A 903,299-nucleotide genomic window follows, 5' to 3' on the forward strand; every position below is an offset into this window, starting at 1 on the left:
GTGCACATCTCCTCCGACGCCGCCGGCCTGCTGAACAAGACCTTCAGCACCGACGCCGTCAAGCCCGGACTCCTCGTCGGAATCGCCAAGATCACAGTCAACACCAAGTAACACCCCGCACAACCAGAATGGCCCGCCGCTTACGCGGCGGGCCATTCTGCGTTCTTCGCGTGCGCTAGTCGAGATTGACCTTCGCGTTCTCGCTGCCGCCGCCGACCGAGCCGGTCACCTTCGACTTCACGAAGCTGATGACGGAGGCGATCCGGCCCCCGGGGCTGTCCCAGTACTCGGCGCCGGAGGCGGAGAACTTGACGAGGGTTACGTTCGGGTCTTCCGGGCCGTCGGGGAACCACGCCTCCACGAAGGGGTTCCAGTACTCCTTGACCCGCGCCTGGTCGTCGACCTGTTCGGCTGTGCCGGTGAGCGACACCCACGTGTCGTTCGACGCGAACGAGACTCCGGCGACAGGGTTGACGGCGAGCTCGGCGACCTCGTGCGAGTCTCGGGCCACGATGAACCACAGGTCGCCATCGAACTCGGCCTCCTGAACAGTGAGCGGGCGGGCGACGAGCTCGCCCAACGTGTTGACGGTTGTGACCATCGCGAATCGGAACTCGCGGATGAGTTCGGCGACCTTGGCGACGTCGGCTGAGGAATCAGACATTTCTTCTCCTTCTGTGGATACTCCCAACCTTGCGGCAGTGCGCGAGTCCGCGACAGGGGATAGACTTGGACGAGCAAGGGGAGTATTCCCGCACGGCTGACTCGTCAGTACGGACCCATCGACGGGTTCCGGGCAGCCGGCCTTCACATCGTGAGGGTGGAAGAGACCTTGGTTCTTCTACACCCGACCGTGGAGTTACCCCTATGCAGATCACCCCTCTCGTCTGGCTGATCACCATCGCCGTGACGATCGCCTTCTTCGTCTTCGAGTTCTTCGTTCATGTGCGCAAGCCGCATGAGCCGACCATCGCTGAATCGGCCCGCTGGTCGGTCTTCTACATCAGCCTCGCCCTGCTCTTCGGGGTCGGCATCGGCATGGTCTCCGGCTGGAACTTCGGTGGAGAGTACTTCGCCGGCTACCTCACCGAGAAGGCCCTGTCGATCGACAACCTCTTCGTCTTCCTCATCGTCATGTCCGGTTTCGCAGTACCGAAGGCCTACCAGCAGAAGGTCCTGATGATCGGCATCATCATCGCGCTGATCATGCGCGGAGCCTTCATCGCCGTGGGTGCGACGTTGATCGACAACTTCTCGTGGATCTTCTACATCTTCGGTGCGCTGCTGCTGGTGCTGGCCTACCGCCAGGCGTTCAGCAACCACGAGTCAGACCCGGCCAACGGCAAGATCGTGAAGTTCGCGCGCAGGGTGCTGCCGATCACGAACGACTACCACGAAGACAAGATCACGGTGAAGATCGACGGCAAGCGCTTCTTCACCCCGATGCTTCTCACCATCGTGGCGATCGGCTTCATCGACCTGGTGTTCGCGGTCGACTCGATTCCTGCCATCTACGGTCTCACCAACGAGGCCTACATCGTCTTCACCGCCAACGCGTTCGCGCTCATGGGCCTGCGCCAGCTGTACTTCCTCATCGGCGGACTGCTCGAGCGCCTGGTCTACCTCGCCCAGGGCCTCGCCGTCATCCTCGCCTTCATCGGCGTGAAGCTCGTGTTCCACGCACTGCACGTCAACGAACTGCCGTTCGTGAACGGCGGAGAGCCCCTGCTGTGGGTTCCCGAGATCCCCATCTGGTTCTCGCTCGTCTTCATCGGCCTCACCATCACCGTGGCGACGGTACTCAGCCTGCGCAAGACGCGCGGAGACGCCCGTCGCGACGAGGTGGCCGTTGCCGAAGACGTCAAAGAGGGCAAGCTCTAAGCGCTCAGCGAGTTCCGGATGCGCGACACGATGATCGCGCGTGCGTCACGCCCGATACGGGTCGGCAGCAACGGGAACACGTGCACCTGGCCGACACCCTCGTGAAAGTCGAGTTCGACCCCGGCGTTCGCCGCTTTCTCTACAAGGAGGCGGGCGTCGGGGTTGAGCACGTCGCGCGTTCCCGAGAACAGTGTGATCGGGCCGAGCCCGCTCAACTCGCCGAACAGCGGACTCACCACGGGATCGAGCAGGTCTTTCTCGCCCCGCCAGTACTCGGCGAAGACCTTGCCGCCGGGCGTCGCCAACCACGGGTCGGTGGGCTGCACCCGAGGAATCTCGGGGTTGCCCCAGGTGAGGTCGAGCGCGGGGGAGATCAGCACAGTCTGCCGGAGGGTGACGCCGTGCGAGTCGCGCAGCGCGAGCGCAGCCGACAACGAGATCTGGCCACCGGCGGAGTCGCCTCCGATGGCGGCGCTGCCATAGCGGTCGATGTTGTCTCGAACGAGGTCGACGACCTTCGACGTGACGTCGGCGGCCGTGCCGAACGGAATCAGGGGGTAGATCGGCACGGTCACCGTGGTGTTCGACTCCACCGCGATCTGAGCCGCGAGGTTCCAATGCTGGCTCACGATCTGGTTCACCCAGCCGCCGCCATGAACGTAGACGAGGCTTCCGACCGGCGTTCCGACGCGCGGCGCGACCGTATACACGGGCCAGCCGTTGCGCAGGGCGACGTCGACCCGAACATCCGGATGCAGCTGGCCGGGCGGGGCATACGACGTGGGCCTGAGCGATCGGGCACGGACGTGCCGCCGCGCCTCGGCGGCCGAGACGAAGTTGCGGTTGGCGCGCACGAGTCGCAGGGCAGGAGCGACGATGCCGCTCGGAACGGTGACCATGACCCCTATTGTCGTTGGCGTTCCTGTGCTGCGGCGTCGAGGCCTCGCAGGTAGTCTGCGTTGCCGCGAAGAGCCGGCTCGTACCGGTCGATGTCGGGTGAGTGGATGCGGTCGGCCGCCAGGGTGAGCAGCTCGGCGACCGCCGCATCGCTTCTCGACGCCGCATGCAGCGAGAGTGCGAGGAACACCCGCAGCGAGTCGGAGTCGGGGTAGTCGGAGCACGCCTCTCGGAGAACCGCTATCGATTCGTCGAAAAGTTCGAGGTTTCGCAGAGTGCTGCCGTATTGCAGTAGGCAGCGGCGCCGCGTATCGCCCTGCAGCCCCGCAGCGAGCGCGCGTTCATAGAACCCGCGGGCGCGTTCCTCGTCGCCGGCGGTGTCGTAGGCGCCGCCGACCTCGTAGATCGCCTCGGGGCTGTCGGGGTATCGAGCGAGCAGCTCCGTGAAGTACGCGATCGTCGGAGCCATATTGCTTCGGTCTCGGCGCGCATACCCCTCGGCGATGGCCTCATGAAGCGCCTCTTCGTCAGCTGAAGGCAAGAGCCTCGCCCGTCTCGAGCAGCGATTTGAGGCTCGAGAGCACCATCGGCCATCCGTCGGTGACTCCGGCCAAGATCGCGCTGCCCGACGTGAATCCGGCGTGCGTCACCGTGAGCTTCGACTGGGCGCCGAACGGCTCGATCTGGAACGTCGCGGTGGAACGTTCCTCGGCCGCCATGGAGGCGCCGAGATCGTCGTCGTCGCCCACGGCGAGCACGAACTCGTCGGTGATCGTGTGCCAGGTGAACGAGAGGCGGTGCGGAGCATCGGCTTCGAGGACCACCTGCTCGGGGTCTGCGATCGTGACGCCGGCGACCTGCCAGGTCATGCTCGACCCGGCCATCCAATCGGTGATCTGGGTGACGCCCCAGAACTGGCTGGCCGATGAAGGATCGGTGAGCGCCTGCCAGATGCGCTCTGGCGTGGCACGAACGTAAATCGTGTAACTGAAGGATTCGGCCGGCATGCTGGCCAGATTACCGCCCTCGACGTAGCATTCCGCCATGAGAATCACGAGTCTGCAGCCCGGCGAGATCTTCGTCTTCGGCTCGAATGCAAACGGGCATCATGGCGCGGGTGCTGCCGCCCAAGCGCAGCGCGACTTCGGAGCCGTCTGGGGTGAAGGCCACGGATTGCACGGTGAGTCGTACGCGATCGACACGATGAGCGGGCTCGACGTGATGGGCAGGGAGATCGACACCTTCGTCGAGTTTGCCGAGACGCGCCCCGACCTCACCTTCCTGGTCACCGAGATCGGATGCGGCATCGCCGGCTACACGCCAGCCGATGTCGCACCGCTTTTTCCGCGAGTGCCACTGAACGTGCGGCTGCCGGAGTCGTTCGTTCGGGAGCTCGACCCGAGACGGTAGGTACAGTGGAGTGGTGAGTTACTCCAGTTCATCGGCGTCGCCCTCGGGGCGTGAGGGGGTTGTCGGCAGTTCTCTTGCCGGCATCAGATAGCCCCGCTTCCCAGCCGCACGCGATCATCGCGCGCGGCCAAGCGGCGTGCTTTCTCCCGCGCCGTCCGAATGAACATCTGCTCGTGCTGCTCTGTGCCGCCGGCCGACTCTGATTGGCGACTCACCATGTTTTCTCTGAACGACACAACCATCCGCGACTCCTTCGTGAACGCGTCGCGCAAAGAGCTCTCCGACCTCACGCTCCCCGCGGGCTTCGCCGAGATCGACTGGGCGAAGCTCGACTACCTCGGCTGGAACGATCCGAAGCGCCCCCGCCGCGCGTACGTCGTCGTTCCGGTCGGCGACGTCGCGGTCGGCGTGCTGCTGCGGCGGGCCGACACGAAGCCCGCATCTAGAGCCCAGTGTTCCTGGTGCCAGGACGTGCAGTTGCCCAACGACGTGGTCTTCTTCAGCGCTCGTCGCGCCGGTGCAGCCGGGCGCAATGGCGACACCGTCGGCACGCTCGTGTGCTCGGAGTTCGAGTGCTCCCGCAACGTGCGCAAGCCTCCGGCGATGGCGTACATCGGTTTCGATGTGGAGGCCGCGCGGCTCGACCGCATCGCATCGCTGCAGACCCGAGCGGCGACCTTCGTCGACGACATCCGCGCGACCGCCTGACGCAGGGCGGGGCATCCACTTGGCGCATATCGACGTTCCCGCGCGTGGGGGTCGATATGCGCCAAGTGGCAGCGGATGTCAGGCGCGGGTGCGGTGCTCCTCGAGCATCTCCGCGAGCATGCGGTCGTGCAGCTCGGATTCCGACGAGTCATTCGGGTCCATGCCGAAGATCCAGGTGAGCCCGCGGAGGCCTCGATTGTCGATGCCGATGAGGGCGATCGAGATCGTCTCGTTCGGCTGCGCCTCGCCGCGCGCCCAGGCGAGGGTCTCGGTGAACGTCGCATCCGAGACGTCGACCGTGCGCACCGCACGATCAGGCAGGGTCGCGAAGTAGACCCGAAAGCTCGATTCGTGCTGCTCCCAGGTGCTGTCGCGCTCGTCGGAATCCACGATGTTCATGCGGTCGAGCCTAGAGCGGCGGCGGCCGGCAGACGTACCCTAGCTGCACGAGACAAGGAGGTCGCCGTGACGATATCCCGCCTGCTCGCCCAGATGACGGTGAGCGATTCTGCGCAGTCCATTCCCTGGTATTCGCTGCTATTCGGTCGCGGCCCCGACGCGCATCCGATGGACGGCCTCGTCGAGTGGCACTTCGCCGACACCTTTGGTGTGCAGGTGTGGGTCGAGCCCGAGCGAGCCGGCACCTCGTGCATGGTGCTCGACGACGACGATCTGGATGCTCGGCTCCGGCTGCTCGACGTCGCCGGCATCGAGAACGGCGGCATCAGAGCCGCGTCATCCTCGCGGATACTGCCCGTCGTCGACCCCGACGGCAACCGCATCGTGTTCACGGGCGCCTGACGCCTGTTTTCAGTCGAGCCCGCAGCGTGCATCGGAGCATTCGAGCACCGTTCCGGTCCACCGTGGATGGTCCGTGTCGGCACCGACGCGTCGGCCGCCCACGGCGATGACGGGTCTCTGATCGGCAGCCAGGCCGAGTGCCAGGCCGCTCGCGAGGTACAAATCGTCATCGAATTCCAGCGTCGCGAGGCGTGTGGATGTCGAGTTCGTGCACAGTTTGTCGACGCACGAGAGAAGGTCGAGCGAGCGGCTCTGGACATCGACTCGAGCGATCAGCGGCCTGCCCGTCGCGTCGATGGCGAACGTCGGGGTGCGCATCTGCGAGATCAGAGTGTCGCGGGATAAGGACGACTGGTCTGAGGGAATGTTCAGACCGGAGGGAATGTCAGTGGCGTCGTACTCGGCGCAGTCCACCGTGAGGCAGGTGAACATGCGCATGTCTGTCTGACTCTCTGCCCGCGAGAGGATGACCGGCATTCCGTCAGCGCCGCGCTCGATGCGCGCTCCGAACGTCGTGTCGTAACTCGTATCGTCGGGATCGGTCGCCGATGTTTCGGGTGTCTCGATGCGTGGCTCGGAGCTGACGCTCGCGGAGATCACGCGAAGGGGAACGACGTCGGGATCGCGTGAATCGCGGGCATCGACGAGGGTGACGACGGCCGTTCCGTCAGCCATGACGGCGACATCGAGCGTCGCCACGGTCGACTCGCCACCTCTCCAGCTAACAGGAACGCGCCGCTCCGTCGACGTCGTGCATGCATCGTCGTTGCAGAAGTAGATCAGTACATCGGTGTTGATCGAGTTCAGACCGGGCCGCGCAATCGCGGCGATGACCGGATGGTCGCCATCGGTCGAGATTGCCGCTGCCGTGAGTCGCCGATTGCTGCGCGCATAGACCGAGTCGCCTCCTGAGAAGTACGCGTCATAGCCAGACAAGACTGTGCGGGTGCCAGGCACAGCGTCGCCCTTCGGCGGAGCATCCGGTGATGATTTCGTACCCCATGCCTCTAACTCGTCCGCATCGGACGCCAAAACCTGCAGTTCGAAGCGGTCCGGTGTGGAACCCTGGCCCTTCTGCGGCATCCACTGTGCGAACAGCAGGTGATTGTCAGGCGTGCCTGCAATGCCTGACCCGAGGATGGATCCGGGTTCGAGCTCCACGGAGCACTCTGATGCGCCGCAGAAAGTGACGGTGGTCTCCTCGCCACCGAGCACGCTGAGGACACCGGACCGGTCGCCGACGGCGGTGATGTCGGCGGAATCCCACACGACTGGAACCGTCGCAGCTGAGTACGACGCGAATCCCCACGGGTTGACGAGCGCGAGCGGCGCCGCGAGTAGCGCGGGAACCAGCAGCACGACCAACCCGACGAGCGCACCCGCGCGGGTTCCGGCATCCGATTTCTTCTCTGCCCACGAGAACGCGGACAGGGGAACGATGGGCTGGGTGCCGACGCGGGCGCGCGATTCTTCGCGAACGATCACGGCGCGAACCGCGACGGCGGTCAGAACCAGAACGAGAGCGGCTGGCACGACGATGCCGAGGGCGACGGCGACCATAGCGGAGAGCAGCGACTGGGGCATGAGCCCGGCGAGCAGCCTGAGACCCACGCCGAGACCGCCAACGACCACGGTCGCGATGATCAGGTTGACTCTGGGCGTGCGCTCTTCGGCGCGTCCTGAGACAACAACTTTGCCGGAGCGCCATCCGCGCGCGAGAGCCTGACCCCACGAAGTGCTGCGCAGAACGAGCTGCGGCCACGCCAAGAGCAACGGCGCGACCACGATCAGAACGATGAGGGCGACAACGAGGCCGCCGATCGCCCAGAGAGGCGCGATGACGAGGGCGACGGATGCGGCGACGGCCGCGACGGCGACGGCGAGCGCGCCTGCGAACGCGAGCGCGACGAGGCCGGGACGGCGGGCGGCACGATTCCAAGCCGCAAACGCCGGGAGGCTGGAGTCGGTGGTATTGGCGATGAGGGAATGTGTGGCGGCAGTGATGCCGAAAGCGTGACCCGCGCACAGCAGGATCGAGGCGATCGCGGCGGCGAGGAGCTCCTCGGGTGTGCTCACCAGCTCGGTGAGGTTCGCGTTCACGATCACGAGGGAGTCGCGTGGCACGATCGACAGTCCGATGACAGTCGCCACGATGGCGGCCACGATCACGGGAACTCCGTAGGCCAGCACCGGAGCCGGCGACAGCAAGACCAGCGCCCATGCGCGGGGCGGTCCGTACATGCGACGGGCGGCATCCCGAGCGGCTTCGGCGGAGCGCTCTGGCTGGTCCGGAGCAGGCGCAGGCTCGGGATGGGGCGTGGTCTGTGAGGCGGAGTCTGGCACCTAAAGCACACTAACAGTGGCCGAAAAGGCTCCACAGGGGGAGAACTCCCCATACCCCGCATACGATTGAAATGGTGCAGACAGAACCGAACCAGCCCATCGCATCCACCGAACCCGGGTTCGTTCGCGTGCGCGGCGCCCGCGAGAACAATCTGCGCGACGTCGACGTCGACGTGCCGCGCGACCGCATCGTCGCCTTCACAGGAGTGTCGGGATCGGGCAAGTCGTCGCTGGCTTTCGGCACCATCTTCGGCGAGGCGCAGCGCCGCTTTCTCGAGTCGGTCGCGCCGTACGCACGTCGTCTGATCGCCCAGGGAAACACTCCCCATGTCGACGAGATCACCGGACTACCGCCCGCCGTCGCCCTGCAGCAGCGGCGCGGAGCCCCCAGCTCGCGCTCGACCGTCGGCACCCTGACGACGCTGTCGAACCTCCTGCGCATGCTCTATTCGCGGGCGGGCACCTACCCCTCGGATGCGACGGGCCGGCTCGAGTCGGATTCGTTCTCTCCGAACACGGCGGCCGGCGCCTGCCCACGCTGCCACGGACTCGGCATCGCGCACGATGTGACCGAGACGACGGCCGTGCATGACCCGGGCTTGAGCATCCGAGACGGAGCCATCACCGCGTGGCCCGGAGCCTGGCAGGGCAAGAACCTGCGCGACGTGACGGCGGGCCTCGGCTACGACATCGATCGCCCCTGGCGCGAACTGTCGCAGAAAGACAGGGATTGGCTGCTCTTCACGGATGAGCAGCCCGTGGTCGAGGTGACCCCGCAGCGCGATCGCGTGGCGAAGCCCTACAAGGGGCGCTTCTGGAGTGCCAAGAGCTTCATCATGCACACCCTCGCCGACTCCAAGAGCGAGGCCCAGCGCAACCGGGCACAGCGCTTCGTCGAGACCGCACCCTGCTCGCTCTGCGGGGGCAGCGGCCTCACACGGGCGGCGCTCGCGGTGACCTTTGCCGGGCACAGCATCGCCGAGCTAAACGACATGCCCTTCGCCGCGCTCGCCGACGTGCTGCGCCCGACCGCCGAGCTGAAGACGGCGGCAGTCGCACGTTCCGACCGCTCGTCGGGCGAACTCACCGAGGTCGCGGTCACCATCGCCTCCGACCTGCTCGCCCGCATCGAGGTGCTCGTCGGTCTCGGACTCGACTACCTCGGCCTGAGCCGCGCGACTCCCACGCTGTCTCCCGGCGAGATGCAGCGCCTGCGCATCGCCACCCAGCTGAGATCGGGTCTCTTCGGCGTGATCTATGTGCTCGACGAGCCATCGGCCGGGCTACACCCCGCCGACGCCGAGCCCCTCATCACGGTGCTCGAGCAGCTTCAGGCCTCGGGCAACTCGGTCTTCGTCGTCGAGCACAACATGGATGTCGTGCGCCGAGCCGACTGGGTCGTCGACGTCGGCCCCGGGGCCGGTTCGAGCGGTGGATGCGTGCTGTACAGCGGGCCTGTCGGCGGACTCGCCGACGTCGAGGAGTCGGTCACGAGGCCGTTTCTCTTCGCCTCGTCGGCTGACGCGCCGCCGCGCCGCGTGGCACGCGAGCCCCAGCGCTGGCTGGGCCTTCGCGCGGTATCGCGGCACAACATCCAGAATCTGGATGTCGACATACCGTTGGGCGTGCTCACAGCGGTCACCGGGGTATCGGGATCGGGCAAATCGAGCCTCGTGGGCGGCGTGCTGGCCGAGAAGGCGCTGGCCGACGATGCCGTCGATCGCGTCGTGCAGGTCGATCAGAAGCCGATCGGGCGCACACCGAGGTCGAACCTGGCCACCTACACGGGGCTGTTCGATGCCGTGCGCACGACCTTCGCCGCGACCGACGAAGCGCGCGAGCGCGGTTACGACGCTGGTCGCTTCTCGTTCAACGTCGATGGCGGACGCTGCCCCACCTGCCTCGGCGAGGGCTTCGTCTCGGTCGAGCTGCTCTTCCTGCCGGGAAGCTACGCGCCCTGCCCAGACTGCGGCGGCACCCGCTACAACGCAGAGACCCTCGAGGTGCGTTACCGCGATGCGTCGATCGCCGATGTGCTGGCGATGACCGTCGACGAGGCAGCAGGCTTCCTCGGCGATGTCGCCGTCGCGGCGCGCAGCCTCGACACTCTGCGCAAGGTGGGGCTCGGATACCTGCGCCTCGGGCAGCCGGCCACCGAGCTGTCGGGGGGCGAGGCTCAGCGCATCAAGCTCGCGACCGAACTGCAGCGTGCCCGACGCGGCCACACGCTCTACGTTCTCGACGAGCCGACGACCGGGCTGCATCCGGCCGATGTGCGCCTGCTCGTGGCACAGCTCAACTCGCTGGTGGATGCCGGCAATACTGTCGTGCTCGTCGAGCACGAGATGAGCGTGGTCGCCGATGCCGACTGGGTGATCGACATGGGCCCGGCCGGAGGCGATAAGGGCGGAAGAGTCGTGGCGGCGGGAACTCCGGAGGTGGTCGCCGCGAACGGCGACAGCCGCACTGCGCCCTATTTGGCCGCGGCGCTCGGCTCGGTGCTGGCTTCGGAGATCTCTTCGGTCTGAGGTTCGTCGAGCTCGTTGGTGTCGTCGGGGGCACGCAGTCGGGCGAGGAGATGTTCGATGGCGAAGCCGGCGGGAGAGTTTGGCTCGCACACGATCACGTTCATAAAGAGGCCACCGGGCACATCGAGTACCTGGAACGGAAGCTCGACCCAGCCGTAGCCCTCGACGAAGTTCGGCGCGAGTCCAGACGAGAACGGCCGTGCCTCATGCCCTTGCCAGAGCTCGCGGAAGTCGGCGTCGGGCATGAGTTGGTCGACGATCTGCTGCAGACGAGGGTCATCGCAGTCGGCGTGGAAGCGGAGCGCCGCCACGGTGTCGCGAGCTGTGTCGCGCCAGCGTTCGTTCGTTCGATTCTCGACAGGAGTCTCGAACATGATCACGACGTAGTTGTTGCCGGGCACGGCGTAGCCGGGCGAGAGGGCGGCTGCGAGAGTGTTCACGAAGATGATGTCTTGATTGCGGTCGAAGATGACCGCTGCGGTTCCTGCCCACTGGTCGAGCAGGGTACGCAGGAGCTCGCCGACCTCGTGATGCGGCGTCTGCGGACGTGCGTCGGAGGGCGATGGAAGAGCGAGCCTGTAGAGGTAGCTTCGACCGCTGTCGTCGAGATCGAGCGCTCGGGCCAATGCCTCGAGCACCTGCTCGGAGACGCGGTGGTTCTGCCCCTGCTCGAGCCGCACGTAGTACTCGAGGCTGATTCCCGCTCGCTCGGCAACCTCTTCGCGACGCAGACCTCGCACACGGCGCTGAGGATCCGGCGGATATCCGACGTCTTCGGGCTTCAGGGCGGCGCGTCTCGCGCGGAGGTATTCCGCGAGAACCACCTGCTTCGCCGTCATGACTCCAGCATAGAAGAATTCTGGAGCGAGCATGCAAGAAATGTCGATATGGTCATGCGTGCGGCATGTTCCGGGTGGCACTCCCAGGGTCATCCTCAACTCGCCCCGCCAGGCCTAGTCTGACCAATGGGCCCGGCCGCGGGCATCCCGCCGTGCTGATTCAGGAAGCGAGACCATGTCGCAGATCGACCAACGACTCACCGCCTTGGGCGTTGAGATCCCCCAGCAAGCCGCGGCCCCCGCGGGTGCCTATGTTCCCGCCACCATCAGCGGAGCCCTCGTCTACACGGCTGGCCAGCTGCCTTTCATCGACGGGAAGCTTCCGCTTACGGGCAAGGTCGGCGGAGCCGTGAGTGCTGAGGATGCGCATGACTTGGCCCGCACTAGCGCGATCAACGCGCTCGCGGCGATCGCCGCCGTGCTCGGTTCGCTCGACCGCATCACGCGGGTCGTGAAGATGACGGGCTTCGTCGCATCCGACCCGTCGTTCACGGGGCAGGCAGGCGTACTGAACGGCGCCTCGCACCTTCTCGGAGACATCTTCGGCGACGCCGGCGTGCACTCCCGCAGTGCCGTGGGAGTAGCCGTGCTGCCGCTCGACTCGCCCGTCGAGGTCGAGCTCATCGTCGAATTCGACTGACTACAAACCCATCCACACAAAGGAGAGAATCATGACTGAAAATCTGACCGTCGTACTCGTGCACGGAGCCTTCGCGGAATCCGCGAGCTGGAGCGGGGTCATCGCCGCGCTTCAGGCGAAAGGCGTCGACGCGTTCGCCACACCCAACCCGCTGCGCAGCGTCACGACGGATGCCGACAACGTGCGCCGTGCCGTCGAATCCGTCGGGGGTCCGGTCGTTCTCGTGGGCCACTCGTATGGCGGAGCCGTGATCACCGAGGCCGCCGTCGGCACCGACGTGGTCAAGGGTCTCGTCTATGTCTCGGCGTTCGCGCCCGACCACGGAGAGAACTCGCTGCAGCTCACCGGCCAGTTCCCCGGCTCTACCCTCGGTGAGACGGTTCGGCCATATCCCCTCGGCGACGGAACGAACGACCTCATCGTCGACCGCGAGCTGTTCCCGCAGCAGTTCGCCGGAGACGTTCCCCTCGACGTGGCGAAGATCTCGGCCGCGACCCAGCGAGCCATCCGCGACTTCGCCCTGGGTGAGCCTCAGCCGGCCGCGACGCCCGCCTGGAAGACGCTGCCGTCGTGGTTCATCTTCGGTTCGGGCGACAAGAACATTCCCGTCGAGGGAATGCGCTTCATGGCCGAGCGTGCCGGTTCGCTGAAGACGGTCGAGCTCGACGGAGCGTCGCACTCCAGCATGGTTTCGCACCCGGATGCCGTGGCCGAGCTGATTCTGGAAGCGGTCGCTCACCTCTCCTGAGGCGCGGATCGCTGGTCGGGGCACGGTCGTGGACGAAGGAATTTGTCGGGAAAAGTTATTGGCACTCTCGGTAGTCGAGTGCTAATTTAGTTCTCACAAGTTGAGTCAAGTCGACTCAGGTTCACGGAAAGGGGAATCCTCATGGCAATGTCTTTTGATCCTTTCAGCGAGCTCGACCGCATCGCCGGCGACCTGCTCACGTTCCGCCCCGGGCCCAAGTTCATGCCCGTCGACCTGTACCGAGACGGCGATCAGTATGTTCTGAACGCCGACCTGCCGGGCATCGACCCGGGCTCCGTCGATGTCGACGTCGACGGACAGCTCCTCACCATCCGGGCCAAGAGAACCGCCGCCGCGCACGAAGGTGCCAAGTGGCTTGCTCAGGAGCGCCCGAGTGGCGACTACCTGCGCCAGTTCAGCCTGGGTGACGGGGTCGACTCCGAGAAGATCTCGGCGAGCTACGACAACGGCGTGCTCTCTGTCATCATCCCGGTGAGCGAGCGGGCCAAGCCTCGCAAGATCGAGGTCAAGGCGGCCCAGACTACCGACGAGCAGAAGACTCTCACCGTCTGACAAGAACCGACAAGAAAGGGGCGGGCCTGAAGGCCCGCCCCTTTTCTGTTGTGCTGTGCCTACGAGCGCTGGGTCAGCTAGATGTTCCCTCTGCCGTGCGCTCCTGCCCCTCGAGATGTGCGAGATCGAAGTGCGCATCTCGGAACTCCGGAGTGTCGGGCAGAACCAGACGGAGCTCCGAGATCGGCGCGATCGAGACGTGACCAGACGTGAGACTCAGGTCGAGCAGATGGCCGCCATTCTTCCGCGCGTCATCGACATAGTGCAGGTGATAGCCGGCGACCGAGATAGCCGCCTCGAATTGCGGAGTGCGAAAACCCGCGATCGTGCCCTGAGTTGTCTCCAACGTATTGATGGCCTCATGCGCCGTCGCATCCGTCAACGGCGGGTACGGCTTGTGCTGCTCGCCCACAGTGCGAGTCGTCAACGACGTGAATCGTCCATCGATCCGCACAGCGACGGGAAGGTTCTCACCTCCCGTCAGCTCGTCGATCTGGCGCGTCACGTCGGCCAGGGTGGTGGTCTTGCTCACATCGAAGCCCTGTGTGCCGGCGAACGTCATCACGGCGGCGAACGGGGTCTTGTCGGTGTCGGATGCGACCTCGACGCTGCCGTCGTCGCGGAGGTGGTAGCAGACGCCGTCGATGACGACCATCTCCCCATCGAGGTGATTGAAGGTGCCGAGGCCGAAATCGCCGTGGGTCAGGAGTTGGCCGACGGTGACGTCACCGTCGTAGAGACCTGCGAGCAGGGCGGCCATGGTCGAGGTCTGGTAGACGGCGTAGTCGTCATGGGTGTCGACGCGGTGGATGGCGACGCTCATTCGAACGAGTCCTCGTCGAGGTGAGCCGCGATATCGGCGTTACGGCTGTAGTCGACGGCGATGTCGATGATCGATACGCCGTCTTCAGCGAGCGACTCGCGCAGTGCTGCCTCGAACTCGTCGTAACCGGTCACTCGTCGGCCTGTGGCTCCAAACGCCTTGGCGAAGCTCACGATGTCATAGTCGCCGAGCTCGATTCCCGACGTGCGGCCGTACTTCAGCTGCTCCTGGAACGCGACCATGTTGTACGTGTTGTCGCGCATGATGATGTGCGTGAACGAGACGCCGAGGCGTGTCGCCGTCTCGAGCTCCTGGGCCGAGAACAGAAAGCCTCCGTCGCCCGAGACCGAGACCACCTGCGTGCCCGGTCGCACCAATGCCGCGGCTATTCCCCAGGGGAGGGCGACACCGAGGGTCTGCTGGCCGTTCGAGAACAGAAGGTGCCGCGGCTCGTAGACCCTGAAGTGCCGTGCCATGAAGATGTAGTTCGATCCGATGTCGCACGCGACCGTGGCGTCATCGTCGAGAATGTCGCGCAGCAGCAACACGAGGCGCGACGGATCGACGAGCCCCGGGGCGGCTTCGGCGGTGCGCGCTCGCTCATCGATCGCCGCCAGTTCACGGCGTTGCTCTTCGGCTCGAGCAGCCGCGGTCTCCGACAGCTTGAGGCCCGAGATCGCCGGGCGCAGCGCGTCGATCGTCGCCGCGACATCCCCACGGAGTTCCAGGCTCGGACGGTAGTGGTTGTCGTACTGGGCGGGCACGGAGTCGATGTGGATGATTCGCCGCGACACGTCGGAGTTCCAGATCACCGGGTCGTACTCGACCGCGTCGTAGCCGACGGCGATGACCAGATCGGACTCGTCGAGCGCGAGGTCTGCGGGCTGGTTCTTGAACAAGCCGACTCGACCGAGGTAATGATCTTCGAGTTCGTGCGATACGAGTCCCGCCGCCTGGAACGTCTCGATGACGGGCAGCTCGGTCTCGCTGAGCAGAGCACGAAGGGCACGGGTCTCGGCGATGTCGGCACCGCGCAGACCCACGAGCAGTACCGGACGTTCGGCAGACCTGATGAGTGCCGTCGCCACATCGATGTCGGTCTGCGACGCCGCTCCGAGTCTGGGGACGGGCAGGGCGCTTCCTCCGGCCGAGGCGGGGGATGTCGCCGCTGCCATAACGCTCGCCGACAACACGACCGCGGTGGCGCCTCGTGGCGCTGTCGTGGCTGCCCTAAACGCGTTGACGACCGCCTCGGACACGTCGTCGGGATCGGTCGACTCGACCGTCGACTTCGTCACCGTCGCGAGAAATGCGGCCGCGTCCATCGACTGGTGCGTGCGCTTCAATCGGTCCGAGAGCTGAACCGCTCCGGCGAGCGCGACGACCGGATCCTGCTCGGTATTCGCTGTGAGCAGACCCGTGGCCAGATTCGTCGAGCCGGGCCCCGACGTGACGAGCACGACGCCGGGAACACCCGTCAGCCGACCGACGGCCGCGGCCATGAACGCCGCATTCTGCTCGTGGCGGCACACGATGAGCTCGGGACCTTCGTCGTTCGTGGCATCGAAGACGGCATCGACCTTGGCGCCGGGGATGCCGAAGATGTACTTGACGCCGGCTGACGACACGATGTCCAGTACGTGATTAGCGCTTCGAGATTTCTCGATCGCGTTCATGGATGATCTCCTCTTGCCTCGTCTGAATCGGGACGCCGACCGCCCGGATGCCAGAAAACTACCGGCGGGCCAAGCCGGTGTCACTGGACGGATGATGCAAACGGATCCGTATCTTGTCGAGACTCCTGAGCGGCGACCGGGGTTTCATCAGGCTTCTCTGGGGGCCTGCCCAGAGCGGTCGTGCATGCTGTGATGCCAGACCGTTCTACTGAAAGGCCCGAGATGAGCACCCTCCAGCGACTGATGAAAATGGCGTCGAAGGCACTCGACGGGTCTGGGCAGAGCAAGACCTCGGGTTCCGGATCGACCGACTGGCGCGATCTCGTGCGCACCGCCGCCGACAAGGTGACGGGCGACGCGCGCAACCCATCCGCTCAGCCCGGCAACGCGCATCCGGTGCCGTCGCGTGTTCAGGATGCGCCGGTGCGCGACGCGCCCGCGTCGCCCGCGCACGACATGCCCGTCTATGGCACGCCCTCGGGCGCTTCCGTTCAGGATGCGGCCGGGCCGGCGGCGTCGACCCCCGAAGACCGTGCCGCGATCGCGCGCTACGACTATCTGCTGAAGACCGCGATGCCGGAGCAGCTCGAGCAGGTGCATCGCGACGCGTTCGCGAGGCTCACGCCCGCGCAGCGCCAGCAGGTCGAGTCGCGTCTGCGTGATGAACTGCCGGCATCCGAGCAGCCCGTGTCGTCGTCACCCGACGACTTGGCGCGCTCCGCCGTTCGCGGCGAGGCCCACAAGCCCGGCTTTTTGCGCGGACTGTTCTCGAAGCCCGCGGCGGCAGGCGCCGCGAGTGCTGCAGCCGGAGTCGGAGTGGGCGCCGTCGCGGGTGCTGGAATCGGCGTCGCCGGTGGGCTTCTTGCCGCGGTCGCCGGTGGTGCCGTGCTCAGTAGCGTTGCGGGGCCTCTGCTCGAACAGGCGGCAGGAATGGGCATCGACTTCGACGCGCTGGGCGGTCTCGAAGGCGGTCTCGACGGGCTCGAGGGCGGTCTCGGCGACATGGCCTCCGGCGCAGGCGAGTACGCGAGCGGCATCGGAGAGCACCTCTACGGGCTCGGCTCCAACATCGAGATCCCTGGCCTCGGCGACCTCGGAAGCCTCTTCGGGCGCGACTAGTCTCGCTACCCGCGCTACAACTCAGGCAAAACCGCCGTGCCGCGGGCGAAAACCACTGAATTGGTCAGGTCGACCTGAGTTGTAGCGCGTCACCCGTGCCAATCTGGAGTCGTGACCGAACTTCTCGTCGTTTTGGTGCTCGCTCTCGCCGCGATCGCGGCATCCACCATGCTCGGACCGCGGCTGGGCGTCGCCTCTCCTCTGCTACTTGTCGCGATCGGTGTGGGGGCGAGCTTTCTGCCGGTCTTCGCCGAGGTCGAGATCGAACCGGAGTGGATTCTGGCGGGCGTGCTTCCGCCCCTGCTGTACTCGTCGGCCGTATCGATGCCGGCCATGAACTTCCGCCGCGAGTTCGGTGCCATCAGCAGCCTGTCGGTGGCCTTGGTGGTCGTCAGTTCGGTCGTGCTCGGCGTCTTCTTCATGCTCGTCATCCCCGATCTCGGCTTTGCGTGGGGCGTGGCGCTCGGCGCGATCATCAGCCCGACCGATGCCGTGGCGACGTCGATCGTGAAGCAGACCTCGGTGTCGAAGCGGGTCGTCGCGATGCTCGAGGGCGAGAGCTTGCTGAACGACGCCACCGCCTTGGTGCTGCTGCGCACGGCGATCGTCGCCACGGCCGCGTCGTTCTCTCTCTGGGGAGCCGTCGGCACCTTCGCCTACTCCGTCGTGGTCGCTGCGATCATCGGAATCCTCGTCGGATGGGGAAATCTCGTGGTGCGCCGACGCGTCACCGATCCGACGGTGAACACGGTGATCTCGTTCGTCGTTCCCTTCGTGGCGGCCGTTCCTGCGGAGCTGCTCGGCGCATCCGGTCTCGTCGCGGCTGTTGTCGCCGGACTCGTCACAGGCATCCGCGCCCCGCGCTATCTCTCGGCGCAGAACCGGCTGTCGGACTCTCAGAACTGGCGCACGGTCGAGCTGGTTCTCGAGGGAGCCGTCTTTCTGACGATGGGCGTGCAGATCTCGTCGATCGTGGCGAATGTCGAGCGCGACCACGCGGGAGTCTGGACAGCGGTGCTCGTCGCTGCGGGAGCGCTCGTGCTCACGATCGTCGTGCGTGCCGGCTATGTGGCGCCCTTGCTCTGGGTGCTCTCGACACTGCGCAACCGCAACGAGAAGATGCAGGGCAGGCTGCTCGAGATGCGAGAGAAGATGAGCACGCCCGAGGGGGCGGAGCAGATGTTCGGCGAGATGAACGGGCGGCGGCGCAGGGCATCCGACAATCAGATCGAGCGGCTGGGTCGACGCGTCGTGCAGACGCTGGCCGACATCACCTACTTCCGCAATGCGCCGCTCGGGTGGCGGGATGGCACAGCCGTCGTCTGGGCCGGCATGCGCGGGGCCGTCACGGTCGCGGCGGCGCAGACGCTTCCCGAGGACACACCCCAACGGTCAGTGCTCGTGCTCATCGCATTCGCGGTGGCGGTCATGTCGTTGCTCGTGCAGGGCGGAACGATCGGTCCGTTGCTGCGCGCGGTCGCGCCGAAGGTCGACCAGGCCGCCGTCGACGCGCAGACGACCGCCGAGCGGACCAGGCTCATGCAGCTCTTGAAGACGAGCGCCGAGGCTGTTCCTCCGGGGCCGCCGGTCGAGCGGTCGATCAAGGGGTTCATCTCGTCGAAGCAGCACGAGCTGGCGGTGATCGACGCCCAGAGGACCGCGCTGCTCGAGGCCAGAGACCACGGCACCTTCGACGCGGACGTGCTCGCCTATGCCCTGCAGATTCTCGATGCATCCCAGATCGCCCTCGAGATGCGCGGTGGCCCGAAGGGCTGAGTCGAGTGGACGCGTTCAACAGGATGGATCGGCGGCACGCCGCGCTCGCGAACGTGCCACGCCGGCGGACGCGCAATCCATCCTGTTCAACCTCAGGCGAACGCTAGCCGAGCTGCTTCAGCGCCTCGATGGTTCCGCCCCAGTTGTGTGAGGAGATCGCGTCGGCAAACGTGGAATCGCCGCGACCCGTGCCCAGCTTCTCGCCGGATGCGTCGTCGACGACGTCGACACGGTGGCCCTTCCCGGGGCCGTCGCCGCTACCCTCTTCAACGAACTCGATGCGCAGAGCGCGTCCGTCGAGGCGGCCTGTGACCACGGCTCCCGTCTCGGTGTCATTCGAGCTGTCGGTCATGAAGGGTCCTGCTCCCAGCGTGGCGAGCGATTCGTTGACCTGGTTGATGAGTGACGACGTGTTCATGGTTCTCCTTGTCGTGAGCGAGGCCCCAGGCTAGCGGCGCACCCACACGCATAGACAGGCCTTGACGGCGCAGGATCAGCCCGCGTCGCGCTTCTCGTGGGCGTCGCCGAGCCCCTTCATCGTCTCCATGTCGAGGGGCATCGAGGTGTGCTCGTGGGTGATCTTCCACTGGCCGTCGCGCTTCTCGAGCACCACCGTCATGCGGTTCATCATCGAGTCGACCTGCTCGCCGTCGGCAGTGACCTCGGCGTAGCGAACGGCGGCGTGTGCTGTAGCGAGGTCGTCTCTCACCGAGGTGACGACCTCGGTGAACCGCGCCTCACACAGCTTGTCGCCGAGGCTCTCGAACCACATGGTCACCATCGGTCGCCACGCATCGACGCCGGCGAACTCCCACATTCCCCAAGCATCGAAGACGAGGGTGTCGTCGGCGTAGAGGCCGAGGAAGCGCTCGACGTCTTTGGCCAGCACGGCCGACGTGTAGTTCTCGAACAGAGTGGTCACGGGGGTGGATTCAAGGGGCACGTGCTTATCCTGCCGTTCGGTAGCGGATCATGGTGAGCGGGCCGAAGATGGCGACCAGCCCCGCGCACCACAGGAGTGTGATGCTCAGCTCGCCCGACGCATCCATGCCGCCCATGAAATCGCGCACGGCCGTGACCAGGTGCGACACCGGGTTGACCTCGACGAAGGCCCGCAGCCAGTTCGGAAGCGTCGACGGTTCGATGAAGATGTTGCTCGCGAAGGTGAGCGGGGTGATCACGAGCATGCTCACCCCCATGACTGCGCCAGGCGTTCGCAGCACGAGCGCGAAGAACGTCCAGAGCCAGCTGAAACTGAACGCGAAGACCAGGATCAGCAGCACTGCCATGAGTACTCCGGGGACACCGCCCTCGGGGCGGTAGCCCAGCGCCAGCCCGAGCGCGATCGTGACAGTGGCGGAGATCGTGTAGCGCACAGCGTCGCCGAGCAGCATGCCGACCAGGGCCGACGGTCGCCAGATCGGCAGGGAGCGGAAGCGGTCGAACACGCCCCGATCGATGTCGGTGCGCAGCGTCGACCCCGTGTACATCGTGATCATGATCACGCCCTGCACGAGCAGGCCAGGCAGCACGTACTGCAGGTAGCCGCCGACGCTTCCGGCGATCGCCCCGCCGAAGAGGAACGTGAAGAGCAGGGTGAACATCACCGGGAAGACGGTGACATCGAACAGCTGCTCGGGCACGTGCTTGATCTTGAGCAGCGCGCGCCAGCCGAAGGTCAGCGATGTCGACAGTGGGCCGGGCGGGGTGGGGCGCTCGACGTCTGCCAGCGCCGACCGCATAGCGGCCGCGAGCGACTCGGCGCTCGCGGGTGCGACGTCGGCTCGTTCGGCGAGCTTGTCGAGACGGGTCATGCTGCGACCTCCTCGTCGCTTGTGCTCTCTGAGGTGTGGCCCGTCAACGCGAGGAACACCTCGTCGAGCGAGGGCTGCCCGAGTGAGAACTGAGCCAATTCGATCTTCTCGGCAGCTAAGGCCGTGAGCGCGGATGTCACGATGCCGGGGTCGGCGACCGTCGCGCTCAGCGCTGCGGGGTCGGCTTGGTCGCGAATCTCGACGCCCAGAATGCGATTCAGAACCTCGGATGCCCGTGGCCGGTCCGCCGGATTCATCACTCGCACGTGCAACGCCCCGTTGCCCACCTTCGCCTTGAGTTCGCTCGACGTGCCCTCGGCGATGACCTTGCCGGCATCGATGACGCTGATGCGGTCGGCCAACTGGTCGGCCTCGTCGAGGTACTGGGTCGTCAGCAGAACCGTCGTGCCCGATGAGACCATCGCCCTGATGATGTCCCACACCTCGTTGCGGCTGCGCGGATCGAGGCCTGTGGTCGGTTCGTCGAGGAACAGTAGCTCGGGGATGACCACGATGCTCGCGGCGATGTCGATGCGGCGACGCATGCCGCCGGAATACTTCTTGACCTGCTTGTCTCGCGCATCCGACAGTCCGAACGCCGTCAGCAGCTCATCGGAGCGCCGTGTGGCGCGAGCGCCGGTGTAACCGAAGAGGCGGCCGATGAGTCGCAGGTTCTCGGCACCGGTGAGGTCTTCGTCGACCGAGGCGAACTGGCCGGTGAGACTCACTCGGCGACGCACCTCGTTGGCGTCGGCGACGACGTCGCGGCCGAGTACTCGTGCGGTGCCGGAGTCTGGTCTGGTGAGGGTGGCGAGCATGCGGATCGTTGTCGTCTTTCCTGCGCCGTTCGGCCCGAGAAAGCCGTGCATGCCTCCGCGAGGAATCGCCAGGTCGATGCCGTCGACGGCGACCGTCTTCTTGAACGTCTTCACGAGCGCGTGGGTCTCGATGGCGAGGTCGGTCATGCTGCGCTCCTGATCTGTCGACGGCGACGTGTCTATTCCTAGTAGGAATATACCTATCAGGAACCTATGGTTATGTCCATGGTTAATTCCGCTCTGTCGACCACGGCGTACGCGCTGCTGGGCCTGCTCGTCTTCGACCGAGAGAATCCCGAGGGCATGACGGGTTACGAGCTCAAGCAGCGGGCGGACTTCACCCTGCGCTATTACTGGGTCAGCCCGGCGATGAGCCAGATCTATACCGAGCTGCGCAAGCTGTCCGAGGCAGAGTTCGTCGAGACGGCGCCGTCGGATGGCCCGGCGCGGTATCGGGTGACCGAGCTCGGCGAGGAGCAGTTGCAGACCTGGCTGTTCCACGGCGAGGTCGGCTTTCCCATCCTCAAACACCCGGTCGCGCTGCGCCTTCTGATGGGTCGCTTGTCGACGCCCGAACAGCTGGGCAGCATGCTCGAGGGGCATCTGGATGACCTGGCCGCGCGCCGGGCCGACCTGCAGGGTGTGCGAGACATGCTCGGCGACGAGCACCGGGTGCGCTACGCCGCGATGGTCGCCGATTGGGGTCTCGCCTACTACGACAGCGAGGCGCAGATCGTGGCCGGGCTGCGAGAGCGCCTCGACGGAATGGACTGACGGAGGCTACTCCGCCAGCGCCGCGAGCTCGGCCATCACACGAGGGTGAGCGAGCACCCGAAAGTGCCCGCCCGTGTCGAGTCGCACGTTCTTGGCGCCGACCAGTTCGCTGCCTGCCGGAACGTGCGGATCGAACTCGCCGTAGACCGACACGATGCGATTATTGACCGTCTCGTCGTGGGCCAGGGCCAGGATCGTGGCGTTCTTCGGTGAGAAGATGCGCAGGCTCGGCAGCACCATCAGGCGCGCATAGAACGATCCCCCGAACGGAGCGGCGACGGCCAGCATCGAGTCGACGCGCGCGGCCTCGGCGCCCGCACTCATGACGTACTTGCCGATGAGCCCGCCCTTGCTGTGCGACACGACGACCACGTCATGAAGACCGTGCTCGGCGAGGAACGCCGACACGACATCGGCTGCCTCCACGACAGGGCGGTCGTTCCAGTTGAGCGCGTCGACGACGTACACCGGATGCCCTCGGTCGTGCATCGCGCGGATCAGCGGCTGCATAAAGCGCCAGGTCTCGTACACGCCGGGGATGACGACGATCGTGCGCGCCGATCCCGACTGAAACGATCTCGGATCGGTTCGGCCGATGAGGGCCCTGGTCTGCCAGTAGAGGGCGTAGGCGTAGTCCCGTGCCCACCACCCGGCGATGCGAAGAGCTCTCATCGCCGGATGCCGCCGACGCTCGCCGAGAACACGGATGCCGCTGGCCTCGTGCTCTGTGGATCGCATGTCATCAAGCTAAAGCGCTCGGTGCGCCTGGTGCGCGGCGTTGACCCCGAACGAGCTGTCGGGTAGGAATCGACGAGGGCGATCAGAACAGGGTCTGCTGCACGCGCTCGGGAGGGACGAGCGCGGTGAGCGTGGCCTTCACCGCGATGAGCCCAGGCTGTTGCGCTCCCGCCAGAAGCCGGAGCATGTCGGGGAGCCAGGCTCGCGCGTCTGAGGTGGCCGACGGCATCCGGTGTTTGAGCACGATAGGTGTGTCGCCGCCGTCGAAGCGCAGCGCGACGGTGAGCCCGCCGGCCGCGAGACCGGCCTTCGATGCGCGCTCGCAGACCCGAGTGATGCAGGCCTCCATGAGCTCCGAAGGAGTCCAGTCGGGGCGGTTGTAGCCCGAGATGGTTCCCTCCGAGGAGAGGCTCGTTCTCGTCTCGACCGGGTTCAGCGTCGCATCATCGGTGCCCGCGCGGATGCGGTGCAGGCGGTGCGCCATGGTCGCTCCGCAGACGCGGCGGAGTTCGTCGGGGGAGATGCCGTCGAGGTCTGCGAGGCGGGCGACCTCTATGAGGCGCAATCGCTCGACGGTCTGTGCGCCGATTCCCCAGACGTCGGAGATGGGCAGCGAAAGCCGAAGCTCGGCTTCCTCTTCATCGGAGATGACGTGCAGGCCGTCGGGCTTCGCGGCGCGCGAGGCGAGCTTTGCCATGAGCTTGGTGCGCCCTATTCCGACGCTGATCGGAACGCCGAGTTCGCTCGCCACACGTCGCCGCAGCGATTGCCCAGCATCGAGGGCGGCCCGGATGTCTGTGGTGCCGACGTCGAGAAAGGCCTCCTCCATCGATCCCGGCTCGACCGCGTGGGCGCTGTCGCGAAAGATGTCGAAGAGGGCGTCGCTGACCCGCTCTACCTCGGCGCGTGGAGTCTCGATCATCACCAGCTCGGGGCAGACGTGTTGGGCCTCGTGCACCTGCATGCCGCCACGGACACCCCGGAGTCGAGCCGGATAGTTGGCGCTGGCGATGAAGACATGAGCGATCGCGGCCATCGGTCTGTCGACGAGTTCGGGTCGACGCCGGAGGATCACCGAGGCGAAGAACGAGTCGGCGTCGACGTGCAGGAGGAGCGACGTGGCCACACCCTCTATCGTACTGGTGTTCGAATGTTTCGCCGCGAATACCGCGTTGCGTCGCCGGAGGGCGCGGCCTACTCGTCGTCGGCGCTCTTCTTCCGGAATCTGGAGCGGGCGGATCGCCGCAGCCTGTAGATGCCCACCTCGACGATTCCCCCGACGGCCGCAAGGCTCGTGACGTAGAGCACTCCCGCCCAGATCGTGTGCGCGCCGCCCGTGCCCCGGTAGGTGTCGGCGATGTCCATGCCGAGGTGTATCCCGTCGAGAAAGGCTGGCACCGCTCCCGCTGCGATGATGGCGAGAAAGATCATCGCCATCGTCGAGAGCGAGAGGTGTCGCCACAGCCCGACGACCGCGGCGGCTACCGCCAGCACGACTCCCGCCGCCGCGGTGCAGATCACCCAGGCGATGTCTCGTCCGACATCCATGCCGTTTGCCGCGAGGCGCGCGTGAATCTCACCGAGAGTCGCCCCGGGGACTGCAGCGAGCGGATCCAGTACGAGTGACTCGACCGCCATCAGCGCGGCATAGGCCGCGACGAGAAGAACGCCGACCGCCGCGAGGAGTATGCGGCCTCTGGTCACTTCGCCATAGTGCGCGTCGACCAGAGCGCCCAGGCCACCAGCAGGGGCTGGCCGAACAGGCGCCCGACGCGTTTGGCGTCGGAGTCGAGACCGAACGCATCCCTGTGGTGAATGGCCTGCGCGATGTTGCCGGGGAAGATCGCCGTGAAGAAGGCCGCGGCCAGTCCGCCGACGCGTGCCCGCTGCGACCGCGGCGCGAAGAGCAGCGCTGCGCCGAGCGTGATCTCGGCGACGCCGCTCAGCAGCACCGTCGTGTCTTCTTCGAGAGGAACGAACTCGGGTACCTGGGCGCGAAAGTCGTCGCGTGCGAACGTGAGGTGGCTCGTTCCGGCGAGAACGAGGATGGCGCCCAGAGCGATGCGTGCCGCCGTGCGGCCCTTGGATGCGGGCTTGTCGAGCTGTTTCGTCATGGCGGCTCCTCGTGAGAATCGAATGGTGTGCTTCGACGATACGCCTCGGGTGCGACGGCACAGCATCGAGCGTGAAGGTGCGACGAGCGGATGCGCCGGGTCGGCTATCACCGCCGTGGCCGTTAATCTACGGGTTGGCCTCACCCGACACCGGCTCCGTACATTGGCGGCATGAAGAAAATCATCGCCACGACCATGGTGGGTTCCGCCGCGCTGCTTCTTCTCACAGGATGTGTGGGCGAAGCGCAGGACACAAACAAGATCGGCACAGCGACCCCCACTCCCTCCGTGTCGGAGACTCCCACGCCGACTCCGACAGAGACGCCCACCCCGACGCCGACGCCCACGGAGACTCCCTTCGAGCCCGACAACATCTGACGAGGCAGCGCCCTGGCTGTCAGTGCGGAGCGATAGCCTGCGGAGCATGAAATACGTGACCCTCGGAACGACTGACCTGACTGTTTCGCAGCACATTCTGGGGCTGATGCGCATTCCCGAGCTGTCGGCATCCGAGATTCGGGCCCTCGTGGGCGACGCCCAAGCCGAGGGCATCACCTTCTTCGACCACGCCGACATCTACGGCTCGGGCGGCAGCCCAGACCACGTGTGCGAGAGCCTGTTCGCCGACGCGCTGAACTACACCGCGGCCGAGCGGGAGCAGATGGTTTTGCAGACGAAGTGCGGAATCCGTCCCGGATACTTCGACTTCTCGGCCGAGCACATTCTCGACTCAGTGAACGGCTCGCTCAAGGCGCTGAAGACCGACTACCTCGATCTTCTGCTTCTGCATCGGCCGGATGCGCTGGTCGAGCCAGACGAGGTCGCGGCGGCCTTCGACCAGCTGCATTCCGAGGGCAAGGTTCGCCATTTCGGCGTCTCGAACCACACGCCGGGTCAGATCGAGCTGCTCACGAGGTCGGTGCGTCAACCTCTCGTCGTGAATCAGTTGCAGCTGAGCATCACCCATGCTCCCTCGATCACCTCGGGGCTCGCCATGAACATGGCGCACGTCGAGCAGTCCGTCGACCGGCACAACGGTGTACTCGACTACTGCCGCCTCAACGACATCACCGTGCAGGCGTGGTCGCCGTTCCAGTCGGGCGCGACGGGAGGCGTCTTCATCGGCGACCGCGAGAACTACGCCGAGCTGAACGACGTTCTCGACGACCTCGCGGCCACCTACGCCGTGACGCCCACCGCGATCGCGGCCGCCTGGATCACCCGGCATCCGGCCCGCATCCAACTGGTGCTGGGAACGACCAAGGGTTCGCGCCTGCGCGAGGCCGCCGCGGGTTCGGAGATCGAGCTCACGCGACCGGAGTGGTACCGACTGGCGGTCGCGGGAGGGGCGCTGCTTCCCTGAGGCTGCGGAACACTTCCGCGACTACGCTGGTCTGATGCTCACCGCCGGAGTCGATCTCGCCGCCGAGAACAAGGGCACGGCGCTCGCGGTCATCGACTGGTCTGGGCCTCGTGCGGCCCTGACCGAGCTCCGACTCGGCGTGGGGGATGACGCCATTGCCGAGGCCGCCACGACGGTCGAGAAGCTCGGCATCGACTGTTCACTCGGCTGGCCCGACGAGTTCGTGAGTTTCGTCGTGGCCCACGCCGATCACGAGTCGATAGATGCGCCCGCCGTCGACGGCGGCATGGACTGGCGCCGCACCCTCGCCTACCGTGAGACCGATCGCGACGTGAGGGCCAAGACCGGTCGTTGGCCACTCAGCGTGTCGACCGACCGGCTCGGCCTCACTGCGATGCGCTGCGCGGGGCTTCTCGGCCGCATCCAGGCGCGGGGTGTCGAGGTCGACCGCTCGGGCTCCGGCGTCGTCGTCGAAATCTATCCCGGCGCGAGCCTCCGACTCTGGGGGTTCGACACGACCGGCTATCGCGTGAGCGAGGCCGCGCGAGAACTTCTGCTGGCGCAGGTTCTGGATGCCGCCCCCTGGCTCGATCTGCAGGGTCACGGCGAGCTCATGGTGCGGTCGGGCGACGCGTTCGACGCGGTGATCGCTGCCCTCGCTTCGCGGAGCGCTGCTCTCGGCCACTACGGCCCTCCGGCCCCTGAGCAACTCGCCCGCGCGCGCCGCGAGGGGTGGACCGCTCTGCCGACGACCCCGCTCGCCGCGCTGATCTCTTCGCCGGTCGAGTAGCCGCGCGAGGAACGAGGCGGCGTATCGAGACCACCCGGTGGTCTCGATACGGCCGCGGGCGGCCTACTCGACCAGCGCCGTCGGGGGCGGCCTACTCGACCAGCGCGGCCGGGGCGGCCTACTCGACCAGCGCCGTCTTGCGGACCTAGAGCACGGCCGCCGCAGGAGCCGCGACGCGCAGGAAGTCGATCTTCGCGGCCGCCGCCGATGCGGCCGGAGCCGTATAGGCGACGATGCGCAGATCGGTGCCGGCGACGCTGAACACATCGCAGTCGAGTTCGATATCGCCGACCAGTTCGTTGCTCACGACCTTGCTCTCCGACTGGTGCTCGCCCACGATTCCGCTCTCCCACAGCTCCCTGAACGGCTCGCTCGTCGAGAGCAGCTCCTGAACGAGGGCACGCACTCCGCGGTCGTCCGGATAGCGGCCGGCCACGCGACGGAGGTCGGCGACGAGAGACGCGCCGAAGGCATCCACGCTGCCGGATCGGCGGACGATGCGGCCCCCGCCCGAGCCGAGCGAGAGATTGCCGAAGTGCGCGCGCAGCAGATTGGGGCGACCCGAGGCGGGCCGCACGGGCTCGCCGAGAAGCGCCACCCACAGCGGGCTCCAGCTCAGCAGATCCCACGACGCGGTGAAGACCGCGACGGGAATCTCGCCCAGTCGCGCGACCAGCCGCTGCACCCCGGGAGGGATGTGCGCCGGAACCTCGTGGGGCGAGGGGGGAAGCAGCCCGGCGAGCACGAAGAGGTGATCGCGCTCGGCATCGGTGAGCTGAAGCGCTCGAGCGAGCGCAGAGGCGACCTGCTCCGAGGGGCGACGAGCGCGGCCCTGCTCGAGGCGAACGATGTAGTCCACGCTGAGCCCGGCGAGCGCGGCCAACTCCTCGCGGCGCAGTCCGGCCGCCCGGCGCGCATCACCAGCGGGAAAACCGACATCGAGCGGCGACAGGCGGTCGCGCCACGCTCGAAGGACCGTTCCGAGATCGCCGTGCGCATCCTGCATTCATTCAGTGTGCCAGCGCCCGACGCGTCGTGGGTGGTACTGAGCGTCCATACGCCGAGGCGGGCCACGACAGCGCGCCGCGGCGGCCGCAGACTTCTGAGCATGACAACAACACTGATCAGCGGGGCCAACAAAGGCCTCGGCTATGAAACCGCCCGCCGACTCATCGAAGCCGGGCACACCGTGTGGATGGGCGCACGAGACGAGACTCGGGGCCGAGCAGCCGCCGAGGCGTTGGGCGGCCGGTTCGTGCAGCTCGACGTGACGAGCGACGACTCCGTCGCCTCCGCGGTCGCGACTGTCGAGGCTGCAGGTGGCCTCGACGTGCTCATCAACAACGCGGGAGTCAGCGGCCCCTTCGCTGCCGCCGAAGATCTCACCGCCGACGACGCCGCATTCGTGTTCGGCACGAACGTGCTGGGCATCGTGCGCATGACGCTGGCATTCCGGCCGGTGCTGCTGCGCTCGAACGAGGCGACGATCGTGAATGTCACGAGCGGGATGGGCTCGTTCTCGTTCGTGCTCGACCCGGAGCACGTCGAGTCGCAGATCGTCGCACCTCTCTACCAAGCATCGAAGTCCGCGGTGACCATGCTCACGGTTCAGTACGCCAAGGCGTTCCCCGAGATCCGCATCAACGCCGCCGATCCCGGCTACACGGCCACCGAGTTCAATAACCACAGCGGTCCGCAGACGGTGACCGAGGGCACGGATGCGATCGTCGAGCTCGCCACCCGGGGCGGCGCTGGGCCGACGGGCACGTTCATCAACCGCGACGGCGTCGCCCCCTTCTAGAGGGCGGCGCTCTCCTCCCGTTCGCACGCGCCGGGCGAAGAGGGTCAGCGCATCGACTGACCGACATCGATGCGATTGCCGTCGGGGTCGCAGAAGACGAATCCACGCACGCCGTAGTCGGCATCGCGGAGACCCTTGATCATGCGAACCCCCGCGGCATCCATCGTCGAATACAGCGCAGCCGCGTCATCGACGAGCAGATGGGCGACGTTGTGGCTGCCGCCGTGGTGATTCTTGACGAGCGTGAGATGCAGCTCCGCAGCCCCGTTGCGCACGATGGCGAAGCCCACGGGCTGGCCGTTGGTGAAGTGCACTTCGAGGGCGAGGAACTCTCGAAAGAACGAGATCGAACGATCGATGTCGGTGACAGCGAGTGTCGGCGCGAAACGGCCGAGCTTCACGGTGTGGGGGGTTGAGTTCGTCATAGGATGCCTCTCGTCGCGCTCACTCCGAAGGCGGTGCTTCTCGGTGTAGTCGGCGCGGTGGCCCTCGGAAGCGAGATTACCAGGCGTGACGGACGGCGAGGCTCACAGTTTCATGTGTTGAGCGAAGCGGATGCGTCGGTGGAGAAGCCGCGCGAGGAACGAGCCGGCGTCTCAATGCCATTCGGGATACCCGGGTATTCTGGCGGGATCGGGAGGGGACCGAGATGACTGCCAGAAAGAGCGAAAGCGACGACGACAAGGCCAAGCGCGGCGCGTCGCGTCGCAACTTCCTTCGCACGGCGGGCATCGGGGTCGCGGGTCTTGCGGTGGGCGGGGCAGCGGTCGGCGGCGTCACCGCCGGCATCCGTTCGTCTGACACGGATGACGACGAACTGGGCTTCTCGCCCCTGCCGGTTCGGCACGAGCCGGGCTTCGACCACGTGGTCGTGATCATGTTCGAGAACCGCTCGTTCGACCACATGCTGGGCTGGCTCTACGAGCCGGGGCAGGAGCCCGCGGGCCAGAGCTTCGACGGGCTCCATCAGGGGCAGTACAGCAACCCGGGGCCATCGGGCGACACTGTGCCCGCCCACGTCTACAGCGGTCCGACCGATCGCATCATGGCCCAGCCCGATCCCGACCCCGGCGAGTTCTACCCCCACGTGAACACCCAGCTGTTTGGAACGATCGACCCCGAGAGCAACTCCGACCTGGAGAACGGCCTTCAGGAGCCGTGGAACCTGCCGAAAGACACCTCGAAGCCGAAGAACGACGGGTTCGTGAAGGACTACATCGTGAACTCCACGTTGTCTCGCGGGCGCGCGCCGACGCCCGAGGAATACGCCGTGGTGATGGGTGGGTTCTCGCCCGCGATGCTTCCCGTGCTGTCGACCCTCGCGAAGAGCTTCGGCGTCTACGATCACTGGCACGCCGCCGTTCCCTCGCAGACGTTCTGCAACCGCTCGTTCTTTCACGCGAGCACCTCGCACGGCTTCGTCACGAACGTCGAGGGTGGCGGCATCGACAAATGGCTGGATGCTCCGGCCGTGCCGACCGTGTTCAGTCGGCTCGACGAGGCAGGCAAGTCGTGGCGCGTGTACTACGACGCTCAGCAGGTCGTCTCGCTCACCGGACTACTGAGTGCCCCGTCGCTGCAGAAATACTGGAAGAGTCACTTCCGCAGCATGGAGCAGTTCCACGAAGACGCGGCCAAGGGCAGGCTGCCCGACTATGCATTCGTCGAGCCGCGGATGGTGTTCGATCACAACGACATGCATCCGCCAGTCGTGCGGCCGGCGCACGATAAGACCGATCCCACGACCCCCGAGATGGAGTCGGCCTTCTCGGACATGCGGGCCGGCGAGCAACTCCTCGGCGAGGTGTACACGTCGATCAAAGACGGAGCCTCGACCACCGGCTCGAACGCGATGAACACCGTGCTTCTCGTGACCTTCGACGAGCACGGCGGCCTGTACGACCACGTCGCGCCGCCCGCTGCGGTGCCTCCTGTGAAGAACGAGGCCCCGGGCGAGATGGGATTCGCGTTCGACCGTCTCGGCCTGCGGGTTCCCACCATCGTGGTCTCGGCGTACACACGAGCGGGCACGGTCATCAACGACCAGATGCATCACGGGTCGCTCGCGAAAACCCTCGCCGAGTTGCACGGGCTCGAGCCTCTAACCGAGCGCGATGCATCCGCCACGCCGATCTTCAATGCGGTGAATCTGAAGAAGCCGCGCCAGCCCGCTCTGTGGCCCACGGTCACTCCGGCCTACGTTCCGCCGAACCCCGAGGCGAATCCGCGCTCCGACAAAGAGAAAGACCGAAAGCGCCCGCTGACCCCGCCCGGGCTCGGACTCATCGGCATCCTGCTCGCCCGCTACGAACCGGATGCGCCGGTGCCCGACAACTACGCCGACGCCTACGACGTGCTGGTAAAGCACGGCTACGGACTGTTCGGGGTGCGCGACTGAGGTCGGACTCCGTCTTACAGGACCTTTCGTGAACCGGCCGGTGTGTCATCGGTCGAAACCCGGTGCGTCGACGATTCGTCCTGTTGAACGATCGAGCCGCCCTCGAGATGAGAGCGCAGCGCCTGCATCGCGTCGTCGAGAGCGGCGAGCTGCTCTGCCGTCAGGGCACTGACGAACAGCCTCTGCACCGAGTGGAGGTGTGGCGACGAGGCTCGGCGGAAGCTTCGGGCGCCCTCGTCGGTGAGCACGACCCAGGCGCTGCGGCTGTCGTCGCCCGCTCGCTCCCGCGAGATCAGCGCGCGCCTTTCCATGCGTCCGAGATGATGCGAGAGTCTGCTGCGTTCCCAGCCGACCTGCTCGGCCAGCGGCGACGAGCGCATGCGGTGGTCGGGCTGTTCCGAGAGGGCGAGCAGTACCGCGTAGTCGCCCGACGAGGTACCGGATGTTCGTTGCAGCTCGGCCTCGAGGGTGCGCTTCACGAGGTCGGTCATCTCGGTGAAGGTGCGCCAGACCTGAAGCTCGTCGCGGGTCGGCGACTTCCGACCGTCCGAGCGGCCGTCGGTCCGGAGACCGGGGAGGCGCTCCGGTATGTCCCCGGGAATATTCACGACGCTCCATTCATTTGACATGTCAATTACATCATCAAAGGACGCGATCATGGCAGACATCGAATTCGGGCTCGACACCTTCGGAGACATTCCGCAGACCGACACGGGGGAACTCGCATCCCACGCGCAGGCGATCAGGCACGTCGTCGCCGAGGCCGTGCTCGCCGACCAGCTCGGCATCGAGGTTTTCGCTGTAGGAGAGCACCACCGGCCGGAGTACGCCATCTCGAGCCCCGAGACCGTGCTGGCGGGCATCGCGACGCAGACCGAGCGCATCCGGCTGAGCTCGGGCGTGACGGTTCTGAGCTCCGACGACCCTGTTCGTGTATTCCAGCGCTTCGCCACGGTCGATGCGCTCTCGAACGGGCGCGCCGAGGTGATCCTGGGCCGCGGCTCGTTCACCGAGTCGTTCCCCCTCTTCGGCTACGACATGAACGACTACGACACTCTCTTCGAAGAGAAGATCGAGCTGTTCTCGCGCCTCCTCACCGAGCAGCCCGTGAGCTGGAGCGGCACGACCCGAGCAGCGCTGCACGATGCCGACGTCTTCCCGAAGACCGAGTCGGGGCATCTCTCGACCTGGGTCGGCGTGGGTGGATCGCCCCAGTCGGTCGTGCGCACGGCGCAATACGGATTCCCCCTGATGCTGGCCATCATCGGTGGCAGCCCCGAACGTTTCGCGCCCTACACCGACCTCTATCGACGCGCGGCCGAGCAGTTCGGCAGCGCCGCGCATCCGATCGGCATGCACTCGCCGGGCTTCATCGCCCGCACCGACGACGAGGCCAAAGAGATCTTCTTTCCGCACTACAAGGTCATGCACGACCGCATCGGAGCCCTGCGCGGCTGGCCGCCCGTGACCCGAGCCGAGTTCGAGAACGAGGTCGCGCACGGCTCCATGTATGTGGGCTCGCCCGAGACGGTCGCCCGTCGCATGGCGAGCGCGATCGCTACGCTGGGAGCCGGGCGATTCGACTTGATCTACTCGGCCGGCACTACCCCGATGAGCGACCGGATGCGCGCGGTCGAGCTCTACGGAACCGAGGTCGTTCCCCTCGTCCGCGACATCCTGGCCTGAGAGGCGCACCCATGCATTCCTTGACCGACCCGCAGCAGGCGACCATCGGCATCCTCGGCGCGGGAAAAGTCGGCACCGTGCTCGCCCGGCTCGCGATCGCGGCCGGCTACCGCGTGCTCATCGCGAGCTCGCGGCCGCCCGCCGCGATCGAGCTCACCATCGACGTGCTGGCGCACGGCGCCGAGGCGACGACGGCGACGGATGCCGCGGGCCAGGCCGATCTCGTCATCCTGGCCCTGCCGCTGGGCAAGGCCGTGCCCCTCGACGGACACCAGGCGCTGCCGCTCGACGAGCTGCGCGGCAAGATCGTGATCGACGCGATGAACTACTGGTGGGAGGTCGATGGCGTTCGCCCGGATCTGACCGGTGACGACGTCACGACCAGCGAGCTCGTGGCGGCAGCCCTGCCCGGCTCACGTCTGGTGAAGGCGTTCAACCACATGGGATACCACGATCTCGACGAGGGCTCCCGGCTGGCCGGTGACTCGGACCGCAAGGCGATCGCCCTCTCGGGAGACGACGTCGCGGCGAACGACGTGGTCGCCGACCTCATCGACTCTCTCGGCTTCGACTCTGTCGACCTCGGCCCCCTGGGGGAGGGCGCGGTGCTGCAGCCGGGTCGCCAGCTGTTCGGGGCGAACCTCACTGCTGCCGAGATCCGCGACGTCGTGGAGCAGGCTGCCGCCTGACGGAACGGGCGCGAGTGCGGCTACGCCGCCACCTCCTGCAGTGCGCGCAGGTGCACGGCGGCCCACGAGCGGAACGGCTTCCACGCCTCGGCGACCTTGTCGATCGAGCGGTCGGCGCCGTAGCGCTTCGTGACCTCGTCGCTCAGTCGGCCCTCGTTGCGAGGCAGCACATCGGGGAAGTTCGCACCGCGGATCACCACGAGCTCGGCCGAGAACGGTCCCATGCCGAGGATGCTCTGCACCTGGGCGAACGCGGTGGCCGGCTGCAACGAGCGCAGGTAGGAGCCGGAGAGCCGGCCGTCGAGAGCGGCCTCGGCGACCGCGTGCAGGTACTCCGCCTTGCGTCCGGGCAGATTGAGTGCCGCCCCGAGCAGGGCGGCCGGAGACGGAAAGGCCCCGTCGTCGCCGAGCTGCTGCGTGAGCCGCGTCTTGATCGCCGCCGCCTGCCGCCTCTGCATACGTTGCGACAGCAGTGACCACACGGCTGCCTCATAGGGTGAGAAGAAGCCGCAGGGTCGGAAACCCGGGAGCCGTCGCTGCGCGTCCGCGATCACGTCGTCCCGTGCCGCTACATCCGGCCACGCGCGACCGTCGATGTCTATCGACAGCAGCCGCCGCACCTGCTCGGTCGCGGCATCCAGATCGCCTTGGCCGTCGACCACGATGCGGGCCGACGCGCCCTCCTGCGTGATCACGGCATCGACTCGCTGCCAGTCGGTGTCGCAGAGAAAGGCGGTGCGGATGCCCTCGGCCTGCGTCTGGTATGCAAGTCCGCCGGGGGCGAAACCCTCCCAGAATTGCTTGGTGGTGGCGAGCGACCAAGGCCCGACAACCTCGTGAACGGTCTCGAGTCGAGTCATGGATCAGACCTTATCGTGCACCGTGATGGCGTAGCCGTCGGGGTCGGCGAAGCTGAAGGTGCGGCCGAACGGTCCGTCGATGGGCGCCGAGGTGATCGTGAATCCATCGGCCACGAGGGTGTCGTGGATCTGCTGCGCATCGGGCGCGTGCATCCAGACGCCGATGCCGAGACCGAGCTGAGCGCCCGAGTTCAGGTCGACGCCGGGCATCGCGTCGCGCACCGCGAAGGCCGCGGGCGTGGTGGCGAAGACCACGGCGTGAGGCGGGCCGGCCTGGCGGGCGAACCCGAGGTACTTCTCGTAGAAGGCGGCAGACGCCTCGATGTCGCGGACCTGAAGTGAGATGAAGCCGGGGCCGGATGCGGTCATGAGATTCTCCTTGGTTATGTCAGTTTGTTGACATCATCAGTATGTCAGAATGTTGACATGAGTCAAGGCGCTTCGGGAATCGAATTGAGCACGTCATTGGGGTACCTGATGAAAGAGGTGGCCAGTGCCTTGCGCGCGGCGATGGAGGCCGTGCTGCGCCCGCTCGGGATGAGTGTGACCCACTACTCGTGCCTCGAGCTGCTCGCCCAACGGCCCGGCCTGTCGAACTCCGAACTCGCCCGGGGAACCTTCGTGACCCGACAGGCGATGAACGTTCTGTTGCAGGCGCTCGAGGCTGACGGGCTCGTGACGCGTTCCGAGCAGCCCGCATCGGGGCGAGCACTGCCCACGCAGCTGACCGCCGCGGGCCGCGCCCAGCTCGCAACGGCGAGTGCCGCGGTGAAGGGGGTCGAAGACCGCATGAAGTCGCAGCTCTCGTCGAAAGATCAAGACGCTCTGCGCGCGATGCTCTCGACCTGCGCGGCGTCGCTGCGCGCCTAGCTCATCGGGTTCCCGTATTACAGGACGATGTGACCCGGTTGCGGCGCGTCACCAGAGGAAACGCCACGACCGGGCCGATTTGTCCTGTAATCAGAAAATCGGCCTAGGCCGGATCCGACAGCACCCCTGAGATCAGCGCGATGCCACCGGCGACGAAAGCGACGAGAGCGATGGATGCCAGTGCCGACGCCACCGCGGCCTGCAACGCCCAGCCGCGGGCCCGCGGAATGAGGCAGACGAGAAGAAGTGCCGCCGTCGGCGCGACCAGGCAGGCGATGAGGCCGGTGTCGGAGATGGTGACCCCGAGCGCGCTGAGAATGAGGTAGCAGAGTGGCACCCCAGCGACGCCGACGATGGCCCCGACGGCGATCGCGCCCGGCCTCAGCCTGCGAGGCGAGGGGCGGCTCTCGGCGAGCGGGGCGGTCGTGGGCATGCGCCCATCCTTCACCCATCGGTGGCCGAAGGGAACAGGCGTCGCCCGCTGAAGCTGCCGCAGAGAATCGTTCGATACGATGCTGAGGCACGAGCAGAGCCGATCGTCACGGTCGGTGGCTGCGTCCTGATCTCCGACAGAGAAGTAGACCGTAGATGACCGCATCGACCATCGACCCCTCAATCGCCCGCTCCTGGCTGCTCGTTTCAGGCATCAGATCCGAAGAGTTCGATGCGGCCAGCGATTCTCGCGCTGACCAGATCATTCTCGATATCGAAGACGCCGTCGATCCCAAGCTGAAGGCGGATGCGCGCGGCTCGGTCATCGATTGGCTCACCGCCGGCGGCGCCGGCTGGGTGCGCATCAACGACCGCAGCACAGAGTTCTGGAGCGACGACGTCGACGGCCTCAAGGGTGTTCCGGGCCTCTCGGGCGTGATGCTCGCCAAGACCGAATCTGCCGAGCACGTCACCGAGACGTTCGACCGCCTCGGCGGCACGGTACCCGTTCTCGCGCTCGTCGAGTCGGCGCTGGGAATCGAGGAGGCGCCGTCGATCGCCCGGGCTCGCGGAGCCTTCCGGCTCGGCTTCGGCAGCGGCGACTATCGGCGCGACACGGGCACGAGCGCCGACGATCTCGCCATGGCGTATCCGCGTTCGCGCCTCGTCGTGGCCAGCCGCATCGGCAATCTGCCCGGCCCAATCGATGGCCCGACGGTTGGCAGCAGCCACCCGGTGCTGCGGCAGAAGTCGGAGCACGCCGTGGCCATGGGGCTCACGGGCAAGCTGTGTCTCGACCTCGATCAGCTCTCGGTGATCAACGAGACCATCAGCCCCACGGTGTCGGATGCGACGTGGGCACGCGACTTCCTCGACGACTTCGAATCGCGTGGCCGGGTCATCCGCGACGGAAGCGACCTGCCGAGGCTCGGCCGCGCCGAGAAGATCGACCGCCTTGCCAAGGCATTCGGGATCCAGCCGATCGCGCGCCGCTAGCAGCGGGCGGAGTGCCGGAGGGCGCCCACTACCGGCACCCGCCGCAGGGGCTAGACCGCGCTCGAGTTGGCCCAGAGGTTGATGTCGCGGTCGCCGGCCAACTCGTCGATGCTCGAGAGCTCGTCGCTCGTGAACGCGAGATTCTGCACCGCGCCCAGGTTGTCGTCGAGCTGCTTCACCGACGAGGCACCGATCAGCACCGAGGTCACGCGCTCGTCACGAAGCGCCCACGACAGCGCCAGCTGCGCGAGCGTCTGCCCGCGCCCTGAAGCGATCTCGTTGAGTCCCCGAACCCGCGCGAGTGTCTCGTCGGTCAGCATCCGCTTCTGCATCGAGCCGCCTCGCGCGCCGCGCGAATCGGCGGGGATGCCGTCGAGGTAGCGGTCGGTGAGCAGGCCCTGAGCGAGCGGTGAGAAGGCGATGCATCCCACACCGAGGTCGCCGAGAGTGTCGAGCAGGCCGTCCTCGATCCAGCGGTTGAACATCGAGTACGACGGCTGGTGGATGAGCAGGGGAGTGCCGAGGTCGGCGAGGATACGAGCGGCCTCCACGGTGCGCTCGGGCGAGTAGCTCGAGATGCCGGCGTAGAGAGCCCGCCCTGACTGCACTGCCGTGTGCAGTGCGCCCATCGTCTCTTCGAGGGGAGTATCGGGGTCGGCGCGGTGGCTGTAGAAGATGTCGACGTAGTCGACGCCCATGCGGGCCAGAGATTGATCGAGCGAGGCGAGCAGGTACTTGCGCGAGCCATGGTCGCCATAGGGGCCGGGCCACATGTCGTAGCCGGCCTTCGTCGAGAGCACGAGCTCGTCTCGATAGCCAGCGAAGTCCTCGGCGAAGATGCGGCCGAAGTTGGTTTCGGCGCTGCCATAGGGCGGACCGTAGTTGTTCGCGAGATCGAAGTGCGTGACTCCCGAGTCGAACGCGCGGCGCAGGATCGCGCGCTGCGTCTCGATGGCCACGTCGTCACCGAAGTTCTGCCAGAGCCCGAGCGACACGGCGGGCAGTTTGAGGCCGCTTCGGCCCGTACGTCGATAGGGAAAGCTGTCGTAACGGGCGGGGTATGCGAGGTAGGTCATCTCTCGATCATGGGTCACCGAGCGGATGCCGCGCTACCCGGTTGCGCTGTCGGCGAGGCTGCCCAGAAAAAAGTTTGGCGAAGGTGCATCCAAACGATGACCTCCGAGGGAAGTGCTCTGTGTAGGCAGTTTTCTCTCCGCCCCTCGGGGCGCTAACAGGAGGTACCCATGCGCAAGACCCTCATCGTCGGCATCGCCGCCGGCGCGCTCGTCGCCGTTGCAGCCGCTCTCCCCGCATCGGCAGCGGAAGGCGACGCTCAGCTGTCGGTGCTGCACGCCGTTCCCGGCGTCACCGTCGACGTCTACGTCAACGGAGCGCTGACTCTCGACGACTTCACGCCAGGAACACTCGCCGGTCCGCTTCCGCTGCCGGCCGGAACCTACTCCGTTGCGATCACCGCTTCCGACGCGGCCGACGCCAGTTCGCCCGTCATCGGTCCGGTCGACCTCACGCTTGCAGCGAATGGAAACTACACCGCCGTCGCGCACCTCGATGCGGCGGGAAAGCCCACGGCGACCCTCTTCACGAATGACACAGCCACCCTCGCCGCCGGCGAGGGACGCCTGACCGTGCGCCACGTCGCCGCCGCCCCCGCGGTCGACGTTCTCGCCGGAGGCAGCCCCGTGATCACGAACCTCGCGAACCCGGGCGAGTCCGTGCTCACCCTTCCCGCCGGCACCGTGTCGGCGTCGGTCGCCGCCACAGGAACCACCGACCCTGTGATCGGCCCGGCCGACGTCGACGTGGCCGAGGGAACGAACACCATCGTCTACGCGTGGGGCAGCCTCGCTGACGGCAACCTGGCTCTCGCCGTGCAGACCATCGGCGGTCTGCACTCGAACCCCGGCGGAGTTCCCGCGGGAACGGCGGGTCTCGTCGCGACCAACAAGCCCGCTGACACGTCTGGTCTGCTGATCGGCGGTGCGTTCGCTCTGCTGCTCGCCGCGCTCGGCGCGGGCGTCGTTCGCAAGCGCCTGCTGGCGAAGGACGCGCGCTGACCGGCAGCCGCACCCCAGCCGCCGCGGTCCGGGCTCACGCAGCCCGGGCCGCGGCGTTCGGCGCGCTCGCGCTGGCGTCGGTTCTGCTCGTCACCGGATGCGGCGCGGCTCCCGCGTCGGTCGGCTCCCCGACGCCGACCGCGGTCGAGGAGTCTTCGAAACCCACGCCGACACCCACCGCGACCAGCGCGCCCGCCGCACCGGCGGCATCCGGGGTGCCTCGCACCGACGCGGCCCTCGGGGCGCATCCGGCCGAACCCGTGGTGCAGCCAGCCCGGGTGCAGGTTCCGTCGCTGGGGATCGATGTCGCCGTCTCACCGGAGGGCGTCGACGCGAAGGGCGCCCTTGCGCTCTCGGATGACCCGGCGATCGCGTCGTGGTATCGCTACGGGCCGACGCCCTGGAGCGCCTCCGGTACCAGCGTGATCGCCGCCCACGTCGACTCGTTCGACTACGGGGTCGGTCAGTTCGCGCTGCTCAAGGATGCGCCGTCTGGCACCGAGGTCGTGACGACGTCGGTCGACGGGCAGACGGCGAGGTTCTCGGTTGAGAGCGTCTCGATGGTCGACAAGACCGGCGTCGATTGGGCCGCCGTGTTCGACCGCGCAGGGGCGCACCGGCTGGCGCTCATCACCTGCGGGGGAGAGTTCAACTACAGCACCGGTCACTACCTCAGCAACGTGATCGTCTACGCGGTGCCGATCGCGTGATGGGTGATGCCAAGTATGCTCGACCGTACGCTGACTCATCGCCCAGAATCCCCCTCCGATCCCAGGTTTTCGCCTCGAGCGATCGGGGTGTCCACCAGGAAGCCGCACGCTGACGTGACCGACGTATCCACCGACGACGCCGCGCTGGTCGACGCCTTCTGCTCGGGCGACGACCGCGCCTTGGCGGGCGTCTACGAACGCTGGTCGTCGCTCGTGTACACGTTGGCGCTGCGGTCGTTGGGCGACTCGCGCGACGCGGAGGACGTGACTCAGAAGGTCTTCGTCGCCGCGTGGAGAGGGCGCGAGAAGTACGACCCCGCGAGGGCGAGCATGGGGAGCTGGCTGGTGGGGATCACGCGGCACTCGATCGCCGATGCTCACGAGACACGTAGCCGGATGCGCCGGGCTGATGAGGCGCACGTGCTCGAGAACGCGATGGCGATCACCGACGATACGGCGCATGTGGCCGATAGGTTGATGATGGCCGACGAGCTCGAGCGTCTCGACCCGGTGCCCCGCACGATCATGAAGCTGGCCTTCTTCGCTGATCTGACGCACGCTCAGATCGCGGAGAAGCTCGAGTTGCCTCTGGGTACCGTGAAAAGTCATATCCGTCGAAGTCTGTCTCGGCTACGAATACGTTTGGAGGTGAACGATGGCACACATTGATGCAGACCAGCTGGCCCTGATCGGGCTGGGCGAACTCTCGCCGAGCGACGAGGAGGCCGCCCACTTGGCGTCGTGCGCAGCGTGCGAAATCGACCTGCGCGAGCTGCAGGCGGTCGTTCACCTGGGCCGCTCGGCCGTGGGCGTGTCGCTCGACGCACCGCCACCCGAGGTGTGGGAGCGCATCCGCGCCGAGGTCGAGGCTGGCGAGTCGTCGGCCGTCGAGACCGGCGAGTCGTCGCCCGTGGAGGGTGAGCGTGCCGAGCCGTCGACCGCGACAGCCCATGTCGCCCCGCGACGGCGCCGCCGCCGGTGGAGCACTCGCTTCGTCGTGCCCGTGACTGTCGCCGCGTTGGTTGTGGGGATCGTCGCGGGAACCGGAATCGGCTCCTGGTGGCAGTCCTCTCAGAACGCCCAGACCGGAATCGCGCTGGCGGGGGCCGAACTCGATCCATTCCCCGACTGGGCGAAGTCCCGGGGTAGCGCGGTGGTCGAAGTGCTGCCGAACGGAACGCGACAGGTGGTCGTCGACGTCGATACGGCGGGCGAACCTGGCCCGTCAGACGCGAAGCTGCGCGAAGTGTGGCTCATAGCAGCCGATGGAACCGGCCTCGTCAGCATCGGCTATCTCGACGGCTCCGAGGGGATCTTCGAGGTTCCGTCGGGAGTAGATCTCGCCAAGTACTCACTCGTCGACGTCTCGGCCGAGCCCGACAACGGAGACACGACGCACTCGGGCAACTCGATCGTGCGGGGCGAACTGCGCACGATCTGATCGGCAGCGAGATGTCGCAGATGGCGACCTGGACGCGATGTCAGGTCGCCATCTGCGACATCTCAGTCGTCGTCGCTTGCGCGCTCGACGTCTGAACTGTTCGAGATGTCGACGGCTCCGTCGGCACCGCTGCCATTGCCTTCGGTGCGGGCACGGTTCTTGCCCTCGTCGACAACGCGGATGCTGCGGAGATCGTCGTCGAGTCCTCCGTCGCGGGCGTTGTCGGCCTTGATCTGATCTTCGCGCCCGGCCCGCTTCTCTTCTTCGGTCGCTTCGTTCGCGCCGTCCATGATGGGGGCGTCCTGGGTCTTGTCGTGTGAGCTCATATCGGAATCGTACGGCGGGGCCGTGACCACCGACATCCCCTTGCGCTGGCGACGTACTCGGTCGTCGATTCGCCGACCGCATGATGCCGAGCCCGGCTAGTACTCCAGCTCGGCGCTCGTCAGCACCGTGGCGAAGCTGCCGTCGAGCGCTGCCATGAACGACGCGTGCACCGTGGCGCCCGGGATCACCGCGTCGCCGAAGCTGAGGTCGGGAGCGGCGCAGGCGTCGCTCACGACGGTGACCTCGAATCCCAGCTCGCTGGCGGCGCGGGTCGTGGAGTCGATGCACATGCTGCTCATCATGCCGACGACGACGAACTCGGTGATGCCCTCGTCGGCGAGCAGCTGCTGCAGGCCCGTTCCGATGAAGCTGTTGGGCTCGTGCTTCTCGAGCACGATCTCGTCGCCGACCGGCGCGACGAGCGGATGGATGCCGATGCCCGGCGTGCCCGGCACGAAGAAGGGGGCGTCAGACTCTGTCGAGACGTGAAAGATGTGCACGACGAGCTCGCCGGATGCGCGGAAGTCGTCGAGAACCGTGCGCGCCGCGGCGGCCGCGGCGTCTGGCTCGACAAGCGGAAAAGCGCCCCCGTCGAAGTAATCGAGTTGGATGTCGACGATGAGGAGAGCGCGAGTCATCCGCTCAGTATGACGCCCTGTGCGCGGCGACAGAAGCGGGGCAAGCGCGAACCTGGCGGTCGTCTGTGCCCCCGAGCTTTGTCGGCATAACCGCATCCGGCTGTGGGGCGGCTCTCAGCCGACGACTCAAGAATAGTTGTCATGACAACTAAAAGAGGAACCCTCAGTATGGTCACTCGGGTGGCGGCGGCCGTTGCCGGCGTCGCCATTCTTGCCGGATGCTCCACGACCGGTTCGGCGTCATCGGCCGGTGACAAGGCATCCAGCCCGACGGCTGCTGCGGTGGTCGACACAACCTCGAGCGGCGGAACGAGCGCCGACCGCTCGAACTCGACGGTCGAAGCCGCCAACGAGAAGACGGTGCTCACCCTCATCGCGGATGTCTTCCCCGATCCCACGTCGGCCAAAGCCAAGGCCGAGGCCGAGGCCGTGATCGCCCCCGACGCGGTGGCGCACGGATCCGGCCTGACCGCGGGACCGAGCGGCCTGCTCGACCAGTTCGCGGCGGCGCACACCCGCGTCGCCAACGCCCAGGCTGTCGTCAAGCACGAGGCCGCCGACGGCGATCTCGTGGCCGTGCACTGGCAGGTCGCCTCCGACCCGAACGACGAGCGCGCCGGAGAGGCCGCGGTCGACCTCTTCCGCGTGACCGACGGCAAGATCGTCGAGCGCTGGTCGTTCGCGCAGCCGATCGCGACAGGCACCCCGGCGAGCGGCAACACGAACACCATGTTCAGCGACCTCTACGCGAACGCGGCCACGCCCGGATCGGTGACCGAGGCGCAGGAAGAGAGCAACCGGACCTTCGCGGTCGGCGCCTACAACACCCTCTTCCGAGACCAGGATGTCTCGGTGCTCGACACCTCGTTCGACCCTAGCTACCTGCAGCACAACGCCGTCGCCCCGAACGGCACGGCCGCGCTGAAGGGCTTCTTCTCCGGCTCAGCTAAGTTCCCGCCGCAGGAGTCCACGATTTCGCTCTCGGACGGCGACCTCGTGTGGACCTTCTCGCAGAGTGTCGGCGCGAAGGCGAGCGATCCGTTCCTCGCCGCGGACATCTTCCGCGTCGACGACAAGCTCATCCGCGAGCACTGGGACGTGGTGCCCGCGAGCTGACCTCACGGAGCGCGGTGCCTTTCGCCGAGCGCATGGGTTCATCCACTGTGGTGGTCGTCGACTCGCGCGCTCGGCGAAGGGCGTCTCTCCATCTGCCGCCACGATCCGCCGAGCAGCGGAGTCAACGTGACGGCCGTGTAGGCGATCGCGATGATGCCGAATGCCCAGTTCAGTCCGATGGTGTCGGCCGCGATGCCTCCGAGCAACGCGCCGAACGGTACCCCCGCCCACGCTCCCGCGTTCACGAGTCCGAACACTCGTCCGCGCATGTGCTCGGGAACACGTTCGAGCTCGACTGTTCCGAGAATCGGATTGATCGAGCCTGCCGCGAGCCCGGCGAGAGCCGTGATGGCGACCAGAACGGGCAGTGGCGCGCCGAGGGCGAAGGCGGCGCTAGAGGGCCCTCCCGCGATCGTGAAGCACACAGCCAGGGTGACCCGGCGACCGACGCGATGCGCCACGAATCCGAAAGCGATGTTGCCGAGCAGTGCGCATCCGCCCATTACGGCGACGAGTAGGCCCAATGCGGCCGCGCCGCCGAGCCTGTCATTCGCGTACAGGGGCAGCAGGGTGGAGCCGCGCGCGGCATCCATCAGATTCGTGATGAGGACGAGTCCCACGATGAGACGCATCAGCGGGTCACGGATGACGAAGCGCAGCCCCGCGGCCAGGTCGCGCCAGTAGCCGCTCGGCTCATCCGGCCTGTTCGCGCCGGCCAGCGAGTGTGCGTCGGCGGCGGTCGCAACGGGAGCGGCGGCGACGAAGAGCCAGGTGAGCAGGGCCGAGATCGCGAAGGTGGCGGCGTTGACGAAGAGCGCCGCGATCGGGCCCATGAGGGCCACGAGCAGACCGGCAGCCGTCGCCCCGATCATGCGGGCGAGGCGTTCCGAGCCGTCGAGCAGACCCACGCTGCGCTCGAGTCGGATGCCGGCCCGCTCGGTGAGCCGTGGCAGCATCACCCGCCGCGCGGTCTGGCCGGGGGTGTCGAGCAGGCCTCCGGCGAAGACGAGAACGAGAAGCGCCCAGAAGGGCAGCCCGACCGTGAGCGCAAGCACGGGGATCGCGAGCACGGTCGCCCCGCTGATCACGTCGGCGACGATGGCCGCGCGACGATGCCCGACGCGATCGACGACCACGCCGCCCAGCGCGCCACCGACGACGATCGGAACGGTGGAGAAGAAGGCGGCGATCCCCACCTCGACTCCGGAGCCCCCGAGCCCGAGCACGTAGAAGGGGATCGCGAACGTCGTGACGACATTGCCGGTCTGCGAGATGGCGTGGGCGGTAAGCAGGGCCGACAGCGATCCGAACGCGCGCCGCCGTTCACGGGATGCCGTCGGCAGCACTGCGGTCAGGGCCGGCGGTAGGCCTAGTACACCACCGCCACGGGCGCGGCGTCGGAGTCCGTGCGGCCCGCGCTCGCCTCCGCATAGCGGGTGACGAGGGCTTCGACCTCGGCGGTCAGCGAGGTGAGTTCGTCGACCGTGAGCTGCAGCAGGCGGTCTCCGGTCGCGCCGGCCTCGACCCACTCGCGCGGCATGGTCGGCGCGGCGTCGATGTAGTCGGAGAAGCGTGCGGCGTAGGCCTGCCCGATCGACTTCTGCAGCGCCCATGAGGCCGCTGCCTTCTCGGGGTCGTCGAGCAGCTCTGCCATGTCCCAGCTGGTGAGCGGTGCGGCGGCTTTCCACCACCGCTCCCGCTTGTCGGCGCTCTGCGGCTCGGCCGCCACGATGAGGTCGATGGATGCGAGCTTGGCGAGGTGGTAGCTGACCGTGCCCGGCGCCTCATCGACGATGTCGCCGAGTTGCGCCGCCGTCTGCGGCCCGTGCTCACGCAGCAGCACGAGCAGTCTGAGTCGGGTCGGATGCGCCAGCACGCGCATCGAGACGGCCGAGGTCAGCGGGCTGTGGCCATCGTTCGTGGGGGTCATGCAGCCACGGTAACTACACAAGAACTATTGCGCAACAGTTCTTGTGGATCTCGAGACTCGACTCAGGGCGCGGAGCTCAGCGCGAGAAGCCGCCGTTCGATCTCGAAGCGGTAGTCCTCGAGGGCGCGTCGCACGTGGTGAGCGGCGCGCTCGCCGGCGCGCTCCGAGTCGCCCTCCCGAATGGCATCCAGGATCTCAGCGTGTTCGCGGATCGCCCGCTCGGCATCGCGTACCTCTTGGCCCAGCTCGAGAAAGCTCACCTGCGCCTGCAGTTCGCGGATGCGCACCACGGCGTCGACGAAGAAGATGTTGTGCGAGCTCTCGGCGACCGTCGTGTGGAACTTCTCGTCGGCGCGGGTGAACGTGGCCCAGTCTTCGTTCGCGACAGAAGAGCGCCCGAGCTCGACCGCCTCGTCGAGCGCCATGACCTCCTTGGGCGTGGCGTGTTGGGCGGCGAGAGTGGCGGATTCGCGCTCCTGAACGGCGCGGAACCGGAACAGTGCCGCGATCTGGTCCATGTCGGTGGGGCGGAACGGCACGGGGTGCGCGCCGCGCAGCGACTCGGTGCCGCGTCCGACGAAGAGGCCTCGCCCACGCTCGGCCTTGACCCGCCCGATGGCCGACAGCATTTTGAGCGCCTCGCGCACGGTTCGCTGGCTGGTGCCGAGCTCCTTGGCCAGTTCTGTCTCCGTGGGCAGCCGATCGCCGGGCTTGAGATCGCGTGCCGAGATCAGAACGATGATCTCGTCGACCACCCGCTCGTAGGCAGGGCGGTATTCCTCTTCAGTCGACACGGGCGCTCCTTCAGGTACTCAGTGGATTCTCGCATGCTGGTGCTGGCCGCAGGCTCAGCACTGACGGGCTCTCAGCGGGTCACGAGGTCTCGGCCGACATCGGCGGGCGACCATGCGGCCACCCCCTCCCAATCGCCCGCGTGCACGCATGCGGCGGCACCCAACTGCGATGCCAGTCGCAGCCGGGTCTCGACGTCGTCGCCGCGGCTCAGCGCCACGAGGTAACCGGCGACGAACGCGTCGCCCGCACCCACCGTATCCACGACATCCACGGGCACCGGCGTGCCGAGAGTGGTGACGTCGTCGATGCGGGCGGCCGACCCGTGCGCGCCATCGGTGACGACGACGTGGCGGTGGCCGTCTGCCGCGAGTGCGTCTGCCGCCTCTGCCGCGGTAGCTTGCTCGCCGATCCACCCGGGCAGCAGCAGACCGACCTCGTCGACACTGGCGAAGACGATGTCGGCGCACCGCGCGATCGTGCGGTAAGTGGGACCCGCGTCGACTGTCGACCACAGCCTGGAACGATGGTTCACGTCGAACGACACGGTGCAACCGGCCTCGCTCGCCCGAGCCAACAGGCGCTCGACCGCGTCGCGGGCCGACGCCGACAGAGCGGCGGTGATCCCCGTGAGGTGGACAAGAGTGCCCGCGGTGAGCTCGAGACGATCGACATCGGAGGGACTCAGGGCGCTGCCGGCGCTGAGTGCTCGGTAGTAGGTGACGTCGGTGCGCCCGCCCGCGGTAACCTCTTTGATCAGCAATCCGGTGGGATGCGCGGGGTCGACGATGGCGCGCACGTCGACTCCCTCGGCCCTCAACTCGCGCACGACACGCTCGCCGAGGCCGTCGGCTCCGACGCGTCCCAGCCAGGTTGCTGCGAGACCGAGTCGGGCGGCGGCCATGACCACGTTGCCCTCGGCGCCGCCGGTGCTCACCGTCACATCGGGAGCTCGGCGCAGGCCGTCGACGGAGTCGGTGCGGAAGACGGCCAATCCCTCGCCCACGGTGACGAGACGGTCGATCATCGCGCGACCTCCTGTCTGAAGCGGCGGGCGCGCTCGGTCGTCTCCGCGAAGGCGCCGCGCACGATCTCCGCGCGCGGAGTGATCCAACTGGTGCTGACCGACGCGACGCCGTCGATCGCGTACGACGCCGCATTCTCGATGCCGATTCCACCGCTCGGCACGAACGAGATGTCGGCGAATGGCCCTCGGAGCGCGGAGATCATCGCGGCTCCGCCCAGCTGGGCCGCCGGAAAGAGCTTGAGCGTGCGGATTCCCTCATCGCGGGCCACCATCACCTCGCTCGACGATGCCACGCCGGGAACACACGCCACGTCGAGCGCGGCCGAAGCCCGGATGACCGGAATGGAGATGCCTGGGCTCACGATGAACCGGGCGCCGTTCTCGACCGACCCCTCGGCCTGCTGGGCTGAGAGCACCGTGCCCGCGCCGACCACGAAGCCGGGCACGCTCGACATGAGTCTCATCGCCTCGAGCGCTCGCGGCGTGCGCAGCGTCACTTCTGCGCAGGAGACGCCTCCGGCCACCAGCGCCTCCGCCAGCGGCACCGCGTTGGCGGGATCGTCGATGACCACGACGGGAAGGACCCGGATGGCGGCCAGCTCGTCGAGGATGCTCGTCATCGCGCGAGCCACCCTCCGTCGACGGGAAGAACGGTGCCGGTGACGTAGTTCGACGCGGACGAAGCGAGGAACACCGCAGCGCCGCCCAGGTCGGAGGCCTCGCCCCACCTGCCGGCGGGGATGCGCTCGAGAATCGATCTCGATCGGTCGGCGTCGTTGCGCAGTGCCTCGGTGTTATCGGTGCTGATGTAGCCCGGCGCGATCGCGTTCACCTGCACGCCGGATGCCGCCCACTCGTTCGACAGTGCTCGCGTGAGCCCGAGGATGCCCGACTTCGCGGCTGCGTAGCCGGGAACGTTGATGCCGCCTTGAAAACTCAGCAGGCTCGCGGTGAAGATGATCTTGCCTGAACCCCGAGCGATCATCGGCCTCGCGACCGCCTGCGAGAGCACGAAGTGACTCGAAAGATCGACCTCGATCACCCTGTCCCACGACGACAGAGGGTGGTCGACGGCAGGCGCGCGTTCGATCGTGCCCGCGTTGTTGACCAGGATGTCTGGCGCCCGTTCCGCGAGTTCGTCGCCGAGTGCCTCGACGGCTGCCCGGTCGGAGAAATCGACCGTGCGGGCCTCGAACTGCCGCCCCAATGCGCGGATCTCGCCCGCCACGTCGTCGGCGGCGGCTGCGTTCGCGCTGACCCCGACGACATCGGCGCCGGCCTCGGCAAGCGCCCGAGCCATGGATCGGCCGATGCCACGCCGGGCTCCGGTGACGACGGCGAGCCTGCCAGAAAGGTCGAACAGGCCGGTCATGCGCCGGCCTCCGAGCCTGCGGCGACGTCGACAAGCACCTTGAGGGCCTGCCCCGATGCGAGCTCGTCGATGGCCTTGCCGGTCTCCTCGAGTGGAACGACGGAGGTCACCAGCGCATCGACCGGAATCACGCCGCTCGCCAACAGCTCGACCGCACGCTCGAAGTCCGAGCGCTGGTATACACGCGCACCGAGAATGCGCAGCTCCCGCCAGAAGACTCGCTGGAGGTCGATCTCGCGCGGAGTCGAATGGATGGCGACGACCACGAGGGTGCCGCGCACCTTGAGCAGGCCCGTTGCCTGGCGCACCGCGGCGGCGGCGCCGGAGACCTCGAAGACGACGTCGGCGCCGTTCCCCTCCGTCCAGTCGGCCACGGTCGCGTCGATGTCGGTGGGGGCGACCGCCTCGAAGCCGAGAGCTGCGACGCGGTCGCGGCGCGCGGCATCCAATTCGACGACGACGACTCGAGCGCCCGCGTGCCGGGCGACCGTGGCGATGAGCACGCCGATCGGGCCGCCGCCGAGCACCACGACGGTGTCGCCGACCTGCAGTCCTGAGCGGCGAACGTCGTGCACCGCGACCGCGGTCGGCTCGACCAGTGCGGCGTCGCGCAGCTCCATGGTCTCGGGAAGGCGCACAAGCGTGGTGGCCGGCACGGTCCAGAGTTCCTGCAAGGCGCCGGGGGAGTCGATGCCCACGAACGTGAGGTTCTGGCAGATGTGCTGATTGCCGGCGAGACACGCGGCGCAGCTGTTGTCCCACAGCAGGGGCATCACGGTCACCCGGTCGCCGACCTGCCACTCGGCGACGCCGTCGCCGAGCGCCTCGATGGTGCCGGATGCCTCGTGCCCGAACACGAGGGGCGTCGCGACCCGCGCATCCATATTTCCGTGCGCGATGTGCAGGTCCGTTCCGCACAACCCGCAATAGGCCACGCGGATGCGGGCCTCGCCCGGCCCCGGCTCGTTCTGCTCGGCTGTGATCGTCTCGATGCGGCCATCGCCGACGTATGCAGCACCCCTCATTGGGTTCTCACTTTCCTGCGTGGAAAATCCACGGTTGATAAACGGGTCGTCATTCATTATGTTGCACTTGACGCAAATGATCGTCAATGAAGTCGACCAAATGAAGGACATCGATGTCTCAATTCACTGAAAAGACCCAGCCTCGGCGCCGGGTCGCCCTGTCTCTCGCAGCGACGGCCGCCACGGCCCTCGTCCTCATCACCGCCGGCTGCAGCAGCTCCGGTTCCACCTCAGCGGGGGAGTTCGGCTTTCCCGAGGCCAAGCAGGACACGTCTGCGACGATCACGGTCTGGGTCGACTCCGACCGACAGGCCGTCGTCGACGCGTTCGAGGCTGCGCACCCCGAGATCAAGGTCGACGCGGTCAGCTACGACGGCTCGGCGAACGGCTCGAACTCTTTCCGTACCAAGATGCAGCTGTTCGACCGCTCGGGCAGCGGCTGGCCCGACGTGGTCTTCTCGACGCAGAACAATGACGCCGCCTGGGCGAGCCAGAAGACCAACGGCAAGCAGGCCTTCGCGGCACAGCTCGACGGGGGCCTGATCGAGAAGGACACGCTGTCGAACTTCACCGAGGGATCGCTCGACCCCTGCACGGTCGACGGCAAGGTCTACTGCCTGCGCAACGACCTCGCCCAGTCGGTGATGTGGTACGACAAGACTCTCCTCGACCAGTTCGGCTACGCCGTGCCCACCACGTGGGAGGAGTACGAGGACCTCGGAAAGAAGGTCGCCGCAGAGCACCCTGGATACATCATCGGCACGGCGGGCGACGCGTGGACGCCCGAGGTGTTCTTCTGGGGATCGAAGTGCCAGGCGAACGACGTCACCGGGCCGCGTGAGGTGACGGTCAACACGACGAGCGACGAGTGCACCCGTGCCGCGACGATGCTCGACACGCTGCGCGAGAACGGCACCGTACCCAATGTGAGCGTCTTCACGCCCGAGTTCCTGCAGCAGTACACCGGCAAGGTGCTCATGCTTCAGGGCCCGGCCTGGTACGCCGGAGCGATCTTCAACAACCCGAACTCTCTGAACGTCCCCGCCGGTGAGCTGGGCGTTGGCGCACCGCTGCCATGGAAGGGTGAGGACCCCGTGACGGGCAACGTGGGTGGTGGAACCTGGTTCATCAGCAGCCACTCCGCCAACCTCGAGGCGGCCAAGGCCTTCGCCGAGTTCGCCACGACCGCCGACGACTACCAGGTCGAGAAGGCACCCGGCTACCCGGCCTATGCGCCGGCGGCAGAGAAGTGGATCGCCAAGCAGGAGTCGAGCGGATACTTCGCCACACCTCTGACGGCTCTGACCGAGGCCGGCTCGCAGATCTGGTCTGGCTGGGGCGCGGGCGTCTTCAGCCAGGAGGCCATCTGGGCCAAGACGATCACTCCGGCCATCGCCAGCGGCGAGTCGATCGAGGAGCTGCTGCCGAAGTGGCAGGAGGCCATCAAGAACCAGGCACAGGTCGACGGGTACACCGTCAAATGACGGCTGCCATCGCTACCACCCCGGAGCTCGTCGACGCCACTGCGCGTCGGCGGGCTCCGGCCCCCCGCACCCGCTTCGGCGGTGCCCGTCCGGGAATGTCGTACGTGTTCCTGGCCCCCTACCTCGCCCTGACCCTGGCGTTCGGGGTTCTGCCGGCGCTCTACGCCCTCGTGCTCGCGTTCACCGACGGTGGCGGCGGATTCGTCGGCGTCGACAACTTCGTCAAGGTCATCAGCGACTTCCGCTTCGGCCCCGCCGTGGTGCACGTGGCCATCTACCTGGTGATCTGGCTCATCTCGCTCGTCATCCTGGTGACGGTGCTGGCCATCGTGGTGCACGCGATCAAGGTGCGCTGGCTCAACACGACCCTCAGATTCGTCTTCTATCTACCGGGAGCCCTCGCCGGCGCATCCTCGGTGCTTCTCTGGCTCTTCGTTCTCGACCCGACCAGCAGCCCGGTCAGCGGGCTCCTGCAACTCTTGGGGTTCGACAGCTTCGTTCAGGTGATCGTTCCAGCGAACCTGCCTCCCATCTTTGCGATCATCGCGTTCTGGACCGGAGCCGGCGGCTGGATCGTCATCATGTACGGCGCCCTGAACAACATCAGTTCGGAGGTCATGGAGGCGGCTCGCATCGACGGTGCCAGCACGTTCCAGATCGCGACCCAGATTCAGATCCCCCTGCTGCGCAAGTGGATCTCGTATATGGGTGTGATGTCGCTCGCCGCGGGTACCCAGCTGTTCGTCGAGCCGCAACTGCTCTCGCAAGCCAGCAACGCCATCGTGCCGAACGACTACTCCCTCAACCAGCTGGCGTACCAGTACGCCTTCCAGCAGAACGACTTCAACGGATCGGCAGCGATCTCGCTGCTGCTGCTCGTCGTCGCCCTCGCGTTGTCGACCGTCTTCGTGACGCGCGGCGGCCTCTTCGATACGGAATAGGACAATGACCGCCAGCAATCTCAGTACTCGCGCGCCACGAATAGGCGTCTCGGGCTGGAGCGGACGCGCACTCATCTCTGCGGTGCTTCTCGTCTTCGTGCTCTTCTTCATCATCCCGATCGTCTGGCTGCTGCTCGCCACGAGTAAGACCGGTCGTGAGCTCGTGACGCTGAACCCGTTCCTTCCCGGAACGTTCGACGGCATCGTGCAGAACTGGAACCAGCTCTTCGCCTACCAAGACGGAGCAGTCGGAACGTGGATCGCGAACTCGACCATCTACACCGTCGGTGCGCTCGTCCTCACGCTGATCGCCAGCATCCCAGCCGGGTACGCGCTCGCTCTCACGCAGTTCCGTCTGCGCAAGGCGATCCTCGTGCTCACCCTCATCGTGATGCTCATGCCGAGCACCGCGCTGGTGCTGCCGATCTTCCTCGAGCTCAACACGGTGGGGCTCATCGGCAATCCGCTCTCGGTGATCCTGCCGATGTCGTTCTTTCCGTTCGGCGTCTACCTGACCTACATCTACTTCTCGACGAGCATTCCGCAGGACCTGCTCGCGGCGGCACGGCTCGACGGGTGCGGAGAGTTTCAGGTGTTCTATCGGGTGGCGTTGCCGCTTGCGACCCCGATCATCGCCCTGGTCGCCTTCTTCAGCTTCGTGCAGAACTGGAACAACTTCTTCCTTCCGTTCGTGATGCTGCCCTCGAGCGACGGTTATCCGATCCAAGTCGGACTCACGTCTCTGCTCGCGTCGACCCCGGCGTTCAACCCGAGTTCTGCGGGTGCCGAATCAGTTCAACTGCCTACACTCGCACTGGCGACCGTCGTCTCCGTGCTTCCGGTGCTCATCGTCTTCCTCTTCTCCCAGAGATTCCTGGTGTCGGGGATGACGGCCGGTGGAACCAAGGAATGACCGCGACCGCTGTCGTGGCGTAAGGAGACTCAATGAAAATCATCGGCTACCGAAGCCTGAAGACCGTGCATGAATGGGGTCGGCTCACGGGCGACGCCAATGGCGTGATGCCGCAGCAGCAGACGCCCGTGCACGTGCTCATTCTCGAGACCGACGAAGGGGTCGAGGGCGTGGGACTTGGTGCCCACGGCGACATCGACCGGCTCTTCGGCGCGATCGAGGGCGAAGACCCGCGCGCGGTCACGGCGCTCTACGACCGGATGCTCGACTGGACGTTCAAGACGGGTCACGGCGGATCTGCATTCGGCGCGATCGGCGCGATGGACATGGCTCTGTGGGACCTCAAGGCGAAGCTCGCGGGGGAACCGCTGTGGCGAACCCTCGGCGGACGGGATCGTTTCGTGCGCGGCTACGCATCTGGGCTCGAGATCGCGCTCGACGACGACGCTCTGGTCGCCCTCTACGAGCGCTACGCCGACCGCGGATTCTCGTCGGCGAAGATCAAGGGCGGTCGCAACCTCACGGGTGACCTCGTGCGACTGAAAGCAGTTCAAGACGTCTTCCGACGCAACTCGGCGCGGCCTGCCATCATGCTCGATGTGAACGAATCGTGGAACCGCTCGCAGGCGATCCGCTTTCTCAGCGAGGTCGAGAAGCACATCGACCTCACCTGGATCGAGGAGCCGGTCAGGCGATGGGACGCGCAGGGCATGCGCGCGATTCGCAACGCGGTGAAGGCCGGCGTCGCGAGCGGTGAGAACCTCACCGGGCTCGAGCAGTACCGCCCGCTTCTCGACGCGGAGGCGCTCGACGTCGTGCAGGTCGGCAATGTCTGGGGCATTACGCACTACCTGCGCGTCGCGGCCGTCGCCCATTCGCACGACCTGCCGGTGAGCCCGGTGACCTACAACTGCAACCCGCTCGCCCACGCGTCGACGGCGCTGCCCAATCACCTCGTGTCCGAGGTGCAGGATCTGGCGTTCCCCGTCGGACTGATCGTCGATCAGGAGTTCATCGACGGAGGCATCGTGCTGGGCGACGAACCCGGAATCGGAATCACGGTCGACGAGACTCGCATCCGCGTCGTCAATGCCGAGAACCCGGCTGCGTTCCTCGGCGGCCCGCATGTGCGCCCCGAACGGGCCGGCATCCGCCTGGTCGAAGAAGACGACGAGCGCATCCGGGCAGAGCAGCTCCTGGCCGGAGGCATCCAGTGACCGGCATCGAGCGGCACGCTCTGGTCGTGGGCGTGCGGCCCGAGAAGCGCGAGGAATACCTCGAGCTGCACAGCGCGGTCTGGCCACAGGTGGAGAAGACGCTCAGCGACTGCAACGTCACCAACTACTCGATTCACATAGTCGAGAACATGCTCTTCGCCTACTACGAGTACGTCGGAACCGATCACGCAGCCGACATGGCCCGCATCGCCGAAGACGAGGTGACCCGCGAGTGGTGGACGCACACCGACCCGTGCCAGGTGCGGATCGTTCCGGAGACCGATCTGGGCGCCGTCTGGCAGCCACTGCGTGAAGTCTGGCACCTCGCGTGAGCGACGCCATCGACGCCCACGTTCATCTCTGGAACCGGGCGACTGATCCGCAGCCGTGGATCGAGCCTGCGACCATGAACGTGATCGACCGCGACTTCTCAACTTCTGACCTTCGGGTGATGCTCGCCGAGACTGCCGTAGACCGGGCCGTCGTCGTGCAGTCGTCGAACAGTTCGGGCGAGACGACACGTTTGCTGCGGCTCGCACTCGATGACGACGCGATTGCCGGAGTGGTCGGGTGGGTCGATCTCGAACTCGATGTGAACGAGCAGCTCGAGCGCATTCCCGAGTCGCTCCGGCGCACGCTCGTGGGTGTGAGGCACCTCGTGCACATCGACCCTGACGAGAACTGGCTGCAACGTGCAGAGGTGGATCGAGGACTGGCTGCGCTGGGCGCAGCGAACCTCTCGTTCGACCTCGTCGTGCGCTGGTGGCAGCTGGAGTCGGCGGCGAGGACGGTGGCCCGGCATCCGGATCTCACCTTCGTGCTCGACCACCTCGGGGGCGTGCCCGACGATGCCCACCACCTGTCGCGATGGGAGGCGGGCCTGCGAGCCGTCGCCGCGCAGCCCAATGCCAGCGCCAAGCTCAGCGGGGTCTCGGCGTTCATCGATGGCGAAGCGGGGGTCGACCTCGCTCGCGTCGTCGACACGGCCTTCGATTCCTTCGGGCCGTCACGACTGATGTACGGTTCCGATTGGCCTTTGAGTCAGCTCGGCGCCGGGGTTCTCGCGTGGCGCGGCTACGTGCAGGATGCCCTGGCGGGCGTGACCGACGATGAGCGCGACGCAGTTCTGGGCGCGAACGTCGCCCGCCTCTACAGATTGGACTCGAGATGAGTGACCTGTTCCAGCGCGTGGGGCGCACCGTGCCCCCGACCCCGTTCGCTCAGATCGGTCTCGGCGGCGGGCCGCTCGGCAACTTCGGAACCGCGATCAGCGACGAGCTGGCCCAGGAGACAATCGAGCGGGCGTGGGAGAGCGGCATCCGGTACTTCGACACGGCCCCGCACTACGGACTCGGTCTCTCTGAGCGGCGCCTCGGTGCTGGTCTCGCCGGTCGAAAGCGTGACGACTTCGTGGTCTCGAGCAAGGTCGGCCGACTCATCGTGCCGGCGGAGAACCCGCAGGAGTGCGACGACGACGGCTTCGCGGTGCCGGGCGACCTGGCCAGGCAGTGGGACTTCTCGGTCTCGGGCGTCGAGCGCTCTCTCGACGAGAGCCTCGAGCGCCTCGGACTGGACTTCATCGACGTGCTTCTGGTGCACGACCCCGATCAGGCGTGGCCAGGGGCCGCGAACGAGGGCCTCGAGTCGCTCGCCGCGCTCAAGGAAGACGGCCGGGTGAAGGCCGTCGGCATCGGCACCAACTCGGTGGTCGGCCTCGATGCTCACATCGAGGCGGGCACGGTCGACGTGATCATGCTGGCGAACAGGTACAGCCTGCTGACCCAGGATGCCGTGGCAAGCGTTCTCGAGCCGGCCGCGGCTGCCGGAGTGGCGGTGGTCGCGGTCGGCGTGTTCGGCACGGGGCTGCTCGCATCGCCGAGGCCGCAGGCCGGCGCGACTCTGGAGTACCGAGCCGCCGACGCCGATGCTCTGGCCCGTGCGGCCGCGATCGCCGACGTCTGCGAGGCCTACGGCGTCGACCTGCCGACGGTTGCGATGGCGTATCCGCTGCGGCACCCGGCGGTGACCGCGGTGGCCCTCGGAATGAGGTCGCCCGAGGAGGTAGACCAGAACGTGGCGCGCGCGACGACCGACGTGCCTCCGGCGCTGTGGGGAGCGCTCGAGGATGCGGGACTGCTGCCTCCTACGCCTCGCTGAGTTGCTGGTCAGCGCGCCGTTAGCGGGCCCGCGCGCGCTCAATGAAGGAGCGCTCGCCCGCTAACGGCGCGCTCGAGCTGCGCTGAGAAGAGAATCGTGCCTAGAGCTCTCCGCTGACGCGCAGCGGTCGGCGGCCCAGCGACGACTGAAAGCGCACGAGGTAGCCGTCGGGGTCGGCGACGATGAACTGCGTCACGCCGGTCTCTTCGTCTCCGACGCGATACCACGTGGTCTCAAGCTGCAGAAAGAACGGGATGTCCGCCGCGGACATCGAGGCAGCGAGGCCTTCGGCATCCGGAACGCTGATCTGGAAGTTGATGCCGCGACCGAAGGGCGCCTCGAGCGGGCCCGTGATCCAGTGTCGGCCGTCGCCGACCTCCTCGAGCATGAGGTGCGCGGAGCCGTGCGTGAGGTAGGCGAAGCGCTCTTCGGGCCGGTCGTACAGCACCGCGAACCCGCACGTGTCGCGCCAGAAGGCGAGGCTCGCATCGAGGTCGGTGACGAGGAGCTCGGGAACGAGTGCGGGTTCGAGTGCGGCGGAATCGGAGGCGGGTGAGTCGGGCATCGAGTCATTGTGCCAGCCGTCCGCCTGGTCCCGTGCGATGAGCGCGCCTCGAGCGGGCGAGCGCGCCGTGATGGACGGCGCGCTCGCCCGCTGCCGGCGCGCCCCGCCGGACTCGCTCCCGACGCGAGCGCGCTCGCTGCGGCTACTCCAGTCCGGCGATCTCGCGGAGCGTCGCGAGGTGGGACTTCCATGCTGCGCGGCCCTGCTTGGTGAGCGTGAGCGAGGTGCGCGGCATCTTTCCTGCGAACGACTTGCCGACCGTCAGGTATCCGGCGCCCTCGAGCAGAGAGACCTGCTTGCTCAGGGCCGAGTCTGTGACCTCGACGGCGTCGCGCACCTCCTTGAAAGAGAGGGTCGAGGCGCGGTCGAGCGCGGCCACGATCGAGAAGCGAACGGGGTTCTGCAGCAGCTCGTCGAGGCGGTGACGCGGGTGCTGCTCGACCGCGGTCACGGGCGAGCCTCGCGAGCAGCGCAGGCCATGGTCACGAGCAGGATGAGCGCCGATGTGATGCCCGACCACAGCACCGAACCGTGCGCCCAGATCACGACCGAGATAGCCGCGGCATAGGTCACGAACCAGGCCGCGATGTAGCCGGTCCAACGGCGGCCGCGTGAGAACGCGGAGCGACCGCGAATCGAGATCATGAAGAACATGATCAGCGCGAACGTCGCCGTCAGAGTGCCGAAGTAGGCCAGGCCGAACGCATTGCCGGTCGTGAGGCCCATGGCGAGCGTGCCCATCGACGTCGCCACTCCGAGCGACAGGATGAACGTGATGTAGGGCCAGCGCGTGGCGTTGTGCGCCGTTCTGCTGAGGCGGTCGGCCTGATCGAGCAGCAGTCGCGCGTCGGCCGGGGCTACGGGTGTTCTGTTCTCCATGAGAGGGCTCCTCGTCGTTTCCTCAATCATGGCAAGTACTTGTCAATATGGCAAGTACTTTCTCGAGTGAGGTTCTCGACGCAGGGGTCGAGCGCGCCGCCGGCGGGCGAACGCGCCACGCACGACGGCGCGTTCGCCCGCTGTGCGCGCGCTCGACCGCCACGTGGCGACGACCCGCATCGCCCGGCATCCGCTCGTCGATTCGTGAGCGAAGTTTCCGGAATGTTGAAACAATGGCCAGTGACGCACCATTGGCGGTGCATGGGGGATTTCAGTGTCGACAGTGCAGAACGTGACCCGCCGCGACGCGATCGCGCAGTACGAGATTCTCGGCGCATCCCCCGAGGCCGATCTCGAGGGCCTGGCGCAGCTGGCAGCGACGCTGTGCGGGGTTCCCACCGCCGTGATCAACCTCATCGACGATGAGAACCAGTACCAGGTCGCGGCCGCCGGTTTCGAACCCTCCGTGTGCTCGATCGAGGAGTCGATGTGCGCGGTCGCCCTGCAATCGCCGGGCCTGCTCGTCGTGCCGGATGCCTCCATCGACGATCGCTTCGCCGCGAATCCGTTCGTGACGGGCGCGCTCGCCAACGTTCGGTTCTATGCGTCGAGCCCCCTCGTCACGCCAGCGGGGGTGCCCATCGGAACCATCTGCATCTTCGACGACATCACTCGCGATCTCACCGACGAACTCAGCACGTGTCTGGCGCTCATCGCACGCCAGATCGTCGACGTTCTCGAGCTGCGCCGCACGACTCGCGCGCTCGAGTCGTCGAACGAGCAGCTCGAACGGTTCGCGGGGCAGGTCAGTCATGACCTGCGCAATCCGCTCACGGCGGTCACCGGCTTCATCGAACTCGCTGCTGACAGCCCCGAGGTGGTCGCCGCACCGATGGTCGCTGCCGCACTCTCTCGTGCGGATGCGGCGGCCACCCGCATGGACAGCATGATCGCCGATCTGCTCGACTTCGCGCGCCTCGGAGGCTCGCGCCCGCGCAGGGAGCAGATCGACCTCGACGAGTTGCTGGCCACCGTGCTCGACGACCTCGACCAGGCGATCCGCATCACAGAGACCGTCGTCTCGGTCGACGCCGATGCGCAGGTCTCCGGAGATCCGACACTGCTGCGCGCGCTGTTTCAGAACCTCGTCGCCAACGCGGTGAAGTTCAGTCACGCCGCGGGCGTCGATCCGAGGGTCGACGTGCGGGCTTTCGCATTGGATGGCACGTGGCGCATCACGGTCGACGACAACGGGCCCGGCGTTCCCGAGGAGGAGCGCGAGCGGGTGTTCGGCCTGATGGAACGCAACGTCTCGAATGAGACTCCTGGTCTGGGCATCGGACTCTCGACCTGCCGCCGAATCGTGGATGCGCACGGCGGCAGCATCGGCATCGACGTGTCGCCTCTCGGGGGCGCGAGCGTGTGGGTGATTCTGCCGCGAGCGTCGTAGCCGCTGCTCGAGTGGTACCATATCTTGTACTACTTGGGAGGAATGATGGCTATCACCACGAGCGAGGCTCGCCGCGACCTGTTCGGTCTGATCGAACGAGTGAACCTCGATCACACCGAAGTAGAGATCACGTCAAAGCGCGGTTCGGCTGTGCTGATGTCGAAGGACGAGTATGACGCTCTGGTCGAAACCAGCTATCTCCTGCGCTCACCAGAGAATGCCCGTCGCCTTCTGAGCGCACTCGAAAGTGCGCGATCGGGCAGCACTGAGGAGCACGGGCTCATCGATTCGTGAGTGTTCGACAGCTCGTATGGACTGCGGAGGCGTGGGAGGACTACCTCTATTGGCAGAGCCAGGACCGCAAGGTCCTCAAGCGCATCAATGTGCTGATTGCCGACATCCTTCGTGACGACCCCTTCGAGGGCATCGGCAAGCCTGAGGCTCTGAAGCACGCCCTCGCGGGCGCCTGGTCTCGCCGGATCGACGAGAGCAACAGGCTTGTCTACATGGCGAGCGACGAGCACATCACGATTCTTCAAGCTCGCTATCACTACTGATCAACGCTTGCCCTGCTTTGCCGCGGCCCCCGCCGGCACGACCGCCCTGTTGCGGATGTGCTCGTAGACCACGGTCGTTCGCACGTCGGCGACCTCGCGACGCTGAGTGAGCCGGTCGATGACGAAGGCGTAGAGGTCGTCGTTGTGGCGCACCCCGACGTGAATGATGAAGTCGTCGTTGCCCGTCGTGACGAAGACGCCCAGAGTCTCGGGCAGCCCGCTCACCCAGTCGCGAAACGCCTCGATCACCTCGCGCGAGGGGGGCCGGATGCGGACCGCCACGAGTGCCTGCACCCCTCGGCCGATCGAGCCCAGGTCTACTTCGAGGCTGGCGCCCGTGATCACGCCGCGCGCACGAAGTCCGCGTGTGCGCTCGAGGGCGGTGGTCGGAGAGACCCCGACCGCCGCCGCCAGGTCGCGATTGGTCTTGCGTGCATCTGACTGCAATTCCCGAAGAATCGCGAGGTCTAGTTCGTCTATGTCGGCCACATTTGCCCCTTCGCCGCATTAAGTTCGGATTCTGTGCAGGATACCTATCGATGATCGTACGCTGTGCCGGTATTGCTGTTCACTCACGATCCGGAGTATCAATGTCTGACTCGTTCCCTCCCTCCGTCGGCTTCACCGACGATGAGATCGACACCTCGGCTCCCACGCGAGCTGCGCGCTTGAAGTGGGTGGTCGTGATCAACGACTCGATTCCCGCCGGTCGAGCGGTCAATGCCGCGGTCTGCGTAGCGGGCGCGACGGTGGCGGCGGTGGGCGGCCTTCTCGGGCCGGATGCTGTCGATGCGGCCGGCCAGACGCATCCGGGTCTGCCCTGGGCCGGCTGCTCGGTCTTGACCGCCGATGCCGAGACCCTGCGAGCCATTCGGGCCAAGGGTGAGGCGCACGAGGCGACCTTCGTGGCGGACATGCCGGAGGCCGCTCAGACCACCCGGGTCTACGACGAGTATCTCGACGCGATGTCGTCGAGCGAGGCCGAGGGCATCGAGTACCTGGCGGTCAGTCTCGTCGGGCCGAAGAACCGCATCGACAAGATCGTGGGTCGGCTACCGCTCATGGCGTGACGCCGACAACGCGACTATCGGATACATAAGCGTGTAGATTGGATCCTATTCGTCGAAGCTGAGGCTTCCGTCGCGAGGGAGACTCACGTGATCCAGACCGTTCTCGGTCCAGTGGATGCCGGTGCCCTCGGTTCGGTCTCGATGCACGAACACCTGCTGACCGATGCGAGCGCCCTCCAGCGACCGGGAGTCGAGGAGCTCGACCCGAGCCGACTCGTCACGGCCGAACTCGCGACCGCCCTACGCTGGAGCCAGCTGGCACTGGCCGACAACCTGCGTCTCGACGACCTCGATCTGCTTTCGGATGAGCTCGTCATCGGCGCCGGTGCGGGTCTCGGTTCGGCCGTCGATCTCAGTTCCCTCGGATTCGGCCCCGACGCCGAGCGACTCCCCGAGCTCTCCCGTCGAAGCGGCGTGCACATCGTCGCGGGCTATGGCGCCTACCTGCCCCGGCTTCTGCCCGAGTGGTATCTCTCGCTCGACGAAGACGGTCGAACCGCCCTGTTCGAGCGGGCGCTGACCGAGGCCGTCCCCGGCGCCGACTACCGTGCCGGCATGCTCGGCCTCATGGGCACGACGGGCGCATTCTCAACACCGGATGGCGACGAGGAGAGACGGAGCCTCACGGCGGCCGGTCGCGCCGCCGTCGCGACGGGATCCGCCATCACCGTGCGGCTCGCCGCCGATGCCCGAAACGGCCTCGAGGTGCTCAAGCATCTGCTCGGCCTCGGTGTCGATCCGACGCGCATCGTCTTCTCCACCGTCGACGAGTTCCTCGATCTGCCGTATCTGCGCGATCTCGGTCAGGCTGGCGCGGTTCTGGAGATGTGCTTCGGCAACGAGAGCTCGCACGTGGGTCGGATCCGCAACTCCAGTGATCCGCAGCGAGTGGATGCCCTGCTCGCGCTCCTGGAGGATGCCCCCGATATGCGCTGGGTCCTGGGGCACAGCACGTGGACGAAGGGCCAGCTTCGCCGCTTCGGCGGCCACGGCTTCGATCACCTCACCGCACGCGTCGTGCCGGGCCTGAGGCTGCTCGGTGTCTCCGACGACGTGATCCACCGCATGACCACGATCGAGCCGGCGCGTCTGCTCGATCGCCCCGCCTGACCTCGCCCACCACCACCGGAGGATTTCATGAGAGACCAGCTTTCGCCGCTCGCGAGCATCGAGCCCTACCTTCTCGATGGCGCCTGGGTTGCGCCGGAGGGCGCCGAACTGATCGACGTGATCGACCCGGCGACCGAAGAGCTGCTCACACGGGTCCCGCAGGCCGACACCGCGCAGGTCGACGCGGCCGTGGCGGCCGCTCGCCGTGCGCACGACGATCGACGGTGGAGCGGAATGACGCCGCACGATCGCAGCCGCATCCTGAATCGCGTCGCCGATCTCATCGAGGAACGCCTCGAAGAGCTGGCCCAACTCGAGACCCGAGACAACGGCAAGCCGATCGAGCGCTCACGAGCAGACACCGCGACCTCGGCCCGCGTCTTCCGCTACTACGCGGGAGCTCCCTCGCGCCTGACCGGGTCGGTGATTCCGATCGACGGCGGCCAGCACCACGTCTACACGACCCTGGAGCCGGTGGGCGTCGCGGCGCTCATTCTGCCGTGGAACTTTCCGATCATGACCGCGAGCTTCAAGGTCGCGCCGGCGCTCGCTGCGGGGTGCACGATCATCGTGAAGCCCGCCGAGCAGACGCCGGTGACCATGCTGCGGCTGGCGGCGATCTGCGAAGAGGCGGGAGTGCCCTCCGGCGTCGTGCAGGTGCTGACCGGCGACGGGCGGGTCGGCGCGGCGCTCACGGCGCATCCGGGTGTCGACAAGGTCTCGTTCACCGGAAGCACGGAGGTGGGCCGCAAGGTCATGACCGCGGCCAGCGCCGACTTCAAGCGGCTCACGCTCGAGCTCGGTGGCAAGAGCCCCAACATCGTCTTCGAAGACGCCGACCTCGACGCGGCCGTGCTCACGACGATGCGCGCCTCGTTCGGGCACTCCGGCCAGATGTGCACCGCCGGCAGCCGACTGCTCGTGCAGCGCTCGATTCTCGAGGAGGCCACGAAACGGCTTGCGGATGCCGTGGGCCGAGTGCCGCTCGGCGATGGCCTCGCGGGCGGCGTGACGGTCGGGCCGCTCGTATCGGAGGAGCAGAGGCAGCAGGTGCTCGGCTACATCGCGCGCGGACAGGAGGAGGGGGCGACGGTCGCCGTCGGCGGCGGCGTGCCCGACCGCGCGGGCTACTACGTGGAACCCACGCTCTTCACCGGCGTCACCAACGACATGACGATCGCCCGCGAGGAGATCTTCGGACCGGTCGTGGGGATCATCCCGTTCGACGACGAAGACGAGGCCGTGGCGATCGCCAACGATCAGAGCTACGGGTTGGCGGCCGGCGTGTGGACACGTGACCTCGCCCGGGCGCACCGTATGGGTCAGCGGCTTCGGGCTGGAACGGTCTGGGTGAACACGTACAACGTCTTCGACCCGGCGCTGTCGTTCGGCGGTGTGGGAGAGTCTGGTCTCGGCCGGGATCTCGGCGAGGAAGCCCTTCGCTCGTTCTGCGAGTCGAAGAGCGTGGTCATCGCGCTCTGAGCGGCTTCTGCGCTGATCGAGTAGCGGCGCGAGGAACGAGCCCGCGTATCGAGATCACTCCTGATGTGGTCTCGATACGCTCGTTCCTCGCTACTCGACCAGCGAGAAGGGTTGAGATCGCTGCCCTGACTCTCCGTGCTCAGACGAGCGGCGGCTCCACCGCGGGCACCGGCTCGGCCCTTCCGTCGCGGCGTTGACGCAGGATGCCTATGGCGGCGAGTTGCAGAACGGCGAGGATTGCCAGCGCGGCACTCGAGCCGAAGTGCATCACCAGGAGGCCGCCGAGCAGCGAGCCCGCGGCGTAGCCGGCACTGGTGAATGCCGAGAACACACCGACCCCGGTCGCCCGTGCGGCGGCGGGCAGTCGTTGAGTCGATAGCAGGGTGAGCGCCGGAAACAGGGGCGAGTAGCCGACCCCGATCAACACCGCTCCGAGCGTCGCCACCCCGAAGTCTCCCGCTAGCGCGAGCACCCCCAGGCCAGCGGCGAGCACGACCAGGCTGGCCCGTGCAGTGATCGTCGCCCCGATCCTGTCGGGCAGTCCGCCGAGAAGCAGCCGCGCTCCGACAACACTCAGCGCGAAGACGGTGAAGACATTCGCCGCACCCCACAGACCTTGGGAGTCGACGCCGCGGGCCACAAGATGCGGAATCAGGAAGGCGATGAGGAAGCCCTCTCCGGCCCAGGCGATGAATCCAACGCTGCCGGGTCGAGCGACGGAGGTGAGTACCGTGCTCGCGCCGGATGCTCTGCCCTCGCGACCTCTCGCCATCCGGTGCTGCGATCTGCCGTCGCGCGCCAGCATGGCCAAGCCGAGGCCGGCGAGCTGCACGGCGATGGCGATGCCCCAGACTGCTCGATGACCGAACGATTGCAGGAGGTTCTCGCCGAGTACCGGGCCGAGCGCCAGTCCGACCCAGACGCTGAGCCCGAAGAAGCTGAGGGCACGCCCGCGTTCACCGGCGGGAGCCTCGGCGACGACCCAGGCGGTGAGGGCCGTGGCCACGGCGGCGTTGCCCGCGCCGAAAACGACGCGGCTCACTGCGAGGCTGGACACGCTGAGCATGACGAGCACCAGTGCCAGACCGACGGCGCTGAGCAGGGCGGCTACGAGAATCACCCGTCGCGCGCCCCAGCGATCGGTCAGTACCCCGGCGAGCGGCATCGCGATGATCGAGGCGAATGCGGCCAGAGAGACCAGCAGTCCTGCGAGGGCGGGGTCCGCGCCCAGCTGCTCCTGCGCAAGGCGGGGGATGACCGGTGTGGTGGCGCCGTTGACGATGTGACCCGCCGTCGACGCCAGGACCAGCGTCCAGAATGCGACGCCCTTCGTTCCGGTGGTGGCGAGCGGTCTCACTCTGCGGTTCGAAGCGGGCGGCACTCGAGGCTCAGCCACAGTTCGAAGCAGGCGTTCCGAGACAGGGCGGTGGCTCCGATCGAGGCGCGTCCCATGCGGCCGACCTCCGGGCCGAACACGTCGAAGAGCAGGTCGCTCGCCGCGTTGGACACCTCATTGAGGCGCGTGAAACCCGGAGGGCACAGAACAAAGCAGAGTCCGCGCGACAGGGCGACGACCTCGTCGAGGCTGCCGAGGGCGTATCGGATCATTCCGAGAGCATTGACTGCGGTGTAGCGAGCGGCCTCCTGTGCCTCGGCGAGCGAGATGTCGACATCGACGTGTCCGGGGTGCAGCAGCTCGCCGCTGCGCGATTCCGGCGTGATGCCGCTGAGTTCGAGCAGATCGCCGGTGCGGTGGAATGCCCGCAAAGAGCTGCCGTAGCGCCCTCCGTAGGGCGGGTTGGAGTAGTCGGGGATCTCGAGACCGAGTTCCTGCGCTCGTGCTTCGGCGGAGTGAGTCATCGTTTGTCCTCGCGCTAGCTTAATTGGATACAACCACATTAGTATGGGATCCATTATGCACCTTCCCGGGGTGCCGACCAGGAAGGACCCGCGGATGACGATCGGTCTCGAAGGCGGAGCCACCCTTGCGGCAACAGGCATCGTGGACGTCGCCTCGGAGCGTTCGCGCACCGTGGGATCGGCCGGTCGCCACTACTTCAACGCGGCCGGGGCCGGACTGATGAGCGACGACGTGGTCGAGGCCATGGTGACGCATCTTCGTCTCGAGCAACGGGTCGGCGGCTACGAGGCTGCGACCCGCCGGGCCGACGATCTGGCCGATGTCTACGAGGCCGCGGCGACGCTCCTGGGGGCCTCGGCCCACGAGATCGCGTGCTTCGACAGCGCGACGACTGCTCTGAGGTCACTGTTCGACGCCCTGCGGCTGGAAGAGGGCGACACGGTCATCGCTCCGCGTTCCAGCTATGTGAGTCAGGCTCTGCGGCTGCTCGCCCTCAAGCGCTACAGCGGCGTGAAACTCGAGGTCATTCCGACAGATGCGACGGGTGCGATGGATCTGCAGGCGCTCGACGACGCCCTGGCCGCCGCGCCCGGACGCTCGGTGATCAGCGCCGTGCACATTCCCACCTCGTCGGGACTCGTCGAGCCGGTGGCGCAGATCAGCGCGCTGGGTCGTCGGTTCGGCGCCATCACCGTTCTCGATGCCACCCAGTCGGTCGGGCATCTCGATATCGACGTGAGCGCACTCGACATCGACGCTCTCGTCACGACCGGACGCAAGTACCTTCGCGGGCCGAGAGGAACAGGGCTGGCTTATGTGCGTTCGGGCATGCTCGACGGACTGGGTGGCTGGGCCCCCGACGTGCGAGGCTCGGTCTGGACCAGCGCGGAGGAGTGGACCATGGATGCAGGCGCGCGCCAGCTCGAGACGTGGGAATCGTCTGTGGCCGCCCGCCTCGGCCTGGGTGTCGCGTTGAACGAGGCGCTCGCCCGCGGTCAGGCCGCGACAGAAGCTCACCTCGTCGGCTTCGGCGCTCGACTCCGCGAGGGACTCGCGGCCATCGACGGCGTCGAGCTCGCCGATCCGCCCGCCTCGCCGTCTGGACTCGTCACCTTCACCGTGCGCGGCATCGCGGGCAAACAGGTCAGCACTCTTTTGCGCGAGGCCCGCATCGACTCCATCGCGGTTCCCGCCAGCCACGCCCAATGGGATCTCGGCGCTCGCGGCATCGCCAGCGTCGTGCGCGTCTCCCCCCACGTGTACAACGACGACGCCGACGCCGCGGCGCTGCTCGAGCGCGTCGCAGACATCGCCCGCGCCGGGGGTGTTCGATGACCGTTCGCGACGCGGTCGTGCTCGGCCTCGGCATCCATGGCTCCGCATCCGTGCTCGAGCTCGCGAATCGCGGTCTCGATGTGGTGGGCGTCGAGCAGTTCGGTGCGGCGCACTCGCGCGGGTCGTCGCACGGCGCGACCCGCATGATCCGACGCGCCTACCCGCATCCGGTCTGGAACGCCCTCGTCGAGCGCGCGTATCTCGGCTGGGATCGCTGGGCTCTCGCCGCCGGGCGGTCATTCGTGGAGACGACCGGCGGCCTGTACGCGCACCGCGGTGCGCAGTCGCTGCAGGGCGGTCGCAGCGCGCCGGTGGAGCCGGGAGATCTCGTCGACGTCGCCCCCTCGTTCCGGCCGCCGACCGACCACGGCGTGGTCCATGACCCCGACGCGGGTGTCATCGACGCGGCGGGTGCTCTCGCCTACGCCCACAGCGCGGCGCGTGCGAGGGGAGCCGAACTGCGCTTCGACGAGGCAGTGGAAGGCTGGACGATCGACGACGGCATCGTGACCGTGCACACCTCGTCGGGCACGATCCGAACCCGTCGACTCGTTCTCGCCGGGGGTGCATGGGCATCGAGACTCGTGCCGAGCGCTGCGCGCTTCTTCGAGGTGTGGCGCATCGTCACCCTCACCGTTCCCGCGGGTCAGGCCGTCGCCCAGCCTCCCGCCCTCGGGTGTTTCTCGGTAGATCTGCCGGAGGGACTCGTGTTCGGCCTGCCCGAGGCATCCGGTTCAGGGGCCAAGGTCGGCATCGACGCGGGCCCGGTCTGGGACCCGGATGTGCCGGTCGCAGCGCCCACGGAGGCCGAGACGCTGCACCTCGCCGGCCTACTGCGATCGTACGTGCCGGGCATCGACACCACCGGAGGCGAGGCCGTCGCTTGTCTCTACACGATGACGCCCGACAAGCGCTTCGTCGTCGGAGCGCTGCCGGGGTCGCCCGAGATTCTCATCGCGGCGGCCTGCTCCGGCCACGGATTCAAGTTCGGCCCGGCTATCGGCGAGGCTGTCGCCGACCTGGTCACCCAGGTCGCGCGACCCGATCTCGACTTCCTCAGCCCAGCCCGCATGGAGGCTCTCGTATGACATCGATGCCCGAGCATCAGCCCGCCCGACGCATCGCCGTGGCCGCCCCGCACCCGGCCGCGCTCGACGCGGCATCCGAGGCGATCGCGGCGGGAGGCAACGCGATCGACGCGGCCCTCGCCGCCGCCGCCATGCTCACGGTCGTCTATCCGCACCAGTGCTCTATCGGCGGTGATCTCGTGGCGCTCGTGCGGCGCCCCGGCCTCGGTGTGACCTCGGTGGTCTCGGTGGGTGCGGCTCCCGCCGCCGTCGACGTTGCCGCTCTTGCCCGCGAAGAACGGATGCCCAAACAGGGTGCGCAGACCGTCACCGTTCCCGGGGTGGTCGCCGGATGGCGGGCTCTCGATGGGCTCGGCTCGCGGCTGGGCCTTGCGGCTCCGCTTCGTTCCGCCGCCCGCCGCGCAGAAGAGGGCTTCGCCGTCTCTGCCGGCCTGGCGCGTGCCATCGCGATCCGCACCTACGAGCTGCTGGCCGACGAGGGCATGCGCGGAGTCTTCGGTACGCCAGACGGCGGCCTCGTGGTCGAGGGCGATCGCATCGTGCAGCCGGCGCTCGCGGCAACCCTGCAACAGCTCGCGGTCGATCCCGGCGCCATGTACAGCGGAAGCGTCGGCGCATCGATCGCAGCGCGACTGCGTGCCCTCGGAGGTGCACACAGCGAAGACGACTTTGCGGCCCACGAGGCGGAACTGCTCGAACCCGTCGAGGCGGCGACGGGCGGTGTGCGCTGGTGGGTGGCCCCGCCGCCCACTCAAGGGATCGTTCTCCTCGGCATCCTTCCCGAGGCGCTCGGCGGCGATGTCGCCGAGCTCGTGGCCTCCGTGCACGACGCCGCCCTGGTTCGGCAGTCGCAGCTCGGAGACCCGCGCGGTGGCCCTATCGACGTCGACGCCATGCTGGCCCCGCGCGAGCATCGGCAGACGGGATCGCTTCCTCGGGCCGGGCGAGCGCTGGGCGATACGGTGGCCGTCACGGCCGCAGACAGCGACGGAACCGTCGTGACCCTCATTCAGAGCGTGTATCAGCTCTTCGGTTCGGGCATCCTCGACCCGGCCACAGGCGTGGTGCTGCACAATCGGGGCTCGGCGTTCAGCACCGACCCCGCGCATCCCGGCCGGATCGGACCCGGTCTCAGGCCACCACACACACTGCTGCCGGTGATCGCCGAAACCGACGACCTCGTGCTGGGACTCGGCTGCCAGGGAGGCAGCGCTCAGCCCTGGATCCTCGCGCAGGTCGTTGCAGAGCTCCTCGACTCTTCCGCCGATCCGGCCGCAACCCTCGGCAGATCGCGCTTCGTCATCGGTGCCCGCGACCTGGGATACGAGGTGATGACTCTCGTCGCGGAGCCCGGACTGCCCGCGGCGGAGGCGGCCGCGGGTGCCCGGGGACTGCCCGTCGTCACCACCCAGGGTCGGATCGACGACGCCGGCCATGTTCAGGCCGTGCGCCTGCAAGCGGACGGGCGCCTCGATGCCGCGAGCGATCCACGCGCCGACGGGCGTGCCACCGTCTTCGACGCTCTCTGAACCAAACAACCTTACGACCCGAAGGAAGCCATGAACAGCTCCGCTCACGTTCTCGACCCCCTTTCCTCTGCCGAGATCGCCTCGTTCGTCGCGGCCGTTCGTGCCAGCGACCGCATCGGCGAGCGCCCTCGATTCTGGGGCATCTCGCTCGACGAGGAGAAGGCGAAGGCTCTCAAGCCCGGCGAGGCGAGACCCGTGCGCCTCGTCGTGATGAACCCCGACGCGCACGCATCCTGGGAGGTGCGCGGCTGGACGGCGGGACCGAGCAGCGAAGCGATCGTCGAAGTGTGGTCCGACGTCGATCACCGACGGCCCGGAGTCTCGAGCGACGAGGCCCGCCTGATCGCCCGGGCGGCGCTCGGTTCGCCGCTACTCGTCGAGGCGCTCGCGAAGCGCGGCATCACAGACACCTCGCTGGTGTGGGTCGACCCCGAGTCGATCACCGGCTTCGTGCCCGACGACCTCGCAGAGCGCAGACTGAGCTGGGGCACCGTCTGGTACCGCGAATTCGCGGAAGACAACGGTTACGCCCGACCGGTGGCAGGGCTCGTGCCCATTCTCGACCTCGACACCCTCGAGGTGATCCGCATCGAGGATCACGGCGTGATTCCGATCAACAGCGAGACCGGCGTGTACACCTCGGGTACCTGGGGGCCCGACCGCACGGTGGCCCCGCTCGACATCGTTCAGCCGGAGGGACCGGGTTTCTCGATCGAGGGCCGCAAGGTCACGTGGCAGAACTGGTCGTTCCGCGTGGGATTCAGTCATCGCGAGGGGCTCGTGCTGCACGACGTGAGCTACCGAGACGGCGATGTCGAACGGCCCGTTCTCGACCGGGCGGCGGTCAACGAGATGTACGTGCCCTACCTCGACAGCGACCCGACCGCCTATCGCAAGAACTTCTTCGACTGGGGCGAGTACGGGGCAGGGCCGCTCACGGCGAGCCTCGAGCTCGGCTGTGACTGCCTCGGCGAGATCAGATACTTCGATGTGGAGTACCTCGACGGCAACGGCGATCCGCAGACGATCGTCAATGGCATCTGCATCCACGAGGAGGACGACTCGATTCTCTGGAAGCACGTGAACACCCGCACCGGCAGCGCCGAGGTTCGCCGTAGCCGCCGACTGGTCATCTCGAGCTTCGCCACCGTGGCCAACTACGACTACGGCTTCTACTGGTCGCTCTATCAAGACGGATCCATCGAACTCGAGGTCAAGCTCACCGGCCTGATGTCGGTGTCGGGCATCGCCGACGGCGAGCGACCACGCTTCGGTCGCATGGTCGCGCCGAACGTGCAGGCGCCCACGCACCAGCACTACTTCGCGGTGCGCCTCGACATGGCGATCGACGGTGCCCGGAATCGCCTCGTTGAGGTGCACGCGGAACCCGAGCCCGACGAGACGCTCAATCCGTGGGGCAACGCCTGCATCGCCGTCGAGACGCCGATCTCCTCCGAGGCGCTCGGCGCCCGCCGAGCAGACCCCTCGAAGGCCCTGCACTGGAGGGTCGAGAGCGAATCCGCGCTCAATCGCTACGGCGACAGCACCGCATACCGCCTAGCCATCCAGAACACCGCTCAGTTGTACGCTCGCCCCGGCAGCGTCGTCGAGCGCAAGGCACCGTTCGTGGCTCAGCACCTGTGGGCCAGCGCCTTCGATCCCGAGCAGCGCTACATCGCCGGCGAATACCCCAACCAGGGCGAGCTCGGCGACGATGGCGTGCACGTGTGGCAGCGGGCCGACCGCTCGCTCGAGAACGAGCGGCTCGTGCTCTGGCCCGTGCTGGGAGTGCACCACTTTCCTCGGCCCGAGCAGTGGCCGATCATGCCGGTCGACCGCATCAGCCTGCGGCTCGAGCCCGATGGCTTTTTCGACCGCAATCCCTCACTCGACGTTCCTCCGTCTGCCGACTCCGATCACTGCGCCGCACCCTCGGCCGGCGGCGGCGGTCATGCGGATCATGCCCACCACGGAGCGCACGGCGGCACGGAGCACGCCGAGCAGCAACACGACCACGAGGGCGGCCGCTGATGCAGAATCTCGCCGACTGGAGTGCCGTGAGGCTCGCCGGCGCGATCGCCGACGGAGAGGTGTCGGCCGTCGAGGTCATGCGGGCGCATCTGGATCGCATCGAGGAGCGCAACCCCGCCATCCGGGCCGTCGTCTCGCAGCAGCCCGACAGCGTGTCGCTTGCCGCCGCCGAAGCCGCTGATCGGCGAACGGCCGAGGCGAAGGCCGAGGGCGCGTCGCTGCCGCCGCTGCACGGCCTGCCGACCGCGGTGAAAGACCTGATGGATGTCGCCGGCTTCCCGACGACCAACGGCTCCGCCGCGTTCGCCGACGCGCCTCCCGCAGCCCACGACAGCGTTCTCGCGACGCTGCTTCGTGAAGCCGGGGCACTCGTGATCGGCAAGACGAACACCCCGGAGATGGGACAGGGCGTGCTGACGTTCAACCCGGTCTTCGGCACGACGGTCAATCCGTGGGATCACTCGCGGCACGCGGGAGGCTCGAGCGGAGGAGCGGCCGCGGCCCTGTCGGCCCGCATGCTGCCTATCGCAGACGGCTCCGACAGCGGGGGCAGCCTGCGCTATCCGGCAGCATTCTGCAACGTGGTCGGCGTGCGGCCCAGCCCGGGGCGCGTCGCCAGCGGTCGCACCGGCAACGCGTGGACCCCGCACGGCGTCACCGGGCCGATGGCCAGGGATTCGGCTGATGCCGCGCTTTTTCTCGGCGCCCTCGCTGTCGAGAAGTCGGTCTGGCCGCTCTCCGCCCTGCCGAGTCATCCGGTGACCCCCGTGACCGTAGATGGCTTGCGCATCGCCTGGAGCGCCGACGCGGGCGGCCTGCCGATCGACGCGGAGGTCGCCGCCGTGCACGCCGCGTTCGCCGAGCAGCTCGCGGGTCTCGGCGCGACTGTCGAATCTGCCGAACCCGACTTCTCGGGCGCCGACGAGGCGTGGGAGACGATCGAGACCTTCGAGTTCTTTCTCGGCGGCCGTCACGCGGTCGATGCCGGCGCCACGGGGTTCCGCCCCGACTATCTCCGCAATGTCGAGCAGGGTCGTGCCATGACCGCCACCCAGCTGGCCGACGCCTACGAGCGACGCACGCGGCTCTTTCGAGACACCGCCGCTGTGCTCGACCGCTACGACGTGCTGATCCTTCCGGCGACGCCGGTCGCAGCACCGGATGCCGGGCTCGAGTGGGTGCAGACGGTCGACGGCCATCACTTCGATCGCTACTTCACCTGGCAGATGCTCGCCAACAGGCTGACGCTCGCGGCGCATCCCGTCGTGGTGACCTCGGCCGGATTCACGGGTGACGGGCTACCCGTCGGCGTTCAGGTTGTGGGTCGACACGGCCGCGAGGCGCAGCTGCTCGAGGTCACCCGCGCCATCGAAGAGGCGACGGGCTGGATCTTCCGGGCGCCGTCGTTCTGAGACCGGTCGCCGTGCTCAGTCAGTGGGTTGCTCAGGCGCGCCCGTACTCAGCCCGTGAAGACCGTCGACGACCGTCGCTCGTACCAGTGAGCGAGGTGTTCGCCGGCGCGCAGAACGTGGGCGCGCATCAGGTCGGCCGCCCGATTCGCGTCGCCGGCTGCGAAGGCCTCGAGGATCTCCTCGTGCTCGCGGAAGTTCTCTTCGCGATGGCGCGAGCTGTCTTTGAGTACGAGCGCCGAGACGTTGCGGGGAAAGGCATCGTTGATCTCGCCGAGCATCCGGCTCAGGCGCGTGTTCCCCGAGGCCTCGTAGATTCGACCGTGGAACTGGTCGTTGTCGGTGCCGTCGCGCTCGGTCGCTGTGCCCGCGGCGACCGCGAGAGAGCGCTCGTACATCGCCGTGTTGATGCTGCGGAGCTCGGCGATCGTCGTGTCGTCGAGTCGATCCACCGCGCGGCGTGCGGCAAGGGACTCGAGCTCGGCGCGCACCTCGTAGGCCTCGCGCACCTCCCACGGAACGGGCACGCGCACGACCGCGCCTCGGTTAGGTACGACCTCGATCAGGCCGCCGGTCTGCAGCTGACGCAGGGCTTCGCGAACCGGGGTACGGCTGATGCCGAACTGTGCGGCGAGCTCGGCCTGGCGAAGGGGTGCCCCGATCGGGATCTCGCCCGACATGATCTTGGCGCGGATGCGCGCAGCCAGGTCGTCGACGAGTGCGTTGCCATCGGTCTCGGGCACGTAGTGACCTCTCTGATCCGTCGAGCGGGGCCGACCGGCGGTTACCGCAGCCAGCCTGTGATTGGATCCAATTATGCTGCCTCCTGAGCCGATCCCGTCACGGCGGCCTCGCCGAGTTCTGGATTCGCGATGAACGCGCTCGTCGTCGTGATGATCGTCGCAGCCACCGCATCGGTGGTGCTGTCGATCGTGGGCCGGGGTCACGGCGGTCGCATCGGCCCGGTGTTCGAGGGTGTGATGCTGCTGGCGATGGTGGACGTGCATGTTCCGGGACTCGCCGTCGTTCCCGCGCCGCTGTGGAGCGTGCTGCTGACGGCGTGCGCCATCGGGGGAGCGTTCGCGGGCAGGCTGCGCGCGGTTCCTGGCGCTCGCCCGGCGATCGTGCTCCGTCACTCCGCGGGCCTGCTCGTCGCCGCCCTGCTGGTTTTGGTGGCCGGCACGACGAGCGGCCGGGACTCGGCGCTCGCGGCACCGGCCGCATCCGGCATCGCGCACGCGCACGGCGCCCTGTCGTCATCGTTTCTCGTGGCGTTGGTGGCGGTTGCCGTGACCGGTTACGCGATCGGAGTGGTCGCCGTGGTGCTGCACCGCCGCCCGGCCCGCGTCGAGACGGCTCGCTGTTTCTCGTCGTTGCTCGGACTCGTGGCCATGGCCGGCATGCTGGCGGTACCCGCGCTGCAGTGACCGGAAGTCTGTGCTGAATGTGCAGACGGATTCAAGATTGGATCCAATTGTGCTTGAATGGGATGAAATCTTCGCGGGTCCGTGATTCCGCACCAAGCACAGGGAGACGTCGCATGATCATCGATGCCTACAACACCACCCAGGACCGTCGTGGTCGCAGCGACTACCTCAGCGGCGTGCGGCCGGGCGAGGAGCCGCCGGCCTACACGCCGTTCGACGCGCGGCGCATCCTCGACCGCATGGATGCCGCCGGCGTCGACAAGGCGATGGTGTGCTCGCTGGCCCAGGGCATCGAGAACGACTTCTTGATGGAGCTTGTCGCCGCGCACCCCGATCGCCTCTTCGGCTTCGGGCAGGTCATGCCGCAGTGGGAGAACGCGACCGAGGAGATCCGGCGATTCGCGGACGGAGGTCTCGTGGGCCTGAAGCTGCACCCGAGTCTGCACGGCTACCACGTGGCCGACCACGGCCTTCTCGATCCGCTGTTCGCGGTGTGCGAGGAGCTCGGTCTGCCCGTGCTCATCAACGCCCTCGATGACGCATTCTGCGCGCCGTTCGCCATCGAGGAGATCGCCAAGGGATTCCCCGGAGTGCCCACGATCATCGCCCACATGGGTGCCGTGTGGAACGTGCCGGAGGCGATCATCGTCGCCGAGCGCAATCCACACATCTACCTCGAGACGAGCGCCACCCTGATGTCTGACGTCAAGCGCGCCTACGCGCGACTCGGCGCCGAGAAGATCCTGCTCGGCTCCGAGTGGCCGGGCAGCGACTTCGATCTTGAGCGCATGAAGATCGCCAAGGCCGTGCCAGATGAGGCGGATCGTGCTCTCATCGAGGGCGGCAATATGGCTCGGATCATGGGCTGGTCGTGACCGATTCGTCGAGACCTCTTCTCGACGGCCCACCCGTCGGTATGTCTCCCGACGATCGTGAGCTGCTCGATACAGCACTCGATCTGCTGGAAGCGCGCTACCTCGTGGGCGTGCACGAGGTCGCTGCCGCCCTGCGGCTCGCCGACGGGAGCGTGGTGACCGGCCTGCACGTCGAGGCGAGCGCCGGTCGAGCCTCCATCTGTGCCGAGTCGGCTGCGCTGAGTGCGGCTGCGATCGCGGGGTCACCCGTCGTGTCGATCGTGGGCGTGCTGCGCAGGCCCACGGGCACCCTGCACATCATCGAGCCCTGCGGTGTGTGCGCAGAACTGCTGGCGGATCACGCTCCCGACGCCAGCGTGTGGGTCGCCGTGGGTGACGCATTCGCCCCGGTCGGCGTGGGGGAGCTGCTTCCCTTCCGCCGCCGCCGCACGGGGCGGCAGTCGCCGCCGCAAGATTTTACGTCGCCGTAACGGCGCCGACCCGTGCCTGAGCGGTCGAGATCCGACACTTTTCTGGGCGCAGAAAGGATCCACCATGATGGCCGTCTCAGGCAATGCAGTACTCGTCGTCGTCGACATCCAGGGCGGCAGCGCATCCACCCTGCCGACGCCCGGCATCCCGGTCATGAGCGGTCGGGCCGAGCGTGGGCCGCGGGTGCGTGAGCTCATTCGACACTGCCGCGAGGCGGGCGTGCCGGTGGTGTTCATTCAAGAGGTGCACAAGCGCGACCTCATCGACATCGGCCGAGAGCTCGACGGGGCCGAGGGCCCGCACTGTCTCGAGGGCGACGACGCGACCGAGCTCGCGTCGTGGCTCGAGCCGCGGCCCGAGGAGTTCGTCGTGAAGAAGCGCCGCTACTCCGCCTTCTTCGGAACAGAGCTCGAGATCATTCTGAAGGCTTACAAGGCCGAGACGGTGATGCTGGTCGGCGGCCTGACCGACATCTGCATCCACTACACGGCCGCGGATGCGCATCAGCACGACTATGTCGTGCGCGTGCTCACCGACTGCGTCGCCGGGTCGAGCGAGCGGGCGCACGATGCAGCCCTCGAGTCGATCGCGTATCTGCAGCGAGACGCTCTCGTCACGGCCGCCGACGTGCACGCGTGGCTCGACGACCGGGAGCGCGTCAGTGCTTAGCGGCGCCGATACTCGCCTGATCGTCGGCTCCATCCGAACGATGGACGACGACCGCCCAGAGGCGGAGGCCATGCTCGTGCTCGGCGAGCGCATCGTGGCGCTCGGCGCTCTCGATGAGCTGCGGGCTGTGACTCCCGACGGCGTCGTCGAAGAGCGCTTCGACGGTGTGATCGTGCCCGGCTTCATCGACGCGCACTCCCATATGCAGCGGGCCGGGTTGAAGGCGCTGCAGCTGCTCGACGATGGCGCGGATGCCGAGACCTTCTCGGCGGTGATGCTCGCCGACGGCGATGCAGATCCGGATGCTCCGGATTGGCTCGGCGACACGCCTCCCCGTCTCGATGACAGGCTCGCAGCGCTGAGCCGGGTGCAACCGCTTCTGCACGCCATGGGGTTCACCGGCGTGATCGATCCCGCCGTCACCCTCGACGAGCTCGCCGGCTACCGCGAGGCGCATCGGCTGTCGCAGCTGACTCTGCGCGTCGTCGCGATGCCGTGGCCTCAGCTCGGGTCGCCTCACGTGCCCGACATCGATGCTGCACTTCGGCTGCTCGACACGATCGAGGGCGTCACGGGCGACGGCGACGACCGCCTGCGGCTCGGCCCGATCAAGGTCTACTACGACGGCGAAGGAATGAAGGGGCAGGCGTTGCTCGAACGGCCGTGGTCGAGCGACGACCACGGGGTGCAACGCCTCTCAGCAGACGAGTTCGCCCGCCTTGCCGCCTCGTGCGTCGAGCGGGGCTGGGGCCTCGGGGTGCACGCGGTCGGGAGCCGCGCGGTCGAGCAGGTCCTCGACGGCCTCGACGCTGCAGCGCCCGCCTCTGTTCTCGGTCCGCTGCGCTGCCAGCTCATCCACGCGTACCTCGAGCCGAGCCCCGAGAGCATGCGGCGGTCGGCCGCGCTCGGCGTGATCGCGTCGCTGCAGCCATCCATCGCCTGGAACAACGCCGCGGGTCTGATGCGTCGCCTCGGTGATCGAGCCGTGCCGGTCAATCCCCTGCGCGACTGGCTCGACGCCGGCGCGACCCTCGCCCTGGGCTCCGACGCGCCCTACTTTCCCTTCGACCCGCGTCAGGTCGTCGGTGTCGCGGCAGAGCGTCGGATGCGCGGCATCGCCGAGCCGGTCGGCCTCGAGCAGGCGATCACCGTTCTCGAGGCGGTTCGGGCGTACACGCGCGGCGCGGCGTACGCCGCCTTCGCGGAGAACAGCCGCGGGATGCTGCGCGCCGGCTTTCTCGCCGACTGGGTGCTGCTCGACGTCGACCCGACGAGCTGCACCTCTGCAGAGTTCGCGGCCGCGCGGGTGCTGCGTACCGAAGTGGGCGGTGTATCGGTGTTCGACGCCGTCACGACGAATAGAAATGCTCAGGATTTGTAATCCCCTCGAAACATAATTGGATGCGTATCGCACTAGATTGGATCCAAGTTGACCCGCTGGGTGGCGTTACAGCGTCGGCACACGACGCGTCCACGGCCGCAACCACACAATCTGCACCCGACGCACCACAGACATCCTTTGGAGGACAGCACCATGGTTAGGAAGAGAATGATCGCCGGCGTCGCGCTGGCGGCTGCGGTGGGCCTTGCGCTCAGCGCCTGCTCCACAGGCGCGCCCGAGGCCGCCTCCGGCACGACCGACACGATCAATGCCGAGCTCTGGTACGCCCCCGCGACGTTCGACCCCGCCAAGGCCTCCGCCTCCTCCGATGTCACGGTCGCACGACTCGGCTTCGACACCCTGCTGCGCCAAGGCGAGACCGAGGGGTACGTGGGAGGGCTCGCGACGGACTGGTCGTCGACATCGGCTTCCGACTACACCTTCACCATCCGTAACGACGCCACCTGCTCCGACGGCACCGCCATCACGCCGACGGTCGTCGCCAACTCGTTCTCGTATCTGGTCGGCCTCGACGACTCGGGCGCTCAGACCTGGAAGAACCAGGCTTTCGGCTCGGGCACGCCCACGTTCACGCCGGACGACGCGGCCGGAACTCTCTCGATCTCGCTCAGCGCCCCGTACTCGCAGCTGTTCGGTGGACTCACCCGGCCCGGCTCCGGCATCATCTGCCCCGCCGGTATCGCCGACCCCGAGGGCCTCGCCGCGGGCACCGTCGCCGGCGCGTGGTCTGGCCCGTACACGCTGACGAAATCGGAAGCCGGAAAGAGCGTGCAGTACGCGCTTCGCGACGACTACAAGGTCTGGCCCGACTGGAAGAACGTCGAGGGCACGCCCGCAAAGACGATCAACCTGACCGTTCAGGCCGACTCCAACACGAGCGCCAACCTGCTCGAGTCGGGAGGCGTCGACCTCGCGAGGTTCTATGACGCCAACGCTCAGCGTTTCGAGGGTGACGGATACTCCACGGTCACCTTCGCGAGCTCGGCCTACAACCTGGTGTTCAACCAGGCTCCGGGCGCGGGCTCGGTCTTCGAGGGAAACAAAGACCTGCGCGCCGCAGTTGCTCAGGCGATCGACCGCGAGGGTTTCAACTCCGCCGGCCTCGACGGCCTCGGTGTCGAGCAGAACACCGTGAGCGCGGCGAGCTACCGCTGTGCGCTCGATGACTCCTCGCTCGTTCAGAAGTACGACCCCGCGGCCGCGGCGAAGGTACTGAACGGCAAGACCATCCGACTGCTTATGATGTCGAACTGGGATCCGGCGGGCGACTTCCTCGCCGAGTCGCTTCGTGCGGCCGGTGCCACGGTCACGGTCTCGGCGCCAGACCCCGCCGACTGGACCAAGCAGATGCGTACTCAGCCCGAGACGTGGGACATGGCTATCGCCGCCGAGAACGCTGAGTCGGGCCTCATCCACACCTCCATCGCCCGCTACCTCGGACCGACGTACGCGCAGGGCGGCACCAATGTGGCCTCGAGTGACAACCCCGAGGGCATGGCCGACTACGAGGCCGGAATGAACGCGACCGACCCCGACGAGCAGTGCGCCAACTTCGAGGCAGCCCAGAAGACGATTCTCGAACGCGTCGACATGACCCCGCTGATCACCGACACCCACCGCTACGTGGCCCGCAAGGGATTCGCCTCGTACGTCTTCTCGGGCTACTGGGACATCTCGGCCATGCGCATCGTGTCGTAACGAGTCGACGCACCGCCCGGACCGGAACACTTGAGGAGAACACGCGATGAGCACCACGACCGCTGACAGCTTCGCGGCGCCCGGTCCGGGCACCCCTGAATCAACCCGCCCCGTGAAGGCGGCGACCCTCGCCGGCGCGTGGCGCACATTCCTCGTGCGCCGCGTTGTCGGCCTCATAGTGAACCTGGCCCTGCTGGTGCTGGTCACCTTCTTGATCGTGCAGCTGATTCCCGGAGACCCGGCCACGGCCATCGCCGGAGAGAGCGCAAGCCTCGGCCAGGTCGAGCTCGTGCGTACCCAGCTCGGTCTCGATCAGCCGCTGCCCGTTCAGCTCTGGACCTATGTCTCGGGAGTGGTGCAGGGCGACTTCGGCGATTCGTACCGCTACCGGCAGCCCGCGATGGACATCGTGATGACGGCGGTGCCCTACACGCTCACGATCACCATCGCGGCCGTCGTGCTGCTGCTTGTACTCGGCATCGCGCTCGGCATGGCCATCGGCGTGGCGACGCGGGGCGATCGTCGGCGCTGGCTCGATCTCTCGTTCAGCGTGGTCACCGGAATCATCTCGTCGATTCCCACCTATGTTCTCGCCACCGGGTTCGTCGTCGTGTTCGCGGTGCTCTGGCGGGTGCTGCCTCCGGCGTACTCGCCCGCGTACAACATCGGCGCGGCGGCCATCCTGCCCATCGCCTCGCTCTCGATCGGCGGAATCTGCTCGGTCGCGCGAATCGTGCGTCGCGAGACGGCGGTGATCCTCGAGCAGGACTACATGCGCACGGCCCGAGGGTGGCGACTGCCGACGCTCACTCTGTATGTGAAGCACATGCTGCCGAACCTCCTGACGACGGCACTCACGCTCTCGGGCATCATCTTGACGGCGCTGCTCGGATCAGCCCTCATCACCGAGGCGGTCTTCGCCTGGCCGGGACTCGGCGGCGTGATCGTGCAGGCCATCGCTGTCGACAAGGACTATCCGGTCATCAGGGCAGCGGTTTTCGTGATCGGCCTGATCTCGCTGGTGATGACGCTCATCATCGACATCATCCTCGGCATCATCGACCCTCGAACACTCGGAGGAAAGCGTGACTGAGTCGAACCCCGCAGCGGCGGTGCGTGTCGCAGAGGCGCCCGCCGATCGGGCGCGCACCTTCGCCTGGAACCCCGGCCTCGTCATCGGCCTCGTCATTCTCGTGGTCGTAGCGCTGACCGCGATCATCGCTCCACTCGTCTTCGGCGCGCAGGCCACCGGCGTGGGCAGCGATCCCGGGCAGAGCGCCAGTGCAGCCCATCCGCTCGGAACGGACACGCTCGGTCGCGACATGCTCGCCCGCACGCTCGTGGCGACCCAGTCGACCGTGCTGATGGCACTCTTCGCCACGGCGCTGTCGTCGGTCGTGGGAATCGCTCTGGGAATCGGCGTGTGGCTGGCGCCGCGCCGCCTTCGCGAGCTCGGCCTGCGGTTGATCGAGTTCGCCGTGAGCTACCCCACGATGCTGGTCGCGATCATCGTCGCGGCGATCCTCGGCCAGGGCGTCGTGCAGGTCGTGGTCGCGGTCGCCGTGGCGAATATCGCCGGATTCGCGCGGCTCACTGCCAATCTCGCTGCCAAGATCTCGGCGAGCGAGTACGTCACCACCGCACGCCTCATGGGGGTGCCGGTGCATCGCCTCGCACTGCGTCACGTGCTTCCGAACATGGCGGAGCCCATCCTGATTCTCATTGCCGGGGCATTCTCGGGCGCCCTCGTCGAAATCTCGGGACTCTCGTTCATCGGTCTCGGCGCGCAGAGCCCGGCCTTTGACTGGGGAACCCTGCTCAACGACGGGCTGAGCAGAATCGCGGTGAACCCCATCGTGATCGTGGGTCCCGCGGTGGCCCTGACCTTCACGTCGCTGGCGGCGCTGATGGTGGGAGACGGCCTGGCTGCGGCGGCGAACCCGCGGTCGAACTCCACGCGAGCCCGCTTGGTGCGTGCCGAGGGCGAGCCCGCCCTCGTGGCGATCGAGGGCGACGACGTCGTGCTCATCGCCGACGGCATCACGGTCACGCACGGCTCCACCGGTCGCCCTCTGGTCTCCGATGTCTCGTTCACCATCCGTCGAGGCGAGGTGCTCGGCATCGTCGGCGAATCCGGATCGGGCAAATCCCTCACCGCGTCGGTCGTCGCGCGTCTGCTCGGAGAGGGGCTCGAGGCATCCGCCCGACGCCTCGAGCTCGGCGGCACCGACCTGATCGGCCGCGTCTCGGGCCGCACCCTCGCGTCGAAGATCGGGCTCGTGTACCAAGACCCCGGCACGGCCTTGAACCCGGCTCTGGTGCTCGGTAGCCAGCTCTCCGACGTGCTCACGATTCGTCTCGGCTTTCCGCGACGGGGCGCGCTCGGCCTGCTCGCGCGTGCCTTCGAGGCCGTGAAGTTGAGCGATCCGGAGGGGCGTCTGCGGCAGCATCCGCATCAGCTCTCGGGCGGAATGAAGCAGCGCGCCATGATCGCGTCGGCCATGAGCACGAAGCCCGATCTTTTGATCGCCGACGAGCCGACCACCGCCCTCGACGTCACCGTGCAACGTGAGGTGCTGTCGCTGCTAAAGCGCATGAACGAGCAGTCGGGCACGGCGGTGCTGTTCATCTCGCACGACCTCGGCGTGGTGCGTGCTCTCTGCGACCGCGTGCTCGTGATGAAGGACGGCCGCATCGTCGAGCGTATCGACGACGTCGCCACACTCTCGGAGGACACCGTGGAACACCCTTATACCAAGCAGCTTCTTGCGGCGACGCCCGTGGTTGCCGTGCCGCGGGAGGCCCGGTCATGAGCGAGGTGATGGTCGACGTGCGCGGTCTCGACGTCTCGTTCGGCTCGGCGCGCGTGCTGCGCGGGGTCGACCTGCGCCTCGAGCGAGGCCGCACCGTGGGAGTCGTCGGAGAATCCGGCTCGGGCAAGTCGACGCTGGCGAAGGTTCTGGTGGGAACGGTGCGCGCGGCATCCGGAACCGCGACCGTCGACGGCGTCGATATCGTCGCGGCAGACCGCCGGGCCATGCGCGCGTATCGCCGGCGCACCCAGATGATTCCGCAGGACCCGTATTCGTCGCTGTCTCCGCGCCGCACGATCGCGCAGACGCTCGCCGAGGCGATCGACCCGGCGCGCGCAAGGGTCGCGAGGCACGAGCAGCTGATCGCCGAGTGGCTCGTGCGCGTGGGGCTGAGCGCCGACATGATGCACCGCTTTCCGCACGAGTTCTCTGGTGGCCAGCGCCAGCGCATAGCCATCGCGCGCGGGCTCATCATCGACCCGCATCTGGTGATCGCCGACGAGATCACCTCGGCGCTCGATGTGTCGGTGCAGGCGCAGATCCTCGATCTGCTCGCGGGCATCAAAGAGTCGCTCGGCGTGACGATGATGTTCATCTCGCACAACCTCGCGGTCGTGCAGCGGGTGAGCGACGACGTCGTGGTTCTCTATCAGGGCGAGGTCGTCGAGGCCGGGCCCGTCGAGCAGGTCTACTCCGACCCGCAGCACTGGTACACCCGCCGACTACTCGACGCCGATCCGGGCGCTCCCGGCTTCGGCCTGGCGAGCTGACCGTGGCGGCTCGTCTCCCTCACGTTCCGCACGCATCCGGCACGGTGCGCCTCGTCGGCGCCACGCTCGTCGACGGCACCGGATGTCCGCCGCTGGCGGATTCCGAGGTCGAACTCGTCGACGGGGTCATCAGCTACGCCGGACCGCGCAGAGCCGGTCTCGAAGTCGAACGCACGATCGACCTCACCGGCGCCTTCCTGATGCCGGGCTTCGTCGACGCGCACGTGCACCTCAGCATGGTGCCCGCCGATCCCGAGACCCAGCGCTCGCGCTTCGTCGAGGAGCACGTGCTCGAGACCGCCGCCGTGCTGCGCACCACGCTGCTCGCCGGAGTGACGACCGCGCGGGATCTCGACGGCCTCACCCCCGGCTACCGCGACGCGATCGCGCGAGGCTCGGCCGTGGGCCCGCGACTGCATCTGGCCATCTCGATGCTGTCGCCTACGGGCGGCCACGCCGACCCGGTACGCCCCAATGGATCGCTGCCGGCCTGGGCCGTGCGCCCCGGAATGCCCACCCCCGGCGTCGTCGACACCGACGACGACGTCATCCGCACCGTGCGCGAGCTCATGCGCATGGGCGCCGACGCGATCAAGGTCTCGACCTCGGGCGGGGTGGGCTCGCCGACCGACGACCCGGCGGATGCGGGCCTGCCCCTGGAGCACGTGGCTCTCGTGGCCCGGCTCGTCGCCGAGCGCGGCGGCCGCCCGATCACGGCGCACGCGCTGACCGACGCGGCGGTGCGGGTTGCCGTTCTCGGCGGTGCGGCGAGCATCGAGCACGGCTACGACCTGAGCGACGAGACGATCGAGCTGATGCTGCAGCACGGCACGGTTCTCGTTCCGACTCTCAGCACTCTGATGCGAACACTCGACCCGACGACGACCTCACCCGCTGCACTCGCCGACCGCCAAGCGCGGCAGAGACGTGGCCTCGACTCGGTGCGCCGTGCCGTCGCGGCCGGAGTGCCTGTCGCGCTCGGTACCGACGCGGGAGTGCACACGCACGGGCGGAACCTCACGGAACTCGCCTGGCTCGTCGAGGTCGGCCTCGACCCGCTTGCTGCGATCCAGGCCGGCACGCTGGGTGGCGCCACGCTGCTCGGACTCGAGGAGCACATCGGCTCGATCGAGGCTGGCAAGCAGGCGGACCTGGTGGTGACCAACGTCGACCCGGTGCACGCTCTTGGTGAGCTCGCCGACTCGGCTGCCATTCGGATGGTGATTCAGGCCGGGCGCGTGGTGAAAGACCTCGACGGTCGGGTGCAGCGCGTGCCCTGAGGCGACCGACCACTGCGCTGATTGAGTAGCCGCGCGAGGAACGAGCCGGCGTATCGAAATCCCTGCAGGGTGGTCTCGATACGGCCGCTGGCGGCCTGCTCGACCAGCGCAGAGGAGTCTACTCAAGCAGCGCAGAGGAGTTGACTCCGAGAGCGCGCTCGATGGTGGCCACGACCCGTTCGGGCGCCGCGTGCGGAATCGCGTGGCTGGTGTCGACCTCGTCTAGGGTCGCGCCCATGCGGGTGGCCATGTCGCGCTGGATCTCCGGGCGCAGGTGCTTGTCGCTCGTGGCCATCAGGTACCAAGAGGGGCGTGACCGCCAGGCGGGTTCCGCGATGGTCTCGGTGAAGATCGCGTCGGCCGACACTCGGCTCTCGGAGCGACCGGCGAGGCGCACCTCCTCGGGCACGTCCCAGGCGAGCTCGCGCCATGACTCCTCGTCGGGCGCCGAGATCCACTCGCCGTCGGCGCCCCGCGTGAAGTACTTCGAGACCTCGGCCGGCTCGTAGGAACTGACGATCTGGGTCACCGACTCGCCGCTGTCGGGGGCGAACGCGGCGACGTAGACGAGGCCGATGACCCTGTCGTGCGTGCCGGCTGCGGTGATGACCGCGCCGCCGTAGGAGTGCCCGACGAGCAGCACAGGTCCGTCGACGGCGTCGATCAGCGCGCGCACGTTCGCCTCGTCGTCGTGTAACGACTGCGAGAGATTGTCGGCCACGGAGGAGGAGTAGCCGCGCTCCGCGAGCAGCGGAACGACGGACGACCAGGTGAAGGGAGTCCCGCCCATTCCGTGAACGAGGACGAGATGCGGGAGCGGTGACGTTGCCATAGCTGATCCCTGGGCTCTACGCCGGAAGCGGGAGCAGAACGGTCGGCGCTGGAGCTGCCTCGCGTCCGGCGAACGGCACCGGTTGGCAGACCATGAGGTAGTCCCCGGGCTCCACGGCAGAAAGGTCGGCGTTCTCGAGAATCACGATGCCCGCGCCGCACAGGGTCACGTGCGTCGGCCACGTTGAGGTGTGCGCGGGCGCCTCCATGGTCATGTAGTCGATGCCGGCGAACAGAACGCCCCTATCGACGAGCCACGCGGCACCGTCTGGCCCCAGCCCGACCCACGTCTCGGACTTCTCCGACCGGGTCAGCGCGTCTGTCGAGTTGCGCGTGCGGAAGAGCACTCGCGCCGCGCCCTCCGCTCCGGCCGCGGCGAGGTCGGCCGTGCTGATCTCCTCGACGACATGGCGCAGATCGAGCACCCGCACCGGGCCTACGACGCTGTCGAGCGCGATCTGGTCGACGGTGGTGCTGCCCGGCACAAAGTGCGAGGGCGCGTCGACGTGGGTTCCGGTGTGCGCTCCGATGAGCCAGCGAGAGACGTCGGATGCGTAGCCGTCGGCGATCTGCTCGACCATCTCGAACGTGGGGCGTCGGCCCCAGTGCAGCATCTCGCCGTGGATGGGGATGTTGATGTCGATCGCGTCGGTCATGTCTGCCTCCGGCTCGGGGACCATAGAATGGATTCGGTTTAGTCAATATTGTATCCAATTGCGAGACAAGGCCGCCAGCGTCGAAAGGGCCCGATGATCTGCAGTGTGAGCGATTTCGCCCAGCCCTTCGCCCTCGGGGGCACGCCTCGCCGAGTGATTCCTCTCGTGCTGGGCTACGAGCCGATCGCCGAGTCGATGTCGTTGCGTGGCGGAGACCCGTCGCGCTTTCTGCTCGAGCCCGTCACTGGCGCGATCGTCGTCTACGACGACGGGTGGGCGCTGGTCGACGGGGGCTTCGATCTCGACGCCGTTCGCGATCCTCTTCTTCGCGCAGCCCGCTACGACTACGAGAGCTACACGGCCGTCGTGCCGCCAGGCGATGCCCTGGCCGAGGGAGTCGCTGCGGCGGGCCTCGAGTGGAGCGACCTCGCATTCTGCGCGATCTCGCACGTGCACCTCGACCACACGGGAGCCCTGCGCTTGGTGCCCGGGGGCACTCCCGTCGCCCTGCAGCGCCGCGAGTGGCAGTGGCTCACGAGCGGAATCGGACGCCGCGAGGTCGTCGTGCCCAGCGACATCCTGGAGCGCGATCTCGACGTGAGGCTGCTCGACGGCGATACCGTTCTGGCACCGGGATTCACCGCCCTCGACACTCGCGGCCACACCCCGGGCCACCAGTCCTTCCGCATCGATCTGCCCGGGCGCTCGATCGTGCTCGCCTGTGATGCGGCCGATCTCGAGCGAAACCTGATCGAACGCATCCCCTGCGGGTGGACCGCCGTGCCGGGCGACGAAGAACAGGCCGCCCGCTCGCTCGAGCGCCTGGCCGATCTCACGGCCGAACGGGGCGTCGAGGTCTGGCCCGGTCACGACCCCGCATTCAGAGAGTGGATGCGCTGAGCGCGGTCACAGCCTCTGCCTCATCGCGGGCCGCGGCGATCTCGGCCGACGACAGGCCGAGTACCCGCAGGCATGACGTGGCGATCGTCGTGTCGTCGTCTTCGGGCATGGCCGCCGTGCCGCCGTCGCGACGCAGCCGGATCACGAGCTCGGCGAGCTGAATCAGGATGGCGCCGATGCGGTCTTCGCCTATCGTCGCGGCCACGTCGGGGTGTGCTGCGGCGACGCCGAGTCGGCCGTAGCTCGCCCGCAGCTGCTCGCGCTCGATGCGGAACGCGTCGTAGCGCGACTCCTGGATCTCGGGAAGCAGATAGAGCGTGCCGATGTTGTGCGGAGTCTGCCGCAGGGTGCGCGCGTCGATGCTGGCCAGAGCGAACAGCGCGCCCGCCGGCGTGATCTCGTCGGGCACGCGTTCCTCGATGCGCTGCACGAACTCGATACTCGGTCGCACCGATCCGCTGAGCAGCTCGGCGAGAATCTCGTCTTTGCCGGCGAAGTGGTAGTAGAGCGACTGTTGCCGGATGCCCACGCGGTCGGCGATCGCGCGCGTCGACGACCCCGAGAATCCGGTCTCCGAGAACAGCGCCGCCGCCGCGTCGAGGATCTGCTCGCGCGCACTCAGGGCGGAATTCTGCTTGGGCGCGCTGGCCCGGGGCCTGCCGGCCTTGCCCGACGTCGTGACAGAACTCATACGACCCATGCTCTCACTCGCCGGGCGCAGAGGTCATTCGCCTGCTCTTGATCGTTGCCACGCCACCCATCCTCCGTGGGCGCTGATGTTCTCGGCGCCCTCGGTCGCGACGGGTTCGCAGAGAAAACCCGACACAGAGCCGCCGTCGGCCAGCCTGACCTGCCCGATCGTCATCGGCGCGGGCAGGGCCGCGACGAAGGTCCCGAATCCGGATGCCGGCAGCGACCAGATCTCGCCGGCCACGGATGCTCCGCCGCCGGCCACCCGAAGCAGGCCGGGCTTGGGCGGAACGGTGTCGAGGGCGAAGAGCGCGTAGTCGGCGCTGGTCGTGACGCTGCGCACGAACGAGCCGCCGGCCGCGATGAGCTGGTGGTTGAGGGGCTGATCGGTGAGATGAGCGCCCACCACGAGGATCTCGATCGACGGAGAGAGCAGGCGCTGCGCCAACTGGTGCACGGCTAGATCGTGGAAGGCCGGGGCGGTGATCATCACACCGAAGGGCAGGCCGTCGACGACACCGGCGGGCACCGCGGTCGAGGCCATGTCGAGCAGATTGGCGTAGTTCGTGTAGCGCCCCATGCGGCTGTTGCCGCCGATCGGGTCGGCGGCGATCTCGGCGAGGGTCGGATGCCACGTGGTGGTCGGGGTGAGCAGGGCATCGCACCCGGCGAGCGCGGCTCGAGCGACGGCGCCCAGGCGGTCGAGCTGCTCGCGATCGCGGTAGAGCTCGACGGCCGTGCGGTCGGCTCCGCCGAGCACGATCGTCGAGACCGAGGGGTCGAGGTCGGTTCCGATGAGCTCGCGGTGCGCGTCGATGTGCTCGCCGACGGCCGCGTAGCGCTCGGCCACGAACGACGACTCGTAGAGCATCCGTGCCGCCTGCAGCAGCGGAGCTATGTCGACCTCGACGATCTCCACACCGGTGGCCGCGAGGCGACCCGCCGCGGCGTGGAACGCGTCGGCCCATCCCGGGGCGAGGCCATCCAGATGCTCGGCGGTCGGGATGCCGACGCGCGGGCGTGGGGGAAGCGCGGTCGCGGTGGCGCGCGCGGCCTCGGCGAGTGTGCGCTCCAAGGGGTCGATGCCGTCGGGTCCGGCGAGCAGCTCGGCCGTGTTGTAGGCGAGCCCGACCTCGCGGGCGAAGACGGTGACGCAGTCGAGGGTGCGGCAGGCGGGCACGACGCCCGTGGTCGGGATGCGGCCGCGGGTGAGCTTGACGCCGACGATGCCGTTGAGCGCGGCGGGCACGCGGCCCGAGCCGGCGGTATCGGTGCCGAGCGCGACATCCACGATGCCCAGCGCGACGGCCACGGCTGATCCCGAGCTGGAGCCGCCCGAGATGCGGTCGGGTCGCCACGCGTTGCGTACGGCGCCGAAGGGGCTGCGGGTGCCGACGAGCCCGGTGGCGAACTGGTCGAGGTTGGTCTTGCCGATGATTACCGAGCCGGCCTCGCGAAGGCGGCTGACGGCGGTCGAGTCCGCATCCGGGCGGTAGCGGTAGCTCGGCGCGGCTGCCGTCGTGTCGAAGCCGGCCGCGTCGATGTTGTCTTTGACCCCGGCCACGGTTCCGGCCAGCGGCAGAACCTCACCCGCTGCGACGCGAGCGTCGATCGACGCGGCCTCGTCGAGCGCATCCTGCTCGTCGCGCAGGCTGATCCAGATCTCCGGCCGATCCACGGCGCGGATGCGCTGGTAAGCGGCGGCGACCCTGTCGACGGCGGTGCTGGTGGGTGTCATGCTGCTGCTCCAATAATCGAGATGAGAATCTGGCCGGGCGAGACCTGGTCTCCGGGACGCACGTGGATCTCGCCCACGACGCCGTCGGATGCGGCGACGACCGCCGATTCCATCTTCATCGCTTCGAGGGCCATGAGCTTCTGCCCAGCACTCACCGTCTGGCCCGGCTCGACGCCGATCTGCCACACGGTCGAGGTGAAGGGAGCTGCCACTCCCACCGAGCCCTCGGCGACGACGACGGCGTCGGCTGGCGCGGCAACCTTCTCGTCGGGCCGCACATCGAATTCACCGGATGCGCGCCAGCGATCCTTCTCCTCGCTGAACGCGCGGGCCTGGGTCTCGCGGAAGTCGGCGATCGAGCCGGCGTTCTCGGCGAGGAAGCGCTGGTAGTCCGCGATCGCGAACGTTCCCTCTTCGGTCTCGTAGTGCCCACGGCCGGCATCGGTCTCGGCGCGCAGCTCGAGCAGCTCGTCGGCGCCGACCGGGTACCACTCGATGCGGTCGAAGAAGCGCAGCGCCCACGGGTTCTCCTGGAACAGGCCGCCGCGGCGGAACCTGTTCCAGACCTGCACGGTGCGGCCGACGAACTGGTAGCCGCCCGGCCCCTCCATGCCGTAGATGCACATGTAGGCGCCGCCGATGCCGACCGAGTTCTCTGCCGTCCACGTGCGAGCGGGGTTGTACTTGGTGGTCACGAGCCGGTGCCGCGGGTCGAGCGGCGTGGCCACGGGGGCGCCGAGGTAGACGTCTCCGAGTCCGAGCACCAGGTAGGTGGCGTCGAACACGGTCTTCATGACGTCGTCGACCGAGTCGAGGCCGTTGATGCGGCGAATGAAGTCGATGTTCGACGGGGTCCACGGCGCATCGGCGCGCACACCGTTCATGTAGCGCTCGATGGCGAGATGCGTGGCCGGGTCGTCCCACGACAGCGGCAGGCGCACCGTGCGCGAGGGCACGACCAGCTCGTGCGTTGCCGGGATGTCGTTCTCCAGTTCGCGCAGCAGGCCCGCCAGCGCGGTGGCCTTCAGCTCGGAGGAGTCGGTGTGGATCTGCAGCGAGCGGATGCCGGGGGTCAGCTCGAGCACGCCGCGGGGCGACTCGCTCTGCAGTCTCTCCATGAGCGCGTGCACGCGCATCCGCAACCCGAGATCGAGCGTGAGGTCGCCGTACTCGACGAGCAGGTTGTCGTCGCCGTCGCGGCGATACGTCACCGACGGCCGCGCCTCGGTTGCCGCGAGCCGATCGATCACGCCGTCGTCGCCGTCGCCGCCCGAACTCCTGACGCTGAACGAGGCGCGGTCGGCGTCGAGGGCGGCCGCGTCGGCCTCGCGCACGGGAACGAAGTGGATCGTGTCTCCGGGGCGCAGCTGGCCGAGCTTCCACAGTTCGCCGCTGGCGACCACGGCCGGGCAGACGAAGCCGCCGAGGCTGGGGCCGTCAGGGCCGAGGATGATCGGGGTGTCGCCGGTGAAGTCGATGGCGCCCACGGCGTAGGGGTTGTCGTGGATGTTCGACGGGTGCAGGCCCGCTTCGCCGCCGTCTTCGCGCGCCCACTCGGGCCGCGGCCCATCGAGCCGCACGCCGGTTCGGGCGGAGTTGTAGTGCACCGTGTAGTCGGTCGCATAGAAGACGTTCAGATCGGCGCGCGTGAAGAAGTCGGGGGCGCCGTGCGGCCCCTCCGTCACACCGATCTGCCAGGTCGTGGTCAGCGCGGGACGACGCTCGGCGGGGGTCGGGCCGCCGACCAGCGACAGGCGTGTGCCGCTCGCGAATGCCGGATGCGCGGCATCCGAATCGGGCGAGCCTGGTCGCAGCACGTCGCCGGGTAGCAGGGCGCGGCCGGCGTGCCCGCCGAACTTGCCGAGCGTGAAGGTGGACGCGCTGCCGAGATAAAGGGGAACGTCGATGCCGCCGCGCACGGCGAGATAGGCGCGCTGGCCCGGGCCGTGCAGGGTGCCGATGGCGAGCACGCTGCCCGCGGCGGCCTCGACCGGCTCCCAGAAGGGCACCTCGACTCCGTCGAGGGTGGCGGATGCCGGTGCGCCGGTCAGGGCGATCAGGCTCGGCGCGCTGAATCGCAGGGTCGGGCCGGTGGCGGTGATCTCGAGCGCGGGCGCTCCCGCGGGGTTGCCGACGGCGAGGTTCGCCTCCGAGAACGAGACGGAGTCCATGGGGCCGCTCGGCGGCACGCCGATCTGCCAGTATCCGGTGCGCCCGGGCAGATCCTGCACCGTCGTCATCGCTCCGGCATCCAGAACATCGATGCGGGGGTCGGGGTCTGCGGTCTGATCGAGGGTGGAGGTCGAGTGCACGGCGGCGCGCAGCCCGGTCTCGTCGGTGAGTGAGCGCAGCAGGCCGAGGTTGGTGACGACGCCGTCGACGCGGCTGGCATCGAGTCCCTCGCGCAGCAGGTCGAGCGCGGCGTCGCGACTGGGAGCGGCGGCGATGACCTTCGCCAGCATGGGGTCGTAGTAGGGCGAGACCTCGAGCCCGGTCTCGATCCAGCCGTCGACGCGCACGCCGCTGAGCTCGGCGCTGCCGAAGCCGGGGAACGCCGCGTGGGTGACGAGTCCCGAGCTGGGCAGGCCGTTCTTGTCGGGATCTTCGGCGTACACGCGGGCCTCGAAGGCGTGGCCGTTCGGCTCGAACGGTGTCGTGAAGATCGCCGGGTCGATGCCGTCGGCGCCGTCGCGGGCGAGGCGCAGCATCATGGCCACGAGGTCGACGCCGTAGACCTCTTCGGTGACCGGGTGCTCGACCTGCAGGCGGGTGTTCACCTCGAGAAAAGAGGCCTCTTCACGCACCGGGTCGTAGACGAACTCGACCGTGCCGGCCGAGCGGTAGTCGACGGATGCCGCAAGCTGTCGGGCGGAATCGTGCAGTTGCCGCCGCACGGCATCCGGAAGCGCGGGAGCCGGCGCCTCTTCGATGACCTTCTGGTTGCGTCGCTGCAGAGAGCAGTCGCGGTCGCCGATCACGGCGACGCGGCCGTCGCCGGCGCCGAAGAGCTGCACCTCGACGTGGCGGGCCGGGCGCACGAGGCGCTCGAGAAACACTCCGGCCGAGCCGAAGTTCTTCTCGCCGAGGCGGGCGACCCGGTCGTAGGCCTCGCGCACCTCGTCGATGCTCGTGCAGGCCTGCATGCCGATTCCGCCGCCGCCCCCCGTGGCCTTGAGCATCACGGGCAGGCCGATGCGTTCGGCCTCGGCGACGGCCTCGTCGGCGGAGGAGAGAAGCCCGGTGCCGGCGAGCATGGGCACTCCGGCGCGGGCGGCCAGCTCTCTGGCCGTGTGCTTCTCGCCGAACGAGGCGATCTGCCCGGCAGTGGGGCCGATGAAGCTCATGCCGGCGGCCTCGATGCGGCGGGCGAAGTCGAGGTTCTCAGAGAGAAAGCCGTAACCGGGGTGGATCGCGCCCACGCCCAGTCGCTCGGAGACCTCGAGGATCGTGTCGATGTCGAGGTACGACTCCTTGGCGGGGGCCGGCCCGAGCCGCACGGCCTCGTCGGCCTCGCGCACATGGGGAGCGGCGCGGTCGGCGTCGGAGTAGACCGCCACCGTTCTAAGGCCGAGGGTGCGAGCCGAGCGGATGATGCGGCGCGCGATCTCGCCGCGGTTGGCGATGAGCAGGGTGTCGAAGGCGGGGGTCATGCGTGGTTCTCTTTCGTCGCGAGCGCTGGGCTGGTCACGATCATTCGCAGCGGAGTGCAGTTGAAGTCGTTGCAGGGGTTGTTCATCTGCGGGCAGTTCGAGACGATCACGAGCACGTCCATCTCGGCTCGCAGCGCCACGCGCTTGCCGGGGGCAGACATGCCGTCGACGATGCCGAGGGTGCCGTCGGCCTCGACCGGCACGTTCATGAACCAGTTGATGTTCGAGACGAGGTCGCGGGCACCCAGACCGTGCCGCGCGGCTTCGGCGAGGAAGTTCTCTCGGCAGCCGTGCTGGTGCTCGGTGTGAAAGCCGTAGCGCAGCGTGTTCGACTCCTTGGAGCAGGCGCCGCCGATCGTGTCTTGGCGGTCGATCTCGTTGCCGGTCACGGTCATCAGCGGGCGGCCGAGGTTCGAGCGCAGGATCGACCCCTCCCTGAGGTAGGCGTTCTGCTGCCAGGCGAGGGTGTCTGGCGTCGAGTAGCGCTCGTCTGTATCGTGCGCGTTGTAGATCAGGAAGTCTGCGGACTGGTTGCCACCGACATCCACGATCGTGAGGGTCTGGCCGGCGAGGAGTCGAGCCGACCAGGGGGCGAGCGGTGCGACGGTCTCGTCGAGCACGATCGCGTGGGAGTCGGCGTCGGAGTCGGCGTCGGTGTTGCTCGCGAGTGGGCCGTTCGGGTCGAGGATAGTGTCCACTGAGTAGTGGGCGCCGACCGGAACCGTCGTCTCGATGACGCGGTCGCCCACGGTGTGGGTGGTGGTGGGTGTGGTGGTCACAGTCCTCGGGCCTCCGCGTAGTCGATCGAGTTGAGGTAGGCGCGATTCACCTCGGGCGTCGCGGTGAACTGCGGGTTTCCCACAAGCGTCGGGTCTCCCGGCCAAGCGTGCACGCGGAGGGGCCCGACCAAGTAGTCGTCTGCCGGGTCGAGCGGATGCGGCACGTTGACGATCAGCACGAGCAGGGGAAGTTCGGCCACGAGCTCGACGTGCGTGCCCTCGCCGGCGCTTCCCGTGAACGTGAGCCCGCCATCCGCCTCGACGTGCACGCCCTGAAAGAACGAGACGCTGGGCGGCAGGTCGCGCCCGGTGAGTCCGTGCTTGGCGGCGGCGAGGAGAAAGCGCGAGCGGCCGGATGGCGACGGTCCCTCGGGCGCTGCCGATCCGTACTTCGCCGTCGCGGATTCGTCGGTGCTGGTGCCGCAGAAGGTGTCGTGCCGACCGGAGGTGTCGGCGGTGATGGTCGCCAGCGCCCTTCCGTCTCCCGAGAGCAGCGGATGACCCGTGCTGAGGTACGCCTGCCATGGGATCTTGATCGTGTCGGCGACGTTGAGCCGCTCGTTCGTCTCGAGCGCGTTGTACAGAATGACGTGGGCGCAGGCGCTGCCCGTCGGGTCATCGAGACGCAGCCGGGTGCCGCGCGCGACGACCCGATGGGTGTAGCCGCCGGGCGCCACCGTCTCGGCCCAGGTCAGGCTGTCGCGATCGACCCCGTCTGGCACCACCGGCGACGTGGATGCCGGCCGGTAGGGCATGTAGTCGGCGGTGCGGGCGGCCTGGGCTCGGGCATCGGCCCGGGCCGCCAGCACGCTGTCGGTCTGGTGCTCGTCGGCTATCGAGGTCATCGGTGGTGCTCTCTTTCGGGTGGTGCGGGGTGCAGTCGGGCCGCGTCACGGCATCCGTGTGACGCGGCCCAGGCGGTGGGTCTAGGCGGCGGGTCTAGGCGGCGGGTCTACTCGGTGGGTCTAGGCGATCGGGCTAGGCGATCGTTGCGACCGCGCCGGCTTCCGCGGGCGCGCCGCTCGGCCTCGCCGACGTCGGCAGGTGGCCCAGGCTGATGGCGCCGTGCCGGGTGTGAGCGTGCCGGTGAACGAGGAAGCCGACGACGAGGGTCGCGCCGATGAAGAGCAGGGCGCTCCACTGCAGCCACCAGGTCTCGCCAGTGAGGTCGTAGATCTCGGCCCGGGGCCAGACCAGGTTGATGACCATGCCGATCTGATACGCGACGGCGATGATGTTCACCGGAAGGCCCCACTTGCCCAGGCTAAACAGCGGCTTGCCCGTCTCGTCGACGCCGGGCGGAAAGCCCTGGTCGGGTGCTTTGAGACGGCGAACGAGCAGCGGCACCGTGACGCCGAGGTAGGCCAGGTAGAGCATCGCGATGCAGAGGCTCGAGAGTGCGGTGAAGATGGCGGCCTGTCCGAAGTTGACCGCCAGGGCGAGGGCTGCGCCGACGCCGATGACGACGCTCGTGGCGATGGGAGTTCCCGTGCGGGGCGACACCGCGGCGAGCGTGCGCCAGAACGGCAGGGCGCGCTCGCGGGCCATCGAGAACATCATGCGCGAGCCGGATGTCTGCACCGCCAGGGTGCAGGCGAACACGGCGACCGCGACGGCCACGAGTAGCAGTCGACCGAAGACCGGGCCGAGGCGCTCGGTCACGACGTAGGCGATGCCACCGCCAGCGAGGCTGCCGTCGGTCAGGCTCGGGGCCGCGACCAGGGCGGCAATGATCAGCAGCGCACCGCCGAGGCCCGACACCACGACCGCGCGAATGATCGTCTTGGGGATCGTCTTGCGCGGAGCGTGCGTCTCTTCGGAGAGTTCGCCGGCCGAGTCGAAGCCCACGAGCACATAGGCGGCCATCAGCGACGAGGCGAGGAAAGCCCAGATGTAGGGGGAGTCCGAGGGGGCGGTGCCCTCGGTCGTGAAGACCACCGACGGGCTGCGAGCGGGAAGCAGCAGCAGGGCGGTGACCAGCACCGCCACGCCGACGATCTCGATCAGCACGCCGACGCTCGTGGCGAGGGCCATGATGCGCACGCTGAGGATGTTGACGACGGTGGTGATGACCAGCAGGATCACGCCGAGCAGCACGGCGTTCTGGGCGCCGGTTGGTGAGGTGAGCGTAGGGTCTGCGGTGGGGCCGCCGACGATCTGGAACCCGTCCCAGATGGCGGGCAGGACTGCCTGCACCGCGATGGCGGCGACCGCGACGGTGAGCGTCTGCGCCACGATCATGACCCAGCCGGTGAACCAGCCGAAGGTCGTTCCCGCGAGGCGGCTGGCCCACTGGAAGATCGAGCCAGCAATCGGCCAGCGCGCGGCGAGCTGGGCGAAGTTGAGTGCCACCAGAAGCTGGCCGGCGAACACCAGGGGCCAGGTCCAGAAGAAGGCGGCTCCGCCGAGGCCGAAGCCCAGCCCGAACAGCTGAAAGACCGTCGTGAGGATCGAGACGAACGAGAAGCCTGCGGCGAACGAGGCGAAGGAACCGACACCGCGGTGCAGTTCCTGGCGGTAGAGCTTGTGGTTCTGGTGGGCTGGAGCGAGGTGGATCGGGGATGGTTCCGGGGCACTCATGGGCGCGACCTTCCGCGGACAGGGACTCGAATACCTGTCGATTGACAGGTGATGCTCCCATGCTGTGCGACGGCAGTTGCGCGCCGGTTTCGCGGTTGTTAAATTCAGGTTTCGCGGTGGTCGTTCATGTTTCCGGCGAGTGCCAGCTTGCTGAAAGCGCCCTTAGTGGGTGATCGCGCATCCGGTGCCGGCGCGCTCGCCCGCTCGGCGTCCTGCGCGCTGATCGAGTAGCGGCGCGACGAAGGAGCCCGCGTATCGAGATCACCGTCGACGTGGTCTCGATACGGCCGCGGGCGGCCTACTCGACCAGCGAGCAGCTGTTTCCCTGCTCGAGGTGTGACCGCCGAGGTGTGAGAAATGGCCCTTCATTCAGCTCGCGAAGGGCGATTCCTCACACCTCGCGGCGTCGCGCGACGATGGCCGCGTGCGGTCGGGTGTTCGGCGAGGTGCGGGTGTGCGTCTCGATCACCTCGAATCCGGATGCGCGCAGCCGCTCGCCGAGTTCGGCCGTCGGCCAGCGGTAGGCCGTCGTCACGGCGTGGTCGAAGGACTCGATCACTGGCCCCTCGAAGAACCCCGCCAGCAGGAGCCCGCCCGGCCGCAGCACGCGCGCGATCTCGTCGACGGCCGAGCGGATCGCATCCGGAGTGTGGTGGATCAACGAGTACCAGGCGAGCACCCCGCCGAGCGAGGCGTCGGATGCGTCGAGCGCCTCGACGCTTCCCGTCGCGAATCGCACGTCGGGGTATGTGGCGCGAGCGTGCTCGACGAACGCGGGCGTGAGGTCGACGCCGCGAATGTCGAGGCCGCGTTGGGCGAGGAAGTTCGTCCAGTGGCCGGGGCCGCATCCGACGTCGACAGCGGGTCCGTCGATCTGAGCGCCCCAGCTTGCGATGAGCGCTGCGTCCGAGGGGTGCATTGCCTCGACCGATCCGAGGAGTTCGATGTACTCGGCCGCCCGAGCGGAGTACGCATCGGCAATCTCGATGGTGGGGAGCTCGCCAGTCATGACTCCAGCCTGTCACGCTGCGCGGTTGTGGCACGCTGGCCACATGAACAGAACGCCTGCGGCCGCATCGTCCAACCCGCTCGCATCCACGGCTCTCGTCGCGGGTTGCGGGTCTGCTCTGTTCGCCCTTCTCGCACTGTTCTCGGGATTCGGCACGATCGCGGGAGCGTTTGCCGTCCTTCAGGGGATCGCGGCGGTGATCTTCGGTCTTCGCGCGCTTCGCTTGGCGGCTCGCGGCGCAGCTGGAACGGCGCAGGCGCGGATCGGCACCATTCTCGGAACGGCCGGAATCATCGTGCCGCTCGTGTTGGTGTTCATCGCCACCCGAATGGTCTGACCCTGACATGATCCGCGCGAAGGCCGACAATGCGCATCCATTGTCGCCCAGATGCTCTCATTCACCCTCGAGAGAGCATGTGGCGACGAATGGATGAGCTCCGCCGACGCGCAGGCGCTCTGGAATTCAGAGTTGCTATTCAATAGCTAGCGGCGTACTGTGAGGCGCATGACCCCGAAGCCCGCCGCCGCTGCCCATGACCTGCACACCTGCGATGCCGCCGTGAGCCTGGCGTTCAGCATTCTGGGCAAGCGGTGGAACGGCATGCTGCTCTCCACGCTCGGCAATGGACCGCTCTCATTCGCGGCGCTCAAGCGCGGTGTTCCGGGAATCAGCGACGCCATGCTCTCCGACCGCCTCACCGGGCTGGCCGAGGTCAATCTCCTCACGCGAAGCGTCGACGCCGGGCCGCCGATCGCCGTCACCTACACGCTCACGCCGCAGGGCGAGCAGCTCCTGCCCCTGCTCGAGCAGCTCGGCCAGTGGGCCGCCAGCAACCTCGAGCGCCCCGCCGAAGAACGGCCCCAAGAACGCCCGGCCGCCGCGCGTCAAGGCACAGCTCCCGCAGAAAAGAACTGATCCCATGGATTACGGACACACACTCCGGTTCGGCACCTTCGTCACCCCGACCGCCGCACAGCCCCAGGGTGCGGTCCAGCTCGCGCAGCTCTCCGAGTCGCTCGGCTACGACCTCGTCACCTTTCAAGACCACCCCTACCAGGCGTCGTTTCTCGACACCTGGACTCTGATGTCGTACGTCGCGGCGGCGACCACGCGCATCCAGATCTCGCCGAACGTACTGAACCTGCCCCTGCGTCCGGCGCCGGTCACGGCCCGCGCGGCCGCGTCGCTCGACCTGCTGAGCGGCGGGCGCTTCAACCTCGGCCTCGGCGCCGGCGGGTTCTGGGATGCGATCGAGGCGATGGGTGGGCGCCGCCTGACCCCGGGACAAGCCGTGGATGCGCTCAGCGAGGCCATCGACATCATGCGCGGCACGTGGGCGGCTGGCGAACGCGCGGTGCTCAAGGGCGGGGAGTACTACCCGGTCAACGGGGCCAAGCGCGGCCCGGCCCCGGCGCACGACATTCCTATCTGGGTGGGCGCGTACAAGCCGCGCATGCTGCGGCTCACCGGCAAGAAGGGTGATGGATGGCTGCCGAGCCTGCCGTATCTCAAGCCGGGCGACCTTCAATCAGGAAACGCGCGCATCGATGACGCGGCGGCCGAGGCGGGGCGCGATCCTGCGGAGATCCGCCGCCTGCTCAACATCACCGGCACCGAGAGCCTCGACCAGCTCGCGGGCATGGCGCTCGACGATGGCATCGGCACGTTCATCGTGATGGGCGACGACCCCGCGGTGCTGCAGCGCTTCGCCGAAGAGACGATGCCGCAGCTGCGCGAAGCCGTCGCCGATGCCAGGGCGACGAGCGGGATCGTCGCGACCGACAGCATCCGGCCGGCCCGCGCGATCGCGCTGAGGCGCGAGGGCATCGCCTACGACGAGCTGCCCGAGTCGCTGCGCGAGAGTGCGATCGAGCCGGGAGACACGGCGTACGCGGGAGTGCGCTCCACTTATATGCGTGGAGGTGCGCCCGGCCTCGTGCTGCGCCCGCGCGACGTCGACGAGGTGCGCGATGCCCTGTTGTTCGCGCGACGGCACGCGTCGCTGCCGCTCGGTATCCGCAGCGGAGGCCATGGGATCAGCGGTCGCAGCACCAACGACGGCGGCATCGTGATCGACCTCAAGAACCTCAACGAGATCGAGGTCGTCGACCCCGAGAAGAGGCTCGTGCGCGTCGGCCCGGGCGCGCGCTGGATGGACGTGGCCGCCGCCCTGCAGCCCTTCGGCCTGGCGCTCTCGAGCGGAGACTACGGCGGGGTCGGCGTGGGCGGACTCGCGACCGCCGGCGGCGTCGGCTTTCTTGGCCGCGAGCACGGACTCACGATCGACCACATGGTGGCCGCCGATGTGCTGCTCGCCGACGGAACGCTGGCACACACCTCGGCGACCGAGAACCCCGAGCTGTTCTGGGCCGTGCGCGGCGCCGGCGCGAACGTGGGCATCGTGGTGTCGTTCGACTTCGTGGCCGACGAGGTGGCCGACGTCGGATGGGCGCAGCTCGCGTTCCAGGTCGACGACGCGGCGCAGTTTCTCGAGGACTTCGGTCGTCTTCAAGAGGAGTCGCCGCGTGACACGACCCTGTTCTTGATTCTGAGCGGCGGTCGCCCCGCCGAGCCCGCGACCGCGCAGATGTACGGAGTCGTCAACTCCTCTGACCCCGACACGATCATCGCGCGCCTGCAGCCGTTCGCGGAGCTCGCGCCGTTGGTGGGTCAGCAGGTGCAGCTGCTTCCGTACGCCGCGGTCATGGCGAACGCCTCGGATGTCGCGCACAACGGCCAGGGCGAGCCGTCGTTCCGCTCGGGGTTGGTCGAGCACCTGGATGCGCCGACCGCGCGGGCCGCGGCCGCTCTGGCGACGTCGGGTTCGGCGCCGTGGTTCCAGATCCGCCCGGTGGGCGGCGCGATCAACGACGTGGCCCCGGATGCGACGGCCTACGCCCACAGGTCGGCCAACTTCTCGATCACCTCGGTCGGGAGGAGCGCGCGCTTCGAGCAGCTCTGGGACTCGCTGGCTTCGCATTTTGACGGGCTGTACCTGAGCTTCGAGAGCAGAACGGGCGAGCAGATCGTGGCGCAGGCATTCCCGCCGGCGACGCTGGCGCGCCTGAGGGAAATCAAAGCTGAGGTCGACCCGGATTTCGTCTTCAGAGACAACTTCGGGGTCGCAGCGGAGCCGGCTCCTTTGGGCTGAGCCCCCCCCCTGCGCCGCGCCCTGCTCGACAGGCCCGTCGACCGACCGAACTCTCACACGGAAGCGCGTCGGGTTCAAGCGGCTGCGGCCAGTCGACTCGGGGTGCGAAGCTGAAGCGCGCGACCCTCTGAAAGGAAACACCATGCTCACGGTTCTGTTCATCGGCGGCAACGGCATCATCAGTTCGGCATGCAGCCGCCTGGCGGTCGAGCGAGGCTTCGACCTGACTCTGCTGAACCGGGGTCGCGACACGACGCGGCCGCCGATCGATGGCGTCGAGACCATCGTTGGCGACGCGACGGATGCGCAGAGCATGCGCGATGCTCTCGGCACGAGAACGTTCGACGTGGTCGTCAACTTCCGTGCGTTCAGCCCCGAGCAGGTGAGGGCCGACGTCGACCTCTTCCGCGATCGCACCGGCCAGTACATCTTCATCAGTTCGGCGTCGGCCTATCAGAAGCCCGTGACCCATTTTCCGATCGTCGAGTCGACCCCTCTCAGAAATCCGTTCTGGCAGTACTCGAGAGACAAGATCGCGTGCGAGCGGGTGTTGATGCAGGCGTTCGACGACCACGACTTTCCGGTCACCATCGTGCGCCCCTCTCATACCTACGACCGCACCCTGGTGCCCCTCGACGGCGGCTGGACGGCGATCGAACGCATGCGGCAGGGCAAGCCGACGCTGGTGCACGGCGACGGCACCTCGCTGTGGACGCTCACCAATCACCGAGACGTGGCTCGCGGCCTGGTCGGCCTGCTGGGTCTCACGCGCAGCATCGGCGACGCCATCCACATCACCGGCGATGAGATCCTCACCTGGGACATGATCGCGAACGAGCTTGCGGCCGTCGCCGGCACCACGACGCAGCTCGTGCACGCGGCGTCGGCGGAAGTGGCGCAGGCCTTCCCGGAGTGGGCGGATGGAATTCTCGGCGACAAGGCGCATTCCCTGATCTTCGACAACAGCAAGATCAAGGCCCTGGTTCCAGACTTCGTCGCCAGCGTGCCGTTCTCCCTCGGCGCCCGAGAGATCGTCGGCTGGTACGACGAGGACCCGATCAGGCGGGTCGTCGACCGCGAACTCGACGCTCGACTCGACGCGTTCGTCGCCCGAGTCTCGGATAGAGCGTGATGAGAATCTTCAGGGTGTAGAACCCCATTCTCCGGTCGTGCCGAGCAGTAGCATCGGCTCATGCGCCGCATTCTCGACGACGGTCACTCGAGAGGTGAGCGGGAACCCTTCGAGGAGTTTCGGCCGTCCAGGGCACAACAGAAGCAGGAGTCGAAGCGAGTGCGACCCGTCGCAGTGCTTCCCGCCCTGGTTCTTGTAGCGGGCGCCTGTGTCGGCGTGCTGACGGCTACCGACCGCGGTGGTGCGCTGGTCATCTACCTCGGTCTGTTCGGCTTCAGCGGCGTCGTGGCGGCGGTCATCCTCGCCGTCTTACTGCCTCGCAACCGACGATTTCTGGCCAACGCGCGCATCCGGATCTCCGCTCGCGCGATCGAGTACACGAATGCTCGAGGCAAGGTGATCGCATTCGACCGCGCCGATGTGTCATTGAGTGCATTGCTCGCGCCAATCACGCCCGCCCCCAACAGCGAAGGAATCACCCTTCCTGCCTCGCTGATGTTGTTCGTATCAGACCAGACACAGTCACTTCGGCTTCGCGGTTCGGACTGGGAGATCGAAGGCCTCAGGGCTGTTGTGGACGCGGCGAATACCCGTTTCGACCGGTCAGGCCGCGAACACGGCGCCGGAGCGCTCAGCCCCGGGGAGGTCAACGAACTGATTCCCGGAACGATGAGTTTTCGCGAGACCCATCCATTGACGTTCGCATTGCTCATCGGCTTCGGGTCGGCCGCCCTGCTGGTTCTGATCGTCGTCGGGATCGCGATCGCCCTATAGAACTCAGTGCTGAGCCCTACGGCCGCCCGTCGGTAATCGTCAGGACCGCGGCGAAGATCAGCACGATCGGAACGAAATAGGCGACGAAGTAGGCCGTGACACCGACAATGTTGAGCAGGACGGAACTCACGCGCCACCTGCGCTTCTGTTGAACGAAGCGCCGACCGCTACGGGCGATGAGCGGAGCGGGCACAATGGCGAGAGCACCCTCCACGCCGGGCCGCATGGCGGCCGCGCGAACCGGCGAGGCGGCAGTCTCTGCCGGGGTGCTCCCGAACGCGGGCAGAAGCGAGCGATGCGGTCGGGGCAGCCGCTCGTCGACGAAACGCTCTGTTCTGCGAATGAGTCGCGGAACGACCCTGTCGATCAGCGTGTGCACCGAGATCCAGGTCTGTGCGTCGGTGAAGTCCGTAGGTGCTGCAGTGAAGAACACCAGGGTGTCTTTGACGATCTCGACGTTGTAGTCACCGGCGTACTCGACGAGGTCGGACATCACCTCGGACGAGAGCACGTAGAGGGCGTCGGCGCGGTCGTCCACGGGCGCGTAGGTCACGAACGCCCGGTCGAACTCGCTCTCGAGGGAGATGCGTTGTAACGGCTCGTAGCCCGGAGGAAGATCGCTGCGCGACGTGTTGTTCGAGGTGGAGTCGAGCACGAGGTGCGGCAGCGGGGCAGGCAGGGTTACTGCAAGGTAGTGCCAGGTCGGGCTGCCCGGTCGCGTGGTCGTGAGAGAGCCGAATTCGAGACCGGATGCCGTGAAGCGCGGGTTCTCGATCACCGCGTCGCGGTCTGCGGTGATCATCGATGTGAACGTCGCCCTCTGCGACGGCTGCGGCTCGAAGCCGTTGGCGAGCGCTGTGAGGTTCTGCCGCCACTCTGTGACGGTCGCCTGCGAGCTGGTTTTCCTGCGGATTTTTAGCGCAACGCCGGCGGCGATGACGATCCACACACCGAGGATCCCGAGCATCCAAGCCAGGCTGCCCCAGTCGCTGCCGAGCACCTGACCGTCGTGCTGATTGTCGATCACGATGTCGATCGAGATGAGCGCAATGGCGAGGTACCAGAGCATCGATGCGGCGTTCAGTTGGCCGAGCATCTTCGAGCCGGTCGTCGTCCACGGGATTCCCGATTGCCGCAGGTGTGCGGCCTTGGCGCGAAGCACCCTGCCGTCGGGTTCGCGCAACCACTCGAGGTAGAGCGGTTGGAGGGGCACCCGAAAATCCTACGCGGCGTCCGGTCGGTCGGCCGTCAGAGAGACGGGTTGGCCGCCTTGATCGCGATGAGCTCTGAGTAGAGTCGCAGTTGTGAGCACCACGCGCAGCCGCAAACGGCTCTTCCTGATCGTCGCTCTTGTCGTCATCGCCGTGCTTGCCCTGCTGTACGCGGCGCGTGTCGCAATCCTCTTTATCGACGCGACCGAAGGAGACGACGTGCCGCCTCTGTCATCGATCCCTCTTCCGACAGGTAGCGAGGTCACGCAGGTCAGCACCGGGTGCGGTTCTGGCGGATGCTGGACGCTGGTCACGGTGCGCCCGCCCGACGGAACTACGCCCGAAGATCTGAAAAATGAGTTAGGAACGACGCCTCAATCGCGCCTACCCGGTTCGTTCTGGGATCCGCGCACCGTCTCACTGACGTCGAAGATTGAAGGTCCCCTTCTCGTGATCAAAGCCGATTACTTCTCTGCGGAGTACGTGCCCTAGCAGCCGACCCCACGCGACGCGACGCGTCGCCGAGTCGCCGTTCGACTTGGCGCAAATCGACCTAACTGCACGGTTTCGGGTCGATTCGCGACAAGTGGGTGGTGCTTGATGTCGAGAATCTGCCGTGCCCGTCCCCGCCGCCTCTGTCGCCGACCGCTAACGCTGATCGTCGGTGGGTTCGAGCGTCTTGCGTGCCGCAGCGGACTCTCGTCGTGACCGCCAGAACGCCACGTGTCCAGCCAGCCCCGCTATGAATATCGCCGCGACGCCGACCGCTCCGATGACGAACCACACGGGCGGATCGGGCCACAGTTTGGAGAGGGAGATGGCGACCAAGGTGAGAGCGCCGACCAGAGAAAAAGTCCAGCGCGAGGCGATGAGGTAGTTGGTGATCCGTGGTCGCATGATGCCTCTTTCTGATCTGTTACACGGCCGAGCGCGGTCAGAGGCCGCGCTTCTTCATCCACAGGTTGACGGGAATGGCGATGACGCCGACAGCAACGAGGGCGAGGTTGCAGATCACCAGAACGCCGTCGTCTCCGGCAAACGTGAACCCATTCCGCGCCGCCATCACGATTCCCACCACGATGCAGACGTACGGCAGGATCTCACGAAGGGGATTGAATCCGAGACGTCGAAACCTCTTCGGGGTCGAGTTATCGTGACCGCGATCTTCACTCATTCATGCAGTCTTGCAGGCATGAGCGCCGCGATGAAGCCCAGCGGGCGACTGTCGACGGGGTCGTTCGCTCGCACGTTGGCCGGCGCTAGGCCAGCCGAGCCCGCCGCAACCGAGCTAGCGCCGCACTCCTCGAATAATCTTGAGCCATGGACGCTGCCGCACAGCACTTCGCCCGGTCGAGCATGGAAGCCGGCCGTCGCCCGGAAGACGTGGTGCAGTCGCTGGTGAGTGCTGGCTGGCCGCCGCAGACCGCCTGGGATCTGGTCCGCTCCGTTCAGCCGCCACCGCAGTCCGATCCGAGACTGTGGATGGTGATCGCGAGCTTCGCGCTCGGCTTGGTGTTCGTGCTCGTCGACCTGAGCATGTTCTTCTCGATCTTCACCGCCCCGGGCGGTCCGCGCGCGGTACTCGCCCAGTTCACCGACGAAACGCTGCCGATCGGCCCCTGGCTGATCACCACCCTGGTGCTGTGGGTGATCTCCACAGTCTTGATCGTCATGCACTCGGTGCTCGGCCGCCGCCAGCCCAAGGTACGCCGTCGGGGTCGAGTTCTGGCGGTCATGAGCTGGGTTCTCGTGATCGGCAACCCGATTCTCGCTGTGGTCACGGGCATCCTCGGCGTGGTCGTCTACTTCGCCCTCGGAATCATGTGCGGCGAGGCCGTCAGCCAGGACTGCGGCTTCTGAAGCTCTGCCCGCCTGGCGAGGCCCCGCGCTCGTCGCCGAGTTGGCGCACATCGACCTAACTTCGCGAATTTACGTCGATTTCTGACACACGGGCGGGGCGTGAAGGGCCACCGCGATGTCGCACCGGCCGTGGCCACGAAGACCACGGCCGGTGCGTGCATCAGGATGCGGTGAGTCGGCGACGCCGTCGCAGCAGCAGGCCGGCCCCGGTCGCCAGCGCGAGCACGGAGAGTGCAGCCGCGAGGGCGAGGGGAGCGGTCGACATGCCTGTGTCGGCCAGCGGCCGGGTCGAGCTCGCCTGCGGTGAGACGAAGTTCTGCCCGATCGCGCCGTTGCCCAGCTCGCCGCCTGAGCCGGAGCCAGAGCCAGATCCGGTTTCGGGTGTTCCGGTTCCCGGCGAACCCGACCCGCTGCCGGGCCCGGTTCCGGGATCGACCGGAGTGGGAACATCCGGAGCGTCTGCCGTGATCGCCGCCACCCGCACTCGCGCGCCCAGGCCGAGCATGTCGTTCACGTCGACGCCGGTCACCGAAAAGCCGTCGGCCGCGCCCTTCTGCAGGTTGAGCGTGATCACCGCGGATCGTCCGGCGAGCTGCACCACCGTGTTGGGTGCGATCTCGCCAGCGGGGATGGTCTGGCCGTCCACGGTTCCTCCGCCGGTGGTCATGGTCGCGCCGGTCTTCGTCAGTGCCACGCGGATGTTGCTGAGCGACACCTCGAGACTCGACCCCGGGTAGAGCGTGAGCGAGTCGACCTGGGCCGTCGCGGTGTCCGCGGCATTGGATGCGCGTGCTCCGGTCGCCGAGATCTGCCCGGCGACGCCGTCGGTCACGGTCGCGACCTCGAGCTGAGCGGCGCCGAGGGTGGCTGCGTCAGGCGAAGCAGCCGACGAAGCCGTTTCAGACGAAGCAGTGTCAGGCCGCACCACGTCGGAGTTCGCCACGGCGTTCGGCGCCTTCGCGCTCGCGGCGGCCGCGGCAGCGGCATCCGGTGTCACGAGAGCGACGGGCGACACGACCGAGGGGCCGGATGCGCTGAGCGCGTAGGCGTAGCGGCTCGGCAGCGGCGAATCGGGCTGGGGCGTCGGCTCGGGGTCGGGCGTGGGAACCGTGCTCGGAGCCGACCACCTCACCGTGCCGAGCGCGACCGACGGGTAGGTTCCGGTGAGGTCGGTGTAGTGCACGGCCGTGATGAGCACGCTGCCGTCGGGCTGCGCGACCCGCTCGTTGAAGCGCACGGTCACGCGCGGGGTGCCTTGAGCGTCGAGGCCCGTATAGAGGTCGGTTCCGGTGTTGATCCAGACCCCGTTCACGAAGAGCCCCGAGTTCGAGCCCGGGAACGACACCACAGAGCTGCCGTCTGCGGCCACGTCGAGCGCGAGCCCGTACACGCGGAACGCCGACCACATGTACTCGCCGACCGACGAGGTGTCGGGCACCTGCGTGAAGCTGTCGATCAAGACCTTCGCGGCGCTGTCGTCGGTGCGGCTGACGGTGACGCCCTTCGCGGCGATCGGCGGGGTCGGGGCAGAGAACGTGGCGTCGGTCTTGGTTCCCGAAGCGGTGAGGCTGGGCTCGCCCGCCACGATCGGCGTTCCATTCGGAGCGGTCACGGTGATGCCCGACACGAGTGCCGGGGTGGTGGCCGGCGCAGCAGGGGTGCAGGCGACCTGGCCGAGCTTCACTCGCCAGATCTCCGACGAGCCGGCCTCGGCCTCGATGCGCAACGCGGTGGTCTGAGAACGACCCGACGCATCCGTTGTGCGCTCGCCGATGTAGAGCTTGGTGGCGCCCCAGGTCGACGACACGGGCAGGTCGACGGTGTAACCGGTGGCGATGCGTGCCGGGTCGAGGGCGTCGACGCCGTTTACCGTGAGGGTGTCGAACGACACGGTGCTCGATCCGTCGGCGGTGCACTCAGAGGTGAGTCCGGTGAACGTCACGGGCACGCGGTCGCGCAGCTGGAACGTTCCCGACGCGATCGTCGAGCGAGCCCCGTCAGATGCGGCCCGCGAGACGAGCCCCTCGGTGCGCGTAGTGTTCAGCTTGTAGAGGTCGCCGGTGGAGGCGGCGTTCTGCGTGACCGTGTCGCCCGAGGTCCAGTCGGCGAGCGGGGTGGAGGCCTGCAGGGTTCCCCCGTCGGAGTCGAGCATCTGCACGCCGAAGGCGCTGTTGGCAGGGCCGGACTTGGTGGCGGCCGTCTTGGCTGCGGCCTCAACGAGGGTCGCGCTCGCGGTCGAGGTTCCGGATGCCGCGGGTGCGGCGATCGCGGTTGTCGCGGCGGTCGCCGTGAAGCCGAGCGCGAGCATCCCCGCGAGGGCCGCGGCGGTCACGAGCCGCATGGAGCGGGAGGTGCGTCGAATCATTTCTGTGCTCCGAACTGGTCGAGAAAAGTGGTGCCGCGGGGAATGCCGAGTCCGGTGACTCTGTCCCAGCCCGGCCCGGACTGCAGGGATTGGGGCTTGGTGTCCCACATGTAGAGGGTCTCGAGCCAGAGCGCGCCGGTCGACGGCGAGCGGCGGAACCACGTTGCCGCCGACGCCGGCTGCACGTCGGTGATGGCGGTCGAGCCGCTGAGCGCGTAGAACGAGGGCGTGGCGAGGCCGACGTGAACGCCGTTGCGCACCTTGGCGATGGCGACCATCGAGGCGACCATGGGGGTGGCGAGGCTCGTGCCGCCGTGCGGTTCGGCGCTGACGCCGCCGTTCGACGGCGCGTTCACGATGAAGCCGGTGTTCGGGTCAGACAGCGACGCGACATCCGGAAGCAGTCGCTTGGTTCCCGGCTGAGCGATCTTGTCGCGCTGCCAGGAGGGGCGGTCGTAGTAGGCCGACTCTCCTCCGCCGGCGCCGTAGATGAAGCCGGGCGGAACGATGGCTCCGTTGCGGGCGAACCGGGTCTGCGTCTCCCAGCCGGCCTCGACGGCCACGCTGTTGTCGGCGTTCAGGCCGATGCTCATGCCGCCGACCGCGGTGACGTAGGGGCTCGAGGCGGGCGACGCCACATCCGTGCCGTCTTGGTGGTCGCCGGCCTGGCTGTAGTCGCCGTCGTTTCCGGTCGAGGCGAAGATCGAGATGCCGCGCGAGGCGCCTTCGACGAGCACTCGCGTGAGCAGGGTGCGGTCGGCGGCGGTGTCGAGCTCTTCGGGAGCGCCGAAGGAGAGCGAGATGACGTCGGGGGCGCCGTTCTCGGGGGTGCCACTCTCGACCGCGTCGAGCAGTCGCAGGTAGAGCGACTGGGCCTCGCAGGTGTCGCTTCCCCAGTAGACGATGTTCGCGTCGGGTGCCATCGCGTGCACGGCCTGCACGTCGAGGTGCTGCTCGACGGTCCACGAGCTGGGGCCACCGCAGCGGCTGTTGTTCGGGTTCGCCGGGGCGTGGTGCGTGTATTGCCCGTCGCGCAGGGGCTGCGCTCCGGCCTTGCTGAAGTAGGCGTTCGTGTTGGCCTCGACGGTCGCGTCGTCGAAGACCCCCACGATCGCGATGGTCGCTCCGGCGCCCGTGGCGTCGTCCGGCAGCTGGTGGATGGCGCGCAACTGCTGCGGACCGTAGCCGCACAGCGCGTTGGAGCGGTGCTCGACCGTGACCGACTCCGGCCACTCGGAGCTGAGGGTCTGGCCCCAGTAGGCGGCGCAGTCGTCGCTGGTGATGGGAGCGGTGGCGGCGGGTGCTGCGGCTGCGGGTGCGGTGCCGGCGGTTGTGGCTGTGGCGCTCGCGGCGCTGGCCGATGTCGCCGACGCGTCCACGAGCGTGGGCTGCATCGCATCCGTACTCACGAGACCGGCGACGGTCTCGATGGCCGTCAGGTCAGCGGGCACCGACAGATCGGTGGTGGGCACAACGGCCGTGCGGCCATGGATGTCGGTGGTTGCGAAGGTCGTCGAGAAAGCGCGGGCGAAGTCGTCGTAGGAGCCGCTGATCGACTGGCTGCGCACGCTGTCGTGCTGGTCGCCGAGGTCGAGTCCGGCGGTGACGAGCCACGTGCGGGCGGCCGAGATGGATGCGGTGTCTGCGTTCTCGGTGAAGAGCACGACGGCCGAGGTGACGCCGTCGGGGGAGGTGGAGTCGCCGCTCGGCGCCGCGGATTTTGCCCAGTCGGGAGCGGTGTCGGGCAGCGAGTGTCGAGCGTCGGAGGGGGATGAGGTGCACGCGGTCAGAATGCCCGCGCACACGACCCCGACGATCAGGAAGGTGGATGCAGACATCACCGACCCGGGGGAACGCAAAGAGCGCATAGAAGTACTTTCTCGATCAGAGTGTGAAGTGGCAGAGGAGCCGATTCGAACTCTAGCTGAGAACTGTTCTCATTAAACAATTGGCGGCATTCTGGCGCTGATCGAGTAGCGATCGCGAGGAACGAGCACCGCGTATCGAGATCACCGCACCATGGTCTCGATACGCTTCGGCCGCGGGCGGCCTCGGGCTACTCGACCGGCGCAAGCACCTCGTTGATCGAGTAGCTGCGAGCCTGTCGAAGCGTCGACATCGCTCAGGGCGCTCCGCTACCTGCAGGGCTAACGGAGCACGATTTGAGCGCCACGCCGCCACTCCGGCATGCGGCTGCGGCGTGTCGTCCTGATCGTGCTCCGTTAGCTCGCTTCGATGATCCGCGCTCGGGCGCCACGCGCATCCATTGCTGCCCAAACGCTCTGATCCTCACGAATCAGAGCGTTATGAGACGAATGGATGCAACCGAGGCCCCCGACCGCCGCCTCCTACTCGATGCGCCCCGCGAAGCGGTAGCGGAACCCGTCACCCGTGTCGGCGGTGATGATCACGTCGTAGTACCCCGCGGCATCCAGGGGCCAGGCGAACCGCTCGGTCTGGCCGACCGCTACTGTGACCGACTGCGTCTCGTCGACGAAGTCGTTCGCCGCCAGGGAGTACGTGACCGGGGCGTTGCCCTCGTTCGCGAGCTCGAGCCGCAGCGACCGGCGCTCGCCCCGCACGGGATTGCCCGCGACGACGGGCACGGCTCCGGCGGCGCCAGCAGCGCGCACCGTGCCGGCGAAGCGCCGCAGAAACCGGTCGGGCCCGTACACGCTGAAGTCGTACGTGCCACCGGTGGCCGCAGCACTCCAGGTGTAGGTGGCGGAGCTGCCCGTGGCCAGCGTGAAGGGCGTCGACTCGAACGGCAGATGCGCGTTGGCGAACACCTGGTGCGAGAAGCCCTGGTGTCCGGTGTTCTGCATGGTGAGCGTCACGGTCGCGGCGGCCCGGTCGACCTCGACGTTGGCGTGCTGCCGGTACGGAAGCGGCCGGTGCTGGGCCGTGCCGGCATCCTGCACCGGCATTGCCTGCGCGCCGATGGCGGGCTCGCGAATGTTGGGCTTCGCCATGTCGGCGTCTGCGGCGGCGACGAGCTTCTGCGTCACGCTGAGCGGCGGCACCTCGGCCGCGGTGGGCAGCGAGAAGTCAGGGTTCGCGAAGTCGAAGCACGAGGTGAGGTCGCCCGAGATAGTGCGTCGCCAGGCAGAGATATTGGGCTCGTGCACGCCCGTCCAGGTTTCGAGAAATCGGATGACTGACGTGTGGTCGAACACCTGCGAGTTGACCCAGCCGCCCCGGCTCCAGGGCGAGACCAGCGTGAGGGGCACCCGGGTGCCGTAGCCGATCGGCAGGCCATCCACGTATTCGCCGGCCGTGCCGGGCTCGGCGAGCGGGGGCAGCATGTGGTCGAAGTAGCCGTCGTTCTCGTCGAAGTTGAGAATGAGCACGGTGCTCGCCCAGGTGTCGGGGTTGCTCATCAGCGCCTGCACGACCGCGTTCGTGTAGTGCGCGCCGTAATCGGGGCTCGCCGCCGGGTGCTCGCTGTAGCCGTAGGGAGCGACGACGTATGAGACCGCGGGCAGGGTGTTCGAGGCCGCATCCTTGCCGAACTCGCTCAGGAGATAGGTGACGTCGAGCCCGCGACCCGAGTCGGCCAGCCAGCCGTCATTCAGGCCGCCGCGCAGGGCGAGGTCGCGCACCGCCGGGTCTTTCGAGGCGAGGGCGTCGTGGTACTTCTGGAACAGCCAGAGCGGGTTGTCGCCGTAGTCGCCCACGTAGGGGTGGGTGCCGTCGTCGCCGACCTCGTTGTTGGCGTAGGTCTTGAAGGTGACGCCGGCCTTCTGCAGGCGCTCGGGGTAGGTGCCCCAGGTGAAGACGGGCTTGTAGTCGTCGGGGTTGTCGGTGGCGGGGCCGCCGTGGTCGCCCTCGGGGTTGATGGTTCCCGTCCACTGGTAGAGGCGGTTCGGGGTCGTCGGGCCGATCACCGAGCAGTGATAGTGGTCGGCGATCGTGAACGACGAAGCGAGCGCGTGGTGAAACGGCAGGTCTTCTTGGGTGAAGTACCCCATGGTCTGCTGCGTCTTGGCCGCGACCCAGTTGTTCCAGGCGCCCTTGTTCCAGGCGGTGTGGCCGCCGCCCCACGAGTGGTCGAGACCGCCGGCGTTCTGCGCGTTGAAGTGGGTGCTGTCGAGGGCAAACGGCAGCATCACCCCGCCATCTGGCCGGGTCGGGTCGGGCTGGGCAAACGCGTTGCCGCCGCTCGGATACTCCACCATCTGCTTGTCGCCGAAGCCGCGAACGCCGCGCAGGGTGCCGTAGTAGTGGTCGAACGAGCGGTTCTCCTGCATCAAGATCACGACGTGCTTCACGTCGATGATCGACTTGGTCGCCCCGGCTCGGGCGCTGGTCGCGAGACCGGATGCGGCTGCCGCCCTCTCGCCGAACGCTCCCGGCCCGGATGCGGCCGCGACCCCCGCAAGAATGGCGGCCGCCCCGCCGAGGAGGATGGAGCGCCGACTCAGGCCGGGCTTCACGTCGGCGTGATACGCCTTGGACTTGTCGAGGGGAGGCGCCGCATTCAGCGTGACGTCGGGGGCGTTCTTTTCGGGCTTGCTCGAGCTCATGATGCGCGTTCCTGCTTTCGGGTAGGCAGTAGTGCTTTTCGGGGTGTCGGCAGGCACGGGCAAGATGCCGCCGGGGTTCGTCTCCGCTGGGTGACGGAAGGGAATGACGACTCAACCCTCACCCCGAAAGGTGGACGGTCAGTTGCGGATGCCTAGCGCACGAGCAAACGCGCTTTGAATTGCTGGACTGGGCCCACTAATACTCGACTGCGCGTTAGCGACCGCTGAGGTCGTAGGGGTTCACCGCGGGGTTGCCGGCTCGGGCCGATCCCGTAGGGCGGCATCCAGCGAGAAGGTTGAATGTAATTCGCTCGTCATTCACCCATCTTGTGCCGCACTCGGGGGATGGCATCGAAATCCCCCTGCTCATAAAGTCGCACACATGGGTCTTAACTTCACAGCGATCGATTTTGAAACAGCCAACTTCGATCGGGGGTCTGTCTGTGCGGTGGGAATCACGAAGGTCGTCGATGGCGCGGTCGTGCAGAACGAGTCTTGGTTGGTGAAGCCTCCGACTGGTCTCGATTTCACCAATACCTATATTCACGGAATCGGACCTCAGCATGTGGTCGATGCTCCGTCGTGGGATTGGACTCTCGACCGTCTCCAAGCGCTGATGGATGGTGCCCCGCTCGTTGCGTACAGCGCGTTCGACAAGGGTGTCTACAACGCTGCGAACAAGATCCTCGATCTGCCGGATCGCGGGTTCGTTTTCTTGGATGCGTTGAGCGTGGTTCGTCAGCACGTCGCGTTGGATGGCTACCGCCTCCCTCGAGTGGTCGAGCATTTCGGTCTCTCGGATTTCAATCACCACGAGGCAGGGGCCGATTCGCTGGCTTGCGCCCAGATCGCGCTTGCCATTGCTTCAGAGACCGGCGCCGTAACCATCGATGAGCTGTGGCACAAGGTGACCGAGCGTAAGCGCGTAAGTCGTGCTCGCCCGTATCAAAAGAAGGCAGCTCTGCCGGGTGCGAATGTCGAGGCCGACCCGGGCCACCCACTTTTCGGCGAGGTCGTCTGCTTCTCCGGTGATCTCGATTCCCATACCCGCCCCGAGGCACAGAAGCTCGTAGCCGACTTTGGTGCTTCCGTATCATCGGGCGTCACGAAGAAGACGTCGCTCGTCGTCATGGGTGGCTTCGACCCGCGCACACTCAAGGCAGGTGCGACTCTCAGCTCGAAGGTCGAGCGCGCGATGGAACTCGCGAAGAAGGGCCAGCGTATCGAGATTGTGACTGAGCAGACTTTTCTCGAATTGATTCAGCTCTAGAGCGCTCGAGATAGCGCCAGGAAGTGTAGGTGGCGTCAGTTCGAGAGCCCTAACGTGCGGCGCCGGCCTTCGAACAGTACGTCGTGCCGCAGGTCGGTCAGCGGCCGCTGAGGTCGTACGGCTTCACCGCGGAGTCGACGGTCGTCAGATATCCACCGTCTGAAAGATCGGAGGGCACCGTGATCGTGCGCGTCACTACGGGGTTCGCGGTCGAGGTGTCGATCTGCGTGATCTGGCCTTCGCCGCCGCGGGTCACGAAGACGCTGCTGCCGTCGTCGGTCGCCGCAGTGAAGCGAACGGATGCCTTGCCCGCCGGCTGGCCGACGACCGGCCCGTTCTTGAGCGGGTCGAGCGCCACGGTCGTCTGCTCTCCGTTGAAGGCGCCGTCGTCGCCCTTCTCCACGAGCACGAGCGAATCGCCCGAGCCGGAGGTGAGCACCACTGCGGCGAAATGCGGCGTGACAGCGACGCGAGTGAACGAGCCGCTGCCCAGGCTCACCGTGGTCAGCTTGCCGGATGCCGTGGATGCGCTCGTGAGGTAGGCGGGAATGGTGTCCCACCCGGCGTCTTTCTCTGTGGCGCCGGCCTGCGCGCCCACGGCGGTCGCGCCATCCGGAGCCATGCGCGGCCGGTAGCTCTCGACGCTCGCCTGCGGGTACGACGAGAACTGGGAGTCGGTGAATCCGGTGGCGGTGACGCCGACGGTCTGCACGCCGGTGGCGAGATCCGAGCCGATCACGGTTCCCGCGGCGTTGACGATGGGGCCGTGCGGGTAGGCGTTGAGTGGAGTCGTGGCGACGGGCGTCGGATGCGTGTCGCCGCCCATGATCGCCGACACGGAGTAGGCGTCGAGGTGGCCGCCGGCGGTGACGACGAGGCGCAGCGGATCGCCGACCAAGAAGGTTTCGACCTCTTCGGTTCCGGTCTCGCCCGTGGTGGCGAGCGTCACCTCGGATGTGGCGATGTCGGCCGTCTGCTGAGTGTCTTTCTCGAGGTCGACGACGGTGACGCGCTGGTCGGTGGAGTCGTCGAAGTCGGAGCCGATGGCGACGTAACGCCGGCTCGTGTCGGTCGAGAGCCAGCCGGCACGCTTCCATCGCCCGTCATCGTTGGGGATCGCGTAGTGCTGGTCGATGGTCGCCTTGCCGCGCGAGCTGATGGAGAGGATGTCGAGCTGGGGCTTGGACTCATCCATGAAGGCGATGCGCCCGCTGCCGAGCTGCACGGAGCCCGCGTGGGTGCCCAGGGTGATGCCGTTCAGGGTGTCGGTGTTCTCGCCCGTGACGGCGTTGTTGATGTAGAGCTCTTTCGCCGTGGCATCGGCGGTGACGAGCCAGCTGTGGTCGGCGGGGGTTGGGGGAGTGGCTGACGTTGTTGTGGTGCAGCCGGAGAGGAGGAGGAGTGAGGCGGCGGCCAGTGCGGGGTAGAAAAGCGGGCGTGCGGGCATGGTGATCCTTGCAAGTCGTCGGTATGCGGCTCCTGAGCTTATCGAGAAGCGTTCTCAATAAGCGAATCGGATGCCTGCGCTCGGCGTGTGTCGCGCTGCCACAAGGCCCGCCCTTCCTCCGGCCGATCGAGCCCTCTGCGGTGATCGAGTAGTCGCGCGACGAAGGAGCCGACGTATCGAGATCTGTCACGACGGCTCACATGCAAAAACGGGAGCTCCGCCACTCGGCGAGGTTCTTGTTAATGAGTTCTTAGCTGACGAGCTCAGCCGTTTAAATTGGCCATCGCTTAGTCCGCTTTCTCCGGCGTGAACTGTCCACCGTTCTCACTCGTGAGCTGGTCTCGGATTGCTTCTGATGACATGGCCATCGTGTAGATCTCTACCTTCTTGCCGGTGATCCCTTGAGCATCGCGCACGATCAGTCGCTTAGTTGTGAAGACAGCTGAATCCCTAGATGTCCGGAAGGCGGCGACGGCCTGCTCGCCCTGTATCGAGAGCGGGTCGCGCCGTCCGGAATCGGGATCTCGTTTTGAACGGTCTAGGTGGTCGAAGCGGCGGCTTCCATGAGTGCATCTCGGCAGCGAGCAGTAGTCCAAATTGCTTGCCGCCCATCATCTCGTCAGTCCACAGGCGCCGTGTCTGTTGGGTGCCGACACCGTATATGAGCCGCCCGAGTCACTTCATTTCCGGGCCGATGGTCCGGCGATTTCCCGCGGGTCTACTATCAGGGGGCAGGCGTCCGCGCATCTTGCGCATCCGGGCTTGCTTCTCTCGACAACGCAAGTTTTGGATTCTGACCTAGCTCTGGCGATCTCATAGTCGGCACTAACTGCGTTTGCAGTGCCGTTGCCGAGGTCGATTATGTGAGCCGCAACTCGCGCAGCTTCGACAGCTTCGATCGTGGAAGCGCTTGTGGGCACACCGCCCGTGTGTTCCTCGCGCGTCACGGCAGCCAGGATGTGGGCCGCCCCTGCTAGCCCCATGAGCGTTGCGCCGATTGCGGAGCTGATGTGATCTTGTCCAATCGCGGTGTCCGTTGGGATCGGGCCGAGAGGCATGATCGGGTATCGTGACGCCGCTAGCCGTCGCGATACCTCAGTAATTGACCTCGGAGACGCATGCCCTGGAGATTCAATTACGACCATTACGCCCTCGCGATGAAGTTCATCAGCTAGGGCGATTTGACTCGCAATTTCCGCTTGTTGGGTCAGGTCGTAGGAGTCGAATATGTTCGCGGAGCGAAAGCTCGCCCCGAGGCTGAGCGCAACGCCATGGGACAAGGCGAGTTCGATGAGGGACGGAAGTATCTTCTGATAAACATTGTCGGTTGAACCCGACATTACGAGGTCTCTAATAATGATTCCTCCGCCGCGAGAAGTCCAGGGCACCAACCGTTGTTGCGCCGAGGCGATTAAGTGCGCAGTTGGGGTTGGATGGATCGTAAGCATTCGTGCGCCGAGTCCGACGGCCGTTCGGCACCGGTCGAGCAGCTCAACGGGATCTATCGCACCGCTGCGCTTTCTCACGCCGTATATGGGCAGGGCCGAAGCGATGAATCCCCGATCCACAATCTCGGGAATTAGCTCCGGAGTGGTCCGTGTAATCGACAGATCGGCGACAGCGTCCGGGCCGTTCGTCATGGCCCGTAGTGCATCGAGCTTGAGAATTTGGGAGGGGGTGGAGCCGCGACTACTGTTCCCGATCAGCGCCATGACTCGAGTCGGTTTTCCCGGGCCGGCCTGCATAGTCCGAATGTCATCCGGGGAAGTGATGCGAATAGTGCTCATTCGCCGAGAACTCGCTCGACACAATCGACAACGGCCTCTACGGTTGGCAAGTCCGTCGGAAATCCCGATAAATAGCTCGGTGCTAGCCGGGCGAGATTCGTCGCTATGACCTTATTTTTCATAAGTTTGATTGCACTTCCGGTTCTACTCAATGGAATGGGGATGATCGTGCACCCCAATTTCAAAGCAGCCGCCACTTCCGCTGCAGTTCCCATGCCTCCGTCAAAAGCTAGAAAGATGCGACAGTCGCGGAGTAAGCCTGAACGCCAACTCATTAGAGTCTCGAGCAGCTCTGTGTCGTTGGCCAGCGCCGGATCGTAGGCGTAAGGATTCGGATACAACCTAATTCGGGGCCGGATGTCTTTGTGCCCTCGGATTATCGCGGAACTGAACCCGTTCAACACATCTCGCCCCATGCCTTCGGACTGTCCGTCGAGCAAGACAACTTCGGGATCCAGCGTTGCCAACCGAGACCCTAATTCGACCGCGAAATCCGCATTGACCATGTGGCTGCCCGTGGGAAAAATAGTACGACCGCGTGAAAGGAGAACCATTTGCGCGAGGAGCGCTTGAAGCTCTGAATGCGAATCTAATAGTGCACAGCGAATGCCTACTCGCCGCAGTTCGTCCACCCAAAGTTCTTGACGCCGTTCCAATTCAGCCGAGCGTTTTTCCTTCGTCGTCAACATGAAGTGCTCGCGCGTGTCGCCGTTTGTGAGAAGCCGGACTTGCTGCATGACAGTGCGGATATCAGGATCCGAGTAGCTGTATCCGAGAAATAAGAATGAGCGGTTCATCATGTCGTGTCTAAGTCGCTGGACGAGCGCAGGCCGACGAGCTTCCAGCTCGTCATAATCCTTGGTCGTGATCACCATGCCCGATGGATTGCTGCGGACTCTGCATCCATGGATCTTGAGAATCTCAACGTGTGAATCGAGCCGACGAACAGTCGCGATGTCTGAGTCTTCGACCCGGACGAGTGCCGTGCCGGACCCGTACGCCTCTTCGAGCAGTGTGTCGTAGTTCGTCGTCCAGATCGTATTAATGCCGCAGTTGACAAGCACCTTATGAAGCGTGTTTGGGCCCGAAGTTTTAGCGGTGAGATCTCTGATCTCAGACACTAAAGGCCCCCGATTTCCCATGCTGGCGTTAATGACGTATTGGGCAATCTCCGGGAGGTTGTCGCTGTCTCGAAGAACGATCCCGAGGTCCGCAGCTTGCGCGCTGAACAGAGTCGACCAAGACGGCGCACCCGAGGGTACTGACAGTCCGGATCCAACGAACAAGCCCGCATCGCCGCGGGATATCGCCAAGGAGAATCGCTCCACAACGTCGGATGGTGTCAGCATGATGCGAGCATAAGGCGTGAAGGAGCACACCTGACGGCGACCTCCGGACCAGTCCAATGATTGAAGCTCCACCTTCATGGAGAAAGAGACGTTCCAATGTTGATTGCCGCGCACCTGATTGGGCGGGTGGCGCTGCAGATGCCGGGACACACTCGGTGCCTGTGCTGATTGTGGCCCTCGATGGCCGTGACAGTGCAATTGAGCTACACAGATGGGCGCTATTCGGGTCGATAACTTTTTAGCCCTGATCGAGAAGTGATCGCGTGGAACTAGCACCGCGTATCTGGATTACGCTCGATTCGGCTATCCAAAAGGCCAAACCTTTCTGGCGTGTCCGAGCGCGAGGGGACATCGGACCATCGTTACATGGGTGGGAGTGGACTCAGGGCGAGAGTGGCGGCGACTTTCTGAGCATGGGTGCGAGCGATGAGTACGTGCGGGTGTTCTTTCCGCAGGCGATGACCAGACGGAAGTGTCGCTGCCGCTTTCTGACGTCGGCTGGTGGCCGACGCTCAACGGTGCGCCGGATGCGCCGATCCGAAATCGACTTCGTTCCGTGCGAGGCTGCGATCGCCGGGTGTTTCGTCTGGCCCGAGATAACTGAGGCGCGTGCCCCATAGGTGGGGTGTTGGTGCGCTCATTCATTGAGTAAGTTTCACTAAGGGCTAAGGCCCCCGGGGGTTCGAAGTTGCCTTGCGGCAGAGCCAGACGCTCGCCTCAATTTTGAGTACGCAATCGAGAGGTCGAATTCCAGTGCCAGTTGGTTACAGGGCTATTTTCAGGATCGCTCCAAATCAGGACGCGGTGGACGTCGCGGAGTCTTTGCTTCGAGGCTGGCTCCGCGAGAAGCTATCGAAGAATCGTCGAGGCACTCTTTCGACAGCAGATTGGGATGGGCCGGGCGTCCACGTTCTCGGTCCGGCGGCTGAGCTCACCGTTATTCACGCGGATCATGAGTCCGATGCGAGCAAACGCAGGCAATACAGGTTTGTGGAGACGAATGCCGGCGGTACTTGGTCCGTGTCAATCTATGGACTGGCGTTGCCAAACTCACGAGACCATACTCAGACGCTCGTCATTGAGGCGGGACTAGAGGATGTCGACGAGTCCGAAGCCATAATTCGAGTTGACCCACCGCGCATCGCTCGACACCTCCTTGAGACCTTTGACGTTCGGGATGGCCAAACAGTCCTTCATGGTTCACCGAAGAAGATTCGAAGCGCTGATGCGGACGAAATCTACGATGCCATCGCTGACCCTTTCAGGACCGCATCCGTGATTGTTGCTGTCTCTCCTGGTGAAGACTTGGACGACAGGTGGACAGAAGTTGTAAAGAGTCTGACGAGGCAAAGCGTTGGCGTCGCGACCGCCTTCGTGGTTTCGGCAGCTGCCTACCCTCAATTTTCCGCCCTTCTGCCCGCCTCACATGCCGTCAAGCCTGGGGAAGTTAGAACGTTCGGGCCGCGTGCCGTACTGACGGATTCGAATGACTCTTACAAGCATCGAATTCTGGGACCGGCAACACTCTCCAGGTCAATTAGAGGTGGGCGGGTCCAGGGGCACCTCCCAAATGTTCATGCAGAAACTGCCCGGTTGAGATTCGCGCAAGCAGAACTGCCGGGTGACATACGCAGAAGCCTGGAAATTGTTTCGCGTGCGGCTCTGCTGAGTGACCGGTCGCGTGAGGTTGAGGATCGTGTTCGCAGATCGATCGTAGAACCAACGAACGACGGCATGGACGATGTGAGCCCACTACCCGTTGTGCCTTCATCGGTAAAGCCAGCGGTTGACTTTGAACGCGCTGCCGGACCTGGCCTGCTCGCTCGACTTGGGCTCGTCATGAGGCGGTGGCTGAAGCGCGACTCTGTGGACGTCGAGAGCGTTGAGGCACTCGACTCGATGCTTACTTGGAAGTCGGAGGAGGTCGCTGTCGCACTCGAGCAACTCGACGAGGCGGGGCGGGAGCAGTCAGAACTTGCGGATAGGGTGGCCGCATTGCAACAAAGGTCAGCAGACCTCGAACTCGACCTGGCAGTTGAGAGCGCGAGAGTTATTGAACTCGAGCGAACAGAACGGTTCTATCGCGAGCGCCTCAAGGAGGCTAAACGCTTCGATGACCTAGTAGTCGCAACGGATCCTGTTGAGTGGGGCTCTCCAACCTCCGTTGAGGAGTTGGTGAATCGCCTTACCGATGGGGAAGGGGAACACCAGGCGCGTCAGTTCGTGGAATTTACCGGGCCGATCGCGAAGGCCTTGGAAGTCGACAAGCGTGACAACCTCGGGCGCTATGCAAAGCTTCTTTGGGAATACATCAGGGTGCTTCACGACTACGCCTCGCTCAGGTCGTCTGACTCTATCGCTGGAAGTGTTCACATGTATCTGACAAACGATGACGCCCCGGCCGGCCACAAGTGCGCTCCGTCAAATCATGCTTCGACCGAAAGTGATCCTGTTCTGAACACTCCTGCGTGGAGGCGTGAGCGAGTACTGCCTGTGCCCGATCAAGTTGACTCATCGGGGTTTGTTCTTATGGACGCGCACTTCAAGATCTCTAGTCGAGACACCTTTGCGCCACGAATGCACTACTTCGATGACACGGCTAACTCGGGCAAGATCTACGTCGGTTATATCGGGCGGCATCTGACGAATACGAGTTCATAGTCCGATGACTTGTGGTGGGTCCATTGCATGTGTCGTCGGGATGTCAGTTCGTAACTTTCATACCGGAGCGGCGCGCAAATGAGGGGTAAATTCTCCACCTGGAACTGCGTGCGACTACTGGATGGGGCTCCTCGGGTTTACGTTCAAAGTAATCAAGAAGGCCGCAATCCTTGATCGCTCCCGCCTAATAGAGTCAGAACAAAACCGCGGATGGCGGTAAATCCAAAGAAAGCGAATTGCCCCTAAATGTCGCAGCAGAACAACGCCAACTTCATCTGGTCGATCGCAGACCTCCTCCGTGGGCCCTATAAGCCGCATCAATATGGTGCCATCGTGCTTCCGTTTACCATCCTTCGGCGGCTCGACGCCGTACTGGAGTCGACTAAGCAGGCCGTTCTCGATGAGGCCAAGAAGCGGGCAGATTCCGCATCAGCGAATGTGTTCCTCGCAAAGGCCTCCGGCACCGGCTTCTATAACACCTCCGCTTTTACTTTGCAGTCGCTCATGGGCGACCCCGCCGGAATCAAGGCAAACCTAGTTGATTACATTCACGGTTTCTCGGAGAACGTGCGCGACATCTTTGAGCGCTTCGAGTTCGAGAAGCAGATTGAGAAGCTTGATGCCGAGAACCTGCTGTATCTGGTGACACAACGCTTTGCTGCAGTGGACCTGCACCCCAACAAAGTGACAAACATCGAGATGGGCCTCATGTTCGAGGAGCTCATTCGTAAATTTGCTGAGACCTCCAACGAGACCGCGGGCGAACACTTCACGCCCCGCGAGGTAATCAGGCTGATGGTGAGTCTGCTCTTCATCGCCGATGATGAGGCACTCAACCAGAAGGGCGTGGTTCGGTCCATTTACGATCCGACGGCTGGGACGGGCGGCATGCTGTCGGTCGCCGACGAGTACCTGCTCGAGCACAATCCAGATGCCCGGCTTGTCATGTACGGCCAGGAAATCAACGGCGAGTCCTACGCCATCTGCAAGGCCGACCTGGTGATCAAGGGCCAGGACATCAACCACATCGTGCACGGCGATACCCTTACCGACGACGGCTTGACAGGTGAGACGTTCGACTATTGCCTCTCCAACCCTCCGTTCGGCGTCGACTGGAACAAGCAAAGGCCTGCCGTACTCAAGGAGCACGAAGACCAGGGCTTCAATGGCCGGTTCGGCCCCGGTCTTCCCCGCGTCTCTGATGGGTCGCTGCTGTTCCTCATGCACCTCGTAAAGAAGCTGCGGCCGAAGGCGAAGGGCGGTGGGCGAGCCGGAATTGTGCTCAACGGCTCGCCGCTATTCACAGGTGGAGCGGGCTCCGGGGAATCCGAGATTCGCCGCTACCTCCTCGAGAACGATTTGCTCGAGGCCATTGTGGCCCTGCCGACAGACATGTTTTACAACACGGGAATTGCCACGTACGTCTGGATTATCGACAACGATAAGCGCCCTGAACGCCGCGGCACCGTGCAACTAATCAACGGCGCCGGCTTTTCTCAAAAGATGCGCAAGTCCCTCGGATCGAAGCGAAAGAAACTCGGTTCCGACGACATCGCAAAGATCGTTCGGCTCTATGGCGATGCCGAAGGATCGGATGCTTCGAAGACGTTCTTGAATGAAGATTTCGGCTATTACACAATTACCGTTGAGCGCCCCCTCCGTCTGAATTGGGCACTCACCGCCGAGCGTCTCCAAGTCGCGATTGCAGCAAAGGGACTGGCGAAGCTCACCGAATCGGAAAGAGCATCGCTGATCAAGCTTGTCGAGTTCCCGTCGCCGGATGTCGAAACGACCCCCCTGACAGATCTCAATGAATTCACCCAGATGATCAAAACCCAGCTGACCGCGGCAGGCATCGGGCTCTCGGCCCTGCAACTCAAGACACTGGTCTCCGGGCTCTCCGAACGAGACGAGAGCGCACCGATCATTACTGACACCAAGGGTAATCCGTTGCCCGACACTGACGCCCGCGACACCGAGAATGTTCCCCTCCGCGACGACATTCAGGAGTACCTCGCTCGTGAGGTGTTGCCGCACGTCCCGGATGCATGGATCGATGAATCGAGGACCAAGATTGGCTACGAAATTCCATTCACTCGACACTTCCACCGGTACGTGCCGACACGCCCGCTGGAAGAAATTGACGCCGACCTGAACGCTCTCATTCGGGAGATCACGGATCTTCTGAACGAGGTTGAGGCGTGACTCCGAAGCGCTATCCGACTTACAGGGAATCAGGTATTGAATGGCTAGGAGCCATTCCACAGGTATGGAAGACGGCGTCGCTCAAACGGAACACATACATCAAGGGACGCGTTGGTTGGAAAGGGCTGACTTCGGACGAGTTCGAGATCGAATCCGATGCCTACCTCGTAACCGGGAGCGACTTTAGTGGTCGAGTCATCGATTGGACGAAGTGCTATCAAGTTACGTTGCACCGATACGAAGATGATCCATTCATCCAATTGAGGAATGGGGATTTGCTCATCACAAAAGATGGCACGATCGGCAAGACAAGTCTTGTTGACCGCCTGGACAAGCCCGCGTGCTTGAACAGTGGAATCTTTCTTGTGCGACCGTTGGCCGACTACACTTCTGATTTTTTGTATTGGGTTCTTAATTCGACAGTTTTCCGCCACTTTGTTGAGTTAACGTCTTCTGGCTCCACAATTCAGCACCTCTATCAGAACGTTTTTGAGACATTCGCCTTCGGGTTTCCGGGCTTAGATGACCAGTATCAGATCTCACGCTACCTGGATGCGCAGACGGTGAAGATCGACTTGCTAATCGAGAAGCAGGAGCGTCTGATCGACACTTTGGTGGAGCGGAGGCAGGCCCTCATCAGCCACGCTGTCACCAAGGGCCTCGATCCGAATGTGCCGCTCAGAGAAACTGCCTACGAATGGATCAAGTCAGTTCCCGTTCATTGGAAAACGGCCCCCTTCATCAGGCTCGCCACGAGTCAAGTGGACTATCGTGGCGCAACGCCGACTAAGACGACTGAGGGCATTCAGTTGCTGACCGCACGGAACGTAAAAAAGGGTTACATCGATCGAGAATCATCTCGCGAATTCGTCGCGGAGTCTGAATACAGCACGATCATGCGGCGAGGGCAGCCTGAAATCGGCGATGTCCTGTTGACCATGGAGGCACCGCTCGGGAACGTCGCGCTTGTAGATGATGTCCGAGTGGCACTTGCCCAGCGGATAGTGAAGTTCAGGCTCGACCCGGGACGTCTTCTCTCAAAATATGCGAACTATTTGCTCAACGGATATGAGTTTCAGCAACAGATTCTCAGTAAGGCGACGGGGTCCACAGCGCCCGGTCTTAAAGCGAGCAAGTTGATCGAACTCATGGTTGCGGTCCCTCCCCTGGAGGAACAGAGGTCGATAGTTGAGATGCTCGATTCGGCGACGGCCAAGATAGATGCGCTTTCGGCGAAGGCGCGCGAGATGATCGACGTGCTAAGAGAACGTCGGCTAGCACTCATCACCGCGGCGGTAACGGGGAAGATCGACGTGAGGGGGCTGTCCTGATGGGTATGCAGAACGAGTACTGGTTCGAAGACGAGTTGGCCCAGCACCTCGCCACGAATGGGTGGGATTACTCTAAAGACGACACCGGATATGACCGGGCGCTCGCCATCTTTCCGGCAGATATTTTTGGCTGGCTGAGCGACACCCAAAGGGACGCTCTCAGACAGAGGGTAAAAGAGTCGGACTCTCCGATCTTGCAGACCAAAGCGCAGCAACAACTACTCACCCGCCTTACCCATCTGCTCGACAAGCCGTTCGAGCAAGGCGGCGGCACATTGAATGTGTTGCGGCACGGGTTCAAAGACATTGCAACGCAGTTTGATATGTGCCAGTTCCGTCCGGCGCAGAGCCTGAATCCCGTGACGCTCGAGCGATACGCGAAGGTTCGTTTGCGAGTCATGCGTCAGGTGCACTACTCCACGTCAAATCAGAAAAGCCTCGACCTGGTGTTCTTCGTAAACGGCCTGCCCGTGGCCACAATGGAGGTCAAGACAGACTTCACGCAGTCCGTCGAAGACGCCAAGACGCAGTACAAGAAGGACCGCAAGCCGCGGGATCCAATAACTAAGAAGGTTGAGCCGCTGCTCGGTTTTGGCAGCCGTGCGCTAGTGCACTTCGCCGTCTCCAACTCTGAGGTGTGGATGACGACACGCCTCGACGGAGACGACACTCATTTTCTTCCCTTCAACATGGGTAACGACGGCGGCAAGGGCAACCCGGAGAATCCGAATGGGTCACCGACCTCGTATCTGTGGGAGCGGGTGCTGCAGCGTGACGCATGGCTTGAGATCATCGGCAAATTCCTGCACGCCAGCTCATGGAAAGAGACGGATGCCGTCACCGGTGAGGTCGCGACGAGACAGTCGCTGCTGTTTCCACGGTTTCACCAGTGGGAGTCGGTCACTTCACTGGTGCAGGCCGCGCGTACCGAGGGCCCGGGCCACCGATACTTGATCCAGCACAGTGCGGGCTCGGGCAAGACGAACTCCATCGCGTGGACCGCACATCAACTCAGCTCTCTTCATAACGACGCAGGCACGAAGGTATTCGACTCAGTGATCGTCGTCACCGACCGTACGGTGCTCGACGACCAATTGCAGGATGCGATCTACCAGATCGATCACAAATCCGGTGTAGTCGTGCCGATCACAAAGGGCGGGGCGGACTCGAAGTCTTCGGCGCTTACGAAGGCGCTGACAGACCGGGCACAGATCATCATCGTGACGATACAGACGTTCCCATTTGCTCTCAAAGCGATTCGCACCTCCGGAGCCCTCGTCGGCCGCAACTTCGCGATCATCGCCGACGAGGCGCACTCGTCGCAGACCGGAAACACGTCCGCCAAGCTCAAGCACGTGCTCTCGCCCGATGAACTCGCTTCTTTGGAGGATGGCGGAACGTACGATGTCGAGGCGCTGCTCGCAGCTGAGATGGAAGAGAAGGCGTCGGCGGCGAACATCAGCTTCTTCGCCTACACGGCCACTCCGAAAGCTAAGACGCTGGAGCTATTTGGGCGCATCGGCGAAGACGACCTGCCGCATGCGTTCCACGAATACACCATGAAGCAGGCGATCGAAGAACGATTCATTCTCGATGTTCTGCAGAACTACACGCCCTACAAGCTGGCGTTCAAGCTTGCACACAACGGTCGCGAGTACGACAGCACAGACCCTCTCGTCGACAAGACTAAAGCCGCGAAAGACCTCATGCGCTGGGTGCGACTGCATGACTACAACATCTCGCAGAAGGTGGCGGTGATCGTCGAGCACTTTCGCGACAACGTCGGCTGGCGCCTGGGAGGACAGGCCAAGGCGATGGTGGTTACTGGTAGCCGGCTCGAGGCGGTGCGCTACAAGCGTGCCTTCGACAAGTACGTGAGCGAAAAAAAGTACTCGGGTCTCGCGGCACTCGTCGCCTTTTCCGGCGAAGTCACCGATGAGGAGGCTGGCGAAGAGTCGGTTACCGAGGTCACGCTCAACCCCGGTTTGAAGGGGCGGAGCTTGCCAAAGGCCTTTGCCACGGACGACTACCAGGTCATGCTGGTCGCAAACAAGTTTCAGACGGGATTCGATCAGCCGTTGCTGGTGGCCATGTACGTCGATAAGAAGCTCTCGGATGTTGCGGCGGTGCAGACGCTGTCACGACTGAATCGAGTAGCAACCGGCAAGGATCAAACGTTCGTGCTCGACTTTGTCAACGACCCGAGCGAAATTCTGAAGGAGTTTCGCAAGTACTACCGCACAGCCGATCTTGCTGGGGTCTCGGATCCGAACGTCGTGCACGAGCTACAGAACAAGCTCGACCAGGCACTCATCTACGAGGAATCTGAGGTGGAGGGCGCCGCAAAAGCGTGGATGTATGAGGAAGGCAACAATGCGCTCACGAAGTGGCTGACCCCCGCCAAACAAAGATTTGCCGGCCAGTATGCCGATGCGATCAAGGCGGAGGATGCCGGACGCGTTGAGGAGTTGGTTCTTTTCCGCAAAGACCTGAACAGCTTCATTCGCGCATACGACTTTCTCTCTCAGCTCATCAATTATCACGACACAGGGTTGGAGAAGCGGTCAATCTTCTACCGGCTGCTTGCGCCTCTCATCACCGGATCAGAGAAAGATCGTCCGATCGATCTGACCGGAGTGAATCTCAGTCACTACAACCTGCGGGCTGAAGAGGCCGAGGATCTGCAATACGGCGATGAGGGCGAACTTCTCAAGCCGTTTACGGCCGTGGGCTCGGGCACAGCAAAAGATCCCGAGTTTGTGCGGCTGAGGGAACTCATCGACAAACTCAACACTCTGTTCGAAGGTGACGGACTCACGGATAACGACATGGTCGGCTTCACCGGGTACGTTGGCGGCAAGTTCGATGAGAACGACCGACTCCGGGAGCAGGCCAAGGCGAACAGTTTTGAGCAGTTCATGGGAAGCCCCGATCTAGGTAGCGCCTTTCAAGAGGCTGTCATCGAGTCGGATGAGAACTTCCGGTCGATGAGCGAACAGGTACTAGGCAGCAAGAGCATTCAAAAGGCCATTCTTGACTTGCTGGCACGAGAGTTCTACGACAGGCACAGGCGCGATGACGTTGCGTAACAGCGTCGACGACTTACAGCCGCTGCTTGTCCGTTAGGTGTTGAATTCGGCGAACCGCCGGGCGAGCGATTCGCGCGACGGACGTTCCTTCGGCCTCGAGGGCAGTGTCAGTTTCTGGCCGTGCATGTCCTGCAATCCGTGCCGCAACATCGGGCCATCAATCTCGTTCAGCAGTTCGCGGTCGATTTGGACTTCGTAGTCCGGCGTGATCCCGAGGAGGTTGCGGTCGTACGCGGCGTGATGAATTTTGCACAGAGCCAGTCCGTTGGTGACCCTGGCCATACCATCGGCATCGGAATCCGCGATGATGTGGGCGGCATCCAATAGATCGGCATGTTTCAAGTGACAGATAGAGCACGTTGTTGCGTATGCACGCATAACGCGAGCCCGAAAGAGCGGCTGATGCAGACGAGTTCTTACGAGCTTTTCAGCGTAGCTACGTTCGTCAGCATCTAGATTCAGAGGGTCCTTCACGAAGCGGAGCGATGGGTCTAGCGAGATCAGGAACTGGCGTCGGTCCTGATCGTCGGCCTCGACGTAGACCGGGTAGTAGGGAACGAATGCGCCTGGTCTAACGGCGTGGAGGTAGAGGAGCGGTGCGCGGGTTTCGAATGCCCGGCGGAGCTTCTTGTTGTCGCCACCCTCACGAGATTGGTAGGAGTAGTGAACAAAGCCATCGGACGTGAACGAGTCGGCGTAAGGGCTTTTGATACTCGTCAAGATGGACAACGTCGACTCGAAGTCGGCGGGGTTTCGGATTCCTCGGGCTGTGTCTACGAGCGGGATGTTCTCGGTACCGAACGTGTAGTTTCGGAGCTCCTCGCGCGTAATCTCCGATGCGCCCGTCGCGAGCTTCTGATCGAGCCACCGGAAGACGTCCTGCCGGACCAGTTCTTCTTCGAGCGCGCTTCTCATCATGAGGTCATGTTTAGCAGCCAAACACTTTCACATGGGTGCTCATGACGCAGCGGTAGTCGCCTCACACAAATCGCACATGATGATGTCGGCGGTGAGACATTACGTCCCATGCCGAACCGTCCACTCGCAGACCAGATGACTAGGGTGCCGTTATGACGGAGTGGCGACGAACAAGGACAATGCGCTCCCGAGCCCTCGCGGCCGCCGCCCTCACCGCACTCCTCGCTATCACCGCACTCCTCGCTATCACCGCATCCGGCTGTTCGCTCCTCAACCCGCAGCCACCCGATTCCATCTCGAGCACTGTCGACCAGGCCGTTACCGATCTGCGCTCGACGGCTGGCGTCGCATCCGTCACCTCGAAGATCACGTCATACGACCCCATGGATGACGGCACACCGTCGAGTGCCACGGCCTGGTACGCGAGCATCTCGGTCGAGACGAAGCCGAATGCAGCTGACCTGCCTGGGTTGGCGGATGCAGTGGCGGATCGCATCGCTGCGGTCAAGCGGGTCGTGCCAGTGAACGGCCAGCTGCACCTTTCTATCGGAGCGCACGGAGTCGGCACCACGATCTCGCTCCCTGTCGACGGCGGAAGCTCCGATGCGACGCCGGCGAGCCAACTCGTCACGACGGCCGAGCAGATTGCCTCGATCGATTCCGTCTCGTCAATCGAACTGGGTCGGCCTCACAATCCGCCCTCGATCGGGGTGACGAGTTCGGCCGATGTTCCCGCCGCAGCAACCGCCGTGCGCCAGCTGCCCAACTTCGGGGTCGGTGACCTTGCCTCTGTGACGGTGCTCTACTCGGCCAGCGACGAACCACACAACACCACGAGGGTGACGATGGATGCCGCATCCCCGTCGCCCGAGATTCTCAGCCTCATCGGGAGGCTGACCGAGGAGCCGGGCGTCGCATCCGTCTTCTTCACGGGTGTGCAGCCGACCGACGGGGCGCCGGTCGTAATCGATGCGGCAGGATGGCGGCCCGCCCTGTCGGTCGCCGTCAACGACGAGCAGACTCAGGCGGCGGTGGTCTCGCAGCTGGAGGCGTTTGCAGATGCGCAGGCTCTCGACGCCGCTATGCCTCGGTCGTCCTTCGAGGTCACGGTGTATCCGCAAGACATGGCACGCGTAAAAGTCGACGGCTTCGTGGGGCTGTCTGCCGGCTCGCCGGCTCCCGACGATGCGCGCAAACCAACACCTTCGCCCGCTCCGGCGCCACTGCCCCCTCCTCCCGCACCAGAGACGCCCGACGAGCAGGCCGCGCGGGTGGCGAACGACCAGGTCGCCATCGCCCAGCTATTGGATGCCGCGGGCGACATCGCCGGGATCCGCGGCACCCCGACGATCCAGACGGTCGCATGCCAGGCCGAGGGGATCGATTCGGGCCTGCGGGTGGAGGGGTCGGTCGTGATTCCGATCTTCAAGGTCGCGAAAACCGCCGATGCGGCCTACGCCGCCATCACGGATTCATGGAAGGCCGCGGGGATGTCGCCGGCGGGCGGTGCGATGGGCAGACTCGCTTTCGGCACTGCATCGACGACCGCGCCAGTGCAGCAGACGACCATTCGCGGCACGGCCGACGGGCTGAGCATCACGGCGCAGGGGCGTTGCTGAGTGCGCACTGGTCGGTGATCTCGATACACCGACTCGGCCGCCCGAGGCGGCCTTCGGCTACTCGATCAGCGCCTAGCGTCGGGCGGCCTTTAGCTACTCGATCAGCGCGCTGGGCGCCTAGTGGCGCATCTGCCGTTCGCGCGCCAGCTCGACCACGATGCCGCGCGCATCGCCGGGGTTAGCCGCGTCGTACCAGAGGCGTGTCTGTTGGCCGTCGACCACGGGGTCGCTCTGCTCGATCACCATGGTCCTCTGCACCCAGCGTTGGGTCCCCTGTAGGTCGACGAAGGTGAAGGTGACAGTCGTCAGAATGCGTGGGCTCTCGCGAAAGAAGTCGTAGCCCTTGTTGCGGACGGTGGCTGCGGTGAGGGTGCCGGTGCGCATCGTGCGTTCGTCGCGTGAGATCTGTCGCCGTCGACTGATCGCCGCGACCAGGCCGAGCACGAGAAAGAGCACCCCGAGCGCGAGAAGCACAGCGGCGATCATCCCTGCCAATGCGGGAGAGCCACTCGGCTGCGCGACGATGAAGAGACCGGTTCCGCCGCCGATGAACCACGCTGCGAGACCGTAGCCGATGCCGACGTCGGCTCTCCTCATGACCGTCCATGACCATCCGATCGACCCGAGGATGGTGATCATCAGCCCGACAATCGCGCCGACGATGGATTGCCACGGCGGTTCGCCCATGCCGTCGAACAGCCCGAAGCCGCCCCATCCGTAGCCGAGACCGAAGCCACCGCCCAGCAGAACAACGAGCAGAAAGATGACCCGGCCGAGGCTGGGGCGTCGCGGCGTGCGTTGAATGCGGGCGAGTGAAGGATCGACGGTGCTCATGGGGGCCTCCTGATGCCACGTTATCGCGCTGCAATTCAGGATCAATCGTGATCTGAGTGCCTTTTCGCGCTCGGTGCCCCGGTCGAGCCTGAGTTGCAGCGCCGGGCCTACGCCGAGGTGTGCACGTAGACCCGACTGGAGGCGGCTCTTTGCCAACCTGAAAGTCTGGCGTGATGCGTCAACCTCACGGTGCCAATTTTAGTTAGACGATCGTATTATCAGCTGTCGCGCGAACGAGCGCTTCTTACGAGCCTTACCCGAGGGTAAAGAAGGAGATCAACGTGAACAGTTCCATCAAACGATCGGGGGTCGCAGCCGTGCTGCTTCTCGCCGCCTCTATGGCGGTGGTTCCCGCGGCAGGGGCCACGGCCGCGACCGCTGACTCGTCTGGGATGGTGAACTACGTCGCCCTCGGTGACTCGTACGCCGCGGGCCAGGGGCTTGCGACGCCGACCGGGCAGCCGGCCGCCGGATGCAACCAGACCGCCGAGGACTACCCGCACCAGCTGGCCGCGAAAATGGGCTACAACCTCACCGACGTCACCTGCTCCGGAGCCGTCACAGAGAACATCAGCAAGAATGCGCAGCCCGTGACGGACCCATCGGGGGCGGCGCACTCCGTGCCGATCCAGGCATCCGCCCTCAACGCCAGCACCAACATCGTGACCGTGACCATCGGCGGTAATGACGCAGGCTTCGCCTCGGTGATCAAGTCGTGCGTCGCCTCATCGGCAGACGGGCCGGTCGCGGGAAGCAACCAAGACTTCAAAGACTCCAACTGCAAAGACCAGTACATGAAGAAGGGCGTCGACACACTATCGAAGAACATCGCCGACAAGGTGGCGCGACACCTCGAGTCGACGTTCAAGACCATCAAGAAGGCGGCCCCGAACGCTCAGATCTTCGTGGTCGGCTACCCGTCGTTGTTCCCGGATGCCGCCAGCACCCCTGCAGCGGGCTGCTATACCGACCTGGGAACAGAGCCCTCCTCTGTCTCGTTCACCGCGACCGATGTCGCATACCTGCACTCCGTCGAGGTGCAGCTGAACCAGACGATTGCCGAGCAGGCAGCTGACGCGGGTGTGACGTTCGTCGACAACCTGCCCGCGAGTGTCTCGCACAGCATGTGCCCGCAGGGACCGAGCTCGTACATCAACGGCATCGCGTTCAACAGCGCTGATACGGGCCCCCTGGTGAACCCGGCGTCGCTGCACCCCAACCTCGTGGGAGCGACCTTCCTGGCGACGCAGACGTATGACGCGGTTACCGCCTCGGGGTACTAACAACCGTTCGCCGTCGAGGCTCGGATGGGATCTCCGGACCTCGACGGTGGGCCGTCGCGCTGAGTCGAGTCGAGTCGCGTCGTATCGCGCAGCACATCGCGTCGGCCCCGGGCGCAATTCAGGAGGAACCTAAGTAGAACGACGTTTTCGTACGTGGGAACTGCCTTTTTCCTGAATTGCGGCGGCAGCTCCTACGCCGACCCGCGCTCCACGAGCTCGATCGGAATCCACGTCTCGCGCTCGACCGCTTCTCCGGCGATCAGCGTCAGAAGCGCCTTCACCATCTCTGCGCCCTTCTCCGAGGTGTGCAGGTCGACCGTCGTCAGCTGCGGCTTCGTGTCTGTCGAGAAGGAATTGTTGTCGATCGTGCTGATGGCCACATCATTCGGAACTGAGATTCCGTGCTCGCGTAGAACGGACAGGGCGCCCGACGCCATCTGCGCCGACGCGACGAAGAGCCCGTCGAACGGAACCCCGCGCGCAAGCAGGCGTTCCGCCGCCGCCGCCCCGCTGGCCGGGGTGTAGTCGCCCTCCTCGACCAACTCGAGCGCGTGCTCGGATGCCGATCCAGAAGTCCCAGCCGAACCAGAACCACCCGCAAGCCCCGCCGCCTCGAGCGTCGAACGCCACCCCGCCAAGCGGTCTCGGGCTGCGGTCGCGGCGAGTGGCCCGGTGATCGTGGCGATGCGCGTGCGCCCGCTCTCGATCAAGTGCTGCGTCGCGATCGCCGCCGCTGCCACGTTGTCGACATCTACCGTGTGCGCCTCGAACTCGAGGTCGTCGACGGGCCGCACTCCGAAGACCACGGGCAGCGAGCGTGACAGATCTAAGTACGTGGCCGACGAGCTGTGGTGTGAGAGCAGCAGAGCCCCATCGACGCTTCCGCTCTGCAGAAAACGGTGGGTCTTCTCGGCGTCTGCTTCGCTCTCGATCAGCAGGGTGAGCGTGTAGTCGGTCGTCGACGCGTACATGGCCGCGCCCTGAATCACCTCGGCGAAGTAGGGGTCGGCGAAGAACGCCGCCGTGCGCTCGGGGATCACCATCGCGATCATCTGGGTGCGGCGACGCACGAGGTTACGGGCGGCGCGGTTGGGCACGTAGTGCAGCTGCGCGATCGCCGCATTCACCCGCGTGATCGCCTGCTCGGTCACGCGGGGCGATCCGTTGATCACGCGCGACGCCGTCGACTTCGAGACTCCGGCCAGCGCGGCCACCGCCTCGAGGGTCGCGACCGCAGGGGCGGTCGGCGCCGAAGCGGCCGACGAAGCCGCAGCCGCATCCGAAGCCGGATCCGATGCCGGAGCGGCAACCGTAGTCGAGGCCGACGCCGAGGCCGACGCCGAGGCAGCAGACGCGACCACGACCGGGTCAACACGCGCAGCCCGCTCAATGCGGGGGATGTCGGTCGTCACGTGGGTGCCCTGCGATCTACTAGTCGAGATGGTCGTTCAGCGCACACGAGAGCGCTGGGATCACTTTATGTGGTGTTCCCTCAGCTTTCGCGCGCGGCGCCCTATTCAGGAATCGCGTGCGAACGGATGAGCTTCGACAGCCACCGCCCGCTGTCTTTCACCGTGCGCTGCTGCGTCCCGTAATCCACGTGAACGATGCCGAACCGCTTGCTGTAGCCATAGCCCCACTCGAAGTTGTCGAGCAACGACCACACGAGATATCCGCGCAGATCGACTCCCCGCGACATCGCCCGATGGGCAGCCGTGAAGTGCCGCCGCAGATAGTCGAGCCGCTCATCGTCATGCACTCGAGCTCCGTCGACACCGCCAACCACCTCATCGTCAAAAGCCGCACCGTTCTCGGTGATCATCAGCGGCAGCCCCGGAAACTGCTCCGCCAGCGACACCAGCAGCTCCTCGAGACCGTCCGGGGCGATGTTCCAGCCCATCGCGGTGAACGGCCCATCCTGCGTAAGAAATTCGACATCGAGGCTGCCCGGCCAAGGCGACCCACCGACATCCTTGTGCCCGTCGGCGTTCTCGCGCGGCGACGTGCCGTTCCACATGCGCACCCTCGCCGTGGAGTAGTAGTTGACGCCCAGAAAGTCGAGCGGCTGGTGAATGATCGCGGCGTCTCCGGCGTGCACGAACGACCAGTCGGTGACATCGGCGGTGTCGGCGATGAGATCGGCCGGGTAGCCGCCCGCCAGCATCGGGCCGGTGAATGAACGGTTGGCCAGCGCATCGATACGCCGGATGGCTTGCGGCGAGGTCTCGTCGTCTCCTCGGATCACATGGAAGTTCAGCGTGACGGACACCTCGGCGTTCGGCACGACCTCGCGCAGCACCTGCACCGCGAGGCCGTGGGCGAGATTGAGGTGGTGCATCGCCGCGAGGGCATCGGCCCCGGATGTGCGGCCCGGCGCGTGCGCGCCCGATCCGTACCCGAGAAATGCGCTGCACCACGGCTCGTTCAGCGTGGTCCAGACCTGCACCCGGTCGCCGAGCTCGGTGGCCACGATGCGGGCGTACTCCGCGAAGCGATACGCGGTCTCGCGGTTCGTCCACCCGCCCGCGTCTTCGAGAGCCTGCGGCAGATCCCAGTGATACAGGGTGGCGATGGGCCGGATGCCGCGGTCGAGCAGTCCGTCGACCAGACGCCCATAGAAGTCGAGCCCCGCCTCGTTGGCCGGCCCAGAGCCGAGAGGCTGGATGCGCGGCCACGCGATCGAGAACCGATACGCCTCGAGCCCCAGCTCGGCCATCAGATCGAGGTCGGATTCGAGCCGGTTGTAGTGGTCGTCGGCCACCTCGCCTGTGTCGCCATTGACGATGGCGCCAGGTGTCGCGCTGAACGTGTCCCAGATCGACGGGCCGCGCCCATCTGCGGTGACCGCTCCCTCGATTTGATACGAGGCCGTCGCCGAGCCGATCACGAAGGCCGTGTCGAAGACGAGCCCGGAATCCCGGTAGTCGGGGTTGCCCGCGGGGCTCTCCCTGGTGTCGGGAAGGATGTCGATGGTCATGTCAGCCTTTCACTGCGCCTTGCATGATGCCCGCCACGAGCTGCTTGCCCGCGACGATGAAGAGAATGAGCAGGGGAATCACCGAGAGCACGGCGCCCGCGAGCACCATCGAGTTGTCGGGAGTCTGCCCGCCGCTGGCGCTGAGCGCGGCGAGCGCGGTCTGCACGCTCGGATTGCGCGGGCCGAGCACGAGCAGCGGCCAGAGGAAGTCGGTCCAGGCGGCCATAAACGTGAAGAGTGCGAGTACGGCCATGGCGGGCCTCGCGGCCGGAACCGCGACGTGCCAGAACGTGCCCCACATGCTCGCGCCATCCATGCGTGCGGCCTCGATGAGCTCGTCGGGAATCACGTCGACCAGGTACTGCCGCATGAAGAACACGCCGAAGGCCGTCACGAGCCCGGGCACGATCACGGCCTGCAGGGTGCCGATCCAGTGCCACTCGGCCATCAGCATAAAGAGAGGAATGATGCCGAGCTGCGTGGGAATCGCCATGGTCGCGATGACTGCGAGCAGCAGGCCGTTGCTGGCCCTGAAGCGCAGCTTGGCGAACGAGTAGCCCGCCAGCGTCGAGAAGAACACCACCGAGATGGTGATGGCACCCGAGATGATGATGCTGTTCGCCAGCGCCTGCCAGAACGGCACCGTCGTGAAGACCTCGGCGGCCTTGTCGAGAAAATTCGGGCCGGGCAGGATGGCCGGCGGCACGAGATTGGTATCGGACGACTGGCGGCTGCCGATGACGAACGACCACCAGAGCGGGAACGCGGAGCCGATGAAGAACGCGGCGAGCAGCGCGTAGCTGAGCATGCCGGGGCGCTCGTAGGCCTTCTTTCGGCGCGACCGACGCTCGGCCTCGAGAAGCCGTGGCGTCGCATCCGGTTCTGAGGCCGGCCTGGTGATCAGCGCGGTCATGACGCCGCTCCTTTCGCTCGCTGCGCGGCCGCGGGGCCGGATGCGATGGGCACCGGTTTCGCGTCGGCCGTGCGGATGGCGCGGGTGATGGCGAAGTTGATGAGCCCGGCCAGGATGATGATGAGGAAGAGGATCCACGCGGTGGCGGAGGCCCGGCCGAAGTCTCGGCGGGGGAAGGCCAGCTCGTAGAGATAGAGCACGATCGTCTGGAACTGGCGGTCGCTGCCGCCGTTCGTGCGGCCGTCGAAGAGCTTCGGCTCGGTGAAGATCTGCAGCCCGCCGATGGTCGACGTGATGACCACGAAGATGAGCGTCGGGCGGATCATGGGAACGGTGATCGACCAGAAGCGGCGGATCTTGTTCGCGCCGTCGAGGGCGGCGGATTCGTAGACATCGCGCGGAATCGCCTGCATGGCGGCGAGCAGGATGAGGGCGTTGTAGCCCGTCCAGCGCCAGTTGACCATGCTCGCGATCGCGAAGTGCGAGGGCAGAACGTCGAAGGCCCAGCGGATGGGCTCGAGCCCGAACGCCTCGAGGAGCCCGGCGACGGGGCCGTGGTACTGGTTGAAGATCTGCGCGAAGATCACGGCGACGGCGACCGGGGCCACGATGTAGGGCAACAGGATGCTCATGCGCCAGAAGGTCTTGCCGCGCAGCGCCTGGTCGAGCAGGGCCGCAAGACCCGTGGCGATGATCAGCTGCGGGATGGCCGAGAGCAGGAAGATGCTGATCGTGTTGCGGAACGCGTTCCAGAAGAACGGATCGCTGAGGACCTCGACGTAGTTGTTGAGGCCGACGAAGTCGCCCTGGCCCTTGAGCAGGTGCCAGTCGTAGAGCGAGACGTTCAGCGTGTACGCGATCGGAAAGATGCCGATGAGCGCGAAGAGGATGAAGAACGGCGCTATATAGAGGTAGGGGGAGACCCTGTAGTCGAAGCGGGCGAGCTTCTGCTTGAAGGTCAGGTCGGGCTTCGCCGGTTTCGGTGACCTCGGCGGTGTCGACGGGTGTGACGGTTTCGTCAGGGTGGAGCTGGTCATCTTTGAGCCAATCCGAAAGGCGACGCGGGGTGCAGGTGGTGTGGGTGGGGGCGACTCGACGAGCCCGCGACAGACGTGCGGTTCATCTGCCGGTCCTGTCGGACTCGTCGAGCCGCCCCCGGAGGTGGAGCTGGGAAGCTAGCCGACGATCTGGTCGAGCAGCTTCAGCGCTTCCTTCCAGGCGGTCTCACCGTCGGTGATCTCGCCCTGGCTCACTCGGTCGAAGACGGGTCCGAACACGTTGTCCTGGATGTTCGAGTCCTCCGGTCCCTTGACCTGGGCGATGACGCCCTCAGAGCGGGCAGCGAAGATCTCGCCGATGGGAGCGTCGTTGAAGAAGGCGCTCTTCGTGTCGGCGACGAGCTTCTGGCCCTCGACGGTGCTGGGGTACGGGCCAGCCAGCTCGAACGATGCAGCCTGCTGCTCGGGAGCGGCGAGCCAGAGAGCCAGCTTCGCTGCCTCTTCCTTGTGCTCGCTCGACTCGGAAACACCGAGGAAGGCGCCGCCCCAGTTGGCCGATCCGCCGGGAAGAACGTCGGCGAAGTCCCAGCCGCTGTCGGTCGTGCCCTCGTCGTAGTAGCCCTGCACGATGCCGAGCATCCAACTCGGGCACATGTAGACGGCGTACTTGCCTTCCTTGGCCTCGGGGCCGACGTCCCAGCCGGGGAGTCCGGCGCCGAGTCCGGCCTTCTCTGCATCGACGATCTTCACGAACTGGTCTTTCAGAACGTCGTTGCCCTCGATGTTGAGGGTCTCGCCGTCTTTCTTGTAGTAGCCCTCCTCCTGCTGGTTCACGAAGGAGTTCCAGAAGAATCGGGGGCTGTGATAGAACGCCTTGCCGCTCTTGTCCTTGTACTCCTGGCCGACCTCGAAGAAGCGATCCCAGGTGGCGTCTTCGCCGCCGAAGTACTCGGCGACCGCGGTGCGCTCACTCGGAAGGCCCGCCGCCTCGAACAGGTCGCCGCGGTAGCAGAGACCCTGGGGGCCGATGTCGAGACCGGCGCCGATGACCCGGCCATCGGCATCCGTGCCCTGCTTGAACTTCCAGTCGAGCCACGAGTCCTTCTCGTCGTCGATTCCGTAGTCGCGCAGATCGACGAACGAGTCGCTGACCTCGGCGATCGTGCCCAGCCAGCCCTCTTCGATGGCGACGATGTCGCTAAGGCCGGTGCCCGCCGCGATCTTCGCGTAGGCGTCGTCGCGAGCCGCGCCGCCGCCCTCGAGGTTGGTCGCCTCGATGGTGACGTTGGGGTTCTCCTCCATGTACTTCTCGTAGTTGGCGTCGACGCCCATGGTGCCGAACGTGGTGATCGACAGGGTCACTTTGCCCCCGTCTTCACCGCCGTTCGACGAACCGGATGCCGCGCATCCTGTTGCGATTAAAGCCAGTGTTGCGACGCCGGCGACAGACGCGGCGATTTTTCGTCGTGAAGGTTTCACGGTCACTCCTTTGTGTGCGTGGGCAGTGCCAGAGAGCGCTCTCATTTATTGATGTTTTGTCAGCCGTGGAAGCGCTCCCATGGGTTGCGAGAAACACTAGGTCGCGGTTCGCTGGGAGTCAAGAGTTTTCGTGGAACCGTTCCCACGGATGCGGAATTGTGACCTCGTGTGGGTTGTGGGGTGCGGGGGTGCGGGGTGCGGTGTGTGGGGTGCGGCTGCGGGGTGCGGCGGCGGACTGCGGACTGCGGACTGCGGTGTCGGCTGTGCTCGCGCCGGTTGGGAGCATCCGCGCCTACTCGTCCAGGCGCGGATGGACCGAACAGCAGCGGATGCGCCCACGGACTCCGTGTTCGTGGCCCGGCGCCGCCGCAATTCAGGAGCGATCGGCCGAAACGAGTGTTTTCGCGCTTGGCCGGCCTCTTTTTCCTGAAATGGGGCACTGCGCAATACTGAAGAGCGTGATCAGCGCCGTCGAAGTCGAAGAATGTGCCCTCTCGATCGACGACGTCGCTCTGCTCGAGCCCGTCTCGTTCGCGGTCGAAAGCGGCCAGGCGCTCGCCGTCACCGGCTCGAACGGCTCGGGCAAGACGACTCTGCTGCGCATTCTCGCCGGACTCGCGCGACCCACCTCGGGGGCGGCGCGCATCCAGGGATCTGCCGTCGACGAGCGCAGCGCCGCGTTCCGCAGGGCGGTCAGCGGATCGATCGGGCGGCCTCCCGTGGCGCGAGATCTCACACTCGAAGAGCACCTCGCGTTGGTCGCCGCGTCGTGGGGCGAATCGGTGGATGCCGCACGGCAGCGCGCCGCGGCCGAGCTCGAGCGGTGGCAGCTGGGTGCGCTCCGCCGCAGGTTTCCGCACGAGCTCTCGTCGGGGCAGTCGCAGTTGTTCGCGCTGGCGCTCGCGGTGGTGCGCCCCTACGACGTGCTCGTGCTGGATGAGCCGGAGCAGCGGCTCGACTCCGACCGGCTCGGCATCGTGAGCCAGGTGCTGCTCAGCGAGATCGGGGCGGGGCGCACGCTGGTGTTCGCGACGCACAGCTCGGTCTTGGCCGACGCCGTGGCGACGCGGTCGATTCGCCTCGGCGACGTTTTCACGCGCAGCGTCGCGGCTGAGATCGACAGCGCGGGTCGCGACGATGCTGCGGTGGAGGGCGAGGGCGCACGGGGCGACCACCCGGCAGCCGGCGGCGCGGCGGGCGACGGCGCGTGACCGACGCGGCCACGAGCATCCGGCCCGCGGGCGTGCCGAGCGCGCGCGAGACCGCGGCGTCGCTGCGGGCGGTGCGCGTGATTCGGCGGGCGCGCTCCGAGGGGCGTTCGCGCGGCGACGTGGCCTATGCCGTGTACGCCGGAATCATGGTCGCGGCGATCGTGGTGGCACCCATCGTGCGCGCCGTCGTTCTGTATCTGGCCGAGCCGGCGGCATCCGCTGTGCTCGTCGAGGTGGGGCCCGCCACAAGCGGAGCCGTCTTCGCGCTCGCGTGCGCCGCATTCGTGGCGCTCGGCGGAGTGCGCGGCCCGGCGCTGGTGACACCGTTTCTGACGTTCGCGGTGGTGGGCGGTGGGCATCCGCGGCGACGCACGCTGCTGAGGCCGATGGTGCGCGCGGTGCTCGGGCTGACGCTGGCGGGGGCCGCGATCGCGCTGCTGCTCGGGCTCGTTCTGGTGACCGTGGGCAGCGCGTCGGTGGGCGGCGCGGGTGCGTTCGCGGGGGCGGGTGCGCTGGTCGGCATCGTGTGCGCCGGATGCTGGCTGCTCGGCCAGCGTGCGTCGGCTGCGGTTCGCACGGGTGTGGTGGGCGGGGTGCTGGCGAGCGCGGTTCTGTGGGCGGCGGTGCCCGGGGCGTCTGCCGTGTTGCCGTGGGGGTGGATCGCGGAGCTGTTTCCCGCCGGGGTCGTGGCGGGCGGCGCGATCGGGCCGCTGCTGGGGCTCGGGGTTCTCGCGGTCGTGGCGCTCGCGGCCGTCCCGCTGCTGCTCGACGGGCTTCGCGGGCCGGGGCTGCTGGCTCAGGCTCAGCGCTGGCAGACCGCCGGAACGCTCGCCTTCACGGGTGACCTCGCGATGGCGATGGGGGAGTTCCGGGCGGTGCCGCGGCGTGGCCGAGGTCTGGCGGCTCTGGGGCGCGGTGGCGGTCGCCGTCGCGGCGGATTGGTGGGGGTGTTCGCGCGGCGCGACCTCGTGGGGTCGTTGCGCACGCCGGCGCGCTTCGTTCTGGCGTGTGCCGGATGCCTCGGGTTCGGTCTGCTGATCGCGGTGGCGGTCGGCGCATCCGGGGTCGCGGTGTGGATCGCGGCCTGCACGGCCGCGATCGTGGGGTTTCTCGCGCTGGGGGTATGGAGCGACGGATTCCGCCACGCGGCCGAGGCGGCATCGGCGCCCGCGCTCTACGGGGTGTCGACGCTGCGCCTGGTCGGCCTGCACGCGGTGCTGCCGGTGGTCGCGGGCGTTCTGTTCTCGGCGGGCGGCGTGGTGATCGGATTCGTTCTGTGGGGCGGGGTTGCGTGGCTCGCGCTCGGCGCGGCCGTGTTGAGCGTGCTGCTGCTCGTTCTCGTTCGCGTCTACGACTCGGTGAAGGGGCCGTTGCCGCAGGAGCTGATGGCTCCGATTCCGACGCCGGCGGGTGACGCGTCGGCGCTGGTGGTTGCGGTGTGGCAGGCAGACGCGGTGATCATCGCGTGCGTGGCGGTGGGAGTCGTCACAGCGAACGTCGCTTCGGGTGGGGTGGCCGGCGTCGCGTGGGCGGTGGCGTTCGCGGTCATGGTCGGCTGGATGGCGCGGCGGCGCGTTCTGGCGAGCTGACGCGTTCATCGAGTTGCACGAAAACGCCGCTTCCCGAGGAAGGGAAGCGGCACTTTTATGCAACTCGGTGCTGTGGCGCCTGCCCGTCGCCCGGCGCGGCGCCTACGACGCCGGGGCGGCCGTCGTGTTCAAGCGGCCGTAGCCCGAACCGATGTGGTCTTCGATGAGGTGCTCGAACGACGGCGTCTTCGCGGTGAGGATGTCGTCGAGCAGCGCCTTGTGCTCCTGCACGATGATGCTGTGATAGTCGTCGACGCGCACGCGCCGGGCCAGCAGGAACAGGGCGACCTGCCACTTGATCGCTGTCCACGCCGTGTAGAGGCGTGAGTGGTCAGCGAGCACGAAGATGCGGTCGTGAAAGTCGATGTCGAGTCGAACGAGCTTGGCCTTCTGCTCGCTCTTCACCGCGAACTCCATCTCGGCAATGATGGCGTTCAGGTCGTCGACGGCCTCGGGCGAGACGCGCTCGACGGCGCGTGCCCAGGCCAGTTTCTCGAGTGCGATGCGCAGCGTCGAGAGTTCGAGAAAGTCCTGCTGCGACAGGCTGACGACAGACGCTCCTTTATAGGGGAGCGAGACGACGAGCCCCTCCTGCTCGAGATGCAGCAGTGCCTCGCGAACCGGTGCGCGGCTCACGCCCAGCGTGCTCGAGAGGCTCACTTCGCTGAGCCGCTCTCCCTGAACCAGGCGCCCTTCGAGGATCGCCTCCCGAAGCTCGTTGACTGCGGCGCCCGATAAACCGGAGCGGGGGAGTGTGTCCATAGAGGACACCATACTGGACAAAAATGCGCGTCGGTAGATTGTCGACAGTCGGCAGAATTGTGCTAGCTTGTGTGAATCAACAGCGCTCCATAACCACGTCGGTTGCTCGCTTTTCGGGATTCCGACTCCAAGAGATTAGGGACACTTCGTGAAACGAAACGTGCGAGTCACGCTGCTGGGTGCAGCTCTGGCTATCGCTCTCACCGCCTGCGCTCCGACCACCTCAAACACCGGAGGTGATGACTCCGGCACCTCCGCTGACGCCGCCCTCTACGGAGGAACGATCGAGACGGCCGCCGCGTCAGACCCCGAGACCTTCGACCCCGCCGTCTGCACCGGCGCCACCTGCTGGAACATCATGCGCATGGTCTTCGACCGCATGTACGACTACAAGGGCGAGACCAGCGAGCTCAAGCTGCAGGCCGCCGAAGACTTTCCCGAGGTCAGCGACGACGGCCTGACCTACACGATGAAGCTCAAAGAGGGGCTGACCTTCTCGAACGGCGACCCCGTCACCGCGAAAGACGTCGCCTACTCGTACGCTCGGGTTCTCGACCCCGCCACGCAGGCCGGACTCGCCGAGTTCTGGAAGGGCATCGCCGGGGCCGAGGAGTACGCCGCGAACCCCACCGGCCTTCCTTCTGGCATCGAGGTCGTCGACGATCTGACCCTCAAGATCACGCTGACCTCGCCGAACTCCTCGTTCAAGTACGTGCTGGCGATGCCGGCCGGCTCGATCATCCCCGAGGGCTCCGGTGACACGATCGGTACCGAGCCCGTCGGCTCCGGCCCGTTCACGCTCACCGACTTCACCCCGGGTGTCGAGGTCAACCTCGACCGCAACGCCGACTACTGGGATTCGCCGCGACCCTACGTCGACGGCGTGCACATGACGCTCGGCGTCGACCCCGACAACCAGGTGCTGATGCTGCAGAAGGGCGACATCGACCTGATGGGCAGCCCGATTCCGCCAGCCAAGTTCCTGCAGGTGACCACCGACGCGAAGCTCGCCGACCAGATCGTCGAGATCGAGAAGCCGAGCATCTACTACCTCGCCATGAACATGACCACGGCGCCGTTCGACAACCCGAAGGTGCGAGAGGCCATCTCGTACGCCTTCGACCGCGACGCGCTGCTGAAGCTCGTGAACGGTCAGGGCAAGCCCGCCACGGAGTTCATCCCGCCGGGAGTGCTCGGCTACTCGGGCGACGACATGACCCACGGTAAAGACGTAGAGAAGGCCAAGAAGCTGCTGGCCGAGGCCGGCTACCCGAACGGACTCGAGACGCAGATGTTCGCCTGGAACGTCGCACCGTTCTCGGCTCTCGCACCGCAGATGCAGCAGGACCTGAAGGCCATCGGCATCACCGTCGACTTGCAGACCCTGGCGCCGAACACCTTCGCCGAGCTCGCCGGTAGCGGAAAGGCGCCGCTGGCGCTGACCTTCTGGGTCGCCGACTACCCCGAGGGATCCGACTTCCTGCAGGCTCTCATGAGCTGCGCGACCGCTGTGCCCCAGGGCCACAACTACGCGTACTACTGCAACGAGAAGATGGACGCCAGCGTTCAGGAGGCCCTCGCGGCCACCGATCCCGACGTCGCCACCGAGAAGTACACCGAGGCCTCCGAGCTCATGCTGAGCGAGAACCCGGTCGTGCCCCTCTACTTCGGCACCAAGACCGAGATCCACGGCCCGACCGTCGGCGGCTACTTCCCGCAACCGATCTGGGGCTGGGACATGGCCGAGTACTGGAAGACCGACGGGGAGAAGTCCCGCTCGTAGCACCCGCACAACCGCTCGGTGTCGGCGGCCGTCTCGACCAGACGGCCGCCGTCACCGCACCGGCACCGGCACCCCACCGAAAGAAAGCGCAATGACCGCACTTCTCGAAGTCTCAGACCTCGTCGTCGACTTTCCGACCTCGTCAGACGGGGTGTTCCACGCCGTCGACCGGGTGTCGTTCACGGTGAGCGCCGGTGAGCGAGTGGGCATCGTGGGCGAATCGGGGTCGGGCAAGTCTCTGACCTCGCAGGCTCTGATGCGTCTCGTGCCCAGCCCCGGCACCGTGTCTCAGGGAACGGTGCTCTTCGAGGGCGAAGACGTGATGTCGTTCTCGCCCAAGAAACTGCAGACCTGGCGCGGCTCGCAGACCGCCATGGTCTTTCAAGACCCCATGTCGAGCCTGAACCCGCTGATGCGCATCGGCCGTCAGATCACCGAGTCGCTGCAGGTGCACCTCGGTCTCTCGAAGGCCGAGAGTCGCACCCGGGCCATCGAGTTGTTGCAGAAGGTGGGCATTCCCGACGCCGAGTCGCGGCTCAGCGACTTTCCCGGGGCGTTCTCCGGCGGCATGCGTCAGCGGGTCTGCATCGCGATCGCCACCGCCTGCTCGCCGAAGCTGCTGATCGCCGACGAACCGACGACGGCCCTCGACGTGACCGTGCAGGCGCAGGTGCTCGACCTGCTCGACAACATGGCCAGCGAACTCAACACCGGCGTCATTCTCATCAGCCACGACCTCGGCGTCATCTCGAGCTTCTGTGACCGCATCCTGGTGATGTACGCCGGCAGAATCGTCGAGCAGGGCACCGCCGAGCAGATCGTCGGTGACCCCCAGCATCCGTACACCAAGGCGCTGCTGGCCTCGATCCTCAAGCTCGGAGAGCCGATTCCTCGCCGGCTGCGCTCGATCTCGGGCGCGCCGCCCACCGCGGGTCACCGGCCGGCCGGATGCTCGTTCGCTGCCCGGTGCGCCTCGGTCATCGACACATGCCTCACGATCGACCCGGCCCTCGTACCCGCCGAAAACACCCGGTCCACGAACACCACCGCCATGAGCGCCACGACCACGTTCGCCGGAACCCCGGAACAGCTGGTCGCCTGCGGCGTCGCCGCCCCGGCCGCGTTCGCGATCAGCGAGGGAGCGACCGCCGCATGAGCACCTCTCTTCTCGAGGTCAACGACCTCGAAGTCACCTTCCGGCGTTCGGCGGGGCCCGGCCGCAAGGCCGCATCCGTGCCCGCCGTGCGCGGGGTGAGTTTTCAGCTCGAGGCCGGCACCACGCTGGGTATTGCGGGCGAATCCGGATCGGGCAAGAGCACGATCGCTCGAACACTGATGGGCATCAACACGCCGTCTGGCGGATCGATGAATCTCAACGGTGAAGACGTCACCGGGCTCAAGGGCCGTCGCCTGGCCGAGTACCGGCAGACGATGCAGATGATCTTCCAAGACCCGTACGACTCGCTCGATCCGCGCATGACGGTGTCGCAGACCCTGCTCGAGGCGATCAAGCTGCGCAAGACGAACAAGCCCGTCAGCCCGATGGCCGAGGTGCACGAGCTGCTCGACAAGGTGGGCCTCTCGCGCAGCTTCGCCTCGCGCAAGCCGCGGGAGCTCTCGGGCGGTCAGCGTCAGCGCGTCTCGATCGCACGTGCGCTCAGCGTCGACCCGCGGCTCATCCTGTGCGACGAGGCCGTCTCGGCGCTCGACGTCTCGGTGCGAGCCCAGGTGCTCAACCTGCTGAAAGACCTGCAGGAGGAGCTGGGCCTCGCCTACCTCTTCATCTCGCACGACCTCTCGACGCTGCGTTTCATGGCCGACTACGTGGGCATCATGTACCTCGGCAAGATCGTCGAGCTCGGTACGCGCGACGAGATCTTCGACCGTCCGCAGCACCCCTATACCCGCGCCCTGCTCTCGGCCGTTCCCGAGCCCTTGGTCATCGACCGCACCGTGCGCCTTCCGCGCGTGCGGCTCACGGGCGAGCCGCCGAGCTCCACGAATCCGCCGTCCGGCTGCAGCTTCCACCCCCGCTGCCCGCTGGCCCAGGATGTCTGCCGAACGGTCTCTCCGGCAGCCCGGCCCACGGCATCCGGCCAGGTCGCGGCCTGCCATTTCGCCGACCCCGAACTGGTGGTGGCAGAGGCATGAGCGAAGCGATTCCCGCCGCCGCGATCGTCGACCCGGCCGAGCTGGGCGACAAGCCCGTGCGCGCCCGCGAGGTGTGGCGCAGCCTCACCAGAGATCCCGCCGCGCTGATATCGATCATCGTGCTCGTGCTGTTGGCGCTCATCGCCCTGGCGGCCCCACTGCTCTCACCGCACGACCCGCTGCAGACCTTCCCCGACCAGGGCCTCGGCCCGCAGGGGCAGCCGCTGCCGCCGGGAACGCCGGGCTTTCTGCTTGGCACTGACGCGCTCGGGCGCGACCTGCTCTCGCGACTCATCTACGGCGCCCAGGTCTCTCTCATCATCGGCATCGTCGCCAACGGCCTCGCCACCGCCTTCGGCGTTCTGGTGGGCGTGGTGGCCGGCTACTTCGGCGGCGTCGTCGAGGCCGTGCTCATGCGCATCACCGACGTGGTCATCTCGTTCCCCATTTTGCTGCTCTGCACTGCGCTCATCGCCGTGACCACGCGCAGCACCTTCAACGTGATCATCGTGATCGCACTCATCTACTGGACGACGCTCGCCCGCATCATCCGGGGCATGGTTGTGTCGCTCAAGGAACGCGAGTTCGTCGTGGCCTCACGCACGCTGGGCCTGTCGCACCGCGCGATCATGTGGCGTCACATCCTGCCGCACCTCGTGCCCGCGATCATCGTCTACACGACCCTCGGCGTCGCCTCGTCGATCCTCATCGAGAGTGCGCTGTCGTTCCTGGGCATCGGCGTTCCGATTCCGCAGGCGTCGTGGGGCCAGATGATCTCCGACGGAAGCACCTACTTCCAGATCGCACCGTGGATGCTCTTCATTCCCGGAATCTGCCTGATCGTCACCGTGATGGCGTTCAACCTGGTGGGCGACTGGCTGTCGGACATGCTCAACTCATCGACCCCGACGGCGAGGTAGTCGCATATGTTCTGGTGGATCCTGCGTCGCCTCGGTCAGATGGCGATCGTGCTGTTCGGCGTGGTCAGCCTCGCCTTCCTTCTCGTCTACGCGGTGCCGGCCGACCCGGCCACGACCCTGGCCGGACCCAATGCCAGCGCCGCGACCATCGCATCCATTCACAAGCAGCTGGGCCTCGACGAGCCGCTCTGGCAGCAGTACCTCGGCTTCATCGGCCGGCTGCTCACGGGCGACCTCGGCACCTCCTATGTGCTGCGCGAGACCCCGGTGTTCGGGCGCATCGCCGCGGCGCTGCCGACGACGCTGCTCGTCGCTGTCGGCGGAATCATCTGGCAGATCCTGCTCGGGGTGCCCGCCGGCATCTACGCTGCCTACCGCCGCGGTAGCTGGGTCGACCGCGTGATCACGTTCATCTCGCTGATCGGCCTCTCGGCTCCGCCCTTCTGGCTCGGTCTGCTGCTGATCTACTACTTCGCCTTCACCTGGGGCCTCTTCCCGCTCAACGGCCTCGGCGACCCGGTGATCTGGTTCCTCGTTCTGCCCACCTTCACGCTGGGCGCCGGCGGCGGCGCCTGGTACGCCCGCATGACCCGCACGAACATGATCGAGACGCTCGACTCGCCGTTCGTGCGCATGGCCAGGGCGAAGGGGATGCCGGAGCACGTCATTCTCTGGAGGCACAGCTTCAGGCACATCGCGATTCCCCTCATCACGATGATCGGCCTCGACTTCGGCTACTTCCTCGGCGGCGTCGTGATCGTGGAGACCGTGTTCGGACTCAACGGCATCGGGCGTCTCGCGTTCGACGCCATCTCGAACCTCGATACCCCCATGATCGTGGGCACCGTGCTCTTCGCCGCCATCTTCATCGTGGTCGTCAACTTCATCGTCGACCTGCTCTATTCGGTCATCGACCCCCGCGTGCGCCTCAACAGCTGAGCTCGCCCGACCGCTTTCGTTCTCTCTATTTCGTCACCCCGCTCAATTTCAAAGGAGATTCACCATGGACACCCCCAAACTTCGCGTCGCCGTTGTCGGAGCCGGTCGCTGGGCCGTTCGTTCGCACATCCCCGGCTGGCAGCGTGACCCCCGGGTCGAGGTCGTCGCCCTGGCCGAGGTGAACGAGGAGGCTCTGAAGGCCGCCGCCGAGGAGTTCGGCATCGCCCGCGCTGTGACCGACTACCGCGAACTGGTGAACGACCCCGAGATCGACGTGATCGACGTGGCCACCGGCAACGCCATGCACTTCGAGATCTCGATGGCCGCCATCGCCGCGGGCAAGCACGTGCTGTGCGAGAAGCCCGTGAACAGCGACTACCTCGAGACCCGACGCGCCGCAGAGCTCGCCGCCCAGAAGGGCGTCAAGACCAAGCTGGGCTTCACCTTCCGCTTCGCGCCGGCCATCCAGTTCGCCAAGCACCTGATCGACACCGGCTACATCGGCGAGCCCTACATCTTCAACGGCTACGAGCAGAACAGCCAGTGGCTCGACCCGCAGACCCCGCTGCGCCAGGTCGACCTCGAGGCCTCGCCCGACCGCATCGCGGTGTCGTCGATCGAGGGCTACGGCGCTCCGATCATCGACATCATGCACTGGTGGCTCGATGCCCCCATGACATCCGTCGTCGGCACGATGCGCAACTTCGTTCCCGAGCGCATGGTGCGCGACACGGGCAAGATGCAGGCCATGAACATCGACGACGGCGACATGTGGATCGCCGAGTTCGAGAAGAACCGGCTCGGCAGCATCCAGTCGTCGTACGTGACCGTGGGCAACTTCCCCGGCATCGAGGCGCGCATCTACGGTTCCGAGGGTGCGATCATCGTGCGCCTCGTCGAGGAGAACGGAATCTGCCAGACCATCAAGGTGGCGAAGAAGGACTCGGTCGAGTTCGTCGAGCTCGAGATCCCGCAGGAGTACTTCCCCGAGGGCGGAGCGTCGACCGAGCCGTGGCCGTTCCTCTTCTACTCCAACCTGGTCAAGGACTTCGCCACCGAGATCCTGAGCGGCGAGGAGTTCAACCAGGGCGACTTCGGACAGGGCGCGCTCGTGCAGGAGACGATCAACGCGTTCGAGAAGTCGTTCCGCACCCGCGCCTGGTGCGACTTCCCGCTCGCGACGACCGACACCGCTGCCGAGCTGGACTCCTCCGAGGCCGACACCGAAGGCGAGCTGGTTCGCTGATGAGCCTCGACACCGTGACCGCTGCCTCGGTGGGGCTCGACCCCCACGCCTGGGGCGATCTCGCCAGCGACGAGGCAGCCGCCGGAATGCTGCAGATCGCGCTCGCCGCGGTCGATGTGCCCGGCGTCGACTACGCCGACGTGCGCCTCATCGAGGCCGAGGAGCTGCGGCTCTACTCGACACTCGAGGCCGGCGTCGACGAGCGCGTCGAGAACAATCTCGGCATCGGAGTGCGTGTTCTCTACCGCGGCAGCTGGGGCTTCGCGTCTCTGCCGATCTGGGACACGGCTGACGTCTCCATCGCGGCGAGCCGGGCGCTCGCCAACGCGCGGGCGGCCGACTCCGTGAGCAACGCCTACCGCACCGAGCTCCCGCCGCTGCCGGCCGCGAGTGGCCGCTACCTCACCGAGGTCGCCATCGATCCGTTCGGGGTCTCGTCGTCGGCACGCTACGACCTGCTCGCAGAGATCCTCGCGGCGGCCAGCAAGCCTGCCGAGATCGTGATGGCCCAGGCCGGGCTCAACGCCAAGCGTCAGCACCGGCACTTCGCGAACACCGAAGGGTCGGTGCAGCACCAGCACTTCATCGAGAGCGGAGCCATGGCGCTCGTGAACGCGGCCGGCAACGGCACGATGCAGCGTCGGTCGTTCCCGAACTCGTTCCACGGCAACACCGCCCAGGCGGGCTGGGAGTACGTGGAGGGACTGCGCATGGTCGAGGAGGCCGACCGCATCGGCCGCGAGGCCGTCGAGCTGCTCACCGCGCCGCTGGCCCCGGCCGGATACGCCGACTTCATCATCGGCCCGGCCCAGATGGCGCTGCAGATCCACGAGTCCACGGGTCACGCGCTCGAGCTCGACCGCATTCTGGGAGACGAGGCCAACTACGCCGGCACCTCGTTCATCACGAAGGATGCTGCGGGGTCGATGAAGTACGGCTCGCCCGCGGTGAACATCACCTCCGACCCGACCGTCCCCGGTACGCGGGGCTCGTTCGGCTTCGACGACGAGGGAGTGCCTGCATCGCGCAAACCCCTCATCAGCGAGGGCATCATCCAGAACTTCCTGTCGACCAGGGACTCGGCCGCGCGCATCGGCGCCGAGTCCACCGGCGCCGCGCGGAGCGATGGCTGGGGCTACCTGCCCGTGTGCTTCTCGACCAACGTGTTCCTCGAGCCGGGCTCCGGATCGACTGAGGAGCTCGAGGATCGCCTCGGCAACGGCTTCTACATCGACGACAACCGCAGCTGGTCGATCGACGAGCGTCGGCACAACTTCCAGTTCGGCACCGAGGTCGCCTACGAGGTCACCAACGGCAAGCGCGGTCGCCTGCTGCGCGGATTCTCGTACGGAGGAACCACCCCCGAGTTCTGGCAGTCGGTCGAGGCCGTCGCCGGGCCCGAGGAGTTCAAGGCCTTCGGCATGCCCTGCGGCAAGGGCGAACCCAAGCAGTGGGGGTTCCTCGGCCACGGGGCCTCACCCACTCTCGTGCGCAACGTTCGGATCGGAGTCGACAAATGACCGACATCACCTCATCTCGCACCGCGGAGACATTCGCGCCCGCCCTCGGGGGCGACCGCGCGACGGATGCGCTCGAGCGCGCTCTGCAGGACGCTCCCGCCGACAAGGTCGAGGCGTTCATCACCTCGCGCTCGGGTGACTTCACCCGCTTCGCCGGCGCCCGTGTCCATCAGAGCCAGGCCATCGACGAGGTGCAGATCATGGTGCGAGCCGAGGTCGACGGGCGAGTCTCGCGCGCGGCATCCAGCTCGTTCGGCGCGCTCGGCGCCGCGGTCGACCGCGCCTGCTCGGCCGCCGCCCAGCAGGCGAAAGACGGGGTCGCCCCGGCGCCGCTGCGCACCGAGCTGCCCGCTCCCGGAACCGACACCGTGGCCAGCGCGTTCGACCGCTCGCTGCTCTGGGGAGACGACACCGCCGCCTGGTCGGTCGTCGACCACGCCCGCCTCGCAGACCGCGCCATGAACGAGGCGAACGCGCTGGGCGGACAGGCCGCCGGCATGTTCGGGCGCGCTGTCACAGAGGTGGCGTTCCACGATCGCGAAGCGCACCTCTCGCGTTATGCCTACGCATCCGAGGCGCAGGGGTCGCTAACCGTTCGCATCGACGACGGCTCTTCGCACTGGAAGGACATGTCGCGGTTCTCGAACCGGCTCGGCGCCGAGGCGGCCGTCACGCGCACCCTCGCCGAGGCATCCAGAACCCGCGGCCGGGCCAAGCTCGAACCGGGCGAATACGACGTCGTTCTCGGTCCCCTGGCCGCCGGCGAACTGCTCGACTTCTTCGGCGCGTTCGGATTCACGGGCTCGGCCCTCAGCGCGGGATTCGGAGCCATCGCGAATCGCGGAGGCGAACTCGTGGCCTCGTCGCTCGTCTCGGTTCACGACGACGCGACGAGCGACGTCGGACTCCCGTTCCCGTTCGACTTCCAGGGCACATCGAAGCGCGACGTTCCGATGATCGCCCACGGCATCGCGCAGTCGGCGGTGACCGATCGCGAGACCGCGTACGCCCTGAAGAGCGAGTCCACGGGCAACTTCCACATCGCCCGCGAGGAGGCCCCGCACGCGATTCCCATGAACGTGATCCTGCGCGGTTCCGAGCCGACAGAGGAGGAGCTCATCTCGGGCATCGAGAACGGCGTCTACCTGCAGCGCTTCTGGTACACCCGCACGGTCGATCCGGTTCGCACCACGATCACCGGCGTCACCCGCGACGCCTGCTTCATGATCAAGAACGGCAAGATCGCCTACCCGGTCGAGTCGATGCGCTTCACCATGAGCGTTCTGGATGCTCTGGCCCGCGTCGACGGCGTCGGTCGCGACTACCTGAGCCAACCGCTCATGAACGTCTTCAACGGCTCGGCCTCCGCGCCGGCCATCCGGGTGCGGGGCTTCTCGCTCGGCACCGCTCCGATAGCGAAGGGATAGCGCCGATGACTCTGCGCACGAATGCCGACCGCCTGGTCACCCAGATCCTCACCGGCGAGGTGTGGCCGCCGCTCGCCGACCGTCACGGCTACCGGGTGGATGCCGACGGCAACCCGTTCCTGCTGCCCGGCATGGGCGGGGTCACCATGGCCGCGCACATCGGCGACGCGGCCACGGGCTACGCCAGCGACCACCTCGAGCCGGGCCTCTCCATTCGCCACGCGAATGCCGAGGCCAATGCGGCCCTGCAGTTCTTGAGCTGCGTCGGCAACACCATCACCGTGCGCTCCGGCCCGGCGACGGGAGCGCAGGGCACGGTGCTGGGCCAGCACGCCTATGTGCTCGCAGACCTCGAGACAGACGACCTCGCCCAGATCACGACCGGCGACAAGGTCAGCATCGAGGCCGTCGGCCAGGGGCTCGAGTTCCTCGACCACCCGCAGATCCGGGTCAAGAACCTCGCCCCGTCGCTCGTCGACCACCTGCCGTTCTCCACCGCCGCCGACGGCACGCTCGCCGTCGAGGTCGCCATGCGCGTTCCGGCCGAGGCCGCGGGCGCCGGTGGAGGAATGCTGTCGGAGTTCGCGAACACCGACCTGATGGGCGCCTACCCCGGCCTGTCAGAGGACCTGTCGCTCGGCCTCGAGTCGCTGCGCATCGGCGACATCGTTCTGCTCGAAGACCAGGACCACTCGTTCGGCCGCGGCTACCGGCCCGGCTACGTCACCGTCGGCGTGATCTCCACCGGTGAATGCCGACTGTTCGGCCACGGGCCCGGTCCGTCTACCCTGCTCTCCGGCCCGGCCTCGGCCTTCTCCATCTCTGTGAGTGACACGGCGAATCTCGCCCACGCGCTCGACTCCGCCGCATCCGCCGCTCACCAGGAGGCAGACCATGCCTGATCTCGTCGCCAACAACCTGCTCGGCATCGCCGAGCACGCCGCTCTCACCCCGATGGTGGCCTACAAGATCGACCGCGACGGGCATCCGTATGTTCCCACCGGCGACGGCGGAATCGTACTGGGAGTGCACCTCGGCGACAGCGTCTTCGGCACCGACGGCGACCACGTCGCGCCCGGCGTGACGCTGGTGCACCCCGACCCCGGCGCGCGCTTCGGCCTCACCGCGTTCTCGTGCATCGGCAACGAGGTCGTCATCCGCTCGGGCCTCGCCGCGGGAGCTGTCGGCCACGTCGTGGGCAAGCGCGGCGAGAGCGGCCGCGTCATCGCCGCGTTCGACGACGAGACCATGGCCAAGATCCTTCCCGGAGACCAGATGAGCGTGCGCTCGCTGGGCCAGGGCTTCGCGCCCGAGGGGCTGCCGGGCGACGTCGCGGTCATGAACGTCGATCCCACCCTCTTCGCATCGCTGCCGATCTCGACCGTCGACGGTGTCGCATCCGTCGATGTGGCGGGCGTGCTGCCCAGCAAGGTCTGCGGCAACGGCATCGGTCGCCCCGCGCAGATGTGGGACGTCGACCTCGCCGTGGTGCACGACTCTCCCGACCTCGCGGGCCGCGACATGCGGCTCGGAGAGCTGTGGGCCATCGAGAACCTCGACGTGCGGCACAACATGGGTTACCGCGGCGGTTGGGTCACCATCGGTGTGATCTGCCATGGTGGATCGCCGATGCCCGGCCACGGACCGGGTCTCGTGCCCGTGCTGTGCGGGCCGCTCGACCAGCTCCGTGCCGTCGTCTCGTTGCCGGAGGCTTCGCCGGCACTCACGACCGACGTGCTCGCCTCCCTTCCCCGCCTCGCGAAATGAGCCCAGTGACCTCGCCCACGAAGATCCTCATCTCGACGTTCCTCGAGCAGCAGTACGTCGACGCCATCGCGTCGGCCCCGGATGTCGAGGTGCTGTACGCCCCAGAACTGCTGCCCGAACCGCGGTATGCGGCCGACCACGGAGGGGTGAAGCCCACCCTCGACGCCGCCGCCGAGGAGCGCTGGCTCGGCCTCCTCGCCCAGGCAGACGTGGCGTTCGACTTCGACTGGAGGGATCCCTCCAGTCTTCCGACGAACGCGCCGAAGCTGCAATGGATCCAGGCGACCAGCGCGGGAATCGGCGCCTTCATGTCGAGGACCGGGCTCGACGCATCCGACATCGCCGTCACCACCGCGGCCGGCACGCACGCCGTGCCGCTCGCCGAGTTCGCGCTCACGGGTGCGTTGCACTTCATCAAGGGGGTTCCGCACCTCGAGGAGCAGAAGCGGCAGCACCGCTGGGAGCGCTACACGACGCGCCAGCTCGCGGGTCTCGGCGTCTCGGTCGTGGGCGTGGGTGGCATGGGAAGCAACGTGATCTCGGTGTTCGATGCCCTGGGCGCGCGCGTGACGGCGGTCGGCCGACCAGGGGGCTCGTACGAGTTGCCCGACTCGGTGACGCTGAGCGACACGTCGCGGCTCGCGGAGGTGCTGCCCAGCACCGATGTGCTCGTGCTGTGTTCCGCGCTGACGCCCGAGACAGAGGGGCTCATCGGGCGCGACGAGCTCGCTCTGCTGCCCGAGCAGGCCATCGTGGTGAACATCTCGCGCGGACAGGTCGTCGACGAGGAGGCGCTGATCGAGGCGCTGAGATCTCGTCGACTGCTCGGAGCCGCGCTCGACGTGGTGACGAGCGAGCCCCTGGCCGCCGACTCTCCCCTCTGGGATCTCGACAACGTTCTGCTATCGCCGCACTCCGCCTCGACGGTCGCGAGTGAGAACGCCACGCTGACCGAGCTGTTCCTCGAGAACCTGCGCCGCTGGCGCGCGGGGGAGCCGCTGAAGAACCTGTACGAGCGCTCGCGGGGGTACTGAGCCGCTCGTCGATCGAGTTGCGCGCGTCCGGTGTGTTCACCCGGGCGCGCGCTTCATTGTGCGGGTGTCCATTGTGCGGGGCGTCATTGCGTCGGGGCTCAGGGCGTCGGGCCCAGCACGTCGGGGCCCCGCGCGTCGGGCCTGCCGCGCGGCGTTCTCTACGCGAAGCGCGCGATGAGCTGCACCTCGACGGGAGCGCCGCCGGGCAGCGACGCGACGCCCACGGCGGCACGCACGGGTAGCGGTGCCCCGGGCATCCGGTCGACGATCACCGCGCTCGCGGCATCGGCGATGCTGCTGTGGCGCTCGTAACTGGAGGTCGCCGCGATGAAGACCGTGAGCGAGACGACCTCGACGAGGTGCTCGCCCGGGCCCAGGATGCTCGTGGCGGCGTCGAGCGCACGCTCGGTTGCGAGGGCGGCCAGTTCGCGGCCGCTGTCGTCGTCGATCGTGTCGCCCAGGGTGCCGCGGGCGACCAGGGTGCCGTCGCGGCGCGGGGTCATGCCCGCTGTGTGCACGAGGTCGCCGACGGCGCGCGCCACGGCGTACGCGCCTGCGGGGCGTGGCGCATCCGGTGCAGCGGCGGAGCCGGTCGGGTCGCTCGCGGTGCGCGCGACTTTTGTGGCGCTCGGTGCGGCCGGGTCGCTCACGCCGAGATGCCCGCGCGGGTGGCGAAGCCCGTGAGGCACGTCACCATGAGGTCGAGGGCGGCGGCCCATTCGGCCTCGTCGCGGGCGTAGCAGATGCGGAAGTGGCCGGTTCCCTGGGCCCCGAATTGATACCCGGGCGAGACGATGACGCGGGCCTCGCGCTGCAGGGCCCCCGCGATCTCCACGTCGGTCGCGCCGAACGCCGAGACGTCGACGAAGAGGTAGGCGGTGCCGTTCTGCGGGTGCATGTGCAGCCCGGGAACCGCGCCGAGTTTGGCGACGGTCATGTCTCTCAGCGCCTCGAGGTCGGCGATGCGCTCGGCGAGGAAGTCGGCGTCGCCGGTGAGCCAGCGACCGAGCAGGCGCTGGGAATAGGCCGGTGCGCGAAGAGAGGTCATGGCGAGGCACTGCTCGACGTTCTGGATGATGCTGTTCGGGGCGACGATCACGCCGATGCGGAATCCGCTCATCGACTCGGTCTTCGACGGGCCGAGCAGCGTGATCGAGCGCTCCGGCATGCCGGGCTGCGTGCGCAGGTGATGGAACGGGGTGTTGCCGTAGACGAGGCGGCTGTAGAGCTCGTCGACCATCACGAGAAAGTCGCCGGCGACGGCCAGCTCGGCGACCCGGGCGATCATGGCCTCGGAGTAGATCGCGCCCGTGGGGTTGTTGGGGTGGCTGAACATCAGCAGCTTCGGCTTCTCGGCGCTGAGCTTCTCGATGAGCTCGAGATCGAGGGTCGGCTCGTCGGTGTCGAAGAGCAGGGGGATGCGCTCGACCCGGGCGCCGAGGAACTCGAGGATGCGCTCGCAGAAGAGGTAGTCGGGGTCGGCGAGCAGCACCAGGTCGCCCTCGTTCACGATGGCGGAGAGGGTGGTGAAGATCGCGCCCTGGGTGCCGGGGGTGAGGGCCAGGTTCTCGGCGCCCACGTCGGAACCGAGGAAGGTCGAGATAGGGCCGGCGAGCGATTCGAGCACCTCGGGGGCGCCGCGGTAGGGGGTGTACGCCCACGACCCGTTGTCGATGGCAGTCGCCATCTCCCCCTGGATCCAGGCGGGAGGGGGGAAGCGCACGGTGTCGAAGTGGGTGGTGTCGAGGAGCCCATTGCCTCCGCCGTCGAGACGGAGCGAAACGTCGGCCTCGCGCACCGAGACGCCCGGGGTGGCCTCGCGCTTCGGCAGATGGGTGCGCAGAACGCGGTCGCTCGGGGAGACGGTGGCCTCCGGCGAGGTCTGACGAATCGAGGGGGAGATGGTCATCGAGGCTCCTCAGCGTGGGGTCGCGCAGGTCATGCGGACAAACGCAGCCGCCCGAGATGCAGACGACTGTCGTTTGTCGACAATACACCGAAAGGCTGAACGCGGCGAGTTTTGTCGAGACGCGGGGTCTCACGCCGGCTGACGGCGCCCCACGGCCGACGGCAGCCCACGGCGGCCGAACGGCGGCCGAATGCGCGCCGAGTTGCACAAAAATGCCGCCTCCCGATGAAGGGAAGCGGCATTTTTATGCAACTCGGTGCTGAGGCCGAATGCGGCTCGATGCGGCTCGGAGTTCGAGCCCTTAGTTCTTGAGCGCGGTGAACGACGGAATGCGGTCGCGCTCGATATGCGCGTATGCCACCGACTCGGCGACGCGTTCGTTGCCCGAGGCGATCGCGTCGCGCAGGGTGACGTGATCGTGGAACGCGTCGTCGGCATCCAATTGCGACGTCAGGTAGAACAACCAGATCATGCGGCCCGAGACCGAACGCATGAGCGTGGTCATCAGCTCGTTGCCTGCCAGGTCGACGATGGCCTCGTGATACGAGGTGCTCGACTGGGCGATCTTGTAGGCGTCGCCCTCGTGCACGAGATTCTGCGAATCGTGCAGCGCCTCATCGAGGGCGGCCATGGATGCGCCGGATGCCACCTGCCGTGCGGCATAGCGGGCGGCCCCGACCTCGAGGCAGAGACGCAGATCGAAGAGATCGTTGACGCCCTTCTCCGTCCACGTCTCGACGACGGCGCCGCGGCGAGGGTAGGTCTTTACGAAGCCGTCGCGCTCGAGCTGCGGCACGGCCTCGCGCAGGGGTACCCGCGAGATCTGAAGCTCTTCGGCGAGGCGCTGCTCGGCCAGCCGCGTGCCCTGCGGGTAGCGGCCGAGGATGATGCCTTCGCGCAGCGCCAGGTACGCCTGCCGAGACAGCGACTCCGGGCGGACGAAGGCGGTCGAGTCGGTCTCCGTCGTCACGGGTTCTCCTTGAATCGAGGTGAAGAGAGGCGGGGCCGTCGGCGAACCGAGAGCCCCGCCTGTAATCAGAATGGCCTATTTGGCAATCGAGAGCAGGCTGAAGTCGAGTTCATTGGCTCCGATGTTGTGCGATTCGGCGACGCCGTCGAGCCACTTCTGCGACACGACCCAATCCTTGTTGTACGACAGGTTGAGGTAGCAGCCCGTCGCGGAGTAGGTCTGAGCGGCCTTCGCGAACAGCGCCTCGTCGCCCGTCTTCACTGCCTGGTTCAGGTCGGCGTCGGTCGACGGGTCGTCGCAGAGGAAGTAGTTGATTCCTCCGGTCTTGTCCCAGAAGACGTGTCCCCACATGTAGGGGTTGCCGCCGTCGGGTCCGTTGTTGCCGTCGATGAACGCATCCGGCCCCTGGGTGGGGTCGTTCGCCCAGCCGAACACCTGCGACGTCGGGTAGCTCTGCGCGGTCGCCTTGATGCCCGTGGTCTGCAGGTTGGCCGTCACGATGTTCGCCATCTGCTCGGCGTTCGTGTTGCCCGAGGCGTAGCCCACGACCATCGGGGTGCCCTCGGGCAGGGTCTTGGCGTAGTCGGCCATGACCGAGGGGTCGTATTCGATGTTCTGCTTGTCCGAGCCGTCGGAGATCATGCCCTTGGCGTAGAGCGTCGTCGCCGGCTCGGAGCGGGCGCCGAGAACCTGGTCGACGAGCTTCTTCTGGTCGATCGACTGCATGAACGCCATCCGCGCCTCTTTCTCGGCGAAGAACGGCTTGCTCGGGTTGACGGTGACCAGCGCCGACTGGAGGGTGGGCAGCATGTCGCTGTTGAACGCCGGGTTGCCGTCGTACTTGTCGAGGCTCGACGACGGCAGGGCCGCCACGATGGCCGACACGTCGCCCTTGTCGAAGGCGAGCTGCAGCGACGAGACATCGCTGTAGATGGGCAACTCGACCGTGGTGAACGGCGACTTCGTGCCCCAGTAGTCGTCGTACTGCGTGAGCGTGTACTTCGCCCCAGGCTCGACGGCGCTGAGTTCGTAGGGCCCCGTGCCCAGGTCGTGGGTCTGCAGATAGGTCTGCGCGTTGTCTGAACCCGCGTTCGCCGCGAGGCCGGTGGGCGACACCATCTTCGGACCGAACGGCGAGGCCAGGTAGTCGAGGAAAGCGGAGTTCGGCTCGGAGAGGGTCACGACGGCGGTGAGGTCGTCGGGGGTCTCGACGGATGCGACGCCGGCGGCCATGTAGGCGGCCCCGCCATCGACATCGACCCGGCGCTGCAGCGAGGACTTGACGGCGGCCGAGGTGAACGGGGTTCCGTCGTGGAAGGTGACGCCCGACTTGAGCGTGAACGTGTAGGTCGTGAAGTCGGGAGAGACCGTCCACGACTCCGCGAGGCGCGGCGCTATCTCGACGGTGTCGACGTCGTTCTTGTACTGCACGAGGCCCTCGTAGGTGTTGAGCACGATGGCCAAGCCGTTGTTGGCGTAGTACACGTCGGGGTCGGGCGGCTGGCCGATGTCGCCGAGCAGGCCGATGGTCAGTACGCCGTCACTTGGCGCGGCGTTGGGCGTTGTCGACGCGCCGTTCGCCGAACAGGCTGCGAGCGCGAGCATGGGCACGACCGCCAGAACGGCGAGGCCGGTTCTGACGAGCTTGCGGATGTTTCGAGATGTCACTTTCAACTCCTTGGAGAGGGGGTGGGGTGGGACAGGGTGATGGAGCGAGGTGGTGCGGTGGTGCGGTCTGAAGGGTGGCTAGGCGGCGAGCCGTGGATCGGCCGCGACCTGCAGGATGTCGACGACGGCGTTGGTCACGATGTACACCGTTCCGAGTACGAGGGTGACTCCGGCGATCGCGGGGAAGTCGGAGACGGGGATGCTGCCGGCGAGGTAGTTTCCGATGCCCGGCCAGCTGAAGATCTGCTCGACCACGACGACTCCGGCGAACATGAAGCCGAGCTGGAGCCCGGCCATCGACAGGCCCGGCCCGATCGAGTTGCGCACGACATGGCGCCGCAGCACGGCGAACGGAGTGAGACCCTTCGACTCCGCGGTGCGCACGTAGTCGGCACTCATCGTGACGTCGAGGCTGGAGCGCAGGATGCGCCCGATCGCGATGGCCGGCGCGATGGCCAGCACGACACCGGGCAGAAGCAGGTGTTGGAAGGTGAGGCCGATCGCATCCGGCTGCCCGGTGATGATGCTGTCGAGCACGACGAAGCCGGTCGGCGAACTGCTGTCGACCCCGCGCCCAGACGCCGGAAGCACTCCGAGCTGGGCGTAGAAGAGAACGATGCCGCCGAGCGCCAGCAGAAAGGGAGGAGCCGCCGCGAGCAGGAGCAGGGGCCCGCGGAAGAGCGCGCCGCCCTTGAGTCGAAGCGAGCCGGAGACCGCGAAGAGAACGCCGAGGAGCACGGCGACGACGAACGAGAAGAGCACCAGCTCGAGCGTCGCCGGCAGGAACGACTGCAGATCGGTCAGCACCGGGCGGTGGGTGCGGAACGACTGTCCGAGATCGCCGTGCAGCAGATTCGCGATGAAGCGCAGGTACTGCGCGTAGAGCGGGGCGTTGAGCCCCAGCTCTTCACGCTTGGCCGCGATGGCCTCGGGCGACGCGTTCGCGCCCAGGTACGCCTTGACCGGGTCGCCCGGGCTGACGGCCTGAAGTACGAAGATGATCGCCGAGAGAACGAGGAGCAGAACGACCGCGGATCCGGTGCGGCGCAGAATGAAACGGAACATGCCTCTACCTCCTCTTCGCGAGCAGTGTGCGCACGGCGTCGCCGCCGAGGTTGGACAACAGACTGAGAACCAGCACCGCGAGGCCCGGGATGACCGGAACCCACCACTCGCTGAGCAGCTGAGACAGATTGCGCGCCGTGTCTGCGCCCAACTCCGGGGCGGGCGCCGGTTGGCCCAGGCCGAGGAACGACAGCCCTGCCAGCAGCAGGACGACGTTTCCGATGTCGAGGCTGGCCGTGACGATGGCGGTGGGCACGACGCCCGGAACGATGTGCCGGAAGACGATCCTCGTGCGGCTCGCCCCCGCGACTCTGGCGGCTTCGACGTGCGGCCTCGCCGCGAACGATTTGACCTCGCCGCGGATGATGCGGGCGTAGTACGGCCACCACACGACGGCGATGCCTATGAGCGTGTTCTGCAGGTTGTAGCCCAGCGCGGCGACGATGGCGATGGCCACCAGCGTTCCGGGCAGTGCCAGGAACAGGTCGGTGAATCGCATGAGCGCCGCGTCGACCCACCCTCCGAAGACCCCGGCGGCGACGCCGATGAGCCCGCCGATCACGAGCCCCGACGCCACGATGATGAGCGACGAGAACCACGAGACCTGCACGCCGATGAGGGTGCGACTCAGGATGTCGCGGCCGATCGAGTCGGTGCCGAGGGGGTGACCCTCTGCTCCCGGTGCGAGATTGAGCGCTCCGATCGGTTGCACCGGATCGTAGGGCGCGAGCAGCCGCGCGAACAGGGCTACGAGAGTCAGGATGCCGAGGGCGACCAAAATAGCGACGCTCAGCCGGGTGCCGGCGTGGGCGCCCAGGCTGGCCGCCGGCATCCGGAACCGTCGGGTGCCGACCTCGGGCAGGGCGGTCACGAGAGGACCCCGATCTCGGGAACCGAGGCGAGCAACGAGCGCGTGTACTCGTGCTCGGGATGCCGGATGACGGCATCGGCCTCGCCGCTCTCGACGATGGTGCCCTGGGTCATCACGACCACGCGGTCGCCCATGAGTCTCGCGACGGCCAAGTCGTGCGTCACGAAGAGCACCGTCATGTCGAGGCTGCTGCGCAATTCGCGAATGAGGTTGAGAACACTCGCGGCGAGCGACGCGTCGAGGGCGCTGGTCGGTTCGTCGCACAGAAGAACGGATGGCGGGATGATCGTGGCGCGCGTCAGAGCCACGCGCTGGCGTTGGCCACCCGACAGCTGGGCGGGGCGCAGGGTCGAGACGGTCTCGGGCAGGCCGATCGCCTCGAGGGAGTCGCCGATGCGGCGGGCGGTCGCGGCCCGGTCGAGCTTCAGAGGGCGCAGCCTCTCGCGCAGGATGTCGCCGACCGTGAGCCAGGGTGTGAGCGACGAACCGGCATCCTGGAACACCATCTGGGCGCCGCGACCCGCGAGCTGCACCCGGCCCGTGGTGGCGGGGGCGAGCCCGGCGATCACGCGCAGCAGGGTGGACTTGCCGGAGCCGCTCTCTCCCACGATCGACACCGCCTCACCGGCGGCCACGGAGAGATCGATGCCGCGCAGGGCATGCACCTGACGTCTGCGCCGGCCACCACCCTTGAGAGTGAAGACGGTGGTCAGGCCGGTGATGAGCACGGCGGGCTGCGTCGCGTCGGATGCGCCGGAGCTGGGCGCGGCCGCGATGGGCGGGGCGTCGAGCGTGTCGTGCGTGTAGCCCTGTACGTCGCTGACGGATCGCCAGCATGCTCGAACGTGCTCGGTAGAAGACACCTCGGCGGTTCCCTCGGCGGCCGGCGCCAGGGGAGGCTGCTCGACCCCGCACTGCTCGACGGCGAGTGGACAGCGCGAGTGGTAGGCGCAGCCCTTCAGACGTTCCGCGGCGCTCGCGGTCTCGGGGCGCAGCGTGAGCAGCCGACGATCGCGTGGGGTGTCGAGCGAGAGTCTTGAGCGCAGCAGCCCCACCGTGTACGGATGCGTCGGGCGGTGGATGATCTCCTCGGTCGGCCCGAGCTCGGCGATACGGCCGGCGTACATGACGGCGACGCGGTCGGCGATCTGTGCCGCCACGGCGAGGTCGTGGGTGATGAGCACGACGCTGCAGCCGAATTCGTCGCGCAGCTCGCGAAGCAGATCGAGCACCTGCGCCTGAACGGTCACGTCGAGTGCCGTCGTGGGCTCGTCGGCGATGATCAACGACGGTCGGCCCGCCACGGCAATGGCCGCCATGATCCGCTGGCGGAGTCCGCCGGAGAGCTCGTGCGGATAGACGGTGAAGCGCAGAGCGGCATCCGCGATGCCCACAGCTGTCATCAGGCGCAGCGACTCGGCCGAGTCGTGCGTCGACTCGTCGATCTGCGCGCCGACGCGCATGGTCGGGTTGAGCGAGGTCATCGGGTCCTGGAAGATCACGCCGAGCTCGTTGCGGCGCACCGCGCGCAGCTCGTCGGGTCGACCGTTCACCATGTCGGTGTCGCCGATGCCCACCGTTCCGCCGACCCGCGGCTGGGCGCTCGTGGGCAGCAGACCCATCATGGCCAGGGCCAGCACGCTCTTGCCCGAACCGGACTCGCCGACCATGCCCAGGATCTCGCCCGAGCGCACGCTCAGGTCGATTCCGCGGAGCACATCGGAGCGCACGCCGTCGCGCACCAGGCTGACCTCGAGGTCGCGCACCGTCGCCACGTCAGTCATGGCGCACCCCCTCGTCGGCGAGGAGGCCGGCCTGCACGGCCGAATGGATGTGACGGGGCTGGGTGAGCCAGACGCCGTCGCCCGTGCGGGCGGCGATGTGCTCGAGCGCCCGGGTGAGCTGGCGCAGACGAAAGGGCACACCGGAGATGAAGGAGTGCACCACGATGCTGAGCACGAGAGGCTGTTCGACCGTCGCTGCGGCGAGCAACTCCTCGAACTCGTCGATGATCATGGTCGAGAACTCGACGGGGCCGACGTGGCGGCCGATCATCGACGTGCTGTCGTTGAGCTCGAGCGCGTACGGCACCGAGAGCAGCGGCTGCGAGCGGGTCGTCAACCAGGTGGGTTGATCGTCCATGCGCAGATCGAGCAGGTAGCCGTAGCCTGTCTCGCCGAGCAGGTCGAGCGTGTTCTCGGTGTGCGAGAGCCACGGGCTCGACCAGCCCAGGGGAGCCGAGCCCTCTTCGGCCTCGATGCGGGCCGCGACGGCCGAGAGGTAGGCGCGTTCCGCCTGTTCGTCGAGGCCGACGAGCGAGTCGGAGTTCGAGATGCCGTGGGCCACGAACTCGGCGTCGAGCCGGCGTGCCTCGGCGACGAGGTCGGGCGCGCTGTCGTAGACGGCGGTGTTGAGCAGGACGGTCGGCGGAATGCCGAGTCGGTCGAGTCGGGCGAGCAGGCGGAAGGCGCCGACTCGATTGCCGTAGTCGCGCCAGCTGGCGTTCACGAGATCGGGCGCGGCAACGCCGTCGAGCAGGTTCTCGGTGTGCCCGTCTCCGAAGTGGTAGTCCTCGATGCCGACGGCGACGTAGACCGCGAGGCGCGCTCCATTGGGCCAGGCGGTGCCGACTCGTGCCGTGATGGCCGAGTACGGGTATCGATCGTGCGCCGCGATACTGCGCGCGATCGAGGCGGTGGTGGTCGATTCGGTGGTCATGATTGTCCGATCCATCTGTTCATGCCGACATCTGCGGCGGCCGCTCTGCGCACCATCGCCTGATAGGGCGCAACGAGCGGTCGCGCTGCCTGGCGCGCACGCTCGATCACGGGGAGTTTGTGGGCGAAGAGATCGCGGGCCTCGTCGAGGAGCGCGGTCTCGTCGATCGTGGTGATCGTGCCGTTCTCGAACACCACGCGCCCGCCCACCATGGTCAGTCGCACGCTGCCGCCCTGCTCGCAGTACACGAGTTGGCCGCGCAGGTCGTTGAAGGGGGTGAAGGCGCTGCTGTGCAGATCGAGAAGCGCGAGATCGGCGATTCGTCCCTCTTCGACGGCGCCGAGATCGTCCGACCTCAACAGGGCCGCCGCGCCGCCGCGCCATAGGCTGTCGAGCACCTCTGCAGCGGTCGGCCACTGATTGCTGTCGAGTCCCGACACGTTGTGCACCAGGCCGGCTGTCTTCACGACGCCCCAGAGATTCACGCTGTCGTCGCACACGGCCTCGTCGACACCGAGCGCGACCGGGATTCCCAGCTCGCGCATCCGGCGGTACGGGGCGACGCCGCTGCCGAGGCGCAGGTTGCTGACCGGGTTGTGAGCGATCGTGCTTCCCGCCCCTGCGACCGCCTCGAGGTCGGCATCGTCGACCCACACCGCGTGGATCACGTTGGTGCGCTCGTTCAGAAGCCCGAGGTGGGCGGTGTAGCGCACCAGCGAACGCCCGGCGAAGCGAGGCTGCTCGGTGATGAGCGTGCGCTGCGCCTTCGTCTCGAGCATGTGAGCGAACAACGGGATCGAGTGGAGGCGACTGAGATCGTCGAGGGCGGCGAAGTACTCGGGGCTCACACGCTGTGGAGCGGAGATCGAGACCGCGGCGGTGAGACGGCCGTTCTCGGCGCCGTGCCAGCGGTCGAGCAGATACGCGTACGCCTCGAGCAGGCCTGCGGCATCGAGGGGGGCAGGTGCATCGAGGGCGGCAGCCAGCTCGCCGCGAGCGGAGGCTCGCAGGTACGGCAGCTTCTCGCCCTCTGGCAGCTCGGGCTGGTCGAGGGCGACGGATGCACGGATGCCGGCGTCGGCGTAGGCCTGCATCACCGCGTCGATGATCTCGGGCGTCGGGTGCGGCATGAGAAAGGCGTCGTCTTGAACCGTCGTCGTGCCCGTTCGCAGCATCTCGAGGGCGGCGAGCATCGTGCGCAGATAGGCCTCGCGCGGGGTGGGCGTCAGCTCGGCGTCGGCGGGTGACTCGAACAGCATGAAGAGCTCGAGCGGAAGGCTCGGCATGGAGCCCTTCATGTGGTTTGCGGGGGAGTGGAAGTGGGCGTTGATGAGGCCCGGAACGAGGAGGTGGCGCGACCGACCGTCGATCACGCGATGCGTCTGCCCGGCGGAGGCTTTGCTGATGCCGTCGCCGGTGCCGGCGTTGGTGTCGGCGCCGATCTCGTCGAACCGGCCCCGCGCATCCGAGCCGATGGCGGTGATGCGCTCGCCCGAGACGAGCACGTCGGTGGGGCCGAACATGCCGCTCTCGGAGGAGTCGTCGTAGACGTAGACGTTGCTGAAGAGGATGCTCATCGGGCGCCTCCCTCGGGCGAGGTGGGTGAGGTGGGAGAAACGGGAGAAGCCCACGTGCTGACCCGCGAGGTGCCCAGGCCCTGCGCGAGCAGGCCGTCGGCCAGGGCCACCGCGGCGGAGACTCCCTCGATGACCGGCGCGCCCAGGGCGTCGCCGAGCGGGCCGACGAGGTCTGCCAGCCCGGCGCATCCGAGCACGATCGCCTCGGCCGCGTCGTCGGCGAGCGCCCGGCGGCCCTCGTCGACGAACAGCGAGAACAGGTGCATCGAGCCGCTCTCGACGGCCGAGACCGGTTCGTCGACGGTGCGCACGACGACGCGATGCTCGAGGCCGAGTGAACGCACGACCCGATCGGTCATCTCGCGCGTTCTCGGGGGCATGGTGATGACGGTGAAGCGGTGCGCCACGATCGCCGCGGTCGACAGGGCGGCCTCGGTCATTCCGACGACGGGGCCGCGTGCGGCCTCCCGCGCGGCGGGCACACCCGTGTCGCCGAAGCAGGCGATGACATAGGCATCCGGCCTGACGTCGGCGTCGCTCGCCTCGAGTCGCTGCACCTCGGCCAAGACCGACGCGGCTCCGTGAACCTCGTCGACGTGGGTCTCGATGCTCGGCACGCCGTGTGCGGGTGTCACGCCGACGAGCTCGGTGCCGACGCGCGCCGCGGGCCTGGCGGCCTCGACGACGGTCGCGGTCATCGCGGCGGTCGTGTTCGGGTTGATGATCGCGATGCGCATCAGTCGACCTCGGTTCGTGTGCTCGGGGTCGAGGCGACGGCGGCGAGCAGGCCGTCGATGCCGAACGAGCCGATGGCGACGCGGGCCGCGGCGGCTCCGGCCTCGGCGGCAGCGATCGGGTCTCCGGTGAGCAGGTGCACGGCGGCGAATGCGCCGCAGAACGCGTCGCCGGCACCCGTGCTGTCGACCGCCGTCACGGCCGTGGCGGGCACCTCGATGACGTCGGCGCCGGGAGCGGCCAGCACGACGCATCCCTTTTCTGCGCGCTTGATGACGACGACGGATGCGCCGCGCTCGGCGAACAGCCGGGCGGCCGCGGCGAGATCGTCGGTCGCCGCGAGGTTCACGGCCTCGACCTCGCTGGGGAGGAAGACGTCGCACAGTCCGACCAGCTCGAGCAGCGCCTCGCGGTTGCCGTCGAGGTAGTCCTCCTGCAGATCGAGGTAGATGGTCGCGTCGGTGCGCTCGCGCAGCCAGGGGCCCAGAGCGAGCTGGGACTCGAGGCTCATGGCCGAGACGAGAATTCCGGATGCCGTCAGCGCGTGGGCGTCGACGTCGGCCGGGTAGACGGAGAGCCTGTCGAAGTCCTCCCCGGAGGCCAGCATGTCCCAGCTGCGAGAGCCGTCGGCCAGATAGGTGACGACGTTGCGCACGGTGGGCAGATCGCGGTGGGGTAGCCCGTCGATCGACACACCCGCGTCGACGAGTGAGTCGAGCACTCCGTGAGGGAGGTCGGTGCCGACGGGTGCGAGCATGCGCACGTCGTCGAGGTGCAGACGTGCGGCCAGTGCTGCATAGGCGGCGTCGCCACCCATCGCGGGCTCGCTGGGTACGCCGCCGTGCACCGCCACGTCGACGGTGAGGTTGCCGATGCACACCAGCGTGAAGGCCTTCGTATCAGGCATGGGGCGCCTCAGTGGGGGCGTCGAGCTGTGCGTCGAGGGGTGCCTCGGTGGGGGTGTCGAGGGGTGCCTCGAGCGCGGCTTCGGCTGGTGCGTCGAGTGCGGCTTCGGCCGCGGCGAACTTCGCCATGCCGAGGTGGTAGCCGACGAGCTGCGCGGCGGGCAGGTAGATCAGAGGGCTCAAAGCCTCGTCGATCTCGGGAAGCTCGAAGGTCTCATTCGCGTGCTCGGCGAACGCCGTCTCGCCGACCGTGGTGAACACATACAGCTGACCACCGAAGCGGCGCGCATCGGTGCCGGTGTCGACGGCACGAGGAACAGACGGACCGGTGGGCGCGATCAGGAACATCGGCTCGCCGGGCTTCTGCGAGTTGTAGTGGTGGAACTCCTCGACCTCGATCTCGACGGCGTGATCGGGGGTGGTCTCCTTGATCTTCGCCGCTCCCACGATGGCTGCGGCCCAGTTGGGGCCCGCCGCCGAGAAGAGGTACATCGATCGGTGGGCCTCGATCGCGGCGACGGCGGCGATGGGCGCATCGAGCTGGGCGAGCACCGACGCCATGAGCTCGGGCAGGCCGTCGAGCGCCTCCGAGAGGACGGCGGCGCGGGGGATGCCACGACGCGTGCCGACGAGAGCTGCAAGACGGAATAGCAGGGCGACGGCCGCGGTCGACGACTGCGTAGGCCAGCCGACCCGGGTTGCCTCGATGAGCAGGGTCGTCTGGCTCTCGACGTCGAGGCTCGAACCGGGCGTGTTCGTGAGTGCGATGGTCATGGCCCCGGCGTGCTGGGCGACGAGCGCCGCCTCGACGGTGCGCGTGGTCTCGCCTGAGCTCGACAGTGCGACGACGAGGCTTCGCTCGGTCACGAGGTGGGAGCGGTAGTACGCGAACTCCAGGCTCTGCACGGGCTCGCAGGCCGCCCCGAGCATCTCTTCGAGAACGCTCCGGGCGGCGATCATCACGGCGAGAGAGTCGCCGGCGCCCACGAGAAAGACCCTGTCGATCGAGGCGCTCGCGATCGTGTCCGCCAGCTCTGTGAGCGTCTGCTCGTTGCGCAGCCAGGTCGCTCGGATGGCGTCGGGCTGGCCGAACATCTCGCCTCGCGTCGCCTCGACGCGGAAGCGACGCTTGGGGTCGAGCGGATCGTCTGTCGGAAGGGCGAGGATGCTCGCGCGCTCCGCCGCGGAGACGCGTTCGACGACCTGCTTCTGGCGGGCGTCGAGCGGGCTGTCGGGGCCGAGGAGGGGGCTGTCGAGAACGGGGGAGCTCATGGGTGAGGTGCTTTCGGGTCGAGGGGTCGGGGTGAGTGTCTGGGGCGTGACGCGGGTCGGGATCGCGGGTCGGGGGTGGGTCGGTGGCCCTGCGGTCGGCGCCGGTCGCGGGCCGGCGGTGGTGGGTCGGGCTCAGGTCGTGGCGAAGGCGCGAGCGGCGATCGGGTCGATTCGGGCGTCGTCTCCTCCGCCTGTCTTGATCGCGCTGCCCAGAATCGCGCCGTCGGCTCCGGCGCGCGCGATGGCCAGGTTGTCGAGCGTGACCCGACCTCCGATGAGCACGTCGACGTCGGGGCCGATCGACGCCCTCACCGCTGCGATATCGGTGACCGCGTCGGCGACGCCGCTGTCTCGGGTCACGATGATCTTCGAGGCGCCGCCGAACGACATCGCCTCTGCCGCCGCCCACGTGACGTCGCCGGTGATGGCCCGACTCGTCGCCTCATGCGCATCCGCCCAGACCTCGACGTCGGAGCCGAGGAGTCGTCGCAGCATGGCGACGCGGTGCGAGCATCCTTCGATCCAGCCATCCGGTCCGGCGGAGACGCCGGTGAGCACCTTCACGCGGATGAACTGCGCGTCGATCGCGTGCGCGATGGCCACCGACGCGACGCCGTCGTTATGGCCGGTGACGACACCGAGAGGTATACCGACGGCTCGTCGGACCTCGGCTCCGACGACCGCCATCGCGGCCACCGTGGCTGGGCCGACATGCTCGGGCTGCGGGTTGTCGCTGGCGTCCTGGATCATGACGTCGGTGAATCCGGCCTCGGCCAGAACGAGCGCGTCTTCGGCGGCGATGCGAGCGATCTCGCGCACGGATGCGCCGCGATAGTTGGCCGCCCCGGGGAGGGGTGGCAGGTGCACGACTCCCACCAGACGGAACGTCGACTCGACACGTGCGGGGCTATTACTGCTCATGCACAAACGGTATACAGTTTCGTGTTTCCGTCATGTTTCTCGCGGTAAACATCGCGTTACTGCAGCGGATTGTATTCAGTTAGACACAGGGTGCGCCGTACTGGCTCGGTTGTCAGCTCTTCCGCAGCTCCTGCGCGAGCATCACGATGATGCCGCTCGGGCCTCGCACGTAGGTGAGCTTGTAGAGATCCGCGTAGGTCGCCACCCCGCGAAGCGGGGTGCATCCGTGTTTCGCCGCGATGGCGAGCGACTCGTCGATGTCGTCGACCGAGAAGGCGATTCGGTGCATGCCGATCTCGTTGGGCAGCGTAGGCGTCGTCTCGACGGCGTCGGGGTGGATGTACTCGAAGAGCTCGATGCGACCGTTACCGTCGGGGGTCTGCAGCATGGCGATCTTGGCGTGATTGCCATCGAGGCCGACCGCGGTGTCGGCCCACTCGCCGCTCACCTCGTCGCGGCCGATGACGGTGAGGCCGAGGTCGGTGAAGAAGGCGATAGTCGCATCGAGATCGCGCACGGCGACGGCGACATTCTCGAGCTTGATGGGCATGATTCCGATGCTAATCAGGGGCGGCCGGTGTGGATAGGCGGGCGTGTGCGTGATCGGGCGTCTAGTCCTCCACAGGTGGGTGGGTCGAGCGGTTATCCACAGGGGAATAGGCTGGTCAGAGCATATTTGGCAGAACGACGGCAGTGTCAGTGGCTGCTGTTTGAATTCTCGTATGGACCTTCACGACGCATCGCTCAGCGAGATCGCTGCGCGTCTGCGTGAGCTGCTCGACGGGCAGCGTGGTGCGGTGATGGCGGGGGCCGTGTCGGGCGATGGCTTGCTCGAGGCCGTGCACGCGTGGGAAGAGGTGGGCCGTGCCAGCGACGCTGCCCGCACCTGGGTCGCGGCAGAGGTCGAGCACGAGTCGCGGCGCGAGCTCGAGGGCTCGGGCCTGGCCTATAGGCACGGGTTCGCGTCGGCCAAGAAGCTGGTCGCGGCCACGGCGAATATCTCCGAACGCACGGCGGGTGGGCGCGTGGCCCTGGGGCGGTTCGTGCGCTCCTCGCTGTCGCCGACGGGCTTGCCGCTGCCCAGTCGTTTTCCCGCCGTCGAGAGTGCATTCTTCGCCGGCCAGGTCGGGGGCGATGCCGCTTCGGTCATCTGCCGCTCCCTGTCCGAGGTGGTGTCGCACGTCACGTGGTCCGAGGCGGTCGACGAGGCCGAGCAGCGCCTGGTCGAGGCGGCCACTGAGACCTTCGGTGAGCCCGACGCCGGCGGGTTGCTGGCACCCTGCTACACGGTCGACGAGCTTGCGCGACTCGCTGCGCGCATCCGTGAGCATCTCGACCCCGATGGTGCGGAGCCTCGGGATGCCGTCAAGCAGCAATTGCGTGGGTTCAGCTACCCGAGGGTGGGCGCCGACGGCATGGCTCGCGGGCGCTATGCGCTTCCGCCGCTGCAGCTGGGGGTGTTCCTCGCGGCGGTCGACTCGATTCTGAGTCCGCGCACGGCTGACCCGGATGCGCCGGATGCGCCGGATGCGCCGGATGCGCCGGGCGGGGGTGCCGAGGGTGACGCTGGCGTGAGCGGTGCCGCTGGCCCGAGTGGCACTTCTGCTCCGAGTGGCACCTCTGCCCCGAGTGGCATCTCCGACCCGGATGGCTTCGCGGTCGTCGACCCGCGCACGGCCGAGCAGAAGCTTCTCGACGCGGTGATGGCGCTGATCGAGTTGGCCGCGGCGTCACCCGCGGCCTCTCGGCTGAACGGTTTGGCGCCGACCATCAACGTGCACGTCACGGCGAGCGACCTCGAGGCGGGCCGCGGCGTCGGCTGGATAGATGGAAGCACAGAACCGATCCCCATGAGCACGATTCAGATGCTCGGGTGCGATGCGGAGCTGACCGCGACGGTCTTCGGCTCGGCTGGCCAAGTCTTGAGCCAAGGAAAGACACAGCGACTGGCGAGTCGCCGACAACGAAGAGCCCTCGCCGCGCGCGACGGGGGCTGCGTGATTCCCGGATGCACGGCGCCGCCATCGCGATGCCAGGCGCACCACGTCGTTCCGTGGACGAGCAGCAGCTTTCTCGCCGGTTGCACCGACGTCGACAACTTGGCGTTGCTCTGTCCGTTCCATCACTCCACGATCCACACCTCGGCGTGGCAGCTCGTCATGATCAACGGCAAGCCGCACGTGCGCGAGCCCGGATGGCACGGTAGACACAACCCGGCCCGCGCGGCCGGGCACCAGAGGGCGGGTCGGGGGTGGTGATGGTGGTGCGCCGTAAGGCGCGGTCCGCGCTCGATGCGGGGGTTAGCGTCGACTGCTCGACACTCCCTGCCGCAGTCAGCGGCGGCTGCCCCATTCCTTGTTCCAGTAAGCCGCATCGGCGCTTGCCGTGCGCAGAACCGCGTCGGGAGCTGGTGGTGCCAACCAGAACTGAAGGAGGTAGAAGTCGACGACATCGGGATCGAACTCGCCCGCCTGACCCGCGTCACGGCCGCGGGCACTCGCGCGTAGCCGGTAGCTTCCTGCGGGAAGGTCGAGGGTGCCGCTGTCTGCCCAGCTCCAGGTGCCCCAACCGACGGAGTCACCGGCAGAGACGGTCACCGAGACTTCCACGGAGTCCTCCCACGCTGCATCCGTCGGCGCCTCTTGCTGCGGCTCCTGGGGCCAGAGTTCGGCACGCAGAGCGGAGCCGCCCCCGTATCGGGCGAGTACCACGACCACGACTCCCTCGACCGCGGCGCCGATCCAGCCGTTGAGCTGACCGGCGAAGAAGCGATCTGCGTCGCCGTCCCAGGTGGTGCCCGAGGAGTCCCATTCCAGGGTGAACTGGCCGTAGTTGGTGTGCACGACCTGGTCGAGCAGAACGATCGGCGTCACGCGTGCACCCGCAGGTAGCGGTGCTCGGGGCGACCGGTCGTGCCGTAACGAAGTCGCACGTCGACCACGCCGCGCGCCGCCATGGCCGAGAGGTGCCGCTGCGCCGTCGCCCGCGAGACGCCGGCGCGGTCCGCGATCTCCGACGCAGACGACTCGGTGTCGCCCAGAGCCTCGAGCAAGACCTGCTCGGTCGCGGAACGGGAGACCGAGGGCGAGTCGCCGCCCGCCCGGAGGATCGCCAGCGCCCGATCGATGTCTTCTTGGGCGACCGCTCGCTCCTCATCGAGGATGTTGCGGAAGCGCAGATATTGATCGAGGAGGTCGGTGAGCGCGCGCTGCGCAAACGGCTTGATCAGATAGCCGAGCGCTCCCGAGCGCAGAGCGCGCCGCACGGTGCCGGCGTCGGTAGCGGCCGAGAGCACGAAGGCGTCGACTCCGACATCGCGAAGGAACGCTACGCCGTCGCCATCGGGCAGAAACGCGTCGACGAGCAACAGATCAGGGCGCTCGGAGCGCAGCGCGACCGTCGCCTCGGCCAGTGTGCGCACCGGCTCGAGGGCCAGATAGCCGGGTCGTTCGGAGACGATGTCGCGGTGCAGTCCGGCGACGCGGAAGTCGTCTTCGATCACGAGGACGCGAACGGGTGCGGTCATAGGGCGTCATCCTTCGAAGCAGATGTGATGTCGAGTACGTTGCGCAGGCGTGCACCGAAGACGGCACCCGAGAGGTCCTCTTCGGCATCCGACGCGCCGCGGCCCGAACCCGGGCCCGCCGGGTCGGCGCGCGAGTCGGGCTCGTCGGCATCCGGTCCGCCTGAGGCGATGAGCCAGACGTCGCCGCCGTGACGGCGGGCGAGTTCGCGCGACAGCGGCAGACCGACGCCCAGGCCGTGTACGCGATCGGCGGCGCCGGCCGAGGTGTCGATGCGGGAGCCCTCGCGGCGCCGAAACAGGTCGTTTGTCTCGGCGACGCCCGGCCCGGAGTCCGACACGGTGAGCACGAGGTCCGCGCCGTCGCCGTAACAGCCGATGCTTACACGGCGAGGCTCGCGCCCGGCCACCGCGGCCCGCACGGCGTTGTCGACGAGATTGCCGAGCACCGCGGCCACATCCTCGACGTCGCGCAACGGCGACAGCAGCAGCGAATCGGCCGCGACCGACACCCTCACGCCGCGCTCGCCCGCCTCGAGCGCGTGCGCGCCGATGAGCGCGTGCAGCAGAGCGTCGCCGATCAGATCGATGTTCTCGACGGGGTAGTCGACCGGCCCGCGCTGCAGCTGTTCGCCGAGGAACTCGCGCGCCTCTGGCCCGCGACCCGCGTCGAGCAGGCCGGCCGCCACGTGCAGACGGTTGGCGAACTCGTGCCGTTGCACGCGCAACGCGCTCGTCATCGCCCGCACCGTTTCGAGGCGTTCACTGAGGGCCACGAGGTCAGTGCGGTCGCGCACGATCAGCACGGTGCCGAGGTCGCGACCATCGCGGCGCACCGGCTGCGCATCGACATAGAGAACGCGGTCTCCCGACACGATGCCGTCTCCCGCGGTTCCCTCCCGAACGGCCGTGAGGATGGCTGGCGCAACCCCGAGCGCGTCGAGGGTCTTGCCCTCCGGGTCGGCGAGGCCGAGCAGCTCGCGGGCGGTCTCGTTGCACAGCCGCACCATCCCGGCGTCGTCCAATGCGATGACGCCGTCACCGACGCCATCCAAAACCGCGGCCTGGTTCTGCACAAGCGCGACGAGCTCTTCGGGCTGCACGCCGAGCGTCAGGCGCTCCCACCGTCGCCGCAAGAGCATCGCAGAGAGCGCCGCGAGTAGCAGGGCCGCGGCGGCCGCGGCTGCGATTCCCCCGATCAGTGTGGGGAGATCGTTGAAGACGCTCGACGGCTCGAACCCGACGCTCACCTCACCGACGGGCGCGGCGCCCTCGCCGTCGGGCGGGAGCACGGGCACCTTCGCCCGCGCCGAGACGCCCAGGGTGCCCTGCTGCCAGGTCACCACCTCTTTTCCGGCGAGCACCTCGCGATAGTCGGTGCTGACGGGCTGGCCGAGAGCATCCGCGTCGGGGTGGGCGAGCCGGATGCCGTGGTCGTCGGTGATCACGACGAAGAGCGTGCCGGTGCGTTCGGTCACCGCGCCGGCGAGCCTCTGCAGCTCGCCGTCTCGAAGATCCGCAGCCTGCGGCGTGCCCGGATCGGCACTCGCCTGGGCTACATCGGCGCGCACTTGCGGGTCGACCGCGACGGTTCGAGCGATGTTGAGGGCGGAATTCTCGGCCTCGGTGCGCAGCTGCTGGATGCCGAGGAGGAGAAAGACCACGGCGCACACCGCGACGACGGCGACGGCCGTCGCCGTCTGCAACAGCACCACCCGCGTTGAGAACCTCATCATTCCTCCAACGTGAGCATAATGCGCTGAACCTGCGCTTCGCGCAGAAGCTCCGCCAATGAGAGATAGCGCGCGCGCCGGGCGAGAAGTCCATAGATTCGCGTGATCCGGTTGACGAGGAACGTCTGCCGCAGACAAAGGAGTCGAGATGCCCCCTGTTCTCACCGCCCTCGCGGCCGCGGCCGACGAGGAGGGCTACGACCTGGCCTTCACCCCGTCGGATGGCACGCTGGTCGTGCTCGGGTTCGTGATGGTGCTGGCCTTCATGGCGCTCATCATGACGCGTCGACTCACCCCGATGGTCGCGCTCATCGTCGTGCCCACCATCTTCGGACTCTTCGCAGGCGCGGGCTTCGGGCTCGGCGACATGGTGATCGACGCGATCTCGTCGATGGCACCGACTGCTGCGCTGCTCATGTTCGCGATCATGTACTTCGGCATCATGATCGACGTCGGCCTGTTCGACCCGCTCATCCGGCTGATCACCCGTCTTCTGGGCGACGACCCGGCGAAGGTGGTGCTGGGAACGGCGCTGCTGGCCGGCGCGGTCTCGCTCGACGGCGATGGATCGACGACCTTCATCATCACAACGTCTGCCATGCTGCCCATCTACCTCCGGCTCGGAATGAGTCCGGTGGTGCTCACCTGCGTGGCGGGTCTGATGAATGGAACTCTCAACATCGTGCCCTGGGGCGGACCGACGGTGCGCGCGGCATCCGCTCTCGCGCTCGAGCCGACCGACATCTTCGTGCCCATGCTGCCGTCTCTGGGGGCGGGGCTCATCATCACCCTCACGTTCGCCTGGTTCCTCGGTCTGGGGGAGCGTCGCCGCCTCGCCGGGTCGATCGACACGTCACGCCTCGACGGAACCCGCGGCGACGGCATCTTCGGTGGCCCCCGCCTGTTCCGCGGCGCGGGCTCGAAGCCCGGTGCCGCCGCCACGCTGCACACCGGCAACATCGTCGCGGTGCGCGGCGCCCGGGGAGGGGTCGCAGCGGCGGCGCTCGTCGAAGATGCAGACACGGCCATGGCCGACACGATGCTCGACCCGAACCGGGCGACACTGCGCCCGAAGCTCATCTGGTTCAATCTCATTTTGACGGTCGCGGTCATGGTGCTGCTCGTACTCGACCTCTTCCCGCTCGCGTTCGTGTTCATGGTCGGCGCCTCGATCGCGCTGATCGTCAACTTTCCGAAGCTCAAGAGCCAGGCCGACGAGATCGTGGCTCACGCACCGTCGATCGTCGGTGTCGTCTCGATGGTTCTCGCGGCCGGCGTGCTGGTCGGCGTTCTCAATGGAACCGGCATGGTGACGGCGATGGCCTCGTGGATCACCGAGGTGATCCCGGCGGAGATGGGCCCGTTCCTCGCCGTCATCACGGGCGTGCTGTCTATTCCGTTCACATTCTTCATGTCGAACGATGCGTTCTACTACGGCATTCTGCCCGTGCTCGCCGAGAGCGCGTCGCACTTCGGGATCGCCCCGGTCGAGATGGCCCGAGCGTCGATCACGGGGCAGCCCGTGCATCTGCAGAGCCCGCTCGTGCCGGCCATCCTGCTTCTCGTCTCGCTCGCCAACGTCAACCTCGGTGATCACCACAAGAAGGTGCTGTGGCGGGCCGTGATCGTCTCGCTTGCGATGCTCGCGGTCGGGGTGCTGGTGGGCTCGATTCCGCTACGCGCCTGACGCCGGCGGCGCGCCTCCGACGCCGGACGCGCGCTGCTCTGCAGGATCCGCGCCTGTTCGGCGCATCCGCTGCTGGTCGACCAGCAGCAGACAGACCGAACGGGCGCGGATGCCGCGGGCTCGGCTCGTGCGGGGCTAGCGTGCGGCGGCCGCGCGCACCACGCGGGTCGCGGCATCCACGATGTCGTCGACCTCGGCGTCGACCGAGACGTCGGCTCCCGTCTCGTCGGGCTCGAGAGGCTCGAACGCGGCGAGTTGCGAGTCGAGCAGGGACGCCGGCATGAAGTGATCCGCGCGGGCGTTCATGCGGGCCGCGATGAGCTCGCGGGATCCGGAGAGGGTGACGAAGACCGTCGAGGGCTCGACCGCTCGGATCGTGTCGCGGTAGGTGCGTCGCAGCGCTGAGCAGGCCAGTACGAGTCCAGTGTCGGCATGCTCGGCGAGCACCTCGCCGATGCGCACCAGCCAGGGCCCGCGATCGATGTCGTCGAGCGGCAGGCCCGCCGCCATCTTGGCGACATTCGCTTCGGGGTGCAGCGAGTCGGCGTCGATGAAGGGAACCTCGAGACGCTGGGCCAGCAGCGCTCCGATGGTCGACTTGCCCGAACCCGAGACGCCGCCGACGATCACGAGTTCGTGACCGGCGGAGTCGCGGCTGCCATCGCGGGCGCTCTCGCTGAGACTGCCCATCAGAGCTGGCCCTGGTAGCTGCTTCCCGCAGGAATCGGCGACAGCAGGGTGATCTCGGGCGCCGACTCGAGCAGGCCGACCAGGGTCGCATTCATGCGCGCCACGATGTCACCCGCTCCGTGGGCCTCGAGATCCGCGGCAGAGCTCCACTTCTCGAGCATGATGATCGTTCCATCGGGAGCGTCATGAATCGCGTAGAGCTCGCATCCGGTCTCGGTGTGCACCTCGGCGATACCCGCCGAGAGAGCCTTCACGAGTTCGTCGCGCGCGCCGGCGACCGGGCGGAAAGTGACGGTGACGACGACTGCTTCAGACATGGGACTCCTGGGGGTCGGGTGCAGCGCTGCTGCTGCGCGAAACGAACTCGGCCTGCACCTCGACGAACCGCGGGCCAACGGGGAGCTTGCCCTGCATGCGGCCCAGAACGAGATCAACGGAGTGCCGAGCCAGCATATCGATGGGCTGCCGGATGACGCTGAGCGGCGGCGTGACCAGCTCTGTCCACGGATTGTCGTCGAAGACGATCACCGAGAGCTCGCGCGGGATCTCGACGCCCATCTGGTAGAGCTGGCGCATGCTCGACTGCACCTGGGCGGTGTTCGCGACGAGCAGCGCCGTCGGCCTCTCGACGAGAGGCAGGGCCAGCAGCGCGGCCACGGCGTCGGCCCCTGCATCGCCGCGGAACGGCACGCCGCGAATAAGGGCGGGGTCGATCGGGATGCCTGCGGCCGTCAGCGCGGACTGGTACCCGGCTACACGGGCGGCTCCCGTCGAGGTGCTGAGGGGGCCGGAGATCACGGCGACACGGCGATGGCCGAGGGCGATCAGATGCTGGGTCGCGCTGGCGGCCGAGGCCTCGTTCTGGATGCTGACGACGTCGGTGTTCTGGAGCGACGCGATCGATCGGTCGACGAACACGAGGTCGACGCCCACGTCTTGCAGTCGCGACCACTGATCGATGTTGTCGCCCGTGGGGGTCGCGATGACGCCACCCACCGACCGGTCGAGCAGCGTCGCGAGCGTCTCGGCCTCGATGTGCGGGTCCTCCTGGGTGGTCGTGAGCACGACCTGAACCCCGCGGCCCCTCGCCTCCCAGACGATCCGGTCGGCCAGACGAGCGAAGAAGGGATTGGTGAGGTCGGCCAGCATGAGGCCGATGGTGAGGCCCGCACCGTTGAGCTCTCGGGCGGCCGCGCGCGGGCGGAAACCCAGTTCGGCGATGGCCGCGACGACCTTCTCTCGGGTGGCGACCGCGACCGGCCCCGAGCCGTCGTTGAGCACGCGCGACACGACAGACACGGAGACGCCAGCGGTCGCCGCGACGTCTCGGATGGTCGGTGCCTTCTTCACAGGACCCCTTCGTCGTCGGTGTGGTTTTCGCTCGCGTCTCCGTTGCCACAGCTTAGGGTGCAAGCCCTTTTCTGAGCGTTCGATTCGGTCTGTTGACACATCGTATCAGCCGGTGGTACAAAAGTGGTACCGGTTCCACTCCGGATGAATTTCAACCGAATCACACGTGACGAGGATGTCGTGAGGCCACCGCCGCCTCTGCTCCTCCGACACGAATCGCACGGATCAGAGAGGTCAACGTGAATCTGCACAAACTGCTCGAAGAACGAGAGCGCGAGGGCAAGCCCATCCGCATCGGGCTCATCGGCGCCGGACGCTACGGCACCATGTACCTCTCGCAGGCCCGCAACATTCCGGGCGTGCATGTCGTGGCGATCGCCGACATCAACGTCGAGCGGGCGAAGGGAGCCTTCGCGCTCGTCGACTGGCCCGCAGACCAGATGGCGGCGGACATCCCCGAGGCGCTGGCCAACCGCACGACCACGATCGTGGCGGACGCCTCGCTGCTCTTCGACGCCGACATCGACGTGATCGTCGAGGCGACCGGAAACCCGATCGTCGGAATCCGGCACGCGCTCGCCTCGATCGAGACGGGCAAGCACATCATCATGGTCACGGTCGAGGCGGATGCCCTGGCGGGGCCGGCCCTGCAGAAACGCGCCGAGAAGGCCGGGGTCGTGTACTCGATGGCCTACGGCGACCAGCCCGCGCTCATCATGGAGCTCGTCGACTGGGCCCGCACAAGCGGCTTCGACGTGGTCTGCGCCGGCAAGGGCGCGAAGTTCCTCGAGCACTACCACCAGATGAACCCCGACAACGTCTGGGAGAACTGGGAGTTCTCGAAGGAGCTCACCGACTCCGGTCAGCTCAACCCCTACATGCACACGAGCTTCCGCGACGGCACCAAGGCCGCCATCGAGATGGCCGCCGTGGCCAACGCTGCGGGGCTCGTTCCCTCAGACGAAGGCCTCACCTTCACGCCCGGCGACGTCGAGGAGATCGCGACGATCAGTCGCCCCGCGTCGCTCGGTGGAGCCCTGGCCCACGAGGGAACGGTCGACGTGATGTCGAGCGTCAACCGCGACGGCTCCTGGATTCCTCACAACACCCAGGAGGGTGTCTACGTGGTCGTGAAGGCGACCAACGCCTACGTCTCGACGTGCTTCGACGAGTACCCATGGCATCCAGACCCCACCAAGCAGTACGCGGCGCTCTATCGCCCGTATCACTACGTGGGTCTCGAGCTGAACGTGTCGATCGCGAACGCCGCACTGCGCGGCATCTCGACCGGCCAGCCCGAAGGCTTCTACGGAGACGTCGTCGCGACCGCGAAGAAGGACTTGAAGGCCGGCGAGTTCCTCGACGGCGAAGGCGGCTACACCGTCTACGGCAAGCTCGTCTCGGCGAAGCACTCCGTGGCCACCGGTGCACTGCCTGTCGCCCTCGCCCACCACGTCGAACTCCGCAACGACGTCGCCCAGGGCGAGACCGTCGGCTGGGACGACGTGATCATGGACGACTCCCTCGCCGAAGCCCTCGAACTGCGCCGCGAAACCGAGGCGCTGCTCGTCGACTCCTCACTCTCCCGCTGACCCGAGCGGAAGAGCCGCGCGGCTCAGAGCCGCATAGCTCAGAGTCAACCGGGGATCATCCGGGGATCGTCCTCCCCTGAACACCCGCATCGGATGCGGCTGCGAGAATCGATTTCGAGCAGTCGGCGTGCGGCATTCTCACCCTCATTACCCACAGCACGACAACCTTCCAATGAAGAAAGGGACCTCATGAAGATCCGCACCCTCGGCGTCGCCCTGGCCGGAGGAGCAGCACTCGTTCTGCTCGCCGGCTGCACCGCCACACCCGACGGCGACACCGGGTCGGCGACCGGCTCGGCCGGTTCGATCGTCTCGCTCGTCGACGCATCGAAGACCACCAAGGTCGACGACGTGACCGCCGAGCTCGGAAAGCCCTCCGCTCCCGACAAAGCCAAGCTCTGCTACGTGACCCGCACCCTCTCGAACGAGTTCTGGGGTTACGAGCGCGACGGATTCGAGAAGCGCGCCAAAGAACTCGGCGTCGACTTCCAGACCTTCGACGTGACAGACGAGTCGTCGATCACCGAGCAGCTCGACAAGGCGAAGAGCGCCATGAACCAGGGATGCTCCGCCCTCCTCGCGTCGCCCATCTCGGCGACCGGCCTCGACTCCGTGTTCGAGTCCGCCCTGGCCGACGGCATTCCCGCCATCGTGCTCAACGACGCCAAGAGCTCTGTGCCCGGAGTCGTCTACGTCGGCCCCGACGCGACGACGATCGGCGCCACCGCGGCCGACTACATCGCCGAGAAGCTGCCCGATGGCGGCAAGGTCGCGATGATCGAGGGAGACCCCGGCTCGAGCAACGCGATCAACCGCGGCGACGGCTTCACCAAGCAGATCGCCACGCACCCGAACCTGCAGATCGTGGCTTCGCAGACGGCCTCGTGGGATCAGACGAAGGCCCAGGAGATCGCCACCACGATGCTCACCGCCAACCCCGATATCAAGGCGTTCTACTCGCAGAACGACGGGATGGCCCTGGGCGTGCAGGCCGCCATCGACGCAAAGGGGCTCACCGGCAAGGTTCTGCTCGTCGGCACCGACGGCATTCCCCAGGCCAAGAAGCAGATCGCCTCGGGCGGGTTCACCGCCACGGTGAGCGAGCTGCCGACCACCGAGGGCTCGACCGGCGTCGACGTGGCGCTCTGGCTGCTCGCCGGCAAGAAGGTTCCCGGTTGGGTCGACGTGCCCGCGTTCGTCATCGACAGCGCGAACGTCGCCGAGTACCCGACCGGCATGCCGTAACCGTGCACGAACCGGTGGGCGCCCTCCCCGGCGCCCACCGGCATCCACACCCCTCGTCACCGGGCGCGGGCTGACCGCACCCGACGCACCAGACCGACGCATAGAAAGGTGAACCATGGCCGAGCACTTGCTCGTGGTTCGCGACATCGCCAAATCATTTCCGGGAGTGCGCGCACTCGACGGCGTGAGCTTCACGCTCGAACGCGGAGAGATCCGCACCCTCGCCGGAGAGAACGGCGCAGGCAAGAGCACCCTTCTGGGAATCCTCGGTGGCGCGCTGCGACCCGACCGCGGCTCCATCACCATCGACGGTGTGCGCCGCATGGAGTACACGTCGCGCCGCGCCCTCGCCGAGGGTGTGCGCATCGCCCAGCAGGAGCCGGCCATCGTGCCGCAGTTGAGCGTCGAACAGAACCTGCTGCTCGGCCTCACCCGCCAGCAGCGCAAGGCGTCGGCCGACGACATCGACCGGGCGCTGAAAGACGTGGCGCAGATGGGCTTCCCGATGGATGCGCGCACGCCCGTCTCGCGGCTGAGTCCCGCACAGCGGCATGCGCTCACGATCGCCCGCGCCTTCGCCTTCGGTGCGAAGATCGTCGCGCTCGACGAGCCGACCACGAGCATGCTCGAGCACAACGTGGCCGAGGTGCTTTCGCGGGTCCGCGAGATCGCCCACGGTCGCGGCGTCGGCGTTATCTACGTGTCGCACAAGATGCCCGAGGTCATGAGCGTCTCCGATACCGTCGTCGTGCTGCGCGACGGCAAACCCGCCTTCGACAGACCGATCACCGAGACCTCGTCAGACGACATCGTGCGCCGCATGGTCGGTCGCGAGCTGCTCTCGTTCGAGCGGCAGCATCCGGTCGATCCCGCGGCGCCCGTGCACTTCGAGGCGAGCGGCGTGAGCCACGCCACCTCCAGCGCGCCGCTGTCGATCTCGGTCAGAAAGGGCGAGGTGGTCGGCATCGCCGGACTCGTCGGCTCTGGTCGCACCGAGTTCCTCCGGTCGATCATCCGGGCCGACGAGGGATCGCGCAGCAGCGTGAGCATCGCGGGCAAGCCGGTGAAGATCCGCTCTCCGCGCGACAGCCGCACGGCCGGCATCGCCTTCATCCCCGAGGATCGCAAGGCGCAGGGCCTCGTGCTGCAGACTCCGGCCTACGCCAACGTCGCCCTCACCGCCGACGGTCAGCTCAACGGCTTCGGCCCGTTCATCAGCAAGAAGAAGCAGATCGCGATGGCCGAGGCGATGGGCAAGCGCATGTCGCTGCGGCCGGCGAACGTCTCGCTGAATGCCCGGCAGTTCTCGGGCGGAAACCAGCAGAAGCTGGTGATCGCGAAATGGATCTGGCTGGGCGCCACCGTCTACCTCTTCGACGAGCCCACCAAGGGCGTCGACGTCGGCGGCAAGGTCGAGATCTACGAGCTCATCGACCAGCTCGCCTCGGAGGGCAACGCCGTGATCGTGGTCTCGAGCGACCTGCCCGAGATCATCTCGATCAGCGACCGCGTGCTCGTGATGCGGGCCGGAGAGTTCGTCTCCGAGCACACCGGCGCCGACATCAACGAGCACAGCATCGTGGCCAACGCCATGGGCGTCTCGTCGGAGTCGCCGCAGTCGTCACAGAACGACGCAGCACCCGCTGCTTCCGTCCCCTCCTCAGACCGTATTGACCCCGCAGACACCGGCGCCGACGCTTTCGGCGCAGCGAAAGGAACATCATGAGCAGCGCAACCCCAGACGGGATCGCCCTGCGACCCCGCCGGCAGATCAACTTTCAGGCGCTCGGCATCTACATCGCCGCGATCGTTCTCTTCATCGTGCTGGGGCTCCTCAATCCCAACTTCCTGACCGCGGGCAACCTGCGCGATGTCGCGGTCTCGGCCAGCGTCAACGCCATCATCGGCATCGGTCTCACCTTCGTGATCATCACCGGCGGCATCGATCTGTCGGTCGGCGCCATCGCCAGCTTCGTAGGCATCGTCAGCGCGACGCTCATGGTGAACGGTGGCATCCCTCCGGCCATGGGCCTGATCGCGGGCATCATCCTCGGTATCGTGTGCGGCGCTGTGAACGGGCTGCTCATCACCAAGCTCCGACTCCCTCCGTTCATCGCCACCCTCGGAACGATGAGTGTCTTTCAGGGCTGCGCCTACGTCGCGACGAACGGAAAGCCGGTCTACGACGTGCCGAAGGAGTTCGTGCTGCTTCTGAACAGCTACGTCGTCGGAATCCCGGTCGTCGTCATCGTGGTGGCCGTCGTCGCCGTCGGCGCGGGCTTGCTTTTGCGCAAGACCGTCTTCGGCCAGAACGTGATCGCCGTGGGCGGCAGCGAAGAGACGGCCTGGCTCTCGGGGGTGCGCGTGCACCGCGTCAAGATCGCCGTCTACTGCCTGGCCGGTGGCCTCTCGGCGCTGGGTGGCCTCGTGATCGTGGCCCGCATCAACGCGGCGCAACCCGACGCAGGGTCGCCGTATCAGCTGACCGCCATCGCCGCGGCCGTGATCGGCGGCGCGAACCTCATGGGCGGTGAGGGCCGCATCGCGGGAACCCTCGTCGGCGCCGTCATCCTCGGCGCGCTCACCAATGGCCTCGTTCTGCTGAACGTTCCGAGCTTCTACGAGCAGATCGTCACCGGACTCGTGGTGCTCATCGCCGTGTCGCTCGATCAGGGCAGCAAGGGCTGGCCCATGCTGAAGCGCAGCAACAAGAAAGACCTCACCGCGGCTCCGCCGACCGCGTCGACCTCGGCCGTGCGTTCGTGACGGGCGCGGCCGGGCCGCTCGCGTCGCTCGACGGCGCCGCCGTCCTCGTGACCGGCGGCTCCGGGCTCATCGGCCGGGCGGCCGTGTCGGCGCTGCTCGCCGAGGGCGCTCGGGTCACGGTCTTCGATCGTGCGGATGCTCTAGGTTCCGCGCGTGAATCGGTCACGTTCATCGCCGGCGACGTCACCGAGCAGGCCGCCGTGCGTTCCGCGGTCGCAGACATGGATGCCGTGGTGCACCTGGGCGGGTACGCAGGCCTGGGCATGGCCGACGCCGTCGAGACCTACCGGGTCAACACGATCGGAACGTTCACGGTGCTGGCCGAGGCCGCCGCTGCGGGAGTGCGCAAGATCGTCTACGCGTCGAGCATCAACGCGAACGGGTACCCGCTCGGAAGCGACGAGGTGCTGCCTCCCGTCTTCCCCTACGACGAAGACGCGGCCCCGCACATCTCCGACGAGTACTCCCTCTCGAAGCTCGCCGGCGAAGACGCCGCCCGCATGGTCGCGGCCCGCTGGGGCGTCTCCATCACGGGACTGCGCTTCCCGCTGGTGCGAGACATCACCGTCGACGGCGGGCGCGTCTTCGGCGCGCACGTGAGGGCGGCTCTCGCCGGCGACCCTCGACGCCAGGCCGCCGAGGGGTGGAGCTACCTCGATGTCTCGGACGCTGGGCGCTCGATCGTCGCCGCGCTCCTGCGTGACACACCGCCCGCGCCGGGGATCCTCGTCGCCGCGCCCCTTACCTATCTGACGACCCCCACAGAGGAGGCGCTCGATCTGTTCGCGTCGTCGGTCGTGCGTCGACCCATCGCGGGGCGCGGAGTTGGGCTCGAGTTGCGTCGCTCACGCGAGTTGCTCGGCTTCGAGGCCTCGGTGCTGCTCGACGAGGTGGCGCCGGAGCAGCTCGTCGACCTGAGCGACTTCGAGCCCGGTTTCGAGCCTGGCCGCGAGCCCGGCTTCGAGCCCGGCGCCGAGCCGGGCCGCGCACGGCGCGAGGCGCGCGCGTGACCGTCGCCGAGGCATCCGGCCGCTCGTCGGCACCGGTCTCGCTGCTCGGGCTCGGCCCGATGGGCGAGCCGATGGCGCGCAGCCTGCTGGCCGCTCTCGGAGAGCTGACCGTGTGGAATCGCACGGCATCCAAGGCCGATGGCCTGGCTGCGCTCGGCGCCGTCGTCGCGAGCACGCCGCGCGAAGCAGCAGCCGAGGTGACGCTGACCGTGCTGCCCGATCTCGCGCAGGTTCGGGGGCTGCTTGACGGTGCCGACGGGTTGCTGGCCGGGTGGGCGGAACGCGGCATCGAGCATCCGGTGCTCGTGGTGCACGGAACGGTCTCACCCGTGGCCGTTGCCGACTTCGCCGCCGAGATGATGCGGCTGCACGGCGTCTCTGTTGTGGATGCGCCGTTGAGCGGCGGCACGATCGGCGCGCGCGACGGCACGCTCAGCATCATGGTCGGCGCAGACCAGGCGGTGCTGCCGAGGGTTCTTCCTCTCTTCGAGCACATGGGCACGACCGTGCGCGTTCTGGGTCCGAGCGGAGCCGGCGCCCTCGCGAAGGCGTGCAACCAGATCGTCGTCGCCGGGGTGGTGACGGCGGTGTCGGAGGCGATGCTGCTGGCCCGCTCAGCGGATCTCGATCTCGCCGTGCTGCGTGAGCTTCTGCAGGGAGGGCTCGCCGCCACGGCGGTGCTGCAGCAGAAGGGGCAGAACTTCATCGACGAGGACTTCGCGGCCGGCGGCAGCGCCACGAATCAGCTGAAGGACCTGCGCTTCATCGACGAGGCTGCGCGGGCGCGCGGGCTCGAGCTGCCGGTCACCTCGGCTGTGACCGGGCTGTTCGAGGAGATGATCGACTCGGGTCGCGGCGAGCTCGACCACACGGGGGTCTACCTGACGATCGAGGAGCACGGAGCGAAGAATGACTGAGTTGCAGATCATCGACGCTCACCACCACCTCACCGACCTGAGCCGGTCCTATCCCTGGCTCGAGGGGCCGGCCGAGCCGTTTCGCTATCACGGCGACGACCGTCCGCTGCGCCGCTCGTACTCGCTCGACGACTACCTCGCCGACACGCGCGGCTTCGAACTCGTCGGCTCGGTGCACATCGAGAACGGCGCCCTCTCGCCTGAAGACGAGACCCGTTGGATCGCCGCCGTGGCCGCCGAGCGGGGCTTGCCGAGCGCTCACGTCGCGAAGGTCTCGCTGCTCGACCCGGATGCCGCGGCGCAGCTGCGCGCGCACGCCGAGGTCGGCATCGTGCGCGGCATCCGCGACATCCTGAACTGGCACCCCGACCCGGTCTACACGCACCGCGATCGCGCCGGCATCATGACCGACCCCGTGTGGCGGACGAACTTCGCGTCACTGTCCGAGCTCGGGTTGTCGTTCGATCTGCAGGTGTTTCCGTCGCAGCTGCTGGAGGCCGCCGAGCTGGCGGCCGAGTACCCCGAGGTGAGCATCGTGCTCGACCACGCGGGCATGCCCATCGGGCGCGATCGGTCGTCGCGCGCGGAGTGGGCGACGGGAATGCGGGCGCTCGCGGCCCGCGAGAATGTGGTGACCAAGGTGTCGGCGCTAGGCACGAACGACCACGACTGGACGAGGGAGTCGATCGCGCCCTTCGTACTCGAGACCATAGAGATCTTCGGGCCGTCGCGCACGATGTTCGGCAGCAACTTTCCTGTCGACAGCCTCTACTCCAGTTTCGGGGACTTGTTCGGCGCCTTCGACGAGCTCACGGCGGACCTATCGGAGGAGGAGCGGCGGGAGCTGTTCGTCGGGACTGCGACGCGGGCGTATCGGCTGTGATTCGTGTTCGGCGGCGCTTTCGTCGGGCGAGCGGCGCTGCAATTCAGGAGAAATCGGCTGCAGACGACGTTTTCGCACGCGGCCGCCCTGTTCTGCCTGAATAGCAGCGCCGATGCCGGCCTTGTGGACGCCAACGTTGTCAACGGCGGCGGCCGCGCGGGGCCGTCGGCCTAGTCTGAGCCCGTGACCTCCTCTGCCCGCACCCGCTGGATCTTCGCCGGACAGCTCGGCCCGCTCTTCGACGACGGCGGCCCCATGATGATCGTGGAGGCCCGCTCCGTATTCGGGCGGCGGCCGATGCACCGGGCCAAGGCGCATCTGCTGCTCTCGGCGATGCGGCACCGCGCCGCCGAACTCGGCGATCGCGTCGAGTACCACCGGGTCGAGCGCTACTCCGACGTGTTCGACAGCAGAAGCAGCGGCGACGACCTCGAGGTGATCGATCCCACCTCGTGGGCTGCGCGGCGCTTCGTGCGCGAGCGAGGCATCCATGTTCTGCCGAGCCGCGGCTTCGTGACGAGCGAGACCGACTTCGCCGCCTGGGCCGACTCGCGCCAGGGCAAACGCCTCTTGCTCGAGGACTTCTACCGCGGCGTGCGCGAGCGAACGGGCGTGCTGATGCGCGGTGATCAGCCCGAGGGTGGCAAGTTCAACTTCGATCACGACAACCGAAACCCGCCGCCGAAGAACGCCGCCGGTCTCGGGCTTCCCGATCCGTGGTGGCCCGTCGAAGACGAGATCGACGACGAGGTGCGTGCCGACCTCGACCGATGGCAGAGCGAGGGCGCCGTGCAGCTCGTCGGCGACGACGGCCCGCGTCGCTTCGCCGCAACCGCCGCCGAGGCGGAGCAGGCGCTCGCCGACTTCGTCGAGGTGCGCCTGAACGACTTCGGTCCCTTCGAAGACGCCATGCTCTCAGGCGATTGGACGATGTCGCACTCCCTGCTCAGCGCCCCGATGAACCTCGGCCTGCTCGACCCGCTGCACGCCATAGAGACCGTCGAGGCCGAGCACGCCGCCGGCCGCGCTCCGCTCTCGAGCGTCGAGGGCTTCGTGCGACAGATCATGGGATGGCGCGACTACGTCTGGCACCTCTACTGGTATCTCGGCGAGGGCTACCGCACCAGTAACAACGCTCTGGATGCGCGCAGGCCGCTTCCCGAGCAATTCCGGCTTCTCGACGCGGCGGCCATCCGGTCGAACTGTCTGCGGGAGACGATCGACGGGATGCGCAGGCACGGCTGGGCCCATCACATCCAGCGCCTGATGGTGCTCGGAAACTGGGCGTTGCAGCACGGCTACGACCCGGTGGAGCTGAACGACTGGTTCGTCGATATGTTCGTCGACGGCACGCCGTGGGTGATGCCCGCGAACGTGATCGGCATGTCGCAGCACGCCGACGGAGGCATCGTGGCGACGAAGCCCTACGTCTCGGGTGGGGCGTACATCGACCGGATGTCGGACTATTGCGGCGGGTGCGAGTTCAATCCCAAGGTGCGCCTCGGCGAGAACGCGTGCCCGTTCACCGCCGGGTACTGGGCGTTTCTCGACCGGGTCGAGCCGCGCATCCGGCACAACCACCGCATGGCGCAGCCGCTCAGCGGGCTGCGACGACTGGCCGATCGCGAGGCCGTCGTCGATCAGGAGCTGCACCGCGAGTCGTGGTGACGGTGCATATGCCGCCGGTTCTTCGATACGGTCGAAAAGTCCTACCGGCTCACACACATACACACACGCCGAAAACCTGCGTCAAGACTAAGGGCCAATCGCTCGGACCGAGCGGGCACGTGACCCCACTGATACCGGTGGCTGCGGTCGATCTCAGGGCTGTGTCCCTGTCGATGAACGGCCACTGTCGGCGCGCTCCACGCCCGCAGTCACGTCCCGACCTGGCGGTGGCGCTCCAGTACCTGAAGCTGGTCGCCGAGCCACACGCGTTCCCCAGAAGGGCACCCTCCCCGAGCGCTACACCTCGTGGTGGTTGTGGTCAGTGGTGAACCGAAGTGATGTGACGTGCTCTTGGGCGGCGCGGTGTAGTGCGGCGAAGAGGGCGTCTCCGAGTAGTGTGCCGACGATCACGGTCTCGGCTTGTGCGTCTCGGCCGGTTCGGGCTTGGAGTTCATCGATGTCGGCTTCGGCGGCGAACATGGCCGCTTTGGCGTACTGCGCGAACCAGCCGTGGGTGTCTTCTTGTCCGATGCTCCAGAAGGTGTCGATTGCGCGCGCGGCGGCGAGGCGTCCTGGGTTCTCTGGGAACATATGCCACCCGCGAGTGATGTCGTCAACGATTGCGAGTGCTGCGGGGTTCAGTGTTGACGGGTCGGGTGTTTCGGAGATTGCTTGCTGGGCGACTTCGAACGTCTCGGCTAACGGCATGTCGGAGTCGATTGCGTGCAAGACGCGTTTCGCGGCTGCGATGCTGAGGCCGCCAACTTCCAGAAGCGCGCGGATCATTGTGAGCCGACGTAGGTGTTCGTCGGTGTAGGTGGCCTGGTTGGGGAGGCGGTACTCGCCCGCCGGGAGGAGCCCTTCGCGGAGGTAGAACTTGATGGTGGCTACGGGGATCCCGGATCGGCGGCCTAGCTCTGCCATTTTCATGCAAGTCAGCCTAGGCGAGGCGGTGGCATCTGCGTCGGGCGTCTCATGCATTCTGTCGGTACCAGTCGACGGTGGTCGCGAGTGCGTCATCCCACGGGGTCGGCTGCACGCCTAGCAACGATTCGGTGTCGCTCGAGTCGAGGATGAACGGCTTGTTCACCTGATAGGCCGAATCGTTTGCGGCTCTGATCGACGGGGAGAACACTCCAAGGGTGCGGAGGAGCGCGCTGGAGTAGGGCTCCAGCGACGCATGCCGCCCGGTTAGTCGGTTGACTTGATTGGCGATATGGGTGCGGGTAAGGGGAGCGTTCGTTGGCACGTGCCACGCTCGACCCCAGTTGCCGGCGTGGTCGCTGGCGGCGATGAGGGTGGAGACGATGTCCTCGAGATACGTCCAGCTGTGGGCGACGTCGGGATCGCCGAACACCTTCACGGACTTGCCGCGGAGGACGGGGGCGAAGAATCCGCTGCCGAGTTGGGCGTGCTTGCCGGCGCCCGGCCCGAAGTAGTCGCTCGCGCGAACCTCGGCAGCACGGATTTCTCCTCGCGCAGTCGCTTCTCGCGCGAGCTCCCAGCCTGCCTTACGGACGAGCCCTTTCGTCTCGTTCGTGAGAAGCGGGCTCGTCTCTGTCATAGGCATTGTGGTGTTCTCGCCGTAGGCGTAGAGGTTGCCGACCATCACCAGCTTCGCTTGACTTGTCCTGGCGGCCTCGATCGCAGCGGTGAACATAGGTGGCCACAGCGATTCCCACCGGTGGTACTGAGTCGGGCTGGTTGCAAGAAAGATCGTGTCGACACCGGCGGAGGCCGAGGAGACGGCAACGGCGTCGGCCGCATCGATCTGAAGAGCCTTCGCTCCGCGCGCGGTTGAACCGGAGCGGCTGGCAACGGCAACGTTGTGTCCAAGCTCTGCTAGGCGGGTTGCGAGGAGGGTACCGACGGTGCCAGCACCGAGGACGAGATAGTTCTTCACTGTTCTGAGTCGATTCTGTAGGAGATGGTTGCGGATGGTTGTGTGCGGAGGGCGCGTTCGCGCATCGCGAGGACTAGTACCTTCCAGCCGGACCGGGTCATGCCGCCACACTTTGCGACCGGACAAACGTGACCGGGAACGGCTTTTCGATAGTCGAGATGCGCGCTGATCCTTCGTTCAACATCCCAGCGATGGACGAACCAGAAGCTCGTCAGAATAGATACTAATGCTATCGGACAGTAAAAGTATCCATAAATAAACACCGGTTTGTAGGGAGCCCACCTCCACACGGATTCAGTTGGCTTCATATCGCGGGGACGCCTTCGTGGCGGGCGCTTGCCCACGCCCTATTGCGGCGGGTGCGAATTCAATCCCAAGGTGCGCCTCGGCGAGAACGCGTGCCCGTTCACCGCCGGGTACTGGGCATTTCTCGACCGGGTCGAGCCGCGCATCCGGCACAACCACCGCATGGCGCAGCCGCTCAGCGGGCTGCGACGGCTGGCCGATCGCGAGGCCGTCGTCGATCAGGAGCTGCACCGCGACTCGTGGTGACGGTGCAGGTGCGGCCGGTTCTTCGATACGGTCGAATCATGACGTGGCGACGCAGGGCAAGAGTGTTCGCCGCTGTTCTTCTCGGATCGACGGTGCTCGCGTCGGGCCTCGCCGGATGCTCTGTTCTGCTGCCCAAGGCACCCGAGTCCGTGTCGGCCGCAGCTGCCACCGCCGAGGAGTCGCTCTCGGGAGCGCCGGGCGTCGCGTCGGTTTCGACCGAGGTGACTCTGCGCGACTACCGTGGCGAGGGGTCGATCTCCGAACCCGACGCCTGGGTGGTGATCCTCACGGTGAAGACCGCCGCCGGTGGGCCCGACCTCGAGCGCGCGGCCGACGCGGTCGTCGACGCGCTCGTGCAGGCTCGGCCGGATGCGCAGATCACCGCGGAGATCGTCGCGCCGCAGCTCGCGGGTGACGTGGATACGGAGATTCTCTTCGACGAGGACCTGCACGCCGGGGTCGCGGCCGAACGGGTGACGGCCGCGCGAGAGTTGTCGGCCGTCGACGGTGTGAGCCGGGTGACCGTCGGGCGAGATGACAAGCCTCCGAGGGTGGAGGCGGTCGGGCTCGACGAGTGGCCCGAGGTGGCGACGGCGATCCGCGCGGTCCCCGGGTTCGGCGTCGGCGCATTGCAGAATCCGTCCCTCATCGCCCCGATCGACTCGGGTGAGTCGTGGTCGGGCGATGGCTCAGACGGGGTGCACCTCGAGCTCGGCGCCCTGGCGCCCTCGTCTTCGATGATCGAGGAAATCACCCGGCTCGCCGCAGAGCGCACGGTGCGCTCGATCTCGTTCTCCTCGGGAGAGGCTCTCCTGCCGACGGGCGATGCCGCCGCGGAGCGATCGTCGGTGACCGTGGATGTCGAGGCGAGCGCCGACGCCGAGAAGCTCGCGGATCGTCTCGCCGGACTCGTCGATCAGCGGTACTGGACGCAGGGATCGGGCCGACCGTCGTTCCAGGTCGTGTCGCCCGTGGGGGACAGCGCAGACAGTTCGGCCATCGTCGGTTACGTCGGATTGCCTCGCGGATCGGCGGAGCCCGATGACCTGCCGGCCGCGACAGGCGTTCGGTAGGGTGCCAGACATGAGCTTCACGACAACCTCGCCCCGTATGTCTTTCGGAACCGCTATCGGCACCGGCTTTCGCAAGTACGCCGACTTCAACGGTCGTGCAGGGGTCGCAGAGTTCTGGTGGTTCATCCTCTTCGTCGTGCTGGTGAACTCCGCCACCCAGATCTTCGACATGATGCTGCCCGGCTCGACGGGCGCGTTCGATGCGGTGCCGCGGGTTCCCTACGGCACGGCCGATGGGCCGTTCTCCGCTCTGTGGGCGCTGGGAACTGTCGTGCCCGTGCTGGCCGTGGCGGTGCGCCGGCTACGCGACGGCGGCAACGCGTGGACTCAGCTCTTCTGGCTGCTCCTGCCGATCGTCGGTCTGATTCTGATGGCTATTCGCATGTGCGACCCGTCGAAGCCGCCGGCCACCGTCGAGGATGCGCCGGTTCGGGATGCGCCGATCGTCTGACTCGGCGCGCGTTTGCTGGGCCGCATCAGCGCCAGAAGCCGCGGTGAGGCTCGGCGCTGAGCTGCCCCTGATGGGGGACTGTTACAACTCGTCACGACTTGGATAGCCTCGACCGACGCTCCGGATCGGCATCGCATCGATGCGGATGAGTGGGGCGCATCAAGGGGACCTCTGTGACGCATTCGCGTATTCGATCGATCGTTTTCGGGCTGGCGCTGGTGGCGACCGTGTTCACGACGGTGTCGTGCGCATCCGGATCGCCTGCCGGAGGCGTGGCGGAGCCCGCGGGATTCGTCGCAGAGTCCAGCGCGACCCCTACTGCGACGGCGACTCCGAAGCCGGTCATCCTGGTCAAGAACGTCGATGTGTCGGAGCCCATCCCCTTCGGTGCCGTGTCCGTGGATGACGGCAATCTCGATGTGGGGCAGAGCGCGATCACGACGAACGGATCGAACGGCACGAAGACAACGACCTGGGCGGTGACGACCGTCGATGGTGTCGAGACCGGCCGTACGGTCGTATCGAGCGTGATGAGCGTCGCCCCGGTCGATCAGGTCACGTCGGTCGGCACCCGGGTGCCGCCGCCCCCGCCTGCTCCAGAACCTGCTCCCATCGCCGACGGCGGCGGATGCGATTCGAACTACTCCGGTCCCTGCGTGCCGATCGCATCCGACGTGGACTGCGCCGGAGGTTCCGGCAACGGGCCCGCCTACGTTTCGGGGCCGGTGTACGTGGTCGGCGCCGACATCTACGACCTCGACCGAGATGGTGACGGAGTCGCCTGCGACAAGTAGTGCCGTCCGGCTAGTGCATCAGCCGTCGCGTCTCAGCCAGCGCGGATCGGTCCACGGGTCAGCTCCAAAAGCCGCGGTGGGGTTCGGAGGCCTGCTCTTCGAGTGCCGGGCCGGCGACCACGACGGTGCGCTGACCGCGGGCCAGTACCTCTCTGCTCGGCAGATCGAGGGTCGGGTTCTCGGGGTCGTCGCCGGCGAGGGGGATGAGATCCTGCTCGGGAAGGGCGTAGACCATGCGCCCGATGCCCGCCCAGTAGATCGCGCCGGAGCACATGGCGCAGGGCTCGCAGCTCGTATAGAGGGTGAAGCCGCGCAACTCGGCGAGCGAATACCGCTTCGTCGCGAGGCGCACGAGGTTGGTCTCAGCGTGGCCCGTGACGTCGGAGTGCGTGACCACGGTGTTCTCGGCCTCGAGCACCTGCGCGCCGGCCTCGTCGGTGAGCACGGCCCCGAAAGGGTGGTTGCCATGCTGCTTCGCCTCGATCGACACGAAGATCGCGCGGCGCAGGTGTGAAAGATCTGACTCGGAGACGGTCGTCGAGAAGGTCGGCATGAGATCAATTTAGGGGATGTGATCTCGATACGCCCGGCTCGTTGGTCGAGCCGGCTACTCGATCGGCGCGTGACCGCGTTGGTCGAGCCGGCTACTCGATCGGCGCGTGACCTGCGTTGGTCGAGTAGGCCGCTCGCGGCCGTATCGAGACCTCGCCGCTACTCCGCGACGTCGATGAGCACCTTGCCGACGACGCCCGACTCCACCGCGTCGTGCGCGGCCGCGGTCTCCTCGAGCGAGAACCGTGTGATCGGCAGCCCGGCCTCCTCGCCGGCGCCCAAGACGCCCGCGGCCAGCGCCTCGGAGACCGAGCCCAGCGCATCCTGTTTCTCGTCGTCGCTCACCGTGTAGGTGAGCAGAAAACGCAGTCGCACGTTGCGACCCATGGCCGGTCCGATCGGCAGCGACACACGATCGTCTGCGTCGGAGGCGTAACTCACGATGGTGCCGCCGCGCGAGATGATCTTCTCGTCGAGCTCGGCATTAGCTTGCAGATTGACCTCGACGATCGTGTCGATGCCCTTCGGCGCGAGCTTCTTGACGGCCGCAGCGACATCGTCGTTCTTGTAGTTGATGATGTGCTCGGCGCCCGCGCGGCGAGCGAGTTCCGCCTTCTCGTCGGACGAGACCGTGGTGATGACCGTGGCGCCGGCCCAGATTGCAAGCTGGATGGCCGCATGGCCCACGGCGCCCGCTCCTCCCGATACGAGGATGACGCGACCCTCGAGCGAGCCCGGTGACAGCCGACGCGGCAGGTTCTCGTTGGCGGCGAGGGCCAGCGCCGCGGTCAGAGCCGGGATGCCGAGGCTCGCGCCGTCGTCGAACGTCGCGTTCTCGGGAAGCGCGACGACGTGAGACGCGGGCAGAGTGACGAACTCCTGGGCGGTGCCGATGTTCGTGCCGAAGGCCACGTCCCACAGCCAGACCCGATCGCCGACCGAGAACTCCGTCACGCCATCGCCGATCGCATCGACGACCCCCGCGCCATCCTGGTTCGGGACCTTCGGCACGTCGAAGTCGCCGCTGCCGGCGCCGGCGCCCGCTCGGGACTTCCAGTCGGTGGGGTTCACTCCCGAGACGACGACCTGCACCCGCACCTCGCCCTTCTGGGGTTCTGCTTTCTCGCGCTCGGTGAGTGTGAGAACGCTCGAATCTCCGGTGTGGGCGTACGTGATTGCGCGCATGATGTGCCTCATTTCTGTCTTCTCGCCACAACGCAGGAAAAACCGAGGTGGCACGTACGAAAACCGCTCATCTGCGACGTTATTCCTGAAAACGGGCGAGCAGTAGCCCTTTACAGGGCGGTGCCCGAGGTCAGGGCAGCATTCGGCTAGAGATTCGTTTCCGGAGCGAGCAATCCTGCCGCGACGAGAAGAACGATCAGAAAGACCACGATTCCAGCAGCGCTAAAGATCCAGATGTTCCCGCGTTTGGTGCGAATTCCTTGATGGATGGCGAGACCGGCCGCAACAAGAAGAGCCACAATCACGGGTGCAAAAGCGGCAAGGCGCGGCATCGTCGTAATCGGGACAAGCGCATTTGCGCCGTAGAGCGCAAGCACAAGAGCGGGCAGACCGAGGCCGATCGACGCGATCGCAGCAAGCACGTTGAATCGCGACTGAGCGTCTGCTTCCTTGGAGCTCGAGATGCTGGTTGCCGACGAGATCAGGGATCGAATCGCGATGGACTCAGATTCCAAGAGGGAACGCATCGCGCCGCACTGGCGCATGGCGGCGTCGTGCATTCGCATCCATGTTCGTGTGGTCGCGGTCGCCGCTTCGGCGCAGCTGATGATTTTTGGCTCTTGCAGCACTCGGTAGGAGTGGTAAGCCTCCGGATCAGTTATGTACACCCAGAGACCCTCTCGTTCTGTCTCGCGGGCTTCGTCGGCTGTGCGCCCGCAGATGATGTTGAGTTGAAGCAGTGACGCAACGATTGTCGTGTGGTCGACGTCAGAGGCGTCTCCGGCGCTCGACCTGGCCAATTCGTGTTCGAGAAAGTACCGAATGTCACGAATGTCAGCAACAGACTCCCTGGACTTTTCGCACAGGTCTTTGGCGATGCCCGCGGCGACGTCCTCGCTCGATGCTTCAGCCAATGGCTTGCGGAAGGGCATGATCGATGAGATTAACGCGGAGGCGTTCGATAGCTTGTCGTCGCGGCTCAGGTCAACGACATCGAACGATCCCCGCGTGCCGTCTTCTTCTTTCCAGGCCGCTGCGACGGATGCTTCAAGAGATATCGTGTTTTGCGCATCCACGACTACGAGTGTTCGTCCGATGATAATCGTCCGGTTTCCCTCGGCTCCGAACACCGCGAGAAGCGGCGCGACGCGAACAACGCTCACTCCCGCCGCAGAGCCGGACGCGTCCACGCGAACTCTCTGCTCGAGTTCAGCGGTCGACGGTCGCCGCGCGCGTACGTCGATTTTGGCCAGAGGAAGCTGTGCGATACGACCGGCATGATTTCCAACGTGGCTCGACATGCTCACATCGTAGGGGAGCTCACATGCAGCGCGAGACCTGCGCCGGCCGGGCGGTGCCCGACCGGCCGCGCAGGCTAGTTCTGGGGGAAGCCGAGGTTGATTCCGCCGTGCGACGGGTCGAGCCAGCGACTCGTCACCGCCTTCTCACGGGTGAAGAAGTCGAAGCCGTGCACCCCGTAGGCCTTGTTGGAGCCGAAGATCGAGTCCTTGAACCCGCCGAACGAGTAGTACGCCACGGGAACAGGGATCGGCACGTTGATGCCGATCATGCCCACCTCGATCTCGTTCTGGAATCTGCGGGCGGCGCCGCCGTCGTTCGTGAAGATCGCGGTGCCGTTGCCGAACGCGCCGTCGTTGATCAGCGTGACGCCCTCCTCGTACGAGCTCACGCGCACGACAGAGAGCACCGGGCCGAAGATCTCCTCGGTGTAGGCGCGGCTCGACACGGGCACGTTGTCGAGGAGCGTCGGGCCGAGCCAGAAGCCTTCGGCTGCGCCGTCGACCTCGATGCCACGGCCGTCGACCACGACTGTCGCGCCATCGGTCGCGGCGATGTCGATGTAGCCAGCGACCTTGTCGCGGTGCGCCTCGGTGACGAGCGGACCCATGTCGCAGTTGCGTCGGCCGTCGCCGGTCTTCAGGCCCTTCATGCGCTGAGTGATCTTCTCGATGAGTTCGTCGGCAACAGGTTCGACGGCCACGACGACGGAGATCGCCATGCAGCGCTCTCCGGCCGATCCGAAGCCCGCGTTGATCGCGGCATCCGCCGTGAGGTCGAGGTCGGCATCCGGCAGAACCAGCATGTGGTTCTTCGCGCCGCCAAGGGCCTGAACGCGCTTGCCGTTCTTGGCCGCCGTCTCGTAGATGTACTGAGCGATCGGGGTCGATCCGACAAACGAGATGCTCTTCACATCGCGGTGCTCGAGCAGGCCGTCGACGGCCACCTTGTCGCCGTGCAGCACGTTGAGCACTCCGTCGGGCAGGCCGGCTTCGCTGAAGAGAGCCGCGAGCCAGTTCGCCGCCGAGGGGTCTTTCTCGCTGGGCTTCAGCACCACCGTGTTTCCGGCCGCGATCGCGATCGGGAAGAACCACATCGGCACCATCGCCGGAAAGTTGAACGGGCTGATCACTCCGACGACGCCGAGCGGCTGTCGCAGCGAGTACACGTCGACGCCCGTCGAGACGTTCTCGGAGTACTCTCCCTTGATCAGGTGCGGGAAGCCCGTCGCGAGCTCGACGACCTCGAGGCCGCGAGTGATCTCTCCCATCGCGTCCGAGAGGACCTTGCCGTGCTCAGAGGTGAGGATCTCGGCCAGCTCGGCCTTGCGCGACGCCAGCAGCTCGCGGAAGGAGAACAGCACCTGCTGCCGCTTCGTGATCGACGTGTCGCGCCAGCCGGGGAACGCTGCCTTGGCGCTCGCGACGGCCGCGTCGATCTCCGCCTGATCGGCCAGAGCGACCTGCTTCGTGACGACTCCCTGCGCGGGGTCGTACACGGGAGCGGTTCGGCCAGACGACGACGGGTACTCTGCGCCGTCGACCCAGTGGTTCACAACGGGCTGCTTCTCGGTGGTGTCGGTCATCGAACTGCTCCTCACGGTGATGGAGGGGCTACGGCCACGGCCGCCCCTGCAGTCACGCTACCGCTGAAACCGGCGCGATCGCACCGGAAAATGGTCTAGAAGACCCGTGTCGATGATGGCGGATGCCCGAGACGGTGAGTTCAGGATGCGCGAAGGGGAAGGGTCTCGATGTACGCGTCGGCGACAGCAGCGAGCTTCTCCCGCGAGGTGCCCAGCCGGCTCATCTGAATGAGGCCCTGCGAGACCAGGATGATCTGCGCCGCGAGCAGGTCGATGTCGACGGCGTCGATCTCGTTCGCCGAGACAGCTGCCTGGAGGCGGTCTGCGACCCGGCGCTCCATTGTGTCTGTCGTCGTGCGGCAGAGTGCCAGCACGCGCTCGTCTCTGCCACCGAACTCGGCGACGCTGTTGAGCATGAGACATCCGCGGCGACCCACCTGGTTGGCGCAATCGGCCACGATCACATCGAAGAACTCGCGGATCGACTCTTTTGCTAAGTGGCCGACCGACATGGCCGACGCCACGATGTCGATGCGCGTCTGGCAGTACGACTCGAGAATCGCGAAGAACAGATCGAACTTGCTGCCGTATGCGGCGTAGATGCTGCCGTTGCCGACCTTCGTCGCAGCAGAGATGTCGCCGATCGAGGTATTGGCGAAACCATTGCTCCAGAACAGCTCGCGGGAGGCAGAGCGGAGCACCTCATCGTCGAACTCACGGGTACGAGCCATCCTGGAAGTTTACCGATCCGCGGTCGGTCTCGATTCCGTCAGCCAGGGCGCAGTAACACGGTGTAATGTCCGCGACTGCTGCGTGCCTAAAATGAGGGGCATGTGGTCACACGCCGATTCGGGGAGCTCTGACCCCGCGGCGAGCCCTGCTCGTGCCACTTCTCCGGCATCCGGCGCCCGAATCTGCGCATCGTGCGCGACACGGTCGACCGACGCCGCCAACTTCTGCTCGCAGTGCGGAGCCGCGCTGCCGAGCGACCCGCAGACTCCCCGGGCCGAACGCCGCTACACCAGCATCCTGTTCGCCGACCTCGTGGGCTTCACCGAACTCGCCGAGCGCACCGACGCCGAAGACATCCGTGAGCTCCTGTCGGAGTACTTCGCCCTCTGCCGCCGCACCATCGAGTCGCTGGGCGGCGTGGTCGAGAAGTTCATCGGCGATGCCGTGATGGCGGTGTGGGGTGCCACCCGCACTCGCGAAGACGACGCAGAACGCGCGGTCCGTGCGGCCCTCGAGTTGACCCGCGCAGTCGGCGACTACGGCCGGGCATCCGGTTTCGGCGGACTCGCCGTGCGCATCGGCATCGTGACCGACGAGGTCGCGGTGGTACTCGGAGCGGCGGGCGAGGGCATGGTCGCCGGCACCGCCGTGAACCTGGCCGCGCGTCTGCAGGCGGCGGCGGCCCCGGCAACCGTGCTGACCGATTCGCACACCCGCACCCTCACCGTCGAACGCATCGACTTCGGGCGTGAGAAGCGCGTGGCCGTGAAAGGAATCGCCGAGGAGGTGCCGGCCTATCAGGCGCTCCGTGTCATCTCCGAGACCGGGTCGGGTGCGGCTCCCGCCGCCGAGATCCTCACCACACTGGTCGGCCGCGACGCCGAGCGCGACGTGCTCATCGCATCGTTCGACCGGGTCGTCGCCACGGGTCGACCGCAGGTCGCCGTCGTCTCGGCCGATGCCGGGGTGGGCAAGAGTCGCCTGGTGCTCGAGCTGCGCGACCACCTCGACTACGTGCCGATGGCCATCATGTGGCACTCGGCGCGCTGCCTCTCGTATGGCGAGGGTGTCGCCTACTCCGCGCTGTCGTCGGCCGTGCGCTCGCGCATCGGAGCCGTGGAAGGGGAAAGCCAGGCGGTGGCCATCGGGCGGCTGCGCACCAAACTCGCAAGCTGGGCGTCGGCGGGCGAGGCAGCTTCTGCAGACCTCGACTGGATGAGCGAGCGCCTCGCCCCGCTTCTGAGCGCCGGCGCGGAGAGTGCTCCGCTGCTCAGTTCGGGCTCCGCCGGGTATGGCCGCGACGAGTTCTTCGCGGCCTGGTCGCTCTGGTTCGAGCGGATGTCCGCCGGCGAGAACGCCCCCGTCGTCTGGGTGATCGAAGACGCCCAGTGGGCTGACGACGGCCTGCTCGACTTCGTGCGGCATCTGCAGCGCACGGTTCCTGCCCCCGTTCTGATCGTCATCGTCACGCGTCCGGAGCTACTCGACCGCCGCCCCGACGTGGGAGCGTGGGAGAACACCACGGTGCTCGACCTCGGCCCGCTCGACGACGAGTCGATCGTGGCGCTCATCGCGGGCCTGGCACCGGAGCTGCCCCGCGACATCCTGCGTCTTCTCTCGACGAGGGTCGGCGGAGTGCCCCTGTACGCGCGGGAGCTTCTGCGCAGCCTCGTCGACGACGGCCTGCTGCAGAACACCGACGGCGGTCTGCGGCTGGCCCCGGGAGTGACGGCCGATACGCTCGCGGTAGCCGAACCGCCGGCCAGCCTGCGCGTGCTCATCGCGTCGCGCCTCGACTCCCTCGAGGCGGGCGCGCGGCTCGTGGCTCAGCTCGCATCCGTGCTCGGTTTCTCGTTCTCGATGCCCGCGCTGGCGGCCGTGTCGAAGCGGCCGGTGCATGATCTCGCCGGTGATGTCTCGACGCTCGAGACCCGCGGCATCGTCATCTCGATCACCGACCCGCTGTCGTCGGAGCGCGGGCACTATGTGTTCAGCCACCCGCTGATTCGACAGGTCGCCTACGAGATGCAGTCGCGCAAGTCGCGCAGCGAGCGGCACCTGGCCACGGTCGACTTTCTCGAGAGTTCGCCAGACGAGGGCTCGCGGTCGGCCGCCGTCATCGCACAGCATCTCGTCGACGCACTGCAGCTGCAGACCGCTCCGTCGGCATCCACCGAACCTGCGGCACGACGTGCCGTGCACTGGCTGCTCGCCGCCGCCGATTCGGCCCGCCGCCTCGGCGCTGCGACCGCGGCTCGCCGACTCTACGAGCAGGCGATCGACGTGTGGCCGCTGGCGAACCCGGCCGGCCGCGACGCCGATGGGCGAACCGTGCGCGATCTCGAGGAGCTCGCGCGCGAGGTCGCCTCGACCTCGGTCACGGGCTGACCGCGACTACGAGCCGACGTAGCTCTTCAGCGCGGCGACGTCGGCGAGGGTCACGCGCCGGCCGTCGACGGTGATGCGTCCGTCGCGGGTGAGGGTGCGCAGCGCCGTGTTGAGCGACTGACGGGCGACTCCGAGCTGCGCGGCGATTCCGGCCTGGCTCATCGGCAGCTCGACGACGACCCGATTCGCATCGTGGCGCCACTCGGGAATGTAGGTCAGCAACAGTTTCGCCAGCCGTCGCGGCAGGTCGAGGAAGATGAGGTCGCTCTGGGCTCCCGTGAGCCGACGCACGATCGAGGCGAGCTCTTCGACCACCGACATCAGCGCCTCGGGCGAACTCGTCAACAGGCTCCGGATGCGGTCGGCCGGCACCGCGATCACCTCGGCTTCGTCGATCGACTCGGCCGTCGCCGAGCGCGCGAGGCCATCCATCACCGAGAGGTCGCCGATCGTTCCTCCGCCTTCGACCACCGAGAGGCCGAGCTCCGTGCCCTCGGGGGAGCGCCGCGCGATGCGGATGCGCCCGGAGCGCACGATGTAGAAGTGGGCGCTGGCCGTGCCCTCCTCGAAGAGCAGTTCACCGCGGGTGAGCGCCACCACGAAGCTGTGCGCGGCGAGTACGTCGAGTTGCTCGTCAGTGAACGGCGCCATCAGTGAAGCGCCGCGCAGATCGTAGATCGTTACTGCGGAGGCCATTGAGGCAGGGTACCAGCGCGGATCAGCGTATCCGCGCCGGTTGGGGGCATCGGCGCCCGGTCGACCGGCAGCGGATGCACCGAACGGGCGCGGATGCCGACGGCCGGGTCGCTACGCCGTGCTCAGGCTGAGCAGGCCCGCGAATTCCAGGTATTGACGGCCCGCGCGGCTGAGGTACGTGACCAGCGTGTGTCCGCACGAGCGGCAGAGCAGGATCACGCCGTCGTCGTCGCGCTCCACGATGGCCTCGCTCAGCGGTGCAGCCGAGCCGCAGTGCCGACACCTGCCGATCGCGGTGGTGATGTCGAGACGCAGGATCTCGCCGAGCGGACCGGCGGCGGCGTTGCCGTCGACCCGGGTCACGGGCACGTCTACCTGATGCGCGTGCTCGGGCATGTCATTTGCCTCCAAATCGCTCGGTCTTGATGCGCTCCGCCGGATGCCCCAGGTCGACGAGGATGCGCGCGACCGCCTCGACGAAACCGGTCGGCCCGCAGACATAGACGAGCGGGTTGTCGGCGACGGGCAGTGTGGACGCCTCGATGTCGGCGCGCGTGATGCGTGCCGCGGCGCGCGCGAACCCGACGGGCGCGGTGCGGGTGTAGACCCAGTCGAGGGCGAAGCTGTCGTCGACGAGCTCTGCGAGTTCTGACGCGTAGTACGCGTCCTCCGGCGCCCGAACCGAGTAGAGCATCCGGAATTTCGCCGTGCTCGCGGCGGCTCGATGAGCCCTCGCGATCGAGACGAGCGGCACGATGCCTGAGCCTCCCGCGATGAGCTGCACGGGCTCGGTCTGCGAGTCGCGCCAGACGAAGAAGTTGCCGAGCGGCCCGCGCACCTCGAGCATGTCGCCGGGTTCCACGTCTTCGACGAGATACGGCGAGACCTCACCATCGGGAAGCATGTCCACCGCGAGCTCGACGGTGGTGCCATCGCCGAACGACGCGATCGAGTACGACCGCACGGCCTGATAGCCGTCTTCAGCGGTGAGGCGCAGATCGAGGTGCTGCCCGGCCAGGTTGCCGGGCCACTCGGGCACGTCGAGAACGAGAATCCGGCCCTGCGGCGTGACGCGCATGGCCCGAGCCACCGTTCCTACAAGCCAGCCGGCGACGATCGCCACTACCAGTACCGCTGCTCTTTCCAGGGGTCGCCATACATGTTGTAGCCATTCTGCTCCCAGAATCCGGGGTCATCGTCGGAGTGCATGCGAATGCCGTGCACCCACTTCGCGCTCTTCCAGAAGTAGAGGTGCGGAACCAAGAGACGAGCCGGTCCGCCGTGCTCGGGGTCGAGCGGCTCGCCCTCGAACTCGAACGCGATCCAGGCCTTGCCATCGAGGAGGTCTTCGAGCGGCACATTCGTCGTGTACCCGCCGTACGACTCGACCATCGTGTACGCATCCGAGGTGTCGATGTCGGCGAAGAGCGTGTCGAGCGAGACGCCGCGCCATGTGGTGCCCAGCTTCGACCAGCGGGTCACACAGTGGATGTCTGTGTGCACGTCTTCGATGGGCAGCGCCATGAGCTGATCCCAGCTCCAGGTCGTCACCTGGCCTGACTCGGTGGTGATGCTGAAGCTCCAGTCGGCGGTGTCGATGCGCGGCGTGGGCCCGGCCGACAGCACAGGAAAATCTTCGGTGAGGTACTGGCCGGGAGGAAGCTCGGGGTCGGACTCGCGCCTGCGAGAGCCGAAACCGCGGGAGAAGACTGCCATGGTGTGCTCCTTAGTGAATTGCTCGGATGGATCGCGAACGCCTGTGTCGATTGTCCTCTAAATGCCGGCCTCGGCGCAGATAAAAGCTCATAGTCACGAGCACCTAACGCCGAATGGATGCTCGTGCGCGGCGCCGCATGAGGGTTCCGGCCGTGACGGTGGCCGCCAGAACCAAGGCCACGAACACGAGCAGCACGGGCGTCGCGGGCTCGAACGCCAGAGCGGCGCCCACGACGAGAACGGGGATCGCGAGGCCTGCGTAGGCGACGAGGAAGATGAGGGCGAGCGTCTCGCCCTTGCGCTTCGGATCGGCGAGCGAGACCGCGGTGCCGATGGCGCCCTTGAAGAGCAGGCCGACTCCGAGCCCCGCGACCACGCCGCCGCCGATGAACAGCACGATCTGGGGCAGCACGGCTCCGAGCGCCACGAGTACGAGACCGGTGCTGCACGCCACGATGGCGATGGTGAACTGTCGGTGCACGGCGACCGGGGTGAGAAGGATCTGCCCGGCGGCCGCGGCAGCGAAGACGGCGAACGAGGTGGCCCCAGCGAGCAGGTGGTCGCCGGCCTGGAAGGTCACGACGAGGAAGGTCGGGGCCAGCGAGGTGAAGAGCCCGAAGACGGCGAAGCCGGAGAAGGCGCCGAACGCTGCGATGATGAACGGCCGCTTCGCCCCCGGAGGAACCGAGAGCTTCTGCGGGTGATACGCGGGTCGCTCGTCGGGAACATCCACTGTCTCGGGAACGAGCATCAGCGCGACGGCTGCCACGATCAATACCAGCAGGAACACGAGGTGGGGAAGCATGAGCGGGTCGGGCAGGAACTCGGCGAAGATGCCGCCGATGAGGGGGCCGAGCGACAGGCCGCCGAGGTTGGCCGCGCCCGAGACGGATGCCGCCACCCCCGTGTTCTCATCGGGCCTCGCCGTCGCGCGCAGCTCACCGAGATGCGCTGTGGCCGTGGCCGTGAGCATGCCGATGCTCGCGCCGTTGATCAGGCGGGCGACGATGAGCCCGGGAACCTCGGGGAAGAGCAGGAAGAGGACGGCCGACAGGGCGGAGATCAGCACCGCGACCACGAGCACGCGGCGACGCCCCAGCCAATCGCTCACGTGCCCCGCAAGGTACAGACTCACGATCACGCCGACCGCGTAGGCCGCGAAGATCATCGTGATCACGAAGGCCGGAAAACCGTCGCGCTGCTGGTAGAGCGGGTAGAGCGGGGTGGGAACGGTCGAATACGCCATCACCAACAGAAAGGTGACGGCGACGATCCAGAAACCTGCACCGTGTCTAACGGTGGGGATGCTACGGGGCATGGAATAGACGCTACCGTCGGCGACCGCAGTCGGAACAACCGTCGGCCGGGTCTTCGACGAATGTCTAGTGCGCATCAGCGACTCGCCTCATACGTTCGAGGCATGACGAACCCCACAGGATCACGACACGTGAGTTCGCTGCTCGACGGCGAATCCCAGCACAACAGCGAGCTCGGCTCGATCACGCGCCTCACCGCCGACACGTTTCCCATTCTCAAGGGCCTGTCGATCAAGCGCCTCGTACTGCAGCCTGGCAGCATCCGCGAGCCGCACTGGCACGCCAACGCCGACGAGATCGGGTACTGCCTGGGCGGCTCCGTGCTCATCTCGATTCTCGACAACGGCAGCAGCTTCTCATCGTTCACCATCGAGGCCGGCCAGATGTTCGTGATCGACTCCGGTTCGCTGCACCACATCGAGAACATCGGCGACGTCGAGGCCGAGATCGTGGTCGTGTTCTCACACGAGAGACCAGAGGACTTCTCGCTGCAGGCCGCCTTCGGCACCATGTCGGATGCCGTGCTCGGCAATACCTACGACCTCGAGGCATCCGCATTCACGCCTCTCGTTCGTGACACGACAGCGCGTGACATCGTCAAGCGCACGGGGCCGGCTGTCGTTCCCGATACGGCGGGCTTCAACAACCCGCACAAGTTCGACGTCGAGGCGCAGAACCCGCCGCTGCAGCATCCCTATGCTTTCGTGAAGCTCGCCCGCAGCCAGTTCTGGCCCGCGCTCGAGCACCTCTCGATGTACTCGCTGACCATCGAGGATACGGGTATGCGGGAGCCGCACTGGCACCCGAAGACCGCCGAGATGGGCTACGTGCACAAGGGCAATGCGCGTATGTCGATCCTCGACCCCGATGGCACTGTCGACACCTACCTTCTCGGACCCGGCGACGTGTACTTCATCCCCAAGGCCTATCCGCATCAGATCGAGGTCATCGGCGACGACGAGATCCACTTTCTGATCTTCTTCGACCAGCCCACCCCGGGTGACATCGGATACCGGGCCTCGGTGTCGGCGTTCTCGCGCCCCGTGCTGGCCGCCGCGTTCAACGTCGACGAGGGCACGCTGCCCGTGTTCCCGTTCACGCCCACCGATCCTCTGCTGGTCGCCAAGAGCAACCCGACCGACCCCGTGTGATCGACGACCGAGCGCACACATCCGAACCCTCGAAAGAAAGCAGCACCATCATGACCGACGCCACCGAACCCCTGCACGTGAGCCAGCACCACCGCACGACCCTCGAGCACATCGAACGCCACCCGACGACGCACAATCTCGAGTGGAACGACGTGATCGGCCTGCTCGACGAGATCGCCGAGGTGCGCGAAGAGCACGATGGAAAGTTCGTGGTGAAGCTGGGCGAGGGGCGCATCGTGCTGACGAAGCCCAAGCACAAAGACGTCGACGAGCAGATGGTGCTCGACCTGCGTCACCTGCTGCACAACGCGGGATACAACTCCGAGAAGAAGTAGGTGCAACCGCGGCACCTCCCTCTGCAGGCGGAGGTGCCCCGGCGCGGCGTTCGCTAGCGTGAGTACTGTGACGAACAGCAGGCTCGATGCACTCGACGACGGATGGCTGCGCCCGCGGCCGTCGCGACGCGAGTATCGCGCCGACGTGATCTTGGCGATCGTCATCTTCGCGCTGAGCCTCGGCAGCCTCGAGCTCTACGATTCCGCGGGCTTCTACGCGGCCCCGGCACCGCCCTGGCTCGGCGTGGTCATGATGCTCCTGCAGAGCGCACCCCTCGCGTGGCGCCGTCGCTATCCCCTCTCCGTTCTGGTCTTCAGCGCGGCCGTGTTCATGGCCGTGCAGATCCTGCACGTGCCGGAGGTGCTGTTCAGCAACATCGCCTTCTTCATCGCCATGTATACGGCGGGTGCCTGGAGCAGGAACCGTCGGCTCGCGATGGTGTCGCGACTCCTGGTGATCGTGGCCATGTTCGTCTGGCTCTTCAGCGCACTGCTGGGCGCGGCGTTCTCTGCAGCCTTCGCCGATATGGATGTCGTGGGCTCGGTCTCGCCGGCGCTCGCGGTCGGTCTCGTCACGGTCGTGCAGAACCTGCTCTACTTCGGCGGCGCCTACTACTTCGGCAGCAGAGCCTGGGTCGCCGCTCGCGAGCGTGCCGCCCTGCAGGACCGCACCGTGCAACTCGCCGAAGAGCGGGAGCGCACGGCCGCGCAGGCCGTGTCGCTCGAGCGCCTGCGCATCGCCCGCGAGCTGCATGATGTGGTCGCGCACCACGTTTCGGTGATGGGGGTGCAGGCGGGCGCGGCCCGACGGGTTCTGCAGCGAGATCCACAGCAGGCGGCCGAATCGCTCTCCGCGATCGAGTCGAGCGCGCGCGAGGCCGTCGACGAGCTGCATCGCATGCTCAGCACGCTGCGCGACGACAGCAGCCCGAGCAGCGGCACATCCGGGCCCGCAGACGAGCCGAGCACCCATGGGGTCGAGCAGCTTCGCGACCTCCTCGACGACGCCCGCTCGGCGGGCCTCGCCGCTCAGCTCACCGTGGTCGGTGAGCCTCGCCCGCTGTCAGCGCTGGTCTCGATCACCGTCTATCGTGTGGTGCAGGAGGCGATCACCAACGCCATCAAGCACGCCGGCCCGTCCGCCGCTATCGATGTTCGGCTGCGCTACCGCGAGCTGTCGGTCGAGGTCGAGATCACCGACTCCGGGGGCACTCCCTCGCGCGGCGCCGGGCAGGGCTCCGGGCTCGGCATCGTGGGCATGCGCGAGCGCCTTTCTGCGGTGGGCGGCACGCTCGAGGCCGGACCCCGCGCGCGTGGCGGCTACCTCGTGCGCGCCGACATTCCGGCAGGGGCGGCGCCGACGGCGGCGTCGACAACACTCACGGAGGGCAGCGTTCGATGACGACGATAGACGGCTCCGAGCCGCGCGACGACGCCGAGATCCGCGTGCTGCTCGTCGACGATCAGGATCTGCTGCGCAGCGGCATCCGCATCATCCTCGAGAGCGAGCCGGGCATCGTTGTGGTGGGCGAGGCGCGCGACGGACACGGCGCCCTCGAGCGCATCAGGCAGGTGTCTCCCGATGTCGTCTGCCTCGACGTGCAGATGCCCGGCATGGACGGGCTCACCGCGACGCGCCTGATCACGGCCCTCGAGCATCCGCCCGCCGTGCTCGTGCTCACGACCTTCGACCGCGACGACTACCTCTTCGCCGCACTGGAGGGAGGCGCGAGCGGCTTCCTGCTGAAGAACAGCACGCCCGAGCAGCTCGTCGACGCAGTGCAGATCGTGGCGCGCGGCGACGCGCTGCTGAGCCCGGACGTCACGCGGCGCGTCATCGAGCGCTTCGCGCAGCGCCACCGCGGGGTGGGCGCCTCGGCCGAAGATCAGGCGTCGGATGCCACGGGCTCGGCCGCGGCATCGGCGCGCACTGCGGCCGCCGCGAGGGTCGCAGAGCTCACCGCCCGGGAGCGCGACGTTCTGGGATTCGTGGCACGAGGAATGAGCAACGCGGAGATCGCATCGGAGCTGTTTCTGGGGGAGGCGACGGTGAAGACCCACGTCTCCAAGGTGCTGCAGAAGCTCGGCGTGCGCGACCGCATCCAGGCCGTGGTGTTCGCCTACGAGCACGGCATCGCGGTCCCTCGCGCCTGACCGCCTCGCAGTCGTCTCCGTCTGGGGGTGGAGAGCGCGCGGATGTGCGCGCGGGGGCGCCCACCTCTCGGGGGATGTGCGCGTGCGAGGCCGTCTTTAGCGTGGAGGAAACGGAAGGAATCTCCATGCTGCAGATCGACGGAGTCACCAAGCGCTACGGCGACCGCACCGCTCTCGATGCGGTGAGCTTCGAGGTCGGCGACGGCCGACTCACCGGATTCGTGGGCGGCAACGGTGCCGGCAAGACCACGACGATGCGCATCATCCTCGGCGTGCTCAGTGCCGACTCCGGAGTCGTGCGCCTGGGCGGTTCTGCGCTGGGGCCCGATGACCGCCGACGGTTCGGGTACATGCCCGAGGAGCGCGGCCTCTACGCCAAGATGAAGGTGGCCGAGCAGCTCGTCTATCTGGCCCGACTGCACGGGGTTTCTCGCCGTGACGCCGAAGCGAGCACCACCGATCTGCTCGAGCGGCTCGAACTGGCCGAACGCCGCGACGACACCGTCGAGAGCCTGTCGCTCGGCAACCAGCAGCGCGCGCAGATCGCGGCCGCGCTGGTGCACTCGCCCGAGGTGCTCATTCTCGACGAGCCGTTCTCCGGGCTCGACCCGATGGCCGTCGAGACGGTGCTGGGCGTGCTGCACGACGTGGCGAAGCAGGGCGCGCCCGTGCTGTTCTCGTCGCACCAGCTGGATGTCGTCGAGCGGCTCTGCGACGACGTGGTCGTGATCGCGCACGGACAGATCAGGGCAAGTGGTTCGAAGCAGAAGCTGCAGGACGACAACGCGGTGCGGCAGTTCGAGCTGCTCGTCGCATCCGATGCGGCCTGGGTGCGCGAGATGCCGGGCGTCACCGTTCTCGACTTCGACGGTGGCTACGCCCTGTTCGAGGCCGACGACGACGAGGCCGCCCAGGGTGTGCTGCGACGCGCGCTGCAGCAGGGGGCCGTCGCGAGCTTCGCGCCGAGACACCGAACGCTCACCGAGATCTTCACGGAGGTCGTGAAATGACCATCACCGATACCCGAGCTCACACCCGGGCCAACACCTTCGCCCAGAGTGCCATGCTCGTCGCCGACCGCGAGGTGCGGATGCGCCTGCGCAGCAAAGCGTTCATCGTCTCGTCGGCGATCCTGCTGCTCGCCGTCGTCGCCTCGATCGTGGCCGGAAGCATCTTCGGCGCATCCGCCTCGAGCGCCATGACCCGCGTTGCCGTGGTCGGAGACGGCGCGGCGCTCGCCCAGGTCGCGTCACTCGAGGTCACCACGGTCGGCAGCGTCGACGAAGCGGAGCGGCTCGTTCGAGCCGGCGACGTCGAGGCCGCGATCGTTCCGGGCGACGGGCCCACCGGCCTCCAAATTGTGGCTCTCGACGAGGCGCCCGGCGATCTCGTACAACTGCTGAGCGCGAGCCCGGAGGTCACACTGCTCGAACCTGCCGACCAGAACTCCGGGCTGGCCTATCTGGTGGGGCTCGGTTTCGGCATCGTGTTCTTCATGGCGGCGACCCTCTTCGGAACGACCATCGCTCAGAGCGTCGTCGAAGAGAAGTCGACCCGGGTCGTCGAGATCCTCATGTCGGCGATCTCGGCTCGCGCCCTGCTGGCGGGCAAGGTGATCGGAAACACGTTCCTCGCGTTCGGCCAGATCGTGCTGATAGCGGCGGCGGCGATCGTGGGGCTCGTGGTCACCGGTCAGGATGCGCTGCTCGGCGACCTGGGGCCCTCGATCGTCTGGTTCGTGGTGTTCTTCGCCGTGGGCTTCGTGCTGCTGGCCGCGCTGTTCGCATCGGCGGCGGCGCTCGTCTCCCGTCAGGAGGACATCGGATCGGTGACCACGCCGGTGATGATGCTCGTGATGATTCCGTACTTCTTGATCGTGTTCGCGTGGGACAACGACCTGGTGCTCACGATCATGTCGTACGTGCCGTTCTCGGCCCCGATCGGGATGCCCATGCGCATCTACCTCGGAACGGCCGAGTGGTGGGAGCCGCTGCTGTCGTTGCTCGTCATTCTCGCGACGACCGTCGTGGTGGTGCTCTTCGGCTCGAAGATCTACGCGAACTCGTTGCTGCGCACGGGTGCGCGGGTGAAGGTGCTCGAGGCGCTGCGCGGCTAGGGCTCCGTTCCCTGAGCCTGTCGAAGGGCCGCCCTACCTACCGCGGCGGGCGATCGCCGCGATGAAGCCGCCGACGAACGTGTCACCCAGGCCGATGGTGGTGGGCCGCGCGACCGTGAGCAGAAAGGCCGGTACGCAGCAGACCTCGGTGCCGAGTCGGTTCCGGATGCCGCGGGCGAAGTCGGCGCCCAGCGGGTTGACGGGCAGCAGCCCCGTCTGCTCGTAATTGCGCTCGGTGAAGCCGTCGCCGCGCACGTAGCGCGTGCTGGCCATCTGGATCGCGCCGCGAAGCGCATCCTCGTAGTCGGCGGTGCGCTCGCCCAGCGCGAGTGACCAGAACTTGGTGTGCACGACGAGCAGCGCGGCAGGAATCAGCTCGTGCAGCTCGCGGAGCGCCACGGCCATCTCGTCGACGTCGAGCAGGTCGAGGGTCCTGCCGACATAGGCCTGCATCTCGTCTTCGTTCATGCTGTAGACGTCGATGCGCTCGAGCAGTGCCTCACGCACATGCCGACTGAGCGCGGGAACGTGAAAGCCCGAGTCTTCGTAGAACACCAGCGCGTTCGCTGGGAGCCGGGCCAGGTGTCGACGCATGTCGTCGAGCCGCTGCAACAGCGACTCCTCGCTCTGCATGCTGTTGAACCCCGAGATCATGAACAGCTCGGCCCGTTCGAGGCTCGCCCCGAGCTCGTCGCTGAGCACGAGCTCGGCGTTCGGAGGATCGTTGGCGAAGATCACCCGGTTGGCGTGGGGTGAGCGCAGTTCGAGTTCCCCGACGCGAACGCGGCTGCCCTCGACGAACTGAACGATCAGATGGGGGTCGAGCGTGTCGCGCTGGGCGCTCGAGATGTAGGCCGAACCGCGGGGGAGGAGCCTCCGCACGTTGTCGTCGATGCTGACGAGGTGCAGCGTGCACGGCACCCCGACAGCCTCCATCGCATAGGCCGCACGCACGCCCGTTCCGCCGAGGGTGATGCGCTTGTCGAAGCGGGCCGCGAACTGCTCGACGGTGCGGGAGGAGGCGACGAATCGTTCTCCACCCGCACCGTCTTTCACGAAGGCGAGCAGTGCGATGAGCAGGTCGCGTTCGCTGCGGATCGCGATGAGGCGAGAGAGCTCCGACGGCTGGATGGCGTACTCCAGAACGAGGTCGTCGATCACTCGGGAGTCCCAGACGATCTCGTAATCGACCGTTCCGCCGAGGCCCAGTACGAGCTTGTCATTCATCGCGATGTCGTGTTCCTTAGCTGAAAGGGCGGGCTCTTCGATCAGTACAGTGTGGCCTTGCCCGCGGCGTTGAACAGGTCGATCTTCTGGGCGGCCGTCTCTTTCATGGCGGCGATCGACGGCGGCTGGATGGTGTTGGGCTCGCGCACGCTCGCGTCGGCCAGCACCTCGCGCATCTTGTTGTGGTAGCTCGCCTTGATGTCGGAGGAGATGTTGATCTTGTTGACTCCGAGCTTCACGGACTCGCCGATCTCGCCGTCGGGGTTGTTCGATCCGCCGTGAAGAACGAGGGGGATGTTGACCTTCGCTTTGATGCGCTTGAGCAGCTCGAGCTTGAGTTCGGGCTTCATGGTCGCGGGGTAGATGCCGTGGCTGGTTCCGATGGCGATGGCCAGGCTGTCGACGCCGGTCGCTTCGACGAACGTCACGGCCTCGTCGGGCTCGGTGTAGATGATGGATGCGGCACCGTCTTCGGCCTCGTTGTCGGTCTTGCCGATCGTGCCCAGTTCTCCCTCGACCGAGACCCCGACGGCATGTGCGGTGTCGACGACCTTCTTGGTGATGGCGATGTTCTCGTCGAACGGCAGCATCGAGCCATCGATCATGACCGAGGTGAAGCCGCTCTGGATCGCGAGCAGCACCTGCTCGTAGCTCGCCCCGTGGTCGAGGTGGATGGTCACCGGAACGCTCGAGCGGTTCGCCCGGGCGATGATCGCGTGCAGAACGTCGGTGCCGATGTGGCTCAGCTCGTCGGGGTGGATGGCGATGAGCAGTGGCGACTGCTTCTCTTCGCTGATCTCGAAGAGACCGTTCATCATGGCGTAGTCGCTGACGTTGAACGCCGGCACCGCGAAGTTGTTCGCGTTGGCGACGTCGAGAAGGTCTTTTCCGGATACGAGCATTGTGGGTGTTCTCCTTGTGTTGTGGTGAGGCAGTGTTGTCGTGAGAAGAGGGGCTGAAAGGGGGTCAGCTCTTGACGGCGCCGGCGGTCATGCCGCCGATGAAGTAGCGCTGGAAGAAGAGGAAGAGGATGAGCACGGGGATGCAGCCGAGGATGCTCATCGCCATCATTTCGTTCCACTCGTAGGAGTTCTGACCCATGAGCAGCTGGATGCCGATGGGCACCGTGCGCATGTCCTCCGTGCGGGTGAGCGTGAGGGCGAAGAGATACTCGTTCCACGCGATCATGAACGTGTAGACGCCCACCGAGACGATGCCGGGAATCGAGATCGGCACCAGGATGCGCCAGAGCACCGTGAGTGGGCCGGCCCCGTCCATGCGGGCCGCCTCGTCGAGCTCCTTCGGCAGCGTGTTGAAGTAGCCGGTCATCATGATGATCGCGTAGGGCAGCGTGAACACCAGATAGGTGAGGATCAGACCCTGGTAGGTGTTGTAGAGACCCAGCACCACCATCAGGCCGAAGAACGGGATCAGCAGCGTGATGGGCGGAACAGCCTGGATGCTCACGATGATCATGTTGATCGGGCGCTTGCCCTTGAACTCGTAGCGGCTGAACGCGTACGAGGCGAGGATTGCCACGAGCAGAGTGAGCGCCGTGACGGCCAGCGAGACGACGTAGCTGTTGATGAAGAAGCGCACCTTCGTGGGGTCGGTGAGGATCGTGATGTACGCGTCGAACGAGAAGTTCGACGTGATCAGCTGCGGTGGGTAGGCGAAGATCTCGGTGTTCGGTTTGAACGAGCTCGAGGCCATCCAGAGGATCGGGAAGGCGGCGAATGCCGCGCCCGTCAGCAGCAGCAGGATGATGACGACCTTGGCGAGCCGGTCTTTCGGCCGGCGCCGCGGCTTCTGGGCGGGCGCGCGCCGCGCGGCATCCGGTGTCGTGCGGGTAGCCGGACTCTGTTTCTGGGCGAATGTCGTCATGTCAGTCACGCGCTTTCTGGTGACGCACGTAGAAGAACGCCAGCACCATGGTGAGAAGGAGGATGAGCACGGCGCTCGCAGAGGCGACGGAGAACTCGTAGCGGCTGAAGGCGAGCTTGTAGGTGTAGGTGCTGAGCATCTCCGTGACGTTCACGGGGCCGCCGCCGGTCGTCATCCAGATCAGAGCGAACTGCTGCGAGGTCCAGATGATGTCGAGCACGCTCATGCTGATGATGATCGGCTTCAGCTGCGGCAGGGTCACGTTCCAGAAGCGCTGAAATGCGGATGCGCCGTCGACCCGGGCCGCCTCGTACAGATCGGCGGGCACGCCCTGCAGACCGGCGAGGAGGGTGACCATGTAGAACGAGTAGCCGGCCCAGATGTTGATGAAGGTCACGGCGAGCAGGGCGGTGTCGGGAGACGACAACCACTCGATGCCCTTGTCGGTCAGACCGAGCGAGATGAGGACGTAGTTGATGACGCCGTTCGGGTTCAGCATCAGGCGCCAGAGCACCGCGATGATGGCGACCGTGAAGAGCCACGGCAAGATGTAGACGACTCGGAAGAGCGCCTTGGTGACGTTGCCGACGAGCGGCGAGTTCAGCAGCATCGCGAAGCCGAGGCCCAGAAGCAGATGCGCAGCGACGCTGACCAGCGTGAAGAAGAGTGTGTTGCCGGTCGCGGTGCGGAACACCGGGTCGCTCAGAACCTCGACGTAGTTGTCGATGCCGACGAACACCGGGTTCTTGTTCGTGATGACGTTGTCCATGAACGAGTAGCCGATGACCATGATCACCGGAATGAGCATGAGCACGAGCATCACGATGACGGTCGGCGAGAGGAACGCGTAGGGAGTCAGCTTGCGTGCCGTGGGCGCCCACCCGGAGGTGCTGCGCTTCGTGCTGCCCGGTCTGACGACGGTGTGAGTCGAGGCCACTGCAGAAGCCTTTCTGTGAGGGTGGGTGGCCGCGCCGCGGGAACCTCTCTGCGAGGGGTCCGCGGCGCGGCCGTCAATCGACGGGTGTTTGTGGGGCGAGGGGGCTAGAACTCCCCGACCCACGCATCCTGGGCCTTCTTGAGGCCGTCGTCGACCGACTCGTCTCCCTGCAGAATCGCCTGCAGCTGCTCGTCGAAGAGACGCATCAGCTGTTCGGCCACGGGCAGTCCGACGAACTCGTTGGCGGGCTTGCCCTCGGAGTAGATGTCGAAGGCCTGCTTGAACAGCGGGTCGCTCGATGAGAAGTCGGGCACGCTCTTCGTGTTGCCGGGGAACGCGTTCGCGAGCGTCGACAACTCGGAGTTCGTCTTCTCGTTCATGAGGAACTGCACGAGCTTCCACGACTCGGCCGGGTGCTTGCTGCTGGCAGACACGCCCACGCCCCACGAGGCATAGGGGATGCCGCGTTCGCCCGTGAATCCGTCTTCTGCGGGTATGGCGGAGATGCTGAACTTGAGGTCGGGGTTGGACTTTCGGATCAGATCGATGTGCGACAACGAGTCGATCATCATGCCGACTCGACCGTTGGTGAACTCCTCGACCTTGTCCTGCTCCTTCATCGTGGCCGAGCCCGGTGCGATGACGCCCGCGTCGTTCAGACCCTTGATGTACTTGACGGCACCGGTGACGTCGTCGTTGGTGACGTCGGGCTTGCCGTCTTTCAGCATGGTTCCGCCCGACGACCAGACCCACGACATCACGTCGTTCTGGATGCCGTTGGGCGCCTCGGACGAGAGCGGCAAAACCCAGCCGCTCGTGTTGTCTCCGAGCGCAGTCACGGCTTTTGCGGCCGTCTCGAATTCGGTTCGGTTCGACGGGGGCGTGGTGATGCCTGCCTTCGCGAGCAGGTCGTCGTTCGTGAAGAGAGGGTAGACGAAGTTGACCACGGGGATCATCTGCGTCTTGCCGTCGACCTTGATGGTCGAGGCGAGCTCGCTGTCGTCGTACTTCGCGTCTTTCATCAGAGTGCTGAGATCGGCGAGCGCGCCCTGCTTGGCGAAGTCGCTGACCCACGCGCCGTCGAGGCCGACGACGTCGGACATCGTGCCCGCCGCCGCTCCGGCGAAGAGCTGCTCTTTGGTCGAGGCATAGGGGCCGCTGAGCAGCTTGACCTTGATGCCCGGGTTTTCTGACTCGAAGGTGTCCATCAGAGTACGCAGCGCGCCATCGGGCAGCTCCGGCTCCCACCACTGAGCGAGTTCGATGGTGACGTCGCCACCCGAGCTCGAGTCGTCGCTTCCGGCGCCGGACGAGCAGCCGGTGATGAGGGTGAGGGCCGCTGCGGCGGCCACAGCTGTGGTGACGCCTCTTCTAAAACGAGCTTCTTTGCTCATGTCTCTCCTATGAGATGCGGGATCGTGCTGTTGAATGCGCTTTTGTGCGCCTTATCGTTGCGACAGTAGTCGCTTGGGTGGTTTAACGCAAGTAAACGCATAGCCGTGCGTACTTGTGCGATTTATCTGATCGTCTTAGGGTAAATGTCTCGTCGTTGGGCAGCGGCTTGCAGGTTTCTGCAGTGTTCTGCTACAAATCAGACGTGGCCGACTCCTCCTTTTCCTCAGACGGCGACGACCAGCCCCTCCGGCTGCCGGCCGGACGCAAGGCGGATCTCGCCGCGTATGTCACGGAGGTCGGCGAGGTCACGGTGTCTGCGTTGGCGGCTCGATTCGGCGTTTCTGCCGATACCATCCGGCGAGATCTCGATCAGCTCGACGCCGATGGCTTTCTGGTGCGCACGCACGGTGGCGCCGTGAGCATTGCGGTGATGCCGTCGACCGAGAAGAAGCTCGACGTGCGGCTCCGGTTGCAGCGGTCGGCAAAGGAGAAGATCGGCGCCCTGGCGGCAGGCCTCGTCGAGAACGGTTCCGTCGTCATGATCAATGCCGGCACCACCACGCTCTCCGTCGTGCGGCATCTCGAAGACCATCGCGAGTTGACGATCGCCACGAACAACCTGCGTATTCCGACCGAGATCTCGCCCAAGATCTGCCGCGATCTGTATGTGTTCGGCGGCGCCGTGAGGTTGAGTGGGCAGGCCACGATCGGACCGATCGGATTTCAGTTCTCGGATTCGGGGAACGACCTCGATCTGCACTGCGACCTCGCCCTGATCTCTGTCGGGGCAGTCTCTGCCGAGAGCGGATTCTCGACCAGCAATCTCGCGGAAGCGATGATGATGAGCGAGATGATCTCGCGCGCCTCGAAGGTTGCCATCCTGGCCGACTCCACCAAGTTCGACCGGCGACTCTTTGCGCAGGTGGCCGATCTGGCCAGCGTCGACTACCTCGTGACCGACGTCGCCCCACCCGCAGATCTCGCTGACGCGCTCCGCAGGAACGGTGTCAAGGTTCTTCTGCCGTCGAGCGTTTCTGGCGCAGAATAAGAACATGAGCAGCTTCAACGATCAGATCATCGAGGAGTTCCGCGCCAACGGTGGTCATGTCGAGACGGCGGGGTTCGGAGACAAGCTCATCCTGCTGCACACGCGGGGTGCGCGCACGGGCGAGGACCGGGTCGCGCCCACCATGGCGCTCCGCGATGAAGACTCCTGGCTCATCTACGCGTCGAAGGCCGGTGCGCCCGAGCATCCGGCCTGGTACTTCAACCTGCTCGAGCATCCCGAGATCACGATCGAGACTCCGCACGGTCTGGTCGAGGTGACGGCCCACGAGCTGAAGGGCGACGATCGCGACACTGCCTGGCGTCAGATCGTGGCCGTCGCACCCGGCTTCGGGGACTATGAGGCCAAGGCGGCGCCTCGCGTGATCCCGGTCTTCCGGTTGACTCCGCGCTAGCGCTCGAGCGCAAGCCCCATGTGACAGCGTGCGGCTGGGCTGGCACACTCGAGGCATGAGAATGAGCTCCCGTCTTGCGCGTCGCATCCGGTCGGGCGGTCTCGTCGTCGCCGCCGGTGCGACCGTTCTCGTTCTCCTGGGCGGGTGTGCAGCATCCGAAGCCCCGGCCGCGCCACAGACGTCGTCGGTACCCGTGGCCTCGGCCCCGCCGACGGTCCCGAGCGATCCGACGCCCGCCTTCGCTCAGCTCGAGCAGGAGTTCGGCGCGCGCCTCGGTGTCTATGCGCTCGACCCGGCCACGCGGGCCGAGGTCTCCTACCGTGCCGACGAGAGGTTCGCGTATGCCTCGACGTTCAAGGCGCTCGCGGCCGGCATCCTGTTGAAGACGGTGCCCGACGACCAGCTCGACGAGATCGTCAGCTATGACTCGAGCCAGCTGCTGCCGAATTCGCCCGTTACCGAGGAGAACGTCGACGAGGGCATGACGCTTCGCGCGGTGGCCGAGGCCGCCGTGCGGTTCAGCGACAACACCGCGGGCAACATCATGCTCGAGCGTCTGGGCGGGCCCGAGGGCTTCACCCAGGCATTGCGCGAACTCGGTGACACCACGACCAGCTCAGATCGCATCGAGACGGAGCTCAACAGCGCGATTCCGGGAGACGTGCGGGACACGACCACCCCCCGAGCGTTCGCGCTCGATCTCGCGACGCTGCTCACCACCGACGCGCTGGGAGCAGCGCAGCAGGCGCAGCTCATCGACTGGATGACCGGCAACGCCACCGGCGCCGAGCTGATCGCTGCTGGCCTGGATGCCGGATGGTCGGTCGCAGACAAGTCGGGCGCCGGGGCATACGGCACACGCAACGACATCGCCCTTCTGTGGCCTCCGAGCGGTTCGCCGATCGTGCTCGTCGTTATGTCGAACCGTTCCACAGAAGATGCCGACTACGACAACGCGCTCATCGCACGCGCCGCGGAGGCCGCTCTGGCCGGTCTGGGCTACTGAGCGGGCGCCGCTACGCGACCGGCTCGCCCTGCCAGGTCTCCACGTGCCATCCGGCGGCGGGACTGCCGGTGAGCACCACGATGCCGGTGTTGTCCAAGCCGTGCGTCGACGTGAAATCGGGGCCGAGGTTGTCGGCCCGGCCGGCCACCCACACGCGGATCGCGGCGTCGTGGTCGACGATCGCGACCGTGTCGCCATCCGGCCGGTCGCTCGACGGTGTCTGATGGGCCTGCCAGATCTCGGCGATGCCGCGGTCGAAGCGCTCGAAGAAGTGGTCGCCGCTGAAGCCTCCCGGAACGGCGGCGGTGAAATCGCCCTGTGCCCAGACCGTGAACGGCTGCGCGTAGGCCGACATGGCCTCGAGGTCGGCGCGGTCTTCGAGGTCGCCCGCTTCGATCTCGTGGATGCCCTCGATCACGGTGATGGGCAGGCCGGTCACGCGCGACAGGGGCTCGGCCGTGAGCTGGGTGCGGCGAAGAGTGGATGCGTAGAGTCCGTCGAGAGGCACGTCACGGAGGGCGTCGGCGAGGGCCTCCGCCTGCTCCCGGCCGCGAGCCGTGAGGTCGGGGCCGGGCTGCGTCGTCGACAGGATGCCCGACTCGTTCGCAGTGGACTCCGAGTGCCGTATGAGGAGGATTCGAATCGAGGAGTTCCCTACTGAATTCGATGTGTGCGACATAGACTCAGCCTAGCGATGCCCCTCGTTTCGGGGCACACGATCAAAGGAGATCCGCATGGCATCAAACAGAGCAGTCGCATACAAAGGACCGGGCGAAGTCGAGGTCATCGACATCGACTATCCCGTCTTCGAGCTGAAAGACGGCCCCGGGGTGAACCCCGCCAATGTCGGACGCAAGGTGCCTCACGGAGCCATCATCCGAACGATCGCCACGAACATCTGTGGTTCGGATCAGCACATGGTGCGCGGCCGCACGACCGCCCCGGTGAACCTCGTTCTCGGACACGAGATCACGGGTGAGGTGGTCGAGGTCGGGCCGGGCGTCGAGTTCATCAAGGTCGGCGACATCGTGAGCGTTCCCTTCAATATCGCGTGCGGTCGCTGCCGCAACTGCAAGGAACGCAAGACGGGCATCTGCCTCAACGTGAACCCCGACCGTCCGGGCAGCGCCTACGGCTACGTCGATATGGGTGGCTGGGTCGGCGGTCAGGCCGAGTTCGTCCTGGTCCCGTACGCCGACTGGAATCTGCTGAAGTTCCCCGACCGCGATCAGGCACTCGAGAAGATCATGGATCTGACGATGCTGTCCGACATCTTCCCGACCGGATTCCACGGAGCGGTCACGGCCGGCGTCGGAGTCGGATCGACCGTGTACGTCGCGGGCGCCGGCCCCGTCGGTCTCGCGGCGGCGACGAGTGCGCTGCTTCTCGGGGCCGCTGCCGTCATCGTCGGCGACTTCAACGACGATCGCCTGGCGCAGGCGCGCAGCTTCGGATGCGAGACCGTCAATCTGGGTGCCGGTGAGCTCGTCGACCAGATCGAGCAGATCCTCGGCGTTCCCGAGGTCGACTGCGGTGTCGACGCCGTGGGCTTCGAGGCCAGAGGTCACGGCGGCGGCGAGGCGCCCGCGACGGTGCTGAATTCGCTGATGGATGTGACCGCGGCCGGTGGTGCTCTGGGGATTCCGGGACTGTACGTCACGGGTGACCCGGGCGGAGTCGACGAGGCGGCGCAGAAGGGCTCGCTCAGCCTGAGCCTAGGCACCGGATGGGCGAAGTCGCTGTCGTTCACGACCGGTCAGTGCCCCGTGATGAAGTACAACTACGGCCTCATGCAGGCGATTCTGCACGACCGTGTGCACATCGCCAAGAACGTGAACGCGAAGGCGATCTCGCTCGACGACGCACCCCGCGGCTACGCGGAGTTCGACGCGGGAGCGGCTACGAAGTACGTGCTCAACCCGAACGGCTACCTCGACGCGGCGTAGTCGGCTGCGCTGATCGAGTAGGCCGCCCGCGGCCGTCTGCGCTGATCGAGTAGCCGCGCGACGAAGGAGCCGGCGTATCGAGATCACTGACTCAGTGGTCTCGATACGCTCGTTCCTCGCTACTCGACCGGCGCATCCTGAAGCCTGGACGCGCTGATCGAGTAGCCGCGCGACGAAGGAGCCGGCGTATCGAGATCGCATCCGGAATGGTCGGGAATAGTTCTTCCGCATGCCGCGTTCTCACTCACATATATGCAAACGCATAGAAAAGTTTAGGAGTGATTGAACATGCAGTTCGGAATCTTCAGCGTCGGCGACGTCACGACAGACCCGACAACCGGGTACACGCCCAGCGACACTGAGCGCACCAAGGCCATGATCGCGATCGCCGAGCACGCCGACCAGGCCGGACTCGACGTCTTCGCCGCCGGTGAACACCACAACCCGCCCTTCGTCACGTCGTCGCCCACGACCATGCTCGGCTACCTCGCCGGCACCACCAAGAACATCGTGCTCTCCACGGCCACCACGCTGATCACCACGAACGACCCCGTGAAGATCGCGGAAGACTACGCGATGCTCCAGGTCATCAGCGACGGCCGCATGGACCTCATGATGGGCCGCGGCAACACCGGACCGGTCTACCCCTGGTTCGGCAAGGACATTCGCAAGGGCCTCGAGCTCGCCACAGAGAACTACGCTCTGCTGCGCCGCCTCTGGGAGGAGGAGGTCGTGGACTGGGCCGGAAACTTCCGCACCCCTCTGCAGGGCTTCACCGCGACCCCGCGCCCCCTCGATGGTGTTGCGCCGTTCGTCTGGCACGGATCCATCCGCAGCCCCCAGATCGCAGAGCAGGCCGCGTACTACGGCGACGGCTTCTTCCACAACAACATCTTCTGGCCGATTCAGCACACCGAGCAGATGGTGAAGCTCTACCGCAGCCGTTACGAAAGCTACGGACACGGCCGCGCCGACCAGGCGATCGTCGGGCTCGGCGGGCAGTTCTTCGCCCGCAAGAACTCGCAGTCCGCGAAGGATGAGTTCCGCCCGTACTTCAACAACGCGCCTGTCTATGGACACGGCCCCTCGATGGAGGACTTCACCGCACAGACCCCGCTCACCGTGGGATCTCCGCAGGAGGTCATCGACCGGTACGCCGCCATGCGCGACCACGTGGGCGACTACCAGCGCCAGCTGTTCCTGATCGACCACGCTGGTCTGCCCCTGAAGACGGTGCTCGAGCAGATCGACATCCTCGCCGAGGAGATCGTTCCTGCGCTCCGCAAGGAGAACGAGTCGAAGCGCCCCGAGGGCGTTCCGAGCAACCCGCCCAGCCACACCGAGCGCGTCGCCGCGGCTCGCGCGAAGGGCGCCGTCGCATCCACTCACGTGGCCGGCGAAGACGAGTGGACCGGCCTCACGGCCGAGGCTGGAACCAAGCCCCTCGCCAAGGCGGGCGCGGCCTTCGGCCTGTAGCAACGTTCGCTCCCTGAGCCTGTCGAAGGGCCCCTTCGATAACCACCTCGACGGGCTTGGCACAGGCTTCAGGGAGCGGGTCGCCGTCTTGGTCACCCGGTGAGCTGCGCGATTCGGCCACTCCGGGAGACGGGCAGTACGGCAGCGATGACTGCCGTGCTGAGAGCCACCAACGCGGCACAGAGCAGGGCTTCGCGGATTCCGAGGCTGTCGGCCAGCAACCCGGCAGCCCCGGCGCCCAATGGCTGCCCGCCCCAGGCGATCATGCGGGCCGTGGTGTTCACTCGGCCTTGAAGCCCCGGGGGTGTGATGCTCTGGCGCACGATGATTCCGTTGAGGGAGACGACCGTCGTTCCCAGCTGCCAGAGGGTGAGAGCCGCTAGTCCGGCTAGGAACGAGGGGGCGAACGCCCATCCGGAGATGGCGGCGGCCGACAGCAGGAGCGCACCGACCGTAATGACGCCGAGGCCGGAGCGCTTCTGTAGCGGGCCGATAAGCCAGGATGCGGCGAGTGCCCCTATGGCTGCGCCGCCGAAAAGGACTCCGATCGCCGACGAGTCGGCATCGAGTCCGAGCGAGCGCACAGCCGCAACGACAACAAGGCCCGAGACGGCGCCGCCGGCGAGGCTGTTGCCGATGCCCAGAAAGGTGAGATCTCGAATGACGGGCATGGAACGGATGTAGCGGAGCCCTTCGGCTATGTCCTGCCTGATTGTGGCTGTGCTCGGCCCCTTTGTGCTTCGTTCCGAAGCGGGTGTGCCGATGCTGGCGAGAAGAAGGGCGCCGATCAGGTAGGAGAGCGCGTCGATGAGCAGTGCGAGCGCACCTCCGCCGGTCGCCACGAGCACGCCGCCGACGGGCGGCCCCGCGATGCCGATGAGGGTGCTGATCGTCATCATTCGGGCGGTCGCCGCGGCGATGGCATCACGACCGACGATGGCGGGGATCATGCCGAAGCTCGCGGCGTCGAAGAAGACGAACGCCACCGAAGTCGACGTGGCGACGATGATGAGGTGTGCCGGCGTCAGGGCGCCGAAGGCTGCAGCCAGCGGAATGCTTGCGGCGGCGATGGCGCTCGCGATGCTCGAGAGAACGAGGGTGGACCTGGTGTTCCATCGATCAACGAGCGCTCCTACGGGCAGACCGAGCACGAGATACGGCACCGCTTCCATGGCGGCAAGCAATCCGGTGAGTGCCGCGCTGCCCGTGAGCTGGTAGAGCATGATCGGCAGCGCTACCGCTGTGAGCGCGTTACCGGTCCAGGAGATGCCTCGGGACCACAGGTATCGGCCGAGCATCAGTGCGGCATCGGTGTCGGTCGGAACACCGGCTGAATCGGGCGCCGCCCGCCGAGGAAAGGCAGCGAGTGCGGTGCATTCGAGAGGCGGCCGGGCACGATCATCCGCACGACGTGCAATCCGTGCGGGCGGATGTCGTCGGTCGTGACGTCGACGGTGACGACTCGATCACCGAGCTCGGCGAACCGCTCGAGCAGGATCTCGAGGTTCGGACCGGGCGCAACCTCGGCGAGCGAAGTGCTGCCGGTGATACTGCGGTCGAGCTCCTCAAGAAACCTGGACTGTATGAGCGGGTCGAGATGCAGCTGCAGATGACACCCGTAGTCGAGCACGTCGGAGAGATCTGCGGCGTAGGAGTGCGAATATCGGCGATCGGCGCGGTGAGCAGCGAGCGGGCTCTGCGGATGGGCCGCGACCTGCGCGTACGGGCCCTCTTCAGCGTCGAGGTCGCCGACGAAGAGCTGCAGTTGCAGTGCCTCGCCTAGTGCCTTCAGTGCGCAGGCCTCCGGATCTTCCCCTGTCCCGATTCCCAGCGTGAGGTAGCCCGTGCTGCGATCGTGGGTGAGAGCTCCGATCACGGGAACGCCCGTATCCGTGGGAAAGAGCAGCCACCGGGTGTCGAGCAGAGCTCGTGGACCCGCAGCGAAGGCGTTCAACCACGAAGGCACCGTGAGCGCAATGAATCCGCCGCCGCCCGTCCAGGCGCGAGTCATCGAGTCACGCTCGACGATCTCCCGGAGGCCGCCGAAGCGGGCGTCGTCGAGCGATCGTTCTGTCGCGAGGCCCGCCTGAATCACTGGATGCAGGATCGGCCGCGCCTGCAGGCTGTACGAGACCCAGACCGATGCGGCGGGAACTAAGACGTCGTCGCCGGTTGCCGCGTCGGTGCCGACCGCCCAGTCGGTGACCGTGTCTGAGGTGAAGGGCGACAGAGCCGGCAGAGCCAGATCCTGGGGGGAGATGTGATCACGCGAGCCGAGGCTGTGTGACGACGCCCGCACCAACGGCCCCGTGACGACGTTGCCGCAGTAACGTTCGACGGCCTCGCCTACGGCTGCTCCGTTCATGGCGGCCGCGTCGCCGAATGAGTACCCCGCTCCGCTGGAATCCGACTTCCATGGCGAGAAGGCGGAGCTGTCGGAGATGACGGCGTGCAGCAGAGCGAATGGTTCGGGGAAGTGGGCGGGAATGAGGCGAGGTTCGAGAGCGCGGATCACTCCGCTTCGTGCTCCGATGAGCGGCGCGAGCAGGGGAGGTTGGGTGTAGCTCATAGGTGGTCTTCTCAGGCGAGGGGAAGTGGAAAGGGGTACAGGTCTCGAGTCGACGCCGGCTGACGGTTCCAGCCGAGCGTCCGCGGAACATCGACGTAGCGATCCGAGCCGCGTAGGGGAAAGGCCGGCGGGCCGTTGCCGATCAGGCCGGCGGCGATGACGCGAACGACGGTTAGTCCGCAAGCCCGAATATCGTCGGTGGTCACGTCGATCGAGACGACTCGGATGCCACGGGCCACCAGTTCGGCGATCCGGTCGCCGGCAATGGGATTAAGTGCGGTGAGCGGCTGTCGCTCGGTGGGTCTCAGGCGCGGCAGAACGGCGGTCGCCATACGTTGATCGAGGTACAGCTGCGCGATCGACGGCAGATCGGCGAGGGTGCGGAAATCATCTGGGATGTCGTCGCTATAGCGGCGGTCGGCTCGGTGGGGCAAGAACACGTGCGCGTCGATGGTGTCGGTATTGACCGCCCGCCAGACGTCTGACTGAGGGTCGAGCAGTTGCCGGGTTACCCGGCGTAGGCCGAGGGCTTCCATGAAGGCTTTCCGTGCCGCAGCAACCGGATCGGTTCGGCACGCCGATCCGAAGGCGAGGAGTCCATCGCGTGTCGGATCACCGTCTTCGATGACAGCGGCGATGACGTGGCCCGGCAGGTCCGTTGGAATCTGCAGCAACCGGATGTCGAGGTCGTTGGCGCCCATCATTCCGGCGACTGCACTCTCGTCGTCCAGCTCGACCGTCGATGAGCCCGATGCCCACCAGATCGTGGTCGCGTCGCGTTCGATCAGCTCGTCAAGCGCGCCAGCCTCAGCATGCTCCCGGTCTGTTCCCGCAGCGATGCCTGAGTACATCAGAGAGTGCGTGGGGCGTTCGTCGGGGCGACGCGCGGCTGCCCCGTCGAGATAGACGAGTGAGGCCGGCGCCCAGACCGGTTCATTGGTGGACAGATCGCGGCCGAGCACCCAGCTGACGGGCAGATCGCGGGTGAAATGAGTGAACGGAAACCCCGCGAGTTCATATTGCCACGTCGCGTAAAGCGCGAGAGTCGTGGGGTCGAGAGCGTCGTCGCCGCGCGCGGCCAGGTCGTTCCAGCTGAGGAATGGGAGCCCGGCCGGTACCGCGTTGCCGCAATAGCGTTCCGCTGCCTCTCCGAGCGCCGCGCCACGAGCCGCCTCGAGATTTCCGAAAGAGGCGCCGAATCCGAACCCGTCTGCGCGCCAGGGGGCGAAGCGTTCCGTGTGTGCCACGGTGGCGCCGTGTGATCGCCAGAACCGAGGGTCGCCGGCGCTGGATGGTTGCGCCTCGGATGCCGTGATGATGCCGGTGCGAGGGTCGATGAGTCGGTCGAGGTCGATCACGAGGGCCGTTCTTCGTCGGGGATCGTGGGCAGGGTCAGCTGCACATCGTGGAGCGTCTGCACGATGAGGTGGGGAAGCTCATCGGCTGCGAGTCGGTAACGGTCGCCGCCGGTATTGCGTGCGAGACGGGGCAGGTCGTTCGCGGTGATCTCTAGGATCAGCTGTTCCCCGGTGCGGAGGCCGATCGACAACGGCCCGAGCGCGACCTCACGATGTGCGAGGTGCTCACCAGAGGTCGTCTCTGCGACCGCGATCTCGACGACGGATCCGCCTGTCCCGACAACGAGCAGTCGAGCGATCCAGTCGGCGACCGCCGAGTCTGCCGTGCCCGCGATGTGCAGCTGTGCCCAGCCTTCCAATCGGGTCGCAACGGTCGGCACAGTGAATCGCACGGCGTCGGAGCGCTCGAGAAGCGATCGTCGCTCGACCGCTTCCGCTCGACTAGGGAAGGGATTCCCGGGGTCGCTGCGTAGGATGCCCGAGCCGAGCCGGTGTTGCTCCGGAGTGCTGTGGGGCGGCCACTTCTCTCCTCGTCGCCAGCTCTCGGTGCCGATGACGAAGGTATCGCTCCGGCGCAGGGGCAGTCGACCGGCGAGCGCATCCGACAGCCAATCGAGCAGTTCGCTCGCCCAATCCACGCGGGAACGTGGTCCATGGTCGAGTGCGCCGACGCGCGTCGTCTCGGAGAAGACGAGATCGTGCATCCATGGACCGATGAGGAGCCTTTTCGGGGTGTCTGCATCGCCGGTCAGCTTCCAGTGCTCCAAGGTCTCGCTGACGAGCAGGTCGTGCCATCCGCCGACGTGCAGGCTCGGTGCCCGCACCGCTGCAAGCTCGCTGGCCGTGATCTCCTCACCTGCGACGGCATCCGGACCCGCCTCGACTACGGCAGACCAGCCCGGCAGGCACACTCCGAGCCTGTCGCCGATGTCGAGCACAGGCAGGTGATCGAGGAGTGTGGGGTTCTCGCCGAAGATGAGGGCGGCCAAGCCGTCGCGGCTGGTGCGGGAATCTGCCCGCTCGGCCCACCAGGCAGCGTGCTCGCCGAGGCGCAGGATGCCGGAGGGGGAGAACTTGGTTCGCGCGAGTGACATGGATGGCCCCAGACTCACGATCGCGGCGATCGCAGCGGGGCGCTCGACGGCCATCGCCCACGCCGTGTAGCCGGAGTAGGAGCCGCCGATCACCACGACCCGGCCGTCGCTCCACGGTTGCTCGACGACCCAGTCGAGCAATTGTGCGCCGTCGGCGCGCTCGTTCAGGTACGGCTCCCAGATTCCGTCGGAGTCGTACCGCCCACGCACGTCTCCGACGACGAACGCGTAGCCCCGCCGGGTCCAGCCGCGGCCCTCCTGGAGATGTTTGGACCGACCGTAGGGGGTTCGAAGAACGACGGTCGGGACCTTGTCTGTCGACGCGGGGCGATGGAGGTCGTAGGTGAGCGCGATGCCATCGGGGGCGATCAGACGTTGATTCGCCTGGATCACAGCGCCGTCACATGTGGCAGGGGAAGAACCGGGTGCCGATGGATCGTGCCGTCGGCTCGCAGCTCCACCTCGGTGGTTCGGTGGGGCACGGGTTCTCCTGCCGACCAGGCAAAGAGATCTGACGCGATGAGCGCTGCAGCCATGGCGGCTGTGCCTGGCGAGGCCGGCAGAGGCTCGGGCGGTATCGTGTCGAGGTGAGCCCAAAGGGCATCGAGCTCTGCCAACAGAGGAGATGCAGCTCGTCGTCGTCCGCGGTAGTCGTCATAACTCGCCGCGCCGGGGCCGGCCGAGAAGGGCCCTATGTAGAGCGCCGTCCCGTCGCTGTAGCAGCGGTGCAGGGGAACCCCCTGCGCGGCCAGTTGAACCCAATGCGCGTCGCGGTACCAAGGATCGATCGAGACGATCGCATCGACGGTCTCGTTTGAGGACGCCTCACGGATCAGGCCCACCTGTGCGGAGAGGATGGACCTCAGCGACGAGGCGACTGGTCCATCGCCCACGATTCTCAGCCGTCGCTGCGCCACCGCATTCGTTTGGGGGAGTGCGAATGCGCCGCGGTCGACGAGTATCTGTTCGAGCGCAGCGGCATCCGGCCCCAGCGTCGCGGTGTCGGCGCCGGCGGCGAGCGCCCGGGCGAGTTCTGCGAGTCGCTCGTCGGCCATGACGAGGCGCTGGAAGCGCTCCCCCGGCTCGGCGAGGCGCCACTCGCCGGGGGCGACGGCGTACAGGTGGAAACCGGGGGCGAAGGCACGCATAGAACTCGGATGATCTCTCTTTAGAGGGGGATGGTGCGGTGGCCGCCTCGCCTGGGCGAGGCGACCACCGGGTTCTCACTTCGCGTCGAAGGCGAAGGGGTTGTGCACGAGTGCGTTCGTGCCAGGGCCCTGCGGTGCGCTCAGCACACCAGCCGGAGCGATCGACTCGAAGGCGAACGGGTTGTGGACCAACGCGTTCGTTCCGGGCCCCTGGGGTGCACTGAGCACACCAGCGGGAGCGATCGTTTCGAGGGTGATGTTCTGCATGACATCGTCCTTTCTATATTGAGAACCATTCTCAATAGGGCCACGCTAACGGGATGTCATGACCGCTCGCAAGTGGACGCCGAATTGTTTCAGTCGATTGTTAATGAGTATTGTTCTCATTAAGCAAGCCGAACTCCGACTCTCGAAAGGCGGCCCCATGAATGAGCGATCCGCTCCTTTTACGAGCGTCACGCGCTATCGTGGGCTGGTTCTGGCGCTTGTTCTTGTCACGTTCGTCTGCGCGGTCGCCTCGGTAGCGATCGGCTCCGTCGGGGTGCCGATACCCGACGTGATCAGGGTTGTGGCCGCGCACCTCGGCTTTGGAACAGCAGACGGCGCCTCGGCAGACCAGATCGTCTGGTCTGTGCGCGTGCCGCGCACAATCCTCGCCATCGTCGCCGGCGGTGGGCTTGCTCTGACCGGAGCCGTTATTCAGGCGGTCGTGCGCAACCCACTCGGAGATCCATCGCTGATCGGGGTCACCCCCGGTGCATCGCTCGGCGCGGTCGCCGTGATCGTGCTCGGCGGAGGCTCAGTCGGCACGGGATCGCTCGCCGGCGCGGCGTTCGTCGGCGCATTGGCCACGTTCGGGGTCGTCTTTCTCCTGGGGCACAGCGACGGCCGGTGGCCGCCGACCCGTCTCATCTTGGCCGGCGTTGCCATCGGCTATCTCGTCTCCTCGATGACCTATTTTCTGCAGACGATCGCCACGCCTAACCAGGTTCAAAGGGTGCTCTTCTGGAGCCTGGGCAGCGTCGGGGGTGCCGACTGGGGGAGCCTTGTCATTCCCACACTCGTCGTCGTGGCAGGAGCGGTCGTTGTGCTCGGCTCGGGGCCCGCTCTCAACGCCTTGGTCGGAGGCGACGACCTCGCCGCATCCCTCGGTATCGACGTACCCCGGCTTCAAGTGATGCTCCTTCTCGTCGTTGCGGCCATGACGGGCTCCATCGTGGCCGTTGCCGGTGGTATCGCATTCGTCGGGCTCGTCGTGCCGCACGTGGCCCGATTGCTCGTGGGCGCCGACCATCGCCGGATGCTGGTCGCGTCGCTTCTGCTCGGAGCCGTCTTCATGATGATGGCCGATCTCGTGGCACGCACGGTCCGTGCCCCGGCAGAACTGCCGATCGGAGTCGTCACGGCCGCGGTCGGGGCGCCGTTCTTCCTCTGGCTTCTTACCGGCCGGAGATCGTTCCGGCGGCGCAGGCGAGTACCCGCCTCCACGGTTGCGGCGGTCACCGCACCATGATGCAGGTCGAGGTCGCCAACGTCAGTGCCGAGGTGCAGGGAACCGCCCTGTTACGTGACGTCTCTCTTGTCGCCCCGACCGGTTCCACGGTCGCGCTACTCGGCCCGAACGGCTCGGGAAAGTCGACCCTGCTGCGAACCGTCTATCGCGCCCGCCGCCCGAGCTCGGGCACCATCACTGTTGGAGGCGACGATGTCTGGGGTATGAGCGCTCGAGCGGCCGCGCATCGCACGGCCGTGGTGCTGCAGGATGACCAGCGGGAGTTCGAGTTCACGGCACGCGAGACGGTGGAGCTGGGGCGTGTACCTCACCGCGGGGTCGGCCGCCGATTCGCGCCCACCGACTCGGATGCAGTCGAGCGCGCGATCGCACAATCCGGTATCGAGCGCTATGTGCATCGCCCGCTCGGCAGCCTATCGGGAGGCGAACGGCAGCGTGTGGCCCTGGCGCGGGCCCTCGCTCAGGACACACCTGTGCTGATTCTCGACGAGCCCACGAATCATCTCGATGTTCTGGCCCAGGTCGAGCTGCTCGAACTCGTCTCCGTTCTGCCCTCCACGACACTGGTGGCCTTGCACGACCTCGGGTTGGCCGCGGCTTATTGCGATCATGTGGTCGTTCTGAACCATGGACGCGTCGTCGCCGCGGGCGCCCCGGAGCTTGTCGTAACAGCGGAGCTCATCGCCGATGTCTACGGAGTCGAGGCCGAGATCGGTGTGAACCCGATCACCGAAAGAATCGCCGTGCACCTCGGCCCGCCGCTCTCGCGATCTCACCGCGCCCCTCACACAAATACGTCCGCACCCTGAAAGGAACCTCCCCGTCCCATGACTCACCCACCAACACGCACCCTGCTCGGCACCTCTCTGCTCATTGCGACCCTGTTCGCAGCCTCGGGTTGTGCGAGCAGCACGAGCGCAACTACTCCCGCGGCATCCGAAACCTCCGGCTACCCTGTGACCGTCAGCAGCTGTGGTGTCTCGCACACGTATACGTCGGCACCGCAGCGAGTGCTGCTCGGAGCGCCCGGGATCGTTGACACCCTCGACGCTTTGGGCGTGGCCGACAGCGCAATGGGCTACGCACTCTCTGACCTCGACGAGGGTGAGGCAGCCGCGCACCCCGCACTCACGAATAACACGAGCGATTGGACTCCGGCGAAGGAGTACCTTCTTGGGGCCGACCCAGATCTGTTCATCGCCAATGACGAGCAGCAGTTCACCGGCGACGGTGCTGCCTCGCTGGCCGACCTGGAAACGGTAGGCGCCGGCCTCTATGTCTTGGGGGACTACTGCGCAGACTCCACAGCGAAGCCCAGCATCGATGCGGTCTACAACGATATCGACTCACTCGGCACCATTTATAACGTGCCTGATAAGGCCAAGACCCTGAACGATCAGCTCCGGTCGCGAGTCGACGCGGCGGCTGCGCTGAACCACGGCGGACCGGTCACTGCGGCATCTGTGAGCATCGTCGATGGCACCGTCTATGCGCTTACCGGCGCCGGATACGAAGCTGTGCTCGACTCTCTCGGCATCACGAACGCCTTCGCCGGCGTCGGAGCGAACTACACCCAGATCAGCAGGGAAGACGTCATCACAGCCGACCCCGACATCATCTTCGTGACATACTCCGGACCCGACGATAAGGCGACGGCGATTGCCAACGCGACCTCGCTCTTTGCCGGGTCGAAGGCCGTCACAGACGGCAAAGTCTTCGGACAAGACGAGAACGCCTATCAGGCGGGCGGCATTCGCATTGTCGATGTCGTAGAGCAGAGCGCGAAAGATGCGTTCGGCAGCGAATAGAGCGCCGAGAATCGACCGGCGTCTGGACAACCCCTTCGACAGGCTCAGGGAACGGTCGGTTCAGGGGATCAGCGCGGGGTCTGCCGCCGGAACCAGTCGCACGACGACCGCCTTCGACACCGGGGTGTTGCTCTCGTCGGTCACCGAGTCGAGCGGCACCAGCACATTGGCCTCGGGGTAGTACGCCGCCGCGCATCCTCTGGCGCTCGGATACGACACCACCCGGTACGAGCGCAGAACTCGCTCGATTCCGTCGTTCCACTCGCTGAACACGTCGACGTACTGACCGTCTTCGAGGCCGAGTTCGTCGAGGTCGAGCGGGTTCACGAACACCACACTGCGGCCCTTCTTGATGCCGCGATAGCGATCGTTGAGGCTGTAGATCGTGGTGTTGTACTGGTCGTGGGCCCGCAGCGTCTGCAAGAGCAGCGTTCCCTCGGGGCGCACGACCGGCTCGAGATGGTTCACCGTGATCATGGCCCGGCCGGTGAGCGTGTTGAACGTGCGGCTGTCGCGTGGCCCGTTCGGCAGCACGAAGCCGTCGATGTTGCGGATGCGCTCGTTGAAGTTCTCGAAGCCGGGAACGACGTTGGCGATGTGGTCGCGGATCAGATCGTAGTTCGCCTCGAAGCCCGCCCAATCGATGGGCGAGTCCTCTCCGAGAACGGCACGCGCAAGCCGACTCACGATGGCGATCTCCGACAAGACGTGGTTCGAGATCGGATCGACCTTGCCATTCGACGCGTGCACCGCACAGACGGTGTCTTCGACGCTCACGAACTGCAGGCCGGATGCCTGCCGGTCGAGTTCCGTACGCCCCTTGGTGGGAAGGATGAGCGCCTCCTCGCCGATCACCGCGTGCGAGCGGTTGAGCTTGGTCGAGACCTGCACGGTGAGCCGTGTGCCGCGCATGGCAGCCTCTGCCACCTGGCTGTCTGAGATGGCAGCCACGAGGTTGCCGCCCATCGCGAACCACACCTTGATGTCGCCGCGGGCCATCGCCTTCATCGAATTGACCGCGTCGAGGCCGTGCTTCCGCGGCGGGTCGAAGCCGAACTCCGCCTGCAGCGCATCCATGAACGCATCCGGCATCTGCTCCCAGATGCCCATAGTGCGGTCGCCCTGCACGTTGCTGTGACCCCGGATGGGCGACGCTCCCGCGCCCGACTTGCCCATGTTGCCGCGAAGCAGCAGCAGGTTCACGATCTCTTTGATCGTGCTCACGGCCTTCTTCTGCTGGGTGATGCCCATGGCCCAGGTGATGATCACTCGGTCGGCGGCGATGTAGCGCTCGGCCAGCTCGTCGATCTCGGAGGCCGTGAGACCGGTCGCCTCGAGAACCTCGGCCTCGTCTAGACGATCGATGTGCGCCATGAACTCTTCGAGGCCCGAGCAGTGCTCGGCTAGGAATTCGTGGTCCAGAACCGTTCCCGGGGCCTTGCGTTCGGCATCCAATACCCGCTTCGAGAGGGCCTGCATCAGTGCCATGTCGCCGCCGAGCCGAATGTGCACGAACTGGTCGGCGATCTTCGTGCCGTGCCCGACGATGCCGCGCGGGCGCTGCGGATTCTTGTAGCGCATGAGTCCGGCCTCGGGCAGCGGGTTGATGGCCACGATCTTGGCGCCCTTGCGCTTAGCGTCTTCGAGGGCGGTGAGCATGCGCGGATGGTTGGTGCCGGGGTTCTGGCCCATCACGATGATCAGGTCGGTGTCTTCGAAGTCGTCGTAGGCGATCGTCGACTTGCCCACGCCGAGGGTCTCGCCCATGGCGGTTCCCGTGGACTCGTGGCACATGTTGGAGCAGTCGGGCAGGTTGTTGGTGCCGAACGCGCGCACGAAGAGCTGATAGGCGAAGGCCGTCTCATTGGCGGTGCGACCGCTCGTGTAGAACGCCGCCTCGTCGGGCGAGTCCAGCTCATTCAGACGCTCCGCGATGATCGCGAACGCCTTCTCCCAACTCACCGGCTCGTAGTGGTTCTTTCCCGCGGGCTTGTAGACGGGCTCGACCAGGCGCCCCTGCATTCCGAGCCAGTGCTCGCTGCGGGTGAGCAGGTCGTCGATCGAATGCTGCCCCCAGAAGCTGCGCGGAACCGCGATCGGAGTCGCCTCCCAGGTGACCGCCTTCGCGCCGTTCTCGCAGAACTCGGCGGCCTTGCGCCGGTCGGGGTCTGGCCAGGCGCAACTCGGGCAGTCGTAGCCGTCTTTCTGGTTGAGGCCGAGCATGAGCTTCGCCGTGCGGGCGACGCCCATGCCCTCGATGGCCGGAACCATCGAGTGCGCGATGGCAGGTACGCCGACGGCCCACGTCTCGTGCTCGCCGACCTCGAGCTGGCTGTCGTCTTCGCGGGGCGGGATGGTGGTCATGCGACACCGATGCTTTCACTGGGGACATTTTCGATGGGTGGAAGATCCGACTCGAGCACGCGCTCGGCGCCGGAGTAGATGACCATGGAGTCGCCGCGCAGGAAGCCGACGAGGGTGATGCCGAGCTCGCTCGCGAGTTCCGCGGCGAGCGACGACGGCGCCGACACCGCTGCGAGCATCGGGATGCCGGCCATGGAGGCCTTCTGCATCAGCTCGAAGCTCGCTCGACCGGAGACCATGAGCACGGTTCCGCGCAGCGGCAGCAGGTTTTCGCGCGTCGCCCAGCCGATCACCTTGTCGACCGCGTTGTGTCGGCCCACGTCTTCGCGCAGCACGAGCAGCTCGCCCGTGCTGCCGTCGAACAGCGCCGCCGCGTGCAGCCCGCCGGTCTTGTCGAACACGTCTTGCTGCTCGCGAAGCCGATCCGGGAATGTCGTGAGGAGGGCGGCCTCGATGCGGAGGGCATCCGATTCGCTCGTGTAGGCCGAGATCGTGCGCACGGCGTCGATCGAGGCCTTGCCGCAGAGCCCGCACGAACTCGTGGTGAAGAAGTTGCGTTGGAGGCTCGGGTCCGGCGGGGCGACCCCCGGCGCGAGCGTCACGTCGAGGACGTTGTAGGTGTTGAGGCCCTCGTCTGTGGCGCCCGCGCAGTAGCGTGCGGCGGCGAAGTGCTCTCCGCTCGAGATCACTCCCTCGGAGACGAGAAAGCCTGCCGCGAGGTCGATGTCGTTGCCCGGAGTGCGCATGGTGATCGCGAGTGACTGGCCGCCCACCCTGATCTCGAGTGGCTCCTCGGCGGCGAGCACGTCTTCACGCACCCTCTTGCTTCCGCCGGCGGTGAGGCGGGTGACACGGCGACGTACGGTGATTCTGCCCATACAGCAGGCTTATCATCGATTTCGCGCTGCCGACAGGGCTGGCCGGGGCCTGGCAGAGGATCGCCGGGTCGATGCTCGGTCGTAGGCTGGCTGCATGCTGCTCGACGCGATCGTGCTCGCGGGCGGAAAGTCCTCCCGCCTCTCCGGCGTGCCCAAGGCGACGCTGACGTGGCATGGCTCGACGCTGCTGCAGAACACGGTCGACGCCGTTCTCGACGCCGGGGCGCGGCGGGTCGTCGTCATCGGCCCAGATTCAGCCGGGCCGGATGCGCGGGGTCCGGATGCGCGTGGCCGGGATGGGCGGGTGCTGTTCGCACGCGAGGATCCGCCGTTCGGAGGCCCGGCCTCGGCCGTTGCCGCGGGCGTGCGTGCGCTCGAGGGCCAGGAGCATCCGGCCGGCGACCTTACGCCGGGCGATCATGTGCTCGTGCTCGCCTGCGACATGCCCCGGGTCGCTTCTGCCGTGTCGCAGCTCGTCGCCGCGGCGCCCCTGCTCAGCGACGACGGCGCGGTCATGCTCGACGCGTCGGGTATGCGGCAGCTGCTCGCGGCGGTCTATGGCCGCTCGGCGTTGGCCGACGCCGTCGACGGCCTGCGCGCATCCGGAACCCTCGACGGTGCGTCGATGCGGGCGCTGATCTCGTCGCTCGACCTGGTCGAGCTGCCCGACGGCAGCGGGTCGACGCACGACGTCGACACCTGGGACGACGCCGCCGGCTTCGGCATTGAACGGCCACCTCTGCACGAGCCCGCCTCAGATACGGGCCCCACACCTCACGAGAAGGAGTCGATCATGAGTGACGACACGACCGCGAAGCCCGAGAGATCCGCCGAGGAGAAGGCCGAGATGCTCGACGTGCTCGAGCGCTGGACCGCGTCGCTGGCCGCAGAGCTCGACCTCGATGGACTCGATGTCGACATCGACAGGGTGTTGGCGCTCGCGGGGGTCGCCGCGCATGCCGTACTGCGCCCGGCTGCTCCTCTCACGACCTATCTGGTGGGGTATGCGGCGGGCCGAGCGGCGGCGCTCGGCGAGGCGAACGACGCCGAGGCCACCGATCGAGCGTTCGACGCGGCGTCGCAGCTCGCGCGGCGTCACACCGCATGAGTGCAGCGTCAGATAGGCCGCGGTTGTCGTGGGCGCACGCCCGCGAGGCAGCGTACGCCGCTGCCGGCGAGCTGCCCCCGACGCGAGTGGGGCTCTCCGCAGCGGTCGGGCGGGTGCTGGTGGAGCCGGTGGTCGCCCTCTGCGACGTGCCGCACTATGCGTCGTCGGCCATGGATGGCTGGGCCGTTCGCGGGCCGGGTCCCTGGGTGCTGCTGGCGGCCGGGCGCGACGCCTCAGCTCTCGACGAGAGCGAGGCGCGAGCGATCGTGACGGGCGGGCTCATTCCCGAGGGCGCCGACGCCGTGCTACGCAGCGAGGTGGGCGAGGTCGTCTCCGACGGTTCGGATGCCACAGCGCGCGGTCTGCTTCGCTCGAGCGTCGCTCCCTGGACCGGCCAGCACATCCGGCCGCGAGGCGAGGAGTTCGGTCGGGGCGAGGTGACCATCGACGCGGGAGTGCACCTGAACCCCGCGCACATCGCGGTCGCTGCTGCCTGCGGCGTCGACGAGGTCGAGGTGCGGGCTCGGGCGCGGGTTGCGCTCGTGCTCACCGGAGACGAGGTGGTGACCCATGGCATCCCAGCCCCGGGCGCCGTGCGCGACAGTTTCGGCCCGCAGCTGCCGGCGTTCGTCGAGCTTCTCGGCGCAGAGGTCGTGGGGCAGACGCGCATCGGCGACGACCACGGCGCGCTCGTGCGCGCGCTGTCGACCGAGCCATCGGCACACGACGTGATCATCACCACCGGGGGAACGGGTGACTCCTCTGCCGATCATCTGCGCGGCGCGCTCGACCGACTCGGTGCGCGCGTGCTGATCGATGGTGTCGCCATGCGGCCCGGTGGGCCGAGTCTGCTCGCGCGCCTCGACGACGGGCGGCTGCTGATCGGGCTTCCGGGCAACCCGCTCGCCGCCATGATGGGCCTACTCACCCTGGCCGCGCCGGCGCTGTCCGCGCTCGCGGGCGCCGCGCTGCCCGAGCTGTCGCGCGTGAGCCTCGGCGCACCTGTTGCTGCGGGGCGCGGCGAGACCCGGCTCATTCCCTTCCGCCTGGTCGACGGCAGTGCCGAGCCGAGCACCTTCACGGGGTCGGCGATGCTGCGTGGCCTGGCCGACGCATCCGGGGTGCTGGTCTGCGGAAGCGGCGGCGCCGAAGTCGGCGATGAGCTGGAGCTCGTGCCGCTTCCGTGGCGGTGATCAGAACGGCCTGAGCGGTCAGGCGTCGCGTCGACTGCCATCCGTTCCACGCAGTCGGGCGACCGCGGTCATCGCGTGGTAGATCACGATGGCGGCGACCGTGCCGAGGGCGATGCCGTTGAAGGAGACGGATCCGAGATTCATCGTGAAGTCTGCGATGCCGATGATCAGTGCGGTGGCCGCCGTGAACTGGTTGACGGGCTTCGAGAAGTCCACCTTGTTGTCGAGCCAGATCTTCACGCCGATGATACCGATGAGGCCGTAGAGCGCGGTGGTCACGCCACCGAGCACACCGGCGGGGATCGTGTTGATGATGGCGCCGACCTTGGGTGAGAGTCCCAGCAGGATGGCGACGGCTCCGGCGATCCAGTACGCCGCGGTGGAGTAGATGCGGGTCGCGGCCATCACACCGATGTTCTCGCCGTAGGTGGTGGTTCCCGATCCGCCGCCGAAGCCGGCGAGCACCGTGGCGAGGCCGTCGGCCAGCAGGGCGCGGCCGGTGAGCTTGTTGACCTCGGGAGACTCGGTCATCTGCGCGACGCCGCGGATGTGACCCACGTTCTCGGCGACGAGCACGAGCACGACCGGAAGGAAGGCGGGGAGCACACCCCAGAGGGCCGAGTCGGCGAAGGGGTTGCCGGGCAGCGAGAACTGGGGGAGTCCGACCCAGGCGGCGTCGGCGACCTTCGAGAAGTCGACCTCGCCCGCGATGACCGCGGCGATGTAGCCCACGACGACACCGATGAAGATCGAAAGCCGGGCGAGCATGCCCTTGAACAGCACGGTCGAGAAGATGACCGCGGCCAGGGTGATGAGAGCAGTGAGCGGCGCGATCTGGAAGTTGTTCTTCGCCGCGGGGGCCAGATTGAAGCCGATCAGCGCGACGATGGCGCCGGATACGACGGGCGGCATGAGGGCATTGATCCAGCCGATGCCGGTGATCAGAACGACCACGCCGACGAGGGCGAGGAGGGCGCCGACCGCGAGAATGCCGAAGAGGGCGCCACCCATACCCGTGCTGGCGACGGCAGCGGTGATCGGCGCGATGAAGGCGAACGAGGAGCCGAGGTAGCTGGGGAGCCGATTCTTGGTGATGAGCAGGAACAGAAGGGTGCCGATACCGGAGAAGAGCAGAGTCGTCGCGGGCGGGAATCCGGTGAGTACCGGCACGAGGAAGGTCGCACCGAACATGGCGACGACGTGCTGGCCGCCGAGACCGATCATGCGGGGCCAGGTGAGCCGCTCGCCGGGCTTGACCACGGCATCCGCTTTCACGTTCTTGCCGTCGCCGTGGAGTGTCCAGAGCTGTGTCATCTGCGTTCGTTCCCCTTGCCCGGCTGCACGCCGGTTGTTCCGCGCTCTGTAGTGAGCCTTTCCGAGAGTAGTGGTGCGCGACTGTTTCAGGAGGAGCGTGTCATCGCGTGGATAGTGGAGTCGGCGCCCTCTCCTCCTGAATTGGTCACGACGGCCATGGGAGGATGGGCGCATGACCGAGGCACAGGGGGTTACTCGTGGCTAATCCGATCGCCGCAGCCGTCGGAACGCGGCTCGAACGCTATAGGGAGATCGCCAGTGTGCTGAGTCGGCACGGCCTCAGCTTCATCATCGGGGCCACCGGGCTCGACCGCTTCGAGCCTGCCGCGCAGGAGCAGGCACGAGCGAGCAACCCCGAGAACCTGCGACGGGCACTCGAGGAACTCGGCCCGACGTTCGTGAAACTCGGTCAGGTGCTCTCGACACGCTCCGACATTCTCCCTCCCGCCTACCTCACCGAGCTCGCGAAGCTGCAGGACAGGGCACCGGTCGTGCCCGCCGCCGTGATCAAGCGCCTCATCGTCGAGGAGCTCGGCGACCAGCCCGACAAGGTGTTCGCCAGCTTTCAGCTCAAGCCTCTCGCCAGCGCGTCGATAGGCCAAGCGCACCTGGCGACGCTGCACGACGGAACCGAGGTCGTCGTCAAGGTGCAGCGCCCCGACATCGCCACCAATATCGCCATTGACCTCGAGATCCTGCACACGCTCGCCGTGCGTGCGTCTCGACAGTGGAAGCTCGCCGCCGACTACAACATCACCGGAATCACCGACGAGTTCGCTCGAACGCTGCGCGAAGAGCTCGACTACACGCACGAGGGTCGCAACGCCGAGACGTTCGCAGCCAACTTCGCTGGCGACGACACCATTCAGATTCCTCGCGTCTTCTGGGACACGAGCACCACCCGCGTACTGACGCTCGAACGCATCACCGGCATCAAGGTCGACGATCTCGCGGCACTCGACGAGGCCGGCATCGACCGCGCGGCCGTCATCACCAACGCCGTGGATGCCATCGCGCAGATGGTCTTCGTCGACGGTGTGTTCCACGCCGACCCGCACCCGGGCAATCTCTTCGTCGAGGCGAACGCGCGGATCGGGCTGATCGACTTCGGCATGGTCGGCCAGATCGACGAGACGCTACGCGGTCAGCTCGCCGACCTGTTTATGGCGCTCAGCAGGCACGACCCCGACCGCATGGCCTCGGCGCTCACGGCACTGTCGAGCTCGAAGACGTCGATCGATCAGGAGTCGTTGCGGGCAGACCTCGTGGGATTCATCGACATCTACCGCGGCAAGGGTCTCGGCGAGGTCGACATGGGCGCGCTCATCAACAAGCTTCTGGCCGTTCTGCGGAACAACCGGCTGCAACTGCAGCCGTCGATCGTGATGCTGCTGCGCATGCTGCTGATGGTCGAGGGCATGGGCGTGCTGCTCGATCCGGCCTTCAGCCTGGGGGATGCGCTCCGACCGTATGCGACCAAACTCGCGCTGTCGAAGTTCTCGCCCGCGGCGATCGCGAAGCGTCTGGCTGCGGCGGGTCTCGAGGCGGCGGAGCTCGGCATCGAGCTGCCCGACAAGATCCGCAAGGTCTTCGATGTGATCGACCGCAACGGCATAGAGGTTCATCTGCGTGCCACCGAGCTCGACCCGCTGGTAGCGCGCGTCGAGAAAGTGGGCAACCGCGTGGTGGCCGGGGTGATCGCGGCCGCGTTCATCCGGGGTATCGGTGAACTGGCCGTCGGTGACAGCAAGCGGTTCGGTCACTGGAGCGGCCCTCTGATGGGCATCGGTCTGGGTGCGAGCGGCGCCCTGAGCGCCTACATCGCTCTGACGTCGAGGCGCAGACGCCGTCAGAACTGAGTTGTGACACGGTGTAGGGGGCGCTCTGTTCACTAGGGTGTGCACAGAGCCATTGTTTGCGACGTCGGGGGAGAGCGCATGGCGAGCTATCTGATCTGCAGCACTCCGGTGCGCCACCACGTGACGCCCATGATTCAGATCGGTGCGTATCTGGTGTCTAGGGGCAACCGTGTGATCATGATCACCGGCTCCCGCTTCGCAGACACAATCAAGCGCGCCGGTATGGAGTTCGTCGCTTTCGAGGGTCGTGCCGACATCGACGACCGTGACATACCCAGCTACCTTCCTTATCGGCATCGCTACCGAGGCCTCGCCCGAACTCAGTACGACATCCAGAACATCTTCGTCAAGACGATCCCCGCGCAATTCCGCTCGGTGCGCGACGTGATGCAGCGTGAGTGGATCGACGCCGTGCTCGTCGACGGGGCGTTCGGCGGAATCTCGCCGGTGCTCCTCTCGAAAGCACCGAGGCCACCGATCCTGGCGATCGGCGTGATCACGTTCACTCAGTTGAGTCGCGACGCCGCTCCGTCCGGGTTCGCCATGGCGCCGTCATCCACCCCGCTGGGTCGAGTGCGCAACCGTGCGCTCAACATCCTGGCGCGTTCCGTGCTCTTTCGCCGCACTCAGCGCGCGGCGCAGGAGGCGCTGATCGAGGTCGGCGCACGAAAGACGTCGATGTTCGTCATGGACATCTCGGGCGCCTTCGATCGCCTTCTGCAGCTCGGCCCGGTGACTCTGGAGTACCCGAGAAGCGACCTCTCGCCGAACGTGCGTTTCATCGGCGCACTGCCCACCGAGAATGCCGCCGCTCTGCCGCCGTGGTGGAGCGAGCTCGACGGTTCTCGCGCCGTCGTCTATGTCAGCCAGGGAACGACCGACAACAGGAACTTCGACCGACTCATCACTCCCACGCTCGCCGCCCTCGCGAGTGACGACGTGCTCGTCGTGGTCTCGACGGGTGGCCGCTCCGTCGAGAGCCTGGGCGATGTTCCCTCGAACGCGCGAGTAGCCGATGCACTGCCCTACGACAGGCTTCTGCCGCTCGTCGACGTCGTCGTCACCAACGGCGACTACAGCGAGGTTCTGGCCGCCCTTGCCGCCGGAGTGCCCCTCGTGGTCGCGGGTGGAACCGAAGACAAGCCCGAGGTCGCGGCACGAGTGCAATGGTCCGGCGCCGGCATCGACCTGCGCACCGGCGCCCCGACCGCGGATGCTGTGGCTTCGGCCGTGCGACGCGTGTTGGGCGACGAGCGCTACCGGGCGCGGGCGCGACGGTTCGCCGACGAACTCGCCCAACTCGACACGCTGCACATCATCGAAGACGAGCTGGCCGAGGCCATCATGATGCGGTCAGGCCGCTGAGTTCGCCGCATCCACCGCCGACGCGGAACCCGCGGGTGCGCTCGGTCTGAACTCCACTCCGTTGTTCAGCACGAAGACGAGCACGAGCCCCACCGCGACCAGGCAGAGCAAGCCGACCGTCGGCTTGCGAAAGCGGAGGAACTCGTTGACGATGCGAACCTTCCCCTTGAACGGGTAGAACAGGGGCGCAAAGATTCCGGATGCGGCAACGCCGATGAGCGTGTCGCTCACCATCTCGATGGCGTGGCTGCGTGTGGTGAACGTGAACGTGAGTGCGTAGACGAACACCAGCACGGCCGTGCCGGCCGCCCAGGATCCTATGCCGAGCGAACGCATCGAGCTGACCGACCCGTCGGCATAGGCCGTCACCCGGGTAGCGAACAGGCGCGCGAGCAGGACGGTTCCGGCAACGCCGACCGCGAACCCGGCCCAGTAGAGCGAGCTCGGGGCGCCGAACCAGTAGAGCAGAGTGGCCGCATCGCCGGCGCCGGTCAGCGGAGCCAGGATCAGCGAGCTGAAGACGAGCTGCACGCTGATGAAGCCGAGCCAGGTGACGAACAGCCGGATGATGCCGACTCCCCAGATGCGCGCGGCGAAGATGAGCGCGAGGCCGGTCACGAGGCTGGTGATCGCGGCGACGGTAGAGGTGAGAATCAGCGTGCGCGTCTCGGTGATGTCGAATTCGAGGTAGCTCGGGTAGAGAGTCGCCGACGACTGCAGCGCGACCGCGGTCACGAATCTGGCGAGCTCGTGCACGGAGATCGCGACGATGCCCGCGAGCACGAAGGCGACCGCACCGTTGAACCAGAGCGTGCTCGAGGGCGCAGGCGCGTCAGTGCCGAACGCTCTCGATGCGCTCACAGTTTCTCCTCGAAGTCGTCGCCCGGTGAGTCGTCTGCACCGTTCGGACCGGGGCCGGCCGACCAGGCCGAGGCGAACGACTCGGCCGCATCCGTCGCCCGTTCGAGAACGGTCGTCAGCAGTTCTCGCATCGAGACCGCGCCGAGAAACGAGAGCTGGTCGAGCTCGCCGACGGGCGCGATTCCGGCCAGCTGCCAGCAGGCCTCGAGCGGGTCGCTCGAGAGTTCGACGACGGATGCCCATCGCTGCTCGGTGAACTCGCTCGCCACCGCGAGGGCCCGGCGCACGGCCTGCTCCGTCTCGTCGCTCAGAGACCGCAGCGATTCGTCCCATTCGAGCGGCTCGAGAAAGCGGATCTCGGCCCGCGGATACGGATCGTCGTCGAGCCAGCCGGTCACCTCGAACCGCGAGCCTCCCTCGGCGTTCACCGCCACGAATCCCTCGCCGCCCGCCATCTCGCTGATCAGCGCGAGGGTTCCGAGCTGAAAGCGATGCTCGCCGCCGCCCACCTCTTGGCCGCGCTCGATCAGAACGACGCCGAACTGCGGCTGCTCGGCCTCGAGCATGTGGGCGAGCATCACGAGGTAGCGCTCCTCGAAGAGACGCAGCGACACCGGCATATACGGAAAGAGCACCGTGCCGAGAGGGAACATGGGGATCTCGGGCATGACTCAAGACAAGCACGGCCCGCCTGGGATGCCAATGGGATTGCGGCGGGCCGGTGGGTGCGGTTCAGCTCGTCAGTGCCCGGGGCGCAGGTCGATGCGGCGCAGCAGCTGCGCGTTGAGCGCAACCACGATCGTCGAGAGCGACATGAGCAGGGCCCCCACCTCCATCGGCAGAACGAAACCTATCGGCGCGAGCACTCCGGCTGCGAGCGGCACTGACAGCAGGTTGTAGCCGGCCGCCCACCACAGGTTCTGTGTCATCTTGCGGTAGCCGGCCTTCGACAGCTCGATCACCGACATCACCGAGCGCGGGTCGTCACCGGCCAGGATGACGCCGGCCGCGGCGACGGCCACGTCGGTTCCCGCGCCGATCGCGATTCCCACATCGGCCTGGGCAAGGGCGGGAGCGTCGTTCACGCCGTCGCCGACCATGGCGACCTTGCGCCCCTCCTCCTGCAGCTCGCGCACGGTCTGCGACTTGTCTTCGGGGCGCACGCCCGCGTAGACCCGCTCGATTCCGAGCTCTGCGGCCACCGAGTGAGCGACCGCCTCGGCGTCGCCCGTGATCATCACGACCTGGATGCCGCGTGCCGCGAGTTCCTCCACGGCCTGCCTCGACTCGGGGCGCACGGCGTCGGCCAGTGCGAGCGCACCGATCGGAACGCCGTCGGCGAGCACGTGCAGCACGATCGCGCCGTCTGCCGACCAGCCGCGCGTCGCATCCAACGCCGTGGCTGCGGCGCGCTCGAGCAGCCGCGGCCCGCCCACGCTGATGACCCGGCCGTCGACGGTGGCCTCGACGCCCACGGCCGTGGACGCCTGGAAGTGCGCGGCGCGGGGAACGATCAGACCGCGCTCGCGCGCCGCGGCAACGATGGCCCGGGCGACCGGATGCTCGGAGTCGGCTTCCGCGGAAGCGGCGAGCGCCAGCAGGCGGTCGTCGTCGAGCGAGTCGCTCGAGTGCACATGGGTCACGACGGGAGAACCCATGGTCAGCGTTCCGGTCTTGTCGAAGAGCACGGTGTCGACGGTGCGCATGCTCTCGAGGGCGAGGCGGTCTTTGATCAGCACGCCGGCCTTCGCTGCGCGCTCCGTCGCGATCGACACGACGAGGGGGATGGCCAGCCCGAGCGCGTGCGGGCAGGCGATCACCAGCACGGTGATGGTGCGGATGATCGCATCGTTCGGACTGCCCACGAGCGACCAGACGACTGCGGTGATCACGGCGGCCCCGAGGGCGAACCAGAACAGCCAGGCCGCCGCGCGGTCGGCGATGCGCTGGGCGCGGCTCGAGGAGTTCTGGGCATCGGTCACGAGGTTCTGAATGCCGGCGAGCGCGGTGTCGTCACCCGTCGCCGTGACCCGGATGCGCAGGGCCGAGTCGGTCGCGACCGTTCCGGCCACGACGGCGTCGTCGATGCCGCGGGAGACGGGAACGGACTCGCCGGTGATCATCGACTCGTCGACGTCGGCGGTGCCCTCGACGACCACGCCATCGGCGGGCAGGCGTGCCCCGGGGCGCACGATCACGAGGTCGCCGCGCCGCAGCTCGGCGGGGCTGACGGTCTCGACGGAACCGTCGGCATCCAGTCGCTCTGCCTCGTCGGGCAGAAGGGCGGCCAGGCTGTCGAGAGCGCTCGACGCCTGTGCCAGGGAGCGCATCTCGATCCAGTGCCCGAGCAGCATGATGACGATCAGCAGCGCGAGCTCCCACCAGAAGTCGAGTTGGTGGTCGAGCAGGCCGAGCGTGGAGCTCCAGCTCGAGACGAAGGCCACGCTGATGGCGAGCGCGATGAGCAGCATCATTCCCGGCTGGCGCGCTTTGATCTCGGCGACGCCGCCGGTGAGGAAGGGGGCGCCACCCCAGACGAACATGACCGTTCCGAGCACGGGGGAGATCGCGGTGAAGAACAGGGAGTCGGGCAACTCGTAGCCGAGAAGCGATGCGAACATCGGCGAGAACGCGACGACCGGCAGGGCGAGCACGAGCATGATCCAGAACAGGCGGCGGAAGTGCGCGGCGTGACCGCCGTGGCCTCCGTGCGCGGAATGGTCGTGGCCCGAGTGGCCGGCGTGGCCCGCGTGTGCCTCATGCCCGTCATGGCCCGAGTGATCGTGTTCCTCGTGACCCGAATCGCCGGGGTTCGAGCGCTTCATGGCCTCGTGATGCGCGTGCTCGGAGTGGTCGTGCGTGTGCTGGGCGTGCGGGTTGCTCATGCTTCGACCATATACCCCCAGGGGGTACCTATCAACCGCAGGTTCTGTCGGCAAAGAAGGCATGGTCGCATAGATGTCGCCGTTTTTCAGTCCCCTGCGACGAATATGGCCGGAGGGCGGATACTGATGGGATGAGCCCCAAAGATGACGACAATGCCGACGTCTGGACCGACTTCACGCACTCGGTGAACCTCACCCCGAAATCGCTCGAGAAGTGGCTCTCGACAGACGAGTCGCGAAGCGTAGGGCAGAAGGCCGGAGGTGAGGCGATCGGGCATCGCAGCGGTCGACACATCCTCTCGATCCTCGAGAAGAAGAAGTCCGAACTGACCGACGCCGACTACGAGCACATGCGCACCGTGCTGGGGTACATCAAGAGGCACTCCGCGCAGCGACCGAGTGGCGACCTCAGTGACACGCCGTGGAGGTACTCACTGATGAACTGGGGTCACGACCCCCTGAAGAAGTAGGAAAGTGCGATGACGTTCTCGAAGGGCGACACGGTTCGCTGGAACACCCCGCAGGGCGAGACCCGCGGCACGGTCGTCGAGAAGAAGACGAAGGACTTCACCTTCGATGGGCAGAAGTTCACGGCGTCGAGTGACGAGCCGGCCTACGTGGTCGAGAGCGAGAAGTCGGGCAAGCAGGCGGCGCACAAGGAGTCGGCGCTCACGAAGGCGTGACAACTCGTCCCTGCTCGAGGCGCACCACCGCATCGGCCTCGGACAGCACCGCCGTCTCGTGCGAGGCGTGCACCACCGTCGCCCCGCGATCGGCTTCGGCCCGCAATGCGGTGACGATGAGCTCGAGTGCCTCGGCATCCACCCCGGCTGTCGCCTCGTCGAGCAGCAGCACGTTCGCGCGCCTGGCCAGACCCTGAGCGACGAACGCGCGCTGTCTCTGCCCGCCCGAGAGCGAGCCGAGCGGTCGATCCGCCAGGTGCAGGATGCCCATGGCCTGCAGGCAGGATCGCACCGTCGCGCGGTCGTCGGCTGAGAGCCGGCGCCACATTCCGCGGTCGGCCCAGCGCCCCATGCTCACCACGTCTCCGACGGTGAGAGGGAGGGCGTCTCCGGCCGCGCTGCGCTGAACGACCAGGGCGGGAAGTTCGTGGGGATTCGCCCGTCGCACCTGCCCGGACTGCGGGGAGATCGTGCCGGCCAGCACCCCCAGCAGGGTCGATTTTCCCGACCCGTTTCCTCCGCTGATGGCGGTGACGGTGCCCGAGCTGAATGCCGCCGACACTCCCGACAGTGCCGATGCGCCGTCGTACGAAACATGGATTTCGCGCGCTGCGAGGGAAGAGATGTCGAGGATGGCCGTCATGATTCCAGCCTATCGGTAATGACAATCGTTCTCATGTAGGGTCGATTGCTGTGTCCTTCCTCCTCGATCCCCTGTCGTCGGAGTTCATGCTGCGTGCGCTCGTCGGCGGCGTTCTCGTCGCCACGATGAGCGCGATCGTCGGAACCTGGGTCGTCATTCGCGGCATGGCTTTTCTCGGCGAGGCTATGGCCCACGGCATGCTGCCGGGCGTCGCAATCGCTACTCTGCTCGGACTTCCCGTGGTGTTCGGAGCGGCGGTGAGCGCGCTCGTGATGAGCGCCGGCGTCGGCGTCGTCTCTCGTCGGGGTCGCCTCTCGAACGACACGACGATCGGTCTGCTCTTCGTGGGCATGCTGGCGCTCGGCGTGATCGTCGTGTCGCGCTCCCGCTCGTTCGCCGTCGATCTCACGGCCATCCTCTTCGGCGACGTGCTCGCCATCGGGTGGAGCGACGTGCTGCTGCTCGGCGCTGCCCTCCTCGTGACCGTCGCTGTCGCGGCCCTCTTCCATCGCCCCTTCGTCGCACTGGCCTTCGACCCCCGCATCGCCCGCACACTCGGACTACGTCCGCGCCTCGCCCAGACCGTGCTCACCGGTCTCGTGACCCTCGCCGTCGTCGCGTCGTACAGCGCGGTCGGCACGCTGCTGGTCGTCGGTCTGCTGCTCGCCCCCGCGGTTGCCGCAGGCCAATGGATGCGCCGAATCCCCGCGATCATGATGCTCGCGGCGGCCTTCGGGTCGCTCGCGGTGCTCGTCGGCCTGCTCGTCTCGTGGCACGCATCCACGGCGGCCGGAGCCTCCATCGCCCTCACCTCCATCGTTCTCGCCGCGGTCTCCGCCGGCATCCGCGCGCTCGCAGCGCGGCTCGGCGCGGCGTCGACCCACTCGTCGCACTCGTCGCGCTCGTCGCACCCGACTGAATCACCGATCACCGCCTAAGAAAGGCCCGCGTGTCCGCACCATCCAGCTATCGCCCTGCCCTCCTCCTCACCGCCGCCCTCGTCACCGCGCTCGCTCTGCCGGGCTGCGCGGCGACCGAAGAAGTACCGGCCGGCGAGGTCGGCGACGAGTCGACGGAACGCCCGCACGGCTACGTCGAGGGAGCCGACGAGATGCCCGAAGCACAGCTGCACCTCACCGGAATCGACCGCACGGGCACGGCCACCCTCGTCGACCTGCTCGACGAGACGAGCGTCTCGCTCGGATCGGTCGACGCTCCCTCCTCGGTCTCGACAGACGGCCGATTCGTCTTCGCCTCGTTGGCCGAGACGGGAACCCTCACCGTGCTCGACTCGGGCGCGTGGACGGTCGACCACCAGGACCACGTGCACTACTACTCCGCGAAGCCCCGCCTCGTCGGCACGGTCACGGAGAAGGGCGAGGCCGTCGTCAACGGAGGCCCATCGCTGACCGGCGTCTGGTTCGGTGACAGCGGGGTGGCTCTGCTGCTCGACTCGGAGGCGCTGGGCCGCGGCGAGGTCGTCGAGACTGCGCACGTCGAGTCGACTCCGCACAGGGGCATGGTCGTTCCCTTCGCCGACGGCGCGCTGGCGACGGTCGCGGGCAGCGACGGCATCGCATCCGGCGTTCGTGCGATCGACAGACAGGGCGAAACGGTCGAGGGTGTCGAGGCCGAGTGCGCGCAGCTCGACGGGTCGATCACGACCAACGTGGGTGTGGTCTTCGGATGCGCCGACGGTGCGCTGCTCGCGACGAGTTCTGGCGACGGCGGCATCGAGTCCGGCGTCGACTTCGAGAAGATCCCCTATCCACGGGCCGTCGCCCCGAGCGACCGGGCGATCGACTTCGACAACCGACGCGGACGCCCCGACGTAGCGGCCGTCTCGGGAGATCGCGGAGCCTGGCTGCTCGACACCCGCGCTCGGGAGTGGGCGTTCCTGCCGAGCGAGGCTCCGCTCGCCGAGGTCGTGGCGGCATCCGACAACGACGACCACATCGTGGCGCTGGCTCGCGATGGACGAGTGCTTCTGCTCGACCCCGTGACCGGTGCGACGCTCGCGGCCACCGAGCCGTTCGCCGCCTCGAGCCTGGCCGATCCTGCGCTGGCCACGGGGGTCACTCTGCAGCTCGACGCCGACCGGGTCTATCTCAACGCGCCGGCCGACGGCGTGGTCTACGAGCTCGACTACGGCGACGGGCTCCGCGTCGCCCGCACGCTCACCGTCGGCTCAGAGCCGGCCTTCCTCGCGGAGACCGGACGATGAGCGCGATGCGTGCGGCGCAGCTTGCCGTCGGTCTCGCGCTCTCGGCGACGCTCCTCGCCATCACGGGGTGCGCGCAGGCATCCGGTGACGGGGCGGGGGACCGCCCTCTCGTCGTCGTCTCGACGAACATTTTGGGAGACGTCGTCGATGAGATCGTCGGAGACGAGGCCGAGGTTCTCGTGCTGATGCGGCGCAACGCAGACCCGCACTCCTTCGAGATCTCGGCGAAAGAGGCCGCGCGCATCCAGGATGCGGACCTCATCGTCTCGAACGGTCTGGGGCTCGAAGAGGGGCTGCAGAAGAATCTGGATGCGGCCACGGATGCCGGGGTCCGCTCGATCACGGCCGGCGAGCTCATCGAACCGCTCGAGTACTCGTCGGGCGATGCGGCAGGAGCGCCCGACCCGCACTTCTGGACAGACCCCGAGCGCATGGTCGAGGTGGTCGCCGGAATCGCGGAGGAGCTCGAGAAGACAGACGGCGTCGACGCGTCGGCCATAGCGTCGAACGCGGCCGAGTACATGGCGCGGCTCGACGACCTCGACGCCGAGATGACCGCCGCCTTCGCGGCCATTCCCGGTGAACGCCGACAACTCGTGACGAACCACCACGTGTTCGGCTACCTGGCCGAGCGGTACGACTTCACCGTGATCGGTGCCGTGATTCCCGGCGGCACGACGCTGGCGGCCCCGAGCGCATCCGACCTGGACGACCTGGTCTCCGCCATCGAGAAGGCAAAAGTCTCGACGATCTTCGCCGACTCGTCGCAGCCTGACCGTCTCGTTCAGGTCCTGGCCGACGAGGCATCCATCGACGTCGACGTGGTCGCGCTTTTCACCGAGTCGCTCGGCGAACCCGGCGAGGGCGCCGACACCTACCTGCAGATGATGCGCTCGAACACCGAGCTCATCGCAACCGGGCTGTCTCCGTAAGGGACACCTACCCCCCCACCCAAGAAAAGGAAACAATGAAGAATCAGCTCCATCCCGGGCGCATCGCCCTGATCGCGGTCGCCGCATCGGCCCTGCTCCTCACCGCCTGCGCGACCGACACCGCGCCCGCCCAGACGGCCGGCGCAGCCGCATCCGGATCTGCGCCCAGCCCTCGCGTCTCGCTCACCTACGACGGCGGAATCCTCGTGCTCGACGGCACGAGCCTCGACCTCGAGGCCGACCTGCCTCTCGACGGGTTCAACCGCCTCAACTCGGCCGGAGACGGACGCCACGTTCTCGTGTCGACGACAGACGGGTTCCGGGTTCTCGACACGGGAACGTGGACGGCCGATGGCGCCTCGCAGACTGCTGAGCCCGAGCTCACCGATCTGACGTTCGACGCCCCGACGCCCGGCCACGTCGTGCGGCACGGAGACAAGACGATCCTCTTCTCCGACGGCACGGGCGACACCACGATCTTCGACACGGCGGCGCTGCTGAACGCGGGCGATGACGGGCTGCCCGAGACCGAGGTCGTTCCGGCGCCCGCCGCCCACCACGGTGTGTCGATCGAGTTGGAAGACGGAACTCTGCTGACCACGATCGGCACGTCTGAGGGGCGCAGCGGAGTGCGGGTGCTCGACGAGTCGCGCACCGAGATCGCCCGCAACGAGGAGTGCCCCTCGGTGCACGGCGAGGGCACGGTCAAGAACGAGACCGCGGTCTTCGGATGCTCCGATGGCGTGCTGGTCTACGAGGGTGGAGAGTTCACCAAGATCCAGGCGCCGGATGCCTACGGCCGCACCGGTAACCAGTACGTCACCGAGACCTCCTCGATCGCCGTCGGCGACTACAACTCCGATCCCGACCGCGAGGGCGTTCTGCTCGAGCAGTTGACCCTGGTCGACACTGTCGCCAAGACGATGAAGATCGTCACGCTGCCCGATGGGGCCGGCTACACCTGGCGCGACGTTGCTCGCGGGCCGAGCGACGAGGCGATCATTCTGGGCTCCGACGGCGCGCTGCACGTGCTCGACCCCGAGACCGGTGAGTTCGGCGCAAGCTACCCGGTGATCGGCGCCTGGGAGGGTCCGACCGAGTGGCAGGACGCGCATCCGGCACTCGTCGTTCAGGGTGACACCGCCTACGTCACCGAGCCGGCGATGAAGAAGATCTTCGCCGTCGACGTCAAGACAGGCGAGGTGGTCGCGAACGCTTCGCTGCCCGGCACCCCCAACGAGATCGCGGTGGTCACGGGCTAGTGCTGCACGTGTTGCCGGTTCGGGTCAACCGAACCGGCAACACGAGCTCGTCACGTCGCTCGGAGCGTCATCTCGCGGAGAGGACGCAGAACTCGTTGCCCTCGGGGTCGGCGAGCACGACCCACGTCTCTTCGCCCTGGCCTACGTCGGCACGGGTTGCGCCCATCGCGACGAGGCGGTCCACCTCGGCTGCCTGGTCGTCGGGCACGAAGTCGAGGTGGAGGCGGTTCTTCATCGACTTCGTCTCGGGCACGTTCAGGAACAGCAGCGTCGGTCCGGCGCCGCTCGGGTTGCGAATCTCGATGTCTTCGTCGTTCTCGTCGATGATCTGCCAGCCCAGGGCATCCGCCCACCAGTGGCCCTGCGCGACGAAGTCTTCGCAGTCGATCACGACCTGTTCCCATGCGAGTGTCATGCCCCGACGATACGACTACGCGATGCGGCCGGGGTAGCCCCCTGACGTGGCCCGGGTCGTGTGGCTAGGCTTCGGTCATGACTGACTTCGTGACATCGGCAGACGGCACACGCATCGCATATGACCGGCTCGGCACCGGCGCGCTCGCCATCATCCTGGTCGGCAGCGCCATGAACTATCGGGCCTTCGACCCCACCTCGGCGCACATCGCGACCCAGCTGGCGGATCAGGGCTTCTCGGTCATCAACTACGACAGGCGCGGTCGTGGCGAGAGCGGAGACACCCTTCCCTACTCGGTGGAGCGCGAGGTCGACGACATCGCGGCCCTGCTCGATGTACTCCAGGGGCCAGCGGCTCTCTACGGCAATTCATCGGGCGGTGCACTGGCGCTCTGGGCCGCAGCGACGCCCGGAGTCGGCGAACGCATCACGGGCCTCGCGCTCTTCGAGGTGCCGCTGACTCTCGAGGGCGAGGGCGACGATGGGGTCGAGCTGCGCACGATGAACGAGCTCGTGGAGTCGGGTGATCGCGGCGCGGTCGTCGAATACTTCATGCGGAACATGCCACCGCAGTGGCTTGAGGGTGCCAAGTCGTCTGCGGCGTGGCCAGGGATGCTCGCCATCGCGCACACCCTCGCCTATGACGTCGCCATTCTCGACAAAGCGGACCATTCGGCGTGGGCCGAGCAGTGGGCATCCGTCACTCAGCCTGTGCTGGCGATGGTGGGCGAAGAGACGCAGCCGATCTTCCCTCCGGCGGCCGAGGCCCTGGCCAGGGCGCTGCCGAACGCGAGCGCGGTCGAGATCGACGCGGCGAACCACAGCGTGCGCCCCGAGGTGATGGCGGCGCTGCTCGGCGGCTTCCTCACCGGGCACGAGGAACTGGCGACGTTCGCCGAGTATCCTGACGAGCCGAAGCAGCAGGTGTAGCGCTCACGTCCGGCGATCGGTCTCAACGCTGACCGCGGAACAGGCGCAGCAGCACGATCACCGAGATTGCGGCGATCGCGATTCCGGCCAGGCCCAGCAGGCCGAGGTAGATGGCTTCGAGCCAGGTGTAGTCCATCAGATCTGCTCGCGGAGGTCGGCGTCGTTGCTCATGCAGGCGACGCTACTCCGCCCGGCGTCGCAGGTCTGGCCGGTTGACTTCTTCGCCTCATCGGGTCGTGTGTTCACGGCGCGATCGTCAAGCCGCTGAAGTGATGGTCGAAGACCAGGCTTGTTCGGGTCGATGCGACGGCCGGATGCGCCGACAGATTGTCGAGCACGAAGTCGCGCACGGCGGCGCTGTCGCGCACGGCGACGTGGATGATGAAGTCCTCCGCCCCTCCGAGAAAGTACAACTGCACCACTTCGGGGAACTGCCTGATCTCCTCGCCGAGTTCCATCATGAGGTTGCGGGCGCCCGCCCTGATCGTGACACTGATGAGCGCTTGCAGGCTCAGGCCCACCGCGGAGGGTTCGACGTTTGCGGTGAATCCGGTGATCACCCCGCGCGCGACGAGCGACTTCACCCGGGCGACGCAGGTCGAGGCCGCAATGCCCACGAGCTCGGCGAGGCGATTGTTCGGCACGCGCGCGTTCGCCCTCAGGATGCGCAGGATCTCACGATCGATCTCGTCGAGTTCGGCGGGTGCCTGTGCGGCGCGACGATCATTCGACGGGGTCTTCGCTGGAACGGCCATGAGTGAACTATTTCACGACTTTCCGCTCTTCTGCCGACGATTCTGCGGTTCTGCGTCGTTACTGGTGAACTTTGGAAAGTATTGGGCCAGAACTTTCGGTACTCGCTGCGCTCCTGCGGCGGCGCGTGCCGCCGACGAATGGAGCTGTCATGCACATCGGAGTGCCCACAGAGGTCAAGAACAACGAGAACAGGGTGGCGGCGACCCCGGCCGGGGTGTTCGAGCTCGTGCGGCGCGGCCACTCGGTCGTCGTGCAGCGCGGTGCCGGACTCGGCTCGCGCATCAGCGACGAGCAGTACGTCGAGGCCGGTGCCACGATCGCGGACACCGCCGACGAGGTCTGGGCGGGCGCCGAGCTGGTGCTCAAGGTCAAGGAGCCGATCGCCGAGGAGTTCGGGCGCATGCGGGCCGGCCAGACTCTGTTCACCTACCTCCACCTGGCCGCATCCAGAGCCTGCGCCGACGCGCTGCTCGCCGCCGGAACAACCGGCATCGCCTACGAGACGGTGCAACTCGCCGATCGCTCGCTGCCCCTGTTGCAGCCGATGAGCGAGGTCGCCGGTCGGCTGTCGACCCAGGTCGGCGCCTATCACCTCATGAGCGCGGCGGGCGGGCGCGGGATGCTGCTCGGCGGCGTTCCCGGAACCCCGAAGGCGAAGGTCGTCGTGATCGGCGGCGGCGTCGCGGGCGAGCACGCTGCGGCCAACGCAGTCGGCATGGGAGCGGACGTCACGATCATCGACCTCTCGATTCCGCGGTTGCGCGAGCTCGAGATCCGCTTCGGGGGAGCCGTGCAGACGCGCAGTTCATCGGCCTACGAGATCGCCGCGCAGGTGAAGGAGGCCGACCTCGTGATCGGCTCTGTGCTCATTCCCGGAGCACAGGCTCCGAAGCTCGTGACCGACGCGATGGTGGCGACGATGAAGCCGGGCAGCGTGCTGGTCGACATCGCCATCGACCAGGGCGGATGCTTCGAGGGGTCGCACCCCACAACGCACGACGACCCCGTCTTCGCGGTGCACGACACCGTCTATTACTGCGTGGCGAACATGCCCGGGGCCGTACCCGAGACATCCACCTGGGCGCTCACCAACGCGACCCTGCCCTACGTCGTGGCCCTCGCCGACAAGGGATGGACCCGCGCGCTGGCCGACGACCCGGCGCTGGCGAAGGGCCTCAACACGCACGAGGGGCGCGTCTACAACGCCGGCGTCGCCGCCGCTCTGGATGTCGTGGGTCACGACGTTCGGGAACTGCTCGTCTGAGGCGCGCGGGCTGAGGCAGACATGCTCGCGGCGATCGATGTCGGCGGGCCGCTATAGCGTTGATGCATGCGCATCCTGCACACCTCCGACTGGCACATCGGGCGAACGTTCCACGGGCACTCGACCCTCGAGAAGCTCGGCACCGTGCTCGATGCGCTGGCCGCGATCGTGCGCGAGAAGGCGGTCGACGTCGTCGTCGTGGCGGGTGACGTCTTCGATTCGGCGACTCCCGCGCGTGAGTCGTTCGACGTGCTCAGCGGGGCCATCCGGCAGATCCGCGAGGCGGGCGCCTACGTCGTCATCACCAGCGGAAACCACGATTCGGCCACGAGGCTCGGCTTCCAGAGCGAGTGGGCCGGATTAGCGGGCATCCACGTCATCACGCGACCCGAGCATTTCGACGAGCCCGTGGTCATCGACGACGCCTACGGCCCGGTGCTGTTCTACGGCATCCCCTACCTCGAGCCCGCACTGGTGCGGCATCTCTACCCGGGCGTCGAGATGCGACGCCACGCCCAGGTGCTCGGGTACGCGATGCAGCGCATCCGCGACGACATCGCCCGACGAGACGGAGCCCGGTCCGTGGTGCTGTCGCACGCGTTCGTGGTCAATGTTCCGGCTGCCAGTGCCAGTGCCAGTGCCAACGCGAGTGCCAGTGCCGCGGCGTCGAGCGAGGCCAGCGATGTCGAGCGCGACATCACGGCCGGCGGCCTCGACCTGGTCTCGGTCGACGTGTTCGACGGACCCGACTATGTGGCGCTGGGGCACATCCACGGCCGATCGACGCTCACCCCGGCCATCCGCTATTCGGGGGCGCCGTTGCACTACTCGTTCGGCGAGGCCACCAAGCCGCGTGGTGCGTGGCTCGTCGAGCTCGACGCAGGCGGGCTCGATTCTGTCGAATGGATAGAGCTTCCTGTTCCTCGGCCACTCACGGTGCTCACGGGCGAGCTGGCCGAGCTGCTCGCAGACCCGGCCTACGCCGCTGCAGAGAGTCATTTCGTTTCTGTTGTACTGACCGATCAGGTGCGTCCGATCGACGGCATGCGCCGCATCCAGACGCGGTTCCCCCATGCCGTCGCCCTCACCCATCAGCCCGCCATCGTGGCCGAGCTGCCAGCGGCCAGTTATCGCGAGCGACTGCACGCCCGCTCCGACAGCGAGGTCGTCGCCGGCTTCCTCGAATTCGTGCGCAACGGCGCGGGGCCCACCGACGCCGAGAGCGAGTTGATCGTCGAGGTCATCGCAGAGCAGGCCGCTCAGGAGTCGACCGCGTGAGAATCAACCGCCTCACCATTGCCGGGTTCGGTCCCTATAAAACAGCACAGCACATCGACTTCGACGCCTTCGCCGACGACGGCATCTTTCTGATCACGGGCAACACGGGCGCCGGCAAGTCGAGCATCCTCGACGCGATCTGCTTCGCGCTCTACGCCAGCGTTCCTCGTTACGAGGGCACGCAGCAGCAGCTGCGTAGCGACTATTGCGAGCCGGGTGATCCCACCTACGTCGAACTCTGGTTCAGCACGGGTGCGCAGAACTACCGCGTGCGGCGTTCGCCCGACTACGAACAGCCGAAGAAGCGCGGCGAGGGCACCACGAAGCGGCCCGCGACCGCTGAGCTGTTCATCCGTGTCGGCGATGCATCGGCCGATCAGCTCATCGATGAGATCGAGTGGCAGGGCATCGCCGCGATTCCCCGCGAGGTCGGCATCGCCCTCGACGGCATCCTCGGCCTCAGCAAAGACCAGTTTCTGCAGGTGATCCTGCTCGCCCAGAACCGCTTCCAGAAGTTCCTCCACGCCAAGAACGACGAGCGCCAAGGCGTGCTCCAGAGCCTCTTCGGCACGCGGCGCTTCGCCGACATCGAGCGAGCCCTTGTCGAGCGGCGCAAGGCTCTCGAGGTGCTCCGGCGCGAGTCTGCCGAGCAGATCGCTCAGCTCGGCAGCCAGGTCGAGGCCATCCTCGGTGCAGGTCTCCGCGACGAGACTGTCGTTTCGGCAGAGCCGGGGGCAGCCGACCGGCAGTACTTCGAGTCGGCGCTCGCCGAGCTCACCGAACAGCTCGATGCTGCCCAGGTGCGGGTGGCCGCTGCCGACGCTCGGTTTGCCGAGGCCGAGGCCGAGTTGCGTGAGCGCGAGAACATCCGTCGTCTTCAGGCTCGCCGCGATGAGGCGGCCGCACGCCTCGACGAGCTTCAGCAGGCTGAGGAGACGATCGCAGACGAACGGCGTCGCCTCGAGGCGGCGACCAGAGCCGAGATCGTCTGGGCCCATGTCACCGCAGAGAACGCCGCCGAGTCGGCGCTGCACCGCGCGGTGGCCGACGAGAAAGCTGCACGCACCGCCTACGACGAGGCGGCCGCTCTCTCGAGTCTCTCCGTCGGGTCGCTCAATTCGCCGAGCGCCGAGGTGCCCGAGGTGTCCTCCGTCGATGAGGCGAGCGCCGAATCAGACGTCGCATCGACGAGAACCACCCCACACGCCCTCGCGTCCACAGCGGCCGAGATCAATCGTCTGCTCGGCGGGCTCGACGTGATCCTGGCCGATGAGAAGCGCGTTCCCCAGCTCGACAAGCGCATAGCCGAGTACGACGGCATCGAGGCCAGGCAGCAGATCGAACTCGCCGCGGCTGCGAAGCGCGCTGTGTCGCTCCCCGCGCAGATCGACGAGGCGCTCGAGAAGAGAAACGCGTCTCTTCTCGAGGCGTCGGGCCGTTCCGATGCCGACGAACGCGTCGAGCGACTGCGCATGGCGCGACAGTCCGCCGAGCTCGCCGCTGTCCTGAAATCAGAACTCGACGACGCCCGTATGGTCGAGAAGGCCAAGAGCACCGAAAACACAGAGGCGGCTGCGCTCTACGACCAGTTGCTCACGCGCCGACTCGATGGGCATGCCGCGGAGCTCGCCTCCACTCTCGTCGACGGCGAGCCCTGTGTGGTCTGCGGCTCTACCGAGCACCCGAACCCCACAGCCTGGACGTCCGATCTCGGTGAGCCGGTCTCTGACGACCAGATCGATTCCCAGCGAGCGCACCTTGCTCGCGCATCTGAGGCTCTGACCGAAGCAGGCTTGACCGTGCGAGACCTCGTCGCCCGGCACGCGTCGGCCGAGGCATCGGCGGGTGCTCAGTCTCCTGCCGAGATCGACGAGCAGCTCAAGGGTGCGCAGCTCGCCCTTTCCGCGGTCGTCGCAGCCGAAGCATCCGCTCGAGAACTCGACGCGCAGATCGTCGATCTCCGAGCCGAACTCGAGTCGATCACGACGACGGTGGCCGAACTGACCGAGGGGGTTCAGTCCACGAATACAGCGCGAGCGGCCCTTGTGTCGCAGCGCACGCAGATCGTCGAGCTCGTCGAGAAGCATCGAGGAGACCACTCCACAGTCGCCGAGCGGGTACTCGAACTGCAGCACCTCTTCGCCGTCACCCGCGATTTCGAAGTGGCGCTGCTCGCACACAACGACAAACACACCGCGCTCGAGGCCGCTCGACAGACGCTGAGGCAGCACCTCGACGAGCAGGGCTTCGCCGATAGGGCTGAGGCGGTCGAACTGCGGCTGACGTCGGCTCAGCGCGCAGACGCGGCCTCGCGCATCGGCGCTCATGACGTGGCGCATGCAACCGCGCTCAACGTGCTCGCCGAACCCGACCTGCAGGGCCTCGTCGTCGAGGCCGTCGAGGTCGAGTCTGCTGCCGAGGCCCGCGAAGCGGCCAGTTCCGATCGAGACGACGCCCGAGTGGCGGCCGGGTCTGCGGCCGATCGACTGAGCCGTCTTCGCGCAATCGTCGCCGACGCGCTCGAGCAGCTGGGCGCATCCGAAGGTCTTCTCGCCGAGTACGAGACGATGCGCTCGCTCGCCAACACCGTCGAGGGCGCCGAGCCCAACACCATGCGCATGCGCCTCGAGTCGTATGTGCTCGCGGCCCAGCTCGAGGAGATCATCAGGGCCGCCAATGCTCGACTCGCCGTGATGACGGGCGGCCGCTACTCGCTCGAGCACGACGACTCCGTGCAGTACCGCAACACGCGCTCCGGTCTCGGCATCGCCATTCTCGACCAGCACACGGGGCGGGCCAGGGCCACTCATTCACTATCGGGTGGCGAGACCTTCCTCGCGTCGCTCGCTCTCGCCCTCGGTCTTGCCGAGGTGGTGTCGAATCAGGCCGGAGGCATCACCCTCGACACCCTGTTCATCGACGAGGGCTTCGGCTCGCTCGACGCCGACACGCTCGCCATCGCGATGTCGACCCTCGACAGCCTGCGCTCCGGCGGTCGCACCATCGGTCTCATCAGCCACGTCGAAGCCATGAAAGAGCAGATCCCGTCGAGACTGCGCATCACGGTCACGCCTCAGGGGTTCTCTGAGATCGATCAGCGCTCCTGACGACGAACAGATAGCGCGGCCGTTCCGCTCTGAACCCAGCGCCTGGTTCTGTCACGATAAGCACATGACAGATGCGAGCACCGCACTCAAGTACACGGCGTTTGCCGACGCACCCGGCGGGGGAAATCCGGCCGGGATCGTGCTCGACGCGTCGCAGCTCGGCGATGCCGAGATGCAAGCAATCGCAGCCGAGATAGGGTTCGCCGAGACCGCCTTCATCACCGAACAGAGTGTGGCGGGCGACGATCGACGTCTGCGGGTGCGCTACTTCTCGCCCCTGGCGGAGGTTCCCTTCTGTGGCCACGCGACCGTGGCCACAGCGGTTGCACTCGCGCATCGAGACGGGGTGGGCGACGTCGTGTTCGAGACGCCCGTAGGACCGGTCACGATCACCACAGCATCGGCCGATGGGGCGATCACGGCAGCGTTCACGAGTGTCGAGCCATCGATCGAGCCCTTCGACGAAGGCGTCCTCGAAACACTGCTCGGCCTTCTCTCGACGTCGCTCGATCGTCTCGACCCCGCCTACCCGCCGCGTGTCTCGTTCGCGGGCAACAGGCATCCGATCATCGTCTTCACCGACCGAGCCGAATTCGACTCGTTCTCATTCGACCCCGAGGCGATGAGGTCGCTGATGGCCGAGCAGGGGTGGACCGGCACCGTGACGACGATCTTCCGTTCGGGTGCCAGCGAATACGACAGCCGCAATCTCTTTCCGGTGGGAACGATCACCGAAGACCCGGCGACCGGCTCCGCGGCGGCCGCGTTCGGCGGATACCTGCGCGCGCTCGGGCTGGTCGAGACGCCGGTCGAGATCGAGCTCACCCAGGGCTCGCACATCGGTCGACCCAGCAGGCTCTCGGTGCGCATCCCCGAGACGGGCGGCATCGTGGTGACGGGAACGGCCACGCCGATCGCTTGAGCGCACCGGGATGAGGCCGCTGCCGGCTATTCGTCGGCGAGGAGTGCAGCTGCGTCGGTCACGTTTCCGAAGACGAGCGCCGTGTCGGTGACATCGGCAGGGTCGAGCGACGACGACTGCATCGTGATCACGAAGCGCTCGCCGTCGGCGCGTTCGAGCAACCAGCTGCCGGCGAGGACGCCGGGCGCACTTCCGCCTTTGAATGCGACGTAGGGGAACGCCTCGGAATCGAACTGCAGGCCCGGGTTGGCAGACAGGATGCCGCGCACCGGCTCGCCCGCCGGTGTCGCGGCCTTCTGCTGCAGGGCCAGGTGGGCCGCGACGAGGTCGGCGGGGTTCGCGAACCAGTCGATCGACTGTTGCCAGGCGCTCGTCGAGAGATCGAACGACGACAACTCGAGAACGCCGCCCGGCAAGGAGTCGAGCACCGCTCGGCGCTCGTCGACACTGGAGTCCGCCCACGCGGCGCGGGCATCGCCGAATGCGGCTCCCCATCCGATCTGGAAGAACTCCCTGGTCTTCACGAAGGGAGTGTTGAGGGTTGGGTCGTGGTGACCCATGACCGCCAGCTGTGCTTCGACGGCCTCGCGGCCGACCCTGTCGATCAGCAGATCCGTGGCCGTGTTGTCGCTGATCTCGATCATCTTGGTGGCCGCGTCACGCACGGTGACGAGGGTGCCGCTCGGCAGATCCTGCAGCTCGCCCGACGGAAGGCTGCGTGTGTCGTCGGAGATGATCAGATTGTCATCCCACGAGAGGGTGCCCGCCGCCACGGCGTCGGCCACGGCTCCGAGAACGTAGAGCTTGAAGACAGACCCGAGCGGCTTGGTCTCGTCACCCGCGATGTCGACGATGCGCTCGCCGACGCCCGCGGCATCCGATTCACCGGTCACGTGTGTGACGGTCATGCTCGTGTCGGCCGGAAGCGCGGCGACGTTCTTCTCGAGCTCCTTCCAGCTCGCCGCGGGCGTGCGGTCGGCGGGCGGCTGCTGGAACAGCAAACCGTTGATGAGGTTCTGCTCGTCGACGGAGATCTGCATCTGCAGCTCGGCGGAAGAGCTGTGCAGCAGAACGGTGAGGCCCCCGGTCGCCTCGGTCACGCTCGTGGCGATCCACGGCTTCGCGTCGCTCATCTGGCCGACGACGGCGACCATCTGACTGGCCGGCACCTGCTCGAGCATGGACGGCGCGATGTTCTCGGCGATCTCGGCCTCGGTCGTCTCCTCGTCGGAGTTGATCGTGTCGAGCACCCACTGCGCCTTCGTGCCCACTGGGGTGTCGGGCAGGGCGACCGCGGTCGGCGCTGCGGATGCGTCGGGACCGCTCGATGCGCACGCCGACACCGCGAGCACAACGGCGGTGGCCAGAGCAGCGACGAGCGATCGGCGCCGCAGAGAACGTGCACGAGGGGCACCCGCACTGCGAGAGGCACTGGATGAAGAGGCGAGAGGGTGGTTCGTCGTCATGATCCCAGTCTTGCCGGGGTCGATCTGAGGGCACATCCCCCGAGCGGACTACCTTCGCCCGCTACCTCCGCCGAGCGAGCTACCTGAGTTCGTCGAAGTACGAGATGTTCGCGTCATTGCGTTCGCGCGCAGCTGCGGCGCGCTCCTCGCGAATGCGTTCCTGCTTCTCCTGCCGGCGGGCGAGCTCTTCTTGGTCTACCTCGACGCGGCGAACGGTGACGCCACCCTTGGTGGGCGGGCTCGTGCGCTTGGCGGCCGTGCTGGTGCGGGTCGTCGCAGATGCGGAGGTCTTACGTGGTGCTGCGGCGGGACGAGCGGCACCGGGGCTGGTTCCCGACCCTGAACAGCGGAATCCGGTCTTGTCTTCGTGCTGTACGAGTGTCTGCGAGACGATGCCCACCGCGACGGTACGCGAGCAGGCGGGGCATTTAGATCCAGCATTGGCCATGGGTGGTGTGGTCTCCTCGGGTTTCGACCATCGTGTGGGTTCGACCTCTTATTTTCGCACGGATCGAGGCGAAAGGTACGCGTCCGTCGCAACCCCCATGACGACATGCGCGACCGGTCCTAGGCTGTCGACATGATCAACGACGAGACTTCGCGACAGAGCGATTCGCCCGACGACGCAGGCGATGAAGCGCGTGACCGGCAAGCAGCAGCCGACTGGATCGCGGATCGCGCCGCCGGCGAGAACATCACCACCGATATCGACGGTACGGTCACGGCTGAAGACGCGGCCACGTCGCCTGATCCGGATGCCTACGGTCACGCCGAGACCGACACGCTCGCCGTCGAAGACCACGAGCCGGCATCCCGCGACTACCCACGCCCCGATCCGCACGGCGGCATCACCCAGGCCGACCGACAGATCTGACCGGCCCATCCCGGGTTCTGACAGGCGACTCCCGTACCCTGATGCGCATGACGAGGCGCGCCAGCGAACCCATCTACTCCATGGCCATCGGAGTGGGGAGGGTACTGTTCGCCGGCCTGCGCACAAAACGCTCAGCGACGGGGCTCCAGAACATTCCTGAGCACGGCGGCGTCGTCATTGCCATGACGCATTTCGGATACCTCGAGTTCGCCCTCGTCGAGTGGCAGACGTGGCTGCACAACCGACGTCGCATCCGCTTCATGGCTACCAAGCGCGCCTTCGACAAGCCCGGCGTCGGCTGGTTGCTGCGCGGCATGCGCCACATCTCCGTCGATATGAAGGCGGGGGCCGCGGCTTTCGAGAACGCCGTATCGGCGCTGACGTCGGGCGAACTCGTCGGCGTCTTCCCCGAGGCCGGCGTGAGTTCGTCGTTCACTGTCCGCGAGCTCAAGTCGGGCGCAGCACGCCTGGCACGCGACGCGGGGGTGCCCATCATTCCCGTCGCCGTGTGGGGCGGCCAGCGACTCATCACGAAGAACCGCACGATTCCCCTGAGGCAGCGGTTCGGCGTGCCGGTTCACTTCGTGTTCGGTGAGCCGATCATCGTGGGGGAGAACGACGACATCGCGCAGGTGACGACGTCTTTGCGCGAGACGATGCAGGCCATGGTCGACTCGCTGCAGTCGTCGTACCCGGTAGACGGCACCGGTCAGTGGTGGCAGCCCCGTTCGCTCGGCGGCACGGCTCCGACGGTGGCCGAGGCGGCCGAGGCCGATGCCCAGCGCGAACTGCGCCGCGAGGCCGAGCGGGCCGCCAAGGGCTAGGTTCCGTACTCGAATCAGGAGGAGCGCGTGTCCGAGGACACTATCCACACGGAGTGCCTGTCCTCCTGAATTAGTGACGCGACCCGAGCACCCTCGCGGCGGCGCGCACAGCGTCGTCGGTCGTCGTGGCGTGAACGGCGAAGCGGATGCGATCAGTTCCGTGAAGCGTCGCCGTCACCCCGGCGTCGGTGAGCGCCGCGTGCGCCGGCCCCGCAGAACCGTTGGGGAAGCCGGCGACCACGATACCGGCCCGCCGAGCACGCTCGCGCGGCGACAGCACGGCGACACCGACGCCGTCGAGGGCGTCGATCAGGACGTCGACCGTGCCTGCGATGAGCTCCTCGATCCGGGCGACGCCGATCGACGACGCCAGTTCGAGCGCGCTCGCGAGCGACCCCATCGAGAACGGCGACAGATTGGTGATGGTGTGGCGCCGTGCGTCGGGGAGGATCTCGTGCTCGAGCCCGTCGTAGAGGCCGGTTTCTTCGGCACCGGCCCAGCTGCCGAGAACCGGCCTGATCGCATCCAGGCCCCGGTCGCTGAAGGCGACGAACCCGTTGCCCCAGCCGCCACGCACCCACTTCTGCCCGCCCACGGCGAGGGCATCGGCGACAGCCCAGTCGGTGTCGATCACTCCGAAGCCCTGGATGCCGTCGACGACGAGCAAGCGCTCACCGATGACGTCTCGGATGCCCGCAAGGTCAGCGCGATAGCCCGTGCGGAAGTCGACGGCGCTGACGGCCACCGCGGTGATCGACGGTGTCAACGAGTCGCGTATCAGCTCTGGCGTCACCCGCGTCGGAGCGGAGGCGCCTCCGCCGGGCATCATTCGCATGGCGAGGAGGCCGGCCGCTTCGGCGCGTCGCCACGGGTAGACGTTGGCCGGAAACTCGTCGGGGCTCACGAGAACCTCGCCGCTCACGCCGAAAGCGATCTGCATCAGGCCGAGCGAGGTGCTCGTGGTCAGGGCGATGCGCTCGATCGGCGTGCCGGTGAGGGCGGCGACCGCTGCCCGTGCTCGCGCGTCTTCGGAGTGCAGCGTCGCCGACGCGTGCACGCCGCCGGCCATCGCGAGGTTCTGAAGGTGCTGCGTGGTGGCGACGACCTGGCGTGACGGAGGTCCGTAGCTCGCGTGGTTGAGGTAGAGCTCTTCTTCGGCGAAACTCTCGAGGTACTCGATCTCGTGGAGGGCCGATGTCACGCGGCGACCCGCGCGATCGTGACCCTGGTGACGTAGGGCATGGGGTAGCTCGTGCGCCCGGCGAGGTCGGGATGCTCGTCGAGCAGCTTGCCGAGACGCGCCAGCATCTCGTCGCGTTCGGCGTCGGCCATCGTGATCACGTAGCTGCGCGAGGTGACCATGGCGAGGAACTGCTCGCGGCTCATCTCGGCCACCCAGCGGAATTCGCGGTATGCCTGACGTTCGAGAGGAGCGCCAACGGGAGGCGTCTGGCTGTCGTACTTCTCGGCCTCGGATGCACCCATCACCTCGCCGAGACGGGCAACCCAGTCGACCTCGGAGTCCCTGATGTTCCACACGAGGGCGAGAGCGCCTCCTGGCTCGAGTACCCGCGCGACCTCGAGTGACGTCGCGGGAACATCGACCCAGTGCCATGCCTGCGCGACGGTGATGAGCGCGACGCTCGCGTCGTCGAGGGGAAGGTGCTCTCCGCTGCCCTCCAGCGCCGTGACCGCGGGCAGGTTCTGCGCGAGTCGCTCGCGCATGAGCGGGTCGGGCTCGACGGCGACCACCGTCATCCCTCGGCTGACGAGTCGGGCAGTGAACTTGCCTGTTCCCGCGCCGAGGTCGGCCACCCGCATGCCAGACGGATGCGTCGGGCCGGCCTGCTCGAGGATCCAGTCGACCGCCTCGCTCGGGTAACTCGGGCGACCTCGGTCGTAGTCTCCGACGTTGCGGCCGAAAGACAGGGCGTGTTCGTCGGAGCGGGCCATGACTTCGATTCTAGGGACGGCTCCCGCTGCGAGGCGTACTCTTGAACCCTCATGGAACTCCGCCAACTCGAGCACTTCGTCGCCGTCGCCGAGCACCAGCACTTCACCCGCGCCGCCGAGTCGCTGCAGATCTCGCAGTCGGGGCTCTCCGCGTCGATCCGGGCACTGGAGACCGAGCTCGGCACCACTCTCTTCACGCGCAGCACCCGACGCGTGCAGCTCACTCCCGCGGGAACCGCGATGCTGGAGGAATCCCAGCGCGCCGTGGCCAGCGCATCCGCCGCCCGGGATGCCGTGCTCGCCGTGCGGGGAGTTCTGCGCGGCGCCCTGCGCATCGGAACCGAACAGTGCCTCGGCGGAGTGCACCTGCCTCAGGAGCTCGCCGACTTCCGGCGCTCACACCCCGCGGTGTCGGTGAGGCTCGGCTTCGCCGGATCGACGACGCTGATCGATCAGGTAGCGACCGGTCTTCTCGACCTGGCGCTCGTCGCCGACTGTGGAGCGGTGCCCTCGACCGTCGAACTTCTGCCCATCGCATCGGAAGGTTTCGTGGTGCTGTGCCATCCGGACCACCCTCTCGCGGGCCGGGGCCGCGTCGAGATCGGTGACCTCGCCGACGAGACGTTCGTCGGATTCGCGGACGGGTGGGCCGCCCGGGTGCTCGCCGACCGTGCGTTCGCCGAGGAGGGGCTCGCGCACTCGGTCGAGCTGGAGGTCGGAGACGTCGGATCGTTGCTCGACCTGGTCGGCTACGGGCTCGGCGTCGCCGTGGTTCCCGCCCACTTCGCGTTCAAGCGGCCCGATCTGCTGAGCGCCGTACCCGTCACTCACGACGCGCTCGTGTGGACGACCGCTATCGCCGTTCCACGCCAAGCCGCGCCGGCCGCCGCCGCCCTCGTCGGGCGCCTGCGGCAGCCGGCGCTGAAGCCCGCGGCGTAGCTTCTTCTCGCTGGTCGAGGAGGCTGCGCTGGTCGAGTAGGCCGCCTGCGGCCGTATCGAGACCACACTAAAGCGGTCTCGATACGCCGGCTCCTTCGTCGCGCGGCTACTCGACCAGCGCAGGTGGGGTGTCGCGCGGCTACTCGACCAGCGCAGGGTGGGGTATCGCGCGGCTACTCGACCAGCGCAGGGTGGGGTATCGCGCGGCTACTCGACCAGCGCAGGGTGGCCTACGCGTCGAGGGCGGCGAACTCCTCGGGCGTCAGCTCGAAGTCGGCGGCGAGTGCCGAGTTCGTGATCGACTCCGGGCGCGAGGCGCCAGGGATCGGGATGACGTGCGGCGACTTCGCGAGCTCCCACGCGAGGCAGACGATCTGAGGGGTCACTCCGCGGTCGCGCGCGATGCGACCGAATGCCTCGTAGCTCTCGCCCAGCGATGCCGCATTCGTGATGCCGCCGAGGGGGCTCCACGGAAGGAATGCGACTCCGAGCTCGTCGGCGAGCACGAGTTCCTTCTCGCTCGAGCGGAACTTCGGCGAGAACTGGTTCTGCACCGAAACGAGGCGACCACCGAGAATCTCGTTCGCCTGGCGGATCTGATCGGGGTCGGCGTTCGAGATGCCGGCCATGCGAATCGTGCCCGCATCCAGAAGCTCGCGCAGAGCGCCGATCGAATCGGCGTAGGCGACCTTCGGGTCGGGTCGGTGGTACTGGTAGAGGCCGATCGAGTCGACGCCCAGGCGCCGGGCCGAGGCTTCGGCCGCCTGCTTGAGATAGTCCGGATGCCCATTCTGGGCCCACGGTCCGGGCTCGGGCCGCAGGTGGCCCCCCTTTGTCGCGACCAGCACGGAGGAGGTGTCGCCTCCGTAGCTCTTCAGCGCCTTGGCGATGAGCAGCTCGTTGTGACCGACCTCGTCTTCGGCTGCCAGATGGTACGCATCGGCCGTGTCGATGAGGGTGACGCCGGCGTCGAGGGCGGCGTGGATCGTGGCGATGGAGCGTTCCTCGTCGGGCCTGCCCTCGATCGACATGGGCATGCCACCCAGTCCGATGGCGCTCATGGAGATGTCGCCGATGGTGCGTTGCTTCATGATGTTCCTTTCGTGTCCTGGATTACCAGGCGTAGTCCTCGGGGGCGGTCTTGTGGCCGGGGAAGATCTCGTCGAGCCGAGCCAGCGCATCCGCGTCGAGCGTGATGTCGACCGACGCGATGGCGGTGTCGAGCTGGTTCATGGTGCGGGGTCCGGTGATGGGCGCGGTGACGGCGGGCTGGTGCAGCAGCCAGGCCAGAGCGAGTTCGGCGGGCGAGTGCCCGAGCTCGGCCGCGAAGGCCTCGTACTGCTCGAGCTGCGGGCGTAGCTTCTCGAGCGCCTCGGCAGCACGGTCGTCGCGACGACGCGACCCGTCGGCCTCCTTGTCGAGCACCCCGGCGAGCAACCCTCCCTGCAGGGGAGACCAGGGGATGACGCCCAGCCCATAGGCCTGCGCGGCTGGAAGCACCTCACGCTCCACGTCGCGCACGATGAGGTTGTAGATCGACTGCTCGCTCACCAGGCCGGTGAAGTGGCGCGCTTTCGCGGCCTCCTGCGCCTGTGCGATGTGCCAGCCGGCGAAGTTGCTCGAGCCCGTGTAGAGGATCTTTCCCTGCTGCACGGCCACCTCGATGGCCTGCCAGATCTCCTCCCAGGGTGTCGCCCGGTCGATGTGGTGGAACTGGTAGAGGTCGATGTAGTCGGTCTGCAGCCGGGTGAGGCTGGCATCGAGGGCGCGGCGGATATTGAGGGCGGACAGCTTGCCGTCGTTGGGATAGTCGGTCATGTCGCCGTAGAGCTTCGTGGCGAGCACCGTCTTCTCGCGTCGCCCGCCGCCCTGCGCGAAGAACCGTCCGACGATCTCCTCGGTCGCGCCGCGGCCCAGGGTCTGGCCATAGACGTTGGCGGTGTCGAAGAAGTTGACGCCCTGTGCGTGAGCCGCATCCATGATCGCGTGCGAGTCGGGTTCGCTGGTCTGGGGGCCGAAGTTCATCGTGCCGAGCACGACGCGCGAGACACGCAGGCCCGTTCGTCCGAGATGTGCGTATTCCATTGCTCAAGCCTGCGCGCCGACGGCCCGGCCTGTCCAACAGGGAACCCCGATCGAATTGACGCCTCGCTCTTCTCAATCGGTCGGAGGCAGGCGGGTTCGGGCTCTGTCGCTTCGAGGACCCGCGGAGTGCAGGGGTTCTTCCGAGGGTCGTTCTCTATGCTCGGAGCATGACATCGTCTGCGAGCAATTCCGACCATCACCATCCGAGCGCCCGGGTGACCCCGGGCGCGCACCCCGGTTCGACGGAGTTCCTCCGATGAGCGGCGACCTCGTCGTCAGCATCGTTCTCGTCATCGTCTTCGTGCTCGTCGGCGGCGTCTTCGCCGCCACTGAGATGGCGTTGGTGACCCTGCGCGAGAGTCAGATCAACGCGATCGCGCAGCGGGGCCGACGGGGTCAGACCGTCGCAGGGCTCGCGCGCAACCCGAACACCTTCCTGTCTGCCGTGCAGATCGGAGTGACGGTCGCCGGCTTCGCGTCGGCCGCGTACGGCGCATCCTCGATCGCGCCGTCCGTGACACCCGTGCTCGAGGGCCTCGGGCTCTCGGCTGCGGCGGCCTCGACCACGGCGACGATCGTCCTCACGCTGATCATCGCCTACCTCTCGCTGGTGCTCGGTGAACTCGCGCCCAAGCGCCTCGCCATCCAGCACAACGCCCGATTCTCGTACGCCGTCGCCCCGGTGCTCGGCGGCTTCGCCACGCTCATGCGTCCGGTCATCTGGTTCCTGTCCGTGTCCACCAACGCGGTCGTACGCTTGCTCGGCGGCGACCCGAACAAGACCGGCGACAAGCTCTCAGACGACGAGCTGCGCGAGATCGTGACCAGCCATGAGGGGCTGCCCGACGACGAGCGGCGCATGCTCGACGACGTTCTCTCACTGCGAGATCGGCAGGTGAGCGAGATCATGCGACCGCGACCCGAGGTCGTCGCGCTCGCGGTCGACGACTCGATCTCCGATGCGCTCGACGCCGTCCGTTCGTTGCCGTACTCGCGCCTTCCTGTCGTCGACCAGTCGATCGACGACATCGTCGGATTCGTGCACGTGCGCGATCTCTTCGAACTGACCGACCGCACGCTCGAGGTACGCCAGGTCGTACGACCGATTCCCTTCATTCCGTCAACCGCCCGGATTCTGCCGACGCTCACGAATCTGCGCGCATCCGGAGACCATATCGCTGTGGTCTTCGACGAATACGGCGGAACAGACGGCATCGTCACTCTGGAGGACCTGGTCGAGGAGGTCGTCGGCGAGATCTTCGACGAGTACGACACCGAGACGGCATTCGCCGAGATGATGGAGGAGGGCGGCGCGGTCGACGGCCGGTTGAACTTTCAGGACTTCGAGGAGGCGACGGGGGTGACCCTCCCGCCCGCAGCGTCGGACACCGTGGCCGGGTTCGTCGTCGAGCGACTCGGACGTCTGGCGGTCGTGGGCGACCGCATCGATGTCGACGGCGGGGTGCTTCAGGTGGCCGCCATGGACCGTCGTCGGATCTCCGAGCTGCACTTCACTCCGACGACGGTTCTCGAGCATCGCCCGGAGGGGTCCTGAGTCCATATGCCGCCTCGGCCGCGGCAGGCCTGCCGCTAGTGTGAGCCCATGACACAGCCCGAACTGCCCGTGTTCGCTGCGAACGCGAGCCAGTCCGGCGTGCCGACGGTGCACTCGTTCTCGATCAAGCCGGTTCCCGCTCCCGTGATTCGCCGAACGATCGCGTTCGTGATCGACTTCGGCGGCACCATTGCATTGACCGTCGCGGTCGTCTGGTGGTGCGTCGCGCTCGGCTTCGAGGGCTACGACGGGGGCGGCGGGGGCGGGAATGGATTCTTCGTCATCGCCGGGTTCTTGGCGATCTTCGGAATTCCGCTCGGCTCGGTGATCGTGAACGTGATCCTCGCGCACTCGCGGCAATACTCGATCGGAAAGTTCCTCGTTCGCATCCGCATCGTGGATGCGCGCAACCACGGGCGTCCGGGCGTCGGATCGCTTCTCGGACGCTCCGCGATCCTTTTCGTGCCGGGAGTGTTCTCGGCCCTCGCGGTCGCGGTGTTGATCCGCGTCGTCTTGGCGGTAGCCGATGGCGCCGAACCGACCCTCGGTGTGGGGTTCATCATCGTTCCGGTGCTGTGGATCGTGTTGCTCGTTCCGATGCTGCGGGGAGACCGACGCGGCTGGCAAGACAAGGCTGCCGGCACGCGCGTTCTCACCGCAGCATCGGTACGGAGCGTCTGACCGCTGAGCGTTACGGGCGCAGGAGGACCTTGCCGCCTCGACCCGCGACGAAGTTCGCGGCACTCGCCTTGCGGGCGTCGTCGAAGGAGTAGATCTCCTCGACGGGCAGCGTGAGCGAGCCCTCGCTGATTCGCGTGATCAGTTCGCCGAGCAGTGCGGCGCGCTTCGCGCCGTCCATGCCGCCCATGACCTTCGAGCCCCAGAATCCCGAGACCGAGATGCTCTTGAAGATGACCGGGCCGGAGGGGATCTCCATGACGGGGGAGTTCATCGCTCCGAAGACCACGAGGCGTCCGTTCTCGGCGAGCAGCGAGACGATGTCGCCGGCCGCGGATCCGCCGACCGAATCGACGCCGACGCCGATGGGCGCGCCGGAGGTGATCTCGGCGACCGTGTCGCGCCATCCGTCGGTGTCGGTGGCGACGACGTTGCCGATGCCCTGGGCCTTCAGCTCCTCGACCCCGGCGGCGCGGCGCACGAGGCCGAGCACGTTGATGCCGCGGGCCGCGGCGAGCTGGGCCACGAGGCGACCGACTGCTCCGTTGGCCGCGTTCTGCACGAGCCAGTCTCCCTCGGCGAGGTCGAGGGTGTCGAGCAGGCTGATGGCGCTGAACGGCATCGAGACGAGCTGTGACGCGACCTCGTCGGAGAGCTGATCGCCGACGGGGATGAGCGCCGCGGCCTTCGCGATGAAGTACTCGGCCCAGACACCGAAGGTGCCTCCGGTGGCGACACGCTGGCCGACCTGCAGCGCGGTGACGCCCTCGCCGAGTGCGTCGACGACGCCGACGGCCTCGGTGCCTGCCTGAGCGGGAAGTTCGGGCTTGAACCCGTACGTTCCACGGATCGTCCACAGGTCGTGGTTGTGGATGGGGCTGAGAAGGGTACGAACACGCACCTCGCCCGCTCCCGGCTCGGGGGTGGGCACGTTCTCGACAGAAAGAACCTCTGCCGGGTCTCCGAATTCGTTGTGGATGATGGCGCGCATGGCGTCCTCGACTTTCTCCCTAGTGTGTAGGGCTTTGGTTCTTCGTGCGGTGGTGACGGAGTCGGTTAGACGTTGAGGGAGATGATCGTGACGACCACGGCCAGCAGAGGCAGCGTGCCCTGCTTGATCGCGGCCGAGCGCTTGTCGGGCGCCGACAGGAACAGCACAAGGGCTGCCGCGAGCATCGAGCCGGTGCCGACCAGGATGAGAGCCGGGCCGACGGCAGAGGTGCTTACCAGCACGAACACGATTCCGATGATCGTGGCGATGGCCAGGAAGAGATTGTAGAAGCCCTGGTTGTAAGCGAAGGGCCGGGTCGTCTCGACCTCTGCGGTGGATGCCGGACCGAACGTCTTGCGCGCGGCGGGGCCGTCCCAGGCCAGAGACTCCATCCAGAAGATGTAGACGTGCAGCAGAGCAGCGAGTGCAGCAATCACGACGGATGCGATGACCATGAGAATCTCCTTTTTTGAACCGACCGTTTCACTATATACTCATTCGACCGGCGTCTGCCAGTGCTGAAAGGAGAAGACCATGGGAAGAACGCGTGCATTCGCAGAAATCGATGTCGTGCGGGCGGCCCGTGGAGTCTTCTGGAATCGCGGCTACGAGGAGACATCGCTGCCCGACCTCGAGGCGGCGACCGGGCTGAACCGGTCGAGTATCTATCACTCCTTCGGCAGCAAGCGAGGCCTGTTCGATGCCGCGGTCGAGTCGTATCTCGACGACGTCGTACGCCCTCGGCTCGAGCCGCTGCGCGCAGACGAGGTCGATCCAGGGGCGCTCGAGTTCTACCTGCGAGGGCTTCGTCACGCCATGGTCGACGAAGACACGGCCCTGGCCAAGAACGGATGCCTGCTGCTCAACGCCACGGGATCGTCGCTGGGGCACGAGGCCGGCCTCGCCGCTGTCGTCACCGCCTACACGACCGACCTGCGCGACGCCGTCGCATCCGGCGTCGCCGCTCGCCGTGCCGACCTGACCCCGGAAGGCCGCGAACTGGTCACGACGACGTGCACGGGGCTCGTCTTTGCGGCGATGGCCATCGTGCGGGTCGACCGACAAGCCGCGGCGGCCCTTCTCGACGCGGCTTTGGCTGCGGTGTTCGGGCCGACTCGCTGAAGATTCTTGGCCTACTACCCCGGGTGTGCTCGGTTCAAGCCCCGAACGAGCGTGGTTCTCGCGTGCTAAACATGGGCGACTCGGTTCGACGCCCTCGGTCCGCTGTGGATCACGCCTCGCGCCGGCCGCCAGCGCGAACCTCTCGCACCGGCGTGGATCGAAGGGAAATCCCATGGGTATCGGAAGCGGAATCGCACTGTTCGTCATCGGCGCCGTGCTTGCATTCGCCGTGAACATCGACCTCGGCGGGGTCGTGAACCTTCCTCTGATCGGGTACATCCTGATGGGCGCGGGCGTTGTCGTGTTCCTCATCAGCCTCGTCCTCACGCTGCGTCGCCGGCAGAGCACGTCGACAACCCGGTCGGCCGTCGATCCCGCGAGCGGCGAGCGGGTCACCCGCAGCACTCGCGACAGCGACCCGCTGGTCTGAGAGCGGCGCCGTGGCCGAGGGCTCACTGCTCGGCGGACGGTATCGGCTCGAGTCGCGCGTCGGCGCGGGTGGTATGGGGGTCGTGTATCGCGCGGCAGATGAGAAACTCGGCCGCACGGTGGCGATCAAGCTCTTTCGCGACTCCGAGGCGGCAGACCTGCGCCGCAAGACCTCAGAGACCCGGCTGCTCGCATCCTTGAACCACCCGTCTCTCGTGACCTTGTACGACGCCCTGATCGACGGCGACGGCGAGGCGTATCTCGTGATGGAGTTCGTCGACGGCCCCACGTTGCGCAGCAGACTCTCGGATGGCCCGCTGGGGCCCGTCGAGGCGGCACGCATGGCCCACGAGTTGGGTGAGGCGCTACACGTAGTGCATCAGGCCGGTATCGTGCACCGCGACATCAAACCCGCTAACGTGCTGCTCCGACGTTCGGTGGTCGCCAGCGACGAGTTCACGGCGACGCTCGCGGATTTCGGAATCGCCCACCTCATCGGAGCGTCGCGGCTGACCACGCCCGGTACGCTCCTCGGCACGGCCGCCTACCTCAGCCCGGAGCAGGTGCAGGGCTCCGAGCCCGCTCCGTCCTCCGACATCTATGCGCTCGGTCTGGTTCTGCTCGAGTCTTTGACGGGTGAGCGCGTCTTCGGTCAGCCGGTCGGGCACGAGGCGGCGCTCGCTCGGCTCACCAACGATCCCGAGGTTCCCGGCGAACTGGGCTACGGCTGGAAGTCCCTCCTCACGGCAATGACCGCCCGCGATCCTGAGCAGCGACCTGCGGCTCTCGAGATCGCGCGCCTGGCCCGCGAGCTCAGATCCGAGTCGGCACCGGCGGCCCGATCGACCGAATCGGTCGTGACGGCTGCGATGACCGAGGCCCCGACCGAAGCCATGGCTGATGAGCCGACGCTGGTCATGACCGACGCGCCGACAAGGGTCATGACCGAGGCCGCGGTCGAACCTCCGAAGCGGCGTCGTCGGGCGGTGCTCATCACCGCTCTGGCGGCCGCGGTGGTACTGGTGACCGCCCTCACCTGGGTGCTGTCGACGATCCCGACTTCAACGCCGGCCCCGGCGAGCACTCCGACGACCACGAGTGCGCCGGCGACTCCCGAGCCCGAGCCCGTTCCGTCTGACGATGCGCCCTCGACGTCAGAACCTTTACCCGAACCCGTCGCGCCCGACACGGGGCCGGGCAACGGCAACGGGAACGGCAACTCCGGAAACGGCAAGGGCAACGGCAACGGAAACTCCGGAAACGGCAATCCGGGCAACGGTAAGAACAAATAGCGCGAACACTTCCTGCACGCGCACTGAGCCTTGGCTGAGTGTTCCTCGCCCACCCAGGTTCAGAGAGAATTTCTCATTGCACAGGGATACGCTTCATCAGTTCTGATGATCTGAGGTTAGTCGTGCCGTTCCTTCGCTGGATTCTCCGCCACCCCTTCACCGTGGTGTGCAGCGCCGTCGTCATCGTGCTGAGTATCGTCGGGTTCGCCTCGAGCACCTACGACTGGGGCTGGCAGGTACTCGCCACGGGCCAGGACGACGTCTTCCGGCACCACCGTTGGTGGGGCCTCATCACCGCGTTTCTCGCGGTCGACGGTGGCGGCGCCCTGATCTTCGTCGTGCCGTTCATCGTCGTGGTGGTCGGCGCCGCAGAGCGGCTCATGGGCAGCTGGCGCACCGCGATCGCGTACGTCGGCGGCAGCGCGGCATCCGGCCTTATCGGATTCGGTCTCAGCTGGGTCGAAAGCACCTACCTCGGCTTCCTGCCGCTGAACGCGCCATCGATCGAGGCGTTGTCGCCCGCGACAGGCGTCATCTGCGCCGCGATGGCGGCGAGTTCGTTCGCCTCGGCTCTGTGGCGACGCCGTATACGTCTGGGCGCCTCGTTCATCGCCGTCACGCTCTTCCTCTACTCGGGCGGAGCAGGTGACTTCTACTCGCTCGTCGCGGTGCCCGTCGGGCTCGTTCTCGGGTTCGCGCTCGGCGGATCGAGGTCGAAATTCCGGCTCATTCGCAGTTCGCATCACGAGATCCGCACTCTGCTGGCCGCCGTCGTGGCCCTCGGCTCGATCGGTCCCGTCGTCGCCGCCCTGATCGGGTCGGGCAGCGGGCTCCTCTCGATCTACGGTTTTCTCGCCGTCGATGTCGATCATCCGCGAACCGCCCTGATCGGCCTTCTGCCCGTCGCCGTGGGGGTCGTCGCCGCGTGGGGCATCCTGCGCGGTCGACGCGCCGCCCTCTGGCTGGCCGTCTGTATTCAGGTCATGATGTCGGCCGTGATGTTGGGCGTCTTCGTGGTCATTCAGCCCGAGACCATGACGGCGATCGCCGAGCAGGCCAACGAAGAGGTCGACCCCTACATCTGGCAGACCCTGACGGGCAGCGCCCTGTGCGCGATCCTGCCGTTGGCCAGCGCCGCCTTGCTCATCCTGCTGCGCAAGCACGTCGATGTCCGCCCGTCGCGCGCGAGTGCAAAACGGTTCCTGGTAATCACCCTGAGTGCGCTCGCCGGCACGGCGCTCATCTCGTTCGTGGGCGTCCTGGCGATCAGCGACCAGTTCCGACCGGTGCCGACGGTGCTCGACATTCTGCGCGCGCTGCCGCTGCGTCTCATTCCGCACACCTTCGTGATCTCCGACGGGCTCGCATTCGTTCCGACGACGCACTGGGCGCATAAGGTGTGGTCGCTGCCGGCGGGGCTCTTCTGGGCCGCGGTGCTCACCGCATCCTGTCTTCTCATTCTCGGCCGTACCGCAGCGGTCGATGACGACGATCGGGTGCGTGCGCGGGCGATCCTCGAACGGGGAGGCGGGCACACGCTGTCGTTCATGTCGACCTGGCCCGGCAACTCCTTCTGGTTCGACGAGGTCTCCGACGCCGCGGTCGCGTATCGGGTGCAGGGATTCGTGGCCGTGGCTGTGGGAGGGCCATTCGGTCCCGCGTTCGCCGACCCGCGGGTGGTCGAGCGATTCGTGCGATTCTGCGGCGATCACGGGTGGACCCCGACCTTCTACGGGGTCGACGATGCCACGATCGAGACCTTCGAGGGTCTGCATTGGCAGCGCCTCAAAGTCGCGGAGGAGGCCGTGCTGCGGCCCCGCGACTGGAACCCGACCGGCAAGAAGTGGCAGGACATCCGCACGGCCGTGAACAAGGCAGGCCGCGCCGGAGTCGTGGCGAAGTGGACATCCTGGCGCGAGTTGTCGCTGCTGCAGCGGTCGCAGATCCAGGCCATCTCCGAGGCGTGGGTCGCCGAGAAGAACCTGCCCGAGATGGGATTCACTCTCGGAGGACTCGACGAGCTCGTAGATTCATCCGTGCGCCTGATGCTCGCCGTCGATGCAGAGGGAACGATCGTGGCCGTCACGAGCTGGCTTCCTCTCTATGGCACCGACGACGCGGTGAAACCGCACGTCATCGGCTACACCCTCGATTTCATGAGGCGTCGAACCGACGCTGCCAACGGCACGATGGAGTTCGTCATCGCGGCCGCGGTCGAGCAGGCCAAGAGCGACGGCTTGGAGATCCTGAGCCTCTCGGGTGCCCCGCTCGCGAACGCCGCGCCCGAGTCGTCGACTCTCGATGTGCGAGGTAGCGTCGTGGCCCAGATCCTGGACTACGTCGGACGCTCGCTCGAGCCGGCCTACGGATTCCGGTCGTTGCTGAACTTCAAGAAGAAGTTCCAGCCCGAGTTCCTTCCGCTCTGGTTGCTCTACCCTGACACCACAGATCTTCCAGCAGTGGGCGCAGCGATCGGGCGCTGCTACCTGCCTCGACTCTCGGTGGTGCAGCTGAGCGGGCTGCTTCGCGATCTGCGACCGAAGCCGACACCGGAGGCTCGCCGTGAACCTGCTGCTTAACCTGGCCATCACCGCGGGGCCCGTGGTGTACGTCGTGTACGCCGTGGCCTTCGTGACGATCCTGCTGCTCGTGCTCCGCCGCCCGAGCAAGCGATGGAATCGGCGTCGCTGGTTGACCGAGGTCGCAGTCGCCGGCACGGCCGGAGCGATCGTCGGCGTAGCACTGACCTGGATCCTCTCGGACTGGCTCGACCTCTTCGGTGCTGATCTGACCACCGTCGTTCGGGTGTGGGTCGCGGTCGGCTGTGCGGCCTTCGGCGTCGCGATCGTCTCGATGCGGCGTGCAGGCTGGATGCGCGTGGTCGGGTCGGCGCTCGCGCTCGTGCTGTTCGTGCTCACGACGGCGATGTCTATCAACATCGACTTCGGGCAGTACCCCACCGTGCGCAGCGCCCTGGGCATCAGTGCTGTCATCGACGCGGCCGACCAGCCCCTCCCCGCGGTCGAGGCCGTCGCGGTACCGACGATCGCAGACTGGGTCGCTCCGGCGACCATGCCGAAGGTCGGAACTCTGACCGCTGTCACGATCCCGGCCACTGAATCCAAATTCCCCGCGCGACCGGGCGTGGTGTACCTGCCACCCGCCGCGCTCACGGCGAATCCGCCGAAGCTGCCCGTGATGGTCATGATGTCAGGTCAGCCCGGAACCCCCGAAGATCCGTTCCTCACCGACAAGCTGCAGCAGAGCCTCGATGCGTATGCCGCGGCGCACGACGGGCTCGCCCCGATCGTGGTGGCACCCGATCAACTCGGCGCTCCGACAGCCAACCCGATGTGCGTGGATTCGCCGCTGGGCAATTCCCAGAGCTACCTCACCATCGACGTGCCCAACTGGATCAAGGCGAATCTCAACGTCATCGACGACCCTCACTACTGGGCGGTCGGTGGACTCTCCCAGGGCGGAACGTGCTCCATTCAGCTCGGCGCCGCTTTTCCGAATCTGTTCGGGGCGATCCTCGACGCGTCGGGCGAGCAGTACCCCCGCATCGGCAACCCGCAGAAGACCGCCGACGCGGCATTCGGTGGCAGCCTTGCCCGGTACGAGGCCGCCTACCCCACGAACATCATGCAACAGCACGGACAGTACACCGACACCTTCGCCGTGTTCGGCGTCGGATCCAACGACGAGGCCTTCCTGCCTCAGGTCAAGGCGATCTATGCCGCGGCCCAGGCCGCCGGCATGAATGCCACCTACATCGAGGCTCCGGGTAGCGCACACGACTCCACGACCTGGTCGTACGTGTTCGCAAAAGGACTGAAGCTCATCGCCGACCACTGGTCGCTCTCCGCGCAGTAGGCCGGCTAGCGAACGCGATCAGTACCGGATGGCGTCGATCACCTTGACGCGTACGGCGACGAGTGCGGGTAACAGCCCGGCCAACGCCCCGACGGCGGTCGCAGCGACGAGGCCGAGAACGGCGGCCTCCGCGGGGAAAGGCGGAAAGTCGCTGACCAGACCCTGGCCGATCAGGTCCATGGTCCAGGGGTTCTGCACGAGAAGGACGGACGCGATGACTCCGACAGCGCCGGCCGCGATGGTGGCCACCACGCTCTCCATCATCACGGAGAAGAACACTCGCCCGGCCGTGGCTCCGAAGCTGCGGCGGATGCCGATCTCGCGCACGCGCTGCTTCACGGTCACGAGAGCGATGTTCACGAGGCCGAGGGCGCCGAGCAGCAGCACGAGCACGGCGATTCCGCCGACGACGAGCTTCGTCACGAGAAAGGGGTCGTCGCCGTACTGGGCGTAGTCCTGGCGATACACGTCGACCTGAACACCGCCGGTACCGCCCCCGGGAGTGGCGAGCGCCGACGTGAAGTCGCGCTTCACGACCTCCATGAGCTGTTCGGAGATGGCGGGAGGCACCCACATCTCGTACTGCGTGGAGCCGCCTCCGCCGTACGGATCCTGCACGGCGACCGATGGTCTGGCGGCCGTCATCGCCGAGAGCTGGTCGGCGAGCATAAACATGGCAGGCTCGGTCTCGTAGCTCGAGACGGGGTAGACGCCCACGATCACCGCGGTCGTGCCAGGCCTGCCGCCCTGAGCGCCGAGTTCGACGGTCGGATGCGTTCGCAGCTCGGGGCTGCCGAGTCGCTCCCAGAAGATCTGATTGACCACGAGTGCAGGGGCGAGGCCAGCGGCGTCGTCATCGGTGAACCATTCGCCCTCGGTGAGGCGCACCCGATGCATCTCGCCGTAGGGCTGGTCGACGGCCTGGGTCTGCACGTCGACGACGCCGGTGGTGAAAGGTACGGCTTGAGCTGTCTGCAGCACCCGGCTGCCGTAGGTGATGTCGTACCGGGCGAGCGTTTCGGCCCACGTCGCATCCATCGTCGCCGAATCGATCGCGGTGCCCTGGTTGCTGAAGGCCGAGACGAAGAGGCTCGCTGGTCGCCCGCTCTGCCGCTCGCTGAGCTCCTGGTTGGCCTGCTGCACGATGCCGCCGAGCGCGACGACGGTGGTGAGCGAGCATACGGCGACCGCGACGCCGATCAGCGAGAGCAGCACTCGAGTGCGGTGTACACGAAGTTCTTGCCAGGCCTCCACGACCGCCCCGACGAGGCTCGTGAACGCGCGCTTCACGAGAGGGCCTCGGATGCCGCGGCCAGCTCGTCGCTGTCGGCTCGCGTCAAGATGCCGCGATCGAGTCGGAAATGGTCGCGGGCCCGGGCCGCGATGGCGGGGTCGTGGGTGATCGTCACGAGCGCCGCACCGGTTCGGGTCGCGACGTCGTCGATCAGTTGCATCACCGAGCTGCCGGTGTCGAGGTCGAGCGCGCCTGTGGGTTCGTCGGCGAGGATCAGCCGCGGCCCGCGCACCAGAGAGCGAGCAATGGCGACGCGCTGCTGCTCGCCGCCCGAGAGTCTGTCGGGCATGCTGTGCATGCGGTTGCCGAGACCGACCTCCTCGAGCATGTCTGCGGCCAGCTTCTTGCGTCGCCAGAACGATCTTCCCTCGGCGTAGAGCAGGGGCATCGCGACGTTCTCGAGTGCCGTGCGCCCCGGAAGCAGATTGAACTGCTGGAAGACGAAGCCGATCTGCGCGCCGCGAACCCGATCGCGGGCAGCGCCTGAATACGACTTGACCGGCCGGTCGTCGAACGTCAACAGTCCGCTCGTGGGCATGTCGAGAAGGCCGAGCAGATTGAGAAGGGTCGATTTGCCCGAACCAGACCGGCCCACGATCGAGATGCGGTCACCCGCCTCGACCGTGAGATCGACTCCGTTCAAGATGGTCAGGGCCGGCTGGTCAGGCGGAATCACCGTGCGCGTGACGTCGCGCAGTTCGAGCAGACTCACCTGACGACGATTTCACCGCAGTCGACCACTCCGGGCGGGCATCCCGACGGGTCGGCCGGCGCACCGGGCGCGAATTGCAGAATCTGATCGCCTTCGGCCAGGCCGCCGGTGATCTCGACCTGGCTTCCGTCGTTCAGCCCGAGTCCCACTGCGCGCTCTTCGGTGCCGCCGTCGGCCAGAGAGACCCAGACGGTCCCGCTCAGAGCGGCTCCGCGCACGGCGGTGGTGGGTACGACGAGAACATTCTCTGCCTTGCCGCCGGAGATGGTCATCTCTGCGGCGAGGCCGGAGAAGACGGTGACATCGGCGGGGATCGGGCAACTGACCGTGGTGGTGGAGCCGCCGCCCGTTCCTCCGGTGCCGGCCTCGCCTGCTGTGCCTCCCGCCGTCGCATCGCCACCCGCACTGCCGCCCTCGCTACCTGCCAGCGGAGTCGTGATGCGCAGCCCGGTGCAGGTGAACGCGGCGGGCCCGCCGGTGATGGCGATCGAGGCATCCGTCGGCTGATCGACCAGTCGATAGCGCTGCTCGGGCTTCAGCGAGCCCGACACCGAGAAGGTGGGCGGCGCTATCTGCCCGGCCACCATGCCGATGGTCACGTCTTGCCCCGAGATCACGCTGAGCGAACTGAGCACGCCGGCAGCGGGAGCGATCACCTGCTCGTAGCGGTAGATCTTGGGTTTCGTCTTGCCCTCTGAATCGATGCTGTCTTCGGGGGCGCGCACGATCTCGACCTTGACGTCGAAGACGGTGTCTCCTGCGGCGACCACGGAACCCTGCGGGAAGAAGATCTCATCGACGGTTCCGGCGGCGGTCGATTTGAGCGGCGAGGCCGGATCGGCGCTGACGTTCGCCTGAACGACGACGTCGTTCACGATCGTGCCCAGGGCAACCGGAATGACGGGTTCGACGATCTCTCCGGTGGGAACAGCGGACACCTCGGGCGTCTTGTCGGGAAAGAAAGCGAGTTTTCCCAGAGCCACGGCGATCGCCGCGACCAGCAGAATCCGCAGCACGGGAAAGACCCATTTTCGAACCACGCCCACGCCTACTCCTTCGTTCAGTACCCCACTGACTATTGCAGAAAGACGAATGTCGCAATGTGACGCCGAGGATACATCGGTGCCGATCAGCCTCTCACGCGCCATGTCGGTTCTGTGTGGCGTACCGTCGATCATCATGAGACATCACGTCTCAAGGTGCGCACACCGGTGTCCGCATCACATGCGAGATTAGATGCGGTCGCGGAAGGAGCATGATCGATGGAACCGGCAGTTCACGGCGTGCGTGCCGTCGAAGACTGGATGGCGCAGCACGCGAAGGCGGTCGGATGGCGGGCGCCGTCTCGACGGCATGCGGGCAGGTTCGATCTCGGTGGCGATTCGGCGCATTCTGCCGTACTGAAAGTCGTCGACGGCGAGTGGCAGTTACAGCTCGACACCGCGAAGGGGCGCAGCCTTCCCGTGCTCGGGGCCGTCGATTCCCCCCTCGAGGTGTTCCTCGACGCGCTGATGTTCGCCATCTACATGCGGGCCACGGCAGAGGTCGATCGTGCCGACCGGACGGCCAGTGCCGAGCTGTCCCTGCTTCTTCGTCAGCTGGCCGAGGCCACGGATGACGCGCGCTACGGGGGCCGCGCCGCTCTGCTGCTCGCCGGTCATGCCATCAAAGACGGTCGGAGCATCGAGGCGCGGTCCCGAATAGAAGACGCCATCAGGCTCTTCGCCGCGGCACGAGATCTGACAGCAGAAGACAACGCGCGCACCGTGCTCGCCGACCTTCCCCGCCTGATGAGCAACCAGGAAGTCTGAGCGCCTGGCGCTTCTAGAGCCGCGCCACGAGTGTGCGAGCCGCCTCGATCGTGAGTCGGCGGTCGTGCGTGAGGATGAACTCGTACGTGTCGTTCGTCGGGGAGGGTTCGCCCAGCTGACGGGCCGTCAGGGTGGCGGCGAAGTCCGGCGAGATCACGACGACGTTCCACTCCGCGACAAGCGGATCGGAGGCGTCGAGTTCGACGGCGCACATCGAATCGCTGAGGCTCAGTTCGTCGAAGCCGTGACCGAATACGCCGACGAAGGCCGCCGTGAGCCCGAGGGGGTAATACCGTTCGATCGCCCAATCGTCGAAGTTGTCGCGGTGCTGGAAGGTGCCGAACACCAGCGCGGAGTTGTCTTCGGCGGCGGCACGGGCCTCTAAGAAGAGACTGATCTGCAGAAGAAGGCCGCGGTTCGAGATCCGAGCCTCGCGCCTTTCGGCGGCGACGGAGAAGGGCGTGTCCTGGCGAAGCCCGGCCAGCCGGCCAGAGGGGGCGGGTCGCACGCCCGAGAGATAGGGAAGGCTCTCCGGCAGCGCGTCGGGGCATCCGTACAGCGGTCCCTGTGCGAGCGTGGCTCCGAGCGCTCTGGCGGTGAGAACCTGCTGTTCGGACTCGATCCCGTGGGCGAGCACCAGGCATCCGGTCGCCTCGGCGTACGCCGAGACGCCACTGAGAACGGATGCGAGACGCTGGTCGGGCAGGTCGCTGATGATCTGCAGGTCGAGACAGATGACATCCGGCGCTACGGCGGGCAGCAGGGCGAGGGTGTGCGGGTCGACGCCCACCTCGGTGATCGCGATGGCCCATCCTCGGTCACGGATGCGCACGATCGCCTGAAGCAGCGGCACCAGATCGGCATCGACCAGGGTGTGGCCGGCGATCTCGAGAACCATCGGATGCGCGAGAGCTGTCTCGTCTTCGGCGAGGCCGGTGACGATGGAGGGGGCGGCGCCGAAGAACAGACTCCTGGGGGCCGAGAGACCAGCGCGCTCCGATGTTCGGATCGCACCGACGTGACGGGCCGTGTCGAACTCGACGAGTCGGCCTGCTTCGACTGCGGCTGCGCGAAGCGTCTCGGGCGATTCGAGGAGAGAACCCTCTGGGCCTCCGGCTCTCGTTCCGTAGGCGACGACCGACATCGACTCGAGGTCGAAGATCGGCTGAAACGACGTGTGAATCAGGTTGCCTTCGAGGATGCGATCGAGCTCAGCGCTCACCGCAGAAGCAACTGCGGTATCGGATCGCTGGGAAGCATTCACGGGCATTAATCATGACATCGATAGGGCTCGCGATGGGGGCGTTCGATGCCCCCTGTTCTGGGGAATGACGTCGCCATGCGGGGTATGAGTCACTCTGCCTGGGGCGTTCACGCAACGTTCACCCACCTCCGTAATGAATCGATCTAGCGTTACTCCGTGAACCAAAGAACCCGATTCCTTCGCCTCTCCGCAACCGTGACGATACCTGTCGTCACCGTCGCGCTCCTCGCCCTGAGCGCTCCCCTCGCCGCGACCGCCGCCGCTCCTTACCCGAGCGACACGGCCAAACCCGACCTGCCATCGTTGCTGGCCGGCTACACCTCGCTGTGGACCTCCGACGGTGTGAACGATCTGCACGGAACCGTCGTCGACGGTCCCACGCTCGCTCGCAACGATGAGCTCGCTGTCTGGATCAATGGCCACGCGACCCCGGCGCAGCAGTTCCTGGCTCTGCAGGATGCCGAGTACCAGACCTCCGACAATTCGGCGTACGACCAATCCGTCACCATCGCAACCGCTCTCGGCTCCGTGCTCGCCCCGATCTACGTGGCGGGACGGCAGAACGGGTCGCTGCCCTTGACGAGTGCATTGATCAACAGCTCTAACGGAACCAGCGGAGCCTACGTGAGTACAAGTGCGTCGAAGGCTGCTTTCAGCTATCCACGCCCCTACCTGCCGACCGACCCGACGACCCCCGCGGTCGCCGGTGACGACGCGGGATGCGCACCGACTGTCGTGAACGCGTCGTCGCTCACGGCGAACCGTGTCGGCACCCCCTACGCCTCGTCGCAGGGAAACCTGCTGATCACGCGTGTGCCGGCGGTCGTCGACACCACGCACCAGTTCTCCACCAACGACGTGAGTCTCAGCGCGTCGTACAGCGGCACCGGAATCTGCACCGGCGGGGCGTTCCCCAGCGGCCACACGACGACCGCCTACCAGGCGGGCATCACCCTGGCCACCCTGCTGCCGAGTCTCGCCCCCGAGATCCTGACCCGCGCATCCGAAGCCGGCAATGACCGGATCGTTCTCGGCGTGCACTACCCGCTCGACATCATGGGTGGCCGTATCGCCGGTGAGGCCGCGCTCGCGGCCCGCTGGTCTGACACGAAGTACCGCACCGAGGTGCTCGAGCCCGCTCAGAAGGAGCTGACGGACTACCTGCAGCAGCAGTGTGGCGGAACCCTCGACGCCTGCCTCGCCCGGGGCGCGGCCTATCAGTCGAACCCCTATGGAGGCCAGGCCATCCCGGGTGGAACGGCGCAGATCGTGACCGACCGTGCCAGCGCGGTCGCGGTATACAAGGAGCGGCTCGACTACGGCTTCACGAAGACCGCGTCGGCGAACCAGGCGCCCTCGGTGCCGGCCGGCGCGGAGAGCCTGCTGCTGAGCACGTTCCCGAGTCTGAGCGACTCCCAGCGCGCATCCGTTCTGGCGCAGACCCAGATCTCGTCTGGTGACCCGCTCGACCTGACGGGTTCTGCCGGCGGTTCATGGCAGCGGTTGGATCTCGCCGCGGCGACCAGTGCCACTGTGCAGCTGAACGCCGACGGATCCGTGACGGTCGCCGCCGTCGGGGGACAGGCCGCCGTGCTTCCCGTTGCGGCCGCCAACGCGAGCGACCCCGGAGCGGCGACCGGCGCATCCGGATCGTCGGCCTCGCCGTCGCTCGCGGCGACCGGGCTGGATGCCGAGCCGATGCTGGTCGGTTCCGTTGCGGCCACTCTGCTCGGGCTGGGCATGGTCGCGGCGCTGGGCGTGCGACGCAGGCGCACTCGCTGAGGCTGTCGTTTCATCGAGCGCGGGTAGCATCTCCTCCTCCAGAGAGGAGATGCTACCTATCGGAGTTCAGCGACAGATTCGTCCCGCCGGACTTGTCTAAGCCCGTGGCCCACCAGTCATCGCTTGACTGGGCGAGGCCAGGCGGGGAAAGAGTCTCTCAGCGGCGGATCGGCTCACCTCGCCAAGCCGTTCCGCGCCGAAGCCGTCGTAGGTGGCCAGGGAGTGGTCGAAACGGGCGCTCCATTCTGGGTGTGCGTAGGGGAAATCGCTGCCATAGAGGATGTGGCCCGGCTCCGCAAATGCCAGAAGTGACGGTAGCGAGGTAGGGGTGGCAGATAGCGCGGTGTCGAAGTAGAACTTGCGAAGGCCTTCTTGGATGCTTTCCGGGGTGGTACCGGGGTTGAACATCGCGGCGGCGCTGAATCGGTCTGCAGCGTAGGGCAGGAAACCGCCGGCGTGCGAAAGGATTATGCGTAGGTCCGGATGCCGGTCGAATACTCCGTGCGCGACGAGGTCCACGGCGGTGCGGGTTGTGTCGAATGGGAAGTCCAGAAGAGCTGTGGGCATTCCTGGCAGTTGCTGGATCGGCGGCGCCGTGGGATGCACGAATACCACAGCCGAACGCGCGGCGAGCTCTGTCCACAGCGGCTCATAGGCGGGATCGCCGAGGTAACGACCGTGCGCATTCGATAGGAGGAGCACGCCGTCGGCATGGAGCTCGTCGAGGGCCCGCACTGCTTCGGCGACCGCGCCGTCGAAGTCCGGCAGCGGCAGCACGGCGAAATGTCCGAACCGGTCGGGGTGTTCCCTGACCAACTCGGCCTGATAGTCGTTCAGCTCGCGGGCGAGTTCTCGGGCCGCGGCGTCGTCACCAAAGTGGACACCAGGTGCGCTGATGGACAGTATCCCGGTCTCGATCCCCGTCGCATCCATCATGGAAATCGCTGACTGGGGGTCCCACTCAGGCATTTGCCAGCCCCCGACGGTGCGCGGGCCTTGGCGCGCTGCTATGCCACCGCTTTCAGCCCACGGATTCCATTGAGCGGACCCACCAGCCACGGCCTGTGCCCCGCTCCCAGCCATCAGACTTCCCGCCGCCGCCAGCGCCTCAAAGTAGCGAGGTGGAAGCAGGTGCTGATGAACATCGATCTTGCCCGACATAGTGACACCCTCCGTGTGTTCTCGGCGACCCGTTTGAGCGCGCCCAAACTAACAAGACTGTTATTTGACAGTTGTCCAGTAGAAGACGAGTGTATGTCAGTGATGGGAGTCCGGCAATACCCGCGACCATCTATTTGTGCAGAAACTAAATAAATGCATAGACTGCATAAAACAGCGTACATCGTCGCGGTACTGGAGGTAAATATGAATGGCGGGTTGCGTGAACGCAAGCGAGCGGCGACACAGGAAAAAATCGAACGTGCCGCTCTCTCGCTTGCACTCGAGCACGGCTTCGAGAACGTCACCGTCGACATGATCTGCGAGGCCAGCATGGTCTCCCAGCGCACCTTCTTCAACTATTTCGGATCGAAGGAGGGGGTCATTATCGGCGGCACGCCGCCGATGCCGAGCGATGAACACGTTGATGCGTTCACCCGTGCGACGGGCTCGAATCTCCTTGCCGATTTCCTCACGATGATCACCTCATCGCTCCTGGATCGTGAGCCAGATGCCGCGCTCTTCGAGGCTCGACGGATGCTGATCATGCGCACTCCAGAGCTTTTGATCAAAGAAACGGCTCGCATGGGCGAGTCCGAGGATCAATTCGTCGCCATCATCATGACTCGCTTCGAGGTCCAAGGAATAAAACGTGCCAACCAGACCGAGCTGGAAGACGAGGCCCGGATGGTCGTCGCACTGACCACCGGCGTCCTGCAATACGTGAGGCGTCGATGGGCGAACTCGCAACCCGGAGCGTCCACGCGGGATCTCCTGAGCAATTCCATCGAACTCATCCAGCGCATCACCAATGATCAACCCCAACAATCGAAGGGCACGGCGCACTGACCATGACCGACACATCTCTCGGCGAGCAAGGCACCAGCGCGACGCCGGCTTCGAAACGCAACATCCTGCTCATCTTCGCCGGACTCATCCTGACGATGCTGCTCTCCTCGCTCGATCAGAGCATGTTCTCCACGGCGTTGCCTACGATCGTCGGGGAACTCAACGGTGTCGACAGCATGTTGTGGGTGACCACCGCCTATATCCTCGCCTCGACGATCATGCTGCCGGTCTATGGCAAGCTCAGCGACCTGATCGGTCGGAAGGGGCTGTTCATCGCTGCGATCAGCCTGTTCGTCCTCGGCTCCGTCATCGGCGGCATGGCACAGGACATGACTGTGCTCATCGCCGGTCGAGCCGTTCAGGGACTCGGCGGCGGTGGGCTCATGATTCTGTCGCAGGCGATCATCGCTGACGTCGTCCCTGCCCGCGAGCGTGGCCGGTACATGGGGATCATGGGCGGCGTGTTCGCCATCTCGTCCGTCGCTGGACCCCTGCTCGGAGGCTGGTTCACCGAGGGGCCCGGGTGGCGGTGGGGCCTGTGGATCAACATTCCTCTGGGAATCCTCGCCATCGTCTCAGCGGCCCTCTTCCTGCACCTGCCCAAAAACACCGCAGGGCGACCCACGGTCGACTTCGCCGGCATGGGGCTTCTGGCCGCTGCGTCGACCGGCCTGGTCCTGGTCACCACCTGGGGCGGAAGGACCTACGACTGGGACTCGGCCGTGATCATCTCCCTGATCGTCGCGACCATCCTGGCGGGCGTCGCCTTTGTGCTGGTCGAGCGTCGCGCCGCCGAGCCAATCATGCCGCTCAAGCTCTTCAAGGATCGCAACTTCAACCTGACCACGACCGCCGGTTTGATCACGGGTATAGCAATGTTCGGCGCAATCGCCTACATCCCCACCTATCTGCAGATGGTCACCGGAGTGGACGCCACGGAGGCGGGTCTGTTGATGATTCCTTTGATGGCTGCCCTACTGGTCAGTTCGATCGTTTCCGGTCAGCTCGTCAGTAAGTTCGGTCGCTACAAGTGGCTTCCGGTCGTGGGAACGGTCATCATCGCCGTCTCTCTGTTCCTTCTGTCTACGATGACGCCGTCGTTGGCGATCTGGATACTCTGCTCATACCTCGCGATCATGGGTCTGGGTTTGGGTATGAGCATGCAGATCCTCATCCTGATCGTGCAGAACTCGTTCCCCAATTCCCAGGTGGGCACCGCGACCGCAGCAAACAATTACTTCCGACAGATCGGTGCCAGCCTGGGCACCGCGGTGGTGGGCAGCCTTTTCGTTGCGAACCTCACAGATCTACTCGCAGTTCGTCTGCCTGCCGGCGCCGCCAGCGCGGCGGGGGGAAGCAACTCGTTCACTCCGGCACTGGTGCGAGACCTCCCCGATGCGGTCCGTGACGTGATCGTCGGCGCTTACAACGACGCGCTTGCGCCCGTGTTCTTGTACATGGTTCCCATGGTTCTCGTGGCGGCGGTCTTGCTTCTCTTCATTACAGAGAAGCCGCTGGCCACGACGATCGAACGGGATATTCTCCCCAAGACTCTCGAGATCGACGGTGCGGAGAGCGTCGCGCTCTCATCAATTCCACAGGCGGCACAGGGGGCTGACGTCCGAAAGAGTTCTGCGAGCACTAAGCCCTAGCGGTGCGCCGCTGCCAACCTCGGCAACGACGCTGCCGAGGTTGGCTGCGACGGTATGCCGAGCATCACCTGTTCGGCTGTGCGGTCCAGGCGGCAGAGATGCTGCGATCAACAACACGTCGCCAGCCGCGCGGGGCGGCAGCGTCGTGGCTGGCCATCGCGGCCATCCACAGCACGGTCATGAGGTCGTCGGGGGTGAATTCGTCGGACAACACGCCAGCGTCGTGGGCGTTCTCAACGAGTTCGGCCCCAAGAGCCATGGACCGTTCGCAGGCGTTAATAAGGAGAACCGCGTTTGGATAACGGCGCAACATAGCGTCATTCATGGCCGGGTCGCTGAGCTGGAGGTCGATCATCTCGTTTATGAATGTCTCCAGCTGTCCGCGAGGAGTCGTCTCGTCCAGTGTCCGGTCTCTGAGCGTCTTGAGCTTCTCTCCGGCGAGGTTGTCAACCACGGCATCGATGAGCTCCTCGCGGGAGCCGACGCGGTTGTAGAGCGTGCCGATGCTCACACCGGCTTCTCGGGCAATGTCCTCCAATGGAGCGGACAGTCCGCGGCGTGAGAACACGGCCAGGGCGGCCGTGCGCAGCTTCTCGAGGTTCGCCTGTGCGTCTCGGCGCAGGCCAGGCGTAGTGGTCACAGTGACTCCAGTAGAAATTGAGGGGCATCTCAACATATGCTTGATGTGAGTTGAGGACAATCTCAACTTACCGCACCAGAACACACCCGGCTCGGCGGTGGGCCACGGAGGAAGACATCATGCCCCTCATCACCATCATCGGCGCTGGCCCTGGACTCGGTCTAGAGATCGCGCGAGCCTTCGGGCAGAAGGGCTTCGATGTCGCTCTCGTCGCCCGCGACCAGTCCAAGCTAGACGCACTTGCGCACACCCTTGCCGGCGAAGGCATCCGGGCTCATGGCTTCACTGCGGACGTCAGCGAGCCGGCCACGATCACGAACGCGCTCCGCTCGATCCGAGAAGCGCTCGGCCCGATCGATGTCCTCGAGTTTTCGCCGGCGGACCGCACGCTGGAATCCGTCGACGCCCTCGACGTGACGATGGAGAACCTTCAGCCGCAGATCGACTTCTACATCGGCGGCGCTGTCACCGCGGTGGGCGCCGTGCTGCCGGACATGATCGCCAGCAATACCGGAACCATCCTCGTGACGACGGGTGGCGGCTCGCTCGCACCGACTCCGGCTCGTGGCAACATCAACATCGCTGCAGCGGGGCTCCGCAACTGGACGCTCAACCTCAACAGTGCCCTCGCGGATACGGGAGTCTATGTCGCACTCGTCGCAATCACCGCGCTCATCGGTGGTGGCCGCCCGGATGCCGAGCCCGCTGTCATTGCGAAAGAGTACGTGAAGCTTTACGCCGAGCGACGTGACGCGGAGCTGCACTACGTCGCTTACGACCGCTGACATCGTTCCCGTCCGGGGCCTTCGGCGCCGGACGGGACGTCATCCAGGCGATGGAGCTCCCCGGCGTGCTTATCCAGATGTGACGGCTGCTGCCCCCGCCGCAAAAGTGCGGAGTGTTGCGATCTGCTGTGCAATGCTCGGCGGGGTGTCAGCCATCTGCCACCTGGACACCAGTGCAACCATCCCCGCGATGGTGAATATTCGAGCATCGCCAGTGAGCGCGATCTTGGAGCCGGTGGAGTCACGGTCTGACTCCGTCAACCAGACGGTGACCGCCGCCGCGATGACCTCGGCAACACGTTCGCCGCGGGGAATCGCGCGAAGCTTGTCGAAGAACTCGCGGTCTTCTCGACCGGCGGCGAGTAGCGGCTCGATTCCGCGCACTCGGACGGCTTCGATGAGGGCTTTATCGAGATTCGCAGCAATCTCATCGAGCGAGCGCCAGTCACTGAGCAGGCGACTGATCCACACGTCCGTCGCGAGGTCGCCCACGTTGCTGTAATGGCTGTGCAGCGCCTGCCTACTCAAATTTGCCCGGTCCGCCACCGCGCTCATCGAGATTGTTTCGCCCTTCGGCGATTCGGACACCAGTGCCGTCAATGCCCGAATAAGGGCCGCTCGAGTCCGGGTAATTCGCGGGTCCACGCGATGTTCCACAGCTACCACCGTCACCATCTCCTCCCACATGCGTCCATCTTGCCAGGATTCGGCCGCGTGGTGTACATTTGTCATCTAATTGACAAGTGTAAAGGAAGCCATGACGCACGCAAACGATTCGGCACCGCAGCAAAAAAGTGTTCCGCAGCACCCGGACTTCGAAGCGGCGGTGGCCGGCGGCCCATTGACTTCTGAAGGACCGGGATCCACGCATCGATATCGGAACCTCCTTCTTGGCGGTCTCGCCATCCTGCTACTGGCAATGGCGATGCTCATAAGCTATTCGAGTGCGTTCGGCCATCCGGCGCCGAATAACGTCCACCTCGCCGTAACGGGCGATGCAGGCACAATCGTCGCTCTCGAACAGCAGGAGTCCCTCGAGATCACGGTGGTGGGGTCCGCGGCGGAGGCGCAAGCTGCCGTTCTCGATCGAGACGCGGACGGCGCTATCGTTCTGCCCACCCCTGGGGCCGACGCCGTTGTCACCACGTTCGTCGCTAGCGGTGGGGGCCGCGGCCTGAGTCAGGCGATCACTGGTATCGGCGACTCCATTGCCGGGAAGCTTAACGCCACCAATGAAACCACCGATCTTGCGCCTTTGGGCAAAAACGACCCGGTCGGATCCATCGAGTTCTATGCAATCCTCTTCGCGGGCCTTGGGGCGGCTCTTGGCGCAACGATCTTTGGGCGCATCCTGGGAACGGTCGACACATCGGCCAAGTTTGTCGAGCGGAGCGTGGTCCTGGTCACCTATTCGGGGATTCTCGCCGGATTGATCACCCTCTGGATCGACTCCGCCCTCAACGCAATCACCGTTGATCCCCCTGCCGTGTTCGCGGTTCTCTGGCTGACCGCCGTCGCCATCGGCGGGGCAGTCACCGGCGTGGCCGCGCTCGGCGGAACCATCGCCGCGCTGGTCATGACTCTGGCCCTGGTAATCCTTGGCAACACATCCTCCGGGGGGCCCCTCGGCATTCACGTCCTCAACGACTTCTTCCAGACCCTCTACTACGTCTTCCCGCAGGGAGACGCTCTCGACCTCTTACGATCCGTCCAATACTTCGACGGCGCCGCCGTCTCCGCCCCAATCATCCGACTGGGGATCTGGGCAGTCGCAGGCATCCTGCTCACCTTGACAGCGATGCTCATCAGAAGCCGACGAGACGCCCCGGCCCGGCTGAGAAACACTGCACGCCCTGCCGCCGACTTCCGCGCGGCCAGCGCATGGCCGACTTCCCAAGCAGAACTCCCCTCGACCACCCACTCAATGGAAAAACCCCACATGTGAACGCTCGGAGGTCATGGTCGAGAGACTCCGACTGCCTGGTGAGTCGGCAGCCGTGGCGAACGGGCAGGCTTCGGTGACAAGGGCACCGCTCCCGGGGTTGCCGGCTCGCCTACTGGGCAGCGAAGTAGAACTTCGTGCCGTCGAGGCTCGTCACGACCCAGTATCCCTGGTCGACTCCGCTCGTCGGCACGGCGATGGCCACGTTGCCTGTGGCGGATTCGCCTGGGGCGAGCGCATCGAGTGAGTCCAATCCGCCCGGTGCGATCGCAACGGTGTCGTATTGGTTGTATGTCGTGCCGTCGGCGGCCTCGAAGCTCACCAGCACCAGGCTCGGGTATCCGTTGCTGTCGGTTCCGTTATAGGTGGCGGTGATGGGCACCAGCGCGTATGACGTTCCGGCCGGAGGCGCCTCGTTGAACGAGTTCTCAGCGGCCACTGCTGCATCGGCGTTGAGAGTGGGCGCGTTGACCGTCACCGTCCAGGCCGGCGCTCCCAACTGTGTGAGCTCCACGCTCGATCCGAGCGGAGCGGGGTTCTCGATCGATCCGGCGTCTCCCGGTGCGGGGGCTCCTTGCTCGCCGGTCGTGGTGTCGTCGCCCGGCACGACGGGCTCGGAGGTCACCGATGGATAGGCGGTTTCGAGGCTGTCGTTCACCGTGTCGACGAAGAGACCCGTGTAGACGATCGACAGAACGATCGAGAGGATGAGCGCCAGAAGCGACACGCTGCTTGCGACGATCGCGAGCGTCTTCTTACGCCCCTTGAGGAAGATCGCAATCACACCCAGCACCAGAGCGACGAACGCGAAGAAGCCGGTGATGTAGTTGAGGAAGGGAATGAACGATCCGAGAAGTGCCAGGCTTCCGAGGATCAAGGACGTCACGGCGAGGGCACCCGGCCCGGTCTTCGGGCTGATGGTTCCCGGTGCGTAGGGGGCGGCCGGATATGCAGCAGAACCGGTCTGAGCTGAACCGTACTGCCCGGATCCGTACTGCGCTGACCCGTATGGGGTCGGCGCCGGGGAGGGCTGCGGCTGCTGCGCTGGGGGCGTTCCGTAGTCGCTGACCGGAGGTGCGGGCGGCGCTGGGGGTGCGGGCGGCGCTGGGGGTGCCGCGGAGAACTGCGGTGCGGCCGGGACAACCGGCGCTGGGGGAGCGCTGGGCGCGGGCGGCGGCGAAGAGAACTGCGGAACGGTCGGGAACTGTGGCGTGCTCGGTGCCGGAGGAGCGCTCGGTGCGTCGGGAGTCTCAGGTGCGTCGGGAGTCTCAGGGGCAGAGGGCGACGTGGGCTCCTCGGGAGTTCCCGGGAAGGCAGGAGGCTGTGTGTCTGGCATGCTCCGAGTGTGGCAGAGGAGGCACCACTCGCGACACCCTCAGACGGGGCACGATCGAGCGCTGGTGTTCTCGTCGAGCGCCCGGGCAGGACCGCCGCCGAGCTCAAGAACACCCGCGCTCGGTGAGTCTCGCGTCAGGCTACGTGTTGTCTCCGCCGGTCTGGTCGGCTCCGACCTCGTCGCGCGCAGAGTAGTTCTGCCGATCGAACCCGACCCCGTCTTCGCCCGACCACAGCCACTGGGCGACCTCGGGAATGTCCTCGCCGTGTTCGCGCGTGTACTGCCGGGCGCGCATGCGCGCATCCTGCATATCCTGTCGCAGCGCGGCGGCCTTCGACCCTAGCCCGGGCACCCGATCGATCGCGTCGATCACCAGGTGGTACCGGTCGAGGTTGTTGAGCATGAGCATGTCGAACGGCGTGGTCGTCGTGCCGTTCTCGATGAACCCGCGCACGTGGAGGTTGGCATTCGCGGCCCGACGATAGGTCAGGCGGTGGATGAGCCACGGGTATCCGTGATACGCGAAAACGATGGGCTTGTCAGTCGTGAAGATGGTGTCGAAGTCGCGGTTCGACAGCCCGTGCGGATGCTCCGTGTCGTCTTGCAGGCGCATGAGATCGACCACATTCACGACGCGAACGCGCAGCTCGGGCAGATGCTGGCGCAGCAGGGATGCGGCCGCGAGCGTCTCGATGGTCGGGATATCGCCGGCGCACGCGAGCACGATGTCGGGCTCGTCGCTCGGCCGCTCGGTGCCGGCCCAGTCCCAGATTCCGAGGCCACGCGTGCAGTGCGCCACGGCCTCGGGCATGCTGAGCCACTGCGGACCCGGCTGTTTTCCGGCGACGACCACGTTGACATAGTCGACGCTGCGCAGGCAGTGGTCGTAGGTCGAGAGCAGGGTGTTCGCGTCGACCGGCAGGTACACCCGCACGACGTCGGCCTTCTTGTTCACGACGTGGTCGATGAATCCCGGGTCCTGGTGGCTGAACCCGTTGTGATCTTGCCTCCAGACGTGGCTGGAGAGCAGGTAGTTGAGGCTAGAGACGGAGCGGCGCCACGGAATCGATCGGGCGACCTGCAACCACTTGGCGTGCTGGTTGAACATCGAGTCGACGATGTGGATGAACGCCTCGTAGCAGTTGAACAACCCGTGTCGACCGGTGAGGAGGTACCCCTCGAGCCAGCCCTGGCACTGGTGCTCCGACAGCATCTCCATAACGCGGCCGGCTCGGGCGAGGTTCAGGTCGACGGGCAGGATCTCGGCGTTCCACTGCTTGTCGGTCGCCTCGTAGACCTCCTGCAGGCGATTGGATGCCGTCTCGTCGGGCCCGAAGATGCGGAAGTTGTTGGGGTTGAGACGAATGACGTCGGCGAGCCATCGTCCGAGAACCTTGGTCGCCTCGGCCGTCTCGTGGCCGGGGGCCGTGACGTCGACGCCGTATTCGCGGAAGTCCGGCATCCGGAGCTCGCGGCGCAGCAGCCCGCCGTTGGAGTACGGCGTCGCGCTCATGCGCAGATAGCCCTCGGGTGCGAGGCCGGTGACGAAGGGGGTCGGTGCGCCTGTGGAGTCGAAGAGCTCCTCCGGCTTGTACTTCTTCATCCACGATTCGAGCAGTCGAGTGTGTGCCTCGGTGTCGCGGGCGCTGGCGAGGGGAACCTGGTGCGCGCGCCAGGTGTTCTCGACGGGCAGGCCGTCGATCTCGACGGGGCAGGTCCAGCCCTTGGGCGTGCGCAGAATGATCATGGGCCAGCGGGGAGTGCCCTCGAGTGTGCCGTCGGCGGCATCCTGCTTGATGGCGGCGATCTCGTTGAGCACGGCGTCGAGCGTCTCGGCCATGCGGGCGTGCACGAGCAGAGGGTCTTCGCCGTCGAAGCCGCCCGACACGATGTGCGGGTTGTGGCCGTAGCCGCGCATCAGCGCGAGCAGGTCTTCTTCGGGGATTCGCGCGAGCACCGTGGGATTGGCGATCTTGTAGCCGTTGAGGTGCAGAATCGGCAGAACCACGCCGTCTTGCAGGGGGTCGATGAACTTGTTCGAGTGCCACGACGTGGCGAGCGGACCTGTCTCGGCTTCGCCGTCGCCGATCACCGCCGCGACCAGCAGGTTCGGATTGTCGAAGGCGGCTCCATAGGCGTGCGAGAGCGAGTAGCCCAGCTCGCCGCCCTCGTTGATCGAGCCGGGCGTCTCGGGCGCCGCATGGCTCGGGATGCCGCCGGGAAAGCTGAACTGCCGGAACAGGGCGCGCATGCCGTCGGTCGTCTGGTCGATCTTCGAGTAGATCTCGGAGTAGGTGCCGTCGAGCCACGCGTTGGCCACCATGCCCGGACCGCCGTGGCCGGGGCCCGCGATGTAGAGGGTCGGCAGCGAGCGCTGCCGGATCATGCGGTTCAGATGCGCGTAGACGAAGTTGAGGCCGGGCGTGGTTCCCCAGTGGCCGAGCAGCCGCGGCTTCACGTCGTCTCGACTGAGAGGCTGCTCGAGCAGAGGGTTGTCGAGCAGGTAGATCTGGCCGACAGAGAGGTAGTTCGCGGCCCGCCACCAGGCGTCGACCTGCAGAAGAGCGTCGCCCTCGAGAGGTTCGGCCGGGCGCTGATACCAGGGGTTGTGCGCGTCGCGCGGAATGACGGGCGACTGGAGCCCATCGACGGTGGATGTGGATGCGGAACCGGTCATCGAACGTCTCCTCTGCACTGCACTGGCGAAGTGCTGCTCATCTTATGACCGTGATGCGTCCATTCGGGAGGTACTTGACGTGCGGGCTGCCCGGGATGCGCGCCACGACTTCCAGCGCGAGACGGCCTTCGCCAGTGCGCGCTTCAGCCACTGGCCCAGGCGGTGGGCAGCGGGAAATTCCGTGCCGAGAATGGCGATGCCCAAGAACACGATCAGCCAGCCCGGCCCCGGCAGGGGCACGAGGATCAGTCCGACGACAGCGACCGTCGCGCCGAGAACTCCGACGGCGAATCGGTAGGCGAACCGGATGCGCGGGTGCCGCTCGACCCAGGCACGAGCTCGGCGTAGAAGGCGGCGCATAGGGTGCTGCGGGCTCTCGCCGACCTCGATCTCTCGGGTGAGGGTGTCCGTCATGACCTCACGGTAGGTGAGAACCCTCCTTTTTGGCTGAGGGACATGGTCTCGATACGGCCGCGGGCGGCCTACTCGACCAGCGCACGCGGAGCGGCGGCGCGCGAATACTCGACCGGCGCGAAAGCGTCCCCGGGCGGCCTACTCGACCCGCGCGAAAGCACCCCCTGCGCTGATCGAGTAGTCGCGCGAGGAACGAGCCGACGTATCGAGATCACATCCAAAATCTGTGCTTATCTTGCTTTCACAGGTAAACAGACATAAAGTCACATCACAACACAGGCACAAGCGGGTTCGCAGACGAATCGAAGGACGAGGTCAACGACGACATGTACGCGATAGAGCGCCACCAGAAGATCGGTGAGGAGATCGGCTTGCAGGGCCGAGTCACGGTCACCGAGCTCTCCGAGCGATTCGGCGTCACCGCAGAGACTGTGCGTCGGGATCTCGACCACCTCGAACGTCGCGGCGTTCTGCTGCGCGTGCACGGCGGCGCCGTCGCCGGGTCGAAGACGAGCCTGTCCGAATCGACCGTCGCCGTCAGGGCCGACAAATCCCGCGATGCGAAGCTCCTGATCGCCCGCGCAGCCCTCGGCATGATCGGCGACACCTTCCGCGGCTCGATCCTGCTCGACGCCGGCACGACCACAGGGGCGCTCGCCGAACTGCTCGTCGACTGGAACCCGTCGCACGGGCATCCGCTGACCATCATCACCAACTCTGTGCCGATCGCTGCTCTGCTGCACCTCAACCCCGCCATCGAGCTGCACCTTCTCGGTGGCAGCGTCAGGGGCATCACGAGCGCCGCCGTCGGAGCGTCGACCATCGAACAGCTCGACCGTCTGCGCCCGGACATCGCCTTCATCGGTACGAACGGTGTGAGCGCCGGCTTCGGTCTCAGTACCCCCGAAGAGCGAGAAGCGGCGGTCAAGGCCGCGATGATCCGTCGCTCACGCCGCTCTGTGGTGCTCGCCGATTCGAGCAAGCTCGACGAAGAGGCGCTCTATCGCTTCGCCGAACTGCGCGATCTCGACACCCTCGTCTCTGACGTCGACCCCGCCGGCACTCTCTCCGCCGCCCTCGATGCCGAGGGCGTGGAGGTGATCGTGCCGTGATCGTGACTCTCACCGTGAACCCGTCGTTCGACCGCACCGTCGAGCTCGTCGCGCCTCTCGAGCGAGGTCAGGTGCAGCGAGCCGTCGTCACGGGCCAAGAGCCCGGCGGCAAAGGAGTGAACGTCTCTCGGGCCCTGCACGCGGCCGGATGTGACACCCTCGCAATCCTGCCCGGCGCGTCGACAGACCCGCTGGTGGCGGCGCTCGAGGTGTCGGGCATACCGACGGCCGCGGTCGCGATCGACTCGCCCATCCGGTCGAATATCACCCTGGCCGAGCCCGACGGCACGACGACGAAACTCAACGACCCGGGTGTGCGACTCTCGGAGGCCGTGGTCGCCGAGCTCATCGATGTGGTCGTGACGCAGTCCGCGTCTGCGTCGTGGCTCGTGCTGGCCGGATCCGTGCCGCCCGGCGTAGCCGACACGTTCTATGCCTCGCTCGTGCGTGCCGTGCGGCTCTCGCCCAGGGCTCCGCGCATCGCCGTCGACAGCTCGGGTGCGCCCCTCGCGGCCCTCGTCGCCTCGGGCGAGAGGGTCGACCTCATCAAGCCGAACGCCGAAGAACTGCTGCAGCTGGCCGAGTCGCAGGGACTCGACACCGGATCTGCGACGCACGAGCAGCTCGAGGCCGATCCCGAGCTCGCGGTCTCGCTGGCGCGGTCGCTGCTGTCTCCGTCGCTCGGAGCGGTGCTCGTGACGCTCGGCTCGCACGGGGCGGTCCTGGTCGATGCGGAGGGCGCATGGCGTGCGCCTGCTCCACGCATCGTGGCCCGCAGCACCGTCGGAGCGGGCGACTGCTCGCTCGCCGGTTACGTGCTCGCAGATCAGCGTGGCGACCTCGCCGCCGGCCGCCTCGCTCAAGCGGTGGCTCACGGTGCCGCCGCCGCCTCACTCCCCGGTACGACCGTGCCGACACTCGAACAGACACATCCAGGCGACATCGTCGTCACCACGATTCCGCGCATCGCCGCGGGGCAGATCTAAACAAAGGAGAACAAGGATGTCTTCACTCATCACCCCCGGGCTGGTGATCCTCGACGAGGATCTCGGAGCCGATCGCGCGGGCGTCATCAGGCGCCTCGCAGAGCTGGTCACCGCATCCGGTCGCGCCAGTGACACCGAGGCGCTGTTCGCGGATGCCTGGGCGCGCGAGAGCAAGACCGACACCGGAATCCCGGGCGGAATCGCGATCCCGCACTGCCGGTCGACCGCTGTGCTCGAGCCGACCCTGGCCATGGCGCGACCTGCGCCCGCGGTCGACTTCGGCGCATCCGACGGCCCCGCCGACATCATCTTCTTCATCGCTGCGCCCGACGGCGCAGACCAGGCGCACCTCGTGCTGCTCTCGAAGCTCGCCCGCTCGCTCATCAAGCCCGAGTTCGTGACCGCTCTGCGCGAGGCCCCCAGCGCACAGGCGATCGTCGATCTCGTCGACGAGGCCCTCTCGGATGAGCCAGCCCCGGCCGCCGCGCCCGTCGCGGACTCGACGCCCGCCGCATCGTCATCGGCTACCGACGCGTCGAACGCGGCGACCCGACCCATCCTGGTGGCCGTCACGGCCTGCCCGACCGGAATCGCGCACACGTACATGGCGGCCGATTCGCTCGTCGCCGCGGCCAAGCGAGCCGGAGCGGAACTGCACGTCGAGACACAGGGGTCGTCGAGCGTGACTCCCCTCGACCCCGCACTGATCGCCAACGCGGTCGCCGTGATCTTCGCGGTCGACGTCGACGTGCGCGACAAGGCACGTTTCGCGGGCAAGCCCGTCATCCAGGCGCCGGTCAAGCGCGGCATCGACGAGCCCGACAAGATGGTCGCCGAAGCCCTCGCCGCAGCCGACGACCCGCAGGCGCGACGCGTCTCGGGTGACGGCGCAGCGGCATCCACCAACACCGCGACCGACGAGCACGTGGGCCAGAAGATCAAGCGCTGGCTGCTCACCGGTGTCAGCTACATGATCCCGTTCGTCGCTGGTGGCGGTCTGCTGATCGCCCTCGGGTTCCTGCTCGGCGGGTATCAGATCAGCGACAGCGCGAAGGACATCATCCTTCAGAACAGCCTCTTCAACCTGCCGGATGGCGGGCTGGGCACCTACCTGGGCGCGGTGGCCTTCGCCATCGGAGCCGCGTCGATGGGCTTCCTCGTTCCCGCCCTCGCCGGCTACATCGCCTACGCCATCGCCGACAGGCCGGGCATCGCGGTGGGCTTCACTGCCGGTGCCGTCGCCCTGCTGATGAACGCCGGATTCCTCGGCGGTCTCGTCGGAGGTCTGCTGGCCGGATTCATCGCGTGGGCCCTTGGCCGACTGCAGGTTCCGCGCTGGCTGCGCGGACTGATGCCCGTGGTCATCATTCCGCTCGTCGGCTCGATCTTCGCGTCGGGGCTCATGGTGATCGTGCTCGGCGGGCCGATCGCGCTGCTGATGACCGGCCTCAGCGATTGGCTGTCGTCGCTCACGGGTGCCAGCGCCATCATCCTGGGACTCATCCTCGGAGTGATGATGGCCGCCGACCTGGGTGGCCCCATCAACAAGGTCGCGTACGCCTTCGCCGTGGCCGGACTCTCGGCTGGGTCGATCACCAATCAGGCGCCCTGGCAGATCATGGCCGCCGTCATGGCGGCGGGAATGGTTCCGCCGCTGGCGCTCGCCTTCGCCACCGTGCTCGACAAGAAGCTGTTCAGCATGGCTGAGCGCGAGAATGGCAAGGCCGCCTGGCTGCTCGGTGCCGCCTTCATCTCCGAGGGTGCCATTCCGTTCGCCGCCGTCGACCCGCTGCGCGTCATTCCCGCCGGAATCGTGGGCAGCGCCCTGACCGGTGCGATCGTCATGGGCACGGGAGTCACCTCGCAGGCGCCGCACGGAGGCATCTTCGTGTTCTTCGCGATCGGCAACCTCGCCATGTTCATCGTGGCAATTCTCGCCGGAACCATCGTGTCGGGTCTGCTCGTCGTCGCCCTCAAGAAGTGGGTGCGTCGTCGCCCGGTCGAGGGTGCCGAGGGCGCAGCCGCATCCGGCGCAGTCGTCGCGGGATCCGCCGCCCCGACCGCGGTGCCGGCTGCCGCTCGCTGAGCCGGCCCCGGGCATCCGGTTACACACTCATCACACACATTCAGATAAACGAAACGAGAAACTCATGCCAGAACGCAACGCAACCATCGCCAGCCGCGTCGGACTTCACGCCCGCCCCGCCTCCGTCTTCATCGAGGCTGTCAAGCGCCAGCCCATGAAGGTGACCATCTCGAAGGGCGGCAGCACTCCGCTCGACGCCGCGAGCATCCTCTCGATCATGAGCCTGGGCGCCGCGAACGGCGACATCGTCACCCTCGCGGCCGAGGGCGACGGCGCCGAGGCGGCGCTCGAGGAGCTCGCGGGCCTGCTCGAGACCGACCTCGACGCCGAATAGTCGCTGCTGCGCTGATCGAGTAGTCGCGCGAGGAACGAGCCGACGTATCGAGATCACCCACGGGTGGTCTCGATAGTCGGTTCGTTCCTCGCTACTCGACCGGCGCAGCTGCTCTGTGGGCTCAGGCGGCGAGGTGGAACGTGTTCGCGAAGCGGCCGAGCAGTTCGGCCCTGCCGCGCAGCACCTCGACCTCGCCGGTTTCGATGGCCCGCAGCGGGGCCAGCTCGCCAGAGATGAGCCGATGGATGGCCGGCCCTGTAGCGAAGGCGACATCCACAGGGCCGTCGCCGCGCGTCACATCGAGGGCTGATCCGTCGACGCGGATGACGAGCTCGTCATCGCCGAGGCGTGCCGCATACGACGTGGCCGGCAGATCGATCGCGATCGCGGGCTGAAAAGCGGTGCGCAGGTCGATGGTCAGCGAATCGGGAGTGATGATCTGCTCGACTCGCGCGTCACCCAAGGCCTTGAACCCCCAGGCGCCCAGAGCCAGTACGACGGGCTCCAATTCGCGACCATACGGCGTCAACTCGTAGACGATGACGCGTGAGCGCGGCGCCCGTCGCGTGATTCCCGCCGCCTGCAACTCCTTGAGTCTGGCCGCCAGAATGTTGCTGGGGATGCGGGGGAGGCCCGCGGCGAGCTCGCCGTAACGGCGGGGCCCCACGAGCAGGTCTCGCACGATGAGCAGTGCCCAGCGCTCGCCGATGAGCTCGACCGCGCGCGAGATGCCGGAGTACTGCCCGTAATCCCGTGCGGCCATCGATCTCAGTCCTACTCGGGCTGCTGGGTCGCGGCGGCCTCGGGGCCTTGCTCCGCGGCTACCGGGTCCATCCAACCGAACTCGATGAGGTTTCCGTCGGGGTCGGTGATCTGGCGCTGGTACATGAACCCGTAGTCGGATGCCGGCTGCGGCTCGGTGCCGCCGGCCGCGAGGCCGCTCGTCACGGCATCGTCGACCGCGTCGCGACTGTCGAGGAAGATCGCCGTGGAGACGGACGGGTTGACGGCGTTGTCGCCGATCGGCAGCTTCGTGAACGTCTGGAAGAACTCGCGCACCAGGATCATGAAATAGTTGTGGCCGTCTTCGACGACGACACAGGCCGCATTGTGATCGGTGAACTTGGGATTGATCGAGAATCCGAGCGCTTCGTAGAACGCCTTGGCGCGCTCGAGATCGGTGACGGGCAGGTTGACGAACATCGACTTCATTGTTGAGCTCCTCAGAACGGTCACGGAGTGTGATGTCCTGATACTTGCAAAAAGCAAGTGAGCCGTCAAGGGGCGATGGGCGATCGGTCCGATTCGTCAGAAACCCTCGGGGTTTCGCGGCGTGTACGGGGCGGTGAGGCGCTCGAGTTCGGGCCCGCTCAACTCGATATCGAGCGAGGCGACGGCGTCGTCGATGTGGTTCGCTTTCGTGGCACCGACGATGGGGGCGGTCACGGCCGACTGCTGGCGGACCCAGGCGAGGGCGACCTGAGCGCGCGAGATGCCGCGCTCCGCGGCGATGCCGGCCACGGCATCCACGATCGCGCGGTTCGACGAGTCGTCGGACGTGTAGAGCCTGGCCCCGAACAGGTCTTTGCCCGTGCGCTCGGTCTCGGCATCCCAGTCGCGGGTGAGACGGCCGCGCGCCAGCGGCGACCAGGGAAGCACGCCGATCTTCTCGTCGAGGCAGAGCGGGTGCATCTCGCGTTCCTCCTCGCGCTGCAGGAGGTTGTACTGGTCTTGCATCGAGACGAACGGGGTGAGGCCGTTCACCGCCGCCGCGCGCTGAGCCTTGGCGAACTGCCATGCCCACATCGACGAGGCGCCGATGTAACGCACCTTGCCCGATCGAACGAGGTCGTGGAGCGCGGTCATGGTCTCTTCGATCGGGGTCTCGGGATCCCAGCGGTGAATCTGATAGAGGTCAATCGTGTCGACACCGAGTCGGCGCAGACTGTCGTCGATGGCCGACATGATGTGCACCCGTGAGAGGCCTCCGCGGTTGGGCGTTGCGCCCATGCGGCCGTGCACCTTCGTGGCGATCACCACGTCGTCGCGCTGGGCGAAGTCGGCCAGGGCGCGGCCCACGATCTCCTCGCTCGATCCGTCGGAGTAGACGTCGGCCGTGTCGAAGGTGGTGATGCCCTTCTCGAGCGCCCGACGGATCAGCGGACGGCTCGCCTCCTCGTCGAGAGTCCAGGCGTGACCGCCTTGATCGGGAGTGCCGAAGCTCATGCAGCCGAGCACGACTTCGCTGATCTGCATGCCGGTGTTTCCGAGGCGGGTGTAACGCATGGTTCGAGATTACTGCTGCGGAGACGGTGTGCCGCGGGGTTAGTGTGAGCCTATGGACCTCGGCCTGCACTACTACACGTTCACCTCCCCCGAGTGGGAGACCACTCTGACCGATCGCCTGACCGAGACGGCGCGGATCGCCGACGAGGGCGGCGTGGCACTCTTCTCGTTCATGGACCACTGGTTCCAGATGCTCGATGCCGGCGGGCCCTTCGAACCCATGCTCGAGGGCTACACCTCGCTCGGCTACCTCGCCGGCATCACGAACCGGATGCGGCTGAGCCTGCTGGTCACCGGCGTGACCTACCGGCATCCGGGCCTGCTCGCCAAGACGGTGACGACTCTCGACGTTCTCTCGAAGGGTCGGGCGGTGCTCGGCCTAGGAGCGGCCTGGTATGAGCGGGAGCACGCGGCGCTCGGAGTGCCGTTCCCCTCGACGAAGGAACGCTTCGAGCGCCTCGAGGAGACCCTGCAGATCTGTCGACAGATGTGGTCGCCGAACAACGGGCCATTCGAGGGCGAGCACTATTCGCTCGCCGAGACGATCAGCCTTCCGCAGCCGGTGCACGGCTCGGTGCCCATACTCATCGGGGGTGGCGGCGAGCGCAAGACGTTGAGGATGGTGGCCGAGTACGCACAGGCCTGCAACCTCTTCGGCGCGCCGGGTGAAGCAGCGCTCGGCACGGTCAAGCACAAGCTCGAGGTGCTGCGCGGGCACTGCGATGCGCTCGGCACCGACTACGACGCGATCGAGAAGACCATGCTCTATCAGGGCGATCCCACGGGCGACACCGACGCGTTCCTCGCTGACATGGAGCGCTACGCGGAGGCGGGCATCACCCTCGTCGGCGTCGTGCCACCCCGCTACGTCGACCCCGTGCCGTGGGCTGAGCGGCTTACGACCACAGTCGTCGGCAGGCTCTCGCAGATTTGATCTTGTTGCACAATATCCACGTTTACTTAGTTGTAGCGTTAACCATCTCGGTAGAATAGTCAGCATGAGTGACGATGTCTGGCTGAACGATGAGCAGCAGCGCGCGTGGGTGCGGTTCATCTCGGTGGTCGAGCGGCTTCCGGGAGTGCTCGACAGCCAGCTGCAGCACGACGCGGACCTCACGCACTTCGACTACTTCACGCTCGCCATGCTGTCGGAGGCCCCCGATCGCACGCTTCGCATGACCGAGCTCGCCCTGGTCACGAACGCCAGCCTTCCCCGCCTCTCGCACGTGGTCTCGAGGCTCGAGAAGCGCGGCTTCATCGAGCGCACGCAGAGCCCCGACGATCGTCGGGCCACGAATGCCCGCCTCACGGATGCGGGCTGGGAGAAGGTCGAAGCGACCGCGCCCGGCCACGTGGGCACCGTGCGCGACTACGTGATCGACCCGCTCGACGCGCAAGATGTAGAAGACCTGCACCGCGTCATGGGAAAAATTCTGGCGAAGCTCGACCCCGAGCACGGGTTGCGCGTGCAGCGCTGACCTCGGTCGGCGACAATGGATACCGGTGCGGACTACTGCGCCCGGTGTGCCGGTCGCAACTGTCCGCTTCGGCGACAGTCAGCCACGATGGAGGACCCATGAAGCACACCAGCCAGGTCGAGATCGAGCGCAAATACGACGTCGATGAGAACGCGCTCGTTCCCACATTCACCAGCGTCGACGGCATCGAGAGCGTCTCTGTCGACGACGCCGTGCAGCTCGAGGCCGTGTACTACGACACCGAAGCGCTCGATCTTCTGCAGAAGCGCCACATCGTGCGCCGCCGCGAGGGCGGAGGCGACGAGGGCTGGCACATCAAGCGCCCGGCGGGTGAGGGCCGCACAGAATTGCACTGGCCGCTCGACGTCGACTCGGCCGAGGGCTCCGGCGACGCCGCCGCATCGTCAGACGAGGTGCCCGACTCCGTTCTCGAGCCCGTCCGCGCGATCGTGCGAGACCGCATCCTGACCCCGATCGCTCGCATCTCGACCCGACGCACCGCGACGCACCTCGTCGGCACGGGTGGCGAGGCCGTCGCCGAGTTCGCCGACGATCAGGTCACCGCATCGGATGTCCGGGGTGGCGCCGTGCGGGCCTGGCGCGAGTGGGAGGTGGAGCTTCTGCCCGGGGCGCCAGACAGCGAAGAGGAGCGAACAGCCCTGCTCGATGCCATCGAGGTCGCCGTGCTCGCCGAGGCCGCCACGGTTTCTTCGTCGCCCGCCAAGATCGCGAGGGCGCTCGGTCATGATTCGCTGAGCGATGCGCTGGATGGAGCAGACCAGGATGACGCAATCGAGCCGCAGCGCGCGACTCCGAGCGCGCGCACCGCACCCGCGTCTGAGCTCACTTCGAAGAGTCCTGCCGCCGACGTGATCGTCGAAGCCCTGCGCCAGCTGGTGCAGCAACTCGAGCAGCTCGATCCTCAGGCTCGCGCCGACCAGCCCGATTCGGTGCATCAGATGCGCTCCGCCGTTCGCCGGTTGCGAAGTGTGCTCGCGGCCTACCGCCGGCTGTTCGACGACGAGCGGGTGTCGTCGCTGCGTGATCGGCTGCGCACGCTGGGAGGCGTGCTCGGCACGGCTCGCGACGCCGAGGTGCGCGCACAACTCGCCGATGACGAACTTAGCGAACTGGGGCACCGCACGAGCGACGCCTCGCACCGTCGTCTCGTCGAAGGCTCGTTAGAGGAATACCGCCAGGCACACGCTGCCGCGCTGCGCATGCTGTCGAGCGCGAGCTACTACCGACTGTTCGATGACCTCGACGACTTCGTGGCCAATCCGCCCCTCTCGGCGCTCGGCGAGAAGCGCACGTCGATCAAGGTCGTCGCCGCCAAAGTGATCGCCAGCGAACTGGCGCGGCTACGAAAGCGGGCCGGCGCGGCCGCTTTCGCCGGGGCATCCGGTGCAGGCGGCGACATCGACGCCCGCGGTGATAGCGCGCTGCACAGCGCCCGCAAGGCTGCGCGCCGATTGCGCTTCGCGGCCGACGCGGTATCGAAGGGCAGCACCGCCGTGCTCGGCAAGAAGTACCGGCATATCTCGTGCGAGGCGCAACGCGTGCAGGATGCTCTCGGCGACCACCGCGACAACGCCCTGTTCGTGGAGCACCTGCTGCTGAGCTCGAACCGCGCGCACGCCGCGGGCGAGAACACGTTCGTGTACGGCGCGATGTCTGTTCGCGCACAGAACCGCGGGTCGGCCGCTCTCAACGAGTCCCCGAAGGCGCTCAAACGCCTCGATCGGCGGGCCGAGAGCCTCTGACGGCGACTCCCAGTCAGGCAGAGAACTGGGAGGCTAACATGACCGCGTGTCCTTCCTGTCTGACGAAAGTCGCCTGTGGCTCGCCCACGTGGCCGAGCTCGATGCCGCCGCTGCGGCGTCGCCCCAATCGCCCCCTCCTGCCCTCGACCGCATTCGCGCCGTGCGCATGCTCGCGGGTGAACTCGAGAAAGACGCCGCGACGCTGCACGCCGTACGCGAGGCTCGCGCATCCGGAATCACCTGGGAAGAGATCGCGAACGCCGCGGGCCTCGGAGCTGCGGCGGCCAAGTGGCGCTGGCATGGCACCGATGCCGAGATCCTCGAACGGCACGAGGCGGGCCGCAAGCGCTCGGCGAGACCCAGCAGCGTGCCCACCGATCTTCCGGGCATGTCGGTGTCGGAGGCGGCGGTGAAGCTCGGAATCAGCGCGCAGGCGGTGTATCTGCGCGTCAGCCGCGGTCAGCTGCGCGCCGAGACGGTCACGCTGAAGGACGGACGCACCTATAAGAGAGTGTTCCCCGACGAGACGGCTCCCGCCTAGAGCAGAACGCTCTTCGGCAGGATGCTCCCTGTCGGCTCGGCTTGGGGAATGCCTCGCTCCCCGGCCCCATTCGCGGATGAGGAGATTCTTGCGCCGCGCGCGTGTCGCCTCCTCCGAACGCGGCGTGTCGCCGTTTTCTCCTCATCCGCGAAGGGACGAACGGGGTCGGCCGCAGTGGTTGGATTGACTCTATGGATGCCCACATCACTGACGCGTACATCGACGACTTCGCCCGTTTCATCGAAGCATCTCCCAGCTCGTATCACGCGGTAGCCGAGTCTGCCCGTCGGCTCGACGAGGCCGGATTCTCGCGGCTCGACGAGACGAGCGACTGGGGCGCAGAGGGTGACGGCCCCGTCGCATCCGCCCGGCACTACGTGGTGCGCGACGGCGCGATCATTGCGTGGCTGACGCCTGCCGGTGCCACGAAGACGACGCCATTCCGCATTCTCGGTTCGCACACCGACTCGCCTGGCTTCAAGCTCAAGCCGAAGCCCACCATCGCGAACCGCGGATGGCTGCAGGCCGGCGTCGAGGTCTACGGTGGCCCGCTGCTGAACTCGTGGCTCGATCGCGAGCTCGAACTCGCCGGCCGCCTCGTCACCCACGATGGGCGCGAACATCTCGTGCGCACCGGGCCGTACCTGCGCATTCCCCAGCTCGCCATCCATCTCGACCGCGAGGTGAACTCGGGGCTCGTGCTCGACAAACAGCGGCACATGACCCCGGTGTTCGGAGTGGGGCACGCGGGCGATCTGCTGGCCCACCTGGCTCACCTCGCGGGCGTGCCGGCCTGGGATGTCGCCGGTTACGACCTGCTGACGGCGAACACTCAGGCGCCCGCTCGCTTCGGCAAAGACGGCGAGCTCTTCGCCGCCGGTCGTATGGACAACCTGTCATCGGTGTACGCGGGACTCGTTGCGCTGATCGCGGCCGCCGATGAGGCGCAGGCCGAGCAGCAGCACATCAGCGTGCTCGCCGCGTTCGACCACGAGGAGCTCGGAAGCGAGTCGCGCTCGGGAGCATCCGGTCCGCTGCTCGACGACGTGCTCAGCCGCATCGGTGCCGGCCTCGGCGCCACCCCGAGCGACCGTCTGCGCGCCTATGCCGCATCCTGGTGCCTTTCGGCTGACGCCGGCCACGCGATTCACCCGAACTACCCCGAGCGGCACGACCCCGTGAACACCCCGATCGCGGGTGGCGGGCCCCTGCTCAAGATCAACGCGAATCAGCGCTACGCGACGGATGCGTTCGGTGCCGCTCTGTGGGCACGCGCCTGTGAGCGCGCCGGCGTCAGCTACCAGGAGTTCGTGTCGAACAACGCGGTTCCGTGCGGATCGACTATCGGACCGCTGACCGCGACGAGGCTCGGCATTCGCACTGTCGACGTGGGAGTGCCGCTGCTCTCGATGCATTCGGCGCGCGAGCTGTGCCACGTGGACGACCCCGTGGCGCTGTCGGCTGCGATCCGCGCATTCTTTGCAGGAGCGTAGGAGGCGGCAGGTCTCGATACGTCGAGCTCGTTCCTCGCGCGACTACTCGACCAGCGCAGAAGATTGCGCTGATCGAGTAGGTCGCAGCTTAGCCGTGGGTGGTCTCGATACGTCGAGCTCGTTCCTCGCGCGACTACTCGACCAGCGCAGGAGATTGCGCTGATCGAGTAGGTCGCGCAGCGACCGTATCGAGATCCCGCCGCTAGATCAGGTTGTCGCTCAGGTGGTTCGGCGTTCCGAAGCGGTGCGCCGTGATCGATACCGCCTGCTCGTGCAGGAACGGCAGCAGCTCGATGCGACCCGACTCCGTGGCCTCGCCGTCGTACACGGCGAGATCGGGGCGTCCGCCCGTGGCGATGGCGAGCGCACCGGCAGACGCGCCGACCAGCCGCACCGTCGCATCCGTCATCGTGTTTGCCCGGGCCAGCCAGGCCTCGTCGCTCTCGATGCGCATCGACAGGCCGCACTCGGCGACGGCGGCGCGCAGCTGCGCCGGAAGCGCGACCGCGGCCGACACCTCGATCGGGGCGCCCGAGACGAACGCGGCGGCCAGCACACGAACGACGGATGCGTCGGTCGCGTCGCTGCCGAATCTCACGGTCACCGGGCGCGGCACGTATCGGAACACGTTTCGCTCGGCGCTGAGGCCGGACACATCGCGGGCGAGCCCGAACTCCGACGCCCAGGCTGCAGCGTCGCTCGCGGCTGCACGGCGCAGGCTGCCGAAGTCGTCGGCGCTCAGCTCGGTGGCGGCGGCGTCGATCAGGCGTCGAACCGATGCGTTGGCCACCGGGGCGTCGGCGTGACTCACGGCCGTCTGCCACGAGCCGAGGCCGAGCAGGTAGTTCGGTCCGCCCGCCTTCGAGCCGGGTCCGACGACAGACTTCTTCCATCCGCCGAAGGGCTGGCGACGAACGATCGCGCCGGTCGTTCCGCGATTGACATAGAGATTGCCGGCCTGGATGCGCGAGAGCCACACACCGAGTTCAGCCGAGTTCAGCGAGTGCAGCCCGGCGGTGAGTCCGTAGTCGATCTCGTTCTGGATCTCGATGGCCTCCTCGAGGGTCGCGGCGGTCATGATGCCGAGGATCGGTCCGAAGTACTCGGTGAGGTGGTACTCGGATCCGCGGCGTACGCCGGCGCGCACTCCCGGACTCCAGAGGGCGCCGCTGTCGTCGAGACGCTTCGGCTCGACGAGCCACTTCTCGCCGTCGCCGAGGGTGGTGAGGCCAGAGAGCAGCTTGCCCTTCGCCTTCTCGATGATCGGCCCCATCTGGGTGCTCGGGTCGGCGGGGTAGCCGACCGTGAGCGACGACACCGCATCCACCAGCTGGGTGCGGAACCGGCGCGAGGTCGCGACCGAGCCGACGAGAATCACGAGGGACGCGGCAGAGCACTTCTGCCCGGCGTGACCGAAGGCCGACGAGACGACGTCTTTGACGGCGAGGTCGAGGTCGGCCGACGGCGTGACGATGATGGCGTTCTTGCCACTGGTCTCGGCGAGCAGGGGGACGTCGGGGCGGAACGAGCGGAACAGCTCGGCCGTCTCGTATCCGCCGGTCAAGATGACGCGGTCGACGGCGTCGTGCGCGATGAGCGCGCGACCCAACGATTGGTCTGCGAGCTGCACGAGACGAAGGGCCTCGCGGGGAACACCGGCCCGCCACAGGGCCTCGACCATCACGGCGCCGGAGCGGCGGGCCTGGCGGGCAGGCTTGATGACCACGGCCGAGCCCGCGGCGAGGGCAGCGAGCGTGGAACCCGCGGGAATCGCTACGGGGAAATTCCACGGGGGAGCGACGACGGTGAGAGTCGAGGGCACAAAGGTGGCGCCGTCGACCGCGTCGAGTTCGCGGGCGCGCTCGGCGTAGAAGTGGGCGAAGTCGATCGCCTCGGAGATTTCAGGGTCGCTCTGGTCGAGCGTCTTGCCGGTTTCGCTGGCCATGACCTCCATGAGGTCGGCGCGCGAGAGGGCGAGTTCGTCGCCCGCGCGGTGCAGCACCTCGGCGCGCTCGGCGCCCGAGAGCCGACCCCACGCCGAACCGGCGTCGGCCGCGGTCTGGATGACCGCATCCAGTTCGTTCTCGTCGTGCACGATCGACGCGGCGATCGTGTCGTCGCCCAGCAGCGAGGAGGGAACGCGACGCAGGATCTCGAGACCCCAGGCGCGGTTCTGAGGCAGCGCGGGGTCGGTGTCGGCGGCATTGTCGAAACCTGAGCGCGCTGCCTTCGCCTCGGACGCGCCGCGGTTCTGGGTGCGGTTCGGCTGAGGCACGGCGTCGTCGAGCTCGGCCAACGACGCCTCGAAGCGCTCGCGCTCACGGGTGAACAGCGCCTCGTTCTCGCTGAGCTCGAAGACCGCAGACATGAAGTTCTGCTGGCTGGCGCCCTCTTCGAGGCGGCGGATGAGGTACGCGATCGCGACATCGAACTCCTGCGGGTGCACAACGGGTGTGTAGAGCAGCAGTGAACCGACCTCGCGGCGCACGGCTTCGGCCTGCCCCTGAGCCATGCCCAGCAGCATCTCGAACTCGAGTCCGTCGGTCACCCCGCGCTTCTGGGCGAGCAGCCACGCGAAGGCGATGTCGAAGAGGTTGTGGCCCGCGACTCCGATGCGCACGTTGTCGATGCGGTCGGGGTGCAGAGAGTAGTTGACGACGCGCTTGTAGTTGGTGTCGCTCTGCTGCTTGGTCGACCACGTGGCGAGCGGCCAGCCGTGCAGGCTCGCCTCGACCTCCTCCATCGGCAGGTTCGCGCCCTTCACGATGCGCACTTTCACCCCGGCGCCGCCGGCGGCACGGCGAGCGGATGCCCAGTCCTGCAGACGGATCATGGCCGAGAGGGCGTCGGGCAGGTAGGCCTGCAGCACGATGCCGGCCTCGAGTTCGTGAAAGCGCGGGTCGTCGAGGATGCGCATAAAGACCGCCATGGTGAGGTCGAGGTCTTTGTACTCCTCCATGTCGAGGTTGATGAACTTGGCCGGCGTCGCCTTCGCGGCGCGCTCGAACAGCGGGGTGAGACGCTCGACGATATGGGCGACGGCTTCGTCGAAGGCCCAGGCCGAGTGCGGTGCGACGGTGGAGGAGACCTTGATCGACACGTAGTCGACGTCGTCGCGAGCGAGCAGGCGGTGGGTTCCCTCGAGGCGGCGGGCGGCCTCGGCTTCGCCGAGCACGGCCTCGCCGAGGAGGTTCACGTTGAGCTTCGTTCCCTCACCGTGGTTGCGCAGCTTCGCGATGGCCGCGCCGAGTCGGGCGTCAGTCGCGTCGATGATGAGGTGCCCGACCATGCCGCGCAGAACCTTGCGAGCGATGGGGATGGCGATGGCTGGCGCGATCGGAGCCGCCAGGCCGCCGAGGCGTACCGCACTCTTCAGGTACCAGGGCAGGAAGGCGGGCACGTCGGGAGCGAGGGCGCGCAGGTTGCGGGCTGCTACGCCGAGGTCCTCGGGGCGCACGACGCCGTCGACGAATCCGACGGTGAAGTCGAGCCCCTTCGGGTCCTTGAGAACGCCAGCCAGGCGCTGGGCGGACGCGTCGGCGGGGATGGCCGCGGCCTCCGTGAGCCAGCGCCGAACGAGGGCGGTCACTGCCTCGGGGGTGGGCAGGTCGGAGAGGGAGTCGGGGCGTGAACGGGTCGCGGCGTCGAGGGCCTCGATTGTCGCTTCCGGGTTAGAGGCAATGTCGGTCATGGGTTCAGTATGGGATCACGCTCACGTTAGATAAAGTGATCGTTTATAACCAATAAACATCAGTCCAGCCGATGAATAGAAGGCGTGATCATGCTCGATGCCCGGCGCCTGCGCATCCTGCGCGAACTCAAGATCCGAGGCACCCTCGCCGAGGTCGCGTCAGCCATGAACTTCAGCCCGTCATCCGTGTCGCAGCAGCTCGCGCTGCTCGAAAAAGAGACAGGCGTCGAGCTGCTGCGCAAGGTCGGACGGCGTGTACAGCTCACCGCGCAGGCCGAGATCCTGGTGGCTCAGACCGCCGCAATGCTCGAGATCCTCGAGAGCGCAGAGGCGACGCTCGCAGCATCGCTGACCGCCGTCACCGGCAGCGTGCGGGTCGCCGTGTTCCAGTCGGCCGCGCTCGCCCTGATGCCGGATGCGCTGAGCCTCATGCGCTCCCGCTATCCCGAGGTGCGGGTCGAGATGGTGCAGCGTGAGCCCGAGACGGCGCTCTACGAGACCTGGGCCCGGGACTTCGACATGGTGGTCGCCGAGGAGTACCCGGCCCACGCGGCGCCGCGGCATCCGGAACTCGACAAGAAGTGGCTCACGAGCGACGCGGTCTCGCTGGCCGTTCCTCCCCTCGCGCGTCAGATCCACGCGGTCGAGTCGATCGAGGATGCGCACGACCTGCCCTGGGTGATGGAGCCGGCGGGCGCCGCCTCCCGGCACTGGGCGCTGCAGCGCTGCCGCATCGCCGGATTCGAGCCCGACGTGCGCTACGAGACGGCCGACCTTCAGGCGCAGATCCGCCTCATCGAGTCGGGCAACGCGGTGGCGCTGATGCCGGAGCTCGTGTGGGCAGGGCGCGAGACGAGCTGCCGACTCATCGAACTGGCGGGGGATGCGCGCCGGTCGATCTTCACCTCGGTGCGCGACAGCGGCGCGCATCACCCGGCGACGGTCGCGTTCAGAGAGGTGCTCGAAGAAGTGGCCGCGTGAAACCTCGCTGGATGCCGAGATGACACTTCCGCTACATCGAACTGCGATCTCGGGGCCCTGAGGCGACGCGAACTGTCATCTCGCCGGCCACTCGGGTTTCGGCGGCCGGGTCAGCGCTCCGCTGCTCGGGCGCACGCGATGCAGAGTGTGGCCTCGGGCCGCGCTTCGAGGCGCGCGAACCCGATCGGCTGGCCGCAGCGAGTGCAGATGCCGTAGCTGCCGTCCGCGATGCGCTCGAGGGCAGCGTCGACGGCCTCCGATGCTGCCGCGAGCTCGCCGTGCACCCCGTGGATGCGCGACCATTCGCTCGAGAGCGTCGGGCCCTCGGGGTCGTGCTCGTCGTCCACCGACTCCGCGCCTCGTGCCTCGCGCACCTCGACGAGCGTCTGCGCCAGGCCGCCGAGTTCTCGATCGATGTCGAGCCGACGCTCGCGCAACTGCGTCTCGAGGAGCCGCAGTTCGGCATCCGTGAGCGCTGATTCGGACGCTCGTGATTGCACAGTACTCATCGTCGCACGGAGGCGAGACGGGGTGACCCGTGCCGCTCAACCGCCGAGCGCGCGGTCAGCGGGCGAACGCGCCCTCGAGAACGGCGCGCTCGCCCGCTCCGGGCGCGCTCGCCCGCTCCGGGCGCGCTCGCCCGCTCAGGGCTGTTTCTCGGCCGACAGTCGCTCCCGCTGGGAGCGCGCAGCTACCGCGTCAGCGAGCGCACCCACGCCTCCACGTCGTCGACCTCGACCGGCAGCGCCCCCGAGAGGTTCTCGTACCCCGAGTCGGTGATCAGCAGATCGTCTTCGATGCGCACTCCGATGCCGCGCAGCTCCTCGGGAAGCGTGAGGTCGTTGGCGTGAAAGTAGATGCCGGGTTCGACCGTGAGCACCATGCCGGCCACGAGCGGCGTGCGCAGGTAGAGCTCTTCGCTGGTCTTGGCGCAGTCGTGCACGTCGAGGCCGACGTGATGTCCGTTTCCGCAGATCGCGTAGCGGCGGTGGTACTGGCCCTCGGGGCTTAGCGCCTCCTCCAGCGTGCCCGGCAGGATGCCCCAGCCGTGCAGGCCGCGGGCGATCACGTCGTGCGCCGCCTCCTGGAAGTCGGAGAACAGGGCGCCCGGCCGCAGGGTCGCGAGCGCGGCCGCCCGTGCCTCGAGGACGAGTTCGTACACCCGGCGCTGGGCGGGCGAAAAGGTGCCGGACGCCGGGAAGACGCGCGTCACATCCGCTGTATAGAGGGTGTCGACCTCGACCCCCGCGTCGAGCAGCACGAGGTGATCGGCACTCACCGGACCGTCGCAGCGCGACCAGTGCAGAGTGGCTGCGTTCGGTCCTGACCCCATGACCGTCGTGTAGCCGACACCGTTCGCGCCCTGGCGGGAGTGACGCTCGAAGGTGGCCTGAAGCCAGCGTTCGCCACGGCCGGAGATCGCGGTCGGCAGTTCTGCGACGACCGCAGCGAAGCCGTCGACCGTGGCGTCGACGGCGGCGCGCAGCTGCGCGATCTCCCACTCGTCTTTCACGAGCTTGAGGTCGGAGAGCACCCGCTCGAGCTCGGGCGACGCCGCGTCGATGCCGCTCTCGGCCAACGCGGGTTCGTCCGCCCCGGCAGAAAGGACCTCGCCAGAAACCGCGCCCCGAAGCGCGCGGAGGTCGTCGACGAGCACGGCCAACGAACGCACCTCGATCTGCAACGCGCTCGCCCACTCGTCGAGTCCGGGGGCGGCTCCCACCCACAGCTCGCCGCGCATCGCATCGGCGTAGAAGGCCTCCTCGCCCGCGTAGGCGGGCTCGGTCAGGTAGAGCACGGCATCGTGGCCGGATGCGCTGGGCCGCATCACGACGACGGCCGCCTCCGCGACGCATCCGGTGAGCCAGGCGAAGTCGCTGTGCGGCCGGAAGCCGAACTCCGTGTCGTTGGAGCGAACCACGCTGCGTCCGCTTGCGACGATGAGGGCGTCTGCGGGGAAGCGGACCGAGAGTCGCGCGCGGTGATCCGCGGCTGCTTCGGCCGCACCGGGTGTGACTCTGGCGGAGCGATCGGGCTCTGCCCAGCCGCTCGCCATGAACTCGCGGAACGTCTCGGAGGTGGGGAGCCGAGGCATCCGGGGGTCGCGCGGGGTGGGCGAAAGAGTAGTCATGTCTGCAAATTAGCCCGTTCTTCGAGCACGTTTCAAGCTCGTTACAACCTGCTCGGCAGTTTGTCCCGCTCATTTCGCTGATGGGCTCGATTAGTCCACCGATGTCATGTAGCTGACATCTGACGATGGACTTTCTGCGCGGGAATTGACGAGCAGAACCGGGTTCCGCAACAGTGGGCGATCATGAGCACCCCCTCCGACGCATCCTCTGCCGCAGCCCCCAGCACCTTCGACGAGTCGATCGACGACACGGTGTTCGACATGGTCTCGTCGACAGCGAGTGCGGTCTCGGCGACGGCGCCGTCGCGCTTTCACTACCGCGAGGATCGTGGTGTCATCTGGGGCGAGTACACCGGCGACACGGTGATCGTGGGGCGCTTCAGCGGCTACCGCGACCGCGACGTGCTGCACGTGTCATTCGTGCACCTCGGTGTCGACGGGTCTACGACCGCCGGCTCAGCGACCTCGGTCGTGAGCCGCACCTCAGATGGCGTGCTCGAGTTGACCGAGGACTTCGTCGGGCCTGACGGGGCCGATCATGTCAGCGTGTGCCGCGAGGTGCGCGCCTAGCGTTCTGCGCGTTCTCGGCGCTCTTGGCCCGCTCGTCGCTGGTGCGCACGAACCGTGTCATTCCGTAGCGCTCGCCTGATTGCTGCAGTGTGTCGCTGGTCGAGGCCCCCATGCGCAGCGACACGTTCGACGCCATCTCATCCATGATGAAGACGGTCACGGTGGCCTTGACGGATGGCCACTGCGCCAGGCGGGTGGCGACGAGATCGTGGATGGCGGCGACTCCCGAGCCGCGAACCAACAGCATGGCGTCATGCTCGCCCGTCATCACGGTGAACGACTCGAGCTCGTCGAGTGTGGAGAGTCTGCTGCGGAAATCGGACCACTGGCTCTGCCTGACCGTGACGAACACCATCGCGGCGACGTTCAGCCCGACGGCGGTCGGATCGATGTCGGCGTGTACTCCGCGGATGACTCCGTTGCGCACCAGCGACTCGTAGCGCGTGTAGGCGTTCGAGCGGGAGATGCCCAATTCTTCGGAGAGCGTGGCGATAGAGATACGCCCGTTGTCTCTCAGGATCTCCAGCATGCGCACGTGCGTCTCATCAAGATCCAAGACGACCCCCTGTTTTGTCCGTGTCTGCCGCTGCAGAATCTCTCATTTAGAGATGTTATGTCGAAATACGTGAAGCTGTCACCACTTTGTCTTGGCATCGAACCTCCAGATTGACACTTGATCTGGGTGAGAAGTAATTTCAAGACAACATTCCACATCTGGTTGGTGCAGAATTCACTGATCAACCGCACGTCAGACTCGCCCAGCACCGCTCCTCACCCGATAAGCACCTTCCTCACCCGATAGGAGACCACCATCGTGTTGTCACCACTCCGCCGCATCGTCGGCATCGTCGGCATCGCCGTCGTCGCCACGCTCGGCATCACTGCATGCAGCGCGGGATCGAGCGACTCGAGCTCGTCCGGCGGCAAGTCCGTCGTCGTCGATTCGTCGTTCGACCTGAAGACGGCCGACCCCAACCGCGAGTACGAGACGACGGGTTCGATCGTCGCCAAGGCTCTCTACGAGACGCTCCTCACCTTCAAGGGTGATGACGTGACGAAGCCGATCGACGGTCTCGCGAGCTACGAGATGAACGCCGACAACACGGTGATGACGCTCACGATGGCAGACGGGCACGTCTTCTCCGACGGCAGCCCCGTGACCGTCGACGACGCTGTCTTCTCTTTGCAGCGCGTGCAGGGAATCAAGGGCAACCCCTCGTTCCTCCTCGAGGGAATCACGGTCGCCAAGACGAGCGACACCACGCTGACGCTCACCTCTGCAACGCCGAACCCGGCGCTGCCGTACATCCTTCCGAACCCCGCGCTCGGTGTCGTGAACAAGAAGGTCGTCGAAGAAAACGGCGGAACCGCGACCGACGCCGACGGTGCCGAGGCCTACCTGAACGGCGCATCCGCCGGCTCTGGCCCGTACATGCTCGAGTCGTTCGACGTGGCCTCGCAGGTGGTCTTCACCAAGAACCCGAAGTACACCGGTGACGCCCCTGCGTACGACCGCGTGGTTCTGCGCAACGTGCAGGGTCCGACCCAGAAGCTCAACATCCAGGCCGGTGAGTCGCAGGTCGCTCTCGATCTGAACCCCGACCAGGTCGCAGAGGTCGGCAGCTCCGACGTGACGGTTCTCTCGAGCCCGTCGCGCTACATGATCTTCCTGCTTCTGAACCAAGACCCTTCCGTCTCGGCGATCACCAGCAACCCCGACTTCCTCAAGGCGGTCAAGGCAGGCATCGACTACAACAAGATCGTCGACCTCGCCGGTGACGGATCCGTTCAGCCGGGCGGATTCATCCCGTCGCTGTTCGTCGGCGCGATCGACGCATCCGACGGCAACCAGCATGACGCCGCCGCCGCCAAGGCAGCGCTCGCATCGTCGGGCTACAAGGGCGAGGATGTCACGCTCAACTTCCCGAACGACATCACCGTTCAGGGTCTGTCGCTGCAGAGCGTCGCCGAGTCGGTTCAGGCACAGCTGAAGGAGGTCGGCATCAACATCGTGCTGGCTCCCGCGCCGGTCGCCACCGAACTGGACGCCTACCGCGGCGGCAAGGAGACCGTGGGTCTCTGGTACTGGGGCCCCGACTTCCCCGACCCGTCGAACTACCTGGCATTCACGCCGGGTGAACTCGTCGGTCTGCGTGCAGGCTGGGCCGCCGGAGCAGACTCGACCGTGACCGATCTAGCCAACGCCGCCAAGGCTGCCGTCTCGACCGACGAGCGCCAGAGCGCCTACGCCGCCCTGCAGAAGGCACAGAACGCGTCCGGTCCGTTCGTTCCGCTGCTGCAGCCGGCTCAGAACGTGGTCACCTCGAAGAGCATCACCGCGGTCAGCCTGAACCCGGTCTGGACGATCGATCTTGCCGGAATCAAGTAACAGCATCTCTGTGAAAGCGGAAAAGCGTCGCGCGCCGGCGGGCATCCCCCCGCTGGCGCGCTACCTCGCCATCCGTCTGGGGGTGACGGCCCTGCTCATGCTGGGCGTCACCCTCGTGACCTTCATCCTCACCAACCTGGTGCCCGCCGACCCCGTGCAGGCGGCGCTTGGCGAGCAGGCTGCGGCGAACCCCGAGATCGTCAAGCAGTTCCGAGAGAACGCGGGTCTCGACAAGCCGCTGCCGGTGCAGTACTTCACCTATCTCGGCCACCTGTTTCAGGGCGATCTCGGTACCTCCACCCAGACCCGCACCTCCGTGGCGACCGAGCTGGGCAAGGCGTTTCCCGCCACGATCGAACTCGCGGTCGGCGCCATCCTGATCTCGGCCATCATCGGAATCGGCCTCGGTCTCTGGGCCGCTCTGCGCCAGCGCACCTTCGTCGACCAGATCATCCGCGTCGTGAGCCTCATCGGTCTCTCGGTTCCCGCGTTCTGGATGGCCCTGCTCGTGTACTTCATCTTCTTCTTCCAGCTCAAGCTGTTCCCGGGCTCGGGACGGCTCGACCCCGCAGCCATCGCCCCTCCGCATGTCACCGGTCTCTACACTGTCGACTCGTTGCTCGCCGGCCAGTGGGCCACGTTCGGTGACGCGGTGTACCACCTCGTGCTGCCCGCATCCGTGCTTGCTCTCTATACGATCGGTCTGCTCACACGCTTCTCGCGCTCCGCGATCCTCGAGGTTCTCGACGCCGACTACGTGCGAGGCGCCCGAGCCAAGGGGCTCACCGGTCGCACGGTCGTGCTCAAGTACGTGCTGCGTGGTGCCCTCGTGCCGATCATCACGGTGCTCGGTATCGCGTTCGGCTCACTGCTCAGTGGAACCGTGCTCGTCGAGAAGGTCTACTCGTGGCACGGCCTCGGCGAATACGCCTTCTCGTCGGCCACCAAGCTCGACCTTCCCGCCATCATGGGCGTCGGCCTCGTGGTGGGCATCGTCTACATCGGCCTGAACTTCATCGTCGACATCGCCTACGGCTTCATCGATCCGAGAGTGAGGGCCGCATGAGCCAGACCACAGCGCCCGCCCAGCCGGATGTTCTGGCGGTCGCCGCCCGACGCCGGATGCGGTTCCCGGTTGCGTTGCGCAACCCGCTCGCGATCACCGGAACAGCCATCATCGTGATCTGGCTGCTGCTCGCCCTGCTCGCGCCGATGATCAGCCCCGCCGACCCCCTCGCTCAAGACTTCGACCGGCTGCAGCCACCGAGTGCCGCACACCTGTTCGGAACCGACCAGCTCGGCCGTGACGTACTCTCGCGCGTTCTCGACGGCGCGCGCGTGTCGATCATCCTGCCTCTGCTTCTCGTCGTGTCGTCGCTGTTCGTGGGAACGATCGCGGGCTCGATCGCCGGCTACTTCGGCAAGGTCGCCGACGAGGTGATCATGCGCATCGCCGACCTGGTCTTCGCGTTCCCCACGATCATCCTCGCCATGGTCATCGCGGCATCGCTCGGCCCGAGCCTCACGAACGCGGTGATCGCCATGCTCATCGTGTCGTGGCCGGCGTACGCGCGTGTCACGCGTTCTCTCGTGGTCGTGGCCTCGCGGTCGGAGTACGTGGTGGCCGGCCGCCTGCTCGGCAACAGTCCTCTCACGTCGCTCGGCAAAGACATCCTGCCGAACATCATCGCGCCGGTCGTCGTGCTCGCCACCCTCGATGTCGGCACCGCCATCCTGCTGCTCGCGGGCCTGTCGTTCTTGGGCCTCGGCGCTGTTCCGCCGACTCCCGACTGGGGTGCGATGGTCTCCGACGGCGTGCAGAACTTCTCGTCGTGGTGGATCTCGGTCTTCCCGGGACTCGCCATCCTCACCGTCGTTCTGGCATTCAACTTCCTCGGCGATGCGCTGCGAGACGGTCTCGACCCGCGCACTGCCGACGCCGTGAAAGGACGAGCCCTGTGAGCGTGATCCCCGCGAGCCAGCCCGCGGCATCCGGCGGTCTCAGCATTCGCGACCTGACCCTCTCTATCGGTCGCGGCGACAAGGCCAAGCGCATCCTGCGCGGCATCTCCCTCGACATCCCGGCGGGCCAGATCACCGGCCTTGCGGGGGAGTCCGGGTCGGGCAAGACCATGACGGGCATGACCGTTCTCGGCCTGCAGCCCGCCCAGGCGACGGTCGGCGGAGTCATCGAGTTCGACGGGCGCAACCTGCTCGAGCTGCCCACGAAGAAGCTGAACACCCTGCGCGGCAACGACATCGCGATGGTGTTCCAAGACCCGACGTCGAGCCTGCACCCCATGCTCTCGATCGGATCGCAGCTCACCGACCACCTGCGCCAGCACACGGGCATGTCGAAGCGCGAGGCCCTCGAGCGCGCCCGCGTCGTGCTCGAGCAGGTCAAGGTGCCCGACCCTGCCGGCGCGCTGAAGAAGTACCCGCACCAGTTCTCGGGCGGGCAGCTGCAGCGGGTGGCCATCGCCTCGGCGATCATGTGCAGCCCGAGCGTGCTCATCGCCGACGAGCCCACGACGGCACTCGACGTCACCGTGCAGGCTGGAATCCTGCGCCTGCTGCGCGAACTGTGCGACGACCTCGGTCTGGCGATCCTCTTGGTGACGCACGATCTCGGTGTGATGAGCGCGCTCGCCGACACCATCGCCGTTATGCGCGAGGGCGAGATCGTGGAGCACGGAGACCGATTCCAGGTGATCACCGCTCCCCGCGACCCCTACACGAAGGCGCTCATCGACGCGCTGCCGCATGACGGTTCCGCGCCGACCGCCCCCGACTCGACCTCGACAGGAGACGCATCATGACGTCGTTGCTCGAACTCGACAGCGTCAAAGTCAGCTATCGCGTGGCGGGCAAGCCTCGTCTCGTAGCGGTGGATGACGTGAGCCTCTCGCTCGGCACCCGGCAGGTGCTGGGCCTGGTAGGCGAGTCCGGCTGCGGAAAGTCCACGCTCGCCCGTGCGATCTGCGGCCTCGAAGGCCTCGACAGCGGATCGATCACGTTCGACGGCACTCCGGTGACCCGCCTCGGCATGCGCACCCGCGACCGCAAGCTGCTGCGCATCCAGATGGTCTTTCAGAACCCGTACGCCTCGTTGAACCCGCGACGCACGATCGGCAAGCAGATCGAAGACGGCTTGAAGGTGAACCCCGACCGCTCGGCCTGGACGGTTCCCGACCTGCTCGCGCACGTCGAATTGGATGCGTCGGCCCGCACACGCTTTCCGCACCAGTTCTCGGGTGGGCAGCGCCAGCGCATCGCCATCGCCCGGGCGATCGCCTCGGGGCCGGATCTGCTCGTCGGTGACGAGCCCATCGCATCCCTCGACGCGTCTCTGCAGGCGCGGGTCGCGGGCCTCATGCGCAACCTCGCGCTCGAGACCGGTGCATCGCTGCTGTTCATCAGCCACGACCTGTCGGTGGTGCGGGTCATCGCCGACGACGTGGCCGTGATGAGTCGCGGCAAGATCGTGGAGCGCGGCGACGTGAACGAGGTGTGGTCGAACCCGCAGCAGCCGTACACGCAGCAGCTGCTGTCGGCGATTCCGAAGGTCGATGGCCTGGGAATCCTGCCCGGCTGACGCCGAGCGCGGGTGTTGTCGCCGAGCGCGGTGGCCGCACCAGCGCGCCCAGCGAGAACACCCGCGCTCGCGAAGCTCGACGATTTGTTGGGCGAGTCAGCACTATCTGTTGCGTCGAAGCGCTTCGCGTCGTACTCTGCTGAGAGCGCGTTCAGTATCGAAGCGCTTAAACAGCTCAAGCACATCCTCGAGACACCGGAGTCCGACAATGGCGACAATCACCGACGTGGCCCAGGCCGCGGGCGTGTCGATCTCCACAGTGTCGTACGCACTCTCGGGCAAGCGTTCCATCGCCGCCTCTACGCGTCAGCGCATCATGCGCGCCATCGACGAGCTCGAGTACGAGCCAAACGCCGGGGCCCGGATGCTTGCGGGCGCCCGCACGAACATCCTCGCTTTGAGCGCGCCCCTCGGCCCCGACGGGCACCTGCCGACACACATGCGCTTCGTGACGAGCGTGGTCGAGGCGGCTCGCGCCCACGACTACGACGTGCTGCTGCTCGCGACCGACGACGAGGTGTCTGGCATCCGCCGAGCCGCGTCGCGATCGCTGATCGACGGCGTCGTGGTCATGGGTGTCGCCACCACAGACGAGCGCGTGCCCCTGATTCGGCGCCTCGGCCTTCCGTCGGCATTCATCGGCATTCCGCCCGGCGTCGACGACATGTCGTGCATCGACCTCGACTTCGATCGGGCGGGGCGCGACGCGGTGGCGATGCTCGCCGAGGCTGGGCATACCTCGATCGGTGTGATCGGGCATCCCCACAGCTACGTCGACCGCGACACCAACTTCATCCGCCGCTTCACGCACGGCTTCGATGACGAGTGCCGCGCTCGCGGTGTACGCACGGCTACGCAGTGGCCGGAGATCGGGCGAACGGGAGGTCAACAGGCCTACGACCTGCTGCGCGAGCAGCTTCCCGACATGACGGCACTCGTCTTCCACTGCAACGAGCCGATCGTCGAGGGGGCGCTGCGTCGCATCAGCGAACTCGGCCTGTCGATTCCGGGAGACCTCTCGGTGCTCGCCGCGTGCGCGAGCTATGCGGCCGACGAGCTCGAGACGCCACTCAGCGCTATTCCCCTTCCCCTCGATGAGATGTGCCATTCGGCCGTCGAGAATGCACTGGCTCTGGTCGATGCGCTCGGTGACCCCCAGGTCACGCTCATTGCCCCGACGTTCCTTGACCGCGGCTCCATCGCGGCCCCCAGACCCACCGTTCACCAGGCCTGACAATCGATTCGAAGGGAGTTCTGCGCGCATTATCGAAGCGCTTCGACGGCAGTCGAAAGAAGTCGGGGATTAATCGAAGAGCGCCGATCCACAGCACCAGCACGACAGCACCATTGCCGGTTCCCCCGGTAACTCATCCCTACAAGGAGGTAGACACATGAAAATCAAACGCACACTCACGATGCTCGCGGCCGTGGTCGCCGCGGGCGCCCTGCTCTCGGGCTGCTCCACATCGGCTCCGGCAGAAGATGGCAAGACCCTCAAGCTGTGGCACTTCGAGAGCGAGGACAGCGCGATGGGCATCGCCTGGAACCAGGCGATCAAGACGTTCGAAGAGGAGACCGGCGCCAAGGTCGAATTCGAGCCCAAGAGCTTCGAGCAGATCCGCTCGACGGCCAGCCAGGTGCTCAACTCGAACGAGGCTCCCGACATCCTCGAGTACAACAAGGGCAACGCGACGGCCGGCCTGCTGGCCAGCCAGGGCCTGCTCACGCCCATCGACGACGCCGTCGACAAATACGGATGGGCCGACAAGCTCGCGCCATCGCTTCAGACGACGGCCCGTTACGACGACAAGGGCGTGATGGGATCGGGCTCCTGGTACGGCATTCCGAACTACGGCGAATACGTCGAGGTCTACTACAACAAAGACATGTTCGCGCAGTACGGCATCGCCGTTCCCACGACCTACGACGAGTTCGAGGCGGCTCTGCAGACGTTCGCCGACAACGGGGTGACCCCGCTGGCGGAAGCTGGCGCCGAGTATCCGATCGGCCAGCTCTGGTACCAGCTCGCGCTGTCGAAAGCGGATCGGTCGTTCGTCGACGACTACCAGCTGTACAAGAACCCGGTCGATTGGCAGGGAACCGAACTCAGCTATGCCAGCGACAAGCTCAAGGAGTACGTCGACAAGGGCTACATCTCGAAGGACACGACCGGCCTCAAGGCTGAAGACATGGGAACCTCGTTCATCTCGGGTAAGTACCCGATCATGGTCTCTGGTTCGTGGTGGTACGGCCGGATCATCAAGGAGGCGACCAGCTTCGACTGGGGAACCTTCCTCTTCCCCGGCTCGGAGATGGCTCCTGGCTCGAGCGGAAACCTGTGGGTCGTTCCCGAGAACGCCGCCAACAAAGACCTGGCGTACAAGTTCATCGACATCACGATGCGCCCCGAGATCCAGGCTCTCATCGGCAACAACGGAGGGGTGCCCGTCGCGGCGAACACCGAGGACATCACCGATCCGAAGAGCCAGGAGCTGATCGCCAACTTCAACACGCTCACCGAGCGCGACGGACTGGCGTTCTACCCCGACTGGCCCACCTCGACGTTCTACGACCAGATCGTCGCGGCGACCCAGGAGCTGATCAACGGATCGACCACGCCCGAAGAGATGAACACGCAACTCGGCGACGAGTACGAGTCCGGCGTGGCTGACATCACCGGCAAGTAGTTCGTCCACACCCCTCTCGACAGGCTCAGGGAGCGATTCGTTCCCTGAGCCCGTCGAAGGGCCCATTCCGAGACATCTCAGATCGCACGAAAGGCACCTTCCATGGCAACGCTGCCACCCGCCTCCGTCAGCGCACGGAAGCTCCGAGCCCCGGAGATGAGCCTGCTCCCCGGAGTGCGCAAGCGAGGATTCTGGCTCTATCTGATTCCCGGTCTCGTGCTGTTCACGATCATCATCCTCGTTCCGCTCATCTGGAACATCTACCTCAGCTTCACGTCGTATCGAGGCATCCGCCCGCCTGAATGGATCGGCCTCGACAACTGGATCAAGCTCATGGGCGACGACAAGTTCTGGGTATCGTTCCAGAACAGCGTCGCGATGATCGTCGCCATGGTGGTGGTGCCCACGCTGCTCGGCCTGGTGTTGGCCGCACTGCTCTTCGACCTGGTGGGCAAGAAGTTCGGCGGCAAGTTCGCCAGCTTCCTTCGCGCCACCTACTATCTTCCGCAGATTCTGCCCGTGGCCATCGCCGCCATCGTCATCGGCTGGATCCTGCGTCCCGAGAACGGCGCCCTCAACACGATTCTGGATGCCGTCGGCCTCGGTGCGTTGCAGCACAACTGGCTGGGCAGCCCAGACACCGCACTTCTCAGCGTGATGGTGGTGATGGTCTGGGTGCAGATCGGCTACCCCGTCGTGATCTTCATGGCAGCCCTGCAGCGTGTCGATCCAGAGCTGTACGAGGCGGCCGAGCTCGATGGCGCCAACTGGTTTCAGCGCTTCACGGCCATCACGGTCAGCATCATCCGGCCCGAGATCTATGTGGTGGTGCTCACCGCCACGATCGCGGCCCTCAAGGTGTTCGGCCCCATCTACGCGCTCACCCGCGGCGGTCCCGGCGACTCCACGATCGTGCCGAGCTACTACTCGTACAGCGAGTTCTTCCAAAGCCAGCAGGTGGGTTACGGAGCGACGATCGCCACGGCTCTGACCGTCGTGATCGTGGCGCTCACGATCATTTTCATCCTGGCCCAGAACCGCGCAGAACGCTTGGAGAACGAACGCTGATGACTGCCACCATGCAACGCCCTTCGACAAGCTCAGGGAACGGCGGCTCAGGCAACGGTCGCTCACGGAACGCCGTGCTCAAGCCGCACCGACAGAAGCCGCGGCGCACCGTCGGCGACTGGATTCTGTTGATCGCCGTCATCCTCGTGGCCGCCCTGGTCGCCGTGCCGTTTCTCATCATTCTGGTGAACTCGTTCAAGTCGCCGACGGACTACGCCAATGGCGGTCCCCTCAGTCTTCCGTCGAGCATCTACACCGATGGCATCGCCAACTTCTGGCAGCGGGTGAACTTTCCCGAGAAGCTGTGGAACAGCTTCTTCATCAGCGGAACGGTCGCCGTCTTCGCGGTCATCGTCTCGGTCTTCAACGCCTATGCCATCGGGATCGGTCGGGTGAAGGGCCGCGTCTGGGTGCTGGTGCTGTTCATGATCGCCAACACCCTGCCGCAGGAGGCGATGCTCTACCCGCTGTACTTCATGTTCAAGCAGGTCGGTCTCTACGACAACGTGTGGAGCGTCATCATCATCTTCACTGTCGTGCAGAGCGCTTTCGGCACCTATCTGCTGTCCGCCGTGTTCGGCACCTTCCCCAAGGAGATCATCGAGGCGGCGTCACTCGACGGCGCGAGCCGCTGGCAGATCCTGCGCCGGGTCGTGGTGCCCATCAGCCGGCCCACGCTCTCGGTCCTCCTGATCTTCTTCTTCATCTGGACCTGGAACGAGTTCCTGATTCCGCTCACCTTCCTCGTCTCGAACGCGAATCAGACGGTTCCGGTCGCCATCACCGCCCTTCAGGGCGACAGGCTCATGGATGTGACGACCACGAGTGCGTCTGCCCTGCTCGGTCTCATTCCGACACTCATCTTCTTCCTCATCTTCCAACGAACACTCACCCGCGGAATCACCGCCGGTTCGACCAAGTAATACCGAGTAAGGGCATCAATGAAGTTCACCGACGGTTTCTGGCAGCTGCGACCGGGAGTCACGCCGCTCTATGCGCAGGAGGCATACGACATCTGGCCGGAGGGCGAGAACGGCATCGTCGTGACCGCGCCGACCATGGTCATCGAGAAGCGGGGTGACGTGCTGAACCGCCCCGTGCTGACCGTGGAGCTGTCGTCACCGCTTCCGAACATCATCGGCGTGAAGGTCTCGCACTTCACCGGCGGTCGCGACGAGCTCGGCTTCGACCTCGTGGGTGCCGAACAGGGGCACGGCGTCGTCTCGATCACCGACGACCAGGGCGTGCTCACGTCGGGTGAACTCAGCGTCACGGTGCAGAAAGGGGCGCCATACGGGCTCGTCTTCGAGGCGGCAGGGCGCGTGCTCACCACGGCCGGTGCGAAGTCGACCGCGCATATGCAGGTGCGACCGGATGCGCAGCTGGATGGCGCGCCGGTCGGCAATGCGCGCGGGGGGACGGCACGCGCGTTCTCGGCGAACTACACCCTGCAGCAGCTCTCGCTCGGGGTCGGCGAGCTCGTCTACGGGCTCGGAGAACGCTTCGGACCTCTGGTGAAGAACGGCCAGACGGTCGACATCTGGAACGCCGATGGGGGAACGTCCAGCGAGCAGGCCTACAAGAACGTGCCGTTCTATCTCACCAATCGTGGATACGGCGTGCTCGTCAACCACCCCGGGCACGTCTCCTTCGAAGTCGGTTCCGAGGCGGTCGAGCGCGTGCAGTTCTCTGTCGCGGGCGAGAGCCTCGAGTACTTCATCATCCATGGAGAGACGCCCACCGACATCCTCGAGCGATACACGGCATTGACCGGCCGGCCGGCCCACGTGCCTGCCTGGTCGTTCGGCCTGTGGCTCTCGACCTCGTTCACGACCTCATACGACGAGGAGACGGTGACGTCGTTCATCGACGAGATGGCTGCGCGCGATCTCCCCGTGAGCGTCTTCCATTTCGACTGCTTCTGGATGCGCGAGTTCAACTGGTGCGACTTCGAATGGGATCCGCGAGTCTTCCCCGATCCCGACGGCATGCTGGCGCGCCTGCACGACAAAGATCTGCGCGTTTCGGTGTGGATCAACCCCTACATCGCGCAGCGTTCTCCGCTCTTCGCCGAGGCGAAGGAGGCGGGCTTCCTCGTGAAGCGCCCCGATGGATCGGTCTGGCAGTGGGACCTCTGGCAGGCGGGCATGGGCCTCGTGGACTTCACCAACCCCGATGCCTCCGCGTGGTTCACCGAGAAGCTGCGCGTGCTGCAACGTCAGGGGGTCGACGCGTTCAAGACCGACTTCGGCGAACGCATCCCGCTCGAGGTCGACTACTTCGACGGCTCGAGCCCGGAGCGCATGCACAACTACTACGCGCAGCTCTACAACAAGGCCGTGTTCGAGGCGCTCGAAGACGAGCGCGGGGTGGGGGATGCCGTGCTGTTCGCGCGGTCGGCGACGGTCGGCGGTCAGAGTCTTCCGGTGCACTGGGGCGGCGATTCCACGTCGAGCTACGAGTCGATGGCGGAGACGCTCCGCGGCGGACTGTCGCTCGCATTCAGCGGCTTCGGATTCTGGAGCCACGACATCGGCGGCTTCGAGGGCACCCCGGATTCCGGGGTCTTCAAGAGATGGACCGCGTTCGGTCTGCTGTCGAGCCACAGTCGCTTCCACGGGTCGAGTTCGCATCGGGTGCCGTGGATGTTCGACGAAGAAGCCGTCGAGGTCACTCGCTTCTTCACGAAGCTCAAGCTCGAGCTCATGCCGTACATCTACGCTGCAGGGCTCGAGGCCGGTCGTCACGGCACGCCGATCCTGCGTCCGATGGCCCTGGAGTTTCCGAACGACAGGGGCGCCGCCTACCTCGACACCCAGTACATGCTGGGGCACGACGTGCTCGTGGCGCCGGTGTTCTCCGAGTTCGGCGAGGTCGAGTTCTATCTGCCCGCCGGGCGCTGGACGAACTACTTCACGGGCGAGGTGGTGCAGGGCGGCGCATGGCGCACGGAGCGGCACGGCTTCATGTCGCTGCCTCTGTATGTTCGGGAGTCGGCGGTGCTGCCGATCGGGGCGCGTACGGACCGCCCCGACTACGACTATCTCGACGGACTCGAGCTGCGGGTCTATCCGGGGCCCGACGGCGAGACCGCCCTCACGGTGACGACGCCGGATGGCCGCGAGGCGAGCTTCACGGTGACGCGCTCGGCGGGCGAAGCCTCGGTCTCGACCGACGCGCCTGTGCAGGTGACGACGACCGTGCTGTGAGCCGCTCGCACTGGGCATCGCGCTCGGCCCGACGCGGCGACTCGGCGCACTAGCACCCAATATCGCGGCGGTGGATGCATGTGCGCCGACTCGATCAGACGCGTCAACCGACTCGACGCAGAAGCACCTTCCCGGGCCGCAGAGGGTGCTTCTGCGCCGAGTGGATGCGCGGCCGCTCGGGAACGGAGCAGCCCAGCGCGCCAACGCGGGTGTTCTCGCGCAGGGCGGTGGCGTGGCCACCGCGCCGCGCGAGAACACCCGCGCTCGGCGCATCTCGCCTCAGGGGCGGGGCGCCGCCTTCGTGGGCTCTACTCCCGTGAGGGCGTGCAGCGAGGCCGTCGACGGAACCGCGGGGTCGACGTTCGACGCTGTCGACGCCTCGGCCGGGGCATCGGTCGCGTGCGCATCCGGGTTCATGCTCTTCTCGTCGAACGGATCGTTGCCGCCCAGCACGTTGCGTACCTGGCCCTTGTCGACCTCGCCGGTCCACGTTCCGACGAGCAGCGTCGCCACCGCGTTTCCGGTGAAGTTGGTCACGGCGCGGGCCTCCGACATAAAGCGGTCGATGCCCACGATCACGCCGACGCCGTCGACGAGGTCGGGGCGGAAGGACTGCAGACCGCCCGCGAGAGTCGCGAGTCCGGCGCCAGTGACGCCCGCAGCGCCCTTCGACGCGACCATCATGAACAGCAGCAGCCCGATCTGCTCACCGATGGTCATCGGGGTGCCCATGGCGCTCGCGATGAAGAGCGACGCCATCGTGAGGTAGATCGCGGTGCCGTCGAGGTTGAACGAGTATCCGGTGGGAACCGTGATGCCGACGACGGGCTTCGAGACTCCGAGGTGCTCCATCTTGGCGATGAGGCGGGGCAGAGCAGCCTCCGACGACGAGGTTCCGACGATGAGCAGGTACTCGCGGGCCAGGTACTTCATGAGCGAGAAGATGTTCACGCCCGTGACGAGCTTGAGCAGGGTTCCGAGCACCACGATCACGAAGATCGCGCAGGTCACGTAGAAGCCGATCATCAGGGTGGCGAGTGCCACGACGGCACCCCATCCGGTCGAGCCGACCACACCGGCGATGGCGCCGAACGCGCCGAGCGGGGCGACCCACAGAACCATCGACAGGATGCGGAAGATCAGCGCCTGCAGCGACTTGATGGCACCGAGGATCGGGGCGCCCTTGTCGCCCATCTTCTGCAGCGCGAAGCCCACGAGCAGGGCGACGAACAGGGTCTGCAGGATGCTGCCGTCGACCAGTGACGAGAACAGCGACACGGGAATGATGCCGAGGAAGAAGTCCTGCGTCGACTCGGCCACGATGTTGCTCGTGTCGTAGCTCGCCGAGGAGATGTCGAGGCCCTCTCCCGGGTGCAACACGTTGCCCACGACGAGGCCGATCGCCAGCGCGAAGGTCGACATCACGATGAAGTAGCCGAGTGCGAGCCCGCCGACCTTGCCGACAGTCGCGGCCTTGGCGATCGAACCGACGCCGATCACGATGGTGCAGAAGATGATGGGGGCGATCATCATCTTGATGAGCCCCACGAACGCGGTGCCGATGGGCGCCAGGGTCTTCGCGAACTCGGGAACGACGAGTCCGACGATGATGCCCGCCACCACCGCCACGATCACCGCGATGTAGAGGTAGTGGTTCTTGTCGAGCTTCTTGCGAGCCTTGCGGCCCGATGTGGATGGAGCAGATGAGGTGCTCATGGAATGCCTGCCTTCGTGAGGGGCCGCCACAACACCGTGGCGACTCTGCCTGAACTACTGCGGTAATCCTGTGGGCTGCCGCTCGGTGTCCGACGCTTGTGTTCATACTGTTCGCGTCTGACCCGCGAAGCATTCGCCCTCGACGCGTGAGGCGCGTAGCGTATGTCGGCAGGGCGCAAGGGAGCATTCGATGAACGGTCGACGACGACGGGTCAGCATTGCCGCGCGGCTGTTCGTCGTGCAGGCCGTGTTCGTGATCGTGGCCGTGGGTCTCGCCGTGGCCCTTCTGGCCCTGGATGCCCGTGGCCGGGCCACCGCAGACGCGTCGGCCCGCAGCATGGTCACCGCCCAGGCCGTCGCCCACAATCCGTTCGTGATCGAGGCCGTGCAGCAGCCGAACCCCTCGAGCGTGCTGCAGCCCTACGCGGTGACCCTCATGGACGACACCGACGTGGACTTCATCACGGTGATGGCCCCCGATCGCACGCGCTATACCCATCGCGATCCGGAGGAGATCGGCAAGCCGTTCCTCGGCACGATCGCCCCGGCGCTCGCGGGAGAGTCATTCACCGAGACCTACACCGGCACCCTGGGGCCGTCTGTGCGCGCGGTCGCGCCCATCCGGGGCGACGATGGCAGCGTTGTCGCACTCGTCTCGGCCGGCATCACCCTCAGTCAGGTCGACGCCGCGTTCTGGCCGCGGGTGCATCTGCTGCTCGGCGCGGGCGCCGTCATGATCGCGGTGGGAGCTCTCGTCTCGTGGCTGTTCAGCCGCTATCTGCGGCGGGTCACAGCCGGTCGCGGCGCGGAGGAACTCGGCCAGGTGTTCGCCTACTATGAGTCGGTTCTGCACTCCGTGCGCGAGGGACTGGTGCTCGTCAACGCGCGCGGGGTTCTGGTGCTCTACAACGACCACGCGGCCGATCTGCTCGGCCTCGCAGCGGGCGGCCCCGAGCGGCCGGTCGATGAGCTCGATATCCCGGTCGCACTCAAGGCCCTGCTGCTGCAGGAAGAAGAGGCCCGCGACGAGGTCTTCGTGACCCGCGACCACGTTCTCGTCGTGAACCATCAGCCGGCCCTGCCGACCGAGGCGCAGCGCGGCGCGGGCCGCATCCGGTCGCTCGGCACCGTGACCACGTTGCGTGACCGCACCGAGCTGCTGCGGGTCACGGGTGAACTCGAGTCGATGCGAACCATGTCGGATGCGCTGCGCTCGCAGACCCACGAGTTCGCCAATCGTCTGCACACGATCGCGTCGCTGCTCGAACTCGGCCGCAGCGACGAGGCCCTGCGCTTCGCTGCCGACGAGCTCAACCTGAGCCAGCGTCTCGCCGATCGCGTGCTCGTGTCGATCGACGAACCCGTGATCGCCGCGCTCATGCTGGGCAAGGCGGCGCAGGCGCGCGAGCGCGGAGTGGCTCTCAAGCTCGAGACGCATCTCGACCCGGGAACCCAGGGCTTCGAGCCGGCCGACGTCGTGACGATTCTCGGCAATCTCGTCGACAACGCGCTCGACGCGGCCGCATCCGGAACCGCGCCGGGAACCGAGCCGTGGGTCGAGGTCTATCTCGGCCTGGGCGACGGCGAAGACGATCTGGTCGTGCAGGTCTCCGACTCGGGGCCGGGCATCGACTACGACGCGCGCGAGCGGGTCTTCGGCCGCGGGTACTCCACGAAAGAGACGGATGCCTTGGGCCGCGGCATCGGGCTGGCTCTCGTTCGGCAGACGGTCGCCCGCCTCGGCGGAACCATCGAGTTGAGCGAGCACGTTGGCGCGGTGTTCACGGTCACGCTGCCCATGACCGCGCGGGTCGACTCATGACCGGGGGATGGGCGTGATCCGGGTGCTGATCGTCGAAGACGAGGTGATCACGGCAGAGGCGCACGCTCTCTATGTGGCACGGCTCGACGGCTTCGAGGTGGGCGGGGTCGCGCACACGGGCGCCGAGGCCGTGCGGCTGTTGAAGGCATCGTTGGGCCAGGCGGGCGAGCGCATCGACCTGATTCTGCTCGACATGAATCTGCCCGACATCGACGGCCTCGAACTGTGCCGCCGCATCCGGGCCGGCGGCGTCGATGTCGATGTGATCGCGATCACGGCGGTGCGCTCGGCCGAGGTGGTGCGGGCATCCATCGCGGCCGGCATCGTGCAGTACCTGATCAAGCCGTTCACCTTCGGGGTGTTCACTGACAAGCTCACGAGCTATCGCGACTTCCGCACGCTGTTCGCCCAGTCTCCGACCGTCGCGAGCCAGAGAGATGTCGACGGCGCGTTCGCCGCGCTGCGCACCTCGAACGATCCGGGGCTGGGCAAGGGGCTGAGCCCGGAGACGCTCAGCGCGGTGTCGACCCTGCTGGCGGAATCAGATGGGGGAGTGTCTGCGCGTGAGCTCGCCGAGGAGATCCACGCGTCGCGGGTAACCGCTCGCCGCTACCTGGAGTACCTCGCCGACTCGGGGCGTGCCGACAGGGCGCCGCGTTACGGCACTCCGGGGCGCCCCGAGGTGGAGTACCGGTGGCGGGAGTGATGCCCTCGGCGCTGGTCTCGATACGGCCTGCGCAGTAATTCTGCGTTGGTCGAGTAGGTCGCCCAGCGACCATATCGAGACCAGCTACTCGCGGATCGTGGTCACCACGTCGACGATCGACGGAGCCGGTGGAGCCGACCCAAAGCCGAAGGTCACCGGCGGATGAAGCGGCGTCATCGTGCCCAGGCTCTCTGCTCCTCGGGTCACGACCGCGTCGTCGAGCGCGCGAATGAGCGTCACCCCGTAGAACTCCTGCCGCCCGTTTCCCGCGGATCCGGCTGTGTGAACGCCTGCGACGAGTCGACTCGCCACGGGATCGATGACCCTCAGCCAGGCGGGGTGCGTCGCCACCAATGACGGAACGACCCGCAACAGCCGGCCGAGCGTCGAGAGGCCGCCCACGCGCATCCGAACCGACAGGTCGCCTGCGGACACGGCGAGGCCGCCCTCGACGCGCCTGGTCGTGACGGGCACCACGCGAACCTCGTCGAATGAGTAGGTCGATGAGACGAACTCCGCGATCTCGTCGCTGGGCGCGAGCAAGGTGCGGTGTCCGGCGGAATCCTCGAGCATCACGTCGGCGAATGCGCCGAGCGGCGACTCGGCCCAGATTCCGATGACGATGCGCGTGCCGGAGGAGGTGCCGAAGCCGGCGATGCGACCAGAGAAACGGTGTTCGGTGACCATCGGGCCAGCATAAGCCGCGAGCGTGTACTTAACTCATGAGGAGAGTTCGGTCGCGTGGATAGTGTTGTCGGCGGTCCTCTCCTCCTGAATTGGTCACGGCACGGCGTGTGCGCGACGCCACTCGTCTGAGCTGAGCGCCTCGCGCAGTCGCTCGTGGGTTCCGCGGATGTGCTCGGCGATCAGCGCTGCGGCCAGGTCGGCATCGCGCGCACGAACGGCGGCGAGGATGCGGAGGTGCTCGTCGCGCGCGTGCTCGCGCGAATCGGCAGAGCTGGCCTCGAGCCAGCGCGTGCGCTCGAGACGGCGCAGCGACGACGCGACCGCCGTGCTGAAGAACGGATTGCCCGCGAGCTGGGCCAGCCGCGAGTGGAAGTCGCCGCCTGCCTGCACGCTGTCGCCTGCCCGCATACTGTCGCCCGCGGCGTTCGCCTCGGCCATCGAGGTGAGCTCGTCGGCCAATGCGTCGAGGTCGTCGTCGGATGCGCGCTGCACGGCCAGCCGCACCGCCGCGGTCTCTACCGCCTCGCGATATTCGGCGAGCTGGCCGATCTCGCCGAGGTCGATCGGCGCGACGGCGAAGCTGCGGCCGTCGCGGCGCACCAGGCCCTCGGCCTCGAGACGAACGAGCGCGGCCCGCACGGGTGTTCTGGATGCCTCGAATCGCGTCTCGAGGCCTCGCTCGGCGAGGCTCTGTCCGGGCAGCAGCTCGAGGGTGAGGATCGAGGTGCGGAGCCGCTCGTACAGCTGCGTCGTCTGGGTTCTTCGCTCGGTGTCGTCTGTCATGTCTGGGCCCATCTAAACGGGAAGTGGTTCGACTTGCTTGGTATACCGTAATGGTATACCAATTAACGTGCGTGCTCGTGAAGCCGCACGAAGGAGCATCCCATGACATCGACCGTTTCGATGCGCGCACCCGGCGCCGCAGGCATCCACCCCCGAGCCTGGCTGAATCTCGCTCTCGGTGTCAGCGCCCAGACCGCGGGAACGGTCTTCGTCAACACCCCCGCCTTCCTCATTCTGCTGCTGCACACACAGCGTGGACTCACGCTCGCCGAGGCGGGCCTGTTGGCGGCGACGCCCACCGTGGGCATGGTGCTCACCCTGTTCGCGTGGGGCGCGCTCGTCGACCGCATCGGAGAGCGCTGGGTCATTGCCGTCGGCCTCGCGCTCACGGCCCTGGCCGCGTTCGCGGCGATGACGGTCGACGGCTACGTCGCCATCGGAGCCTTCCTGCTCGTCGGCGGAATGGCTTCGGCGAGCACCAACTCGGCGAGCGGCTCACTGGTCGTGCGCTGGTTTCCGAGCAACCGCCGGGGGCTCGCCATGGGCATTCGTCAGATGGCGGTTCCCCTCGGAGTGACGATCGCGGCCGTGTCGGTTCCCGTGGCCGCGGAGAGCGGAGGGGTTCCGTCGGCGCTGCTCGTTCCCGGGCTGATTGCAGCGGTCATCGCGCTGGCCTGCGCGCTGGGCATTCGCACCGCGCCGCCGGAGGCTGCGGATGCGCGTCCGGCATCCACCTCGCCGTCCGCGGCAGCCAGTGGCGAGGCCGCGGCAGGCGGGGTCGCGCGCGCCGCCAATCCCTACCGGGGCAGCGCCTTTCTGTGGCGCATCCATGCGGTGTCGGTTCTGCTCGTGGTGCCACAGTTCACCGTCTCGACATTCGGCCTGGTCTGGCTGGTCACCGAGCTCGGTTGGGAGCCGCTCGCCGCCGGGGTGCTCGTGGGTGCCGCACAGTTCGTGGGTGCGATCGGGCGCATTCTCGTGGGTGTGTGGAGCGACAGGCTGGGCAGTCGCGTTCGCCCGCTGCGCTGGGTCGCCCTGTCTGCGGCGGTCGTGATGCTGCTGCTCGCGCTGACAGATGCAGCATCGTGGGGTGCGGCCGCCGTGGTCTTCGTCATCGCCACCGTGGTGGTGGTCGCTGACAATGGACTCGCCTTCACCTCGGTGGCCGAGACCGCGGGACCGGCCTGGAGCGGGCGCGCGCTCGGCGTGCAGAACACGGGCCAGTATGTGGCGGCGTCGATCGTAGGCCCGGCCGTCGGAGCGCTCATCGGACTCGTCGGCTATCCGCTCGCCTTTGTCGCCGTGGCAGCGTTCCCCGCCGCGGCGATCGCCCTCGTGCCCCGGATCAGCGAGGAACGCGACCGCTTCTGAGTCGACGGGGCAGCCGGAGTCGGCGCTGGGCGAGCAGGATGCCCAGGAAGACGAGGACCGCGCCCAGAGGTTCGTTCCACGAGAGCGTCTCGCCCAGAACCAGGATGCCGAGGGCGACTCCCACGATCGGTGTCAGATAGGTGACGGTGGAGGTCGCGGTGGGACCCCAGGTGAGGAGGACGTTGATGTTCCAGAGGTAGGCGACGCCTGTGCCCATGATGCCGAGCACGAGCAGACTTGCGACGATCTCGGGGGTGAGCTGCACGGCCCCGATGGCGACGACCGGCGTGAGCACCAGCATGATCGCGCCGCCGAGGCCGATCTGCAGAAAAGCGGTGGTGACGCCCGACACGCCTCGGCCCGTGATGAAGCGTCGCAGATAGCTGAACGTGAATCCGTAGCATACGGCCGAGCCGAGACACGCGAGCTGTCCGGCGAGTTCTGTCACCGGCGAGCCGGCGGCGGCGGCCGTGGACACGAAGCGCCAGGGGCCGATGATCACGATCACTCCGGCGATGCCCACCGCGACGCCCAGAATCTGCGCCCGCGACAGCTTCTCGACGCGGAACACCAGGGTCGCCATGAGCGCGGTCGTGATCGGGGTGACGGCGTTGTAGATGCTGGCGAGTCCGCTCGACACGTATTGCTCGGCCCAGGCGAACAGCAGGTATGGCAGCACCGAGCCGGAGATGGCCACGACCACGAAGTGGCCCCAGACCTTCGGCGAGCGCGGTAGCGAGCTGCGGGTGATCAGCATCACGATGCCGAGCGCCAGGCCGCCGAGCACCAGTCGGGTCCACGCGACCTGCCCGAAAGAGGTGCCTTCGAGGGCCACCTTCATAAAGAGAAAGCTCGCACCCCACACGATTCCCATGGCAGCGAATTGGATGCCGGCCGAGAGGTTCGTCGTGCCCTCGGCGGTGCGGTGCGTGGTGCTCATTCACTCACGGTAGCGGCAGATGGGCACTGACTCTGGCGGGATTTCGACCTCGCAGTGACGGACGAGCGCGGGAGTTCCCGTCGGCCGCGGTGGCTGGACCACCGCGACAGACGAGAACTCCCGCGCTCGGCGGGTACTGCTCTAGATGACCGGCGACTCGGTGTCGGTCGAGGGCGGGGTGGCCGTCGCCGTGGCCGGGCGACCGGCGCTGACCGTGCCGACTCCGGCGCCGCTGCCGGTTGCTGCGGACTTGGCGGCGAGGCCTCCTCCGATGCCGGCGAGCAGTGCACTGAGGTCGAGGCCCGTGGCCTGCTTGATGACCTCGGGCAGCTCGGTCATGTTCTGCGCCACCGACTTCGTGAGCGCGCTCGCTCCGTCGGTCGAGATGATCGAGATGTTGTCGACGTTCGACAGCGGCTCGGCCATGCGGCGGGCGACCTCGGGCATCGCGTCGATTGCGCGGGATGCGAGCGCCTCACGACTCAGCAGGTTCTGCGCCTCGGCGAGCGCCTTGACCGCGGCGGCCTCGGCCTCACCCTTGGCGCGGGTGGCGGCTGCGTTTGCGTTACCGAGGGCGGTGATCGACTCGGCCTCGTTGACGGCCGCAGTGCGTGCCGCCTCTGCCGTCTGCTGGCGACGGTAGACATCGACGTCGACGGATGCCTTCTCGGTGTCGCGATCGGCCTGGGCCTTCTGCACCGCGGCGTAGGCGGCGGCCTCGGCCGGCTGGCGAACCTCGATGTTGAGGCGCTGCTCGGCGACCTTTGCCTGCTCGGCTACGGCCTCGCGCTCCTTGCCGGCCACGAAGGTCGCCTGCTCGGCACGCGCCAACTCACCCGCGGCGTCTGCCTCGGCATTCGCTCGCTCGGTGTCGGCCTTGATCGCAGCGACGCGCAGGTCGAGCTCGCGCTGACGCTCGGCGGTGAGCTGCTCGTTCTCGATGCGCGACAGGGCCGCGGCGCGCACGGTCTCTGCCTCGCGCACCTCGGCGATCTGACGGGCCTGGGCGGCCTCGGCGCGACCGCGGTCGGCGAGGTAGGTCGATCCCGGTGTCTCGATCTCGCGGATGTTCAGGGTCTCGATCTGAAGACCCAGCTCGGCGAGCTCGCCCTTGGTCTCGGTGACGGCATCCTGCGCCAGCTGTGCGAAGCTCTTGACCAGTTCGTCGACCGCGCGGCCACCGATGAGTCCACGCAGCGAACCTTCGAGCGACTGCTGCACGATCTCGGGAAGCTTCGCCTGCTGCAGCAGGTAGCGCTGGGCGGCGCGACGCACACCGTCTTCGCTGCCGGTGACCTTGAAGTTGACCGTGGCCTTCACCGAGGTGCGAATGAAGTTGCTGTCGATCGCGGTCACATCGACCGAGGTCTGGTACTGCTCGAGCGAGAGCTTGAAGCCCTCCTGGAAGATCGGCCAGATGAACGTGCGTCCACCGATGATGACCTTCTGCGGCGAGGTGATTCCTTCTGCTGCGCCCTTCGCGGCGCCACGGCCGACGACGATGAGCGCCTGGTTCGGCGGAACCCTGCGGATGCGGCTGGCGATGAAGCCGAGCAACGCCACGATGATGACGATGACGACGACCACCGCGACGATGGACGTGTTGGTGCTGATGAAGTCCATGTACTGGGCTTCCTCTCTGTAGGGGACTGTGGTTCTAGGAGGCGGTGCTGTCTTCGACGATCGGCTCCACCTTGACCCGGTAGCCGTCTTCTTCGACGACCCGGATGCGCGTCTGCGCCGCTATGGCAGCGTCGCTGATGGCGGGTCGCCTTTCGAGTTCGCGCACGTCGTCGAGCCGCACTTCACCGCCTGCGGGGCCGGTGCTCACGGTCGTGAATCCGACGAGGCCCACCGGGGAGTAGTGCCCGCCGCTCTCTTGCTTGGCGATATGGCTGACGAACAGCTGGATGGCGACGAGTGCCACGAGCGCGAGGCCCACGGCGATGACGTAGGTGAGCCACGTGGGGAGATCGTTCGAGACCGTGATGACTCCGGCCACGCCGAAGATCGCCAACGCCGCTCCGATCGCGATGCCGGAGACGAGGCCATCACCGATTCCGACCAGATCGAGCAGATCACCGATGATGATGCTCGAGAGCAGGAGAAGCAGGCCGATCGCGCCGACGATGAGAAACGGGAGCATGCGGCACCTTTCGTGTCGTAGCTCTTCTAGCATGCCCTACTCGGGGGTGGGCCTGCCAGGTCGTTCGCTGCTCAGTCGTAGACCCGAACCAGCGACCACTCTCTGTCGGACACCGACCAGACCACGTCGAAGACGAAGCTCACGCCGAGCTCGTTGGTCGCCTGGAACCGCCACCCGCGGATCATGGGTGGGTGCGTGACTCGAGACCAGGCGAGATCTTCGAGAGGTGTGGGCATATCGGACACGCGCCATCGCCGACCGTTCCAGACCATGCGTGAGGGCACGTCGTCGTCGACCCATAGAGTGACCGCTTCGGCCGTATACGAGATGCTCATCTGCTCCACTCTTTCGAATATATGTTCGAGTAAAGTCGAGCATACGCATCCGGTCACGACACGCCAAAGACATGTTTATTTCCCATTCACACGAGCTTTGTCAAGTCCCAGAAAGCGGCTTCTGAATTTTCCCTACAGTTATGCGGGCCCGCCTTTCGGGGCGCCCGCATTAAGAAAAGAGCAATGGGAAAACTGATTTACGCTCGATCCGAACTCGAGATCGACATCGCCGACCGGGCGCTGCTGCACCTTCAACTCGTCATCGGGGCCAAGCTACGCAGGGGCGAAAGTTTCTTCTTCTCGTGGAAAGAAGATGTATCGGTGGGAAGCGGTCGATCGAGCATCTGGCTGACTCCGGCACTGCCTCTCTACTTTCGCTTCCTCGAATCCAATCTCGGGCCGATCAATCGTGAGTGGTTGGAGCTCTTGGCCGCCTCCGCGAACAGCGGGCAGGGGCTCGTCTACACCGAGGAGCCAGGCGTTCCCCCCACATGGAAACCGCGTGGCTACGTCTAGGCGGATTGTCTCTCTCTGCGAAGTCGCTTACTAGGCCTATTGCATCGGGCGCTTCGCGTCGTACCCTATGCACGTCAACAAGCAACGGGAGCGATCAGATGGACGACGCAGAGGAGCACGACGAGAACCCGCCCTCGCCTGCGCGGGTGCGTCGGTCGATGAACTCGAAGGCTCTCCCTTACGGAACCGAAGAGATGTCGGGCTTTTTCTCTGACGAGTGGGACTCCGGTTGGGAGATCAACCACACGGTCGTGCCGCCTCGCTGATCAGCCCTCTGCGGGGCCTGACGTCGCACGCAGTCCGCTGGAACCCAGAAGGCCGTCGACATCCACCCGGATGACGACCCGCATCGGATTGACCCGCGGCTGCCGATACCTGACCGCGTACCGGGCCACGGCATCCGCAACGGCCTCGGGCTCGCGCTCGATTCGAGCCGGCCCCGAGAGGGTGAGCCACCGGATGCCGTCGACCTGGCTCACGGTGGCGTGACCCGCGCGTTCGATGTTTCGCACCTTCTGAGTGCCGTCGCCGGTGATGATGCGCAGCACGCCGTCGGCATACGTGAATCCCACGGGCACCGAATGGATGCGGCCGCTCGGCGAGATGGTCGACAGGATGGCGAGGTGCCGTTCGGTGACGAACTGCTGGCCCTCGGCGGTCAGGGCGGCTGATGTGCTCATGATCCACAGGCTACGTCAGGTGAGACCGGATGCCTGACGGGCATACTGAGCGGGTGGACGATCAGCGGCGAACAGTGTTCCAGACCAGTCTCATGAGTGCGCTCCTCGACGGCGTCTACGACGGCGACCTGACGGTGCGTGAGCTGCTCGAACACGGCGACTTCGGGCTGGGAACATTCAACGCGCTCGACGGCGAGATGCTGGTGCTCGACGGAGTGTGTCACCGGCTGCGCGCCGACGGATCGGTGGAACGGGCATCCGACGACGATCTCACGCCCTTCGCCGTGGTGATGCCCTTCGAACCGGTCACCGGCTTCGACGTCACCGCGCGCATGTCCCGTGCAGACGTGGTGGCACGCATCATCGAGCTCGAGGATTCGCAGAACTACCTGTTCGCGGTGCGGGTGCACGGCCGCTTCGAATCCGTGACGACGCGCACGGTCAGGCGCCAGGAGAAGCCGTACCCGCCGATGCGCGAGGCCGTCAAAGACGAGGCGATCGTCACCTTCTCATCGATCTCGGGAACGGTCGCCGGCTTCCGCACTCCGTTGTACGAGCGGGGGATCGGCGTTCCCGGAGGGCACGTGCACTTCATCGACGACGAGTTGTCGACGGGCGGGCACGTGCTCGACTTCGTGCTCGAGCGCGGCCGGGTCGACATCTGCAAGGGCAGCGATCTGCAGCTGAGGTTGCCGCTCAGCACGTCGTTCGGAGAGGCCGACCTCGACCCCGACGATCTCGACGATCAGGTGCGCAACGCAGAGAACCGCTCGCCTCGCTCGTAACAGGTACCGCTGCGGACTAAAGGTACCGGCGCACCGGTACCTCTTGTCTGCAACGGGGACAACTGCTGTCAGGGGTCGCCTGCTGTCAGGGGCCGCCGCGCCAGTGGTCGATGCGGTGGTTGTCGGGAGTGAAGCCGTGGGCCACTCCCCAGAGAACCGCCTGGGTTCGGCTCGTTGCACCGATCTTGCGGTAGATGCTGCGGATGTAGCTCTTGACGGTGTTGGGGCTCAGGTAGGTGAGTCGGGCCACCTCTGCGTTGCTCTTGCCCTGGGTGATCAGGGCGAGGATCTCGGATTCGCGGTCGGCGATGCCCTCGTTGCGGCCCGGCCAGTCGAGACCGGATGCCGGGCTCGCGCGACGGGGCGGATCGCTGACCACGGTCTCGCCGGCGTGGATGCGCTCGAGCGACGCCACGAGCTCGCGAGCCGGCAGTGTCTTCGAGAGGTAGCCGTGGACTCCCTGTTGTTGTGCACCGGCGACGAGGTCGGGGTGGAAGTTCCAGGTGTACATCACGACCTTGCCCGCTCGCGGGTTTGCCACAAGTGCGCTGATCTCGTCGTGGTCCGACTCCGGCTGAGCGAAGGAGTCGTACATCACGATGTCGACGGTGTCGCTGAGCCCGGTCGTCGCGTCGATCTCCGAGACCATGACGCGGTCGGAGTAGGAGTCGAACATGTGCGCGAGCCCGACCAGCACCACGTCGTAATCGTCGACGAGCGCAACCGTGAGTGGTCGGGTCTTCGTCGATTGCATGGGTAGAACTTACACCCCTAGGGGTGTGTTCTGCCGCCCCGGTTACTGATTGATTGGGATGACCGTCCGGCACCGGGCGGCGACACCGTGCATTCACAACGCACTTCACCTGAAGAGGTCATCATCATGCTCGGACTCATCATCAGCATTCTCGTCGTCGGCATCATCGCCGGCGCCGTCGCCCGTCTCGTCGTGCCCGGCAAGCAGAACCTGTCGATCGGAATGACGATCGTGCTCGGAGTCGTCGGCTCTTTCGTCGGCGGGTTCCTCGGCTTCCTGATCTTCGGCGCCGACGCCCAGGAGGGCTTCTTCCAGCCCGCCGGCATCATCGGATCGATCATCGGCGCCATCATCGTGCTGATCATCTGGATTCAGGTGCGCGGCCGCGGTGCTGCCCGCCGCTAAGTACTTCGTCACAAAAAAGCCCGCCGGACAGTGCGTCCGGCGGGCTTTTCTTCTATGCGGTGTGAGAGCGGATGACGGGAATCGAACCCCACGACGCGCAGCGTTGTGCGTTGCCCGTGACGACGGCCCACATCGTTAGGGCGGCCTGTGAGAGCGGATGACGGGAATCGAACCCGCGCTATCAGCTTGGGAAGCTGAAGTTCTACCATTGAACTACATCCGCGTGGCCTGCAATCGAGCCGCAGGCATCCATAGCCTAACCGACGATCTGCGGCGCGGCACGACCTCTTCAGAGTCGTGCCATCTCGACCACGATGTCGTCGACGGCCTTGTCGTGCCAGCCGCGCAACTGCCTCGTCGGGTCCCAGAAGACGGATGCGTAGGGCAGCCACGCGGTGAGCGCGGTGCCGATCGAGAAGGCCGCGAGGATCAGCTCGCGCAGCAGCGCCCGGCCGAATCCGATGGGGCCTGGCGACGAGAATCCGGTTACCTCGATGCGCATGACGCGCTTGCCGGGGGAGGCACCGCGGGTGCCGACCATCCAGGCCACGACGAGGAACCAGGCCAGGCTCACCGCACCGACTCCGACGAAGGCCAGGGCGACGACGAGTCCACCCGCATCCGGCATCGATGAGGCCGAGGCGGCCGCCGGCCAGACGAAGAGCAGCGCGGCCGTGGTCGTGAGCAGAATCGCGATGGCCCTGTCGATAAGAAACGCCCCCGCGCGACGACCGATCGGAGCCGGCGTTCTGCCCGTAGGCATCGTGGGAAGCGGCCGCCATCCGGGATCGCCCGGCGGGCGAGCGATCGATTCAGCCGGGGTGGCGGCTGCAGCGAAGGGCGGCGCAGGGGCGCGGCCCACGGTCTGTTCCACGGTCGCCTCGGTGGGGGCCGACCCCGGATGCGCCGGGTCGGGCGCCCAGTCGAACACCGGCACGGCCGCGGGTCGGGCGGGCGGCTCCGCCAGCGTCGGCGGCATCGAGACGACGAGACCGGCGTCGGCGACGGCCACCGGCACCGGCGCGGTGAACCCGGGTGCGACGGACTCGCCCCGGGGCTCCGTCACCGGCTCGGGTGCCGGTCCGGCGTCTGACAGTGAGAACTCGACCGGCTCGGGGCGGGGGTCGTCTGCGACCGCTCCGAAGCGGTCGGCGAGCTGAGTATCGACGATCTCGCCGAGCAGCTCGAGCAGATCGACGAGGTGCTCCTGCACCACAGGGTCGCTGCTGGCGACCGCGATCGACATGCCCCGCGCATCCGATTCGCCTTCGCCAACAGGGCCGACGGCGCCCGGAGCGTTGCCGATGACGCGCATGCAGGTGGCCCAGAGCTCTTCGACTGTACTGACCGTGAGCTGGTCGACGATCTCGCGCCCGATACGCACACGGGCGTCATTGCCGAGTCGATCGAGCAACGGGGGCCACGCCGAGCGCTGCGATTCGTCGCCGAGCTCGGGGTAGCGCCCCGCACGGATCTCGCTCAGAACGACATTCTGCACGCTCGTCAGCAGGGCCGCCCAGAGCGGGTCGGAGTCGAGCCCCTCGAGCTCGGAGGGAAGCGTCGACCGTGCGGAGAGCGCCCGGGAGAAGGGATCGACGGCATCCATTCGACCACCATAGTGCGAGCGATCATCAGCCCGGCAGGGGTGTGCACTGGCTAGGCTATGGCCGTGCTGCTATCCGATCGTGACATCAAAGCCGAACTCGACGCGGGCCGCATCGGCCTCGACCCCTACCAGCCCGAGCTGATCCAGCCGTCGAGCATCGATGTGCGCCTCGATCGCTTCTTCCGGCTCTTCGACAACCACAAGTACCCCTTCATCGACCCGGCCGAGGATCAGCCCGAGCTGACCAGGCTCATCGAGGCCAAGGCAGACGAGCCGTTCATCCTGCACCCGGGCGAGTTCGTGCTGGGCTCCACTTTCGAGCTCGTCACGCTGCCCGACGACGTGGCCGCGCGCCTCGAGGGCAAGAGCTCGCTCGGCCGCCTCGGTCTGCTGACGCACTCGACCGCCGGCTTCATCGACCCCGGATTCTCGGGTCACGTCACTCTCGAGCTGTCGAACGTGGCGACGCTGCCGATCAAGCTCTGGCCGGGCATGAAGATCGGCCAGCTCTGCTTCTTCCGCCTGTCGAGCCCGGCGGAGAAGCCGTACGGGTCGACGGAGTACGGCTCGCGCTACCAGGGTCAGCGTGGCCCCACGGCCTCGCGCTCGCACCTGAACTTCCACCGCACCGACGTCTCGCGCGACTAAGGCGAGGCGCATGCGCGCCTGTCCGGCGCATGCGCGCCTGTCCGGCGCATCCGCTGCCGGTCGACCTGGCGCGGGTGTGCCGAAGAGGCGCGGATGCCGCGGGCTAGGTCGCCGAGGCCGGCGCCGCCGTGCTCTGGCGTTCGATCAGGGTCGTCGGGATGACGGCGACTCCGCGCGCGGTGCTGTTGCCGTCGATCTGATCGAGCAGCTTCTCGAGGCACAGGCGGCCCACGGCGCTGAAGTCCTGATGAACCGTCGTGAGGGGCGGCCAGAACGAGCTGGCCTCCTGCATGTCGTCGAAGCCGACGACACTGACGCGGTCGGGCACGGCGATGTCGTTCTCGTGCAGGGCTCGCATCAGGCCGAGTGCCATCTGATCGTTCGCCGCGAAGACGGCGGTGACGTCGTCTCTCTTCGCGAGCTCGAGACCGTGGAGGTAGCCCGAGTTGGCTGTCCAGTCACCGATGAGAACCCGCGGCACCTCGGCGCCCGCCGCGAGGAGAGTCGCCTCCCAGGAGTCCCTGCGGCGGGACGCGCTGAACGATCCCTCCGGCCCGGACACATGCCAGACGGTTCGATGACCGAGCTCGAGAAGATGCCGGGTGGCGTCGCGAGCTCCTGCCGCCTGGTCGGTGTCGACGACGCTGTACTTGTCGCCCGCGTCGGAGTCGACGATCACCACGGGCAGGCCCGTGGGCAGAGACACGTCTGACCGGTCGAGGATGTGGGACTCGACGATCACGATGACGCCGTCGACGGCGTGCTCGCCGAGGCGGCTGAACGCCCCGAGCAACTCGACCTGGGTGGGCAAGGCGATGGGGATCAGAGTGATGGAGTAGCCGGCCTGGGCTGCGGCGGTCGCGATCGCGTCGAGGGTGCGCATGTTGCCGAAGGTCGACAGGGTGAACATGATCACGCCGATCGACTTGAAGCGCCCGGTCTTCAGGGCGCGAGCCGCGCTGTTCGGTCGATAGCCGATCTCGTTCATAGCCGCAACGACGCGGTCTTTGGTCGACGGATCGACGTTGGTCAGTCCGTTCGCCACCCGCGAGACGGTCTGAGCGGAAACACCGGCGAGCGCTGCCACGTCTGCCATCGACGGACCGCGGGTCATCGATGGCGCGCGTGCTGGGCGCTGCTGCGCATCAGAGACGACACTGTCTGACCGAGGGTTCACTGTTCTCCGGAATCTGCAGGCGCAAAATCACAGCTACGCGTGCTTATTGTTTGCGTAAACATGCTAGCGTGATCGAATCGTGTTTGCGTAAACATCCGAACCTAGCGGATGAGCGCTCACTCCCGACGCGAGACTCAAGAGAAGAATGAGAATGTGAAATGACGACGGTGTCACAGGATCCGCCCAAGGCGGTCACGCGACGGCTGGGCCGCGGGTCGGCCTCGCACAAGGCGAAGCTCGACTGGACAGGCTGGAAGTTCATCGGCCCCTTCATGCTCATCTTCGCGTTCGTGCTGGTCGCTCCCGTTGTCTACTCGATCTACCTGAGCTTCTTCAAGGATCAGCTGGTCGGCGGCAACTCGTTCGTGGGGTTCGCCAACTACGTCCAGGTGCTCGGCGACTCCAAGTTCTGGGAGTCGCTCGGCCGGGTCTCGATCTTCCTCGTCGTGCAGGTGCCGATCATGCTGCTGCTCGCGCTGTTCGCGGCTCTCGCGATCGACAGTGCCCGTCTGCACTTCCCGGCGTTCTTCCGCATCGGCATCTTCCTGCCCTACGCCGTGCCCGCTGTCGTCGCGACGCTCATGTGGGGGTTCATGTACGGCGTGCGCTTCGGCCTCGTCGCGAACATCAACGACTTCTTCGGCATCTCGCTGCCCGACCCGCTGTCGAACGAGTGGGTTCTGGCCTCGATCGGCAACATCGTCACGTGGGAGTTCGTCGGCTACAACATGCTGCTCTTCTATGCGGCACTCCGGGTCATTCCGACCGACCTCTACGAGGCTGCGGAACTCGACGGAGCCAACCACCTGCGCATCATCCGCAACATCAAGCTGCCGGCTCTCCGGCCCGCCATCGTCATCGGAACGATCTTCTCGATCATCGGCAGCTTCCAGCTCTTCAATGAGCCGAACATCCTGAAGCCGCTGGCGAAGAACACGATCGTCACGTCGTTCACGCCGAACATGTACGCCTACAACCTGTCGTTCTCTGGCCAGCAGTACAACTACGCGGCCACGATCGCGATCGTCATGGGCGTCGCCACAGCCGTGATCGCCCTCGTCGTTCAAAACCGCGGCTCGCGAAAGGAGGTCTGAGATGACCCAGACCACAATCTCCGTTCCGGCTGCTGACGCTCGATCCAGCAAGCGAGCGTCGTCGCGCGCCACGAGGTACTCGCGTTCCCTCAAGGGCCGCGGGGTGCACCAGCGCCGCTCGGTGCTGCTCACCATCGTCATGGCCGTCATGGTGGTCTACGCGCTGTTCCCGCTGTTCTGGCTCTTCGTCAGCTCGACCAAGACCCAGTCCGAGCTGCTCAGCTCGTTCGGCCTCTGGTTCAGCGGCGACTTCTCGCTCTTCGACAACATCTCGCAGACCCTGACCTACGGCAACGGCGAGTTCGTCCGCTGGTTCGGCAACACGCTGCTGTATGTAGTCGTGGGCGCCGGCGGAGCCACACTGCTCGCCGCCCTCGGCGGCTATGGCCTCGCGAAGTTCAACTTCCCGGGCAAGAAGCTGGTCTTCGCTGTGGTGCTGGGCGCCGTCGCCATTCCGGGAACGGCCTTGGCGGTTCCGACCTTCCTGATGTTCAGCCAACTGGGCCTGACCAACACGCCGTGGTCGATCATCCTGCCGTCGCTGATCAGCCCCTTCGGGCTCTATCTGATCTGGACCTACGCCCTCGACGCCGTGCCGACCGAGGTGCTCGAGGCGGCCCGGATGGATGGCGCCGGCGAGATGCGCACCTTCTTCACGATCTCGCTGCGTCTACTGACCCCCGGCATCGTCACGGTTCTGCTGTTCACGGTCGTCGCGACCTGGAACAACTACTTTTTGCCCCTGATCATGCTGTCCGAGCCCACCTGGTACCCGCTCACGGTCGGCCTCAACCAGTGGAACCAACAGTCGCAGACCGTGGGTGGTGACGCCATCTACAACCTGGTGGTCACCGGCTCGCTGCTTACGATCGTTCCCATCATCGTGGCGTTCCTGTTCCTGCAGAAATACTGGCAGTCAGGCCTCTCGGCCGGAAGCGTCAAGGCGTGATCCACCCACTTACCCATCCCCAGCATCACCTGTAAACACCACAAGGAAGTGAAAGGCACATCATGAAGATTCGCAGCACACGACGACTCCGGAGGGGCGCCGCTGCCCTCACCGGCGTTCTCGCCCTGGGCCTCGCGCTCTCGGCCTGCTCCTCGGCGGGCACAAGCGCCGAGACCGGCAACGCCGACGACATCGCTAAGGCCCTCGACACCGAGACGACGATCACCGTCTGGGCCTGGGCTCCGGCGGTCGAGCAGATCGCCAAGGACTTCGAGAAGGAGCACCCGAAGATCACGGTCAAGGTCGTGAACGCCGGAACCGGCAACGACCAGTACGTGAAGCTGCAGAACGCGATCAAGGCCGGATCGGGCGCGCCCGACGTGGCTCAGATCGAGTACTACGCGCTGCCCCAGTTCGCGCTCAGCGACTCGCTCGTCGATCTGAAGGGCTTCGGCTTCGACTCCTTCGCCGACAAGTACACCGACAGCACCTGGAACTCGGTGAGCCTGAACAACGGCATCTACGCACTCCCGCAGGACTCCGGCCCCATGGCGCTGTTCTACAACAAGGCCGTCTTCGACCAGTACGGCATCGCGGTGCCGACGACGTGGGACGAGTACGTGGCCGCGGCCAAGCAGCTGCACGCCGCAGACCCCACGAAGTACATCACCAACGACACCGGAGACGCCGGCTTCACCACCAGCATGATCTGGCAGGCGGGCGGCCAGCCCTACAAGACCGAGAAGTCGACCGACGTCTCGATCAACCTGCAGGACGCCGGCTCGAAGAAGTTCGCAGACACCTGGAGCGAACTGGTCGAGGGCGGACTCGTCTCACCCATCAGCTCGTGGAGCGACGAGTGGTACAAGGGCCTCGGCGATGGCAGCATCGCCACCCTCACCATCGGTGCCTGGATGCCCGGAAACCTCGAGTCGGGCGTCGCGCAGGCATCCGGCAACTGGCGCGTAGCCCCCATGCCCACGTGGGAGAAGGGCCAGGCCGCCAGCGCCGAGAACGGCGGAGGCGGCGACGCGATCCTCAAGCAGAGCAAGAACAAGCTCGCGGCAGCCGGATTCCTGCAGTACATGAACGAGGGAGAAGGCACCCAGACGTCGATCGCCAAGGGCGGCTTCCCCTCCACGGTCGCCGACCTCAACAACGACTCGTTCCTGAACTACGAGAGCCCCTACTTCGGTGGACAGAAGATCAACCAGGTTCTGGTGCAGTCATCGAAGGACGTCGTGAAGGGATGGCAGTACCTGCCCTTCCAGGTCTACTCGAACAGCATCTTCAACGACACCGTCGGCAAGTCCTACGCCGACAAGTCCGACCTGAACACCGGGCTCGAGGCGTGGCAGAAGGCCACGGCCGACTACGGAAACGAACAGGGCTTCACCGTCAAGAGCGGTAACTAGCTCCTTGTCCTGCGGCCCCCGTCAGTGCGCTGACGGGGGCCGTCTTCACGCACACCCGAAAGAGAACCCTCCGTGGCCCACGCCCGCGTCACCGTTACCCCGTCCGACATCATCGCCCCGGTGTCACCCCGCCTGTTCGGCTCGTTCGTCGAGCACATGGGCCGCGCCGTGTACACGGGCATCTACGAACCGGGGCACCCGACAGCGAACGAGCAGGGGTTCCGCTCAGACGTGCTCGACCTGGTGAAAGAGCTCGGGGCCACCGTCATCCGCTACCCCGGTGGCAACTTCGTGTCGGGCTTCCGGTGGGAGGACAGCGTCGGTCCCGTCTCCGAACGACCTACGCGCCTCGAGGTGGCCTGGCACAGCGTCGAGACCAACGAGGTGGGTCTGCACGAGTTCGCCGAATGGGCCGAGACGGCGGGCGTCGAGGTGATGAATGCGGTCAACCTCGGCACCCGCGGCATCGAAGACGCCGCCGCGCTTCTCGAATACAGCAACCACCCGGCGGGCACCACCCTGGCCGAACAGCGTCGAGGCAACGGACGCGACGAGCCCTTCGGCATCACGCTCTGGTGCCTCGGCAACGAGATGGACGGGCCGTGGCAGATCGGCCACAAGACAGCGGATGAATACGGTCGGCTCGCCGCCGAGACCGGCCGGGTCATGAAGTGGATCGACCCGAGCATCGAGCTCGTCGCCGCCGGAAGCTCCAACGCGGACATGCCCACCTTCGGCACGTGGGAGAAGACCGTGCTCGAACACGGCATCGACGTGTTCGACCACATCTCGCTGCACGCCTACTACGAGGAGAACGGCGACGTCCCGAGCTTCCTCGCCTCCGGAGTCGGCCTCGACCGCTACATCCGCACAGTGGCCGACATCATTCGCGAGACTCTTGAGGCACACGGCTCTGAGCGCACGATCGGCATCAGCGTCGACGAGTGGAACGTCTGGAACCAGACGCGGTTCAACGAGGTGGACAAGCCGCCGCTCTTCGCCGGGGAATGGGAACAGCACCCGCGCATCATCGAAGACGAGTACACCGTGACCGACGCGGTCGTCGTGGGCAGCCTGCTCATGTCGCTTCTGCGTAACTCCGATGTCGTGAGCATGGCCAACCTCGCCCAGCTCGTGAACGTGATCGCGCCGATCCGCTCGGAGCCGAACGGACCCGCCTGGCGACAGACCACCTTCCACCCGTTCGCCCTCACGGCACGCTTCGCGACCGGCGACGTGGTGAGCACGCGGGTGTACTCCGATCGACAGCACACGTCGAGCTACGGCGACGTGTCGCTGCTCGACGCGGTCGCCCTGACCGATGGCAATGAGCTGACCCTGTTTCTGGTGAACCGGTCGACGACCGAGCCTCTCGAGGTGGTGATCGACGTCGAAGGCGCACCCATCGCATCCGTTCTGTACCAGCGCACGCTCGGCGTGCCGGCCACCGGCGATCGGCACGCGAGCAACACTCAGGCCGACCCGGACGCCGTGCTGCCGGTCGACCTCGGCATCGTCACGGTCGACGACACGGGGGCGCAGGCCGTTCTGCCGCCGCTGTCGTGGTCGATCGTGCGGCTCGCCACCCTCCGACCTTCGCTGACCGCCTCGACCAAGAGGAAAAACAATGCCTGACTTCCGCATCGGCGACGCCGATTTTCTTCTCGACGGACAGCCGTTCCGTATCCTGTCTGGCGCGCTGCACTACTTTCGCGTGCACCCCGACTACTGGGCCGATCGCATCCACAAGGCCAAGCTCATGGGCCTCAACACGATCGAGACCTACGTGGCGTGGAACGAGCACTCACCGCAGCGGGGCGCGTTCGACACCACCGGCGGGCTCGACCTGGGCCGTTTCCTCGACCTCGTCGCCGCGGAGGGTATGTACGCGATCGTGCGCCCCGGCCCGTTCATCTGCGCCGAGTGGGACAACGGCGGATTCCCCGGCTGGCTGTTCAGCGACCCCGCCGTCGGTGTGCGTCGCGACGAGCCGCTCTACATGGCGGCGGTCGCCGAGTACTTCGCCGAGCTGCTGCCGATCGTTGCATCGCGCCAGATCGATCGGGGCGGGCCCGTCATTCTCATGCAGATCGAGAACGAGTACGGCGCCTACGGCGATGACAAGAGCTACCTGCGCAAACTGGTCGAATTGACCCGGGCCGGCGACATCACCGTGCCGTTCACCACCATCGACCAGCCCACCGACCAGATGCTCGCCGACGGCAGCCTTCCCGAGCTACACAAGACGGGGTCGTTCGGCTCCCGCGCGGCCGAGCGGCTGGCCACTCTGCGCTCGCACCAGAAGACCGGTCCACTCATGTGCGCCGAGTTCTGGGACGGGTGGTTCGATCACTGGGGTGCACACCACCACGTGACCGACGCCCAGGACTCGGCGCGCGAGCTCGACGCGCTGCTCGCTGCCGGCGCGTCCGTGAACATCTACATGTTCCACGGCGGCACCAACTTCGGCTTCACGAACGGAGCGAACGACAAGGGCGTCTTCCAGCCCACCGTCACGAGCTACGACTACGACGCTCCGCTCACCGAGTCGGGCGAGCCGGGCGAGAAGTTCTGGGCGTTCCGCGAGGTCATCTCCCGCTACGCACCGGTTCCCGACGAGGTTCCCGATCGAAGCGGCCCCGCGCCCGAGATCGAGGTCGTCCTCGACGAGCGGGTGTCGCTGTGGGATGCCGCGGGCCGGCTCGGCGAGGCGGCGACGGTCGACGCGCTGCCCACCATGGACGAGCGTGGACAGTTCAGGGGCTTCGCGCTCTACACTGCCGACCTCGAAGCGCCGTCCGATGCCACGGTCGACGCCGATCGCGTGCTCAGCGTCGGCGAGGTGCGCGACAGGGCGCAGGTCTTCGTCGACCGAGCCCCGGTCGGGGTGCTGCAACGAGACCACCACGACGTCAGCCTCAGCCTGCCTGCCTCACCCGACGCCGCATCGCTGGCGATCCTCGTCGAAGACCAGGGCCGTGTGAACTATGGTCACCGCATCGGCGAGCACAAGGGTCTCATCGGGGGAGTGTCGATCAGTGGCGCACCTGTCACCGGATGGAGCGTGCTCGAGCTCGACTTCAACGCCGTCGTGTCGGAGGCGAGCGACCTTTTTGAGCCCCTCGAGGCGAACGCGTCTGTTGCGGGGCCGTCGTTCGTGCGCGGCGCGTTCGCGGCGCCGGCCGGTCGTGATCTCTTCTTGAGTACCGACGGCTGGGGCAAGGGGCAGGCGTTCGTGAACGGCTTCAACCTGGGCCGCTACTGGAGCCGCGGCCCGGCGACCACTCTCTACGTTCCCGGCGCACTCGTTCGCGAGGGCCGCAATGAACTGGTGCTCTTCGAGCTGCACGGTGCGGCGAGAAACGTCGCGCTGTTCGTCGCTGGTGCGAGTCTGGGCCACACCGACTACTGACGCCCCGCTACTCCGGTCGGTTCGCCGGGTCTGTCGCGAGGTCGTGGCTGGCCCGGTCGACCACGTCGGCCAGCTCGTCGGTGAGCAGCAGCTCCCGGCGAAGGTGACGGGTGCGATACGCGGCGCGGCCGACCATGTGGGCGGCGACCGGTGCCGTGAGCATCTGGAAGAGCATCACGAGGAACAGCGTCGAGATCGTGCCCCAGTTGCGTTGCTCGAGAGCGATGGCGAGCAGGATGAACGCCAGGCCCGCGATCTGCGGCTTGGTCGCCGCGTGCATGCGGGAGAGCGCATCGGGAAAACGCAGGAGCCCGACGCCGGCCGCGAGGCTCAGCAGGGCGCCGATGAGCAGGCACGCCGATGAGGCGACCTCGAACCACGTGTCGGCGGTCATTTCTCGCCTCCCGCCAGCTCGTCGAGCGAGGGGTCGAGCGGCGACGTTCCCTCGTCTGCCCTGTTGGCCTCGGCGTCTTTCTGCTTCGTCGCGAAGCGGGCCACGCTCACCGAGCCGACGAAGGCGAACATGGCGAGAACCAGGGCCACGGGCAGCGTTCGTGTGTGGTGGTTGTAGACCATCTCCGCTCCGAGAATGCAGATGAGCGTCGAGAGCAGCATGTCGGCGGCGACCATGCGATCGAGGATGGAGGGGCCGCGCCAGATGCGGATGACGGCGAAGAGAGCTGCTGCGGCGAACAGCGCCCCGGCGACATAGACGACGATGCTCATTCGGGGTAGCCTCCCTCGCTCGTATATTGTTCGACCGGAATGGCCGGGTGGCGCTCTTCCCATGCCCGCTGTCGACGACCCGAGATGATCGGTCCGAGAGACCGATCGGCCCGTGAGAGATTGACGCGGCGCACGTCGTCGCGCGAGCCGATCGCGCGAACGATGCGCTCTTCGACCGCCACCACGTCGGCGCGGGCCTTCTCGACGTCGGCCGCCGTCTCGGTGCCGAGTACGTGCAGATACAGGATGTCGTCCTGCCGGTCGGCTTCGACGACCAGCGAACCGGGCACGAGCGAGACGGCCAGCGCGGTGAGCGTGAGGCTCAGATCGGATTTGGTGGACAGCTGCACGGCGACGATGGAGCTGGTCGGCACGCGGCGAGGATCGATCGCGAGCCAGGCCACCTGGAACGAGGCGCGCACCAGGTCGAACAGGAAGTGCCCGAGGAAGACGACGAGCCCCAGCGGATTGACTCGGTCGGGCAACTCGACGGGAGGCAGGTAGAACACGCGGGTCACGAGCAGGGCGAGCAGGATGCCGGTGACGACGCTGAGCACGGACACCTGGTCCCACAGAAGGGTCCAGAGCACGACGAGCCACAGCAACAGAGGAACCTGCCGCCAGATCGAGCCCTTCACGCCGCTCATGACACGCCCCCCTCGGGGAACACGAGCGAGATGTAGTCGGCGGGACCCTCGAGAGTCTCCGCCGCGCGGGTGGCCATCGAGTACAGGGGGCCGGCGAAGACGGTGAGCGCGACGCTCACCGTGACCATGGCCACGGTCGCGCCGATCATGATGCGGGGTGAGGCCTTCGTCTCCTGCACGTCAGAGGCCTCTTCGGGGGCCTCCTCTATGCGGTCGAGTGCCGGCGACTCCTCTTCGTGCGCCTCGCGCTTCGGCCGCCAGAAGGCCAGGCTCCACGCGCGCATCAGGGCGTAGAGAGTGAGTAGCGAAGTGAGCGCGCCGGCGCCGATCAGCACCCAGATGAGTGGCGAGGGCGCCTGCGCCCCCGCTTCGAACAGGCCCAGCTTGCCGATGAAGCCCGAGAAGGGCGGGATGCCGCCGAGATTGAGGGCGGGAATGAAGAACAGCACGGCGATGACCGGCGAGGCCTTGAGCAGACCGCCGAGTCGATTGAGAGCGGTGGTTCCGCCCTGCCGCTCGACGAGTCCGGTGGCCAGGAAGAGGGTGGTCTGCACCGTGATGTGGTGGATCACGTAGTAGATCGTGGCGCCGAGGCCGGCCACCGTTCCGATCGCGATGCCGAAGATCATGTAACCGATGTGGCTGACCAGCGTGAATGACAGCATCCGCTTGATGTCTGACTGCGCGACGGCGCCCAGGATGCCGATGACCAGCGTGAGGAGCGCAACCACGAGCAGCGCGGTCTGCAGCGTGTTGCCGGGAAACAGGACGGTCTCAGTGCGGATGATCGCGTAGACGCCGACCTTAGTGAGCAGACCTGCGAACACCGCCGTGACGGGTGCCGGCGCCGTGGGGTAGGAGTCGGGGAGCCAGAACGACAGCGGGAAGACCGCCGCCTTGATGCCGAACGCCACGAGCAGCATGATCTGAAGCACGAGCTGGATGTCGGCGGGCAGCTCGCCGAGACGCACCGACAGCTGGGCGATGTTCACGGTTCCGGTGGCGCCGTAGATCATGGCGATCGAGGCGAGGAACAGCATCGACGACACGAGACTCACGATGATGTACGTGATGCCGGCCTTGATTCGAGCCTGGGTTCCGCCGAGCGTGAGCAGCACGTAGCTCGCCACGAGCAGGATCTCGAAGCTGACATAGAGGTTGAACAGGTCGCCCGCGACGAACGCGTTGAAGACGCCGGCAGCAAGGATCAGGTAGCTCGGGTGGTAGATCGACACGGGTGTCTCTCGGTCTCCGTCGGCCATACCCTGACCCACGGAGAACACGAGAACGAACAACAGCACGATCGATGAGATCAGCAGCATCAGGGCCGAGAGCCTGTCGACTACCAGCACGATTCCGAACGGTGCCGACCAGCCTCCGACCTCGACGGCGTGGCCGCCGGTCTGATCGGTGAGGTAGACGAGCGCTGCGCTCGTGAGCACCACGAGCGACAGGACCGAGATCGAGAACGTGACCTGCAGCCTCGGTCGACGACCCGCGATGAGTGCTCCGGCCGCGCCGATGAGGGGGAGCAGAACGACGAGCGGGATCAGTGAGTTCATCAATGCGTTCACGGTGCCTTCGCCTCCGCTCGCCCTTCGAACTCGGTGTCTTCGCCCGAGCCGTCTTCCGCCTCGGTGCTCTCCTCGTCGTCCATCGAGCTATCTGCGCCGCCGACGGCCACGTCGGCCTCGTCGCTGGTGATGACGTCGGCTCGCGCGATGCGCCACGAACGGTAGATGAGGGCGAGCAGGAAGGCGGAGACCCCGAAGGTGATGACGATGGCTGTGAGGATGAGCGCCTCGGGCAGCGGGTCGTGCATCTCGGACGGCTCGACTCCGTCGGCCACGATCGGGGCGAGACCCGCCGGCCCCGCGATGATCAGGATGAGCAGATTCGTGGCATTGCCCACCAAGAGGAAGCCGAGCAGCATGCGCGTCATGCTGCGGCCGAGCAGCAGGTAGACCCCGCCGGCATAGAGCGCGGCCATCAGCAGGATCAGAACAAGGGAGGCGCTCATCGGATGCTCTCCTCTGTGGAGTTCTCGGCGTCGGGAGTCGGCGAGTCTGGAGTGTGGCTCAACGTGTTGATCTGGTGAGCACCGGGAGCCTCGTCGTCGCCCTCGTCGTCGTGGTCTTCTTCTTGCTGCCTGTCGATCTCTGCGCCGAGGCTGCGGAGAATGTCGAGGGCGAGCCCGACGACGATGAGGTAGACGCCGATGTCGAACAGGGTCGACGTGACGAACTCGACGTGGCCGATCACCGGAAGCTCCGCCTCGAACCAGGTCGAGGTCAGAGCATCGACGCCGAAGAAGATCGGCACGAGAGCCGTGCCGCCGGCGAAGAGAACGCCGAAGCCCAGCAGCTTTCCTGCGTCGATGGGCGCGGCCTCGCCGAGCTCGAAGCGGCCGGCAGCGAGGTAACGGGCGACGAAGGCGAGTCCCGCGACCAGGCCCCCGGCGAAACCGCCGCCAGGGATGTTGTGGCCCGCGAACAGCAGATAGACCGATACGACGATGGCCGAGTGGAACAGCAGCCGCACGACGACCTCGAGAATGATCGATCTGTTCTCGGGGGCGAGCGTCTTGCCCGCGAGCAGCCACGGCGTGCGCTGGTTGCCCCTCTCCTGCGAGGGAGCCGCTCCGTCGGGAGTCGCGCCGGCGCTCGAGGTCGCCTCAACCGGAGCCTCGGCCATGCGTGTGCGGCGTGCGAACCAGCGCGGCCTCTCGGTCTCGGGGCCGAGTCGGGGCATGTCGCTGCTGCGACGCGACAGGAAGACGAGGCTGGCGACGCCGGTGGCGGCCACGACGAGCACGCTGAGTTCGCCCAGAGTGTCCCAGCCGCGGATGTCGACCAGCAGCACGTTCACGACATTGCGACCGTGGCCGCCCTCGTAGGCGAGCTCCGGGAATCTCAGCGAGATGGGTTCGGCGATTCGGGAGCCCAGGGCGACGACGGCGACGACAGACATCAGGATGCCGACGCCGACACCGATGACGGCTCGCACGATGCGGTGCCGCCTGCTGTGATCCTGCCCGATCGCCGACGGCAGTCTGCGCAGCACGAGAACGAAGGTGACCAGAGTGACGGTCTCGACGAGAGCCTGAGTGAGCGCGAGGTCGGGGGCGCCCTGCAGCGCGAAGAGTGCGGCCATGCCGTAGCCGGTCACCCCGACGAGCACGACGGCCATGAAGCGCTTCTGGGCACGAGCGGCCGCGATCGTGGCGACGCCCATCACGATCGCGATGGGCAGCTGAGCCGGGGAGTCCCATGGCCGGAGCGAACCGGGCAGTTCGCCGACGAGGGCGAGCGCAGTTCCTACGGCGGCCACGAGCACGACGAGGATGGTCGCGACGTAGATCGGCAGCGATCCGGTCTGGGTCAGCCGGGTGAGCCGAACCGCCCCGCGATCCACGAGGTGCACCACCCGGCTGTAGCCGCGGGCCGAGTCGATGAGTGACGGCACGCGGTTCTGGATGGCGGAGACGCGCGTGCGTGCGGCGAAAAGTGCGAGCCCGAGCACGAGGGTGATGGCCGAGATGCCGAGGGCCGGCTCGAGACCGTGCCAGAGGGCCAGATGGGCCGCATCCGGAATCTCGACCGTGTCGCCGGCGGCCGTCGCTGATGTGCTCGCGGCCAGAGCCTCGCCGCTGAGCGGCGCGACGCCGTCGGCATAGCGGCCGAACAGGGGATCGAGCAGCGGTGAGGCGATGCCGAGAGCCAGGCTCGCCAGGGCCAGGATGGCGGGTGAAATGAGGAAGTCGACGTGCTCGTGCACGAACTCGGCCGGTTCGACACCCGGCTTGCGAGCGAACGCGCCCCAGAGGAAGCGGGCGGTATAGGCGACGGTGAGCACGGAACCGAGGGCCACACCGATCAGGGCCACGAGTCCGAGGGGTGCACCGTGCTCCGCGTCTTCGAGCAGTGCCGTGAACACGGCCTCCTTGGCGACGAAGCCGATCAGTGGCGGCAGTCCGGCCATCGACGCCGCTGCGAGCGTCGCGACGACCGCGAGGAGCGGCGCCTGGCGACCGAGCCCGCTGATCTTACGCAGGTCGCGGGTTCCGAGGCGGTTGTCGATGATGCCGACGACGAGGAACAGCGTGGCCTTGAAGAGGGCGTGGCCCGTGATCAGCGTGATGCCGGCGAGGGCCGCGTTGCGCGTGCCGTAGCCCACGACGACGGTGAGGAAGCCGAGCTGGCTGACCGTTCCGTAGGCCAGAAGCAGCTTCAGGTCGTGCTGACGGAGGGCGCGCCATCCACCGACCAGCATGGTCAGAACGCCGACGGCCACGAGCAGCGGTCGCCATCCGGGTGTCTCGCCGAACGCGGGAACTAGCAGCGCGATCAGGAAGATGCCGGCCTTGACCATGGCCGCGGCGTGCAGATAGGCGCTCACCGGCGTGGGCGCGGCCATGGCCGACGGAAGCCAGAAGTGCAGGGGCACCTGAGCCGACTTGGAGAGGGCTCCGACGAGCACGAGAAGAACGGCGACCGTGATGAGGCCGGATGCCTGCGGCGGGTCGGCGACGATCTGCGACACCCGAGTCGTGCCCGACTCGACGGCCAGGATGACGACGCCCACCAGCATCGCGAGTCCGCCGGCCGTGGTCACGAGCAGCGCCTGGAGTGCGGCACCCCGGCTCTTGCGCTTCGCGGTGTACTGGCCGATGAGCAGATAGGAGAAGACGGTCGTCGCCTCCCAGAACATAAAGAGCACGTAGATGTCGTCGCTCACGACGAGACCGAACATGGCCCCGGCGAAGGCGAGCAGCACGCCGCTGAACCTTCCGAGACCGTCTTCGCCGCGGCGGAAGTAGCGGGCGCAGTACAGCACGACCAGCGCTCCGACGCCGGTCACGATGAGGGCCATCGTGAGCGAGAGCGGGTCGAGCCTGAAAGCGAGGGCCAGGTCGAGCTGCGGAACCCAGGGGTGCAGTTCGGTGGGGGTTTCGCCTCGCGTCACGGCGGGGATCTGGGACAGCAACCAGACGAAGACGGCGGCCGGAATAGCGGCCGCGACCACGAACATCCGGGGGCCGAAGCGCGCCGTGAGCGATGGCAGAACGAGCCCGGCTAGGGCGAAGCCGATGAGGGAGATGATCATTGCGGCTCCCTCAGATGTTCGGCCGGGGAACGGTTCGCGCCCGGTCGCAAGCGGCCGTGTGGAGCTTCAGTCTACCGGCGGTCGGGAGATGAATGCCCCGAACGGCATAAGTTCTTCGAGATTCTCGCTGGGGAGCTGCAGCCCGTCCCTACACATGAAGCGGGGCCGGGCTGCAGCTTCGACTCAGGCTGCAGGAGGCGAGCTGACGAGCTGGGGATACAACGCCTCCAGCGGAGCCGAGAGCCCGGCCTTCACCTGCACGCTCGTGTCGTCGGCGAGAATCTCGAATTCTCCGGCCGCGACCCCGTCATAGGCGCGGGCGACGATGTCGGCCGGATCGGCCTTCAGCGCGGTGACTCCCTCGGTCATGGGGGTGTCCGCGTAGCCGAGGTGCAGCCCGACGACGTGGGTTCCCTGCGGCGCCAGCTCCAGGCGCAGCGAATTGGTCGCCGACCAGAACGCTGCCTTCGACGCGCTGTAGGCCCCGGCAACTCCGAGCCAGCTCAAAGCGGAGTGCACGTCGACGAGAACCCCTCCGCCGTTGCGTCCGAGAACACCGGCGAACTCACGGGCGACCGAGACCGCGCCGAAGAAATTGGTCTCGAACACGCGGCGCAGTGCCTCGGAGGATCCGAGCATCGGTACGTCTCCTGCCACGCCCGCGTTGTTGATGACCACGGTCGTGTCAGACGCGACGGCGGCGGCCGCTCTCACGGAGTCTTCGTCGGTGACATCGAGGGTCAGCGGCACCATGCGAGCGTCCTCCCAGTCGCGAGGCGTCCTGGCCGAGGCGTAGACCTTGATCGCTCCGCGCTCGAGCGCCTGGGTCACGAACTCGCGCCCCAACCCGCCGTTTGCTCCGGTGACGAGAACCACTGCGCCGCTGATGTCTGTTGTCATGATGTCCATCTTCCTTCTGGGTTGGAAATCACAACCTAGCACTCTAGGTAGCAATATCCAACCCAGGTGGTATCCTGCGAGTATGACGACGTCGGTTTTGGGCAAAGACCCTCTCTGCCCGGTAGCTCGAAGCCTCGAGGTGCTCGGCGAGAAGTGGACGATCCTCGTGGTGCGCGAAGCGCTGGCCGGGGTGACGAGGTTCTCCGACTTCCAGCAGCGCCTCGGCGTGGCTAAAGACGTCCTCGCGGCCAGGCTCGCGACCCTCGTCGAGTTCGACGTGCTCGAGCGCCGGTCGTACCGGGCCGAGGGGGAGCGTGAACGATTCGAGTACCTGCTGACGCAGGCCGGTCGCGACCTGGGCATCGTGCTGGCGAGCCTTGCGCAGTGGGGCGACACTCATCGACCGACGGGATTCGGGCCGGTCGTGGAGCATCGAGAACGCGGCACCGGAGACAGCCTGCATGTCGCTTTCGTAACAAAGGAGGGGCGCGAGGTCGCCCTGGATTCGGTCGAGGCGGTCAGCGGGCCTGGAGCGACCGCGGCCTGACCGCCGCGCGCGGCGGATTGATCTCGGCCCACACCTCGTCGAGCGATAGCGAGAGCACGTGCGCCAGTGCTGCGATCGTCTGGAACGAGGGCGTCGCGACGCGGCCCGTCTCGATCTTCCGGAGTGTCTCGGGCGAGATGCCGGCCTCGACGGCGACCTCGAGCATGGAGCGTTCGCCCCGGGCCCGGCGCAGCACGGAGCCGAGGCGCTGTCCGCGTTCGAGTTCGCTTGCGGAAAGGGGGAGTCTGACCATGCCTTGATACTAATACCGTCATAACAGTACCGGTATAGTTATCGGCATGATCGAGATCCTGAATAAGGCCCAACTAGCCCGCGCACGCGTCACCGGCGGCCTCGTCGCCGACATCCTGCACTCGCTGAAGCAGAAGATCGTCATCGGCACCAACCTGCTGGAGGTCGACCGGTGGGCGCGCGACATGATCGTCGACGCAGGAGCGCAGTCGTGCTACGTCGACTACGCGCCGTCGTTCGGCCGCGGCCCCTTCGGCCACTACATCTGCACCGCCGTCAATGACGCCGTGCTCCACGGGCTCCCTTACGACTATGCCGTTCGAGACGGAGACCTGCTGACGCTCGACCTGGCCGTCGCACTGCAGGGAGTGGCCGCGGACTCGGCCATCAGCTTCATTGTGGGCCCGTCGAGGCCGCCACAGAGCGTGGCCCTGATCGCGGCCACCGAGCGGGCCCTCGGGGCGGGGATCGCCGCCGCCCGTCCGGGCGCTCGAATCGGAGACATCTCCCATGCCATCGGCACGGTCCTGACCGAGGAGGGCTACGCGATCAACCTCGAGTTCGGCGGCCACGGCATCGGGTCGACCATGCACCAGGACCCTCATGTCTCGAACGACGGCCGACCAGGTCGGGGCTATCGCCTCAGACCCGGCCTGCTGCTCGCGCTTGAGCCCTGGGTCATGGCCGACACCGCCGAGCTCGTCACCGACCCCGACGGATGGACACTTCGAAGCGCAACAGGGGCGCGAACCGCGCACAGCGAGCACACCATCGCCATCACCGACGACGGCGCAGAGATCCTCACCGTGCCGTCGCGGTCGTCTCTCGCAGCAGCGGCAACTGCAGAGTCAGCCACGGGCTGAACGCCCACGGGGTGCTGGCGACGGCGGCGCCCAGCGCATCCGGGTCGACCCAGTTCCACTCGGCCACCTCGTCGGGGCTGCCCGCCACGACGTCGCTCGTCGTGGCGGTGAATACGGGGCAGATCTCGTATTCGACGATGCCGGATGCGTCGGTCGCCCGATAGCGGAAGTCCGGCAGCGCGAGGGTCACGTCGTCGAGGGTGATGCCCAGCTCGCGCTCGGCGCGGCGGGCCACGGCGTCGGTCATCTCTTCGCCCGGTGCCGGATGACCGCAGAAAGAGTTGGTCCAGACGCCCGGCCACGCCACCTTGGCGAGCGAGCGTCGGGTCACGAGGATTCGACCCTGCTCGTCGAAGACATGGCACGAGAATGCAAGGTGCAGGGCGGTGTCTGTTGTGTGCACCGTGGCCTTGTCGGCCGTTCCGATCGGGGTCCCCTCCTCAGAAAGGAGGACCACCTGTTCGCGAGAAGACATTCCTTCAGTCTGCCAGAGGTGAGGGAATAGTCAGCCGACTGACTGATCGGACCCGTTTTCTTCGAGCAGGCAACCCGCCTTTGTGCAATCCCCCGGTCGCGGCGGATTACTTAGACAGTCTCGTAAGTTAGCCTCGGACTGTGGATACGCATGATCTCGTGGTGGTGACCCAGCGGCGACGGCAGCATGTCGACGCGGTTCTCGACCGCTTCTTCGGGCTCGCAAAGTCGCGAGCTTCAGGCATCGGCCCTCGCTACGTCACCCTCTGGGAGACGCTCGAGAAGAACTCCGCCGGCGGCAAGCGGTTCCGGCCGTCGATGGTGCTGGCGGCATACGAGTCGTTCGGGGGAACGGACTCCGAGACGGCAGCCTATGTCGGAGCGGCCTTCGAACTGCTGCACACGGCACTCATCGTTCACGATGACGTGATCGACCGTGACTTCATCCGTCGAGGCGGTTTGAACGTGTCGGGAAGCTATCGCGATCTCGCGCAGACGGCGGGTATTCCGATTCCCACGGCAGAGCATCGCGGGCTCTCGGTCGCCGTCATCGCGGGCGATCTCGCTCTCTTCAATGCCTTCCGTCTCCTCGACCGCAGCGGGGTCGGTGGCGAGCTCCGCGAACGCCTGCACGAGATTCTCGACGAGGCCATGTTCGCCTCCGCCGCCGGCGAGCTGCTCGACGTCGACTTCTCGCTGCATCCGGATCCGCCGTCGGTCGACGACATCGTCGATATGGAGAGACTCAAGACGGCCGTGTACTCGTTCGAGACTCCTCTTCAGGCCGGAGCCGTGCTCGCGGGAGCCGACGATGCCGCCGTCGAGGCTCTCGGATCGTTCGGTCGCAATCTCGGCATCGCCTATCAGATCGTCGACGACCTCCTCGGCGTCTTCGGAGACGAAGGCGACACCGGCAAGTCCACTCTCGGAGATCTCCGTGAGGGCAAGCGCACCGTGCTGATCGCCTACGCGGCCACGACCGAGCAGTGGTCTGAGATCGAGCCGCTGTTCGGCGATCCCGAGCTCGATGAGCAGGGCGCGAAGCACATCCGTGCTCTGCTCGAAGAAAGCGGAGCGCGGCGCTACGCCGAGGCGCTCGCGAGCGACTTCGCCAATCGCGCCTGGGAGCATCTGGCATCGGCCTCTCTTCCCGACTCCGTTCGCGCGGAGTTCCGCGGCTTCGTGTCGACGGTGCTGGAACGGGTCAAATGACTCAGCAACGCTCTCTGTACGACCGCGTCGCCATGGAGGCATCGGCCGTCGTCATTCGCCGATACTCCACATCGTTCGGGCTCGCCTCCAAGCTCTTGGCGCAGCCGGTCCGCCAGCACGTCGAGAACATCTACGCACTCGTGCGGCTCGCCGATGAGGTCGTCGATGGCGTCGCCGCGGAGGCGTGCCTCGCGGCGGATGCCATCCGGTCTCAACTCGACACCCTCGAGGCAGAGACGAACGAGGCCATGCGATGCGGGTTCAGCACCAACCTCGTGGTGCACGCCTTCGCTCTGACGGCCCGTGAGACGGGGTTCGGCGAGGAGCTCACGGCTCCCTTCTACGCCTCGATGCGGGCCGATCTCAGCCAGACCGCACATACCCCGGAATCGTTCGAGCGCTACGTCTACGGTTCGGCCGAGGTCGTGGGGCTGATGTGCCTCAAGGCGTTCCTCGTCGGCCACCGCTACTCGGAGGCGGACGACGCCCGCCTCGTCGACGGCGCCCGCCATCTCGGTGCGGCCTTCCAGAAGATCAACTTCCTGCGTGACCTCGCCGCCGACTTCACCGCGCTCGGTCGCAGCTACTTTCCCGGCGTCGACGTCGACTCGTTCACCGAGGCGCAGAAGACCGCGATCATCGACGACATCCAGAACGACCTCGACATCGCCTGCAGCACGCTCACGCTTCTGCCGTCGTCGTCCCGTCGTGCGGTGGTGCTCGCGCAGGGCCTCTTCGCCGAACTCACTCGCCGCCTGCGAGAAACGCCCGCGTCGGTCTTGGTGACCACCCGCATCCGCGTGCCCAACCCAGTTAAAATGCGAATCGCGGCCCTTGCAGCCGCGGGTCGTCTACCGAAGGAGCACGAGTGACCACCGCCATCCCCGCCGGCTCAGAAGCCGATCCGAAGGGCGCGCCCCGACGGGCGATCGTGATCGGCGGCGGCATCAGCGGCTTGGCGAGCGCCGCGCTTCTGGCTCGCGAGGGCTACTCGGTGACGGTCCTCGAGAAGCAGGCGTCTGTCGGCGGCCGAGCCGGAGTCTGGAAGAAGGACGGGTTCACCTTCGACACGGGCCCGTCGTGGTACCTGATGCCCGAGGTCTTCGACCACTTCTACAAGCTCATGGGCACGTCGGCCGCTGAGCAGCTCGATCTCACCCGCCTCGACCCCGGCTACCGCGTCTTCTTCGAGGGCGAAGAGACCACGGTCGACATCCGCAGCGATCTCGACTCCAATCTCGAGTTGTTCGAGTCGATCGAGCCCGGCGCCGGCGTGAAGATGGCCGGCTACCTGGACTCCGCCGCCGAGACCTACGAGCTCGCCAAGAAGTACTTCCTTTACTCCACCTTCGAAGATCTCAGGCCGCTCGCGGTAGGCCCGGTGGTCAGCCGCACGCCCAGGCTCATACGCCTCCTCACCGAGACGCTGGCGAGCTTTGCGGGCCGCGCGGTGCACGACCGCAGGCTGCAGCAGATCCTCGGGTACCCCGCCGTCTTCCTCGGATCGTCGCCGTATGCCGCTCCGAGCATGTACCACCTGATGAGCCACCTCGACATGAACGATGGCGTGCTCTACCCCCAGGGCGGATTCGGCCAGGTGATCGCCAGCATCGCGAACATCGCCCGAGATGCGGGCGTCGAGATCCACACGGGAGCGACCGTCACGCGCATCGTCCTCGAGCTCGATCCGGCGCTTCGAGCGCCGGAACCCGAGAAGAGCGTCTACGACTACGAGACCACCGAGTTCGACACGAACGTGATCGACCGCGACGAGTTGCGGCGCGTTCTGGCCGGCGAGGTGGATGCGCACGGCAATGGCGTCGCCGCGGCCCCGAGCGGCCCCGGCACCTCGACGGCCGGCGCAGGCGCCGCAGCCGATTCGGCGACCCCGCCACGCGCATCCGATCGCAGCCGTGTCGGTGGCGTGCACTACCTCGACGAGGAGGGCCGGGCTCACGAGCTCGAGGCCGAGCTGGTCGTGGCCACGGCCGACCTGCGCCACGTCGAGACCACCATGCTGCTGCCCGAGCTGCAGACCTACCCCGAGTCGTACTGGCAGAAGAAGACGGCCGGCCCCAGCGCCGTGCTGGTCTACCTCGGTGTCACAGGCGAGCTTCCCGAGCTGGCGCACCACTCACTGTTCTTCACGAAAGACTGGAAGGGCGACTTCGGCAAGATCTTCGGTGCGAGCAAGTTCGGCCGCTTCGGGCCCAAGGGTCCGACCTCGGTTCCCGAGCCCGCCTCGATCTATGTGTGCCGCCCGAGCGCCACCGACAGCGGTGTCGCTCCCGAGGGGCACGAGAACATCTTCATCCTGGTTCCGATCCCTGCCGATCCGGGCATCGGACACGGCGGCGAAGATGGCCAGGGGGATGCGCGGGTCGAGAAGATCGCCGACGCCGCAATCGCGCAGGTGGCCGAGTGGGCCGGTGTCCCCGACCTCGCAGAGCGCATCGTGGTGCGGCGCACCATGGGCCCAGCAGACTTCGTCGACGACCTCAACTCGTGGAAGGGCACGGCTCTCGGCCCGGCCCACACGCTGGGACAGAGCGCGTTCTTCCGCGCGGGCAACGTGTCGAAGAAGGTGGACGGCCTGGTCTACGCCGGTGGATCCACGATTCCCGGAATCGGACTGCCCATGTGTCTGATCAGCGCGGAGCTCGTGATCAAGCGGTTGCGCGGCGATACGTCGACGGGTGCCCTGGCGGAGCCCGCAGACGAGACCGCAGAGATCGCGCCGTTGACGTATCCCGCCGAGGCGTCGACCGACACGTCGGCCGACACCGCCGTTGTGGCGGAGCCCGGCGACTGATGGGTCTGCTCTACCTGCTCGCTCTTCTCGTCTCGATCACGGGCATGGTGGTGCTCGACCGACGATTCACGCTCTTCTTCTTTCGTGACGCTCGACGGGCATCCATCGTTCTGGCCGCGGGTCTGGCGTTCTTCATCGCGTGGGATCTGGCGGGCATCGGTTTCGGCATCTTCTTCCGTGGTGAGACCTCGTTCATGACGGGGCTGCAGCTGGCCCCCGAGCTGCCGGTCGAGGAGCTCTTCTTTCTGACACTGCTCTGCTACCTCGCCATGAATCTGTTCGGTTTCCTGACGCGGCAGCGAGTCACCGCCGCTTCCGCGCGGAGCGCGGCGGTGCGCTCGTGAATTACTGGAGCCTCAACGCGATCTTCCTCGCTGTCGTCGCGCTGGTCGCGATCGGCGCTGCCGTACGCATCCGGAGCACGAAGCCGTGGGTCGCGATCGCGATCACCCTCGGCGTGCTCCTCGTGATGACGGCGGTCTTCGACAACGTCATGATCGGCGTGGGGCTCGTCGGCTACGAGCCCTCGCTCATCTCGGGCGCGTTCATCGGTATCGCTCCGCTCGAAGACTTCGCGTACGCGGTGGCCGCGGCGATCCTGCTGCCGTCGCTCTGGATGCTGCTGCCCGCGCGAGAACGCGAGACGCGCGCATGATTCGCCAACTGCTCCTGTCGTCGAGGCCCCTGTCGTGGGTCAACACGGCATTCCCGTTCGCAGCCGGCTACCTGCTGGTCACCCGCGAGGTCGACCTCGTCTTCGTGCTGGGAACGCTGTACTTCCTGATCCCCTACAACCTCGCGATGTACGGTATCAACGACGTCTTCGACTACGAGTCCGACATGCGCAACCCGCGCAAGGGCGGGGTCGAAGGCGCGGTGCTCGACAAGTCGCTGCACCGCATCACCCTGTGGGCCGTCGTGATCACGAATGTGCCGTTCGTGGTGTTCCTCGTCGCGGTCGGCTCGCCCCTGTCGTGGCTGGTGCTCGCTGTGAGTCTGTTCGCGGTGCTCGCCTACAGCGCTCCGAAGCTGCGGTTCAAAGAGCGCCCCTTCATCGACTCGCTCACCTCGAGCACGCACTTCGTGAGCCCGGCCGTCTACGGTCTCGTGTTGGCCGGGGCCGCGTTCACGCCCGCTCTCTGGGCCGTGCTCGCCGCCTTCTTCTTGTGGGGTGTGGCCAGCCATGCGTTCGGTGCGGTGCAGGACATCGTCGCCGACAGGGAGGGCGGCATCTCGTCGATCGCCACCGTCATCGGGGGTGCATCCACGGTGCGCATCGCCTTCGTGGCGTATCTGCTGGGCGGCGTGCTCATGCTCTTCACGACGTGGCCGGGCCCGCTGGGAAGCGTGCTGGTTCTGCCCTACGCACTCAGCGTTCTGCCCTACTGGTCGATCGCCGACGCTGATGCTGAGCGTGCGAACACCGGGTGGCGCCGCTTCCTGACGTTCAACTTCGTGTGCGGTTTCGTGGTGACGATGCTGCTGATCTGGCTCTGGGTGCTGGTTCCCTAGGGTTCTTGCTCGTAGTGCAGGCCGGGCCACGTCGAGCTGCCCGTCCAGCCTCGCTTCTGCAGTTCGCTTTCGATCACGAGAATGATGTGGTGCGGCTGCTTCAGGTCTGCGCGCACGACGTCGATCGTCTTCCAGTCGATATCGTCGAGTTTGCGTTGTCGCCGGATGTCGTTCTCCCACGCATCCTGGCTCGTGGCGTGCACGAATCCCTTGTATTCGATGCCGAGGTTGTAGCCGCGGACGCGCAGATCCGGTGTTGCCACGATGCGGCCGTTCTCGTCGTGCACAGGTTCGTTGACGATGAGTTCGGGAAAGCCGGCCCTCTGCAGCAGGAGCCGGAGTTCCGTCTCCTTGGGGGAGTCGACCCTCTCCCGGATGGCGCCGAGGGCGCGGTCGATCATCGCCCTGTGGCGGCGCCCCGGGTGTGCTGCCGCTGCATCGCGCAAGCGTTGGACGGTCGTGAAGGGGCGTCGTGTGCCGTCGGGTCGGCGGAATCCGCGCAGCAGGTAGTCGCCTGCGGCGACGAGTTCGAGCAAGTCGAGTTGTGTGGCGAGATCGAGCCAGGTCTGCTCGGCGGTGGATATCCGGAGCCCGCGAGAGTCGATCGGCGTGCAGCGGCCCGGGCCGGTGGAGTGGCCGAGAACGCCGCGCGCTCGCGGCGGACGGCGGGGCCGCACTACGGTCACTGGATGTCGCTCGTCGTCTCGAGGCGCCGCGGGAGAGGGCATCCGTACAGGAGCGCAGCCGTGGAGTGGCTGACGTGCGAGTCCTCCGGAGCGACGGACTGCCAGGCCATGCAGCGCTCGCGCAGGCTCCTCGAGGTCGATGGCAGTCGAGCGCCGTGAAAAGGGGCGTAGAGGTCGGATGCGCGGAGTCTGCTCCGCGTCACGCCCCGACGCCGCGCGTCGCTGACGGAGAAGGGGCGTCCGTCAAGATCGTGGGGCAGGGGCGAAGCGTTCGGCATCCGCCTAGCTTCGTCGAAGACGTTTCAGCGCGTCGCCCGTTCTCCACAGGGTCATGCCGCAGATGAACGCGACCTCTACGCAACACGAGATGACGCGTTTGGCGGGCACGAGCCTTCTCCACGTCGCCCTTCGCGACATCTCATGATGCGGCCGCTCGTCGGGAGCGAAGTGAGGTGGCATACATGGCTGATGCGAGGGGCGATTACCTCACCATCTGCGACACCTCACCTTTGCGGCGGGGTAGCGCAGGCGCGGATGCCGCGGGGCGGCTACTCCGCGGACGCCGCGGCGCGCAGATCGGGCAGCTTCACGAACAGCATAAGCACCAGACCCACCGCGACGACGATCACGATGCCCAGGATTCCCCAGTACTGCGCTCCCGCAAGCGCGATGAACAGCGACCAGAGCCCGGGTGAGATGAAGCTCGCTGCTCGGCCGGTCGTGGCGTAGAGGCCGAAGATCTCGCCCTCGCGGCCCGCCGGCGACACGCGGGCGAGCAGTGACCGCGACGCGGTCTGAGCGGGACCCACGAAGAGACACAGGGCGAGACCGCCGATCCAGAACACGATCTTGCCGGCATCGTGCAGGGCGAAGACGCCGGTGCCCGCGACGACGAGGCCCACGAGCGAGAAGAGGATGACGGTGCGCGGCCCGAAGCGGTCGTCGAAACGCCCCGAGACGATCGTGCTCACACCCGCCACGAGGTTGGCGGCGATTCCGAACGCGACCACCTCGAGGAAGTCGAAGCCGAAGGTGCCCTTCGCGATGATCGCTCCGAAGGCGAAGACGCCGGCGAGCCCGTCTCGATAGACGGCGCTGGCCACGAGGAACCAGAACGTGTGACGGCTCTCGCGATAGAGCTGTGCGATGTCCTTCACGAGAACGACGTAGCTCGCGAAGAACCCCACTTTCGGTCCGACGGTACGCGCTGCCGGAAGCTCGGGCACGAACACGAAGATGGGAATCGCGAAGATGATCGTCCAGATGGCGCATCCGACCGCGACGATACGGAACGGCAGCCCATCATCCTGCGGCAGCCCGAACCAGTCGGCGCTGTACGCAACGACGACCAGGATGAGGGCGACGATGCCTCCGATGTAGCCGAGACCCCATCCGAGCCCGCTAACGCGGCCGATCGTCTTCTTCGTCGATACCTGCACGAGCATCGCGTTGTAGTTCACTCCGGCGAGTTCACTGAAGACGCTTCCGATCGCGACGAGAGCGGCTCCGAGCACGAAGTAGCTCGGCTGGCCCTGCACGAAGAAGAGCGCCCCCATGCTCGCGATGAGCAGGATCGTGTAGAGAAGCAGCCCGGCTTTGCGGCTTCCCGCTCGGTCGGCCCGCTGGCCGAGAACGGGCGCGAGAACGAGGATGACCAGCCCGGCGATGAAGATGGCGAAGCCGAATCCGCTGGCAAGATCGGCGAGGCCTGCGACCTTGGCCGGTGCGTCATCGGGAAGCGCCGCGACGTCGGCAGGGAGGAAGACGTCGGTGGTCAGATACAGAGCCGTGAAGATGAACGTGAGAATGACCGAGTTGTACGGCTGAGTCGCCCAATCCCAGAGTGCCCACGACCGCACCTGGCGCGCGGGAACGGGAGCGACCTGCAGATCGAGACCGACTGCGAGCGCGGCGCCGGTGTTGGCGGCCACGGGGATCCGGGGCGGTGCCGAGGGGTCGTGGGGGCCGGCCGGTTGCCCGGCTTCGCCGCCGGAATTCTGATTCATGCTCACACAGTAGCCGCGCAATGCGTCGAGGCAGCAGACAACTCGGCAACGCTCGATGAATCGGTCGAGGCGCGCGTGGTCCGGGGGCTACTATTGCGTGCATGAACCGGCACCGGGGGGGCCTCTTCGGCCGGGCGCGCGGCGGGGACACGGCTGATCTGCGCGAGCATAATCTCGCGCTCGTGCTGCGATACCTGCGAGACAACGGACCATCGTCGCGGGCGCAGATCGCCGCCTCGTCGACGCTCGGGCTCTCGACGCTGACAGGCATGATCAGCGACTTGAAAGCGCTCGAGCTCGTGAACGAGGGACTCGCGCCGACGCAGTCGCGTCTCGGACGACCCACGCACTCCGTCTCGCTCTCTGGCGACGCCTGGGTCGTCGCGGGTCTCCGGTTGGATGTCGATGGTGTGCAGGCGAAGACCGCCACGGTGGGCGGCGATCACCTCGGCAGCTACGCCGACAGGTCTGATCTGCGCGGCGGCGATGCTGCGCCGGCAATTCGGATGCTGCGGGCCGCGATCGACTGGATCGTCGAGTCGATAGACCCGCACCGCACCCTGACGGCCATCACCGTCGCGGTGCCCGGAGTCATCTCGCCGTGCGGCGATCACGTCGCGCGGTCCGAGTCGCTCGGCTGGAGCAACATCGACCTTCTCACGGCCGTGCGCGAGCAGCTCCTGGCCGGCGGATGCGGTGCGGTCGTGGTCGAACTCGACCGCGACAGCGCGGTGGCCGCGCTCGGGCTGGCGCGGGGCGAGTTGCGTGAGCGCATCGGCCGCCGCACGGCGCTGTACTTCGGGGGAGAGCGAACCGTCAGCGGCGCCGTCCTCCTCGGGGGCGAACCGATGCACTCCGGTTCGTCGGGCGAAGCGGACTTCGCCCGCATCTGTGTTTCGGTCGACGGAGGAGGAGTGGAGCGCCTCGGCGGGGTAGTGGGGCTGGCGGCGCTGCTCGCAGCGGCCTCCGTGCATGACCAAGAGGACGCGGACACGCTCGTCGACCGCTTTCCCCGAGACGCCCTCGCCGCATTCGTGTCGGCGTTGGCCGAGGGCGACGAAAGGGCGGCATCGGTGCTCACGTCTGCCATGACGTCGCTCGCGCAGGCGATCGAATCCGCCGTCGCCGTGGTCGGTGCCGAGGTCGTGATGCTCGACGGATATCTGGGCGTGCTGGCGTCGCTCGTCGACCCGCCGGTCGACGCGGCCGTCGACGTGATCGCCCTCGCGTCGCATCCCTCTCGAATCGTCGACGGGGCCGTCTTCGCGGCCAGAGACGCACGCCTGGCGCAACCCTTGCGCATCCGGAACTGACGGTGTGCGGCGCGCTATCGGCGCGCGACCAAACTTGAGTCGACCTAGCTCAACTTTAGCTGTGAGTGCTTGACATTGATTTCGCTCGCTGGCAAGCTTGAGTCAACAAGGCTCAACCCTTGTGCGAACTTATCTTTTCGGTCCCGCCAGCAAACAAGGAGAAATCACTCACATGGCTCGTGCAGTAGGAATCGACCTCGGTACCACCAACTCGGTGGTCGCGGTCCTCGAAGGTGGAGAACCCACCGTCATCGCCAACGCGGAAGGCTTCCGCACGACCCCCTCGGTGGTCGCTTTCACCAAAGACGGCGAGGTGCTCGTCGGTGAGACCGCGAAGCGCCAGGCCGTGACCAACGTCGACCGCACCATCTCCTCGGTGAAGCGTCACATCGGCACCAACTGGACCGTCGACATCGACGGAAAGCCCTACACCCCGCAGGAGCTGTCGGCGCGTATTCTCGCCAAGCTCAAGCGCGACGCAGAGAGCTACCTCGGCGACACGGTCACCGACGCGGTCATCACCGTTCCCGCGTACTTCAACGACGCGGAGCGCCAGGCCACCAAGGAGGCCGGTGAGATCGCAGGCCTCAATGTGCTGCGCATCATCAACGAGCCCACCGCTGCTGCCTTGGCCTACGGTCTCGACAAGGGTAAAGAAGACGAGCTCATCCTGGTCTTCGACCTCGGTGGCGGAACGTTCGACGTGTCGCTGCTCGAAGTCGGAAAGGACGACGACTTCTCCACGATCCAGGTGCGCTCGACCTCCGGTGACAACCGCCTCGGTGGAGACGACTGGGACCAGCGCGTCGTCGACTACCTGATCAAGCGCTTCAAGGACGCCACGGGCGTCGACGTCTCCGGCGACAAGATCGCCAAGCAGCGTCTCAAGGAAGCCGCTGAGCAGGCGAAGAAGGAACTGTCGTCGTCGACCTCGACCAGCATCCAGCTGCCGTACCTGTCGCTCACCGAGAACGGCCCTGCCAACCTCGACGAGACGCTCAGCCGTGCCAAGTTCGAGGAGCTCACCAGCGACCTGCTCGACCGCACCAAGAAGCCGTTCGAAGACGTCATCCGCGAGGCCGGCGTCTCGGTCAACGACATCGCCCACGTGGTGCTCGTCGGTGGATCGACTCGTATGCCCGCCGTCGTCGAGCTGGTCAAGAAGCTCACGGGTGGCAAGGAGCCCAACAAGGGCGTCAACCCCGATGAGGTCGTCGCCGTCGGCGCCGCCCTGCAGGCCGGCGTGCTGAAGGGCGAGCGCAAAGACGTTCTGCTCATCGACGTCACCCCGCTGAGCCTCGGTATCGAGACCAAGGGCGGCATGATGACCACGCTCATCGAGCGCAACACGGCCATCCCGACCAAGCGCAGCGAGACCTTCACCACGGCAGACGACAACCAGCCGTCCGTGGCGATCCAGGTCTTCCAGGGCGAGCGCCAGTTCACCCGCGACAACAAGAACCTCGGTACGTTCGAGCTGACCGGCATCGCGCCGGCTCCGCGCGGCATCCCGCAGGTCGAGGTCACCTTCGACATCGACGCCAACGGCATCGTGCACGTGTCTGCCAAAGACAAGGGCACCGGCAAGGAGCAGTCGATGACGATCACGGGTGGTTCCAGCCTGTCGAAGGAAGACATCGCCCGCATGGTTCGTGAGGGTGAGGAGCACGCCGCCGAAGACAAGAAGCGTCGTGAGGCCGCTGAGGTGCGCAACAACGCCGAGCAGCTCGCCTACTCGATCGACAAGCTCATCAAGGAGAACGAAGACAAGCTGCCCGAAGACGTCAAGACGAGCGTTCAGGCCGATGTCGACGAGCTCAAGACGGCGCTTGCCGGCGAAGACAACGATGAGGCCGTGAAGGTCGCCTTCGACAAGCTCAACGAGAGCCAGGGCAAGCTGGGTGAGGCCATCTATGCCTCGAGCCAGGCCGATGCAGCCGCCGAAGGCGAAGCACCGACCGACGCTCCTCAGAACGACGCGTCTGACGAAGACGTGGTCGACGCCGAGGTCGTTGAAGACGACGAGCCCAAGAAGGACAAGTAATCGTGGCAGACCAGAACACGTTCCCTGAGCCCGCTGAAGGGAACGAGCCGGATTCGGCTCAGACCCCGGCGGCGGGCTCGGGGAGCGATTCTCCAGCCGACGAGCCGACCATCGACGGCGCGTTCATCGAGGCCGAAGGCCCCGACGTCGAGACGTCGCTGACCGACGCCGACCTGAGCTTTCTCGAAGACGCGTCCACCGCGTCGAGTTCGACGGCTTCAGACGAGGTGCTGGCGGCCGAGCGGCTTGCCGACCTGCAGCGCGTCACAGCGGAGTACGCCAACTACCGCAAGCGCACCGAGGCGAACCGTGAGGTCGAGCGGGAGCGCACGGTCGGCGAGGTCGTGAAGGTCCTGCTGCCGGTGCTCGACGATCTCGACCGCGCTGAGAAGCACGGCGATCTCGGAGACGGACCGTTCGCATCCATCGCGCAGAAGCTGCGCGGCGGCACCGAGCGCATGGGCCTCAAGCCCTTCGGCGCGGTGGGCGATGTCTTCGACCCGCAGCTGCACGAGGCGATCTTCCAGCAGCCTTCGGCTGAGGTCGAGGTCGACACGGTGGCCGATGTGGTCGAAACCGGCTACTACCTCGGTTCCACGCTTCTGCGTGCGGCCAGGGTCGTCGTCTCGACTCCCGTCAGCGCGTAGTACACAACCTGGTAGAGCCCCTTCGACGAGCTCAGGGAACGTCTCGTTCCCTGAGCTCGTCGAAGGGCTGAACACAACAAGGACACGAATGGCCAGCCAGGATTGGTTCGACAAAGACTTCTACAAGGTGCTCGGCGTCTCGAAAGACATCTCCGAGGCCGATCTCAAGAAGACCTATCGCAAGCTCGCACGCCAGTATCACCCCGACTCCAACCCCGGCGATCCCAAGGCCGAGGCGAAGTTCAAGGAGATCTCCGAGGCCAACTCGGTTCTCTCCGACCCTGAACAGCGCAAGGAGTACGACCAGATCCGCGCCATGGGCTCGGGAGCACGATTCCAGGCCCCCGGCCAGCAGGGCGGAGGCTTCGAAGACGTCTTCGGCGGCATGTTCGGCGGAGGCGGAGGCGGCGGCGGGCGCGGAGGCCAGCAGTACACCTACACGCAGCCCGGAGCAGGAAGCCAGTACGACGACCTGCTCGGCGGACTGTTCGGCGGCTCCTCGGGAGGCTTCCGCGGTTTCGGTGGTCCGACTCGCGGGCGTGACGTCACGGCACGGGCGACCATCGACTTTCTCACCGCCACCAAAGGCGACACGATCAAGCTGCAGACGGCCGACGGCCGACCGATCACGGTCAAGATTCCGGCGGGTGTCTCCGACGGCCAGAAGATCAAATTGCGCGGCAAGGGCGAAGCGAGTCCTGACGGAGGCGAGGCAGGCGATATCGTCTTGACCGTGACCGTGCGCAAACACCCCGTATTCGAGCGCGACGGGTTGAACCTGCGCGTGAACGTTCCGGTGACCTTCGTCGAGGCGACCCTCGGCGCGACGATCGAGGTTCCGACCCTCGGCGGCGATCCCGTGAAACTCAAAGTGGCTCCGGGCACCCCCTCTGGGCGAGTGCTGCGAGTCAAGGGACGCGGAGTCGAGACGTCGAAAGGAACGGGCGATCTGCTCGCCGTCGTTCAGGTCGCCGTTCCGGCACACCTGAGCGCGGAGGCCCGCGAGGCTCTCGAGGCCTTCCACGCTGTGGAGCCGCAGGAGAACCCGCGCCTCGAGCTGCTCTCGAAGGCGCACGAGTAACCCGAGTCGCTTCTTCACTCACCAGCAGTAGCCAGACAGGAAGGCAGGCCATGGACGAGAACTCTCCGATGTTCGCGATCGCCATGGCCGCCGAACTGGCTGGCATGCATCCGCAGACACTGCGCCAGTACGACCGCCTCGGGCTCGTCAGCCCGACGCGAACGGCGGGCAAATCGAGGCGCTATTCGATGCGCAACGTCGTTCAGCTCCGCGAGATAGCGCGGCTGTCGGCGGAGGGCGTCAGCCTCGAGGGCATCGCCCGCATCCTGACCCTCGAGAACCAAGTCTCGGCGCTCACCGGTCGTGTGCGCGAACTCGAGAGCGCCCTGGCCGACGAGCTGCTGAACCGCCCGAACCGCCGCGTCTTCGCCGCCGATGTGCAGGGCGATGTGGTGTCGCTGAAACATGGAACGCGCACGGCCCGCCGCACCGAGATCGTGATCTGGCGCCCCACCCAGGCGGAACTCGACTGACTGGTCGTTGCGCTGGTCTAGCTCGCTTCTCAGGTGACGGGCGTCGACACGAAGAGCACCCGGTCGCTGGCGACCAGCTCGTCGAGCGTGAAGACGCGGTCGAGGTCGTGGCCGGCTGCGACGGCGGCCGTGCGCTCAGCCTCCGACTGCGGCGCCATGCGACCCTGCATATAACCGCCGAGCGAGCGCACGGCGCACGCTGCGATGATCCCCTCGGGAGTGCCGCCCGTGCCCATCACGGCATCGATGCCCGAGCCCGGCGTGGCCGCGGCGATCGCGATCGACACGTCGCCCTCGCCGACCAGATGAACGCGCACGCCCACCTCTCGCAGTTCGGCGATGAGGGATGCGTGCCGCGGCTTGTCGAGAACACCGACGACCAGGTCCTCGAGCGGCTTGTGCAGCGCCTCGGCCAGTCTTCTGGCGTTCTCTGCGTGTGACGCCCGCACGTCGAGCACACCGATACCCGCTGAACCCGCGATGAGCTTCTGCATGTAGAAGACGTCACGCGGATCGAACATGCTTCCCCGAGGAGCCAGCGCGATCACGGCCACCGCGCCGGGCAGGTTCTCTGCCGCCAACCGCGTTCCATCGAGGGGATCGACCGCGACGTCGCACGCCGGGCCGTCGCCGGTTCCGAGGCGCTCGCCGTTCGCGAGCATCGGAGCCTCGTCTTTCTCGCCCTCGCCGATCACGACAGTGCCGTCGAAGGGAACCCGGCCGAGGGCATCCCTCATCGCTGCGACGGCGAGCTCATCGGCGGCGTTCTTGTCGCCAGACCCCACCAGAGGCAGGCAGGCGGATGCCGCGGCCTCGGTCGCGCGAACCACCGCGGCCACGAGTTCGGCCGGGTAATTGTCAGCCCCGACGACGGTGGTGGGAGCGAGGCGCGACGACTGCGGGGGCATGGGTGAAAAGGCTACCGCTGCCTTAGACGGCGATGCGCGCGCGGCGCTGCTCGCGCAATCGAGCGCGGCGTTCGAAGCGCGGTTCGGCGCCGGCTGCACGGGCGCCGAGGTAGATCAGCTCGCGCACGGCCCATCCGAGAAGGACCACGAGCAGGGCGTTGCGACCGGTGAGCAGCAAGGCCACGCCGGGGTCTCCGGCGATGAGCGGCATGTACAGAATCGGGAACACGAAAGTGGTGAGCACTGAGATTCCGACCATCAGCAGTGCGGGAGTGCGCCAGGCGCGCCAGCCCTGCGTGATGCCCACGGCGATGATCGGGGCGAGCCACAGCATGTACTGCGGCGAGCCCACCTTGTTGAAGACGACGATCGTGGTGGCGAGGGCCAGCGACGCGACGAGCAGCAGTTTCTGCGTCTCGGCCCCGCGGTGCTTCGCCCAGACCACGAGGGCCAGCACGCCGACGACGGCGAGCGCCATGGCCGGCGTCATCAGCGCGACGGCGAGGTGGTCGTAGGGGCCGACGACCTCGCGTGTGGCAATCGCGGTGTTGTTGATGATGTGGCTGCCCGGGCGGTCGAGGATCGCGAGCCAGAGCCACGGTGTGGTGACGGGGGCCTCGAGCTGCAGACCGCGCGAGGTCTGCATCTGAGCGAAGCCGAGGAGGTACTGCAGGCCGCCCAGCGCCCACACGATCACGGCGACGCCGATGGAGAAGACGGCCCCTGTGGCGATGGCGATGCGGCGACGGGGGAACGCCCCGAGGATCGCGAGGAAGATCGCGGCGGGCCAGACCTTGATCCAGGTGGCGAGTGCGAGAAGAGCGGATGCGACGATCGGCCGACGAGCGATCAGAACGAGGGCGATGATCACCAGTGGAGCGGTGATGCCCTCGAGGCGGAGCAGGGCCACCGGGCTCAGCAGGGTGAGGATGCCGAGCCACCACCACGAGGCCAGGATGCCGCGACGTGAGCGACCGCGGTTGGAGAGCACGACGATGGAGGCGGCGTTGAGCGCCGCGATCAGCACGAACCAGAGCAGCTGGTAGAACTGAGGTCCGGCGACATTCGAGAGAGAGATCGGCACGATCGCGCCGATCGGGTAGACCCATTCGAACTGGATTCCCGGCCACTGGCCGAAGGTTTCTGCGGCGACGGCCCAGCGGCGGTAGAGGGGGAGATCGCCCTCGACGGTTCCGGCGAGGATGTTGGGCAGCAGGCCGAGGAAGTAGACGATGTGCAGACCGATGAAGCCCCAGACGAGGGTGCGCGGCTTCTCGAAGACTTCGGACTCGGGGATGGCCGGCCTGACGAATCGGTCGTACAGCGTCGGTCGGGCGAGGCCCGGTGCAGTCAGTTCAGTTGTCGCCACTCTAGCGACCGTAGTGTCGAACGCCTGCGAACGAGCAGGGATTCACCTTGTGGTTACCTGACCGTCGCGCGCCGGACACCTAGCGGGGGCGTCCGGCGCGCGCTTTCTCGCGACTCACGACCCCGTCTTGACCGCCTGAATCGTGTAGCTGAGCGGCGCGACGCCGGCATGCTGGTCGAGCGCGAACTCGCCGTCGGGGCGCATCAGCATCTGCCCAGGAAGAGCTCGCCAGGGCACGCTGTCGTGTTCGACGAGCATCGTCAGTGAGAGGCCCGCGCCGAGGAGGGCCGTCACGATCTCCCCGATGCCGTGATTCCACTCGTAGGTCTTCGTGGCCGCGATCGGCTTGTCTGTCTCGACGTAGCTCGCGTCGTCGTCCCACTCGAGCGGGTCTGCCTGCTCGAAGTACGGAAAGCGCAGATGCAGGTCGTCGCTGAGCCTCTCGTCCATGGTCCAGAGAATCGGATGCCCCTCGCGGATGAAGAGGCGTCCTCCCGGTTTGAGCAGGCCCGCCACCACGGCCGCCCAGCGCTCGACGCTGGGTAGCCAGCAGAGCGCGCCGATTCCGGTGTAGACGAGGTCGAAGCCGCCTTCGCCGAGCGCCTCGACCGCCGAGTACACGTCGGACTCGACGAAGTCGACCGCATCGCCCGTCTCCGCGACCAGGGCTCTCGCCTCCTCGAGGGCGACCGGAGAGAAGTCGAGCCCTGTGACGTGAGCGCCGAGTCGGGCGAGCGAGAGCGTGTCGGTGCCGATGTGGCACTGCAGGTGCACGGTTCGCAGTCCCTCGATGGGGCCGAGGCGCTCGCGGTCGAATCTGACGACATCGGAGATGAGTTTTCTGTCGTCGATGTAGCGCTGCACCTGGTACCCCACGCCGGTTCGCACGGCGTGCGCGGATGCGCGGTCGTTCCAGTTCTCGCGATTCGCGGTCACGTAGTCGGTCATGGTCGGCTTCTTCCTGCCGCCGTCTGGCGAGCCGACCAGAATAACAGCCCGTGCACATCCCTGTCAGGATGGGGGGATGCCCGACTTCTCGTTCGATGACCTCCGCCGCTTTCCCGACGTCGAGGCCCCCAACCTCTTCGCGGTCGACGCGAGCGACAGGCTGATCCTCGACGAGGCGGCCGATGCGCTGGCGGCGGCGGCTCCCGGTGAGGTCGTCGTGATCGGCGACCGCTACGGGGCGCTGACGCTCGGAGCGGCCGGGCTGCACGGGTCGACGCGCATCCGGGTTCAGCAGGACGCGCTCACCGGTGAGCGCGCGCTGGCCCGCAACGCCGACCGCACGCAGCTCTCGGGCACCTTCGAGTCGATGACCCTCGACGCCTCGCTCGTCGAGGGGGCGACCGTGGTGCTCATGCAGCTTCCGCGCACTCTTGCCGCACTCGAGCAGGCGGCGGCGCTCATCGCGCGCTATGCGCATCCGTCGGTCGTGGTGTTCGCGGGCGGCCGCATCAAGCACCTCTCGATCAGCATGAACGAGGTTCTCGCCAAGCACTTCTCCGAGCTGCGTGTGAGTCTGGCGCGGCAGAAGTCGCGGGTGCTCGTCGCGTCTGGGCCGATCGAGGGCTCGAAGGACGACACGATCATCCGCAGCGAGTTCCACGACGACCTGCAGCTGTGGGTGGCGGCGCAGGGCACAGCCTTCGCGGGTACGAAGCTCGACATCGGCACGCGCTTCCTCCTGTCGTTCATCCCACAGATGCAGGCGCATCCCGAGGTGGCCATCGACCTCGGATGCGGCACGGGCGTCCTCGCCGCCGAGATCGCCCGGGCGCGGCCCGAGGCGCGGGTCATCGCGAGCGACCAGTCGGCGTCGGCCGTCGCATCCGCCCGCGAGACGATGCGGCTGAACCATCTCGAGGGCCGGGTCGACGTCGTGCGCGACGACGCGCTGCGCTCGCAACCGGACGCCTCGGCCGGGCTGATCCTCTGCAATCCGCCGTTCCACGTGGGTGCGGCCGTGCACGCCGACGCGGCCCTCGGGCTGTTCCGCGATGCCGCGCGCGTTCTGCGTTCGGGCGGCGAGCTCTGGACCGTGTTCAACAGTTCGCTGTCGCACGCCACGACGCTGCGCAAGATCGTCGGGCCGACCGACGTGGTCGGCCAGAACGCGAAGTTCACGGTGACCCGCAGCACCAAGCGCTGACGGATGTGATCTCGATACGCGGGGCTCGTTCCTCGCGACCGCTACTCGATCAGCGCAGCCTCACCCGAGGTGACCCGCAGCACCAAGCGCTGACGCGCTCACGAGGTGCTAGCGTCGAATCCGCAGCCCGGGGAGGTCAGATGTCGCGTTCGCTCGGCCTCACCGCAGAGGCCCGTTCAGCCGTCTTCGCGCCGCTCGCCGGTCCGGGTCGCAGCGAGCAGGTCGAACAGCGGATGCGCGAGGCCATCGTGCTCGGTCTGGTCGGGCACGGCGAGCGTCTGCCCCGAGAGACCGAGTTGGCGAGGCAGTTCGGCGTAGCGGTGTCGACGGTGCGCGAGGCGCTCGACGCGCTGCGCAGCCAGGGGCTCGTGCGCACCACTCGCGGACGTGACGGTGGCAGCTTCATCACGTCGAGCGAGGAGGGCCAGCGCGAGCTCCTCGCCGCCCAACTGTCGAGGTTCTCGCGGGCGCAGCTGCACGATCTCGCTCTACAGCTTGGAGCGATCAGCGGCACCGTCGCTGCGACGGCGGCGGCACGCGCCACGTCGAGCGACCTCGCGAATCTGCGCTCGATCACGCAGTCGATCGACTTCGACAATGAGGTCTCGGCGCGCCGCGGGGAGGCGCTGTTTCGCGTCGAGGTCGCGGCCGCTGCTCAGTCGCCCCGGCTCGTCGCCGAGGAGCTGCGTCTGCAGGCGGAGTTCGGCCCGCTGCTCTGGTTCGGCATGCGCGATCAGGCGCTGCGCGATACCGTCCGGCGCGCTCAGCTCAGTCTCATCGAGGCCCTCGGCAGCCGCGATGCCGCAGGGGCACGGGCCCTCGTCGATGAGCAGCTCTCGACCCTGGCAGCGAGCGCCATCTCGTTCTCCGATCGATCTCGGGGGAGTGCGGACGACGTCGACGTCGCCCCGGTCACGCTCGACGACTGCGCATCCCTCGTCGTCGACACCGTCGACGCGGTCTTCACCACGCTGGGACGCGCCCGCGACGCTTTCGCCACCACGCTCGCGCGCCTCGCGCATCCGATAACCAGGGCCGCCCTCGACGGCAGCGTGCGCGCCCTCGCCGAGGCGGAACTCGCCGACGGCGCGCAGCTCGTGATCGGCGCCGGCTTCGTGGCCACTCCGGGATTCGTCGCCGACGCCGCATGGCACCTCGCGTGGTGGGTGCGCCAAGCCGGAGACCCTCTGGTGCAGCGGCTGCCGCCTCGGCAGTTGGCCGTCGTCGAAGACCCGGAGTCGGAGTTCTTTCGCGACTACACGCGACTCGAATGGTGGCGAGGCGTCGCGTCGGGCGAGCCGAGCCACATCACGGGTCCGTACGTCGACTACCTCTGCACCGACGAGTTCATCCTCACCCTGACCATGCCCGTGTTCGACTCGTCGGGCGCGCAGCCGGGCGTCGCAGGGGTGGATGTCACGGTGTCAGCTCTCGAGGCCCGGTTTCTGCCCGTCTTCGGCCGGCTCGGCGAACGTGTCACGCTGGTGAACGCGCAGTCACGGGTTGTGCTGTCGACCGATCCCACGCTGGCCGCTGGCACGCTCCTCGCCGAGGGCGGGGAGCGGGTGCCGTGCGGAGCGCTGCCGCTCGCACTGCTGCGCCACTGAGCGCGCCCGCGCGTGGGCACTGACACGCGGGCACCTCAGCTCGCCAGCGCCTCTCAGTCGGTCGACGTTCCCCGCTTCAGTGTCTTTCCCGTGAAGAAAGCGGGGTTCACCGCGCGCATCACGAACATGAGCACCACACCCGCGAGCAGCAGGAAGGCTCCGAGGATGAAGACGAGGCCGAGGCCGCCGATGTTCGAGCCACTGCCGTAGTCGGGGTTCATCGAGTCGATCAGGGTGGTCACGAAGATCACCGCGAGAATCACTCCGCCGAGCAGCGGTGCGAGGAACTTGAAGAAGAACGACCGAGCGCCAGAGAAGGCCTCTTTGCGGAAGTACCAGACGCACGCGAGTGCAGTGACTCCGTAGTAGAAGCAGATCATCATGCCGAGCGTCAGAATCGTGTCGGTGAGCACGTCGTTCGATACCACGCGCATCACCGCGTAGAAGCCCCAGGCCACGACGCCCGCGATGATCGTGGCGAAACCCGGCGACTTGAAGCGCGGGCTGATCGACGCGAAACGCTTCGGGAAGGCCTGGTAGTGGCCCATCGCCAGCATCGTGCGCGCCGGGCCGACGAAGGTCGACTGCAGCGACGCGGCCGAGCTCGAGAGAACGGCGAGAGACAGAAGGATGGCGAAGGGTCCCATGATCGGTCCGGCCAGCGCCGCGAAGACGTTGCCCGAGATGTCTTCGTTGCCGAGTCCGAGTTCGCCCGCGCCGATCCCCGAGAACATGAGGCTCGCGATGGCCACGAGGATGTAGAGCACGAAGATGATGCCGACCGTCAGCGTCGCCGCGCGCCCCGGAGTGGTCTTCGGATTCTTTGTCTCCTCGTTCATCGTGAGGGTCACATCCCAGCCCCAGAAGATGAAGATCGAGAGCGAGACTCCGGCAGCGAAGGCTGAGAACGACGGAACGCCGAAGGGGTTGAACCAGTCGATGCTGAAGGGCGTGGCGTCGAAAGCCGAGCCGTCTGCGAAGTGCACGATGGCGGCGATGGCGAACCAGACGAGAACCACGAGCTGGAAGCCGACCAGCCAGTACTGCAGCGACTTCGTCGTCTCCATGCCGCGATACGAGACGTAGCAGGCGCCCACCATGAAGACCAGACAGGTGAGGATGTTGATGGGCACATTCGCGGCGAGGTCTGCGATGTCGGGGTTCTGGGTGATCTGCGAGATGGCGAGATAGAGAAAGTCGACGGCGACGCCGGCGAGGTTGGAGAGCACCACCACCGTCGCGACGATCAGGCCCCATCCGCCCAGCCAGCCGAGCCACGGCCCGAAGGCCCGCGTCGCCCAGGTGAACGACGTGCCGCTGTCGGGCATGGCGTTGTTCAGTTCGCGATAGCCGAGAGCCACCAGCAGCATGGGCAGGAAGCCCACGAGGAAGATGCCGGGCATCTGTGTTCCCACCGCTGCCGCGGTCGGGCCGAGCGAGGCGGTGAGGGTATACGCCGGCGCGATGCACGAGATGCCGATGACGGTGGCTCCGAGCAGGCCGATGGAGCCGGCCGAGAGACCTTTCGACGAGAGACCCGTCTTCGCGTCTGCTGCGTCGATGAAATCGACGCCGGCCTCGTTGCCTGAGCCGACCCCGTTCGCGTTCCCTGACCCTGTCGAAGGGCTGGTGTTCTTGCGTGCCATGATTCGATCCTTCTGCTGAGAGGGGCGCTACGCGGCGTCGTTGGGAACGACGATGAGGGGCACGGGAAGGGAGTGCAGCATGCGATTGGCCGTGGTGCCGAGGAAGATGCGGCTGGGGGATGCGAGCCGGCTCGATCCGACGAAGGCGATCTCGTCGTCTCGCCAGCCGAGGGCCTCGACGGCAGCCTCGACGGTGTGACCCTCCGCGACCTCAGTCGAGAGGATTCCCTCGGTCTTCTCGCGTTCCGAGAAGTAGTCGAGCACGGTCAGCAGGTGCTCGTCGCTGCTGACAGGGCGAGATTCGCCCGCTCCGACCTCGACCAGGGTGACGAAGCGCAGTTCGATATCGAGTCCCTCGGAGATCGAGACCATCGAGTCGAGCAGGGCCTGCCAGCCCGAGCGTGTTCCGATGGCGCACGTGATGCGGCTGATGCGCTCGGGCGCTCGATAGCCGCGGGGCGCGAGTGCGACAGGCACTGGGGACGCGTGTAGGAGCGCGTTGGCCACGCTTCCGATCGAGAAGCGTTGGAGGAGCCCCGATCGGGCAGCGCCGACGACGATGCGGTCGGAGTGGAAGGCCTGAGCCGCCTCGATCAATCCCTCTGAGGTGGACTCGGCCCACAGCACGTGGGTCGTGGCTGTCACATCCGCGGGAACTTTCTGGATGGCCTCATCCAGCCAGAGTTGGGCCTGCTGGGCGATGATGCCCTCGTAGTCGGCGGCCGATGCGGGCACCTTAGCGGGAACCCCCGTGCTCTGCGGCAGAACGAGGCAGATGCGGAGCTCGGACTCGGTGAGCCGCGCGAGCGCTATGCCTAGCTCGATGGCCTCCCGCCCGCGCTCGGTCGCCTCGTAGGCCACGACATAGTTTGCTGTGCGGGTCACGGCTAAGCTCCTTTGCTTTTCGTTTCCTGAGCTTGTCGAAGGGAAGCTGCTTCGACAAGCTCAGGGAACGGGTGAGTCAGTGGTTGTGAGTCAGGCCACCGTCGGTGCTGGGCGCGTGGTGGTCGTGCCCCGCGTGGTCGCCGTGGTCGTGACCGGATGCGCAGTGCGCGCCCGGACTCGGCTCCACGTCGATCGACGGGTTGCGGTCGAAGAACGAGACCGGCTTCATCCAGAACGACACCGTGTCGCTCGGCATGATCGGCCAGTCTTCCTGGCGGGTGATGTGGTGGATGCCGAAGACGTACCAGAGCACCACGTCGGTGTTGCGCACGGGGCGCTCGGCCAAGATCCACTCGGGCAGCCCATGGTCGATCGAGCTCTGGTTCACGAACTCGCCAGAGGGCCAGCGTTCGTTCTCGTCGTTCGGAGTGACCCAGACGGTGTGGCCGATCACCTGCGCGCGCTCCAGCACGGCCGACCCGGGTGCGAAGAACGAGGGGATAGCGCCGCCGGGAACCAACTTGTACGCGACCTGGTTGCCGATCGTGTTGCGCTTGTTCTCGTTCACGACCTTCCAGGCGCGCTGCGTGTTCCAGTCGAAGTCGTCGTGACCCTCGATCTCGATCGGCGTGTTCGCCTGAACCAGCGCGAGCCCGTGCGGGTTCTCGTCGGAGATCGGAACGATCTGCGTCTCGCTTCGCACGACCGTGTTCTCGGTGCCGTCGATGTCGAGATCCATGCGGGCCACGATGAAGTGCTGGTGGAACGGGGCGTAGGTGCGGTTGTCGACGAGCGTTCCGTGAGGATGCGCCTGGCCTTCATCGATGTGCGTGACGACCATGATGCCGGTGGCGCGCACCTCGCACTCGATGTTGCCGTCTTGGTAGAAGCGCCAGTAGACGAGATATTCGTAGTTCGCGACGGTCACGTGGAACGAGACGACGAGTCGGCGCATGCGTCGCACCTCGGCTCCCGCGTCGTGGTCGACGTGCTTCCACAGCACGGCGTTGTCTTCCTCATGGATGCAGAACGCGTTGGGAATCGCGTACGGCTCGCCCTTCGAGTCGTGCATCACGGCATCGATGTAGCGGATCTCGCCCAGGCAGTCGCATCCGAGTTCGAGCGATGTCGTCATGAAGCCGAGGCCCCACTCGCCGATGTCGAACGCGGTGCGGCGGAAGTGGTCGACGCTCGGATCGCGATAGGGCACCACCATCTCAGAGAACGAGAGGCGGTTCGCGATGGAGCGCACCTCGTCGCCGTCTTTGTAAGAGATGGAGTGGAGGGTCATGCCCTCGCGGTAGTTGAAGCCGACACGTAGCGACCAGTTCTGCCACTCGATCAGGTTGCCGTCGACCTCGACGCTCGTGCCCTCGGGCTGAACGATGTCGAGAGGCTTGAGCGGCGGGCGCTTGTAGTGCTCGCGGATGCGCTCGGGAATCAGGTGCGGAACGTATTCGCCCATGATCTCGGGCTTCTCGACCGTGAAGCTGTCTTCGATCTCGAGCAGTTCCATGCTGTTGACGTCGATGACGCAGTGCAAGCCGTTGACCGGGCCGGCATACGGGTTCGCACCGGGCTGCGACTTCACCCACGTGTCGCTCCAGCCGAGGCGGCGCCCCTTGTACTTCTCCGGGATCACGGCCCCGCCGTACGTCCAGGTGTCCATGAAGACGAGGTCGAGATCGGTGATGCCGCGCTTGGCGAGGGCGGCGATCACCTCGGGATCGGCGCGCAGCATGGCGTCGGCCTCCTCCCACTCGTCGACGGTGAAGTTCGGCTGCACGTCGGGCACGTGCGTGTATTCGAGAAGGGCATCGGATGCGAGCGACACGACCGCGATGTAGGTCGCGTTCTCGGCCCGGTTGAGCACCACGAGTCGCGCCCGGCGGTCGGGAACCGTGCCGTCGGTCTCGAACTGCCTGACGGCGGCTTTCGACGGCTCGACCATCTCGATCGAGGCGAATCGCCAGCCCGGGCCGACGCCCTTCTCGCGTTTCAGAATCGCGGATGCGGCACGGAACTCGTCGGCGTTCAGCGGGTCGAGCGGGTGGAATGTCATGGTGTGAGTCTTTCTAGGTTGTCGCTGGTCGAGTAGTCGTCTGCGCTGGTCGAGTAGGCCGCTTGCGGCCGTATCGAGACCACGCAGGGTGATCTCGATGCGCTCGTGCCTCGCTACCCGATCGGCGCATTCATGCGGACGGCGTCTTCGAGCACACTGATGCCCTCGAGAAGCAGGGAGTCGTCGATGACGAGCGAGGGGAGGAGGCGGATCACGTTGCCGTAGGTTCCGCAGGTGAGAATGATGACGCCCGCCTCGAGAGCCGCAGCGGCCACCCGTTTCGTGATGTCGGCATCCGGCTCTGTGGTGCCTGGCCGCACGAATTCGATGGCGAGCATCGCCCCTCGGCCGCGCACGTCGCCGATCACGCCGGTCTCGTCGGCGAGGGCGTGCAGTCGGGGCATGACGATCTCTTCGATGTGTCGGGCTCGACCGGCCAGGTCGTGCTCGCGCATCTGGGCGATGGATGCGACTGCAGCGGCACACGCGATCGGGTTGCCGCCGTAGGTGCCTCCGAGGCCGCCGGCGTGCACGGCATCCATCAGCTCGGCCCGGCCGACGACGGCCGCCAGCGGAAGCCCGCCCGCGATGCCCTTGGCGAGCGTGAGGATGTCGGGAACGATGCCCTCGTCGTCGCTGGCGAACCACGAGCCCGTGCGGGCGAAGCCGGTCTGCACCTCGTCGGCGATGAAGACGACCCCGTTGGCCGTGGCCCAGGCGCTGAGAGTGGGGAGGAAGCCGGGTGCGGGAACGATGAAGCCGCCCTCGCCCTGGATGGGCTCGATGATGAGCGCGGCGACCTGGTCGCCGCCGAGCTGCTTCTCGATGGCAAGGATGGCTCGGTTCGCGGCGTCGACGCCCGAGAGGCCGGCCTCGTCGCGGAACGGATACGACATGGGCATGCGGTAGATCTCGGGCGCGAACGGTCCGAAGTTGGTCTTGTAGGGCATGGCCTTGGCGGTGAGCGCCATCGTGAGGTTCGTGCGGCCGTGATAGGCGTGATCGAAGGCCACGACCGCATCGCGGCCCGTGGCGAGCCGGGCGACCTTGATGGCGTTCTCGACCGCCTCGGCGCCCGAGTTGAAGAGCGCCGACCGCTTCTCGTGGTCGCCTGGAGTCAGCTCTGCCAGCAGCTCGGCGACCTCCACGTAGCCCTCGTACGGCGTGATTGTGAAGCAGGTGTGGGCGAAGTGCGTGGACTGCTCGGCGACCGCCGCGGCGACGGCCGGGTTGGATGCTCCGACGCTGGTGACCGCGATGCCGGCGCCCAGGTCGATGAACGAGTTGCCGTCGACGTCGACGACGACCCCGCCATCGGCATCCGCTGCGTAGACGGGAACGAGCGACGAGACGCCGGCCGACACTGCCTTGCGACGGCGTTCGGTGAGTGCGGCGGACTTTGGTCCCGGGAAGGTGCCCGTGATGCGCCGCTCCTGCGGTAGGCGATGGGTGATGGTCATGACAGCCTCCTATTCGAGCGACGACATCACGTGCTTGATGCGCGTGTAGTCCTCGACGCCGTACATCGACAGGTCTTTGCCGTAGCCCGAGTACTTGAATCCACCGTGCGGCATCTCGGCGGTGAGCAGGATGTGCGTGTTGATCCAGACGGCACCAAAGTCGAGGTCGCGCGAGACGCGCATCGCGGTGGCGTGGTCTGTCGTCCAGACGCTGGAGGCGAGGGCGTAGCGCACGTCGTTGGCGAGCTCGACCGCCTCTTCTTCCGTGCTGAACTTCTGCACGGTGATGACCGGACCGAACGTCTCGTCTTGAACGATGTCGTCGCTTTGCAGCACGTTCGTGATGACCGTGGGCTCGAAGAAGTAGCCCGTGCTGCCGACGCGGTGGCCACCGGTTGCGATGACGGCGTGCTCGGGAAGCGACTCGACCTTGGTGACGACGTCGGTGAAGTGGTTGATGTTGTTGAGCGGGCCGAAGTAGTTCTCGCTGTCGTCGGCACTGCCCGTCTTGCGTTCTTTCGCCTCGCTCGACAGTGCCTCGACGAGCTCGTCGTGGATCGACTCGTGCACGAGCACGCGGGTGATCGCGGTGCAGTCCTGACCGGCGTTGTAGAACGAGAAGTCGGCGATCGCGGCGGCCGTCTTTGCCACGTCGACGTCGCCGAACACCACGGCGGGCGCCTTGCCGCCGAGCTCGAGGTGGGCGCGCTTCAGAGTCTTTGCGGCCACGGATGCGACGGCCATGCCCGCGCGCACGGAGCCCGTGATCGAGACCAGGCCGGGGGTGGGGTGATCGACGATGGCGGCGCCGGTCGCCCCGTTGCCGAGAACGATGTTGAGCACGCCGTCGGGCAGAATGCCCTGGCTGATGCGAGCGAGTTCGAGGGTCGACTCGGGCGTCGTGTCGCTGGGCTTCAGCACGATCGTGTTGCCGGTGGCGAGGGCGGGGCCGATCTTCCAGATCGCCATGAGGAACGGGAAGTTCCAGGGAGTCACCTGACCGACGACGCCGATCGGCTCGCGGCGAACGTACGAGGTCGTGCCCTCGATGTACTCGCCGGCGCTCTTGCCCTCGAGCAGGCGGGCGGCTCCGGCGAAGAAGCGGATCTGGTCTGCGCCTGCCTCGACCTCGTCGGTGCGAATGGTGTCACGGGGCTGCCCGGTATTGCGGTGCTGGGCCTCGACGAGTGCGTCGGCATTGGCTTCGATCGCATCGGCGAGCTTGAGCAGAGCCAGTTGACGGGCGCTCGGCGTGAGGCGCGCCCACGGCTTGAAGGCGGCTTTGGCGGCCTTCATCGCGAGGTCGACGTCGTCGGCTGAAGAGACGGGGGCCTGTGCCACGGTCTCGCCCGTGGCCGGATTGACGATGTCGAGGAGCTCTGTGCCCTGGGGCCTGACGAATTGGCCGTTGACGAAGTTCTGAAGCGTGGGCGTAGACACGATCTCATCCTCTGCGTCGAGTTGCGGAACAACCGGGGCGGCTGGGGCAAGTCTGGCAGCCCCCGCGTCGTCGCGGTGATCGAATCTATAAAGATTCGATTCCGAATGTTATCACTCGACGGGCGTCAGGCGTCAGAGACGGCGATCCATCTGTTCTTCACACGACGGGTCAGTTCGGGAGCGGTCAACTCGGCGAGTTCACGCGCCAGACCGAAGATGCCGAGCGCGATGTTTCGCGCATCCTGGTCGTCGTCGCCCGTAAATCGGATGACGACGCGAGCCTCGCCGCGCACGACGGCGATACTCGAGGCCTCGACGATGGCGAGCGTGCGCGCGTCATCGGTCAGCTCGGGCAACAGGCGCGCCGCCGCAACGCCCGGGCGCAGAGCGCCGATGGCAGCGGAGAAACGGTAGGAGGGCACGGATGCGAGTATGCCACCGCACGGGATGCGCAGCGGGAGCTGCCGCCCCCCAGCGCGGGAGTTCCCGCCGAGCGCGGTGGCGGAACCACCGCGCAGCGCGACAACACTCGCGCTCGGCGCCTCAGGAGAGGCCGCGCCTACAGGCCGTGCCTACAGGCGGTAGAAGACCGGGCTGCCCCAGAGGCTGTGGGCGTGCTCGACATAACGACCGAAGTCGGGGGAGTGCACCACGCCGCCGGCTCCGTCGTAGATGCCGATGTGCTCTCCGGGCCAGACGACGAGGTCGCCGGCGACTGCCTCGTCTTGGCTGATGCGCGTGGCGAGTGCCGCCTGGTGGTCGACGCCGCGAGGCAGCGAAATGCCGAACTGGCCGTAGACGTACTGGGTCAGCCCATCGCATCCGAAGCTGTCGTTGGGGTTTGCGCCCCAGCCGTAGGGCACGACGCCCACGAACTGCTCGGCGTACGCCACGACGGCCTCGCCGCTGTAGCCGCCCTGCGGCGGTGCGAAGGTCTTGGAGTTGTTCGAGTCGGAGGTGGGCGGAGTGGACGCCGCCTCGACGGCCGCGGCTGCTGCGGCGAGCGCATCGGCTGCGGCTTTGGCCTCGGCGTCGCGCTGTGCCTGGAGCACGGATGCGTCGGTCGCGTTGTAGGAGTCGCGTGTGGCGGTGAGCGCGGCGACCTGAGCATCGGCGTCGACGTCGAGGGTCTGAGTGGCCGGCGCCGACGTGTCTACGAAGGTCTGGCCGGCGTTGACCGTCGATGCCACAGGGTTCGTGCCGGTGGGCATCATCGCGTAGGCCGGCAGTGCCGTGACGCTGGCCATGCCCGCGGCGACGAGGAAGACGCCGACTCGGGCGAGATTGCGGATGCTGCGGCTCCGCAACGGCGAGGCACCAGACGTCGGGCGGCCCCGCGATTGGCGTGTCGCCTCGGCGAGGGCTGCTCGGGTCGGGGCCTGGAAACTCGTGCGCTGGCCCGTGGGTAGGAGGGCAGCGGATCGTGCCGAGCGTCGTGCACTCATGCGTTAGTACCTCAAGGATCTGTAGAACGTCGGGCAGGTATTCGGGTTCCCCCCGTATGGACGCACCCACCCTGTCTCAGGTCGACGCGGCGACCGGTGGGGGTGCTTTTCCAACCCGGGCGACGGTACAGGGGAGTCCTGAGTACAACCTGGCAGAGGTGGCTCTGCACAGGAGCCGGGCATGCTCAGCTCTCGAGAAGGCCCCGGATGTCGTCTGCCGTGAGCGCCTGGCTGAACGCCGCCTCGTCGTCGAGCACGGCATCCGTGAGCTCGGCCTTCTTGGCCTTGAGTGCCATGACCTTCTCTTCGATGGTGCCTTCGGCGACCAGGCGGTAGACCATCACGTTCTTGGTCTGGCCGATGCGGTGGGTGCGGTCGATCGCCTGTGATTCCGATGCGGGGTTCCACCACGGATCGAGCAGAAAGACGTAGTCGGCCTCGGTGAGGTTGAGGCCGAATCCGCCGGCCTTGAGGCTGATCAGGAACACCGGCGCGTCGCCCTGCTTGAAGCGGTCGATGATGTCTGTGCGTCTGCGCGAGGAGCCGTCGAGGTATTCGTACGGAACGCCGAGCGCATCGAGCCGGGCTGCCGCCTTCTGCAGAAACGACGTGAACTGGCTGAACACGAGGGCCCGATGCCCCTCGGCCACCACGTCGTCGAGCTGCTCCATGAGCGCGTCGAGCTTCGACGAGGGAACGTTCGAGTACTTCTCGTCGATGAGCGAGGCATCGAGGCTGAGCATGCGCAGCAGGGTGATCGAACGGAACACGATGAAGCGGTTCTTGTCGAGGTCGTCGATGAGGCCCAGGAGCTTCTGGCGCTCGCGCTGCAGCACCACGTCGTAGAGCTTGCGGTGACTCGGCGCCAGCTCGATCTGCAGCTCCTGCTCTTGCTTCTCGGGCAGCTCGGGCGCGACGAGCTGCTTGGTGCGCCTCATCATCAGAGGCCGGATGCGCCGGCGCAGCCGGGCGATCAGCTCGGGGTTCTCGCCGCGGTCGATGGGGCGCACGTAGTCTTCGGTGAATCTGCGCGACGACGGGAAGAGGCCGGGCGCTGTGATCGCGAAGAGCGACCACAGTTCGAGGAGGTTGTTCTCCATGGGGGTGCCCGTGATGGCGAGCTTGAATGGTGCCTTCAGATCGCGGGCGCAGTGGTGAATGCGCGATGTGTGGTTCTTGGCGAACTGCGCCTCGTCGAGAATGAGTCCGGCCCAGTCGACCGAGTTGTAGGCCGCGAAGTCGAGTCGGAACAGCGCGTACGACGTGACAACGAGGTCGGCGCCGGCCGAGATGGCGGCGACATTCTTCTTGCTCTTGGCCTCGGTGGCGCTGATCGAACGCACGACGAGGTGCGGCGTGAACCGCTGAGCCTCGGCGACCCAGTTCGACACCACCGAGGTGGGCGCCACCACCAGGAACGGCGGGCTCGCTGGGCCGGAGTCGTCGCGCTGTGCGCGCGCGTGGGCGATGAGGGCAAGAGTCTGCAGCGTCTTGCCCAGCCCCATGTCGTCGGCGAGGATGCCGCCCAGGGAGTGCGCGTACAGAAAAGCGAGCCACGAGAATCCGTCGACCTGATAGGGCCGCAGCTCTGCCTTCACCGTCGAGGGGACGGCGACCGGATCGACGCCGTCGGCCGCGTTGAGCCCCGACACGGCGGCGCGCCAGCTCGTGGCCTCGATCGTCTCTTCGGCGAGGTCTTCGAAATCGGCCCACAGGCTCGCCTGGTAGCGACTGATCTGGGGTTTGTCGGTCTCCCACTCGGCGATGCTGCGCGCCTCTTCGATGAGCTCGAGCAGCCGCTCGAAGACCGGCTGCTCGAGCGAGAGAAAGCTGTTGTCGATGAGCTTGAGCTTCTTCTTGCCCTTCGACAGAGCGGTGAACAGCGGCCCGAAGGGGATCGTGCGCCCCTCGACCGTGACCATGATGCCGAGGTCGAACCAGTCGCGCTTGTCGGTCTCGACCGTGGTGACCGTGAGTTCGGGCGCTTCGGTGAGCTCGACGTAGTCGGGGCGCGTGCCCACCGTCTCGACCACCACGTCGTCGCGCCCGTCGATCTGATCGACGACCTCGACCACGAACTGCGCCGCGTCGACCCCGTCGAACACATTCTTCGAGGCGAAAGCCACGCTCGGGTCTGCCCCGCCCCAGCCGCGCGCCGCGAGCGTGTGCGAGAGCAGAGACAGGATGCGATCTTCGTCTGCCTCGTCGCGGAGTGCGCTGTCGGCGGCAGTCGCGTGCAGGGCAAGAAGCTGTGACCCGCCGTAGCGCCAGCCCCATGAGATGCGCAGCCGACCCTTGGGGTCGAAGGTCGCAGTGAGCACCAGCGTGGCCTTCGCGTGCTCGGGCAGAGCCACCGACTCGTCGGAGCTCGTGATCGGGAGGAGCCTGCGCAGCCGCGGGTAGTAGTCGTCGAAGAACTCGGCCTTCTCGCCGCGCGGCACCTGGATCGTGTGCGACGGCGTCTCGAACACGAGCCTGCGCTGTTCGTCGGTGAGAGGCGCGTCGAGTGGCGCGAGTGCCACGCTGAACTGCGGGCTCAGAGCGTAGGAATAGAGGCCGTGGGCGCCGATCGGTCCGATCGAGTCGACCTCGACCTCGGTGTCGTCGAAGGCGACCGTGGTGGCCAACGCGAGGCCGCCCGATTCGTCGGCGGAGGCATCCAGGCCCACGGTCGCTCGCCGGGCGACCGCCACCGTGGCATCTTTCTTGACGCCCACGAGCGCGATGCCGAGGCGAGTGGCCTCGTCGAGCAGATGCCAGAGCAGGGGGCTCGCGAACTCGTCGAGGTAGATCCAGTCGAGGTCTTGCCCCGTATAGGTTGCCCGGCTCGCGCGCTGCACGGCAGCGAACTCGGCGAACCAGCGGTGTTGTTCGGCATCGAGATTCATGCGGTTGGCCTGGTGCACGACGGTGCCCCAAGTGAGGTTGTTGCGCACCCAGGCGCCGGTGGATGCGCTGCGCACGACGGGCCGCACGCCGAGTCGGCGGGTCGCGGCCACCGCCGGTGATGACCGCGGCGACGCCGATGTCGAGGTGGGGCCGCGCCAGCGGTCGTGGGTGCGTGCCGCCCGCTCGCGCAGTTCGAACTGCAGTGCCATCGGCACGGATCCGGCTTTCTCGGTCTCGACCGCCGCAGCGTCGGCCGAGATTCCGACGGCGGTGCCGAGCAGGCTCTTCCAATCGGTGGCGACGGATGCCTCAGGGCGGCCGGGCGACGCCACCAGCGGCTTCATGGCGCGTGCGTTGGTGTCGATGAGTGCGGCGGCGACGTGTTTGCAGTCGATGCCGACGGGGCAGTCGCACATGCTGAAGATCGGACGGAACCCGCGACCCGTCGTGCCGAGGGTGACCGAGCAGGCATAGGGGTCGGGCGCTCCGCCCTGAACGAGCGCGCTGACGACCCTCGTCGCGGGGTTCCATGCCACATCGACCACCGCGCCCTGGCGAAAATAGGCCTGCCCGCGCTCGAACGCGCTTCGACCGACTAGCCGGCTGATCTCCGTGGCGTCGACGAGCGGAAAGATCGACTCGGGCATGTGTCCATGCTCCCACGCACGTGCGACAGCGACTGCCTCACTCGAGCTTGCTGAGCGACCAGAGGTGGTAGAAGGCGGCTGCAGCGGCGCCGATGGGCAGGAGCAACCAGGGCGTCGCGTTCGTCGCATCGTCGCCGTCGGGCAGCACGCTCAGGCCGATGAAGGTGAGCGCCGCGGCGATGACCACGGCGATTCCGAGCACGATGAGGGCGACTCGCGGCCCTCGGCCTTGTCTCGTCCACACGTTCACCACGGTGACGAGCGCGCAGAAGATGGCGACCAGCAGCAGAACGAGACCGATTCGCGTCAGGGTGAGTCCGGCATCCAGAGCGAATGGATAACTGTCTCTATCGCCGAACGACTCGGGGTCGTTCTGAAAGAAGTAGCCGAGCGAGCCGAAGAGGCCCATGGCGTCGGTGACGGGTTCGTCAGCGTCTGGTTGCTCGATGATGGCGGTCAGAGGCGCGACGACGGATGCGACAAGAAGGGCGATAAGCACTATCCGCTGCTGGATCAGCACGAGAGATTGCAGCACAGCGACGCGTTCGCGCAGCAGATGCGACTGAACCTGAGAGCTTTCCGACGTATCCATGGTCCAAAGGTACAGAAGCGGGTGTGCCTGGCATGAGTCACGGAGTCCGAGCGCGCCGCGAGCTGAGCTCGAGTACGTCGACATCGGCTTCACGCGGAGAGCGACCCCGCGCATTAGGTGAGCGTCGCGACGTAGCCGTACAGGCTCTCGGCTTCGGGGACATGCCGCGCGCTGGTGTACGAGGCTGCGTACCGGAATGACCCGGTCGACCGGACGGTTGCGTGGTGTTCGTGCGGGGTGCGACGACGTGCCCACGAGCCCGAGGTGTCTGTCACCGGTTGCAGCGTCGCCTCGCCCGTCGCAGGCACGATTCCGGTACTTGTTTGAAGCTGGCGACAGCGAACGCTCTGCAGCTCGGTGATTTCTGCCGAGGCCGTTCGTGACGGTTGCGACACGGCGTCGCCATAGTTGTCGATCTGCCACTCGATCGCAAGGCGATCGGCGAACAGTCGACGCACCCAATTGCGGTCGGCCGGATACAGGGTCCAATCCACGGTGTCACCCACCGTTATCAGTTGTCGGTCCTCTTCAATCTGCCAGTTCGTGAGCCATACGAGCATGGCGCCATCGTGCCAGATCGGCCTCGGCTTTTGAGGTGTGGCATTTCGCCCTTCCCCGCGTGGACAAAGGGCGAAGTGACACTACTCGATCGTGAGTCGCATTTTGAGTGGCGGCATATGGCGCTTCCCGCGCTCTGCGAAGGGCAAAATGACACCACTCGACTCCGCACGGAAAGCTCTCGCGATCCATGTCGCGTCCGGGCCGTGCTCATCCGGGAATGCCGTAGCGCCCACGCGACGTTAAGGATAAAGTTGAGTCAGTAGGACTCAAGTTTTTGCGGGCGACTCGATGGATTCGCCTCATGAGAAGAAAAAGGACAGACATATGCAGGCAGGGCAGGCCCCCGCTCAGGAGGACGCCAAGAGCGCCCTCGAACTGTATGGCGTCAACCTCACCGAGATCGCCGCGAGCGGCAAGCTCGACCCGGTGATCGGGCGCGACGCCGAGATCCGTCGTGTCAGCCAGGTGCTGACGCGCCGTACCAAGAACAACCCCGTGCTCATCGGTGAGCCCGGCGTCGGAAAGACCGCCGTCGTCGAAGGGCTCGCCCAGCGCATCGTCGCGGGCGACGTGGCCGACTCGCTGAAGGGCAAGCAACTCATCTCGCTCGACCTGGCGGCACTGGTCGCCGGCGCGAAGTACCGCGGCGAGTTCGAGGAGCGCCTTAAGGCCGTGCTGCAGGAGATCAACGACGCCGAGGGGCAGGTCATCACCTTCATCGACGAGCTGCACACCCTGATGGGCGCGGGCGCCGGTGAGGGCAGCGTAGCGGCATCCAACATGTTGAAGCCCATGCTCGCCCGAGGCGAACTGCGCATGATCGGCGCGACCACGCTCGACGAGTATCGCGAGTACATCGAGAAGGACAAGGCGATGGAGCGCCGCTTCCAGCAGGTGCTGGTGGGCGAGCCCAGCGTCGAAGACACGATCGCGATTCTGCGCGGACTCAAGGAGCGCTACGAGGCGCATCACAAGGTCTCGATCGCCGACTCGGCTCTTGTCGCGGCGGCGGCCCTCAGCAATCGCTACATCCCCGGTCGTCAGCTGCCTGACAAGGCCATCGACCTGATCGACGAGGCCGCGTCGCGCTTGCGCATGGAGATCGACTCCGCTCCCGTCGAGATCGATGAGCTCCGACGGAGCGTCGACCGCCTGAAGCTCGAAGAGCTCGCGCTCAAGAAGGAGAAGGACGAGGCCTCGAAGGAGCGCCTCGAGAAGCTGCGCGACGACCTCAAGACTCGTGGCGCCATGCTCAAAGAACTGCAAGACCGGTGGGAGAAGGAGCGAGCTAGCCTCAATCGCGTCGGTGAGCTCAAAGAGAAGCTCGACGCCGCGCGTATGAAGGCGGAGCGCGCCCAGCGCGAGGGCAAGCTCGAACAGGCGTCCAAGCTGCTCTACGCCGAGATCCCCGTTCTCGAGCGGCAGCTGGCCGAGGCCGAAGCCGTCGAGCAGGACGGTCCGCTCATGGTCAACGACCAGGTGACCAGCGACGACATCGCGTCGGTGATCGCCGCCTGGACCGGCATCCCCGTCGACCGTCTCACGCAGGGCCAGACCGAGCGGCTGCTGGCCCTCGAAGCCGAGCTGGGCAAGCGGCTCATCGGGCAGAAGCGCGCCGTCGTGGCGGTGTCGGAGTCGATCCGGCGCTCGCGGGCGGGCATCGCCGACCCCGATCGGCCCACAGGCTCGTTCATGTTCCTCGGCCCGACCGGTGTCGGAAAGACCGAACTCGCCAAGGCCCTTGCCGACTTCCTGTTCGACGACGAGAAGGCGCTCATCCGTATCGACATGTCGGAATACGGAGAGAAGCACTCCGTGGCGCGACTGCTCGGGGCTCCTCCCGGGTACGTCGGCTACGAGCAGGGCGGCCAGCTCACCGAGGCCGTGCGGCGGAGGCCGTACTCGGTCGTGCTGCTCGACGAGGTCGAGAAGGCGCACCCCGAGGTGTTCGACGTACTGCTGCAGGTGCTCGACGACGGCCGGCTCACCGACGGGCAGGGCCGCACGGTCGACTTCCGCAACACGATCCTCATCCTCACCTCGAACCTGGGGTCGCAGTACCTGGTCGACCAGAACCTGAGCCTCGAGCAGAAAGAGGAGGCGGTGCAGGCGCTCGTGCGTCAGGCGTTCAAGCCCGAGTTCGTGAACCGGCTCGACGACATCGTCGTGTTCCAGGCGCTCACCCGCGAAGACCTCGCCCAGATCGTCTCGCTCTACGTCGACCGGCTGGCTCGTCGCATCGGCGACCGGCGGCTCGAACTCGCCGTCACACCGGATGCCCGTGCCTGGCTCGCCGAGAAGGGGTACGACCCGATCTATGGTGCGCGCCCGCTGCGCCGCCTGATGCAGCACGAGATCGACGATCGCCTCGCCACCGAGATCCTGCGCGGAACTGTGCGCGACGGCGACACCGTGCGGGTCGACCTCGACGACGACGGCGAGGGGTTGACGGTGACGCCGGAGGGCAATAACGCGTAATCGACGGTCGCCTCTCGCCCCCGCTTTCTGAGAACGGGGGCCGCCCTCCACGGGGCGGCCCCCGTTCGGGGCTAGTATCGCTTCGCTAGGACACCAGTGAAGCGATAGTTGAAACGAGGCAGACGATGTCCACAACCGACTCATCTACGGGAGATTCCGACCCGATCGAGAATTCTCCCCAGAAGCAGGACTTCTCGCATGAGCAAGAGGGCTACCACAAGACTCTGAAGCCGCGGCAGCTGCAGATGATCGCTATCGGCGGCGCGATCGGAACCGGTCTGTTCCTCGGCGCCGGCGGTCGCCTCGCGTCGGCGGGCCCCTCGCTCGTGATCGTCTACGCGGTCTGCGGATTCTTCGCGTTCCTCATCTTGCGGGCCCTCGGCGAGCTGGTGCTGCACCGGCCGTCATCCGGCTCGTTCATCTCGTACGCGCGTGAGTTCTTCGGCGAGAAGATGGCGTACGTCGCCGGCTGGATGTACTTTCTGAACTGGGCGATGACCGCCATCGTCGACGTCACTGCTGTGGCGCTGTACGTGAAGTTCTGGTCGGCGTTCACCGACGTTCCGCAGTGGCTGCTCGCCCTTATCGCTCTGGCGATCGTTCTGAGCCTGAATCTCGTGTCGGTGAAGGTCTTCGGCGAGATGGAGTTCTGGTTCGCGATCATCAAGGTCGTCGCCCTGGTGGCGTTCCTGATCATCGGCGTCGTCTTCCTGGCCTTCAACTTTCCCACCGACGTCGGCAACGGCCAGACCGGGTTCGCTCTGCTCGCAGACAACGGCGGGTTCTTCCCTCAGGGCCTCCTGCCGGCGGTGCTCGTCATCCAAGGTGTCGTCTTCGCGTATGCGGCCATCGAGTTGGTGGGGACAGCGGCCGGCGAAACTGCCGACCCCAAGAAGATCATGCCGAAGGCCGTCAACACCGTCGTGATCCGCATCGCCGTCTTCTACGTGGGGTCGGTGCTGCTGCTTTCGCTGTTGCTCCCGTACACCGCCTACAAGGCCGACGAGAGCCCGTTCGTCACATTCTTCTCGAGCATCGGCAGCCCGGAAGTCGGGGCCATCGCCGGAAACATCATGAACTTCGTTGTTCTCACGGCAGCCCTCTCGAGCCTTAATGCCGGTCTCTACTCGACCGGTCGCATCCTGCGTTCTATGTCTGAGGCCGGGGCGGCGCCCAAGTTCACCGGGCGCATGAACAAGTCGGGTGTGCCGTACGGCGGAATCCTGCTGACCGCGGGCATCACGCTGCTGGGAGTGGGCCTCAACGCGATCGTTCCCGAGCAGGCGTTCGAGATCGTACTCAACGTGTCGGCGCTCGGAATCATCAGCGGCTGGGGAACGATCATCCTGTGCCAGATGCGGCTGCAGAAGTGGGCGAAGGAAGGCAAGCTCGAGCGGCCAGCCTTCAGGCTGTTCGGCGCCCCGTTCACCTCGTGGCTCACACTCGCGTTCCTCGCGACCGTGCTGGTGCTGATGGCCATCGACTTTCCGGTCGGAACGATCACGATCTCGTCGCTCGTGCTCATCATTCCGCTGCTCATCATCGGCTGGTACGCCAGTCGAGACCGCATCAAGGCGATCGCGGCGGCCCGCGAGGGCTTCACCGGGGCATTCCCCGTCGTGGCGGAGCGGCCCGGCGACGGACGCGGCACGAAGAAGTAGCCGGTCGGCCGGCGGTCTCGATACGCCGGCTCGTTCCTCGCGCGGCTACTCGACCAACGCACCCCTCTGCGTTGGTCGAGTACGTCGCTGAGCGAGCGTATCGAGACCCGATCGCTTACTTGTTGACGAGAACGATCTCGTCGAGGGGGAAGCGCTCGCGAGGAGCCTTCTCACGGGCGATCGCGCCCTCTTCGCCGAGTGCCTCGGGGGAGTCGATCGTGCCGAGCGCCGTGACGGTGAGGGCGGTGAAGTTCTCGGGGATCGAGAACGCGTCGCGCAGTCCCTCAGCGAGGATGCCGCTCATCTGGTGAACGTGCAGGCCCTCGTGGTGCGCCTGAACGGACATGTGCGCAACGGCCTGCCCGAGGTCGTAGGAGGCCATCGGGCGCGGCTTGCCGTCGGGGTCGGTCGTCTCGGCGAGGTTCACGATCAGCGCGGCAGCGTTCGGGGTCCAGGCCTGGTTGAAGCCCATGAGGTTCGAGACGATCGTGTCGAACGCCTCGGTTCCGCGGCGGGCGACGATGAAGCGCCACGGCTGCGTGTTGGCGGCCGACGGCGACCAGCGTCCGGCCTCGAGCACGGATGCGAGTGCGCCCTCATCGATGGCGACCGTCGGGTCGTAGGAACGTGGGCTCCAGCGGGCGGCAAGCACCTCGAGAATAGGAGCGCTCGTTTCGTCGGCGCGCGTGACGGTGGTGGTCGTGGTCAGGGTCATCGGGATGTTTCCTTACGGTGTACGTCGTCGCATCGCCGTGTGGCGGATGCATGGCCGGGCATCCATTGCCCAGCTATGCAAACGCATAGATCCGCGCTCTATTCCCGATCGAGCAGCTCTCGCAGGCGTGCGGCGAACGCGTCGACATCGGCTTCGGTCGTGTCGAAGGCGCACATCCAGCGCACCTCGCCCGTCGACGGATCCCAGTCGTAGAAACGGAAGCTCTCGCGCAGTCGGTCGGCGACCTCGGGAGCCACGATCGCGAAGACGGCGTTCGACTGCGTGGGCTGGGTGATCGTCACGCCATCGAGCCCCTCGACGGCCTGCCGCAGCCGCTGGGCCATCGCGTTGGCCTGCGAGGCGGAGCGCATCCAGAGCCCGTCGCCCAGGAGCGCGATGAGCTGAGCCGAAACGAAGCGCATCTTGCTCGACAGCTGCATGTTGAGCTTGCGCAGATACGTCAGGCCCTCGGATGCTGCGGGGTTGAGTACCACGACCGCCTCGCCGAACATCAGGCCGTTCTTGGTGCCGCCGAACGACAGAATGTCTACACCGGCGTCGGAGGTGAAGGCCCGGAACGGGACGCCGAGGTAGGCGGCCGCGTTCGAGATGCGGGCGCCGTCCATGTGCAGAGTCATGCCGCGAGCGTGCACGTGGTCGGCGATGGCGCGCACCTCGTCGGGCGTATACGCGGTGCCGAGCTCGGTGGTCTGCGTGATCGACACGGCGAGCGGCTGGGCGCGGTGCTCATCGCCCCAGCCCCAGGCCTCGCGGTCGATGAGTTCGGGCGTGAGCTTGCCATCCGGTGTCGGAACGGTGAGTAGCTTCAGGCCCGCGACCCGCTCGGGCGCCGCGTTCTCATCGGTGTGGATGTGCGCGGTCTGTGTGCAGATCACCGCACCCCAGCGGGGCAGCATCGACTGCAGGCTCAGCACGTTGGCGCCCGTTCCGTTGAAGACGGGGAACGCCTCGACGCCGTCTCCGAAGTGCTCGGCCATGACGTGCTGCAGGCGGGCCGTGTAGAGGTCCTCACCGTAGGCGATCTGGTGGCCGCCGTTGGCTGCGGCCACGGCGGCGAGCACCTCGGGGTGAACGCCGGCGTAGTTGTCGCTCGCGAATCCGCGGTAGTCGGTGTCGTGCAGGCGCAGAGGAGAGGAGGTGTCGGTCGAAGGGGTCACGCCTTCAGTCTCCCGCACGCGCCGCGCACGGGAGTTGCGTTCGGCGCCGCTTTGTTGCTGGCGCTGCTTCTGTTGCTGGCGCCGCGCGGGCGGCTGCGAGTCGTCAGCCACCGATGCCCAGGGTGGGCCAGGTGCTGCTGCCAGTCCAGCCGCGCCGACGGAGTTCGTGCTGAAGCGTGTTCAGGAGATGCCCGGGGTTGCGGATGTCGGGGAGGACGGCCTCGATGGACGTCCAGTCGATGAGGTCGAGTTCGCGTCGTCGCACCACGTCGCGTTGCCACTGCGACCTGTCGATGCGGTGGCCGTCGCCCTGGTATTCGAGCCCGACGTTGTAGCCGGCGATCCGCAGGTCTGGCTGCGCGATGATCTCGCCCGCGGCATCCAGAATCGGCACGTTCACGATCGGATCGGGGAACCCGGCGCTCTGCACGATCAGCCGGAGCCGCGTCTCGTAGGGGGAGTCGACGCGCTCGCGGAGAAGCTTGAGGGCTTCAGTGATCAACGCTGAGTGCCGTCGATGAGGGTGTTCTGCCGCGGCCGCGCGGAGCTGCGCGACGGTCACAAAGGGGCGGTGGCTGCCGTCGCGCTGACGGAATCCGCGCAGCAGGTAGTCGCCCGCGATGACGAGGTCGACCAGCTCGAGTTGGCTCGCGAGCTCGAGCCACACGCGTGCGGCACGGGAGATGCGCAGGCCGCGGGAGTCGATCCACGGGGGCACCTGGTTGCCCGGCGTGACAGAGTGCCCGACGACGCCGGGACGCTGCGGAGCGCGGTTGGGCCTCTCGACGGTGACATGAATCGTGTTTTCCCTCTGCAGTCGCCACGGGAGCGGGACTCCGTAGAGTCGAGCCGCGGTCGAATGACTGACGAAGCTCGTAGCGTTCGTGACGGACTGCAGCGCAAGGCAGCGTTCTCGAAGCGTGTCGGCGCCGACGGGCAATCGCGCTCCATGGAATGGCCTGTCGAGGTCGGACGACATCAATTGCTTCGCGGTTGCCCCCAGCATCAGGGCTTCTCGTGTTGAGAACGCGCGGCCGACAACGGCGTCCGGTAGTGGCTTTCTTCGGGTCACGCGTCCACCATGCCGTGCGACGTGGTTCGGGCGTTGAATCTGTCCACAGGCGGCGACGTGCGGCACATTGCCGTTCGGGTCTCCTCGGAACGGCAATTCTCCGCGCATCGAATCGGGCGAGAGAGGGCACGTGTGAGAAATCGACTTTCGTCTCGGAATCGAAGGGGCATTTGCCGCATCTCGCCCGGCGAGCGCAAAGGCGCGCAAGGGGGTGGAAGGTGCATCGGCGAGAGGACTATCGTGGCCAACTCGACTTCGCGCATCCGCGACCGACATCGAGAAGAAAGGACACGCATGGCGCTCAGCGAGCACTTCGATGTGACCAAGCACGACGACGCACCCTGGGAGGTGACATTCTCGGGCACTCCCAATATCGCCGGGCACATCACCCCTGAGGGAACAGGGCTGCGTCTGCACGACTCCGCCGATAACGACCTCGGCCTCTTCGGAACGATCGAGCATGCCATGACGGTGTTGTATGGCTCCGACTGACCCGCAGCTCTGGTCGCCGGCACCCAAGGCCGTGCTCTTCGACATCGACGGCACTCTCGTCGACAGCAACTACCTGCACGTGGATGCCTGGGCCCGGGCCTTCGAGAAGCTCGGCCGCCCAGTGGATTCGTGGCGCATCCACCGATCTATCGGGCTCGACAGCGAGCGGCTGCTCGACGCTCTGCTCGGAGACGACGTCGATGAGTTTGGCGATCGCGCGAAAGGTCTCCACTCCGAGTTCTACCAGGCGTCGACAGACAGGCTGCGCCCGCTTCCGGGAGCCGTCGATCTGCTGCATGCGTTGAGCGATGCGGGCGTGCGCGTGGTGCTTGCGACCAGCGCGCCCGAGGAAGAGCTCGAGATCCTGCTCGGCGTCCTCGACTCCGACGATGCGCTGTACGCGACCACCTCGTCGGGCGATGTGAGCACCGCGAAGCCCGAGCCCGACATCGTGAACGTGGCGCTCGAGCGGGCCGGAGCCGACGCATCCGAGGCGCTGTTCGTGGGCGATGCCGTGTGGGACGTCAAGGCGGCCGCACGCGCGAATCTGGGCGCGATCGGCGTGCGCACCGGGGGCATCTCGTCGGGCGAACTGACGGATGCGGGTGCGCTGCAGGTCTTCGACGACGCGGCGGCGGTGCTCGCCGACTTCGAGCGCCGTTAGTGGTCCGCCGCGCGCGGGCGGAGCCTGGTCTCCTCGATGTCGAGCATGCCCTGGGCCTGCGCGAGAATCCGTGACGGATAGGCGCCCCGGCGGCGAGCATCCAGAAGCCGTTCGCGTTCGGCGAGCACGACGGCCAACCGCAGTTGGCGATAGACGCGGTGCGGGGTCTCGTCCGAGTTGGTCGATGCGGGCGACGCCTCGTGCGAACGTTCCCATGCGGCTTCGGCCCTGAGGAACGATGACTGACGTACGCGTTCGACCACGTCGGGGTCGACATCGTTCGTTCCGTCTATAGCCGCGGCGGGCTCGTCGAGTACGGCGAGCCCCGCGAAGCTGATCTCGTCGAGCAGGGTGGCCAGCTCGCGGCGGTCTTCTGCCTCGTCGACGCCCTGGATTCCGAGCAGCCGGATCAGCCAGGGCAGAGTGCCGCCCTGCACGATGAGGGTCACCACGGCGACGGTGAACGCGATGAGGATCAGCTGCGACCGATACGGGATGTCGTAGGGAAGCGACTGCGCCGCCGCCAGGGTGACGACGCCGCGCATGCCCGACCAGCTCAGCACGATGCCTCCGCGCCAGTCGATGCTCTCGCGGCGCAGTTGCTCGAGGTCGGAGCGTCGACGCTGGTAGAGCCGCTCCTCGCGCAGGCGTCGACGGCCTGTCAACACGCCTCGGTGAGGGGTCTTTCGATAGTGATAGAGCGCGAGCAGATTCCTATAGGTGAGCTTCTCGGCATGCTCAGCACGCTTCTTCAGCATGTAGACGAGCGGACCGATCCAGAGGAACCGCAGCAGGGTCAGCGCGACGACGGCGATGAGACCGAGCCCGATGGCATCCATCACGCTCAAGATCTCGGGGTTCTCGACGTCGTTGATGAGCGTGCGAATCTCGAGCCCGATCAGCAGGAACACGCCGTTCTCGAGCAGGAACTGGATGGTGCGCCAGTTGATTCGGTCGCTGATTCGAGCCTGCGCCGAGAAGGCAGACGGCGCGTGATGGCCGGTATAGAGGCCGGCCACGACCACGGCCAGAACGCCGGATGCGCCGAGCGCCTGGGTGGGCAGGAACGCCAGAAACGGCACGGCGATCGAGATCGCGGTGTCGAGCACGGGGTCGTTGAGCTTCGTGCGCACGAACACCGAGATGAGCCCGGCGAGCAGCCCGATCACGATGGCCACGAAGACCGCGAACAAGAAGTCGCCGACGGTCTCCCACGGCGAGAGAAGCCCGCCCGCTGCTGCGGCTGTCGCCGAACGCAGCAGCACCAGGGCGGTGGCGTCGTTTACGAGACCTTCGCCCTCGAGCACGGTCAGGATGCGCGGGGGCAGTCCCAGACGTCGACCGATGGATGTCGCCGCGACCGCGTCGGGCGGGCTGATGATGGCGCCCAGCGCGATGGCCGCGGCGAGATTGAGGTCGGGAAGCATCGTGAACAGCAGGAAGCCTGTGCCGAACGCGGTGACGATGACGAGCACGACGGAGAGACTCGTGATGGTGCTGAAGTTGCGTCTGAAGTCGACCACGGGAACGCTGATGGCCGCCGCGTAGAGGATCGGGGGCAGCACGACGTCGAGTACGAGTTCGCCCTCGATGTGCAGCTCGGGGAATCCCGGTAGGAAGGAGATGGCGACGCCGACGATCACCAGGATGATCGGCGCGGCCACTCCGAGGCGCTTCGAGAAGTACGCGACCGCGACGATGACCGCGATGCCGAATACTGCGTAGACGCCGAGTTCCATGGTCATCACAGGGTACCTGGGCTATGTTCCGGCCACATTTCGCATCCGTTCGTCGAGCCTGTCGAGACGCGAGCCTGTCGAGACGCATCCCTTCGACAAGCTCAGGGAACGGACGCAACTATATGCCTCGGCTATATAGTTGATTAGTGCCAACTTCTACATCACCCCACACCGCATCCATCCTCAAGCAGCCTCTCGCCGTCTGGGCGGTGGCTTTCGCCAGTGTGATCGCGTTCATGGGCATCGGCCTCGTCGACCCGATCCTGCCCGCGATTGCGAAGAGCCTGAAGGCCAGCCCCACCGAGACCTCGCTGCTGTTCACGAGCTACCTCGTCGTCACCGGCCTCGCCATGCTGATCACGAGTTGGATCTCGAGCCGTATCGGAGCAAAGAAGACGCTGCTCATCGGGCTCGCGCTGATCATCGTGTTCGCGGCGCTCGCGGGCTTGGCCGGCAGCGTCGAGGGCGTCATCGGGTTCCGCGCCGGATGGGGGCTCGGCAACGCGCTCTTCATCTCGACCGCCCTGTCGACCATCGTCGGCGCTGCGAGCGGCGGAAGCGGTGCCGCGATCACCCTGTACGAGGCCGCACTCGGAGTCGGCATCGCCGTCGGCCCGCTGCTCGGCGGAACGCTCGGCACGATCAGCTGGAGGGGCCCGTTCTTCGGCACGGCGGTGCTGATGGCCGTGGGCTTCATCGCGATCGTGACGCTGCTGCGCGAGGAGAAGTCTGTGGTGCGCGCGCCCACGAAGCTCTCGGCTCCGTTCGCCGCGATGAGGGTGCCTGGCATCCGCTACCTCGCCGGAATCGCGCTGTTCTACAACATCGGCTTCTTCGTTCTGCTGGCATACACCCCCTACCCGCTGGGCCTCGACGAGATGGGCCTCGGCTACACCTTCTTCGCGTGGGGTCTCTCCGTGGCCGTCACCTCGGTGTTCGTGGCGCCGCTGCTGACCAAGCGCATGAAGCGCACGAGCGTGCTCAAGCTGGTGCTCACCCTGCTGGCCCTCGACCTGGTGGCCGGCGGCATCGTGATCGACTCGCAGGTCGGCCTCATCGTCTGCATCGTCATCGGCGGCCTGATGCTCGGAATCGTGAACACGGTGCTGACCGAGAGCGTGATGGAGGCGAGCGACCTGCCACGCTCGGTGGCGTCGTCGTCGTACTCCGCAGTGCGCTTCCTGGGCGGCGCATTCGCCCCTCCGGGAGCAGCGGCCCTGGCTGCGGCCATCTCGCCGAGCGCCCCGATGTACGCGGGTGCGGCATCCGTCTTTGTCGCCGTGCTGATCGCGTTCGCCGGACGAAAGGCCCTGCGTCGAGTCGACGCCGCGCACGAGGAGAGCCCGCTCGCCGAGGCCGAGGCGATCTCGGTCGGCGAGTCGCTCTAGCTCCGCCCCTGTTGCGTTGGTCGAGTAGGCCGCCCACCCCCGCTGCGCTGGTCGAGTAGGCCGCCCGCGGCCGTATCGAGACCACTGGCGGGTGGTCTCGATACGTCGACTCCTTCGTCGCGCGACTACTCGACCGGCGCAGAACGCGCACTCGACCCGCGCACGGGGGGGCGGGCGACCTCGAAACGCCCGTAGCCTGAGAGGGTGCCACGCCTTCCCGCCCTTCTCCGCAGGCGCGGTGCCACCGCAGCCCCGCGTGAGCGCCTCTCCCGCGACGTCTACGTTCTCGGACTCATCGCCTTCTTCGTGATGGTCGGCTTCGGTGTGGTCGTGCCGGTGCTCCCCGTCTTCGTGCGCAGCTTCGGCGTGGGCTACGCCGAGGTCGGCGCCGTCGTCTCGGCCTTCGCGCTGATGCGCCTTGTCGCCAGCCCCTTCGTCGGAAAGCTCATCGACCTGATGGGCGAGCGCGTAGTGCTCGCCGTCGGTATCGGCATCGTCGCCGTCTCGAGCGGACTCGTCGGCATCGCCGCGGACTACCCGCACCTGCTCATCCTGCGCGGCGTCGGCGGAATCGGCTCGGCCATGTTCACCGTCGCGGCCATGACGCTGCTGCTCGGCACGACCAGCGCCCAGCATCGCGCCCGCGCCGTGGGCTTCTACCAGGGCGGCTTTCTTATCGGAGGCATGACTGGGCCCGCGATCGGTGGCCTCCTCGCCACGATCTCGCTCACCGCTCCCTTCTTCTTCTACGCGGGAACGCTCGCCGTCGCCGGCCTGGTCGGCCTCATCCTGTTGCGGCCGCGATCGGGCGCGGCGCGTGACACGGTCGTCTCGGATGCCGAGGGTTCCGATAACCCGTTGGTTCCCCTTCGCGACGTGCTGCGGGATGCGCGCTTCTGCGCGGCCTGCCTCGCCAACTTCGCGCAGGGCTGGAACTCCTTCGGAGTGCGCAGCGCGCTCATCCCCGTGATCGTGGTCGAGGTCATCAAGGGGCCAAGCTCGTTCACGGGAATCGCGTTCGCCATCGCCGCCGTCGCCCAGACGCTCGCCCTCGGCCCCGCCGCGCGCTTCATCGACCGCGCCGGCCGCAAGCCGGCACTCGTGATGTCGCTCGCACTCGCGGCCGTACTCACCGTCGCGATCTCGTTCACGGGCGACATTGTCACCCTCACGATCTTGCTGAGTCTTTACGGGGTCGTCTCAGCGTTCCTCGGAATCGCGCCCGCGGCATCCGTCGGCGATGTCGTCGGTCGCCGGGGCGGCCGAGGTGTCGCGATCTTCTCGATGAGCTCGGACATCGGTGCCATCGTGGGTCCGCTCGCGGCGGGTGCGCTGGTCGACGCGTTCTCGTTCCCCGTGGCGTTCGGTGTGGGCGCGGTCTTCTTCGTGGCCGCGTCGCTCTACTCGTTGCGTATGCCTCGCACTGTCGAGAAACCCCCAGTGCGGGGGTAGGGCCTCGAAATCGGCATCTGTCTGTGTGGAAAGTGCCCTAGGTTGAACGTGAGCCTCACCGAGGGGGTAGCGCCAATGCAGAACGGCTTGGGGTTCGCTGGTGCTTCGTAGTAAATCTTTCTTCCTCAGGGCGGGATGAAAACATCTTGGATTGAGGCTGGCGGAATCGCAGGTGCCGAGGCAGCCAGCAACGCTGGAGTGGTTTGGAGTTGGTAGTTGTTCGAAATTTTGGTGCCACCACAAGCAAACCGCCCCCCTAAATCTGATGGGACACTTCTTGGATTTCGCAACGCTCCGCAGCCTCTTTGTGGCCCTCTTGTTGGTGGGCCTGGGAGTTCTGACGTTCGCGGCCCGAAAATTCTTCGTGGCCAAGGTCAACCAGGTAACAAGATCGGACAAAGCAAGCGCGACTTCTTTGATTGTCGCTTCAGTAATCATGTGTGGAGCAGGACTGTTCCAACTCCTGTCGTTGCTCCTTTCCGTGTCTTGATAGCTCCAGACTTACTAGCCGAGGACGGAGTCTCTTGAAAAGGACGTCGAGATCTTGGTTCCTCGACATGAACATTCTTATGAGCGGCATGATCGGAGTCGCGATGATTCTCGTCGGGCTGACGAGCGGGGAAGAGTGGAGGGCGCTGTTCGGGGTGCCGTTTGTTGTTGTGTGTGCGATTCTCGTATATCGGCGCGTTACCAGGCCCTGACACGCTCCCCTTGCCGCCCGTTTCGCAATAGAGTCACAGAATGCTTCCTTCAGCGATGATCGTCGTCGGTGCGGCGTTCATCGTGATCGGCGCGGTGGTCTGGAGGTGTCGGAAGCAGCTCCTCGATTCGACGAGAGCCGGGTCGATCCCGTGAACTCAGGCACGGGGCGGTCTCGAACCAGCCCGCATGGGTCGGATGTGACTTCGAAGTTCGGCGTGATAAAGAATGCGGCGCTCACCGTGGCGTTGCTCGCGCTAGCTGTCGGTGGCTTCTTGCTGTCAGCGACCGCTAGCTCGCAAGGGGACGCGTTACCACGTCGAATCGGCCTGGCGATCAATGCCGCAATCGTCGTCTTTATCGCAGCCGAAGTCGTACGCAATACTGCGTTCCTCCGGGAGAGACGCTTGCGTAGGATGCGTCCCGGTTCGATCGTGCTGAGAAGCGTTGGCAATTCGCCTCTGACCAAGTCGTTGCGGCAGATTCGGCGGTTGAACGGGTCGAGAAATGTCATGGACTCGATGCCGATGTTCATGACGGCTGTGGCCTACGAGGCCGGGATTGAATTCTGGGGGCGTCAATTCACGCTCGAACTTCTGGAGTTCTTGCCCTGGAGTTCGATCGAGAAGGTAGAAGCTGGCGAGGTGCCTGAGACGATCGGTTCCGCTCGCGGCCTGACTCTGACCGTGAGGGTCGCGGGCGAACTGGTCGTCGTACCGTTCACTGTTCACTCGTTTGGGTTGAAGTCCGCGATTCCTGGCCTGGTGTACGTTTCGCAGAAGGAACTGAATCGCGATATCGAACAGTTCTACAGATGGGCCGAGGAGTCCGCTATCCCCTCGTCATAACGAGTATCTGCTTCACTGTCGGATGCTGCCGTTACGGTGAGGAGCAACGACGCAAGGGCCGCCGAGAAGAGAGACTGAGCATCCATGTTTCTGCTCGAGGGCACGGTCATCTACTCGGCGAGCGACCTCACCGCGGCCGCGTCGTGCGAGTGGGCGCTGATGCGCAAGCTCGACGCCAAGCTCGGGCGCATCGACGCGGTCGTCGAGGCCGAAGACGACATGCTGCGACGCACGGCAACGCTGGGCGACCTGCATGAACTCGCCACGCTCGAGCAGTTGCGCGCGGCGGGCGGGGTCGTCGAGATCGAACGGCCTCCCATCGATCAGGTGGCGGTGGCCGCAGCCCAGACTCTCGAGGCGCTGCGCTCCGGTGCCGCTGTCGTCTTTCAGGGGGCCTTCTTCGACGGGCGCTTCCTTGGATACTCCGACTTCCTTGTGCGAGACGATTCCGTCGGCGGGGCCCCGGCCTACTCGGTCTACGACACCAAGCTTGCCCGCAAGGCCAAGATCACCGCGCTGCTGCAGCTCGCCGCCTATGCCGATCAGCTGCAGCAGAACGGCATCCCCACCAGCGAGACGGTGCATCTCATCTTGGGAACAGGCAAGACGACCTCGCACCGGCTGCGCGACATCCTGCCTGTCTACCGTCGACGGCGCGCACGGCTGCAACAGCTCATCGACGACAGGGTGGCCGATCCGTCGCCCACCGAGTGGGGCGATCCGCGCTACACCGCGTGTGGGCGCTGCGCTGCCTGCTCCGAGCAGGTCGAAAGAACCCGCGACGTTCTGCAGGTGGCGGGCATGCGGCTCACGCAACGGGCGCGCCTGCGGGCCGCCGGCATCCAGAGCATCGACCAGCTCGCGGTGGCGGAGGGGCCCGTGCCCGGGCTCGCCCAGTCCACACTCGAATCGCTCGCCGGCCAGGCGCGCATGCAGATCGAGCCGCCCGCGCCCGGGCAAGCACTGAGCTGGCAGATCGCCGATCCCGCTCCGTTGGCAGCCATTCCCGCGCCCGACGCCGGTGACATCTTCTTCGACTTCGAGGGCGATCCGCTCTATCAAGAGGGGTCTTCCTGGGGGCTCGACTATCTCTTCGGCCTCGTCGAACCCGACGAGACGTTCGTGGCGTTCTGGGCGCACGACCTGGCCGAAGAGCGGCAGGCCCTCATCGACTTTCTCGAGTACGTAGCCGAGCGCCGGGCCCGACACCCGCTGATGCACATCTACCACTACGCCTCTTACGAGCGCACCCACCTGCTCACGCTCGCCGCCCGGCACGGTATCGGCGAAGAGGCCGTCGACGACCTGCTGCGCCAGAACGTGCTGGTCGACCTCTATCCGATCGTGCGGCAGGGCATGCGCATCGGCACGCACAGCTACTCGCTCAAGAAACTCGAACCCCTCTACATGGGAGATGCCGAGCGCGCAGGTGTCGCCAACGCGGCCGATTCCATCACCGAGTACGTGCGCTCGCGCGAGCTACTCGCGGCGGGCGACGTGGCCGGATCGGCTCGCGTGCAAGACGACATCGCCCGCTACAACACCTACGACTGCGTCAGCACGCTGCGGTTGCGTGACTGGCTGCTCGAGCGTTTCGCGTCCGTCTCGCGCGATTCCCTTCCGCCCGGCACGATTCCGGATGCCGGTGGCCGGCTCGACTTCGACCTCCCGGTGCGCGAGCCCGACCCGGTCTACCTCGAGTTGGCAGCGCTGTCGGCGGCCGTGCCGCTCGCAGAACGCACGGCCGACGACACGGCGCTGGCCCTCGCATCCGCTGCCATCGACTACCACCGGCGCGAGCAGAAATCGTTCTGGTGGCAGCACTTCTCGAGGCTCACCGCTCCCATCGACGAGTGGGCCGACACCCGCGACGTGCTCGTGGTGACTGAGGCAACCGTGCTGCGCGACTGGTTTCGTGAGGGCAGGCAGCGCAGCGACCGGCGTCGCCTCGCCCTTCGCGGAGTTCTCGCGCCGGGCAGCTCGATCAAGCCGGGGCAGAATCCGTTCATTCTCTATGGCGCCCCTTATCCACCGATTCTGCGCGGTCGTGAGCCCGGCGCTCGAACCGCGCACAGTCGAGTCACAGTGGTCGAGACGCTCGACGATGGCACGATCGTGGTCGACGAGGTGCTCGAGAAAGACGCGCCCCAATACGACGAGTTGCCGGTGGCCCTGGCGCCCGGCACACCGCCGCCGGCCGGAACCCAGGTCGAGGCGATCTCGGATTGGGGACGAGCGATCCTCGACGCGCATCCCGAGCCTCTCGCCGACCCGGCCTACGATGTGCTGCGTCGTCGGCCACCGCGCGCGACGCTGGCACCGGTGGTAACCGACGCGAACGGCGTGGGCGACGTGGCCTCGGCTCTCGTCGAATCGCTGCTCACCCTCGAGCACTCCTATCTCGCGGTGCAGGGTCCTCCGGGAACGGGCAAGACCTACACGGGGTCGCACGTCATCGCGCGGCTCGTGCACGAGTACGGCTGGAAAATCGGCGTCGTCGCCCAGTCGCACGCAGCGGTCGAGAACATGCTGCGCGCCGTCGTCGAAGCGGGCGTCGATCGCGCTCTCGTGGGCAAGAAGGCCTCGGCCTCAGGGCCCGCGGCCGGTTCGTCGGGCTCGAGCGCCGAGCCGGAGTTCACGGTGCTCTCACCCTCGGCCTTCGCCGGATTCACGGGGCGAGACGGCGGCTACGTCGTTGGCGGAACCGCGTGGGATTTCAGCAACGCCTCCCGCATCCCGAGGCAGTCGCTCGACCTGCTCGTCGTCGACGAGGCGGGCCAGTTCTCGCTCGCGTCGACCATCGCGTCAGCGGTGTCGGCGACGCGCCTGCTGCTTCTCGGCGACCCGCAGCAGCTTCCGCAGGTGAGCCAGGGCACCCATCCAGAACCCGTCGATGAGTCGGCGCTCGGCTGGCTGTCGGCGGGGCACGACGTGCTGCCGCCCGAGCTCGGCTACTTCCTCGCCACCTCTTGGCGCATGCATCCGGCGGTCTGCGCGCCCGTCTCCGACCTCTCGTACGAGGGGCGGCTGGTATCGCACGCATCGGATCGTCGACTCGACGGCGTCGAACCCGGGCTGCATCCGGTGCCGGTCGAGCACGCCGAGCGATCGACCTCGTCGCCCGAAGAGGCCGACGCCGTGGTCGACCTCGTCGCATCCGTTCTCGGCCGCACCTGGTGGTCGGGCGGAGCCGCGCGCCCGCTCGAGGAGCGCGACGTCATCGTGGTGGCGCCCTACAACGCGCAGGTCGAACTGCTCAGGCTGCGGCTCGCCGAGGCAGGGTACGGGTCGGTTCCGGTGGGAACCGTCGACAAGTTCCAGGGCCGTGAGGCAGCGGTCGCGATCGTGTCGCTCGCGGCATCCTCGGCGGATGACGTGCCTCGGGGCCTCGAGTTCTTGCTGATGGCGAACCGGCTCAACGTCGCGATCTCCCGGGCGCAGTGGGCGGCCTATCTGGTCTACTCGCCCGCGCTCACCGATGCCCTCCCGACAACCGAGCAGACGCTCGCCCAGCTGAGCGCGTTCATCCGTTTGGTCTCGGGGGACTGACGCATCCGCGCCGGTTGGGTTCATCCGCGCCCGGACGACCGGTAGCGGATGCGCCGAGAAGGCGCGGACGCATGGCGCGGATCCGTTGCGCCGCCAGCTAGTGCGGGTGCGAGGCCGGCTTCGGGTGACCGGGGATCGAGTCGCCGCTGAGGTTGAACTCCGACGGGTCGACCTCGATATCGCCGACGTCGTCTGGGCCTCCCGTGCCCGGAAGAACCAGGATCTCTGAGGCATCCAAATCGGCGTCGACGGCATCGCTGTCGGTGACAGCCTCATTCTCGAGAACCTCGTCGTCACGCTCGCTCGACGGACTATACGAGGTGTCTTTCTCGAGGTCTTCTTCTGACGAAAGGTGGTGGTGCCGCTTCTCGTGGGTCATGCGTTCCACGCTACGGTGGCGCATCGGCAACAACCACCCCTTGCCAGGGACATGCTGCACTGTGAGTCAGGCGAGCGGAATGCGGCTGTCGTTGAGTTCGGCCGCGTCGCCCTGCCACAGGTCGACCACGGCCTGGCCGAGCACATCCACGTCGGTAAAGCCGGCGTAGCTCTTATCGGGGTTGTCTCGCCGCATGTCGTCGTCGACGAGCGCCATGATCGAGAACCGCACGGCGGCGGCCCGTTGGGGTGTCGGAGACGTCTTGTCACTCGCCTGCGCGCGGCGGAAGCCGTCGGCCACCGAGCGCACCCAGCTCTCGGCGGCGGCCTTCGCGGCCGTGTAGCTGGCGCCTCCGGCCGTCGGACGTTCGACCGAGTTCGATGACACGATCGCCAACCGGCCCGCCTCGCTGGCCACAAGGGAGTCGAAGAAGGCGCGCGAGGTGTTGCGCAGCGTGGTGAAGCCGGACTCCATGGCGGCCCAGTCGTCGTCGCTCTGCGCCGTGATGCCCGCCGCGCCGCGCCATCCGCCGACGAGGTGGATGAGCCCATCGACGGCTCCGAACTCCTCTGTCACCGACGATGCGAGTTCGGCGACCGCGGTCAGCTTCGAGAGGTCGCAGACCCGCGTCGCGGCATCCGGAACCGAGCGCTCGAAGGCGCTGAGTCTCTCGACGTTCGACCCGACCGCGACGACTCGAGCCCCCGCGGCGGCGAGGGCCCGCGACGTGGCGACTCCGGAAGAGCTCGTGGCCCCGGCGACGACGACGACCCTGTTGCGAACGTCCATGTGGCACTCTCCTGTGATCGGCTGGTCTCGATACGACCGCTGCGCGGCCTACTCGACCAACGCTACTGCGCCGACGAACCCGTGATTCCCTCTGTCGACAGGATCACGTCGCCGATCTTCTTCGACAGCGCCTCGTAGAACATCGAGAGGGGGAACTCGTCGTCGAGGATCGCATCGGTCAGGGCGCGGGGCGGTCCGTCGAGAGGCAGGGCCTGCGGCCCGCGAGCCCAGACGGATGCCGGGTGCGGCGTTACCGTCTCGGTGACCAACTCGTAGGCGGCCAGCCAATGCGCCACCTTCGGGCGGTCGATCGAACGCCAGTAGAGATCGTCGATCTGCTTCCCGAGCGCGAGCACGCTGTCGGCGACCTCGGGCCAGTCGATGGTGAGCTTCGTGTCGGTCCAGTGCAGCACGTGGTGCTGGTGCAGCCACGCGAACAGCAGCTGGCCACCGAGCCCGTCGTAGTTGCGCACGCGCGAACCGGTGAGCGCGAAGCGGAAGATGCGGTCGAAAAGAACCGCGTACTGCACGAGCCGGGCGTGCTCGAGAAGGTGCGCATCGGCATCCGACAGCTCGTTCTCGCCCAGCGCCTCGAGCCGGCGCTGGATGCGCACCGACTCGCGGAACGCGGTGAGGTCGCAGCGCAGTTCTTCGAGCGAATACAGGAAGAACGGCATGCGCTGCTTGATCATGAACGGGTCGAAGGGCAGGTCGCCCCGCATATGCGTGCGGTCGTGGATGAGATCCCACATCACGAAGGTGCGTTCGGCGAGCGCCTGGTCGGTGAGCAGGCGTGCCGCGTCGTTTGGAAGCTCGAGCCTGGTGGTGTCTGCCGCGGCGCGCACGACCCTGCGGAATCGGGCCGCTTCCCGGTCGGCGAAGATGGCACCCCAGGTGAACGTCGGGATGCTGCGCGTTGCGACGGTCTCGGGGAACAGAACGGCCGAGTTGGTGTCGTAGCCGGGCGTGAAATCCACGAACCTGATGGGCACGAACAGGGCGTTCGAGTAGTCGCCCGCCTCGAGCTCGGCCACGAACTCGGGCCAGATGACCTCGATGAGCACGGCCTCGACCAGGCGAGAAGCCGAGCCGTTCTGGGTCGTCATCGGAAAGACGACGAGGTGGCGGATTCCGTTCTCGCGATGCGCCTCGGGGTGGAACAGCACGAGCGAGTCCAGAAAATCGGGAACGCCGAAGCCGTCGGCCACCCAGCGCGAGAAGTCGCCGCGCAGAGCCTCGTGGTACTCGGCATCGTGCGGGAACGCGGGCGAAAGCGCCGCGATGGATGCCGAGATCACGGCGACGAGCTCGGCCGCACGCGCGTGGTCTGCCGCGTCGGGCACCGATCCGTCTTTGACCTGAAGCGCCTGGAGCTCGGTGGCCGCGGCCTTGAGACCGATCCACGCGGCGGAGGACTCGGCCAGCGAGGCATCTTCGACAACCTCGGGTTCATCGCCGATCGCGGGAACGACGTACTGAGTGGTCGTTGTTGTGGGCATGGGGAACCTCCGATCCGAAAGGGGGTGCTGGCGAGCGCTCTGTGCGCCGTGCTTCGAGGCTACGGTCGATCGGGCAGCGGTTTCATGTCCCTCGCATCGATTTGCTGCAGCAGCACCCGCCCAGCGAGCACGAATCCTGCATCACGCGCAGGTCTCTCGGTTCTGTCGGTCGGATGCGTGCGCCCTTTATGATGAACGGCATGAGCCAGATGCCGCCCAACCAGCCCCCCGTACCTCCGTCTTCTGGTGATGGAGCGTCTGTTCCTTCCAACGGCGGGTATTCGAGCCCGACTCCGTATGGCGGATACCAGGGTGGCGGCTACTCGCCCGTTCAGGAGCCCCGCTACAACGTGCTGGCGATCGTCTCGTTCGTCTCGGCCTTCTTCGTCTCGCTGGTCGCCGTCATCACCGGCCACATGGCGCTGGGCCAGATCAAGCGCACGGGCGAGAAGGGGCGCGGCCTTGCGCTGGCGGGTCTGATCATCGGCTACGTCGGCATCGTCAGCGGCATCATCGGGGCTATCGCGCTCGTCGTGATGGCCGTTCTCGGCGTCGGACTGTTCGCGACCCTCGCCAGTAACTACGACCCCGACGACTACAGCTACACCTCAGATCCCTACGACACCGACGCGCCCAGCCTGACGGGAGACGACCTGACGTTCGAGGGCGGCAACGATCTCACGGCGGGCACCGTCGCTCAGTTCTCCGACCCGTTCATCATCGACTCGGACTGGACCGTCGTGAGCCCCGACGATGGCCAGGGCAACTGGTCGTACCTCGACCCGTCCGGGCTCTGCACCGTCTCGTTCCACCAGGGAAGCATGGGCGGTGAGGTCGCAGTCACGACGGGCGACGACCGTGCCACGACACAGGACTTCCTGGCCGTTGTGCTGAAGACGGATGCCTCGACCATCGCCGGCAAGGCGAGCGACAGCACCATCTCGTACAACTTCGAAGACCTGGGCACCGTGGACACCCTGCTGATGCAGGGCACAGACGACGACGGCTCGAACTGGAAGCTCGCAGGACGAGCATTCGGCGAGCTCGACAGCGGACTCTACGTCGACGTCACCTGTAAGGCCGGCGGAGATCTGGATTCCGTCTATGACACCGTCACGACGAAGGCTGCAATCACGGTCTACTGATCCGCTCGGGGCTGCGGTCGTCGTGCTCAGACCGCACAATCCGCTGCTCTCGTCGGCGACGAATACCGATCATGAGCCTCCTGCAGCAGAACCCCGCCGATGCGACGTTCGGTCGGGGAGCAGACGAGCCCTACGCCCGCGCCATCCGTCACGAGGCGTGCGGCGGACTCGCTCTGCGCGAGGTCGGCCAGGTCTCCGCTGCTGCCGGGCCGACACTCGATCTCGACTTCGGCAAGTGGGCTGACGACGCCGATGAGGTCGACCGTTCGCTTCTGAGGCACGCCCGGGGGCCGCTCCTCGACATCGGATGCGGGCCCGGGCGCATGGTGCGGGCCGCGGGTCGGCTCGGGCTGGTCGCCCTCGGCCTGGATGTCTCGCCGGAGGTCGTGGAGCTGGCTCGCCGCGGCGGGGCTGCAGTGGCTCTCGGGACGGTCTTCGACCGTGTTCCGGCAGAAGGGCTGTGGGGCACAGCACTTCTCGTCGACGGAAACGTCGGCATCGGGGGAGACGTCGTGGCGCTCCTCGCGCGCTGCCGTGAGATCCTCGCCTCGTCGGGCGTGCTGGTGGTCGAGGCGCACCGCGACGACGACCGCGATCACTCGTACAGCGCAACTCTCGTCGACGCCGACGGGGCGCAGAGCGACGTGTTTCCCTGGGCAGAAGTGGGAGTTACCCGCCTGACCGAACTCGCCCGCGCATGCGGCTACACGGTCGAGAGGGTGTTCACGGCGAGCGGTCGCCGCTTCTGCCGACTGGCGGTCGCCTGATCCGACGTGGGGATCAGCCGATAGCTAGCCGGCGGGCCCGAGCAGCACCGCAAGCATCGCGGCCGCGCCTCCCACGATGAACAGCATCGTTCCGAGCTGCATGGTGCGGGTCTTGTTGCGGTCCGCCGTGGGAACGTCCACCTCCAGGATCGGGCAGCCCGACCACCCGATGAGACCGATGCTCACGGCGACGAGTCCCGCGCCGATCCACCACAGAAGAGCCAGGCCCTTGGTCAAAAGCACCGGTCGCCACCCGCTCGAAAGCAGCAGGCCAAGGGTGACCGAGGATGCTCCGACGGCAGCGACGAACCAGATGGTTCCCGTCCACATGATGCGCTGGACGTTCTTCTCGGGGGACATCAGATCGTGGGTCACGTTGATATCTTTCACCCGCGCGCCGCGCAAAACAAATTGATTTGTAGCAACTATCGCCCTGAGCGGTCAGAGCGAGCTACAGAAAGCGCACCCGTCGGAGTAGCCGTGTGACTCCCGGCAACACCCAGTAGGCCATGATCGGGGTCAGAACCACCGTCGTCACGAGCACCTTGAGCGCCGTGGCGAGGTCGTTCCAGCCGGGAAGAAGTGTCGTCACGAGCAGCGTGAACGCCAGATTCACCGGAAAGAAACCGAGCCAGATGCTCGTCGCCTGTTTCCATCTCGGGGGCGCCACGGGCGCGCCGGCCGAGCCCTCGACATCCGACGCATTGGGCGCCTGAGGTTCGTCGAACCAGCCCTCGATGCCCGTGCGCTTCTCGACCCGCGACTCGCGTACCAGCTCTCGACCGCCCTCGAGCCAGTGTCTGCGATCCTCCGACGACTCCCACTGCTCGAGCAGCGAGGCGTCGGCGAACCTGTAGAGCATGTGCCAGTGCACCGAGTCGGCGCCCTGCCTCACCCAGCCCGAGCCGAGAAAGCCCGGATACCGGTTGGCGAGGTTCACCCCCGCCTGCACCCAGCGGGTGACATCGGGGATCCTGTCTGGATCGACGGCGCGGGTGATGGACACGGTGATGGGAACGGCGGACGATGCTTGTGGCTGCCCGAGCGCGTTCTCCGACTCTTCTGGAGACATATCTTCCAGTATCCGCCGCCGATGTTACGCGCGCATTAAGCGCGCCGGGCGCTACTTCTCGTCGTCGTCTTCGTCGGTCTCGTCGTACTCCTCGAGAATCTCAAGGGCCTCTTCGTCGAGATCGTCGGGCTGATGGCCCGCCGCGTGACGCACGGCATGACGGCCGAGAATGAGCAGCTCACGCGTCTCCATGGCATCCGCCAGCTCGTCGCGGTCGAGGTCTTCGGCGTCGTTGATGACCTTCGTGACCATCTCGATGCCCATGTCGAACCAGCGCTCGGCGTTGTGCGCGTCGCCGGCCGCGTCGTAGCTGTCGCCCAAGAACGAGTAGACCATCGGGTCTTCGGGCTTCTCGGCGCGCAGCGCTTTGGCGAGCTCGTTGGCCTCGGCCTCCTGCCCGGTGCGCAGCAGACCCTCGATCAGGTAGACGCGCTTGTCGGGGGCCGCGTCGCCCGGGGCATCCTGAGCCTCGCGCGCTGCCTCATAGGCGCGCAACGGCAGAAGGGCGTCGTAGAAACTCTCGGATGCCGCGATGAAGAGAGCGGCGGGTGTCACGTCGTCGTCGTAGAAGGTCTCGGGGTCGCGGGCTGCGGCGAGGAACTCCTCGGCGACGGCGAGCGCCTTCTCGGGGTCGTCGGCTTTGAAGCTGGACTCATCGATGTAGTCCCAGGTCACGGTCGTAGGCATGTAAGCAACCTTAACGGCCCAGGCCCGACGGCTACCATGGGACGCGATATGGATATGACCCCGCCGCCCTCCCGACGGTCCCTCCGGCGAAGCCAGGCGGCGAGCGACCCCGCATCGGGCGACGCACGCGCCGTCGCCGGGGCCGCTCCCGCACCCACCCACTTTCTGCCTCACCTGCAGGGGCTTCGAGCGATCGCGGTGCTGCTCGTGGTCGTCTACCACTTCTGGCCCGGGCGGTTGCAGGGTGGCTACATCGGCGTCGACGTCTTCTTCGTGATCTCGGGCTTTCTCATCACGGGCCAGCTGGCCCGCGAGCTCGAGAGATCGGGCCGCATCGGCCTGCCTGGCTTCTACGCGAAGCGCGTGCGACGGCTCCTGCCCGCCGCGGTGACCGTTCTCATCTTCTCGGCGCTCGCGACACTGTTCATCCTGCCGCTGTCGAGCCTCGGCGAGAACCTGCGCGAGATTCTCGCGTCGACGTTCTACGTCGAGAATTGGGCGCTTGCGGCCAACTCCGTCGACTACCTCGCCGCCGCCAACGAGGCGACGCTCGTTCAGCACTACTGGTCGCTCTCGCTCGAGGAGCAGTTCTACCTGATCTGGCCGCTGCTGCTGCTCGGGGCCTCGTGGTTGGGCGTGAAGTACTGGAGCGGCAAGCGCTGGAACGCTCTGCTCGCGCTCGTCGTGACCGTCAGCATCCTGTCTCTGGCGTTCTCGATCATCTATACGCAGACGAACGCTGCGCAGGCCTACTTCGTGACTTTCACCCGTATGTGGGAGTTCGGCGCGGGCGCGATTCTCGCGCTGCTGCCGCGCTTGCGTCCCACGAAGGCCTGGCTGTCGAATCTGCTGGGCTACGGCGGCATCGCGGTCGTGCTCGGCTGCGGCTACTTCTACGACAAGGCCACACCGTTCCCCGGCTACGCGGCCGTGCTGCCCGTGCTCGGAACGATGGCGATCATCCTCGCGTCGCACCGTGCGCGATGGTTCGACGCGGGCAGTGTGCTGAGCTTCCGGCCCGTGAGCTTCATCGGAGACATCTCCTACTCGCTCTACCTGTGGCACTGGCCGCTCATCATCATCGCGCCGTTCGTTCCGGGCTGGGGGCTCTCGACGATCAACCGTCTGGTGCTGTTCGTCCTCTGCTTCGTGATCGCGTGGCTCACCAAGAAGTTCATCGAAGACCCGACCCGAGCGTGGCGGCCACTCGTCACGCGCAAGCCCCGGGCTACCTTCGCGGTCATGCTGGCCGGCATGGCCGTGGTCAGTCTCGTCGTCGGCGTCACCAGTGTCGTGCAACAGCCCAAGTACGACGCGGCGGCCGCCGAGCTGCGCAGCACGCTCGAGACGCTGCCCGACTGCTTCGGCGCGGCATCCGGCGGCACCGACGGGCTCGCACCCATCGATGCCTGCTCGAACCCCGACTTGGCCGGCCAGATCATCCCGAGCCCCGGCTTCGGCAACGCCGACCGCCCGCAGCACCCCGACTGCCTGGTCACCCTCAACGACTCCACGCTCACCAGCTGCGAGTTCGGCGACACGACGTCGGATGCCGCGCCCCGGGTCGCGATCATCGGCGACAGTCACGCGTACTCGCTGCTCGACCCGCTGATCCAGCTCGCCGAGACCAAGGGGTGGCACCTCACCACCTATCTCAAGGGCGCGTGCCCATGGAGCACGACCCCGATCGCGGGCGGCGACGCCTTCTCCGCGTCGTGCGCCGATTGGCGGGCCAACCTCAACAGCGAACTCGCGTCGGTGCAGCCATACGATGTGATCTTCACGGCCGCTCTCGCCGATCACACGCTGGATGCCGATGGCTCGGCCGCCGCCGCCGAGACCGCGGGATTCGTGGAGGCCTGGACCCCGCAGCTCGCTCAGGGTGCTCCGGTCGTCACCCTCGTGGACAACCCGTCGTGGGAGACGGATCCGAACAAGTGTCTGCGCATCTCCGATGCGGCCAGTTGTACGGAGCCGCGAAAAGACGGGCTCGGTGAGGTCGATCCCCTCGCATCGGCGGCCCGGCAGCTGAAGGACGGCGGCTCCGATGTGACGCTGCTCGACTTCTCCGACATGTACTGCGACGACGAGGACTGCTTCCCTGTCATCGGCGGAGCGAACGTGTACCGCGACCAGGATCACCTGACGCGTACCTTCGCCTTCACCCTCGCCCCCTTCATCGAGAGCGCCATCGACGCCGCTCTCGCTCGATCGACCACCCGCTGAGGCAGAGATGACCGGGGTTCTCACCGGGTTCGGGATCATCGGCTTCGTCATCGCGGTCGGATACGTGGTGGGTCGCACGAACATCTTGCAGGTCGACGCGCAGAAGCCGCTGAACCGCATCGCCTTCTTCGTGACCAGCCCCGCGCTGCTCTTCACGGTGCTCGCTCGGGCTGACGTGAGCGTCATCTTCTCGTCGTTCCTCGTGGTGACGGTCATCACCGTGGCCACGTCGATCACTCTCTACGTCGTCGCGTCCCGCCTCTTCTTTCGGCGGGCCGCGGCCGAGACCACCATCGGGGCGGTGGCGTCGTCTTACTCGAACGCCAACAACATCGGCCTGCCCGTAGCCATCTATGTACTGGGAGATCCCCAATTCATCGCTCCGTTGCTGATGCTGCAGCTGATCGTGATGGCGCCCGTCACGCTCACCGTTCTCGACACGGTGACGCGAGGCAAGGCATCCATCGGCTCTTTTCTCACCCAGCCCGTGCGCAACCCCATGATCATCGCGTCGCTGATCGGCCTGCTGCTGAGCGTCTTCGGGGTCACCCTGCCCGATGCCGTGATGGCGCCGTTCGATCTGATCGGCGGAGCAACGATTCCGCTGGTGCTGATGACGTTCGGCATGTCGCTGGCGGGGCAGCGGCCGTTGGCTCCGGGAACCGGGCGTCGCGACATCCTGACCGCCGCTCTGCTCAAGAGCGTGGTCATGCCGATCGTCGCGTACCTGCTCGGTCGCTTCGTGTTCGACCTCGACGCGACGCACCTGTTCGGCGTGGTGGTGCTCGCCGCCCTGCCGACGGCGCAGAACGTGTTCAACTTCGCGTCGCGCTACGAGCGGGGTGTCGTGATCGCGCGCGACACCGTGCTGATCACCACGATCGCTTCGGTGCCCGTTCTGGTTGTCGCGGCCGCGCTCCTGGCGCCGTAGACGCGCTCACCAGAACATCGGTCGGTCGTCGTCTTCCTCTGTCTCGACGTCGAGATCGACCCAGACCGGAACGTGGTCGCTCGGGGCATCGCCCTTGCGCTCGTTTCGGTCGATGCCGGCGTTGGTCACCTTGTCGGAGAACGGCTGCGAACCCAGGATGAAGTCGATGCGCATGCCCTCGTTGCGGGGAAAGCGCAGCTGCTTGTAGTCCCAGTACGTGTAGCCGGTGGGGAGGCGCGGACGCACCACGTCGCTGAGCCCGGCATCCATGAAGTCGTTGAAGGCGGCCCGCTCGGGGGCCGACACGTGGGTCGAGCCCTCGAACGCCTGAATGTCCCAGACGTCGGTGTCGAGGGGGGCCACGTTCCAGTCGCCCATGAGTGCGAGCGGCTGCTGAGGGTTCGCTGCGATCCAGGCTCTAGTGTCGGCGGAGAGCGCCGCAAGCCACCGCAGTTTGTAGTCGTAGTGCGCATGCCCGAGTTCGCGGCCGTTGGGCACGTAGAGACTCCACAGGCGAACGTCGTTCACCGTCACTCCCAGGGCGCGTGCCTCGAGGGGGAGTGTGCCGTCGGCGGCAGCGACTCCGAAGCCGGGCATGTTCTCGAAGTCCTTTGTGACCTCGGACATCGGCAGCCTCGACGCGAAGGCGACGCCGTTCCACTGGCTGAGCCCGTGCAACTCGACCTCGTAGCCGGCCGCGGTGAACTGCTCGAACGGAAACTGGTTCTCTTTGCACTTGATCTCCTGAATGGCGAGAACGTCGACGTCCTCCCGCACGAGCCAGTCGGCGACCCGGTCGACCCGGGCTCTGATGGAGTTCACGTTCCAGGTCGCAATGCGCATGCGCCCCAGTTTATTGGCTCCTCTAAACTGAACCCGTGACGAACGCGCGCCAGCAACTCATCGATTACATCTCCGCCGAAGCCGTGTTCCACGGCGACTTCACGCTCACGAGCGGAAAGAAGGCGAGCTACTACGTCGACCTGCGCAAGGTGAGCCTCGATCACCGTGTCGCGCCTCTCATCGGCCAGGTCATGATCGATGTCATCAAGGACATTCCCGACGTGTTCGCAGTAGGCGGCCTCACCATGGGAGCCGACCCCGTCGCATCCGCGATTCTGCACCAGGGCGCGGCCCAGGGGCTCGCATACGACGCTTTCGTCGTGCGCAAAGAACCGAAGGACCACGGTCGAGGCAAGCAGGTCGAGGGCCCGGAGCTCGAGGGCAAGCGCGTGATCGTTCTCGAAGACACGTCGACAACGGGCGGCTCGCCGCTCAAAGCGATCGAAGCCCTTGAGAAGGTCGGCGCCATCGTCGTGGGCGTCGCCGTGGTCGTCGACCGCAACACCGACGCGCGCGAGCGCATCGAGAAGGCCGGCTACCCCTATTACTACGCGATCGGCCTGGCAGACCTCGGTCTCGAGTAGACCGTGATCGTGGGCAGACGATGACAGAGCCGGTGGATGCCGCGCGCGGCTCGGGCGTTCGGCCCGCGACGCCGAGATGGCTGGTCGTCGTCGTCGTCGTGCTCGCCGCCGTGTTCGTGCTCGTTCTCTTCTTCGTGATCGGCCGCAACCTGCCCTGGTTCGACGGAGCACGACCGGCGGCACAGACCTCCGCCCCGACCGCCTCGACGTCAGCGACCCCAGACACCGTCGCCACGGCGACTGCCACCCCTACTCCCGAGCCCGCCGCTGCTCCGACAGGCCCCGCCGCCGCAGGAGTTCATCCGTGGAACGAGCTGCGCGGGGGCGAGTGCCTCGACCCGTTCGGCACGCCGTGGGACGAGACGTTCACCGTCGTCGACTGCGCGGCCCCGCACGCGACCCAGCTCATTTCGCGGGTCTCGCTCAACGCCGATCCCGCTGCGGGCTACCCCGGCGAGGCCGCGATCACGGCCCAACTGAATCTCGCCTGCACCGCACCCACCGTGCTCGATTTCACCGTCGCATCGGCCTACCCCGATGTGCAGTGGCAGGCAAGCTATCCGGTGTCAGAGGCGCAGTGGGCAGCCGGTCAGCGCGAATACTCATGCTTCATCAGTCGCTCGTCGGGCGAGAAGCTCACAGGTTCTGTGCAGGCTCCACCGGCCGGTTAACGCTGCTTTCTCCGAAGAGGTCGCAGAGAACGTCGAGCGGCTCTCAAATGGAAATCTTCACCCCGCCTCTTGTAAATAGCTGGCTGATCAGGTGTTTTGAACGCACGACCGAATTGGTACGAGCTGTAACCTTTTCGAGGGTGACTGGTTTTAATCGATAAGGGCTTGGCTTATCTGGGAAAGTGCCTATAGCCTCAATGAGACGCAGCATTTTCGCAGCATCACCACTTTCGTCGGAAGAGACGCCGACGATGATCCCCCTGCTCGCTTATTTCAGGAGAACCATGTCCCGCTCAATCCTTTCCCGCCTCGGCGCGGGCGTCGTCGCAACGGCTCTCGTTGCCGGTGGCTCACTCCTCGTCGCCGGCCCGGCGTTCGCGGCAAACGATGTCGTCAACCCCAACTCCGTCGTCGAGAACACGTGGGGCGCCGATGGCTCCGTCACGGTTTCCGGCCAGGGCACTGCTGGTGACGAGCTGACGGTCGACATCGTCGACAGCGGCAACATCGGCACCGTCACGAAGAGCTACCTCTCCGCATCTGCCGTCACCGAGACCACCGTGCAGGCCGATGGCACCTACACCATCACCTTCTCGCTCGGCGATGCAACCACGTCTGACTTCTCGGCCTTCCCGCTGCTCGGTGAGACCCCGTTCGCTGCGATCGTCGACAACACGACCCAGGCCGCCCCGATCTTCCTTCCGATCGAGGTCACCGCGTTCGCTGTCGACCCCAACCCGACCACGACGATCGTTCCCACGTGCCTCACCGGTGCGCAGGCTCAGACCGACGGCATCGAGTTCGCGTCCACGGGCTTCGCTCAGTACGAAGACAACGTGACCTACTCGGTCAAGGACGCTGGCGGCACCGTCGTCGGAAACTCCACCGTTGCTGTTGACGGCACCGGCACCGCCCGCGACGCCATCCGCGTCTTCACCACCGTCAACGGCGTCGAGACCGGCCCGATTGCCGATGGCGTCTACTCGATCACCGTGACCAACGGCACCGTCGGATCGTTCGCATTCGTCACCGTCGGCAACTGCGACGCTCCCGTTGCTCCTGCCGCCCCCGCCGCGGTTCCCGCCGCTCCGCAGCTGGCCAACACCGGTTCCTCTGACGCGGGCATCCTCGTCGGTGGCTCCGCTCTGCTGCTGCTCGTCGGTGCTGCCCTCGTGGTCGCCCGTCGTCGCCAGAACGCCGCTGCGTAACCTGCTTCACCAGCCGATCTGATCGGCACCCGAAGGGCCGAGACATCTGTCTCGGCCCTTCGTCGTTTCATGGCATTTTCCGTAGAGTGAGCAGCATGCGCCCGATCCTTCTGACCGCACTCGTCGTCATCGGACTGGGATCGGCCGGTGTGGGCGGCGCCGCCTCGGGTGCCGCCGCAGCAGTCGCAGCCGCACCCGTCGCATCCGGTGTGTCGACGGGAGTCGACGACTTCTCGTTCTCGTCGTACGACGTCGACTTCTATCTCGACTCCGATAGCGAAGGGCGATCGACGCTGAAGACCGTCGAGACCTTCGTCGCCGAGTTTCCCGAGACCGATCAGAATCGGGGAATTCGCCGCGCGATCCCACTCGACTACGACGGCCACCCGACCGACGTCGACATCGAGAGCGTCGTCGATGAGAACGGAGATCCGCGCTCGTTCACGGCAGAGGAGAATGGCGACGGCGACTTTCTCGTCGTCACGGTGCGCGCCGACGAGTTCGTCCACGGAGCGCAGAGCTACACCTTCACCTACACGCAGCACAATGTCACGCGGCACGACGAGGCAACCGATGTCGACGAGTTCTACTGGGATTCGGTGGGGTTCGACTCGCTGCAGAGTTTCGGTTCCGCGACCGTGCGACTGCACGTGCCCGACCGCCTCGCGCAGTCGCTGACGGGCAAGGCGAGTTGCTACGCGGGGCTGTACGGATCGACAACGGGGTGCCCCCTCGCCAGTGAGCAAGGCGACGGCGAGACGATCTTCACCGCGGGAGGCGTGCCTCTCGGCGCACACGAGAACGTGACCGTGGCCGTCGGCTTCGACCCCGCGACGTTCGTGCCCCGCGACGATTCGTATCTCGGCGCGTGGCAGGGATGGGCGCAGCTGGCAGCCGCGCTGCTGGCCGTCACCGGTGCTGTTCTCGCGATCATCTGGCGCACGACGGGGCTTCGGGATGCCCGCGGTCGGCCGACCATCATCGCCGAGTACACGCCGCCCGCGTCTGCCGACATCTTCACCTCGTCTGTGATTCTGAAGCGCACGAACCGCGCCGCGGCATCCGGATTCGTCGCTCTGGCGGTGCGCGGAAACCTGCAGATCGTCGAGAAGCCGAGCGACTCGATGTGGTCGAAGAAGCCCGAGTACTGGCTGCACGGCGTGCACAGCGACGGACTGTCTACACAAGAGCTGGAGTTCTACCGGATGATCTTCGACGGAACGCCCGACAACCGGCGTGAACTGACAAAGAACGACACGGCACTCGCGACGGACGTTCAGAAGTTCATCAAGAAGGCGCGGTCGACGGCCGTGCGAGACGGCTTTTTCAAGAAAGGCACCTCTGGCCGGAGCCTGCTGCTCGCTCTGATGGTGTTCGCCGCCGGAGTGGCGACGATGGTCTTCGGCGCCATGCTGAACTCGGAGTCGCGGGGCGGATCACTGCCGTTCATTCCGATGGCCGTCGGAGCGCTCTGCGTCGCTATCTCGTGGCTCACCCTTTTCCGCACGCCTCTGACGTCGTCGGGAGCCGAACTGCGGGACTATCTGAAAGGCATCCAGCTCTATCTGACCGTGGCCGAGGAGGAACGCTTTCGCATGCTGCAGAGCCCTGAAGGCGCACTCAAGACGCAGGGGGCTGCCTCGGACGGCGGCCAGATCGTCAAGATCTACGAGAAGCTGCTGCCGTTCGCCGTGCTGTGGGGCGTCGAAGACGAATGGGCGAAGGTGCTCGGAACGTACTACGAAAGGACGCAGACTCAGCCGCACTGGTACGGGGGATCGACGAGTTTCAACGCCGCCTACTTCGCAGCCAGCGTGGGATCGTTCGCGGCGTCATCGGCCGCGGGCTATTCGGGCAGTTCCGCCAGCACGTCCTCATCGTCGAGCGGCGGATCCGGTGGCGGCGGTTTCTCTGGCGGAGGTGGTGGAGGCGGCGGAGTAGGCGGCGTATAGCTCGGGCCGTGCCTCGCCCTGTCCACCCCTAGCCAGGCGTCGTCGGTCCTCGTTAGCCTCGAGCAATGACGAATTCTGCGAAGACCGCCGCCCGAACTGCCGAGAACTCTCGGGCGCTCGAGATCCTCGCACGCACGGGTTACGCCGTGCTCGGGCTCCTGCACATTCTCATCGGCGCCATCGCCATCGGCCTCGTGGGCGGCTCGGGAGACTCTGCCGATCAGTCGGGCGCCCTCCGGGAGCTGTCGTCGAAGCCTGGTGGAATCGTGGTCATCTGGATCGTGGCGATCGGTCTGTTCGCTCTGACGCTGTGGCAGGTCGCGCAGATCTTCCTCCTCGATGAGCCCGATCCAAAGAAGAAGTGGGGCAGACGCGTCTCCGAACTCGGCAAGGGAATCGCCTACGGAGCCATCGGTGCCACTGCCCTCACGTTCGCGCTCGGCGGGTCATCAAGCTCGTCCGACTCCAGCCAGAGCGTCAGCGCCAAGCTGCTCGCGAGCCCGGGAGGCGTCATCCTGCTCGTGATCGTCGGGCTCGTGGTGGCCGGCATCGGCGTCGCCTTCGTGGTGCAGGGGGTGCTCAAGAAGTTCGAGAAGCACCTGGTGATCCCTGCCGGTACGACCGGCAAGGTCGTGCGAGGCCTCGGCATCGCGGGCTACGTGGCCAAGGGCATCGCGCTGTTCGTCGTCGGAGTGCTGTTCGTGGTGGCGGCCGTGACCGCTGACCCGGAGAAAGCGTCGGGCCTCGACGGAGCGCTCAAGTCGCTCATCGACCTGCCCTTCGGAAAGGTGATCCTGGTGCTCGTGGGCGTCGGTCTCATCGCATACGGACTGTTTTGTGCGGCCAGAGCGCGCTGGGCGAAGCTCTAGCGCGTCCCTCGGCGCTCCCGCTGTAGGTACCGCTGCGGACTGAAGGTACCGGCGCACCGGGGACAACAGTCTGCGGCGGGTACTACTGGTCAGCGCGAGCACGGGAGTCCCGCCTCGAGCAGGATACGCCGGAGTTCACGTCGATTGTTGACCTCACCCGGGCTCCAGCGACTGACCCCGTTGCTTTGCGCTCGGAGATGGTCCTCGCGGATCTTCTCTTCAACGACAGCATCGCCGGGGGACATGCGATCGAGGTACTCGGACTTCAGATACTTGCCCCTTCCATCGAACTCTCCGATGCGCCTGAACTCGGGCCATTCGAAGTCGACGTAGTAGTAACCGCCCCGCGGGTTCACATGGCGAACCTGAAGCTCGGGCGAGGGAAAACCGAGTTCTGCGATGACGATCCGGCTATGCGTTTCGCCCGCGTTGTCTGCGCCCGACCGGCTGAACTGCACAGCTCGACGAGCGCGACTGTAGCCACGCACGGCCCCCAGAGCATCGACACTCTCGACGACCGCCGACTTCACCAGAGGCACGAACAGTGTGGATCTCTTCTTGTGCAGGGCGAAGTCGAGCGCCGTGACCGCGGTGACGAAGGGACTGACCCGCGCGAGGTCGATGAGGGTGCGCATGGGGCTCGTGACCAACAGCCCGCCGACCTCGAGAACGTCTCCGTCGGAAAGATGCTCCTTGTGCACGGTCACACCGTTCTTCGAGTGGGCACCCGAGCTCGGCGGCACGACCATATGAACTGTCGACGGCATCGAAGGGCGTATCGGCATGCCCCAGAAGACGGCGGCCGACAGATGGCCGATGATTGGCCGGATGCGCCGCGTCTCGACAATGGCGTGAATCTGGGCGAGGTGCCTGGCTCGTGGGGTCAGCGAATTCACCCGCTCTGTCTCTGCGTAAACACCTCTGTGCAACTGTGTCGACGTGCCAGATCGATGGTCGCGTCGCACTTGACGAGCTTCGCTGGCGGTGATCGACGGGCTGGAGGTGAGGACAAGGCCGGTGCGCGCATCCCGGAGGTGTTCGTTCATGCGCTGAGACTGCCGCACTGACAGGGCCGAGAACGTCGTCTCATGGAATCTGGGGACTACTCGGGCAACGCTGCGTACGGGCAGGAGTGGACTCACGTCAGCAGCAGGTACCGCTGCGGACTGAAGGTACCGGCGCACCGGGGACAACAGTCCGCGGCGGGTACTACTGGTCAGCGCTGCGGGGGCGCCGCCGGTCAGAGCTGGTCTGACTCGAAAGGTTCCTCGCGCAGCAGATCTTGCACGCCCGAGAGGATCTCGTCGGGGCGGAACGGGTACTTCTCGATCTCGGCCTGATCGCTGATGCCGGTGAGCACGAGGATCGTGTGCAGGCCCGCCTCGATGCCGGCGACCACATCCGTGTCCATGCGGTCGCCGATCATGCCCGTGTTCTCGGAGTGGGCGCCGATGCGGTTGAGCGCAGAACGGAACATCATCGGGTTGGGCTTGCCCACCACATAGGGCTCCATTCCCGTGGCCTTCGTGATGAGGGCGGCGACCGCCCCGGTGGCCGGCATCGGGCCCTCGGCACTCGGCCCCGTCGCATCCGGGTTCGTGACGATGAACCGCGCGCCCGCCGAGATCAGCCTGATCGCGCGGGTGATCGCCTCGAACGAGTAGTTGCGGGTCTCGCCGACGACCACGTAGTCGGGGTTCGTGTCGGTCATGATGAAGCCCGCCTCGTGCAGGGCGGTCGTGATGCCGGCCTCGCCGATGACGAAGGCGCTTCCACCGGGCATCTGCGACTTGAGGAAGCTCGCGGTGGCCAGCGCCGAGGTCCAGATGGCCTCTTCGGGCACCTCGAGACCGGATGCTCGCAGTCGGGCGCTCAGGTCGCGCGGCGTGTAGATGGAGTTGTTGGTGAGTACCAGATAGGGCTTGCCCTCGTCGCGCCACTGCTGCAGCAGCTCCGCAGCGCCGGGAAGCGCCCGGTTCTCATGGACGAGGACGCCGTCCATGTCGGTCAGCCAGCATTCGATCTCATCGCGTCGAGCCATGGGAGAGTCCTTTCATAGCCTGCACCGCCCAGCCTAGCGGCGGCGGCTCCGCAGAACTCAGGCCGGTGCCGAGATCCAGATCGACGACCCGCCGGATGCCGACACCGGCACGAGCGGGCCGCCGTCGGCATCCGATTCAGTCGCCCCGGCGACCCGCACGATGAAGCCCGTCGATGCATCCCGTGACACCACCGACAGCGTCGTCGACGGACGGATTCCGGCGGCTGCGAGAGAGAGGAGCAGCGACGGATCTCTGTCGCTGATGCGCACGACCATGCCGGAGGTTCCGATGGCCGCCTGCGACAGCAGGAGGGCGGGGGAGCTCTCGACGCTGCCGTCCGCCGACGGAATGGGATCTCCGTGAGGGTCGCGGGTGGGATGACCCAGCCGCGAATCGATGGCGTCGAGGAGCCTGTCGCTGATGGAGTGCTCGAGGACCTCGGCCTCGTCGTGCACCTCGTGCCAGTCGTAGCCCATCTCGTCGACCAGCCAGGTCTCGATGAGGCGATGGCGCCGGATGACCCCCCGAGCTCGCGCGGTGCCCTCCGCAGTAAGGGTGAGCGGCTTGTACGGCTCGTAGTTCACGAGCCCCGCGGCGCTGAGCTTCTTCGCCATCTCGGTGACCGACGAGGGCGCGACACCCATGGTCGCCGCAAGCACCGACGGTGTCACGGGAGCGGACTGCCACTCGGTGTGGTGGTAGATCGTCTTGAGATAGTCCTCAGCTGCCGAGTCGGCGTTCGGCTGAGTTCGACGCGCGACGGGCTCGGGGATGCTCATGGTGACACCAGCTTAAGGCGAGGCGACCCGGCTCACGCGCCCGTGAAGATGAGCACCAGCAGTGTCACGTTGAGGGTCACGAGAAGCACGGAAGCGATGATTCCCGCCACGGTGGTGTGCCAACGGTTGGTGAACTCGCCCAGCAACTCCCGGCGCGAGGTCAGCCAGACGAGCGGAATGAGTGCGAACGGAATTCCGAACGAGAGCACAACCTGGCTGACGACGAGCGCCCATGTCGGGTCGACTCCCGCTCCCAGAATGACGAGCGCCGGGATGAGGGTGACGAGTCGACGCCACACGATCGGGATGCGCACCCGAAGCAGGCCATGCATGATCTCGGCCCCCGCATAGGCTCCGACCGAGGTCGAGGCGAGTCCGGATGCGAGCAGCCCGACCGCGAACAGGGTTGCGACGACGCCACCCATGGCCTGGCCGATGGCGGCGTGCGCACCCTCGAGAGTGTCGGTTCCGGCGACTCCCTGAAGAGAGGTGGCCGCGAGCAGCAGGATGGCGAGATTCACGGTTCCCGCTATGGCGAGGGCGATCGTGACGTCCCACCGCGTGGCGGTGATGAGTCGTTTCGTGGTGTGGTCGGCGGCGCGCACCACGAAGCGGTCGCGCGTGAGGGCCGAATGGGCGTAGATGGCGTGGGGCATGATCGTGGCGCCGAGAATGGATGCCGCGAGCAGTACCGACGACGGGCCCTCGAAGCGGGGCACGAGACCGCCGACGACAGAGGCCGCGTCTGGCGGGTTGATGACGACGCCCGCCGCGAACCCCACGGCGATGATCACGAGCATCGAGATGATGACGCGCTCGAAGGTCTTCTGCCGCCCCGACCCTTGAAGAACGAGCACAAGCATCGAGACGGTGCCGGTGATCACTCCGCCGAGCAGCAATGGAAGGTCGAAGAGCAGTGAGAGGGCGATCGCCCCACCGATGATCTCGGCGAGATCCGTCGCCATGGCCACCAGTTCGGCCTGCACCCAGAACAGTCGGCGACCCCAGAGCGAGCCGATGCGCTCTCCGAGCAGCTCGGGCAGGCTTTTGCCCGTCACGATGCCGAGCTTCGCCGACAGGTACTGGATGAGCCACGCCATGACGTTGCCCAGGACGACGATCCAGACGAGGAGAAATCCGAACGTCGCTCCGGCCGTCATGTTGCTGGCGACATTTCCCGGGTCGAGATAGGCGACGCCGGCGACAAGGGCCGGTCCGAGCAGCCAGACGAGATGGGAGCCACGGGGGGTTGCCGGCTTCGTCGCGGGCGGGGGAGCGTGGAGCATGTGGACACTGTAGCGAATTTTTAGGCGCACCTAAAAGTGCCAATTCGGCGGAGGCGAGGCCGGTAGCCTGAGGGGATGTCCGATGAGCCGATTCCGTCCGCGCAGAATCCGTCTGTCGAACTCACGACCAACGGGGTGGGTCCGTGGCAGGGCGAGTGGCCCGACGACGGCGTCTTCGATCCCGAGCTTCTGGCGGCGGGCGACTCGCGCAACGTCATCGACCGCTATCGCTATTGGCGTATGGACGCGATCGTCGCCGACCTCGACCTCACTCGTCACCCGTTCCACGTGGCCATCGAGAACTGGCAGCACGATCTCAATATCGGATCGATCGTTCGCAGCGCCAACGCGTTCGGCGCCGACACCGTGCACATCATCGGGCGCAGACGGTGGAACAAACGAGGTGCCATGGTGACCGATCGCTACCAGCACGTCCTCCACCATCCAGACGTCGAGACCTTCGTGGCATGGGCGGCGGATGCGGGCCTGCCCGTGATCGCGATCGACAACGTGCCGGGCAGCGTGATCATCGAGACCTTCTCTCTGCCGGCCTCGTGCGTGCTGCTCTTCGGGCAGGAGGGTCCCGGTCTGTCTGCGCCAGCGCTCGAGGCTGCAGACGCGATCGTCGAGATCAGCCAGTTCGGCTCGACCCGCTCGATCAATGCTTCTGCTGCCGCAGCCGTCGCGATGCACGCGTGGATTCTGCAGCACGTCGCATTCACCGGCGCTGCCCCGGATACACTGACGAAGTGACGTCAAGAGGCTCGCGAATCGGGGTAGCGATCGCCATCGTGGCGCTCGCTGCGCCCATCGTCGCTCTCGGCGTCGTCTTCACCGGGCTCGTCACTGTGCCCATCGCGTCGTCCGACGCGTCATCTGAGTCGGCGCCCGGCAGCGATTCGGGCGGAGAAGCCATCATCGACAATCCACTGCAGGGCGACTCCTTCTACGTCGATCCCGAGTCCCTGGCCGCGAAGGCTGCCGCCGATTCAGCCGCTGCAGACGCCGCTGGATCGGATCAGCCCGCCACGCCATCGGCCGACACCAAGGTGCTCGACAAGCTCGCTGCCGCGCCGACCGCGATCTGGCTCGTGCCGGAGCGGAACCCGACCAGCACGGTAGCCGCTACGGTCACCGAGATCCTCGACTCGGCCGAAACTCAGGGGTCCACGCCGATCTTCGTCGTCTATGGAATCCCGAACCGAGATTGTGGAAACCAGTCGGCCGGCGGTCTCACCGCGGCCGAGTATCCGCTCTGGACGACCGAGATCGCGGGCGCCGTCGCCGACCGGTCGGCCGTCGTCATCCTCGAGCCCGATGCTCTCGCGCTCGCCACCCAGTGCGGCAACGTCGACCAGCGCGTGGCCGAGGTCAAGGGCGCGGTCGAGACCTTCGCCTCGACCAAGGCGACGGTCTACCTCGACGGCGGGCACTCGACGTGGCTCCCCGCCACACAGATGGCCGACCTGCTGAACCGTGCGGGCATCTCGGAGACTCGCGGCTTCGCCACGAACGTGTCGAACTACAACGCCACGGTGAAAGAGCGTGCCTACGGCGAGAAGCTCTCGGCTCTCACGGGCGACTCCCACTACGTGATCGACACGGGTCGCAACGGCAACGGATCGAATGGCGAGTGGTGCAACCCCACCGGTCGAGCGCTCGGCGTCACGTCGAAGGTCGTCACGAACGCTGGCCACCTCGACGCCCAACTGTGGATCAAACCGCCGGGCGAGAGCGACGGCGCGTGCAACGGCGGACCGGCCGCTGGAACCTGGTGGCCGCAGAGCGCGAGCGAGCTCGCCGCCAATGCCGGCTGGTAACCGCGCGCTTTGATAGTGTGCACCGTACGTCGAAGGATTGGGGATCGCTGTGGGCTTTGACGCGCAAGAGAGGCGGATGGCCGTCATTATCGAAGATGACGCCGACATCCGGCACCTCCTTGAGAGCGTGCTCACGCAGGCCGGATTCGACGTGATCGCCACGAGTAACGGCCACGACGGCATCCAGGCGGTGCGGGCATACGAACCTATCGTCACCACCCTCGACGTCAGCATGCCCGGCATGGACGGCTTCGAAGTGGCCAAGCGTCTGCGCACGTTCAGCCAGACCTACATCGTGATGCTCACGGCACGCGACGAGGAGATCGACACCCTGCAGGGACTCGAGGCCGGGGCGGACGACTATCTGACCAAGCCTTTCCGCCCTCGTGAGCTGCGAGCGCGCATCGATGCGATGCTGCGCCGTCCGCGCATGGCCGCGGCGGACGCCCCTGTGGTCGCTGCCCCGGCTGAGCCGGTGGCGGCACCCGCTCCTGTCGCCGTCGCGGTCGTCGAAGCGACCCCCGCGCCGGCTCCAGCGCCTGCGGTCGCGATCGCCGAACAGAGCACGCGAACCGGCGCCCACGCCGCGCCGGGCGTTCTCGACGCTGTGCCGGATGCGGCCCCGCCCGTCGCGCGCGAGACGTCGGAGGACGGGGGTGAGGGATGGATCGAGCACAACGGCCTGCGCCTCAATCGCGAGATGCGCCTCGCCTCGCTCGATGGCAAGGATCTCGAACTCACCCGCACCGAGTTCGATCTGCTGGTGGCGGTCGTCGAATCGAGGCGTCGGGTTCGTACCAAGGCCGACCTGGCCCTGCTCTTGCGCGGCGAGAGCTATGTCACCGCCTATTACGTGACTGAGGCCGACAAACGAGCCGTCGAGGTGCACATGGGCAACCTGCGCAAGAAACTCGGCGACAGCCTCACTGCTCCGCGGTGGCTCGAGACCGTGCGCGGCGTGGGCTACAGACTGGCCGCTGCCGACGAATAGGCCTCAGACGGTGGAGTTGAGGCCGAACCGCGCGGCGAGTTCGTCGCAGGTCTCACGCCCCACCTGATCGAGCCGGTCGAGGTGACGGGCGCACCCGTCGAGATCCTCGCGAGCGAGCGAGCTGTGCATCAGAGATGCGGTTGCCTCGATGACCTGTGCGCCGATCATCTTGCTCGACGACCGGATGCTGAGGAGCACGACGTGCGTCTCCTCCGCATCGCGGCTGTCGAGGGCGTTCGTCAGCCTCTGAACACGGGTATCCCAGAGGCTGACGAAATCGCGGGCGAAACGGGTACGCGCCCCCTCGTCCCTTCCCAACGAAGTGAGAAGGTCGCGGAGGGCGTCCTCGTCGAGTAGACGACTCATACCTTGTAGCCGTGGTGACGTTTGACCAGCTTGGCGAACATGGTGAGTGTCTGAAGAACCGTGATGACACCGAGTACGGGCCATCCGATCCACAGGATGGTCGACTGAGCGACGATCGGCAGCTGCATCCAGATGACGACCAGCGCGACGACGATGCCGGCGGCGACGAGCAGAGGGGTGAGGTAGGCGTTACCGGAGCCTCGCTCTGCCTTGGCCTGCTCGGCCCAGTTGTCGACCTGCTTGTTGCTGGCGAACTTCGACCATGCGCGAACGAAGTGGCCGATGCGAACCCACATGTAGAGCTCGGCGGGGAACAGCGCGACGGCGAAGAAAGTGTCTCTCCAGCTGCGGTTCTTCATGGAGTAGGCGGTGCGCCAGTTGAGCGCCATCGCGACGACCGGGGGGATCAACCAGACCGGGCTGAAGACGAAGGCGCCGATCGACAGCGAGGCGATGAGTAGCAGGAAGAACAGCCCGCGGGTGACGATGTTCGTCACCATCGAGAAGTTCTCGAGCCAGCGCAGACGCAGGTTGGGGTGCAGGGGCTGGCCCTTGGTGTCGCCGCGCTGCCCGGGCCACATGAGCTCGATGGCGCCGAAGTTCCACTTGACCTGCTGGGCGTCGAGGCCGCGCAGAGACGTCATGCCGCCGACGTTGGCGCGGGCGCGGGCCGAGATCTTGGTGAGGTAGCCGGCGCTCTTGATCTGCAGCGAGAGCAGGGAGTCCTCGACCTCTGAGTCCTTGACCCACGGCGTCGCCTGGTGGCTGTCGACCATGACCTCGCGCAGTGCCTTGATCGAGAAGATCGAGAACTGGCCGCCGAGAACGGCCATGTTGCGGCCGCGGAGCATGTTCTGCATGTTGAAGGCCGCGAACTGTGCGCGCTGGCCCGAGATGAGGAACTTCGCCATGGTGCCCGTGATGGGCGCCTCGTCGATCGAGTAGATCGCCGAAATGCCGCCGATGCGGGTGTCCGACGCGATCTCGGCCTCGAGCGATTCCACGGCGGTGGGGTCTGCGGTGGTGTCGCCGTCGACACCGAGGAGGTAATCGCATCCTTCGACGAGTGAGTAGCCGTAGTTGAGAGCTCCGACCTTCTTGTCGGGGTTCTCGCCGATGTCGTGGATGAAGATCTCGGTCTCCTGCGTGACGCCGTTGTCGGTGCGACTGTGCGGACCGGCGAATTCGCTGGCGATCTCGACCGTCTTGTCGGTCGAATTGTTGACGACTACGTGGATCACGTCGGGGAGTCGCGTCTGTGCGAGGAGCGATTCGAGAACCTCGGCGATCGAGTCGGCCTCGTTATAGGCCGGAACGATGCAGCCGACCATCGGGCGGTAACTCGGCAGGGCATCGACGATGTCGATGAACTCGGTCGCATAGGCGGCGAGTGCGGGGTCGACGTCCGGCTGGGGCTTCACGTATCGGTTCGTGTCGGTCATGAGTGCAACTCTGTCGTACCGAAATCAGGCTTTCGGCAACTCAGAGACAAGGTCTCCGCAAGATATGCTCAAGATTCGCGCACCTCATGTCTGGCGGTGCAACGCGGTGGCATGGGGGAGTGGCGCATGGTTCGGACAGGCTGGAAGAAGACGGTCGCGACCGTGGCGCTCGGGTCTGCGCTCGTCGTGGCGATGAGCGGATGCGGCACGGCCCCGTGGTCTGTCGGCACGACATCGGCCGCCACGTCGACCAAGACGTCGACCCCGACGCCCAAGGCCACGATCACATCGATCGTCAACGAGCTCGCGACAGGCTCGGCGCAGCACCAGCTGCAGGCTGGCGATGCCGCGCTGACCGCCAATTACTGGTCCACGCTGAGCATGGATCAGTGGAAAGCCGACGCGAACAAGCCGATCAGCTTTTCGCTGATCGGCGCTCTCGGCACCGATCAGGGGCAGGGCGTCTACCTGTCACGCGTCAGCGTGGTCGTCGCCGTGTCCGGTCCCAAGGGTCCCCTCGACGCACCTGCACCGTTGAGCGACCAGTCGACGGTCTCGCCCGGGTACGACATCAAGTCCCCCTACAGTTACAGCCAGACGTTCATTCTGCCGGCCGTCGACCCGACCGCGACGAGTGTCACGCTGTCGTTCACCTACGAGCTGCTCATCCAGACCACACCGACATCGGCCGCCTACGCGAAGCAGACGGCGAGCGACCAGATCACGATCGCGATCGCAGAGTAGCTAGCGCGCCGTTCCGACCACGATGCGGTTGCCCCCGGCCGCTCTGCTCTCGTCCACGGCCGCCTCGACCGCAGTGACCAGGGCGCTCAGTGCATGGCCGTGGTCGAACGATGTGGCGATTCCGAGACTCGCCGTGAGCCTGATGGTCTGCCGGTCAGGCAGCGGGGCGTCGACCAGGGCGATCTGGATGCGCTCGGCGAACGCGAGTGCCTCCGTCTCGCTGGCGACGGCGACGAGTACGAAGAACCGGCCTGCCGATGGATGCCCGATGGCGGCCATGACGGGCACCGTCGTGCGCAAGGTCTGGGCGAATGCCGAGATGGCCTCGTCGCCCGCCGCGCGCCCGAAGGCGACGTTCACTTCGGGCAGCCGGTCGACGTCAGCACCGATGAGGGCCATGTCGCCCCGCAGGATCGCGCTTCTCTCGAGGTGATCTTCGGCGGTCTGCCCGAAGGCCTCCGCCGAGAGCACGCCGGCCCGAGAGAAGATGCCCTCGCTGAGGTCTCCCACGGCGCTGTCCGCGCCGCGTTCGACTCGGAGCACAGAGACGGCGATCGCCGCACTGATGATCAGGGCCATCGTCACCACGGCGGCGACGCCCGAGTTGAAGTAGGTGCTGAAGGCTCGGCCGTCGGGACCGCCGAGGAGGAAGGCGAGGGTGCGGGCGAACATGAAGACCGCCACGATCCACAGCACGATGCTCAGCGACCGGCCGTTGACGGTGCGACGGAGTCTGCCTCGCTGCAACTCGATGGCCCCGAGAACGCTCAGGGCAGTGAGCCCGAGCCAGAGGACGGGCGCGCCCGCCCATTCGCCCTCACTGGCGGATTGCAGCGCGGTGATCACCGCCACGACGAAAGCCAACACCCAGACGATCCAGAGACGGGGCGACCGGTGATTGTGCAGTCTCGCACCGCACCACAGCGCTCCGACCGCGGCGATATAGGCCGCGTTTCCGACAAGCAGGCCCCACCAGGCATTCGGAGTCACCGCCGCGACCCCGTAGCCCGCCGCCACGATGATGCCGCTGATGAAGCCCAGACTCCAGATGCGGCCCGTCGCGTCATTGCGCGTGAACGACGTGTTGAGAATGAACGAGATACCGCACAGCACGACGGCCAGGCTCGACATGGTCATCAAGGTGAGGACGTCGAGGTTCATACGGTGGCCTTTGATTCGGGCGATGAGTCCCCGGCGGGCTCGCGGTCTTTCATGGGAACGGTCATGATCGCGGTGGTGCCCTTGCCTCGTTCGGACTCGAGGCGGAGGTCACCCCCATGCTGATTCACGATGTCGCGGCTGATACTGAGTCCGAGGCCCGAACCATGAACCGCGGAGTTGCGCACAGAATCGGCCCTGTAGAAGCGATCGAACAGATGCGCCTGCTCGGAATCGGTCATGCCACGGCCCGTGTCGTGAACACGCAGCTCGGCTACGCCGCCCGTCGCCGCTCTCAGCGATACGTCGATGCGGCCGTTTGCCACGTTGTACTTCACAGCGTTCGACAGGATGTTGTCGATGACCTGGCGGAGTCTGAAAGCGTCGGCGTCGAAGACCAGGTTTTCGAGCTCGGGCGTGCTGAAGGTGATGTGGCTGACCGATGCGACGGGTCTGATCGACTCGATGCCGTCGCGCACCAGCTGGGCGAGGTCGCAGGGCGCGAAGACCATCAGCAGGGTCTGCGTCGACTCGCTCGCCGCCGTGAGCAGATCGGCCACGATGCCGAGCATCCGGTCGGCGTTTCGAGACGTGATCTCGAGCATCGATCGTGTGCTGTCGGGGATGTCCTCATCGAGAGCCAACTCCGTGTAGCCGACGATCGATGTCAGCGGAGTGCGGAGTTCGTGCGACACCGAGGCGACGAGGTCGTCGCGGGCTTTCACCGCCTTGAGCTCGGCGGTGATGTCGCGGAAGACGATGACGCCACCGTCATACTGCCCGCGCTCGTCGATCACGGGTCGTGACGAGGTGAGGATGGCCGCCTGCGCCTGACCGGGCTCACCGAACCACACCGTCTCGCGGTCGATGGTCTCGCCGAGCAGGGCGCGCTGGAACGGCCTCTCGTGCTCCTCGTACGGAGTGGTGCGATCCTCGCGATAGATGATGGCAGGAACGATCGCGTCGTGGCCGAGAGCATAGGGAGCGACCATTTGGCGCTGCGCTCGATTGATCAGGTTGACCCGACCGGAGCCATCAAAGCCGATGACGCCGAAGTCCACGGCGTCGAAGAGTTCGTCGAGGGTCTGCTTCTGCCTGCGTGAACTCTGCAGAGCCTGCTCGAAGAGATCGGCCTGCTGTCGTAGGAGCGAACGTTGAGCGGCCGCTTTGCGGGTCGTCGAATAGACGGTCGTGGCGACGAAGGCGAGCACGATCGGCACGACTCCCAGGCGAGGCAGGATCGCCGGATCGATCGTCTCCTCGCTGTGCCGCAGGAGTTCTCCGCCCCAGGTGAGGATCGCGGGAAGCAGCACCGAGACCGCGGCGCCCCAGAGGCCGAAGTGCATCGACATCCAGATCGCGGGAAACACGAACAGCAAGGTCGCGCCGAGCTGCGGCTGATCCTGACGGATCAGCGAGATCGCCAGGATGTCGAGTATCGGCACTGCGGCGATCCAGGCTTTGGCGATGATGCGCCAGGGAACGGCGGCGGCGAGTCCGGTGATGCTGAAGATCGCGACGACGCCGGCGAAGAACATCGGTGACGAGAGCGCGGCCGGATCGACGAGGAACGAGATCATCGTGAGCACCAACGTGGCGCCCGCCAAGAGCAGTTGAGACAGGAACACGCTGCGCTCGACGGATGAACGAGCCATCGCCCGACTGTCCCCCGAAACAGCTACCACTGTCGTAGCGTATCAACCGCTTCCCGCCCTCAAATACCCAGGTGCGCTCTCGGGTGCACGGCGTAGTGTCGAGCTCATGCGAACACATGGGATCTCGGCACTCGTCGGAATGCTGTCGGCTCTCGTGGTGCTCGCGACGGCCGAGGTCGTCGCCGTGTTCGTCTCGAGTTCTTCTTCGCCGTTTTTCGCCGTCGGCCAGTTGGCCATCGATCTGGCTCCGGCCTGGCTCAAAGAGTCGATGATCGCGCTGTTCGGCACGGGCGACAAGATCGCCTTGTTCGTGATCCTGGCCGTCGTCGTCATCGCATTCGCCGCCCTCGCCGGGGTGCTCGAGCGGCGTCGACCGCCTCTCGGCGTGGCGATTCTGATTCTCTTCTCGGCGATCGCTGTCATCGCCGTGCAGACCCGACCGGAAGCCAGCGCGCTGTGGGCCTTCCCGACCGTGCTCGGAATGATCGCCGGCGTGCTGGTGCTGCGCTCCGGCATCCGGCGTCTAGGAGCCTGGCTCGATGTGCCCGAGGCTGCGCGCTCGGGCATGCAGCGCAGGCAGTTTCTGACCTTCGCAGGCGTCACCGGTGCGACTGCTCTGATCGTGGCCATCGGTGCGCGGGCGATGAACGCCAGCACGGCGGCGGTCACCGCCATCCGGCAGGCGATCGCGCTGCCCGCTCCGACGACGGCCGCGCCCGCCATCGACCCGGCCACCAGCCTCGATGTCGAAGGCATCAGCGCGCTGATCACCCCGAACGAGCAGTTCTACCGCATCGACGTGGCCCTTCAGGTGCCGCAGATCAATCCGGACGACTGGCAGCTGAAGATCACCGGCCTTGTCGACAACGAGGTCACGATCGGTTACGCCGAGCTCCTCGCTCTTCCCCTCGTCGAGCACGTGACGACGATCGCCTGCGTGTCGAACGAGGTCGGCGGAGGGTTGATCGGCAACGCCACCTGGTTGGGCTACCCCATCCGTGAGCTACTGGCGCGTGCCGGCATTCAATCGGGTGCAGACATGGTGCTCTCGTCCGGGCCCGACGGGTTCAGCGCGGGCACGCCCATCGAGACGCTCACCGATCCGAATCGGCAGGCTCTCCTGGCGGTCGGCATGAACGGTGAGCCTCTGCCCACCGAGCACGGGTTTCCTGCCCGCATGATCGTGCCCGGCCTTTTCGGCTACGTCTCGGCGACGAAGTGGGTCACCGAGATGAAGGTCACCCGATTCGCCGACGCCGAGGGGTACTGGACCCCGCGAGGCTGGGACGCCCTCGGCCCGGTGGTGACCGAGTCGCGCATCGACGTTCCGCTCTCGGGCCAGACCGTCGCATCCGGAACCGTCGCGATCGCGGGCGTCGCGTGGGCGCCGCACACCGGAATCGCCGGTGTCGAGGTGCGCGTCGACGATGGCGCATGGCAGCAGGCGACGCTCGCGCCCGGCATCTCCGACGACACATGGGTGCAGTGGGTACTGCGGTGGCCGGCCTCGGCGGGCGCACACACGATCGCGGTGCGGGCTACCGACAAGTCGGGGTACACGCAGACCGATCGGCAGGCGCCTCCAGCTCCCAGCGGAGCGACGGGTTGGGACACGATCAGGGTCACCGTCGGGAGCTGACGCCCGTGCGTTCCTCACCGCCGCCACGCGGCGGGTACTGTGAACGACGGTATAGATCGTGAGGGAGAACCGCGTGTCTCGAACAGATGGTGTCGACGCTGGGGCATCGAGACCCTTCCAGGTAGACCTGCGTGGCGTGGTCGACCTTCTCTCGAGGCACATCTACTCGAGTCCACAGGTGTTCTTGCGCGAGCTGCTGCAGAACGGGCGAGACGCGGTCATCGCCCGACGGCAGACTGCCGCAGAGCCCATCGCTGGCGGCGGCGGGATCTGGATCACCCCCGCCGACGGTGAGGGAGCGGAGTTCGTCTTCCGCGACGACGGCATAGGGCTGACTCTCGACGACGTCGGAGAACTGCTCGCCACGGTCGGACGGTCGTCGAAACGCGATCTGTTCGACCTGCCTCGAACCGATTACCTCGGCCAGTTCGGAATCGGACTGCTGAGCTGCTTCATGGTGGCCGATCGCATCGTGATCCGCTCGCGTTCGGCGGCAGGAGGACCGGGGGTCGAGTGGATCGGAGCAACCGACGGAACCTACACGGCGCGCGAACTCAATGAGAACGAGACGGCCGCTCTGGCCATCGGCACCGAGGTTCGACTGGTGCCGCTCGACGGCATGTCCGAGCTCCTGTCGAGTGCGTCGGTCGTGGCTCTCGCCACGCGCTTCGGCGAGTTCCTCGATCTGCCCATTCGTATCGCCCTGCCCCGCGGGGGCGAGGAGACCATCAATCGTGACGCGGTCTTTCTGCAGGCGAACGCCGAGCCCTCGGCAGAACTCGTCACCTACGGCGCCGAGCTGCTCGGCGCGACGCCCTTCGACGCCATCCCGCTCGTGGTCCCGGGCACCGCGACTCGGGGTACGGCCTTCGTGCTCCCCTTCGCGCCGCCGCCTGGCTCACGCCAGTCGACCCGCGTCTACCTCGGACGGATGCTGCTCGGTGAGCGCATCGACGAGCTGCTGCCCGACTGGGCGTTCTTCGTTCGTGCCGTCATCGACACCGAGGGTCTGCAGCCCACCGCTTCGCGGGAGCAGTTAGTCGAGAACGAGTCGCTCGAGTACACCCGCTCTGAGCTCGGGGCGACGCTTCGGCGATGGATTCTGCAGAAGGCACTCGCCGAGCCTCACCGGCTGGCCGAGTTCGTCGCCATCCATCATGTTGCGCTCAAATCGCTCGTCGTGCACGATGACGAACTCGCCGGAGTGTTGGCGCGGTGGCTCTCCGTGGAGACGTCCGCGGGCCCGATGACGCTCGATGCCGTCATGCAGCGCTCTGCGCACGTGCGTTACGCCGAGACGGTCGACGAGTTCAGGCAGGTGGCGGCGTTCGGCGACCGATCGTCGCCCATCGTGAACGGCGGATACATCTACGACGCCGACATCGTGCGTCGGCTGCCCGACATCGTGGCGGGCGTGACCGTCGAGCGGGTCACCGTGCTCGGCGAACTCGACAACCTCGATTCACCGCCCATGGCCGACCGGCCTGTCGCGCACACGCTGGAGGAGCGCGCCGCTGAAGCGCTGCGTCAGGTGTCGTGCGACGTCGACGTGCGGAGCTTCGAGCCGGCCGACCTGCCGGCGCTCGCGGTCGCCGACCCCGACGCCCTCCGGTCGATCGGCCGTGCGGCCGCGCAGGAGACGGCGCCGCCCCTGTGGGGTTCCGTTCTCGGTCGCGTCGACAAGGCAACCGTCGCACATCGAGGGGGACAGGCTTCCGCGCGCCTGAGACTCTGCCTCAACTGGAACAACCCTCTGGTGCGCACACTCGCGGCGACCGACGACGACGCCGTCTTCAGCCGAAGCATCCAGCTCGTGTACGTTCAGGCGCTGCTCGCGGGCCACCGCCCGCTGCAGGCTGCCGACAGACGGATGCTGACCTCGGCTCTGTCGGACCTGGTGCACCTCAGCGTCGGCCTGCCCGGATATCCCTCTCGAGAAAGCGACCCGTTGTAGATGTCACGCAGCACGATCCTGGAGTTGTTCGCGCAGATCGACTCCCTGCCGTTCGGCGCAGCCGAGCGATCGCTCATCGACCAGGCGATCGCCCTGGCAGACGAATCGGGCGAAGAAGGGCTCGCATACGAGGCGCGTCTCAGACTCACCGCCTCGGCCAAGATGACGGGCGACACCGACGCCATGCTGGCCTCGTTCGGCTGGTGCCTCGGCACGCATGACAGCGATCCCGCCCGCTTTCCTCTGAAGGTGGGCGAGCTCGATCTGCTGTGGCAGTTCAAGTGGATGGCGGGCACGCTCGGTGCGTCGCCTGTCTTTCCGCGCGCCGAGATCGAGGCCGTGCTCGATGAGATGGAGACGCGATACCGCCGAGCCGGCGTGGGTCTGAGTGGCGTGCTGCAAGCGCGCTTCGACGACGCGGTCGACAACCTGAGTGACGAAGAGGCCGAGAGCGCCCGGGCGGCGCTCCGCCGCGAGCCGCGCGACGAATACAGCCACTGTGACGCGTGCGTACGGAGCGAGGATGCCGCGTACCTCGCGTCGGTGGGCCGCGAGGCGGAGGCGATCGAACGCTTCGACGAGATCGTGGAGCAGGGCCTGAGCTGTGGCGAGGAGCCGGAGACGGCACTGAGCCGCGGACTGCTCTCGTGGCTGCGCGCCGGCGAACTCGACACGGCCAAAGCTGCCCACCTGCGCAGCTACCGCTTGGCGCGGTCTAACTCTGACAACATCGGCATCATCGCGAATCACCTCGTGTTCTGCGCCGTGACGGGCAACGAGGCACGCGGACTCACTCTGCTCGAGCGCCATATCGGCTGGCTCGCTCACGACTCGTTGAACGCCAGAGCGCACTTCGCGGCGCTGCGTTCATTCGGTGTCTTGCTCGATGCGGTCGTTCGAAGCGGACATGGAGACGCCGCCGTGCGTGGCGCAGGTGCCCCCGCACTGGAACCCTTCTTCGGGCCGCACGACGGTGACTGGAGCGCCGACGAACTCGCCGCCGCGTCCTGGCTCGCCGCCGAACGGCTGGCGCACGCCTTCGACGAGCGCAACGGCAACGACCGACACAGCAGACTCGTCGAGCAGTCTCGTTCCCTCGCCGACGAGCGTTACGACTTGCCGCTGCAGGGCGAAGGCTTCCTCCCCAGCATTCCCTCGGTTGCAGAGACCGACCCCGTGGATGCCGCGGGCTGGCTGGTGCGCGCGCGGGAACTCATGGGTATGGGCGCGTACGACGATTCGGTGGCCGCGGCCCGACGTGGCCTCGAGGCCGGCCGACTCGAGAACGTGCCCGTCGATCGGAGCCCGGCGGGACGCATCCGGTCGTTGCTGTACGCGGTGCTCATTCAGGCGCTCATCGCGGCGGGAGACCTCGATGAGGCCGCCGCTCGGCAGATCGATCGCATCGCGGTGCTGCGCGACATGGGCTGCGACGATCAGGCTGACATCGAGGTGGTGCTCGGGCTCATCCTGCTCGGTACTGCCGTCGACGACGATGTGCACGTTCTCGAGATGACGCTGCAGGCGGCGGATGCTCGGGGTGCCGACGCTGAGGCCCGCGCCGATCTCGCACTCACGCTCGGATCGGTGCACCTACAGGAGGGGCGTGCCGACCAGGCGCTCGTCCTCTTCCGGCGCGCGGGGGAGCTGCTCGACGAGGTCGCTGACAGCCCGATGAGGATCTCGGCTCTGCTGTTCCTGGCGCACGCGCTGGCGAGAACCGACGAGCTCGCCGAGGCGGTCTCGACGCTTGATCGTCTTCTCGAGTTGGATCTCGACCGCGCGTTCCGCGCCACGGCCCATCATCTGCTGGCCCAGCTCGCCGGCGCGCAGGGCGAGATCGAACCCGGTCTGGCGTCGGCCGACGCCGCCCTCGCGCTGTGGACTCGTCTCGGCCACCGCTCCGGCATGGTCGATTCCGCGGTGCTCAGCGCTTCACTGCTGCGCGATGCCGGTCGTCTCGACGAGGCCGTGACCCGGTGGCGTCTGGCTGTTCGCGAGGCCGAATTGGCCGAGAGGCCGGATGTCGACGGCCTGCGTTACGGGCTGGGCCGGCTGCTCGTGCAGGCGGGTCAAGCCGAGGCCGCCGCCGAGGTGCTCGATGAGGTCTACGCGTCGGAGGTCTCGTCGGATGCGGCGCCGGGCGCCCGGGCGGAGACCTTGTTCTGGTTGGGGCAGGCGCACAGGCAGTCAGGCGACGGGTCGGCGGCCTACGGCGCCTGGAGCGGCGCGATCTCGCTGTACACAGAGGCCGGGGACCCGATCGGGGCCACGCAGGCGGGCATTGCGCTCGGCGGACTTCTGCTGTCGTATGACGACGAGCAGAGCATCGAGGTGCTGGAGGAGGCGCTGGCCTCGGCCCGCGGAGCCGACGAACTGCAGCTCCTGGTCGAGGCACTGCACTCGCTCGGTCGCGCCCGGTGCCGCTTCGGAGACGATGCCGGACTCGCGGAGCTCGACGAGGTGCTGAAGATCGCCCGTGCCGAGGAAGCGGAGTGGCTCGTCGCAGACGTCACCGATTCGAAGGCGAGGGCGCTGCAGCAACTCGACCGTCTGGCCGAGGCCGTGCCCGCGGCGCTCTCGGCATCCGACGGCTATGTGGCAGCCGGCGACGAGGTGGCCGCGGGCCTCGCCGAGCTGCTCGCCGCGCGCATGCTCGTCGCGCAGCAGAATGCGGAGTCCGCGGTGACGATCTACCGCGGCGCCATTGAGCGCCTGGGCGACGTTCCCCAGGCCCGCATTGCGGCAGCTCTCGAGCTCGGAGACGTGCTCGAACAGCTCGGCCGCCACGCCGAGGCTGCTGAGGCTCGGGCCTCGGTCGACGTCGACTGACCCGGGGGCGCTCACTTGACCGAGGCGTGCGCTAACTGAGGACATTGCGTCGCCGCGCCGAGCCGAGTCCCGTGATTGCGGGGGTCTTAGCCGAGTGCGTCGAAAAATGTCCTCAGTTAGCCAGCAGCGTCAGCCGATCAGCGACGGACGCAGGTCGCGCAGAGTGCGCGTCCTCGTCATTCGACGTGCGCCGATCCATGACAGGGCGAGCGCTCCGAGCAGGAAGGCGAGCAGCACGGCCACGTCGGCCCACGCCAGTGCGAGGTTGCCGCCGTACATGAGTTGCCGGATGCCATCGACCGCGTATCCCATCGGCAGCGCGTGGTGCAGCGCGGCGAGGGGGCCAGGCAGGGTCTGCCACGGGAAGGTACCGCCGGCGGTCACGAGCTGCAGCACCATCAGCACGAGTCCCAGGAACTGGCCGACGCTGCCGAGCCACACGTTCAGGGCCAGGATGATTGCGGCGTAGGTCACCGAGGTCACGATCATGAACCCGAGCATGCCTAGCGGGTTCGCCACCTGGTAGCCGAGGGCGAGGGTGACGATGCCGAACACGGCGATCATCTGCACGGCGCCGAGGATGGCTGGTGTCATCAGCCCGGACAGGGCCACCCGACCGGGCTTGCGGAGCGCAGTAAGAGCGCGCTTCGACAGGGGCTTGATGATGAGGAAAAGCGCGTAGATGCCGATCCACGCTGCGAGGCTGATGAAGAACGGAGCCATTCCGGCACCGTAGGTACTCGCCTTGGTGACGGCGCTGGTGTCGATCGCGGCCGGATCGGAGATGACAGAGGCGCTCTTCTCGCGCTGCTCGGCCGTCTCGATGGGCAGCTTGCCGAGCCCCTCGGTGAGCCCTGCCGACAGCTTGTGCGCGCCGTCGTCGAGCTTCAGGATGCCGGTCTGCAGATCGGCGGCGCCCGTTGCGAGGGCGGGCGTGCCGGCCGCGAGGGTGGAGGCCCCGTCCGAGAGTTGCTGGGTGCCCGCAGCCAGGGTGGATGCGCCGGTCGACGCGTCGGAGATGCCGCCGGCCAGCGTCGGGGCCGATGCCGCCAGGGTCGCCGTGCCGTCGGCCACCTGCTGGCTTCCGGCCGCGAGGGCGGCGACCTTGCCGTTGAGAGTCTGAATCTTGTTGTTCGCGTCGACGACCTGCTGGCCCAGAGGGTTGAGGGCGGTGAGGATCTTGTCGGCCTGTTCTTGAGTGATGACCTTGTTCTTCAGGAGGTCATTCACCTGGGTGGTGATGTCGGTCTGGGCCTGGGGAACGTCTGTCGCGATGGTGCTCGCCTTGGTGGCGAGATCAGCTGCAGCGGTGGCGAGTTCGGCGTTTCCCGCTGCCACCTGCTGAGCGCCTGTGTTCAGCGCTTCGGTGCTTGCAGGCAGTGACGAGGTCGCGTCGGCCAGTTGCTGTAGCCCCGAGCTGAGGTCCGAGGCGCCAGTGTTCGCCTGCGATGCGCCGGTCGCGAGCTGCTGCGCTCCGTCGTTCGCAGACGCGGCGCCGGCCGCGAGCTGGGAGGAGCCATTGGCAGCCGTCGTCGTGCCGTCGGCGAGCTGGTTCGCGCCGTCGATGGCTGTCTCGAGGCTCGTGCCCACGTCGGCGAAACCGTCGAGGAACTTCAGCGCTGCCTCTTTTCCGACCTTCTCGGCGATCGAGGAGCGCACCTTCTCGGCGACGTTTCCGGCGATCGTGGTGGCCAGGAAGCTGTTCGTGTCGTTCGTGGTGAGCTCGACCGACGCCTGCTTCGGCGTGGTCGTGGTCGGCGACGTGAGATCGGTCGAGAAGTCCTTGCCCAGGGTGAGGACGAAGTCGAAGGTGCCGTCGCTGACGCCGGTCTTCGCCTCGGCCGAGGTCGCCTCGATCCACTTGACGCTGTTGTCCTTCAGCAGCTCGTCGCGCACCTCATCGCCGTAGTTCACGGTCGATGCGGTTCCGTCGGCATCGGTCTGCTTGGCGCCCGTGTCTTCGACGACGAGACCCACGGGCACGTCTTTCAGATTGCCGTAGGGGTCGTTGTTGCCCCAGAGGTACAGGCCGGCGTAGATGATGGGAACGCACATCAGCGCGATGAGCGCCAGAATTCCCATCTTCGATGAGGTGAGTCGGCGCAGTTCCGCGCGGACGAGCGTGACGATGGTCATTTCGTGTCTTCTTCTTCTACGACTTCGGGTGCTTCTACGACGTCTGGATCTTCTGCAAACTCAGGTTCTTCCGCGCGCTCGGGTTCTTCGAGCACGAGCGGTTCGATGACCTCTTCGGCGACCTCTTGGGTCGGCGTTTCAGGCAGTACATGTTTCGGAGCCGCCGGCGCCTCGGGTTCGGCGAGCGCGGCGTCGAGCAATGCCACCGAGGCTGCACCCGCGATCACAAGGACCGCGTAGCCGCGTTCGGCCAGACCCTCGGCGATCGGGTACCACTCGAGCGGGTCACCACCGTGCCGATCGGGAGAGGTGAGGACGAGGGCCTCCACGCTGTCACGCATGGCCGCCAATTCGGCGAGCACATGCAGCCGCACGGTGGCGGGCACGTGCTCGATGGGCGTGCGGGCGAATTCACGGGCGCCGAGGGTCTCGAGCGTCTCGAGAACGGCTTTCGCCGACGAGTGCATGTCGGCGAACATCAGCTCCTCCTGCACGATGCCGTCGAGTCGCAGGCCACTGGACGGCTCGGAGATGTCGGGGGCATCCACGACGGCGACGGATGCGCGCAGCTCGTCGCCGCTCAGCTCGGGCTCGCGGGTCACCGAGCCGTGTTCCGGCACCATGCGCCCGCTGGCGATCAGCGCGAGCAGGGTCGGTCGTTGGGCGGTCTCCGTCGCCACGAGGGTGACGGAGCCGCTCTCGAAGCCGACCGTCGTCGGGGGCAGCGCATCCGAGCCCTCGCCCGCCGTCACATCGACGAGGTCGATTCTCATGCTTTTGCTCCTGTTGATGAGTCTGAATGACGTGTGGATGCCTCGGGCTGGGCGCCGAGGGCGAGTTCGGGCGAGGCGTCGATGAGCTCGGCCGCCTCACGCCATGAGAGACCGGCGGTGCTGAGAGCCACGAGGATCACGAGGCGGTGGCCTTCGGCGTGAGAGATGTCGTCGCGAACGGCCTCGTCGAGCACAGAGAGTGCTGCGCCCTCGATGAGGCGAGCGAGTGTGCGCGGCTCGATGTCGGTGCGCAGCTGGCCTGCGGCCACTCCCTGCTCGACGATCGCCAGCACTCCACTACGCACCGGTTCGAGCCCTTCGGCCACGATTTCTCGCCGTGGTCCGCGGATCGCGAGTTGGGCCGTCACGCGCACGTCCTCGACCTCGCTCCAGAGGCGAGCACCCACCAGGGCGAGTGCTACCCGCGCGTCGGAGTGGCGGATGGGAGCGAGCGCGGCGGTCACCCGGGCGATACCGCGATCGTTCAGCTCGGCGACGAGCTCGTCGCGGGTGCTGAAGTGGCCGTAGATCGAGCGACGCGACAGGCCGGCGGCCGACGCGATCGTCTCGAGCGACGCATCCGGGTCGTGATTGAGCTCGGAGATCGCGGCGTCGAGAATGGCGATTCTGTTCTCTGCAGCATCGCGCCTCGGGGCGCGAGCTGGCCGAGAAGCTCGATGGGCGGAGGTGCTGGTGTCGGTCACTTGTCGATTCTAATAACTTGCACACTCATGTGCAAGTTATTTAGGAGTTGCTCAGAATCGCGGTTGGGTAGCGCAAGACGAAGCAGTGAGTAATGCCTGCTCAGTCGCGGTGGCAGCTGTCGGACGAGAGTGGGGTCCAGCCGAAGAACGGCAGCACACACCGACAGAAACGAGACGAACATGAACATCATCAAAGGCTTCCGCGACATGGGCGCGATGCTCAACGCGGCCCCCGGACTGATCGAGTCCGGCAACGAGATGGCAGCCCAGGCGAAGGCAATGCAGACGCCCGCCGCCGGATCCTCCGCAGGTGCCTACGGATTCGGCGCGCCCGTGCAGATCGAGCCGAACCCCGCCAACCTCGTGCCCATCGCCGGCGTCGACATCGAGCTCTGGGCCCGCATCGCCAAAGGCATCGCCCCCTACGGCTACGACGTGTCGAAGCTGCCGGCAGTCGCCGCATCGTTCGGTGTCGCTCCCGCCGACTGGGAGATCGCCGTCGAGGGATGGAACACCCGTCTCGCTGCCGACCCCGGCATCGCTCAGCGCTTCAACGCCATCTACCGGGCCGTCTGATCATGGGTCTGATCTCGAGCTATTTCAAGGTGATGAAACTCACCGACGAGATGGAGAAGAAGAGCGATGTGAAGGGCGATCTCGCTCGCATGCAGGTCGGCATGAACGGGGCGAATCAGGCCCTTGCCACGATGACGGCGCAGCGTCAGGCTGCGGAGCAGTCGCTCACCGCCGGGCCCGTCGACGGAGAGGTCGGTCGCGTCGAGGCGGCAGCGACGGTCACCCAGTTCGCTCCCACCGGCATGATGATCGCGGGCCGCACCGTGATCGAGTTGCAGCTGCTCGTGACGTTGCCCGGAGGCATCCCGCTGCCGGTCGCACACAGCGCGGCCCTCGACATGGGTCAGATTCCTCGCCTGGTGCCGGGCGGGCGCATCGCCGTGACGCTCGATCCGGTCGACCCCGCGTCGCTGCGCATCGACTGGAGCAAGCCGTCGCCGGTCTAGAGGTGGCGGGCGAGCAGGGTCAACACCTGGTCGGCCGTCGGCACACCGGATGCCCGGGCGAGCTCCGTGCCCGATTCGTCGCGAACCACGACGGTCGGTGTCGCGATGATGCTCGCCCGTTCGGCGTCGTCTGGGCTCGACGCCACGTTCGATTCGCTGAAGTCGACGCGGTCGCGCACGAACGGCTTCACCCGCTCGAGAACGTCACGGGTCTGCGTGCAGGCTCCGCAGAAACTCGAGCTGTAGAGGTGTACGGAAAGCGGCATACAGAGTGCAACGCGAGTGCCGCCCCGAGATTCCCGATGTCGCTGGCGTACCATCGAGATATGAGCGGCGACAACCTCCTCGGCCTGCCCGAGACACTCCTTCCCGAAGACACTGCTGTCATGGAGGCGCTCGCGGAGCGTTCTCCCGCGACGGCGGCCGATCTCGGCGAGCTGGTCAAGCAGTTCCCCACCTCGTCGCTGCTGTGGGCGCTGCTGGCCGAAGAGCTGTGGGCCGTCGGAGCGGTGCTGCCGTCGTACGCGTACGCCCGGGTCGGCTACCACCGCGGCCTCGATGCGCTTCGCAAGGGCGGCTGGCGCGGGCAGGGCCCCGTTCCCTGGTCGCACGAACCCAACCGCGGAGTGCTCCTGTCGCTCTACGCGCTGCGCCGGGCCGCTGAGGCTTTCGGCGAGGTCGACGAGGTCAAGCGACTCGGAGACTTCCTGCAGATGTCGGATCCGCGAGCGATCGACGCCATCGAAGCAACGATCCGGCCCGTCAACGATCAGCCGGTGACCGAGGCGATCATCATCCGCGGTCAGGACTGACGCCGGATCGCTTCTCTGCCCACACGCCTGCTGTAGACGATCGCGAGTGCGGCCAGTCCTAGCAGCACGAGGCTCAGTGCCACGATGTAGGCGATCACGCTGCCCCAGCCGGCGGTTGCCGGATCGAGGAACGGGTACGGGTAGATGCCGTTCGACACGGCTCCGCGAACCAGCGAGTAGGCGAGCCACAGCAGCGGGTAGATCATGACGACCCGGAGGGCTTTCCAGCTGAGTGCGGGTCGACCGGGTGAGATGAGCCAGTCGAGAACGATGAGAATCGGGATCCAGACGTGGATGACCTCGTTCGGCCAGCTGAGTCCTTGGAACCCGTTGTACGGCACGTTGCGCAGCAGCAGGTTGTAGACGCCCGCGGTGATGATCGCGTAGGTGAGCGTCGCCATCCGCACGGTGGTGAAGAGTTCGGTGTCGCGCGAGAGTCGGAACGCGAGGATACCCCCGACGATGAAGACGACGATGTTCATCAACGAGGTCTCGATGGTGAAGTAGCTGAAGTACTCCCACGGGTCGAAAGCGTTGTTCAGCACGCGGTCGTTGATCTGAATCACGATGGTCGCCAAGAGCCCGACGCCCGCCAGAAGGCGCACCGCTCCCACAAGTCTTCTCATGTCATCGATTCGTAGCAGACCAGATTGGGGGTTGGCCTTGTCGGCGAAGTCTCAGACATCGGCCCTGGCGTTACTATGGGGTGGAATCTCTTAGCGGGTTCCGGCCACACCTCGATACCGAGGCTTCTGACCGATAGGACACATTCATGCCAGCGATCGTTCTCATCGGCGCCCAGTGGGGCGACGAGGGCAAGGGCAAGGCCACCGACCTTCTGGGCGACAGGGTCGACTACGTCGTCAAGTTCAACGGCGGCAACAACGCCGGCCACACCGTGGTCGTCGGCGACAAGAAGTACGCCCTGCACCTGCTGCCGTCAGGCATCCTGAGCCCCGGCGTCACCCCGGTCATCTCGAACGGCGTCGTCGTCGACATCGAGGTGCTGTTCCACGAACTCGAGGCACTCGCTGCGCGAGGCGTCGACGTGTCGAAGCTTCTGGTCTCGGCGAACGCGCACGTCATCACTGCCTACCACCGCACCCTCGACAAGGTCACCGAGCGCTTCCTCGGCAAGAAGCAGATCGGCACCACCGGTCGCGGCATCGGACCCAGCTACGCCGACAAGATCAACCGCGTCGGCATCCGCATCCAAGACCTGTTCGACGAAGGCATCCTTCGCCAGAAGGTCGAGGGAGCGCTCGATCTCAAGAACCACATTCTGGTCAAGGTCTACAACCGTCGTGCCATCACGGCCGACGAGGTCATAGACGACCTGCTGAGCTACACCGATCGACTCCGCCCGATGGTGGCCGACACCTCGCTCGTGCTCAACCGCGCGCTCGACGAGGGCAAGACGGTTCTGTTCGAGGGCGGCCAGGCGACGATGCTGGATGTCGACCACGGCACCTACCCGTTCGTCACCTCGTCGAACGCCACGTCGGGCGGCGCAGCCACCGGTTCGGGCGTCGCTCCCAATCGCATCGACCGCGTCATCGCCGTGGTCAAGGCCTACACGACGCGTGTCGGCGCAGGCCCGTTCCCCACCGAGCTCTTCGACGAGTCGGGCGAGTTCCTTCGCTCGCAGGGCTTCGAGTTCGGCACGACCACCGGGCGCCCCCGCCGCTGCGGCTGGTACGACGCGCCCATCGCCCGCTACAGCGCTCGCATCAACGGCGTTACTGACTTCGTACTCACCAAGCTCGACGTGCTCACCGGCCTGGAGAAGATCCCTGTCTGCGTGGCCTACGACGTCGAAGGAGTCCGCGTCGACGAGGTTCCGGTCTCGCAGTCCGACTTCCACCACGCCGTGCCGATCTACGAAGAGTTCCCCGGCTGGAGCGAAGACATCACGGGTGCCCGCGAGTTCTCCGACCTGCCGGTCAACGCGCAGAACTACGTGCTCGCCATCGAGAAGATGAGCAACGCCCGCATCTCCGCCATCGGCGTCGGCCCGGGCCGCGATGAGATCGTCGTGCGCCACGACCTGCTCGAGTAGCAGCGGTGCGGTGCAGCCGGCCGCCCTTCGGTGAGGTCGTAGAGGGGCGCTTCATCTCTCTCGAGCCGCTGACCCGGCAACTCGTGCCGGAGCTGTTCGCGGCCGTCGGGCATCCGCAGGTCTTCGATGGCGGCTACGGCGGCGGGCCCGCCGCCTACCGCGACACGCTCGAGGGCTTCACCGAGTTCGCCGACACGTACTACGCGTGGGATGCCGCCAACGTGCACGCGGTGCGTCTGCTGGGCGGGCCGCACGACGGCCTGTTGGTCGGCACCTCGACACTCGGCGATTTCGAAGTGTCGCTCGGCTACGCGCACCTCGGGTGGACCGCCTATGACCCGCGGGTGTGGGGCACGGTGGTGAACGCCGAGGCGAAGCTGCTGATTCTCGGATCGGCCTTCGACAACGGATTCGAGCGCGTCAAGATTCAGGCCGACGTGCTGAACACGCGGTCGCGGGCGGCCATCCAGAAGCTCGGGGCGACCTTCGAGGGTATTGCTCGCCACGACATGCGTCGCGCAGACGGGGCCTGGCGCGACTCCGCCATCTTCTCGATCTTGAGCGCCGAGTGGCCGCACGTCAGACGCGGGCTCGAGAAGCGGCTCGAGAAGCAGGGCGGGCGACCGGTCGAACTGGCTCCGGGCAGAGGGTAGTCCCTGGAAAGACACATCCTATGACGCTGCATCAGACGCCGTTTCGTGGTGGACTTGTGTCTATGGACGCTCTCTACACTGCAATTGCCCACGCATCCGGCGGTGGCCGCGATGGTCACGTTCGAAGCGAAGACGACCGCCTCGACTTCGACACCAGGCCACCTGTCGAGATGGGCGGAAGCGGCGAGGGTACGAACCCCGAGCAGCTCTTCGCCGCCGGCTACTCGGCGTGCTTCCTCGGCGCGGTTCACGCCGTGGGCCGCGAGATGAAGCTCGATACGAAGGATGCCGCGGTGTCGGCCAGCGTGTCGATCGGCCCGAGCGCCGACACCGGCTTCGAGATCGCTGCCGAGCTCGACATCTACATCCCGAACGTCACGGCCGATGAGGCGCGCACCATCGCCGAGACCGCTCACCGCGACATCTGCCCCTACTCGAAGGCGATCTCGGGCAACGTGCCCGTGGTCCTCAACATCGTCGAATAGCACCCGGGTCGTTCCCTGAGCCTGTCGAAGGGCATCCTTTCGACAGGCTCAGGGAACGCACTTATTTAAGTCGCTAAAGTTCTGGTTATGTCTGACACCGCCGCTGCACCCGACGATGCACTCCGCAAGCTCGAAGCCATCAGGCAGTCGATCGATAATATCGATGCGGCACTGATCCACCTTCTGGCCGAGCGATTCAAGTTCACGCAGGGTGTGGGCGAGCTCAAGGCCGCCAATGGCCTGCCGCCGGCCGACCTCGATCGCGAGGCCCGTCAGATCAAGCGCCTGCGTGCGCTGGCCGAGGAGTCGCACCTCGACCCCGACCTCGCCGAGAAGTTCCTGAACTTCATCGTGGCCGAGGTCATCCACCACCACCGCCGTATCGCCGGCGAAAGCGAGTAGGGGCGAAGCCCTAGAACTGGTTGTTCTTGTTGTGGCGGCGCAGGGCGCGGGCCACGATGAAGAGCGCAGCTCCGACGAGCAGCACCACGAGTCCGAGCACGATGTAGGTCGAGACGGTCAGACCGGTCTGGGCAAGTTCAATGGGCATGTCGGCACCTTTCCTCTCGATACTCTCTCATGTTTGGCGCGGGTCGCGATCAGCCCGCCGAAACACGATGAGCGTCGCCGCGTTCTTATGAGAGATTCTTGGGCAGTCCGCGCGACTGGCGCACTTTCTGAGCTCGCCGTTCCTTCGCGTAATAGATCCACGACCAGACGGGAAAAACGAAGGTAAGGCCAAGGAAAACGGCCATGACCGGTGAGAGCTTCGTGTAATTGTCGGGACGGGCGAGTAAACCCATCTCTTGCGCGATGCTGGTGCAAATCAAGACGAGAAGCACCACACAAATGACGGTGAGGATTATTGAGAGGACGAGAAGGCCGCTGGCCGAGTTCACGGGTTTCACGAGGCTGCCCTCGCTGCCCTTATACACGCCATATTCGTCCATGTTGAGTCCGCGGCTGTTCGCGTCGTTATAGGAGCGAGCGTCAAAATTGCCGAAGTTCGGCGGCGAACCTTTGCTCATGAACCCACCGGCATCAAATTCGATCGCAACTCAACGAGTGCCTCGAGAAGGTCGCTCTCGGTCAAGCCAGTCTCTTCACTCACGTCTTCTTTGCCGGGAACAACGCGCCCCACCGCGAATCCGCCGCCGTCGGGTCGCACGAGGAGAACGTCGTCATGCCCATCGACCCGGACCCGCAGCATGGCGGTGCCATCCGGGTGCTGTCTCATGTGTTCGCGGATGACGTCGAGCTGTGCCTCAGGACCAGACAGGTCGGGATCTTGTGCGAATGCGAACCAGGTCATCAGCGTGCGAGGCTGCATGAGCAGGGAAACGGGATCCGACTCGATTTGAACGACCGTGTCCACGGTATCTGCCTGCATGAGACTGATCTCCGTCCAGAGTGTCGCGCGTCCCAACGCGTAGGCGACAGGCACGGCCTCTTCAACAATTTCGATGTCATCGTTCTCAACGATTGCGAATCCCCTGCCCAGCAGAGTCGAAGCGCCCGCAAAAACGAGAACGTCGTTATTCATTTCTTCGGAGAGCCGAAGGACCCGCGCTGTCATCTCGGCAGAGGGTGTCGACATGCGTTTGAGGAGGTAGGCAATTTCGGCGTATCCGAATCCAATCGCCTTGGCGTCAGTCGAATCAGTCATGTGCTTGTGTACCTTTCACCGGTGAATCCATTGTCTACCAACCGAAGAAGTCAGCGGCGCCCTTGCCGAGATCCTGAATTCCCTTACCCACGTCGTTCGCGAATTTCCCCGGATCCTTGACGGCATTCGACACGGCGTTCCAGGACTCTTGGGCGGCATTGCCGACGGCGTTCCCCACTGTGGCCAGTCCCGAATCGACAAAATTCTTGACCGCGGGAATCTCGTAGATCGCGATTCCCACGCTGGCGACCTGAGCGACGGTGCCGACGGGTGGCGGCAAGAAGCATGCAACGCCCAGGCCTGCTTTGGCGACCGATCCGGCGGCGCCCCAGCCGTCTCCAGCCTGTGCTTTGTCCGCCGCGTCGATGAGATTGAATCCAACTCCGGCCCAACCAAGAGCGCGTCCAAGCCCTCCCATGCCCAGGGCTTTAAGGTCGTCGCCCTTATCTGCGAAGAAGGCGGGCGTTTCCTCGAGGAAACCGGCGGCTCCCTTGAGGGACGGAAAGTAATTCGACAGATTCTTTAGACCTGCGATGTCACTCATGCCGCTGAGGCCTCCGTAGAGCCCATTCACGTTTGCCAGATTCTTCCACTGGGCGATGTCGTAGAACGCATCGGAACCCTGTCGCATCATCAGCCCGAGTCCCAGCAGATTCTTCGGCAGACCGATGGTGTTCTTGAGCGTGCCCCACTTGCCCCAGACATCGCGGAAGGGGGATCCCTGAGAGAAGAACCCAGGCTCACCGGGTGACTTCGACGTTCCGGATCCTGACCCGCCCGGCCCGCCGTTCGTCCCTGGTCCGCCGTTACCGCCAGCGCCACCATCGACCTGACTTGTCGCCGTCTGCTCGTCGGCATTCTTGATGAGCGTCGTCGAACCGAGCTCGAGGGCGTGCACGACCGTGTTGCCCAGCTGCTTGACCTGAGAGTTCCACCGCTGCTGAAACGCGCTTGCGTCGGGGCCTTGCCAGCTCTGCGTGGAGTTGACGAGAGACGACACCGTCTCGAGCGACGAGCGGATCTGATTAGAGCCAGACGAGAACTGCTTCGCCAGGGCCCTGAGCTGTTCCGGATCCGCGCCGTAGAACCCTTGTGCCATCGTGATCCTCCGTGCTGAATTCGAGCGTGTTGTTGTCGGTTCAGGCTAACGTCGGGGCCGGTCGACTTCGATGGGGAGAACTCCCCATGCCATCGACGCGCGCCGCCTCAGTAGCCGACGACGTCGCCGAAGTGCTGCTGCAGAGTTGCCCGGTGGGTGCCGCGCAACTCGTCGAGCGACACGTCGAACTGGCCCTGGATGCTGATGCCCGGCTCGGTCGAGTCGGTCACGCCGACCCGCATCACCGGGTAACCGCGACCCTCGCACAGGCCGATGAACTTCACGTCGTCTTCGCGCGGAACGCTGACGAGCACGCGGCCCGTTGTCTCGGAGAAGAGTGCGGTCGTGATGTCTACGCCATCGCGCAGCATGAGCTCGTCGAGGAAGACGCGGGCGCCCACACCGAAGCGCATGACGCTCTCGACCAGCGCGGTCGCGAGACCGCCATCGGAGAGATCGTGCGCCGAGGCGATGATCGACTGCTGCGCTCCAGCGGCCAGGAGGCCGGCCAGGGTGGCCTCGTTCGCGAGCGAGACCGCCGGCGGGCGACCACCGAGGTGGTCGTGCACGACGCCGGCCCAGGCCGAGCCGTCGAACTCCTCGGTCGTGGTGCCGAGCAGGTAGATGTTGTTGCCCTCGTCTTGCCAGCCGCTCGGGATGCGCTTGGCCACGTCGTCGATCACGCCGAGAATGGCGACCACCGGAGTCGGGTGGATCGGCTTGGTTCCGGTCTGGTTGTAGAACGAGACGTTTCCGCCCGTGACGGGGATCTCGAGCTCGAGGCATCCGTCGGCCAGGCCCTCGACGGCCTTCGAGAACTGCCACATCACCTCGGGGTCCTCTGGCGATCCGAAGTTGAGGCAGTCGGAGACAGCGACCGGCGTGGCACCTGTCGCGGCGACGTTGCGGTAGGCCTCGGCGAGGGCCAGCTGCGCGCCCTGGTACGGGTCGAGCTGGCAATAGCGGCCATTGGCATCCGTCGCGATCGCGAAACCGAGGCCCGACTCCTCGTCGACGCGGATCATGCCGCCGTCGTCGGGGAAGCTGAGCGCGGTGTTGCCGAGCACGTAGCGGTCGTACTGGTTGGTGATCCAGCTCGGGTCTGCGAGGTTCGGCGATCCCAGCAGGCGCAGCAACTGGTCGCGCAGCTCGGCCGGCGTCGTGGCGCGGGGGAGTGTGGCGGCGGTGTCGGCCTGCAGAGCATCGATCCAGCTCGGGTAGGCGACCGGACGCGTGTAGACCGGGCCATCGACGGCCACGGTGCGCGGCTCGACGTTGACGATCTCCTCGCCGTGCCAGTTGATGATCAGGCGGCCCGTGTCGGTGACCTCGCCGAGAACGCTCGTCTCGACGTCCCACTTCTCGACGACCTTCAAGAAGCCCTCGAGCTTCTCTGGGGTCACCACGGCCATCATGCGCTCCTGGCTCTCCGACATCAGAATCTCTTCGGCCGTGAGCGACGGGTCGCGCAGCAGCACCTTCTCGAGCTCGATGAACATGCCGCCGTCTCCGTTGGAGGCGAGCTCGCTGGTCGCGCACGAGATTCCCGCGGCTCCGAGGTCTTGGATGCCCTCGACGAGCTTCTCGCTGAACAGTTCGAGGCAGCACTCGATGAGCACCTTCTCGGCGAAGGGGTCGCCGACCTGAACGGCCGGGCGCTTGGTGGGGCCGCCTGCCGAGAATGTGTCAGAGGCGAGAATGGATGCTCCGCCGATGCCGTCGCCGCCGGTCCGGGCTCCGAAGAGCACGACCTTGTTGCCGACGCCGCGCGCGTTCGCGAGGTGCAGGTCTTCGTGGCGCAGCACGCCGACGCTCAGCGCGTTGACCAGCGGGTTGCCCTGATATACCGGGTCGAACCAGGTCTCTCCGCCGATGTTCGGCAGGCCCAGGCAGTTGCCGTAGAACGAGATGCCCGAGACCACACCGTGAACGACGCGAGCCGTGTCGGGGTCTGAGATGTCGCCGAAGCGCAACGCATCCATCACGGCCACCGGCCGCGCGCCCATCGAGATGATGTCGCGAACGATGCCGCCGACGCCGGTCGCGGCGCCCTGGAACGGCTCGATGTAGCTGGGGTGGTTGTGGCTCTCGATCTTGAAGGTGACGGCCCAGCCCTCACCCACGTCGACGACGCCGGCGTTCTCGCCCATGCCGACCATGAGGTTCTGCTTCATCTTGGGCGACACCTTCTCGCCGAACTGTCGCAGGTAGATCTTCGAGCTCTTGTACGAGCAGTGCTCGCTCCACATCACCGAGTACATGGCGAGCTCACCCGAGGTGGGGCGGCGGCCGAGAATCTCACGCACCTTGGCGTACTCGTCGGGCTTCATGCCGAGTGCTGCGTAGGGCTGCTCCCGGTCTGGAGTGTCGATCGCGTTCTGCACGGTATCGGCGGCGGCGCGGGCGGAGCCCGTGTGAATGGGGTTCGGGGCAGCGGATTCAGACACGCGGAAAAGGCTCCTTAGTGGGGCAGGCGGTGAGCGCCTCAATCCTATCTGTCCCGGGAATGCCGCGGCCCGGGGCGGGGTTTGCTCTGACGAAGTAGCGTTAGACGGTGGGCTTGCCCCGCGCCACCTCCCGAACAAGTGAAAGTTGACCCGCCTTCATGACTGTCACCGACGCATCCACGCCCGCATCCGGCGCGGCACCCGGGCCGTTGACGCTCGCGGAGGTCGAGAGGCTGCGCGCCGACTTCCCCATCCTCGGGCGCTCCGTGAACGGGCATCCCCTCGCCTATCTCGACTCGGGAGCGACGTCGCAGCGCCCCATTCAGGTTCTGGATGCCGAGCGCGACTACCTGCTGAACCGCAACTCGGCCGTGCACCGCGGAGCGCACACGCTCGCAGCCGAGGCGACCGAGAGCTTCGAAGACGCTCGAGCCCGCGTCGCCGACTTCGTGGGTGCGCGCGAGAACGAGATCGTGTGGACGTCGAACGCGACGGAGGCCATCAACCTCGTGGCCTACGCCTTCTCCAACGCGAGCCTGGGTCGAGGAGCGCCCGCGTCGTCGCGGCTCGTACTCGGTCCTGGCGACGAGATCGTCACCACAGAGATGGAACACCACGCGAACCTGATTCCGTGGCAGGAACTCGCTGCCCGCACCGGGGCAACGCTCCGGGTGATTCCCATCGACGACGATGGACAGCTGCAGAGGGCCGCCGCCGAAGAGATCATCGGATCGCGCACGCGTGTTCTCGCCTTCACCCACGTGTCGAACGCCACCGGCGTCATCAATCCCGTCGAGCGGCTCGTGGCCCTGGCGCACGCCGTCGGCGCGCTCGTGCTTCTGGATGCGTGCCAGTCGGCCCCGCATCGCCCGCTCGACCTCGGCGCCTTGGGCGTCGACTTCGCAGTATTCTCGGCGCACAAGATGCTCGGCCCTACCGGCATCGGAGTTTTGTACGGACGCGGCGAGCTGCTCGACGCCATGCCGCCCTTCCTGACGGGCGGATCCATGATCACCACCGTCACGCTCGAGAAGGCCGAGTACTTGCCGGCACCTCAGCGCTTCGAGGCGGGCACGCAGCGCGTCTCGCAGGCCATCGCGCTGGCGGCCGCCGTCGACTACCTCTCAGAGGTCGGAATGCAGCGAGTGCACGACTGGGAGTCGGCCCTCGGCCAGCGTCTCGTCGAGGGGCTCGAGTCGATTCCCGGAATCACCGTGCTGGGCCCCGGCCCGGGCGTCGAGCGAGCCGGGCTGGCGAGCTTCGTCGTCGAAGGCGTGCACGCGCACGACGTGGGCCAGTACCTCGACGACCTCGGAATCGCCGTGCGCGTGGGGCACCACTGCGCCCAACCACTTCACCGCCGCTTCGGCGTCACCGCCTCGACCCGCGCGAGCGCCTACCTCTACAACACGCCGGCCGAGGTCGACGCGTTCATAGAGGCTGTGCGCGGCGTCACCGCATTCTTCGGCGTCGTGCCGACCATCTACCCGCAAGGAAGTCAGTTGTGAGCAGTTCGTTGGAGAGCCTCTACCAGGAGGTCATCATGGATCACTCGCGCACCCCGCACAACCACGGGCTGCGTGACGGCGGATCGGCGGAGTCGCACCAGCTCAACCCGACGTGCGGCGACGAGGTGACCCTGCGCATCCACACGGAGGGTGACACGATCACCTCGCTCAGCTGGGAGGGACACGGCTGCGCCATCTCACAGGCGTCTGCCTCGCTGCTGTCAGACGTGATCGTCGATCTCGACCGGGCCGCCGTGCAGGAGCGCATCGACGCTTTCCGGGAACTGATGCGCTCGAAGGGCACGCTCGAGGGTGACGAAGACCTGCTGGGCGACGCGGTCGTGCTGGGCGGAGTCTCCCGCTACATCGCGCGCGTCAAGTGCGCGATGCTCGCCTGGGTGGCGCTCGAAGACGCGATGGCGAAGACCCCCGCGGCCTGACCCCGCGTCCCCTTGGGGCGAGCGTGGGTCACTTGACTCGGCGCGAATGCACCCAAGAAAGCACCCTTGAGTGCTTCTTCGCCGAGTCGATTCCGGCCCTGCCGTCGACTCGGCGGATAAGCACCCACCTGTGTGAGTGTGAGTGGTTTTGCGCTGACTTGATTTCTCGCCCTCACCGCCACATGGATGCCCGCGGCTTATGTGCGTCGGGTTACGCGCGGGCGAGCAGGCCCTCGAGCGCTGAGGTGAAGAATGTGAGGCCGTCTACTCCCGAGCGCATCGCATCCGGGGTATCGGGGCCGAAGCCGGGCTCGACCGCGTGCTCGGGGTGCGGCATCAGGCCGACCACGTTGCCGCGGGCGTTCGTGATGCCGGCGATGTTGTTGAGCGAACCGTTCGGGTTCACATCGAGGTAGCGGAAGACCACGTGGTTCTCGCCCTCGAGCCGCTCCAGCTCGGCGGCCGACGCGATGAAGCCGCCCTCGCCGTTCTTGAGCGGGATGGTGATCTCCTGCGCCTCGGTGAAGCCGTTGGTCCAGTCGGTCGTCGTGTTCTCGACGCGCAGGCGCTGGTCGCGGCAGATGAACGAGCCGTGGTCGTTGCGGATGAGTCCGCCGGGCAGCAGGTGCGCCTCGGTCAGCATCTGGAAGCCGTTGCAGATACCGAGCACCGGAACGCCTCGATCTGCCGCCTGGATGACCTCGGCCATGATCGGCGAGTGGCTCGCGATGGCGCCGCAGCGCAGGTAGTCGCCGTAGCTGAATCCGCCGGGCAGCACGATGGCGTCGACGCCGTCGAGGTCGTGCGTGCCGTGCCACAGGGCCACGGGCTCGGCACCGGCGATGCGCACCGCGCGCTGCGCGTCGCGGTCGTCGAGCGAACCGGGGAAGGTGACGACGCCGATGCGCATCAGGCGGATGCCCCGGCGGCGGAGATCACGGAGGCGGGGCCAGCGGGCGTCTCCACGACGTGGATGCCGACGACGTCTTCGATGACCGAGTTCGACAGCATCTCGTCGGCCAGAGTCGCCACCTCGGCGAGAACCGCGTCGGTGACCTCGCCGTCGACGGTGAGTTCGAAGCGCTTGCCCACGCGAACCGAGCTGAACTGCGACTGGCCGAGACGTGTGAGGGCGCCGAGCACGGCCTTGCCCTGGGGATCGAGAAGTTCGGCCTTGGGCATGACCTCGACGACGATTGTGGGCACCGGAGAACTCTTTTCGAGAAGTGACGGGTGGATTCGCCCCCAGTCTAAACGCTGGGCGTGCGGTTCACGCCCGAGCGTGGCACTTGGCACGAGAGGCGCCCGACCGTAGCCTCGGAGTCTGAGGTCAATGACGACTGGAGATCGTGATGAGTGAATCCGTGAGCCCCGCTGCAGCATCCGCCCCGACGGGGTACGCGACCGTCTCGGTCGCCGCCATCCTGGCTGAGACGGCTTCGCGCCGGCCAGACAAGACCGCGCTGATCGTGGGGGAGCAGAGCATCAGCTACGCGGTGCTGTGGGAGGAGACGCTCGCCTATGCCGGAGCCCTTCGCGAACGAGGGGTGAGGCGAGCCGACCCCGTCGCCATCCTGATCCCGAACGTGCCCGACTTTCCCCGGGTCCATTACGCGCTCCTGGCGCTCGGCGCGATCGTCGTGCCGATCCACGCGCTGCTCAAGGCCGAGGAGATCGCGTTCGTGCTGCGCGACAGCGGCGCCACTCTGCTCGTCTGCTCCGCACCGCTTCTGGGCGAGGGTGCCAAGGGTGCGGCGCTCGCGGGCGTCGACGTGGTGTCGCTGATGATGCCGCCGCACTCGGGCGACGAGCCGCTGGATGCCGTCGGTTTCGATCGCCTCGAAGACCTGGCCGAGCAGGCGGTTCCGCTCGAGACCTACGTGGCCTGTGCCCCGAGCGATACGGCGACCATTCTGTACACGAGCGGCACCACGGGCTCTCCGAAGGGAGCAGAGGGCAGCCACTTCTCGCTCGTCGAGCAGACGAGCACGCTTCTGCTCGACACCTTTGACATGACGAGCGAGGACGTGCTGCTCGGATGCCTGCCGCTGTTCCACACCTTCGGCCAGACGTGTGTTCTCAACACCGGCTTTCGCGCGGGCGCGACGATCGTGCTGATGCCGAAGTTCGATGGGGCGGCGGCGATCGAGTTGATCAAACGGCACGGGTGCACGATCTTCTTCGGTGTGCCGACGATGTACATGGTGATCCTCTCCGCCGCCGGAAGCGAGCCCGTTGAGACGAAGCTGCGCTACGGGATCTCCGGCGGCGCGGCCATCCCGGTCGCCATCATCGAGAGGTTCACGCAGCTGTTCGGTGCCGACATCCACGAGGGCTACGGCCTGACCGAGACCTCGCCCGTGGCGAGTTTCAACCAGCGCGGCGTGCCGCCTCGGCCCGGCACGATCGGCAAGCCGATCTGGGGTGTGGATGTCGAGATCGCCCGGGCCGACAACGACGATGCGATCGAGTTGCTCGCTCGAGGCGAGCTCGGCGAACTCGTGATCAGGGGGCACAATCTCATGAAGGGATACCTCCACAGGCACGAGGACACGGCTCGCGCGGTCGTCGACGGTTGGTTCCGAACGGGTGACCTCGGAACGAAGGACGACGACGGCTATCTGCGCATTCTCGATCGCAAGAAGGACATGATCCTGCGCAACGGCTACAACGTGTATCCCCGTGAGGTGGAGGAGGTGCTCGCCGGGCATCCGGAGGTGTCGATGGCCGCGGTCTACGGGATCCCGCACGAGGTTCATGGCCAGGAGGTGGTGGCCGCCGTCGTGCTGATCGCCGGTGCGAGCGTGACGGGCGCCGACCTGGTGGCCTTCGCCGAGGAGCACGTCGCGGCCTACAAGTACCCGCGTGAGATCGCGATCGTGGAGGCTCTGCCGATGGGGCCGAGCGGCAAGGTGCTGAAGCGAGAACTCGTGGCACGCCACGGGTCGTAGTCCTCGACGGCTACGCGACCGGCGTCGTACCCGCCGCGACGATCTTGATCTGGTTGTCCCAGGGGTCGGAGACCATGAGCGAGCGACCGTCGTTGCGGGTCTGCAGCCCGTAGTGCCCGAGCCGCTCACCGACCCGCCCGACTTCGTCTGCCGTGGGTACCGCGATCTCGACGAGCCCGAGCCCGAGGGCCAGCGGTCGACGCCCGGCCCCCTTCGACTCCCAGACGTTCATCGCCATGTGGTGGTGGTAGCCACCTGCCGAGACGAAGAGGGCGGAGTCGCCGAACGCGGTCGTGGTCTCGAACCCCAGACGGTCGACGTAGAACTCCTTGGCCGTGGCCACGTCGCCCACCGAGAGGTGCACGTGCCCGACCGTCGTGCCACCGAGCCGGGGATTCTCGACCAGCTCGGGCGTGACGTGTTGCTGCAGAAAGTCGTTCGGGTCGAGGTAGGCGGTGCCCATCTCGATCTGCCCGTGCGCCCAGCTCCACTCGGTGCGGGCACGATCCCAGTAGAGCTCGACGCCGTTGCCCTCAGGGTCGGTGAAGTAGAAGGCCTTCGATACGAGATGATCGGCGCTTCCGGTGAACAATCCGGGAGCGCGGCGCGCCATCGAATACAGGGCAGCGGCGAGCGCCGGTTCCGACTCGAACAGGATGGCCGTGTGGTAGAGCCCCGCAGATCGAGGCGCGGCGTGCTTCAGCTCGGGCGCGTGCTGCAGAATGACGACCGGTACACCGCCGCGGCCGAGCACGGCCACATCGCCCTCCTGGCTCTGCAGCTCGAGCGTCACGGCGTCGCGGTAGTAGGCGATCATGGCGTCGAGATCGCCGACGCGCAGGGTCACCGCTCCCATTCCGGTCTGGGCTGACAGCAGATCGTCACGTGTGTTCATGCGGGTGACAACGCCACCGTCGCGCGATCTATTCCTTGTAGTTACAAGTAATCGCGCGCTGTGTGAACATCTGGTTACGGGCGGAGATTCGGTTGACGGAGCTCCAAGCTTCGGATTGAGTGGGAATCGTCCCCGAATCCACCTTGGAGTACGTCACCTCTATGCAGTCATCTATCAATCGGAGGCGCGCTGCGCGCGCCGCCGCCCTGTTCACCTCCGCAACCGTGGCCCTGATCGGTCTGGGCGCGCTGCCTGCCTCCGCGGCCCCCGGCGACGTCTCGATCGACGTCTACACCATCAACGATTTCCACGGGCACCTCGAGCAGAACCTTTCGAGCGGAGAGGCCGGAGCGGCATCGATCGCCACGGCCGTCGCGTCGTTCCGGGCCGCCAACCCCAACACGACCCTCGTGTCGGCGGGCGACAACATCAGCGGCTCGCCCTTCATCTCTCAGGCATTGAACGACGAGCCCACGATTGACGTGCTGAACCAGATCGGCGTGAGTGTCACGTCGCTCGGCAACCATGAGTTCGACCACGGCAGGTCCGATGTCGACGGTCGGATCTCGGACAGCTCGAACTTTCCGTACATCTCGGCCAACCTCTTCGACACGGCCACGGGTGAGCATGCTTACGCGCCCTACAACGTTCAGACGTTCGACGGAGTCAAGGTCGGTTTCATCGGTGCTGTCACCGAGGACCTGCCCACGCTGGTGAACCCCGACGGCATCAACACCGTCAAAGTCGCGGGGATCGTCGAGAGTGTCAACGCTGCTGCGGCCGAACTGAAAGACGGCATCGACGACGGCGAGAACGGTGAGGCCGATGTACTCGTGCTGCTGCTGCACGAGGGAGCAGCCTCCGCGACGGCGAATCTGACCGACACGAGCACCGTCTTCGGCAAGATCGTGACCGGCACAGCACCGAGCGTCGATGCGATCGCGTCTGCCCACACTCATAATCTCTACGCACAGAACGTGACGGTCGGCTCGAAAACGCTGCCGGTTCTGCAGACGGCCAGTTACGGAACGAACCTGGGCCACTTTAACTTCCAGGTCAACCCGACCAGCAAGGCCATCTCCTCATCGAAGGCGGAGACGATTCCGCTCGTGGTCAAGGCGGTCGCGAGCTACGCGCAGGATCCGACCGTCGCGGCTATCGTCGCCGACGCCAAGCAGCGCTCCAGCGTCATCGGTCTGCAACCCGTGGGATCGATCTCGGCCGACTTCAAGCGTGCGGTACAGACCGACGGCAAAGAGAACCGGGGCGGCGAGTCGACCCTCGGTAACATCGTGGCCGATGGTCAGCTCTGGGCGACACGAGACCTGGGAACGCAGCTCGCGTTCATGAATCCGGGCGGTCTTCGCGCCGACATCGCGGTCGCGCCAGACGGCGTCGTCACCTATGAGGAGTCGGCCACCGTTCAACCGTTCGCCAACAGCCTGTTCACGCAGACCCTCACCGGCGCGCAGGTCAAGACCGTGCTCGAGCAGCAGTGGCAGCCAGGCCAGTCTCGACCGTTCTTGAAGCTCGGAATCAACAAGGCGCTGAGCTACACCTACGACCCCTCGGCTGCCACAGGCTCGCATGTGACCGAGATCCGTTACAACGGCGCCGTGGTGAGCGACACCGACTCCTTCCAGGTCGTGACCAACAGCTTCCTCGCCGGAGGCGGTGACAACTTCAAAGAACTGGCTCTCGGGGCAGCTAAGACCGACACGGGACGCGTCGATCTCGACGCGTTCAAGCAATACATCGGCGCGAACTCCCCGCTCACGCCCGACTACGGATCTCGCTCGATCGGCGTGACTCTGACGTCGCCGGCAACGACCCCCGGAACACCGATCGACCTCGGAACGGTCGCGCCCGAGACCACGTTCTCGTTCGCCCTCAGTTCCCTCGTTCTCTCGGGCGCTCCGGTTCAGGACTCGACGGTGTCGGTGCAGTTCGACGGCGTCGAGATCGCCACGGCGCCGATCAACCCGGCCATCGTCGACACCTTCGATGAGCAGGGCACCGCAACAGTCGAGGTCACGGTTCCGAAGCTCACCCGAAACGGCGACCACGTCGTGAGCTTCGTGCTCCCGACCACGGGCAAGTCCGTGTCGCTTCCGGTCACGACCACGGGTGAGATTCCGTTCGTGGCTCCGGATGCGCCGGCCGCGCCGACACTTGCGGCCGATGGCTTCTCCGCCGTGACGGCCTCATGGGCTCCGCCCGCCGTCGATGGTGGAACACCCGTCACCGGCTACGAGGTGACTCTCTACGCCGACGGCACGAAGGCGGACTCCGCCTCGGTCGACGCTGCGACGACCTCGGTCGGCTTCGCGGGACTGAAGACCGACACCGACTACACGGCAACGGTCAAGGCGATCAACGCCGTGGGTTCGTCGGCCGAGTCGCAAGCGTCGAACGTCATCACCACCCCGCTGCCGAAGCCGACCACTGAGCCTGCGCTGCCATCGGCCGAGTCGCTTCCGGCCACCGAAACCGATGCCTTCAGTCTGAGCACGGGCAGCGCGACGAACGGACAGGCGGTGACGGTCTCCGGGCTCACACCGGGCGACTGGTACTACGTGTCGATCTTCTCCGATCCGGTGCGACTGGGCTGGTTCCAGGCCGATGAGTCGGGTTCGTTCTCGGTCACGATCAGCAACGTCCCGACAGGCACTCACCGCCTCGTCATCCAGGATCGGGATGGAACGGTGATCGGCTACCGCACGATCGTCGTTGCAGCCGACGGCACGGTCTCGGTCGTCGACCCCGCAGGTTCGGCCGGTGCATCACCGACAGGCTTGGCGGCCACGGGCATGGATGCGACGCTGCCGCTTCTCGGGGCGGGCCTCCTCCTCGCGGCGGGCGCGCTGCTGACGCTGCGCCGCCGTCGTGCGGCGAGGTCGACTTCGTAAGATCAGAGGTGTCACGACGAAGGCCCGGGGTTCTCGCCCCGGGCCTTCGTCGTTCTCGAACTCGTTCTACGAGTGCTGAGTCGCTTCGACCCAGGCGAGGTACTCGGGGCTGACCGTGCCGGTGACGTACTCGCCGGTGAAGCAGCTCATCTCGAGGTTCTTCACCTGGCTGCCCTCGAGAATGGCGCTCTCCATGTCGGAGATCTCCTGGTAGATGAGGTGGTCGGCGCCGAGCTCGCGGGCGATCTCGGGAAAACTGCGTCCGTGGGCGATCAGCTCCTCGCGCGAAGGCATGTTGATGCCGTAGACGTGCGGAAAGCGAACCGGGGGAGCGGCCGAGGTGAACGTGACCTTGTTCGCGCCAGCGGCCCTCGCCATCTCGACGATCTCCTTCGAGGTCGTACCGCGCACGATCGAGTCGTCGACGATGAGGATGTTCTTGCCCTTGAACTCCGTCGACATGGCGTTCAGCTTCTGCCTGACGCTCTTCTTGCGCTCGGCCTGCCCGGGCATGATGAAGGTGCGCCCCACGTAGCGGTTCTTGTAGAACCCCTCGCGGTACTCGACGCCGAGCTTCTGTGCGACCTGCATCGCGGCAGGGCGTGACGAGTCGGGGATAGGCATGACGACGTCGATGTCGCCCATCGGGGTGAGATCGGCGATGGTCGTGGCCAGCCGATTGCCGAGCCGGAGTCGAGCCTCGTAGACCGAGATGCCGTTCATGACGCTGTCGGGTCGGGCGAGGTAGACGTACTCGAACGAGCAGGGCACGAGAACGGGGTTCTTCGCGCACTGGCGGGAGTACATCTCGCCGTTCTGCGTGATGAAGATGGCCTCGCCGGGCGCGACCTCGCGCACGACCTCGTAGCCGGATGCCTCGAGCACCAGGGATTCGCTGGCGACGACCCATTCGTCGCGCTGCACTCCGGCCAGCGCGTTGGCGTCGCTGCGCTTGCCGAGTACCAGGGGGCGGATGCCGAATGGATCGCGGAAGGCCAGCAGTCCATGACCCGCGATGATCGAGATCACCGCGTAGGAGCCCTCGATGCGTTCGTGCACGTTGGCGACGGCATCGAAGACCTGATCCGGCTCGAGGTCGAGGCCCGACACCTGACCCTGCAGCTCGGTCGCCAGAACATTGAGCAGCAGCTCGGTGTCGCTCGACGTGTTCAGGTGGCGGCGATCGATGTGGAAGAGCTCCTGATTGAGCTCGCGGGTATTGGTCAGATTGCCGTTGTGGATGAGCACGATGCCGTAGGGCGCGTTCACGTAGAACGGCTGCGCCTCCTGCTCGTTGCCCGCGACACCCTTCGTGGCGTAGCGCACGTGCCCCAGACCCACATTGCCGAGCAGCGACCGCATGTCGCGGGTGCGGAACGCTTCTCGCACCTGCCCCTTGGCCTTGACGATGTGGAACGTCGACCCGTCGGCGGTGGCGATGCCGGTCGAGTCCTGTCCACGGTGCTGAAGCAGAAGGAGGCTGTCGTACACCTGTTGATTGACCGGACCGGACGAGACGATACCGACGATGCCGCACATACCGGGCGGGCTCCAGACGCTGTAGAGAAATAGGCCGTGCCCTATTGTACGGGAGCGCGGAGGTGCAGGTCCCTTAGAGGATCTCGACCGACAGCAGGCGGTACTCCCTGCTGCGGCCCGCCCGCGTCGCCGAGCAGGTCGACAGCAGCGGCTCTGACAGCGTCTCTGCCAGCATCACCTTGATGACCGCCGCGGGGTACTCGAGCTCGATGCGCCACACCCCGTCGGCGAACTGGGCGGTTCTCGGGCCGAGGATGTCGATGCGTTCGTCGTCGAGGGTGGCCCGAGCGTGGTGCTGCGCGGCTTGCACGGCATTCGGTAGCGAGCTACGGCCGCGGAAGAAGCGTTCGTCGACCCGGCCCTCCAGGTAGCGGTTGACGAGGCCCACCGCATCCGCGCCGTCTGCCCGACCGTAATACAGGCCGTGGGGCAGCAGCACCAGGGTGCCCGCGAAACGGTCGCCACCGAGGTGCGAGCACTCCCACGTCTCGTCGGGAAAGGCCTCTGCGAGCGTCTTCACGACCTGTCGGCCGCGTACGGCGCAGCACTGATCATGGCGAGCGTGGGCGCAGACCGCGACGATCGGCCTGTGCGAGACGACGCCGACAGAGCCGTCGAGGGGAACATCGAGCAGCTCCTCGGCGGTCTCGACCCATCCCCACTTCACTCCCTCTGAACCGGGCCGCGAGTCGACGAGGGCCCAGCGGTAGCCGTCTTGCGGCCCGCGCTTGCCGGTTCTGCGGATGGCGAGCGGCCGCATGCCGAGCGACTCGACTCTCTTCACAAGCGCCCGGCCGACATCGGTCGGCAGAGTGGATTCGAGGAAGGCGTGCTGGCCCCACGCCCCGGAGATCTCGACGAGAAACCACTCCGTTCCTCGAGACCCCGTGCCCGGCAGAGGGTCGCCGCGCTCGCGGGAGCGGTCGCTGCACGGGCGCCAGTCGGGCAGCACCTGCCGAGCGCTGAGGTCTGTCACGCCTCGAGCACCAGAACACCCTCGCGCACGAGGCGCCGACAGACCACGATGGCGTCTTCGTCGTCGAGCCCGGGCAGGGCACCCACCGGGGTCGACTCTCCGAGCAGCAGTCGGTCGAGCGCGGCGTGGGCCACGATCGGCAGCGAGAGCGTGCGCGAGCCGGCCGTGAGGCTCACGGTGTCGCCCCGTGCCTCGACCCGCCCCGCAAGCCCGAGACGCCAGCGAACGGTGGATGCGACGTCGAGATGGGCCAGACCCGTCACGGTGGCGAGGGGGCGCACCGGCTCGGGCCGGGTGATGTTCGTGAGCCGGCGAGCGAGCGACGTTGCGGCGGCGGCCGGCGTGACGGGATCGCGCTGGATCGCTGCGACGAGGTCGGCCAGCGTCTCGGCGAGAATGTCGGCCAGCGCCTGCGGGTCGTCGAGGTCGAGGCCCAAGGGCAGAGACGAGCGCAGGGATGCGTCGGCGCGGGTCTTCGCGATCACTTGCGCGACGAGATCCGCCCGAGTGAACGCGCTCATGCCGATCGTGAGGTGCACAGACGTGTCGCCGAGCGCTTCGGCGGAGTGGATCCAGCCGCGGGGAAGATACAGGGCGTCACCCGGCTGCAGCACTTCGTCGATGACGGGCTCGTTCTTCGCCTCGTCGGCGACGGCCTTCGTGTGTTGAGACCACGGCTGGTCGGCCAGCGGATCGGGATGCACGGGGGAGTGGATTCTCCAGCGCTTCTCGCCGGCTATCTGCAGGACGAAGACATCGTGCACGTCGTAGTGGGGGTCGAAGCCGCGCGACGACGCGGGCGTTATGTACGCGTTGACCTGCACCGGATGCCCGAGGTCGGCCACCAGCCGCGTGGTGAAGTCGATGATCGGCGGCCATGTGCGGTGCAACCCCTGCAGCACGATGGTGGCGCCGTTCGCGAATTCTGCGAGTACTTTGTCGCTCGAGACCTGGTCGGCGATCTCTGCTCCGAAGCCTCCCGGGGCCGTGAACCTGTCTTTGGCGAGCACCTGGCCCTCGATGGCCATGCGCATGAACGGAGTGCGAAGTCCGCGCTCGGAGACGAGCTCGTCGACGGCATCGCTCGAGAAGAAGTCTGAGAAGTCGTGTTCGAGGCTCTCGGCCCGAGAGAGAAGGGGGCCACGCCCCCAGTAGTCAGCGGCGAACTCGTCGGTGCCGATGTTGATGCAGCGAGAAAGCGCGGGCCGGTTTCCCGACCCGCGCTCGGCCCTCGCTTCGTGAGGGCTAGGGTTCATCACGCCGATCCGTCGGCTCCGCCGTCGTGGCCGCCAGGGTTGGCGCCGCCGTCAGCGGTGCCCTCTCCCTCATCGGCCGATCCGTCGGCGCCGCCGTCGTGGCCGTCGGGGTTCGCGCCACCGTCTGCCGGGCCTTCGCCCGCAGACGCTGCGCCGTCCGCGCCACCGTCGTGTCCGCCTACGTTGGCTCCGCCATCAGCGGGGCCCTCGCCTGCGTTGTCGGTTCCTGATGTGATGTCCTCGTCGTTGATACCCATCGGTTCTCCTCCCACGGTGGATGTCTGGCCACCATCGGAGAACACGCTACTCCCGTCGACCGACAGTGCGGCAGGGGGTTTACAGATGTTGCTACGACCGTCGCAGGTGGCGCACATAGGGAAGAATGAACAGCATGAGCAACAGCTATGCCCAGGCCGGCGTCGATACTCACGCCGGAGACCTCGCCGTCGAACTGATGAAGGCCGCGGTCTCGAACACGCACGGCCCTCAGGTCGTCGGCGGCTTCGGCGGATTCGCCGGGCTCTTCGATGTCTCCGCCCTCAAGCAGTTCGATCGACCGCTGCTGGCCACGTCGACCGATGGCGTGGGCACGAAGGTGGCCATCGCGCAGGCCATCGACAAGCACGACACCATCGGACAAGACCTGGTGGGCATGGTCGTCGACGACATCATCGTCGTCGGTGCCACTCCGCTCTTTATGACCGACTACATCGCCTGCGGCAAGGTCGTTCCCGACCGCATCGCCGACATCGTCGCCGGCATCGCGCGTGCATGCTCCGACACGGGCACCGCGCTGGTCGGGGGCGAAACGGCAGAGCACCCCGGCCTCCTCGGGCCGGATGACTACGACGTGGCGGGAGCGGCGGTCGGAGCGGTCGAGGCCGACGCCCTTCTCGGCGCACACCTCGTCGAAGACGGCGACGTGGTTCTCGCCCTCGAATCATCGGGCCTGCACTCCAACGGATTCTCTCTCGTTCGACACATTCTCTCGACACGGGGCATCGGCTACACAGATACGTCAGCCGAGCTCGGCGGCGTGGTGGGCGAAGTCCTTCTCGAGCCGACGCGTCTCTACACCTCCCCGCTCCTGCGTGTCCTCGGCGACTCTGCCCTCGCTGGCGCGGTGCATTCGTTGTCGCACGTCACCGGCGGCGGCATCGCAGCGAACCTCGCGCGGGTTCTCCCGAAGGGTTCGTGGGTCGAGCTGGAGCGCTCGACGTGGTCACCCGCGCCGGTGTTCCGTGTTCTCTCAGACCTCGCAGGTTCGACTCTCGAGAGCTCGGAAGGCACCTGGAATCTGGGTATCGGAATGTTCGCCGTGGTGAAAGCCGATGCGTCCGACGCCATCGCCTCTGCACTGACGGTCGACGGCATCCGCACCTGGAAAGCCGGCGTCGTGTCGCTCGGCCAGCGCGATCTAGCCGGTTTCGAGCAGGGAGCCAAGGGTGTAGACGGGGGAGCGGTGCGACTCGTCGGAGACTTCGCAAGCTGATTCAGACCTCCCGCAGCCTTCATATGCGGGAGAAAGAATATAACGGAGCTGTAACGAGACCTTGAGATCGTCGGAGCCCAAGCGCTACTGTCGGTGAGCACGCCAACCCGGGCGTCCACGATTTGAGGAAGGGAGTTGATGGCAATGGACAAGAACAACGCGAATGCGACAGGCAATTTCTGCGCAAGCACCCTTATCCCGGCGCTCCTCCCTTCGGTAGTCATCGACTGAACCAAGCCGAGCAGCGCCTCCACTTCTCTCGGAGGATACTCTCGTGTTCCGTTCAACCACCGGCTCCGACCTCGGCGCCGTTCTCTCTTTCTCGTCTCCCGGGCCCGGCCCGTGGGTAGACGCTCTGCAGTTCCTCGCCGGCCAAGACTCCGGCAACTATCGTGACGAGTGGACCTGGCTCGCCTTCCTCGACGGCCGCCCGCTAGCCCGAGGTATCTGGTGGGGCCCGGCGCACTCGCCGCACCCCACTCGGCTCGACTGTCTGCTGGTCGACCCGAGCGTGCCGCATCCTGAGGTGTGGAGCGGGGCGCTCGAACGCTCGGCCACCCGCGCCTTCATCGAAGCGGGCGCTCCCATGCTGCCCGAGGAAGCACACGTTCCACGCCCCGCGCTGATCTCGGCGAGACGGCTGTGATCCAGAGCGCGAGGGGTGACTACGTGGTGAGTCGCGTCAGCAGCTCGCGATAGCGCGCTGCGGTGCGTTCGACGATCTCTGTCGGAAGCTCCGGCGGCGGGCCGGCGTCCGGGTCGGTGGTGTTCCAGTGGGCGGAGAGCCAATTGCGCACGATCTGCTTGTCGAAGCTGGCGAGTCGGTCACCCGCAGCATAGGCCTCGGCGTCCCAGTACCTGCTCGAGTCGCTCGTGAGTACCTCGTCGGCCAGGGTGATCTCGCCGGTGGTGCGGTCGGCGCCGAACTCGAACTTCGTGTCGGCGAGGATGATTCCGTGGGCTTCGGCAATAGCGGATGCCCGAGAGTAGATCTCGAGCGAGAGGTCACGCAGGCGTTCGGCCACGTCGAGGCCGACGAGCTCGATCGTGCGCTCGAACGTGATGTTCTCGTCGTGATCACCCAGCTCGGCCTTGAACGCCGGGGTGTAGATGGGTTCGGGCAGTCTGTCGCCGCTCGCAAGACCTGAAGGCAAGGCGACGCCGCAGACCGACTCCGACTCCTGGTACTCCTTCCAGCCGGAGCCCGAGAGGTAACCGCGCACCACGCACTCGATCGGGAACATGTCGAGGGGCTTCACGAGCATCGCTCGGCCGGCGACCTCGACCGGAACGTCGTCTTGACTGCCCACGAGGTGGTTCGGAACGCCGGTGAGCTGGTCGAACCACCACAGGCTCAGGGTGGTGAGCAGCTCGCCCTTGCCCGGGATGCCGGGTTCGAGCACGTGGTCGTAGGCGCTGACCCTGTCGCTGGCGACGACCAACAGGGTCTCGGCGTCATCGAGGCTCACGGCGTCGGTCGGAATATAGAGGTCGCGCACCTTGCCGCTGTAGACGTCGGTGAATCCCTCGATCTCGATCGTCATGCCGTTGTGACCTTCGCAGCGATGTCGGTGCGGTGCTGAGAGCCTTCGAGCCCGATCAGGTCGACTGCTTCGTAGACCCGACGCCGGGCCTCGGCGAAATCGGACGCGGTGGACACGACACTCAGAACGCGTCCTCCCGTGGCGACGAATTCGCCGTCTTTCACGGCGGTGGCCGCGTGGGCGATATGTGTGCCGGCCAGAGACTCCGCTTCGGACAGACCCGTGAGCACGCGACCCGTGACGGGCGTGCCCGGGTAGTTCTCGCTCGCGACGACGACGGTGACTGCGACGTCGCTCGAGAACGACGGCCGGGGCTGATCGACCAGCGTGCCGCTCGCCGCGGCGAAGAGCAGGTCGCTGAGCGGTGTCTCGAGCCGGGGCAGCACGACCTGGGTCTCGGGGTCACCGAAACGGGCGTTGAACTCGATGACGCGGATTCCGTCTCGGGTGAGGATCAATCCGCAGTAGAGCAGACCGATGAAGGGCTTCTCTTCTGCAGCGAGCTGTCGGATCGTGGGAAGCGCAATGGTGTCGATGACCTCGTCGACGAACGCGTCTTCGCTGCCGAAACGCTCATCGAGCCAGGGAAGGGGAGAGTAAGCGCCCATTCCGCCGGTATTCGGGCCGGCGTCGCCGTCGGCGAGTCGCTTGTAGTCCTGTGCCGGTGACAGTGGGCGAACGGTGTGCCCGTCGCTGAGCAAGAAGAGCGAGACCTCTTCTCCGTCGAGGAACTCCTCGATCAGAACCTCGCCGTGGCCCAGCCAGTGCCGAGCGTGCTCGAGGGCCGCGTCACGGCTCTCGGTGACGAGAACGCCTTTGCCGGCGGCCAGCCCATCGGCCTTGACCACGTAGGGTGCGCCGAATTCGTCAAGGATGCGCTCCGCGGCGGCGACAGTGCCCGCGAGTTCGGCCCGGCCGGTGGGAACCCCGGCCTCCGCCATGATGTGCTTCGCGAACGTCTTGCTGCCCTCGAGGGCGGCAGCCTCTCGGCTCGGCCCGAAGACAGGAATTCCGCGGCTGCGCAGCGCGTCGGCAACTCCGGCGACCAACGGCGCCTCCGGCCCCACCACGACGAGGTCGATGTCGCCGTCCTGCGCGAACTCGACCACGGCATCCGGGTCTTCTGCATCGATGCCGACAACGGGAACGACGAGCGCGATGCCCGCGTTGCCGGGTGCCGCAACGATGTCGTGTTGCCCGGGCTCACTCAGGAGCGCGGTGATGATGGCATGCTCGCGCGCGCCGGATCCGAGGACAAGAATCTTCACAGGCACAGCTTAGCTTCGAAGACATTTTCAGACCGCGCGTCATACCCTGAGAGCTATGGCAAAGACACGCATTCGGGCTCTCGACGGAGAAGCGGCCCTTGCGGCCACCACGGCGGACGGGGCCGCTGCCTCGCGCGACGCGACGGCGACCGCGACCCGGTACCTGCTGCAGTGCCTGGCAGACGCGGCCCAGGGCAACACCGTCGAGGTCCGGGTTCCGCCGTTCGGCGCGGTGCAGTGCATCGAAGGCCCCGGTCACACGCGGGGCACCCCGCCGAATGTCGTCGAGATGGATGCCGCAACCTGGCTCGATTTGGCGACCGGGCGCCTGTCGTGGGCCGACGGCGTCGCCTCCGCACGCATCCACGCGTCAGGACAACGCGCCGATCTCACCGGCTACGTGCCTGTCGAGCGACCGTAACGATCAGTCCCGCACGGCCGCGATCGCCTCGACCTCGACGAGCTGATTCGGGTAGCCGAGCACGGTCACGCCCAGAAGAGTGCTCGGGGCATCGTGCTCGCCGAAGGCCTCGCGCACGACATCCCACGCAGCAACGAGGTCGGGCTGTCTCGTCGTCGCGACGAGCACGCGGGTCGACAGCACGTCGTCGAGCTTCGCTCCGGCCGCCGACAGTGCCGTCTCGAGGTTCCGCATGCACAGGCGCGCCTGGGCGCCGATGTCGCCGCGAGCCGTGGTTTCGCCGTCTTCATCGAGCGGGCACGCGCCGGCCAGAAAGACGAGCCGCGCATCGGCCGGAGCCGTCGAGGCGTACGCATAGGGGGCCGACTGAGCCAAGGAATCCGAGCGGATGAGCGAGACAGCGGTCATGCCTGCAGCCTAGCGAGAGGGGTTTCGCGAGCTCAGAACCCGACGGCCATGCGGATGCCGAGGGTCAGCATGACCACGGCGATGACGGCATCCAGGATGCGCCACGAGTTCGCTCGGGCGAAGAACGGTCGGAGCAGACGTGCGCCGAATCCGAGTGCACTGAACCACAGCACACTGCCGACCATTGCGCCGCCGGCCCACCACCAGCGCTCGGCCACACCCTGCTGGTTGGCGACCGACCCGAGAAAGACGACGGTGTCGAGGTAGACGTGGGGATTGAGCCAGGTGAGGGCCAGCGTGGTCAGCGCCGCGGACTTCAGCGCGATCGAGCCCTGCTGCTTGGCGGGTTCCAGGGTCTGTGGGCGGAATACGCGACGTGCGGCGAGAAGTCCGTAGACGACGAGAAAGGCCGAGCCGACGATGCGGATGATCACGAGCGCGACAGGCACCTTGTCGATCACCACCCCGATCCCGAGTACTCCCGCGGCGATGAGTACGGCGTCGGAGACGGCGCAGATCGCGACGACCACGGCGACGGTGCGCAGGCGGCCCGCGATCCCGAGTCGCAGAACATAGGCGTTCTGTGCCCCGATCGCGATGATCAGCGCGAGTCCGGTGCCGAGACCGAACAGGGCGGGAAGGAGAGTGGTATCGAGAGGCACACCCTGAAAGTAGAAGATCCTCGACAGGAGGTACAGCTAATCTTTCTTACGATCGATTAGGAGCGCTAATGTCGGGATTTCAGCTCGAGCATCTTCAGACGCTTCTTGCCGTCGTCGAGGAGGGAAGCTTCGACTCCGCGGCTCGCCGACTTCGCCTGACCCCGTCGGCCGTGTCGCAGCGTATCAAGGCTCTCGAACAGTCCTCGGGACAGATCGTGCTGCAGCGCACAACGCCGGTGGTACCCACCGAGGCTGGCGAGATCGTGCTGCGACTGGCCAGGCAGGTCTCGCTTCTCGATGCGGATGCTCGGGCGGCCCTCCGCACAGACGAGCGCGAGGGCGCGTTCCCCCTCGCGGTCGCGGTCAACGCCGACAGCCTCGCGACCTGGTTCCTCGAGGCAGTGGCGCCCCTGGCGGTCGCAGGCGAGATCGTCTTCGACATTCATCGCGAAGACCAGGAGCACACGACGTCGCTGCTGCGTTCGGGAACAGTGATGGCGGCGGTGACCTCGACGTCGGACGCCGTTCAGGGATGCTCCGTTGAACCGCTCGGAGCCATGCGCTACCTGGCGGTCTGCGCACCCCGGTTTCTCACCGATCACGCGATCGAACCGGGCGACGTGTCGTCTCTCGCGCGAGCGCCGAGAGTCGACTTCGACAGGCGCGACGAGTTGCAGGCCGGGTTCGTTCGTCGTGGTGCGGCCGATGCTGACGCGGCGGCGCAGACTCGCCACTTCGTTCCCACCTCGAGTGATTTCGCCCGAGCGGTCGTGCTCGGCTTCGGCTGGGCCATGCTTCCTGAGCAGCAGTGTGCCGATGAGCTCGCGTCGGGCCGTCTGATCGAGCTGGCGCCCGGCAGCTTCACCGAGGTCCGGCTGTTCTGGCAACGCTGGAACCTCGCATCGGCCATTCTCGATTCGGTCACCGACGCCGTCCGTGCCGGAGCGCGTGAGTCGCTACACTCCTTCGAGCGGCTCTAGCGCGGATTCGTCGAGACCACGATCGAGGTGTCGTAGTCGTCGGAGTACTCGACGCGGCTTCTGAGCCCCGCACGCTCGAACAATTCGACTGATCGTGGCGCTTGCTCACTGCTCGCCTCGACCATCACATGGCCGCCCGGTGCGAGCCACGCGCGGCATTCGGCGGCGACACGGCGCTGCACGTCGAGGCCGTCGTCGCCGCCGTCGAGCGCCAGCGCCGCCTCGAAGAGCCGAGCCTCCGGCGGCATCGAGCCGATCGCATCCGTCGGCACATACGGGGTGTTGCAGACGAGTACGTCGACGCGTTCGAGCAGCGTGCGGGGGAGCGGGTCGAACAGGTCGCCGCAGACAACGATGGCCGGATGCGGCAGGTTGCGTCGAGCGCTCGCCACCGCGCGGGGATCGATATCGGCCGCATAGATCTCGGCCGCGGGCGCCGACGGCCCCCGCGACTCGCGCACCGCGACGGCGATCGCGCCCGACCCGCAGCAGAGATCGACGACGACCGGATGCTCGTGGCCGGGCATGAGCGCCGTTTCGCGGGCCAGTTCGGCGGCGTGTGCCGCGAGGAACTCGGTTCGGCGACGCGGAACGAAGACGCCCTCGTCGACCAGCACCCGGATTCCGGCGAACTCGGCCCAGCCGAGGAGATGCTCGAGGGGTACGCCAGACACGCGTCGAGCAACGAGTGCATCGAGGGTGTCGAGGTCAACTGACGAACCGGTGCTCGTCGCCTCGATGAGCAGCCGTGCCTCGTCTTCGGCGAACACGCACCCCGCTGCGCGCAGGGCACGCACGGTGCGGTCGAGATCCATCAGACGATTATGCTCTCGGGGCACGGCGACCACGCGGCAATGTGCGAGACAATAGTGTGTGGCTCATCCCGACGACTCGACTTCTTCTGTCCCTGCCAGCGCAACGCACGATGTGGTGGTGAGGCGATCGCCGCGCTTCGTGCGGTTCATCGCCGTCGGCGTCGTTCTCGCGATTCTCATCACGCTGGTTCTGACCTTCGTGTTTCCCGAGCAGCCGAACTACTCGCGAGCGCAGGTCTTCGGGTTCGTCGGAATCATCTTGGTCACCGTGTTCGTCGGGCTCTCTGCCGCGGTCGCCGTGGCGGTCGACCGTTCCTCGAGCCGACGCGCCCGCACCGTCGTCATGACGACGAGCGAGCGTGTCGAGGTCGACTCCGAGGTGGCAGCCGTCGAGGCTGACTCGGAGGCGAAGCCGAACGAGGCTTCGGCGAACTAGGCGCGCTTCTGGCGAGGCTCGTCGGAATCGAGCAGCTCGGGGTTCACAACCGCGACGCCGTCGAGTTCAGACTCGTCTTCGTCTTCGTCGATCCACTTGGAGTAGTCGGGCTCACCGTCGGAGGGGTGGCTCAATTCGCGCTCGAGCGCGGAGTAGTTGGTGTCGGGACTGAAATACTTCAGCTCGCGAGCAACCTTGGTGTGCTTAGCTTTTTGACGGCCGCGCCCCATGCGAGACCCCCTCACCTCTCGGGCCGGGGGATCAGAACGCCACCCGGGAGTCGAATAACTTACAAAACTTGCGTCAGTTTAGCACCTACTGCTGATGCGACTTCGCGTGTCGCCGTTCCTGGCGGGGCGTGCGCACAACCGGGCGCACCGGCTCGCCTCGGCGCTCCGCTCCCGGCAGGGGGCGCGACCTGCGGCCGTAGATGACCTCTGACGAGTCGAGAAGCCACGGCACCAGGGCGATCGTGACACCGTGCACCAGCATCAGACGCTTGCGGATTCGACGCGCCTTGTGGTTGTGCAGCAGGGTCTCCCACCAGTGACCGACGATGTAGATGGGCGTGTAGACGGTCACGACTTCTGAGCCGTGGATCGTGCGCCGCTTCGCGATGTACTGGCAGAGAGGCTCGGCCACGTCGCGGTAGGGCGAGACGATGATCTTCAGTGGCACCTGAATGTTCATCTCTGCCCAGGCCTTTTCGAGAGCGTTCGTCGACTCGTCGTCGATCGACAGGTGCACTGCCTCGATGCTGTCGTGCTGAGCCGCGATCGCGTAATCGAGGGCCTTGAGAACCGGCTTTTGCATGCGTCCGACCAGCACGATGGCGTGGTCTCCGTCGGCGCCGAAGGTCGTGGTGGCGTCGACCTCGATCTCTTTGTTCACGTCGCGGTAGTAGCGGTTGACACCCAGCATTAGAACGTAGAGCACGGGCATGATCGCGAAGACCAGCCAGGCGCCGTGGGTGAACTTCGTGATGGTGACGACGATGAGCACGACGGCGGTGAGCAGGGCACCGAAGGCGTTGATGATCAGACCGCGCCACACCGCGCCACGGTTCGAGCATCCACCTTTCAGCATTCCCCACCAGTGCTTGACCATGCCGGTCTGGCCCAGGGTGAACGACACGAAGACGCCGATGATGTAGAGCTGGATCAGCTGGGTGAGGCTGGCCTGGTAGACCACGATGATGAGCGTGGCGAAGAGGCCCAGAATGAGCACGCCATTCGAGAAGACGAGGCGGTCGCCGCGGGTGAGCAGCGATTTGGGAGCGTAGGAGTCCTTGGCCAGAACCGATCCGAGCAGCGGGAAGCCGTTGAAGGCTGTATTGGCGGCGAGCAGCAGCACTGCGGCGGTGGCCGCCTGGATCACATAGAACAGCACGGAGTTGTTGCCGAAGACGGCCGAGGCGATCTGCGCGATCAGGCTGCGTTGCGGCTGACCTTCGCAATTCTCGAAGCCGATGAGATGGCACGCGTTTTCGGCGTAATGCACGCGGGCGATCAGCGCCAGCGTCACGAGGCCAGCGAAGAGCAGGATGGCGATGCTGCCCATGAGAACGAGGGTGCGCTGGGCGTTCTTGACCTTGGGTGTGCGGAAGGCGGGCACCCCGTTCGAGATGGCCTCGACACCGGTGAGGGCGCTGCACCCGCTTGAGAAGGCTCGCAGCAGAAGCAGGATGACGGCGGCCTGAGTCAGGCCCTCCGCCTTGACGCCGTAGTCGGCAGACTCGGCCACGGGCGCGTGACCCAGAATCGCCTGGACTAGGCCCGTGATGATCATCAGCGCGACACTGCCCACGAAGAGATAGGTGGGGATGGCGAAGGCCTTGCTCGACTCGGCAACGCCCCTGAGGTTCACGGCGGCCAGCACGATCACGAAGAAGACGGCGATCTCTACCCGGTAGTCATTGAGGAAAGGGAGGGCCGAGATGATGTTGTCGACGCCCGATGCGACCGAGACGGCCACGGTCAAGACGTAGTCGACCAGCAGCGCAGACGCGACCACGAGCCCGGCCTTCTCGCCGAGGTTCTTGTGAGCGACCTCGTAGTCTCCGCCGCCCGAGGGGTAGGCCTTCACCAACTGGCGGTACGAGGCCACGACGACCACGAGCAGAATCACGACCGCCGCTGCGACCCAGGGCGCGAAGCTCAGGAACGCGAGACCGCCGATGAGCAGGATCATGAGCAGTTCCTGCGGCGCGTACGCCACGGAGGAAAGCGGGTCGCTGGCGAAGATGGGCAGCGCGAGCCTCTTCGGAAGAAGCTGCCCTTCGAGTTTGTCGGTCGGGAGCGGTTCGCCGATAAACCAGCGTTTTGCCGACTTGACTTCGTTAGTCACGAGTGAGAACACTACTCCGCGCGCACCTCATGTCAATGTGGCCGAGGTGAGCGTGCGGTCACGATTGACTACGTAGACAGGCCGAGCCGGGGGTAGAGCGTCTCGAAGGCGTGGTTCAGGCCGTATTCGAGCGTCGCCCCGCCGTGAGACGTGCCGGGCGAGATCTCGAGACTCGTCGTCATGCCCGCGGCGGAGGCCGCCTTTACGAGGGTTCTGGATGCGCCGAGGTACGGCTCGTCGAAGGAGCCGCTGGCGAAGATCGCCCAGGTGTCGGTGTAGCGGTGCGTGGCCAGGATCGACGTGGGCTTGGCTCGGTTATAGGCAGCGCTGTCGCCGTCGAAGCCGGTATCGATCGTCTCCCCGACCGACCCGAGATCGGGTTGCAGCTCGCCGGAGACATCGATGATGTTGCCGAACGTCTCCGGGAAGAGGGCTCCGAGAGTGAGCGCGCAGATGCCGCCGTTCGAGAACCCCGCCACCGTCCAGGCCTCCCGCGCATCCTGCACGTTGAAAGTGGAGCGGATGAACGCCGGCACGTCGATCGACACATACGTGCGTGCGTCTCCCTGATATCCGTCGATGCAGAGCGGATTGTTGGTGTCGGAGCCGCCGAGCTGATCGACGGAGATGACGATGGGCGCCAGCCCCGAGTGGCGAGCAGCGAACTCGTCGAGCACGTCTCCGATGATGTCGACGCTGGGGCTGCCGGGCTGACCCATCATCATCACGACGACGGGCAGATCGGGCGGGTCGTCGACGAGAGCGGCCGGGGGCAACCACACGACCGCGTCTCGTGCGCTGAAGTCGGAGGCGGTGGAGGGGATGACGATGCGACCCGTGCGAGAGGCCGGCAGCGTCGCGGGCGGCGTCCAACGGTCGGCGAGCGGAATCGTGCTGTCTGGCTCCGACGATGTGCGTTGAACGATAGGGGGAACCAGCAGAGCCGGTTGCGTCTCGACTCCGATGAGGTCGCCGATCGTCGGCTCGAGACCGAATCCCGCGTTCACTCCGAGTGCCGCTGTGACGAGAAACCAGGGAACGGCGAAGACCGCGACGGCTCGTCGCCACCCGCGAGTCGTCCACAGGCTCGCGACGGCAAGGCCGCACGCGGCGGACGCGGCGTAGATCCAGGTTCGAGACAGCACGCTGATAGGGGAGTTGAATACATCGAGGAGGTCCTGCACGACGAAGACGACGGCCAGGCCGATGATCAGGCCGGCGAGCGCGCCGAGGCCCGCCACCCGCATCCATCGCCTGGCGGGACGGCGCACGACGAGCCCCGCCAGTGCAGCGATGGCCAGGATGCCGGCGATCCAGAGCCCGGGGCCGGTACGGATGTCGAGATCGAGCAGCGAGGTCATCGCTCGGCTCGATAGGCCGCACGAACGGACAGCGCCGCGCGCGCCTCGTCGAGCAGAGGCTCATAGAAGGAGGCTCGGTATGCCGGCGCGGTCGACACGGAGACGAGAAAGTTGAGAGAAGAGACGCAGCTGAGAAAGACGGCGGTCTTCAGCATCGCGGTTCGCACCGGTAGCTCGACACCGAGAAGTCGCACGCTGTCTCCGTTGCCGCCCAGCCAGCTGGTCAGAACCTCGTCGCTGAACGCGAGCGTGCCGAGCACGACGAGGAATGCGCAGACCAGAGCGGCGAAGAGCGCCACCTGAAACGCTTGCGCCATCACCATGACGACCCCGAGGTTGAATCGCTCGAGCAGTGTGAGAGGCGGGCCCTCGGTCTCCGGGGTCTGGCCCAGGGCCGACAGCTCCGTGCGCATGATCGGAACGGCGAACAAGAAGCCGAGCACGACGAAGAAGAGAGCGACGCCGAGGAGCCGCGGCACGGTCATGCTCGACGTCACCTCCCAGAGGGCGCGGGCGAAATAGGCGAAGACCACCACGAGCATCAGGATGGGCAGGGCTCGCGTGGCCAGTTGGCCGAGCGCGCCGAATTGGCGCAGTGCCGCGCGCAGCGCCCACGAGAGCAGCGCTCCTATTCCCAACCACGTGAGGGCGAGTGCGGCGAGTGCGACCGCAGCATTCTGCACGAAGGATTCGACAGGTTCGCCGTATCCCACGATGCCGAAGACCAGAGGATCGACGATGAGATAGAGCGCGAGCGCACCGACGGCGACCGGCATCTTGGCGCCCGCCCGGGAACGCAGGATGCGGGCTGTTGCGACGCCGAGCAACGCGGGTAGCACGGGAACCGCGACGACGAGCAGCAGCGCCACGAGCGCGAGTATCAGTTCGCTCGCCGAGGCGGTGTCGAGGTCGACGGCGACCTCGAGGATCACCGAACTCAGAACGTCGAAGGCGAGGGCGAAGACGAGAAAAGGGGCCGTGCGCGCCAGGAGTGCTCTCGAGCGAGCCCGCGGTGCCACGAAATAGGGCAGCCCGTGGAGGCGCAGCCAGTGCTCGGTGTCGCGGTCCCCCATGGCCCCTCCCATAAGATTGTGGCTTATCCACCCGCTGGCAGCCGGCCGGTGGGCGACTTACGGAAGCCGTTATGCCCACATCTCCTCTTGATTCTGTCATTGCCCTCGCCAAGCGCCGAGGATTCGTCTTTCCCACCGGAGAGATCTATGGCGGCACTCGCAGTGCCTGGGACTACGGGCCACTCGGCGTCGAGCTCAAAGAGAACATCAAGCGGCAGTGGTGGAAGTTCATGGTGCAGAGCCGTGACAACGTCGTAGGCCTCGACTCCGCGGTCATCCTTCCCCGCCAGGTATGGGAGGCCTCGGGACACGTCGAGGTGTTCAACGACCCCATGGTCGAGTCGCTCGCGACCAACAAGCGCTACCGCGCCGACCACCTGCTCGAGGCCTACGAGGCCAAGCACGGACATCCGCCGGTCAACGGCCTCGCCGACGTGCGCGACCCCGACACCGGCAATGCGGGCCAGTGGTCAGAGGTCAAGAAGTTCTCGGGAATGCTGAAGACCACCCTCGGTGTGCTCGAAGACGAGTCGGGCATGGCGTACCTGCGGCCCGAGACGGCTCAGGGAATCTTCGTGGACTTCGCCACGGTGCTCAACACCTCGAGGCAGAAGCCGCCCTTCGGCATCGCCCAGGTAGGAAAGGCCTTCCGCAACGAGATCACGCCCGGAAACTTCATCTTCCGAACCCGCGAGTTCGAGCAGATGGAGATGGAGTACTTCGTGCAGCCCGGCACAGACGAAGAGGCGCACCAGTACTGGATCGACCAGAGTTGGGAGTGGTTCATCGGCCTCGGCATCAACCCCGAGAACATCCGCCAGTTCGAGCACCCTCAAGAGAAGCTGTCTCACTACTCCAAGCGCACGGTCGACATCGAGTACCGCTTCCAGTTCCCTGGCAGCCAGTGGGGTGAACTCATGGGCGTCGCGAACCGCACCGACTTCGACCTCAAGACGCACTCCGAGGCGTCGGGCACCGACCTGTCGTACTTCGACCAGACGTCGAACGAGCGGTGGATCCCCTACGTCATCGAGCCGTCGTTCGGTCTGACCCGCGCGCTCATGGCGTTCCTCGTCGACTCGTACCACGAAGACGAGGCCCCGAACTCGAAGGGCGGAGTCGACAAGCGCACCGTTCTGAAGCTCGACCCGCGCATCGCTCCGGTCAAGGCCGCCGTGCTTCCTCTCTCGCGCAATGAGGCCCTGTCGCCTCTCGCCCGCAAGGTTGCTCAGGACCTGCGCCAGAGCTGGAACGTCGACTTCGATGACGCCGGCGCCATCGGCCGCCGCTACCGTCGTCAAGACGAGATCGGCACGCCGTTCGCGATCACGGTCGACTTCGAGTCGCTCGAAGACAACGCCGTGACCGTGCGCGAGCGCGACTCGATGGCGCAGGAGCGCGTCTCGCTCGATCGCCTGCAGGCGTATCTGGCCGAGAGGCTCATCGGCGCCTAGCCCGTGGTGGCTCCGCCGCATCACAAACTGCGGCGGAGCGCTAGCCCCCACCGCCGATCCGTCGGGTAGAGCTCGGCGCTTCTATTCTGCGAGAGCGATAGTTTCGCCCTCTTCAGAACAGGATCACCGATGGCCTCCGTCCGTTCCCTTCCCTACCCGCTCGGGTTCTCCTCTATCGACGGGCGGTGGAACTTCGCCCTCTACTCCGAGACGGCCGATGCCGTGTTCGTGTGCATCTTCGACGAGGCGGGCGACGAGAGTCGCGTCGAGCTCTCCGAACGAACCGGACACGTCTTCCACGGCTTCGTCGATGGTGTGGGCGTCGGCACCCGCTACGGCATCCGGGTCGACGGGGAGTGGAACCCAGAAGCCGGGCTTCGGCACAACGTGAACAAGCTGCTGCTCGATCCCCACGCCACCGCCATCGAGGGCGGGTACGACTGGGAGGCAGACAACCAGTCGTTCTTCGGACACGACATGAACTCTCCCGCCGACCGAAACGACTCGGACTCGGCGCCGTACTCGCCGCGCTGCGTCATCGCCGACACCGAGTTCGACTGGGCGGGCGACACCGCGCCGCGCACCCTGCTCTCGGAATCGGTCATCTACGAGACCCACGTGAAGGGGTTCACCAAGCTGCACCCCGAGGTGCCCGAAGAGATCCGGGGCACCTACGCGGGCCTGGCACATCCGGCCGCCCTCAAGCACCTCACCGATCTCGGTGTGACCGCCGTCGAGCTCCTTCCTGTGCACCAGTTCGTGCAAGACAGCCACCTCGCCGAGAAGGGTCTTCGCAACTACTGGGGCTACAACTCGATCGGGTTCTTCGCGCCGCATAACGAGTACGTGTCGGATGCCGCGGGTCAGGCCGGCGGCCAGGTCACCGAGTTCAAGGAGATGGTCAAGGCCATCCACGCGGCCGGGCTCGAGGTGATCCTCGACGTCGTCTACAACCACACGGCGGAGGGCAACGACCTCGGCCCGACGCTCAGCTTCAAGGGCATCGACAACGAGGCCTACTACCGACTGGTCGAGGGTGATGAAGCGCACTACTTCGACACCACGGGCACGGGCAACAGCCTGAACGTCAGCCACCCGGCCGCACTCGGGCTGATCATGGACAGCCTGCGCTACTGGGTGACCGAGATGCACGTCGACGGCTTCCGCTTCGACCTGGCGACGACGCTCACCCGCCAGGGCGGAGATGCCGAGATCCACAGCGCCTTCCTCACGCTGATCTCGCAGGACCCGGTGCTCGCGCCCGTGAAGATGATCGCCGAGCCGTGGGACACCGCGGGCTATCAGGTGGGCGGATTCCCCGCCGACTGGTCGGAGTGGAACGGCAAGTTCCGTGACGACGTGCGTGACTTCTGGAACGGCACCGACTCGGTGCTGGGCACCGTGTCGCAGCGCATTCTGGGCTCGCCCGACGTCTACGAGGCCTCGCGTCGCTCGCCGCTCTCGAGCGTCAACTTCATCACCGCCCACGACGGCTTCACCATGCACGACCTCACGTCGTACAACTCCAAGCACAACGCGGCGAACGGCGAGGACAACAACGACGGCGAGAGCGACAACAGATCGGCGAACGGAGGGGCCGAGGGTCCGACCGACGACGAGGCCATCAATGCTCGGCGCGATCGCAAGCGGCGCAATCTGCTCGCCACCCTGCTGCTCTCCGCCGGCGTGCCCATGCTGCTCGGGGGCGACGAACTTGGGCGAACCCAGGGCGGCAATAACAATGCGTATTGCCAGGACGACGAGATCTCGTGGTTCGACTGGGAGCACGCCGACCACGAGCTGTTCGAGTTCACCCGGTCGCTGATCGCTCTGCGTGCCGAGAACCCGGCCCTTCGCCCGACGTGGTTCCGTCAGGCGCCCGAGATGCTGTCAGAGGTGCCGGATGCGATCGCCTCCGACGCCGTGGAGATCGTGCGAAGCGACGGCGAGAGCTTCGACGACCACGACTGGGACAACCCGAATGCCCGCACCGAGACCCTCGTGTTCACCCACGAGGGGGCGGACTCGTTCGCCCTGCTCTTGAACGCCGCTGAGAACGGCGTCGAGTTCCAGGTGCCGGATGCGCCGGGATCGGAGTGGGAATTGGCTCTCTCGAGCGACCCTGCTCAGGTCGTCGAGGGCCCCGTCACCACGCTGATCATCTCGGGTGGTTCGTTCACGCTGCTGCGCTCGCGGGCGTAGGCGCCCGAGCAAGCCTCTGCACTGCGACTACTCGAAGCTGACCCCGTCGATCACGGCGGGGTCGGCGGGAGCGCCGTCACTGGCCCCGGTCTTCGTGCCATCATCGGCGATCTTCGTGACCACGTCGAGCCCGCTCGTGATCGTGCCGAGCACCGTGTAGCCGCCGGCGGCATCCGAGGGGATCATCGAGTCGTCGTAGACGATGAAGAACTGGCTGCCCATGCTGTCGCCGTCGCCGCCGATGCGCGCCATCGCGAGGGTGCCTGCCGGGTAGACATCGTCTTTCGGTGCGTTCTCGACGGGGCCGTACGAGTATCCTGGGCCGCCTGTCCCCGTGCCCGTGGGATCACCGCACTGCAGCACGTAGATACCCTCGGTCACCAGCCGGTGGCACGAGGTGCCGTCGAAGAAGCCCTCGTCGCCGAGCGCGAGGAACGACGACACGGCCTGGGGAGCAGCGGCTCCGTCGAGCGTGACGCCGACATCCTGCCCGTTGATGGTGATGGTGATGGTGCCCGTCCAGTCACGGTTCTCTGCGAGTGAGGGCGACGGCAGTTCGTACACCTCGCTTGTCGAAGCGCCTGAGGGCACAGGCTCGGCGAGCTGATCGTTCACGGCCGCGATGCCGCCGGTGATGAGGACCGCGATGACGACGATGCCGGCGACGAGGCCTGCGTAGCCGATGGTCATGCCGGCGATGGCGAGTCCGCGTCCGCCTTCTCCGGTGCGCTTGATCTGCCGCAGCGCGATATGCCCGGTGATGACGGCCGCCAGCGAGAGGAAGAAGGCCGAGACGAGCGAGACGATCGCCAGGGGATTGGTGCGAGTGCTACCTGGCCGGTATGGGTTGGTCATCGGAACTCCTCGGTGCTGGCGCTGGCGCGGCTGTCGCGGCCAGTCTGCCAGAGCGCACGCCCATCAGGGGGAGGGTGATGTTGCAGAGTGGGCCGATCAGGAGTGCGAACGCGAGTGTTCCCAGGCCGACGTTGCCACCCAGCAGCCAGCCGATGAGCAATACGGTGGCCTCGACCCCGAAGCGGCCCACCCAGATGGGCCATCCGAAACGGTTGTGGATGCCGGTCATCAGCCCGTCCCGCGGGCCCGGGCCCATGTGGGCACCGATGTAGATGCCGCTGGCGACCGCGAGCAGTACGAGCCCCGCAGTGAACATGCCGGCTTGTGCCCAGATGTTCGGCATGGCCGGCAGGATCCACAGACTCAGTTCGATGAATGGCCCGATCAGCAGCACGTTCAGGACGGTGCCGAGTCCGGGCCTCTGCCGTAGCGGAATCCACAGCAGAAGAACGAGGCCGCCGACGATGTTCGTGAGCAGGCCGAAACTGAGGCCCGTCTGCGCGACGAGGCCCTGAGCGAAGACCGTCCACGGGTCGACCCCGAGAGCGGCCCGAATCATCAGGGCATCGGCGAAGGCATACAGCGCGAGACCGCAGATGAGGCGAACGAGGCGACGGGCGAACAAGAAGGTCATGCATGCATCCAATTGCAAAATTGGCCCTGTATCAAGAAGCCAATTTAGCTAAAGTGGTTGCATGTCTGACGCACTCCTCGGCACCCGCGCGCTGCGTTCCCTGCTCGGCGACTGGAAAGACGGCGGCGGGCCGCTCTACCAGGCCCTGTTCGACCGCATCCGTCTTCTCGTTCTCGACGGCCGCATCCCCGCGGGCACGCGGCTCCCCGCCGAACGCGAGCTGGCGCAGGCGCTCGAGGTGAGTCGCACGCTTGTCACCAGCGCCTACCGCGAGCTGCGAGAAGGCGGCTACACGACGAGCGTCCGAGGATCGGGCAGCGTCGCCCGCGTGCCCGGACGGGCCAGCCTCGCGGTCGACGCAGGGGGAGGGTTCCTCGACTTCACCAAGGCGGTGATGCCGGCGAGCCCCGGCATCGCGTTGGCCACCGAGCAGTCGATGGACGACTTCGGCCGCTATCTGCAGGGGCCCGGCTATAACTTCGAGGGCATCCCCGAGTTGCGCGACGCGGTCGCCGAGCGCTACACGGCGCGCGGGCTGCCGACGACGCCAGACCAGATCCTCGTGACAACGGGAGCTCAGGCCGCCATCGCACTGTTGTCGCGGGTGCTGCTCAGTCGCGGCGATCGGGCCCTCGTAGAACTGCCGAGCTATCCGCATGCGTACGAGGCCCTCGCCCTGGCCGGGGCGCGACTCGCGCCGGTGAGCGTCACCCCGGGTGAAGGGTGGGACGAGTCGGCGCTCGAGCAGCTGATGCGTCGGACGACTCCCGCGGTGGGCTATCTCATGCCCGACTTTCACAATCCCACGGGCGAGTCGATGTCCGTCGAACTGCGCGAACGCGTCATCGACCAGGCGATGCGGGCAGGAACGACCCTGCTCATCGACGAGACCTCGGGCGAACTCGACATCGACCGCGAAGGCAGTTTCCTGCCCTTCGCCGCCTACGCTACTCCGGGAGACGAACGCAGCGTCGTCTCGATCGGATCGGTCGGCAAGACCATCTGGGACGGCCTGCGCGTGGGCTGGATCCGCGCGGAACCCGGGCTCATCCGCACCCTCGCCGCAGCCCGGCCCGCCAGCGACCTCGGCACGCCCATTCTCGAGCAGCTCATCGTGACACGCATGCTCGGTGACATGCCGGCGATTCTCGAGGGTCGTCGCGAGCAGCTCCGGGCCGGACGCGACCGACTGCAGCAGATCGTCGCCACCAGCTTTCCGTCGTGGAGCGCACCCCCGGTGGCTGGCGGCATCGCGAGTTGGGTCGCACTCGGCTCGCCCGTCTCGTCGCAACTCGCGCTCGCCGCTCGCGCCGAGGGGCTCCTCATCACCGCTGGGCCGCGATTCGGGCTCGACGGAGCCCTCGAGCGTTTTCTGCGCATCCCGCTCGGCTACCCGACGGCGCAACTCGAACAGGGCATGGATGCGCTGGGCCGGGCTTGGCAGGCGATCATGCGCAACCCGGTTCCCGGGGCGCAGGCCTTCGGCGATGTGGCCTGACGCGCCAGACCAGCCGGATCAGGCCAGCGGCGGGTCGGGAACCTCGGTCGGTTCGTCGAGATCGGGATAGTCGGAGGTGTTGTTCGATGCCACGGGCCTGGGCGCCTGAAGGTGTCCGGTTCTCTCGCGGATAGTCTCCACAAGGCCGAGGTCTACGGGGTCTTCGATGGTCGTCTCGATCTCTTCGACAATGAACTGGCTGGCCGGGCCGAGAAGCAATTGGGTGTGCACAAGGGTGCCGGCATCGTTGATGCTCGGCACGTCGATCGTGTCGCTGGATTCCTGTCGGGCGAGCTCGCTCGCGTACTCGAGGATGGCATCCGCCACTTGGTCGCCGGTAACGACGGCGCCGCCGCTGTAGAGGATACGTTTCATACTCCGATATTGGCTGGGATCACCCGGAGCCACAACGCCTTGCGTTGCGGGGCTGTTCGCCGTAAGCATGGCCTCGCGAGTGCGGCCAGAGCGAGGCCGGATGTCATAGTTGTCAGAGCTCGCGAAACGGTCGCCGCACCGCTCGACAGAAGGTAGCCCTGTGCATTTTCTTGCCATTCTCAGCATGAAGAACCGTGCGTTGATCGCACTCGTCACGATTGTGGCGGCCGTCTTCGGCGGCCTGGCCCTGACGAGCCTGAAGCAGGAGCTCATTCCGTCGATCGAGTTTCCTCAGCTCGCCGTGCTCACCAACTATCCCGGGGCCTCACCGGAGGTCGTCAACGACGACGTCTCCGTGCCCATCGAGACGGCGATCCAGGGCGTGGCCGGCATTGAGACCACCACCGCGACATCGAGCACGAACCTGTCGATCATCAGCGCCACGTTCACGTACGGCACGAACCTCGCCACGGCCGAGCAGAAGATCAATCAGGCGATCAACCGCATCAAGTCGAGCCTGCCCGAAGACCTCGATCCCCAGGTTCTGTCGGGGGGCATCGACGACTTCCCGGTTGTACAGATCGCCGTGACTCCGGCGGATGGCGCGACGGACACCAAGGCGCTCGCGGCACTGGTACGCGCCAACACCCTGCCAGACATCACCGATGTGGCCGGGGTGCGCGACGCCCAGCTGGTGGGCGACATCGGTCAGCGTGTCACGATCACGCCCGACTCAGCGAAGCTCGCCTCGGCCGGGCTGTCGACGCAGGCGATCCGGGATGCCGTCAAGAACAATGGGCTGCTGATTCCGGCGGGCTCGCTCACCGAGAACGACAAGACTCTGTCCGTGCAGGCCGGGCAGAAGCTCACCAGCGTCGCAGACATCCAGGGGCTTCCGCTCGGCGGAGCGCCGAAGCCCGGGGGTGGCGTCTTCACGATCGCCGATGTGGCGACGGTCGCACTGACCGACAACCCCGTCACCTCGATCTCGAGGGTCGACGGCAAACCCGCCCTCACCATCGCCATCACGAAGCTACCCGCGGCGAATACGGTCGAGGTGTCGAACGCGGTTCAAGACCTGCTGCCGAAGCTCAAGGACGCTCTCGACGGTGCCACTTTCACGGTGGTGTTCGATCAGGCTCCCTACATTCAGCAGTCGATTCAGTCGCTGACCGAAGAAGGCCTGCTCGGGCTCTTCTTCGCCGTCGTGGTGATCCTCGTGTTCCTGCTGTCGATTCGCTCGACGCTCGTCACCGCGATCTCCATTCCCACCTCGCTGCTCATCACCTTCATCGGTCTGCAGACCGCGGGGTACTCGCTCAACATCCTCACTCTCGGCGCCCTCACGATCGCTATCGGTCGAGTGGTCGACGACTCCATCGTGGTGATCGAGAACATCCGACGACATCTCGCCTCCCCTGAGGGCGTCGCCCGCATGCAGGGCGGCACCGATCGCGCGGGCGTCGCCCGGGCTGCCATCATCGTCGAGGCCGTTCGCGAGGTGGCCGGTGCCATCACCGCGTCGACGATCACGACGGTCGCCGTGTTCCTTCCGATCTCGTTCGTCGAGGGGACGACAGGCGAACTGTTCCGGCCGTTCGCGCTCACCGTGACCATCGCGTTGCTCGCGTCGCTCATCGTGGCGCTCACGATCGTGCCCGTGCTCGCCTACTGGTTCCTTCGCTCACGCAAGCCGAAGAATCACGCGCACGACATCGCATCCGCGCCTGTCGCGCCGGTCGACCCGGCCACAGGTCTCGAGTCGCGGCGTGCCAGGCGGCAGGAGCAGCTGGTCACCGAGGACGAGAAGCCGTCTGGACTGCAGAAGCGGTACCTGCCGATTCTCGAGGGCACGCTCAAGCGGCCCGTTCTCACGCTCGTATCGGCGGCCCTTCTGCTGATCCTCACCCTCGGGCTGACCCCGTTCATGAAGACGAACTTCCTCGGGTCGAGCGGGCAGAACACCCTGACGGTCACGCAGACGGTGCCTGTCGGCACGAGTCTGGATGCGCAGAACACCGCCGCGCAATCGGTCGAGAAGGCGCTGCTCGGAATCAAGGGCATCAAGACGGTGCAGCTCAGCATCGGATCGAGCGGTTCTGCGCTTCGAGACGCCTTCGTCGGCGGCGGAGCGGGAGCGATCACCTACTCGATCACCACCGACGAGAGCGCCGATCAAGATGCTCTCGCCGAGACGGTTCGCACGACGCTCGAGAAGACCAGCGACGCCGGCGACATCCAGGTGGCGGCCTCGGCGGGCTTCGGAACGTCGAGCGACATCGCCATCGACGTGACCGCGACCAGCGCGTCCGATCTGCAGACGGCATCTGATGCCATTCTGGCCAAGGTCTCGAAGCTCGACGCCATCACGCAGAGCGAGAGCAACCTCAGCAACTCGAGGCCCTACATCGCCGTCACGGTCGACCGGGTCAAAGCGACCGAGGCGGGGCTCAGCGAGACGGTCGTGGGCGGCATCGTGTCGCAGGCGATGCAGCCGCAGACTCTCGGCACGATCTTCATCGACGACACCAGCTACACGATGTACATCCAGTCGCAGACGTCGCCGGCAACGGTCGCAGATCTCGCCGGGCTCCAGATTCCCAGCGCAGCGGGACTGATTCGCCTCGACTCGGTCGCGAAGGTCGAGACGGTCGACGGACCGGCATCGATCACGACCGTCAAGGGGGTGCGTACCGCCACGATCACGGCGACGCCGGCGAGTGACAACCTCGGCACCGCGAGTGCCGAGGTGCAGGCAGCGGTCGACGACACCAAGCTCCCCGCCGGAGCGACGGCGTCTCTGGGTGGCGTGACGAGCGACCAGGGCGACGCCTTCAGTCAGCTGGGAATCGCGCTGCTCGTGGCCATCCTCATCGTCTACGTCGTGATGGTCGCGACCTTCCGCAGCCTGCTTCAGCCCCTGCTGCTGCTGGTGTCGGTGCCGTTCGCGGCCACGGGTGCGATCATCCTGCAGCTGGTGTCGGGCATCCCGCTCGGTGTGCCGTCGATCATCGGTGTGCTGATGCTCATCGGCATCGTCGTGACGAACGCGATCGTGCTGATCGACCTGGTGAACCAGTATCGCGAGAAGGGGCGGTCAGTGCGTGAGGCGCTCATCGATGGCGCGAGCCGCAGGCTTCGGCCCATTCTGATGACGGCACTGGCCACCATCTTCGCGCTTCTGCCTATGGCCGTGGGGCTCACGGGTCACGGCGGCTTCATCTCGCAGCCGCTCGCGCTCGTCGTCATCGGCGGCCTCGTCTCATCGACGGTGTTGACGCTGCTCGTGCTCCCGGTGCTGTACTCGGTTGTCTACGGCGGGCTCGAGCGGCGAAAGGCGCGTCGTCTAGAACGCGAAGAGGGACTCACGACGTAATCGTCGAGATCGACATGCGGGGTGCTCTGTGCCCCGCATGTCGGCATTTACAGAGTCGATCTGAGCGACGCGAGTGACAAAGTGCCGCGCGACGTGTAACGTTTACAGGTCGGCTCTAGACACCGCGATTCGTCGCGGAAGGGTTTGTAAGTCTGGTGGGCCGGTTTTCCTTTGTCAGCGTATGGACGCGCTGGCCAGCGGTCATTCGTGTCGTATACGAATATCCCCGTTGCTCACAAGGAATTGTCAACGTATGACACGGCCCCGGACTGAAGATATTCCGGGTTCTAGCGAAGTTACAACCAATTCCGGTTGTCGTTTTGCCATGCAATCTAATAAAACCCGGAAAGTACCATGCCTAAAACCAACAAATCCGGCGGCTTCAAGCCTGCCAAGAACTACGTGCCGAACGGCTCGAAGTCCGGCAGCAAGTCGCCCGGACACCGCGGCTACCAGGCCGCCCCCGCATCCGGCGCCCCGAAGAAGGCCCGCTGGAACGCCGACGAGCGCGCAGCGCGCTCCTCTGAGCGTCCCGCGTACAGCAACAGCGAGCGTCCCTCGTACGGTGACCGCCCGCAGCGTTCAGAGCGTCCCTCGTACGGTGACCGCCCGCAGCGTTCAGAGCGTCCCTCGTACGGTGACCGCCCGCAGCGTTCAGAGCGTCCCTCGTACGGTGACCGCCCGCAGCGCAGCAACGACCGTCCTTCCTATGGTGACCGTCCTGCGCGCACGGAGCGTCCGTCGTACGGTGACCGCACCGAGCGCCCTTCGTATGGTGACCGCCCGCAGCGTTCAGAGCGTCCCTCTTACGGCGACCGCCCGCAGCGCAGCAACGACCGTCCGTCCTACGGTGACCGTCCTGCGCGCACGGAGCGCCCGTCCTATGGCGACCGCCCGCAGCGCAGCAACGACCGTCCTTCCTATGGCGACCGCAACGAGCGCCCGTCGTATGGTGACCGTCCGGCACGCACCGAGCGCCCGTCCTACGGTGACCGCCCCCAGCGCAGCAACGATCGCCCGTCTTACGGCGACCGTCCGGCTCGCACGGAGCGCCCTTCCTACGGCGACCGTCCGGCTCGCACCGAGCGTCCCTCCTACGGTGACCGCCCGCAGCGCAGCAACGACCGCGGCTCCGACTTCTACCCCAAGCGCGACGACCGCCCCAGCACCGGACACGCGCCGGTAGACGACGTCGTGCTCGAGCGCCTCGAGGCCCAGGCCACGACCGCCGTCGAGGTCGAGGGTGTCTCGTTCAAGGACCTCGGTCTCGGAGACAACATCGAGCGTCAGCTGCAGTCGATGGGCGCGCTCAGCCCGTTCCCGATCCAGGCTGCGACCATCCCCGACGTTCTCGCCGGCAAAGATGTTCTCGGTCGAGGCAAGACCGGCTCCGGCAAGACCATCGCCTTCGGCGCACCCGTCGTCGAGCGTCTCATGGAGAACGGTGGAGCGAAGGGCCGCAAGCCCGGTCGTCTTCCTCGCGCACTCATCCTGGCTCCGACCCGCGAGCTCGCCATGCAGATCGACCGCACGGTGCAGCCGATCGCTCGCGCCGTCGGCCTGAACACCACCACGGTGTTCGGCGGTGTGCCGCAGTTCAAGCAGGTCTCGGCTCTGCAGCGTGGAACCGACATCATCATCGCGACCCCCGGCCGTCTCGAGGACCTCGTGGAGCAGGGTCGTCTCGACCTCTCCAAGGTCACCATCACGGTGCTCGACGAGGCCGACCACATGTGCGACCTGGGCTTCCTCGAGCCGGTGCAGCGCATCCTGCGTCTGGTCGCCGACGGTGGACAGCGTCTGCTGTTCTCTGCGACGCTCGACAAGGGCGTGGCTCAGCTGGTCAATGAGTTCCTCGTGAACCCGTCGGTGCACGAGGTCGCCGGTGAAGACCAGGCTTCCTCGACGATCGACCACCGCGTGCTGCTCATCGAGCAGCGCGACAAGCGCGAGATCATTCAGCAGTTGGCCTCGGGCCCTGGCAAGACCCTGGTCTTCGCCCGCACCCGCGCCTTCGCCGAAGAACTGGCCGACCAGCTCGACGACGCCGGCATCCCGGCCACCAGCCTGCACGGTGACCTCAACCAGTCACGCCGCACGCGTAACCTCCAGCTGCTCACCAGCGGCCGGGTCAACGTGCTCGTCGCGACCGACGTCGCTGCTCGCGGAATCCACGTCGACGACATCAACCTGGTCATCCAGGCCGACGCGCCCGACGAGTACAAGACCTACCTGCACCGCTCGGGCCGCACGGGCCGCGCGGGCAAGAAGGGCATGGTCATCACGCTCATCAACCGTTCGCGCCAGCGTCGTATGGATGAGCTCCTCGGCCGCGCGGAGATTCGCGCGAACACGGTGAACGTCCGTCCGGGCGACCAGTTGCTCGACGACCTGCGCAGCGTGTAGTCGCTCACCCCGACTAGCACGCCGCACTTCCTGCCACAGCGGCAAAAACGAAGCGCCCCCATCCTCACGGATGGGGGCGCTTCGTCGTGAGCGGGACGCTTATCTATGGCCGGGGGATGAGCGGCTTGTCTGCCCGAACTTTCATCTGCTGCACGGCCCATGAGTTCGCGTCGGGATCGTCGAAGAAGAAGAACGTTCCTCCATCGCGCTCCGGGTCGAAGATCGTGAGCTCGCTCACCTCGACGCCCCGTGACACCAGTTGCTCTCGTGCAGCCGCCGCGTCAGACACCACGAGCTGCAGCCCTTTCATCGACCCGGGCTGCATCTGAGACATTCCGAGGACGATCGAGCATCCGGACCCCGGGGGCGTGAGCTGGACCACCCGCATCTGCGGCGTCTGAGTATCGTGATCGAGCGCAAAACCGAGCTGATCGCGATAGAAGGCGATCGATCGGTCGATGTCGCTCACCGGGAGAACGACGACTTCGAGGGTCCAGTCCATGATTCTTATTCTCTTTCAGATGAGGGCTCGAGTGCCGGGTCGACAACGGGCACGGAGTTCGGCTCGTCTTCACCACGGAACTGAGTCATGTACAGCGAATAGTAGGCGCCGCGGGTCTCGAGAAGCTCGTCGTGGTTGCCCTGTTCGACGATGCGACCGTTCTGCATCACCAGAATCGTGTCGGCGTCGCGAATCGTGGAGAGTCGATGCGCGATCACGAATGACGTGCGGTCTGTGCGTAGGGCGGCCATGGCGTGCTGCACGAGGAGCTCGGTGCGAGTGTCGACCGAGGAGGTGGCCTCGTCGAGGATGAGCAGCGACGGGTTGGCGATGAAGGCTCGGGCGATGGTGATGAGCTGTCGTTCACCCGCTGAGACGCTGCCTCCGTCGGCGTCGAGAACCGTGTCGTAGCCGAGGGGGAGCTGACGCACGAAACGGTCGACCATGGTGGCCTTGGCTGCCTCGACCACCTCGTCGTCGGTGGCATCGAGACGCCCGTAGCGGATGTTCTCGCGGATCGTGCCCTCGAACAGCCACGCGTCTTGCAGAACCATTCCGACACGGGATCGCAGAGTTCCTCGGGAGAGATGCGTGATGTCGACGTCGTCGAGCAGGATGCGCCCGCCGGTCAGCTCGTAGAAGCGCATCACGAGATTGACCAGAGTCGTCTTTCCGGCTCCGGTCGGCCCGACGATCGCGACCGTCTGACCGGGCTTCGCCTCGAGTGAGAGCGATTCGATGAGCGGCTTCTCGGGGTCGTAGCTGAACGAGACGTTGTCGAAACGAACGTGACCGTCTGTGCGGGTCGGCAACTCGGCGGTGACCTCGTCGGGCTGCTGCTCGTCGGCGTCGAGAAGTTCGAACGTGCGCTCGGCCGACGCCACACCCGACTGCAGCATGTTCGCCATGCCCGCGATCTGGCCCAGAGGCTGCGAGAACTCGCGCGAGTACTGGATGAATGCGGTCGCGTCGCCCAAAGTCATCTGCCCGGATGCGACGCGCAGTCCGCCGACCACGGCGATCAGAACGTACGACAGGTAAGAGACGAAGGTCATCGCGGGCATGATCATGCCCGATACGAACTGCGCCCCGAATGACGCGGTGTAGAGCTTCTCGTTGCGCTCGTCGAACTCGGCGACCATCTCTTTGTCGCGCCCGAACACGCGCACTAGCTCGAGACCCGAGAACGACTCCTCGATGTGCCCGTTCAAGGCGCCCGTGTTCTTCCACTGAGCCGAGAAGAGCTTCTGCGATCGCGCTCCGATGACGCCGGCGATCACCGCGGACAGCGGCAGGGCGATCAGCGCTATCAGCGCCAGCTGCCACGACACGATAAACATGACGATGACGATGCCCAGAACGGTTAGGGCCGATTGCACCAGTTGCGAGAAGGCCTGCTGCAGTGCGGCCTGGATGTTGTCGACGTCGTTCGTGACTCTCGACATGGTGTCGCCGCGTTGCCGAGAATCGAAGTAGCTGAGCGGCAGCTTGTTGAGCTTCACCTCGATGTCTTGACGCAGTCTGAAGACCACCCGCATGACCAGGCCGTTGAGCACGTATCCCTGGGCCCAGTTGAGAGCGGAGGCGACGATGTACATCAGCAGGACCACGATGATGAGGCGGCCCAGAACCACGAAGTCGATGCCCTGACCGGGAACGATGGTGGACTTCTCGAGCAGATCGGCGAAGTCGTTGTTGCCCGACGCTCTGGTCTCGGCGACGATCTGAGCGAGCGGCACCCCTGCCGGCAGCTGTGATCCGATGACTCCGTTGAAGATGGTGTCGACGGCCTGGCCGAGAATCTTGGGCGCGATCACGGTGAGAACGACGGAGACGACCACGAGCCCTACGACGATGCTCATCTTGACGCGCTCGGGCCCGAGAAGCCCCATGAGACGCTTGGCCGACGGCCAGAACTGCTGAGCCTTCTTCGCCGGCGCACCGCCGAACATGTCGCCGTCGGCCTCGGTCGGCACGAAGTCTCTTTCGTACGCGTCGTCTTCGAGCTCGTCGATGACGGTGGGGGTCTCGTCGGCGGCCGGGTTCTTCTTCGAATTGCGGGCCATCAGGCCACCCCCTCGATGCTCATCTGCGATCCGACGATCTCTCGATATGTCTCGCTCTCGTCGAGCAGTTCGTCGTGTGTGCCTCGGGCCACGATCACGCCGTCGTTGACGACGAGAATCTGGTCTGCCGACCTGATGGTCGAGATGCGCTGGGCCACGATGATCACGGTCGCACCGCGGGTAGCCTCGAACAGCGCCTCGCGCAGCCGCGCGTCTGTCGCGACGTCGAGCGCCGAAAAGGAGTCGTCGAACAAGTAGACCTGCGGGTCAGCAACGAGTGCCCTCGCTATGCAGAGTCGCTGTCGCTGACCGCCGGACACGTTTGTTCCGCCCTGCGAGATGGGATCGGCGAGACCCTTCTCCTTGGCTCTCACGAAGTCTTCGCCCTGCGCCACGCGCAGCGCCCTCCAGAGCTCCTCGTCGCTCGCGTCTGGTCGACCGAATCGCAGATTGGATGCGATGGTTCCCGAGAACAGATAGGGCTTCTGCGGCACCAGGCCGACGAGATGGGCGATCTGGCGGCGGTCGAGGTCGGCGACGGGAATGCCGTCGATGGTGATGCTGCCCGATTGCGCGTCGTAGAGGCGGGGAATCAGGTTGAGCATCGTGGTCTTGCCGGCTCCGGTCGAGCCGACGATCGCGGTGGTCTTGCCCGGCTCGGCAACGAACGAGACGCGGTCGAGCACGGGCCGCTCTGCGCCCGGGTAACCGAAGGTCACGTCGGTGAACTCCACCCGACCGGCCGTGGGGACCCGCGGTGCAGGCTGAGCCGGCACGGCCATGCTCGGGTCGGTCGACAGCACCTCCGTGATGCGCTCCGCGCAGACCACGGCCCGGGGGATCATCATGACCATGAAGACCCCCATCATGACGGCGGTGAGAATCTGCAGCAGGTATTGCAGGAATGCGGTGAGCGAGCCCACCTGGATGTCGCCCGCGTCGACCCGCTGCCCGCCGAACCACAGCACCGCCGCGGTGGCGAGATGCAGGATCATCATGATGACGGGGAACATCAGAACGAAGATGTTGCCGACCTTGATCGAGACGACCGTGATGGCCTCGTTGGCGCGCTGGTAACGCTCCGACTCGAAGGGCTCTCGCACGAACGCCCGCACAACGCGGATGCCCATGATCTGCTCGCGCAGCACGCTGTTGATGCCGTCGATGCGATCTTGCATGAGCCGGAACAACGGAAGGAGGAGGAAGACGAGGAACCCGACGATGATGAAGAGCAGCGGCACAGATACCCAGACGAGCCACGAGAGGCCGGCGTCTTCGCGCAGCGCGAAGATGATTCCGCCGATGCACATGATGGGCGTCGAGACCATGAAGTTGAGCATCATCAGAACCAGCATCTGCACCTGCTGCACGTCGTTCGTGCCGCGCGTGATGAGCGTGGCCGTGCCGAACTTCGCCACGTCGATGGCGCCGAGTGAATCGACCTTGCGGTAGATCTCGCGCCGGAGGTCGCGCCCGACCGCCATAGCGGTGCGAGCACCGAAATAGATGCCTGCGATAGCCGTGACCACCTGCACGAGACAAGCGATGATCATGGTCATGCCGGTCGACCAGATGAAGTCGGTATCGCCGGTGGAGACGCCCTTGTCGATGATCTGCGCATTGAGGCTGGGCAGATAGAGCGCGGCGAGCGTGGAGATGAATTGGAAGACGACGACCGCCACGACCCAGCCGGTATAGGGCTTGAGGTGGTGGAGGATGAGGCGGACGAGTTGCACGGGGGTTCCTCACGATGACGACGAGAGCGATGCTGTGTGCGTCAATCGTAGGAGGCACCGGTGACGCTCGATGAGAACGGTATTCCTACTTGGAACAATTCACAAGAGTGACAGGGTCACAGCATGACGACAACCGCGGTCAGCGCCCAGAAGAAGACGATGAAGACCCAGTCTCGTGCGCGGAACGCGATGATGTAGCGCTCTGTGCGGGTGGAATGTGCGCCGAATGCGCGCGAGTCCATGGCCAGCGCGACCCGCTCGGCGTGCCTGATGGCCCCCGCCAGCAGCGGCACGACGTAGCCGGCCGTTCGCGCGACCCATGCGATCGGGCCACGCCCATCCGAGATGCCCCGAACCCGGTGCGCCTGCCTGATTACGTCGAGCTCGTGCCTGAAGCGCGGCACGAAGCGGAACGCGGCGAGCGCCGTGTAGCCCAGCCGATAGGGCACGCGGAGCTGTTGCACGAGAGAGCGCACGAGGTCGGGGCCCGTCGAGGTCAGTCCTCCGATGAGGGCGAGCAGCACGATCGACGTGAGTCGCAGCGCCGTGGCCAGGCCGACGAGCCAGGCGCCGACGGTGAAGCGAACTGGGCCGACCTCGATGAGAACGGGGGAGTCGCCGACCCTCGCCGGGTCCGTCCAGATACCGAAGCTCACCGACATCACGGCGACGATCATCGGGATGACGATGAGTAGCACGAGGAGCGTGCGAGCCCGCAGATGAGCACCGACGACGAGCATGACGAGCGTGGCGATGCAGAAGATCAGCGGTGTCGCGATGTCGCGGGTGAACAGAAGCAGCGCCATGGCGGGCAACGGCGCAGCGATCTTCGACAGCGGATTGAGCCGGTGCAGAAAGCGGATGGGGCCGTAGTCGGGCGGGGCCGCGTACGGGTCGGCAGCCTGGCGCGTCGCGGTTGCGCTCGCCGGGCTCACGATGGCGCCCCGGAGGGCAGATCGCTGAGGCGGGTCACAGACCGCCAGTCCGGATGACGCACGATCTCGCGGAATGCTCGGGCGAGCGGCGGCGTCCGCAGCCCGGCCGACTCGAGGGCATCCGAGGCGAGCACCGACGCCGTGGGGCCGAACGCCGCGACACTCCCCGAGTCGAGAACGAGAATGTGGCTGCTGTGCTCCGCGACCAACTGCAGGTCGTGGGTCACGACCAGCACGGTCGTGCCCTCGGCGTTGAGTGCGTCGAGCAGCGTCAGAAGCTCGGATGCCCGCGCTCGATCTTGCCCGAAGGTGGGCTCGTCGAGCGCGAGCAGGGGTGCTCCGTCGATGAGTGCCGTGCCAACGGACAGCCGCCTCTTCTGCCCGCCGGACAAAAGGAAGGGGTGCTCGTCGCGCAGCTCCTGCAAGCCGAAGCGGTCGAGCATCGTCGAGACGCGCGTCTCGATGTCGTCGGCGGCCATCTTCTGCAGCTGCGGTCCGTGCGCGAGCTCTTCGGCGACCGTGCCCTTGATGAACTGGTGCTCGGGGTTCTGAAAGACGAAGCCGATGGTGCGTGCGAGCGTGCGGGCATCGGCCTTGGCGGGGTCGACTCCGAGAACCTGGATGCAACCGGCCGGAGCGCGGATCACCCCGGCAATCGCCTGCAGCAGAGTGGTCTTCCCCGCACCGTTCGTGCCCACGATCGCCACGAACGAGCCGCGGTCGATCGTGAGGTCGATGCCGTTCAGGATGCGGGTGCGTCCGCGATCGAGGTCGAGTGCGGTCACGCGCACGGCCGGCTCGGGGCGGCCGGAGGCGGTATTGCCTGCGGGGTGGCCTGAGGCGTCGGCAGCAGGGTGGCCTGAGGCGCCGGCAGAGGGATGCCCGCGCTGTGCGGCCAACGCGGGAAGCGCATCCTGGGCGTCGAGCGACGCCGTCAGCTCGCGCGGGGTGAGGGGCAGCGGATCGATCGGGACGCCCGCCGCTCGGAGGCGCAGCGCGGCGAGTAGTGCGACGGGCAGCCAGACGCCGAGACGGAGGAGTTCGTCGACCCTGCTGACGAGGATCTGCCTGGTCTGGCCCTGCATGGCCAGTCGCCCCTGTGCGTCGAGCACGATGACGCGGTCGACGAGATCGATCGCGGCGTCGAGGTTGTGCTCGACCAGCACGATCGCGTGATCGCCGGAGTCGACCAGCCGTCGCAGAACGGCGTAGACCTCGTCGATTCCGGCAGGGTCGAGGTTCGCGGTCGGTTCGTCGAGAACCAGAATCGGTGTCTTCATGGCGAGCGCGCAGGCGATGGCGAGACGCTGGCGACCTCCTCCGGAGAGGAGGTCGGGGTTGTCGCGCCTGCGCTCCCACAGCCCCACCTGGCGCAGGCTCTCCTCAGCCCGGGCGAGAACCTCGTCGCGGCCCACGAGCAGATTCTCGGGACCGAACGCCACCTCGTCGAGCAGGGTTCCCGTGACCATCTGGGAGTCGGGGTCTTGGAAGACCATGGCGACCCGCTCGCTCAGTCGCGCGACGGTCGCGTCGGCCGTGCGCATCCCACCGACGGTCACGGTGCCGGTGAGCTCGGCGGGAACCGCGTGGGGAACCAGTCCGTTCAGCGCCAGCGCGAGCGTCGACTTGCCGGAGCCCGATGGGCCGAGGATGAGCACGACCTCGCCGGGCGCGACATCGAAGCTCACGTCAGACGGCGTGGATGCCGCGCGGCCGTCATGCTGGATCGACACGGACCGCACACGCACGGCCGGAGCGGGAGCGGCCTCGGCGGCGGGCTGCGCGTCGTCCGCGGTCTCGGCGGCGGGCTGCGCGTCCACGCCGCGGTCATCGGTCATGCCGCGGTCGTCGGTCACGCCGCGGGAGTGACGCGCGTGCGCTCTGCCCGCAGGCCACGGGCCGCACCCGTGCGCACGAGGGCCGCGCCGAGAAGCACCGCGATCGCCGTGAAGACGACGGGAGCGACGAAGTAACCGGTCATGAGAATCGCTCCCGATGCGGCGTCGAGGGAGTCTTTCGCGATGGTGCGATACATGCCCGCGGCGCAGACGATGCCCGCCACGACGCCGCCCACGATGAAGAGCCAGGTGTTCCAGCGGCGGTATCTGGTGACGAGAAAGGGCAGCTCTTGGAACGCCCCGATGGCGATGGCGATGAGGGTCGCCCAGAAACCGATGGGCTGCAGCGGCGCGGTGACGAGTCCGGCGATGGCTGCGGTGATGATGGCGACGCCGCCGCGCCTGATCACGTATTGGGCCACGACGCCAGGAAGGAAGTAGACGCCGATCGTGAACCCGTAGAAGAGGGGAGCGAGCGCCGCGACGGTACCGCCGATCCAAGCGTTGAGCGCGAAGACGAGGCCCCCGGCGACGCCGATCGCGGCGCATGTCAGGAGCAGGCGCGTGCTCACGTTTCTCATCAGACCTCCACACCCAGCTTAGGGCAGGGTAACCAAAGTAAGGGGCGGCGATGGAGGCGCTACGCGAGCGACAGCATGCCCGCCGCTGCGATCGCGAGAACGAGCCCGACGATCTGCAGGGGAGCGATACGTTCCTTGAGCACGACCGCGGCCAGCACGATCGTTCCGGCCGGATAGAGCGCGACGAGCACCGACATCACGGAGAGCTCTCCGAGCCGGAGCCCAGTGAGGATCAGGCCGTTGGCCGCCGCATCGGCGACGCCGCACGCCAGCGCCAGCAGCAGGGCGGTGCGAATGCCGGCCCGCGCGGGGCCGTCGGATGCGGCACGCGGCCTGGCCGCGGCATCCGATCGCCGGCGTGCGATGACGAGGGTCGTCAACACGATCGCGACCATGATGATGCCGTTCACGGCTCTGTTGAAGAAGAGGGGAACCAAGCCGGAGTCGGCGGGTGCGACGTCGATGGCGATCAGGAAGACGCCGATCGTGGCGCCGGATCCGATGGCCATGAGAACACCTCGGAGGCTCGGTCGAACGGCTCCCTTCTCGGGAACGAACCCCACGAGCACGACGGCGACGAGCGCGAGAGCCAAGGCGACGTAGCCGACGGGCCCGAGTGCATCGCCGCGAGCTAGCCCGACCGACAACGGCACGACGGCTGAGACGACCGCGGTCAGAGGCGAGAGGATGCTCATCGGCCCGATCGCGAGACAGGCGTAGAGCAACGAGATGCCGATGGCTCCGGAGACGCCCGAGATGCCTCCCCACAGGGCGGCTTCTGCCGACCAGGCGCCGCCGACGAGCGGGTAGGCGGCGAGCAGCACGGCGAGCCCCGAGAACGCCGCGATGCCGGTGACGGCAAAGGGCGAGAGGCGCTTGGATGCGAGGCCGCCGAGGAAGTCGGCGGAGCCGTAGACGAACGCGCCGACGAGTCCGAACGCTGTGACGAGCATGGGTACCGAGCCTAGTCGCGGACGCGACATCGCCGAGCGCGGGAGTTCTCGCCCGGCGTGGTGGTTGCGCCACCGCGCTCGGCGGCAACACCCGCGCTCGCGGAATGAGTGTTCGCGTGGCTCCTCTCCATCACAGGGGACGAACGGAGTCGGGCTTCCACAATTCCGCCTCGTCCGCGTCGTGGGCAGTTGCACTCCGACATGGTGAAGCTATGACCGCGCCGCTGATGCATCTCGAAGATGCGCTTCTTGTGACCCGAGACCGCAACCAGTTGATGGGCGGCGACTCCCGGCTCAGTCGTCTCGCGGCTCGTGGGGAGCTCCTGCAAATCCGTCGGGGTGTCTACATTCCTGCGTCGACCTGGAGATCGATGGACTTCGACGCGAGATACCGCATGCAGGTTTTTGCGGTCGCCCGCACACGACGTATCGAGCCCGTCTTCTCCAGCTACTCGGCGGCCGTGCTGTGGGGGCTTCCGGTCGTCGGCCCCTGGCCGCGAGACGTGCATGTTCTCGCGGAGCGCTCGTCCGGCGGTCGATCCGATCCAGGCATTCGTCGTCACGCGGTAGGGATGCCGTCGACGCTCGTCAGAACCGCGGAGGGCCTCGTCGTCACCGATATCGCGCGAACAATTGTCGACCTCGCGGCACAGTCGACCTTCGTCTCTGGCGTAGCTGCCGCCGATTTCGCCCTGCATCGCGGCTTGGTGACGAGAGAGGAGCTTCGGTCCGTGTTGACCGAGCTCTTGCCCTTCCGTGGTTCGCGTCAGGCTTCTGGCGTCATCGAGTTCGCGACCCCGCTCAGCGGTTCGGTCGCCGAGTCGGTGAGTCTCGTCAACATGGCGCGGCACCGATTTCCTCGGCCGATTCTTCAGCAGGAGTTCGTGCATCCATCGGGCCACTCGTACTTCGTGGACTTCTGGTTCAAGCGGTGCAGGCGCATCGGTGAGGTCGACGGGCGCATCAAGTACAGCGACCCGGTTTATCTCCGAGGGCGCACTCCGGCGCAGGCTCTGTGGGACGAGAAGCAGAGAGAGGACTGGCTGCGAACTCAGAGCGACGGGTTCGGGCGCTGGCCGTGGGAGGTGGCGAACAGTGCCGGCGCTCTGTGCCGTCGTCTTCTCGCGCTCGGAGTTCCTCAGCTGCCCTTCGGCCACCCCGACGGTTTCCCCGTTATGCCACCGCGGTGAGTGATCGAGCGCGGGAGTTCTCGCCCGGCGTGGTGGTTGCGCCGCCGCGTTCGGCGGGAACACCCGCGCTCGCGGGGGCGACGTCGGATCGCCCCGGTAAACTTCGGAGCGTGACGTGGAACGCTGACATCCCCTGGGACCCGGAGGCCGAACCGCCACCACTCGACGACGAGCCGCCGTACGACCCGTTCTACGACGAAGGTCCCCTTCGACAGGCTCAGGGAACGCGGGCTCCGTTCGTCGAGCCGGTCGAGACGACCGCCCCAGAGGTGGCCACCCCCGAGACCGCCGTCGAGGCCCTTCAGCGGGTCTTCGGGTACGAGACCTTTCGCGGCGACCAGGCCGCGATCATCCAGAACGTCATCGACGGCGGCGACACGGTCGTGCTCATGCCGACCGGCGGCGGCAAGTCGCTGTGCTACCAGATTCCATCGCTGGTTCGCCCGGGCACGGGCATCGTCATCTCGCCCCTGATCGCGTTGATGCAAGACCAGGTCGACGCGCTGACCGCGGTCGGCGTTCGGGCGGCGTTTCTCAACTCGACGCAGGATGCCGCGGAGCGGGCTCGCGTCGAGAACGCCTACCTCGGCGGGCAGCTCGACCTCCTCTATGTGGCGCCCGAGCGCTTGTCGAACGAGGCGACGAAGCGTTTCCTCGCGCAGGGTCGGATCGCACTCTTCGCCATCGACGAGGCTCACTGCGTGTCGCAGTGGGGACACGACTTCAGGCCCGACTACCTCGCCCTCTCTGAACTGGCCGAGCGGTGGCCCGATGTGCCGCGCATCGCGCTCACGGCCACGGCGACCGAGACCACACACGCCGAGATCACCGAGCGCCTGGGCATGCAGCAGGCCAAGCACTTCGTCGCCAGCTTCGACCGCCCGAACATCCGGTACCGCATCGAGAACAAGGGCGAGGTGCGCAAGCAGCTGCTCTCGCTCATCAAGGGCGAGCACCCCGCAGACTCGGGCATCGTCTACGCCCTCTCGCGCAACACCGTCGAGAAGACGGCGCAGTTCCTCGCAGACAACGGCCTCAAGGCGCTGCCGTATCACGCGGGCCTCGACTCGCGGCTGAGGGCGGCCACCCAATCACGGTTCTTGCGCGAAGACGGCATCATCATCGTCGCCACCATTGCCTTCGGCATGGGCATCGACAAGCCCGATGTGCGCTTCGTCGCCCACGTCGACCTGCCCAAGTCGGTCGAGGGGTATTACCAAGAGACGGGTCGTGCCGGCCGCGACGGGCTGCCCTCCACGGCCTGGCTCGCCTACGGCCTCCAAGACGTCGTGCAGCAGCGCCGCATGATCGACGAGTCACCCGGCGACCTCGCTCATCGTCGACGGCTCTCCGCCCACCTCGACGCGATGCTCGCGCTCTGCGAAACCGTGCACTGTCGCCGCGTCAATCTGCTTGGCTACTTCGGGCAGCAATCCACTCCGTGCGGCAACTGCGACACCTGCCTCGAGCCGCCCGAGTCGTGGGACGGCACCGTCGCGGCGCAGAAGCTGCTGTCGACCGTCGTGCGGTTGCAGCGAGAGCGCAATCAACGATTCGGAGCCGGCCAGCTCATCGACATTCTGCGAGGCAAGGTCACCGACCGTGTCACGCAGCTGAATCATCAGAGCCTCTCGACCTGGGGCATCGGGCAAGACCTTAGCGACCAGCAGTGGCGGGGCGTGGTGCGTCAGCTGCTCGCGCAAGGGCTGCTCGCCGTGAACGATGACGGTTACGGAACCCTGGTGATCACCGAGGCGAGCGGCGAGGTCCTCGCCGGGCGGCATGCGGTGTCGATGCGGCGCGAAGCCGAACGGGCCGCACGCAGCGTGCGGTCGTCTGGCTCGTCGAAGTCGAAGGCGGCCACAGCCGAGCTCGCGCCGGCCGATCAAGAACTGTTCGAGAAGCTTCGCGCCTGGCGCGCGGGCGAGGCTCGGGAGCAGGGGGTTCCCGCATACATCGTGTTCGGCGACGCCACGCTTCGAGCTGTCGCCACCGAGCGGCCGGCCACATTGGCGCAGGCGGGCGGCATCACGGGAATCGGTGAAGCCAAGCTGCAGAAGTACGGCGAAGCTCTCATCGATGTCGTCGCGGGCGACGCCATATCCTGATCCGAGCATAGATACACGCCGTATCGCAGAGCATGCCGCGAGGGCTATGGGTGCTCTGCGAGACTGGGCGAATGCTCACCCTTCTCAGCCGCGCCTTTCTCGCTCCCGTGGCTCGAGCGCTGTATAGGCCAACGGTGATCGGCCGAGACAACGTGCCGCGAACCGGACGGGTTCTTCTCGCGAGCAACCATCTCAGCTTCATCGACAGCGTCGTTCTCACCCTCGTCGCTCCGCGCAACGTCTCGTTCCTCGCGAAATCCGACTACTTCACTGGAGAGGGCGCCAAGGGGTGGCTCTCGAGGTCGTTCTTCTCGGCTATCGGCGCAGTACCCGTCGATCGCGGCGCCGGCCAGGCCGCGCAAGACGCTCTGGACGCGGGACTCGCCATCCTCGAGCGCGATGAGGCGTTCGCGATCTACCCAGAGGGAACCCGGTCTCGTGATGGCCGGATCTACAAGGGACGCACGGGCGCGGCATGGCTGGCCATGAGCTCCAACAGCCTCATCGTGCCGGTCGCGCTGATCGGCACGGAGAAGCTGCAGCCCGTTGGTTCGACCATTCCCCGGCTGCACCGAGTGTCGGTCGAGTTCGGCCGTCCCATCGACGCGTCCGAGTACGGGCAGGCGAATTCGGCGCGTGCACGACGCAAGTTGACAGACGTGCTGATGGAGGACATCCAACGCATGTCGGGCCAGGAGCCGGCCGGTGTGTACAACGAGGTTCCAGCGGCGTCGGCGATCGAGAAAGTCAAGCGCGCACTCGGCCGCAACAGACCCTCCTAAGGTGGGGTGAGCGCGCCGAAACCACAAGACGGGGAACCGAATGTTCAACACGAAGAGACGTCGCACCGCAGCGGTGCAGCAACCCCAGTCCGACATCGTCGTTCCCGGCAGCGCGGCCCTTCCGCCCGTGCGGGTCAACGCATTCCGCATCGGACTCGTCGGCGGACTCGGAGTGCTCGTCTCGATTCTCATCGGTGGGGTCATCGGGCAGCTGACCACGGTTCTCATCTATGTGGGCGTTGCGCTCTTCCTCGCGCTGGGGCTCGACCCCCTCGTCTCGTGGCTTGAGAGAAAACTTCCCCGCTGGGCAGCCATCCTGGTCGTGTTCGCCGGAGTCATCCTGGCGTTCGCGGGGCTTCTCCTGACGATCATCCCGGTGATCGTGGAGCAGGTGTCGAATCTCATCACCAACTTCCCCGACATCGTGAATCGCGTCGTCGACAGTGACTTCGTGAAGACGTCGGAACGACAGCTCTCCGGCGTCGTCGATTTCGATTCGGTGGCCAAGAGCGTGACCGACTTCGTCAGCGACCCGAACAACTTCGTGAACCTGGGCGGCGGCATCCTGGCCGTGGGCGCAGGGGTCGCGAGCGGCGTGACGGGCGCGATCGTCGTGCTGATCTTGACTCTGTACTTCCTCGCTTCGCTGCGTTCGATGAAGCGTGTCACCTACCGTTTCGTTCCGGCCAGCAAGCGCGCGGGCTTCATCGATGTGTCTGAGGACATCACCTCGGCGGTCGGTCGCTATGTCGTGGGGCAGGTCGCGCTTGCCGCGGTCAACGGTGTGCTGAGCGCGATCTTCCTGTGGGCCATCGGCGCCCCGCAGTTCGTGCTTCTGGCGTTCATCGCCTTCTTGTTCTCTCTGGTGCCCCTCGTCGGAACGCTCACGGGCTCGATCATCATCGTTCTGACCTGCCTGTTCGCGTCGCCCCTGACCGCGCTCGTCGCCCTCATCTGGTACCTGGTCTACATGCAGGTCGAGGCGTACTTCCTCAGCCCGCGCATCATGAACCGAGCCGTTTCGGTTCCCGGTGCGGTGGTCGTGATCGCGGCCGTGGCCGGCGGAACTCTCGGCGGAATCCTGGGCGCCCTGGTGGCGATTCCGGTCGCCGCCTCGACGATCATCATCATCCAGAAGATCGTGTTCCCGAGGCAGGAGCAGAAATAGCTGCCGTCTCGGAGCAGGTTAGTGTGGCGCAATGACCGCTGCTGACACGGAACACGCTCCCGCCCGCCGGGAATGGGGCAGGCGTGGCAGCTTCTGGGCGGCGGCCATCGTGGTGGCCCTCTGTCTGTGGGCGAGTGGAGCCCCGTCGACCCTCTATCCGAGCTACGCCGCCGAGTGGAATCTGTCGCCCGTGGTGACCACCTCGATCTTCGGCACCTACCCGGTGGCCCTTCTGCTCGTGCTGCTTCTCGCGGGCGGAATCTCCGACACGATCGGACGGCGCCGAGCGATGCTCATCGGCGTGGGCCTGATCGTCGCCTCGGCCTTCGTGTTCGCCATCGCACCCAACGTGGGCTTTCTCTTCGCGGGTCGCACCCTGCAGGGCGTCGGCACGGGATTCGCTCTCGGCGCCGCCAGTGCCGCGCTCGTCGAGAACAACCTCTCGACGAACCCGCGCTTCGCCTCGGTGCTCACGACGGTGTCAACGTCGACCGGCCTCACCCTCGTGCTATTCGTGAGCGGCGGCCTTGCTCAATACGCTCCGTGGCCCCTGCAGCTCAGCTTCTGGGTGCTGTTCGTTCTCGCCGGCCTCTCGTTCGTCGTGGTGTGGTTCATGAGACGCGACAACCCGGTGCCCGCCGCCGGCCCCGATGGGCGGCCCGTGCGCTGGAAGCCGTCGGGCATCCACGTGCCCCGCTCGCTGCTGCGCACCTTCATCGCCTCGACTCTCGGCGTGATCGTCGCCTACAGCGTCGGAGCGATCTTCTTGTCACTCGGCGCATCGATGGCGCGAGATCTCACCGGCACCACCAACCTCCTGATCGTGGGCGCCCTGCTCGCCATCTCATCCGTGGTGATCGGAGTCACCGCCCTCCTGCTGCAGAGGGTTCCCGCCCACGTCTCGCTCATCGTCGGTGCTGTCATCAGCATCGCCGGCCTGGGCGTGATGGAGCTCACCGCCGCCCAGGGCTCGATCGTGCTCTTCGTGGTCTGGTGCATCGTGGGTGGCGTCGGCTACTCGTTCGTCTTCACGGGCGGACTCACCCTGCTCAACCGCACGGCGCTGCCCGAGCATCGCGGCGGAACTCTCTCGCTGCTCTACCTCTTCTCGTATCTGCTGCAGGCCATCACGGCCGTCGTGGCGGGCGCCCTCGCCACCGCTCTGGGGCTCAACGCCGCGATCGATCTCGTCGCGCCCGGCGTCGCCGTGCTGTGCCTCGCCCTGATCGCGGCGACGACGGTGGATGCCACGGCCCGCCGCCGTGAGGCCCGTCGCGTCGAGGCGTCGCTCGCCTGACCGGCCCCGCCTGATCAACCTGCCTTGTGGAGGAACGCCTGCGTTCCCCGCGTTCGTCTGTAGACATCATCAACGCCGCGCCTCGGTCGGCGAGGGGTCGTTGTAGGGCACGGACGGTGAATTTTCGTGGTCACGCACCCGCTCGTAGCGTAGGCGGAGATTTGCTGACAGCGCACGGAAGAGGCCAATGATGGTGGACGCGGTGAAGAACCAGATGAACAGCGATAGCTCTACGCAGCTCGCAGACCGGATCGAAGACAGCGAGAAGCTCGACGAGACGTCGGGCAGCATGACGATCGACAAGGCGGATGCCCGCATCGACACGGCCGCGCTCGGCCAGTACCTGCTCGGTACCTGGGCGGATGCGCGCATCGCCGCTCGCAAGCTCACCGGCAGACCCGAGATGCAGCGGGTCGACGGTCAGACGCTCTCTGATCATCGTGACACCGTCTTCCACCAACTCGAGCTGCTCGTCGAGCACGGGGGAGTGCACAAAGCGTTCCCGAAGAGCCTCGGCGGCGAAGACGACCACGGCGGCAACATCGCGGGCTTCGAAGAACTCGTCACGGCCGACCCCTCGCTTCAGATCAAGTCGGGCGTGCAGTGGGGTCTCTTCGGCGCGGCGGTGCTGCACCTCGGCACGCAGTACCACCACGAGAAGTTCCTTCCCGCGATCATGAGCCTCGAGGTTCCCGGCGCGTTCGCCATGACCGAGACGGGTCACGGCTCCGACGTCGCGGCCATCGCCACGACCGCCACGTTCGACGTGGGAAGCCAGGAGTTCGTAATCGACACTCCGTTCCGCGGAGCCTGGAAGGACTACCTCGGCAACGCCGCCATCCACGGCACCGCAGCTGTGCTATTTGCCCAGCTCATCACCGAGGGCATCAATCACGGCGTGCACGCCTTCTACGTTCCGCTGCGCGATGCCGATGGGCAGTTCTTGCCCGGTGTCGGCGGCGAAGACGACGGACTCAAGGGCGGCCTGAACGGCATCGACAACGGCCGGTTGCACTTCACGAACGTGCGCATCCCGCGCGAGAACCTGCTCAACCGTTACGGCGATGTCGATGTCGACGGCACGTACTCGTCGCCCATCCAGAGCCCTGGCCGCCGCTTTTTCACCATGCTCGGCACGCTGGTGCAGGGCCGGGTCTCGCTCGACGGCGCCTCGGTCGCCGCGGCCAAGGTCGCGCTCGCGATCGCCGTTCGCTACGGCAACGAGCGGCGCCAGTTCACCGCGGGCAGCGACACCGACGAAGAGGTGATCCTCGACTATCAGGTGCACCAGCGGCGGCTGATTCCCCTCATCGCCACCACCTATGCGGCGAGCTTCGCGCACGAGCAGCTGCTCACCAAGTTCGACGGCGTCTTCTCTGGCGCCACCGACACGGATGCCGACCGGCAGGACCTCGAGACCCTCGCGGCCGCGCTGAAGCCGCTCTCGACCTGGCATGCCCTCGACACGCTCCAGGAGGCGCGCGAGGCGTGCGGCGGCGCTGGCTTCTTGGCCGAGAACCGCCTCGTCGGCCTGCGCGCCGACCTCGACGTGTACGCCACTTTCGAGGGCGACAACCACGTGCTGCTGCAGCTCGTCGCCAAGCGTCTGCTCACCGACTACAGTCGGCGCTTCGCCAAGGCCGACGTGGGCGTGCTCGCCCGCTACGTCGTCGAACAGGCAACCGACCGCACGGTCAGTGGCACAGGCCTGCGCACGCTCGCCCAGAACCTGTCGGATCGAGGATCTGTCGCTCGAAGCGTCGAGCAGCTGCGCGAAACCGGTGCCCAGCGCGCCCTGCTGACCGACCGGGTCGAGGCCATGGTCGCCGAGGTGGCCGGCAGGCTGCGCCCGGGAACGAAGGCCTCGAAGCAGGTCGCCGCAGATCTCTTCAACGCCAACCAGAGTGCCGTCATCGACGCGGCCCGTGCCCACGCCGAACTGCTGCAGTGGGAGGCATTCACCGACGCCCTCGACCACATCGACGACGAGGGAACCCGCGTCGTGCTCACCTGGGTGCGCGATCTGTTCGGCCTCGGCCTCATCGAGAAGCACCTGGCGTGGTACCTCATCAACGGTCGCCTCTCTCCGAAGCGCGCCCAGGCGGTCACGGCCTACATCGATCGGTTGATCGCGCGGCTGCGGCCGCACGCGCAAGACCTCGTGGATGCCTTCGGCTATGGCCCCGAGCACATCCGCGCGTCGATCGCGACGGGCGCCGAGGCTACGCGTCAGAAGGAGGCACGCGACTACTACGCCGAGCAGCGCGCATCCGGTGAGGCCCCGATCGACGAGAAGACCCTGTCGAAGAAGCAGAAGGAGCGCATCTAGCACCGTGCACTGAGACCGCTGAACTCCCGGGTGGTACCCCGGTACGACGCGTTCCGATCAAGACCGTCCCCGCGGGCGATTCGCTCGTCTTCGCCGACTTCTACTGTCGAAGAAGTGGGGGAGGGTCGGCCTCCTCCACGTCAACTTCACTGACGTGAATCGACAGGAGATCGACATGATCGAAGCACAGTCCCTTACCAAGCGGTACGGCCAACGAACAGCGGTGGATGCCGCCAGCTTCACGGTGCGGCCGGGCAAGGTCACGGGCCTCCTGGGCCCGAACGGCGCAGGCAAGTCCACGACGATGCGCATGATCGTGGGGCTCGACCGGCCCACGTCGGGCAGCGTTCGCGTGAACGGCCACTTCTACGCCGAGCACTCGGCCCCGCTTCACGAAGTCGGAGCCCTGCTCGACGCGAAGGCCATCCACTCGGGCCGTTCGGCCTACAACCACCTTCTCGCCCTCGGCGCGACCCGCGGCATCGGCGCGGCCCGGGTCCGCGAGGTCATCGACCTCACCGGCCTGCAGGCCGTCGCAGGCAAGCGCGTCGGCGGGTTCTCGCTCGGCATGGGCCAGCGTCTCGGCATCGCGGCCGCTCTTCTAGGCGACCCGCAGACCCTCATTCTCGACGAGCCCATCAACGGTCTCGACCCCGAGGGCGTTCTCTGGGTGCGCGGCCTGCTCAAGCACCTCGCCGCCGAGGGCCGCACGATTCTGCTCTCGAGCCACCTCATGAGCGAGATGGCGATGACCGCAGATCACATCATCGTCTTCGGTCGGGGCCGCGTCATCGCGGATGCCCCGGTGGCCGACATCGTCGGGCAGGGCGCGGTCACCTCGGTGCGCGTCTCGAGCCCGCAGGCCGCCGAGCTCGCCCGGCTGCTTGCCGCCCCGGATGTTCAGGTCACCTCGGCGAGCGGCTCGACTCTCGACGTGGCCGGCGTCTCGGCGGCGACCATCGGCGGCGTCGCCGCATCCAACGGTCTGGTGCTTCACGAGCTCACCACCGTCACCGGGTCTCTCGAAGAGGCCTACCTGCGTCTCACCGCAGACGAAGTCGAATATCACACGCAGTCCGTCACCCCGGAGGTTGTCCGATGAGTACCCTTGCCCAACCCAGTCTCGCCCGTTCGAGCCACATCGACGCGTCGAACCGAGGGCTGAGTGCCACCGGCATTCTGCGCAGCGAGTGGATCAAGCTGCGGAGCCTGCGCTCCACCTGGTGGTCGTTCGGCATCATCTTCGCCATCCAGATCGGCATGGCGGTGCTGTTCTCGCTGACCGCGACCGACCGCTTTGCCCAGATCTCCGGTGCTGAGGCGACGAACGCGGCCGTCAGCGTCACGACCGTGGGGCTGCTCTTCGGCCAGCTGGTGATCGCCGTGCTCGGGGTGCTCGTGATCAGCGGCGAGTACGCGACCGGTCAGATCCGCTCGTCGTTCATGGCTGTGCCGAGCCGCCTGCCGGTGCTCGCTGCGAAGGCCATCGTCTTCTCGATCGCGACGTTCGTCGTGACCCTCGTCAGCATCGTGGTGGCCTACCTCGTCACGATGCCGATCCTCGCCGGCGTCGGAGTACAGGCCAACCCGTTCGATGGTGCCCTCTGGTTGCACTTCCTCGGCGCGGCCGCTTACCTCGTCTTCATCGGGCTGGTGTCACTCGGCATCGGGGCGGCACTCCGCTCGACTCCCGGCGGCATCGCGGCGAGCCTCGGTCTCATGCTGGTCGTGCCGACGGTCTTCCAGCTGATTCCCGCCGCGTGGTCGACGACTCTCGCGGAGTGGCTGCCCAGCTCGGCCGGCCGCAACCTCTACTACTGGGGCGGAACGTTTGAGCCCTGGCAGGCCCTGCTCGTTATGCTCGGATGGGTCGCCGTGTTCATCACCACCGCGGCTGTTCTGATGAAGCGAAGGGACGCGTAGCTCTCGTGTCGACCGATCCAGCCGTGGCGCCTCAGGCCCAGGCTGGATCGTCGCGCGTTCTCCGCCCCAAGAGGGTGGAGGACTACGACCCTCAACGGCTCGGACTGCCGAAACCTCCCGGCTTCATCCGCACGTTCTTCCGCCGCAACCCGTGGATCATCGACGCGGTCCTGATGGGTTTGTTCTACTACGCGTCGATCGGCTCGGTCATCTCGTCGGCGACCGGCTCCGTGCCGATCGCCGTGGTTCTGTTCTCGGCCATCCTCTCTCTCGGCACGACGGCGGCCATCCTCTTTCGTCGCTTCGTCCCCCGCATCCTCGCGGGAGTCTCGAGCGTGCTGCTTCTGGCGATCTTCCCGGGAAACACAGGCTCGTCGGTCGGCATCATCGCGATGGCGATCGCCCTCTATGCGCTCGCGGTCTATCGCTCGGCGAGATCGGCATGGCTGTGGACGATCATCGGAACCATCGCTGCAACGTTGGGTGCGTTGTCGGCGGGCCTTCTCGACGTGGGAGTAGGGCTGGTCGCTTTCCTCGGCTACGGCATGATGTTCGTGATCGCGACGCTCATCGGCATCAGCGTCGGCAACCGCGTGCGTTACATGGATGCGGTGTTCGCCCGCGCGGCGCAGCTGGCCCGCGAGCGAGACCAGCAGGCCCAACTCGCCACGGCATCCGAACGGGCCCGCATCGCCCGCGAGATGCATGACATCGTCGCCCACAGTCTCACCGTGATGATCGCCCTCGCAGACGGCGCGACTCGTGCCGCGACCAGCGATCCAGACCGGGCGAAGGATGCGATGGCGCACGTCTCGGAGATCGGCCGCACGTCGCTCACCGACATGCGACGGGTGCTCGGAGTCCTGACCGAAGCCTCCGGCGATGGCTCCGGAGATGGATCGTCTGGCGGCGCCGTTCCGCTGGCCCCGCAGCCCACCTTCGATGAGCTGCGCCCTCTGATCGACTCCTATCGCGCCGCGGGGTTGCCCATCACGCTGACCGTCTCGGGCGCCGTGCCCGAGGATTCCGCCACGCAGCTCACGGTCTTCCGGGTGGTGCAGGAGGCCCTGACGAACGCCCTGCGCTACGCACGAACGCCGTCGCGCGTCGAGGTGTCCGTCGACTTCACTGCGCCGAGCCTCACCGAGGTGACGGTGCGCGACGACGGACTCGAAGCCGCGGCCGACTCGCCACCCGTCTCGGTCGGCTCGGGCCGCGGGCTCATCGGCATGCGCGAACGCGTCGCGCTCTACGGGGGCACCGTCGAAGCCGGTCCCACCGAGCCGCGCGGCTGGCGAGTGGCGGCGCGAATCCCCACGGCAGCCCACCCCTCAGATCGTTCATCCCCAGACGAAAGCGCGCCCCAATGAGTCTCGCCCCCGATTCCGCTGACGCCGTCGAACACCCGGCCGTGCGCATCCTGCTCGTCGACGACCAGGCTCTGCTGCGTGTCGGCATGCGCATGGTGCTCGAGTCGGAGCCCGGCTTCGAGGTCGTGGGCGAGGCCGGCGACGGCCGCGACGCCATTCGGCAGGCGCGCGCCTTGCGACCCGACGTGATTCTCATGGATGTGCGCATGCCCGTTCTCGACGGCATCGAGGCGACGCGCGAGATCGTGCGCGAGCAGGCGGCGAGCCGCATCATCATTCTCACCACCTTCGACCTCGACGAGTACGCGTTCGCCGGCCTCCGCGCCGGCGCGAGCGGATTCCTGCTCAAAGACGCGCGGCCGACCGAGCTCGTCACGGCGATCCGGGCTGTCGCATCCGGTGACGCGGCCGTGTCGGCGCGCATCACCCGTGAGCTGCTCACGATGTTCGGCGACAGCCTTCCGGATGCGTCGGGCGGGCCCTCGCAGACGGCCTCGGCCGCGCGGCTGGCCGTGCTCACGGAGCGCGAACTCGAGGTGCTGACCGCGATCGGCGAGGGCTTGTCGAACATGGAGATCGCGGCGCGCTTCGTGCTGTCGGAGTCGACGGTGAAGACCCACGTGGGCCGCATTCTGCAGAAGCTCGAGCTGCGCGACCGGGTGCACGCCGTGATCCTCGCCTACGACACGGGGCTCGTGGGACGCTGACGCTGTCTTCTAAAATCGGTGCATGCGCACTCTCTACCCCGAAATCGAGCCCTTCGACTCCGGCCTTCTCGATGTCGGAGACGGTCAGTCGATCTACTGGGAGACGTCGGGCAACCCCGACGGCAAGCCGGTCGTGTTCCTGCACGGCGGACCAGGCGCCGGATCGGGCCCGGCGCATCGTCGCCTCTTCGACCCGAGCCGCTACCTGATCGTCGTTCTCGACCAGCGCGGCTGCGGACGCAGTCTTCCCCACGCAAGCCAGCCCGGATTCGACCTCGCGACGAACACCACCTGGAATCTCGTGGCCGACCTCGAAAAGCTGCGCGAGCACCTCGGCGTCACTCGCTGGCAGGTGTTCGGCGGATCCTGGGGTAGCACTCTCGCGCTCGCCTACGCCGAGACCCACCCCGATCGCGTGACGGAGTTGGTGCTGCGCGGCATCTTCACCCTGCGCCGATCCGAACTCGCCTGGTTCTACGAGGGGGTCGGCGCCAACGAGGTGCTGCCCGACCTCTGGCCCGGATTCCTCGCCCCGGTACCCGTCGACGAACGCGGTTCTCTGATCCAGGCCTACCACCGGCTGCTCAACGACCCCGACCCGGCCGTGCACGGGCCCGCGGCCGTCGCGTGGGCGACGTGGGAGGCATCCGCCATCACCCTGCTACCGAAGCCGGAACTCGTCGCGGCCTTCGCCGACCCCGTCTACGCGCTTGCGTTCGCGCGCATCGAGAACCACTATTTCGTGAACGAGGGCTGGATGGAGGACGGGCAGCTCATCGCGAATGCCGGTGTGCTCCGCGACATTCCGACCGTGATCGTGCAGGGTCGCTACGATCTCTGCACCCCGGCCGTCACCGCATGGGATCTGCACGAGGCTCTGCCCGAGGCGGAGTTCCGACTGATTCCCGACGCCGGCCACGCGTTCGACGAGCCCGGCATCCTCGACGCGCTGATCGAGGCGACAGACCGCTTCGCCGTGTGAGCGGGTTCCCCTCGCCGGTCGAGTAGGCCGCCCGCGGCCGCATCGAGACCACCGACAGGGATCTCGATACGTCGGCTCGTTCCTCGCGCGACTACTCGATCAGCGCAGGGTTATCGTCATCGTCGACGAAGCCTCCGACTGCCAGTTGAAGCGCCCGAGAGAAGGCGTGCGCTCGGTCGGGCTCCACCACGTACCGGATGCCTCCGGCTGGCACGGGCGTCTCGGTCAGCGCACCCGAGGCGGCGAGTTCACCGAGCACCGCCACCGTGCGCTCCGACGCGTACTCGTTCGACAGGCGATGCACCTCGGCCGACAACTCTTCGTCGTCGTCACCGAACAGGCCTTCGTCATCGGGGTCGTCGTGATCGGGGCGTGCGTCGTCGAAGACCAGATTGAGCGCGTCGACCGATGCGCCGGGCAGTAGCTCGGGCGAGAGAGCCACGCAGAGCTGGCCGATGACCCGGATGGTGACCTCCGAACCCAACTCTGTGTCGGCATCCAGCTCTTTCGTGAGCCACCAGGTGAGGTAGTGACGCACGAAGGCCACCCGCAGGTCGAGGGCCGCGGCTGCGTCACCGTCGCCCCAGGAACGGAAGCCCGAGCCGGCGCGCAGTGAGGTGCCGTCGAGCGCGATGATCTTCGACTCTGCGAGGGCGTACCACCAGGCCGAGATCGGCTGCGAGTCCCACATGCTGCTGCCGGGTACCTGGCGCTGCGACGGAAGACCCAGCAGTCCCTCGACGATGGGAATGTCCGCGGTGCGCAGGGCTCCCGTGGCCGTGAGTGTCTTCTCGGCGCCGATCCAGGCGAGGAACTCGGGGATCGCTGCGATGACAGACCAACGGTCGAGCGACGCGATCTGTGCATCGACGGGAGCGGCTTCGACAGTCTCGAGGCTCTCGACCAGCAGGGTGAAGAAGCCCGAAGCGGCCCCACCCTCGTCTCCGGTGAGCTCGTGGATGATCTCCGAGCTCTCCTCGAGCTCGGCCGTTGTGCCGCGCCAGCGCTCGGTTTCGATCAGGAAGTCGAGCAGATGATCGAGCACGTCGACGACCGACGCACCCTCCCAGATGGGATCGTCGAGTTCTGCTTCGTCGGCCTCGTCGAAATGATCGAGCAGCGCATCGAGGGTGTCGGGCACCGGATGCGTGAGGGTGCGTTTTCCGGGAAGGTCGGCCGTGATCGCGTTGAGCCGCGAAAACGAGGCGAGCATCGCTGCGGGAGTGGGGTGATCGTCGAGCCCCTCTGCGTGCGTCTTGTACCAGGTGCCGAACGCGAGAGTCAGGGCGGAGATCGCGGTGGGGGACGTGCCGACGGAGCGGGACACTCCGGTGCGCTTCTTTGCGTTGGATCGCTTCTTGCTGGTGGGCATGCGGTGCTCTCCATCGGTGCTCGGGGTGGGTCGTTCCATCGTAGGGCGGGGCCGGGGGATGTGATCTCGAGGTACGTCGCTATCGTGGTGCGGGTGATGTTGGATACGAGTCCGCTGACGGCCCCGATCGATCGACGAGAGTTGCGGGCGTTTCGCCGAACCCTGCCATCCTCTGTGCGGCCGGGAATAACATCGGTCATTCTGCCTGTCGCCTTCATCCTGTTGTTCCCCGTGCTGCTGATCCTCCTCGACGGCGATTGGGCCTTCGGCGACGATCTGAGTTCGCTGGACCTGAGCGGGCGGATCGTGCCATACCTTGTGATGCCGCTCTTCGGAATCGTGCTTCTTGCTCGGGCTCTGTGGCGCCGCAACGGCGTCAGAACGTTCCGGCTGGACCGCTTCGCGCGCGCGAACGCTTTCTCTTACACGGCGAGGGAGGACGGGCCGCGGTTGCCCGGCATGATCTTTGCTCGGCAGGACGAGACCTCGGCATTCTCTACAGATATCGTTCGACGCGAGAGCGACCCGTCGTTCGTTGTCGCGAACCACACGCTCGCGACAGGATCCGGGAAGCAACGCCGGGAGTACCGCTGGGGCTACGTTGCGCTTCGGCTGAATACCCCTCTGCCCCACATCGTCCTTGACGCCCAACGCAACAATGCCTGGGGTGCGTCATCGTTGCCGCTCTCGCTGGCATCGCGGCAACAGCTGTCTCTCGAGGGAGACTTCGACCGCCATTTCGCTCTCTACTGCCCCGAGGGCTATGAGGCCGATGCCCTGTACCTCTTCACCCCCGACGTCATGGCTCGACTGATCGACAGCGCCGCGCTCTTCGACGTCGAGATCATCGATGACTACGTGTTCCTCTATAGCCAGGAGGAAGTTTCGACTCTCGACCCCGCCCGATGGCAGCAGGTGCTCGCGGCCGTCGACGTCTTCTGCCAGAGAGTCGCGCAGTGGGAGCGGTGGAGAGACGACCGGATCGAGGTCGACGCGCCGACGGAGAGGGCGGGCGACGCTGTGCCATACTCGGCGCGCAGAACGGGCGTCGCAAGCCAGGGTCGACGTCTTGCCCGCCGCTCGAACCTCTGGCGCGTCGTTCTCATCATCCCCGTGGTCATCGTTCTGTACGGTCTCTTCGACGCCATGTTCTTCCGGTAGGCCGAATACTGAGGTGGGCCAAGGTTCGTGGAGCGGGTGACAGTTGCTGTATAGGTTCGTGTATCGGGTGACGGTTCCTGTAACGCGTGACGGCCGTCGCCGGAGCAGCGCAATGACGCGGTCACGGTAGCTTGTCGCCGCGGTGCGTGAGTCACCACGGCGGTCTGACGCGTTGCTGGCCAACTGCTCGTGGGGTTCGCTGTCGGTCGAGCCAGGTGGGTGGTCTGACGTGCGGTGTGCCGTGGATCATCTCGAGTTGCCACGCCGATGTGTGGATGGTGGAGTGGTGGAACGGGCAGAGCAGCGTCAGGTTGTCGATGTCCGTTCTGCCCGGCAGGAAGTCCTTGCTCACCCACGGGGTGACGTGGTGTGCCTGACATCGCGATGGCGGGACCGTGCAGCCGGGCATCACGCAGCCGCCGTCGCGGGCGGCGAGGGCTCTGCGTTGCCGTCGGGTCGCCAAGCGTCGAGTCTTGCCGTGGTTCAGGATCTCGCCGTGATGGCCGAAGAGGGTCGCGACGGTGTCGCCATCGCAGAGGAGCTGATCGACGGCGCTGATCGGGATGGGTTCGGTGCTGCCGTCGATCCATCCAGCTCCCCGGCCAGCTTCGAGGTCGGCCAGGGTGACGTGCACGTTCACCGTCGGGGCTGACCCGTTCAGACGCGATGCCGCGGGCGAGGCTGCGGCCATGTCGATGAGGGTCATGACCGCGTCGAGGAGTTTCTGTTCTGCCGTTCGCGGGTCGACGACGGCCTGCTCGTGCGCCAACGATTGCTCAGGCTCGGCGTTCATGACGCCGCCAGCCGATCCGGCCGATCCGGCTGACTCCGCTGATTCGGCTGATTCGGCAGATTCGGTAGCTGCGACGGGATCCGCGGTAGCTGCGACGGGCTCGGAGGTTGCGGGTGCGTGGTCGAGTGTGCGTGGACTGAGAATGGAATCTACCGCGGCAAGGAACACGCCCAGTTGCAGTGGCGGGAGGGCATATCTGCCGCGCGCCATGCCATCGGCTCCGACCTTCGGATAGCTGAAGCCACGCAGGGTCTGTTTGATTGCGTCGCGAGGTTCTGCACCATCGGGGTCGAGGTGCTCGCGGATGCGGATAGCCAACCGACCGATCTCCTCGACCGTGTACAGCCTCGGATATCTCGCCAGAGTGTGACCATCGCCATCGCCATCGCCATCGCCATCGCTGTCGCTGTCGGGGTCGTGATCGCCATCTGAGTCCGCATTATGGTCACGGTCGCCTGCCACAGTCGCCGTTGCCGCCGCGACCAGATGTCTCTCTGCCTGGTCGGTGGCATCTGACCAGCCCGTGCGGTTCACGACATCGGAGAGCGTGCGGCAGATCATCGCAGCCGTATCGACTCCGACCTGACCGGCGAAGAACGCAGACTCGACCACCGGGAAGAAGCTCGGATTCGGCGTACCCGAGATCGAGACCGATGAGCGCACCCGGTGACCGAGGCTCATGCGGGCGGCGGCCGCGCGTTCGGAGATGTTCGCCGTCGCTGCGAGAAGTTTCTTCGCCGACGGGAAACCGTGTCGGCAGGCGAGACCCGCCGTGTCGAGTTCGCGACGGGACTCATGTGCGATTTCTGCGGCCACCCAGGTGCGCGCTGCGTCGCCGGCGCGGCCGACGGCCTCCCAGTTGTGGGCAACCTCGAGTAGCGCGTCACCGGAGGTGCCAGCAACTGCGCCGCGCTCGAGATCGAGGAGCTCGTGAAGCCGCGCGGCGATGTCGCCGAGGGAAGCATCGAGGAGGTCCATACGAGAAGTCAAACACCAGCCACCGACACTGGGTTCGCGGGTGCATTCGAGGTTTGATCAGCCGTTTTAGCTGTGGATAACTCCGCACGAAGTGAGCCTGTGGAGGAGCGGACGCGGACCGCATCGGAGCTCTTCGAGGGGGCTCACTGAGCGGGGTGGTCTCGATACGCGCTGCTCGTTCCTCGCGAGCGCTACTCGACCGGCGCAGGTCCTTGCGGGCGCTACTCGAGGGGCGCGGGTGCTTGCGGGCGCTACTCGAGGGGCGCGGGTGCTTGCGGGCGCTACTCGAGGGGCGCGGGTGCTTGCGGGCGCTACTCGACGGGCGCGGGTGCTTGCGGGCGCTACTCGACGGGCGCGGGTGCTTGCGGGCGCTACTCGTCCGGCGCGGGTGCTCGTGGGCGCTACTCGTCCGGCGCAGAAGCGCAGGGAAGCCGGGCCAAAGCTCGGTATCCTCGATGGGGGCTTTCCCGAGAGGCTGAGGAGCGCACGTGACGCACATCGATGGGGCGAGGCGGCCTGTTGCGACGCTCGACGACTCCGTTCGGCTCGTCAGCGACGAGCGCTCGGGCGCGCATGCCGTGCTCATCCTCGATCGCCGCGTCTTTCCCGAGCACGTCGAATGGGTGCGAGCGGAGACTCCCCTCGAGGTCGCCGAGGCGATCCGGACCATGGTCACGCAGAGCTCCGGACCCCTCTACGCCGCATACGCCGGGCTCGAACTCGCCGCCCTGCAGGCCCGCGGCCTCACGGTCGACGCGGCCCGCGCATCCATGGCCGCCGCAGGCCATGCGCTCGCCACGGCCCGGCCCACCAACGGGCACCCGCGCGAGGCCGTCGATCTGGTGGTGCACGCGATCGAAGCGGCGACGAGCACCGACGAGCTCGTCGAGCGCGCGATCGACACCGTACGCGAGGGCCTCGACGAGTACCACGCGCGCAGCCGCCGCCTCGCCCGGCACGCTGTCGCACTGCTGCCCGACGGCGCGACGATCCTCACGCACTGCTGGATGGACTCCTATCTGATCGAGCTCGTCGGCGCCGCGACCGAAGCTGGCAATCACTACGACTGGGTCGCCACCGAGACCCGCCCCTACCTGCAGGGAGCCCGCCTCACCGCGCACACCCTGCGCGAGCTCGGCCAGAACGTCACCCTCATCACTGATGGAATGGGCGCGGCCGCCCTCGCCCCGGGCTCGTCGATCGGACCCATCGACGCTCTCGTCACCGCGGCCGACCGGGTGAGCCTCGACGGCAGCATCGCCAACAAGGTCGGCACGCTCGGCCTCGCGATCGCCGCGAACGCCTTCGAGATCCCCTTCTATGCGCTCGTGCAGACCCCGGATGCGACGCTCGCGTCGGGCGCGGACATCGTGATCGAAGACCGCGACCCGGCCGAGGTGCTGTCGACGCTCGGAACGCGCACCGCATCCGGTCTCGTCACCGACGCCTGGTACCCGGCCTTCGACGTGACGCCGCCGCGCTTCGTCACCCGTATCGTGACCGACCGCGGCGACTTCGCCCCCGACAACATCGCCGACTACTTCGCCGGAGAGCGCCCGTGACCTTCGACTACGCCCTGCTCACGAACCGCGACGAGGTCGTGGGCTACTTGTCTCTCGTCGGCCTCGTCGACACCCTGGCCGTGGATGCCGCCGACGTGACCGTGCGCGAGGTGACCGCGGGCAACATGAATCGCGTGTTCATCGCCGCGGGGCCCCTCGGCAGCGTCGCGGTGAAGCAGGCTCCTCCCTTCGTGCAGGCCGCCGGCCCCGAGTGGCCCATCGACCCCGCCCGCATCGGAGCTGAGGCGCGCGCCTACGAACTACTCGGTCGGCTCGTTCCTGATGCCGTCCCCTCGATCGTGCACGTCGACCTCGACCGGTTCGTGATGGTCATGGAAGACCTCTCGGCCCTCGAGGTGCTGCGAGACGAGCTCGTGCGCCAGGTGCAGGATGCGACGGCCGGGCGGGCGGTGTCGTACATCGACTTCGGTGCGATCGGCGATGTCGTGGGGCGGTTCGTGGGCGAGCTCAGCCTCGCCACGAGCGTGCAGGTGCTCGGAGCCTCGGCGCACGCCGAACTGGTCGCCGATTCGGCCAACACCGAGCTGTGCCGGTTGACCACGGAGGTCGTCCTTGATGAACCGTTCCGTGCGCACGAGCACAACTGGTGGCATCCGTCGCTCGACGAGCGCGTTGTCGGTCTCTATAACGACGCCGAGGTGCAGGCTGGAGTCGCGATCGTGCGCGATCGCTTCGAGAACGCCGACCAGGCCCTGCTGCACGGCGACCTGCACTCGGGATCCGTGATGATCGGAACGACTCCCGAGAAGACGCAGAAGGTCACCGTCTTCGATCCCGAGTTCAGCTTTGTCGGGCCGATCGGCCTCGATCTCGGGCTGTTCTGGTCGAACCTCGCCATCGCATCCATCGCCGCCCGCGCCGCCGGTCACGACGGTCTGGCCGCCGCACGCGAAGATGCCATCGACGCGAGCTGGCAGGCCTTCGTCGCGGTATGGGACGAGAACGACTCGGTCGCCTTCGACGACGACTTCTTCGAGTCGGTGCGCACGGATGCCTGGCGCTTCGCCGGTGTCGAGGCCATACGCCGGGTGGCCGGCTGGTCGCACGCCGCCGACCTCGAGAGCCTGCCATCCGACGCTGCACCGCGAGCCCAGCGCGCCGTCTTCGACGCCGCCCGGCATTGGATCGTGACCGGAACCGCCGCGCCCCTCACTGTGACCGACGACCCGACCTCGCCCGAGAACCCAGGAGCAACACCGTGACCGACACCGCATCACTCTCTCTGACCGCGCGCACCCTCGTGGTCGATCTGGAGGGCACCACGAGCGCCGCCGGGTTCATTCTGGGCGACCTCTACGACTACGCACGCCCCCGCCTGCAGAGCTGGCTCGACGCCCACGCGAACGACGCCGCCGTAGCCGAGGCGCGCGCGCAGGCCATCGCCGACGCCGGGCTGCCGTCGGGTGCCGACACCGAGCAGGTGGTCGGCGTGCTGCACGACTGGATGGCGCAGGACGTGAAGGCCACACCTCTGAAGACGCTGCAGGGCCAGATCTGGGCCGAGGGATTCCGCCGCGGTGAGATCAACTCGCACTTCTTCGACGACGTCATTCCGCGCCTGCGCGCATGGCACGCGAACGGCGTCGAGATCGCCGTCTTCTCCTCGGGCTCGGTCACCTCGCAGGTGCCGTGGTTCAGGCACTCGCCCGACGGCGACCTCACGCCCCTGATCACCGACTACTTCGACACGGTCAACGCCGGGCCCAAGAAGGTGGCGTCGTCATACGACACCATCGCGGCCCGTCTCGGCGCCGAGCCTGCAGACCTCGTGTTCTTCACCGACAACCCCGACGAGGTGCGCGCCGCCCAGAACGCCGGATGGCAAGTGGTCGCGTTCTCGCGTGAGGGCGAGCCGTTCCTCGGCGCCGACTTCGGAACCGCCCCGGTGGTCTCGTCGTTCGAGCACGTCGAGGTCTCGGCGCCGTGAACGTCTTCGACGACGGCGAGGTCACGGCCGAGACGCTCAGCCGGGCCGGCGCTCAGCTCGCCGCCGATAGTGCGCGCTTCGCCGCGCGGGGGTGGATGCCCGGAACGGCCGGCAATCTGTCGGTGACCGTGGGGCGCGACCCGCTTCGCCTGGCGGTCACGGCATCCGGTCTCGACAAGGGCGAGTTGACGGCCGCCGACATCGTGATCGTCGACGCAGACGGGGTTGGCGTGATCGGCGAGGGCGGCTCGGAGCAGCGTCCCTCGGCCGAGGCCGGGCTGCACGCCCGCATTGCGGCGCTCACCGGCGCCGGGGCGGTCATTCACGTTCACGCGCTCGCGGCCGTGACAGCAGGGCACCACTGGCCCGAGGGCGTGGTGCTTCGCGATCTGGAGATGCTGAAGGGTATCGGGCACTCAGCGCACGGCGAGACGGTGACGATTCCCGTGATCGCGAATGGACAAGACATGGCGGTGCTCGGTGACGCGTTCGAGCGGCTGTACGTGCGGCCGGCCGACGGCGCGAACGACGCGCCGGCCCTGATCGTGGCCGACCACGGGATCTACGCGTGGGGTCGCGACCTTCGACAGGCGCGCTGGCACCTCGAACTCACCGAGGCGCTGCTGCAGATCGCGCTCGCGCGGCGGTAGTCACGTCGATTTCGTTCAGTCTCAGCCTCGGCTCGTCGCTATCCGACGAGGATCGGCTGAGGGTGCACGAAATGCAGGGAGGCGGCCTCAGCCCGCGACGCTCGGCAGCGGAGTGAGCCCCAGGAATGCCCCGGCGAGCACCGCGCAGCCCGCGGCGACGACCAGGAACACCCCGACCCAGACGATGCCCGGTAGGTGGGTGAGGCGCGCGAGCTGGTCGGCATCCGAGTTTCTCGCCCTGCCGCCCCGCCTGACGCGCTGCAATTCGATGGTGGCCCGCAGCGCGCCGAGCAGCATGAAGGCCGCGACGGCCGTGGCGACGAGCGCGCGCCAGCGCTCGTCGAGCAGCCACGTCGCGGCGAACACGAGTGCGCCCGAGACGAGTACGCTCCACAGGCCGAACCAGTTGCGCACCTGCACGAGCACCAGGGCGAGGGCCGCGAGCAGCGCCCAGAGCATGCCGGTCGCGTAGCCGGCCCCGAGCATCCAGGATGCGCCTAGCCCGAGGATCGCGGGCGCCGTGTAGCCGGCGAGCAGGGTGGCGATCATCGCCGGGCCGCGCGGCCTGCCGCGGCTGACCGTGACACCCGACGTGTCTGAGTGCAGCCGGATGCCCGACAGCTTTCGGCCGGTCAGGGTCGCGACGAGCGCGTGGCCGGCCTCGTGCGCGATGGTCACCGCATGACGCGCCAGGCGCCAACTCGGGGGGAAGACGACGACCGCGGCGGCCACCGCGATGGCGATCCAGCTCTCGGTGACGGGGAGGACGGGCTGCTGGGAGGTCACGCGCTCCCAGAACGCGAGCAGTGCATCCACCCGCCGAGCCTAGGCGACAGAGCTCGGAGGGTGCTGGGGTGCGCAGGTCGAGTAGGTCGCTCAGCGACCGTATCGAGGCCCGTCCGTCTGTCGAACGGGAGGAGATACGCACATCCGACGTGGATAGCGCATCGGAGTGGCGAATCTCCTCCCGAACGGATGGAGTTGGGCGGAGATCAGTGAATCCAGCGCGTATACGACGTCGGATGACCGGATCTCCGTCCGTTGGCGACTGGCCTCCATGGTCTCGATACGCCGGCTCCTTCGTCGCGCGGCTACTCGACCGGCGCCTTGGGTGCGCGGGCGGAGGGGAGCGGTCTCGATACGGTCGCTGCGCGACCTACTCGACCAGCGCAAAGGGAGGATGGCCCCGGGTTTAGAACTCGAAGTGGGTGACCGTTTCGTGCAGGATCGCGGCTGTCTCAGCAGAGAGCGCTTCGACGGTGTCGAGTGCCTTTCGCTCGAGGATGAGTGCGCGGCCGGCCCGCAGTACTCCGCGCGCGGCGCCCTCGCGCAGCACAGGGTCGAGGGTCTCGATGTCGCTCGCCTTGGCGAAGCCGATGATGCGCCGGATGGCCTTCGCCCCGGCGTAGACGGCGGCATCCTGCCTGAACTCGCGGATCAGAGCCTCGAGCACGTCGTCGCCCCACACGCGGTCGTCGCGGCGCGACGGCCACAGTGACCGGAACTCCGCCTCGAATGCGCCCCAGAGCGAAGCCGGCAACTCGAGGATCTCGGAGGCCCGCTCGCCAGAGCCCAGCGCCAAGGCGCGCGCCGCAGCGATCACGAAGTTGCCCCAGAGCGCTCCGAGGTCGAATCCCGTGGGGCCGAAGAATCCGAACTCGCTGTCGAAGGCACGAACAGATGGCGACACCCCAGCAGATGCGTCGCGCACGAAGACCGAACCCGTGTGCAGATCGCCGTGGATCAGCGACTGCGCGCTCGTCATAAAGCGGTACTTGGCGATGCCGATCTCGGCCAGCAGGGCACGGTCGGCGCGCAGCGCAGCAACGTCGGCCTCGTTCGCGGGCAGCACGGCATTGTGCGGGTGCTCGATATAGGGCTCGGTGAACACGAGGTCTTCGGTGATCTCGCACAGCTCGGGATTGATCGATGCGGCAGCGAGCTTCTTCTGCTCGAGCGGATCGAGCCCGAACACCGAGGTGTGAAAAGCGGTGCGCGCGACGTAGCGTCCGATCTCCGCCGCCGCGAACCCGTGCACCCGCCCCTCGTTCAGTTCGCTGCGCCACACGGAATGGTCGCTGAGGTTCTCGATGGCGAGTACGTAGTTCGAGTCGTCGAAGTCGTACAGGGCCGGCACATGCTGCGCGTCGGCCGACTCGTGCGTCCGCAGCACGAGGGCCTCGCGGGCGCTGCGCTCGCGGGTCATCGGCCAGCTCGGATCGGTGCGCACGTGCGGCAATGACTGCTTCAGCACCAGTGACGAGCCGGAGTCGTCGTGCACGATGAAGACGAGATTCAGGTTTCCGTCGCCCACCTCGACCACGTCGAGCGGCCCGTCGGTGCGGATGCGCGCGGCGAGCGCGGGTCGCTGAGCCACATAGGCGGCCACGGTGTCGACGGTGAGTTGGCTGAAGTCGGTCATGACGACAAGTCTCTACGACGAGGTGGTGCTGCCGGCGGTGACGACGGTGCGCCGGCGCGAGAACGTGAAGCTGAACAGCAGCGCGATCAGCAGCACGATGCCCTTGCCGAAGTCCTGCGCGTAGTAGGGCAATCCCACCATGGTGAATCCCGTGACCATCACGGCGATGAGAATGGCGCCGAGCGCGGTTCCCCAGGCGTTGGGCCTGCCTATGCCGAGAACCGAGACGCCGACGAGGGCCACGGCCACGGCATCCAGAAGCAGCGAGTTGCCCGCCGACACGTCGCCCTGGCCGATGCGGGCGCCGAGCAACAGACCGGCGATCGAGGCGAGAAGGCCGCAGCCCATGTAGGCGACGGTGCGATAGAGCTGAACCCGGATGCCGGCGAGCCGGGCAGCTTCGGCGTTCGCGCCGACCGCGTAGAGGGCGCGCCCCCAGCGGGTGTGCTCGAGGATGAACCAGAGCAGGGCGGTGATGGCCACGAAGATGATGACGGGAATGGGAACAGGGCCGAGGCTGCCCCTATCGAGCCAGAGGTAGTCGGCCGTGAACTTGCCCGGCGCGGTCGACCCATCGGCCAGCGACATCTGCGACGAGATCGACTTGCCATCGACGATCAGCAGCTTGAGCCCGACGATCACGAACGAGGTCGCCAGAGTGGCGAGCAGATCGGGGATGCGCGCCACGACGATGAGGAACGCGTTCAGTCCGCCGATCAGCAGGCCCCCGAGCAGCACGACGCCGATCGCGACGCCGCCCACCTGATTGCCGATCACCATCGTCCAGGCGGCGATCGACACGGCGAACCCGGCGGATGCTCCCACCGAGAGATCGATTCCACCCACCGTGATCGCGAGCATGACTCCCAGGCCCGCGATGGCGGTCGGAGCGATGAACTTGAGCATGCCGAAGACGTTGTCGAGCGTGCGGAAGTTGGGCTCGGTGATCACGAAGTAGGCGATGAGCGCGACGGTCACGGCGATGAAGCCCCAGCGCACGACGAACGCGGCTCCGCGCTCGGCGAACGACGCGGTCGTGGGAGAGAGGGGAGCGCTGGTCATTTCGGGTGTCCTTCGGGCGGAACGGCGGAATGGTCTCGGGTGCGCGCGCCGAGGAATGCCCCGACGATGCTCGCCCTGTCTGTCTCATCGGCGTAGGCATCGAGCTCGATCGCGCCGGCGACGAGCACGATGATGCGGTCGGCGACCTCGAGGATCTCGTCGATGTCGCTCGAGAGCACGACGGCTGCCGCGTCTCCGGCTGCGACGAGGTCTTTGAGACGATCGCCGATCTCGCGACGGGCAGAGATGTCGACGCCGCGAAACGGCTCGTCGAGAAGAGCGAGGCGCGGTTCGGCCGACAGCCACCGACCGACGACGACTTTCTGCTGGTTGCCGCCGGAGAGGTCGTCGATCGACGCACTCGGCCCGGCCGTCACGACGCCGAGCGAGTCGATGACCTGCTGCGCGCGCGAGATCTCACGGGCTCCGCGCAGGGTGCCGAGAGCCGACGACAGCTTGAGAAACGGGATCGAGATGTTGTGCGCGACAGACCAGCCGGGCAGCAGGGCCTGGCGCTGGCGGTCTTCGGGAACGAGCACGACTCCCCGGCGCAGAGCATCGGACGGCCGTTTGGGCGCGTATGGCTCTCCGCCGAGCGACAGGCTTCCGGATGCCGGTCGCGCCAGCCCGGCGAGGAGCTCGGCCAGTTCGGTCTTGCCGGCCCCGATGAGCCCGAGGATGCCGAGCACTTCACCCGTGCGCACCTCGAGGTCGAGCGGGGGCGCTGCGGGAAGAAGGGGGACGCCGCTCACGTGGGCCACGACGTCGTGCCCGCGGCGGACATCCACCCGCGTCTGTTCGAGTTCGGTCGCGCGACCGAGCATGTCGTGCAGAATCGCGTTCCAGGCGAAGGGCCGCTCTGAGTTGTGCTGCACGACGCCGTCGCGCAAGACGACGACGCGATCGGCGAGGGCCTCGATCTCACCGAAGCGATGTGAGACGTAGACGATCGAGAGCCCGGTGTCGCGGAGCGATCGGAGCACCGTGAAGAGTCGCTCGGCCTCGGCGGCGGTCAGTGCCGAGGTCGGCTCGTCGAGGATGAGGAGTCTCGGTGTGCCCCTGAGCGCCCGGGCGAGCACGAGCAGCTGGGCATCCGAGATGCTGAGCCGGGCGGCATCCTGCACGAGAAGGGAGTCGGGCCAGTCGAGACCGAGGGTGGCGAGCGCGGCACGGGCGTCGAGAAGCGACTGCTTCGCGTTGCGAAGCGGGTGCCTGGATGCATTCGCCAAATCGTCGAGCATCACGTTCTCGGCGATCGAGAGTCCGGGCACGATGCCGTCTGCGACCTTCTGATGCACGGTCGAGATGCCGTGCGCCTTGGCGAGCACGGGGGAGGAGAGATGGAGCAGGGTGCCTTCGATGGAGATGTCGCCCGAGTACCTCGGGTTGGCGCCGGAGAGAGCTTTGATGAGGGTGGACTTGCCCGCACCGTTCGCGCCGAGCAGGGCGGTGATGCGGCCGGCGAAGAAGTCGAGCGTCACATCCGTGAGAACGACGTTCGATCCGTAGGCCACGGAGACGCCCGAAAGGGAGACGACGGGCGACAGCGTCGCCTGGTCGCCTCCCTCAGGGATGGACGAATCGATCACGAGTTGGCGGGAAGCCAGTCGGCAGTGACCTGATCGGAGAGGTCGAGGCTCGGCTCCTTGTCGCGCAGCGAGGTGACGTTGTCGATCGAGTTGTCTTTCAGGAACGACTGCGTGATCGTCTTGGCCGGGAACTGCACGTCGTCTTCGTCGAGCTGGCCGGCGAGCTTGAGAGCGAGGGAGCGCACGACCGCTGCACCGACGGCGGACGGGTCAGTCGCCGACGTGGCGACCCAGGGGCTGCCGTCTGCCGTGATGACCTCGATGTCGGCGTTCGAGATGTCGATGCCGTAGACCTTCACCTTGGAGCCGAGGTTGTTCTGGTTCACAGCCTGCACGACGCCCTTGGTGATCTCGTCGTAGGGCGCGAAGATCGCCTTGACGTCGGGGTTCTGCTTGAGGGCGGCGTCGACGAGCGGGATGTTGTCGGTCGCGGTCGACTCCGACACCTTGCCGGTCGAGAACGCGACGTCGAGCTTGTGGTCGGCGACGTACTTCTTCCAGACGACATCGCGACGGTCGAGGGCCGCGTAGCCGGAGGCCGAGACGTAGCCCACCTTGGCTCCGTCGCCGACGTCGTCGATGAGCTGGTCGAGAACGCCCGAGGCCATAGATTCGTCTGACTGCGAGGTCGTGACGACGCCGGTCGCGTCGGTCAACGCGAGGTCGTAGACGACCACGGGGATTCCCGCGGTGACGGCCTGCGTGATGAGGGGCTGCAAGGTGTCGGTCTGGCCGTGGTCGACGATGATCGCGTCGGGCTTGGATGCGATGGCCTGCTCGAGGTCGCTGGCCTGCTTCGCGTTGTCGTTGCGGGCATCCGTGACCGTGAGGTCGATGTTTGCCGACTTGGCCTGCTTGGCGGCGCCTGCTCCCCACGCCTCGAAGTAGTCGCCGGCTCCAGACTGGCGCACCAGGGCTACCTTGACCGGGTCGCCGTCAAAGGGAGCGGGCAACGCTGCGGAGGCGGTGGCCGGAGCATCGGTCGACCCTTCTGATGTGGTGCCGTTCGACTGGGCGCAGGCAGAGAGTGCGAGCACTGTCGTCGCGGCGAGCACGATGAGCGGGATGCGGCGCGAGATGGCCATGGTGTCTCCTGAAAGCTGTGGGTAGGGCAAGCGAGTCGGGCCACACTGCGAACAGGCCGGAGTGTGATGATCAGATTCAACCAGCAGCGACCTTGGCGTTTACGCCGTATGACCTCGTATTACTCGTGTGGCCCGGCCCGTAGCCTGATCGTTACGATTGGCGTATGACTCTTCTGACCGTGTGGGACGAGAACGACGCCTCCGCCCCCGAACTCCAGACCCGCGACGCGCAGGTCATCACCGATGTGCTCTCGACGCTCGGCGCCCGGTTCAGCCGATGGGAGCTCAAAGAGCTCTCGGCCGAGCCGACGCAGGAGGAAGTGCTCTCCGCCTATCGCGACGAGATCGACGCCGTGAACGCCGCGCAGGGGTACACCCTCGTCGACGTCGTCTCGATCGTCGACGACAACTCGCCGGAGTACCTCGAGCAGGCAGCGACCGCTCGGCAGAAGTTTCTGAGCGAGCACCGTCACGACGACGATGAGGACCGCTTCTTCGCTCGTGGCAGCGGCGTCTTCTACCTGCGCGCCGGCGGAAAGGTCAACGCGGTGTTCTGCGAGGCGGGAGACCTCATCTCCGTTCCCGCGAACACGACGCACTGGTTCGACATGGGTACGCGTCCCGAGTACGTCTCGGTGCGCTTCTTCCACGACGACGACGGATGGATCGGCAACTTCACGGGCAGCGAGATCGCGAAGGACTTCGCCACCTACGACGAGCTCGCGAGCGTCTCCGCCTAGATCTCACGCCATGCGCTGATCGAGTAGGCCGCTCGCGGCCGTATCGAGATCATCCACGGGGGGTCTCGATACGCTCGTTCCTCGCTACTCGACCGGCGCATCATCCGCGCTGGTCGAGTAGGTCGCTCAGCGACCGTATCGAGACCCCGATCAGCTGTATGCGCTCGGCGTCGGGAACGCACCCGTGAGGGCGAAGTCGCCCACCTCCTGCGCCTTGTAGGCCACGGGGTCGTGCAGCGTGATCGTTCGCGCGTTCCGCCAGAACCGGTCCATCGCGGCCGACTCGCTGGTTGCTCGTGCGCCCATCAGTTCGAACGCGGTCGATGCGACGTGCAGCGCCGTGCGCGTGGTCACGACCTTTGCCGCGGCGATCTCCACCGCTGCTCGGCCGCGCTCCTCGTCGCCGAGTTCCCAGCCCTTGTTGGCGGCGTCGACGAACAGGTTCGTCGCGCTCCACGTCAGTGCATCCGCGGCTCTGGTCTGAGCGGTGAGCTCGCCGATCGTCTGCCGGATGTAGGGGTCGTCGATCGCATTCTCGACGCCCGAGGTCGCCCATGCCCGCGTCTTGGTGCGCGCGTAGTCGGCAGCCTCGGCGAGGGCGCCTTCGGCGAGGCCCACGTGGATGTGGTTCATGGCGAGCTGGAACGCGAGGATCGACAGCGAGCCATAGGGGCGATACAGCTCCCCGTCCTGCTCGTTCGGGCCGAGCACGTGAGCGTGTGGAACGGCCACCTCGGAGAACGACACCGAACCGGATGCGCTGAGGCGCTGGCCGATGTTGCTCCAGTCGTCGTGGTGCACGACGCCGGGGGCGGTCGCGTCGATCACGATGGCGAGGCGCTCGCCGGTGTCGACACGGGTTCCACTCGCGGTGACCCGGTCGGCCAGCTGCGCGCCGGTGGCGAAGAACTTGCGGCCCGTGACCGTGAAACCGCCGGCTGTGGGCGTCAACTCGAGTCCGGCATCCCGCGGGTTGCCGGCCCCGCCCCAGAACCACGACGACGCCGACAAGCCTCGGTAGAGGTCGTCGATCACATGCTGGTTCTCGTTGAGCCGGATGCGCCACGAGTTCACGAAGTGGTACGCGATCACGTGCCCCAGGCCGGCATCGGCGCGGATGATCGGGCGCAGCGCCCGCAAGACCGTGTGCCAGTCGAGGCCGCCGCCACCGAGCCGGGTGGGCACCAGCGCGGGTAGCAGGCCGGATGCGCGCAGCGCCGCGATCTGCTCGAACGGCGCGCGGCCATCGGCATCGGCACGGGCGGCATCTGCTGCGAACCGTTCCGCCAGCGACTCGGCCGCATCGAGGGCGGCTTCTTCGGAGGTGATCACTGTGGGGGAGTGCTGGTCTGACACGGCGGGCTCCGGTCGGGTGCGGTGGGCGAATATCGTTCATTACCACTATGCCGTGCCCTGCCGTCGGGGGCTGCCCGGGGCCTCGCCGAAGCGCTAGCTTCTTGCTATGACCTTCAACGACAACGCCAAGCTCGACACCAGTCGCGTGTCCAAGCGCGGCCGAAACACCGGAATCGCCGTCGGCGGCGGAAGCGCGGTCGTGGTCATCGGGCTCTTTCTGCTCTCGCAGTTCCTTGGGGTCGACCTCACCGGATTGGCCGGCGGGGCTCAACAGGGCACGCAGAGCGAGGAAGACCTCAGTTGCCAATACGGGTCGGAGGCGAACGCCGACGTCGAGTGCCTGATGGTCGGAGCGGAGAACTCGCTCTATGACTATTGGACCGATGAGGCTCCACGACTCGGTGTTCAGTTCACCCAGCCCAACGACTTCGTGCTCTTCACGCAATCGACCTCGACAGGCTGCGGCCAGGCATCCAGCGCGACCGGGCCGTTCTACTGCCCGCCCGACCAGTCCATCTACATGGACACCTCGTTCTTCGACGAGCTGCGCACGCAATTCGGTGCCTCCGGCGGCACCCTCTCAGAGATGTACGTCGTCGCGCACGAGTACGGCCACCACATCCAGAACCTTCTCGGTGTCATGGATCGCACCGATCGCACGGACACCGGCCCGACCTCCGACTCCGTGCGCACCGAGCTGCAGGCCGACTGCTACGCCGGCGCGTGGGTGGCCGCGGCATCCACGACCGAAGATCAAGACGGCGTCACCTTTCTTGAGCCCGTGACGGATGCGCAGATCGCCGACGCGCTGAACGCCGCGTCGGTCATCGGCGACGACCGCATCCAGGAGATGGGCTCGGGTCAGGTGAACCCCGAGAGCTGGACCCACGGGTCGAGCGAACAGCGGGAGAAGTGGTTCCAGGTAGGCATGAAGAACGGCGCAGGCGGCTGCGACACGTTCACGATCAGCGGGTCTGAGCTGTAGTCATGAAGCGCGAGCGGGTCACGGTGCACATCGACGATGTGCGCCGTGCCACAGCCGGCGATGCTCACGCGGTGGCGGAGGTGATCCACTACTCGACGGCGGATTCGATGCCGTGGTTCGCGGGGCGCAATACCCTCGACGAAGACCGCTGGTGGACATCCAATGTCCTACTGCACAAGACAGACGTCTGGGTGGCGACCGTCGACGGCAATGTCGTGGGCGTCGTCGCGCTGCACGACGGATGGCTCAGCCAGCTCTTCGTGCGCACCACGGCACAGGGGTTCGGCGTCGGACACCGACTGGTCGAGGTCGCCAAGCGGGAGAGTCCGCGGGGCTTGCAGCTCTGGGTGTTCCGACGCAACGCGGTGGCGGCCCGGTTCCTCGAGACGGTCGGCTTCTCTCTCGTGAGGGAGGGAACGTCGTCGGGTCGGCACTCCGTGTCCGAGGCCGCCGAACCCGAGCTGCTCTACCGCTGGGTTCCCTGAGCGGCGTCCTCCACGCCGTCGGGTCGACGTCGCCGAGCATCAATGCCGTCGGACCGGCCGCCGAGCGACAGGGTGGCCAGGAATCCCAGCGACAAGAACGCCGCCGCAGAGAACGCCGCGTACTTCGTGCCGTCTGAGAATGCGATCTTCGCCGACTCCGCCTGCGCTGCCGTCGACGGATCTGCCGAGAGCCCGCTAATCGCCGCACCGGAGCTGTCGACGACGGCCGACACGATCTGCTCGCGCTGGGCATCCGGAACGCCCGCGTCGGACAGTCGGGTGTCGAGCTGTGCCCCGGCCGTCGTGAAGAGCACGGTGCCGAGAATCGCGATGCCGAGCGCCGATCCGATCTGCCTCGATGTCGACTGGGTGCCTGAGCCCGACCCGCTCTGCTCGACGGGCACGTCTTTCAGTACGACGCCTGTGAGCTGCGCCGTCGCGAGGCCCACACCGAATCCGTAGACGAAGAGGAATGGCACGAGCAGGCCCCAGCCCGTGTCGGGTCCGATCACGACGGCGATGCCGGCGACGCCGATGATCTCGGCGGCGAGACCCACGCGAACGATGGCGACCGGCGCGATGCGGTTGCCGAAGGCCCCCGCGAACCCGCTCGCCATGAACGAGCCGATCGCCAGCGCCAACAGGATGAACCCGGTCTGCAGCGCGTCGTAACCCAGCACGTTCTGCAGCCAGATAGGCAGCGACAGGATGATGCCGAACTCGCCGAGGCTCACGATCATGGCGGCGATGTTGCCGTTGCGGAACGACGGGATGCGGAACAGCGCGAACGCCAGCATCGTGCTCAGCCCGGCGCGCTGCCGTCGTCTGCCCCACAGAACGAACAGCACACCGGCGGCGACGCACACCGCGAACGAGATCGGCACCGGAGAGACGTCTCCGGGCCAGCTCCAGGAGCCGATCGTCACGCGCTCGTCGACGAGCCACCAGCCGAGGCTGCGCCCCTCGATGAGTCCGAAGACGAGCGTCGCGCTCGTGACGATCGAGAGGAACGCGCCCACCGCATCCACCCGGCCCGCCGCCGTCGCCTCGCGCGATTCGCGCACGAACAGCAGCAGCCCGACGACGATCGCGATTCCGAGGGGCACGTTGATGCCGAACGCCCAGCGCCACGAGAAGTCCGTCGTGAGCCAGCCGCCGAGGAGGGGCCCTACAGCCGTCATGCCACCGATCGTCGATCCCCAGATGGCGAAAGCGATCGCGCGATCCTTGCCGCGGAACGTGGCGTTGATGATCGACAGGGTCGTGGGAAGAACCATCGCTCCGCCGACCCCTTGCAGCACGCGGGCACCGATGAGGAGGTCGCCCGTCGGTGCCATCGCGGCCAACACGCTCGACGCGGCGAAGATCACGACGCCGAGCAGAAGCATCCGGCGGCGCCCGAATCGGTCGGCGAGCGTGCCGAAGACCAGCAGCAGGGCCGCGAAGACGAGCGTGTAGGACTCCTGCACCCACTGCACCTGAGTGCTCGAGATGTCGAGGTCTTTCACGATCGAGGGGATCGCCACGTTGACGATCGTGGAGTCGACGATGATCAGCGCGACGGCGACGCTGATGAAGACGAGGCCGTACCAGCGCGTGCGGGACGAGGTCGTGGGCGACGAGGTCATGCGCGTGCGGGCTGCGAGGCGCGCGAGGCGATGCGGATGCCGACGGTTGCGATGACGACGACGGCCGCGGCCACGATTGCGGCGATCATGGCGGGCTGCGAAACGAGTTCGCCGGTCGTGCGAGACACGGCGACCCAGGCGAGGCCCCAGGTGAGCGACGCTGCCGGTGCAAGGCGTCCGCGACCGCGGATGGCGATGAGGACTCCGACCAGCGCCGCGACGGCGAGCACGATGACAGCCCAGGCATCTCGGCCCCAGCCGAAGCCGTCGAAGCCCGCCGCGGTCAGTCCCGCGGCGATGTTGGCTGCCGTGGCGATCGACACCCAGCCGAGATAGAGCCCCATGGTTCCGTCGAGCACGATCGTCTCGACGACACCTGCGGGACGTCCGTCGACGAGCAGGAGGAACGTGCGGGCGAGCACGGCCAGCAAGACGACGATGACGACGCATGAGAGGGCGAGCTGGTCGAATTGAACGCTGAGGATCCACGCCGCGTTCAGCAGCAGAGAAGCAGCCACCCAATAGCCGACGAGACGCTGCCGCGGGGCGTTCGCCTGTTTCGGCAGCAACTGCCACACGGCGTAGGCCAGCAGGCCGAGGTAGATCACCGACCAGATCGAGGACGCCGGGCCGGCGGGCGCTATCGGAGTCGAGTCGGCGGTGAGGGCACCATTCGCGGCATTCTGGATGGGCGTTCCGCCCGCCGCTCCCGAGCCGATGTACGCGCCGACGACCGCGACGACGGCGCTCGCCGCGACGACGACCTGTCGGATTCTGTCAGCCGTGGTGATGCTGGAGGATGTGGACATCGGGCGCCTCTCGATTAGTCAGCTAGCTTACTATTCGACGGTAGCCTAGATTTGCAGAATGAGCGATGAGTCGGTGAACGAGGCTTCGAACGCTTCCGCTGTCGGCCCCAACATGCAGGAGTGGCCGACCGGTCGGCTTCTGGCCACCGCATCTCGACTCGTCGAACACGCGTGGACGGAGCGTCTCGATCAGATCGGCCTGACGCACGCGGGCCTGGTCGTTCTGCATCTGCTGCAGGAGTCCCCCCGCAGCCAGACAGATCTCGCTCGCCTCGCGCGCGTCGAGAATCAGACGATCTCGCGCACGCTCGAGCGGCTGCAGCGAGAGGGCTTCGTGGAGCGGGTATCCGATCCGAGCGACCGCCGACGGCACATCGTCTCGGTCACACCCGCGGGTACCGATGTCTGGAACTCCGCGCGCACACTGGAGCGCGACATGATGCCGGAAGTCGACGAGCCCGAGGTCTTCCGTTCCGCGCTTCTGGCGATCATCGCGTCGTCTGCTGCGAAGCGTTGGGAACCGGAGGCCTGAAGCGCAAGCCCTGCTGGGCATCCCGTCGATCGTGCCACCCTGGATGAACCGCATCCCTCGAGGAGAAAGAAGCTCACCATGGCAGCACGACTCATCTTCGGACTCGGCGTCGGTCTCGCCGCCGGCTACGTACTCGGCACCAAGGCCGGTCGCGCCAAGTACGCCGAGATCAAGGCGCGCGCGAACGACGTCTGGCACGACCCGCACGTGCAGAAGGCCGTAGCGGATGCTGGCGATCTCGTGCGTGAGGCCGCTCCCGTCGTGCAGGAGAAGATCGCCGACGTGGCGAAGGCTGCCAAAGAGAAGGTCACCGGATCCTCATCTGACGCCTCATCGTCTGCTAGCCCGTCGTCTGCCAGCTCGTCGTCTGCCAGCTCGTCGTCTGCCGACTGAATGGCTGACGCACCGGCTACCGCCGACGACAAGCGACGCGATCAGTTGACCAGTGCGCCGAAGTCGACAGAACTCGACGCCGACCCGCGCATCGACGTGTCGAAGCGCGACGGGGCGACGCGCATCGACATCCGTGACGACGCCGCGTTCCGGCCGGGTGCGGGCGCGGAGCCATCGTCCGATTCGTAGACTGAGGCCATGAAGGTCAACCCCTACTACTCGAAGAAGCCGCAAGACACGCACGTCTTTCACGACGACCGCAACTGCGAGGTGGGCAAGGCGATCGCGATCGAGAACAAGAAGTTCGGCACGAACGGCTACCCGCACTGCCCGCAGTGCACCGCCCTGGCGGGCAAGTAGCGGCTTTCTACGACCAGTCGATTCGATCCCAGTCGCGTCGCAGTCTTGCTCCTCGTGAGGGGCTGACGCTCTCGACCCAGGCGAGTCTTCCCGCCAGGTGGGCTCGAAAGTCGGGGTGACCGGCCCTGTTCTGAGTGCGCGGGCCGTGTGTCACGCAGTTGTGCAGAATCGCCTTCAGCTCATCGAAGAAGGCTCGGTCGACCGCGACGCCGTCGTTGACGACGAGGCCCGTGACGCGCTGACTCGCCCCGCGGCCGGCGATTCTCGTCTTCGATCCATTGAGCACGTGCCCCTCGTCGCGCACGATCCGCTCCACGCCGGCGATGAACGCGACGGCCGCTCGTCCGCGCAGCCGGTCGCCGCTGAAGGCGAGGTCGTCGGCGTACCGGGTATACATCGCGCCGGATGCCTCGGCCCAGCCGCTCAGCCGTGAGTCGAGGCGGCGAACGGCCAGGTTCGACAGCGCCGGAGAGGTCGGCGAGCCCTGCGGCAGATGCGACTCCGAGATCGCCCGTCTCAGGGCCGCACGATTCTCCGTCGAGCCTCCCGCCGGCATCCGGGCACCGACCCACGGCGGAACCGCGTGCGTGCAGAGCCCGGTCAGGGCGTGCGCTACTGCCTCGGGGTAGCCGGCCTGTCGAAAGACGGAGAACACTCGTCGAGCGGGCACGCGAGCGAAGAAGTTGCGGAGGTCGAGTGTGATGACGGTCTCGGCTCCGACATGGGCGGCGGCGCCGGTCGCCGCAGATCGGCCGGGAACGAAGCCGTGGGCGGCGTCGTTCAGCGGCAGGCGGCTGAGGATGTCGCCCAGCACCCGGCGTTGCACGCGACGCATGCGCGGGGTCGGTACCTCGAGCAGCCGAGGAGTGCGGCCGGGTCGCAAGAGCCAGTCGTAGCTGTAGTGGTGAAGGCGTCCGCGAGGGGTGCGGCGATTCCAGTGCGCGGTGTCGGTGAGCCAGTCGAGCTGACTCGGCGACACCTCGAGAAAGTCGGCGAGCTCGCCGAGTCCGGCGATGGATGGCACGGCCAGCGAGGTCGGCGCCATGCTGGCCGCGACCGTCTCGAGGCGGGCGAGAGTGATGACTCGTCCAGCCTCGCGTGCGGCAACGAACGCGCCCTGGAAGTCGTCGCTCGCCTCGATCCATCGTGCGAGCTCGCGGTGCGCGTCTCGGGGCGGGCGGCGGTAGGCGCCGAGAGTTCCGTCGACCAGGGGCCACAGCCATCCCGGGCGCACTCCGAGTGCGCGGCCGCAGGCATCCACCAGCGCGTCGAATGCCCACTCGGGGGAGGTGAGCATCGCGTGCGAGAGGCCGACCGCGACGGAGTGCTGCCTCACACGGCCTCGGCGAGGATGCGACGAACCGCGGACGACCAATCGATCGGTGCGGGCACGCGGCCGCGCGAAGCGCGGTGTGGCGCCTGCGGTTGGGCGTTCAGGCTGGGATTCGTACCCCGGGGTGACCCCGGAGAGGGTGTTCGTCTGTCGACTGCACCCGCCTCGTCCGCAGTTCGTCGCATTCACCCACGCTAACCCGCCGGCTCTGCTCGCGGAACCTCTGCGCCGGTCGAGTAGGTCGCTTTGCGACCGTATCGAGGCCATCATCGACGTGGTCTCGATACGCGGGCTCCTTCGTCGTACCGCTACTCGACCAGCGCAGGAGAGCGGGCGGGAATAGATTGCGCTCTGTATTGTTGAGTTGAGTCGAAGGCACTCAAGTTTCACAGGAGGTTACTTTGCCCGATCGTTTCGACCCCAACTCTTCCCCGGACTCCGACGGATCCGGGAGCAACTCTTTCGACGAGTTCCTCGCCCGCTACCTGCAGGGCGAGCGCGCGGCCCAGGCCGGGCGTTCCATCGACATCAGCCGACTCATGAGCCGGCGTACCCACGAGGTTCTCGCATCCGCGGGTCGCTTCGCCATCGAGCACGGCCACCGTGAGCTCGACGCCCTGCACATTCTGCGTGTACTCGCCGAGGCAGAGCCCGCCGCCGAGGTCATCGCTCGTCTGGGCGTGCGCCCGGCCGACATCGCCAACGCCGCCGAGCAGCGTCTGCCTCAGGCTCAGTCCGCGAACGCGGTCGAGTCGCCCGTGCTCACGCAGTCGGCGCAGCGCGCGCTGTTCCACGCCTACCAGGTCGCCCGCGCGTCGGGTTCGACCTACATCGACCCCGAGCACCTCTTCTTCGCGCTCGTGATCGGCCAGGACTCTCCCGCCGGTCAGGTGCTGTCGGCCGCGGGCATCACTCCCGAGGCGCTGCAGTCCGGCATGCGCGAGACGATGGGCGAGCAGGCCACGAGCGTGCAGCCCGACGCGCCCGCGGCATCCGATACGCCCATGCTCGACAAGTTCGGCACCGACCTCACCGCCATGGCTCGTGACGGGGGTCTCGACCCCGTGATCGGCCGTGCCGACGAGATCGAGCAGACCGTCGAGATCCTGTCGCGTCGCACCAAGAACAACCCCGTCCTGATCGGCGAGGCAGGCGTGGGCAAGACCGCGATCGTCGAGGGTCTGGCCCAGCGCATCGCATCCGGTGACGTTCCCGAGCAGCTGCGCGAGAAGCGCGTGGTCTCGCTCGACTTCGCGGCCATGGTCGGCGGCACCCGCTACCGTGGCGACTTCGAAGAGCGCCTCACCACCCTCATGGACGAGATCAGTGCCCACAAGTCCGAGCTCATCGTCTTCATCGACGAGCTGCACACGGTCGTGGGCGCGGGCGGCTCCGGCGAGGGCGGTATGGATGCCGGGAACATCCTCAAGCCTCGACTTGCTCGCGGCGAGCTGCACGTCGTCGGAGCCACCACGCTCAAGGAGTACCGCTCCATCGAGAAGGACTCCGCTCTCGAGCGCCGGTTCCAGCCCGTCCACGTCGGCGAGCCCTCCATAGAAGACGCCGTCTCGATCCTCTCCGGACTCCGCGGCGCCTATGAGGAGCACCACGGCGTGCGCTACACCGACGAGGCCATCCGTGGCGCCGTCGAGCTGTCGGCGCGCTACGTCACCGATCGGTTCCTGCCCGACAAGGCGATCGACCTGATCGACCAGGCCGGTGCTCGTCTGCGCCTCAGCCTCGGCTCGCGTGTCGATGCCTCCGCCCTGCTCGAAGAGCTGAGCGAGCTCGAGGCGTCGAAGAATGCGGCCGTCTCGCTCGAGCACTACGAAGAGGCGTCGCGTCTGCGCGACCGCATCGAGGCCGTGCACGAGAAGCTCGCGGCGGCCAAGCCCGCGGCATCCACGGGCAACGCTGTCACCGCTGAGGCTGTCGTGGGCGAGGCCGAGATCGCAGCCGTGATCTCGCGTGCGACCGGCATCCCCGCCGCTCGCCTCACCCAGGTCGACCGGGAGCGCCTCGCGGTGCTCGAAGACGAACTGCACGGGCGGGTCATCGGCCAGAACGACGCCGTCTCGGTCGTCGCCAAGGCCGTGCGGCGCAACCGCACCGGCATGGGCGACGCCAACCGTCCGGTGGGCAGCTTCCTGTTCCTCGGCCCGACCGGCGTGGGCAAGACCGAGCTGGGCAAGGCCTTGGCCGAGTCCCTGTTCGGCGACGACAAGGCCATGGTGCGCTTCGACATGAGCGAGTTCGGCGAGCGTCACACGGTGTCGCGTCTCGTCGGTGCCCCTCCCGGATACGTCGGCTACGACGAGGCCGGTCAGCTCACCGAGCGGGTGCGGCGCAATCCGTACTCGGTCATCCTGTTCGATGAGATCGAGAAGGCGCACCCCGACATCTTCAACCTGCTTCTGCAGGTTCTCGACGACGGGCGCCTGACCGACGGACAGGGACGCACGGTCGACTTCCGCAACACGGTCATCATCATGACGTCGAACATCGGCTCGGAGTTTCTCGCGAGTCGTGGAGGTCCCATCGGCTTCGCGGCCCCCAATGCCGCCGACGGCTTCGGTGATGACAAGGCTCTGCGCGACCGGGTGATGGGCAAGCTGCGCGAGGCGATGCGGCCCGAGTTCATCAACCGCATCGACGAGATCGTGCTGTTCCGCAAGCTCGACCAGCCGCAGCTGCGGCAGATCGTGGCCCTGCTTCTGGATGCGACCCGCTCGCGTCTGGCTGCACGGAACGTCTCGCTCGACATCAGCGAGTCGGCGATCGACTGGATCGCCGAGCACGGCTACGAGCCCGAGTACGGTGCTCGCCCGCTGCGTCGCGTGATCCAGCGCGAACTCGACGACCGTATCGCTGAACTGCTGGTCAACTCGGCAGTTCTGGATGGCGGCTCGGTCTCGGTCGACGTGATCGACGGCCAGCTCAGCGTGGTCTCGGCCACCGCGGAGCTGCCGCTCGCCGCCTGAGACTCGGCCGGATCGGCCCGAGATACTACGAGAACGCCCAGCCCGCGCAATCCCGCGCGGCTGGGCGTTTTCGCGTGCCAGAGTGGCGGCAGCCCCTCACGGGCTCCTGACGAAAGGTCCCACCATGGCAAAGAAAGTCATCGAGCAAGCCGGCTTCAACCCCATCCGCACCGCGCACGATCTCGGCCTGCGCAGCGAGTTCGCGTACCTGGCGGGATTCGCATCGATCGGTCTCGCGCTCGTCGCCTGGCTCGCCTCCCGCGCCAAGAAGACAGACGACAAGGCGCAGTCCGACCGCTGGGGAATCTTCATCGGCCACTGGGCGCCGACGTTCTTCGCGATCGGTCTCGCGCTCAAGTCCGAGGAGTAGCCGGCCGCATCCGCGCCCTTTCGGCGCATCCGCTGCCGGTCGACCAGCAGCGCATGAACCGCATGGGCGCGGATGCCGCGCAGCGAGTCAGAAGAGTGGCCACGGCACCGCGGGCATATGGCCCCGTGGTGCTGGGAAGTGGGCGCGCGAGAGCAGTCGCTCGCAGCGGGCATCGAGCGCGTCGAGCTCGGCTGGTGTGATGAGCGCAGTCAGGGCCTCGCCCAGCTCGTCGTAAAGAGCCGTGCGCACCCCGTCGATCGCGGCGAGTTCGTCGGGGCGCAGCTCGTCGCCGGTGAATCCCCAGAGCACGGTGCGCAACTTATGCTCCGCGTGGAAGGTCAGGCCGTGGTCGACTCCGTGCCTGTGCCCATCGGGCATGGCGAGGATATGGCCCCCCTTTCGATCGGCGTTGTTCGCCACGACGTCGAAGATCGCCATGCGCCGGAGCGAGTCGGTGTCCTCGTGGATGAGCGTGACCTCGCGGTCCTCCTCGTCGGTTCCATCCAGCACCCGCCGCCAGCCGGCGTCGGGAAGTCGCTCCGCGGTGACCAGGTCGACGGCGTCCTGGTCGGGGTCGATGTCCTGCCACAACTGCACCATGCCGACGCCCATCGGGCCGCTTCGCAGCCACGTGCGGGGAACGACGTTCCAGCCGAACGCTTCGGAAACCAGGTACGCTGCCGCCTCTCTGTGGGCCAGGGTGCCGTCGGGGAAATCCCACAGGGGGTTCTCGCCGGCAACCGGCTTGTAGACGACGGCGGTGTCGCCGATCTGGGCGAGGAACGTGGCGTTCGACGCCGTCGTGATGCGTCCGGTGATCACGAGCTCGCCGTCGAGCTCGCCGTCGAGACCGTCTCCGGAGCCGTTCGCCTCCGTCGCCATCTACAAATCCGGCGACGGGTCGCAGACGTGCCCGTCGGCATCCATCGGCATGCCGCAGAGCGGGCACAGCGGACGGCCAGCACCGACGACCTCGAGCGTGCGCTTGGCGAAGGCTCTGGCCGAGCCGACCGGAATGCGCACGACGAGCATCTCGTCGGGTTCCACGTCGGTGAGGTCGAGCTCGAGTTCGTCTTGGTCTTCGTCGATCTCGATCTCGATGATCGGGAACGCCTGGATGACGACCTGGGCGGTCGAGGGATCCCAGCCGAGGCTGAGCGTGCCGGTGCGGAATTCTTCTTCGACGGGATCGAGCGGGTCGTTGTCGACGAGCTCGATCGGGGTCGTCGCCGGAACGCTGGCCGGGTTGCCCTCCTGAGTCATGAGCTCGTCGAGAACCTCCTCGATCTTCTCGGCGAGGGCGGCCGACTGCTGTTTCTCGAGACCGACGCTGACGATGCGCTTGCCCGTGCGGGCCTGGAGGTAGAAGGAACGGGAGCCGGGCTGGCCGATCGTGCCGACCACCACCCGGTCGGGCCAATCGAAGGCGTGGACGAGGGGAGCCATGGTTCTAGTCTACGAGCGCTTTGCGCCGTCAGGCCGGGCCGGCCCCACCTCCGACGGGGGCATCTTCGACCGGCGGGGCCGTGCGCAGCCAGGAGAGGTCGCCCGATTCGGTGTTGGTCGCGTGCACGCTGGGCGAGCCCGAGCCGTAGCGCACGATCGACACGGATGCCGGGCCGACGCTGATGCGCTGGAACAGGTCGAGATGCATGCCGTAGGCGTCGGCGAGGATCGACTTGATGATGTCGCCGTGGCTGACCGCCGCCCACACAGCCCCTGGCCCATGCTGCTCTTCGAACTCTGCGTCGATGCGCCGGATGGCCGCGACCGATCGAGCCTGCATGGCCGCGAGCGACTCTCCGCCGGGGAACACGACGGCAGAGGGGCTCGACTGCACAACCTTCCACAGCTTCTCGGTGCTGAGCTGCTTCAGAGTGCCGCCCTGCCAGTCGCCGTAGTCGCACTCGGTGATGTCGTCTTCGACGAGAAAGGCGGGGGAGCCCTGCTGGCGGTCGAGAATCAGAGCGGATGTCTGGCGACACCGTTCGAGTGGACTCGAGACGACGCCCACGAGGGGAACGGGCATCAGCCGCTCTGCAGTCGCGGCGGCCTGTTCGCGACCGCGATCATCGAGATCGACGCCGGCGGTTCTCCCGGCGAGGATGCCGTCGACGTTCGCTTGGGTGCGGCCGTGCCGCACGAGAATCACTGTGCCCATGTGATCAGACTAGACAGAAGGCCTGGTCTGGCCGGTCGGCAAGCGTGACGCACTTCGCGAACCGCTCGTCATAAGTACTAGCGTGCTCGCGCCAAGACAGGCGAAAGTAGGGACCAAACGAAGGAGGAATGATGCCCACAGGAGACGTCGAGACATTCCACGAGGGTGGTGCCTGGTACAACCGGATCGACGGAGAGAAGGGAGCTACCGGACCGTATCGATCGAAGGCTGACGCAATCGATGAAGGACGTGAGCAGGCACGCCGTCTGCGCCGAGACCACGCCGCTTACAACGAGGATGGTGAACTCGACGAACGCACCGCGTACGGCGACTAGCCGATCAGCTGCAGAGACCGGTCGGGGGTACAAAAAAAGTCCCACCTCGCGTAGAAGCCGCGGGATGGGACAGTGCCTCCGACCGGCGTCGATCCGGTGACCTTTCGATTTTCAGTCGAACGCTCTACCAACTGAGCTACAGAGGCGAGTGACCGAAGTCGCTCACAGACAAAAAGCCCTTCCTCTCGGTTGGGCTTGTCGCCTTGGCGACCCTGACGGGACTTGAACCCGCGACCTCCGCCGTGACAGGGCGGCGCGCTAACCAACTGCGCTACAGGGCCATACTGGTGAATCTGAACTGCTTGTTAAGTTGTCGTGGTTGTGCTGCGTTCTTCGTGCTGTTACCAATGTGACCCCAACGGGATTCGAACCCGTGCTGCCGCCGTGAAAGGGCGGTGTCCTAGGCCTCTAAACGATAGGGCCGTTGGTGACAACTCAACGAGTATGCCACACACTTCTCGCTCTCGCCAATTCGGCCCGTCGAAGCAGCCTCGAGATGCGACTCGACGCGGAATGAACCGGGAATTGCGCCGCTGACGAGCAATGATCTCAGTGAGGCCGAACGCTCTGTTGTTAGAGTTGTGCCTGTTACTCGTGTTACTCAAGTGACAAAACTTGCTCATCATCACCGCCCGGGGGAATTGTGAACGCCACGAAAAGTCGACGTCGACACCGCGGCCCCTGGAGCCTTCGCCACCTTCTCGGCTCGATCGCCGTCACGTTCTCTCTCGTCGCCACGGGATGTGTACTCGCCGCTCCGGCCTACGCCGACGACTATCCCACGTGGGAAGACGTGCAGGCCGCGCAGGCCAACGAATCGACCAAACAGAGCGAGATCCAGAAGATCCAAGATCTGATCGCCTCGCTTCGAGACGCGACCGCGGCGGCCCAGTCGCTCTCGATCCAGCGCGGAACCGAGTACCAGCAGGCTCAGACCAAGTACGACACGGCCGCGTTCAAGGCTGACGAGCTCGACTCTCAGGCTGCCTCCGCCAAGGCCTCGGCGGATGCATCGATCAAGCAGGCGGGCCAGCTCGCCGCGCTGATGGCCAAGTCGGGCGGCAACGGACTGTCGGTCAACCTCTTTACCAGCGAATCGAGCGAGGCAGACGGTCTGCTCTACCAGCTGGGTGCCATGAGTCAGCTCACCGGGTCAGCGTCCAAGCTCTACGCCACGGCCGAGCAAGACAAGAACACCGCGCAGTCGCTGACAGACCAGGCGGTCGTGGCCCGCGATGCGCTGAAGTCGCTGGCCGAGGCCGCCGAAACGGCTCGCAACGAGGCGATCGCCGCGCAGAAGTCGCTCGAAGAGTCGCTCGCCGCGCAGCAGACCTACGAGGTCCAGCTCGAGGCCCAGCTCGCGGTCCTCACCCAGAACAGACAGGCGACGGAAGCCGACTACAACGCGGGTGTCGAAGCTCGACGCGTCGCCGAGGAAGCGCGCAAAGAAGCCGAGCGCGTTGCGGCGGCCGAACGAGCGGCAGCTGAAGCAGCATCCGGTGGAGGCGGCGGAGGAGGCAGCAGCAGCGGTCCCGGCCCCGTCTCGAGCGGCTGGGCCAGCCCCTTCCCCGGGTCGTACTCGACCGACGAGTACGGCATGCGCGTCAACCCGGTGAGCGGCAACTACACGCTGCACGCGGGGCTCGACCTCAACTACAACAGCGGAACCTGCGGCGCGCCCGTGTACGCCGCGGCCGCGGGCCAGGTCACACTCGCCGGCTACAACGGCGGCTACGGCAACTTCGTCGAGATCAGTCACGGTGGCGGCGTCTCGACCGGATACGGCCACAACACCTCGCTCGCCGTGTCTCGTGGGGAGTTCGTGGCCGCCGGCGACCTGATCGCCTACGCGGGAACAACGGGCAACTCCACGGGTTGCCACGTGCACTTCGAGGTGCGTGTCGGAGGGGGCGCCATCAACCCGCGCCCGTACATGGCCGACCGCGGCGTCTACTTCGGCTAGTCGTACCCACGACGAAGGCCCGCAAAAGCCCCACAAGAAAGGCCCCCCGACGAGCTCGGAGAACGGAGACGTTCCCTGAGCCCACCGAGGGGCCTTTGTCGTCGAGTGCTAGTGGCCCTCGACCTTGAGCTTCTCGATGCCGTCGAGCACGATCTGCTCGGCCGCGGCGGCGTTCTGCCAGCCCTCGGTCTTGACCCACTTGCCGGGCTCGAGGTCTTTGTAGTGCTCGAAGAAGTGCTCGATCTCCTTGCGGGTCGACTCGGGGATGTCGTCGATGTCCTGGATGTGGGCCCAGCGCGGGTCTTTCGCGGGAACGGCGATGACCTTGGCGTCGGAACCGCCGTCGTCGGTCATGTTGAACACGGCGACGGGGCGAACCGAGACGCCGACGCCCGGGAAGAGCGGGTACTCGAGCAGTACCAGCACGTCGACGGGGTCGCCGTCGAGGCCCAGGGTGTTCTCGAAGAAGCCGTAGTCGGTGGGGTAGACGAACGAGGTGAACAGCACGCGGTCGAGAAAGACCCGTCCGGTCTCGTGGTCGACTTCGTACTTGTTGTGGCTTCCCTTGGGAATCTCGATGATCGCGTCGTAAGCAGCCATGCCGGCGGTTCTCCTTCGTGGGTCGTGAACTGCAATAACGTTACTGGATGCCCCCCGAGACTCCATCCGAACGTCGCCCCCGACTGACCCCGGCGATCGCCGACGTGCGGCGGGCGGTGCGCGAGTCGCTCGAGGCGTTGCCCGCATCCGATGACGCCCCGCTGGTGCTCGTCGCGCTCAGCGGCGGGCCGGATTCGTTGGCCCTCGCGGCGGCGACCGCATTCGAGGCTCCCCGCCGGGGAATGCGTGCGGGAGCGGTGATCGTCGATCACGGTCTGCAACACGAGTCCGCCGTGGTGGCCGCCAGAGCCGCCGGACAGGCACTCGACTTGGGCCTCGATCCTGTGCTGGTGCGGCTCGTGCAGGTGGATGCCGGCCCGGGCTCGGGCGGGCCCGAGGCTGCTGCTCGCGACGCCCGGTACGCGGCCCTGGATGCGGTGCGTCGCGAGACATCGTCGGTCGCGGTTCTGCTCGGCCACACTCTCGACGACCAGGCCGAGACCGTGCTCCTCGGGCTGGCGCGCGGTGCCGGCGCATCCAGCCTGCACGGCATGGCGCCCGTCTCGGGGGTCTTCGTGCGGCCGCTGCTCGGCATCCGGCGTTCGACCACCGTCGCGGCCTGCGCCGACGCGGGACTGGAGCCGTGGCTCGACCCCCACAACGTCGACACCTCTTTCTCTCGCGTGAGGGTGCGGCAGTCGGTGCTGCCGATTCTCGAGAGAGAACTCGGACCGGGCATGGCCGAGGCACTGGCCCGCACTGCGGAGCAGTTGCGCGAAGACGGCGACGCCCTCGATCACATGGCTCAGGAGACGATAGAGGAGATCGTGGAGCACGCCGAAGCGGGGATCGCCATCTCGGTGGGAGCTCTTGCGGCGAATCCGGCCGCACTCCGCAACCGCATCATCCGCCACGTGGTGCTGAGCGAGTTCGGTGTGAGCCTCAGCCGTGGGCAGACCCTTGCCGCCGCCGCCCTCGTGACCGATTGGCACGGGCAGAAGGGTGTCGACCTGCCCGGCATTAGAGTTGTCAGGGTCGCCGGGAATCTCGTGTTCCAGGCGGCGTCAGACATTTAATGTGAAGGAGCCCCGTGCTTTCGAGTGACATCGCCGACGACCTCACCAGCGTGCTCTACACCGAGGCCGAGATCCACGAGCGCATCGCGCAGCTCGCCCGCAGCATCGAGGCCGACTACGAAGGCGAAGATCTGCTTCTCGTCGGTGTGCTGAAAGGCGCCGTGATGGTCATGGCCGACCTCGCTCGGGAGCTCACGCTTCCGTTGAACATGGACTGGATGGCCGTCAGCTCCTATGGCGCGGGCACGCAGTCCTCCGGTGTCGTGCGCATCCTGAAAGATCTCGACAGCGACCTCTCGGGACGCAAGGTGCTCATCGTCGAAGACATCATCGACTCGGGCCTGACTCTGTCGTGGCTGCTGGCGAACCTGCGCACGCGTGGTGCGCAGAGCGTCGAGATCTGCGCGCTCTTCCGCAAACCAGAGGCCGCGAAGGTCGAGGTCGACGTGCGCTACGTCGGCTTCGAGATCCCGAACGACTTCGTCGTCGGATATGGACTCGACTACGCGGAGCGCTATCGGAATCTGCGCGACGTCGCGGTGCTCGCGCCGCACGTGTACTCCTGATCGCTCGATCTCGATACGGCCGCGGGCGGCCTACTCGATCAGAGCGGACGCCTCGTTACGCCCACGGGGAACATGCAGTCCGTGTGCAGCCAGGCACAGATACCCTTGCCACTATCTCAATTGCTCTCGAGCAAGACTCCCTCTCGACATGATGAAGAGACATGAACGCTAAAAAGATCGTCCGATCTCCCATTCCGTACATCCTGCTCGGCGCCATCGCGCTCTGGATCGGCTTCAGCCTCATCACGGGTGGTGGCTTCAAGCAGATCGACACGCAGGAGGGCCTGCAGCTGCTGAAAGACGGCAAGGTCAATTCGGCCACGATCATCGATGGTGAGCAGCGAGTCGACCTCACGCTCGCGAAGGCCGACAAGGATTACGGCACGCAGGTGCAGTTCTACTACGTCGCGCCGCGCGGCGAAGAGGTCATCAATGCCGTCAACGACGCCGCGCCAGCCAAGGGCTACAACGACGAGGTCCCGCAGACCAACTGGTTCCTGTCTCTCATCGGCATCCTTCTTCCCGTGCTGCTCATCGGAGCCTTCTTCTGGCTCATGCTCTCGGGCATGCAAGGCGGCGGCTCGAAGGTCATGCAGTTCGGCAAGTCGAAGGCCAAGCTCGTCTCCAAGGAGTCGCCGAAGGTCACGTTCGACGATGTCGCCGGCAGCGACGAGGCGCTCGAAGAGCTCGAAGAGATCAAAGACTTCCTGAAGGAGCCGGCCAAGTTCCTCGCCGTCGGTGCCCGCATCCCCAAGGGCGTTCTGCTCTACGGCCCTCCCGGAACAGGTAAGACGCTGCTCGCCCGCGCTGTCGCAGGCGAGGCCGGCGTTCCGTTCTATTCCATCTCGGGTTCCGACTTCGTCGAGATGTTCGTCGGCGTCGGTGCGAGTCGTGTGCGCGACCTGTTCCAGCAGGCCAAAGAGAACTCGCCCGCCATCATCTTCATCGACGAGATCGACGCCGTCGGTCGCCACCGCGGCGCCGGAATGGGCGGCGGCCACGACGAGCGCGAGCAGACGCTCAACCAGCTGCTCGTCGAGATGGACGGCTTCGACGTCAAGACGAACGTCATCTTGATCGCGGCGACGAACCGCCCCGACATCCTCGACCCCGCGCTGCTGCGCCCGGGCCGCTTCGACCGCCAGATCGGCGTCGACGCTCCCGACCTGCAGGGCCGCAAGAAGATCCTTGAAGTGCACGGCAAGGGCAAGCCGCTCGCGGCCGGTGTCGACCTCGAGGTCGTCGCTCGCAAGACGCCCGGCTTCACCGGTGCCGACCTGGCCAACGTGCTCAACGAAGCCGCGCTGCTCACCGCTCGCTCCAACGCCCAGTTGATCGACAACCGCGCCCTCGACGAGGCCATCGACCGCGTCATCGCCGGCCCGCAGCGCCGCACCCGCATCATGCGCGACCACGAGAAACTGGTCACGGCCTACCACGAGGGCGGTCACGCTCTGGTGGCCACGGCCATGAACAACACCGACCCGGTCACGAAGATCACGATCCTTCCTCGCGGTCGTGCTCTCGGCTACACGATGGTTCTGCCGCTCGAAGACCGCTACTCGGTCTCGCGCAACGAACTGCTCGACCAGCTGGCCTATGCAATGGGAGGCCGCGTCGCCGAGGAGGTCGTGTTCCACGACCCCACGACCGGTGCGTCGAACGACATCGAGAAGGCCACCGCCACGGCTCGCAAGATGGTCACCGAGTTCGGTATGTCATCCGACATCGGCGCCGTCAAGCTGGGCGCCGCGTCCGGCGAGATGTTCCTCGGCCGCAACATGGGACACGAGCGTGACTACTCCGATCGCATCGCCGAGAAGGTCGATGAGGAGGTGCGCCAGCTCATCGAGGCGGCTCACGACGAGGCCTGGGGCGTTCTCAACGAGAACCGCGACATCCTCGATCGCCTGGCCCTCGAGCTCCTCGAGCACGAGACTCTCGATCACGAGCAACTCGCGGTGATCTTCAAAGACGTCAAGAAGCTCACGCCCCGCCCGCAGTGGTTGTCGAGTGACAAGCGCCCGGTCTCCCAGCTGCCCCCGGTGGCGTTCCCCACCCCGAAGGCTCCGGTCGATGCCGGTGCCGTCGACGGAGGAATCCAGTCCGAGCCGGAGCAGAAGCCCAAGCGCTCGCCGCAGGCTCCGCCCCGTCCCGCAACCGCGTAGCTCACCGAGCGCGTGACAGCATTCGACCGGGCTCGTGTCGAGGCGGCCGTGCACGAGATCCTCATCGCTATCGGTGAGGATCCGTCGCGCGTCGGCCTCGACCGGACTCCGGCCCGCGTAGCCGACGCCTACGAAGAGTTCTTCTCGGGTCTGAGCGTCGACGCCGCATCGATGCTCGGCGACACGTTCGCAGCCCCCGAGGGCGCCGCGGCCGAGCCCGTGCTCGTGCGCGATATCGAATTCCGCTCGGTGTGCGAGCACCACCTGCTGCCATTCGTCGGGGTCGCCCACGTGGGATACGTTCCGTCGGATCGACTGATCGGCCTCGGGCGCATCGCGTCTGTCGTCGACACCCTCGCATCACGACCTCAATTGCAGGAGCGGCTCGGAGACGAGATCGCAGCGGTGATCGAGGACGGCGTCGCCGCCCGCGGTGTACTCGTCGTTCTCGACGCTCAGCACGACTGCGTCAGAACACGAGGGCCACGGCAGACGCGCAGTTCGACCGTGACCGTGTCGAGTCGCGGTACGCTGTCGCAGCCCGCCGAGCGTGCGGAGCTGATGAGTCTGATCGGAGCCACGACGTGAGAACGAGCGACGTGAGCGCAGCCGAGCCGCATGCCCACAGTAGCGACCGACCCGCATCCGTTCGCCGCCGCATCCGGTCGTCGATGGCGGTGCGCGGCGTGCCGCTTACCGGCGAGCGCACGCTCATCATGGGCATTCTCAACGTGACGCCCGATTCGTTCAGCGACGGCGGGCGGTTCGACACGCTCGACGCGGCTCTCGAGCATGCTGCTGAACTCACGGCGCAGGGTGCAGACCTCATCGACATCGGCGGCGAGTCCACTCGACCCGGGGCTGAGAGGGTGCCCGTGGCCGAAGAACAGCGCCGGGTGCTGCCACTGGTACGCGAGCTCGCGCGCGGCGGCATCGCGGTGAGCGTCGACACGATGAACGCGGCGACCGCCCTAGCAGCGGCGCACGCGGGAGCGGCCGTCATCAACGACGTCTCCGGGGGACTCGCAGATCCCGACATGACCCGCGTTGCGATCGAGACGGGCCTGCCCTTCGTCGTGATGCACTGGCGAGGTCACAGCGCCGAGATGGCCGCCAAGGCGAGCTACACAGATGTGGTCTCCGACGTGCGTCGCGAACTGGAATACCGGGTTGCAGAACTCATCGTGCGCGGGGTCGACCCGGCCAAGATCATCGTCGACCCGGGCATCGGCTTCTCGAAGAATGCCGAGCACAATTGGGCGCTGCTGGGCCACTACGGCGAGCTCGCGGCGCTCGGGTTGCCCGTGCTCGTCGCGGCATCGCGCAAGGGATTCCTCGCGCCTCTCGTCGCCGAGGGTGCTGCTCCGGATGCACGGGATGCGCCGTCGGCCGTCCTTGCCGCGATCGCGGCCTCGCAGGGCGCCTGGGCTGTGCGCGTGCACAACGTGGCCGAGACGCGAGCCGCCCTCGACGTAGCAGACGCGTGGCGAAGGGGTGCTCGATCATGACCCACGACATCGTGCCGGTCGACGACCTCGACACCCTCACCCTGACGGGCCTCGAGGTCTTCGCGCATCATGGCGTCTTCGACTTCGAGCGTGCCGACGGCCAGACGTTCCTCCTCGACCTCACCGTGTGGCTCGACACCGTGCCAGCGGCAGAGGGCGACGACCTGGCACAGACCCTGCACTACGGCGAGCTGGCCGTCGAGGTGTCCGAGGCAGCGGCTTCGGAGCCGGTGGACCTGATCGAGACGCTCGCCGAGCGCATCGCGTCCCTCGTTCTCGCGCATCCGGTCGCCCGACGAGTGAGGGTCACTGTGCACAAGCCCGACGCACCCATCCCCGTTCCTTTCGCCGATGTCTCGATCACGATCGTTCGCCCCCGCGGTCGTCTCGGTGCCGCGACCACCGAGGCCGCACGATGAGCACGTACGAGCCGGCGGGCACCCGCGCCGTCCTGGCTTTCGGCAGCAATCTCGGCAATCGCGGAGAGACGATCAACGACGCCATGGCCGAGATCTCGATGCTGCCCGGTGTCGTGATGATCGGGGAGTCCAGCCTGTACGAGACGGTGGCCGTGAAGCTGCACGGCATCGATCCAGACGCCCCCGCCTATCTCAACGCGGCGGCGATCATCGAGACCACGCTCGCGCCGCACGCGTTGCTCGCCGCTCTCAACGAGATCGAACTGAGGCACGGCCGAGTGCGCGAAGAGCGTTGGGGCGACCGCACACTCGACATCGACGTCATCACCTATGGATCGCTCGAACTCGACGACGAGACTCTCACCCTGCCGCACCCGCGGGCCTGGCAGCGCGACTTCGTGCTCGCCCCGTGGCTCGAGCTCGACGCGGATGCGACGATCCCCGGCCGTGGCAGGGTCGACCTGCTGCTCGCGTCGACCGACGACACGGCCCGCCGAACCCGATCGGAGTCGATGTGAAGCGCACCACCCCGTTCCCCGTGATCGCTCTCGCGCTGGCAGGCGCCATCGTCGGTTTCCTCCTGCAGATCGGCCTCGCGTCCGGCGGCAGGCCGATCCTCGTTCCACCGGTCACCCTGCCGATCACTCTCGCGGCCGCCGGGGCGCTCGTACTCGCCTTCGCTATTCCCGTCTACCGAGCCATCCGCGGGCCGGTTCGGCGGGAGATCAACCCGTTCAGGGCGATGCGCGTGGTGGTGCTCGCCAAGGCGTCGAGCCTCGTCGGCAGTCTTGTGGCGGGCTTCGGGCTCGGATGCACGATCTATGTCCTCTCGCGCGCGATCGTTCCGGAGGTCTCGTCGCTCTGGCTCTCTATCGCCAGCGCGGCCGGCGGGGTGGTGCTGCTCGTGGCCGGTCTGGTCGCCGAACAGCTCTGTGCGCTGCCGCCCGACGACTTCACCCCGGAGACCTGACATGTCCGACCCTACGAACGCCGCCGGTGCAGACGCAAAGGACTCCTTCGGCTCCTCGCCCACGACGAAGCGCGTTGTGATCGGCGGGGAGTGGCGGCGCGTGAGCGCCAAGTACATCGGCGTCGAACTCGTCGGCGTCGCCCTCTTCGGCGTCGTGGCGATCGGCGCGACTCTCGTGTTCGCGCTCACGAAGTGGTTTGCCGAGCCGCTCGGATGGATCGCGGTGGGCGTAGCTGTCGTCGTCACGCTCGTAATGTTCGTCGTCGCGCCGCGGCGGGTGCGTTCGATCGGCTATCAGCTTCGCGACGATGACCTGCTCTTTCGCCGTGGCATCATGTTCCACCGCGTCGTCTCGGTGCCCTATGGCCGAATGCAGCTCATCGATATCAACAGGGGACCGGTCGCCCGCTTCCTCGGTCTCGCCGAGCTGCGTTTCGTGACGGCTGCGGCTGCCACCGGTGTCACGATCCCGGGGCTCCCCGACGCCGATGCCGACTCGCTGCGCGATGCGCTCGTATCGCTTGCCGAGACGCGCCGGGCGGGGCTGTGACCGAGCCCGTCACTCCACCGTTGCCGGGGGGCGGCGACTGGCTGCGCCTGCATCCGGCGACTCCGCTCCTCAAGGGAGGCATCGCCCTCATCGCGGTGATCGGTTTCGTGCTCGCGAACGTGCGCGAACGACTCATCGAGATGTTCGTCGGCGGCCCCGAGAGCGGCGATCTGTTCGATGAACTCAATCGTCGGGGCCACCTCGGCTGGGCGATCGCGATCGTGATCGGCGGCCTCGCTCTGGGCGTCGTGGCCTTCTATCTGTCGTGGCGCATGCACACCTACCGCATCAACGACGAGGCGGTCGAGGTGCGCAGCGGCATCCTGTTCCGCACCCACCGCCAGGCTCGGCTCGATCGCATTCAGGGCATAGCCATCACGCGTCCGTTCATCGCGCGCCTGTTCGGAGCGGCCCGGCTCGAACTGAGCGTCGCGGGGCAGGACGCGAAGGTGCAGTTGGCCTATCTGCGCGGCAGCGACGTCGACCGCCTGCGGCACGACATCCTTCTGCTCGCTTCGGCGCGACGGGCAGAAGAGGGCGTCGCTCCGCTCGTGACGCCGAGCGGCGCGGCGGGGGTTCCGGATGCCGTCGGCCCGGACTCGATCATCGGCCGCCGGGTGACCGAGTTGCTGGCCCCTGAACTGGACCCCCAGGCGGCTCCGCCGGAGTCCGTCGTGCGCATCTCTCCGCTTCGACTGGCCGGATCGTTGCTCGCCAGCGGAGGAACGCTCGTCGTTCTCATCATCGCCATCGTGCTCGTCATCGTCACGGCCTCGGGCCGGGAGATCGGTTTCTTCTTCCTGTTGGTGCCGACATTCCTCGGTGGTGTGGGGTACTACGCGCGCAAGGTGACGCGCTCACTGCGGTTCTCCATCGCGGCGACGCCCGATGGTGTTCGCGTCGGCTACGGACTTCTGACCACGTCGAACGACACCCTGCCACCCGGACGGATCCACGCGATCGAGGTCTACCAACCGCTTCTCTGGCGGCCCTTCGACTGGTGGGCGATCCGTATCAACAGGGCGGGCCACGCCTCCAGTGGATCGGGCAGCCAGCCGGCGACGACGATGCTTCCCGTCGGCACCCGCTCCGACGTCGACAAGGTGCTCGGTCTGCTCCTTCCGGGGCTTGCGAGTGCCGACACTCGGCATCTGATCCTGGCGGGGATGGTGTCGTCCGGCGCCACGCCGGGCTTCGCTGTCGACTTCGTCCCCGCACCGCGCCGCGGCCGGTGGCTACGTCCGTTCTCGTGGCGGCGCACCGGCTACGCCTTGGCGGGCGACGCCGTTCTGCTGCGCAAGGGCCTCGTGTGGCGACAACTCGTCGCGGTGCCGGCGGCACGCATCCAGAGTATTCGCATCGAGCAGGGACCACTTGCTCGCGCCCTCGACCTCTGCTCCCTGACCCTCGACACCGTGGCCGGGCCGGTCTCTGCCACCCTGTCGGTGCTCGACAGGGCCGGCTCCATCAGCGCGTTCGACGCCATCAGCCGCGCGGCGACGACGGCCGGAGCTCTGGAAGACAGCTCGCGCCGACCGATGGGTGCGTCGTCGGGCGGCACGCGCTCAGCGGATTCGCACCAGCAACGACCGGAGGACGATCGGTGAACCCTGCACAACGAAGCGGACGGCTCGGAATCGGCATCGTCGGCGCCGGGCGCGTCGGCCCCATCTTGGGCGCTGCGCTCGCCGGAGCGGGGCACGCGCTCGTGGGCGTCGCGGCGATCTCCGAGGAGAGCCGCGAGCGGGCCGATGCCATCCTTCCGGGAGTGCCGATCCTCGAGATTCCGCAGCTCATCGAACGCAGCGAGTTGGTCATTCTCGCGGTTCCTCAGTCGGAGCTTGCGACGCTGGTGCAGGGGCTCGCCGACACGGGCAGTTGGCAGGCGGGCCAACTCGTCATGCACACCGCTCCCGGGCTCGGCGTCGGCGTACTCACCCCGGCACTCGCCCAAGGCGCGATTCCGCTCGCGGTGCACCCGGCCATGCAATTCACCGGGTCGAGCGTCGACATCGCGCGGCTTGTCGGCACCTGGTTCGCCGTCACCGCGCCCGGCCCCGTCCTTCCGATCGGCCAGGCCCTGGTCGTCGAGATGGGCGGCGAACCGGTGGTGGTGGCAGAGAACGACCGCGAGGCCTACGCGGAGGCGATCGAGACGGCGACGACCTTCTCGAGCGCCATCGTCGATCAGGCGACCAGCCTGCTGTCGGGCATCGGCGTTCCCGCTCCCGGACTCGTCCTCGGCCCCCTCGTGCGGTCGGCCGTCGAGAACGCGCTGCACCGCGCGCGCGGCGACGACATAGGAGCCCACTTCGACTCGATCGGTGGCTGAGCAGCGGGATCACCGGTCTCGCACAGGCACTAGCATCGAGGGTGGCGGCGAGCGGAACCTGCGCCCGTCGTCACGATTAAGGAGTCCCCAGTGACCGAAGTAGCCGATTCGATCGCGGGCGTTCGCACCCTGATCAGCGACGCGAAGAAGGCGCTCATCGCCGAAGGCGTCGCCTCTCCGACGGTCTCTCTCGTTCCCACCATGGGCGCTCTGCACGACGGCCATCTCGCTCTCGTCGAAAAGGCCCGCGAGCGAGGCCACATCGTGGTGGTGTCGATCTTCGTCAACCCCACCCAGTTCTCTGCCTCCGAAGATCTGCAGCGCTACCCGCGTGATCTGCAGTCCGACCGCTCGATCCTCGATGGCTCGGCGCGAGAGGGCGATCGATCGATCATCGTGTTCGCGCCGTCGGTCGACGAGATGTACCCGAACGGCCCGACGCAGACCACGGTCACCGCCGGTCGAGCGGGGTCGACGCTCGAGGGCAGAAGCCGCGCCGGTCACTTCGATGGCGTGCTCACCGTGGTGTCGAAGCTGCTCAACATCGTGGCGCCCGACGCGGTCTTCTTCGGCCGCAAAGACGCGCAGCAGGCGTTCCTCGTGGGGCGCATGATCGCCGACCTCAACTTCGCCACCGCACTCGAGGTCGTCGATACCGTGCGCGAGAACGACGGTCTAGCGCTGTCGAGTCGCAATCGCTTTCTCGACGAGAAAGAGCGCCGCGCATCCCTCGTGCTCTCGCACATGCTCGAGGCCGCCGAATCGGCCGCCGATCGAGGAATCGACACGGTGATCGCGGCAGCTCAGTCCGTTGCCATGGGCGAACCCCTCGTGCAGGTCGACTATCTCGCAGTCGTCGACCCCGGCACTTTTCTCCCGGTCGACGACGACTATCGGGGCAGGGCCGTCGTGCTCGTCGCGGCGCGCGTCGGCTCCACACGGCTGATCGACAACGAGACCATCTACCTGGGCTGACCGCCGGGGAGAGTAGAGCGCACCCGGTAAACTCGTGTGCGAACCGAGGAGAGATTCGCCCGCATGAGTGACGCACCCAACGACCACGAGCTGACCGACGACGAGCAGCGGGCCGAGGTCGCGGAACAGAAGCTCGTGCGCTTGGCCAAGCGCGACCGGCTCATCGCATCCGGGGCCGAGGCCTACCCCGTGTCGGTGCCCGTCACGACGACGATCCCCGCTCTGCGCGAAAAGTACGGCGATCTCGTTGCCGACGATACGACCGGCGACATCGTCGGCGTCGCGGGCCGCGTCGTCTTCGCCCGCAACACCGGCAAGCTCTGCTTCGCCTCGCTGCAGGCCGGGGATGGCAGCCGGATCCAGGCCATGGTGTCGCTCGCGCAGGTCGGCGACGAGTCGCTGGCCGAGTGGAAAGAGCTGGTCGACCTGGGAGACCACGTCTTCGTCTCCGGCGAGGTCATCTCGAGTCGCCGCGGCGAACTCTCGATCATGGTCGCCGAGTGGAAGATCGCCTCGAAGGCTCTGTTGCCGTTGCCCAACCTGCACTCCGAGCTCAGCGAAGAGACCCGCGTGCGCAGCCGCTACCTCGACCTGATCGTTCGCGACCAGGCGCGCGAGGTCGTGCGCACGAGGGCCAAGGCCGTCGCCTCCCTTCGCCAGACGTTCGCCGAGCGCGACTACATCGAGGTCGAGACCCCGATGCTGCAGACCATGCACGGAGGCGCCTCGGCGAGGCCGTTCGCCACGCACAGCAACGCTTTCGACACCGAGCTGTTCTTGCGTATCGCGCCCGAGCTCTTTCTCAAGCGCGCTGTCGTCGGCGGCATAGACCGCGTCTTCGAGATCAACCGCAACTTCCGCAACGAGGGCGCAGACTCCACGCACTCGCCCGAGTTCGCCATGCTCGAGTCGTACGAGGCATACGGCGACTACAACACCATGGCCGAACTCACGCAGACCCTCATCCAGAACGCGGCGCTCGCCGTCGCCGGTTCGCACGTCGTGACGTGGGCAGACGGCACCGAGTACGATCTGGGCGGCGAGTGGGATCGCATCAGCATGTACGGCTCGCTGTCGGATGCGGCCGGAATCGAGATCACGCCCGAGACCTCCGTCAGAGACCTGCAGGCGCTCGCCGACCGCGAGGGCGTCGAGGTGCACCTGCCCAATCACGGCAAGCTCGTCGAAGAGCTCTGGGAGCACTTCGTCAAGGGTGGGCTCACGAGGCCCACGTTCGTCATGGACTTCCCGGTCGAGACCAGTCCGCTCACCCGCGCTCACCGTTCCATCCCCGGCGTTGTCGAGAAGTGGGATCTCTACATCCGTGGGTTCGAGTTGGCGACTGCCTATTCCGAGCTCGTCGACCCCGTCATCCAGCGCGAGCGCTTCATCGAGCAAGCGCGCCAGGGCGCCGCAGGAGATGTCGAGGCCATGCGCCTCGACGAGGAGTTTCTGCGCGCGCTCGAATTCGGCATGCCGCCCTCGGGCGGACTGGGAATGGGCATCGATCGACTTCTGATGGCCCTGACCGGCCTCGGCATCCGCGAGACCATCCTCTTTCCCCTGGTCAAGTAAGGTCGGAATCATGAGCTTCTTTGGCGGAAACAAGAATCCTCTCGATGACGACGGCAAGAAGAAAGACGGTCGAGTCAGCAATTCCAGGCTGTTCGTGTGGATCGTCGTGACCGCTGTCGCGCTCTATCTCATCGGCACCGGCGTCTACGGAATCATCACCAAGGGCAGCTGAGCGGTCGAGCTGCCGGGCGTCTCACCGGCATCGACTGCTAAACTCGCAGACCATGGAAGACATTCTCGCCGGGCTGGGCGCCCTCGCCCCCACTGTGCTCGTCGGACTCGTCTTCTGGCTGGTCATGTTCGTGATTCTTCGCGCCGACAAGCACGAGCGCCGCGCTTTCTCGAAGATCGAAGCAGAAGAGCGCGCCAAGCTCGCTGAGTCGAGCGCTGCCCCGATCCACACCCCTACGCCCCGCAACTGAACCACGCGTTCGCCGTCTCCTCGGGGTCGTTCCGACACGCTACGGTTATCGTCGGGGCCGTAGTCGAGGGGAGCTCTCCGTGTTTGGAATCAATGCCGCGGGCTGGGTTCTCATCTTCGCCGTGCTCATCGATTTCCTCGTGCGCGTCACCGCGATCATCGTCGTTCCCCGCAACCGACGCCCGGCTACGGCCGTCGCCTGGCTCATGGCGATCTTCTTCCTGCCCTATATCGGCGTGCTCACCTTCCTGCTGATCGGCAGCTACAAACTGCCCAAGAAGAGGCGTGACAAGCAGCAGGCGATCAACCAGTTCATTCTGGAGACGACCGAGGGCATCGACCTCGTCACCAAGAATCACGCCTGGCCGCCGTGGCTCGAGTCGGTGGTCGAGCTCAACCGCAATCTCGGTGCCATGCCGCTCGTCGGCGGCAACAACGCCAGCCTCATCGGCGACTACTCGCGCTCGATCGCGGCGATGGCCGCCGATGTGGGCAAGGCTCGGCGCTACGTTCACGTCGAGTTCTACATCATGTCGTACGACACCGCATCGGAGGCGTTCTTCGAGGCTCTGGGAGCCGCCGTGAAGCGCGGCGTGACCGTGCGCGTGCTGCTCGACCACATCGCATCCATCAGATCGCCGCACCACCGCAGAACCACCAAGAAGCTCACCGAGCTCGGAGTGCAGTGGTCGTTCATGCTGCCGGTGCAGCCTCTGCGCGGCAAGTACCAGCGCCCCGACCTGCGCAACCACCGCAAGCTGCTGATCATCGACGGAAAGATCGGCTACATGGGGTCGCAGAACATGATCGACCGCAGCTACAACAAGCGGGGCAACATCCGTCGTGGCCTGCAATGGCAAGACCTCATGACGCGCCTCGACGGCCCCATCGTGGCCGGCCTCAACGCCATCTTCATTACCGACTGGTACAGCGAGACCAACGAGCTGCTGATGCGCGAGACCGACCCGATCACTCCCGACGTGGTCGAGGAAGCACCCGACTCCCTCGACTGCCAGGTCGTGCCTTCCGGCCCGGGATTCGAGGGTGAGAACAATCTCAGGCTCTTTTTGGCACTGCTCTACTACGCGCAGAACCGAATCATCGTCACGAGCCCGTATTTCGTTCCCGACGAAGCGATGCTCTACGCCATCACCACAGCGACTCAGCGGGGCGTCGAGGTCGAACTGTTCGTGTCGGAGATCGGCGATCAGGGCCTCGTTTATCACGCCCAGCGCTCGTACTACGAGGCTCTCCTTCGCGCCGGAGTGCGCATCTACATGTACCAAGCGCCATACATTCTGCACGCCAAGCACTTCACGATCGACGACGACGTGGCTGTCATCGGGTCGAGCAACATGGACATGCGGTCGTTTAGCTTGAACATGGAGGTCTCGCTCATGGTTCGCGGCCGCTCGTTCGTCTCAGAGATGCGCGAGATCGAAGACGGCTACAGAAAGGTCAGCCGCGAACTCACCCTCGACGACTGGCTCACGCAGCCGCTCCGCTCGACGATTCTCGACAACCTGGCCAGGCTCACCAGCGCCCTTCAGTAGCTCAGCGACGACGCGGCAGCAGCCGCACCGTGGGCAACTCGGGCGCCGGCAGCGGGGAGCCCGTATAGCCGTGGTCGCCGTGCGTGCTGGTGAAGCGCGGGCTCTGCGCATCCGGTTCGCCTTCGCCGATCGCCTCGGCCTGCCAGGCCGTGCGGTAGGCCACGATCTCCTCGTGGGTGCGCCCGACGAAGTTCCACCACATCACGATCTGCTCGCCGAAGGGCTCGCCGCCGATCAGAAGGAGCCGCGCGTCGTCGTCGCCCGTCTCGATGGTCAGGCCGGATGCGCCGGTCTCGACGAAGGCGAGCTCGGTTCGGGCGACGTGCGTGCCGTCGATGGTCACGGAGCCGGTGTCGACCAGGACCCCGTGCTCGTCGAGAGGATCGACCGGAAGCGTGACGCGGGTGTGCCGCGGAATGTCGAGCTGTGCCGCGACGATGCGGGAGAAGGTCGTGGCCTGAGCGGTGACGCCGGCCACGGTGCCGAAGAACACGGCGATGCGGGCTCCGTCGAGGTCGGTGACGACGGCGTCGTGGCTCTCGAAGAAGGGCGCGACGTGTCTCGACGCGTCAGGGAGGGCCAGCCAGAGCTGCACGCCGTGCAGAAGAGTGGTGTTATCGGTCGACACCTCGGAATGGCTGATGCCGCGACCGGCCGTCATCAGATGAAGCTCGGTAGGCCGGATGAAGGCGTGGCTGCCGACACTGTCGCGATGCTCGATCTCGCCGTCGAACAGCCAGCTCACGGTCTGCAGGCCCGTGTGGGGATGGGGTGGCACCACCATGCCCGCGCTCGCGCGCACGTCGGTGGGGCCGTAATGGTCGACGAAGCACCAGGCGCCGATCATGCTCCGCTCTCGACTCGGGAGGGTCCGGTGCACGGTCATGGCACGGGGGCCGCCGAGTGGCACCTCGCGGGGTGCGAGGATCGTGACGAGCTGCGGCTCCACGCCGAGCACCTCGTCGTCATCTCCGATGAGGAGCTCGTGCGGGTGCTTCTCGAGATTGCTCACGTGTGAAGCCTAGGCGTCCGTCGATGCAGGCGCATCGAACAGTGGCCGTCTCGAAACTCCTCTGTCAGCATGGGGCATGGACTTCCTCACCAATAGCCCGGAACTCTTCCCTCTCGTTCGGGGAGGGGGTGGCTTCCTGGTGTCGATCGGCCTCGGAATTCTCCTCGGAGCTTTCGGCCGATCGCGTCGGTTCCGCATCGTCGCTCTCATCGCCGGTGCCGCCCTCGGAATCGTCGTCATGGCGGTCGGAGGCGCCATGAAGATCATCTTCGCCGGCATCGGATACCCGGAGTGGTGGCAGTGGGCGGTGCTCGGTCTGGCCGTCGTCGTCGAGGGGTATCTCGTGAACCTCGTGGTGGAGAGAAACCCCGACCGCGACTCGCGATCCTTCTGGATGTGGATGCTGTTCGTGGTCGGCGCGCACTTTCTCGTCTTGACCGCGAGCCATGGTGTGATCTGCGGAGCCCTCGGCCTGGTGTGTATGGCGAACGCGCTGGTCGGCCTGCGCAGCACCCGGATTCCGTTCCGCATCTTCTGGGCGATCGACGGGGTGCTCAAAATGGGGGCCGGAACGACCATGATCGCCGTCAGCTACGCGTGAGCTCTGACCGCGACAACGTCATCGATTAGTCGAGCCATCGTCACGTCGCGCTGCTAATCTGGGGGCGCCGCCGGGGGATTCGCGCGGCATCCGGGAACGATCCTCTGGGGGGACAACATGGACTACTCGTACGAATATCAGCCCGATCCGGTCAGCACGATACTCAGCATCGTCATCGGCGTCATCGCGATCGTCGGACTCTGGGCCACGTTCGTGAAGGCGGGGCGCCCGGGATGGGCCGCCATCATTCCGATCTTCAACATCTACACCCTGGTGAAGACCGCCGGACGTCCGGGGTGGTGGACCATCCTGTTCTTCATCCCGATCGTCAACTTCGTGATCCACATCATCGTGTCCCTCGATGTCGCCAAGCGTTTCGGCAAGAGCGGGGTCTTCGGCTTCTTCCTCCTGTTCCTGCTCGGCTTCATCGGCTATCCGATCATCGGCTTCGGCAAGGCGCAGTACTCGGGCTCGACGAACACCTACTGATTCGCGTCGGCAGGCTCACGAGACGGCGATCGTCTCCTGAGCCTGCCGAGACCGGCGAGCCTCGACGCTATGGCGTCGGCATGCCGCCGTTCACGTGCAGCGTCTCGCCGACGACATAGCTGGACTCGTTCGAGGCGAGGAACACATACGCCGGAGCCAGTTCGGCCGGCTGCCCCCATCGACCGAGGGGCGTCTGCTCTCCGACGCTCGGCAGCTTCTCGGTCGGCTGTCCGCCGGCCGTCTGCAGGGGAGTCCAGATGGGGCCTGGAGCGACGATGTTGACCCGGATGCCCTTCGGGGCAAGTTGCTGGGCCAGCCCCTTCGAGAAGGTGTTGATGGATGCCTTGGTGGTCGCGTAGTCCACGAGCATCTCGCTGGGCGAGTAGGCCTGGATCGACGAGGTGTTGATGATGGCAGAGCCCGGCTTCAGGTGGGGCAGTGCCGCCTTCGTGATCCAGAACATGGCGTAGACATTCGTCTTGAACGTCTCGTCGAACTGCTCGTCTGACACCTCGTCGAGCGTCTCGCGGAACTGCTGCTTTCCGGCGTTGTTCACGAGGATGTCGAGACCACCGAGCCCGTCGACCGCACGGGCGACGAGGTCACGGCAGAAGGCCGGGTCGACGATGTCGCCCGGAATGCTGATGGCCGTGCGGCCCGCCTCCTCGATGAGGGCGACGATGCGCTTCGCATCCTCCTCCTCCTCGGGCAGGTACGAGATCGCCACGTCGGCGCCCTCTCTGGCATAGGCGATGGCGACGGCGGCTCCGATGCCGGAGTCTCCTCCGGTGACGAGTGCTTTGCGACCCGAGAGGCGGCCCGTTCCGCGGTAGGTCTTCTCGCCGTGGTCGGCCTTGTCCTCGAGCTTCGCGTCGAGGCCCGAGCCTTCCTGATACTGCGCTTCGGTGTCGATGTCGGCGTACATCTTCGTGGGGTCCTGGAGTGTGTACTGATCAGTCATTACTCCAGGCTAGGCACCAGGGGGTGTGCGCCCGGGGGTGGTTGCGCCACACGTCCTACGCGTGTTTCACTCCGACCCACGGAGGGCGTGCGAACGTCTGCTTCACGAACCCGCGGCCGTCACGCCTAGGGCGAACAGAGCAGTATTCGCTCCCGGCGCTGATTAGCATCAGTACATCGAGCGCCATCCCTGCCCTGGTGTTCAAGGAGACAGACATGTTTGAGAGATTTACCGACCGAGCTCGCCGCGTCGTCGTTTTGGCCCAAGAAGAGGCCAAGATGCTCAACCACAACTACATCGGCACCGAGCACATCCTGCTCGGACTCATCCACGAGGGAGAGGGCGTAGCCGCAAAGGCACTCGAGTCGCTCAATATCTCGCTCGATGCGGTTCGCGAGCAGGTTCAAGACATCATCGGTCAAGGCCAGCAGCAGCCGACCGGCCACATCCCGTTCACCCCGCGTGCCAAGAAGGTGCTCGAGCTCTCGCTGCGCGAGGCCCTGCAGCTGGGTCACAACTACATCGGCACCGAGCACATCCTGCTCGGGCTCATCCGCGAGGGTGAGGGCGTCGCAGCCCAGGTCCTCGTCAAGCTGGGCGCCGACCTCAACCGGGTGCGCCAGCAGGTCATCCAGCTCCTCTCTGGTTACCAGGGCAAGGAGCAGGTCGCCGTTGGCGGAAACGACGCCACTCCCGACAAGGGTTCGCAGGTTCTCGACCAGTTCGGTCGCAACCTCACCCAGGCCGCCCGCGACAACAAGCTCGACCCGGTGATCGGGCGCGAGAAAGAGATCGAGCGGGTCATGCAGATCCTGTCGCGCCGATCGAAGAACAACCCCGTCTTGATCGGTGAGCCCGGCGTCGGCAAGACTGCCGTGGTCGAGGGCCTCGCCCAGGCCATCGTCAAGGGCGATGTTCCCGAGACCTTGAAAGACAAGCAGCTCTACTCGCTCGACCTCGGTTCGCTCATCGCCGGAAGCCGCTACCGCGGAGACTTCGAAGAGCGCCTCAAGAAGGTCACGAAGGAGATCCGCACCCGCGGCGACATCATCGTCTTCATCGACGAGATCCACACGCTGGTCGGAGCTGGAGCAGCAGAGGGCGCCATCGACGCCGCGTCGATCCTCAAGCCGCTGCTGGCTCGCGGCGAGCTGCAGACCATCGGTGCGACCACGCTCGACGAGTACCGCAAGCACTTCGAGAAAGATGCCGCCCTCGAGCGTCGCTTCCAGCCCATTCAGGTCGCCGAGCCTTCGCTGGCCCACACGATCAACATCCTGAAGGGCCTCCGCGACAAGTACGAGGCGTTCCACAAGGTCTCGATCACCGACGGCGCCATCGTCTCGGCCGCCAACCTCGCCGATCGCTACGTGGCCGACCGCTTCCTGCCCGACAAGGCGATCGACCTGATCGATGAGGCCGGCGCCCGCCTGCGCCTCTCGATCCTGTCGGCACCCCCGGAGCTGCGCGAGTTCGACGAGCGCATCGCGGGAGTGCGTGGCCAGAAAGAGGCCGCGATCGAAGACCAGGACTTCGAGAAGGCGGCGAGCCTGCGCGACGAGGAGAAGAACCTCCTCGGCGAGCGTCTGCGCCTCGAGAAGCAGTGGAAGTCGGGCGACGTCAAGACATCCGGCATCGTCGATGAGGGTCTCATCGCCGAGGTGCTGGCCCAGGCCACCGGTATTCCCGTCTTCAAGCTCACCGAAGAGGAGTCTTCGCGACTCGTCTTCATGGAGCGTGCGCTGCACCAGCGCGTCATCGGCCAGGAGCAGGCCATCGAGGCTCTCTCCCGCACGATCCGCCGCACTCGCGCCGGTCTGAAAGACCCGAAGCGCCCCTCCGGTTCGTTCATCTTCGCCGGCCCCACGGGTGTCGGTAAGACGGAGCTCGCCAAGGCCCTCGCCGAGTTCCTGTTCGACGACGAAGACGCACTGATCTCCCTCGACATGTCCGAGTACGGCGAGAAGCACACGGTCTCGCGACTGTTCGGTGCTCCTCCCGGATTCGTCGGCTTCGAAGAGGGTGGCCAGCTCACCGAGAAGGTGCGCCGCAAGCCGTTCAGCGTGGTGCTGTTCGACGAGATCGAGAAGGCTCACCCCGACATCTTCAACTCCCTCCTCCAGATTCTCGAAGAGGGCCGTCTGACAGATGGGCAGGGTCGCGTCGTCGACTTCAAGAACACCGTCATCATCATGACGACGAACCTCGGCACGAAGGGCATCTCCGGAGCGCCCATCGGATTCCAGAGCGACAGCAACGTCGAGACCACGTACGAGCGTATGAAGGCGAAGGTGAACGAGGAGCTGAAGCGTCACTTCAAGCCCGAGTTCCTGAACCGCGTCGACGACACGATCGTGTTCCCGCAGCTGTCGAAGAGCGAACTGCTGCAGATCGTCGACCTCTTCATCAAGCGTCTGCGTGACCGCCTGCTCGACCGCGATCTGTCGATCGAGCTCACGCAGAGCGCCAAGGAGCGCCTCATCGAGGTCGGCTTCGATCCCACCCTGGGTGCGCGTCCACTGCGTCGCGCCATTCAGAACGAGGTCGAAGACCGCCTCTCCGAGCGCATCCTGCACGGCGAGCTCAACGCGGGCGACCACGTGCACGTCGACTTCATCGGCAACGAGTTCGTGTTCACCACGAGCCGCCGTCCCGGTGTCGACGACGAGCTGGCGCCTGCCGGTGAGATTGCGGCATCCTCTGCCGCGGCGGCCGCATCCACCGGCGCAACCGACGCCCTCTAAGAGAGCCGCACCCGACGCGAATGCCGCGTTCCGAATCCCGAACACGGGAATCGGAACGCGGCATTCCGTGCTTAAGACGCAACTCGGCAAGTCCCTACACTGGGCGCATGCCAAGCCGTGTGCAGTTGCACTACTACCCCGCTCGTCGGATTCTTCTGCGCGGGCATCCACCCGAGGTTCTCAGTGCGGTCGCGGGGGTGTTCGGCGCCCGAGGGTTCCACCCGCCCCTGGCGATCGACGAGTCGACGATCCAGTTGGAGATCGGCTCGGCGGCTCGCGAGTTCTGGCTCAGCGGCTCGGTTCTGGCGGACGCCGCGCGGTTCCTTCTCCCCGCCCGTGCCCGTGCGCTCGTCGTGCACGGTTTCGCCGTCGCACAGGTGGTGCCGTCGGAGGCGGCCGACACCGAGCATCCGGAGACCTGGCTCACCGTCTCGGCAGTCAGCGGTCTCGAGACCCACAGTGACGTCGTCGACGGTATCGAACACTGCCTGGCCCACTTCGCGAGCGTCGGCCTGCTTCTGGATGCGGGCGAACCGATCAGCGCTCTGGAGCTTCCCGCCGATTCGACTCTCAATCCGAAGGGATTCCGCGCGTGGAGGCGGCAGACGCGACATGGCTGAACGTCGTCGACAGGGAATGGCCGGCATGCCTCCGGCGTTGTGTCGCTGTGGCCCACCGGTCTGAGAGAGAAGGCGCACCGTGGATGTTCTGAACTGGCTGTTCAACGCACAGCTGCACATCGGCGATCAAACGATCCTGTGGCGTGAGGTTCTCGGCAACGTGTTCGGGCTTCTCAGCGCGCTGGGCGGGATGCGTCGCAAGGTCTGGGCATGGCCGGTCGGCATCGTGGGCAACGCCCTTTTGTTCACCGTCTTCCTCGGCGCCGTCTTCGGTACCCCCAACCCGGTGAATCTGCTCGGCCAGGCCGGACGGCAGGTGATGTTCATCGTCGTCTCGATCTACGGGTGGGTGCGTTGGCAGCAGGCTAAGCACGACGGTGGGGCGGCGGTGAGTCCGCAGTGGGCCGGGTGGAAGAACAGGATCTGGCTCGTGTTGGCGCTCGTGGGCGGCACGGCGATCGTGACGCCCTTGTTCCAGCTGCTCGGATCGTACGAGCCCGTCTGGGCTGACGCGTGGATCTTCGTCGGCTCGCTGCTCGCCACGTATGGCATGGCGAAGGGGTGGGTGGAGTTCTGGCTGATCTGGGTCGCCGTCGACGTGGTCGGCGTGCCTCTTCTGGTGTCGGCCGGCTACTACGCCTCGGCGTTTATGTACGTGTTCTACGGCGCCTTCACCATCGTGGGGTTCATCATCTGGGCCCGCATCCGTCGGCGCGAGAGCCTCACGATCGAGACACGCTTTCCCGATCCCACCGTGCGCACCGATGGCTCGAACTGGCAATAGGCTGGTTCGATGCCCGACGTGATGAAGCCCGCCCCCACCTTCACGGTGCGGCGCGCGCAGACGAGTGATGTGCCGTGGATCAAGGAGCTCGTGGAGCCCCTCGTTCAGCGACGAATCCTCCTGGGCAAGGAGCTCGTCGTCTTCTACGAGGCTGTGCAGGAGTTCTACATCGCCCTCGACGACGACGGCAACCGCATCGGCTGCGGCGCCTTGCACGTGTTCTGGGACGACCTCGGAGAGGTCCGCACCCTCGCCGTGGCCGACGCGTGGCTCGGCAAGGGTGTGGGCCACGCCTTGCTCGAGGCGATCGAACTCGAAGCGCGCCGTCTCGGCCTCACACGGCTTTTCTGCCTCACCTTCGAGGTCGGCTTCTTCGAGCGCAACGGATTCGTGGCCTCGCCGCTCGGTCTCGTCGATCCCGACGTCTACTCCGAGCTGGTTCGCTCACCCGACGACGGCGTCGCCGAGTTCCTCGATCTGGCCCGCGTCAAGCAGAACACGCTCGGCAATACCCGGATGCTCAAGCGCCTCACCTCGTAACATCCCGAACATATGCGGCGGGTAGCCTGCTGCAATGTCTCCGTATCAGGTCTGCGTCTGCTTCATCACTCGACGAGATGAAGCCGGAGTGCGGCAGGTGCTGCTCGGGCGCAAGAAGACAGGGCTGGGGCTCGGCAATATCGTGGGCCTCGGTGGAAAGATCGAGCCAGGGGAGACCGCCCTCCAGGCGATCGTGCGCGAGATCGAAGAGGAGTCGAGTCTGGTCGTCGATCCCGCGGCGGTGAGCGAGGTGGGCTTCATCCACTACGCCTTCCCGCACCGCGAGAACTGGAGCCAAGACTCGACGGTCTTCGTCGTCGATACGTTCTCGGGAACCCCGGTGGAATCCGACGAGGTGGTTCCCGCCTGGTACGACGTCACCGATCTGCCGCTCGATGGAATGTGGGACGACGCCAAGTATTGGCTGCCTCAGGTTCTTGCTGGAGAGAGGGTGCACGCGAGCTTCACGTTCGGCGAAGACCTGAAGACTGTCTCCCACTCGTCGTTCGACGCCCCGTGACACGAAACGGGTATTCTCGACGGTGAGGCCGGATGCCGCGCAGCCGGGCTCTCGATTGTCGTTCGATCAGCGTTGATTGGCACCTCTTATGACGAGTCCATGGCTCGCGCAACCTCAGGTTGCGCCGACAGCTCCCCGACCTCTGGTCCGAGCCTCCTGGAATCGAGCTCTCGAGCGTCATCTCGATCCGGACTTGCTGCTCGCCTCGCTCGAGGTCGCCGAAGACGAACTCGGCGACTACCGACTCGCGCATCCGCTCGCCTCGGTGCTGCCGGTGATCCGCCGGCTCCTCGTGCGAGACGCCGACGACGACTCGGGGATGCTCGTGGCGGTGGGGGATGCGATGGGTCGCCTTCTGTGGGTCGACGGTGACCGCGCGTTGAGGCGCAGGGCCGAGGGCATGCTGTTCGTCGAGGGAGCGGGGTGGTCGGAGAGCCGCGTGGGAACGTCCGCGCCGGGCACAGCACTCGAACTCGATCACGCCGTGCAGATCTCGGGAGGCGAGCACTTCAACCGCCTCGCGCACGAGTGGAGTTGCACCGCGGTGCCCGTGCACGATCCCGAGACCCGGCGCATCCTCGGCATGATCGACATCACCGGCGGTGCGCAGGCGGTCGATCCGCACACTCTTCCGCTGATGGAGGCGACGGCGGCCGCCGTGGAGTCCGAGCTGATGGTGCAGCGCCTCAGGGCGCAGCGCGACCGCATCGGGGCCGTGACGAGGCCTGCGCGGCGCCGACCGGCATCCGGTGTCACCCGCACGGATCGGGCGGTGCTTCGTGTTCTCGGCCGCGACACGGGAGAGCTGACGAGCGGCGGTTCGACGGTCGAGCTGAGCGCTCGACACACAGAGCTGTTGACGCTGCTGGCATGGCACCGTCAAGGACTCACCGCGGGTCAGCTGGCCGACCTCGTCTACACCGAGGGCGAGTCGGCCGTCACTCTGCGTGCGGAGATGGTGCGGCTGCGCAAGGTGCTCGACAAGGCCCGATGCGACCTCGGGCTGGAGTCGCGGCCGTACCGGCTCACGAAGGCGCTCGAATTGGATGCGCAGCACGTGATCGCCCTGCTCGATCGCGGCGCGCACAGAGTGGCCCTCGCCACGGCCGCGGGCGCGGTGCTTCCCGGCTCGGCTGCACCGGGAATCGAGGCGGTGCGTGACGAGGTGCGAGCGCGGTTGAGAGAGTCCGTGCTCACCGACGCATCCGTCGATGTTCTGCTTGAGTACGCCCGAACCGCCGATGCCGTCGACGACGCGGAGGTGTGGGCGGCACTCCTCAGACTGCTGCCGCCGCGGTCGCCTCGCCGGGCCGGAATCGTCGCCCATCTCGAGGCGCTGACCGCATCCTGAGTCGCAACCGTCTGCAACGTCGCGGGGCGTAACGTCGACGGAGTCTGAACCACAGGCATCCGACAACGACGTCGAAAGGCACACACGCATGACTGTCTACGCGAACCCCGGAACAGACGGGGCCGTCTTCTCTTACAAGCCGCGCTACGACCACTTCATCGGAGGCGAATACGTCGCGCCGGCCAAGGGACAGTACTTCGAGAACCCGACCCCGGTCACCGGTCAGAACTTCACCGAGATCGCCCGCGGCACGGCCGAGGACATCGACCGGGCGGTCGACGCCGGCTGGAAGGCTTTCGACGCCTGGGGCAAGACCTCTGTCGCTGAGCGAGCGGTGATTCTCAACAAGATCGCCGACCGCATGGAGGAGAACCTCGAGTTGCTCGCCGTGGCCGAGACGTGGGAGAACGGCAAGCCCGTGAGGGAGACGCTGAACGCCGACATCCCGCTGGCCATCGATCACTTCCGGTACTTCGCTGGCGCCATCCGCGCGCAGGAGGGTGGCATCTCCGAGCTCAACAACGACACGGTCGCGTATCACTTCCATGAGCCGCTCGGTGTCGTGGGCCAGATCATCCCGTGGAACTTCCCCATTCTGATGGCCGTGTGGAAACTGGCTCCCGCGCTCGCGGCCGGAAACTGCATCGTCCTGAAGCCGGCCGAGCAGACTCCCGCGTCGATCCACGTGTGGCTCGATCTCGTGAAGGACCTGCTGCCCGCCGGTGTGCTCAACATCGTGAACGGGTTCGGCATCGAGGCGGGCGCCCCGCTCGCGTCGCACCCGCGCATCCGCAAGATCGCGTTCACGGGCGAGACGACCACCGGCCGACTCATCATGCAGTACGCCAGCGAGAACCTGATCCCCGTGACGCTCGAACTCGGAGGCAAGAGCCCGAACGTCTTCTTCGCCGACGTGGCCGACGAGAAGGATTCGTTCTACGACTCGGCTCTCGAGGGCTTCACCTTCTTCGCGCTCAACCAGGGCGAGGTGTGCACTTGCCCCTCGCGCGCCCTGGTGGATGCGTCGATCTACGACGGCTTCGTCGGTGACGCTCTCGAGCGGGTCAAGCTGGTCAAGCAGGGCAACCCGCTCGATACCGACACGATGATCGGCGCGCAGGCGTCGAACGATCAGCTCGAGAAGATCCTCAGCTACATGGACATCGGCAAGCAGGAGGGCGCGAAACTCCTCATCGGCGGCGAGCGCAGCGACCTCGGAGGCGAACTGAGCGGCGGCTACTACGTGCAGCCGACCGTGTTCGAGGGCGACAACTCGATGCGCATCTTCCAGGAGGAGATCTTCGGCCCCGTGCTGGCGCTGACCAAGTTCAACGGCTACGACGAGGCGATCGAGATCGCGAACGACACGCTCTATGGCCTGGGAGCCGGAGTGTGGAGCCGCAGCGGAACGCAGCTGTATCGCGCGGGCCGCGCCATCCAGGCCGGGCGGGTGTGGTCGAACACCTACCACCAGTACCCGGCCCACGCGGCGTTCGGCGGCTACAAGCAGTCGGGCATCGGGCGTGAGAACCACCGCATGATGCTCGATCACTACCAGCAGACCAAGAACCTGCTGGTGAGCTACGCGAACAAGGCGCAGGGATTCTTCTGATGCCTCGTTCGATGCGCTCATGAGCCCGCGCGTCGAGGTGACGGGTGCCGCAGCCGACATGCTGCGGCACCTGACCACCACGTATGGCCCGCTGATGTTCCATCAGTCGGGCGGATGCTGCGACGGGTCGAGCCCCATGTGCTATCCGGTCGGCATGTTCCGCACCGGCGGCTCGGACGTGCTGCTGCAGACCCTCGAGATCGAGGGCCTCGACCCGATCGAGTTCTACATGTCGGCCAGCCAGTACGAGTACTGGAAGTACACGCACCTCACGGTCGACCTCGTCGATGGGCGGGGAAGCGGTTTCTCGGTCGAGGCGCCGGAGGGCAAGCGCTTCATGATCCGCTCGAGGCTGCTGACCGACGGTGAGCTCGAAGAGTACGGGGTCGAGGCGCGGGCTTAGGCCTGTCGGGCGGAGATTCTGCCTATCCGAGCGTCATAGGAGCTCGGATGGTCGGTATCTCCGCCCGAAAACGCCGCCCTACGGGCTTGGCGGCGACATCGCCGGCGAAACGGGAGGAAATCCGCGCATCCGATGGCCTATTCGGGTCGGATGCACGAATCTCCTCCCGTTCTGCATCGACAAACTCTCATGCCTGCCATCCGACGCGACCCGGGGTGCTTCGGCCGTCCTGTCGGGCGGAGATTTCGGGTGTCCGAGCGTCATGGGAGCTCGGATGGTCGGTATCTCCACCCGTTCTGCCATCTCGGCTCGGGATTCGAGGTATTCGCACCCGAATGGGCGGAGTTCGGCGCATCCGACGCCGTATTCGGGTCGGATGTGCTGAGCTCCGCCCGTTGTGGTGGCGGGCGCTCGCGCGGTCAGTCTACGGCGAGCGCGCGGCGCAGAAAGTCGACCAGGTCGGCGGATGCGCGGCGCGACACCCGCATGATGCCCGGGTAGGTCACCCAGCCGTGGGGCGCCTCGGCGTAGGTCTTCACCTCGACAGGCGTTCCCTCGGTCGAGAGCCGCGCCGCATAGGCCAGCGCCTGGTCGCGCAGCACGTCGTGAGCCGACACCTGCACGAGCGCAGGCGGCAAGTCGGCGAGCGACGACGCCCGCACAGGCGACACCGACGGGTCGTCGTCGGCCCCGTGCTCGCGTGAGGCGCCCAGGTAGTAGCGGAAGAAGGCATCCATGTCGGCGCGGTGCAGAACGGGCTTGCGCGCGTTCTCGTGCATCGATTCGTCATCGAGCGTGGTGTCGGTGACCGGGTAGATCAGCCCCTGGGCTCGGATGGGCGGACCACCCGAGTCCCGCGCACGCAGCGCCATGACCGCCGACAGGTTGCCGCCCGCGCTGTCGCCGAAGACGGCGAGCCGCGCTGGCGATGCGCCGAACTCCTCGGCGTGCTCCGAGGCCCAGGAGACCGCGGCGATGCAGTCGTCGACGGCCGCGGGGTATGGATGCTGCGGCGCGAGTCGGTAGTCGACGGCCACGACCACGGCGCCGAGTTCTGCAGCGACCCGCGAAGGGAGCCAATCGCAGACATCGAGCCCGCCGAAGAGCGTCCACCCGCCGCCGTGGAAGTAGACGGCGATGGGCAGGTCGGAGGCGCCCGTCCGTGCGTCGCGGGGCCGGTAGACGCGCAACGCGAGCGGCCCGTGCGAGGTCGCAATCGACAGATCGCGCACCTCGACACGGCTGTCTCTCGCCCCGAAGACCACGCGCCTCACCGGTGCGGGGATGGCGCGCATCGTCTGGTTGTGCTCGATGTCGGTGGGACTCATCGTGGCGATGTGCATGGAGCGGAACCTGTCCATGAACCAGCCCCACGCGCGCACGCGAGCGGGGATCGGAGTGGGCGTCACCGCGCGAGGTCTGTCAGCCGGGGTGAGCGGGGAACGTGCTGGGTCTGCGGCACGCCCGCGCTGAAGACGGAGAGCGCGACGTCGCTGCGGGCGAGGCCGAGCCGCTTGCGCAGCGCACCGTGAGCCGCGGGCGAATCTATGAGCTCGGAGTGCGGCGAGATGGCGAGGCCTTGACGATGCGCGTGCAGCCAGAGGCGTTGAAGGATACGTCCTGCCTCGAGAGCGTGCGGTTCGGTGACGCCGATCCGGCTGTCCATCGCCTCGGTGACACTCAGGATGTCGTCGATGCCGGCCGCGCGCGAGTTCGCCACGAGTACGTGGTGCGTCGGCGCCCCCGCTTCGTCGGTCAGAGCGGGCGGAAGGGTGGCATCTCGTCCGAGACCCTCGAGGAACCGGGCCAGGGGACCGGCCACGGCGACGAGCGGATCTCGGAGCCGGGCCTTTCGTGTGAACGGCGCCGCGATCCGGGCGAGCGGCCTCGGCATGACCAGCATCGCGTCGGTCATGCCGTCGCGGTGATAACGCGGATGCCGCGGGTCGAGACGCAGCCAGTGCAGCAGCTCGTTCGCCACGGTGGCGCGCGACGCTGTGAAGGCGATGCCGAGCGTGCTGAGCTGCTTCATCGCTCCGTCGTCGAGCGAGCGCACCTGCAGCCACGGCGGCAGCTGCAGCGATTCGATGTACGCGAACACGTCGGGCTTGCCCTCGAGCTTGCCTCGGTACACGCATCTCGCCCGCACGTCGTCGGCAGTGAACGGAGGAGGGCCCGCCGAGTTCGCCGGCGCGTCCGAGGGCGACACGGTGATCCGGAACACGGGGCGGGTGGCATCCGCAGGCCCCGCGACCGGCAGCGAGTCGAGCTCGGAGAGTGCGGGAAGGACCTCGACGTCGACGGCGTACCCCTTCTCGGCGGCCCCGATCGCGCAGCTCTCGATCCAGGCGCCCAGCGACATGATCACGTCTCGGAACGTGGGATCGCCAGCGGGCAGTGTACGCCCGGGAACGATGGAGACCTCGATCGCTCCATCGGCGATGCGCGGCGACCAGGGTTGGGTGTTGTGGGGCGAGGGCGACCGGCTGGCCAGCAGGATCAGCTCGTTCAGCAGCTCGGAGGAGGGCGTGTCTGCGGTCATGCGATTCCTTCGTCGGGTCGGGTCGGTGTCGAGGTCATGGATGCGGACGACGCGGGCCGACGGTAGAGCGTCGAGCCGTGCAGAGGCCGGCCACCGAAGCGCGAGAACTGTCGTGCCGAACCGGCGTTGTCGAGGCCCACGGTGGTGGTGCGCAGCCGCCGGTAGCCGCCCTCGGCGAGGTTCACCTGCAGCTGGCGGCTGAGCAGTGTGAGGATGCCGCGGCCCTGTCGGTCGGGCTCGGTGCCCTGAATGATGAGGATGGCCTCGCGGCGGTAACGTCCGCGAGTCAGGAGCAGCTCGAGCTGGCGCAGGGGAGTGAGCCGACCCCGCACCTTCTGCACGAAGGGAGAGATATCGGGAAGCACCAGGATGAATGCGACCCCCTTGCCGGAACGGTCGTCGCGGGCCAGGAGCAGCAGCTTCTCGTCGAGCAGGAAGGACAGGCCGTCGGTCGCCGCTGTCATCTCAGCCGGGGTGATGCGCGTGTAGTACGGCAGCTGCTCGAACGCATCGTTCAGCACGGCGAGCAGCTCGGGAATCAGTGTGTCGGTCTTCGACTTGTCGCCGTATTCGAGTCGGATACCGGCCGCGGCGAGCTCTGCCGACGTCGGGGCGGTAGCCTCGACGGCGCCGACGTCGACGCTCCACGTCTGCGCCTCCTGCGTCCGCACGAATCCCGCCGACTCGTAGACGCCGGGAACCCACGCGGGGTTCCATGCCGAGTCGACGAAACCGCGCTCGTCGAAGCCCGAGGTGATGACGCCGGCCGACTGGTTGGGCAGCAGCGAGACCGGGCCGAGGAGTTGCTGCTTGCCCGCCGCCCGCGCCGTCTGGTCGAGGTGCTCGAACAGCGCCGATGCCACCTCGGCGCTCGCGAAGTCCGTGGCGCCGAACAGTTGCGACGTGACTCCGAACTTCTCGTCGAGTCGCGCGTCTGTGTGAACGGTCGAGCGCCCGACGACACGGCCATCGTCGTCGCGCACGACCACGAGCCGCACGGGCTCCGGATGCGCGCTCGTGCCGCGATACCACGCGCGGATGGTCGACTCGAGAAGGGGCACGGCGAGGTCGTGAGGCCAGAGCCGGCTCGGCAGCTCGACGAACTCGCGAAAGGCTGCGTCGTCGGCGACCGTCTCGACCCTCACGAGCCCGGCCCCGTGACATCCAGAGACGCATCGAGAGGTGCGGTGGCCTCGGGAGCCACGTGCAAGCGGATGTATCCGCCCGTTCCGTTGCGCGTGTCCTTGGTGATCCACTGCATGAGGTGCCTGTGGCCAGGCATGCGCGCGAACGCGAGAAGGTCGTCTCGTCGCTCGAAGAACGCCAGCGTGCCGAGGGTGAAGGGGAACTCGTAGTAGGTCGTGAACCAGATGTAGCCGCGCATCGTCATCATGCGAGCGATCATCGGATAGTAGATGCGTGCGAGCGCGATGAGTGCTGCCGGGCCGGTGTATTTCGTCGCGCCGACGAACATGGCTTGCGCGTCGGCGATGGGCCTCGCCGGGCGCTTCGACTCTCGCGGCTTCGTGGGGCCCTGTCCCGACGGGCGTTCGGTGGATGCGGCATCGACCCGGGGCGGCTCGGCCCCACGGCCCGCCTCGACCGAGGTGGGGGTGAACCGCTCGATGTGGCCCATGCGACCGTCCTCGGCGCGCCAGACTCCATTCGTGTATCCGGATGGCTCGGCCTCGAGAATACGACCGGTCGGATGCGCGTCGCCCAGTCTCAGCCATGGTTCCAGGCGCGCGGGCGCGGTGACGAGGGCGTGGTCGAGTTCGTCACGAGTCGAGAAGTAGGAGGCGACTCCGAGCGTGCGTGGTGGTCGGCCGTAGCTCTTCTGCCAGAGAAAGCCGGGGGAGTCGGCGAAGTGGGTCGCCAGATCGCGGCGAGCCCCGCGGGCGCGCCGCGCATCCGCCGCCGAGTCGAAGCTGCGCTCGACGACGACCATGGCGCGCGCCCGGCCCTGCGGCGGCGCGAGCGAGAAGTCGGTGGAGCGCATCAGGCGGCTCCCGTCATCGCGCCGTCGGGGCGGGGTCGGGCACTCCGCCGCGGTCGGCCTCATCGACGAGGTAGACGTTCTTGATCTTGCGCGGGCCGCCCTCGAAGACCCCGGAGCCGAACGAGTGCACCTCGATGCGGACGTCGCTGGCCGTCGGATCCTCTTCGAGCGACTGCGCGATGTCGCGGGAGACGGATGCCAGGTGGGTGAGGACGCCGGCGGCCGACCGGGTCTTCAGATCGTCTGTCTCGGCGTTGTCGAGGGTCACGCCCTCGCGCAGCTGCAGGTGGATGACCGGTCGCTGCTCGAGGTTGCCGATGTCGAGCAGGCTCAGCTTGAACGACTCGATCTCTTTGGCGTGCGGGTTGTCGAGGTAGAGGCCGTTCTCGACGTCGAGCGGGTAGATGTTGGCGCCCATGTACGAGATCGTCGAGTCCTTGCGGCCGAAGAGCAGCACGAACGGCAGCTTCATGCGCTGGGTCGAGAATGCTCGTTCGAAGGCGAAGCCGAGGCGCGGATACTTCTCGGCGTAGGCCTGCATCTCGGGGAACGTGATGATCTTCGCCTCATCGCCGATGTTGTAGCGCAGCTTCGGACTCATGATGGCCATGGAGTTGAGTGTGACCAGGAGCTCGTTGTCTTCGGTGGTCTCGAGGTAGGTCTCGAGCGGGTTGTACTGGAAGATCATCGGGGTGCGCTGTTCGCTCTCGCCCAGCACGTCGCGTCTGAAGGGCTCGTTGGCGACCAGTGCTCGTCGCAGCCACACCGAGAGGTCGCTCTCGCCCGACATGCCGATGGTCAGGTCGGATGCGCCGTAGCCGGAGTAGACCCGGGTGAAACGGTCTTCGAGGTAGTCGCGCAGTCCTTCGGTCAGCGCTTCGCCGCCCACGAAGCCGTTGAGGTTGTAGGCGTCCCAATCGAATCCCTCGGAGTCGAGACGATCGCGCAGGTGCTTGAGAAAGGGCGGGTAGGCGCTGATGAGGTAGACGTAGCCGGGGCCGAAGTGCTTGAGGGTGTCGACGATCTTGTCGATGTCGGGGCCGGTGTTCTTGACCATCGCGATCTTCGACATGGCGAGGCCGGTGTTGGTCCCCGTCGCCCACGCACCCATGGAGAAGGCGTTGATGCAGAAGAGCTTCTTCGTGCCGAACAGCAGCGTGATGTAGCCGGCCACGTTCTTATGCACGGTATCGAGCTCGCGCTTGGAGCGCATCCAGTTGTAGGGCTTGCCGCTCGAACCGCTCGATTCGTCGACGACGGTGCCGACGGTGACGATCTCCCCGTTCCAGCAACGCTGGGCCTCGGGGTATCGGTTCACATAATCGGTTTTGGATGTCGGCCGATAGTTGGTGAGCTGCCACCAGCGGAACGAGAACTTCTCTTCGTCGAGGTAGTTCTTGTAGGCCGGCACGTCGAGGTAGGCCTGCTGGCAGACCATCCACGCGTTGAGTCGTGCGAAGCGCTCCATCGACGGGTGGTAGTGCCTGGCAGTGAAGCGCCAGAGTGCCGGATGAAGTCGATAGACCGCATACGTCGCGGTGACGAGCGCCGTCGCGATCCGCAGCGCGGTCTGGCGCAGCACACTCGTTCGTTGGGGCCGGGCCACAGGAGTCCTTCCGTCGGAGAGGTAATTCACCCTACAGCCGCGCCAATGCGGGTGTCAGGAGCATCAAGCTCGTAGCCTAGGGTCATGTCGACGATCAAAAATCCCGTCGGACCGGAACCGAGCAAGGTCTACTGGCGCCGGCGCGTGATCGTGCTCGCGGGTCTTCTCGCTGTCATCGCCATCATCGTGCTCATCATCGTGCGGCCCGGCTCGTCTTCTCCCGTCGGAAGTTCGGACACCCCGCCGCCGGCCGCGACGACGGCAGCCCCGCAGACGACTGCGCCGCCGGCCGGGGCCGGTGAGCCGCAGAATGTCGACGCCGCACCTCCCGCAGACGGTTCGACGCCCGCGTGCGATGCCGCGAGTATCGTCGTGACCCCGGTGACCGATGCCGACACCTACGCCGCGGGGGTCACTCCGCAGCTGTCGCTCAGCATGACGAACACGGGCAGCACGGCGTGCTCGGTCAACGTGGGCACGGCGCAGCAGGTCTACACGATCAGAAGCGGCGAAGAGCAGTACTGGGTGTCGACCGACTGCCAGGCTTCCCCTACAGACATGCCCACGGTGATCGAGGCCGGCGCCACGCTCGCGTCGACTCCGTTCGCGTGGGACCGCACCCGCTCCACGGCCGACACGTGCTCGTCGACCGACCGGCCGCAGGTTCCCGCGGGAGGCGCGTCGTACCACCTCGATGTGTCGATCGGCGGCTTCGCGTCGGCCGTGAGCAAGCAGTTCATTCTCGGATAGTCGAGATCGCCCAGCTTCTGCGGGCTCGGGACCGCGCGGCAATGAGTGCGCCGCCGGCCAGCAGCATGCCGAGCGCACCGAGGGGAGCGATCGGGGGCAGTGTCGCTCCGGTGGCCGCGAGGGTGCTCTTCCCGGCGGCGTTGCCCGGGTCGACTGCGACTTCCGCGGCGGGTGTGCGATTCAGCAGATGCACGGCGCCGTCGCGAAGCACGACGCTCGGCGTGTAGCCGGCGGGCAAGCCGTCGAAGCTGAATGACGTGAGGTCGATGTTCGACGCGGAGCCCGCATAGGTGACAATCACCTGGTCGTCGGCAGGAGTGAAGCCGTCGGTGAAGGCGGTCTTCACGGTTCCTGCCACGGTCAGGTCGCCCGCGATCTGCACGGCGGGTGCCGACGAGTCGATGCTCAGATCCACCTCGGCGCCCGAGAGCACCGCGAGGTTGCCGCCGACGACGACCGGGGCAGTCGAGGTCTCCGACAGGATGCCGCCGGCAACGCTGATCGGGCCGGTGCCGAACGCGGTCGGCGAGGTGGCCGACAGCTGGCCCGCCTCGACGACCGTGCCGCCCCCGTACGAGTTGTTGCCGGTGAGTGTCAGCGCGCCCGTTCCCTGCTTGGTCAACGAACCCGCGCCGTCGATGTCGTTGCGCCAGCTGTCGGTACTACTGAAGCCGCCATCAGCCGCGTTCATATCGACGGTGACGTCGGTAGAGAAGGCGCTGTAGCCGTCAGCGGCGGCGAAGAGGTTCAGACGGCCCCACCCTTCGGAGTCGTCGAGGAGCGCGTAGCCGGAAGGCAGCGCGGTGGACTGGAGTACCCAGCGGCGCTGGTCTGCGGTGAGATAGGGCTGCCTGGTCTCGAGCAGCACCTCGGCACCCTTCGGCACGACAGCCGACTTCGTGGTGTCGCCCACCCGGGGCAACCCGTAGGTGAGACGTTGTTCGTAGAGCTCCTCGTTGCTGGCGCGGTCGGCGAACGCGTCGCTGCCCGACGGGGCTGTGGCGAACAGGGTAGCCGCGTTCGCTCGTGCACTCTGCTTGAGAGCGGCATTGCCGGGCTGGTTGAGGGCGGCCGCGGCGACGGCGGTCGACATGATGCGGCCGCCGATCACGTCTCCGGGGGAGTGCATGCCGGCAACGATGCGGCTGTTGCCGATCTCGGATGCGCTGGTCAAGATCTGCTGGAACCGCTCGGGCGCGGCGTAAGCGAGGGCGTAGCTGGCCAGGTAGCCCGCGTTGGTGTGACCGCTGGGGTAGCCGCCGTCGGACTGCCACTCGGCATCCGTCTTCTCTGCGGGAACGAGCGTGGGCAGGACCTCGACGCTGTCGCTCCAGCGGAAGGGGCGGGCGTAGTTGTAGAAAGCCTTCGCCGGGTTCGTCGACGCCGAGCTGTTGCGGAACTGATTGACCAGGTCGACCATGGGGCCGTAGGTCGTGCCGGAGTCTGCCCAAGCCCCGTTCGAGTTGCCCGCGTCGTCGTACTTCACGCTGGTGGCGTCGGACGGGATCTGGTCGGGGATCGTCGTTCCCGCGTTGCTGCCCGCTCGGAAGGTGTCGGCGTAGGGCCCCAGTCCGTCGATGGCCGAGTAGTTCTGGTTCCGACGATCGATCAGATAGGCCTCGGTCGACTGCTCGGCGGTGCGCGACTGCGTGATGCCCGCAGCCGTGGCGATGTTCGCGTCGAGCACAGCCTGGTTCTTGATAGTGCCCACGCTCGAGGGGATGAACTTGCCGTTCGCGTCGAACTGCGCCGTCGGGTTCGCGTCGGGCGTCCAGTAGTCGAGCATCGGCGAGAGCAGACCGATCGCGACGTTGCTCTGCGGGGTGGTGTTGGCTGTGGTGTTGCTGGCCGCCGCATCGACGTAGAACCGGCCCCAGGCATCCGGTTGCGCCACGATCGAGTCGCCCGGCGCGGCCTGGGCGGGGGCCGCGACGCCGCAGGCGACGGTCGCAGCGAGGGCCGCGGCAACGGCGATGCGGATGCGACGGGTTCGGCGGGCGGGAGACGGTGCGTTCATCGGGTCATGCTCCAGAAAGTCGGTGCCCGTGCCAGCACACGAGTCTGGATCAGTGAATCCGACCGGGGTTAAGGCGATGGAGACCGCGGGTTAACAACTCGCGCGTTCATCTGGCACGTCTAGCATCGGGGCATGGTCGAGCGAAACGTGTCACAGAATCTCGACGTGCGGGTCGCCCAGGGAATCGCGCGCGGCGTTCGCGAACGAGGCATCGAGGCGTGGCGCAATCTGCCGTATGCGAAGGCGCCCGTCGGCGACCTCCGACTGCGGGCTCCGCGACCGCCGGCGCCCTGGGATGGCGTGCGCGACGCATCGGAGTACGGCCCGGTGCCCTGGCAGTCGTTGCAAGGACACTTCGTCGGTGCGTCGAAGAAGCAGGCCATGAGTGAGGACTGCCTGACGCTCAATGTGCTCCGGCCTGCCGGCTCGGTCGGCGGTGCACTGCCCGTGATGCTCTTCATTCATGGCGGTGCCTACGCGGTGGGCTCCAGCGCAGAGTACCCGCGCAACGGCGAGGCCCTCGTGCGAGATGGCGGAATCGTCTATGTGAGCATCAACTACCGCCTCAGCGCGCTGGGATATCTCGACTTCACCCGCTTCTCCACTCCCGAGCGCCCCTTCGACTCGAACCTCGGCCTGCGCGACCAGGTCGCGGCCCTCGAATGGGTGCGGGACAACATCGCGGCCTTCGGCGGTGACCCGAACAATGTCACCGTGTTCGGCGAGTCCGCGGGCGGCAATGCTGTCACCACTCTGATGGCGACGCCCGCCGCGCACGGACTCTTCGCCAAAGCGATCGCCCAGAGCGCGCCCACCAACGCCATCTATCCCCCGGAGCAGACGCATCGTTGGGCCGATGAGTTCGTGGCCTTCCTCGCCGATCGCATCGAGCCGGGCGGCGTCGAGACCACGTCTGTCGACGATGCGGGCGAGCTGCTCGTCCGCGCTGACGCATCCGATCTGGTCGAAGCCGCCGTCTCGCTCACCCTGCTGGCCCCCGATCGCGACCCGGGAACCATCGCGCTGTGCCCCGTGATCGACGGCGACTTTCTTCCGGAGCGCCCGCTCGACGCCTTCAAGCACGGCCGAGCCGCGCGCATCCCCCTCATCATCGGAACGAACGACCGCGAGGGCTCGCTGTTCACGGGGCGCCTCGACATCCTCGCGACGACGCCGCCCCGCATCCGCGCCATCTTCTCGCGCACCAAGAAGAAGGCGCGCAAGGCGATCAAGGCCGAGTACCCGGGTCTGCCCGACAAGCGCCCCGCCGCCGACTTCGCCGGAGACTACGCCTTCTGGTACCCCACCGTGAAGGTGGCCGAACGGCACTCGCGCTACGCGCCGGTGCACTTCTACCGCTTCGACATCGCGCCGCGGCTCGTTCGGCAGCTCGGATTCGATGCCACGCACGGGCTCGAGCTCTTCGCCCTGTTCGACCGCATGAACGGCTGGTTCGGCCGGGCGATGGGTGCACTGGGTGGGCGGCGTGCGTTCATGCGCACGGGCGACCGGATGCGACGGCACTGGATCGACTTCGCCCGCAGCGGGCAGGTGGCCGGCTGGCCGGAATACGACGAGGACACGCGAGCGACCATGATCTTCGACGCGACCGACCGGGTGGAGAACGACCCTCGAAGCGCGCGCCGCGTGGCCTGGCAGGAGTTCGTGCCGCACGTGTGACGACGTGTTCGCGCAGAACTCTCCTGCGCTGATCGAGTAGCTGCGTGAGGTACGAGCCAGCGTATCGAGATCACTCGGGGGTCTCGATACGCGCTGCTCCTTCGTCGCGAGCGCTAGTCGACCAGCGCGGGTGAGCTAGTCGCGGTCGTGGTCGCGGTCGACGAGCCGCAGAGGTGTCGTCGGCGACTTCTTCGTCGTGGGTTTCGTCGGTGGCGTTCGCGACTGCACCGGGAACGACCCCGTCGACGGATGCGCCGGGCTCACCCGAGACCCGGCGGCAGGCTGCTTGTCGAACGCGACTCGGAACGCGCGACGGATCTGCGTCTCGTCGGGGCCGAGGATGTCGGTGAAGCCGAGTCGCCTCGCTTCGGTGACCCGCAGGCTGGAGGATGCGACGGGACGCACCTCGCCCGCGAGGCTGATCTCGCCGAACGCCGCGAAGGTGTGCGGCAGGGAGAGATCGCTGTTGGCCGAGGCGATGGCGAGGGCGATGGCCAGGTCGGCAGAGGGGTCGACGAGGCGAACGCCCCCGACCGTGGAGACGTAGACGTCGCGGTCGCCGAGTGGGATGTTGAGGCGGCGCTCGAGCACGGCGAGAAGCATGGCGACCCGGGAGCCGTCGACTCCGTTGGTGACCCGGCGCGGGTTGGGAGCAGTCGTCTTGACGACGAGGGCCTGGATCTCGACGGGCATGGCACGCCGGCCGTCGAGAGCGACCGTGACACAGGTGCCGCTGACGGCCTCGCCGCTGCGGCTGAGGAACAGGCCGCTGGGGTCGGGCACCTCGGCGATGCCCTCGGCGGTCATCTCGAAGCAGCCGACCTCGTCGGTGGGGCCGTAGCGATTCTTGAGGGCGCGCACGAAGCGAAGGCTGGTGTGGCGGTCGCCCTCGAACTGGCAGACGACGTCGACGAGGTGCTCGAGAACGCGGGGGCCGGCGATGGAGCCGTCTTTCGTGACGTGGCCGACGAGGATGACGGGAAGCGAGCGTTCTTTGGCGACCCTGATGAGAGCGGATGCGACCTCACGCACCTGAGTGGGGCTGCCGGCCGCGCTGTCGATGGAGTTGCTCGCAACGGTCTGAACCGAGTCGACGATGACCAGATGCGGTTGCACGGCATCGATCTGGCCCAGCACGGTGGAGAGATCGGTCTCGGCGGCGAGCATCAGCGTGGGGGAGAGGGAGTGGGTGCGCTCGGCGCGCAGCTTGACCTGACTGACCGATTCTTCGGCGCTCACGTAGAGAACGCGCAGATGCTCTTCGGCCGCCTTCGCCGCGACTTCGAGGAGCAGGGTGGACTTGCCCACGCCCGGTTCGCCCGACAGCAGGATGGTGGCACCAGGGACAAGCCCGCCCCCGAGAACACGGTCGAATTCGTCGATGCCCGTGGCCCAGTGGCTGGCCGCCTCGGTGGAGATCTCTGTGATGGGCTGCGCGATGCGCGTCTCGCTGAGCTTCGCCGCCTTCACCGTGCGGGCGATGCCCTCGTTCTCGGCGCTCGACACCACGGTGCCCCATGCCTGGCATTCGCCGCAGCGCCCGACCCACTTGACGCTCTGCCAGCCGCACTCCGTGCAGCGGTAAGCGGTGGGTGTTCGCGAGGCCATGCATCCACGATAGACGCGACCGACGACATCCGATCACCGCCTGTGGAGAGTGGTAGGCGTCAGCCCCGCGTCGCCTCGATGACCATGTTGTCGGTGGAGGGAGCGCCGTCTGGTCGTTGCAGGCAGGTGATCACCACGAGGCGGCCCGGGGCATCGGCCCAGACCGACTGGTCACCAGAGATCTGACTCTTATCCACGGTCTCGCTGCTCACCACGTGGTACTCGACGTCGTCGACGACGATCGAGGCTCCCGACGCGATGCGGGCCTTGCCGTCATCGACGTCGATCAACGCGTTGCCCGGCCCCTCGCCCCCGTTCCTGAGCGAGTGCATGACCACGAAGACGGTGCCGTTCGCGCTGTCTGTCGGTGACACACCCAGGTTTCGCACCCAGTAGGCCGAGGTGAAGCCGGGCGGTTCGAGCTCGTTGTCGACGACGTCGAGCGAGCCGAGGGGCACATCGAGGCCGACGGATGGCGCCTGGAAGCGTCCCGTGCCCGAGGGCGTGGCCGACGCGCTCGGATTCGGCGTCGCTCCGTCGAGCTGCACCGTGTTGCCCGCGAGATCGGTCGGGTGAGAGTCGGCGTCGACCGAATGCGCGCGCGGCGCGAGAAAGACAGCCGAAACGATGATCATGCCCGATGCGACGACGACGGCGCTGGCGGCGACAATGTTCAGTCGCCGCCAGCGCGATGTCGATCGCGGCGAGTGCCGCGGCGTCATCTACCGTTCCAGGGTGCTGCGGGTTCGACGGTAGAGAACGACGACCGCCCCGAGGAGGGCGAGGCCGAGCGCTCCGAGTGCGACCGCAGGCCAGGCAGAGGGCTGTTCGACACGCGTTCCGCCCGTGGCGACCGACGGGCCGGCGAGGGATGCGTCGGTGCCGGTCGCGGATGCGGCGGTGCCGGTTGTGGTTGCGGCGGTGCCGGTTGTGGTTGCGGCGGCGACCACGGTCACGGCCAGCGGGTCGCTGACCGCGTTCCCGCTGCTGTCGGCGAGGAACACGGTGTGCGCGCCCGCCTCGAGGTCGACCGGAAGAACCGCGCTCGCTGTGATCGTGCCGTCGGAACCTGCGGTCGCCTGGCCGATGACGGTCGGAGTGGAGTGGACGACGATCTGGTAGACCGAACCCGGCGTGAATCCGCTGCCGGTCAGGGTCACCGACGCGCCGGCGGTAAGAGAGTCGCTCTGCGCTATGGCGATGACCGGCTTCGCGACCGTCATGCCGTAGTGCTTGGTCGTCACGCGGTCCGGAGCTGTTACCGTGACGTCGACTTTCTGGCCTGACACGGTCACTGTCGACGTCGCATCCGCGTTGCCGGTGACGACCTGCACGTCGGCGGGCGCGAGGCTCGGGATCGCGAGCGTGATGGATGCTCCGGCGTCGGTCGCTGCGGAATCGAGCGGCACAGAGACCCCGCCGATGGTGATCGCCGAGGCGCTCGCGTCGTTGGAGATGAGGAACCGGCTGCGAAGGGCTGCCATGTCTTGGGACGTGACGCCGATGGTCTTCGACAGGTATGAATCCATGCCGGAGTACTTGGTGGCGACGTCGCGTTCGAAGGTGCCCTGCAGCAGATCTGGGGTGGCCCAGTTCACACCGAGCTGCGTGTTCGAGAGCAGATAGTCGTGCAGGATGTCTGATTCGGAGACGCCGAGGATGTGGTCGAGCATGTCGACGACGGTTCCGGTGCGATCCATACCGTGCGAGCAGTGGATCAGGACTGTACCGCCTGTGTGGGTGGCGAGGAGGTGCAGGATCTGGCCGTAGGCGCTGATCATGGGTCCGGGTGTTGCCGCGTCGACGTAGCCCTTGTCGACGAGGTCGTGATACATCGCTGTGTCGTCGCTGTAGTCGCCGTTGGCGCCGAACATCGAGATGTTGACGCTCTGCGCGCCCGGGATGGGAACATCCGGTTTCGCGGCGACCTGGCCGGGCGTTCGAAGGTCGATGACGAGGTCGACCTTGTACTCGCTCGCGAGCGTCTGCGCACCGGCGGTCGAGATCTTGTCGAGCGACTCGGAGCGGATGAGGCGGGGCGCATTCAGGGTCTGGCCGTTCAGACCCGTGACCGCATTGAGTTCGCGTCCGTTGACGAGGCCCGGTACGTCGGTGATGGTGTGGTCTTGAGCGGTCAGCGCGGGTTGCGCGGGCGTGGCTGCACTCGCGCTGGTTGCGGAGAAGCCGACGGCGGCGGTGGCGCACAGCGCGATCGTCGTCAGACGGAGGGGAAGCGAGAGGCGTCGGGCATGGGTGTTCACGAAAGATCCCCGTTCGGGTTCGGGAGGGTGTGCCTGCGGTGTTTAGACGGTCGGCGGGACGTCGAGAACGCTAAGCACGCGCGATGCTGCGGCAGCAAACATCCGGTGAACGGAGAGCGACGAGCGGCTGGGAAAGCGCCCAGCCCCTGTCGGCTCAGTGATTTACCAGGAGATCAGGCCTCGGGGTCTTCGCCGAACCCGTCGTCGTGGCGTCCCTTGGCGGCGAGAGCGGCGGCGCGCTCGGCGAGACGCTGACGCACTTCGGCCTGCCCCTCTTCGATGATCTTCGCGTCGAGCGGAGCGTTCACGTTGTGCGGGTTGCCGTGGTACTTCTCGATGTAGGCGTCGAGCTCGGGGCCGGAGGTCCACGAAGTGATGAGGCAGTAGCGCGGCTCGGGGCCCTTGTGCCAGACGGCGTGCCAGAAGCGCTGCGTGTCGACGATCAGCTGCGCACCCGCGGGCAACGCGATGCGCACCTCGGTGTCGGGGTCGAAGCGGTTCTCGCGCAGGATCATGAACGACTCGGCGTCGTCGGAGAGGTTGAAGAAGCCGCGAACGATCCAGCCGGTGCCATCGGGGTTGAGGCGGTTGTTGTCGTCTTGGTGCAGGTTGTAGAGCGCGTTCGCGTAGCTGTTGGGCTGCAGCTCGATCACGCGGCAGCGGCCGATGTTGGCTCCGGGCTCTTCGGCGCGGGCCTTGAGGATGGGGGCGCGGTCGACATTGGCCTGAACCCAGACGCCGTCTTTGTCGGTGCGCGGAGGCGTGTGGTTCCAGAATCCGTTGCACTCCATCTCGCCGAAGGCCGAGGCGAGAGGGGCGAAGCGCGTCACTCCAGACGATTTCCAGTCGACGTATTCGAGGTCGAGCCACTCCTGAGGGTCAGCCGCCTGGTCGTAGCGGTCGAGAACCACGTAGCCGGTCTCTTCGAATGCTGCGGAGCGGATATAGCTCATAGAACCAGGACCCTTTCGGAAGTGAGGGCACGCGGGTTTTGTCGCGCCCAACTAAGGCAAGGCTAACACTTTGGATGCGCCGGATTTCGGCCCCGGGTGGCTTCTCAGGGCGGCATCCGCGCGTTCGTGGCGTTCGATTTCTGGGCGCTGTCGATTCGCGCGAACCCGCGGTCTGCATTACACTCGTCCCCGGTACCGTGTCCGAGCGGCCGAAGGTGCAACTCTCGAAAAGTTGTGTGCTTGAAAGAGCACCGTGGGTTCAAATCCCACCGGTACCGCCACGATCAAACCCCCTGCTTCCCTTTGTTTATAAGGGAGTCAGGGGGTTTTCTCATTGCCAAGTGAGTCGTTCGGACGCGAAGTGGACACATCTGAATGTCGCTTTGCGTTATCGAGGGCTACCGAGACTGCGTCAAGGTCGTTGCTAGAAGCCTTTGGGGAAGCCGAAAGGGCGCAGCTCGGGGGCTAGGTTCTCCCACTGCCAGGCCCGCTCCGTTTCTCGATCCTTGTCGCCGCTGTCGAGACCAACGGCTTTCGCGGCGTAGGTCGCAGCGTGCGGCGAGTGATCGAACATATGGGCCACTGCACACGCCTGGCCGGCTGCACGAGCGGCGGCGGCGGCCGCCGTTGCCCATGCTTTGGTCGCATCGCGAGCGGCCGCGTGAGCTGTGAAGGCAGCGGTGCGACATGCCGTCATAGGAAGTTCGCCGCGCTGCCACGCGCGTACTGCTGCAATCGCCGCGCGCGGGCGGTCGTCATCTGGTCGCTGTTTCTCGAAGATGTGCAGGGCACGCTCTGCGCAGCTCGCCGCCCACAGTGCGATCGCGTGAGGGACCGGCGGCTCAGGATTGGACCACTTCGGTTTCGTTTCCTTGCTCACCCCTCGATCGTCTCAGGGATCGGCTGCAGCAAGATCAGCCGAACGCGGGTTGTATCGAAAAGGCGTGAGCGTACGTAATACGAGTGACCCACTAACGATCGATTTCGGGTCAATCAGGGTCTGCGGAAACCGCACACTAGCCTTGTCACATGACGACACGGGACGATCAAGGGCGCTCCATCGACGAAGCCCAGGATGCTCTTCACCAAGCCATGCGCGGTGGCGACGTCAGCCAGCTTCGCGAGTTGCTATACGAGGGCCTGGCCTTCGAACTGCCGGGCGAATCAGTGATAGGCCGTTCAGCCGATCTCGATGCTCATGCCTCGGGTGCAACACGATTCGACAAGCTGTCGGAGCTTCATCGGTCCACTCTGGAACATGATGGTCATGGCCGGACGTCGTCGCTCGTGGACATCGTCGTATTCGATGGAGGCCACCGCATCGAGGTTCGCATGATGTACCGCCGCTTTTGGTCGATCATCGAGGGTCGTTGGCAAGTAGTGGCGGGCAGCGCCGAACCGTCCGCATAGGGCCGGGGCGTTCACACGGGAGGAAGCGTCACCCAGATGTGCAGACGACGCGAGGACGGAATAGCGGACACACCCACCGGTACCGCCACGATCAAACTCCCTGCCTTCCTGTACTTACAAGGGAGTCAGGAGTTTTCTCGTTTGCGATCGCGCCACTCGCTCGCGAATAGAACTCATCTGACCCACTCATAGGCGGACAGGACGGGCCACCGGTGCGGTACCCTCTTCGCAGAGGGAAAAATCCCGTCAGGCTCTGGCCGGCGGAAACGCACAAGCGTCTCGTGGGAGTCGCCACTTCTTCATCGAAGGAGTGCGCCCATGTACGAACCCACCACCTCTCCGGCCACAGAAGCGCCACCGCCCCGTCTCCGCGACGCATGGATTGCGTTGGCCGGCCTCTCGGCGGTGTTTCTGTTCGAGATGCTCGACAACTCCGTTTTGAACATCGCACTTCCGACCATCGGTCGCGAGCTCACGACGTCGACCGCGGCGCTGCAATGGGTCTCCGGGGCGTACTCGGTCGTGTTCGGTGGCCTGATGCTGCTGTTCGGTGCGGTCGCAGACCGTGTCGGTCGGCGCCGGGTCATGCTCGTCGGCCTGACGCTGCTGGCAGCCGTGAGCATCCTGACCGTGTTCGTCACCTCGGTGGAGCAGCTGATTGCCGTGCGGGCGCTGATGGGGATCGCCGCGGCGATGACAACGCCCGGATCGATGGCGCTGGCATTTCGCCTGTTCGACAGAGACGATCTGCGCGTGCGTGCACTGACCGTCATCTCTACAGCCGGGCTGGTCGGCCTCGCTGCCGGGCCCACAATCGGCGGATTCGTGCTCGCCGTGGCGCCGTGGCAGGTGCTGATCATCGCCAACGCTCCCATCGCGGCGATCGCCTTTCTGGGTATCCGAAGTGGGATCGCCGCAGATCAACGAACCGACCTCCACCGCGACCCCATCGACCTGATTGGCGCCGTCCTCGGTACGGCGACCGTGATCGGAGTCCTCCTCACGCCGACGCTGTTCGTCGCCGGCACCAACGTCGCCCTTGCCTGGGGCGCAGCAGCGGCCACGGCGGCTGGCGCGGTCGGCTTCGTGCTCAGGGAGCGCACCGCGCGGCACCCGCTGCTGGATCTCCGTCTCGTCGCACAGCCACTGGTTGCCAGCGGTCTGGCCTACAAGGCGGCGGCCGGCCTCGCGATGGCCGGCCTGTCGTACATGGTCACGTTGCAGTTGCAGTTCGCGTGGGGGTGGCCGCCGGCCCTCGCCGCAGTCGGCACACTCCCTCAGGTCGTGGTGCTTCTCGCGAGTGGCCGCTTCGTCGGCCCGTTCGTGAATCGAGTGGGTCTCGATCGAGCGGCCTGGATGAGCGCCGCCGCCGTGATCGCCGGGCTCGCCGTGTTCGCTCTGCTCGGCAGATTCGGCTACCCCTGGGTCCTGACCGCTCTTGTGCTTGTCGCCGCTGGGATGCGGGTGGTTGGCGTCGTCGCCGGTAATAACGTGCTTCGTGGTCTGCCCGAGAATCGCACCTCCATTGGGGCGGCCCTTGTCGACACGGCCAGCGAGATCGCGACGGCGGTCGGGATCGCCGCGACAGGCACGATTCTCGCCGCTCTCGTCGGTGGCAGCATCACGACGATCACTTTCACCTCGGATCAGCTCGCGTCATTCCAGGAGGCGATCCTCATCGCGGGCCTGACCATCACCGCTATCGCCGCAGCGCTCGTCTGCATCGGCATCCACCGTTCGCGCCGCACCCCCGCCCAGCCCACCAATCAGGAGCCTTCCTATGTCTGACCTCATGCCCCGCCCTCCGTTCGATCCGGAACTCTCCACGTTCCTCACCGCCCTCGAGGCACGCGGCCCCTTCACCCTGACCACCGAGATGCTGCCGCACATGCGAGGCCTCGACACGACCGAAGAAGCACTCGACGAGCGGCTGCGGTTGCGCGGGTACGAGCGGCGCACGATCACGGTGCCCGGCCACCTCGGGGATCCGATCACGCTTGCCGTGATCCAGCGGATCGGCCGCGCCGGAGCCACGAGCGCGGTGTACTCGATCCACGGCGGCGGCATGATGTTCGGTCACTACCTCGGAAACCTCGATTCGTACGACGACTGGCTGCTGAACGACCATGACGTCGTACTCATCAGCGTCGACTATCGCCTCGCCCCCGAATACCCCGACCCGTATCCGGTCGAGGACTGCTACGCCGGACTCGTCTGGGTGCACGCCCACGCGGAGCAACTCGATATCGACCCGACCCGCATCGTCATCGCCGGGCAGAGCGCCGGCGCTGGACTCGCCGCGGGCACGGCCCTGCTCGCTCGCGACCGGAGTGGACCGTCGATCCTCGCGCAGATCCTGGTGTCGCCTATGCTCGATGACCGCGACTCCACCGCGTCGACGAGACAGATCGATGGCGTCGGGGTCGCGGATCGGCAGATGACCCGCTTCGGCTGGGACGCCTACCTCGGCTCCCGCCGAGCCGGCGAAGACGTGTCCGTCTACGCTGCACCGGCACGAGCGACCGACCTCTCCGGGCTTCCGCGCACCTACATCGACTGCGGAAGCGCCGAGGTCTTCCGCGACGAGACGGTCGCCTACGCCAGCGGCTTGTGGGCCGCCGGTGGCGATGCGGAGCTGCACGTCTGGCCGGGTGCTTTTCACGGCTTCACGAGCATGATGCCCACCGCCAGGATCTCGGTGACCGCCACAGCAGCGCTGGCCGACTGGATCAGGCGGCTTCTCGGCGCAGGCGCGCTAGGGAGCGGATGAGCAAGTCAACCGTCGCGGTGTCTGCACCTCGCGGTGGCCGAGTCAACCCGCAAATCTCTCCCGGTGGCATCCTTCTAACGTGTTGGGGTGGGCGAACGCAGGCTGGTGAGGGTACCGCCGCGGATCCAAGTCGTTCGTGCGGCGTTTGCAGCGGCCGGAACGGGATACGTCGCCAGCTGCGCGTTGGGTGTCGGAGTCGCCTCCGGCCTCGTCGATCTGCGCGGAGCGCGCTGGGCGCATCACGTGGCGTATCTCGTCACCCTCGGTCTCGGCGGACTGGCTGCAAGCTCACTGCTCTGGAGCTCCAGCCGCTCCGGATGGCTGTTGCTTCCCGCCGCGGGTCCGCTTGCCGCCCTCGCGTATCTCGGCCCACGGATGCCGCGCCATCCGCTTGTCGCTCTGGCTGCGGCCCCGTTCTTCGTCGCAGCCTTCATCCACTCTCGAAAGTAGCCAGCGTGCACCTGCTTGACGCCATTCGCCGCCGCCGCACGACCAACGGGCACATGTTGCCCGATCCTGTCAGCGAGGAACACCAGCGGCTGCTGATGGAGGTGGCGGGCAGGGCTCCGTCGCAACTCAACAGTCAGCCGTGGCGCTTCGTGCTGATCGAAGAGCCCGAGACGATCCGAAGCATTGCCCGGATCAGCGGCGAGAGCATGAAGAAGATCATGGCGAACGGCGCATTCTTCGAGCGGTACAAGCCGTACTTCCGCTTCAGTGCCGCAGAGATGGAGAGGCGCCGCGATGGAATGCTGTTCGATAAGCTGCCGGCGCCTCTGCGGCCCTTCACCAGCCAGGTCTACACCTCACGCGGACAGAAGCTGATGAACGCGCTGCGGGTCCCTTCGACCCTCGGCGCCGAGAACGAGAAGTTGGTGGCCGGTTCGCCGCTCTTGCTCGGGGTGATGCTCACTCGGGCAGAGAACCGTCCCGGCGAACTGTCGTCGTTCTACCCGACGTTCAGCCTGGGAGCCGCGATGGAGAACGTCTGGCTCACGACCGTGGAACTCGGCATGGGCATCCAGTTCATCTCCTTTCCGATGGAGGTGCCCGAGAACTGGCATCGCATCGAACGACTGCTCGAGGTGCCGGATGAGCTCGAGCGCATGGCGGTGTATCGGCTGGGGTATCTGCCCCCGGAGCAACGACGGCCCGCGATCGACTGGTCGAGTCACCAGCGCAAGCTGCCCTCGCAATACGTGTTTCGAGGCACGTGCGCCACGCCCCAGGAGGGGTGGGACGACGTTCTTCCCTCGGTCTGATGACGCTCGTCGGGACTCTCTCAGTTGAGGGCGGTGCCGCTCGTCACGAGAGGCTTTCGTGCCCAGGGTGAGAGGCCGAGCAGCAATGCCCCCGCGCCGGTGCCCAGAAGCAGCAGGTGGTCGAGGATCGTGGTGCCGGACGGGAGCACCCCGCCGAGGTTCTCGTCGAGCATGCTGCCGATGCCGAGCAACACGAATACGAGTCCGACGAGCACGAGCACTGCCTTGATCGCTTTGACGGGCGCCGGCGTGGCCCCGACAAGAAGCAGGGCTGCAGCAGAGACCGTGTAGATGACGTCGTTGACGAGGTCGACGTTGAAGAGTCCGAGCATAAGGGATCCCTCGATGAACCATCCGAGGAGCGCATGGCTCCCGATGACAATCCCGAGCATGAGTGCGTATGCCTTCGCCATGTGTACCTCCGTAGCCATTCGACGCGCCGCCGGTTCAACGAGATCCACGTTAGGCCGAGTGCTACTGCGGAGGTCGAAGGCCTTGCCAAGGCCAGGGTGCGCCGATATAGAAAGGCTCGCGGTCACGAAGCGTGACGCCGGGATGCAAGAGATCGCGGTGCGCGGCACCGGCATGACTGCGTGAGCGGGCCCCGTGCTCCGTGGGAGGATCATAGGGTTTTGTTTCGAGGCGTTTCGTGAGGACGAGGCCGCCTGATAGATCGAGGAGGGGCACGCGTGAGCGAGGGGCTGACCCCGGGTGTCGAGCCGCAGCGCGGATCGGATCGCACGGAGCCGGACGGCCCGACAACGGGTCGGGCGGCGGGACTGGGCATCGTCGCGCTCCTGTTCGCGCTGCTCGTGGCGAGTTGGTTGATCCAACTCTCGTCGTTCCTGCAGCGGGATTTCGGGCCATTTGAAAAGAGACTGAGTGACGGCGGAGTGGTTGTCTGGGTCTCGATCGCTGCGGCGATCGCGATCCTGTCGCCCATCGTCGTACTCATCCTGCAGGCGCGCGTTCACAAGCGAAATCCGCGACACTCGATCGCCGCCGTGCTCGGGGCGGTCGTGGTGCTCGTCATCGCGGTTCCGACGAACACCGTTGTGGTCGGCTCCCAGGTCGCAAACCTTGTGACGGAACTCAATGAGAAGGCGCAGCCACCGACCGCAGCCGAGACCTTCTTCGAGCGCACTGGCGGCGACCCGCGCAGCGAAGTTCTCGAGCTGGGCGACGAGACAGTTCGGCTTCTGGGCGGAGACCCGACCGTGGATGCGAAGGACTCCGACGCGGATTTTCGCGTGGTCAGCGATGAGTGTGTTCTCGACAACAGCAACCCCGGCATCATGTGGTCGTATCAATACGACGCTGGGTCGCAGGTCGATGCCAACGGTCAACTGCTCGTGCCAGAGGGCTCCACAGACCTGCCGACGGCGACGCACGACATGGCGGGTGTTATCGCCTACTGGGCGAGCCACGGCGTCACCGCTACAAAGGACGAAGACGTCAGCTCCGACGAGCAGTACCGGGCAGAGGCCGAATGGTTGGGCTATGACTCGTGGAGCCGCCCCGCGCCCGACGTGCGGTTCGATACGATCTGCCTCGTCGACTGAGAAGGCCGACCGGCACGGGCTGGACGTTGGGGAGCGCAACTGCTCCGCCTGCGCGAGACCATGCGCACGGCCATCACCGGATGGGTCCGTCAGCTCGAGCTGCGTAGACTTTTTTGATGAGCGCTGCAGAGGAATTCACCGTCACTACGGATCTCGCACGGATCGACCTCGACACGGTGCATCACTGGCTGTCGAGGGATGCGTTCTGGGCGCTAGGACGCAGTCGACAGACCGTGCACGCGGCGGCGGAGGGCTCGATGAACTTCGGAGTCTTCGATTCTCGCGGCTCGCTCTGCGCCTACGCGCGAGTGGTGACGGACAGTGCGACGTTCGCTTGGCTGTGTGACGTCTACGTAGACCCTGGCCGTCGTGGTCTCGGCATCGGACGATTGCTGGCGGGTGCGGTTGTGGATGCTCTCGTGCCGATGAACCTCAAGAGGGTCATGCTGTCGACGCTCGATGCTCACGGGCTGTACGAACAGGTCGGCTTCGTCGCGTTCCCTGACCCCGAGAAGTTGATGATCCTCGGGCCTTTGCTTCCCGGCTGAGGTCAGAGCGGGCGCAGCTGATCTTCGGTGATGGGAAAAGGCAGTGAGTAGTAGACCTGCGTTGCGGTCATGTCGCCCCAGTCGTCTTTCTTGACCCGGATGGCGGAGGGAGACACCTCGGCGATCCGAACGCGAAGCCACGATCCATCGTCGAGTCGAAACTCGTGCGGGTCGGCGAGATAGGCCAGTCCGAGTTCATCGAGTGTCTCCTCGGCCACCATCCAGTCCACTGGTTCCGTGCGGCGGCGTCCGAGCAGATCGATGGCGACGAAGCCGTCGCCGACGGGCTTCATCCAGCCCACGAGCTCACGATCGTCTGATCGACGATGTTCGATCCAGTCGCTTTCCATGGTTAGAGGGTAGCTCTCGTACGTCGCAGGCTCCGGATGCCGCGAATCGCAGCGACCGGCTTCACCATGGCGATCTCGCCGAATCGGTAGTCGCGCGCAGCGACGAGTCGATCAGCGAGATCGGGTCGCTGCTTCCAGAGATAGGCGCGTGCTTTCTCGGCGTGCATGCTGTTCGACGCGATCTTCACCGTGTCGAACTCCTCCAGAAGGTCGACGACGTTCGCGATGTTCTCCCACGTGGTGCGGCTGAGGCGATCGAGAAAGTAAGCGCCGTCGTATCCGTGGCGAGCGCGAGCGTACTCGAGCAAGAGATCTGCTTCCGGCACATCGCTGCCCACGCCACCGCCGCAGAAGATCAGCACCGTCTCGGTCGCGTAGGGATCGATTGATCGAAGGGCCACGCGTACGCGGTAGCGGTTGAGATAGTTGGCCCGCATGCCTCGATTCCGGCACCCGAGCGCCACGATGGCCTGTCTGCCCGGCCCAGAATCACGATTGCCGAGCCTGCGTTTGCTCGCGACCCAATGCATCCATTCGGCCCAAGCCACGATGCCCGCGGTCGCGACGGCCGGAACGACGGCCAGGGCCCTCATTCAGACGTCGACCTTGTAGCCCAGCGCAAGGTCTGCGCCGTTGACGCCTCGGATGCCCCAGTTCACGCGCGGAGTCTCGGTGATGGTGATCTCGACGCTGTGAGGAGGGATGCCGGCCTCGGCGTCGAGGCGCGCGAAGAGTTCCTCAATGAGAGCGCGTTTCGCCGATTCGGTGCGTCCGTCGAACATCGAGATCTCTATGATCGTGTAGTTCTCGCCGCGATCGTCGGGGTAGATGAAGTCCTCCGCATCGAGCGCGATGAACCGGTGGAACCGCTTCTCTGCCGGGTACGCGAGGGCTTCCATGACCGCTCCGTGGATCGCGTCGGAGATGGCGGCGCGACGCGCCTCGATGCACTGCCGGCGCGCGTAGATGGTGACCTGTGCCATGCAGAACAGCCTATTGCGACCATTTCTGCTTCGTAGACTGAAGAGATGCCCGTGGTCTCTCTCGAATCTCCGCGCCGCGATGACGTGCTCACGCTTCTGCAGCAGGCCGACGACTTCGCCTTGGCGCTGTACCCGGCCGAGAACTATCACCGGCTCGACATCGACGACCTCGAGAAGGCAGACGTCGGGTTCTACGTCGCGAGAGAAGACGGTGAGGCGCTCGGCACGGCGGCGATCGTCGACAGGCACGACGGTTCGGCCGAGCTGAAGCGGATGTTCGTCACGGCGTCAGCGCGCGGGCTCGGCGTGGGCAGGGCGCTGATCGGCGCGGTCGAAGAGCACGCGCGCAATCGGGGCATCACTCTCATCCGGCTCGAGACGGGGCTGCCCCAGACCGCGGCGATCGCCTTGTACGAGAGGTCGGGGTATCGCGCCATTCCCGCCTTCGGGCCGTACATCGGCGATCCCACGAGTTACTGCATGGAGAAGTCGCTCTAGAAACGCGCGCAGCGCGCATCTATGGACGAGATCAGTGCTCGGGGCAGTGCAGCTGCGTGCGCTCGCCCGAGCGGTCAATGGTGTGCAGCGCCATCGACATTCCGCAGAGCGGGCAGTGCGGGTCTGCCGGCGGAACGTACGGCTCTTCCTTGCGACCGATGCCCACCTGCGCTGGCCCGGTGAACGTGTAGACGATGCGGTTGAGGTTGTTGATGAACCCCGGCTTGCCGTCGAACGGGTTCATGGGGTTGGGCGTGCGGGCTTGCCTGGTCAACGGGGTTCCTCAGGTGCTGAGTGCTGCAATGATTAGTGCCCTAAGTATATCGCGGATCGGGAGAGTTCGGGGTGTCAGGCCCATGCGTCGTAGCCGTGATCGCCGGCCCGAATTCGTGAGCCGATCACGCCCGGCATCATGACGACCCCGTTGCCCATTCGAAGAGGCGCGTACGTCGTCGAGGCCGTCCATGTTCGACCGTCGGCCGATTCGACGACCGTCTCGAACTCGGTCGATTCCTCTCCACGGCGCACCTTTTCGTGAACCCGGCCCGCCGCCGCGGCCGCGAGCATCTCGCGCAGCTCGACGGCGTGCTCCACGTCGGCATCGAGGGAGAATCGGCCTTCGCCCACCTTCACCGAGATGAGGTCGGAGTCGGCAGAGGTCGACCGTGCCCACGAGATGCCTGCTGCGCCCGCAGAGAGCGGTTCTATCGTCACGGCTGCGCCATCGTCTGATTGCTCGATCGTCGCAACAGACGAGTAGGCGGCCACCGCGTCGTCGGCGATCGTGTCGAGCAGACGACCCAGAGCATCGGCTCTCTGCTGCGCCGCGCGCTCCTTGTCGCGCGCCGCGCGCTCCGCGGCGGCACGACTCTCGTCGCTCACAACGTACGCAGGCAGCGCCGTATCGTCGTCGAGGTCGATAAGAAGATGAAGATCTCCGAATCCACCGGTGTCGCGAGCATCGACCGCGTCGAGCTCAGCTGACGACGCGATCGCGTCTCCTCTTTCGAAGACAGGATGCGGGCCCGGTGTGCGGCGCCGTTCGTAGCTCACGCCGGTGATCTGGGCGACCGTGCCCGTCACCTCCCACTGCGGCACATCGGCGGGCGTCTGGCCGTGATGTTCCTCGAGAAACCGGGCCGGGGCATCCGGTGCGGTCTGGCCTGGATCGAGCGCGACGATCGAGACCGTCGTCGTCTCGCCCCGCCTGAACGCCTTGCCGCAGCAGTGCTGTTCCCACCCTGAAACCACGACCTCGATGTGCATGTGCCCAGCCTAGAGAGCTTGCGCGCGGAGCCAGCCGCTGAAGCGAGAGAATCGTCGTAGTCTGCTGGCATGGATGAGATCCCCTCCGAGCAGGTGCGGCGCCTGGTGCGGCGCGCCGTCGAGTCGCTCGAGGCCCAGAACGTGCATGACGAGGCCCTGGGCGTCATGCGCGAGCCGCGTGGCTTCTCGGTGTTCAAGACCGCGCCGATGATCGTTCCCGCGGGCCGGGCATGGCGGCTCGGCGTGCTGCTGGTTGACCGCGAGGGAGGCGTCTACGAGACCGGCGATGTGACGCGGGCCATCGAGCCGCTCCGCGCGGTGACCAACCGGTCGGCCGAAGCCGAGGCGCGGCGCGATGACCGCAGGGCCGCCGCGCGTGGAAAGTTTCCCGAGGGGGAGGTCGTGAACCACCGCTATGCTCCGCTCGCCCTCGACGACGAGAGCCTCATTGCCGGATCCGGCCCCCTGGAGGTGCGCGACGGAATCGTCGTGGTGCATTGGGATCGATCGAGCCCCGGTCGAGGCGTCTCGCATCTCGACCGCTATCTGGCCGACCGGGTGAGCGTGCTCACGCTCGATTGACCCTCAGCGCTGGATGGCGCCGAGGTCGGGTCCCGCACCGGGTAGAGGCGCCTCGAGCCACGGGGTGGCCGGCAGGCCTCGCGCATCGGAGGGCGCGCTGAACAGCCCGCCCGCTTCGGGCCAGCGCATCCGCTCTGCATCGTCGAGGTCGCGCGATGCGCTCGTGATGATGAGGCGGTCGAGCGCGGGCCCGGCGAACGCGACGCTCGACGAGTGCGGGGGCGGGATGCGTGCCCCGAGATCTGCGAGTTCGTCGCCTCGGTCGTCGAAGACTCGAACGCCGTGGCCGCCCCAGATGGCGACCCACAGCCGGCCCGACGCGTCGATTGTGAGTCCGTCCGGGTAAACACCCTCGTCGAACACGATGAACGGCTCGCGCTCACCCACGAGTTCTGCGCCGTAACTTCGGCGGTAGATGGTGCCCGCGTCGGTGTCGGTGGAGTAGAAGACCGTGCCATCGGGCGACCATCCGAGGCCGTTGCTGAGGCCGAGACCACCGTCGAGCACCGTGAGTTCGCCGGAGCTCTCGAGGCGAAGCAGCACGTTGTCGTTCGCGTCACCCGAGAGCGTGAGTGATCCCACGACGAGCCTGCCCTGCGGGTCGATCGAGCCGTCGTTCAACCTCTGGTGTTCTGGAATCAGCTCGGCACTGCGTGCCACTGAGCCGTCGGTGTGCACGATCGCCAGGCAGCGGGTCAGGGCCACCAGCATGCGGCCGTCGTCGAGCGGGATGGCGCAGCCCACGTACTCGCCCAGCTCGGTGCGGTTGATCACACTGATGTGCCCGCGCTCGTCGAGCTCGCCGCGCAGCACGAGCCCGGCTTCGATGTCGATCCATACAAGGGTCTCGCTCGCGGCGTGCCAGACAGGACCCTCGCTCAACACATAACTCGGCGTACCGGCGGGCTGGGCTGTAATCATCGGCCGCGCTCGAATCCTGCGGCGGCGTAGATCGAGTCGATGGCCTGCATCTGCGCGACCGAGTCCTCGCCCTCGGTGAGCAGCTTCTCGCCGGTTGCGAGGCCGTCGACAATGGCAGCGAGCTGGTGGTCGTATGTCTCGAGCCCGGCGACGGTCCAATTGCGGGCGATGCCGTCGCGCGTCTCGCTGACGTAGTGACCCTTTGACGGAAACACCAGGTTGTCGACATGCAACGTAGCCAGCGTGCCGACTACATCGAGCGAGGAGTTGAGCTCTGCACCGTCGACCATGCTGCAGGTCATGCGCGCCGTCGCTCCCGAGGCGAAGCGCAGCGAGGCGTCCATGCTGAGATCGGCGCCGAGCGCATTGACCGTGGCCGTCGCATCCAGAACCTCGGGCTCGTCGGCCATCAGCGCCCGCAGCCAGTGCACGGGGTAGCAGCCCAGATCCATCAGCGACCCGCCGCCCACGGCCGGGTCGTGCCTGATCGACGCGGGGTCGAAAGGTATGGATGCGGTGAAGTCGGCGTGTGCGGACACGATCTCGCCGAGACGCCCGGATGCGACGACGCGGTCGATCTCTGCGCTCAGCGGGTGATACCGATCGTGAAAGGCCTCGATGAGGCGCAGGCCGGTGTCGCTGGCGGCAGTGGTCATCAGTCGAGCCTCGTCGGCCGACATCGCAAAGGGCTTCTCGCACAGAACGTTCTTGCCGGCCTCGAGTGCGGCGATCGACCAGCGCGCGTGCTCAGACGGAGGCAGCGCGTTGTAGACGAGGTCGATGTCGGGGTCGGCGAGCAGCTGCTCGTAGCCACCGTACGAGCGGGGGATCGATTGCGTCGCGGCGTAGGCGCTCGCGGAGGACGCGCTTCTGGATGCGACGGCCGCGATCTCGACGTCGTCGCGCCGACGGGCCGGAGTGATGATGGCGTTGGGGGCGATCCCGGCTGCGCCGAGGATTCCGATTCTGAGCATGCAACCAGAGTGCCATGCTCAAAGCCCGACGGGCGAGCGGCTAGACGCCCAGCGCGTTGAGCGAGTCGTCGACGATGGTGAGGCCCTCGAGACCGGGGAGGCCGCTGATTGCGGTGTCGATCTTGCGGGCGGCCTTGCGGCCTTCGACGCCACCCATGAGGTGACCCATCACGTGTTTGACCTCGTTCTTCTCCATGATGCTGGAGCCGACGGGAGCCCAGAAGTTGCTCAGGGCGAACCGGGCGAACTTCTGCGCCTTCGTGCTCTTCGCCAGACGCTCGCGCGCCTGCGACGTGTAGAACGCCACGTGCCGTGCCTCTTGCTTCGCGATGCGCTTCAGCAGCTCGGCGAGCACGGGGTCTTCTTCGAGCGCGGCCATGCGGTTGTAGGCGGTGATCGCCGACCACTCGTTGGCAGCGCCCCATGCCATGTGCACGGCGACGAAGTCTGCGCCGACGACCTTGCCGATCACGGACTGCTTGATGGGGTCGAGCTTGTCGCGCCAGCCGAGTTTGAGGCGCTTGGCCTTGAGCTCGTCGAAGTCGACGCTGATTCCGTGGATTCCCAGAACGGTGGCCAAGGCCTCGCCGTGCCAGAACTCCTCGCGATTCCACATCGTCATGAACGCGCCCATCTCGGCCTCTTTGTGCGAGGGCGTGGTGAGCAGGTCGCGGGTGTAGCAGACGGTGTGATATTCCACGTCGGCCATATAGCGCAGGGTGCGCAAAGAGCCCTCGGGCAGGGGGTGCTCGCGGAAACGCTCGAGATCGAGGTCGTCCCAGTTCACGCTGACCGAAGTGGCCGTGTATTTGTCTACGTCGAATGCCATGGTGTGAGGAGAGTTTACTCTCCGGTTCCCTTCGCGAATTGCGGCAGGGCGGATGCTCCGCGGGTGCCGCGTTTCCAGTTGTGGATGCTCCATCTTCTTCGGAGCGCCTCGCGAGAAAGATTGGTGTCGGGGTTGATGGCGGTGGGGTTGCCGAGCAGCTGAAGCCACACGAGATCGGAGTGGCTGTCGCCGTAGCCGTACGACTTCGACAGATCCATGCCATGCGTCTCTGCGTAGCGCCGCAACCAGGCAGCCCGCGCCTCGTCGACCAGAGGCGGCTGCGCGAGGTAGCCGGTCAGTATGCCGTCGCGCTCATGCATCGATCCGGCGACGACGTCATCGAAGAGCGCCGTCAGCGGCGAGGCCAGGATGCCGATGGATCCGGTGACGAGAACGGTGCGGTGACCGGCGGCGCGGTGTTCCTCTATGCGCGCGATCGCCGAAGGCATCGTGTGCCGTAGCAGCGTCTCGCGGTAGCCGCCAGAGACGACCTTCTCGAGCCGCTTCGCGGGCATGCCGCTGTAGCGACGCAGGAACGCGCGGATGAACTCGCCGCGGTCGCGGTGCTCCGCCTTCAGATAGCCGGGAAGCGACGTGAGAAGGCTCGCGACCTCGCTGGGCCATGCGGCCTTGCGGAAGCCCGCCGAGCGCACCCAGAGGTACTGCTCGACGATGTTGGAGTCGACGACCGTGCCCTCGAAGTCGAAGACGGCGAGCACGTCGCTGCGCTGCGGAAGCGCCTTCGCGACCCGTTCCGACGCCGCCGGGCGCAGAGCGAACGCCCGGGTCAGCGCTGTGATCGACGGGAAGTGCACCTTCTGCAGGTAGTCCTCCCAGTCGATCGCGGTCACGTCGAATCCGATGTCGTCGCGTAACTCGGCGGGCAGTGCGTTGTGCAGCGCCCGGGTGTTGCGGTCGTCGAAGATGATCTCGGTCTGCACGTAGGCGCGGTAGAGCTCGACGAAGGTGCGCAGGTTCTCGAGGTCGTCTTTGCGCTTCAGGGCTTTCTTGACGTGCACGCGGGTGCGCTCGGTCGAGGGCAGGCGCTCGAGGGCCCTTTCGAGCCGTGCGTTCCAGATCTCCTGGTTGTGCAGCACTCGGTCGACCTTGCGGGTTCCCGGGAAGGTCCAGTACGGAACCTCGATGTGACCGTCGTTCTCGTGCGGCAGCGGAGTGGCCGTGAAGAACTCGTTCATGTTGGTGAACATGCGGTGGATCGGCAGCGGATTCCGGGCGCCGGAACTCACGTGGTAGTACGCAGAGTCGACTTCTGCATCCGCCTCAGCCGGGTTCGCGGCGACAGCGAGGATGACGTTGACCACGTAGTCGACGGGGATCACGTCGAGCACGGTGTCGGGCAGGGCCGGGAACTGCGTCAGGTTGCCGCGGGCGTAGGCGAGAACAAGGGGATCGGCCACCTTGAACCCGTCGATCCACCCGGGGTACGGGTGGCGCAGCGCGCTCTCGATGATGGCCGGGCGCACGACCGACAGGCGGTGACCGGTGTCACGCCACAGCTCTTCCGCCGCCCGCTCGGCGAACGACTTCGTGAGCGTGTAGACGTCGGTCCAGCCGAGACTCTGGGCGCGGCTCCGCCCGTAGTCGACGAGGCGTTCGCGCACCCACTCGACGCGTCCGTTCTCGGCGGCGGTGGCCACAGCCTGCGGGCCTTCCTTGCCGTGGACGACGCGTGCGTCGTGCATGAACGTTCGCAGCGTCTCGGGCTGGCGCGATGCCATCTCGACCCGCACCCGGGCATCCCGAGCGGCAGTGAGCTCTGCACGCCAGTCGACCTCGTGCTTGAGTCGCCCCTCGGGAACGATGCCCTTGCGCAGCCCGCCGACGTAAGCCGTCGACACGTGCACCACGTGCGGGTCGCCGCCGGATTCGGCCAGGGCCGTGTAGAGAGCGATCGCACCGCCGAGGTTCGTCTCGAAGGCCTGATCGATGGGCGGGTCGAACGACACGGTGGATGCGCTGTGGATCACGACGTCGAGATCGGCCGGCAGCGGCGGAACGTTGGCGAGGTCGCCCGGAATCACGCGCAGCCGCTCGCGCACGGCGCGCTCGACCTCTTCTTCGCCGACGCGCTCGCGCCACGGGCCGAACACGGGCTTGCGCAACAGGGTGCGCAGACGGTCGTCGGCGGTGGTGCTGCCCTTGGTGCGGATGAGCAGCGAGATCGTGGTCGCCGGATGCGATGAGAGCAGCCGTTCGACGATCGCCTGGCCGACGAAACCTGTTCCTCCCGTGATGAAGACGTGGGCGTCGCCGAGATCGGAGGACGCAGTCCATGACAGCGCCTCGCTCACGGTGCTGGCCACCGCGTCGCTCACGATCGCAGCTTTCGGGCGACGGCGTCGCCGGTCTGCGGGGTCAGGCCGGGAAGTTCTGCCACTCTGTTTCCGATCGTGGTTGCGCGCTGGAGTCCGTCGGCACCGCCGAAGACGATCTGTTCGAAGAAGGTTCTGTCTGCGTCTGAGCGATCGACCGCGCCGATCGGCCACGCTGCGTGGGAGAGCTGGCTCGTCGCCTGTTTGACGGTCTTGGCCGACTCGGCGAGGCGGCGATGAGCTTCTTCGGCGAAGAACGACTCGTGCCGGGCCTTGATGCCGCGGATGGTATCGAGTGTCGCGCTGAGCGTCGGGTGCCCGGCCACAGCATCCAGTCGTTCGTAGGCCGTGGCCATGACCCACTCGTCGATGAGGCCGGCCGTCATATGCACACCGGTGAGCGGCACGCCCTGGCCCATGGCCAGGATGGCGCGTCGGATCGGCCCGCGGCGCTCGGCCGACTCGGAGCGGTCGGAGCGCGGCGTGCCCTCGTCGCCCACCTGCGCGCCGATGCTGCCGTTGGCTCCGAGGATCTGGTCGATCGCGTCGGCGATCCAGAACTTCTCGAAGGCCCATGTCACGAGAAACGCGGTGACTCGAGCGTCTTTGTGGGTGGCCGTCACGAGGAGGTTGCGCAGTTGCTCCATGGTCGCGCTCTCGAGTCGACCGAGGTAGCGCAGCAGATGAACCGCCTCGGGCGAGAGCTGAGAGGCCTCGTAGCCCTCGAGCTGGAGCTCGGGGCGCAGTGTGCCGCGGGCAGTGCTGGCGAACGCCCGCACGTCGAACCGCGCACTCGAAGCTGCGTCTGTGGATGTCATGAAAGCCCTGCCGACTGGTCGAAAACCTGCGTGCGTAAACGACGCCGTGAAGAGCAGACTAACCTAACCCCATGGCTGTAGCTCTCGTTACGGGAGGAACGTCTGGCATCGGTGCTGCGTTCTCCCGGTCCCTCGCTGCGCAGGGATATGACCTCGTTCTCGTCGCTCGAAGCGTTCCGCGACTGGAGGAGATGGCCGACGAGATCCGCGCCCTCGGCCGTTCGGTCGAGATCTTCCCGGCCGACCTCGCCGACCGCGACGATGTCGCCCGCGTCGCCGAACGCCTCGAAGACGCCTCTCGGCCGATCGACATGCTCGTGAACAACGCCGGATTCGGGGTGCACACGTCGCTCATCGACGCCGATGTCTCGGCCCACGACCGTGCCTTCGAGGTCATGTGCCGAGCGGTGCTTGTGCTCTCCGGCGCCGCCGCGCGCGGGATGCTGCCGCGCGGCTCGGGAAAGATCGTGAACGTCTCGAGTACAGCGGGTTTCGTGACGATGGGCGCGTATTCCGCGTTGAAGGCGTGGGTCACCTCGTTCACCGAGGGACTCGCCGTCGAACTGCGCGGCACAGGAATCGGCGTGACGGCGCTCTGCCCGGGCTGGGTGCACACCGAGTTTCACGAGCGGGCCGGAATCAAGGCGTCGAGCATTCCAAACTTCTTGTGGCTCGACGCCGAACAACTTGTCACGGCATGCTTGCGCGACGTTGACCGAGGCAGGGTAATCTCCATACCGACTGTTCGGTACCGAACCCTCATCTGGTTGGCTCGCCACGCACCGAGGAGTGCGATTCGCGCAGTCTCCGGGTCGATTTCCTCGAGTCGAAAGAAGCCGGTCACTTAGATGGCTGAACGAGAACCCGCGTCACCAAGACGCCCCGGCGATGTCGCCGGCGAGCGTGATCGATTCAACTCGCCTACGCACGCGGCAGCCCGTTTCGTGGTGCAGCGCGGGTTGCTGAAGCCCCTCATCTGGTCGCTCACCCGAGTCACCGTGATCGGCCGCGAGAAGCTCAAAGACGTAGCCGGAGGGTTCGTGGTCGTCGCGAATCACTCCAGCCATCTGGATGCGCCGCTCATCGTCGGCTCGCTCCCACGGCGCCTGGCGCGTTACCTCGCCACCGGCGCCGCGGCCGACTACTTCTTCGCTGTGTGGTGGAGGCGCGGCCTCACAGCCCTCTTCTTCAACGCCTTCCCCGTGAAGCGCATGGAATCGAAGGCGAAGTCGATCAGTGCCCGGTCGCTCCTGTCTCGAGGCATTCCGATCCTGATCTTCCCCGAGGGAACACGATCGAAAGACGGCGAGGTCGGAGCGTTCAAGCCCGGAGCCGCGGCGCTCGCCGCATCGTGCGACGTACCGACCATTCCGATGGCTCTGATCGGCGCCCACGTGGCTCATCCGCGGGGAGCGAACTGGCCCCGACGGGGCCGCTACCCGGTCGGCGTCGTCTTCGGTGAGCCTCTTCGACCGATCGCGGGGGAGACCCCCGGTCACTTCGCCGAGCGCACGAAGCAAGAGATCCTGCGCCTGCGCGAGCTTCATTCCGAGACTATCCTTGGCCAGTCCCCACGATCTAGAGGAGCCCTTCAATGAGCGATGTCAAGCACATGAAATGGTGGGGCTGGGGCGTCGACGGCGTCGCTTTCCACCACGAGAACAAGCCCGGTTTCGCGCCGTTCGTGAAGAAGAACCTCGGGCTCGACCTCACGAAGACCAAGGGCGAGCCGCCGACATTCGACGACATCGATGTCCCCTCCAGTCGCGCGGCGGAGTCGTTTGTTCTGCTGCTCGCCGGAATCGTCGGCGACGAGCACGTCGAGACCGACGACATGTCCCGCGTCGTGCACACATTCGGAAAGAGCATCCGCGACCTCATCCGCGTTCGCACCAGCGCGTTCCCCCGTGCCGTCGACGTCGTCGTCTACCCGGCCAACGAGGCCGAGGTCCGGCTGATCGTCGATGCGGTCGTCGCGGCCGACGCCGTGCTCATCCCCTTCGGAGGCGGCAGCAACATCGCCGGCAGCCTCGAGCCCCTCGCCGCCGAGGAGCGCACCGTCGTGTCGCTCGACCTCGGCCGACTCAACCGCGTGATCGAGGTCGACGCCGACTCGAGTCTCGCGCGCATCCAGGGCGGCGCCCAGGGGCCAGACCTCGAAGCCGAACTCAACGCCGCCGGCTGGACCCTCGGCCACTTCCCCGACAGCTTCACCCACTCCACCGTGGGCGGCTGGGTGGCGACGCGCTCCTCCGGCATGCAGAGCGACAAGTTCGGCGACATCGCAGACATCGCCAAGGGCCTGCGGGTCGTGCGCCCCGGCGGAGTGCTCGTGCTGCGCCCGCTGCCCAGCACGTCGACCGGCCCGAGCGTGCGCGAGATGATTCTCGGCAGCGAGGGGCGTCTCGGGGTCATCACCGAGGTCACCGTGCAGATCCACCGCATCCCGGCCAAGCGCGAGATCCTCGCCTATCTCTACCCCACCTGGGACGCGGGACTCGCGGCCATGCGGGAGATCTCCGAGAGCGACGCCACCCCCTCGATCACCCGCGTCTCCGACGGCAACGAGACGCTGTTCTCGTTCGCCACGTCGAAGAAGAGCAAGGGTTTCTCGGCTCTCGCCACGAAAGGCCTCGGCGTGTTCCTGAAGGCCAAGGGCTGGGACACCGACAAGATGTGCCTGTCGTTCGTCGGAAACGAGGGCGGCGAAGAGCTGGTCGCGACGAACCAGAAGATCATCGCGGGCATCGTCAAGAAGCACGGTGGCATCACGGTCGGCAAGGGCCCGGGCGTGCTCTACGACCAGAAGAAGTTCGACACCCCGTACATCCGCGACTGGTTCCTCGACTGGGGCGGATCGGCCGACGTGTCCGAGACCGCCGCCCCCTGGGCCAAGCTGCCCGAGCTCTACCGCAACGTGATCGCCAGCGCCAACCGCGCGTTCGACGAGATCGGCGTCAAGGGCTGGATCATGGCGCACCTCTCGCACTCGTACACGTCGGGCGCCTGCCTCTACTTCACCTTCGCCTACCTCGACACGGGCGATGCGATCCCCAACTACGACGTGGTGAAGGGTGCGATCCAGCAGGCCTTCATCGACGCCGGCGGAACGCTGTCGCACCACCACGGCGTCGGTCTCGAGCACGCTCCCTGGATGGAGCAGGACATCTCGACCGAGGGCGTCAAGATTATGCGCGGACTCTTCGGAGCTGTCGACCCCGGTCGCCACTTCAACCCGGGCAAGGTTCTGCTCGACGAATGACACGTGCCCGTCTCGGCGGCCCCGTCGGAGCGGCGGGGCTCGTCGTCGCAGGGCTGGCGTGCCAGGAGGTCGGAGCGGCATTCGCCGTGCTGCTGTTCCCCAGCGTCGGCGCGCTGGGCATGGTCGCGCTGCGGCTCACCTTCTCCGCTCTCATCCTCCTCGCGATAGCGCGGCCGTCGCTGCGGGGCCGTAGCCGCGGCGACTGGATGACGGTGGTGCTGTTCGGCCTGGCCCTCGCCGTGATGAACGGCTTGTTCTACGAGGCCCTGGCGCGCATCCCGCTCGGCGCAGCCGTGACCATCGAGGTTCTCGGGCCGCTCGTGCTCTCGGTGGCCACGAGCCGACGCGCATCCAGTTGGCTCTGGGCGGTTCTCGCCTTCGTCGGCGTCTTTCTGTTGGGCCAGGGCAGCTTCGGCGAGCTCGATCCCGTTGGGGTGCTCTTCGCCGCGGGAGCCGGAGCGAGCTGGGCCGGTTACATCCTGCTGTCGTCGCGCACGGGCAGTCGCTTCGCCCGGCTCGACGGCCTCGCCCTCGCGATGGCCATCGGCGCGGTGCTCACCCTTCCGCTCGGGGTCGCGGCCGCTGGCCCGGTGATCGTGCGGCCCGACATCCTGCTTCTCGGGGCAGCCGTCGCGATTCTCTCGTCGACCATTCCGTATGCCCTGGAGCTATTCGCGCTCCGACGCATCCCCTCGTCGACCTTCGCGATTCTGATGAGTCTGGCGCCCGCGATCGCAGCGCTCGCCGGGGTCGTGCTTCTGGCTCAGCACATCTCGCTCGTCGGAGTGCTCGCCATCGCGCTCGTCGTGACCGCGAGCATCGGAGCGGTGCGCAGCGCGGGCCCGGGGGCTACTCCCGTCGCTCGTGCCGAACCGGTTTGAGTTCGGCCGGAGCATCCAGAGCAGGGGGGAACGTGCAGCTGAACGTGCCCTCGTATCCGAAGAGGAAGCCGAACCAACGGTTGCGCACCTCGAGCTTTATCCGATAGAGCTGCGCCGCGTCGTCGTAGCTCTCGTGCAGCTCAGCACGCCCGCTGAAGAGCATCGGAAAACGGAAGGCGACCGGGCCTTCGTAGAAGCGCTGCGCGTCTGAGAGCAGCAGTAGCGAGCCGTCGTCGTTCACCCTGAGATCGAGGTCGACGGCGAGATGCTGATGCGTGCCGAGGTAGTCGATGACCCGCCCAGCCCGCTCGCTGTAGATCATGGTGGCGTCGAAACGATGAGGCCGAGGGCTAGCGCCGTAGCTGCGCACGAACGTGACCGTCTCGCGTCCGAGAGGATCGCGATAGGGAAAGTTCTCGACGGTGAAAGGAACATCGGTGCCTTGAATCGGCACGAGGATATTGCGGACGCGACCGATCCAGAGAAAGGGCACGGTCCACCAGGGGCCGCGCCTGATGCGGGTCATCGTTCCCGTGCCCACACATGCGTAGCCCGCGTCGAGGCCGACGCCGAACCTCTTCTTCATCATCGGGTGCAGCCGCTCGAACTGCTCACCGAGCGCCAGCGCGAAGATGGCGGTCACTCGTGGACCAGCCCGGCCAGCGACGCCGGGGCGTCGGACATCGCGTCGTGGTCGCGCGCAGCGCGCGCCGGGCGGGAGCGGCAGCGCGAGGCCTTCGGCCTCTCGGCCCTCCAGAACGCGGCGACGGATGCGATCGGCCAGGATTCCGGAGGCGTTCCGGTCTCCGCCCAGATGCGCAGTCGATCGAAGCTCCACGCGGTCATCCACCACACCACGCGACGCAGCACGATGCGGTCGAGCAGGGCTCCGGCGCGGCCCGCGAAAGGCACGTAGTCGTAGCCGGTGGTGAACGTCGTCGATCCGTCGGCATTCGGTAGATACCGCCAGTATCCACGGCCAGAGGCGAGCGGCGAGAGGGGATCTCGTGTCGAGAAGACGAGGGCGGAGGTCCGGGCGCCGCGAGCTCCAGTGCGCTCACCGAGGGAGACTCCGGTTCCCCGAATCGTGTGGAACGGCAGCCGCCGTTCATAGCGGAATCGGGAGGGGGAGTCGTCCGCGGACTGCTCGGCTTCGGGGGCGATCAGACTGAAGCGCAGGTCCCAGCGCGAATGCAGCTGCGGGGTCTGCGTGAGGCGCCAGATCTCGTCGATGTCGGCCCTGACCGTGGTCTCGACATACAGTGCGCGGTTCTTCCGAACCATGGCGTGCTCCTTCGAATCGTTCTGTCTGCCAGCGTAGTGTCGGTGCAGCAGACCATCGACAGAAGGAGAAACCTGATGCCACTGACAGGCGACTACGAACCCAGCACGTCCGACTGGGCGCGTGAGCAGGTCGAGGAGTACGAGGCATCCGGCGGTACTCGCGGCACCACGCTGCGCGGAATGCCGGTGATCGTGCTCACCTCTGTGGGCGCCAAGTCGGGCAAGCTGCGCAAGACCGCATTGATGCAGGTCGAGCACGAGGGCGAGTACGCCGTCGTCGCGTCTCTCGGAGGTGCCCCGAAGCATCCGGTCTGGTACTACAACCTGCTCGCCCAGCCGCACGTCGAGCTGCAGGACGGCCCGGTGAAGAAGGACTACCTCGCCCGCGAGGTCACGGGTGACGAGAAGGCCGTGTGGTGGGAGCGCGCCGTCGCCGCCTATTCTGACTACGCCGAGTACCAGAAGAAGACCGACCGCGAGATTCCGCTGTTCGTCTTGACAGAGAAGGGCGTCGAATGACGAACCCACCGAACTTCGACAACGTCGCTCCGGCCGCGGGCTGGTTCCCGGATCCCACCGGCGGCCCCGGGAGCAGGTGGTGGGACGGCCAGAACTGGACGGAGCATGTCTCGGACCCCACGCTCCAGGCCTTCTCGCCGGCAGGGGTGCCGAGGCGGGTGCCGCAGGGCACGCCGGTCTACACGCCTTTCATCTGGTTGATCACGCTGCTGCCGCTCCTGGCGATTCTCGCCGTCGCCCTGTGGGACACCGACGCCTACATGCGCGCCTCGCTCAACTCTCCGAACGATCCTCTGGCGCAGTACCTCGACCCGGGCTACCTGATCGTTCAGGCGCTCGGATTCGTCATCTACGGCGTCACCGTGCTGCTCGCCTACTTCGACTGGAAGACGCTCGCCGCACGTGGTTTCGACCGACCGTTCCACTGGGCCTGGACCTTTCTCGGCGGCACCGTGTACATCATCGGCCGAACGGTCATCGTTCGGCGACGGGCCGGCGGTGGCGCGATGCTGCCCATCTGGATCACCATCGGCGTCGTCGTTGTGTCGTTGATCGTGGTGACCGTCAAGATCGTCGGCATGGTCTCCGTAGCGATGTCGTACCTGACGTCTTACTGAGGTCTGATTCTCCCAAGTCGCCTGGATGGTGGATGGCTCCGTCGCAGAGGGCCTATCGTCGAGACAAGGGTCATCCGGGCTCTCGAAACGAGGATGCACCATGGGCGAGAAATCAGCACGCAAGGCCGTCGCCAAGCCGGCAGCACGCTCTCTCAAAGAGAAGCGGGCAGATAAGAAGACCAAGAGCGGTGCGGCGAATCACTCCTCCGACGCCGTGACGAACGTCAAGAAGAAGTAGCATTCGCCTCTCAGAACGACAGCGGCGAGCTCGCTGAGAACCCCGGCAGGATCAAGAAGGTCGCGCTGCCCGTCGGCGTGGCGTACTTCATCAGGTCGTCGTTTTCGTCGAGCCGCTGCTGTGTCGCGACGAACGTGCGCAGGGTGTTCTGAAAGCAGATGAACGCCAGGCCCGCATCGGCCTCTCCGCTTGGCAGTAGGCCGTCGTCGAACGCGTAGCCGCGCCGCAGCATCAGCGACGATCCCGTGAACGACGGGTGCGCCGCGCGCGCGTGACTGCGCAACGGGGTGATGAACTCGCCCTCCGGTGTCTTCGCGTTCAGGTTGACCTCGCCGTCTTTCGGCCCGCCTGAGAGTGGGGTTCCCTCGATGCGTTCGCGTCCGACGACCCGCTCCTGCGCGGGCGTTCCCAGGGCGGCGAAGCCCGACGTGTCGAGACGCAGCCGCCGGATGACGCACACGGTGCCCGCGGCCAGCGCGGCGTCGGCGGTTCCGGTTCCGATCCACACGTTCTCGGCGAGTTCTTCGTCGCCGTGGGGCACGATGATGCCGTCGAGAAATCCGAACGGGTTGCGCACGACGCCGTGTTCGCCGTGTCCGCGGAAGAGGCGCTGACGCCAGCGCGGGGTCGCACCCGGCACCAGGGTGAGCAGATCGTCGCCCACGGCGGTGAGCACGCTGGGGTCGTCGGAGTAGAGAGCGAGCAGCAGGTCGCCACCTCGGCGGTGTGGCTCGATCGTCTCGTCTCCGGCGAACGAGGGCAGGTCTTGGGCGCCCGGCAGTGCGGGGTCGCGTGCCGCAACGATCCGCGGCCCGAGGCCGACCGTCACCGTCAGATCGCCCGGTCCGTCGGGCAGCACGTCGGTCGGCGTCGCGGTCGTGGTCAGCTCGAGGATCCGCTGCCCCAGCGCACCGAGCCACGCGGTGTCGGTGCTGTCGAGGTCGCAGACGAGCAGCAAGCCGAAGTGCTGGGGGGTCGCGGGGCGCGCGATTCCCGCCTGATAGCGGCCGCTCGCGGGCACCGGCTGGCCGGACGAACCCGCGGGCGTGGCGCCGGCATCCGGTGCTTTCGTCTCGCCGGGCCACGAGCCCGTCGCGGTGAGCGCACCCGCCGCGCCCGCGGCACCGGCACCCACCGCGATACCGAGCGCGCCGAGCAGCGCGCGACGGCTGGGTCCCTTGGGTGCTTCGGCGCCGGTCATCGGGTTCCCGTGCTGCTGGCGAGCAGATCGGCGGCGGGGAGCGCGACACCTGCGGCGTCGAAAGAGCTCGCCGGGCCGGTCTTCGGCAGGGCATCGGGAACAGCGGTCAGATCGCCGTCGAGGTTCGGCTGAGGACGGGGCTGGCCCACCTTGAGGAACGACACTCCCGCGGGTGTCTGCACGGCAGGCAGGGCAGAGGTCGGCACACCCGCAGAAGCGCCGGCCGTGCAGGATGCCGCCAGGTCGGCGGGCAGCACGATCAGACCCGCGTCGGGGGCGATGCAGGTGGTCGTCGTGGGGCTGCGCGTGGCCGCGACATCGGCGACATCGACCCCGTTGCCCGAGAGGGAGTTTTCTGTGAGTCGCGTTCCCGTCGTGGCGATGTCTTCGGTGTTCGACAGTTGCACGCCAGAGACGCTGTTGCCGGCGATGACGTTGCGCTCGAGGGTGTCGCTCTGTGCTCCCGAGAGCCCCACACCGATGCCGAAGCCGCCCTGGGCTTGAGCGGGGGAGTCCGCGGAGTTGTTGTCTGAGATCACGTTGCCGACCACGGTCGCTCCGCGCTGGGGAACGAAGGCCTCCTGGTACCAGCTGAGCAGGGTGAGCCCCACACGGTTGCCCGAGAACCTATTGCCCGTGATCACCACGGAGTCCGAGGCGTTCGCGTTCTCATAGCCGATGGCATTGCGCTCGGCCACGTTGCCCGAGACCAGGATCGAGCAGTTCTGGCACTGGCCCACATAGAAGCCGGAATCCGCCGAGCCCGAGGCGTAGTTATTGCTCAGCACCCCATTCTGCGAGTTGAAGGCGTAGATGCCGTAGAGGCCGTTGTTCGTGGCGGTGACGTGGTCGACCTCGAAGCGCTGCAGGGGAGGGAACTTCTCGGGGTCGAGCTTCTGATAGCCTGTGAGGTTGTGGGCCTGAGGGCCGTTCTCGTCGTGCATTCCCGTGACGAGCACCCCGTTGAAGGTGTGCCTGGTCACGGTGAGGTTCTGCACACGCACGCCGTCGGCGATCACCTGAATACCGTTGGCCCGCAGTCCCTCTCCGTCGATGATCACGCCGTCGCGGTCGAGTCCGCGCAGAGTGATGTTCTTCGTCGAGACCGTGACCTCTTCGGTATAGGTGCCAGGGGAGACGAGAACCATCCCACCCTCGGGCACCTTATCGACGGCGTCCTGGATCGTGGCGGCATCAGCCGGCACGCGCACGGTCGCGGAGGAGGCGTTCGTGGGGCCGGATGGCTTCGCGTCGACGGCGCAGCCGCTCAGGGTGGCGACGAGCGCGAGTGCCAGTAGTGCGGGGAGGAGGCGAAAATTCACATCGCGAGTTTATCGTCACAGACGGGGTTATTCGTCTGCTCGGCGACCTCAGGCGCCAGTTGTGCCGAAGAGGAGTCCGAGCAGATAGGTCACGGCCGCCGCCCCGTAGCCGATGGCGAGCTGGCGTAGCCCGCGCTTGAGCGGCGAAGCGCCCGAGAGGATGCCGACGATCGCGCCGGTCGCGAGCAATGCCAGGCCCACGAGCAGTGCGGCGATGAGCAGCGCCGGCAGTCCTGAGAGCCCGAACAGATAGGGCAGAACGGGGATGATCGCGCCCGACGCGAAGAAGCAGAAGCTCGAGAGGGCGGCACTGATTCCCGTGCCGACCGCCTCGTGCTCGTCGCTCTGCGCGTGCACGGCGGGGTCGGCCGTGAGAGCGAGGTCGTGCGTGCGCAGCACCTCGCGGGCGTGCTCCTCTGCGTCTGCCTCGCTCATGCCCCGCGCTCGGTACACGAGAGCGAGCTCGTTGGCATCCACGTCGAGGTCGGCGACGGCGCTTCGCGCATCGGGATCGGGAGTGGATGACTCAAGCAGCTCGCGCTGAGAACGCACCGAGACGTACTCGCCCGCCCCCATCGACAGCGCGCCGGCAAGCAGGCCAGCGATGCCGGTGAGCAGAACGACGTGGGTCGGCACACCGCTCGCAGAGATGCCGATGACGAGGGCGAGGTTCGACACGAGACCGTCGTTCGCGCCGAAGACCGCGGCTCTGAACGTTCCTGAGAGCCGCATGCGCCCTCGGGTCGCGAGTCCGCGCACGACCTCTTCGTGGATGCGCTCGTCCGCAGCCATCGCGGCCGTCGCGTCGGTATCGGTGTCGTAGGGCGAGCGCCCCTCGGCTCTCTGCGCGAGGGCGAGCACGAAGACGGATCCGAAGCGTCTGGCGAGAAAGCCGAGGACGCGGGTGCGGGTGGCGCCCCGCAGCGTACGCCCGACGTCGTCTCCCAACAGGCGGCGCCAGTGCTGCTCGTGCCGTGCCTCGGCATCGGCGAGAGCCAGCAGGATCTCGCGTTCCTCGCCCGTGCGTCGCTCGGCCAGATCGCGGTAGACGGCCGCCTCGAGCTGTTCGTCGGCGAGGTAGCGCCGCCACCGCCGGATGTCGGCCGCACGCGGCGTCGAGGTACCCGGTTCGGCTGCGACCGGCTGGTCAGGCACCGATGCGCTCACCGCGGATCAGTTGGAGGCTGCGGCGGCGCGCTGGCTCTCCTGGCGAGCGAGGTGGGCTGCCTTGCGGGCCTTCTCCTCGTTCAGCTGCTTGACGCGGGCTGCCTCACGGCGCACCTCGGCCTGCGTCGCGCGCTCGCGCACGAGCCACTCCGGGCGGTTCGCCAGCAGCTCCTGGATCTCGGCCGTGGTGAGCGGCTCGGTGACGCCGCCGCGAGCCAGGCCCGAGATGGTGACTCCGAGCTTCGAGGCCACGATCTGGCGTGGATGCGGGCCATTGAGTCGCAGCTGAACGACCCACTCCGGGGGCGTGGCGAGCAGTTCGTCGAGCTGAGTGCGCGACACCGTGCCCTGCTGGAAGTCGGCGGGCGTCGCATCCAGAAGCACGCCGAGCTTCTTGGCCGCGGTGGCGGGCTTCATTGTCTGGGGGGTTTTCGCGGGCGTCATGATGCCAAGGGTAGCCTGAGACCTGACCTGTTGCCCGGTCATCAGCCTTCGAGGAGCCCCGTGGACATCGACCCGACCACCCTGAGATGGTTTTCCGCCGTCGCCACGGAGCTGCACTTCGGCCGCGCCGCGCTCGCGCTCGGCATCGCCCGCACCCGATTGAGCAAGGCCGTCGTCGACCTCGAGGCGCAGCTCGGCTACCCGCTGTTCGACCGCGAACTCCCCGGCACACAGCTGACGGATGCGGGTCGCTCGCTTCTCGAGGCCGCTCCGGCGCTGATCGTGGCGGGCGACGAACGGGCCGCCTTGGCGGCTGAGGAGGCGGCGCGGCCGGTTCCGTTCCGGATCTCCTTTGTGCCCGGAGTGACAATCACGAAGTGGACGACCGAGTGGGAGACGCGTCACCCCGACATCCCGCTCGTCGTATTGCCCACCCTCGGCGACGACGCGGTGTCGGTGCTGCGAGAGAGCCTCGCCGACGTGGCCTTCGTGCGCCTGCCCATCGACGGCGAGGGGCTCAGCGCCATCCGGCTCTACGACGAGGTGCCGGTCGTCGTCGTCGCGAAAGACAACCCGCTGTCGGAGCTCGAGGAGGTGCGTCTGGCCGAACTGGCAGACGAGCACTTGATTCAGCACCCCGACGAGGTCGAGGGCTGGTCCGACATCGCGACCGAGATGATCGAGGGCACTCGGCCTGATCTGCCCGAGCCCGCATCGGTCGAAGACGCGCTCGATCTCGTGGCCGCAGGAACCGGCATCGTCGTGCTGCCGCACTCCGTCGCTCGCCTGCACGCGCGCAAAGACGTGGTGGCGCGGCCCGTGCTCGACCTGCCGGAGACGCAGATCGCGCTGTGCTGGATGGCCGGAGATCCGAGTGACCGCATCGAGGAGTTCATCGGAATCGTGCGTGGCAGGCGGGCCACGAGTTCGCGCGCCGCAGCGCCCGTCGTTTCGTCGAGTGCCCCCGCCGATCAGCGGGCACCAAAGAACGAGGGAAAGAAGCCTCGAACGGGCGCCCAGGGTGCAAAGGGTTCGAAGGGCGCCGCCAAGGGAGCTGTCAAGGGCGCCGCCGCGAAGACGCCTCGACCGCTCGGAACAGCGCGCAAGCCCCGGCCCTCGGGCGGATACCGCCAGAAGGGCCGCTGACCGCAGACGGCGTAGAGCCGCTCGCCCAGCGCGCTGGCTCCCGCCGAGCGTGGCGGTCGCGCCACCGCGCTCGGCGCGAACGACCGCGCTCGGCGTGCGGAAGAATGGATCGGGTGACTTCCTCTCGCCAGTTCGGACTCCTTCTCGACGTAGACGGACCGATCGCCAGCCCGGTGACCCGTTCCATCAACGTGCCGTCGATCGGTCGTGATCTCGCCGCATTGGCGAACGCGGGCGTTCCGGTGATCTTCAACACCGGGCGCTCGGATGCGTTCATCGCCGACGAGGTCGTGGAGCCGCTTCTGGCGGCGGGACTCGAGGCGCACGCACGCGTCTTCGCCATCTGCGAGAAGGGCGCGACCTGGTTCGCGATCACGCCCGAGGGCGCCGGGGAGCTGTCCATCGACGTCTCGCTCGCGCCGCCGCCCGGATTCGCCGACGACGTGCGAGCGCTCGTGGCAGAGCGCTACGCAGACCTCGTGTTCTACGACGAGACCAAGCGCGCGACCGTGACCTACGAGCAGCGCCTCGATGTGTCGAAGGAATCGTTCCTCGCGCGCCAGCTCGAGATCGACGAGGCCGCGATCGCGCTCCTGAATGCCCGCGGTTTCGGGGCGCGACGGGGCACGGTCGACTATCCCGACGCATCCGGCGCCGTGCAGTATCGCGCCGACCCGTCGATCATCTCGACCGACTTCGAGTCGGTCAGGGTCGGCAAGGACTTCGGTGCCGAGCGCGCGCTGATGCTGCTCGAGGGAACCGGGCCGATGCCCACGGAGTGGCGAACCATGGGCGATTCGCGCGGCGACTATGCCATGGCCACCTGGCTGCACGAGCGAGGCGAGGCGGTGGTGCACGTCGACGTGCGCCCGGAGGACGGAATCCCCGAGACCGCCTATCCGGTGCTCACGGCGGGCGCGCTCATCCACGACGACGCGGGTGCGGCCTTCCTCGCCCGCTGGGTCGAGATGCTCGACGACGAGGCGCTCTCCGACGGCGACCTCGCCTGACGAAGTGTGCGCTGGGAGCCGGCCGCTCCCTACAGGCGTCGGATGCGCGCGGCCGTTCCCCGAGTCACGGCCAGCAGATCCGCCGGGGCGAGTTCGATGTCGAAGCCGCGACGACCGCCCGATACCAGGATCGTGTCGAACTCCAGTGCCGAGTCGTCGAGCACGGTCGGCAGGACAGTTCTCTGCCCGAACGGGCTGATGCCTCCGACGACGTAGCCGCTCTTGCGTTCGGCGATCGCGAGGTCGGCCATGGCGGCCTTCTTGCCGCCGAGTGCGCCGGCCAGTGCCTTGAGGTCGAGCATGCCGCTGACGGGAACGATGCCGATGCCGAGCCCCGCGTCGGTGTCGACCATCAGTGTCTTGAACACCCGCTCGGCCTCGATTCCGAGTGCCGTCGCGGCTTCTGTGCCGAAGTCGGTGACCGCAGGATCGTGCGTGTAGGCATGCTGAATGAACGCGACGCCCGCCCTGGTCAGGGCCATGGTGGCCGCCGTCGTGGGGCCGGCGGCGGAAGGCTTCTTGGCCATCGCGCCTAGGCCTCGGCTGCTACCAGCAGCGTCTGATCGAGGAACTCGCGAACCGCCGAGATCTCGTCGCCCACGATGCCGTGTCCAGCTCCCGGGTACAGGCGAGCATCGACCTCGGCGTGCGTCTCGAGCCAGGTGGCGGTGCGGGCGACGGCCGACGGGGGAATGATCGGGTCGCGCTCGTCGCGGCCCCAGAAGACGCGCGGGCGCAGCGTCTCGAGGGCGGCATCGGAGGGGGCGTCGCCGGAGACGACGAAGCCCGACAGGTTCACCGCCGAGGCGAAGCGCTCCGGCGCGTGGCGCAACAGCTGCAGTGCCATCGCGCCGCCCTGCGAGAAGCCGAGAGTGGAGACGGCGGCGGGCGCGCCGTAGTCGGTGGCGAGACCGTCGAGCCAGGTGAGAACCCCGCGGGCCGCGGCATCCACCCCTGCCGGCTCTGGATTGCCCGGTTCGCCGATCTGGAACCAGGCGAAGCCGTTCTGGATCGGAGCCGGTGCGATGAGCGGCGCACGCAGGCTCGCGCAGACGATTCCGCCCGGCAGATACGGGGCCAATGAGATGAGGTCGGCCTCGTGCGAGCCGTAGCCGTGCATGATCAGCAGCAGAGGAGAGCCGGGGAGGCGGGTCGCGAGTTCGTCACGGGGGATCGACCACACCACCGCAGCGTCGTCGATCTGCGGTTGGGTCGGAGAGAAATCGGTCACGCCGACGACGTTACCGGATACCCGCACGAGCGCCGCGGCTCAGGAACGGTTGCGGCTGAGCTCGTAGATCTTGACGAGCTCGTCGATGGCGCCGTCGCGAGTCTCGCCGCCGGCCTCGAACATGTCTGTCACATGGGTCTTCAGATGGTTCTCGACCATCAGCTTGTTCAGCGAGCCGAGCGACTTCTGAATCGCGAGCGACTGCGTGATGATGTCGAGGCAGTACTCCTCGCTCTCGATCATCTTCTCGAGGCCACGGAGCTGCCCCTCCAGAATGCGGGTTCGGTGCAGGGCGCGCTTCTTGATGTCGTCGATCACCCGGCCAGGATACTCGGCCCAGCGGGGTACCTCCCCGGGGTACGCCCAGGCGTTAGGTCTGGCAGCGCGGGCACCAGTAGACGTCGCGCAGTTTCAGCTCGTCTGCGCCGAGTTTGCCGGCCCGGATGCGCGTGCCGCAGCGACGGCACGGCTGGTTCTCGCGGCGATAGACCCAGCTCTGTCGGCCCGAGCGCAGGTCTCCCGTCGTCGACCTCTCGGTGCGGTCGCGATTGACGAGGATCGCGCGGTGAGCGAGAGCGATCAGCGGCGGCACATCGACCTCGGCGACGGGACGGGTGGGCAGCACGCCTCTGAGAAAACAGAGTTCGTTGGCGTAGACATTGCCGAGTCCTGCCAGGTTGCGCTGGTCGAGAAGGGCGACGTGAATCTCCCTCTCGGGGGCGGCTTGCACGAGGGCGACCGCCTGAGCCTCGGATGCGGCGCCCCAGTCGGGCGCCAGCACATCCGGCCCCAGGTGACCGACGACGGAGCCCTCGTCGTCACGGCCGACGACGTCGATGGTGCCGAGATCGAACCCAACCGCGACCCAGTCGTCGGTCGTCAGGATGAGCCGGGCAGTCGACGCAGGACGCTTCCACCGCGAACCGGGCCGATACAGGTGCCACGAGCCCTCCATCTTCAGATGGCTGTGGATGCTGACATCGCCGACCCTAGTGAGCAGGTGTTTTCCGATGCTGACGACGCCGTCGATCGTGCGGCCGGAGAGGTCGATCTCGGCATAGCGGGGGACTCGGAAATCAGAGCCAAGGAGCGTCTGGCCTGCCAAGGCTGCGTCGAGATGGCGAGCCGTGCGGTAGACGGTATCTCCCTCGGGCATGGCTCCAGACTACGCCGACGGCGATGGCCCCGTTCTGGGGGCGGAGGTTTCTGAGTGGGGTGAAATCGCGGGTGAAATCGATCCGGTTCGACCACCGAACCCGTTTTCAGCGGCAAAAGTCGGCATATTCTCAGCTTTCAACTGAGAAAACCTCGCGTGTTTTCATCCGGGTCATGCCGCCCTCGAATCATCCTTCCGACGGAAAGAACTGTCTTGCTTATCAACGCCCAAAAAACTCCCCGTACCCGGGGTCAGCAGCGTGGAAAGGCGGCGATCGCTCTCTCGGTCGTCACCGCCCTCGTCGCTGGTGGAATGCTCGCCGGAGCGAGTGCCCCCGCTCCCGCCCTCGCCGCCGACGGCAGCGTGGAGGGTCGCGTCTACCGCGACTTCAACTCGAACGGAGCCTTCGATTCCGGTCACACACCCACGTCTGGCATCGCGAACGACCGGGGTCTCGGCGGCATCACGGCCACCGCGACGGATGCGCGAGGCAAGGTCTGGTCGGCTACGACCGGCGCCGACGGAACGTATTCCATCCCCGTCGAAGGCTCATCGGGATCCGCGGTGCGTGTGGAGTTCTCGGGCGTGCCGTCGGAGTACAAGCCTGCCGCGCACGGAACGGACAACGGCACAAGCGTTCAGTTCGTCTCGGTCGGCGACAGCGGCGTCGACTACGGGGTGAATGCTCCGGAGGACTACTCGCAGGGCAACGCCCCGATCGTCACGGCGATCCAGTACTCGGGGCTCGCCAGCTCGGACGGCCTGAAAACCACGCCGGCCATCGTTGCTCAGCCCTGGAGTTCCAGCTACGCGAGCAACCAGGCGCAGCAGGCCGGCGGTTCCGGCGGCTATCCCGGTCGAGTCGTTCTGGCCACGGTGCCGCAGGTCGGAAGCACATGGGGTTCCGCGTTCCAGGCGAGCACCGGAAGCCTCTTCGCGGCGGCCACCTACAAGCGTCACGCGGGCCTCGGCCCGCTGGGCATCGGCGGCATCTATCGCGTCACCAAGGCGGTAGACGCCAAGGGCGACCTGGCGTCGTCTGGTTCCGAGGTGCAGAGCTGGTTCGACGTCTCCACCCTCGTCAACGTCGGCACCGTGCCGTCAGATGCAGACCGAGGACTGAGTTTGCCCGGCACTCCCGCGCACGACACCGACGCTTTCGTGCAGGCCGGCAAGGTCGGAATCGGCGCCATCGCCGTGAGCACCGACCAGAAGTCGCTGTACTTCGTTAACCTCTTCGACAAGAAGATCTACCAGCTCGACATCAGCAACCCCGAGGCCGCTCCCACTCTCACCGGCAACACCGACGGCATCGACCTCGGCCTCACCGACGGGCAGCGTCCCTGGGCCCTGACCGTGCACCGCAACCAGCTCTTCGTCGGCTACGTCGACAGTGGTGAGCAGATGGCGGTTCCGTCCTCCGCTGCTGCCGCGAACATGCAGCTCCACGTGAAGAGCGCTCCCGAGTCCAACACCGGCTCCTGGACCAGCGTGCTCGACGGTTCGCTCGGCTATGCCAAGGGCGACACTCTGAGCGGTGCGAATGTGCCGCTGAATCAGCAGGCGCCCGTGCTCCGTTGGAACTCCTGGGTCAACGAGTGGAAGGGTGGCTGGGGATCTGTGTCGCGCACCGGATGGGGCAGCGACGTGCAGGACTACCCGCAGCCCATCCTCACCGACATCGACTTCGACACCGACGGCTACATGACGCTGGCCATGGCCGACCGTACGAGCATCCAGGGTGGAAACCGCAACTACGGCACCGACACCACCGACAACACCACGTACTACCAGACAGTCGCCAGCGGCGACCTTCTCGTCGCCGCTCCCACGGCGACGGGCTATGCGCTCGAGAACAACGGCAAGGTCGGCGACCGTCCGACGTCTGCCAATGCGGGCAACAACGAGGGCCCGAACGGCGGCGAGTACTACAACGACCGTCAAGCCCTCGGCACGGGCGGAAGCCACCGCGAGGTCGCGCTGGGTGGCCTCGCCACGCTCGCCGGAGTCGATTCGATCGTCGCCACGACTTACGACCCCCTCAACGATGTGCGCGTCACAGGACTCAACTGGTTCCAGCCCTCTACGGGCAAGCCGATCAGTGGTTACCAGCAGATCGCCGATGCCAATGGCCTCCCCGAGGCAGGCGACACCACCAAGCCGAGTCCTTCGGGAACCTTCCAGAAGGGTGGTGGCCTCGCTGTCGTGCAGGCTCTCGCCCAGCTCGCCCCCGTGGAGATCGGAAACCGGGTCTGGTTCGATGCCGATCAGGACGGCGTCCAGGATGCCGACGAGCCCGCGTTCGACGGCGTCACAGTCGAGCTCCTGAATGAGGCCGGCACGGTCATCGGAACGACCACGACGAAGAACGGCGGGGAGTACTACTTCTCCACCACCGATCCGGCTCTCGAGGCCGCGGGCTTCGTTCCCGGAAGCGGAAACTACACGGTTCGCTTCGTGAAGCCCACGAGCGGAACCGCCTTCACCAACGACCCGACGTTCGGCACGGTCGACTGGAGCGAGGTCAGGTTCACGACGCCCAACGCCGGATCCAACGACAGCGTCGACTCCGATGCCGTTCCGACCGCAGACGACTCGTCGGCCTCGATCGCGATCGTGCTCGGAGGCCCGGGTGAGAACGACCACACCTACGACGCAGGCCTTGTAGCCAACGGCACTCTCGCCGTGGTGAAGAAGATCTCTGCCGACGGGGGTGTCGCTCCGGCCGGAGCCACCTACACGGTCACCCTCGCCGCCACGGACTTCCGCGGTGACAAGCTCGACGTGGGCACCAATGCGAGCATCGTCGTCGACCCGACCGACACGGTCGGCAAGACGGTGACCCTCCCGGTCGGCTCGTCGGCCACGATCACCGAGGACAAGACCTCTGCGGTGCGCGACTACTCGGTGAGCCCGACGGGCGCCGTGAAGGTGACGGGAACGCGCGCTGCGCCGACCGTCATCACCGTCACGAACACCTTGGTCGCAGACGGCTTCTTCGAGGTCACCAAGTCGGTCACCGGTGCCGCCGCTGGCTCCGTTTCTGCCCAGCAGCAATTCACCGTCAGCTACACCTACCCGGGTCTGGCCGAGCCCAAGACGCTCACCCTCACCCCGGGCAGCACGGCAAAGTCGGATGCCATTCCGTTCGGCACCGTGGTGACCGTCAGCGAGGCGATCCCCACCGGAGCGCCTGCGGACGTCAGCTGGCAGACGCCGATCTGGACGGTTGACGGCGGTACCCCGGCCCCGAGCGCCTCGACCACGCTGACAATCGGCGACGGATCGACGGTCGCCGTCGGTCTGGAGAACCCGACCCTTCAGCTGCTCAACGGCTTCTCGGTGACCAAGCTGGTCACGGGTGATGCCGCAGAGTCCGTGCCCGACGACTTCGCCTACACGGTGAACTACATGACGCCCGGCCAGACGGCCAAGCAGCTCACGCTCACGAAGGCCGATTCGGTCAAGACCGTTACCGACCTTCCGCGTGGCACAGTGGTCACCCTCTCCGAGGTGGCGCCGGGCGAGGCTGCTCCCGACGTGAAGTGGGGCACACCCGTGTGGTCCGGCCCCGGAGTGACCACGAACGCCGACGGCACAGCGAGCTTCACGATCGGTGAGGTAGCCGTTCAGGTCGTACTCACGAACCCCACGGAACTCCGTCTCGGATTGTTCTCGATCACGAAAGATGTCACCGGCCCCGCCGAGGACACGCTGACCCCGGGCTTCACCTTCACCGGCACCTACCAGGCGGCCGGCGACACCGTGGCGAAGCCGTTCTCTGTGACGAATGGCTCGACCTTCACCAGCTCGGCACTGCCGGCGGGTACCGTCGTGACGCTCACCGAGAACGCCCCGCAGGGTGGTCTTCCTGAGCTGTCTGGCTGGGCCAAGCCGATCTTCCTGGTCGACGGTCAGCCGATCGGAACAGACGGCCCGGTCACGATCACGATCGGCGCGGACACCACCGTGGCCGTGGCGCTCGAGAACCCGACGACGGTGACTCCGCAGGTCTCGATCGTCAAGGGTGATGTCGTCGACGGTGTCTTCCACGACGCCGACACGATGCTCGATGGCGAGTTCTACCAGCCCGGTGAGACCCGCCAGATCAGCATCACCGCGACGAACACGGGAACAGACAGACTGCGCGAGATCGTGCTGCACGATGACACCCTCTCGGGTGCGGCCATCCAGTCGCTCGTCTGGACGTTCCCCGACGGCAGCACGGCCGCGGCGAGTGTCGTTGACGGAGAGCTCACGGCTCGCTGGGACGGGACCTTCGCCCCCGGTACAGCCGAATGGATGCCCGGCGCGACCATCACGGGAACGGCGACTCTCACGGTCGCCAACTCGGATGCGGCTGCGCATGTCGACCGCGTGACGGTCGATGCCACGGGTGCCGCCACGGGTACCCCGGTGACCGACGACAACGTCTACAACGCGTACACGGCGGCCATCCAGGTCATCAAGTACGACGGCTCGCTCGCCGACCCCGTCGTGAAGGACGCAGCCGGAAACTGGATCGTGCCGGCGAAGCCGCTCGCCTCTGCCGGGCAGGACGCGAACGACACTGATCACGCCGTGACCTACGAGGCCGGCAAGGCGAAGCACGTGCGCTGGGTCGTCACCAACACGGGCAACACCTGGCTCACCGAGATCAATCTCGCCGACGCGACCCTGTCGGGCCCGAACGTCACCAACTGGACGAGCGACCTCAGCGCGTTCGGTGGACCGAGCTCGTACAGCTTCGTGAACGACGGAACCTGGCACGGCATGCTGCCCCCGGGAGCGTCGTTCTTCTCGGACGGCACCCTGACCCTCGGCGCGAACGAGTCTCACGCCGACGACGTGACCGTCGTCGGAACGCCGATCGTGCCCGAGGTCGACGAGAACGGCGTGCCCACGGGCAAGCCCCAACTCGACGAGAACGGCAAGCCGGTCGTGTCGCGCAACCCCGACGGAACGCCGCGCACGCTGACCGATCACGACCCGTTCCACGCGGTCACTCCTGCCGGAGCGTCGACAGCGGCGCTTCCGAACACCGGGCTCGACGGCGCTGCGGGCCTGCGGGTCGCTCTGCTGGCACTTCTGACGGCGATTGCAGGTCTGGGTGCTCTGATGCTCGTGCGCCGGCGCCGAAGCCAGGAGTAACAGGCTCTCGTAGCTGACAGGAGAGGGGCCCAGGGAACACACGTTCCCTGGGCCCCCTTTCCCGTTCCCTGCGTCAGCCGCCGTTCCCTGAGCATGTCGCCGTTCCCTGAGCCGACTCCCGTTCCCTGAGCCTGTCGAAGGGAAGAATCGCGACGCGCCCCGACCTCAGGAGGCTCGAAGTCGCAGGCCCTGCGGTGTGGCGCCGAACCCGGCGGCCTCGAGAGCGCGGCCGATCTCGGTGCCCACGGCGTACTGCCCGTTGACCTTCTCGACCGTGAGCTTGGCGACGCGCCCGCTGATCACGGTCGCCGCGAGGCTCGCGCTGGCGTTCGCGAGTTCGTCATCGTTCTCGGCGAACGAGAGCAGCGTCTTGCCTCCCCGTTCGACGTAGAGCACGAGTCGTCCGTCGACGAGCACCACGAGGGCGCCCGCTTTGCGGCCGGGCCGGTGGCCGGTGCCTCCGGGCCAGGGCAGAGCAGCGCCATAGGGGTTGGCGGGATCTGTCGCGGCGAGCGTGACGCCCCTGTCGGTCACCGCCCTCGCGTCGTTCTTGCCGGGATGCCGCTCGGCCATCGCCTCGGCAGTGAACGAGCGCAGACGATCGATCGTGCCCCCGGTGGCGAATTGGGATGCGCCTAGCGTCTCGACGAAATATCCGCGACGAGCGCGCCCGGTCTCTTCGAACCCGGATAGCAGCCGATATGCGAGCGCGAAGCCGCCCACGATGCGCTCGGCCATAACGGCGCCCTTGGTGACCACCCCGTAGCGCTCGAGCAGCATGTCGCCGAGCGCATGCCCGCGAATGGTCGCATCCGTCTCGGGGTCGGGCAACAGCGACCAGCGACCGCCCGCGGTGGGCGGACCGACCCGGGTGACCATGGTGGGCCGAGCGTAGGAGCGGCCTCGGTAGAGCTTCGATCGGGGTGCGCTGCGCTTGGTGCTGTGGGCGGTTTTGCCTCCGCCGGTGAGTGTACGGAGCGGAGCGAGCGTGTCGTTCGTGATGCGGCCGGCCCAGACCAGATCCCATAGTGCGGTCACCAGCTCTGCGTCGTCGACGGCCGAACCGAGCGCGGTGCCGACCGTGTCTGACAGGGTGCGGAAGAAGAAGGCACCCCCGCCGTCGAGTGCACCGAGTACGGCCTGCTGCAGCATCGTCGCTTCGAGCGGTTCGGCGAGGGGGATCGTGAGCGGAGCGGTCTCGGCGAGATGAAGCGCGACCCAGCCGTCGTTGCCGGGCAGAGAGCCGACGCCCGACCAGATGACCTCGCCCGTGGCCGTGAGCTCGTCGAGCATGGCGGGGCTGTACTCGCGCACGCGACTGGGCAGAATGAGGGTCTCCCACGCCGAGGCCGGAATCGGTACCCCGGCGAGCTGGTCGATGACCGTGGCCACTCCGTCGATTCCGCGCAGGCTGCCGCCGACGTGCTGCCACGTGGGCAAGAAACGGGCCAGGGTCGTGGTGTCGACGGGTTCGACCTCGTGCCGGAGGGCCGCGAGCGAGCGTCGTCTCAGTCGGCGCAGCACCTCGACATCGCTCCACTCCGTTCGCGCGGCGCCCGGAGTGTCTGCGCCCAGAGGCCTGAACTCGCCTTCGAGCACGCGCCGGGCACTCTCGAGCCGGCGGAGCGCATCCAGAACGACGGCGGAGCCGAGGCCATACCGGGTGGCCGCCTCGGCCACGGTGAACGGCGCGTGGGTGCGAGCGTAGCGCGCCACGAGGTCGGCGACAGGATCGGGCACGGGCTCGATGAACGCGTCGGGAACGCCATAGGGAATGGGCGTACCGAGCGCGTCGCGAAGCCGACCGGCGTCTTCGATGGCTGCCCAGCGCTCGTCGCCCGCGATGGTGACGACGAGGGCCCGACGGGCGTCGACGAGCCCGGCGAGCAGATCGGATGCGTGGGGCGCGGCCTCGTCGACGAGCCTCGCTGTGACCTCGGCCAGAGACAGCGGCCCGAGCACTCGGATGAGGTCGGCCACGCCCTCGAGGTCGCGCGCCTTGCGGTCGGGGGCGAGCCGCTGCAGCTCGAGTTCGGTCTGGGCGATGACACCGGGGTCGAGGAGTTCGCGCAGTTCTGCTCGCCCCAACAGCTCTGACAGCAGCGTCGGATCGAGCGAGAGCGCGGCAGCCCGGCGCTCGGCCAGGGGGCTGTCTCCCTCGTAGACGAACGACGCGACATAGCCGAACAACAGCGACTTGGCGAAGGGCGACGGATCGTGCGTCTCAGCCTCGACGACACGGATGCGGCGCGCCTCGAGGTCGCGGGCCAGGCCGATGAGGGCCGGCAGGTCGTAGACGTCTTGCAGGCACTCACGAATGGTCTCGAGAATGATGGGGAAGCTGGGGAATTTTCGGGCCACGTCGAGCAGCTGAGCGCTGCGTTGGCGCTGCTGCCAGAGAGGTGAGCGCTTGCCCGGGTTCTGTCTCGGCAGCAGGAGAGCTCGGGCAGCGTTCTCGCGGAAACGAGAGGCGAAGAGGGCGGACCCACCGACCTCTTGGGTGACGATCTGCTCGAGTTCGTCGGCTTCGAAGAGAAACAGCTCGGCGCCCGGCGGCTCGCTCTCGGTGTCGGGTAGCCGCAGAATGATGCCGTCGTCGTTCGCGACGGACGCCCCGTCGATGCCGAAACGCTCGCGCAGGCGCGCGCCGATGGCCAGAGACCAGGGGGAGTGCACCTGCATGCCGAACGGGGAGTGCAGGATGACGCGCCAGTCGCCCAGTTCGTCGCGGAAGCGCTCGATGACCAGGGTCTTGTCGCTCGGTACATGTCCGGTGGCTTCGCGCTGCTCTGTCACGAACGTGACGAGGTTGGTGGCGGCGCGCTCGTCGAGCCCCGCGCTCGCGGTCATGCGCGCCGACTCCTCGGCATCCGCACCCGCGAGCTTGCGGGTGAATTCGCCGATGGCGCGACCGAGTTCGGCCGGCCTGCCCTGGCCGTCACCGCGCCAGAACGGCAGACGCCCCGGCTCGCCGAAGGCGGGCGTCACGAGTACGCGGTCGTGGGTGATCTCTTGGATGCGCCAACTCGTGGCGCCCAGCGCGAAGACGTCGCCGACGCGCGACTCGTAGACCATCTCTTCGTCGAGTTCGCCCACGCGGTTGCCGCCCTTGGCGGTGGATGCCGTGCCCGAGGCCTGTTGGGACGCCGCGCCGCCGACCATGAAGACGCCGAAGAGCCCGCGGTCGGGGATGGTGCCGCCGCTGGTGACCGCGAGGCGCTGGGCGCCAGGTCGGCCCGTGAGGGTTCCCTCGTCGCGATCCCACACGAGACGGGGGCGCAGCTCGGCGAACTCGTCGGAGGGGTACCTGCCCGCCAGCAGGTCGAGCGTCGCCTCGTAGGCCGAACGGGGGAGACCCGCGAAGGGAGCGCTGCGCCGGATGGTGTCGAACCACTCCTCGACATCGATCGGTTCGAGTGCGCAGGCGGCCACGGTCTGCTGGGCCAGGATGTCGAGGGGGTTCGTGGGCACGGAGAGCGACTCGATGAGCCCCTCGGTCATGCGCAGGGAGGCGACGGCGGAGTGCAGCAGGTCGGCCCGATGCTTGGGGTAGAGGATGCCCCGCGAGACCTCGCCGACCTGGTGCCCGGCCCGACCAACGCGCTGCAGGCCGCTGGCGACGCTGGGGGGAGACTCGACCTGCACCACGAGATCGACTGCGCCCATGTCGATGCCGAGTTCGAGGCTCGAGGTGGCGACGACGCACCGAAGACGGCCGGTCTTGAGGTCGTCTTCGATGACCGCGCGCTGCTCTTTCGAGACGGAGCCGTGATGGGCTCGCGCGAGGATCGGCTCGTCGGCGCCGTCGCCCGCTCTGGCGCTGACGCTTGCCGGGAGACCCTTCGTCTGGCCGGCCTGCCCCATCATCGCGGCGGGAGTCCGGCCTTTCGTTGCCTGAGCTTGTCGAAGGGTGCCCTCGTCGCGAACCCCTTCGACGGGCTCAGACAACGACGACGACCGCGATTCTTCGAGCCGTTCGAGGTAGATCTCGTTGAGTCGAGCGGTGAGCCGCTCGGCCAGCCGCCGGGAGTTGGCGAACACGATCGACGAGCGGTGGGCGAGGATGCGATCGACGATGCTCTCTTCGACATGCGGCCAGATCGACCCCTGACCGCCACCAGAGCCGTCGTCTTCTCTGAGAGCGCCCGCTGCGGAGCCCTCGCGCTCGCCTGCGGAGGGCAGCGCGGTCATGTCGTCGACGGGAACGACGACCCGCAGATCGAACTTCTTGGTCGAGGTGGGCGCGACGATCGTGACGGGGCGGCCGCCCGCCAGAAACCGCGCCACCTCTTCGCGAGGACGCACCGTGGCCGACAGCCCGATTCGTTGGGCAGGCTTCTCTAAGAGCCCGTCGAGCCGCTCGAGCGAGACAGCGAGGTGCGCGCCACGCTTGGTGGCGGCGACGGCGTGCACCTCGTCGATGATGACCGTCTCGACCGTGGAGAGCGACTCACGGGCGGCCGAGGTGAGCATAAGAAAGAGCGACTCGGGAGTGGTGATGAGGATGTCGGGAGGGTTCTTCGACTGATTGCGCCTGTCGGCCTGCGTCGTATCGCCGCTTCGTACGCCGACCTGGATGTTCGGAGGCTCGGTGCCGAGACGCTTGGCTGTCTGTGTGATGCCGACCAGCGGAGAGCGGAGGTTGCGCTCGACGTCGACGGCCAGCGCTTTAAGAGGGGAGATGTAGAGAACGCGAACGCCTGCCTTCGCCGGCGGGGGCTCTGAGGTGAGACGGTCTATCGACCAGAGGAAGGCCGAGAGCGTCTTGCCCGACCCGGTCGGAGCGACGACCAGGGCGTTCGAGCCGGATGACACGGCCTCCCACGCGCCGAGCTGCGCGGGTGTGGGCGCGCTGAACGCCCCGCGGAACCACTGCTGTGTCGCGGGAGAGAATCTGTCGAGCACATCGCCCATAGGCTCCATCCTCACGCATACCGCCGACAGCGTGTCCTGCGGCGCTCGCGGCTGGCCACGTGGGGTAAGAATGGACTATGAGCGTGAGAACTCCAGACCCCGATCCCGAGTGGACCCCCGAGGGCAGCAATATCCCGCCCACACCGTCGCAGAATTCCAATCCAGGATGGCTCAGCGATGTCGAACTAGCCGAGATCCGGCGGCGTCTGCCGTTGCTCTACGTCGAGGCGGTTCCTGTTCGCGTCGACGGTCTGGGGCAGGTGACCGAGGTGGGAATGCTGCTTCGTGCCACGCCCACGGGGTCGATCACGCGCACGCTGGTCTCGGGCCGGGTCATGTACGGCGAGACGCTTCGGGATGCGCTCTTCCGCCACCTCGAGAAAGACCTCGGGCCGATGGCGTTTCCCCAGCTGCCCGCCAGTCCGATCCCGTTCTCCGTGGCTGAATACTTTCCGCTTCCGGGCGTCACGCAGTTCTACGACGAGCGCCAGCACGCGGTCTCGCTCGCCTACGTCGTTCCGGTGACCGGAACGTGCGAGCCTCGCCAGGACGCCCTGGAGGTCACCTGGATGTCTCCGCAGGAAGCCGCGTCGGACGAGCTGTCCGCCGAGTTCGAAGGAGGCCGCGGTTCGCTTCTGCGTGCCGCGCTGGCCTCCGTCGGCCGACTGATCTAGAGACCCCTGTACGCCGCTCTAGAAACAGCTATGCGCTGATTGAGTAGCAGCGAGGAACGAGCGGCGTATCGAAATCACCTCACGATGGTTTCGATTCGCTCGTTCCTCGCTGCTCAACCAGCGCAGAGGCGAAGCGTGGGCGATTAGCCCTGGGCGCGGCGACCCTGGCGACGTGCGCCTGATCCATTGCCACCGGATGCGGCGGCGCCGGCAGCGTAGCCGCCCTGTCCACCGGTCGACGTGGAGTAGGTGCGCGAGGAGCCTCCGGCGGGAGCCGCCGAGCGGCCTCCACCGGCACCACCGCGACGAGCGCCGCTCGCCGACGCCGGGGCGCCTGCGGCAGCGGGGCGACCCGAGCGGTCACGGCGGGGACGACCCTCGCCGCCACCGGCCGACGGCGATCCGTCGCGCTGGGCGCGCTTGCGCTGTGCGTTGGCTCCCTGCGATCCGCCCTGGCGGCGCGGCGTGCCCTGAACCTGAACGGCGGCGCGGGGAGCGGGCTTGACCCACTCTGCCAGCTCGCCGACGAGCTCGGTGACCGCGGGGGAGTTGGCGGTGACACGCTGCGGGGTGACCTGGATGGCCGCCTTGCGCAGGAGGTCTGCCGTGTCCTTCTTCTGGGTCGGCAGCATCACGGTGACCACGTCTCCGGCGCTTCCGGCACGAGCGGTACGGCCCGAGCGGTGCAGGTACGCCTTGTGCTCGGCCGGCGGGTCGACGTGGATGACGAGTTCGATGTCATCGACGTGCACGCCGCGGGCAGCCACGTCGGTGGCGACGAGAACCTTCACGTCGCCTGCGCTGAAGGCGGCGAGGTTGCGGTCGCGGGCGACCTGCGAGAGGTTGCCGTGCAGGTCGACGGCGGGGATGCCGGCGTCGATCAGCTGGCGGGCCAGCTTCTTGGCGTGGTGCTTGGTGCGCATGAAGAGGATGCGGCGACCGGTGCCCGAGGCGAGCTTCTGAACGAGCTCGGTCTTGGCGGTGGCGCCATCGACCTCGAACACGTGGTGCGTCATGAGCTCGACGTGGCTGGTGGCCTCGTCGACCGAGTGCAGCACCTCGTTCTGCAGGAACTTGCGAACAAGCTTGTCTACGCCGTTGTCGAGCGTGGCCGAGAACAGCAGGCGCTGTCCGCCGCGGGGGGTCTTGTCGAGGATGCGGGTGACGACGGGCAGGAAGCCCAGGTCGGCCATGTGGTCGGCCTCGTCGAGCACGGTGATCTCGATCGCGTCGAGCGACACGAAGCCCTGCTTCATGAGGTCTTCGAGGCGGCCGGGGCAGGCGACGATGATGTCGACGCCGGCCTTGAGGGCCGCGACCTGGCGCTGCTGCGAGACGCCACCGAAGATGGTGGTCGACTTCAGTCCGTAGGCGTCGGCCAGCGGCTGGAGAACGGCGGAGATCTGCGTGGCGAGCTCGCGGGTCGGTGCGAGCACGAGTCCGAGCGGCCGACCGGAGCGGCGCTGGCCGCCGGACAGTGCGCCGCCGAGGCGGGCCACCATGGGGATCGAGAACGCGAGCGTCTTGCCCGAGCCCGTTTTTCCTCGACCGAGGACGTCGCGTCCGGCCAGGGTGTCGGGCAGGGTGTCGAGCTGAATGGGGAAGGGCTCGGTGATTCCGGCGTTCGTCAGTGCGGCGACGACGGGCGCGGGAACGCCGAGCGAGGAGAAAGTGGGTGTTGACATAGCTGTTTCGGTGCCTTTCAGGCATCGGATCCGCAGTGTGACACGACGGCATCGCACAGAGTTTCTGTTTCGCACAGACTCTCTCGGCAATGCCGCGACTGTGCGGAAATGATGGCGAAGGTGCCAGTAGGCACTTCCGTTCGCCGTGAGAAAGTTTTCGCGATTTTCAGGCACGAGGCCCGAACCGCAAGGTGCGTTCTACGACGCAGGGAGCGCACGATCGCGCTCGCAAGTAATTACACCCTAGCGCACATACAGCTCGCCGACCGGGATTCCGCCGGATACACGGTTTCCGAGCGGCGCCAGCGGGCAGGCCCACGCCGGGTCGTAGGCGCACGACGGGTTGTACGCGAAGTTGAAGTCGAGCACCAGAGAGCCGGGTGCCTCGCCATGGCCGAGGTGCGCTCCCTTGATCGAGTCGATCAGGTAGCGGCCGCCGCCGTAGGTTCCGCCGGTCGTACCGGCGAGGCCGTCGCGCACAGGGATGAACAGGCCACCGCCGTACGAGCGCAGCCGCCACACATCGAGCGTGCCGACCTCGGGGACCTCGGCGTGGCCGATGAGTTCGAACGGCACGACCCCGTCGGTGCCGGTCTCGAAGTCGAAGCCGCCCGGCGCATCCGGGGCGGTGATCTCGACCTCGAACCGCCAGGTCGGGTCGTAGGGAGCGATGGGCAGGCCGGTGAAGTCGGCCCGGTCTTCGCGCAGCAGAGGGGTCTGCGGATGCGTGCGGAACAGCTCGTCGCGGCCGTCGCGCCAGACGCCGTGCGCCGCCTCGGGATTGACGAGGGCGAGTACGCGCACCTCGTCGTACAGCGTGAAGACGCGCTGGCGCCAATCCGCGACCTGGATGGCTGATTCGGCGTTCGTCACGGAACCAGGCTACGCGGCGATATCGGGGTCGACGCCCTCGACGCCCGAATCGGGGGTGGGCTCGGGATCGAACGCCCAGTTCGGGGCGAGCTGTCGCAGTCGCGCACCCCGCCACTGCCAGAACACCCACATGCCGTACCAGGCGGCGGGGGTCAACGCACCAGCGCCGATGATGAGCCGATCGCGATACAGCGTCTTGCCCGTGCCCGCGGGGTCGGGCGAGATAGCCATCTGGTGGTCCCACGTGGTGGGGATGGCGACGGCCCCGGAGACGCCACGGCCGGAGTCGCGCACGATGCGCACCCCGTCGGGACGCTCCAGAAAGGAGAGTCTGATGATCTGCTTGCCGAGGGGAATCACGCCGCCGCCCTCGATCTCGACCGGGTGCTGGCCCGGCTGCCAGATCGTGGGGAACCCGTCGGCGCTCAGCGAGCGGATCTTGAGGAAGGGACTCGACACCTCGCGGAAGACGGCGGGACTGCGGATGGCCCGCCACGCGGCATCCGGATCTGTGTCGAGCACGAACTTCAGCAGAACTCTCATGTGGGCCTCCATCGCCCAGTCTGGGCTGTGGAGCATACGACGACAAGTCGGAGGCGCTGCCATTGCACACGGGCTCAATACGTCGTAATGCAATTGGTGTTTCGAGCGGCGAGGTGACAGCGTGGAAATCATGACCCAGAGCCTTCCCGTACTCGACTTCTCCCGCCTCGAGGCCTCGCCTGACGAGGCTGCCGGATTCCGTGAGGACCTCCGTCGCGCAACACACGACTACGGCTTCTTCTATCTCACCGGTCACGGGGTGCCCGAGTCGCTGGTGAGCCGCGTCCTCGAGACATCGCGGCGCTTCTTCGAGCTTCCCGAAGCCGACAAGCTGTCGATCGAGAACGTGCTGAGCCCCCAGTTCCGCGGATACACGCGCGTCGGCGGCGAGCTCACTCAAGGAAAGGTCGACTGGCGCGAGCAGATCGACATCGGAAGCGAGCGCGAGTCCGTCGAGCGCGGCGAGGGCGTTCCCGACTATTGGCGGCTCGAGGGCCCCAACCTCTGGCCCGAGGCCCTGCCCGAACTGCAGGATGTCGTCACCCGGTGGCACGACGAGCTCTCGGCCATCAGCATCCGGCTTCTTCAGGCATGGGCCCAGTCGCTGGGAGCTGACCCGCATGTGTTCGACGCCGCTTTCGCCGAGCGACCGTCGACGCTGATCAAGATCGTGCGCTATCCCGGCAAGAGCGACCCGACCCCGAAGCAGGGCGTCGGAGCTCATCGTGACGGCGGCGCCCTGACACTGCTGCTCGTCGAAGAAGGCAAGGGCGGCCTGCAGGTCGCCTATGGAGACGAGTGGATCGATGCTCCTCCCGTGCCGGGCGCCTTCGTCGTGAACATCGGAGAGCTGCTCGAATACGCCACGAACGGCTACCTCAAGGCGACCGTGCACCGCGTGATCTCGCCGTCGATCGGCAGCGACCGCATCTCGATCCCGTTCTTCTTCAACCCGGCATTGGATGCGTCGATCCCGTCGATCCCGCTGCCCGAGGCTCTGCAGTCTGAAGCGACGGGGATCACGCCCGATCCCGACGACAGCCCTATCCTTCGGGTCTACGGAGAGAACGTGCTGCGCTATCGACTGCGTGCCCATCCCGACGTCGCCGCCATCCACCACGCCGACCTGCTCTAGCGCCGCTAATCGAGAGGCACAAAAAAGGGGCCCGTCGCGTTCAGCGATGGGCCCCTCTTCGTGGATCTGATCAGTAGGTGCTGGTGCCGACCATTGATGCGGCAGCTGTGAAGGAAATGATCGAGACGATGATGCCGAGAACGAACAGGATCGCTCCGACGATGATGCCGATCTTTGCCGGCGTGTTCTTGAAGCCCGCGGCCTTCGACTGCTGCAGTGCCACGATGCTGACGATCAGGCCGATCAGGTTGAAAACGATCGCAAGGACGAGACCGACGATACCGAGGGTCTTTCCGGGGTAGTCGGTGCCGGGCGTCGGGGTCTGGAGATTACTCACTGTACGTCCTTTGATCGTGTTGAAAGAGATGGAGTCGACATGGGAGCGAGGGCTGCACGAATGCGCCGCATCGCCGTTGCCCTCATCTTTCTAATGGAGGTGGGCTCCGGTCGTCAATTGGCAACCTCGAATTGCTTCCCACGACCTTTCTCCAAGCCCGACTCCGGTCGATCTCCGCAACGGTCAATCGACTCCGCTACATTCGAGCAATGACACGTGCCGACATGCATTCGCCAGGGCGGCGACCGAACTCTTCGCCGCGAATCCGCTCGACGCTCGGGAGGGTACCGAATAGGCGAGCCGAGGAGGACCGTGTGCCCCAGCGGCGCATCCGGTTCAACCCCTTTCTGATCGGGTTGCTGGGGGCGCTCGGCGCGTGCGTGGGGCTCGGCGTGTGGGGTGCCCTCGGCTCGCTGTCGACCGTGTTCGTGTACATCGGCATCGCCTTCTTCATCGCGCTGGCTCTCGAACCTCTGATGAAGCTGGCCGAACGGCACAACATCCCGCGATGGGCGGCATCCCTGGCCGTGGCCCTGCTCGCGCTCGCGGTGATCGGCGGAGTGGCTCTCGCGATCGTTCCCAACCTCGTGCGCCAGGTGAACTACCTGATCACCCACGCGAGCGAACTCACCGATCGTCTGCTCGCCCAGCCGTGGGTGACCTGGATCAGTCAGCAGCTGGGCACCTCGCTCGATCTCGACTCGATCATCAAAGACATCACGTCGTTCCTCTCCGACCCCGACAAGCTGCTCTCGATCGGCGGCGGGCTCCTCTCCGTCGGATCGGGTGTCTTCGAGGGCGTGACCGCCGTCATCGTCGTGACCGTGCTGACGATCTACCTGACCCTCACGCTGCGCGGTGTCATGGCGACCGTCTATCAGGCCGTGCCCCGGTCTCGACGAGCCGGTTTTATGGAGATCACCGAGGAGATCCTCGAGTCGGTCGGCAAGTACGTCGCCGGCCAGTTCGTGCTGGCGCTCGCCAACGCCACGATCACGCTGATCCTCGTGACGATCGTGGGCGGGCCCGCGCCGCTGCTGCTCGCGCTGGTCGCGTTCGTCTGCGCTCTCATCCCCGTCGTCGGTCCCATCCTGGGCGTGTCGATCGGCGCTGTCTCCGTTCTCACCGTCAATCCGATCGGCGCCCTGATCTTCGCGATCATCATGCTGGTGTACCTGCAGATCGAAGCGTATGTGCTCACCCCGCGCGTGATGGCCAAGGCCGTGGCCGTGCCCGGAGTGCTCGTGATCGTGGCCGCCATCGGAGGCGCCGCTCTCGGCGGCATCCTCGGCGCTCTGGTCGCGGTACCCGTCGTCGCCGCCGGCATCCTGATCTTCCAGCGCGTGATCCGCCCTATCCAGGACGCCAGGTAGCCGCGAAGGCGTAGCGTGGCTGCAGGAGGTTTCATCATGAAAGCAGTCGTCAACGGCACCGTCATCGCCGAGGCACCCAAGGAAGATCTGATCGCCATCGAGGGAAATTGGTACTTTCCCCCGTCGAGCGTGAACTTCGACCTGCTCACACCAACCGATACGCCGTACACGTGCCCGTGGAAGGGCGAATGCCAGTACTTCAGCGTGCGAGACAGCGGCGTGAGCCTCAAGGACCGCGCGTGGAGCTACCCCAAGCCGTATCCCGCGTCGTTCGACCGCGTCGGCCAGGACTACAGCAACTACGTCGCGTTCTGGAAAGAAGTCCAGGTCACCGAGTAGTTCTCGTCTCGTCGAGTTGCCTGAAAACGCCGCCTCCCCGTTGGGTGAGGCGGCATTTTCGTGCAACTCGGCGGAATCTCGTGCGTAGTTGACCGGCCCGAGGGCGTCCCGCCACGGGGCGCGGGCCTAGCGTGAGACACATGAGCGAACTTCTGCAACTGCCCACGGGAGCCACCGCGCGTCGCGCACTCGACTGGGTGCAGCGCACCGAGGAGCTCTCGATCGCCCACCACAGCGTTCGTACGTTTCTGCACGCCCGCGTCGTGGCGGCATCCGACGGTCTCGCCGGGGGCCAGGACTACGACGGCGAGCTGCTCTTTCTCGCCTGCGTGCTGCACGACATCGGAACGACAGACGAGGCGGATGGCGATCTGCGCTTCGAGGTCGACGGGGCCGACGCCGCGGCTCGCTTCCTCACCGCCGAGGGAGTGTCACCGGCCGAGACCGATCTCGTGTGGGAGGCGATCGCCCTGCACACCTCGCCTCACATCGCCGAGAGGCGCGGCCCCGTCACGAGGCTCACTCGACTGGGCGTCCGCGGAGATTTCGGCCTAGACACGGTCACGGAGAGCGAGCGACGGGCTATCGAGGAGGCCTACCCGCGCCTCGACGTGGAAAAGCATCTCGGTGACGCCGTGCTCGAACAGGCGTTGCGCAAGCCCGAGAAGGCTCCCCGCAACTCATGGCCAGCGAGTCTCGTGCGCGCACATCACGACGACCCGCACAACTCCGGCGTCAGCGAGGCGTTCTGAGGGGTGCTCCCGAGCAGTGCCCTGGCAGCGGCGTCACCACAGCCAGCCTGCCCCGAGTAAGACGGACATCAGGCTGACGCCGGCGAGTACCAGGCCGGTGATCGCGGCACCCATGCCGCGGACGCCGGGTCGGCTGGCACGGGAGATGCCCGCGATGCCGAACGCCACGGCGAGCAGATCGGGGATTCCTCCCAGGACGATTCCGATGAAGAACGGGATTCCCATCAGCACGAAGCCGCAGATGCCCAGGACGAGGGCGGCTGTGGCGTAGCCGTTGCTCTGCACCGTCGTGAACGGCACAGGTTGTGGATACGCGGGACGCTCGTAGGACCCGGGACTCGTGGGGCGGGTCGGCGGCGCGTCGACCGGCGCATCCCATACCTGCGGCGCCTGTGGGAGCGGATTCGCAGGATTCTGCGGCGGGAACGGGGGCACTGAGTCGGACATGCCTCGAGTCTGGCAGAGCACTCGTCGTCAGCCGAGGTATCGGCGTCCATCCGGTCTATCCGCGCCGGGACGTCCGGGCGCGGATGCACCGATTCGGCGCGGATAGTGTTGCCTACATGACCAAGCACATCGGCATCCTTCTGTTCGACGGCGTTGAAGAACTCGATGCGGTCGGCCCCTGGGAGGTGCTGTCGTGGTGGACGCGGACGAGCCCCGACGACGGGTACGAGGTGTTCCTCATGGCCGACTCGCTCGAACCGATGAACTGCGCCAAGGGCATGCGCATCCTCCCCGACGTGCGAGTGGATGCCGCACCGCCTCTCGAGGTGCTCATCTACCCGGGCGGGCGCGGCACCCGCCGGCACCTGCTCGATGAGCAGCGGCTCGAATGGGTGCGCACGCAGCGCGAGACGGTGCCGCTCATGACCAGCGTCTGCACCGGATCGCTCGTCTACGCAGCGGCAGGCATCCTGAACGGGAGGCCGGCGACGACGCACTGGAGCACGCTCGACCGGCTCCGCGAGCTCGACCAGAGCATCGAGGTGCGGCCCGATGACCGTTTCGTCGACGACGGCGATGTGATCACGGCGGCGGGCGTCTCGGCGGGCATCGACATGGCCCTGCATCTCGTCGCGCGCCTCGCGGGAGTCGAGCGCGCTCGCGAGGTGCGCCGCGGCATCCAGTACGATCCCGAACCGCCCGTGTAGCTACCCGGTCAGCCGCGGAAGGCTGCTTGGCGGCGTCGGGCCGGATCGATGTCTCGGCGCTGCCACGTGATCACGTTGGCCGCGTCGAACCGCTTGGAGCACGTGCCGCACGCCAGAGTGCGAGCGGGCTTGCGATAGCGGAAGTGCTCGTGGCCCGCGGGGCAGACGCCTGCCCAGGGAGCGAGTTCGTCGGCGACCGAACCCGTGTGCGTGCGTGAGCCCACGTATCCGATGGACGCGGCGATGCGCTGCCACGACGGACCGTGCCCCGCGCGGTGACCCGCCATCGCGTGCGCGACCTCGTGCAGCAGGACCTGGTGGATCTCGTCGTCGTCGAAAGTGGCGGCCAGATAGCGCGAGACCGTGATGCGTTTGGTGGTGAAGCTGCAGAGGCCCGCGCGCGTCTTGGCGTTGTCGAAGCCGAACGACCAGACGTGAGGATCGAGGTGCAGCGCAATCAGCGCGTCTGCCCAGACGCGTACTTTCGAGAGATCAGCCACGCAAAGACACTAACCCGACCGTGCGACATCGCCGCCCGAGCGCGAGCGCCGGGGTGCTCAGGGCTCGGTGAGGAAGGACTCGGTGACCGCCACGGCCACGAGCGAGCTCTCGAGCTGGTCGAGAGACGCGCCCATCTTTTCGTAGAGGAAGACGGTGGCCTTGAAGTCGACCAGAGCGGCCTCGTAGTCGCCCATGTCGAAGAGCACCTTGCCTCGGGTCAGCTGCGAGGCGGCCTCGAGCGGACCCCACTCGTGCACCCTGGCCTCGTCGACGCACAGCGACAGCTCGGAGAGTGCGGCCTGCAGTTTGCCCTGATACTGCTGCACCTGGGCGCGGCGGATCCGTGCCCCGAGGAGCTGCTCCCGGTCTCCCGAGAAGCGGGTGTGTCTGACGGCCTCGTTCGCGACCGTCCAGGCCTCGTCGAGACGACCGAGGAGGCGGTAGAGACCGACCTTCTCGTTGAGGGCCGAGAGACTGCGCAGCTGGCCCAGCTCGCCGAGCCGTGCGGAGGCCGCTTGGACGTCGATCTTCTCCCTGAGATTGCGAGGGTCGTAGCCGGTGATGATGCTCACTAGGTCAGGTACTCCGTTGATAGGCGCGCGGTGCTGCCGCGGTCGACGTTCTGAAGTCTCGCGGGCTGCGAACAACCCTATCCGGAGGTCGGCGCGAGCGTGACTCGATACAGCGTGTCGTCGCCGGGACGGGGCTCTCCGCGGCCGTCGGTGTTGTTGGTGATCAGCCACAGGCTCCCATCGCCGACCGAGTAGACGTCACGAATCCGTCCGAGTTGGCCGGCGAAGAACTCCCGCGTCTGTGCTCCCTCCGTCGGATCGATCGTCCACAGCCTCTCGCCGCCGAGACCCGCCATAAATACCGTGTCGCCGACCACCGCGATGCCGCTGGGGCTCGCGTCGTCGGTCGCCCAATGCGCGATGGGGGCGACGAAACGGGTGTCGGCGGAATCCACTCCCTCGACATCCGGCCAGCCGTAGTTGGCACCGGGCTCGATGATGTTCAGCTCATCCCAGGTGTCCTGCCCGAATTCCGCCGCGAACATCGTGCCGTCGGTGCTCCAGGCGATTCCCTGGGGATTCCGATGGCCGAGGCTGTAGACGGGCGAGCTCGCAATCGGATTGTCGGCGGGGACGGAACCCGCCGCATCCACCCGCAGGATCTTGCCGCCCAGATAGTCGACGTCTTGCGCTCGATCGCGTTGGTTGGCGTCACCCGTGGTGATGTAGAGCAAGCCGTCCGGTCCGAAGGCGATCCGGCCTCCATTGTGATTCGACGCCTTGGGCAGACCGGTGATCACCTCGGTGGCGGGGCCGAATGAGAGGGATGCGCCGGTGACGGTCAGAGGAAAAGACACGACCCGGTTGTCGTCGGCGGTCGTGAAATAGACGAAGAGCCGGCGCTCGGCGCCGTCGCCATGGACCGCGAGGCCGAGAAGGCCACCCTCTCCGCTCGCGGCGACACCGCCCACGCTGCCGATGACGCGCTTCTGTCCCGTCGGATCGACGAGCACGATCTGTGCCGAGTCGCGCTCGGAGACCAGGATGCCGTCGTCTCCGACGGGTGCGATCGACCAGGGAGCAGCGAGGTCGTTGGCCAGAGCAGTGAGGTCGCCGGTGGGCGAGTACTTGCCGACGAGCGGGGCGACCGTCGCCGTCGGGGTGGGGGAGGGGGAGGTCGGCGCTGCGACCGACGGCGTCGCGGTCGCGACCGTGCGTTCGGGTCTCGGCGCCTCGCATCCGCTGAGCACGAGCATCGCGACCGCGGAGGCGATCAGGGCGGTGGCGGTGCGTCGGACGCTCATTGTGCTTCTCCTGTCTGCGGCCCGCTCAGGGCTTGAGCTGAAAGATGCTGCGCCCCGGGGGAGGCGACTTCACGGCGGTCTGATCGGTGACGATCGCGGCGCCGGCGATGAAGTTGTGCAGTTCGGCTCCGGTGACGACCTTGGATGCGACAGGATCGCCGGCCACGAGCCGGGGCATGCGCTCGAACGGAAGAGGGGTGCTGGAGCCGAACATGACCACGTTGCCGAAGCGCTTGGCCTTCAGCATCTGCGAGTCGAGAACGATCGAGACGTGCTCGAAGACACTCGACAACGTGGCGGCCTGCCCTCGGGCGAAGGCGAGGCCGGCGCCATCGGCGACGTTCACCGCGATCATGCCGTCGTTCGCGAGAAGGGCGCGTCCCAGCGTGTAGAACTCCGCGCTCGTGACGTGAGCCGGTGTGCGCGCGCCCGAGAAGACATCCACGACCAGCAGATCGACATTGCCCACCAGCCCGGGAGGGAACGAGGCGAGCTGCTCGCGCGCGTCGCCGTGTCGGATGCGGATCTGCGCGTCGCGGGGAAGGGGGAGCTCCCGGCGCACGAGGTCGACCAGCTCGCTCTCGTACTCCACGACCTGCTGGCGTGAGCCCGGTCGAGTCGCTGCGACGTAGCGAGGCAGGGTGAGGCCGCCGCCGCCCAGATGCACGGCGGTGATCGCCTCGCCCTCCGGTCGCAGCAGATCGATGCCGTGACCGATGCGGCGCACGTATTCGAAGTTCAGATGGGTCGGGTCGTCGACATCGACGTGCGACTGGGGCGTGCCGTCGACGACGAGCAGAAAGCTGCCCGGCGAGTACCGGTCGGACTCTATGCGCGCGTGGAATCCGCTCTTCGAGAGCGTCGCCGATGGATGCTCGGGCTCGGCCCGATCGGCACCTCGCGTTGATCTGCTCATGGCTCGATTATCGCCCTTCGACAGGCTCAGGGAACGGCGAAAGCCCGTTCGCCCAGATTGTCGAGGCGAGGGGAGAGGGCGGTTATACCGGAGATTCCAAAACTAATCAAGAAAAGCGGTGGACAGGCGCGTCGGATGCGCATATAGTTGACCTTTGCGCTCCCAGTAAAACCATGCCCTCATATCGCGGTCGGCAGCCATGGTCTTACATCCCCGAACTTCTTGACAAATGTAGGTCGAAGCCGGGTGCGATCGCAAACGAAACATCCTTATTAGTCAACCGACAGTACTGAGACCCGACGGGGTCCACGGAGGTTATTTCCTTGGCTGCTGCGCGCAACGCAACCACCAACTCACCCAAGACCGGGAGAAACGCATCGCGTCTCTCGTTCGCGAAGATCACAGACACACTCACGGTCCCGGATCTGCTCGCCCTGCAGACCGAGAGCTTCGACTGGCTCGTCGGCAACGACATCTGGAAAGAGCGCGTCGCCGAGGCGAAGAAGGCCGGTCGTCAAGACCTGGCCAACAACTCGGGACTCGAGGAGATCTTCGAAGAGATCTCCCCGATCGAGGACCTCGGCGAGACGATGCAGCTGAGCTTCACCGCTCCGTTCCTCGAGCCTGAGAAGTACACGATCGACGAGTGCAAGGAGCGCGGCAAGACCTACGCGGCTCCCCTCTACGTCGAGGCCGAGTTCATGAACCACCAGACCGGTGAGATCAAGACGCAGACCGTCTTCATGGGCGACTTCCCGCTCATGACCGAGCGCGGTACGTTCATCATCAACGGCACCGAGCGTGTCGTCGTCTCGCAGCTCGTGCGCAGCCCCGGCGTGTACTTCGAGCGCGCCCAGGAGAAGACGTCCGACAAGGACATCTACTCCTCGCGCATCATCCCGAGCCGTGGTGCATGGCTCGAGTTCGAGATCGACAAGCGCGACCAGGTCGGCGTTCGCATCGACCGCAAGCGCAAGCAGAGCGTCACCGTCTTCCTCAAGGCCCTCGGCCTCACGAGCGAAGAGATCCTCTCCGAGTTCAAGGGATACGCATCCATCGAGGCCACCCTCGAGAAGGACACGATCCTCACCAAAGAAGAGGCGCTGAAAGACATCTACCGCAAGCTCCGTCCGGGCGAGCAGGTTGCTGCCGAGGCCGCGCGTGCGCTGCTCGACAACTTCTACTTCAACTCGAAGCGCTACGACCTGGCGAAGGTGGGTCGTTACAAGATCAACCGCAAGCTCGGCATCGAGAGTGCGCTGAGCAACTCCGTGCTCACGGTCGAGGACATCATCGCCACGATCAAGTACCTGGTCGCTCTTCACGACAACCAGACCACGATCCCCGGCACCCGCGAGGGCAAGAAGGTCGACATCCGTCTCGACGTCGATGACATCGACCACTTCGGAAACCGTCGTATCCGCGCCGTGGGCGAGCTCATCCAGAACCAGGTCCGTACGGGTCTGTCTCGTATGGAGCGCGTCGTCCGCGAGCGTATGACCACTCAGGACATCGAGGCCATCACCCCGCAGACCCTGATCAACGTGCGCCCCGTCGTCGCCGCGATCAAGGAGTTCTTCGGAACCAGCCAGCTGTCGCAGTTCATGGACCAGAACAACCCCCTCGCGGGTCTGACGCACAAGCGTCGCCTCTCCGCGCTGGGCCCGGGTGGTCTGAGCCGTGAGCGCGCCGGTGTCGAGGTGCGAGACGTTCACCCGTCGCACTACGGCCGCATGTGCCCCATCGAGACCCCTGAAGGCCCGAACATCGGTCTGATCGGATCGCTCGCCTCGTTCGCGCGCATCAACTCGTTCGGTTTCATCGAGACCCCGTACCGTCGCGTCGTCGACGGCGTGGTCACGGCGACCATCGACTACCTCACCGCCAGCGAAGAAGACGAGTACATCGTCGCCCAGGCCAACGCGCCGCTCACAGGTGAGGCCCGCTTCGCCGAGTCGCGCGTCCTCGCTCGCCGCAAGGGCGGAGAGGTCGACCTGTTCCCGGCCGAGGACATCGGCTACATGGACGTCTCGCCGCGCCAGATGGTGTCGGTCGCGACCAGCCTCATCCCCTTCCTCGAGCACGACGATGCGAACCGCGCCCTCATGGGTGCCAACATGCAGCGCCAGGCTGTTCCGCTGCTGCGCAGCGAGAGCCCGCTCGTGGGAACCGGTATGGAGGGCTACGCGGCCATCGACGCCGGAGACGTGGTCACCACGCTCAAGGCCGGTGTCGTCTCCGAGGTCTCGGCAGACGTCGTCACCATCCAGCTCGACGAGGGCGGAACGCAGGACTACTACCTGCGCAAGTTCGACCGCTCGAACCAGGGCACCAGCTACAACCACCGTGTGATCGTCGCCGAGGGCGAGCGGGTCGAGGTCGGCCAGGTTCTGGCCGATGGTCCCGCCACCGAGAACGGCGAGCTCGCGCTCGGAAAGAACCTGCTCGTGGCATTCATGCCGTGGGAAGGCTACAACTTCGAAGACGCGATGATCCTGAGCCAGAACCTGGTGAAAGACGACGTGCTCTCCTCGATCCACATCGAGGAGTACGAGGTCGACGCGCGCGACACCAAGCTGGGTAAAGAGGAGATCACCCGTGACCTCCCCAACGTCTCGCCTGAGCTGCTCGCAGACCTCGACGAGCGCGGCATCATCCGCATCGGTGCCGAGGTCCGCCCCGGCGACATCCTCGTCGGCAAGGTCACACCCAAGGGTGAGACCGAGCTCAGCGCCGAGGAGCGCCTGCTGCGCGCCATCTTCAACGAGAAGAGCCGCGAGGTTCGCGACACGTCGCTGAAGGTGCCCCACGGTGAGCAGGGAACGATCATCGCCGTCAAGGAGTTCTCGGCCGAGAACGACGACGAGCTCGGTTCGGGCGTCAACCAGCGCGTTGTCGTCTACATCGCTCAGAAGCGCAAGATCACCGAGGGCGACAAGCTCGCAGGCCGTCACGGCAACAAGGGCGTCATCTCCAAGATCCTTCCGGTCGAAGACATGCCGTTCCTCGCCGACGGAACCCCCGTCGACATCGTGCTGAACCCGCTGGGTATTCCTGGACGAATGAACTTCGGACAGGTCCTCGAGACCCACCTCGGCTGGATCGCCAAGCAGGGCTGGGAGGTCGAAGGCAAGCCCAAGTGGGCTGCCGAGCTGCCCGAGCAGGCCCGCAAGGCCGCTCCGAACACCAAGGTCGCGACCCCCGTGTTTGACGGTGCGTTCGAGGAGGAGATCGCCGGTCTGCTCGACTCGACGACTCCGACCCGCGACGGTGACCGCCTCATCGGCTCCTCCGGAAAGGCCCGCCTGTTCGACGGCCGCTCCGGTGAGCCGTACCCCGAGCCCATCTCGGTCGGTTACATGTACATCCTGAAGCTGCACCACCTCGTCGACGACAAGATCCACGCGCGTTCGACGGGTCCGTACTCCATGATCACGCAGCAGCCGCTGGGTGGTAAGGCACAGTTCGGTGGACAGCGTTTCGGTGAGATGGAGGTCTGGGCCCTCGAGGCCTATGGAGCCGCGTACGCGCTCCAGGAGCTCCTGACCATCAAGTCCGACGACATCCTCGGCCGAGTCAAGGTCTACGAGGCGATCGTCAAGGGCGAGAACATCCAGGAGCCCGGTATTCCCGAGAGCTTCAAGGTGCTCATCAAGGAGATGCAGTCGCTGTGTCTGAACGTCGAGGTCCTCTCGGCCGACGGAACAGCAGTGAGCCTGCGCGACACGGATGACGAGGTCTTCCGTGCAGCTGAGGAGCTCGGCATCAACATCTCCACCCGGTTCGAGTCGTCGTCCATCGACGACATCTGATCCGGCTTAGTTACTTAGCTGACGCAACCTTCAGGAGAAGAGAAAACATTGCTGGACGTTACAACATTTGACGAACTGCGCATCGGTCTCGCCACGGCAGACGATATCCGCAAGTGGTCACACGGTGAGGTAAAGAAGCCGGAGACGATCAACTACCGCACGCTGAAGCCCGAGAAGGACGGCCTCTTCGGAGAGCAGATCTTCGGGCCGAGCCGTGACTGGGAGTGTTCCTGCGGCAAGTACAAGCGGGTGCGATTCAAGGGAATCGTCTGCGAGCGCTGCGGCGTCGAGGTCACCAAGTCCTCGGTTCGTCGTGAGCGCATGGGCCACATCGAGCTCGCCGCTCCCGTCACCCACATCTGGTACTTCAAGGGCGTTCCGTCGCGCTTGGGCTACCTGCTCGACATGGCGCCGAAAGACCTCGAGAAGGTCATCTACTTCGCCGCCTACATGATCATCTCGGTCGACGAGGATGCTCGCCACGAAGACATGCCCGGCCTTGAGAACGAGCTCCGCCTCGAGATCAAGACCCTGTCCGACCAGCGTGACTCCACGATCGCGAACCGCCTCCAGCGGCTCGAGACCGATCTGGCAGCCCTTGAGGCCGAAGGCGCCAAGAGCGACCAGAAGCGTCGCACGAAGGACTCCGCCGAGAAGGAGATGGGACAGACCCGCAAGGCGTACGACGAGCAGATCGGTCAGCTCGAGCGCGTGTGGGAGGACTTCCGCAGCCTCAAGGTCGGCGAGCTCAAGCCGGAAGACGCCGTCTTCCACGAGCTGCAGGACCGCTACGGCCAGTACTTCAGCGCCTACATGGGCGCCGAGGCCATCAAGAAGCGCCTCGAGGCGTTCGACCTGGTGACGGAGGGTGAGAATCTCCACCTGCAGATCGCCGAGGGCAAGGGCCAGAAGAAGATCCGTGCCATCAAGCGCCTGCGCGTGGTGTCCTCCTTCCTCGCGACCGGCAACTCGCCGGCCGCCATGGTGCTCGACGTCGTTCCGGTCATTCCGCCGGAGCTGCGCCCCATGGTGCAGCTCGACGGTGGCCGCTTCGCAACAAGCGACCTGAACGACCTCTACCGTCGTGTGATCAACCGCAACAACCGTCTCCGCCGCCTGCTCGACCTCGGTGCCCCCGAGATCATCGTGAACAACGAGAAGCGCATGCTGCAGGAGGCCGTCGACGCACTGTTCGACAACGGTCGTCGTGGACGCCCCGTCACCGGTACCGGCAACCGCGCCCTCAAGTCCCTGAGCGACATGCTCAAGGGAAAGCAGGGTCGTTTCCGTCAGAACCTGCTCGGAAAGCGCGTCGACTACTCCGGTCGTTCGGTCATCATCGTCGGTCCCCAGCTCAAGCTGCACCAGTGTGGTCTGCCCAAGCAGATGGCACTCGAGCTGTTCAAGCCGTTCGTGATCAAGCGCCTGATCGACCTGAGCCACGCTCAGAACATCAAGGCCGCGAAGCGCATGGTCGAGCGCAGCCGTCCGCAGGTCTGGGACGTGCTCGAAGAGATCATCCGCGAGCGTCCTGTGCTGCTGAACCGTGCACCTACGCTTCACCGACTGGGCATCCAGGCTTTCGAGCCTCAGCTCGTCGAGGGCAAGGCGATTCAGCTTCACCCCCTCGTCTGTGCGGCGTTCAACGCCGACTTCGATGGTGACCAGATGGCCGTGCACCTGCCGCTGAGTGTCGAGGCCCAGGCCGAGGCGCGCATCCTGATGCTCGCATCGAACAACATCCTGAAGCCTTCTGACGGTCGCCCGGTGACCCTGCCCACACAGGACATGATCATCGGTCTGCACCACCTCACCACGGTGAAAGAGGGAGCGACCGGCGAAGGCCGCGCGTTCTCCTCGGTCGCCGAGGCGATCCTGGCGCACGACCAGAAGTCGCTCGACCTCAACGCACCCGTGAAGATCCGTCTGCACGACGTGCACTTCGGCGAGAACGAGGGTCCGGCCGACTATGTCGACGGCCCCGTCATCGTCGAGACCACGCTGGGTCGCGCACTCTTCAACGAGGCGCTGCCGGCCGACTACCCGTACATCCAGGCCGTGGCCGACAAGGGTCAGCTTTCAGAGATCGTCAACGATCTCGCCGAGCGCTACCCCAAGGTCGAGGTCGCTGCATCGCTCGACCGCATCAAGGACGCCGGTTTCTACTGGGCCAGCCGTTCGGGTGTGACCGTTGCGCTCTCCGACATCCTGACTCCGCCGAACAAGCGCGAGATCGTTCAGGGCTACGAGAAGCAGGCCGCCAAGGTCCAGGGCCAGTTCGAGAAGGGTCTCACGACCGACCTCGAGCGTCGCCAGGAGCTCATCCAGATCTGGACCAAGGCAACCGAAGAGGTCGCGCAGGCCATGCGCGACAACTTCCCGAAGGACAACACCATCAACCGCATGGTGACCTCCGGTGCTCGTGGTAACTGGCTGCAGGTGCGCAACATCGCCGGTATGCGAGGCCTCGTGAACAACCCGAAGGGTGAGATCATCCCTCGCCCGATCATCTCGAGCTACCGCGAAGGACTCTCGGTCGCCGAGTACTTCATCGCGACGCACGGTGCCCGTAAGGGTCTGGCCGACACGGCCCTCCGTACGGCCGACTCGGGTTACCTCACGCGTCGTCTCGTCGACGTGTCACAAGACGTCATCATCCGCGAAGACGACTGTGGCACCACCAAGGGTCTCGATCTCCCGATCGCGATCGAGGGTGCCGACGGCAAGTGGACCAAGGATCCGAACGTCGAGAACTCGGTGTTCGCACGGTCGCTCGCGGCCGACGCGGTCGACGCCAAGGGCACTGTCGTGGCCGAGGCCGGAGACGACGTCGGAGACGTTCTGATCGACAAGCTGGTTGCGGCCGGAGTCAACATCATCAAGGTGCGCTCCGTTCTCACGTGTGAGTCGGCCGTCGGTGTGTGTGCTGCCTGCTATGGCCGCTCGCTCGCCACGGGTCTGCTCGTCGACATCGGTGAGGCCGTCGGTATCATCGCGGCCCAGTCGATCGGTGAGCCCGGAACCCAGCTGACGATGCGTACCTTCCACACCGGTGGTTCGGCGTCCGCAGATGACATCACGCAGGGTCTGCCCCGTGTGCAGGAGCTGTTCGAGGCTCGTACCCCCAAGGGTGCGTCCCCGATCGCCGAAGCCGCAGGCCGCGTGCACATCGAAGACACCGATCGCAGCCGAAAGGTCATCCTGACGCCCGACAACGGCGACGAGCCGATCGCCTACCCGGTGCTGAAGCGTTCGACGCTTCTCATCGAAGACGGTCAGCACGTCGAGCTCGGACAGCAGATCATCATCGGTGCCGTCGACCCGAAGGAGGTTCTGCGCGTCAAGGGTGTCCGCGAAGTGCAGAAGCACCTCGTGGGCGGCGTCCAGGGCGTCTACCGCTCGCAGGGTGTTCCGATTCACGACAAGCACATCGAGGTCATCGTTCGTCAGATGCTCCGCAAGGTGACTGTCGTCGAGCACGGTGACACCGACCTGCTGCCGGGCGAGCTCGTCGACCGGGCGCGTTACAACACGCTCAACCGCGAGGCGCTCACCCAGGGCAAGAAGACCGCATCCGCTCGCCAGGAGGTCATGGGTATCACCAAGGCCTCCCTCGCGACCGAGTCGTGGCTGTCGGCCGCGTCGTTCCAGGAGACCACGCGTGTTCTCACGCAGGCCGCCATGGAGGGCAAGTCCGACCCGCTGATGGGTCTGAAGGAGAACGTCATCATCGGTAAGCTCATCCCCGCTGGAACGGGACTGCCGCGTTACCGCGACGTCGCCGTCGAGGCGACCGATGAGGCGAAGGCGGAGCGTTACCCGAACCGCATCTTCACCGATGACGCATCGTTCTCAGAAGCCGACCTGTCGTTCGTCGACTTCGACAGCTTCTCGAGTGACGACTACACCCCGGGAACCTACAACTAAGCAGGTCACCCACTGAGAGAGCCCCTCACCGTTCGCGGTGAGGGGCTCTTCTCTCGTTAAAGCGCCCGCCACGTGACCGGATGCGGTCCGGCTGCCGCGAGCGAAGGCATCCGCTCGATGATGGCCGGGTCGAATCCCGCGAGGAGCACGACGTTGCCGGCCTCGCGACCGTCGAGCAGAGCAGAGGGGCCGATCATCGCGACACGAGGGAACACCGCCGAGAGCGCAGCGAGCTGAGCATCGCTGCGCGCGAGGTCGGCGTCGTCGGCCACATTCGCGAGCAGGGTTCCGCCAGGCGAGAGTACGCTTCGCACGGCCCTGAAGAAGGCAGTCGTCACGAGGTGGGCGGGGGTCTCGAGGCCCGAGTACAGGTCGCAGATCACGACGTCGGCCAGCCCCGTCCAGCCTGAATCGGCAGAAGCGAGGGCGTCGAGAGCAGTGAGAGCATCGCTCTCGATCAGGTCGATCGTGGCGGATCGCGGCAGGGGAGCCTCTTCGAGAACGAAGGGAACCAGCCCTTTCTCGCTCTCCACAGCGAGTTGGCGAGACCCCGGTCTCGTCTCGGCGACGTAGCGGGCAAGCGTGAGGGCTCCGGCGCCCAGGTGCAGCACGGTGATCGGCTCCGCAGCGCGGGATATCAGATCGATGGCCGTTCCCATGCGACTCACGTAGTCGTAGAAGAGATGACGTGGATCGCGCAGAGAGACGTGGGATTGCGGCACGGAATCGAGGCTCAGGGTCAGCGCGCCCGCGACGAATGGATCGGGGCTCAGCCGGGCGACCGTCCCCGACGGAAGGACTCTCTCGACTGCCTCTGGCACAGGCACGAGCATAAGCCGTCCCCACCGCGAACAGGGGCGAGCCCGAGCGTAATAAACTGGGCCGCGACAGGCGACGATGACCGTCGACGGCATGGCGGGAGTTCAGGTGAGTGCTGGGTTGATGCGCGTCGAGTGGCATGCGCCGGTGACGCTCCATATTCACCCCGATGTCCTCGACCCGAAGGCAAGCCAGCTTCGATCGTCGGCCGACGGTGCCGTGCAGTTGCTGATTGGGGCCGAGGTGTCTGTGCTGGTGCGGGTGCAGGATGCCGGTGCGCCGGTTTCTGCTCAGATCGGCCAGGTCATCGGGGGTGTCACATCGATAGACCTCGACGACGCGGGCAGCCTCGACGACGACACCGTCCTGAAGGCGGGGTCGATCGTCGCTGATGGCGACGCGATCGTCCAGCCGCTGACCCGAACGGGCAACGATGTCGACGACACGATCATCGGCCAGCCGGCTCTCGTGGCCGCCGAAGGCAGCGAAACCGACGCCGACGATCAGACCATCCTGGGGCAGCCGGCCGCGTTGACCGACGTGATCGACGATCCGGATGCCTCCGCCGACACGGTCATCGGCCCTGGTCGACGGCGTCGCGAGAGCCGGCCGGTCGCTCCCGCCCAGGCCCCCGCATCCGCCGTGGCCGGCACACCCCTCCTGCCGCCCGCACCCCTCCTGCCGCCCGCACTGCCCGCCATCCCAGCCAGCGCGCACGTCAACGCCGGCGGATCCCCGCCGGTCAGCCGACGAACGCGCATCGAGCCGACCCACGCATCCGGTGCGTCGGTCGCTCTCGCCGTGGCTTTTCCCGACGGGCGCACGGTCGCCCTCGACCGTACCGTCTACGTCGGCCGATCCCCGAAGAGCCCGCGCATCACATCCGGCGTCGTACCCGAGCTCGTGGCCGTGCCTTCGCCACGACGAGAGGTCAGCTCGACCCACGTCGAGATTCAGCAGGAAGGTCGCGCCGTCGTGGTGCGCGATCTCGGGTCGACGAACGGAACTCGGGTGCGGGTTCCGGGCGCGGCGCCGTCGATGCTCAGCCCCGGAGCGAGCCGTGTGGTCGCCACCGGAACGCTGCTCGATCTGGGTGACGACGTGGTGCTCGAGATCGTCGAGCGACCGGGCGCGGTTCCTACCGAGGGCGCGTCGTGGTGAGCGTCGCCGCGTCGACCGTCGGCGCCCGCACCGTCGCGCTTCCTGACGGCGTCGGCCAGCTCGGCCTCTCGTGGGCGGCTCAGACGAACAAGGGTCTGAAACGCGCCGGCAACCAGGACAGCTACCTCGCGGCGGCGCCCGTCTTCGCCGTGGCCGACGGCATGGGAGGCCACGCGGCGGGCGACGAGGCGAGCGCCGCGGTCGTCGCCCGACTGGCCCAGTACATCTCGGGCGACTTCGCGTCGACCGACGAGATCGCTCAGGCGCTGCGCCAGGCGAGCGACGACATCGGAGAGATCGGCGTCGGCCACGACAGACCCGGGTCCGGCACGACGGTCACCGGAATCGCCCTCACCATTCAGGGGCAGCGGCCGTATTGGGCCGTCTTCAACATCGGCGACTCGCGGGTGTATTCGCTCCTCGATGGTGTTCTGACCCAGCTGACGGTCGATCACTCCGCCGTGCAGGCGATGGTCGACGCGGGCAGCATCACCGCTATCGAGGCGGAGTCGCACCCGAACCGGAACATCATTACGCGAGCCGTGGGCTTCGGCAAGAACCCGGTTCCCGATCTCTGGTTCATTCCCGTCGCGGAGGGCGCTCGGCTCCTGATCTGCTCCGACGGGTTGACGAAAGAGGTCGATACCGACCTCATCCGTCTGCTCCTGTCGGAGGCGATCGATGCCGATGATGCAGCCGGCCTGCTGCTGGAGGCTGCACTCGCCGCGGGTGGCCGGGACAACGTGACGACCGTGGTCGTGGAGGTCGTCAGAAGCGACGCCGTCGACGACGCCGACACGACCCTTCCCCGCTTCGACTGAACCGTGTCACCCTGATTGGGGGCACCCCGTCTGGCGCTCGAGACACACGATGCCGGTGATGGCATATGTACAGTGGAGGGACGGCTTTCGGGGGACAGTCAAAAAGGTTTTCGCCCCGCCCCACGTAACCGTCTCGAAAGAGGAACGCCCATGGCTCGCAGGCTGCCGTCACAGCCGCCGGTTCTCGCGGGCTACACGCATCTGCGGGCGCTGGGCAAGGGTGGCTTCGCCGACGTCTTCCTCTATGAACAGGCACTGCCCCGAGCCGACGTCGCCGTCAAGGTCCTCCTGCCGGGCGTGGCCAGCAACAGCGTGCGCGCGATGTTCCTCTCCGAGGCCAATCTGATGTCGCAACTCGCGACGCATCCATCGGTCGTCACGGTGCACGCCGCGAGCATCGCGCCCGACGGTCGCCCCTACCTCGTGATGGAATACTGCCCCTCGTCGTTCGGCACGCGGTACAAGACCGAACGCATCCCCCTGGCGGAGGTGTTGACGGCGGGCGTCAAGATCGGCAGTGCGCTCGAGAGCGCCCACCGGCTCGGCTTTCTGCACCGCGACATCAAGCCGTCGAACATCCTCATCACGCAGTACAACCATCCCGTGCTCGCCGACTTCGGCATCGCTGCCACCGTGGCCGAGGCCGATCGCGACGAGGCCGAGGGCATGAGCGTGCCCTGGTCGGCGCCCGAGGTGCTGCAGTCCGAGACGCGGGGAACGGTGCGCAGCGAGGTCTGGTCGCTGGCCGCGACGCTCTACTCCATGCTCGCCGGTCGAAGCCCGTTCGAGTATCCGGGCAAGAGCAACACTCGCGACGATCTGCAGCGCCGCATCGTCGGCCGCGATCGGGTGCCGCCCACGGGTCGACCGGATGTTCCGGCCGAGCTCGAGACGCTCCTCGCGTCGTGCATGTCGAAGAGCCCGGCAGCGCGGCCGGCGAGCGTTCTCGAAGTGGTTCGTGGGCTGCAGCTGATCGAATCGACGCTCTCGCTACCGCAGACGTCGGCCGACATCTCGAATGAAGCGTTTGCCAGCGGGGCGCAGCGCGCGGCGGCCCCAGCGCCGCTGACGAGAGCGGCGCAGGGCGGCGTCTCGGTGCGTGCCGCAGGCGAGGCTCGCGTGCGGCACCGCGGACGTCGGAGCGACACCGTGCACGAGTCGACCGATTCGAGCGTCACCGTCATCAGGCAGGCGACCACCTCACGCGCCAAGCCGCTGCGCAGGCCCGGGGTGATCGCCGCCGTCGTCGGCAGCGCGGTGGTGCTCGTGGCGGCGATCGTCGCCGCGGTCGCGCTCGTCTTGGGCGCGCTCAACACCTCGATCCCCGTCGTCAGCGACATCCGAGCGAGCGCCGGTGCCGACGCCATCGTCTTCTCCTGGCGCGACCCCGGGCTCGCAGACGGTGACCTCTACGTGATCCGTGGCGCAGACGGGTCTTCGTCTACCCAGTCGGCCAACGAATTCACGGTTCAGGCAGACCCGCTCGTTCCCGACTGCATCACCGTGCGCGTCTTGCGAGACGGCCGACTCGGCGATCCGTCGGCGCAGAAGTGCTCATCGGCTGGAGACGGCGGATGATCTTCCGCTGGCTGCGCGCGCACGCGTCTCAGGCGATCTCGACGGCGAGTGTCCTCGTGGTCACCGCCGTGGTGCTGGCGATCGCGCTCGCGTCGACGGGGTACACCGAACAAAAGGTCGAACTCGACGACGCATCGGTCTGGGTGACGAACGGAGCGCGTCAGGTGGTGGGCCGCGCGAACACCGATGTGTTCGAACTCAACACGGTCGTGCCGAGCGAAGGCAGTGACATCGATGTGCTGCAGCGGGGCGATACCGTGCTCGCCCACAATCACACGAGCAATACCCTCCAGATCATCGATCCGGCCTCGTCGCAGGTCACCTCCACGATTCCGCTGCCGGCGGGCGACCCCGACGTGATGCTGGCCGACGGTCAGATCGTCATCCACTCGGGGACCACGGGCGAGGTGTGGGCGGTGCGCCAGGCCAATCTCGATTCGTTCGACGAATCGGCGAAGCCGCTGCTGAGCCTCGATGCGGGCAGCGTGGTGGCCGTCGACGACTCCGGCACGCTGGTGGGTTTCGATCGTCAATCGCGACGACTCGTGACGGCAGATCTCTCCTCCGGTGCCGAGCCCCGATCCGAGGCGGTCACCGGCCTCGATCTGCAAGCCACCGACGAGCTCCAGATCACGCGCACCGGCGGCGTCGCATCCGTTCTCGATGCCACGAGCCGGCAGCTGGTGGTAGACGGGCGGCCGATAGACCTGTCCGACCGTGTCACCTCGTCGGCCGAGCTTCGGCTCGCCGCGCCGAGCACACGGAGCGGGGCGCTATTGCTGGCCCACACGGGCGGGCTGCTCGGCATCGACACGTCGTCGGGTGCGGTCGAGCAGTTGGTCGAGGCCGCCGACGGCAGACCGACACAGCCGCTCGTCGACGATGGATGCGCGTACGCGGCGTGGGCCGACGGCTCGACCTGGCAGCGTTGCGATTCGTCGGATGCGGTGCGCGGCCAGCTGGCCGGGGTCTCGGCTGACGACGATCTCGCGTTTCGCAGCAACGGACGCTACGTGGTTCTCAATGATCGCGGCGCGGGACGCGTGTGGGCCGTGCAGCACGAGAACAGGCTCATCGACAACTGGGATCAGCTGATCGACAAAGACGACGACCCCCAGCAAGACGACGAGATCGACGACGACACACCGCCCGAACTCGTCAAGGATCAACAGCCGCCCGTAGCGACCCCCGACGATTTCGGAGCCCGTCCCGGTGTGTCGAGCATTCTTCCCGTGCTGCTGAACGACTACGACCCGAACGGCGATGTCCTCTCGATCACAGCGACCTCCGAGATCGATCCCGCCATCGCGCGAGTCGATCTCGTCAGCACGGCTCAACAACTCCAGGTCACACTGACGCCGCAGGCATCCGGAACCTTCTCGTTCGACTACAGCATCTCCGACGGGAGGGGCGGCACGGCGTCGAACACCGTGAACGTGACCGTGCGCGCGCCCGGCGAGAACTCGGCGCCCGTTCAGGCGAGAACGACGAAGGCGAGCGTGGCCGCCGGGGGAGTCTTCACAGCGAATGTGCTCGGCGACTGGTACGACCCTGACGGCGACCCCATGTATCTCGAGGACGCGCAGGCGGGTGAGCCCGACCGCGTCTCTTTCTCGCCCGCTGGTGAACTCGACTTCCGTGACGGCGGCACGGTGGCGGCCGAGAAGGACATCGGGCTGCAGGTCTCCGACTTCACCCTGTCGGGCACGGGGCAGCTGCGGGTCACCGTCCTGGATCCCGGTACCGTTCCTCTCCTCACGGAGGGATTCCTGGTGCAGGGCTACACCGGTCAGGAACTGCAGATCTCGCCGCTGGCGCACGTGCGCGGAGGTACCGGCGCGATCCGCCTCAGCACCGTCGCCGACTATCCCGAGACCAAGATCACCCCGAACTACGCCAAGGGCACGTTCCGCTTTCTGGCGCAGAACGCCGGGGTGCACTATCTGTCGTACTCGGTAACAGACGCCGCGCAGCAGACCGCCACCGGAATCATCCGCGTTGACATCGCCGCCGCGCCGGATGCCTCGACGAAGCCGATCACGGTGCCGACGGTGGCCTTCCTCTACCAGCAGCAGACAGACACCGTCGACGTGCTCGCCTCCGACATCGACCCGGCCGGGGGCGTTCTGAGCATCGCGGGCGTGGCCGGTGTGCCGTCGTCATCCGGCGTCGTCGTCGAGATCATCGAGCACCGCCTCCTGCGTGTTCGGCTGAATAACCCGCTCGATGCACCCGTCACCTTCACCTACACGGCCACGAACGGGTTCTCGAGCGCCGAGGGAACCGTCACGATCTACCAGGTGCCCGAGCCTAAGAGGCTGCAGGCACCGGTGGCGGTGGCGGACAGCGTCTCGGTGCGCGTGGGCCAGGTCATCGACATCCCTGTGGTGGCCAACGACGAGCATCCGAACCGCAAGCCGCTCGTGCTCGATCCCGTGCTCGTGCAGAACGTGCCGTCCGGCGGCGGGCTGCTCTTCGCATCCGGCAACCGCCTGCGCTATCTTGCGCCCGATGAGCCGGGCGATTACACGGCCATCTACCGCCTGGGAACGACGGCCGACGTGCAGTTCGATACGGCCCAGGTGACGATCGCGGTCAGAGAGGCCGACGCCGCGACGAATACAGCCCCGGTGCCGCCCACCCTGTCGGGCCGCGTCCTCGCCGGTGACAGCGTGACGATCCCGGTGCCGTTGGGCGACATGGATGCCGATGGCGATTCGGTGAGGCTCGTGGGCGCCGCGTCGAATCCGGCGCAGGGCAGCGTGATGGTCTCGGGCGACGGATTGACCTACACGGCGGGCGCTGCGTCACAGGGCACCGACACCTTCTCATACGAGGTGGTCGACAGCCTCGGGGCGCGCGCGACGGGGACGGTGCGGGTGGGTATCAGCCCGAGCTTCGACACGGCAAGCCTTCCCGTCGCGGTCGACGACGTCGTCGTCACGACGCCGGGTACCGCCATCACCGTGCGCGTGCTCGAGAATGACTCGGACCCGAACGCGAGTCCGCTCAAGGTCGTCGGTGCGGAGTCCGCCGTCGCCGACGTAGACGTGCCCAAGTCGGCCGACCGCATCACGTTCCACGCGCCGAAGACAGAGGGCGACTACGCGGTGCTCTACACGATTCAGAACGACGGCGGGCAACAGGCATCCGCCTGGCTTCGCGTTCGGGTCGATGCCGGGGCGCCGCCGGTGCGGCCGGAGGCTGACGACACCGTGCTCAACCTGACAGACATCCAGGGTCGTGACGATGTCACCGTCGATGTGATGCGCAAGGTCTTCTACGCCGAAGGAGACGTCGGCTCGCTCAGACTGTCGTTGGTGCCGGGATACGACACGACGGCATCCGTCCTGCCGAACAATCGGGTGCGCGTCGCGGTGCAGCAGAAGAGCCAGATCATTCCGTTCGTCGTCTCCACAGCCGACGATGACAGCGTCAGCGCTTCCGCGTTCATCTGGGTACCCGGTCTCGAGGATGCTCTGCCCGAGTTGCGCACCACGGCCAAGCCCCTGCAGGTGCTGAGTGGCGACACCCTGTCGATCAACATCAACGATTATGTGGTCGCCGCGGGTGGCAGGCAGGTTCGTCTGACCGATGAGGCCACGGTCAAGGCCAGCAACGCCGACGGAACGAACCTCGTGGTCGACCCTCGCACCCTGCGGTTCACGAGTCGCGACGGGTACTGGGGCCCGGCATCGCTGTCATTCGAGGTGACCGATGGGTCGGGCCCTGACGACCCGAACGGACACAAGGCCGTGATCGTGCTCGCCATCACCGTCACTCCTCGAGACAACCAGCCTCCCGTCTTCTCCGGTGCGCAGCTCGGTCTGCAGCCGGGTGATGACCGAGTGATCGAGCTGCGTGATCTCACGAAGTACCCGTATCCGGCCGACATGGATCAGCTCGTCTACGAGGTGACCTCTCAGCCGGGCTCGGGATTCTCGGCCTCGGTGTCGGGTTCACAACTCAGGGTCGCCGCCGCCGCGGACGCCAAAGTCGGCAGCGCATCCGAGCTCACCGTGGGTGTGCGCGACGCGAAGAACGAGGGCAAAGCCGGCATCGTCAAACTCTCGGAGGTCACGTCTACCCGCCCGCTCGTGAGCCCGGGGGCCGACAGCCTCACGATCCGTCGCGGTGGAACGGCCACCATCCCTGTGCTCGAGAATGACACGGCAACCAATCCGTTCCCCGACACGCCCCTGTCGGTCGGGGCCGTGCAGGGCGCCGTTCCGGCCGGTGTGCAGGTCACCCCGAGCGCCGACAAGAGCACGCTCTCGGTCACGGTGTCGCCTCAGGTCGACCTCAAGGCCACCGGACAGGTCACGATGCAGTACCAGGTCGTCGACGCGACGAAGGATCCGACGCGCGCCACCTGGGGGACTGTCACGATCACGATCGTGGACGTACCAGACCAACCCGCTGCGCCGGTGCTCTCCGGCGCAGGGTTCGTCAACGGCCAGCTCAGTGTGTCGGCGGCGCCACTTCCGTACCCCAACGGGGCCCCGATCACGTCGTTCATCATTCGCAGCGACGACAACGGCGGATATTCGAAGGACTGCGGAGCCTCGGCAACCTGCCTCCTCAACGATCTTCAGGCGGGTAAGAACTACACGTTCTACTCGATCGCCGTCAACGAGTACGGAGAATCGTCCCCGAGCGCCCGGAGCGTTCCGATGCGCAGCGACTACATTCCCGCGCCGCCGCAGCAGGTCACGATCGCGCGCGAGGCCGCCGACCAGGCTCAGTCGAACGAGGGGTACGTCGTCGTGTCGTGGAAGTCGATTCCCGATCCGAACCCCGGCAGTGCGGTGCAGCGAGTGCGGGTGCAGATCGGGGGATCGACGATCGAGGTCGACAGGTCGGCCACCTCGCTGCGATACAAGGGAGTTCCCGGCACCGAGTACTCGGCCCAGGTGTGGGCCGAGAACGGAGCCGACACGCTCTACCCGGGTCAGATTCCCTGGAACAGGTCGAGTTCGGGCTCGGTCACAGCTGCTGGTCGTCCCGTGGCGACCGCGGTCACGGCGACGATCGTCGACGATGCCGGATCGGTGCGCGTCGACTGGTCGGCGTTCGGCGCCAACGGTGGATCCGGCGTGACGTACAACGTGGTGCGCTACGGGGCGCAGGCTTCTGTGCCCAACTGCAGCCAGGCATCCGGCACGCGCGCTGTCTCGCCCGGCGTCATCGTGCCGTCAGCCGATGGCGACGTCGGCTCTCGCTTCGTCTACGTGGTCTACGCCGACAACGGCTGGGGATGCACGTCGGCTCAGACCGGGAGCATTCGAGTGCTGATCCCCCCGGCTCCGCCGACGGTGGCTCTGAAATATCAAAGCCCCAGCGGCGGCATCTACGGTGTTGCAGTAGATACTGCCGCGCCGATCACGCTGCCGAACACCAACACGTCGGAATACACCATCCAGGTCTCCGGGGGAGGCGCGGTCACGAAGAACTCGCCGCTCACGGGATCCGGTCCGTGGACCTTCACCTCGTGCATCACGAGCGAGGGAACCACTCGATGCAGCGAGCCCGGAGCGCCCACGAACGCGCTCACCCCCGTGAACGCGAACGCGGCGGTCGCGTCGTGTGTGGCCGGAGGCGCGGTTTCGGCTGCGCTTGAGAGTCCTGGATCGGTCTCGTGGACCTTCCAGTACTCCTTCAGATCGTCGCTCGCCGGCATCCCCGGAATCTGGTCGGCGTGGTCAGACGACCCTACGGTGCCGACGCTGAGCACTCTGGCCGACTCCCAAGAGGTGGTCGTTCGAACGATCGGCAATGGGGGAGACTTTACGAGCGGTACCGACCAGAACGACCTGCGACAGCGTGGCAGCGGCAAGAAGTGCGGCTGAGGCACAGACGATGACGACACCAGGAGTACGACCATGACCATGACCCGCGAACAGGCCGTCTGGTTCGCCGATGTATTCGGCCGGCTGGTCTCGAACGTCGAGCGCGTGGTCTTCGGCAAGACCCACGTCGTGAAGCTGGCCTTCACCACGCTGTTGAGCGAGGGGCATCTGCTTCTCGAGGACTCACCGGGAACGGGCAAGACGTCGCTGGCGAGAGCGATGGCCCAGACGGTGCAGGGAACGTCGAGTCGCATCCAGTTCACCCCCGACCTGCTGCCGGGCGATGTCACCGGCATGAGCATCTACGACCAGAAGCAGGGCGTCTTCGAATTCCATCGAGGACCCATCTTCGCGTCGATCGTTCTGGCCGACGAGATCAACCGGGCAAGTCCCAAGACCCAGTCCGCGCTCCTCGAGGTCATGGAGGAAGGACGCGTCACGATCGACGGCGCCACGCACGGGGTGGGCCGGCCGTTCTTGGTCGTGGCGACGCAGAACCCGATCGAGCAGGCGGGCACCTACCGGTTGCCCGAAGCTCAGCTCGACCGCTTCATGATGAAGGCGTCGCTCGGCTACCCCGATCGATCGTCGACCATCGCGATTCTCGAAGGAGCGGCGACGCGCACGCACGACAGCACCATCCCGGCCGTGGTGACGAGCGCCAACATCGTCGAGATGGCCGATCTCGCCCGCACGGTGCATGTCGGGCACGCGGTGCTCGACTACGTCGCCGACATCGTGGATGCGACGCGCGGCGCCGTCGAGGTGCGTCTCGGTGCGAGCGTGCGCGGCGCCGTGGCCCTCGTGCGCACCTCGAAGACGTGGGCTGCGGCCCAGGGCCGGCACTTTGTGACGCCCGACGATGTGAAGACGCTCGCGGAGAATGTGCTCGCTCATCGCCTCGTGCTCGACCCGGAGGCGGAGTTCGACGGTGTCACCGCCTCCAGCGTCATCGGACAGATCCTGCTCGAGACCCCACCGCCCACCGACAGGGCGCAGGCGGGGTGAGTGACGAAGCGCGGCGCGTCGCCGGGGCGGGCGGCTCCGGCGCGTCGGAGCGCCCGCGGCGCGAGGTACGCGCCCGCAGAACGGCGTTCGGCCGTCGAGCGGCGGCGCGCGCACGCGAGCTGGCGGCATCCGGAGCGACCGAATCGCAGCGCGATCTCACGGGCCTGACCGGCACCCACGCGTACACCAGAACGCGCGCGGCGGCCGGTCCTGCCGACGACGTGAGGCTGACCGCGCGTCTGCGGATGCGCCGCGCCGCACGAACGGTCCGAAGCTACGCGGAGCGCGCAGGGCGATGGATCTCGGCGACCGTCACGGGCCTCGGACTATCTATCGCCGTGGTGGTCGTGATCGCCGCGCTCTTCGGTTACCTGCTCGGGTGGATCGAACTCGTGGTGGTCGCGTTCACGGGCTTCGCGCTCCTCGTCCTCGGGGTCTTCTTCCTGCTCGGCCGTAACTCGTACGACATCGGACTCTCGATCGACCGAGATCGCGTTGTGGTCGGCGAGGCCGCGCGCGCGAGTCTGACTGTTCGCAACCCCAGTCGCTTCCGTCTCCCTCCCGTGAAATCGGAGGTACCCGTCGGCCGGGGCCTGGCCGAGTTCTATCTCGGAGGAATCGCCCGGGGCGGCCGGACGAGCCGAGACTTCCCGGTTCCGACGTCGCGGCGCGGAGTGGTGAGGATCGGACCCGTACGGACGGTCAGAGCAGATCCCGTCGGCCTTCTTCGTCGCGAATACGTGTGGACCTCGCACCTCGACCTGTTCGTGCATCCCGTGACCGTGCCCATCCCGGCGACCAGCACGGGTCTCATTCGCGACCTCGAGGGCAACCCGACGCGCGACCTCACCGACTCCGATGTCTCGTTCCACGCCCTGCGCGAATACGCGCCGGGCGACGATCGTCGGCACATCCACTGGAAGAGCACGGCCAGAACCGGCCAGCTCATGGTGCGTCAATTCGAAGAGACTCGGCGGAGTCATCTCGTGATCGCACTGTCGCTGGCCAGCGCCGACTACCACTCCGAGGAAGAGTTCGAGCTCGCCGTGAGCGTGGCCGGGTCGATCGGAATCCGAGCCATCCGCGACGCGCGCGACGTCTCTGTCCTCGCCAGCGACGAGACACCCGAGTTCGCGCGCCGGGCAGTGAAGACCCCCAGGCGACTCAGCTCACTCAGCCGGTCGAGGCTTCTCGACGACCTCGCGCACGTCGAGCACAGCCCGCTCGCGTCGGGGCTCGTCACACTCGCGCGGGGCAGCGCCGAATCGGTCTCCGGGGCCTCCGTGGCCATCATCGTCTGCGGATCCGAGCCGACGGCGGCACACCTGCGCAGCGCGTCCGCCGCGTTCCCGCCCGGCGTGGAGGTGCTCGCGGTCGTCTGCAATCCCGGCATCGTTCCCAGCCTTCGCCGGGTCGGCGAGCTGCGCGTGCTCACGATCGGATACCTCGACGACGTGCAGAAGGCCCTCGCGAGGGCTGCATCGTGATGAGACCAGCGACCGTCGACCGGCGCTCCGCCGCGGCCGACACCCTCTTCTTCGTGGTGCTGATGGCTGTGGCCGCGTCGACGCTCTGGCCCATCTATCAGACACCACGGCTCATCGTTCTCGCCGCGGCGGCACTCATCCTCGGCGTCGTCGTCGCCTGGACGGGCGCACTGCTGCGGTGGCCGGGATACGGTGTCTTCGGCGCCTCCATCGCCGTCTATCTGGTCTTCGGTGTCGCGCTCGCGGTTCCGGGGCGGACCATCTTCGGTGTCCTGCCGAGTGTCGACGGTCTGCGCGATCTCATCACCGGAACCGCCCTGGGATGGAAGCAACTCGTCACGGTCGACCTCCCGGTCGCGAGCTATCAATCCCTGCTCGCTCCCGCGCTCGTGCTTCTGCTCGGCGGCACGGTGCTCGGTCTGTCGATCGTGCTGCGCACGCGGCGAAGCGACGCGGCCGTACTCGTTCCGATCGTCGTCGCCGTCGTCGGCATCGCGCTCGGCCCGGAGGTCGCGTGGTCTCCCTTTGTCCCGGCGATCGCGTTTCTCGTCGTGGCCATCGCGTGGATGACGTGGCGCGCGCGACGCACCCGACGACGCTCCATCGCGCTGCTCGCGGGTCAGACCGAATCGGGTGCTCGAGCCTCGGCGACTTTCGCCGAACGACGCGGGGCGCTGCGCCCCGTGCTGGCGGCCGCACTCGTCCTCTCTATCGCCGTGGTCGCCGGGGTGTCGGCCGCCGGGGTGCTCGCCCCTCAGGGATCGCGGGACGTCGTGCGGGCAGCGGTCGAGCGGCCTTTCGACCCCCGCGACTATGCGAGTCCGCTCAGCGGATTCCGCTCGTACTGGAGTGCCGGGACTGCCGATGCGCCGCTCTTCGACGTCGAGGGTCTCCCCGATGGCGCGCGCATCCGGCTCGCCGCACTCGACACCTACAACGGTGTCGTCTACAGCGTGGGAGACGAGGCGAACGACAGCGCGTCGGGCTTCTTCGCGCGGGTGCCATCGATGATCGACCGAACGGGTGAACCGGGGATGCCCGTGTCGGCGTCGATCGTCGTGGCCGGATATCGAGGGGTCTGGCTCCCGACGGTCGGCGATGTGGAGCGGGTCTCCTTCGATGGATCGCGCGCATCGCAGCTCGCCGACTCGTTCTACTACAACCGCGCGTCGAACACGGCGGCCGTGTTGGGGGGAGTCCGCGAAGGAGACAGCTACACGATCGAGGCGATCGTGCCGTCGATGCCCGATGACGACGAGCTCAAGGCGGCGCAGCCCGGCACCGCGTCCGTGCCGCAGCCGAGCAACGTTCCCGATGTGATCGCGACGGCGGTGGCCGCCGACACCCAGGGGCTGGACGCGCCCGGCGAGAAGCTGGCCGCCGTCGTCGAGGCGATCAAGGCATCCGGATACATCAGCCACGGCACCGACGACGGCCGGCCCTACAGCCGGTCGGGTCATGCCGCCGATCGCATTACCCAGCTGTTGACCGCGCCGGTGATGCTGGGCGATGACGAGCAGTATGCCGCAGCGGTCGCACTCATGGCCGACGAGCTGGGCTTTCCGGCGAGGGTCGTCATGGGTTTCGCGCCCCCGGCAGGAACCAGCGTGGTGACAGGCTCGGATGTCTCGGCCTGGGTCGAGGTCGATCTGGCCGGATACGGGTGGGTGCCGATCGACCCGACACCCGAGGACCGGCCGATTCCCGAGAAGCTGCCGGACACGAAGCAGCAGGTCTCGAGACCCCAGGTGGTCATTCCACCGCCACCCGCCGCCGACGATACGCCGGTCGAGCCAAACCGGCCCGAGGCCGACGAGACGAAGGCGAACGACCCCGATGCGTTCTGGCCCCTCGTGCTGGGCATCGCGCGCGTCGTAGGAATCGTCGCTCTGGCGCTCGTCATCGTCTTGGCCCCGGCGATCGTCATCGCGAGTGCCAAAGCGGCACGTCGACGACGTCGCCGACGTCGGTCGGATGCTGCCTCCCGGATCGCCGGCGGATGGCAGGAGATCGTCGATGCCGGCCTCGACTACGGCTACGACGTGCCGGCGACAGCGACCAGACTCGAGGCGGCCCGCGTCGTCGGCGCTGTCGACCTGGAGACATTCGCCCGGCGGGCCGACACGGCGGTCTTCGCCGAGGAGCGGATCGAGACGCGCGAAGCCGACCAGTACTGGTCAGACCTGGCCACGCTCCGGGCTGCATGGGCCAAGGAATACACTCTGTGGCAACGCATTCGTGCGGCAGTTCGGCTCCGCTCCCTGTCGGCACACGCACGAGTGTCTAGCCGGAGGGGAGAGCGCCGTGGCTGAGCCTGGACTTCCTCCATACACCGGCGCGTCGGGCACGGGCCTCTGGGATGCGCGGTCTCCGAGGATCCCCTACATCGAGCCGTCGGCGCCGACGCGGGAGCGAGTGGAGCCAGACCCGTCTTTCGTCCTGGAGTTCAGCACCGGACAGGTCGTCACGGTCACGGGTCGCGGAGTCATCGGTCGGGCGCCGCGCGATGCGGGCGACGACGCATCGCTTCAGCTGGTGACCGTCGACGACCCGGGGAGGTCGGTCTCGAAGGTGCACGCCCGTTTCGACGTCGATGCTCACGGTCTGTGGATCGAGGATCTCGGATCGGGCAACGGAACGGTGGTCGTGCAGCCGGGAGGGTCGCCGGTCGCGGTTCACCCCGGCGAGAGGACCCCGGTCGGGGTCGGCGCCGTCGTACGTCTCGGTCGTCAGTCGTTCAGCGTGCGCTGACGCGATCGCACACACGTGCGCATGCGCATGTCGTGCGCCGCGCCTGCTGGCGAACCGGTAGCACGGGAGGCAGGATGGCCTTATGAGCACCAGCAACGATCCCGACCGCGACCCGCTTTCCCCGGACAGCCCCGAGAGCAGCCGGCGAGAGTCGCACACCGACTCCACCCGGGAGTTCGTCGTGGCAGAACCCTCGAGCGTCGAGCCCGGCACTCTCGAGCCTGTCGTCGTGCGCACATCCGCCGAGCCCGATCGGGAGGCCCAGGCGTCGCAGGGGTGGACGAGTCCGGCGGAGAACGGCCCGACGGAGGATCCGAATCCGTACGTCGTCCGCACAACGGTGCCTCCGATGAACCCGCACACCACGGGCGCTCCGCTCGCGCAGCAGCCCGAGAGTTCCGCCGCGCCGGCCGCTCCGGCTGCGGCCCCGGGCATTCCCGGCGGTGAGATCTACGCGCAGGCACCGACGCCGGTGTACGTCGCGCGCCCCGAGCAGCCCGCCCGCCGAGGCAATCGACTGTTCGGCACCGTCATAGCCCTGTTGGGAACGGTCGCCTTCGCCGTGGTGTACGCCGCAGTGGCCTCGATCTTCTTCGCGTTCAACCCCGCGGTCGAGAACGCTCTCTCGACACTCACGCGATTCCTCGTGAACTTCGCCTTCATCGTTCCGGTTGTCTTCTTCGCCATCGCGTTCATCCTCCTCGTGCTGATCCTCAACCGTGCCGGATGGTGGGCGTACATCATCGGCGGCTTCGTCGTGGCCGCGGTCGTCTACGCGGGCTCCATCGTCGGCGCATACCTCGCTGTGCAGGGCTGGACGATGAGCCAGGAGTCCCTCGGAGAGTTCCTTCGTTCGCTTCTGATGGATCCGCTGCCGATCGTCGCCGCGGTCGTCGCTCGCGAGGTCTCCGTCTGGACAGGCGCTTGGGTCGCCTCCCGTGGCCGCAAGGTCAAGGAACGCAACCAGGCTGCACGCGAGGAGTACGACAAGACGATGGCCGAGGCGCCGGCAACGGCGTCACAGGGCTCACCGGCCTGGTAGTCGCCGTGCCGAGCCGAGGTCTGCGCTACGGCCGGTCGGTCTTCGCGACCGCGCTGTTCGTCGCGCTCGTCGTCGCAGGGTGGGGCTTCGTCAGTCTCCTGACCGAGACGGAGGTGGTGGCCGATCCCGAGGTCGGTCCCATCGTCGCGCCGGTGTCTGTGGCGATCAGCGCCGTGGCCGTTCTGTTCGCGCTGGCGTCGCCTCGCTGGTCGACCGTGGCCGGTCGCGGTGTCGGGGCCGTGGTCGGGTCATCCGCCGTTCTCGCCCTCGGAGCGGTCGCCGTGCAACTCGTCGCTCTGGGCATTCTGCAGTTCGTGGCCACCGGCCGGCTCACGGCGCTCCTGCTTGTCGTCGCAGCTCAGGCGCCCACTCCGTTCACGATCGTGGTGGTCGGGGCTGCCTTCGTTTCTGCCGTCGGGCTTTCGCTGCTCGGACCAGGCCAGGGACGGGCGTCCTGGCCGTGGGAGAAGGAAGGCGAATGACGGGGCCCAGGGGTTAGGCCGCGTGCTGGCGGTCGATCTCTGCTTGGATGTTAATCCGGGATTCGAAGCGAGGAGCCCCCGATGTCAGACAACAGTCTTCCCCCTGTGCCCCAGGGTGCGTCGTCCGTTCCGCCGCTGCCTCCCGTACCTCCTGTCTCCGCACCGCCCGTTCCTCCCGTGCAGGGCTATCCCGGATCGCCGCAGTTCCCGTCGCAGCCCCAGTTCGCTCAGCCGCAGTTCGCTCAGCCGCAGCCGCAGCCGCAGCCGCAGCCGCAGCCGCAGTTCCAGCCCCAGCCGAGCGCTCGTCGATCGCGCAAGGGTCTGATTATCGGCATCTCCATTGCCGCTGCGGTCGTCATTCTCGGTGGGGCCGGACTGGCCATCGCCGGAACATCCATCTCGTCGAGCGTCGCACCGGACACGCAGGTGAAGACGTTCCTGCAAGACCTGGTCGACGGCAGAGCAGAATCAGCACTCGAGGTCATGGGGGAGAAGCCTTCGGGGCTGCTCACCGATGAGGCCTACAACGCCTCGGCCAACCACATCACAGACTTCAGCGTGGGCAAGGTGAAGACGACAGGCGACACGGCCGTCGTCACGGCCAAGATCAGCCAGGGCGGAACGAGCTACACGCAGGAGTTCGAGCTGCAGAAGGCCGGCAAGACATTCGTCGTCTTCGACGTCTGGCAGCTGCAGCCCCTGCCACTCGGTGTGGTGAATGTGCAGGTCCAAGGGCCGGAGGGTCTCGCCGTGCAGGTCGACGGCAACGACGTCGAGGGCTCCGAATCCGGCCTCCGCGCCTTTCCTGGCGACTACGAGGTGTCGGTGGTCGACGACAGCGACCTCTTCGACGCGGAGCCCGCGACGGCGAACGTCGTCGGTCTCTCCGACGAGGCTGCGGGAAGCATCGCAACCGCGGCGGTGACCACCACGCTCACCGAGGCAGGCACGGCAGCCGCCCGCGCCGCGGTCGACGCCTTTGTCGACGGATGCGTGGCGCAGCAGAGTCTTGCACCCACGGGCTGCGGCTTCCAGGCTCGAGCGCAAGACGGTGTCACCTACTCGAATATCCGCTGGACGCTCACGGTGAGGCCCACGTACTCGATCGGCGACTGGGCGGGTAACGGCTGGGCCGTCTCGTCGGCGACGGCGGGAACGCTCGACGTCCTCGCCGACTCCGTCGACAGTGCCGGCCGCTCCGGACCATCGGGCACGAGTCTGCCGAACTACCGACCCGCCGGCACGGTTTCCGTCGTCGACGGAGCGATCACGTTCACCTCATCGGTGCTGCCGTTCTAGCGGTCGTCGTCGCTTGACCGAAGCACCACTTCGGGCTAATATTGCCGGGTGTGTGCATTCTTGCACGCCCACTTTTCAACTCGGATTCGTCCGAGATGAGAATCTTGCGACAGACCAGTCTGCGGCAAGGCAAGGGCAGGCCCTCTCTGGGTCAGGCCCCCACGGCATACCCACCATCACAATCTCTGCAGACGCTCGCGTGTGCAGACGGCGGGTCCACAAGAACATCGGTTGAATCCCGCACGCGGGCGCTACCGATTGCTACGCGAAAGCAAGCTGTCACCGTGCAGTAGAAAATAGGAGAAGTAGTGCCAACCATTCAGCAGTTGGTCCGCAAGGGCCGAACTCCGAAGGTCACCAAGACCAAGACGCCGGCCCTGAAGGCCAACCCGCAGCAGCGCGGCGTCTGCACCCGCGTGTACACGACCACGCCCAAGAAGCCCAACTCGGCTCTTCGCAAGGTCGCCCGCGTCAAGCTGTCCAACGGCACCGAGGTCACCGCGTACATTCCCGGTGAGGGCCACAACTTGCAGGAGCACTCCATGGTGCTCGTGCGCGGCGGTCGTGTGAAGGACCTGCCCGGTGTGCGTTACAAGATCGTCCGTGGCGCACTGGACACCCAGGCCGTCAAGGGCCGCAAGCAGGCTCGCAGCCGTTACGGCGCGAAGATGGAGAAGAAGTAATGCCTCGTAAGGGACCAGCACCCAAGCGCCCCGTCGTCGCAGACCCCGTCTACGGCGCGCCTATCGTCAGCCAGCTCGTCAACAAGATCCTTCTTGATGGCAAGAAGGGCCTCGCCGAGCGCATCGTCTACGACGCACTCGAAGGAGTCGCTGCCAAGAACGGCGCCGACGCCGTCGTCACCCTCAAGAAGGCGCTCGACAACGTCCGCCCCACGCTCGAGGTCAAGTCGCGCCGCGTCGGTGGATCGACCTACCAGGTTCCGGTCGAGGTCAAGCCTCACCGTGCCAACACTCTCGCACTCCGCTGGCTCACGAGCTACGCGAAGAGCCGTCGCGAGAAGACGATGACCGAGCGTCTCACCAACGAGATCCTCGACGCGTCGAACGGCCTCGGTGCCGCGGTCAAGCGCCGCGAAGACACCCACAAGATGGCCGAGTCGAACAAGGCATTCGCTCACTACCGCTGGTAATCGCGTGTGCTGGTCGAGAGGCCGGTTCGCTCCGCGAACCGGCCCCTCGATCGGTGCCGCCAACGTTCGACAAACCCCTTAGTAAACAACCGGAGGCAATCTGTGGCACAGGACGTGCTCACCGACCTGAATAAGGTCCGCAACATCGGCATCATGGCTCACATCGATGCCGGCAAGACCACCACCACCGAGCGCATCCTGTTCTACACGGGTGTCAACCACAAGATCGGTGAGACCCACGACGGCGCATCGACGACCGACTGGATGGAGCAGGAGCAGGAGCGTGGCATCACGATCACCTCGGCTGCCGTCACCTGCTTCTGGGACAAGAACCAGATCAACATCATCGACACCCCGGGTCACGTCGACTTCACCGTCGAGGTGGAGCGTTCGCTCCGCGTGCTCGACGGTGCCGTTGCAGTCTTCGACGGCAAAGAGGGCGTAGAGCCCCAGTCGGAGACCGTCTGGCGCCAGGCCGACAAGTACGAAGTTCCCCGCATCTGCTTCATCAACAAGATGGACAAGCTCGGAGCCGACTTCTACTTCACGGTCGACACCATCATCAACAAGCTCGGCGCAAAGCCGCTGGTCATCCAGCTGCCGATCGGTGCCGAGAACGGATTCGTCGGTGTCGTCGACCTCGTCGAGATGCGCGCTCTCGTCTGGCCTTCCGACTCCAAGGGTGACGTCACCATGGGAGCCAAGTACGAGGTCCAGGAGATCCCGGACGACCTCAAGGAGAAGGCTGACGAGTACCGCCAGCTGCTCCTCGAGACCGTCGCCGAGACCGACGACGCGCTGCTCGAGAAGTTCTTTGCCGGCGAAGAGCTGACGGTCGCCGAGATCAAGGCTGGCATCCGCAAGCTGACGGTCGCGAGCGAGATCTACCCGGTTCTCTGTGGTTCCGCCTTCAAGAACCGCGGCGTTCAGCCGATGCTCGATGCAGTCGTCGACTACCTGCCCAGCCCGCTCGACGTTCCCGCCACCGTGGGAACGGACCCGCGTGATGAAGAGGTCAAGGTCGAGCGTCACCCCGACGCCTCGGAGCCCTTCGCCGCTCTCGCGTTCAAGGTCGCCGTGCACCCGTTCTTCGGTCGCCTGACGTTCATCCGCGTCTACTCGGGTCGTCTCGACTCGGGCGGACAGGTCACGAACTCGACCAAGAGCAAGAAAGAGCGCATCGGCAAGATCTTCCAGATGCACGCCAACAAGGAGATCCCCGTCGACAGCGTGACCGCCGGTCACATCTACGCTGTCATCGGCCTGAAGGGCACGACAACGGGAGACACGCTCAGCGACTCGAACGACCAGGTCGTTCTCGAGTCGATGACGTTCCCGGAGCCGGTCATCGAGGTCGCGATCGAGCCGAAGACGAAGGCCGACCAGGAGAAGCTGGGTGTCGCCATCCAGAAGCTCGCTGAAGAAGACCCGACGTTCCGCACGGAGCAGAACCAGGACACCGGCCAGACGGTCATCAAGGGAATGGGCGAGCTTCACCTCGACATCCTCGTCGACCGTATGCGCCGCGAGTTCAACGTCGAGGCCAACGTGGGCAAGCCCCAGGTCGCGTACCGCGAGACGATCCGTCGCGTGGTGCCGAAGCACGACTACACCCACAAGAAGCAGACCGGTGGTTCGGGTCAGTTCGCCAAGGTGCAGATCTCGATCGAGCCCATGGAGGTGACCGCGGAGAAGATCTACGAGTTCGAGAACAAGGTCACCGGTGGCCGCGTTCCGCGCGAGTACATCCCCTCGGTCGATGCGGGAATCCAGGATGCCCTCCAGGTCGGCGTTCTCGCCGGCTACCCCATGGTTGGTGTTCGGGCAGCCCTGCTCGACGGCCAGTTCCACGACGTCGACTCCTCGGAGATGGCGTTCAAGATCGCTGGTTCCATGGCGTTCAAGGAAGCCGCCCGCAAGGCGGACCCGGTCATCCTTGAGCCGTTGATGGCAGTCGAGGTGCGCACCCCTGAGGAATACATGGGTGACGTCATCGGCGATATCAACTCGCGCCGTGGCCAGATCCAGTCCATGGAGGACGCGACCGGTATCAAGGTCATCCGTGCCCATGTACCGCTTTCGGAGATGTTCGGTTACATCGGTGACCTGAGGTCCAAGACCTCGGGCCGCGCGGTGTACTCGATGACCTTCGACAGCTACGCCGAGGTCCCCAAGGCTGTCGCCGAAGAGATCATCAACAAAAACAAGGGCGAATAGTCCTGTATCGTGTTCCGGTGCTCAATATTGTTGCGAGCACCGGAGCGCGTAACATCAACACACAAACACCCCCGCTCTTCACCCGGTAGCTTTTTGTCCGGATGCGGAGCAAGAGAGTCCTGAGGAGGACCCAGTGGCCAAGGCCAAGTTCGAGCGGACCAAGCCGCACGTAAACATCGGAACGATCGGTCACGTCGACCACGGAAAGACCACGCTGACTGCAGCGATCTCCAAGGTCCTTGCCGACAAGTTCCCGTCCAAGACCAACGTTCAGCGCGACTTCGCGTCGATCGACTCCGCTCCCGAAGAGCGCCAGCGCGGTATCACGATCAACATCTCGCACGTCGAGTACGAGACCGAGAAGCGTCACTACGCTCACGTCGACGCCCCGGGTCACGCTGACTACATCAAGAACATGATCACCGGTGCCGCTCAGATGGATGGCGCGATCCTCGTGGTTGCCGCTACCGACGGCCCGATGGCTCAGACCCGCGAGCACGTTCTGCTCGCCAAGCAGGTCGGCGTCCCCTACCTGCTGGTCGCGCTCAACAAGTCCGACATGGTCGACGACGAAGAGATCCTTGAGCTCGTCGAGCTCGAGGTTCGCGAGCTGCTCTCCAGCCAGGACTTCGATGGCGACAACGCTCCCGTCGTTCGCGTCTCGGGCCTCAAGGCTCTCGAGGGCGACGAGAAGTGGGTCGACGCGATCCTCGAGCTCATGCAGGCCGTCGACGACTCCATCCCGGAGCCCGTCCGCGACAAGGACAAGCCCTTCCTGATGCCCGTCGAGGACGTCTTCACGATCACCGGTCGTGGAACCGTCGTCACGGGTCGCGCCGAGCGCGGAACCCTCGCCATCAACTCCGAGGTCGAGATCGTCGGCATCCGCCCGACCGTCAAGACCACGGTCACGGGTATCGAGATGTTCCACAAGCAGCTCGACGAGGCATGGGCCGGCGAGAACTGTGGTCTGCTGCTCCGCGGCACCAAGCGTGAAGACGTCGAGCGCGGCCAGGTCATCGTCAAGCCGGGTTCGGTCACGCCGCACACCGGTTTCGATGGAACCGCCTACATCCTGTCCAAGGATGAGGGTGGACGCCACAACCCGTTCTACACGAACTACCGCCCGCAGTTCTACTTCCGCACCACCGACGTGACCGGCGTCATCACCCTCCCCGAGGGCACCGAGATGGTCATGCCCGGCGACACGACTGACATCAGCGTCGAGCTGATCCAGCCCATCGCCATGGAAGAGGGCCTCGGCTTCGCGATCCGTGAGGGTGGCCGCACGGTCGGTGCCGGTACCGTCACGAAGATCACCAAGTAGTCGATTCTTCACCAGTAGTAACTCAGCAGGGCCTCACCTTCGGGTGCGGCCCTGCTGTCGTTTAACCCTGTCGCTCCCTGAGCCTGTCGAAGGGACAATGAACTATGCCTTTCGTGAAAACCAGCCCACGCGCCCCTGCTGGCTTCTTCGAGGCGGAGGCTGCCGGCCTCGCCTGGCTAGCAGAGGCCGAGCCCGCAGGCGGCGCGAGAGCAGCCCGGGTCGAGTCCGTCTCCGCGGGGCGAATCGTCATCGAGCAGCTCGAGCGGGCACGGCCGACACCGGATGCCGCCGCGCGATTCGGGCGGGCGCTGGCGGTCACTCATCGGGCCGGCGCGCAGGCCTTCGGCTCGGCTCCGGAAGGCTCGAAGGGCCCCACCTTCATCGGAGCACGACCGATGGAGTGCAGGCCGGAGCGCTCGTGGGGGCGTTTCTACTCCGAGCAGCGGGTCCGGCCGTTCCTCGATATCGCCTTGTCTGTGGGATCGATCGACGAGGCAGCTGCCGACGTCGTACGCGCTGTCTGTGAGCTGGTGGAATCGGGAGCGGCCGACGACGGAGAACCCGCGCGGCGCATCCACGGCGACCTGTGGAATGGGAACGTGATGTGGACTGACGACGGCGTGGTGCTCATCGACCCGGCCGCTCACGGCGGCCACCGAGAGACCGACCTCGCCATGCTGCACCTCTTCGGCGTGCCCCATCTCGACGTGATCGTCGACGCGTACGACGACGAGTTCGCCCTGCGACCCGGATGGCGAGATCGGATCAGCCTGCATCAGCTGCATCCGCTTGCCGTTCACGCCGCGGGGCACGGAGCGTCCTACGGTCACGCGCTCGGTGAGGCTGCGCGCGAGGCTCTCGACTTGTTCTGACTCACGGAGCAGAATGGGCCAACCGCCTCGATCGCGGGGCCCGATCAAAGGAGAATCATGGGACTCGAAGACATCACCAAGAAGGCGCAGGAGTTCCTGGGCGACAACAAGGTGCAGGAAGCCCTGAAGAGCGAGAAGGCCGAAGACCTCAGTGACAAGTTGCTCGACGGTGTGGCCGGTGCAGTGAACAAGGTCACGGGCGACAAGTTCGACGAGCAGGTCGAGGGCGCCCGCGCTGCTGCAGACAAAGCGGTCGGCACCGAGTAGTCGAGGCACCTGTCAAGCCCCGGGGCCGGATGCGTGTCGCCGGTCCCGGGGGACTCACAATGGGTCAATGGTGAGACTGAGGCGAAGCAACTCGGCGGGCGCAGGCCTGCGCAGGGTTCGTGCTGGACGGGGGTTCTCCTATCGCAACCACGACGGTACGGTCGTGGCAGATGCCGAGCTGAGAGAGCGCATCGAGAAGCTCGCCATTCCTCCGGCCTGGACCGATGTGTGGATCGCGCCGTATGCGAACGGGCACATCCAGGCGACGGGTATCGACGCGGCGGGGCGCAGGCAGTACATCTACCACCCGACCTGGCGCGAGCAGAAAGACCGCATCAAGTTCGACCGGGCTCTCGCTCTCGCCGAGTCCCTTCCGACAGCGCGTCGCGGCGTCACCATCGACCTTCGTAGCACCGAGCCCACAAAAGAGCGCGCATTGGCGGCGGCTTTCCGGATGCTCGACACGGGATCGCTGCGGGTCGGCAGCGAGCGTTACGCCGAGTCGAACGGAAGTCACGGCTTGTCGACGCTGCTGGGAGCTCACGCTCGAGTGAGCGGAGACACCGTGCATCTGGCTTTCCCCGCGAAGAGCGGTCAGGCCTGGGAGAGCGACATCACAGATCCGGATCTCGCCGCGGTCGTGCGCGCGTTGAAGCATCGCGGGCCGCGGGCGCGCCTGCTCGCCTGGCGTCAAGGAGCCGGCAACTGGCATCCGATCGCCGCCGACGAGATCAACGACTACGTGAGGCAGAAGACAGGCGGCCAGTTCACGGCGAAGGACTTCCGAACACTGCACGGCACCGTGGCGGCGGCCGTCAGCCTGGCAAAGCACGGGCCAGAGCAGCGCAGCACCGCTCGCACTCGGGCCATCGCGCAAGCGATGCGCGACGCGGCCGAGGTGCTCGGCAACACGCCTTCGATCGCCAAGAAGAGCTACGTCGATCCGCGGGTCGTCGATCACTACACCGAGGGAACGACGATCGACCCTCGCCGACTCGGGTCGGCCGAATCGGAGTTGCGGGCGCTTCTCTTCGAGTGATCGATCTGTCCCGTGCATCGCCGGAACGGCGCGACACGCCCAACGCGACACGCCCGGGTTGCACGATGCCCCTCGGGTGTGGCAAACTCGTCTAGTTCAACATTTTCGTGTCACCTTGCGTGCGCGAAATCACTGCCAGGCAGTGCACAGCTAGCCCACTGGGTCTTCGTGATCCGAGGTTGAGAGCTGGGCCGCGGGTAGCAGAACACACTTCAATCCTTTTTCTTTGCACTGCAGATCAGTCTGCGCGCGGGGCTAGGCGGGTTGGGTCCGTAAGGACATTGACAGAAGAACAGTGGTGCGACCGACTGCGGGCGTATCGAGCACGGGCTGCAAGGCTCGGGCAAGCAAGCGCGTCCAATGCTGCCTACAGGCGGTAAGACGCAAGACAAGAGAGTGAGTCACACATGGCGGGACAGAAGATCCGCATTCGACTTAAGTCGTACGACCACGAGGTCATCGACTCCTCGGCGCGCAAGATCGTCGACACGGTGACCCGCGCGGGTGCGACCGTCGTCGGTCCGGTACCGCTGCCGACCGAGAAGAACGTGATCGCAGTGATCCGTTCGCCCCACAAGTACAAGGACAGCCGCGAGCACTTCGAAATGCGCACGCACAAGCGTCTGATCGACATCATCGATCCCACGCCCAAGGCCGTCGACTCGCTGATGCGTCTCGACCTGCCGGCTGACGTCAACATCGAGATCAAGCTCTAAGCGGGGGACTGAACACTATGTCTACGCCTACACAAGCAGCCGCCACCAAGACCAGCAAGGGTCTCCTCGGCAAGAAGCTCGGCATGACCCAGGTCTGGGACGAGAACAACCGTCTCATCCCCGTCACGGTCGTCGAGATCACGCCCAACGTGGTCACGCAGATCCGCACCGTCGAGCGCGACGGCTACGTGGCCGTTCAGATCGCCGCCGGCCAGATCGACCCCCGCAAGGTGAACAAGCCGGCCACGGGTCACTTCGACGCCGCCGGTGTCACGCCTCGCCGTCACATCACCGAGATCCGCACCGCCGACGCGGCCGACTACACGGTGGGCCAGGAGCTCACCGTCGACGCCGTCTTCGAAGCCGGCAAGAAGGTCGACGTCGTCGGCACTTCCAAGGGCAAGGGTTTCGCCGGTGTCATGAAGCGTCACAACTTCCGAGGCGACAACGCCTCGCACGGTGCGCACCGCAACCACCGCAAGCCCGGTTCCATCGGTGCATCCTCGACCCCGTCGCGCGTCTTCAAGGGCATGCGCATGGCCGGTCGCATGGGTGGAGAGCGCGTCACCGTGCTCAACCTCGCCGTGCACTCCATCGACGCCGAGAAGAACGTCATCCTCATCAAGGGTGCTGTTCCCGGAGCGCGTGGCCGTCTCGTTTTCGTTCGTACCGCAGTGAAGGGGGCCTAGTTCATGGCTACCGCAACTACCACGGTTGACGTCGTCGACGTCAAGGGCAAGAAGGCCGGCACCGTCGACCTTCCCGCCGAGCTGTTCGACGTCCAGACCAATGTTCCGCTTATCCACCAGGTCGTCGTCGCTCAGCTCGCCGCCGCCCGCCAGGGAACCCACAAGACCAAGCGTCGTGGCGAGGTCTCCGGTGCCGGTCGCAAGCCGTTCAAGCAGAAGGGAACCGGTCGCGCTCGTCAGGGCTCGATCCGCGCTCCTCAGATGACCGGTGGTGGCATCGTCCACGGACCGACCCCGCGCAGCTACGACCAGCGCACCCCCAAGAAGATGATCGCCGCAGCTCTGCTCGGTTCGCTGTCCGACCGCGCACGCGGTGGACGCGTTCACGTGGTCGAGTCGCTTGCTCAGGGCGACGTGCCCTCGACCAAGGGCGTTCTCGAGCTGCTCAGCCAGGTCGCGACCTCGAAGCACGTTCTGATCGTGCTCGAGCGTGACGACGTGCTGAGCTTGAAGAGCGTTCGCAACATCCCGACCGTGCACGTGCTGCCGGCCGACCAGCTGAACGCATACGACGTGCTCGTCTCCGACGACATCATCTTCACCAAGGCTTCGTTCGACGCGTTCGTCGCAGCCAAGTCGAAGAACACTGCTCAGGAAGAGGTCTAGACATGAGCAACGCTGCATTCAACAAGGATCCGCGCGACATCATCCTGTCGCCGGTCGTCTCCGAGAAGAGCTACGGCCTGATCGACGAGGGCAAGTACACGTTCATCGTCGACCCCCGCTCGAACAAGACCGAGATCAAGCTCGCTATCGAGAAGATCTTCAAGGTCGAGGTCGCGTCGATCAACACGCTCAACCGTGTCGGCAAGACCCGTCGCACCAAGTTCGGCATCGGCAAGCGCAAAGACACCAAGCGCGCCATCGTCACGCTCAAGTCCGGCACCATCGACATCTTCACCGCTGTCGGCTAGGGCCAGAGGGATATAGAAATGGCTATTCGCAAGTACAAGCCCACCACCCCGGGTCGTCGCGGTTCATCCGTCGCCGACTTCGCGGAGATCACCCGGTCGACGCCTGAGAAGTCGCTGCTGCGTCCGCTCTCGAAGACCGGTGGACGTAACAACGCAGGTCGCATCACGACGCGTCACATCGGTGGTGGCCACAAGCGCCAGTACCGTGTCATCGACTTCCGTCGCAACGACAAAGACGGCGTCAACGCCAAGGTCGCTCACATCGAGTACGACCCCAACCGCACCGCACGCATCGCTCTGCTGCACTACCTCGACGGAACCAAGCGCTACATCCTGGCTCCGAACAAGCTGGCACAGGGCGACATCGTCGAGTCGGGAGCGTCTGCCGACATCAAGCCCGGCAACAACCTGCCGCTCAAGAACATCCCCACCGGTACCGTCATCCACGCGATCGAGCTGAAGCCGGGCGGTGGCGCCAAGATGGCCCGCTCCGCCGGAGCCTCGGTTCGTCTCGTCGCAAAAGACGGTCCCTACGCCCAGCTTCGTCTTCCCAGCGGTGAGATCCGCAACGTCGACGCTCGCTGCCGCGCAACGATCGGCGAGGTCGGCAACGCCGAGCAGTCGAACATCAACTGGGGAAAGGCCGGCCGTATGCGCTGGAAGGGCGTTCGCCCGACCGTGCGTGGTGTCGCCATGAACCCGGTCGACCACCCGCACGGTGGTGGTGAGGGAAAGACCTCCGGTGGACGTCATCCTGTTAGCCCTTGGGGCCAGAAGGAAGGCCGCACCCGGCACATCAACAAGGAAAGCGACAAGCTCATCGTTCGTCGCCGTACCGTCGGCAAGAAGCGTAAGTAGGAGTTGTAGAAGATGCCACGCAGTCTCAAGAAGGGCCCCTTCGTTGACGACCACCTGTATCGCAAGGTTGTCACTCAGAACGAAGCCGGTTCCAAGAACGTCATCAAGACCTGGTCGCGCCGATCGATGATCATCCCCGCGTTCCTCGGCCACACGATCGCCGTCCACGACGGTCGTAAGCACATCCCGGTGTTCGTCACCGAAACCATGGTTGGGCACAAACTCGGCGAGTTTGCTCCCACCCGCACCTTCCGTGGTCACGTGAAGGACGACAAGAAGGACCGTCGCCGCTAACGCGGTGGCGAAAGGAGGAGAGAAATGGTGGAGTCAATCGCACGTGTGCGACACATCCGCGTCACCCCCATGAAGGCTCGTCGCGTCGTCAACATGATCCGCGGCAAGCAGGCAGTCGAAGCGCTGGCGATCCTGAAGTTCGCCCCGCAGGGTGCGTCCGACCCGGTCTACAAGCTCGTCGCGTCCGCCATGGCGAACGCCCGGGTCAAGGCCGACGCGTCGAACAGCTACCTCGACGAGCAGGACCTGTTCGTCTCGGCTGCGTTCGTCGATGAGGGAACCACCCTCAAGCGTTTCCAGCCCCGTGCACAGGGTCGCGCGTTCCAGATTCTGAAGCGCACGAGCCACATCACGGTCGTGCTGAACACGCCCGACGAGGCAGCAGTGGCACAGTCCACGAAGAAGGCAGGTAAGAAGTAATGGGACAGAAAGTAAACCCGTACGGCTTCCGTCTCGGTATCACCACCGACCACGTGTCGCGTTGGTTCTCCGACTCGACGAAGCCGGGACAGCGTTATGCGGACTTCGTTGCAGAAGACGTCAAGATCCGCAGACTGCTCAGCACCTCGCTCGACCGTGCCGGCGTTGCTCGCATCGAGATCGAACGCACCCGTGACCGTGTTCGCGTCGACATTCACACCGCCCGCCCGGGCATCGTGATCGGTCGTCGTGGAGCCGAGGCCGAGCGCATCCGCACCGACCTCGAGAAGCTCACGGGTAAGCAGATCCAGCTCAACATCCTCGAGGTCAAGAACCCCGAGGCCGAAGCCCAGCTCGTGGCCCAGGGAATCGCGGAGCAGCTCACCGCTCGCGTCGCGTTCCGCCGTGCCATGCGCAAGGGAATGCAGGGCGCTCAGCGCACCGCATCGGTCAAGGGTGTTCGTATCCAGGTCTCCGGTCGTCTCGGCGGCGCCGAGATGAGCCGCTCGGAGTTCTACCGTGAGGGTCGCGTGCCGCTGCACACCCTTCGCGCGAACATCGACTACGGCTTCTACGAGGCCAAGACCACCTTCGGCCGCATCGGCGTGAAGGTCTGGATCTACAAGGGTGACATCACCAACAAGGAGCTTGCCCGCGAGCAGGCCAACCAGAAGTCGACGCGCCCCGACCGTCGTGACGACCGCCGCGATGGCGACCGTCCCCGTCGTGGTGCTGCCGGCACGAATTCAGGCGCTGGCGCCTCCGCCCCCAAGGCAGAGGCTCCCGTTGCAGCAGGAGTTGAGGCATAACCATGTTGATTCCACGCAGAGTCAAGCACCGTAAGCAGCACCACCCGGGACGCAGTGGCCACGCCACCGGCGGTACCACGGTGAGCTTCGGCGAGTACGGCATCCAGGCCCTTACTCCTGCATATGTGACGAACCGCCAGATCGAGTCCGCTCGTATCGCCATGACGCGTCACATCAAGCGTGGCGGAAAGGTGTGGATCAACATCTACCCCGACCGCCCGCTCACCAAGAAGCCCGCCGAAACCCGCATGGGTTCCGGTAAGGGTTCACCCGAGTGGTGGATTGCGAACGTCAAGCCGGGTCGCGTGCTCTTCGAGCTCAGCGGCGTCAGCGACACGATCGCACGCGAAGCCCTCACTCGGGCCATCCACAAGCTGCCGCTCAAGGCACGCATCATCAAGCGCGAGGAGGGCGACGCATAATGGCGATCGGTTCCAAGGAGCTCGCCCCTGTCGAGCTCGACACATTCGAAGACGCCCGCCTGGTCGAAGAGCTGCGGAAGGCGAAGGAAGAGCTGTTCAACCTTCGCTTCCAGTCGGCTACCGGCCAGCTCGAGAGCCACGGACGCCTGCGCGCCGTGAAGCGCGACATCTCGCGCATCTACACGATCATCCGTGAGCGTGAGCTGGGCATTCGTGCCACGCCCGCTCCGGTTGCGGTGGCTCCCAAGGCAGAAAAGAAAAGCAAGGCCAAGAAGGATGCGGCCGCTCCGGCGGACGCCCCGGCCGCTGAGGCTGAGGAGGCCAAGTAATGGCAAAGGTTAACGAGGCGGCTGCAACGCCGGCCGACGAGACCAAGGCAGTCGTTCGCGGCTACCGCAAGTCACGTCGTGGATACGTCACGAGCGACAAGATGGAGAAGACCATCGTCGTCGAGGTCGAAGACCGCGTGAAGCACCCCCTGTACGGCAAGGTCATCCGCCGCACGTCCAAGGTCAAGGTCCACGACGAGGCGAACTCCGCCGGCATCGGCGACCTCGTCCTCATCAGCGAGACCCGTCCCCTCAGCGCCACCAAGCGCTGGCGCCTGGTCGAGATCCTCGAGAAGGCCAAGTAGGCCTCGCGCTTACTTCGCCTAAGGAAGAGTAGAAAATGCTGCAGCAGGAATCCAGAGTCAAGGTCGCCGACAACACCGGCGCCAAGGAGCTCCTCACGATCCGCGTTCTCGGTGGCTCAGGCCGCCGGTACGCCGGTCTCGGTGACGTCATCGTCGCCACCGTCAAAGACGCGATCCCGGGCGGAAACGTCAAGAAGGGCGATGTGGTCAAGGCCGTCATCGTTCGCGTGAAGAAGCAGACCCGTCGTCCCGACGGTTCGTACATCAAGTTCGACGAGAACGCCGCAGTGATCTTGAAGACCGACGGTGACCCCCGTGGTACCCGTATCTTCGGCCCCGTCGGCCGCGAGCTTCGCGACAAGAAGTTCATGAAGATCATCTCGCTGGCACCGGAGGTTATCTAAGTCATGGCAAACATCAAGAAGGGTGACCTGGTTCAGGTCATCACGGGCGCGACCCAGGCCCGCGGCGGAGACCGCGGCAAGCAGGGTCGTGTTCTCGAGGTACTCGTCGAGAAGAACCGCGTCGTCGTCGAGGGCGTGAACTTCATCACGAAGCACGTCCGCGTCGGACAGACGCAGCGCGGTACCAAGACCGGCGGAATCGAGACCCACGAGGCCCCGATCCACGTGTCGAACGTCGCGATCGTCGATCCCGAGACCAAGAAGCCGACCCGCGTCGGTTTCCGCACCGAAGAGGTAACGAAGGACGGCGTCACCAAGACCGTCCGCATCCGTTACGCCAAGAAGTCAGGTAAGGACCTGTAATGACCGATACTGCAGTGGTGTCTGGCAAAATCCAGCCCCGTCTCAAGCAGAAGTACCGCTCCGAGATCTCGAAGAAGCTCCAGGAGGAGTTCGGCTTCACGAACGTGCACCAGGTGCCCGGACTCGTGAAGATCGTGGTCAACACCGGTGTCGGCGAGGCCGCCCGCGACGGCAAGATCATCGATGGTGCCGTCAAGGACCTCACCGCGATCACGGGCCAGAAGCCGCAGGTCACCCTTGCCCGCAAGTCGATCGCTCAGTTCAAGCTGCGCGAGGGCCAGCCCATCGGCGCACACGTCACGCTTCGTGGCGACCGCGCCTGGGAGTTCCTCGACCGTCTCCTGTCGCTCGCGCTTCCCCGCATCCGCGACTTCCGTGGTCTCAGCGACAAGCAGTTCGACGGACGTGGCAACTACACGTTCGGTCTGACCGAGCAGTCGATGTTCCACGAGATCGACCAGGACAAGATCGACCGCGTTCGTGGTTTCGACATCACCGTCGTCACGACCGCCAAGAACGACGACGAGGGTCGCGCGCTGCTCAAGGCGCTCGGGTTCCCGTTCCGCAACGCGGAGAACACCCCCGTATAGTCTCGTCCCGCGCGGTTTTCGACCGCGTGGGATAAGCTTTGTTGTTTGCCGTTTCGCCTGGGCCGTGTCTCACGGCCCAGGCGTGACGCATACAGCGAAAAGCTCCTCAGGTTTTGCGGAGTTCACCACCAAAGGTCGGCTCCCTCGTAAAGGGTGTCGAAACCAGGCGAAAGGCACTACACAATGACAATGACAGATCCGGTCGCAGACATGCTGACCAGACTGCGCAACGCGAACTCGGCATATCACGACACCGTGTCCATGCCGCACTCGAAGCTCAAGTCTCACATCGCAGACATCCTCAAGGCCGAAGGTTACATCTCGGCGTGGGACGTCAAAGACGCAGAGGTCGGCAAGACCCTGACGCTCTCCCTCAAGTTCGGACCGAACCGCGAACGCTCCATTGCGGGCATCAAGCGCGTGTCGAAGCCGGGCCTTCGGGTCTACGCGAAGTCGACGGAGATCCCCACGGTTCTCGGTGGCCTCGGCGTTGCAATCCTCTCGACTTCCTCCGGTCTGCTCACAGACCGCCAGGCTTCCAAGAAAGGCGTAGGTGGGGAAGTCCTCGCCTACGTTTGGTGATCACTGATGTCACGTATTGGACGACTTCCCATTGAGATCCCTGCGGGGGTCGAAGTAAAGATCGACGGCCAGGCCGTCGCCGTCAAGGGACCGAAGGGTGAGCTCGCGCTCACCGTTGCAAGTCCCATCGAGGTCAAGATCGAGGATGGCCAGGTTCTGGTCACCCGTCCCGACGACGAGCGCGAATCGCGTTCGCTGCACGGTCTTACCCGTACCCTGATCGCCAACCAGATCATCGGTGTCACCGAGGGCTACTCCAAGAGCCTCGAGGTCGTCGGAACCGGTTACCGCGTTGCAGCCAAGGGCGCTGGCGTCGAGTTCGCACTCGGCTACTCGCACCCCATCACCGTCGAGCCGCCCGCGGGCATCAGCTTCTCGGTCGAGGGCGTCAACAAGCTCACGGTCACCGGAATCGACAAGCAGGCCGTCGGTGAGGTTGCCGCAAACATTCGTAAGTTGCGCAAGCCTGAGCCCTACAAGGGCAAGGGTGTGCGTTACGCCGGCGAGGTCGTTCGCCGCAAGGCCGGAAAGAGTGGTAAGTAACCATGGGTCTCGGAACTAGAGGAAAGAGCAAGTCTGCTGCGCGTTCGCGCCGGCACGACCGTCTCCGCAAGAAGGTCGAGGGCACAGCCCTCCGCCCCCGTCTCGTCGTGTCTCGCTCGGCTCGCCACGTCTTCGTGCAGGTCGTCGATGACGCCCTGGGTCACACCCTGGCGTCGGCATCGACCCTCGAGGTCGACATGCGTTCGTTCGATGGCGACAAGACGGCCAAGGCCCGCAAGGTCGGCGAGCTCGTCGCCGAGCGTGCGAAGTCAGCCGGCATCGAAGCAGTCGTCTTCGACCGCGGCGGAAACCGTTACGCAGGACGCGTTGCGGCCATCGCCGAGGGCGCTCGTGAAGGTGGGCTGAACCTGTGAGCACCGAAAACACTACTAAGGAGAACGCTGTGGCTGTTGAAGCCCCGGTAGAGACCGCCGCATCGACGGAGGCAAACCAGACCGAGCCCCGCGAGGCTCGTCGCGGAGGCCGTGAGCGCAACCCCAACCGCGGAGACCGCGGAAGCCGTGACGCCGACAAGAGCCAGTTCCTCGAGCGCGTCGTCACGATCAACCGCGTGTCGAAGGTCGTCAAGGGTGGTCGTCGCTTCAGCTTCACCGCTCTGGTCGTCGTCGGAGACGGCAACGGACTCGTCGGTGTCGGCTACGGCAAGGCCCGCGAGGTTCCCACCGCCATCTCGAAGGGCGTCGAAGAAGCCAAGAAGAACTTCTTCCGCGTTCCCCGGGTCGGCAACACCATTCCGCACCCGGTTCAGGGAGAGGCCGCCGCAGGCGTCGTTCTCCTTCGTCCCGCGGCCGCCGGTACCGGTGTTATCGCAGGTGGCCCCGTCCGCGCCGTGCTCGAGTGCGCCGGCATCCACGACGTCCTCTCGAAGTCGCTCGGTTCGTCGAACACGATCAACATCGTGCACGCGACCGTCGAGGCTCTGAAGATGCTCGAGGAGCCCCGCGCCGTCGCCGCACGCCGTGGTCTTTCCTACGAAGACGTGGCTCCGGCCCGTCTGCTCCGCACCGAGGCAGCGCTTCGCGAGGCCGCGGCAACTGCGAAGGCAGGTGCATGATGGCCGCGCGCCTCAAGGTAACCCAGATCAAGTCCAAAGTCAGTGAGAAGCAGTACCAGCGCGATACCCTTCGCAGCCTGGGACTCAAGCGCATCGGCGACGTCACGATCCGCGAGGACAACTCGCAGAACCGTGGCTACGTCAACACCGTCGCTCACCTGGTGAAGGTTGAGGAGATTGACTAATGGCTGAAGAAGCTAAGAAGGAGACGGCCGCCAAGGCTGCTCCGAAGAAGGCCGCTGCTCCCAAGGCAGAGACCGCTGCGAAGGCCCCCAAGGCCGCCAAGGCCGAGGCCGCCCCCAAGGCGGAGAAGGCTGCAGCTCCGAAGAAGGCCGCAGCCCCCAAGGCTGACAAGGCCGAGTCGGCTGCTGCCGCTCCCAAGGCTGCGGCGAAGGCCGCACCGAAGGAGAAGACCGAAGAGGCTGCTCCCCGCGAGCAGGTTCTCAAGGTTCACCACCTGCGCCCGGCGCCCGGTGCCAAGAAGGCGCGTACGCGCGTCGGTCGTGGTGAGGGATCCAAGGGTAAGACCGCCGGCCGTGGAACCAAGGGAACGAAGGCTCGTTACCAGGTCCGCGTCGGATTCGAAGGTGGGCAGATGCCTCTGCACATGCGTACGCCGAAGCTGCGCGGGTTCAAGAACCCGTTCCGCGTCGAGTACCAGGTCGTCAACCTCGAGAAGCTCGCCGAGCTCTACCCGTCTGGTGGAGAGGTCACGATCAGTGACCTCGTCGCCAAGGGTGCCGTACGCAACAACGAGAAGGTCAAAGTTCTCGGACAGGGCGACATTACGGTTAAGCTGAACGTTGCGGTCGACAAGGTCTCCGGTTCAGCTGAACAGAAGATCGTTGCCGCCGGTGGCTCCGTAAAGTAACGCACCTTCCGGTGCGGTGAGTGATGAATCACTCGCGCGCTACGGTTTCGACGAGAGCCCCCGATAGACTCCCTGAGTCTGCCGGGGGCTTTCGCGCCATCACTTTCGCCAATTAGCAGGAGGCATTTTTTGTTTAGAGCCGTCGCGCGGATCTTCCGCACCCCGGATCTCCGCCGGAAGATCGGGTTCACGCTCGGCATCGTCGCGCTGTTCCGTCTGGGATCGTTCATCCCTGCGCCATTCGTGGACTTCGGAAACGTGCAGTTGTGCCTCGCTGCGAACCAAAACACCTCGGGCCTCTACGAGCTCGTCAACCTCTTCTCCGGTGGCGCTCTCCTGCAGTTGAGTATCTTCGCGCTGGGCATCATGCCGTACATCACGGCATCGATCATCACCCAGCTGCTCCGCGTGGTCATCCCGCACTTCGAGACTCTCCACAAGGAGGGTCAGGCGGGCCAGTCCAAGCTCACGCAGTACACGCGCTACCTCACCATCGCGCTGGCTGTGCTGCAGTCGACGACGCTCATTACTGTGGCGCGCTCCGGAGCTCTCTTCGGCACCACGACGGTGGCCGAATGTACTCAGCTCATCACCGACGACGCCTGGTACGCGATCATGCTGATGGTCATCACGATGACCGCCGGAACCGGACTGATCATGTGGATGGGCGAGCTCATCACCGAGCGCGGCATCGGCAACGGCATGTCGCTGCTCATCTTCACGTCCATCGCCGCTCAGTTCCCCACGTCGCTGTGGAGCATCGCGCAGGCGAAGGGCTTCGAGACATTCCTTCTGGTCATAGCGGTCGGTCTCGTGATCGTCGCGGCCGTGGTGTTCGTCGAGCAATCCCAGAGACGCATCCCCGTTCAGTACGCCAAACGCATGGTCGGTCGGCGAACGTACGGTGGCAACAACACCTACATCCCGATCAAGGTCAACATGGCGGGTGTTGTCCCGGTCATCTTCGCGTCGTCGCTGCTGTACCTGCCGGCGCTCATCGCCCAGTTCAACCAGCCGGCGGCCGGGCAGTCGCCCGCACCGTGGGTCACCTGGGTCACGAACTACCTCACCAAGGGCGATCACCCGCTCTACATGATCCTGTACTTCCTGCTCATCGTCGGATTCACCTACTTCTACGTCGCCATCACCTTCAACCCTGAAGAGGTCGCCGACAACATGAAGAAGTACGGCGGCTTCATTCCTGGCATCCGTGCAGGTCGACCCACTGCCGAGTACCTCGACTACGTGCTTACTCGTGTCACCCTGCCCGGATCGATCTACCTCGGTCTGATCGCCCTGATTCCTTTGGTGGCGCTCGCGCTCGTCGGGGCCACGTCGAACTTCCCCTTCGGTGGAGCGTCGATCCTGATCGTGGTCGGTGTCGGACTCGAGACGGTCAAGCAGATCGACTCGCAGCTGCAGCAGCGTCATTACGAAGGCCTCCTGCGATGACTTCGGTCGACACGGTGACGGGAACCGTGCGGCTGCTGATCATCGGTCCTCCCGGGGCCGGCAAAGGCACTCAGGCGGCGAAGCTCGCCGAGATCTACGGCATCCCCGCAATCTCGACCGGTGACATCTTCCGCGCGAACATCAAAGAAGGCACCGAGCTGGGCAAGCAGGTCCAGGCGCTCGTCGAATCGGGTTCGTATGTGCCCGACTCCCTGACGAACGATCTGGTTCGCGACCGGCTTCTGCAGCCCGACGTGGCGGGTGGGTTCCTGCTCGATGGCTACCCGCGAACGACGGAGCAGGTCGACGAGCTCGATCGAATCCTCGCCAAGGCTCACGCGCATCTCGATGCTGTCGTGCAGCTCGTGGCCGACGTCGACGAGGTCGTCGATCGCCTGCGCAAGCGTGCGCTCGTCGAGGGCCGAGCCGACGACACCGAAGAGGTGTTGCGACACCGCCAAGAGGTCTACGCCGACCAGACGGCCCCCCTGATCGACGTCTACGCCAGCCGCGGACTCGTCGTCGCGGTCGACGCGCTCGGTGAGGTCGACGAGGTCACCGAACGCATCGTCACCGCACTCGCTTCTCGATGAGCTTTCGCAAGAACATCTACAAGACGCCCGATGAGCTGCGGCTCATGGTGCGCCCGGGTCTGGTGACGGCAGCATCGCTCGACGCGGTGCGCGCCGCAATCCGCCCTGGCGTGAGCACACTCGAACTCGATTCGATCGCAGAGCGCGTGATCGTCGAGGCCGGGGGAGTGTCGAACTTCAAGCTGGTTCCGGGCTACCGACACACGATCTGTGCGTCGGTGAACGACGATGTCGTTCATGGCATCCCGGGTGAACGCATCCTGCAGCCCGGCGACATCGTCTCGATCGACAACGGAGCGGAGGTCGAGGGCTGGAACGGCGACTCGGCATTCACCGTGGTCCTCCCCGACGAGTCACGACCCGAGCTCGTGGCAGAACGTCAGCGGTTGTCCGATGTCACAGAGGGTTCGCTGTGGGCAGGCATCGCCCGGCTCAGCACCGCTCGCCACCTGAACGAGGTCGGCGAGGCGATCGAGGAGTACATCGAGGCGCAGGGCACCTTCGGAATCGTCACCGATTACATCGGCCACGGCATCGGTCGCAGCATGCACGAGGCTCCGCCCGTCTTCAACTATCGCGTTCGTGCCAAGGGCCCTGATGTGAAGCACGGCCTGGTGGTGGCGATCGAGCCGATGGTCACCCTCGGATCGATCGAGACGTTCGTGCGAGACGACGACTGGACCGTCGCTACCGACGACGGAAGCGTCGCAGCGCACTGGGAGCATTCCGTCGCCGTGCACGCCGACGGGATCTGGGTCACCACCGCTCACGACGGCGGTGCAGCGGGCCTGGCCCCGTTCGGTGTGACGCCGACCCCCATCCCGTAGCCGGCGTTCCCTGAGTCCGTCGAGGGCGCCCGTGCGGACTATTTGTCCATGACGTGCACGAGCTCGTCGATGAAGCTGGGGAAGTCGATCGCGCGCTTGATGATGCGCTGAACGTCCTCCCGGTCGGAGAACACCTCGACGAACTGGTCGAAGACCTCCTGAAACGACGTGCGTCCGGTGGCAGCGAATGCGATGAACGCGATGACGTTCACGCGGTTCTCGCCCCACGCCATGGCCGAATCGTTGATCACGATGGCGATTGAGGTGCGGTTGGCCGTCATCGCCATCGCATGCGGCACCGCGATGCTGTCGGTGAACGCGGTCGACGACATGAGCTCTCGCTCGATGGCTCCGTCGACGTAGGAGCGGTCGATCACACCGTGTTCGACCATGCGCTGACCGAGAGTCTCGATCATCTCCACCTCGCTCGATGCGTGCATCTCCCTGAAGAAGAGTGCGTCGTCGAAGTAGAGCAGCAGGTCGTCTTTGATCTGCATGCGGCGGGCATGCCGACGCACACGGCTGATCGCCCGGCGAACGTTCTCGATATCGCCGTCGGTCAGAAACGGCTGGATGACGACTTCGTTCTCGCGCGGGGTACGGGAGGCGATCGTCGAGAGTACGAGATCGGCGTCGAGCTCCGTCCAGTCGACGTCGGTGCGGGTGATCACGATGGCAACGTCGAGCTCGTCGCCCAGCGCCTTGGTGATCCGCTCGGTCAACATCTCGTGCATGTCGTAGTAGTTCGGACACACCACGGCGCAGCGCAGCCGGTCACCCCGGCGTTGCTTGCGTTCGAGGTATGAACCGACGTGCAGCGCGATGAATGCGATCTCGTCGTCGTTGATGTGGATCCCCGCGCGGCGCTGAAGCTGGCTCGCGATGAAGACCGAGAGCTCGTAGGTCATCGGGTACGAGGTCTTCATCGAGCGGGTCAGAGGATTGACCGAATACGCGTTGTCGTGTGCGCGAGCCACGAGGTTGCGCACGTGCAGCGAGAGCCGAACCATGAACTCCTCGTCGTCGAGGTCGATCAGGTACTCCTGATGCACGAGCGCGACGATGTCGCGCACGGTGGCGAGCACATCGGCGTCGACATAGTTCTCGACCACCTGCGTCGTCGACTCGTCGTGACCCGGTGTCACGACCCGCGTCGTCAGCAGCACCGCGAGGTAGTCGAGGTCGGGCGCGCTCAGCGACACGTCGAAGTGATTCACGACGAGGCCCGAGAGTGCCGCTGCGATCTCTGCGACCCGCGGGCCTGCGGCCACGAGCGGTACGTCAGACTGAGCGCGATCGTGCCTTTCGAGGGCGATCATCAGATGCAGCAGCACGTTGTTCAGGCCGTACTCGTTCACGAAGTAGCCGTGCGCGTCGAGCATCTCGATCAACTCGGTCTTGAAGCTCCCGAGGTTCTCGGACTCGAACTCGCGCTGCACTCGCTCGAGCTCGAGGAATCCCTGCGCGCTCTCCTCGCGGAACATCCGACTGAGGAGGCGACGGTGGTTCGCCTCCGAGCCAACGATCGAGACGAGGTTGTCGCGCCTCACCAAGGAGAGATCATCGGCCTCGACCAGCAACTTGACCTTGCGCAGGTCTTGCTCGAGGGTCGAGTCGCTGACGAACAACCGGCTTGCCAGGCTGCGAGCCTCGAGCCCCTCGGGCGCATTGCCGAGAAGGCGCACGAGCTGATAGATGCGGTCGCGAGGCGTCTCGGGTTCGACGACCCTGCCCTCCGCTCGGAACGCACTCAGCGCATCGCGGTCGACACGGTATCCGAGGACGCCGGACTGAATGGTCTCGTGGGGATGAGATGCGCTCTTGGCGGCCGTCACATAGCTCCGCACACTGCGGCTGGTGACACCGAGTTTGTCGGCGAGCTCAGCAGCGGTCACCCAGCCGTCGGCTTGGGACAGATAGTCCAACAGCCGTTCGTACTTCTCATTCATGTGCTGGTCGCTCCCGACCTGAGTCAACCATCTCGGGCGTCTCCAGACTAATTGCAACCAGGCGGCTTCCTCCCCTGCGGAAACTTTTCTACGGCGCAACCCGGCGCGAAGCCGCGACTTCTCCGAGAGTATTGAACGTAGATCGCAAGGAGGCGAGAGATGCACAGAGTTCTGGTTGTCTGCGGTGCTGGTGCATCCAGCACGTTCCTGGCCCATCGCATCCGGGCCGCCGCCGGCCGTCGCGAGATCGACGTGACCGTTTCGGCATCGAGCACCGCGGGGCTCTCAGAACGACTCGGCTCCGTCGACGTTCTGCTGGTGGGCCCCCACCTCGCGCAACAGTTCGACGAACTGTCGAAGCTGGCCGACGCCGCCGGCTCGGCGTGCGCCCTTTTGCCTGACACGATCTTCGGCTCAGGAGGTGAGGAGACCGCGCTCGATCTCGTACTGAATCGTGTCTCCGACACCGCCAGCTCGTCGTGACCCACCCAACGAACCACGAAATACCAAGGAGAAATCATGGCTGAACGCACCGTCACCATCGCCTCGACCCACGGGCTGCACGCGCGTCCGGCGTCGATCTTCACTCAGGCCGCGGCCAAAGCGGGAGTTCCCGTGCAGCTGACGAAGGGTGACAAGTCCGTGAACGCGGCCAGCATCCTCGGCGTGATCTCGCTCGGCATCGACCACAACGACGATGTTGTGCTGTCTGCCGAGGGCGACGATGCCGACGCCGTGCTCGACGAGCTCGCGGCACTGCTCACGACCGACCACGACGCCGCGTGAGCGCCATGACTTTTCAGGGAGTAGGCATCGGTCGCGGCATGGCGATGGGAACGGTGCTGCAGATGCCCGCGCCGCTGCCGGAGCCTCAGGATGCGCCGTCGACGCTGAGCGCCGACGCCGAGAAAGAGCGTGCCGCCGTAGCGCTGGCCGCCACCGCGGCCGGCATTCGCGCCCGAGGGGAGCGCGCAGGCGGATCGGCCAAGGACGTGCTCGAGGCCCAGGCCTTCATGGCAGAGGACCCGACGCTCTCCGATGATGTCAAGGCGCGCATCGGCACGGGCAAGACCGCGGAGCGCGCGGTGTTCGAGGCGTTCGCGAGCTTCCGTGACCTTCTCGTGAGCATGGGCGGCTACATGGGGGAGCGGGCGACCGACCTCGACGACGTGTCACAGCGCGTCGTCGCTCAGCTGCAGGGAGTCGAAGCGCCCGGCGTGCCCGACCCCGATCACCAGTTCGTACTCGTGGCGCGCGACCTCGCTCCAGCCGACACCGCGCTTCTCAACCTCGACAAGGTATTGGGCCTCATCACGAGTGATGGCGGACCGACATCGCACACGGCGATCCTCGCTCGGGAGAAGTCGATCGTCGCCGTGGTCGGTGTTGCCGGAGCGCTCGAGATCGCCAACGGAACCACGGTCATCGTGGACGCCTCGACGGGCACGATCACCGTCGACCCGGATGACGACGAGCGGTTCGCCGCGAAGATGGCTATCCAGGAGCGCGCCTCGCTGGCCAACGCGCCGGCGGGGCCCGGACGTCTCGCCGACGACACGGAGATCCCCCTTCTCGCCAACCTCGGTTCGGCGGGCGGAGCGGAGGAGGCTGTCGAGCTCGGTGCCGAGGGCGTCGGACTCTTCCGCACCGAATTCCTCTTCCTCGACTCGGCTCAGGCACCGACGGTCGAGGAGCAGCAGTCGCAGTACTCCTCGCTCTTCGCCGCATTCCCGGGCAAGAAGGTCGTGGTTCGCGCGTTGGATGCCGGAGCAGACAAACCACTCAGCTTCTTGAACGACGCTCCTGAGGAGAACCCGGCCCTCGGCCTTCGTGGTCTGCGGGCCCTGCGGGCGAATGAGCAGATCCTGCGCGACCAGCTCACCGCCATCCGTAACGCCGAAGCCGAGAACACGGCCGACGTGTGGGTCATGGCGCCCATGGTGTCGACCCTCGAGGAGACCCGCTACTTCACGTCCATCGCGCGCGAGATCGGGCTGAAGACCGCCGGTGTCATGATCGAGGTTCCGTCGTCTGCCCTGCTGGCCGATCGCATCCTCGTCGACGCCGACTTCGCATCGATCGGAACCAACGATCTGACGCAGTACACGCTGGCCGCCGACCGCCTCCTCGGAAGCGTCGCCTCGTTCCAGGACCCGTGGCACCCCGCCGTACTGCGCCTGGTAGGCGAGGTCGGCAAGGCCGGAGCGGCCCTGGGCAAGCCCGTGGGCATCTGTGGCGAGGCCGCTGCAGACCCTCTGCTCGCGGTCGTGCTCGTCGGCCTCGGAGCGACCAGCCTCTCGATGTCGCCCGCCGCGCTCGCCGACGTTCGCGCAGAACTGCGCCTCTACACGATCGAGCAGGCACAGCACTTCGCCGAACTCGCCCTCAAGGCGAACAGCGCGATGGAGGCCCGCGCCGCGGTGTCCGCCAGCGCGTCCTCCTGATGTAACACCCGCACCACGCACCACCTGATCACGCACCCCCTACAACACAGAAATCAAGGAGAAACACTCATGACGACGACGTCAGCTCCCGCCAAGTCGGGAGGTGCCCGCGTTCGCGTTCAGCGATTCGGCACATTCCTGTCCGGCATGATCATGCCGAACATCCCCGCCCTCATCGCGTGGGGCCTGTTGACGGCTCTCTTCATCGATGTCGGCTGGCTCCCCAACGAGCAGCTCGCCACGATCGTCGGGCCGTTCATCCATTACCTGCTGCCGATCCTGATCGCCTACACGGGCGGCCACATGATCTATCAGGTTCGTGGTGGCGTCGTGGCCTCGATCGCCCTGATGGGTGTCATCGGTGGCTCTGACTACCTGATCGCTCAGGTCAACGCGGCTGCGCTGGCTGAGAACCCCGACGCGTCTGAACTCGGACAGGTGCACATGTTCATCGGTGCGATGATCATGGCTCCGATCGCCGCGTACTCCATGAAGTGGCTCGACGGCCTATGGGACGGCAAGATCCGACCCGGCTTCGAGATGCTGGTCAACATGTTCTCGGCCGGAATCTGGGGCTTCGTGCTGCTCATCATCGGGTTCTATCCGGTGGCCTGGGTCATCAACGGCATCATGTCTGCGCTGAGCGGTGCGGTCGGATGGCTCGTCGACACCAACCTGCTGCCTCTGACGAGCATCATCATCGAGCCGGCCAAGGTGTTCTTCCTGAACAACGCCATCAACCACGGCGTGCTGACCCCGCTCGGTATCGAGCAGGCCGCCGGTGAGAGCCACAAGTCGATCCTGTTCCTGCTCGAGGCGAACCCCGGCCCCGGTGTCGGCCTGCTGCTCGCCTTCGTCGTGTTCGGAATCGGCGCGGCCCGCGCCTCCGCCCCTGGCGCGGCCATCATCCAGTTCTTCGGTGGCATCCACGAGATCTACTTCCCGTACGCCCTGATGAAGCCGACCCTGATCATCGCCCTGATCGCCGGTGGCATGACCGGTGTCACGACCAACATGCTGCTCGACACGGGCCTCCGTGCCCCAGCTGCCCCGGGAAGCATCATCGCGATCTTCGCGCAGACAGCATCGGACAGCTACCTCGGTGTCGCTCTGTCGGTTGTTCTCTCGGCGGCGGTCACGTTCTTCGTCTCGATGATCATTCTGCGGGCGAGCCGTAAGAAGGACCTCGCAGCCGAGGCCGCCGGCGAGGATGCCCTGGGCGCAGCGCTCGCGGCGAATGCCGCGAACAAGGGCGGCGAGAGTCGCGTCGGTTCCCTTCTGGGCAACGGTGCAGCGGCACCGGCGTCCGCCGCCGGCGGGGTCGCGACCGCTGCGAAGCTCGAGAACATCGTTTTCGCCTGCGATGCCGGCATGGGATCGAGCGCCATGGGCGCGTCTGTTCTGCGGAACAAGCTCAAGAAGGCGGGTATCACCGACGTGTCGGTGAAGAACCTCGCGATCGCCAACCTGACCGACGACATCGATCTGGTGATCACGCAGAAGGAGCTCACCGACAGGGCGAAGCAGAAGACGCCGAACGCCCAGCACGTCTCGGTCGACAACTTCATGAACAGTCCGAAGTACGACGAGGTCGTGAACCAGGTGGCAGCGCAGCACCCCCAGGACCAGGCGTAACCTGATCCCGAATCCCCAGGACGCCCCCGGCCGTCGGAGCACGACTCCGGCGGCCGGGCGGCCCGGGACTCTATCTACGAAGACCTACGAAGCGAACGAAGAGGACGTCATGAGCGACAACGTACTGGATCTCGAATCAATCAGCGTCACCGGCACCGCGACCACGCAGGAGGAAGCGATCCGCGAAGCGGCATCCATTCTCGTGGCCGCCGGCGCGGTGACCGACGACTACGTCGACTATATGCTCGAGCGTGAGAAGAGCGTCTCGACCTACATGGGCAACTTCCTCGCCATCCCGCACGGCACGAACGAGGGCAAGGACACGATCCTGAACTCCGGTCTGTCGTTCGTTCGCTATGCGACCCCCATCGACTGGGCCGGCAACGAGGTGCGCTTCGTCGTCGGCATCGCCGGCAAAGACAACGGTCACCTCGACATCCTCTCGAAGATCGCCATCATCTTCTCCGATGACGACGAGGTTCAGAAGCTTCTGGATGCGCCTGACGCCCCCGCACTCTTCGCTCTGCTGGGCGAGGTCAACGAATGAAGGCGGTTCACTTCGGTGCCGGCAACATCGGTCGCGGATTCGTCGGGCTCATCCTGCATAACGCCGGCTACGAGGTGGTCTTCGCCGACGTGAACGCCGAGCTCATCGACGCCCTCGCCGAGACACCGAGCTACCAGGTGCACGAGGTGGGAGCCTCGTCGAAGAGCTGGACGGTCGACAACTATCGAGCGCTGAACTCGGCCACGCACGAGGCCGATGTCGTCGCCGAGATCGCGTCGGCCGACATCGTCACCACGGCGGTCGGCCCGAACATCCTGCGCTTCGTCGCGCCACTCATCGCCCGAGCCATCAATGAGCGCGAGGGGGCGTCGAAGCCGCTCGCCGTCATGGCGTGCGAGAACGCCATCAACGCGACCGATCTGTTGAAGCAGGAGATCGTGGCTGGTCTCGACGACGCGGCCCTCGCAGCGCTCGATGAGCGAGCCGTCTTCGCCAACACGGCCGTCGACAGGATCGTTCCGGGGCAGGCAGCGGATGCCGGACTCGACGTGACCGTAGAGGACTTCTTCGAGTGGGCCATCGAATCCGGCCCCTTCGGCGACGACCTGCCCAAGATTCCCGAAGCCCACTTCGTGGATGACCTGGCGCCCTACATCGAGCGCAAGCTCTTTACCGTGAACACGGGTCACGCGACGACGGCGTACTTCGGATTTCTGGAAGGCGCAGGCACCCTGAGCGACGCCATGCGCAGCCCCGAGGTCTTCGCCCGGGTCGCCGCCGTTCTCGACGAGACCAAGACGTTGCTCATCGCGAAGTACGACTTCGACCCCGAGGTGCAGGAGACGTACGTTCAGAAGAACCTCACGCGCTTCGCGAACCCTTTCCTGCCCGACACGCCGGCTCGGGTCGGACGACAGCCCGTGCGTAAGCTCGGTCGGCACGAGCGCTTCATCGGACCAGCCGCGGAGCTCGCCGAGCGCGGCCTCGTACCCGAGGCTCTTCTCGGTGCGATCGGCGCGGCCCTGCGCTTCGATCTGCCGGAGGACGCGCAGAGCGTGGAGCTGAGAGAACTGCTCGCGACGGCGTCCGCCGCCGACGTCACCTCACGGCTCACCGGGCTCGATGCGTCGCATCCGCTCTATGCCCATGTCGTGCGCGTCGTGGAGCGGGTGCAGAAGAGCTAGACGGCTCCGTCGTCTTCGTCGTGGCATCCCACTCCGGAGCACCGACACCGCCACGATCCGGTCTGCCAGATCGAGCCAGCATCGAGCGGCACCGCGAGCCGTCGCATCCAGCCCTGCTCCAGCACGACGATGAGCACGACGATGAGGACGACGGTCGGCCCGAGAACTGTAGCCAGCAGCGAGGCGAGCCGCGAGGTGAAGACGAGGGCGGACGTCCCCTGAATCGTACTCGGATCGACTTGCCAGAAAGGCTCATATCACCTAAGCTCGATCTTTGGTGTTTGTACGCCCTTTTCGGCGTGCCGCGTTCGGAGTCAATCCGGCGCAATCACCCATCCAAACGCACGACCAGCAATCAATAACTTTAGCGATAGTGAGTAATGGCCAAAAAAGACGGTGTCATCGAGATCGAAGGCGCAGTGGTCGAGGCTCTGCCCAACGCGATGTTTCGTGTCGAGCTGACCAACGGACACAAAGTACTCGCCCACATTTCGGGCAAGATGCGTCAGCACTACATCCGAATCCTCCCCGAGGACCGGGTGATCGTAGAGCTGAGCCCCTACGACCTGACCCGCGGTCGGATCGTCTACCGCTACAAGTAACGCTCATTCGAGCGATGTTGATCGCTGGAAAGTAACGGCCCGGGGCATCCTCCGGGTACGAAGACAGCGAAAGCAAGGAATCACCATGAAGGTCAACCCCAGCGTCAAGCCGATGTGCGAGCACTGCCGTGTCATTCGTCGCAACGGCAACGTGATGGTCATCTGCAAGAGCAACCCGCGCCACAAGCAGCGCCAGGGCTAAGCAGCCAGCTCCACCCGTTTCACCCTCACAACACAACAGCAGAACCAGATCCGAGAAGCCGAAAGGCTGATCGGGGACACCCGCGGTCGGAGGCCGCGGCACCGGTTCTGCTGCAGACCTCCACACACAAACAGGAGCCACCACCATGGCACGTCTAGCAGGCGTAGACATTCCGCGCGACAAGCGCGTGGAAGTCGCACTCACCTACATCTACGGAGTCGGTCGCACCAGTGCGCTCAAGACTCTGGCCGACACCGACATCTCGGGCGACATCCGAGTCAAGGATCTCAGCGATGACCAGCTCATCGCGCTGCGCGACTACATCGAAGGCAACTTCAAGGTAGAAGGTGACCTTCGTCGTGAGGTCGCAGCAGACATCCGTCGCAAGGTCGAGATCGGCAGCTACCAGGGTGTCCGTCACCGTCGTGGCCTGCCCGTTCACGGACAGCGCACCAAGACCAACGCTCGCACCCGCAAGGGCCCGAAGCGCACCGTCGCCGGCAAGAAGAAGGCCCGATAGCGAGAGGCCCCAGAGCCTCACGCATCGCCATAAACGTTTTAGGAGAAAACAATGGCAGCACCAAAATCGGCCGCTCGTAAGCCGCGTCGTAAAGAGAAGAAGAACATCGCCGTGGGCCAGGCCCACATCAAGTCGACGTTCAACAACACCATCGTCACCATCACCGACCCCCAGGGTGCTGTGCTGAGCTGGGCTTCGTCGGGAACCGTCGGCTTCAAGGGATCGCGTAAGTCGACTCCCTTCGCCGCGCAGCTCTCCGCCGAGTCGGCCGCGCGCCAGGCTCAGGAGCACGGCGTCAAGAAGGTCGACGTCTTCGTCAAGGGCCCGGGTTCCGGTCGCGAGACCGCCATCCGTTCGCTCCAGGCCGCTGGCCTCGAGGTCGGATCGATCAACGACGTCACCCCGCAGGCGCACAACGGTTGCCGCCCGCCGAAGCGCCGTCGCGTCTAACTCGCGCAGCGAGCTAGACGCACGACGGCGGGTCGTGTAACGAGCGCCAGCGAGTGTATCGAGACACCGGTGACGGGTCTCGATACGCTCGTTCCTCGCTACTCGACCAGCGCAACTTCACGATTTCACATAACTCAATAACCAGCCGGGCCCGCCACCCGGTTGTCACTGCACGGTGTCATATAGCGGACATCTGGCCGAAAGGAATCAATAGTGCTTATTGCACAGCGCCCCACGCTCACCGAAGAAAACATCTCCGAATTCCGCTCGCGGTTCGTCATCGAGCCCCTGGAACCCGGTTTCGGTTACACGCTCGGCAACTCGCTCCGTCGCACCCTGCTCTCGTCGATCCCCGGAGCAGCTGTCACCAGCATCCGTCTCGACGGTGTGCTGCACGAGTTCTCGACGATCCCCGGTGTTAAAGAAGACGTCACCGAGATCATCCTGAACATCAAGGGTCTGGTCGTCTCCAGCGAGCACGACGAGCCGATCACCGCTTACCTGCGCAAGCACGCGTCGGGCCAGGTCACGGCTGCAGACATCTCGGCTCCGGCCGGTGTCGAGATCCACAACCCCGAACTCGTGATCGCCACGCTCAACGAGAAGGCCAAGTTCGAGCTCGAGCTCATCATCGAGCGCGGTCGCGGATACGTCTCTGCGACGCAGAACCGCAGCGAGTTCTCCGAAGCCGGCCAGATCCCGGTCGACTCGATCTACTCGCCCGTTCTCAAGGTGACCTACCGCGTCGAGGCGACTCGTGCCGGTGAGCGCACCGACTTCGACCGCCTGGTCGTCGACGTCGAGACGAAGAACGCCATCACCCCGCGCGACGCCATCGCTTCGGCCGGCCGCACGCTGACCGAGCTCTTCGGTCTGGCACGCGAGCTCAACACGGCTGCAGAGGGCATCGAGATCGGCCCCGCGCCGGTCGACGCCGTTCTCTCGAGCGAACTCGCCGTTCCGATCGAAGACCTCGACCTGAGCGTCCGTTCGTACAACTGCCTCAAGCGCGAGGGAATCAACACGGTGAGCGAACTGGTCGCCCTGAGCGAGACCCAGCTCATGAACATCCGCAACTTCGGACAGAAGTCAGTGGATGAGGTCAAGGACAAGCTCGTTGAGCTTGGCCTGTCGCTGAAGGACACGGTTCCCGGTTTCGACGGAGCCCACTTCTACGGCGGCTACGACGACGAGAACATCTAGTCGCGCCCCGTACGCCGACTCGAACCTACTTACCTGAACTGATTCTGGAGAAACACCATGCCTAAGCCCACCAAGGGACCCCGTCTCGGTGGCGGACCGGCGCACGAGCGCCTGCTGCTCGCCAACCTGGCCGCCGCCCTCTTCACCCACAAGAGCATCAAGACCACCGAGACCAAGGCCAAGCGCCTGCGTCCGGTCGCCGAGCGTCTGATCACGTTCGCGAAGCGCGGAGACCTGCACGCTCGGCGTCGCGTTCTCGGTGTCATCGGTGACAAGAGCGTCGTGCACGAGCTCTTCACCGAGATCGCTCCGCTCGTCGCCGAGCGTGAGGGTGGCTACACCCGCATCACGAAGCTCGGCTTCCGCAAGGGTGACAACGCCTCGATGGTCCAGATCGAGCTCGTTCTCGAGCCCGTCGTGAAGACGCCGTCGAAGTCCAAGTCGAAGAAGGCTGCCGACGCTCCTGTCGCCGCGCCGGTCGAAGACGCCCCGGTCGAAGAGACCGAGACCGTCGAAGAGAGCGCGCCCGTCGAAGACGAGGTCGTGACCGACGCCGCTGCAGAGGTCGAGGCCGACGCAGCTGCAAAGGCCGACGACGCCAAGTAGTCAGCACCACCTGCGAACGCCCCGCCATCCACTCGGATGGCGGGGCGTTCTCTCGTTCTAAGCTCGTACGTGACGATCGACCGGAGACCCGACATGACGCTCATCCCGAGTGCCGAAGAGCTCATCCGTGTTCGCCTGGGCATCGCCTACGACGGCACGGCATTCTCCGGTTGGGCGAAGCAGCCCGCTCTGCGCACCGTGCAGGGGGTGCTCGAAGAAGCGCTCGACACGATCTATCATCGCCACGGCCCCGCTCCCATGCTCGTCGTCGCCGGTCGAACGGATGCCGGGGTGCACGCGACGGGGCAGGTCGCCCACCTCGATCTGACGCCGGCCCAGGCTGCGCGGGTGGCGCCGGAGGCTCTGGCTCGTCGCATCAATGGCGTTCTGGGCTCGACGTCGGATGTCGTGATCACCTCGAGCGGGCCGGCCGACGAGCACTTCGACGCGCGATTCGCGGCAACGTGGCGTCGTTACGAATACCGTCTGGCAGATGCGTCGTCCGAGCGGAATCCGCTGGAACGGACATTCACGGCCGCCTACACAGGCGCGCTCGACGTGGCGCTGATGCAGGACGCCGCGCAGAGCCTCCTGGGTCTGCGCGACTTCGCCTCGTTCTGCAAGCCGCGCGAGGGGGCGACGACCATCCGGTCTCTGCAGTCTTTCACCTGGCAGCGCGACGACGAGGGTGTGCTCGTGTCGAGGCTCCAGGCCGATGCGTTCTGCCACAGCATGGTGCGGGCGCTGGTCGGCGCCTGCGTCGCCGTAGGGGAGGGGCGCCTCGACACGAGCGAACTCGTCTCACTGAGCGACGCACTCGAGCGCACGAGTGCCTTCAAGGTCATGCCGGCGCGTGGCCTCATCCTTCGTGAAGTGGGCTACCCCGAGGCATCCGGTCTCGCCGACCGTGCCGTTCAGACCCGCGCCAAACGTGCGTGATCCGCGCCCCGCAGTCGCGGTGCGGCCGCAAATAGGCTAGTCTCGATTCTTGGTGTCCACGCAGCTTCGTGTGGCGCCCGAACTTGAGCCCTCCACGGGCCGCGTTCCCGGGCTTCTTGCCCGTGGTCGACTTCAGTCGATTGAGGAACACGCCACCGGAGTGGGATTTCACGGACTCCTCATTTCGACAAAGAAAGCAGTAATACTGTGACGCGCACTTATTCCCCCAAGATCAGCGAGGTCACCCGTAACTGGGTCATCATCGACGCCGAAGACGTAGTCCTCGGCCGCCTCGCCAGCCACGCAGCGGTCATCCTCCGCGGCAAGAACAAGGCCACCTTCACCCCCCACATGGACATGGGTGACTTCGTCATCATCATCAACGCCGAGAAGGTCGCCCTCACCGGCAAGAAGCTCGCGCAGAAGCTGGCTTACCGCCACTCGGGTTACCCGGGCGGTCTGTCTTCGGTGACGTACGCCGAGCTCCTCGAGAAGAACCCGACTCGCGCAATCGAGAAGGCCGTTCGCGGAATGCTCCCGAAGAACTCGATCGGTCGCGCCCAGCTGACGAAGCTCAAGGTGTACACCGGCTCCGAGCACCCTCACGCTGCCCAGCAGCCGACGCCGTACACCCTCGACCAGGTCGCCCAGTAGCGACCGGCCCAGACACTTCTTCTAAGACAAGCTAAGGATTCGTAACCATCGTGGCGAAGATCGCAGACCAGATTGACGTTGCTCCCGCCGAGGAGCAGCAGAGCTATTCCACCGAGACGCCCGCCGAGGCAGCCGCACAGGCCGCCCCGCGCCCCGCGCTCACCGTTTCAGGAGCGGCCGTCGGCCGTCGCAAGCAGGCCATCGCACGCGTGCGCCTCGTTCCGGGTGCCGGCACTATCACGGTCAACAGCCGTGAGTTCGCCGACTTCTTCCCGAACAAGCTGCACCAGCAGCTGATCACCGACCCGTTCAAGGTCCTCGATCTGCTGGGCAGCTACGACGTCGTCGCCAAGATCTCCGGTGGTGGCCCCTCGGGCCAGGCCGGTGCTCTTCGCCTGGGCATCGCCCGTGCGCTGAACGAGATCGACGAAGAGAACAACCGCGCGACGCTGAAGAAGGCGGGCTTCCTCAGCCGCGACGCTCGCGTCAAGGAGCGCAAGAAGGCCGGTCTCAAGAAGGCCCGCAAGGCTCCTCAGTTCTCGAAGCGCTAATCGCAGTCGTTTCCCGACTGCACTGAATACAGCAACACAATGCCTCCCCGTCTGTTCGGTACGGACGGCGTTCGCGGCCTCGCGAACGCCGACCTCACAGCCGACCTCGCACTCTCCCTCGCCCAAGCCACCGCGGTGGTCCTCGGCCAGGGGCGCAGTGCGGCCGCTCGCGCGGCGACGGGGAGGCGTCCTGTTGCGGTGGTTGCTCGCGATCCCCGCATCTCGGGAGAGTTCATCTCCGCCGCAGTGGCGGCCGGTCTGGCCAGTTCGGGTGTCGACGTGCTCGACGCCGGAGTGATCCCGACCCCGGCGATCGCGTTTCTGATAGCCGACATCGACGCCGACTTCGGCTTCATGGTCTCGGCCTCGCACAACCCGGCTCCCGACAATGGCATCAAGATCTTCGCCCGCGGCGGCACGAAGCTGCCCGATGAGGTAGAAGACCGCATCGAGGCCGCCATGTCCGGCCCGAAGAAGGCGCCCACCGGCAAAGACGTCGGTCGCATCCGCCGCTTCGCCGATGCCGAGGACCGCTACGTGGTCCACCTGCTCGCGAGCCTTCCGCACCGCCTCGATGGCATTCACGTCGTGCTCGACTGCGCCAATGGCGCGGCGGCGGGTGTCTCGCCCCAGGTCTTCACGGATGCCGGTGCGCGCGTCACCGTGATCGGTGACGACCCCGACGGCCTCAATATCAACGACGGAGTCGGCTCCACCCACCTCGACAAACTGGCCGAGGCCGTCTTGCTGCACGGTGCCGACGTGGGAATCGCTCACGACGGCGATGCAGACCGCTGCCTGGCCGTCGACCGCGACGGCAACATCGTCGACGGAGACCAGATCATGGCGATCCTCGCGATCGGCATGAATGAGCGCGGCGCTCTGCGCGACAGCACCCTGGTCGCCACGGTCATGAGCAACCTCGGCCTTCTGGTCGCGATGCGCCAGAACGGCATCGAGGTCATCCAGACGAGCGTGGGCGACCGCTACGTGCTCGAAGAGATGAACGCCCACAACTACTCGCTGGGTGGTGAGCAGTCCGGTCACGTCATCATGAGCGACTTCGGCACGACAGGCGACGGCATCCTCACCGGCCTGCATCTCGTCGCCGAGATGGCCTGGCGAGGCAAGACTCTGGCCGAGCTGGCCGAGGTCATGACGGTCTTCCCCCAGATCATGGTCAACGTCAAGAACGTCGATCACCACGCCGTGCACACCGACGAGGTACTGGCCGAGGCCGTGCGCGATGCTGAGGCCGAGCTCGGCGACACCGGCCGTGTACTCCTTCGCAAGTCGGGTACTGAACCGCTCGTTCGAGTGATGGTCGAAGCGGCCGATCAGACGACCGCGGATCGGATCGCGCACTCGTTGGCTGACGTCGTCCGCGCGCGTCTGGGCGTCTGACCCTCTCCGGTCGAGCGCTCCCTTATCGGGCGGGCGCTCCATCGCAGTCCGCTCGCTCGCCCGCTGACCGCGCGCTCGGCGTAGCCTTGGCGGCATGGACATGTCTTCCGCCAGCTCGTCATCGTTGCCTCTGGCCGGTCGTACGGCTCTCGTCACCGGGGTGTCCCGACATCGCGGCATAGGCCTCGGCGTGAGTCGTCGTCTCGCCGAACTCGGAGCGAGTGTCTTCGTTCAGCACTTCTCTCCCCACGACGCCGACCAGCCGTGGGGTGCAGACGACATCGACTCCGTTCGCGCCGCGGTTCGTTCCGCGCTGGCACCGGGTGCGGACTTCGGCGACTGGGGTCTAGACCTCGCCGAGCCCACGGCACCCGGTCGCCTGATCGACGCGGCGGTCGATGCCTTCGGCCGGCTCGACATCCTGATCTGCAATCACGCGCAGAGCGGTGGAGACGGCTCGATCTTTGAGATGACGTCAGAGAGCCTCGACGCCCACTGGTCGGTCAACGCGCGCTCGACCCTGCTGCTGACGCGATGCTTCGCCGAGCAGTTCGCCCCCGACCCCTCCGCTCCCATCGACGAGCTGGCGACGGGAAGAGTGATCTGGATGACGTCAGGCCAGCACGAGGGGCCGATGCCGGGGGAGGTGGCCTACGCCACGAGCAAGGCCGCTCTCGCGGGCATCACCCCGACAGTCGCCGCCGAACTCCTGACCCGGGGGATCCTGCTCAACACGGTCAACCCCGGCCCTGTGAACACGGGATACCTCGACGACGTGCCCACCGATCGACCGGCCGAGGTCAAGGAGGGCGTGCTCGGGTCTATGCCGTTGGGACGCTTCGGACTGCCGAGCGACCCCGCGCGCCTGATCGCGTGGCTCGTGTCTAACGAGGGCCGGTGGATGGTCGGTCAGGTCCTCACGAGCGACGGCGGCTTCTCGCTGAGCTGAGCAGCGGAGCCGCCATCCGCTCAGATCTTGCGCAGCAGGACTCTGTCGACGGCGTGCGTCGATGATTTGCGCAGCACCAGAGTGGCCCGCGATTTCGTGGGCTGAATGTTCTCGACGAGGTTCGGCTCGTTGATCGAACGCCAGATCTCGGCGGCCGTCGAGCGCGCGTCGTCGTCGCTCAGGTCGGCGTAGCGGTGGAAGAACGAATTCGGGTTGGCGAACGCCCCCCGCTTGAGAGCCAGGAACCGATCGACGTACCAGGCGGCGATATCGCTGGTGCGGGCATCCACGTAGATGGAGAAGTCGAACAGGTCGCTCACCGCGAGGCCCTGGCCGGGCTGCGGCGGCTGCAGCACGTTCAGGCCCTCGACGATGAGGATGTCGGGCTGCCGCACGACGATCTGCGCCTCGGGCACGATGTCGTACGCAAGGTGCGAGTAGAACGGAGCGCGGACCTCGGGCACCCCGCTCTTGACCGCACTGATGAAGCGCAGCAGGGCGCGCCTGTCGTAGGACTCGGGAAACCCCTTGCGGTGCATGATGCCGCGGCGGTTCAGCTCGGCGTTGGGATAGAGGAATCCGTCGGTGGCGACGAGCTCGACTCGGGGGGTATCCGACCACCGGGCCAGGAGTTCGCGCAGCAGGCGGGCGATCGTCGACTTGCCGACCGCGACCGAGCCCGCGACGCCGATGACGAAGGGCGTGGCGGTCTGTCTCTCTCCCAGATAATCGCTGGTCGATGCGTGCAGTCTCTTGGCTCCGGCCGCGTACAGATTGAGCAGGCGGCTCAGTGGCAGGTACACCTCCGCGACCTCTGTCATGTCGAGCGGCTCTCCGAGTCCACGCAGCTGAACGATCTCTGTTTCGGAGAGCGGTTGCGGGGTGGAGGGTGCCAGCGCGGCCCACTCTTTGCGGGCGATGTCGCGGAACGGAGTCGGGTGGCCCGTGGTTGGAGAGGAGTGCCCGGTGTCAGCCATAGATCCCCTATTGTGCCCCACGCCCGATCCAGGCCGTAAACTCGAGGGATGTGTGGAATCGTGGGTTATGTCGGTAACAACTCCAGTCTCGATGTTCTGATGGGTGGGTTGGGTCGTCTCGAGTACCGCGGATACGACTCCGCCGGCGTCGCGATCATCACCGAGTCGGGCGAGCTCGTCACGCGCAAGCGGGCCGGCAAGCTGGCCGTCCTCGCCGCCGATCTCGAGGCATCCGCTCTCACCGACGGCAGCACAGGCATCGGCCACACGCGGTGGGCTACCCACGGTGGACCGACAGATGTCAACGCGCACCCGCACCTGAGTGCCGACGGTCGCATCGCCCTCATCCACAACGGCATCATCGAGAACTTCGCCGGTCTCCGCGACGAGCTGTTGGCCGACGGGTACACCTTCGAGAGCGAGACCGACACCGAGGTCGCCGCCAAGCTCCTCGGCCGTGAGTACCTCGAGGGCGAAGGCGGCCTGGCCGAAGCGCTCGGCCGCGTCGTGGCACGTCTCGAGGGAGCCTTCACGCTGCTGGCGCTTCACCAAGACGAGCCCGGCGTCGTCGTCGGCGCCCGCCGCAACTCCCCGCTCGTCATCGGCTTGGGTGACGGCGAGAACTTCCTCGGCTCCGACGTCGCCGCGTTCATCGAGCACACCCGCCGGGCGATGGAGATCGGACAGGATCAGATCGTCACGATCACCCCCGATTCCGTCTCGGTCACCGACTTCGCCGGCAACGGTGTCGAGGCCCACGAGTACGAGGTCTCGTGGGATGCGTCGGCCGTCGAGAAGGGCGGCTGGTCGAGCTTCATGGCGAAGGAGATCAGCGAGCAGCCCGAGGCCGTCTCCAACACCCTCCTGGGTCGCATCCACAACGGCCACGTGGTTCTGAGCGAGCTCGAGGCAATCGACGAGCTGCTCACCGAGATCGACCGCATCGTGATCCTCGGCTGTGGCACCGCGGCGTATTCGGCCATGCTCGGAAAGTACGCCATCGAGAAGTGGGCACGCATCCCGGTCGAGGTCGAGCTCTCGCACGAGTTCCGCTACCGTGACCCGGTGGTCAACGCATCGACGCTCGTGATCTCGATCAGCCAGTCGGGCGAGACCATGGACACTCTGGTGGCCGTCCAGGAGGCGAAGGCCAAGGGCGCTCGCACTCTGTCGATTTGCAACACGCAGGGCGCCACCATTCCGCGCGAGTCCGACGCCGTGATCTACACGCACGCCGGCCCCGAGGTCGCGGTCGCGTCGACCAAGGCCTTCATCGCTCAGATCACCGCGCTCTACCTCTTCGGTCTGCACCTCGCTCGTGTTCGCGCGACGCTCGACGACGAGACCATCTCCAGCTCCATCGTCGAACTCCAGGAGATTCCCGACAAGATCCGTTGGGTGCTCGAACAGCACGGCGAGATCACCGAGCTGGCGAACTGGATGAGCGACTCCCGTGCCGTGCTCTTCCTCGGCCGCCACGTGGGATTCCCCGTAGCGCTGGAGGGCGCGCTGAAGCTCAAGGAGCTGGCGTACATCCACGCCGAGGGCTTCGCCGCCGGCGAGCTCAAGCACGGCCCGATCGCACTGATCGAGCCGGGCCAGCCCGTGTTCGTCGTGGTGCCCAGCCCGCGTCACCCCAACTCGCTGCACGCCAAGGTCGTGTCGAACATCCAGGAGATCAAGGCTCGAGGCGCGAAGGTTCTCGCGATCGCGGAAGAGGGCGACGTCGCTGTGCTTCCGTACGCATCAGACGTGTTCCGCATCCCGCTGGCGGGCCCGCTGTTCGAGCCGCTGCTCGCCGTCATCCCCCTGCAGATCTTCGCCATGGAACTGGCGACGGCGAAGGGGCTCGACGTCGACCAGCCGCGCAACCTGGCCAAGTCCGTCACCGTCGAGTAGGTCTCGCCGGTGATCGTCGGCATCGGCGTCGACCTCGTCGACGTGCCCCGATTCGTGCGCTCGATCGATCGCACGCCGGGACTCGTCGAGCGCTTGTTCGCTGAGGGCGAACGCGGTCGGGCTCCGCGGTCGCTCGCCGCACGGTTCGCGGCCAAGGAGGCCCTGATCAAGGCGCTGGGCGATTCCTCCGGATTTCGGTGGCACGACATGGAGGTCGTGACCGACGACGACGGCAAGCCGTCGTTCCTCCTCGGCGGGCGGGTGGCCGAGACGGCCCGGGCTCGTGGCGTCGGGACGATCCACCTCTCTCTCAGTCACGACGGTGACTCGGCCCTCGCGTTCGTGGTCGCCGAGCGTGCCGAACGCGTCAGCAGCGCCGCGCAATGACGGCTCCCGAGATCGGCACTGCCGCGGCGCCCGACTCGGTCGCGGCGATAGACCTCGGCGCGGTTCGCCACAACGTCGCCCGATTCGTCTCCCTCGCCGAGGGCGCCCAGGTGATGACCGTGGTCAAGGCGAACGCTTATGGGCACGGCGCCGCCCAGGTTGCGCGCGCCGCGCTCGACGGCGGGGCCACCTGGTTGGGCGTTGCCGACCTCTCGGAGGCCTTCGAGCTGAGGCATGCCGGCATCACGCAGCCCGTGCTCGCCTGGCTGCACGAATCGCACGACAACTTCGCGGCCGCGCTCGAGGCCGGCATCGACCTCGGCGTGAGCGATCTCGGTCAGCTCGCGTCGATTGCCCAGGCCCAGCAGGCTGTCGGGGGAGTTCCCGCGGCCGTGCATCTCAAGCTCGACACGGGGCTGGGGCGCAACGGTGCCGGCGAGTCCCAGTGGGGTGCACTCTTCGACGACGCGAGACGACGTGAGCTCTCAGGTCAGCTGATCATCAGAGGCATCTTCAGCCACCTCTCCAACGCCGACGACGACGAAGACGCACGCCAGCTCGAACGCCTGCACGTCGGGGTGGAGACCGCGCGACAGGCCGGTCTGCGGCCGCGACTTCGGCATCTGGCCTCGACCGCCGCCGCCCTGCGACTGCCCGCAACGCGACTCGACCTCGTGCGCATCGGTATCGGCGCCTATGGGCTGTCGCCTCTCGATGATGCGGACTCCGCCGACCTCGGTCTCCATCCGGCGATGACCCTGCGCAGCACGATCGTCGCCGTCGCCCCCTCGTCCGACGCGGATTTCGCAGCCCGATCGGGCATCGTGCCCCTCGGCTACGGAGACGGTATTCCTCCGCAGGCCGCAGGCCGCATCCACGTGACCGGAAGCTACGGGCGACTTCTCGTGACGCGCGTCGAATCCGACCATCTCGTCGTAGAGCCCGTCTCGGCTGGCGCAGATCCTGCACGCGGCGATATCGTGACGCTGTTCGGCGATCCGACCGAGGGCGTCTCCTCTGCCGACGACTGGGCACGGGCAGCCGACACGATCAACTACGAGATCGTCACTCGGCTGGGTGACCGTGTGGCCAGGGAGTACATCGCATGAGCGAGCTCGATGACACCGTCGACCCGACGTCCCTCGGTCGCGACGCCGCGATCGACCTCGGCGCCTTCCGGGCCAACGTGTCGATCCTCGCCGCTCGGGCCGTCGGCGGCCCTCTCGTGATCGACATGACCGCGGATGCCTATGGCCACGGACTCGTTCGTCTCGCCCGCGTCGCGGCGGAGTCCGGGGCCGACATCCTCAGTGTGCGCGACGAAGGTGATGCGCGGAGCATCGCCGACGCGGGAATCGGCATCGACGTGCGCTGGTGGCACACCGAGCGGTTCTCCATTCCCCCCGCAGGATCGGGCATCGCCGCGTTCGGTTTCGGCATGGAACTCACCGACGGCGCACCGGCCGGCGTCGTTCCCGTGATGACGGTCTCTGCGCCCGTGCTCTCGGTGAAGCGCGTGCCAGAAGGACACGGAGTCTCGTACGGATTCGTCTATCGGGCCACAAAGGAGACCACGCTCGCCCTGGTCCCGCTCGGTTACGCAGACGGTATACCGCGTGCCGCGACGGGCTCCGGACGCATGGCGATCCATGGTCGGCCGTATCCGATCGCCGGCCGCATCGCCATGGACCAGGTCGTGCTCGACGTGGGAGATGCGCCCGTGGCTCCGGGGGATCGAGCCGTCGCATTCGGGCCAGGCCTCGAGGGTGAGCCGACGGCCGCCGGCTGGGCCAGAGACTCGGGTTCGACGGCGGGGGAGATCCTCGCGCGCATAGGCCGTCGTGTTCCCCGTCGCTACATCGACCAGGAGGCGGCACGATGACCACCCTGCACAGAGAAATCGTCATCGCAGATCCCGAGCAGATGGCGTCTCTCGCCCACGAGATAGCCGGGTTGCTCGCTGCCGGCGACGTGATTCTGCTCACCGGCGAGCTCGGCGCGGGCAAGACGACGTTCACGCGGGGTCTCGGCGAGGCGCTCGGGGTGCGCGGCGCGGTGACGAGCCCCACCTTCGTCCTCGCCCGAACGCACCCCCGACTCGATCCGTCCCAACCTCCCCTCGTGCATGTCGACGCCTACCGGCTCTCGAGCGCGGTCGAGCTCGACGACCTCGACATCGACTTCGAGCACTCCATCGTGGTCATCGAGTGGGGCGCCGGCCTCGTCGAGGAACTCACCGACTCATGGCTCTCGATCACCATCGATCGGCCGCGCGGCGCATCCGATGATCTGGATGCGGAGGCCTGCGACGACGAGGAGCCCATCGAACCACGCCGGGTCACCATCGACGGCGTCGGCCCACGCTGGCCGTGAGCGGAGGGGCACCCGCTCGCTCGCGGGCGACTAACCTATAACTCGTGCTTCTGGCCATCGACACCTCCGCGGGTACCTCCGTCGCCATCGTCGACCCCTCGACGGGTGAGATCATCGTCGAACGGTCGACCCCCGACACCATGAGGCACGCCGAGGTCATCGGCACCCTGCTCGCCGACGCACTCTCCGCCGCGGGGGTGCGGCCCTCGTCGCTCGATGGCGTGGTCGTCGGAATGGGACCCGGCCCCTTCACCGGCCTCAGGGTCGGCATCGCCGCCGCCCGCACCTTCGCACTGGGCGCCGGAATCCCGCTCTACCCCATGGTCAGCGCCGACGCCGTCGCGCGCCAGCAGGTACTCTCGGGCGCATCGGACACCGCCATCGTCGTCACCGACGCACGTCGCAAAGAGGTCTTCTGGTCGCTGTACGACCTCTCGGCGCCCGAGCCGGTGCGACTCGACGGGCCTGGGCTCTCCAAGCCGGATTCGCTTCCACATACCGACGCCAGAAGAGTGGATGCCACGGAGATCCCCGCCGCCCAGCTCGCCCTGGCCGCGGCGGCGCTTCTGGCCACCGGATTGCCACTCGCGTCGGACGAGGCGCTCTACCTGCGCTCGCCCGACGTCACCATGCCATCCGGCATCAAACGGGTCACGCAGTGAGCTGGCAACTGCGGCAAGCCGGCATCGACGATCTCGACGCGATCATGACGATCGAGTCGAGCGTGTTCACGACGGATGCGTGGACGTCGGATGCCATGCGCGCAGACCTCACGAGCCCGCACTGCTACTACCTCGTCGCCCTGGGTTCCGACGATTCGCCGACGAACGCAACGATCGCGGGCTACGCGGGTCTGCTTGCTCCTCGGGGTGCGAAGGAGGGCGACATTCAGACGATCGCCGTGGCGCCCGAGGCCCGGCGCAAGGGACTCGGCCGCGTACTGATGACGAGTCTGATGAACGAGGCTCGGCGACGAGGCGCTCGCGAGATCTTTCTCGAGGTGCGCGCCGACAACCCGACTGCCGAGGCGTTGTACGCGTCGCTGGGATTCGAACGGCTCGGGGTGCGCCCCGGCTACTACCAGCCCGACAACGTGGACGCCATTGTGATGCGCGCCGCCGTCCCCGATGCCCAGACGCGCTGGGCGGCCGTCGGCGACCCCGAGGAGATCGAATCGTGAACACCGACAATCCCCTCGTTCTCGGCATCGAGACGTCGTGCGACGAAACCGGCGTAGGAATCGTGCGGGGCGCGACGCTGCTCAGCAACACCATCGCCTCGTCCATGGACGAGCACGCCCGCTACGGGGGAGTCGTGCCCGAGGTCGCCGCGCGGGCGCACCTCGAGGCGATGACGCCCGCCATCACCTCGGCGCTCGCCGACGCGGGAGTCACCCTCGACGAGATCGATGCAATTGCGGTGACGAGCGGTCCCGGACTCGCAGGAGCGCTGATGGTCGGTGTCGGAGCAGCGAAGGCGCTCGCGCTCGCGATCGAGAAGCCGATCTACGCGGTGAACCATCTGGTCGGACACGTCGGCGCCGACGTATTGAGGTCGCCGCAGCAGGAGAGCGACGAAGCGAGCGAGGTGGATGGCGGACAGATTCAGTACCCCACGATCGCCCTGCTCGTCTCGGGCGGCCATACCTCGCTGCTATTGGTGCGCGATCTGGTCTCCGATGTCGAGCTTCTCGGCGAGACGATCGACGATGCGGCGGGGGAGGCGTTCGACAAGGTCGCACGCCTGCTCGGACTGCCTTATCCGGGCGGTCCCGAGATCGATCGCGCGGCCGTCGGCGGCAATCCGAAGGCCATCCGTTTTCCCCGCGGACTGAGCCTCCCGAAGGACCACGATGCTCACCGCTACGATTTCTCGTTCTCGGGGCTCAAGACCGCAGTCGCGCGCTGGGTCGAGAAGAAACAGGATGCGGGTGAGGAGGTGCCGCTTGCCGATGTCGCTGCCAGCTTCCGCGAGGCGGTCGTCGATGTCCTGATCACGAAGGCGCTCGCGGCCTGTGCAGAATACGGCGTGCCTCGACTTCTGCTCGGAGGCGGAGTCGTGGCGAACGCGCGCGTTCGCGAGGTCGCCGCTGTGCGGGCCGAGGCCGCAGGCGTGGCCCTGCGCATCCCGCCCCTCAGTCTCTGCACCGACAACGGCGCGATGATCGCCGCCCTCGGCGCGCAGCTCATCATGGCGGGCCACGGGCCATCGGGGCTGGGCTTCGGGGCCGACTCGACTCTGCCGGTCACCGATATCCAGGTCGGATAGGCTCGGTCCATGTCGAGTCAGCCTGCCTACGCGCCGCATTCGCCCGATTCCGGGGCGGCTCCTGGCGCACAGACCGGCCCGGCCGTTCAGGCGCGCCGCACGCTCAACATGCCTGCCCTGTTCTCGCTCATCACCGGGGTCTTGCTCATCTCGCCCGTCGCCATCGTTCTCGGCCACATCGGCATCGCACAGGTGAGGCGACGTCGGCAGTCCGGCATGGTCCTGGCGGTCATCGGTCTGGTTCTGGGGTATCTGGGCTTGATCGCGACCATCGGCATCCTGGTCGCTCTGGTGATGTTCGTCACGTCGGGCCCCACCCCGCAGACCACGTTCTAGACTCACGCTCCGAGCGGCTGAGCCCATCGAGCCGGGCCAATCGGGGTGTCCCGTAGATGTGGGTGACCGAGCTTCAGTAGTCTTGTCCCATGACTGATCCCAATACCCCGTCGACCGAGGGCACGCCGTCGGTCCCGCCGCTGCCTCCCACGGCACCGTCCACCCCGTCTGCGCCGAGCTACGGAGCGCCGAGCGCGCCGTCGGCCCCGCCCGCCTACACGCCGCCCGCCACCGAGCAGTCGACCCCGTCGTACGGAGCGCCCAGCTACCAGCAGGCCCCGCCGGCCAACCCCTACGCGCAGGCTCCGAACGGCGCCTCCCCGTACGGCCAGCCGTACTCGCCCGTGGCCTCGGCCCCGAAGACGCTCAGCCTCATCGGCATGATCGCCGGTATCGTCGGCATCCTGTTCTTCGGATGGTTCGGCATCGCCTCCATCGCGGCTGTCGTGCTCGGATTCATGGGTAAGAAGCGTGAGCCGGCCGCCAAGGGCTTCTGGCTGACCGCTATCATCACCGGATTCGTCGGCATCGGAATCCTCATCATCTGGGCCCTGGTCATCGGTCTCGGCGTGATCGCGAGCCTGAACGACAGCTCGTACTCCTCGTACTAAGCCATACACGAAAGGCCCCTCGTCGACTTCGACGAGGGGCCTTTCGTCGTGATGGAGACCTGGCCTCAGGCCCGCTCTGCGAGGATCGCCGTGTGGCGGCCGCCCACCCGCGTCATCACGAGGGTGGCCTCCGCGTCTCCCGACAGCGACAGTCGTCGGCGTAGTGCGGCCGGATCGATGTCGACGCCGCGCTTCTTGATCTCGAGCCGCCCGATGCCGCGTCGGCGCAGTTCCTTCTTGAGCTTCGACTCGTCGGTCGGCAGCGTATCGACCACGCGGAACGCTGCGACGAAGGGCGACGAGACGAGACTGTCGGAGGTGAGATACGCGATCTGTTCGCTCAGCATACGAGCGTCGAGGGAGCGCGCGAGGTCTCCGATCAACCGGGCGCGGATCACCGAACCATCGGGCTCGTACAGATATGTACCGAGCTCGGCGACGTCGGCGTCGAGGCTGTCGCCCGCCGCGACCAGTTCGGCGCTGTGCCCGCCACGCAGCACGAGTGCGCTGCGCGTGATGCCCTCACGGGCAAGCGAGCCGAACCACAGGCTGTTCTCTACGAGCTGGCCGTCGACCGAGATCCACTGAGCCTCCGCCTCGGCAGGTATGAGCGAGCGATCGAATCCGGGTCCGAGCTTGACGCCCGTGGGCCGTGTGCGCGCGACACCGAAGGCGAAGTCGAGCGATGGAGAATAGTCGCGCGGGTCGGGCAGGCGACGTGTGTCCGAGTGCCCCGAGGTGCGCCGTGCCGGGTCGAGGTACACGGATTCGACGCCGGCGAGATCGTGCTCGGCCGCGTCTCCGAGGCTGACGCTGACGTTCGTGAACGGGGCCAGATTGTAGGAGGCGATCGCTGCCGTCACCTCGTCGCGTTCGACGGCCTGCACCTCGAGGTCGAGAGCAGCGAAGGCGAGGGCGTCGGCACCGATGCCGCACCCCAGATCCGCCACGCTCCGGATGCCGGCGGCCTGGTATCGCCCGGCATGCAGGGCGGCGACGCGCAGGCGCGTGGCCTGTTCGAGGCCCGCTTCGGTGAACAGCATGCGCGAGGCGAACTCGCCGAACTTGGCCGTGGCCTTCGCCCGCAGCCTCGACTGCGTGAGCACCGCCGAGACGAGATCGGCCGGGTGGCCATCGCGCCGCAGATCGGCGACCGTCTTGACGATGTCGGTGGAATCGCTGTATTCGGGCAGTGAGTCGAGCAGCCTCAGGGCTGCCGAGGTCATCACTAGGCCGAGCTCGTCTTTGTTCATTCGCGGTGCCTATTCACCCCGTCAGCCTAGACGGCGGTCCGCGCGGAGCGGGGTGCCACGGCGGTTGGCACTCGGATTGACCGAGTGCCAGTCCACCCCCTAAACTCGTCTTAGCACTCTCGGTGTGAGTGTGCTAATCAGACGTGAAGAAAGAAGAGGTCAACCGTGTCGGTCTCCATCAAGCCGCTCGAGGATCGCATCGTCATCCGCCAGGTCGAGGCGGAGCAGACCACAGCCTCGGGCCTGGTCATTCCTGACACTGCTAAAGAGAAGCCCCAGGAGGGCGAGGTCGTGGCCGTCGGCCCCGGTCGCGTAGACGACAATGGCAACCGCGTTCCGATCGACGTCGCCGTCGGCGACAAGGTCATCTACTCCAAGTACGGCGGAACCGAGGTCAAGTACGGCGGAGAAGACCTTCTCGTGCTGTCGGCTCGCGACGTGCTCGCCGTCGTGGTTCGCTGAACCTAGACAAACAGACAAAGACCCGGGTGGCTCTGCCATCCGGGTCTTTTTTGTTGCCACGGCCGTTCGGCCGACCCGGCCCGGAGGTAGCATTCATCAGTGCCTCGCCCCGCCGCTCCCTCAGTTCCAGCCCCCACTTCCGGCGACCAGCCGTCTCGCTCGGGCATCCTCTACGCCGTAGGCGCCTACACGATGTGGGGCTTCCTCCCCGCCTACTTCCTTCTGCTGCTGCCCTCTGGCCCCTTCGAGATCGTGGCCGTGCGCATCTTCTTCTCGCTCGCTTTCTGTGCGGTGATCATCACGGCGACCCGTGCCTGGCCCGCGTTCGTCGCCATTGTGCGGCAGCCGCGTCTGCTTTTCACGATGGGGCTCGCCGGTCTCCTGATCTACGTCAACTGGCAGACCTACGTCATCGGCGCGACGAGCGGCAACGTCGTCGAGACAGCGCTCGGGTACTTCATCAATCCGATCGTCACGATCCTGCTCGGTGTCGTCATCCTCGGAGAGAGACTGCGCGCGGTGCAGTGGGTCGCCCTCGGCATCAGTGTCGTCGCCGTCGGCGTGCTCACGGTGGGCTTCGGATCCGTTCCCTGGATCGCCCTGATTCTGGCGTTCTCCTTCGGGCTCTACGGCTTCGTCAAGAAGCGCATCGGCCCGGTGGTCGACCCCGTGTCTGGCCTCACCCTCGAGACGTTGTGGCTGCTTCCGGTCGCCGCGGTGCAAGCCGTCATCGTCTCTGCCACTCCGCCCGGTCTCGCCTTCGGCTCGTCGGGCACCGTGCACGTCGTTCTGATGGTCGGCGCCGGGATCATCACGGCTGTTCCGCTCCTGCTCTTCGCGTCGGCCGCGAAGAGGCTTCCGCTCGTCTATATGGGGTTCATCCAATACATCGCACCCATCCTGCAATTCCTCTTCGGAGTATTCGTCATGCACGAGCCGATGCCGATCGAGCGATGGGTCGGATTCGGTCTCGTCTGGCTCGCATTGATCGCGCTCACATTCGACATGGTCAAAACGAGTCGATCGGGCCGGATGCCTGTCGCTGAGCCGGTCTGACGGGGTCAAGGTAACGATTGGGTCGCGTTACACGCCCGTAACAGGAATGTATTGTCGGTGCGACTTTGGGCCGTTAGCTTTACAGGACGGCCAACTTCGTTACGCCGTGCACCACAAAACAATCACATTCAAGGAGCATCATGGGCGTATTCGCCAAGACCGGTTCCCGGTCGCTGAAGACCACCCTCGGTGGCGCGGCCATCCTGGGAATCAGCGCGCTCGTTCTCGTCGGCTGCTCGAGCGGCTCGACCAGCAGCGGCGGCAGCGACTCCGGTGACCTGTCCCTCAAGATCGGCACGATTCTTCCGCAGACCGGTACGCTCGCCGTGCTCGGCCCGCCCGAGATCGCGGGCGTCGACCTTGCTGCGAAAGACATCAACGATGCCAAAGCCGGCATCTCGATCGACGTCACGCAGAAGGACTCGGGCGACACCACGACCGACATCGCGACGCAGTCAGCCACGTCGCTGATCGCTGACGGCGTCTCCGCCGTCATCGGTGCAGCCTCCTCGGGCGTCTCGAAGACGTTCATCGATCAGGTCACCCAGGCCGGCGTCGTTCAGATCTCGCCCGCCAACACCTCGCCCGACTTCACGTCGTACGAAGACGACGGGTACTACTGGCGCACCGCCCCGTCCGACGTTCTCCAGGGTCGCATCCTCGGAAACAAGATCGTCAAGGACGGCAAGACGAACGTCTCCATCCTCTACATGAACGACGCCTACGGCACCGGTCTTGAGAAGAACGTCAAGGAGGCCCTCGAGGCCGGCGGAGCGAAGGTCGGAGCAGAAGAGACCTTCGAGCCCGCTTCCACCGACTTCAACTCGGCGCTCACGAGCGTTCTCGCCACCGACCCCGACGCGCTGGTCGTCATCTCGTTCGACGAGATCAAGACCATCGCCGAGCAGCTCGCAGCCAAGGGCTTCGACTTCTCGAAGCTCTACGGAGCTGACGGAAACTACGGCGTGATCACCGACAAGGACACCAACGTCGACATCGCCGGCGCCCAGTTCACCAACCCCGGTGTCGAGGCCAAGGCCGAGTTCCAGGAGAAGCTGCAGGCGCTCGTAAAGGATCAGGGCAGCGACCCGCTGACGGTCTTCAGCTACGCGGCCGAGTCCTACGACGCGACCACGCTGCTGGCGCTGGCCTCCCTCCAGGGCAAGGCCACCGACGGTGCGACCATCAAGGACAACCTGCAGTCGGTCTCCGAGGGTGGAACCAAGTGCGAGTCGTTCGCTGACTGTGCCAAGCTCATCGCCGATGGCACGGACATCGACTACGACGGCATCTCGGGCCCGATCACCTTCGACAAGAACGGTGACCCGACCGAGGCCTACGTGTCGATCTACAAGTACTCGACCGGCAACAAGACGTCGTTCGAAGAGCAGGTGTTCGGCAAGCTCGACTAATTCCTCGTAAGCGAGGTGGGAGGGGCTCGGTCTTCGGACCGGGCCCCTTCTTCTTTGCCTCAGCGAGGTCGAAGGTCAGCTCCAGTGACAGAAGTCATGAGCGATGTAGTCGTAGATCTGGCCGCGCAGGGCGTCGCTCACGCCGACGTAGAAGGTGCCCGTGCCTCCTTGACTCGTCGAGACCTGAACCGGAAAGAACGTTCCGCGCTTGTCTTCGGCGACCGTGTGCGTGTTGCAGTTGTTCGGCACGATGTCGAGAGTGATCAGGGCGGGATCGCTCTGAGCAGAGAACGTGCTGCCCACGGGCCAGGAGTCGGTCGCGGGCGGCCGGATCAGCACGGTGCGCCCGAGCGACTGCACCGTGACCGTTCCTGACGAGTCCGACGTCGCGCGTGGCGTGATCGCGACGTCGAGTTGGGCTGTCGGGGTGCCAGCGACATCCACCACGCGCAGCGTTTCAGACGGCACGATGTCGACGATCGAGAGGGTGGTCTCCTCGAGGCAGTCTTGCGCGTGCACGCGCGCGATGGCGCCGAAGGCGTCGCCGGGCGTCACGACGGCCTCTCCGGACTGCCCATCCGGCATCCGGAACTGGAGCCTCACACGAGTGTCTTCAGCTGTTCCTGGGGCGCACACGGTGTCTTCGAGCGTCACCTTCAGGTCGCGCGTCACGCCCGTCGGTATTTCCGAGCTGCGCTCCGTCGACGTGTCCGCCGCGAAGACGGCGCTCTCCAGGGTCGCGCGGGTGACCGTGATCTCGTCCTCGCCGTCGTTGGTGACGGAGATCTCGAGGCGCCGGGGGCCGTAGTCGTCGCGATTCTGATGGATGCCGACGGTCACACCATCGGGGAGCGCCTCGAGCGGCGGTGCTGCCTGGCACGCGGAGAGGCCCAGCACCCCGGCCGCCACGACGCCCGAGAGGGCGATGCGTGGGCCTCGGGTACTGGGCCTCTTCATGGTGCGGGTCGTCAGCCACCCACCGTCGGCGTCGAGGTGGTGACCTCGTTCGTCGTGGCGAGAGTGCCGAGGTAGAGCTCGATGACCTTGGGGTCATTCATCAGTTCGCGGCCAGGGCCCTCGTACGCGTCCTTGCCCTGATCGAGCACGTAGCCGCGATCACAGATCTGCAGCGCGCGACGGGCATTCTGCTCGACGATCATGATCGAGACGCCAGCACGGTTGATGCGCTGCACGTTCACGAAGGTCTCGTCCTGACGCATGGGGGAGAGGCCTGCACTCGGCTCGTCGAGGAGCAGCATGCTCGGATCCATCATCAGAGCCCTCGACATTGCGACCATCTGCCGTTCGCCTCCCGAGAGAGAGCCGGCGCGCTGCTTGAGCCGCTTGGACAGCTCGGGAAACAGGTCTTCGACGAAGGCGAGCCGCGTCTTGAAGAGCTTCGGCTTCTGGTACATGCCCATCTCGAGGTTCTCTTCGATGGTGAGCGAGGGAAAGACGTTGTTGTTCTGCGGCACGAAGCCCACGCCCTTGGAGACCAGCTTGTCGGCCTTCAGCCCGGTGATGTCCTCTCCGTTCAGCTCGACGGAGCCGCTGCGGATGTTGACGAGGCCGAAGATGGCTTTGAGCAACGTGGACTTGCCGGCGCCGTTGGGGCCGATGATTCCCACGAGCTCGCCACGCTTCACGTAGACGTTGGAGCCGTTGAGGATGTTTACCCCCGGGACGTATCCGGCGAAGAGCTCCTTGGTGACGAGGACGCGATCGGTCTCGGTGCTCACTTCTTTTCCTCTCCGTCGACCGGGGTCGGCGCGGCATCGGTGCTGGGCGAGGGCTCATGGTTCGGCACGGCGATGCCGGCGGCCTCCGCATCCTGCTCCACCTCCGAGCGGATCAGGTCTGATTCCATCTCCTCCGCCACCTCGAGCTGCCCCTCGATCGTGCCGAGGTCGCTCGCGTGGTGGGCGCCGAGGTAGGCATCGATAACGGCGGGGTCGGACATGACCGTAGAGGGCGGACCCTCGGCGACGACCTTGCCCTCCGCCATCACGACCACCCAGTCGGCGATCGTGTTGACCATGTGCATGTCGTGCTCGACGAAGAGCACGGTCATGCCCTCGTCTTTCAGGTTGACGATGTGGCCCAGCAGTGACTGGGTGAGCGCCGGGTTGACTCCGGCCATCGGCTCATCGAGCATCACCAGCTCGGGGCTCGACATCAGGGCACGAGCCATCTCGAGCAGCTTCTTCTGTCCACCGGACAGGCTCGACGCGTAGTCGTCTTTCTTGGTGTCGAGTTTGAACTTCGCCAGCAGCTGCATCGCGCGTTCGGTGATCTCGTCTTCTTTGGCCTTCCACAGCGGCTTGAAGAGAGAGACGAAGATGTTCTCGCCGCCCTGCTTCGTGGCGCCCAGACGCATGTTCTCGAGAACGGTCATGCCGCTCAGCGCCTTCGTGAGCTGGAATGTGCGCACCATGCCCATGCGGGAGACCTTGAATGCGGGAACACCGGCGAGGCTCTTGCCCTTGAACGTCCAGTTGCCCGTGTTCGGTTTGTCGAAGCCGGTGAGCAGGTTGAAGAACGTGGTCTTGCCGGCGCCGTTCGGGCCGATGAGAGCGGTGATCGAACCACGCGGGATCTCGAGGTGGGCGACGTCGACGGCGGTGAGGCCGCCGAAGCGACGGCTCACTGCGTGGGCGACGACGATGGGGTCTTTCTTCTTGACGCCCGGAACGATCACATCGTCTGTGATGTCGGATACGAGAGTTTTTTCAGGCAAAGTGCAGATCCTTCTTCTTGCCGAAGATTCCTTGCGGACGGAATATCACGAGGAGCATCAGGGCGACACCGACGATGATGAATCGGATCGGGCCCGTCTGTGTCGTCGTGAGCGGGAGGACTCCGGCTTCGATGCCGAGGCTGAGGAGCCCGTCTGTGAGCGACAGTGTGACCCAGAAGAGGATCGATCCCACGACCGGGCCGAAGACGGTCGCGGCTCCACCGAGCAGCATGATCGTATAGAGGAAGAACGTCAGCTGGGTGCCGTAATTATCGGGCTGTAGAGACCGCGGCAGGATGAAGACGACTCCGGCGAGACCACCGAGCACACCACCGAGAATCAGCGCCTGGATCTTGTACGAGAAGACGTTCTTGCCGAGCGAGCGCACGGCGTCCTCGTCTTCGCGGATTCCCATGATGACCCGGCCCCAGGGGCTGCGCATCAGGAGGAAGACGAGGAGACAGGCCAGCGCTACGAGGCCCCAGCCCACGATGCGAACCCACCACTGGTCTTGGTTGTAGACCAGGGGAGTGCCCATGAGGCCCCAGCGGCCATCGGGAAGAGGGTTCACGTCGTTGAACGCGCGTGCTGCGCCGTTGATGCCTTCCGAACCACCCGTGACCTCGGAGAACTCCGGTGTCTTCACGGATAGCCGGATGATCTCCGCCGCCGCGATGGTCACGATGCTCAAATAGTCGGCCCTGAGCCTCAGCGTGGGTATACCGAGAATGAGAGCGAAGACGGTGGCCGCCACGATGGCCGCGAGGAAGGATCCCCAGAGGGGCCAGTCGTAGACGACCGACGTGATCGCGAAGGCGTAGCCGCCGACGGCCATGAAGCCCGCCTGCCCGAAGTTGAGGAGACCGGTGAAGCCGAAGTGGATCACGAGGCCGATCGTGGCCAGGGCGTAGGCCGCCACGGTGGGGTCGAATATCTGCCCGATTGTGAGCCAGATGAAATTGCCGTTCATAAGGACCTTCCCTAGCCGACGCGCTCTTTACGGCCCAGGATGCCCTGGGGCCGAACGAGCAGAATGATGATCATGAGCACGAGCGGGGCGACGAACTTGAGGTTCTCCGGAATCCACAGCGTCGACAGGTTCATGATGAGGCCGATGATCACGGCTCCGACGAGAGCGCCATAGGCCGAACCGAGGCCACCGAGAGTGATCGCCGCGAAGATCAGCAGCAGGATCGACGCCCCCGTGTCCCAGCGGAGCGACTGGTAGTAGCCCACGTAGACGCCTGCCAGCGCAGCAAGCGCACCCGAGCCGACCCACACGACGCGGATGACCCGCTCGACGTTGATGCCCGAGGCCGAAGCCAGGGCACGGTTGTCGGACACGGCGCGCATGGCCTTGCCGATCTTGGTCTTCGTGAGCACCAGTGCGACGCCCAGGATGACGACGATCGCGATGACCGCGCCCGCCACGTCGGTGAACTTCAGGCTGACCGAACCGATCACGAGGAAGGGCTTCGTGCTGTTCGGAAGGGTCAGCCGGTCGGGTCCGAAGAGGAGCACGAACACGTAGCGCAGCGCGAGCGAGAGTCCGATGGTGACGATCATCATCGGGATCAGACCGAGACCGCGCTTGCGCAGGGGTCTCCAGATGCCCGCATCCTGCGCCCAGCCGAAGAGGCCGCCGAGAACCATCGCCGCGGGGATCGCGATCACGGCCGGCAGCCCGATGATTCCCGAGAACAGGTAGGCCATCAGCGCACCGAAGGTCACCAACTCGCCGTGGGCGAAGTTGTTGAGCCCGGTCGTTCCATAGATAAGGGATGCGCCGATGGCCGCGAGTGCGATGAGCAGACCGAAGATCAGGCCGGTGACGAGCTGCGGCCAGAATCGAAGCCAGAACGTATCGACGGTGACCGGAGCGGTCGTGGTACCCGTTCCTGCATCGTCGGTCGCACCCGGGGCCGGAGTGGAGGTCGACTCGTCGGAGGGTGCAGCGACGGCCCCCTTCGCGTTGTCGGGCGACAGGAAGAAGATGGAGGGCACCTCGGTGTTGCCGGCGAACACCTCGACCTCTGCCGGGTTGGTCGAGGGGCGTGGGTAGCCCGTCTCGACCGGGAGGGCGTCTTCGTCGATGGTCACGGTGTAGGTGCCGGGTTCGCTCACGGGGATGACGGCCTTGCCGTCTGCGCCGGTGACCCCCGTCGCGGTGCCGCCATCGCCGTCGACGGTGATCGACACGTTGGCCACCCCGACCTTGTCTGCGTCGGTGCGAACCCAGACGAGGATCGATTGCTCGGTTGCGGTGGATGTGGAAGCGGTCGTCTCAGCAGCTGATGCGCCGAGGGCGGATCCTCCGAGGACGACGGATAGACAGAGAACGACCGACGCGATGAGCATCGCGATCAATCGAGCCGACTGCCCGGGTCTTATGCCAGCGAGCAAGGGTGCACCTCCTGTGGGAAGCCTCGGATGTAACCGGGCTCCGTTATCTATGGTCGAGCGACGTTGCTAGAACATAGCGCCCGTTTGTTGCCTCCATGTTTCGACGGAGAAGAAACCTCGGGGCGCGCAGGTACTTTCTTACACCGGAATATCGCGGTCGCCTAACCGTTACTCTTGACAAGAGATATTTTCTACGAGGCGAGGTGTCATTTGGACCAGGCGGATCCCTTTGGTTTTATCGGATTGACGTATGACGACGTGATGCTCCTGCCGGGCCACACCGATGTCATTCCTTCCGAGGCAGACACCTCATCGAGGCTGACCCGTCGCATCGAAGTCTCCACCCCTCTACTCAGCGCGGCGATGGACACGGTCACCGAGTCGCGCATGGCCGTCGCCATGGCCCGACAGGGCGGCCTCGGCATCCTGCATCGCAACCTGTCGATCGCCGATCAGGCGAGTCAGGTCGACCTCGTCAAGCGCAGCGAGTCCGGCATGGTGACCGACCCGGTCACCACCACCGCCGACGCGACCGTCGCCGAGGTCGACGCGCTCTGCGGTCACTTCCGCGTCTCCGGTCTGCCTGTCGTCGACCAGGCGGGCGTCCTCGTCGGGATCATCACGAATCGCGATATGCGCTTCGTGTCTCCATTCGAGAAGGCCACCACGCTCGTGCGCGACGTGATGACGAAGGCTCCTCTCATCACCGGACGTCAGGGCATCGACCCCGACGACGCCATCGCCATCTTCGCTCAGCACAAGATCGAGAAGCTGCCGATCGTCGATGAGCAGGGCCGCCTCACGGGCCTCATCACGGTCAAGGACTTCGACAAGAGCGAGAAGTACCCGAACGCGACAAAAGATCCGGCCGGCCGCCTGCGCGTCGGCGCTGCCATCGGATTCTTCGGCGATGCGTGGCAGCGAGCCACGAGCCTGCTCGAAGCGGGAGTCGACGTGATCGTGGTCGACACCGCCAACGGCGACAGCGCCGGAGTGCTCGACATCATCCGTCGCCTCAAGCGCGACAGCGCCTTCGAGGCCGTCGACATCATCGGCGGCAATGTCGCGACCCGCTCTGGTGCCCAGGCGCTGGTGGATGCCGGTGCCGACGCGATCAAGGTCGGCGTCGGTCCCGGATCGATCTGCACCACGCGCGTCGTCGCCGGTGTGGGCGTGCCCCAGGTGACGGCCGTCTACGAAGCGTCGCTCGCGGCCAAGCCGCACGGCATCCCGGTGATCGCCGATGGAGGCCTGCAGTACTCGGGCGACATCGCGAAGGCCCTGGTCGCCGGTGCCGACACGGTGATGCTCGGATCGCTTCTCGCCGGCTGCGACGAGAGCCCCGGCGATCTCGTGTTCGTCAACGGCAAGCAGTACAAGAACTATCGGGGCATGGGCTCGCTCGGAGCGCTGCAGACCCGCGGCGAGAAGACGTCGTACTCCAAAGACCGCTACTTCCAGTCGGATGTGCCCAGCGACGACAAGCTCATCGCCGAGGGCATCGAGGGCCAGGTGCCCTACCGCGGCCCCCTGGCAAGCGTGGCTTACCAGCTCGCCGGAGGCCTGCGTCAGTCGATGTTCTATACGGGTGCTCGCACGATCGCCGAACTCAAAGAGAAGGGCCGCTTCGTTCGCATCACCGCGGCCGGTCTCAAGGAGTCGCACCCCCACGACGTGCAGATGGTCGTCGAGGCGCCGAACTACCGCAGGTAGCCTCTCGCTCGACCGGTAGGGTTGTCGGGTGAGTATGGAAATCGAAATCGGCCGCAACAAGCGGGGCCGTCGTGTCTACGCATTCGACGACATCGCGGTAGTGCCCTCGCGGCGCACCCGTGACCCGCAGGACGTGTCGATCAACTGGACGATCGACGCCTATCACTTCGATATGCCCGTGCTGGCGGCACCCATGGATTCCGTGGTCTCGCCTGCCACGGCCATCCGCATGGGCCAGCTCGGTGGACTCGGAGTGCTCGACCTCGAGGGCGTGTGGACGCGCTACGAGAACCCCGAGCCGATCCTCGAGGAGATCCGCTCCCTCGACGCAGCCTCGGCCACGGCTCGCATGCGCGAGATCTATGCCGAGCCCATCAAGCCCGAACTCGTCACCGCCCGCCTCGCCGAGATCCGGGCCGCCGGGGTCACTGTTGCAGCAGCCCTGTCGCCTCAGCGCACTCAGGAGCTCTACGAGACGGTCGTCGCCGCGGGCGTCGACCTCTTCGTGATCCGCGGAACGACCGTCTCCGCCGAGCACGTGTCGAAGAGCACCGAACCGCTGAACCTCAAGAAGTTCATCTACGAGCTCGACGTTCCTGTCATCGTCGGCGGAGCGGCCACCTACACCGCCGCGCTGCACCTGATGCGCACCGGCGCAGCGGGCGTGCTCGTCGGATTCGGCGGAGGAGCCGCGTCGACCACCCGGGCGACCCTCGGCATCCACGCACCCATGGCCACGGCTGTCGCCGACGTCGCGGGCGCTCGTCGCGACTACATGGACGAGTCGGGAGGCCGCTACGTGCACGTCATTGCAGACGGCGGTCTCGGAACCTCGGGCGACATCGTGAAGGCCATCTCGGTCGGCGCGGACGCCGTGATGCTGGGTACCGCTCTGGCTCGCGCGACAGACGCGCCGGGTGGCGGATACCACTGGGGCAGCGAGGCTCACCACACCCAGCTTCCGCGGGGAAACCGGGTCCACGTCGGGCAGGTCGCACCGCTGGAGGAGATCCTCAACGGGCCGTCGCCTGTGGCAGACGGAACGGCCAACCTCATGGGGGCGCTCCGCCGCTCGATGGCAACCACGGGGTACTCCGACCTCAAGGAGTTCCAGCGCATCGACGTCGTGGTCGCGCCGTATCTCGCCCACTAGTCACCCGCCGCGGGTAAACTGGCGCCACCGATTCTCTATGACGAGGAGGCCTGAAGATGGCTGAAACGAACACCGTGTCCCGATCAGCGAAACTCGGGCCAGAAGAGCGCGAAGCGGCCATCGAGGCGCTGAAGACCAAAGAACTCGACATCCTCGTCGTGGGCGGCGGCATCGTCGGGGCGGGTGCGGCCCTCGACGCCGCGACGCGCGGCCTGCGGGTCGGAATCGTCGAGGCTCGCGACTGGTCGAGCGGCACGAGCTCGCGTTCGTCGAAGCTCGTGCACGGAGGTGTGCGGTACCTCGAGCAGCTGAACTTCCGTCTCGTGCGCGAGGCTCTCATCGAGCGTGGCCTGCTCCTGCAGCGCATCGCACCGCACCTCGTGAAGCCCGTGCGCTTTCTCATTCCGCTGAAGCGCCGCTTCATCGATCGCTTCTACATCGGTGCCGGAATGGTGCTCTACGACCTCTTCTCCTACACGGGAGGGCGTCCGCCCGGAGTTCCACACCACCGTCACCTGACCCGCGGCCAGGTCCAACGAGCCATTCCGAGCATGGCGCACGACGCTCTCATCGGCGGCATCACGTACTACGACGCCCAGGTCGACGATGCCCGCTACGGCGCCAGCGTCGTTCGCACGGCCTCGTTCTATGGTGCGCACGCCGCGAGCCGAGTGCGTGTCGAAGGATTTATCAAGGTGGGCCAGCGGGTGGTCGGAGTTCATGCTCACGACCTGCAGACCGGCGAGAAGTTCGACATCCGCGCCAAGCAGGTCGTCAACGCGACAGGCGTGTGGACCGATGACACGCAGGCGATGGTCGGCGAGCGTGGTCAGTTCAAGGTGCGCGCATCGAAGGGCATCCACCTCGTCGTTCCTCGCGACCGCTTCCAGTCGTCGATGGGTCTGCTGCTGCGCACCGAGAAGAGCGTTCTCTTCGTCATTCCGTGGGGCCGCCATTGGCTGGTCGGCACGACCGACACCGACTGGCACCTCGACAAGGCCCACCCCGCCGCGACGGCCGCCGACATCGACTACGTCCTCGAACACGTCAACACGGTTCTCAACGTGCCCCTCACTCGCGACGACGTCGAGGGCGTCTACGCCGGCCTCCGGCCGCTCCTCGCCGGCGAAAGCGATCAGACATCGAAGCTGTCGCGTGAGCACCTCGTCGCGCACTCGGTTCCCGGCCTCGTCGTGATCGCCGGTGGCAAGTGGACGACCTACCGTGTGATGGCCAAAGACGCGATCGACGCCGCGGTCTCGGCGCTCGACGGCAAGATCGCCGGCAGCGTCACAGAAGACATCGCACTGCTCGGCGCCGAGGGCTACCAGGCGGCGTGGAACAAGCGCAGCAAGATCGCCCGCAAGTTCGGCGTGCACACCGTGCGCATCGAGCACCTGCTCAACCGCTTCGGAACGCTGACCGACGAGCTGCTCGATCTGATCTCGTCGAACCCGGAGCTCGCTGAGCCGCTGCCTGGCGCCGACGACTACCTCGCGGCGGAGGTCGTCTACGCGGCCAGCCACGAGGGCGCTCTTCATCTCGAAGACGTGCTGGCTCGTCGCACCCGCATCTCGATCGAGGCGTGGGACAGGGGTGTGTCTGCGGCGCCCGTCGCTGCCCGGCTCATGGCCGGGGTGCTCGGATGGGACGAGGCGCGTATCGAGCGGGAGGTCGCGAACTACCTCCGCCGGGTTGCGGCGGAGCGCGCGAGCCAGGAGCAGCCCGACGACGAGTCGGCCGATCGCATCCGACTCGAGGCACCCGACATCGCTGCAGAGGCGTAGCCCGCTCCGACAGACGTTCAGGCAACGGTCGGGCCATTCTGTGCGCGGGTAGAATGGAGTCTTCCGCCCGCACGATGCAGCTACCCCGAGGAGTTCAGTCATGGTCGATGTCCGACGGGTCAAGCTCCCCGGCGTCGGGGTACTGCACACCTTCATCACGGCAGACGGCGGCAAGGTCGGAGTCATCGCTCACCGTTCGGGTCACAGCGATCTGATCACCTTCTCCGACGAAGACAACACCTCAGACGCGGCCAAGGTGTCGCTTCGTCTCAGCGAAGACGAGGCGCGCACTCTCGCCGAGCTCCTGGGCGGCACGCAGATCACCGAATCGCTGACGGCGCTCGACCAGATTCCCGGACTCAGCATCGACTGGTTCACGGTCGACTACGAAGACCACATCGCCGGGCAGCCCTTGGGCAATACGGCGGAACGCGACATCGTCGGGCTCACCGTCGTCGCCGTCGTGCGCGGCGAGTCGGCGAATCCCGCACCTGCACCCGACTTCAAGGTCTTTCCGGGCGACACCCTCGTCGTCGCCGGTTCGCCCGAGAAGGTCGCCAAGGCGTTCAACTTCTTCCGCACGGGTGAGATGCGCTCCAAGAGCGGCGCCGCCGACGGCTCTCCCGGGCGCTAGGCGATGCACTTCGGGCCCGATCTCCTCATTCTGGGCGCCCTGTTCGTCATCGCCTACGTGCTCGGCCGGCTCGGTAAGAGCATCGGTCTGCCCGCGATTCCGATCTACATGGCCGTCGGACTCCTGGCGAGCCCGAACTTCCATCTCTTCCCCCTCGAGTTCGTCCACACCGAGTACATCGAACTCATGGCCGTGTTCGGCCTCGTGCTGCTGCTGTTCAACCTCGGCCTCGAGTTCGATCAAGACGAATTCTTCTCGAACGCGGGCAAGCTCATCATCTCGGGCGGCTCGTACATCGCGCTCAACATGGGCGCGGGCTTCGCGTTCGGGTTCATGCTCGGCTGGGGAACACGCGAGGCGCTCATCGTCGCGGGGATCACCGCCACGAGTTCGAGCGCGATCGTCACGAAGCTCCTGATCGAACTCAAGCGCCTGGCCAACCCGGAAACGCCGATGATCCTGGGCGTCACCGTCGTCGAAGACATCTTCATCGCCATCTACCTCGCGATCGTCTCGGTGGTCCTCTCGGGAGAGACCGAGATCTGGCCCGTCGTCGGCAAGCTCGGCATCGCCTTCCTGTTCCTCATCGTTATGTTCACGGTGGCTCGATGGGGCGGCCGGTACGTGTCGCGGTTGTTCCGTACGAAAGACGACGAGCTCTTCACGATCCTGTTCTTCGGGCTCGCGATCATGTTCGGCGGCATCGGCGAGATCCTCGGCGTCACGGATGCGATCGGCGCGTTCCTGATCGGCCTCGTGCTGGGCGCGACCCGGTACCGCAACCGCATCGAGCACATCGCCATACCGTTGCGCGACGTCTTCGGCGCGTTCTTCTTCCTCAACTTCGGTCTCGGCCTCGACCCCACCAAGTTCGCTCCGGTGATCGTGCCCGTTCTCGGCGCCGTGCTGATGACGGTGGTGCTGAACGCGGGTGCGGGCCAGTTCGTCGCGTGGCTGAACAAGCTCGGTCCCCGAGCTGGAATCAACGCCAGCGTCATTCTGCAGAACAGGGGAGAGTTCGCCCTCATTCTCGCGACCCTGTCGTTGTCTGCGGGCCTCGACGAACGCATCCAACCGTTTGCCGGCCTCTATGTGCTGATCATGGCGATCATGGGACCGATCCTCGCGGCCAACTCCGAGAAGATCTCGTCGTTCATTCTTCGGCCCAGGTCCGCCGCGGCGCGGGAGAAGAGCGCGCGGAAGAGTCGCGATCCGATGCTCGACGAGGAGATCGCGCTGGTTGCCGCCGTCACTGCAGGGCAAGACGTGTCGCTGCCGCGGGCCGACGACGATTCGGAGCCCACTCTCGATACGACGCCGCGTGCACAGGCGGCCCCGCAGGAACCCGCTTCCGGCGATGTCGACGCGCTCATCGAGCAAGCCATGCGGCAATCCGACGACCTCGGCTCCCGTGATCGCGCTCCGCGCGAGAGAGATAGCGAATATTGACCCTGTTCAGCGTCATGCGGCGACCGCGATGGATCGCCGCCCTCGTGCTCGCCCTCGCCATCGCGGCCATCTTCGCCGGCCTCGGTCAATGGCAACTCGAGCGTGCCGTCTCGAGCGGTCAGGTCGACGACCGGCCCACCGAGACCGTGAAGCCGCTCTCCGAGGTCGCCTCTCCGCAGCAGCCTGTTCTTGCCGTCGAGGCTGCGCAGAAGGTGCAGACGCAGGGGATCTTCGAACCTGCCGACTACGGGATCCTGGCCGACCGCATCAACGGAGGGCGGTCGGGATACTGGGTCATCGCGCATCTCGCGGTCGATGAACCGGGGGCGCCGGCTCTCGCCGTGGCTCTCGGGTGGGCACCCGATCGCGAGGCGGCCGTCGCCGTGCGCGACAGGCTGGCCGCCCAGCCCCGCACATCCGAACCCGTGTCTGTCGAGGGGCGCTACGTCGACCCCGACGCGCCCACCGTCGATGACGCCGAGAAGGCCAAGGGCGGCGACTACGACGTGACGACCATGAGCCCGGCCGCGCTGGTGAACATCTGGACGGCGCTCACCGATTCGACGGACGTCTACGGGGGCTACGTGGTCTCTGGCACAGCGCCCGAGGGGCTCGACCTCATCGCCGCGCCCGAGCCGGATCGCTCTGTCGAACTCAACTGGCTCAACATCTTCTACGCCGCGGAATGGGTGATCTTCGCGGGCTTCGCCGTCTTCCTCTGGTACCGCCTCGCCCGCGACGCCTGGGAGCGTGAGATCGAAGAGCTCGAGGAAGCGGAGAGCGACCTGGACGACCAGCGCCTCGTCGAGCACGGAATACACTAGAGCCATGGCCCTCGAACCCAAACCCCGCGATTTTCCGCGCATCCGAAGCGCGGTCAAGCTCTATCGGGTCTCGTCCATCATCACCGGTGTGATGCTGCTGCTTCTGTGCCTCGAGGTCGTGCTCAAGTACGTTCCCGTGTTCGGCGTCGAGCTGGAACTGGGCGGCCCCCAGGGCTTCCTCGCCCTTGTGCCCGAGGGTACGGTCACGGCCGTCAACCTGTCGACCGGAATCCTCATCGCGCACGGCTGGTTCTATGTTCTCTACCTGTTCGCCGACTTCCAACTCTGGAGCCGCATGCGGTGGCCTTTCTGGAAGTTCGTGCTGATCGCTCTCGGTGGCATCGTGCCGCTGCTCTCTTTCTTCCTCGAGGTCAGAATCGCCCGCGAAGTGAAGACCTACCTGGCCGGCCGCGAGGCCGAGCTGTCCGCATCCGCTCCCGTGGAGGTCACCCATTAGCACGCCCAGCCCCGACAGCCAGTCCCGGCCTGTCCTCGTCGTCGACTTCGGTGCGCAGTACGCACAGCTCATCGCCCGTCGGGTGCGCGAGGCCAGCGTCTACTCCGAAGTCGTTCCCTCGTCGATCACCGCCGAGGAGGTCGCCGCCAAATCTCCCGTGGGCATCGTGCTCTCGGGAGGACCGTCGAGCGTCTATGAGCCCGGCTCGCCCGAGCTCGACCCCGCGATCTTCGACCTCGGCGTGCCCGTTCTCGGCATCTGCTACGGATTCCAGGTCATGGCTCGCGCCCTCGGTGGTGAAGTGGCCAACACGGGACTTCGCGAGTACGGGTCGACCGACATGACGGTCACCGGTGAGGGCGGATCGCTCCTCGGCGGCCAGCCCGAGGCGCAGACGGTGTGGATGAGCCACGGCGATTCGGTCTCGAAGGCGCCCGAGGGCTTCGAGGTTCTCGCCAGCACGTCGTCGACTCCCGTGGCCGCGTTCGGCTCGAAGGAGCGGCGCATGTATGGGGTGCAGTGGCACCCGGAGGTGAAGCACTCGGAGTTCGGCCAGCGTGTGCTCGAGAACTTCCTGCACGACACCGCCGGCATTCCGGCCGACTGGACCAGCAACAACGTCATCACCGATCAGGTCGCTCTGATCAAGAAGCAGGTCGGTGACGGCAAGGTCATCTGTGCTCTATCAGGCGGCGTCGACTCGTCTGTCGCCGGCGCGATCGTGCACCAGGCTGTCGGTGACCAACTCACCTGCGTCTTCGTCGATCACGGTCTTCTTCGCCAGGGCGAACGCGAGCAGGTCGAGATCGACTACGTCGCCTCGACCGGCGTGCGTCTGATCACCATCGACGCTCGCGAGCAGTTCATGGACGCCCTCGCGGGTGTGACCGACCCCGAGCAGAAGCGCAAGATCATCGGCCGGGAGTTCATTCGCAGCTTCGAGGCTGCAGCAGAGGCGCTCGTGCTCGAGGCCGCCGCGACCGACGGCGAGCCCGTGAAATTCCTCGTTCAAGGGACTCTGTACCCCGATGTCGTGGAGTCCGGCGGCGGAACCGGCACCGCGAACATCAAGAGCCATCACAACGTCGGAGGCCTTCCCGAAGACCTGCAGTTCGAGCTCGTCGAGCCGCTTCGGGCCCTCTTCAAAGACGAGGTGCGCGCCATCGGTCGCGAGCTCGGGCTTCCCGAGGCCATCGTGGGACGCCAGCCGTTCCCCGGACCCGGCCTCGGCATCCGGATCGTCGGAGAAGTCACCTGGGAGCGACTCGAGCTGCTTCGTCAGGCCGACGCCATCGTGCGCGCCGAGTTGACCGCGGCCGGTCTCGATGACGAGATCTGGCAGTGCCCTGTCGTGCTTCTCGCCGACGTGCGCTCGGTCGGTGTACAGGGCGATGGCCGCACCTATGGCCACCCGATCGTGCTGCGCCCCGTCTCGAGCGAAGACGCGATGACCGCCGACTGGACTCGACTGCCCTACGATCTTCTGGCCCGCATCTCGAACCGCATCACGAATGAGGTCTCGGGTGTGAACCGCGTCGTGCTCGACGTGACCAGCAAGCCGCCGGGAACTATCGAGTGGGAGTAGTGCTCCGGGTCTGATGACCCGGGCCTGCTGCGTCCCGTGGAGTTCTCCACGGTCGACGCAGTGTCAGCCGTGCGAAGAGCCACTCGAGGGGTCCCTGCGCGAACCGCAGCCTCCATGCGGTGGCGAACACGAGCGTGCCGATTGCGAGGCTGAGAAAGAGAGTCCACGAGAACGCGTCGTCGGGCGCCTCGGGGTGGAGCACGTCGACCGCCGCGATGGCGAGGACCTGCGCCGTGTAGATGCTCAGCGGCATCGCTCCGGCGGCGATCAGAGGCGATAGGGCGGTGCGCCCGACGGCGGTTCTCAGACGCCCGACGATGGCGACGAGGAGCCCGATCACCGCGAGGGCGAGTGCTCCCGACGAGATCGCCTCCATCGTCGTGTCGGTGTGTGCCACGACGGGGTCGCCGAAGGCATCCGACAGCCCGTATCCGAGAGCGGCGGCGACGACGCCACCGACGATGATGGTGAGCTGAACCCGAGGACGGGTGACTCCGAACCGGGCGACGGCGAGGCCCGCGAGTACATAGGCCAACCAGACCGGCGCTGGATAGTAGGAGTCGAGCCAGGAGAGGGGCACGGCGAGAGGGTTGTCAGCGGATATCGGCATCGGGCCGTCCCACGATGTGGCGTCGACGAGCGCTTCGACCACAGCGGGACCGAGGAGCGCGCAGACGACGGCCAGGGCAGCCAGAACCCAGCGGTTCAGGAACAGCAGCGGCAGACAGATCAGAAAGAGAAAGCCGTACGAGTCGAGGATGATCGCGATATTTGTCTCGAGCAGCCAGAGACCGAGCCCGAGCGCGATCAGAAGAAGTGCCCGGATGGCGATCGACAGTCGGGCGCGCGTGCGTGACGCAGCCGCGACGCGGGCGACCGGATGCTGTCCTCCCGTCATCAGCCCGAGTGAGATCCCGGCAAGGGTGGCGAAGAGAATCGAGCTGCGGCCGTCATAGAACGAGTTGCCGTCGCCGGGAAGAGTGTGGGCGGCGAGCATGCCGAGGATGGCGAGCCCCCGTGCGGCGTCGAGACCCGGGATGCGGGTATCGCCGAGTCGAGAGACGACGACGGCGGGGCCGCCCCGAAGGACGACCCCGCCGTTGCTGTCTGTCGACACTGTCTAGAAGCTAGTTGCGGAAGATCGCGATGAGACGAAGCAACTCGACGTAGAGCCACACGAGCGTGACGGTCAAGCCGAAGGCCGCCGACCATCCGTACTTACGCGGCGCCCCGGACTTGACTCCACGCTGTACGAAGTCGAAGTCGAGAACCAGCGAGTAGGCGGCCATGATCACGGCGAGCACGCCGATGATGATGCCGAAGATACCGGAGCGCAGGCCGAACACGTTGTCGGCGGGGAATACGCCGGCGATCATGAGCACGAAGTTGAGCAGCGAGAAGACCGCGTAACCGACCATGGCGATCAAGAAGATCTTAGTAGCCCGCTTGGACGCGCGGATCTTGCCGTTGGCGAAGAGCGCCAGGGTGGTACCGAACACGGCGAGCGTGGCAAGCACGGCCTGCACGACGATGCCCTCGTACCTGGTCTCGAAGAACGCCGAGATTCCGCCGACGAAGAGACCTTCTGCCGCGGCGTAACCGATGATCAGCGCGGGAGAAGGCTCACGCTTGAACGAGTTGACGAGGCCGAGCACGAGGCCGACGATGGCCCCGACGACGAGCAGGCCGGGCACGATCCAGCCGACGACGGCGCCGGCCAGAAGCACGCCGAACAGCAGCGCTGTCTTGACGATCGCGTCGTCGTAGGTCATGCGCGAGGTGTCTGCCGGTGTGGCAGACGGGCGCTCGTAGAGGTCTTGCAGCTGTGTGCTCGACATCGTGGGCGCAGCGTCAGCGGCACCCTTTCCGTTGAAAACAGGGTTGCGTGTGAACGCGGGGTTCGCCGACGGCATGAGTTCCTCTTGTACGTAGGTGGACGGAGTTCAAATCTACCGGGTCGAGGTCGCCTGCTGCCCGTGAATGTGGGCATTTCGCAGGCTTTCCGCGCAGGGCGGAGCCGATTCGCACTACCGTGGTGGCGTGACTTCAGCCCGTCTGCCCCTCGTCATCGGACATCGGGGCGCTCCGGGGTACCGCCCCGAACACACTCTCCCGTCGTATGAATTGGCCATCGCGCTCGGTGCCGATGCCGTCGAACCCGACATCGTCGCATCCCGAGACGGAATCCTCGTGCTGCGGCACGAGAACGAGATCTCGGGAACCACCGACGTGGCGTCTCGCGCCGAGTTCGCCTCGCGCCGCACGACCAAGACGATCGACGAGGCGCGGCAGACCGGCTGGTTCACCGAGGACTTCACCTGGGCAGAGCTGTCGACGCTGCGCAGTCGTGAGCGTCTGCCTAAGATCCGGCAGTCGAGCGCATCGTACGATCTGCAGTCGCCGATCATGCGTCTGTCGGAACTGCTGCACGTTCTCGATCGCGCCAGAGAGGAGTCAGATCGCCCGATCGGGCTCGTGGCCGAGATCAAGCACGCCGCGTACTTCGACTCGATCGGCCTCCCGCTCGACGAGTTGGTGGCGGCCGAGTTGACGGCGGCCGGATGGAACTCTGACGACGGCCGTCTCACCGTCGAATCGTTCGAGAAGACGGTACTCGATCAGCTGAGGAGCAGAGGGCTTCGGTCGAAGAACGTCTTTCTGCTCGAGGCGGCCGGGTCACCGCCCGACCTCGTGGCCCGGTTCGGTGCGGACGCAGACAGCTACGCGTCGTTCCTCACCCGCGATGGCCTCCGGATGCTGCGGCGCGATATCGAGGGAATCAGCGTCGACAGGCGCATGATTCTTCCCCGCACAGATCCGGACTCGGGGGCCGTGTCGTCGGTCCTCGTCGACGATGCGCACGCCGCGGGTCTCGAGATCTACTCCTGGACTCTCCGGCCGGAGAACAGATTCCTCGACCGCGCCCTGCGTCGAGGCAGCGACCCCTCGGCATTCGGCGATTGGCAGAGAGACTTCGCGCTGATTCTCGCCACGGGCGTCGACGGGGTGTTCGCCGACCACGTGGATCTCGCGATCGCGGCCCGGAACGCAGCGTCGCCGTCGTTCGAGCCGCGGGGAACTGTCGGAGGATCGGCTTAAACTGGAGCCGACATGACAAGCCTCTTCGATCTCCCCTCGACCGACTCCGGCGCCACCGGCCTGAAGCCCGTCATCCTCGACGGGCACGGGCAGAGTGCCGCACAGAGCGACCTGCTCGACGGTCTCAATCCCGAGCAACGCGAGGCGGTCGAGTACCGCGGCCCCGCGCTGCTCATCGTCGCGGGCGCAGGGTCGGGCAAGACTCGTGTTCTCACGCATCGCGTGGCGAGTCTGATCGAGAGCCGTGAGGCGTGGCCGAGCCAGATTCTGGCGATCACCTTCACGAACAAGGCCGCCGCCGAGATGCGCGAGCGCGTCGAACAGCTGCTGGGCCAGGCGTCTCAGGGAATGTGGATCTCGACGTTCCACTCGGCGTGCGTGCGGATTCTTCGCAGGGAGGCCGAGAATTTCGGCTTCACCAAGAGCTTCACCATCTACGACTCCGCCGACAGTCGCGTTCTGATCAAGCGCATCATCAAGGAGCTGCAGGCCGACACCTTCGGGTTCACCGTCGGCTCCGTCTCGGCCAAGATCTCGAAGCTCAAGAACGAGCTCGCCGACGTCGAGAGCTACGCCCGCACCGCCAACTTCGCCGACCCCCAAGAGTCGCTCTTCGTCGAGATCTTCCGTCAGTACACACGCAGCCTGCAGGCGGCCAACGCGTTCGACTTCGACGACCTGATCAGCCAGACCGTCTTCCTGTTCCGCGCCTTCCCTCGGGTAGCAGAGCAGTATCGGCGCCGGTTCAGGCACATCCTGGTCGACGAGTATCAAGACACGAACCATGCGCAGTACTCGCTCATTCGCGAGCTCACCCTCTCGCCCGGATCTGTCGACCCCGGGCAGCCACCCGTCGAGGGTGCGTCGCTCACCGTGGTCGGAGACTCCGATCAGTCGATCTACGCGTTCCGCGGAGCCGACATCCGCAACATCGTCGAGTTCGAACGCGACTATCCGGGCGCCAAGGTCGTGCTCCTCGAACAGAACTACCGGTCGACCCAGAACATCCTCTCTGCGGCCAACGCGGTGATCTCGAACAACTTCGACCGCAAAGACAAGAAGTTGTGGACCGCGATCGGTGATGGCGACAGGATCCTCGGCTACACGGGCTATTCCGGCCACGACGAGGCGCAGTTCGTCGCCGACGAGATCGCGAAGCTGCACGACGCCGGCACGGCCTATAAAGACATCGCCGTCTTCTATCGAACGAACGCGCAGACGCGTGCGCTCGAAGAGATCTTCATCAGGTCGGCTCTTCCCTACCGCGTGCTCGGTGGAACGAAGTTCTACGAGCGCGCCGAGATCAAAGACGTGATGGCCTATCTGATCTCCGTCGCCAATCCCCAGGACGCGTTGGCGCTGAGGCGCATCCTGAACAGCCCCAAGCGCGGAATCGGTCCTGCGACCGAGACCCAGCTCGCGAGTTTCGCCGAGGCGAACGAGATCACGTACCGCGAGGCGATGCGCCGGGCGGCTTCGCTCGGCCTCGGACCGAAGGTCACGTCGGCGATTCTGCAGTTGGCCGGGCTGCTCGACGAGGCATCCGACCTCATCGATCCGCAGCGTGAACAGGGGCCAGCCCCCGTGTTCGACGTCCTCGCCCTTCTGCTCGAGAAGAGCGGGTATCTCACGGCACTCCGGGCGAAGCGCGATCCACAAGACGAGGCGCGGGCCGAGAACGTCGAAGAACTTCTCGCGGTCACGAAGGAGTTCGGCAAGAACAACCCCGACGGCGGGCTCATCGACTTTCTCACCGAGGTGTCGTTGGTCGCAGCGGTCGACGACCTCGACGACTCCAGTGGAACGGTGTCGTTGATGACGCTGCACACGGCCAAGGGTCTCGAGTTCGAGGCGGTGTTCCTCACCGGCATCGAAGAAGATCTGCTGCCACACCGCATGTCGGCGAACGAACCGGGCGGCCCGGCAGAGGAGCGTCGCCTGTTCTATGTCGGCATCACCCGTGCGCGCAAGCGGCTCTATCTCTCGCTGGCCATGACACGCGCCCAGTACGGCGAGACGGCTGTGGCGATGCCCAGCAGGTACCTCCAAGAGATCCCCGCCGAACTGATCGAGTGGGTGCAGTCTCCGGGTATGGCCACGTCGCGCGGCGGCACGCAACCTCGCGCCCTCAACGCGAATCGCTCGTCTCGCCAGGGCTGGGGGTCTACCGGCTCCTCGTCGACGAGCGACTTCCCCCCGCTGCCGCCACGCCCGAAAGCGGAATGGGCGAACACGATCACGAACAAGGTGCGAGACAACGGTGACCTCGAGCTGGCCCCCGGTGATCGCATCCGGCACAGCGATTTCGGCGAGGGCCGGGTCAACCAGGTCACGGGCGAGGGCACGAAACGGGTGGCGCACGTGCTGTTCGAGAGCGCCGGAGCCAAGAAGCTGCTGATCAAGATCGCGCCCATCGAGAAGATCTAGCGTCTGGCGTCGGCTCAGAGCCGAGCGGTCTTCCTCGTCGCAGACCTGAGTGCGCGGTCGCGGGGCAGCTGGCGAAGCGCGCGCGGCACCCGCGGATACACGACGCGCGTGATCGCCATGAGGCAGGTGAAGAGGCGCTGCCGCCCCGGCGACCAGGGCAGTCGGAACGCCGCCCGAACCGACTCGGGCAGAAGCCCTGCCGTGACCAGGCGGGCGACGGGCATCGCAGCTCTGAGCCAGAGCGGGCCCGCGACCGGGTGGAGCAAGGCATCGGCGACCCGCCTTGTCGTCTCGTCGGTATTCAGGGTCTCGAGCTCACGTGAGAAGTACGCGCGAAAGGCAGCCCTGTCTGCGGGCCACATCTCTCGGGGAACCTGGAGCGCGGTTCCGAGCACCGCGTAGTCCTGATAGATCTGTTCGGCCGACGCTTCATCGAGGACCCCGTAGACGCGTTCGTGCATGTCGATCGCCGAATCGTAGAGCGTGGCCGCAACCCACAGCTGCAGTCGCGGGTCGAAAGCGGAGTACGACGGGCCGGATGCGTCTGCCGCTCGGCGCACCGGTGCGTGCGCACGAGAGACAGAGCGGACGACAGCATCGACCTGCTCCGGGTCGCCGTAGACGACGGTGTAGACGTAGTCGAGAGTTCGCACGAGTCGATCGAGTGGACGTGCGGCGAAGTCGCTGTGTTCTGCGACCCCGTGCCCGACACCCGGATTCGCGATCTGCAGCAGGATGGCGCGGCCCCCAGCGCCGATGAGGGCGGACTCCGCGGCGATGTCGCGGATGCCCAGCGAGCCGAATCGCGCGGGTGGCGGCCTGCGAGCCATGGGGTTCCTTACCTCTCGGGCATCGGATGCGACGCGCGTTCGGAGAGGAACCCCGACGACTCAGTCTGTTGTCGGCTGCATGACACCCACGCTCAGCCGACGACGCCACAGTACTCCGACACCGATGAGGGTTCCCAGCGCAAGCGCCGCTCCGGATACCAGCAACAGGACGCCGGTGCCGGTGGTTCCGGTCTCCGCGAGTACGGGCGCTGCGGCCGGCGCCGCGGGCACCGCGGGGATCTCCGGGGTCGGCGGCGGAGCGACAAAGGTCACCTCGCTTGCCGTGCCGAAAGCGGACTGCCACGGCAGCATCCTGGTTCCGCCCTGATCGACCGGCGTCCGAGATGGGCTGATGCGTTCGACCCACACGAAGTAGCCGCTGCTCGGGAGAACGCAGTCGGGTGTTCTATAGGTGCCGGGGCCGGTCTCGATGCGCACCTCGACGGTGCAGACCACAGGGGCGCCGGCCGGCGGTTCGGCCGCGGGCTCGATCGGGTCACTGAACGGGCCGAGAAGCGAACTCTCGACCACGACGGGAATGGGCAGCATGCCGTTCTCGTCGACAGCAGGGACGGCGCCTGAGGCCGGGGGAGTCGCCGGGCGGTACACGCCCCAGCCAGGCAGCAGATCCTCGCGGCTCTCGTCGACCAGTGCAGAGACGACGAGCTCATCGCTGATCGCTTCACCGGCGGCGGCCGTCGCCGCGCTTGTCTTCGTGTTCACAATGGGCTGGAACTTCTTGGTCGACGGAACAGTGGAGGTGACCGTTGCGCTGCCAGAGGCTGAGCCCGGGCGGGCGACGAGCACCTGCTGAACGTCGTCACCGGCATTTCCCGCAATGAAACCGGAGCCGTAGGGGAGATCGGTGTAGCGCACCGCGGCGACGATCGACGCGGTCGGGTCGGTTCCCGTGGTCGTGATGGACACGGTCTCTCCGTTCGAGATCGTGCGTTCGGCCTTCCCGTCATCGAAAACAGCGCCGGAGAGACTCATCGTGCCCGAGTGGCTGCCGGGCGTCAGGACAGTAGGCCCGGTTGCCAGGAAGTCGACCGTCAAACCGCTGGTGACGGTCATGCGGCCGTCGCTGTCGGCCGCTGTCAGCGCGACAGAACCTGTGACAGACCGCGACGCACCCGACGGCGCGTCTGCTGTGGCAAGAAGCTGAGTGCTCCTATCGAGGACAGCCTGCCCGGAGGCCCCCGCACGCTGGGCGTAGTACTCGGGGCTGTGGCCGTCGAGCCCGGAGATTCGCCAGGTCGCGAGCTGCCCGGCCGCGGCCTCCGTGGGATCGGTCGACGGTGCGGCCGTGCGTGACAGATAGGCGAGGCGCGCGAGATCGTCTGGGGAGAATCGGCCCAGCGCGCTGGCATCGACGAACTGGTAGTCGTGCCCCGTGGGTGCCTTCTTGCCCACCTCGAGGCAGAAGACGAGCGAGCCGTCGTCGAGTCGGTACGAGCCGATCCAGGAGAAGCCGTTCTCGGCGAGATAGCCGATTCCGTGACCTGTGGAAATGGCCGCGGTCGCGGGAGGGGCGCCCGCGAGGAGGAGTCCGAGGGTCGTCGCGACCGTGGTGAGTGCGGTGAGTATGGCGGCGGACCGCCGGCGTGATCGTGTCATGCCGATTACCCTCGTTGCTCGGCTCGAAGCCGTGGGCCCCGTGTCCGGTCTCGGTGGAATACGCCCTCGAGGACAGAGCTGTGGAGGACGGGGCATCGACCGAACCTCGCATGGTGCCCACTTCTTCGGGCGGTAAGGTGGCAGACGGCGAAAGTCTGCGGCGGAGCAGCCAAATCTGTCAGCCGCAGCTCGCAGGAGTACTCAGGAGCCGAGCACAAACCCCCGTGCCGGCTGAGACCTAAGCGGATTGGATGAGCGTGGATCTGTTCGAATACCAGGCACGAGACCTGTTTGAAAGCTATGGGGTCCCGGTTCTTCCGGGAATCGTGGCAGACACCCCGGAAGAAGTGCGTGCCGCTGCTGAGAAGCTCGGTGGCGTGACCGTGGTCAAGGCGCAGGTCAAGGTCGGCGGCCGCGGCAAGGCCGGCGGTGTCAAGGTCGCTAAAGACCCACAGGCCGCGTTCGAAGCGGCGCAGTCGATTCTGGGACTCGACATCAAGGGCCACGAGGTCAAGCGGGTCATGGTCGCGGGCGGCGCGCGCATCGCTGAGGAGTTCTACTTCTCCGTGCTCCTCGACCGGGCCAACCGGTCGTACCTCTCCCTCACCAGCTACGAGGGCGGCATGGAGATCGAGCAGCTCGCTGTCGAGCGTCCCGAAGCCCTGGCGCGCATCGAGGTCGACCCGATCGCGGGAATCGATCTCGAGACGGCCAAGTCGATCGCGGTCGCTGCCAAGTTCCCCGCCGAGCTGGTCGACAAAGTCGCTCCGGTCTTCGTGAAGCTCTGGGATGTCTACACCGGCGAGGACGCCACTCTGGTCGAGGTGAACCCGCTCGTGCTCACCGAAGAGGGCGACATCATCGCCCTCGACGGCAAGGTGACGCTCGACGAGAACGCCGGATTCCGGCACCCGAATCACGAGGCGCTGGAAGACAAGGATGCGGCCGACCCGCTCGAGGCCAAGGCCAAAGCTGCCGACCTCAACTACGTCAAGCTCGACGGAGAGGTGGGAATCATCGGCAACGGTGCCGGTCTCGTGATGTCGACCCTCGACGTCGTCTCCTATGCGGGAGAGAAGTACAACGGCGTGAAGCCGGCCAACTTCCTCGACATCGGCGGTGGAGCCTCCGCAGCTGTCATGGCGGCGGGCCTCGACGTCATCCTCGGCGACGCTCAGGTGAAGAGCGTCTTCGTCAACGTCTTCGGCGGCATCACCGCGTGCGACGCCGTCGCCAACGGAATCATCGGTGCGCTCGAGGTGCTCGGCGATACAGCCACGAAGCCCCTCGTCGTTCGTCTCGACGGCAACAAGGTCGACGAAGGCCGTGCGATTCTCGCGGCAGCCAATCACCCGCTCGTCACTCTGGCGACCACCATGGACGAGGGCGCCGACAAGGCCGCCGAACTCGCCTCCCTCTGACGATTCCTCGCGAGAAGTAAGGACCACAACAAGAATGTCGATTTTCCTCAACAAGGATTCCAAGGTCATCGTGCAGGGAATCACCGGCGGAGAGGGCACCAAGCACACCGCCCTGATGCTGGCTGCCGGTACCCAGATCGTGGGCGGAGTGAACGCTCGCAAGGCAGGAACCACCGTCACCCACGGCGATCTCGAACTGCCGGTCTTCGGCACAGTCTCCGAGGCCATCTCCACGACCGGAGCCGATGTCTCCATCGCCTTCGTCCCTCCCGCGTTCGCGAAGGACGCGATCATCGAGGCGATCGATGCGGAGATCCCGTTGCTCGTCGTCATCACCGAGGGCATCCCCGTGCAAGACGCGGCCGAGGCGTGGGCGTACGCCAAGCAGAAGGGCAACAAGACGCGAATCATCGGTCCGAACTGCCCCGGCATCATCACGCCCGGCGAGTCGCTCGTCGGCATCACCCCGGCGAACATCACGGGCAAGGGGCCTATCGGTCTCGTGTCCAAGTCGGGAACCCTGACGTACCAGATGATGTTCGAACTGCGTGACCTCGGCTTCTCCACGGCCATCGGCATCGGCGGAGACCCCATCATCGGCACCACGCACATTGATGCGCTCGCGGCATTCGAGGCCGATCCCGAGACGAAGGCGATCGTGATGATCGGTGAGATCGGCGGAGACGCGGAGGAGCGCGCCGCAGAGTTCATCAAGGCTCACGTCACGAAGCCCGTCGTGGGCTACGTGGCCGGTTTCACCGCGCCCGAGGGCAAGACCATGGGCCACGCCGGCGCCATCGTCTCCGGCAGCGCGGGAACCGCTCAGGCCAAGAAAGAGGCCCTCGAGGCCGCCGGCGTGCGTGTCGGCAAGACGCCGAGTGAGACCGCTGCGCTTCTTCGTGAGGTCTACGCGGCTCTCTGATTCACTGCACCACCTGCGGCGGGCATCCTCTTCTCTAAAATGAGGGTGCCCGCCGTTTGTTCGTGCCGTGCGCACGGGGAGGAAGGAGTGTCGATGTCGGAGTCTCTGTCGGCAAGCCCGGCCGACCAGCCGATGGTGCAGTCGAGCCGGTGGCAACGCATCCGGCATTCGTTGGTCACACCCGAGCTGATCTATGGAACGATCATCAGTTCTGCCGTCATCGCGGTCGCCGACGACGACGATGACGACTTCGACGTGTTCGTCGTCACGGTCGTGAGCATGATCGTGTTCTGGGCTGCGCACGTCTTCGCTACCGCCGTGGCGAACCACGGCCTCCGCAACGGCAAGATCATGGGCATCGGCCAGGCGTTTCGCTACGGAGTGCATCATTCTCAGGGCCTGCTCTACGCGTCGATCGTTCCCCTCGCCTTCCTCATCCTCGGTGCCACGGGGCTTCTCGACGAAGACGCTGCGTACTTCTTCGCCCTGCTCGTCGGCACCGTCTTGCTTGGAGTTCTGGGTTGGCTGGCCTTCGCAGACAGGGGGAGTCGGTGGCCGGCGCGGCTGCTCGGCGGCATCGGAACGGCGCTGTTCGGACTGGTCATCATCGTGTTCAAGACCGTCCTCCACTAGAGCGGCGGGGTGAGGTGTCGACTCAGCCGACACGGGGTACGCTCGGCACGGCATGAATCGACCATTTACCGCATTCCTCGCGTTCCTCGACGCGCTCCTCGTCGGAGCCATCGGCCTCGGAATCCTCCTGATTCCCCTGACCATCCTCTGGTTGACCCAGTTCGAGCTCGCGGTCGACTACGGCGCATTCTGGCGCGTCGCGGCCAACTTCTGGCTGCTCGGAAACGGCGTCGACCTGCTCGTCACCATCGATCCGACGCTCGCGCTGCAACTCGCTCTTCAGGGCGCCGGCGTGCCCTTCGAGATCGGCTTCGCTCCTCTGGGTGTCGCCGTGTTGACTGTGCTCCTGGGTTGGCGATCGGGTCGGCGTCTCGCCGACTCGGATCACCGCCTGATCGGCGCCGCCGTGGGCGTTCTGACCGTCGCCGCGATCGGATGGCTGGTCGCCAGCGGGGCAGGCTCCGACAGTGCGCGACCGTCGGTCGTGCAGGCGGTGGTCTTTCCCGCGGCCATCTACGCGATAGGCATGGCGACCAGCCTCTTCACCCGGGCTGACTTCGCACCCGCCGCCGATCCCGCCGGCCAGGCCGTCGACATCCTGGCCCGTAGCCTTCGGGAGATCGTGGATCGGGTGCCGACGCCCGTTGCGACCGTCGTATCTCTCGGGGCTCGGGGAGGCGCCATGGCGGTCGCCGGAATCACCGCTGTCGCCGGGCTTCTGGTCTTCGTGCTGATTCTGGGGCACTACGGGCAGATCATCTCGCTCTACGAATCCCTCCAATCGCAGCTCGTGGGTGGAATCGCTCTGACTGTCGGTCAGCTCTCGATCGTGCCGAACATGGTCATCTGGGCCACCTCATGGCTGCTCGGCCCCGGGTTCGCCCTCGGTTCGGGCAGCGTCGTGTCGCCCCTGGGAACGCAGGTGGGTCTGATTCCTGCGCTGCCTGTTCTCGGTGCCCTGCCTCAGGGAGCTCCCGTGCTCGGCTATGCCGTGATCGTGGTTCCCGTCGTCGTCGGCTTCGCAGTGGGCGTTCTTCTCAAGCCGCGGCTCACGGCGGGGGGCGCGGCCGCGTCGCCCGTGGTTCTGGTGCTGTCGGGAATCGTCGTCGGCATCGTCGGCGCCAGCATTCTCGCTCTGCTGGCACTCTGGTCTGGCGGGGCAGCGGGTCCTGGACGACTCGTCGACATCGGCCCCGACCCGGCCGCCGTATGGCTCTGGTCGGCGCTCGAGCTCGCTCCCAGCGCGGTGCTCGGACTCACCGTAGGACTCACCCGACGGCTGTTCTCGTCGTCGTCAGGCGGTGTCGGCGCCGGGCGTGCTGCCGAGGGCGACCTCGACCGCACGGGCGCCGAGGCGGATACCAATAAACTGTGACGGTGCTGTCGCTGGTCGTACTCATCTCCGGCGGAGGATCCAACCTCCGCGCCCTTCTCGACGCTCAGTCCGACGCGGAATTCCCGGCGCGGATCGTCGCGGTCGGGGCTGACAACGACGCCGCAGGCCTGAGTCACGCCGAGGAGTTCGGAGTCCCCACCTTCACGGTGCCACCGACGTCGTTCGAGTCGCGCGCCGCGTGGGGAGACGAGCTTCTCGAACAGATAGAGGTGTGGAGCCCCGACCTGGTCGTCTGCGCGGGCTTCATGCGCATCCTTCCCCCTCGCGTCGTCTCCGCCCTCTCTCCCTTTCTCATCAACACGCATCCGGCGCTCCTGCCCGCGTTCCCGGGTGCCCATGCCGTGCGAGACGCCCTGGCGGCGGGCGTCGCCCAGACCGGCGTCACCGTGCACATCGTCGACGAAGGCGTCGACACAGGTCCGGTCATCGTGCAAGAGGCCGTGGCGATCGAGCCCGGCGACACCGAATCAGAACTACACGAACGAATCAAGACGATCGAGCGTCGCCTGCTGACCCAGGCCGTGCTCGATATCGCGAACAGCAGAGTCAACCTCAGGGAGCTAGCCACAGCATGAGCGGTCCAATCCACGATCCGAACCTCTACACCCACCGCGATGTCGTGCGCATCGAGCGCGCGCTGATCTCGGTGAGTGACAAGACCGGGCTTCTCGAGCTTGCAGCGGCCCTCGCCGATTCCGGGGTCGAGATCGTGTCGACGGGCTCGACCGCGAAGACGATCGCCGACGCAGGCTTCCCCGTCACTGAGGTGAGCCAGGTCACGGGCTTCCCCGAGTCTCTCGACGGCCGCGTCAAGACGCTGCACCCCGCCGTGCATGCCGGCATCCTCGCCGATCTCCGCCTCGACTCGCACAAGGCGCAACTCGACGAGCTCGGCATCCGCGCTTTCCAGCTCGTCGTGGTGAACCTGTACCCGTTCCGCGAAACGGTGGCCTCGGGAGCCGAGAGCTCCGCCGTGATCGAGCAGATCGACATCGGAGGCCCCGCCCTCGTGCGCGCGTCGGCCAAGAACCACGCGAATGTCGCGATCGCCGTGTCGCCGTCGAGTTACGCCGGCATCATCGAAGCGCTGCCCGCCGGAACCACGTTCGAGACCCGTCGGGCCCTCGCCGCTGAGGCGTTCGCCCATACAGCCGCCTACGACACCGCCGTGGCCGCGTGGTTCGCCGACGAGGCGACGGATGGCGAAGCTGGCGCCGCGGCCGGTCTCGGCGACGCCGTCACGATCGAGGGCACCCGGTCGGCCACCCTGCGCTACGGCGAGAACTCACACCAGCCGGCCGCGCTCTACGTTCGTGACAACGGCGAGGGCATCGCCCAGGCGACCCAGCTGCACGGCAAGGAGATGTCGTACAACAACTACGTCGACGCCGATGCTGCTGTGCGCGCGGCCTTCGACTTCTCAGAACCCGCCGTGGCCATCATCAAGCACGCGAACCCCTGCGGCATCGCTGTTGCGCAGCCGGCCGACGCCGACGCGATCGCGGGCGCTCATGCCCGGGCTCACGCCTGCGACCCCGTCTCTGCGTTCGGTGGTGTGATCGCGGCCAACCGCACGGTGACGCGAGCCATGGCCGAGGGCGTCGCCGAGATCTTCACCGAGGTTCTCGTGGCCCCCGACTTCGAGCCCGAGGCGCTCGAGATCCTGCAGATCAAGAAGAACCTGCGTCTGCTGAAGCTTCCCGCGGGGTTCCACCGCGACGAGACGGAGATCCGCCAGATCAGCGGTGGATTCCTCGCCCAGAAGCCCGACGGATTCGATGGCTTCAGCTCGGTGAAGTGGCAGCGGGTCGCCGGCAAGCACGTCGACGACGCCACGCTGGCCGATCTCGAGTTCGCCTGGAAGGCGTGCCGCTCGGTCAAGTCCAATGCGATCCTGCTCGCATCCGACGGCGCATCCGTCGGTGTCGGAATGGGGCAGGTCAACCGGGTCGACTCGTGCCACCTGGCCGTGACGCGCGCGGGCGACCGTGCCGCAGGATCGGTCGCGGCATCCGACGCCTTCTTCCCCTTCGCCGACGGGCTGCAGGTTCTCATCGACGCGGGCGTGAAGGCGGTCGTTCAGCCGGGTGGTTCTGTTCGTGACGCCGAGGTCATCGAGGCCGCGCAGGCGGCGGGCGTCACGATGTACTTCACAGGAGAACGCCACTTCTTCCACTAGAAACCCTCGACGTGCGTACAGTAACCCGAAGTAAGGTCGCACCCATGCATTTCCTCCGACAGAGACCGGTCATCGCATCCGCGGTGGCGGCGCTGCTCATCGCTGCGATCACCCACCTCGCCACGATGCTGTCGTTCTTCGTCGGCAGCAACCCGCAGTCGGTCGTGCTGCTGCAGATCAACAACTTCTTCGTGCCGGCGACTCTCGTCTTGCTCGTGCTCGTCTTCGTGTTCGCCATGGTCAGCCGACTGACGCGCTGGTACACGGCAGCCATCGCCGGCCTCGTGTCGGGTATTCTCGCGGCCGTCGTGGGCACCGGCATCCAGACCCTGCTGCAGGGAAATGCGCTCGACGGGCGGGTCATCGCCTACGTTCTCAGCACGCTCGGCAACATCAATCTCATCTTCGTTCTCACCGCCACGGTGGCGACGGCCACGCTGGGCCGTCGGGTGTACTCGGCGCTCAGCCATTCCGAGGTTCCGCCGCGCACCGTGTCTGGAACGGTTCTGGTGCGACGGCCCTCCGACAATCTCGCCGAGGGTATCGTGACGCACCTCGAGCGCACCGAGGTCGACGCAGAACTCGCCGACGAGCAGTGGGAATCGTACGTCGCCGCTCTGATCGGGGCCGGGTGGAAGCCCGTCGAGGTCGAGCGGGCCGACGGGCTGGCCGACTCGGTGTTCGTCGAGGACTCTGTCGTGATGTTCGGCCGCCTCGCCGTGCTCGCGAGCCCCGCGGCGCCGACCCGCGTCGCCGAGATCGACGAGGTGGAGAAGAGCGTGCGCTCACTCGGTCTCGACGTCACGCGCATCGTTCAGCCCGGCACCCTCGACGGGGGAGACGTGCTGAAGATCGAGAAGCGCGTCTACGTCGGCCGCGGGGGTCGCACGAACGCCGAGGGAATCCGGCAGCTCCGGCACATTCTGAGCCCTCTGGGCTACACCGTCATCGCCGTGCCCATCTCGAAGGTGCTGCATCTCAAGAGCGCCGTGACGGCTCTGCCCGACGGCACGGTCATCGGATATCCGCCGGTGGTCGATGACCCCAAGATCTTCGACCGATTCCTCGCCGTGCCGGAAGAGGCGGGGGCTCACGTCGTGATCCTCGCCGACGACACGGTGCTGATGTCGTCGGCCGCGCCCGAGTCCGCGCAGCTGATCGAGAGCCTCGGGTACAGGGTGATCGCGGTCGACATCTCGGAGTTCGAGAAGCTCGAGGCCTGCGTGACCTGCCTGTCGGTGCGCGTGCGCTGATCCGGGCTGAGCGTTGCGTGAAGGCATGACTCGCGAGTAGCCTAAAAGGCTGTCCGGATTCGGGCGGATCCCCATCCCTTCTCTCGAGGTCTCTTCGTGTCAACGCCCCCGCCCCCGTCCACCCTTGCCTCACTCGGCAGGCTGTATCGCTACGCGAAGCCGGCGATGCCGCGCATCTACGTGGCGATCGTGGCGTCTCTCCTGGCGAGCCTCGTGGCGCTGGCGATCCCTCAGGTGCTGCAGTGGCTGATCGACGGGCCTCTGACGGGAACCGACGTCTCTCTCGTGTGGTTCTCCGTCGGCCTCGTGCTGGCGCTGGGCGTCGCGGAGGCTGCACTGATCGCCCTGCGCCGCTGGCTGGTGCTGACTCCGGGAACGCACGTCGAGGCGCACATGCGAAACAGTCTCTATCGACAGCTCCAGCGCCTTCCGGTTGCCTTCCACGACCGGTGGCCGAGCGGGCAGCTCCTCTCGCGCGCGATCGGCGACCTGAACCTCATTCGACGGTGGATGGCATTCGGTTTCGTGATCCTGATCGTGAACTCTCTGACGCTTGTGATCGGGTTCGTGATTCTGGTCTCGCTCAACTGGATTCTCGGGTTGATCTTCGTCGTGGCCTCGGTTCCCGTGCTGATCTACGGGTACGCGTTCGAGAAGCGCTACTCGCTGGCAGCTCGGCGTGGACAGGACCAGCAGGGCGACCTCGCGACGGCCGTCGAAGAGAGTGTGCACGGCATCCGGGTTCTCAAGGCATTCGGGCGCGGATCGCACGCTCTCAAGCGATTCGAGACGCAGGCCGAAGAGCTCCAGGGCACCGAGCTCGAGAAGGCTCGCGCCGTCGCCGGCATCTGGCTGTGGCTTCTGCTCGTTCCCGACGTCGCCTTCGCGGTGGCCCTCGTCGTCGGCGTGTGGCTGGCCCAGTCGGGCCAGTCGAGCGTGGGCGAGCTGGTCGCCTTCTTCGCAACGGGCACGGTGCTGCTCTTCCCCATCCAGTCGATGGGCTACTTCCTCGCCATGACGATCGATGCGAAGACCGCGACCAACCGGTTCTTCGAAGTCATGGACGAGGTGAACACCATCGTCGACCCGGTCTCCCCGAAGACGATCGAGAGGCCCGAAGGGCGACTGGTCTTCTCGGACGCGCACTTCCGCTATCAGGATTCGCCGAGCCGCTTTCCCGACCTGCTCGATGGAATCGATCTCGTGATCGAGCCGGGCGAGACGATGGCGCTCGTCGGGCTGACAGGCTCGGGCAAGACCACGCTCACGGCTCTGCCGACACGGCTGTACGACGTCACCGGAGGCTCGGTGACCCTCGACGGCGTCGACGTGCGCGATCTCTCGCTCGACGAGCTGCGATCGCACATAGCGATGGCGTTCGAAGACGCGACGCTCTTCTCGGCGACGGTCCGCGAGAATGTGCTGCTGGGCAGACCGGATGCGACGGAGGCCGATCTCGAAGAGGCGCTCGACATCGCGCAGGCCCGGTTCGTCTTCGACCTGCCCGACGGGCTCGACACCCGCGTCGGCGAGGAGGGGCTGAGCCTCTCCGGCGGACAGCGACAGCGCCTGGCCCTCGCCCGAGCGGTCGCTGCTCGTCCAGCGGTGCTCGTTCTCGACGATCCTCTCTCGGCCCTCGACGTCACGACCGAGCAGCTGGTCGAGGCGGCCCTCCGCCGAGTCCTCGCCTCGACGACGGCGCTGATCGTCGCTCACCGCCCCTCGACGGTGTCTCTCGCAGACAGAGTTGCACTGATGCAAGACGGGCGCATCACAGCAGTCGGCACCCACAGTGAGCTCATCGCGAGCAATGCGCACTACCGCTTCGTGATCTCGAGTCTCGACAACCAGACCCAGGCGCAGCCTGCACAGACGGAGAACGTGTCATGAGCCAGACCAGCGTCACCGGCACCAGCGGAGAAGAGCGCGACGACTTCTCTCGCGCCGAGAGCCGCCAGATCCGCAGCCGCAGCCTCCGTCTGCTCGGATCGCTGCTCGAACCCCTGCGAGCCCGCCTCATCCTCGGCATCGTCGTGATTATCGTGTCGACGGCCGCCCAGGTCGCCGGCCCGGCCCTGATCGCATTCGGCATCGACAGCGGCCTCCCGGCCCTGATGAAGAACGACTGGATGCCGCTGGCCCTCGCCGGTGCCGCCTACCTCGCAACCGGCGTGATCGGCGCTGCCCTCGTCGCCTGGTTCACCGTTCTCTCTGCTCGGATCAGCCAGGCCGTTCTGCTCGATCTGCGGCGCAGGGTCTTCCTCCAGACCCAACGTCTCAGCCTCGAATTCCATGAGAGCTACACCTCGGGCCGCATCATCTCTCGTCAGACGAGCGACCTCGATTCGATCCGCGAACTGCTCGACTCGGGAATCAACAACCTCGTGCAGGGCGTGCTGTACATGGTCTTCGTGGGAATCGCGTTGCTTCTGGTCGATCCGTTGAGCGCGGCAGTGCTTCTCGTGTCGCTCGTTCCCCTGGCGATCCTCACCCGGTGGTTCCAGCTTCGATCGCAGCGGGTGTTCCGGCAGACGCGCACGGCCTCGGCCAATGTCATCGTCAAGTTCGTCGAGACGATGACCGGCATCCGCGCGGTGAAGGCGTTCCGCACCGAGATCCGGAACGAGGGCGATTTCGGTGGCCTGGTCGAGGAGTATCGCCAGGTGAATGCGCGCGTCATCCGGCTCTTCGGAATCTACAATCCTGGACTCGTGCTCATCGGCAATGTGACGGTCGCGGTCGTCCTGCTCGTGGGTGGCCTCCGTGTGTTCGACGGCCAGCTCGCGGTCGGCGCCTTGCTCGCCGTGGTTCTGTACACCCGCCGCTTCTTCGACCCGATGGAAGACATGGCGATGTTCTACAACTCGTATCAGTCGGCCGCGGCCGCCCTCGAGAAGATCTCCGGCGTTCTCGAGGAACAGCCGAGCGTGCCTGATCCGACCACTCCGATCGACCTGTGGACGTCGAAGGGCCACGTGCGGTTCTCCGATGTGGAGTTCGCCTATTCCGGAGATCGGGTCATCCTGCCGTCCTTCGACCTCGATATCCCTGCGGGGCAGACGGTCGCCCTCGTCGGATCGACGGGCGCTGGCAAATCCACGCTGGCGAAACTGGTGTCTCGGTTCTACGACCCGAGCACCGGCGAGGTCTCGCTCGACGGCATCGACCTGCGCTCGCTCCATCCGAAAGACCTGCGACGAGCCATCGTCATGGTGACGCAGGAGGCGTACCTCTTCTCGGGCACCGTCGCGGACAACATCGCTATCGGCAAGCCCGACGCGTCATTCGACGAGATCACGACCGCGGCGAGAGCGGTCGGCGCCCACGAGTTCATCGAGGGGCTGCCGAATGGCTATGAAACCGATGTGAACAAGCGGGGAGGGCGTGTCTCCGCCGGTCAGCGACAGCTGATCTCGTTCGCTCGGGCGTTCCTCGCCGACCCGGCGGTTCTCATCCTCGATGAGGCGACGGCATCGCTCGACATACCCAGCGAGCGGCTCGTGCAGGATGCACTGCAGACCCTCTTGGCCGACCGCACGGCGATCATCATCGCGCACAGGCTGTCGACCGTGGCAATCGCGGACCGCGTTCTGGTAATGGAGCACGGTCGGATCGTCGAGGACGGAACACCGGCGGACCTGATTGCAGGAACGGGCCGTTTCGCGGCGCTTCACGCCTCATGGCGTGAGTCGTTGGCGTGAGGAGGTCTACGGGGTCCAGGCGAAGATGTTCTGCCCGGCCACGTAGATGTGCCACGCGCCTGAACACGTAATCGTTGCATCGGTCGGGATGGACTCGACCCACCAGGTGTCGTCGAGGGCCGGCGTGCTGGGGCTGGCGCATTCGGCACCGATCGGGGCCGCCAGCGGAGCCGGGATGCTGTATCCGAGGATCTTGGTGTTGTCTGACGTGTCGGTCTTGATGCGGATCGTGGTGGCGTCGGCCTGCACGAAGTCGGGCAGAGCGACGCTGCCGGTCGCTCCCGCGGCTTCGGGCTGCGTCGCGTAGATGGCGCTCTCGATAGGCGGATTGATCGCATTCGCCAGCGTGCATCCTGACAGGAGCGCGGTCATGGCGAGGATGGGGGCGGCAACAAGCAGACGACGCTTCACTGCTGCTCCTTTTTTCGTTGGCGTACGGCTTAGGTCGGGGGCTCCGTCGGAATCCACCGTGCTACAGCGTAGTCGACACGGTAGCCGCAGCCCGTCGCCGTGCGCACGAGCGGCGTGGATTCGGCGACGTAGTGCTCATGGGCGCGCGCTTCGTGGCCCGTCGGAGGATGTCCTCCGGACCGGAGCACCCGCCACCACGGATGACCCGCGCCGGACTGGCGCATGACGGTGCCGACCGCTCGTGATGCGCGAGAGCCCAGCATGGCCGCGACGTCGCCGTAGCTGAGCACGTGGCCCGGAGGGATCGAATCGACGAGGTCGAGAACATCGAGGGCGAACTCGTGGCCGGCTCCGGCGGACCGCGCCATGGCAGGGACGGTCAGAGGGAGAGCGCGGCGATGGTCTCGCCGTATTGCGTCTCGCCGATGCTGGAGAAGCCGAGGCGGTAGAAGAAGGCTTCGGGGCCGTCTGCACCGGGCTCGAACATGACCGTGATGCGGTCGTAGCCCCGGGAGCGCGCCTCGTCGGCGAGAGAGAGTACGGCGAAGCGGCCGACGCCTCGACCCTGCGCGGTCGCTGCGACGTTGATGCTCCAGATGCAGCCCTTGAACTCTTCGTGGTCGCTCTCGGGGTCGAAGTTGCCCTGAATGAACCCCACCACCTCGTCGTCGTCGAGCACGACTCGCGGCCACGCGGTGACCGGGTTGACGTACGCCTCGGCGATCGAGTGCGAAACGGGAGCCACGTACTGCTCCTGGCCGGGCTTGAGCGTGAGCGAATTCGCCGCCACGATGTTGCTCGCCGACAGCTCAACCAGTCTCAGTTCACCCATGGGGCAAGGCTAGCCCGCCTCGAACGCGCCCGCCACTTTCATATCTGGGAAGAGATATATATCTCGACGTAGAGATATATCGGTGAACGGCTAAGCTGTGGAGCAGTCCGAAAACACGCGAAGGAGTGGCCGTTGTCCAAGATCAAGGTTGAAGGAACCGTCGTAGAACTCGACGGAGACGAGATGACACGAATCATCTGGCAGGCGATCAAGGACACTCTGATCCATCCCTACCTCGACATCGATCTCGAGTACTACGACCTCGGCATCGAGAACCGCGACGCGACCGACGACCAGGTCACGATCGACGCAGCCCACGCCATCCAGAAGCACGGTGTCGGCGTGAAGTGCGCCACGATCACGCCCGATGAGGCGCGCGTCGAAGAATTCGGCCTCAAGAAGATGTGGAAGTCGCCCAACGGCACCATCCGCAACATCCTCGGCGGCGTCATCTTCCGCGAGCCCATCATCATCTCGAACATCCCGCGCCTGGTGCCCGGCTGGAACAAGCCGATCATCATCGGTCGTCACGCCTTCGGTGACCAGTACCGCGCCACAGACTTCGTGTTCAAGGGCAAGGGCAAGCTCACTGTGGAGTTCACGCCCGAAGACGGCTCGGAGCCGATGAAGTTCGAGGTCTACGACGCTCCCGACGACGGCATCGCACAGGTGCAGTACAACCAGGACGCCTCGATCCGCGACTTCGCCCGGTCGAGCCTGAACTACGGCCTGACCCGCAGCTACCCGGTGTACCTGTCGACGAAGAACACGATCCTCAAGGCCTATGACGGCCGCTTCAAGGACATCTTCGAGGAGATCTTCGAGACCGAGTTCAAAGAGAAGTTCGAGGCCGCCGGTCTCACCTACGAGCACCGCCTCATCGACGACATGGTCGCCTCGGCCATGAAGTGGGAGGGCGGCTACGTCTGGGCGTGCAAGAACTACGACGGAGACGTGCAGAGCGACACCGTCGCCCAGGGCTTCGGCTCGCTGGGTTTGATGACGAGCGTGCTCAGCGTGCCCGACGGATCGGTCGTCGAGGCCGAGGCCGCGCACGGCACGGTCACACGCCACTACCGCATGCACCAGCAGGGCAAGCCCACGTCGACCAACCCCATCGCCTCGATCTACGCCTGGACCCGCGGTCTGTCGCACCGCGCCAAGCTCGATGGCAACCCGGCCCTCGCCGAGTTCGCCGAGACTCTCGAAGACGTCGTCATCAAGAGCGTCGAGGCCGGGCACATGACGAAGGACCTCGCGCTTCTCGTCGGTCCCGAGCAGAAGTGGGAGACCACCGAGGAGTTCCTCGACACGCTCGACAAGAACCTCGCGGCCCGTCTGGCCTAGCCGACACTCGCTGCACTGATCGGCGCCGTGCCTTCCCTCGGGAACGCACGGCGCCGATTCTGTTGTGCCGCGTCGACCACGCGAAGAGACGACCGGTCTGTCGTCACACCAGGCGGAGGCCGTTCGCGAACACCGTCGTCGCTCGCCACCGATCGTCGAGCAGCACGGCGTCGGCCGCAAAGCCGGGCCGCAGATAGCCCAGTCGCTCGTCGAGCCCGAGCGCCCGGGCGGGGCTTGCGGTGACCGCCCGAACGGCGAGAACGGGATCGACCTGAGCGAGTTCGATCGCGTTGGCCAGGGCGGCGTCCTGGGTCAGGGTCGACCCGGCCAGGGTGTCGGTGCCGCTCAGCATCGCCTCGCCGTTCGTCACGGTGACATCGAGTGATCCGAGGCGATATCGACCGTCTGCTGACCCCGCCGCGGCCATGGCGTCGGTGACCAGAACGATGCGATGAGGCGCAGCCAGAAAGGCGAGCCGAACGACTTCGGGGTGAACGTGCACGCCGTCGAGGATCAGTTCGAGTGCGACCCGCGGGTCTTCGAATGCCGCGATGACCGGACCGGGCGCGCGGTGGTGGATGCCACGCATGGCGTTGAACGCGTGGGTCAGAACCGTGGCGCCATGATCGAACGCCTCTCTGGTGGCGTCGAGCCCCGCGTCGGTGTGCCCCACGGCGACGACGACGCCCGCGTTCACGAATCGGTCGATGGCGCCGAGTGCGCCCGGCAGCTCGGGCGCGATCGTCACCTGTCTGAGGGTGCCACCGGATGCCTGCAGCAGCGCCTCGACGGACGCCGCCTCGGGCTCGATCAGGTGGTGAGGCTCGTGTGCGCCGCGATGCAGGGGAGAAAGAAAAGGACCTTCGAGATGGGCCCCGAGGATGAGCGGGTCGCGGGACGCCAGGTCTGCGATACCGCGGAGGTTCTCGGTCAGGAGATCGAGGGGATTCGTGACGAGGCTGAGCACCGACCGCGTCGTTCCGTGCGCGCGGTGCACGGCGAGAGCCATGCCGATCGCCTCTGCGCCGTCGTCGAACGAGGCGCCTCCTCCACCGTGCGCGTGGAGGTCGATGAATCCAGGAGTCAGCCAGTGGCCGCGTGCGTCGACCCTCGCGTTCTCGGCAACCGACGGCGCCAGAGCCTGCCAGCTGTCGCCGGTGCCCGTCGTGGCGATCGTGTCGCCGACGAGCAGCATCCAGAAGTCGTCGACGATTCCGTCGGCGTCGAGCTTGCGAGCGCCGTGAAGCAGCATCAGCTGAGTTCTCTACGGCCCGAGATCACGCCGCTGATGGTCGCGGCCAGGCCGAAGACCACCGCGATGATCGGCTGCCCGAGCGTCAGCCAGGCGAGAGCCGCAGACCCCATGATGAGGATCTCGATGAGAGCCTTACCGAACGCATCGAGCTTCACCACCGCTCGAGGGGAGCGGAACAGCGCCCACAGGAGGATGGCGAAGAGCGGAGTGGCGACGCAGAGCACGATATTGAGCCACGGGCCGGGCCAGGCGAGGAACCCCCAGATGCCGAGGCTCACAAAAGCGAACAGTTCGAGGACGAACCTAATCACGTCGGCTATGCCGATTCTGCCGGCGGCGGTCTCTGTCTCGGAATTCACGCTTCCCAGCGTACCGACCGTCTCAGCGGAAGATGATCGTGCGGGCGCCGTCTTGCAGTACCCGGTGCTCCGAGAACCACTTGACAGCCTGGGTCAGCGTGCGGCTCTCCTCGTCTTGACCGATCGAGACGAGCTCCGCGGCTGTTCGTGAGTGGTCGACCCGCACGACGTTCTGCTCGATGATCGGGCCCTCGTCGAGATCGCTCGTCACGAAGTGCGCCGTCGCGCCGATGAGCTTCACGCCGCGGGCGTGGGCCTGCTTGTAGGGATTCGCGCCCTTGAACCCGGGCAGAAAAGAGTGATGGATGTTGATGGCCCGGCCGGCGAGCGCGGCACAGAGCTCGGGGGAGAGGATCTGCATGTACCGCGCGAGCACGACGAGTTCGATGTCGTGCTGCTCGACCACCTCGAGAACCCGACGCTCGAAGGCAGCCTTGCCCGCGGCATCCGTGACCGGCATCGACTCGAACGCGACGCCGTAGAACCCGGCCAGCTCGGCGAGAACCGAGTGGTTGCTCAGGACCAGCGGGATATCGACGGCGAGCTGGCCCGCACGCTGCCGGAACAGCAGGTCGTTGAGGCAGTGCGCAGCGGTGGATCCGAGAACGAGGGTGCGCAGCGGGCGACCGACGACGTCGAGTTGCCAGTCCATGTCGTAGCGCTCGATCACGGGAGCGAGGGCTGCTTCGAAGACGGATCGATCGGAGTCGGATTCGACCTGGAGGCGCATGAAGAAACGGCCCGTGTCGGCACTCGAGAACTGCTGGCTTTCGGTGATGTTGCCGCCCGACTCGACGACGGCGCCGCTCACGGCGTGCACGATGCCGGGAAGGTCGGCGCACACGAAGGTCAACACCCAATGGGAACTCGTCAACGCTCTCGCCTCTTCCATACGATTCTGCCTCCCGATACACTAGCGGGTGGCCGACGGATATCGTTCGGCCCCGGGCATGCACGACGTCGTCATCGGTTCCTGAGGTCGATACCCCCGTTGTGCGGCGTCGTCCGATCCTTCCGATGCCGCCCTCGTCAGGTCGGCGTGACGCCGCCTCTGTTCGCCTTCTTTCGTTAGTTTGGTTCGTTCTTTCTCAGTGACTCAGCCGTTCACCTCTCCTGTCGCCGTCGTTCCCTCGGGCGCACCCGGGCGTCCGTTCCCGTGGGGAGGACTCCTCGTTCTCGCCTCGGCCGTCTTCCTCTCGGTGACCGCCGAGATGCTGCCCACGGGTCTCCTGCCCGAGATGAGCACCGAGCTCGGGGTCGGTGAATCGCAGATCGGCCTTCTGGTCTCGGTCTTCGCGTTCGCCGTGGTGCTCACGAGCATCCCGCTGTCGCGTCTGACCCGCAGCGTGTCGCGGCACCGCCTCATCGTCCTCGTTCTCATCGTGGTCTCTCTCTCGAGCGCGGTCACCGCCATCGCGCCGACCTTCGAGATCCTCGTGGGTGCGCGCATCGTCGGGGGCATGGCCCACGGACTCTTCTGGGCCGTCATGGGCGCGTACTCGGGGTACCTCGTTCCCAAGGAGTACCTCGGCCGGGCCGTCGCCATCACGACGGGCGGCGGCACCCTGGCGTTCGTGCTCGGAGTGCCGCTCGGCACGGTTCTGGGCCAGGCGATCGGGTGGCGCAGTGCCTTCGGCGCGATCGCCGTTCTCTGCATCATCGGCGCCGCGCTGATGCTCTGGCTGTTGCCCCGAGTCGAACGCCCGGCCAAGTCCGATGCGCTGCCCGAACGGCATCCGTCGGGCCGGCGAAAGCTGGATGCGACGGTTCCCGCCGTGGCCCTGCTGTGCCTGCTGGCCGCGGTCATCATGATCGGGCACTACTCGTTCTACACCTTCATCGCTCCGTATCTCACGGGCGAACTCGGCGTCGATTCCAGTCACGTGGGCCTGCTGCTCGCGATCTTCGGGCTGGCGGGCGCGGGAGGGCTTCTGCTCGCCGGAACGGTGTTCGGTCGTCGGCCCACCTTGGGCGTCGTGCTCGGGGTGGCGGTGACCGCGATCTCCGTGAGTGTCATGGCGGCGTTCTCGGCGAACCCCGTCGTCGCGATCCCGGCGTTCGTGCTGTGGGGACTCGTCTTCGGAACACTGCCGCCGCTCCTCGGCGCCCGCCTCCTGCACGTCGCGTCGGTCGACATCCGCGATACGGCCAGCGCCTTCTACTCGACCTCGTTCAACATCGGCATCGGCGGGGGAGCGCTCGTGGGCGCGGCATTGCTCGACGGATTCGGCTTGACGTCGTTGCCGGTCGCCTACCTCATCAAGCTGGCCCTGGCCGGCGCGCTTCTGGTGGCTGCGGAGGTCACATCGCGACGGAAAGCCGCTCGCGTCAGCTGATCGTGTACGAGACGAGCCGAGTCAGGCCGTATCGTCCTGACTCCGGGTCGACGTAACGCATGCCGAGTGCGACGGGCCCCGGCTCGTCGGAGCCGTACGTCTGCGACCACATGCCCGCAGCATCGAGCGCGTGGATGTCGCTGCGCACCTCGCCGTTGACGATGCGCTGGATGCTCGCGCCGGGTGCTCCGACGATAATCACGTCGTAGACGTCGCTGACCGCGATCGTCGACCCTTCGACGGGGTTCTGGATGGCGGGCGCGTCGAGGACCACCAGATGCTCGGGTGCGCTCGGCTGCGACGGAACGCCGTCGACGACCTGTCGCACGACCACTTCCCGACCCGACGGATCGCCCGTGATGCTGGAGCCGAAATCGGAGATGGACCAGGCGCCCGCACCGTCTGCGGACGTGGATACGAGCACGCTGCCGTCGGCATCGAGGATCTGCACAGTCGCTAGAGCTTCGGCCGTGCCGCTGAACAGGGGGAAGGTCAGCTGGTCGGCCGTCTGCACAACGGTGACCGTGGGAACGGCCGGGTCTGGTTTCGGATCGACGGGCGGCGTCGTCGGCACAACGACCGGCACCGCAGGCACCGTAGGCGTCGTAGGCACCGTAGGCGTCGTAGGGGCCGTCGGCGCGTCGACAGGCTCGGGCGCCGTGACGGGTTCCGGCTGAACCGAGGGGTTCGGCTCTGTCGACCGTGCCGGGGGAGTGGACTCGTCGGGCGACGGAGCAGCTTCGGCCGGCGGCGCCGGTGGGCTGCTCGGTTGCGGCTCGGAGGTCGGAGCCGCGGCGACATTGCCGGCATCGGTCGCAGGGTCACCCGAGTCAGAGTATGAGCTGCCCGGATCTGCGGTCGTGCTTGCAGGTGCGTTCCAGAGTGCCGGTCCGAGGGTCACCGCCGCGACGACCGTGGCGGCCAAGGCGAGCGAACCGACGACGCTCGCCACGATGCCCGCGGCACCGAGTCCCGCTCCCATTCCACCCGCACCGGCGGATGAGGCGGTGCCGCCGCTCGACCCGATCGTGCTTGTTGAGCCTCCGCCCAGGTTGCTGGGCATCGACGCCGCAGCCGCCATGCCGCCCGCCGTTCCGCTGCCCGCTTGCAGCCACGACAGAAACCCCGCGGCTCCCGAGACGCCGGCAGCCAGGGGCAGAAGGACGAGCGCGAGGCGTGATCCGACATGGCGCGCCTCGTCAGCGACGATGGAGCACGAGGTGCAGCCCTCGAGGTGCTCGCGTACGCGTTTCGATTCTCGCGGGCCGAGAGTACCGCGGGTGAACGACCCCAGTCGCTCGATGGCTACCGCGCACTCGGGGTCTGTCGTGCGCTGAAGATGCGCCTGGATCCACGCCTGGCGGAGGCCCTCGCGCGCACGGTACGTCAGAGCCGAGACGGCGTTGGCCTTCATGCCGAGGAGTGGCGCGATCTCTGCCGAGGTGAGTTGCTCGACCTCGCTGTACCAGAGCGCCTCTTGCCAACGCGTGGGCAGGCTGCGGAACGCACTGACCGTGAGGCTCTTGTCGAGCGCGCGGAGAGACGCGTCTTCTTCTGTCGACGGATCGGCGATGAGGTCGAGATCTTCGCTGGCGTCTGCGCTCTTGGCTCGGGCCCACTGCATCGACACGTTGCGGATCGTCGTGAAGAGGTAGGGGCGGAAAGCCGCTGTCGGTCCGCCACCCGCGGAGATGGCCTGGAAGACGCGGGCGAATGCCTCGGAGAGGAGATCGTCTGCGTCGAAGCGGTGGCTTCGTGCGACGGCCCGGCCGGCCTGGGAGTGGCGGACCCACAGTTCGCCGAACGCGGCCGAATTGCCCTCGCGGGTGTAGTCGACCAACTCCATGTCAGAGGCGTCGCTGAGCGGGCGGGAGTGCGGATCGAGGTGGGCGGCCATCGGGCGCACACTCCTTTTATCAAGGGGAAATGGAACAGGACTGCAGGGGTCCCCATTCCCCCCTCACGTTTATGGACACGCGAGGGTGGCGTCTATGACGCCACTTGTACCAGAAATCTTACCGGATGGCTGTTGTAGGCTTCCTTCTGTCGCAACTGGCGTTCAGATGGTCACCATCGGGAAGCGACTGACACGAATTCGGCCGCGCGCCTGGGTCGATCCGGATACTGCATCACCCCGTCGTTAGCGCGGCGGCTACATTTCCGTTTCTGTCACTTTTAGGAGCCAGCCTTGTCTGATCACACGTCCTCCTCGTTCAACGAACCCCTCGAGGTAGTCGATCCCGAGATCTACGCCGTTCTCGAGAAAGAACTCGGTCGCCAGCGCGACACGCTCGAGATGATCGCCAGCGAGAACTTCGTTCCGCGTGCCGTGCTGCAGTCGCAGGGATCGGTTCTCACGAACAAGTACGCCGAGGGCTATCCTGGGCGCCGCTACTACGGCGGCTGCGAGTTCGTCGACATCGCGGAGGAGCTGGCCATCGCTCGGGCCAAGAGTCTGTTCGGAGCCGAGTACGCGAACGTGCAGCCGCACTCCGGGGCCACCGCCAACGCGGCCGTCCTCTCAGCCATCGCCACTCCCGGGGACACCATCCTCGGACTCGAGCTGAGCCACGGCGGCCACCTCACCCACGGCATGAAGCTCAACTTCTCGGGCAAGCTCTACAACGCCGTCGCGTACGGGGTCGACCCCGAGACGTTCCTCGTCGACATGAACGTGGTGCGCGACAAGGCGCTCGAGCACCGCCCCCAGGTCATCATCGCCGGATGGTCGGCGTATCCGCGGCACCTCGACTTCGCTGCCTTCCGCGCCATCGCCGACGAGGTCGGTGCCAAGCTCTGGGTCGACATGGCTCACTTCGCCGGGCTCGTCGCCGCAGGACTTCACCCGTCACCGGTGCCCTTCGCCGATGTCGTCTCGTCGACCGTGCACAAGACCATCGGTGGTCCGCGTTCCGGGTTCATCATCAGCCGCGATACCGAGCTGGCGAAGAAGCTCAACTCGAACGTCTTCCCCGGCCAGCAGGGCGGTCCGCTGATGCACGTCATCGCCGCCAAAGCGACCGCGTTCAAGTTGGCCGCCGAGCCCGAATTCCGTGACCGCCAGCAGCGCACCATCGACGGCGCGCGCATCGTCGCCGAGCGCCTCACGGCCGAAGACTCGCGCGCCGGCGGTCTCGACGTTCTCACCGGCGGAACAGAGGTCCACCTCGTTCTCGCCGACCTGCGCACCTCGCCCCTCGACGGCCAGCAGGCCGAAGACGTGCTGCACGAGGTCGGCATCACCGTCAACCGCAACTCCGTGCCGTTCGATCCTCGACCTCCGATGGTGACTTCCGGTCTGCGCATCGGAACGCCCGCGCTCGCGACCCGCGGATTCGGTGACGTCGAGTTCACCGAGGTAGCCGACATCATCGCCGAGACGCTCAAGCCGGGCGCTGACACGGCTGCGCTGCGCACCCGCGTCTCCGCCCTGACCGAGGCGTTCCCCCTCTACCCGGGACTCGTCCAGTGACGGCCGTCGTCCTCGACGGCGTCGCCACGGCCTCGGCCATCAAGTCGGAGCTCGCGCAGCGCGTCGCAGATCTGAAGGAGCAGGGCATCTACCCGGGCCTCGGAACGCTCCTGGTCGGAGACGATCCCGCATCCCGTTCATACGTCGCGGGCAAGCACCGCGACTGCGCCGAGGTGGGCATCGAGTCGATCCGAGTGGATCTTCCGGCCACGGCGAGCGAGCAAGACGTGCGAGACGCCATCGCCGCGCTGAACGCAGACCCTCTCGTCACGGGCTACATCGTGCAGCTCCCGCTGCCGAACGGCATCGACGAGAACGCCATGCTCGAACTCATCGATCCGGCCAAGGATGCCGATGGTCTGCACCCGACCAACCTCGGCCGCCTCGTGCTCACGGTCGATCCTGCGTCGAGCGCCGGGCGTCCGGCTCCGCTTCCCTGCACGCCAGCCGGAATCGTGGAGATCCTCCGTCGATACGACGTTCCGCTGAGCGGTCAGCACGTGGTGATCGTCGGTCGCGGCCTCACGGTCGGTCGTCCGCTCGGGCTTTTGCTCACACGCAAGGGAATCGACGCCACGGTGACCCTCACGCATTCGCGCACGCGGGATCTGGAGGCGGAGGTGCGCCGAGCCGACATCGTCATCGCGGCTGTCGGCGTGCCGGGTCTCATCAAAGCGGAGTGGATCAAGCCCGGCGCCGCAGTTCTCGACGTGGGCATCAGCCGAGTCGTCGATGAAGAGACGGGCAAGGCTCGGCTTCGCGGTGACGTCGATCCCGGCGTAGCCGAGGTCGCCGGCTTCCTCTCGCCGGTTCCCGGCGGAGTGGGCCCCATGACTCGGGCGCTGCTCGTACAGAATGTGGTCGACGCCGCGACACCGTAGTTGCGGCATGTGAACACGACCCCACCACAGAAGGAGGAACGTATGACGAACGAACATCCCATCCCTCGCGATCCGGGCAAGAAGACGGTCGACGAGAAAGAGGAGACCGTCCTCGAGGATCTCGAGGAGTCACTGCCGACCGAACCGGAGCCGACCGACGGGCCTGCGCCCGGCGCCTGACTCGCGCGTCGCCCGGCTCCGGCATCCGGATGCTCGGGGCCGGGCGACGCCGTAGGCTTGTGCCGTGAGAGCAGCGACAGGCACCCAATTTTCCGTAGCGTTCGGCGACTCCCGAGCAACGATCACCGAACTGGCGGCGGGCCTTCGCGGCCTCGTGCTGAACGGCGTCGAGGTGGTCCGCGAGTACCCCGAACAGTCATTGCCGCCCATGGGTCAGGGCATCGTCCTCGTTCCCTGGCCGAATCGCATCGCCAAGGGCGCGTGGGTGCTCGACGGGGTCAAGCAGCAACTCGACATCACTGAGCCTTCGACCGGCAACGCCACCCACGGTCTGCTCCGCAACACGGCGTATTCGGTGGCCGAACAGGGGGAGGGATTCCTCACCCTCAGGGCCCGGGTCTTTCCTCAGCACGGCTACCCGTTCCTGCTCGACACCTCCGTGAGCTACGAGCTCAGCGAGGCTGGTCTCACGGTGACTCACGCCATTACGAACGAGTCGGATTCCTCCGCTCCGGTTGCGGTCGGAGCGCACCCGTACTTCGTCATCGGTTCCACTCCGATCGAGGATCTGAGCCTCACCATCGCAGCGGACACGGTCTACGAGTATGACGACGCGTTCATTCCGACCGCAGAGGTTCCGGTCGAAGACGCCGGACTCGATCTGCGTGCGGGGCGTCATCTCTCGGAGGTCGACCTGAACCATGCATTCGGTTCTCTGACCGAGACGGGAGGCCAGAACATCCACTCGCTCGTGTCGCCCGACGGCCAACGGGTCGAACTGTGGACTGACTCGAACTTCGCCTATGTTCAGGCGTACAACCCGCGCGAGTTTCCTTTCGAGACAGGAACGGGAATGGCTATCGCCCTAGAACCGATGACGGCCCCCGCCAATGCGTTCAACACGGGCGAGGGCCTTCATTGGGTAGAACCCGGAGCATCATGGATGCTCAGTTGGGGCGTGCGGTACCGCCCCGCGTCGTAGCGGCGTCAGACGTTCTTGCGACCGGTGAGCGCTCTGACGATGAAGGCGATCACGGCCAGCACGAGCAGGATGATGCCCACGTAGAGCAGGAAGTTCAGCGACGAGACGAACCCGCCCGTGAAGAGCAGGATGATGGCGATGACGGCGACGATGATAAATAGCAGGTTCACGAGAGATGTACCTTTCCCCATTCGAAGTCGACCGAAAATGCCGACGCCCAAAAATAGGGCCGCAGCCCTGGTGTGCGATACGGCTGGACACGTAGACGCTGCCCCGGTATCGTTCCGTCCGCTCATTTCTCCGGGTGCGCCGTAGCGGGCCGCGGGGGCGACGTAAACCCCTTGTTGGGGGGTGATGCTGCGCCTAGCCTGAAGACATCAAGCAACTCTGAAAGGAGTGGATTCATGTCTCTCGTTATCGACAGCATGCCGTCGCCGTCGACGGCGCCCGACTCCATTACGACAGAAGGTGCCGCGACGCAGCTTCACTGGCACCTGGTCTTCGACGGCGTGTGGCTCGCCCGCCGCGAGGGTCGCTTCGCCGGAATGGTGCAGGGCATGCCCGGTCACCCCGCGAAATTGACGGATGCCTGCGGCAACCTCTGCGGTCTCTACAAGTCCGTCGATGATGCGAAGGGGGCGCTGCTCGTCCTCTCGCGCTAGTCTGATCACCAGATCGCTTCGCATACGTTGCTCTGAATTGGCAACCCCGTAAAAGGGGCTTTTCTGGCGACTAGTTTTGTAAGGGAGCTCACGTGGAATTGGATCCACGTGGGCCCTTTGTCAGGAACGGACGTTTTTAAATATGGGCAGACTGATCTACGGCACCGGAGACACCGACGTCGAGTTCGAGGATCGGCTGCTCGCCCACCTCAAAGTCGTGATCTCGACGAAGCTTCGACGCAATGAGGCGTTCATGCTGTCGTGGGAGCACGGAACCGAAGAGGGCAGCGGCCGCAGCACGATCTGGATCCATCCCTCGATTCCCCTTCACTTCCGGTTCTACGGAAACAAGTCGCCCGCGCTCAACCGGGTGTGGATCGAAGACCTCATGCTGGCCGCGAACAGTACCGGTGGTCTCAGGCCTGTACCGGAGCCCGACGAGCACGCCGAGTCCGGGGTCTCATAGCCTCACGGGGCTCGACGAGTCCGGCTCTGCGAGGGCCTGCCGCGAGAGCAGCGCCCCGCCGGCGACGGCGGCGGGCATCACGAACACGGCCCCCAGCGGAATGAGGAAGACGAGGTAACTCGCGACTCCGAAGCCGAGCGCCGTCGGCCTCATCGCGGCGAGTGACCGTCTCCTCTCGCTCAGCGTGCGGCCTCGGGCATCGAACGCCTTGCCCGTGAGTTCCACCGTCAGGAACCACCCGGCTACCGCCGCGCCCAGAACGGGAACCAGAGTCTGTCCGACGACCGGAATGAACCCGAGAACGAAGAGACAGATTCCGAGGAGCGCGGTGGCGACCAGGATGCGCAGAGCGTCTAAGACACCGCGGAGGACCGACGGCCAGAAGGCCATCTCCACCTCGTCGGGGATGCCACCGAGACGGTCCTCGACGCTCCGCCAGATCTTCTCATAGAACGGGTCGCCGACGGCGAGGGTGATGGCCGTGTACGTGTAGACGACGAGAAGACCGCCTAGAGCGAGGAATGCGATGACGGCCGTGATGCGTAAGGCGGTGCGCCAGCCCTCGTCCCACTCGTCGGCGAACGGGGTCGCCCATTCTGCCAACGCCGGGGCATTGAGAAAGAGCACGATGAGCACGGCGAGGTAGACCGCGGCCACGATGAGGGCCGGAAGCGCGCCGAAGAGCATAAGCCGGGGGTCGCTGCCCCACATGCGGAGCCCGCGCCCGAGATAGGCGACGCCGTCGAAGAACTGGCGGGCGACGCTTCGAGCGGGTGCGGGCGACATGGGTCTTCATCGTACGGGGCCGCGGGCGCGGAGCGAAAGCTGCGACCGCTGCTACCTCAGTAACGCGATGATCACAATGCCCGGGCGCGAAAGGCCGCTATGAGCGACCCTGAAGAGATGAAAAGGATGAGCTACGCGGGTGGAACGTTCGTGACGAGCGACGAGGTGGCCGATGCACTGGTGCACTTCGTGGCAATCGTTCCGCGCAATCGTCGCAATCAAGTCTTGGTCGTGCCCGGCTTCGATGCTGGTGGAACGCCGACGCCCGTGGCGCTCGTGCTGGGGCCGACGAGCCAGATCATGAGCCAGCACGAGGACGTGTCGTACGCCGAGCCCGAAACTCAGGGAGTCGCCGAGCGGGTGCTCGAGCAGGCGCGTTCGCACGAGAACACCGCGCGCATCGACAGCAGCAACGGCAAGGCGAATCTCGACTACGACGTCTTCTGAGACATCGACGGCCTGCTTCAGGCCGAGCACGCCCCGGTACTCACGGGCGCCGTCAGCTCGGGCGCCTGTGCGGCCACAGGAGAAAGCTCCTCCATCGTGAGCGCATAGCCCACATTGCTCACCGTGCTGGCCTTCGCGAAGACCACGCCGGCGACCTGGCCGTCGACCGTGAGAAGCGGTCCGCCCGAGTTTCCGGGCTCGATGTCCGCGGCGAGCGTGTAGGCATCCCGAGTGGTGCCGACTGCGCCGTCTGAGATCAACTGGAGGGGACCGGCGGCCAGGACCTCCGCTCCGGCGATCGAGAAGGGACCGCCGAAGGGATAGCCGGCGACGATCGCCGGACTCGTCGGCGGCAGGCTGTCGGTCAGTTGAAGGGCGTCTGCAGGCAGACCGTCGACCGCGATGACGGCGAGATCCGCCGCCGCGTCGAAGTAGACGATGCGCCCCGATCGCGGGGATTGACCGGGCACCTCCACCACGGGCTCCGAGATCCCCGCCACGACATGGGCGTTGGTGATCACTCTGTCTGGTGCGACCGCGAAACCGCTGCCCGACATGGTGATGCCGCACGCGTATGCGGTGCCTGTGATGCGGACGACCGATCGAGCCGCCGCGGTGAGCGCAGGGCTGTCGGTACTGACCGTCGGAATAGACGGAGCCGTACTCGGCGCGCCGAGTGCATCGATGACCCAGGGAGCGCCGTCGGTGACCGCGGCCGTGCGCACCTGGGCGAGAAACGTGCTGACCTGAGGGGGAACGATGCCGTCGATGGTCCGCAGAATCGACGATGACGCGAGGGCCTGAGTCAGCGGCGCGACGCCGAGAGTCGAGATGCCGGATGCGACGGTGACCACGACGAGTGCGGCCGCGACCCCGCTGCCGACGAATCCGAGCGTGCGGTCGACGAATCGGAGTTTTGCTTTCGCTACTCCTCGACCGATCGCCCGCCCGATCGTGGTTCCGAGCAGGTACCCCGCCGTGACCAGAATGAACGCTGTTCCGATCACCCCCGCGATCCGCCACTCCGGCGCGGAGATCCACGCAACGACGGGCGGAATCGCGAAGTACGCGCCCACACCCCCGGCGATCACCCCGGCGAGGCCCAGCAGCGATCTCACCAAACCCAGTCGGTAACCCGCCACGGCCCCCGCAATAAGCACGATCACCACGATGACGTCGATCATCCGAGGAGCCTCTTCACGCGGGCGATCCAGCTCTTCGCCGCCCCTGTCGGCTCGGCATCAGGGGCCGAGCCGACCACCCGCAGATCGATGTGCACGCCGGTGAGGCGACCCTCCGCATCCCGCGTTTGAACGACGGGGTAGAACCCGTCGCCCCAGCCCGAGTGGGCGAGGACCACGTTCTCGCCCGCCTGGGCGAGCGGCATCTCGATGTTCGCGGTTCCCGCGGGCAGCGGGGCATCGGCATCCATGATGTCGAACCACGAGCCGGGCTCGCCCGTGTCGAAGACGTCGTCATACCAGTCGTCGCCGTCACCCGGCATTGATGTCGCGACGGCGGCGGCGTCGAAGAACGCGACGGTGCCCGCATCGACGGCGACACCGAAGTAGGAGTCGTCTTCGGGCGGACCGTAGGGGCCGGGCACCGGTTCGAGGTCGACGGTCGGCGCATCGGAGAGAATGAGCGACAGATAGGCCTCGCGACGGTGCGAGCCGTCTTGCTCGGTCGACACGTCTGCCACGGTGACAGTCACGGGGTACGCGCCCGGCGGAATCTGCACGGTGATGGGCAGGTCGAGGGCCACGAACGGATCAGCGGCGCCGAGAGAGCCCGACGGAACACGGAGGGTTCCGAGGTCGTGAACGGTCAGTGTGCCTCGCACGCCGGTGACGAGCGGAGCTGGGCCCGAGGCGCCGGCGAAGAATTCGGAGAGCTGCACCCGACAATGATGCCAGCCCGAGTTGTGGGTCTACTTCGCGATGAGGAGGTCGCGGAAGCCGAACCCCCCGCGCGGCGGCAGAGCAGCTCGGATCTCCTCCGCGGAGAAGTCGAGTCGGGGCCGCAGGTCGACCGGTAGCTCGGGCGTCGGGGGAGCGGCTATCGACACGCCTTCGGCCAGCATCGTCGCCTGGGCTTTGGCGATGAGAGGGACCTTCATCGTCCACTCCGTGAGCTGCGCGACCACGCGGATGGCCCACACCGGTGCGGGGACGATGGCGACGCGACGACCGAGGACGCGCGCAACCCTCCGCACGGCTTCGCTCAGCAGGAGTTCCTCATGCCCGGTCACGGCGACGGTGCTGTTCGTCAGCCGCCCCTCGACGGATGCGACGAGAACGTCGACCATCTCACTCACGGGTATGGGCCGGATGCTCTTCTCGCGCAGGCCCACGGTCGCGAAGAGAGGCAGCGTCTGCACGGAATGGCTCAGGTGGTCGACGAGGTGATCGCCATGACCGTAGATCATTCCCGCCTTCAGTACGGTGAAGTCGAGACCAGACGAACGGATCATCTCTTCGGCGGCCCATTTCGACTCGTGATACGCCGAACCGCAGTCGGGGCGGGCACGAAGAAAGCTGAGCATCACGATGCGAGAGACGCCGGCGCGCTTGGCCGCCTCGATGACGGCGCGGGTGCCTTCGATGTGCACCTTGTCGTACGTCTGATCGCCGATCTCGCGATTGATGCCGGCGCAGTGCGCCACAGCGTCGCATCCGGCGAAGGCGGTCGCCATGGCGTCGACGTCGGTGATATCGATGCCGCTTCGACGGGAGACGAGAACGACGTCGTCGGGCGCGAACCGCTCGGCGAGGTGGCGGCCGAGAAATCCGGCGCCGCCGGTGATGGCGATCTTCACAGGCCCCCTCGTCGCACGAACAGTGCCGAAAGCAGAAAAATACGGTGGGCCCCGCCGGGCTCGAACCGGCGACCCGCGGATTAAAAGTCCGATGCTCTACCAACTGAGCTAGAGGCCCGCAGCGACTAATCTAGCGTGTCTTTGCGCTCCGATCGAACCGAGGCAGGATGGACGCATGACAAGCGAGCATCGCAAACCCGCACTCTTCGGCGGATCGGAGTTCGAGGCGTTCAAGGGTGGCGAGGATCCCGCCCACATCTCGCGGCTCGCGCACGACACGGCGAGTGCGCTGCTGGGGAGGGTTCGCGCCGATCCAGACCCGGGAGTCATCGACCGACTCATCGAGTACACCGACCTGCACGGAATCGACGCCATCGCCGAGCTGTGGTCGCGGGCGTCATCGCACAGCCTTCCGGGGGCGCTCTGGCGCATCTACCTGCTCCGCGCTCTGATCCGTCAAGATCCCGAGCAGTCGAGTTTTCTGTTCCAGAAGGGCAGCGAGCTCAGCATCACCATCGACCCTGTTGTCGCCGGTGCGACCTCGCCGACGGGTCCGAAAGAGATCACCGAACTCGCCGACCAGATTCTGCGCGGCATCTTCGATGGCGACTTCGCCGTGGCCCTCGAGCGGGCGGCAGCCTTCTGCCGCATCATGTCTCTCGGAGCGGCCGCCGAAGCCGACGATACCGAATCGGATTCGGCCGAGCGGGCATCCGAATTCACGGTGCGCGCCAACCGCTTCGCCGAGACGGCGTCGGAGTTCGCTATCTGCGCAAAACTGTGGAGAACGGACAGCCTCGACTGAAGTCGGGTAAAGTCGTATCTCGCCGGGCCGTGGTAACCCCGGGCTCCAATTTCCGCCGTTACGAACGGCCTTCCGCCGAGAGGCGTTCCGCGGCCTGGCACTACTTCTGATCGTCGGCCGCGAGGCCGGTCACCGGGCGGGCGCATCCTCATGGCATTCCGAGTCGCCGCCGTCATCTGGACAGCCATCGCGCTCGTGGTGATAGCGATCGTGCATTTCTCTCTCGCTCCGCAATTCGATCTGGTGCAGACGCGGCTCGAAGGCGGCTTCGTGGCGACCGTGGGCCAGCTCTTTCGCGTCGCAGCGGTGTCGAGTGCTGTGCTCGCCGTGCTCATCCTCGTGAGGCCGCGCCGGTGGTCGGCGCTCGTCGTCGCATCCGCATCGTTGGCAGGACTTGTCCTGACGGTGGCAAGCACCGTCACACCCATCGAGCTTCCCTTTGGACTCCCGATGATCCCGGTCGGCCCCTGGCTGCAGCTGCGAGTCGTTACGGCGGCTGCGGAGACCCTCGCGGTCGTCGGCTCGATCACGATCGCGAGCCTTCGGCGCCCCAAATAGCGCACAGCGTGTAGGGCAGCTTCGTCGATTTGGCAAGGGTCAAAATGGCCCCCGCGTTCGGGTGACATGCTGAGATCCGCCGAAGGCACGACTTCACGCGGCGCACAACAACCCACGAAACGGAGGCGGCAATGACGAGCCTTCTTTCGCATTCGAGTCGAGACGGTTCAGTACCCGAAAAGCCGGTCGCGCGCGAGGACCGTGCCGTTCGTGAACCGCAGCTGGTGCGGGTGGCGTCCGTGCCCGCATCCCATGTCTATGTGCGTCACATCTCACCGATCGATGGCGATGTGGCGCAGCCCGGCGGCCCGATGGCCGCCTCGCACGACGGCGGAGTACGAGTCGTGCGTCTCGCCGACCCCGACCCCGACGACCCGAGTCGCTCCGCCGAGCAGCGCTGGTGGCCGCCGACGATGCTCGAGGCCGAGTGGGTGCGAGAGCACGCAGACGACTTCGACATCTTTCACCTGCAATTCGGATTCGACGCACGGACTCCGGATCAACTGCGCGAGCTCGTCGCCGAGTTGCGTCGGCAGGGCAAGCCGCTCGTCTACACAGTGCACGACCTCCGCAATCCGCACCACCACAGCCCGGCCGAACACGATGCTCAGCTCGACGTCCTCGTGCCCGCGGCCGACGCGGTCATCACGCTGACAGACGGGGCCGCCTACGAGATCAAGCGCCGCTGGGCCCGCCGCGCCATCGTGCTGCCGCACCCCCACGTGGTCGACTTCGAGACGATGCGTCGGGTGCAGCATGACCGGCTCGATGCGCGACCAGACAGCGGCGATGGCGAATTCCGCATCGGTCTGCACCTGAAGAGCCTTCGCGCCAACATGAACCCGGTGCCGGTCGTCGGCGCTCTGCTCGACACCATCGATGGACTGCCCGGAGCGGTTCTCCAGATCGACGGCCATCGTGATCTTCTCGAACCCACCGGTCTGCGCTACGACGAGGGCCTCGCCGATCTTCTCCGCGAAGCTGCGGAGGCGGGTCGCATCGATCTTCGGATCCACGACTATTTCGATGATGCTCACCTGTGGCAGTACCTCGCGTCGCTCGACCTGTCGGTGCTGCCCTACCGCTTCGGAACGCATTCGGGATGGCTCGAGGCCTGCCGCGATCTCGGAACCGCCGTGCTCGCACCCACCTGCGGCTACTACCGGGATCAGGCTCCTGTGATGCTCTACCTGCACGACGACGACGGCCTCGACGCCGACTCGTTGGGATGCGCGGTCGCTCGTGCCTACTACGACCGACCGTCCTTCTCCATCACGGTCGACGAGCGTCGGCGCCAGCGTGACGCGGTATCAGACGCGCACGCCGCGCTCTACCGCGATCTGCTTCGATGAGGCGGGCCCTCCGCATCTGCCTGATCGCCTCCAGTCGCTTTCCTATTGCAGAGCCGTTCGCGGGCGGCCTCGAAGCCCACACGCACAGCCTGGCGAGCGAGCTCATCCGTCGAGGCCACGAGGTCACCCTGTTCGCCGCCCCCGGATCGGATCCTGGTCTCGGAGTGACAGAGATCGGAGTCGCGCCTTTCAGCAGCAGCCCGGCCGCCCGCGCCGATGTGGGTGCCCGGCCGGAGGAGTGGATGCGCGAACACCATGCGTACCTGAAACTGATGCTGGATCTGAGTCGATCCCCGGGCCGCTTCGACGTGGTGCACAACAACAGCCTCCATCACCTGCCCGTCGCCATGGCGGAGGCGACGGGGCTTCCTTTTGTCACTACGCTGCACACCCCTCCCGTGCCATGGCTCGAATCGGCAGCGATGTTGGCCTCGCCCAGCCTCGCCTATGCCTCGGTGAGTCGGCACACGTCGAGAGCCTGGGGTCACGTCGTCGACAGCACGGTGATCCGCAACGGTGTCGACACGAACAGATGGATCCCCGGGCCGGGCGGCGAGGCTGCGATCTGGTTCGGGCGCGTGGTTCCCGAGAAAGCCCCAGACCTCGCGATTCGTGCGGCGCGTGAAGCGGGAATGAGTATCGATCTGGCGGGGCCGAGTCTCGACAAGGGTTACTTCGATGCGGAGATCGCCCCGTTGCTCGACGACCGCACTCGCTACTTGGGGCACCTGAGGCACGAGCAGCTGATGCGAGCCGTCGGACGCGCGTGCGTCTCGGTGGTCACGCCGAACTGGGACGAGCCGTACGGCCTCGTCGCGGCTGAGTCGCTGGCGTGCGGCACGCCCGTCGCGGCCTTCGCTCGGGGAGGAGTTCCCGAGATCCTCGACGAACGCTCCGGCCGTCTTGCTGCCCCCGGCGACGTTGTCGGGCTCGGACAGGCCATGATCGAGGCTGCGCAGCTCTCTCGCGGTGACGCCCGAGACCGTGCCGTCACCTCGTGTTCGCTCGAGCGGATGGTCGACGACTACGAGCTTCTCTACGACACGATGATCGAGTCCGAGATCGCCGCGTGATCGGCTACTACATCCACCATCAGGGTCGTGGACACCTGAATCGAGCTCTGGCGATCGCGGCCGAGCTCGATCAGACCGTCGTGGGACTCTCGTCGCACCCCCGCCCCGCCGACTGGAGCGGCGAGTGGGTGGATCTGCCTCGCGACGACGAGTCGATCGAGCCGCGTGACGTCGATGCGCACACACGTCTGCATTGGGTGCCCCTACACGATGCCGGACTTCGAGCACGGATGGCGCGGATCTCGCGGTGGATCTCAGAGTCGAAGCCGCGGCTGATCGTCGTGGATGTCTCGGTGGAGGTCGCTCTGCTCGCCCGGCTTCTCGGCGTACCGGTCGTGACTGTGGCGCTACCCGGCATCCGGGCAGACGAGGCCCATGGGCTCGGATATGACATCTCGGCTGCGATCATCGCGGCGTGGCCGCGACAAGCCGACGGCATGATCTCGGGTCTCAGCGCGTCGGCTCGCCGACGCCTGCACTGCGTGGGGGCGATCTCGCGGTTCGGTTCACGGGGCGACGAGGGGCGTCCAGCACTCGGCTCCGGCTCGTCCCGGCGGGTGCTTCTCCTGGGCGGTGCCGGCGGCAGCTCCCTCGATCCAGCGGCGGTTGCGACGGCGCGAGCGTCTACGCCCGACTGGCACTGGACGGTGTTGGGAAGCCGAGGAGGGCGATGGGTCGACGACCCGTGGCCCGACATCTGCTCGGCCGATGTCGTGATCACCCACGCGGGGCAGAACGCGCTCGCGGATGTTGCCGCCGCTCGCCGCCCGGCCGTCGTGATTCCTGAATCGAGACCGCATGACGAGCAGGTCACGACCGCCTCGGTGCTGGCGGGTAGCAGCAGGTGGCCCGCGATCGTGCGGTGGAACTTCCCCGAGACGGGGTGGCCGACCCTCCTCGAGGAGGCGGCGGCACTCGATGGCGATCTCTGGCGCACCTGGAACGACGGCAACGGAGCACGGGCAGCTGCGGCGGTGATCCGGGCCGAGCTGACGCATGCCGCGACCTCGGACGCCTCATGACGCGGGTGGCCATCGTGACCGTCGTGCACGGTCGGCACGCTCACCTCGCGCTGCAGAGGCGGGCCGTCGCGCTCAGCGTGAGACAGCCTGACGACTACATCGTGGTGGCTGTCGACGACGAGTCGGTGCCGGATGCGGCGCACGTCCGCGATCGCATCGTGCACATCCCGGCGCATCCGCTCGGCCTTCCCATCGCTGCCGCCCGGAATGCAGGAGCCGAGGCTGCGCTCGCGGCGGGCGCCGACGTGATCGTCTTCCTCGACGTCGACTGCGTGCCCGGGCCGGAGCTGGTGGGAGCCTACGAGGCCGCCGCAGCCTCGGACGAGCTGCGCGACGACATCCTGTGCGGACCGGTGGCGTACCTGCCACCCGCCCCGCCCGACGGCTACGACCTCGCGAGCATCGCCACGCTCGCGGCGCCGCATTCGGCTCGCCCTGCGCCGCAGCCCGGTCAGGTGATGCGCGGGGGAGACCACGACCTGTTCTGGTCTCTGTCGTTCGCGGTCACGGCGGCGACGTGGAGCAGGATCGGCGGCTTCGACGAGGCCTATGTCGGCTACGGCGGCGAGGATACGGACTTCGCCGCATCGGCGGCAGAGAAGAGCATCGAGCTCGCCTGGATCGGTGCGGCGCGCGCCTACCATCAGCATCACGCCGTCGAGTCGCCCCCGGTGTCTCACCTCGACGACATCGTGCGCAACGCTGCCCTGTTTCACGAGCGGTGGCACAGGTGGCCCATGGTCGGCTGGCTCACCGCGTTCGACGACGCCGGACTCATCTCGCTCAGTCCGGTGAGCGGCGTCTACGAAAAGCTCTGACGCGCGACCAATCCGACATCGTACCCGCGCCGAATCATTGGTGTGAACAGACCACGAACAACAGGCCCCCAGCGGGAAACCTGTCATGCTTAAGCTCGTGACCTCTGATATCGACCATGACGGTACTCCCTTGGAGGCACTCGACTCGGTCGAGAGCCTGCTTCTGCGGGTCGCCGACGGCGATCAGAGATCATTCGCCGAACTGTATGACCGGGTCGCGCCGAGGGTTCTGGGCCTCATCAAGAGACTGCTGATCGACCACGCGCAGTCCGAAGAGGTCGCACAAGAAGTGTTTCTCGAGATCTGGCGCACAGCCACACGATTCGACCCGCAACGCGGCGCCGCCCTCTCCTGGGTTCTCACCATGGCTCACCGCAGGGCCGTCGACCGCATCCGTGCGTCGCAGTCCTCACACGATCGCGATATCAAGATCGGTATCCGTGACGTCGACCGTGAATACGATCAGGTGGCCGAATCGGTCGAGATCAGAATCGAACATGAAAGGGTGAAGAGAGCAATGACTCAGCTGACTGAACTGCAGCGCGAAGCCATCTCTCTGGCGTACTACGGGGGATACAGCCATAGCGAGGTCGCGAAGATCTTGGCGATACCGATCGGTACCGTCAAGACGCGGCTCCGAGACGGCATGATTCGCCTCAGAGATGAAATGGGAGTTGCCTGATGGCCACGAACGATGACTCTCGCATGAACACCGGAGCTTTCGCTCTCGGAGCCCTGAGCCCTGAAGAGCTCGAGCGGTTCATCGCCGCCGCCGAGTCCGATCCCGAACTCGCCGCCGAGGCAGACGGACTCAGCGCCACCGCAGTGCTTCTCGGCCTGGCGTCTACTCCGGTCGAGCCGTCGGCGAAGCTCAAGGTCGACTTGATGGCCGCGATCGCGTCGACTCCACAGCTGCCTCGCGAGACGGTCGTGCCGCTCGCCGAGGTGCGTGACGACGAGCCGTCGGCATCCGCTCGGGTCGAGGATGCCCGACCGCAGCCGGTCGAGGCAGGCGCGGCCGAGCAGAAGGCCCGCACACGTTGGTTCGCCAGGCCCGCCACGCTTCTCGTGTCGGCGGCTGCGGCCATCGGCCTGTTCGTCGGTGGAGGCTTCGTCGGTTCGGCGCTGACGGGAGACACTCCTGTCGTCGTCGATCAGCAGGCCGCCGGTCTTGCCCAGATCTATGCCGCCTCCGACGTGCAGTCGGTTCGCAGCGAGGTCGAGGGCGGCGGCGTCGCCACGCTGGTCTGGTCGGGTGAACTTGGACGCTCCGCCGTGGTCGTCGACGGTCTCGCACCGTTGCCCGCCGGCAGTGTCTACGAGGCGTGGTACATCAACGATGCCGGAGCTGCTCCCGCGGGAACCTTCGATGCCACCGGTGCCCACAAGACGTCATGGCATCTGCTCGACGGAACCATGTCGGCGGGTGATACCGTCGGCGTCACAGTCGAGCCGGCGGGCGGATCGAAGACCCCGACGACGACGCCCATCGTGGCGATCGCCAGCGCATAGCGGCCGTATCTGAGCTCTTTCCAAGAGCCTCACAATGACGAAGGCCCCCTCGATCTCGAGGGGGCCTTCGTTATGCCGTGCTGCGGTTCTCGCTATCCGAAGCGACCCGAGACGTAGTCCTCGGTGTCCTTGACGGTCGGGTTCGAGAAGATGGTGGTGGTGTCGTCGTACTCGATGAGCTTGCCGGGCTTGCCCGTGCCCGCGATGTTGAAGAACGCCGTGCGGTCTGAGACGCGGCTGGCCTGCTGCATGTTGTGAGTCACGATGACGATCGTGTACTCCTCTTTCAGCTCCTTGATGAGGTCTTCGATCGCCAGGGTCGAGATGGGGTCGAGGGCCGAGCACGGCTCGTCCATCAGAAGAACGTCGGGGGAGACGGTGATGGCGCGCGCGATGCAGAGTCGCTGCTGCTGTCCGCCCGAGAGTCCGCCACCGGGGAGGTTCAAGCGGTCCTTCACCTCGTTCCACAGGTTGGCGCCGCGCAGGCCCTTCTCGACCATGTCGTCGCCGTCGGACTTCGAGATGCGCTTGTTGTTGAGCTTGAGTCCCGCGAGCACGTTGTCACGGATCGACATCGTGGGGAACGGGTTCGCTCGCTGGAAGACCATGCCGACCTGGCGACGCACCAGCACGGGGTCGACTCCGGGAGCGTAGAGGTCGTTGCCGTCGATGATGACCTCGCCCTTCACGTGTGCGCCGGGGATGACCTCGTGCATGCGGTTCAGGGTGCGCAGGAATGTCGACTTGCCGCATCCGCTGGGGCCGATGAACGCGGTGACGGTGCGGGGTTCGATGGTGATCGACACGCCCTCGACGGCAAGAAAGTCACTGTAGTAGACGTTGAGGTCTTTGACCTCGATGCGCTTGGACAATTCGATTCCTTCGGATTCTGTGGTGCGAAAGGGGGAAACTCGGGGGTGGAAGGCTAGCGCGAGCCCTTGGGGGCGAACACCTTCGCAATGACGCGTGCGATCAGGTTGAGGATGACGACGAGGATCACCAGGAGCAGTGCGGCGCCCCACGCGGAGTTGTTCGACGCGGTGATGTCTGTGCCGGGGAAGGCGAAGCCGGTGTATGCCATGACGGGAAGCGTCTGCATAGGGCCCTCGAAGGGGTTCGAGTTGAAGTTGTCGGTGAAGCTCGCCGCCATGAAGATGGGCGCGGTCTCGCCGATGACGCGGGCGATGGCCAGCATGATGCCGGTGACGATGCCCGCGATGGCGGTAGGCAGAACGATGCGCACGATGGTCGCGAACTTCGACACGCCCAGTGCGTACGAGGCCTCGCGGAGGTCGTGCGGCACCAGGCGCAGCATCTCCTCGCAGGCCCGGACGACCGTGGGGATCATCAGCACGGAGAGGGCCACCGAGGCGGAGAACCCGCTGAACGCCTTCGGGCCGAGGATGATCGTGAAGAGAGAGAACGCGAACAGACCGGCGACGATCGACGGGATGCCGGTCATGACGTCGACGAGGAACGTGACGGTGCGCGACAGCCACTGGCCGGAGCGGCCGTACTCGACGAGATAGATCGACGTGAACAGGCCGATGGGGACCGAGATCAGCGTGGCGATGCCGGTGATGATCAGTGTTCCGACGATGGCCTGGAGGGCTCCCGGCGTGTTCGTGACCTCGAGCGTGTCGGGGTTGAACGCCGAGCCGCCGGACTGGGTGATGAATTGGAACGACAGCGCCCCGATGCCCTTGGAGACGACGGTGAAGAGAGTCGAGACGAGCGGGATGATGGCCAGCAGGAACGCGACGGTGACGAGGCCTCGAACGAGCCGATCGATGGCCTTGCGCCGGTTCTCGACGAGGCTCGAGAGGATACCGAGGAGTACGAGGTAGACGACCGCGCTCAGAACGAGCCAGCCGATCACGTCGAAACCGATCAGCATCAGCAGCACGCCGGAGACGACAGCGGATGCGCCGAAGATGTAGAGCTCGGCGAATCGGGGCAGCTGCCCGGTTGTCAGCGAATTGGGAACGGGACCCTTTTCGACAGTGCGAGGACTCAGCGCGGTCATGCGGATGCTCCTTCAGGGCCGGCGGCGGTGTTCTTCTCGGCGACGAGGTCGCGCGTGAGGGTCGAGGTGGCGTCACCCGTCGGCACGACGAGTGGCTTCGGGCGGGACTTCTTCTTGCCGCCCGTCTTCGAGGAGCCTCGAGTCACGATGTACCGAGCGATCATGTTGACCGCGAGCGATACGACGAACAGCAGCAGACCGGTGCCGATCAGGGCCTGGCGCTGCAGTGTCGAAGCGATGGGGAAGTTCAGGGCGATGTTGGCCGCGATGGTCTGCGAGTTCTCGCCCTCTGTGATCACGAGGAACGAGACGATGACGGCGGGGGAGATGATCATGGCGATGGCCATGGTCTCTCCGAGCGCTCGGCCGAGGCCGAGCAGGGTCGCGCTGACGATTCCCGACTTGGCGTAGGGAAAGACTGCGAGGCGCACCATCTCCCAGCGAGTGGCACCGAGAGCCAGGGCTGCCTCTTCGTGCAGGCGAGGCGTCTGCAGGAAGATCTCTCGCGAGATGGACGTGATGATGGGGAGGATCATGACGGCGAGCACCACTGCGCCCGCGAGGATGGTCGAGCCGGTCGTAGAGACCTGGCCGCCGAAGATGGGGATCCACCCGAGGTACGTGTTGAGCCAGTCCGACAGCGGAAGCAGGAAGGGGCGGATGACGATGATGCCCCAGAGTCCGAAGACGACCGATGGAACGGCCGCGAGCAGGTCGACGACATAGCCGAGGAGACCCGCGAGGCGGCGAGGCGCGTAGTGCGAGATGAAGAGGGCGATACCGATGCCGATCGGTGCGCCGAGAACGAGCGCGATGGCTGCAGACCAGAGTGTTCCGAAGAGCAGCGGTCCGACGTACGCCCAGAAGCTGTCGAAAGCCGACGTGAAGCCGTCGTTGAGCTCGGGGTTGCTCTGCCAGTTGGCCACGATGGCCGGCATGCCCTGCACGATGAGGAACAGGGCCACGCCGGCGAGGATGACCATGATGAAGATGGCGCTGCCGGTGCTCAGCCCGCGGAAGATCGCATCCGCGGGCCGAGCCCGAGTGCTGCGCTTGGGGGAGGCAGCCGGTGCAGGCGTGCCGCCCCCAAGCGGGGTGGTGCTGTCAGACGTCGTGTTCTGCCGAGGCTGCGTCGAGGAAACAGATTCAACTGAGGTTCGGTCGCTCATGGCGGTCTTTCTCGAGAAGGTCGGGAGAACGGACTGGTCTGGAGGGTGTTACTTGACGAGTTCCAGGCTCGCGGCGATCTCGGTGAGGAGCTTCTCCGGGATCTGGGCGGCGCCGGCGTTCTTCGCGGCGACCTTCTGGCCGACGTCGCTTCCGATCCAGCCGAGGTAGGCGGTCGTCAGCTCCTTCTGCTTGGCGTCCTTGAACGTGGTGCAGAGGATTCCGTAGGAGACCAGCGGGATCGGGTAGGCCTCGGTGCCGGAGATGGCGGTGAAGTCGACCGTCTGAGCGAGGTCGCCCTTGATGCCGGTGTCGGTGGTCGACGCGGCAGCGTCGAACGCGGAGGTGACGGCCTCGGGGCTGAACGCCACGAAGTCCTTGCCCTTGACGCTGACGGACGCAGCCTTCAGCTCACCGATCGCGCTGTGGTCGGCGTAGCCGATGGTGCCGTCGCCGGCTCCGACCGCCTGCACGATACCGGAGGTGCCCTTCTGGGCGCTGGTGCCGGCGATCGGCCATGCGCTGTCGGCCGGGTAGGTCCAGACATCCTTGGCCGTCTGGCTCAGGAAGTTGGTGAACGTCTTGGTGGTTCCCGATCCGTCTGAACGCGTGACGGTGGTGATCGCCGTCGCGGGCAGCTTGGCGTCGGGGTTCTCCGCCGCGATGGCCGGGTCGTTCCAGGTGGTGATCGCCAGCGAGAAGATCTTCGCGAGGGTCTCGGCCGAGAGGTTCAGCTTGTCGACTCCGGCGAGGTTGTAGACGATGGCGACGCCGTCGAGGTAGATCGGCAGGTTGATCGCGCCGTTGGGGCCACAGAGGGTCGCAGCGGTCTGCTGGTCCTTCGTCAGGGGCGAGTCGCTGCCGGCGAAGTCGTAGCTACCAGCGGTCCAGTTGGTGACACCGCCACCGGAACCCTGCGACTTGTCGTAGTTGATGGTGACGCCCTTGGCCTGGGCGGTGAAGGCGGTGGTCCATGCGGCCTGGGCGTTCGCCTGGGCGCTGGAACCGCCGGCCGTGATGGTGCCGGAGAGCGAGCTGTAGTCGACCGCAGCGGCCGAAGGCGTTGCGGAGGTCGTCGCTGCGGGGGTGCTGCTGGCGCAGCCAGAAAGTGCGATAGCCGACGCGACCAGGATGGCCCCCGCCGTAGCAACATTCTTGAACTTCACTGTGTGTGGTCCCTTCAAAGTGGGTAGTGCCGGGTGACGTCTGAGACCACTTGCCGATCAGAAGATCGTTGAATGAAGCTGGATATCAGAAATGCACACTGGCGGGCCGGTGCTGGCCCTCAGAAAACGTAGCCGTGCATCGTGGCCAGATTGGCGCATTTCGGTAAACGGGAGGTGAACAGCGAGGAGTCCTCAGTGTGGGACGTGCGTCTCCACCGCGATGATCCCGGATCCCGGGCGCTCTCTCGACAAATGGATGACCGTGTAGCCGGCCACGGGCAGGTCGCCCGCCCGCGCAATGGAGGCGGGTTTCGTCGTACCTGTGGCGAGCGCGACCTCGCGCATGATCTCGGGCAATACCGGTCCGTGGCTGCAGAGAATGGCGGTCGCTCGGCGACGCACGCGCTTGCCGACGACGCTCCGGATGTCGCTGGTGCCGTTCTCGAAAGCGTCCTGGCTGATCGAGTCGGTCTTCTTGACGGGCAGGCCGAGCGCCTCGGCGGTCGGCGCGATCGTCTGCTGGCATCGCAGAGCCGTCGACGAACGCAACACGGTCGGACCGAACGCGCTGAGACCGGGAACGATGAACCGCGCCTCGTGCAGCCCGCGCTGCGTGAGCGGCCTCGCCGCATCCCGCCCGTCGAAGTCGAAGGCAGGGATGGCTTTGGCGTGACGCAGGGCGATAATCGCGAACGTGCTGATGAGGCCGTCGTCGACGAAGGCCTGGAAGCGCTTGAGGATCTCGGCGTCGCGCTTGTAGCTGATGGAGGTGAGCGCTCGGCTCACCGGCATCCACTCGAGCGCGGCGACCTCGCTGTTGGGCACGAACGTCGACGCGAGGACGGCCTCTTCGGTGACCTCGGCCGCCCAGTAGTGCACGACCTTCTCGCGATGGTTCGGCATGACGTAGTTGGTGACGCCGAGCGGCAAGCCCAGATTGACCTTGAGTCCGGTCTCTTCGGCTATCTCGCGTACAGCGGTCTGCGGAAGAACCTCACCCGGGTCGAGCTTTCCCTTGGGGAGCGAGACGTCTTTGTGGCGCGTGCGATGAATGAGGAGCACCAGGATCTTGCCGTCGACGATGCGCCAGCAGACCGCTCCTGCGGCGAAGACGGTCACAGCGACCGTTCCCCCGCCCGGCTCACCGGCTGATTCCCGTTCGCTTGCGACGCTTGGTGATCTGCTTCATGACGACGTCTTGCAGATCGACCAGGGGGTTGCCCTCGGCGTCGATGCTGCGTCGTACCCATTCCCCGTCGGGGCCAAGAGTCCACGACATGGTGTTCTCGTCCATGGCGAGGTCGAACAGCTCGCTGATCTCGCGCAGATGATCGGCGCTGGTGAGCCGCACCAGGGCTTCGACGCGACGGTCGAGGTTGCGGTGCATCATGTCGGCGCTGCCGATCCAGGTCTCGGGCTCTCCCGCGTTCACGAACGAGAAGATGCGCGAGTGCTCTAGATAGCGGCCCACGATCGAGCGCACCGTGATGTTCTCACTGAGACCGGGCACGCCGGGCTTGATCGCACAGATTCCGCGCACCCAGATCTCGACGGGAACGCCAGCCTGGCTGGCCCGGTAGAGCGCATCGATGATGGCCTCGTCGACGATCGAGTTGACCTTGATTCGGATGCCGGCGGGCAGCCCCTGCTCGACGTTGCTCGCCTCCTGGGCGATGCGCTTCAGCAGTCCCTTGCGAAGGTGCAACGGTGCGACGAGCAGACGCTTGAACTTCTTCTCGATCGCGTAGCCCGAGAGCTCGTTGAAGAGCCTGGTCAGGTCTTTGCCGACCTGGTCGTCGGCCGTCAGAAGGCCGAAGTCCTCGTAGATGCGGCTGGTCTTGGGGTTGTAGTTACCCGTTCCAATGTGACTGTAGTGGCGCAGCACGCCCTTCTCGCGGCGAATCACCAGCGCCAGCTTGCAGTGGGTCTTGAGACCGACAAGGCCGTACACGACGTGCACGCCGGCCTTCTCGAGCTTGCGGGCCCACGAGATGTTCGCCTGCTCGTCGAATCGCGCCTTGATCTCGACGAGGGCGAGAACCTGCTTGCCGGCCTCGGCCGCGTCGATGAGGGCCTCGACGATGGGGCTGTCGCCGGAGGTGCGGTACAGCGTCTGCTTGATGGCGAGCACGTGCGGATCAGCCGCGGCCTGCTCGAGGAACGCCTGAACGCTCGTCGCGAACGACTCGTAGGGGTGGTGCAGCAGCACGTCTTGGCGCGCGATCGCCTTGAAGATGTCGGGCTTCGCATTGGGCTCCGACGGCTGGAGAGCGACCGAGGTCGTGGGAACGCGCTTCGGATAGTGCAGCTCCGGGCGGTCGATCTTGGCCAGGTCGAAGAGGCCGGACAGGTCGAGGGGCGCAGGAAGTCGATAGACCTCCTGCTCGGTCACGTCGAGCTCACGAACGATCAACTCGAGCGTGCGGTCGTCCATGTCCTCGGTGACCTCGAGTCGAATGGGTGGCCCGAAGCGTCGACGCAGGAGCTCTTTCTCGAGAGCCTGGATCAGGTTCTCGGTCTCGTCTTCGTCGACCTCGACGTCTTCGTTGCGGGTCACTCGGAAGACGTGGTGATCGAGTACCTCCATGCCGGGGAAGAGGTGGCTCAGGTGGTTCGCGATCAGGTCTTCGAGCGCGATGAGACGCACGTTCGTCTCGTCTTCGGTCTCATCGACGCGGATGAAGCGCGGAATGACCTGGGGCACCTTGAGGCGGGCGAACTCCTCTTTGTCGATCTTGGTGTTGCGCACGCGGATCGAGAGGTTGAGCGAGAGTCCGGAGATGTAGGGGAAGGGGTGAGCCGGGTCGACGGCGAGGGGCATGAGCACGGGAAAGATCTGCGCCGAGAAGTAGTCGCTGAGGCGGGAGCGGTCGTCTTCGTCGAGGCTGTCCCAGGTGACGATGTGCACGCCGGCCTCGTCGAGTGCCGGCTTCACCAGGTCTTGGTATGCGCGGGCGTGCCGCAACTGCAGCTCGTGTGCGGCGCGCGAGATGTCTCCGAGAACATCGACCGGCTTGCGGCCGATGTTGGTGGGAACGGCGAGGCCGGTCGCGATGCGGCGCTTCAGGCCGGCCACGCGCACCATGAAGAACTCGTCGAGGTTCGACGAGAAGATCGCCAAGAAGTTGGTGCGCTCCAGCACGGGAAGCGTCGTGTCTTCGGCCAGTTCGAGCACGCGCGTGTTGAACGCCAGCCAGCTCAACTCGCGGTCGAGGTAGCGGCCTTCGGGAAGAGACGGGTCGTCGAGGATCTCGATGATCTCGTCGTCGTCGTCGAAGTCGGAGCCGAAGTTCGAGTCAAGGAGGATGTTGTCGCCGCTCATGGAAACATCATGTCATCCGGCGAGAGGGCGCCGGTACTGAACATCGACCGTATGGTCTGTGAATCCGAGTGAACGATAGAGATGCACGGCACCGACGTTGTCGGCATCGACGTAGAGTGCCGCCGTCGAGATGCCACCCTCGCGCAAGCGGTCGAAGGCCCGCTCCATGAGCATGCGCCCCAGACCGCGCCCCGCGTAGTCGCTATCGACCCCGACCACGTAGATCTCGCCCGGTTCGTCGGGGCCCTCCACCTTGAGCCAGTTGTAGGCGATGAGCTTGTCACCCTGGCGTGCGACGAGAAAATCATCGGCATCGAACCACGACTCCGCCATCCGTGCGTGCAGATCGTCGACGGTGATGGAGCCCTGCTCAGGATGATCGGCGAACACGCGGGCATTGAGCTCGACCCACGCCTCATCGTCGATGCCGGGGCGGAAAGCGTCGACGACGATCCCGTCGTCGCCAGCCGCCGCCCCAAGTCCGTCGTTCCCTGAGCCTGTCGAAGGGGAGCCGGGCACGGGCATCCGAAGCTGATAGAGCGTGCGAATCGGCTCGAAGCCGGTGCGTTCGGCCAGGATGCGACTGGCCGGGTGGTCGCCGTGCGCCCAGCCGGCGATGTCGGGCTCTGCACCGTCGAGGATGCGTTCGAGCAGAATGGTGCCGAGTCCGTTGCGGCGGAATTCGGGATCGACGACGAACTCGAATTCTCCATTGCCGATGAGAACCGCTCCCGCGATCACGTCGCCGTGCTCGGCGACGACGAGGCTTCGAGCGCCGGATGCCGCGTCGACGAGAGCCTGGTCGTTGAAGGGAGGTTGGCCGTCGACCATCGACGAGCGCGAGATCAGCCGGGTGAACGCCGCCCCGAGCTCGGCGGGATTACTTGCCCTGAGTTGCAGCGATGCGCTCATTGTCGTCTTCGAAGAAGTTGAATCGGTAGCCCACGTTGCGCACCGTGCCGATGAGCGACTCGAGATCGCCGAGCTTTGCGCGAAGGCGCCTCACGTGCACGTCGACCGTGCGCGTGCCGCCGAAGTAGTCGTATCCCCACACCTCGGAGAGGAGCTGCTCGCGAGTGAACACCCGAGACGGATGCATCGCGAAGAACCTCAGCAGCTCGAACTCCTTGAAGGTGAGGTCGAGTGGCCGGCCGTGCACTCTGGCCGAGTAGCTGGCCTCATCGATGACAACGCCCGAGGCCTGGATCTTCGACGTCGACTGGTCTTGCACCTGGCGGCCGATCGCCAGCCGGATACGCGTATCGACTTCTGCGGGGCCGGCCGTCTCGAGCACGACATCGGCCGCGCCCCAGTCGGCGCTGACGGCGGTGAGACCACCCTCGGTGATGATCAAGAGGATCGGAACGCCGATGCCGGTGGTCGTGAGGATCTTGCAGAGGGACCGGGCTGAGGCGAGATCGGTACGGGCGTCGACGAAGATGAGGTCGCAGTTGGGGGTGTTCACCAGCTGCGCGGGTTCTGCAGGGATCTGCCGGGCGCGGTGACTCAGGAGAGACAGTGCGGGCAGAACCTCGCGGTCGACCGCAGAGGTCAGTATCAACAGCTGCGCCACGTATGGTCCTCCAAGAAAGCCTGCCGTCATACTATCGGGCAGAATGGGAGGGTGAGCCTCCTGATGAAGAGCGTAGTGCCGGTCTGGCTGGTGGCCGTGCTCGGCGCCATCTCGGTCGCCGTGCTCGCCGAGCCCGAGAACTATCTCGTCTTTCTTCCCGTGGTGCTGGGGGTGACCACGCTGCTGACCTTCGGCATCCAATTGGGTATCAGGCGCAAAGAGGGGTACGTCAATCGTGTGACGGCCAGCGTCACCGGCGCCGTCGTCGTTCTGATCCTGGCCACGATCGTGCTCGCACCCATCTCCTTCTCCGCCTGATCCCCGAGCGCCCCGATCGGGGAGTCGGGTTAGGATCGAGGCATGGAATCGTATGTGGCGCTCGAACTATTCTTCGTGGGACTCCTGGGTCTCGCGAGCCTGGCCATCGCCTGGATCTCGGGCATGGTCATCTTCAAGCTCTTCCGCGGCCAGCGCTGATCGTGATCGAGCTGCCCATCGGGCTCAACGCCGAACTGGTTCCGCTCTCGTGGCTCATCGGTGTCTGGGAAGGCACGGGAGTCATCGACTACACGGTCGGTGACGAGAAGGTCACGCGCGAATTCGGCCAGCGTGTGAGCTTCAGCCAAGACGGTCTTCCCCATCTCAACTACAACTCCTATGCCTGGCTTCTGGGCGAAGGCGATGACGAGCCCACTCCGCTCGCTACCGAGACCGGCTATTGGCGGCTCAGCAGGCCGCTGGTCGACGCCGATCCCGGTCCGGGAATGCTGCCCGGTGCCGAGCAGAAGCCCTTCACGACCGCCGACGAGGTCGAGACCCTGCGCAACGCGACGAACGGATTCGATGTCGAGGTCGCGCTCGTGCACCCCGGGGGAGTGATGGAGCTCTACATCGGCCAGGTCGCCGGCGCCCGCATCGATCTCTCGACCGACGCCGTCGTGCGCTCGCATGGAGCCAAGGAGTATGCGGCTGCTACCCGCATCTACGGGCTCGTCGACTCCCACCTTCTCTGGGCCTGGGACATCGCCGCCCTCGGACAAGACCTCCGCACTCACGCATCCGCTCGTCTCGCCAAGACAGATTGACCTCGATGACCTCCGCAGGCTCCCCGTTCCTCGCCCTTCCCGGCGCAGTCGACTCGGCGGCGGCCGACCAGGGCGTTCCGGCCCACTACGGCAATCCCGTCGCTGAGCAGCGTGCGCTGCTGGCCGGGGCGATCGTTGACCTCTCTCACCGGGGGGTCATCTCCGTCAGCGGAGCCGACCGCCTCACATGGCTGAATTCGCTCACGAGCCAGAGCCTCCTCCGTCTCGCTCCCGGAGAGTCGACGGAGTCTCTGCTGCTCGGAGTCTCGGGCCGTGTCGAGTTCGACATGCGCGTCATCGATGACGGCGACACCGCATGGCTGCTCGTCGATGCCGACGAACTGCCCGCGTTGCTCGCCTGGCTACTCAAGATGCGTTTCACGCTGCGGGTCGTCATCGCCGATCGAACGAACGAATTCGCGACGGTGGGGTCGATCGGCGCCTCGAACGAGGTGCTGGATCCTGCGGCCGCCTCGCCGAATGGCCTCGCTTTGATCTGGCGCGACCCGTGGGCCAGCGTCTCAGAGGGCGGGCACCAGTACGCCCAGGTGGCCGACCACCCCGGAGCGGAATGGCTCTGGCGGGAGACTCTCGTGAACCGTGAAGCACTCGCCTCGCTGGCCGACCGCGTTCGTGACCGGGAGGTAGCGACCGCAGGCGTTCTTGCGGCCGAGGCCCTGCGCATCGCCGCGTGGCGGCCGCGCCGTGCCACCGAGAGCGACGAGAAGACCATCCCTCACGAGCTCGACTGGATGCGCTCCGCCGTGCACCTGTCGAAAGGGTGTTACAGAGGTCAAGAAACCGTGGCGAAAGTGCACAACCTCGGCCACCCGCCGCGCCGTCTGGTCTTCCTTCATCTCGATGGAACCGACAACGTCCTTCCCCAGCCCGGAGACGACGTGGTGCTGCCCGCTCAGGCGGACGCCGCCGGAGGCGACCCCGACGTCGTCGGCCAGGTGACCTCGAGCGCCATCCACTACGAGCTCGGACCGATCGCGCTCGCGGTGGTTCGTCGCTCGACACCGGTCGATCCCGACCTCGGTGTGCTCAGCGACGGCATCGTCGTCGCAGCGGGCCAGGAGGTCATCGTGCCGCCGGAGGCCGGAAGCGTCGTCGGTCGCATCAGGCGCATGCCTCGACTCGGCGTGATGCGGCGCTAACGCGCCGTGCGCCACCTCCCGAAGCCGGGCGCGGCAGCACGCGGGCTGCGGCGAGCCGTCGCATCGAGCGGTCTGCCGGGCACCGTGTACGCGCCGGGTGCATCCATCGACCGGCTCACGACGAGCCTCCCCGCGATCGTGCAGATCGTCATCGCCGTCGTCATCTCGTTCTCGATCTCTCGCTACCTGCTCGGCCATCCCGCCCCGGTCACGGCCGTCACCGTCACGATCTCCAGCCTCGGCTTCATGCGGGATGCCCGCCCGCTTCGCGTGGTCGAGACCGCTCTGGGCGTCACCCTGGGTATCGCTCTGAGCGAGGCGATCGTGCTCGGTTTCGGTCAGGGCGTGTGGCAGCTCGCCGTCGCTCTCGGCGTGACTCTGACCGTGGCGAGGCTGCTCTCTCCCGCCGCGTCGTTCGCGATCGTCGCCGGCGTGCAGTCCGTGCTCGTGGCGGTTCTGCCCGTGCAGGCCGGCGGTCCGTTCACCCGAACGATCGACGGGGTGATCGGCGGAACCATCGCGCTTCTCTGCACCGCGCTGATTCCGCGCGACCCTCGGCGCGGGGCACTGCGCGACGCGAAGCGGTTCCTCTCCGCCTACATCGACGTGGTGGCCTCGTTGGTGGCCGTGCTGCGCGTCGGCAGTGAGACCGAGACCGACCGGGTGCTCGAGCAGGCCCGCCGAACGCAGCCTCTGGTCGACTCGTGGCGCGCGTCGCTCGACTCGGCGATGGCCGTCGCCCGTATCTCACCGTTTCTGCGCAAACACCTCGTCGAGTTGAAGCGGCAGCACGTGATGCAGCAGAACATGGATCTCGCCATGCGCAACCTGCGTGTGGTCACGCGCCGGCTCGCCGTGCTCGACAGAGACGGCCGGCCCCGACCCGAGATCGCCGAGCTGCTGTCGGGGGTCGTGAGCAGCGTCAATCTGCTGTCGCAGAGTCTTGCCGAACCCGAGCTCGTGCCGTTGGTCCGGCAGAACCTCATCCTCATCGCCGTCAGACTGCATCCCGCGAAGCTGCTTCCGGGGCAGCCCCTGGCCGAGACCTCGGTCGTCTTCGCCATGAGACCGCTGGTGATGGATCTTCTGATGGCTTCCGGGCTCACCGCCGACGAGGCGCGGGCGGCCATGCCCGACATGTCGATCTGACGCTCGTGGTCAGGCGGGCGCGACCTGCGCCCACGGAACCGTCAACTCGCCGAGCCGCCTGCGCGAGCGGGCGCCGAGAACCGACCAGCCACCGGCATCCAGAGCCTCGACCGACGCGAGCCATCGCTGAGTCGCGCCGTACACGCCCACCCCGGCGTTGTGCTGCCACGCCCTGTCGAGATCGCTGAGCAGGGCGTGGATCGGCTGGCCGGGCACATTGTGATGGATGAGTGCCTTCGGCAGTCTCTCTGCGACGATCGATGGCTTCTCGAGCTCGGCGAGACGCAGGGAGATCGTGAACGTCTGCGGACCCGCCGATGTGACAGCCGCCCAGCTCGCGACACGACCGATCTCGTTGCAGGTGCCCTCCACGAGAACCCCGTCAGGCTGCAGCCTCGCGACCATGCGCGACCAGGCGTCTCCGACCTCGGACTCGTCGTATTGGCGCAGCACGTTGAAGGCGCGGATGACCGAGGCTCGTCGGCCGTCGGGGAGCGGCGTCTCGAATCCTCCGAGCGCGAACGAGACGCGCGCGTCTGATGCGAACGTCGTGGAGCCGGCTCGCACCGCCTCGAGCTGCTCGGTGGCCCGACGCACCCTCTCGGGAGAGATCTCGAACCCGATGACCTCGACCTCCGGGCGAACCCGGGCGAGGCGCTGGTGCAGCTCGAGCGCGGTCACGCCGCTGGCTCCGTAGCCTAGGTCGACGACGAGAGGGTCGACCGCGCGACGGAGAGCGGGCAGCGTCGTGATGAAACGGTCGACTCGACGAAGACGATTGGTATTCGTCGTTCCCCGCGTGATTTCACCGATCGGCATGCATCCAGTTCACCATGAAAGCGCGTGGCCGCCGCCCCTAGACTTGTGAGCATGTCTACGCCTTATACCTTGATATTGCTGCGCCACGGCAACAGCGACTGGAACCAGAAGAACCTCTTCACCGGCTGGGTCGATGTGCACCTCAGCGAGCAGGGAGTCGCCGAAGCGAAGCGCGCCGGCGAGCTGCTCGCCTCGTCGGGCGTCCTGCCCGACATCCTGTACACATCGGTGCTGTCCCGCGCCATCGAGACCGCCAACCTCGCGCTCGCGGAGGCCGACCGGCAGTGGATCGACGTCAAGCGCAGCTGGCGCCTCAACGAGCGCCACTACGGCGCTCTGCAGGGCAAAGACAAGGCGCAGACGCTCGAGGAGTACGGTCCCGAGAAGTTCCAGACGTGGCGCCGCTCGTTCGACGTGCCGCCGCCGCCCATCGACGACGACGCGGAGTACTCGCAGGTGGGCGATCCCCGCTACGCGAACATCGATGGCGAGGTGCCCCGCACCGAGTGCCTCAAAGACGTCATCGAGCGCATGCTGCCGTACTGGCACTCGGACATCACAGGAGATCTCGCTGCGGGCAAGGTCGTGCTGGTCACCGCGCACGGCAACTCGCTGCGCGCGTTGATAAAGCACCTCGACGGAATCTCGGACGACGACATCGCCGAGCTGAACGTCCCGACGGGAATCCCGCTGGTCTACAAGCTCGACGAGAACTTCGTTCCCATCGAGCCCGCGGCATACCTCGACCCCGAGGCGGCTGCGGCCGGCGCTGCGGCCGTCGCGAATCAGGGCAAGAAGTAACCTCGCCGAAGTGTTGTTCAGATGACCGGTCCGCGCTCCGCGGGCCGGTCATTCTGCTGTGTAAAGGGTGAATGCTGCCGAACCTGCTGCGGCGCGGTGGGGTGGGCAGCGGAACCGGCACGGCGGCCCTGCATCCGCGACGCGAGGACACCGGCCCAGACGACGACAGGACCGGCCGCCACGAGGCGGTCGGTCCTGTCGACAGAGTGCGAAGAGCTATTCGGCTGCGCCGGCCCAGTCGCCCGTGGCGAGGTACTGCACCTTCTTGGCGATGGCCACAGCGTGGTCGCCGAAGCGCTCGTGGTAGCGGCTGGCCAGCGTCACGTCGACGGTGTCGACAGCGCCGCCCTTCCAGGTCTCTCCGAGCACCGCGTCGAACACGCTCACGTGCAACTCGTCGAGCGAGTCGTCGTCTTCGCGGATGACCTCAACGAGCGCGAGGTCTTCGTTCGTGAGAAGCACGGTGAGGTTCTTCGCCATGTTGACGTCGAGACGGCCCATCTCGGTGAACGTGCCTCGGAGGCTCTTCTTGACGACCTTGTCGGGGTAGCGGTAGCGCGCGAGCTGCGCGATGTGCTCGGCGAGGTCGCCCATACGCTCGAGCGACGCGGAGATGCGGAGGGCGCTGACGACGATGCGCAGGTCGCGGGCGACCGGCTGCTGCAGGGCCAGGATGTTGATGGCCAGCTCGTCGAGGCTCACGGCGAGGGCATCGATCTTGTGGTCTTCGGCGATGACGGACTCGGCGAGCGAGACGTTCGACTCGTTGAACGCTGTCGTGGCGTTGGTGATCGCGACGGTCACGAGAGACGAGATCTCGACCAGGCGGTCCTGTACCTCCCGCAGCTCCTGCTGGAATACTTCGCGCATGCGTAAGGTCCTTTCACGGATTCGTCTCGACGCTCGGTAGAACGACTTTTTGTGCAGCATCGAGGGGAGAGGCGTCGACTGACGCCCGGATCATTCTGGCGAGAACAGGTTAACGGATGGTGCCGAAGACTTGAACAATCGGGAAAATGGCCCCTGTTACTCGTCGCTCGTGAATTGTCCCATGACTCGAGTCGTTAGTGTTGGGGTCATGGATTCAGGCTGGCTGGTGCTGCTTTCCGTGGCATTCGGCCTGGTCGTTGGGGGCGGATTCATGGTGCTCTTCCACGTAGCCGAACGTCGGGGCAATTCGGCCGTCGATGTCGTCAATCCTGCGGTCCCAGACGGCGTCGGTCAAGTCCTCGATGCGCTGGAATCTGCGGGCGTCGTCCTCGACCCGTCGAACAACGTGGTCAAGGCGTCGCCGGGCGCCATGTCGACCGGACTCGTCTCGCAGCAGGTACTGGTGCACACCGAGCTCATCGATCTGGTCAACCGGGTGCGCTCCACGGGCGAGCCCATTGTGCAGCCCGTCGAACTCGCGCGCGGGCCGTTCGGCGACGCGAGCATGCATTTTCTCGTGCGCGTCGCGCGGCTGGGGTCGAGGTACATCCTGCTCCTCGCCGAAGACCACTCCGAGACCTTCCGTCTCGACGAGGTGCGGCGTGACTTCATCGCGAACATCAGCCACGAATTGAAGACGCCCATCGGAGCCATCGCCCTGCTCTCCGAGGCGCTCGATCCAGCCGCCGACGATCCCGAGCAGGTGCGCCGCTTCGCGAAGCGGCTGCACACCGAGGCGGCGAGACTCACCCGCATAACCCAGGAGATCATCGAGCTCTCGCGGCTGCAGGCAGCAGACACCCTGCTCTCGGCAGAACTGCTCGATGTCGACCACCTGATCGCTGCGGCGATGGATCAGAATCACGTTCAGGCAGAATTGCGCGGCACGACCCTGGTGAAGGGCGGAGCCAAACATGTCGAGGTGTTCGGTGACGAATCGCTGCTGATCATGGCCCTGCACAACCTCGTGGGCAACGCCATCCAATATTCGCTCGACAACTCGCGCGTCGGGATCGGGGTGCGTGTCGAAAACGGTGTCGTCGAGATCGCGGTCACCGATCAGGGCCTCGGTATCGCGAGCGACGATCTCGACCGTGTATTCGAGCGGTTCTTCCGGGTAGATCAGGCGCGTTCGCGCAATACCGGAGGCACCGGACTCGGACTGAGTATCGTCAAGCACGTGGTCGAGAATCACGGCGGCGATGTCAGGGTCTGGTCGCAGCTCGGCCGAGGTTCAACTTTCACGATCAGGCTTCCCGAGGCGTCTACCGTCGCCATCGCACCACAAGGAGATTCACGATGACCCACATTCTTCTCGTCGAAGACGAAGACGCACTCAGCGAGCCGCTCGCATACCTCCTTCGCCGCGAGGGCTATACGGTGACGGTGGCGGCCGACGGGCCCGCCGCCATCGCCGAATTCGACCGCGGCGGAGTCGAGCTCGTTCTGCTCGACCTGATGATCCCCGGCATTCCGGGAACCGAGGTGTGTCGAGAGATCCGTACGCGCAGCTCCGTGCCCATCATCATGCTCACGGCCAAGGACTCCGAGATCGACATCGTCGTCGGGCTCGAGCTGGGGGCAGACGACTACGTCACCAAGCCGTACTCGACGCGCGAGCTGCTGGCGCGCATCCGGGCGATCATGCGCCGACAGACCGAGCCGAGCGACCTCGCCGAGCCCGTACTCGAGAGCGGTCCCGTGCAAATGGATATCGAGCGGCACACCGTGCGAGTGAACGGCGTCGACACCGCTATGCCACTCAAGGAGTTCGAGCTCCTCGAGCTGTTGCTCCGCAACGCCGGACGTGTGCTCACGCGCGGTCAGCTCATCGACCGGGTCTGGGGTTCGGACTACTTCGGCGACACGAAGACCCTCGACGTGCACATCAAGCGCATCCGCTCGAAGATCGAGGAGGTTCCGTCGGAGCCCACTCTGCTCGTGACAGTACGGGGACTCGGCTACCGCTTCGAGGCCTGACATTGTTCGGGTCACCGAGGAGGCACAGCCGCTCGGTCACCCGCCAGGCTATGGTGCGGGCGTCGCCTCAGGCGCAGGAGCCTCGGGGGTTGCGGTAGGCGCGGGCGTCGTCGACGGAACGGGCGTCGGCGTGACCGTGGGCAGAGGAGTGGGGGCGAGGTCCGTGTACTCCTCGAAGTCCGTTGTCAGGACGGGGATCAAAAGCTGCGTCCCCTCGACGTCGCCGTACTGGAAGTAGACGGGGAAGAGCGATCCGGCAGTCGCGGTGATGCCGCGCAGGACGACCTGCGTCTCGTCGTCTGCTCCGAAGCTCGTGTTGCCATTGCCGGCGACGGGAACGGTGAGTTCTGCCTTCGCGCCGTCTGCCTCGTACTGGATGGTGAGGGCGCGGCTCTCTTTTGCGCTGTTGCTGAAGGTCACGAGCAGGCTCGCGTTCTCGCCGTCGTCGCTGATGAGGGTCGCATTCCGGATGTCGACCGTTCCAACTTTTCCGTTGACGCCGTTCGCCGCCTCGACGATCTTTGTGGTCGCCTGCGGGGTGATGAATGCGCAGCCGGCTGTGCCGACCCCAATAAGGGCGGCCATGGCCAGTGCGGCCCCGAGTCGTGCTCTCACAAGTTCCTCCAGAAGTGGTTCGGCGCGGACTCCTCTGGAGGCCGGACGCGGACTCCTCTAGCCTACCGAATCGCGGGCCGTGCAATCGGCGTCCCGTGCGGGCTGCAGGGGCGGCGGCGCCCTCAACGACCCGGGCGAAAAGGAGCGTCGTGGTATCCTGGTCGTTGTTGAAGGGATTCCATCGATGATTTTCGAAGTCGGCGAGACTGTCGTCTACCCCCACCACGGTGCGGCTACGATTTCCGAGGTCAAGACCCGCATCATCAAGGGTGAAGAGAAGATCTACCTCAAGCTCCGCGTCGCGCAGGGCGATCTGACTATCGAGGTGCCCGCCGAGAACGTCGAGTTGGTCGGTGTACGAGACGTCATCGGCAGAGAAGGCGTCGACCGCGTATTCGACGTGCTGCGTGCACCGTTCACCGAAGAGCCGACGAACTGGTCACGCCGTTACAAGGCCAACCTCGAGAAGCTCGCGTCAGGCGACGTCATCAAGGTCAGTGAGGTCGTGCGCGATCTGTGGCGCCGCGACCAAGACCGCGGGCTGTCGGCCGGAGAGAAGCGCATGCTGGCCAAGGCGCGTCAGATCCTCATCTCCGAACTCGCGCTCGCCGAGAAGACAGACGAAGAGAAGGCCTCACTGGTTCTCGACGAGGTTCTGGCCTCCTAGGTCGTGACTCCTCCTACGTTGGCGCCCCGCGTCGCGATCATCGTCGTGGCCGCCGGCAGCGGCACCCGCCTGGGCGAGCCGCTTCCGAAGGCGTTCGTCGAACTCGACGGTCGCAGCATCCTCTCGAGATCCCTCGATCCCATCTTCGGTCTCGCCGATCCCGTGCAGATCGTGGTGGTGGCTCCGCTGAGCCACCTCGATCACGCGCGCGACATCGTGACGCTGAGCGCGGGTTCGGCATCGGATGCCTGCAGCGTGGTCGTCGGAGGAGACTCGCGTCAGGCTTCTGTCGCCTCGGGCCTCGCAGCTCTCCTTCCCTCGATCGAGATCGTGCTCGTGCATGACGCGGCCCGTGCTCTCGCGCCCGGGGTACTCTTCGAGAGGCTCATCGCCGAGGTCGACATCGCCGGACGCGGGGTGATCCCTGGACTGGCCGTGAGCGACACGATCAAGCGTGTCGACGCATCCTCGACCGTGCTCGAGACCGTCGACCGGTCGCAGCTGTCGGCCGTGCAGACCCCGCAGGCTTTTCCCCGATCCGAGCTCGTGGCGGCATACGAGGCGGCAGATCGCGAGTTCACCGACGACGCAGCGTTGATCCAGCACGCCGGCGGATCGGTCGCCATCGTCGATGGAGATCCTCTCGCGTTCAAGATCACGACCCCGTGGGACCTGCGCCGAGCCCACCAGCTGCTGGCCGAGCGGTCGCCCTCGACCTGGCCACCGGCATCCGCGCCTGCTGTTCGAACCGGTGTGGGCATCGACGCGCACGCCCTCGATGCTGCGCAGCCGCTCTGGCTCGCGGGCCTCTTCTGGCCCGGCGAGGCCGGCCTCGCGGGGCACAGTGACGGCGATGCGGTCGCTCACGCCCTATGCGATGCGCTGCTCTCCGCCGCGGGTCTCGGAGACATCGGGGGCATCTTCGGCGTCGACGATCCTCGACTCGAGGGCGCCCACGCAGATGTCTTCGTGCTCGAGACCGTGCGACTGCTCGCGGTCGCCGGGTTCGCGCCGTCGAACGTGTCGGTGCAATTGGTGGGTAACCGCCCGCGCTTCGCGCCGCGTAAGCGGGAGGCCGAGCAACACCTCTCGGCTCTGGTCGGCTGCGCTGTCTCTGTCTCGGCGACAACGACGGATTCGATGGGATTCACGGGCAGGGGAGAGGGCGTCGCCGCCATCGCCACCGCTCTCATCGTGGAAGCGACTCGCCCCGCCGCTGGTTCGGGCACGTAACACGACTGCTGCGCCGCCTAAACTAACTGGGTGGCGCTTCGACTGTATGACTCGAGAAGTCGGACCTTGTCCGACTTCGTCCCCCTCGTTCCTGACCAGGTGGGAATATACGTCTGTGGACCCACGGTGCAGTCGTCGCCGCACATCGGACATCTCCGCAGCGCACTGGTCTACGACCAGCTCCGCCGCTGGCTGGCCCACTCGGGACACCATGTCACTTTCGTTCGCAATGTCACCGATATAGACGACAAGGTGCTGGTCAACGCGGCCGGCAGTGACGAGCAGTGGTGGGCCCTGGCCTACCGCGTCGAACTCGAGTTCACCGCTGCCTACAACGCCATCGGAGTGCTCCCGCCCACGTATGAACCCCGCGCGACCGCCAGCATCCCCGAGATGCACGAGATCATCGGCAGGCTCATAGCGAAGGGCTATGCCTATCCGGCCGACGATGAATCGGGCGACGTGTACTTCGACGCCCGGGCGTGGCCGCACTACGGCGAACTCACGCACCAGAGTCTCGACGACATGGCGCCGGCGGCCGATTCCGATCCTCGTGGCAAGAGAGATGTTCGCGACTTCGCTCTGTGGAAGGGACGCAAGCCCGAAGAGCCGGAGTCGGCATCATGGCAGAGCCCGTGGGGCGCCGGACGTCCCGGCTGGCACATCGAGTGCTCGGCCATGTCGACCAAGTACCTCGGCGCTCAGTTCGATATCCACGGTGGCGGCATCGATCTGCGGTTTCCCCATCACGAGAACGAACTGGCGCAGTCGACGGCCGCCGGCGACCCGTTCGCGAACTACTGGCTGCACAACGGACTCGTCTCGGTGTCCGGACAGAAGATGTCCAAGTCTCTCGGCAACTCGATCTTCGCCGCCGAGCTCATCGCGTCGGCGCGCCCGCTCGTGCTGCGCTACTACCTCGGTGCGGCCCACTACCGCTCGACTCTCGAGTTCCACGATGGAGCCCTCGCCGAGGCAGAGGCCGCGCTCGGTCGCATCGAGGGTTTCCTCGACCGTGCCGAGCGTCGTCTCGAAGACACGCGCTTCGCGTCCGACGCCGTGCAGATCATGCCCGACGAGTTCGTCGCGGCCATGGACGACGACCTCGGTGTGCCTCAGGCCCTCGGAGTGCTGCACGACACCGTGCGTGCAGGCAACGCCGCCCTCGACAACGAAGACCTGGTCGAGGCCGCACACGCGCTGGGGGCCGTCATCGCGATGACGAGCGTCCTCGGCATCAACCCCCTATCCAGCGAGTGGTCGACGAGTTCGAGCGGAGCGACCGACGTCGCGCTCGCTGCGCTCGTCGAACGACTGCTCGAAGACCGCCAGGCTGCACGGGAAGGCCGTGACTTCGTCACGGCCGACCGAGTTCGTGACGAACTGAACGCAGCCGGCATCACTATTGAAGACGGTCCCTCGGGATCGCATTGGAGTCTCGATGGCTAAATCAGGAGCGAACAAGCCCACACGGGCCGGCGCAGTACGCAAAGCGAGCCGCGGAAAGGCCGTGGGCTCGGGCGGCCAGGGGCGCCAGGCGCTGGAAGGCAAGAAGCCGACGCCGAAAGCGGAGGACCGCCCGTACCACCCCGCCGGAAAGGCCAAGGCTGCCAAAGAGCGGTTCATCGCGGCCGGTGGCAAGGGTGGCCGCGGAGGCAGCAGCCGAGGCGCATCGCAAGACCCGAACCGCAAGCCGGCTCCTCGCCGGAGTGCGAAGAACGAAGAGTTCGAGGTCGTGACCGGCCGCAACTCGGTCGTCGAGGCGCTCCGCGCCAAGATTCCGGCGACGGCCCTCTATCTCGCGACTCGAATCGACATGGACGAGCGCGTCAAAGAGGCCTTGGCGCTGGCGACGAACCGCGGCATCCCGATTCTCGAGGTCATGCGCCCCGAGCTCGACAGGCTCACGAGCTTCGATTCCGTGCACCAGGGGCTCGCGCTCAAGGTTCCGGCGTACGAGTACGCTCATCCGGTAGACCTGCTCGACGAGGTTATCTCACGCGGTGAGACGCCTCTCTTCGTCGCTCTCGACGGCATCACCGATCCCCGCAACCTCGGCGCGATCATCCGCTCGACCTCAGCGTTCGGCGGCCAGGGTGTCATCGTGCCCCAGCGGCGATCCGTGGGTGTCACGGCGTCGGCCTGGAAGACGTCTGCCGGAGCGGCCGCGCGCACTCCCGTCGCCATGGCCTCGAACCTCACGGCCACGCTCAAGGCGTTCAAGCAGAAGGGCGTCTTCGTGATCGGCCTCGACGGCGGGGGAGACGTCTCACTGCCCGGTCTCTCGTTCGCAGACGGACCGGTCGTCATCGTCGTGGGCAGCGAGGGCAAGGGATTGTCCCGTCTCGTCACCGAGACCTGCGACGCGGTCGTGTCGATCCCGATCACCGCGGCCACCGAATCGTTGAACGCCGGAATCGCGGCGAGCGTCACACTCTACGAGATCTCCCGGCTGCGCGCGGCCAAGAAGTAGACGGTTGCGCTGATCGAGTAGCCCGCTTGCCGCGGCCGCGCGGCTACTCGATCGGCGCAGAACCGCACTAGACCTTGAGGCGCCAGTCCTCGTCGTCTTCTGCCTGCACGGCGACCGAACCCGTCTGCACATCGATGGGCAGCGTGATCGTGCCCGTGGGCGGATCGATGACCGTGGCCTCGTCGCGCCGGTGGCGGAGCACGTCGTTGATGTAGGCGTTAAGAGCCTCTGCCAAAGGAATGTCTCGCCCCTGCTGCTCGCTCATGAACCAGCGGTGTTCGAGCAGCTGATGGAACAGCTCGGCCGGCTCGAGTTTGCGCTTCAGATCGCGCGGAACGCTGCGCACGACGGGTTCGAATACCTTGGCGACCCAGTCGTGGGCCATCATCTCCTCGTCGTAGTCGTCTTTGCTGTAGCGGGCGCTGAAGTCGTCGAGGTCGTTGAGCAGGCGTCGGGCCTGATTCTCCTGGGCGTCGACACCGGTGAGCCGCAGCAGTCTGCGCTGGTGGTGGCCCGCATCCACGACCTTCGGCTGGATGCGCACGGTCGTGCCCTCGTCGTCGGTCTTGATGTCGAGTTCTTCGATGTCGAAACCGAGTTCGTTGAGCCGGTCTACGCGTTGGTTGATTCGCCAGCGCTCGCTCGATGAGAACGACTCCTTGCCTGTGAGCTCGGTCCACAGCGTTCGATAGGCGGCGAGGATGCCGTTGCTCACCTTGATCGGGTCGAGTTCGTCGTCGACGCGCCCGCCCGCCTCGAGGTCCATCAGTTCGCCGGCGATGTTGACGCGAGCGATTTCCAGGTCGTTCTCGCGCTGGCCGTTCGAGAGTCCGCCCGAGAAGAGCTTGCCTGTCTCGGCGTCGACGAGGTAGGCGGCGAAGGCGCCGGCATCGCGGCGGAAGAGCGTGTTCGAGAGAGAGACGTCACCCCAGAAGAATCCGATGACGTGGAGGCGCACGAGCAGCAAGGCGAGGGCGTCGACGAGACGGGTCGCGGTGTCGGGTCGCAGCTGCTGCGAGAAGAGCGCGCGGTAGGGCAGAGAGAATTTGAGGTGTCGAGTGACCAGAACGCTCGGCAACGGCTCGCCATCGTCGTTCGTGCGATCGGTGATCACCGCGAGGGGATCGACGCAGGGGATCTCGAGGCTCTGCAGCAGGCGGAGCATCTTGTACTCGCCGCCCGCCATGTCATCCGTCGTCTCCTTGATCGCGATGACGTGACCGCTCAGGTGAGCAAAGCGCACCAGGTGACGGGACAGGCCCTTCGGGAGGGCGGCGATGTACTGGTCGTCCCACTCGCCGAGGGGAACGTCCCACGGCAGGTCGAGCAGGGCGGGGTCGGTGATGGCCGACGTGATGGTGAGAGAACCCCTCATTGCTGCTCCTTGCTGGTGTGCGAGATCGAACGCGGTCTGAAGCGCGCGATGCGGATGGTGCCACGACAAACAGATCGAGCTCGTCGCCTGCGCACCGTGCCGTTGGGCCGGTGCATCAAGCGACGAGCTCGACTGTGGTGTTCGTGAGAAGTAGTCGGTCGGAGACTAGCTCGAGACGACTGCCTTGTTGCCGAGGCGTTCGCCCGACTCGGTGTCGAACACGTGCACGTGGTTCGGCGTGGCCGTCAGGTACACGGTGTCGCCGAGCGACGGGTGCGAACGGCCATCGACGCGGGTGACGATGTCGGTGCGCTTGCCGTCGATCTCGGAGTGGCCGTAGAGGTATCCGTCGGCGCCGAGCTCCTCGACGAGGTCGACCTCGACCGCGAGGCCCTGGCCCTGGGTGGTCGAGACGATGATGTCTTCGGGGCGCACGCCCACGGTGACGCTCTTCGCGGTGGCCTGCGACAGCGTCTCGCGGTCGACGGGAACGACCGACGAACCGAACGCGATGCCACCGTCGACGATGTCGGCGTTGAACAGGTTCATGGCGGGGCTGCCGATGAAGCCGGCGACGAACACGTTGTTCGGCTTCTCGTACAGGTCGCGCGGGGTGCCGACCTGCTGCAGGATGCCGTCCTTGAGAACCGCGATGCGGTCACCCATGGTGAGGGCCTCGGTCTGGTCGTGAGTGACGTAGACGGTGGTGACGCCCAGGCGGCGCTGGAGCGACGCGATCTGGGTACGCGTCTGAACGCGGAGCTTGGCGTCGAGGTTCGACAGCGGCTCGTCCATGAGGAACACCTGGGGCTGGCGCACGATGGCGCGGCCCATGGCGACGCGCTGACGCTGGCCACCAGAGAGGGCCTTCGGCTTGCGGCTGAGGTACGGCTCGAGGTCGAGGAGCTTTGCCGCCTCGAGAACGCGAGTTGCGCGGTCTTCTTTGCCGACGCCCGCGATCTTGAGCGCGAAGCCCATGTTCTCGGCGACCGTCATGTGCGGGTAGAGAGCGTAGTTCTGGAAGACCATGGCGATGTCGCGGTCTTTCGGGGGAACGTCGGTGACGTCGCGGTCGCCGATGAGGATGCGACCTTCGTTGACCTCTTCGAGGCCAGCGAGCATGCGCAGGGTGGTCGACTTGCCGCAGCCGGAGGGCCCGACCAGAACGAGGAACTCGCCGTCGGCGACCTCGAGGTCGATCTTGTCGACCGAGGCGCGGGTTGCACCGGGATAGATGCGGGTAGCTTTGTCAAAAGTGACAGATGCCATGGGTGTTAATCTCCTTCACCGGCAGGTACGTGCCGGACGATCCGTTGTGATGGATTGAACTGAACCGACATCAGTGGCGGTCCACCGCTCATTATGTCACGGATCGCGGCCCCCGAATGAGGCACCCCTGCGCCCCTGTTTGGATATTTCCCAGTTAGGCCCTCTACGCTGGAGTTTCCGGCCGCTTTCGGCCCGATCGATTTTCTCTTCTCTCACCCGGAGTTCTACACGTATGTCTTATGGCTCAGCCGGAGATGGTCGTCTCTCTAAGAACGAACGACGCGAAGCCGCACGCGAAAAGGCGAAGGTGCTTCGCGAGCAGCAGCGCAAGAAAGACATCCGCAACCGGATCTTCCTCTTCGGAGGCCTCGGAGTCGTCGTCATCGCGATCGGCATCGCCGTCACGCTGATCATCGTCAGCGCTATCAAGCCTGCAGGTCCCGGCCCCATGAACATGGCCAGCGACGGCGTCACGGTGAGCAAGGGCTTCGTCGCTACGACGGCCCCGTCGCAGCCGGCCGATGCCGCCCCCGCTGTTCCGACGCCCGACTACTCGAACGGCGTCGTCGATATTCAGGTCTACGTCGACTACCTCTGCCCGTTCTGCGGTCAGTTCGAGTCGACCAACGCCGAACAGATCGGCCAGTGGATCGATTCGGGCGCTGCGACACTCACCACGCATCCGCTCGCCATCCTCGACCGTGGGTCGCTCGGCACGAAGTACTCGACGCGCTCGGCCAACGCTGCAGCCTGTGTCGCCAACTACTCGCCCGACAGCTTCTACGCGTACAGCGCGCTGCTCTTCAAGAACCAGCCTGCAGAGAATACAGAGGGCCTCGACAACGCTGCCCTCAAGGGCTACGTCACCGACGCCAAGTCCGACAAGGTCTCGCAGATCGAGAAGTGCATCGACGACACCGAGTTCAAAGACTGGGTCAGCGCCTCGACCGCTCGAGCTCTGAAGGGCCCGCTGCCCAATACCAAGGTCGAGAAGGTCGAAGGAACGCCGACGGTCTTGGTGAACGGACAGCAGTACTCGGGTTCGCTGACCGACGCCGACGCGTTCTCCGCCTTCGTTCTGCAGGTCGCCAGCGAGGCCTACTCCACGGCTACGCCCGCTCCGACGCCCGAGCCCACCGTCGCGCAGTAGCGCGACACCGGGAGCGCCTCGCTCGACCGCCGCACATGGCTAGAATGAGGTGTTCCATCTGCCGGCGTGGCGCAATTGGTAGCGCACCGCTCTTGTAAAGCGGGGGTTACGGGTTCAAGTCCCGTCGCCGGCCCCACACACCGACCTAGCCAACCGAGACGGTTGGCTTGGGTGACGCACAACGCTGGCGCGTTGTGGGGTTCAAGTCCCGTCGCCGGCCCCACACACCGACCTAGCCAACCGAGACGGTTGGCTTGGGTGACGCACAACGCTGGCGCGTTGTGGGGTTCAAGTCCCGTCGCCGGCCCCACAGTCCCGAAATGCCCTCGTATCTCCCACGATGCGGGGGTATTTCCTGTCGTGGGCGTGGTCTGGCGTGACCCCGCCTTTTGTGTAGCCGCTGAGATGGCGCAAACGGCGGCGCGACTGAGGCCTGATGCAGCCATTCGCGCCATCTCGGGCCGCATCCTCGCGCCGCCTTCGCGCGGGGTGCGGTGACGGTACGACTTAGTGCGCGCTGCGGACGCGGCGGTGATCCAGTCCGAGCGAGACGAGAAGGATGCTCACGCCGGCGATCGACAGGCCGATGCCGACCCAGGCGGGCGCGATGTATCCGAATCCCGCGGCGATAACGACGCCGCCGAGGAACGCGCCGAGCGAGTTGCCGAGGTTCAGAGCCGAGTGGTTGAGCGCCGCAGCGATCGATTGGGAGTCGTGCGCGACATCCATGAGTCTGGCCTGAATGGTCGGCGACGCGGCCGAGACGAACGCGCCGATGAAGAAGATCGAGATGAAGAGCCCCGGTGCGCTCGCAGCGGTGAGACCGAAAGCCAAGCACGCCAGGCCGATGCCCGGCATGAAGATGAGCAGAGCGCGAGCGACCGATTTGTCGGCCGCCCAGCCGCCGATGAAGTTTCCGATGGTCATGCCCACACCGAACGTCACGAGCACGAGTGGGACCACTCCGGCGCCGAGACCTGTGACATCGGTCACGACCGGCGCGATATAGCTGTATACGGCGAACATGCCGCCGAAGCCGATGGATGCCATGGCGAGCGTGAGCCAGATCTGCGGGCGCGAGAATGCCCTCAGCTCGTTGCGGATCGTGCTCTCGGGATTGCCCGCCTGGAACGGCACCGTCGCGAGAATCGCCACGAGGGTCGCCGCGAAGATCACTGTCACGAGCCAGAATGAGCTGCGCCAGCCGAAGTTCTGGCCGAGATATGTTCCGATCGGAACGCCGATGACGTTCGCGATCGTGAGACCCGAAAGCACGAAGGCTACTCCGCGGGCTCGTTTGCCCGGACCCATGAGCGTGGCAGCGACCAGCGATGCGATGCCGAAGTATGCGCCGTGCGGCAGGCCAGAAACGAAGCGCGCGGCGAGGACCCAGCCGAACGATGGCAGCACCGCGGTGGCGAGGTTGCCGATGACGAAGCACGCGACCAAGACGGTGAGCAGGCGCTTGCGAGGCCAGCGGGCGGCAGCGGCCGCGATCGTGGGCGCTCCCACGACGACGCCGAGAGCGTAGGCGGAGATGAGGTGGCCGGCGGTGGCATTCGCGTCGGCGGAATTCGAGGCGTACAGCGTCGGGAGGAGATCCTGTGCGATGTTCGGCAGCAGCCCCATCGAGACGAACTCGGTGACCCCGATGCCGAAGCCACCGAGGGCGAGCGCGAGCAAGGCGAACCATCGGCGCCGCGGCGAGTACTGAAGATGCCCGAGGCGCGATGAACCGTCCGCGGCGGAGCCCCCGTCGCTCACGGTGCCGGTGGGCCGGATGGTCTGGGTGGGTGCGTCGGATTCAGTCACGAGACCTCGATTCTATCCCGTGGAGGGCCGGGGTTCGAATCGATTCGACCGCCGTCGGTTACAGCGTCGAGACGTGCCTGCGCGCATCGATCCGTGAGCGGCGGCGCTCTCTCGGGCGATCAGGGTGTCGACCGGTGTAGATCCAACCGAGCATCTGCTCACCCGGCCCGAGACGGTGCGCGATCCGCACTGCCTCGCTACGGGTCTGGATGCCCGTGCGCCACATCGCGCCGTAGCCGCGTTCGTGCAGTAGAAGGGTGAGCGCGTGGGCGACGCCGGATGCTACGGCCTCCTGCTCCCAGTAAGGCACTTTCACACTGGGTCGGGGTGAGACGACCACGGCGAGCAGCAGGGGCGCCCTGAACGACTTGCGGATGCTCTTCTCGGCGTCGTGCCCGTGCAGTCCGGATGCTGCGGCGAGGCTCTCGCCGACCGTCCCGCGGGAGTCTCCTCGGATCTCGATGACGCGCCAGGGTGCCAGTCCGGAATGGTCAGCGACCTGGCCGGCGGCCTCGACCAGCTCGAGGATCTCGTCGTGGCTGGGCGCCTCATCGGTGACCTTCGAGCTCGAGCGTCGCTCGTGCAGGGCATCGAAGACGGATGCCACGGCGCTACTCGGCGGGATCGAACTCGAGGGAGATCGAGTTCATGCAGTAGCGGTCGCCCGTGGGCGTCTGCGGAGCGTCATCGAAGACATGGCCCAGGTGGGAGCCGCAGGCGGCGCAGCGCACCTCGGTGCGCACCATGCCGAGCGTCGAGTCGGTGATGAGTTCGACGGCGTCGGTCGACGACGGATCGTAGAAGCTCGGCCAGCCGCAGTGGGAGTCGAACTTCGTCGTGCTGCGGAAGAGTTCGGCGCTGCAGCCCTTGCACCGGTAGATGCCCTCGCGGCCCTCATCGAGCAGCTCGCCGGTCCATGGCCGCTCGGTAGCGGCCTGACGCAGCACCGCGTACTCGTCGGCCGACAATTCCGCACGCCAGTCCTGATCGCTCTTCTGAACGTCGTAACTCATCGAGATGACACTCCTTCTTCCCCTTCCGATCGCGGTGTCGCGTTCAGTGAGGCTCTTCCATCATCACAGTAAACTTCTGGCTCATGCCCCTCGAACCCACACCCCCGATCGTTCAGAAGAGCTGGAGCGAGCTGACCACAGCCGAGCTCTACGAGATCATCAAGCTGCGCACCGATGTGTTCTTCGTCGAGCAACGAGTAAGCGAGAGCGAACTCGATCGTCGCGACAGCGAGCCGACCACGCAGCACCTGTGGATCCCCGGCGAGAACGGCGACGTGGCCGCCTACCTTCGCGTGCTGCGTGACGAGGTCGCGGAGTACGGCGACGCGTATCGGCTGCCGGGCCGCGTGGTCGTCGGTGCCGCCTACCGGGGCAGAGGCCTCGCCCAGCGCCTGCTCGCCCGGGTCGTCGAGCTCTACGGAGCCGAGTCCATGCTGTTGCATTCCCAGAGCTATATCCAGAGCCTCTACGCCGCGTTCGATTTCGTCGTGGTGGGGGACGAGTTCATCGAGGGCGGTATCCCGCATCGCACCATGTTCCGCGCCGCAAGGTAAGCATCGCGGCATGCCCTGCTCATTCGGCGGATGCAGAGGATGCAAACCATAGGATGTGACGATCGGGGGCCGGACGGTTCCCAGGCACGATATGGAGGCCGCGTGGGAGCCGCGAAGAATCTCGACGAGCAGCAGGCGGGCGACGGCGCGACCCCGAACCTGAGTGCTCGCGACGTCGCGATCCTGGCGTTCGAGCGCACCTGGTGGAAGCACGCTGGCGCCAAGGAGCAGGCCATCCGCGACGAATTCGGGCTGTCGGCAGCCCGCTACTATCAACTGCTGGGCGCTCTCATCGATTCGCCCTCCGCCCTCGCCCACGATCCGATGCTCGTCAAGAGACTTCATCGTGTGCGGGATGCCAGGACGGCGGCGCGTTCAGTTCGCCTCACGTCCCTCGACGATTAGGACCCGAGACCACACCATGGCCAAGCCTCCATCGGATCGATTCGATACCATCCCTGCCGACCTCCATCGCACCGGCGCGCACCGTGGCGCGCGGCGCAAGGGCCGGGGGTGGATCGCGTTCGCCTGGGCGGCTCTGGCCACGGGTGTCATCGTGGCCGGAGGCGTGATCACTCTCGCGGTCATCAACGACAGCATCAAATTCGACGATCTACTCGGCGGTACGACGGCATCGACGCCCACCCCGACTCCCACTCCTACTCCAGAGGTCACGCCGGTCCTCGACCCTGCCGTCACCGTGACCGTGCTCAACGGCACCGAAACGGTCGGCCTCGCCGCGAACGTCGGCGAAGCGATGCGCGACGCCGGATGGGCGGGCATCGGATCGACCGCCAACGCGAGTGCCACCGACTTCAAGACGACCACGGTCTACTACGTCGACCCGGCGCAGGAGGCTGCCGCCCTCGGGCTGGCGGACTCGCTCTTCGCAAAGGCCACGGCCGACGCGTCGGCCAATGGAGTGACCCTGTCGATCACCTCGATCAGGGTCGAGCAGTCCGACCAGTTCCAGGGCGCTCAGCTCACCGTCGTGCTCGGCGCGGACTTCGTCGAACCGTCTGTGGACGGCTCGACAGACGAGCCGGTGCAGTAGCCCTGACGGGTCAGGATTCTGGCTCCATATTTCCGCGATGTTTCGGTCATGTTGAGATGCGGAAACGGATGTTCCGTTTCGCTGTCAACGCCTGAATTCGCGTCAGTCCGCTGATTAGTATCGGCCTTGGTCGCCCGTGTTCCTGCGGGTGTCCTGACGACACACATTCGGCAATGGGGAGTAACAATGGCGAACGGAACCGTGAAGTGGTTCAACGCTGAAAAGGGCTACGGTTTCATCACCGTCGACGAGGGAGGACAGGACGTCTTCGTGCACTACTCGGCGATCGAGATGGGCGGCTACAAGGTGCTCGAGGAGGGCCAGCAGGTCATCTTCGAAGTAGGTACCGGAGCGAAGGGGCCCCAGGCCGAAGCCGTCAGGCTCGCCTAGGTCACGTCATCGCACAACGCATCGCCGAGAAGCGACGCCCGACACTCTGAACGCCGTCCGCGAAAGCGGGCGGCGTTCGTCGTTGCAGCTTGCACTCGCCTGCCCTGAGTGCCAATATTGTCTTAGCACTCTCTCCAATGGAGTGCTAATTCTTTGATTGTCTCCGGGAGGGACAGAAACACTTATGGCAAAGATCATTGCTTTCGATGAAGAGGCCCGTCGCGGCCTCGAGCGTGGACTGAACATTCTGGCCGACGCTGTCAAGGTCACGCTCGGCCCGCGCGGTCGTAACGTCGTCCTCGAGAAGAAGTGGGGCGCTCCCACCATCACGAACGACGGTGTTTCGATCGCTAAAGAGATCGAGCTCGACGACCCGTACGAGAAGATCGGTGCAGAGCTCGTCAAGGAGGTCGCCAAGAAGACCGATGACGTCGCCGGTGACGGTACGACCACGGCCACCGTGCTCGCTCAGGCACTCGTCCGCGAAGGCCTGCGCAACGTCGCGGCCGGCGCCGACCCCATCACGCTGAAGCGCGGCATCGAGAAGGCCGTCGCCGCTGTGACCGCCGAGCTCGTCGCCAACGCGAAAGAGATCGAGACGAAGGAAGAGATCGCCGCTACCGCGTCCATCTCCGCCGGAGACCCCGAGATCGGCGCATTGATCGCCGAAGCGATCGACAAGGTCGGCAAAGAGGGCGTCGTCACCGTCGAGGAGTCGAACACGTTCGGCACCGAGCTGGAGCTGACCGAGGGTATGCGCTTCGACAAGGGCTACCTGTCGCAGTACTTCGTCACCGACCCCGACCGCCAGGAAGCCGTCTTCGAAGACCCCTACATCCTGATCGTCAACAGCAAGGTCTCGAACATCAAGGACCTGCTGCCGATCGTCGACAAGGTCATCCAGAGCGGCAAGCAGCTGCTCATCATCGCCGAAGACGTCGACGGCGAGGCCCTGGCCACGCTCGTGGTCAACAAGATCCGTGGCATCTTCAAGTCGGTCGCCGTCAAGGCTCCCGGCTTCGGTGACCGCCGCAAGGCTCAGCTGCAGGACATCGCGATCCTCACCGGTGGCCAGGTCATCTCTGAAGAGGTCGGCCTCAAGCTCGAGAACGTGACCCTCGACCTGCTGGGTAAGGCCCGCAAGGTCGTCATCACGAAAGACGAGACCACGATCGTCGAGGGTGCCGGCGACGCCGACGCTATCGCCGGACGCGTTCAGCAGATCCGCAACGAGATCGAGAACACCGACAGCGACTACGACCGTGAGAAGCTCCAGGAGCGCCTCGCGAAGCTCGCCGGTGGAGTCGCCGTCATCAAGGCCGGAGCTGCCACCGAGGTCGAGCTCAAGGAGCGCAAGCACCGCATCGAAGACGCTGTGCGCAACGCCAAGGCAGCCGTCGAAGAGGGCATCGTCGCCGGTGGTGGCGTCGCCCTCATCCAGGCCGGCAAGACCGCGTTCGAGAAGCTCTCGCTCACGGGTGACGAGGCGACCGGTGCGAACATCGTTCGCGTCGCCATCGACGCTCCGCTCAAGCAGATCGCTCAGAACGCCGGCCTCGAGCCTGGCGTCGTCGCAGAGAAGGTTCGCAACCTGCCCGTCGGACACGGCCTCAACGCCGCGACCGGCGAGTACGTCGACATGCTGGCCGCCGGCATCAACGACCCGGTGAAGGTCACGCGCTCCGCGCTGGTCAACGCCGCGTCGATCGCCGGTCTGTTCCTCACCACCTCGGTGGTCGTGGCAGACAAGCCCGAGAAGGTTGCGGCTCCGGCCGGCGACCCCACGGGTGGCATGGACTTCTAAGTCCCCTCGTCTGATCAGACCGTGGTCTGAAGAGACAAGACACAAGCGGGCGACTCCTTCGGGAGTCGCCCGCTTCGTCGTATGCGGCGACTAAACCGGGGCCCTGCCTGCTACACAGAGGCCCTGCCTGCTACACAGAAAACATACGCACATTCTGCAGTTCGACGTCGGCGTAGGTCTGCGCCGCCGCCGACAGCGCCTGTGTGATCGAGGCGAGGCTCTCTTCGACCCGGGTCTGGGTGCCCCGCCAGTCGAGCACGACGGCCTGAAACGCCACCGCTGCCTGGCCAGTCCAGCTGCCTTCGAGAGAGGTCAGCTGGCCGTGCATCGCGGTGACGTCGGCCTGGATGCGTTCGATGGTGCTGCGGATGGATGAGGCGCTGGCGCTGACCGCCTCGCTGTCGACCTGGTACTGGCTCATGATGGATGCCTGCTCTTTCGTCTCTGCTTCACTGACGCCGACAGATCGATCGGCAGCAGCAACGCTAGACGCGAGCGGTCTGGAGTCAGGATGTCGAGTCGGAGTCTGTGGATGACTCGGTAGAACTCTGCTCGACGAGGAGAGGAAGTGAGACACGGAAAGTCGCTCCGCCGCCCTCTGTCTCGAGCGCACGGACAGTGCCGCCGTGAGCGGCAACGATCGACGAGACGATGGCGAGGCCGAGGCCGCTGCCGCCCGTTTCGCGGGTGCGGGAGCTATCGGCCCGCCAGAACCGCTGGAAGATCTTCTCGCGGATCTGGGGCGGGATGCCCTCCCCGTGGTCGATGACGTCGACCGTGGCCAGTCGATTGCGTTCGTCGACGCTCACCGCCAACTCGATCGGGCTGTCGTTCGAGGTGAACCGCAGGGCGTTGCCGATGAGGTTCGCGAGCACCTGGCGGATCTTGTTCTCCTCAGCCATCACCAGAGGTTGAACGGCGTTCTCGTCGTCGGCGTGCTCGAGTTCGAATGACGGAGTCACCGTCGCGGGCAGTACGACGCCATCCGACATGACCGGAGCGGTGGGCCCTGTTCGCGTGCTGCGCCGACGAAGTCGGGCGAACGCCGAGGAGAAGGGGATCGAGCCCGTCGCAGACTGGTCGGGCGACGACGCGCCACCGGCATCGGTCTCGCCCTCGGGCGCCACGGCGACCGCGGGGTTGAACGTGATCACGGGATCAGACGGACGAGAGGTCGAGACGCGGATGACCCGGCCCGGGCTGGAGGCGCGGGCATCGAGGGCGGCGTCCATGGCGATGGGAATGAGATTGACCGGGCTGAACTTCAGCGGCTTGGTCTCGTCGAGCCGCGCTAGTTCGAGGAGGTCTTCGACCAGAGAGCCCATGCGGATGGCCTCCTTCTCGATGCGGTCCATGGCCTGGCTCACATCGTCGGGAGTCTGCAGGGCGCCCATGCGGTAGAGCTCGGCGTAGCCGCGCACCGACACCAGGGGAGTGCGCAGTTCGTGGCTGGCATCGCCTACGAAGCGCCGCATCTGTTCGATCGTTCGAGCTCTGTCGTCGAACGCCCTGTCGATGCGACTGAGCATGGTGTTCAGCGACCGGTTGAGTCGCCCGACCTCTGTATTGGGAGTCTCGACCGCCATGCGCTGACTGAAGTCGCCGCCGTCGGCGATGGCGGCCGCCGTGCGCTCGACCTGTCTGAGGGGAGCGAACGTGCTGGAGACGAGGAGGCGGGTGAGCATCGCGCCGAGCACGACCACACCGATGCCGAACGCCAAGAAGATCGAGAGATAGGTCGTGGTGGTGTTCTCGGTGTCTTCGAGAGACTGCGCGATCACCAGCGTGTTGTTCGTTCCATAGCCGTCGACCGGCAGCACTAACGACACGGCGAGCCAGTCGGCAGAGCCCTTGGTGCTGTGCACCGTGAACCGGGCGCTGCCCAGGGCCGTGGCCGTGGCCATGTCGATGCCGGCGACTTGAGGGGCGGGCATGCCCGCGGCATCCCAGTTCGTGACCTGAGGCTGACCGTTCGCGTCGAGCAGCGCGACGAAATAGGTCTTGGGCGCCGAGCGCACGTCTTCGCGATCGAAACCGCGCTGGGTAGCACCCGGTCCGAGCACGGAGGTGGGCTCCGCATAGGCGTTCTCCAGCCGCTGTTCTACCTGATTCATCAGATAGGTGCGCAACACGGCCATCGTGCCGATGCCCGACACGACGAGGCCGAAGGTGAGCATCAGCACGGTCACGCCGGTGATCTTGTTGCGCAAGGAGATCGCGTTCCAGCGCCTGAGGATTATGTGCTGCATGTCGCAGATCAGGTTACGCCAGGCGGCTGGGTAAACCGCCCTATGCCTTCGATACCTTCAGCATGTATCCGAATCCGCGCTTGGTCTGGATGAGCGACTCTTCGGAGTGCGCATCGAGCTTGCGGCGCAGGTAGGAGATATAGCTCTCGACGATGCCGGCGTCGCCGTTGAAGTCGTACTCCCAGACGTGGTCGAGGATCTGAGCTTTCGACAGCACGCGGTTCGGGTTCAGCATCAGGTAGCGCAGAAGCTTGAACTCGGTGGGGCTCAGCTCGATGGCCTCGTCGCCCACGTAGACCTCGTGGGTGTCCTGGTCCATCGTGAGTTCGCCTGCGCGGATGATGGCGTCTTCGTCGGCCTGCATCGTGCGGCGCAGAATCGCCTTGATGCGAGCGACGATCTCGTCGAGGCTGAACGGCTTGGTCACGTAGTCGTCGCCGCCGACGGTAAGGCCGGTGATCTTGTCTTCGGTGTCGTCCTTCGCCGTGAGGAACAGGATAGGGGCGGTATAACCGGATGCCCGCAGCCGCTTCGTGACGCCGAATCCGTTCATGTCGGGAAGCATCACGTCGAGGATGATGAGGTCGGGTTCCTCTTCGAGGACGGCTGAGATGGTCTGCGCACCATTGGAGACGGCGCGCACGGCGAAGCCTGCAAAACGCAGGCTCGTGGTAAGCAGGTCGCGGATGTTCGGTTCGTCATCGACGATAAGGATTCGGGGTCCAGTCATGAGATTAGTATCTGCGGGTATTCTGAACGTTATCTGGGAGTAGTTGGGGAACAAAAGTCAACTTTCCTGGGAGCCCCGATGGCGTTGGTATCGCGCGCAGGCGCGCATTACGATCGTGCGATGTCCTTCTCCATCGCCCTGACCGACGAGATCACCCTGCGGCTTCTGAGGAGCGGCGACGCCCACGCGGTGGCGGACGCATACGACCGCAACCGGCGCCACCTCGCCCCGTGGGATCCTGAGCGGACAGAAGAGTTCTTCACGACCGCGCATCAATCGAATGTCGCAGCCATCCAGCTCGCGCAACACGAGGCCGGAACCGCGTTGCCCCTCGTTCTCGCGGCAGGTGATCGCGTCGTAGGGCGCGTGAACCTGTCGAATATCGTGCGCGGCCCGTTTCAGAGCGGCAACGTGGGCTACTGGGTCGACGCGGCGCAGACGGGCCGGGGCCTCGCCGGCGCAGCCATCGATGCGCTCGTGGCCCATAGCCGAGACGGTATGGGGCTGCACCGGCTCGAGGCCAGCGTTCTTCTCCATAACGCGGCTTCGCGGCGCGTGCTCGAGCGCGCGGGATTCCAGCCGATCGGGGTGGCGCCCCGCTATCTGCAGATCGCGGGTCGCTGGCAGGACCACCTGCTCACGCAGCGCGTCCTGTATTGATGCTCTCGGATCAGAGGGTGGGCTGGGGGCTCAGCTCGTCGGCGTCGAGGATCGTGTAGCTGTAGCCCTGTTCGGCGAGAAAGCGCTGGCGATTCTGGGCGAAGTCCTGATCGACGGTGTCGCGGGCCACCAGCGTGTAGAAGTTGGCGGAGAGGCCGGACTCCTTCGGTCGCAGCAGGCGGCCGAGCCGCTGCGCTTCTTCCTGTCGCGACCCGAACGATCCCGACACCTGGATGGCGACGCTCGCCTCGGGCAGGTCGACCGAGAAGTTCGCCACCTTGCTCACGACGAGGATGGGCTCGCTTCCGTCGCGGAACGCCTCGTAGAGCCGCTCGCGTTTGGCGACCGGTGTTGCGCCGGTCAACGACGGAACGCCCAATTCGGTCTCGAGCTGCTGCAGCTGGTCGAGGTACTGCCCGATCACCAGGATGCGCTCGCCGGAGTGTTTCTCGATGAGCCGCTTGACGACATCCAGTTTCGCGGGGGCCGTCGCGGCGAGGCGATACCGCTCGTCGTCGGCCGAGGCCGCGTACTCGAGCCGCTCGTTCTGAGGAAGGTCGATGCGCACCTCGAAGCACTCGGCGGGAGAGATGAATCCCTGGGCCTCGATCTCCTTCCACGGGGCATCGAAGCGCTTGGGGCCGATGAGGCTGAACACGTCGCCCTCGCGCCCGTCCTCCCGAACCAGCGTGGCCGTGAGGCCGAGTCGGCGGCGGGCCTGCAGCTCTGCCGTGAGCTTGAACACAGGCGCGGGCAGCAGGTGCACCTCGTCGTAGACGACGAGTCCCCAGTCGAGGGCGTCGAGCAGCTCGAGGTGCGCGTAGGCGCCCTTCCGCTTGGCCGTGAGGATCTGGTACGTCGCGATGGTGACGGGCTTGACCTCTTTGAGCTGGCCCGAGTACTCGCCGATCTCGTCTTCGGTCAGGGTCGTGCGCTTCAGCAGTTCGCTGCGCCACTGGCGAGCGGAGACCGTGTTGGTCACGAGGATGAGGGTGTTCGTCTTCGCGGTGGCCATCGCTCCCGCGCCGACGAGCGTCTTGCCGGCGCCACAGGGGAGGACGACGACGCCGGAGCCCCGCTCGAAGAAGTTGCTGACGGCGAGCTTCTGGTAGTCGCGCAGCGCCCATCCGTCTTCGTGGAGAGCGATCTCGTGAGGGGTGCCGGGCGTGTAGCCGGCTCGATCGTCGGCGGGCCAGCCGAGCTTGGTCAGCTCCTGCTTGAGCTGTCCGCGTGCCCACGGGGCGACCGCGTAGGTGTCTGGTGAGCGTCGCTCGACGAGCAGGGGCGCGATCTTCTTGCCGGATGCGATCTGGCTGAGCACCGCGGAATCGGTGGCGCGCAGAAGGAGCCCGCCCTCGTCGTCACGCTCGATGATGAGACGGCCGTACCGCGCGACGGTCTCCTCGATGTCGATCGAGACGGCCTGGGGGATAGGGAACTTCGAGTAGCGCTCGAGGGTTCCGAGGATCTCGGCCGCCTCGTGGCCTGCCGCTCGGGCGTTCCACAGACCCAGCCGCGTGATGCGGTAGGTGTGGATGTGCTCGGGAGCGCGCTCGAGCTCGGCGAACACCGCGAGCTCGTGGCGGGCGCTCTCGGCGTCGGGATGCGCAACCTCGAGGAGGACGGTGCGGTCGCTTTGGACGATCAATGGGCCAGACGGCATAACGTACGAGCCTACCGGCTGCGAGGTGCACCATGCCCTCGATGCATGGGGCTTGCGCGTTACGGGGCGGGTGCTACGGCGGTGATGTTGCGCAACGGAAGAGTGCGCTCCACTCCGGCCTTCTCGTCGATCGCACGGAGCCGGCCCGCCGCCAGCGACAGGGGAGTCACGAGGAAGACCACCGTCTTGTCGTCGGGCATGCCGACGCTGACGGCGAGGGGACTCTTCGCCTTGATGGCGACATCGAGCTGGCGGGCGATCCAGGCCTCGGGCGCGTCGTCGACGGCGTGCGCGGATTCGCGAAGCCGGGCGACCAGGTCGACGAAGGGTCGAGGCTTGGGGGCAGGCGTCTTCTGCGACAGGCGGGCGCGCACCGGCGCGAAGGTGGCCCCGGATGCGCGTTCGGCCACGACCGGATACCTCGCGTCGGAGATCATCCAGAACAGCGTGTCGAAGGGGAACCGGCTCGTGAGCCTGTCGCCGCCGTCGTGTTCGAGGCCGAGCGAGGCGAGGCCGTGGTCGACCGCCAGCGTGCTCAGCAGCGCGTCGTCGTCACTGCGCACGTAGCTGCCGATGCCGCGCAGCTCGTCTTCGGGGCTCGCCGCGCCAGCGCGCAGCCTGCCATAGCGCGAGCTGGCCTCGGTGACCAGGTATTCGACGGGCTGGGGAACGCCGGTGAGAGACACCGAGCGGAAGAACGCGAGGATGCCCTCGGCCGTCTCGCCCTCGGCCAGCGCGCGGGTGACGCTCGCGGCAGAGATGCGATAGGTGGATGCGAGGCCGCGGCCCTCGATGTCGGCGAGCGTACGCAGCCGCACGTCGACATCCGGAGTCAGAGGCCCGGGGGCGATGACAGTGAGGTCATGCTGGAGATAGACGTTCGAGACTTCTGCCGGCAGAAGTACGGCCGCGACCTCCGAGAGAGGCTCCGTGGTGTTGTCGAGAAGAGCTCGGGCGGCCGCGCCGGGGTAGCCGTTCGCCGTGATGCCGAGGTATTCGGCGCTGTCGAGCACGAACGCGACCCGGCGGCGGAGCGGTTCTCCTCCTGCCGGATAGAGGTAGGCGATGGTGCGCTGGGCGTCGGCGCCCCAGGGGCGGCGGCTTCGGGAGCGCAGGACTTCGCCGATGTCGTCGGCGAGAGCGTCGAGCCACGAGGTCGCAAGGGCGATCCATCTGTCTGCAGACCCCTTGAGCAGCCAAGGCAGGGCGTCGTCGGTGGCCGTCCAGAGAAGATCGTCGAGGGTCACGAGGCCTGCTCGGCGCGCGATGCGCAGCAGAGCGTCGAGGTCGTTGGGCTCGATGGCGAGAGAGGCGAGCAGCCTCTTCGCGTCGGGCGCGGCCACGCCTCCCTTGGCGAGCTCTCTCACGGGCGTGGCGCGGAGTTCGTGCAGCAGCTCGGCGATGCCCGCCGTCGCTGTGAACGCCCGCTCGGCGGCCATCCGGTCGCTCGTGTCGCGTTGCGGCGCGAGGTCCGTGTCCTCCGGAGCGGGCTCGTCGGCCAGTTGCTCAGCCGACGGAAGACCGCGGTCCGGCCATGACTCGAGAACGCGGGTGACGGCATCCAGAGCCCGGCCCGGCGTCTGACCGTCGGTCAGAAACAGGCGGGCGGCGGGCTCGAGGTCGGCCGGGTCGGCCTCAGCCGATGGATGCGCGAGGGCCGCGAGGGTGCGGCGGGGGAGCGTGGCGAGTGCGGCGTCGACGGATGCGGCATCGAGGAGCCGGTCGGCGAGGTCGAAGAAGTCTTTGATGCCGCGGGCATCATTCAGGCGCGTGGAAACAAGCGCGACGAGTGCGTCGTCATCCAGAAGCTGGAGTCGACCGGCGAGAGCGAGAGTGTCGCTCATCGAGGCTTCGGTGCCTCCTTGGCGCGGCGGCGGAGATTCATGAAGAGCAACACGAGAATGAGCACCAATCCGATGGGCAGCCCGATCAGCGGGAAGATCACCACGGCGGGCCAGGCGCCCTGGGACAACGCCTCGCCGCGCACTCCCGCCAGCGAAGCAATGAGGAACGACGCGAAACAGAGCAGCGACGCCCCGATGATGCCGGCGATCATAAAGGCCAGGATGCGCTCGCTCGAGCGAATCGGCGGTGTCTGCTTGTCTGTCACACCTCCAAGGATACGGTCTCCGCGCAGGCCGGTTAGGCTATCGTGTGCCCGCCAGCCCCGTGGCGGTCAGTATTCACACGAGGAGATCCGCGAATGCCTACCGGCAAGGTCAAGTTCTACGACGACGAGAAGGGCTTCGGCTTCATCAGCTCCGATGACGGCTCAGAGGTGTTCCTGCACGCGTCAGCCCTGCCCGCAGGTACGACGGTCAAGGCGGGCACGAAGCTCGAATTCGGCATCGCCGATGGCAAGAGGGGTGCGCAGGCTCTCTCGGTGCGCGTGCTCGAAGCGCCGCCCAGCCTCGTGAAGCTCAGCCGCAAGCCGGCTGACGACATGGCGATCATCGTCGAAGACCTGGTCAAGGTTCTCGACGGCATCGGAACGAACCTCAAGCGGGGCCGCTACCCCGACACGGCGCACAGCCGCAAGATCGCTGCGCTGCTGCGCAAGGTCGCCGACGAATTGGACGCGTAGACACTGGTGCAGCACTCCGACCCGACCCCCGACGAACAGTCTGACGACCAGGTCGAGGGCGACACCGTCGAGACGACTCCTGTGTTCGAGGCCGACCCCGTTCTTCTGGCGGCCGTCGATCAGGCGCGGGGAGCGCTTCTCGAGATCACTCCCGCGTCGACCATCGGCGCGGTCGTTGGGCACACCGTGCACGACGAGCACGTGCTCAGCCTGCATTTCGCCTCGTTGATGCCCGGGTACCCCGACTGGCACTGGACCGCGACGCTCTCTCGGATCGATGCCGACAGTGAGCCCGCGGTTCTCGAGACCGAGCTGCTTCCGGGTGAGAACTCGGTTCTGGCGCCCGAGTGGACCCCGTGGTCGGATCGCCTCGAGGACTACAAGCTCGCGCAGGAGCACGCCGCTGCGCTCGCGGCGGACGAAGAAGACGACGAAGACGATGTCGACGACGACTCGGACGATGAAGACCTCGACGACGACGAGCTCGATCTCGACGACCACATTCTCGACGACGATGTGCTCGACGACGCCGTTCACGAGCATGCCGAGGCGGCTGTTCTCGACGCGTCTGTTCTGGTGCGAGGCGACGAAGCCCCTGCCGAGGCCAAAGCCGAGCAGACGGTCGACGTCGCTGAAGAGGGTCTCACGGTCGTCGAGCTCGACGACTCCGAGCCGCGCTCGAGCGTCTACTACGACGAAGACGCGCCCGAAGACCTGCGCTGAGTAGCGCCGCCGGAATGGGAACGGGCGGAGATTCCGTGGGTCCGACGCTGTATGCGCGTCGGATACTCCGAATCTCCGCCCGTTCTTTGCGTTCCGGGCTGCGCTGGTCGAGTAGCGCAGGCTGCTCGCGGCCGCAGCGTATCAAGGCCACCGGATGCGGGTCTCGATACGGCCGCGGGCGGCCTACTCGACCAGCGCGGACGGCTTGTTGCGCTAGAGGTTCTCGACCACGTATTCGATCGACGCGATGAGCGCGCTCACGTCGGACGGCTCGATCGCCACGAAGGTGGCCACGCGCAGCTGGTTGCGGCCCAGCTTGCGGTAGGGCTCGGTGTCGACGATGCCGTTGGCGCGCAGAACCTTCGCGACGGCGGCCGCGTCGATCGCGTCGTCGAAGTCGATCGTGACGACGACCTGCGAGCGGTGCTCCGGGTTGGTGACGAAGGGGCTGGCGTAGTCGACGGAGTCTGCCCAGTCGTAGAGCGCGCTCGACGACTCGGCGGTGCGGGCCGACGCCCAACCGAGGCCGCCGTTGCCGTTGATCCACTCGACCTGGTTGTCGAGCATCACGAGCGTGGCGATGGCGGGGGTATTGAGGGTCTGGTTGAGGCGCGAGTTGTCTACTGCGTTCTTGATGCTGAGGAACTCTGGGATGTACCTATCCGACGCCGCGAGGCGCTCGACGCGCTCGAGGGCGGCGGGGGAGAAGAGGGCGAACCAGAGGCCGCCGTCTGATGCGAAGTTCTTCTGCGGCGCGAAGTAGTAGACGTCGGTGTCGGCCGCATCGAACTGGATGCCTCCGGCCGCGCTGGTCGCATCGACCACGGTGAGCGCACCCGCGTCGCCGTGAACGCGCTTGATCGGCGCCATCACGCCCGTGCTGGTTTCGTTGTGCGGCCAGGCGTAGACATCCACGCCCTCGATAACCTCGATCTCACTGCGCGAGCCGCCGGCTGCGTTGATCACGTGGGGTGCCTCGAGCCAGGGGGCCTTCGCGGCAGCGGCGAACTTGGAGCCGAACTCGCCGAAGGTCAGGTGCTCGCTGCGCTTCTCGATGAGACCGAAGGCTGCGGCGTCCCAGAAAGCGGTCGATCCGCCGTTGCCGAGAACGACCTCATAGCCCTCGGGAAGCGAGAAGAGGTTCGACAGTCCGTCGCGTACCGATCCCACGAGATTCTTGACCGGTGCCTGGCGGTGTGACGTTCCCAAGAGAGAGGCCCCGCGAGTGGTGAGGTCGACGAGCTGCTCGGGGCGAACCTTCGAGGGGCCGCAGCCGAAACGGCCGTCGACGGGCAAGAGGGCGCTGGGAATTGTCAGTTCAGGCATGATGTTGAGTCTAGTGAGCCGAGCCTTACCCAGCGCGTCAAAACGTTATGGTGGAGGCGTACGTGCGCAACTTCCTAAGGAGTGATCGTTGGCCGATCTCATTGACACAACGGAGATGTACCTCCGCACGATCCTCGAACTGGAGGAGGAGAACATCATTCCGCTGCGCGCACGCATCTCTGAGCGCCTCGGACACTCCGGCCCCACCGTCTCCCAGACCGTCGGACGCATGGAGCGCGACGGCCTGGTCGTCGTGTCGGGCGATCGTCACCTCGAACTCACCGGCACGGGCCGCACCAAGGCCGTGCACGTGATGCGCAAGCACCGCCTCGCAGAACGCCTGCTCAGCGACGTCATCGGGCTCGACTGGGAGTACGTGCACGAAGAGGCATGCCGCTGGGAGCATGTCATGAGCGAGCAGGTCGAGCGCCGCATCATCGAGATGCTCGATCACCCCACAGAGTCTCCCTACGGCAACCCCATTCCAGGACTCGACGAATTCGGCGACGCAGCTGCGGTGCCCTTCACTCGCGGAGTCGTCAATCTGCTCACGCTCGTCCACGGAGCCGTGGGACCGCAGACCAAGGTCATCCGTCGCCTCGGCGAGCCCGCGCAGGTCGACCCGGAGCTGCTTCTGCAGCTCAAGCAGTTCGGCGTCGTTCCGGGTAACACGGCCGCGTTCTCGCAGGTCGGCTCGTACATCCTGGTCGAGGTCGAGGGCTTCGCCGAGGGCCTCGAGCTTCCCAACGAGGTCGCGGGACACATTTTCGTCGGCATCTGATTCGCCGGCTCCGTTGCTGGCTGTGCGCTGGTGGCGCGCTGTCAGCTGACCGTGCCAGAGTGACACGGGGGTCGGATTCGCATACCCTCGAACAGTTCCCCCGCTCTTCAGGGCGGCGGAGCACCGGATCAGGATGCGCCCTCCGACTGTCTCCTGCACTCACCGGCCCCGTTCTGCGCTCAGACGGTCGGACACGTCCGCCATTCATGGCATCGAAGGATACTCAGCCCCGTGGTCGAACCCACCGAATCGCAGAAGAACGTCGAGCACACTCGGCGACGCCGCGATTCACGGTCGGCGCAGCCTGCCACGGCACTGAGTCGCCGACAGCTGCGTGACCGGGAGCAGGCCGAAGCCGAAGCAGAGGCTCAGCACCGCGCCGCCGCAGCGCAGGCCTCTGCGGGTCTGAGCCGTCGAGAGCGGCGCGAGCGCGAATACGACGAGCGATACAGTACGCGGCGTGATGCCGCGGCGCCTGCTCCGGATGCCGTGGTCGCCCCCGACGCGGTCGTTCCCGTCGAGCCTGTGGAAGAGCCGAGCCCCGTTGTCGAGGTCGAGCCCGTCATCGAGGCAGAAACGGTCGAGGATGCGGAGCCCGTCGTTGGGGCTGAGCCCACGATCGACGTGGTCCTCGTCGAAGAGCCAGAGCCTGTCGCGGAACCAGACCCGGCCCCCGCTCCCGTTGCACCCACGTCGAGGCGGGCTCGGCGCGCGCGCATAGAGACGCCCGTCGTCGAGATCGCGAACACCCCCGCCGTCGAGGCCGAGACCACTCCGGCTGTCGAGTCCGAGACAGCTCCCGCCGCTGAGGTCGAGAAGGTTCCTGTCGCCGAGGTCGAGAAGGTTCCTGTCGCCGAGGTCGAGAAGGCTCCTGTCGCCGAAGACGAGCTCGTGGCGGAGCCATCCGGTGCCCCTGAGATCGACGAGCGGATGCTCGCGGTCGCCAACGTCGAGACGGTGCCGCTCGAGATCGAACTGGTGGCGCAGCATCCGCTGGTCGAGATCGAGACGGCCGAGCACATCGCCGCCGAGACCGTCATGAGCGCCGAGGTCGACTTCGCTGCGCCGCACGTCGCGCACGAGCCGTCGACGATGAGCACCGAGATCGACGTCGTCGAGCCGAAGGTCGCGCACGAGACTATCTCTGCGCTGGCCACATCGGGCGACAGCACACCCGTGCGTCCGGTGCCGATCGCGTCGCCCCGGATCAAGCGTTCCCTTCCGGTAGCCGAGCTGCTGTCATCATCGAGTGGAACCTTCGTCTCGCACGCGCGATTTCAGCCGATCAAGCGACGCATTCTCGCGGGCTTCGTCATGATGATCGCTGCGCTCTTCGTCGTGTCGATCTCCATACCCTCGCTCGGCTTCGCGAGCACGTCGGACTTCTCGGCCAAGCAGACGCCCGGCGACGTTACCGACAGCCAGAACCTCTCTGTCGGAGAAGGTCCGGCACTGAACGCCGTGCGCGACGACTTCTACGCAGAGGGTGCACCCGGCTCGCTGTACTCGACGACCAACAGCTACGTGTCGAAAGAGTCCCAGAAGCTGGCTCAGGAGCTGATGGCCGCCGTCGCAGCGGGCAAGCTCAAGGGCTCTGTGCCCGACCACATTCCCGAGATCAAGGCGCTGGCCGACGGCGTCGTCAAGCCCGACTGCGGCATCGATCTGCGCATTCTGCAGGTGATGGTGATCGCCGTACGCACCTTCGACACCGTGGCCGTGAGCGATATCAACCGCAAGTGCACCAACCAGATCGAGGGTGCAGGAACCGGCTCGTCGCACTACACCAACGGTGGCGGGCACGCGGTCGACTTCTACCTGATCAACGGCGCCTCGCTTCCGGGTGCAGACCCGAACACGATCAAGTTCGCCGAGGTTCTCGACCCGATCATGCCCGCCGGCTCGAACCTGGGTCAGAGCGAGTGCCGAGCGTCTGCCGGAATCTCCCTCAACCTGCAGAACTTCAAGGAGTTCCCCGACTCGTGCACTCACATGCACATCGATGTCGGCAGCACGACAGGAGCTCTCAACGTGAACCTCGACAGGGACTTCAAGTAGCCCGTCGCGGTGAGCTTTTTTCATTCCCGCCGTTACCAATCCGTTAAAATTGCTGTCATTTAGGTGACAAACAGGTAACGGTCACGTAGCATCGGACGAGTCCAGACCGCCGGAGCATGGCGATTGGGCGGCCCCGAGACACCTCTTTCCCCGTCTCTCGGCGCGCATAACCCGCAGACAAATCAGTGGGACGGGACGGCACCCTGGATGCCGCGCGAGGTGCCGGAGGTACAGACTTGACCGAATTTCGTGAGTCGCTGGACGCCCCGAACGGCCAGCCGAACCCGAACATCTCGATCGACAGCGCAGCCGGTGTGAACAACGCGGCGGCAACGCCCGGTTCAGTGCGTGAGCCGCGCGAGCTCGAGAACGACATCGTTCCCGCCGTTCCGCGACCCATCGCCGTGGTGTCTCGCTCTGCGACATCCGTGATCGCGGCGCCCCGCGCATCCGCCCCCGTGGCCAAAGCCGCGCCGACGGCACCGCCGCGTCGCTTCAAGAAGCCCACCAAGCGCGACGTCGCCGGCGGCGTCGTCATGGCGTTCGCTGTGGGTCTCATCGCGACGATGGCTCTTCCGGCATACGCATTCGGCAACGGCAATGCGGCCTTCGACGCGAAGAACTCCACCGACCTGGCCGGCGGCGCGCAGAGCATCACCGTCGACGACGCCACCGCTGCGCTGGCCGTGAGCCGCGACGCATACACCGCTCCGACGAGCGAACAGCTGCAGGCCGCGCGCGATGCCGCAGCCGCCGCGGTTGCTGCGACCGAGGCGAGCACGACGGCCGCTTCGAGCACGCCCACCGCGGGAACCTTCGCGGTCAACCCGCCCTCCGGTTCGTACAGCGGCCAGGCCGTCGTCGACTACGCCCAGCAGTTCGTCGGCGTCGTCCCGTACAGCGCCGGCGCCACACCCGAGGCCGGTTTCGGATGCGATGGGCTGACTCAGTATGTGTTCGGCCAGTTCGGCATCTACCTGCCACGCATCGTCGGCAACCAAGCGGCGATGGGCATCCGTGTCTCGCCCGAAGATGCTCAGCCCGGCGACCTGGTCGTGTGGCCGATGTACCACATCGGCATCTACGACGGCGCCGGCGGAGTGATCGACTCACCCGACTGGGGCCGCATGGTCGAGCACCGCGCGCTGTGGGGCAGCTACTACTTCGTGCGCATCGTCTAGCGATCTTCGTCGCTGACCGATTTGTGAACAATCGGTTACAGCTCACCCGAACGGCGTGCCACATGGTTTGTGGTACGCCGTTCGTGGGTTACTCTTACTGCAATTATTCGAGCCTTTAGAGGAGACCTCGTGATAGCTGGCAGGAGCATCCGCACCACGGGTTGCCGCCTGCTTGCCGTCAGGAGTCACACGAGTGGACGTTGTCTGAGCCGGGTTCGGCTGAGTTAGGGTGCTGTCATTTTGACGGTGCCCTTTTTTTGTGTCCATTTGCTCCTCTGATCGCGAAGAAAATCGATGGGTGACACATCGGGTCCCTGCAAGCCGTGCAGGGCAATTCGAAAGGGCAACAATGCGAACACTTGTTTTGAACGCGGGATACGAGCCACTCGGAGTGGTCTCGTTCAAGCGCGCCATCGTTCTCGTGATGAACGAGAAGGCGACGATCATCGAGAGCGACGTCGAGCATCCGGTCTGGGCGACCTCGGGGCTGTTCGACCGACCGAGTGTCATCATCCTCACGCGCTACGTGCGCATTCCCTCGACCAGACTCATGCCCGTGTCACGTAGGGGAGTGCTGCGCCGCGACGGCATGCGCTGCCTGTACTGCGGGGGATCGGCCACCACGATCGACCATGTGATGCCCAAGTCACGTGGAGGTAAGGACACGTGGGAGAACCTCGTGGCCTGCTGCCTGCGCTGCAACAACATCAAGAGCGACCGCACCCCGGCCGAGATGGGGTGGACTCTTCGGGCCACTCCGAAGATGCCGCACCAGGCGGGCTGGACAGTCCGCGGAGCGGAGCGCGCGGAGCCGGCCTGGGAGGGCTACATCGAGAGCGCGGCGTAACCGCCGCCGCTCCCTGAGCCTGTCCCTCGTTGCCTGAGCCTGTCGAAGGGAATCCCCGCGCCACCATTGAACGGCTTCGCCGTGCTTTATATATTGGGCGGCTCCGCCGCGGGCGTCGCTCTTGCGTTGGTCGAGTAGCCAAAGGCCGCCCGCGGCCGACGCGTATCGAGACCACTGCCACGGATGCGCCGGTCGAGTTGGTCGCCCAGCGATCGTATCGAGACCACCCGCCCCTGCCTCTAAGCTAAACTCCTAAAGGCCAGCCTCTGTAGCTCAATGGAAGAGCAATTCCGTCCTAAGGAACAGGTTGGGGGTTCGAGTCCCTCCAGGGGCACCAAATGTTCGTCTCTAGAACACAGAGTCGAATCCACGCCCATTATTTGCCGCTCCAGGCTCGTCCCGGAGCGGTTTTCTTGTATCTCGGCTCCTAAAATTCGTGTGGCGGATTTGCTGAGCGAATTGAACGGCTCTGCGAGCTCAACCGTCACTTCTGAGTCTTGGTGCACGATGATTTGCTCGAAGAACGCCTGGTTGAATCGGCGGCGAATGTCGTCGGGCGCTCGACGGTACGCTTCGAAGCAATTCTCGATGAGATCAAGTGCTTCCACGAGATGCTGTTCGATAGTGGCGAAGGTGACCGTGGCGCTTTCAAGGTTCTCGGCGATATGGGACAACTGCCGCGATATGCGCTCTTGTTCCTCCTTGTAGAGTGCTGCTGGCACCGCTCCGTCGAGGTGTCCTTCGAGCAATTTCTGGCTCCGAGCCTGAAGCCGCCCTTGCTCAAGCAGCAGATCGTGCTGCTTCTTTCTCGTGTCCCGACTGCTCGCGTCGAGCGCGGCACGGAGTTGGCGTTCAACCTCCGCCCGCAGATCCTTGTCGATTTGGATCGTCTTGTAGAGGTCAACGACCTTGTTCTCGATGAGGCCGATATTTACAGCCGATTGGATGCACGTATTGCGCTTCTCATGTCGACCAGAACAGATGAAGTACTCGTACTGTGTGCCGAGGCGGTTCACTGAGTACTGAACGAGCATTCTGCTGCCGCACGAGCAGTAAAGGCTGCTCTTCAGGTAGTGATGGTTCTGACGAACCTTCTCGCCAACTACGTGCGAATCCATGATGTCTTGTACTTGCTGCCAGATCACGGGATCGACGAGCGGAACGTGTCGGCCCGGGAACGATGCGCCGCTGAATCGAACTTCGCCCTTGTAGTAGGGATTGGACAGAATCTTCTGCAGCTGCGTGACGGTGATGAGCTTTCCGGGTCGTGATGGGGTCGGTCGCGACATCAGCCCTCGCTCGGCAAGCTCCTTCGTGAGCTGGCGAAGGGTCCACTCTCCTGTCGCGTAAGCGGTGAACGCCCACCGGATGAGGTCTGCTCGTTGATCGTCCACGATTACCGTGCGTACCTCCCGGCCCTCAGCGCTGATGATACCGGCGTTGCGGTAGCCGATTGGAGCCTTGCCTGGTGTGCCTCCGGTCTTCGCTTTTTGCTGCATACCCTTCATCACCTCGTTGGCGAGGTTCCGAGAGTAGAACTCAGCGATCGAACTCATGATGCCGTGCAGGAGCATGCCGGACGGAGTCTCATCTATGTTTTCGGTGGCCGAAATGAGGCGCACGTCGGCAGTGTTCAAGGCGAGGTTTATGGCGACATCATCGGCACGATTGCGGGCAAGGCGGTCGACCTTATGGACAATGCAATACGCGATGGGGTGGTCGGTCACGTAAGCGAGCATTCGCTGCAGCTCGGGTCGATCTGATGAACGGGCAGATTCGCCGCGGTCGATGAATTCCTCGATGATGTGGGCACCCAGGGACTCGGCCTTCCGCCGATTTGCGTCGCGTTGCGCCGGAATGGAATAGCCATCCGGGTCGCCGTCGCGTTCGGTTTGTTCTCTCGTCGATACGCGGACATAGCTCACGGCGAGGAGTTTCGGAGATGGTGGCATGTGCTCTCCTTTCGGCTGTTTGGCCAGGTCAGCGGCCAATTTCGGGATAGTTGGGGTGTGGGCTCACTGACCGTAACTCTCTTCGGGCAACGAAGCGAGCGAAAAGCGAAGCGGAATAAACATCGTCTGACCGGGCAATTTAGTTCTGCTGGAACGTCCGATTGCTAGGACCGCCGACCACTTAGACAGCAGGCGATCCTGTGTCATCGGAGGAACAGGTAGATCTGGTTCTTGTATTCGACGAATTCGTAGATCTCGTCCATTTGGGCTTTGATGAGGCCGAAGTCCCAGTTGAGTATGTTCTCTGGGATTGCATGATCCTTCGTGAATTGAAGGAGATCATGTGCCCAGCCGAGCCCATCGAGCTGAGCATGCAGGATATCGGTGAGCGTGGCGTACTCGCCTCGAAAGTCGGAGTAGAAGTCATCCTCGAAGCTTGGCGTGCTGGAGTCGGTGTCGGGCAGCGTCAGGTAGGCGTAGAGCGCATCGCCAATGCGCTCGTGGATACGCTCGAGATGTCGCGCTGTTTGCCCTCCTGTCTTGGTCGAGCTCAGCTCCGAAGCCTTGTGTGCGGTCTCCTGATGAGCCGCGTGGCGGGAGCCGGATGGGTTTTCTGATTCGTTCATGCTCGTTCCTCCTTTCCATTGAGGGGCGGTTGATCGGTGATGATGGCTCCGATTTCGTCGAAGCGGGCGACGGTGAAGAGCCGGGGGTGAAGCGATCGTGAGTTCGCGAGGGCGTTTCGCAGTTGGTCCGCTCGCCGCTGGGTTGTGGTGAGCCAAAGGACGCGTGGGAAGACTTCATGCGAGGCCTGTTCCTTGCCCGTCTTCCGGTATGACTCGTAGACGGCGCATTTGCCGAGAAGCGTTTTGAGCGACTCGGTTCCGAGATCGACCTCGATGAACCAGCGGTCGTCGAACTCATCATCCGAGAGGACTGCCGCGAGGTCGGGTTTGAGCCAGAGTGATTGCCCGCCGGTGCCAATGAATTGTCGCCAGGCGGTTTGTTCTATTTCGACGTGCGCGAGGCGGAGGGAATTGCGTCTAGCGATCTCCTCTAGAGTGACGCGCGTCTCTGCGACCGCGAGTGTGTGAGCCAGGAAGGTTAGAGACGGGTCGAAGTGGCTTCGGCCTGTTTTGTTCTGGGTGAGGAGTCTGTGTCCGTTGATGTCGAGGGTCCAGACCTGGGACGTGGAGCCTCCACCTGTCCCTCCGATGCGGCGTTGGATCCTGGCAATCGTTCGAAGGCGTTGGAGTCGTTCAAGCACTCGGCTGCAGGCGCGAGCTCCCGCTGGCTGTGTGGCGTGGCCGTAGAAGTGGAGCCGGATGATCTGCTGGGCCGTGAGGAATCTGTGCTCTCGAAGTGAAGCCAGGATGGCCAGGTCGCGGGTCGAGAATCGCATCCGGAAGTGGTCGAGTTGCCGGTGTCCGAGACGGTTCAGCATGATGAATTCCTCCGGGCGGTTGACGGAAGGAGAAACACTGCGAAGCAGGGGTCAGTCGTTGCGGCTAACGGCTGTTTCGCCCCCAACCACCGGGCCGGGCGGGTGCTGTGCCCTCGGGCGATTGGTCGGGCGACTAGACGGGCTCCCTGCCCCTGTGGAGGCCTCATTCGGTCCTCCGTTTCTGCCGCCCGAAAGCCTCTCCGCCGTCTCGTACTTCGTTGGTAGGAGCGCCGAGTTCTTCGTTCGAGGGGCTGGCCCCGTATCTCTTCTGGCTGAGTGCGCGAAGCTCGAGTTCGTTGGACGTCACCGGTGGTGGAGGGAGCGTCCGCCCGGACATCCAGGGCGCTGCCGCGCCGTCGACGATGAGGCGGGTATAGATCTCGTGTTTGCCGAGGGACTGAAAGTCGATTGGTTCGAGGCCGTCGGAGTGCTTGGCCATGGCGGCGGCATCCCCAGGCGTGAGGCTGAAGCTGATTTTGTTCCGAGCGTTCGTGTCGATCGCGGCGAGCATGGGGTCGGACATCTGAGATCGGTATTGGTGCGCGAGTACCCAGCCGACCTTCATGGCGCGTGATCGGGCGAGCGCTTCGGGGAGATCGACGGCGCGGAGGTGAAGAAAATCCTGAGCCTCGTCGAGGTAGATGCTCACCTGTCCGCGGTGCTGCTCGGGAATCGCGGCCTGGGCGAGCGTGTGCGACCACAAGCTTGAGACCAGCAAGGAACCAAGAAGCTTCGCTGAGTCGGGCCCCAGGAGCGATTTGTTCAAAGCCACGACGAGTATCCGGGGCTTCGTGAAGAGGTCCCCGATCTGGAACTTCGGGTTCACCTGACCGAGCACATTCCGCAGATTCGGCCTTAGCAATAGCTGTCTCAGACGACTGAGTGAGGGCGCGATGACCTGTGCTTGCTGGGCCGGCGGCAGAGCGTCGAATTGTGCCCAGAACGGTTCCAGCCCGATCGGGTCATCGAGCGTGCTGGTGAGTGAGCGGCGAAAGACAGGGTCAGTCAAGAGGCGCGGCAGCCAGACCAGTGAGGCTTGACCGTGATGGGCCAACGTCAGAAGCGAAGCGTGCATGACATCTGTCGTGCGTGGGCCGAACGCGGACCCGAAGAGGTCTTTGAACGTTGCGAGGATGCTGTCAGCGACGAGTTCTGGGGGAGTGCCTGGGATGACGAGCGGGTTGAGACCGACCGGATGAGCATCGGAAGGGTCGAGAACGACTACGTCGTCTCTGCGGTGTTCCGGGATGCGCTCGAGGAGGTCTCGGACAAGGTTTGCTTGAGGGTCGAGGACAACGACGGATCGGCCAGCGTTGAAGTCGTCGAGTGCGAGCCGAACGATGACAGAGGACTTTCCCACCCCTGTTGGTCCAAGCAGCACTGTATGGAAGCGTCGCCCGTCCGGTGCGATCCCGATTGGCACCTTCGTTGCGGGAGCTGTCCCGACTGCGAACACCCCCTCCTTCGCAGCGACTGCTGGGAGAAGCCGAGGATGGCCATTGGGGAGCCCGGGATAGGTCTCATTGCCAAGAGGCCAACCAATAAGCGGGAGCACCTCGGATTCACTGAGGGTTAATGGCCATCGGAGGGGGAGTGCTGCATCGTCGAGTGCTCCGTCACGGTCTCGAAGTAGACGAATCCGTAGGCCGGGCGACTGCATCGTGCGTAGCGCCGCGACAACGCCGCTGAAGACGAGTCGCGCCGCGACGGGGTCGGAGGCGCTCGAAGCAATGCGCACCTTCGCCGCAAACGCGTGTTGATGGCGCTTGGCGGCGAGTTCGCGTCGTAGCTCAGGACTGGCTGGACGCTCCCCTGTGAAGACAGAATCCATCCAACTCTGACTAGGATCCACCGGTCCTGACCCGAGTTGGCTGGGTGGAATGCCGCCGCCAAGAATCACCTGAATGGCGGTTTCGATCGATGGCGGCACGGTGGCGAGCGCGCTAAGTAGTTGACGAATCGCAGTGGGTGCATCGGAGGCATTGATGCTGAGCGAGCGAGGCTTGATGTGTAGCTTCATCGTCTGCTCGAGTCGAGTCCGAGGCGTTTCGAGTTCAACCAGCGAAGCTCCTGGCACGAGCGATTCAAAGAGGGACTGCAGTCCTCGAAAGGCTTGCGGGACAGCGCCCACCAGGTAGGTGGCCTCATTGTTGGAGTAGCGGACTTCGAACACGACGGGCCGCCGTCCGCCTTGGGAGGCGAGCCTGCGAAGTAGGGCTGCGACGTGAGGCTCTTCGAGTGGGCGAGGTAGATGAAGCCGTCGCCAACGAATGACCTCACGCATCCTGGGCCTCGCCGGGACTCTCGTCTCGGTGACTCGCTGACGGTTCCGATAGCGTGTGGCTCTTGGCGGCATCTGCCTCTCGTTGGGCGAGGGCGAGGAGGGCACGGGCAAGTTTGGGGAGGTCCGGTTCATCGCGGCGAACGCCGTGCACGAAGATACGCCGCTCTCGCGCCGTGCCGGATCGCTTTCGGTTTCGTTTCCCACCCGTCATGATGCGCCACCTTCAAGAAGGACGGATGGTTCTCGTCCTGCCGATGTGGCATGGTTCCCCTGTTTTCCTCTTTGTATGACGGATCGGGGCCATTTAGTCAAGAGCGAAATCACGCCGACGTTGTGCGACTGGACGGTGTCGCACTGCGTGCAGAGCCGATTAGCCGCCGCAGCGTGATGTGACTTCACCAGCGGTTCCGGCGAGTTCGTACCCACCAGATGACTACTCCGGCGAGTGCCGCCATGGCGACGACGACGAACAGCACGACCCAGATCTGCTCGATGAGGTGCACGGCCCACCAGATGCAGAGCGCGCTCCCAAGGATGAGAAGGCAGGAGCGCCATAAACGCGTGAGCAAAGGCGGACGGTCGTTGGACATTCTGTTGTGCCCTCCTGATCATTTGACTGCCCTCGTAGAGGGAGAGTCGGGGACGGGGAAGCCGTCGAGGTCGACGTCGGAGGCGATCTCGTTGCCCCAGACGTGGTAGCCGTGGCGAGGTCGTCGGGCGAAAAGCTCAAGTCGATCACCGTCGGGATAGAGGCGGTCAACGATGTCGTAGAACTCCTCGGGCTTGTGCGAGTGCTCCTGCACGGGAGCGAAGAACCAGGTCCCCTGCCCACGAAACGCAGGTTTCGGCGGACGGCCTTTGATGCCCAGCAGAACGTGCTCGGTCATGTTTCGAAGCGGCTGCCCCAGGCCCATGCGAGCTTTTATCCACGTAATGGTGCCGGAGTACTTGTAGCCCCAGGCCTCGAGGACGTCGTGCCCGGTCTTGATCGTGGCATTGGTGACCCAGAGGAAGCAGACCGAGTCAGGGCTCATATGTGCTTCGATCGCTGGCCCCATCGCTTTGATGTCATCGTCGGTCATGAGGTCGTAGTGAGCCTCGGCGCCGAGATGCCCGAGCTGGCCGGCCCTCCAGGACGGGTCTGCGATACAGACCGAATGGTGAAAACTGTTCATTGGTGATGTGTCCTTTCCGCCGAACCAGCAGAGCGCGATGATCTTCATCACGGTCCGCGCAGGGTTGGCGAACGTAGTGAAACTCAGTGAGGCGAGAGCGGCAACCGTCCGACCGGTGAGCAGATCGGAGCGATCGGACGGTTGCCGCTCAGGGGTAGACAGGTCAATATGAACGCTGCACGTCGGGCGTTGTAATTTCTTCTACGCGACTTAGCTCCGACGTGACGGGGCCGACCTTTCGTTCTCGAGCAGGATCGCGTCGGTCAGCCCGTACGTGAGAACATCTGATGTGAACTGGCGAGGACTCGATGGGGTCGCCCCTTTGATCGCCGTGTAGACAGTGGTGCCGACGAGCGCCGCATACAGGACGGCTCGTGCTGGCCTGGAGACGCCGTCGAATGCTGCGCGGTCGAGGAGGTCGAGATCGAGACTTAACTCTTCGGCACGAGTGAAGCCGTAGCCGTCCCGAACCTTCACGATGCTCCGCCAGAACGCGAGCGGCTGGTCGCCCTCCATACCCGTCAAAGCTGTATCGCCGTGTAGGTGGTTCGGTACGGGAAGGGGGACACTTTCCGCGGTGGAATGGGCAACGGCGCGGTGCAATTCGTCGAGCGACGTTGGTGGTGAGTCGCTGGCGACGAAGGCAAATCCGACTTCCGCCATCAACGCCTCGGCCACGTCGCTCACGTAGCTGCTCGCTGCAATTCGGGCCTGGGGAATGCTCCCCAGCGGCAAAGTCATCTCCAGCCCCGGACCACTGTCGATCAGAATTCCGTCACGCTCAACCACGACTGCCTCCGTTCTTGCGAATCGCTTCCTGGATGGCCTGAGCCGCCTCGAAAGCTTGAGCGTCGAGGCGCCGCTTGACGATTGCAGCGTTCGCGAATGCCGACAGCTTCGCGCGCTCTTCCCTGCGTTGACGAGCAGCGGCGAGCAGGACCGAGGTGGCGCCCACGATGAACACGGTCACGAAGATGATCGCCAGCAGGAGCGCCGCGATCACTTGAACGTCGCGATCTGGAAGGCCGCACCACGGCTGTAAGCGTGAAGAACCTCCAGCACGTCAGACGCAGCGGCCGGGGCGGATTGCAGTCCCTGCTCAGCCATGCCGTACAGCGTGATGATGTTGTTCGCGGCCGACGCCGTCAGGAACGCCCGAGCCTGATCGGTGACATGAGCCACCTCAGTTCGCGCAGCAACAGTGTCTACCTCACGCTTGGTCTGGCGAGCAATGCCGCCACTGAGCTGGTGCCCAGAGGACGTGGTCGTCCCGCCGAGCAAGGACACAATTTCATGAGCCATGAAGGGTTCTCCAATTCGAGAGAAAGAAAGCACCGACGAGGATTCATCGGCACATATCAAGCCTCGCGACACCGCCGTCGCCGATATGGGCGCAGGCGCGGGTAAATGACGGGCAATATAGGGGCATGGCCGCAGATACGACCGCCCCGACATTCAAGGAACTGGTCGCCGACCTCAAAACCGTTCGAACCAAGAGCGCCGGACGCATCCGCGATCTGCCGCTTCCTGCGCTGCGGCGCGCGTGCATCATCACTGACCTCGCCGATGCTGTCACGGGAGAGCCAGCACCGGTCATCGCGCTCCTACGGAACGCCTGCGATCTGCTCGGTGGCGGCACACTCCAGGAAGCTGCGGAGTACACGTTGGGCCTCGTCGAGGGCACGATGCTGTGGACTGTCGCAGCGCGACACAAAGAGGCCGCCGACCGCGTCGGTATGACACCAGACAGCTTCCGGAAGAAGCCCCAAGACGAGACGCTGGGTCAGGTCGCCGAGGCCATCCTCCGACTCTGCGATGATGCACGGCTTCGGCGCGGGCGTATCGAGATGGAACAGCGGCGACACCCGGCAGACAGCAGATTGGCCGTCCAGTGGGTAGAACGGTTCGAGGCCTACAACCGCATGTGGACACCGGCCTATGCACTCGCCGCTGACCTCGAAGCAGCTCTCGAGACATACGTGGAAGAACCGGCACCGCATCCGCCGTGGGATCCGACCCTAGACGAGCCATACGACCCGATTCTGCAGGCTCGAGGATATGCCCGATCTGCGCTCTTTCGGTTCGCGCAGTTCGAACTTGAGCTAAAGCGATTCATGAGCAAGCACGGAGGAATGTGGCTCCTCTCCGACGCCGACGTCGAACAGGAAGCTGCCGACACCGTCTACAAGATCACCTGGCATAACAACCTCAACGACGAAGACGAATCGTTCCTGCGCCGCCTTCTCGCCGATAGTCGACACGAGGAAGCGGAACACTTTTCGAGCGTGCTTCTCGGACTCAAGCAGGGCGTGGAAATCCACGACAAGTGGCAGTATCTCGTCAAGAAAGGCGTGGGCCTCGCCGACGCTGACAAGGCGGTCAGTCAGGTATGGATGACAATTGCGGCCTGCAGTCGTTACTGCGAAATTATTGAGAACGACTGGCTCAAAATTGCGGATTGGTACCGTCCAAATGCGCGGCCGGACCGTGGTCTCAGTGGCAAAGAATTATTCGGCTTGGTAACGCGAGAGGAGTAGGCGGGGCAGTGACGTTGAGTCGTCGTCCACTATGAGAAGCCGAGCTGGCCTGGCCACACATGAAGATCACTCAGGCATCGCAAGATTATGAAACTCAGCCTGGTCGGACGGCCAAGTCGCTACGGCGTCGAAGGTGGGAGGTGTCGTCATAGATTAGACGCTTCCTCGAGGGTCGTGATTGCCTTCCGGATCACCCGGAGTGCGCCGGAACCATATATGGCGTGTGAAGCAATCTCGGCATGTAGCCGGACGAGTGTCGCAACATCCCGCCGGTCGGTAATTTGTTGCTCGGCGACGGTTGTTTCCGCTGTAGCAAAGGCAGAGTCGAAAATCCGGAACCCAGACATAGCAAGCGGGACGGTTCCCCTCTCCAGAGGCACGATGCCGATGGTGGTATTCCGTCGACCAAAGTGGAGGATCAGGGATTCCAATTGCTCGCATTGCGTGGCTGGCGAGGCTGGGCGGTTGTACAAGGATGATTCGGACAGTATGAAGTGAAACTTTCGATCAGCACTCGTCAAGATCTGTTGACGTTGGATGCGCGCGTGGACGGCAGACTCAACATCCGACGAGGGCACCCCAAAGCCTCGCATCACGTATTTCATGTACTGGGGAACTTGGAGGAGACCAGGCACGATCGTCGGCTCATATTCGTCTATCGCTCGGCTCGATGATTCATAGGACGCAATCTCAAACTGTTTTTGGTCAGAGCCACGGTCGAGTATCACCTGATACGAAAGCGGTGCTTGATGGGTCAACTTCTCCTGAAGGAGAAGCTCGCTTCTTTCCTGCGGTGTGGCGACTAACGCCAGCACGATCTTCTCCACCTCACTTCCATCTAGTGGTGTCGCGCCGCTCTCAATCTTCGAGATGGTGGATTGTGAGACGTTTAGCTTTTTCGCGACGTCCGTCTGTTTCAAGTCGCGCGAGACTCGGAGCTGTCGAACCATCTTGGCGAGTTTCGTCCTCGCCATGTCTACATCGGTAGGGGTGAGTATTGGGGATTCTGGGCGCATTGCACACCTACATTTGCTGGCGGTTCTTAATGGAGAGGCTCGGCTTTACTAAACGCATTTATCCACTCTCTAGCTGTAGTCAACTGTTCGTCAGAGGCCTCAACAACGTCGGCGCTGACCCACGATCCATCCGCTCGGTAGTTCATTTTGGCAATCCACCGCTCGTCGAAGAGCCAGAAATCTTCGACAAACTGGGGAAAGTTAGAGCGACGTTGAAGTCGAATGTCCTCGCCCGCATTGATCCCAGGCTTGTACGCCTCGAGCTCAAACGCCTCGTAGGTCGTAAGAGGTTCTGAGAGAAGCCGAAGGCGAGACATGGTTTTCCCGTCGCCCACATTCTTCGCGACAAGTTGAGACCACTCACTGTTGAAGTCGACGGGGACAGTACCATGACGGGCGAAGTGATCCAGCGCTTCAGTCTCCTCATCGACCTTGTACGCGGGAAGGCCCTCCAAGCGAAAAGCCGATTCTTCGTAATTTTGAAACAGATCAGCGAGATTCATCAGTTAGCACTCCTATATGCACGGGTGATTATGAGAGAACCCGGTTGTTTCGTCAAGATGACACCAGCTCCGAGGTCCGCGAGAGGAGGACCTCGGAGCTGGTGACGAATCAGTCGAGCGATCCGTTGGCGACAAGCTGCCGGAGCAGGCCTTTCGGAATTTGCACGACATCTTCGCCGGCCGGAATGAAGTCGCCTTCGAACTTGTCCCGCGCAATGTAACCCTGCACGATGACGCTGTCCTCATCCGTCTCGTACACGGTCGGGCAGCTACCGCCGCTGCACACGCCCGAACCGTCCCTGTTCGTGTTGGCGATAACGCGGTATGTGGGGTTCTGTTTGCTGTGTCTAGCCACTATGACCTCTCTCCACCTACGAGGAAGCCAAGGTGGCTTCGCGATTCACACTAGGGGAGTTCGAATACATTCGCTTCGATATTCCTAGAGAGCGAATATGCATCCCTTCTATCGAGTAGTCGAATGTACAGCGAAGAGGTATTCCGTCTTCCAGAAGAAGGCCATATTCCGATGTTAGGTCAACGACACTGGCAGCAGATATCCGGTCCCGGGTACCGAGCAAAAAAGTCGGCCATGCATTCAGTAAGGCATTGCTGCTATGTCAGGAAGGTTCGTAACATGCTAATTCGTCCGCTGCTCCGAGATGCGACTCCGACGTATGCATTCAACGTGTATTCGTCAGGCATTTTCCTCTACAAACTTGAGGTCGAAGCGCAGAGCGTCTGTGAAGCCGAAGTCGCTGCATTCCGTGCCCTCGTTCCCGGCGAATATCTGTGGCCTGAGTGGCCTCTCGGTCACGAGTACATACCGTAGGCGACGGAGTGCCCACGCCTTGAGCGATACCGTCACCCTCCTTGGACGCTTGGCAACGGAGGCCGAAATTAACTCGGGGCAGAAAACCCACCAAGCGGACATGGAAGGAACTAGAGCACTCTCCGTCGTGCGTCCAACAGTCGCTCTATCCGAGTCTGGAGAGAACCTCGTTGATGATCGCGTCCGCCTCGTCCTGCGGGGCCGCGCCACCGGCTCCGGCCGTCACGAACTGGTGCCCGACGAAGCCTTTCATTGAGTGTCCGCCGTACTTGTCCTCTTGGTTGGCGTAGGTGTACGAACCGATCTGAACCGATGTCGACGAAGTATCTCCGGTGGCTTCGTTGTAAGGCAGCCTGTAGGTGGCGCCTTGGTCGATGTATTCTGCGCCGTCGGCGATCGGGCAGATGCTGATGCTCACGGGCATGCCGCCAGATCGTCCGCCCGAGGTGAAGTAGACCGTCACGAGCCCCTTGCCGAAGGTGACGCCGTGCACCGACGTGCCATCCGCACCCAGCACTTGCTGAGCGCTGCAATCTAATTTGGTTGGTCCGAGTGACTCATAGTCGCCGACGGGTCCCAGCACCGAAGCGGGATCCGAGCCGGACGATGAAGCCGGTGAGGAACTCGAGGATGAGGAACTCGTTTCGCTCGCGGTCCTATCGGATACACAGCCAGCAAGGGACAGACCAACCACGGAAAGTAGGGCGAGAGCAGCTACTCGATTGTTCAACGGTCTTCTTTCGTTTCAGAGAGTTCGAGGAGGGGGTGGGGCGAATGATGCGTTATGGGGTTACTGCTTGCAGGAGGGTGGTCGCTGTATCTGCGTCGCCGCCTCCGGCCTCGTGCATGTCGTTTATCTGAATGACGGCCTCATCGAACTGCGCGTACGCCGCAGCCATGTCCCCGACCATGCCGACAAATGCCTTGGGGCTGCCGTCGACGTGAATCTTGCTGTAGTCCTTTAGCTGTATCGGAATCGCGCCCAACTGGCTTCCCGCGGTGTCGGCGGTCTTGAACGTGTACCGAAATAGCTGCACCGCATCGCCCGACGCGTTGGTGTAGACGCACGCAGACCCTGACTGGCTCAGCACGCCGAAGTCCACGTCGTCAACGGTGGTCAATGCCGAGTCGCCAAGAAGCTCTTGAACACGTTCCGAGATACCGAAGGCCGCGCATGTATCAGCCTGCTCGGTCGTCACCGCGGAGATATCGGTGTTCGCCGTGACGGACGATTCGGACTCACCGGTATCGGTTGCGGTTTGCGTCCCCTCCGACGTGCCGCTGGCCTCGTTGTCCGTTGTCCCAGCAGGGCCTGAGCAGGCCGAGAGGGTGACGAGTACAGCCAGTGCGGCGGTAACCGACCACGCGCGTGATCTTGAGTAGGTTCGCCGCCCGACCTCGGCAGGATTCGCATCCTGTTCTGACCTCTTCATCAAGTGCTGTCGACGTATCGCCATTCGCTGGATTTCCCTTCATAAACGAGCCCGAAAGGCCTCTTAGGGAAGGCCGTCCACAGCTTGCCATATACAGGAGGCTATAGGCCAGTGGAATGCCACTGAAGCTGGGGAAATGGCACGCAAACGACCTTCGGGCAGTTGGAAGGAATTCGCGGCCCTCCTTGGCACGAATCTGCACCGCCTTCGTCTCGAGCGAGGTTTGAGTCAAGAACAGCTCGCCTACGCGGCCGGGCTGAGTCGCTACACCTACCAGAAATTCGAAAAGGGCGAATCGATGCCTGGAACGCCATCGAATCCATCGCTTCGAAACATCATGGCGCTCGCCCAAATTCTGGATGTCACACTCGATGAACTCGTGCCGTCTAACTGGCCCGATCTACGCGCGGGAAAGTCATAACGGGGCTCCGTCGTTCGATATTGCCCAGTTACAGTGAGCTGGGCGATACGTCGTTCGGTGTTGACTCGACGTCTTACTCATCTGAACAATGAGTCCATGGAGATCGACGCCGACGGCCTTTTAGAGGAGGGGCCGCTTTGCTCGGGCTGCGGACGTCTGTTGGAGCCGTCGCCAGTATTGGTCCCCGAGACGCAGACGTTGGGCATCGTTTATTCCTGTCCCGATCACGGCATTCAGTCTGCCGGTCGCGCATTCACCTCGTGACCCCTCGGAGGGGTCCGTCTATACCGGCGTCCTTGGATGGCCGGCCGGTGCAGCTGCCTATGGGAATGGAAAAGCCTCTGTCGTTAAGACAGAGGCGATCCCACGTTCAGTTGACGGACACGCGCACCTCGATGACGTTCTTCAATCGGGTCCACATCAATGCGTAGCCGTAGGCGTCGACCCACGTTTTGAAGCCTCGGCGTCTAGGAACGGTGGTCCAGGCGATGGGGTTTCCGGTCGCTCGGGATTCGATGACGAACGTCTGTGGTTCCAGGAGCAACGACACGAATGACGGTGGTACGTCCTGGGTCTCGCCCCAATAGGTCGGTCCCAGCAGGATCGCGTCGCCGCGGATCTCATCTCGGAGCAGGAACGGGCGGTTGTGTAACCAGAGCAGCAGTGTCGCTCGTTGGTTGACGGGAAGCTCCCGAAGCTTGCCCTCCTCATTCACGAAGAGCGACGAGGGCGGGCCGGCGAGCTCGATGTTCTGAATGTCTCCGTCAACTTCGGTTTGGTAATCGTCGAGAGATTTGAACTCTTGCAGTACGAGTGGTTTGGCATCGCATGAGGGGATGAGGATTCCGGTTGGCATGGGTCACGTCCTTTGATCGTGGGATGTACCTGCAGCCGATTGGCTGCAGGATGGAGCCCGCGATATAGAACTGGAACGTGGTTGTGTCGGTGGAAGCCCGACCGCACCGCTCGAACCTTGTGAGGCGAACAGTGCGGCGGGCTCCCACCATTGGGGAGATCAGGCGTTGGCAGGCTTCGCGCCTCGAGCAGCGTTCGCCACCGGGGGAGCGGCGGGACGCTTATCCTTCGCCGTTGCGTCGAAGATCGCCGCTATCGCGCTCTGCTTGGTAGCGGACTCACGTTCGATCTCGGCGCGGACCTGAGCTGCTCGGGCGAGCACCTTGGGATCGGTTTTGCTCTTATCGATCCAGTGCTCGAGAGCGTAGCGGATCTCATCCGTGACGCTCCGGTTGTTGAGCTGGGCGATGATGTCCAGCTGTGCCCGGGTGCTGTCGGTCATGCGAACCGACAACGGTCTGATCTGGCTTCCCGCGCCCGATTGATCGGACACGGTGGACCTAACTTCACTCATGCGAGTGACCTCCTCATTGGATTGCGGCCGGCGAACCGGTGGGTTCCCCTGCAAAGCCGCAGGACGACGAGGAGCTGCTGGACGTGCGCGGCGTTAGCGACGATCTTCGGCTGCCGTCACTGAGTAAAGCTCTATTGAACGAATCGGACAACCGACCGATCGCCAGCGTTGTGTATTCCACGACATGCGGGACTACAAGTCCGAGGTTGACTCTGCGAAGAAACCCGGCGATCTATCCGATTGCTTTCGCTTCCCACATCAGCAGGTAGATAATGCTTTTGCAACCGCATCGATGAGGAGTTTCGCATGACCGACGTACCTGGTGGTCTTCTTGGATTTCGAGGAGATCCCAAGTGGCGGGACATGTCGGATTACCTTGTTCATTTCACGAGTCGCGAGTCTCTACTGAGTATCCTCAACGACCTTCGCATCGAAGGCCGGAATCAGTTTGGTTGGTTTAGAACTGACAACGCGACCGCGAATCTGCGCATGAGCGCGTGCTTCAGTGAGGTGCCTATTGACCAGATTGATCGTCTCGCAGCACGACGCGGTCGCTACGGAATCGGTTTTCGCAGGACCTTCGTCCAGTCCAAGGGCGGCGGCCGCGTCTGGTATGCAGAAGAGCTCCAACGGGAGCTTCTGTTCGATGCGTTCAAACACATCTATCGGACGGACCCCGCGCGAATTAATCCGCTCTGGAAGTTGACCCCATTTTTCGACGGTATTTCTCCGGCATACGACTTCGCATGGGAGCGTGAATGGCGTGTCCCAGGCGGGCTGAGCTTCGAGTTGTCGCAGGTCGCGTTTCTTGTCCGTCCGCGTGTCAGCGATGCCGGGAACGAATTCCTTGAGCACCCAGCTCCCTGCGTTCCCTTACTCACGTCCGAAGCGATGGAGTTCTGGGAAGAGGCGTTCGAGGCACTTGGGGGACCTGAAGACAAATATGTGGCGGCCGTATTAGAGAAATTTGCGGACCCAAATAACCACCTCGCCTGGGATTCAGAGGAGCGCGACTACTTCTGGACTACGGTTCGTTACTCGGCGGAAGATGCGGTCGAGTGGGTGCACGGTAGCGACCTAAACGCTGACGCACTCGAGACGGTCATCAATCGGCTTAATGAGATATCGCCGTACTGGGTGCGCATCGAGCAATTCGAGATAGATATGACCTAGGTTCACCTTGACGAAAGCTTCTCACTCGAGCCGCGGTCTCCCACGGCGCGACTGAAACGCTGCTTGGACAATACACTCTGTGGCTTGGTCCTGATCAGAACACGGGATCGTCGCGGCGCAGAAGAAATAGTGGGATTAGGCGGTTAGCGCCACGCCCTGTATTGGTGCCATCGAGCGGAACCTACCGTTCCTTGAAGTACTTGAAAAGGTCTCGCTCGCGAGTGACTAGTACACCGACGATTGATCCAAGGAGAACCCCGATGCTACCGAGCCCCACGATTCTGAATCCCGCCGAGGCAATGGATATAAAGTCAGACTCGAGGGCCGTCTGGCTCAAGAACAGGCTCGCTCCTGAGACGACGAGGACAGCGGGAATCAGCCAGAACAAGTTCTCGAGCATCACCTGAAGTGTGAGTCCAGCCTTTGGAATTCTGCTGTGGAGCGCGGAAGCCAACTCGAGCCGCCTGAAACGAACGGGCACAAATCCGACAACGGATCCCAGGAGAAGCGCAACCCAGGGAAATGACTCGGAGGGCCGGCTATTGAATGCGGAGATAGCGTCGAAGGACACACCCATAGTCGAGTTAAGTTGGCCCAGCGTTGGCTTGGCCGCTTGTCCAATGGTCTCAACCGACGTCCAAATAAGACTTCTCGTATCCTCCGCCGGATATGGAGCATCCATCCAACACGCGTCGAACATGGTGGATGCCGTAACCGGCTCGATGAATATCGCGGCGTAACCAAGGCCGGGTGCCCGGCCGTCGTCGGGATAGTCATAGACACCTTCGACACGAACTGGCCCATTCTTGGTGTCGACTGAATCGCCGGTAGTTACGGATAACGTCACTGCCAGGTCATGGGACACGAAGATTCCAGTTTGAGACGTGTCGACCTCGTGTGGCAGCAACGCAAGAAAGCCCGGAGACGCACGTTTCGTCGGAACGGGCGACGATGGCAAGGACGAGAACACCAACGGTTGGGTGTCCGCTACAGCGCCTGCTGCCCTCACCCTAGGTGCATTCGCAAGATTGTCGCACGCCATTCCACCTACCTGGCCGGTGGCAGTTAGCGTCGTAGTGGACGCACCCGAACTAGTGAACGCGGCATTCTTAGCGAGGACACCGTTGATGGCGGTTACGTCAAAGAGCGCGAGCCCGCCGATGAGCGCAATGAACAAGATCAAGCTGACGACGGGACGGCTGGTTCGTGCCGCGACGTTGCGCGCCGCTTCGGAGAAGACACTGTCTAGGCGCATTACTAGGCCACGAGCGTTATCTGTTCATCGCAGGCATTTTTTGTGCGCTCGTCGTGAGTGGCAATGACGACGATGCTGCCTCCTGCTGCAACATTTCCGAGTACGTCGCTCACTGATTCGGCGGTCCGAACGTCGAGCTGCGCGGTCGGCTCATCTACAAGGAGCAGGCTCGGGGAAGAAGCCAAGGCCCGAGCGAGCATAAGTCGCTGCGCCTCGCCCCCTGACAGTTGGGAGAATGGACTACTTGCCCGATCTCGTAGCCCGAACATACTCATGATTTCCAATGCCTGAGACTCTGCGATCTGTCTCGGCAGACCTGTTGCGAGCAGTGGTAGCACTACGTGATCGAGTGCAGTTCGCTGAGCGACTCCATGAGGATTCTGGAACACCCATCCAACGCTGGTGATTCCGACACGGCCGATGTTCCCCTCGGCGGGGCTTAGCCAGCCTGCGAGAATGCTGAGGAGTGTCGATTTGCCGGATCCTGACGGGCCTGTGAGCGCGTAGCTGAGGCCAGGACGAAGCGATACATTCAAAGCGTCGAATAGAAACTCGCCCCCGTCGAATTTATGCCGAACCCCAACGAGAGACAATGAGGTACCGCTGTTGTCCGGGTGGGCGCTGCTGGAGGTGTACACCTCCGGATGGCTGCGGCCTAGCATTTTGTGTCTTTGGCTGGGTGGAGGTCCACCGCTGCGGGTGGCGTAACGTCGTTGGCAAAAGTTACATATGCCTTGCCGAGAGACGAAGCGACGACAGTGACTTGCAGCGGCGTTTTGTCCGCGACGACGCATGCCGTCGGACCGTTCTGTGAGGCAAGTGCCGAAGGAGGCATGATGGAGACGTTCAGCGGAGTAGCAAGCTCCAGAACTGCCGACAGGCCTCCGCCGTCTAACGATCCACTGCCTCCGTCGGTTTGATCGCTATCCTCACCCTTTTGTGGAGTAGTCCCACTAGCCACGCTCGCTCGATAGCTTGGTAGCGTCGCGAACAGGGCGAGATCCTCGGGGGATATGAGTTCTGATTTGTCGTCCACAGCGAACGAGCTTCCGTCCACGAGGAGCAATCGCGGCCCTGGCACAAGATCCGTGGGCGCGGACTTTACGGTGACACCTTGGACATCGGCCTCGAGGCTTACACCGGCTTGGCCCTCTGAGACGGTTGCGCCGAGCGGTACATCGCAGCTGGACGCGACGGCGGTAGGTGCCGGAAGCCACACCACGCTGGCTTTTGTGAATACAGCGGGGTCAGCTACTGGGCTGCCAATTTCTTTGAGACGGGATTGGAGGATGGACAACGTTCGGGGCCCCATGATGCCGTCAGTGGCCACTTCATAACCGAGTCGAACAAGTTCGGTTTGAATTGATTTCACATCCTCACCTTTGTCCCCATCACGTAGGTCGCGCCAGAGAGGCGTAGATGTATACAAGTTGAGCAGCGGGCTACCAGACACCGCCAAATTTGTCTGCCATGAGACGAACTGCGTGCCGACCTCGCAGTCCATACGTGTGAGTAAGCCTGCAACGGGAGATGAGAGCTGACGTTTCTTTCCAATCTTGACCGTCAATTGCACGTCGCGGGAGTCCGACAGTGACTCGGAGGTGAGAGGAATGACGTCGGCGGAGTTCTTATCGATGGTAAGCGAGGGGGGAATCGCGGGTGGTTGCGAGATGAGGAGCCCCGCAGTTAGGCCAGCTGCTGCGACCAAAACCACGACTAGAGTCCAGATTCCTGTGCGAAATTTCGGCAAAATTATCCCTCGCTCATCGCGATCCGGAAACGCATTCCGTCGCTTTGTGGCCGTGTTTGAACTTGCAAACATATCGACATGGCCACGATGACGTCGATATTCAAAACGCTATCCCTGAATCCCGAGAGGATCCATGCGGCAGCTGTCGAGCGCAGCTCGTCCTGCGGCCTGGTCAGGGAATGGGAACTTGTCGTCGGCAGAATCAGTGGTGTAGTCCTTTGCGCCATATCCGTCGGGAACAACACCCTTTTTTGAAAGGCACGCCGCAGTGATTTCGTTCTCGTCCAGTTTGTCGGGGTTTCGATGCGTCCATGTGTACAGTGCGCCGACAAGATCCTCACCAGAGGAATGTGAGCACTCTTTGACGCTGGCGTTAGCAGCGTCGTTCCCCAGCTTGGGATCGAATTTAGTCTTGTATGAGCCATCGAACCCGTAGTCGGAGACAGTGATTCCCTTGGCCGCGACACATTCCTGGAAGTTGGAGAGCATCTCGGAGAACTCTTGTTCTGTGACCTTCCCATCGGATAGCACCTCCTTCGCGAAGTCGGTATCCGCTTTGGCATAGCTATCGGCGAATTCGGCAGCCCAGGGTCCCGTGAACTCGGGTGTCGATCCTGATGAGCCGCCGGAATCGCCGGTAGTGCTTGATGTGCAGCCGGCCAAAGTCAGGCCAGTCGCCAGCACCACGATGAAACCTAAACCGAACTGAGCGAATCGAATATTCCTAGTCATGCTTATTCCTCTTCATCTCGATTGTTGAAGCATTGCCTCGGTAGCTAGATCCCCAGCATTAACAACGTGACGTGTGTTCGGGAGGCTATCTTGTCAAATGTTGCGCTGAAGGATGCTCATTGGACTTAAAGACCAAGGACGGAACCCGCGAACAGGCTCCGTCTTGGCTGCCAAATCCGGAACGACCCCGCGGCGTGGGCCTTGCCGAATCGACTGGTATATCTAACTGACGTCGTAATACGCCTTGTTGCCGCTGTCCGTGGCAGGAGATTGGTAGGCGGCCGCGAGGAGGCCGGCAACCTTCCATCCGGAGTACTCACAGGTTCCAGCGCCATTGCACGCGGTGGCCTTGTGGGGCCGTGAGTTGTGCTGGTATTCGGAATAAACCTGGCCACCGCTTCCGTAGATTCCTCCGGACCGAACGCCGTAGTTCCACGAGCCACCCTCCGGGTTGGACGTGGTCGCGGATGCGCTCAGGGCACCGCCCATGACCATGCCCGCAGCGACGACGATCCCGAACATGGCACCGATGACCTTCTTGCGGCTTCGCGTGACGTTTCTGCTCGTTCCGACCGCCACAGCTTCGTGGCTTGATGCGTTTTCGAACTTCATTTTGGGCCTCCCGACCTCTCAAATGGATTGAACATGGGGAGGCTAGCAAGGACGATATGCGTCGGTGGGAACATGAAGTTCCAATCTGTAAACCCGCCTCGTTGCTCAAGGCTTTCACTGGGATCTCGGACTTAGATGGGACACGAAGTCTCATATTCGATGCGAGCTGATGCCTAATTTCGTAGATGATCTTGTTAATCGTCTAGAAACGGAGTGCTGGTGACGACCACAAGCGCAACGGAGCAAGCGGAGCACAAAGGATCCCGGACGTCTGCTGACGAAGCGAGAAGACGAATGCTTGCTGTCGGGCTGAACTACGTCAAATCGAATGGTCTAAGCGTGGGCTTTGATGAGTTTCGTTTGGACGACGTGATATCTGCCGCCGGGGTGTCTCGTACCACCGCGTACAGGCTCTGGGACAACAAGAGTTCTTTCGTCGACGATGTGCTTGAAGAAGCCGCAAAGTTTGGATCCGCGAATCTTCTGATCTCGGGAGACATCTGCTCCACGCTCAAGCTCGTAGACGCGAATCGGAACCTTTGCGCGACCGTTGAAGGCAGGAACCGATTACTCCATCTGATCGTCAAGGTCGAGTTAGAGAACAATTACTACGCGACGATCGATTCGGCCGCATGGCAGTCCTTCCTCGCGATATCCGCGACTCTACTCGGCAACGTAAAACCCGATATGCGTGTCCGGTTAGAGAGTTGTCTTTGCGAGGGCAGCGCCCAATTTATCGACAGCATGGTGGATTTCTATACGGAGCTCCTCCGGCTTTTAGGTTTTCGCCTACGGGCTGGACGAGGAAGTATTCGTCTCTTTGCGACTCTCAGTTCCTCAATCGTGGAGGGACTGGCCGTCCGGCATCTCTCAAATCCGAAGATCACAGACAGTTTTTACGCCGTTTCCGCCCCTGCTTGTGACGAAGCTGAGGGATGGTCTCCGGCCGCAATCGGGTTTTTGGCGCTCTTCGACTACTTCGTGGAACCGGATCCCGACTTCAATTTTCGGCGGCTGATACGGGGCTTGGATGAATACGCGAGTGGTCGCACATAGTAGCTAACGCCTGTAGGTCATTCGTGTTCAACGCATGAAGTAGACCGAGTCTCGTTAGACCCAGAGGCTTCTTAGTAGGGCCACCGAGGAGCGATATGCGCAGCAAACTGATGATCGAGACATGGCCAGTGCCGGCAGCGCGTCGCGCCAAGAAGCGGCAGACGGTGAAACTGACTTGGTGGTCTGTCATTGCGATGTGGCGGTCGAAGCCGTCAATGATCGTCGTGCTTGGACTCGTCGCGCTGATTTACGCTGCTCTGTTCTTTGTGCCGCCCATTGGAATGGCCTCGGAGCTTGCCCTCGTCCCAAGGGTTCTTATATGTGCCCTAGCAGGGCTGGTGCTGATCGCGGCCCTCTATTGTCTGACGACGTTCTGGCATATCGTGAGCCCCACGACAATCGTTCTCGTGGACGACCAAGCGATGGCCGTAGCGAAGGGCAAGCTTGCGGGTGGCACAGAGGTGTGGACCTTAATTAACCATTCGGTGCGACATCAGCATCGCGGTCATGGTGCTGTTTTCCGCGGACCGCTTTGGGCGGCTCTTATCCAAGCGCACCAGAGCGGGATCGAGGTGCAGTTGCGCGCCTCGCATGTGAAGGTCCATCGCATCTACCTCACCGAACTCAGAATGCTTGGTTACCAGCTTCGACCGATCCCACCGGGCGACGCATCAAGCAAAAGGAGTCGATACCACCGCCATATCAAGGCTTGACTCGCACGAGTGGATAAGCCTAGGTAGCGCGAGCGGTCTGCGGTCGCAACGTTCGAAGATTTATACCGATGTCGCGAGGGCATTGTCGCCGTCGGGAATTGCGTCCGTAAAGAGCCGACTGTCCGGGGCAGGAGATATGGTCACTGCATGTTCACACATCGCGTTGAATACACCGAGGCCCGGATCAAGCAGTTGCGTGTTCTCGTCCTCATCGATGAGCTTTCGAGTTCGGCAAATGAACAGGTCCAGCTCGCAGCGCTAGGTGAGCGTATGGAGCGGGAACCGGATCTGCGCGTCGTGTCTCTTCCCTCGCAACTCACGCTGCTGCGTGACGAAGGTCTGGTTGTCCTTGACGAGCGTCTTGGCCGAGTCATCGCCGCGACTAGGTTGCTCCCAGCCGGTGTGGCTGAAGTACAAGCCTTCACTGCGTGGCGCGGATCCGTGCCCGTGCGTCGCCGCGCTCTCCGCGACATCTATCTTCAGTGGATCTACGACGAGATTGAGGTCAAAGACGCGCACCCGAGTCCCACCGATTTTCTCAGCAGCGGGCCGGCGTTTGCAGGCATTAGCTATACCGAAGTCGACATCGAAAAGGCGGGGGAGTGGCTCGTCGCGGACGGGTGTATTAAGGGTGAAGGCGCATGGGGGTACGCGGGTCCCTTGTACCCAACGCTGACGAAGAAAGGGGCGTACATCGTGGAGAACGGACGATCAGTCAACGATCCGCCGCCGAACGCGGGGAACACCTTCAATACAGTCGTCAATGGACATGCGAATCTCGCCCAGGTCAGCACGAATGTTCACCAAGAGATGACGTTTGAGTGGAAACCGCAGGCCGCCGCTCTTCTCGACACCATTGAGCAGGCGCTCCCCGCGCTTGATGAGGATATTCGAGAAGCGGTCGAGTTGCGTGTGGCGGCGGCCCGCCAAGAGTTAACTGGCCCCGGGGAAGTGTCGAAAGTGCGTGCTGCGTTTAGCAACCTCGGTTCGTTCCTCAGCGAGACCGGTGCTGGCGCGCTCGGTGGTGTCCTGGCCACACAGGTCAGTCTCTTCCTCGCTTCGCTACCGTAGGACGAATTCGAAGGGCTCACCCGAGGCGACCGCAACATCATAAGCATGGAGGCCGTCTGCGTTCAGATCAAGGGGAAGCGCCTCGGCGGCATCTGCTTCGACAACATCGATCGGAAACCCTTCGTGTGTGGCCCGGAAAGCGGCATCGGCCGCATTGATGTTGGCGGTGATTTGGGCATGGAGATCTTGCATGCCTTGCTGAGAAAATTTGATCGTGTGACGGCTCATGGAATCAGGGTATGTGGGGCCACTGACATCGCTTTAGGTGCGTGGGAGCGCTAGAAGGAATTGACTCCCTGCTGATTCCGAGCAGCTCGGTTTCGAGGTTGGCGTAGAAATCAACGGCACGGTTGGACCTACACATCCCAGTTGGTTCCCGTTTGGGGGACCGGCTTATGCAGAGATGCAGCCGCGACCTGTGTCAGTGACGAGCAGGAACGGAGATCGGCGACCTGTCTCAGCCGCGTTCAGCCAGAAACCTCAACCTCCACATGATTATGTTGTCGATGCGAAGATGCCAACGTTCGCCGAGGTGCTCCGCGAGCAGGTTTAGCAATCGGTCAGCGGACACAAGCTCAATGCGCTTGTGTCTTGCAGCAAACTCGGTCGCGGATCCAGAGCCGCTCGTGAATCCTCCCGGTGCCACCAGGATTGCTTTTGCAGAATCGTAATCGTCTAGCACTCCACGGAGTGCGCGGACCTCCTGCACTCCCACTGGGTTATGCCATTGCTTGCATTCGATGAGAATGGTGACGCTCGTGCCTACGCCCTCAAGGGTCACGACAATATCCCGCCCGCCGTCATGGCTGGCCGGAGTCACGACAACTTCGTACCCCATCGATTCCCAAAGTTCAGCGCACAGAAGTTCGAGCTCGAGAGGCTTAATGTTCTCGAGTACACCAAGGGGGCCGGGGGCATTGCTGAGAGACAGCGCGCGGCTGCGAGTCATCTCGAGGAAATCGCTCAATCCGTCGATTGCCGTATCAGTGAGCCACTGGGCGTGAGCTCCTAGATAGCTCAGTGCGATTTCTCTCATTGCCGCCGGCTTGAGCTCCGCTAGGTCGAGAATCCAGGTCAGGTCTGGTGTGGGTGCGGCCGATGGCTGACCCGTGACTGTAGCTACGTACCGGCGCTCGTATTCAGTGGACAAGTTACGTTTCATCCGATCAACGATTTCGTCTTTGATGATCGCCAGACCGAACGCTTCCATCTTGGACAGACCAACCCCAGAGGGAAGTAGGCTCCGAAGAATGGCTACATAGTCAGCGGTGCTCAGCGTTGGGGCCAGGTCGATAATCTCGTCCCGAATCCCGTCGGGCAGCTTCCCGCGCACCAGCCAGCTTGTAGATGGAAGATGGGTAGAGTGCAGCATCGCATCAATCCATGCTTGAGCGTCAGAGTTGAGCGCTTCGTATCCCAGTAGGGGGTCGTCGTAGCTGACGGTGGCCATACCGGATAGTAACTTGCACAGTCCTCGTGGCGGCAAGAAGATCTCTAGTCGGTAGAAGAACCTCTCTAGACGGTTTGTCTACAGCCCGGAGGATGGAGCCGTGCCTGTTTCGGATACGCTCAGGGGGTGCATGATGCCCCGATGGAGCCATTGAGATTCGCGCAAGGTGAAGAAGACAGCCATCTTGTGACGCCTCCATCCGCTGCGCAGGACGACGTCTGTCCTCGATGTCTCAGCGTCAATTACGAACCGGAATTCGCCGTCTGCGAAAACTGTCGATTGAATGCAAGCCAGCTGGACGGACATAGCCTGTCGATCGAGCCGATCTCGCTCTACACGAAGCCGGGACGACTTCGAGACTGGCTGACGTATTACAAGAGCGAAGACGAACGACTAGCCGACAGATTTGCAACAGAGGCAATCACCACGATCCTTGATCGGTTCTTTGCGGCGAATCGGTTGTGGATAGTTTCCCTGAAGCCGAGCTACTTCGTGATCGTGCCGTCTACCAGTCGTCAGCCTCCGCATCCACTGCAGATGCTGATAGATAACGCGACCGGACTCGGTATCGACTCGCGTGCCGCCGTCCGCCGCACACCGTCGGCGCTGGGGCCTCGGACGGCATCGACCGAGGCGTATGAATCCGTCGGAGCCGTGAACGGCGATCGGATTCTTCTTGTCGACGACGTGTATGCGTCGGGCTCCCGCGCGCAAAGTGCCGCTTACGCCCTTCGCGCGGGCGGGGCTGAAGTGGTATCGCTGATGGTGATTGGACGGCGGATCAACCCGGCCTATAAGCCTCGTGCGGCTGAAATCTTCGAGGCGCAGCGGCAGCGTCCTTTCGAGTGGTCGATAGAAAAACGGAGATCACTCGAACATTGAAGCCCGGATGATTTGATGTACGGCCTGAACAGCCGCTGGCTCAGTCGACATCAACCTTTGCCATTCACGGGAGCTATGTCTCAGGGGCAGATTCAATTCCTCCGGTTGGGATTCATACTTCTCCCAGATTTGCTGAGCAGCGCCGCCGGTAGTGCCAACGGGAATCACGGCGACGTGATGCATTCGCGCGACTTCGGCTTCTTCGAGAGTGCGATCCCCTCCGCCGAAAACGATCATTGCTCGGGTGAGGGGGATCACGTACTCGCGCATTGCGTCGAGTTCCATGTCTGTGAAGATGGCGGTTCCAATTCGCTCCTTAATCTCGAGTTCCGCACCCTTTCGGTAGTAATGCCTGATTCTCTCCGGACGGTAGGTGCCGGGATCGAGAGCCTCCTTGAACACGCTTCCAACGAGCAGCGCAGCTTCGCCGCCGAATGAGAGAAGACCTAAACCGGGCTCGTCTGCCAGACGCGTGGCCACTTGGCTGGCCACTGTCTCCGCACCAGGCGTAAGGCTGCTACCCGAGACGAAAACATTAGGCCGGCGCGTAAGGGTCTCGATACGACCGAGTATCTCGTCTTGCTCTAGAAAGTCATCGATGAGGTGCACGTGGATTCCTCCATTCTTCAGATCATTGATCCGGAGTGTCTGCAGCGCTTGTTCTAAAGGCTTCGATTCACGCCTCATGATCGCAAAGTGCTTTGTCGGTCCGGAACCGAGCTGGAGTGATCGCGCCAATCGCAGAAGCACGTTCACGTTGGGATCTTCGAAGCTAAGCCCAAGGAAGAGGAAGGAACGCGTCAAGAACTGGGCTCTTAGTTGCGCCCAGAATCGAGGGTGCCTGACTTCATAGGTTTCGAAGTGGGTACGCGTGAGCGTCGGGTCGACCTCCCACGCATCTCCCTCGGGATTGATGAGAGACCCATGCATCTTAAAGAGTTGTTTCTGCTCACCGACAGTGACTTGGCTCCCAAGATCTTCATCCTTCACGATACGGGCCGCGTCATCTGCGGCATCATCCAGGGCTTTTTCAAGGAGGAGGTCGTAGTTGGTGGTCCAATAGTCATAGACGGGCAACTTGACCAAACGGTGATGCAGAGGTGTCGGTGTTGCCGCTCCGGGTAGCTTGCCGAGTAGCGAATCGTAGAGAGCCTTCTCTCCGATCTTTTCCACTATGTACTCTGCGGCCAATGGAGCGTCGGTCACTTCTGGCGGAACAGATGCCTGTGTTCGGGCATCGCCGATGAGGTCGTCCCAGCCCGGCAGGCCGGCAGGTTTCGATAGGCCGGCACCAACGAAGATTGCCGCGCGCCGTCCACGAACCGCCGCGCTGAACTCAGAAATTAGATTGGTCAACTTTGTCCCACTATGTTTCGTTAGTGCGCTGTCACAGCGCCGAGCGGAATAGGCGCTTCGCCCTTGTCGCTGCTCGATATGCGTAGGCTCGCGTACCCCGCGAGCAACTGGTGCGCTATCCACCTTTCATCGGTGACAGGCGACAGCAGCAAGGCTCGAGCCATGAAGTCTCGCCAGTCCGACTCGCTCACGCTTTCGAGGCCGAATAGGTGGAATGAGCGTCCGGTGGAAGTCAACTCCCCGTTGACCCCGAGCGCCTGGATTGAGCGGGTTACGGTTGCCTGCGCACCCGGTAGGCGAGACTTCAACGAAAAGTCGAGCATAGGAAAGTGTGCTCTTACACCGTCCGGGAAGGTCACCAGAGACGTAAGCATGAGTACGTCGTTTTCGGGCAAGCCGTCTGCGAGCTTCCCGAGACGTTCCAGGGTGTCTGCGCCCACTGCGAGCTGCAGATCGCGGGTCGCATCGGGGTATTGGTGGTACTGCGCCGCCTCGAGAATCTCTTGGGGAACACCATCATCGGTGTCCGCACCGGCTAGGAACAGTGCGTGCCAGAAAGGTGTGCCGTTCGCGAGCCTTTCGTTCCGCGCATTTTCGATAAGAGTCTTTGCTGCATCTCCTGCGGAAACGCGATGCTGGAGTCTAGGCGCGCGAGTAACCGTCGCGAACTGAAGCCTTGTTCCCGTAGGAAGTTGGCTGGCGATGCGGCGGATTAGCGCTTGCATCGGGTCGCTGATAGTTGGCATAGCGCCTCCGAACTCTAGGACATTCTTTCGATATGTATATCTATCTGCACAGTACCTACAACCGCCGACAGCGGCGTTGGCCTGGATGCGCTTGTCATGAATTGGGATCGATTTGTCGCCCGTCCTGATACTGTGCTCAAGCATTAGATGGTGCGTCTCGGGGAGTGCCGCAATGCGCCGCTCTCATGATTGTCACGGCTTGCAACGGCTCTGAGCGTCAATGTGATCGGATAGCGAATTCCAATGTCGGAAGGCCGAACAACTGATGCATATCTCGAAACTGAGCCTGATCAACTACCGCAATTTTGCAAACGCTCGATTCGAGTTCGGCCCTGGTGTCAATACGGTCATCGGAGAGAACGGCACTGGAAAAACAAATCTCTTCAGAGCGATTCGGCTTCTTCTCGACGAGAACATGCTCGCCGCTGCGTATCGGCTCAACGAGGGAGACTTCCATCGCGGCTTAGGGGATTGGAAGGGCCATTGGATAATCATTAGCGTCGAGTTCTCCGAAATAACGATGGATGAATCAGTGCAGGCTCTCTTCGTGCACGGCACGGGGAATGTCCATCACGCACCTGTCGACAAAGCGACGTTTAATCTCCTATTCAGGCCCCGCAAAGACATCCGCGTATTACTTTCAGCCATCACTAAAGGCGACATGTCTGCGATGCGTGCCATCCTGGACCCTCTCACAATTGATGACTACGAAACAATATTCACCGGCCGAAGTCTGGCCGACTTCAACGACCCGGCTGTATACACCTCAATCGTTGGTGACTTTTCGAAAGCCATCTTTGCCGACCATGTCGAGTTTCCGGCGCTGGGTGCCTCGCTCCCGAGGCAGTTGGCGGTCGCTAAGGAGGTCTCGTTTTCTTTCATTCAAGCGCTCCGAGACGTCGTCCAAGACTTCCAGAACAATCGCGCTAACCCGCTTCGAGCTTTATTGAGGAGTAAGAGTGGGGAGGTCGATGCTGCGGCGTTCAAGACCATCACCGACAGGGTGCTTGACCTCAATAGGTCCATCGAAGAATGGCCGGATGTTGAGGCCATCCGTGGTGATATCAAGCAGACGATCAAGGATGCCGTAGGAGAGGCATACTCACCGTCCTCGCTGAATATTAAATCCGACCTTCCTGATGACGCTGATCGCCTCTTTCAATCGCTCAAGCTCTTCGTCGGGGAGGATGGCGAAGACTACGAGGGCGGCATCCACGAGCTTTCTCTCGGCGGAGCCAACCTGATCTATCTCACGCTTAAGCTCCTTGAATTCAAATATCAGAAGTCGAAGCAGGCGGTCGCGAATTTCTTACTCATCGAAGAGCCAGAAGCGCACATACATACTCACATTCAGAAGACCCTCTTTGACCGCCTGAAGTATCCAGATACGCAGATCATTTACTCGACTCACTCGACTCAGATCTCTGAAGTCAGCAAAGTCGACAGTATGAACATAGTCGGTCGTGAGAATGGCCGATGCGAAGCGTTTCAGCCAGCACGAGGTCTTGATCCGAAGCAAATCGGACGTGTGCAGAGGTACCTGGATGCGGTTCGGAGCAATCTACTCTTCGCGCGTAGCGTCCTGCTTGTTGAGGGCGACGCGGAGGAGATCTTGGTTCCCGTCCTTGTTAAGAAGCTTCTCGGGGTAGGGCTGGATGAGCTCGGCATTAGCCTCATTAACATTCGAAGCACCGGCTTCGAGAACGTCGCTCTGCTGTTCCATAACGACCGGATACGAAAAACGTGCAGCATCATCACTGATCTCGATGAGGCGTTTATCGATACGACACCGAACGCCGATGACGGTGACTCGCTTGCGCGCTTTAAGCAGCGGGCGACCAGGTCAGAAAAGGCCGGGGCGGAGAGGAAGGCTCGGCTGGATGCCTTTGCTTCGGGAAACCGATGGGTTTCCGTGTTCTACGCGGACCATACCTTTGAGGTTGATTTCCTCGAGGCAGGAAATGAGGTAAGCGCTACTGGCGTAGTTGATGAGATTTACGTCAAGGCCGAGACACGCGCGACGGCTAAAGAGTCGCTGTCGTCATCCGATAGCTACAGGTACGGTCGCCGAATCCTCTCGATGGCTGAGTCCGCAGGAAAAGGCTGGTTTGCAATCCTTCTCGCCGGCCAGATCGACGAACAAGTCAAAGTTCCGGGCTATATCTTGGATGCCCTCCGCTTTGCTCATCCGACAATCAGCAACGAAACATGGTTCAACATCATCAACTACCGAGTTGCACTGGACGAGGCAGCTTCTATTACGTCAGATGCCGATCGAGAGTCGTTCTTGACATCTCTCGATGAATTCCAGCGCGGTGGACTCACATTCGCCCAAATCAAGGTGGAGTTCGCGAGGGTTTTTTGGTCGGATCGGATCAACGACGTTTTGGAACGTTACTAGAGATGGTTGTCTGGGATCGCAGCTCGCTTAACGACGAGCAGATAGAAGCGGTGTCTGAACCTGAGAGCGTCTTCCTCGTCGCTTGTCCTGGCAGCGGGAAGACACGGACCCTCACTTATAAGGTGGCCAGCGAACTCGAGAAGCTTGACTCTCACCGCAAGTTCGTCGCTGCGATTACATATACGCACCGTGCCGCCGACGAAATCGAAGAGCGTATAGCGGCCATGGGAGTCGACACGTCTCAGCTATGGATTGGCACAATCCACTCCTTCTGTCTGGAGTGGATTCTTAAACCATACGGCATATATCATCCTGAGCTGGAGCACGGCTTTCGCATCATGGATTCGCACGACACCGAAACAGCGCTGACAGAGCTTTGTGCGGCTCAGAGCAGACCTTCAATCACGTATTTCGATTGCGATTATTACTTCACCGACTCCGGCATAAGGTTTGGGTGTCGAGATGCTGCAAAGTTGCCAAACGTTCGGCGGGTTCTACAGGATCATTTCGAGGCGATGAGGGCCGCGGGCCAGATCGACTTTGAGCATATTTTGAAGTACGCGTACGAGCTCATCCGAGATATCCCGGCGATTAGCGAAGTGCTTTCGAAGGTCTTCACCTTTATTGCAGTTGACGAATATCAGGACACCAAACAGATACAGTATTCGATCCTTGGATCGATTATTAAAGCCGCCGGGGGCTCTTGTCGAACGCTTATCGTCGGAGATCCCAACCAGGCTATCTTCACCTCCCTGGGTGGCTACGCCATCTCTTTGAAGGACTTTCGATCGATCGTCGGCATACCGGTGAAGCCGCTGGCGCTGAGTCGGAACTATAGATCTTCTGAGCGAATCATTGAATATTTCGGGCGCTTCAACGTTCATGGAACAACTATTGTGTCGGCGTCGGACGAAGCTACCTACCCAAGTCAAGTTACGTTCGACGATCAGACAACGAGGAAGAACTTAGAGATAGAGATTGCCCGTTTGATACGCTATAACGTTCAAGATTTGGGTATCGCGCCTGATGAGATATGCGTGGTGGCACCATGGTGGGTCCATCTCGCCCACTTGACCCGCAACCTGGTCGCTCTCATGCCCGAGTTCGAGTTTGACGGACCAGGCCTCGTTCCTTTTTCTCGCGACATTGACAACTTCTGGTTCAAGTTGGCCAAGCTAGCGCTCACCGAGGCTTCCCCGCGAATGTTCGTTCGTCGGTTGCGGTGGGCGGGGGATATCCTCAACGACCTGGACATGGCAGGTATCGATACATCAAGGATCACGAGGCGCTCGCTTCTTCGGGAGTCTAATTCGATCGATCCTCCCGAGAACGAGGGGCTCGACTATCTGAGGTCGTACTATCGGACCCTTTTCGCACGTCTAGATATTGACTACTCGCAGTACAAGACCCTTCAAGACCACTACAACGCTTTTTTTGCAAGTTCCCAGGCTCGCATTAGTCGATTGGTCGCCGAGGGTGCCCCCTACGTGACCGACGTCGCAATGTTCCGAAGGGTATTTCGCCCGCGCTCCGGGATAACAGTTTCGACAATTCATGGGATTAAGGGTGCCGAGTTCGACACGGTGATCGCGTTTGCCCTACTAGACGGGATGGTGCCGCATTTCAGCGATCATGACCAGCTCGATGGAGCGAAGAAGCTGATGTATGTGATCGGATCGCGCGCCCGAAAGAACCTTCACTTGATTGCGGAACGGGGAAGGACGAAGAAGGGGAACTGGCCTGACTACGACACATCCGTCCCGCTCAAAGCGCTCAAGTTTGCCTACGACCGGTAGCTGAGCGCTAGTGCGCGAAGAACACGTCCCTACCTATATATGGTTCATAGTGACCGAAGTCTGGAGGGTCACTTCACGTGTGACTGCAGCTTGCCGCACGACCATATGGAGCAGGATCGAGCAAACACCGAAATTTCTCGAGGTCTGCTTAGTTCCTTACGCCGGGTTAGCGGACGCAACGCGCAGGATGTGACCGAGGAACTCACCCGGTAGGGGCTCGGGGACGATGCCGTCCTTCAGATCAGCCCAAATCCGGTGCCATCAATTCGTGCGGCGGCGGTTTGTGGACGATACGGTGCCCGCACAAAAGTGTCATACTCATGAAACGTCTAGCTGTAATGCGCTTCCAACCGAGGGGTGGAGTCATGAAGCGGTCCCTGATAATTGATACACAGGCAAGCTCTTGCTACTTCCGAACGTCGGTCGAGGGTGATTCGAGAAAAGCACTCGTTCAAATCACCGAGCGGTGCAATCTGCATTGTGCCCACTGCTTCGTTTCATCGATGAAGTCCGGTGCTGATATGGACGTAACTGACTACGAATTGAAGGTCCTGCCAAGACTGATCGCTGCTGGAGTCGAGAGGGTTACGCTGACCGGCGGCGAACCGTTCGTACATCCGAACATTCTCGAGTTTTGTAGAGCAACCATCCGTGCAGGGCTACCAGTCGGTATCTGCACCAATGCGACCCAGACAACACTGGCGCAGATGGCTGAGCTGTCCGAGATGGGCGACGTACACATCAACGTCAGCTTCGATGGCTTTCGCAGCGAGACGCACGGTAAATTTCGCGGTGATCGTAGTTCGTTCGATCTCACTGAAAAGACCACACGTCAGTTCGCAAGCTTCGGATTGCTTCAGGGTTTACTTTCAACTCCGAATGCACTGACAGATGCTGACGAGTTCGCGGACCTATGTGAATTCGCGGCAGAAATTGGTGCTGAGTACGTGCTGATGAACCCGCTCTCGGCATTCGGACGCGGGATCAAAAGCAAGAACCGACTCGAAGCCGGTCGCGAGCGAATGCGCGCGATTGCCAAGGTGACCGCGCGGTTCAACACTACTTCGCTTGAACTCGTCCAAATCAGGTTTCCCAACGATGATCTTCCTTTGGGCGGGTGCGACGCAGGTAAGTTCGTTTACGTCTTTACTGATGGGGAAACTGCAGTGTGCCCGTACCTTGTCTTCGCGGCACGAAATCCGCTATCGCGTCATGAAGCTAATGAATTTCTTGTTTCGAACATTCTCGAAGCCGATGTCGCGGAGGACCTCGCCAACTATGACTTCCATTCGCGCTACGAGGTCGGCAATAACGAGACCTGCCGGTCCTGTTCGCTCGCGGGAGGTTGCGGCAAGGGCTGCCCTGCTGCGGTCATTGCCGATGGATACCGGATCGGCGCAGTAGATGAGGAGCAGTGCCCTGTCGTAGGCCCTCGGCCGCTACTTGCCCTATCCGTGAAGGTGTAGCAAGTGTTCATCGCGATTGAGGGCCCGAATGGGGTTGGGAAGTCGACGACTGTCCAATCGTTGGCTGAGCTTCTCAGACAATCCGGCGAAACCGTAATGACGACATCCGAGCCAACGGACACTGCGCTAGGACGGAGTCTTCGAGGTGGAGAGCTATACCTGACGGGGCCGATACTGGGCTTGGGGGTCGCTTTCGACCGGCTACTTCACGTCCAAGACGAGATCGCCCCGGCGATCTCGCAAGGATCGATCGTGATCTCGGACCGGTACGTGCCTTCTTCCCTGGTCCTGCAGCGCATTGATGGCATGGATCAAGAATGGATAATCCAGGCCAATCGATTTGCGCCTGCTCCCGATTTGACCGTCTACCTAACTGGTGACCCGGAGGTGATGCAAGCGCGATTGGCCGCGCGTGAAGGGCGATCAAGACTCGAAAAGATGGGCAGTCCGGGACTGGAGCTTCAGTACTACCGGGACGCACGTGATCAACTCTTAAGGTTGGGATGGCATCAAGTGGAGGTTGATTGCCGCGACAAATCCCCGAAAATCGTAGCGGCCGAGATTGCCCAATATCTTGACCAGATCGAAACACCAGCGTATAAGTAGGGTAAATGCTGTCAATCCTCACCTTAAACATCGGTGCCGCATCCCTAAAGCGTGCAGAACTCCTCTGTGATTGGCTGTCTAAGCGCCCCGAAGATGTGATCGTACTAACAGAGACCAGCGCCGGAGAAGGAAGCGCGTTTCTGTTCAGGCAGTTCGAGCGCGCGGGCTACGCGGTTGTATCCAGTGACGTTTTCAATGGAGATCGGGGAGCCGCGCTCCTGAGCAGAGTAGAAATCGATGTGAGTCTTGTGGATGCACTATCGGATATCTCGATTCCAGTTCGAGCTGCCGGTGCTGTCCTTCGATGTGAACCGGGTGTCACGCTTTTAGGGCTCTATGTTCCGAGTCGCGATGCCTCGCCCGCGAAGATCCAGAAGAAGCGGCTATTTATCGAGGAGATCGTTGAACGACTTCAGAGGCTGTCCGCGACATCGATTGCAACGACGGTAGTCGGCGGAGACTACAACGTGATCCACCAAGCGCACGTCCCGCGTTATCCAAGTTTCATGCCATTTGAGTACGAATTCCTGTCGTCGCTCGAGACTCTTGGTTTGAGAGATGCCCAGCAAATTATTTCGCCCAACACTCAGGTGCACAGCTGGGTAGGACGCACTGGGGATGGTTATAAATATGACTACTTCCACGTGGGGCCATATCTGCACGACGGGGTCCAGGCTGTCGAGTACATCGACGAAACTCGAATCCTGGGGCTGACAGATCATTCCGCAGTGTCGATTTCGTTGCAGGGAATCGAACCTGTCATCCGTGAAGTTCGTGAGGTCGGACAGGCGGATCAAGAAGAACTAGGGCTTCTGTTTTAGGAGCTTGTAAATGCTTTATGGGGCTTAGCGCCTACGTCGCCGCTTCGATCCTCTGTCCGTGCCTGGGCGGTCACTCCGACGAAAGTTGTCGAGTGTTCGCCTGGGTGGCGGGCTCTTTTCAATGGCCTCGACCATCTTGGGATCCTGCCCCACTGCTCGTATGGCTCTCGCGCACATCGCTTGGAGTATCAACATGACTACTCCGCATATTTGTTTGTCCCTGTAGCACGGGCAAACAACCGTCCGATCGCCGCCGAGCGTCGAGCAGGTTTCACTTCCAGGCCACACAATGACCCCTATTGAAGCGTTCGAGTCCCTTTAGGGTATGGCTAAATGGCGACATAGAGACCAAGGATGGTGTGTGCCGGTGACGTTGTAATTCTGACCATATTCGGTGTCGGACGGCACTGTCATACTGAAACCAAGATGGACGAATTAGAAGAAACAGCTAGCGGGACACAGATTGATCTTTCGCGTGCGCCGCAGGGCGTGAAAGTTGCGTCGGCGCTTGTCGCTGCTGTTGCTGCGAGCGATGACAGGGTGGAGCGTCACTATCTTGAAGTCAAGAGCGATCTAGACCTAACGAAGAAGAACGACATCGCCAAGATCGCGAAGTTCATTCTTGGATCCGCCAATCGCCTTCCTCGTGTGGCCGCAAAAGCCTTCAAGGGATATGGCGTGATGGTCGTAGGTGTCGCACCCGGAAATGCCCACGGTGTACCTCCAATAGAGGTTTTGGAACTGGAAAAGATAATCAGCCAGTATTTAGGTGCATCAGGGCCGCGATGGGATGTCGTGCGTGTGCCGACGAGTGGTTCGAACGAAGTCTTAGTTTTTTGCGTGGAACCGCCAGAAGAAGGTCAAGACCCTTTCCTGTGCCGAAAGGAGGGAGAGGCTCTCGTTAATGGCCGCGTGTATGTGCGAGCAGATGGAGAAACGCGCGAGGCGAAGGCCGAGGAGATGGATCTCCTGCTGAAACGGGGGAAGTATCAGGCTGCACCCGAGGTGAGTTTTGCAGTGGGCATTGTCGGCGTAGCTCATCCAGTCCAGCTCGACCAGGCGCGTTCGCTGGATGTCTACGTCGCGCAGACAAAAGCGCATCTGCTCAATGCACTGCCGCGTCCAGAGCCAGAGGCGACAGCAGCGACTTCACGTTTCAATCATGACGTTCTTGGCGCCGCTGCAGGAGGCGCTTCTGCGCGGGCGATGAGTGCAATTACGGCCGGCTCGTTTTTTCAAAATGGTCCTTTTGGGTCAGACCCGGAGACGAGAACCGAAGCGGAATACCGAGAGTCGATCGAGCAGTGGAAGAGGCTGATCGACGAAAAGTGGCCGGAGGTGCCTGACATTCTGGCGAGCCAGGCGCTTGATGGTGTCGTTATTCGGGTTTCGAATGCCACAAAGGTGTTTTTTCACGACGTTGAAGTGAAGATTCATCTGGGCGGCGATGTCCGAGGTCTCGACTGGCGAGATAAATCTAGTGGAATTTCGAGAAGTGATTTGAGCCTGCCTTTCCCACCGCGCGTGTGGGGGCCTCTGCAACGCAACCCTCTCAATTCCGGAGTGCTAGGCGCGGGGCAGCTCTATAGCGCGGCAAGTATGCCGTCCACCTATCGCTCGCCTTTGCAATGGAAAAATTCGGGATCTGTCGACTTGACTCTCCGCGTCGGTGATTTGCGTCCAAGACAGACTTACGACTTCGATGACGATGAACTCGTTCTCGTTATGCCGCCGATGGCGACTGGCGAGGTACGCGGAACCTGGGAGATCACGGCGCGCGACCATAACGAGATCTATTCGGGTGAACTGACGGTGCCAGTTGGACCTCGAGCCGACTTCACGAACATTGTCAGAAAGCTCTTAAAGGTCGAATGAAACGTTCGTCCTTGGTCGGCATACAACGACAGCTCAGGGTCTCTCAAGCGCCGACCTCGAGGAGCGCACGTTCTTGCTTGAGCCGTGCAGAACCGGATCTGGTGGTCCTCACATCTTAACGACAGCCTTTATTGTCTTCGGATCTCGCCCCATAGCTCGCCCGATTGCATTCAACGACAGCCGCTGCTCGTACAGTTCTTGGGCTCGAGCAATCTCGCTTTTGCTCAACGGCTGGACACCCAGCGCTATCCCTCGATGCTTCAAGTGCTTCGCGACTGTGCTGCGATGCACTCCATGCCGATTCTGTAGCTCATATACAGAACCGCCGGCCTTGTATTCGTTGACGAGCTGGTCGATAAAAGCGGGGGAGAGCTGCTTCACTTGGTTCCGTGTCGGCTGCTCATCACGCACCGACTTCGCCAAAATCCGCGTATATTCAGGACTCCGGGCAAAGTTGAACAGGGGTCGGGCTTGCTTCCTTATGTTCGCGAGCACATCGCTTTGGAGCACCAAAGGTTTGTCTCTCGAATACGGAGTCGAGTCGACGCAGGTCATTTGCCGTTCCTCGGTTGGCGCAAACAGGCGCCGAGTAAGACCGCAACCCCTCAGCATTCTTTCGAAGATTCGAGAAGCGGGACGCGATCTGATCCTTTTGCCGCAGGTTGACTGCCCGGGATCTAATAGCTGCTTGTTCCGTAGCTGGTCAAGCTCAAGAGGGCTTCCTGCAGTATGCAAAAGTTACTCGCCAAGGTGTCAGTTTCGGCGTTGTCTGCCGCAACGACACTGACGGAGCGTGGTGGTGCAGAATGAACGCGTGGACTACAACTTTGCAGCGCTCGGCTCTCGCGGGTTCGAACATCTGGTTCAGGCGCTTGCGCTTGACTCCTTGGGCTCGGCTATCGGAGTTTTTGGCGACGGGCCTGACGGTGGACGCGAAGCAACCTTCCGAGGTCGGATCAAATTGCCAGATAACGCCGGTAAGCAGACATGGGACGGCTACGGAGTCGTTCAAGTCAAGCACCCGGTTCGTGAAGGTAGTCCAGGAGTTAACGCGCAGTGGTTGATCCGAGAAATCCGTAAGGAACTTAACGCGTTCTTGCCTGGCAAAAACGGGACAGTCAAGCGCAGGCATAAGCCGGAATATTACCTGATCGCGACAAGCGCACGATTGTCCTCGGTAGAGGATACAGGGGGTATCGATCTCGTAAACGCGGAACTTTCAAAATACGCCGCCAAGCTGAAGCTCAAAGGCGTCTACGTCTGGCACTATGACCAAATTGCCCGTTTACTGGATGCCCGCCCGGGAATCCGACAGACATATGCCGGTGCCGTCACCAGCGGGGATCTGATCTCGGCGCTTCTTGAAGTCTTTGCGAGCTCTGTCGTGGACGTCGGGAAAAAGATCACTATCAATGCGGCTTTAGAACTGAGGAATCGCCAGTGGGTGCGTCTCGGTGATTCCGGGCTGAATGACGAGATGAAGCTGTCGCTCGACAGCGTTGCAGTTGATGTACCGGCCCTAATCGCAGATCCACGAAATGAACGCGGCGACTGGTCGGAGGTGAAGGTCATTGCCCATTCTCTCGTTGTCGGAAGTGAATCGAAACGGAAGAGTCAAAGAGGCGCCGATTCGCAGAATATGGTGATCATTGGCGGCCCTGGACAGGGCAAGAGCACTGTGGCACAGATAATCTGCCAGACCTACAGAACTGCGATTCTGGAGCACTCGAGTGCGCTTAGCAGAGAGCAACTTCGACTTGTGGCCGCGAATAAAGCCGCCGTCGCCCGCGTGGGTCTTGAACTGCCCGGATATCGCCGTTGGCCGATCTATGTCGAGTTGTCGAAATTCGGGGATGCTCTTGCCGCCGACCCGTCGCTCTCTCTTATGAACTATCTCACTGCTCTGGTTCGAGCAGATTCTGGCCCATTTCTCCCGAGTCAACTGCTTGTTTGGCGACGAGCATGGCCTTGGCTGGTCGTTCTTGACGGTCTAGATGAGGTGCCGTCAGCTCAAGTTCGCACGGACATGATTCGCGCTATCGATGAGTTCCTAACGGAAGTTGATTTCAACGACGACGATGTCATGGTGATAGCAACGACGCGCCCACAGGGATACCAGGGCGAGTTTGGCGAGTTTGACCCGGAGCAACTTGAGCTCCGGCCCCTAACTGCAACTGAGGCGCAGCGATATGGCGAACTGGTCGTCCGAGCTCGCCTTTACGATGACCCGGCTCGGCGAACGATTGTCAACGCCAGATTGCGAGACGCGGCGAGTGATTCCGTAACAGTACGGCTAATGACATCTCCACTCCAAGTGACGATCCTGTCAACGCTCCTAGAGCGGCTCTTGAGGGTCCCGGACACGCGGCACGCACTTTTCGACGAGTACTACAAGTCAATTTATCTCCGCGAGAGTTCAAAAGCCGGGAGGCTCGGTGACCTCCTCTCGAGCCACCAAGGGGTGATTGACTACGTACACGAACAGGTTGGGTTGTATCTACATGCCAAATCGGAGGTTTCCGGGCAAGCCGACGCGACGCTAAGCGAAGATCGTCTTACCGAACTCTTTAAGGAGCGACTTAGAGAGGAAGGCTACGTCGAGGAGGCTCAATTAGAGCGTCTCACGAAGGACTTAGTTACTGCCGCTCGGAACCGAGTGGTTCTTATCGTTGGTATCCGAAAAGACATGGTCGGCTTCGAAGTACGAAGCATCCAGGAATATATGGCGGCCAGAGCAATAACCTCCGGTCACGATGACGACGTCGTTGATCGGCTAGCAGTACTTGGGCCGTCCGCGCACTGGCGGAATGCTTGGCTGTTGGCGGTGGGACGGATGTTCTCCGAGTCGCTTCACCAACGAGCATCGCTTTTAGAACGTGTCCGACAGCTCGACAATGGCGATTTGGCTAGCATGTCAATTGGCGTGGGACAGCGGCTCTCGCTTGACATGCTTGAGGATGATTTGGCCCTGCAGATGCCTCTATACCGTCGATCTCTTCTGAGCCACGCTATTCAAGCGCTGGATCGATGGCCAAGCCCGCAGCTGCGTCGTCTTGCGGATGTTCTCGCGCGGGAACTAGACCGGGACAAGGAATCCGCTGCGATTGTTCGGAATGCGTTATCGAGCGCCTTTGCGTCCGACGGTGCGAAGAAGGCTTCGGCCGTGCTGATTCTGCGATCTTGGGAGAAGGGGACCGGTACCCCGACTGCTCTGTCGAACAGACTGTTGCTGGCGTCGAAAGATTGGAGGCCGAACGGTCATCCGAAGCGGCGTCGAGTAACTGTTAGAGAGGTTATAGAACCTCTATTGCCGAAGGAAGACCTGAGTGACCACCAGGCGGCACAGCTCGACGTAATTCTTGAGCACATGGGTAGCCAGCGCGTGCCGTACGACTTGACAGCTTCTGAAATCGCCACCTACTCCAAGAATCTGCAGCTTCCTGCCGCGGCAGAATTGGCCGTGGGTGTCTCCGACGACGACGTTCGAGGCATGCTTGCCTACGCCGTTTCGTTGGTTGAGCCTCCGGGTGCGACGGCAGCGATTTACCTGGCGCAACTGTTGGCAACAAGTCTCGAGAGGCAAAGACGAGGCGCGGAACCGGTAATTGTTGCGGCCGGGCGAGGGCTTTCCTGAGCAGACTGCATCCGTGTTCGTCCTGCCTCGAACGGATAAGGCAACAGCCGGGTGACCCTCAGTGCCTCGACTGAGTGAAACGAATTCGACATGAAGCCGTGGTGCTTGGGCGACCTATCGCGGTGAGCGCCTATGCCGACGTTCATCGTCCGGAGGCGTAGTTTCACGGCGGGTTCGTTGGGAACTTGAAAGACCAGCGTGGCGTTCGGGGCTCGTGTCCTGATCGATGCCCCCTCGACATGGCACGCAATAACGAATAATGCCCTCGATGAGGCACATCGCGTGCGTCCTGTGCGAGACATTAGTGATCTCTACCGCATTTACGGCACGTTCCGAGCCGTATGCCGTAGTAGCCGTTGGAGTGAAGGCGGTGATCCCGGTCATGCGTCCAACTCTTCGCTCGTATGCTTTCAGCAGAGGTGCGAAGCGTCTCGACTAGTGGGCCACAGATGATCTCCGCGACGGACCGCAGGCATCAGCGCGGTTACAGCAAACGACGTCGACACCATTCCACCATCGTCGAGCGCTGGATCCTTACTGTGCCCGAGTGCAGTACTGGGTAGTTGACTTCGCCGCCCTCTGCACGAACACAATGACCTTGCTTTCTTTGTTCGCTGATGGAGGTTGGCTGCGCCAGGTCTTCGGCATCAGGCGCGCGACGAGTTCTTGGATGCGGCCTGCGATAGCGGCATCCGAATGAGGCACCCAGGCGACCGCCTTCGCCGCGGCAATCGAGTCTTTCGTCGGTCAAGCGCCAATAGGTACTTACGCTTGATTTGCAACCTAGCGCCAGATGCATGGGGGACTGAAATCCCAGACAGTTCGGCTGCCACTCGCTCACAGAGTTCTCGAATGGTCTGCGGCTCTCTAACTGAATTCAAGCTTCACCCTTCCAGGGGCACCAGCTCGGCCTCGAGTGCTTGCCGGTTCAGCTCAGGCGAGCACCTCGTCGAAGAATGCCTCCATTGCCTTCCAGCTGCGGGCATCGGCTTTCGGCCTGTAGCTCGGGAGCATCGGCTGGGTGAATGCGTGCGGGGCTCCGCTGTAGCTCACGACCTGCCAGTCCAGGTCTGGCGCCGTCCGCAGCTCGTTCTCGAATGCGACGACGGCCTCGTCGGGCACGACCGGGTCGTCGGCGCCGGTGAGCACGAGCAGGGGTGCGCGAAGGTCGGCCACATCAGCAGGCTCGTGGGTGATGAGTCCGCCGTGGAAGGAGACCACGCCGGCGATGGGCGCGCCCGTGCGCGCGAACTCGAGGGTGGCCGAGCCGCCGAAGCAGTAACCGATCACCGCGATGCGGTCGGGGTCGACTCGGGAATCCCAGCGCAGGCGATCGAAACCAGCTTGGACCCGGGCGCGAAGCAGCTGCTGGTCGCTGTAAAAGGCGCCGGCCACGGCGGGTGCCTCGTCGCCCTGAGGGCGCACCCCGGCTCCATAGATGTCGGCAGCGAACGCCACGTAACCGAGGCGGGCAAGCATCTGGGCTCGGGCGTGCACATATTCGCCCTCCCCGAACCAGTCGTGGATGACGAGCACGCCCGGCCGGCCCTCGCCCTCAGATGCGTCCCAGGCGAGGTAGCCCTCGAGTGGCGACCCGTCGTGGTCGTAGGAGACGCGCTCCGACTGGATCGAGCTGCCGTCGCGCAAAGGAACGCTGTTGATCAGGGCTTCGTGTTTCGCGCTAAAAGCTGGATTCGTGTCGATTGTCGTCATGAAGCCGGATCTTCTCTCTGAGTAGTCGTGATGGTGAAACTGACTGTCTTCAGTTCAGCATGGTCGCCGGTCGTGAAGCGCACGCGAGAGCTACAGCGTGTCGACGAGCGCTGACCGAAGCGGCTCGCTGAGCCCGGGCGGCACATCGACCTCGACGCCGAGCGCATGGAGCGCCCGGCTGTAATAGTTGCGGGCGGCAGCCGCGAGGGCGATGTCGACGATCTCGCGGTCGGTGAAGCCGTGCTCGCGCAAGGTGATGCTGTCTGCATCCGTCATCGCGGCCGAATCGGTGCTGAGCTTCTCGGCGAACTCCATCATCGCTACCTCCGCGGCCGACAGACCGGCGTCGTGATAGTCGCGGGCGATGCGAACGAGCTGGTCCTCGGAGATGTACTGCAGAGACTTCATCCCATGCGCCAGGCGGCAGGCCTTGGAGCGCAGCGCCCCCGCGGCCGCGAGGGTGATCAGCTCGTAGCGCCGCTTGTCCATAGGGCGCGCGATCGCTCCGATGAGATTCTCCCAGGCGCGGTATGCCTCGGGATTCACGGCCATCACCCGCGTATGGGCAGGCACGTAGCCCTGATCGGCGATGTCCTCCGCACAGATCTCTGCGACCTCACCGGTCGCCTCGCCCGGCTCGGGCGTCACGATGATGCTCATGCCGCCATCGTGCCACCGACAAGGCATCACTTCTAGTGGTGACTCGACGTCACGTCACCGTGCCTACTTCTGAGGGAGGTGCGGATCGCTGAGGCGGTCGAGGTGGCTGTACGCCACGCCGTTCTCGTTGCCGACGCTCGTTACCGTGGTGGGATCGAGGTTGATGACATCGCCGATGTAGAGCCCTTTTCCGTCTCGTCTCACCGCATTGATGCTCCACAGGTAGGCGGTGCCAAGATCGAATCGCTTGGCCACAAACTCGAATACATCACCCTCGCCGACCGTGTAGCTGATCGGTATTCCGTCGCCGTTGACCTGGGTTGTGCCATCTGCATAAGCAATCGGTCCGCCATCGATAGGCGTTTCGTTGAGCATGGTGACGTCGTTGTCGAAGTAATGGCGGCCCGGTGATGCTGGCGATGCGATGGGCGTGGGCGTCGCCGTTTCGGGGGATGACGTCGTCGGTTGGCCTTGTGCGGTCGGCGCATCCGACGGGGTGGGTGGCGATGGTGTACATCCGCTGACCGCCGCTCCGAGGAGTATTGCGATACCAATCGCCGAGGCCGAAGACGCAGTTCTACCCATGCGGTCCACTTTGCCACGGTCGGTTATTCCGGCCACGAAACATGGACTCGAGACTCAGCCAGCTGCCCTCACAATGAGATCGGCGATCCTCTTCTCCACCGCAGGCGTGATCTCGAGCACGGCGAACGATGTCGGCCACATCTCCCCGTCGTCGAGCGCCGCATCTTCGCTGAAGCCCAGGGTGCAGTAGCGCGTCTTGAACTTGGCCGCGCTCTGCACGAACAGAATGACCTTGCCCTCTTTGTTGGCGTAAGCGGGTTGGCTGTACCAGGTCTTCGGTGTGAGTTGCGGCGCGTGTTGGGCGACGAGTTCATGGATGCGGCCCGCGATAGCGGCATCCGATTCGGGCATCTCGGCGATCGCCTTCGCCACGGCCTTCTCGCCGGCCTCGCGGTTCTTCCCCGCCTTGGCCTCCTCGCGCAGCTCCTTGGCGCGCTCTTTGACGGCGTCGCGTTCCTCTTGCGATAGTCCTGCTGCGGCCATGGTGTTCTCCTTCGATCAGTCATGAGCTGTCGCGCCCCCGTATGTGCGGCGTCGATTTCAGAATAGGGATGCCCGCAGGCGCGCGCTTCTCCGATCCTGATCGATCGTGATCAGATGTGCTCGGCAGCCGCTACGACGCGAGCGAAGCGATGCCGCGGGCCACGGCGAGTGCCACGACGGGAAACGTCACCGACGCTCGGACTCCAATGTCTGCGGGGTGCCCCCGCGCCCGAGTCTGTCAGACGCCGTCAGCAGTCGCAGGGAAGTGTCGCCTCTGATCGGGAGAGGGAAGCGCGACGAGGCGCCTGTCCAGCGGCTGCTGTGCCGCGTCGACCACGGCGTTGTAGCGCAGGCGCGGACTTTCAGCCTGCAGAGACGCGATGCTCGCCGTCGAGATCTCGAAGGGGAACGCGGTGAGCAGCTTGCCGTCGACGGCGTAGAGGAGCGCTGAATACCCGCTACCCGGATGGCGCACCAGAACCGTCGTGGCCACGATGTGATCCGAGCTCTCGTGCATCACGAACTCGACGCCAGGCACCTGGTCAGGAGCATCGAAGATGGGCGACAGCGCAACCGCGAGCCGGTGCAGGGGAGTGGTCGCGGACGCGGGCTCGAACCACGGCATAAAGATAGACGGCTCGAGGCCGAGGGCACGCGCCACATCGCCGTTCATCCACCGGTCGCGCTTCAAACCGTAGGGCGTCGACGCGGTCGACAGTAGATAGCCATAGACATGGATGAGCCCGGCGTTGCCGACGGGCCAGCTCGCGTCGAGGCCGGCCAGTCGGTGCAGCTCGGCAAAGAGCTCGAGCGAGATAACCGGCGTGCCCGTATTCTCGTCGACGACGGTCGAGAGCCCCCACCGGGAGAACTGGCCGGTCGACGCATCCTGCCCGATCTGCCGCGCGAGAAGCGAACCATCGAGCACCGATCGCGGCGATTCGCCCGCGTCGATCCGGGCAGAAGCAGCCAGCAGGTCGTCGTTCGTCACGTCGCCATCGTAGGCGGCGGGGGCCGCTCGAAAAATCGTTTACACGCTGTTCACCTGGCGTGGTCATTGCGTCTATACGCTCTACCTATCATGGACGCTGTGTCCACCAGTGAAAGGAAAAGCGTGCCGTACCGCGACAAGACCCTGCTGTTCGATTTCGATGGGACGCTCTCCCTCGGGGTTGGGCCGGTCGTCGCATACGCTCGCGCTGCGGCGCAGCAGCTGGCCTCCGACGAGGCCGACGCCTTCGTCGAGACCGTCGTTGCGACGCTCGACGAGCACCCCTCCGGCCGAGCTCCTGGCACGAATGCCATCGACGGATACGACCTGGTGCGGCTTATGTCAGCCGACCACGGCATCCGGCCTGACACGCTCGGCGAGGCCTATCTCGCCAGCCGCGCACACCTCGGCTCGACGCTCGCCCCCGTCGTGGCGCCCGACGGCCTCGTCGAGTTTCTGATCGAGGCGCGCCCGTTCGCCAACCTCGTCGTCGCCACCAACGCACCCGACATCCGCATCGACGCAGCCCTCGAGATGCTCGGCCTCACCGGGCTGTTCGACGCCACCTATACCTCACTCGGCAAGCCGAGCGGCATGGCCGCCGTGCTCGACGAGTGGCTGCCCCGCGGCCAGGTTCTGAGCATCGGCGACGTCTGGGTCAACGATCTCGCTCCCGCGCACGCTCGCGGGGCGCTGACAGCTCTCGTCGGCTCGACCTCAGACGAGACGCCGGATGTGACGCCCACGTTCTCGGCGCACGACCTGCACGACCTCTACCCGGCCATCACCGAGTGGCTCCGCGACTCCTCTTCTTCACCCTCCTCACCCGCACCTCTCATCACACCCTCCGAAAGGTAGTTCCATGATCTCTCGCAAGCGCCTCACCTTCGCCGGGGCGGCCACCGTCGCCCTCGCGACCGTCGCCCTCACCGGATGCTCGGCCTCCGGCTCAACCGACGGCTCGACCGACGCGGCCCAGGCCGACCCGACCTCGCTCACGCTCGCCCTCGTTCCCTCGCAAGACCAGGGCGCGCTCGTCGACACCGCCAAGCCACTCACCGACATGCTCACCAAGGCCCTCGGCATCCCCGTCACCGGCGTCGTGTCGAAGGACTACCAGGCCGCCGTCGAGGCGATGGGTGCGGGCCAGGCTCAGATCGGCTTCCTGCCGTCGCTGCAGCTGTGGCAGGCGAGCGACATGTACGGCGCATCCGTCGTGCTGCAGACCGAGCGCAACGGCAACATCACCTACCCGGCCCAGTTCATGACGAACAACCCCGACAAGTACTGCGACGACGCCCCCGTCGAGCGCGACGGCAAGCTCTTCTGCAACGGCGCCGACGCGCTGAAGGGACCGGCCGGTCTCGACTCGATCTCGAAGATCAAAGACGGTGTCAAGGTGGCCATGCTCGGCCCCGGATCGCCCGCCGGTTACATCTACCCGGTGCTCGCCCTGCAGGAGGCCGGCATCGACACCGACAACGACATCAGCGCGCTGCCCGTGACCGCCAATGACGCCAGCGTTCTCGCCGTCTACAACGGCGACGCCGAGGTGGGCTTCAGTTTCTGGGACGCCCGCGACATCGTGAAGAGCGACAAGCCCGACGTGGGCCAGAAGGTCGTAGTGTTCGCCCTCTCCGACGAGATTCCGAACGACGGAGTCGCCCTCACGAAGGATCTGTCGCCCGCGCTGCAGGACAAGATCACCAAGGCGCTCGAGGACTACTCGAACACCCCCGAGGGCTCGAAGGAACTCACCGCGATCTACTCCATCACCAAGTTGGCTCCGGCCGACCCGGGCTCGCTCGACGTCGTCGCCCGTGCGGCCGACAAGCTCGGACTGAAGTAGCGTGACTCAGCACACTGCGGAGGTCGGGGCAGTCGCCTCGGCCTCCGCGCCGTGGGCCATCCGCATGCGCGATGTCAGCGTGCGCTACCCCAACGGTGTCGTCGCTCTCAAGAGCATCTCGATGGACATCGAGCCGGGTGAGATGGTCTCGGTCGTCGGTCTGTCGGGCTCGGGCAAGTCCAGTCTCATCCGCACGATCAACGGTCTCGTGCCCATCACGTCGGGTCAGCTGACCGTGGGAGGGCACAACCTCGGCGAGGCGAAGGGGCGCGAGCTGCGTCGCCTGCGCGGCGAGATCGGCATGATCTTCCAGGGCTTCAACCTGGCCGGTCGCACGAGCGTTCTGAACAACGTGCTCGTCGGTCGTCTCGCGCACACCTCGACGTGGCGCACGCTGCTCGGCGTGCACACCGCGGCCGACAAGCAGATCGCGTTCGACGCCCTCGAGCGGGTCGGCATTCTGGCCAAGGCATGGGATCGCGCGTCGTCGCTCTCGGGCGGCCAGCAACAGCGGGTCGCGATCGCGCGGGCTCTGTCGCAGGAGCCCCATCTCGTGCTCGCCGACGAACCCGTGGCCAGCCTCGACCCGCCCACCGCGCACGCCGTGATGCGTGACCTGCGTCGCATCAACACCGAGCTCGGCATCACCGTGCTGACCAACCTCCACCTCGTCGACCTGGCACGAGAGTATGGCACCCGCCTCATCGGCCTTCGCGCGGGCGAGGTCGTCTACGACGGCTCCGTCGACGACGCCAGCGATGCCGTCTTCGAAGAGATCTACGGCCGCTCGATTCGGGCAGAGGACGTGCTCGACCGATGACCGCCCCCGCATCCGTGCCCGCCCCGGCGGCGACGGCGAAGGCGGCGGCATCAGCGTCGGCCACCCCGCCGCCGCGGCCCGCCGGTCGCTGGAAGCCGTGGCTCGCGTTCGGCGTGATCGCCCTGATCACCGCCGTCACGCTGAGCCCGCAGCTCGGGATCGCGTTCTCGCTCGACGCCATCGCGCGCAACTGGCAGAACGGCGCCGCCAAGATCGTTCAGCTTCTGCAGCCAGATTGGTCGTTCTTTCCCCGCACTATCCCGCCCATGCTCGAGACGCTCGAGATGGCGGTCATCGCCACGGCAGTGAGCACCCTCATCGCGCTTCCGCTCAGCCTCTGGGCCGCCCGCCTCATCAACCCGCACCGGGTCGGTCGCGGAATCGTGCGCGTAATACTCAACATTGTGCGCGCCGTGCCCGAGCTGCTCTACGCCGCCATCCTCGTCGCGATGGTCGGTGTCGGCGCGCTTCCCGGAATCCTGGCGCTCGTGCTGTTCAACGTGGGCATCATCGTGAAGCTCGTCTCGGAGGCCATCGAGTCGAACGACGCAGGGCCCCTCGAGGCTGCCCGCGCGGCCGGCGGCACCCAGGCACAGATCAATCGCGCGGTCGCCCTGCCCGATGTGTGGCCGAGCTTCGTGAACCAGGTGCTCTACGTGCTCGAACTCAACGTGCGCTCCGGCACGGTTCTCGGCCTCGTGGGCGCGGGCGGCATCGGCCTCCTCATCGACGCGGTGCGCACCTACTTCCGCTACGACCAGCTGTCGGTCATCATCCTCGAGGTCCTCGTCGTCGTCATCCTGCTCGAACTCGTCTCGAGCGCCATCCGGAAGAGGCTCGTATGAGTGCCGTCGCACCACCCCGCCCATCCCGCACGCGCGGCCGCGTCGTCGCATCCGTCGTGGTCGTTGTTGTGGTCGTCGCCTTCTGGTCTGTCGACATCAACTGGGCCAGACTCGGCAACCTGCCCTCCGAGATCGTGCGCTACCTCTGGCTCATGTTCTCGGCCCCCGACTGGTCGAAGCTCGGCGAGGCGCTCTATCAGACGTGGCGCTCGGTCGAGATGGCCTGGGTAGGCACGGTGTTCGGCATCATCGTGGCGACGCCGCTGAGCTTCCTCGCTGCAAAGGGATTCGGCCCACCGCCCGTTCAGGCCGCGCTGCGCGGGGTCTTCGCCGTGATCAGGGCGGTGCCCGAGATCATCATCGCCATCATCATCCTGTCGGTTACCGGTCTCACGCCCCTGACGGGTGCGCTCGCGCTCGCGGTCGGCGGCATCGGAACCCTCGGCAAGTGGGGCTTCGAATCGATCGACGGGGTTCCCCGTGGCCCGATCGAGGCCGTGCGCGCCGCCGGTGGCTCGACCTCGCAGGTGTTGCGCTGGGGCGTCTGGCCATCGGCGAGTCCGGAGTTCCTGTCGTTCTGGCTCTACCGCTTCGAGATCAACGTGCGCGCCTCTGCCGTGCTCGGTCTGATCGGAGTGGGAGGCATCGGAGACATGCTCACCTCCTACACTCAGTATCGGCAGTGGGGCGTTGTCGGAATGCTGCTGATCGTCGTCGTGATCGTGACGATCGCCCTCGACGCGATCTCGGGGGCCATCCGCCGACGGATAACCGAGGGAGCACCCGTACATGACCTGGAGCGGTAGCGACGACGTCACCCCCACGACACGCATCGCCACGGTGATCAACTCGCTGCTGCCCAGCGAGCGCCGCGTGGTCGAACTGATTCTGGCCGACCTCGAGGGCATCGTCGAGACCACGGCTCAAGACCTGGCTGACCGCGCCGGTGTCGCGAGGTCGACGGTCATCCGCACCTGCCAGAGCCTCGGATACCGCGGCTATCCGCAGCTGCGCGTGGCGCTGACCCGCGAGCTCGCTCAGGGCGAGGGCCGCGAGCGGGAGCGCGACTACGGCTCGGGAGCCCTCGGCAGCATCCGTGCCGACATCGATGCGCTCGCCTCCTCGCTTCCGCAGATCGCCAGCGTGCTCACCGACGAGTCGGTCGAGAAGTCGCTCGAGCTCATCGTGGGGGCATCGCGTCTTCTCGCCATCGCCAACGGGCTGTCGTCGCCGCTCGCGCTCGATCTGGCCATGCGGCTCACCGCTGTCGGACGCCCCACCGAGTTCGTCGCAGACCCCATCGGCCAGCAGATCGCGGCACGTCAGCTGAGCCCGGCCGACACCTGCATCGTGATCAGCGGCAGCGGCGCGAACGAGTCCAGTCTTCGGTCGGCGCGCGCCGTGCGGGCCGCGGGTGCGCGCTTGGTGGTGGTCACCTCGTTCGCGCGATCACCGCTCGTGACACTCGCCGACGCCGCCCTCGTCGTCGCGCCGGCCAGCGGATCGTTCAGACACGAACTCGAGCACACCTCACGCATCCCGCACGTTGTGCTGCTCGAGTCACTCGTCGAGGTGGTCGCAGCCCGACTGGGCGACGTGGCGCGACAGTCGCGCTCGACCGTGCTCTCGATTCTGAGCGACAACCTCAGCGACTGACGCGCCAGCGCGCCCGCCGCTCACCCCTGCAGGCCACCGTTGGCCCTGCGTTCATCTGTAGGCATCGGCTCGTTCACCGACCGGATGCCGCCGGCTCTTAGCGTCACATCATGAATCGACGACGGGCCCTCGCGTGATCGGCCACGTCGACCCGTTTCTCGGGTCGGAGCCCACGGCGCTGCCCCCGCAGACCGGCCTTGCAGCCACCTGGTGGTGGCCGAAGCCCCAGATCGGCAACACGCATCCGGGAGCGACCTACCCGCTCGGCATGGTCTCGGCCTGCGCCTACTCCGGTGCCTATCCGACGGGCTACGGCCGCTACGATCTGAGTCTCGAGGGCGTGCCCTCGACGCTGCACGACCGACCCACGGCATCCGGTTTCACGCACTTTCAGCAGTCGGGCACGGGCGCGATTCGCAAGTACTACAACTACTTTCGCGTCACGCCCATGGTCGAGCCGCTGGATGCGTTGGGCCGGCTGTGGGATCTCACGGACGAGACCGCAGAGCCCGGCTTCTACTCCGCCACGCTCGACTCCGGCGTGCGAGCAGAACTGACCGTCGGACCGAAGAGCGCCGTGCACCGGTACACGTTCCCCGAAGACCCGCGGGCGCGCATCGTGATCGACTTCTCGCTGGGTGGCCTGTCGATTCCCTACGGCGCGACCATTCCGCTGCGCGCCCACCTCGAGACGCTCGAGCCCGGAGTCGCGCAGGGGGAGATCGTGGTCGAGGGGACCCCGATCGCCGTGTACATCGAGTGCGATACGCCGCAGTGGCGACAGATGCTGTTCTACGACCGTCGCCTGATGCCCGGCGGCAAACGACTCGACTTCGACCACATCCGGCCCACCACCCTGCGTCCGTTCGGGCTCATGTGGGCAGGGCCGAGTCGGGCGGGCGAGACCATCGAGCTGCGCATCGGTTTCTCGCTGCGCGGTGTCGAGCAGGCCCGCCGCAATCTGCGTAACGACTGCGGGGAAGGCGAATCGCGCTTCGATCATCGACGTGAGAAGACGAAGCGGCAGTGGCGCAAGCAACTCAAGTCGGTGAGCGTGAAGACGACATCGACCGAGCGGCAGACCGTCTTCTCGACCGCGCTCTACCACTCGCTGATCAAGCCCTGTCTCGCGCCCTCGGAGAGCCCGTTCTGGCCCAGCGACGGACCGTTCGCCTTCGACATCAGCACGATGTGGGACATCTATCGCACCCAGCTGCCGCTGCTCACGGCGCTGATGCCCGAGCGCGCCGTCGAACTCGCGAACGCCCTGCTCACCATCTGTGAGGAGGAGGGCAACTTTCCGATCGGCTACCGCATGGCCCGGGGGAGCGACCGGTTCTCGCGCCAGGGAAGCGCCCTCGCCCACACCTTCCTCGCCGACCTCTGCCAGCTCGGCCTGCCCGGCATCGACTGGGAATGGGCGCTCGTGCACATGTCCGACGACCTGCGCCGCACCTACGGCGAGGAATTTCTGCTGCACGGCGAGACGCATCCGATCAGCCATACCCTCGACCTGGCCTTCGGCTACTGGGCCACGGCGAAAGTCGCGCGGCGGGTGGGCGACACTGCGCTCGCGGAGCAGTTCGAGGGGCTGGCCGAGCGCTGGGCCAATGCTTTCGATCCGGCGAGCGGGCTGCTGAAGGACTCCACCTACTACGAGGGCACGCGCTACAACTACTCGTTCCGACTGCTGCACGACATGGCCTCGCGCATCGAACTCAGCGGCGGCGCCGACGCCTTCGTGGCGCAGCTCGACGAGTTCTTCGGCTTCGGCGCGCCCGCCGTGACGCAGCCCGGCAACAGGCCCGCCGTCGCCGAGATGCTGGCCGGCTACGCGCTCGGCCGCTTCGAGGGGCTCAACAACGAGCCCGACATGGAGGCGCCCTGGGCATATCACTACGCCGGCCGCCCCGATCGCACCGCCGAGGTCGTGCACAACGTTCTGCTCCAGCAGTTCGGAACGGGCCGCGGCGGTCTGCCGGGCAATGACGACTCCGGCGGGCTCAGCTCGTGGAACGTCTGGGCCTCGCTCGGCCTGTTCCCCGTGGCCGGCCAGAACATCTTTCTCATGAACGCCCCGCTGTTCTCGTCGGCGACCATCGCGGTCGGCGACGAGAGCTTCAGGATACGCACGAAGAATTTCGTCGAACCCGTGCATGGCGGACCTGTTCAGTATGTGCAGTCGATGCAGCTGAATGGCGCTGCGCTCGAGCGCAGCTGGATCAGCGGATCCGAGCTGCATCGCGGCGGCGAGCTGCTCGTCGAACTCGGCCCTGAGCCGAGCGGCTGGGCCACCACGAATCTTCCCCCATCGCGTTCCGGCCTGGTTCGCGAACACCTCACCCACACACACCCGGGAGCCAAGCCATGACCACCATCGACAACCGTCTCGTGATCATCGTGCGAGCAGATCCGGTCATCTGCGGGCACTCCGTCGAGGCCCGCAATCTGGCCGAGACCGCCCTCGAGCGCGGCTTCGACGAGGTGCGCATCGTGACCTGGCCCATCGACGTTCTCGAGCGCGCCGGGCTGCCGCTCAAGCCGCTCGACTCGGTTCTGCCCTACAGCGACGGCATCATCGTGGAGCGCCCGGCCCCGGTCGGCGACTACAAGGTGCCCGACGGCCGCCATCTCGCCGGCATCACGGGCCGCCTGGTCGAGCTCTTCACCGACGGCGTTCCGACGGTGTGTCTCTCGCTCTACCTGAGCCCCCACACGATCGCCGCGTCCGACGCCGTTCGTGCAGCCCTCGGCACGGGCCTGCCCGTGAACGTGACCACCATCGCCGAGGCGGTCGGTTCCGACGTGACCAATGTCGTGCGCACGGCTGTCGAAGAAGGCCGCCTCGGCGCCGCGGCTCACATCCTCACGAGCTACCTCAGCCAGGACTACTGCGTCGCCGTATCGGACTACACCCGCCAGCTCATCATCAGCGAGGCCGAACGCGTCGACGCTCAGCACGGAACGCGCTTCGCCGAGCAGTGCCGCGCGAAGATCACGGTGTCGTATCCGGCGATCGACGCCGACGCCTATCTCGATCTCGACGACGGAGTTCTCGGCGAGGTGCTGGCATCGCGTGGGCTCGAACGCGACGGCTACGTGCTCTTCCTCTCCCGTCTCACCCACGCCAAGGGCGTCGAGGAGCTCATCGAAGGCTTCGAACGCAGCGGCGTGCACGCAGACAAGACCCTGGTGATCGCCGGCCGCGGCCCGCAGGCCGACGCATTTCGCGCCGCCGCCGCGGCATCCGGCGTCTCGTCGCGCATCCGCTTTCTCGATGACGTCGGAGACGCCGAGAAGCCGTATCTCATGAAGGGATGCGCCGCGTTCGTTCTGCCCAGCAAGCCTCGGCCCGAATTCGTCGAGACCTTCGGCATCGCCCTCGCAGAGAAGATGCTCGCGGGCGGCGGCCCCATCATCACGACGCTGACGGGCGGCATCGGCGAGGCGATCGGCGACCACGCGATCGTCGTTCCCGTCGAAGATCCGGATGCGATCGCTCGGGCTCTCGTGGGCGCCATCGTCGAGACCACGGCCGACGAGCGCAACGAGTGGGCCGCGCGCGCCCGGGAGTACGCCCTGCAGTTCGATCGCAGAGTGGTCTTCGACCGCATGTTCGAGCCGATGGTGCGTCGGGGGGTCGCCGTTCGATAGGCGCGGTCGGTGACCGCGACTCGGCTCGCGTGGGTGGATGCCGCGCGCGGCATCTGCGTGCTGTTGGTCGTTCTGCTGCACGTGCGCATCTTCGTATACGAGCCGCTCGCGCCGCCGAGCAACGGTGTAGAGGCCTGGACGCAGCTGACGGAATTCTTCGGCGCGTTCAGGCTGCCGCTGCTCTTCGTCGTCTCTGGGTTGGTGGCATCGCGCCGGGTTCGGGCAGGGTGGAGCGATCGGCGAACCGTGCTTCGGGCCGTATCTCTGTACTGGCTCTACCTCGTCTGGCTCGCGGTGTACGCCGTGCTCTCGAGCGTGGTCATCGACCCGGGTGTGCCGTTCCGGGTCATGACGCCCCTGCACTTTCTCGAGCAGTTGTTCGTTCCCGACTCGATGCTGTGGTTCATCTTCGCGCTCGCGACCTACGTCGTGGTTCTCAGCAGCCTGAACCGGGTGCCGCCCGCCGCGGTAGTGGGCGTGCTCGCGGTGCTCTCCGTCGCATCCGGAGCCGTGCCCGTCACACGCGACGAGGCGCTCTGGCTGCACGTCGTGTACTACGCGGTCTTCTTCGCTGTCGGGGTCTATGCGGCGCCGGCGCTGCGGGCGCTCGCGCGCATCCGCAGCGTATGGGCACCCGTTCTCGGCATCGTCTTCTTCGTCGTGTGCGAACTGGCCTGGCAACAGACCGCCGAGGGAACCGCGCTCGAGACAGGGTTGCGGCTGCTGCGGGACAGCGCCGCCGTGATGGTGTCGATCGTCGTGATCTCGGTGCTGGTGCGCTGGCCGCCGTTCGAGAAGGTGGCGGCGGCGATCGGTCGCCGCACCCTGCCGATCTTCGTGCTGCAGCTTCCGTTGATCTGGCTGCTCTTCCTGCTTCCTCCGGTCGAGTGGTCATTGCAGTTTGCGCCCGTGCGGTATCTCGCTCCCGTCTTCGGAACCGTGCTGATCGTGTCGGCCGCACTCGGCATCCATCGCGTGCTCGTGCGCGGACGTGCGCGGGTGCTGTTCGAGCTGCCTGAGGTGTGGCGAAAAAGAATTCTGCGCCAAAACATGAGGGGTGTTCTTAAGTCGTGAACTCACGGTAATGTTTGCGCGTTCCCTGTGAGGAACACGTCCCCTAAACGATGGAGAGCAGCCTCATGACTACACCCGCATACACCCCGGCCCCCGCCGCTTCGAGCAAGAAGACCATGGCGATTCTGTCGCTGGTCTTCGGTGCCGTGAGCATCGTCTTCAGCTTGTTCCTGCCCATCCTGTGGATCCTCCTGGCGATCGCCGGCGTGATCCTCGGCTTCATGTCGCGCAAGCGCGAACCGCAGGCCCGCACTCTGTCGCTGGTCGGCATCATCCTGAGCTTCGTCGGCATCGCCGCGAACATCGCGTCGATGATCCTCGGCGCCATCGTCATGAGCTCGATGGTGCAGTACTGATTTACCCGCATTCTGAACGGGCCGTGCCCGCCGGATACCGGCGGTGTGCGGCCCGTTCGGCGTTGAGGGAGGTGCGCAGGCGCGCGGAGAGTGTCAGGCTGGGTACGCGAGTCTCTCGCGTCAATGGTGCAGGGAGGAGCCCGTCATGGCCTGGAACCCGTTTCGGCGCGCGTCGCATCACGAACCAGAGGCTCCCCAGTTCCTAGACGCCCAGCGCCACGCATCCGACGACGACGCCGCCGCCCGCTGGCGCGAGCTCGCGGCCCTTTTGTCACCGGATGTCGGGCTCGCCGAGGTGGTGCTGCAGGCCTACTCCTCGCCGGCCGACTACTTCGAGGCTCACTCCGCAGAGGCCGAGAACCGAGGCCTCGAAGACGACGATGTCGACCCGTGGTTCGCTCTCGTCGACTGGTTGATCGAGAACGAGCTGGCGCACGAGCTCGATTGGAAGGACAACGCCGCCGAACTCGCGTGGGCGCTGAGTCGTATGAGCGCCGTGCTGGCGAGCGGCGTCGACCTGCAATCCGTCGACGACGCGGATGCGCACCTCACGTTCGGCATGTTGCGTGCGAACGCGCTGCTCGCCCCGGCCGGCCTCGAGCTTCTCGTCTTCGACATCGACTCGGACTCGTACACGATCGTTCTGGTCGAAAGCGCCAAGCGAGACCGCATCGTGGCGCTCGCGGCAGAGCTCGGTCACCGCGCCGACGTGATGACGCTCGAGCACGCGCGGCACTTGGGCGGACGCGACTACGGCGACGGCATCGAGCTCTAGAAAGCAGAAAACTCTACAGAGCAGAGGCGTGCCGGCGCGCGGCGACGACCTCGTAGTTCTCTGCGTCGAAGCGAGACAGTCGTCGCTGGAAGGCGTAGGCGAAGTCGGGCCACAGCAGCGTGAGCCGTCTGCTGCGCTCATCGACGTACCAGCTGTCGCATCCACCGGTCAGCCACACGGTCGACGCAGCCTTTGCGTCGATCTCGTGAGTGTAGGCATCCTGTGCTTCGAGCGACGCGTCGAGGGCATCGATGCCCTTAGCGTCGCGGTGATCGAGGGCGGCGAGCACGTAGTCGATCTGCGCCTCGATCATGGCGACGGCACTGTTGTGGCCGAGGCTCGCATTGGGCCCGTCGAGAACGAACATGTTCGGAAAACCGTGCACGGTCGTCGACGCGTGTGCCCGCATGCCGTCAGCCCACGCGTCGGCGAGACGAATGCCGTCGGCCCCGTAGGTGCGTGCGGCGAACGGCGGGCGGGTCGACTCGAATCCGGTGGCGAACACGAGCACGTCGAGCTCGAATCGAGAGCCGTCTTCAGAGGTCGCGACGTTCTTGGAGATCGAGTGCAGCGCCGACGATTCGAGGAACACAGAGGGTGCGGCGAGCGCGGGGTAGTAGTCGTTCGAGATGATTACCCGCTTGCAGCCGATCTCGTAGTCGGGCGTGGCGGCAGCGCGCAGGGCTGGGTCCTCGAGTTGCGCTTCGAGGTGGCCGAGCGCGCGATCGCGCAGCCGATCGATGAAGCCGGGCACGCGCATCCGCTCGGCGAACGCCGTCTCTGCACCCCAGAAGAGGTCGTCGCGCATGGCCTCGTGCGCAGACGGATCTGCCGCGAAGGCTCGTTGCTCGTCGAGGGTGTACTCCCGGTCGGGGCGCGGTACGACGTAGGGAGCGCTGCGTTGAAAAACGACGACGCTCGCCGCGAGGTGCGCCAGTCGGGGAATCAGTTGCGCCGCGGATGCACCCGTGCCGACGACTCCGACGCGTCGCCCATGCAGCTCGACGGAATCGTCCCACATCGACGAGTGCATGACCGGGCCCGCGAAGGTGTCGAGACCGGGCACATCGGGCATGCGGGCATCCGACAGCCGCCCCGCGGCGACGATCAGCGTGCGAGAGAGGTACTCACCGGAGCTCGTCGTCACCCGCCAGCGCAGCTCGTCGGCGAGCCAGCGCATCTCGAGCACCTCCGAGTGCAGCCGCAGATGAGGTTCGAGGCCCTCCGAGCGCACAGCATTGCGCAGATAGTCGTGAATCTCGCGGCCGCTCGCGAAGAAGCTCGACCAGTCGGGTTTCGGCAGAAATGAGAACGAGTACAGGTGCGAGGGAATGTCGCAGGCGACGCCGGGGTAGGTGTTGTCGCGCCAGGTTCCGCCCACATCGCCCGCGCGCTCGAGGATCACGAACGACTCGTCGCCCTGTCGCGCAAGACGGATGCCCGCCCCCAGCCCCGCGAATCCCGCGCCGACGATCACGGTGTCGACCTCGACTGCGCTGATTGAGTGGTCGCGCGAGGGACGGGCCGGCAGATGGACATCACTCACGGGTGGTCTCGATACGGCCGCGGGCGGCCTACTCGACCGGCGAGAGGGAGGTTTTGCGTCATCGAGGAAATCCTCGATCATGCTCAGGATGCGCGCGGGTTGTTCGCGCAGCGTGCCGCGCACATCGTCTAGCCCACGTTGGCCCGAGGTGAGCACGAGCACGCGCAGACCGCCCATCTCGGGGGCCGCGCCATCGAACTCCGGATCGATAAGCACGAGTCGGGTGACGAGTCCGCGGGAATCGTGCGTCGCTCGCACGGCGTCCTCGGCGTGTGCCCCGACCGCGATCACGCAGCAGCCGTCACCCGCACCTGCGAGCTCGTGCATCCACGCGCCAGAGCGCCGACTCGAGGGGCGGCCCAGGTCGACCATCACCACACGGCGATCGCGTGCCAGAGTCGGGCCGAGAAACGCGAAGTCCTCGTCGCTGCCCGGGCCGCAGAGCAGAACGACCGTCGAACGCCGCCGGGTCGAGGTCATGCGCGCGACGGCTGGAGCGAGCTGCGACGCTCGGAGGTCGGAAGCTGCAGGCGCGTCGCGGGAGGCGCGTCTGGCCGCCGGGCGAACGCGAGCTGCTCGGGCGTGGGCGAGCCGTAGCTCGTCGTGCGCTGCCGCACGCCCCGCCCGATCTCCCCGGCTGTGCGCTCGAGGTCGGCGATGGTGAGCGAGCGATGCGCTTCGGCGCCGGCCTCGGGCTTGGCTGTTCCGTCGAGCAGTAGTCCGCCGAGGTCGTCGGCTCCGCCTCGCAGCACCGACTGACTCTCGGCGAGTCCGAGCTTCGTCCACGCGGCCTGCACGTGGTCGATGCGCCCGTGCAGCAGCAGCCGCGCGACGGCGTGCACCGCGCGGGTCTGTCGCGCATCCGGGCCGGGACCGGCCACGAGGGCGACGCTCGCCGGCGCGTCCAGCCGCACGTAGGGCATCGGAATGAACTCGGTGAAGCCGCCGGTCTCGTCGTGAATCCGCGCGAGCGCGCGCAGATGCGCGAGCTGCTGAGCTGGGCTCTCGACATGGCCGTAGATCATGGTCGAGGTCGAACGGAGCCCCGCCCGGTGAGCAGCCGTCATCGACGCGATCCACTCGGCCGCGGCGGGATCGCTGCCCTCGCTGAGAACGCGCCGCACGTCGTCGTCGAGGATTCGGGCGCCGGTTCCCGGCACACTGTCGACTCCCGCGTCGCGCAGTGCCTGCAGGTACTCGCCGAGGGCCAGCCCGAGGCGGCGCGCCCCGTCGGCGATCTCGGTCGGCCGGTAGGCGTGCACATGAAGTCGGGGCTGCCGGGCCCTGATCGCGCGCACGATATCGAGGTATGCCGTGGCAGGCATGTGAGGGCCGACGGCGCCCTGCACGCAGAGCTCGGTCGCGCCCAGCGCCGCCGCCTCATCGGCGAGCTGGCCGATCGTCTCGAGGGAGAGGCCGCCGTTCTCGGGGTCGACCCCGTAGAGCGAGGAGTCGATGTTGCGGTTGATCACAAAGGTGACGTCGTCGCCCACAGCGTCGAGGCGGATGTCATCTGCCAGGGCAGTGAGCGCATCGAGCTCGGCGCCGGATGCCTGGAGAAGCTCGAGGTAGTGAGCGTCTGACAGGGCAGCCGGGTTCTTGTCGGCTGCGATGAGGGCTTCGATTCCCTTCGACAGGCTCAGGGAACGGAGTGTCGGATTCAGGGAACGGGGGCTCGAGTGCGGGGCGCGGGGCCACGGGCGACCAATGACCGGGGCGTCCTCCTCGGCGAGGCCCGACGGCGCGGCAAGCGCATCGACGTGCGGCCGGATGCGCGCATCGATCCACGCGTCGGGGTCGCGCACGAACTGCGGATGCGCGGTCAGCCGTTCGCGCAGCTCGAATCCGGCGTCTTTCGTCAGCGCCGCGAGAGTGTCGAGCTCGGGCCAGGGGCGCTCCGGGTTGACGTGGTCGGCGGTGAGCGGACTGACTCCGCCCCAATCGTCGATTCCCGCTCGCAGCAGCAGTCCCAATTCGTGCGCGTCGGTGAGGTTGGGTGGCGCCTGGATCGTCGCATCGGGGCCCATGACGACGCGGGCGACGGCGACGGCGGCGACGTACTCCTGCAGCGCGAGGTCGACCTCGTTCTGCATGGCGGTCCGCGGCTTCGCGCGGAAGTTCTGAACGATGGTCTCTTGGATATGCCCGTGGCGTTCGTGCGAGGCGCGGATCTCGAAGAGCGCCTCGGCGCGCTCGGCGTTGTTCTCGCCGATGCCCAACAGCACGCCCGTGGTGAAAGGGACCTTCGACCGACCCGCGTCGTCGAGAACGCGGAGCCTGAGGGCCGGATCCTTGTCGGGCGAGCCGTAGTGCACCCCTCCCTTCTCCGACCAGAGCCTCGTGGCGGTGGTCTCGAGCATCATGCCCATCGATGGCGCGACCGGCCGAAGAGCCTGCAGCTCACTCCACGACATCACCCCCGGGTTGAGGTGGGGGAGCAGCCCGGTCTCCTCGAGCACGAGAAGAGCCATGGCCCGGATGTAATCGATGGTCGAGGCATAGCCGTGGGCATCCAACCATTCGCGCGCGACGGGCCACCGGTTCTCGGGCCGGTCGCCCAGAGTGAACAGCGCCTCCTTGCAGCCGACGGCCGCGCCCGCACGTGCCACCTCGAGAATCTCCTCGGGCGACATGTAGATGGGTTTGCCCTTGGCTGCCAGCTTGTTGGGCGTCTCGACGAAGATGCAGTAGTGGCAGCGGTCCTGGCAGAGGTGCGTGACCGGTATGAACACCTTCTTGGAGTAGGTGATGATGCCCGACCGGCCCGAGCGGTCGAGTCCCTCGTCGCGCAGCTGTGTCGACACCGCGAGCAGTCGCTCGAGCTCGTCGCCGCGTGCGGAGAAGAGCAATTCTGCGTCGAGTTGCGACACGTGACGGTCGCGCTCGACGCGACCCAGCGCATCCTGGATCTCTGAGATCGCGGGAACGGGTGAAGCGTCTTTCATCAGCGTCTTTCTGCGGGGGGAAGGGTGGGACGAGCTCTCGACGGAGTGCCGGTGGGCCCAAATCCAGGCCCGCGCGCTGATTGCCTCCCACTATACGCGCGGGGCCGAGCGCCGACCCGCGACCGAGCCCGTCATGCGGCGTCACGGAATTTTCGAGGGGCCTCGAGCGCTGGCTACCCTGAACACCTCAGTCACACAGCAAAGGATCACCCGTGAAACGCTCCTCCTCTCTCGTCGCGCTCATCTCGCTCGCCGCCGCAGCAACCCTCGCCTTGGGCGCGTGCTCGAGCCCGTCGTCGACGTCTGACGGCGCAACGAGCGAGGGCAAGGTGAAGGCCAACTCGCTCGCCGCGATCCAGGAGTCCGGAGTTCTCACGGTCGGCACCGAAGGCACCTACCGGCCGTTCAGCTATCACGAGGGCGGAACCGGAGACATCACCGGCTACGACGTCGAGATCATCACCGCCGTCGCCGACAAGCTCGGAGTGAAGGCGAAGTTCGAGGAGACGCAGTGGGACGCGATCTTCGCCGGCCTCGAAGCCGGCCGCTTCGACGTGATCGCCAACCAGGTCTCGATCAATGACGAGCGTGCGGCGAAGTACGACTTCTCCGAGCCCTACACGGTGAGCCCCGGCGTCATCGTCGTGAAGAACGACAACTCCGACATCACGTCGTTCGCCGACCTCGCGGGCAAGACCACCGCGCAGTCGCTGACCAGCAACTGGTACGAACTGGCCCAGAAGAACGGCGCGAACGTCGAGGCCGTCGAGGGATGGGCGCAGGCCGTCGCACTGCTCGAGCAGGGCCGTGTCGACGCGACGGTGAACGACAACCTCACCTTCCTCGACTACCAGAAGCAGAAGGGCGACACCGGCCTCAAGATCGCCGCCGAGACCGACGACCCCTCGCTCAACGCGTTCGTCTTCGCCAAGGGAAACACCGAACTTCAGCAGGCCGTCGACAAGGCGCTCGACGACCTTCGCGCTGACGGAACGCTGGCCAAGATCTCCGACAAGTACTTCGGAAGCGACGTCACGCAGTAAGGCTGCGGCGAAAAGGGTCGATCGATGGCGCCCGGGTGCGGGAGGATTGACGAATGACCGAATCGCTGTGGGATCTGCTGCTGCGATCGCTCCTCCCCATCGTGGGAGGGGCGCTCACGGGAACCATCCCGCTCGCCCTGCTGTCATTCGCGCTGGGATTGGTCATCGCCCTCGGCGTCGCGCTGATGCGGCTCTCCCGAATCTGGATCGTCTCGGGCATCGCCCGCGTGTACATCTCGATCATCAGGGGCACACCCCTGCTGGTGCAGTTGTTCGTCATCTTCTACGGGCTGCCATCGATCGGCGTTCTCGTCGATCCGTGGCCGAGTGCCATCATCGCCTTCTCGCTCAACGTCGGTGGCTACGCCGCCGAGGTGATCAGGGCGGCCATTCTCTCTGTGCCGAAAGGCCAATGGGAGGCCGGCTACACGATCGGCATGTCGCGGGGGCAGACGCTGGTTCGGGTCATCCTTCCCCAGGCGGCTCGGGTGTCGGTGCCTCCGCTGTCGAACACGTTCATCAGCCTCGTCAAAGACACCTCGCTCGCGTCGCTGATCCTCGTGACCGAGCTGTTCAGGCAGGCGCAGCAGATCGCGGCGTTCAGCCAGGAGTTCATGGCGCTGTACATCGAAGCCGCCGTCGTCTACTGGGTGATCTGCCTCGTTCTCTCGAGCGCCCAGTCCGTGCTCGAGAAGAGGTTGGATCGTTATGTCGCCCACTGACCCCCTGGCTCCGGAGCCAGCCGACGCGATCATCGCCGCGCCTCTGTTGACGGCCCGCGGCATCCGCAAGAGTTTCGGCGACGTCGAGGTGTTGAAGTCGATCGATCTCACGGTGCCGCGCGGAAACGTCGTGGCCCTGATCGGCCCGTCGGGATCGGGCAAGACCACGGTGCTGCGATCGCTGAACGGCCTCGAGGTGCCCGAAGCGGGCACGGTCGAGTTCTCGGGCGGCGACGTCGTCGACTACTCGCGGAATCCGACGAAGAGGCAGCTCGCATCGCTGCGCGATCGTTCCGCCATGGTCTTCCAGCAGTTCAACCTCTTTCCGCACCGCACGGTTCTCGAGAATGTGATCGAGGGCCCGGTGCAGGTACAGAAACGGCCGAAGGCCGAGGCGATAGCGGATGCGCGTGCGCTGCTCGAGCGCGTCGGTCTCGGCGCGAAGGCCGATGCATACCCGTTCGAGCTGTCGGGCGGTCAGCAGCAGCGCGTGGGCATCGTGCGTGCACTGGCCCTCAAGCCGCAGCTGCTGCTGTTCGACGAGCCCACCTCGGCGCTCGACCCCGAGCTCGTCGGAGACGTTCTCGACGTGATCAGAGAGCTCGCGACGGAGGGCTGGACGATGGTGCTCGTGACGCACGAGCTCACCTTCGCCTCGCACGTTGCCGACACGATCGTCTTTATGGACGGCGGGGTCGTGGTCGAGTCCGGGCCGCCGTCGGAGGTGCTGCAGAATCCCCGCGAGGCGCGCACGAAGCAGTTCCTGCACCGCCTGCTCGATCGGTAGTCAGGCGACGAGCGACTTCTTGCGCTGCTTGAACCAGAGCACGAGCATGAAGCTGAAGATCACCAGCACCATCCACGAGCCGATTTTGCTCGCGTGCACCAGGGTCCAACCAGCCTCCTGACCGGGGTAGCTCCACGCCCCGAGGATCGTCGCGATGTTCTCGACGAACCAGATGAAGAAGCCGATGAGCAGGAACGAGACGAGCAGCGGCATCCGGTAGATCGTCTGGCGCACCCTGAAGCGCACCCATGTCTTGCGCATCAGCACCGCGACCACGATCAGCAGCGGCCAGCGGGCGTCGGGCAGCCAGTGATTCGTGAAGAAGTTCACGTAGAAGAGGATGGCCGTGATCATCGTCGGAACCATCGGCACGGAGTCGATATCGAGGTCGAAGCGCCGCCACGCCTGGCAGATATAGCTCGCGATCGCCGCGTACATGAACCCGCTGTAGATGGGAACGTCGCCGATGCGGAGCACCCCCGCGTCGGGGTAGCTCCACGAACCGACGGCGACCTTGAAGACCTCGAGGGCGAGGCCGAGCACATGGAACATGCAGATCACGAGCAGTTCGTCGCGGGTCTCGATCTTCGTCGCGAGCAGCACGATCTGCACGATGATGCACCAGACGAGCATCGTGTCATAGCGGGCGAGCCCGAAGTCGACGAAGTGGGTGATCGCAAGGCCCACGACGATCGATACCGCGAAGAGGCACGACAGCGCCTGTTTGTAGCCGAAGTCGAGCAGATCGAGCAGACGGGAGCCTGCTCTCGCCGTCGTAGTGGTCATCGCCGGAGCATAGCGCGGGCGGGTGTCGTTCTCGCTGGCATCCCGGTCCAGAATGGCCAGTCATAATGGCTGCATGATCACCGTCGAACTCGCCCGATCACTGCGCGATGCCGGGCTGGTCTGGAAGCCGGCCTCGGGGGATCGCTTCTCGATCGATACCCCCGCCTTCGATCCCGAAGCCCTCGACGCCGAGGTCTTCACCGTCAGCGACATGACGATCGAGGCCCAGCATTACCCCACGGGAACCATTCTCGGTTTCAATGGCACGACCGAGTGGGCGCTCGACTCCGTCGAGTTGCACGAGGCACTGTGGCTGCCGCGTGAAGACCAGCTCCGCGACATGCTCCGCGGCGCGTTCCGGTCTCTCGTGCGCCTAGAGACCTCGGAGGACGCGGCGCCGGAATATCGCGTAGACATCGTCTTTCGGGGCACGCCATCGAGCCACACGGCCCCCGACCCGGCCGAAGCCTACGGGCGGGCCGTGCTCACGCTGGTGGCGGCATCCAGCGCCGCGCTCTGAAAGGGGTGGACGCGGGCCCTCCCGATCCGAGAAACTGAGGTCATCCGGAACTCTCTCCGGGATCGACAAAGGGGTTGGATTCCATGGCTGACACGTATCGTGCACTGCTGCAATCAGGCGGACTCTCGGAGGGTAAGGAAACGGTCGAGCACTTCGTCGACGGCAAGCCCCGCGAGACGATCGTCGAGGTCTTCGACGCCGAGGGCGAGGCCCAAGAGCGGGTGTGGCGACTCGTCGTTCCCGTCACTCCCGAACCGGTCTCCTACGAGTTGGTGGGCGATACGCCGCAGGAGATCCCGAACTGATCGGCTCGTCTCTAACGGATCGTCAGAGGCATCACAAGCCCCATCCGTCGGACGACCTCGGGGCGTACCGTGAAACGCATGCCGGAACCCACAAGGATTCCGGCAAGACGAAAGGTGGATGCCATGGGACTCGACGACAAAGTCAAGAACGCCGCAACCGACGTAGCAGGCAAGGTGAAGGAAGCCACGGGCAAGGTCACTGACAACGAGCGACTCGAAGCCGAGGGCAAGGCCGACCAGGTGGGCGCCGACGCCCGCAAGGCCGGAGAGAACGTCAAGGACGCTTTCAAGCACTGACGGTCGTCGCGCAGCCATCGGCTGACGTGTACGACCAGGAATGCCGGGACACCATGGGTGCCCCGGCATTCGTCTGGATGGGGGAGTTTCGTATGACGCAAGGAGTCACGGGTGCCCGTCGCTGAATCCCTCGAATCGTGGGCAGCCAGAGCCGCAGAGGTCGCCGGCGATCCGCAGCGAGCCATAGACCTGGCGCTGGCCATCGGCACTGTCGCGCCCACTCCCGCCTCGGGCGAGACGCCGGCCCTGTTCGAGCTCTTCCGAGCTCTCGGTCGGGCCGATCTCACGGCTGCACGGGTTGTCGAGGCGCATCTGGATGCTCGTGCGATCCTCGCAGAGGCCGGTCACGAACCGCAGGCGGGCACCTGGGGCGTGTTCGCCGCCGAAGGGCCGGGCGTGCGCCTCGATGCCCACGACTCGAACGGAGCCTTCCGCCTGTCTGGCACGAAGCCGTGGTGCTCCATGGCTCAGCTGCTCGATCGTGCTCTGGTGACGGCTCACACCGCGGGCGGCCACCGGCGGCTGTTCGAGGTGGAGCTTCGAGCCGAGGGCGTGGGAGTGCGCAGCGGCGAATGGATCGCGTTGGGACTGCAGGGCGTGCCGAGCGGGGCGGTCGATTTCGATGACGTCGTCTCATCGCCGGTGGGAGCCGACGACTGGTACCTCGACCGGCCCGGATTCGCCTGGGGTGGGATCGGCGTCGCGGCGTGCTGGCTGGGAGGAGCCGAAGGTCTCGCGCATCGGCTGCTGTCGAGCGCGACATCGACGACCCGCGAGCCGGATCAGATCGCGCTGATGCACCTCGGTGCCGTCGATGCGGGGCTGTTCGCTGCACGGGTCGCGCTCGACGACGCCGGCCGTCGAATCGACGATGGCAGAGCGGAGGGAAACGAGGGTCGCCTGTTGGCCGCCCGCGTGCGCATCGTCGTGGCGACCGTGGTCGAAGACGTGCTCCGCCGTGTCGCACACTCGCTCGGGCCGGCGCCCCTCGCTCTCGAGGCGGAGCACGCGCGACGCGTGGCCGACCTCGAACTGTACGTGCGGCAGCATCACGCGGAGCGCGATGAAGCGTCGCTAGGCCGTCGCATCGTCGCCGAGGAGCCGAAGAGATGACCTTCGACCACCGAGACGCCGGAACGACGAACGCAGCGTGGCTCGCCTCGGAACGCTGGTCGAAAGCCCGTCCGCTTGATCTCGACGGTGTCGACCTGCTCGTCGTCGTCGCCGCCCATCCCGATGATGAGACGCTCGGCGCGGGCGGGCTCATGGCCACGGCGCATGCGGCGGGCCTCCCGGTGGTCGTCATCGTCGCGACGGCCGGAGAGCGCTCGCATCCGGAGTCGAAGACCGTCACGCCGGAGCGGCTCTCCGCGGTCCGTCGAGGCGAGGTCGTGGCGGCGATCGATGTGCTCGCGCCGGGCACCGCCGTGCACCTCCTCGGTCTTCCAGACGGCGAGCTTCGGCAGAACATCGATTCGCTGACGCGCGCCATCGGCGCCGTCATAGCCGACCATGCCGGGGCGCTGGTCGCGTCACCCTGGCGTGGCGACGGGCATCCCGACCACACGGCTGTCGGCGACGCTGCCGCGGCCGCCGTCGAGGCCGCAGCAGCGAGGCACGCGGAGTACCCGATCTGGGGCTGGCACTGGCAAAGACCGGAGTCGCCGGAGTGGCCGTGGGAGAGAGTTCGCACGGCACCCCTCGGCGTCGAAGCCAGGGCGGCGAAGGCGGCCGCGCTCGAGCTGCACCGGAGTCAGACCGAGCCGCTCTCTGCCGAGCCGGGAGACGAAGCGATCGTCTCGTCGTCGTTCGCCGCGCATTTCGGCCGCGACTTCGAGACGTTCTTCGTCACCGACGAGACGGCTGCCGAGCTCTCGGGGGAGTCGCTGGAACAGGGATACTTCGACACCTTCTACGAAGGGCGTACCGACCCGTGGGGCTTCGAGACGCGCTGGTACGAGGAACGAAAGCGGGCTCTCACGCTGGCTGCACTTCCGCGCCGGCGCTTCGGCTCGGCCCTCGAGATCGGCTGCTCGATCGGCGTGCTCACGGCTGAACTCGCGGATCGGGTCGACGATGTGCTGGCGACGGACATCGCTCAGGCTCCGCTGGACTCAGCGAGGCGACGGCTCGCCGGTCGCTCGGAGGTGCGCTTCGAGCGCCGCGCTCTACCCCAGGAATGGCCCGATGGGAGCTTCGACCTGATCGTCGTCTCCGAAGTGGGGTACTACCTCGCGCCCGATAGCCTGGACGACCTCGTCAGTCGAGCGGTCGCAAGCCTGAACGATGGAGGCATCGTCGTCGCCTGTCACTGGAGACACCCTGTCAGCGACTACCCCATGCGCGGCGACGACGTGCACGAGGCGTTCCGTCGGTCGGCGGGTCTGGAGCGCATCGGCGGTTACGACGATGACGACTTTCTTCTCGAGGTCTTCGGCCAGCCGGGCGCGGTGTCGGTCGCCGCGGCGGAGGGGCTCGTGTGACGACCCTCATCAGGCAACTCGTCATCGTCGTTCCCGCTCGAGACGAGGAGAAGACGATCGCGCGCTGCCTCGACGCCCTCGAGCAGGCAGTGGCACGGCTCCACAGTGCGCGCCCGACGGACGGCCCCGAGGTACGCATCGTCGTCGTGCTCGACCGATGCGTCGATGGCACGGCGAGCGTCGTCGCTCGTCGTCCGAGCGTGGACTTTCTCGCGATCTCGGCCGGCAAGGTGGGGGTGGCTCGCTCACGCGGCATCGAACGGGCGCTTGCCGATAGCGCCTTTGCGCCAGAGAGCGTCTGGATCGCGAACACCGACGCGGACTCGGCGGTACCCGCCGACTGGCTCTGCGTGCAGCTCGAGGCAGCCGAAGCGGGGCATGGGGTCTTGCTCGGTGCTGTCCGCCCAGACGAGGAGGGTCTCGACGCCGAGCGGCTGGCGCACTATCTGCTGCGGCATCCGTTGCGCGAGAGCCATCGCAATGTGCACGGCGCCAACCTCGGGGTGAGGGCGGATCACTATCTTGCCGGGGGAGGGTTCGCCCCCGTCGCCACAGGAGAGGACGCGGCCCTCGTCGCGAAGCTGGAGAGTCTCGGCGTCGACGTGACCAGCACGGCGCGCGCCGCCGTGCTCACCTCGTCGAGGTTACTGGGTCGAGCGCCCGACGGATACGCGGGCGTCCTTCGCGCCGTCGCGGGCTAGCCGCAGCGACTGCGCGAAGGCGACGGCCTACCGGTTCTGTTGCGCCGCGAGAAGCTCGAGGGTGCGTTCCGCGCCCGCGCCGACTCGGGCGTCTTGCCCGTCGTGGTCGGAGGCGATCGGCGACACCATCACCTCGTCGACTCCGTACTTCGCGGCGAGTGCTGTCAGACGCGGCCACGCGGTGTCGGGCGTGCCGATGATCCATCGTGCCGCCTGGTCTGCCACGAGATCTTCCTCCATCGGGTTCAGCGTCTCGGCCTGAGCCTGCTCGACGGTCAGGCGAGGGCCGAGCGCGCCTCCGGAGCGGAGCCTGGCCATCGTGATGAGCTGCGGAAGCGCGAGGGCCTCGGCCTCCTCCTGCGTGTCAGCGACCACGGCGTTGACCGTGAGAAAGGTCGTCGGCTCGGAGAGTCCCGCAGAGGGCCGGAACTCGCGGCGGTAGAGGTCGAGTGCGGTATCGATGCCCGTCTGTCCGAAATGGTGGGCGTAGACGAAGGCGATGCCGAGGCTCGCCGCCAACTGCGCGCTGTAGGTGCTCGAACCGAGCAGCCAGAGCATGGGCGAGGACTGCGTGCGCGGGGTCGAGCGCAAGGCGTAGTCGCGACCACGCAGCGGGATGACGACGCCCGGCTGCGCCGCCGCGTCGAAAGCGTCGGTGATCGGCGTGTCGTCCGAACCGAGAAGTCCGGCGACCAGCTCGACATCGCCGGGGAACGAATCCACTCCTGACTCCTCAGCGCGAGCCCCTCGCAGCATGTACGCGGTGACGGGATCTGAGCCGGGCGCCCGGCCGATGCCGAGGTCGATGCGACCGGGGTGCATGGCCTCGAGGAGGGAGAACTGCTCGGCCACCGTGAGAGGCGCGTGATTGGGCAGCATCACGCCACCCGATCCGACCCGGATTCGGCGCGTATTCGCCGCCAGATGGGCGATGAGCACGGCTGGGGAGGTCGCCGCCACCGCCTCCATGTTGTGGTGCTCGGCAACCCAGTATCGGGTGAAGCCGAGCTCGTCTGCCCGTCTCGCGAGAGACACAGCCGCAGCGACGGAGTCGGCGGTCGTCTGGTCGGTGCGCACGGGCAGGAGGTCGAGAACAGAGAGTTTCAGCATCGTCTGGGTCAACGCTTCGGATGTCCGCCGGTATTCCACGGTCTGGAATGCATCGGCCGAAACCGGGCAAATGCGGCGAAACCCCTTGCAGATGCCAGGTTTTCGGGCGTGGCCCGCTTAAGGTAACCGTGTGTGGCGCGCCGATAAGAAACTAGATGCAGACGGAATTCCGACTGCGGCCGACGACAATTCGTCGGCCTGGGGTCACCAGACCGCGCCTGAAAAGGCCGGTCGACCTCTCACGAACCTCTCCAGCGAAAGCCGGGTCGAGCCCAACCGAGAACGTTGGCGAGACGAACTCAGCAGGGTAGGCGGAGCATCCCCGCTCATCCACTTCGACGACTCGCCCCGCAACCGCATCGATCTGTCGGCCACCCACCCGGGAGGGCTCGCACAGTTCATCACGGGCAACGCCACGCTGCTCTCGAGCCTCATCCGAGACGAGCTGGCCCTGCGTACCGCCCGTCTCGCGGCCGCGGCGATCACCGACAAGGGTGTCGAACTCCGCAGCGTGCGCGGCATCGACGCCGTGAACCTCGGCATCGGATTCGCCGAGTGGCGACTCGAGCAGGAGTCCTTCAGCGCTCCCGTGCTGCTGCGCCCGGTCTCCGTTCGCCGCTACGGACGAGACTTCGAGCTCAAGCTGCGCGGTGGCCCCACGGTCAACCCTGAGCTGGTTCGTGCCCTGTCCGAGCAGTTCCAGATCGAACTCGACGCCGACGCGCTCGTGGCGCTCGCGGTCAACAACGGCGTCTTCAAGCCGCAGCCCGTCATCGACCAGCTGCGCGGCCTCACATCGCAGCTGGCGTGGTTCAGCGTCAGCCCCAGGCTCGCCGTCTCGACGTTCGCCGATGTCAGCCATGCGCTCGTCGAGGACGCCGTCGACCTCGCGCATCCGGTTCTCGACGCGCTCGCGGGCAACGTCACCGCGCGCCGCGGAGTGCAAGACGGTTACCACCCCGTCGACGCGACGCCGCAGGACCAGCGCCCGCCGTCCACCGACACGCTCCTTCTCGATGCCGACCCCGAGCAAGAGAACGTCATCGCCCAGATCGGCGCCGGCAACTCGCTCGTCGTCAAGACTCTGCCGGGAACGGGTGGCACCCAGACGATCGTCAACGCCGTCGGCGCCCTCATCGCGCAGAACAAGCGCGTTCTCGTCGTGAGCCCTCGTCGCCTCAGCCTGCGCGGCATCGCCCGTCGCCTCACCGACGTCGGCCTGCCCGGCGTCGCCGTGTCGCCGCGCACCCTCCGCCGCGATCTGATCCAGTCGATCGGCCGCAACGAGAAGGCCCGCCAGCCCCACGTGGCCGACGTCGACGAGGCTCTCGTACGCCTGCGCGGTGTGCTGCTCGACTACCGCAGTTCGCTCGGCCGCGTCGACCCCGTGCTCAAGGTCTCTGTTCTGGATGCGCTTCGCGAACTCGCACGCCTCGAACTGCTCCAGACGCCTCCCTCGACGAAGGCCCGCCTCGACCGCCACGCGCTCGAAGGTCTTGCCTCCGGCCGAGTTCAGGCGGCGAAGACGCTGAGCAAGGCCGCGGCGCTGGGCGAATTCCGCTACGGGCCCGACGATTCGCCCTGGTATGGCGCCTCATTCGCATCGTCCGACGACGCGCACAGCGCCCACCAGCTCGCCAAGAAGCTGCACAAGTCCGATCTTCCGACGCTGCTCTCCGGCGCCTGGGAACTGATCGGCCAGACCCGCATGAGGCCGTTCGCCACGCTCACCGAGCTCGGCGTCTACCTGCGCCTCCTTCTCGATCTGCGCGAGACGCTCGACAAGTTCCTTCCCGTGGTGTTCGACCGCCCGCTGACCGAGTTGATCGCAGCCACCTCGAACCGTCGCGACTCGCCGCAGCTCTCGTCGACGAGCCGACGTCGCCTGCGAGGTCTCGCGCGAGAATATGTGCGCCCCGGTGTGCACATCGGCGATCTCAATGAGGCCCTCAAACACATTCAACAGCAGCGCACCCTCTGGTACCGCTTCGCTGCGGCGGGCATCCCGCCGGAAATCCCTATCGGCATCGCCGACGTGCAGGTGGCCTATCAGCGGGTCACGGAAGACCTCGCTCAGCTCGACGTGCCCCTGGGCACCGTGGGCACGGCCAAGCAGCTGACGAGCCTGCCGATCGACCAACTCGTAGCGATGGTCGAGGGGCTGGCCGCCGATTCCGAGGTTCTCGCCAACCTGCAGGAGCGCACGGCTCTTCTCGACACGCTTCGCGAGCACTCGCTCGACCCGCTGCTGACCGATCTCTCGCAGAGGCACGTGCCCGAGAGTGCCGTCGCCGACGAGCTCGAGCTCGCCTGGTGGCAGTCGGTTCTCGAGCTCATGCTCGCCAACGACAGGGCCCTGCTGGGCGCCAACACCTCGGTGCTCGATCGGCTCGAGGCAGACTTCAGGCTCGTCGACGAGGCACACGCCTCGGCGAGCGGCGCCCTTCTGGCATGGCAGCTCGCCGAGACCTGGAGCGTCGGCCTCGTCGACTACCCCGAAGAGGCAGCGGCTCTCAAGAAGATCCTGCGTACCGACGGCGTCGACGCTCAGGCCTTGCACGAGGCGGCTCCCCATCTGGGTCGCGTTCTCGCTCCCGTCTGGCTCGCGTCTCCCTACGAGGTCGCCGAGATCTCCGACTCGCTGCACTTCGATACGGTCATTCTGGTCGACGCGGGAGCGACGACGCTGGCCGAGAACGTGGGCGCGATCCGTCGCGGACGCCAGGTCGTGGCGTTCGGCGACCCGGTGACTCAGACCCCGTCGCGCTTCGACATCGCCATCGCTGCGGTGCCCGAGGCGGCGAGCCGCTCTCAGGCCGAGCAGTCGGTCGAAGAGCTGCATGCCGAGTCCGCGCTTGCTCGCCTCGCCGAACTCGTCCCGACGCTTCCCCTCACGCGCAGCTATCGCGCGGGCGGCGAAGACCTCGCGGAGCTCGTCAATCACCGTTTCTATGGCGGAAAGATCGACTCTCTGCCGTGGGCCGGAACGTTCCTCGGCCACGGTAGCCTCGCCCTGCACTACGTAGAGGGCCGTGGCGGCATGCCCGACGCCGAGACCGGAGCCGTCGAGAGTGTCGACGACGAGGTCGATCGGGTTGTCGCGCTGGTGCTCGACCACGCCATCAACTACCCGGGCGAATCGCTGATGGTCATCACTGCCAGCCCGCGTCACGCGGTGCGTGTGCAGCAGGCGGTTCTCTCTGCCTTCTCCAAGCGAAGCGATCTGAGCGACTTCATCCTCAAAGACCGGGCCGAGCCGTTCATGGTCGCCACTCTCGACCAGTCGGTCGCCCAGAGTCGCGACCGCGTGATCTTCTCGGTGGGCTACGGCAAGACCACCCATGGCCGAGTGCTCACGAACTTCGGTGCCCTGGGACGCCCGGGCGGCGAACGACTGCTCGCCGTCGGCATGACCCGCGCTCGCCGTTCCATGGACATCGTCAGCTGCTTCCACCCGCACGACATCGACGAGGAGCGCATGGCCCACGGCATCGTGGCGCTGCGTCAGATTCTCACCGAGGTCGAGTCGGGACCGACCCCTGACACGTTCTCGAGCCCGGGCGATGCGCTGCTGATCGACCTGGCACGACGGCTCGGAGCACGCGGCCTCGACGTGGCGTTCGAGCACCGCGGCAAGCTCACGCTCGTGGCCTCGCACGATGGTCGCGCCATCGCCATCGAGACCGACTCGGTGGTGCACGCCACGAGCCTGCGCGAGTCTCTTCGACTTCGTCCGGACATGCTTCGGCGCCTGGGTTGGCACTACCTGAGGGTGCACAGCTTCGAACTGTTCAGCGATCCTGAGGCCGTCGCATCGCGCATCGCCCAGGTCATCGGACTGCGTGAGCTCAAGGCAGTAGACCGGCAGCCCATGTCGCCCAGCACAGACGAGACCGCTCCGCTTCCGTTCTCACGGTAGGCTCCCGTGGTGCCGAAAGAGACGAACGACGCCGAGTCCGCGCTGCCCGCGCTCCCGGTTCGTCGAACGGGTCGACGCCGGGTGACGACGGATGCCGTGGCCGGCTCAGACCCGACGCCTCAGCGAGCCGATGGCTCGGCCGTCGAGAAGGCTGACGAAGACACGGATGCCTCGTGGGGCGATCCCGCCCCGCGCGGCAGCGACAAGAACGACGACAGGCTGAAGCTCGAGAAGCCGCCGCACTGGTGAGTGGGCGAGGCCGCTAGAGCGGTCAGGCGCTGGGGTGTGTCGGGCCCGAGGGCGACGTCTGCTGCTTGGCGAGCAGGTCGCGGATCTCGGTGAGCAGCTCCGCCTCGGTCGGGGGAGTCTCGACCGTGTCCTGGGGAGTCGGCTGCTGCTTCTTGATGAAGGCGACCTTCTTGAGATGGTTGATCGGCAGCACGAAGACGAAGTAGACGACCACGGCGACGATCAGGAACTGGATGATCGCGGCGAGAACCGTGCCCAGCTCGATAGTGCCCTTGCCGACGCTGATGGGGAACGCTCCGACGAGGCTGTCCGCGCCGCCGACAGCACCCAGCACGGGAG

General features: G+C 66.0%; 866 protein-coding genes, 8 tRNA genes and 1 riboswitch (1 of these 875 running past the window's edge). Of the genes, 490 read left to right on the forward strand and 384 right to left on the reverse strand.

The window, feature by feature from the left end:
* Positions 1-175: 175 nt before the first annotated feature.
* Complete coding sequence (locus CCK87_RS09705) at positions 176-664, reverse strand: pyridoxamine 5'-phosphate oxidase family protein (protein ID WP_086461271.1); 489 nt, start codon at positions 662-664, stop codon at positions 176-178.
* 203 nt (positions 665-867) lie between these two features.
* Here CCK87_RS09705 and CCK87_RS09710 point away from each other — a divergent pair, with 203 nt between their 5' ends.
* Positions 868-1,881, forward strand: coding sequence for a TerC family protein (locus CCK87_RS09710; protein ID WP_086461272.1), 1,014 nt, complete (start codon positions 868-870; stop codon positions 1,879-1,881).
* On the opposite strand, the gene CCK87_RS09715 is transcribed toward CCK87_RS09710, so the two are convergent.
* The 3 genes from CCK87_RS09715 to CCK87_RS09725 are packed head-to-tail and all read right to left on the reverse strand — an operon-like array spanning position 1,878 to position 3,785.
* On the reverse strand, positions 1,878-2,780 hold the full coding sequence (locus tag CCK87_RS09715) for an alpha/beta hydrolase (protein WP_086461273.1): 903 nt from the start codon (positions 2,778-2,780) through the stop codon (positions 1,878-1,880). The two genes, CCK87_RS09710 and CCK87_RS09715, sit on opposite strands and share 4 nt — an antisense overlap.
* Positions 2,781-2,785: 5 nt before the next feature.
* The gene (locus CCK87_RS09720) at positions 2,786-3,319 is read right to left on the reverse strand and encodes a tetratricopeptide repeat protein (RefSeq protein WP_086461274.1); all 534 of its coding nucleotides are present in this window, start codon (positions 3,317-3,319) and stop codon (positions 2,786-2,788) included.
* Complete coding sequence (locus CCK87_RS09725; protein WP_086461966.1) at positions 3,306-3,785, reverse strand: SRPBCC family protein; 480 nt, start codon at positions 3,783-3,785, stop codon at positions 3,306-3,308. Before CCK87_RS09725 ends, CCK87_RS09720 begins: the two co-directional genes overlap by 14 nt.
* Before the next feature lie 37 nt (positions 3,786-3,822).
* Here CCK87_RS09725 and CCK87_RS09730 point away from each other — a divergent pair, with 37 nt between their 5' ends.
* On the forward strand, positions 3,823-4,188 hold the full coding sequence (locus CCK87_RS09730) for a hypothetical protein (RefSeq protein WP_086461275.1): 366 nt from the start codon (positions 3,823-3,825) through the stop codon (positions 4,186-4,188).
* A gap of 216 nt (positions 4,189-4,404) precedes the next feature.
* Positions 4,405-4,896 (forward strand): FBP domain-containing protein, encoded by a 492-nt coding sequence (locus CCK87_RS09735; RefSeq protein WP_086461276.1) that lies wholly within the window; start codon positions 4,405-4,407, stop codon positions 4,894-4,896.
* A gap of 78 nt (positions 4,897-4,974) precedes the next feature.
* Here CCK87_RS09735 and CCK87_RS09740 read toward each other — a convergent pair whose 3' ends face one another.
* Positions 4,975-5,295 (reverse strand): hypothetical protein, encoded by a 321-nt coding sequence (locus tag CCK87_RS09740; RefSeq protein ID WP_086461277.1) that lies wholly within the window; start codon positions 5,293-5,295, stop codon positions 4,975-4,977.
* Between the two features lie 66 nt (positions 5,296-5,361).
* Between CCK87_RS09740 and CCK87_RS09745 the strand changes: the two genes are divergently transcribed.
* On the forward strand, positions 5,362-5,697 hold the full coding sequence (locus CCK87_RS09745; protein WP_086461278.1) for a glyoxalase: 336 nt from the start codon (positions 5,362-5,364) through the stop codon (positions 5,695-5,697).
* Between the two features lie 9 nt (positions 5,698-5,706).
* On the opposite strand, the gene CCK87_RS09750 is transcribed toward CCK87_RS09745, so the two are convergent.
* Complete coding sequence (locus CCK87_RS09750; protein WP_140162804.1) at positions 5,707-8,040, reverse strand: hypothetical protein; 2,334 nt, start codon at positions 8,038-8,040, stop codon at positions 5,707-5,709.
* Positions 8,041-8,111: 71 nt separating this feature from the next.
* Here CCK87_RS09750 and CCK87_RS09755 point away from each other — a divergent pair, with 71 nt between their 5' ends.
* A complete protein-coding gene (locus CCK87_RS09755) occupies positions 8,112-10,568 on the forward strand; it encodes an excinuclease ABC subunit UvrA (RefSeq protein WP_086461280.1) in 2,457 nt (818 codons plus the stop codon).
* Here CCK87_RS09755 and CCK87_RS09760 read toward each other — a convergent pair.
* The gene (locus tag CCK87_RS09760; RefSeq protein WP_170927226.1) at positions 10,514-11,407 is read right to left on the reverse strand and encodes a helix-turn-helix transcriptional regulator; all 894 of its coding nucleotides are present in this window, start codon (positions 11,405-11,407) and stop codon (positions 10,514-10,516) included. The genes CCK87_RS09755 and CCK87_RS09760 overlap by 55 nt on opposite strands.
* Before the next feature lie 175 nt (positions 11,408-11,582).
* On the opposite strand from CCK87_RS09760, the gene CCK87_RS09765 reads away from it, so the two are divergent.
* From CCK87_RS09765 to CCK87_RS09775, 3 genes are all read left to right on the forward strand, one after another.
* Complete coding sequence (locus CCK87_RS09765) at positions 11,583-12,047, forward strand: RidA family protein (protein ID WP_086461282.1); 465 nt, start codon at positions 11,583-11,585, stop codon at positions 12,045-12,047.
* Positions 12,048-12,078: 31 nt separating this feature from the next.
* Positions 12,079-12,795 (forward strand): alpha/beta hydrolase, encoded by a 717-nt coding sequence (locus CCK87_RS09770; RefSeq protein WP_086461283.1) that lies wholly within the window; start codon positions 12,079-12,081, stop codon positions 12,793-12,795.
* 141 nt (positions 12,796-12,936) lie between these two features.
* Positions 12,937-13,368: an Hsp20/alpha crystallin family protein gene (locus tag CCK87_RS09775; protein WP_086461284.1), complete on the forward strand. Its 432-nt coding sequence runs from the start codon at positions 12,937-12,939 to the stop codon at positions 13,366-13,368.
* A gap of 73 nt (positions 13,369-13,441) precedes the next feature.
* On the opposite strand, the gene budA (CCK87_RS09780) is transcribed toward CCK87_RS09775, so the two are convergent.
* Both budA (CCK87_RS09780) and alsS read right to left on the reverse strand, forming a co-directional pair.
* Positions 13,442-14,191 (reverse strand): acetolactate decarboxylase, encoded by a 750-nt coding sequence (budA, locus tag CCK87_RS09780; RefSeq protein ID WP_086461285.1) that lies wholly within the window; start codon positions 14,189-14,191, stop codon positions 13,442-13,444.
* Positions 14,188-15,867 (reverse strand): acetolactate synthase AlsS, encoded by a 1,680-nt coding sequence (gene alsS / locus CCK87_RS09785; protein WP_086461286.1) that lies wholly within the window; start codon positions 15,865-15,867, stop codon positions 14,188-14,190. The genes budA (CCK87_RS09780) and alsS overlap by 4 nt, the downstream gene beginning before the upstream one ends.
* Before the next feature lie 222 nt (positions 15,868-16,089).
* On the opposite strand from alsS, the gene CCK87_RS09790 reads away from it, so the two are divergent.
* Together CCK87_RS09790 and CCK87_RS09795 are read left to right on the forward strand one after the other, a co-directional pair.
* Positions 16,090-16,986: a hypothetical protein gene (locus CCK87_RS09790; protein WP_086461287.1), complete on the forward strand. Its 897-nt coding sequence runs from the start codon at positions 16,090-16,092 to the stop codon at positions 16,984-16,986.
* Between the two features lie 111 nt (positions 16,987-17,097).
* Positions 17,098-18,762 (forward strand): cation:proton antiporter, encoded by a 1,665-nt coding sequence (locus CCK87_RS09795; RefSeq protein WP_086461288.1) that lies wholly within the window; start codon positions 17,098-17,100, stop codon positions 18,760-18,762.
* A 103-nt stretch (positions 18,763-18,865) separates the two neighbouring features.
* Here the strand turns inward: CCK87_RS09795 and CCK87_RS09800 are convergent, their stop codons facing one another.
* The 4 genes from CCK87_RS09800 to CCK87_RS09815 all read right to left on the reverse strand — a co-directional run bounded on the left by CCK87_RS09800 (position 18,866) and on the right by CCK87_RS09815 (position 21,541).
* Positions 18,866-19,180, reverse strand: a complete 315-nt coding sequence (locus tag CCK87_RS09800; RefSeq protein ID WP_086461289.1) for a hypothetical protein — start codon at positions 19,178-19,180, stop codon at positions 18,866-18,868.
* A gap of 75 nt (positions 19,181-19,255) precedes the next feature.
* A complete protein-coding gene (locus CCK87_RS09805) occupies positions 19,256-19,705 on the reverse strand; it encodes an SgcJ/EcaC family oxidoreductase (RefSeq protein ID WP_086461290.1) in 450 nt (149 codons plus the stop codon).
* Positions 19,706-19,709: 4 nt separating this feature from the next.
* Complete coding sequence (locus CCK87_RS09810) at positions 19,710-20,576, reverse strand: ABC transporter permease (RefSeq protein WP_086461291.1); 867 nt, start codon at positions 20,574-20,576, stop codon at positions 19,710-19,712.
* Positions 20,573-21,541 (reverse strand): ATP-binding cassette domain-containing protein, encoded by a 969-nt coding sequence (locus CCK87_RS09815; RefSeq protein ID WP_086461292.1) that lies wholly within the window; start codon positions 21,539-21,541, stop codon positions 20,573-20,575. The genes CCK87_RS09810 and CCK87_RS09815 overlap by 4 nt, the downstream gene beginning before the upstream one ends.
* 78 nt (positions 21,542-21,619) lie before the next feature.
* On the opposite strand from CCK87_RS09815, the gene CCK87_RS09820 reads away from it, so the two are divergent.
* Positions 21,620-22,168: a PadR family transcriptional regulator gene (locus tag CCK87_RS09820; protein WP_170927227.1), complete on the forward strand. Its 549-nt coding sequence runs from the start codon at positions 21,620-21,622 to the stop codon at positions 22,166-22,168.
* Positions 22,169-22,174: 6 nt separating this feature from the next.
* Here CCK87_RS09820 and CCK87_RS09825 read toward each other — a convergent pair whose 3' ends face one another.
* The 4 genes from CCK87_RS09825 to CCK87_RS09835 all read right to left on the reverse strand — a co-directional run bounded on the left by CCK87_RS09825 (position 22,175) and on the right by CCK87_RS09835 (position 25,020).
* Positions 22,175-22,840: an alpha/beta hydrolase gene (locus CCK87_RS09825; protein WP_086461967.1), complete on the reverse strand. Its 666-nt coding sequence runs from the start codon at positions 22,838-22,840 to the stop codon at positions 22,175-22,177.
* Positions 22,841-22,988: 148 nt separating this feature from the next.
* Positions 22,989-24,032, reverse strand: coding sequence for a DNA polymerase IV (locus tag CCK87_RS09830; RefSeq protein WP_170927228.1), 1,044 nt, complete (start codon positions 24,030-24,032; stop codon positions 22,989-22,991).
* Between the two features lie 68 nt (positions 24,033-24,100).
* Complete coding sequence (locus tag CCK87_RS18250; protein WP_170927229.1) at positions 24,101-24,610, reverse strand: hypothetical protein; 510 nt, start codon at positions 24,608-24,610, stop codon at positions 24,101-24,103.
* On the reverse strand, positions 24,607-25,020 hold the full coding sequence (locus CCK87_RS09835; RefSeq protein WP_086461295.1) for a MauE/DoxX family redox-associated membrane protein: 414 nt from the start codon (positions 25,018-25,020) through the stop codon (positions 24,607-24,609). The genes CCK87_RS18250 and CCK87_RS09835 overlap by 4 nt, the downstream gene beginning before the upstream one ends.
* A gap of 171 nt (positions 25,021-25,191) precedes the next feature.
* On the opposite strand from CCK87_RS09835, the gene CCK87_RS18255 reads away from it, so the two are divergent.
* Genes CCK87_RS18255 through CCK87_RS09850 form a run of 3 tightly spaced genes read left to right on the forward strand, consistent with a single transcriptional unit; the run spans position 25,192 to position 27,173 of the window.
* A complete protein-coding gene (locus CCK87_RS18255; protein ID WP_086461296.1) occupies positions 25,192-25,398 on the forward strand; it encodes a hypothetical protein in 207 nt (68 codons plus the stop codon).
* A 46-nt stretch (positions 25,399-25,444) separates the two neighbouring features.
* Positions 25,445-26,383, forward strand: a complete 939-nt coding sequence (locus CCK87_RS09845; protein WP_086461297.1) for an aldo/keto reductase — start codon at positions 25,445-25,447, stop codon at positions 26,381-26,383.
* 34 nt (positions 26,384-26,417) lie between these two features.
* Positions 26,418-27,173 carry a DUF429 domain-containing protein gene (locus CCK87_RS09850; protein ID WP_086461298.1) on the forward strand — a complete coding sequence of 252 codons (756 nt, stop codon included), beginning with the start codon at positions 26,418-26,420 and terminating at the stop codon, positions 27,171-27,173.
* A gap of 145 nt (positions 27,174-27,318) precedes the next feature.
* Here CCK87_RS09850 and CCK87_RS09855 read toward each other — a convergent pair whose 3' ends face one another.
* Positions 27,319-28,179 carry a helix-turn-helix transcriptional regulator gene (locus tag CCK87_RS09855; protein WP_140162807.1) on the reverse strand — a complete coding sequence of 287 codons (861 nt, stop codon included), beginning with the start codon at positions 28,177-28,179 and terminating at the stop codon, positions 27,319-27,321.
* Between the two features lie 102 nt (positions 28,180-28,281).
* On the opposite strand from CCK87_RS09855, the gene CCK87_RS09860 reads away from it, so the two are divergent.
* Positions 28,282-28,974: an SDR family NAD(P)-dependent oxidoreductase gene (locus CCK87_RS09860; RefSeq protein WP_086461299.1), complete on the forward strand. Its 693-nt coding sequence runs from the start codon at positions 28,282-28,284 to the stop codon at positions 28,972-28,974.
* 44 nt (positions 28,975-29,018) lie between these two features.
* Here CCK87_RS09860 and CCK87_RS09865 read toward each other — a convergent pair whose 3' ends face one another.
* Positions 29,019-29,399: a VOC family protein gene (locus tag CCK87_RS09865; RefSeq protein ID WP_086461300.1), complete on the reverse strand. Its 381-nt coding sequence runs from the start codon at positions 29,397-29,399 to the stop codon at positions 29,019-29,021.
* Between the two features lie 224 nt (positions 29,400-29,623).
* Here CCK87_RS09865 and CCK87_RS09870 point away from each other — a divergent pair, with 224 nt between their 5' ends.
* Positions 29,624-31,372 carry an alkaline phosphatase family protein gene (locus tag CCK87_RS09870; protein ID WP_086461301.1) on the forward strand — a complete coding sequence of 583 codons (1,749 nt, stop codon included), beginning with the start codon at positions 29,624-29,626 and terminating at the stop codon, positions 31,370-31,372.
* Between the two features lie 14 nt (positions 31,373-31,386).
* Here the strand turns inward: CCK87_RS09870 and CCK87_RS09875 are convergent, their stop codons facing one another.
* Complete coding sequence (locus tag CCK87_RS09875; RefSeq protein WP_212638208.1) at positions 31,387-31,980, reverse strand: MarR family winged helix-turn-helix transcriptional regulator; 594 nt, start codon at positions 31,978-31,980, stop codon at positions 31,387-31,389.
* Between the two features lie 49 nt (positions 31,981-32,029).
* On the opposite strand from CCK87_RS09875, the gene CCK87_RS09880 reads away from it, so the two are divergent.
* Both CCK87_RS09880 and CCK87_RS09885 read left to right on the forward strand, forming a co-directional pair.
* A complete protein-coding gene (locus CCK87_RS09880; RefSeq protein ID WP_086461302.1) occupies positions 32,030-33,058 on the forward strand; it encodes an LLM class flavin-dependent oxidoreductase in 1,029 nt (342 codons plus the stop codon).
* Positions 33,059-33,069: 11 nt separating this feature from the next.
* On the forward strand, positions 33,070-33,747 hold the full coding sequence (locus CCK87_RS09885; RefSeq protein ID WP_086461303.1) for an NAD(P)-binding domain-containing protein: 678 nt from the start codon (positions 33,070-33,072) through the stop codon (positions 33,745-33,747).
* Positions 33,748-33,767: 20 nt separating this feature from the next.
* Here the strand turns inward: CCK87_RS09885 and CCK87_RS09890 are convergent, their stop codons facing one another.
* The gene (locus CCK87_RS09890; RefSeq protein WP_086461304.1) at positions 33,768-34,607 is read right to left on the reverse strand and encodes a DNA-3-methyladenine glycosylase; all 840 of its coding nucleotides are present in this window, start codon (positions 34,605-34,607) and stop codon (positions 33,768-33,770) included.
* 3 nt (positions 34,608-34,610) lie between these two features.
* Complete coding sequence (locus CCK87_RS09895) at positions 34,611-34,976, reverse strand: VOC family protein (RefSeq protein WP_086461305.1); 366 nt, start codon at positions 34,974-34,976, stop codon at positions 34,611-34,613.
* Between the two features lie 57 nt (positions 34,977-35,033).
* Here CCK87_RS09895 and CCK87_RS09900 point away from each other — a divergent pair, with 57 nt between their 5' ends.
* Positions 35,034-35,477, forward strand: a complete 444-nt coding sequence (locus CCK87_RS09900) for a MarR family transcriptional regulator (RefSeq protein WP_086461306.1) — start codon at positions 35,034-35,036, stop codon at positions 35,475-35,477.
* A 103-nt stretch (positions 35,478-35,580) separates the two neighbouring features.
* Here the strand turns inward: CCK87_RS09900 and CCK87_RS09905 are convergent, their stop codons facing one another.
* The gene (locus CCK87_RS09905; protein ID WP_140162808.1) at positions 35,581-35,910 is read right to left on the reverse strand and encodes a hypothetical protein; all 330 of its coding nucleotides are present in this window, start codon (positions 35,908-35,910) and stop codon (positions 35,581-35,583) included.
* 155 nt (positions 35,911-36,065) lie between these two features.
* Between CCK87_RS09905 and CCK87_RS09910 the strand changes: the two genes are divergently transcribed.
* Positions 36,066-36,905: a CoA ester lyase gene (locus tag CCK87_RS09910; RefSeq protein ID WP_086461308.1), complete on the forward strand. Its 840-nt coding sequence runs from the start codon at positions 36,066-36,068 to the stop codon at positions 36,903-36,905.
* A 50-nt stretch (positions 36,906-36,955) separates the two neighbouring features.
* On the opposite strand, the gene mgrA is transcribed toward CCK87_RS09910, so the two are convergent.
* Positions 36,956-37,981: an L-glyceraldehyde 3-phosphate reductase gene (gene mgrA / locus CCK87_RS09915; RefSeq protein WP_086461309.1), complete on the reverse strand. Its 1,026-nt coding sequence runs from the start codon at positions 37,979-37,981 to the stop codon at positions 36,956-36,958.
* 168 nt (positions 37,982-38,149) lie between these two features.
* On the opposite strand from mgrA, the gene CCK87_RS09920 reads away from it, so the two are divergent.
* Positions 38,150-38,980, forward strand: coding sequence for a DUF4397 domain-containing protein (locus CCK87_RS09920; protein ID WP_086461310.1), 831 nt, complete (start codon positions 38,150-38,152; stop codon positions 38,978-38,980).
* A 34-nt stretch (positions 38,981-39,014) separates the two neighbouring features.
* On the opposite strand, the gene CCK87_RS18260 is transcribed toward CCK87_RS09920, so the two are convergent.
* Positions 39,015-39,206: a hypothetical protein gene (locus tag CCK87_RS18260; RefSeq protein WP_170927230.1), complete on the reverse strand. Its 192-nt coding sequence runs from the start codon at positions 39,204-39,206 to the stop codon at positions 39,015-39,017.
* On the opposite strand from CCK87_RS18260, the gene CCK87_RS09925 reads away from it, so the two are divergent.
* From CCK87_RS09925 to CCK87_RS09935, 3 genes are all read left to right on the forward strand, one after another.
* A complete protein-coding gene (locus tag CCK87_RS09925; protein ID WP_170927231.1) occupies positions 39,196-39,690 on the forward strand; it encodes a class F sortase in 495 nt (164 codons plus the stop codon). The genes CCK87_RS18260 and CCK87_RS09925 overlap by 11 nt on opposite strands.
* A gap of 114 nt (positions 39,691-39,804) precedes the next feature.
* Positions 39,805-40,359, forward strand: a complete 555-nt coding sequence (locus CCK87_RS09930; protein WP_249273832.1) for a sigma-70 family RNA polymerase sigma factor — start codon at positions 39,805-39,807, stop codon at positions 40,357-40,359.
* Positions 40,346-41,131: an anti-sigma factor gene (locus tag CCK87_RS09935; protein ID WP_086461313.1), complete on the forward strand. Its 786-nt coding sequence runs from the start codon at positions 40,346-40,348 to the stop codon at positions 41,129-41,131. Before CCK87_RS09930 ends, CCK87_RS09935 begins: the two co-directional genes overlap by 14 nt.
* Before the next feature lie 62 nt (positions 41,132-41,193).
* Here CCK87_RS09935 and CCK87_RS09940 read toward each other — a convergent pair whose 3' ends face one another.
* Together CCK87_RS09940 and CCK87_RS09945 are read right to left on the reverse strand one after the other, a co-directional pair.
* A complete protein-coding gene (locus tag CCK87_RS09940; RefSeq protein WP_140162809.1) occupies positions 41,194-41,457 on the reverse strand; it encodes a hypothetical protein in 264 nt (87 codons plus the stop codon).
* 96 nt (positions 41,458-41,553) lie between these two features.
* Positions 41,554-42,096 carry a cysteine hydrolase family protein gene (locus CCK87_RS09945; protein ID WP_086461315.1) on the reverse strand — a complete coding sequence of 181 codons (543 nt, stop codon included), beginning with the start codon at positions 42,094-42,096 and terminating at the stop codon, positions 41,554-41,556.
* A gap of 141 nt (positions 42,097-42,237) precedes the next feature.
* Here CCK87_RS09945 and CCK87_RS09950 point away from each other — a divergent pair, with 141 nt between their 5' ends.
* Positions 42,238-43,212: a nuclear transport factor 2 family protein gene (locus CCK87_RS09950; RefSeq protein ID WP_086461316.1), complete on the forward strand. Its 975-nt coding sequence runs from the start codon at positions 42,238-42,240 to the stop codon at positions 43,210-43,212.
* 38 nt (positions 43,213-43,250) lie between these two features.
* Here the strand turns inward: CCK87_RS09950 and CCK87_RS09955 are convergent, their stop codons facing one another.
* From CCK87_RS09955 to CCK87_RS09985, 7 genes are all read right to left on the reverse strand, one after another.
* Entirely contained in the window at positions 43,251-44,558 is a 1,308-nt protein-coding gene (locus tag CCK87_RS09955) for an MFS transporter (protein WP_249273833.1), read from the reverse strand.
* A gap of 23 nt (positions 44,559-44,581) precedes the next feature.
* Entirely contained in the window at positions 44,582-45,142 is a 561-nt protein-coding gene (locus tag CCK87_RS18580) for a helix-turn-helix domain-containing protein (protein ID WP_086461318.1), read from the reverse strand.
* Between the two features lie 62 nt (positions 45,143-45,204).
* On the reverse strand, positions 45,205-45,936 hold the full coding sequence (locus tag CCK87_RS09965; RefSeq protein ID WP_086461319.1) for an FCD domain-containing protein: 732 nt from the start codon (positions 45,934-45,936) through the stop codon (positions 45,205-45,207).
* Between the two features lie 71 nt (positions 45,937-46,007).
* Positions 46,008-46,961: a sugar kinase gene (locus tag CCK87_RS09970; protein ID WP_086461320.1), complete on the reverse strand. Its 954-nt coding sequence runs from the start codon at positions 46,959-46,961 to the stop codon at positions 46,008-46,010.
* Complete coding sequence (gene eda, locus CCK87_RS09975; RefSeq protein ID WP_086461968.1) at positions 46,958-47,581, reverse strand: bifunctional 4-hydroxy-2-oxoglutarate aldolase/2-dehydro-3-deoxy-phosphogluconate aldolase; 624 nt, start codon at positions 47,579-47,581, stop codon at positions 46,958-46,960. Before eda ends, CCK87_RS09970 begins: the two co-directional genes overlap by 4 nt.
* On the reverse strand, positions 47,578-48,333 hold the full coding sequence (locus CCK87_RS09980; protein WP_086461321.1) for an SDR family oxidoreductase: 756 nt from the start codon (positions 48,331-48,333) through the stop codon (positions 47,578-47,580). Before CCK87_RS09980 ends, eda begins: the two co-directional genes overlap by 4 nt.
* The gene (locus tag CCK87_RS09985) at positions 48,330-49,358 is read right to left on the reverse strand and encodes an alcohol dehydrogenase catalytic domain-containing protein (RefSeq protein ID WP_086461322.1); all 1,029 of its coding nucleotides are present in this window, start codon (positions 49,356-49,358) and stop codon (positions 48,330-48,332) included. The genes CCK87_RS09980 and CCK87_RS09985 overlap by 4 nt, the downstream gene beginning before the upstream one ends.
* Positions 49,359-49,471: 113 nt before the next feature.
* On the opposite strand from CCK87_RS09985, the gene CCK87_RS09990 reads away from it, so the two are divergent.
* Genes CCK87_RS09990 through CCK87_RS10020 form a run of 7 tightly spaced genes read left to right on the forward strand, consistent with a single transcriptional unit; the run spans position 49,472 to position 56,070 of the window.
* Complete coding sequence (locus CCK87_RS09990; RefSeq protein ID WP_086461323.1) at positions 49,472-50,842, forward strand: extracellular solute-binding protein; 1,371 nt, start codon at positions 49,472-49,474, stop codon at positions 50,840-50,842.
* Positions 50,839-51,783 carry a sugar ABC transporter permease gene (locus CCK87_RS09995; protein WP_086461324.1) on the forward strand — a complete coding sequence of 315 codons (945 nt, stop codon included), beginning with the start codon at positions 50,839-50,841 and terminating at the stop codon, positions 51,781-51,783. The genes CCK87_RS09990 and CCK87_RS09995 overlap by 4 nt, the downstream gene beginning before the upstream one ends.
* Before the next feature lie 4 nt (positions 51,784-51,787).
* On the forward strand, positions 51,788-52,696 hold the full coding sequence (locus tag CCK87_RS10000) for a carbohydrate ABC transporter permease (protein ID WP_086461325.1): 909 nt from the start codon (positions 51,788-51,790) through the stop codon (positions 52,694-52,696).
* 32 nt (positions 52,697-52,728) lie between these two features.
* A complete protein-coding gene (locus CCK87_RS10005; protein WP_086461326.1) occupies positions 52,729-53,913 on the forward strand; it encodes a mandelate racemase/muconate lactonizing enzyme family protein in 1,185 nt (394 codons plus the stop codon).
* Entirely contained in the window at positions 53,910-54,245 is a 336-nt protein-coding gene (locus CCK87_RS10010) for an L-rhamnose mutarotase (RefSeq protein ID WP_170927232.1), read from the forward strand. The genes CCK87_RS10005 and CCK87_RS10010 overlap by 4 nt, the downstream gene beginning before the upstream one ends.
* Complete coding sequence (locus CCK87_RS10015) at positions 54,242-55,084, forward strand: amidohydrolase family protein (RefSeq protein WP_249273834.1); 843 nt, start codon at positions 54,242-54,244, stop codon at positions 55,082-55,084. The genes CCK87_RS10010 and CCK87_RS10015 overlap by 4 nt, the downstream gene beginning before the upstream one ends.
* Positions 55,081-56,070 (forward strand): aldo/keto reductase, encoded by a 990-nt coding sequence (locus CCK87_RS10020; RefSeq protein WP_086461328.1) that lies wholly within the window; start codon positions 55,081-55,083, stop codon positions 56,068-56,070. Before CCK87_RS10015 ends, CCK87_RS10020 begins: the two co-directional genes overlap by 4 nt.
* A gap of 100 nt (positions 56,071-56,170) precedes the next feature.
* Here CCK87_RS10020 and CCK87_RS10025 read toward each other — a convergent pair whose 3' ends face one another.
* The 3 genes from CCK87_RS10025 to CCK87_RS10035 form a co-directional block, all read right to left on the reverse strand.
* Positions 56,171-56,635, reverse strand: coding sequence for a VOC family protein (locus tag CCK87_RS10025; RefSeq protein ID WP_086461329.1), 465 nt, complete (start codon positions 56,633-56,635; stop codon positions 56,171-56,173).
* 142 nt (positions 56,636-56,777) lie between these two features.
* Positions 56,778-57,086, reverse strand: coding sequence for a transcriptional regulator (locus CCK87_RS10030; protein ID WP_086461330.1), 309 nt, complete (start codon positions 57,084-57,086; stop codon positions 56,778-56,780).
* Positions 57,083-57,514 (reverse strand): chemotaxis protein CheY, encoded by a 432-nt coding sequence (locus CCK87_RS10035; protein ID WP_086461331.1) that lies wholly within the window; start codon positions 57,512-57,514, stop codon positions 57,083-57,085. Before CCK87_RS10035 ends, CCK87_RS10030 begins: the two co-directional genes overlap by 4 nt.
* 292 nt (positions 57,515-57,806) lie before the next feature.
* Here CCK87_RS10035 and CCK87_RS10040 point away from each other — a divergent pair, with 292 nt between their 5' ends.
* From CCK87_RS10040 to CCK87_RS10050, 3 genes are read left to right on the forward strand one after another with little or no spacing between them, the layout of a single operon-like run.
* Positions 57,807-58,964: a GAF domain-containing sensor histidine kinase gene (locus tag CCK87_RS10040; RefSeq protein ID WP_249273835.1), complete on the forward strand. Its 1,158-nt coding sequence runs from the start codon at positions 57,807-57,809 to the stop codon at positions 58,962-58,964.
* Between the two features lie 45 nt (positions 58,965-59,009).
* Positions 59,010-59,258, forward strand: a complete 249-nt coding sequence (locus tag CCK87_RS10045; RefSeq protein WP_086461970.1) for a type II toxin-antitoxin system prevent-host-death family antitoxin — start codon at positions 59,010-59,012, stop codon at positions 59,256-59,258.
* Positions 59,255-59,521: a Txe/YoeB family addiction module toxin gene (locus CCK87_RS10050; protein WP_086461333.1), complete on the forward strand. Its 267-nt coding sequence runs from the start codon at positions 59,255-59,257 to the stop codon at positions 59,519-59,521. The genes CCK87_RS10045 and CCK87_RS10050 overlap by 4 nt, the downstream gene beginning before the upstream one ends.
* On the opposite strand, the gene CCK87_RS10055 is transcribed toward CCK87_RS10050, so the two are convergent.
* Positions 59,522-60,010, reverse strand: a complete 489-nt coding sequence (locus tag CCK87_RS10055; RefSeq protein ID WP_249273836.1) for an Lrp/AsnC family transcriptional regulator — start codon at positions 60,008-60,010, stop codon at positions 59,522-59,524. It abuts the gene before it with no gap.
* A 101-nt stretch (positions 60,011-60,111) separates the two neighbouring features.
* On the opposite strand from CCK87_RS10055, the gene CCK87_RS10060 reads away from it, so the two are divergent.
* The 3 genes from CCK87_RS10060 (at position 60,112) to CCK87_RS10070 (ending at position 63,183) form a co-directional block, all read left to right on the forward strand.
* Positions 60,112-60,591, forward strand: a complete 480-nt coding sequence (locus CCK87_RS10060) for a DUF2000 domain-containing protein (protein ID WP_086461334.1) — start codon at positions 60,112-60,114, stop codon at positions 60,589-60,591.
* An 87-nt stretch (positions 60,592-60,678) separates the two neighbouring features.
* Entirely contained in the window at positions 60,679-61,701 is a 1,023-nt protein-coding gene (locus tag CCK87_RS10065; protein WP_086461335.1) for a hypothetical protein, read from the forward strand.
* Positions 61,702-61,728: 27 nt separating this feature from the next.
* Positions 61,729-63,183: an aldehyde dehydrogenase family protein gene (locus CCK87_RS10070; RefSeq protein ID WP_086461336.1), complete on the forward strand. Its 1,455-nt coding sequence runs from the start codon at positions 61,729-61,731 to the stop codon at positions 63,181-63,183.
* A 139-nt stretch (positions 63,184-63,322) separates the two neighbouring features.
* On the opposite strand, the gene CCK87_RS10075 is transcribed toward CCK87_RS10070, so the two are convergent.
* On the reverse strand, positions 63,323-64,540 hold the full coding sequence (locus CCK87_RS10075; RefSeq protein WP_170927233.1) for an MFS transporter: 1,218 nt from the start codon (positions 64,538-64,540) through the stop codon (positions 63,323-63,325).
* On the reverse strand, positions 64,537-65,043 hold the full coding sequence (locus tag CCK87_RS10080; RefSeq protein ID WP_170927234.1) for a RidA family protein: 507 nt from the start codon (positions 65,041-65,043) through the stop codon (positions 64,537-64,539). Before CCK87_RS10080 ends, CCK87_RS10075 begins: the two co-directional genes overlap by 4 nt.
* A gap of 94 nt (positions 65,044-65,137) precedes the next feature.
* Between CCK87_RS10080 and CCK87_RS10085 the strand changes: the two genes are divergently transcribed.
* The 5 genes from CCK87_RS10085 to CCK87_RS10105 are packed head-to-tail and all read left to right on the forward strand — an operon-like array spanning position 65,138 to position 72,439.
* Positions 65,138-66,379 (forward strand): aminotransferase class V-fold PLP-dependent enzyme, encoded by a 1,242-nt coding sequence (locus tag CCK87_RS10085; RefSeq protein WP_170927235.1) that lies wholly within the window; start codon positions 65,138-65,140, stop codon positions 66,377-66,379.
* Positions 66,376-67,467, forward strand: a complete 1,092-nt coding sequence (locus tag CCK87_RS10090) for an FAD-dependent oxidoreductase (RefSeq protein WP_170927236.1) — start codon at positions 66,376-66,378, stop codon at positions 67,465-67,467. The genes CCK87_RS10085 and CCK87_RS10090 overlap by 4 nt, the downstream gene beginning before the upstream one ends.
* Positions 67,464-68,996, forward strand: coding sequence for a gamma-glutamyltransferase (locus CCK87_RS10095; protein ID WP_212638209.1), 1,533 nt, complete (start codon positions 67,464-67,466; stop codon positions 68,994-68,996). Before CCK87_RS10090 ends, CCK87_RS10095 begins: the two co-directional genes overlap by 4 nt.
* Positions 68,997-69,026: 30 nt before the next feature.
* A complete protein-coding gene (locus tag CCK87_RS10100; RefSeq protein WP_086461341.1) occupies positions 69,027-71,027 on the forward strand; it encodes a primary-amine oxidase in 2,001 nt (666 codons plus the stop codon).
* Positions 71,027-72,439 (forward strand): amidase family protein, encoded by a 1,413-nt coding sequence (locus CCK87_RS10105; protein ID WP_086461342.1) that lies wholly within the window; start codon positions 71,027-71,029, stop codon positions 72,437-72,439. The genes CCK87_RS10100 and CCK87_RS10105 overlap by 1 nt, the downstream gene beginning before the upstream one ends.
* Positions 72,440-72,486: 47 nt before the next feature.
* On the opposite strand, the gene CCK87_RS10110 is transcribed toward CCK87_RS10105, so the two are convergent.
* A complete protein-coding gene (locus tag CCK87_RS10110) occupies positions 72,487-73,179 on the reverse strand; it encodes a GntR family transcriptional regulator (protein ID WP_212638210.1) in 693 nt (230 codons plus the stop codon).
* 129 nt (positions 73,180-73,308) lie between these two features.
* Between CCK87_RS10110 and CCK87_RS10115 the strand changes: the two genes are divergently transcribed.
* From CCK87_RS10115 to CCK87_RS10160, 10 genes are all read left to right on the forward strand, one after another.
* Positions 73,309-73,863: a hypothetical protein gene (locus CCK87_RS10115; protein WP_212638211.1), complete on the forward strand. Its 555-nt coding sequence runs from the start codon at positions 73,309-73,311 to the stop codon at positions 73,861-73,863.
* Positions 73,864-73,976: 113 nt separating this feature from the next.
* The gene (locus CCK87_RS10120) at positions 73,977-74,738 is read left to right on the forward strand and encodes an amidohydrolase family protein (RefSeq protein ID WP_086461345.1); all 762 of its coding nucleotides are present in this window, start codon (positions 73,977-73,979) and stop codon (positions 74,736-74,738) included.
* Positions 74,735-75,208 carry a hypothetical protein gene (locus CCK87_RS10125; protein ID WP_086461346.1) on the forward strand — a complete coding sequence of 158 codons (474 nt, stop codon included), beginning with the start codon at positions 74,735-74,737 and terminating at the stop codon, positions 75,206-75,208. The genes CCK87_RS10120 and CCK87_RS10125 overlap by 4 nt, the downstream gene beginning before the upstream one ends.
* Positions 75,209-75,272: 64 nt before the next feature.
* On the forward strand, positions 75,273-75,878 hold the full coding sequence (locus tag CCK87_RS10130) for an isochorismatase family cysteine hydrolase (RefSeq protein WP_086461347.1): 606 nt from the start codon (positions 75,273-75,275) through the stop codon (positions 75,876-75,878).
* Positions 75,879-75,918: 40 nt separating this feature from the next.
* Entirely contained in the window at positions 75,919-77,259 is a 1,341-nt protein-coding gene (locus CCK87_RS10135; protein ID WP_170927237.1) for an amidohydrolase family protein, read from the forward strand.
* A gap of 153 nt (positions 77,260-77,412) precedes the next feature.
* Positions 77,413-78,978, forward strand: a complete 1,566-nt coding sequence (locus CCK87_RS10140) for an ABC transporter substrate-binding protein (protein WP_086461349.1) — start codon at positions 77,413-77,415, stop codon at positions 78,976-78,978.
* 46 nt (positions 78,979-79,024) lie between these two features.
* Positions 79,025-80,071, forward strand: coding sequence for an ABC transporter permease (locus CCK87_RS10145; protein WP_086461350.1), 1,047 nt, complete (start codon positions 79,025-79,027; stop codon positions 80,069-80,071).
* The gene (locus CCK87_RS10150) at positions 80,064-81,791 is read left to right on the forward strand and encodes a dipeptide/oligopeptide/nickel ABC transporter permease/ATP-binding protein (protein ID WP_249273837.1); all 1,728 of its coding nucleotides are present in this window, start codon (positions 80,064-80,066) and stop codon (positions 81,789-81,791) included. The genes CCK87_RS10145 and CCK87_RS10150 overlap by 8 nt, the downstream gene beginning before the upstream one ends.
* Complete coding sequence (locus CCK87_RS10155) at positions 81,788-82,561, forward strand: ATP-binding cassette domain-containing protein (protein ID WP_086461351.1); 774 nt, start codon at positions 81,788-81,790, stop codon at positions 82,559-82,561. Before CCK87_RS10150 ends, CCK87_RS10155 begins: the two co-directional genes overlap by 4 nt.
* Before the next feature lie 2 nt (positions 82,562-82,563).
* Complete coding sequence (locus CCK87_RS10160; RefSeq protein ID WP_086461352.1) at positions 82,564-83,841, forward strand: amidohydrolase family protein; 1,278 nt, start codon at positions 82,564-82,566, stop codon at positions 83,839-83,841.
* A gap of 118 nt (positions 83,842-83,959) precedes the next feature.
* Here CCK87_RS10160 and CCK87_RS10165 read toward each other — a convergent pair whose 3' ends face one another.
* Positions 83,960-84,673 (reverse strand): alpha/beta hydrolase, encoded by a 714-nt coding sequence (locus CCK87_RS10165; protein WP_086461353.1) that lies wholly within the window; start codon positions 84,671-84,673, stop codon positions 83,960-83,962.
* 16 nt (positions 84,674-84,689) lie between these two features.
* Complete coding sequence (locus CCK87_RS10170; RefSeq protein ID WP_086461974.1) at positions 84,690-85,328, reverse strand: cyclase family protein; 639 nt, start codon at positions 85,326-85,328, stop codon at positions 84,690-84,692.
* Between the two features lie 105 nt (positions 85,329-85,433).
* Between CCK87_RS10170 and CCK87_RS10175 the strand changes: the two genes are divergently transcribed.
* A complete protein-coding gene (locus CCK87_RS10175) occupies positions 85,434-86,228 on the forward strand; it encodes an N-acyl homoserine lactonase family protein (RefSeq protein WP_170927238.1) in 795 nt (264 codons plus the stop codon).
* On the opposite strand, the gene CCK87_RS10180 is transcribed toward CCK87_RS10175, so the two are convergent.
* The 7 genes from CCK87_RS10180 to CCK87_RS10210 all read right to left on the reverse strand — a co-directional run bounded on the left by CCK87_RS10180 (position 86,209) and on the right by CCK87_RS10210 (position 96,674).
* A complete protein-coding gene (locus tag CCK87_RS10180; protein ID WP_212638212.1) occupies positions 86,209-86,919 on the reverse strand; it encodes a TetR/AcrR family transcriptional regulator in 711 nt (236 codons plus the stop codon). The two genes, CCK87_RS10175 and CCK87_RS10180, sit on opposite strands and share 20 nt — an antisense overlap.
* Positions 86,920-86,952: 33 nt before the next feature.
* Complete coding sequence (locus tag CCK87_RS10185; protein WP_086461356.1) at positions 86,953-88,656, reverse strand: allophanate hydrolase; 1,704 nt, start codon at positions 88,654-88,656, stop codon at positions 86,953-86,955.
* Positions 88,653-92,306 carry an urea carboxylase gene (gene uca, locus CCK87_RS10190; protein WP_086461357.1) on the reverse strand — a complete coding sequence of 1,218 codons (3,654 nt, stop codon included), beginning with the start codon at positions 92,304-92,306 and terminating at the stop codon, positions 88,653-88,655. The genes CCK87_RS10185 and uca overlap by 4 nt, the downstream gene beginning before the upstream one ends.
* On the reverse strand, positions 92,303-92,929 hold the full coding sequence (locus CCK87_RS10195) for an urea amidolyase associated protein UAAP2 (protein ID WP_249273898.1): 627 nt from the start codon (positions 92,927-92,929) through the stop codon (positions 92,303-92,305). The genes uca and CCK87_RS10195 overlap by 4 nt, the downstream gene beginning before the upstream one ends.
* A 152-nt stretch (positions 92,930-93,081) precedes the next feature.
* Positions 93,082-93,930, reverse strand: coding sequence for an urea amidolyase associated protein UAAP1 (locus CCK87_RS10200; RefSeq protein ID WP_086461359.1), 849 nt, complete (start codon positions 93,928-93,930; stop codon positions 93,082-93,084).
* A gap of 133 nt (positions 93,931-94,063) precedes the next feature.
* Complete coding sequence (locus tag CCK87_RS10205) at positions 94,064-95,665, reverse strand: APC family permease (protein ID WP_086461360.1); 1,602 nt, start codon at positions 95,663-95,665, stop codon at positions 94,064-94,066.
* 391 nt (positions 95,666-96,056) lie between these two features.
* A complete protein-coding gene (locus tag CCK87_RS10210) occupies positions 96,057-96,674 on the reverse strand; it encodes a class I SAM-dependent methyltransferase (protein WP_086461361.1) in 618 nt (205 codons plus the stop codon).
* 43 nt (positions 96,675-96,717) lie between these two features.
* On the opposite strand from CCK87_RS10210, the gene CCK87_RS10215 reads away from it, so the two are divergent.
* The 5 genes from CCK87_RS10215 to CCK87_RS10235 all read left to right on the forward strand — a co-directional run bounded on the left by CCK87_RS10215 (position 96,718) and on the right by CCK87_RS10235 (position 101,732).
* A complete protein-coding gene (locus CCK87_RS10215; RefSeq protein ID WP_086461362.1) occupies positions 96,718-97,011 on the forward strand; it encodes a hypothetical protein in 294 nt (97 codons plus the stop codon).
* 168 nt (positions 97,012-97,179) lie between these two features.
* Positions 97,180-97,590 carry a helix-turn-helix domain-containing protein gene (locus CCK87_RS10220; protein ID WP_086461363.1) on the forward strand — a complete coding sequence of 137 codons (411 nt, stop codon included), beginning with the start codon at positions 97,180-97,182 and terminating at the stop codon, positions 97,588-97,590.
* 4 nt (positions 97,591-97,594) lie between these two features.
* A complete protein-coding gene (locus CCK87_RS10225) occupies positions 97,595-99,826 on the forward strand; it encodes an LLM class flavin-dependent oxidoreductase (RefSeq protein WP_086461364.1) in 2,232 nt (743 codons plus the stop codon).
* Positions 99,827-99,968: 142 nt separating this feature from the next.
* On the forward strand, positions 99,969-100,958 hold the full coding sequence (locus tag CCK87_RS10230) for an NAD-dependent epimerase/dehydratase family protein (RefSeq protein WP_086461365.1): 990 nt from the start codon (positions 99,969-99,971) through the stop codon (positions 100,956-100,958).
* Between the two features lie 60 nt (positions 100,959-101,018).
* A complete protein-coding gene (locus CCK87_RS10235; RefSeq protein WP_086461366.1) occupies positions 101,019-101,732 on the forward strand; it encodes a hypothetical protein in 714 nt (237 codons plus the stop codon).
* 16 nt (positions 101,733-101,748) lie between these two features.
* Here the strand turns inward: CCK87_RS10235 and CCK87_RS10240 are convergent, their stop codons facing one another.
* Positions 101,749-102,945: a hypothetical protein gene (locus CCK87_RS10240; RefSeq protein WP_086461367.1), complete on the reverse strand. Its 1,197-nt coding sequence runs from the start codon at positions 102,943-102,945 to the stop codon at positions 101,749-101,751.
* A gap of 91 nt (positions 102,946-103,036) precedes the next feature.
* On the opposite strand from CCK87_RS10240, the gene CCK87_RS10245 reads away from it, so the two are divergent.
* Complete coding sequence (locus CCK87_RS10245) at positions 103,037-103,435, forward strand: hypothetical protein (protein ID WP_086461368.1); 399 nt, start codon at positions 103,037-103,039, stop codon at positions 103,433-103,435.
* 156 nt (positions 103,436-103,591) lie between these two features.
* Here CCK87_RS10245 and CCK87_RS10250 read toward each other — a convergent pair whose 3' ends face one another.
* Entirely contained in the window at positions 103,592-103,840 is a 249-nt protein-coding gene (locus CCK87_RS10250) for a hypothetical protein (protein ID WP_086461369.1), read from the reverse strand.
* Positions 103,841-103,877: 37 nt separating this feature from the next.
* Positions 103,878-104,117, reverse strand: a complete 240-nt coding sequence (locus CCK87_RS10255) for a hypothetical protein (protein WP_086461370.1) — start codon at positions 104,115-104,117, stop codon at positions 103,878-103,880.
* Between the two features lie 146 nt (positions 104,118-104,263).
* Between CCK87_RS10255 and CCK87_RS10260 the strand changes: the two genes are divergently transcribed.
* Entirely contained in the window at positions 104,264-104,803 is a 540-nt protein-coding gene (locus tag CCK87_RS10260) for a hypothetical protein (RefSeq protein ID WP_086461371.1), read from the forward strand.
* Between the two features lie 160 nt (positions 104,804-104,963).
* Here the strand turns inward: CCK87_RS10260 and CCK87_RS10265 are convergent, their stop codons facing one another.
* From CCK87_RS10265 to CCK87_RS10275, 3 genes are all read right to left on the reverse strand, one after another.
* Positions 104,964-107,168: an LPXTG cell wall anchor domain-containing protein gene (locus tag CCK87_RS10265; protein WP_140162811.1), complete on the reverse strand. Its 2,205-nt coding sequence runs from the start codon at positions 107,166-107,168 to the stop codon at positions 104,964-104,966.
* Positions 107,165-109,036 carry a S53 family peptidase gene (locus CCK87_RS10270; protein WP_249273838.1) on the reverse strand — a complete coding sequence of 624 codons (1,872 nt, stop codon included), beginning with the start codon at positions 109,034-109,036 and terminating at the stop codon, positions 107,165-107,167. Before CCK87_RS10270 ends, CCK87_RS10265 begins: the two co-directional genes overlap by 4 nt.
* A gap of 480 nt (positions 109,037-109,516) precedes the next feature.
* A complete protein-coding gene (locus tag CCK87_RS10275) occupies positions 109,517-111,694 on the reverse strand; it encodes a phosphocholine-specific phospholipase C (RefSeq protein ID WP_086461373.1) in 2,178 nt (725 codons plus the stop codon).
* A gap of 382 nt (positions 111,695-112,076) precedes the next feature.
* On the opposite strand from CCK87_RS10275, the gene CCK87_RS10280 reads away from it, so the two are divergent.
* Positions 112,077-112,964, forward strand: coding sequence for an exonuclease domain-containing protein (locus CCK87_RS10280; protein WP_086461374.1), 888 nt, complete (start codon positions 112,077-112,079; stop codon positions 112,962-112,964).
* 97 nt (positions 112,965-113,061) lie between these two features.
* Here CCK87_RS10280 and CCK87_RS10285 read toward each other — a convergent pair whose 3' ends face one another.
* The 4 genes from CCK87_RS10285 to CCK87_RS10300 all read right to left on the reverse strand — a co-directional run bounded on the left by CCK87_RS10285 (position 113,062) and on the right by CCK87_RS10300 (position 117,697).
* Positions 113,062-114,411 carry a hypothetical protein gene (locus tag CCK87_RS10285; protein WP_086461375.1) on the reverse strand — a complete coding sequence of 450 codons (1,350 nt, stop codon included), beginning with the start codon at positions 114,409-114,411 and terminating at the stop codon, positions 113,062-113,064.
* A gap of 287 nt (positions 114,412-114,698) precedes the next feature.
* A complete protein-coding gene (locus tag CCK87_RS10290) occupies positions 114,699-115,007 on the reverse strand; it encodes a PH domain-containing protein (RefSeq protein WP_249273839.1) in 309 nt (102 codons plus the stop codon).
* An 84-nt stretch (positions 115,008-115,091) separates the two neighbouring features.
* Positions 115,092-116,198, reverse strand: coding sequence for a phosphomethylpyrimidine synthase ThiC (locus CCK87_RS10295; RefSeq protein WP_349289992.1), 1,107 nt, complete (start codon positions 116,196-116,198; stop codon positions 115,092-115,094).
* Positions 116,195-117,697, reverse strand: a complete 1,503-nt coding sequence (locus tag CCK87_RS10300) for an SIR2 family protein (RefSeq protein ID WP_140162812.1) — start codon at positions 117,695-117,697, stop codon at positions 116,195-116,197. Before CCK87_RS10300 ends, CCK87_RS10295 begins: the two co-directional genes overlap by 4 nt.
* Before the next feature lie 603 nt (positions 117,698-118,300).
* Here CCK87_RS10300 and CCK87_RS18010 point away from each other — a divergent pair.
* The 4 genes from CCK87_RS18010 to CCK87_RS10320 all read left to right on the forward strand — a co-directional run bounded on the left by CCK87_RS18010 (position 118,301) and on the right by CCK87_RS10320 (position 126,833).
* Positions 118,301-120,208 carry a hypothetical protein gene (locus CCK87_RS18010; RefSeq protein ID WP_140162813.1) on the forward strand — a complete coding sequence of 636 codons (1,908 nt, stop codon included), beginning with the start codon at positions 118,301-118,303 and terminating at the stop codon, positions 120,206-120,208.
* A gap of 246 nt (positions 120,209-120,454) precedes the next feature.
* On the forward strand, positions 120,455-122,413 hold the full coding sequence (locus CCK87_RS10310) for a class I SAM-dependent DNA methyltransferase (RefSeq protein WP_086461378.1): 1,959 nt from the start codon (positions 120,455-120,457) through the stop codon (positions 122,411-122,413).
* A complete protein-coding gene (locus CCK87_RS10315) occupies positions 122,410-123,744 on the forward strand; it encodes a restriction endonuclease subunit S (protein ID WP_086461379.1) in 1,335 nt (444 codons plus the stop codon). The genes CCK87_RS10310 and CCK87_RS10315 overlap by 4 nt, the downstream gene beginning before the upstream one ends.
* Positions 123,745-123,749: 5 nt before the next feature.
* Complete coding sequence (locus CCK87_RS10320; protein WP_249273840.1) at positions 123,750-126,833, forward strand: type I restriction endonuclease; 3,084 nt, start codon at positions 123,750-123,752, stop codon at positions 126,831-126,833.
* Between the two features lie 33 nt (positions 126,834-126,866).
* Here the strand turns inward: CCK87_RS10320 and CCK87_RS10325 are convergent, their stop codons facing one another.
* Positions 126,867-127,751, reverse strand: a complete 885-nt coding sequence (locus tag CCK87_RS10325) for an HNH endonuclease (RefSeq protein WP_212638214.1) — start codon at positions 127,749-127,751, stop codon at positions 126,867-126,869.
* A gap of 179 nt (positions 127,752-127,930) precedes the next feature.
* On the opposite strand from CCK87_RS10325, the gene CCK87_RS10330 reads away from it, so the two are divergent.
* Positions 127,931-129,370 carry a hypothetical protein gene (locus CCK87_RS10330; RefSeq protein ID WP_086461381.1) on the forward strand — a complete coding sequence of 480 codons (1,440 nt, stop codon included), beginning with the start codon at positions 127,931-127,933 and terminating at the stop codon, positions 129,368-129,370.
* 117 nt (positions 129,371-129,487) lie between these two features.
* Here the strand turns inward: CCK87_RS10330 and CCK87_RS10335 are convergent, their stop codons facing one another.
* Positions 129,488-130,204, reverse strand: a complete 717-nt coding sequence (locus CCK87_RS10335) for a DUF3592 domain-containing protein (protein ID WP_086461382.1) — start codon at positions 130,202-130,204, stop codon at positions 129,488-129,490.
* Positions 130,205-130,485: 281 nt separating this feature from the next.
* Here CCK87_RS10335 and CCK87_RS10340 point away from each other — a divergent pair, with 281 nt between their 5' ends.
* Positions 130,486-131,487, forward strand: a complete 1,002-nt coding sequence (locus CCK87_RS10340; protein WP_086461383.1) for an SGNH/GDSL hydrolase family protein — start codon at positions 130,486-130,488, stop codon at positions 131,485-131,487.
* Positions 131,488-131,678: 191 nt separating this feature from the next.
* Here CCK87_RS10340 and CCK87_RS10345 read toward each other — a convergent pair whose 3' ends face one another.
* From CCK87_RS10345 to CCK87_RS10365, 5 genes are all read right to left on the reverse strand, one after another.
* The gene (locus tag CCK87_RS10345) at positions 131,679-132,899 is read right to left on the reverse strand and encodes a LacI family DNA-binding transcriptional regulator (protein ID WP_249273841.1); all 1,221 of its coding nucleotides are present in this window, start codon (positions 132,897-132,899) and stop codon (positions 131,679-131,681) included.
* A gap of 101 nt (positions 132,900-133,000) precedes the next feature.
* Positions 133,001-134,464, reverse strand: a complete 1,464-nt coding sequence (locus tag CCK87_RS10350; protein WP_086461384.1) for a GH1 family beta-glucosidase — start codon at positions 134,462-134,464, stop codon at positions 133,001-133,003.
* A gap of 1 nt (position 134,465) precedes the next feature.
* The gene (locus CCK87_RS10355) at positions 134,466-135,377 is read right to left on the reverse strand and encodes a carbohydrate ABC transporter permease (RefSeq protein ID WP_086461385.1); all 912 of its coding nucleotides are present in this window, start codon (positions 135,375-135,377) and stop codon (positions 134,466-134,468) included.
* A complete protein-coding gene (locus tag CCK87_RS10360) occupies positions 135,374-136,414 on the reverse strand; it encodes a sugar ABC transporter permease (RefSeq protein WP_085484070.1) in 1,041 nt (346 codons plus the stop codon). Before CCK87_RS10360 ends, CCK87_RS10355 begins: the two co-directional genes overlap by 4 nt.
* A 138-nt stretch (positions 136,415-136,552) precedes the next feature.
* The gene (locus CCK87_RS10365) at positions 136,553-137,854 is read right to left on the reverse strand and encodes an ABC transporter substrate-binding protein (RefSeq protein ID WP_086461979.1); all 1,302 of its coding nucleotides are present in this window, start codon (positions 137,852-137,854) and stop codon (positions 136,553-136,555) included.
* 458 nt (positions 137,855-138,312) lie between these two features.
* On the opposite strand from CCK87_RS10365, the gene CCK87_RS10370 reads away from it, so the two are divergent.
* Positions 138,313-139,065 carry an ATP-binding cassette domain-containing protein gene (locus CCK87_RS10370; RefSeq protein WP_086461980.1) on the forward strand — a complete coding sequence of 251 codons (753 nt, stop codon included), beginning with the start codon at positions 138,313-138,315 and terminating at the stop codon, positions 139,063-139,065.
* Positions 139,062-140,654: a hypothetical protein gene (locus tag CCK87_RS10375; RefSeq protein WP_086461386.1), complete on the forward strand. Its 1,593-nt coding sequence runs from the start codon at positions 139,062-139,064 to the stop codon at positions 140,652-140,654. Before CCK87_RS10370 ends, CCK87_RS10375 begins: the two co-directional genes overlap by 4 nt.
* Positions 140,655-140,756: 102 nt before the next feature.
* On the opposite strand, the gene CCK87_RS10380 is transcribed toward CCK87_RS10375, so the two are convergent.
* Entirely contained in the window at positions 140,757-141,416 is a 660-nt protein-coding gene (locus CCK87_RS10380) for a GntR family transcriptional regulator (RefSeq protein ID WP_055854958.1), read from the reverse strand.
* A 148-nt stretch (positions 141,417-141,564) separates the two neighbouring features.
* Here CCK87_RS10380 and CCK87_RS10385 point away from each other — a divergent pair, with 148 nt between their 5' ends.
* The 11 genes from CCK87_RS10385 to CCK87_RS10435 all read left to right on the forward strand — a co-directional run bounded on the left by CCK87_RS10385 (position 141,565) and on the right by CCK87_RS10435 (position 154,203).
* Complete coding sequence (locus CCK87_RS10385; protein ID WP_140162814.1) at positions 141,565-143,199, forward strand: ABC transporter substrate-binding protein; 1,635 nt, start codon at positions 141,565-141,567, stop codon at positions 143,197-143,199.
* Between the two features lie 91 nt (positions 143,200-143,290).
* Positions 143,291-144,355 (forward strand): ABC transporter ATP-binding protein, encoded by a 1,065-nt coding sequence (locus CCK87_RS10390; protein ID WP_086461388.1) that lies wholly within the window; start codon positions 143,291-143,293, stop codon positions 144,353-144,355.
* On the forward strand, positions 144,352-145,350 hold the full coding sequence (locus CCK87_RS10395; protein ID WP_086461389.1) for an oligopeptide/dipeptide ABC transporter ATP-binding protein: 999 nt from the start codon (positions 144,352-144,354) through the stop codon (positions 145,348-145,350). The genes CCK87_RS10390 and CCK87_RS10395 overlap by 4 nt, the downstream gene beginning before the upstream one ends.
* Positions 145,347-146,270, forward strand: a complete 924-nt coding sequence (locus tag CCK87_RS10400; RefSeq protein WP_086461390.1) for an ABC transporter permease — start codon at positions 145,347-145,349, stop codon at positions 146,268-146,270. Before CCK87_RS10395 ends, CCK87_RS10400 begins: the two co-directional genes overlap by 4 nt.
* A gap of 6 nt (positions 146,271-146,276) precedes the next feature.
* Positions 146,277-147,209 carry an ABC transporter permease gene (locus CCK87_RS10405; protein WP_055779358.1) on the forward strand — a complete coding sequence of 311 codons (933 nt, stop codon included), beginning with the start codon at positions 146,277-146,279 and terminating at the stop codon, positions 147,207-147,209.
* 64 nt (positions 147,210-147,273) lie between these two features.
* Complete coding sequence (locus CCK87_RS10410; RefSeq protein ID WP_086461391.1) at positions 147,274-148,455, forward strand: Gfo/Idh/MocA family oxidoreductase; 1,182 nt, start codon at positions 147,274-147,276, stop codon at positions 148,453-148,455.
* Complete coding sequence (locus CCK87_RS10415) at positions 148,455-149,975, forward strand: TldD/PmbA family protein (protein WP_055854963.1); 1,521 nt, start codon at positions 148,455-148,457, stop codon at positions 149,973-149,975. The genes CCK87_RS10410 and CCK87_RS10415 overlap by 1 nt, the downstream gene beginning before the upstream one ends.
* Entirely contained in the window at positions 149,972-151,402 is a 1,431-nt protein-coding gene (locus tag CCK87_RS10420) for a TldD/PmbA family protein (RefSeq protein ID WP_086461392.1), read from the forward strand. Before CCK87_RS10415 ends, CCK87_RS10420 begins: the two co-directional genes overlap by 4 nt.
* A gap of 5 nt (positions 151,403-151,407) precedes the next feature.
* Positions 151,408-152,304: a DUF4438 domain-containing protein gene (locus CCK87_RS10425; protein ID WP_086461393.1), complete on the forward strand. Its 897-nt coding sequence runs from the start codon at positions 151,408-151,410 to the stop codon at positions 152,302-152,304.
* Positions 152,297-153,169 (forward strand): DUF4438 domain-containing protein, encoded by an 873-nt coding sequence (locus CCK87_RS10430; RefSeq protein WP_086461394.1) that lies wholly within the window; start codon positions 152,297-152,299, stop codon positions 153,167-153,169. The genes CCK87_RS10425 and CCK87_RS10430 overlap by 8 nt, the downstream gene beginning before the upstream one ends.
* Positions 153,166-154,203: a D-2-hydroxyacid dehydrogenase gene (locus CCK87_RS10435; protein ID WP_086461395.1), complete on the forward strand. Its 1,038-nt coding sequence runs from the start codon at positions 153,166-153,168 to the stop codon at positions 154,201-154,203. The genes CCK87_RS10430 and CCK87_RS10435 overlap by 4 nt, the downstream gene beginning before the upstream one ends.
* A 158-nt stretch (positions 154,204-154,361) precedes the next feature.
* Here CCK87_RS10435 and CCK87_RS10440 read toward each other — a convergent pair whose 3' ends face one another.
* The 14 genes from CCK87_RS10440 to CCK87_RS10505 form a co-directional block, all read right to left on the reverse strand.
* Positions 154,362-154,853: a RidA family protein gene (locus CCK87_RS10440; protein ID WP_170927240.1), complete on the reverse strand. Its 492-nt coding sequence runs from the start codon at positions 154,851-154,853 to the stop codon at positions 154,362-154,364.
* Positions 154,850-156,112 carry an aminotransferase class I/II-fold pyridoxal phosphate-dependent enzyme gene (locus tag CCK87_RS10445; RefSeq protein ID WP_140162815.1) on the reverse strand — a complete coding sequence of 421 codons (1,263 nt, stop codon included), beginning with the start codon at positions 156,110-156,112 and terminating at the stop codon, positions 154,850-154,852. Before CCK87_RS10445 ends, CCK87_RS10440 begins: the two co-directional genes overlap by 4 nt.
* 301 nt (positions 156,113-156,413) lie before the next feature.
* A complete protein-coding gene (locus tag CCK87_RS10450; RefSeq protein WP_086461397.1) occupies positions 156,414-157,082 on the reverse strand; it encodes a GntR family transcriptional regulator in 669 nt (222 codons plus the stop codon).
* A gap of 75 nt (positions 157,083-157,157) precedes the next feature.
* Positions 157,158-158,750 (reverse strand): ABC transporter substrate-binding protein, encoded by a 1,593-nt coding sequence (locus CCK87_RS10455; RefSeq protein ID WP_212638215.1) that lies wholly within the window; start codon positions 158,748-158,750, stop codon positions 157,158-157,160.
* 78 nt (positions 158,751-158,828) lie between these two features.
* On the reverse strand, positions 158,829-159,815 hold the full coding sequence (locus tag CCK87_RS10460) for an ABC transporter permease (protein WP_086461398.1): 987 nt from the start codon (positions 159,813-159,815) through the stop codon (positions 158,829-158,831).
* Between the two features lie 4 nt (positions 159,816-159,819).
* Positions 159,820-160,686, reverse strand: coding sequence for an ABC transporter permease (locus CCK87_RS10465; RefSeq protein WP_249273842.1), 867 nt, complete (start codon positions 160,684-160,686; stop codon positions 159,820-159,822).
* Positions 160,683-162,470, reverse strand: coding sequence for an ABC transporter ATP-binding protein (locus CCK87_RS10470; RefSeq protein WP_086461399.1), 1,788 nt, complete (start codon positions 162,468-162,470; stop codon positions 160,683-160,685). The genes CCK87_RS10465 and CCK87_RS10470 overlap by 4 nt, the downstream gene beginning before the upstream one ends.
* Positions 162,463-163,404 carry a polysaccharide deacetylase family protein gene (locus CCK87_RS10475; protein WP_140162816.1) on the reverse strand — a complete coding sequence of 314 codons (942 nt, stop codon included), beginning with the start codon at positions 163,402-163,404 and terminating at the stop codon, positions 162,463-162,465. The genes CCK87_RS10470 and CCK87_RS10475 overlap by 8 nt, the downstream gene beginning before the upstream one ends.
* Positions 163,401-164,981: an amidohydrolase family protein gene (locus tag CCK87_RS10480; protein WP_086461400.1), complete on the reverse strand. Its 1,581-nt coding sequence runs from the start codon at positions 164,979-164,981 to the stop codon at positions 163,401-163,403. Before CCK87_RS10480 ends, CCK87_RS10475 begins: the two co-directional genes overlap by 4 nt.
* Entirely contained in the window at positions 164,978-165,718 is a 741-nt protein-coding gene (locus tag CCK87_RS10485; RefSeq protein ID WP_086461401.1) for an aspartate/glutamate racemase family protein, read from the reverse strand. Before CCK87_RS10485 ends, CCK87_RS10480 begins: the two co-directional genes overlap by 4 nt.
* Complete coding sequence (locus tag CCK87_RS10490) at positions 165,718-166,623, reverse strand: carbohydrate kinase family protein (protein ID WP_086461402.1); 906 nt, start codon at positions 166,621-166,623, stop codon at positions 165,718-165,720. The genes CCK87_RS10485 and CCK87_RS10490 overlap by 1 nt, the downstream gene beginning before the upstream one ends.
* Complete coding sequence (locus CCK87_RS10495; protein WP_086461403.1) at positions 166,616-167,893, reverse strand: SIS domain-containing protein; 1,278 nt, start codon at positions 167,891-167,893, stop codon at positions 166,616-166,618. Before CCK87_RS10495 ends, CCK87_RS10490 begins: the two co-directional genes overlap by 8 nt.
* Before the next feature lie 132 nt (positions 167,894-168,025).
* Entirely contained in the window at positions 168,026-168,814 is a 789-nt protein-coding gene (locus tag CCK87_RS10500; RefSeq protein WP_086461404.1) for a BtpA/SgcQ family protein, read from the reverse strand.
* Between the two features lie 112 nt (positions 168,815-168,926).
* A complete protein-coding gene (locus tag CCK87_RS10505) occupies positions 168,927-169,364 on the reverse strand; it encodes a VOC family protein (protein WP_086461405.1) in 438 nt (145 codons plus the stop codon).
* Positions 169,365-169,536: 172 nt separating this feature from the next.
* On the opposite strand from CCK87_RS10505, the gene CCK87_RS10510 reads away from it, so the two are divergent.
* On the forward strand, positions 169,537-171,072 hold the full coding sequence (locus CCK87_RS10510) for an HNH endonuclease signature motif containing protein (protein ID WP_086461406.1): 1,536 nt from the start codon (positions 169,537-169,539) through the stop codon (positions 171,070-171,072).
* A gap of 75 nt (positions 171,073-171,147) precedes the next feature.
* Here the strand turns inward: CCK87_RS10510 and CCK87_RS10515 are convergent, their stop codons facing one another.
* The 3 genes from CCK87_RS10515 to CCK87_RS10525 are packed head-to-tail and all read right to left on the reverse strand — an operon-like array spanning position 171,148 to position 174,073.
* Positions 171,148-171,687 carry a hypothetical protein gene (locus tag CCK87_RS10515; RefSeq protein WP_086461407.1) on the reverse strand — a complete coding sequence of 180 codons (540 nt, stop codon included), beginning with the start codon at positions 171,685-171,687 and terminating at the stop codon, positions 171,148-171,150.
* The gene (locus tag CCK87_RS10520) at positions 171,684-172,340 is read right to left on the reverse strand and encodes a response regulator (protein ID WP_086461408.1); all 657 of its coding nucleotides are present in this window, start codon (positions 172,338-172,340) and stop codon (positions 171,684-171,686) included. Before CCK87_RS10520 ends, CCK87_RS10515 begins: the two co-directional genes overlap by 4 nt.
* Positions 172,337-174,073, reverse strand: a complete 1,737-nt coding sequence (locus tag CCK87_RS10525; RefSeq protein ID WP_349289993.1) for a sensor histidine kinase — start codon at positions 174,071-174,073, stop codon at positions 172,337-172,339. The genes CCK87_RS10520 and CCK87_RS10525 overlap by 4 nt, the downstream gene beginning before the upstream one ends.
* 145 nt (positions 174,074-174,218) lie before the next feature.
* Here CCK87_RS10525 and CCK87_RS10530 point away from each other — a divergent pair, with 145 nt between their 5' ends.
* Complete coding sequence (locus CCK87_RS10530) at positions 174,219-175,757, forward strand: CitMHS family transporter (protein WP_086461409.1); 1,539 nt, start codon at positions 174,219-174,221, stop codon at positions 175,755-175,757.
* Between the two features lie 135 nt (positions 175,758-175,892).
* On the opposite strand, the gene CCK87_RS10535 is transcribed toward CCK87_RS10530, so the two are convergent.
* Genes CCK87_RS10535 through CCK87_RS10545 form a run of 3 tightly spaced genes read right to left on the reverse strand, consistent with a single transcriptional unit; the run spans position 175,893 to position 177,797 of the window.
* On the reverse strand, positions 175,893-176,447 hold the full coding sequence (locus CCK87_RS10535) for a gluconokinase (protein WP_086461410.1): 555 nt from the start codon (positions 176,445-176,447) through the stop codon (positions 175,893-175,895).
* A complete protein-coding gene (locus CCK87_RS10540; protein ID WP_086461411.1) occupies positions 176,447-176,764 on the reverse strand; it encodes a putative quinol monooxygenase in 318 nt (105 codons plus the stop codon). The genes CCK87_RS10535 and CCK87_RS10540 overlap by 1 nt, the downstream gene beginning before the upstream one ends.
* Positions 176,757-177,797, reverse strand: a complete 1,041-nt coding sequence (locus CCK87_RS10545) for a substrate-binding domain-containing protein (protein WP_086461412.1) — start codon at positions 177,795-177,797, stop codon at positions 176,757-176,759. The genes CCK87_RS10540 and CCK87_RS10545 overlap by 8 nt, the downstream gene beginning before the upstream one ends.
* Before the next feature lie 239 nt (positions 177,798-178,036).
* Between CCK87_RS10545 and CCK87_RS10550 the strand changes: the two genes are divergently transcribed.
* The 8 genes from CCK87_RS10550 to CCK87_RS10585 all read left to right on the forward strand — a co-directional run bounded on the left by CCK87_RS10550 (position 178,037) and on the right by CCK87_RS10585 (position 187,878).
* Positions 178,037-179,389 carry a Gfo/Idh/MocA family oxidoreductase gene (locus CCK87_RS10550; RefSeq protein ID WP_086461413.1) on the forward strand — a complete coding sequence of 451 codons (1,353 nt, stop codon included), beginning with the start codon at positions 178,037-178,039 and terminating at the stop codon, positions 179,387-179,389.
* Between the two features lie 189 nt (positions 179,390-179,578).
* Positions 179,579-180,634 (forward strand): substrate-binding domain-containing protein, encoded by a 1,056-nt coding sequence (locus tag CCK87_RS10555; RefSeq protein WP_170927241.1) that lies wholly within the window; start codon positions 179,579-179,581, stop codon positions 180,632-180,634.
* Between the two features lie 115 nt (positions 180,635-180,749).
* Positions 180,750-182,360, forward strand: a complete 1,611-nt coding sequence (locus tag CCK87_RS10560) for a sugar ABC transporter ATP-binding protein (RefSeq protein WP_086461415.1) — start codon at positions 180,750-180,752, stop codon at positions 182,358-182,360.
* Positions 182,357-183,400 carry an ABC transporter permease gene (locus CCK87_RS10565; protein WP_086461416.1) on the forward strand — a complete coding sequence of 348 codons (1,044 nt, stop codon included), beginning with the start codon at positions 182,357-182,359 and terminating at the stop codon, positions 183,398-183,400. The genes CCK87_RS10560 and CCK87_RS10565 overlap by 4 nt, the downstream gene beginning before the upstream one ends.
* Positions 183,397-184,410, forward strand: a complete 1,014-nt coding sequence (locus CCK87_RS10570; RefSeq protein ID WP_170927242.1) for an NAD(P)-dependent oxidoreductase — start codon at positions 183,397-183,399, stop codon at positions 184,408-184,410. The genes CCK87_RS10565 and CCK87_RS10570 overlap by 4 nt, the downstream gene beginning before the upstream one ends.
* The gene (locus tag CCK87_RS10575; RefSeq protein WP_249273843.1) at positions 184,407-185,327 is read left to right on the forward strand and encodes an NAD(P)-dependent oxidoreductase; all 921 of its coding nucleotides are present in this window, start codon (positions 184,407-184,409) and stop codon (positions 185,325-185,327) included. Before CCK87_RS10570 ends, CCK87_RS10575 begins: the two co-directional genes overlap by 4 nt.
* Positions 185,320-186,210: an amidohydrolase family protein gene (locus CCK87_RS10580; RefSeq protein ID WP_086461418.1), complete on the forward strand. Its 891-nt coding sequence runs from the start codon at positions 185,320-185,322 to the stop codon at positions 186,208-186,210. Before CCK87_RS10575 ends, CCK87_RS10580 begins: the two co-directional genes overlap by 8 nt.
* A 183-nt stretch (positions 186,211-186,393) precedes the next feature.
* Entirely contained in the window at positions 186,394-187,878 is a 1,485-nt protein-coding gene (locus tag CCK87_RS10585) for a cryptochrome/photolyase family protein (RefSeq protein WP_249273844.1), read from the forward strand.
* 297 nt (positions 187,879-188,175) lie between these two features.
* On the opposite strand, the gene CCK87_RS10590 is transcribed toward CCK87_RS10585, so the two are convergent.
* Together CCK87_RS10590 and CCK87_RS10595 are read right to left on the reverse strand one after the other, a co-directional pair.
* The gene (locus tag CCK87_RS10590; protein ID WP_212638216.1) at positions 188,176-188,808 is read right to left on the reverse strand and encodes a MerR family transcriptional regulator; all 633 of its coding nucleotides are present in this window, start codon (positions 188,806-188,808) and stop codon (positions 188,176-188,178) included.
* Between the two features lie 43 nt (positions 188,809-188,851).
* Positions 188,852-189,781, reverse strand: a complete 930-nt coding sequence (locus tag CCK87_RS10595; RefSeq protein WP_170927243.1) for an NAD-dependent epimerase/dehydratase family protein — start codon at positions 189,779-189,781, stop codon at positions 188,852-188,854.
* 378 nt (positions 189,782-190,159) lie between these two features.
* On the opposite strand from CCK87_RS10595, the gene CCK87_RS18015 reads away from it, so the two are divergent.
* From CCK87_RS18015 to CCK87_RS10610, 4 genes are all read left to right on the forward strand, one after another.
* Positions 190,160-190,333 carry a hypothetical protein gene (locus CCK87_RS18015; RefSeq protein ID WP_170927244.1) on the forward strand — a complete coding sequence of 58 codons (174 nt, stop codon included), beginning with the start codon at positions 190,160-190,162 and terminating at the stop codon, positions 190,331-190,333.
* A 38-nt stretch (positions 190,334-190,371) separates the two neighbouring features.
* Positions 190,372-191,406: a hypothetical protein gene (locus CCK87_RS18265; RefSeq protein ID WP_170927245.1), complete on the forward strand. Its 1,035-nt coding sequence runs from the start codon at positions 190,372-190,374 to the stop codon at positions 191,404-191,406.
* A gap of 10 nt (positions 191,407-191,416) precedes the next feature.
* A complete protein-coding gene (locus CCK87_RS10605) occupies positions 191,417-191,857 on the forward strand; it encodes a DUF805 domain-containing protein (RefSeq protein WP_170927246.1) in 441 nt (146 codons plus the stop codon).
* A 173-nt stretch (positions 191,858-192,030) separates the two neighbouring features.
* Positions 192,031-192,651: a G5 domain-containing protein gene (locus CCK87_RS10610; protein ID WP_249273845.1), complete on the forward strand. Its 621-nt coding sequence runs from the start codon at positions 192,031-192,033 to the stop codon at positions 192,649-192,651.
* Positions 192,652-192,709: 58 nt separating this feature from the next.
* Here the strand turns inward: CCK87_RS10610 and CCK87_RS10615 are convergent, their stop codons facing one another.
* From CCK87_RS10615 to CCK87_RS10635, 5 genes are all read right to left on the reverse strand, one after another.
* Positions 192,710-193,204 carry a nucleoside deaminase gene (locus CCK87_RS10615; protein WP_086461423.1) on the reverse strand — a complete coding sequence of 165 codons (495 nt, stop codon included), beginning with the start codon at positions 193,202-193,204 and terminating at the stop codon, positions 192,710-192,712.
* A gap of 158 nt (positions 193,205-193,362) precedes the next feature.
* Positions 193,363-194,388: an NADPH:quinone reductase gene (locus tag CCK87_RS10620; RefSeq protein ID WP_086461988.1), complete on the reverse strand. Its 1,026-nt coding sequence runs from the start codon at positions 194,386-194,388 to the stop codon at positions 193,363-193,365.
* A gap of 146 nt (positions 194,389-194,534) precedes the next feature.
* Positions 194,535-195,689 (reverse strand): hypothetical protein, encoded by a 1,155-nt coding sequence (locus tag CCK87_RS10625; protein WP_086461424.1) that lies wholly within the window; start codon positions 195,687-195,689, stop codon positions 194,535-194,537.
* A 74-nt stretch (positions 195,690-195,763) separates the two neighbouring features.
* Positions 195,764-197,272 carry a CoA-acylating methylmalonate-semialdehyde dehydrogenase gene (locus CCK87_RS10630; protein WP_086461425.1) on the reverse strand — a complete coding sequence of 503 codons (1,509 nt, stop codon included), beginning with the start codon at positions 197,270-197,272 and terminating at the stop codon, positions 195,764-195,766.
* 140 nt (positions 197,273-197,412) lie between these two features.
* Positions 197,413-198,003 (reverse strand): TetR/AcrR family transcriptional regulator, encoded by a 591-nt coding sequence (locus tag CCK87_RS10635; protein ID WP_086461989.1) that lies wholly within the window; start codon positions 198,001-198,003, stop codon positions 197,413-197,415.
* A gap of 100 nt (positions 198,004-198,103) precedes the next feature.
* Here CCK87_RS10635 and CCK87_RS10640 point away from each other — a divergent pair, with 100 nt between their 5' ends.
* Entirely contained in the window at positions 198,104-200,392 is a 2,289-nt protein-coding gene (locus tag CCK87_RS10640; protein WP_170927247.1) for an adenylate/guanylate cyclase domain-containing protein, read from the forward strand.
* 6 nt (positions 200,393-200,398) lie between these two features.
* Here the strand turns inward: CCK87_RS10640 and CCK87_RS10645 are convergent, their stop codons facing one another.
* From CCK87_RS10645 to CCK87_RS10665, 5 genes are all read right to left on the reverse strand, one after another.
* On the reverse strand, positions 200,399-201,088 hold the full coding sequence (locus CCK87_RS10645) for a Crp/Fnr family transcriptional regulator (protein WP_086461427.1): 690 nt from the start codon (positions 201,086-201,088) through the stop codon (positions 200,399-200,401).
* 111 nt (positions 201,089-201,199) lie between these two features.
* Positions 201,200-201,484 carry a DUF6510 family protein gene (locus CCK87_RS10650; RefSeq protein ID WP_086461428.1) on the reverse strand — a complete coding sequence of 95 codons (285 nt, stop codon included), beginning with the start codon at positions 201,482-201,484 and terminating at the stop codon, positions 201,200-201,202.
* 1 nt (position 201,485) lies between these two features.
* Positions 201,486-202,211 (reverse strand): FAD-binding oxidoreductase, encoded by a 726-nt coding sequence (locus tag CCK87_RS10655; protein WP_349289994.1) that lies wholly within the window; start codon positions 202,209-202,211, stop codon positions 201,486-201,488.
* Positions 202,211-202,804 (reverse strand): sulfite oxidase-like oxidoreductase, encoded by a 594-nt coding sequence (locus CCK87_RS10660; RefSeq protein WP_085484121.1) that lies wholly within the window; start codon positions 202,802-202,804, stop codon positions 202,211-202,213. Before CCK87_RS10660 ends, CCK87_RS10655 begins: the two co-directional genes overlap by 1 nt.
* Positions 202,805-202,907: 103 nt before the next feature.
* Positions 202,908-204,122: an MFS transporter gene (locus CCK87_RS10665; RefSeq protein WP_086461429.1), complete on the reverse strand. Its 1,215-nt coding sequence runs from the start codon at positions 204,120-204,122 to the stop codon at positions 202,908-202,910.
* Between the two features lie 102 nt (positions 204,123-204,224).
* Here CCK87_RS10665 and CCK87_RS10670 point away from each other — a divergent pair, with 102 nt between their 5' ends.
* The 6 genes from CCK87_RS10670 (at position 204,225) to CCK87_RS10695 (ending at position 209,876) form a co-directional block, all read left to right on the forward strand.
* The gene (locus CCK87_RS10670) at positions 204,225-205,271 is read left to right on the forward strand and encodes a cupin domain-containing protein (protein WP_086461430.1); all 1,047 of its coding nucleotides are present in this window, start codon (positions 204,225-204,227) and stop codon (positions 205,269-205,271) included.
* 50 nt (positions 205,272-205,321) lie between these two features.
* Complete coding sequence (locus tag CCK87_RS10675) at positions 205,322-205,606, forward strand: type II toxin-antitoxin system HicA family toxin (protein WP_140162818.1); 285 nt, start codon at positions 205,322-205,324, stop codon at positions 205,604-205,606.
* A 67-nt stretch (positions 205,607-205,673) separates the two neighbouring features.
* Positions 205,674-207,008: a sensor histidine kinase gene (locus CCK87_RS10680; protein ID WP_249273846.1), complete on the forward strand. Its 1,335-nt coding sequence runs from the start codon at positions 205,674-205,676 to the stop codon at positions 207,006-207,008.
* Positions 207,005-207,760, forward strand: coding sequence for a response regulator transcription factor (locus tag CCK87_RS10685; RefSeq protein ID WP_086461432.1), 756 nt, complete (start codon positions 207,005-207,007; stop codon positions 207,758-207,760). Before CCK87_RS10680 ends, CCK87_RS10685 begins: the two co-directional genes overlap by 4 nt.
* A 125-nt stretch (positions 207,761-207,885) precedes the next feature.
* Positions 207,886-208,770 carry an ATP-binding cassette domain-containing protein gene (locus CCK87_RS10690; RefSeq protein ID WP_086461433.1) on the forward strand — a complete coding sequence of 295 codons (885 nt, stop codon included), beginning with the start codon at positions 207,886-207,888 and terminating at the stop codon, positions 208,768-208,770.
* Positions 208,767-209,876 (forward strand): ABC transporter permease, encoded by a 1,110-nt coding sequence (locus tag CCK87_RS10695; RefSeq protein ID WP_086461434.1) that lies wholly within the window; start codon positions 208,767-208,769, stop codon positions 209,874-209,876. Before CCK87_RS10690 ends, CCK87_RS10695 begins: the two co-directional genes overlap by 4 nt.
* A gap of 33 nt (positions 209,877-209,909) precedes the next feature.
* On the opposite strand, the gene CCK87_RS10700 is transcribed toward CCK87_RS10695, so the two are convergent.
* The 5 genes from CCK87_RS10700 to CCK87_RS10720 form a co-directional block, all read right to left on the reverse strand.
* Positions 209,910-211,103 (reverse strand): ADP-dependent glucokinase/phosphofructokinase, encoded by a 1,194-nt coding sequence (locus CCK87_RS10700; RefSeq protein WP_086461435.1) that lies wholly within the window; start codon positions 211,101-211,103, stop codon positions 209,910-209,912.
* A gap of 41 nt (positions 211,104-211,144) precedes the next feature.
* Entirely contained in the window at positions 211,145-212,005 is an 861-nt protein-coding gene (locus CCK87_RS10705) for a ketose-bisphosphate aldolase (RefSeq protein WP_086461436.1), read from the reverse strand.
* 64 nt (positions 212,006-212,069) lie between these two features.
* Complete coding sequence (locus CCK87_RS10710) at positions 212,070-212,987, reverse strand: carbohydrate ABC transporter permease (RefSeq protein WP_086461437.1); 918 nt, start codon at positions 212,985-212,987, stop codon at positions 212,070-212,072.
* Position 212,988: 1 nt separating this feature from the next.
* Positions 212,989-213,924 carry a sugar ABC transporter permease gene (locus CCK87_RS10715; protein ID WP_249273847.1) on the reverse strand — a complete coding sequence of 312 codons (936 nt, stop codon included), beginning with the start codon at positions 213,922-213,924 and terminating at the stop codon, positions 212,989-212,991.
* 104 nt (positions 213,925-214,028) lie between these two features.
* Entirely contained in the window at positions 214,029-215,318 is a 1,290-nt protein-coding gene (locus tag CCK87_RS10720; RefSeq protein ID WP_086461438.1) for a sugar ABC transporter substrate-binding protein, read from the reverse strand.
* Positions 215,319-215,521: 203 nt separating this feature from the next.
* Here CCK87_RS10720 and CCK87_RS10725 point away from each other — a divergent pair, with 203 nt between their 5' ends.
* The 3 genes from CCK87_RS10725 to bla are packed head-to-tail and all read left to right on the forward strand — an operon-like array spanning position 215,522 to position 217,785.
* Positions 215,522-216,367 carry a DeoR/GlpR family DNA-binding transcription regulator gene (locus tag CCK87_RS10725; RefSeq protein WP_086461993.1) on the forward strand — a complete coding sequence of 282 codons (846 nt, stop codon included), beginning with the start codon at positions 215,522-215,524 and terminating at the stop codon, positions 216,365-216,367.
* A gap of 4 nt (positions 216,368-216,371) precedes the next feature.
* Complete coding sequence (locus CCK87_RS10730; protein ID WP_086461439.1) at positions 216,372-216,779, forward strand: nitroreductase/quinone reductase family protein; 408 nt, start codon at positions 216,372-216,374, stop codon at positions 216,777-216,779.
* Between the two features lie 55 nt (positions 216,780-216,834).
* Positions 216,835-217,785 carry a class A beta-lactamase gene (bla, locus tag CCK87_RS10735; RefSeq protein ID WP_086461440.1) on the forward strand — a complete coding sequence of 317 codons (951 nt, stop codon included), beginning with the start codon at positions 216,835-216,837 and terminating at the stop codon, positions 217,783-217,785.
* A gap of 10 nt (positions 217,786-217,795) precedes the next feature.
* On the opposite strand, the gene CCK87_RS10740 is transcribed toward bla, so the two are convergent.
* The gene (locus CCK87_RS10740; RefSeq protein ID WP_249273848.1) at positions 217,796-218,464 is read right to left on the reverse strand and encodes a histidine phosphatase family protein; all 669 of its coding nucleotides are present in this window, start codon (positions 218,462-218,464) and stop codon (positions 217,796-217,798) included.
* A 55-nt stretch (positions 218,465-218,519) separates the two neighbouring features.
* Between CCK87_RS10740 and fdhA the strand changes: the two genes are divergently transcribed.
* Both fdhA and CCK87_RS10750 read left to right on the forward strand, forming a co-directional pair.
* The gene (gene fdhA, locus CCK87_RS10745) at positions 218,520-219,731 is read left to right on the forward strand and encodes a formaldehyde dehydrogenase, glutathione-independent (RefSeq protein ID WP_085484151.1); all 1,212 of its coding nucleotides are present in this window, start codon (positions 218,520-218,522) and stop codon (positions 219,729-219,731) included.
* A 288-nt stretch (positions 219,732-220,019) separates the two neighbouring features.
* Complete coding sequence (locus tag CCK87_RS10750; RefSeq protein WP_086461441.1) at positions 220,020-221,207, forward strand: LLM class flavin-dependent oxidoreductase; 1,188 nt, start codon at positions 220,020-220,022, stop codon at positions 221,205-221,207.
* 92 nt (positions 221,208-221,299) lie between these two features.
* On the opposite strand, the gene CCK87_RS10755 is transcribed toward CCK87_RS10750, so the two are convergent.
* The 6 genes from CCK87_RS10755 to CCK87_RS10780 form a co-directional block, all read right to left on the reverse strand.
* A complete protein-coding gene (locus CCK87_RS10755; RefSeq protein WP_086461442.1) occupies positions 221,300-222,505 on the reverse strand; it encodes an MFS transporter in 1,206 nt (401 codons plus the stop codon).
* Positions 222,505-223,776, reverse strand: a complete 1,272-nt coding sequence (locus tag CCK87_RS10760) for a YcaO-like family protein (protein WP_086461443.1) — start codon at positions 223,774-223,776, stop codon at positions 222,505-222,507. The genes CCK87_RS10755 and CCK87_RS10760 overlap by 1 nt, the downstream gene beginning before the upstream one ends.
* 11 nt (positions 223,777-223,787) lie before the next feature.
* The gene (locus tag CCK87_RS10765; protein ID WP_086461444.1) at positions 223,788-225,134 is read right to left on the reverse strand and encodes a YcaO-like family protein; all 1,347 of its coding nucleotides are present in this window, start codon (positions 225,132-225,134) and stop codon (positions 223,788-223,790) included.
* A complete protein-coding gene (locus tag CCK87_RS10770) occupies positions 225,131-226,621 on the reverse strand; it encodes a CocE/NonD family hydrolase (RefSeq protein WP_170927248.1) in 1,491 nt (496 codons plus the stop codon). Before CCK87_RS10770 ends, CCK87_RS10765 begins: the two co-directional genes overlap by 4 nt.
* A complete protein-coding gene (locus CCK87_RS18270; protein ID WP_170927249.1) occupies positions 226,618-227,376 on the reverse strand; it encodes a hypothetical protein in 759 nt (252 codons plus the stop codon). Before CCK87_RS18270 ends, CCK87_RS10770 begins: the two co-directional genes overlap by 4 nt.
* Before the next feature lie 75 nt (positions 227,377-227,451).
* Positions 227,452-227,643 (reverse strand): streptamidine-related RiPP repeat protein, encoded by a 192-nt coding sequence (locus CCK87_RS10780; protein ID WP_086461447.1) that lies wholly within the window; start codon positions 227,641-227,643, stop codon positions 227,452-227,454.
* A 157-nt stretch (positions 227,644-227,800) separates the two neighbouring features.
* Between CCK87_RS10780 and CCK87_RS10785 the strand changes: the two genes are divergently transcribed.
* Genes CCK87_RS10785 through CCK87_RS10795 form a run of 3 tightly spaced genes read left to right on the forward strand, consistent with a single transcriptional unit; the run spans position 227,801 to position 230,697 of the window.
* Positions 227,801-228,889 carry an iron ABC transporter permease gene (locus CCK87_RS10785; protein ID WP_086461448.1) on the forward strand — a complete coding sequence of 363 codons (1,089 nt, stop codon included), beginning with the start codon at positions 227,801-227,803 and terminating at the stop codon, positions 228,887-228,889.
* The gene (locus tag CCK87_RS10790) at positions 228,886-229,698 is read left to right on the forward strand and encodes an ABC transporter ATP-binding protein (RefSeq protein ID WP_249273849.1); all 813 of its coding nucleotides are present in this window, start codon (positions 228,886-228,888) and stop codon (positions 229,696-229,698) included. The genes CCK87_RS10785 and CCK87_RS10790 overlap by 4 nt, the downstream gene beginning before the upstream one ends.
* 18 nt (positions 229,699-229,716) lie before the next feature.
* Positions 229,717-230,697, forward strand: a complete 981-nt coding sequence (locus CCK87_RS10795) for an ABC transporter substrate-binding protein (RefSeq protein ID WP_086461449.1) — start codon at positions 229,717-229,719, stop codon at positions 230,695-230,697.
* Between the two features lie 60 nt (positions 230,698-230,757).
* On the opposite strand, the gene CCK87_RS10800 is transcribed toward CCK87_RS10795, so the two are convergent.
* Positions 230,758-233,061 (reverse strand): FdhF/YdeP family oxidoreductase, encoded by a 2,304-nt coding sequence (locus tag CCK87_RS10800; RefSeq protein WP_086461450.1) that lies wholly within the window; start codon positions 233,059-233,061, stop codon positions 230,758-230,760.
* The gene (gene fdhD / locus CCK87_RS10805; protein ID WP_086461451.1) at positions 233,058-233,939 is read right to left on the reverse strand and encodes a formate dehydrogenase accessory sulfurtransferase FdhD; all 882 of its coding nucleotides are present in this window, start codon (positions 233,937-233,939) and stop codon (positions 233,058-233,060) included. The genes CCK87_RS10800 and fdhD overlap by 4 nt, the downstream gene beginning before the upstream one ends.
* Positions 233,940-234,033: 94 nt before the next feature.
* On the opposite strand from fdhD, the gene CCK87_RS18585 reads away from it, so the two are divergent.
* Both CCK87_RS18585 and CCK87_RS10815 read left to right on the forward strand, forming a co-directional pair.
* Positions 234,034-235,047 carry an NTP transferase domain-containing protein gene (locus tag CCK87_RS18585; protein WP_086461452.1) on the forward strand — a complete coding sequence of 338 codons (1,014 nt, stop codon included), beginning with the start codon at positions 234,034-234,036 and terminating at the stop codon, positions 235,045-235,047.
* Complete coding sequence (locus CCK87_RS10815; protein ID WP_086461453.1) at positions 235,044-236,240, forward strand: molybdopterin molybdotransferase MoeA; 1,197 nt, start codon at positions 235,044-235,046, stop codon at positions 236,238-236,240. Before CCK87_RS18585 ends, CCK87_RS10815 begins: the two co-directional genes overlap by 4 nt.
* Before the next feature lie 18 nt (positions 236,241-236,258).
* Here the strand turns inward: CCK87_RS10815 and CCK87_RS10820 are convergent, their stop codons facing one another.
* Positions 236,259-237,554, reverse strand: a complete 1,296-nt coding sequence (locus CCK87_RS10820) for a solute carrier family 23 protein (protein ID WP_086461454.1) — start codon at positions 237,552-237,554, stop codon at positions 236,259-236,261.
* Between the two features lie 197 nt (positions 237,555-237,751).
* On the opposite strand from CCK87_RS10820, the gene CCK87_RS10825 reads away from it, so the two are divergent.
* The gene (locus CCK87_RS10825) at positions 237,752-239,413 is read left to right on the forward strand and encodes an AarF/ABC1/UbiB kinase family protein (RefSeq protein WP_249273850.1); all 1,662 of its coding nucleotides are present in this window, start codon (positions 237,752-237,754) and stop codon (positions 239,411-239,413) included.
* Positions 239,414-239,491: 78 nt separating this feature from the next.
* Positions 239,492-240,778 (forward strand): nucleotide disphospho-sugar-binding domain-containing protein, encoded by a 1,287-nt coding sequence (locus CCK87_RS10830; RefSeq protein ID WP_086461455.1) that lies wholly within the window; start codon positions 239,492-239,494, stop codon positions 240,776-240,778.
* Here the strand turns inward: CCK87_RS10830 and CCK87_RS10835 are convergent.
* From CCK87_RS10835 to CCK87_RS10845, 3 genes are all read right to left on the reverse strand, one after another.
* On the reverse strand, positions 240,767-241,639 hold the full coding sequence (locus CCK87_RS10835; protein WP_086461456.1) for a hypothetical protein: 873 nt from the start codon (positions 241,637-241,639) through the stop codon (positions 240,767-240,769). The two genes, CCK87_RS10830 and CCK87_RS10835, sit on opposite strands and share 12 nt — an antisense overlap.
* Positions 241,636-242,307: an LON peptidase substrate-binding domain-containing protein gene (locus CCK87_RS10840; RefSeq protein ID WP_249273851.1), complete on the reverse strand. Its 672-nt coding sequence runs from the start codon at positions 242,305-242,307 to the stop codon at positions 241,636-241,638. The genes CCK87_RS10835 and CCK87_RS10840 overlap by 4 nt, the downstream gene beginning before the upstream one ends.
* Before the next feature lie 72 nt (positions 242,308-242,379).
* The gene (locus tag CCK87_RS10845) at positions 242,380-244,524 is read right to left on the reverse strand and encodes a heavy metal translocating P-type ATPase (RefSeq protein ID WP_086461457.1); all 2,145 of its coding nucleotides are present in this window, start codon (positions 244,522-244,524) and stop codon (positions 242,380-242,382) included.
* Between the two features lie 131 nt (positions 244,525-244,655).
* Here CCK87_RS10845 and CCK87_RS10850 point away from each other — a divergent pair, with 131 nt between their 5' ends.
* Both CCK87_RS10850 and CCK87_RS10855 read left to right on the forward strand, forming a co-directional pair.
* Positions 244,656-244,994: a DUF3140 domain-containing protein gene (locus tag CCK87_RS10850; protein WP_086461458.1), complete on the forward strand. Its 339-nt coding sequence runs from the start codon at positions 244,656-244,658 to the stop codon at positions 244,992-244,994.
* A 9-nt stretch (positions 244,995-245,003) separates the two neighbouring features.
* Positions 245,004-245,207, forward strand: a complete 204-nt coding sequence (locus CCK87_RS10855; RefSeq protein WP_086461459.1) for a DUF2945 domain-containing protein — start codon at positions 245,004-245,006, stop codon at positions 245,205-245,207.
* On the opposite strand, the gene aztA is transcribed toward CCK87_RS10855, so the two are convergent.
* Entirely contained in the window at positions 245,194-245,850 is a 657-nt protein-coding gene (gene aztA / locus CCK87_RS10860) for a zinc ABC transporter ATP-binding protein AztA (protein ID WP_086461460.1), read from the reverse strand. The two genes, CCK87_RS10855 and aztA, sit on opposite strands and share 14 nt — an antisense overlap.
* Before the next feature lie 50 nt (positions 245,851-245,900).
* Here aztA and aztB point away from each other — a divergent pair, with 50 nt between their 5' ends.
* The 4 genes from aztB to aztD are packed head-to-tail and all read left to right on the forward strand — an operon-like array spanning position 245,901 to position 250,268.
* Entirely contained in the window at positions 245,901-246,788 is an 888-nt protein-coding gene (aztB, locus tag CCK87_RS10865; RefSeq protein ID WP_086461461.1) for a zinc ABC transporter permease AztB, read from the forward strand.
* Positions 246,789-246,799: 11 nt separating this feature from the next.
* Entirely contained in the window at positions 246,800-248,074 is a 1,275-nt protein-coding gene (locus CCK87_RS10870) for a hypothetical protein (RefSeq protein WP_086461462.1), read from the forward strand.
* Positions 248,071-249,006, forward strand: a complete 936-nt coding sequence (gene aztC / locus CCK87_RS10875; protein ID WP_086461463.1) for a zinc ABC transporter substrate-binding protein AztC — start codon at positions 248,071-248,073, stop codon at positions 249,004-249,006. The genes CCK87_RS10870 and aztC overlap by 4 nt, the downstream gene beginning before the upstream one ends.
* A gap of 35 nt (positions 249,007-249,041) precedes the next feature.
* On the forward strand, positions 249,042-250,268 hold the full coding sequence (gene aztD, locus CCK87_RS10880; protein ID WP_086461464.1) for a zinc metallochaperone AztD: 1,227 nt from the start codon (positions 249,042-249,044) through the stop codon (positions 250,266-250,268).
* Between the two features lie 67 nt (positions 250,269-250,335).
* Here aztD and CCK87_RS10885 read toward each other — a convergent pair whose 3' ends face one another.
* Positions 250,336-250,683 carry a VOC family protein gene (locus CCK87_RS10885; protein WP_086461465.1) on the reverse strand — a complete coding sequence of 116 codons (348 nt, stop codon included), beginning with the start codon at positions 250,681-250,683 and terminating at the stop codon, positions 250,336-250,338.
* Between the two features lie 77 nt (positions 250,684-250,760).
* On the opposite strand from CCK87_RS10885, the gene CCK87_RS10890 reads away from it, so the two are divergent.
* Positions 250,761-251,612: an alpha/beta hydrolase gene (locus CCK87_RS10890; protein WP_086461466.1), complete on the forward strand. Its 852-nt coding sequence runs from the start codon at positions 250,761-250,763 to the stop codon at positions 251,610-251,612.
* Between the two features lie 242 nt (positions 251,613-251,854).
* On the opposite strand, the gene CCK87_RS10895 is transcribed toward CCK87_RS10890, so the two are convergent.
* Positions 251,855-252,367 (reverse strand): Lrp/AsnC family transcriptional regulator, encoded by a 513-nt coding sequence (locus tag CCK87_RS10895; RefSeq protein WP_086461467.1) that lies wholly within the window; start codon positions 252,365-252,367, stop codon positions 251,855-251,857.
* Positions 252,368-252,516: 149 nt separating this feature from the next.
* On the opposite strand from CCK87_RS10895, the gene ald reads away from it, so the two are divergent.
* The 4 genes from ald (at position 252,517) to CCK87_RS10915 (ending at position 258,939) form a co-directional block, all read left to right on the forward strand.
* Complete coding sequence (gene ald / locus CCK87_RS10900) at positions 252,517-253,632, forward strand: alanine dehydrogenase (RefSeq protein ID WP_086461468.1); 1,116 nt, start codon at positions 252,517-252,519, stop codon at positions 253,630-253,632.
* Positions 253,633-253,698: 66 nt separating this feature from the next.
* Positions 253,699-254,910 (forward strand): exonuclease SbcCD subunit D C-terminal domain-containing protein, encoded by a 1,212-nt coding sequence (locus CCK87_RS10905; RefSeq protein WP_086461998.1) that lies wholly within the window; start codon positions 253,699-253,701, stop codon positions 254,908-254,910.
* On the forward strand, positions 254,907-258,017 hold the full coding sequence (locus CCK87_RS10910) for an SMC family ATPase (protein ID WP_170927250.1): 3,111 nt from the start codon (positions 254,907-254,909) through the stop codon (positions 258,015-258,017). The genes CCK87_RS10905 and CCK87_RS10910 overlap by 4 nt, the downstream gene beginning before the upstream one ends.
* A gap of 64 nt (positions 258,018-258,081) precedes the next feature.
* Positions 258,082-258,939 carry a PhzF family phenazine biosynthesis isomerase gene (locus CCK87_RS10915; protein WP_086461470.1) on the forward strand — a complete coding sequence of 286 codons (858 nt, stop codon included), beginning with the start codon at positions 258,082-258,084 and terminating at the stop codon, positions 258,937-258,939.
* 26 nt (positions 258,940-258,965) lie between these two features.
* Here the strand turns inward: CCK87_RS10915 and CCK87_RS10920 are convergent, their stop codons facing one another.
* Together CCK87_RS10920 and CCK87_RS10925 are read right to left on the reverse strand one after the other, a co-directional pair.
* Entirely contained in the window at positions 258,966-260,405 is a 1,440-nt protein-coding gene (locus tag CCK87_RS10920) for a serine hydrolase (RefSeq protein ID WP_140162819.1), read from the reverse strand.
* A 79-nt stretch (positions 260,406-260,484) separates the two neighbouring features.
* Entirely contained in the window at positions 260,485-260,853 is a 369-nt protein-coding gene (locus CCK87_RS10925; protein ID WP_140162820.1) for a hypothetical protein, read from the reverse strand.
* A gap of 132 nt (positions 260,854-260,985) precedes the next feature.
* Here CCK87_RS10925 and CCK87_RS10930 point away from each other — a divergent pair, with 132 nt between their 5' ends.
* Together CCK87_RS10930 and CCK87_RS10935 are read left to right on the forward strand one after the other, a co-directional pair.
* Complete coding sequence (locus tag CCK87_RS10930; RefSeq protein WP_086461473.1) at positions 260,986-261,279, forward strand: hypothetical protein; 294 nt, start codon at positions 260,986-260,988, stop codon at positions 261,277-261,279.
* A gap of 47 nt (positions 261,280-261,326) precedes the next feature.
* Complete coding sequence (locus CCK87_RS10935) at positions 261,327-262,103, forward strand: lysophospholipid acyltransferase family protein (protein ID WP_086461999.1); 777 nt, start codon at positions 261,327-261,329, stop codon at positions 262,101-262,103.
* A gap of 70 nt (positions 262,104-262,173) precedes the next feature.
* Here the strand turns inward: CCK87_RS10935 and CCK87_RS10940 are convergent, their stop codons facing one another.
* Entirely contained in the window at positions 262,174-263,304 is a 1,131-nt protein-coding gene (locus tag CCK87_RS10940; RefSeq protein WP_086461474.1) for an aminotransferase class V-fold PLP-dependent enzyme, read from the reverse strand.
* The gene (locus CCK87_RS10945) at positions 263,301-264,056 is read right to left on the reverse strand and encodes a class I SAM-dependent methyltransferase (protein ID WP_086461475.1); all 756 of its coding nucleotides are present in this window, start codon (positions 264,054-264,056) and stop codon (positions 263,301-263,303) included. Before CCK87_RS10945 ends, CCK87_RS10940 begins: the two co-directional genes overlap by 4 nt.
* Before the next feature lie 51 nt (positions 264,057-264,107).
* On the opposite strand from CCK87_RS10945, the gene CCK87_RS10950 reads away from it, so the two are divergent.
* Positions 264,108-264,995 (forward strand): LysR family transcriptional regulator, encoded by an 888-nt coding sequence (locus tag CCK87_RS10950; protein WP_086461476.1) that lies wholly within the window; start codon positions 264,108-264,110, stop codon positions 264,993-264,995.
* Positions 264,996-265,225: 230 nt separating this feature from the next.
* Here CCK87_RS10950 and CCK87_RS10955 read toward each other — a convergent pair whose 3' ends face one another.
* Both CCK87_RS10955 and CCK87_RS10960 read right to left on the reverse strand, forming a co-directional pair.
* On the reverse strand, positions 265,226-266,086 hold the full coding sequence (locus tag CCK87_RS10955) for an aldo/keto reductase (RefSeq protein ID WP_086461477.1): 861 nt from the start codon (positions 266,084-266,086) through the stop codon (positions 265,226-265,228).
* Between the two features lie 22 nt (positions 266,087-266,108).
* Positions 266,109-267,080, reverse strand: coding sequence for an aldo/keto reductase (locus tag CCK87_RS10960; RefSeq protein WP_086461478.1), 972 nt, complete (start codon positions 267,078-267,080; stop codon positions 266,109-266,111).
* A 256-nt stretch (positions 267,081-267,336) separates the two neighbouring features.
* On the opposite strand from CCK87_RS10960, the gene CCK87_RS10965 reads away from it, so the two are divergent.
* Both CCK87_RS10965 and CCK87_RS10970 read left to right on the forward strand, forming a co-directional pair.
* Complete coding sequence (locus CCK87_RS10965; protein ID WP_086461479.1) at positions 267,337-268,635, forward strand: hemolysin family protein; 1,299 nt, start codon at positions 267,337-267,339, stop codon at positions 268,633-268,635.
* A 48-nt stretch (positions 268,636-268,683) separates the two neighbouring features.
* Positions 268,684-269,316 carry an RDD family protein gene (locus tag CCK87_RS10970; protein WP_086461480.1) on the forward strand — a complete coding sequence of 211 codons (633 nt, stop codon included), beginning with the start codon at positions 268,684-268,686 and terminating at the stop codon, positions 269,314-269,316.
* A 10-nt stretch (positions 269,317-269,326) separates the two neighbouring features.
* Here CCK87_RS10970 and CCK87_RS10975 read toward each other — a convergent pair whose 3' ends face one another.
* Positions 269,327-270,304, reverse strand: coding sequence for a zinc-binding dehydrogenase (locus tag CCK87_RS10975; protein WP_086461481.1), 978 nt, complete (start codon positions 270,302-270,304; stop codon positions 269,327-269,329).
* Positions 270,305-270,369: 65 nt separating this feature from the next.
* Positions 270,370-270,759, reverse strand: coding sequence for a DUF1304 domain-containing protein (locus CCK87_RS10980; protein WP_086461482.1), 390 nt, complete (start codon positions 270,757-270,759; stop codon positions 270,370-270,372).
* Between the two features lie 79 nt (positions 270,760-270,838).
* On the opposite strand from CCK87_RS10980, the gene CCK87_RS10985 reads away from it, so the two are divergent.
* The 5 genes from CCK87_RS10985 (at position 270,839) to CCK87_RS11005 (ending at position 277,023) form a co-directional block, all read left to right on the forward strand.
* Complete coding sequence (locus CCK87_RS10985) at positions 270,839-271,426, forward strand: TetR/AcrR family transcriptional regulator (RefSeq protein ID WP_086461483.1); 588 nt, start codon at positions 270,839-270,841, stop codon at positions 271,424-271,426.
* A 172-nt stretch (positions 271,427-271,598) separates the two neighbouring features.
* Entirely contained in the window at positions 271,599-271,856 is a 258-nt protein-coding gene (locus CCK87_RS10990) for a DUF6458 family protein (protein ID WP_055779101.1), read from the forward strand.
* Between the two features lie 10 nt (positions 271,857-271,866).
* The gene (locus CCK87_RS10995; protein WP_086461484.1) at positions 271,867-273,147 is read left to right on the forward strand and encodes a serine/threonine-protein kinase; all 1,281 of its coding nucleotides are present in this window, start codon (positions 271,867-271,869) and stop codon (positions 273,145-273,147) included.
* Positions 273,148-273,269: 122 nt separating this feature from the next.
* Entirely contained in the window at positions 273,270-275,726 is a 2,457-nt protein-coding gene (locus CCK87_RS11000) for a DUF2156 domain-containing protein (RefSeq protein ID WP_086461485.1), read from the forward strand.
* Positions 275,710-277,023, forward strand: coding sequence for an alpha/beta hydrolase-fold protein (locus tag CCK87_RS11005; protein WP_086461486.1), 1,314 nt, complete (start codon positions 275,710-275,712; stop codon positions 277,021-277,023). Before CCK87_RS11000 ends, CCK87_RS11005 begins: the two co-directional genes overlap by 17 nt.
* An 18-nt stretch (positions 277,024-277,041) precedes the next feature.
* Here CCK87_RS11005 and CCK87_RS11010 read toward each other — a convergent pair whose 3' ends face one another.
* The 3 genes from CCK87_RS11010 to CCK87_RS11020 are packed head-to-tail and all read right to left on the reverse strand — an operon-like array spanning position 277,042 to position 280,075.
* Positions 277,042-278,313, reverse strand: coding sequence for an ABC transporter permease (locus CCK87_RS11010; RefSeq protein ID WP_086461487.1), 1,272 nt, complete (start codon positions 278,311-278,313; stop codon positions 277,042-277,044).
* Positions 278,310-279,029, reverse strand: a complete 720-nt coding sequence (locus tag CCK87_RS11015; protein ID WP_086461488.1) for an ABC transporter ATP-binding protein — start codon at positions 279,027-279,029, stop codon at positions 278,310-278,312. Before CCK87_RS11015 ends, CCK87_RS11010 begins: the two co-directional genes overlap by 4 nt.
* Positions 279,026-280,075 carry a hypothetical protein gene (locus CCK87_RS11020; RefSeq protein WP_086461489.1) on the reverse strand — a complete coding sequence of 350 codons (1,050 nt, stop codon included), beginning with the start codon at positions 280,073-280,075 and terminating at the stop codon, positions 279,026-279,028. Before CCK87_RS11020 ends, CCK87_RS11015 begins: the two co-directional genes overlap by 4 nt.
* 216 nt (positions 280,076-280,291) lie before the next feature.
* On the opposite strand from CCK87_RS11020, the gene CCK87_RS11025 reads away from it, so the two are divergent.
* Positions 280,292-280,840, forward strand: coding sequence for a hypothetical protein (locus tag CCK87_RS11025; protein ID WP_086461490.1), 549 nt, complete (start codon positions 280,292-280,294; stop codon positions 280,838-280,840).
* Positions 280,841-280,853: 13 nt separating this feature from the next.
* Here CCK87_RS11025 and CCK87_RS11030 read toward each other — a convergent pair whose 3' ends face one another.
* Positions 280,854-282,062 (reverse strand): EAL domain-containing protein, encoded by a 1,209-nt coding sequence (locus tag CCK87_RS11030; RefSeq protein WP_170927251.1) that lies wholly within the window; start codon positions 282,060-282,062, stop codon positions 280,854-280,856.
* Positions 282,063-282,260: 198 nt separating this feature from the next.
* On the opposite strand from CCK87_RS11030, the gene CCK87_RS11035 reads away from it, so the two are divergent.
* Positions 282,261-283,886: a phosphatase PAP2 family protein gene (locus CCK87_RS11035; protein ID WP_086461492.1), complete on the forward strand. Its 1,626-nt coding sequence runs from the start codon at positions 282,261-282,263 to the stop codon at positions 283,884-283,886.
* A 96-nt stretch (positions 283,887-283,982) separates the two neighbouring features.
* Here the strand turns inward: CCK87_RS11035 and CCK87_RS11040 are convergent, their stop codons facing one another.
* Positions 283,983-285,047 (reverse strand): amidohydrolase family protein, encoded by a 1,065-nt coding sequence (locus CCK87_RS11040; protein WP_086461493.1) that lies wholly within the window; start codon positions 285,045-285,047, stop codon positions 283,983-283,985.
* Between the two features lie 153 nt (positions 285,048-285,200).
* On the opposite strand from CCK87_RS11040, the gene CCK87_RS11045 reads away from it, so the two are divergent.
* Positions 285,201-285,893 (forward strand): TetR/AcrR family transcriptional regulator, encoded by a 693-nt coding sequence (locus tag CCK87_RS11045; protein WP_249273852.1) that lies wholly within the window; start codon positions 285,201-285,203, stop codon positions 285,891-285,893.
* Between the two features lie 2 nt (positions 285,894-285,895).
* A complete protein-coding gene (locus tag CCK87_RS11050) occupies positions 285,896-287,545 on the forward strand; it encodes an MDR family MFS transporter (RefSeq protein ID WP_086461495.1) in 1,650 nt (549 codons plus the stop codon).
* A gap of 64 nt (positions 287,546-287,609) precedes the next feature.
* On the opposite strand, the gene CCK87_RS11055 is transcribed toward CCK87_RS11050, so the two are convergent.
* The gene (locus tag CCK87_RS11055; RefSeq protein WP_283160435.1) at positions 287,610-288,221 is read right to left on the reverse strand and encodes a TetR/AcrR family transcriptional regulator; all 612 of its coding nucleotides are present in this window, start codon (positions 288,219-288,221) and stop codon (positions 287,610-287,612) included.
* An 83-nt stretch (positions 288,222-288,304) separates the two neighbouring features.
* On the opposite strand from CCK87_RS11055, the gene CCK87_RS11060 reads away from it, so the two are divergent.
* Entirely contained in the window at positions 288,305-288,970 is a 666-nt protein-coding gene (locus CCK87_RS11060; protein WP_086461497.1) for an SDR family NAD(P)-dependent oxidoreductase, read from the forward strand.
* A 69-nt stretch (positions 288,971-289,039) separates the two neighbouring features.
* Here the strand turns inward: CCK87_RS11060 and CCK87_RS18025 are convergent, their stop codons facing one another.
* A complete protein-coding gene (locus tag CCK87_RS18025) occupies positions 289,040-289,702 on the reverse strand; it encodes a hypothetical protein (protein ID WP_140162821.1) in 663 nt (220 codons plus the stop codon).
* A 25-nt stretch (positions 289,703-289,727) separates the two neighbouring features.
* On the opposite strand from CCK87_RS18025, the gene CCK87_RS11070 reads away from it, so the two are divergent.
* Entirely contained in the window at positions 289,728-290,915 is a 1,188-nt protein-coding gene (locus CCK87_RS11070) for an ABC transporter permease (protein ID WP_086461499.1), read from the forward strand.
* Between the two features lie 109 nt (positions 290,916-291,024).
* Here CCK87_RS11070 and CCK87_RS18030 read toward each other — a convergent pair whose 3' ends face one another.
* From CCK87_RS18030 to CCK87_RS11085, 3 genes are all read right to left on the reverse strand, one after another.
* Positions 291,025-292,248 (reverse strand): hypothetical protein, encoded by a 1,224-nt coding sequence (locus CCK87_RS18030; RefSeq protein ID WP_140162822.1) that lies wholly within the window; start codon positions 292,246-292,248, stop codon positions 291,025-291,027.
* A 139-nt stretch (positions 292,249-292,387) separates the two neighbouring features.
* A complete protein-coding gene (locus CCK87_RS11080; RefSeq protein WP_086461501.1) occupies positions 292,388-294,925 on the reverse strand; it encodes a phosphoketolase family protein in 2,538 nt (845 codons plus the stop codon).
* Between the two features lie 42 nt (positions 294,926-294,967).
* A complete protein-coding gene (locus tag CCK87_RS11085) occupies positions 294,968-295,339 on the reverse strand; it encodes a TIGR02611 family protein (protein ID WP_086461502.1) in 372 nt (123 codons plus the stop codon).
* 326 nt (positions 295,340-295,665) lie between these two features.
* Here CCK87_RS11085 and CCK87_RS11090 point away from each other — a divergent pair, with 326 nt between their 5' ends.
* The 4 genes from CCK87_RS11090 to CCK87_RS11105 all read left to right on the forward strand — a co-directional run bounded on the left by CCK87_RS11090 (position 295,666) and on the right by CCK87_RS11105 (position 299,857).
* Entirely contained in the window at positions 295,666-296,451 is a 786-nt protein-coding gene (locus tag CCK87_RS11090; protein WP_086461503.1) for a DeoR/GlpR family DNA-binding transcription regulator, read from the forward strand.
* On the forward strand, positions 296,448-297,437 hold the full coding sequence (locus CCK87_RS11095) for a hexose kinase (protein WP_086461504.1): 990 nt from the start codon (positions 296,448-296,450) through the stop codon (positions 297,435-297,437). The genes CCK87_RS11090 and CCK87_RS11095 overlap by 4 nt, the downstream gene beginning before the upstream one ends.
* A 16-nt stretch (positions 297,438-297,453) precedes the next feature.
* Positions 297,454-299,523, forward strand: a complete 2,070-nt coding sequence (locus CCK87_RS11100) for a fructose-specific PTS transporter subunit EIIC (RefSeq protein ID WP_086461505.1) — start codon at positions 297,454-297,456, stop codon at positions 299,521-299,523.
* A gap of 64 nt (positions 299,524-299,587) precedes the next feature.
* Complete coding sequence (locus CCK87_RS11105) at positions 299,588-299,857, forward strand: HPr family phosphocarrier protein (RefSeq protein ID WP_055779059.1); 270 nt, start codon at positions 299,588-299,590, stop codon at positions 299,855-299,857.
* A gap of 121 nt (positions 299,858-299,978) precedes the next feature.
* On the opposite strand, the gene CCK87_RS11110 is transcribed toward CCK87_RS11105, so the two are convergent.
* The 3 genes from CCK87_RS11110 to CCK87_RS11120 form a co-directional block, all read right to left on the reverse strand.
* Positions 299,979-300,620, reverse strand: coding sequence for a winged helix-turn-helix transcriptional regulator (locus CCK87_RS11110; RefSeq protein WP_086461506.1), 642 nt, complete (start codon positions 300,618-300,620; stop codon positions 299,979-299,981).
* Between the two features lie 11 nt (positions 300,621-300,631).
* Positions 300,632-301,069 carry a VOC family protein gene (locus CCK87_RS11115; protein ID WP_086461507.1) on the reverse strand — a complete coding sequence of 146 codons (438 nt, stop codon included), beginning with the start codon at positions 301,067-301,069 and terminating at the stop codon, positions 300,632-300,634.
* Between the two features lie 96 nt (positions 301,070-301,165).
* A complete protein-coding gene (locus tag CCK87_RS11120; RefSeq protein WP_086461508.1) occupies positions 301,166-302,143 on the reverse strand; it encodes an aldo/keto reductase in 978 nt (325 codons plus the stop codon).
* 52 nt (positions 302,144-302,195) lie between these two features.
* On the opposite strand from CCK87_RS11120, the gene CCK87_RS11125 reads away from it, so the two are divergent.
* The 5 genes from CCK87_RS11125 (at position 302,196) to CCK87_RS11145 (ending at position 307,418) form a co-directional block, all read left to right on the forward strand.
* Positions 302,196-303,077: an LLM class F420-dependent oxidoreductase gene (locus tag CCK87_RS11125; RefSeq protein WP_086461509.1), complete on the forward strand. Its 882-nt coding sequence runs from the start codon at positions 302,196-302,198 to the stop codon at positions 303,075-303,077.
* A 64-nt stretch (positions 303,078-303,141) separates the two neighbouring features.
* Positions 303,142-303,621: a MarR family transcriptional regulator gene (locus CCK87_RS11130; RefSeq protein ID WP_086461510.1), complete on the forward strand. Its 480-nt coding sequence runs from the start codon at positions 303,142-303,144 to the stop codon at positions 303,619-303,621.
* A gap of 98 nt (positions 303,622-303,719) precedes the next feature.
* A complete protein-coding gene (locus CCK87_RS11135) occupies positions 303,720-305,384 on the forward strand; it encodes a CYTH and CHAD domain-containing protein (protein ID WP_086461511.1) in 1,665 nt (554 codons plus the stop codon).
* 46 nt (positions 305,385-305,430) lie between these two features.
* Positions 305,431-305,925 (forward strand): hypothetical protein, encoded by a 495-nt coding sequence (locus CCK87_RS11140; protein WP_140162823.1) that lies wholly within the window; start codon positions 305,431-305,433, stop codon positions 305,923-305,925.
* A 191-nt stretch (positions 305,926-306,116) separates the two neighbouring features.
* On the forward strand, positions 306,117-307,418 hold the full coding sequence (locus tag CCK87_RS11145) for a M18 family aminopeptidase (RefSeq protein WP_086461513.1): 1,302 nt from the start codon (positions 306,117-306,119) through the stop codon (positions 307,416-307,418).
* 202 nt (positions 307,419-307,620) lie between these two features.
* Here the strand turns inward: CCK87_RS11145 and CCK87_RS11150 are convergent, their stop codons facing one another.
* Positions 307,621-311,109, reverse strand: a complete 3,489-nt coding sequence (locus tag CCK87_RS11150; protein WP_086461514.1) for a bifunctional proline dehydrogenase/L-glutamate gamma-semialdehyde dehydrogenase — start codon at positions 311,107-311,109, stop codon at positions 307,621-307,623.
* A 90-nt stretch (positions 311,110-311,199) separates the two neighbouring features.
* On the opposite strand from CCK87_RS11150, the gene CCK87_RS11155 reads away from it, so the two are divergent.
* On the forward strand, positions 311,200-312,090 hold the full coding sequence (locus CCK87_RS11155) for a LysR substrate-binding domain-containing protein (protein ID WP_086462000.1): 891 nt from the start codon (positions 311,200-311,202) through the stop codon (positions 312,088-312,090).
* Between the two features lie 110 nt (positions 312,091-312,200).
* Here the strand turns inward: CCK87_RS11155 and CCK87_RS11160 are convergent, their stop codons facing one another.
* Together CCK87_RS11160 and CCK87_RS11165 are read right to left on the reverse strand one after the other, a co-directional pair.
* Complete coding sequence (locus tag CCK87_RS11160) at positions 312,201-312,599, reverse strand: TraR/DksA C4-type zinc finger protein (protein ID WP_086461515.1); 399 nt, start codon at positions 312,597-312,599, stop codon at positions 312,201-312,203.
* A 182-nt stretch (positions 312,600-312,781) separates the two neighbouring features.
* The gene (locus CCK87_RS11165; protein ID WP_086461516.1) at positions 312,782-314,221 is read right to left on the reverse strand and encodes an aminopeptidase P family protein; all 1,440 of its coding nucleotides are present in this window, start codon (positions 314,219-314,221) and stop codon (positions 312,782-312,784) included.
* 183 nt (positions 314,222-314,404) lie between these two features.
* Between CCK87_RS11165 and CCK87_RS11170 the strand changes: the two genes are divergently transcribed.
* A complete protein-coding gene (locus tag CCK87_RS11170) occupies positions 314,405-314,791 on the forward strand; it encodes a hypothetical protein (RefSeq protein ID WP_086461517.1) in 387 nt (128 codons plus the stop codon).
* On the opposite strand, the gene CCK87_RS11175 is transcribed toward CCK87_RS11170, so the two are convergent.
* Entirely contained in the window at positions 314,763-315,347 is a 585-nt protein-coding gene (locus CCK87_RS11175) for an Lrp/AsnC family transcriptional regulator (RefSeq protein WP_140162824.1), read from the reverse strand. The two genes, CCK87_RS11170 and CCK87_RS11175, sit on opposite strands and share 29 nt — an antisense overlap.
* Positions 315,348-315,605: 258 nt before the next feature.
* On the opposite strand from CCK87_RS11175, the gene CCK87_RS11180 reads away from it, so the two are divergent.
* The 10 genes from CCK87_RS11180 to yicI all read left to right on the forward strand — a co-directional run bounded on the left by CCK87_RS11180 (position 315,606) and on the right by yicI (position 327,739).
* A complete protein-coding gene (locus CCK87_RS11180; RefSeq protein WP_212638217.1) occupies positions 315,606-317,180 on the forward strand; it encodes an ABC transporter substrate-binding protein in 1,575 nt (524 codons plus the stop codon).
* Positions 317,181-317,190: 10 nt separating this feature from the next.
* Entirely contained in the window at positions 317,191-318,246 is a 1,056-nt protein-coding gene (locus CCK87_RS11185; RefSeq protein ID WP_249273853.1) for an ABC transporter permease, read from the forward strand.
* Positions 318,243-319,142, forward strand: coding sequence for an ABC transporter permease (locus CCK87_RS11190; RefSeq protein ID WP_170927252.1), 900 nt, complete (start codon positions 318,243-318,245; stop codon positions 319,140-319,142). The genes CCK87_RS11185 and CCK87_RS11190 overlap by 4 nt, the downstream gene beginning before the upstream one ends.
* Entirely contained in the window at positions 319,139-319,999 is an 861-nt protein-coding gene (locus tag CCK87_RS11195) for an ABC transporter ATP-binding protein (RefSeq protein WP_249273854.1), read from the forward strand. Before CCK87_RS11190 ends, CCK87_RS11195 begins: the two co-directional genes overlap by 4 nt.
* The gene (locus tag CCK87_RS11200) at positions 319,996-320,775 is read left to right on the forward strand and encodes an ABC transporter ATP-binding protein (RefSeq protein ID WP_086461520.1); all 780 of its coding nucleotides are present in this window, start codon (positions 319,996-319,998) and stop codon (positions 320,773-320,775) included. Before CCK87_RS11195 ends, CCK87_RS11200 begins: the two co-directional genes overlap by 4 nt.
* A gap of 208 nt (positions 320,776-320,983) precedes the next feature.
* Positions 320,984-322,009 carry a LacI family DNA-binding transcriptional regulator gene (locus CCK87_RS11205; RefSeq protein ID WP_170927253.1) on the forward strand — a complete coding sequence of 342 codons (1,026 nt, stop codon included), beginning with the start codon at positions 320,984-320,986 and terminating at the stop codon, positions 322,007-322,009.
* 157 nt (positions 322,010-322,166) lie between these two features.
* Positions 322,167-323,462: an extracellular solute-binding protein gene (locus CCK87_RS11210; protein ID WP_086461522.1), complete on the forward strand. Its 1,296-nt coding sequence runs from the start codon at positions 322,167-322,169 to the stop codon at positions 323,460-323,462.
* Between the two features lie 156 nt (positions 323,463-323,618).
* A complete protein-coding gene (locus tag CCK87_RS11215) occupies positions 323,619-324,530 on the forward strand; it encodes a sugar ABC transporter permease (RefSeq protein WP_249273901.1) in 912 nt (303 codons plus the stop codon).
* Complete coding sequence (locus CCK87_RS11220; protein WP_086461524.1) at positions 324,530-325,453, forward strand: carbohydrate ABC transporter permease; 924 nt, start codon at positions 324,530-324,532, stop codon at positions 325,451-325,453. The genes CCK87_RS11215 and CCK87_RS11220 overlap by 1 nt, the downstream gene beginning before the upstream one ends.
* Positions 325,454-325,471: 18 nt before the next feature.
* On the forward strand, positions 325,472-327,739 hold the full coding sequence (yicI, locus tag CCK87_RS11225) for an alpha-xylosidase (protein ID WP_086461525.1): 2,268 nt from the start codon (positions 325,472-325,474) through the stop codon (positions 327,737-327,739).
* A gap of 279 nt (positions 327,740-328,018) precedes the next feature.
* On the opposite strand, the gene CCK87_RS11230 is transcribed toward yicI, so the two are convergent.
* On the reverse strand, positions 328,019-329,455 hold the full coding sequence (locus tag CCK87_RS11230) for a cation:dicarboxylase symporter family transporter (RefSeq protein WP_086461526.1): 1,437 nt from the start codon (positions 329,453-329,455) through the stop codon (positions 328,019-328,021).
* Positions 329,456-329,645: 190 nt separating this feature from the next.
* Here CCK87_RS11230 and CCK87_RS11235 point away from each other — a divergent pair, with 190 nt between their 5' ends.
* Both CCK87_RS11235 and CCK87_RS11240 read left to right on the forward strand, forming a co-directional pair.
* On the forward strand, positions 329,646-331,277 hold the full coding sequence (locus tag CCK87_RS11235; RefSeq protein ID WP_086461527.1) for a sensor histidine kinase: 1,632 nt from the start codon (positions 329,646-329,648) through the stop codon (positions 331,275-331,277).
* A 7-nt stretch (positions 331,278-331,284) separates the two neighbouring features.
* Positions 331,285-331,983 (forward strand): response regulator, encoded by a 699-nt coding sequence (locus tag CCK87_RS11240; RefSeq protein ID WP_086461528.1) that lies wholly within the window; start codon positions 331,285-331,287, stop codon positions 331,981-331,983.
* Between the two features lie 84 nt (positions 331,984-332,067).
* On the opposite strand, the gene CCK87_RS11245 is transcribed toward CCK87_RS11240, so the two are convergent.
* Both CCK87_RS11245 and CCK87_RS11250 read right to left on the reverse strand, forming a co-directional pair.
* The gene (locus CCK87_RS11245; protein WP_086461529.1) at positions 332,068-332,670 is read right to left on the reverse strand and encodes a hypothetical protein; all 603 of its coding nucleotides are present in this window, start codon (positions 332,668-332,670) and stop codon (positions 332,068-332,070) included.
* 93 nt (positions 332,671-332,763) lie between these two features.
* Positions 332,764-333,453: a GntR family transcriptional regulator gene (locus tag CCK87_RS11250; protein ID WP_086461530.1), complete on the reverse strand. Its 690-nt coding sequence runs from the start codon at positions 333,451-333,453 to the stop codon at positions 332,764-332,766.
* Between the two features lie 102 nt (positions 333,454-333,555).
* On the opposite strand from CCK87_RS11250, the gene CCK87_RS11255 reads away from it, so the two are divergent.
* Positions 333,556-334,824, forward strand: a complete 1,269-nt coding sequence (locus tag CCK87_RS11255) for an MFS transporter (protein WP_249273855.1) — start codon at positions 333,556-333,558, stop codon at positions 334,822-334,824.
* Here the strand turns inward: CCK87_RS11255 and CCK87_RS11260 are convergent.
* The 4 genes from CCK87_RS11260 to CCK87_RS11275 form a co-directional block, all read right to left on the reverse strand.
* Positions 334,799-335,764: a DMT family transporter gene (locus CCK87_RS11260; RefSeq protein WP_249273856.1), complete on the reverse strand. Its 966-nt coding sequence runs from the start codon at positions 335,762-335,764 to the stop codon at positions 334,799-334,801. The genes CCK87_RS11255 and CCK87_RS11260 overlap by 26 nt on opposite strands.
* Before the next feature lie 141 nt (positions 335,765-335,905).
* The gene (locus CCK87_RS11265) at positions 335,906-337,387 is read right to left on the reverse strand and encodes a flotillin family protein (RefSeq protein ID WP_086461531.1); all 1,482 of its coding nucleotides are present in this window, start codon (positions 337,385-337,387) and stop codon (positions 335,906-335,908) included.
* Positions 337,388-337,421: 34 nt separating this feature from the next.
* Positions 337,422-337,910, reverse strand: coding sequence for a hypothetical protein (locus CCK87_RS11270; protein ID WP_086461532.1), 489 nt, complete (start codon positions 337,908-337,910; stop codon positions 337,422-337,424).
* 71 nt (positions 337,911-337,981) lie between these two features.
* Positions 337,982-338,245, reverse strand: coding sequence for a hypothetical protein (locus CCK87_RS11275; protein ID WP_086462006.1), 264 nt, complete (start codon positions 338,243-338,245; stop codon positions 337,982-337,984).
* Positions 338,246-338,428: 183 nt separating this feature from the next.
* On the opposite strand from CCK87_RS11275, the gene CCK87_RS11280 reads away from it, so the two are divergent.
* Entirely contained in the window at positions 338,429-338,761 is a 333-nt protein-coding gene (locus CCK87_RS11280) for a hypothetical protein (RefSeq protein WP_086461533.1), read from the forward strand.
* A 98-nt stretch (positions 338,762-338,859) separates the two neighbouring features.
* Complete coding sequence (locus CCK87_RS18275; protein WP_170927254.1) at positions 338,860-339,027, forward strand: hypothetical protein; 168 nt, start codon at positions 338,860-338,862, stop codon at positions 339,025-339,027.
* Here the strand turns inward: CCK87_RS18275 and CCK87_RS11285 are convergent, their stop codons facing one another.
* Positions 339,028-339,441 carry a PPOX class F420-dependent oxidoreductase gene (locus tag CCK87_RS11285; protein ID WP_086461534.1) on the reverse strand — a complete coding sequence of 138 codons (414 nt, stop codon included), beginning with the start codon at positions 339,439-339,441 and terminating at the stop codon, positions 339,028-339,030.
* Positions 339,442-339,470: 29 nt separating this feature from the next.
* On the opposite strand from CCK87_RS11285, the gene budA (CCK87_RS11290) reads away from it, so the two are divergent.
* Positions 339,471-340,226 (forward strand): acetolactate decarboxylase, encoded by a 756-nt coding sequence (gene budA, locus CCK87_RS11290; protein ID WP_086461535.1) that lies wholly within the window; start codon positions 339,471-339,473, stop codon positions 340,224-340,226.
* Between the two features lie 85 nt (positions 340,227-340,311).
* Here the strand turns inward: budA (CCK87_RS11290) and CCK87_RS11295 are convergent, their stop codons facing one another.
* Positions 340,312-340,980: a response regulator transcription factor gene (locus CCK87_RS11295; RefSeq protein ID WP_086461536.1), complete on the reverse strand. Its 669-nt coding sequence runs from the start codon at positions 340,978-340,980 to the stop codon at positions 340,312-340,314.
* Between the two features lie 126 nt (positions 340,981-341,106).
* Between CCK87_RS11295 and CCK87_RS11300 the strand changes: the two genes are divergently transcribed.
* Complete coding sequence (locus tag CCK87_RS11300; RefSeq protein WP_055778962.1) at positions 341,107-341,385, forward strand: GlsB/YeaQ/YmgE family stress response membrane protein; 279 nt, start codon at positions 341,107-341,109, stop codon at positions 341,383-341,385.
* A gap of 152 nt (positions 341,386-341,537) precedes the next feature.
* On the opposite strand, the gene CCK87_RS11305 is transcribed toward CCK87_RS11300, so the two are convergent.
* A tRNA-Gly gene (locus CCK87_RS11305) sits at positions 341,538-341,608 on the reverse strand.
* A gap of 66 nt (positions 341,609-341,674) precedes the next feature.
* The gene (locus CCK87_RS11310; protein ID WP_086461537.1) at positions 341,675-342,991 is read right to left on the reverse strand and encodes an RDD family protein; all 1,317 of its coding nucleotides are present in this window, start codon (positions 342,989-342,991) and stop codon (positions 341,675-341,677) included.
* Positions 342,992-343,054: 63 nt separating this feature from the next.
* Here CCK87_RS11310 and dcd point away from each other — a divergent pair, with 63 nt between their 5' ends.
* A complete protein-coding gene (gene dcd / locus CCK87_RS11315; protein WP_085485285.1) occupies positions 343,055-343,639 on the forward strand; it encodes a dCTP deaminase in 585 nt (194 codons plus the stop codon).
* Between the two features lie 103 nt (positions 343,640-343,742).
* Here dcd and CCK87_RS11320 read toward each other — a convergent pair whose 3' ends face one another.
* Complete coding sequence (locus tag CCK87_RS11320; protein ID WP_086461538.1) at positions 343,743-344,735, reverse strand: LacI family DNA-binding transcriptional regulator; 993 nt, start codon at positions 344,733-344,735, stop codon at positions 343,743-343,745.
* Between the two features lie 239 nt (positions 344,736-344,974).
* On the opposite strand from CCK87_RS11320, the gene CCK87_RS11325 reads away from it, so the two are divergent.
* The 5 genes from CCK87_RS11325 (at position 344,975) to CCK87_RS11345 (ending at position 351,686) form a co-directional block, all read left to right on the forward strand.
* Positions 344,975-345,910, forward strand: coding sequence for a sugar ABC transporter permease (locus CCK87_RS11325; RefSeq protein ID WP_086461539.1), 936 nt, complete (start codon positions 344,975-344,977; stop codon positions 345,908-345,910).
* A gap of 139 nt (positions 345,911-346,049) precedes the next feature.
* The gene (locus CCK87_RS11330) at positions 346,050-346,859 is read left to right on the forward strand and encodes a carbohydrate ABC transporter permease (protein ID WP_249273902.1); all 810 of its coding nucleotides are present in this window, start codon (positions 346,050-346,052) and stop codon (positions 346,857-346,859) included.
* A gap of 62 nt (positions 346,860-346,921) precedes the next feature.
* A complete protein-coding gene (locus CCK87_RS11335; protein WP_086461541.1) occupies positions 346,922-348,274 on the forward strand; it encodes a sugar ABC transporter substrate-binding protein in 1,353 nt (450 codons plus the stop codon).
* Between the two features lie 72 nt (positions 348,275-348,346).
* Entirely contained in the window at positions 348,347-349,909 is a 1,563-nt protein-coding gene (locus CCK87_RS11340) for an alpha-N-arabinofuranosidase (protein WP_249273858.1), read from the forward strand.
* Positions 349,902-351,686 carry a beta-galactosidase family protein gene (locus CCK87_RS11345; protein ID WP_086461542.1) on the forward strand — a complete coding sequence of 595 codons (1,785 nt, stop codon included), beginning with the start codon at positions 349,902-349,904 and terminating at the stop codon, positions 351,684-351,686. The genes CCK87_RS11340 and CCK87_RS11345 overlap by 8 nt, the downstream gene beginning before the upstream one ends.
* A 7-nt stretch (positions 351,687-351,693) precedes the next feature.
* Here the strand turns inward: CCK87_RS11345 and mnhG are convergent, their stop codons facing one another.
* From mnhG to CCK87_RS11380, 7 genes are all read right to left on the reverse strand, one after another.
* Positions 351,694-352,080, reverse strand: a complete 387-nt coding sequence (gene mnhG / locus CCK87_RS11350; protein WP_086461543.1) for a monovalent cation/H(+) antiporter subunit G — start codon at positions 352,078-352,080, stop codon at positions 351,694-351,696.
* Complete coding sequence (locus CCK87_RS11355; RefSeq protein WP_086461544.1) at positions 352,077-352,412, reverse strand: MrpF/PhaF family protein; 336 nt, start codon at positions 352,410-352,412, stop codon at positions 352,077-352,079. Before CCK87_RS11355 ends, mnhG begins: the two co-directional genes overlap by 4 nt.
* The gene (locus tag CCK87_RS11360; protein WP_086461545.1) at positions 352,409-353,059 is read right to left on the reverse strand and encodes a Na+/H+ antiporter subunit E; all 651 of its coding nucleotides are present in this window, start codon (positions 353,057-353,059) and stop codon (positions 352,409-352,411) included. Before CCK87_RS11360 ends, CCK87_RS11355 begins: the two co-directional genes overlap by 4 nt.
* A complete protein-coding gene (locus CCK87_RS11365; RefSeq protein ID WP_086462008.1) occupies positions 353,056-354,621 on the reverse strand; it encodes a Na+/H+ antiporter subunit D in 1,566 nt (521 codons plus the stop codon). The genes CCK87_RS11360 and CCK87_RS11365 overlap by 4 nt, the downstream gene beginning before the upstream one ends.
* A gap of 8 nt (positions 354,622-354,629) precedes the next feature.
* Positions 354,630-355,079 (reverse strand): Na(+)/H(+) antiporter subunit C, encoded by a 450-nt coding sequence (locus CCK87_RS11370; RefSeq protein ID WP_086461546.1) that lies wholly within the window; start codon positions 355,077-355,079, stop codon positions 354,630-354,632.
* Positions 355,076-358,165 carry a Na+/H+ antiporter subunit A gene (locus CCK87_RS11375; RefSeq protein ID WP_086461547.1) on the reverse strand — a complete coding sequence of 1,030 codons (3,090 nt, stop codon included), beginning with the start codon at positions 358,163-358,165 and terminating at the stop codon, positions 355,076-355,078. The genes CCK87_RS11370 and CCK87_RS11375 overlap by 4 nt, the downstream gene beginning before the upstream one ends.
* Positions 358,166-358,348: 183 nt before the next feature.
* The gene (locus CCK87_RS11380; RefSeq protein ID WP_086462009.1) at positions 358,349-359,065 is read right to left on the reverse strand and encodes an SDR family oxidoreductase; all 717 of its coding nucleotides are present in this window, start codon (positions 359,063-359,065) and stop codon (positions 358,349-358,351) included.
* An 82-nt stretch (positions 359,066-359,147) separates the two neighbouring features.
* On the opposite strand from CCK87_RS11380, the gene CCK87_RS11385 reads away from it, so the two are divergent.
* The gene (locus CCK87_RS11385) at positions 359,148-359,612 is read left to right on the forward strand and encodes a helix-turn-helix domain-containing protein (protein ID WP_086461548.1); all 465 of its coding nucleotides are present in this window, start codon (positions 359,148-359,150) and stop codon (positions 359,610-359,612) included.
* Here CCK87_RS11385 and CCK87_RS11390 read toward each other — a convergent pair.
* A complete protein-coding gene (locus tag CCK87_RS11390; protein WP_086461549.1) occupies positions 359,584-359,865 on the reverse strand; it encodes a helix-turn-helix transcriptional regulator in 282 nt (93 codons plus the stop codon). The two genes, CCK87_RS11385 and CCK87_RS11390, sit on opposite strands and share 29 nt — an antisense overlap.
* Before the next feature lie 46 nt (positions 359,866-359,911).
* Between CCK87_RS11390 and map (CCK87_RS11395) the strand changes: the two genes are divergently transcribed.
* Entirely contained in the window at positions 359,912-360,727 is an 816-nt protein-coding gene (map, locus tag CCK87_RS11395) for a type I methionyl aminopeptidase (protein ID WP_086461550.1), read from the forward strand.
* On the opposite strand, the gene idi is transcribed toward map (CCK87_RS11395), so the two are convergent.
* Positions 360,666-361,202 carry an isopentenyl-diphosphate Delta-isomerase gene (idi, locus tag CCK87_RS11400; RefSeq protein WP_086461551.1) on the reverse strand — a complete coding sequence of 179 codons (537 nt, stop codon included), beginning with the start codon at positions 361,200-361,202 and terminating at the stop codon, positions 360,666-360,668. The genes map (CCK87_RS11395) and idi overlap by 62 nt on opposite strands.
* Positions 361,203-361,342: 140 nt before the next feature.
* Between idi and CCK87_RS11405 the strand changes: the two genes are divergently transcribed.
* Genes CCK87_RS11405 through CCK87_RS11430 form a run of 6 tightly spaced genes read left to right on the forward strand, consistent with a single transcriptional unit; the run spans position 361,343 to position 366,737 of the window.
* On the forward strand, positions 361,343-362,413 hold the full coding sequence (locus tag CCK87_RS11405; protein ID WP_249273859.1) for a polyprenyl synthetase family protein: 1,071 nt from the start codon (positions 361,343-361,345) through the stop codon (positions 362,411-362,413).
* The gene (locus CCK87_RS11410) at positions 362,410-363,285 is read left to right on the forward strand and encodes a squalene/phytoene synthase family protein (RefSeq protein ID WP_086461552.1); all 876 of its coding nucleotides are present in this window, start codon (positions 362,410-362,412) and stop codon (positions 363,283-363,285) included. The genes CCK87_RS11405 and CCK87_RS11410 overlap by 4 nt, the downstream gene beginning before the upstream one ends.
* Positions 363,282-365,225 (forward strand): phytoene desaturase family protein, encoded by a 1,944-nt coding sequence (crtI, locus tag CCK87_RS18595; protein WP_249273860.1) that lies wholly within the window; start codon positions 363,282-363,284, stop codon positions 365,223-365,225. The genes CCK87_RS11410 and crtI overlap by 4 nt, the downstream gene beginning before the upstream one ends.
* Positions 365,225-365,569, forward strand: a complete 345-nt coding sequence (locus CCK87_RS11420; RefSeq protein ID WP_086461553.1) for a lycopene cyclase domain-containing protein — start codon at positions 365,225-365,227, stop codon at positions 365,567-365,569. Before crtI ends, CCK87_RS11420 begins: the two co-directional genes overlap by 1 nt.
* Positions 365,566-365,880: a lycopene cyclase domain-containing protein gene (locus CCK87_RS11425; protein ID WP_086461554.1), complete on the forward strand. Its 315-nt coding sequence runs from the start codon at positions 365,566-365,568 to the stop codon at positions 365,878-365,880. Before CCK87_RS11420 ends, CCK87_RS11425 begins: the two co-directional genes overlap by 4 nt.
* Complete coding sequence (locus CCK87_RS11430; RefSeq protein ID WP_086461555.1) at positions 365,877-366,737, forward strand: prenyltransferase; 861 nt, start codon at positions 365,877-365,879, stop codon at positions 366,735-366,737. The genes CCK87_RS11425 and CCK87_RS11430 overlap by 4 nt, the downstream gene beginning before the upstream one ends.
* On the opposite strand, the gene CCK87_RS11435 is transcribed toward CCK87_RS11430, so the two are convergent.
* The 3 genes from CCK87_RS11435 to CCK87_RS11445 all read right to left on the reverse strand — a co-directional run bounded on the left by CCK87_RS11435 (position 366,734) and on the right by CCK87_RS11445 (position 369,429).
* Positions 366,734-367,423: a hypothetical protein gene (locus tag CCK87_RS11435; RefSeq protein ID WP_086461556.1), complete on the reverse strand. Its 690-nt coding sequence runs from the start codon at positions 367,421-367,423 to the stop codon at positions 366,734-366,736. The genes CCK87_RS11430 and CCK87_RS11435 overlap by 4 nt on opposite strands.
* Entirely contained in the window at positions 367,420-367,701 is a 282-nt protein-coding gene (locus tag CCK87_RS11440) for a hypothetical protein (RefSeq protein ID WP_086461557.1), read from the reverse strand. The genes CCK87_RS11435 and CCK87_RS11440 overlap by 4 nt, the downstream gene beginning before the upstream one ends.
* Before the next feature lie 270 nt (positions 367,702-367,971).
* Positions 367,972-369,429 (reverse strand): MFS transporter, encoded by a 1,458-nt coding sequence (locus CCK87_RS11445; RefSeq protein ID WP_086461558.1) that lies wholly within the window; start codon positions 369,427-369,429, stop codon positions 367,972-367,974.
* Between the two features lie 101 nt (positions 369,430-369,530).
* On the opposite strand from CCK87_RS11445, the gene CCK87_RS11450 reads away from it, so the two are divergent.
* The 5 genes from CCK87_RS11450 (at position 369,531) to CCK87_RS18600 (ending at position 374,987) form a co-directional block, all read left to right on the forward strand.
* A complete protein-coding gene (locus CCK87_RS11450; RefSeq protein WP_086461559.1) occupies positions 369,531-370,742 on the forward strand; it encodes a hypothetical protein in 1,212 nt (403 codons plus the stop codon).
* 172 nt (positions 370,743-370,914) lie between these two features.
* Positions 370,915-372,786, forward strand: a complete 1,872-nt coding sequence (gene dnaK / locus CCK87_RS11455; protein ID WP_086461560.1) for a molecular chaperone DnaK — start codon at positions 370,915-370,917, stop codon at positions 372,784-372,786.
* 2 nt (positions 372,787-372,788) lie between these two features.
* Complete coding sequence (grpE, locus tag CCK87_RS11460) at positions 372,789-373,433, forward strand: nucleotide exchange factor GrpE (protein ID WP_249273861.1); 645 nt, start codon at positions 372,789-372,791, stop codon at positions 373,431-373,433.
* Between the two features lie 88 nt (positions 373,434-373,521).
* Positions 373,522-374,514: a DnaJ C-terminal domain-containing protein gene (locus tag CCK87_RS11465; RefSeq protein ID WP_086461562.1), complete on the forward strand. Its 993-nt coding sequence runs from the start codon at positions 373,522-373,524 to the stop codon at positions 374,512-374,514.
* 50 nt (positions 374,515-374,564) lie between these two features.
* The gene (locus tag CCK87_RS18600) at positions 374,565-374,987 is read left to right on the forward strand and encodes a MerR family transcriptional regulator (RefSeq protein ID WP_055778896.1); all 423 of its coding nucleotides are present in this window, start codon (positions 374,565-374,567) and stop codon (positions 374,985-374,987) included.
* Between the two features lie 29 nt (positions 374,988-375,016).
* On the opposite strand, the gene glpX is transcribed toward CCK87_RS18600, so the two are convergent.
* The 3 genes from glpX to CCK87_RS11485 all read right to left on the reverse strand — a co-directional run bounded on the left by glpX (position 375,017) and on the right by CCK87_RS11485 (position 378,212).
* Entirely contained in the window at positions 375,017-375,895 is an 879-nt protein-coding gene (glpX, locus tag CCK87_RS11475) for a class II fructose-bisphosphatase (protein WP_086461563.1), read from the reverse strand.
* Positions 375,896-375,917: 22 nt separating this feature from the next.
* Positions 375,918-377,264 (reverse strand): glycosyltransferase 87 family protein, encoded by a 1,347-nt coding sequence (locus CCK87_RS11480; protein WP_170927255.1) that lies wholly within the window; start codon positions 377,262-377,264, stop codon positions 375,918-375,920.
* A gap of 114 nt (positions 377,265-377,378) precedes the next feature.
* On the reverse strand, positions 377,379-378,212 hold the full coding sequence (locus CCK87_RS11485; protein WP_086461565.1) for a class I SAM-dependent methyltransferase: 834 nt from the start codon (positions 378,210-378,212) through the stop codon (positions 377,379-377,381).
* A gap of 76 nt (positions 378,213-378,288) precedes the next feature.
* On the opposite strand from CCK87_RS11485, the gene CCK87_RS11490 reads away from it, so the two are divergent.
* On the forward strand, positions 378,289-379,416 hold the full coding sequence (locus tag CCK87_RS11490) for a methyltransferase (protein WP_086461566.1): 1,128 nt from the start codon (positions 378,289-378,291) through the stop codon (positions 379,414-379,416).
* A gap of 140 nt (positions 379,417-379,556) precedes the next feature.
* A complete protein-coding gene (locus CCK87_RS11495) occupies positions 379,557-381,023 on the forward strand; it encodes a GntR family transcriptional regulator (RefSeq protein ID WP_086461567.1) in 1,467 nt (488 codons plus the stop codon).
* Between the two features lie 53 nt (positions 381,024-381,076).
* On the opposite strand, the gene CCK87_RS11500 is transcribed toward CCK87_RS11495, so the two are convergent.
* The 10 genes from CCK87_RS11500 to CCK87_RS11545 form a co-directional block, all read right to left on the reverse strand.
* Complete coding sequence (locus CCK87_RS11500; RefSeq protein ID WP_086461568.1) at positions 381,077-382,669, reverse strand: APC family permease; 1,593 nt, start codon at positions 382,667-382,669, stop codon at positions 381,077-381,079.
* A gap of 27 nt (positions 382,670-382,696) precedes the next feature.
* The gene (locus CCK87_RS11505; protein WP_086461569.1) at positions 382,697-383,554 is read right to left on the reverse strand and encodes a universal stress protein; all 858 of its coding nucleotides are present in this window, start codon (positions 383,552-383,554) and stop codon (positions 382,697-382,699) included.
* A gap of 76 nt (positions 383,555-383,630) precedes the next feature.
* Positions 383,631-385,715 carry a primary-amine oxidase gene (locus CCK87_RS11510; protein ID WP_283160437.1) on the reverse strand — a complete coding sequence of 695 codons (2,085 nt, stop codon included), beginning with the start codon at positions 385,713-385,715 and terminating at the stop codon, positions 383,631-383,633.
* 14 nt (positions 385,716-385,729) lie between these two features.
* Positions 385,730-387,076 (reverse strand): 4-aminobutyrate--2-oxoglutarate transaminase, encoded by a 1,347-nt coding sequence (gene gabT, locus CCK87_RS11515; protein WP_086461571.1) that lies wholly within the window; start codon positions 387,074-387,076, stop codon positions 385,730-385,732.
* A 9-nt stretch (positions 387,077-387,085) separates the two neighbouring features.
* Positions 387,086-388,516, reverse strand: coding sequence for a gamma-aminobutyraldehyde dehydrogenase (locus CCK87_RS11520; protein ID WP_086461572.1), 1,431 nt, complete (start codon positions 388,514-388,516; stop codon positions 387,086-387,088).
* A gap of 125 nt (positions 388,517-388,641) precedes the next feature.
* Positions 388,642-388,938, reverse strand: coding sequence for a hypothetical protein (locus tag CCK87_RS11525; protein WP_086461573.1), 297 nt, complete (start codon positions 388,936-388,938; stop codon positions 388,642-388,644).
* Positions 388,939-389,088: 150 nt separating this feature from the next.
* A complete protein-coding gene (locus CCK87_RS11530) occupies positions 389,089-389,961 on the reverse strand; it encodes an NlpC/P60 family protein (protein ID WP_140162825.1) in 873 nt (290 codons plus the stop codon).
* 185 nt (positions 389,962-390,146) lie between these two features.
* Positions 390,147-393,497 (reverse strand): DEAD/DEAH box helicase, encoded by a 3,351-nt coding sequence (locus tag CCK87_RS11535; RefSeq protein WP_086461575.1) that lies wholly within the window; start codon positions 393,495-393,497, stop codon positions 390,147-390,149.
* A 37-nt stretch (positions 393,498-393,534) separates the two neighbouring features.
* On the reverse strand, positions 393,535-394,089 hold the full coding sequence (locus CCK87_RS11540) for a hypothetical protein (RefSeq protein WP_140162826.1): 555 nt from the start codon (positions 394,087-394,089) through the stop codon (positions 393,535-393,537).
* Positions 394,090-394,202: 113 nt separating this feature from the next.
* Complete coding sequence (locus CCK87_RS11545; protein WP_086461577.1) at positions 394,203-394,649, reverse strand: DUF6578 domain-containing protein; 447 nt, start codon at positions 394,647-394,649, stop codon at positions 394,203-394,205.
* 325 nt (positions 394,650-394,974) lie between these two features.
* Here CCK87_RS11545 and CCK87_RS11550 point away from each other — a divergent pair, with 325 nt between their 5' ends.
* Together CCK87_RS11550 and CCK87_RS11555 are read left to right on the forward strand one after the other, a co-directional pair.
* Complete coding sequence (locus tag CCK87_RS11550) at positions 394,975-397,128, forward strand: AAA family ATPase (RefSeq protein ID WP_086461578.1); 2,154 nt, start codon at positions 394,975-394,977, stop codon at positions 397,126-397,128.
* Between the two features lie 125 nt (positions 397,129-397,253).
* Positions 397,254-398,789: an amino acid permease gene (locus tag CCK87_RS11555; RefSeq protein ID WP_086461579.1), complete on the forward strand. Its 1,536-nt coding sequence runs from the start codon at positions 397,254-397,256 to the stop codon at positions 398,787-398,789.
* A gap of 115 nt (positions 398,790-398,904) precedes the next feature.
* Here the strand turns inward: CCK87_RS11555 and CCK87_RS11560 are convergent, their stop codons facing one another.
* From CCK87_RS11560 to CCK87_RS18280, 3 genes are all read right to left on the reverse strand, one after another.
* Positions 398,905-399,504 carry a nitroreductase family protein gene (locus CCK87_RS11560; protein WP_086461580.1) on the reverse strand — a complete coding sequence of 200 codons (600 nt, stop codon included), beginning with the start codon at positions 399,502-399,504 and terminating at the stop codon, positions 398,905-398,907.
* Between the two features lie 98 nt (positions 399,505-399,602).
* Entirely contained in the window at positions 399,603-400,682 is a 1,080-nt protein-coding gene (locus tag CCK87_RS11565) for a low specificity L-threonine aldolase (RefSeq protein WP_086462012.1), read from the reverse strand.
* 103 nt (positions 400,683-400,785) lie between these two features.
* Entirely contained in the window at positions 400,786-401,688 is a 903-nt protein-coding gene (locus CCK87_RS18280; RefSeq protein ID WP_170927256.1) for a hypothetical protein, read from the reverse strand.
* 306 nt (positions 401,689-401,994) lie between these two features.
* On the opposite strand from CCK87_RS18280, the gene CCK87_RS11575 reads away from it, so the two are divergent.
* Both CCK87_RS11575 and CCK87_RS11580 read left to right on the forward strand, forming a co-directional pair.
* Complete coding sequence (locus CCK87_RS11575) at positions 401,995-402,246, forward strand: hypothetical protein (protein ID WP_140162828.1); 252 nt, start codon at positions 401,995-401,997, stop codon at positions 402,244-402,246.
* Positions 402,233-402,910, forward strand: a complete 678-nt coding sequence (locus tag CCK87_RS11580) for an HAD family hydrolase (protein ID WP_086461583.1) — start codon at positions 402,233-402,235, stop codon at positions 402,908-402,910. Before CCK87_RS11575 ends, CCK87_RS11580 begins: the two co-directional genes overlap by 14 nt.
* On the opposite strand, the gene CCK87_RS11585 is transcribed toward CCK87_RS11580, so the two are convergent.
* Complete coding sequence (locus CCK87_RS11585; protein WP_249273862.1) at positions 402,907-404,655, reverse strand: sodium:proton antiporter; 1,749 nt, start codon at positions 404,653-404,655, stop codon at positions 402,907-402,909. The genes CCK87_RS11580 and CCK87_RS11585 overlap by 4 nt on opposite strands.
* Positions 404,656-404,795: 140 nt before the next feature.
* Between CCK87_RS11585 and CCK87_RS11590 the strand changes: the two genes are divergently transcribed.
* The 4 genes from CCK87_RS11590 (at position 404,796) to CCK87_RS11610 (ending at position 412,585) form a co-directional block, all read left to right on the forward strand.
* Entirely contained in the window at positions 404,796-406,037 is a 1,242-nt protein-coding gene (locus tag CCK87_RS11590; protein WP_249273863.1) for an MFS transporter, read from the forward strand.
* 204 nt (positions 406,038-406,241) lie between these two features.
* Entirely contained in the window at positions 406,242-407,489 is a 1,248-nt protein-coding gene (locus CCK87_RS11595; RefSeq protein WP_249273864.1) for an MFS transporter, read from the forward strand.
* An 899-nt stretch (positions 407,490-408,388) separates the two neighbouring features.
* A complete protein-coding gene (locus CCK87_RS11605; RefSeq protein WP_086461585.1) occupies positions 408,389-409,036 on the forward strand; it encodes a hypothetical protein in 648 nt (215 codons plus the stop codon).
* 84 nt (positions 409,037-409,120) lie between these two features.
* Positions 409,121-412,585, forward strand: a complete 3,465-nt coding sequence (locus CCK87_RS11610) for a bifunctional RecB family nuclease/DEAD/DEAH box helicase (RefSeq protein WP_086461586.1) — start codon at positions 409,121-409,123, stop codon at positions 412,583-412,585.
* Positions 412,586-412,682: 97 nt separating this feature from the next.
* Here the strand turns inward: CCK87_RS11610 and CCK87_RS11615 are convergent, their stop codons facing one another.
* The 3 genes from CCK87_RS11615 to CCK87_RS11625 all read right to left on the reverse strand — a co-directional run bounded on the left by CCK87_RS11615 (position 412,683) and on the right by CCK87_RS11625 (position 415,252).
* On the reverse strand, positions 412,683-412,964 hold the full coding sequence (locus tag CCK87_RS11615; protein ID WP_086461587.1) for a hypothetical protein: 282 nt from the start codon (positions 412,962-412,964) through the stop codon (positions 412,683-412,685).
* A gap of 66 nt (positions 412,965-413,030) precedes the next feature.
* Positions 413,031-413,753 carry an SDR family oxidoreductase gene (locus CCK87_RS11620; RefSeq protein ID WP_086461588.1) on the reverse strand — a complete coding sequence of 241 codons (723 nt, stop codon included), beginning with the start codon at positions 413,751-413,753 and terminating at the stop codon, positions 413,031-413,033.
* Positions 413,754-413,815: 62 nt separating this feature from the next.
* Entirely contained in the window at positions 413,816-415,252 is a 1,437-nt protein-coding gene (locus CCK87_RS11625; protein WP_140162829.1) for a DUF6421 family protein, read from the reverse strand.
* A gap of 200 nt (positions 415,253-415,452) precedes the next feature.
* Here CCK87_RS11625 and CCK87_RS11630 point away from each other — a divergent pair, with 200 nt between their 5' ends.
* Positions 415,453-416,397: a DUF4190 domain-containing protein gene (locus CCK87_RS11630; protein ID WP_170927257.1), complete on the forward strand. Its 945-nt coding sequence runs from the start codon at positions 415,453-415,455 to the stop codon at positions 416,395-416,397.
* 71 nt (positions 416,398-416,468) lie between these two features.
* Positions 416,469-417,164 carry a methyltransferase domain-containing protein gene (locus CCK87_RS11635; protein WP_086461590.1) on the forward strand — a complete coding sequence of 232 codons (696 nt, stop codon included), beginning with the start codon at positions 416,469-416,471 and terminating at the stop codon, positions 417,162-417,164.
* A gap of 24 nt (positions 417,165-417,188) precedes the next feature.
* Here the strand turns inward: CCK87_RS11635 and CCK87_RS11640 are convergent, their stop codons facing one another.
* The 3 genes from CCK87_RS11640 to CCK87_RS18285 all read right to left on the reverse strand — a co-directional run bounded on the left by CCK87_RS11640 (position 417,189) and on the right by CCK87_RS18285 (position 418,923).
* Positions 417,189-417,539, reverse strand: coding sequence for a hypothetical protein (locus CCK87_RS11640; RefSeq protein ID WP_140162831.1), 351 nt, complete (start codon positions 417,537-417,539; stop codon positions 417,189-417,191).
* Between the two features lie 76 nt (positions 417,540-417,615).
* Positions 417,616-418,236, reverse strand: coding sequence for an antibiotic biosynthesis monooxygenase (locus CCK87_RS11645; RefSeq protein ID WP_086461592.1), 621 nt, complete (start codon positions 418,234-418,236; stop codon positions 417,616-417,618).
* A gap of 51 nt (positions 418,237-418,287) precedes the next feature.
* Positions 418,288-418,923 carry a hypothetical protein gene (locus tag CCK87_RS18285; protein WP_170927258.1) on the reverse strand — a complete coding sequence of 212 codons (636 nt, stop codon included), beginning with the start codon at positions 418,921-418,923 and terminating at the stop codon, positions 418,288-418,290.
* 48 nt (positions 418,924-418,971) lie between these two features.
* Here CCK87_RS18285 and CCK87_RS11650 point away from each other — a divergent pair, with 48 nt between their 5' ends.
* Together CCK87_RS11650 and CCK87_RS11655 are read left to right on the forward strand one after the other, a co-directional pair.
* Positions 418,972-421,149: an acyltransferase family protein gene (locus tag CCK87_RS11650; RefSeq protein ID WP_170927259.1), complete on the forward strand. Its 2,178-nt coding sequence runs from the start codon at positions 418,972-418,974 to the stop codon at positions 421,147-421,149.
* A 7-nt stretch (positions 421,150-421,156) separates the two neighbouring features.
* Entirely contained in the window at positions 421,157-422,080 is a 924-nt protein-coding gene (locus CCK87_RS11655) for an AEC family transporter (protein ID WP_086461594.1), read from the forward strand.
* Between the two features lie 6 nt (positions 422,081-422,086).
* On the opposite strand, the gene CCK87_RS11660 is transcribed toward CCK87_RS11655, so the two are convergent.
* A complete protein-coding gene (locus tag CCK87_RS11660) occupies positions 422,087-422,923 on the reverse strand; it encodes an exodeoxyribonuclease III (RefSeq protein ID WP_086461595.1) in 837 nt (278 codons plus the stop codon).
* Positions 422,924-422,958: 35 nt separating this feature from the next.
* On the opposite strand from CCK87_RS11660, the gene pyrE reads away from it, so the two are divergent.
* The 5 genes from pyrE (at position 422,959) to CCK87_RS11685 (ending at position 428,207) form a co-directional block, all read left to right on the forward strand.
* A complete protein-coding gene (gene pyrE, locus CCK87_RS11665) occupies positions 422,959-423,507 on the forward strand; it encodes an orotate phosphoribosyltransferase (protein ID WP_044439696.1) in 549 nt (182 codons plus the stop codon).
* Between the two features lie 20 nt (positions 423,508-423,527).
* On the forward strand, positions 423,528-424,178 hold the full coding sequence (locus CCK87_RS11670; protein ID WP_086461596.1) for a septum formation family protein: 651 nt from the start codon (positions 423,528-423,530) through the stop codon (positions 424,176-424,178).
* Between the two features lie 284 nt (positions 424,179-424,462).
* Positions 424,463-425,386 carry an LPXTG cell wall anchor domain-containing protein gene (locus tag CCK87_RS11675; RefSeq protein WP_170927260.1) on the forward strand — a complete coding sequence of 308 codons (924 nt, stop codon included), beginning with the start codon at positions 424,463-424,465 and terminating at the stop codon, positions 425,384-425,386.
* 95 nt (positions 425,387-425,481) lie between these two features.
* On the forward strand, positions 425,482-427,338 hold the full coding sequence (locus CCK87_RS11680) for a DUF2207 domain-containing protein (RefSeq protein WP_086461598.1): 1,857 nt from the start codon (positions 425,482-425,484) through the stop codon (positions 427,336-427,338).
* A gap of 65 nt (positions 427,339-427,403) precedes the next feature.
* A complete protein-coding gene (locus CCK87_RS11685; RefSeq protein WP_086461599.1) occupies positions 427,404-428,207 on the forward strand; it encodes a DUF1206 domain-containing protein in 804 nt (267 codons plus the stop codon).
* An 89-nt stretch (positions 428,208-428,296) separates the two neighbouring features.
* Here the strand turns inward: CCK87_RS11685 and CCK87_RS11690 are convergent, their stop codons facing one another.
* The 4 genes from CCK87_RS11690 to CCK87_RS11705 all read right to left on the reverse strand — a co-directional run bounded on the left by CCK87_RS11690 (position 428,297) and on the right by CCK87_RS11705 (position 432,314).
* Positions 428,297-429,103: a hypothetical protein gene (locus tag CCK87_RS11690; RefSeq protein ID WP_140162832.1), complete on the reverse strand. Its 807-nt coding sequence runs from the start codon at positions 429,101-429,103 to the stop codon at positions 428,297-428,299.
* A gap of 344 nt (positions 429,104-429,447) precedes the next feature.
* Positions 429,448-430,248, reverse strand: a complete 801-nt coding sequence (locus CCK87_RS11695) for an HAD-IIA family hydrolase (RefSeq protein ID WP_086461601.1) — start codon at positions 430,246-430,248, stop codon at positions 429,448-429,450.
* 57 nt (positions 430,249-430,305) lie between these two features.
* A complete protein-coding gene (locus CCK87_RS11700) occupies positions 430,306-431,028 on the reverse strand; it encodes a metal-dependent transcriptional regulator (protein ID WP_086461602.1) in 723 nt (240 codons plus the stop codon).
* A 32-nt stretch (positions 431,029-431,060) separates the two neighbouring features.
* Positions 431,061-432,314 carry an Nramp family divalent metal transporter gene (locus tag CCK87_RS11705; protein WP_086461603.1) on the reverse strand — a complete coding sequence of 418 codons (1,254 nt, stop codon included), beginning with the start codon at positions 432,312-432,314 and terminating at the stop codon, positions 431,061-431,063.
* A 75-nt stretch (positions 432,315-432,389) separates the two neighbouring features.
* Here CCK87_RS11705 and CCK87_RS11710 point away from each other — a divergent pair, with 75 nt between their 5' ends.
* From CCK87_RS11710 to CCK87_RS11720, 3 genes are all read left to right on the forward strand, one after another.
* A complete protein-coding gene (locus CCK87_RS11710) occupies positions 432,390-433,067 on the forward strand; it encodes a TrmH family RNA methyltransferase (RefSeq protein ID WP_086461604.1) in 678 nt (225 codons plus the stop codon).
* Positions 433,064-434,134, forward strand: a complete 1,071-nt coding sequence (locus CCK87_RS11715) for a glycoside hydrolase family 6 protein (protein ID WP_170927261.1) — start codon at positions 433,064-433,066, stop codon at positions 434,132-434,134. Before CCK87_RS11710 ends, CCK87_RS11715 begins: the two co-directional genes overlap by 4 nt.
* A gap of 76 nt (positions 434,135-434,210) precedes the next feature.
* Positions 434,211-435,125: a response regulator transcription factor gene (locus tag CCK87_RS11720; RefSeq protein ID WP_086461606.1), complete on the forward strand. Its 915-nt coding sequence runs from the start codon at positions 434,211-434,213 to the stop codon at positions 435,123-435,125.
* A 3-nt stretch (positions 435,126-435,128) separates the two neighbouring features.
* Here the strand turns inward: CCK87_RS11720 and CCK87_RS11725 are convergent, their stop codons facing one another.
* Positions 435,129-435,491, reverse strand: a complete 363-nt coding sequence (locus CCK87_RS11725) for a hypothetical protein (protein WP_086461607.1) — start codon at positions 435,489-435,491, stop codon at positions 435,129-435,131.
* Positions 435,488-436,933, reverse strand: coding sequence for a glycosyltransferase (locus CCK87_RS11730; RefSeq protein ID WP_086461608.1), 1,446 nt, complete (start codon positions 436,931-436,933; stop codon positions 435,488-435,490). Before CCK87_RS11730 ends, CCK87_RS11725 begins: the two co-directional genes overlap by 4 nt.
* Before the next feature lie 126 nt (positions 436,934-437,059).
* Between CCK87_RS11730 and CCK87_RS11735 the strand changes: the two genes are divergently transcribed.
* Positions 437,060-437,677, forward strand: a complete 618-nt coding sequence (locus tag CCK87_RS11735) for a hypothetical protein (protein WP_249273865.1) — start codon at positions 437,060-437,062, stop codon at positions 437,675-437,677.
* Here the strand turns inward: CCK87_RS11735 and CCK87_RS11740 are convergent, their stop codons facing one another.
* Entirely contained in the window at positions 437,678-438,838 is a 1,161-nt protein-coding gene (locus CCK87_RS11740; protein WP_086461609.1) for a GGDEF domain-containing protein, read from the reverse strand.
* Entirely contained in the window at positions 438,835-440,490 is a 1,656-nt protein-coding gene (locus tag CCK87_RS11745; RefSeq protein WP_086461610.1) for a sensor histidine kinase, read from the reverse strand. The genes CCK87_RS11740 and CCK87_RS11745 overlap by 4 nt, the downstream gene beginning before the upstream one ends.
* Positions 440,491-440,596: 106 nt before the next feature.
* Between CCK87_RS11745 and CCK87_RS11750 the strand changes: the two genes are divergently transcribed.
* The 3 genes from CCK87_RS11750 to CCK87_RS11760 all read left to right on the forward strand — a co-directional run bounded on the left by CCK87_RS11750 (position 440,597) and on the right by CCK87_RS11760 (position 446,915).
* Entirely contained in the window at positions 440,597-442,129 is a 1,533-nt protein-coding gene (locus CCK87_RS11750; protein WP_086461611.1) for a molybdopterin-dependent oxidoreductase, read from the forward strand.
* Between the two features lie 73 nt (positions 442,130-442,202).
* The gene (locus tag CCK87_RS11755; protein ID WP_086461612.1) at positions 442,203-444,083 is read left to right on the forward strand and encodes an HSP90 family protein; all 1,881 of its coding nucleotides are present in this window, start codon (positions 442,203-442,205) and stop codon (positions 444,081-444,083) included.
* The gene (locus tag CCK87_RS11760) at positions 444,084-446,915 is read left to right on the forward strand and encodes a hypothetical protein (protein WP_086461613.1); all 2,832 of its coding nucleotides are present in this window, start codon (positions 444,084-444,086) and stop codon (positions 446,913-446,915) included.
* Between the two features lie 129 nt (positions 446,916-447,044).
* Here the strand turns inward: CCK87_RS11760 and CCK87_RS11765 are convergent, their stop codons facing one another.
* From CCK87_RS11765 to CCK87_RS11775, 3 genes are read right to left on the reverse strand one after another with little or no spacing between them, the layout of a single operon-like run.
* Entirely contained in the window at positions 447,045-449,051 is a 2,007-nt protein-coding gene (locus CCK87_RS11765) for a YhgE/Pip domain-containing protein (protein ID WP_086461614.1), read from the reverse strand.
* Complete coding sequence (locus CCK87_RS11770; protein WP_212638218.1) at positions 449,048-449,824, reverse strand: hypothetical protein; 777 nt, start codon at positions 449,822-449,824, stop codon at positions 449,048-449,050. Before CCK87_RS11770 ends, CCK87_RS11765 begins: the two co-directional genes overlap by 4 nt.
* Positions 449,821-450,528, reverse strand: a complete 708-nt coding sequence (locus CCK87_RS11775; protein ID WP_086461615.1) for a TetR/AcrR family transcriptional regulator — start codon at positions 450,526-450,528, stop codon at positions 449,821-449,823. Before CCK87_RS11775 ends, CCK87_RS11770 begins: the two co-directional genes overlap by 4 nt.
* 180 nt (positions 450,529-450,708) lie before the next feature.
* Between CCK87_RS11775 and CCK87_RS11780 the strand changes: the two genes are divergently transcribed.
* Entirely contained in the window at positions 450,709-451,104 is a 396-nt protein-coding gene (locus CCK87_RS11780; RefSeq protein WP_086461616.1) for a hypothetical protein, read from the forward strand.
* Between the two features lie 2 nt (positions 451,105-451,106).
* Complete coding sequence (locus CCK87_RS11785; protein ID WP_086461617.1) at positions 451,107-451,550, forward strand: hypothetical protein; 444 nt, start codon at positions 451,107-451,109, stop codon at positions 451,548-451,550.
* On the opposite strand, the gene CCK87_RS11790 is transcribed toward CCK87_RS11785, so the two are convergent.
* On the reverse strand, positions 451,547-451,816 hold the full coding sequence (locus CCK87_RS11790; RefSeq protein WP_086461618.1) for a thioredoxin domain-containing protein: 270 nt from the start codon (positions 451,814-451,816) through the stop codon (positions 451,547-451,549). The genes CCK87_RS11785 and CCK87_RS11790 overlap by 4 nt on opposite strands.
* 60 nt (positions 451,817-451,876) lie before the next feature.
* Here CCK87_RS11790 and CCK87_RS11795 point away from each other — a divergent pair, with 60 nt between their 5' ends.
* Positions 451,877-452,362, forward strand: coding sequence for a DUF3151 domain-containing protein (locus CCK87_RS11795; protein ID WP_086461619.1), 486 nt, complete (start codon positions 451,877-451,879; stop codon positions 452,360-452,362).
* Here CCK87_RS11795 and CCK87_RS11800 read toward each other — a convergent pair.
* Entirely contained in the window at positions 452,353-452,988 is a 636-nt protein-coding gene (locus tag CCK87_RS11800; RefSeq protein ID WP_140162834.1) for a Pr6Pr family membrane protein, read from the reverse strand. The genes CCK87_RS11795 and CCK87_RS11800 overlap by 10 nt on opposite strands.
* A 146-nt stretch (positions 452,989-453,134) precedes the next feature.
* Between CCK87_RS11800 and CCK87_RS11805 the strand changes: the two genes are divergently transcribed.
* The 4 genes from CCK87_RS11805 to CCK87_RS11820 all read left to right on the forward strand — a co-directional run bounded on the left by CCK87_RS11805 (position 453,135) and on the right by CCK87_RS11820 (position 455,961).
* Positions 453,135-454,421, forward strand: a complete 1,287-nt coding sequence (locus CCK87_RS11805; protein WP_055855293.1) for an adenylosuccinate synthase — start codon at positions 453,135-453,137, stop codon at positions 454,419-454,421.
* Positions 454,422-454,426: 5 nt separating this feature from the next.
* A complete protein-coding gene (locus CCK87_RS11810) occupies positions 454,427-455,074 on the forward strand; it encodes a GNAT family protein (RefSeq protein ID WP_086461621.1) in 648 nt (215 codons plus the stop codon).
* A gap of 62 nt (positions 455,075-455,136) precedes the next feature.
* Positions 455,137-455,559: an organic hydroperoxide resistance protein gene (locus tag CCK87_RS11815; RefSeq protein WP_055778751.1), complete on the forward strand. Its 423-nt coding sequence runs from the start codon at positions 455,137-455,139 to the stop codon at positions 455,557-455,559.
* 87 nt (positions 455,560-455,646) lie between these two features.
* Positions 455,647-455,961 (forward strand): chorismate mutase, encoded by a 315-nt coding sequence (locus tag CCK87_RS11820; protein WP_086461622.1) that lies wholly within the window; start codon positions 455,647-455,649, stop codon positions 455,959-455,961.
* Between the two features lie 10 nt (positions 455,962-455,971).
* Here the strand turns inward: CCK87_RS11820 and CCK87_RS18290 are convergent, their stop codons facing one another.
* The 5 genes from CCK87_RS18290 to purL form a co-directional block, all read right to left on the reverse strand.
* Positions 455,972-456,109, reverse strand: coding sequence for a hypothetical protein (locus tag CCK87_RS18290; RefSeq protein ID WP_170927262.1), 138 nt, complete (start codon positions 456,107-456,109; stop codon positions 455,972-455,974).
* An 85-nt stretch (positions 456,110-456,194) separates the two neighbouring features.
* Complete coding sequence (locus CCK87_RS11825; protein WP_086461623.1) at positions 456,195-456,587, reverse strand: hypothetical protein; 393 nt, start codon at positions 456,585-456,587, stop codon at positions 456,195-456,197.
* The gene (locus CCK87_RS11830) at positions 456,584-457,225 is read right to left on the reverse strand and encodes a hypothetical protein (protein WP_086461624.1); all 642 of its coding nucleotides are present in this window, start codon (positions 457,223-457,225) and stop codon (positions 456,584-456,586) included. Before CCK87_RS11830 ends, CCK87_RS11825 begins: the two co-directional genes overlap by 4 nt.
* Before the next feature lie 34 nt (positions 457,226-457,259).
* Complete coding sequence (locus tag CCK87_RS11835; protein ID WP_086461625.1) at positions 457,260-458,324, reverse strand: WXG100 family type VII secretion target; 1,065 nt, start codon at positions 458,322-458,324, stop codon at positions 457,260-457,262.
* Positions 458,325-458,431: 107 nt separating this feature from the next.
* Positions 458,432-460,771, reverse strand: a complete 2,340-nt coding sequence (gene purL, locus CCK87_RS11840) for a phosphoribosylformylglycinamidine synthase subunit PurL (RefSeq protein ID WP_170927263.1) — start codon at positions 460,769-460,771, stop codon at positions 458,432-458,434.
* Positions 460,772-460,929: 158 nt separating this feature from the next.
* On the opposite strand from purL, the gene CCK87_RS11845 reads away from it, so the two are divergent.
* Both CCK87_RS11845 and sufU read left to right on the forward strand, forming a co-directional pair.
* Positions 460,930-462,279: a cysteine desulfurase gene (locus CCK87_RS11845; RefSeq protein WP_086461626.1), complete on the forward strand. Its 1,350-nt coding sequence runs from the start codon at positions 460,930-460,932 to the stop codon at positions 462,277-462,279.
* Positions 462,276-462,719, forward strand: coding sequence for a Fe-S cluster assembly sulfur transfer protein SufU (gene sufU / locus CCK87_RS11850; protein ID WP_212638219.1), 444 nt, complete (start codon positions 462,276-462,278; stop codon positions 462,717-462,719). Before CCK87_RS11845 ends, sufU begins: the two co-directional genes overlap by 4 nt.
* A 211-nt stretch (positions 462,720-462,930) precedes the next feature.
* Here the strand turns inward: sufU and purQ are convergent, their stop codons facing one another.
* Both purQ and purS read right to left on the reverse strand, forming a co-directional pair.
* Entirely contained in the window at positions 462,931-463,629 is a 699-nt protein-coding gene (gene purQ / locus CCK87_RS11855) for a phosphoribosylformylglycinamidine synthase subunit PurQ (protein WP_086461627.1), read from the reverse strand.
* Positions 463,629-463,925: a phosphoribosylformylglycinamidine synthase subunit PurS gene (gene purS / locus CCK87_RS11860; protein WP_086461628.1), complete on the reverse strand. Its 297-nt coding sequence runs from the start codon at positions 463,923-463,925 to the stop codon at positions 463,629-463,631. Before purS ends, purQ begins: the two co-directional genes overlap by 1 nt.
* A 146-nt stretch (positions 463,926-464,071) precedes the next feature.
* On the opposite strand from purS, the gene CCK87_RS11865 reads away from it, so the two are divergent.
* The gene (locus CCK87_RS11865) at positions 464,072-465,670 is read left to right on the forward strand and encodes a long-chain fatty acid--CoA ligase (RefSeq protein WP_086461629.1); all 1,599 of its coding nucleotides are present in this window, start codon (positions 464,072-464,074) and stop codon (positions 465,668-465,670) included.
* 10 nt (positions 465,671-465,680) lie between these two features.
* Here CCK87_RS11865 and CCK87_RS11870 read toward each other — a convergent pair whose 3' ends face one another.
* Entirely contained in the window at positions 465,681-466,565 is an 885-nt protein-coding gene (locus tag CCK87_RS11870) for a VOC family protein (RefSeq protein WP_055778724.1), read from the reverse strand.
* Between the two features lie 161 nt (positions 466,566-466,726).
* Here CCK87_RS11870 and CCK87_RS11875 point away from each other — a divergent pair, with 161 nt between their 5' ends.
* On the forward strand, positions 466,727-469,474 hold the full coding sequence (locus CCK87_RS11875) for a 5'-nucleotidase C-terminal domain-containing protein (RefSeq protein ID WP_086461630.1): 2,748 nt from the start codon (positions 466,727-466,729) through the stop codon (positions 469,472-469,474).
* Positions 469,475-469,540: 66 nt separating this feature from the next.
* On the opposite strand, the gene purF is transcribed toward CCK87_RS11875, so the two are convergent.
* The 4 genes from purF to CCK87_RS11895 all read right to left on the reverse strand — a co-directional run bounded on the left by purF (position 469,541) and on the right by CCK87_RS11895 (position 473,502).
* Positions 469,541-471,013, reverse strand: a complete 1,473-nt coding sequence (gene purF, locus CCK87_RS11880) for an amidophosphoribosyltransferase (RefSeq protein WP_086461631.1) — start codon at positions 471,011-471,013, stop codon at positions 469,541-469,543.
* Positions 471,014-471,086: 73 nt separating this feature from the next.
* Complete coding sequence (locus CCK87_RS11885; RefSeq protein ID WP_212638220.1) at positions 471,087-471,989, reverse strand: sucrase ferredoxin; 903 nt, start codon at positions 471,987-471,989, stop codon at positions 471,087-471,089.
* Positions 471,986-473,245 (reverse strand): cupin domain-containing protein, encoded by a 1,260-nt coding sequence (locus CCK87_RS11890; RefSeq protein WP_086461632.1) that lies wholly within the window; start codon positions 473,243-473,245, stop codon positions 471,986-471,988. Before CCK87_RS11890 ends, CCK87_RS11885 begins: the two co-directional genes overlap by 4 nt.
* Positions 473,245-473,502 carry a hypothetical protein gene (locus tag CCK87_RS11895; protein ID WP_055779836.1) on the reverse strand — a complete coding sequence of 86 codons (258 nt, stop codon included), beginning with the start codon at positions 473,500-473,502 and terminating at the stop codon, positions 473,245-473,247. The genes CCK87_RS11890 and CCK87_RS11895 overlap by 1 nt, the downstream gene beginning before the upstream one ends.
* Before the next feature lie 125 nt (positions 473,503-473,627).
* Between CCK87_RS11895 and purM the strand changes: the two genes are divergently transcribed.
* The gene (gene purM / locus CCK87_RS11900) at positions 473,628-474,737 is read left to right on the forward strand and encodes a phosphoribosylformylglycinamidine cyclo-ligase (RefSeq protein ID WP_086461633.1); all 1,110 of its coding nucleotides are present in this window, start codon (positions 473,628-473,630) and stop codon (positions 474,735-474,737) included.
* 274 nt (positions 474,738-475,011) lie between these two features.
* Positions 475,012-475,383, forward strand: a complete 372-nt coding sequence (locus CCK87_RS11905) for a hypothetical protein (RefSeq protein WP_086461634.1) — start codon at positions 475,012-475,014, stop codon at positions 475,381-475,383.
* Positions 475,384-475,402: 19 nt separating this feature from the next.
* Here the strand turns inward: CCK87_RS11905 and CCK87_RS11910 are convergent, their stop codons facing one another.
* Positions 475,403-476,281, reverse strand: a complete 879-nt coding sequence (locus CCK87_RS11910) for a phosphoribosylaminoimidazolesuccinocarboxamide synthase (protein ID WP_086461635.1) — start codon at positions 476,279-476,281, stop codon at positions 475,403-475,405.
* Positions 476,278-477,549: a phosphoribosylamine--glycine ligase gene (gene purD / locus CCK87_RS11915; protein ID WP_086461636.1), complete on the reverse strand. Its 1,272-nt coding sequence runs from the start codon at positions 477,547-477,549 to the stop codon at positions 476,278-476,280. Before purD ends, CCK87_RS11910 begins: the two co-directional genes overlap by 4 nt.
* Before the next feature lie 55 nt (positions 477,550-477,604).
* Between purD and CCK87_RS11920 the strand changes: the two genes are divergently transcribed.
* Positions 477,605-477,970 (forward strand): sterol carrier family protein, encoded by a 366-nt coding sequence (locus CCK87_RS11920; protein WP_086461637.1) that lies wholly within the window; start codon positions 477,605-477,607, stop codon positions 477,968-477,970.
* 3 nt (positions 477,971-477,973) lie between these two features.
* On the opposite strand, the gene CCK87_RS11925 is transcribed toward CCK87_RS11920, so the two are convergent.
* Positions 477,974-478,378, reverse strand: coding sequence for a RidA family protein (locus CCK87_RS11925; RefSeq protein ID WP_086461638.1), 405 nt, complete (start codon positions 478,376-478,378; stop codon positions 477,974-477,976).
* A gap of 32 nt (positions 478,379-478,410) precedes the next feature.
* Positions 478,411-479,040 (reverse strand): LysE/ArgO family amino acid transporter, encoded by a 630-nt coding sequence (locus CCK87_RS11930; protein ID WP_212638221.1) that lies wholly within the window; start codon positions 479,038-479,040, stop codon positions 478,411-478,413.
* A gap of 68 nt (positions 479,041-479,108) precedes the next feature.
* Between CCK87_RS11930 and CCK87_RS11935 the strand changes: the two genes are divergently transcribed.
* The gene (locus CCK87_RS11935; RefSeq protein WP_086461639.1) at positions 479,109-480,020 is read left to right on the forward strand and encodes a LysR family transcriptional regulator ArgP; all 912 of its coding nucleotides are present in this window, start codon (positions 479,109-479,111) and stop codon (positions 480,018-480,020) included.
* Here CCK87_RS11935 and CCK87_RS11940 read toward each other — a convergent pair.
* Complete coding sequence (locus CCK87_RS11940) at positions 480,017-480,835, reverse strand: putative protein N(5)-glutamine methyltransferase (protein ID WP_086461640.1); 819 nt, start codon at positions 480,833-480,835, stop codon at positions 480,017-480,019. The two genes, CCK87_RS11935 and CCK87_RS11940, sit on opposite strands and share 4 nt — an antisense overlap.
* Positions 480,836-480,953: 118 nt before the next feature.
* Between CCK87_RS11940 and CCK87_RS11945 the strand changes: the two genes are divergently transcribed.
* Positions 480,954-481,271: a hypothetical protein gene (locus tag CCK87_RS11945; protein WP_212638222.1), complete on the forward strand. Its 318-nt coding sequence runs from the start codon at positions 480,954-480,956 to the stop codon at positions 481,269-481,271.
* On the opposite strand, the gene CCK87_RS11950 is transcribed toward CCK87_RS11945, so the two are convergent.
* From CCK87_RS11950 to CCK87_RS11965, 4 genes are all read right to left on the reverse strand, one after another.
* Positions 481,268-481,501 (reverse strand): DUF3073 domain-containing protein, encoded by a 234-nt coding sequence (locus tag CCK87_RS11950; RefSeq protein ID WP_086461641.1) that lies wholly within the window; start codon positions 481,499-481,501, stop codon positions 481,268-481,270. The two genes, CCK87_RS11945 and CCK87_RS11950, sit on opposite strands and share 4 nt — an antisense overlap.
* 85 nt (positions 481,502-481,586) lie before the next feature.
* On the reverse strand, positions 481,587-483,617 hold the full coding sequence (locus CCK87_RS11955) for an APC family permease (RefSeq protein WP_249273866.1): 2,031 nt from the start codon (positions 483,615-483,617) through the stop codon (positions 481,587-481,589).
* Between the two features lie 68 nt (positions 483,618-483,685).
* Complete coding sequence (locus tag CCK87_RS11960; protein ID WP_086461643.1) at positions 483,686-484,978, reverse strand: alpha/beta hydrolase-fold protein; 1,293 nt, start codon at positions 484,976-484,978, stop codon at positions 483,686-483,688.
* Positions 484,975-486,051, reverse strand: coding sequence for a hypothetical protein (locus CCK87_RS11965; protein ID WP_086461644.1), 1,077 nt, complete (start codon positions 486,049-486,051; stop codon positions 484,975-484,977). Before CCK87_RS11965 ends, CCK87_RS11960 begins: the two co-directional genes overlap by 4 nt.
* Positions 486,052-486,122: 71 nt before the next feature.
* Between CCK87_RS11965 and CCK87_RS11970 the strand changes: the two genes are divergently transcribed.
* Positions 486,123-487,505 (forward strand): glycine--tRNA ligase, encoded by a 1,383-nt coding sequence (locus CCK87_RS11970; RefSeq protein WP_086461645.1) that lies wholly within the window; start codon positions 486,123-486,125, stop codon positions 487,503-487,505.
* Between the two features lie 129 nt (positions 487,506-487,634).
* Positions 487,635-489,707, forward strand: a complete 2,073-nt coding sequence (gene glgX / locus CCK87_RS11975; protein WP_086461646.1) for a glycogen debranching protein GlgX — start codon at positions 487,635-487,637, stop codon at positions 489,705-489,707.
* A gap of 27 nt (positions 489,708-489,734) precedes the next feature.
* Here glgX and CCK87_RS11980 read toward each other — a convergent pair whose 3' ends face one another.
* Both CCK87_RS11980 and CCK87_RS11985 read right to left on the reverse strand, forming a co-directional pair.
* Positions 489,735-490,562, reverse strand: a complete 828-nt coding sequence (locus CCK87_RS11980) for a peptidylprolyl isomerase (RefSeq protein WP_170927264.1) — start codon at positions 490,560-490,562, stop codon at positions 489,735-489,737.
* Positions 490,537-491,196, reverse strand: coding sequence for a hypothetical protein (locus CCK87_RS11985; protein ID WP_212638223.1), 660 nt, complete (start codon positions 491,194-491,196; stop codon positions 490,537-490,539). Before CCK87_RS11985 ends, CCK87_RS11980 begins: the two co-directional genes overlap by 26 nt.
* Before the next feature lie 61 nt (positions 491,197-491,257).
* Here CCK87_RS11985 and CCK87_RS11990 point away from each other — a divergent pair, with 61 nt between their 5' ends.
* Positions 491,258-492,694 (forward strand): PLP-dependent aminotransferase family protein, encoded by a 1,437-nt coding sequence (locus CCK87_RS11990; RefSeq protein ID WP_086461647.1) that lies wholly within the window; start codon positions 491,258-491,260, stop codon positions 492,692-492,694.
* A gap of 18 nt (positions 492,695-492,712) precedes the next feature.
* Here the strand turns inward: CCK87_RS11990 and CCK87_RS11995 are convergent, their stop codons facing one another.
* Positions 492,713-493,069 carry a hypothetical protein gene (locus CCK87_RS11995; protein ID WP_086461648.1) on the reverse strand — a complete coding sequence of 119 codons (357 nt, stop codon included), beginning with the start codon at positions 493,067-493,069 and terminating at the stop codon, positions 492,713-492,715.
* 160 nt (positions 493,070-493,229) lie between these two features.
* Between CCK87_RS11995 and CCK87_RS12000 the strand changes: the two genes are divergently transcribed.
* Together CCK87_RS12000 and CCK87_RS12005 are read left to right on the forward strand one after the other, a co-directional pair.
* Positions 493,230-496,445 (forward strand): efflux RND transporter permease subunit, encoded by a 3,216-nt coding sequence (locus CCK87_RS12000; RefSeq protein WP_086461649.1) that lies wholly within the window; start codon positions 493,230-493,232, stop codon positions 496,443-496,445.
* Between the two features lie 354 nt (positions 496,446-496,799).
* Positions 496,800-498,851 carry a DEAD/DEAH box helicase gene (locus tag CCK87_RS12005; protein WP_086461650.1) on the forward strand — a complete coding sequence of 684 codons (2,052 nt, stop codon included), beginning with the start codon at positions 496,800-496,802 and terminating at the stop codon, positions 498,849-498,851.
* Between the two features lie 103 nt (positions 498,852-498,954).
* On the opposite strand, the gene CCK87_RS12010 is transcribed toward CCK87_RS12005, so the two are convergent.
* From CCK87_RS12010 to CCK87_RS12040, 7 genes are all read right to left on the reverse strand, one after another.
* Positions 498,955-499,353, reverse strand: coding sequence for a VOC family protein (locus tag CCK87_RS12010; RefSeq protein ID WP_086461651.1), 399 nt, complete (start codon positions 499,351-499,353; stop codon positions 498,955-498,957).
* 5 nt (positions 499,354-499,358) lie between these two features.
* A complete protein-coding gene (locus CCK87_RS12015) occupies positions 499,359-501,305 on the reverse strand; it encodes an ABC transporter ATP-binding protein (RefSeq protein ID WP_249273903.1) in 1,947 nt (648 codons plus the stop codon).
* 113 nt (positions 501,306-501,418) lie between these two features.
* Complete coding sequence (locus CCK87_RS12020) at positions 501,419-503,155, reverse strand: ABC transporter ATP-binding protein (protein ID WP_086461653.1); 1,737 nt, start codon at positions 503,153-503,155, stop codon at positions 501,419-501,421.
* A gap of 116 nt (positions 503,156-503,271) precedes the next feature.
* Entirely contained in the window at positions 503,272-504,018 is a 747-nt protein-coding gene (locus CCK87_RS12025; protein WP_086462023.1) for an energy-coupling factor transporter transmembrane component T, read from the reverse strand.
* Positions 504,019-504,086: 68 nt separating this feature from the next.
* Complete coding sequence (locus CCK87_RS12030; RefSeq protein ID WP_249273867.1) at positions 504,087-505,946, reverse strand: ABC transporter ATP-binding protein; 1,860 nt, start codon at positions 505,944-505,946, stop codon at positions 504,087-504,089.
* Positions 505,943-506,509: an ECF transporter S component gene (locus CCK87_RS12035; RefSeq protein ID WP_086461654.1), complete on the reverse strand. Its 567-nt coding sequence runs from the start codon at positions 506,507-506,509 to the stop codon at positions 505,943-505,945. Before CCK87_RS12035 ends, CCK87_RS12030 begins: the two co-directional genes overlap by 4 nt.
* A gap of 59 nt (positions 506,510-506,568) precedes the next feature.
* The gene (locus tag CCK87_RS12040) at positions 506,569-507,462 is read right to left on the reverse strand and encodes a DMT family transporter (protein WP_086461655.1); all 894 of its coding nucleotides are present in this window, start codon (positions 507,460-507,462) and stop codon (positions 506,569-506,571) included.
* Between the two features lie 212 nt (positions 507,463-507,674).
* Here CCK87_RS12040 and CCK87_RS12045 point away from each other — a divergent pair, with 212 nt between their 5' ends.
* The 11 genes from CCK87_RS12045 to pip all read left to right on the forward strand — a co-directional run bounded on the left by CCK87_RS12045 (position 507,675) and on the right by pip (position 521,318).
* A complete protein-coding gene (locus tag CCK87_RS12045; protein ID WP_086461656.1) occupies positions 507,675-508,652 on the forward strand; it encodes a hypothetical protein in 978 nt (325 codons plus the stop codon).
* A 110-nt stretch (positions 508,653-508,762) separates the two neighbouring features.
* A complete protein-coding gene (gene recQ / locus CCK87_RS12050; RefSeq protein ID WP_212638224.1) occupies positions 508,763-510,760 on the forward strand; it encodes a DNA helicase RecQ in 1,998 nt (665 codons plus the stop codon).
* 71 nt (positions 510,761-510,831) lie between these two features.
* Positions 510,832-511,542 (forward strand): lysophospholipid acyltransferase family protein, encoded by a 711-nt coding sequence (locus CCK87_RS12055; protein ID WP_170927265.1) that lies wholly within the window; start codon positions 510,832-510,834, stop codon positions 511,540-511,542.
* Positions 511,543-511,582: 40 nt separating this feature from the next.
* On the forward strand, positions 511,583-512,710 hold the full coding sequence (locus CCK87_RS12060; RefSeq protein WP_086461657.1) for an AI-2E family transporter: 1,128 nt from the start codon (positions 511,583-511,585) through the stop codon (positions 512,708-512,710).
* 31 nt (positions 512,711-512,741) lie between these two features.
* Entirely contained in the window at positions 512,742-514,007 is a 1,266-nt protein-coding gene (locus CCK87_RS12065; RefSeq protein WP_249273868.1) for an MFS transporter, read from the forward strand.
* A 289-nt stretch (positions 514,008-514,296) separates the two neighbouring features.
* Positions 514,297-516,336 carry an acyl-CoA dehydrogenase gene (locus tag CCK87_RS12070; protein WP_249273904.1) on the forward strand — a complete coding sequence of 680 codons (2,040 nt, stop codon included), beginning with the start codon at positions 514,297-514,299 and terminating at the stop codon, positions 516,334-516,336.
* Between the two features lie 175 nt (positions 516,337-516,511).
* Complete coding sequence (locus tag CCK87_RS12075; RefSeq protein ID WP_086461658.1) at positions 516,512-517,438, forward strand: ATP-binding cassette domain-containing protein; 927 nt, start codon at positions 516,512-516,514, stop codon at positions 517,436-517,438.
* Positions 517,435-518,259 (forward strand): ABC transporter permease subunit, encoded by an 825-nt coding sequence (locus CCK87_RS12080; RefSeq protein WP_086461659.1) that lies wholly within the window; start codon positions 517,435-517,437, stop codon positions 518,257-518,259. The genes CCK87_RS12075 and CCK87_RS12080 overlap by 4 nt, the downstream gene beginning before the upstream one ends.
* A 5-nt stretch (positions 518,260-518,264) precedes the next feature.
* Positions 518,265-519,629, forward strand: coding sequence for a histidine kinase (locus CCK87_RS12085; protein WP_170927266.1), 1,365 nt, complete (start codon positions 518,265-518,267; stop codon positions 519,627-519,629).
* Positions 519,626-520,336: a response regulator transcription factor gene (locus tag CCK87_RS12090; RefSeq protein WP_086461661.1), complete on the forward strand. Its 711-nt coding sequence runs from the start codon at positions 519,626-519,628 to the stop codon at positions 520,334-520,336. Before CCK87_RS12085 ends, CCK87_RS12090 begins: the two co-directional genes overlap by 4 nt.
* Positions 520,337-520,358: 22 nt before the next feature.
* Positions 520,359-521,318 carry a prolyl aminopeptidase gene (gene pip / locus CCK87_RS12095; protein WP_086461662.1) on the forward strand — a complete coding sequence of 320 codons (960 nt, stop codon included), beginning with the start codon at positions 520,359-520,361 and terminating at the stop codon, positions 521,316-521,318.
* A gap of 91 nt (positions 521,319-521,409) precedes the next feature.
* Here pip and CCK87_RS12100 read toward each other — a convergent pair whose 3' ends face one another.
* A complete protein-coding gene (locus CCK87_RS12100; protein WP_140162835.1) occupies positions 521,410-522,690 on the reverse strand; it encodes a hypothetical protein in 1,281 nt (426 codons plus the stop codon).
* Between the two features lie 93 nt (positions 522,691-522,783).
* Between CCK87_RS12100 and CCK87_RS12105 the strand changes: the two genes are divergently transcribed.
* Positions 522,784-523,851, forward strand: a complete 1,068-nt coding sequence (locus CCK87_RS12105; protein WP_140162836.1) for a hypothetical protein — start codon at positions 522,784-522,786, stop codon at positions 523,849-523,851.
* A 151-nt stretch (positions 523,852-524,002) separates the two neighbouring features.
* Here the strand turns inward: CCK87_RS12105 and CCK87_RS12110 are convergent, their stop codons facing one another.
* On the reverse strand, positions 524,003-525,622 hold the full coding sequence (locus tag CCK87_RS12110) for an HNH endonuclease signature motif containing protein (RefSeq protein ID WP_086461665.1): 1,620 nt from the start codon (positions 525,620-525,622) through the stop codon (positions 524,003-524,005).
* A gap of 488 nt (positions 525,623-526,110) precedes the next feature.
* On the opposite strand from CCK87_RS12110, the gene CCK87_RS12115 reads away from it, so the two are divergent.
* The 4 genes from CCK87_RS12115 to mtnB are packed head-to-tail and all read left to right on the forward strand — an operon-like array spanning position 526,111 to position 529,782.
* Positions 526,111-527,184, forward strand: a complete 1,074-nt coding sequence (locus CCK87_RS12115) for a hypothetical protein (RefSeq protein WP_212638225.1) — start codon at positions 526,111-526,113, stop codon at positions 527,182-527,184.
* Positions 527,181-528,407: a phosphotransferase gene (locus tag CCK87_RS18605; RefSeq protein ID WP_249273869.1), complete on the forward strand. Its 1,227-nt coding sequence runs from the start codon at positions 527,181-527,183 to the stop codon at positions 528,405-528,407. Before CCK87_RS12115 ends, CCK87_RS18605 begins: the two co-directional genes overlap by 4 nt.
* Positions 528,404-529,132: an acireductone synthase gene (mtnC, locus tag CCK87_RS12120; RefSeq protein WP_249273870.1), complete on the forward strand. Its 729-nt coding sequence runs from the start codon at positions 528,404-528,406 to the stop codon at positions 529,130-529,132. The genes CCK87_RS18605 and mtnC overlap by 4 nt, the downstream gene beginning before the upstream one ends.
* A complete protein-coding gene (gene mtnB / locus CCK87_RS12125) occupies positions 529,129-529,782 on the forward strand; it encodes a methylthioribulose 1-phosphate dehydratase (RefSeq protein ID WP_249273871.1) in 654 nt (217 codons plus the stop codon). Before mtnC ends, mtnB begins: the two co-directional genes overlap by 4 nt.
* Before the next feature lie 87 nt (positions 529,783-529,869).
* Here mtnB and CCK87_RS12130 read toward each other — a convergent pair whose 3' ends face one another.
* From CCK87_RS12130 to CCK87_RS12150, 5 genes are all read right to left on the reverse strand, one after another.
* Complete coding sequence (locus CCK87_RS12130; protein ID WP_086461667.1) at positions 529,870-530,598, reverse strand: M50 family metallopeptidase; 729 nt, start codon at positions 530,596-530,598, stop codon at positions 529,870-529,872.
* A gap of 376 nt (positions 530,599-530,974) precedes the next feature.
* On the reverse strand, positions 530,975-532,204 hold the full coding sequence (gene mtnK, locus CCK87_RS12135; RefSeq protein ID WP_086461668.1) for an S-methyl-5-thioribose kinase: 1,230 nt from the start codon (positions 532,202-532,204) through the stop codon (positions 530,975-530,977).
* Between the two features lie 12 nt (positions 532,205-532,216).
* Positions 532,217-533,266 (reverse strand): ABC transporter permease, encoded by a 1,050-nt coding sequence (locus CCK87_RS12140; protein ID WP_086461669.1) that lies wholly within the window; start codon positions 533,264-533,266, stop codon positions 532,217-532,219.
* Positions 533,263-534,855, reverse strand: a complete 1,593-nt coding sequence (locus tag CCK87_RS12145; RefSeq protein ID WP_249273872.1) for a sugar ABC transporter ATP-binding protein — start codon at positions 534,853-534,855, stop codon at positions 533,263-533,265. Before CCK87_RS12145 ends, CCK87_RS12140 begins: the two co-directional genes overlap by 4 nt.
* Positions 534,852-535,940 carry a substrate-binding domain-containing protein gene (locus CCK87_RS12150; protein WP_212638226.1) on the reverse strand — a complete coding sequence of 363 codons (1,089 nt, stop codon included), beginning with the start codon at positions 535,938-535,940 and terminating at the stop codon, positions 534,852-534,854. The genes CCK87_RS12145 and CCK87_RS12150 overlap by 4 nt, the downstream gene beginning before the upstream one ends.
* A gap of 164 nt (positions 535,941-536,104) precedes the next feature.
* Here CCK87_RS12150 and CCK87_RS12155 point away from each other — a divergent pair, with 164 nt between their 5' ends.
* Positions 536,105-536,680: a cupin gene (locus CCK87_RS12155; protein WP_086461670.1), complete on the forward strand. Its 576-nt coding sequence runs from the start codon at positions 536,105-536,107 to the stop codon at positions 536,678-536,680.
* 150 nt (positions 536,681-536,830) lie between these two features.
* Here the strand turns inward: CCK87_RS12155 and CCK87_RS12160 are convergent, their stop codons facing one another.
* Positions 536,831-538,036, reverse strand: a complete 1,206-nt coding sequence (locus tag CCK87_RS12160; protein WP_086461671.1) for an acyl-CoA dehydrogenase family protein — start codon at positions 538,034-538,036, stop codon at positions 536,831-536,833.
* Positions 538,037-538,142: 106 nt separating this feature from the next.
* On the opposite strand from CCK87_RS12160, the gene CCK87_RS12165 reads away from it, so the two are divergent.
* Together CCK87_RS12165 and CCK87_RS12170 are read left to right on the forward strand one after the other, a co-directional pair.
* On the forward strand, positions 538,143-539,021 hold the full coding sequence (locus CCK87_RS12165) for a neutral zinc metallopeptidase (protein WP_086461672.1): 879 nt from the start codon (positions 538,143-538,145) through the stop codon (positions 539,019-539,021).
* A gap of 2 nt (positions 539,022-539,023) precedes the next feature.
* Positions 539,024-539,506 carry a GNAT family N-acetyltransferase gene (locus CCK87_RS12170; RefSeq protein WP_086461673.1) on the forward strand — a complete coding sequence of 161 codons (483 nt, stop codon included), beginning with the start codon at positions 539,024-539,026 and terminating at the stop codon, positions 539,504-539,506.
* Here the strand turns inward: CCK87_RS12170 and CCK87_RS12175 are convergent.
* Together CCK87_RS12175 and CCK87_RS12180 are read right to left on the reverse strand one after the other, a co-directional pair.
* Complete coding sequence (locus CCK87_RS12175; RefSeq protein WP_086461674.1) at positions 539,488-541,134, reverse strand: DHA2 family efflux MFS transporter permease subunit; 1,647 nt, start codon at positions 541,132-541,134, stop codon at positions 539,488-539,490. The genes CCK87_RS12170 and CCK87_RS12175 overlap by 19 nt on opposite strands.
* Positions 541,131-541,943 carry a tryptophan-rich sensory protein gene (locus CCK87_RS12180; RefSeq protein WP_086461675.1) on the reverse strand — a complete coding sequence of 271 codons (813 nt, stop codon included), beginning with the start codon at positions 541,941-541,943 and terminating at the stop codon, positions 541,131-541,133. The genes CCK87_RS12175 and CCK87_RS12180 overlap by 4 nt, the downstream gene beginning before the upstream one ends.
* Positions 541,944-542,001: 58 nt before the next feature.
* On the opposite strand from CCK87_RS12180, the gene CCK87_RS12185 reads away from it, so the two are divergent.
* The 4 genes from CCK87_RS12185 (at position 542,002) to CCK87_RS18295 (ending at position 543,228) form a co-directional block, all read left to right on the forward strand.
* The gene (locus CCK87_RS12185; RefSeq protein WP_249273873.1) at positions 542,002-542,475 is read left to right on the forward strand and encodes a MarR family transcriptional regulator; all 474 of its coding nucleotides are present in this window, start codon (positions 542,002-542,004) and stop codon (positions 542,473-542,475) included.
* 78 nt (positions 542,476-542,553) lie between these two features.
* The gene (locus CCK87_RS12190; RefSeq protein WP_086461676.1) at positions 542,554-542,868 is read left to right on the forward strand and encodes a hypothetical protein; all 315 of its coding nucleotides are present in this window, start codon (positions 542,554-542,556) and stop codon (positions 542,866-542,868) included.
* Positions 542,869-543,057, forward strand: coding sequence for a hypothetical protein (locus CCK87_RS12195; RefSeq protein WP_086461677.1), 189 nt, complete (start codon positions 542,869-542,871; stop codon positions 543,055-543,057).
* A gap of 9 nt (positions 543,058-543,066) precedes the next feature.
* Positions 543,067-543,228 (forward strand): hypothetical protein, encoded by a 162-nt coding sequence (locus CCK87_RS18295; RefSeq protein WP_170927267.1) that lies wholly within the window; start codon positions 543,067-543,069, stop codon positions 543,226-543,228.
* A 7-nt stretch (positions 543,229-543,235) separates the two neighbouring features.
* On the opposite strand, the gene CCK87_RS12200 is transcribed toward CCK87_RS18295, so the two are convergent.
* Positions 543,236-544,564, reverse strand: coding sequence for a reverse transcriptase family protein (locus CCK87_RS12200; RefSeq protein WP_212638227.1), 1,329 nt, complete (start codon positions 544,562-544,564; stop codon positions 543,236-543,238).
* A 398-nt stretch (positions 544,565-544,962) separates the two neighbouring features.
* Between CCK87_RS12200 and CCK87_RS12205 the strand changes: the two genes are divergently transcribed.
* Both CCK87_RS12205 and CCK87_RS12210 read left to right on the forward strand, forming a co-directional pair.
* Positions 544,963-547,542 carry an ATP-dependent Clp protease ATP-binding subunit gene (locus CCK87_RS12205; protein WP_086461678.1) on the forward strand — a complete coding sequence of 860 codons (2,580 nt, stop codon included), beginning with the start codon at positions 544,963-544,965 and terminating at the stop codon, positions 547,540-547,542.
* A 124-nt stretch (positions 547,543-547,666) separates the two neighbouring features.
* On the forward strand, positions 547,667-547,912 hold the full coding sequence (locus tag CCK87_RS12210; protein ID WP_086461679.1) for a hypothetical protein: 246 nt from the start codon (positions 547,667-547,669) through the stop codon (positions 547,910-547,912).
* Between the two features lie 87 nt (positions 547,913-547,999).
* Here the strand turns inward: CCK87_RS12210 and CCK87_RS12215 are convergent, their stop codons facing one another.
* From CCK87_RS12215 to CCK87_RS12225, 3 genes are read right to left on the reverse strand one after another with little or no spacing between them, the layout of a single operon-like run.
* On the reverse strand, positions 548,000-548,794 hold the full coding sequence (locus CCK87_RS12215) for an SCO1664 family protein (RefSeq protein ID WP_086461680.1): 795 nt from the start codon (positions 548,792-548,794) through the stop codon (positions 548,000-548,002).
* Positions 548,795-549,358 (reverse strand): DUF3090 domain-containing protein, encoded by a 564-nt coding sequence (locus tag CCK87_RS12220; protein WP_086461681.1) that lies wholly within the window; start codon positions 549,356-549,358, stop codon positions 548,795-548,797.
* A gap of 28 nt (positions 549,359-549,386) precedes the next feature.
* Complete coding sequence (locus CCK87_RS12225) at positions 549,387-550,073, reverse strand: histidine phosphatase family protein (protein WP_086461682.1); 687 nt, start codon at positions 550,071-550,073, stop codon at positions 549,387-549,389.
* A 128-nt stretch (positions 550,074-550,201) separates the two neighbouring features.
* On the opposite strand from CCK87_RS12225, the gene CCK87_RS12230 reads away from it, so the two are divergent.
* Positions 550,202-550,408, forward strand: coding sequence for a DUF2188 domain-containing protein (locus CCK87_RS12230; protein WP_086461683.1), 207 nt, complete (start codon positions 550,202-550,204; stop codon positions 550,406-550,408).
* 73 nt (positions 550,409-550,481) lie between these two features.
* Here the strand turns inward: CCK87_RS12230 and CCK87_RS12235 are convergent.
* The 3 genes from CCK87_RS12235 to CCK87_RS12245 all read right to left on the reverse strand — a co-directional run bounded on the left by CCK87_RS12235 (position 550,482) and on the right by CCK87_RS12245 (position 550,831).
* Positions 550,482-550,554 (reverse strand) — tRNA-Phe (locus tag CCK87_RS12235).
* A 58-nt stretch (positions 550,555-550,612) separates the two neighbouring features.
* Positions 550,613-550,689: transfer RNA gene (locus tag CCK87_RS12240), tRNA-Asp, on the reverse strand.
* A gap of 69 nt (positions 550,690-550,758) precedes the next feature.
* Positions 550,759-550,831, reverse strand: a tRNA-Glu gene (locus CCK87_RS12245).
* A 220-nt stretch (positions 550,832-551,051) separates the two neighbouring features.
* Here CCK87_RS12245 and CCK87_RS12250 point away from each other — a divergent pair.
* Positions 551,052-552,371, forward strand: a complete 1,320-nt coding sequence (locus CCK87_RS12250; protein WP_086461684.1) for a M23 family metallopeptidase — start codon at positions 551,052-551,054, stop codon at positions 552,369-552,371.
* A 108-nt stretch (positions 552,372-552,479) separates the two neighbouring features.
* On the opposite strand, the gene ppa is transcribed toward CCK87_RS12250, so the two are convergent.
* The gene (gene ppa / locus CCK87_RS12255; protein ID WP_055778539.1) at positions 552,480-552,971 is read right to left on the reverse strand and encodes an inorganic diphosphatase; all 492 of its coding nucleotides are present in this window, start codon (positions 552,969-552,971) and stop codon (positions 552,480-552,482) included.
* A 47-nt stretch (positions 552,972-553,018) separates the two neighbouring features.
* Between ppa and tilS the strand changes: the two genes are divergently transcribed.
* The 16 genes from tilS to cls all read left to right on the forward strand — a co-directional run bounded on the left by tilS (position 553,019) and on the right by cls (position 567,084).
* Positions 553,019-554,047: a tRNA lysidine(34) synthetase TilS gene (gene tilS / locus CCK87_RS12260; protein WP_086461685.1), complete on the forward strand. Its 1,029-nt coding sequence runs from the start codon at positions 553,019-553,021 to the stop codon at positions 554,045-554,047.
* A gap of 14 nt (positions 554,048-554,061) precedes the next feature.
* A complete protein-coding gene (hpt, locus tag CCK87_RS12265; protein ID WP_086461686.1) occupies positions 554,062-554,613 on the forward strand; it encodes a hypoxanthine phosphoribosyltransferase in 552 nt (183 codons plus the stop codon).
* A gap of 161 nt (positions 554,614-554,774) precedes the next feature.
* A complete protein-coding gene (gene ftsH / locus CCK87_RS12270; protein ID WP_086461687.1) occupies positions 554,775-556,781 on the forward strand; it encodes an ATP-dependent zinc metalloprotease FtsH in 2,007 nt (668 codons plus the stop codon).
* A 12-nt stretch (positions 556,782-556,793) separates the two neighbouring features.
* The gene (gene folE / locus CCK87_RS12275) at positions 556,794-557,369 is read left to right on the forward strand and encodes a GTP cyclohydrolase I (protein WP_086461688.1); all 576 of its coding nucleotides are present in this window, start codon (positions 556,794-556,796) and stop codon (positions 557,367-557,369) included.
* Positions 557,370-557,380: 11 nt separating this feature from the next.
* Positions 557,381-558,289 carry a dihydropteroate synthase gene (folP, locus tag CCK87_RS12280; RefSeq protein WP_349289997.1) on the forward strand — a complete coding sequence of 303 codons (909 nt, stop codon included), beginning with the start codon at positions 557,381-557,383 and terminating at the stop codon, positions 558,287-558,289.
* Entirely contained in the window at positions 558,286-558,708 is a 423-nt protein-coding gene (gene folB, locus CCK87_RS12285; protein ID WP_086461689.1) for a dihydroneopterin aldolase, read from the forward strand. Before folP ends, folB begins: the two co-directional genes overlap by 4 nt.
* The gene (gene folK, locus CCK87_RS12290; RefSeq protein ID WP_086461690.1) at positions 558,705-559,226 is read left to right on the forward strand and encodes a 2-amino-4-hydroxy-6-hydroxymethyldihydropteridine diphosphokinase; all 522 of its coding nucleotides are present in this window, start codon (positions 558,705-558,707) and stop codon (positions 559,224-559,226) included. The genes folB and folK overlap by 4 nt, the downstream gene beginning before the upstream one ends.
* Positions 559,223-559,678, forward strand: a complete 456-nt coding sequence (locus CCK87_RS12295) for a DUF3180 domain-containing protein (protein ID WP_086461691.1) — start codon at positions 559,223-559,225, stop codon at positions 559,676-559,678. The genes folK and CCK87_RS12295 overlap by 4 nt, the downstream gene beginning before the upstream one ends.
* A gap of 1 nt (position 559,679) precedes the next feature.
* Positions 559,680-560,228, forward strand: a complete 549-nt coding sequence (locus CCK87_RS12300) for a PH domain-containing protein (RefSeq protein WP_086461692.1) — start codon at positions 559,680-559,682, stop codon at positions 560,226-560,228.
* On the forward strand, positions 560,225-561,835 hold the full coding sequence (locus tag CCK87_RS12305; protein ID WP_086461693.1) for a PH domain-containing protein: 1,611 nt from the start codon (positions 560,225-560,227) through the stop codon (positions 561,833-561,835). Before CCK87_RS12300 ends, CCK87_RS12305 begins: the two co-directional genes overlap by 4 nt.
* Positions 561,832-562,560, forward strand: a complete 729-nt coding sequence (locus CCK87_RS12310; protein ID WP_086461694.1) for a Rossmann-like and DUF2520 domain-containing protein — start codon at positions 561,832-561,834, stop codon at positions 562,558-562,560. Before CCK87_RS12305 ends, CCK87_RS12310 begins: the two co-directional genes overlap by 4 nt.
* Positions 562,561-562,650: 90 nt before the next feature.
* A complete protein-coding gene (panC, locus tag CCK87_RS12315; RefSeq protein ID WP_249273874.1) occupies positions 562,651-563,535 on the forward strand; it encodes a pantoate--beta-alanine ligase in 885 nt (294 codons plus the stop codon).
* A 63-nt stretch (positions 563,536-563,598) separates the two neighbouring features.
* Positions 563,599-565,110 (forward strand): lysine--tRNA ligase, encoded by a 1,512-nt coding sequence (gene lysS / locus CCK87_RS12320; RefSeq protein ID WP_086461696.1) that lies wholly within the window; start codon positions 563,599-563,601, stop codon positions 565,108-565,110.
* A gap of 10 nt (positions 565,111-565,120) precedes the next feature.
* Positions 565,121-565,282, forward strand: coding sequence for a hypothetical protein (locus CCK87_RS18300; RefSeq protein WP_170927268.1), 162 nt, complete (start codon positions 565,121-565,123; stop codon positions 565,280-565,282).
* A 52-nt stretch (positions 565,283-565,334) separates the two neighbouring features.
* On the forward strand, positions 565,335-565,532 hold the full coding sequence (locus CCK87_RS12325; protein WP_086461697.1) for a hypothetical protein: 198 nt from the start codon (positions 565,335-565,337) through the stop codon (positions 565,530-565,532).
* Positions 565,533-565,620: 88 nt separating this feature from the next.
* Positions 565,621-567,084 carry a cardiolipin synthase gene (gene cls / locus CCK87_RS12330; RefSeq protein WP_212638241.1) on the forward strand — a complete coding sequence of 488 codons (1,464 nt, stop codon included), beginning with the start codon at positions 565,621-565,623 and terminating at the stop codon, positions 567,082-567,084.
* 1 nt (position 567,085) lies between these two features.
* Here the strand turns inward: cls and CCK87_RS12335 are convergent, their stop codons facing one another.
* Complete coding sequence (locus CCK87_RS12335) at positions 567,086-568,096, reverse strand: pirin family protein (protein ID WP_170927269.1); 1,011 nt, start codon at positions 568,094-568,096, stop codon at positions 567,086-567,088.
* A 76-nt stretch (positions 568,097-568,172) separates the two neighbouring features.
* Between CCK87_RS12335 and CCK87_RS12340 the strand changes: the two genes are divergently transcribed.
* Entirely contained in the window at positions 568,173-568,697 is a 525-nt protein-coding gene (locus CCK87_RS12340) for a DUF6609 family protein (RefSeq protein WP_086461699.1), read from the forward strand.
* A 117-nt stretch (positions 568,698-568,814) separates the two neighbouring features.
* Positions 568,815-569,186, forward strand: coding sequence for a DUF5684 domain-containing protein (locus tag CCK87_RS12345; protein ID WP_086461700.1), 372 nt, complete (start codon positions 568,815-568,817; stop codon positions 569,184-569,186).
* Positions 569,187-569,253: 67 nt separating this feature from the next.
* Here CCK87_RS12345 and CCK87_RS12350 read toward each other — a convergent pair whose 3' ends face one another.
* Entirely contained in the window at positions 569,254-570,147 is an 894-nt protein-coding gene (locus CCK87_RS12350) for a glucose 1-dehydrogenase (protein WP_086461701.1), read from the reverse strand.
* A gap of 215 nt (positions 570,148-570,362) precedes the next feature.
* Here CCK87_RS12350 and CCK87_RS12355 point away from each other — a divergent pair, with 215 nt between their 5' ends.
* The 8 genes from CCK87_RS12355 to CCK87_RS12390 all read left to right on the forward strand — a co-directional run bounded on the left by CCK87_RS12355 (position 570,363) and on the right by CCK87_RS12390 (position 578,721).
* Positions 570,363-572,891 (forward strand): ATP-dependent Clp protease ATP-binding subunit, encoded by a 2,529-nt coding sequence (locus CCK87_RS12355; protein WP_086462036.1) that lies wholly within the window; start codon positions 570,363-570,365, stop codon positions 572,889-572,891.
* 107 nt (positions 572,892-572,998) lie between these two features.
* A complete protein-coding gene (locus CCK87_RS12360; RefSeq protein WP_140162837.1) occupies positions 572,999-573,511 on the forward strand; it encodes a hypothetical protein in 513 nt (170 codons plus the stop codon).
* 79 nt (positions 573,512-573,590) lie between these two features.
* Complete coding sequence (pnuC, locus tag CCK87_RS12365; protein ID WP_086461703.1) at positions 573,591-574,295, forward strand: nicotinamide riboside transporter PnuC; 705 nt, start codon at positions 573,591-573,593, stop codon at positions 574,293-574,295.
* Between the two features lie 9 nt (positions 574,296-574,304).
* The gene (locus tag CCK87_RS12370) at positions 574,305-574,835 is read left to right on the forward strand and encodes an amino-acid N-acetyltransferase (RefSeq protein WP_249273875.1); all 531 of its coding nucleotides are present in this window, start codon (positions 574,305-574,307) and stop codon (positions 574,833-574,835) included.
* 34 nt (positions 574,836-574,869) lie between these two features.
* Entirely contained in the window at positions 574,870-575,355 is a 486-nt protein-coding gene (locus tag CCK87_RS12375) for an 8-oxo-dGTP diphosphatase (protein WP_086461704.1), read from the forward strand.
* An 88-nt stretch (positions 575,356-575,443) separates the two neighbouring features.
* A complete protein-coding gene (locus tag CCK87_RS12380) occupies positions 575,444-576,706 on the forward strand; it encodes a GAF domain-containing protein (RefSeq protein WP_086461705.1) in 1,263 nt (420 codons plus the stop codon).
* An 88-nt stretch (positions 576,707-576,794) separates the two neighbouring features.
* Entirely contained in the window at positions 576,795-578,318 is a 1,524-nt protein-coding gene (locus CCK87_RS12385) for an aldehyde dehydrogenase family protein (RefSeq protein ID WP_085484717.1), read from the forward strand.
* A gap of 19 nt (positions 578,319-578,337) precedes the next feature.
* A complete protein-coding gene (locus CCK87_RS12390; protein ID WP_086461706.1) occupies positions 578,338-578,721 on the forward strand; it encodes a DUF779 domain-containing protein in 384 nt (127 codons plus the stop codon).
* A 419-nt stretch (positions 578,722-579,140) separates the two neighbouring features.
* Here CCK87_RS12390 and CCK87_RS18305 read toward each other — a convergent pair whose 3' ends face one another.
* From CCK87_RS18305 to CCK87_RS12410, 5 genes are read right to left on the reverse strand one after another with little or no spacing between them, the layout of a single operon-like run.
* On the reverse strand, positions 579,141-580,130 hold the full coding sequence (locus CCK87_RS18305) for an alpha/beta hydrolase (RefSeq protein WP_170927270.1): 990 nt from the start codon (positions 580,128-580,130) through the stop codon (positions 579,141-579,143).
* Positions 580,127-581,263 (reverse strand): hypothetical protein, encoded by a 1,137-nt coding sequence (locus CCK87_RS18310; RefSeq protein ID WP_170927271.1) that lies wholly within the window; start codon positions 581,261-581,263, stop codon positions 580,127-580,129. The genes CCK87_RS18305 and CCK87_RS18310 overlap by 4 nt, the downstream gene beginning before the upstream one ends.
* Positions 581,260-582,408, reverse strand: coding sequence for a hypothetical protein (locus CCK87_RS12400; RefSeq protein ID WP_086461708.1), 1,149 nt, complete (start codon positions 582,406-582,408; stop codon positions 581,260-581,262). The genes CCK87_RS18310 and CCK87_RS12400 overlap by 4 nt, the downstream gene beginning before the upstream one ends.
* Complete coding sequence (locus CCK87_RS12405; protein ID WP_086461709.1) at positions 582,405-583,262, reverse strand: hypothetical protein; 858 nt, start codon at positions 583,260-583,262, stop codon at positions 582,405-582,407. Before CCK87_RS12405 ends, CCK87_RS12400 begins: the two co-directional genes overlap by 4 nt.
* 13 nt (positions 583,263-583,275) lie before the next feature.
* Positions 583,276-584,868 (reverse strand): phenylacetate--CoA ligase family protein, encoded by a 1,593-nt coding sequence (locus tag CCK87_RS12410; protein WP_140162838.1) that lies wholly within the window; start codon positions 584,866-584,868, stop codon positions 583,276-583,278.
* A gap of 84 nt (positions 584,869-584,952) precedes the next feature.
* Here CCK87_RS12410 and CCK87_RS12415 point away from each other — a divergent pair, with 84 nt between their 5' ends.
* Positions 584,953-585,618: a hypothetical protein gene (locus CCK87_RS12415; RefSeq protein WP_086461711.1), complete on the forward strand. Its 666-nt coding sequence runs from the start codon at positions 584,953-584,955 to the stop codon at positions 585,616-585,618.
* Here CCK87_RS12415 and CCK87_RS12420 read toward each other — a convergent pair.
* Positions 585,605-587,635: a phosphatase PAP2 family protein gene (locus tag CCK87_RS12420; protein WP_086461712.1), complete on the reverse strand. Its 2,031-nt coding sequence runs from the start codon at positions 587,633-587,635 to the stop codon at positions 585,605-585,607. The two genes, CCK87_RS12415 and CCK87_RS12420, sit on opposite strands and share 14 nt — an antisense overlap.
* A 132-nt stretch (positions 587,636-587,767) precedes the next feature.
* Here CCK87_RS12420 and CCK87_RS12425 point away from each other — a divergent pair, with 132 nt between their 5' ends.
* On the forward strand, positions 587,768-589,315 hold the full coding sequence (locus CCK87_RS12425; protein WP_086461713.1) for a carboxylesterase/lipase family protein: 1,548 nt from the start codon (positions 587,768-587,770) through the stop codon (positions 589,313-589,315).
* A 135-nt stretch (positions 589,316-589,450) separates the two neighbouring features.
* Here the strand turns inward: CCK87_RS12425 and radA are convergent, their stop codons facing one another.
* The 4 genes from radA to CCK87_RS12445 all read right to left on the reverse strand — a co-directional run bounded on the left by radA (position 589,451) and on the right by CCK87_RS12445 (position 594,137).
* Positions 589,451-590,923, reverse strand: coding sequence for a DNA repair protein RadA (gene radA / locus CCK87_RS12430; protein WP_086461714.1), 1,473 nt, complete (start codon positions 590,921-590,923; stop codon positions 589,451-589,453).
* A 59-nt stretch (positions 590,924-590,982) separates the two neighbouring features.
* Positions 590,983-591,645 (reverse strand): class F sortase, encoded by a 663-nt coding sequence (locus CCK87_RS12435; RefSeq protein ID WP_086461715.1) that lies wholly within the window; start codon positions 591,643-591,645, stop codon positions 590,983-590,985.
* Positions 591,646-593,184 carry a tyrosine-protein phosphatase gene (locus CCK87_RS12440; RefSeq protein ID WP_086461716.1) on the reverse strand — a complete coding sequence of 513 codons (1,539 nt, stop codon included), beginning with the start codon at positions 593,182-593,184 and terminating at the stop codon, positions 591,646-591,648.
* Positions 593,185-593,357: 173 nt separating this feature from the next.
* Positions 593,358-594,137 (reverse strand): hypothetical protein, encoded by a 780-nt coding sequence (locus CCK87_RS12445; protein WP_085484744.1) that lies wholly within the window; start codon positions 594,135-594,137, stop codon positions 593,358-593,360.
* Positions 594,138-594,328: 191 nt separating this feature from the next.
* Between CCK87_RS12445 and CCK87_RS12450 the strand changes: the two genes are divergently transcribed.
* Positions 594,329-594,418, forward strand: a tRNA-Ser gene (locus CCK87_RS12450).
* A 143-nt stretch (positions 594,419-594,561) separates the two neighbouring features.
* Here the strand turns inward: CCK87_RS12450 and CCK87_RS12455 are convergent.
* Positions 594,562-595,017, reverse strand: coding sequence for a putative immunity protein (locus CCK87_RS12455; protein WP_086461717.1), 456 nt, complete (start codon positions 595,015-595,017; stop codon positions 594,562-594,564).
* A gap of 149 nt (positions 595,018-595,166) precedes the next feature.
* Here CCK87_RS12455 and CCK87_RS12460 point away from each other — a divergent pair, with 149 nt between their 5' ends.
* The 5 genes from CCK87_RS12460 to CCK87_RS12480 all read left to right on the forward strand — a co-directional run bounded on the left by CCK87_RS12460 (position 595,167) and on the right by CCK87_RS12480 (position 599,579).
* Positions 595,167-595,547, forward strand: a complete 381-nt coding sequence (locus tag CCK87_RS12460; protein WP_086461718.1) for a nuclear transport factor 2 family protein — start codon at positions 595,167-595,169, stop codon at positions 595,545-595,547.
* Between the two features lie 318 nt (positions 595,548-595,865).
* The gene (locus tag CCK87_RS12465) at positions 595,866-597,335 is read left to right on the forward strand and encodes an MFS transporter (RefSeq protein WP_086461719.1); all 1,470 of its coding nucleotides are present in this window, start codon (positions 595,866-595,868) and stop codon (positions 597,333-597,335) included.
* Positions 597,328-598,317: an alpha/beta hydrolase gene (locus tag CCK87_RS12470; protein WP_086461720.1), complete on the forward strand. Its 990-nt coding sequence runs from the start codon at positions 597,328-597,330 to the stop codon at positions 598,315-598,317. Before CCK87_RS12465 ends, CCK87_RS12470 begins: the two co-directional genes overlap by 8 nt.
* 87 nt (positions 598,318-598,404) lie before the next feature.
* Entirely contained in the window at positions 598,405-598,767 is a 363-nt protein-coding gene (locus tag CCK87_RS12475) for a hypothetical protein (RefSeq protein WP_249273876.1), read from the forward strand.
* A 5-nt stretch (positions 598,768-598,772) separates the two neighbouring features.
* Entirely contained in the window at positions 598,773-599,579 is an 807-nt protein-coding gene (locus CCK87_RS12480) for a nitroreductase family protein (protein ID WP_086461721.1), read from the forward strand.
* 20 nt (positions 599,580-599,599) lie between these two features.
* Here CCK87_RS12480 and CCK87_RS12485 read toward each other — a convergent pair whose 3' ends face one another.
* Entirely contained in the window at positions 599,600-599,992 is a 393-nt protein-coding gene (locus tag CCK87_RS12485; protein ID WP_086461722.1) for a hypothetical protein, read from the reverse strand.
* Between the two features lie 276 nt (positions 599,993-600,268).
* Between CCK87_RS12485 and CCK87_RS12490 the strand changes: the two genes are divergently transcribed.
* Positions 600,269-601,141, forward strand: a complete 873-nt coding sequence (locus CCK87_RS12490) for a hypothetical protein (RefSeq protein WP_086461723.1) — start codon at positions 600,269-600,271, stop codon at positions 601,139-601,141.
* Between the two features lie 116 nt (positions 601,142-601,257).
* Positions 601,258-601,689: a GNAT family N-acetyltransferase gene (locus tag CCK87_RS12495; RefSeq protein WP_086461724.1), complete on the forward strand. Its 432-nt coding sequence runs from the start codon at positions 601,258-601,260 to the stop codon at positions 601,687-601,689.
* Positions 601,690-601,691: 2 nt separating this feature from the next.
* Here the strand turns inward: CCK87_RS12495 and CCK87_RS12500 are convergent, their stop codons facing one another.
* The 3 genes from CCK87_RS12500 to CCK87_RS12510 are packed head-to-tail and all read right to left on the reverse strand — an operon-like array spanning position 601,692 to position 603,022.
* Complete coding sequence (locus CCK87_RS12500; protein ID WP_086461725.1) at positions 601,692-602,039, reverse strand: hypothetical protein; 348 nt, start codon at positions 602,037-602,039, stop codon at positions 601,692-601,694.
* Between the two features lie 2 nt (positions 602,040-602,041).
* Positions 602,042-602,632: a YdcF family protein gene (locus tag CCK87_RS12505; protein ID WP_170927272.1), complete on the reverse strand. Its 591-nt coding sequence runs from the start codon at positions 602,630-602,632 to the stop codon at positions 602,042-602,044.
* Positions 602,633-603,022, reverse strand: a complete 390-nt coding sequence (locus CCK87_RS12510) for a tautomerase family protein (RefSeq protein WP_086461726.1) — start codon at positions 603,020-603,022, stop codon at positions 602,633-602,635.
* Between the two features lie 45 nt (positions 603,023-603,067).
* Here CCK87_RS12510 and CCK87_RS12515 point away from each other — a divergent pair, with 45 nt between their 5' ends.
* Entirely contained in the window at positions 603,068-603,520 is a 453-nt protein-coding gene (locus tag CCK87_RS12515; protein ID WP_086461727.1) for a GNAT family N-acetyltransferase, read from the forward strand.
* A gap of 31 nt (positions 603,521-603,551) precedes the next feature.
* Here the strand turns inward: CCK87_RS12515 and CCK87_RS12520 are convergent, their stop codons facing one another.
* Both CCK87_RS12520 and CCK87_RS12525 read right to left on the reverse strand, forming a co-directional pair.
* The gene (locus tag CCK87_RS12520; protein WP_249273877.1) at positions 603,552-603,794 is read right to left on the reverse strand and encodes a hypothetical protein; all 243 of its coding nucleotides are present in this window, start codon (positions 603,792-603,794) and stop codon (positions 603,552-603,554) included.
* A gap of 74 nt (positions 603,795-603,868) precedes the next feature.
* Positions 603,869-604,786: a DUF6578 domain-containing protein gene (locus tag CCK87_RS12525; RefSeq protein ID WP_086461729.1), complete on the reverse strand. Its 918-nt coding sequence runs from the start codon at positions 604,784-604,786 to the stop codon at positions 603,869-603,871.
* 69 nt (positions 604,787-604,855) lie between these two features.
* On the opposite strand from CCK87_RS12525, the gene CCK87_RS12530 reads away from it, so the two are divergent.
* Entirely contained in the window at positions 604,856-605,368 is a 513-nt protein-coding gene (locus tag CCK87_RS12530) for a hypothetical protein (protein ID WP_086461730.1), read from the forward strand.
* A 3-nt stretch (positions 605,369-605,371) separates the two neighbouring features.
* Here the strand turns inward: CCK87_RS12530 and CCK87_RS12535 are convergent, their stop codons facing one another.
* From CCK87_RS12535 to CCK87_RS18610, 5 genes are read right to left on the reverse strand one after another with little or no spacing between them, the layout of a single operon-like run.
* Positions 605,372-606,289 carry an SMP-30/gluconolactonase/LRE family protein gene (locus tag CCK87_RS12535; protein WP_086461731.1) on the reverse strand — a complete coding sequence of 306 codons (918 nt, stop codon included), beginning with the start codon at positions 606,287-606,289 and terminating at the stop codon, positions 605,372-605,374.
* Positions 606,286-607,263 carry a Gfo/Idh/MocA family oxidoreductase gene (locus CCK87_RS12540; protein WP_086461732.1) on the reverse strand — a complete coding sequence of 326 codons (978 nt, stop codon included), beginning with the start codon at positions 607,261-607,263 and terminating at the stop codon, positions 606,286-606,288. Before CCK87_RS12540 ends, CCK87_RS12535 begins: the two co-directional genes overlap by 4 nt.
* Positions 607,264-607,303: 40 nt before the next feature.
* Entirely contained in the window at positions 607,304-608,092 is a 789-nt protein-coding gene (locus tag CCK87_RS12545) for a hypothetical protein (RefSeq protein WP_086461733.1), read from the reverse strand.
* Between the two features lie 14 nt (positions 608,093-608,106).
* Positions 608,107-610,428, reverse strand: a complete 2,322-nt coding sequence (locus CCK87_RS12550) for an SDR family oxidoreductase (protein WP_249273878.1) — start codon at positions 610,426-610,428, stop codon at positions 608,107-608,109.
* Positions 610,425-611,243 carry a hypothetical protein gene (locus CCK87_RS18610; RefSeq protein WP_140162839.1) on the reverse strand — a complete coding sequence of 273 codons (819 nt, stop codon included), beginning with the start codon at positions 611,241-611,243 and terminating at the stop codon, positions 610,425-610,427. Before CCK87_RS18610 ends, CCK87_RS12550 begins: the two co-directional genes overlap by 4 nt.
* Positions 611,244-611,314: 71 nt before the next feature.
* Here CCK87_RS18610 and CCK87_RS12555 point away from each other — a divergent pair, with 71 nt between their 5' ends.
* Genes CCK87_RS12555 through CCK87_RS12570 form a run of 4 tightly spaced genes read left to right on the forward strand, consistent with a single transcriptional unit; the run spans position 611,315 to position 615,386 of the window.
* Positions 611,315-612,091 (forward strand): SDR family oxidoreductase, encoded by a 777-nt coding sequence (locus CCK87_RS12555; protein ID WP_085484785.1) that lies wholly within the window; start codon positions 611,315-611,317, stop codon positions 612,089-612,091.
* Positions 612,092-612,841, forward strand: coding sequence for a lysophospholipid acyltransferase family protein (locus CCK87_RS12560; protein WP_086461735.1), 750 nt, complete (start codon positions 612,092-612,094; stop codon positions 612,839-612,841). It abuts the gene before it with no gap.
* Entirely contained in the window at positions 612,838-614,505 is a 1,668-nt protein-coding gene (locus tag CCK87_RS12565; protein WP_086461736.1) for an FAD-binding oxidoreductase, read from the forward strand. Before CCK87_RS12560 ends, CCK87_RS12565 begins: the two co-directional genes overlap by 4 nt.
* Positions 614,502-615,386, forward strand: coding sequence for an EamA family transporter (locus tag CCK87_RS12570; RefSeq protein ID WP_086461737.1), 885 nt, complete (start codon positions 614,502-614,504; stop codon positions 615,384-615,386). Before CCK87_RS12565 ends, CCK87_RS12570 begins: the two co-directional genes overlap by 4 nt.
* Here the strand turns inward: CCK87_RS12570 and CCK87_RS12575 are convergent.
* Positions 615,355-616,029, reverse strand: a complete 675-nt coding sequence (locus tag CCK87_RS12575; protein WP_086461738.1) for a DUF4166 domain-containing protein — start codon at positions 616,027-616,029, stop codon at positions 615,355-615,357. The two genes, CCK87_RS12570 and CCK87_RS12575, sit on opposite strands and share 32 nt — an antisense overlap.
* Complete coding sequence (locus tag CCK87_RS12580) at positions 616,026-616,670, reverse strand: hypothetical protein (RefSeq protein WP_086461739.1); 645 nt, start codon at positions 616,668-616,670, stop codon at positions 616,026-616,028. Before CCK87_RS12580 ends, CCK87_RS12575 begins: the two co-directional genes overlap by 4 nt.
* 75 nt (positions 616,671-616,745) lie before the next feature.
* Here CCK87_RS12580 and CCK87_RS12585 point away from each other — a divergent pair, with 75 nt between their 5' ends.
* From CCK87_RS12585 to CCK87_RS18315, 3 genes are all read left to right on the forward strand, one after another.
* Entirely contained in the window at positions 616,746-617,189 is a 444-nt protein-coding gene (locus tag CCK87_RS12585) for a nitroreductase family deazaflavin-dependent oxidoreductase (protein WP_086462040.1), read from the forward strand.
* A complete protein-coding gene (locus tag CCK87_RS12590; RefSeq protein ID WP_086461740.1) occupies positions 617,186-617,806 on the forward strand; it encodes a DUF2510 domain-containing protein in 621 nt (206 codons plus the stop codon). Before CCK87_RS12585 ends, CCK87_RS12590 begins: the two co-directional genes overlap by 4 nt.
* A 100-nt stretch (positions 617,807-617,906) precedes the next feature.
* The gene (locus CCK87_RS18315) at positions 617,907-618,044 is read left to right on the forward strand and encodes a hypothetical protein (RefSeq protein ID WP_166428661.1); all 138 of its coding nucleotides are present in this window, start codon (positions 617,907-617,909) and stop codon (positions 618,042-618,044) included.
* Positions 618,045-618,054: 10 nt separating this feature from the next.
* On the opposite strand, the gene CCK87_RS12595 is transcribed toward CCK87_RS18315, so the two are convergent.
* The 4 genes from CCK87_RS12595 to CCK87_RS12610 are packed head-to-tail and all read right to left on the reverse strand — an operon-like array spanning position 618,055 to position 622,178.
* Positions 618,055-619,245, reverse strand: a complete 1,191-nt coding sequence (locus tag CCK87_RS12595) for a Dyp-type peroxidase (RefSeq protein ID WP_086461741.1) — start codon at positions 619,243-619,245, stop codon at positions 618,055-618,057.
* Positions 619,242-620,567, reverse strand: coding sequence for a right-handed parallel beta-helix repeat-containing protein (locus CCK87_RS12600; RefSeq protein ID WP_086461742.1), 1,326 nt, complete (start codon positions 620,565-620,567; stop codon positions 619,242-619,244). Before CCK87_RS12600 ends, CCK87_RS12595 begins: the two co-directional genes overlap by 4 nt.
* Before the next feature lie 48 nt (positions 620,568-620,615).
* Complete coding sequence (locus tag CCK87_RS12605; RefSeq protein ID WP_086462041.1) at positions 620,616-621,722, reverse strand: VIT1/CCC1 transporter family protein; 1,107 nt, start codon at positions 621,720-621,722, stop codon at positions 620,616-620,618.
* Positions 621,723-621,740: 18 nt separating this feature from the next.
* Positions 621,741-622,178 carry a DUF5997 family protein gene (locus tag CCK87_RS12610; protein ID WP_086462042.1) on the reverse strand — a complete coding sequence of 146 codons (438 nt, stop codon included), beginning with the start codon at positions 622,176-622,178 and terminating at the stop codon, positions 621,741-621,743.
* Positions 622,179-622,238: 60 nt separating this feature from the next.
* On the opposite strand from CCK87_RS12610, the gene CCK87_RS18045 reads away from it, so the two are divergent.
* Both CCK87_RS18045 and CCK87_RS12625 read left to right on the forward strand, forming a co-directional pair.
* Positions 622,239-623,324: a LysR family transcriptional regulator gene (locus CCK87_RS18045; protein WP_170927273.1), complete on the forward strand. Its 1,086-nt coding sequence runs from the start codon at positions 622,239-622,241 to the stop codon at positions 623,322-623,324.
* Between the two features lie 104 nt (positions 623,325-623,428).
* Positions 623,429-624,334: a hypothetical protein gene (locus CCK87_RS12625; protein ID WP_086461743.1), complete on the forward strand. Its 906-nt coding sequence runs from the start codon at positions 623,429-623,431 to the stop codon at positions 624,332-624,334.
* 29 nt (positions 624,335-624,363) lie between these two features.
* On the opposite strand, the gene ybaK is transcribed toward CCK87_RS12625, so the two are convergent.
* The 4 genes from ybaK to CCK87_RS12645 are packed head-to-tail and all read right to left on the reverse strand — an operon-like array spanning position 624,364 to position 626,721.
* The gene (ybaK, locus tag CCK87_RS12630) at positions 624,364-624,861 is read right to left on the reverse strand and encodes a Cys-tRNA(Pro) deacylase (RefSeq protein ID WP_086461744.1); all 498 of its coding nucleotides are present in this window, start codon (positions 624,859-624,861) and stop codon (positions 624,364-624,366) included.
* Between the two features lie 5 nt (positions 624,862-624,866).
* The gene (locus CCK87_RS12635) at positions 624,867-625,565 is read right to left on the reverse strand and encodes an alpha/beta fold hydrolase (protein WP_249273879.1); all 699 of its coding nucleotides are present in this window, start codon (positions 625,563-625,565) and stop codon (positions 624,867-624,869) included.
* A 39-nt stretch (positions 625,566-625,604) separates the two neighbouring features.
* Positions 625,605-625,883: a metal-sensitive transcriptional regulator gene (locus CCK87_RS12640; RefSeq protein WP_044439959.1), complete on the reverse strand. Its 279-nt coding sequence runs from the start codon at positions 625,881-625,883 to the stop codon at positions 625,605-625,607.
* A gap of 52 nt (positions 625,884-625,935) precedes the next feature.
* On the reverse strand, positions 625,936-626,721 hold the full coding sequence (locus CCK87_RS12645) for a DNA-formamidopyrimidine glycosylase family protein (RefSeq protein WP_086461745.1): 786 nt from the start codon (positions 626,719-626,721) through the stop codon (positions 625,936-625,938).
* Between the two features lie 213 nt (positions 626,722-626,934).
* Here CCK87_RS12645 and CCK87_RS12650 point away from each other — a divergent pair, with 213 nt between their 5' ends.
* Complete coding sequence (locus tag CCK87_RS12650; RefSeq protein ID WP_086461746.1) at positions 626,935-631,872, forward strand: DUF5979 domain-containing protein; 4,938 nt, start codon at positions 626,935-626,937, stop codon at positions 631,870-631,872.
* Positions 631,873-632,037: 165 nt separating this feature from the next.
* Here the strand turns inward: CCK87_RS12650 and CCK87_RS12655 are convergent, their stop codons facing one another.
* Entirely contained in the window at positions 632,038-636,786 is a 4,749-nt protein-coding gene (locus CCK87_RS12655) for an ATP-dependent helicase (protein WP_086461747.1), read from the reverse strand.
* Positions 636,787-636,863: 77 nt separating this feature from the next.
* Here CCK87_RS12655 and CCK87_RS12660 point away from each other — a divergent pair, with 77 nt between their 5' ends.
* The gene (locus CCK87_RS12660; RefSeq protein WP_085484814.1) at positions 636,864-637,460 is read left to right on the forward strand and encodes an NUDIX hydrolase family protein; all 597 of its coding nucleotides are present in this window, start codon (positions 636,864-636,866) and stop codon (positions 637,458-637,460) included.
* A gap of 143 nt (positions 637,461-637,603) precedes the next feature.
* On the opposite strand, the gene CCK87_RS12665 is transcribed toward CCK87_RS12660, so the two are convergent.
* The 3 genes from CCK87_RS12665 to CCK87_RS12675 form a co-directional block, all read right to left on the reverse strand.
* Complete coding sequence (locus CCK87_RS12665; RefSeq protein ID WP_086461748.1) at positions 637,604-639,145, reverse strand: DEAD/DEAH box helicase; 1,542 nt, start codon at positions 639,143-639,145, stop codon at positions 637,604-637,606.
* A 243-nt stretch (positions 639,146-639,388) separates the two neighbouring features.
* Positions 639,389-640,018 carry a DUF1684 domain-containing protein gene (locus tag CCK87_RS12670; RefSeq protein ID WP_086461749.1) on the reverse strand — a complete coding sequence of 210 codons (630 nt, stop codon included), beginning with the start codon at positions 640,016-640,018 and terminating at the stop codon, positions 639,389-639,391.
* A gap of 9 nt (positions 640,019-640,027) precedes the next feature.
* Positions 640,028-640,561: a hypothetical protein gene (locus CCK87_RS12675; protein WP_086462045.1), complete on the reverse strand. Its 534-nt coding sequence runs from the start codon at positions 640,559-640,561 to the stop codon at positions 640,028-640,030.
* A 127-nt stretch (positions 640,562-640,688) separates the two neighbouring features.
* On the opposite strand from CCK87_RS12675, the gene CCK87_RS12680 reads away from it, so the two are divergent.
* Positions 640,689-641,696, forward strand: coding sequence for a 2-oxoglutarate and iron-dependent oxygenase domain-containing protein (locus CCK87_RS12680; RefSeq protein ID WP_249273907.1), 1,008 nt, complete (start codon positions 640,689-640,691; stop codon positions 641,694-641,696).
* A 70-nt stretch (positions 641,697-641,766) separates the two neighbouring features.
* Here CCK87_RS12680 and CCK87_RS12685 read toward each other — a convergent pair whose 3' ends face one another.
* Positions 641,767-642,033 (reverse strand): hypothetical protein, encoded by a 267-nt coding sequence (locus CCK87_RS12685; RefSeq protein ID WP_086461751.1) that lies wholly within the window; start codon positions 642,031-642,033, stop codon positions 641,767-641,769.
* Positions 642,034-642,347: 314 nt separating this feature from the next.
* Here CCK87_RS12685 and CCK87_RS12690 point away from each other — a divergent pair, with 314 nt between their 5' ends.
* The 3 genes from CCK87_RS12690 (at position 642,348) to CCK87_RS12700 (ending at position 644,497) form a co-directional block, all read left to right on the forward strand.
* Positions 642,348-643,406: an AI-2E family transporter gene (locus CCK87_RS12690; RefSeq protein WP_170927274.1), complete on the forward strand. Its 1,059-nt coding sequence runs from the start codon at positions 642,348-642,350 to the stop codon at positions 643,404-643,406.
* Between the two features lie 36 nt (positions 643,407-643,442).
* Positions 643,443-643,745, forward strand: coding sequence for a DUF427 domain-containing protein (locus CCK87_RS12695; protein ID WP_085485361.1), 303 nt, complete (start codon positions 643,443-643,445; stop codon positions 643,743-643,745).
* 140 nt (positions 643,746-643,885) lie between these two features.
* A complete protein-coding gene (locus CCK87_RS12700; protein WP_086461753.1) occupies positions 643,886-644,497 on the forward strand; it encodes an HD domain-containing protein in 612 nt (203 codons plus the stop codon).
* A gap of 33 nt (positions 644,498-644,530) precedes the next feature.
* Here the strand turns inward: CCK87_RS12700 and CCK87_RS18050 are convergent, their stop codons facing one another.
* Positions 644,531-644,944, reverse strand: coding sequence for a DUF4190 domain-containing protein (locus CCK87_RS18050; protein ID WP_140162841.1), 414 nt, complete (start codon positions 644,942-644,944; stop codon positions 644,531-644,533).
* A 116-nt stretch (positions 644,945-645,060) separates the two neighbouring features.
* On the opposite strand from CCK87_RS18050, the gene CCK87_RS12710 reads away from it, so the two are divergent.
* Complete coding sequence (locus tag CCK87_RS12710; protein WP_086461755.1) at positions 645,061-645,651, forward strand: DJ-1/PfpI family protein; 591 nt, start codon at positions 645,061-645,063, stop codon at positions 645,649-645,651.
* Positions 645,652-645,659: 8 nt separating this feature from the next.
* On the opposite strand, the gene CCK87_RS12715 is transcribed toward CCK87_RS12710, so the two are convergent.
* The 4 genes from CCK87_RS12715 to CCK87_RS12730 form a co-directional block, all read right to left on the reverse strand.
* Positions 645,660-646,151 carry a SprT-like domain-containing protein gene (locus tag CCK87_RS12715; RefSeq protein WP_086461756.1) on the reverse strand — a complete coding sequence of 164 codons (492 nt, stop codon included), beginning with the start codon at positions 646,149-646,151 and terminating at the stop codon, positions 645,660-645,662.
* 57 nt (positions 646,152-646,208) lie between these two features.
* On the reverse strand, positions 646,209-646,724 hold the full coding sequence (locus CCK87_RS12720) for a hypothetical protein (protein WP_249273880.1): 516 nt from the start codon (positions 646,722-646,724) through the stop codon (positions 646,209-646,211).
* Positions 646,725-646,801: 77 nt separating this feature from the next.
* A complete protein-coding gene (locus tag CCK87_RS12725; protein ID WP_086461757.1) occupies positions 646,802-647,968 on the reverse strand; it encodes a PQQ-dependent sugar dehydrogenase in 1,167 nt (388 codons plus the stop codon).
* Between the two features lie 25 nt (positions 647,969-647,993).
* Positions 647,994-648,884 (reverse strand): fused MFS/spermidine synthase, encoded by an 891-nt coding sequence (locus CCK87_RS12730; RefSeq protein WP_086461758.1) that lies wholly within the window; start codon positions 648,882-648,884, stop codon positions 647,994-647,996.
* Between the two features lie 323 nt (positions 648,885-649,207).
* Here CCK87_RS12730 and rpoB point away from each other — a divergent pair, with 323 nt between their 5' ends.
* Both rpoB and CCK87_RS12740 read left to right on the forward strand, forming a co-directional pair.
* On the forward strand, positions 649,208-652,696 hold the full coding sequence (gene rpoB / locus CCK87_RS12735) for a DNA-directed RNA polymerase subunit beta (RefSeq protein WP_085484838.1): 3,489 nt from the start codon (positions 649,208-649,210) through the stop codon (positions 652,694-652,696).
* A 48-nt stretch (positions 652,697-652,744) separates the two neighbouring features.
* The gene (locus CCK87_RS12740) at positions 652,745-656,623 is read left to right on the forward strand and encodes a DNA-directed RNA polymerase subunit beta' (protein ID WP_085484840.1); all 3,879 of its coding nucleotides are present in this window, start codon (positions 652,745-652,747) and stop codon (positions 656,621-656,623) included.
* Positions 656,624-656,679: 56 nt separating this feature from the next.
* Here CCK87_RS12740 and CCK87_RS12745 read toward each other — a convergent pair whose 3' ends face one another.
* Positions 656,680-657,444 (reverse strand): fused MFS/spermidine synthase, encoded by a 765-nt coding sequence (locus tag CCK87_RS12745; protein ID WP_140162842.1) that lies wholly within the window; start codon positions 657,442-657,444, stop codon positions 656,680-656,682.
* A 76-nt stretch (positions 657,445-657,520) separates the two neighbouring features.
* Between CCK87_RS12745 and CCK87_RS12750 the strand changes: the two genes are divergently transcribed.
* From CCK87_RS12750 to map (CCK87_RS12950), 41 genes are all read left to right on the forward strand, one after another.
* Complete coding sequence (locus tag CCK87_RS12750; protein WP_086461760.1) at positions 657,521-658,603, forward strand: FHA domain-containing protein; 1,083 nt, start codon at positions 657,521-657,523, stop codon at positions 658,601-658,603.
* Positions 658,597-659,424, forward strand: coding sequence for a protein phosphatase 2C domain-containing protein (locus CCK87_RS12755; RefSeq protein WP_249273881.1), 828 nt, complete (start codon positions 658,597-658,599; stop codon positions 659,422-659,424). The genes CCK87_RS12750 and CCK87_RS12755 overlap by 7 nt, the downstream gene beginning before the upstream one ends.
* Positions 659,425-659,574: 150 nt before the next feature.
* Positions 659,575-661,002: a serine/threonine-protein kinase gene (locus CCK87_RS12760; RefSeq protein WP_086461761.1), complete on the forward strand. Its 1,428-nt coding sequence runs from the start codon at positions 659,575-659,577 to the stop codon at positions 661,000-661,002.
* Positions 660,999-666,851, forward strand: coding sequence for an Ig-like domain-containing protein (locus CCK87_RS12765; RefSeq protein ID WP_086461762.1), 5,853 nt, complete (start codon positions 660,999-661,001; stop codon positions 666,849-666,851). The genes CCK87_RS12760 and CCK87_RS12765 overlap by 4 nt, the downstream gene beginning before the upstream one ends.
* Before the next feature lie 33 nt (positions 666,852-666,884).
* Positions 666,885-667,859, forward strand: coding sequence for a MoxR family ATPase (locus CCK87_RS12770; RefSeq protein WP_086461763.1), 975 nt, complete (start codon positions 666,885-666,887; stop codon positions 667,857-667,859).
* Positions 667,856-669,346 carry a DUF58 domain-containing protein gene (locus tag CCK87_RS12775; RefSeq protein ID WP_086461764.1) on the forward strand — a complete coding sequence of 497 codons (1,491 nt, stop codon included), beginning with the start codon at positions 667,856-667,858 and terminating at the stop codon, positions 669,344-669,346. Before CCK87_RS12770 ends, CCK87_RS12775 begins: the two co-directional genes overlap by 4 nt.
* Complete coding sequence (locus CCK87_RS12780) at positions 669,346-671,658, forward strand: transglutaminase domain-containing protein (protein ID WP_086461765.1); 2,313 nt, start codon at positions 669,346-669,348, stop codon at positions 671,656-671,658. The genes CCK87_RS12775 and CCK87_RS12780 overlap by 1 nt, the downstream gene beginning before the upstream one ends.
* A complete protein-coding gene (locus CCK87_RS18320) occupies positions 671,651-672,097 on the forward strand; it encodes an FHA domain-containing protein (protein ID WP_170927275.1) in 447 nt (148 codons plus the stop codon). The genes CCK87_RS12780 and CCK87_RS18320 overlap by 8 nt, the downstream gene beginning before the upstream one ends.
* A gap of 82 nt (positions 672,098-672,179) precedes the next feature.
* Complete coding sequence (locus CCK87_RS12790) at positions 672,180-673,139, forward strand: hypothetical protein (RefSeq protein WP_086461767.1); 960 nt, start codon at positions 672,180-672,182, stop codon at positions 673,137-673,139.
* 5 nt (positions 673,140-673,144) lie between these two features.
* On the forward strand, positions 673,145-673,621 hold the full coding sequence (locus CCK87_RS12795; RefSeq protein WP_086461768.1) for a DUF6121 family protein: 477 nt from the start codon (positions 673,145-673,147) through the stop codon (positions 673,619-673,621).
* An 81-nt stretch (positions 673,622-673,702) separates the two neighbouring features.
* On the forward strand, positions 673,703-674,920 hold the full coding sequence (locus tag CCK87_RS12800; RefSeq protein WP_086461769.1) for a hypothetical protein: 1,218 nt from the start codon (positions 673,703-673,705) through the stop codon (positions 674,918-674,920).
* Between the two features lie 308 nt (positions 674,921-675,228).
* Positions 675,229-675,603, forward strand: coding sequence for a 30S ribosomal protein S12 (rpsL, locus tag CCK87_RS12805; protein ID WP_044439998.1), 375 nt, complete (start codon positions 675,229-675,231; stop codon positions 675,601-675,603).
* A complete protein-coding gene (rpsG, locus tag CCK87_RS12810; protein ID WP_044440000.1) occupies positions 675,603-676,073 on the forward strand; it encodes a 30S ribosomal protein S7 in 471 nt (156 codons plus the stop codon). Before rpsL ends, rpsG begins: the two co-directional genes overlap by 1 nt.
* 102 nt (positions 676,074-676,175) lie before the next feature.
* Positions 676,176-678,290: an elongation factor G gene (fusA, locus tag CCK87_RS12815; RefSeq protein ID WP_055778113.1), complete on the forward strand. Its 2,115-nt coding sequence runs from the start codon at positions 676,176-676,178 to the stop codon at positions 678,288-678,290.
* A gap of 133 nt (positions 678,291-678,423) precedes the next feature.
* Positions 678,424-679,617 carry an elongation factor Tu gene (gene tuf / locus CCK87_RS12820; RefSeq protein ID WP_044440003.1) on the forward strand — a complete coding sequence of 398 codons (1,194 nt, stop codon included), beginning with the start codon at positions 678,424-678,426 and terminating at the stop codon, positions 679,615-679,617.
* A 113-nt stretch (positions 679,618-679,730) separates the two neighbouring features.
* Positions 679,731-680,489 carry a fructosamine kinase family protein gene (locus CCK87_RS12825; RefSeq protein ID WP_249273882.1) on the forward strand — a complete coding sequence of 253 codons (759 nt, stop codon included), beginning with the start codon at positions 679,731-679,733 and terminating at the stop codon, positions 680,487-680,489.
* A gap of 57 nt (positions 680,490-680,546) precedes the next feature.
* A complete protein-coding gene (locus CCK87_RS12830; protein WP_170927276.1) occupies positions 680,547-680,756 on the forward strand; it encodes an Rv0909 family putative TA system antitoxin in 210 nt (69 codons plus the stop codon).
* Positions 680,757-680,823: 67 nt separating this feature from the next.
* Entirely contained in the window at positions 680,824-681,795 is a 972-nt protein-coding gene (locus CCK87_RS12835) for a DNA topoisomerase IB (protein WP_086461772.1), read from the forward strand.
* 407 nt (positions 681,796-682,202) lie between these two features.
* The gene (gene rpsJ, locus CCK87_RS12840) at positions 682,203-682,511 is read left to right on the forward strand and encodes a 30S ribosomal protein S10 (protein ID WP_018171443.1); all 309 of its coding nucleotides are present in this window, start codon (positions 682,203-682,205) and stop codon (positions 682,509-682,511) included.
* A 17-nt stretch (positions 682,512-682,528) separates the two neighbouring features.
* On the forward strand, positions 682,529-683,200 hold the full coding sequence (gene rplC / locus CCK87_RS12845; RefSeq protein ID WP_044440007.1) for a 50S ribosomal protein L3: 672 nt from the start codon (positions 682,529-682,531) through the stop codon (positions 683,198-683,200).
* 3 nt (positions 683,201-683,203) lie between these two features.
* Positions 683,204-683,866, forward strand: a complete 663-nt coding sequence (gene rplD / locus CCK87_RS12850; RefSeq protein ID WP_086461773.1) for a 50S ribosomal protein L4 — start codon at positions 683,204-683,206, stop codon at positions 683,864-683,866.
* 2 nt (positions 683,867-683,868) lie between these two features.
* Positions 683,869-684,174 carry a 50S ribosomal protein L23 gene (rplW, locus tag CCK87_RS12855; protein ID WP_044440011.1) on the forward strand — a complete coding sequence of 102 codons (306 nt, stop codon included), beginning with the start codon at positions 683,869-683,871 and terminating at the stop codon, positions 684,172-684,174.
* 18 nt (positions 684,175-684,192) lie between these two features.
* Positions 684,193-685,032, forward strand: a complete 840-nt coding sequence (gene rplB / locus CCK87_RS12860) for a 50S ribosomal protein L2 (RefSeq protein ID WP_044440013.1) — start codon at positions 684,193-684,195, stop codon at positions 685,030-685,032.
* Between the two features lie 12 nt (positions 685,033-685,044).
* Positions 685,045-685,326, forward strand: a complete 282-nt coding sequence (gene rpsS, locus CCK87_RS12865; protein WP_086461774.1) for a 30S ribosomal protein S19 — start codon at positions 685,045-685,047, stop codon at positions 685,324-685,326.
* 24 nt (positions 685,327-685,350) lie between these two features.
* Entirely contained in the window at positions 685,351-685,746 is a 396-nt protein-coding gene (rplV, locus tag CCK87_RS12870; RefSeq protein WP_086461775.1) for a 50S ribosomal protein L22, read from the forward strand.
* Complete coding sequence (gene rpsC, locus CCK87_RS12875; protein ID WP_044440017.1) at positions 685,746-686,555, forward strand: 30S ribosomal protein S3; 810 nt, start codon at positions 685,746-685,748, stop codon at positions 686,553-686,555. The genes rplV and rpsC overlap by 1 nt, the downstream gene beginning before the upstream one ends.
* Positions 686,556-686,557: 2 nt before the next feature.
* Positions 686,558-686,977 carry a 50S ribosomal protein L16 gene (gene rplP / locus CCK87_RS12880; RefSeq protein ID WP_044440018.1) on the forward strand — a complete coding sequence of 140 codons (420 nt, stop codon included), beginning with the start codon at positions 686,558-686,560 and terminating at the stop codon, positions 686,975-686,977.
* Positions 686,977-687,306, forward strand: a complete 330-nt coding sequence (gene rpmC, locus CCK87_RS12885; protein WP_055778099.1) for a 50S ribosomal protein L29 — start codon at positions 686,977-686,979, stop codon at positions 687,304-687,306. The genes rplP and rpmC overlap by 1 nt, the downstream gene beginning before the upstream one ends.
* On the forward strand, positions 687,306-687,611 hold the full coding sequence (rpsQ, locus tag CCK87_RS12890; RefSeq protein WP_055778097.1) for a 30S ribosomal protein S17: 306 nt from the start codon (positions 687,306-687,308) through the stop codon (positions 687,609-687,611). Before rpmC ends, rpsQ begins: the two co-directional genes overlap by 1 nt.
* A gap of 35 nt (positions 687,612-687,646) precedes the next feature.
* A complete protein-coding gene (gene rplN, locus CCK87_RS12895) occupies positions 687,647-688,015 on the forward strand; it encodes a 50S ribosomal protein L14 (RefSeq protein ID WP_044440021.1) in 369 nt (122 codons plus the stop codon).
* Between the two features lie 3 nt (positions 688,016-688,018).
* Positions 688,019-688,378, forward strand: a complete 360-nt coding sequence (rplX, locus tag CCK87_RS12900) for a 50S ribosomal protein L24 (RefSeq protein WP_044440022.1) — start codon at positions 688,019-688,021, stop codon at positions 688,376-688,378.
* Positions 688,378-688,968 carry a 50S ribosomal protein L5 gene (rplE, locus tag CCK87_RS12905; protein ID WP_086461776.1) on the forward strand — a complete coding sequence of 197 codons (591 nt, stop codon included), beginning with the start codon at positions 688,378-688,380 and terminating at the stop codon, positions 688,966-688,968. Before rplX ends, rplE begins: the two co-directional genes overlap by 1 nt.
* Positions 688,969-689,151: 183 nt before the next feature.
* Positions 689,152-689,550 (forward strand): 30S ribosomal protein S8, encoded by a 399-nt coding sequence (gene rpsH / locus CCK87_RS12910; protein WP_044440024.1) that lies wholly within the window; start codon positions 689,152-689,154, stop codon positions 689,548-689,550.
* 6 nt (positions 689,551-689,556) lie between these two features.
* A complete protein-coding gene (gene rplF, locus CCK87_RS12915; RefSeq protein WP_044440025.1) occupies positions 689,557-690,093 on the forward strand; it encodes a 50S ribosomal protein L6 in 537 nt (178 codons plus the stop codon).
* 2 nt (positions 690,094-690,095) lie between these two features.
* Positions 690,096-690,467: a 50S ribosomal protein L18 gene (gene rplR / locus CCK87_RS12920; RefSeq protein ID WP_055778086.1), complete on the forward strand. Its 372-nt coding sequence runs from the start codon at positions 690,096-690,098 to the stop codon at positions 690,465-690,467.
* 29 nt (positions 690,468-690,496) lie between these two features.
* The gene (gene rpsE / locus CCK87_RS12925) at positions 690,497-691,168 is read left to right on the forward strand and encodes a 30S ribosomal protein S5 (RefSeq protein ID WP_268750572.1); all 672 of its coding nucleotides are present in this window, start codon (positions 690,497-690,499) and stop codon (positions 691,166-691,168) included.
* A complete protein-coding gene (rpmD, locus tag CCK87_RS12930; RefSeq protein WP_044440029.1) occupies positions 691,168-691,353 on the forward strand; it encodes a 50S ribosomal protein L30 in 186 nt (61 codons plus the stop codon). Before rpsE ends, rpmD begins: the two co-directional genes overlap by 1 nt.
* Positions 691,353-692,039 carry a 50S ribosomal protein L15 gene (gene rplO, locus CCK87_RS12935; RefSeq protein ID WP_086461777.1) on the forward strand — a complete coding sequence of 229 codons (687 nt, stop codon included), beginning with the start codon at positions 691,353-691,355 and terminating at the stop codon, positions 692,037-692,039. The genes rpmD and rplO overlap by 1 nt, the downstream gene beginning before the upstream one ends.
* A gap of 129 nt (positions 692,040-692,168) precedes the next feature.
* Complete coding sequence (secY, locus tag CCK87_RS12940; protein ID WP_055778078.1) at positions 692,169-693,491, forward strand: preprotein translocase subunit SecY; 1,323 nt, start codon at positions 692,169-692,171, stop codon at positions 693,489-693,491.
* Complete coding sequence (locus CCK87_RS12945; RefSeq protein ID WP_170927277.1) at positions 693,488-694,084, forward strand: adenylate kinase; 597 nt, start codon at positions 693,488-693,490, stop codon at positions 694,082-694,084. Before secY ends, CCK87_RS12945 begins: the two co-directional genes overlap by 4 nt.
* Entirely contained in the window at positions 694,081-694,911 is an 831-nt protein-coding gene (gene map, locus CCK87_RS12950; protein ID WP_086461778.1) for a type I methionyl aminopeptidase, read from the forward strand. The genes CCK87_RS12945 and map (CCK87_RS12950) overlap by 4 nt, the downstream gene beginning before the upstream one ends.
* Positions 694,912-694,949: 38 nt before the next feature.
* Here map (CCK87_RS12950) and CCK87_RS12955 read toward each other — a convergent pair whose 3' ends face one another.
* Positions 694,950-696,860, reverse strand: a complete 1,911-nt coding sequence (locus tag CCK87_RS12955; protein ID WP_086461779.1) for a BglG family transcription antiterminator — start codon at positions 696,858-696,860, stop codon at positions 694,950-694,952.
* A gap of 159 nt (positions 696,861-697,019) precedes the next feature.
* Between CCK87_RS12955 and CCK87_RS12960 the strand changes: the two genes are divergently transcribed.
* The 6 genes from CCK87_RS12960 to CCK87_RS12985 all read left to right on the forward strand — a co-directional run bounded on the left by CCK87_RS12960 (position 697,020) and on the right by CCK87_RS12985 (position 702,631).
* Positions 697,020-697,343 (forward strand): hypothetical protein, encoded by a 324-nt coding sequence (locus CCK87_RS12960; protein WP_086461780.1) that lies wholly within the window; start codon positions 697,020-697,022, stop codon positions 697,341-697,343.
* A 36-nt stretch (positions 697,344-697,379) separates the two neighbouring features.
* On the forward strand, positions 697,380-697,646 hold the full coding sequence (locus CCK87_RS12965; RefSeq protein WP_086461781.1) for an HPr family phosphocarrier protein: 267 nt from the start codon (positions 697,380-697,382) through the stop codon (positions 697,644-697,646).
* Positions 697,647-697,651: 5 nt separating this feature from the next.
* Positions 697,652-699,304 carry a phosphoenolpyruvate--protein phosphotransferase gene (ptsP, locus tag CCK87_RS12970; RefSeq protein WP_086462049.1) on the forward strand — a complete coding sequence of 551 codons (1,653 nt, stop codon included), beginning with the start codon at positions 697,652-697,654 and terminating at the stop codon, positions 699,302-699,304.
* Between the two features lie 69 nt (positions 699,305-699,373).
* On the forward strand, positions 699,374-700,939 hold the full coding sequence (locus CCK87_RS12975) for a PTS mannitol transporter subunit IICB (RefSeq protein WP_170927278.1): 1,566 nt from the start codon (positions 699,374-699,376) through the stop codon (positions 700,937-700,939).
* 109 nt (positions 700,940-701,048) lie between these two features.
* Positions 701,049-701,486, forward strand: a complete 438-nt coding sequence (locus tag CCK87_RS12980) for a PTS sugar transporter subunit IIA (RefSeq protein ID WP_086461782.1) — start codon at positions 701,049-701,051, stop codon at positions 701,484-701,486.
* Positions 701,483-702,631 (forward strand): mannitol-1-phosphate 5-dehydrogenase, encoded by a 1,149-nt coding sequence (locus CCK87_RS12985; protein WP_086461783.1) that lies wholly within the window; start codon positions 701,483-701,485, stop codon positions 702,629-702,631. The genes CCK87_RS12980 and CCK87_RS12985 overlap by 4 nt, the downstream gene beginning before the upstream one ends.
* On the opposite strand, the gene CCK87_RS18325 is transcribed toward CCK87_RS12985, so the two are convergent.
* Entirely contained in the window at positions 702,628-702,768 is a 141-nt protein-coding gene (locus CCK87_RS18325) for a hypothetical protein (protein WP_170927279.1), read from the reverse strand. The two genes, CCK87_RS12985 and CCK87_RS18325, sit on opposite strands and share 4 nt — an antisense overlap.
* 243 nt (positions 702,769-703,011) lie before the next feature.
* Between CCK87_RS18325 and infA the strand changes: the two genes are divergently transcribed.
* From infA to CCK87_RS13040, 11 genes are all read left to right on the forward strand, one after another.
* Positions 703,012-703,233 (forward strand): translation initiation factor IF-1, encoded by a 222-nt coding sequence (gene infA / locus CCK87_RS12990; protein ID WP_022883252.1) that lies wholly within the window; start codon positions 703,012-703,014, stop codon positions 703,231-703,233.
* Between the two features lie 85 nt (positions 703,234-703,318).
* Positions 703,319-703,435 carry a 50S ribosomal protein L36 gene (gene rpmJ, locus CCK87_RS12995; protein ID WP_044440044.1) on the forward strand — a complete coding sequence of 39 codons (117 nt, stop codon included), beginning with the start codon at positions 703,319-703,321 and terminating at the stop codon, positions 703,433-703,435.
* A 145-nt stretch (positions 703,436-703,580) separates the two neighbouring features.
* Entirely contained in the window at positions 703,581-703,955 is a 375-nt protein-coding gene (gene rpsM, locus CCK87_RS13000) for a 30S ribosomal protein S13 (protein WP_055778034.1), read from the forward strand.
* 51 nt (positions 703,956-704,006) lie between these two features.
* Positions 704,007-704,405, forward strand: coding sequence for a 30S ribosomal protein S11 (gene rpsK, locus CCK87_RS13005; RefSeq protein WP_044440047.1), 399 nt, complete (start codon positions 704,007-704,009; stop codon positions 704,403-704,405).
* Between the two features lie 213 nt (positions 704,406-704,618).
* Positions 704,619-705,608, forward strand: a complete 990-nt coding sequence (locus tag CCK87_RS13010; protein WP_044440049.1) for a DNA-directed RNA polymerase subunit alpha — start codon at positions 704,619-704,621, stop codon at positions 705,606-705,608.
* 57 nt (positions 705,609-705,665) lie between these two features.
* A complete protein-coding gene (gene rplQ / locus CCK87_RS13015; protein WP_086461784.1) occupies positions 705,666-706,214 on the forward strand; it encodes a 50S ribosomal protein L17 in 549 nt (182 codons plus the stop codon).
* A 93-nt stretch (positions 706,215-706,307) separates the two neighbouring features.
* The gene (gene truA / locus CCK87_RS13020; protein WP_086461785.1) at positions 706,308-707,153 is read left to right on the forward strand and encodes a tRNA pseudouridine(38-40) synthase TruA; all 846 of its coding nucleotides are present in this window, start codon (positions 706,308-706,310) and stop codon (positions 707,151-707,153) included.
* A gap of 207 nt (positions 707,154-707,360) precedes the next feature.
* Entirely contained in the window at positions 707,361-707,807 is a 447-nt protein-coding gene (gene rplM, locus CCK87_RS13025; RefSeq protein ID WP_044440054.1) for a 50S ribosomal protein L13, read from the forward strand.
* A gap of 50 nt (positions 707,808-707,857) precedes the next feature.
* The gene (gene rpsI, locus CCK87_RS13030) at positions 707,858-708,358 is read left to right on the forward strand and encodes a 30S ribosomal protein S9 (RefSeq protein WP_086461786.1); all 501 of its coding nucleotides are present in this window, start codon (positions 707,858-707,860) and stop codon (positions 708,356-708,358) included.
* Positions 708,359-708,397: 39 nt separating this feature from the next.
* Positions 708,398-709,762, forward strand: a complete 1,365-nt coding sequence (glmM, locus tag CCK87_RS13035; RefSeq protein ID WP_086461787.1) for a phosphoglucosamine mutase — start codon at positions 708,398-708,400, stop codon at positions 709,760-709,762.
* A gap of 94 nt (positions 709,763-709,856) precedes the next feature.
* The gene (locus tag CCK87_RS13040) at positions 709,857-710,711 is read left to right on the forward strand and encodes an SDR family oxidoreductase (protein WP_249273883.1); all 855 of its coding nucleotides are present in this window, start codon (positions 709,857-709,859) and stop codon (positions 710,709-710,711) included.
* A 20-nt stretch (positions 710,712-710,731) separates the two neighbouring features.
* On the opposite strand, the gene coaA is transcribed toward CCK87_RS13040, so the two are convergent.
* A complete protein-coding gene (gene coaA, locus CCK87_RS13045; RefSeq protein ID WP_086461788.1) occupies positions 710,732-711,688 on the reverse strand; it encodes a type I pantothenate kinase in 957 nt (318 codons plus the stop codon).
* 48 nt (positions 711,689-711,736) lie between these two features.
* Here coaA and glmS point away from each other — a divergent pair, with 48 nt between their 5' ends.
* The 10 genes from glmS (at position 711,737) to CCK87_RS18330 (ending at position 719,562) form a co-directional block, all read left to right on the forward strand.
* A complete protein-coding gene (gene glmS, locus CCK87_RS13050) occupies positions 711,737-713,587 on the forward strand; it encodes a glutamine--fructose-6-phosphate transaminase (isomerizing) (protein WP_086461789.1) in 1,851 nt (616 codons plus the stop codon).
* A 9-nt stretch (positions 713,588-713,596) separates the two neighbouring features.
* Complete coding sequence (locus tag CCK87_RS13055) at positions 713,597-713,974, forward strand: holo-ACP synthase (RefSeq protein WP_086461790.1); 378 nt, start codon at positions 713,597-713,599, stop codon at positions 713,972-713,974.
* Complete coding sequence (alr, locus tag CCK87_RS13060) at positions 713,971-715,083, forward strand: alanine racemase (RefSeq protein ID WP_086461791.1); 1,113 nt, start codon at positions 713,971-713,973, stop codon at positions 715,081-715,083. The genes CCK87_RS13055 and alr overlap by 4 nt, the downstream gene beginning before the upstream one ends.
* Positions 715,080-715,856 carry an alanine racemase C-terminal domain-containing protein gene (locus tag CCK87_RS13065; protein ID WP_086461792.1) on the forward strand — a complete coding sequence of 259 codons (777 nt, stop codon included), beginning with the start codon at positions 715,080-715,082 and terminating at the stop codon, positions 715,854-715,856. Before alr ends, CCK87_RS13065 begins: the two co-directional genes overlap by 4 nt.
* Entirely contained in the window at positions 715,853-716,347 is a 495-nt protein-coding gene (tsaE, locus tag CCK87_RS13070) for a tRNA (adenosine(37)-N6)-threonylcarbamoyltransferase complex ATPase subunit type 1 TsaE (RefSeq protein WP_086461793.1), read from the forward strand. Before CCK87_RS13065 ends, tsaE begins: the two co-directional genes overlap by 4 nt.
* Before the next feature lie 44 nt (positions 716,348-716,391).
* Positions 716,392-717,009 (forward strand): tRNA (adenosine(37)-N6)-threonylcarbamoyltransferase complex dimerization subunit type 1 TsaB, encoded by a 618-nt coding sequence (gene tsaB, locus CCK87_RS13075; protein WP_086461794.1) that lies wholly within the window; start codon positions 716,392-716,394, stop codon positions 717,007-717,009.
* Complete coding sequence (gene rimI, locus CCK87_RS13080; protein ID WP_249273884.1) at positions 717,006-717,527, forward strand: ribosomal protein S18-alanine N-acetyltransferase; 522 nt, start codon at positions 717,006-717,008, stop codon at positions 717,525-717,527. Before tsaB ends, rimI begins: the two co-directional genes overlap by 4 nt.
* Positions 717,524-718,615, forward strand: coding sequence for a tRNA (adenosine(37)-N6)-threonylcarbamoyltransferase complex transferase subunit TsaD (tsaD, locus tag CCK87_RS13085; protein WP_086461795.1), 1,092 nt, complete (start codon positions 717,524-717,526; stop codon positions 718,613-718,615). Before rimI ends, tsaD begins: the two co-directional genes overlap by 4 nt.
* 9 nt (positions 718,616-718,624) lie before the next feature.
* Positions 718,625-718,951: a DUF4190 domain-containing protein gene (locus CCK87_RS13090; protein ID WP_086461796.1), complete on the forward strand. Its 327-nt coding sequence runs from the start codon at positions 718,625-718,627 to the stop codon at positions 718,949-718,951.
* An 89-nt stretch (positions 718,952-719,040) separates the two neighbouring features.
* Complete coding sequence (locus CCK87_RS18330) at positions 719,041-719,562, forward strand: DUF4190 domain-containing protein (RefSeq protein ID WP_086461797.1); 522 nt, start codon at positions 719,041-719,043, stop codon at positions 719,560-719,562.
* Between the two features lie 65 nt (positions 719,563-719,627).
* Here the strand turns inward: CCK87_RS18330 and CCK87_RS13100 are convergent, their stop codons facing one another.
* Complete coding sequence (locus tag CCK87_RS13100; protein ID WP_086461798.1) at positions 719,628-720,815, reverse strand: SAM-dependent methyltransferase; 1,188 nt, start codon at positions 720,813-720,815, stop codon at positions 719,628-719,630.
* A 165-nt stretch (positions 720,816-720,980) separates the two neighbouring features.
* Between CCK87_RS13100 and groES the strand changes: the two genes are divergently transcribed.
* From groES to CCK87_RS13115, 3 genes are all read left to right on the forward strand, one after another.
* Positions 720,981-721,277: a co-chaperone GroES gene (groES, locus tag CCK87_RS13105; protein WP_044440065.1), complete on the forward strand. Its 297-nt coding sequence runs from the start codon at positions 720,981-720,983 to the stop codon at positions 721,275-721,277.
* Positions 721,278-721,376: 99 nt separating this feature from the next.
* Entirely contained in the window at positions 721,377-722,333 is a 957-nt protein-coding gene (gene rarD, locus CCK87_RS13110; protein WP_249273885.1) for an EamA family transporter RarD, read from the forward strand.
* Positions 722,334-722,473: 140 nt separating this feature from the next.
* Positions 722,474-723,745: an ABC transporter substrate-binding protein gene (locus CCK87_RS13115; RefSeq protein ID WP_086461800.1), complete on the forward strand. Its 1,272-nt coding sequence runs from the start codon at positions 722,474-722,476 to the stop codon at positions 723,743-723,745.
* A 75-nt stretch (positions 723,746-723,820) separates the two neighbouring features.
* Here CCK87_RS13115 and CCK87_RS13120 read toward each other — a convergent pair whose 3' ends face one another.
* The 5 genes from CCK87_RS13120 to CCK87_RS13140 are packed head-to-tail and all read right to left on the reverse strand — an operon-like array spanning position 723,821 to position 728,840.
* A complete protein-coding gene (locus tag CCK87_RS13120; RefSeq protein WP_086461801.1) occupies positions 723,821-724,702 on the reverse strand; it encodes a hypothetical protein in 882 nt (293 codons plus the stop codon).
* 11 nt (positions 724,703-724,713) lie between these two features.
* Positions 724,714-725,484 carry an ABC transporter ATP-binding protein gene (locus CCK87_RS13125; protein ID WP_085484938.1) on the reverse strand — a complete coding sequence of 257 codons (771 nt, stop codon included), beginning with the start codon at positions 725,482-725,484 and terminating at the stop codon, positions 724,714-724,716.
* Positions 725,481-726,482 carry an ABC transporter ATP-binding protein gene (locus CCK87_RS13130; protein WP_086461802.1) on the reverse strand — a complete coding sequence of 334 codons (1,002 nt, stop codon included), beginning with the start codon at positions 726,480-726,482 and terminating at the stop codon, positions 725,481-725,483. The genes CCK87_RS13125 and CCK87_RS13130 overlap by 4 nt, the downstream gene beginning before the upstream one ends.
* Complete coding sequence (locus tag CCK87_RS13135; protein ID WP_086461803.1) at positions 726,475-727,452, reverse strand: branched-chain amino acid ABC transporter permease; 978 nt, start codon at positions 727,450-727,452, stop codon at positions 726,475-726,477. Before CCK87_RS13135 ends, CCK87_RS13130 begins: the two co-directional genes overlap by 8 nt.
* A gap of 11 nt (positions 727,453-727,463) precedes the next feature.
* Positions 727,464-728,840 carry a branched-chain amino acid ABC transporter permease gene (locus CCK87_RS13140; RefSeq protein ID WP_086461804.1) on the reverse strand — a complete coding sequence of 459 codons (1,377 nt, stop codon included), beginning with the start codon at positions 728,838-728,840 and terminating at the stop codon, positions 727,464-727,466.
* A gap of 255 nt (positions 728,841-729,095) precedes the next feature.
* Here CCK87_RS13140 and guaB point away from each other — a divergent pair, with 255 nt between their 5' ends.
* The 8 genes from guaB to guaA all read left to right on the forward strand — a co-directional run bounded on the left by guaB (position 729,096) and on the right by guaA (position 738,487).
* Positions 729,096-730,598: an IMP dehydrogenase gene (gene guaB / locus CCK87_RS13145; RefSeq protein ID WP_085484946.1), complete on the forward strand. Its 1,503-nt coding sequence runs from the start codon at positions 729,096-729,098 to the stop codon at positions 730,596-730,598.
* Between the two features lie 34 nt (positions 730,599-730,632).
* On the forward strand, positions 730,633-731,751 hold the full coding sequence (locus tag CCK87_RS13150; RefSeq protein ID WP_055777970.1) for a GuaB3 family IMP dehydrogenase-related protein: 1,119 nt from the start codon (positions 730,633-730,635) through the stop codon (positions 731,749-731,751).
* A 56-nt stretch (positions 731,752-731,807) separates the two neighbouring features.
* Positions 731,808-733,538, forward strand: coding sequence for a glycerol-3-phosphate dehydrogenase/oxidase (locus CCK87_RS13155; protein ID WP_170927280.1), 1,731 nt, complete (start codon positions 731,808-731,810; stop codon positions 733,536-733,538).
* A 100-nt stretch (positions 733,539-733,638) separates the two neighbouring features.
* On the forward strand, positions 733,639-734,172 hold the full coding sequence (locus tag CCK87_RS13160; RefSeq protein WP_085484950.1) for a TrkA C-terminal domain-containing protein: 534 nt from the start codon (positions 733,639-733,641) through the stop codon (positions 734,170-734,172).
* A 3-nt stretch (positions 734,173-734,175) separates the two neighbouring features.
* Positions 734,176-735,621 (forward strand): cation:proton antiporter, encoded by a 1,446-nt coding sequence (locus tag CCK87_RS13165; RefSeq protein ID WP_086461805.1) that lies wholly within the window; start codon positions 734,176-734,178, stop codon positions 735,619-735,621.
* Positions 735,618-736,445 carry an SURF1 family cytochrome oxidase biogenesis protein gene (locus CCK87_RS13170; protein WP_249273886.1) on the forward strand — a complete coding sequence of 276 codons (828 nt, stop codon included), beginning with the start codon at positions 735,618-735,620 and terminating at the stop codon, positions 736,443-736,445. The genes CCK87_RS13165 and CCK87_RS13170 overlap by 4 nt, the downstream gene beginning before the upstream one ends.
* A gap of 4 nt (positions 736,446-736,449) precedes the next feature.
* Complete coding sequence (locus tag CCK87_RS13175; protein ID WP_086461806.1) at positions 736,450-736,902, forward strand: DUF3817 domain-containing protein; 453 nt, start codon at positions 736,450-736,452, stop codon at positions 736,900-736,902.
* Positions 736,898-738,487, forward strand: a complete 1,590-nt coding sequence (gene guaA, locus CCK87_RS13180) for a glutamine-hydrolyzing GMP synthase (protein ID WP_086461807.1) — start codon at positions 736,898-736,900, stop codon at positions 738,485-738,487. Before CCK87_RS13175 ends, guaA begins: the two co-directional genes overlap by 5 nt.
* Here the strand turns inward: guaA and CCK87_RS13185 are convergent.
* Both CCK87_RS13185 and CCK87_RS13190 read right to left on the reverse strand, forming a co-directional pair.
* Positions 738,471-739,604: a DUF418 domain-containing protein gene (locus CCK87_RS13185; protein ID WP_086461808.1), complete on the reverse strand. Its 1,134-nt coding sequence runs from the start codon at positions 739,602-739,604 to the stop codon at positions 738,471-738,473. The two genes, guaA and CCK87_RS13185, sit on opposite strands and share 17 nt — an antisense overlap.
* A 10-nt stretch (positions 739,605-739,614) precedes the next feature.
* The gene (locus CCK87_RS13190; RefSeq protein ID WP_086461809.1) at positions 739,615-740,400 is read right to left on the reverse strand and encodes a Bax inhibitor-1/YccA family protein; all 786 of its coding nucleotides are present in this window, start codon (positions 740,398-740,400) and stop codon (positions 739,615-739,617) included.
* A 127-nt stretch (positions 740,401-740,527) separates the two neighbouring features.
* Between CCK87_RS13190 and CCK87_RS13195 the strand changes: the two genes are divergently transcribed.
* Complete coding sequence (locus CCK87_RS13195; RefSeq protein WP_249273887.1) at positions 740,528-741,586, forward strand: glycerophosphodiester phosphodiesterase family protein; 1,059 nt, start codon at positions 740,528-740,530, stop codon at positions 741,584-741,586.
* 12 nt (positions 741,587-741,598) lie between these two features.
* Positions 741,599-744,013 carry a UvrD-helicase domain-containing protein gene (locus tag CCK87_RS13200; protein WP_086461811.1) on the forward strand — a complete coding sequence of 805 codons (2,415 nt, stop codon included), beginning with the start codon at positions 741,599-741,601 and terminating at the stop codon, positions 744,011-744,013.
* A gap of 14 nt (positions 744,014-744,027) precedes the next feature.
* Here CCK87_RS13200 and CCK87_RS13205 read toward each other — a convergent pair whose 3' ends face one another.
* Together CCK87_RS13205 and CCK87_RS13210 are read right to left on the reverse strand one after the other, a co-directional pair.
* The gene (locus tag CCK87_RS13205; RefSeq protein ID WP_086461812.1) at positions 744,028-744,843 is read right to left on the reverse strand and encodes an oxygenase MpaB family protein; all 816 of its coding nucleotides are present in this window, start codon (positions 744,841-744,843) and stop codon (positions 744,028-744,030) included.
* A gap of 60 nt (positions 744,844-744,903) precedes the next feature.
* Complete coding sequence (locus CCK87_RS13210; protein WP_086461813.1) at positions 744,904-746,460, reverse strand: hypothetical protein; 1,557 nt, start codon at positions 746,458-746,460, stop codon at positions 744,904-744,906.
* Between the two features lie 257 nt (positions 746,461-746,717).
* Here CCK87_RS13210 and sucC point away from each other — a divergent pair, with 257 nt between their 5' ends.
* The 9 genes from sucC (at position 746,718) to CCK87_RS13255 (ending at position 757,965) form a co-directional block, all read left to right on the forward strand.
* Complete coding sequence (sucC, locus tag CCK87_RS13215) at positions 746,718-747,881, forward strand: ADP-forming succinate--CoA ligase subunit beta (RefSeq protein ID WP_086462055.1); 1,164 nt, start codon at positions 746,718-746,720, stop codon at positions 747,879-747,881.
* A 34-nt stretch (positions 747,882-747,915) separates the two neighbouring features.
* Positions 747,916-748,803: a succinate--CoA ligase subunit alpha gene (gene sucD, locus CCK87_RS13220; RefSeq protein ID WP_086461814.1), complete on the forward strand. Its 888-nt coding sequence runs from the start codon at positions 747,916-747,918 to the stop codon at positions 748,801-748,803.
* Positions 748,804-748,896: 93 nt separating this feature from the next.
* Positions 748,897-749,436, forward strand: coding sequence for a hypothetical protein (locus CCK87_RS13225; protein ID WP_140162844.1), 540 nt, complete (start codon positions 748,897-748,899; stop codon positions 749,434-749,436).
* Between the two features lie 52 nt (positions 749,437-749,488).
* Entirely contained in the window at positions 749,489-750,811 is a 1,323-nt protein-coding gene (locus CCK87_RS13230) for a DUF6350 family protein (RefSeq protein ID WP_086461816.1), read from the forward strand.
* A 2-nt stretch (positions 750,812-750,813) separates the two neighbouring features.
* Positions 750,814-751,407: a phosphoribosylglycinamide formyltransferase gene (gene purN, locus CCK87_RS13235; protein ID WP_086462056.1), complete on the forward strand. Its 594-nt coding sequence runs from the start codon at positions 750,814-750,816 to the stop codon at positions 751,405-751,407.
* Positions 751,404-753,011 carry a bifunctional phosphoribosylaminoimidazolecarboxamide formyltransferase/IMP cyclohydrolase gene (gene purH / locus CCK87_RS13240; protein WP_086461817.1) on the forward strand — a complete coding sequence of 536 codons (1,608 nt, stop codon included), beginning with the start codon at positions 751,404-751,406 and terminating at the stop codon, positions 753,009-753,011. The genes purN and purH overlap by 4 nt, the downstream gene beginning before the upstream one ends.
* A 44-nt stretch (positions 753,012-753,055) precedes the next feature.
* The gene (ddaH, locus tag CCK87_RS18650; protein ID WP_283160436.1) at positions 753,056-754,264 is read left to right on the forward strand and encodes a dimethylargininase; all 1,209 of its coding nucleotides are present in this window, start codon (positions 753,056-753,058) and stop codon (positions 754,262-754,264) included.
* Between the two features lie 165 nt (positions 754,265-754,429).
* Positions 754,430-756,154, forward strand: coding sequence for an ABC transporter ATP-binding protein (locus CCK87_RS13250; RefSeq protein WP_086461818.1), 1,725 nt, complete (start codon positions 754,430-754,432; stop codon positions 756,152-756,154).
* Positions 756,151-757,965 carry an ABC transporter ATP-binding protein gene (locus tag CCK87_RS13255; RefSeq protein WP_086461819.1) on the forward strand — a complete coding sequence of 605 codons (1,815 nt, stop codon included), beginning with the start codon at positions 756,151-756,153 and terminating at the stop codon, positions 757,963-757,965. The genes CCK87_RS13250 and CCK87_RS13255 overlap by 4 nt, the downstream gene beginning before the upstream one ends.
* A gap of 6 nt (positions 757,966-757,971) precedes the next feature.
* Here CCK87_RS13255 and CCK87_RS13260 read toward each other — a convergent pair whose 3' ends face one another.
* The 3 genes from CCK87_RS13260 to CCK87_RS13270 are packed head-to-tail and all read right to left on the reverse strand — an operon-like array spanning position 757,972 to position 759,208.
* Positions 757,972-758,376: a hypothetical protein gene (locus tag CCK87_RS13260; protein ID WP_086461820.1), complete on the reverse strand. Its 405-nt coding sequence runs from the start codon at positions 758,374-758,376 to the stop codon at positions 757,972-757,974.
* A gap of 29 nt (positions 758,377-758,405) precedes the next feature.
* A complete protein-coding gene (locus CCK87_RS13265) occupies positions 758,406-758,744 on the reverse strand; it encodes an MGMT family protein (protein WP_086461821.1) in 339 nt (112 codons plus the stop codon).
* An 11-nt stretch (positions 758,745-758,755) separates the two neighbouring features.
* Positions 758,756-759,208 (reverse strand): GNAT family N-acetyltransferase, encoded by a 453-nt coding sequence (locus CCK87_RS13270; RefSeq protein ID WP_086461822.1) that lies wholly within the window; start codon positions 759,206-759,208, stop codon positions 758,756-758,758.
* Between the two features lie 132 nt (positions 759,209-759,340).
* Between CCK87_RS13270 and CCK87_RS13275 the strand changes: the two genes are divergently transcribed.
* Positions 759,341-760,555, forward strand: a complete 1,215-nt coding sequence (locus CCK87_RS13275) for an NADP-dependent isocitrate dehydrogenase (RefSeq protein ID WP_086461823.1) — start codon at positions 759,341-759,343, stop codon at positions 760,553-760,555.
* Between the two features lie 103 nt (positions 760,556-760,658).
* Here the strand turns inward: CCK87_RS13275 and nagA are convergent, their stop codons facing one another.
* Genes nagA through purU form a run of 3 tightly spaced genes read right to left on the reverse strand, consistent with a single transcriptional unit; the run spans position 760,659 to position 763,061 of the window.
* Positions 760,659-761,807, reverse strand: a complete 1,149-nt coding sequence (gene nagA / locus CCK87_RS13280; RefSeq protein ID WP_086461824.1) for an N-acetylglucosamine-6-phosphate deacetylase — start codon at positions 761,805-761,807, stop codon at positions 760,659-760,661.
* Positions 761,807-762,169 (reverse strand): YrdB family protein, encoded by a 363-nt coding sequence (locus CCK87_RS13285; protein ID WP_086461825.1) that lies wholly within the window; start codon positions 762,167-762,169, stop codon positions 761,807-761,809. The genes nagA and CCK87_RS13285 overlap by 1 nt, the downstream gene beginning before the upstream one ends.
* Positions 762,170-762,191: 22 nt before the next feature.
* Positions 762,192-763,061 carry a formyltetrahydrofolate deformylase gene (gene purU / locus CCK87_RS13290; protein WP_086461826.1) on the reverse strand — a complete coding sequence of 290 codons (870 nt, stop codon included), beginning with the start codon at positions 763,059-763,061 and terminating at the stop codon, positions 762,192-762,194.
* A gap of 199 nt (positions 763,062-763,260) precedes the next feature.
* On the opposite strand from purU, the gene CCK87_RS13295 reads away from it, so the two are divergent.
* The gene (locus CCK87_RS13295; protein ID WP_249273888.1) at positions 763,261-764,505 is read left to right on the forward strand and encodes an MFS transporter; all 1,245 of its coding nucleotides are present in this window, start codon (positions 763,261-763,263) and stop codon (positions 764,503-764,505) included.
* On the opposite strand, the gene CCK87_RS13300 is transcribed toward CCK87_RS13295, so the two are convergent.
* Positions 764,498-766,402: a sigma-70 family RNA polymerase sigma factor gene (locus CCK87_RS13300; protein ID WP_086461827.1), complete on the reverse strand. Its 1,905-nt coding sequence runs from the start codon at positions 766,400-766,402 to the stop codon at positions 764,498-764,500. The genes CCK87_RS13295 and CCK87_RS13300 overlap by 8 nt on opposite strands.
* Before the next feature lie 141 nt (positions 766,403-766,543).
* Positions 766,544-766,625: riboswitch (ZMP/ZTP riboswitch) on the forward strand.
* 68 nt (positions 766,626-766,693) lie between these two features.
* Here CCK87_RS13300 and glyA point away from each other — a divergent pair.
* The 4 genes from glyA to CCK87_RS13315 all read left to right on the forward strand — a co-directional run bounded on the left by glyA (position 766,694) and on the right by CCK87_RS13315 (position 770,020).
* Entirely contained in the window at positions 766,694-767,977 is a 1,284-nt protein-coding gene (gene glyA / locus CCK87_RS13305; protein ID WP_086461828.1) for a serine hydroxymethyltransferase, read from the forward strand.
* A complete protein-coding gene (locus CCK87_RS13310; RefSeq protein ID WP_086461829.1) occupies positions 767,974-768,858 on the forward strand; it encodes a bifunctional methylenetetrahydrofolate dehydrogenase/methenyltetrahydrofolate cyclohydrolase in 885 nt (294 codons plus the stop codon). Before glyA ends, CCK87_RS13310 begins: the two co-directional genes overlap by 4 nt.
* Positions 768,859-768,900: 42 nt before the next feature.
* On the forward strand, positions 768,901-769,038 hold the full coding sequence (locus CCK87_RS18335) for a hypothetical protein (RefSeq protein ID WP_170927281.1): 138 nt from the start codon (positions 768,901-768,903) through the stop codon (positions 769,036-769,038).
* Between the two features lie 64 nt (positions 769,039-769,102).
* On the forward strand, positions 769,103-770,020 hold the full coding sequence (locus CCK87_RS13315; RefSeq protein ID WP_086461830.1) for an aldose 1-epimerase family protein: 918 nt from the start codon (positions 769,103-769,105) through the stop codon (positions 770,018-770,020).
* A 5-nt stretch (positions 770,021-770,025) separates the two neighbouring features.
* Here the strand turns inward: CCK87_RS13315 and CCK87_RS18340 are convergent, their stop codons facing one another.
* Positions 770,026-770,190: a hypothetical protein gene (locus tag CCK87_RS18340; RefSeq protein ID WP_170927282.1), complete on the reverse strand. Its 165-nt coding sequence runs from the start codon at positions 770,188-770,190 to the stop codon at positions 770,026-770,028.
* A gap of 234 nt (positions 770,191-770,424) precedes the next feature.
* Between CCK87_RS18340 and CCK87_RS13320 the strand changes: the two genes are divergently transcribed.
* Positions 770,425-770,682 carry a hypothetical protein gene (locus CCK87_RS13320; protein ID WP_086461831.1) on the forward strand — a complete coding sequence of 86 codons (258 nt, stop codon included), beginning with the start codon at positions 770,425-770,427 and terminating at the stop codon, positions 770,680-770,682.
* A 142-nt stretch (positions 770,683-770,824) separates the two neighbouring features.
* Entirely contained in the window at positions 770,825-771,148 is a 324-nt protein-coding gene (locus CCK87_RS13325) for a hypothetical protein (protein WP_086461832.1), read from the forward strand.
* Here CCK87_RS13325 and CCK87_RS13330 read toward each other — a convergent pair.
* Positions 771,143-771,934 carry an EI24 domain-containing protein gene (locus CCK87_RS13330; RefSeq protein WP_086461833.1) on the reverse strand — a complete coding sequence of 264 codons (792 nt, stop codon included), beginning with the start codon at positions 771,932-771,934 and terminating at the stop codon, positions 771,143-771,145. The two genes, CCK87_RS13325 and CCK87_RS13330, sit on opposite strands and share 6 nt — an antisense overlap.
* A gap of 99 nt (positions 771,935-772,033) precedes the next feature.
* On the opposite strand from CCK87_RS13330, the gene CCK87_RS13335 reads away from it, so the two are divergent.
* A complete protein-coding gene (locus tag CCK87_RS13335; protein ID WP_140162845.1) occupies positions 772,034-772,381 on the forward strand; it encodes a hypothetical protein in 348 nt (115 codons plus the stop codon).
* 17 nt (positions 772,382-772,398) lie between these two features.
* On the opposite strand, the gene CCK87_RS13340 is transcribed toward CCK87_RS13335, so the two are convergent.
* The 4 genes from CCK87_RS13340 to CCK87_RS13355 all read right to left on the reverse strand — a co-directional run bounded on the left by CCK87_RS13340 (position 772,399) and on the right by CCK87_RS13355 (position 775,317).
* A complete protein-coding gene (locus tag CCK87_RS13340) occupies positions 772,399-773,565 on the reverse strand; it encodes a MarP family serine protease (protein WP_086461835.1) in 1,167 nt (388 codons plus the stop codon).
* Positions 773,562-774,281 carry a DUF4241 domain-containing protein gene (locus tag CCK87_RS13345; protein WP_086461836.1) on the reverse strand — a complete coding sequence of 240 codons (720 nt, stop codon included), beginning with the start codon at positions 774,279-774,281 and terminating at the stop codon, positions 773,562-773,564. The genes CCK87_RS13340 and CCK87_RS13345 overlap by 4 nt, the downstream gene beginning before the upstream one ends.
* Before the next feature lie 30 nt (positions 774,282-774,311).
* Positions 774,312-775,199, reverse strand: coding sequence for an NAD(P)H-binding protein (locus tag CCK87_RS13350; protein ID WP_086461837.1), 888 nt, complete (start codon positions 775,197-775,199; stop codon positions 774,312-774,314).
* 45 nt (positions 775,200-775,244) lie between these two features.
* Positions 775,245-775,317 (reverse strand) — tRNA-Lys (locus CCK87_RS13355).
* Positions 775,318-775,374: 57 nt separating this feature from the next.
* Between CCK87_RS13355 and CCK87_RS13360 the strand changes: the two genes are divergently transcribed.
* From CCK87_RS13360 to CCK87_RS13395, 8 genes are all read left to right on the forward strand, one after another.
* Positions 775,375-776,004 (forward strand): DNA-directed RNA polymerase subunit beta, encoded by a 630-nt coding sequence (locus tag CCK87_RS13360; RefSeq protein ID WP_086461838.1) that lies wholly within the window; start codon positions 775,375-775,377, stop codon positions 776,002-776,004.
* Positions 776,005-776,154: 150 nt separating this feature from the next.
* Positions 776,155-776,562, forward strand: a complete 408-nt coding sequence (locus tag CCK87_RS13365; protein ID WP_086461839.1) for a hypothetical protein — start codon at positions 776,155-776,157, stop codon at positions 776,560-776,562.
* Positions 776,563-776,693: 131 nt separating this feature from the next.
* Positions 776,694-777,914 (forward strand): glycosyltransferase family 1 protein, encoded by a 1,221-nt coding sequence (locus tag CCK87_RS13370; RefSeq protein WP_249273889.1) that lies wholly within the window; start codon positions 776,694-776,696, stop codon positions 777,912-777,914.
* Positions 777,911-778,987, forward strand: a complete 1,077-nt coding sequence (locus CCK87_RS13375) for a glycosyltransferase (RefSeq protein WP_086461840.1) — start codon at positions 777,911-777,913, stop codon at positions 778,985-778,987. The genes CCK87_RS13370 and CCK87_RS13375 overlap by 4 nt, the downstream gene beginning before the upstream one ends.
* Positions 778,984-780,009 carry a glycosyltransferase gene (locus tag CCK87_RS13380; protein WP_086461841.1) on the forward strand — a complete coding sequence of 342 codons (1,026 nt, stop codon included), beginning with the start codon at positions 778,984-778,986 and terminating at the stop codon, positions 780,007-780,009. The genes CCK87_RS13375 and CCK87_RS13380 overlap by 4 nt, the downstream gene beginning before the upstream one ends.
* Positions 780,006-780,827, forward strand: coding sequence for a galactosyltransferase-related protein (locus CCK87_RS13385; protein WP_086461842.1), 822 nt, complete (start codon positions 780,006-780,008; stop codon positions 780,825-780,827). Before CCK87_RS13380 ends, CCK87_RS13385 begins: the two co-directional genes overlap by 4 nt.
* Before the next feature lie 85 nt (positions 780,828-780,912).
* The gene (locus tag CCK87_RS13390; RefSeq protein ID WP_086461843.1) at positions 780,913-781,509 is read left to right on the forward strand and encodes a sigma-70 family RNA polymerase sigma factor; all 597 of its coding nucleotides are present in this window, start codon (positions 780,913-780,915) and stop codon (positions 781,507-781,509) included.
* Entirely contained in the window at positions 781,509-782,339 is an 831-nt protein-coding gene (locus tag CCK87_RS13395; protein ID WP_086461844.1) for an anti-sigma factor, read from the forward strand. The genes CCK87_RS13390 and CCK87_RS13395 overlap by 1 nt, the downstream gene beginning before the upstream one ends.
* A gap of 92 nt (positions 782,340-782,431) precedes the next feature.
* Here the strand turns inward: CCK87_RS13395 and pstB are convergent, their stop codons facing one another.
* The 8 genes from pstB to CCK87_RS13435 all read right to left on the reverse strand — a co-directional run bounded on the left by pstB (position 782,432) and on the right by CCK87_RS13435 (position 791,593).
* On the reverse strand, positions 782,432-783,211 hold the full coding sequence (gene pstB / locus CCK87_RS13400; RefSeq protein ID WP_086461845.1) for a phosphate ABC transporter ATP-binding protein PstB: 780 nt from the start codon (positions 783,209-783,211) through the stop codon (positions 782,432-782,434).
* Positions 783,212-783,264: 53 nt separating this feature from the next.
* Positions 783,265-784,365, reverse strand: coding sequence for a phosphate ABC transporter permease PstA (gene pstA, locus CCK87_RS13405; RefSeq protein WP_086461846.1), 1,101 nt, complete (start codon positions 784,363-784,365; stop codon positions 783,265-783,267).
* The gene (gene pstC / locus CCK87_RS13410; RefSeq protein WP_086461847.1) at positions 784,362-785,534 is read right to left on the reverse strand and encodes a phosphate ABC transporter permease subunit PstC; all 1,173 of its coding nucleotides are present in this window, start codon (positions 785,532-785,534) and stop codon (positions 784,362-784,364) included. Before pstC ends, pstA begins: the two co-directional genes overlap by 4 nt.
* Before the next feature lie 48 nt (positions 785,535-785,582).
* Positions 785,583-786,698 carry a phosphate ABC transporter substrate-binding protein PstS gene (locus CCK87_RS13415; protein ID WP_086461848.1) on the reverse strand — a complete coding sequence of 372 codons (1,116 nt, stop codon included), beginning with the start codon at positions 786,696-786,698 and terminating at the stop codon, positions 785,583-785,585.
* Positions 786,699-786,890: 192 nt separating this feature from the next.
* Positions 786,891-787,817 carry an NUDIX domain-containing protein gene (locus CCK87_RS13420; protein ID WP_086461849.1) on the reverse strand — a complete coding sequence of 309 codons (927 nt, stop codon included), beginning with the start codon at positions 787,815-787,817 and terminating at the stop codon, positions 786,891-786,893.
* Between the two features lie 22 nt (positions 787,818-787,839).
* Complete coding sequence (locus tag CCK87_RS13425; protein WP_086461850.1) at positions 787,840-790,020, reverse strand: RNA degradosome polyphosphate kinase; 2,181 nt, start codon at positions 790,018-790,020, stop codon at positions 787,840-787,842.
* Positions 790,021-790,032: 12 nt separating this feature from the next.
* Positions 790,033-790,932, reverse strand: a complete 900-nt coding sequence (mshD, locus tag CCK87_RS13430) for a mycothiol synthase (protein ID WP_086461851.1) — start codon at positions 790,930-790,932, stop codon at positions 790,033-790,035.
* Positions 790,901-791,593, reverse strand: a complete 693-nt coding sequence (locus CCK87_RS13435) for a response regulator transcription factor (protein WP_170927283.1) — start codon at positions 791,591-791,593, stop codon at positions 790,901-790,903. Before CCK87_RS13435 ends, mshD begins: the two co-directional genes overlap by 32 nt.
* 63 nt (positions 791,594-791,656) lie before the next feature.
* On the opposite strand from CCK87_RS13435, the gene CCK87_RS13440 reads away from it, so the two are divergent.
* The 4 genes from CCK87_RS13440 to CCK87_RS13455 all read left to right on the forward strand — a co-directional run bounded on the left by CCK87_RS13440 (position 791,657) and on the right by CCK87_RS13455 (position 794,987).
* Positions 791,657-791,911 (forward strand): hypothetical protein, encoded by a 255-nt coding sequence (locus tag CCK87_RS13440; RefSeq protein ID WP_140162846.1) that lies wholly within the window; start codon positions 791,657-791,659, stop codon positions 791,909-791,911.
* A gap of 161 nt (positions 791,912-792,072) precedes the next feature.
* Positions 792,073-792,678, forward strand: coding sequence for an FABP family protein (locus tag CCK87_RS13445; protein WP_086461854.1), 606 nt, complete (start codon positions 792,073-792,075; stop codon positions 792,676-792,678).
* 5 nt (positions 792,679-792,683) lie between these two features.
* Positions 792,684-793,838 carry a folate-binding protein YgfZ gene (locus tag CCK87_RS13450; protein WP_086461855.1) on the forward strand — a complete coding sequence of 385 codons (1,155 nt, stop codon included), beginning with the start codon at positions 792,684-792,686 and terminating at the stop codon, positions 793,836-793,838.
* A gap of 6 nt (positions 793,839-793,844) precedes the next feature.
* Positions 793,845-794,987, forward strand: a complete 1,143-nt coding sequence (locus CCK87_RS13455; protein ID WP_086461856.1) for an FUSC family protein — start codon at positions 793,845-793,847, stop codon at positions 794,985-794,987.
* 9 nt (positions 794,988-794,996) lie between these two features.
* Here the strand turns inward: CCK87_RS13455 and CCK87_RS13460 are convergent, their stop codons facing one another.
* Complete coding sequence (locus CCK87_RS13460) at positions 794,997-795,806, reverse strand: class I SAM-dependent methyltransferase (RefSeq protein WP_086461857.1); 810 nt, start codon at positions 795,804-795,806, stop codon at positions 794,997-794,999.
* Positions 795,807-795,857: 51 nt separating this feature from the next.
* Here CCK87_RS13460 and CCK87_RS13465 point away from each other — a divergent pair, with 51 nt between their 5' ends.
* Positions 795,858-796,607 carry a phosphoglyceromutase gene (locus CCK87_RS13465; protein WP_086461858.1) on the forward strand — a complete coding sequence of 250 codons (750 nt, stop codon included), beginning with the start codon at positions 795,858-795,860 and terminating at the stop codon, positions 796,605-796,607.
* Positions 796,608-796,823: 216 nt separating this feature from the next.
* Here the strand turns inward: CCK87_RS13465 and phoU are convergent, their stop codons facing one another.
* Entirely contained in the window at positions 796,824-797,477 is a 654-nt protein-coding gene (phoU, locus tag CCK87_RS13470; protein ID WP_085485071.1) for a phosphate signaling complex protein PhoU, read from the reverse strand.
* A 208-nt stretch (positions 797,478-797,685) separates the two neighbouring features.
* Between phoU and CCK87_RS13475 the strand changes: the two genes are divergently transcribed.
* Positions 797,686-798,840, forward strand: a complete 1,155-nt coding sequence (locus CCK87_RS13475; protein ID WP_086461859.1) for an ATP-binding protein — start codon at positions 797,686-797,688, stop codon at positions 798,838-798,840.
* A complete protein-coding gene (locus CCK87_RS13480) occupies positions 798,837-799,517 on the forward strand; it encodes a response regulator transcription factor (RefSeq protein WP_086461860.1) in 681 nt (226 codons plus the stop codon). The genes CCK87_RS13475 and CCK87_RS13480 overlap by 4 nt, the downstream gene beginning before the upstream one ends.
* A gap of 48 nt (positions 799,518-799,565) precedes the next feature.
* Here the strand turns inward: CCK87_RS13480 and CCK87_RS13485 are convergent, their stop codons facing one another.
* Positions 799,566-800,132: a hypothetical protein gene (locus tag CCK87_RS13485; protein WP_140162847.1), complete on the reverse strand. Its 567-nt coding sequence runs from the start codon at positions 800,130-800,132 to the stop codon at positions 799,566-799,568.
* Between the two features lie 184 nt (positions 800,133-800,316).
* Here CCK87_RS13485 and CCK87_RS13490 point away from each other — a divergent pair, with 184 nt between their 5' ends.
* Genes CCK87_RS13490 through rlmB form a run of 4 tightly spaced genes read left to right on the forward strand, consistent with a single transcriptional unit; the run spans position 800,317 to position 804,505 of the window.
* Complete coding sequence (locus tag CCK87_RS13490; protein WP_044440174.1) at positions 800,317-800,799, forward strand: CarD family transcriptional regulator; 483 nt, start codon at positions 800,317-800,319, stop codon at positions 800,797-800,799.
* A gap of 3 nt (positions 800,800-800,802) precedes the next feature.
* The gene (gene ispD / locus CCK87_RS13495; RefSeq protein WP_170927284.1) at positions 800,803-802,032 is read left to right on the forward strand and encodes a 2-C-methyl-D-erythritol 4-phosphate cytidylyltransferase; all 1,230 of its coding nucleotides are present in this window, start codon (positions 800,803-800,805) and stop codon (positions 802,030-802,032) included.
* 30 nt (positions 802,033-802,062) lie between these two features.
* Complete coding sequence (cysS, locus tag CCK87_RS13500; protein ID WP_086461863.1) at positions 802,063-803,481, forward strand: cysteine--tRNA ligase; 1,419 nt, start codon at positions 802,063-802,065, stop codon at positions 803,479-803,481.
* Positions 803,474-804,505 carry a 23S rRNA (guanosine(2251)-2'-O)-methyltransferase RlmB gene (rlmB, locus tag CCK87_RS13505; RefSeq protein ID WP_086461864.1) on the forward strand — a complete coding sequence of 344 codons (1,032 nt, stop codon included), beginning with the start codon at positions 803,474-803,476 and terminating at the stop codon, positions 804,503-804,505. Before cysS ends, rlmB begins: the two co-directional genes overlap by 8 nt.
* A gap of 67 nt (positions 804,506-804,572) precedes the next feature.
* Here rlmB and CCK87_RS13510 read toward each other — a convergent pair whose 3' ends face one another.
* Entirely contained in the window at positions 804,573-805,880 is a 1,308-nt protein-coding gene (locus CCK87_RS13510; RefSeq protein WP_086461865.1) for a DUF4032 domain-containing protein, read from the reverse strand.
* 165 nt (positions 805,881-806,045) lie between these two features.
* Positions 806,046-807,149: a sn-glycerol-3-phosphate ABC transporter ATP-binding protein UgpC gene (gene ugpC / locus CCK87_RS13515; protein WP_086461866.1), complete on the reverse strand. Its 1,104-nt coding sequence runs from the start codon at positions 807,147-807,149 to the stop codon at positions 806,046-806,048.
* A 232-nt stretch (positions 807,150-807,381) separates the two neighbouring features.
* Between ugpC and CCK87_RS13520 the strand changes: the two genes are divergently transcribed.
* Both CCK87_RS13520 and CCK87_RS13525 read left to right on the forward strand, forming a co-directional pair.
* Positions 807,382-808,299 carry a thioredoxin domain-containing protein gene (locus CCK87_RS13520; protein ID WP_086461867.1) on the forward strand — a complete coding sequence of 306 codons (918 nt, stop codon included), beginning with the start codon at positions 807,382-807,384 and terminating at the stop codon, positions 808,297-808,299.
* A 60-nt stretch (positions 808,300-808,359) separates the two neighbouring features.
* A tRNA-Thr gene (locus tag CCK87_RS13525) sits at positions 808,360-808,435 on the forward strand.
* A 371-nt stretch (positions 808,436-808,806) separates the two neighbouring features.
* On the opposite strand, the gene CCK87_RS13530 is transcribed toward CCK87_RS13525, so the two are convergent.
* The 3 genes from CCK87_RS13530 to msrB all read right to left on the reverse strand — a co-directional run bounded on the left by CCK87_RS13530 (position 808,807) and on the right by msrB (position 811,124).
* On the reverse strand, positions 808,807-809,982 hold the full coding sequence (locus CCK87_RS13530) for an MFS transporter (RefSeq protein ID WP_249273910.1): 1,176 nt from the start codon (positions 809,980-809,982) through the stop codon (positions 808,807-808,809).
* A 187-nt stretch (positions 809,983-810,169) separates the two neighbouring features.
* Positions 810,170-810,718 (reverse strand): nitroreductase family protein, encoded by a 549-nt coding sequence (locus CCK87_RS13535; RefSeq protein ID WP_249273890.1) that lies wholly within the window; start codon positions 810,716-810,718, stop codon positions 810,170-810,172.
* A 4-nt stretch (positions 810,719-810,722) separates the two neighbouring features.
* Positions 810,723-811,124: a peptide-methionine (R)-S-oxide reductase MsrB gene (msrB, locus tag CCK87_RS13540; protein ID WP_086461868.1), complete on the reverse strand. Its 402-nt coding sequence runs from the start codon at positions 811,122-811,124 to the stop codon at positions 810,723-810,725.
* 83 nt (positions 811,125-811,207) lie between these two features.
* On the opposite strand from msrB, the gene CCK87_RS13545 reads away from it, so the two are divergent.
* The 5 genes from CCK87_RS13545 to groL all read left to right on the forward strand — a co-directional run bounded on the left by CCK87_RS13545 (position 811,208) and on the right by groL (position 814,926).
* Positions 811,208-811,678 (forward strand): GNAT family N-acetyltransferase, encoded by a 471-nt coding sequence (locus tag CCK87_RS13545; RefSeq protein WP_249273891.1) that lies wholly within the window; start codon positions 811,208-811,210, stop codon positions 811,676-811,678.
* 102 nt (positions 811,679-811,780) lie between these two features.
* Entirely contained in the window at positions 811,781-812,083 is a 303-nt protein-coding gene (locus CCK87_RS13550; RefSeq protein WP_249273892.1) for a DUF3263 domain-containing protein, read from the forward strand.
* 16 nt (positions 812,084-812,099) lie between these two features.
* The gene (locus tag CCK87_RS13555; RefSeq protein ID WP_086461869.1) at positions 812,100-812,732 is read left to right on the forward strand and encodes a LytR C-terminal domain-containing protein; all 633 of its coding nucleotides are present in this window, start codon (positions 812,100-812,102) and stop codon (positions 812,730-812,732) included.
* Positions 812,733-812,918: 186 nt separating this feature from the next.
* Positions 812,919-813,122 (forward strand): cold-shock protein, encoded by a 204-nt coding sequence (locus CCK87_RS13560; RefSeq protein ID WP_086461870.1) that lies wholly within the window; start codon positions 812,919-812,921, stop codon positions 813,120-813,122.
* A 184-nt stretch (positions 813,123-813,306) separates the two neighbouring features.
* The gene (gene groL / locus CCK87_RS13565; protein WP_086461871.1) at positions 813,307-814,926 is read left to right on the forward strand and encodes a chaperonin GroEL; all 1,620 of its coding nucleotides are present in this window, start codon (positions 813,307-813,309) and stop codon (positions 814,924-814,926) included.
* A 130-nt stretch (positions 814,927-815,056) separates the two neighbouring features.
* Here groL and CCK87_RS13570 read toward each other — a convergent pair whose 3' ends face one another.
* The 3 genes from CCK87_RS13570 to CCK87_RS13580 all read right to left on the reverse strand — a co-directional run bounded on the left by CCK87_RS13570 (position 815,057) and on the right by CCK87_RS13580 (position 817,905).
* Positions 815,057-815,347: a WXG100 family type VII secretion target gene (locus CCK87_RS13570; RefSeq protein WP_086461872.1), complete on the reverse strand. Its 291-nt coding sequence runs from the start codon at positions 815,345-815,347 to the stop codon at positions 815,057-815,059.
* An 85-nt stretch (positions 815,348-815,432) separates the two neighbouring features.
* Positions 815,433-817,175, reverse strand: coding sequence for a HAMP domain-containing sensor histidine kinase (locus CCK87_RS13575; RefSeq protein ID WP_086461873.1), 1,743 nt, complete (start codon positions 817,173-817,175; stop codon positions 815,433-815,435).
* A gap of 40 nt (positions 817,176-817,215) precedes the next feature.
* Positions 817,216-817,905 (reverse strand): response regulator transcription factor, encoded by a 690-nt coding sequence (locus CCK87_RS13580; protein ID WP_055777739.1) that lies wholly within the window; start codon positions 817,903-817,905, stop codon positions 817,216-817,218.
* 120 nt (positions 817,906-818,025) lie between these two features.
* On the opposite strand from CCK87_RS13580, the gene CCK87_RS13585 reads away from it, so the two are divergent.
* Entirely contained in the window at positions 818,026-818,565 is a 540-nt protein-coding gene (locus CCK87_RS13585) for a GNAT family protein (RefSeq protein ID WP_086461874.1), read from the forward strand.
* 10 nt (positions 818,566-818,575) lie between these two features.
* Here the strand turns inward: CCK87_RS13585 and CCK87_RS13590 are convergent, their stop codons facing one another.
* Genes CCK87_RS13590 through CCK87_RS13600 form a run of 3 tightly spaced genes read right to left on the reverse strand, consistent with a single transcriptional unit; the run spans position 818,576 to position 822,338 of the window.
* Positions 818,576-820,228, reverse strand: coding sequence for a DNA repair helicase XPB (locus CCK87_RS13590; protein WP_086461875.1), 1,653 nt, complete (start codon positions 820,226-820,228; stop codon positions 818,576-818,578).
* 59 nt (positions 820,229-820,287) lie between these two features.
* Positions 820,288-822,072 (reverse strand): helicase-associated domain-containing protein, encoded by a 1,785-nt coding sequence (locus CCK87_RS13595; RefSeq protein ID WP_086461876.1) that lies wholly within the window; start codon positions 822,070-822,072, stop codon positions 820,288-820,290.
* Positions 822,069-822,338 carry a hypothetical protein gene (locus tag CCK87_RS13600; protein ID WP_086461877.1) on the reverse strand — a complete coding sequence of 90 codons (270 nt, stop codon included), beginning with the start codon at positions 822,336-822,338 and terminating at the stop codon, positions 822,069-822,071. The genes CCK87_RS13595 and CCK87_RS13600 overlap by 4 nt, the downstream gene beginning before the upstream one ends.
* Before the next feature lie 93 nt (positions 822,339-822,431).
* On the opposite strand from CCK87_RS13600, the gene CCK87_RS13605 reads away from it, so the two are divergent.
* Positions 822,432-822,812 (forward strand): cold shock domain-containing protein, encoded by a 381-nt coding sequence (locus CCK87_RS13605; RefSeq protein ID WP_055777724.1) that lies wholly within the window; start codon positions 822,432-822,434, stop codon positions 822,810-822,812.
* 6 nt (positions 822,813-822,818) lie between these two features.
* Positions 822,819-823,535, forward strand: coding sequence for a DUF3027 domain-containing protein (locus tag CCK87_RS13610; RefSeq protein ID WP_249273893.1), 717 nt, complete (start codon positions 822,819-822,821; stop codon positions 823,533-823,535).
* A 213-nt stretch (positions 823,536-823,748) separates the two neighbouring features.
* Here CCK87_RS13610 and serC read toward each other — a convergent pair whose 3' ends face one another.
* Positions 823,749-824,861 (reverse strand): phosphoserine transaminase, encoded by a 1,113-nt coding sequence (gene serC, locus CCK87_RS13615; protein ID WP_086461879.1) that lies wholly within the window; start codon positions 824,859-824,861, stop codon positions 823,749-823,751.
* Positions 824,862-824,949: 88 nt separating this feature from the next.
* On the opposite strand from serC, the gene CCK87_RS13620 reads away from it, so the two are divergent.
* The 7 genes from CCK87_RS13620 (at position 824,950) to CCK87_RS18615 (ending at position 831,491) form a co-directional block, all read left to right on the forward strand.
* Positions 824,950-825,642, forward strand: a complete 693-nt coding sequence (locus CCK87_RS13620) for a metal-dependent transcriptional regulator (RefSeq protein ID WP_085485121.1) — start codon at positions 824,950-824,952, stop codon at positions 825,640-825,642.
* A 231-nt stretch (positions 825,643-825,873) separates the two neighbouring features.
* A complete protein-coding gene (locus CCK87_RS13625) occupies positions 825,874-827,700 on the forward strand; it encodes a hypothetical protein (RefSeq protein WP_086461880.1) in 1,827 nt (608 codons plus the stop codon).
* A gap of 236 nt (positions 827,701-827,936) precedes the next feature.
* Entirely contained in the window at positions 827,937-828,881 is a 945-nt protein-coding gene (locus tag CCK87_RS13630) for an NlpC/P60 family protein (protein ID WP_086461881.1), read from the forward strand.
* Positions 828,882-829,230: 349 nt separating this feature from the next.
* Positions 829,231-829,728, forward strand: coding sequence for an HNH endonuclease (locus CCK87_RS13635; RefSeq protein ID WP_055777703.1), 498 nt, complete (start codon positions 829,231-829,233; stop codon positions 829,726-829,728).
* A gap of 262 nt (positions 829,729-829,990) precedes the next feature.
* Positions 829,991-830,065 (forward strand) — tRNA-Arg (locus tag CCK87_RS13640).
* Positions 830,066-830,225: 160 nt separating this feature from the next.
* Positions 830,226-830,747: a hypothetical protein gene (locus CCK87_RS13645; RefSeq protein WP_086461882.1), complete on the forward strand. Its 522-nt coding sequence runs from the start codon at positions 830,226-830,228 to the stop codon at positions 830,745-830,747.
* Positions 830,748-831,110: 363 nt separating this feature from the next.
* Positions 831,111-831,491 carry a hypothetical protein gene (locus tag CCK87_RS18615; RefSeq protein ID WP_249273894.1) on the forward strand — a complete coding sequence of 127 codons (381 nt, stop codon included), beginning with the start codon at positions 831,111-831,113 and terminating at the stop codon, positions 831,489-831,491.
* A 392-nt stretch (positions 831,492-831,883) separates the two neighbouring features.
* Here CCK87_RS18615 and CCK87_RS13660 read toward each other — a convergent pair whose 3' ends face one another.
* From CCK87_RS13660 to CCK87_RS13700, 8 genes are all read right to left on the reverse strand, one after another.
* Complete coding sequence (locus CCK87_RS13660) at positions 831,884-832,306, reverse strand: hypothetical protein (protein ID WP_086461884.1); 423 nt, start codon at positions 832,304-832,306, stop codon at positions 831,884-831,886.
* Complete coding sequence (locus CCK87_RS13665) at positions 832,303-833,124, reverse strand: replication-relaxation family protein (RefSeq protein WP_086461885.1); 822 nt, start codon at positions 833,122-833,124, stop codon at positions 832,303-832,305. The genes CCK87_RS13660 and CCK87_RS13665 overlap by 4 nt, the downstream gene beginning before the upstream one ends.
* A 163-nt stretch (positions 833,125-833,287) precedes the next feature.
* Positions 833,288-835,297: a type IV secretory system conjugative DNA transfer family protein gene (locus tag CCK87_RS18060; RefSeq protein ID WP_140162848.1), complete on the reverse strand. Its 2,010-nt coding sequence runs from the start codon at positions 835,295-835,297 to the stop codon at positions 833,288-833,290.
* A 506-nt stretch (positions 835,298-835,803) separates the two neighbouring features.
* On the reverse strand, positions 835,804-835,998 hold the full coding sequence (locus CCK87_RS13680; protein ID WP_086461888.1) for a hypothetical protein: 195 nt from the start codon (positions 835,996-835,998) through the stop codon (positions 835,804-835,806).
* Between the two features lie 18 nt (positions 835,999-836,016).
* Positions 836,017-836,583, reverse strand: a complete 567-nt coding sequence (locus tag CCK87_RS13685) for an MT-A70 family methyltransferase (protein ID WP_212638228.1) — start codon at positions 836,581-836,583, stop codon at positions 836,017-836,019.
* A 210-nt stretch (positions 836,584-836,793) separates the two neighbouring features.
* Positions 836,794-837,372 carry a hypothetical protein gene (locus CCK87_RS18065; RefSeq protein ID WP_140162849.1) on the reverse strand — a complete coding sequence of 193 codons (579 nt, stop codon included), beginning with the start codon at positions 837,370-837,372 and terminating at the stop codon, positions 836,794-836,796.
* Positions 837,365-837,586 carry a hypothetical protein gene (locus CCK87_RS13695; RefSeq protein WP_086461891.1) on the reverse strand — a complete coding sequence of 74 codons (222 nt, stop codon included), beginning with the start codon at positions 837,584-837,586 and terminating at the stop codon, positions 837,365-837,367. Before CCK87_RS13695 ends, CCK87_RS18065 begins: the two co-directional genes overlap by 8 nt.
* On the reverse strand, positions 837,583-837,885 hold the full coding sequence (locus tag CCK87_RS13700; RefSeq protein WP_086461892.1) for a hypothetical protein: 303 nt from the start codon (positions 837,883-837,885) through the stop codon (positions 837,583-837,585). The genes CCK87_RS13695 and CCK87_RS13700 overlap by 4 nt, the downstream gene beginning before the upstream one ends.
* A gap of 125 nt (positions 837,886-838,010) precedes the next feature.
* Between CCK87_RS13700 and CCK87_RS13705 the strand changes: the two genes are divergently transcribed.
* Complete coding sequence (locus CCK87_RS13705; protein WP_086461893.1) at positions 838,011-839,120, forward strand: hypothetical protein; 1,110 nt, start codon at positions 838,011-838,013, stop codon at positions 839,118-839,120.
* 146 nt (positions 839,121-839,266) lie between these two features.
* Here the strand turns inward: CCK87_RS13705 and CCK87_RS13710 are convergent, their stop codons facing one another.
* The 5 genes from CCK87_RS13710 to CCK87_RS13730 all read right to left on the reverse strand — a co-directional run bounded on the left by CCK87_RS13710 (position 839,267) and on the right by CCK87_RS13730 (position 842,901).
* A complete protein-coding gene (locus tag CCK87_RS13710) occupies positions 839,267-840,070 on the reverse strand; it encodes a helix-turn-helix transcriptional regulator (protein ID WP_170927285.1) in 804 nt (267 codons plus the stop codon).
* A 92-nt stretch (positions 840,071-840,162) separates the two neighbouring features.
* Positions 840,163-840,639 carry a DUF6879 family protein gene (locus CCK87_RS13715; protein WP_086461895.1) on the reverse strand — a complete coding sequence of 159 codons (477 nt, stop codon included), beginning with the start codon at positions 840,637-840,639 and terminating at the stop codon, positions 840,163-840,165.
* A gap of 109 nt (positions 840,640-840,748) precedes the next feature.
* Positions 840,749-840,898: a hypothetical protein gene (locus tag CCK87_RS18345; protein WP_170927224.1), complete on the reverse strand. Its 150-nt coding sequence runs from the start codon at positions 840,896-840,898 to the stop codon at positions 840,749-840,751.
* 715 nt (positions 840,899-841,613) lie between these two features.
* A complete protein-coding gene (locus tag CCK87_RS13725) occupies positions 841,614-841,985 on the reverse strand; it encodes a hypothetical protein (RefSeq protein WP_086461897.1) in 372 nt (123 codons plus the stop codon).
* A gap of 265 nt (positions 841,986-842,250) precedes the next feature.
* Positions 842,251-842,901: a hypothetical protein gene (locus CCK87_RS13730; RefSeq protein WP_086461898.1), complete on the reverse strand. Its 651-nt coding sequence runs from the start codon at positions 842,899-842,901 to the stop codon at positions 842,251-842,253.
* Between the two features lie 136 nt (positions 842,902-843,037).
* Here CCK87_RS13730 and CCK87_RS13735 point away from each other — a divergent pair, with 136 nt between their 5' ends.
* Both CCK87_RS13735 and CCK87_RS18350 read left to right on the forward strand, forming a co-directional pair.
* Positions 843,038-843,322: a helix-turn-helix transcriptional regulator gene (locus tag CCK87_RS13735; RefSeq protein WP_086461899.1), complete on the forward strand. Its 285-nt coding sequence runs from the start codon at positions 843,038-843,040 to the stop codon at positions 843,320-843,322.
* Between the two features lie 96 nt (positions 843,323-843,418).
* The gene (locus tag CCK87_RS18350) at positions 843,419-843,586 is read left to right on the forward strand and encodes a hypothetical protein (protein ID WP_170927286.1); all 168 of its coding nucleotides are present in this window, start codon (positions 843,419-843,421) and stop codon (positions 843,584-843,586) included.
* A 106-nt stretch (positions 843,587-843,692) separates the two neighbouring features.
* Here the strand turns inward: CCK87_RS18350 and CCK87_RS13740 are convergent, their stop codons facing one another.
* Both CCK87_RS13740 and CCK87_RS13745 read right to left on the reverse strand, forming a co-directional pair.
* Positions 843,693-844,178 carry a DUF3846 domain-containing protein gene (locus tag CCK87_RS13740; RefSeq protein WP_086461900.1) on the reverse strand — a complete coding sequence of 162 codons (486 nt, stop codon included), beginning with the start codon at positions 844,176-844,178 and terminating at the stop codon, positions 843,693-843,695.
* Positions 844,179-844,337: 159 nt separating this feature from the next.
* Complete coding sequence (locus CCK87_RS13745) at positions 844,338-844,691, reverse strand: hypothetical protein (protein WP_140162851.1); 354 nt, start codon at positions 844,689-844,691, stop codon at positions 844,338-844,340.
* A gap of 306 nt (positions 844,692-844,997) precedes the next feature.
* On the opposite strand from CCK87_RS13745, the gene CCK87_RS13750 reads away from it, so the two are divergent.
* Positions 844,998-845,864, forward strand: coding sequence for a hypothetical protein (locus CCK87_RS13750; RefSeq protein ID WP_140162852.1), 867 nt, complete (start codon positions 844,998-845,000; stop codon positions 845,862-845,864).
* Positions 845,865-846,045: 181 nt separating this feature from the next.
* Here the strand turns inward: CCK87_RS13750 and CCK87_RS18075 are convergent, their stop codons facing one another.
* The 4 genes from CCK87_RS18075 to CCK87_RS13770 form a co-directional block, all read right to left on the reverse strand.
* Positions 846,046-846,729 (reverse strand): hypothetical protein, encoded by a 684-nt coding sequence (locus tag CCK87_RS18075; protein WP_140162853.1) that lies wholly within the window; start codon positions 846,727-846,729, stop codon positions 846,046-846,048.
* Between the two features lie 1,045 nt (positions 846,730-847,774).
* The gene (locus CCK87_RS18080) at positions 847,775-848,833 is read right to left on the reverse strand and encodes a hypothetical protein (RefSeq protein ID WP_140162854.1); all 1,059 of its coding nucleotides are present in this window, start codon (positions 848,831-848,833) and stop codon (positions 847,775-847,777) included.
* A 144-nt stretch (positions 848,834-848,977) separates the two neighbouring features.
* Positions 848,978-849,601 (reverse strand): hypothetical protein, encoded by a 624-nt coding sequence (locus CCK87_RS13765; RefSeq protein WP_086461905.1) that lies wholly within the window; start codon positions 849,599-849,601, stop codon positions 848,978-848,980.
* 222 nt (positions 849,602-849,823) lie between these two features.
* Entirely contained in the window at positions 849,824-850,213 is a 390-nt protein-coding gene (locus tag CCK87_RS13770; RefSeq protein ID WP_086461906.1) for a lactococcin 972 family bacteriocin, read from the reverse strand.
* A 219-nt stretch (positions 850,214-850,432) separates the two neighbouring features.
* Between CCK87_RS13770 and CCK87_RS13775 the strand changes: the two genes are divergently transcribed.
* The 3 genes from CCK87_RS13775 (at position 850,433) to CCK87_RS13785 (ending at position 853,053) form a co-directional block, all read left to right on the forward strand.
* On the forward strand, positions 850,433-851,269 hold the full coding sequence (locus tag CCK87_RS13775; RefSeq protein ID WP_140162855.1) for a TetR/AcrR family transcriptional regulator: 837 nt from the start codon (positions 850,433-850,435) through the stop codon (positions 851,267-851,269).
* A gap of 95 nt (positions 851,270-851,364) precedes the next feature.
* The gene (locus tag CCK87_RS13780; protein ID WP_086461908.1) at positions 851,365-851,982 is read left to right on the forward strand and encodes a hypothetical protein; all 618 of its coding nucleotides are present in this window, start codon (positions 851,365-851,367) and stop codon (positions 851,980-851,982) included.
* A 147-nt stretch (positions 851,983-852,129) separates the two neighbouring features.
* Positions 852,130-853,053 carry a hypothetical protein gene (locus CCK87_RS13785; protein WP_086461909.1) on the forward strand — a complete coding sequence of 308 codons (924 nt, stop codon included), beginning with the start codon at positions 852,130-852,132 and terminating at the stop codon, positions 853,051-853,053.
* Here the strand turns inward: CCK87_RS13785 and CCK87_RS18085 are convergent.
* Both CCK87_RS18085 and CCK87_RS13795 read right to left on the reverse strand, forming a co-directional pair.
* Positions 853,045-853,281 (reverse strand): hypothetical protein, encoded by a 237-nt coding sequence (locus CCK87_RS18085; RefSeq protein WP_140162856.1) that lies wholly within the window; start codon positions 853,279-853,281, stop codon positions 853,045-853,047. The two genes, CCK87_RS13785 and CCK87_RS18085, sit on opposite strands and share 9 nt — an antisense overlap.
* Positions 853,282-853,510: 229 nt before the next feature.
* Complete coding sequence (locus CCK87_RS13795; RefSeq protein WP_086461911.1) at positions 853,511-854,503, reverse strand: restriction endonuclease; 993 nt, start codon at positions 854,501-854,503, stop codon at positions 853,511-853,513.
* Between the two features lie 126 nt (positions 854,504-854,629).
* On the opposite strand from CCK87_RS13795, the gene CCK87_RS13800 reads away from it, so the two are divergent.
* Positions 854,630-855,385, forward strand: coding sequence for a hypothetical protein (locus CCK87_RS13800; RefSeq protein WP_140162857.1), 756 nt, complete (start codon positions 854,630-854,632; stop codon positions 855,383-855,385).
* On the opposite strand, the gene CCK87_RS13805 is transcribed toward CCK87_RS13800, so the two are convergent.
* Complete coding sequence (locus tag CCK87_RS13805; protein ID WP_170927287.1) at positions 855,371-856,741, reverse strand: SIR2 family protein; 1,371 nt, start codon at positions 856,739-856,741, stop codon at positions 855,371-855,373. The genes CCK87_RS13800 and CCK87_RS13805 overlap by 15 nt on opposite strands.
* 20 nt (positions 856,742-856,761) lie before the next feature.
* Positions 856,762-857,487: a hypothetical protein gene (locus CCK87_RS18355; protein WP_170927288.1), complete on the reverse strand. Its 726-nt coding sequence runs from the start codon at positions 857,485-857,487 to the stop codon at positions 856,762-856,764.
* Between the two features lie 265 nt (positions 857,488-857,752).
* Here CCK87_RS18355 and CCK87_RS13815 point away from each other — a divergent pair, with 265 nt between their 5' ends.
* The 6 genes from CCK87_RS13815 (at position 857,753) to CCK87_RS18090 (ending at position 866,452) form a co-directional block, all read left to right on the forward strand.
* Entirely contained in the window at positions 857,753-859,888 is a 2,136-nt protein-coding gene (locus CCK87_RS13815; protein WP_086461915.1) for an AAA family ATPase, read from the forward strand.
* A gap of 2 nt (positions 859,889-859,890) precedes the next feature.
* Positions 859,891-861,684: an ATP-dependent helicase gene (locus tag CCK87_RS13820; RefSeq protein ID WP_086461916.1), complete on the forward strand. Its 1,794-nt coding sequence runs from the start codon at positions 859,891-859,893 to the stop codon at positions 861,682-861,684.
* Between the two features lie 365 nt (positions 861,685-862,049).
* Entirely contained in the window at positions 862,050-863,150 is a 1,101-nt protein-coding gene (locus tag CCK87_RS13825; RefSeq protein WP_086462064.1) for a radical SAM protein, read from the forward strand.
* 3 nt (positions 863,151-863,153) lie between these two features.
* The gene (tmk, locus tag CCK87_RS13830) at positions 863,154-863,756 is read left to right on the forward strand and encodes a dTMP kinase (protein WP_086461917.1); all 603 of its coding nucleotides are present in this window, start codon (positions 863,154-863,156) and stop codon (positions 863,754-863,756) included.
* Between the two features lie 5 nt (positions 863,757-863,761).
* On the forward strand, positions 863,762-864,577 hold the full coding sequence (locus CCK87_RS13835; protein WP_086461918.1) for an endonuclease/exonuclease/phosphatase family protein: 816 nt from the start codon (positions 863,762-863,764) through the stop codon (positions 864,575-864,577).
* A gap of 426 nt (positions 864,578-865,003) precedes the next feature.
* Positions 865,004-866,452: a hypothetical protein gene (locus tag CCK87_RS18090; RefSeq protein ID WP_170927289.1), complete on the forward strand. Its 1,449-nt coding sequence runs from the start codon at positions 865,004-865,006 to the stop codon at positions 866,450-866,452.
* Positions 866,453-866,560: 108 nt separating this feature from the next.
* On the opposite strand, the gene CCK87_RS13850 is transcribed toward CCK87_RS18090, so the two are convergent.
* The gene (locus CCK87_RS13850) at positions 866,561-867,007 is read right to left on the reverse strand and encodes a helix-turn-helix domain-containing protein (protein ID WP_140162859.1); all 447 of its coding nucleotides are present in this window, start codon (positions 867,005-867,007) and stop codon (positions 866,561-866,563) included.
* A gap of 259 nt (positions 867,008-867,266) precedes the next feature.
* Here CCK87_RS13850 and CCK87_RS13855 point away from each other — a divergent pair, with 259 nt between their 5' ends.
* Positions 867,267-870,086 carry a hypothetical protein gene (locus tag CCK87_RS13855; protein ID WP_140162860.1) on the forward strand — a complete coding sequence of 940 codons (2,820 nt, stop codon included), beginning with the start codon at positions 867,267-867,269 and terminating at the stop codon, positions 870,084-870,086.
* A 933-nt stretch (positions 870,087-871,019) separates the two neighbouring features.
* Here the strand turns inward: CCK87_RS13855 and CCK87_RS13860 are convergent.
* From CCK87_RS13860 to CCK87_RS13880, 5 genes are all read right to left on the reverse strand, one after another.
* Positions 871,020-871,799, reverse strand: a complete 780-nt coding sequence (locus CCK87_RS13860) for a dienelactone hydrolase family protein (protein WP_086461923.1) — start codon at positions 871,797-871,799, stop codon at positions 871,020-871,022.
* Positions 871,800-871,889: 90 nt separating this feature from the next.
* Positions 871,890-872,459 carry a peroxidase-related enzyme gene (locus CCK87_RS13865; RefSeq protein ID WP_086461924.1) on the reverse strand — a complete coding sequence of 190 codons (570 nt, stop codon included), beginning with the start codon at positions 872,457-872,459 and terminating at the stop codon, positions 871,890-871,892.
* Positions 872,460-872,522: 63 nt separating this feature from the next.
* Positions 872,523-873,080, reverse strand: coding sequence for a LysM peptidoglycan-binding domain-containing protein (locus CCK87_RS18095; RefSeq protein ID WP_140162861.1), 558 nt, complete (start codon positions 873,078-873,080; stop codon positions 872,523-872,525).
* An 18-nt stretch (positions 873,081-873,098) separates the two neighbouring features.
* Complete coding sequence (locus tag CCK87_RS13875; RefSeq protein ID WP_086461926.1) at positions 873,099-873,527, reverse strand: DUF1801 domain-containing protein; 429 nt, start codon at positions 873,525-873,527, stop codon at positions 873,099-873,101.
* Between the two features lie 238 nt (positions 873,528-873,765).
* On the reverse strand, positions 873,766-874,518 hold the full coding sequence (locus CCK87_RS13880; RefSeq protein ID WP_086461927.1) for a hypothetical protein: 753 nt from the start codon (positions 874,516-874,518) through the stop codon (positions 873,766-873,768).
* A 123-nt stretch (positions 874,519-874,641) separates the two neighbouring features.
* Between CCK87_RS13880 and CCK87_RS13885 the strand changes: the two genes are divergently transcribed.
* From CCK87_RS13885 to CCK87_RS13935, 11 genes are all read left to right on the forward strand, one after another.
* Complete coding sequence (locus tag CCK87_RS13885) at positions 874,642-875,376, forward strand: HAD family hydrolase (RefSeq protein WP_249273895.1); 735 nt, start codon at positions 874,642-874,644, stop codon at positions 875,374-875,376.
* Positions 875,377-875,380: 4 nt separating this feature from the next.
* The gene (phnD, locus tag CCK87_RS13890) at positions 875,381-876,367 is read left to right on the forward strand and encodes a phosphate/phosphite/phosphonate ABC transporter substrate-binding protein (RefSeq protein WP_086461929.1); all 987 of its coding nucleotides are present in this window, start codon (positions 875,381-875,383) and stop codon (positions 876,365-876,367) included.
* A gap of 64 nt (positions 876,368-876,431) precedes the next feature.
* Entirely contained in the window at positions 876,432-877,187 is a 756-nt protein-coding gene (phnC, locus tag CCK87_RS13895; protein WP_086462065.1) for a phosphonate ABC transporter ATP-binding protein, read from the forward strand.
* The gene (gene phnE, locus CCK87_RS13900; RefSeq protein WP_086461930.1) at positions 877,184-878,032 is read left to right on the forward strand and encodes a phosphonate ABC transporter, permease protein PhnE; all 849 of its coding nucleotides are present in this window, start codon (positions 877,184-877,186) and stop codon (positions 878,030-878,032) included. The genes phnC and phnE (CCK87_RS13900) overlap by 4 nt, the downstream gene beginning before the upstream one ends.
* On the forward strand, positions 878,029-878,838 hold the full coding sequence (gene phnE, locus CCK87_RS13905; RefSeq protein ID WP_086461931.1) for a phosphonate ABC transporter, permease protein PhnE: 810 nt from the start codon (positions 878,029-878,031) through the stop codon (positions 878,836-878,838). The genes phnE (CCK87_RS13900) and phnE (CCK87_RS13905) overlap by 4 nt, the downstream gene beginning before the upstream one ends.
* Positions 878,822-879,688 (forward strand): MurR/RpiR family transcriptional regulator, encoded by an 867-nt coding sequence (locus CCK87_RS13910; RefSeq protein WP_086461932.1) that lies wholly within the window; start codon positions 878,822-878,824, stop codon positions 879,686-879,688. The genes phnE (CCK87_RS13905) and CCK87_RS13910 overlap by 17 nt, the downstream gene beginning before the upstream one ends.
* Before the next feature lie 133 nt (positions 879,689-879,821).
* Positions 879,822-882,059, forward strand: coding sequence for a glycoside hydrolase domain-containing protein (locus CCK87_RS13915; RefSeq protein WP_086461933.1), 2,238 nt, complete (start codon positions 879,822-879,824; stop codon positions 882,057-882,059).
* The gene (locus CCK87_RS13920; RefSeq protein WP_086461934.1) at positions 882,056-883,342 is read left to right on the forward strand and encodes a glycosyltransferase; all 1,287 of its coding nucleotides are present in this window, start codon (positions 882,056-882,058) and stop codon (positions 883,340-883,342) included. The genes CCK87_RS13915 and CCK87_RS13920 overlap by 4 nt, the downstream gene beginning before the upstream one ends.
* A 9-nt stretch (positions 883,343-883,351) precedes the next feature.
* Complete coding sequence (locus CCK87_RS13925; protein ID WP_086461935.1) at positions 883,352-884,416, forward strand: acyltransferase family protein; 1,065 nt, start codon at positions 883,352-883,354, stop codon at positions 884,414-884,416.
* A gap of 65 nt (positions 884,417-884,481) precedes the next feature.
* On the forward strand, positions 884,482-884,772 hold the full coding sequence (locus tag CCK87_RS13930; RefSeq protein ID WP_140162862.1) for a DUF4190 domain-containing protein: 291 nt from the start codon (positions 884,482-884,484) through the stop codon (positions 884,770-884,772).
* Between the two features lie 145 nt (positions 884,773-884,917).
* Complete coding sequence (locus tag CCK87_RS13935) at positions 884,918-885,547, forward strand: DUF6630 family protein (protein ID WP_086461937.1); 630 nt, start codon at positions 884,918-884,920, stop codon at positions 885,545-885,547.
* Between the two features lie 13 nt (positions 885,548-885,560).
* Here CCK87_RS13935 and CCK87_RS13940 read toward each other — a convergent pair whose 3' ends face one another.
* Both CCK87_RS13940 and cofG read right to left on the reverse strand, forming a co-directional pair.
* Positions 885,561-887,573 carry an NAD(P)/FAD-dependent oxidoreductase gene (locus tag CCK87_RS13940; protein WP_249273896.1) on the reverse strand — a complete coding sequence of 671 codons (2,013 nt, stop codon included), beginning with the start codon at positions 887,571-887,573 and terminating at the stop codon, positions 885,561-885,563.
* The gene (cofG, locus tag CCK87_RS13945) at positions 887,570-890,038 is read right to left on the reverse strand and encodes a 7,8-didemethyl-8-hydroxy-5-deazariboflavin synthase CofG (RefSeq protein ID WP_086461938.1); all 2,469 of its coding nucleotides are present in this window, start codon (positions 890,036-890,038) and stop codon (positions 887,570-887,572) included. The genes CCK87_RS13940 and cofG overlap by 4 nt, the downstream gene beginning before the upstream one ends.
* 212 nt (positions 890,039-890,250) lie before the next feature.
* Here cofG and CCK87_RS13950 point away from each other — a divergent pair, with 212 nt between their 5' ends.
* From CCK87_RS13950 to CCK87_RS13960, 3 genes are read left to right on the forward strand one after another with little or no spacing between them, the layout of a single operon-like run.
* Positions 890,251-891,081, forward strand: a complete 831-nt coding sequence (locus CCK87_RS13950; protein ID WP_086461939.1) for an amino acid ABC transporter substrate-binding protein — start codon at positions 890,251-890,253, stop codon at positions 891,079-891,081.
* Between the two features lie 53 nt (positions 891,082-891,134).
* Positions 891,135-891,803, forward strand: a complete 669-nt coding sequence (locus tag CCK87_RS13955) for an amino acid ABC transporter permease (protein WP_086461940.1) — start codon at positions 891,135-891,137, stop codon at positions 891,801-891,803.
* Positions 891,790-892,590, forward strand: coding sequence for an amino acid ABC transporter ATP-binding protein (locus CCK87_RS13960; protein ID WP_086461941.1), 801 nt, complete (start codon positions 891,790-891,792; stop codon positions 892,588-892,590). Before CCK87_RS13955 ends, CCK87_RS13960 begins: the two co-directional genes overlap by 14 nt.
* Here CCK87_RS13960 and CCK87_RS13965 read toward each other — a convergent pair whose 3' ends face one another.
* The gene (locus tag CCK87_RS13965; RefSeq protein ID WP_086461942.1) at positions 892,591-893,376 is read right to left on the reverse strand and encodes a DUF817 domain-containing protein; all 786 of its coding nucleotides are present in this window, start codon (positions 893,374-893,376) and stop codon (positions 892,591-892,593) included.
* 73 nt (positions 893,377-893,449) lie between these two features.
* Here CCK87_RS13965 and CCK87_RS13970 point away from each other — a divergent pair, with 73 nt between their 5' ends.
* The 6 genes from CCK87_RS13970 (at position 893,450) to CCK87_RS13995 (ending at position 897,682) form a co-directional block, all read left to right on the forward strand.
* Positions 893,450-893,896: a pilus assembly protein CpaE gene (locus CCK87_RS13970; RefSeq protein ID WP_086461943.1), complete on the forward strand. Its 447-nt coding sequence runs from the start codon at positions 893,450-893,452 to the stop codon at positions 893,894-893,896.
* Between the two features lie 83 nt (positions 893,897-893,979).
* A complete protein-coding gene (locus CCK87_RS13975; RefSeq protein WP_086461944.1) occupies positions 893,980-894,201 on the forward strand; it encodes a hypothetical protein in 222 nt (73 codons plus the stop codon).
* 123 nt (positions 894,202-894,324) lie between these two features.
* Positions 894,325-894,498, forward strand: coding sequence for a CsbD family protein (locus CCK87_RS13980; RefSeq protein WP_086461945.1), 174 nt, complete (start codon positions 894,325-894,327; stop codon positions 894,496-894,498).
* Positions 894,499-894,609: 111 nt separating this feature from the next.
* Positions 894,610-895,611: an acyl-CoA/acyl-ACP dehydrogenase gene (locus tag CCK87_RS13985; protein ID WP_086461946.1), complete on the forward strand. Its 1,002-nt coding sequence runs from the start codon at positions 894,610-894,612 to the stop codon at positions 895,609-895,611.
* The gene (locus CCK87_RS13990; protein WP_086461947.1) at positions 895,608-896,981 is read left to right on the forward strand and encodes a bifunctional PIG-L family deacetylase/class I SAM-dependent methyltransferase; all 1,374 of its coding nucleotides are present in this window, start codon (positions 895,608-895,610) and stop codon (positions 896,979-896,981) included. Before CCK87_RS13985 ends, CCK87_RS13990 begins: the two co-directional genes overlap by 4 nt.
* A complete protein-coding gene (locus CCK87_RS13995) occupies positions 896,978-897,682 on the forward strand; it encodes a glycosyltransferase family A protein (protein ID WP_086461948.1) in 705 nt (234 codons plus the stop codon). The genes CCK87_RS13990 and CCK87_RS13995 overlap by 4 nt, the downstream gene beginning before the upstream one ends.
* A gap of 27 nt (positions 897,683-897,709) precedes the next feature.
* Here CCK87_RS13995 and CCK87_RS14000 read toward each other — a convergent pair whose 3' ends face one another.
* Positions 897,710-898,792 carry an LLM class flavin-dependent oxidoreductase gene (locus CCK87_RS14000; RefSeq protein WP_212638230.1) on the reverse strand — a complete coding sequence of 361 codons (1,083 nt, stop codon included), beginning with the start codon at positions 898,790-898,792 and terminating at the stop codon, positions 897,710-897,712.
* Between the two features lie 130 nt (positions 898,793-898,922).
* On the opposite strand from CCK87_RS14000, the gene CCK87_RS14005 reads away from it, so the two are divergent.
* Positions 898,923-902,711, forward strand: a complete 3,789-nt coding sequence (locus CCK87_RS14005; protein WP_249273897.1) for an AAA family ATPase — start codon at positions 898,923-898,925, stop codon at positions 902,709-902,711.
* A 9-nt stretch (positions 902,712-902,720) separates the two neighbouring features.
* A complete protein-coding gene (locus CCK87_RS14010; RefSeq protein ID WP_140162863.1) occupies positions 902,721-902,960 on the forward strand; it encodes a hypothetical protein in 240 nt (79 codons plus the stop codon).
* Positions 902,961-902,982: 22 nt separating this feature from the next.
* Here the strand turns inward: CCK87_RS14010 and mscL are convergent, their stop codons facing one another.
* Positions 902,983-903,299: the 3' portion of a large-conductance mechanosensitive channel protein MscL gene (gene mscL, locus CCK87_RS14015; protein ID WP_086461950.1), read on the reverse strand. 118 nt of this gene lie beyond the right edge of the window; only the last 317 of its 435 coding nucleotides appear in the window; its start codon lies off the right edge, out of view — the gene reads right to left on this strand; its stop codon occupies positions 902,983-902,985.

Source organism: Agreia sp. VKM Ac-1783 (assembly GCF_900177765.1).
GTDB lineage: Bacteria > Actinomycetota > Actinomycetes > Actinomycetales > Microbacteriaceae > Agreia.

Excerpts from the sequence above, each read along its gene's own strand:
- radA (WP_086461714.1), bottom strand. The coding sequence starts at position 590,923 with ATGGCCTCGCGAACACCCACCGCTTACCGCTGCACGGAGTGCGGCTGG.
- CCK87_RS11390 (WP_086461549.1), bottom strand. The coding sequence starts at position 359,865 with ATGGTCAGACTCCCCCTTTCCGCAAGCGAACTCGAACGCGGACAGCGC.
- CCK87_RS11090 (WP_086461503.1), top strand. The coding sequence starts at position 295,666 with ATGTACGCGATAGAGCGCCACCAGAAGATCGGTGAGGAGATCGGCTTG.
- rplR (WP_055778086.1), top strand. The coding sequence starts at position 690,096 with ATGGGTCTCGGAACTAGAGGAAAGAGCAAGTCTGCTGCGCGTTCGCGC.
- CCK87_RS18265 (WP_170927245.1), top strand. The coding sequence starts at position 190,372 with ATGACGTGGCGACGCAGGGCAAGAGTGTTCGCCGCTGTTCTTCTCGGA.
- CCK87_RS10140 (WP_086461349.1), top strand. The coding sequence starts at position 77,413 with ATGGTTAGGAAGAGAATGATCGCCGGCGTCGCGCTGGCGGCTGCGGTG.
- CCK87_RS13450 (WP_086461855.1), top strand. The coding sequence starts at position 792,684 with ATGACCTCCGCAGGCTCCCCGTTCCTCGCCCTTCCCGGCGCAGTCGAC.
- CCK87_RS09850 (WP_086461298.1), top strand. The coding sequence starts at position 26,418 with ATGCTCACCGCCGGAGTCGATCTCGCCGCCGAGAACAAGGGCACGGCG.
- CCK87_RS18025 (WP_140162821.1), bottom strand. The coding sequence starts at position 289,702 with ATGACAAATGTACACCACGCGGCCGAATCCTGGCAAGATGGACGCATG.
- CCK87_RS10990 (WP_055779101.1), top strand. The coding sequence starts at position 271,599 with ATGGGTATCGGAAGCGGAATCGCACTGTTCGTCATCGGCGCCGTGCTT.
- CCK87_RS11355 (WP_086461544.1), bottom strand. The coding sequence starts at position 352,412 with ATGAGCATCGTCGTCTATGTCGCCGGGGCGCTGTTCGCCGCAGCAGCT.
- CCK87_RS09715 (WP_086461273.1), bottom strand. The coding sequence starts at position 2,780 with ATGGTCACCGTTCCGAGCGGCATCGTCGCTCCTGCCCTGCGACTCGTG.
- CCK87_RS10740 (WP_249273848.1), bottom strand. The coding sequence starts at position 218,464 with ATGTCGCACACATCGAATTCAGTAGGGAACTCCTCGATTCGAATCCTC.
- yicI (WP_086461525.1), top strand. The coding sequence starts at position 325,472 with ATGAAGTTCACCGACGGTTTCTGGCAGCTGCGACCGGGAGTCACGCCG.
- CCK87_RS12390 (WP_086461706.1), top strand. The coding sequence starts at position 578,338 with ATGAGCCCGCGCGTCGAGGTGACGGGTGCCGCAGCCGACATGCTGCGG.
- CCK87_RS10800 (WP_086461450.1), bottom strand. The coding sequence starts at position 233,061 with ATGACCACCATCCCGCCCCGCGAAGACGACAGCCAGCTCGAGGTCGGC.
- rlmB (WP_086461864.1), top strand. The coding sequence starts at position 803,474 with ATGGCTAAATCAGGAGCGAACAAGCCCACACGGGCCGGCGCAGTACGC.
- CCK87_RS12760 (WP_086461761.1), top strand. The coding sequence starts at position 659,575 with ATGGCTCGCAGGCTGCCGTCACAGCCGCCGGTTCTCGCGGGCTACACG.
- CCK87_RS11790 (WP_086461618.1), bottom strand. The coding sequence starts at position 451,816 with ATGCCGCTTTCCGTACACCTCTACAGCTCGAGTTTCTGCGGAGCCTGC.
- fdhD (WP_086461451.1), bottom strand. The coding sequence starts at position 233,939 with ATGGGCAGAATCACCGTACGTCGCCGTGTCACCCGCCTCACCGCCGGC.
- CCK87_RS11920 (WP_086461637.1), top strand. The coding sequence starts at position 477,605 with ATGGCAAAGACACGCATTCGGGCTCTCGACGGAGAAGCGGCCCTTGCG.
- CCK87_RS12555 (WP_085484785.1), top strand. The coding sequence starts at position 611,315 with ATGGCTGTAGCTCTCGTTACGGGAGGAACGTCTGGCATCGGTGCTGCG.
- CCK87_RS13150 (WP_055777970.1), top strand. The coding sequence starts at position 730,633 with ATGGAAATCGAAATCGGCCGCAACAAGCGGGGCCGTCGTGTCTACGCA.
- phnE (WP_086461931.1), top strand. The coding sequence starts at position 878,029 with ATGAGTGCCGTCGCACCACCCCGCCCATCCCGCACGCGCGGCCGCGTC.
- groL (WP_086461871.1), top strand. The coding sequence starts at position 813,307 with ATGGCAAAGATCATTGCTTTCGATGAAGAGGCCCGTCGCGGCCTCGAG.
- CCK87_RS13545 (WP_249273891.1), top strand. The coding sequence starts at position 811,208 with ATGCCCCTCGAACCCACACCCCCGATCGTTCAGAAGAGCTGGAGCGAG.
- CCK87_RS10890 (WP_086461466.1), top strand. The coding sequence starts at position 250,761 with ATGACTGACTTCGTGACATCGGCAGACGGCACACGCATCGCATATGAC.
- CCK87_RS11540 (WP_140162826.1), bottom strand. The coding sequence starts at position 394,089 with ATGGATACGTCGGAAAGCTCTCAGGTTCAGTCGCATCTGCTGCGCGAA.
- CCK87_RS11060 (WP_086461497.1), top strand. The coding sequence starts at position 288,305 with ATGCCCCTCATCACCATCATCGGCGCTGGCCCTGGACTCGGTCTAGAG.
- CCK87_RS12610 (WP_086462042.1), bottom strand. The coding sequence starts at position 622,178 with ATGACGCCCGCGAAAACCCCCCAGACAATGAAGCCCGCCACCGCGGCC.
- CCK87_RS12780 (WP_086461765.1), top strand. The coding sequence starts at position 669,346 with ATGAGACCAGCGACCGTCGACCGGCGCTCCGCCGCGGCCGACACCCTC.
- CCK87_RS10120 (WP_086461345.1), top strand. The coding sequence starts at position 73,977 with ATGATCATCGATGCCTACAACACCACCCAGGACCGTCGTGGTCGCAGC.
- CCK87_RS10400 (WP_086461390.1), top strand. The coding sequence starts at position 145,347 with ATGAGCGAAGCGATTCCCGCCGCCGCGATCGTCGACCCGGCCGAGCTG.
- CCK87_RS11655 (WP_086461594.1), top strand. The coding sequence starts at position 421,157 with ATGACCGGGGTTCTCACCGGGTTCGGGATCATCGGCTTCGTCATCGCG.
- rplN (WP_044440021.1), top strand. The coding sequence starts at position 687,647 with ATGCTGCAGCAGGAATCCAGAGTCAAGGTCGCCGACAACACCGGCGCC.
- CCK87_RS10665 (WP_086461429.1), bottom strand. The coding sequence starts at position 204,122 with ATGCCCCGTAGCATCCCCACCGTTAGACACGGTGCAGGTTTCTGGATC.
- CCK87_RS18600 (WP_055778896.1), top strand. The coding sequence starts at position 374,565 with ATGGACGAGAACTCTCCGATGTTCGCGATCGCCATGGCCGCCGAACTG.
- CCK87_RS13320 (WP_086461831.1), top strand. The coding sequence starts at position 770,425 with ATGTCTCTCGTTATCGACAGCATGCCGTCGCCGTCGACGGCGCCCGAC.
- CCK87_RS10280 (WP_086461374.1), top strand. The coding sequence starts at position 112,077 with ATGGGTCTTAACTTCACAGCGATCGATTTTGAAACAGCCAACTTCGAT.
- CCK87_RS18610 (WP_140162839.1), bottom strand. The coding sequence starts at position 611,243 with ATGACATCCACAGACGCAGCTTCGAGTGCGCGGTTCGACGTGCGGGCG.
- rplV (WP_086461775.1), top strand. The coding sequence starts at position 685,351 with ATGGTGGAGTCAATCGCACGTGTGCGACACATCCGCGTCACCCCCATG.
- CCK87_RS12140 (WP_086461669.1), bottom strand. The coding sequence starts at position 533,266 with ATGACCAGCGCTCCCCTCTCTCCCACGACCGCGTCGTTCGCCGAGCGC.
- CCK87_RS12545 (WP_086461733.1), bottom strand. The coding sequence starts at position 608,092 with ATGGCATTCGACGTAGACAAATACACGGCCACTTCGGTCAGCGTGAAC.
- CCK87_RS11835 (WP_086461625.1), bottom strand. The coding sequence starts at position 458,324 with ATGGCACAAGGGTTCTACGGCGCGGATCCGGAACAGCTCAGGGCCCTG.
- CCK87_RS13120 (WP_086461801.1), bottom strand. The coding sequence starts at position 724,702 with ATGAAGAGGCCCAGTACCCGAGGCCCACGCATCGCCCTCTCGGGCGTC.
- CCK87_RS10025 (WP_086461329.1), bottom strand. The coding sequence starts at position 56,635 with ATGCCCGACTCACCCGCCTCCGATTCCGCCGCACTCGAACCCGCACTC.
- CCK87_RS10255 (WP_086461370.1), bottom strand. The coding sequence starts at position 104,117 with ATGAGTGAAGATCGCGGTCACGATAACTCGACCCCGAAGAGGTTTCGA.
- CCK87_RS13225 (WP_140162844.1), top strand. The coding sequence starts at position 748,897 with ATGTCGGAGTCTCTGTCGGCAAGCCCGGCCGACCAGCCGATGGTGCAG.
- CCK87_RS11695 (WP_086461601.1), bottom strand. The coding sequence starts at position 430,248 with ATGGCTCGACGCGATGAGATCGAATGCTGGCTGACCGACATGGACGGC.
- budA (WP_086461535.1), top strand. The coding sequence starts at position 339,471 with ATGCCTGACGGGCATACTGAGCGGGTGGACGATCAGCGGCGAACAGTG.
- CCK87_RS09855 (WP_140162807.1), bottom strand. The coding sequence starts at position 28,179 with ATGCAGGATGCGCACGGCGATCTCGGAACGGTCCTTCGAGCGTGGCGC.
- CCK87_RS11660 (WP_086461595.1), bottom strand. The coding sequence starts at position 422,923 with ATGCGCATTGCGACCTGGAACGTGAACTCCATCAGAGCCCGGGTCGAC.
- CCK87_RS09735 (WP_086461276.1), top strand. The coding sequence starts at position 4,405 with ATGTTTTCTCTGAACGACACAACCATCCGCGACTCCTTCGTGAACGCG.
- CCK87_RS09790 (WP_086461287.1), top strand. The coding sequence starts at position 16,090 with ATGAGCACCCTCCAGCGACTGATGAAAATGGCGTCGAAGGCACTCGAC.
- CCK87_RS10235 (WP_086461366.1), top strand. The coding sequence starts at position 101,019 with ATGCGCCGCATTCTCGACGACGGTCACTCGAGAGGTGAGCGGGAACCC.
- CCK87_RS13425 (WP_086461850.1), bottom strand. The coding sequence starts at position 790,020 with ATGAGCGGCGACAACATCCTCCTTGACTCGAACTTCGGCTCCGACTTC.
- CCK87_RS18585 (WP_086461452.1), top strand. The coding sequence starts at position 234,034 with ATGCTGCTCGACGCGATCGTGCTCGCGGGCGGAAAGTCCTCCCGCCTC.
- CCK87_RS09810 (WP_086461291.1), bottom strand. The coding sequence starts at position 20,576 with ATGACCCGTCTCGACAAGCTCGCCGAACGAGCCGACGTCGCACCCGCG.
- CCK87_RS11120 (WP_086461508.1), bottom strand. The coding sequence starts at position 302,143 with ATGCGTTACACCCGCCTCGGAAACACCGGCATGCAGATCAGCGAAGTC.
- CCK87_RS10710 (WP_086461437.1), bottom strand. The coding sequence starts at position 212,987 with ATGACGACATTCGCCCAGAAACAGAGTCCGGCTACCCGCACGACACCG.
- CCK87_RS18050 (WP_140162841.1), bottom strand. The coding sequence starts at position 644,944 with ATGTCCGACTCAGTGCCCCCGTTCCCGCCGCAGAATCCTGCGAATCCG.
- rpsM (WP_055778034.1), top strand. The coding sequence starts at position 703,581 with ATGGCACGTCTAGCAGGCGTAGACATTCCGCGCGACAAGCGCGTGGAA.
- CCK87_RS11245 (WP_086461529.1), bottom strand. The coding sequence starts at position 332,670 with ATGGTCACCGAACACCGTTTCTCTGGTCGCATCGCCGGCTTCGGCACC.
- CCK87_RS10640 (WP_170927247.1), top strand. The coding sequence starts at position 198,104 with ATGTGGTCACACGCCGATTCGGGGAGCTCTGACCCCGCGGCGAGCCCT.
- CCK87_RS10180 (WP_212638212.1), bottom strand. The coding sequence starts at position 86,919 with ATGAGTTCTGTCACGACGTCGGGCAAGGCCGGCAGGCCCCGGGCCAGC.
- CCK87_RS09985 (WP_086461322.1), bottom strand. The coding sequence starts at position 49,358 with ATGAGGGGTGCTGCATACGTCGGCGATGGCCGCATCGAGACGATCACA.
- CCK87_RS13815 (WP_086461915.1), top strand. The coding sequence starts at position 857,753 with ATGCATATCTCGAAACTGAGCCTGATCAACTACCGCAATTTTGCAAAC.
- rpsG (WP_044440000.1), top strand. The coding sequence starts at position 675,603 with ATGCCTCGTAAGGGACCAGCACCCAAGCGCCCCGTCGTCGCAGACCCC.
- CCK87_RS11645 (WP_086461592.1), bottom strand. The coding sequence starts at position 418,236 with ATGTCTCCAGAAGAGTCGGAGAACGCGCTCGGGCAGCCACAAGCATCG.
- CCK87_RS11785 (WP_086461617.1), top strand. The coding sequence starts at position 451,107 with ATGGGTCTGATCTCGAGCTATTTCAAGGTGATGAAACTCACCGACGAG.
- CCK87_RS12495 (WP_086461724.1), top strand. The coding sequence starts at position 601,258 with ATGAGCGCTGCAGAGGAATTCACCGTCACTACGGATCTCGCACGGATC.
- CCK87_RS11325 (WP_086461539.1), top strand. The coding sequence starts at position 344,975 with ATGACGACGGTGTCACAGGATCCGCCCAAGGCGGTCACGCGACGGCTG.
- CCK87_RS13750 (WP_140162852.1), top strand. The coding sequence starts at position 844,998 with ATGACCGACGTACCTGGTGGTCTTCTTGGATTTCGAGGAGATCCCAAG.
- alr (WP_086461791.1), top strand. The coding sequence starts at position 713,971 with ATGACGGCTCCCGAGATCGGCACTGCCGCGGCGCCCGACTCGGTCGCG.
- CCK87_RS10675 (WP_140162818.1), top strand. The coding sequence starts at position 205,322 with ATGACCGACGCCACCGAACCCCTGCACGTGAGCCAGCACCACCGCACG.
- CCK87_RS11960 (WP_086461643.1), bottom strand. The coding sequence starts at position 484,978 with ATGACCTCGCTGCTCGATCTCGACATCCGTACCGGCCCCGGGCTCTGG.
- CCK87_RS11985 (WP_212638223.1), bottom strand. The coding sequence starts at position 491,196 with ATGACCTTCTTGTTCGCCCGTCGCCTCGTTCGCCTCATCTGCGGTCTC.
- CCK87_RS10500 (WP_086461404.1), bottom strand. The coding sequence starts at position 168,814 with ATGAGCAGTAATAGCCCCGCACGTGTCGAGTCGACGTTCCGTCTGGTG.
- CCK87_RS10530 (WP_086461409.1), top strand. The coding sequence starts at position 174,219 with ATGCCCCCTGTTCTCACCGCCCTCGCGGCCGCGGCCGACGAGGAGGGC.
- CCK87_RS11610 (WP_086461586.1), top strand. The coding sequence starts at position 409,121 with ATGTTTCTGCTCGAGGGCACGGTCATCTACTCGGCGAGCGACCTCACC.
- CCK87_RS13785 (WP_086461909.1), top strand. The coding sequence starts at position 852,130 with ATGTTCACACATCGCGTTGAATACACCGAGGCCCGGATCAAGCAGTTG.
- CCK87_RS10525 (WP_349289993.1), bottom strand. The coding sequence starts at position 174,073 with ATGATGAGGTTCTCAACGCGGGTGGTGCTGTTGCAGACGGCGACGGCC.
- CCK87_RS12060 (WP_086461657.1), top strand. The coding sequence starts at position 511,583 with ATGTTCAACACGAAGAGACGTCGCACCGCAGCGGTGCAGCAACCCCAG.
- CCK87_RS11335 (WP_086461541.1), top strand. The coding sequence starts at position 346,922 with ATGAAGATTCGCAGCACACGACGACTCCGGAGGGGCGCCGCTGCCCTC.
- CCK87_RS12185 (WP_249273873.1), top strand. The coding sequence starts at position 542,002 with ATGAGCGATGAGTCGGTGAACGAGGCTTCGAACGCTTCCGCTGTCGGC.
- CCK87_RS10730 (WP_086461439.1), top strand. The coding sequence starts at position 216,372 with ATGAGCAGCTTCAACGATCAGATCATCGAGGAGTTCCGCGCCAACGGT.
- CCK87_RS11280 (WP_086461533.1), top strand. The coding sequence starts at position 338,429 with ATGGGAAAACTGATTTACGCTCGATCCGAACTCGAGATCGACATCGCC.
- CCK87_RS09835 (WP_086461295.1), bottom strand. The coding sequence starts at position 25,020 with ATGACGAAACAGCTCGACAAGCCCGCATCCAAGGGCCGCACGGCGGCA.
- mnhG (WP_086461543.1), bottom strand. The coding sequence starts at position 352,080 with ATGACCGCCGACACGTGGTTCGAGGTCGCCTCATCGGCGTGCCTGCTC.
- CCK87_RS12460 (WP_086461718.1), top strand. The coding sequence starts at position 595,167 with ATGACGACACGGGACGATCAAGGGCGCTCCATCGACGAAGCCCAGGAT.
- CCK87_RS11040 (WP_086461493.1), bottom strand. The coding sequence starts at position 285,047 with ATGTCGGGCAAGATCGATGTTCATCAGCACCTGCTTCCACCTCGCTAC.
- CCK87_RS11745 (WP_086461610.1), bottom strand. The coding sequence starts at position 440,490 with ATGGCTCGTTCATCCGTCGAGCGCAGCGTGTTCCTGTCTCAACTGCTC.
- CCK87_RS11160 (WP_086461515.1), bottom strand. The coding sequence starts at position 312,599 with ATGAGTACTGTGCAATCACGAGCGTCCGAATCAGCGCTCACGGATGCC.
- phnC (WP_086462065.1), top strand. The coding sequence starts at position 876,432 with ATGCGCGATGTCAGCGTGCGCTACCCCAACGGTGTCGTCGCTCTCAAG.
- CCK87_RS12530 (WP_086461730.1), top strand. The coding sequence starts at position 604,856 with ATGGATGAGATCCCCTCCGAGCAGGTGCGGCGCCTGGTGCGGCGCGCC.
- CCK87_RS13680 (WP_086461888.1), bottom strand. The coding sequence starts at position 835,998 with ATGTCCAACGACCGTCCGCCTTTGCTCACGCGTTTATGGCGCTCCTGC.
- CCK87_RS13990 (WP_086461947.1), top strand. The coding sequence starts at position 895,608 with ATGACCTTCGACCACCGAGACGCCGGAACGACGAACGCAGCGTGGCTC.
- CCK87_RS13465 (WP_086461858.1), top strand. The coding sequence starts at position 795,858 with ATGTCTACGCCTTATACCTTGATATTGCTGCGCCACGGCAACAGCGAC.
- CCK87_RS13745 (WP_140162851.1), bottom strand. The coding sequence starts at position 844,691 with ATGAGTGAAGTTAGGTCCACCGTGTCCGATCAATCGGGCGCGGGAAGC.
- CCK87_RS10780 (WP_086461447.1), bottom strand. The coding sequence starts at position 227,643 with ATGCAGAACATCACCCTCGAAACGATCGCTCCCGCTGGTGTGCTCAGT.
- CCK87_RS10660 (WP_085484121.1), bottom strand. The coding sequence starts at position 202,804 with ATGGCAGTCTTCTCCCGCGGTTTCGGCTCTCGCAGGCGCGAGTCCGAC.
- CCK87_RS12595 (WP_086461741.1), bottom strand. The coding sequence starts at position 619,245 with ATGACCGGCGCCGAAGCACCCAAGGGACCCAGCCGTCGCGCGCTGCTC.
- CCK87_RS11050 (WP_086461495.1), top strand. The coding sequence starts at position 285,896 with ATGACCGACACATCTCTCGGCGAGCAAGGCACCAGCGCGACGCCGGCT.
- CCK87_RS09995 (WP_086461324.1), top strand. The coding sequence starts at position 50,839 with ATGACGGCTGCCATCGCTACCACCCCGGAGCTCGTCGACGCCACTGCG.
- CCK87_RS12360 (WP_140162837.1), top strand. The coding sequence starts at position 572,999 with ATGCCAAGCCGTGTGCAGTTGCACTACTACCCCGCTCGTCGGATTCTT.
- CCK87_RS10395 (WP_086461389.1), top strand. The coding sequence starts at position 144,352 with ATGAGCACCTCTCTTCTCGAGGTCAACGACCTCGAAGTCACCTTCCGG.
- CCK87_RS13490 (WP_044440174.1), top strand. The coding sequence starts at position 800,317 with ATGATTTTCGAAGTCGGCGAGACTGTCGTCTACCCCCACCACGGTGCG.
- coaA (WP_086461788.1), bottom strand. The coding sequence starts at position 711,688 with ATGGCTGACACCGGGCACTCCTCTCCAACCACGGGCCACCCGACTCCG.
- CCK87_RS10590 (WP_212638216.1), bottom strand. The coding sequence starts at position 188,808 with ATGAAAATGGCAGAGCTAGGCCGCCGATCCGGGATCCCCGTAGCCACC.
- CCK87_RS09950 (WP_086461316.1), top strand. The coding sequence starts at position 42,238 with ATGACAACTAAAAGAGGAACCCTCAGTATGGTCACTCGGGTGGCGGCG.
- CCK87_RS10915 (WP_086461470.1), top strand. The coding sequence starts at position 258,082 with ATGACAGATGCGAGCACCGCACTCAAGTACACGGCGTTTGCCGACGCA.
- CCK87_RS09865 (WP_086461300.1), bottom strand. The coding sequence starts at position 29,399 with ATGACGAACTCAACCCCCCACACCGTGAAGCTCGGCCGTTTCGCGCCG.
- CCK87_RS11380 (WP_086462009.1), bottom strand. The coding sequence starts at position 359,065 with ATGACAACAGACATCAGCGGCGCAGTGGTTCTCGTCACCGGAGCAAAC.
- CCK87_RS09940 (WP_140162809.1), bottom strand. The coding sequence starts at position 41,457 with ATGAGCTCACACGACAAGACCCAGGACGCCCCCATCATGGACGGCGCG.
- CCK87_RS10615 (WP_086461423.1), bottom strand. The coding sequence starts at position 193,204 with ATGCCGACCTTCTCGACGACCGTCTCCGAGTCAGATCTTTCACACCTG.
- CCK87_RS13570 (WP_086461872.1), bottom strand. The coding sequence starts at position 815,347 with ATGAGCCAGTACCAGGTCGACAGCGAGGCGGTCAGCGCCAGCGCCTCA.
- CCK87_RS09970 (WP_086461320.1), bottom strand. The coding sequence starts at position 46,961 with ATGATCGACCGTCTCGTCACCGTGGGCGAGGGATTGGCCGTCTTCCGC.
- rpsJ (WP_018171443.1), top strand. The coding sequence starts at position 682,203 with ATGGCGGGACAGAAGATCCGCATTCGACTTAAGTCGTACGACCACGAG.
- rplB (WP_044440013.1), top strand. The coding sequence starts at position 684,193 with ATGGCTATTCGCAAGTACAAGCCCACCACCCCGGGTCGTCGCGGTTCA.
- CCK87_RS10105 (WP_086461342.1), top strand. The coding sequence starts at position 71,027 with ATGCAGAATCTCGCCGACTGGAGTGCCGTGAGGCTCGCCGGCGCGATC.
- CCK87_RS13580 (WP_055777739.1), bottom strand. The coding sequence starts at position 817,905 with ATGACTGGACCCCGAATCCTTATCGTCGATGACGAACCGAACATCCGC.
- CCK87_RS10920 (WP_140162819.1), bottom strand. The coding sequence starts at position 260,405 with ATGACGACGAACCACCCTCTCGCCTCTTCATCCAGTGCCTCTCGCAGT.
- CCK87_RS12325 (WP_086461697.1), top strand. The coding sequence starts at position 565,335 with ATGGAAGACATTCTCGCCGGGCTGGGCGCCCTCGCCCCCACTGTGCTC.
- CCK87_RS10955 (WP_086461477.1), bottom strand. The coding sequence starts at position 266,086 with ATGAAGCAACGCACCATCGGCGACATCTCCATGAGCGCCATCGGACTG.
- CCK87_RS12010 (WP_086461651.1), bottom strand. The coding sequence starts at position 499,353 with ATGGACTGGACCCTCGAAGTCGTCGTTCTCCCGGTGAGCGACATCGAC.
- rpmC (WP_055778099.1), top strand. The coding sequence starts at position 686,977 with ATGGCGATCGGTTCCAAGGAGCTCGCCCCTGTCGAGCTCGACACATTC.
- CCK87_RS13820 (WP_086461916.1), top strand. The coding sequence starts at position 859,891 with ATGGTTGTCTGGGATCGCAGCTCGCTTAACGACGAGCAGATAGAAGCG.
- CCK87_RS11980 (WP_170927264.1), bottom strand. The coding sequence starts at position 490,562 with ATGACCAACCCATACCGGCCAGGTAGCACTCGCACCAATCCCCTGGCG.
- CCK87_RS10650 (WP_086461428.1), bottom strand. The coding sequence starts at position 201,484 with ATGCCCGAGCACGCGCATCAGGTAGACGTGCCCGTGACCCGGGTCGAC.
- CCK87_RS11720 (WP_086461606.1), top strand. The coding sequence starts at position 434,211 with ATGGCCGTCATTATCGAAGATGACGCCGACATCCGGCACCTCCTTGAG.
- CCK87_RS10605 (WP_170927246.1), top strand. The coding sequence starts at position 191,417 with ATGAGCTTCACGACAACCTCGCCCCGTATGTCTTTCGGAACCGCTATC.
- CCK87_RS13940 (WP_249273896.1), bottom strand. The coding sequence starts at position 887,573 with ATGACCTCGACCCGGCGGCGTTCGACGGTCGTTCTGCTCTGCGGCCCG.
- CCK87_RS12510 (WP_086461726.1), bottom strand. The coding sequence starts at position 603,022 with ATGGCACAGGTCACCATCTACGCGCGCCGGCAGTGCATCGAGGCGCGT.
- CCK87_RS10470 (WP_086461399.1), bottom strand. The coding sequence starts at position 162,470 with ATGACTGACGTGGCGACGGTGCGCGACCTCGAGGTCAGCCTGGTGCGC.
- CCK87_RS12730 (WP_086461758.1), bottom strand. The coding sequence starts at position 648,884 with ATGAGCAGATCAACGCGAGGTGCCGATCGGGCCGAGCCCGAGCATCCA.
- CCK87_RS13795 (WP_086461911.1), bottom strand. The coding sequence starts at position 854,503 with ATGGCCACCGTCAGCTACGACGACCCCCTACTGGGATACGAAGCGCTC.
- ddaH (WP_283160436.1), top strand. The coding sequence starts at position 753,056 with ATGCATTTCCTCCGACAGAGACCGGTCATCGCATCCGCGGTGGCGGCG.
- CCK87_RS11310 (WP_086461537.1), bottom strand. The coding sequence starts at position 342,991 with ATGGATGCCGTCGATCCCTTCTCCCGGGCGCTCTCCGCACGGTCGACG.
- CCK87_RS10535 (WP_086461410.1), bottom strand. The coding sequence starts at position 176,447 with ATGGGCAGTCTCAGCGAGAGCGCCCGCGATGGCAGCCGCGACTCCGCC.
- CCK87_RS10430 (WP_086461394.1), top strand. The coding sequence starts at position 152,297 with ATGCCTGATCTCGTCGCCAACAACCTGCTCGGCATCGCCGAGCACGCC.
- CCK87_RS11490 (WP_086461566.1), top strand. The coding sequence starts at position 378,289 with ATGCCCGACTTCTCGTTCGATGACCTCCGCCGCTTTCCCGACGTCGAG.
- CCK87_RS10460 (WP_086461398.1), bottom strand. The coding sequence starts at position 159,815 with ATGTTCCGTTTCATTCTGCGCCGCACCGGATCCGCGGTCGTTCTGCTC.
- CCK87_RS12695 (WP_085485361.1), top strand. The coding sequence starts at position 643,443 with ATGAAAGCAGTCGTCAACGGCACCGTCATCGCCGAGGCACCCAAGGAA.
- CCK87_RS10155 (WP_086461351.1), top strand. The coding sequence starts at position 81,788 with ATGAGCGAGGTGATGGTCGACGTGCGCGGTCTCGACGTCTCGTTCGGC.
- ugpC (WP_086461866.1), bottom strand. The coding sequence starts at position 807,149 with ATGGCATCTGTCACTTTTGACAAAGCTACCCGCATCTATCCCGGTGCA.
- CCK87_RS13175 (WP_086461806.1), top strand. The coding sequence starts at position 736,450 with ATGGCCCTCGAACCCAAACCCCGCGATTTTCCGCGCATCCGAAGCGCG.
- CCK87_RS12155 (WP_086461670.1), top strand. The coding sequence starts at position 536,105 with ATGACTCTTCTGACCGTGTGGGACGAGAACGACGCCTCCGCCCCCGAA.
- CCK87_RS12470 (WP_086461720.1), top strand. The coding sequence starts at position 597,328 with ATGTCTGACCTCATGCCCCGCCCTCCGTTCGATCCGGAACTCTCCACG.
- rplP (WP_044440018.1), top strand. The coding sequence starts at position 686,558 with ATGTTGATTCCACGCAGAGTCAAGCACCGTAAGCAGCACCACCCGGGA.
- CCK87_RS11115 (WP_086461507.1), bottom strand. The coding sequence starts at position 301,069 with ATGAAGTCGATGTTCGTCAACCTGCCCGTCACCGATCTCGAGCGCGCC.
- tilS (WP_086461685.1), top strand. The coding sequence starts at position 553,019 with ATGCCCCCCGAGACTCCATCCGAACGTCGCCCCCGACTGACCCCGGCG.
- CCK87_RS10985 (WP_086461483.1), top strand. The coding sequence starts at position 270,839 with ATGGGAAGAACGCGTGCATTCGCAGAAATCGATGTCGTGCGGGCGGCC.
- CCK87_RS12150 (WP_212638226.1), bottom strand. The coding sequence starts at position 535,940 with ATGGCCATCTCGCGCCGCATCCCGCTCATCGTGCTCGCCGCGACGACA.
- ald (WP_086461468.1), top strand. The coding sequence starts at position 252,517 with ATGCACATCGGAGTGCCCACAGAGGTCAAGAACAACGAGAACAGGGTG.
- CCK87_RS13520 (WP_086461867.1), top strand. The coding sequence starts at position 807,382 with ATGTCTTATGGCTCAGCCGGAGATGGTCGTCTCTCTAAGAACGAACGA.
- CCK87_RS10700 (WP_086461435.1), bottom strand. The coding sequence starts at position 211,103 with ATGAATGACAAGCTCGTACTGGGCCTCGGCGGAACGGTCGATTACGAG.
- glmS (WP_086461789.1), top strand. The coding sequence starts at position 711,737 with ATGTGTGGAATCGTGGGTTATGTCGGTAACAACTCCAGTCTCGATGTT.
- CCK87_RS11150 (WP_086461514.1), bottom strand. The coding sequence starts at position 311,109 with ATGACCGACATTGCCTCTAACCCGGAAGCGACAATCGAGGCCCTCGAC.
- CCK87_RS10935 (WP_086461999.1), top strand. The coding sequence starts at position 261,327 with ATGACGAGGCGCGCCAGCGAACCCATCTACTCCATGGCCATCGGAGTG.
- CCK87_RS12175 (WP_086461674.1), bottom strand. The coding sequence starts at position 541,134 with ATGACCTCGTCGCCCACGACCTCGTCCCGCACGCGCTGGTACGGCCTC.
- CCK87_RS10070 (WP_086461336.1), top strand. The coding sequence starts at position 61,729 with ATGAGAGACCAGCTTTCGCCGCTCGCGAGCATCGAGCCCTACCTTCTC.
- CCK87_RS12965 (WP_086461781.1), top strand. The coding sequence starts at position 697,380 with ATGGCTGAACGCACCGTCACCATCGCCTCGACCCACGGGCTGCACGCG.
- CCK87_RS11430 (WP_086461555.1), top strand. The coding sequence starts at position 365,877 with ATGATTCGCCAACTGCTCCTGTCGTCGAGGCCCCTGTCGTGGGTCAAC.
- CCK87_RS11440 (WP_086461557.1), bottom strand. The coding sequence starts at position 367,701 with ATGCCGAACGCTTCGCCCCTGCCCCACGATCTTGACGGACGCCCCTTC.
- CCK87_RS13300 (WP_086461827.1), bottom strand. The coding sequence starts at position 766,402 with ATGGCCGCCCACCTCGATCCGCACTCCCGCCCGCTCAGCGACGCCTCT.
- CCK87_RS13440 (WP_140162846.1), top strand. The coding sequence starts at position 791,657 with ATGAAGAGCGTAGTGCCGGTCTGGCTGGTGGCCGTGCTCGGCGCCATC.
- CCK87_RS10840 (WP_249273851.1), bottom strand. The coding sequence starts at position 242,307 with ATGCCCGAGATCCCCATGTTCCCTCTCGGCACGGTGCTCTTTCCGTAT.
- idi (WP_086461551.1), bottom strand. The coding sequence starts at position 361,202 with ATGTCTTCTCGCGAACAGGTGGTCCTCCTTTCTGAGGAGGGGACCCCG.
- CCK87_RS13270 (WP_086461822.1), bottom strand. The coding sequence starts at position 759,208 with ATGGGTGAACTGAGACTGGTTGAGCTGTCGGCGAGCAACATCGTGGCG.
- msrB (WP_086461868.1), bottom strand. The coding sequence starts at position 811,124 with ATGAGTTACGACGTTCAGAAGAGCGATCAGGACTGGCGTGCGGAATTG.
- CCK87_RS11585 (WP_249273862.1), bottom strand. The coding sequence starts at position 404,655 with ATGACCATGGAACTCGGCGTCTACGCAGTATTCGGCATCGCGGTCATC.
- aztC (WP_086461463.1), top strand. The coding sequence starts at position 248,071 with ATGAGCGCGATGCGTGCGGCGCAGCTTGCCGTCGGTCTCGCGCTCTCG.
- CCK87_RS10930 (WP_086461473.1), top strand. The coding sequence starts at position 260,986 with ATGATCAACGACGAGACTTCGCGACAGAGCGATTCGCCCGACGACGCA.
- CCK87_RS10205 (WP_086461360.1), bottom strand. The coding sequence starts at position 95,665 with ATGAGTGCCCCGGAACCATCCCCGATCCACCTCGCTCCAGCCCACCAG.
- CCK87_RS10565 (WP_086461416.1), top strand. The coding sequence starts at position 182,357 with ATGAGCAGCGCAACCCCAGACGGGATCGCCCTGCGACCCCGCCGGCAG.
- CCK87_RS18090 (WP_170927289.1), top strand. The coding sequence starts at position 865,004 with ATGGACGAATTAGAAGAAACAGCTAGCGGGACACAGATTGATCTTTCG.
- CCK87_RS13770 (WP_086461906.1), bottom strand. The coding sequence starts at position 850,213 with ATGAAGTTCGAAAACGCATCAAGCCACGAAGCTGTGGCGGTCGGAACG.
- CCK87_RS18300 (WP_170927268.1), top strand. The coding sequence starts at position 565,121 with ATGAGCTTCTTTGGCGGAAACAAGAATCCTCTCGATGACGACGGCAAG.
- CCK87_RS11250 (WP_086461530.1), bottom strand. The coding sequence starts at position 333,453 with ATGACAGACGACACCGAGCGAAGAACCCAGACGACGCAGCTGTACGAG.
- rplW (WP_044440011.1), top strand. The coding sequence starts at position 683,869 with ATGAGCAACGCTGCATTCAACAAGGATCCGCGCGACATCATCCTGTCG.
- CCK87_RS12645 (WP_086461745.1), bottom strand. The coding sequence starts at position 626,721 with ATGCCCGAGGGAGATACCGTCTACCGCACGGCTCGCCATCTCGACGCA.
- CCK87_RS13340 (WP_086461835.1), bottom strand. The coding sequence starts at position 773,565 with ATGATCGACGTCATCGTGGTGATCGTGCTTATTGCGGGGGCCGTGGCG.
- CCK87_RS11875 (WP_086461630.1), top strand. The coding sequence starts at position 466,727 with ATGCAGTCATCTATCAATCGGAGGCGCGCTGCGCGCGCCGCCGCCCTG.
- CCK87_RS11215 (WP_249273901.1), top strand. The coding sequence starts at position 323,619 with ATGAGCCTGCTCCCCGGAGTGCGCAAGCGAGGATTCTGGCTCTATCTG.
- CCK87_RS11545 (WP_086461577.1), bottom strand. The coding sequence starts at position 394,649 with ATGCTCGTATGGCTCACGAACTGGCAGATTGAAGAGGACCGACAACTG.
- CCK87_RS09895 (WP_086461305.1), bottom strand. The coding sequence starts at position 34,976 with ATGACCGCATCCGGCCCCGGCTTCATCTCACTTCAGGTCCGCGACATC.
- eda (WP_086461968.1), bottom strand. The coding sequence starts at position 47,581 with ATGACGAGCATCCTCGACGAGCTGGCCGCCATCCGGGTCCTTCCCGTC.
- CCK87_RS10230 (WP_086461365.1), top strand. The coding sequence starts at position 99,969 with ATGCTCACGGTTCTGTTCATCGGCGGCAACGGCATCATCAGTTCGGCA.
- CCK87_RS10355 (WP_086461385.1), bottom strand. The coding sequence starts at position 135,377 with ATGACCGCGCTGATCACCAGGCCGGCCTCAGAACCGGATGCGACGCCA.
- rplC (WP_044440007.1), top strand. The coding sequence starts at position 682,529 with ATGTCTACGCCTACACAAGCAGCCGCCACCAAGACCAGCAAGGGTCTC.
- CCK87_RS11125 (WP_086461509.1), top strand. The coding sequence starts at position 302,196 with ATGGACCTCGGCCTGCACTACTACACGTTCACCTCCCCCGAGTGGGAG.
- CCK87_RS18335 (WP_170927281.1), top strand. The coding sequence starts at position 768,901 with ATGACGAACGAACATCCCATCCCTCGCGATCCGGGCAAGAAGACGGTC.
- CCK87_RS10200 (WP_086461359.1), bottom strand. The coding sequence starts at position 93,930 with ATGACCTCGATAGCCGACGAGCACCAGACCGACAGCGTGCTGGCGGCC.
- CCK87_RS12100 (WP_140162835.1), bottom strand. The coding sequence starts at position 522,690 with ATGCCCACCAGCAAGAAGCGATCCAACGCAAAGAAGCGCACCGGAGTG.
- CCK87_RS12040 (WP_086461655.1), bottom strand. The coding sequence starts at position 507,462 with ATGCTCGTCACAGCGTTCGGACTCGTCGGCGCGTTCGTCTACGGCTCC.
- CCK87_RS11845 (WP_086461626.1), top strand. The coding sequence starts at position 460,930 with ATGACTGTCACCGACGCATCCACGCCCGCATCCGGCGCGGCACCCGGG.
- CCK87_RS10135 (WP_170927237.1), top strand. The coding sequence starts at position 75,919 with ATGGACGACGACCGCCCAGAGGCGGAGGCCATGCTCGTGCTCGGCGAG.
- lysS (WP_086461696.1), top strand. The coding sequence starts at position 563,599 with ATGAGTGACGCACCCAACGACCACGAGCTGACCGACGACGAGCAGCGG.
- CCK87_RS10320 (WP_249273840.1), top strand. The coding sequence starts at position 123,750 with ATGCAGAACGAGTACTGGTTCGAAGACGAGTTGGCCCAGCACCTCGCC.
- CCK87_RS10905 (WP_086461998.1), top strand. The coding sequence starts at position 253,699 with ATGCGCATCCTGCACACCTCCGACTGGCACATCGGGCGAACGTTCCAC.
- CCK87_RS11300 (WP_055778962.1), top strand. The coding sequence starts at position 341,107 with ATGCTCGGACTCATCATCAGCATTCTCGTCGTCGGCATCATCGCCGGC.
- CCK87_RS09725 (WP_086461966.1), bottom strand. The coding sequence starts at position 3,785 with ATGCCGGCCGAATCCTTCAGTTACACGATTTACGTTCGTGCCACGCCA.
- CCK87_RS12370 (WP_249273875.1), top strand. The coding sequence starts at position 574,305 with ATGCCCGACGTGATGAAGCCCGCCCCCACCTTCACGGTGCGGCGCGCG.
- CCK87_RS10980 (WP_086461482.1), bottom strand. The coding sequence starts at position 270,759 with ATGGTCATCGCATCCGTCGTGATTGCTGCACTCGCTGCTCTGCTGCAC.
- CCK87_RS13975 (WP_086461944.1), top strand. The coding sequence starts at position 893,980 with ATGGCTGACACGTATCGTGCACTGCTGCAATCAGGCGGACTCTCGGAG.
- CCK87_RS11770 (WP_212638218.1), bottom strand. The coding sequence starts at position 449,824 with ATGAGAATCGACCTCGTCGATGTGACGGCGGGCGAGGGCTCGGATGCG.
- CCK87_RS18030 (WP_140162822.1), bottom strand. The coding sequence starts at position 292,248 with ATGCCAGACACACAGCCTCCTGCCTTCCCGGGAACTCCCGAGGAGCCC.
- CCK87_RS12055 (WP_170927265.1), top strand. The coding sequence starts at position 510,832 with ATGCTCACCCTTCTCAGCCGCGCCTTTCTCGCTCCCGTGGCTCGAGCG.
- CCK87_RS11895 (WP_055779836.1), bottom strand. The coding sequence starts at position 473,502 with ATGGGTATCAACGACGAGGACATCACATCAGGAACCGACAACGCAGGC.
- CCK87_RS09900 (WP_086461306.1), top strand. The coding sequence starts at position 35,034 with ATGAGTCAAGGCGCTTCGGGAATCGAATTGAGCACGTCATTGGGGTAC.
- CCK87_RS10505 (WP_086461405.1), bottom strand. The coding sequence starts at position 169,364 with ATGCCCATCAAGCTCGAGAATGTCGCCGTCGCCGTGCGCGATCTCGAT.
- CCK87_RS11370 (WP_086461546.1), bottom strand. The coding sequence starts at position 355,079 with ATGAGCGCCTCCCTTGTTCTGATCCTGCTGATGGCCGCGCTCTATGCC.
- CCK87_RS18280 (WP_170927256.1), bottom strand. The coding sequence starts at position 401,688 with ATGCTGGGGGCAACCGCGAAGCAATTGATGTCGTCCGACCTCGACAGG.
- mtnK (WP_086461668.1), bottom strand. The coding sequence starts at position 532,204 with ATGACCGACTTCAGCCAACTCACCGTCGACACCGTGGCCGCCTATGTG.
- CCK87_RS13960 (WP_086461941.1), top strand. The coding sequence starts at position 891,790 with ATGTCGCCCACTGACCCCCTGGCTCCGGAGCCAGCCGACGCGATCATC.
- fdhA (WP_085484151.1), top strand. The coding sequence starts at position 218,520 with ATGGCATCAAACAGAGCAGTCGCATACAAAGGACCGGGCGAAGTCGAG.
- CCK87_RS13715 (WP_086461895.1), bottom strand. The coding sequence starts at position 840,639 with ATGAATCTCGCTGATCTGTTTCAAAATTACGAAGAATCGGCTTTTCGC.
- CCK87_RS09870 (WP_086461301.1), top strand. The coding sequence starts at position 29,624 with ATGACTGCCAGAAAGAGCGAAAGCGACGACGACAAGGCCAAGCGCGGC.
- mshD (WP_086461851.1), bottom strand. The coding sequence starts at position 790,932 with ATGAGCGCATCGCTGCAACTCAGGGCAAGTAATCCCGCCGAGCTCGGG.
- CCK87_RS11165 (WP_086461516.1), bottom strand. The coding sequence starts at position 314,221 with ATGACTACTCTTTCGCCCACCCCGCGCGACCCCCGGATGCCTCGGCTC.
- pstC (WP_086461847.1), bottom strand. The coding sequence starts at position 785,534 with ATGAGCGACCGAACCTCAGTTGAATCTGTTTCCTCGACGCAGCCTCGG.
- CCK87_RS10630 (WP_086461425.1), bottom strand. The coding sequence starts at position 197,272 with ATGACCGACACCACCGAGAAGCAGCCCGTTGTGAACCACTGGGTCGAC.
- CCK87_RS13555 (WP_086461869.1), top strand. The coding sequence starts at position 812,100 with ATGGCCAAGCCTCCATCGGATCGATTCGATACCATCCCTGCCGACCTC.
- CCK87_RS10510 (WP_086461406.1), top strand. The coding sequence starts at position 169,537 with ATGGACCTTCACGACGCATCGCTCAGCGAGATCGCTGCGCGTCTGCGT.
- CCK87_RS12675 (WP_086462045.1), bottom strand. The coding sequence starts at position 640,561 with ATGAGAGTTCTGCTGAAGTTCGTGCTCGACACAGATCCGGATGCCGCG.
- CCK87_RS11240 (WP_086461528.1), top strand. The coding sequence starts at position 331,285 with ATGGGCGTGATCCGGGTGCTGATCGTCGAAGACGAGGTGATCACGGCA.
- CCK87_RS11365 (WP_086462008.1), bottom strand. The coding sequence starts at position 354,621 with ATGAACTCACTGATCCCGCTCGTCGTTCTGCTCCCCCTCATCGGCGCG.
- CCK87_RS09765 (WP_086461282.1), top strand. The coding sequence starts at position 11,583 with ATGTCGCAGATCGACCAACGACTCACCGCCTTGGGCGTTGAGATCCCC.
- CCK87_RS18085 (WP_140162856.1), bottom strand. The coding sequence starts at position 853,281 with ATGAGCCGTCACACGATCAAATTTTCTCAGCAAGGCATGCAAGATCTC.
- rplQ (WP_086461784.1), top strand. The coding sequence starts at position 705,666 with ATGCCTAAGCCCACCAAGGGACCCCGTCTCGGTGGCGGACCGGCGCAC.
- CCK87_RS12765 (WP_086461762.1), top strand. The coding sequence starts at position 660,999 with ATGATCTTCCGCTGGCTGCGCGCGCACGCGTCTCAGGCGATCTCGACG.
- CCK87_RS12500 (WP_086461725.1), bottom strand. The coding sequence starts at position 602,039 with ATGGAAAGCGACTGGATCGAACATCGTCGATCAGACGATCGTGAGCTC.
- CCK87_RS12540 (WP_086461732.1), bottom strand. The coding sequence starts at position 607,263 with ATGCTCAGAATCGGAATCCTCGGCGCAGCCGGGATCGCCCCCAACGCC.
- CCK87_RS13605 (WP_055777724.1), top strand. The coding sequence starts at position 822,432 with ATGCCTACCGGCAAGGTCAAGTTCTACGACGACGAGAAGGGCTTCGGC.
- CCK87_RS11800 (WP_140162834.1), bottom strand. The coding sequence starts at position 452,988 with ATGAGAAGACTTGTGGGAGCGGTGCGCCTTCTGGCGGGCGTCGGGCTC.
- CCK87_RS11555 (WP_086461579.1), top strand. The coding sequence starts at position 397,254 with ATGTCCACAACCGACTCATCTACGGGAGATTCCGACCCGATCGAGAAT.
- CCK87_RS11620 (WP_086461588.1), bottom strand. The coding sequence starts at position 413,753 with ATGGACGTTCGCAACAGGGTCGTCGTCGTCGCCGGGGCCACGAGCTCT.
- CCK87_RS18285 (WP_170927258.1), bottom strand. The coding sequence starts at position 418,923 with ATGCCTACGACCGTGACCTGGGACTACATCGATGAGTCCAGCTTCAAA.
- CCK87_RS11135 (WP_086461511.1), top strand. The coding sequence starts at position 303,720 with ATGAAGCACACCAGCCAGGTCGAGATCGAGCGCAAATACGACGTCGAT.
- CCK87_RS11450 (WP_086461559.1), top strand. The coding sequence starts at position 369,531 with ATGAACCGGCACCGGGGGGGCCTCTTCGGCCGGGCGCGCGGCGGGGAC.
- purH (WP_086461817.1), top strand. The coding sequence starts at position 751,404 with ATGAGCGGTCCAATCCACGATCCGAACCTCTACACCCACCGCGATGTC.
- CCK87_RS11295 (WP_086461536.1), bottom strand. The coding sequence starts at position 340,980 with ATGCAATCGACGAAGACCCGACCACTCACGGTTGCGCTCGTCGACGAT.
- CCK87_RS18275 (WP_170927254.1), top strand. The coding sequence starts at position 338,860 with ATGGACGACGCAGAGGAGCACGACGAGAACCCGCCCTCGCCTGCGCGG.
- CCK87_RS10490 (WP_086461402.1), bottom strand. The coding sequence starts at position 166,623 with ATGCCTGATACGAAGGCCTTCACGCTGGTGTGCATCGGCAACCTCACC.
- rpsH (WP_044440024.1), top strand. The coding sequence starts at position 689,152 with ATGACAATGACAGATCCGGTCGCAGACATGCTGACCAGACTGCGCAAC.
- CCK87_RS18270 (WP_170927249.1), bottom strand. The coding sequence starts at position 227,376 with ATGCGTGCCTTCGCCCCCGGTTTCCACCTGTACGCCGTCGCCCCCGGC.
- CCK87_RS13730 (WP_086461898.1), bottom strand. The coding sequence starts at position 842,901 with ATGAAGAGGTCAGAACAGGATGCGAATCCTGCCGAGGTCGGGCGGCGA.
- CCK87_RS12570 (WP_086461737.1), top strand. The coding sequence starts at position 614,502 with ATGACACGTGCCCGTCTCGGCGGCCCCGTCGGAGCGGCGGGGCTCGTC.
- CCK87_RS11990 (WP_086461647.1), top strand. The coding sequence starts at position 491,258 with ATGTCTGACGCACTCCTCGGCACCCGCGCGCTGCGTTCCCTGCTCGGC.
- CCK87_RS13165 (WP_086461805.1), top strand. The coding sequence starts at position 734,176 with ATGCACTTCGGGCCCGATCTCCTCATTCTGGGCGCCCTGTTCGTCATC.
- CCK87_RS11815 (WP_055778751.1), top strand. The coding sequence starts at position 455,137 with ATGGACGCTCTCTACACTGCAATTGCCCACGCATCCGGCGGTGGCCGC.
- CCK87_RS10850 (WP_086461458.1), top strand. The coding sequence starts at position 244,656 with ATGAGCCCCAAAGATGACGACAATGCCGACGTCTGGACCGACTTCACG.
- CCK87_RS13560 (WP_086461870.1), top strand. The coding sequence starts at position 812,919 with ATGGCGAACGGAACCGTGAAGTGGTTCAACGCTGAAAAGGGCTACGGT.
- CCK87_RS18290 (WP_170927262.1), bottom strand. The coding sequence starts at position 456,109 with ATGCCCATTGAACTTGCCCAGACCGGTCTGACCGTCTCGACCTACATC.
- CCK87_RS10310 (WP_086461378.1), top strand. The coding sequence starts at position 120,455 with ATGTCGCAGCAGAACAACGCCAACTTCATCTGGTCGATCGCAGACCTC.
- CCK87_RS11825 (WP_086461623.1), bottom strand. The coding sequence starts at position 456,587 with ATGAGCAAAGGTTCGCCGCCGAACTTCGGCAATTTTGACGCTCGCTCC.
- CCK87_RS12225 (WP_086461682.1), bottom strand. The coding sequence starts at position 550,073 with ATGGGCACAGTGATTCTCGTGCGGCACGGCCGCACCCAAGCGAACGTC.
- CCK87_RS11630 (WP_170927257.1), top strand. The coding sequence starts at position 415,453 with ATGAGCCAGATGCCGCCCAACCAGCCCCCCGTACCTCCGTCTTCTGGT.
- CCK87_RS13325 (WP_086461832.1), top strand. The coding sequence starts at position 770,825 with ATGGGCAGACTGATCTACGGCACCGGAGACACCGACGTCGAGTTCGAG.
- CCK87_RS09815 (WP_086461292.1), bottom strand. The coding sequence starts at position 21,541 with ATGACCGACCTCGCCATCGAGACCCACGCGCTCGTGAAGACGTTCAAG.
- CCK87_RS11155 (WP_086462000.1), top strand. The coding sequence starts at position 311,200 with ATGCTCGATGCCCGGCGCCTGCGCATCCTGCGCGAACTCAAGATCCGA.
- CCK87_RS10100 (WP_086461341.1), top strand. The coding sequence starts at position 69,027 with ATGAACAGCTCCGCTCACGTTCTCGACCCCCTTTCCTCTGCCGAGATC.
- CCK87_RS10670 (WP_086461430.1), top strand. The coding sequence starts at position 204,225 with ATGACGAACCCCACAGGATCACGACACGTGAGTTCGCTGCTCGACGGC.
- CCK87_RS10095 (WP_212638209.1), top strand. The coding sequence starts at position 67,464 with ATGACATCGATGCCCGAGCATCAGCCCGCCCGACGCATCGCCGTGGCC.
- CCK87_RS10405 (WP_055779358.1), top strand. The coding sequence starts at position 146,277 with ATGTTCTGGTGGATCCTGCGTCGCCTCGGTCAGATGGCGATCGTGCTG.
- mgrA (WP_086461309.1), bottom strand. The coding sequence starts at position 37,981 with ATGACCTACCTCGCATACCCCGCCCGTTACGACAGCTTTCCCTATCGA.
- CCK87_RS09770 (WP_086461283.1), top strand. The coding sequence starts at position 12,079 with ATGACTGAAAATCTGACCGTCGTACTCGTGCACGGAGCCTTCGCGGAA.
- CCK87_RS10285 (WP_086461375.1), bottom strand. The coding sequence starts at position 114,411 with ATGCCCGCACGCCCGCTTTTCTACCCCGCACTGGCCGCCGCCTCACTC.
- CCK87_RS11735 (WP_249273865.1), top strand. The coding sequence starts at position 437,060 with ATGGTTCGGACAGGCTGGAAGAAGACGGTCGCGACCGTGGCGCTCGGG.
- CCK87_RS12230 (WP_086461683.1), top strand. The coding sequence starts at position 550,202 with ATGATGCCCACAGGAGACGTCGAGACATTCCACGAGGGTGGTGCCTGG.
- CCK87_RS11205 (WP_170927253.1), top strand. The coding sequence starts at position 320,984 with ATGGCGACAATCACCGACGTGGCCCAGGCCGCGGGCGTGTCGATCTCC.
- CCK87_RS10475 (WP_140162816.1), bottom strand. The coding sequence starts at position 163,404 with ATGACCACCGAATCGACCACCACCGCCTCGATCGCGCGCAGTATCGCG.
- CCK87_RS09945 (WP_086461315.1), bottom strand. The coding sequence starts at position 42,096 with ATGACTCGCGCTCTCCTCATCGTCGACATCCAACTCGATTACTTCGAC.
- rpsQ (WP_055778097.1), top strand. The coding sequence starts at position 687,306 with ATGGCAAAGGTTAACGAGGCGGCTGCAACGCCGGCCGACGAGACCAAG.
- CCK87_RS12080 (WP_086461659.1), top strand. The coding sequence starts at position 517,435 with ATGAGTACCCTTGCCCAACCCAGTCTCGCCCGTTCGAGCCACATCGAC.
- CCK87_RS12830 (WP_170927276.1), top strand. The coding sequence starts at position 680,547 with ATGGGACTCGAAGACATCACCAAGAAGGCGCAGGAGTTCCTGGGCGAC.
- CCK87_RS13965 (WP_086461942.1), bottom strand. The coding sequence starts at position 893,376 with ATGACCACTACGACGGCGAGAGCAGGCTCCCGTCTGCTCGATCTGCTC.
- nagA (WP_086461824.1), bottom strand. The coding sequence starts at position 761,807 with ATGCTGCTTCACGGCGCTCGCAAGCTCGACGCCGACGGAATCGTCGAC.
- CCK87_RS12445 (WP_085484744.1), bottom strand. The coding sequence starts at position 594,137 with ATGAGCTATATCCGCTCCGCAGCATTCGAAGAGACCGGCTACGTGGTT.
- CCK87_RS18315 (WP_166428661.1), top strand. The coding sequence starts at position 617,907 with ATGGGCGAGAAATCAGCACGCAAGGCCGTCGCCAAGCCGGCAGCACGC.
- CCK87_RS12560 (WP_086461735.1), top strand. The coding sequence starts at position 612,092 with ATGGCTGAACGAGAACCCGCGTCACCAAGACGCCCCGGCGATGTCGCC.
- CCK87_RS12075 (WP_086461658.1), top strand. The coding sequence starts at position 516,512 with ATGATCGAAGCACAGTCCCTTACCAAGCGGTACGGCCAACGAACAGCG.
- CCK87_RS10295 (WP_349289992.1), bottom strand. The coding sequence starts at position 116,198 with ATGAGCACTATTCGCATCACTTCCCCGGATGACATTCGGACTATGCAG.
- CCK87_RS09755 (WP_086461280.1), top strand. The coding sequence starts at position 8,112 with ATGGTGCAGACAGAACCGAACCAGCCCATCGCATCCACCGAACCCGGG.
- CCK87_RS12665 (WP_086461748.1), bottom strand. The coding sequence starts at position 639,145 with ATGTCAACACCCACTTTCTCCTCGCTCGGCGTTCCCGCGCCCGTCGTC.
- CCK87_RS13660 (WP_086461884.1), bottom strand. The coding sequence starts at position 832,306 with ATGAACGAATCAGAAAACCCATCCGGCTCCCGCCACGCGGCTCATCAG.
- CCK87_RS12700 (WP_086461753.1), top strand. The coding sequence starts at position 643,886 with ATGAGCGAACTTCTGCAACTGCCCACGGGAGCCACCGCGCGTCGCGCA.
- CCK87_RS10690 (WP_086461433.1), top strand. The coding sequence starts at position 207,886 with ATGCTGCAGATCGACGGAGTCACCAAGCGCTACGGCGACCGCACCGCT.
- CCK87_RS09880 (WP_086461302.1), top strand. The coding sequence starts at position 32,030 with ATGGCAGACATCGAATTCGGGCTCGACACCTTCGGAGACATTCCGCAG.
- CCK87_RS13160 (WP_085484950.1), top strand. The coding sequence starts at position 733,639 with ATGGTCGATGTCCGACGGGTCAAGCTCCCCGGCGTCGGGGTACTGCAC.
- rpmD (WP_044440029.1), top strand. The coding sequence starts at position 691,168 with ATGGCCGCGCGCCTCAAGGTAACCCAGATCAAGTCCAAAGTCAGTGAG.
- CCK87_RS11870 (WP_055778724.1), bottom strand. The coding sequence starts at position 466,565 with ATGAACACACGTGACGATCTGCTGTCAGCCCAGACCGGAATGGGAGCG.
- CCK87_RS11580 (WP_086461583.1), top strand. The coding sequence starts at position 402,233 with ATGGCTCCGACTGACCCGCAGCTCTGGTCGCCGGCACCCAAGGCCGTG.
- CCK87_RS12435 (WP_086461715.1), bottom strand. The coding sequence starts at position 591,645 with ATGACGCCGCGGCACTCGCCGCGATCGACATCGCGCTGGCGGCGACTG.
- CCK87_RS11070 (WP_086461499.1), top strand. The coding sequence starts at position 289,728 with ATGACGCACGCAAACGATTCGGCACCGCAGCAAAAAAGTGTTCCGCAG.
- CCK87_RS10625 (WP_086461424.1), bottom strand. The coding sequence starts at position 195,689 with ATGTCGAGCCACGTTGGAAATCATGCCGGTCGTATCGCACAGCTTCCT.
- CCK87_RS10705 (WP_086461436.1), bottom strand. The coding sequence starts at position 212,005 with ATGCTCGTATCCGGAAAAGACCTTCTCGACGTCGCCAACGCGAACAAC.
- CCK87_RS11260 (WP_249273856.1), bottom strand. The coding sequence starts at position 335,764 with ATGAGCACCACGCACCGCACCGCCGAGGGCACGACGAACCTCTCGGCC.
- CCK87_RS10000 (WP_086461325.1), top strand. The coding sequence starts at position 51,788 with ATGACCGCCAGCAATCTCAGTACTCGCGCGCCACGAATAGGCGTCTCG.
- CCK87_RS11220 (WP_086461524.1), top strand. The coding sequence starts at position 324,530 with ATGACTGCCACCATGCAACGCCCTTCGACAAGCTCAGGGAACGGCGGC.
- CCK87_RS11110 (WP_086461506.1), bottom strand. The coding sequence starts at position 300,620 with ATGGCCGCACGGGATTACGGGCAGTACTCCGGCATCTCGCGCGCGGTC.
- CCK87_RS12625 (WP_086461743.1), top strand. The coding sequence starts at position 623,429 with ATGGATCGGGTGACTTCCTCTCGCCAGTTCGGACTCCTTCTCGACGTA.
- CCK87_RS12985 (WP_086461783.1), top strand. The coding sequence starts at position 701,483 with ATGAAGGCGGTTCACTTCGGTGCCGGCAACATCGGTCGCGGATTCGTC.
- CCK87_RS11780 (WP_086461616.1), top strand. The coding sequence starts at position 450,709 with ATGAACATCATCAAAGGCTTCCGCGACATGGGCGCGATGCTCAACGCG.
- CCK87_RS12035 (WP_086461654.1), bottom strand. The coding sequence starts at position 506,509 with ATGAGAAACGTGAGCACGCGCCTGCTCCTGACATGCGCCGCGATCGGC.
- CCK87_RS12170 (WP_086461673.1), top strand. The coding sequence starts at position 539,024 with ATGAAGCGCGAGCGGGTCACGGTGCACATCGACGATGTGCGCCGTGCC.
- CCK87_RS13250 (WP_086461818.1), top strand. The coding sequence starts at position 754,430 with ATGCCGCGCATCTACGTGGCGATCGTGGCGTCTCTCCTGGCGAGCCTC.
- CCK87_RS12750 (WP_086461760.1), top strand. The coding sequence starts at position 657,521 with ATGACCGTCGACGGCATGGCGGGAGTTCAGGTGAGTGCTGGGTTGATG.
- CCK87_RS10895 (WP_086461467.1), bottom strand. The coding sequence starts at position 252,367 with ATGGCCGTTCCAGCGAAGACCCCGTCGAATGATCGTCGCGCCGCACAG.
- CCK87_RS12790 (WP_086461767.1), top strand. The coding sequence starts at position 672,180 with ATGAGCACCAGCAACGATCCCGACCGCGACCCGCTTTCCCCGGACAGC.
- CCK87_RS11530 (WP_140162825.1), bottom strand. The coding sequence starts at position 389,961 with ATGAGTGCACGACGCTCGGCACGATCCGCTGCCCTCCTACCCACGGGC.
- CCK87_RS12660 (WP_085484814.1), top strand. The coding sequence starts at position 636,864 with ATGAGCGTGAGAACTCCAGACCCCGATCCCGAGTGGACCCCCGAGGGC.
- gabT (WP_086461571.1), bottom strand. The coding sequence starts at position 387,076 with ATGACCATCACCCATCGCCTACCGCAGGAGCGGCGCATCACGGGCACC.
- CCK87_RS10945 (WP_086461475.1), bottom strand. The coding sequence starts at position 264,056 with ATGGCCCGCTCCGACGAACACGCCCTGTCTTTCGGCCGCAACGTCGGA.
- rpsS (WP_086461774.1), top strand. The coding sequence starts at position 685,045 with ATGCCACGCAGTCTCAAGAAGGGCCCCTTCGTTGACGACCACCTGTAT.
- CCK87_RS10580 (WP_086461418.1), top strand. The coding sequence starts at position 185,320 with ATGACTGAGTTGCAGATCATCGACGCTCACCACCACCTCACCGACCTG.
- CCK87_RS13860 (WP_086461923.1), bottom strand. The coding sequence starts at position 871,799 with ATGACGACAATCGACACGAATCCAGCTTTTAGCGCGAAACACGAAGCC.
- CCK87_RS11410 (WP_086461552.1), top strand. The coding sequence starts at position 362,410 with ATGACTCAGCAACGCTCTCTGTACGACCGCGTCGCCATGGAGGCATCG.
- CCK87_RS10695 (WP_086461434.1), top strand. The coding sequence starts at position 208,767 with ATGACCATCACCGATACCCGAGCTCACACCCGGGCCAACACCTTCGCC.
- CCK87_RS10540 (WP_086461411.1), bottom strand. The coding sequence starts at position 176,764 with ATGTCTGAAGCAGTCGTCGTCACCGTCACTTTCCGCCCGGTCGCCGGC.
- CCK87_RS18255 (WP_086461296.1), top strand. The coding sequence starts at position 25,192 with ATGAAGAAAATCATCGCCACGACCATGGTGGGTTCCGCCGCGCTGCTT.
- CCK87_RS12415 (WP_086461711.1), top strand. The coding sequence starts at position 584,953 with ATGTCGACGATCAAAAATCCCGTCGGACCGGAACCGAGCAAGGTCTAC.
- CCK87_RS09825 (WP_086461967.1), bottom strand. The coding sequence starts at position 22,840 with ATGAGAGCTCTTCGCATCGCCGGGTGGTGGGCACGGGACTACGCCTAC.
- CCK87_RS13835 (WP_086461918.1), top strand. The coding sequence starts at position 863,762 with ATGCTGTCAATCCTCACCTTAAACATCGGTGCCGCATCCCTAAAGCGT.
- CCK87_RS11750 (WP_086461611.1), top strand. The coding sequence starts at position 440,597 with ATGCGAACACATGGGATCTCGGCACTCGTCGGAATGCTGTCGGCTCTC.
- CCK87_RS14000 (WP_212638230.1), bottom strand. The coding sequence starts at position 898,792 with ATGCTGAAACTCTCTGTTCTCGACCTCCTGCCCGTGCGCACCGACCAG.
- CCK87_RS12355 (WP_086462036.1), top strand. The coding sequence starts at position 570,363 with ATGTTTGAGAGATTTACCGACCGAGCTCGCCGCGTCGTCGTTTTGGCC.
- ppa (WP_055778539.1), bottom strand. The coding sequence starts at position 552,971 with ATGGCTGCTTACGACGCGATCATCGAGATTCCCAAGGGAAGCCACAAC.
- CCK87_RS10020 (WP_086461328.1), top strand. The coding sequence starts at position 55,081 with ATGAGTGACCTGTTCCAGCGCGTGGGGCGCACCGTGCCCCCGACCCCG.
- CCK87_RS11045 (WP_249273852.1), top strand. The coding sequence starts at position 285,201 with ATGCATAGACTGCATAAAACAGCGTACATCGTCGCGGTACTGGAGGTA.
- CCK87_RS13370 (WP_249273889.1), top strand. The coding sequence starts at position 776,694 with ATGACGAGCCTTCTTTCGCATTCGAGTCGAGACGGTTCAGTACCCGAA.
- CCK87_RS11485 (WP_086461565.1), bottom strand. The coding sequence starts at position 378,212 with ATGACCGACTACGTGACCGCGAATCGCGAGAACTGGAACGACCGCGCA.
- CCK87_RS12485 (WP_086461722.1), bottom strand. The coding sequence starts at position 599,992 with ATGGCGAAGGCATACGCACTCATGCTCGGGATTGTCATCGGGAGCCAT.
- glpX (WP_086461563.1), bottom strand. The coding sequence starts at position 375,895 with ATGCCCCCGCAGTCGTCGCGCCTCGCTCCCACCACCGTCGTCGGGGCT.
- CCK87_RS12565 (WP_086461736.1), top strand. The coding sequence starts at position 612,838 with ATGAGCGATGTCAAGCACATGAAATGGTGGGGCTGGGGCGTCGACGGC.
- CCK87_RS10820 (WP_086461454.1), bottom strand. The coding sequence starts at position 237,554 with ATGACACAGCTCTGGACACTCCACGGCGACGGCAAGAACGTGAAAGCG.
- CCK87_RS11940 (WP_086461640.1), bottom strand. The coding sequence starts at position 480,835 with ATGGATCTCGACCGCACCGTGCGTGCCCTGCGCGCAGCGGGGTGCGTG.
- CCK87_RS12015 (WP_249273903.1), bottom strand. The coding sequence starts at position 501,305 with ATGTTCGGCGGTGCGCCGGCGAAGAAGGCTCAGCAGTTCTGGCCGTCG.
- ftsH (WP_086461687.1), top strand. The coding sequence starts at position 554,775 with ATGAACGCTAAAAAGATCGTCCGATCTCCCATTCCGTACATCCTGCTC.
- uca (WP_086461357.1), bottom strand. The coding sequence starts at position 92,306 with ATGACCCCCGCCTTCGACACCCTGCTCATCGCCAACCGCGGCGAGATC.
- CCK87_RS12180 (WP_086461675.1), bottom strand. The coding sequence starts at position 541,943 with ATGTCCACATCCTCCAGCATCACCACGGCTGACAGAATCCGACAGGTC.
- CCK87_RS10220 (WP_086461363.1), top strand. The coding sequence starts at position 97,180 with ATGACCCCGAAGCCCGCCGCCGCTGCCCATGACCTGCACACCTGCGAT.
- dnaK (WP_086461560.1), top strand. The coding sequence starts at position 370,915 with ATGGCTCGTGCAGTAGGAATCGACCTCGGTACCACCAACTCGGTGGTC.
- CCK87_RS11795 (WP_086461619.1), top strand. The coding sequence starts at position 451,877 with ATGAGCGGCGACAACCTCCTCGGCCTGCCCGAGACACTCCTTCCCGAA.
- CCK87_RS13335 (WP_140162845.1), top strand. The coding sequence starts at position 772,034 with ATGAGCGACCCTGAAGAGATGAAAAGGATGAGCTACGCGGGTGGAACG.
- CCK87_RS10145 (WP_086461350.1), top strand. The coding sequence starts at position 79,025 with ATGAGCACCACGACCGCTGACAGCTTCGCGGCGCCCGGTCCGGGCACC.
- CCK87_RS13330 (WP_086461833.1), bottom strand. The coding sequence starts at position 771,934 with ATGTCGCCCGCACCCGCTCGAAGCGTCGCCCGCCAGTTCTTCGACGGC.
- CCK87_RS10335 (WP_086461382.1), bottom strand. The coding sequence starts at position 130,204 with ATGAGCACCGTCGATCCTTCACTCGCCCGCATTCAACGCACGCCGCGA.
- CCK87_RS12220 (WP_086461681.1), bottom strand. The coding sequence starts at position 549,358 with ATGGCTCCCCTCGTCCACGCCTTCGATTGGCCCGACCGGGTGGTGGTC.
- CCK87_RS10090 (WP_170927236.1), top strand. The coding sequence starts at position 66,376 with ATGACCGTTCGCGACGCGGTCGTGCTCGGCCTCGGCATCCATGGCTCC.
- CCK87_RS11965 (WP_086461644.1), bottom strand. The coding sequence starts at position 486,051 with ATGGGGGACCGCGACACCGAGCACTGGCTGCGCCTCCACGGGCTGCCC.
- CCK87_RS13265 (WP_086461821.1), bottom strand. The coding sequence starts at position 758,744 with ATGGCGCGGTCCGCCGGAGCCGGCCACGAGTTCGCCCTCGATGTTCTC.
- CCK87_RS12380 (WP_086461705.1), top strand. The coding sequence starts at position 575,444 with ATGACGAGTCCATGGCTCGCGCAACCTCAGGTTGCGCCGACAGCTCCC.
- CCK87_RS11085 (WP_086461502.1), bottom strand. The coding sequence starts at position 295,339 with ATGACGGACACCCTCACCCGAGAGATCGAGGTCGGCGAGAGCCCGCAG.
- CCK87_RS10445 (WP_140162815.1), bottom strand. The coding sequence starts at position 156,112 with ATGACCATCTCCCCCTCGATTCGTCAGACCTCGCCGGAGGCCACCGTC.
- CCK87_RS13205 (WP_086461812.1), bottom strand. The coding sequence starts at position 744,843 with ATGGCTCGCAGGCCGCCACCCGCGCGATTCGGCTCGCTGGGCATCCGC.
- CCK87_RS13090 (WP_086461796.1), top strand. The coding sequence starts at position 718,625 with ATGTCGAGTCAGCCTGCCTACGCGCCGCATTCGCCCGATTCCGGGGCG.
- CCK87_RS12770 (WP_086461763.1), top strand. The coding sequence starts at position 666,885 with ATGACCATGACCCGCGAACAGGCCGTCTGGTTCGCCGATGTATTCGGC.
- glgX (WP_086461646.1), top strand. The coding sequence starts at position 487,635 with ATGGCCTCCGTCCGTTCCCTTCCCTACCCGCTCGGGTTCTCCTCTATC.
- CCK87_RS12945 (WP_170927277.1), top strand. The coding sequence starts at position 693,488 with ATGACTTCGGTCGACACGGTGACGGGAACCGTGCGGCTGCTGATCATC.
- CCK87_RS11550 (WP_086461578.1), top strand. The coding sequence starts at position 394,975 with ATGCAGGCAGGGCAGGCCCCCGCTCAGGAGGACGCCAAGAGCGCCCTC.
- CCK87_RS13980 (WP_086461945.1), top strand. The coding sequence starts at position 894,325 with ATGGGACTCGACGACAAAGTCAAGAACGCCGCAACCGACGTAGCAGGC.
- CCK87_RS13385 (WP_086461842.1), top strand. The coding sequence starts at position 780,006 with ATGACGCGGGTGGCCATCGTGACCGTCGTGCACGGTCGGCACGCTCAC.
- folK (WP_086461690.1), top strand. The coding sequence starts at position 558,705 with ATGAGCACGTACGAGCCGGCGGGCACCCGCGCCGTCCTGGCTTTCGGC.
- CCK87_RS09905 (WP_140162808.1), bottom strand. The coding sequence starts at position 35,910 with ATGCCCACGACCGCCCCGCTCGCCGAGAGCCGCCCCTCGCCTCGCAGG.
- CCK87_RS13865 (WP_086461924.1), bottom strand. The coding sequence starts at position 872,459 with ATGAGCATCATCGTGACGCCCGAGCCGGGCGAGGCGACCGGTGAGGTC.
- CCK87_RS13375 (WP_086461840.1), top strand. The coding sequence starts at position 777,911 with ATGAGGCGGGCCCTCCGCATCTGCCTGATCGCCTCCAGTCGCTTTCCT.
- CCK87_RS13825 (WP_086462064.1), top strand. The coding sequence starts at position 862,050 with ATGAAGCGGTCCCTGATAATTGATACACAGGCAAGCTCTTGCTACTTC.
- rpsK (WP_044440047.1), top strand. The coding sequence starts at position 704,007 with ATGGCAGCACCAAAATCGGCCGCTCGTAAGCCGCGTCGTAAAGAGAAG.
- CCK87_RS13970 (WP_086461943.1), top strand. The coding sequence starts at position 893,450 with ATGATCACCGTCGAACTCGCCCGATCACTGCGCGATGCCGGGCTGGTC.
- CCK87_RS10080 (WP_170927234.1), bottom strand. The coding sequence starts at position 65,043 with ATGACTCACTCCGCCGAAGCACGAGCGCAGGAACTCGGTCTCGAGATC.
- CCK87_RS10755 (WP_086461442.1), bottom strand. The coding sequence starts at position 222,505 with ATGCTCGGCCGATACCTGTGGTCCCGAGGCATCTCCTGGACCGGTAAC.
- CCK87_RS11730 (WP_086461608.1), bottom strand. The coding sequence starts at position 436,933 with ATGACCGACACGAACCGATACGTGAAGCCCCAGCCGGACGTCGACCCC.
- CCK87_RS11765 (WP_086461614.1), bottom strand. The coding sequence starts at position 449,051 with ATGACCATCGTCACGCTCGTCCGCGCGGAACTGCGCCGACTCACCTCA.
- CCK87_RS09910 (WP_086461308.1), top strand. The coding sequence starts at position 36,066 with ATGACCGCATCGACCATCGACCCCTCAATCGCCCGCTCCTGGCTGCTC.
- CCK87_RS10960 (WP_086461478.1), bottom strand. The coding sequence starts at position 267,080 with ATGGAATACGCACATCTCGGACGAACGGGCCTGCGTGTCTCGCGCGTC.
- CCK87_RS12210 (WP_086461679.1), top strand. The coding sequence starts at position 547,667 with ATGGCAAAGAAAGTCATCGAGCAAGCCGGCTTCAACCCCATCCGCACC.
- CCK87_RS10005 (WP_086461326.1), top strand. The coding sequence starts at position 52,729 with ATGAAAATCATCGGCTACCGAAGCCTGAAGACCGTGCATGAATGGGGT.
- CCK87_RS11210 (WP_086461522.1), top strand. The coding sequence starts at position 322,167 with ATGAAAATCAAACGCACACTCACGATGCTCGCGGCCGTGGTCGCCGCG.
- CCK87_RS11105 (WP_055779059.1), top strand. The coding sequence starts at position 299,588 with ATGCCAGAACGCAACGCAACCATCGCCAGCCGCGTCGGACTTCACGCC.
- CCK87_RS11130 (WP_086461510.1), top strand. The coding sequence starts at position 303,142 with ATGAGTGACGATGTCTGGCTGAACGATGAGCAGCAGCGCGCGTGGGTG.
- CCK87_RS13365 (WP_086461839.1), top strand. The coding sequence starts at position 776,155 with ATGGCATTCCGAGTCGCCGCCGTCATCTGGACAGCCATCGCGCTCGTG.
- CCK87_RS10520 (WP_086461408.1), bottom strand. The coding sequence starts at position 172,340 with ATGACCGCACCCGTTCGCGTCCTCGTGATCGAAGACGACTTCCGCGTC.
- CCK87_RS13685 (WP_212638228.1), bottom strand. The coding sequence starts at position 836,583 with ATGAACAGTTTTCACCATTCGGTCTGTATCGCAGACCCGTCCTGGAGG.
- CCK87_RS12405 (WP_086461709.1), bottom strand. The coding sequence starts at position 583,262 with ATGCGCTCCACCGACTTCTCGCTCGCGCCGCCGCAGGGCCGGGCGCGC.
- CCK87_RS10130 (WP_086461347.1), top strand. The coding sequence starts at position 75,273 with ATGATGGCCGTCTCAGGCAATGCAGTACTCGTCGTCGTCGACATCCAG.
- CCK87_RS11935 (WP_086461639.1), top strand. The coding sequence starts at position 479,109 with ATGTCGGGATTTCAGCTCGAGCATCTTCAGACGCTTCTTGCCGTCGTC.
- CCK87_RS10495 (WP_086461403.1), bottom strand. The coding sequence starts at position 167,893 with ATGAGCTCCCCCGTTCTCGACAGCCCCCTCCTCGGCCCCGACAGCCCG.
- CCK87_RS10380 (WP_055854958.1), bottom strand. The coding sequence starts at position 141,416 with ATGGACACACTCCCCCGCTCCGGTTTATCGGGCGCCGCAGTCAACGAG.
- phoU (WP_085485071.1), bottom strand. The coding sequence starts at position 797,477 with ATGCGCGAAGTATTCCAGCAGGAGCTGCGGGAGGTACAGGACCGCCTG.
- folB (WP_086461689.1), top strand. The coding sequence starts at position 558,286 with ATGACCCACGACATCGTGCCGGTCGACGACCTCGACACCCTCACCCTG.
- CCK87_RS12655 (WP_086461747.1), bottom strand. The coding sequence starts at position 636,786 with ATGGGCGATGTGCTCGACAGATTCTCTCCCGCGACACAGCAGTGGTTC.
- ptsP (WP_086462049.1), top strand. The coding sequence starts at position 697,652 with ATGACTTTTCAGGGAGTAGGCATCGGTCGCGGCATGGCGATGGGAACG.
- CCK87_RS11385 (WP_086461548.1), top strand. The coding sequence starts at position 359,148 with ATGACGACGTCGGTTTTGGGCAAAGACCCTCTCTGCCCGGTAGCTCGA.
- CCK87_RS10750 (WP_086461441.1), top strand. The coding sequence starts at position 220,020 with ATGCAGTTCGGAATCTTCAGCGTCGGCGACGTCACGACAGACCCGACA.
- CCK87_RS10325 (WP_212638214.1), bottom strand. The coding sequence starts at position 127,751 with ATGATGAGAAGCGCGCTCGAAGAAGAACTGGTCCGGCAGGACGTCTTC.
- glmM (WP_086461787.1), top strand. The coding sequence starts at position 708,398 with ATGCCTCCCCGTCTGTTCGGTACGGACGGCGTTCGCGGCCTCGCGAAC.
- CCK87_RS12385 (WP_085484717.1), top strand. The coding sequence starts at position 576,795 with ATGACTGTCTACGCGAACCCCGGAACAGACGGGGCCGTCTTCTCTTAC.
- CCK87_RS12835 (WP_086461772.1), top strand. The coding sequence starts at position 680,824 with ATGGTGAGACTGAGGCGAAGCAACTCGGCGGGCGCAGGCCTGCGCAGG.
- CCK87_RS12725 (WP_086461757.1), bottom strand. The coding sequence starts at position 647,968 with ATGAGCGTCCGACGCACCGCCACCGCCCTGATCGCCTCCGCGGTCGCG.
- CCK87_RS10950 (WP_086461476.1), top strand. The coding sequence starts at position 264,108 with ATGGAACTCCGCCAACTCGAGCACTTCGTCGCCGTCGCCGAGCACCAG.
- CCK87_RS09845 (WP_086461297.1), top strand. The coding sequence starts at position 25,445 with ATGAAATACGTGACCCTCGGAACGACTGACCTGACTGTTTCGCAGCAC.
- CCK87_RS11375 (WP_086461547.1), bottom strand. The coding sequence starts at position 358,165 with ATGATCATCTCCCTCATCGGCTTCGCCCTAGCCGGGCTCGTTCTGCCA.
- CCK87_RS10885 (WP_086461465.1), bottom strand. The coding sequence starts at position 250,683 with ATGACACTCGCATGGGAACAGGTCGTGATCGACTGCGAAGACTTCGTC.
- CCK87_RS13190 (WP_086461809.1), bottom strand. The coding sequence starts at position 740,400 with ATGCCGTCGGCGAACCCCGCGTTCACACGCAACCCTGTTTTCAACGGA.
- CCK87_RS09730 (WP_086461275.1), top strand. The coding sequence starts at position 3,823 with ATGAGAATCACGAGTCTGCAGCCCGGCGAGATCTTCGTCTTCGGCTCG.
- rplX (WP_044440022.1), top strand. The coding sequence starts at position 688,019 with ATGGCAAACATCAAGAAGGGTGACCTGGTTCAGGTCATCACGGGCGCG.
- CCK87_RS12190 (WP_086461676.1), top strand. The coding sequence starts at position 542,554 with ATGGCAGCACGACTCATCTTCGGACTCGGCGTCGGTCTCGCCGCCGGC.
- CCK87_RS12960 (WP_086461780.1), top strand. The coding sequence starts at position 697,020 with ATGCACAGAGTTCTGGTTGTCTGCGGTGCTGGTGCATCCAGCACGTTC.
- CCK87_RS09775 (WP_086461284.1), top strand. The coding sequence starts at position 12,937 with ATGGCAATGTCTTTTGATCCTTTCAGCGAGCTCGACCGCATCGCCGGC.
- CCK87_RS10435 (WP_086461395.1), top strand. The coding sequence starts at position 153,166 with ATGAGCCCAGTGACCTCGCCCACGAAGATCCTCATCTCGACGTTCCTC.
- CCK87_RS13635 (WP_055777703.1), top strand. The coding sequence starts at position 829,231 with ATGCGAACACTTGTTTTGAACGCGGGATACGAGCCACTCGGAGTGGTC.
- CCK87_RS09710 (WP_086461272.1), top strand. The coding sequence starts at position 868 with ATGCAGATCACCCCTCTCGTCTGGCTGATCACCATCGCCGTGACGATC.
- CCK87_RS13510 (WP_086461865.1), bottom strand. The coding sequence starts at position 805,880 with ATGAGGGGTTCTCTCACCATCACGTCGGCCATCACCGACCCCGCCCTG.
- CCK87_RS11235 (WP_086461527.1), top strand. The coding sequence starts at position 329,646 with ATGAACGGTCGACGACGACGGGTCAGCATTGCCGCGCGGCTGTTCGTC.
- CCK87_RS11320 (WP_086461538.1), bottom strand. The coding sequence starts at position 344,735 with ATGGCAGACGTGGCAGCGCTCGCCGGTGTTTCCGCTCAGACCGTCTCG.
- aztD (WP_086461464.1), top strand. The coding sequence starts at position 249,042 with ATGAAGAATCAGCTCCATCCCGGGCGCATCGCCCTGATCGCGGTCGCC.
- phnE (WP_086461930.1), top strand. The coding sequence starts at position 877,184 with ATGACCGCCCCCGCATCCGTGCCCGCCCCGGCGGCGACGGCGAAGGCG.
- CCK87_RS13955 (WP_086461940.1), top strand. The coding sequence starts at position 891,135 with ATGACCGAATCGCTGTGGGATCTGCTGCTGCGATCGCTCCTCCCCATC.
- CCK87_RS11650 (WP_170927259.1), top strand. The coding sequence starts at position 418,972 with ATGGATATGACCCCGCCGCCCTCCCGACGGTCCCTCCGGCGAAGCCAG.
- CCK87_RS12590 (WP_086461740.1), top strand. The coding sequence starts at position 617,186 with ATGACGAACCCACCGAACTTCGACAACGTCGCTCCGGCCGCGGGCTGG.
- purQ (WP_086461627.1), bottom strand. The coding sequence starts at position 463,629 with ATGCGCATCGGCGTCGTCACCTTCCCCGGTTCGCTCGACGACCGCGAC.
- CCK87_RS10815 (WP_086461453.1), top strand. The coding sequence starts at position 235,044 with ATGAGTGCAGCGTCAGATAGGCCGCGGTTGTCGTGGGCGCACGCCCGC.
- CCK87_RS11275 (WP_086462006.1), bottom strand. The coding sequence starts at position 338,245 with ATGAGCATCTCGTATACGGCCGAAGCGGTCACTCTATGGGTCGACGAC.
- rpsC (WP_044440017.1), top strand. The coding sequence starts at position 685,746 with ATGGGACAGAAAGTAAACCCGTACGGCTTCCGTCTCGGTATCACCACC.
- CCK87_RS13780 (WP_086461908.1), top strand. The coding sequence starts at position 851,365 with ATGCGCAGCAAACTGATGATCGAGACATGGCCAGTGCCGGCAGCGCGT.
- CCK87_RS13710 (WP_170927285.1), bottom strand. The coding sequence starts at position 840,070 with ATGGTTCGACAGCTCCGAGTCTCGCGCGACTTGAAACAGACGGACGTC.
- CCK87_RS10855 (WP_086461459.1), top strand. The coding sequence starts at position 245,004 with ATGACGTTCTCGAAGGGCGACACGGTTCGCTGGAACACCCCGCAGGGC.
- CCK87_RS10045 (WP_086461970.1), top strand. The coding sequence starts at position 59,010 with ATGGCTATCACCACGAGCGAGGCTCGCCGCGACCTGTTCGGTCTGATC.
- CCK87_RS13850 (WP_140162859.1), bottom strand. The coding sequence starts at position 867,007 with ATGACCTGCGTCGACTCGACTCCGTATTCGAGAGACAAACCTTTGGTG.
- CCK87_RS13575 (WP_086461873.1), bottom strand. The coding sequence starts at position 817,175 with ATGCAGCACATAATCCTCAGGCGCTGGAACGCGATCTCCTTGCGCAAC.
- CCK87_RS11970 (WP_086461645.1), top strand. The coding sequence starts at position 486,123 with ATGCCCACATCTCCTCTTGATTCTGTCATTGCCCTCGCCAAGCGCCGA.
- CCK87_RS10330 (WP_086461381.1), top strand. The coding sequence starts at position 127,931 with ATGCGCTCCCGAGCCCTCGCGGCCGCCGCCCTCACCGCACTCCTCGCT.
- CCK87_RS11265 (WP_086461531.1), bottom strand. The coding sequence starts at position 337,387 with ATGGACTTCATCAGCACCAACACGTCCATCGTCGCGGTGGTCGTCGTC.
- CCK87_RS12070 (WP_249273904.1), top strand. The coding sequence starts at position 514,297 with ATGACGATCGACAAGGCGGATGCCCGCATCGACACGGCCGCGCTCGGC.
- CCK87_RS10635 (WP_086461989.1), bottom strand. The coding sequence starts at position 198,003 with ATGGCTCGTACCCGTGAGTTCGACGATGAGGTGCTCCGCTCTGCCTCC.
- CCK87_RS12300 (WP_086461692.1), top strand. The coding sequence starts at position 559,680 with ATGTCCGACCCTACGAACGCCGCCGGTGCAGACGCAAAGGACTCCTTC.
- CCK87_RS12045 (WP_086461656.1), top strand. The coding sequence starts at position 507,675 with ATGACCGCGCCGCTGATGCATCTCGAAGATGCGCTTCTTGTGACCCGA.
- CCK87_RS12340 (WP_086461699.1), top strand. The coding sequence starts at position 568,173 with ATGGACTTCCTCACCAATAGCCCGGAACTCTTCCCTCTCGTTCGGGGA.
- CCK87_RS09820 (WP_170927227.1), top strand. The coding sequence starts at position 21,620 with ATGGTTAATTCCGCTCTGTCGACCACGGCGTACGCGCTGCTGGGCCTG.
- CCK87_RS13255 (WP_086461819.1), top strand. The coding sequence starts at position 756,151 with ATGAGCCAGACCAGCGTCACCGGCACCAGCGGAGAAGAGCGCGACGAC.
- phnD (WP_086461929.1), top strand. The coding sequence starts at position 875,381 with ATGATCTCTCGCAAGCGCCTCACCTTCGCCGGGGCGGCCACCGTCGCC.
- CCK87_RS12425 (WP_086461713.1), top strand. The coding sequence starts at position 587,768 with ATGGTCGAGCGAAACGTGTCACAGAATCTCGACGTGCGGGTCGCCCAG.
- CCK87_RS11760 (WP_086461613.1), top strand. The coding sequence starts at position 444,084 with ATGTCACGCAGCACGATCCTGGAGTTGTTCGCGCAGATCGACTCCCTG.
- CCK87_RS09800 (WP_086461289.1), bottom strand. The coding sequence starts at position 19,180 with ATGAACACGTCGTCACTCATCAACCAGGTCAACGAATCGCTCGCCACG.
- CCK87_RS10270 (WP_249273838.1), bottom strand. The coding sequence starts at position 109,036 with ATGCGCTCTTTGCGTTCCCCCGGGTCGGTGATGTCTGCATCCACCTTC.
- CCK87_RS11740 (WP_086461609.1), bottom strand. The coding sequence starts at position 438,838 with ATGAACCTCGACGTCCTCACCTTGATGACCATGTCGAGCCTGGCCGTC.
- map (WP_086461550.1), top strand. The coding sequence starts at position 359,912 with ATGATCGAGATCCTGAATAAGGCCCAACTAGCCCGCGCACGCGTCACC.
- CCK87_RS11080 (WP_086461501.1), bottom strand. The coding sequence starts at position 294,925 with ATGACCGGTTCCGCATCCACATCCACCGTCGATGGGCTCCAGTCGCCC.
- cofG (WP_086461938.1), bottom strand. The coding sequence starts at position 890,038 with ATGAAAGACGCTTCACCCGTTCCCGCGATCTCAGAGATCCAGGATGCG.
- CCK87_RS11055 (WP_283160435.1), bottom strand. The coding sequence starts at position 288,221 with ATGTTGAGATGCCCCTCAATTTCTACTGGAGTCACTGTGACCACTACG.
- CCK87_RS10260 (WP_086461371.1), top strand. The coding sequence starts at position 104,264 with ATGGACGCTGCCGCACAGCACTTCGCCCGGTCGAGCATGGAAGCCGGC.
- CCK87_RS10555 (WP_170927241.1), top strand. The coding sequence starts at position 179,579 with ATGAAGATCCGCACCCTCGGCGTCGCCCTGGCCGGAGGAGCAGCACTC.
- aztA (WP_086461460.1), bottom strand. The coding sequence starts at position 245,850 with ATGACGGCCATCCTCGACATCTCTTCCCTCGCAGCGCGCGAAATCCAT.
- CCK87_RS11615 (WP_086461587.1), bottom strand. The coding sequence starts at position 412,964 with ATGACCCACGAGAAGCGGCACCACCACCTTTCGTCAGAAGAAGACCTC.
- CCK87_RS11100 (WP_086461505.1), top strand. The coding sequence starts at position 297,454 with ATGTCTTCACTCATCACCCCCGGGCTGGTGATCCTCGACGAGGATCTC.
- CCK87_RS13155 (WP_170927280.1), top strand. The coding sequence starts at position 731,808 with ATGGCTGAAACGAACACCGTGTCCCGATCAGCGAAACTCGGGCCAGAA.
- CCK87_RS09980 (WP_086461321.1), bottom strand. The coding sequence starts at position 48,333 with ATGACCGGCCTGTTCGACCTTTCTGGCAGGCTCGCCGTCGTCACCGGA.
- CCK87_RS12535 (WP_086461731.1), bottom strand. The coding sequence starts at position 606,289 with ATGATTACAGCCCAGCCCGCCGGTACGCCGAGTTATGTGTTGAGCGAG.
- map (WP_086461778.1), top strand. The coding sequence starts at position 694,081 with ATGAGCTTTCGCAAGAACATCTACAAGACGCCCGATGAGCTGCGGCTC.
- CCK87_RS10410 (WP_086461391.1), top strand. The coding sequence starts at position 147,274 with ATGGACACCCCCAAACTTCGCGTCGCCGTTGTCGGAGCCGGTCGCTGG.
- infA (WP_022883252.1), top strand. The coding sequence starts at position 703,012 with ATGGCCAAAAAAGACGGTGTCATCGAGATCGAAGGCGCAGTGGTCGAG.
- CCK87_RS11625 (WP_140162829.1), bottom strand. The coding sequence starts at position 415,252 with ATGCCCACAACAACGACCACTCAGTACGTCGTTCCCGCGATCGGCGAT.
- CCK87_RS11200 (WP_086461520.1), top strand. The coding sequence starts at position 319,996 with ATGACGTCGTTGCTCGAACTCGACAGCGTCAAAGTCAGCTATCGCGTG.
- CCK87_RS09705 (WP_086461271.1), bottom strand. The coding sequence starts at position 664 with ATGTCTGATTCCTCAGCCGACGTCGCCAAGGTCGCCGAACTCATCCGC.
- CCK87_RS10415 (WP_055854963.1), top strand. The coding sequence starts at position 148,455 with ATGAGCCTCGACACCGTGACCGCTGCCTCGGTGGGGCTCGACCCCCAC.
- CCK87_RS18355 (WP_170927288.1), bottom strand. The coding sequence starts at position 857,487 with ATGCCAACTATCAGCGACCCGATGCAAGCGCTAATCCGCCGCATCGCC.
- CCK87_RS11145 (WP_086461513.1), top strand. The coding sequence starts at position 306,117 with ATGGATGCCCACATCACTGACGCGTACATCGACGACTTCGCCCGTTTC.
- rplD (WP_086461773.1), top strand. The coding sequence starts at position 683,204 with ATGGCTACCGCAACTACCACGGTTGACGTCGTCGACGTCAAGGGCAAG.
- CCK87_RS10480 (WP_086461400.1), bottom strand. The coding sequence starts at position 164,981 with ATGAGCATCCTCTTCAGCAACGTCTACGTCTACGACGACTCCTCCGAG.
- CCK87_RS10975 (WP_086461481.1), bottom strand. The coding sequence starts at position 270,304 with ATGCGCGCCATCATCCACAACGAATTCGGAGACCCGGCAGAGGTTCTT.
- CCK87_RS18350 (WP_170927286.1), top strand. The coding sequence starts at position 843,419 with ATGGAGATCGACGCCGACGGCCTTTTAGAGGAGGGGCCGCTTTGCTCG.
- CCK87_RS09935 (WP_086461313.1), top strand. The coding sequence starts at position 40,346 with ATGGCACACATTGATGCAGACCAGCTGGCCCTGATCGGGCTGGGCGAA.
- CCK87_RS11995 (WP_086461648.1), bottom strand. The coding sequence starts at position 493,069 with ATGAAACGTATCCTCTACAGCGGCGGCGCCGTCGTTACCGGCGACCAA.
- rplF (WP_044440025.1), top strand. The coding sequence starts at position 689,557 with ATGTCACGTATTGGACGACTTCCCATTGAGATCCCTGCGGGGGTCGAA.
- CCK87_RS12420 (WP_086461712.1), bottom strand. The coding sequence starts at position 587,635 with ATGAACGCACCGTCTCCCGCCCGCCGAACCCGTCGCATCCGCATCGCC.
- CCK87_RS10965 (WP_086461479.1), top strand. The coding sequence starts at position 267,337 with ATGAGCGGCGACCTCGTCGTCAGCATCGTTCTCGTCATCGTCTTCGTG.
- CCK87_RS12005 (WP_086461650.1), top strand. The coding sequence starts at position 496,800 with ATGCCTAAAACCAACAAATCCGGCGGCTTCAAGCCTGCCAAGAACTAC.
- rplE (WP_086461776.1), top strand. The coding sequence starts at position 688,378 with ATGACCGATACTGCAGTGGTGTCTGGCAAAATCCAGCCCCGTCTCAAG.
- CCK87_RS11230 (WP_086461526.1), bottom strand. The coding sequence starts at position 329,455 with ATGAGCACCTCATCTGCTCCATCCACATCGGGCCGCAAGGCTCGCAAG.
- CCK87_RS13460 (WP_086461857.1), bottom strand. The coding sequence starts at position 795,806 with ATGCCGATCGGTGAAATCACGCGGGGAACGACGAATACCAATCGTCTT.
- CCK87_RS10795 (WP_086461449.1), top strand. The coding sequence starts at position 229,717 with ATGACTCACCCACCAACACGCACCCTGCTCGGCACCTCTCTGCTCATT.
- CCK87_RS10830 (WP_086461455.1), top strand. The coding sequence starts at position 239,492 with ATGGCGAGCTATCTGATCTGCAGCACTCCGGTGCGCCACCACGTGACG.
- CCK87_RS12215 (WP_086461680.1), bottom strand. The coding sequence starts at position 548,794 with ATGGCGACGGAGGCGAACGGCTCCGGAGACGGTCTCGACGGCGAGCTC.
- CCK87_RS10425 (WP_086461393.1), top strand. The coding sequence starts at position 151,408 with ATGACTCTGCGCACGAATGCCGACCGCCTGGTCACCCAGATCCTCACC.
- CCK87_RS13360 (WP_086461838.1), top strand. The coding sequence starts at position 775,375 with ATGACAAGCGAGCATCGCAAACCCGCACTCTTCGGCGGATCGGAGTTC.
- CCK87_RS11500 (WP_086461568.1), bottom strand. The coding sequence starts at position 382,669 with ATGGCACGCAAGAACACCAGCCCTTCGACAGGGTCAGGGAACGCGAAC.
- CCK87_RS11495 (WP_086461567.1), top strand. The coding sequence starts at position 379,557 with ATGTCGCGTTCGCTCGGCCTCACCGCAGAGGCCCGTTCAGCCGTCTTC.
- CCK87_RS11420 (WP_086461553.1), top strand. The coding sequence starts at position 365,225 with ATGGGTCTGCTCTACCTGCTCGCTCTTCTCGTCTCGATCACGGGCATG.
- CCK87_RS11330 (WP_249273902.1), top strand. The coding sequence starts at position 346,050 with ATGGCCGTCATGGTGGTCTACGCGCTGTTCCCGCTGTTCTGGCTCTTC.
- CCK87_RS10420 (WP_086461392.1), top strand. The coding sequence starts at position 149,972 with ATGACCGACATCACCTCATCTCGCACCGCGGAGACATTCGCGCCCGCC.
- CCK87_RS12975 (WP_170927278.1), top strand. The coding sequence starts at position 699,374 with ATGACGACGACGTCAGCTCCCGCCAAGTCGGGAGGTGCCCGCGTTCGC.
- alsS (WP_086461286.1), bottom strand. The coding sequence starts at position 15,867 with ATGAACGCGATCGAGAAATCTCGAAGCGCTAATCACGTACTGGACATC.
- CCK87_RS10360 (WP_085484070.1), bottom strand. The coding sequence starts at position 136,414 with ATGACCAGCTCCACCCTGACGAAACCGTCACACCCGTCGACACCGCCG.
- CCK87_RS09740 (WP_086461277.1), bottom strand. The coding sequence starts at position 5,295 with ATGAACATCGTGGATTCCGACGAGCGCGACAGCACCTGGGAGCAGCAC.
- CCK87_RS11705 (WP_086461603.1), bottom strand. The coding sequence starts at position 432,314 with ATGCTCCACGCTCCCCCGCCCGCGACGAAGCCGGCAACCCCCCGTGGC.
- CCK87_RS10970 (WP_086461480.1), top strand. The coding sequence starts at position 268,684 with ATGACACAGCCCGAACTGCCCGTGTTCGCTGCGAACGCGAGCCAGTCC.
- rplO (WP_086461777.1), top strand. The coding sequence starts at position 691,353 with ATGGCTGAAGAAGCTAAGAAGGAGACGGCCGCCAAGGCTGCTCCGAAG.
- truA (WP_086461785.1), top strand. The coding sequence starts at position 706,308 with ATGACGCTCATCCCGAGTGCCGAAGAGCTCATCCGTGTTCGCCTGGGC.
- CCK87_RS12065 (WP_249273868.1), top strand. The coding sequence starts at position 512,742 with ATGACCGCTGCTGACACGGAACACGCTCCCGCCCGCCGGGAATGGGGC.
- CCK87_RS13765 (WP_086461905.1), bottom strand. The coding sequence starts at position 849,601 with ATGACTAGGAATATTCGATTCGCTCAGTTCGGTTTAGGTTTCATCGTG.
- CCK87_RS13585 (WP_086461874.1), top strand. The coding sequence starts at position 818,026 with ATGTCCTTCTCCATCGCCCTGACCGACGAGATCACCCTGCGGCTTCTG.
- CCK87_RS11535 (WP_086461575.1), bottom strand. The coding sequence starts at position 393,497 with ATGCCCGAGTCGATCTTTCCGCTCGTCGACGCCACGGAGATCAGCCGG.
- purU (WP_086461826.1), bottom strand. The coding sequence starts at position 763,061 with ATGGAAGAGGCGAGAGCGTTGACGAGTTCCCATTGGGTGTTGACCTTC.
- CCK87_RS10085 (WP_170927235.1), top strand. The coding sequence starts at position 65,138 with ATGACGATCGGTCTCGAAGGCGGAGCCACCCTTGCGGCAACAGGCATC.
- CCK87_RS10720 (WP_086461438.1), bottom strand. The coding sequence starts at position 215,318 with ATGAGCAAAGAAGCTCGTTTTAGAAGAGGCGTCACCACAGCTGTGGCC.
- CCK87_RS11890 (WP_086461632.1), bottom strand. The coding sequence starts at position 473,245 with ATGAACCCTAGCCCTCACGAAGCGAGGGCCGAGCGCGGGTCGGGAAAC.
- CCK87_RS13210 (WP_086461813.1), bottom strand. The coding sequence starts at position 746,460 with ATGACACGATCACGCCGGCGGTCCGCCGCCATACTCACCGCACTCACC.
- CCK87_RS18310 (WP_170927271.1), bottom strand. The coding sequence starts at position 581,263 with ATGACCGCAGACACGCCCTCCTCCGAGCTGCTGAACGAGCTGATCCTG.
- CCK87_RS11675 (WP_170927260.1), top strand. The coding sequence starts at position 424,463 with ATGTCCCGCTCAATCCTTTCCCGCCTCGGCGCGGGCGTCGTCGCAACG.
- tsaE (WP_086461793.1), top strand. The coding sequence starts at position 715,853 with ATGACCACCCTGCACAGAGAAATCGTCATCGCAGATCCCGAGCAGATG.
- CCK87_RS10845 (WP_086461457.1), bottom strand. The coding sequence starts at position 244,524 with ATGAGCAACCCGCACGCCCAGCACACGCACGACCACTCCGAGCACGCG.
- CCK87_RS11360 (WP_086461545.1), bottom strand. The coding sequence starts at position 353,059 with ATGAGCGGCGTGAAGGGCTCGATCTGGCGGCAGGTTCCTCTGTTGCTG.
- CCK87_RS10350 (WP_086461384.1), bottom strand. The coding sequence starts at position 134,464 with ATGACCATCGACATCCTTCCCGACACCAGGGAGAGCCCCGCGGGCAAC.
- CCK87_RS10250 (WP_086461369.1), bottom strand. The coding sequence starts at position 103,840 with ATGCGACCACGGATCACCAACTACCTCATCGCCTCGCGCTGGACTTTT.
- CCK87_RS12195 (WP_086461677.1), top strand. The coding sequence starts at position 542,869 with ATGGCTGACGCACCGGCTACCGCCGACGACAAGCGACGCGATCAGTTG.
- CCK87_RS09860 (WP_086461299.1), top strand. The coding sequence starts at position 28,282 with ATGACAACAACACTGATCAGCGGGGCCAACAAAGGCCTCGGCTATGAA.
- CCK87_RS12580 (WP_086461739.1), bottom strand. The coding sequence starts at position 616,670 with ATGGTTCGGAAGAACCGCGCACTGTATGTCGAGACCACGGTCAGGGCC.
- CCK87_RS12585 (WP_086462040.1), top strand. The coding sequence starts at position 616,746 with ATGCCACTGACAGGCGACTACGAACCCAGCACGTCCGACTGGGCGCGT.
- budA (WP_086461285.1), bottom strand. The coding sequence starts at position 14,191 with ATGAGCGTCGCCATCCACCGCGTCGACACCCATGACGACTACGCCGTC.
- CCK87_RS10485 (WP_086461401.1), bottom strand. The coding sequence starts at position 165,718 with ATGCGCATCGCGATCATCAACCCGAACACGACCGCCGCGATGACCGCG.
- CCK87_RS11805 (WP_055855293.1), top strand. The coding sequence starts at position 453,135 with ATGCCAGCGATCGTTCTCATCGGCGCCCAGTGGGGCGACGAGGGCAAG.
- CCK87_RS11685 (WP_086461599.1), top strand. The coding sequence starts at position 427,404 with ATGACGAATTCTGCGAAGACCGCCGCCCGAACTGCCGAGAACTCTCGG.
- CCK87_RS12525 (WP_086461729.1), bottom strand. The coding sequence starts at position 604,786 with ATGCACATCGAGGTCGTGGTTTCAGGGTGGGAACAGCACTGCTGCGGC.
- pstA (WP_086461846.1), bottom strand. The coding sequence starts at position 784,365 with ATGACCGCGCTGAGTCCTCGCACTGTCGAAAAGGGTCCCGTTCCCAAT.
- CCK87_RS11560 (WP_086461580.1), bottom strand. The coding sequence starts at position 399,504 with ATGACCCTGACCACGACCACCACCGTCACGCGCGCCGACGAAACGAGC.
- CCK87_RS12515 (WP_086461727.1), top strand. The coding sequence starts at position 603,068 with ATGCCCGTGGTCTCTCTCGAATCTCCGCGCCGCGATGACGTGCTCACG.
- CCK87_RS11910 (WP_086461635.1), bottom strand. The coding sequence starts at position 476,281 with ATGACGATCGAGATCGAGGGATTCACCGACGTCTACAGCGGCAAGGTG.
- CCK87_RS10275 (WP_086461373.1), bottom strand. The coding sequence starts at position 111,694 with ATGAGCTCGAGCAAGCCCGAAAAGAACGCCCCCGACGTCACGCTGAAT.
- CCK87_RS12110 (WP_086461665.1), bottom strand. The coding sequence starts at position 525,622 with ATGGACCTCCTCGATGCTTCCCTCGGCGACATCGCCGCGCGGCTTCAC.
- CCK87_RS13665 (WP_086461885.1), bottom strand. The coding sequence starts at position 833,124 with ATGCTGAACCGTCTCGGACACCGGCAACTCGACCACTTCCGGATGCGA.
- CCK87_RS12465 (WP_086461719.1), top strand. The coding sequence starts at position 595,866 with ATGTACGAACCCACCACCTCTCCGGCCACAGAAGCGCCACCGCCCCGT.
- CCK87_RS11025 (WP_086461490.1), top strand. The coding sequence starts at position 280,292 with ATGGAACCGGCAGTTCACGGCGTGCGTGCCGTCGAAGACTGGATGGCG.
- bla (WP_086461440.1), top strand. The coding sequence starts at position 216,835 with ATGAGAATGAGCTCCCGTCTTGCGCGTCGCATCCGGTCGGGCGGTCTC.
- CCK87_RS11865 (WP_086461629.1), top strand. The coding sequence starts at position 464,072 with ATGAGTGAATCCGTGAGCCCCGCTGCAGCATCCGCCCCGACGGGGTAC.
- CCK87_RS12345 (WP_086461700.1), top strand. The coding sequence starts at position 568,815 with ATGGACTACTCGTACGAATATCAGCCCGATCCGGTCAGCACGATACTC.
- CCK87_RS13395 (WP_086461844.1), top strand. The coding sequence starts at position 781,509 with ATGGCCACGAACGATGACTCTCGCATGAACACCGGAGCTTTCGCTCTC.
- CCK87_RS13595 (WP_086461876.1), bottom strand. The coding sequence starts at position 822,072 with ATGAGCGACACTCTCGCTCTCGCCGGTCGACTCCAGCTTCTGGATGAC.
- CCK87_RS11255 (WP_249273855.1), top strand. The coding sequence starts at position 333,556 with ATGACATCGACCGTTTCGATGCGCGCACCCGGCGCCGCAGGCATCCAC.
- CCK87_RS11700 (WP_086461602.1), bottom strand. The coding sequence starts at position 431,028 with ATGAGCATCCCCGAGCCCGTCGCGCGTCGAACTCAGCCGAACGCCGAC.
- CCK87_RS10060 (WP_086461334.1), top strand. The coding sequence starts at position 60,112 with ATGTCTGACTCGTTCCCTCCCTCCGTCGGCTTCACCGACGATGAGATC.
- pip (WP_086461662.1), top strand. The coding sequence starts at position 520,359 with ATGCGCACTCTCTACCCCGAAATCGAGCCCTTCGACTCCGGCCTTCTC.
- CCK87_RS13065 (WP_086461792.1), top strand. The coding sequence starts at position 715,080 with ATGAGCGAGCTCGATGACACCGTCGACCCGACGTCCCTCGGTCGCGAC.
- CCK87_RS12710 (WP_086461755.1), top strand. The coding sequence starts at position 645,061 with ATGACCAAGCACATCGGCATCCTTCTGTTCGACGGCGTTGAAGAACTC.
- CCK87_RS11190 (WP_170927252.1), top strand. The coding sequence starts at position 318,243 with ATGAGCCAGACCACAGCGCCCGCCCAGCCGGATGTTCTGGCGGTCGCC.
- CCK87_RS11710 (WP_086461604.1), top strand. The coding sequence starts at position 432,390 with ATGTCCGATGAGCCGATTCCGTCCGCGCAGAATCCGTCTGTCGAACTC.
- CCK87_RS13230 (WP_086461816.1), top strand. The coding sequence starts at position 749,489 with ATGAATCGACCATTTACCGCATTCCTCGCGTTCCTCGACGCGCTCCTC.
- CCK87_RS13700 (WP_086461892.1), bottom strand. The coding sequence starts at position 837,885 with ATGGCTCATGAAATTGTGTCCTTGCTCGGCGGGACGACCACGTCCTCT.
- sucD (WP_086461814.1), top strand. The coding sequence starts at position 747,916 with ATGTCGATTTTCCTCAACAAGGATTCCAAGGTCATCGTGCAGGGAATC.
- CCK87_RS13390 (WP_086461843.1), top strand. The coding sequence starts at position 780,913 with ATGCTTAAGCTCGTGACCTCTGATATCGACCATGACGGTACTCCCTTG.
- CCK87_RS10560 (WP_086461415.1), top strand. The coding sequence starts at position 180,750 with ATGGCCGAGCACTTGCTCGTGGTTCGCGACATCGCCAAATCATTTCCG.
- CCK87_RS18330 (WP_086461797.1), top strand. The coding sequence starts at position 719,041 with ATGACTGATCCCAATACCCCGTCGACCGAGGGCACGCCGTCGGTCCCG.
- CCK87_RS10785 (WP_086461448.1), top strand. The coding sequence starts at position 227,801 with ATGAATGAGCGATCCGCTCCTTTTACGAGCGTCACGCGCTATCGTGGG.
- CCK87_RS13935 (WP_086461937.1), top strand. The coding sequence starts at position 884,918 with ATGGCCTGGAACCCGTTTCGGCGCGCGTCGCATCACGAACCAGAGGCT.
- CCK87_RS10210 (WP_086461361.1), bottom strand. The coding sequence starts at position 96,674 with ATGACTGGCGAGCTCCCCACCATCGAGATTGCCGATGCGTACTCCGCT.
- CCK87_RS11170 (WP_086461517.1), top strand. The coding sequence starts at position 314,405 with ATGAGCACCCCCTCCGACGCATCCTCTGCCGCAGCCCCCAGCACCTTC.
- CCK87_RS11270 (WP_086461532.1), bottom strand. The coding sequence starts at position 337,910 with ATGCTCCCGTTTCTCATCGTCGGCGCGATCGGCCTGCTTCTCCTGCTC.
- CCK87_RS13735 (WP_086461899.1), top strand. The coding sequence starts at position 843,038 with ATGGCACGCAAACGACCTTCGGGCAGTTGGAAGGAATTCGCGGCCCTC.
- CCK87_RS11925 (WP_086461638.1), bottom strand. The coding sequence starts at position 478,378 with ATGACCGCTGTCTCGCTCATCCGCTCGGATTCCTTGGCTCAGTCGGCC.
- CCK87_RS10925 (WP_140162820.1), bottom strand. The coding sequence starts at position 260,853 with ATGGCCAATGCTGGATCTAAATGCCCCGCCTGCTCGCGTACCGTCGCG.
- CCK87_RS09885 (WP_086461303.1), top strand. The coding sequence starts at position 33,070 with ATGCATTCCTTGACCGACCCGCAGCAGGCGACCATCGGCATCCTCGGC.
- purM (WP_086461633.1), top strand. The coding sequence starts at position 473,628 with ATGAACAGCATGAGCAACAGCTATGCCCAGGCCGGCGTCGATACTCAC.
- CCK87_RS11465 (WP_086461562.1), top strand. The coding sequence starts at position 373,522 with ATGGCCAGCCAGGATTGGTTCGACAAAGACTTCTACAAGGTGCTCGGC.
- CCK87_RS13135 (WP_086461803.1), bottom strand. The coding sequence starts at position 727,452 with ATGAACGGCAATTTCATCTGGCTCACAATCGGGCAGATATTCGACCCC.
- CCK87_RS09990 (WP_086461323.1), top strand. The coding sequence starts at position 49,472 with ATGTCTCAATTCACTGAAAAGACCCAGCCTCGGCGCCGGGTCGCCCTG.
- CCK87_RS10265 (WP_140162811.1), bottom strand. The coding sequence starts at position 107,168 with ATGATTCGACGCACCTCCCGCTCCATGCGGCTCGTGACCGCCGCGGCC.
- CCK87_RS18580 (WP_086461318.1), bottom strand. The coding sequence starts at position 45,142 with ATGACCCCCACGAACGATGGCCACAGCCCGCTGACCTCGGCCGTCTCG.
- CCK87_RS10165 (WP_086461353.1), bottom strand. The coding sequence starts at position 84,673 with ATGGCAACGTCACCGCTCCCGCATCTCGTCCTCGTTCACGGAATGGGC.
- CCK87_RS12955 (WP_086461779.1), bottom strand. The coding sequence starts at position 696,860 with ATGAATGAGAAGTACGAACGGCTGTTGGACTATCTGTCCCAAGCCGAC.
- CCK87_RS11670 (WP_086461596.1), top strand. The coding sequence starts at position 423,528 with ATGACAGAGCCGGTGGATGCCGCGCGCGGCTCGGGCGTTCGGCCCGCG.
- CCK87_RS10685 (WP_086461432.1), top strand. The coding sequence starts at position 207,005 with ATGACGACGATAGACGGCTCCGAGCCGCGCGACGACGCCGAGATCCGC.
- serC (WP_086461879.1), bottom strand. The coding sequence starts at position 824,861 with ATGCCTGAACTGACAATTCCCAGCGCCCTCTTGCCCGTCGACGGCCGT.
- CCK87_RS10035 (WP_086461331.1), bottom strand. The coding sequence starts at position 57,514 with ATGGAGAACAGAACACCCGTAGCCCCGGCCGACGCGCGACTGCTGCTC.
- CCK87_RS13930 (WP_140162862.1), top strand. The coding sequence starts at position 884,482 with ATGACTACACCCGCATACACCCCGGCCCCCGCCGCTTCGAGCAAGAAG.
- CCK87_RS13740 (WP_086461900.1), bottom strand. The coding sequence starts at position 844,178 with ATGCCAACCGGAATCCTCATCCCCTCATGCGATGCCAAACCACTCGTA.
- CCK87_RS13200 (WP_086461811.1), top strand. The coding sequence starts at position 741,599 with ATGACAAGCCTCTTCGATCTCCCCTCGACCGACTCCGGCGCCACCGGC.
- CCK87_RS10215 (WP_086461362.1), top strand. The coding sequence starts at position 96,718 with ATGAACAGAACGCCTGCGGCCGCATCGTCCAACCCGCTCGCATCCACG.
- CCK87_RS11345 (WP_086461542.1), top strand. The coding sequence starts at position 349,902 with ATGCCTGACTTCCGCATCGGCGACGCCGATTTTCTTCTCGACGGACAG.
- CCK87_RS09760 (WP_170927226.1), bottom strand. The coding sequence starts at position 11,407 with ATGACGGCGAAGCAGGTGGTTCTCGCGGAATACCTCCGCGCGAGACGC.
- CCK87_RS11445 (WP_086461558.1), bottom strand. The coding sequence starts at position 369,429 with ATGAATCAGAATTCCGGCGGCGAAGCCGGGCAACCGGCCGGCCCCCAC.
- CCK87_RS13140 (WP_086461804.1), bottom strand. The coding sequence starts at position 728,840 with ATGCTCATCGCGTCGGTCGTTCTCTGTCTATCCGTCGTCCTCGGAGGA.
- CCK87_RS13920 (WP_086461934.1), top strand. The coding sequence starts at position 882,056 with ATGACCACCATCGACAACCGTCTCGTGATCATCGTGCGAGCAGATCCG.
- CCK87_RS11285 (WP_086461534.1), bottom strand. The coding sequence starts at position 339,441 with ATGAGCACATCAGCCGCCCTGACCGCCGAGGGCCAGCAGTTCGTCACC.
- CCK87_RS13115 (WP_086461800.1), top strand. The coding sequence starts at position 722,474 with ATGGGCGTATTCGCCAAGACCGGTTCCCGGTCGCTGAAGACCACCCTC.
- CCK87_RS10225 (WP_086461364.1), top strand. The coding sequence starts at position 97,595 with ATGGATTACGGACACACACTCCGGTTCGGCACCTTCGTCACCCCGACC.
- CCK87_RS09920 (WP_086461310.1), top strand. The coding sequence starts at position 38,150 with ATGCGCAAGACCCTCATCGTCGGCATCGCCGCCGGCGCGCTCGTCGCC.
- CCK87_RS10790 (WP_249273849.1), top strand. The coding sequence starts at position 228,886 with ATGATGCAGGTCGAGGTCGCCAACGTCAGTGCCGAGGTGCAGGGAACC.
- purF (WP_086461631.1), bottom strand. The coding sequence starts at position 471,013 with ATGTGCGGCATCGTCGGTATCGTCTCGTCCGGTCCGGTCAATCAACAG.
- rpmJ (WP_044440044.1), top strand. The coding sequence starts at position 703,319 with ATGAAGGTCAACCCCAGCGTCAAGCCGATGTGCGAGCACTGCCGTGTC.
- CCK87_RS12090 (WP_086461661.1), top strand. The coding sequence starts at position 519,626 with ATGAGTCTCGCCCCCGATTCCGCTGACGCCGTCGAACACCCGGCCGTG.
- CCK87_RS10115 (WP_212638211.1), top strand. The coding sequence starts at position 73,309 with ATGAACGCGCTCGTCGTCGTGATGATCGTCGCAGCCACCGCATCGGTG.
- CCK87_RS12800 (WP_086461769.1), top strand. The coding sequence starts at position 673,703 with ATGTCAGACAACAGTCTTCCCCCTGTGCCCCAGGGTGCGTCGTCCGTT.
- CCK87_RS11635 (WP_086461590.1), top strand. The coding sequence starts at position 416,469 with ATGAGCCTCCTGCAGCAGAACCCCGCCGATGCGACGTTCGGTCGGGGA.
- CCK87_RS18295 (WP_170927267.1), top strand. The coding sequence starts at position 543,067 with ATGAAGGTCAACCCCTACTACTCGAAGAAGCCGCAAGACACGCACGTC.
- CCK87_RS13480 (WP_086461860.1), top strand. The coding sequence starts at position 798,837 with ATGACCCACATTCTTCTCGTCGAAGACGAAGACGCACTCAGCGAGCCG.
- CCK87_RS11680 (WP_086461598.1), top strand. The coding sequence starts at position 425,482 with ATGCGCCCGATCCTTCTGACCGCACTCGTCGTCATCGGACTGGGATCG.
- ybaK (WP_086461744.1), bottom strand. The coding sequence starts at position 624,861 with ATGGCCAAGAAGCCTTCCGCCGCCGGCCCCACGACGGCGGCCACCATG.
- CCK87_RS10645 (WP_086461427.1), bottom strand. The coding sequence starts at position 201,088 with ATGGCCTCCGCAGTAACGATCTACGATCTGCGCGGCGCTTCACTGATG.
- CCK87_RS11950 (WP_086461641.1), bottom strand. The coding sequence starts at position 481,501 with ATGGGGCGCGGCCGTCAAAAAGCTAAGCACACCAAGGTTGCTCGCGAG.
- CCK87_RS13590 (WP_086461875.1), bottom strand. The coding sequence starts at position 820,228 with ATGCCGTCTGGCCCATTGATCGTCCAAAGCGACCGCACCGTCCTCCTC.
- CCK87_RS13875 (WP_086461926.1), bottom strand. The coding sequence starts at position 873,527 with ATGGCCGCAGCAGGACTATCGCAAGAGGAACGCGACGCCGTCAAAGAG.
- CCK87_RS13100 (WP_086461798.1), bottom strand. The coding sequence starts at position 720,815 with ATGAACAAAGACGAGCTCGGCCTAGTGATGACCTCGGCAGCCCTGAGG.
- CCK87_RS13910 (WP_086461932.1), top strand. The coding sequence starts at position 878,822 with ATGACCTGGAGCGGTAGCGACGACGTCACCCCCACGACACGCATCGCC.
- CCK87_RS11725 (WP_086461607.1), bottom strand. The coding sequence starts at position 435,491 with ATGAGTCGTCTACTCGACGAGGACGCCCTCCGCGACCTTCTCACTTCG.
- CCK87_RS09890 (WP_086461304.1), bottom strand. The coding sequence starts at position 34,607 with ATGACTCGACTCGAGACCGTTCACGAGGTTGTCGGGCCTTGGTCGCTC.
- CCK87_RS13705 (WP_086461893.1), top strand. The coding sequence starts at position 838,011 with ATGGCCGCAGATACGACCGCCCCGACATTCAAGGAACTGGTCGCCGAC.
- CCK87_RS11830 (WP_086461624.1), bottom strand. The coding sequence starts at position 457,225 with ATGACTGATTCGACTGACGCCAAGGCGATTGGATTCGGATACGCCGAA.
- CCK87_RS10390 (WP_086461388.1), top strand. The coding sequence starts at position 143,291 with ATGACCGCACTTCTCGAAGTCTCAGACCTCGTCGTCGACTTTCCGACC.
- CCK87_RS10760 (WP_086461443.1), bottom strand. The coding sequence starts at position 223,776 with ATGAGCTACACCCAACCTCCCCTGCTCGCGCCGCTCATCGGAGCACGA.
- CCK87_RS12980 (WP_086461782.1), top strand. The coding sequence starts at position 701,049 with ATGAGCGACAACGTACTGGATCTCGAATCAATCAGCGTCACCGGCACC.
- CCK87_RS10185 (WP_086461356.1), bottom strand. The coding sequence starts at position 88,656 with ATGACACCCACCAGCACCGCCGTCGACAGGGTCGCCGCCGCTTACCAG.
- CCK87_RS10170 (WP_086461974.1), bottom strand. The coding sequence starts at position 85,328 with ATGACCGACGCGATCGACATCAACATCCCCATCCACGGCGAGATGCTG.
- CCK87_RS10620 (WP_086461988.1), bottom strand. The coding sequence starts at position 194,388 with ATGCGCGCAATCACGTACGCCCACACCGGAGATTCGAGCGTTCTCACA.
- CCK87_RS12350 (WP_086461701.1), bottom strand. The coding sequence starts at position 570,147 with ATGACTGATCAGTACACACTCCAGGACCCCACGAAGATGTACGCCGAC.
- CCK87_RS12375 (WP_086461704.1), top strand. The coding sequence starts at position 574,870 with ATGTCTCCGTATCAGGTCTGCGTCTGCTTCATCACTCGACGAGATGAA.
- CCK87_RS12165 (WP_086461672.1), top strand. The coding sequence starts at position 538,143 with ATGACCTTCAACGACAACGCCAAGCTCGACACCAGTCGCGTGTCCAAG.
- CCK87_RS12505 (WP_170927272.1), bottom strand. The coding sequence starts at position 602,632 with ATGAGGGCCCTGGCCGTCGTTCCGGCCGTCGCGACCGCGGGCATCGTG.
- CCK87_RS11820 (WP_086461622.1), top strand. The coding sequence starts at position 455,647 with ATGTCTGACACCGCCGCTGCACCCGACGATGCACTCCGCAAGCTCGAA.
- CCK87_RS13475 (WP_086461859.1), top strand. The coding sequence starts at position 797,686 with ATGGATTCAGGCTGGCTGGTGCTGCTTTCCGTGGCATTCGGCCTGGTC.
- CCK87_RS13040 (WP_249273883.1), top strand. The coding sequence starts at position 709,857 with ATGGACATGTCTTCCGCCAGCTCGTCATCGTTGCCTCTGGCCGGTCGT.